The organism is Azoarcus sp. KH32C, assembly GCF_000349945.1.
GTDB lineage: Bacteria > Pseudomonadota > Gammaproteobacteria > Burkholderiales > Rhodocyclaceae > Aromatoleum.
In genome coordinates, this window is sequence record NC_020516.1 from 1,365,371 (window position 1) to 2,288,116 (window position 922,746).

The 922,746-nt window shown below is 64.0% G+C and carries 754 protein-coding genes, 10 tRNA genes, 6 rRNA genes, 6 pseudogenes, 2 riboswitches and 2 other annotated features (2 of these 780 only partly in view); of the genes and pseudogenes, 388 read left to right on the top strand and 388 right to left on the bottom strand.

Annotated features, from left to right (window positions below; translation table 11 throughout):
* On the bottom strand, positions 1 to 334 hold the start of the coding sequence (locus tag AZKH_RS06120; protein WP_015434878.1) for a sulfite exporter TauE/SafE family protein. The gene continues 443 nt to the left of window position 1, outside the view; the window shows 334 of its 777 coding nt (coding positions 1-334); the start codon lies at positions 332 to 334; the stop codon falls past the left edge of the window.
* A complete protein-coding gene (locus AZKH_RS06125) occupies positions 331 to 1,038 on the bottom strand; it encodes a haloacid dehalogenase type II (RefSeq protein ID WP_015434879.1) in 708 nt (235 codons plus the stop codon). Before AZKH_RS06125 ends, AZKH_RS06120 begins: the two co-directional genes overlap by 4 nt.
* A 184-nt stretch (positions 1,039 to 1,222) precedes the next feature.
* On the opposite strand from AZKH_RS06125, the gene AZKH_RS06130 reads away from it, so the two are divergent.
* Positions 1,223 to 2,128 carry a LysR family transcriptional regulator gene (locus AZKH_RS06130; protein ID WP_015434880.1) on the top strand — a complete coding sequence of 302 codons (906 nt, stop codon included), beginning with the start codon at positions 1,223 to 1,225 and terminating at the stop codon, positions 2,126 to 2,128.
* Positions 2,129 to 2,157: 29 nt separating this feature from the next.
* Here AZKH_RS06130 and AZKH_RS06135 read toward each other — a convergent pair whose 3' ends face one another.
* Positions 2,158 to 3,768 (bottom strand): bacteriohemerythrin, encoded by a 1,611-nt coding sequence (locus tag AZKH_RS06135; protein WP_015434881.1) that lies wholly within the window; start codon positions 3,766 to 3,768, stop codon positions 2,158 to 2,160.
* 192 nt (positions 3,769 to 3,960) lie between these two features.
* On the opposite strand from AZKH_RS06135, the gene AZKH_RS06140 reads away from it, so the two are divergent.
* The 7 genes from AZKH_RS06140 to AZKH_RS06170 all read left to right on the top strand — a co-directional run bounded on the left by AZKH_RS06140 (position 3,961) and on the right by AZKH_RS06170 (position 14,702).
* Positions 3,961 to 4,036: transfer RNA gene (locus tag AZKH_RS06140), tRNA-Thr, on the top strand.
* Positions 4,037 to 4,368: 332 nt separating this feature from the next.
* Positions 4,369 to 5,805 (top strand): circularly permuted type 2 ATP-grasp protein, encoded by a 1,437-nt coding sequence (locus tag AZKH_RS06145; protein ID WP_015434882.1) that lies wholly within the window; start codon positions 4,369 to 4,371, stop codon positions 5,803 to 5,805.
* 51 nt (positions 5,806 to 5,856) lie between these two features.
* Entirely contained in the window at positions 5,857 to 6,894 is a 1,038-nt protein-coding gene (locus AZKH_RS06150) for an alpha-E domain-containing protein (RefSeq protein WP_015434883.1), read from the top strand.
* 14 nt (positions 6,895 to 6,908) lie between these two features.
* A complete protein-coding gene (locus AZKH_RS06155; RefSeq protein ID WP_015434884.1) occupies positions 6,909 to 7,637 on the top strand; it encodes a proteasome-type protease in 729 nt (242 codons plus the stop codon).
* Positions 7,638 to 7,767: 130 nt separating this feature from the next.
* The gene (locus AZKH_RS06160; RefSeq protein ID WP_015434885.1) at positions 7,768 to 11,133 is read left to right on the top strand and encodes a DUF2126 domain-containing protein; all 3,366 of its coding nucleotides are present in this window, start codon (positions 7,768 to 7,770) and stop codon (positions 11,131 to 11,133) included.
* An 18-nt stretch (positions 11,134 to 11,151) separates the two neighbouring features.
* Positions 11,152 to 13,767: a circularly permuted type 2 ATP-grasp protein gene (locus tag AZKH_RS06165; RefSeq protein ID WP_015434886.1), complete on the top strand. Its 2,616-nt coding sequence runs from the start codon at positions 11,152 to 11,154 to the stop codon at positions 13,765 to 13,767.
* A gap of 2 nt (positions 13,768 to 13,769) precedes the next feature.
* Entirely contained in the window at positions 13,770 to 14,702 is a 933-nt protein-coding gene (locus tag AZKH_RS06170) for a transglutaminase family protein (protein WP_015434887.1), read from the top strand.
* Positions 14,703 to 15,365: 663 nt separating this feature from the next.
* On the opposite strand, the gene AZKH_RS06175 is transcribed toward AZKH_RS06170, so the two are convergent.
* The 8 genes from AZKH_RS06175 to rpsU all read right to left on the bottom strand — a co-directional run bounded on the left by AZKH_RS06175 (position 15,366) and on the right by rpsU (position 25,328).
* Entirely contained in the window at positions 15,366 to 16,313 is a 948-nt protein-coding gene (locus AZKH_RS06175; RefSeq protein ID WP_156822046.1) for a hypothetical protein, read from the bottom strand.
* Between the two features lie 14 nt (positions 16,314 to 16,327).
* Positions 16,328 to 17,596, bottom strand: a complete 1,269-nt coding sequence (locus AZKH_RS06180) for a hypothetical protein (RefSeq protein ID WP_015434890.1) — start codon at positions 17,594 to 17,596, stop codon at positions 16,328 to 16,330.
* 2 nt (positions 17,597 to 17,598) lie between these two features.
* Positions 17,599 to 20,370 (bottom strand): type VI secretion system Vgr family protein, encoded by a 2,772-nt coding sequence (locus AZKH_RS06185; protein WP_015434891.1) that lies wholly within the window; start codon positions 20,368 to 20,370, stop codon positions 17,599 to 17,601.
* A gap of 178 nt (positions 20,371 to 20,548) precedes the next feature.
* A tRNA-Ile gene (locus tag AZKH_RS06190) sits at positions 20,549 to 20,625 on the bottom strand.
* Between the two features lie 41 nt (positions 20,626 to 20,666).
* Positions 20,667 to 22,658 (bottom strand): RNA polymerase sigma factor RpoD, encoded by a 1,992-nt coding sequence (gene rpoD, locus AZKH_RS06195; RefSeq protein ID WP_015434893.1) that lies wholly within the window; start codon positions 22,656 to 22,658, stop codon positions 20,667 to 20,669.
* Between the two features lie 50 nt (positions 22,659 to 22,708).
* Positions 22,709 to 24,544, bottom strand: a complete 1,836-nt coding sequence (gene dnaG, locus AZKH_RS06200) for a DNA primase (protein WP_015434894.1) — start codon at positions 24,542 to 24,544, stop codon at positions 22,709 to 22,711.
* Positions 24,545 to 24,578: 34 nt separating this feature from the next.
* Entirely contained in the window at positions 24,579 to 25,025 is a 447-nt protein-coding gene (locus AZKH_RS06205; protein ID WP_041656981.1) for a GatB/YqeY domain-containing protein, read from the bottom strand.
* Positions 25,026 to 25,115: 90 nt separating this feature from the next.
* Entirely contained in the window at positions 25,116 to 25,328 is a 213-nt protein-coding gene (gene rpsU, locus AZKH_RS06210; protein ID WP_015434896.1) for a 30S ribosomal protein S21, read from the bottom strand.
* Positions 25,329 to 25,473: 145 nt separating this feature from the next.
* On the opposite strand from rpsU, the gene tsaD reads away from it, so the two are divergent.
* Positions 25,474 to 26,514 (top strand): tRNA (adenosine(37)-N6)-threonylcarbamoyltransferase complex transferase subunit TsaD, encoded by a 1,041-nt coding sequence (gene tsaD / locus AZKH_RS06215; protein WP_015434897.1) that lies wholly within the window; start codon positions 25,474 to 25,476, stop codon positions 26,512 to 26,514.
* Positions 26,515 to 26,518: 4 nt separating this feature from the next.
* Here tsaD and plsY read toward each other — a convergent pair whose 3' ends face one another.
* Positions 26,519 to 27,115: a glycerol-3-phosphate 1-O-acyltransferase PlsY gene (plsY, locus tag AZKH_RS06220; protein WP_015434898.1), complete on the bottom strand. Its 597-nt coding sequence runs from the start codon at positions 27,113 to 27,115 to the stop codon at positions 26,519 to 26,521.
* Positions 27,116 to 27,156: 41 nt separating this feature from the next.
* On the opposite strand from plsY, the gene AZKH_RS06225 reads away from it, so the two are divergent.
* Positions 27,157 to 27,534, top strand: coding sequence for a dihydroneopterin aldolase (locus AZKH_RS06225; protein ID WP_015434899.1), 378 nt, complete (start codon positions 27,157 to 27,159; stop codon positions 27,532 to 27,534).
* 32 nt (positions 27,535 to 27,566) lie between these two features.
* Here AZKH_RS06225 and AZKH_RS06230 read toward each other — a convergent pair whose 3' ends face one another.
* The 10 genes from AZKH_RS06230 to AZKH_RS06275 form a co-directional block, all read right to left on the bottom strand.
* Positions 27,567 to 27,938, bottom strand: a complete 372-nt coding sequence (locus AZKH_RS06230; RefSeq protein ID WP_015434900.1) for an H-NS family nucleoid-associated regulatory protein — start codon at positions 27,936 to 27,938, stop codon at positions 27,567 to 27,569.
* A gap of 172 nt (positions 27,939 to 28,110) precedes the next feature.
* Complete coding sequence (gene ybaK / locus AZKH_RS06235; protein WP_015434901.1) at positions 28,111 to 28,599, bottom strand: Cys-tRNA(Pro) deacylase; 489 nt, start codon at positions 28,597 to 28,599, stop codon at positions 28,111 to 28,113.
* 52 nt (positions 28,600 to 28,651) lie between these two features.
* On the bottom strand, positions 28,652 to 29,569 hold the full coding sequence (gene xerD / locus AZKH_RS06240; protein WP_015434902.1) for a site-specific tyrosine recombinase XerD: 918 nt from the start codon (positions 29,567 to 29,569) through the stop codon (positions 28,652 to 28,654).
* Positions 29,566 to 30,033 (bottom strand): methylated-DNA--[protein]-cysteine S-methyltransferase, encoded by a 468-nt coding sequence (locus tag AZKH_RS27610; protein WP_015434903.1) that lies wholly within the window; start codon positions 30,031 to 30,033, stop codon positions 29,566 to 29,568. Before AZKH_RS27610 ends, xerD begins: the two co-directional genes overlap by 4 nt.
* Before the next feature lie 34 nt (positions 30,034 to 30,067).
* Entirely contained in the window at positions 30,068 to 30,661 is a 594-nt protein-coding gene (locus tag AZKH_RS06250; protein WP_015434904.1) for a chalcone isomerase family protein, read from the bottom strand.
* A gap of 24 nt (positions 30,662 to 30,685) precedes the next feature.
* Positions 30,686 to 31,963 (bottom strand): glutamate-5-semialdehyde dehydrogenase, encoded by a 1,278-nt coding sequence (locus tag AZKH_RS06255; RefSeq protein WP_015434905.1) that lies wholly within the window; start codon positions 31,961 to 31,963, stop codon positions 30,686 to 30,688.
* Between the two features lie 113 nt (positions 31,964 to 32,076).
* Complete coding sequence (gene holA / locus AZKH_RS06260) at positions 32,077 to 33,084, bottom strand: DNA polymerase III subunit delta (protein ID WP_015434906.1); 1,008 nt, start codon at positions 33,082 to 33,084, stop codon at positions 32,077 to 32,079.
* The gene (lptE, locus tag AZKH_RS06265) at positions 33,081 to 33,590 is read right to left on the bottom strand and encodes an LPS assembly lipoprotein LptE (protein ID WP_015434907.1); all 510 of its coding nucleotides are present in this window, start codon (positions 33,588 to 33,590) and stop codon (positions 33,081 to 33,083) included. Before lptE ends, holA begins: the two co-directional genes overlap by 4 nt.
* 11 nt (positions 33,591 to 33,601) lie before the next feature.
* Positions 33,602 to 36,223 carry a leucine--tRNA ligase gene (gene leuS / locus AZKH_RS06270; protein ID WP_015434908.1) on the bottom strand — a complete coding sequence of 874 codons (2,622 nt, stop codon included), beginning with the start codon at positions 36,221 to 36,223 and terminating at the stop codon, positions 33,602 to 33,604.
* Positions 36,224 to 36,414: 191 nt separating this feature from the next.
* Positions 36,415 to 36,744, bottom strand: a complete 330-nt coding sequence (locus tag AZKH_RS06275; RefSeq protein WP_231874472.1) for a hypothetical protein — start codon at positions 36,742 to 36,744, stop codon at positions 36,415 to 36,417.
* 291 nt (positions 36,745 to 37,035) lie between these two features.
* On the opposite strand from AZKH_RS06275, the gene AZKH_RS06280 reads away from it, so the two are divergent.
* Positions 37,036 to 39,243 (top strand): UvrD-helicase domain-containing protein, encoded by a 2,208-nt coding sequence (locus tag AZKH_RS06280; protein WP_015434910.1) that lies wholly within the window; start codon positions 37,036 to 37,038, stop codon positions 39,241 to 39,243.
* Positions 39,244 to 39,286: 43 nt separating this feature from the next.
* Here AZKH_RS06280 and AZKH_RS06285 read toward each other — a convergent pair whose 3' ends face one another.
* Positions 39,287 to 40,066, bottom strand: a complete 780-nt coding sequence (locus AZKH_RS06285) for a ParA family protein (protein ID WP_041656988.1) — start codon at positions 40,064 to 40,066, stop codon at positions 39,287 to 39,289.
* Between the two features lie 369 nt (positions 40,067 to 40,435).
* On the opposite strand from AZKH_RS06285, the gene AZKH_RS06290 reads away from it, so the two are divergent.
* The 5 genes from AZKH_RS06290 to dnaE all read left to right on the top strand — a co-directional run bounded on the left by AZKH_RS06290 (position 40,436) and on the right by dnaE (position 47,995).
* Positions 40,436 to 42,739: an NADP-dependent malic enzyme gene (locus AZKH_RS06290; RefSeq protein ID WP_015434912.1), complete on the top strand. Its 2,304-nt coding sequence runs from the start codon at positions 40,436 to 40,438 to the stop codon at positions 42,737 to 42,739.
* Positions 42,740 to 42,814: 75 nt separating this feature from the next.
* Positions 42,815 to 43,015 carry a DUF2905 domain-containing protein gene (locus AZKH_RS06295; RefSeq protein ID WP_015434913.1) on the top strand — a complete coding sequence of 67 codons (201 nt, stop codon included), beginning with the start codon at positions 42,815 to 42,817 and terminating at the stop codon, positions 43,013 to 43,015.
* A 48-nt stretch (positions 43,016 to 43,063) separates the two neighbouring features.
* Positions 43,064 to 44,038: a quinone oxidoreductase gene (locus tag AZKH_RS06300; RefSeq protein ID WP_015434914.1), complete on the top strand. Its 975-nt coding sequence runs from the start codon at positions 43,064 to 43,066 to the stop codon at positions 44,036 to 44,038.
* A 22-nt stretch (positions 44,039 to 44,060) separates the two neighbouring features.
* Entirely contained in the window at positions 44,061 to 44,447 is a 387-nt protein-coding gene (locus tag AZKH_RS06305; RefSeq protein ID WP_197538753.1) for a hypothetical protein, read from the top strand.
* Positions 44,448 to 44,500: 53 nt separating this feature from the next.
* Entirely contained in the window at positions 44,501 to 47,995 is a 3,495-nt protein-coding gene (dnaE, locus tag AZKH_RS06310; protein WP_015434916.1) for a DNA polymerase III subunit alpha, read from the top strand.
* Positions 47,996 to 48,060: 65 nt separating this feature from the next.
* On the opposite strand, the gene AZKH_RS06315 is transcribed toward dnaE, so the two are convergent.
* Positions 48,061 to 48,660, bottom strand: a complete 600-nt coding sequence (locus tag AZKH_RS06315; RefSeq protein WP_015434917.1) for a peroxiredoxin — start codon at positions 48,658 to 48,660, stop codon at positions 48,061 to 48,063.
* Positions 48,661 to 48,913: 253 nt separating this feature from the next.
* Between AZKH_RS06315 and AZKH_RS06320 the strand changes: the two genes are divergently transcribed.
* The 4 genes from AZKH_RS06320 (at position 48,914) to AZKH_RS06335 (ending at position 54,276) form a co-directional block, all read left to right on the top strand.
* Positions 48,914 to 50,542, top strand: a complete 1,629-nt coding sequence (locus tag AZKH_RS06320; RefSeq protein ID WP_015434918.1) for a methyl-accepting chemotaxis protein — start codon at positions 48,914 to 48,916, stop codon at positions 50,540 to 50,542.
* Positions 50,543 to 50,649: 107 nt separating this feature from the next.
* On the top strand, positions 50,650 to 50,979 hold the full coding sequence (locus tag AZKH_RS06325; protein ID WP_015434919.1) for a c-type cytochrome: 330 nt from the start codon (positions 50,650 to 50,652) through the stop codon (positions 50,977 to 50,979).
* 155 nt (positions 50,980 to 51,134) lie between these two features.
* The gene (locus AZKH_RS06330) at positions 51,135 to 52,088 is read left to right on the top strand and encodes a DmsE family decaheme c-type cytochrome (protein WP_015434920.1); all 954 of its coding nucleotides are present in this window, start codon (positions 51,135 to 51,137) and stop codon (positions 52,086 to 52,088) included.
* 19 nt (positions 52,089 to 52,107) lie between these two features.
* Positions 52,108 to 54,276, top strand: coding sequence for an MtrB/PioB family decaheme-associated outer membrane protein (locus AZKH_RS06335; RefSeq protein ID WP_015434921.1), 2,169 nt, complete (start codon positions 52,108 to 52,110; stop codon positions 54,274 to 54,276).
* Positions 54,277 to 54,395: 119 nt separating this feature from the next.
* Here the strand turns inward: AZKH_RS06335 and AZKH_RS06340 are convergent, their stop codons facing one another.
* The 4 genes from AZKH_RS06340 to AZKH_RS06355 all read right to left on the bottom strand — a co-directional run bounded on the left by AZKH_RS06340 (position 54,396) and on the right by AZKH_RS06355 (position 59,363).
* Positions 54,396 to 54,686, bottom strand: a complete 291-nt coding sequence (locus AZKH_RS06340) for an acylphosphatase (RefSeq protein ID WP_015434922.1) — start codon at positions 54,684 to 54,686, stop codon at positions 54,396 to 54,398.
* Positions 54,679 to 56,367, bottom strand: coding sequence for a SulP family inorganic anion transporter (locus tag AZKH_RS06345; RefSeq protein ID WP_015434923.1), 1,689 nt, complete (start codon positions 56,365 to 56,367; stop codon positions 54,679 to 54,681). The genes AZKH_RS06340 and AZKH_RS06345 overlap by 8 nt, the downstream gene beginning before the upstream one ends.
* 126 nt (positions 56,368 to 56,493) lie before the next feature.
* Positions 56,494 to 58,635: a methionine--tRNA ligase gene (gene metG / locus AZKH_RS06350; RefSeq protein WP_015434924.1), complete on the bottom strand. Its 2,142-nt coding sequence runs from the start codon at positions 58,633 to 58,635 to the stop codon at positions 56,494 to 56,496.
* 77 nt (positions 58,636 to 58,712) lie between these two features.
* Positions 58,713 to 59,363 carry an OmpA family protein gene (locus tag AZKH_RS06355; protein WP_231874473.1) on the bottom strand — a complete coding sequence of 217 codons (651 nt, stop codon included), beginning with the start codon at positions 59,361 to 59,363 and terminating at the stop codon, positions 58,713 to 58,715.
* A gap of 87 nt (positions 59,364 to 59,450) precedes the next feature.
* Between AZKH_RS06355 and apbC the strand changes: the two genes are divergently transcribed.
* The 4 genes from apbC to AZKH_RS06375 all read left to right on the top strand — a co-directional run bounded on the left by apbC (position 59,451) and on the right by AZKH_RS06375 (position 64,122).
* Complete coding sequence (apbC, locus tag AZKH_RS06360; RefSeq protein WP_015434926.1) at positions 59,451 to 60,542, top strand: iron-sulfur cluster carrier protein ApbC; 1,092 nt, start codon at positions 59,451 to 59,453, stop codon at positions 60,540 to 60,542.
* 110 nt (positions 60,543 to 60,652) lie between these two features.
* Entirely contained in the window at positions 60,653 to 61,219 is a 567-nt protein-coding gene (dcd, locus tag AZKH_RS06365) for a dCTP deaminase (RefSeq protein WP_015434927.1), read from the top strand.
* Between the two features lie 141 nt (positions 61,220 to 61,360).
* Entirely contained in the window at positions 61,361 to 63,613 is a 2,253-nt protein-coding gene (locus tag AZKH_RS06370; protein ID WP_015434928.1) for an arginine/lysine/ornithine decarboxylase, read from the top strand.
* Complete coding sequence (locus tag AZKH_RS06375; protein ID WP_015434929.1) at positions 63,613 to 64,122, top strand: dihydrofolate reductase; 510 nt, start codon at positions 63,613 to 63,615, stop codon at positions 64,120 to 64,122. The genes AZKH_RS06370 and AZKH_RS06375 overlap by 1 nt, the downstream gene beginning before the upstream one ends.
* Before the next feature lie 17 nt (positions 64,123 to 64,139).
* On the opposite strand, the gene AZKH_RS06380 is transcribed toward AZKH_RS06375, so the two are convergent.
* On the bottom strand, positions 64,140 to 64,934 hold the full coding sequence (locus tag AZKH_RS06380; RefSeq protein ID WP_015434930.1) for a thymidylate synthase: 795 nt from the start codon (positions 64,932 to 64,934) through the stop codon (positions 64,140 to 64,142).
* Between the two features lie 183 nt (positions 64,935 to 65,117).
* Between AZKH_RS06380 and AZKH_RS06385 the strand changes: the two genes are divergently transcribed.
* The 6 genes from AZKH_RS06385 (at position 65,118) to rrf (AZKH_RS06410) (ending at position 72,150) form a co-directional block, all read left to right on the top strand.
* The gene (locus tag AZKH_RS06385; RefSeq protein ID WP_156822047.1) at positions 65,118 to 66,581 is read left to right on the top strand and encodes a hypothetical protein; all 1,464 of its coding nucleotides are present in this window, start codon (positions 65,118 to 65,120) and stop codon (positions 66,579 to 66,581) included.
* A gap of 438 nt (positions 66,582 to 67,019) precedes the next feature.
* Positions 67,020 to 68,555, top strand: a 16S ribosomal RNA gene (locus AZKH_RS06390).
* Positions 68,556 to 68,632: 77 nt separating this feature from the next.
* Positions 68,633 to 68,709, top strand: a tRNA-Ile gene (locus AZKH_RS06395).
* Between the two features lie 11 nt (positions 68,710 to 68,720).
* A tRNA-Ala gene (locus AZKH_RS06400) sits at positions 68,721 to 68,796 on the top strand.
* 258 nt (positions 68,797 to 69,054) lie between these two features.
* Positions 69,055 to 71,938, top strand: a 23S ribosomal RNA gene (locus AZKH_RS06405).
* Between the two features lie 98 nt (positions 71,939 to 72,036).
* Positions 72,037 to 72,150 (top strand): 5S ribosomal RNA (rrf, locus tag AZKH_RS06410).
* Together the 16S, 23S and 5S rRNA genes with 2 tRNA genes alongside form the textbook arrangement of a ribosomal RNA operon.
* 442 nt (positions 72,151 to 72,592) lie before the next feature.
* Here rrf (AZKH_RS06410) and AZKH_RS06415 read toward each other — a convergent pair.
* The 3 genes from AZKH_RS06415 to flgA form a co-directional block, all read right to left on the bottom strand.
* Positions 72,593 to 73,066: a flagella synthesis protein FlgN gene (locus AZKH_RS06415; RefSeq protein WP_015434932.1), complete on the bottom strand. Its 474-nt coding sequence runs from the start codon at positions 73,064 to 73,066 to the stop codon at positions 72,593 to 72,595.
* Between the two features lie 10 nt (positions 73,067 to 73,076).
* On the bottom strand, positions 73,077 to 73,373 hold the full coding sequence (gene flgM, locus AZKH_RS06420; protein WP_015434933.1) for a flagellar biosynthesis anti-sigma factor FlgM: 297 nt from the start codon (positions 73,371 to 73,373) through the stop codon (positions 73,077 to 73,079).
* 87 nt (positions 73,374 to 73,460) lie between these two features.
* Complete coding sequence (gene flgA, locus AZKH_RS06425) at positions 73,461 to 74,228, bottom strand: flagellar basal body P-ring formation chaperone FlgA (protein ID WP_231874474.1); 768 nt, start codon at positions 74,226 to 74,228, stop codon at positions 73,461 to 73,463.
* Positions 74,229 to 74,423: 195 nt separating this feature from the next.
* On the opposite strand from flgA, the gene flgB reads away from it, so the two are divergent.
* The 12 genes from flgB to AZKH_RS06485 all read left to right on the top strand — a co-directional run bounded on the left by flgB (position 74,424) and on the right by AZKH_RS06485 (position 84,742).
* Positions 74,424 to 74,828 carry a flagellar basal body rod protein FlgB gene (gene flgB, locus AZKH_RS06430; RefSeq protein WP_041656993.1) on the top strand — a complete coding sequence of 135 codons (405 nt, stop codon included), beginning with the start codon at positions 74,424 to 74,426 and terminating at the stop codon, positions 74,826 to 74,828.
* A gap of 17 nt (positions 74,829 to 74,845) precedes the next feature.
* Entirely contained in the window at positions 74,846 to 75,253 is a 408-nt protein-coding gene (gene flgC / locus AZKH_RS06435; RefSeq protein ID WP_015434936.1) for a flagellar basal body rod protein FlgC, read from the top strand.
* A gap of 16 nt (positions 75,254 to 75,269) precedes the next feature.
* The gene (locus AZKH_RS06440; RefSeq protein ID WP_015434937.1) at positions 75,270 to 75,947 is read left to right on the top strand and encodes a flagellar hook assembly protein FlgD; all 678 of its coding nucleotides are present in this window, start codon (positions 75,270 to 75,272) and stop codon (positions 75,945 to 75,947) included.
* A gap of 28 nt (positions 75,948 to 75,975) precedes the next feature.
* A complete protein-coding gene (flgE, locus tag AZKH_RS06445) occupies positions 75,976 to 77,235 on the top strand; it encodes a flagellar hook protein FlgE (protein ID WP_015434938.1) in 1,260 nt (419 codons plus the stop codon).
* 36 nt (positions 77,236 to 77,271) lie between these two features.
* Positions 77,272 to 78,015: a flagellar basal-body rod protein FlgF gene (flgF, locus tag AZKH_RS06450; protein ID WP_015434939.1), complete on the top strand. Its 744-nt coding sequence runs from the start codon at positions 77,272 to 77,274 to the stop codon at positions 78,013 to 78,015.
* A gap of 137 nt (positions 78,016 to 78,152) precedes the next feature.
* Positions 78,153 to 78,935 (top strand): flagellar basal-body rod protein FlgG, encoded by a 783-nt coding sequence (flgG, locus tag AZKH_RS06455; protein ID WP_015434940.1) that lies wholly within the window; start codon positions 78,153 to 78,155, stop codon positions 78,933 to 78,935.
* Between the two features lie 10 nt (positions 78,936 to 78,945).
* Positions 78,946 to 79,620: a flagellar basal body L-ring protein FlgH gene (locus AZKH_RS06460; RefSeq protein WP_015434941.1), complete on the top strand. Its 675-nt coding sequence runs from the start codon at positions 78,946 to 78,948 to the stop codon at positions 79,618 to 79,620.
* A gap of 22 nt (positions 79,621 to 79,642) precedes the next feature.
* Complete coding sequence (locus AZKH_RS06465) at positions 79,643 to 80,758, top strand: flagellar basal body P-ring protein FlgI (RefSeq protein ID WP_015434942.1); 1,116 nt, start codon at positions 79,643 to 79,645, stop codon at positions 80,756 to 80,758.
* A 1-nt stretch (position 80,759) separates the two neighbouring features.
* On the top strand, positions 80,760 to 81,800 hold the full coding sequence (gene flgJ / locus AZKH_RS06470) for a flagellar assembly peptidoglycan hydrolase FlgJ (protein WP_015434943.1): 1,041 nt from the start codon (positions 80,760 to 80,762) through the stop codon (positions 81,798 to 81,800).
* A gap of 66 nt (positions 81,801 to 81,866) precedes the next feature.
* A complete protein-coding gene (gene flgK / locus AZKH_RS06475; RefSeq protein ID WP_015434944.1) occupies positions 81,867 to 83,315 on the top strand; it encodes a flagellar hook-associated protein FlgK in 1,449 nt (482 codons plus the stop codon).
* 15 nt (positions 83,316 to 83,330) lie between these two features.
* Entirely contained in the window at positions 83,331 to 84,275 is a 945-nt protein-coding gene (flgL, locus tag AZKH_RS06480) for a flagellar hook-associated protein FlgL (RefSeq protein ID WP_015434945.1), read from the top strand.
* Positions 84,272 to 84,742 (top strand): hypothetical protein, encoded by a 471-nt coding sequence (locus tag AZKH_RS06485; protein ID WP_015434946.1) that lies wholly within the window; start codon positions 84,272 to 84,274, stop codon positions 84,740 to 84,742. The genes flgL and AZKH_RS06485 overlap by 4 nt, the downstream gene beginning before the upstream one ends.
* Here the strand turns inward: AZKH_RS06485 and fliR are convergent.
* The 13 genes from fliR to fliF form a co-directional block, all read right to left on the bottom strand.
* A complete protein-coding gene (fliR, locus tag AZKH_RS06490; RefSeq protein ID WP_015434947.1) occupies positions 84,739 to 85,539 on the bottom strand; it encodes a flagellar biosynthetic protein FliR in 801 nt (266 codons plus the stop codon). The two genes, AZKH_RS06485 and fliR, sit on opposite strands and share 4 nt — an antisense overlap.
* 11 nt (positions 85,540 to 85,550) lie before the next feature.
* Positions 85,551 to 85,820 (bottom strand): flagellar biosynthesis protein FliQ, encoded by a 270-nt coding sequence (gene fliQ / locus AZKH_RS06495; RefSeq protein ID WP_015434948.1) that lies wholly within the window; start codon positions 85,818 to 85,820, stop codon positions 85,551 to 85,553.
* Between the two features lie 16 nt (positions 85,821 to 85,836).
* The gene (gene fliP / locus AZKH_RS06500; protein ID WP_041656997.1) at positions 85,837 to 86,595 is read right to left on the bottom strand and encodes a flagellar type III secretion system pore protein FliP; all 759 of its coding nucleotides are present in this window, start codon (positions 86,593 to 86,595) and stop codon (positions 85,837 to 85,839) included.
* The gene (gene fliO, locus AZKH_RS06505) at positions 86,585 to 87,007 is read right to left on the bottom strand and encodes a flagellar biosynthetic protein FliO (protein ID WP_015434950.1); all 423 of its coding nucleotides are present in this window, start codon (positions 87,005 to 87,007) and stop codon (positions 86,585 to 86,587) included. Before fliO ends, fliP begins: the two co-directional genes overlap by 11 nt.
* Positions 87,008 to 87,152: 145 nt before the next feature.
* Positions 87,153 to 87,629, bottom strand: coding sequence for a flagellar motor switch protein FliN (gene fliN, locus AZKH_RS06510; RefSeq protein ID WP_015434951.1), 477 nt, complete (start codon positions 87,627 to 87,629; stop codon positions 87,153 to 87,155).
* Positions 87,622 to 88,629 carry a flagellar motor switch protein FliM gene (gene fliM / locus AZKH_RS06515; RefSeq protein WP_015434952.1) on the bottom strand — a complete coding sequence of 336 codons (1,008 nt, stop codon included), beginning with the start codon at positions 88,627 to 88,629 and terminating at the stop codon, positions 87,622 to 87,624. Before fliM ends, fliN begins: the two co-directional genes overlap by 8 nt.
* A gap of 14 nt (positions 88,630 to 88,643) precedes the next feature.
* Positions 88,644 to 89,210, bottom strand: coding sequence for a flagellar basal body-associated protein FliL (gene fliL, locus AZKH_RS06520; protein WP_015434953.1), 567 nt, complete (start codon positions 89,208 to 89,210; stop codon positions 88,644 to 88,646).
* A 94-nt stretch (positions 89,211 to 89,304) separates the two neighbouring features.
* Positions 89,305 to 90,837 carry a flagellar hook-length control protein FliK gene (locus AZKH_RS26705; RefSeq protein WP_015434954.1) on the bottom strand — a complete coding sequence of 511 codons (1,533 nt, stop codon included), beginning with the start codon at positions 90,835 to 90,837 and terminating at the stop codon, positions 89,305 to 89,307.
* A gap of 71 nt (positions 90,838 to 90,908) precedes the next feature.
* Positions 90,909 to 91,364 (bottom strand): flagellar export protein FliJ, encoded by a 456-nt coding sequence (gene fliJ / locus AZKH_RS06530; protein ID WP_015434955.1) that lies wholly within the window; start codon positions 91,362 to 91,364, stop codon positions 90,909 to 90,911.
* A gap of 80 nt (positions 91,365 to 91,444) precedes the next feature.
* Positions 91,445 to 92,848: a flagellar protein export ATPase FliI gene (gene fliI, locus AZKH_RS06535; protein WP_015434956.1), complete on the bottom strand. Its 1,404-nt coding sequence runs from the start codon at positions 92,846 to 92,848 to the stop codon at positions 91,445 to 91,447.
* Positions 92,845 to 93,537 carry a flagellar assembly protein FliH gene (locus AZKH_RS06540; protein ID WP_015434957.1) on the bottom strand — a complete coding sequence of 231 codons (693 nt, stop codon included), beginning with the start codon at positions 93,535 to 93,537 and terminating at the stop codon, positions 92,845 to 92,847. Before AZKH_RS06540 ends, fliI begins: the two co-directional genes overlap by 4 nt.
* Before the next feature lie 36 nt (positions 93,538 to 93,573).
* Positions 93,574 to 94,575: a flagellar motor switch protein FliG gene (gene fliG, locus AZKH_RS06545; RefSeq protein WP_015434958.1), complete on the bottom strand. Its 1,002-nt coding sequence runs from the start codon at positions 94,573 to 94,575 to the stop codon at positions 93,574 to 93,576.
* Positions 94,572 to 96,233, bottom strand: coding sequence for a flagellar basal-body MS-ring/collar protein FliF (gene fliF, locus AZKH_RS06550; RefSeq protein WP_015434959.1), 1,662 nt, complete (start codon positions 96,231 to 96,233; stop codon positions 94,572 to 94,574). Before fliF ends, fliG begins: the two co-directional genes overlap by 4 nt.
* A gap of 168 nt (positions 96,234 to 96,401) precedes the next feature.
* Here fliF and AZKH_RS06555 point away from each other — a divergent pair, with 168 nt between their 5' ends.
* From AZKH_RS06555 to AZKH_RS06580, 6 genes and pseudogenes are all read left to right on the top strand, one after another.
* Positions 96,402 to 97,568 carry a PAS domain-containing sensor histidine kinase gene (locus AZKH_RS06555; RefSeq protein WP_015434960.1) on the top strand — a complete coding sequence of 389 codons (1,167 nt, stop codon included), beginning with the start codon at positions 96,402 to 96,404 and terminating at the stop codon, positions 97,566 to 97,568.
* A 2-nt stretch (positions 97,569 to 97,570) separates the two neighbouring features.
* Positions 97,571 to 98,992, top strand: a complete 1,422-nt coding sequence (locus AZKH_RS06560; protein WP_015434961.1) for a sigma-54 dependent transcriptional regulator — start codon at positions 97,571 to 97,573, stop codon at positions 98,990 to 98,992.
* Positions 98,993 to 99,101: 109 nt separating this feature from the next.
* A complete protein-coding gene (gene fliE, locus AZKH_RS06565; RefSeq protein ID WP_015434962.1) occupies positions 99,102 to 99,425 on the top strand; it encodes a flagellar hook-basal body complex protein FliE in 324 nt (107 codons plus the stop codon).
* Positions 99,426 to 99,585: 160 nt separating this feature from the next.
* A complete protein-coding gene (locus AZKH_RS06570) occupies positions 99,586 to 100,905 on the top strand; it encodes a site-specific integrase (protein WP_015434963.1) in 1,320 nt (439 codons plus the stop codon).
* A gap of 142 nt (positions 100,906 to 101,047) precedes the next feature.
* Positions 101,048 to 101,908, top strand: a complete 861-nt coding sequence (locus AZKH_RS06575; protein ID WP_015434964.1) for a DUF4344 domain-containing metallopeptidase — start codon at positions 101,048 to 101,050, stop codon at positions 101,906 to 101,908.
* Between the two features lie 387 nt (positions 101,909 to 102,295).
* Positions 102,296 to 102,889 (top strand): annotated as a pseudogene (locus tag AZKH_RS06580) (tyrosine-type recombinase/integrase); the annotation flags it as partial.
* Positions 102,890 to 103,411: 522 nt separating this feature from the next.
* Here the strand turns inward: AZKH_RS06580 and AZKH_RS27180 are convergent.
* Positions 103,412 to 105,412, bottom strand: coding sequence for a tyrosine-type recombinase/integrase (locus tag AZKH_RS27180; RefSeq protein ID WP_015434966.1), 2,001 nt, complete (start codon positions 105,410 to 105,412; stop codon positions 103,412 to 103,414).
* 100 nt (positions 105,413 to 105,512) lie between these two features.
* Here AZKH_RS27180 and AZKH_RS27185 point away from each other — a divergent pair, with 100 nt between their 5' ends.
* From AZKH_RS27185 to AZKH_RS27190, 4 genes are all read left to right on the top strand, one after another.
* Positions 105,513 to 105,950, top strand: a complete 438-nt coding sequence (locus AZKH_RS27185; protein ID WP_156822049.1) for a hypothetical protein — start codon at positions 105,513 to 105,515, stop codon at positions 105,948 to 105,950.
* A gap of 426 nt (positions 105,951 to 106,376) precedes the next feature.
* Positions 106,377 to 107,684 (top strand): DUF2130 domain-containing protein, encoded by a 1,308-nt coding sequence (locus AZKH_RS06595; protein WP_015434969.1) that lies wholly within the window; start codon positions 106,377 to 106,379, stop codon positions 107,682 to 107,684.
* Between the two features lie 13 nt (positions 107,685 to 107,697).
* Positions 107,698 to 108,627, top strand: a complete 930-nt coding sequence (locus AZKH_RS06600; protein ID WP_015434970.1) for a 5'-nucleotidase — start codon at positions 107,698 to 107,700, stop codon at positions 108,625 to 108,627.
* Between the two features lies 1 nt (position 108,628).
* Complete coding sequence (locus tag AZKH_RS27190) at positions 108,629 to 109,435, top strand: NUDIX domain-containing protein (protein WP_015434971.1); 807 nt, start codon at positions 108,629 to 108,631, stop codon at positions 109,433 to 109,435.
* Positions 109,436 to 109,584: 149 nt separating this feature from the next.
* On the opposite strand, the gene AZKH_RS06610 is transcribed toward AZKH_RS27190, so the two are convergent.
* The 7 genes from AZKH_RS06610 to AZKH_RS06640 form a co-directional block, all read right to left on the bottom strand.
* A complete protein-coding gene (locus AZKH_RS06610; protein WP_156822050.1) occupies positions 109,585 to 110,028 on the bottom strand; it encodes a hypothetical protein in 444 nt (147 codons plus the stop codon).
* Positions 110,029 to 110,100: 72 nt separating this feature from the next.
* Positions 110,101 to 110,589 (bottom strand): hypothetical protein, encoded by a 489-nt coding sequence (locus tag AZKH_RS27195; RefSeq protein ID WP_015434973.1) that lies wholly within the window; start codon positions 110,587 to 110,589, stop codon positions 110,101 to 110,103.
* A 158-nt stretch (positions 110,590 to 110,747) separates the two neighbouring features.
* Positions 110,748 to 113,924: an exodeoxyribonuclease V subunit beta gene (locus AZKH_RS06615; RefSeq protein WP_015434974.1), complete on the bottom strand. Its 3,177-nt coding sequence runs from the start codon at positions 113,922 to 113,924 to the stop codon at positions 110,748 to 110,750.
* The gene (locus AZKH_RS06620) at positions 113,921 to 116,386 is read right to left on the bottom strand and encodes a PD-(D/E)XK nuclease family protein (protein WP_197538754.1); all 2,466 of its coding nucleotides are present in this window, start codon (positions 116,384 to 116,386) and stop codon (positions 113,921 to 113,923) included. Before AZKH_RS06620 ends, AZKH_RS06615 begins: the two co-directional genes overlap by 4 nt.
* Before the next feature lie 562 nt (positions 116,387 to 116,948).
* Complete coding sequence (locus AZKH_RS06625; RefSeq protein WP_015434976.1) at positions 116,949 to 117,914, bottom strand: YafY family protein; 966 nt, start codon at positions 117,912 to 117,914, stop codon at positions 116,949 to 116,951.
* Positions 117,915 to 119,341: 1,427 nt separating this feature from the next.
* Positions 119,342 to 120,121, bottom strand: coding sequence for an ADP-ribosylglycohydrolase family protein (locus tag AZKH_RS06635; RefSeq protein WP_015434978.1), 780 nt, complete (start codon positions 120,119 to 120,121; stop codon positions 119,342 to 119,344).
* A 12-nt stretch (positions 120,122 to 120,133) separates the two neighbouring features.
* Positions 120,134 to 120,418 carry a hypothetical protein gene (locus AZKH_RS06640; protein ID WP_015434979.1) on the bottom strand — a complete coding sequence of 95 codons (285 nt, stop codon included), beginning with the start codon at positions 120,416 to 120,418 and terminating at the stop codon, positions 120,134 to 120,136.
* 147 nt (positions 120,419 to 120,565) lie between these two features.
* Between AZKH_RS06640 and AZKH_RS06645 the strand changes: the two genes are divergently transcribed.
* Positions 120,566 to 121,489 carry a 3'-5' exonuclease gene (locus AZKH_RS06645; protein WP_015434980.1) on the top strand — a complete coding sequence of 308 codons (924 nt, stop codon included), beginning with the start codon at positions 120,566 to 120,568 and terminating at the stop codon, positions 121,487 to 121,489.
* 462 nt (positions 121,490 to 121,951) lie between these two features.
* Here AZKH_RS06645 and trfA read toward each other — a convergent pair whose 3' ends face one another.
* Both trfA and AZKH_RS06655 read right to left on the bottom strand, forming a co-directional pair.
* Positions 121,952 to 122,959, bottom strand: coding sequence for a plasmid replication initiator TrfA (gene trfA / locus AZKH_RS26210; protein ID WP_015434981.1), 1,008 nt, complete (start codon positions 122,957 to 122,959; stop codon positions 121,952 to 121,954).
* Between the two features lie 128 nt (positions 122,960 to 123,087).
* The gene (locus AZKH_RS06655; protein ID WP_015434982.1) at positions 123,088 to 124,140 is read right to left on the bottom strand and encodes a hypothetical protein; all 1,053 of its coding nucleotides are present in this window, start codon (positions 124,138 to 124,140) and stop codon (positions 123,088 to 123,090) included.
* Positions 124,141 to 124,472: 332 nt separating this feature from the next.
* Here AZKH_RS06655 and AZKH_RS06660 point away from each other — a divergent pair, with 332 nt between their 5' ends.
* Positions 124,473 to 125,333: a hypothetical protein gene (locus AZKH_RS06660; protein ID WP_015434983.1), complete on the top strand. Its 861-nt coding sequence runs from the start codon at positions 124,473 to 124,475 to the stop codon at positions 125,331 to 125,333.
* 188 nt (positions 125,334 to 125,521) lie between these two features.
* Here the strand turns inward: AZKH_RS06660 and AZKH_RS06665 are convergent, their stop codons facing one another.
* Positions 125,522 to 126,556 (bottom strand): competence protein CoiA family protein, encoded by a 1,035-nt coding sequence (locus AZKH_RS06665; protein ID WP_041655982.1) that lies wholly within the window; start codon positions 126,554 to 126,556, stop codon positions 125,522 to 125,524.
* Between the two features lie 505 nt (positions 126,557 to 127,061).
* On the opposite strand from AZKH_RS06665, the gene AZKH_RS06670 reads away from it, so the two are divergent.
* The 5 genes from AZKH_RS06670 (at position 127,062) to AZKH_RS26220 (ending at position 134,428) form a co-directional block, all read left to right on the top strand.
* On the top strand, positions 127,062 to 127,250 hold the full coding sequence (locus AZKH_RS06670) for a hypothetical protein (protein ID WP_015434985.1): 189 nt from the start codon (positions 127,062 to 127,064) through the stop codon (positions 127,248 to 127,250).
* Complete coding sequence (locus AZKH_RS06675) at positions 127,247 to 132,757, top strand: DUF4011 domain-containing protein (protein ID WP_015434986.1); 5,511 nt, start codon at positions 127,247 to 127,249, stop codon at positions 132,755 to 132,757. The genes AZKH_RS06670 and AZKH_RS06675 overlap by 4 nt, the downstream gene beginning before the upstream one ends.
* Positions 132,758 to 132,771: 14 nt before the next feature.
* Positions 132,772 to 133,386 (top strand): DnaJ family molecular chaperone, encoded by a 615-nt coding sequence (locus tag AZKH_RS26215; protein WP_015434987.1) that lies wholly within the window; start codon positions 132,772 to 132,774, stop codon positions 133,384 to 133,386.
* A gap of 320 nt (positions 133,387 to 133,706) precedes the next feature.
* Positions 133,707 to 133,979: a hypothetical protein gene (locus AZKH_RS06685; RefSeq protein WP_231874475.1), complete on the top strand. Its 273-nt coding sequence runs from the start codon at positions 133,707 to 133,709 to the stop codon at positions 133,977 to 133,979.
* Positions 133,980 to 134,095: 116 nt separating this feature from the next.
* Entirely contained in the window at positions 134,096 to 134,428 is a 333-nt protein-coding gene (locus AZKH_RS26220) for a hypothetical protein (protein ID WP_051071647.1), read from the top strand.
* A 341-nt stretch (positions 134,429 to 134,769) separates the two neighbouring features.
* On the opposite strand, the gene AZKH_RS06695 is transcribed toward AZKH_RS26220, so the two are convergent.
* The 7 genes from AZKH_RS06695 to AZKH_RS06725 form a co-directional block, all read right to left on the bottom strand.
* Complete coding sequence (locus AZKH_RS06695; protein ID WP_015434990.1) at positions 134,770 to 135,384, bottom strand: hypothetical protein; 615 nt, start codon at positions 135,382 to 135,384, stop codon at positions 134,770 to 134,772.
* A 30-nt stretch (positions 135,385 to 135,414) separates the two neighbouring features.
* Positions 135,415 to 136,767 carry a phospholipase D-like domain-containing protein gene (locus AZKH_RS06700; protein WP_015434991.1) on the bottom strand — a complete coding sequence of 451 codons (1,353 nt, stop codon included), beginning with the start codon at positions 136,765 to 136,767 and terminating at the stop codon, positions 135,415 to 135,417.
* An 893-nt stretch (positions 136,768 to 137,660) separates the two neighbouring features.
* Positions 137,661 to 138,032: an integration host factor subunit alpha gene (locus AZKH_RS06705; RefSeq protein ID WP_015434992.1), complete on the bottom strand. Its 372-nt coding sequence runs from the start codon at positions 138,030 to 138,032 to the stop codon at positions 137,661 to 137,663.
* A 52-nt stretch (positions 138,033 to 138,084) separates the two neighbouring features.
* Positions 138,085 to 138,603, bottom strand: a complete 519-nt coding sequence (locus tag AZKH_RS06710) for a GNAT family N-acetyltransferase (protein WP_015434993.1) — start codon at positions 138,601 to 138,603, stop codon at positions 138,085 to 138,087.
* A gap of 7 nt (positions 138,604 to 138,610) precedes the next feature.
* Entirely contained in the window at positions 138,611 to 139,468 is an 858-nt protein-coding gene (locus AZKH_RS06715; protein ID WP_015434994.1) for a UPF0149 family protein, read from the bottom strand.
* Complete coding sequence (locus AZKH_RS06720) at positions 139,465 to 140,427, bottom strand: endonuclease/exonuclease/phosphatase family protein (RefSeq protein ID WP_015434995.1); 963 nt, start codon at positions 140,425 to 140,427, stop codon at positions 139,465 to 139,467. The genes AZKH_RS06715 and AZKH_RS06720 overlap by 4 nt, the downstream gene beginning before the upstream one ends.
* Positions 140,428 to 140,711: 284 nt before the next feature.
* Complete coding sequence (locus tag AZKH_RS06725) at positions 140,712 to 141,242, bottom strand: hypothetical protein (RefSeq protein WP_156822053.1); 531 nt, start codon at positions 141,240 to 141,242, stop codon at positions 140,712 to 140,714.
* Positions 141,243 to 141,309: 67 nt separating this feature from the next.
* A riboswitch (cyclic di-GMP riboswitch) is annotated at positions 141,310 to 141,394 on the bottom strand.
* Positions 141,395 to 141,655: 261 nt separating this feature from the next.
* Between AZKH_RS06725 and AZKH_RS06730 the strand changes: the two genes are divergently transcribed.
* Entirely contained in the window at positions 141,656 to 143,401 is a 1,746-nt protein-coding gene (locus AZKH_RS06730; protein WP_051071649.1) for an SWIM zinc finger domain-containing protein, read from the top strand.
* A gap of 126 nt (positions 143,402 to 143,527) precedes the next feature.
* Here the strand turns inward: AZKH_RS06730 and AZKH_RS06735 are convergent, their stop codons facing one another.
* The 6 genes from AZKH_RS06735 to AZKH_RS26715 form a co-directional block, all read right to left on the bottom strand.
* Positions 143,528 to 144,028 carry a hypothetical protein gene (locus AZKH_RS06735; protein ID WP_015434998.1) on the bottom strand — a complete coding sequence of 167 codons (501 nt, stop codon included), beginning with the start codon at positions 144,026 to 144,028 and terminating at the stop codon, positions 143,528 to 143,530.
* A 733-nt stretch (positions 144,029 to 144,761) separates the two neighbouring features.
* Positions 144,762 to 145,109 (bottom strand): hypothetical protein, encoded by a 348-nt coding sequence (locus AZKH_RS27200; RefSeq protein ID WP_015435000.1) that lies wholly within the window; start codon positions 145,107 to 145,109, stop codon positions 144,762 to 144,764.
* Between the two features lie 44 nt (positions 145,110 to 145,153).
* Positions 145,154 to 145,741, bottom strand: coding sequence for a hypothetical protein (locus AZKH_RS06745; protein ID WP_015435001.1), 588 nt, complete (start codon positions 145,739 to 145,741; stop codon positions 145,154 to 145,156).
* A 419-nt stretch (positions 145,742 to 146,160) separates the two neighbouring features.
* Positions 146,161 to 147,159: a hypothetical protein gene (locus tag AZKH_RS27205; protein WP_156822054.1), complete on the bottom strand. Its 999-nt coding sequence runs from the start codon at positions 147,157 to 147,159 to the stop codon at positions 146,161 to 146,163.
* 635 nt (positions 147,160 to 147,794) lie between these two features.
* Positions 147,795 to 149,081 (bottom strand): phage/plasmid primase, P4 family, encoded by a 1,287-nt coding sequence (locus tag AZKH_RS06750; RefSeq protein ID WP_015435003.1) that lies wholly within the window; start codon positions 149,079 to 149,081, stop codon positions 147,795 to 147,797.
* Complete coding sequence (locus tag AZKH_RS26715; protein WP_083903018.1) at positions 149,078 to 149,272, bottom strand: AlpA family transcriptional regulator; 195 nt, start codon at positions 149,270 to 149,272, stop codon at positions 149,078 to 149,080. The genes AZKH_RS06750 and AZKH_RS26715 overlap by 4 nt, the downstream gene beginning before the upstream one ends.
* A gap of 462 nt (positions 149,273 to 149,734) precedes the next feature.
* Here AZKH_RS26715 and AZKH_RS26225 point away from each other — a divergent pair, with 462 nt between their 5' ends.
* From AZKH_RS26225 to AZKH_RS06795, 9 genes and pseudogenes are all read left to right on the top strand, one after another.
* The gene (locus tag AZKH_RS26225) at positions 149,735 to 150,262 is read left to right on the top strand and encodes a hypothetical protein (RefSeq protein WP_015435004.1); all 528 of its coding nucleotides are present in this window, start codon (positions 149,735 to 149,737) and stop codon (positions 150,260 to 150,262) included.
* A 162-nt stretch (positions 150,263 to 150,424) separates the two neighbouring features.
* A complete protein-coding gene (locus tag AZKH_RS06760) occupies positions 150,425 to 151,096 on the top strand; it encodes an SOS response-associated peptidase (protein WP_015435005.1) in 672 nt (223 codons plus the stop codon).
* A 1,696-nt stretch (positions 151,097 to 152,792) separates the two neighbouring features.
* Complete coding sequence (locus tag AZKH_RS06770) at positions 152,793 to 153,614, top strand: NYN domain-containing protein (RefSeq protein ID WP_015435007.1); 822 nt, start codon at positions 152,793 to 152,795, stop codon at positions 153,612 to 153,614.
* Positions 153,615 to 153,696: 82 nt separating this feature from the next.
* A pseudogene (locus AZKH_RS27960) lies at positions 153,697 to 153,843 on the top strand (DUF4236 domain-containing protein); the annotation flags it as partial.
* Positions 153,844 to 153,951: 108 nt separating this feature from the next.
* Positions 153,952 to 154,782: a hypothetical protein gene (locus tag AZKH_RS06775; protein WP_231874477.1), complete on the top strand. Its 831-nt coding sequence runs from the start codon at positions 153,952 to 153,954 to the stop codon at positions 154,780 to 154,782.
* Positions 154,783 to 154,824: 42 nt separating this feature from the next.
* Positions 154,825 to 156,657, top strand: a complete 1,833-nt coding sequence (locus tag AZKH_RS06780; RefSeq protein WP_015435009.1) for an AAA family ATPase — start codon at positions 154,825 to 154,827, stop codon at positions 156,655 to 156,657.
* Positions 156,654 to 157,289, top strand: coding sequence for a 4Fe-4S cluster-binding domain-containing protein (locus tag AZKH_RS06785; protein WP_041655987.1), 636 nt, complete (start codon positions 156,654 to 156,656; stop codon positions 157,287 to 157,289). The genes AZKH_RS06780 and AZKH_RS06785 overlap by 4 nt, the downstream gene beginning before the upstream one ends.
* Before the next feature lie 413 nt (positions 157,290 to 157,702).
* Positions 157,703 to 163,561: an AAA domain-containing protein gene (locus AZKH_RS06790; protein WP_015435011.1), complete on the top strand. Its 5,859-nt coding sequence runs from the start codon at positions 157,703 to 157,705 to the stop codon at positions 163,559 to 163,561.
* Positions 163,562 to 163,725: 164 nt separating this feature from the next.
* Positions 163,726 to 164,886 carry a hypothetical protein gene (locus AZKH_RS06795; protein WP_156822055.1) on the top strand — a complete coding sequence of 387 codons (1,161 nt, stop codon included), beginning with the start codon at positions 163,726 to 163,728 and terminating at the stop codon, positions 164,884 to 164,886.
* A gap of 136 nt (positions 164,887 to 165,022) precedes the next feature.
* Here AZKH_RS06795 and AZKH_RS06800 read toward each other — a convergent pair whose 3' ends face one another.
* The 14 genes from AZKH_RS06800 to AZKH_RS06870 all read right to left on the bottom strand — a co-directional run bounded on the left by AZKH_RS06800 (position 165,023) and on the right by AZKH_RS06870 (position 183,775).
* Entirely contained in the window at positions 165,023 to 165,706 is a 684-nt protein-coding gene (locus AZKH_RS06800) for a hypothetical protein (RefSeq protein WP_041655989.1), read from the bottom strand.
* 19 nt (positions 165,707 to 165,725) lie between these two features.
* Positions 165,726 to 166,955 carry a DarT ssDNA thymidine ADP-ribosyltransferase family protein gene (locus AZKH_RS06805; RefSeq protein WP_015435013.1) on the bottom strand — a complete coding sequence of 410 codons (1,230 nt, stop codon included), beginning with the start codon at positions 166,953 to 166,955 and terminating at the stop codon, positions 165,726 to 165,728.
* 186 nt (positions 166,956 to 167,141) lie between these two features.
* Positions 167,142 to 168,302, bottom strand: a complete 1,161-nt coding sequence (locus tag AZKH_RS06810; protein ID WP_015435014.1) for a hypothetical protein — start codon at positions 168,300 to 168,302, stop codon at positions 167,142 to 167,144.
* A gap of 14 nt (positions 168,303 to 168,316) precedes the next feature.
* Positions 168,317 to 169,864 carry a methyl-accepting chemotaxis protein gene (locus tag AZKH_RS06815; protein ID WP_015435015.1) on the bottom strand — a complete coding sequence of 516 codons (1,548 nt, stop codon included), beginning with the start codon at positions 169,862 to 169,864 and terminating at the stop codon, positions 168,317 to 168,319.
* 5 nt (positions 169,865 to 169,869) lie between these two features.
* Positions 169,870 to 170,673, bottom strand: coding sequence for a hypothetical protein (locus AZKH_RS06820; RefSeq protein ID WP_015435016.1), 804 nt, complete (start codon positions 170,671 to 170,673; stop codon positions 169,870 to 169,872).
* Complete coding sequence (locus AZKH_RS06825) at positions 170,670 to 172,142, bottom strand: hypothetical protein (protein ID WP_070099050.1); 1,473 nt, start codon at positions 172,140 to 172,142, stop codon at positions 170,670 to 170,672. Before AZKH_RS06825 ends, AZKH_RS06820 begins: the two co-directional genes overlap by 4 nt.
* A 97-nt stretch (positions 172,143 to 172,239) precedes the next feature.
* Positions 172,240 to 172,737 carry a thermonuclease family protein gene (locus AZKH_RS26725; RefSeq protein ID WP_369795094.1) on the bottom strand — a complete coding sequence of 166 codons (498 nt, stop codon included), beginning with the start codon at positions 172,735 to 172,737 and terminating at the stop codon, positions 172,240 to 172,242.
* Positions 172,738 to 172,932: 195 nt separating this feature from the next.
* Positions 172,933 to 176,808 (bottom strand): hypothetical protein, encoded by a 3,876-nt coding sequence (locus AZKH_RS06835; protein ID WP_015435019.1) that lies wholly within the window; start codon positions 176,806 to 176,808, stop codon positions 172,933 to 172,935.
* A complete protein-coding gene (locus AZKH_RS06840) occupies positions 176,805 to 179,900 on the bottom strand; it encodes a hypothetical protein (protein ID WP_015435020.1) in 3,096 nt (1,031 codons plus the stop codon). Before AZKH_RS06840 ends, AZKH_RS06835 begins: the two co-directional genes overlap by 4 nt.
* A gap of 583 nt (positions 179,901 to 180,483) precedes the next feature.
* On the bottom strand, positions 180,484 to 180,951 hold the full coding sequence (locus AZKH_RS06850; protein WP_156822056.1) for a hypothetical protein: 468 nt from the start codon (positions 180,949 to 180,951) through the stop codon (positions 180,484 to 180,486).
* 228 nt (positions 180,952 to 181,179) lie between these two features.
* Positions 181,180 to 181,965 (bottom strand): hypothetical protein, encoded by a 786-nt coding sequence (locus tag AZKH_RS06855; protein WP_083903022.1) that lies wholly within the window; start codon positions 181,963 to 181,965, stop codon positions 181,180 to 181,182.
* 100 nt (positions 181,966 to 182,065) lie between these two features.
* Positions 182,066 to 182,701 carry a YecR family lipoprotein gene (gene yecR / locus AZKH_RS27965; protein ID WP_083903024.1) on the bottom strand — a complete coding sequence of 212 codons (636 nt, stop codon included), beginning with the start codon at positions 182,699 to 182,701 and terminating at the stop codon, positions 182,066 to 182,068.
* Between the two features lie 302 nt (positions 182,702 to 183,003).
* Positions 183,004 to 183,252 carry a DNA-binding transcriptional regulator gene (locus AZKH_RS06865; protein WP_231874536.1) on the bottom strand — a complete coding sequence of 83 codons (249 nt, stop codon included), beginning with the start codon at positions 183,250 to 183,252 and terminating at the stop codon, positions 183,004 to 183,006.
* A 52-nt stretch (positions 183,253 to 183,304) separates the two neighbouring features.
* Positions 183,305 to 183,775 carry an H-NS family nucleoid-associated regulatory protein gene (locus tag AZKH_RS06870; protein ID WP_015435025.1) on the bottom strand — a complete coding sequence of 157 codons (471 nt, stop codon included), beginning with the start codon at positions 183,773 to 183,775 and terminating at the stop codon, positions 183,305 to 183,307.
* A gap of 1,049 nt (positions 183,776 to 184,824) precedes the next feature.
* Here AZKH_RS06870 and AZKH_RS26735 point away from each other — a divergent pair.
* The gene (locus tag AZKH_RS26735) at positions 184,825 to 185,553 is read left to right on the top strand and encodes a reverse transcriptase family protein (protein ID WP_083903026.1); all 729 of its coding nucleotides are present in this window, start codon (positions 184,825 to 184,827) and stop codon (positions 185,551 to 185,553) included.
* 35 nt (positions 185,554 to 185,588) lie between these two features.
* Here AZKH_RS26735 and AZKH_RS27210 read toward each other — a convergent pair whose 3' ends face one another.
* The 4 genes from AZKH_RS27210 to ssb all read right to left on the bottom strand — a co-directional run bounded on the left by AZKH_RS27210 (position 185,589) and on the right by ssb (position 189,463).
* Positions 185,589 to 186,065 carry a hypothetical protein gene (locus tag AZKH_RS27210; protein ID WP_015435026.1) on the bottom strand — a complete coding sequence of 159 codons (477 nt, stop codon included), beginning with the start codon at positions 186,063 to 186,065 and terminating at the stop codon, positions 185,589 to 185,591.
* A gap of 170 nt (positions 186,066 to 186,235) precedes the next feature.
* On the bottom strand, positions 186,236 to 187,186 hold the full coding sequence (locus AZKH_RS06875; protein WP_051071746.1) for a DNA-processing protein DprA: 951 nt from the start codon (positions 187,184 to 187,186) through the stop codon (positions 186,236 to 186,238).
* A gap of 5 nt (positions 187,187 to 187,191) precedes the next feature.
* The gene (locus AZKH_RS26740) at positions 187,192 to 188,883 is read right to left on the bottom strand and encodes an HAD family hydrolase (RefSeq protein WP_015435028.1); all 1,692 of its coding nucleotides are present in this window, start codon (positions 188,881 to 188,883) and stop codon (positions 187,192 to 187,194) included.
* A gap of 124 nt (positions 188,884 to 189,007) precedes the next feature.
* Entirely contained in the window at positions 189,008 to 189,463 is a 456-nt protein-coding gene (gene ssb, locus AZKH_RS06885) for a single-stranded DNA-binding protein (protein WP_015435029.1), read from the bottom strand.
* A 93-nt stretch (positions 189,464 to 189,556) separates the two neighbouring features.
* Here ssb and AZKH_RS06890 point away from each other — a divergent pair, with 93 nt between their 5' ends.
* Positions 189,557 to 190,093, top strand: coding sequence for a hypothetical protein (locus AZKH_RS06890; protein WP_041655993.1), 537 nt, complete (start codon positions 189,557 to 189,559; stop codon positions 190,091 to 190,093).
* A gap of 125 nt (positions 190,094 to 190,218) precedes the next feature.
* On the opposite strand, the gene AZKH_RS06895 is transcribed toward AZKH_RS06890, so the two are convergent.
* The 4 genes from AZKH_RS06895 to AZKH_RS06910 form a co-directional block, all read right to left on the bottom strand.
* The gene (locus AZKH_RS06895; RefSeq protein WP_041655995.1) at positions 190,219 to 190,473 is read right to left on the bottom strand and encodes a hypothetical protein; all 255 of its coding nucleotides are present in this window, start codon (positions 190,471 to 190,473) and stop codon (positions 190,219 to 190,221) included.
* 116 nt (positions 190,474 to 190,589) lie between these two features.
* On the bottom strand, positions 190,590 to 190,865 hold the full coding sequence (locus AZKH_RS06900; protein ID WP_015435032.1) for a hypothetical protein: 276 nt from the start codon (positions 190,863 to 190,865) through the stop codon (positions 190,590 to 190,592).
* Between the two features lie 753 nt (positions 190,866 to 191,618).
* Positions 191,619 to 191,942: a hypothetical protein gene (locus AZKH_RS06905; RefSeq protein ID WP_015435033.1), complete on the bottom strand. Its 324-nt coding sequence runs from the start codon at positions 191,940 to 191,942 to the stop codon at positions 191,619 to 191,621.
* A gap of 18 nt (positions 191,943 to 191,960) precedes the next feature.
* Complete coding sequence (locus AZKH_RS06910) at positions 191,961 to 192,611, bottom strand: SOS response-associated peptidase (RefSeq protein WP_015435034.1); 651 nt, start codon at positions 192,609 to 192,611, stop codon at positions 191,961 to 191,963.
* A gap of 1,083 nt (positions 192,612 to 193,694) precedes the next feature.
* Here AZKH_RS06910 and AZKH_RS06920 point away from each other — a divergent pair.
* Positions 193,695 to 194,174: a LexA family transcriptional regulator gene (locus AZKH_RS06920; protein WP_051071653.1), complete on the top strand. Its 480-nt coding sequence runs from the start codon at positions 193,695 to 193,697 to the stop codon at positions 194,172 to 194,174.
* Positions 194,175 to 194,209: 35 nt separating this feature from the next.
* Positions 194,210 to 195,502 carry a Y-family DNA polymerase gene (locus tag AZKH_RS06925; protein ID WP_041655996.1) on the top strand — a complete coding sequence of 431 codons (1,293 nt, stop codon included), beginning with the start codon at positions 194,210 to 194,212 and terminating at the stop codon, positions 195,500 to 195,502.
* Between the two features lie 40 nt (positions 195,503 to 195,542).
* On the opposite strand, the gene AZKH_RS26235 is transcribed toward AZKH_RS06925, so the two are convergent.
* A complete protein-coding gene (locus AZKH_RS26235) occupies positions 195,543 to 196,343 on the bottom strand; it encodes an HNH endonuclease signature motif containing protein (RefSeq protein WP_172642456.1) in 801 nt (266 codons plus the stop codon).
* A gap of 91 nt (positions 196,344 to 196,434) precedes the next feature.
* The gene (locus AZKH_RS06935) at positions 196,435 to 197,067 is read right to left on the bottom strand and encodes an HNH endonuclease (protein ID WP_015435039.1); all 633 of its coding nucleotides are present in this window, start codon (positions 197,065 to 197,067) and stop codon (positions 196,435 to 196,437) included.
* Positions 197,068 to 197,549: 482 nt separating this feature from the next.
* Here AZKH_RS06935 and AZKH_RS06940 point away from each other — a divergent pair, with 482 nt between their 5' ends.
* The 4 genes from AZKH_RS06940 (at position 197,550) to AZKH_RS27215 (ending at position 201,785) form a co-directional block, all read left to right on the top strand.
* Positions 197,550 to 198,050, top strand: a complete 501-nt coding sequence (locus tag AZKH_RS06940; protein WP_015435040.1) for an HAD domain-containing protein — start codon at positions 197,550 to 197,552, stop codon at positions 198,048 to 198,050.
* A complete protein-coding gene (locus AZKH_RS06945; RefSeq protein ID WP_015435041.1) occupies positions 198,047 to 199,681 on the top strand; it encodes a metallophosphoesterase in 1,635 nt (544 codons plus the stop codon). Before AZKH_RS06940 ends, AZKH_RS06945 begins: the two co-directional genes overlap by 4 nt.
* A 383-nt stretch (positions 199,682 to 200,064) precedes the next feature.
* Complete coding sequence (locus AZKH_RS06950; protein ID WP_015435042.1) at positions 200,065 to 201,444, top strand: Fic family protein; 1,380 nt, start codon at positions 200,065 to 200,067, stop codon at positions 201,442 to 201,444.
* A 206-nt stretch (positions 201,445 to 201,650) separates the two neighbouring features.
* Positions 201,651 to 201,785, top strand: a complete 135-nt coding sequence (locus AZKH_RS27215) for an AlpA family transcriptional regulator (protein WP_156822057.1) — start codon at positions 201,651 to 201,653, stop codon at positions 201,783 to 201,785.
* Between the two features lie 469 nt (positions 201,786 to 202,254).
* Here AZKH_RS27215 and AZKH_RS06960 read toward each other — a convergent pair whose 3' ends face one another.
* The 7 genes from AZKH_RS06960 to AZKH_RS27970 all read right to left on the bottom strand — a co-directional run bounded on the left by AZKH_RS06960 (position 202,255) and on the right by AZKH_RS27970 (position 209,202).
* Complete coding sequence (locus AZKH_RS06960) at positions 202,255 to 202,677, bottom strand: hypothetical protein (protein ID WP_041655997.1); 423 nt, start codon at positions 202,675 to 202,677, stop codon at positions 202,255 to 202,257.
* A 483-nt stretch (positions 202,678 to 203,160) separates the two neighbouring features.
* Complete coding sequence (locus AZKH_RS06965; protein WP_015435045.1) at positions 203,161 to 203,943, bottom strand: tyrosine-type recombinase/integrase; 783 nt, start codon at positions 203,941 to 203,943, stop codon at positions 203,161 to 203,163.
* Positions 203,944 to 204,438: 495 nt separating this feature from the next.
* A complete protein-coding gene (locus AZKH_RS06970) occupies positions 204,439 to 205,164 on the bottom strand; it encodes an OST-HTH/LOTUS domain-containing protein (protein WP_231874481.1) in 726 nt (241 codons plus the stop codon).
* A gap of 363 nt (positions 205,165 to 205,527) precedes the next feature.
* On the bottom strand, positions 205,528 to 207,768 hold the full coding sequence (locus tag AZKH_RS06975; RefSeq protein WP_015435047.1) for a VIT domain-containing protein: 2,241 nt from the start codon (positions 207,766 to 207,768) through the stop codon (positions 205,528 to 205,530).
* Positions 207,761 to 208,204 (bottom strand): MerR family transcriptional regulator, encoded by a 444-nt coding sequence (locus AZKH_RS06980; protein ID WP_015435048.1) that lies wholly within the window; start codon positions 208,202 to 208,204, stop codon positions 207,761 to 207,763. The genes AZKH_RS06975 and AZKH_RS06980 overlap by 8 nt, the downstream gene beginning before the upstream one ends.
* 420 nt (positions 208,205 to 208,624) lie before the next feature.
* Positions 208,625 to 208,894 (bottom strand): AlpA family transcriptional regulator, encoded by a 270-nt coding sequence (locus tag AZKH_RS06985; RefSeq protein WP_015435049.1) that lies wholly within the window; start codon positions 208,892 to 208,894, stop codon positions 208,625 to 208,627.
* 56 nt (positions 208,895 to 208,950) lie between these two features.
* A complete protein-coding gene (locus tag AZKH_RS27970) occupies positions 208,951 to 209,202 on the bottom strand; it encodes a helix-turn-helix transcriptional regulator (RefSeq protein ID WP_369795095.1) in 252 nt (83 codons plus the stop codon).
* A gap of 334 nt (positions 209,203 to 209,536) precedes the next feature.
* A riboswitch (cyclic di-GMP riboswitch) is annotated at positions 209,537 to 209,627 on the top strand.
* 72 nt (positions 209,628 to 209,699) lie between these two features.
* Here AZKH_RS27970 and AZKH_RS06990 point away from each other — a divergent pair.
* Entirely contained in the window at positions 209,700 to 212,690 is a 2,991-nt protein-coding gene (locus tag AZKH_RS06990; RefSeq protein ID WP_015435050.1) for a M10 family metallopeptidase C-terminal domain-containing protein, read from the top strand.
* Positions 212,691 to 212,705: 15 nt separating this feature from the next.
* Here AZKH_RS06990 and AZKH_RS06995 read toward each other — a convergent pair whose 3' ends face one another.
* The 28 genes from AZKH_RS06995 to AZKH_RS07125 form a co-directional block, all read right to left on the bottom strand.
* Positions 212,706 to 213,467, bottom strand: coding sequence for a flagellar brake protein (locus tag AZKH_RS06995; RefSeq protein WP_015435051.1), 762 nt, complete (start codon positions 213,465 to 213,467; stop codon positions 212,706 to 212,708).
* Positions 213,468 to 213,496: 29 nt separating this feature from the next.
* Positions 213,497 to 213,820: an EscU/YscU/HrcU family type III secretion system export apparatus switch protein gene (locus AZKH_RS07000; protein ID WP_015435052.1), complete on the bottom strand. Its 324-nt coding sequence runs from the start codon at positions 213,818 to 213,820 to the stop codon at positions 213,497 to 213,499.
* Positions 213,807 to 215,120 carry a flagellar hook-length control protein FliK gene (locus AZKH_RS07005; protein WP_015435053.1) on the bottom strand — a complete coding sequence of 438 codons (1,314 nt, stop codon included), beginning with the start codon at positions 215,118 to 215,120 and terminating at the stop codon, positions 213,807 to 213,809. The genes AZKH_RS07000 and AZKH_RS07005 overlap by 14 nt, the downstream gene beginning before the upstream one ends.
* A gap of 54 nt (positions 215,121 to 215,174) precedes the next feature.
* The gene (locus tag AZKH_RS07010; protein ID WP_041655998.1) at positions 215,175 to 215,513 is read right to left on the bottom strand and encodes a flagellar protein FliT; all 339 of its coding nucleotides are present in this window, start codon (positions 215,511 to 215,513) and stop codon (positions 215,175 to 215,177) included.
* Positions 215,514 to 215,521: 8 nt separating this feature from the next.
* Entirely contained in the window at positions 215,522 to 215,935 is a 414-nt protein-coding gene (gene fliS / locus AZKH_RS07015) for a flagellar export chaperone FliS (RefSeq protein WP_015435055.1), read from the bottom strand.
* A gap of 21 nt (positions 215,936 to 215,956) precedes the next feature.
* Complete coding sequence (gene fliD, locus AZKH_RS07020) at positions 215,957 to 217,354, bottom strand: flagellar filament capping protein FliD (protein ID WP_015435056.1); 1,398 nt, start codon at positions 217,352 to 217,354, stop codon at positions 215,957 to 215,959.
* 18 nt (positions 217,355 to 217,372) lie between these two features.
* The gene (locus AZKH_RS07025) at positions 217,373 to 217,780 is read right to left on the bottom strand and encodes a flagellar protein FlaG (RefSeq protein ID WP_015435057.1); all 408 of its coding nucleotides are present in this window, start codon (positions 217,778 to 217,780) and stop codon (positions 217,373 to 217,375) included.
* A 91-nt stretch (positions 217,781 to 217,871) separates the two neighbouring features.
* Positions 217,872 to 218,711: a flagellin gene (locus AZKH_RS07030; protein WP_015435058.1), complete on the bottom strand. Its 840-nt coding sequence runs from the start codon at positions 218,709 to 218,711 to the stop codon at positions 217,872 to 217,874.
* 284 nt (positions 218,712 to 218,995) lie between these two features.
* The gene (locus AZKH_RS07035; RefSeq protein WP_015435059.1) at positions 218,996 to 219,838 is read right to left on the bottom strand and encodes a flagellin; all 843 of its coding nucleotides are present in this window, start codon (positions 219,836 to 219,838) and stop codon (positions 218,996 to 218,998) included.
* A 357-nt stretch (positions 219,839 to 220,195) separates the two neighbouring features.
* Complete coding sequence (locus tag AZKH_RS07040) at positions 220,196 to 224,782, bottom strand: glycosyltransferase (RefSeq protein WP_172642457.1); 4,587 nt, start codon at positions 224,780 to 224,782, stop codon at positions 220,196 to 220,198.
* Between the two features lie 94 nt (positions 224,783 to 224,876).
* Positions 224,877 to 225,665, bottom strand: a complete 789-nt coding sequence (locus tag AZKH_RS07045; protein WP_015435061.1) for a hypothetical protein — start codon at positions 225,663 to 225,665, stop codon at positions 224,877 to 224,879.
* Between the two features lie 55 nt (positions 225,666 to 225,720).
* Positions 225,721 to 226,830 (bottom strand): radical SAM/SPASM domain-containing protein, encoded by a 1,110-nt coding sequence (locus AZKH_RS07050; protein ID WP_015435062.1) that lies wholly within the window; start codon positions 226,828 to 226,830, stop codon positions 225,721 to 225,723.
* Between the two features lie 166 nt (positions 226,831 to 226,996).
* The gene (locus AZKH_RS07055; protein ID WP_015435063.1) at positions 226,997 to 228,067 is read right to left on the bottom strand and encodes an NAD(P)-dependent oxidoreductase; all 1,071 of its coding nucleotides are present in this window, start codon (positions 228,065 to 228,067) and stop codon (positions 226,997 to 226,999) included.
* Positions 228,064 to 228,609: an NUDIX domain-containing protein gene (locus AZKH_RS07060; RefSeq protein WP_015435064.1), complete on the bottom strand. Its 546-nt coding sequence runs from the start codon at positions 228,607 to 228,609 to the stop codon at positions 228,064 to 228,066. The genes AZKH_RS07055 and AZKH_RS07060 overlap by 4 nt, the downstream gene beginning before the upstream one ends.
* Complete coding sequence (locus AZKH_RS07065) at positions 228,606 to 229,766, bottom strand: class I SAM-dependent methyltransferase (protein WP_015435065.1); 1,161 nt, start codon at positions 229,764 to 229,766, stop codon at positions 228,606 to 228,608. The genes AZKH_RS07060 and AZKH_RS07065 overlap by 4 nt, the downstream gene beginning before the upstream one ends.
* 9 nt (positions 229,767 to 229,775) lie before the next feature.
* Positions 229,776 to 231,446, bottom strand: coding sequence for a radical SAM protein (locus AZKH_RS07070; protein ID WP_015435066.1), 1,671 nt, complete (start codon positions 231,444 to 231,446; stop codon positions 229,776 to 229,778).
* Positions 231,447 to 231,497: 51 nt separating this feature from the next.
* Positions 231,498 to 233,348, bottom strand: a complete 1,851-nt coding sequence (locus AZKH_RS07075) for a thiamine pyrophosphate-binding protein (protein ID WP_015435067.1) — start codon at positions 233,346 to 233,348, stop codon at positions 231,498 to 231,500.
* 3 nt (positions 233,349 to 233,351) lie between these two features.
* A complete protein-coding gene (locus AZKH_RS07080) occupies positions 233,352 to 234,842 on the bottom strand; it encodes an N-acetylneuraminate synthase family protein (protein ID WP_015435068.1) in 1,491 nt (496 codons plus the stop codon).
* 9 nt (positions 234,843 to 234,851) lie between these two features.
* Positions 234,852 to 236,261, bottom strand: a complete 1,410-nt coding sequence (gene rfbH, locus AZKH_RS07085; protein WP_041655999.1) for a lipopolysaccharide biosynthesis protein RfbH — start codon at positions 236,259 to 236,261, stop codon at positions 234,852 to 234,854.
* Positions 236,258 to 237,322 carry a CDP-glucose 4,6-dehydratase gene (rfbG, locus tag AZKH_RS07090; RefSeq protein WP_015435070.1) on the bottom strand — a complete coding sequence of 355 codons (1,065 nt, stop codon included), beginning with the start codon at positions 237,320 to 237,322 and terminating at the stop codon, positions 236,258 to 236,260. The genes rfbH and rfbG overlap by 4 nt, the downstream gene beginning before the upstream one ends.
* On the bottom strand, positions 237,319 to 238,092 hold the full coding sequence (gene rfbF / locus AZKH_RS07095; protein WP_015435071.1) for a glucose-1-phosphate cytidylyltransferase: 774 nt from the start codon (positions 238,090 to 238,092) through the stop codon (positions 237,319 to 237,321). Before rfbF ends, rfbG begins: the two co-directional genes overlap by 4 nt.
* Before the next feature lie 128 nt (positions 238,093 to 238,220).
* Positions 238,221 to 240,065 (bottom strand): diguanylate cyclase, encoded by a 1,845-nt coding sequence (locus AZKH_RS07100; protein WP_015435072.1) that lies wholly within the window; start codon positions 240,063 to 240,065, stop codon positions 238,221 to 238,223.
* Between the two features lie 109 nt (positions 240,066 to 240,174).
* The gene (locus tag AZKH_RS27220) at positions 240,175 to 240,330 is read right to left on the bottom strand and encodes a hypothetical protein (RefSeq protein ID WP_156822059.1); all 156 of its coding nucleotides are present in this window, start codon (positions 240,328 to 240,330) and stop codon (positions 240,175 to 240,177) included.
* A 111-nt stretch (positions 240,331 to 240,441) separates the two neighbouring features.
* Positions 240,442 to 241,965 carry a flagellin gene (locus AZKH_RS07105; protein WP_172642458.1) on the bottom strand — a complete coding sequence of 508 codons (1,524 nt, stop codon included), beginning with the start codon at positions 241,963 to 241,965 and terminating at the stop codon, positions 240,442 to 240,444.
* Positions 241,966 to 242,160: 195 nt separating this feature from the next.
* Positions 242,161 to 243,948: a dihydrolipoyl dehydrogenase gene (gene lpdA, locus AZKH_RS07110; RefSeq protein WP_015435074.1), complete on the bottom strand. Its 1,788-nt coding sequence runs from the start codon at positions 243,946 to 243,948 to the stop codon at positions 242,161 to 242,163.
* Positions 243,949 to 243,960: 12 nt separating this feature from the next.
* Complete coding sequence (gene aceF / locus AZKH_RS07115; protein WP_015435075.1) at positions 243,961 to 245,652, bottom strand: dihydrolipoyllysine-residue acetyltransferase; 1,692 nt, start codon at positions 245,650 to 245,652, stop codon at positions 243,961 to 243,963.
* A gap of 21 nt (positions 245,653 to 245,673) precedes the next feature.
* On the bottom strand, positions 245,674 to 248,343 hold the full coding sequence (gene aceE, locus AZKH_RS07120; protein ID WP_015435076.1) for a pyruvate dehydrogenase (acetyl-transferring), homodimeric type: 2,670 nt from the start codon (positions 248,341 to 248,343) through the stop codon (positions 245,674 to 245,676).
* 380 nt (positions 248,344 to 248,723) lie between these two features.
* Positions 248,724 to 249,926, bottom strand: coding sequence for an ABC transporter substrate-binding protein (locus AZKH_RS07125; RefSeq protein ID WP_041656000.1), 1,203 nt, complete (start codon positions 249,924 to 249,926; stop codon positions 248,724 to 248,726).
* Between the two features lie 232 nt (positions 249,927 to 250,158).
* Here AZKH_RS07125 and AZKH_RS07130 point away from each other — a divergent pair, with 232 nt between their 5' ends.
* From AZKH_RS07130 to AZKH_RS07190, 13 genes are all read left to right on the top strand, one after another.
* Entirely contained in the window at positions 250,159 to 252,873 is a 2,715-nt protein-coding gene (locus tag AZKH_RS07130) for a PAS domain S-box protein (protein WP_015435078.1), read from the top strand.
* Entirely contained in the window at positions 252,845 to 253,483 is a 639-nt protein-coding gene (locus AZKH_RS07135; protein WP_015435079.1) for a response regulator transcription factor, read from the top strand. The genes AZKH_RS07130 and AZKH_RS07135 overlap by 29 nt, the downstream gene beginning before the upstream one ends.
* A gap of 89 nt (positions 253,484 to 253,572) precedes the next feature.
* Positions 253,573 to 254,172 (top strand): c-type cytochrome, encoded by a 600-nt coding sequence (locus AZKH_RS07140; protein WP_015435080.1) that lies wholly within the window; start codon positions 253,573 to 253,575, stop codon positions 254,170 to 254,172.
* A 106-nt stretch (positions 254,173 to 254,278) separates the two neighbouring features.
* Positions 254,279 to 255,919 (top strand): methyl-accepting chemotaxis protein, encoded by a 1,641-nt coding sequence (locus AZKH_RS07145; protein WP_015435081.1) that lies wholly within the window; start codon positions 254,279 to 254,281, stop codon positions 255,917 to 255,919.
* Between the two features lie 111 nt (positions 255,920 to 256,030).
* Positions 256,031 to 257,893: a thiamine pyrophosphate-dependent enzyme gene (locus tag AZKH_RS07150; protein ID WP_015435082.1), complete on the top strand. Its 1,863-nt coding sequence runs from the start codon at positions 256,031 to 256,033 to the stop codon at positions 257,891 to 257,893.
* 5 nt (positions 257,894 to 257,898) lie between these two features.
* Entirely contained in the window at positions 257,899 to 258,507 is a 609-nt protein-coding gene (locus tag AZKH_RS07155) for an indolepyruvate oxidoreductase subunit beta (protein WP_015435083.1), read from the top strand.
* A gap of 268 nt (positions 258,508 to 258,775) precedes the next feature.
* The gene (gene folD, locus AZKH_RS07160) at positions 258,776 to 259,648 is read left to right on the top strand and encodes a bifunctional methylenetetrahydrofolate dehydrogenase/methenyltetrahydrofolate cyclohydrolase FolD (protein ID WP_015435084.1); all 873 of its coding nucleotides are present in this window, start codon (positions 258,776 to 258,778) and stop codon (positions 259,646 to 259,648) included.
* Positions 259,649 to 259,652: 4 nt separating this feature from the next.
* Entirely contained in the window at positions 259,653 to 260,156 is a 504-nt protein-coding gene (purE, locus tag AZKH_RS07165; RefSeq protein WP_015435085.1) for a 5-(carboxyamino)imidazole ribonucleotide mutase, read from the top strand.
* Between the two features lie 2 nt (positions 260,157 to 260,158).
* Positions 260,159 to 261,310, top strand: coding sequence for a 5-(carboxyamino)imidazole ribonucleotide synthase (locus AZKH_RS07170; protein WP_041657047.1), 1,152 nt, complete (start codon positions 260,159 to 260,161; stop codon positions 261,308 to 261,310).
* Positions 261,297 to 262,370 carry an L-threonylcarbamoyladenylate synthase gene (locus AZKH_RS07175; protein ID WP_015435087.1) on the top strand — a complete coding sequence of 358 codons (1,074 nt, stop codon included), beginning with the start codon at positions 261,297 to 261,299 and terminating at the stop codon, positions 262,368 to 262,370. Before AZKH_RS07170 ends, AZKH_RS07175 begins: the two co-directional genes overlap by 14 nt.
* 55 nt (positions 262,371 to 262,425) lie before the next feature.
* A tRNA-Ala gene (locus AZKH_RS07180) sits at positions 262,426 to 262,501 on the top strand.
* A 188-nt stretch (positions 262,502 to 262,689) separates the two neighbouring features.
* Positions 262,690 to 262,902, top strand: coding sequence for a hypothetical protein (locus tag AZKH_RS07185; RefSeq protein WP_015435088.1), 213 nt, complete (start codon positions 262,690 to 262,692; stop codon positions 262,900 to 262,902).
* Complete coding sequence (locus AZKH_RS07190; RefSeq protein ID WP_015435089.1) at positions 262,902 to 263,330, top strand: type II toxin-antitoxin system VapC family toxin; 429 nt, start codon at positions 262,902 to 262,904, stop codon at positions 263,328 to 263,330. Before AZKH_RS07185 ends, AZKH_RS07190 begins: the two co-directional genes overlap by 1 nt.
* Before the next feature lie 517 nt (positions 263,331 to 263,847).
* On the opposite strand, the gene AZKH_RS07200 is transcribed toward AZKH_RS07190, so the two are convergent.
* A protein-coding gene (locus AZKH_RS07200; RefSeq protein ID WP_156822060.1) for an IS3 family transposase occupies positions 263,848 to 265,070 on the bottom strand; the annotation gives its coding sequence in 2 pieces (ribosomal slippage) (positions 263,848 to 264,788 and positions 264,788 to 265,070; 1,224 coding nt in all).
* Positions 264,676 to 264,792, bottom strand: a sequence feature (AL1L pseudoknot). (Overlaps the previous gene by 117 nt.)
* Between AZKH_RS07200 and AZKH_RS27975 the strand changes: the two genes are divergently transcribed.
* Complete coding sequence (locus AZKH_RS27975; protein ID WP_083903157.1) at positions 264,993 to 265,331, top strand: thermonuclease family protein; 339 nt, start codon at positions 264,993 to 264,995, stop codon at positions 265,329 to 265,331. The two genes, AZKH_RS07200 and AZKH_RS27975, sit on opposite strands and share 78 nt — an antisense overlap.
* Before the next feature lie 165 nt (positions 265,332 to 265,496).
* Here AZKH_RS27975 and AZKH_RS07215 read toward each other — a convergent pair whose 3' ends face one another.
* The 4 genes from AZKH_RS07215 to hsdR form a co-directional block, all read right to left on the bottom strand.
* Positions 265,497 to 266,888, bottom strand: coding sequence for a restriction endonuclease subunit S (locus tag AZKH_RS07215; RefSeq protein ID WP_015435093.1), 1,392 nt, complete (start codon positions 266,886 to 266,888; stop codon positions 265,497 to 265,499).
* Entirely contained in the window at positions 266,885 to 268,327 is a 1,443-nt protein-coding gene (locus tag AZKH_RS07220; RefSeq protein ID WP_015435094.1) for a class I SAM-dependent DNA methyltransferase, read from the bottom strand. The genes AZKH_RS07215 and AZKH_RS07220 overlap by 4 nt, the downstream gene beginning before the upstream one ends.
* Positions 268,328 to 268,380: 53 nt before the next feature.
* Positions 268,381 to 269,574 (bottom strand): Fic family protein, encoded by a 1,194-nt coding sequence (locus AZKH_RS07225; protein WP_041656002.1) that lies wholly within the window; start codon positions 269,572 to 269,574, stop codon positions 268,381 to 268,383.
* A 76-nt stretch (positions 269,575 to 269,650) separates the two neighbouring features.
* Complete coding sequence (hsdR, locus tag AZKH_RS07230) at positions 269,651 to 273,124, bottom strand: type I restriction-modification system endonuclease (protein WP_015435096.1); 3,474 nt, start codon at positions 273,122 to 273,124, stop codon at positions 269,651 to 269,653.
* A gap of 542 nt (positions 273,125 to 273,666) precedes the next feature.
* Here hsdR and AZKH_RS27620 point away from each other — a divergent pair.
* The 3 genes from AZKH_RS27620 to AZKH_RS07245 all read left to right on the top strand — a co-directional run bounded on the left by AZKH_RS27620 (position 273,667) and on the right by AZKH_RS07245 (position 274,708).
* Positions 273,667 to 273,819 (top strand): hypothetical protein, encoded by a 153-nt coding sequence (locus AZKH_RS27620; RefSeq protein WP_231874485.1) that lies wholly within the window; start codon positions 273,667 to 273,669, stop codon positions 273,817 to 273,819.
* Between the two features lie 104 nt (positions 273,820 to 273,923).
* On the top strand, positions 273,924 to 274,214 hold the full coding sequence (locus AZKH_RS07240; RefSeq protein ID WP_015435098.1) for a DUF1778 domain-containing protein: 291 nt from the start codon (positions 273,924 to 273,926) through the stop codon (positions 274,212 to 274,214).
* On the top strand, positions 274,211 to 274,708 hold the full coding sequence (locus AZKH_RS07245) for a GNAT family N-acetyltransferase (protein WP_015435099.1): 498 nt from the start codon (positions 274,211 to 274,213) through the stop codon (positions 274,706 to 274,708). Before AZKH_RS07240 ends, AZKH_RS07245 begins: the two co-directional genes overlap by 4 nt.
* Positions 274,709 to 274,747: 39 nt before the next feature.
* Here AZKH_RS07245 and AZKH_RS26765 read toward each other — a convergent pair.
* The 4 genes and pseudogenes from AZKH_RS26765 to AZKH_RS07265 all read right to left on the bottom strand — a co-directional run.
* Positions 274,748 to 275,257: pseudogene (locus tag AZKH_RS26765) on the bottom strand (M48 family metallopeptidase); the annotation flags it as partial.
* A 297-nt stretch (positions 275,258 to 275,554) separates the two neighbouring features.
* On the bottom strand, positions 275,555 to 276,016 hold the full coding sequence (locus AZKH_RS07255; protein WP_015435101.1) for a (2Fe-2S)-binding protein: 462 nt from the start codon (positions 276,014 to 276,016) through the stop codon (positions 275,555 to 275,557).
* A complete protein-coding gene (locus AZKH_RS07260) occupies positions 275,991 to 278,306 on the bottom strand; it encodes a xanthine dehydrogenase family protein molybdopterin-binding subunit (RefSeq protein WP_015435102.1) in 2,316 nt (771 codons plus the stop codon). Before AZKH_RS07260 ends, AZKH_RS07255 begins: the two co-directional genes overlap by 26 nt.
* 187 nt (positions 278,307 to 278,493) lie before the next feature.
* The gene (locus tag AZKH_RS07265) at positions 278,494 to 279,168 is read right to left on the bottom strand and encodes a carbonic anhydrase family protein (protein WP_015435103.1); all 675 of its coding nucleotides are present in this window, start codon (positions 279,166 to 279,168) and stop codon (positions 278,494 to 278,496) included.
* 106 nt (positions 279,169 to 279,274) lie between these two features.
* On the opposite strand from AZKH_RS07265, the gene AZKH_RS07270 reads away from it, so the two are divergent.
* Entirely contained in the window at positions 279,275 to 280,186 is a 912-nt protein-coding gene (locus tag AZKH_RS07270; RefSeq protein ID WP_015435104.1) for a LysR family transcriptional regulator, read from the top strand.
* 36 nt (positions 280,187 to 280,222) lie between these two features.
* Here AZKH_RS07270 and acnA read toward each other — a convergent pair whose 3' ends face one another.
* Positions 280,223 to 282,880 (bottom strand): aconitate hydratase AcnA, encoded by a 2,658-nt coding sequence (acnA, locus tag AZKH_RS07275; protein ID WP_015435105.1) that lies wholly within the window; start codon positions 282,878 to 282,880, stop codon positions 280,223 to 280,225.
* A 195-nt stretch (positions 282,881 to 283,075) separates the two neighbouring features.
* Between acnA and AZKH_RS07280 the strand changes: the two genes are divergently transcribed.
* Positions 283,076 to 284,047 carry a TerC family protein gene (locus AZKH_RS07280; RefSeq protein WP_015435106.1) on the top strand — a complete coding sequence of 324 codons (972 nt, stop codon included), beginning with the start codon at positions 283,076 to 283,078 and terminating at the stop codon, positions 284,045 to 284,047.
* Between the two features lie 33 nt (positions 284,048 to 284,080).
* On the opposite strand, the gene AZKH_RS07285 is transcribed toward AZKH_RS07280, so the two are convergent.
* The 8 genes from AZKH_RS07285 to AZKH_RS07320 all read right to left on the bottom strand — a co-directional run bounded on the left by AZKH_RS07285 (position 284,081) and on the right by AZKH_RS07320 (position 293,348).
* Positions 284,081 to 285,145, bottom strand: coding sequence for an AI-2E family transporter (locus AZKH_RS07285; protein WP_015435107.1), 1,065 nt, complete (start codon positions 285,143 to 285,145; stop codon positions 284,081 to 284,083).
* 190 nt (positions 285,146 to 285,335) lie between these two features.
* Entirely contained in the window at positions 285,336 to 285,899 is a 564-nt protein-coding gene (locus AZKH_RS07290) for an NADH-quinone oxidoreductase subunit B family protein (protein ID WP_015435108.1), read from the bottom strand.
* Entirely contained in the window at positions 285,899 to 287,443 is a 1,545-nt protein-coding gene (locus AZKH_RS07295) for a Ni,Fe-hydrogenase III large subunit (protein WP_015435109.1), read from the bottom strand. The genes AZKH_RS07290 and AZKH_RS07295 overlap by 1 nt, the downstream gene beginning before the upstream one ends.
* Before the next feature lie 2 nt (positions 287,444 to 287,445).
* The gene (locus tag AZKH_RS07300; RefSeq protein ID WP_015435110.1) at positions 287,446 to 288,900 is read right to left on the bottom strand and encodes a hydrogenase 4 subunit F; all 1,455 of its coding nucleotides are present in this window, start codon (positions 288,898 to 288,900) and stop codon (positions 287,446 to 287,448) included.
* A complete protein-coding gene (locus AZKH_RS07305) occupies positions 288,900 to 289,559 on the bottom strand; it encodes a hydrogenase 4 membrane component (RefSeq protein ID WP_015435111.1) in 660 nt (219 codons plus the stop codon). The genes AZKH_RS07300 and AZKH_RS07305 overlap by 1 nt, the downstream gene beginning before the upstream one ends.
* 6 nt (positions 289,560 to 289,565) lie before the next feature.
* Positions 289,566 to 290,513: a respiratory chain complex I subunit 1 family protein gene (locus AZKH_RS07310; protein WP_015435112.1), complete on the bottom strand. Its 948-nt coding sequence runs from the start codon at positions 290,511 to 290,513 to the stop codon at positions 289,566 to 289,568.
* Positions 290,510 to 292,510 carry a hydrogenase 4 subunit B gene (gene hyfB, locus AZKH_RS07315; protein WP_015435113.1) on the bottom strand — a complete coding sequence of 667 codons (2,001 nt, stop codon included), beginning with the start codon at positions 292,508 to 292,510 and terminating at the stop codon, positions 290,510 to 290,512. The genes AZKH_RS07310 and hyfB overlap by 4 nt, the downstream gene beginning before the upstream one ends.
* Positions 292,511 to 292,526: 16 nt before the next feature.
* A complete protein-coding gene (locus AZKH_RS07320; protein WP_015435114.1) occupies positions 292,527 to 293,348 on the bottom strand; it encodes a spermidine synthase in 822 nt (273 codons plus the stop codon).
* 111 nt (positions 293,349 to 293,459) lie between these two features.
* Between AZKH_RS07320 and AZKH_RS07325 the strand changes: the two genes are divergently transcribed.
* The 4 genes from AZKH_RS07325 (at position 293,460) to AZKH_RS07340 (ending at position 298,201) form a co-directional block, all read left to right on the top strand.
* Positions 293,460 to 293,645 (top strand): CopG family transcriptional regulator, encoded by a 186-nt coding sequence (locus tag AZKH_RS07325; protein ID WP_015435115.1) that lies wholly within the window; start codon positions 293,460 to 293,462, stop codon positions 293,643 to 293,645.
* A 148-nt stretch (positions 293,646 to 293,793) separates the two neighbouring features.
* A complete protein-coding gene (locus tag AZKH_RS07330; RefSeq protein ID WP_015435116.1) occupies positions 293,794 to 294,639 on the top strand; it encodes a polysaccharide deacetylase family protein in 846 nt (281 codons plus the stop codon).
* Entirely contained in the window at positions 294,636 to 295,895 is a 1,260-nt protein-coding gene (locus AZKH_RS07335) for a putative glycoside hydrolase (RefSeq protein WP_231874486.1), read from the top strand. Before AZKH_RS07330 ends, AZKH_RS07335 begins: the two co-directional genes overlap by 4 nt.
* A complete protein-coding gene (locus AZKH_RS07340; protein ID WP_015435118.1) occupies positions 295,892 to 298,201 on the top strand; it encodes an exo-beta-N-acetylmuramidase NamZ domain-containing protein in 2,310 nt (769 codons plus the stop codon). Before AZKH_RS07335 ends, AZKH_RS07340 begins: the two co-directional genes overlap by 4 nt.
* Positions 298,202 to 298,385: 184 nt before the next feature.
* Here the strand turns inward: AZKH_RS07340 and AZKH_RS07345 are convergent, their stop codons facing one another.
* Positions 298,386 to 298,826, bottom strand: a complete 441-nt coding sequence (locus tag AZKH_RS07345; RefSeq protein WP_015435119.1) for an Hsp20/alpha crystallin family protein — start codon at positions 298,824 to 298,826, stop codon at positions 298,386 to 298,388.
* Between the two features lie 249 nt (positions 298,827 to 299,075).
* Between AZKH_RS07345 and polX the strand changes: the two genes are divergently transcribed.
* Together polX and groL are read left to right on the top strand one after the other, a co-directional pair.
* Entirely contained in the window at positions 299,076 to 300,794 is a 1,719-nt protein-coding gene (polX, locus tag AZKH_RS07350) for a DNA polymerase/3'-5' exonuclease PolX (protein ID WP_015435120.1), read from the top strand.
* Positions 300,795 to 300,819: 25 nt separating this feature from the next.
* On the top strand, positions 300,820 to 302,430 hold the full coding sequence (gene groL, locus AZKH_RS07355) for a chaperonin GroEL (RefSeq protein ID WP_015435121.1): 1,611 nt from the start codon (positions 300,820 to 300,822) through the stop codon (positions 302,428 to 302,430).
* Positions 302,431 to 302,475: 45 nt separating this feature from the next.
* Here the strand turns inward: groL and AZKH_RS07360 are convergent, their stop codons facing one another.
* Positions 302,476 to 302,976 (bottom strand): BCAM0308 family protein, encoded by a 501-nt coding sequence (locus AZKH_RS07360; RefSeq protein WP_015435122.1) that lies wholly within the window; start codon positions 302,974 to 302,976, stop codon positions 302,476 to 302,478.
* 151 nt (positions 302,977 to 303,127) lie between these two features.
* Between AZKH_RS07360 and AZKH_RS07365 the strand changes: the two genes are divergently transcribed.
* The gene (locus AZKH_RS07365) at positions 303,128 to 304,159 is read left to right on the top strand and encodes a hypothetical protein (RefSeq protein ID WP_156822062.1); all 1,032 of its coding nucleotides are present in this window, start codon (positions 303,128 to 303,130) and stop codon (positions 304,157 to 304,159) included.
* 12 nt (positions 304,160 to 304,171) lie between these two features.
* Here AZKH_RS07365 and AZKH_RS07370 read toward each other — a convergent pair whose 3' ends face one another.
* The 4 genes from AZKH_RS07370 to AZKH_RS07385 all read right to left on the bottom strand — a co-directional run bounded on the left by AZKH_RS07370 (position 304,172) and on the right by AZKH_RS07385 (position 309,152).
* The gene (locus AZKH_RS07370) at positions 304,172 to 305,158 is read right to left on the bottom strand and encodes a ribose-phosphate pyrophosphokinase (protein WP_015435124.1); all 987 of its coding nucleotides are present in this window, start codon (positions 305,156 to 305,158) and stop codon (positions 304,172 to 304,174) included.
* Positions 305,159 to 305,197: 39 nt separating this feature from the next.
* On the bottom strand, positions 305,198 to 305,482 hold the full coding sequence (locus AZKH_RS07375; RefSeq protein WP_015435125.1) for a hypothetical protein: 285 nt from the start codon (positions 305,480 to 305,482) through the stop codon (positions 305,198 to 305,200).
* The gene (locus AZKH_RS07380) at positions 305,479 to 306,156 is read right to left on the bottom strand and encodes a phosphoribosyltransferase (protein WP_015435126.1); all 678 of its coding nucleotides are present in this window, start codon (positions 306,154 to 306,156) and stop codon (positions 305,479 to 305,481) included. The genes AZKH_RS07375 and AZKH_RS07380 overlap by 4 nt, the downstream gene beginning before the upstream one ends.
* 200 nt (positions 306,157 to 306,356) lie before the next feature.
* Positions 306,357 to 309,152 (bottom strand): AMP-binding protein, encoded by a 2,796-nt coding sequence (locus AZKH_RS07385; protein ID WP_041656004.1) that lies wholly within the window; start codon positions 309,150 to 309,152, stop codon positions 306,357 to 306,359.
* Positions 309,153 to 309,259: 107 nt separating this feature from the next.
* Here AZKH_RS07385 and AZKH_RS07390 point away from each other — a divergent pair, with 107 nt between their 5' ends.
* The 9 genes from AZKH_RS07390 (at position 309,260) to AZKH_RS07430 (ending at position 319,461) form a co-directional block, all read left to right on the top strand.
* Positions 309,260 to 309,706 carry an archease gene (locus AZKH_RS07390; protein WP_015435128.1) on the top strand — a complete coding sequence of 149 codons (447 nt, stop codon included), beginning with the start codon at positions 309,260 to 309,262 and terminating at the stop codon, positions 309,704 to 309,706.
* A gap of 111 nt (positions 309,707 to 309,817) precedes the next feature.
* Positions 309,818 to 311,692: a molecular chaperone DnaK gene (gene dnaK, locus AZKH_RS07395; protein ID WP_015435129.1), complete on the top strand. Its 1,875-nt coding sequence runs from the start codon at positions 309,818 to 309,820 to the stop codon at positions 311,690 to 311,692.
* 37 nt (positions 311,693 to 311,729) lie between these two features.
* Positions 311,730 to 312,851 carry a DnaJ C-terminal domain-containing protein gene (locus AZKH_RS07400; RefSeq protein ID WP_015435130.1) on the top strand — a complete coding sequence of 374 codons (1,122 nt, stop codon included), beginning with the start codon at positions 311,730 to 311,732 and terminating at the stop codon, positions 312,849 to 312,851.
* A complete protein-coding gene (locus AZKH_RS07405; protein WP_015435131.1) occupies positions 312,848 to 314,278 on the top strand; it encodes an RtcB family protein in 1,431 nt (476 codons plus the stop codon). Before AZKH_RS07400 ends, AZKH_RS07405 begins: the two co-directional genes overlap by 4 nt.
* Positions 314,279 to 314,308: 30 nt before the next feature.
* Positions 314,309 to 316,072 (top strand): acetate--CoA ligase, encoded by a 1,764-nt coding sequence (gene acsA, locus AZKH_RS07410; RefSeq protein ID WP_015435132.1) that lies wholly within the window; start codon positions 314,309 to 314,311, stop codon positions 316,070 to 316,072.
* Entirely contained in the window at positions 316,069 to 317,079 is a 1,011-nt protein-coding gene (gene pdhA / locus AZKH_RS07415; RefSeq protein ID WP_015435133.1) for a pyruvate dehydrogenase (acetyl-transferring) E1 component subunit alpha, read from the top strand. Before acsA ends, pdhA begins: the two co-directional genes overlap by 4 nt.
* Positions 317,076 to 318,059, top strand: coding sequence for an alpha-ketoacid dehydrogenase subunit beta (locus AZKH_RS07420; RefSeq protein ID WP_015435134.1), 984 nt, complete (start codon positions 317,076 to 317,078; stop codon positions 318,057 to 318,059). The genes pdhA and AZKH_RS07420 overlap by 4 nt, the downstream gene beginning before the upstream one ends.
* The gene (locus AZKH_RS07425; RefSeq protein ID WP_015435135.1) at positions 318,052 to 319,176 is read left to right on the top strand and encodes a dihydrolipoamide acetyltransferase family protein; all 1,125 of its coding nucleotides are present in this window, start codon (positions 318,052 to 318,054) and stop codon (positions 319,174 to 319,176) included. Before AZKH_RS07420 ends, AZKH_RS07425 begins: the two co-directional genes overlap by 8 nt.
* A gap of 33 nt (positions 319,177 to 319,209) precedes the next feature.
* Positions 319,210 to 319,461 (top strand): acyl carrier protein, encoded by a 252-nt coding sequence (locus AZKH_RS07430; protein ID WP_041657063.1) that lies wholly within the window; start codon positions 319,210 to 319,212, stop codon positions 319,459 to 319,461.
* Here the strand turns inward: AZKH_RS07430 and AZKH_RS07435 are convergent.
* Together AZKH_RS07435 and AZKH_RS07440 are read right to left on the bottom strand one after the other, a co-directional pair.
* Positions 319,458 to 320,117: a hypothetical protein gene (locus tag AZKH_RS07435; protein WP_015435137.1), complete on the bottom strand. Its 660-nt coding sequence runs from the start codon at positions 320,115 to 320,117 to the stop codon at positions 319,458 to 319,460. The two genes, AZKH_RS07430 and AZKH_RS07435, sit on opposite strands and share 4 nt — an antisense overlap.
* A 146-nt stretch (positions 320,118 to 320,263) precedes the next feature.
* Positions 320,264 to 321,190 (bottom strand): LysR family transcriptional regulator, encoded by a 927-nt coding sequence (locus AZKH_RS07440; RefSeq protein WP_015435138.1) that lies wholly within the window; start codon positions 321,188 to 321,190, stop codon positions 320,264 to 320,266.
* A 103-nt stretch (positions 321,191 to 321,293) separates the two neighbouring features.
* Here AZKH_RS07440 and AZKH_RS07445 point away from each other — a divergent pair, with 103 nt between their 5' ends.
* From AZKH_RS07445 to AZKH_RS07465, 6 genes are all read left to right on the top strand, one after another.
* Complete coding sequence (locus tag AZKH_RS07445; protein ID WP_015435139.1) at positions 321,294 to 321,794, top strand: MaoC family dehydratase; 501 nt, start codon at positions 321,294 to 321,296, stop codon at positions 321,792 to 321,794.
* Between the two features lie 22 nt (positions 321,795 to 321,816).
* Positions 321,817 to 323,034: an MFS transporter gene (locus AZKH_RS07450; RefSeq protein ID WP_015435140.1), complete on the top strand. Its 1,218-nt coding sequence runs from the start codon at positions 321,817 to 321,819 to the stop codon at positions 323,032 to 323,034.
* A 112-nt stretch (positions 323,035 to 323,146) separates the two neighbouring features.
* Positions 323,147 to 323,314, top strand: coding sequence for a hypothetical protein (locus tag AZKH_RS27225; protein ID WP_156822063.1), 168 nt, complete (start codon positions 323,147 to 323,149; stop codon positions 323,312 to 323,314).
* Positions 323,315 to 323,590: 276 nt separating this feature from the next.
* Complete coding sequence (locus AZKH_RS07455; protein WP_015435141.1) at positions 323,591 to 323,896, top strand: hypothetical protein; 306 nt, start codon at positions 323,591 to 323,593, stop codon at positions 323,894 to 323,896.
* Between the two features lie 172 nt (positions 323,897 to 324,068).
* A complete protein-coding gene (locus AZKH_RS07460; RefSeq protein ID WP_041656006.1) occupies positions 324,069 to 324,938 on the top strand; it encodes an HDOD domain-containing protein in 870 nt (289 codons plus the stop codon).
* A gap of 17 nt (positions 324,939 to 324,955) precedes the next feature.
* Positions 324,956 to 326,107 (top strand): S1C family serine protease, encoded by a 1,152-nt coding sequence (locus AZKH_RS07465; protein WP_015435143.1) that lies wholly within the window; start codon positions 324,956 to 324,958, stop codon positions 326,105 to 326,107.
* 17 nt (positions 326,108 to 326,124) lie between these two features.
* On the opposite strand, the gene AZKH_RS07470 is transcribed toward AZKH_RS07465, so the two are convergent.
* The 9 genes from AZKH_RS07470 to AZKH_RS07510 all read right to left on the bottom strand — a co-directional run bounded on the left by AZKH_RS07470 (position 326,125) and on the right by AZKH_RS07510 (position 345,501).
* On the bottom strand, positions 326,125 to 331,884 hold the full coding sequence (locus AZKH_RS07470; RefSeq protein ID WP_015435144.1) for a CHAT domain-containing protein: 5,760 nt from the start codon (positions 331,882 to 331,884) through the stop codon (positions 326,125 to 326,127).
* Between the two features lie 142 nt (positions 331,885 to 332,026).
* On the bottom strand, positions 332,027 to 336,079 hold the full coding sequence (locus AZKH_RS07475; RefSeq protein ID WP_015435145.1) for an EAL domain-containing protein: 4,053 nt from the start codon (positions 336,077 to 336,079) through the stop codon (positions 332,027 to 332,029).
* A gap of 132 nt (positions 336,080 to 336,211) precedes the next feature.
* On the bottom strand, positions 336,212 to 336,667 hold the full coding sequence (locus AZKH_RS07480; RefSeq protein WP_015435146.1) for a DUF302 domain-containing protein: 456 nt from the start codon (positions 336,665 to 336,667) through the stop codon (positions 336,212 to 336,214).
* 70 nt (positions 336,668 to 336,737) lie between these two features.
* A complete protein-coding gene (locus AZKH_RS07485; protein WP_015435147.1) occupies positions 336,738 to 338,900 on the bottom strand; it encodes a TonB-dependent receptor in 2,163 nt (720 codons plus the stop codon).
* Between the two features lie 131 nt (positions 338,901 to 339,031).
* Positions 339,032 to 340,585: a DHA2 family efflux MFS transporter permease subunit gene (locus AZKH_RS07490; RefSeq protein WP_015435148.1), complete on the bottom strand. Its 1,554-nt coding sequence runs from the start codon at positions 340,583 to 340,585 to the stop codon at positions 339,032 to 339,034.
* A 41-nt stretch (positions 340,586 to 340,626) separates the two neighbouring features.
* Positions 340,627 to 341,925: an efflux RND transporter periplasmic adaptor subunit gene (locus AZKH_RS07495; protein WP_015435149.1), complete on the bottom strand. Its 1,299-nt coding sequence runs from the start codon at positions 341,923 to 341,925 to the stop codon at positions 340,627 to 340,629.
* 43 nt (positions 341,926 to 341,968) lie between these two features.
* Positions 341,969 to 343,435: an efflux transporter outer membrane subunit gene (locus tag AZKH_RS07500; RefSeq protein ID WP_015435150.1), complete on the bottom strand. Its 1,467-nt coding sequence runs from the start codon at positions 343,433 to 343,435 to the stop codon at positions 341,969 to 341,971.
* 86 nt (positions 343,436 to 343,521) lie between these two features.
* A complete protein-coding gene (locus AZKH_RS07505) occupies positions 343,522 to 344,004 on the bottom strand; it encodes a MarR family winged helix-turn-helix transcriptional regulator (RefSeq protein WP_015435151.1) in 483 nt (160 codons plus the stop codon).
* Positions 344,005 to 344,067: 63 nt separating this feature from the next.
* Positions 344,068 to 345,501, bottom strand: a complete 1,434-nt coding sequence (locus AZKH_RS07510) for a PLP-dependent aminotransferase family protein (protein WP_015435152.1) — start codon at positions 345,499 to 345,501, stop codon at positions 344,068 to 344,070.
* Positions 345,502 to 345,624: 123 nt separating this feature from the next.
* On the opposite strand from AZKH_RS07510, the gene AZKH_RS07515 reads away from it, so the two are divergent.
* Positions 345,625 to 346,062, top strand: a complete 438-nt coding sequence (locus AZKH_RS07515; RefSeq protein ID WP_015435153.1) for a carboxymuconolactone decarboxylase family protein — start codon at positions 345,625 to 345,627, stop codon at positions 346,060 to 346,062.
* Positions 346,063 to 346,142: 80 nt separating this feature from the next.
* Here the strand turns inward: AZKH_RS07515 and pip are convergent, their stop codons facing one another.
* The 3 genes from pip to AZKH_RS07530 all read right to left on the bottom strand — a co-directional run bounded on the left by pip (position 346,143) and on the right by AZKH_RS07530 (position 348,425).
* Complete coding sequence (pip, locus tag AZKH_RS07520; RefSeq protein WP_051071749.1) at positions 346,143 to 347,135, bottom strand: prolyl aminopeptidase; 993 nt, start codon at positions 347,133 to 347,135, stop codon at positions 346,143 to 346,145.
* 57 nt (positions 347,136 to 347,192) lie between these two features.
* On the bottom strand, positions 347,193 to 347,699 hold the full coding sequence (pal, locus tag AZKH_RS07525) for a peptidoglycan-associated lipoprotein Pal (protein ID WP_015435155.1): 507 nt from the start codon (positions 347,697 to 347,699) through the stop codon (positions 347,193 to 347,195).
* Positions 347,700 to 347,804: 105 nt separating this feature from the next.
* Complete coding sequence (locus AZKH_RS07530; protein WP_015435156.1) at positions 347,805 to 348,425, bottom strand: OmpA family protein; 621 nt, start codon at positions 348,423 to 348,425, stop codon at positions 347,805 to 347,807.
* Positions 348,426 to 348,708: 283 nt separating this feature from the next.
* Between AZKH_RS07530 and AZKH_RS07535 the strand changes: the two genes are divergently transcribed.
* Both AZKH_RS07535 and AZKH_RS07540 read left to right on the top strand, forming a co-directional pair.
* Entirely contained in the window at positions 348,709 to 349,401 is a 693-nt protein-coding gene (locus tag AZKH_RS07535; protein ID WP_015435157.1) for a response regulator transcription factor, read from the top strand.
* Positions 349,382 to 350,674: a HAMP domain-containing sensor histidine kinase gene (locus AZKH_RS07540; protein ID WP_015435158.1), complete on the top strand. Its 1,293-nt coding sequence runs from the start codon at positions 349,382 to 349,384 to the stop codon at positions 350,672 to 350,674. Before AZKH_RS07535 ends, AZKH_RS07540 begins: the two co-directional genes overlap by 20 nt.
* A 22-nt stretch (positions 350,675 to 350,696) precedes the next feature.
* Here AZKH_RS07540 and AZKH_RS07545 read toward each other — a convergent pair whose 3' ends face one another.
* Together AZKH_RS07545 and AZKH_RS07550 are read right to left on the bottom strand one after the other, a co-directional pair.
* Positions 350,697 to 351,176 (bottom strand): VOC family protein, encoded by a 480-nt coding sequence (locus AZKH_RS07545; protein WP_015435159.1) that lies wholly within the window; start codon positions 351,174 to 351,176, stop codon positions 350,697 to 350,699.
* 190 nt (positions 351,177 to 351,366) lie between these two features.
* Complete coding sequence (locus tag AZKH_RS07550; RefSeq protein ID WP_015435160.1) at positions 351,367 to 352,149, bottom strand: helix-turn-helix domain-containing protein; 783 nt, start codon at positions 352,147 to 352,149, stop codon at positions 351,367 to 351,369.
* Between the two features lie 91 nt (positions 352,150 to 352,240).
* Here AZKH_RS07550 and AZKH_RS07555 point away from each other — a divergent pair, with 91 nt between their 5' ends.
* Positions 352,241 to 353,182 carry a DMT family transporter gene (locus AZKH_RS07555; RefSeq protein ID WP_015435161.1) on the top strand — a complete coding sequence of 314 codons (942 nt, stop codon included), beginning with the start codon at positions 352,241 to 352,243 and terminating at the stop codon, positions 353,180 to 353,182.
* 30 nt (positions 353,183 to 353,212) lie between these two features.
* Here AZKH_RS07555 and AZKH_RS07560 read toward each other — a convergent pair whose 3' ends face one another.
* Entirely contained in the window at positions 353,213 to 355,363 is a 2,151-nt protein-coding gene (locus AZKH_RS07560; RefSeq protein WP_015435162.1) for a glycosyltransferase family 41 protein, read from the bottom strand.
* A 373-nt stretch (positions 355,364 to 355,736) separates the two neighbouring features.
* Here AZKH_RS07560 and pqqA point away from each other — a divergent pair, with 373 nt between their 5' ends.
* The 9 genes from pqqA to AZKH_RS07600 all read left to right on the top strand — a co-directional run bounded on the left by pqqA (position 355,737) and on the right by AZKH_RS07600 (position 363,408).
* A complete protein-coding gene (gene pqqA, locus AZKH_RS27450; protein WP_076601006.1) occupies positions 355,737 to 355,811 on the top strand; it encodes a pyrroloquinoline quinone precursor peptide PqqA in 75 nt (24 codons plus the stop codon).
* A 56-nt stretch (positions 355,812 to 355,867) separates the two neighbouring features.
* On the top strand, positions 355,868 to 356,782 hold the full coding sequence (gene pqqB / locus AZKH_RS07565; RefSeq protein ID WP_015435163.1) for a pyrroloquinoline quinone biosynthesis protein PqqB: 915 nt from the start codon (positions 355,868 to 355,870) through the stop codon (positions 356,780 to 356,782).
* Positions 356,783 to 356,792: 10 nt separating this feature from the next.
* The gene (gene pqqC, locus AZKH_RS07570) at positions 356,793 to 357,572 is read left to right on the top strand and encodes a pyrroloquinoline-quinone synthase PqqC (RefSeq protein ID WP_015435164.1); all 780 of its coding nucleotides are present in this window, start codon (positions 356,793 to 356,795) and stop codon (positions 357,570 to 357,572) included.
* Positions 357,569 to 357,844: a pyrroloquinoline quinone biosynthesis peptide chaperone PqqD gene (gene pqqD / locus AZKH_RS07575; RefSeq protein ID WP_015435165.1), complete on the top strand. Its 276-nt coding sequence runs from the start codon at positions 357,569 to 357,571 to the stop codon at positions 357,842 to 357,844. Before pqqC ends, pqqD begins: the two co-directional genes overlap by 4 nt.
* Positions 357,845 to 357,857: 13 nt before the next feature.
* Positions 357,858 to 359,003: a pyrroloquinoline quinone biosynthesis protein PqqE gene (pqqE, locus tag AZKH_RS07580; RefSeq protein ID WP_015435166.1), complete on the top strand. Its 1,146-nt coding sequence runs from the start codon at positions 357,858 to 357,860 to the stop codon at positions 359,001 to 359,003.
* A 238-nt stretch (positions 359,004 to 359,241) separates the two neighbouring features.
* On the top strand, positions 359,242 to 359,970 hold the full coding sequence (locus tag AZKH_RS07585; RefSeq protein ID WP_041656009.1) for a hypothetical protein: 729 nt from the start codon (positions 359,242 to 359,244) through the stop codon (positions 359,968 to 359,970).
* Positions 359,967 to 361,442 (top strand): RimK family protein, encoded by a 1,476-nt coding sequence (locus AZKH_RS07590; RefSeq protein WP_015435168.1) that lies wholly within the window; start codon positions 359,967 to 359,969, stop codon positions 361,440 to 361,442. Before AZKH_RS07585 ends, AZKH_RS07590 begins: the two co-directional genes overlap by 4 nt.
* A complete protein-coding gene (locus tag AZKH_RS07595) occupies positions 361,439 to 362,680 on the top strand; it encodes a glutamate-cysteine ligase family protein (RefSeq protein ID WP_015435169.1) in 1,242 nt (413 codons plus the stop codon). The genes AZKH_RS07590 and AZKH_RS07595 overlap by 4 nt, the downstream gene beginning before the upstream one ends.
* Positions 362,677 to 363,408, top strand: coding sequence for an N-formylglutamate amidohydrolase (locus AZKH_RS07600; RefSeq protein WP_015435170.1), 732 nt, complete (start codon positions 362,677 to 362,679; stop codon positions 363,406 to 363,408). Before AZKH_RS07595 ends, AZKH_RS07600 begins: the two co-directional genes overlap by 4 nt.
* A 29-nt stretch (positions 363,409 to 363,437) precedes the next feature.
* On the opposite strand, the gene AZKH_RS07605 is transcribed toward AZKH_RS07600, so the two are convergent.
* Entirely contained in the window at positions 363,438 to 364,586 is a 1,149-nt protein-coding gene (locus AZKH_RS07605) for a PLP-dependent aminotransferase family protein (RefSeq protein ID WP_015435171.1), read from the bottom strand.
* Positions 364,587 to 364,657: 71 nt separating this feature from the next.
* Here AZKH_RS07605 and AZKH_RS07610 point away from each other — a divergent pair, with 71 nt between their 5' ends.
* The 5 genes from AZKH_RS07610 to AZKH_RS07630 all read left to right on the top strand — a co-directional run bounded on the left by AZKH_RS07610 (position 364,658) and on the right by AZKH_RS07630 (position 374,993).
* Positions 364,658 to 365,113: a MarR family winged helix-turn-helix transcriptional regulator gene (locus AZKH_RS07610; protein ID WP_015435172.1), complete on the top strand. Its 456-nt coding sequence runs from the start codon at positions 364,658 to 364,660 to the stop codon at positions 365,111 to 365,113.
* Between the two features lie 509 nt (positions 365,114 to 365,622).
* Entirely contained in the window at positions 365,623 to 370,431 is a 4,809-nt protein-coding gene (locus AZKH_RS26245; RefSeq protein WP_015435173.1) for a hypothetical protein, read from the top strand.
* An 87-nt stretch (positions 370,432 to 370,518) separates the two neighbouring features.
* Positions 370,519 to 372,267 carry a type I secretion system permease/ATPase gene (locus AZKH_RS07620; RefSeq protein ID WP_041656010.1) on the top strand — a complete coding sequence of 583 codons (1,749 nt, stop codon included), beginning with the start codon at positions 370,519 to 370,521 and terminating at the stop codon, positions 372,265 to 372,267.
* A 21-nt stretch (positions 372,268 to 372,288) separates the two neighbouring features.
* Positions 372,289 to 373,659 (top strand): HlyD family type I secretion periplasmic adaptor subunit, encoded by a 1,371-nt coding sequence (locus AZKH_RS07625; protein ID WP_015435175.1) that lies wholly within the window; start codon positions 372,289 to 372,291, stop codon positions 373,657 to 373,659.
* Between the two features lie 2 nt (positions 373,660 to 373,661).
* Complete coding sequence (locus AZKH_RS07630) at positions 373,662 to 374,993, top strand: TolC family outer membrane protein (protein ID WP_015435176.1); 1,332 nt, start codon at positions 373,662 to 373,664, stop codon at positions 374,991 to 374,993.
* 13 nt (positions 374,994 to 375,006) lie between these two features.
* On the opposite strand, the gene AZKH_RS07635 is transcribed toward AZKH_RS07630, so the two are convergent.
* From AZKH_RS07635 to AZKH_RS07670, 8 genes are all read right to left on the bottom strand, one after another.
* Positions 375,007 to 375,642 (bottom strand): response regulator transcription factor, encoded by a 636-nt coding sequence (locus tag AZKH_RS07635; RefSeq protein ID WP_015435177.1) that lies wholly within the window; start codon positions 375,640 to 375,642, stop codon positions 375,007 to 375,009.
* 328 nt (positions 375,643 to 375,970) lie between these two features.
* On the bottom strand, positions 375,971 to 376,453 hold the full coding sequence (locus AZKH_RS07640) for a glutathione peroxidase (protein ID WP_015435178.1): 483 nt from the start codon (positions 376,451 to 376,453) through the stop codon (positions 375,971 to 375,973).
* A 25-nt stretch (positions 376,454 to 376,478) separates the two neighbouring features.
* Entirely contained in the window at positions 376,479 to 376,850 is a 372-nt protein-coding gene (locus AZKH_RS07645; RefSeq protein ID WP_015435179.1) for a YajD family HNH nuclease, read from the bottom strand.
* Between the two features lie 41 nt (positions 376,851 to 376,891).
* Positions 376,892 to 377,494, bottom strand: a complete 603-nt coding sequence (wrbA, locus tag AZKH_RS07650; protein ID WP_015435180.1) for an NAD(P)H:quinone oxidoreductase — start codon at positions 377,492 to 377,494, stop codon at positions 376,892 to 376,894.
* Between the two features lie 249 nt (positions 377,495 to 377,743).
* Complete coding sequence (locus AZKH_RS07655; RefSeq protein WP_015435181.1) at positions 377,744 to 378,391, bottom strand: response regulator transcription factor; 648 nt, start codon at positions 378,389 to 378,391, stop codon at positions 377,744 to 377,746.
* Complete coding sequence (locus AZKH_RS07660; RefSeq protein WP_015435182.1) at positions 378,375 to 379,760, bottom strand: sensor histidine kinase; 1,386 nt, start codon at positions 379,758 to 379,760, stop codon at positions 378,375 to 378,377. The genes AZKH_RS07655 and AZKH_RS07660 overlap by 17 nt, the downstream gene beginning before the upstream one ends.
* 22 nt (positions 379,761 to 379,782) lie before the next feature.
* On the bottom strand, positions 379,783 to 380,781 hold the full coding sequence (locus tag AZKH_RS07665) for a quinoprotein relay system zinc metallohydrolase 1 (protein WP_041657086.1): 999 nt from the start codon (positions 380,779 to 380,781) through the stop codon (positions 379,783 to 379,785).
* Complete coding sequence (locus AZKH_RS07670; protein ID WP_015435184.1) at positions 380,781 to 381,584, bottom strand: quinoprotein dehydrogenase-associated SoxYZ-like carrier; 804 nt, start codon at positions 381,582 to 381,584, stop codon at positions 380,781 to 380,783. The genes AZKH_RS07665 and AZKH_RS07670 overlap by 1 nt, the downstream gene beginning before the upstream one ends.
* Before the next feature lie 328 nt (positions 381,585 to 381,912).
* On the opposite strand from AZKH_RS07670, the gene AZKH_RS07675 reads away from it, so the two are divergent.
* From AZKH_RS07675 to AZKH_RS07685, 3 genes are all read left to right on the top strand, one after another.
* On the top strand, positions 381,913 to 383,706 hold the full coding sequence (locus AZKH_RS07675) for a methanol/ethanol family PQQ-dependent dehydrogenase (protein WP_015435185.1): 1,794 nt from the start codon (positions 381,913 to 381,915) through the stop codon (positions 383,704 to 383,706).
* Positions 383,707 to 383,839: 133 nt separating this feature from the next.
* Positions 383,840 to 384,694: a cache domain-containing protein gene (locus AZKH_RS07680; RefSeq protein ID WP_015435186.1), complete on the top strand. Its 855-nt coding sequence runs from the start codon at positions 383,840 to 383,842 to the stop codon at positions 384,692 to 384,694.
* 173 nt (positions 384,695 to 384,867) lie between these two features.
* Positions 384,868 to 385,797 (top strand): hypothetical protein, encoded by a 930-nt coding sequence (locus tag AZKH_RS07685; protein WP_156822064.1) that lies wholly within the window; start codon positions 384,868 to 384,870, stop codon positions 385,795 to 385,797.
* Positions 385,798 to 385,821: 24 nt separating this feature from the next.
* Here the strand turns inward: AZKH_RS07685 and AZKH_RS07690 are convergent, their stop codons facing one another.
* The 3 genes from AZKH_RS07690 to AZKH_RS07700 form a co-directional block, all read right to left on the bottom strand.
* Positions 385,822 to 386,082: a hypothetical protein gene (locus AZKH_RS07690; RefSeq protein WP_231874487.1), complete on the bottom strand. Its 261-nt coding sequence runs from the start codon at positions 386,080 to 386,082 to the stop codon at positions 385,822 to 385,824.
* A gap of 198 nt (positions 386,083 to 386,280) precedes the next feature.
* Positions 386,281 to 388,815, bottom strand: a complete 2,535-nt coding sequence (locus AZKH_RS27900; protein WP_015435189.1) for an EAL domain-containing protein — start codon at positions 388,813 to 388,815, stop codon at positions 386,281 to 386,283.
* Positions 388,816 to 388,951: 136 nt separating this feature from the next.
* On the bottom strand, positions 388,952 to 390,286 hold the full coding sequence (locus AZKH_RS07700; RefSeq protein ID WP_015435190.1) for a DcaP family trimeric outer membrane transporter: 1,335 nt from the start codon (positions 390,284 to 390,286) through the stop codon (positions 388,952 to 388,954).
* 465 nt (positions 390,287 to 390,751) lie between these two features.
* Here AZKH_RS07700 and AZKH_RS07705 point away from each other — a divergent pair, with 465 nt between their 5' ends.
* From AZKH_RS07705 to AZKH_RS07740, 8 genes are all read left to right on the top strand, one after another.
* Entirely contained in the window at positions 390,752 to 391,543 is a 792-nt protein-coding gene (locus AZKH_RS07705; protein WP_015435191.1) for an ABC transporter substrate-binding protein, read from the top strand.
* Between the two features lie 106 nt (positions 391,544 to 391,649).
* Positions 391,650 to 392,342 (top strand): ABC transporter permease, encoded by a 693-nt coding sequence (locus tag AZKH_RS07710; RefSeq protein ID WP_015435192.1) that lies wholly within the window; start codon positions 391,650 to 391,652, stop codon positions 392,340 to 392,342.
* A gap of 17 nt (positions 392,343 to 392,359) precedes the next feature.
* Entirely contained in the window at positions 392,360 to 393,094 is a 735-nt protein-coding gene (locus AZKH_RS07715; protein WP_015435193.1) for an ABC transporter permease, read from the top strand.
* A gap of 77 nt (positions 393,095 to 393,171) precedes the next feature.
* A complete protein-coding gene (locus tag AZKH_RS07720; protein WP_051071751.1) occupies positions 393,172 to 393,978 on the top strand; it encodes an ATP-binding cassette domain-containing protein in 807 nt (268 codons plus the stop codon).
* Between the two features lie 45 nt (positions 393,979 to 394,023).
* Positions 394,024 to 395,115 carry a GlxA family transcriptional regulator gene (locus AZKH_RS07725; RefSeq protein ID WP_015435195.1) on the top strand — a complete coding sequence of 364 codons (1,092 nt, stop codon included), beginning with the start codon at positions 394,024 to 394,026 and terminating at the stop codon, positions 395,113 to 395,115.
* Positions 395,109 to 396,125 (top strand): arginine N-succinyltransferase, encoded by a 1,017-nt coding sequence (locus AZKH_RS07730; protein ID WP_015435196.1) that lies wholly within the window; start codon positions 395,109 to 395,111, stop codon positions 396,123 to 396,125. Before AZKH_RS07725 ends, AZKH_RS07730 begins: the two co-directional genes overlap by 7 nt.
* On the top strand, positions 396,112 to 397,179 hold the full coding sequence (locus AZKH_RS07735) for an arginine N-succinyltransferase (RefSeq protein WP_231874488.1): 1,068 nt from the start codon (positions 396,112 to 396,114) through the stop codon (positions 397,177 to 397,179). Before AZKH_RS07730 ends, AZKH_RS07735 begins: the two co-directional genes overlap by 14 nt.
* 1 nt (position 397,180) lies before the next feature.
* Complete coding sequence (locus tag AZKH_RS07740) at positions 397,181 to 397,801, top strand: MarC family protein (protein WP_015435198.1); 621 nt, start codon at positions 397,181 to 397,183, stop codon at positions 397,799 to 397,801.
* Positions 397,802 to 397,819: 18 nt separating this feature from the next.
* Here the strand turns inward: AZKH_RS07740 and AZKH_RS07745 are convergent, their stop codons facing one another.
* Together AZKH_RS07745 and AZKH_RS07750 are read right to left on the bottom strand one after the other, a co-directional pair.
* Complete coding sequence (locus tag AZKH_RS07745) at positions 397,820 to 401,104, bottom strand: DEAD/DEAH box helicase (protein WP_015435199.1); 3,285 nt, start codon at positions 401,102 to 401,104, stop codon at positions 397,820 to 397,822.
* A 141-nt stretch (positions 401,105 to 401,245) separates the two neighbouring features.
* Positions 401,246 to 401,677 (bottom strand): Lrp/AsnC family transcriptional regulator, encoded by a 432-nt coding sequence (locus AZKH_RS07750; RefSeq protein ID WP_015435200.1) that lies wholly within the window; start codon positions 401,675 to 401,677, stop codon positions 401,246 to 401,248.
* Between the two features lie 168 nt (positions 401,678 to 401,845).
* Here AZKH_RS07750 and AZKH_RS07755 point away from each other — a divergent pair, with 168 nt between their 5' ends.
* Genes AZKH_RS07755 through AZKH_RS07785 form a run of 7 tightly spaced genes read left to right on the top strand, consistent with a single transcriptional unit; the run spans position 401,846 to position 408,668 of the window.
* Positions 401,846 to 403,027 (top strand): KamA family radical SAM protein, encoded by a 1,182-nt coding sequence (locus AZKH_RS07755; RefSeq protein ID WP_015435201.1) that lies wholly within the window; start codon positions 401,846 to 401,848, stop codon positions 403,025 to 403,027.
* A 9-nt stretch (positions 403,028 to 403,036) separates the two neighbouring features.
* On the top strand, positions 403,037 to 404,074 hold the full coding sequence (locus tag AZKH_RS07760) for a zinc-binding dehydrogenase (protein ID WP_015435202.1): 1,038 nt from the start codon (positions 403,037 to 403,039) through the stop codon (positions 404,072 to 404,074).
* Complete coding sequence (locus tag AZKH_RS07765; protein WP_015435203.1) at positions 404,067 to 405,140, top strand: hypothetical protein; 1,074 nt, start codon at positions 404,067 to 404,069, stop codon at positions 405,138 to 405,140. The genes AZKH_RS07760 and AZKH_RS07765 overlap by 8 nt, the downstream gene beginning before the upstream one ends.
* Complete coding sequence (locus tag AZKH_RS07770; protein ID WP_015435204.1) at positions 405,137 to 406,684, top strand: lysine 5,6-aminomutase subunit alpha; 1,548 nt, start codon at positions 405,137 to 405,139, stop codon at positions 406,682 to 406,684. The genes AZKH_RS07765 and AZKH_RS07770 overlap by 4 nt, the downstream gene beginning before the upstream one ends.
* Before the next feature lies 1 nt (position 406,685).
* Positions 406,686 to 407,438: an OAM dimerization domain-containing protein gene (locus AZKH_RS07775; protein WP_015435205.1), complete on the top strand. Its 753-nt coding sequence runs from the start codon at positions 406,686 to 406,688 to the stop codon at positions 407,436 to 407,438.
* 10 nt (positions 407,439 to 407,448) lie between these two features.
* A complete protein-coding gene (locus AZKH_RS07780) occupies positions 407,449 to 407,847 on the top strand; it encodes a hotdog domain-containing protein (RefSeq protein ID WP_015435206.1) in 399 nt (132 codons plus the stop codon).
* A gap of 5 nt (positions 407,848 to 407,852) precedes the next feature.
* Positions 407,853 to 408,668 carry a 3-keto-5-aminohexanoate cleavage protein gene (locus tag AZKH_RS07785; protein ID WP_015435207.1) on the top strand — a complete coding sequence of 272 codons (816 nt, stop codon included), beginning with the start codon at positions 407,853 to 407,855 and terminating at the stop codon, positions 408,666 to 408,668.
* Positions 408,669 to 408,741: 73 nt separating this feature from the next.
* Here AZKH_RS07785 and AZKH_RS07790 read toward each other — a convergent pair whose 3' ends face one another.
* Positions 408,742 to 409,167, bottom strand: coding sequence for a PAS domain S-box protein (locus tag AZKH_RS07790; protein WP_015435208.1), 426 nt, complete (start codon positions 409,165 to 409,167; stop codon positions 408,742 to 408,744).
* Between the two features lie 124 nt (positions 409,168 to 409,291).
* On the opposite strand from AZKH_RS07790, the gene hmpA reads away from it, so the two are divergent.
* Together hmpA and AZKH_RS07800 are read left to right on the top strand one after the other, a co-directional pair.
* The gene (hmpA, locus tag AZKH_RS07795) at positions 409,292 to 410,497 is read left to right on the top strand and encodes an NO-inducible flavohemoprotein (protein WP_015435209.1); all 1,206 of its coding nucleotides are present in this window, start codon (positions 409,292 to 409,294) and stop codon (positions 410,495 to 410,497) included.
* A gap of 54 nt (positions 410,498 to 410,551) precedes the next feature.
* The gene (locus AZKH_RS07800) at positions 410,552 to 411,145 is read left to right on the top strand and encodes an HD family hydrolase (RefSeq protein WP_015435210.1); all 594 of its coding nucleotides are present in this window, start codon (positions 410,552 to 410,554) and stop codon (positions 411,143 to 411,145) included.
* 20 nt (positions 411,146 to 411,165) lie between these two features.
* Here AZKH_RS07800 and AZKH_RS07805 read toward each other — a convergent pair whose 3' ends face one another.
* The 11 genes from AZKH_RS07805 to dctP (AZKH_RS07855) form a co-directional block, all read right to left on the bottom strand.
* Positions 411,166 to 412,155, bottom strand: a complete 990-nt coding sequence (locus AZKH_RS07805) for a bile acid:sodium symporter family protein (RefSeq protein WP_015435211.1) — start codon at positions 412,153 to 412,155, stop codon at positions 411,166 to 411,168.
* Positions 412,152 to 413,099, bottom strand: a complete 948-nt coding sequence (locus AZKH_RS26250) for an ACP S-malonyltransferase (RefSeq protein ID WP_015435212.1) — start codon at positions 413,097 to 413,099, stop codon at positions 412,152 to 412,154. Before AZKH_RS26250 ends, AZKH_RS07805 begins: the two co-directional genes overlap by 4 nt.
* Positions 413,096 to 413,971, bottom strand: a complete 876-nt coding sequence (gene mdcB, locus AZKH_RS07815) for a triphosphoribosyl-dephospho-CoA synthase MdcB (RefSeq protein WP_015435213.1) — start codon at positions 413,969 to 413,971, stop codon at positions 413,096 to 413,098. The genes AZKH_RS26250 and mdcB overlap by 4 nt, the downstream gene beginning before the upstream one ends.
* The gene (mdcG, locus tag AZKH_RS07820) at positions 413,925 to 414,632 is read right to left on the bottom strand and encodes a malonate decarboxylase holo-[acyl-carrier-protein] synthase (protein ID WP_083903034.1); all 708 of its coding nucleotides are present in this window, start codon (positions 414,630 to 414,632) and stop codon (positions 413,925 to 413,927) included. The genes mdcB and mdcG overlap by 47 nt, the downstream gene beginning before the upstream one ends.
* A 10-nt stretch (positions 414,633 to 414,642) precedes the next feature.
* Positions 414,643 to 415,374 (bottom strand): biotin-independent malonate decarboxylase subunit gamma, encoded by a 732-nt coding sequence (mdcE, locus tag AZKH_RS07825; protein ID WP_015435215.1) that lies wholly within the window; start codon positions 415,372 to 415,374, stop codon positions 414,643 to 414,645.
* A complete protein-coding gene (locus tag AZKH_RS07830; protein WP_015435216.1) occupies positions 415,371 to 416,285 on the bottom strand; it encodes a biotin-independent malonate decarboxylase subunit beta in 915 nt (304 codons plus the stop codon). Before AZKH_RS07830 ends, mdcE begins: the two co-directional genes overlap by 4 nt.
* Positions 416,282 to 416,593: a malonate decarboxylase acyl carrier protein gene (mdcC, locus tag AZKH_RS07835; RefSeq protein WP_015435217.1), complete on the bottom strand. Its 312-nt coding sequence runs from the start codon at positions 416,591 to 416,593 to the stop codon at positions 416,282 to 416,284. The genes AZKH_RS07830 and mdcC overlap by 4 nt, the downstream gene beginning before the upstream one ends.
* Before the next feature lie 9 nt (positions 416,594 to 416,602).
* Complete coding sequence (gene mdcA, locus AZKH_RS07840) at positions 416,603 to 418,264, bottom strand: malonate decarboxylase subunit alpha (RefSeq protein WP_015435218.1); 1,662 nt, start codon at positions 418,262 to 418,264, stop codon at positions 416,603 to 416,605.
* A 72-nt stretch (positions 418,265 to 418,336) separates the two neighbouring features.
* On the bottom strand, positions 418,337 to 419,686 hold the full coding sequence (locus AZKH_RS07845) for a TRAP transporter large permease (RefSeq protein ID WP_015435219.1): 1,350 nt from the start codon (positions 419,684 to 419,686) through the stop codon (positions 418,337 to 418,339).
* Positions 419,683 to 420,240: a TRAP transporter small permease gene (locus tag AZKH_RS07850; RefSeq protein WP_015435220.1), complete on the bottom strand. Its 558-nt coding sequence runs from the start codon at positions 420,238 to 420,240 to the stop codon at positions 419,683 to 419,685. The genes AZKH_RS07845 and AZKH_RS07850 overlap by 4 nt, the downstream gene beginning before the upstream one ends.
* A gap of 79 nt (positions 420,241 to 420,319) precedes the next feature.
* Entirely contained in the window at positions 420,320 to 421,345 is a 1,026-nt protein-coding gene (gene dctP, locus AZKH_RS07855; RefSeq protein ID WP_015435221.1) for a TRAP transporter substrate-binding protein DctP, read from the bottom strand.
* 233 nt (positions 421,346 to 421,578) lie between these two features.
* Between dctP (AZKH_RS07855) and AZKH_RS07860 the strand changes: the two genes are divergently transcribed.
* The 3 genes from AZKH_RS07860 to AZKH_RS07870 all read left to right on the top strand — a co-directional run bounded on the left by AZKH_RS07860 (position 421,579) and on the right by AZKH_RS07870 (position 423,781).
* Positions 421,579 to 422,049, top strand: a complete 471-nt coding sequence (locus AZKH_RS07860) for a universal stress protein (RefSeq protein ID WP_015435222.1) — start codon at positions 421,579 to 421,581, stop codon at positions 422,047 to 422,049.
* A 156-nt stretch (positions 422,050 to 422,205) separates the two neighbouring features.
* Positions 422,206 to 422,898: a GntR family transcriptional regulator gene (locus AZKH_RS07865; RefSeq protein ID WP_041656011.1), complete on the top strand. Its 693-nt coding sequence runs from the start codon at positions 422,206 to 422,208 to the stop codon at positions 422,896 to 422,898.
* A 166-nt stretch (positions 422,899 to 423,064) separates the two neighbouring features.
* On the top strand, positions 423,065 to 423,781 hold the full coding sequence (locus AZKH_RS07870; protein ID WP_015435224.1) for a hypothetical protein: 717 nt from the start codon (positions 423,065 to 423,067) through the stop codon (positions 423,779 to 423,781).
* Positions 423,782 to 423,808: 27 nt separating this feature from the next.
* On the opposite strand, the gene AZKH_RS07875 is transcribed toward AZKH_RS07870, so the two are convergent.
* Both AZKH_RS07875 and rocF read right to left on the bottom strand, forming a co-directional pair.
* Complete coding sequence (locus AZKH_RS07875; RefSeq protein ID WP_015435225.1) at positions 423,809 to 424,033, bottom strand: DUF3079 domain-containing protein; 225 nt, start codon at positions 424,031 to 424,033, stop codon at positions 423,809 to 423,811.
* A gap of 135 nt (positions 424,034 to 424,168) precedes the next feature.
* Positions 424,169 to 425,101 (bottom strand): arginase, encoded by a 933-nt coding sequence (rocF, locus tag AZKH_RS07880; protein ID WP_015435226.1) that lies wholly within the window; start codon positions 425,099 to 425,101, stop codon positions 424,169 to 424,171.
* Between the two features lie 374 nt (positions 425,102 to 425,475).
* Between rocF and AZKH_RS07885 the strand changes: the two genes are divergently transcribed.
* Positions 425,476 to 426,378, top strand: a complete 903-nt coding sequence (locus tag AZKH_RS07885; protein ID WP_015435228.1) for a DMT family transporter — start codon at positions 425,476 to 425,478, stop codon at positions 426,376 to 426,378.
* Between the two features lie 176 nt (positions 426,379 to 426,554).
* Positions 426,555 to 428,420, top strand: coding sequence for a HAMP domain-containing sensor histidine kinase (locus AZKH_RS26255; protein WP_015435229.1), 1,866 nt, complete (start codon positions 426,555 to 426,557; stop codon positions 428,418 to 428,420).
* A gap of 25 nt (positions 428,421 to 428,445) precedes the next feature.
* On the opposite strand, the gene AZKH_RS07895 is transcribed toward AZKH_RS26255, so the two are convergent.
* A complete protein-coding gene (locus AZKH_RS07895) occupies positions 428,446 to 430,113 on the bottom strand; it encodes a sigma-54-dependent Fis family transcriptional regulator (protein WP_015435230.1) in 1,668 nt (555 codons plus the stop codon).
* Between the two features lie 287 nt (positions 430,114 to 430,400).
* Between AZKH_RS07895 and adh the strand changes: the two genes are divergently transcribed.
* The 9 genes from adh to AZKH_RS07940 all read left to right on the top strand — a co-directional run bounded on the left by adh (position 430,401) and on the right by AZKH_RS07940 (position 439,117).
* Positions 430,401 to 431,921, top strand: coding sequence for an aldehyde dehydrogenase (gene adh, locus AZKH_RS07900; RefSeq protein ID WP_015435231.1), 1,521 nt, complete (start codon positions 430,401 to 430,403; stop codon positions 431,919 to 431,921).
* Positions 431,922 to 432,079: 158 nt separating this feature from the next.
* The gene (locus AZKH_RS07905) at positions 432,080 to 432,436 is read left to right on the top strand and encodes a DUF779 domain-containing protein (protein WP_015435232.1); all 357 of its coding nucleotides are present in this window, start codon (positions 432,080 to 432,082) and stop codon (positions 432,434 to 432,436) included.
* A gap of 202 nt (positions 432,437 to 432,638) precedes the next feature.
* Complete coding sequence (locus tag AZKH_RS07910; RefSeq protein ID WP_015435233.1) at positions 432,639 to 433,628, top strand: ABC transporter substrate-binding protein; 990 nt, start codon at positions 432,639 to 432,641, stop codon at positions 433,626 to 433,628.
* Complete coding sequence (locus AZKH_RS07915) at positions 433,628 to 434,449, top strand: ABC transporter permease (RefSeq protein WP_015435234.1); 822 nt, start codon at positions 433,628 to 433,630, stop codon at positions 434,447 to 434,449. Before AZKH_RS07910 ends, AZKH_RS07915 begins: the two co-directional genes overlap by 1 nt.
* A gap of 3 nt (positions 434,450 to 434,452) precedes the next feature.
* On the top strand, positions 434,453 to 435,226 hold the full coding sequence (locus tag AZKH_RS07920) for an ABC transporter ATP-binding protein (RefSeq protein WP_015435235.1): 774 nt from the start codon (positions 434,453 to 434,455) through the stop codon (positions 435,224 to 435,226).
* The gene (locus AZKH_RS07925; RefSeq protein WP_015435236.1) at positions 435,219 to 436,028 is read left to right on the top strand and encodes an ABC transporter ATP-binding protein; all 810 of its coding nucleotides are present in this window, start codon (positions 435,219 to 435,221) and stop codon (positions 436,026 to 436,028) included. The genes AZKH_RS07920 and AZKH_RS07925 overlap by 8 nt, the downstream gene beginning before the upstream one ends.
* A gap of 52 nt (positions 436,029 to 436,080) precedes the next feature.
* Entirely contained in the window at positions 436,081 to 437,058 is a 978-nt protein-coding gene (locus tag AZKH_RS07930; protein ID WP_015435237.1) for a PQQ-dependent catabolism-associated beta-propeller protein, read from the top strand.
* 9 nt (positions 437,059 to 437,067) lie between these two features.
* Positions 437,068 to 438,282 carry an ABC transporter substrate-binding protein gene (locus AZKH_RS07935; protein ID WP_015435238.1) on the top strand — a complete coding sequence of 405 codons (1,215 nt, stop codon included), beginning with the start codon at positions 437,068 to 437,070 and terminating at the stop codon, positions 438,280 to 438,282.
* Positions 438,283 to 438,304: 22 nt separating this feature from the next.
* A complete protein-coding gene (locus tag AZKH_RS07940; RefSeq protein ID WP_015435239.1) occupies positions 438,305 to 439,117 on the top strand; it encodes an ABC transporter permease in 813 nt (270 codons plus the stop codon).
* Between the two features lie 128 nt (positions 439,118 to 439,245).
* Here AZKH_RS07940 and AZKH_RS07945 read toward each other — a convergent pair whose 3' ends face one another.
* Positions 439,246 to 440,091 (bottom strand): ABC transporter substrate-binding protein, encoded by an 846-nt coding sequence (locus AZKH_RS07945; protein ID WP_015435240.1) that lies wholly within the window; start codon positions 440,089 to 440,091, stop codon positions 439,246 to 439,248.
* The gene (pedF, locus tag AZKH_RS07950; RefSeq protein WP_041656013.1) at positions 440,081 to 440,530 is read right to left on the bottom strand and encodes a cytochrome c-550 PedF; all 450 of its coding nucleotides are present in this window, start codon (positions 440,528 to 440,530) and stop codon (positions 440,081 to 440,083) included. The genes AZKH_RS07945 and pedF overlap by 11 nt, the downstream gene beginning before the upstream one ends.
* Positions 440,531 to 440,815: 285 nt before the next feature.
* On the opposite strand from pedF, the gene AZKH_RS07955 reads away from it, so the two are divergent.
* The 9 genes from AZKH_RS07955 to AZKH_RS07995 all read left to right on the top strand — a co-directional run bounded on the left by AZKH_RS07955 (position 440,816) and on the right by AZKH_RS07995 (position 450,499).
* The gene (locus AZKH_RS07955) at positions 440,816 to 442,852 is read left to right on the top strand and encodes a sigma-54-dependent Fis family transcriptional regulator (protein WP_015435242.1); all 2,037 of its coding nucleotides are present in this window, start codon (positions 440,816 to 440,818) and stop codon (positions 442,850 to 442,852) included.
* 98 nt (positions 442,853 to 442,950) lie between these two features.
* Positions 442,951 to 443,427, top strand: a complete 477-nt coding sequence (locus AZKH_RS07960; RefSeq protein WP_015435243.1) for a 4Fe-4S dicluster domain-containing protein — start codon at positions 442,951 to 442,953, stop codon at positions 443,425 to 443,427.
* A gap of 15 nt (positions 443,428 to 443,442) precedes the next feature.
* Positions 443,443 to 445,290 (top strand): aldehyde ferredoxin oxidoreductase family protein, encoded by a 1,848-nt coding sequence (locus tag AZKH_RS07965; RefSeq protein WP_015435244.1) that lies wholly within the window; start codon positions 443,443 to 443,445, stop codon positions 445,288 to 445,290.
* Between the two features lie 88 nt (positions 445,291 to 445,378).
* Positions 445,379 to 446,650 carry an NAD(P)/FAD-dependent oxidoreductase gene (locus AZKH_RS07970; RefSeq protein ID WP_015435245.1) on the top strand — a complete coding sequence of 424 codons (1,272 nt, stop codon included), beginning with the start codon at positions 445,379 to 445,381 and terminating at the stop codon, positions 446,648 to 446,650.
* Positions 446,651 to 446,669: 19 nt separating this feature from the next.
* A complete protein-coding gene (locus AZKH_RS07975) occupies positions 446,670 to 446,921 on the top strand; it encodes a MoaD/ThiS family protein (protein ID WP_015435246.1) in 252 nt (83 codons plus the stop codon).
* Position 446,922: 1 nt separating this feature from the next.
* Positions 446,923 to 447,231, top strand: a complete 309-nt coding sequence (locus tag AZKH_RS07980) for a hypothetical protein (RefSeq protein ID WP_015435247.1) — start codon at positions 446,923 to 446,925, stop codon at positions 447,229 to 447,231.
* A gap of 149 nt (positions 447,232 to 447,380) precedes the next feature.
* Complete coding sequence (locus AZKH_RS07985; protein WP_051071655.1) at positions 447,381 to 449,006, top strand: methyl-accepting chemotaxis protein; 1,626 nt, start codon at positions 447,381 to 447,383, stop codon at positions 449,004 to 449,006.
* 63 nt (positions 449,007 to 449,069) lie between these two features.
* Positions 449,070 to 449,774 carry an ABC transporter permease gene (locus tag AZKH_RS07990; protein ID WP_015435250.1) on the top strand — a complete coding sequence of 235 codons (705 nt, stop codon included), beginning with the start codon at positions 449,070 to 449,072 and terminating at the stop codon, positions 449,772 to 449,774.
* 5 nt (positions 449,775 to 449,779) lie between these two features.
* The gene (locus AZKH_RS07995; protein ID WP_156822067.1) at positions 449,780 to 450,499 is read left to right on the top strand and encodes a phosphate ABC transporter ATP-binding protein; all 720 of its coding nucleotides are present in this window, start codon (positions 449,780 to 449,782) and stop codon (positions 450,497 to 450,499) included.
* 23 nt (positions 450,500 to 450,522) lie between these two features.
* On the opposite strand, the gene AZKH_RS08000 is transcribed toward AZKH_RS07995, so the two are convergent.
* On the bottom strand, positions 450,523 to 451,554 hold the full coding sequence (locus AZKH_RS08000) for a LysR family transcriptional regulator (protein WP_231874489.1): 1,032 nt from the start codon (positions 451,552 to 451,554) through the stop codon (positions 450,523 to 450,525).
* Between AZKH_RS08000 and AZKH_RS08005 the strand changes: the two genes are divergently transcribed.
* The 10 genes from AZKH_RS08005 (at position 451,553) to rrf (AZKH_RS08050) (ending at position 460,609) form a co-directional block, all read left to right on the top strand.
* A complete protein-coding gene (locus AZKH_RS08005; RefSeq protein WP_015435253.1) occupies positions 451,553 to 452,425 on the top strand; it encodes an SDR family oxidoreductase in 873 nt (290 codons plus the stop codon). The genes AZKH_RS08000 and AZKH_RS08005 overlap by 2 nt on opposite strands.
* Before the next feature lie 28 nt (positions 452,426 to 452,453).
* On the top strand, positions 452,454 to 452,999 hold the full coding sequence (locus tag AZKH_RS08010) for a cytochrome b (RefSeq protein WP_015435254.1): 546 nt from the start codon (positions 452,454 to 452,456) through the stop codon (positions 452,997 to 452,999).
* Positions 453,000 to 453,016: 17 nt separating this feature from the next.
* Positions 453,017 to 453,613 carry a YceI family protein gene (locus tag AZKH_RS08015; protein ID WP_015435255.1) on the top strand — a complete coding sequence of 199 codons (597 nt, stop codon included), beginning with the start codon at positions 453,017 to 453,019 and terminating at the stop codon, positions 453,611 to 453,613.
* Between the two features lie 71 nt (positions 453,614 to 453,684).
* Entirely contained in the window at positions 453,685 to 454,260 is a 576-nt protein-coding gene (locus AZKH_RS08020; protein WP_015435256.1) for a YceI family protein, read from the top strand.
* 219 nt (positions 454,261 to 454,479) lie between these two features.
* Entirely contained in the window at positions 454,480 to 455,004 is a 525-nt protein-coding gene (locus AZKH_RS08025) for a hypothetical protein (RefSeq protein WP_041656014.1), read from the top strand.
* Positions 455,005 to 455,477: 473 nt separating this feature from the next.
* A 16S ribosomal RNA gene (locus AZKH_RS08030) occupies positions 455,478 to 457,013 on the top strand.
* Between the two features lie 77 nt (positions 457,014 to 457,090).
* Positions 457,091 to 457,167, top strand: a tRNA-Ile gene (locus AZKH_RS08035).
* Positions 457,168 to 457,180: 13 nt separating this feature from the next.
* Positions 457,181 to 457,256: transfer RNA gene (locus tag AZKH_RS08040), tRNA-Ala, on the top strand.
* Between the two features lie 257 nt (positions 457,257 to 457,513).
* Positions 457,514 to 460,397: ribosomal RNA gene (locus tag AZKH_RS08045) — 23S ribosomal RNA — on the top strand.
* A gap of 98 nt (positions 460,398 to 460,495) precedes the next feature.
* Positions 460,496 to 460,609: ribosomal RNA gene (rrf, locus tag AZKH_RS08050) — 5S ribosomal RNA — on the top strand.
* A gap of 131 nt (positions 460,610 to 460,740) precedes the next feature.
* Here rrf (AZKH_RS08050) and AZKH_RS26770 read toward each other — a convergent pair.
* Both AZKH_RS26770 and AZKH_RS27230 read right to left on the bottom strand, forming a co-directional pair.
* Positions 460,741 to 460,890 (bottom strand): annotated as a pseudogene (locus AZKH_RS26770) (cyclic pyranopterin monophosphate synthase MoaC); the annotation flags it as partial.
* Between the two features lie 186 nt (positions 460,891 to 461,076).
* Positions 461,077 to 461,352: a hypothetical protein gene (locus tag AZKH_RS27230; protein ID WP_156822068.1), complete on the bottom strand. Its 276-nt coding sequence runs from the start codon at positions 461,350 to 461,352 to the stop codon at positions 461,077 to 461,079.
* Between the two features lie 72 nt (positions 461,353 to 461,424).
* On the opposite strand from AZKH_RS27230, the gene AZKH_RS08065 reads away from it, so the two are divergent.
* Positions 461,425 to 462,647, top strand: a protein-coding gene (locus AZKH_RS08065; protein WP_156822060.1) for an IS3 family transposase whose coding sequence is annotated in 2 segments (ribosomal slippage) — positions 461,425 to 461,707 and positions 461,707 to 462,647 — 1,224 coding nt in all. Because the reading frame shifts where the segments join, the coding sequence is not laid out codon by codon here.
* Positions 461,703 to 461,819: a sequence feature (AL1L pseudoknot), on the top strand. (Overlaps the previous gene by 117 nt.)
* Before the next feature lie 48 nt (positions 462,648 to 462,695).
* Positions 462,696 to 463,208 carry a helix-turn-helix domain-containing protein gene (locus tag AZKH_RS27980; RefSeq protein WP_015435258.1) on the top strand — a complete coding sequence of 171 codons (513 nt, stop codon included), beginning with the start codon at positions 462,696 to 462,698 and terminating at the stop codon, positions 463,206 to 463,208.
* On the opposite strand, the gene AZKH_RS08075 is transcribed toward AZKH_RS27980, so the two are convergent.
* A complete protein-coding gene (locus AZKH_RS08075; protein WP_015435259.1) occupies positions 463,156 to 464,139 on the bottom strand; it encodes a site-specific integrase in 984 nt (327 codons plus the stop codon). The genes AZKH_RS27980 and AZKH_RS08075 overlap by 53 nt on opposite strands.
* A 139-nt stretch (positions 464,140 to 464,278) precedes the next feature.
* On the bottom strand, positions 464,279 to 464,779 hold the full coding sequence (gene moaC, locus AZKH_RS08080; protein WP_015435260.1) for a cyclic pyranopterin monophosphate synthase MoaC: 501 nt from the start codon (positions 464,777 to 464,779) through the stop codon (positions 464,279 to 464,281).
* 81 nt (positions 464,780 to 464,860) lie between these two features.
* Between moaC and AZKH_RS08085 the strand changes: the two genes are divergently transcribed.
* A complete protein-coding gene (locus AZKH_RS08085; protein WP_015435261.1) occupies positions 464,861 to 466,303 on the top strand; it encodes a M48 family metalloprotease in 1,443 nt (480 codons plus the stop codon).
* 54 nt (positions 466,304 to 466,357) lie between these two features.
* A complete protein-coding gene (locus tag AZKH_RS08090; protein WP_015435262.1) occupies positions 466,358 to 466,588 on the top strand; it encodes a sulfurtransferase TusA family protein in 231 nt (76 codons plus the stop codon).
* 75 nt (positions 466,589 to 466,663) lie between these two features.
* Here the strand turns inward: AZKH_RS08090 and AZKH_RS08095 are convergent, their stop codons facing one another.
* The 4 genes from AZKH_RS08095 to AZKH_RS08110 all read right to left on the bottom strand — a co-directional run bounded on the left by AZKH_RS08095 (position 466,664) and on the right by AZKH_RS08110 (position 472,123).
* Entirely contained in the window at positions 466,664 to 469,510 is a 2,847-nt protein-coding gene (locus AZKH_RS08095; RefSeq protein ID WP_015435263.1) for a valine--tRNA ligase, read from the bottom strand.
* Positions 469,511 to 469,608: 98 nt separating this feature from the next.
* Entirely contained in the window at positions 469,609 to 470,172 is a 564-nt protein-coding gene (locus AZKH_RS08100) for a hypothetical protein (protein WP_015435264.1), read from the bottom strand.
* Positions 470,169 to 470,606, bottom strand: a complete 438-nt coding sequence (locus AZKH_RS08105) for a DNA polymerase III subunit chi (RefSeq protein WP_015435265.1) — start codon at positions 470,604 to 470,606, stop codon at positions 470,169 to 470,171. Before AZKH_RS08105 ends, AZKH_RS08100 begins: the two co-directional genes overlap by 4 nt.
* A gap of 17 nt (positions 470,607 to 470,623) precedes the next feature.
* Positions 470,624 to 472,123: a leucyl aminopeptidase gene (locus AZKH_RS08110; protein WP_015435266.1), complete on the bottom strand. Its 1,500-nt coding sequence runs from the start codon at positions 472,121 to 472,123 to the stop codon at positions 470,624 to 470,626.
* Positions 472,124 to 472,234: 111 nt separating this feature from the next.
* Between AZKH_RS08110 and lptF the strand changes: the two genes are divergently transcribed.
* Both lptF and lptG read left to right on the top strand, forming a co-directional pair.
* Entirely contained in the window at positions 472,235 to 473,314 is a 1,080-nt protein-coding gene (gene lptF, locus AZKH_RS08115; protein ID WP_015435267.1) for an LPS export ABC transporter permease LptF, read from the top strand.
* The gene (gene lptG / locus AZKH_RS08120; RefSeq protein ID WP_015435268.1) at positions 473,311 to 474,390 is read left to right on the top strand and encodes an LPS export ABC transporter permease LptG; all 1,080 of its coding nucleotides are present in this window, start codon (positions 473,311 to 473,313) and stop codon (positions 474,388 to 474,390) included. The genes lptF and lptG overlap by 4 nt, the downstream gene beginning before the upstream one ends.
* Before the next feature lie 34 nt (positions 474,391 to 474,424).
* On the opposite strand, the gene AZKH_RS08125 is transcribed toward lptG, so the two are convergent.
* Positions 474,425 to 475,624 (bottom strand): NnrS family protein, encoded by a 1,200-nt coding sequence (locus AZKH_RS08125; protein ID WP_015435269.1) that lies wholly within the window; start codon positions 475,622 to 475,624, stop codon positions 474,425 to 474,427.
* 6 nt (positions 475,625 to 475,630) lie between these two features.
* Positions 475,631 to 475,870 carry a hypothetical protein gene (locus AZKH_RS08130; RefSeq protein WP_015435270.1) on the bottom strand — a complete coding sequence of 80 codons (240 nt, stop codon included), beginning with the start codon at positions 475,868 to 475,870 and terminating at the stop codon, positions 475,631 to 475,633.
* A gap of 137 nt (positions 475,871 to 476,007) precedes the next feature.
* Here AZKH_RS08130 and AZKH_RS08135 point away from each other — a divergent pair, with 137 nt between their 5' ends.
* From AZKH_RS08135 to AZKH_RS08145, 3 genes are all read left to right on the top strand, one after another.
* Entirely contained in the window at positions 476,008 to 476,457 is a 450-nt protein-coding gene (locus AZKH_RS08135; protein ID WP_015435271.1) for an Rrf2 family transcriptional regulator, read from the top strand.
* Between the two features lie 185 nt (positions 476,458 to 476,642).
* On the top strand, positions 476,643 to 477,671 hold the full coding sequence (locus AZKH_RS27905; protein ID WP_304412656.1) for a methyl-accepting chemotaxis protein: 1,029 nt from the start codon (positions 476,643 to 476,645) through the stop codon (positions 477,669 to 477,671).
* Positions 477,671 to 478,558, top strand: coding sequence for an HPP family protein (locus AZKH_RS08145; protein ID WP_015435273.1), 888 nt, complete (start codon positions 477,671 to 477,673; stop codon positions 478,556 to 478,558). The genes AZKH_RS27905 and AZKH_RS08145 overlap by 1 nt, the downstream gene beginning before the upstream one ends.
* Here the strand turns inward: AZKH_RS08145 and AZKH_RS08150 are convergent.
* On the bottom strand, positions 478,487 to 479,734 hold the full coding sequence (locus AZKH_RS08150; RefSeq protein WP_015435274.1) for an MFS transporter: 1,248 nt from the start codon (positions 479,732 to 479,734) through the stop codon (positions 478,487 to 478,489). The genes AZKH_RS08145 and AZKH_RS08150 overlap by 72 nt on opposite strands.
* Before the next feature lie 125 nt (positions 479,735 to 479,859).
* Here AZKH_RS08150 and AZKH_RS08155 point away from each other — a divergent pair, with 125 nt between their 5' ends.
* Positions 479,860 to 480,777, top strand: coding sequence for a LysR substrate-binding domain-containing protein (locus AZKH_RS08155; RefSeq protein ID WP_015435275.1), 918 nt, complete (start codon positions 479,860 to 479,862; stop codon positions 480,775 to 480,777).
* A gap of 77 nt (positions 480,778 to 480,854) precedes the next feature.
* A tRNA-Met gene (locus tag AZKH_RS08160) sits at positions 480,855 to 480,931 on the top strand.
* A gap of 170 nt (positions 480,932 to 481,101) precedes the next feature.
* Here the strand turns inward: AZKH_RS08160 and AZKH_RS08165 are convergent.
* From AZKH_RS08165 to AZKH_RS08200, 8 genes are all read right to left on the bottom strand, one after another.
* The gene (locus tag AZKH_RS08165; protein WP_015435276.1) at positions 481,102 to 481,473 is read right to left on the bottom strand and encodes a hypothetical protein; all 372 of its coding nucleotides are present in this window, start codon (positions 481,471 to 481,473) and stop codon (positions 481,102 to 481,104) included.
* Between the two features lie 69 nt (positions 481,474 to 481,542).
* Positions 481,543 to 482,550 carry a chemotaxis protein CheB gene (locus AZKH_RS08170; RefSeq protein WP_015435277.1) on the bottom strand — a complete coding sequence of 336 codons (1,008 nt, stop codon included), beginning with the start codon at positions 482,548 to 482,550 and terminating at the stop codon, positions 481,543 to 481,545.
* 102 nt (positions 482,551 to 482,652) lie between these two features.
* A complete protein-coding gene (locus tag AZKH_RS08175; RefSeq protein ID WP_015435278.1) occupies positions 482,653 to 485,562 on the bottom strand; it encodes a chemotaxis protein CheB in 2,910 nt (969 codons plus the stop codon).
* A gap of 130 nt (positions 485,563 to 485,692) precedes the next feature.
* Positions 485,693 to 487,702, bottom strand: coding sequence for a CheR family methyltransferase (locus AZKH_RS08180; RefSeq protein ID WP_015435279.1), 2,010 nt, complete (start codon positions 487,700 to 487,702; stop codon positions 485,693 to 485,695).
* A gap of 310 nt (positions 487,703 to 488,012) precedes the next feature.
* A complete protein-coding gene (locus AZKH_RS08185; RefSeq protein WP_015435280.1) occupies positions 488,013 to 489,890 on the bottom strand; it encodes a potassium transporter Kup in 1,878 nt (625 codons plus the stop codon).
* Positions 489,891 to 489,909: 19 nt separating this feature from the next.
* Positions 489,910 to 490,617 carry a response regulator gene (locus AZKH_RS08190; protein ID WP_015435281.1) on the bottom strand — a complete coding sequence of 236 codons (708 nt, stop codon included), beginning with the start codon at positions 490,615 to 490,617 and terminating at the stop codon, positions 489,910 to 489,912.
* Positions 490,614 to 492,155 (bottom strand): DUF4118 domain-containing protein, encoded by a 1,542-nt coding sequence (locus AZKH_RS08195; RefSeq protein ID WP_015435282.1) that lies wholly within the window; start codon positions 492,153 to 492,155, stop codon positions 490,614 to 490,616. The genes AZKH_RS08190 and AZKH_RS08195 overlap by 4 nt, the downstream gene beginning before the upstream one ends.
* 134 nt (positions 492,156 to 492,289) lie before the next feature.
* The gene (locus AZKH_RS08200; RefSeq protein WP_041656017.1) at positions 492,290 to 493,549 is read right to left on the bottom strand and encodes an Hsp70 family protein; all 1,260 of its coding nucleotides are present in this window, start codon (positions 493,547 to 493,549) and stop codon (positions 492,290 to 492,292) included.
* A gap of 204 nt (positions 493,550 to 493,753) precedes the next feature.
* Here AZKH_RS08200 and AZKH_RS08205 point away from each other — a divergent pair, with 204 nt between their 5' ends.
* Both AZKH_RS08205 and AZKH_RS08210 read left to right on the top strand, forming a co-directional pair.
* Positions 493,754 to 494,956: an efflux RND transporter periplasmic adaptor subunit gene (locus AZKH_RS08205; RefSeq protein ID WP_041656018.1), complete on the top strand. Its 1,203-nt coding sequence runs from the start codon at positions 493,754 to 493,756 to the stop codon at positions 494,954 to 494,956.
* A gap of 9 nt (positions 494,957 to 494,965) precedes the next feature.
* The gene (locus AZKH_RS08210; RefSeq protein ID WP_015435285.1) at positions 494,966 to 498,070 is read left to right on the top strand and encodes an efflux RND transporter permease subunit; all 3,105 of its coding nucleotides are present in this window, start codon (positions 494,966 to 494,968) and stop codon (positions 498,068 to 498,070) included.
* On the opposite strand, the gene AZKH_RS08215 is transcribed toward AZKH_RS08210, so the two are convergent.
* From AZKH_RS08215 to AZKH_RS08225, 3 genes are read right to left on the bottom strand one after another with little or no spacing between them, the layout of a single operon-like run.
* The gene (locus AZKH_RS08215; RefSeq protein ID WP_015435286.1) at positions 498,067 to 498,456 is read right to left on the bottom strand and encodes a cytochrome c family protein; all 390 of its coding nucleotides are present in this window, start codon (positions 498,454 to 498,456) and stop codon (positions 498,067 to 498,069) included. The genes AZKH_RS08210 and AZKH_RS08215 overlap by 4 nt on opposite strands.
* Positions 498,453 to 499,040, bottom strand: coding sequence for a ferritin-like domain-containing protein (locus tag AZKH_RS08220; RefSeq protein ID WP_041656019.1), 588 nt, complete (start codon positions 499,038 to 499,040; stop codon positions 498,453 to 498,455). The genes AZKH_RS08215 and AZKH_RS08220 overlap by 4 nt, the downstream gene beginning before the upstream one ends.
* A 14-nt stretch (positions 499,041 to 499,054) precedes the next feature.
* Positions 499,055 to 499,783 carry an RNA polymerase sigma factor gene (locus AZKH_RS08225; RefSeq protein ID WP_015435288.1) on the bottom strand — a complete coding sequence of 243 codons (729 nt, stop codon included), beginning with the start codon at positions 499,781 to 499,783 and terminating at the stop codon, positions 499,055 to 499,057.
* Between the two features lie 159 nt (positions 499,784 to 499,942).
* Between AZKH_RS08225 and AZKH_RS08230 the strand changes: the two genes are divergently transcribed.
* Genes AZKH_RS08230 through AZKH_RS08240 form a run of 3 tightly spaced genes read left to right on the top strand, consistent with a single transcriptional unit; the run spans position 499,943 to position 504,244 of the window.
* Positions 499,943 to 500,677 carry an ABC transporter ATP-binding protein gene (locus AZKH_RS08230; protein WP_015435289.1) on the top strand — a complete coding sequence of 245 codons (735 nt, stop codon included), beginning with the start codon at positions 499,943 to 499,945 and terminating at the stop codon, positions 500,675 to 500,677.
* Positions 500,671 to 503,043, top strand: coding sequence for an ABC transporter permease (locus AZKH_RS08235; RefSeq protein ID WP_015435290.1), 2,373 nt, complete (start codon positions 500,671 to 500,673; stop codon positions 503,041 to 503,043). Before AZKH_RS08230 ends, AZKH_RS08235 begins: the two co-directional genes overlap by 7 nt.
* A 4-nt stretch (positions 503,044 to 503,047) precedes the next feature.
* Complete coding sequence (locus tag AZKH_RS08240) at positions 503,048 to 504,244, top strand: efflux RND transporter periplasmic adaptor subunit (RefSeq protein ID WP_015435291.1); 1,197 nt, start codon at positions 503,048 to 503,050, stop codon at positions 504,242 to 504,244.
* Positions 504,245 to 504,272: 28 nt separating this feature from the next.
* Here AZKH_RS08240 and AZKH_RS08245 read toward each other — a convergent pair whose 3' ends face one another.
* Positions 504,273 to 504,545 carry a PepSY domain-containing protein gene (locus AZKH_RS08245; protein WP_015435292.1) on the bottom strand — a complete coding sequence of 91 codons (273 nt, stop codon included), beginning with the start codon at positions 504,543 to 504,545 and terminating at the stop codon, positions 504,273 to 504,275.
* Between the two features lie 197 nt (positions 504,546 to 504,742).
* Between AZKH_RS08245 and AZKH_RS08250 the strand changes: the two genes are divergently transcribed.
* The 3 genes from AZKH_RS08250 to AZKH_RS08260 are packed head-to-tail and all read left to right on the top strand — an operon-like array spanning position 504,743 to position 509,431.
* The gene (locus AZKH_RS08250) at positions 504,743 to 506,521 is read left to right on the top strand and encodes an FAD-dependent oxidoreductase (RefSeq protein ID WP_015435293.1); all 1,779 of its coding nucleotides are present in this window, start codon (positions 504,743 to 504,745) and stop codon (positions 506,519 to 506,521) included.
* Position 506,522: 1 nt separating this feature from the next.
* Positions 506,523 to 508,379: a 2-oxoacid:acceptor oxidoreductase subunit alpha gene (locus tag AZKH_RS08255; RefSeq protein WP_015435294.1), complete on the top strand. Its 1,857-nt coding sequence runs from the start codon at positions 506,523 to 506,525 to the stop codon at positions 508,377 to 508,379.
* Positions 508,376 to 509,431 (top strand): 2-oxoacid:ferredoxin oxidoreductase subunit beta, encoded by a 1,056-nt coding sequence (locus AZKH_RS08260; protein ID WP_015435295.1) that lies wholly within the window; start codon positions 508,376 to 508,378, stop codon positions 509,429 to 509,431. Before AZKH_RS08255 ends, AZKH_RS08260 begins: the two co-directional genes overlap by 4 nt.
* Positions 509,432 to 509,476: 45 nt before the next feature.
* Here the strand turns inward: AZKH_RS08260 and AZKH_RS08265 are convergent, their stop codons facing one another.
* The 4 genes from AZKH_RS08265 to AZKH_RS08280 form a co-directional block, all read right to left on the bottom strand.
* Positions 509,477 to 510,745 carry a hypothetical protein gene (locus AZKH_RS08265; protein WP_083903159.1) on the bottom strand — a complete coding sequence of 423 codons (1,269 nt, stop codon included), beginning with the start codon at positions 510,743 to 510,745 and terminating at the stop codon, positions 509,477 to 509,479.
* Between the two features lie 154 nt (positions 510,746 to 510,899).
* Positions 510,900 to 511,292 carry a cytochrome c family protein gene (locus tag AZKH_RS08270; RefSeq protein ID WP_015435297.1) on the bottom strand — a complete coding sequence of 131 codons (393 nt, stop codon included), beginning with the start codon at positions 511,290 to 511,292 and terminating at the stop codon, positions 510,900 to 510,902.
* Entirely contained in the window at positions 511,289 to 512,881 is a 1,593-nt protein-coding gene (locus tag AZKH_RS26260) for a diguanylate cyclase (RefSeq protein ID WP_172642459.1), read from the bottom strand. The genes AZKH_RS08270 and AZKH_RS26260 overlap by 4 nt, the downstream gene beginning before the upstream one ends.
* A gap of 289 nt (positions 512,882 to 513,170) precedes the next feature.
* Positions 513,171 to 515,723: a response regulator gene (locus tag AZKH_RS08280; protein ID WP_015435299.1), complete on the bottom strand. Its 2,553-nt coding sequence runs from the start codon at positions 515,721 to 515,723 to the stop codon at positions 513,171 to 513,173.
* 121 nt (positions 515,724 to 515,844) lie between these two features.
* On the opposite strand from AZKH_RS08280, the gene AZKH_RS08285 reads away from it, so the two are divergent.
* Positions 515,845 to 517,116, top strand: coding sequence for an ABC transporter substrate-binding protein (locus tag AZKH_RS08285; RefSeq protein ID WP_015435300.1), 1,272 nt, complete (start codon positions 515,845 to 515,847; stop codon positions 517,114 to 517,116).
* Positions 517,117 to 517,172: 56 nt separating this feature from the next.
* Here the strand turns inward: AZKH_RS08285 and AZKH_RS08290 are convergent, their stop codons facing one another.
* The 4 genes from AZKH_RS08290 to AZKH_RS08305 form a co-directional block, all read right to left on the bottom strand.
* Positions 517,173 to 517,625, bottom strand: a complete 453-nt coding sequence (locus AZKH_RS08290) for a low affinity iron permease family protein (RefSeq protein WP_369795098.1) — start codon at positions 517,623 to 517,625, stop codon at positions 517,173 to 517,175.
* 69 nt (positions 517,626 to 517,694) lie between these two features.
* Entirely contained in the window at positions 517,695 to 519,110 is a 1,416-nt protein-coding gene (gene adeC, locus AZKH_RS08295) for an AdeC/AdeK/OprM family multidrug efflux complex outer membrane factor (RefSeq protein WP_015435302.1), read from the bottom strand.
* A complete protein-coding gene (locus AZKH_RS08300; protein WP_015435303.1) occupies positions 519,107 to 522,274 on the bottom strand; it encodes an efflux RND transporter permease subunit in 3,168 nt (1,055 codons plus the stop codon). The genes adeC and AZKH_RS08300 overlap by 4 nt, the downstream gene beginning before the upstream one ends.
* A gap of 10 nt (positions 522,275 to 522,284) precedes the next feature.
* The gene (locus AZKH_RS08305; RefSeq protein WP_015435304.1) at positions 522,285 to 523,490 is read right to left on the bottom strand and encodes an efflux RND transporter periplasmic adaptor subunit; all 1,206 of its coding nucleotides are present in this window, start codon (positions 523,488 to 523,490) and stop codon (positions 522,285 to 522,287) included.
* A gap of 164 nt (positions 523,491 to 523,654) precedes the next feature.
* Here AZKH_RS08305 and AZKH_RS08310 point away from each other — a divergent pair, with 164 nt between their 5' ends.
* Together AZKH_RS08310 and AZKH_RS08315 are read left to right on the top strand one after the other, a co-directional pair.
* Positions 523,655 to 524,263 carry a TetR/AcrR family transcriptional regulator gene (locus tag AZKH_RS08310; protein ID WP_041656021.1) on the top strand — a complete coding sequence of 203 codons (609 nt, stop codon included), beginning with the start codon at positions 523,655 to 523,657 and terminating at the stop codon, positions 524,261 to 524,263.
* A 136-nt stretch (positions 524,264 to 524,399) separates the two neighbouring features.
* Complete coding sequence (locus tag AZKH_RS08315; protein ID WP_015435306.1) at positions 524,400 to 525,824, top strand: hypothetical protein; 1,425 nt, start codon at positions 524,400 to 524,402, stop codon at positions 525,822 to 525,824.
* A gap of 49 nt (positions 525,825 to 525,873) precedes the next feature.
* On the opposite strand, the gene AZKH_RS08320 is transcribed toward AZKH_RS08315, so the two are convergent.
* From AZKH_RS08320 to AZKH_RS08330, 3 genes are all read right to left on the bottom strand, one after another.
* The gene (locus AZKH_RS08320) at positions 525,874 to 526,896 is read right to left on the bottom strand and encodes an AI-2E family transporter (RefSeq protein WP_015435307.1); all 1,023 of its coding nucleotides are present in this window, start codon (positions 526,894 to 526,896) and stop codon (positions 525,874 to 525,876) included.
* A 34-nt stretch (positions 526,897 to 526,930) separates the two neighbouring features.
* Positions 526,931 to 527,791 (bottom strand): Dyp-type peroxidase, encoded by an 861-nt coding sequence (locus AZKH_RS08325; protein WP_015435308.1) that lies wholly within the window; start codon positions 527,789 to 527,791, stop codon positions 526,931 to 526,933.
* 85 nt (positions 527,792 to 527,876) lie between these two features.
* Positions 527,877 to 529,877, bottom strand: a complete 2,001-nt coding sequence (locus AZKH_RS08330; protein WP_015435309.1) for a methyl-accepting chemotaxis protein — start codon at positions 529,875 to 529,877, stop codon at positions 527,877 to 527,879.
* 92 nt (positions 529,878 to 529,969) lie between these two features.
* Here AZKH_RS08330 and AZKH_RS08335 point away from each other — a divergent pair, with 92 nt between their 5' ends.
* The gene (locus tag AZKH_RS08335) at positions 529,970 to 530,890 is read left to right on the top strand and encodes a YihY/virulence factor BrkB family protein (protein WP_015435310.1); all 921 of its coding nucleotides are present in this window, start codon (positions 529,970 to 529,972) and stop codon (positions 530,888 to 530,890) included.
* Here AZKH_RS08335 and AZKH_RS08340 read toward each other — a convergent pair whose 3' ends face one another.
* Complete coding sequence (locus AZKH_RS08340) at positions 530,891 to 531,313, bottom strand: cyclic nucleotide-binding/CBS domain-containing protein (protein ID WP_015435311.1); 423 nt, start codon at positions 531,311 to 531,313, stop codon at positions 530,891 to 530,893.
* Between the two features lie 206 nt (positions 531,314 to 531,519).
* On the opposite strand from AZKH_RS08340, the gene AZKH_RS08345 reads away from it, so the two are divergent.
* Together AZKH_RS08345 and AZKH_RS08350 are read left to right on the top strand one after the other, a co-directional pair.
* Positions 531,520 to 532,707 carry an alpha-hydroxy acid oxidase gene (locus AZKH_RS08345; protein ID WP_015435312.1) on the top strand — a complete coding sequence of 396 codons (1,188 nt, stop codon included), beginning with the start codon at positions 531,520 to 531,522 and terminating at the stop codon, positions 532,705 to 532,707.
* A gap of 41 nt (positions 532,708 to 532,748) precedes the next feature.
* Positions 532,749 to 533,588, top strand: coding sequence for a Sir2 family NAD-dependent protein deacetylase (locus tag AZKH_RS08350; RefSeq protein WP_015435313.1), 840 nt, complete (start codon positions 532,749 to 532,751; stop codon positions 533,586 to 533,588).
* Between the two features lie 11 nt (positions 533,589 to 533,599).
* On the opposite strand, the gene AZKH_RS08355 is transcribed toward AZKH_RS08350, so the two are convergent.
* Entirely contained in the window at positions 533,600 to 533,902 is a 303-nt protein-coding gene (locus tag AZKH_RS08355) for a hypothetical protein (protein WP_015435314.1), read from the bottom strand.
* A gap of 417 nt (positions 533,903 to 534,319) precedes the next feature.
* On the opposite strand from AZKH_RS08355, the gene AZKH_RS08360 reads away from it, so the two are divergent.
* The 3 genes from AZKH_RS08360 (at position 534,320) to AZKH_RS08370 (ending at position 537,017) form a co-directional block, all read left to right on the top strand.
* Entirely contained in the window at positions 534,320 to 535,735 is a 1,416-nt protein-coding gene (locus AZKH_RS08360; RefSeq protein ID WP_015435315.1) for an integrase family protein, read from the top strand.
* Between the two features lie 180 nt (positions 535,736 to 535,915).
* A complete protein-coding gene (locus tag AZKH_RS27235) occupies positions 535,916 to 536,686 on the top strand; it encodes a hypothetical protein (RefSeq protein WP_015435316.1) in 771 nt (256 codons plus the stop codon).
* Between the two features lie 148 nt (positions 536,687 to 536,834).
* Positions 536,835 to 537,017, top strand: a complete 183-nt coding sequence (locus AZKH_RS08370) for a hypothetical protein (protein ID WP_015435317.1) — start codon at positions 536,835 to 536,837, stop codon at positions 537,015 to 537,017.
* A 38-nt stretch (positions 537,018 to 537,055) separates the two neighbouring features.
* Here the strand turns inward: AZKH_RS08370 and AZKH_RS27240 are convergent, their stop codons facing one another.
* Positions 537,056 to 537,295 carry a hypothetical protein gene (locus AZKH_RS27240; RefSeq protein ID WP_156822070.1) on the bottom strand — a complete coding sequence of 80 codons (240 nt, stop codon included), beginning with the start codon at positions 537,293 to 537,295 and terminating at the stop codon, positions 537,056 to 537,058.
* A 172-nt stretch (positions 537,296 to 537,467) separates the two neighbouring features.
* Between AZKH_RS27240 and AZKH_RS08380 the strand changes: the two genes are divergently transcribed.
* Entirely contained in the window at positions 537,468 to 539,453 is a 1,986-nt protein-coding gene (locus AZKH_RS08380) for an AAA family ATPase (protein WP_015435319.1), read from the top strand.
* A 236-nt stretch (positions 539,454 to 539,689) separates the two neighbouring features.
* Positions 539,690 to 539,887: an antitoxin MazE-like protein gene (locus tag AZKH_RS08385; RefSeq protein ID WP_015435320.1), complete on the top strand. Its 198-nt coding sequence runs from the start codon at positions 539,690 to 539,692 to the stop codon at positions 539,885 to 539,887.
* Positions 539,888 to 540,083: 196 nt separating this feature from the next.
* Here AZKH_RS08385 and AZKH_RS26780 read toward each other — a convergent pair whose 3' ends face one another.
* The 17 genes from AZKH_RS26780 to AZKH_RS08465 all read right to left on the bottom strand — a co-directional run bounded on the left by AZKH_RS26780 (position 540,084) and on the right by AZKH_RS08465 (position 556,005).
* Entirely contained in the window at positions 540,084 to 540,437 is a 354-nt protein-coding gene (locus AZKH_RS26780; protein WP_015435321.1) for a hypothetical protein, read from the bottom strand.
* A 469-nt stretch (positions 540,438 to 540,906) separates the two neighbouring features.
* Positions 540,907 to 541,386 (bottom strand): hypothetical protein, encoded by a 480-nt coding sequence (locus tag AZKH_RS27245; protein WP_015435323.1) that lies wholly within the window; start codon positions 541,384 to 541,386, stop codon positions 540,907 to 540,909.
* A gap of 362 nt (positions 541,387 to 541,748) precedes the next feature.
* A tRNA-Thr gene (locus AZKH_RS08395) sits at positions 541,749 to 541,824 on the bottom strand.
* Positions 541,825 to 541,834: 10 nt separating this feature from the next.
* Positions 541,835 to 542,992, bottom strand: a complete 1,158-nt coding sequence (locus AZKH_RS08400) for an HD domain-containing phosphohydrolase (protein ID WP_015435324.1) — start codon at positions 542,990 to 542,992, stop codon at positions 541,835 to 541,837.
* Positions 542,993 to 543,072: 80 nt separating this feature from the next.
* Positions 543,073 to 543,846: a Crp/Fnr family transcriptional regulator gene (locus AZKH_RS08405; protein WP_015435325.1), complete on the bottom strand. Its 774-nt coding sequence runs from the start codon at positions 543,844 to 543,846 to the stop codon at positions 543,073 to 543,075.
* A gap of 4 nt (positions 543,847 to 543,850) precedes the next feature.
* On the bottom strand, positions 543,851 to 545,716 hold the full coding sequence (locus AZKH_RS08410; protein WP_015435326.1) for a nitric oxide reductase activation protein NorD: 1,866 nt from the start codon (positions 545,714 to 545,716) through the stop codon (positions 543,851 to 543,853).
* A gap of 1 nt (position 545,717) precedes the next feature.
* The gene (locus tag AZKH_RS08415; RefSeq protein WP_015435327.1) at positions 545,718 to 546,728 is read right to left on the bottom strand and encodes a 4Fe-4S binding protein; all 1,011 of its coding nucleotides are present in this window, start codon (positions 546,726 to 546,728) and stop codon (positions 545,718 to 545,720) included.
* 4 nt (positions 546,729 to 546,732) lie between these two features.
* On the bottom strand, positions 546,733 to 547,140 hold the full coding sequence (locus AZKH_RS08420) for a hypothetical protein (RefSeq protein WP_015435328.1): 408 nt from the start codon (positions 547,138 to 547,140) through the stop codon (positions 546,733 to 546,735).
* Positions 547,141 to 547,171: 31 nt separating this feature from the next.
* On the bottom strand, positions 547,172 to 547,972 hold the full coding sequence (locus AZKH_RS08425; protein ID WP_015435329.1) for a CbbQ/NirQ/NorQ/GpvN family protein: 801 nt from the start codon (positions 547,970 to 547,972) through the stop codon (positions 547,172 to 547,174).
* Positions 547,969 to 548,286, bottom strand: coding sequence for a cytochrome C oxidase subunit IV family protein (locus AZKH_RS08430; protein WP_015435330.1), 318 nt, complete (start codon positions 548,284 to 548,286; stop codon positions 547,969 to 547,971). The genes AZKH_RS08425 and AZKH_RS08430 overlap by 4 nt, the downstream gene beginning before the upstream one ends.
* 13 nt (positions 548,287 to 548,299) lie before the next feature.
* Positions 548,300 to 548,920 carry a cytochrome c oxidase subunit 3 family protein gene (locus tag AZKH_RS08435; protein ID WP_015435331.1) on the bottom strand — a complete coding sequence of 207 codons (621 nt, stop codon included), beginning with the start codon at positions 548,918 to 548,920 and terminating at the stop codon, positions 548,300 to 548,302.
* Positions 548,921 to 549,083: 163 nt separating this feature from the next.
* The gene (locus tag AZKH_RS08440) at positions 549,084 to 550,466 is read right to left on the bottom strand and encodes a cbb3-type cytochrome c oxidase subunit I (RefSeq protein WP_015435332.1); all 1,383 of its coding nucleotides are present in this window, start codon (positions 550,464 to 550,466) and stop codon (positions 549,084 to 549,086) included.
* Between the two features lie 33 nt (positions 550,467 to 550,499).
* Entirely contained in the window at positions 550,500 to 550,925 is a 426-nt protein-coding gene (locus AZKH_RS08445; RefSeq protein WP_015435333.1) for a cytochrome c, read from the bottom strand.
* 207 nt (positions 550,926 to 551,132) lie between these two features.
* Positions 551,133 to 551,873 (bottom strand): hypothetical protein, encoded by a 741-nt coding sequence (locus AZKH_RS08450; RefSeq protein ID WP_015435334.1) that lies wholly within the window; start codon positions 551,871 to 551,873, stop codon positions 551,133 to 551,135.
* Positions 551,874 to 551,929: 56 nt separating this feature from the next.
* Positions 551,930 to 553,483, bottom strand: coding sequence for a DUF5666 domain-containing protein (locus AZKH_RS08455; protein ID WP_015435335.1), 1,554 nt, complete (start codon positions 553,481 to 553,483; stop codon positions 551,930 to 551,932).
* Positions 553,480 to 554,340 carry a DUF6502 family protein gene (locus AZKH_RS08460; protein ID WP_041656024.1) on the bottom strand — a complete coding sequence of 287 codons (861 nt, stop codon included), beginning with the start codon at positions 554,338 to 554,340 and terminating at the stop codon, positions 553,480 to 553,482. The genes AZKH_RS08455 and AZKH_RS08460 overlap by 4 nt, the downstream gene beginning before the upstream one ends.
* Before the next feature lie 132 nt (positions 554,341 to 554,472).
* Positions 554,473 to 556,005, bottom strand: coding sequence for a fumarate hydratase (locus AZKH_RS08465; protein WP_015435337.1), 1,533 nt, complete (start codon positions 556,003 to 556,005; stop codon positions 554,473 to 554,475).
* Positions 556,006 to 556,258: 253 nt separating this feature from the next.
* On the opposite strand from AZKH_RS08465, the gene acs reads away from it, so the two are divergent.
* From acs to AZKH_RS08500, 7 genes are all read left to right on the top strand, one after another.
* A complete protein-coding gene (acs, locus tag AZKH_RS08470; protein WP_015435338.1) occupies positions 556,259 to 558,232 on the top strand; it encodes an acetate--CoA ligase in 1,974 nt (657 codons plus the stop codon).
* Between the two features lie 204 nt (positions 558,233 to 558,436).
* Positions 558,437 to 558,634 (top strand): hypothetical protein, encoded by a 198-nt coding sequence (locus tag AZKH_RS08475; RefSeq protein WP_172642486.1) that lies wholly within the window; start codon positions 558,437 to 558,439, stop codon positions 558,632 to 558,634.
* 9 nt (positions 558,635 to 558,643) lie between these two features.
* Positions 558,644 to 561,406 (top strand): sensor histidine kinase, encoded by a 2,763-nt coding sequence (locus AZKH_RS08480; RefSeq protein ID WP_015435340.1) that lies wholly within the window; start codon positions 558,644 to 558,646, stop codon positions 561,404 to 561,406.
* Positions 561,407 to 561,432: 26 nt separating this feature from the next.
* Entirely contained in the window at positions 561,433 to 561,804 is a 372-nt protein-coding gene (locus tag AZKH_RS08485; RefSeq protein WP_015435341.1) for a response regulator transcription factor, read from the top strand.
* Between the two features lie 3 nt (positions 561,805 to 561,807).
* Positions 561,808 to 563,988: an exonuclease domain-containing protein gene (locus AZKH_RS08490; RefSeq protein ID WP_015435342.1), complete on the top strand. Its 2,181-nt coding sequence runs from the start codon at positions 561,808 to 561,810 to the stop codon at positions 563,986 to 563,988.
* Between the two features lie 19 nt (positions 563,989 to 564,007).
* A complete protein-coding gene (locus AZKH_RS08495) occupies positions 564,008 to 566,077 on the top strand; it encodes a sodium:solute symporter family protein (RefSeq protein WP_041656025.1) in 2,070 nt (689 codons plus the stop codon).
* A gap of 69 nt (positions 566,078 to 566,146) precedes the next feature.
* A tRNA-Ser gene (locus tag AZKH_RS08500) sits at positions 566,147 to 566,237 on the top strand.
* Positions 566,238 to 566,407: 170 nt separating this feature from the next.
* Here the strand turns inward: AZKH_RS08500 and AZKH_RS08505 are convergent.
* The 3 genes from AZKH_RS08505 to AZKH_RS08515 form a co-directional block, all read right to left on the bottom strand.
* On the bottom strand, positions 566,408 to 567,820 hold the full coding sequence (locus tag AZKH_RS08505; RefSeq protein ID WP_015435344.1) for a 3'-5' exonuclease family protein: 1,413 nt from the start codon (positions 567,818 to 567,820) through the stop codon (positions 566,408 to 566,410).
* 148 nt (positions 567,821 to 567,968) lie between these two features.
* Entirely contained in the window at positions 567,969 to 569,321 is a 1,353-nt protein-coding gene (locus AZKH_RS08510) for a GntP family permease (protein ID WP_015435345.1), read from the bottom strand.
* Between the two features lie 100 nt (positions 569,322 to 569,421).
* Complete coding sequence (locus AZKH_RS08515; protein WP_015435346.1) at positions 569,422 to 569,952, bottom strand: gluconokinase; 531 nt, start codon at positions 569,950 to 569,952, stop codon at positions 569,422 to 569,424.
* A gap of 192 nt (positions 569,953 to 570,144) precedes the next feature.
* Here AZKH_RS08515 and AZKH_RS08520 point away from each other — a divergent pair, with 192 nt between their 5' ends.
* Positions 570,145 to 571,170: a LacI family DNA-binding transcriptional regulator gene (locus tag AZKH_RS08520; RefSeq protein WP_041656026.1), complete on the top strand. Its 1,026-nt coding sequence runs from the start codon at positions 570,145 to 570,147 to the stop codon at positions 571,168 to 571,170.
* A gap of 21 nt (positions 571,171 to 571,191) precedes the next feature.
* On the opposite strand, the gene AZKH_RS08525 is transcribed toward AZKH_RS08520, so the two are convergent.
* Complete coding sequence (locus AZKH_RS08525) at positions 571,192 to 571,764, bottom strand: TetR/AcrR family transcriptional regulator (protein ID WP_015435348.1); 573 nt, start codon at positions 571,762 to 571,764, stop codon at positions 571,192 to 571,194.
* A 139-nt stretch (positions 571,765 to 571,903) separates the two neighbouring features.
* On the opposite strand from AZKH_RS08525, the gene AZKH_RS08530 reads away from it, so the two are divergent.
* The 3 genes from AZKH_RS08530 (at position 571,904) to AZKH_RS08540 (ending at position 574,337) form a co-directional block, all read left to right on the top strand.
* Entirely contained in the window at positions 571,904 to 572,731 is an 828-nt protein-coding gene (locus tag AZKH_RS08530; RefSeq protein WP_015435349.1) for an SDR family oxidoreductase, read from the top strand.
* 16 nt (positions 572,732 to 572,747) lie between these two features.
* The gene (locus AZKH_RS08535; RefSeq protein WP_015435350.1) at positions 572,748 to 573,929 is read left to right on the top strand and encodes a thiolase family protein; all 1,182 of its coding nucleotides are present in this window, start codon (positions 572,748 to 572,750) and stop codon (positions 573,927 to 573,929) included.
* 216 nt (positions 573,930 to 574,145) lie between these two features.
* Positions 574,146 to 574,337 carry a hypothetical protein gene (locus AZKH_RS08540; protein WP_015435351.1) on the top strand — a complete coding sequence of 64 codons (192 nt, stop codon included), beginning with the start codon at positions 574,146 to 574,148 and terminating at the stop codon, positions 574,335 to 574,337.
* Positions 574,338 to 574,378: 41 nt separating this feature from the next.
* On the opposite strand, the gene AZKH_RS08545 is transcribed toward AZKH_RS08540, so the two are convergent.
* On the bottom strand, positions 574,379 to 575,866 hold the full coding sequence (locus AZKH_RS08545; RefSeq protein WP_015435352.1) for a sensor domain-containing diguanylate cyclase: 1,488 nt from the start codon (positions 575,864 to 575,866) through the stop codon (positions 574,379 to 574,381).
* 219 nt (positions 575,867 to 576,085) lie between these two features.
* Between AZKH_RS08545 and AZKH_RS08550 the strand changes: the two genes are divergently transcribed.
* A complete protein-coding gene (locus AZKH_RS08550) occupies positions 576,086 to 577,249 on the top strand; it encodes a GNAT family N-acetyltransferase (protein ID WP_015435353.1) in 1,164 nt (387 codons plus the stop codon).
* Here AZKH_RS08550 and AZKH_RS08555 read toward each other — a convergent pair.
* The 6 genes from AZKH_RS08555 to AZKH_RS08580 all read right to left on the bottom strand — a co-directional run bounded on the left by AZKH_RS08555 (position 577,238) and on the right by AZKH_RS08580 (position 583,451).
* Complete coding sequence (locus tag AZKH_RS08555) at positions 577,238 to 578,866, bottom strand: isovaleryl-CoA dehydrogenase (RefSeq protein WP_015435354.1); 1,629 nt, start codon at positions 578,864 to 578,866, stop codon at positions 577,238 to 577,240. The two genes, AZKH_RS08550 and AZKH_RS08555, sit on opposite strands and share 12 nt — an antisense overlap.
* A 93-nt stretch (positions 578,867 to 578,959) precedes the next feature.
* Positions 578,960 to 579,616, bottom strand: a complete 657-nt coding sequence (locus AZKH_RS08560) for an HAD family hydrolase (protein WP_015435355.1) — start codon at positions 579,614 to 579,616, stop codon at positions 578,960 to 578,962.
* A 95-nt stretch (positions 579,617 to 579,711) separates the two neighbouring features.
* Entirely contained in the window at positions 579,712 to 580,554 is an 843-nt protein-coding gene (locus AZKH_RS08565) for a fumarylacetoacetate hydrolase family protein (protein WP_015435356.1), read from the bottom strand.
* A 24-nt stretch (positions 580,555 to 580,578) separates the two neighbouring features.
* On the bottom strand, positions 580,579 to 581,322 hold the full coding sequence (locus tag AZKH_RS08570; RefSeq protein ID WP_041657115.1) for an aspartate/glutamate racemase family protein: 744 nt from the start codon (positions 581,320 to 581,322) through the stop codon (positions 580,579 to 580,581).
* 21 nt (positions 581,323 to 581,343) lie between these two features.
* On the bottom strand, positions 581,344 to 582,072 hold the full coding sequence (locus tag AZKH_RS08575; RefSeq protein WP_015435358.1) for an aspartate/glutamate racemase family protein: 729 nt from the start codon (positions 582,070 to 582,072) through the stop codon (positions 581,344 to 581,346).
* Between the two features lie 68 nt (positions 582,073 to 582,140).
* Entirely contained in the window at positions 582,141 to 583,451 is a 1,311-nt protein-coding gene (locus AZKH_RS08580) for an MFS transporter (protein WP_172642460.1), read from the bottom strand.
* Between the two features lie 315 nt (positions 583,452 to 583,766).
* On the opposite strand from AZKH_RS08580, the gene AZKH_RS08585 reads away from it, so the two are divergent.
* Positions 583,767 to 584,537: a GntR family transcriptional regulator gene (locus tag AZKH_RS08585; RefSeq protein WP_197538758.1), complete on the top strand. Its 771-nt coding sequence runs from the start codon at positions 583,767 to 583,769 to the stop codon at positions 584,535 to 584,537.
* Positions 584,538 to 584,544: 7 nt separating this feature from the next.
* Here the strand turns inward: AZKH_RS08585 and AZKH_RS08590 are convergent, their stop codons facing one another.
* Positions 584,545 to 585,285, bottom strand: a complete 741-nt coding sequence (locus AZKH_RS08590; RefSeq protein WP_015435361.1) for a GntR family transcriptional regulator — start codon at positions 585,283 to 585,285, stop codon at positions 584,545 to 584,547.
* Positions 585,286 to 585,560: 275 nt separating this feature from the next.
* Here AZKH_RS08590 and hydA point away from each other — a divergent pair, with 275 nt between their 5' ends.
* Positions 585,561 to 587,012, top strand: a complete 1,452-nt coding sequence (hydA, locus tag AZKH_RS08595; protein WP_015435362.1) for a dihydropyrimidinase — start codon at positions 585,561 to 585,563, stop codon at positions 587,010 to 587,012.
* 87 nt (positions 587,013 to 587,099) lie between these two features.
* Positions 587,100 to 588,179, top strand: coding sequence for a type VI secretion system protein TssA (tssA, locus tag AZKH_RS08600; RefSeq protein ID WP_015435363.1), 1,080 nt, complete (start codon positions 587,100 to 587,102; stop codon positions 588,177 to 588,179).
* Positions 588,180 to 588,242: 63 nt separating this feature from the next.
* On the opposite strand, the gene AZKH_RS08605 is transcribed toward tssA, so the two are convergent.
* The 6 genes from AZKH_RS08605 to AZKH_RS08630 are packed head-to-tail and all read right to left on the bottom strand — an operon-like array spanning position 588,243 to position 596,380.
* Entirely contained in the window at positions 588,243 to 589,019 is a 777-nt protein-coding gene (locus AZKH_RS08605; RefSeq protein ID WP_231874492.1) for an OmpA family protein, read from the bottom strand.
* A 2-nt stretch (positions 589,020 to 589,021) separates the two neighbouring features.
* A complete protein-coding gene (gene tagF, locus AZKH_RS08610; RefSeq protein WP_015435365.1) occupies positions 589,022 to 589,990 on the bottom strand; it encodes a type VI secretion system-associated protein TagF in 969 nt (322 codons plus the stop codon).
* Positions 589,991 to 590,004: 14 nt separating this feature from the next.
* Complete coding sequence (gene tssM, locus AZKH_RS08615; RefSeq protein ID WP_015435366.1) at positions 590,005 to 593,766, bottom strand: type VI secretion system membrane subunit TssM; 3,762 nt, start codon at positions 593,764 to 593,766, stop codon at positions 590,005 to 590,007.
* A 25-nt stretch (positions 593,767 to 593,791) separates the two neighbouring features.
* Positions 593,792 to 595,207: a hypothetical protein gene (locus tag AZKH_RS08620; protein WP_015435367.1), complete on the bottom strand. Its 1,416-nt coding sequence runs from the start codon at positions 595,205 to 595,207 to the stop codon at positions 593,792 to 593,794.
* Positions 595,208 to 595,229: 22 nt separating this feature from the next.
* Entirely contained in the window at positions 595,230 to 595,496 is a 267-nt protein-coding gene (locus tag AZKH_RS08625) for a PAAR domain-containing protein (RefSeq protein WP_015435368.1), read from the bottom strand.
* 50 nt (positions 595,497 to 595,546) lie between these two features.
* Positions 595,547 to 596,380, bottom strand: a complete 834-nt coding sequence (locus tag AZKH_RS08630; protein WP_041657119.1) for a M15 family metallopeptidase — start codon at positions 596,378 to 596,380, stop codon at positions 595,547 to 595,549.
* A gap of 128 nt (positions 596,381 to 596,508) precedes the next feature.
* Here AZKH_RS08630 and AZKH_RS08635 point away from each other — a divergent pair, with 128 nt between their 5' ends.
* Positions 596,509 to 597,237 (top strand): hypothetical protein, encoded by a 729-nt coding sequence (locus AZKH_RS08635; RefSeq protein ID WP_156822072.1) that lies wholly within the window; start codon positions 596,509 to 596,511, stop codon positions 597,235 to 597,237.
* A gap of 30 nt (positions 597,238 to 597,267) precedes the next feature.
* Here the strand turns inward: AZKH_RS08635 and icmH are convergent, their stop codons facing one another.
* The 3 genes from icmH to tssJ are packed head-to-tail and all read right to left on the bottom strand — an operon-like array spanning position 597,268 to position 600,063.
* Positions 597,268 to 598,038, bottom strand: coding sequence for a type IVB secretion system protein IcmH/DotU (icmH, locus tag AZKH_RS08640; RefSeq protein WP_015435371.1), 771 nt, complete (start codon positions 598,036 to 598,038; stop codon positions 597,268 to 597,270).
* Entirely contained in the window at positions 598,035 to 599,381 is a 1,347-nt protein-coding gene (gene tssK, locus AZKH_RS08645; protein WP_041656028.1) for a type VI secretion system baseplate subunit TssK, read from the bottom strand. The genes icmH and tssK overlap by 4 nt, the downstream gene beginning before the upstream one ends.
* A 10-nt stretch (positions 599,382 to 599,391) precedes the next feature.
* Complete coding sequence (tssJ, locus tag AZKH_RS08650; RefSeq protein WP_083903036.1) at positions 599,392 to 600,063, bottom strand: type VI secretion system lipoprotein TssJ; 672 nt, start codon at positions 600,061 to 600,063, stop codon at positions 599,392 to 599,394.
* Positions 600,064 to 600,236: 173 nt separating this feature from the next.
* On the opposite strand from tssJ, the gene AZKH_RS08655 reads away from it, so the two are divergent.
* The 11 genes from AZKH_RS08655 to AZKH_RS26265 all read left to right on the top strand — a co-directional run bounded on the left by AZKH_RS08655 (position 600,237) and on the right by AZKH_RS26265 (position 616,063).
* Positions 600,237 to 600,821: a tetratricopeptide repeat protein gene (locus AZKH_RS08655; RefSeq protein ID WP_156822073.1), complete on the top strand. Its 585-nt coding sequence runs from the start codon at positions 600,237 to 600,239 to the stop codon at positions 600,819 to 600,821.
* 96 nt (positions 600,822 to 600,917) lie between these two features.
* On the top strand, positions 600,918 to 601,430 hold the full coding sequence (tssB, locus tag AZKH_RS08660; RefSeq protein ID WP_041656029.1) for a type VI secretion system contractile sheath small subunit: 513 nt from the start codon (positions 600,918 to 600,920) through the stop codon (positions 601,428 to 601,430).
* Entirely contained in the window at positions 601,427 to 602,905 is a 1,479-nt protein-coding gene (tssC, locus tag AZKH_RS08665; protein WP_015435377.1) for a type VI secretion system contractile sheath large subunit, read from the top strand. Before tssB ends, tssC begins: the two co-directional genes overlap by 4 nt.
* Before the next feature lie 39 nt (positions 602,906 to 602,944).
* Positions 602,945 to 603,481 carry a type VI secretion system tube protein Hcp gene (locus AZKH_RS08670; protein ID WP_015435378.1) on the top strand — a complete coding sequence of 179 codons (537 nt, stop codon included), beginning with the start codon at positions 602,945 to 602,947 and terminating at the stop codon, positions 603,479 to 603,481.
* A 64-nt stretch (positions 603,482 to 603,545) separates the two neighbouring features.
* Complete coding sequence (tssE, locus tag AZKH_RS08675) at positions 603,546 to 604,025, top strand: type VI secretion system baseplate subunit TssE (RefSeq protein ID WP_015435379.1); 480 nt, start codon at positions 603,546 to 603,548, stop codon at positions 604,023 to 604,025.
* Positions 604,026 to 605,864, top strand: a complete 1,839-nt coding sequence (gene tssF, locus AZKH_RS08680; RefSeq protein WP_015435380.1) for a type VI secretion system baseplate subunit TssF — start codon at positions 604,026 to 604,028, stop codon at positions 605,862 to 605,864.
* Entirely contained in the window at positions 605,828 to 606,886 is a 1,059-nt protein-coding gene (gene tssG / locus AZKH_RS08685; RefSeq protein ID WP_015435381.1) for a type VI secretion system baseplate subunit TssG, read from the top strand. Before tssF ends, tssG begins: the two co-directional genes overlap by 37 nt.
* A gap of 20 nt (positions 606,887 to 606,906) precedes the next feature.
* Positions 606,907 to 609,609: a type VI secretion system ATPase TssH gene (tssH, locus tag AZKH_RS08690; protein WP_015435382.1), complete on the top strand. Its 2,703-nt coding sequence runs from the start codon at positions 606,907 to 606,909 to the stop codon at positions 609,607 to 609,609.
* Between the two features lie 78 nt (positions 609,610 to 609,687).
* Positions 609,688 to 611,427: a type I secretion system permease/ATPase gene (locus AZKH_RS08695; RefSeq protein ID WP_015435383.1), complete on the top strand. Its 1,740-nt coding sequence runs from the start codon at positions 609,688 to 609,690 to the stop codon at positions 611,425 to 611,427.
* Positions 611,424 to 612,755 carry an HlyD family type I secretion periplasmic adaptor subunit gene (locus AZKH_RS08700; RefSeq protein WP_041656030.1) on the top strand — a complete coding sequence of 444 codons (1,332 nt, stop codon included), beginning with the start codon at positions 611,424 to 611,426 and terminating at the stop codon, positions 612,753 to 612,755. Before AZKH_RS08695 ends, AZKH_RS08700 begins: the two co-directional genes overlap by 4 nt.
* Positions 612,756 to 613,063: 308 nt before the next feature.
* Positions 613,064 to 616,063 (top strand): EAL domain-containing protein, encoded by a 3,000-nt coding sequence (locus tag AZKH_RS26265; protein WP_015435385.1) that lies wholly within the window; start codon positions 613,064 to 613,066, stop codon positions 616,061 to 616,063.
* On the opposite strand, the gene AZKH_RS08710 is transcribed toward AZKH_RS26265, so the two are convergent.
* Together AZKH_RS08710 and ovoA are read right to left on the bottom strand one after the other, a co-directional pair.
* Positions 616,050 to 618,758, bottom strand: coding sequence for a bifunctional acetate--CoA ligase family protein/GNAT family N-acetyltransferase (locus AZKH_RS08710; protein WP_015435386.1), 2,709 nt, complete (start codon positions 618,756 to 618,758; stop codon positions 616,050 to 616,052). The genes AZKH_RS26265 and AZKH_RS08710 overlap by 14 nt on opposite strands.
* 25 nt (positions 618,759 to 618,783) lie before the next feature.
* Complete coding sequence (ovoA, locus tag AZKH_RS08715; RefSeq protein ID WP_015435387.1) at positions 618,784 to 621,171, bottom strand: 5-histidylcysteine sulfoxide synthase; 2,388 nt, start codon at positions 621,169 to 621,171, stop codon at positions 618,784 to 618,786.
* A 299-nt stretch (positions 621,172 to 621,470) separates the two neighbouring features.
* Between ovoA and AZKH_RS08720 the strand changes: the two genes are divergently transcribed.
* The 3 genes from AZKH_RS08720 to AZKH_RS08730 are packed head-to-tail and all read left to right on the top strand — an operon-like array spanning position 621,471 to position 624,172.
* Entirely contained in the window at positions 621,471 to 622,508 is a 1,038-nt protein-coding gene (locus tag AZKH_RS08720; protein ID WP_231874496.1) for a hypothetical protein, read from the top strand.
* Between the two features lie 12 nt (positions 622,509 to 622,520).
* Positions 622,521 to 623,336 carry a 1-acyl-sn-glycerol-3-phosphate acyltransferase gene (locus AZKH_RS08725; protein ID WP_015435389.1) on the top strand — a complete coding sequence of 272 codons (816 nt, stop codon included), beginning with the start codon at positions 622,521 to 622,523 and terminating at the stop codon, positions 623,334 to 623,336.
* Positions 623,337 to 623,353: 17 nt separating this feature from the next.
* Positions 623,354 to 624,172 carry a glycosyltransferase family 2 protein gene (locus AZKH_RS08730; RefSeq protein WP_015435390.1) on the top strand — a complete coding sequence of 273 codons (819 nt, stop codon included), beginning with the start codon at positions 623,354 to 623,356 and terminating at the stop codon, positions 624,170 to 624,172.
* Here the strand turns inward: AZKH_RS08730 and fabG are convergent.
* The 12 genes from fabG to AZKH_RS08790 form a co-directional block, all read right to left on the bottom strand.
* Positions 624,153 to 624,872: a 3-oxoacyl-ACP reductase FabG gene (gene fabG, locus AZKH_RS08735; RefSeq protein ID WP_015435391.1), complete on the bottom strand. Its 720-nt coding sequence runs from the start codon at positions 624,870 to 624,872 to the stop codon at positions 624,153 to 624,155. The two genes, AZKH_RS08730 and fabG, sit on opposite strands and share 20 nt — an antisense overlap.
* Complete coding sequence (locus tag AZKH_RS08740) at positions 624,869 to 625,360, bottom strand: hotdog family protein (protein ID WP_015435392.1); 492 nt, start codon at positions 625,358 to 625,360, stop codon at positions 624,869 to 624,871. The genes fabG and AZKH_RS08740 overlap by 4 nt, the downstream gene beginning before the upstream one ends.
* On the bottom strand, positions 625,357 to 626,154 hold the full coding sequence (locus AZKH_RS08745; RefSeq protein WP_015435393.1) for a beta-ketoacyl synthase chain length factor: 798 nt from the start codon (positions 626,152 to 626,154) through the stop codon (positions 625,357 to 625,359). Before AZKH_RS08745 ends, AZKH_RS08740 begins: the two co-directional genes overlap by 4 nt.
* Before the next feature lie 6 nt (positions 626,155 to 626,160).
* On the bottom strand, positions 626,161 to 627,348 hold the full coding sequence (locus AZKH_RS08750) for a beta-ketoacyl-[acyl-carrier-protein] synthase family protein (protein WP_041656032.1): 1,188 nt from the start codon (positions 627,346 to 627,348) through the stop codon (positions 626,161 to 626,163).
* Between the two features lie 131 nt (positions 627,349 to 627,479).
* Entirely contained in the window at positions 627,480 to 628,280 is an 801-nt protein-coding gene (locus AZKH_RS27500; RefSeq protein WP_015435395.1) for a polysaccharide deacetylase family protein, read from the bottom strand.
* Positions 628,250 to 630,637 carry an MMPL family transporter gene (locus tag AZKH_RS27505; RefSeq protein ID WP_015435396.1) on the bottom strand — a complete coding sequence of 796 codons (2,388 nt, stop codon included), beginning with the start codon at positions 630,635 to 630,637 and terminating at the stop codon, positions 628,250 to 628,252. Before AZKH_RS27505 ends, AZKH_RS27500 begins: the two co-directional genes overlap by 31 nt.
* Positions 630,634 to 631,239: a LolA-related protein gene (locus tag AZKH_RS08765; protein WP_041656033.1), complete on the bottom strand. Its 606-nt coding sequence runs from the start codon at positions 631,237 to 631,239 to the stop codon at positions 630,634 to 630,636. The genes AZKH_RS27505 and AZKH_RS08765 overlap by 4 nt, the downstream gene beginning before the upstream one ends.
* Positions 631,240 to 631,255: 16 nt before the next feature.
* Positions 631,256 to 632,203, bottom strand: a complete 948-nt coding sequence (locus tag AZKH_RS08770) for a lauroyl/myristoyl acyltransferase (RefSeq protein ID WP_015435398.1) — start codon at positions 632,201 to 632,203, stop codon at positions 631,256 to 631,258.
* Positions 632,200 to 632,502, bottom strand: a complete 303-nt coding sequence (locus tag AZKH_RS08775; protein WP_015435399.1) for a 3-hydroxyacyl-ACP dehydratase FabZ family protein — start codon at positions 632,500 to 632,502, stop codon at positions 632,200 to 632,202. Before AZKH_RS08775 ends, AZKH_RS08770 begins: the two co-directional genes overlap by 4 nt.
* Complete coding sequence (locus tag AZKH_RS08780; protein ID WP_015435400.1) at positions 632,499 to 633,860, bottom strand: AMP-binding protein; 1,362 nt, start codon at positions 633,858 to 633,860, stop codon at positions 632,499 to 632,501. Before AZKH_RS08780 ends, AZKH_RS08775 begins: the two co-directional genes overlap by 4 nt.
* A complete protein-coding gene (locus tag AZKH_RS08785; protein ID WP_015435401.1) occupies positions 633,860 to 634,531 on the bottom strand; it encodes a hypothetical protein in 672 nt (223 codons plus the stop codon). Before AZKH_RS08785 ends, AZKH_RS08780 begins: the two co-directional genes overlap by 1 nt.
* Entirely contained in the window at positions 634,528 to 634,818 is a 291-nt protein-coding gene (locus tag AZKH_RS08790; protein WP_015435402.1) for a phosphopantetheine-binding protein, read from the bottom strand. The genes AZKH_RS08785 and AZKH_RS08790 overlap by 4 nt, the downstream gene beginning before the upstream one ends.
* 188 nt (positions 634,819 to 635,006) lie before the next feature.
* Between AZKH_RS08790 and greB the strand changes: the two genes are divergently transcribed.
* Together greB and htpG are read left to right on the top strand one after the other, a co-directional pair.
* Complete coding sequence (greB, locus tag AZKH_RS08795; protein WP_015435403.1) at positions 635,007 to 635,570, top strand: transcription elongation factor GreB; 564 nt, start codon at positions 635,007 to 635,009, stop codon at positions 635,568 to 635,570.
* 76 nt (positions 635,571 to 635,646) lie between these two features.
* Positions 635,647 to 637,581 (top strand): molecular chaperone HtpG, encoded by a 1,935-nt coding sequence (gene htpG / locus AZKH_RS08800; RefSeq protein ID WP_015435404.1) that lies wholly within the window; start codon positions 635,647 to 635,649, stop codon positions 637,579 to 637,581.
* Positions 637,582 to 637,634: 53 nt separating this feature from the next.
* On the opposite strand, the gene AZKH_RS08805 is transcribed toward htpG, so the two are convergent.
* Complete coding sequence (locus AZKH_RS08805) at positions 637,635 to 638,984, bottom strand: chloride channel protein (RefSeq protein WP_015435405.1); 1,350 nt, start codon at positions 638,982 to 638,984, stop codon at positions 637,635 to 637,637.
* 190 nt (positions 638,985 to 639,174) lie between these two features.
* On the opposite strand from AZKH_RS08805, the gene AZKH_RS08810 reads away from it, so the two are divergent.
* Complete coding sequence (locus AZKH_RS08810) at positions 639,175 to 639,690, top strand: MarR family winged helix-turn-helix transcriptional regulator (RefSeq protein WP_015435406.1); 516 nt, start codon at positions 639,175 to 639,177, stop codon at positions 639,688 to 639,690.
* 1 nt (position 639,691) lies between these two features.
* Here the strand turns inward: AZKH_RS08810 and AZKH_RS08815 are convergent, their stop codons facing one another.
* The 19 genes from AZKH_RS08815 to AZKH_RS08905 form a co-directional block, all read right to left on the bottom strand.
* Positions 639,692 to 640,870, bottom strand: a complete 1,179-nt coding sequence (locus tag AZKH_RS08815; protein WP_015435407.1) for a VWA domain-containing protein — start codon at positions 640,868 to 640,870, stop codon at positions 639,692 to 639,694.
* Between the two features lie 26 nt (positions 640,871 to 640,896).
* Positions 640,897 to 642,312 (bottom strand): EAL and HDOD domain-containing protein, encoded by a 1,416-nt coding sequence (locus AZKH_RS08820; protein ID WP_015435408.1) that lies wholly within the window; start codon positions 642,310 to 642,312, stop codon positions 640,897 to 640,899.
* 17 nt (positions 642,313 to 642,329) lie between these two features.
* On the bottom strand, positions 642,330 to 643,172 hold the full coding sequence (locus AZKH_RS08825; RefSeq protein WP_015435409.1) for a MoxR family ATPase: 843 nt from the start codon (positions 643,170 to 643,172) through the stop codon (positions 642,330 to 642,332).
* 52 nt (positions 643,173 to 643,224) lie between these two features.
* Positions 643,225 to 644,388 carry an ATP-binding protein gene (locus AZKH_RS08830; RefSeq protein ID WP_015435410.1) on the bottom strand — a complete coding sequence of 388 codons (1,164 nt, stop codon included), beginning with the start codon at positions 644,386 to 644,388 and terminating at the stop codon, positions 643,225 to 643,227.
* Complete coding sequence (locus AZKH_RS08835; protein WP_015435411.1) at positions 644,385 to 644,738, bottom strand: Hpt domain-containing protein; 354 nt, start codon at positions 644,736 to 644,738, stop codon at positions 644,385 to 644,387. The genes AZKH_RS08830 and AZKH_RS08835 overlap by 4 nt, the downstream gene beginning before the upstream one ends.
* Positions 644,739 to 644,741: 3 nt before the next feature.
* A complete protein-coding gene (locus AZKH_RS08840) occupies positions 644,742 to 645,137 on the bottom strand; it encodes a response regulator (RefSeq protein WP_015435412.1) in 396 nt (131 codons plus the stop codon).
* A complete protein-coding gene (locus tag AZKH_RS08845) occupies positions 645,100 to 647,508 on the bottom strand; it encodes a PAS domain S-box protein (RefSeq protein WP_015435413.1) in 2,409 nt (802 codons plus the stop codon). The genes AZKH_RS08840 and AZKH_RS08845 overlap by 38 nt, the downstream gene beginning before the upstream one ends.
* Positions 647,509 to 647,608: 100 nt before the next feature.
* The gene (locus AZKH_RS08850; RefSeq protein ID WP_015435414.1) at positions 647,609 to 648,034 is read right to left on the bottom strand and encodes a DUF1841 family protein; all 426 of its coding nucleotides are present in this window, start codon (positions 648,032 to 648,034) and stop codon (positions 647,609 to 647,611) included.
* A gap of 22 nt (positions 648,035 to 648,056) precedes the next feature.
* Positions 648,057 to 648,689, bottom strand: coding sequence for an endonuclease III (nth, locus tag AZKH_RS08855; RefSeq protein ID WP_041657128.1), 633 nt, complete (start codon positions 648,687 to 648,689; stop codon positions 648,057 to 648,059).
* A gap of 13 nt (positions 648,690 to 648,702) precedes the next feature.
* Entirely contained in the window at positions 648,703 to 649,401 is a 699-nt protein-coding gene (locus AZKH_RS08860; RefSeq protein ID WP_015435416.1) for an electron transport complex subunit E, read from the bottom strand.
* Between the two features lie 15 nt (positions 649,402 to 649,416).
* Entirely contained in the window at positions 649,417 to 650,079 is a 663-nt protein-coding gene (locus tag AZKH_RS08865) for an RnfABCDGE type electron transport complex subunit G (RefSeq protein ID WP_015435417.1), read from the bottom strand.
* Positions 650,076 to 651,083, bottom strand: a complete 1,008-nt coding sequence (locus AZKH_RS08870) for an RnfABCDGE type electron transport complex subunit D (RefSeq protein WP_015435418.1) — start codon at positions 651,081 to 651,083, stop codon at positions 650,076 to 650,078. Before AZKH_RS08870 ends, AZKH_RS08865 begins: the two co-directional genes overlap by 4 nt.
* A 1-nt stretch (position 651,084) precedes the next feature.
* Positions 651,085 to 652,734 (bottom strand): electron transport complex subunit RsxC, encoded by a 1,650-nt coding sequence (gene rsxC, locus AZKH_RS08875; RefSeq protein ID WP_015435419.1) that lies wholly within the window; start codon positions 652,732 to 652,734, stop codon positions 651,085 to 651,087.
* Positions 652,731 to 653,282, bottom strand: a complete 552-nt coding sequence (gene rsxB, locus AZKH_RS08880; RefSeq protein ID WP_015435420.1) for an electron transport complex subunit RsxB — start codon at positions 653,280 to 653,282, stop codon at positions 652,731 to 652,733. Before rsxB ends, rsxC begins: the two co-directional genes overlap by 4 nt.
* Before the next feature lie 69 nt (positions 653,283 to 653,351).
* Positions 653,352 to 653,936: an electron transport complex subunit RsxA gene (rsxA, locus tag AZKH_RS08885; RefSeq protein ID WP_015435421.1), complete on the bottom strand. Its 585-nt coding sequence runs from the start codon at positions 653,934 to 653,936 to the stop codon at positions 653,352 to 653,354.
* A 102-nt stretch (positions 653,937 to 654,038) separates the two neighbouring features.
* Positions 654,039 to 655,067, bottom strand: a complete 1,029-nt coding sequence (locus tag AZKH_RS08890; RefSeq protein WP_015435422.1) for a quinone-dependent dihydroorotate dehydrogenase — start codon at positions 655,065 to 655,067, stop codon at positions 654,039 to 654,041.
* 77 nt (positions 655,068 to 655,144) lie between these two features.
* Positions 655,145 to 655,888 carry an arginyltransferase gene (locus AZKH_RS08895; RefSeq protein ID WP_015435423.1) on the bottom strand — a complete coding sequence of 248 codons (744 nt, stop codon included), beginning with the start codon at positions 655,886 to 655,888 and terminating at the stop codon, positions 655,145 to 655,147.
* 10 nt (positions 655,889 to 655,898) lie between these two features.
* On the bottom strand, positions 655,899 to 656,600 hold the full coding sequence (gene aat / locus AZKH_RS08900; protein WP_015435424.1) for a leucyl/phenylalanyl-tRNA--protein transferase: 702 nt from the start codon (positions 656,598 to 656,600) through the stop codon (positions 655,899 to 655,901).
* Positions 656,597 to 657,718: an ABC transporter ATP-binding protein gene (locus AZKH_RS08905; RefSeq protein WP_015435425.1), complete on the bottom strand. Its 1,122-nt coding sequence runs from the start codon at positions 657,716 to 657,718 to the stop codon at positions 656,597 to 656,599. Before AZKH_RS08905 ends, aat begins: the two co-directional genes overlap by 4 nt.
* Positions 657,719 to 657,847: 129 nt before the next feature.
* Here AZKH_RS08905 and AZKH_RS08910 point away from each other — a divergent pair, with 129 nt between their 5' ends.
* From AZKH_RS08910 to AZKH_RS27510, 3 genes are all read left to right on the top strand, one after another.
* Entirely contained in the window at positions 657,848 to 659,530 is a 1,683-nt protein-coding gene (locus AZKH_RS08910) for an iron ABC transporter permease (RefSeq protein WP_015435426.1), read from the top strand.
* A gap of 51 nt (positions 659,531 to 659,581) precedes the next feature.
* On the top strand, positions 659,582 to 659,893 hold the full coding sequence (locus tag AZKH_RS08915) for a hypothetical protein (protein WP_015435427.1): 312 nt from the start codon (positions 659,582 to 659,584) through the stop codon (positions 659,891 to 659,893).
* Between the two features lie 105 nt (positions 659,894 to 659,998).
* On the top strand, positions 659,999 to 660,415 hold the full coding sequence (locus AZKH_RS27510) for a hypothetical protein (protein WP_015435428.1): 417 nt from the start codon (positions 659,999 to 660,001) through the stop codon (positions 660,413 to 660,415).
* Between the two features lie 101 nt (positions 660,416 to 660,516).
* Here the strand turns inward: AZKH_RS27510 and AZKH_RS08925 are convergent, their stop codons facing one another.
* Entirely contained in the window at positions 660,517 to 661,539 is a 1,023-nt protein-coding gene (locus AZKH_RS08925) for a Fe(3+) ABC transporter substrate-binding protein (RefSeq protein ID WP_015435429.1), read from the bottom strand.
* Between the two features lie 124 nt (positions 661,540 to 661,663).
* Between AZKH_RS08925 and AZKH_RS08930 the strand changes: the two genes are divergently transcribed.
* Positions 661,664 to 661,993: a DUF2325 domain-containing protein gene (locus AZKH_RS08930; RefSeq protein WP_015435430.1), complete on the top strand. Its 330-nt coding sequence runs from the start codon at positions 661,664 to 661,666 to the stop codon at positions 661,991 to 661,993.
* Positions 661,994 to 662,016: 23 nt separating this feature from the next.
* Here the strand turns inward: AZKH_RS08930 and AZKH_RS08935 are convergent, their stop codons facing one another.
* Complete coding sequence (locus AZKH_RS08935) at positions 662,017 to 662,910, bottom strand: adenylate/guanylate cyclase domain-containing protein (RefSeq protein WP_015435431.1); 894 nt, start codon at positions 662,908 to 662,910, stop codon at positions 662,017 to 662,019.
* 368 nt (positions 662,911 to 663,278) lie between these two features.
* Between AZKH_RS08935 and infA the strand changes: the two genes are divergently transcribed.
* Positions 663,279 to 663,548 carry a translation initiation factor IF-1 gene (gene infA / locus AZKH_RS08940; RefSeq protein ID WP_015435432.1) on the top strand — a complete coding sequence of 90 codons (270 nt, stop codon included), beginning with the start codon at positions 663,279 to 663,281 and terminating at the stop codon, positions 663,546 to 663,548.
* 87 nt (positions 663,549 to 663,635) lie between these two features.
* Positions 663,636 to 664,256 carry a hypothetical protein gene (locus AZKH_RS08945; protein WP_015435433.1) on the top strand — a complete coding sequence of 207 codons (621 nt, stop codon included), beginning with the start codon at positions 663,636 to 663,638 and terminating at the stop codon, positions 664,254 to 664,256.
* A 162-nt stretch (positions 664,257 to 664,418) separates the two neighbouring features.
* Here AZKH_RS08945 and AZKH_RS08950 read toward each other — a convergent pair whose 3' ends face one another.
* On the bottom strand, positions 664,419 to 665,408 hold the full coding sequence (locus tag AZKH_RS08950; RefSeq protein WP_015435434.1) for a malate dehydrogenase: 990 nt from the start codon (positions 665,406 to 665,408) through the stop codon (positions 664,419 to 664,421).
* Positions 665,409 to 665,629: 221 nt separating this feature from the next.
* On the opposite strand from AZKH_RS08950, the gene AZKH_RS08955 reads away from it, so the two are divergent.
* From AZKH_RS08955 to moaE, 17 genes are all read left to right on the top strand, one after another.
* Positions 665,630 to 666,358 (top strand): GntR family transcriptional regulator, encoded by a 729-nt coding sequence (locus AZKH_RS08955; protein ID WP_015435435.1) that lies wholly within the window; start codon positions 665,630 to 665,632, stop codon positions 666,356 to 666,358.
* 105 nt (positions 666,359 to 666,463) lie between these two features.
* On the top strand, positions 666,464 to 666,853 hold the full coding sequence (gene sdhC / locus AZKH_RS08960) for a succinate dehydrogenase, cytochrome b556 subunit (RefSeq protein ID WP_015435436.1): 390 nt from the start codon (positions 666,464 to 666,466) through the stop codon (positions 666,851 to 666,853).
* Complete coding sequence (gene sdhD, locus AZKH_RS08965; protein ID WP_015435437.1) at positions 666,847 to 667,194, top strand: succinate dehydrogenase, hydrophobic membrane anchor protein; 348 nt, start codon at positions 666,847 to 666,849, stop codon at positions 667,192 to 667,194. The genes sdhC and sdhD overlap by 7 nt, the downstream gene beginning before the upstream one ends.
* Positions 667,195 to 667,196: 2 nt before the next feature.
* A complete protein-coding gene (sdhA, locus tag AZKH_RS08970; RefSeq protein ID WP_015435438.1) occupies positions 667,197 to 668,990 on the top strand; it encodes a succinate dehydrogenase flavoprotein subunit in 1,794 nt (597 codons plus the stop codon).
* A gap of 19 nt (positions 668,991 to 669,009) precedes the next feature.
* Positions 669,010 to 669,720 (top strand): succinate dehydrogenase iron-sulfur subunit, encoded by a 711-nt coding sequence (locus AZKH_RS08975; protein ID WP_015435439.1) that lies wholly within the window; start codon positions 669,010 to 669,012, stop codon positions 669,718 to 669,720.
* Positions 669,717 to 669,953 (top strand): succinate dehydrogenase assembly factor 2, encoded by a 237-nt coding sequence (locus tag AZKH_RS08980; RefSeq protein WP_015435440.1) that lies wholly within the window; start codon positions 669,717 to 669,719, stop codon positions 669,951 to 669,953. Before AZKH_RS08975 ends, AZKH_RS08980 begins: the two co-directional genes overlap by 4 nt.
* Positions 669,954 to 670,017: 64 nt before the next feature.
* Complete coding sequence (gene gltA, locus AZKH_RS08985) at positions 670,018 to 671,310, top strand: citrate synthase (protein WP_015435441.1); 1,293 nt, start codon at positions 670,018 to 670,020, stop codon at positions 671,308 to 671,310.
* Positions 671,311 to 671,471: 161 nt separating this feature from the next.
* A complete protein-coding gene (locus AZKH_RS08990) occupies positions 671,472 to 674,321 on the top strand; it encodes a 2-oxoglutarate dehydrogenase E1 component (protein ID WP_015435442.1) in 2,850 nt (949 codons plus the stop codon).
* A 40-nt stretch (positions 674,322 to 674,361) separates the two neighbouring features.
* Entirely contained in the window at positions 674,362 to 675,555 is a 1,194-nt protein-coding gene (gene odhB, locus AZKH_RS08995) for a 2-oxoglutarate dehydrogenase complex dihydrolipoyllysine-residue succinyltransferase (protein ID WP_015435443.1), read from the top strand.
* 76 nt (positions 675,556 to 675,631) lie between these two features.
* Positions 675,632 to 677,062, top strand: coding sequence for a dihydrolipoyl dehydrogenase (lpdA, locus tag AZKH_RS09000; RefSeq protein ID WP_015435444.1), 1,431 nt, complete (start codon positions 675,632 to 675,634; stop codon positions 677,060 to 677,062).
* A gap of 86 nt (positions 677,063 to 677,148) precedes the next feature.
* Positions 677,149 to 678,261, top strand: coding sequence for a cell division protein ZapE (gene zapE / locus AZKH_RS09005; RefSeq protein WP_015435445.1), 1,113 nt, complete (start codon positions 677,149 to 677,151; stop codon positions 678,259 to 678,261).
* Between the two features lie 60 nt (positions 678,262 to 678,321).
* Positions 678,322 to 680,277 carry an ATP-dependent DNA helicase gene (locus tag AZKH_RS09010; protein WP_015435446.1) on the top strand — a complete coding sequence of 652 codons (1,956 nt, stop codon included), beginning with the start codon at positions 678,322 to 678,324 and terminating at the stop codon, positions 680,275 to 680,277.
* Positions 680,278 to 680,306: 29 nt separating this feature from the next.
* Positions 680,307 to 681,647: a hypothetical protein gene (locus AZKH_RS09015; RefSeq protein WP_015435448.1), complete on the top strand. Its 1,341-nt coding sequence runs from the start codon at positions 680,307 to 680,309 to the stop codon at positions 681,645 to 681,647.
* Between the two features lie 46 nt (positions 681,648 to 681,693).
* Positions 681,694 to 682,209, top strand: a complete 516-nt coding sequence (mobB, locus tag AZKH_RS09020; protein ID WP_041656037.1) for a molybdopterin-guanine dinucleotide biosynthesis protein B — start codon at positions 681,694 to 681,696, stop codon at positions 682,207 to 682,209.
* Positions 682,184 to 683,389 carry a gephyrin-like molybdotransferase Glp gene (gene glp, locus AZKH_RS09025; RefSeq protein WP_015435450.1) on the top strand — a complete coding sequence of 402 codons (1,206 nt, stop codon included), beginning with the start codon at positions 682,184 to 682,186 and terminating at the stop codon, positions 683,387 to 683,389. The genes mobB and glp overlap by 26 nt, the downstream gene beginning before the upstream one ends.
* Before the next feature lie 3 nt (positions 683,390 to 683,392).
* Positions 683,393 to 683,647, top strand: coding sequence for a molybdopterin converting factor subunit 1 (gene moaD / locus AZKH_RS09030; RefSeq protein ID WP_015435451.1), 255 nt, complete (start codon positions 683,393 to 683,395; stop codon positions 683,645 to 683,647).
* Positions 683,648 to 683,649: 2 nt separating this feature from the next.
* Positions 683,650 to 684,105 (top strand): molybdopterin synthase catalytic subunit MoaE, encoded by a 456-nt coding sequence (moaE, locus tag AZKH_RS09035; protein ID WP_015435452.1) that lies wholly within the window; start codon positions 683,650 to 683,652, stop codon positions 684,103 to 684,105.
* A 79-nt stretch (positions 684,106 to 684,184) separates the two neighbouring features.
* Here the strand turns inward: moaE and AZKH_RS09040 are convergent, their stop codons facing one another.
* Complete coding sequence (locus tag AZKH_RS09040; protein WP_015435453.1) at positions 684,185 to 684,691, bottom strand: phasin family protein; 507 nt, start codon at positions 684,689 to 684,691, stop codon at positions 684,185 to 684,187.
* A gap of 289 nt (positions 684,692 to 684,980) precedes the next feature.
* Here AZKH_RS09040 and clpB point away from each other — a divergent pair, with 289 nt between their 5' ends.
* Positions 684,981 to 687,560 (top strand): ATP-dependent chaperone ClpB, encoded by a 2,580-nt coding sequence (clpB, locus tag AZKH_RS09045; protein ID WP_015435454.1) that lies wholly within the window; start codon positions 684,981 to 684,983, stop codon positions 687,558 to 687,560.
* 200 nt (positions 687,561 to 687,760) lie between these two features.
* The gene (locus AZKH_RS09050; protein ID WP_015435455.1) at positions 687,761 to 689,659 is read left to right on the top strand and encodes a SurA N-terminal domain-containing protein; all 1,899 of its coding nucleotides are present in this window, start codon (positions 687,761 to 687,763) and stop codon (positions 689,657 to 689,659) included.
* 98 nt (positions 689,660 to 689,757) lie between these two features.
* On the opposite strand, the gene AZKH_RS09055 is transcribed toward AZKH_RS09050, so the two are convergent.
* Positions 689,758 to 690,552 (bottom strand): enoyl-ACP reductase, encoded by a 795-nt coding sequence (locus AZKH_RS09055; RefSeq protein WP_015435456.1) that lies wholly within the window; start codon positions 690,550 to 690,552, stop codon positions 689,758 to 689,760.
* A 165-nt stretch (positions 690,553 to 690,717) separates the two neighbouring features.
* Here AZKH_RS09055 and AZKH_RS09060 point away from each other — a divergent pair, with 165 nt between their 5' ends.
* The 4 genes from AZKH_RS09060 (at position 690,718) to AZKH_RS09075 (ending at position 696,941) form a co-directional block, all read left to right on the top strand.
* The gene (locus AZKH_RS09060) at positions 690,718 to 692,889 is read left to right on the top strand and encodes an ABC transporter substrate-binding protein (protein WP_015435457.1); all 2,172 of its coding nucleotides are present in this window, start codon (positions 690,718 to 690,720) and stop codon (positions 692,887 to 692,889) included.
* Positions 692,889 to 693,866: an ABC transporter permease gene (locus tag AZKH_RS09065; protein WP_015435458.1), complete on the top strand. Its 978-nt coding sequence runs from the start codon at positions 692,889 to 692,891 to the stop codon at positions 693,864 to 693,866. The genes AZKH_RS09060 and AZKH_RS09065 overlap by 1 nt, the downstream gene beginning before the upstream one ends.
* Before the next feature lie 2 nt (positions 693,867 to 693,868).
* Positions 693,869 to 695,275 (top strand): ABC transporter permease, encoded by a 1,407-nt coding sequence (locus tag AZKH_RS09070; protein WP_015435459.1) that lies wholly within the window; start codon positions 693,869 to 693,871, stop codon positions 695,273 to 695,275.
* 106 nt (positions 695,276 to 695,381) lie between these two features.
* Positions 695,382 to 696,941 (top strand): YdiU family protein, encoded by a 1,560-nt coding sequence (locus tag AZKH_RS09075; protein ID WP_041656038.1) that lies wholly within the window; start codon positions 695,382 to 695,384, stop codon positions 696,939 to 696,941.
* 16 nt (positions 696,942 to 696,957) lie between these two features.
* Here AZKH_RS09075 and smpB read toward each other — a convergent pair whose 3' ends face one another.
* Entirely contained in the window at positions 696,958 to 697,404 is a 447-nt protein-coding gene (gene smpB / locus AZKH_RS09080; RefSeq protein ID WP_015435461.1) for an SsrA-binding protein SmpB, read from the bottom strand.
* 120 nt (positions 697,405 to 697,524) lie between these two features.
* Here smpB and AZKH_RS09085 point away from each other — a divergent pair, with 120 nt between their 5' ends.
* Positions 697,525 to 697,962: a type II toxin-antitoxin system RatA family toxin gene (locus AZKH_RS09085; protein ID WP_015435462.1), complete on the top strand. Its 438-nt coding sequence runs from the start codon at positions 697,525 to 697,527 to the stop codon at positions 697,960 to 697,962.
* Entirely contained in the window at positions 697,959 to 698,282 is a 324-nt protein-coding gene (locus AZKH_RS09090) for an RnfH family protein (RefSeq protein WP_015435463.1), read from the top strand. Before AZKH_RS09085 ends, AZKH_RS09090 begins: the two co-directional genes overlap by 4 nt.
* A 24-nt stretch (positions 698,283 to 698,306) precedes the next feature.
* Here the strand turns inward: AZKH_RS09090 and AZKH_RS09095 are convergent, their stop codons facing one another.
* Positions 698,307 to 698,852, bottom strand: a complete 546-nt coding sequence (locus AZKH_RS09095; protein WP_015435464.1) for a DUF4124 domain-containing protein — start codon at positions 698,850 to 698,852, stop codon at positions 698,307 to 698,309.
* Between the two features lie 86 nt (positions 698,853 to 698,938).
* On the opposite strand from AZKH_RS09095, the gene guaB reads away from it, so the two are divergent.
* The 3 genes from guaB (at position 698,939) to AZKH_RS26270 (ending at position 705,090) form a co-directional block, all read left to right on the top strand.
* Positions 698,939 to 700,399: an IMP dehydrogenase gene (gene guaB, locus AZKH_RS09100; protein ID WP_015435465.1), complete on the top strand. Its 1,461-nt coding sequence runs from the start codon at positions 698,939 to 698,941 to the stop codon at positions 700,397 to 700,399.
* A 70-nt stretch (positions 700,400 to 700,469) separates the two neighbouring features.
* Positions 700,470 to 702,035, top strand: coding sequence for a glutamine-hydrolyzing GMP synthase (gene guaA, locus AZKH_RS09105; protein WP_015435466.1), 1,566 nt, complete (start codon positions 700,470 to 700,472; stop codon positions 702,033 to 702,035).
* Positions 702,036 to 702,837: 802 nt separating this feature from the next.
* Positions 702,838 to 705,090, top strand: coding sequence for an EAL domain-containing protein (locus AZKH_RS26270; RefSeq protein ID WP_015435467.1), 2,253 nt, complete (start codon positions 702,838 to 702,840; stop codon positions 705,088 to 705,090).
* A gap of 4 nt (positions 705,091 to 705,094) precedes the next feature.
* On the opposite strand, the gene AZKH_RS09115 is transcribed toward AZKH_RS26270, so the two are convergent.
* On the bottom strand, positions 705,095 to 706,702 hold the full coding sequence (locus tag AZKH_RS09115; RefSeq protein WP_015435468.1) for an AMP-binding protein: 1,608 nt from the start codon (positions 706,700 to 706,702) through the stop codon (positions 705,095 to 705,097).
* A 254-nt stretch (positions 706,703 to 706,956) separates the two neighbouring features.
* Between AZKH_RS09115 and AZKH_RS09120 the strand changes: the two genes are divergently transcribed.
* Together AZKH_RS09120 and AZKH_RS27985 are read left to right on the top strand one after the other, a co-directional pair.
* Positions 706,957 to 708,243 (top strand): aromatic acid/H+ symport family MFS transporter, encoded by a 1,287-nt coding sequence (locus tag AZKH_RS09120; RefSeq protein WP_015435469.1) that lies wholly within the window; start codon positions 706,957 to 706,959, stop codon positions 708,241 to 708,243.
* A gap of 4 nt (positions 708,244 to 708,247) precedes the next feature.
* Positions 708,248 to 708,787 (top strand): MFS transporter, encoded by a 540-nt coding sequence (locus tag AZKH_RS27985; protein WP_015435470.1) that lies wholly within the window; start codon positions 708,248 to 708,250, stop codon positions 708,785 to 708,787.
* 101 nt (positions 708,788 to 708,888) lie between these two features.
* Here AZKH_RS27985 and AZKH_RS09130 read toward each other — a convergent pair whose 3' ends face one another.
* The 12 genes from AZKH_RS09130 to AZKH_RS09185 form a co-directional block, all read right to left on the bottom strand.
* Positions 708,889 to 709,845, bottom strand: coding sequence for an electron transfer flavoprotein subunit alpha/FixB family protein (locus tag AZKH_RS09130; protein ID WP_015435471.1), 957 nt, complete (start codon positions 709,843 to 709,845; stop codon positions 708,889 to 708,891).
* Positions 709,846 to 709,857: 12 nt separating this feature from the next.
* Positions 709,858 to 710,619 (bottom strand): electron transfer flavoprotein subunit beta/FixA family protein, encoded by a 762-nt coding sequence (locus tag AZKH_RS09135; protein ID WP_015435472.1) that lies wholly within the window; start codon positions 710,617 to 710,619, stop codon positions 709,858 to 709,860.
* A gap of 15 nt (positions 710,620 to 710,634) precedes the next feature.
* Positions 710,635 to 711,840 (bottom strand): 3-oxoadipyl-CoA thiolase, encoded by a 1,206-nt coding sequence (gene pcaF, locus AZKH_RS09140; RefSeq protein ID WP_015435473.1) that lies wholly within the window; start codon positions 711,838 to 711,840, stop codon positions 710,635 to 710,637.
* Positions 711,837 to 713,366, bottom strand: a complete 1,530-nt coding sequence (locus AZKH_RS09145) for a 3-hydroxyacyl-CoA dehydrogenase (RefSeq protein WP_015435474.1) — start codon at positions 713,364 to 713,366, stop codon at positions 711,837 to 711,839. The genes pcaF and AZKH_RS09145 overlap by 4 nt, the downstream gene beginning before the upstream one ends.
* Positions 713,367 to 713,429: 63 nt before the next feature.
* A complete protein-coding gene (locus AZKH_RS09150; RefSeq protein ID WP_015435475.1) occupies positions 713,430 to 714,230 on the bottom strand; it encodes an enoyl-CoA hydratase-related protein in 801 nt (266 codons plus the stop codon).
* Positions 714,231 to 714,238: 8 nt separating this feature from the next.
* On the bottom strand, positions 714,239 to 714,637 hold the full coding sequence (locus tag AZKH_RS09155; protein ID WP_015435476.1) for a RidA family protein: 399 nt from the start codon (positions 714,635 to 714,637) through the stop codon (positions 714,239 to 714,241).
* On the bottom strand, positions 714,634 to 715,089 hold the full coding sequence (locus AZKH_RS09160) for a thioesterase family protein (protein ID WP_015435477.1): 456 nt from the start codon (positions 715,087 to 715,089) through the stop codon (positions 714,634 to 714,636). Before AZKH_RS09160 ends, AZKH_RS09155 begins: the two co-directional genes overlap by 4 nt.
* Entirely contained in the window at positions 715,086 to 716,267 is a 1,182-nt protein-coding gene (locus tag AZKH_RS09165; protein WP_015435478.1) for an acyl-CoA dehydrogenase family protein, read from the bottom strand. The genes AZKH_RS09160 and AZKH_RS09165 overlap by 4 nt, the downstream gene beginning before the upstream one ends.
* Before the next feature lie 10 nt (positions 716,268 to 716,277).
* On the bottom strand, positions 716,278 to 717,123 hold the full coding sequence (locus tag AZKH_RS09170) for an enoyl-CoA hydratase family protein (protein ID WP_015435479.1): 846 nt from the start codon (positions 717,121 to 717,123) through the stop codon (positions 716,278 to 716,280).
* A gap of 33 nt (positions 717,124 to 717,156) precedes the next feature.
* Positions 717,157 to 717,957, bottom strand: coding sequence for an SDR family NAD(P)-dependent oxidoreductase (locus AZKH_RS09175; protein WP_015435480.1), 801 nt, complete (start codon positions 717,955 to 717,957; stop codon positions 717,157 to 717,159).
* 40 nt (positions 717,958 to 717,997) lie between these two features.
* Positions 717,998 to 720,301 carry a bifunctional salicylyl-CoA 5-hydroxylase/oxidoreductase gene (locus AZKH_RS09180; protein ID WP_015435481.1) on the bottom strand — a complete coding sequence of 768 codons (2,304 nt, stop codon included), beginning with the start codon at positions 720,299 to 720,301 and terminating at the stop codon, positions 717,998 to 718,000.
* Between the two features lie 198 nt (positions 720,302 to 720,499).
* Positions 720,500 to 721,012: a MarR family winged helix-turn-helix transcriptional regulator gene (locus AZKH_RS09185; protein WP_015435482.1), complete on the bottom strand. Its 513-nt coding sequence runs from the start codon at positions 721,010 to 721,012 to the stop codon at positions 720,500 to 720,502.
* Between the two features lie 336 nt (positions 721,013 to 721,348).
* Here AZKH_RS09185 and AZKH_RS09190 point away from each other — a divergent pair, with 336 nt between their 5' ends.
* The 11 genes from AZKH_RS09190 to AZKH_RS09240 all read left to right on the top strand — a co-directional run bounded on the left by AZKH_RS09190 (position 721,349) and on the right by AZKH_RS09240 (position 733,773).
* Entirely contained in the window at positions 721,349 to 722,377 is a 1,029-nt protein-coding gene (locus AZKH_RS09190; protein ID WP_015435483.1) for an AraC family transcriptional regulator, read from the top strand.
* Between the two features lie 199 nt (positions 722,378 to 722,576).
* Entirely contained in the window at positions 722,577 to 723,365 is a 789-nt protein-coding gene (locus AZKH_RS09195; RefSeq protein WP_015435484.1) for an SDR family oxidoreductase, read from the top strand.
* A gap of 55 nt (positions 723,366 to 723,420) precedes the next feature.
* Positions 723,421 to 724,695 (top strand): styrene monooxygenase/indole monooxygenase family protein, encoded by a 1,275-nt coding sequence (locus AZKH_RS09200; protein ID WP_015435485.1) that lies wholly within the window; start codon positions 723,421 to 723,423, stop codon positions 724,693 to 724,695.
* Between the two features lie 28 nt (positions 724,696 to 724,723).
* The gene (locus AZKH_RS09205) at positions 724,724 to 725,905 is read left to right on the top strand and encodes an OmpP1/FadL family transporter (protein WP_015435486.1); all 1,182 of its coding nucleotides are present in this window, start codon (positions 724,724 to 724,726) and stop codon (positions 725,903 to 725,905) included.
* Between the two features lie 32 nt (positions 725,906 to 725,937).
* Positions 725,938 to 726,465 (top strand): flavin reductase family protein, encoded by a 528-nt coding sequence (locus AZKH_RS09210; protein ID WP_015435487.1) that lies wholly within the window; start codon positions 725,938 to 725,940, stop codon positions 726,463 to 726,465.
* 10 nt (positions 726,466 to 726,475) lie between these two features.
* A complete protein-coding gene (locus tag AZKH_RS09215; protein ID WP_041656040.1) occupies positions 726,476 to 728,056 on the top strand; it encodes an NAD(P)/FAD-dependent oxidoreductase in 1,581 nt (526 codons plus the stop codon).
* Positions 728,057 to 728,082: 26 nt separating this feature from the next.
* Entirely contained in the window at positions 728,083 to 728,868 is a 786-nt protein-coding gene (locus tag AZKH_RS09220; protein ID WP_015435489.1) for a cyclase family protein, read from the top strand.
* 9 nt (positions 728,869 to 728,877) lie between these two features.
* Positions 728,878 to 731,097, top strand: coding sequence for an indolepyruvate ferredoxin oxidoreductase subunit alpha (locus tag AZKH_RS09225; protein ID WP_015435490.1), 2,220 nt, complete (start codon positions 728,878 to 728,880; stop codon positions 731,095 to 731,097).
* Positions 731,098 to 731,111: 14 nt separating this feature from the next.
* Positions 731,112 to 732,863 (top strand): indolepyruvate oxidoreductase subunit beta family protein, encoded by a 1,752-nt coding sequence (locus AZKH_RS09230; protein ID WP_015435491.1) that lies wholly within the window; start codon positions 731,112 to 731,114, stop codon positions 732,861 to 732,863.
* A gap of 365 nt (positions 732,864 to 733,228) precedes the next feature.
* Positions 733,229 to 733,498 (top strand): CopG family ribbon-helix-helix protein, encoded by a 270-nt coding sequence (locus AZKH_RS09235; RefSeq protein WP_015435492.1) that lies wholly within the window; start codon positions 733,229 to 733,231, stop codon positions 733,496 to 733,498.
* Positions 733,498 to 733,773 (top strand): type II toxin-antitoxin system RelE/ParE family toxin, encoded by a 276-nt coding sequence (locus tag AZKH_RS09240; RefSeq protein ID WP_041656042.1) that lies wholly within the window; start codon positions 733,498 to 733,500, stop codon positions 733,771 to 733,773. Before AZKH_RS09235 ends, AZKH_RS09240 begins: the two co-directional genes overlap by 1 nt.
* 1,192 nt (positions 733,774 to 734,965) lie before the next feature.
* Here the strand turns inward: AZKH_RS09240 and AZKH_RS09245 are convergent.
* From AZKH_RS09245 to AZKH_RS09300, 13 genes are all read right to left on the bottom strand, one after another.
* Entirely contained in the window at positions 734,966 to 736,390 is a 1,425-nt protein-coding gene (locus AZKH_RS09245; RefSeq protein WP_015435493.1) for an aldehyde dehydrogenase family protein, read from the bottom strand.
* A 146-nt stretch (positions 736,391 to 736,536) separates the two neighbouring features.
* Positions 736,537 to 737,517, bottom strand: coding sequence for a YCF48-related protein (locus AZKH_RS09250; protein WP_051071660.1), 981 nt, complete (start codon positions 737,515 to 737,517; stop codon positions 736,537 to 736,539).
* A gap of 10 nt (positions 737,518 to 737,527) precedes the next feature.
* Positions 737,528 to 739,924, bottom strand: coding sequence for an RND family transporter (locus AZKH_RS09255; RefSeq protein ID WP_041656043.1), 2,397 nt, complete (start codon positions 739,922 to 739,924; stop codon positions 737,528 to 737,530).
* Between the two features lie 42 nt (positions 739,925 to 739,966).
* Complete coding sequence (locus AZKH_RS09260; RefSeq protein WP_015435496.1) at positions 739,967 to 741,718, bottom strand: DUF1302 domain-containing protein; 1,752 nt, start codon at positions 741,716 to 741,718, stop codon at positions 739,967 to 739,969.
* Positions 741,719 to 741,805: 87 nt separating this feature from the next.
* Entirely contained in the window at positions 741,806 to 743,182 is a 1,377-nt protein-coding gene (locus tag AZKH_RS09265) for a DUF1329 domain-containing protein (RefSeq protein ID WP_015435497.1), read from the bottom strand.
* 71 nt (positions 743,183 to 743,253) lie between these two features.
* Positions 743,254 to 743,703 carry a nuclear transport factor 2 family protein gene (locus AZKH_RS09270; protein ID WP_015435498.1) on the bottom strand — a complete coding sequence of 150 codons (450 nt, stop codon included), beginning with the start codon at positions 743,701 to 743,703 and terminating at the stop codon, positions 743,254 to 743,256.
* Positions 743,704 to 743,767: 64 nt separating this feature from the next.
* The gene (locus AZKH_RS26795; protein WP_015435499.1) at positions 743,768 to 744,136 is read right to left on the bottom strand and encodes a cytochrome c family protein; all 369 of its coding nucleotides are present in this window, start codon (positions 744,134 to 744,136) and stop codon (positions 743,768 to 743,770) included.
* Positions 744,137 to 744,146: 10 nt separating this feature from the next.
* On the bottom strand, positions 744,147 to 745,616 hold the full coding sequence (locus tag AZKH_RS09275) for an NAD(P)/FAD-dependent oxidoreductase (RefSeq protein WP_015435500.1): 1,470 nt from the start codon (positions 745,614 to 745,616) through the stop codon (positions 744,147 to 744,149).
* A gap of 181 nt (positions 745,617 to 745,797) precedes the next feature.
* Positions 745,798 to 746,793 carry a helix-turn-helix domain-containing protein gene (locus AZKH_RS09280; protein WP_156822075.1) on the bottom strand — a complete coding sequence of 332 codons (996 nt, stop codon included), beginning with the start codon at positions 746,791 to 746,793 and terminating at the stop codon, positions 745,798 to 745,800.
* Positions 746,794 to 747,096: 303 nt separating this feature from the next.
* A complete protein-coding gene (locus AZKH_RS09285) occupies positions 747,097 to 748,200 on the bottom strand; it encodes an enolase C-terminal domain-like protein (protein WP_015435502.1) in 1,104 nt (367 codons plus the stop codon).
* On the bottom strand, positions 748,197 to 749,381 hold the full coding sequence (locus AZKH_RS09290) for an alpha-hydroxy acid oxidase (RefSeq protein ID WP_015435503.1): 1,185 nt from the start codon (positions 749,379 to 749,381) through the stop codon (positions 748,197 to 748,199). The genes AZKH_RS09285 and AZKH_RS09290 overlap by 4 nt, the downstream gene beginning before the upstream one ends.
* Before the next feature lie 261 nt (positions 749,382 to 749,642).
* A complete protein-coding gene (locus tag AZKH_RS09295; RefSeq protein WP_015435504.1) occupies positions 749,643 to 751,154 on the bottom strand; it encodes an indolepyruvate oxidoreductase subunit beta family protein in 1,512 nt (503 codons plus the stop codon).
* Positions 751,151 to 753,295, bottom strand: coding sequence for an indolepyruvate ferredoxin oxidoreductase subunit alpha (locus tag AZKH_RS09300; RefSeq protein ID WP_015435505.1), 2,145 nt, complete (start codon positions 753,293 to 753,295; stop codon positions 751,151 to 751,153). The genes AZKH_RS09295 and AZKH_RS09300 overlap by 4 nt, the downstream gene beginning before the upstream one ends.
* Positions 753,296 to 753,429: 134 nt before the next feature.
* Here AZKH_RS09300 and AZKH_RS09305 point away from each other — a divergent pair, with 134 nt between their 5' ends.
* A complete protein-coding gene (locus AZKH_RS09305) occupies positions 753,430 to 754,329 on the top strand; it encodes a LysR family transcriptional regulator (RefSeq protein WP_015435506.1) in 900 nt (299 codons plus the stop codon).
* Between the two features lie 705 nt (positions 754,330 to 755,034).
* Here AZKH_RS09305 and AZKH_RS09315 read toward each other — a convergent pair.
* The 3 genes from AZKH_RS09315 to AZKH_RS09325 all read right to left on the bottom strand — a co-directional run bounded on the left by AZKH_RS09315 (position 755,035) and on the right by AZKH_RS09325 (position 759,407).
* A complete protein-coding gene (locus AZKH_RS09315) occupies positions 755,035 to 756,225 on the bottom strand; it encodes a Fic family protein (RefSeq protein WP_015435508.1) in 1,191 nt (396 codons plus the stop codon).
* A 253-nt stretch (positions 756,226 to 756,478) separates the two neighbouring features.
* Entirely contained in the window at positions 756,479 to 756,718 is a 240-nt protein-coding gene (locus tag AZKH_RS09320) for a hypothetical protein (RefSeq protein ID WP_197538759.1), read from the bottom strand.
* Positions 756,719 to 756,788: 70 nt separating this feature from the next.
* Positions 756,789 to 759,407, bottom strand: coding sequence for a LuxR C-terminal-related transcriptional regulator (locus tag AZKH_RS09325; RefSeq protein ID WP_172642461.1), 2,619 nt, complete (start codon positions 759,405 to 759,407; stop codon positions 756,789 to 756,791).
* 329 nt (positions 759,408 to 759,736) lie between these two features.
* On the opposite strand from AZKH_RS09325, the gene AZKH_RS09330 reads away from it, so the two are divergent.
* The 10 genes from AZKH_RS09330 to AZKH_RS26275 all read left to right on the top strand — a co-directional run bounded on the left by AZKH_RS09330 (position 759,737) and on the right by AZKH_RS26275 (position 773,258).
* Complete coding sequence (locus AZKH_RS09330) at positions 759,737 to 760,993, top strand: acyl-CoA dehydrogenase family protein (RefSeq protein ID WP_015435511.1); 1,257 nt, start codon at positions 759,737 to 759,739, stop codon at positions 760,991 to 760,993.
* 10 nt (positions 760,994 to 761,003) lie between these two features.
* Entirely contained in the window at positions 761,004 to 762,623 is a 1,620-nt protein-coding gene (locus AZKH_RS09335) for an AMP-binding protein (RefSeq protein WP_015435512.1), read from the top strand.
* A 32-nt stretch (positions 762,624 to 762,655) separates the two neighbouring features.
* Positions 762,656 to 763,771, top strand: a complete 1,116-nt coding sequence (locus AZKH_RS09340; protein WP_015435513.1) for a trans-acting enoyl reductase family protein — start codon at positions 762,656 to 762,658, stop codon at positions 763,769 to 763,771.
* Positions 763,772 to 763,805: 34 nt separating this feature from the next.
* Complete coding sequence (locus tag AZKH_RS09345) at positions 763,806 to 765,047, top strand: thiolase family protein (protein WP_015435514.1); 1,242 nt, start codon at positions 763,806 to 763,808, stop codon at positions 765,045 to 765,047.
* 75 nt (positions 765,048 to 765,122) lie between these two features.
* On the top strand, positions 765,123 to 767,552 hold the full coding sequence (locus AZKH_RS09350) for an RND family transporter (RefSeq protein ID WP_015435515.1): 2,430 nt from the start codon (positions 765,123 to 765,125) through the stop codon (positions 767,550 to 767,552).
* A 40-nt stretch (positions 767,553 to 767,592) separates the two neighbouring features.
* Positions 767,593 to 768,966, top strand: a complete 1,374-nt coding sequence (locus AZKH_RS09355) for a DUF1329 domain-containing protein (protein ID WP_015435516.1) — start codon at positions 767,593 to 767,595, stop codon at positions 768,964 to 768,966.
* Positions 768,967 to 768,968: 2 nt separating this feature from the next.
* Entirely contained in the window at positions 768,969 to 769,979 is a 1,011-nt protein-coding gene (locus AZKH_RS09360; RefSeq protein WP_015435517.1) for a YCF48-related protein, read from the top strand.
* 36 nt (positions 769,980 to 770,015) lie between these two features.
* Positions 770,016 to 771,827 carry a DUF1302 family protein gene (locus AZKH_RS09365; protein WP_015435518.1) on the top strand — a complete coding sequence of 604 codons (1,812 nt, stop codon included), beginning with the start codon at positions 770,016 to 770,018 and terminating at the stop codon, positions 771,825 to 771,827.
* 30 nt (positions 771,828 to 771,857) lie between these two features.
* Entirely contained in the window at positions 771,858 to 772,811 is a 954-nt protein-coding gene (locus tag AZKH_RS09370) for an NmrA family NAD(P)-binding protein (protein WP_156822076.1), read from the top strand.
* Positions 772,812 to 772,835: 24 nt separating this feature from the next.
* Positions 772,836 to 773,258, top strand: a complete 423-nt coding sequence (locus tag AZKH_RS26275) for a hypothetical protein (protein ID WP_015435520.1) — start codon at positions 772,836 to 772,838, stop codon at positions 773,256 to 773,258.
* A gap of 509 nt (positions 773,259 to 773,767) precedes the next feature.
* Here the strand turns inward: AZKH_RS26275 and AZKH_RS26800 are convergent.
* Positions 773,768 to 774,178 carry a LysR family substrate-binding domain-containing protein gene (locus tag AZKH_RS26800; protein ID WP_197538774.1) on the bottom strand — a complete coding sequence of 137 codons (411 nt, stop codon included), beginning with the start codon at positions 774,176 to 774,178 and terminating at the stop codon, positions 773,768 to 773,770.
* 92 nt (positions 774,179 to 774,270) lie between these two features.
* Between AZKH_RS26800 and AZKH_RS09385 the strand changes: the two genes are divergently transcribed.
* A complete protein-coding gene (locus tag AZKH_RS09385; RefSeq protein ID WP_197538795.1) occupies positions 774,271 to 774,417 on the top strand; it encodes a hypothetical protein in 147 nt (48 codons plus the stop codon).
* Positions 774,418 to 774,471: 54 nt separating this feature from the next.
* Here AZKH_RS09385 and AZKH_RS09390 read toward each other — a convergent pair whose 3' ends face one another.
* Both AZKH_RS09390 and AZKH_RS09395 read right to left on the bottom strand, forming a co-directional pair.
* Entirely contained in the window at positions 774,472 to 775,713 is a 1,242-nt protein-coding gene (locus tag AZKH_RS09390) for an MFS transporter (RefSeq protein ID WP_015435523.1), read from the bottom strand.
* Between the two features lie 75 nt (positions 775,714 to 775,788).
* Complete coding sequence (locus AZKH_RS09395; RefSeq protein ID WP_015435524.1) at positions 775,789 to 776,703, bottom strand: LysR family transcriptional regulator; 915 nt, start codon at positions 776,701 to 776,703, stop codon at positions 775,789 to 775,791.
* Between the two features lie 134 nt (positions 776,704 to 776,837).
* On the opposite strand from AZKH_RS09395, the gene AZKH_RS09400 reads away from it, so the two are divergent.
* The 7 genes and pseudogenes from AZKH_RS09400 (at position 776,838) to dctP (AZKH_RS26805) (ending at position 782,324) form a co-directional block, all read left to right on the top strand.
* On the top strand, positions 776,838 to 777,656 hold the full coding sequence (locus AZKH_RS09400; protein ID WP_015435525.1) for an ABC transporter substrate-binding protein: 819 nt from the start codon (positions 776,838 to 776,840) through the stop codon (positions 777,654 to 777,656).
* Between the two features lie 39 nt (positions 777,657 to 777,695).
* Entirely contained in the window at positions 777,696 to 778,394 is a 699-nt protein-coding gene (locus AZKH_RS09405) for an amino acid ABC transporter permease (RefSeq protein WP_015435526.1), read from the top strand.
* A gap of 3 nt (positions 778,395 to 778,397) precedes the next feature.
* Complete coding sequence (locus tag AZKH_RS09410; RefSeq protein WP_015435527.1) at positions 778,398 to 779,150, top strand: amino acid ABC transporter permease; 753 nt, start codon at positions 778,398 to 778,400, stop codon at positions 779,148 to 779,150.
* 50 nt (positions 779,151 to 779,200) lie between these two features.
* Entirely contained in the window at positions 779,201 to 779,929 is a 729-nt protein-coding gene (locus AZKH_RS09415; RefSeq protein WP_015435528.1) for an amino acid ABC transporter ATP-binding protein, read from the top strand.
* 25 nt (positions 779,930 to 779,954) lie between these two features.
* Entirely contained in the window at positions 779,955 to 781,250 is a 1,296-nt protein-coding gene (locus tag AZKH_RS09420) for an aminotransferase class V-fold PLP-dependent enzyme (RefSeq protein WP_015435529.1), read from the top strand.
* Positions 781,251 to 781,583: 333 nt separating this feature from the next.
* Positions 781,584 to 781,823 (top strand): hypothetical protein, encoded by a 240-nt coding sequence (locus tag AZKH_RS26565; RefSeq protein ID WP_083903040.1) that lies wholly within the window; start codon positions 781,584 to 781,586, stop codon positions 781,821 to 781,823.
* Positions 781,824 to 781,907: 84 nt separating this feature from the next.
* A pseudogene (gene dctP, locus AZKH_RS26805) lies at positions 781,908 to 782,324 on the top strand (TRAP transporter substrate-binding protein DctP).
* Positions 782,325 to 782,448: 124 nt separating this feature from the next.
* On the opposite strand, the gene AZKH_RS09435 reads toward dctP (AZKH_RS26805), so the two are convergent.
* Positions 782,449 to 783,819 (bottom strand): OprD family outer membrane porin, encoded by a 1,371-nt coding sequence (locus AZKH_RS09435; RefSeq protein WP_015435533.1) that lies wholly within the window; start codon positions 783,817 to 783,819, stop codon positions 782,449 to 782,451.
* 204 nt (positions 783,820 to 784,023) lie between these two features.
* A complete protein-coding gene (locus AZKH_RS09440) occupies positions 784,024 to 784,929 on the bottom strand; it encodes a LysR family transcriptional regulator (protein ID WP_015435534.1) in 906 nt (301 codons plus the stop codon).
* Between the two features lie 149 nt (positions 784,930 to 785,078).
* Between AZKH_RS09440 and AZKH_RS09445 the strand changes: the two genes are divergently transcribed.
* The 13 genes from AZKH_RS09445 (at position 785,079) to AZKH_RS09505 (ending at position 799,816) form a co-directional block, all read left to right on the top strand.
* Positions 785,079 to 786,158: a 4-oxalomesaconate tautomerase gene (locus tag AZKH_RS09445; protein WP_015435535.1), complete on the top strand. Its 1,080-nt coding sequence runs from the start codon at positions 785,079 to 785,081 to the stop codon at positions 786,156 to 786,158.
* A gap of 91 nt (positions 786,159 to 786,249) precedes the next feature.
* Positions 786,250 to 787,251 carry a DctP family TRAP transporter solute-binding subunit gene (locus tag AZKH_RS09450; protein WP_015435536.1) on the top strand — a complete coding sequence of 334 codons (1,002 nt, stop codon included), beginning with the start codon at positions 786,250 to 786,252 and terminating at the stop codon, positions 787,249 to 787,251.
* An 85-nt stretch (positions 787,252 to 787,336) separates the two neighbouring features.
* Entirely contained in the window at positions 787,337 to 788,044 is a 708-nt protein-coding gene (locus tag AZKH_RS09455) for a TRAP transporter small permease (RefSeq protein WP_015435537.1), read from the top strand.
* Positions 788,041 to 789,324, top strand: coding sequence for a TRAP transporter large permease (locus AZKH_RS09460; protein ID WP_041656046.1), 1,284 nt, complete (start codon positions 788,041 to 788,043; stop codon positions 789,322 to 789,324). The genes AZKH_RS09455 and AZKH_RS09460 overlap by 4 nt, the downstream gene beginning before the upstream one ends.
* 73 nt (positions 789,325 to 789,397) lie before the next feature.
* Positions 789,398 to 790,243, top strand: coding sequence for a MaoC family dehydratase N-terminal domain-containing protein (locus AZKH_RS09465; protein WP_015435539.1), 846 nt, complete (start codon positions 789,398 to 789,400; stop codon positions 790,241 to 790,243).
* A gap of 10 nt (positions 790,244 to 790,253) precedes the next feature.
* On the top strand, positions 790,254 to 791,435 hold the full coding sequence (locus AZKH_RS09470) for a CaiB/BaiF CoA-transferase family protein (RefSeq protein ID WP_015435540.1): 1,182 nt from the start codon (positions 790,254 to 790,256) through the stop codon (positions 791,433 to 791,435).
* An 18-nt stretch (positions 791,436 to 791,453) separates the two neighbouring features.
* Complete coding sequence (locus AZKH_RS09475; RefSeq protein WP_015435541.1) at positions 791,454 to 792,275, top strand: CoA ester lyase; 822 nt, start codon at positions 791,454 to 791,456, stop codon at positions 792,273 to 792,275.
* 55 nt (positions 792,276 to 792,330) lie between these two features.
* Positions 792,331 to 793,689: an adenylosuccinate lyase family protein gene (locus AZKH_RS09480; RefSeq protein WP_015435542.1), complete on the top strand. Its 1,359-nt coding sequence runs from the start codon at positions 792,331 to 792,333 to the stop codon at positions 793,687 to 793,689.
* A 212-nt stretch (positions 793,690 to 793,901) separates the two neighbouring features.
* On the top strand, positions 793,902 to 794,858 hold the full coding sequence (locus tag AZKH_RS09485) for a LysR substrate-binding domain-containing protein (protein WP_015435543.1): 957 nt from the start codon (positions 793,902 to 793,904) through the stop codon (positions 794,856 to 794,858).
* A 108-nt stretch (positions 794,859 to 794,966) separates the two neighbouring features.
* The gene (tcuA, locus tag AZKH_RS09490; RefSeq protein ID WP_015435544.1) at positions 794,967 to 796,394 is read left to right on the top strand and encodes an FAD-dependent tricarballylate dehydrogenase TcuA; all 1,428 of its coding nucleotides are present in this window, start codon (positions 794,967 to 794,969) and stop codon (positions 796,392 to 796,394) included.
* The gene (tcuB, locus tag AZKH_RS09495) at positions 796,381 to 797,541 is read left to right on the top strand and encodes a tricarballylate utilization 4Fe-4S protein TcuB (RefSeq protein WP_015435545.1); all 1,161 of its coding nucleotides are present in this window, start codon (positions 796,381 to 796,383) and stop codon (positions 797,539 to 797,541) included. Before tcuA ends, tcuB begins: the two co-directional genes overlap by 14 nt.
* A gap of 88 nt (positions 797,542 to 797,629) precedes the next feature.
* Entirely contained in the window at positions 797,630 to 798,610 is a 981-nt protein-coding gene (locus AZKH_RS09500; protein WP_015435546.1) for a D-2-hydroxyacid dehydrogenase family protein, read from the top strand.
* Between the two features lie 111 nt (positions 798,611 to 798,721).
* Entirely contained in the window at positions 798,722 to 799,816 is a 1,095-nt protein-coding gene (locus AZKH_RS09505) for a 4-oxalomesaconate tautomerase (RefSeq protein ID WP_172642487.1), read from the top strand.
* 82 nt (positions 799,817 to 799,898) lie between these two features.
* On the opposite strand, the gene AZKH_RS09510 is transcribed toward AZKH_RS09505, so the two are convergent.
* The 4 genes from AZKH_RS09510 to AZKH_RS09525 form a co-directional block, all read right to left on the bottom strand.
* Complete coding sequence (locus AZKH_RS09510; protein WP_015435548.1) at positions 799,899 to 801,137, bottom strand: thiolase family protein; 1,239 nt, start codon at positions 801,135 to 801,137, stop codon at positions 799,899 to 799,901.
* Positions 801,138 to 801,206: 69 nt separating this feature from the next.
* A complete protein-coding gene (locus AZKH_RS09515; RefSeq protein WP_015435549.1) occupies positions 801,207 to 802,763 on the bottom strand; it encodes a long-chain fatty acid--CoA ligase in 1,557 nt (518 codons plus the stop codon).
* A gap of 27 nt (positions 802,764 to 802,790) precedes the next feature.
* Positions 802,791 to 803,924 carry a trans-acting enoyl reductase family protein gene (locus AZKH_RS09520; RefSeq protein ID WP_015435550.1) on the bottom strand — a complete coding sequence of 378 codons (1,134 nt, stop codon included), beginning with the start codon at positions 803,922 to 803,924 and terminating at the stop codon, positions 802,791 to 802,793.
* Between the two features lie 45 nt (positions 803,925 to 803,969).
* Entirely contained in the window at positions 803,970 to 805,253 is a 1,284-nt protein-coding gene (locus AZKH_RS09525; RefSeq protein ID WP_015435551.1) for an acyl-CoA dehydrogenase family protein, read from the bottom strand.
* A gap of 279 nt (positions 805,254 to 805,532) precedes the next feature.
* On the opposite strand from AZKH_RS09525, the gene AZKH_RS09530 reads away from it, so the two are divergent.
* From AZKH_RS09530 to AZKH_RS09540, 3 genes are all read left to right on the top strand, one after another.
* Positions 805,533 to 807,179, top strand: a complete 1,647-nt coding sequence (locus AZKH_RS09530) for a fatty acid--CoA ligase (RefSeq protein WP_015435552.1) — start codon at positions 805,533 to 805,535, stop codon at positions 807,177 to 807,179.
* A gap of 110 nt (positions 807,180 to 807,289) precedes the next feature.
* The gene (locus AZKH_RS09535; RefSeq protein WP_015435553.1) at positions 807,290 to 808,345 is read left to right on the top strand and encodes a 3-keto-5-aminohexanoate cleavage protein; all 1,056 of its coding nucleotides are present in this window, start codon (positions 807,290 to 807,292) and stop codon (positions 808,343 to 808,345) included.
* Positions 808,342 to 809,226, top strand: a complete 885-nt coding sequence (locus tag AZKH_RS09540; protein ID WP_015435554.1) for an SDR family NAD(P)-dependent oxidoreductase — start codon at positions 808,342 to 808,344, stop codon at positions 809,224 to 809,226. Before AZKH_RS09535 ends, AZKH_RS09540 begins: the two co-directional genes overlap by 4 nt.
* A 56-nt stretch (positions 809,227 to 809,282) precedes the next feature.
* Here the strand turns inward: AZKH_RS09540 and AZKH_RS09545 are convergent, their stop codons facing one another.
* Complete coding sequence (locus AZKH_RS09545; RefSeq protein WP_015435555.1) at positions 809,283 to 810,317, bottom strand: universal stress protein; 1,035 nt, start codon at positions 810,315 to 810,317, stop codon at positions 809,283 to 809,285.
* Between the two features lie 31 nt (positions 810,318 to 810,348).
* Positions 810,349 to 810,663, bottom strand: coding sequence for a Rieske 2Fe-2S domain-containing protein (locus AZKH_RS09550; RefSeq protein WP_015435556.1), 315 nt, complete (start codon positions 810,661 to 810,663; stop codon positions 810,349 to 810,351).
* Positions 810,664 to 810,852: 189 nt separating this feature from the next.
* Between AZKH_RS09550 and AZKH_RS09555 the strand changes: the two genes are divergently transcribed.
* Positions 810,853 to 813,552 (top strand): LuxR C-terminal-related transcriptional regulator, encoded by a 2,700-nt coding sequence (locus AZKH_RS09555; protein ID WP_015435557.1) that lies wholly within the window; start codon positions 810,853 to 810,855, stop codon positions 813,550 to 813,552.
* On the opposite strand, the gene AZKH_RS27990 is transcribed toward AZKH_RS09555, so the two are convergent.
* Positions 813,549 to 813,788 carry a helix-turn-helix domain-containing protein gene (locus AZKH_RS27990; protein WP_015435558.1) on the bottom strand — a complete coding sequence of 80 codons (240 nt, stop codon included), beginning with the start codon at positions 813,786 to 813,788 and terminating at the stop codon, positions 813,549 to 813,551. The genes AZKH_RS09555 and AZKH_RS27990 overlap by 4 nt on opposite strands.
* A 99-nt stretch (positions 813,789 to 813,887) precedes the next feature.
* Between AZKH_RS27990 and AZKH_RS09560 the strand changes: the two genes are divergently transcribed.
* The 5 genes from AZKH_RS09560 to AZKH_RS09580 all read left to right on the top strand — a co-directional run bounded on the left by AZKH_RS09560 (position 813,888) and on the right by AZKH_RS09580 (position 822,698).
* Complete coding sequence (locus AZKH_RS09560) at positions 813,888 to 815,690, top strand: DUF1302 domain-containing protein (protein WP_015435559.1); 1,803 nt, start codon at positions 813,888 to 813,890, stop codon at positions 815,688 to 815,690.
* A gap of 19 nt (positions 815,691 to 815,709) precedes the next feature.
* The gene (locus AZKH_RS09565) at positions 815,710 to 817,074 is read left to right on the top strand and encodes a DUF1329 domain-containing protein (RefSeq protein WP_015435560.1); all 1,365 of its coding nucleotides are present in this window, start codon (positions 815,710 to 815,712) and stop codon (positions 817,072 to 817,074) included.
* A gap of 23 nt (positions 817,075 to 817,097) precedes the next feature.
* Positions 817,098 to 818,273 carry a YCF48-related protein gene (locus AZKH_RS09570; RefSeq protein WP_015435561.1) on the top strand — a complete coding sequence of 392 codons (1,176 nt, stop codon included), beginning with the start codon at positions 817,098 to 817,100 and terminating at the stop codon, positions 818,271 to 818,273.
* 22 nt (positions 818,274 to 818,295) lie between these two features.
* Entirely contained in the window at positions 818,296 to 820,731 is a 2,436-nt protein-coding gene (locus AZKH_RS09575) for an RND family transporter (RefSeq protein ID WP_015435562.1), read from the top strand.
* 326 nt (positions 820,732 to 821,057) lie between these two features.
* Positions 821,058 to 822,698, top strand: a complete 1,641-nt coding sequence (locus AZKH_RS09580) for a 3-(methylthio)propionyl-CoA ligase (protein ID WP_015435563.1) — start codon at positions 821,058 to 821,060, stop codon at positions 822,696 to 822,698.
* 119 nt (positions 822,699 to 822,817) lie between these two features.
* On the opposite strand, the gene AZKH_RS09585 is transcribed toward AZKH_RS09580, so the two are convergent.
* The 4 genes from AZKH_RS09585 to AZKH_RS09600 all read right to left on the bottom strand — a co-directional run bounded on the left by AZKH_RS09585 (position 822,818) and on the right by AZKH_RS09600 (position 830,692).
* Complete coding sequence (locus tag AZKH_RS09585; RefSeq protein ID WP_015435564.1) at positions 822,818 to 823,069, bottom strand: hypothetical protein; 252 nt, start codon at positions 823,067 to 823,069, stop codon at positions 822,818 to 822,820.
* Positions 823,070 to 823,215: 146 nt separating this feature from the next.
* Positions 823,216 to 825,876 (bottom strand): LuxR C-terminal-related transcriptional regulator, encoded by a 2,661-nt coding sequence (locus AZKH_RS09590; protein ID WP_041656048.1) that lies wholly within the window; start codon positions 825,874 to 825,876, stop codon positions 823,216 to 823,218.
* A gap of 166 nt (positions 825,877 to 826,042) precedes the next feature.
* On the bottom strand, positions 826,043 to 828,397 hold the full coding sequence (locus tag AZKH_RS09595) for an arylsulfatase (RefSeq protein ID WP_015435566.1): 2,355 nt from the start codon (positions 828,395 to 828,397) through the stop codon (positions 826,043 to 826,045).
* Positions 828,398 to 828,877: 480 nt separating this feature from the next.
* Positions 828,878 to 830,692: a carboxypeptidase regulatory-like domain-containing protein gene (locus tag AZKH_RS09600; RefSeq protein ID WP_015435567.1), complete on the bottom strand. Its 1,815-nt coding sequence runs from the start codon at positions 830,690 to 830,692 to the stop codon at positions 828,878 to 828,880.
* 197 nt (positions 830,693 to 830,889) lie between these two features.
* On the opposite strand from AZKH_RS09600, the gene AZKH_RS09605 reads away from it, so the two are divergent.
* From AZKH_RS09605 to AZKH_RS09630, 6 genes and pseudogenes are all read left to right on the top strand, one after another.
* Complete coding sequence (locus AZKH_RS09605) at positions 830,890 to 832,173, top strand: anaerobic sulfatase maturase (protein ID WP_015435568.1); 1,284 nt, start codon at positions 830,890 to 830,892, stop codon at positions 832,171 to 832,173.
* Between the two features lie 89 nt (positions 832,174 to 832,262).
* Positions 832,263 to 833,099 (top strand): SDR family NAD(P)-dependent oxidoreductase, encoded by an 837-nt coding sequence (locus tag AZKH_RS09610; RefSeq protein ID WP_015435569.1) that lies wholly within the window; start codon positions 832,263 to 832,265, stop codon positions 833,097 to 833,099.
* A 53-nt stretch (positions 833,100 to 833,152) separates the two neighbouring features.
* The gene (locus AZKH_RS09615) at positions 833,153 to 833,971 is read left to right on the top strand and encodes an alpha/beta fold hydrolase (protein WP_015435570.1); all 819 of its coding nucleotides are present in this window, start codon (positions 833,153 to 833,155) and stop codon (positions 833,969 to 833,971) included.
* A gap of 27 nt (positions 833,972 to 833,998) precedes the next feature.
* On the top strand, positions 833,999 to 834,673 hold the full coding sequence (locus tag AZKH_RS09620; RefSeq protein ID WP_015435571.1) for a hypothetical protein: 675 nt from the start codon (positions 833,999 to 834,001) through the stop codon (positions 834,671 to 834,673).
* A 63-nt stretch (positions 834,674 to 834,736) separates the two neighbouring features.
* Positions 834,737 to 836,431 (top strand): thiamine pyrophosphate-binding protein, encoded by a 1,695-nt coding sequence (locus AZKH_RS09625; RefSeq protein ID WP_015435572.1) that lies wholly within the window; start codon positions 834,737 to 834,739, stop codon positions 836,429 to 836,431.
* 143 nt (positions 836,432 to 836,574) lie between these two features.
* Positions 836,575 to 837,048: pseudogene (locus AZKH_RS09630) on the top strand (penicillin-binding transpeptidase domain-containing protein); the annotation flags it as partial.
* Between the two features lie 140 nt (positions 837,049 to 837,188).
* Here AZKH_RS09630 and AZKH_RS09635 read toward each other — a convergent pair.
* From AZKH_RS09635 to AZKH_RS27255, 4 genes are all read right to left on the bottom strand, one after another.
* Positions 837,189 to 838,703, bottom strand: a complete 1,515-nt coding sequence (locus tag AZKH_RS09635; RefSeq protein ID WP_156822077.1) for a DUF1254 domain-containing protein — start codon at positions 838,701 to 838,703, stop codon at positions 837,189 to 837,191.
* A gap of 103 nt (positions 838,704 to 838,806) precedes the next feature.
* Positions 838,807 to 838,983, bottom strand: coding sequence for a hypothetical protein (locus AZKH_RS27250; RefSeq protein ID WP_015435575.1), 177 nt, complete (start codon positions 838,981 to 838,983; stop codon positions 838,807 to 838,809).
* An 81-nt stretch (positions 838,984 to 839,064) separates the two neighbouring features.
* Complete coding sequence (locus tag AZKH_RS09640) at positions 839,065 to 840,084, bottom strand: alcohol dehydrogenase catalytic domain-containing protein (RefSeq protein WP_015435576.1); 1,020 nt, start codon at positions 840,082 to 840,084, stop codon at positions 839,065 to 839,067.
* Positions 840,085 to 840,242: 158 nt separating this feature from the next.
* Positions 840,243 to 840,419 (bottom strand): hypothetical protein, encoded by a 177-nt coding sequence (locus AZKH_RS27255; RefSeq protein ID WP_156822078.1) that lies wholly within the window; start codon positions 840,417 to 840,419, stop codon positions 840,243 to 840,245.
* A gap of 180 nt (positions 840,420 to 840,599) precedes the next feature.
* Here AZKH_RS27255 and AZKH_RS09645 point away from each other — a divergent pair, with 180 nt between their 5' ends.
* Positions 840,600 to 842,120: an aldehyde dehydrogenase family protein gene (locus AZKH_RS09645; RefSeq protein WP_041657149.1), complete on the top strand. Its 1,521-nt coding sequence runs from the start codon at positions 840,600 to 840,602 to the stop codon at positions 842,118 to 842,120.
* 164 nt (positions 842,121 to 842,284) lie between these two features.
* Here AZKH_RS09645 and AZKH_RS09650 read toward each other — a convergent pair whose 3' ends face one another.
* Positions 842,285 to 843,319, bottom strand: coding sequence for an AraC family transcriptional regulator (locus AZKH_RS09650; RefSeq protein ID WP_015435579.1), 1,035 nt, complete (start codon positions 843,317 to 843,319; stop codon positions 842,285 to 842,287).
* Between the two features lie 369 nt (positions 843,320 to 843,688).
* Between AZKH_RS09650 and AZKH_RS09655 the strand changes: the two genes are divergently transcribed.
* On the top strand, positions 843,689 to 843,832 hold the full coding sequence (locus AZKH_RS09655; protein ID WP_156822079.1) for a hypothetical protein: 144 nt from the start codon (positions 843,689 to 843,691) through the stop codon (positions 843,830 to 843,832).
* A gap of 25 nt (positions 843,833 to 843,857) precedes the next feature.
* On the opposite strand, the gene AZKH_RS09660 is transcribed toward AZKH_RS09655, so the two are convergent.
* Positions 843,858 to 844,388: a VOC family protein gene (locus tag AZKH_RS09660; RefSeq protein ID WP_015435581.1), complete on the bottom strand. Its 531-nt coding sequence runs from the start codon at positions 844,386 to 844,388 to the stop codon at positions 843,858 to 843,860.
* A gap of 176 nt (positions 844,389 to 844,564) precedes the next feature.
* Here AZKH_RS09660 and AZKH_RS09665 point away from each other — a divergent pair, with 176 nt between their 5' ends.
* The 11 genes from AZKH_RS09665 (at position 844,565) to AZKH_RS09715 (ending at position 861,963) form a co-directional block, all read left to right on the top strand.
* Entirely contained in the window at positions 844,565 to 847,246 is a 2,682-nt protein-coding gene (locus tag AZKH_RS09665) for a LuxR C-terminal-related transcriptional regulator (RefSeq protein WP_015435582.1), read from the top strand.
* Between the two features lie 249 nt (positions 847,247 to 847,495).
* Complete coding sequence (locus AZKH_RS09670) at positions 847,496 to 849,307, top strand: DUF1302 domain-containing protein (RefSeq protein WP_015435583.1); 1,812 nt, start codon at positions 847,496 to 847,498, stop codon at positions 849,305 to 849,307.
* Between the two features lie 20 nt (positions 849,308 to 849,327).
* On the top strand, positions 849,328 to 850,689 hold the full coding sequence (locus AZKH_RS09675) for a DUF1329 domain-containing protein (RefSeq protein ID WP_015435584.1): 1,362 nt from the start codon (positions 849,328 to 849,330) through the stop codon (positions 850,687 to 850,689).
* A 14-nt stretch (positions 850,690 to 850,703) separates the two neighbouring features.
* Positions 850,704 to 851,762 carry a YCF48-related protein gene (locus AZKH_RS09680; RefSeq protein WP_231874501.1) on the top strand — a complete coding sequence of 353 codons (1,059 nt, stop codon included), beginning with the start codon at positions 850,704 to 850,706 and terminating at the stop codon, positions 851,760 to 851,762.
* Positions 851,763 to 851,773: 11 nt separating this feature from the next.
* Positions 851,774 to 854,320, top strand: a complete 2,547-nt coding sequence (locus AZKH_RS09685; protein WP_015435586.1) for an RND family transporter — start codon at positions 851,774 to 851,776, stop codon at positions 854,318 to 854,320.
* A gap of 137 nt (positions 854,321 to 854,457) precedes the next feature.
* On the top strand, positions 854,458 to 855,759 hold the full coding sequence (locus AZKH_RS09690) for an MFS transporter (RefSeq protein WP_015435587.1): 1,302 nt from the start codon (positions 854,458 to 854,460) through the stop codon (positions 855,757 to 855,759).
* Between the two features lie 301 nt (positions 855,760 to 856,060).
* On the top strand, positions 856,061 to 856,882 hold the full coding sequence (locus AZKH_RS09695) for an SDR family NAD(P)-dependent oxidoreductase (RefSeq protein WP_197538761.1): 822 nt from the start codon (positions 856,061 to 856,063) through the stop codon (positions 856,880 to 856,882).
* Between the two features lie 53 nt (positions 856,883 to 856,935).
* Positions 856,936 to 859,449 carry a pyruvate formate lyase family protein gene (locus AZKH_RS09700; protein WP_015435589.1) on the top strand — a complete coding sequence of 838 codons (2,514 nt, stop codon included), beginning with the start codon at positions 856,936 to 856,938 and terminating at the stop codon, positions 859,447 to 859,449.
* Between the two features lie 53 nt (positions 859,450 to 859,502).
* Positions 859,503 to 860,492: a YeiH family protein gene (locus AZKH_RS09705; RefSeq protein WP_041657152.1), complete on the top strand. Its 990-nt coding sequence runs from the start codon at positions 859,503 to 859,505 to the stop codon at positions 860,490 to 860,492.
* Positions 860,493 to 860,570: 78 nt separating this feature from the next.
* Complete coding sequence (locus AZKH_RS09710) at positions 860,571 to 861,530, top strand: glycyl-radical enzyme activating protein (RefSeq protein WP_041656049.1); 960 nt, start codon at positions 860,571 to 860,573, stop codon at positions 861,528 to 861,530.
* Positions 861,531 to 861,570: 40 nt separating this feature from the next.
* On the top strand, positions 861,571 to 861,963 hold the full coding sequence (locus tag AZKH_RS09715; RefSeq protein ID WP_015435592.1) for a carboxymuconolactone decarboxylase family protein: 393 nt from the start codon (positions 861,571 to 861,573) through the stop codon (positions 861,961 to 861,963).
* A 40-nt stretch (positions 861,964 to 862,003) separates the two neighbouring features.
* On the opposite strand, the gene AZKH_RS09720 is transcribed toward AZKH_RS09715, so the two are convergent.
* Entirely contained in the window at positions 862,004 to 862,990 is a 987-nt protein-coding gene (locus AZKH_RS09720; protein ID WP_015435593.1) for an AraC family transcriptional regulator, read from the bottom strand.
* A 133-nt stretch (positions 862,991 to 863,123) separates the two neighbouring features.
* Between AZKH_RS09720 and AZKH_RS09725 the strand changes: the two genes are divergently transcribed.
* Together AZKH_RS09725 and AZKH_RS27520 are read left to right on the top strand one after the other, a co-directional pair.
* On the top strand, positions 863,124 to 863,972 hold the full coding sequence (locus AZKH_RS09725) for a TauD/TfdA family dioxygenase (RefSeq protein ID WP_015435594.1): 849 nt from the start codon (positions 863,124 to 863,126) through the stop codon (positions 863,970 to 863,972).
* 8 nt (positions 863,973 to 863,980) lie between these two features.
* On the top strand, positions 863,981 to 865,384 hold the full coding sequence (locus tag AZKH_RS27520; RefSeq protein ID WP_015435595.1) for an alpha/beta fold hydrolase: 1,404 nt from the start codon (positions 863,981 to 863,983) through the stop codon (positions 865,382 to 865,384).
* An 80-nt stretch (positions 865,385 to 865,464) separates the two neighbouring features.
* Here AZKH_RS27520 and AZKH_RS09735 read toward each other — a convergent pair whose 3' ends face one another.
* Together AZKH_RS09735 and AZKH_RS09740 are read right to left on the bottom strand one after the other, a co-directional pair.
* Positions 865,465 to 866,520: an AraC family transcriptional regulator gene (locus tag AZKH_RS09735; protein WP_015435596.1), complete on the bottom strand. Its 1,056-nt coding sequence runs from the start codon at positions 866,518 to 866,520 to the stop codon at positions 865,465 to 865,467.
* Positions 866,517 to 867,509: an AraC family transcriptional regulator gene (locus AZKH_RS09740; protein WP_172642462.1), complete on the bottom strand. Its 993-nt coding sequence runs from the start codon at positions 867,507 to 867,509 to the stop codon at positions 866,517 to 866,519. Before AZKH_RS09740 ends, AZKH_RS09735 begins: the two co-directional genes overlap by 4 nt.
* A gap of 166 nt (positions 867,510 to 867,675) precedes the next feature.
* Here AZKH_RS09740 and AZKH_RS09745 point away from each other — a divergent pair, with 166 nt between their 5' ends.
* The 3 genes from AZKH_RS09745 to AZKH_RS09755 all read left to right on the top strand — a co-directional run bounded on the left by AZKH_RS09745 (position 867,676) and on the right by AZKH_RS09755 (position 871,180).
* Positions 867,676 to 868,116 carry an aconitase X swivel domain-containing protein gene (locus tag AZKH_RS09745; protein ID WP_015435598.1) on the top strand — a complete coding sequence of 147 codons (441 nt, stop codon included), beginning with the start codon at positions 867,676 to 867,678 and terminating at the stop codon, positions 868,114 to 868,116.
* Between the two features lie 26 nt (positions 868,117 to 868,142).
* Positions 868,143 to 869,483 carry an aconitase X catalytic domain-containing protein gene (locus AZKH_RS09750; RefSeq protein WP_015435599.1) on the top strand — a complete coding sequence of 447 codons (1,341 nt, stop codon included), beginning with the start codon at positions 868,143 to 868,145 and terminating at the stop codon, positions 869,481 to 869,483.
* A gap of 407 nt (positions 869,484 to 869,890) precedes the next feature.
* Positions 869,891 to 871,180, top strand: a complete 1,290-nt coding sequence (locus AZKH_RS09755; RefSeq protein ID WP_015435600.1) for an MFS transporter — start codon at positions 869,891 to 869,893, stop codon at positions 871,178 to 871,180.
* Positions 871,181 to 871,219: 39 nt separating this feature from the next.
* Here the strand turns inward: AZKH_RS09755 and AZKH_RS09760 are convergent, their stop codons facing one another.
* Positions 871,220 to 871,777, bottom strand: a complete 558-nt coding sequence (locus tag AZKH_RS09760; protein ID WP_015435601.1) for a DUF2889 domain-containing protein — start codon at positions 871,775 to 871,777, stop codon at positions 871,220 to 871,222.
* Positions 871,778 to 872,083: 306 nt separating this feature from the next.
* Between AZKH_RS09760 and AZKH_RS09765 the strand changes: the two genes are divergently transcribed.
* Genes AZKH_RS09765 through AZKH_RS09775 form a run of 3 tightly spaced genes read left to right on the top strand, consistent with a single transcriptional unit; the run spans position 872,084 to position 874,674 of the window.
* The gene (locus AZKH_RS09765; protein ID WP_041656051.1) at positions 872,084 to 872,842 is read left to right on the top strand and encodes an SDR family oxidoreductase; all 759 of its coding nucleotides are present in this window, start codon (positions 872,084 to 872,086) and stop codon (positions 872,840 to 872,842) included.
* A gap of 41 nt (positions 872,843 to 872,883) precedes the next feature.
* Positions 872,884 to 873,861 carry a nitronate monooxygenase family protein gene (locus AZKH_RS09770; protein ID WP_015435603.1) on the top strand — a complete coding sequence of 326 codons (978 nt, stop codon included), beginning with the start codon at positions 872,884 to 872,886 and terminating at the stop codon, positions 873,859 to 873,861.
* Positions 873,862 to 873,897: 36 nt separating this feature from the next.
* Positions 873,898 to 874,674, top strand: a complete 777-nt coding sequence (locus AZKH_RS09775; RefSeq protein ID WP_015435604.1) for an enoyl-CoA hydratase — start codon at positions 873,898 to 873,900, stop codon at positions 874,672 to 874,674.
* A gap of 33 nt (positions 874,675 to 874,707) precedes the next feature.
* On the opposite strand, the gene AZKH_RS09780 is transcribed toward AZKH_RS09775, so the two are convergent.
* Both AZKH_RS09780 and AZKH_RS09785 read right to left on the bottom strand, forming a co-directional pair.
* Positions 874,708 to 875,358 (bottom strand): MFS transporter, encoded by a 651-nt coding sequence (locus tag AZKH_RS09780; RefSeq protein ID WP_083903044.1) that lies wholly within the window; start codon positions 875,356 to 875,358, stop codon positions 874,708 to 874,710.
* A 141-nt stretch (positions 875,359 to 875,499) separates the two neighbouring features.
* A complete protein-coding gene (locus tag AZKH_RS09785) occupies positions 875,500 to 876,492 on the bottom strand; it encodes a GlxA family transcriptional regulator (RefSeq protein WP_015435606.1) in 993 nt (330 codons plus the stop codon).
* 111 nt (positions 876,493 to 876,603) lie between these two features.
* On the opposite strand from AZKH_RS09785, the gene AZKH_RS09790 reads away from it, so the two are divergent.
* Positions 876,604 to 877,347 carry an NAD(P)H-dependent oxidoreductase gene (locus AZKH_RS09790; RefSeq protein WP_015435607.1) on the top strand — a complete coding sequence of 248 codons (744 nt, stop codon included), beginning with the start codon at positions 876,604 to 876,606 and terminating at the stop codon, positions 877,345 to 877,347.
* Positions 877,348 to 877,428: 81 nt separating this feature from the next.
* Here AZKH_RS09790 and AZKH_RS09795 read toward each other — a convergent pair whose 3' ends face one another.
* Entirely contained in the window at positions 877,429 to 879,360 is a 1,932-nt protein-coding gene (locus tag AZKH_RS09795) for a bifunctional diguanylate cyclase/phosphodiesterase (protein ID WP_231874502.1), read from the bottom strand.
* Positions 879,361 to 880,216: 856 nt separating this feature from the next.
* Positions 880,217 to 881,092, bottom strand: a complete 876-nt coding sequence (locus AZKH_RS09800; RefSeq protein ID WP_015435610.1) for a DMT family transporter — start codon at positions 881,090 to 881,092, stop codon at positions 880,217 to 880,219.
* Between the two features lie 103 nt (positions 881,093 to 881,195).
* Between AZKH_RS09800 and AZKH_RS09805 the strand changes: the two genes are divergently transcribed.
* Positions 881,196 to 882,098, top strand: coding sequence for a LysR substrate-binding domain-containing protein (locus AZKH_RS09805; protein WP_015435611.1), 903 nt, complete (start codon positions 881,196 to 881,198; stop codon positions 882,096 to 882,098).
* Between the two features lie 232 nt (positions 882,099 to 882,330).
* On the opposite strand, the gene AZKH_RS09810 is transcribed toward AZKH_RS09805, so the two are convergent.
* On the bottom strand, positions 882,331 to 882,657 hold the full coding sequence (locus AZKH_RS09810) for a hypothetical protein (RefSeq protein WP_015435612.1): 327 nt from the start codon (positions 882,655 to 882,657) through the stop codon (positions 882,331 to 882,333).
* 721 nt (positions 882,658 to 883,378) lie between these two features.
* Here AZKH_RS09810 and AZKH_RS09815 point away from each other — a divergent pair.
* The 7 genes from AZKH_RS09815 (at position 883,379) to AZKH_RS09840 (ending at position 892,110) form a co-directional block, all read left to right on the top strand.
* Complete coding sequence (locus tag AZKH_RS09815; protein ID WP_197538762.1) at positions 883,379 to 884,563, top strand: AI-2E family transporter; 1,185 nt, start codon at positions 883,379 to 883,381, stop codon at positions 884,561 to 884,563.
* Between the two features lie 204 nt (positions 884,564 to 884,767).
* Positions 884,768 to 885,331, top strand: a complete 564-nt coding sequence (locus AZKH_RS09820; protein WP_015435614.1) for a YSC84-related protein — start codon at positions 884,768 to 884,770, stop codon at positions 885,329 to 885,331.
* Between the two features lie 102 nt (positions 885,332 to 885,433).
* Positions 885,434 to 885,730 (top strand): hypothetical protein, encoded by a 297-nt coding sequence (locus AZKH_RS09825; protein WP_015435615.1) that lies wholly within the window; start codon positions 885,434 to 885,436, stop codon positions 885,728 to 885,730.
* 226 nt (positions 885,731 to 885,956) lie between these two features.
* A complete protein-coding gene (locus tag AZKH_RS27260) occupies positions 885,957 to 886,106 on the top strand; it encodes a lmo0937 family membrane protein (protein ID WP_156822081.1) in 150 nt (49 codons plus the stop codon).
* Positions 886,107 to 886,227: 121 nt separating this feature from the next.
* Positions 886,228 to 887,502 (top strand): helix-turn-helix domain-containing protein, encoded by a 1,275-nt coding sequence (locus AZKH_RS26570; RefSeq protein WP_015435616.1) that lies wholly within the window; start codon positions 886,228 to 886,230, stop codon positions 887,500 to 887,502.
* Between the two features lie 128 nt (positions 887,503 to 887,630).
* The gene (locus AZKH_RS09835) at positions 887,631 to 890,261 is read left to right on the top strand and encodes a chemotaxis protein CheB (RefSeq protein ID WP_015435617.1); all 2,631 of its coding nucleotides are present in this window, start codon (positions 887,631 to 887,633) and stop codon (positions 890,259 to 890,261) included.
* A complete protein-coding gene (locus tag AZKH_RS09840; RefSeq protein WP_172642464.1) occupies positions 890,248 to 892,110 on the top strand; it encodes a bifunctional diguanylate cyclase/phosphodiesterase in 1,863 nt (620 codons plus the stop codon). The genes AZKH_RS09835 and AZKH_RS09840 overlap by 14 nt, the downstream gene beginning before the upstream one ends.
* Positions 892,111 to 892,150: 40 nt before the next feature.
* On the opposite strand, the gene AZKH_RS26575 is transcribed toward AZKH_RS09840, so the two are convergent.
* Positions 892,151 to 892,309 carry a DUF3309 family protein gene (locus AZKH_RS26575; protein WP_015435619.1) on the bottom strand — a complete coding sequence of 53 codons (159 nt, stop codon included), beginning with the start codon at positions 892,307 to 892,309 and terminating at the stop codon, positions 892,151 to 892,153.
* 390 nt (positions 892,310 to 892,699) lie between these two features.
* On the opposite strand from AZKH_RS26575, the gene AZKH_RS09850 reads away from it, so the two are divergent.
* Complete coding sequence (locus tag AZKH_RS09850) at positions 892,700 to 893,032, top strand: YqjD family protein (protein WP_015435620.1); 333 nt, start codon at positions 892,700 to 892,702, stop codon at positions 893,030 to 893,032.
* Between the two features lie 121 nt (positions 893,033 to 893,153).
* Complete coding sequence (locus AZKH_RS09855) at positions 893,154 to 901,901, top strand: GH36-type glycosyl hydrolase domain-containing protein (protein WP_015435621.1); 8,748 nt, start codon at positions 893,154 to 893,156, stop codon at positions 901,899 to 901,901.
* 33 nt (positions 901,902 to 901,934) lie between these two features.
* Here AZKH_RS09855 and AZKH_RS09860 read toward each other — a convergent pair whose 3' ends face one another.
* Entirely contained in the window at positions 901,935 to 902,237 is a 303-nt protein-coding gene (locus AZKH_RS09860) for a cytochrome c (protein ID WP_015435622.1), read from the bottom strand.
* Between the two features lie 223 nt (positions 902,238 to 902,460).
* On the opposite strand from AZKH_RS09860, the gene AZKH_RS09865 reads away from it, so the two are divergent.
* Positions 902,461 to 902,943 (top strand): phasin family protein, encoded by a 483-nt coding sequence (locus AZKH_RS09865; protein ID WP_015435623.1) that lies wholly within the window; start codon positions 902,461 to 902,463, stop codon positions 902,941 to 902,943.
* Between the two features lie 69 nt (positions 902,944 to 903,012).
* On the opposite strand, the gene AZKH_RS09870 is transcribed toward AZKH_RS09865, so the two are convergent.
* Together AZKH_RS09870 and AZKH_RS09875 are read right to left on the bottom strand one after the other, a co-directional pair.
* Positions 903,013 to 904,065, bottom strand: coding sequence for an AI-2E family transporter (locus AZKH_RS09870; protein ID WP_015435624.1), 1,053 nt, complete (start codon positions 904,063 to 904,065; stop codon positions 903,013 to 903,015).
* Between the two features lie 88 nt (positions 904,066 to 904,153).
* Complete coding sequence (locus AZKH_RS09875; RefSeq protein ID WP_156822082.1) at positions 904,154 to 904,345, bottom strand: hypothetical protein; 192 nt, start codon at positions 904,343 to 904,345, stop codon at positions 904,154 to 904,156.
* Between the two features lie 201 nt (positions 904,346 to 904,546).
* Between AZKH_RS09875 and AZKH_RS09880 the strand changes: the two genes are divergently transcribed.
* Positions 904,547 to 905,746: a fatty acid desaturase gene (locus tag AZKH_RS09880; protein ID WP_015435625.1), complete on the top strand. Its 1,200-nt coding sequence runs from the start codon at positions 904,547 to 904,549 to the stop codon at positions 905,744 to 905,746.
* 36 nt (positions 905,747 to 905,782) lie between these two features.
* Here AZKH_RS09880 and AZKH_RS09885 read toward each other — a convergent pair whose 3' ends face one another.
* The 5 genes from AZKH_RS09885 to AZKH_RS09905 form a co-directional block, all read right to left on the bottom strand.
* Positions 905,783 to 906,595 carry a transglutaminase family protein gene (locus AZKH_RS09885; protein WP_015435626.1) on the bottom strand — a complete coding sequence of 271 codons (813 nt, stop codon included), beginning with the start codon at positions 906,593 to 906,595 and terminating at the stop codon, positions 905,783 to 905,785.
* A gap of 27 nt (positions 906,596 to 906,622) precedes the next feature.
* Positions 906,623 to 906,967, bottom strand: coding sequence for a hypothetical protein (locus AZKH_RS09890; RefSeq protein WP_015435627.1), 345 nt, complete (start codon positions 906,965 to 906,967; stop codon positions 906,623 to 906,625).
* Between the two features lie 30 nt (positions 906,968 to 906,997).
* The gene (locus tag AZKH_RS09895) at positions 906,998 to 907,192 is read right to left on the bottom strand and encodes a hypothetical protein (RefSeq protein WP_041656053.1); all 195 of its coding nucleotides are present in this window, start codon (positions 907,190 to 907,192) and stop codon (positions 906,998 to 907,000) included.
* Between the two features lie 79 nt (positions 907,193 to 907,271).
* On the bottom strand, positions 907,272 to 907,478 hold the full coding sequence (locus tag AZKH_RS09900) for a glycine zipper 2TM domain-containing protein (RefSeq protein ID WP_369795107.1): 207 nt from the start codon (positions 907,476 to 907,478) through the stop codon (positions 907,272 to 907,274).
* A 33-nt stretch (positions 907,479 to 907,511) separates the two neighbouring features.
* Positions 907,512 to 907,973 (bottom strand): hypothetical protein, encoded by a 462-nt coding sequence (locus AZKH_RS09905; protein ID WP_231874503.1) that lies wholly within the window; start codon positions 907,971 to 907,973, stop codon positions 907,512 to 907,514.
* 404 nt (positions 907,974 to 908,377) lie between these two features.
* On the opposite strand from AZKH_RS09905, the gene AZKH_RS09910 reads away from it, so the two are divergent.
* Both AZKH_RS09910 and AZKH_RS09915 read left to right on the top strand, forming a co-directional pair.
* A complete protein-coding gene (locus AZKH_RS09910) occupies positions 908,378 to 910,741 on the top strand; it encodes a DUF6600 domain-containing protein (RefSeq protein ID WP_015435630.1) in 2,364 nt (787 codons plus the stop codon).
* 240 nt (positions 910,742 to 910,981) lie between these two features.
* A complete protein-coding gene (locus tag AZKH_RS09915) occupies positions 910,982 to 912,310 on the top strand; it encodes a sodium:proton antiporter (protein WP_015435632.1) in 1,329 nt (442 codons plus the stop codon).
* Between the two features lie 41 nt (positions 912,311 to 912,351).
* Here the strand turns inward: AZKH_RS09915 and AZKH_RS09920 are convergent, their stop codons facing one another.
* Entirely contained in the window at positions 912,352 to 913,689 is a 1,338-nt protein-coding gene (locus AZKH_RS09920) for a hypothetical protein (protein WP_156822083.1), read from the bottom strand.
* 132 nt (positions 913,690 to 913,821) lie between these two features.
* On the opposite strand from AZKH_RS09920, the gene AZKH_RS09925 reads away from it, so the two are divergent.
* The 5 genes from AZKH_RS09925 to AZKH_RS09945 all read left to right on the top strand — a co-directional run bounded on the left by AZKH_RS09925 (position 913,822) and on the right by AZKH_RS09945 (position 920,927).
* Positions 913,822 to 914,709 (top strand): Crp/Fnr family transcriptional regulator, encoded by an 888-nt coding sequence (locus AZKH_RS09925; RefSeq protein ID WP_231874504.1) that lies wholly within the window; start codon positions 913,822 to 913,824, stop codon positions 914,707 to 914,709.
* 288 nt (positions 914,710 to 914,997) lie between these two features.
* Entirely contained in the window at positions 914,998 to 916,098 is a 1,101-nt protein-coding gene (locus AZKH_RS09930) for an acyltransferase (RefSeq protein ID WP_156822084.1), read from the top strand.
* An 87-nt stretch (positions 916,099 to 916,185) separates the two neighbouring features.
* Complete coding sequence (locus tag AZKH_RS09935; RefSeq protein ID WP_041656055.1) at positions 916,186 to 917,646, top strand: sigma-54-dependent Fis family transcriptional regulator; 1,461 nt, start codon at positions 916,186 to 916,188, stop codon at positions 917,644 to 917,646.
* A gap of 216 nt (positions 917,647 to 917,862) precedes the next feature.
* The gene (locus AZKH_RS09940) at positions 917,863 to 919,260 is read left to right on the top strand and encodes a GntP family permease (RefSeq protein ID WP_015435637.1); all 1,398 of its coding nucleotides are present in this window, start codon (positions 917,863 to 917,865) and stop codon (positions 919,258 to 919,260) included.
* 11 nt (positions 919,261 to 919,271) lie between these two features.
* Complete coding sequence (locus AZKH_RS09945; RefSeq protein WP_015435638.1) at positions 919,272 to 920,927, top strand: acyl CoA:acetate/3-ketoacid CoA transferase; 1,656 nt, start codon at positions 919,272 to 919,274, stop codon at positions 920,925 to 920,927.
* A gap of 18 nt (positions 920,928 to 920,945) precedes the next feature.
* Here the strand turns inward: AZKH_RS09945 and AZKH_RS09950 are convergent, their stop codons facing one another.
* Positions 920,946 to 922,746, bottom strand: partial view of an AAA family ATPase gene (locus AZKH_RS09950; RefSeq protein WP_015435639.1) — the 3' portion only. The gene runs 989 nt beyond the window's last position; only the last 1,801 of its 2,790 coding nucleotides appear in the window; its start codon lies beyond the right edge, outside the window; its stop codon occupies positions 920,946 to 920,948.

Consider the following 922,746-nt stretch of genomic DNA (forward strand, 5'->3'; position numbering starts at 1 on the left):
TCGCGATCAGCAGCAGCCAAGGGATCAGCTTCGAGAAGGTGTCGTCTTGCGTCGCGAGGAGCAGCAGTCCGCCGGCGACGCCGCCGACCAGCGCCACCGCCGACAGTGCCGGAAGGCCCTTGCTGAAGCGGCTCAATTCGCGCCGATACGCCCAGGCGCTCGACAGGCTCGCCGGCCACAGCGCGACCGCATTGCTCGCGTTCGCGACCACCGGCGGCACGCCGATCGCGAGCAGCGCGGGAAACGAGAAGAAGGTGCCGCCCCCGGCAACGGAGTTCATCGCGCCGGCCATCGCGGCGGCGATTCCGATGACGAGGATGTCGGTGGGGTTCATCGACGGCCGTCCTGGCGGAAGCGGGCCTGCACGAAGTCGACGACGTCCGTCAGGCGTTGTCCGGTTGCCGTCGGTGTCACGCCGAGCTCTTCGATCGGCTGCTGGGTGCGGTTGATCCAGAAGGTGGTGTAGCCGAACCAGGTCGCGCCGGCGGCATCCCAACCGTTCGAGGAGACGAATAGGATCTCGCGCGCCGGGCAGCCGAAAGCGTCGGGGCCGAGCTGGTAGGCGGCGTCGGCGGTCTTGTACTGGCGCACGGCGTCCACCGACAGCACGTGGGCGAAGAGCCCGCTCATGCCGGCGCTGCGGATCGCGACACCGAGCATTTCCGGCGTACCGTTCGACAGGATCGCCATCGGCACCCCGAGCTCGCGCAGTGCCTTCAGTGCGCCGAGGTTTTCCGGGAAGGGCGACAGGCACGCATACTGGTTCATCAGTTGCCGGCGCTGGGAGTCGGTCATCGCAAGACCGAGCTTCTTCGCCGAGTACACGAGTCCGTCCTCGGTCACTTCGAGGAAGGGCTTGTAGCGCCCCGAGAGGGTGCGCAGGAAACTGTATTCGATCTGCTTGAGCCGCCACAGCGCCGTGAGCGCCTCGCCCTTGCCCGGGAAGAGCTGTTCGGCCAGCGCGCCGACGGAATACACGTCGAACAGCGTGCCGTAGGCGTCGAAGGCGATGGCGCGGATGCGCTCGGGCGATTTCATGGGGCTCCGGGTCCGTGAGGTCGGTCAGTTATTGCCGCCAGCGTGCGCGGATTTCTCGCGGCCCGCTGGCGTCTTTCGTATCGGGTAGCGTCTCCTCCACCCTGAATTTAGAGCGAGTGTATTGATATCTTGTATAAGACTGAATACCTTATTCGGTCAATTGATCTTGTACTAATAGTAAAAAATGGATGCCTTTAAGCAGGTCGAAAGCTTCGTTAGCGTCGCGACCCGAGGTAGTTTGTCGGCGGCGGCGCGGGCGGAAGGGGTCACGCCGGCGGTGATCGGACGTCGTCTGGATGCGCTGGAACATCGGTTGGGGGTCAAGCTGCTGACGCGCACGACACGCAGCATCGCGCTCACCTTCGAGGGCACGGCCTTCCTCGAAGACTGCCAGCGCATCCTCAACGACCTCGCCAACGCCGAGGCCTCGGTGAGTCTCGGTGGCGTCAAGGCGAGCGGTCATGTGCGGGTGTCGGCCCCCGCCGGCTTCGGGCGGCTGCATGTTGCGCCGCTGCTGCGGGACTTCCTGGAAGTGAATCCGGACGTCACCTGTACGCTGGACCTCGCCGACCGTCTCGTCGATCTCGTCAATGAGAACATCGACTGCGCAATCCGCATCGGTGAGTTGGCCGATTCGAGCCTGGTGTCGATCCGGCTCGCGGACAACCGGCGCGTCGTCGTCGCGAGCCCGTCGTATCTGGCGCGCCACGGCTCCCCGCAGACGCCGCAGGATCTCGCCGGCCACAACTGCCTGTCGCTCGGCCAGCAGCGCGGCTGGCTCTTTTGCGACGAGAAGGGGGAGACGATCTCGGTGAAGGTCGGAGGCCGCCTCGAATGCAACGACGGTGCGGTGCTGCACGAATGGGCGCTCGCCGGCGACGGCCTCGCGTGGCGCTCGCTATGGGAGGTCAATGCCGACCTTCGGGCAGGTCGGCTGGTATCGGTGCTCGATGAGTTCGCCGGGCCGACGATGGGGATCTACGCGGTATTCCCCCAGCGCAAGCGCCTCGCGCTGCGCGTGCGTCTGCTGATCGACCATCTCAAGAATCACTACGGGCGGCCCGACTACTGGGCCTCGCCGCCGGGCTGAGTTCTATCCGACGGGGAAGGCATACGCGTTCAGGCGGCCTTGCGCAGGTGGCGCGCGAGCGCCTTGTCCGTCTTCATGATGTGATTGACGAGCCAGTCGCGCAGAAAGCTCAGCAGTTCGGACGAAAGCGCTTCCCCCCTGTCGAACTGGGTCTTGCGGGCCACGACGTCGGCGACGAGTTGCTTGTGTTCCTGCTGGTGACGGAAGAGGTCCGGGTAATTGGCCTGCTTCATCATTGTTTCTTCGAACTCGAAGTGGAACGCCGTGTAGCGGATCAGCTCGTCGAGAACGGCTCCGACGCCGCCACGATCTTCTCCGCGCTGCATCATCTCGTTGAGCCGATTGGCCAGTTCGATGAGTTTGCGATGTTGTGCGTCGATGTCGTTGTGACCGGTCGCCAGCGCGCCGTTCCAGCTCATTACCGGCGCGACGGCGATCCGCGCTCGTCCGCTCGACACCTTGCTGTCGCCCAGATCGGCGAAGAAGTCCAGCCGCTTCAACAGGTTCGTCGAGAACTGTTCAAGGCTGGCCGAAGTCGTCGAGGCCTCGGCGATGATCGCCTCGGCCTTTTCCGCCGCAGCCACCATGTTCGCGACGCCGACCACGATCTCCCGCGCTTGCGTGCTTTCGCTAGCTGTTGCCGCAGCGAGCTGCGTGATCTTTGCGAGCGTCTCCTCCGCGCGTTCCTTGATCCGGCCCAGCATCTCGGCGGCATCCTGCGCTTCGCGTACGCCGCCCTCGAGTTCCGGCGACACCGACTCGAGCTGCTGCACGGCATTGTGCGTGTCGCCCTGGATCGTCGCAATCATGCGGGAAATTTCGGCCGTCGCGCCGGCCGTCCGTTCCGCCAGTTTGCGGACCTCATCGGCAACGACCGCGAAGCCGCGGCCCTGTTCGCCGGCACGAGCGGCTTCGATTGCGGCGTTGAGCGCAAGCAGGTTGGTCTGGTCGGCGATCTCGCGAATGATGTTGGCGATGCTGCCAATCTCGCGGGTGCCGTCGAGCAGCGAGTTCATTTGCGAGGAGGTCACGGTGACAGAGTCGACGATCCGTCGCATCTTGTCGGCCGCCCCGACGACGAGTTGCTGCCCGCTGCGGGACAGTTCCGCGACTTCGCGGGAGTCGGACTCGGTTTCGGAGGCGAGCGCCGAGACCACGCCGATGTTGCGATCGATCTGGTCGATGGCGCTCTCGACCTCCCGGTTCGTGCTCGCCTGCATTTGCAGGGTCAGCGCCATCTCGGTGGTCTGCGCGGAAATCCGGCTGACTTCGCCGGATACGGCCCGGGCGTCTCCGCTGATCCCCGCGACGACGCCGCGCTGCGATTGCATGGCCTCGCGCAGTGAGGCGGAGAGGCTGCCATCGTTTCCGCCGAGCCCGGTGTCGGCGAAACGGCCGTTGCGCATCTGTTGCAGCAAGTGGTTCATCTCGGGCAGATCGTCGCCGATCTGACGCAAGATCATCGAGCGTGCGACGGCCTGAGCTGCTGTGACCACAATGCCCCCGCCCAGCAGCACCATCCACGCCCTTTGAGCGAGTTCCGCGGACCATGCCAGCAACAGCGCCGTCCCAGTGCAGACGACGAGTGTCACCCCGAGGGGGTACAGAAGGGTGAGACTCACGCGCGGATGACGAGTCATGGTGTTCCCTGTTCGGTTGTGCCGGCGATGGATTCAACCACGGTTGTATCGTGGTTTTGCGAGTATATCTTTCGTTATAGAGATGAAGGCGGCTTTCGGTCGGCTTCGACTCGATCGTGTGGAAAAAGTCCGCCGTCTTGGGACGAGGGGCTTGTACAGCCTGGAAAAATTACGCTATAGTTTCGCTTCTTTGCTGGTGTAGCTCAGTCGGTAGAGCAACTGATTCGTAATCAGTAGGTCGGGGGTTCGATTCCTCTCACCAGCACCAGGTTCACGCAAAAGGCCACCTCCGGGTGGCCTTTTGCATTTCTGCTTTTACCGGCGCTCCGCTACCATGCTTCTGATAGATGGTACTGGTCCGCGGTCGGGCTGGATGTCTCGCGCGTCCGGCGGGTGTATCCGGCTTCGTGGGCCATGGCGGTGCGTTACGTTTCCAGAATTCGGAAAGGCGCACTTCATCGGTGCCTCATAAGCACCTTTCGAGTGCGCTGTCATGTCCGGGTGTGGCCGGTTTCCTACAAAATGTCTGTTTTTGAACAGTAATTTTGCATGGCACGGTCTTCGCTGATGTCCGATCAATTGTCTTGGGATCGATCTATCATGGCGCCGGTTTTCTACGATGAAATGCACAGCGGACCCGCCGAAACGCGCCCGCACTACGTACCGTTCGAAACCTGGGCAAAGGCGCTGCCGCCGGAAGTGATGGCGCGCAAGCGTGCGGAAGCCGATCTCGCCTTCCGTCGTCTCGGCATCACTTTCGCCGTCTATGGCGAGGAGGCGGGGACGGAGCGGCTCATTCCCTTCGACACCATCCCGCGGATCATCCCCAACGCGGAGTGGAAGACGCTGCGGGCCGGCCTGAAGCAGCGGGTGCGTGCGCTCAACATGTTCCTGGACGACATCTACAACGACCAGAACATCCTTCGCGCAGGGCGTATTCCCGCCGACGAAGTGCTCCGCAACGCGCAGTTCCGTCCGGAGATGAAGGGCTTCAAGGTCCCGAACGGCATCTACGCGCACATCGCGGGTGTCGACGTCGTGCGCGCCGGGGCAGGGGAGTTCTACGTCCTGGAGGACAACCTGCGCGTGCCGTCGGGCGTGTCCTACATGCTTGAAGACCGCAAGATGATGATGCGGCTCTTCCCCGAGCTCTTCGCGCAGCAGAAGATCGCGCCGGTCGAGCACTATCCCGACCTGCTGCTCGAGACCTTGCGCGCCGTGGCGCCGACGGGCGTCGATGACCCGACCGTGGTCGTGATGACGCCGGGGGCCTTCAATTCGGCGTATTTCGAGCACTCCTTCCTCGCCCAGCAGATGGGCGTGGAGCTCGTCGAAGGGCGCGACCTCTTCATCGAGAACGAATCGGTCTATATGCGCACGACGCGGGGTCCGAAGCGCGTCGACGTGATCTACCGGCGCATCGATGACGACTTCCTCGATCCGCTCGCCTTCCGCGCAGACTCGATGCTCGGTGTGCCGGGGCTGCTGAAGGCCTACCACTCGGGCCGGGTGACGCTGTGCAACGCGATCGGCACCGGCGTCGCGGATGACAAGTCGATCTACCCCTACGTCGGCGAGATGGTGCGCTTTTATCTTGGCGAGGAGCCGATCCTCAACAACGTGCCGACCTATCGCTGCCGCGAAAAGGACGATCTGCGCTACGTGCTGGATCACCTTCCCGACCTGGTGGTGAAGGAGGTGCACGGCGCCGGCGGCTACGGGATGCTGGTCGGGCCGGCGGCGACGAAGGCGGAGATCGAGCAGTTCCGTAAGGTGCTGGTCGCGCATCCGGAGAAATACATCGCCCAGCCGACGCTCGCGCTGTCGACTTGTCCGACTTACGTCGAGAGCGGCATCGCGCCGCGGCACATCGACCTGCGGCCCTTCGTGCTGTCCGGCAAAGAGATTTCGCTCGTGCCGGGTGGATTGACGCGGGTCGCGCTGCGCGAGGGCTCACTGGTGGTCAATTCCTCACAGGGGGGAGGGACGAAGGACACGTGGGTGCTGGAGAACGGCCATGCCGAACCGCAGCGCTGACATGTCGCCGCTTTCCGCCATCCCGACGACCGCCGCCCTGGAGCCCGCAAAATGCTGAGCCGTACCGCCGATCACCTCTTCTGGATGGCCCGTTATTCCGAGCGCGCAGAGAACCTCGCGCGGCTGCTGGACGTCACCTATCAGATGTCGCTCGTGCCGCACGACGAGGAGAGCGAGCGCAGCAGCTGGAACGCGATCATCGTGCTGAACAGCCTGGAAGATGCCTACGCCAAGCGGCACCAGGAGATCACGGCCGCGAAGGTGCTGCATTTCATGGTGCGCGATGAAACGCATTCTTCGTCGATCTACAGCTGCCTGCGCGCCGCGCGCGAGAATGCGCACGCCGTACGTGGCACTCTGACTGCGGAGATGTGGGAGACGATCAACGAGACCTGGCTGCACCTTCGGACGCTGAGTTTCGAATCGATCTACGAGGCGGGCGTGGCCGCTTTCTTCGACTGGGTCAAGCAGCGGGCGTCGCTGCTGCGCGGGGCGATGTTCGGCACGATGCTGCGCGATGAGGCCTTCCATTTCATCCGGCTCGGTGCCTTGCTCGAGCGCGCCGATAATACGGCGCGGATCCTCGACGTGAAGTACCACATCCTGTCGGCGCCCGTGCAAAGGCAGCCCCAGGTCCAGGTCCAGACGCAAAGCCAAAGCCAAGGCAAGACCCAAAGCCAAAGTCAAAGTCAAAGTCAAAGTCAAAGTCAAAGCGACGACCTGGTGGCCGCGAGCGACTACTACCACTGGGGCGCGCTGCTGCGTTCGGTATCGGCCTTCGAGGTATACCGCAAGGTCTATCGCGACGTGATCACCCCCGAACGTGTCGCGGAACTGCTGATCCTGCGTGAGGACCTGCCGCGTTCGCTGCACTCATGTGTGGAGGGCGTGGTGTCGGTGCTGGACCATGTGCGCAACAGCCGTTCGGACGAAACGGTCCGCCGTGCCGGGCAGCTGTATGCGTCGCTGCGCTATGGCCGCATGGAGGACATCTACGCGAAGGGTCTGCACGCTTGGCTCGATGACTTCATCGGGTGCATCGGCGACCTCGGCGGCCGCATCAGCGAGGACTTTCTCGTCGGCGCCTGACAGGAGCGTTCATCATGACTTACTGTGTTGGGATGTGTCTGCAGGCGGGACTCGTGTTTCTGTCCGATTCGCGCACGAATGCCGGGGTCGATCACATCAACACCTTCCGCAAGATGCGCACCTGGCAGCGGCCGGGCGAGCGCGTGATCGTGATGCTCACGTCCGGCAACCTGTCGATCAGCCAATCGGTGGGCAACATCCTCACCGAGCGGTTGGCGCTGGCCGATTCGACCAATCTCTTCAAGGCGCCGAACATGTTCGAGGTGGCGCGCCATGTGGGAGAGGTGGTGCGCGAGGTGCATCGGCGCGACGCCGAGGCCTTGAGCGAGTTCGGCGTCGAGTTCAACGCGTCGATGGTCGTGGGCGGACAAATCCTCGGCGAGCCGCCGCGCCTGTTCAACGTCTATGCGGCAGGCAATTTCATCGAGTCCACCGAGGACACGCCCTACATCCAGATCGGCGAGTCCAAGTACGGCAAGCCCATCATCGATCGCGTCGTCAAGTACGGGACGTCGCTGTCCGACGCGGCCAAGTGCGCGCTGGTGTCGATGGACTCGACGATCCGGTCGAACCTGTCGGTGGGGCTGCCGCTGGACCTGTGCGTCGTCGAGCGCGATGCGCTGGCGATCAAGTCGCATGTCTCGATCACCTTCGAGAACGCCTATTACCAGCAGATTCGCAGCCAGTGGGGCGAGCGATTGCGCGAGGCGTTTGCCGAATTGCCGAATCCGGACTGGTTGTAACCGACATGCAGGCGGGCATCGCCGGTAGCGGTGCCCGTCGGACGACGAGTCGTACGAGCGCGCGGCAGCGCGCGCTGCGGCCGTTTGCGACCGCCGATCCCCAACAAATGCGAATAACGGAGAAACAGTCGTGTCGATCCACGTTGCCCTGAACCACGTCACCCATTACCGCTACGACCGTCCGATCAACGTCGGGCCGCAGGTCGTGCGTCTGCGCCCGTGCCCGCACAGCCGCACGCGCATCCTGTCCTACTCGTTGAAAGTGTTGCCGGAGAAGCATTTCATCAACTGGCAACAGGATCCCCAGGGCAACTATCTCGCGCGCCTGGTGTTTCCAGACAAGACGCGCGAGTTCCGCGTCGAGGTCGATCTCGTCGCCGAAATGGCGGTGCACAACCCCTTCGATTTCTTTCTGGAGCCCGAGGCCGAGCACTATCCGTTTTCATACAGCGACGAACTGCGCGTCGAACTCGCGCCCTACCTGCATAAGCAGCCGGTCGGCGAGGCGCTCGGCGAGCGCTTCGCGGCCTATCTCGGCACGATTTCGCGCGAGAAGCAGCGCATCGTGCCTTTCCTCGTCGCACTCAACGCGCAGCTGCAAAAGGACATCGACTACCTGATCCGCCTCGAACCCGGCGTGCAGACCCCGGAGGAGACGCTTGCCAATGGCAGCGGCTCGTGCCGCGACTCGGCCTGGCTGCTGGTGCAACTGCTGCGCTACCTCGGGCTCGCGGCGCGTTTCGTGTCCGGCTACCTGATCCAGCTCACGGCCGACGTCAAATCGCTCGACGGGCCCTCGGGGCCGGAAGCCGACTTCACCGATCTGCACGCGTGGTGCGAGGTCTATCTGCCCGGTGCCGGCTGGGTGGGCCTGGATCCGACTTCGGGCCTCTTTGCCGGCGAGGGCCATATTCCGCTCGCCTGCAGTCCTGAACCGTCGTCCGCGGCACCGATCAGCGGAATGATCGACGACTGCGAATGTGAATTCGCCCACACGATGAAGGTCGAGCGCATCTGGGAAGCGCCGCGCGTCACCAAGCCCTATGGCGAGGAAGTCTGGGCGCGCATCGAGGCCCTTGGCCACGCGATCGACCGTCAACTCGAAGCCGCCGACGTGCGCCTGACGATGGGGGGCGAGCCGACTTTCGTGTCCGTCGACGACCCGGACGGCGAGGAGTGGAACACGGCCGCGCTCGGGCCGACCAAGCGCTTGCTCGCAGCCGATCTCTACCATCGCCTGCGCGAAAAATACGGCGCGCAGGGACTGATGCACTTCGGCCAGGGCAAGTGGTATCCCGGCGAGCAGTTGCCGCGCTGGTCGCTCAACGCCTACTGGCGGCGCGACGGCGAGCCGATCTGGAGCAATCCCGAACTCTATGCGGACGAGGGCAAATCGTCAGGCGCGGACGCCGCCATCGCGAACCGCTTCCTGCGCGGCGTCGCCGAACGGCTCGCCGTCGACCCGAAATACATCTTCGACGCCTTCGAGGACACCTTCTACTACCTGTGGCGCGAGCGTCGCCTGCCGGTCAATGTCGATCCCTTCGATTCGCGTCTCGACGACCCGCTCGAACGCGAACGCCTGCGCCGCGTCTTCGAGCATGGTCTGCCGAACGCCGTCGGATCGGTGCTGCCGATCGGACGCAGTCCCTGGGGCGCATGGACGACGGGGCCGTGGTTCCTGCGCGATGACCGCTGCTACCTGATCCCGGGCGATTCGCCGATCGGCTATCGCCTGCCGCTCGACGCCCAGCCGTGGGCCAGCAAGGCGGACTATCCGTACATTCATACGCCCGACCCCACGCAGCCGGTGGCTCCGCTCGCAAGCTACGCCGCGCTGCGCCAGCAGAGCCGGTCCGCGCGGCCGCCCCAGGCGACGCAGGGCCCATTGCGGAGCGGGGCAGGGCGAGCGGGCCCCGATGGCGCAGCAGCGGATCGCATCCCCGGCGCAAAGGAGTCGGCCGCCTGGATCACGCGCACGGCGATGTGCGCGCAGCCGCGCGACGGCAACCTCTATGTCTTCATGCCGCCGACCGAGTCGCTCGACGACTACCTCGCGATCGTCGCGGCCGTCGAAGCCACCGCCGAGGCGCTCGGCCAGCCCATCATCATGGAAGGCTACGAGCCGCCGTCCGATCCGCGTCTCGCCCATTTCCGCATCACTCCGGATCCGGGCGTGATCGAGGTGAATATCCACCCCGCGAACAACTGGGACGAACTCGTCGACCGCACCACGCACCTCTACGAAGCGGCTCGGCAATCGCGTCTATCGACCGAGAAATTCATGCTCGACGGTCGCCACACCGGCACCGGCGGCGGAAACCACTTCGTCCTCGGCGGCGCGACCACGAACGACTCGCCCTTCTTGCGCCGTCCCGATTTGCTGCGCAGCCTCGTCAGCTACTGGCACAACCATCCTTCGCTGTCCTACCTTTTTTCCGGGCTCTTCATCGGTCCGACCTCGCAGGCGCCGCGCATCGACGAGGCGCGCAACGATTCGATCTACGAGATCGAGATCGCCTTCCGCGAGATGGAGCGTCGGATCGGCAGCGACGGTAATTGCCCGCCCTGGCTCGTCGATCGGCTGATGCGTAACCTGCTGATCGACGTCACCGGCAACACCCATCGCGCCGAATTCTGCATCGACAAGCTCTATTCGCCCGACGGTCCGACCGGCCGCCATGGGCTGCTCGAGCTGCGCGCCTTCGAGATGCCGCCGCACGCCCGGATGTCGCTCACGCAGCAGTTGCTGCTACGTGGCCTCGTCGCGCGCTTCTGGCAACAGCCCTACCAGCCCGAACGCCTCGTACGCTGGGGCACCGAACTGCACGACCGCTTCATGCTGCCGCACTTCGTCCGGCAGGACTTCGAGGACGTGATCGCTGAGATGAACGATTTCGGCCTGCCGGTCCAGGCCGATTGGTTCGCCCCGCATTTCGAATTCCGCTTCCCGAAGATCGGCGACTTCGCCGTGCGCGGCATCGACGTCGAACTGCGCCACGCGCTCGAACCCTGGCACGTGATGGGCGAGGAGGGCGCGCCGGGCGGAACGGTGCGCTTCGTCGATTCGTCGGTGGAGCGCCTGCAGGTCAAGGTGAACGGCATGCCGCCAGACCGCTATGTGCTCGCCGTGAATGGCCAGGCGCTGCCGCTGCAGCGCACCGGTACGGTCGGCGAAGCCGTGGCCGGCGTCCGCTACCGCGCCTGGCAGCCCGCCTCCTGCCTGCATCCGACAATCGGCGTCGATGCGCCGCTCACCTTCGACCTCGTCGACACCTGGATGAAGCGCTCGATGGGCGGTGCGCAATACCACGTCGCCCACCCTGGCGGGCGCAACTACGACACCTTCCCGGTCAATGCCTTCGAGGCCGAGTCGCGTCGTCTCGCACGCTTCTTCCGCTTCGGTCACACGCCCGGCGGAGGTCTGTCACGGATCGAAGCGGCGGAGCGCAACGCGACCTTCCCATTCACGCTAGACTTGCGAGCATCACGATAGGTTGGCGCACGAGACCTGATGCCGCAATCCTTGCTCTCGCTCTATGCCCGTCCGACGGTCCGGTACGACGAACTCCTGTCGGCGGGCGACAAGCTGCGGCCACACTGGCAGCCGCTGCTCGATGCCCTCGGTGCGTCGACCCCGGAGCAGATGCGTGCGCGCCAGCAATTCATCGCCGAGCGCATCCGCGAGAACGGTACGACCTACAACGTCTACGCCGATCCGCAAGGGACCGACCGGCCGTGGACGGTGGACCCGCTGCCGTTCATCCTGCCGATCGAGGAATGGGCGCAAGTCGAGGCGGCCGTCGCGCAACGTGCACACCTCCTCGACCGCGTGCTGGCGGATCTCTATGGTCCGCAGAACCTCATCCGCACCGGGGCGCTTCCTGCAGCGCTGGTGTATGGTCACAACGGCTTCCTGTGGCCCTGCCTGGGAACGTTCCCGCCGTCCGGCCATTTCCTGCACGTCTACGCCGCCGATCTCGCCCGCTCGCCGGACGGCCGCTGGTGGGTGATCGCCGACCGCACGCAGGGACCGTCGGGCGCGGGCTACGCGCTGGAAAACCGCCTGATCGTGTCGCGCCTTTTTCCGGACCAGTTTCGCGACCAGCGTGTCCTCCACCTCGCGGATTTCTTCCGCCACATGCAGGACAGCCTTGCCCGCTGGGCGCCGGTCGATGCCGGCGAAACCCCGTTTATCGTCCTTCTCAGCCCGGGCCCCTACAACGAGACCTACTTCGAGCAATCCTACCTCGCGCGCTATCTCGGCTTCCCGCTCGTCGAGGGGCAGGATCTCACCGTGCGGGGCAACACCGTCTACGTGAAGACGCTCGCGGGTTTGCGCCGCGTGCACGTCATCCTCCGGCGCCTCGACGACGATTACGCCGATCCGCTCGAATTGCGCGGCGAATCCTCGCTCGGCGTTCCCGGCCTGGTCCAGGCTGCTCGTAGCGGGCGCGTGTTGCTCGCGAACGCGCTGGGCAGCGGCGTGCTCGAATCCGCGGGCCTGCTCGCTTTTCTGCCGAAGCTCGCCGAGCACCTGCTGGGCGAACCGCTTGCGATGCCGGCCGTCGCGACCTGGTGGTGCGGCGAATCACCGGCCCTCGATTACGTCATCGAACACCTCGAATCCCTTGTCATCAAGCCGGCCTATCCTTCGCAACGCATGGAGCCGGTGTTCGGCCGCGACCTCTCGGCAGCCGAACGCGATCACTGGGCCGAACGCCTGCGGCAGCGGCCGCATGCCTACGTCGGCCAGGAGATCGTCCAACTGTCGCAGGCGCCCGTACTGTCCGGGGCCTCCCCGTCGCTGGATCGCCGCCTGCTGGCGCGTGCGATCGGCGTGCGCGTTTATGCCGTCGCGACGCCCGAAGGCTGGCGCGTGATGCCTGGCGGCCTGACCCGGGTCGCCGGCAGCGGCAAGGTCGATATCCTGTCGATGCAGCGCGGCGGCTCGTCCAAGGATACCTGGGTACTTTCCGACAAACCCGTCAGCCAGTTCTCGCTCCTCAAGGGAGTGCTCGGCGCGCGCGACATCGTGCGCGCCGGTCCGCAGATCGCCAGCCGCGCCGTCGAGAATCTCTTCTGGCTCGGCCGCTACGCCGAGCGCGTCGAAAACAGCGCCCGGCTGCTGCGCTTCGCCTGCGAACGGCTCAATCTGGAGGGCGAATCGTCCTTGAAGCAAAAGGGCCTGGCTGCGGAACCGTCGCTTCTCGGCACCGACGAGCCGGGTCAACTCGCTGCCGCGATCCGCTATTGCGAACTCTTCTGGCTGCTGCCCCCGGCGAAAGGACGCTCGGTCCTGCGCCGACTCATCGAGGGCGTGCACGACGAGCGCAATCCGGGCAGCCTCGCGAGCACCTTGCGTCGCACGCTATGGGCCGCGACGCAGGTTCGCGACCGCCTGTCGCTCGACCACTGGCACTCGCTGAACCGCATGCACGACATCCTGCGACGCCGCCAGGCCGACGCCAACGGCACCGATCCGCTCGCCGACGTGTCGATGGCGAGCCTGCCTTCGACGCTCGACCGCCTGCTGCTCGCCTGCGTGTCGCTGTCCGGCTTCGCGATGGACGACATGATGCGCGATGCGGGCTGGCGCTTCCTCGTACTCGGGCGCCGCATCGAGCGCCTGCAAAGCCGCTGCCAGACCGTTGCACATTTCCTCGACGGCTGCAGCGGCCAACCCTCGGGCATCGAGGCCCTGTTGCAGCTTGCTGACTGCGCCGAGACCTACCGCCAGCGCTACCTCCGCACGCCCGACATCCTCCCCACGCTCGACCTCGTCGTCTTCGACGCCGACAATCCGCATTCGGTGATCTTCCAGGTCGACATGCTCCTGCGCTACCTCGAGTCCCTGTTGGGGGAGTTCCTGCGCGTCTCGGACGCCGATTACGGCCTGTCCGATTTCCGGGACATCTCCAACACACTGCGAGCCTTTCCGCTGGAGGACCTCGAACTGGGCCGCAAGGACTGTCATCCAAGCGAGCAGGCCTGCGCCAATTGCGGCGGCTGCACCGAGCTCGCGGCGCAACTGCGACTGCTGTATGCCGCGGCCGGCGCATTGTCGAACCGCATCGCCGAACGCTTCTTCGCCCACGTCGCGCCCACGTCGCGCGTGCTGTCGACCTGACCATGCGGTATCACGTCCTCCACGCCACCACCTACGATTACACAATGCCGGTCCAGCTGGCCCGGCATCTGCTGCACCTGACGCCGCGAGAGTGCTCGTGGCAGCGGCTGGAATCGCACTCGTTGCAGATCGACCCTCGGCCGACGTCGCGCCTCGAGCTGAGTGACGCCTTCGGCAATCCCGTCACCTGCATCGAACTAGCAGTGCCCCATGATCATCTGCACGTCGAAAGCGAAATGTCGCTCGACGTCGCACCCCGGCCCTGGCATGGAAAGCTCGACGACACCGACAGCTGGGAAGCCGTCCGCGAGCGCCTCTGTTATCACGCGCGTTCCCTTTCGGACGACCTCATCGAAGCCGAGCGGATGCGCTTCGAATCGCCCGGCGTTCGCGTCAAGCGAGAACTGGAGGAATATGCCGCTCCCTCCTTCACAGCGGAACGGCCCCTGGTCGACGCGGTGCTGGACCTGATGACCCGGATCCACACCGAATTCCACTACGACCCCGAGGCCACCGATGTCGACACGAGCGTGCTCGAGGTCCTCGAACGCAAACGCGGCGTCTGCCAGGACTTCGCTCACCTGATGGTCGGCTGTCTGCGTTCGCTGGGGCTCGCCGCGCGTTACGTGTCCGGCTACCTGCGGACCGATCCGCCGCCCGGCGAACCCCGCATGGTCGGCGCCGACGCCTCCCACGCCTGGGCCGCGGTCTTCGTCCCGAACCACGGCTGGGTCGAATTCGACCCCACCAACAACTGCCTCGCCGACGAACGCCACCTCGTCATCGGCTGGGGACGGGACTTCGTCGACGTCTCGCCGATTCGGGGTGTGATTCAGGGCGGGGGGGAGCACACGCTGGAGGTGGGGGTTACCGTGACACCTGTCGATAAGGAGGAGGGTGGCGCGGTAGTTCGACCGCCGGCGGCAGTTAGCTAAACGCTGAATGCGTTCTCGTTCTGAGCAGGATCGATGGGAAATCGCCCTCAGTCGGTGTAGCTTCCACGAAAGGGGGAGAGCCCGCCTGTCACCGGCTCACAGGTCTTTTTTATTCTCGCACGTGTTCATGTCGTCCTCGTCGCACGGCACGGCACCGTTTATTCGGTACCAGTGTTGGAGGGCTTCACTTGCGCACGCGAAGTCTGCCGACGTGCTCCTTCCTCCGCCAGAAACGCGGATCCCAACGGAGTCCGTCGGTGTCTCCGTTTCTTCATAAGATGAGTAGACGGAATACTGGTAGCGGCCGTTGGAGAAAGACAGCGCAAACCGGTCTGTACCCGGTCTGAAATAGTGGTAGTAGGAAAATTTCTGCGGCGATTTTTTTCGGGTTAACGGGTATTCGAACTCAATCCGTCCTGGTGCACCGAAGCGGTATACGAGGTAGCCATTCTTTCGGTCCCTCTGCAGGTCTCTTGACGCGCAAATCGAGGCCACTTTCGACGACTTCGCAATTCGGCAAGAGAAAACCACGTCTTCGTCGCCTGCGCAGTGGCTTGTGCCTGCGTCTGCGGGATTTGTGGCGGAAAATGCAAGAGCTACGAGGGCAAGTTTGTGTCGCATGGGCGGGTCAATCCGATTGACGAGGGCGCGAGTTGAGGAGCCTTATTTCGGTCTTGGTGTCGGAGCTGACACCTGCGTTACATAGCGTCCCTGTTTACCAGGCGCATCAGGGAACGTAGGCGCCCTTGTCGGCGGCATCGGGACGGGCCAGCCTGAGCGCTTGACCCAATCTGCGATATTCGGAATCGCCCCCGGCAGGTCCCCGGCTGGGCAGTCGTACAGGCAATACCAGGTATCGGCGTCCTTGCCGATGACCGGCTTGTGGTCGCCGAAGCGCGCCCAGCCGATGAAGGGCCTGATGTAGGTGCCGTGTGGGTGGCTCTTGGTCTTCGGCGCGTAGCTCGTGACATCGATATAGGGGCGAGCGTCGTCGTATAACTGATAGCCCCATTCGCGGCACCCGAAAATCGGCTTGACTGGGTCTGTCGGCTTGAACTTCGGTCCGTACTTGTAGAATTCATCGGTTGATGACCACGGTGAGGGCATTTCGTTTGCACTGCAGAATGTCGGCGCCCAATCGACGCTGGAATCGCCGAAACCGTGGAACCAGTCGGCGATGTCATATTGCCTGTCTTCTTTCGAGTCACCCTCAGAGAGAACAAGCAAGGTCAATCGTCCGATGGCCGCCAGTTGTCCTTTGAGCGGGCGGCGACTAGTGGTGGACGAAATCACGACTCCTCCGTCATTGAATTCCAAAGGAATCAGGCTGTGGCTCTCCCTTTCACCGAAGGGGTGAAAGATGTACGTTGGATCAAATATCTCCAAGTAGTCCGATGATGGAAGTCGGTCACCGGCTTTTTCTGAGTTACGTCTGATGGCGCCTTGTTTGATGTCAGACCACTCGCCCGCAACGAACTCAACCCAGTAACGTACCTCCCAAGGCCGCTTTATCCAGTGCGCAGCCCACGGATTTGCCTCTAAGGCTTTCGGCGCGAGCGCAGGCACTTGTGCGGAGGTGCTTGCGCACAGGCCAAGGCAGACGATGATCATGCAGTATCGCGAATTCATAGTATTTTCGGTTCGTGCACAGTAATGTGCAGATGATTGGCGTGCAGTTGTTCGTTGGACTTCCCTTGCCCTTTCGCGGCCGGTCGCTGCACGTTTGGCTCCGCCGGTCGATTATCATGAGTATTTAGATCCATGTACCAGGGGTCGAAGAGCTGTCCGACATACTGATCTTTCAGGAGAGAGTCCCGAAAAGCTTTCACGGATCCTGGTTCGTTGCGCTCACGTTCGTCGCTCCACGCCCTTCTGGCCGTCGAGCTTCTACGAGCAGCATCTCGGATTTCAGCATCCGACGCTCCCTCGTGCGGCAGTGCCGTTGTTTTCTTTTCTAAGGCTTCAAACTGATCGAATAGCCTCTTTTCCTCGTTGCTGACATTCGCCGTGTGTATAGCGTTAGGATTGCGTAGTTCCTCGCGATTCAGTCGGATGTTGTCCACGTAATTGACATCCAGTCCCAGCCCCGCCCTGTGAGCAATGCTACCGAGCAGGGGGCGCCAGCACGAAGTGACATTGAGGGAGCCAATGCGATTTTCCACTGCCGCCTGCAAGAGCGCCGCGTAGCCTGCAGGGTGTACGCGCGTCAGCCCGTCGCGCAAGAGCTCGTAATCGGTGATGTTGTCGCGTGGGTTCTCCGAGTCGGAGAAAGTGATTTTGATGTGGGCGGCGCTCTTTCCCGGTGTGGCGGGAAGATCGAGGATCAATGATGGATGCGCTAGCGGACAATAGATGCTTACGACCGCCTTACGGATCTCCGGTGGCGTCGTATCTGGTAATAGGCTTGGCACCTCCGCCGCCGTATAGCGGTGTGAGACCTTCATCCAGATGTCGCCTGTCAGAGGCGCCGCATATTCTTCGGTTCCTGCTTGTTGTGCGGATGGGGTGGCCGGGATAGGCCGATCGCTATCGTGGTGCCTTCCTTTCTTTTCCTTGATCTTAACGACAATATCTCGCTGGGTCGGTGTGACTGCGTAGACGGGCCTGGTGCGATAGGAGGGGTGCGCGTCGCTATTGAGAAATAGCGAGACAGTCGAACCAGCATCGACAACGACTTCGATCTTCCCGTTTGCGCCGGATACCTTCGCCGGTTTGTTGCGGTATACCGCCAGAACTTTCCCGTCCACCGCCAGGGCATATGGGATCTTCAGCTGCCTGGACGAAGCGCTCGTGTCGAATACATAGGTCACCTTGCGCTTCGGCGTTACCTGTAGCACGTTAATGGGCGGATTGATCTGCGTTTGACCGTTTGCGAAGCTGTTTGTCGATGTCATTTTTAGCAGCACTCGATTTCGGAATCGCCGGAAGCGTCAAACGGTTCGCTTGTTACGCTTTCCCAGTAAAGGCGAAGATTTTGGGGATCAGCGGTGGCAACTCGTTGCGTCAGTCCCATCTTGTCCGTCATTCCTCGGGCGACGGTGCCGTCGGAGAATTCGATGCGGTAAGGCAGCTCTGGTATCGGGTGCCCGGTTACGCTGTCGACGGCCTTGAATTGCTCCGTGTAGATCTTTGTTCGCGTGTCTGGCAGTGGTCTCAGCTTCAATTGGCTTGCCGCCGGCCCGACAAACGCATTTCCCGCCCCCTTCACTGAAAACGTCCCCGGGCACGCGAAGGTGATATCGGAGCCTTCGAGCATCACGCTGGACTGGCCGGCGGCGAGCACGATGCGGTCTTTGGCGGAAATGCGTATTTCGTCGTTCGAACTGGTGACCGTCACCGACTGGTCGGCGAGGATTTCCATTGCGTCGGTGTGGGCCTGGATCGAGTGCGAACCGGCGGCTGCGATGGTCTTGATGCCGCCTGAATGACTGAACCAGCTTGCGTCTTCGCCGATCGTGGCGGCGAAGGTGTGGGCGGCTGCGATGTGCAGGTCGCGCGCGGTGGTGGCGTGGAGATGCTCGCCCGCAAAGGCGAGGGTGGTCGCGGGTGTGTTCAGACCGATGTCCGTCGGAGATTCGGCGAGGATGATGGGTTCGGAGAAGCGTTCGACCGGATTGCTGCTGTCGCGACCGTCCGGGCGCGGTTTGAAGGTTGATTGACCGGCGGCAGTGTTCTGGTATCGCCCCGCGTCGGCGGGGTCGATCGAGTCAGCGAATTCCGTGAGCTGCGCGGTGGCCGCCAGCGCTGCCGCAGTATGTTGGCTTGCCGCGTCGGACAGGGATTGCGCAGTGCGGGACGCGGCGCGCAAGTTTGTCAGTGCCTCGTTGGCATCCGTCTGTGTGCTGTCCGTTTTCGGACGCGCGGTCGTGGATATGAGGAGTCCCTCGCCGGCTCGTAGTGCGAGCCACCCATCGGTGCGGAGCTCGAATCCACTGCCGCGGGCGGCGCCACGTGTCGCCGTGAACGGGGTCTGGTGGATGAGGTGACCGAGGTTCAGCTGGCTTGTCGAATGACTCGTGGCGAGACGCATGCGAAGTTGTTCGGGTGTGTCGTCGATGACCCACTGGTTGTAGCCGGATACATGGTTGTGGCTCATGCACCCCGAAAGCATGCCTGCGTGGTTGACGTTGCCATCGACCCCGGCGCTGAAGGGGGGGAGTTGTTCGCCGTTGTATAACTGGCCGACGACGATGGGGCGGTCGATGTCACCGTCGACGAACTCGACGAGGACCTCGGTCCCGATGCGCGGCAGGAAGTGCGAGCCCCAATTCGGGCCGGCCAGCCATTCGGCGACGCGCACCCAGGTTCCTGACGTGGCGTCTCCGGGGGCGTTGCCGTCGCTCGCTATTCCATCGGGGGTTGAGGGGGCGGCGAGTCCGCCCGGGTTGGGAGCGGCGCCGCGCTGCCACGCAAACTGGATCTTGACGCGGTGGTCGCGATCGGTGCTGAGAGGAGCGTCCGGGAGGCCGACGACGAGTGCGGTTTGAGGCGCAACGGACGATTTGCGGTTCGGAAGCGGGATTACCGGGACGTCCGCGGGCTGTGCGACGAAGCCGTTTGCGTAGCTGCCCGCTTCAATGTCTGGTGTTTCCAGCAATGCCGCCGCCTGCGCGCCGAGGTTGTTAGCTCCGCGATGGATGATCTCGAGCACCGTGAAGCGCCCGGGAGAGATCAAATACAGGTCGTGCTGGACGAGCTCGAAAGTGTGTGCTGGAGCGAGGACGCGCACGCGGCTTGTTCCTTCGAATTGCCGGTAGCGGGACTCATGGGCGGAGAGGGCGAGATCGGTCCGCGTGATGGCGGCGGCGGTATCTTCGAAGCGATAGGGGGCCGAGCCGTCGTAGATTTCGAGTGGTGGCAGCTCTCCGTTGTCCTGTTGGCTGGCAGCCTTCGCGCCCGTGGCAGTCAGTCGCTTGTAATCCCAACCACTGAAGCCTGCGGTATTGGGAGCGGCGCGGCGGATTTCGTTCAGCGTCTGGATCGTATCAGTGGCTTCGGTGGCGTCGTTGCGATGAAAGCGGATGAGAGCTTGCGGGCAGGTCGGCAGCGATGCATCCCGGTCGACCAGCACGAGCCGATGGCGGGCTCGGCCCGAACCGTCGCCGGCCACCGCCGCCTGATCGTGTTCGAAATAGAAGGGCAGTCCCTCGTTGGCCAACACGCGCACGAGGAACTCGAAGTCGGTCTCGCGGTACTGCGTGAGCCGGCTGTGGCGGCGCAGGGGCTGGGTGACTTCGCTGCGCCAGTCAGCGCTCGGATGCTGTGCAATGAGCGCGTCGACGAGCGCGACCGCATCGATGTCCTGGAACAGGCGACAGTCACGCCTCAGCTTGAGAAAGGCGAGCCATGGCTCGACGGTCAGGCGGTATCGCGCGAGGCCCCCGTCGGCGCCCAGTTGCGTGGCTTGGGTTACGTAGCCATGCCAGGTCCGCTTCGTCCCTTCTGCAAGCAGGATCCGCAACGACACTTCTTCGCCGATGACCTTGTCGAGCGCAATGTGCGCGTTGGTCGAAACGCAGTCGATGTCGAAACGGAACGGTTGGGAGATTGCCTCATGTCCCGTGAAGCGCTCGACAAGGAGGGCGGCTTCCGGGAGCGGGGTGCTCAGCTCCAGCAAGCGGGCGTGCTGGGAGAACAGCGTATCGAACAGTTGACGCAGGTCGATCATCGGTCAGTGGTGGCCGGGAAATGTCAAATAATGCGAATTGCATCACACGCCGACCTTGATCGCAAGGCGAATGGAATATTTATTGTGGGTGTTTTGGCGATCCGTGAGGGCGCGCACGGGAAGGCGAGGGCCGAAAAGCAGAACGCCAACCCGGGTGGGGTTGGCGTTCGGGAACAACTGGTGGGCCCAGCAGGACTTGAACCCGCGACCAAGCGATTATGAGTCGCCTGCTCTAACCGACTGAGCTATGGGCCCGTAAAGCGGTTGCCCGTCCGAGAGGACGGGCCTGGAGCGGGTCAAGCGTCGCTGTCGAGGAAGCTGCGCAGACGTTCCGAGCGGCTCGGGTGACGCAGCTTGCGCAGGGCCTTGGCTTCGATCTGGCGGATGCGTTCGCGGGTGACGTCGAACTGCTTGCCGACTTCCTCGAGAGTGTGGTCGGTATTCATTTCGATGCCGAAACGCATGCGCAGGACTTTCGCCTCACGGGCCGTGAGGGAGTCGAGCACTTCGCCGGTCGCTTCGCGCAGGCTGGAATACATCGCGGCGTCGGCCGGTGCAAGCGTGGCCTGGTCCTCGATGAAGTCGCCCAGATGCGAATCGTCGTCGTCACCGATCGGCGTTTCCATCGAGATGGGCTCCTTGGAGATCTTCATGATCTTGCGGATCTTCTCCTCGGGCATGTCCATCTTTTCGGCGAGCGTCGCGGGATCCGGCTCCTGGCCGGTTTCCTGCAGGATCTGCCGGCTGATGCGGTTCATCTTGTTGATCGTCTCGATCATGTGCACCGGGATACGGATGGTGCGCGCCTGGTCGGCGATCGAGCGGGTGATCGCCTGGCGGATCCACCACGTCGCGTAGGTCGAGAACTTGTAGCCGCGACGGTATTCGAACTTGTCCACCGCCTTCATCAGGCCGATGTTGCCTTCCTGAATCAGGTCGAGGAACTGCAGGCCGCGGTTGGTGTACTTCTTGGCAATCGAGATCACCAGACGCAGGTTGGCCTCGGTCATCTCGCGCTTCGCGCGGCGCATCTTCGCCTCGCCCGTCGACATCTGGCGATTGACGTCCTTCAGCTCCTTGAGCGAGATGCCGATGCGCGACTGCAGGTCGATCAGCTTCTGCTGCTCTTCGAGCACTGCCGGGTGCACGCGCATCAGGCCTTCGGCGTAACTCTTGCCGACGCCGATCTCGTCCTTGAGCCAGTTGAGGTCGACTTCGCGCCCCGGGAAGACCTTGATGAAGTGCTGGCGCGGCATGCCGGCGCGGTCGACACACAGTTGCAGGATCTGACGCTCGTGACTGCGCACCTGCTCGACCATGTGACGCACGGTGTCGCACAGGCGTTCGATCGCCTTCGCGGTGAAGCGAATATTGAGCAGTTCGTCCGAGATCTGCTGCTGCAACGCGAGGTAGCTCAGGTCTTGCGAGCCGTTCTTGGCGAGGGCTTCGAGCTTGCTCTCGTTGAACTTGCGGATGACCGCGAAGCGCGCCAGCGCGTCGGCCTTCAGCTGCGCGAGCGAGGCGGCGTTGGCGGCCGCTTCCTTTTCTTCGTCGCTGCTTTCGTCGTCGTCGTCGCCGGCGTCATCACCGCCTTCTTCGTCTTCGGCACCTTCGTCATCGACCTCCGCGAGCGCCGCGGCTTCTTCCTCGGCGGCGGCATTGGGGTCGATCAGGCCGTCGACGAGTTCGTCGACGCGCATTTCGTCGCCGGCGACCTTGTCCACGATCTCGAGCATTTCGGTGATCGTGGTCGGGCAGGCGGAGATTGCCTGGACCATGTGACGCAGGCCGTCTTCGATGCGCTTGGCGATTTCGATTTCGCCTTCGCGCGTGAGCAGCTCGACGGTGCCCATTTCGCGCATGTACATGCGGACGGGGTCGGTGGTACGCCCGAATTCGGAATCGACCGACGACAGCGCCTGCTCGGCTTCTTCTTCCGCGACATCCTCATCGACCGTGCTCGGGACGGCGTCCGACATGAGCAGGTCTTCGGCAGCTGGAGCTTCGTCGAAGACCCGGATGCCCATGTTGTTGAAGGTCGCGATGATACCTTCGATCTGCTCGGCGTCGGCAACGTCGTCGGGCAGGTGATCGCTGATTTCGGCGTAGGTGAGGTAGCCGCGTTCCTTGCCGAGGGAAATCAGGGTTTTCAGACGGGTCTTACGAACTTCCGCGTCGAGCGCCCCCACGGGCGCCCCTTCCTCGATCAGTACGGCTTTGTCTTTGGCTTTGGAGGCCCGTCCTTTCGGGATATCCTTCCGCGAATCCTTGACTTTTTCGCGAGCCATGGCACTCCTTGAATCGGGCGAACGATAAATTGGGGTAATCTGCAATTATACTAAACGTCGTCGACTTTGCGGAAGTTGACGGGCTGTCTTTTTTCTAATATTAGCTCGGCAAGTCGAGTGCGCTCGATCGGCGACAGGCCACCTTCGCGCTCGCGGTTCGTTAGTTCGCCAATCTCGCGTTCAATGGTGTCTGCGTGTAGCTTCCGTAATGTATCTTCGAAAAGCGTCTCGATAACGGCTTCGTCAAATTTGGCATCGACCAGTTCCCCAGCGACCCGCGCGATCGTTTCGTTGTGAGGCGTTTCGCGGAACTGCTCGACTAGCGCGCCGAGCCCTCCGTTCGTCACGAGATCGCCGGTGCTCATCATGTCGATGATCGCGACGAGGGCTCGTGCGTCGGCGGTGTCGTCCGGGACGAGGTCGACAGGCACGCGCGCCGCCCAGATCGGGTGGTGTAGCACGAGGCGCAGCAGGGTGTTGATGGCGGATGGCGGTCGCTGACGGCCCCGTGGCCTCGGACGGTCGCGGGGTGGGTAGGGTGTGCGTCGCGGTTCGCCGAGCTCCATGTCCTGACGGAAGTCCGTGGGTGCGCGTCTCGGCGTTTCGGATTTGAGTCCGAAGGCCGTTTCGACCTCGGCTTGACTGAATTCACTGGCTTCCGCGATGGCCTTGATCAGTTGCAGTCGCAGCATCGGTGCCGCGACCCGCGTCACGAGCGGCTTCGCTTCGTGCACGAGTCGCGCGCGGCCTTCGGCGGTATCGAGCGGGCAATCGGTGCGCAGTTCGTTGAGCAGGAAGGTGGTCAGTGGCGTTGCCGATGCAGCGGCCTGGCTGAATGCCGCTGCGCCGAACGCGCGCACGAAGGAATCCGGATCGTGCTCTTCCGGCAGGAACAGGAAGGCAAGCGTGACGTCGTCGCGTAGAGCCTCGAGCGACGATTCGAGCGCGCGCCGGGCCGCCTTGCGCCCTGCGGCGTCGCCGTCGAAACAGAACACGACGCGTTGTGCGTGACGCAGCAGAGTGTTGATGTGGTGCGGTGTCGTTGCAGTGCCGAGTGTCGCGACGGCGTTGCCAACGCCGAATTGCGCCAGGGCAACGACGTCCATGTAGCCTTCGACGACAACGGTGTGGCCGGCCTCGCGGATCGCCTTTTGAGCCTGCGGCAGGCCGTAGAGTTCGCGTCCCTTCTCGAACAGCGGGGTCTCGGGCGAGTTCAGATACTTGGGTTCGCCGCCGTCGAGCACTCGTCCGCCGAATGCGATGATGCGCCCGCGACGGTCCTGGATGGGGAACATGATGCGGTTGCGGAAGCGGTCGTAGCGCCGTCCGGCATCGTTCTCGATGACGAGGCCGGCGTCGAGCAGCGCCTTGCGCTCGTACTCGGGAAAGATCCGACGCAATCCATGCCAGTCGTCGGGGGCGAATCCGATGCCGAATCGGACGCAGATTTCGCCCGTCAGGCCGCGACGCTTCAGGTAGTCGATGGCGACCGGGGCGTGCTTCAGTTGGTCGCGGTAGAAGCGCGCCGCGGCAGTCATCGCAGCGAGGAGGTCGTCATGTTCGGGTGTAGCAGGCTGGCGATCGTGCCCGCCTTGGGATTGCGGAACCTGCAGCCCCGCGTAGCTCGCGAGTTCCTTGACGGCGTCGACGAAGGGCAGGCCGCTGTATTCCATCAGGAAGCTGATCGCGGTGCCATGGGCACCGCATCCGAAGCAGTGGTAGAACTGCTTGCTCGGGCTGACAGAAAAGGAGGCCGATTTTTCGCCGTGGAAGGGGCAGCAGGCAAAATAGTTGGCGCCGCTCTTCTTCAGGGTGAGGTGGCGCTCGACCACGTCGACGATGTCGACGCGAGCGAGGAGGTCCTGAATGAACGACTGCGGGATCATGGCCGGCCTGCCGCCGTGCTTCGGCGGCGAGCGGTCAGGAAGCCAGGCGGGCGCGAACGCGCCGCGACACTTCCGACATGTCGGCGCGACCCGCAAGGCGCGCCTTCAGCGGTGCCATGACGCGACCCATGTCGGCCGGGCCGGCTGCGCCGCTCTCGGCAATGGCTGCATCGATCGCGGCATCGAGCTCGGCGTCGGATAGGGCTGCGGGCAGGTAGGCCGACAGCACTTCGATTTCGAAACGCTCGGCGGCGGCGAGTTCGGGGCGGTTGCCGGCGTCGTATTGCGTGGCGGCGTCGCGGCGTTGTTTGACGAGCTTTTCGACCGTCGCCATGACGCCGGCTTCGTCGAGCTCGACGCGCTCGTCGATTTCGCGTTGCTTGATGGCGGCGATCAGCATGCGGATGGCTGACAGCCGTGCGCTATCCTTCGCGCGCAGGGCGGCCTTCATGTCGTCCTGGATGCGTAGTTTGAGAGACATGGCGACTCCGATGTCGAAAAGCAAAACCACACCGGGTGCGAATCTTCAGATCCGCACCCGGTGTGGGTCGTCAGACGTGGCTGAAGCTTCTTAGTAGAGCTTCGGCGGCAGCATCTGGGAGCGCAGGCGCTTCTGGGTGCGCTTGACGGCGGCGGCCGACTTGCGCTTGCGTTCCGCGGTAGGCTTCTCGTAGAACTCGCGGGCGCGCAGCTCGGTCAGCAACCCGGTTTTTTCGATGGTGCGCTTGAAGCGGCGGAGGGCAACCTCAAACGGTTCGTTTTCCTTGACGCGGATACCCGGCATTGCGAACTTCCTTGTGGATTCTGTAGGCGGAAAAGAGAGCAATTATATCGGCTGACTCCGGATAAGCCAAGCAGAAACTTAGCTTCGGCTTGTCAAGGTCGTTAGAATGCGGGTTTCTTACGCGGAAAGAGCGACTGGGGCAAGGATGAGAGTGCTGGGAATCGAGACTTCGTGCGACGAGACCGGGGTGGCGGTATTCGATACCGATGCCGGATTGCTCGGGCATCGGGTGCACTCGCAGATCGACCTGCACGCGGCCTATGGCGGCGTCGTGCCCGAGCTTGCATCGCGTGACCATATACGGCTCTTGCCGGTTCTCGTACGGCAGACGCTTGAGGCGGCGGACTGCGGGCTGCCGCAGATCGACGCCATTGCCTACACCGCGGGTCCAGGGCTCGCCGGAGCGTTGCTGGTGGGCGCGAGCTATGCGGAGTCGCTGGGCCTCGCATTGGATGTGCCGGTCCTGCCGGTTCATCATCTCGAGGGGCACTTGCTTTCACCTCTGCTGGCGCAGGATCCGCCGCAGTTTCCGTTTGTGGCCCTGCTGGTCTCCGGGGGGCATACTCAATTGATGGAAGTGACCGGCGTCGGCGAATACGCGCTGCTGGGCGAGTCGCTCGACGATGCCGCCGGCGAGGCTTTCGACAAGACGGCGAAACTGATCGGACTGGGCTACCCCGGCGGTCCGCAACTGGCACGCTTGGCGGAGTCCGGAAAGCCCGGATGCTTTGCGTTGCCGCGGCCGATGTTGCGCTCGGGCGATCTGGACTTCAGCTTCAGCGGCCTGAAAACGGCGGTATTGAATGTTGTCTCCGGCGATGCGTGGAATCCGGCGCACGTCGCGGATCTGGCGGCGGATTTCCAGGAGGCGGTCGTCGAGGTGTTGTGCGCGAAGGCGCTGAAGGCCCTGGAGCAGACCGGGCATTCGCGGCTCGTCGTCGCCGGCGGCGTAGGGGCCAATCGTCGCTTGCGGGAAAGGCTGGATAGTGCGGCGCGTCGGCGGAAGTGGCGTGTCTACTATCCCGAACCCGAGCTTTGCACGGATAACGGCGCCATGATTGCTTTTGCAGGCGCGCTGAGGTTGAAGGCGGGTCAGGTCGTCAATCCGGACTTCGCCGTGCGAGTGTATCCGCGCTGGCCGCTTGCAGCATTACGGTCGCCGAATGCGCTTGCGGCCGGAGCATAAGGCGTCAGGCCTTCTTGCGCGAACCGATCTTGCTTTCAGTGCCGTTGAGCAGCTTGCGGATATTGGGGGCGTGACGCCAGATCAGGATGGCTGCGATCAGCAGGAGTACCGTGATCGTCGGAGTAGAGCCAAGGATCAGATAGCCGGCAATAGGCGTTGCGACGGCAGCGGCAAGGGCTGCCGCGGACGAGTAGCGAGTGGTGAAGGCGACGGCGAGCCAGACGAGCAGCGCGGTCAATGCGATCCATCCGCTGATGCCGGCGAGAACACCAAGCGCGGTGGCAACGCCCTTTCCGCCATTGAAGCGCAGGAAGACGCTGAAGACGTGGCCGAGGAAGGCCGCGAGGCCGGCGAGTGCGGCGATCGTGGGTTCGAAGCCCAGACGTTGCGCGGCCCACACCGCGAGCCAGCCTTTTGCGCAGTCTCCGACCAGGGTCATCAGTGCCGCGCCTTTGTTGCCACTGCGCAGTACATTGGTGGCGCCCGGATTGCCGGATCCGTACTTGCGCGGGTCTGCCAAGCCGAACAAACGGCTTGAGACAATCGCAAACGGGATCGAGCCGAGAAGGTAGCCGGCGAGTAAGAGAGGCAGCAGGGTCATGTTTTCACCTAGAATTGCCGCGATTCTAATCAGGAACCGCCATGGACTTTATTTTCATTGAGGAGCTGCGAGTGCAGGCGTGGATAGGAATCTATCCGCGCGAGAAGGCTGCGCCGCAGACGGTCGAGCTGAACCTGACCTTCGGTGTTCCCGATTCCGCCGCCGAGCACGACGATATTGCCGATACCATCAACTATGCGGAAGTGATCGAGCGGATACGCAAGGAGCTGGCCGAGCAGCATTTCAATCTTATCGAAACGCTCGGGGAATTCGTCGTCAAGCTGCTGCTCGACGATTTCGGCGCGCCGTGGGTGAAGATCCGGATTGCCAAGATCGGCGTGATGAAAGGAGTGCGCCGCGTGGGCGTATTCATTCAGCGCGGGAAGGAGGGGGTTTCTCCTCCCGCGACGGCGAGCTGAAAGCTCGGGATGTCGGGCGCATGGCGCCCGGATCAAGCTTCCGCTTTCGCTTCGAGATCGGCCAAGGGCTTGTTTTGCCCCAGCCAGTCGATTACCCACTGGGGCTTGCGGCCACGGCCGCTCCAGCCGATCGACGGGTTGGCCGGATTGCGGTACTTGACCGGAACCGTGCCGGTCTTCTTGCTGGCGGCTTTGCCCTTGGCTTTGGCCTTGGCCGGAGCTGCCTTTTCTTCGGTTGCGGCATTAGGCAGCAGGTCGCTCAGGGATAGACCTTCATCGGCCGCCATCTTCTGCATCTTCTTGAGCAGGTCGCGACGCGTAGCGTCGCTGCGGCGCCGAATTTCGGTCTCGATCTTCGATTGAAGACGACGCAATTCGGTCAGCGACAGTTTGGCGATTTCCATTTTTATCCCCGTTTGTACATGTGGTTATTGCGAGATCGGTGTCAATTCGGATCGGTCCCGGTGTCGGGATGCGCTCTGATCCATGATTGGCTTCGGATATTCTGCCAGCAAAATTCGGCGGTTAAAATCTTTTTCGCAATTCCGGGGATTAATCAGGGCATAAAGTCACGAATCAAATCGCGACCTCCACGAGTTGCGGCTGGAGAATTCGGATCACATCATGCGGGTGAATGCCGATGAGGAAGCCGCGCCTGCCGCCGTTGATGTAGATGAGCGGCAGGTCGAGAATGGTTTTTTCCATGAGAATCGGCATGCGCTTGCGCAGTCCGAAAGGAGAGGTGCCTCCGACGAGATAGCCGGAATGACGATTGGCCACCTCGGGGGCGCAAGGCTCGATGCGTTTGCGTCCGGTCTGGCGCGCAAGTTCCTTCGTCGACACCTTGTGGTCGCCATGCATCAGCACAACAAGCGGTTCGCCGTTTTCATCTTCCATTATCAGCGTCTTGATAACGGAGTGTTCCGAAACATTTAGTTCGCGCGACGAAACGCTCGTTCCCCCGTGAGGCTCGTATTCGTAAAGATGGGTAGAAAAAGCGATGTGATGTTGCTTGAGAAATCGCGTCGCCGGAGTTTCGGGCGCATGTTGTTGCATTTTGCTCATGGGAGTAATCCGCGGTCGATCCTGCGGATTATGCGACGGCAATGCGGCGGCCTCAAGCGCGGGGATGATGAATTTCGTGCAGGGACTTGAGTCGTTCGCGCGCGATGTGCGTATAGACCTGGGTCGTGGAAATGTCCGCGTGTCCGAGGAGCATCTGCACGACTCGCAGGTCGGCGCCATGATTCAGCAGATGGGTTGCGAAGGCATGGCGCAAGGTATGGGGCGAAATGCGGTCCGTGGGAATCCCGGCGACGAGCGCGTATTGTTTGATGATGCGCCAGAACATCTGGCGGCTCATGCCGGAGCCTCGCCGCGTGACGAAGACTTCGTCGCAACTGCGGCGAGCAAGCAATATCGGACGCGCTTCCTGAATATAGCGTCGAAGCCAGTCGACCGCCTCTTCTCCGAGCGGGACGAGCCGCTCCTTGTTTCCTTTTCCCATTATCCTGACCAGTCCGTCGTTGATGCTGACCGAAAAGATCTTGAGTTCGACGAGTTCCGATACGCGCAATCCGCTGGCGTACATGACCTCGATCATGCTGCGGTCGCGCAGGCCGGTCGGGGTGTCGAGGTCGGGAGCCGCGAGGAGGCTTTCAACTTGTCTTTCGGTCAGGGTTTTCGGGAAACGCTCGGTGCGCATCGGTGGATCCAGCAGAGCGGTGGGATCGGTGTCGATGCGCCCTTGAGCGAGGAGATAATGAAAATAACGGCGCCATGACGATAGGAGTCGTCGCTGGCTGGTGGGACGGGCGGCAAGACTGAATTCGGCCAGATAGGCCATCAGGTCGGCGGCGTCGGCTTGGCTAAGGGTGCCGCCGCGGCGCTGCAGCCAATGCGCAAATAGCGCGAGATCGCTGCGGTAGCTCGCGAGTGTGTTCTTCGACAGGCCGTGCTCGAGCCACATTGCGTCGTTGAAGGCATCGAGCTCGGCAAGGGTCTCGGCCGGAAGTCGGCTTTCCGTGCTGCTCACGACCGTGCTTCGAATTCGAGCAGCCAGCGTTTCGCGCTGATGAGGTAGCCGTCCGTGGCGTTCGCGAAGCCGCCGAGGCTTCCTGCGGCGACGACACGGTGGCAGGGAACCACCAGCGGAAAGGGATTGGCGCCGCAGGCCTGCCCGACGGCGCGTGCGGCGCTGCCGAGTTCCGCGGCGATGCTGCCGTAACGGCGCTGTCGGCCTCGCGGGATTGCTGTGATGGCCGCCCATACGCGGCGCTGGAAAGCCGTGCCGCGTTCGACGAGCGGCAGGTCGAAGGGGCGGTCCGGATCTTCGATCCAGAGCGCGATTTGATGCGCGGCGCGCTCGGCCAGAAGATTGTCGGGAGACTTGGGGGTCGCGTCGGGCGGAAGAAAGACGAGTTCCTGCACGCGGTCCTCGGCGGTGCGAATGCCGAAATGTCCGAAGGGCAATTCGATGACTGCGGCGAATTCGGTCATCGAAGGTGGACGGCGGGTGGCGATCAAGCGAGCCTCAGCTGCCCTTGCCCAATAGGGCTTGCTTGAGTTCGTCGTCGGCGGGGTGTTCGCCGAGCCAGATGCGGAGCAGGGCCGGATAGAAGCCTTCGTTGGGGATGTCGTCGCCGCGACGCGTGCCGCCGACAGTCAGCCGCGTGCCGCTGCCGGGAATCGAGTCGAGCAGGACCTGGGTGCCTTTTGGGGTCTCCTTCAGCGACAGCATGATATTGCGGAATGCGTCGATCGAGGGCTGGAGCGAAGCCAATTCTTGCGGCGTATGGTTCTTCTTCAGGCCTTCCAGCAAGCCCCCGACGAACTGCTCGGCATCCAGATCGCGCAGCGTCACGAGGCGGATTCGTTTCGCTCCAGGCGCAGAGAGGATTGCGGCAAGGTTGCCGGCGCGTTGCGGCAGATAAAGGCCGATCGCATAGACCTTGAAGACCATTCGGGTCCGAAGTCCTGCGCCGTTCAGGGCGAGCGATTGGCCTGCGACGGTTGTCGCGTCGTCGAAACCGATGCCCGCCACGTCGGTGGTCGCTTGCGCGCCGCAGGCCCAGAAAACCAGGAAAAGGAGTGCGACCGATCGCCGCAGGCCGTTCAGGATCCCCATCTTGTCCCCCGGTTGGTCGTGCGTTCAGCGCCGCACTTCGCCATTGCCGAACACGATCCACTTCTGGCTCGTCAGCCCTTCTAGGCCGACCGGGCCGCGCGCATGGATCTTGTCGGTCGAGATGCCGATTTCGGCTCCGAGACCGTATTCGAAGCCGTCGGCGAAGCGGGTCGAGGCGTTGACCATGACCGAGGCCGAATCGACTTCGCGCAGGAAGCGCATCGCGCGGGAGTGATTCTCGGTGATGATGGCTTCCGTGTGACCCGAACTGTAGGCATTGATGTGCGAAATCGCCTCGTCGATGCCGGCGACGACTTTGACGGCGATGATCGGGGCGAGGTATTCCTCATGCCAGTCCTGCTCCGTGGCGGCGACGAGGCGATCGGCATCGACTCCCGCTTCGCGCAGAATCGCGAGCGATTCCGGGCAGCAGCGCATTTCGACGTGCTTGGCCGCCAGCATGCGTCCGATCTCGGGCAGGAAGCGTTTGGCGACGGCACGGTCGATCAAGAGCGACTCGGCGGTATTGCAGGTGCCGTAGCGTTGTGTCTTGGCGTTTTCGACGATCGGAGTGATCTTGTCCGGATCGGCCTGGGTTTCGACGTAGACGTGGCAGTTGCCGTCCAGGTGCTTGATGACCGGCACGCGCGCTTCGCGCGAGATGCGTTCGATCAGGCCCTTGCCGCCACGCGGGACGATCACGTCAACGTACTCGGGCATCGTGATCAGATGGCCGACGGCGGCGCGGTCGGTGGTGTCCACGACCTGCACGGCGGCTTCGGGCAGGCCCGCGGCTGCGAGGCCGCTCCGGACGCAGGCCGCGATCGCCTGGTTGCAGTGCAGGGCTTCCTTGCCTCCGCGCAGGATCGCGGCGTTGCCGGACTTGAGGCAGAGCGCTGCCGCATCGGCCGTCACGTTCGGGCGGGCCTCGTAGATGATGCCGATGACGCCGAGCGGTACGCGCATCTTGCCGACTTCGATGCCGGATGGACGGCGCTTGACGTCCGTGATTTCGCCGACCGGATCGGGCAGGGCGGCGATCTGTTCGAGGCCGGCGGCCATCGCTTCGATGCCCGTCGCGCTGAGGGTCAGGCGGTCGATCATCGCCGGTTCGAGTCCGGCAGCACGGGCTTCTTCGAGGTCGCGGGCGTTGGCGGCCAGAAGTTCGGCGCTGCGCTCGCGGATCGCAGCAGCCATCGCGAGCAACGCGCGGTTCTTGTCGGCGGTCGATGCCGCCGCCAGTTGGCGCGACGCGGCGCGGGCCTGGCGGCCCAAGGTCTGCATGTATTCCTGGATATCCATGAGCGTTCGGTGTTGCGAATCAAAAGACGATTAAAACATCGAACGTGCCTTCGCGGCCAGTGGGCAGTGCGGAAGGGATGGCGCGAAGCTGTGACGCGTCGCTACGGCAGCGGTCAGCGTCGCGAGAGGCGCAAGGCGAGTTGCTGGAACTCGTCCCAGACGTCGCCGGCGGTAAGTCCTTTGATGATGCGATCGATCTTTGCCGCGTGCAGCAGGGCCGCGCGCAGGGCCGCAGGCTGAAGTCGCGGCAGCGCGCGCTGGATGGCCTGGCGGCGCCGTTCGTCGAAGATCCGCTCCGCCTTCATCAGCGCTGTCAGTTGTTGGCCGGCCGCGACACCTGTGCTGAGTGAGGCGAGGGTGCGGATTTCGTTGGCGAGCGCCCACAGCACCAGTGGCGGCGCGGCGCCTTCGCCTTGTAGGCCTTCGAGCAGTCGAACGCAGCGCGACGGGTCCCCCTCGAGGACGGCGTGACGGAGTTTGTCGATGTCGTAGCGCGCGACGTTCAGCACCGCGTCCTGCACGTCCTCAAGGCTCAGCCTGCCTTCCTCGTGCAACAGTCCGAGTTTGAGAATTTCCTGGTGTGCGGCGAGCAGGTTGCCTTCGACGTGATCGGCGATGAAGGCGAGCGCTTCGGGCGCCGCGCTCTGCTTCTGACGCGCGAGTCGTGCGCCGATCCATTCCGGCAAGCGTTCGCGTTCAGGGGCATTGAGTTCGACTGCAATCCCGGCTTCGGATAGCGCCGTGAACCAAGCCGCCTTGCGGGCCGCCCAGTCGAGTTCCGGTAGTGTGATCAGTGTGACGACGCCGTCGGTCGCGTTGCGTGCGTGGCGTTGCAGCGCGTCGCCGCCGTCCCGTCCGGGTTTTCCGTTGGGGATGCGGAGGTCGATTAGCTTCGAACCGCCGAACAGCGAAAAATTGCCGGCGGCGGCATTCAGTGCATCCCACTTGAAGCCTTGTCCGACAACCAGCGTTTCCCGCTCCGTGTAACCCTGGCGACGAGCCGCGGCACGTATGAGGTCCGCGGCTTCGAGCACCAGGAGCGGCTCGTTGCCATGCAGCAGGTAGAGCGGGGCGAGCGGTTTCTCGAGGATTCCTGGCAGCTGGTCCGGGCGCAGGATCACGACTTGACGGCGGCCAGGCGCCGCACCAACTGCTCGACCAGGTCGCCCTGCATGTCGTTGTATAGCAGCGCCTCTTCCTGTTCCTTCGCCAGCACCTGCGAGTCGTCGAAATTGTATTCGCGTTTCGCGGTGATGACCGTTGGGGCAATTCGCTCCGCGCCGGAGCGGTCGACGAGCCGGAAGGCGATCGAGTAGGTCAGTTCATACTCGCGGACCTTGCCGGCGCCGGTCAGCGTCAGGATGTCGCGGTGGCGTTCGTTGCGCAGGATTTCGAGACGCACGTCGGCTCTTGCCGGATCGTCTTCGACGCTGGTGCTGCCGCTGGCGCGAATCCGGCGCCGCAACGCCGCACCCAGGTCACTCTGGGTGCTTACACCTAAGTAGATGCTCGAAAACGCCAGCGGCCGTGGGCCGCGCAGCTGGAAGCCGCAGCCGGAGAGCGCTCCGGCTGTCGCGAGGGCGGCGAGTGCAGCGAGCGTGCGGCGACGCGAACGGCTGTGGGACATCCGGAGCTTCCTCAGACGACGATATTGACGAGCCGGCCCGGCACGACCACGACCTTGCGCGGCGGCTTGCCTTCCATGAATTTCACGGCGGCTTCCGAGGCCAGCGCGAGGGCTTCGATCTGCGAGGTCGGCGCGTCGGCGGCGACCTTCACGCTGCCGCGGAGCTTGCCGTTCACCTGCACGACGAGTTCGATCTCGTCCTGCTTGAGCGCGCTCTCCGACGGCTCCGGCCAGGCGGCCTGCAGCAGGTCGCCGGCGAAACCACACTCGCTCCATAGCGCATGCGCGACGTGTGGCGTGATCGGTGCGAGCAGGCGCAGCAGGATCGACAGACCCTCTTCGACAACTTCCGCGTGGGCCGCGGCATCGTCGCGCGCGGCCTTTTCGAGGGCGTTGAGGATCTTCATCGCCGCCGAAACGACGGTGTTGAACTGATGCTTGCCGAAGTCGTAGTTGGCCTGCTTGAGACAGGTGTGGATTTCGCGACGCACGGCGGCCAGGCTTTCCGGCAGCTTGGCGGAAGCCAGGCTGCGGCTGGCGGGCAGAGCCGCCTTGTATTCGGTTGCGAAAGCGTGGCCGAAGGACCACACGCGGCGCAGGAAGCGGTACGCGCCTTCGACGCCGGAATCCGACCATTCGAGCTGTTGATCGGGCGGTGCGGCGAAGATGATGAAGAGGCGGGCCGTGTCGGCGCCGTAACGCTCGACGAGCGCCTGTGGGTCGACGCCGTTGTTCTTCGACTTCGACATCTTTTCGGTGCCGCCGATGACGACGGGCTGGCCGTCGGCAGTGAGCTTCGCGCCGACGGGACGGCCCTTGTCATCACGCTCGACCTGGACGTCGGCCGGGTTGATCCAATCCTTCTTGCCGTTGTCGGCTTCGCGGTAGTAGGTGTCGGCGACCACCATGCCCTGCGTCAGCAGGTTGGTGAAGGGCTCGGAGACGTTGACCATGCCTTCGTCGCGCATCGCACGGGTGAAAAAGCGCGAGTAGAGGAGGTGCAGGATCGCATGTTCGATGCCGCCGATGTACTGGTCGACCGGCGCCCAGTAATTGACGCGCGAATCGACCATCGCAGTGGCATTGTCGGTGCAGGCGTAGCGCAGGAAGTACCAGGACGACTCGACGAAGGTGTCCATCGTGTCGGTTTCGCGCCGTGCCGGCTTGCCACAGCTCGGGCAGGAGCACTGGTAGAACTCGGGCATCTTGGCCAGCGGCGAACCGCGGCCGGTGACTTCGACGTTCTCGGGCAGCACGACCGGCAGTTGCTCGTCCGGCACGGGGACGTCGCCGCAGTCGTCGCAGTGGATCATCGGGATCGGGCAACCCCAGTAGCGCTGGCGCGAGATGCCCCAATCGCGCAGGCGGTACTGGGTGCGCTTCATGCCGAGGCCGGTGGCCTGCAGGTCGGCCGAGATCGCATCGACGGCGTCCTGAAAGTGCAGGCCGTCGTACTTGCGCGAATTCACGAGGCGACCGGGTTCAGCGTAGGCGTCCTGCCACGGGGCGGCGGTTTCCGAATAAGCGTCGCGGGTCGAGCGCACGACCATCTGGATCGGCAGTTGGTACTTGGTTGCGAAGGCGAAGTCGCGTTCGTCGTGGGCGGGGACGGCCATCACCGCACCTTCGCCGTAGCCCATCAGCACGTAGTTGGCGACCCACACCGGGAGATATTCGCCGGTGATCGGATGCACGACGCGCAGGCCGGTCGGCATGCCCTTCTTCTCGATCGTCGCAAGATCGGCTTCGGCGATACCGCCGTGGCGGCATTCGTCGACGAAGGCGGCGAGTTCCGGATTGTTCTTCGCGGCTTGCAGCGCAAGCGGATGCTCGGCCGCGACGGCGACGTAGGTCGCGCCCAGCAGGGTGTCGGCGCGGGTCGTGAAGACCTTCAGCACGCCTGAGCTGCCGACCGTCGACAGGTCGTAGGGGAAATGGATTTCGACGCCTTCGGAGCGGCCGATCCAGTTCTTCTGCATCAGCTTGACCTGCTCAGGCCAGCCCGGCAGGCCGTCAAGCGCGTCGAGAAGCTCATCCGCGTAGGCGGTGATCTTCATGTAGTACATCGGTATTTCGCGTTTTTCGACCACAGCGCCGCTGCGCCAGCCGCGGCCATCGATGACCTGCTCGTTGGCAAGCACGGTCTCGTCGACCGGGTCCCAGTTGACGGTGCCGAGGCGCTTGTAGACCAGGCCTTTCTTGTACAGGCGCGTAAAGAGCCACTGTTCCCAGCGGTAGTAGTCGGGCTTGCAGGTCGCGAGCTCGCGCGACCAGTCGATCGCGAAGCCCAGGCGCTTCAGCTGGCCCTTCATGTAGTCGATGTTGGCGTAGGTCCACTTCGCCGGCGGCACGTTGTTCTGGATCGCGGCGTTTTCCGCCGGCATGCCGAACGCGTCCCAGCCCATGGGTTGCAGGACGTTGTAGCCGCGCATGCGGTGATAGCGGGCGAGCACGTCACCGATGGTGTAGTTGCGCACGTGGCCCATGTGCAGCTTGCCCGAGGGGTAGGGGAACATGCTCAGGCAGTAGTACTTGGGCTTGTTCGCGTCCTCGGTGACACGGAACGCCTGGGTGCTTTCCCAGTGCTGTTGGGCAGCGGCTTCTACCGTCGCGGGGGTGTATTTGTCCTGCATGGGAGGGGCTAAAGGCGTGGAAAACGCGCAAGTATAGCGCGAAGCCCTGCCGGCTCGTGCGCGACGCGCTACGGGTCGACGGGGAATGCGGGCAAAAAAAAGCACCCGGACTTGCGCCGGATGCTTGAATCTCCACTGAGGGAGAGGGAGGAAGATGGGTGCGCCGGAGGGCGCGAATTCGGGATGACGGCTCAGGCCGCTTTGCGCGACGTGCCGTCGTGGCGCTGCCAGTTCGCCGAAAAGGCGGCGAACATGTCTTCCATCGCGGTCAGCGGCAGGCGCCAGATACGGTTTTGGGTGCGCACGAAGGGTGTCACGTGCGGAGCGCAGAAGCTGTCGCGCTCTTCTTCGAGGAGGCGGAGGAAGGAGTTCATCGCTTCGCCCCAGTATTCGGAGGTGCCAACCCAGCCGGTTTCAGCCGTTGCCTCACGTACGGCCTTGTGCCACAGGACCGTGGCACGTTCGATCGATACGCCTGCCTTGCGGGCATACCAGGGCAGCAGCTTTGGGGTCTTCATCATTTGCTTCTCCAATCGACCATTTTCGGCCGTATCTTGCGCCGCACGGATCCGCTTTTTGGGCCGGTGGTGCGCGCGGTTATTGCAGTGCGTCATGTCGAGCGGAGCGGATTTTGAAGCCTCAAACCGTGGCCTGCCTTGATCCCGCTCAAACCTGTGTTGCTTTGCACAATTGGAAATTAGTCCAATGGTCAGACAACTTCAAGGGTCGTGTTGCAGCGCCGCAACAGTGGTGGAGATGCCAGTCTTGATGCCCGTGCCGGTTAGAATCTCGGCCTCTAGAGGAAAAAACGCATGTCCGATCTGCTTGCCAATCTGAACGCCGAACAACTCCAGGCCGTCACTCTCCCCCCGCGTCATGCACTGATTCTTGCGGGCGCCGGTTCGGGGAAGACCCGCGTGCTGACGACGCGGATCGCTTGGCTGGTCCAGACGGGGCAGGTCGATCCACAGGGGGTGTTGGCGGTCACCTTCACGAACAAGGCCGCCAAGGAGTTGCTGGCGCGCCTGTCGGCGATGCTGCCGCTGAACTTCGGTCATACCGCGCGCGGAATGTGGATCGGTACCTTTCATGGCCTGTGCAACCGGTTGTTGCGGACACATCACCGCGACGCCGGATTGCCTCAACTGTTCCAGATCTTGGATTCCGGCGATCAGCTGGCCGCGATCAAGCGTCTGCTGAAGACTCTCAACGTCGACGACGAGAAATTTCCGCCGCGTGAGCTGCAGCACTTCATCAACGCCCAGAAGGAAGCCGGTTTGCGTCCGCATGCCGTTCAGGCCTGGGACGATTACACGCGCCGCCGCGTGGAGCTTTACATCGAGTATGAGGCGCAGTGCCAGCGCGAGTCTGTTGTGGATTTTGCGGAGTTGTTGCTGCGCAGCTATGAGCTGCTCGAACGCAACGAGCCCATCCGTCGTCACTACCAGCGCCGATTCCGGCACATCCTCGTCGATGAGTTCCAGGACACGAACCGGCTGCAATACCGCTGGCTGAAGCTGCTCGCTGACGAGGGGCGGGAAGGTGGGGCCTGCCTATTCTGCGTGGGCGATGACGACCAGTCGATCTACCGCTTCCGCGGTGCCGAAGTCGGCAATATGCGCGACTTCGAGCGTGAGTTCCGCGTCGACAGCGTGATTCGCCTGGAGCAGAACTATCGCTCGCACGGCAATATTCTCGATGCGGCGAACGCGATCATCCGGCACAACACCGGCCGCCTGGGCAAGAACTTGTGGACGGAGCGCGGCGCCGGCGAGCCGATCCGCGTGTTCGAAGCCTACGCGGACAGCGACGAGGCGCGCTGGATCGTCGAAGAAATCCAGTCGCTGGTGCGGGATGGCGCGAGCCGGTCGGACATCGCCTTGCTGTATCGCTCCAATGCTCAATCCCGGGTGCTGGAGCATCAGCTTTTTTCGTCGGGTATCGCTTATCGCGTGTACGGCGGATTGCGCTTCTTCGAGCGCCAGGAGATCAAGCACGCGCTCGCTTATCTGCGCCTGATTGCGAATCCCGACGACGACACGGCGTTTAGCCGCGTGGTGAATTTCCCGACGCGCGGCATCGGTGCCCGTTCGCTCGAGACGCTGCAGGACGCGGCGCGGACCTGGAATACGAGCCTGTATGCGACGGTGCCGCATCTGACCGGCAAGCCGGGCACGGTGCTCGCGCAGTTCGTCCGTCTGGTCGAGGATATGCGCCGGGATACGGCGAATCTCCCGCTGCCCGAACTGGTCGATCACGCGCTCGATGCGAGCGGGCTGCGCAACTTCTACCGCAGCGAAAAGGAGGGGCAGGAGCGGCTCGAGAACCTCGACGAACTGATCAATGCGGCGGCGAATTTCCTCGCGGATGCGAGTCCCGATGCGGAAGCGATGGCCCAGTCGCACGCCTTGCTGGCGGATTTTCTCGCGCACGCGTCGCTCGAGGCGGGCGACCATCAGGCCGATCCGGGCAGTGAAGCGGTGCAGTTGATGACCGTGCATGCGTCGAAGGGTCTGGAATTCGACGTCGTCTTCCTTTCCGGGCTGGAGGAAGGCTTGTTTCCGCACGAAAACAGCGCGATGGAAACGGAGGGGCTGGAGGAGGAGCGGCGCCTGATGTACGTCGCGGTGACGCGCGCGCGGCAGCGGCTGTATCTGTCATTCGCGCAGAGCCGGATGTTGCACGGCCAGACGCGTTACAACATGCGTTCGCGTTTTCTCGAGGAGATTCCGCAGGCGCTTACGAAGTGGCTGTCGCCCCCGAGTCCGCGCGGCATGGGGATGCGGGGGGGCGGGGAGCCGGCGCGCGGTGGCTATTCGCCGCGACCGGCGCCGGCGCCCGCGCGGAATCAGGACCTGGGCGGACTGCGCATCGGCCAGTTGGTCACCCACGCGAAGTTCGGCCAAGGGGTGATCGTCGCCGCCGAAGGCAGCGGCTCCGATGCGCGCGTTCAGATCAACTTCGGCTCGGCCGGCATGAAGTGGTTGATGCTGGCAGTGGCCCGGCTTACGCCGGCGTAAGCCGGGCTCTACGCGGCGGCCGCAGCGACTGGCCGCCGACATTTCAGGCGCCGTACTTGCGGGCGAGGGCGTCGTGCAATGCGACGAACTCCTGCGTCAGCTTGTGCTTGGGGTCGAGATGGATGATCGGTCGTGACTGCTCGTGCGATTCCTTGATCTTGACCGAAGCCGACAGGTAGGGCGTCAGTACCGGCAGGCCCTCGTCGACGAGTTCCTGCACGACCTTCTGCGGGAGTGCCGCCCGGGCCTGGTACTGGTTGACGACGATGCCTTCGACCGCGAGCGCGCGGTTGTGGTCGGACTTGATCTCCTCGACGTTTTCCAGCAGCGAATACAGCGCACGACGCGAGAATTCATCGCAATCGAAGGGGATCAGGCAGCTATTCGCGGCGATCAGCGCGGAGCGGGTGTAGAAGTTCAGTGCCGGCGGGGTGTCGATGTAAACGAGGTCGTAGTCCTCGGCCAGTTCATCGAGCGCATCGCGCAGCTTGTAGATCTTGTAGCGCGATTCGAGCTTGCTCTGGAGATCTTCAAGCGCGGGGTGCGAGGGCATCACGTCGAGCCCTTCGAACGGGCTCGCGACGACGAAGTCGCCGGTCTTCTTCGGATTGAGCTTGAAGTTGAGCGTCTGATCGAAGAAATCGGCCAGCGTTGCATCGAAGGCGTTGCCCGACTCGCCGAGCAGGTACTGCGTCGAATTGCCCTGCGGATCGAGATCCACCACCAGCGTCCGCATGCCCTGGTGGGCACTGATCGCCGCCAGGTTGCAGGTGATGGTCGATTTTCCGACCCCGCCCTTCTGATTGAACACCACACGTCGCATCATTGCTTTCCTCAAGAGAGTGCCGCGAGATTGTGCCAAAAAATTTCGCTAGACATGCGTCATTGCAACAGCAGATCGCAATTTGTAACCGTGGGAAAGTTTCGGGTTTACCCTGATGCGATGCTTCCTGAGCTAAACTTGCGCTTCGTCAAAGGCGGCCGGATCGGCCTTGGTTACAGGTAAACGCCAGCCGGGCAATAGCCCTCTTTATGCTGTATGCCGATCCTTGCAGCGTGTCTGCAGCGATACCCCTAAAAGCTGTGGATGGTCGCAATTGGCGAGTTGCGGACGGGGGCCTACAGTCCTGCGGTTCGTGACAACGCCTGCAGAACCTTACACACAACAATTCGCCCATTCGAGAGGGAGAACATGGATCAGGATTTCATCACCGCGGCGCTTGAGTACCACCGCTCGCCGACGCGCGGCAAGATTTCGGTCGTTCCGACCAAGAGCCTCACCAACCAGCGCGACCTCGCGCTCGCCTATTCGCCGGGTGTCGCCGCCGCCTGCGACGCGATCGTCGAGGATCCGGGCAATGCGCGTGAATACACTTCGCGCGGCAACCTCGTCGCCGTCGTGACCAACGGCACCGCCGTGCTGGGTCTCGGCAACATCGGCCCGCTCGCGTCCAAGCCGGTCATGGAAGGCAAGGGCTGCCTGTTCAAGAAGTTCGCCGGTATCGACGTGTTCGACATCGAGCTCGCCGAAAACGACCCCGACAAGCTGATCGACATCATCGCCTCGCTCGAGCCCACGCTCGGCGGCGTGAATCTGGAGGACATCAAGGCGCCCGAGTGCTTCTACATCGAGAAGAAGCTGCGCGAGCGCATGACGATTCCCGTCTTCCACGACGACCAGCACGGCACGGCGATCATCTCGTCGGCCGGTCTGATCAACGGCCTGAAGGTCATCGGCAAGGACATCGCGAAGGTCAAGCTCGTATGCTCGGGCGCCGGCGCGGCGGCCATCGCCTGCCTGGACCTGATGGTTGGCCTGGGCCTCAAGCGTGAAAACGTCTACGTCTGCGATTCGAAGGGCGTGATCTACGTCGGCCGCGAAGAGAATATGGAGGCCAACAAGGCCCGTTATGCGCAGAAGACCGAAGGCCGCTCGCTGGCGGACGTGATGGTCGGTGCGGACGTGTTCCTCGGCCTGTCGACGGCCGGCGTGCTGAAGCCCGAGATGGTCGCGACGATGGCCGACAATCCGCTGATCTTCGCGCTGGCGAACCCGAATCCGGAAATCCTGCCGGAAGACGCGAAGAAGGCTCGCCCGGATGTCATCATCGCGACTGGCCGTTCGGATTACCCGAACCAGGTCAACAACGTGCTCTGCTTCCCGTTCATCTTCCGCGGCGCGCTTGACGTCGGCGCGACGACGATCAATGAGGAGATGAAGCTTGCGTGCGTGAAGGCGATCGCGGAACTGGCGCAGGCCGAGCAAAGCGACATCGTCGCGTCGGCCTACGGTGGTGCAGAGCTGCGCTTCGGCCCCGATTACATCATCCCGAAGCCCTTCGATCCGCGTCTGATTGTGAAGATCGCGCCGGCCGTGGCCCAGGCGGCGATGGATTCGGGTGTTGCGACCCAGCCGATCGAAGATATGGCGGCCTATGTCGCGAGCCTGTCAGACTTCGTCTACCAGTCCGGCATCGTCATGAAGCCGGTGTTTGCGGCGGCCAAGCGCATCCCCGCTGAAACCAAGCGGGTGCTGTACGCCGAAGGCGAAGATGAGCGCGTGCTGCACGCGGCCCGTGTTGTCATCGAGGAAGGCCTCGCACGTCCGATCCTGATCGGCCGTCCGAGCGTCATCGAGATGCGCATCCAGAAGATCGGCCTGAACCTCGTGCCCGGTCGTGATTTCGACATCATCAACCCTGAGTCGGATCCGCGCTACAAGGAACTGTGGCAGGAATACCATCGCATGCTGTGCCGTGATGGCGTCACGCCGGAACTGGCGAAGGCCAAGATGCGTCGCGACACGACCCTGATCGGCTGCATGGTGCTGCGTCGTGGCGATGCCGATGCGCTGGTCTGCGGCACCTTCGGCACCTACGACTACCACTTCAAGCAGGTCGAGGACGTCATCGGGCTGAAGCCGGGCGCCAAGCTCTTCGCATCGATGAGCCTGCTGCTGCTGCCGAAGCGCACGATCGCGATCACCGATCCGTACCTGAACGAGAACCCGAACGCCGAGGAAGTTGCCGAGATCGCCCGCATGGCGGCCGAGGAACTGCGCCGCTTCGGCATCGAGCCGCGCGTCGCGCTGGTGTCGCATTCCAACTTCGGCAGCTCGCGTTCGGCTTCGGCTCGCAAGATGCGCGAAGCAGCCGAGATCCTGCGCGAGATTGCGCCGGGCCTCGAATGCGACGGCGAAATGCACGGTGACTCGGCGCTGTCGCCCGAGATCCGCGCCAAGGCGAATCCGGACTCGACGCTGATTGGCGAAGCGAACCTCGTCGTGATGCCGAACCTCGACGCGGCCAACATCTCCTTCAACATGATGAAGATGGCCAACAGCGACGGCGTGTCGATCGGCCCGATGCTGCTGGGCGCGCGCCTGCCGGTGCACATCCTGACCCCGTCGGCGACCGTGCGCCGCCTGGTCAATATCACCGCCGTGGCGGTGGTCGATGCCTACGAGCAACGCCTCGCAGCGGGTTCCGCCGCCTGAGTGCGACGCTGAGTGCCGCCGGGCCCTCGGGTCCGGCGGTTGTCGTGCGGAACCTGCGCACGTGAAGATCCGATCATGCAGCATCTGCTGATCATTTTCGGCATCGTATCGATCGCGCTGGGGCTCGCGTGGCCCTGGCTGTCCCGGCTGCCGCTCGGGCATTTGCCGGGCGATATCCACATCGAGCGCGACGGCTTCGAGTTTCATTTTCCGCTCACCAGCTGCCTGCTGGTGTCGGCCGTCGTCAGTCTTCTCATCTGGTTGTTCCGGCGCTGAACCGGCGCATTACAATGACGGTCTCACATCCATCTTGAGGAGACCGGCATGCCGCATGCAATTCGCTTCCACCAGGTTGGCGGCCCAGAAGTCCTGCAATGGGAGTCGGTCGACGTCGGGATGCCTGCGGCGGGTGAGGTGCAGGTCGAGCATCATGCGATCGGGCTGAACTTCATCGATACCTATCACCGCACGGGTTTGTATCCGGTTCCCTTGCCTTCGGGCATCGGCCTCGAAGGCGCCGGGGTCGTCAGCGCGGTGGGGGAGGGTGTGACGGACCTCGTCCCGGGTGACAGGGTCGCCTATGCGGGCGGGCCGATCGGCGCTTACGCCGAGGTGCGCAACATGCCCGCAGATCGGCTAGTGAAGCTGCCGCACGGGATTTCCTTCGATCAGGGCGCGGCGATGATGCTGCAGGGGCTGACGGCGCAGTACCTGCTGCGTCGAACCTATCGCGTACAGCCGGGCGACACCATCCTGATCCACGCCGCGGCAGGTGGAGTCGGTCTGATCGTCTGCCAGTGGGCCAAAGCCCTGGGGGCAACGGTGATCGGCACGGTCGGTTCGGACGAAAAGGCGGCGCTCGCTCAGGCGCATGGTTGCGATCATCCGATTGTCTATACCCGCGAGAAGTTTGCCGAGCGCGTGAAGGAAATCACCGGCGGCGAAGGGGTTGCCGTCGTGTACGACTCCATCGGCAAGGACACCTTCATGGATTCGCTCGCGTGCCTGCGGCCGATGGGCATGATGGTATTGTTCGGTGCGGCGTCGGGGCCGGTGCCGCCGGTCGATCTGGGCATTCTCGCAAAGATGGGGTCACTCTTCTTGACGCGTCCGACGTTATTCACCTATTCGGCAAAGCGTGCCGATCTCGTCGCCATGGCGGACGAACTCTTCGATGTGGTGGGGACGGATCGCGTGAAGATCGAGGTCAACCAGCGCTACGCGCTGCGCGATGCGGCGCAGGCGCACGTCGATCTGGAGGCGCGCCGCACCACCGGTTCGACGATCCTGGTGCCCTGAGCGCAGCTGGAGTGAGGAAAGGATGAAGTCGACGATGTTGCGATCCACGGTGCTATGGCTGATCTTGGCCTTGGCGGGGCTTTCGGCGTTTCCCGCGGCTGCGCAGCCTGCGAGCCGCGTGGCCATGGACCCCGCTCGAACGGCCTCGCTGACGGCGGCCAGTCGGCGTATCGAGGACCGTTTCGTCGCCGATGTCGCCCGTATCGTCGGCACCACGTCCGAACGCGTGCGGCGCGCCATGCCGGACGAACGCCGCATCACGTCGGCCGCGTCCCGCCTGATCTCGGCACTCGAAGTCGATCTCGGCACTACGCTCACGCCGGAGCAGCAGGCAGAAATTCTCGAGGCGGATCAAGCCCGTAAGCTCTCGCTGGCCAAGGCGCGCGAGGCCGCCATCGGAACCCAGTAAAGGGCTGCCGAAATCCGGTTGGGTCCGACGGGGCATCGGGTAAAATTCTGCCCATGAACGCCCCACACCAGCCTCGCTTCGTCCACCTCCGTCTCCACTCCGAATACTCGATCTCCGACGGCATCGTCCAGGTCGATCAGGCCATCGCCAAGGCCGCGGCCGACGGGATGCCGGCACTCGGTATTTCCGATCTGGCCAACCTTTTCGGGATGGTCAAGCTTTACAAGGGTGCGCGGGGCAAGGGCATCAAGCCGGTGATCGGTGTCGATGCCTGGATCACGAACGAGGTCGAGCGCGACAAGCCTTTCCGGGTCCTGCTGATCTGCCGCAACCGCAAGGGCTACGGGCAGATGTGCGAGCTGCTGACCCGCGCCTACCTCGACAACAAGTACCGTAGTCGCGCCGAAATGCGCCGCGAGTGGTTTGCCGACGGCGGCGCGTCGGACCTGCTTTGTCTGTCGGGCGCGATGCGCGGCGAGATCGGGCAGGCGCTGATGAATGGCAACACGGAACTCGCCGACCGCCTGGCCTCCGAATGGGCGGCGTTGTTCCCGGGGGGGTTCTATATCGAGCTGCAGCGGGCCGGCCATCCCGGCACGGAAGCCTATGTGCGACAGGCGGTGCTGCTCGCCGCTCGGCTCGGTCTGCCGGTCGTCGCCACGCACCCGGTCCAGTTCTTGAAGCCCGAAGACTTCAAGGCCCACGAGGCCCGCGTGTGCATCGCGCAGGGTTACGTGCTGGCCGACAAGCGCCGCCCGCAGGATTTCACGCCCGAGCAGTACTTCAAGAGCCAGGACGAGATGTGCGAGCTCTTCGCCGACATCCCCGAGGCGCTCGAGAACTCGGTCGAGATCGCCCGTCGCTGCTCGTTGACCGTGCAACTCGGCAAGAACTTCCTGCCGCAGTTCCCGACGCCCGAAGGCATGACGCTCGATGATTTCCTCGTCGCGGAGGCGAAGGCCGGGCTGGAGGTCCGCCTGCAGGAACTCTACCCGGACGAAGCCGAGCGCGAGCGGCAACGCCCGACCTACGAGGCGCGGCTCAAGTTCGAGACCGACACCATCATCCAGATGGGCTTTCCGGGCTACTTTCTGATCGTTGCGGACTTCATCAACTGGGGCAAGCAGAACGGCGTCCCGGTCGGTCCGGGCCGGGGTTCAGGGGCGGGCTCGCTCGTCGCGTATTCGCTGCGTATTACCGACCTCGATCCGCTCGCGTACGCGCTGCTGTTCGAACGCTTCCTGAACCCGGAGCGGGTGTCGATGCCCGACTTCGACATCGACTTCTGCCAGGACAACCGCTACCGCGTCATCGAGTACGTGCGCGAGCGCTACGGCAAGGACGCCGTCTCGCAGATCGCGACCTTCGGTACGATGGCTTCGAAGGCCGTCGTGCGCGACGTCGGCCGCGTGCTCGATCTGCCTTACGGCTTGTGCGACCGCCTCTCCAAGCTGATTCCGATTGAAGGCGCGAAGCCCGTCTCGCTCGCCAAGGCCTACGAGATGGAGTCGCAGATCGGCGAGATGATGCACGATGGCAACGACGGTGAATCGGTGCAGGAGCTGTGGAAGCTCGCCGAGCCGCTCGAAGGTCTGTCGCGCAACGTCGGCATGCACGCCGGCGGCGTGCTGATCGCGCCGGGCAAGCTGACCGACTTCTGCCCGCTCTACATCGCCGACGGCGAAGACGCGACTCCGGTGTCGCAGTTCGACAAGGACGACGTCGAAGCGGTCGGCCTCGTGAAGTTCGACTTCCTCGGCCTGCGAAACCTCACCATCATCGAGCTCGCCATCGAGTACGTCGAGCGCCTCACGGGCGAGAAACCCAACCTCGCCGCGCTGCCCTTCACCGATCCGGCCGCCTACCAGATCCTGAAGGAAGCGAACACCACCGCGATCTTCCAGGTGGAATCGGACGGGATGAAGAAGCTGCTGAAGAAGCTCGCTCCCGACCGCTTCGAGGACATCATCGCGGTGCTTGCGCTCTACCGCCCGGGCCCGCTCGGCTCCGGCATGGTCGACGACTTCATCCTGCGGAAGAAGGGCCAGCAGGAGATCGACTACTTCCACCCTGACCTGAAAGCCTGTCTCGAGCCGACCTACGGCGTGATCGTGTATCAGGAACAGGTGATGCAGATCTCGCAGATCATCGGCGGCTACACCCTCGGCGGCGCCGACATGCTGCGCCGCGCGATGGGCAAGAAGAAGCCCGAGGAGATGGCCAAGCACCGCGAGACCATCGCCGACGGTGCCAAGCAGAAGGGCTACGACCCGGCGCTCGCCGAACAGCTCTTCGACCTGATGACGAAGTTCGCGGAATACGGCTTCAACAAGTCGCACACCGCCGCCTACGCCGTCGTCACCTACCACACTGCCTGGCTCAAGGCCCACCACTGCGCGGCCTTCATGGCCGCAACCATGTCGGCGGACTTGGACAACACCGACACGATCAAGATCTTCTTCGAAGACTCGATCGCCAATGGTCTGACGATCCTGCCGCCCGACGTGAACGCTTCCGACTTCCGCTTCGTGCCGACCGACCGCAAGACGATCCGCTACGGCCTTGGTGCGGTAAAAGGCGTCGGCGAGCCCGCGGTGCGCTCGATCCTTGCTGCGCGTGCGGAAGCGGGTCCGTTCAAGGATCTCTTCGATTTCTGCGCGCGCGTCGATCGCCGCGCCGTCAACCGCCGCGTCATCGAGGCACTGATCCGTGCCGGCGCGTTCGATCTGATCGAGCCCAGCGGCAACAGGGATCGCGCGCGTCTGATCGCGACCGTCAGCCTCGCGATGGAAGCGGCCGAGCAGGCAGCAGCGAACGCGATGCAAGGCGGCCTGTTCGACATGGTCCCGGAAGCCGCCGGGGCCGCGCCCCAATATGTCGCCGCCCGCCCGTGGACGGAACGCGAGCGCCTGAAGGAAGAGAAGACCGCCATCGGCTTCTTCCTGTCCGGCCATCCGTTCAACTCATTCAAGAAAGAAGTGCGTCGTTTCATCCGCCGTTCGCTGGCGGAGATCGAGCCGTCCCGCGATCTGGTGATGATGGCGGGCGTCGTGACGGATGTGCGCATCAAGATGACGGCGCGCGGAAAGATGGCTTTCGTCATCCTCGACGACGGCAGTCAGGTGCGCGAAGTCTCGGTATTCTCCGAGAACTACGACAACCAGCGCGGGAAGATCGTCACCGACGAAGTGTTGGTCGTCGAAGGCAAGGTCAGCAACGACGATTTCACCGGCGGCTATCGGATCATCGCCGACAAGCTGCTGACGCTGGGCGAAGCTCGGTCGCGCTTTGCCAAGGCGCTGCAGATCAGCGTCAATGGCGAGGTCCGCGCGGCCGGCGGCCCGCTCGCCGCGGCCGATCGACTGCAGGCGCTGCTCGCCCCGTACCGCGATGGCGGATGCCCGATTCGCGTGCGCTACCGCAACGAGGAGGCCGAAGCCGAGTTGCCCCTGGGCGACGGCTGGAAGGTCAGGCTGGAGGATGCGCTGCTCGACAGCCTGCGCGAGTGGTTGCAGCCCGAGTCGGTCGACATCCTCTATCCGAACTGAGGCCGCAAAAGGAAAGGGCCGCCACCCTTGCGGGCGCGGCCCTTGTTCGGCGTATCGACTGCCGATTACAACGCTTCGGCGTGCTGCGCCAGGTATTCGGCGACGCCGCTGGTGCTTGCCTTCATGCCGGCCTTGCCCTTGTTCCAGCCGGCCGGGCAGACTTCGCCGTGCTCTTCGGTGAATTGCAGGGCGTCGACCATGCGGATCATTTCGTCGATGTTGCGGCCGAGCGGCAGGTCGTTGACGACCTGGTGGCGCACGACGCCGTTCTTGTCGATCAGGAACGAACCGCGGAAGGCGACGCCGCCTTCGGCTTCGACGTCATAGGCACGGCAGATTTCGTGCTTGATGTCGGCGACCAGCGCGTATTGAACCTGGCCGATCCCGCCGTTGTTGACCGGCGTGTTCTTCCAAGCGAGGTGGGTGAATTGGCTGTCGATCGACACGCCCAGCACTTCCACGCCGCGCTTCTTGAATTCCTCGAGACGGTGATCGAAGGCGATCAGCTCGGACGGGCATACGAAAGTGAAGTCGAGCGGATAGAAGAAGACCACCGCATATTTGCCCTTCGTGTACTCCGAGAAAGTGATGTCCTTGATTTCATTGTTGCCGAGCACTGCGGTCGCGGTGAAATCGGGGGCTTTCTTGCCAACGAGAACGGCCATTTTCAGAGTCTCCTGGGTGGTTTGAATGACACGATGATTATGTTGCCGACAATGTCTCCCCGTAAATTGGCTTTTCACCATCGGGTCAATAGGAATTTGCTATTGCTCTCTTGCGAGGAATTGACACCCTTTTTTCCTTGATTTCCGCCCTTGCTAAACTTTCCGAGTCCGTTACCGTAGTAACCGGGTAAGAATGCCCTGCGGCCGTCATCCTGACAGACGGCTGCAGCGGACAGAACAGGACTTGGCTGCGATGATGCAACGACTAAAGAATTCGCCGATCTGGGTGCGCCTGATTTTGGCCATCGGGAGCCTTCTGATTGCCGTCGGTACCACCCTGGTGGTTTGGGTCTCGGCGGAGCAGGAGCGAATGGCAATCAGCCAGTCCCATGATTTCGCCGAAACCATCAACCAGATGACGATGGCCACGCTGGTGTTCATGAAGAGCACCAAGACGATGAAGAAGCGGGCGATCTACCTGGACCAGGTGAAGAAGTCCTCCGGCCTCACCGACATGCGCGTCGTTCGGGCAGAACCAGTCATCAACCAGTTTGGCGATGGGGACGAGGACGAGATGAACGTCGGTCCCGACGAGAAAGCGGCTATCGAGAGCGGTCAGCCTTTCTTCGAAGTGCGGGAGGATCCCGCGAAAGGCAAGATCCTCAAGGCCGTCTTCCCGCATACCAACCGCAAGAGCTACCTCGGCAAGGACTGTACCGAGTGCCATGACGAGCCGCCCGAGGGCGTCGTGCTCGGCGCCGTGACGATGGAAGTGTCGCTCAACAGCATGACGGCGGCGGTGTCGGCTGCGCGCACGAAACTCATAGGCGGCACGATCGCGGCGCTCGGGTTGATGATCGTGCTGATCTTCCTGTTCCTACAGGCCGTCGTGGCCCGTCCCTTGGCCGTGCTTTCGAGCCGGCTGCGGGACATCGCCGACGGCGAGGGCGATCTGACGCAGCGATTGCCGGTTGCCGCACTGGACGAAGTGGGCCAGGCAGCGACCTACTTCAACCGCATGATGGAAAAGCTGCAGGGCGTGATCCGGAAGATTGCCGCCTCTGCCGACCAGGTATCCGGTGCGGCGAGCGACCTGCAGCGCGGCACGATGGAAATTCGCGCCGGCGCAGGCGAGCAGTCCGAGAAATCGGCATCGGCGGCGTCGGCGGTCGAGGAAATGGCGGCGAGCATCATGTCGGTCGCCCAAGCCAGCGGCGAAGTCGCCGAGCTCGCTCGCAACAGTCTGTCGCGAGCCGAGAGTGGCAATTCGGACGTTGTCGAGCTGACCGGCAGGTTGTCCGAGGTGGATGCTGCCGTCGGAAAGATGACGCACACGGCAGGCGATTTCATCGAGAAGACGGGCGCCATCACGAGCCTTACGGCACGGGTCAAGGAAATTGCCGATCAGACCAATCTGCTCGCCCTGAACGCCGCGATCGAGGCGGCGCGCGCGGGCGAGCACGGGCGGGGCTTCGCGGTGGTCGCCGACGAAGTGCGGAAGCTTGCCGAGAAGTCGACACGCTCGGCGAGCGACATCGACGATGTCACGAACAGTCTCAATGCCGGGTCGGAAGAGGTGCGAGCGGCAATCACGCAAGGGGCGGATGCCCTGGTGCAGATCCGCGAGTCGATGCGACGTGTTTCCGATGCCCTGCAAAGCAATATGGATTCGGCGAGCCGCGTTGCAGACGGCATGACAAGCATCGCCACCGCCACTGAAGAGCAGATGCAAGCGAGCGGCCTCGCGGCAAGCAGCGTCGAGATGATCGCCGGCCTTGCTCAGAAGGCTAGCAACTCGATCGACGGCGTCGCCAGCGCGACTGAGAGCCTGGAGCTTCTGGCGGCGGATCTCCGCGACGAAATCCGCCGCTTCCGCGTTTAACAAAGCGTTGCACGGATGCAACGACTGGCCCTTGCTACTGAGGGCGGTATAAGAAACAATTCGATACATAGGGGTATTCGTGGATCGAACCCCAACGAGGAGTTGAAATGAAAAGGTTTGGTGTCATTGCCCTGGCAATGGCGGCGGCAATCCACAGCCTGCCTGCCCTCGCGATGGACGCGGATGCTGCAGACAAGCTGGTGCGCAAGAGCAAGTGTCTTACCTGTCACGCGGTCGATAAGAAGAAGGATGGTCCGTCGTTCAAGGAATCGGCGGACAAGTACCGAGGTAAGCCCGAGGCAATGGACAAGCTCACCAAGCACGTGACGGTGCCCAGCAAGGTCAAGGTTGACGGCAAGGAAGAGGATCACGAGACCCTCAAGACCGACGATCCGGCGGCGGTCAAAAATGTCGTGGAGTGGATTTTGTCTCGCTGAGATCCGCAGGAGTTCACTGCGAACTCCGACCAGGGAGGTGCGATAGACGAAGGTCCGATTGTCCCGGGTGAGTCCCACGGGGGCGGAATCGGGGCTGACGTGGCGAGGGATGCGCGACGTCAGCCCTTTTATTGCAGTAGAAAGGGGAGAAGCACATGAAGTTGAAACTGAACAGCGTTCGTGACTGGATGCTGAAATTGCTTGCGGGGGCAATGGTGCTCGCCTGCGTGAGCGTCGGAGCCGTCGAGGCCCGCGAAGTGAAGGATAGCGTCCAGGTCGGCGATGCCGTCTGTACGCGCTGTCACGACGAAGGGGAAGCCAAGCCCATCCTGTCGATCGGCAAGACCCGCCATGGCACCATGGCCGACTCGAAAGCCGGCACCTGTACCAGCTGTCACGGCGATAGCCCGACCCACATCAACAAGCCGTCGGACGTGACCGAGCGTCCGAAGCCCACCGTCAACTTCGGCAAGAAGTCCACGACCCCGATTGCCGATCGCAACAAGGCCTGTTTGAGCTGCCACCAGGGTGGTGTGAACATGCATTGGCAGTCGGGGCCCCACGCGGCCGCCGACCTCGAATGCGCGTCCTGTCACCGTATCCACGGGGCACAGGATCCCGTGCGCGAGCGTGCGACGCAGCCCGAAGTCTGCTTCAGCTGTCATAAGGAGCAGCGCGTTCTCGTGAACCGCCAGTCCCACCATCCGATCAAGGAAGGGACGGTCGTATGTTCCGACTGCCATAACGTCCACGGTTCCGCCGGTCCGAAGATGATGAACCGCGATAGCGTGGTGCAGACCTGCTACACCTGCCACATGGAGAAGCGTGGTCCCTTCATCCGTACTCACCAACCGGTGACCGAGGATTGCACGATCTGCCATAACCCGCATGGTTCGAACGTCGCCAACCTGCTCAAATCCCGTCCGCCCTTCCTCTGCCAGCAGTGTCATGAACCGGGGACCCACCAGGGCGGCGTTGCCAACCTGAACCCGCTGAATACTGCGACCGGTAACAACACGCTCGCGCGTGGTTGTACGAACTGCCACACGCAGATTCACGGGACGAACAATCCGGTCAATGCCGGCAACGAGCGGACCTTCCGCCGTTGATCAGGGAGGGATGAGAAAAATGAAAAACCGTGCATTCGACACGACTCTTCGCCTGTCGGCGCTTGCCGCCGCCGTTGCGGCCCTTTTCCCGCTGCAGGCCATGGCAGACGAGCCTGATGACATGACCATGCTGACCAAGCCGGAAAGCTCGGTGCGCTTCGGTCTGGGTTATGTTGGCGAGGACAACCACAACTACGGCATGTACCGCGCCCAGCAGGACAGTGGGCTGTATGGGCTGGTCGACATGGACATCGTGCGCCGCGACGATGAAACCGGCACCTGGTACAAGCTGCGCGGCCGCAATCTGGGGTTCGATTCGCGCGAACTGGGGCTTGTTTATGGTCCGCAGGGGAACTGGAAGTTCTCCCTCGACTACCGCGGTCTGCCGCGCTACAGCCAATACTCGGTGAACACCGGGTTGCGCGGCATGGGTTCCGAGAACCTCACCGTCTCGCCGGCGAACAAGCGCGATGTGATTCTCCACACCCAGCGCGAGCGGATTTCCCTTGGCTTCGAAAAGTCGCTCGGCGAGAACCTGAGTGCCGAGTTCCGCTTCACCAACGAAGACAAGGACGGGTCCCGTCTGTGGGGGCGCGGCACGAGCGCCAATCCGGCGCCCAACCGTTGGTTCAATTTCATCACCGAGCCGATCGACAATCGCATCACGCAATGGGAAGCCAAGCTCGCCTATAGCGATGCGCGCTTCCAACTCCGCGGGGGGTACTACGGTTCGCAATTCACGAACCATAATGCCCAACTGAATATTTCGGGAGGCGGCGCGGGTCTGAATGCGGCCGGTATTGGCACGCTTTCGCCGCTGGGGCTGCCGCCAAGCAATGAGGCGCATCAGTTTTATGTCGATGGTGGGTATAGCTTCACCGACACCACGCGTGCCTCGTTCAAGGTCGCTTTCACCCGCGCGACGCAAAGCGAAGATTTCATCGATCTGCCCGCCGGACAAACGATTCGGAGCTCCGTTGGGCGCAGCGACTTGGGTGGTCACGTCGATACGTCCATGGCGTTTATCGGCCTGAGTTCGCGGCCCTTGCCGAAGCTTTCGCTGATCGCGAACCTGCGCTACGAGGATCGTGACGACAAGACGCCGATTCGGCAGTACATCGACACGACGCCGACGGGCAACCACGACGGCACCAACGAGACCCGCTCCTTCCGTGCCCAGCAGGGCAAGGTGGAAGCCAATTACCAGTTGGGCCGCGGCTATAGCGTCGTGGCCGGCTTCGAGAACGAGGAAAAGCAGCGTAACGCATCGGCCGTGCGTGTCGTGAGCCACCGCGATGCGACCGACGAAGCCTCGTGGAAGCTCGAACTGCGGCGCACCTTGTCGGAGACCTTGAATGGTTCGGTCGCCTACATCCGCAGCGATCGAAACGGCTCGGATTTCCTTGTGAATCGCGCGCTCAATGGCACGATTTCGCGTAATTTTGTCGCGCCGATTCACATGGCCGACCGAGACCGCGAGAAGGTGCGGTTGAGCACGGACTGGACCCCGATCGAATCACTCAACTTCCAGCTCATCGCGGAAGATGCACGAGACGACTACGGGACCCGCGCCGACCTCGGCATTGGGGCACGCAAGGGCAGCGCGACGATGTACTCGCTCGACGCGGCCTTCACGCCCGACGATGCGACCAAGTTCAACGCCTGGGCAACGCACGCCGATACGCGTTCGAAGCAGGGCGCTGTGTCAGGTTCGACGGCCGCATCGTTCCCGATCCCGCTGGCAGGGCAGACGGAACTTACGCCCGCCCAGGCGGCGACGCTGAAGATCTGGGGCGCCGCATTGCGCAACACCAGCGATGCGTTCGGTCTTGGTGGCGAGTTGAAGGTTTCCGCCAAGCTGCAGGTCGGTGCGAGCGTCGAGTTCTCGTACGACAAGGCGCAGTACCTGCTGCATGACGAGCAGAACGTATCCGGCTCGCAGAATTTGCCGGATATCAAGTACCGCACCACGACGCTGCGCCTCTTCAGCCAGTACGCGATGCGCAAGAACGCCGGGATGCGCTTCGAGTACATCCACGACCGTCGCCTCGCCGACGACTGGACCTGGAAAACGTGGCAGTATCTGGCGAACGCGCCGACCACCATTGCCGACGGCACGACGATCCGCCAGGATCCGTCGCAGACGGTCAATTTCATCGGAGTCTCCGCCTACTACAAGTGGTGGTAATACCGAGCGCGGCTTGATCGGTCGCATCAAGAAGAACGCCGTTCGGTTCGCACCGAACGGCGTTCTTACTTCCGTTCCGATTGGCCGCGCGGATCGCCCGTCCTATGGCCGAAAGGCAGTCAGAGCGTGGGGAAGACGTCGAAGTCGTTGTTCTCCGGTATTTCACCCGCGAGCACTTCGACCCGCTCGACGCGAGCCATCAAGGGGCCGCGGTGTGCCCACGCGATGAAAGCCTCAACATTCGGCCGCGGGCCCGCAATGAGTGCCTCCACAGCGCCGCTGCGCCGATTCCGCACCCAGCCGGAGAGTCCGAGCCGAACACCTTCGGCCTGTGCGCTGGCTCTGTAGCCGACGCCTTGGACCAGACCGTGAATCGTCAGGAGTCGTACGACGATCGCGGCTTCAGGCATATGAGACCTCCGGGACCAGGCCGCCTGTACGTTGGGCGCGGAACAGGGCATCCGTGATATTGCCGGCGAGGTGGTCGCGGCCGAGGGTTTCCGCGAACCCGGATCGTTCGAGGATCGATGCCGGCTGCGAATTCAGGTCGCACAGGATCAGTTCGGCGCCCCGTTTCTGCAGGTTGCGGTGCAGCGTCTGCAGGATGTCGAGGCCGGTCGTGTCGATGTTGATGACCTTTTCCATGTCGAGAATGAGCGCGTCGGGGTGCCCGTCCTGCATCAGCAGGAGGTTCTCCAGCTTGTTCGCCGCACCGAAAAAGAGGCTGCCGAAGACGCGGTAGGCGATGATTCGGGGCGTTCCGTCGTCCCGCGCCAAGGCATCAACTCCATAATAGTCTTCAAGCGGAATCCTTTCGATGCGGGTCAGGTCCGACATGCGATAGATGAAGAACAGGCTTGCGAGCACCATCCCGAGTTCGACGGCGAGGGTGAGGTCGAAGACCACCGTGACGATGAAGGTCCCGAGGAGGATTGCACGGTATTGCACGGAGTAGCGCGTCAGCTCGCGCCAGCCGAAGGCATGCCATTCGCCCATGTTGACCGATACCACCACCACGATGGCCGACAGCGTTGCCAGCGGGATGTGGCTCGCGAGGGGCGCCAGCGCGAGCACCACGGCAAGCAACACGAGACCGTGGAGCATGCCGGCGACGGGCGTTCTACCGCCGGAGCGGATATTGGTCGCAGTGCGCGCAATCGCACCGGTCGCGGCGAAGCCGCCGAAGAGCGGCGCCACGACGTTCGCGATGCCCTGCGCCATCAACTCCTGGTTCGGGTCGTGGCGGTCGTCGATCTGGCTGTCGGCCACGCGTGCAGACAGCAGGGATTCGATGGCCCCCAGCAGCGCGATCGTCAGCGCCGGAGCGATCAACTTTCCGAGCGTGCTCAGCGACAAGGCGGGAAAGCCGAAGCCCGGCAGATCCTGGGGGATGCCGCCGAAGCGGCTGCCGATCGTGTCGATCGGCAGGTGAAGGAGCGCATTCACCGCCGTGGCGATCAGCAGCACAGCGAGGGGGCCTGGCAGCCGGCGCATCCAAGCTGCGCGCGCGGCGAGCCGATTCCAGCTCAGCAGGATCGCCAGCGATGCGACCGACGCGGCAAGCGTCGGCAGGTGGAGCGTGTTCGCGGCGTCAAACAGCGCTTCCATCTTGCCGAAGAACTCTCCGGGCATCTTCGCGATGTTGAGCCCGAGGAAATCCTTGATCTGTGAAATGAAGATGACGACTGCGATCCCGTTCGTGAAGCCGATCACCACCGAGACGGGGATGAAGCGGATCATGTTGCCGAGCCGGAAGGCCCCCATCGCCAGCAGCATGACCCCCGACATCATCGTCGCGATCAGCAGGTTGGGAACCCCGTAGTCGACGACGATGCCGTAGATGATCGGAATGAAGGCGCCGGTCGGCCCGCCGATCTGTACGCGTGAACCGCCCAGCGCCGAGATCAGGAAGCCGGCGACAATGGCCGTCCAGATGCCCGCCGTGGGTGTCATGCCCGAGGCGATGGCAAACGCCATCGCGAGCGGCAGGGCGAGCACGCCGACGGTGATGCCGGCGGAAAGGTCGTGCGTGAAGCTTGTCCGGTGGTAGCCGGACAGCGTGTCAAACAGCTTGGGGCGAAACGTGATCATGAGGCCTCCTCAATCCCTCGGTATGCGGCAACGATTGCTGGCGGGTGCAGCACAGTCGACCGGGTGCCGTGCGCTGCTGCACGAGCCAGCGCTTGGAGGGAGTGAGGGGCATCTACGCTGCGTTTCCTACTTGACGCGCATTCCGGCAGCAGCCCCGTTGTCCGGCGAGAGAATGTAGAGTCCGCCGGTCTTGCCATCCGGGTCGGAGGCAGCCAGCACCATCCCTTCGCTCATGCCGAACTTCATCTTGCGCGGCGCGAGATTGGCGACCATCACGGTCAGGCGGCCGACCAGCGTCGCCGGATCGTAGGCCGACTTGATGCCGGCAAAGACCTGGCGCGGCTTTTCTTCGCCGATGTCCAGTTGCAGCCGGATGAGCTTGTCGGCGCCCTCCACGTGCTCGGCGCTGACGATCCGCGCGATGCGCAGATCGACCTTCGTGAAGTCGTCGATCGAGATGTGCGCCATCGCAGTCTCTGCCGACTGCGCCTCGTGCTGCTGCTTTTCGGCATGGCGCTGCTGTGAGCTCGCCGCCTTGGTTTCGGCTGCGGCAGGCGCGAGCGACTCGCGATTGGCTTCGAGCAGGGCGTCGACCTGCTTGCGCTCGACGCGGGTCATCAGGTGGGCGTACGCGTTGATCGAATGTCCTGCGGGCAGCGCAGCCCAGGTTTCCTGCCACGACAGCGGCTCGATCGCCAGGAACGCTTCGACCTTCGCGGCGAGCGCGGGCAATACCGGCTTGAGGTAACGCGTCAGGTCGCGGAAGAGCGTCAGTGCGGTGCTGCAAACGCCATGCAGTTGTGCTTCCCGGCCTTCCTGCTTGGCGAGCTCCCAGGGCTTGTTGTCGTTCACATACTGGTTTGCGAGGTCTGCGAGATGCATGATCTCGCGCATCGCACGGCCGTAGTCTCGCTCCTCGTAGGCTTGCGAAATTGCGCCGGACTCGAAGGCGGCCTTGAACGCGTCGGTCGCCGCGGCGTCCGTCGCACCCAGCTTGCCCTCGAAGCGCTTGCTGATGAAGCCTGCGCAGCGGCTGGCAATGTTGACGTACTTGCCGACCAGGTCCGAATTGACCTTGGCAATCATGTCGTCCAGGTTGAGGTCGACGTCCTCCATCGTGCCGTTCGACTTAGTCGCAAAGTAGTAACGCAGCCATTCGGCGTTCAGCCCTTGATCGACGTAGGAGCGTGCGGTGATGAAGGTGCCGCGGCTCTTGCTCATCTTCGCCCCGTCGACGGTCAGGAAACCGTTTACGCACAATTGCGTCGGCGTCCGGTAGCCGGCGAATTCCAGCATTGCGGGCCAGAAGAGCGCGTGGAAATACAGGATGTCCTTGCCGATGAAGTGCACCATCTCTGTGCCGGCCGCGGCCGCGCGGGTCGGATCGACGAAATCCTCGACGACGATGTCACCGCGCTTGTCCGCCAGGTTGCGGAAGCTCGCAAGGTAGCCGATCGGCGCGTCTAGCCAGACGTAGAAGTACTTGCCGGGTGCTCCCGGAATCTCGAAGCCGAAGTAGGGCGCGTCGCGCGAAATGTCCCAGTCGGACAGCGTGTTCTCGCCGTCGCCGGTCGTTCCGTCGCCCAGCCACTCCTTCATCTTGTTGGCCGCTTCGGCCTGCAGGCGCCGGGTACCGTCGGCGCTGGTGCCGCGCGTCCATTCGCGCAGGAAGGCCACCGCACGCGGGTCGGACAGACGGAAGAAGTAATGCTCCGACGTCTTCAGCACCGGCTTCGCGCCGGATACCGCGGAGTACGGGTTCTTCAGTTCCGTCGGTGCGTAGGCGGCGCCGCAGACCTCGCAATTGTCGCCGTACTGGTCCGCCGCACCGCACTTGGGGCACTCGCCCTTGATGAAACGGTCCGGCAGGAACATCTCCTTGACCGGGTCGTAGAACTGTTCGATGGCGCGGGTGTCGATAAAGCCCGCATTCTTCAGGCGCGCGTAGACGTCCTCCGCATAGGCGCGATTTTCCGGGCTGTGCGTGCTGTGGTAGTTGTCGAAGGCGACGCCGAAATCGGTGAAGTCGCGCAGATGCTGACCGTGGACCCGCCCGATCAGCGCCTCAGGCGTGATGCCTTCCTTTTCGGCGCGCAGCATGATCGGCGTGCCGTGCGTGTCGTCCGCGCAGACGTAATGGACCGTGTTGCCGCGCATGCGCTGATAGCGCACCCAGACGTCGCCCTGGATGTAGCCGACCAGGTGGCCGAGGTGGATGTCGCCGTTGGCGTAGGGGAGGGCGTTCGTAACGAGGATATTCCGGGGCATGGCAAGTCTGCGAAAGCGAAAACGGGATTTTAGCAAAGCCCCGGCGCGACTTCGTGGCGCGAGGCATTTCAAGGCGGTTATTTGAACGGACGCACGACAATTTCGATACGCCGATTCCTGGCGCGACCGGTTTCGGTTCCGTTGTCTGCGATCGGTTCCGCTTCGCCGCGGCCGTCGGCGACGAGGCGGGACAGGGCAATTCCGCGCGTCCTGAGGTACTCGACCACCGCCTCGGCCCGCCGGATCGACAGTTGCAGGTTGTAGGTCTCGCTCCCGACGCTATCGGTGTGTCCGATCACGAGGATCTCGGTCTCGGGTGTCACAGCCAGCACGGAAGCGATCTTGTCGAGCGTCGTCCTCAGACCGGCCTTCGGCGCGGCATCGTCACGCGCAAAGGCATCCGCCCCGGGCACCAGGATTCGCAGTTGTTCGTCGGAGGCTGTCGGGAGTGATAGGTCCGGACGGCCTCCAAGGGCGCCTTTGATCCGGTCTCGTTCGGCCGGCCAATCGACCTTCGGTGTCGGGAGGGTGACGTGCCGGCCATTTTCGGCCGCTGCCGCGGCGCGCGGTGCGGCGGGGGGCGTGGCGCAGGCGGAAAGCGTCGCAATCAGCGCGCAGGCTGCCAAGGCCGCAAATCGGGGCATGCTCGTGTACTTCCTGGAAGGAGCGTGAATTTTCGGGACCGCGATTTTACCGTTTCGACGCATTCCCGATGCCCCTTTTTCCATAGAGGATGAGCGCCGGAGCGGGCTTAGGTATGATGCCTGTACTTGTTGCCCCTGGAGTGGGCCCTCGACCGTCAAGGATTGTTCGCCATGAGTCTGACCCCCGAGTCAATCAACGAGGCTCTCAAAGCCGTCATCGACCCGAATACCGGCAAGGATCTCGTTTCGACACGCTGTATCCGCAATATCTCCATCGCTGGCGGCAAAGTCAGTTTCGAAGTCGAACTGGGTTATCCGGCACAGACGCAGCATGCGGTGATCCGTGACATGGTTTGTGCCGCCGTCGCCGCGCTGCCGGGAGTCGCGCGTGTCGATGCGCACGTCACCAGCAAGATCGTCGCCCACGCTGTGCAGCAGGGCGTGAAGTTGCTGCCTGGCGTCAAGAACATCATTGCTGTCGCATCCGGAAAGGGCGGCGTGGGCAAGAGCACGACCGCTGCAAACCTGGCCTTGGCACTTGCCGCGGAGGGTGCGCGCGTCGGCATCCTGGATGCCGACATCTATGGCCCCTCGCAGCCGCAGATGCTGGGTATCGGCGACCAGCGCCCGCAATCGCTCGACGGGAAGAGCATGGAACCGCTCGAGGCCCACGGCCTGCAGACGATGTCCATCGGTTTCCTGGTCGACGTCGAGACCCCGATGGTTTGGCGCGGCCCGATGGCGACGCAGGCGCTGACCCAGTTGTTGCGCGAAACCAACTGGAAGGACTTGGACTACCTCATCGTCGACATGCCCCCGGGCACCGGCGACATCCAGCTCACGCTATCGCAGAACGTGCCGTTGACCGGTGCGGTGATCGTGACGACGCCCCAAGACATCGCCCTGCTCGATGCGCGCAAGGGCATCAAGATGTTCGAAAAAGTCGGTGTGCCGATCGTCGGTGTGATCGAGAACATGAGCATCCACATCTGCTCGAACTGCGGTCACGAGGAGCCGATCTTCGGTACGGGCGGTGGCGCAAGGCTTTGTTCCGACTACAATATTCCCTTCCTGGGAGCGCTTCCGCTGGATCTGAAGATCCGTCAGGAAACCGATGCCGGTGCCCCGACGGTCGTGTCCGATCCCGACAGCCGCATCGCGGGCGTCTACCGCGAAATCGCCCGCAAGGTCGCCGTCCGCGTCGCCGAAAAGGCCAAGGACATGACCCACAAGTTCCCCAACATCGTCATCAAGAACACCTGATCGACAGGCGCCGCTCGATTTGTGCTTTTGATCCGGCGGCGCATGCCCTAAACTACGCGGATTTTTCGCGTCCGGTCGCCCCGGGCAGGTTCACGAGGAATCCGCACTCCATGTCTATCAAGTCCGACAAGTGGATCCGCCGCATGGCGGAGCAGCACGGGATGATCGAGCCTTTCGCCCCGGAGCTGGTGCGCCAGAACGACGGTGGCAAGATCGTCTCCTACGGTACGTCCAGCTACGGCTACGATGTCCGTTGCGCCAACGAATTCAAGATCTTCACGAACATCAACTCGACGATCGTCGACCCGAAGGATTTCGACGCACGCAACTTCGTCGATTTCGTCGGCGACGTCTGCATCATCCCGCCGAACTCCTTTGCGCTTGCGCGGACCGTCGAATATTTCCGCATTCCGCGCAGCGTGCTGACCGTGTGCCTCGGCAAGTCCACGTACGCGCGCTGCGGCATCATCGTCAACGTCACCCCGCTCGAACCCGAGTGGGAAGGCCATGTGACGCTGGAATTCTCGAATACCACCCCCTTGCCCGCGAAAATCTACGCGAATGAAGGGATTGCGCAGATGCTCTTTTTCGAGTCCGATGAGGAGTGCGCCACCTCCTATCGCGACCGGGGCGGCAAGTATCTCGGCCAGACCGGCGTAACGCTGCCGAAGATCTGATTGACCTGTCGAACCGCCGGCGTGCGGAAGCGATGATCAACGGGGCCGTCTGACGGCCCTTTGTGCTTTCCGGTGAGCCGGGAGCAAACATGACGCGGGCGAAGCCCGCTGCCGCAAGGCGAGCAGTTGGAGAACATTGGGATGCGCTTTCACTTTCCGATCATCATCATCGACGAGGACTTCCGCTCGGAAAACACCAGCGGCCTCGGTATCCGCGCACTGGCCCAGGCCATTGAAGACGAAGCGATGGAGGTGCTCGGGGTCACGAGCTACGGCGACCTAAGGTCCTTCGCCCAGCAGCAGAGCCGAGCCTCCGCCTTCATCCTGTCGATCGACGACGAAGAGTTCTCTTCGCCGGAAGCCGCCGACAAGGCGATTGCCGACCTGCGCGCCTTCGTCGAAGAGATCCGCTTCCGCAACGCCGACATCCCGATCTTCCTGCACGGCGAAACGCGCACCAGCCGCCACATCCCGAACGATGTGCTGCGCGAGATGCACGGCTTCATCCACATGTTCGAGGACACGCCCGAGTTCATCGCCCGCTACGTCGTGCGCGAAGCGAAGAACTACCTCGAAAGCCTCCCGCCGCCGTTCTTCCGCGCCCTGACGCATTACGCCGCGGACGGCTCGTATTCGTGGCACTGCCCCGGCCATTCGGGCGGCGTCGCGTTCCTGAAGAGCCCCGTCGGCCAGATGTTCCACCAGTTCTTCGGCGAGAACATGCTGCGCGCGGACGTCTGCAACGCCGTCGAAGAACTCGGCCAACTGCTCGATCACACCGGCCCCGTCGCCGCATCCGAGCGCAACGCGGCCCGCATTTTCAACTGCGATCACCTGTATTTCGTCACCAACGGCACCTCGACCTCGAACAAGATGGTGTGGCACACCACGGTTGCGCCCGGCGACATCGTCGTCGTGGACCGCAACTGCCACAAATCGATTCTCCATTCGATCATCATGACGGGCGCGATCCCGGTGTTCTTGACACCGACCCGCAACCACTACGGCATCATCGGTCCGATTCCGCTCGCCGAATTCAGCACCGAGGCAATCGAGAAGAAGATTGCGGCCAATCCGTTCGCGCGCGACGCGGTGAACAAGAAGCCGCGCATTCTGACGATCACGCAGTCGACCTACGACGGCGTCGTCTACAACGTCGAGACCATCAAGGAGATGCTCGACGGCGAGATCGATACGCTGCACTTCGACGAAGCCTGGCTGCCTCACGCGGCCTTCCACGACTTCTACGGCGATTACCACGCCATCGGCGCCGACCGCCCGCGCTGCGAAAAGTCGATGATCTTCTCGACGCAGTCCACCCACAAACTGCTTGCCGGCCTGTCGCAGGCGTCGCAGATCCTCGTGCAGGATTCCCAGACCCGCAAACTGGACCGGGATATCTTCAACGAGGCGTACCTGATGCACACCTCCACGTCGCCGCAGTACGCGATCATCGCGTCGTGCGACGTCGCCGCTGCGATGATGGAGCCTCCCGCGGGCACTGCACTGGTCGAAGAATCGCTATCCGAAGCCGTCGAATTCCGTCGCGCAATGCGCAAAGTCGATGCCGAGTTCGGCGACGAGGACTGGTGGTTCCAGGTCTGGGGGCCCGATTATTTGCCCGAAGAGGGCATCGGCGATCGCGAAGACTGGATGCTGCAAGCAGGCGACCGTTGGCACGGGTTCGGCAATCTCGCACCCGGCTTCAACATGCTCGACCCGATCAAGGCGACGATCATCACCCCGGGCCTCGACGTGGACGGCGATTTCGCCGACACGGGTATCCCGGCCGGCATCCTGACCCGCTACCTGGCCGAACACGGGATCATCGTCGAGAAGACCGGACTCTACTCGTTCTTCATCATGTTCACGATCGGCATCACCAAGGGGCGCTGGAACACCCTCGTGACCGAACTGCAGCAATTCAAGGACGACTACGACCGCAATCAACCGCTATGGCGCGTGATGCCGGAGTTCATCGCCAAGCACCCCCGCTACGAAAAGGTCGGCTTGAAGGACCTTTGCGGTCAGATCCACAGTTTCTACAAGGCCAACGACGTCGCGCGCCTGACGACTGAGATGTACCTCTCGGACATGGTTCCCGCGATGAAGCCCGCCGAAGCATTCGCGAAGATGGCGCATCGCGAGATCGAGCGGGTCGCAATCGATGAACTTGAAGGGCGCGTCACTGCCATGCTCGTTACTCCCTATCCGCCGGGCATTCCGCTGCTGATTCCGGGCGAGCGCTTCAATTCAACGATCGTTCGTTATCTCAAGTTCGCCCGCGATTTCAATGCCGCTTTCCCCGGCTTCGAGACTGACATCCATGGTTTCGTCCGAGAGCAATCGAACGGCCGCGTCGACTACTTCGTCGATTGCGTGAAGCAAGGCTGATGGATACGCCGAAAATCGTCTTTGTCGTTGCCGTCGCGCGCAATGGCGTCATCGGTCGCGACAACCAGCTTCCATGGAGACTGAAAGCCGACCTCGCGCACTTCAAGGCTACGACGATTGGGCATCCGATCCTGATGGGCCGGAAGACCTGGGAGTCGCTGGGCCGCCCGCTGCCTGGCAGGCGCAACCTCGTCTTGTCCCGGAAGGAGGGCTACGCGCTTCAGGGGGCGGAAGTCTTCCCCAGCATCGATGAGGTGCTGCGGGCGGTGGGAGATGATCAGCTCTTTGTCATCGGTGGCGCCGACCTCTATCGTCAGCTCATCGACCGCGTGGATGCGATGATCGTCACCGAAGTTGGGGCAGAAGTTGCAGGCGACGCATACTTCCCAAAGTTCAAGGCGGCCCACTTCAGCGAAGTTCGTCGCGAACACCACGAGGCCGACGAGCACAACGAATACCCGTTCGACTTCGTCGAGTACCGTCGGCTTGCAATCGAACCCCGTCGCTAGGCGACGGGGATGTCCCGCTACACCGCCACTTCGGCCTTGATGTGCGGATGGGGATCGTAGCCTTCCAGCGTGAAGTCCTCGAAGCGGAATGCCATGATGTCCTTCACTTCCGGGTTCAGCTTCATGGTCGGCAAGGCACGCGGTTCTCGGGAAAGTTGAAGGCGCGCCTGCTCCAGATGGTTCAGGTAAAGATGGCAATCGCCCCCGGTCCACACGAAATCGCCCGGTCGCAGGCCGCACACCTGCGCGACCATCATCGTCAATAGCGCGTACGAAGCAATGTTGAACGGCACGCCAAGGAAGATATCGGCGCTGCGCTGATAAAGCTGGCAAGACAGCCGGTCGCCGGCGACGTAGAACTGGAACAACGCATGGCACGGCGGAAGGGCCATGCCATCGACTTCTCCCGGGTTCCACGCTGAAACGATGTGCCGACGGGAGTCCGGGTTGCGTTTCAGTCCGTCGATCAACTTCGCGATCTGATCCACGGTGCGGCCATCGGCAGTCTCCCACCGACGCCATTGCTTGCCGTATACCGGCCCCAGGTCGCCGTCGGCGTCTGCCCACTCATCCCAGATCGATACGCCGTTTTCCTTCAGATAGCGGATGTTCGTTTCGCCGCGCAGGAACCAGAGCAGTTCATGGATGATCGATCGCGTGTGCAGCTTCTTCGTGGTGAGCAGGGGGAATCCCTCTTCCAGATTGCAACGCAACTGCCAGCCGAATACCGACAAGGTGCCCGTGCCGGTGCGATCGGATTTTCGATCGCCGTGTTCCAGCACGTGGCGCATCAGTTCTTGATACTGTCTCATGAAAAAATCTCGTGTGCGCGAACTGCAATTCTAACGCGTCGCGTGCTCGCAGCGCCGTCCGACTGTCCTGCCTGGGCCCCGATCAATATGGCCCGCGTGTGCTATCTTCCCGCGCGGAGGAGGGGGCGACCGCCTAAATTGCCGTAAGGTGCGCAGCGTTCGCGCCGTCCACAGGGAGAAGACGTGTCGATGCAAAGCGGGACAGGTTCCGGCGCCGGAATGGCTCCGGCGCCGAATTCAGCCATCGGTGAAGCGGTGGTCGACGAGGCTGTCCACGGTTTGGGCAGAATCGGCGCGCGTCTCGTCGACGTGTCGGGCTCGTCCGGGGGCACCATCGATGCGCGCTTCGAAACCGTCTCCGCGCTGGACAATCAGGCGCGTACCCTCTTGAACCGTGTCCTGAAATCACCGGTCGCCGCCTCTGCATCATCGGAGACTCTCGCAGCGCAGTTGATTGCCGCCACGCGCGACTTCTTCGGCATTCTTCTGAACGCCTACGAACGTTCGGTCAATTCGCTCACATCCGACCCTTCCATCATCGGCCGCCTGGCACGTATCCAGGACTGCCGATTGCGACTCATGCGTGCCGGCGCAGACCGCGTTATCTGGGAGCTTTGCAGCGGCGGGCCGGCGCATCCTCATGTCTGGAGTTGGCTCGGCACCTCTTTCGTTGCGTCTGAATCTGGGCACGGGACGGGCCGCGTCAGAGCGCAGATGCACTGGGGAGGGCCGGGAGCCTCGCTCGAAAACGAATACCTGCGCGCAGTAGCTGCTTACTCCGCGTCCCTTGGTCTCCTGCCTCCGCGCGCTTCGCTTGTCGTTGGTCGGGTCATGGCCTTCGCGCTTCCGATGCTTAACTTCCGGTCGCGGCCGTTTGCGGGGGCAACATATTACGTGTGTCCGCGAGAAGGTGCCGCACCGCGGCGATTGGTTCGCCCGCCCAATGAACTCGACGGAGGATGGTTCTATTCGGCCGGTGTCGCCGTAGGTGCGCTAAAGGAATTGCTCGAGAATCTAATAGTGGGCAAGGCGCCGCTGGCGCTTGCTGCAGGCGAGGACGGCGAAAAGGTCCTGCGCACAGTGCTCGAACATTTGATTCTTCATTGGTCTGAAACGCCTCCGGTTCGACGGTTTCGGCGCCACATGCTCGATGGAACACTGTCCGCCGTGTGCGGAATCGACCAATTGCGGGAGCTGTTTTCGGGGCGGTCGTCGGTTGCCGAGGTCGAGTGGTCTCTCAAGGATGTGAGTCGCGGCGGTTTGGGCGCATACATATGCGGCGAGTCCGAGCCGAGTGTTCGGGTTGGGCAACTCGTTGGCGTGCGAGCGAATGACTGCGCGGCCTGGCATCTCGCGATCGTCCGTCGCACCTGGACCGGGGCAGGGGAATACCCGTTCGTTGGCCTCGAGACCCTGTCTCAGCGGCCGGTCCCTGCCCGTGTCGACGACGGTCGCGCCTCAGCCGACGTGTTTCTCTGCGATCCGATCCTGAAAGGCGAAGCGCTTAGGATTGCAGCAGGGAGCAACCAGCTCAGCTCCGATCTGCCGCTGTTTATAACGGACGGCGGGCGGCTGCAAAAGCTCAAACCGCTGCGAGGATTGGTCGAGGGGGAGGGATTTGATTTGCGGGTATATCAGGTTCTTTGACGCCGCAATTGTCGCCCCTATTAGGATGTGCGGATGTAAGCCTGAAAATGCGATTTTGCCGAATGGGCACGGAGTGATTTCTTGCTGCCCTCGTTCAAGTATTTCAGGAAAGGTAGTTGACGGCCGCGCTGCGGTCTATATAATCCGCCCCTCTTCGCGACGCAGCGGTGAAACGCAGCGGCGGCGGAGAGGGAAAGAGCGTTGAACGCAGCCGATGTTGAAGAAATAAAATATCGGCGGTGCTTGACGGCGACAGTGAAGTTTGTCAGAATTTCTTTCTCGCTGCTTCGGCGGCGGTTCTTTAAAAAATTGGACAACCGATAAGTGTGAGTGCTCGGTGACGGCAGGCGCAAGTGGGTTCTTAGGAGCCCGCGCTTTGCAAGCATTGAGTGCTCAGATGTAAGTCAGTAATGATTTCTTTGAGTGCATTGTTGGATTGAACTTAAGAGTTTGATCCTGGCTCAGATTGAACGCTGGCGGCATGCTTTACACATGCAAGTCGAACGGCAGCGGGGGCTTCGGCCCGCCGGCGAGTGGCGAACGGGTGAGTAATGCATCGGAACGTACCCAGTCATGGGGGATAACTACGCGAAAGCGTAGCTAATACCGCATACGCCCTGAGGGGGAAAGCGGGGGATCGCAAGACCTCGCGTGATTGGAGCGGCCGATGTCGGATTAGCTAGTTGGTGGGGTAAAGGCCTACCAAGGCGACGATCCGTAGCGGGTCTGAGAGGATGATCCGCCACACTGGGACTGAGACACGGCCCAGACTCCTACGGGAGGCAGCAGTGGGGAATTTTGGACAATGGGCGCAAGCCTGATCCAGCCATGCCGCGTGAGTGAAGAAGGCCTTCGGGTTGTAAAGCTCTTTCAGACGGAAAGAAAACGCCCCTGTTAATACCGGGGGCGGATGACGGTACTGTCAGAAGAAGCACCGGCTAACTACGTGCCAGCAGCCGCGGTAATACGTAGGGTGCGAGCGTTAATCGGAATTACTGGGCGTAAAGCGTGCGCAGGCGGTTGTGTAAGACAGGTGTGAAATCCCCGGGCTTAACCTGGGAACTGCGCTTGTGACTGCACGGCTAGAGTACGGCAGAGGGGGGTGGAATTCCACGTGTAGCAGTGAAATGCGTAGATATGTGGAGGAACACCGATGGCGAAGGCAGCCCCCTGGGCCGATACTGACGCTCATGCACGAAAGCGTGGGGAGCAAACAGGATTAGATACCCTGGTAGTCCACGCCCTAAACGATGTCGACTAGTTGTTCGGAAGGGTAACTTTCTGAGTAACGCAGCTAACGCGTGAAGTCGACCGCCTGGGGAGTACGGCCGCAAGGTTAAAACTCAAAGGAATTGACGGGGACCCGCACAAGCGGTGGATGATGTGGATTAATTCGATGCAACGCGAAAAACCTTACCTACCCTTGACATGCCTGGAATCCTTGAGAGATCAGGGAGTGCCTTCGGGAGCCAGGACACAGGTGCTGCATGGCTGTCGTCAGCTCGTGTCGTGAGATGTTGGGTTAAGTCCCGCAACGAGCGCAACCCTTGTCGCTAATTGCCAGCATTGAGTTGGGCACTTTAGCGAGACTGCCGGTGACAAACCGGAGGAAGGTGGGGATGACGTCAAGTCCTCATGGCCCTTATGGGTAGGGCTTCACACGTCATACAATGGTCGGTACAGAGGGTTGCCAAACCGCGAGGTGGAGCTAATCCCTTAAAGCCGATCGTAGTCCGGATCGCAGTCTGCAACTCGACTGCGTGAAGTCGGAATCGCTAGTAATCGCAGATCAGCATGCTGCGGTGAATACGTTCCCGGGTCTTGTACACACCGCCCGTCACACCATGGGAGTGGGTTTCACCAGAAGTAGGTAGCTTAACCTTCGGGGGGGCGCTTACCACGGTGAGATTCATGACTGGGGTGAAGTCGTAACAAGGTAGCCGTATCGGAAGGTGCGGCTGGATCACCTCCTTTCAAGAGAAGGCGCCGCTCGGCGCCGAGTACTCACAACTTATCGGTTGTTCAGGCAACGAGAGCCTCGCGGTATCGGAGGGTCTGTAGCTCAGCTGGTTAGAGCACCGTCTTGATAAGGCGGGGGTCGTTGGTTCGAACCCAACCAGACCCACCACGCAGTATCGGGGGGGATTAGCTCAGCTGGGAGAGCACCTGCTTTGCAAGCAGGGGGTCGTCGGTTCGATCCCGTCATCCTCCACCAACGATAGGTGGGGCTCGCGTCAGGGTTAAGCGGTGGGTAGCCGGTGGGCTGCGTAGCGCTTAGGCCTGAGTGCCAATGTTCTTTAACAAAGTGGAAGAAGTAAAGTGTGCGACAGTCGGTCGGAAGATCGATTGTGGCATGGGTTGGTGTGATTGCATTTTTGCATTCATTGGTGCTTTGAACCGGCGGCCGATGGATGCGCACAAGCGCGAGTTGCCTGTAGCGGTGGGGCCCTGTAAGAGGGGTCCAGAGTTATAGGATCAAGCGACTAAGTGCATGTGGTGGATGCCTTGGCGATCACAGGCGATGAAGGACGTGCAAGCCTGCGAAAAGCGGGGGGGAGCTGGCAATGGAGCATTGATCCCCCGATGTCCGAATGGGGAAACCCACTCCTTCGGGAGTATCCCAGACTGAATCCATAGGTCTGAGGAGGCGAACGCGGTGAACTGAAACATCTAAGTAGCCGCAGGAACAGAAATCAACCGAGATTCCCCAAGTAGTGGCGAGCGAACGGGGAAGAGCCTGCACGACTAAACCATCGATTTAGCAGAACGGTCTGGAAAGTCCGGCGATACAGGGTGATAGCCCCGTATGCGAAAAATGGGTGGCGGGTCTGAGCGTGCGACAAGTAGGGCGGGACACGTGAAATCCTGTCTGAAGATGGGGGGACCATCCTCCAAGGCTAAATACTCGTGATCGACCGATAGTGAACCAGTACCGTGAGGGAAAGGCGAAAAGAACCCCGGGAGGGGAGTGAAATAGATCCTGAAACCGCATGCATACAAACAGTGGGAGCCTCCTTGTGGGGTGACTGCGTACCTTTTGTATAATGGGTCAGCGACTTACGTTCAGTAGCGAGCTTAACCGAATAGGGGAGGCGTAGGGAAACCGAGTCTGATAAGGGCGACTGAGTTGCTGGGCGTAGACCCGAAACCGGATGATCTATCCATGGCCAGGATGAAGGTGCCGTAACAGGTACTGGAGGTCCGAACCCACTAATGTTGAAAAATTAGGGGATGAGCTGTGGATAGGGGTGAAAGGCTAAACAAATCCGGAAATAGCTGGTTCTCCCCGAAAACTATTTAGGTAGTGCGTCGTACGGACACTTGCGGGGGTAGAGCACTGTAATCGTTGGGGGGGTCACTGCGATCTACCCCGCGATAGCAAACTCCGAATACCGCAAAGTGATATACGGCAGACAGTCCTGGGGTGCTAACGTCCTGGGACGAGAGGGAAACAACCCAGACCGCCAGCTAAGGTCCCAAATACATGGCTAAGTGGGAAACGAAGTGGGAAGGCATAGACAGCTAGGAGGTTGGCTTAGAAGCAGCCACCCTTTAAAGAAAGCGTAATAGCTCACTAGTCGAGTCGTCCTGCGCGGAAGATGTAACGGGGCTCAAGCCATGAACCGAAGCTGCGGATCTCGTAAGAGATGGTAGGGGAGCGTTCCGTAAGCCTGCGAAGGTGTCTCGAGAGGGATGCTGGAGGTATCGGAAGTGCGAATGCTGACATGAGTAGCGATAAAGGGTGTGAAAAGCACCCTCGCCGAAAGCCCAAGGTTTCCTGCGCAACGTTCATCGACGCAGGGTGAGTCGGCCCCTAAGGCGAGGCAGAAATGCGTAGTCGATGGGAAACGGGTCAATATTCCCGTACCGATTTTAGATGCGATGGGGGGACGGAGAAGGTTAGGCCGGCCGGGTGTTGGACGTCCCGGTTTAAGCGTGTAGGCGTGCCCGATAGGCAAATCCGTCGGGCTGAGCTGAGGCGTGATGACGAGGTCTCTTTGAGACCGAAGTGGTTGATACCCTGCTTCCAGGAAAAGCCTCTAAGCTTCAGTCTAGAATCGACCGTACCGCAAACCGACACAGGTGGGCAGGAAGAAAATTCTAAGGCGCTTGAGAGAACTCAGGAGAAGGAACTCGGCAAATTGATACCGTAACTTCGGGAGAAGGTATGCCCCGGTAGCTTGTAGGAGTACATCCGAAGGGCGACGGGGCCGCAGAGAATCGGTGGCTGCGACTGTTTATTAAAAACACAGCACTCTGCAAACACGAAAGTGGACGTATAGGGTGTGACGCCTGCCCGGTGCCGGAAGGTTAAGTGATGGGGTGCAAGCTCTTGATCGAAGCCCCGGTAAACGGCGGCCGTAACTATAACGGTCCTAAGGTAGCGAAATTCCTTGTCGGGTAAGTTCCGACCTGCACGAATGGCGTAACGATGGCCACACTGTCTCCTCCTGAGACTCAGCGAAGTTGAAGTGTTTGTGAAGATGCAATCTACCCGCGGCTAGACGGAAAGACCCCATGAACCTTTACTGTAGCTTTGCATTGGACTTTGACGGGACTTGTGTAGGATAGGTGGGAGGCTTTGAAGCGGCAACGCCAGTTGTCGTGGAGCCGTCCTTGAAATACCACCCTGGTGTCGTTGAGGTTCTAACCTGGGCCCGTGAATCCGGGTCGGGGACCGTGCATGGCAGGCAGTTTGACTGGGGCGGTCTCCTCCTAAAAGGTAACGGAGGAGTACGAAGGTCGCCTAGGTACGGTCGGACATCGTACTGATAGTGCAATGGCAAAAGGCGGCTTGACTGCGAGACCGACAAGTCGAGCAGGTGCGAAAGCAGGTCATAGTGATCCGGTGGTTCTGTATGGAAGGGCCATCGCTCAACGGATAAAAGGTACTCTGGGGATAACAGGCTGATTCCGCCCAAGAGTTCACATCGACGGCGGAGTTTGGCACCTCGATGTCGGCTCATCACATCCTGGGGCTGTAGCCGGTCCCAAGGGTATGGCTGTTCGCCATTTAAAGTGGTACGTGAGCTGGGTTTAAAACGTCGTGAGACAGTTTGGTCCCTATCTGCCGTGGGCGCTGGAAGTTTGAGAGGACCTGCTCCTAGTACGAGAGGACCGGAGTGGACGTACCTCTGGTGTACCGGTTGTGACGCCAGTCGCATCGCCGGGTAGCTAAGTACGGAAGAGATAACCGCTGAAAGCATCTAAGCGGGAAACTCGCCTCAAGATGAGACTTCCCCGGGGCCTCGAGCCCCCTGAAGGGTCGTTGAAGACCACAACGTTGATAGGTCGGGTGTGGAAGCGCAGTAATGCGTTAAGCTAACCGATACTAATTGCCCGTGCGGCTTGATCCTATAACCCTGGATCCACGCCTCACCCGCACGCAACACCGCGCAAGCAATCACAACCCCCCATACCGCACACACTTCTCCCCCTTTGTTCCCCTTTACAGTCTGACGACCAGAGCGTCCCGGAACCACCCCTTCCCATCCCGAACAGGACCGTGAAACAGGACCGCGCCGATGATAGTGCCTCTCGTGGGTGCGAAAGTAGGTCATCGTCAGACTACCTCTCCCAAAAAAGCCGCCGATCTCAAGCAGATCCGCGGCTTTTTTACGTCTACGGCGATTGTCGGGTAAGTCTTGATCTGCGCATGGCGGACGTCGGTAAGCTGCTGTCCAACGCATGGTCCGTTTGAATGGAACGGACGCGCGGTGGATCCCGCGATTAGCCGGCCGTTGTCGGCGGGCGATGCGTGTGCCGCCTGGTTACCTACGTGCTGCGTTGATGCGACTCGACGCGGTGTGGCCGGCAGTCGAGCCGATCGACATGCGGGCCGGCGTGGAGGGTCTAGTCACATGGATCGTGGCGGTGTTTCGGGGCAGCGTTGCCGCGTCAAGGGAGAGGCAGCCGGCTGATGGTGCTGGTGGATGATGGGAGCGGCAGCTGGCTCGCCCGGGTGCGTGCAACGCTCGCGCGCGAGCATTCGAATGGTCGGGGGGTGACGCTTATGCGCTGCCGAGATGGCGTCCGATGCCAGTGGCGCGAGTCATGCCGGCAGCGTCGTATAGCTGCGGCCGCTGGGTGGCGTTCAGCAGAACCGCGAGCGCGGCCTGGTTGTGTTGCAGGCGCTCGGTAATCAAGTTGCCATTGAGCGCGTTGCGTCGCTGCGCGTCGCGGGCGAGTTCGAGCACCTGGTCCCACCGGCTGCAGGTCGTCGGCAGCGGGGCGCATACTTCGCGAATGGCCGCGTCGGTGTGAGGCTTGCGCAGTCGGGCGAGCAACAGGGCGCGATCGCCGTGGATGCGCTGGAGCTGGTGATAGCGCTCCGTCTTCTCCTGGCTCAGCACGAGCAGCGCGTCAGCGTCGCCTGCGATGAGCAGGCTTTCCTCACGTTCGAGCAGTGCCACGAAGCCCTGCAATAGCGTGGCCTCGGTGTCGATCAGTTGCGCGATGCGCTGAACTTCCGGCTGGATTGTCACGTTTCGTTTGTCAGGAACGGGCGTCGAGCATCTGGCGAACGCTTTCGATCAGTCCGTCCGCAATCCGGTTGGCGTCAATCTTGAACCGGCCTTCCGAAATCGCCTGGCGGATTTCATCGACTCGGCTTTGATCGACCGCGGGCGTCGCCGACAGGGCTGCTTCTGCCTTGCTGAGGCTTGTCGACAGCGAGGAAAGTTCGACTTTGTCGTCGCTCGGCGCGGTGCTCGATGCGTCGGATCGTGGGCGCACCCGACTTTCACCGGGCGTCGTCGTGCCGACCGGTTTCAGGGTTCCTTCGATTTTCACGGCGCAACTCCCATTAAATGATCTCTGACCGATTTAACGGCTTGTCGTAGGGAAACTTTAGCTCTTTTTTGTCGGCGTGGGCAGCCTTCAGAATCGGATTTCAATGGCCCCGTCCGCTCTGGCCGTGCCGGTCACCACTTGTCCATTGGCGAGGCGCACTCGCACCGCCTCGCCTGCGGCGGCGGCGTTCATCGCGCGGCCTTCGTTCGCCACGGTGAAGCCGTCGCCGACGCCGAGGATCTTCACCGTTTGGCCTTGACGGACGATCTGCGGAAGGATCAGAGCATCGGTGGTGATCGCGCTGCCCGCTGCGATGCTATAGCGGGCGCGTTGGCCTACGGCTTGGGTCGTATCCGTGAGCGGTGCGGAAGATTCGGCCGCGATGTCGCCGGTTCGGCGTTCAAGGTCGGACGGGGAGAGTATCTGCCCGCCGCGTATGGCGCGGCTTGCGACGAGATAGTCGGCGACGACCGCGACTTGGACAGGGAGATAAGCGGTCCAGGTGACGGGCGACTCGCAGCGGATGCCGAGGTTGAGGCGCCCCCAGGCGCGGGTGCCCGGAGGGAGGAAGGCCGTGATCGCTGCGCATGTCGGCAGTTGATTTCGTGGATCGAAGGGGCTGATCTGGATGCTGACCTTTCCGGGAAGTGCGGTGGTCTGTTGCTGCAGAAAGGTCCGCGCGGCGCGTTCGACGGGTTCGGGATTTTGCTGCGCTTGGGCAGGGGCGGCGAGCGCGCTTGTGACGATCGCAAGCAGGCCTGTCAGCGACCGGATGTGTCTTGGGATTAGGTTGGGCATGACGGGGATTGCATCACGCGCGAGACGCAGAGGCAACCCGGCTGTCGCGGGCGGCAAGGATTGCCGTTCAGGGCCGGATGCGGTGGGGTGGGCGGCAGTTCAAGCGGCGAAATTAGCCGGTATTTGCCGGTCTTATCGCCGCAAGGAGGGTGTGCAGCGGGGACTAAGATCGCTGGCATGGAAGGTGCAATGAGGCAAGTGCCCGACGGTAAGTCTTATCGGCAGATGGCTCGCAAACTTGAGGTGATGCAAATGAAAACCCAACTGGACAATGCGCTGCAGTTCCATCAGACGGCTCTGAATCTGCAGGCCCAGCGTCAGCAGATGTTGGCTTCGAACATCGCCAATGCCGATACGCCGAATTACAAGGCGCGCGACATCGATTTCCGTTCGGCGCTGAAGGGCGCGCTCGGTGAGCGTAGCGCACCGTTGGCGCTGACAGGAACGTCCGAGAAGCATCTTTCCGCCGCGGACAGTATGCCATTCGGCGCTTATGTGGGGTATCGGCGGGATTTCCAGTCGAACGTCGACGGAAACACGGTGAACATGGACGTGGAACGCGCCGCCTTTGCCGAGAATTCGGTGCATTACGAGGCGAGCGTCACGTTCATCAACAGTCTGCTGCGGGGCATGCAGACGGCGATCAGCGGGCAGTGATCCGGGGGTAGGCGGTCATGAGCAGCATGTTCAACGTTTTCGGTATTGCGGGGTCGGCGCTGCATGCGCAGTCAGCGCGTCTGAACGCGACTGCATCGAACCTGGCAAACGCGGACAGCGTCGCAGGGCCGGATGGGCAACCGTACCGGGCCAAGCAAGTGGTTTTTACGGCGACGCCGGTGGCGGGCCCGGGCAGTCTCGGCGTGCAGGTCAGCGGTGTCGTCGAAAGCGCGGAGCCGGGGCGGATGGTGTACGAACCGAGCAGCCCGGCGGCGAACGGGGATGGCTATGTGCAGATGTCGAACGTGAATGTGGTCGAGGAGATGACCAACATGATTTCGGCATCGCGGGCGTATCAGACGAACGCCGAGGTGATGAACACGGCGAAGTCGCTGATCCAGAGAACGCTGCAGATCGGGCAGTAAGAGGGCGGAGTGAATCATGGCAACGGTCAATAACACGGTTTCGTCGGCGGCGGATGCCGCAATGGCAACGTTGAGCCGCAAGGCGACGGACACGAAGAAGGCCGACGCGGATACCCAGGGACGCTTCCTGACGCTGCTTACGGCGCAATTGAAGAACCAGGATCCGATGAATCCGATGGACAACGCGCAGGTGACTTCGCAGCTCGCGCAGATCAGCACGGTCGACGGGATTGAGCGGCTCAATACGATGCTGGGGCAGCTGATGGATGGGCAGCAGTCGTCCGAGGCGATGCAGGCGGCGTCCTTGGTGGGCCGCGGCGTGCTGATCCCCGGGAAGGGGCTGACGCTCGGGGACTCCGGCGCGCTGGGGGGCTTTTCGCTGGACGTGCCGGCAGACAAGGTCACGCTGCATATCAAGGATTCGAGCGGCTTGGAGGTCTCGAAGGTCGATCTCGGCTCCTTCGACGCCGGAACGCACGACTTCCAGTGGGACGGCACGACGCTCGACGGCAGTCGAGCGGCGAACGGGAAATATACGGTAAGCATCGAGGCATCGACCGCCGACCAGGCGGTGACGGCGGAGGCGCTGCAGTTCGGTGCGGTGACGAGCATCTTGCGCGGCGCGAAGAGCACGGACTTGCAAGTGGGCGATCTGGGCATCTTCAAGATGTCGGACGTCAAGCAGATTGTTTGATTGATACGGGATTCGCAGGGAGACGGTCATGGCATTCCAGCAAGGGTTGAGCGGGCTGAATACGGCCTCCAAGGCGCTCGATGTGATCAGCAATAACGTGGCGAACTCGAATACCATCGGCTTCAAGGCCGGGCGTGCGGAGTTTCAGGATGTCTTTGCCGCGGCACTCAACGGTGCGGCGTCGGGGGTGCAGGTTGGCATCGGGTCGGCGATCGGCGCGGTGACCCAATCCTTCTCCCAGGGAAACATCACCACGACGAACAACCCGCTCGATGTAGCGATCAATGGCAACGGCTTCTTCCGCATGGCTGCGCCGGATGGAACCGTCGCCTATACGCGGAACGGCCAGTTCGACGTGAACAAGGACGGGTTCATCGTCAATTCACAGGGCTTCGAGTTGACGGGGTTTTCGGCCGTAAACGGAGTGATCCTCGCCGGAGCGACGCCTAAGGCCATCCAGCTTGATTTCTCGGACGTGCAGCCGAGCCCGTCGGCGACGATGACACTTGCGATGAATCTCGATTCGCGCGACCCGGTCTCGCCGTCTTTCGATCCGACGAACCCGACGCCGCTTGATCGGACCAACGTGACGGCGGGCGGCTACAACTTTTCGACATCGGCCACCGCCTACGACACCCTCGGCAATGCGCATACGCTGAGCTTCTTCTTCCAGAAGACGGGGGCGGGGACGTGGAACGGGTATTACCAGGTGGATGGCACCGGAAACGCGACGGCGATCCCATCGCCGGGCTCGCCTCTCGTGTTCGATAACGCGGGCGCGATTACGTCGGGCGGGCAGTTCAATATCACTTTCCCGGAATTTGCGGGCACTGGGGCTTCGGCGACGCAGAGCATCGCCTTCGATCTCGCGGATTCGACGCAGTTCGGTAGCCAGTTCGGGGTGAATACCTTGCGTCAGGACGGCTTCGCCTCGGGGCGCCTGACCGGGATCACGATCGGCAACGACGGCGTGATCCTGGGCCGCTACAGCAACGGCCAGAGTCGCGATCTGGGGCAGGTCACGCTGGCGAACTTCCAGAGCCCGAACGGATTGCTTTCGCTAGGCGGCAACCTCTGGGCGGAGTCGCCGGATTCGGGACAACCGATCATCGGTGCGCCAGGCAGCGCAAACCTGGGGCTGCTGAATGCCGGCTCGCTCGAGGAGGCGAACGTCGATCTGACGGCGCAACTGGTGCAGCTGATTGTGCAGCAGCGCGCCTATCAGGCGAACGCGCAGTCGGTGCGTGCGCAGGACCAGATCCTGCAGACGATCGTGAATCTCGGCTAAGGGCGCTGACCTTAGCCGGTAACGGAGGGAGCCATCATGGATCGCCTGATCTACACCGCGATGACCGGTGCGAAGAGCACGCTGGGGCAGCAGGCCGCGGTGGCTCACAACCTGGCGAATGCGTCGTCCACCGGTTTCCGGGCCGAACTTCATCGCTTGCGTTCGGTGCCGGTGCAGGGCGAAGGCTTGCCGACGCGCGCTTTTGTCGTCGATGCCAGCGTGGCGTCGAATTTCGAGACGGGGGCGCTGCAGCAGACCGGACGCACGCTCGATGTGGCCGTGCAGGGCAAGGGCTGGCTCGCGGTGCAGATGCCGGATGGCTCGGAGGCCTACACCCGCAACGGCAGTTTCGAACTCAGCGCGAACGGCGTGCTGCAGACGCGCCATGGCCAACCCGTGATCGGCGACGGCGGACCGGTTTCGGTTCCGCCGGACAGCGAAATCACGATCGGGAACGATGGTTCGATTTCGGCACTGACCGGTGGTGGCGCCGAGAACGTCATCAATGTAGTCGGCCAGCTCAAGCTCGTGAATCCGCCCGAAGAGTCGCTGGTGCGCGGGGATGATGGGCTTTTCCGCTTGCGTGCCGGCGGGGCTGCGCCGCGTGACGAGAATGTGCGCGTCGCGGGTGGATTTCTCGAGGGCAGCAACGTCAGTGTCGTCGACCAGATGGTGACGATGATCTCGCTCGCCCGTCAGTTCGAGATGCAGACCAAGATGCTGCAGACCGCGCAGGAGAATGACCGCGCGGCGACGCAGGTGCTCGCTGTCGGCAGCTGATCGACGCGCAGCGACGAGGGGAATTAGCGGGTCTTTTCGGCGGGTGTTCCGGCGATTGAATCGACCTGGCGCGCCGTAAACTGGCCCTAATACTTGCAGGCAGAGTGTCTGCCGGCTCAGAAAAGGGAGTCAGGATCATGATCCGCTCGTTGTGGATTGCCCGTACGGGTCTGGATGCCCAGCAAACCCAGCTGGATGTCATCTCGAACAACCTCGCCAACGTTTCGACCAATGGTTTCAAGCGCGGCCGGGCGGTGTTCGAGGATCTGATGTACCAGACGATCCGTCAGCCCGGGGCGCAGAACACCCAGCAGAACCAGATTGGCAGCGGCCTGCAGCTCGGCACCGGCGTGCGCACCGTCGCGACCGAACGGATTCATTCGCAGGGTGCCCTGCAGCAGACGGGCAATCCGCTCGACATGGCGATCCAGGGCAACGGCTTCTTCCAGGTGACGCTGCCGGACGGCACGACGGGTTACACCCGTGACGGCGCTTTCCAGCTCGATTCGCAGGGCCAACTCGTGACTTCGAGCGGCTATCCGGTCGAGCCGGCGATTACGGTTCCGGCGGACGCGCAGACGATCACGATCGGCAAGGACGGTACCGTGAGCGTGCTGCAGGCCGGGCAGACCGCGCCGACGGTGGTCGGCTCGATCCAGGTGGCGACTTTCGTCAATCCGGGTGGCTTGTCCAGCGCGGGTGAGAACCTGTTCCGCGAGACGGCCTCGAGCGGGGTCGCGACGCCCAATACGCCGGGAACCAACGGCGCCGGCGTGATCAACCAGCAGTATGTCGAGACCTCGAACGTGAATGTCGCCGAAGAACTGGTGAACATGATCTCGACCCAGCGCGCCTATGAGCTCAATTCGCGGGCGATCCAGACCTCGGATCAGATGCTGGGCCGGCTGACGCAGCTGTAAGGAGCGCATCATGAATTCGGCCAGGAGGATCGTCGGCGTAGCGGCCTTGCTGCTGTCGGGCTGTGCGTCGATCTATTCGACGCCGCCGACAGTCGTGCATCAGCCGATGAGCGTGCGGCCCGAAGCGGCGCCACAGATGCCGCCGGCGAACGGGGCGATCTATCAGGCGTCGATGGTGCGTCCCTTGTTCGAGGATCGGCGCGCGCGGCATGTCGGCGACACGCTGACGATCAATCTGGTCGAGCGCAACACGGCCCAGAAGGCGGCCAACAGCAGCGCCACGCGCGGCTCCGACGTCTCGGGCGGCATCACGGCCGCGTCGAAGGTGCCGCTCGCAGGTCTCGCGGGCATGAACCTGCAAGCGAAAGTCGATTCCGATTTCGCCGGCAAGGGCGCGTCGGCCGCCAACAACCTGTTCAACGGCACGATCACGGTGACCGTGATCGAAGTGTACTCGAACGGCAATCTGCTCGTTTCGGGCGAGAAGCAGATGGCGCTCAACCAGGGCAGCGAGTTCATCCGCTTCTCCGGTGTCGTCAATCCGAACACGGTGACGACGGCCAACAGCGTGCAGTCGATCCAGGTCGCCGATGCGCGAATCGAGTACAAGGGCAGCGGCTACATCGATGAGACGAACACGATGGGATGGCTGCAGCGCTTCTTCATGAACGTGTTGCCGTTCTGAGTTGGGGTCCGGGGAGCTGGTGATGTTTGGCATTGGCAGAATGCTGCGGGTGGCGGTGGGCGTGCTTGGCATGCTCTGCGTGTGCGCTGCGGGCGCCGGCGAGCGCCTGAAGGATCTTGCGTCGATTGCCGGGGTCCGCGAGAACCAGCTCGTCGGCTACGGTCTCGTGATCGGGCTGGACGGCAGCGGCGACCAGACGACGCAGACGCCCTTTACCGTGCAGAGCATCATCAACATGCTCGGCAACATGGGCGTGACGCTGCCTCCAGGGACTAATCTCCAATTGAAGAACGTTGCCGCGGTGATGGTGACGTCCAGTCTGCCGCCCTTCGCGCGGCCGGGCCAGCAGCTCGACGTGACGGTGTCGTCGATGGGTAACGCGAAGAGCCTGCGTGGCGGCACGCTCGTGATGACGCCCTTGAAGGGTGTCGACGGCCAGGTGTACGCGGTGGCGCAGGGCAATCTGCTGGTCGGCGGGGCGGGCGCGGCCGCCGGCGGGGCATCGCAGACGATCAACCACTTGTCCGCGGGGCGGATTCCGGGTGGGGCGACCGTCGAGCGATCGGTGCCGAATGCGCTGGGGCAGGGGGAGTTTGTCGTCTTCGAGTTGAACGACACGGACTTCGGCACGACTCGCCGCGTCGTCGATGCGATCAATCTTGCGACGGCGCCCGGCACGGCCCAGGCGCTGGACGGACGGACGATCCAGGTGCGCGCGCCGCTGGATGTCTCGGATCGCGTGGGCTTCCTCGGCAAGCTCGAGAATCTGGAGGTGACGCCCTACCAGCAGGCGGCGAAGGTGATCGTCAATTCGCGCACCGGCTCGGTGGTGATGAACCAGAGCGTGACGCTGCAGAACGTCGCGGTGGCGCACGGTAATCTGACGGTGTCGGTCGGAACCGGCGCCAACGTGAGCCAGCCGGCGCCCTTGTCGGGCGGCCAGACGGTCGTCGTGCCGAAGGGCCAGGTCGATATCCAGCAGGGGGCGGGCAGCCTGATGAATGTGCGGGCCGGTGCGAACCTCGCCGAGGTCGTGAAGGCGCTCAACGCGCTCGGCGCAACGCCGATGGATCTCGTGAGCATCCTGCAGGCGATGAAGGCCGCCGGTTCGCTCCGCGCCGATCTCGAGGTGATCTGACATGGTGGCCGTGCCGCAGATCAATGCGATGGATCCGAACGCGATGGCCGATCTGAAGCGGCTGTCGCGGGACAATTCGCCTGAGGCGCTGCGCGCGGCGGCCAAGCAGTTCGAAGCGCTCTTCCTGCAGACGGTGCTGAAGTCGATGCGGGAAGCGGTGCCGTCGGACGGGATGCTCGATAGCGACCAGACGCGCATGTTCCAGCAACTGCAGGATCAGCAGATGGCGATGAACATGGCGCAGGGCAAGGGAATCGGGCTGGCCGATGCGATCTTCCGCCAGATGGGCGGAGAGGCGGCGCTGAAGGCGCAGGGCGGGGCGGCGCCGGAGGGCAGTCTCGACATCTCCCATGTCGTGAGGCGACCGGCAAATCCTGCCCTCGTGGGCGCTGGGGCGGCAAACGCTGCCGGCGACGACGTGGATTTGCCGGGGATCGGCGACGGGATGGACGCGGCGCTGCGGCTCATGCGCAGCCGATCGGGTGATGCGAGCCAGCGTGCGCGCACTGAGGCGTCGAGCGCGGCTGCCGGGGCGAATGGTGCCGGTGGCGCGGGCGGGCGCAGCGTCGGCGATGGCGCGCGCGAGTTCGTGAACCGCGTGTGGAACCAAGCCGCCGACGCGAGTCGCAGCACGGGGATTCCGGCGCATTTCATGGTCGCGCAGGCGGCGCTCGAGAGCGGCTGGGGCCGCGGCGAACTGCGCCGCGCGGACGGTTCGCCGACGCACAATCTCTTCAATATCAAGGCCGGCAGCAACTGGAAGGGCGACGTCGTGGAGCTCCCGGTCACCGAGTACGTGAACGGTCGTCCGCAGACCGAAACCGCGCGTTTCCGGGCCTACGGATCTTACGGCGAGGCTTTCCGCGACTACGCGAACCTGCTTCGCAGCAGTCCGCGCTATGCGGACGTGCTGGGGCAGACGGATGCTGCGGGATTCGCCCGCAGCCTGCAGCAGTCGGGCTACGCGACCGATCCGATGTATGCCGACAAGCTGACCCGCATCATCGGCGGGGCGACGCTGCGGACGGCGCTGGAAGGGTGAGGGGCAAAAATTGGCAGAAGTTTTGCTAGTTAGTGCCGTAAGAGCAGTAGTAACGAGGTAAGCATCATGGCTGGACTTCTTAGCATCGGTCTGTCGGGCATCAACAGTTCGCAAGCGAACCTGTTGACGACCAGCCATAACATTTCCAATGCGGACACGCCGGGATTCAGCCGTCAGCAGGCGATCCAGACGACCATTGATCCGATCTTCTCCGGCTCGGGCTTTTTCGGCCAGGGTTCGAAGATCGACTCGGTGCGCCGCCAGTACGACGGATTCCTGACCCAGCAGGTGCTCACGGCCTCGACGCGCAAGGAGGAGTTTTCCGCCTACAGCGCGCAGATCTCGCAGATCGACAACCTGCTTGCCGATACTAGTGCGGGCCTTTCGCCTGCGCTCCAGGACTTCTTCAAGGGCGTGCAGGACGTCGCGACCAACCCGTCCAGCATTCCGGCCCGCCAGGCGCTGATTTCGACGGGACAGACGCTTGCGGCGCGCTTTAATGCGCTGGATGCGCGGCTCGGCGAGATCCGGGACACCAACGAAGGGCAGATTTCCAGCACCGTCGATTCGATCAATGCGTTCGCGCGGCAGATTGCCGACATGAACGAGCGGATCGCCGCCGTGCAGGTCGGCGGACCGTCGATTCCGGCGAACGATCTCCTCGACCAGCGCGACAGCCTCATCGGCGAGCTGAACAAGCTCGTCAAGGTGAATACCTTCACCGAGTCCGATGGTTCGATCAGTGTCTCGATCGGTAGCGGGCAGTCGCTGGTGGTCGGGAACACGGCGTCGCAACTTGTCGTCGCCAGCGACTCTTCGGTTCCGTCCGATCCCTTCCGCGGCGAGATCCGGCTCGCGACGCCGGGCGGTTCGGTCCTGCTGCCGGATTCGATCCTGTCGGGCGGACAGCTCGGCGGTCTGCTGAAATTCCGTAACGAGACGCTGGATCCGGCACGGGAGCAACTTGGTGACCTCGCCATCGCCGTGTCGAACCAGTTCAACACAATCCACGAAGCGGGCTATGCGCTGAACGGGACGACGACCGGCACGGCCTTCTTCGCCGATATCAGCGGCATGGCAGTCAACAACGTGAGCCGCCGGTCGGCGGCAGGCGCCTTCGCCGTGTCGATCACCGATCCCGCATTGATCGCGGCTTCCGGCGCGGCCGACGCGACGCGCGGCGTGACCGCGGGGGGCAGCAACAACGAGAACGCGCTGCTGCTGGCGGGGTTGCAGACCGCCAAGGTGATGAACGGCGGCACGGCGACCTTCCAGTCGAACTATTCGCAACTCGTCAGCTCTGTCGGTAATAAGGCCCGCGAGGTGCAGATTGGCGAGAAGAGCCAGGAGTCGCAGCTCGAGCAGGCAACGAATGCGCAGCAGGCCCTGTCTGGCGTGAATCTGGACGAAGAGGCGGCGAATCTGATCCGCTTCCAGCAGTCGTACCAAGCGGCAGCACGGGTGATGTCCGTGGCTGGTACGCTGTTCGACGAGATCCTGTCGGTCAGCCGCTGAGCGTGAGGTGACATCATGAGAATCTCGACCAGCATGATCTTTGACGCCGGCCGCAACACGCTGATGCGGCAGAGCGCGGACATGGCGCACACCCAGCAGCAGCTCGCGACGGGGCGGCGGATCCTGACGCCGTCGGATGATCCGATCGGTTCGGCCCGTGCGCTCGAAGTGAGCCAGAGCAAGAGCGTCAACGAGCAGTTCCAGACGAACCAGGGCTATGCCAAGGACTCGTTGTCCGTCCTCGAAAGCAGCCTTGGCAGTATCGGTGACACGCTCCAGTACATCCGTACGCGTGCCGTGGAGGCCGGTAACGGCACATTTTCGGATGCCGAATTGCAGTCGCTCGCATCGGACGTCGAAGCTCAGTTCAACGCCTTGTATGGCGTGGCGAATAGCAAGGATGCCACGGGCGAATATCTGTTTGCCGGGTTCCAGTCCAGTCAGGCAGCGTTTTCGGGCGGTGCCGCGACGGCGGGGGCCGGGCCGGCTGCTGTCGTGTACAACGGCGACGAAGGTGCTCGCAGCATGCAGGTTGGGCCGTCACGTGTCATGCCGGTCGCCGAACCGGGCAGCAAGGTGTTCATGGCCGATCCGACGACCGGGCAGTCGCAGATGTTCGCCACGATCTCGAACTTCATCACCGAGCTGCGCAAGCCCCCGACCGACCCGACGCGCAACGTTTCCGCGGCCGTGCAGACGGCCATCGGCGGCATGGATGCGGCGATCGACAATGTCAGCACGATTCGGGCGTCGGTCGGTTCGCGCATGGTCGAACTCGATGCGCAGGTCGATCTCTCAGCCGAGCACGATCTCGAATATTCCGACACGCTGTCGCGCCTGCAGGACCTCGACTACAACGAGGCGATCTCGCGCTTCTCGCAACAACAAACCGTATTGCAGGCCGCGCAGCAATCCTATGTGCGCGTAACCGGCCTGTCCCTTTTCGACTTGCTCAGATGAGTCCATCCGCCCGAACGACGACGCGGCGCCTTGCCTTGTTCCTGCTTCTGCCGACCCTCGCGGGGTGTTCGTCGCTCAAGGAAAGCGGCGCCGGGATTGCGGGCGGAGTGGGTGGTGCGCTCGTCGCCCAGAAGGCGGAGCTGCTCAAGCCGGAGTTTCTCGGCGGCGCACTCATTGCCTACGCGATCTACGATCCGCTGGCTCCCACATGGGAAATCAACGCGACCAAGCTCGACGAAGACCGCGTGCGCTTCGACCTGCGCATGAAAGCGCTGATCACGGGCGGTGACGGCGAGGCGCGCCAGATCTTCCTGCGCAATGCGCGGCAACTCGCCGAGGGACAGGGCGCCGCGGGCTTTGACATCGTGCGTTTCGAGGAAGGCATCGACTCGACGCGCCCGTTCGCACATCGCTTTGCGAGCGGGGAAATCCGTCTGGTGCGTTCGCGCATCTGGCCGACGCTCTAGGGCTGAAGGCTAGCCTGTCCAACGAAGGTACGCAGCATCTGGTCGATGGCGTCGAAGCCGTGTTCGAAGAGCGACTGCAGGACGGGCGCGAAGCTGTTGAGGCTGACCAGCAGCACCAGGAAGCCGACTGAGAGCGTCACCGGGAAGCCGATCGCAAACAGGTTGAGCTGAGGCGCTGCGCGGGTCAGCACGCCGAGCGCGATGTTCGTGATGAGCAGCGCCGCGATCATCGGAAGCGCCATCAGCAGTGCGGAGGCGAACATCGTCGCCGCGTGCGCGACGATCTGCATCCAGCCGTCGGCTTTCGGCAGCGTTCCGACCGGCAGCCATTCAAAGCTCACGACCACGACATTCACCAGCATCAGGTGGCCATTCAGCGCCACGAAGATGAGCAGCGTGAGCAGGCCGATGAACTCGGTCACGACCGCAGTCTGGCCGCCGGTCTGCGGGCTGAAGAAGACGGCGAACGAAAGCCCCATCTGCAGGCCGATGAGTTCGCCGGCGACGTCGACCGCCGCGAACAGCACCCGCATCATGAAGCCGATCGCGATGCCGATCACGGTCTGCTGGGCGAGGATCATCAAGGCCATCATCGAGCTTGCCGGCACCGGGGGCATGGGCGGCAAGGCCGGGAGGACGGCGAGCGCCGCCGCCAGTCCGACGGCGAGGCGCACGCGCACCGGGATCATGCGGTTGCTGAAGAAGGGCGCTGCAGAGATCAGGCCGAGGATGCGGGCCAGCGGAAAGATCAGTGCGGCCAGCCAGGTATCGAGCTGGGCGGAGGTGACGCTGAGCATCGGGCGTGGCGTCAGCCGATCATCGTCGGGATCGACTCGAGCAGCCTGCGCGTGAAGTCGATGATCAGCGTCATCATCCAGTGGCCGGCGATCACGAGCGACGCGAAGACGGCGACGAGTTTCGGCACGAAGCTCAGGGTCATTTCGTTGATCTGCGTGGCGGCCTGGAACACGCTGACGATGAGGCCGGTGACGAGGGCCGCGAGGAACATCGGCGCGGCCATCAGCAGCGTGATTTCGAGGGCTTCGCGGCCGATGTCGACGATGGTACCGGGATTCATGACGGAGTCTCCTCGATTAGCTCGCAAAGCTCTCGACCAGCGACCCGACGAGCAGGGTCCAGCCGTCGACGAGCACGAACAGCATGATCTTGAATGGCAGGGCAACGATCACCGGTGACATCATCATCATCCCCATCGACATCAGCACGGAGGCGACCACCATGTCGATGATCAGGAAAGGGATGAAGATCAGGAAGCCGATCTGGAAGGCAGTTTTGAGTTCTGAAGTAACGAAGGCGGGTATGACGACGCGCATCGGCAGGTCCTCGGCCTTTTCGACCGGCGGCGTCTTCGACAGCTTGGCGAAGAGCGCGATGTCGGGTTCGCGGACCTGCTTGAGCATGAAGGCCTTGACCGGCACCGAGGCACGCTCGACGGCGACGTCGAAGCCGATTTCGCTGCGCGACAAGGGCAGGTAGGCGTCCGTGTACACCTTTTCGGCGACGGGCGACATGATGAAGAACGTCAGGAAGAGCGCGAGGCCGAGCAGCACCTGGTTTGGCGGCGAGGTCTGGGTGCCCATCGCGGTGCGCAACATGCCGAAGACGATGATGATGCGCGTGAAGCTGGTCGTCATCAGCACGATCGCCGGCAGGAAGCTCAGCGAGGTGAGCAGCAGCAGCGTCTGGACGCTCAGGCTGTAGGTCGTGCCGCCGCCTGGGCCCGGCGTGCCGGTGATCGCGGGCAGGCCTTGCGCCCGGGCGATCACGGGCAACAGGACGAGCGACAGTGCGGCGGCGATGCGCATGGCCGTGCGGCTTGCGTCAGTTCGCATCATTGCGGCGCTCCATCGAACGTTTTAGCCAAGCCTGGAAGTCACCCAAGGGATGCGCGCCTCCAGGGCCGCTGTTGGTCTGGATCGCATCGGCCGGCAGCGTGTGGAGCGTGCGGACGCTCGCCGGCGTGACACCCAGCACCAACACCTGGCCTGCGATTTCGACCAGCACCACGCGTTCGCGCGGGCCCACGGGGACGGCCCCCAGTACCTTGAGGCCGGCAGCGGCACCGCGCGGCGTCGAAAGACGCTTGATTAGCCATAGGCTGCCGAGCAGCAGGGCGAGCACGATGCCGAGGCCGAAGAGCATCTGGCCGATGCCTTCGGTCATGGCCGGCGACGCTTCGGCGGCACGGGCGGGCGCCGCAGCGAGCGCCAGCAGGGGGATGAAGCGATGGTGGATAGTGTTCACAGCAGGGGCGACGGTTCTTCCGATGGGAGAAGAATACGCGCGACAGGACCTTGCCAAGGGGGCAATAAGACGGAAAAAAGGGGGATTATTCGGCGCTTTGCCGGCCGGGCGGACGAGGGCGCCGCGGCCGGAGTTGCGGCTGCGCTTAGCCGCGGATCTTCCGCATCCGTTCGGCCGGCGTGATGATGTCGGTGAGGCGAATGCCGAACTTGTCGTTCACGACGACGACTTCGCCCTGCGCGATCAGCGTGCCATTGACCAGTACGTCCATCGGTTCGCCCGCGAGACCGTCGAGCTCGACCACCGAGCCGTGCGCCAGCTGCAGCAGGTTGCGGATCGAAATCTTGGTGCGTCCGAGTTCGACCGTGAGCTGGACGGGGATGTCCAGGATCATGTCGAAGTCGTTCAGGCTCCCCGCACGCGGAGCGCTGGCCCCGAAATCGGGGAAGAGATGGCTCGCAGGCTTGGCCTGGTAGGGCGAGGCCGCAGCGGCGGCAAGATCGGCGGCAACCTGGCGCGCTTCGGCGTCGGCGTTGCCCTCCGCCGTCGCCTGTTCCATCATCGCCGCAGCCCAATCGTCCTCGCTGACCTGCGAGTCGATGTCGTTGTCGTTGTCAGCCATGTTGGCCTCCGAATAATGGCGAACTGCCGTCCTCGTTGGCGAGGAAGCGTTCGACTTTGACTGCGTAGTTAGGACCCTGCCGTCCGTAGCTCAGTTCAAGCACGGGCACCCCGTCGACCTCGCCCTGAAGCATTTCGGAGACGTTGATCGGGATCACGTCGCCGACGCGCATGTTGACGATGTCACGCAGCGTGACCGTGGCGCTGCCGAGATTGCACACGAGTTCGACCTCGGCCGTCTGCAGCTGGCGGGTGAGCAGGCTGATCCAGCGGTTGTCCTGGCTCAGGTGGTCGCTCTGCATCGTCGAATACAGCACGTCGCGGATCGGCTCGACCATCGAGTAGGGGAAGCAGATGTGCATGTCCGCTTGCGATCCGCCGAACTCGAGCGAGAAGCTCGCCGAGATCACGATCTCGGACGGCGTCGCGATGTTCGCGAACTGCGAGTTCATCTCGGAGCGCACGTATTCCATCTCGAGCTTGAAGACCGGGGCCCAGGCGCGCGTGTATTCGGCGAACACGACGTTGAGCATGCCCTGGATGATGCGCTGCTCGGTCGGCGTGAAGTCGCGGCCTTCGACGCGGGAGTGGAAGCGGCCGTCGCCGCCGAACATGTTGTCGACGACGAGGAACACCAGGTTCGGGTCGAAGACCACCAAGCCCGTGCCGCGCAGCGGCTTGGCAAGTACGAGGTTTAGGTTCGTCGGCACCACCAGGTTGCGCACGAACTCGCCGTACTTCTGCACCTTCACCGGGCCGATCGAGACCTCGGCGTTGCGGTGCATGTAGTTGAACAGGCCGATGCGCAGGTAGCGTGCGAAGCGTTCGTGGATCAGTTCGAGCGTGGGCATCCGCCCGCGCACGATGCGTTCCTGTGTTGCAAGGTTGTACGGCCGTACGCCGGACTGGTCGCCCTGTTCCTCCTCCTGATCCTCAGGCTCGCCCGCGACGCCCTTCAACAGGGCATCGACCTCGTCCTGGGAGAGAAAGTCGGAAGACATGGTCGATCACCTCCTCACTGGATAATGAAGGAGTTGAAGCGAACGGCCTCGATCGGACCCGCCACGGCCTGCTTGGCGTTCTCGCCCTTGGGGGGTGGGGTGCCGGTCAGGACCTGATTGGTTCGACTCACGATCTGGGCCGCAAGATCCTCGCGTCCTTCGGGAGTAGACAGTTCCGAAGGGAGTTTGCTCGACAACAGCAGGTTGATCTCGTGGCGGATATCCGGCATGAAGCCTTTCAAGTTTTCAGCAATCTTGTGGTCGCTGACGCGCAGCGCCATGACGACCTGAAGGTAACGGTCGCCTTCCGCCGGCGCCAGGTTCACGACAAACGGATCGAGCGCGACGAAGGTCGGCGGGTGGCTGAGATCGACGGTCGCGACCGCGGCCGGCTTCTCGGCATGCTCCTCTTCCGTCGCATGCCCCTTCCTGAGCAGCATCACGGCGACGACGGCGGCGATCAGCACGACCACGACCGCAACGGCCAGGATGATGATGATCAACAGCTTCTTGCCACGCTTCGGTGCGGGAGCCGCAGCCGGCGCTTCGGCGGCCGGTTGCGGAGCGGGGGCTTTTGCCATGAATTTCTCCTATTTCCACAATTCAATTATGCGCGATCCGTCCCTGCGTCGAATTGCGGAAAAGTGGGCAAGTGCGGCCCCAATTCACTCGCTATCAGGCAAAGGTGTCGACCATTCCCAAGGCCGCACGTGACCAGTGTGAAGACGTCGCCGGCCGGATCTCGTCCAGCGCCTGCACGTCATTGCTACCGTTGCCGCCCGAATTGCCGGCAGTCGCTGCACGCTCGTCGCGAGCGCGCTGGTCGCTGGAAGTGCTGACGTTGGTCTGACCGAGATTGATGCCCGCCTGCTGCATCACTTCGCGAAGACGGGGCAGGGCCTGTTCGAGTGCATCGCGCGCTGCCGCGGTGGCTGCAACGAAGTGTGCGGTCGTCTGGTCGCCACTGACCTGGATCGAAATTTCAAGTTTACCGAGATGTGCGGGCGTAAGCACGAGTTCGGCCTTCGACTCGTTGCGGCCGACCATCCAAACGACGCGATTCCCCACGTCGTCGGCCCACGCCGCCTGACCGGCCTGCGTATGGACGGGTAGCTGCGGCACATGGGTCGCCTCGCTGCGGGCGGCCGGGGCAAGATTGGCGAGCTGCAGACCAAGCGTCTGGCTGTCGGTGGAAGCGAGTTGCGACTGGGGCGCGGGCGTCGCGGCAGCGTTCGCGGCCGAATCTTCAGCCGGTGCGCTTCGCAGAAGCTCGATGTTTTGTGCGCTTCGACTCACGATTGCCGGTTCGGCAAGTTCTTTGATCGGTACGCCAAAGCCGGCACTGGCGTTTCCGGCCGGGGACGTTCCGGTTGCGACCGCCGCGTCGTCCTTCCCGCCGGTCGCTAGCGGCATATGGCCGAGGCCGTCGCGTTGCAGGGTCGCCAACACTGTCGACAGGACGTGAGAGGAGGAGCCTTGGCCGGCGGGGAGCGTTCCGGTCTGGCCGTCAGTTGTGCCTGAGCCCGGTTGAGGAGGCTGCGCCGCGGGAAGTTGGGCGGCGAGCCCCTGTAGCAGGGCGGCAAGGTTTGCCGCTGCGGTCGTATCTGCCGGCAATTGTGTCGTCGGCGGCGCTTCTGCCGATGCCGCATCGTCGGTTGCAACAACGGCGGCGTTGGTGTTCGCGGCTTGGATTGCGACGTCGGCGGGCGACTCGTCCTTCGCGGTATCTGCAGTGGAATTCGTGTCGTCTACGGGAGCAGTGGAATTCGTGTCGTCTGCGGGATTTTGCTGCGCTGAGCTCGGGCGCGCCGCGTCGGATCTCCGCTCTCCTTCAGATGTCGACGGGGCCTGGGCCCGCGACCGGCCTTGGGGTGCGTCGGCTGCCTGTGAGGACTTGTCCGATTGGACTTCGCGAGTGGGGCGGCGGGCGACACGAGGGCCATCGTCGTGCGAGTCCGCAGATTTCTGTGGCTGCACGTCGTCATTGCGGTCGGTCCGCGTCGATCGGTTGGCCTGCTCCGATGCATTGCGCTCTGGTGTCGTGCCAGTGCGGCCGGATTCGCTGCCGATGCGGCGTCCCAGCGCACTCGCGAAATCCTGACCGGTATCCGAACCGTCGCGAGCGACAGTCCGCTCGGCGCCAGCGCTGCGGTTGGCGGCCGATGTGATGTTGGTTTGCAGGAGATTGCTGACTAGCGGATTTGACATCGCCAATTCCCAAAAGATGGCCGGTTCAGGGCGATATGTGCAAGCCGCATGCCAGCGCCGGCTTGCCGGACTCAGCTTTCGCCGGAATCCTCGCGGTCGCGGAAGCGCTTCGCGGAATGTTCGTCGGACTGGCGCTGTTCGATGCGCGCGGCCTTCTTCGATTCGCCCTGGTCGTGGCGTTTCTGGAGCGTGTCGAAGGCCTTGACCTTGTTGCGCTGCGTCATCCAGTTCTGCTGCCCGGCGGCGGTCATCTGCTTGGAACGGTCGACCTGGGCTTTCTGGATCGCGATCGCTTCGTCGATCCGCCCGATGAAGGCGCTGTAGTTGCGCCAGGCTTCTGGCGAAAGGCCATTTCGCGCAGCCTCCTGGAAGCGCTCGGAATACTCGTCACGATAGTTCTGGAGCAGTTCGAGTTTGCGCTGGCCTTCCTGTTCGCTGGCGATCAGTTCGCCCAGGCGCCGAGCCGCTTCGTCCATGCGGTTCTGCGTCAGGTCGAGGAGGGGTTTGAGCGGAAACGGGGTAGTCATGTGGAACGGTGCATCGTGTTGTCGCCGGTCTCCGGGAGCTGAATTCTACGTCGCCTTTTTTCTTTCTGCCGTGATCTGGCTCATCCCGCGAGGAACAGACTGCCGAGATGGTTCGTCGCGCGGGCATAGGTTTCCTGCTCGTCGATGCGTTGCTGCAGGAAGGCTTCGAGCTTCGGATACATCGCCACGGCCTTGTCGAGCATCGGGTCTGAGCCCGCCTGGTAGGCGCCGACGGCGATCAGGTCGCGGGAACGCTGGTAGCGCGAGAACATCTGCTTGAAGCGTCGGACCAGATCGAAATGCTCGGGCGAGACGAGGCCATGCATCGCGCGTGAGATCGATTGCTCGATGTCGATCGCGGGGTAGTGCCCCTGGTCGGCCAGCGAACGCGACAGGACGAAGTGGCCGTCGAGAATCGCGCGCGCCGAGTCGGCGATCGGGTCCTGCTGGTCGTCGCCTTCGGCGAGCACGGTGTAGAAGGCGGTGATGGAGCCGCCGCCTTCGAGGCCGTTGCCGGCGCGTTCGACCAAGGCCGGCAGGCGTGCGAAGACGCTCGGCGGATAGCCGCGGGTGACCGGCGGCTCGCCGATTGCGAGCGCGATTTCGCGCTGCGCCATCGCATAACGGGTCAGCGAATCCATGATCAGCAGCACTTGCTTGCCCTGGTCGCGGAAATATTCGGCGATGGTCGTCGCATAGGCCGCGCCCTGCAGGCGCATCAGCGGGCTGGTGTCGGCCGGGGCGGCGACGACGACCGAACGCTGACGGCCTTCAGCGCCGAGGTTCTGCTCGATGAACTCCTTCACTTCGCGGCCCCGTTCGCCGATCAGTCCGACGACGATGACGTCGGCCGCCGTATAGCGTGCCATCATCCCGATCAGCACCGATTTGCCGACGCCCGAGCCGGCGAAGAGGCCCAGGCGTTGGCCGCGACCGACGGTGAGGAGGGCGTTGATCGCCCGGATCCCGACGTCGAGCGGCGTGTCGATCGGGGCGCGGCTGAGCGGATTGAAAGGTCGGCTCTGGAGGGAACGTCCTTCCGTGCCGTCGAGCGGGCCGAGGCCATCTAGCGGCCGGCCGGCGCCGTCGACGACGCGGCCCAGCAGCTTGTCGCCGACCGGGAGGTGTTTGGCGCGATCGGATGTACGTCGGCGAGGGGGCGCCGACTTGCCGACCACAATCCGGGCGGGATGGGGTTCGACGGGCAGGACCTGAGCACCGGGCGCGAGTCCGAACACGTCGTCGGTGGGCATCAGGTAAAGCCGTTCGCCGTTGAAGCCGACGACTTCCGCTTCGACGACGGCGCCGCCGGCCGCCATGATCCGGCAGTCGGCGCCGAGCGGCAGCTTAAGGCCGGCGGCTTCCATGACAAGACCGTTGATCCGCGTGAGGCGTCCCGATATCTCGAAAGGAGTGATCGAGCTCACCAGCCGGCGATGCTCGGCCAGGTGCTTCGTCCAGGCGTCCGCGTGAGCGGTGCTCATTTGGATGGTGCCCAAGCCGTTTCACTGTGGCTCAAGCCTTCCAGAATGCGGCGCCACCGGGTTTCTATCGTCGCGTCGATTTCGCTCGCCGGCGCGGAAATCCTGCAGCCGCCGCGGGTGACGGTGTCGTCCTCGATCAACAGGTGGTGTGGATGGCCGGGCTGATCCGTGAGGTACTCCCTCACCAATGCGAGATCCTCAGGATTCAGGTGGATGCGGACCTGAGTTTGCGGCAGTTGATGCAGTGCGTTGCGTACGACATCAGTGACCGCTTCGGGGCGTTCCGCAAGCGTCTGCCGCACCATCTGCCGCGCCACTTCGATTGCGAGCGCGATCACTTCGTCGGCCACATCCTGGTCGAGCCGCTTGAAGGACGCAGCGAGCGTGTCGACGAGCGCCGCGATCCGGTCGGCTTGCTGTCTCGCCTGCGCCGCACCCTCCTCGAAACCCGCGGAAAAGCCGTCGCGGCGGGCATCCTCGAACATGGCCTCGATGTCCGCTGCGGTCGGCAGCTGGATGGCGGGTTCGAGCGGTACGTCCGGCTCGGGTTCGGGAGTCGCTCTCACGACAGGCTCGGGAGGCGGCGCTTCCGTTTCTTCGGCGACGGCCGGCGCTGTCGAGCCGTCATCGTCGAATGCAGGAGGCTCCCAGCGGCGGTAAGCGCCGACGGCCTGGTGGCGCATGGTCATCGCGGGCTCCGGCTAAGGGTGAGGAATGGGCGGAGATCAGACGAAGGCATCGTCGCTTCCCTTGCCGCCCAGCATGATCTGGCCTTCCTCCGCGAGACGGCGGACGACCTTGAGGATTTCCTTCTGCTCGGCTTCGACTTCGGACAGGCGCACCGGGCCCTTCGATTCGAGGTCTTCGCGCAGCATTTCGGCGGCGCGCTGCGACATGTTCTTGAAGATCTTCTCGCGCAGATCCGGTGCCGCGCCCTTGAGCGCGATGACCAGCGAGTCGGACTGCACTTCGCGCAGCAGCGTCTGCACGCCGCGGTCGTCGATGTCCATGATGTTTTCGAACACGAACATCTCGTCGAGGATCTTCTGCGCGAGATCCGGATCGTACTCGCGGACGTTGTCGAGCACCGCGGTCTCCGCTGCAGCGCCGACGAAGTTGAGGATTTCGGCCGCATGACGCACGCCGCCCATCGATGCCTTCTTGACGGCAGACGCGCCGGACAACATCCGGCCCAAGGCTTCGTTGAGCTCCTTCAGCGCCGCCGGCTGCACGCCGTCGAGCGTCGCGATGCGCAGGAGCACGTCATTGCGCAAACGGTCGGTGAACTGCTTCAGGATCTCGCCCGCCTGGTCGTACTCGAGGTGCACGAGAATGGTCGCGATGATCTGCGGGTGCTCGTTCTTGATCAGGTCCGCGGCCGTGATCGCGTCCATCCACTTCAGGCTTTCGATGCCCGCCGTATCCGAGCCCTGCAGCACACGCGCGATGATGTGACCGGCACGCTCGTCGCCGAGCGCCTTGGTGAGCATCGCACGGATCTGCTCTTCGTCGGCCTCGACCGGCGCGCCCTTTTCGCGATGCGCATCCAACTCGTCCAGCACCGCTTCGACGCGCGAGCGCTGCTGCGCCGGCAGGTTCGCCATGGCCATGCCGAGCTTCTGTACCTCCTTCGGCCCCAGCAGCTTGAGCACTTCGGCCGCCTCGTCCGAGCCTAGCGCGAGGAGCAGCAGGGCGCTCTTTTCGAGTCCGTCCTCAGGCGTCGTCATTTCTTCCCTTCCTCATTGGTCCCCATCCATTCCTTGATCAGGTTGGCGATGACCTTCGGATCCGTTTTCGCGAGTTCCTTCGCCTCCGCGAGCTTGTGATCGAACGTGCGCTCGGCCGCGCCGTGAGACAGGCTGACGAGGACTTCCTCCTCGCCTTCTGCGCCGGGTTCGCGGCCGGCTTCCGGTCCTTCGGCCTTCTCCGGCGCAACGCTGCGGATCAGCGGGCGGATCACGCCGAAGTACACGAAGGCGAGCGCCACCAGAATCACGACGTACTTAAGCACTTCCTTGCCGATCTCCTGAATTTCCGGATCCTTCCAGATCGGCACGGCGGCCGGGCCTTCTTCCTTCGCAGCGGCGAACTGCGCACTGGACACATTGAGCGTATCGCCGCGCTTCTGGCTGAAGCCCATCGCTTCACGCACGAGACTGGTGATGCGGTTGACCTCGTCGTCGCTCAGCGCCACCTGACGCGTCTGACCATTTGGCAGCGTTTCGGTGCGCTGGTTCACGACGATCGCCACGGACAAGCGCTTGACCTGGCCCACCGACTGCTTGGTGTGCTGAACCGTGCGATCGAGTTCATAGTTGATCGTGGCTGCCCGGTTGCCATTAGCCGTGCCCCCGGCTCCCGTGCCGCCACCGGGGACATTGGGTGACGTGATCGGGGCAGTCGCCGGCACCGGCGGCTGGTTGGTCAGTGCTCCGGGAACCCCCTGCGCCGCCGGCTCCCGGACCGACTGCTCGGATGTCTGCTGGCTGCGGATCGCCTGATCGGGCGACGGGTTCGGCTTGAAGGTCTCGGCCGTCTCCTCGACCTGGTTGAAGTCGACATCCGCCGTGACCTGGGCCTTGAAGTTGTCGCCGCCGACGAGCGGGGTCAGGATCGTCTCGATGCGGCGGATGTAGCTGTTCTCGACCTCGCGCACATAATTGAGCTGCGTCGCGTCGAGACCGGCGTTGCGCAAGGGGTCGGACCGGCTGGTGAGCAGATTGCCGTTCTGGTCGATGACGCTCACGCGGTCGTTCGCGAGCTGCGGCACGCTCGATGCCACGAGGTGGACGATGCCGGCCACCTGCGCTGCGTCCATCGTCCGGCCCGGATGGAGATTCACCATCACCGACGCCGTCGGCTTCTGCTCGTCGCGCAGAAAACCCGACTGCTTCGGGATCGCCAGATGTACGCGCGCGGACGCCACCGACGAGATCGATTGGATCGTGCGCGCGAGTTCGCCTTCGAGCGCGCGCTGGAAATTGACTTGCTCATGGAACTGCGAAACGCCGAGCTTCTGGTTCTCCATCAGCTCGAAGCCGACCAGGCCGCCCTTCGGCAGCCCTTGTGCGGCCAGACGCAGGCGCACGTCGTGGACCTGGTTCGCGGGGACGAGGATGGCGTTGCCGCCGGGCGAGAAGCGGTAGGGGACGTTCTGCTGCTGCAGCGCGGTCACGATGTTGCCGCCGTCGCGCTCTTCGAGGTTCGAGAACAGCACTGCGTATTCCGGCTGGCGCGTCCACAGCCAGACACCGACGAGCATCGCGATGGCAATCGCAATGGCTGCGGCGGCCGCGATCTTCTGTCGCTGCGTCAGCTCGTTGATACGCTGCAACAGCAGCTGGACCGGTGTCGGTGCCGGGGCTGCGGTGTCGGCGGTAGCCATGGTCGAATCCTTGAATCAGGTCACACTTTTCCGGATGGCGGCATTGTCCTCCTGCCGCGTCAATTTGCTAGAAGGGAAAAGCGGCATTTTTTGCCGCCTATTTGCCGGTTACCATAGACGCGAATCGCCGTAATCTGCCAGCCGTCAAAACAGGTTTCCATCGGCTCAATGCCCACGCCCTCAGAACAGCCCCCGGTCGAGCAGGCCCCCGGCGCAGCGCAGCGGCTCGATGCCGCGCAGCTCGCGGAGGCATTTGCGATGTTCTCGCGCGCCTCCGAAGAGCTGTCGAGCGCCTACAACGCGCTGCAGGGCCAGGTCGCGCAGCTCACCGAGCGGCTCACCGTGCTGCTCGGCGCGCTGCCGGCCGGCGTCGCGATGCTCGACCGCAACGGACGCATCGTACAGTGCAATCGCGCCGCCGAAACCCTGCTCGGCGAGGGGCTCGCGGGTCAGGATTGGAATGCCTGCGCCGCCGGCCTCGTCGAGACCGAAACGCCGGGCGAACTCACTGTCGGCAGCGAAGCGGGTGCGCGCCGCGTGTCCCTGTCGGAGGCGGCGCTCGAATCGGGGGAAGGGCGCATCATCCTGCTGCACGACGTTACCGACACCCACCGCATGCGCGTGCAGGCCGAACGCAACGAACGGCTCGCGGCGATGGGCGAGATGGTCGCGGGCCTCGCGCACCAGCTGCGCACGCCGCTCGCGGCGGCCCTCTTGTACACCGGCAACCTGCGCCAGCCCGAACTCGCCCCGGCCGACCGCACGCGCGTCGCCGACCGCGCAATCGAGCGCCTGCGCTATCTCGAACGCCTGATCCGCGACATGCTGCTCTTTGCGCGCGGCGACAGCCTGGGGCGCCAACGCTTCGGCATCTGCGACCTCGTCGGCGAACTCGTCCATACGCTCGAGCCTTTGGCCCGCGCGCGCCAGATCGTCTTCTCTTCGACCTGCGAATGCGGTGACACCGCGCTGTTGGGCGACCGCAAGGCGCTCGGCGGCGCGCTCACCAACTTGCTCGAAAATGCGATCCAGGCGACGGAGGCGGGCGGAGCGGTGTCGCTGACGGCGGCCGTCGAAGGCGAAACCGCGCACTTTCGTATCCGCGACAACGGGCGCGGCATCGAGTCGGCGCATCAGGCTCGCCTCTTCGACCCGTTCTTCACGACCCGCGCGGAAGGCACCGGCCTCGGCCTCGCGATCGCGCGTGGCGTCGCCCGCGGACATGGGGGGGACATCGCGGTCGAATCGAGCCCGGGCAACGGGTCGCTCTTCACGCTGAGCCTGCCGCTGCCCGAAGCCGACGAAGACGTAACCGGAAAGGATTCCAGAGCATAAGCATGATCGAACAGATCAATATTCTCGTCGTCGAGGACGACGCGGCATTGCGCGACGCCGTTTGCCTCACGCTGGAGATGGGCGGGCATCGCGTCACCGGCGTCGACGGCGGTCTCGCTGCGCTCGCCGAGATCGAGCTGCAGGCATTCAATCTCGTCGTCTCCGATCTGCGAATGCAGCCGATGGACGGCCTGCAACTGCTCGGCGAATTGCGCGCACGGCTGCCGCAATTGCCGGTACTGCTGATGACGGCGTACGGCGACGTCGACAAGGCGGTCGCCGCGATGCGTGGCGGCGCCTGCGACTTCCTCATGAAACCCTTCGAGCCGGAAGTCCTGCTCGAACATGTGCGCCGCTATGCGTCGCAGCCTCCCGGCGAGGACGATACGATCGCGGACGATCCGCACACGCGAAATCTCCTCGGGCTCGCCGCGCGGGTCGCCGGCACTGATGCGACCGTATTGCTGACCGGCGAATCCGGCACCGGCAAGGAAGTCTTCGCGCGCTACATTCATGCGCATTCGCCGCGCAGCGGCGGCTCCTTCATCGCCATCAATTGCGCCGCGATCCCGGAGAACCTCCTCGAGGCGACGCTCTTCGGTTACGAGAAGGGCGCCTTCACCGGCGCCCAGACCGCCCAGGCCGGAAAGTTCGAACAGGCCCAGGGTGGCACGATCCTGCTCGACGAAATCTCCGAAATGCCGCTCGGCCTGCAAGCCAAGCTGCTGCGCGTGTTGCAGGAGCGCGAAGTCGAACGCGTCGGGGGGAAGAAGCCTGTTGCGCTCGACATCCGCGTGCTGGCCACGAGCAACCGCGACATGTCCGGAGAGGTCGCAGCCGGCCGTTTCCGCGAAGACCTCTACTACCGCCTCAACGTCTTCCCGCTCGCCATCCCGAGCCTGCGCCAGCGTCCCGGCGATATCCTCGCGCTGGCACGGCATTTCCTTGCGCGGCATGGCGAGCGCCTGCGCCGTACGGCCCGTCTCGGTGCCGACGCGGAACAGATCCTCGTCCGCCACTCCTGGCCGGGGAACGTGCGTGAACTCGAGAATACGGTGCAGCGCGCGCTGATCCTGGCGGCGACTGACACGATCATGGCCGAGACCGTACGTCTGTGCCTGCCGAACTGGGTCGAATCGGCCGCAGTGCCTGCGGCAACGGCTTCTGCAAGCTCTGCCGCCTTGCCGCCCGGGCCGGCAAGCATTGCCGTCGAACCGGCAGGAATTGCCGCTCCCGTGGCGCCGGCCGCGGTATCTGAAGCGGCTCGGCCCGCAAATATGAAGGATCTCGAGCGCGAGCACATCCTCTCCACGCTGCGCAGTGTCGGCGGTTCGCGCAAGCGCGCGGTCGAGCAGCTCGGCATCTCGGAACGAACCTTGCGTTATAAGCTGCAACAGTACCGGGACGAAGGCTACGACGTGTGATGCCGCACTGCCGTGCGACAGTTGCGCGGACGTCGGATTTTCTCTCATGGCATGACGATTGCTCTGCTAGACTGAGAGCTACGGTCACTCGGTCGTAGAGGTCGAGATTATGGATACGCGAGGAATCAACCAGATGATCGGCGAGCTGCGCTCCACAGCGCAGGCCGCCGCGAGCAAGCCGGCTGCGCAGGGCACGCAGGCGGCGGGTGGCGTCGATTTCGCGGAAGTGCTGCAGGGCGCGTTGAAGGACGTCAGCGCTGCGCAGCAGGAAGCGCGTGGGATGGCGCAGGATTTCTCCGCCGGCGATCCTAACGTGAACCTGCAGGACGTGATGGTCAATCTGCAGAAGGCGAACCTGTCATTCCAGCAGATGGTCCAGGTCCGGAATCGCCTGGTATCGGCCTACCAGGACATCATGAACATGCCGGTTTAACGGCGTCCAAGGTTGTCCGATAGCGAGGCTAAGAGCCTTGTAAATCAAGGAAGTACGCAAAACCGTCGCCCGAGGTTGTCCAGCAAAATCCGTTGCGAGCCAGGGCAAGTGTGGGCAGAATGGTGGGCAGAGTAACTTTTCTGCCCACAGGCGGCTCACGATGGATACCACACCGGTCGCTCTACTCTCTGCGCTCGCTGACCAGCACAAGCTTGCCGAGGCCGACCGGTGCCGTCGCGCGCTCACAGACCGACAGGTCAAATCTGAAAAGCCCGGTGCGAAAGAGCGCAAGGTCGCTGACGGTGGGGGGCTGACTCTATGTATACAGCCGACGGGGCACCGAGTCTGGCGCCACCGTTTTAATCTCGGGGGCAAGCCACAGACGTACACAATCGGGCCGTATCCCGAGGTGAGCCTAGCCCTGGCGCGCACAATGAGCCGCGCCGCGGCGTGGATTGTCGAGCGCGGGGAGCACCCGAAGGCCTACCTCGAGCGCCAGCGCGAGGAAGCCGAGGCGGCGGCTGCAAAAGCGATGACGGTCCGGCAGTGCTGCGAGAAGTGGCGCGCAGAGACAGACGGGAATATCGCAGCCACGTCAGCAGAGAATCGGCGCTCCATGCTCGAGAAGTACGTCCTCGCGACCCTTGGCGAGCGGCCGATTGCGAGCGTGCGGCGCAAAGAGCTTGTCGAGCTGCTCGCCGGCGTGGACGCGAAGGTCCCAGTCACAGCGCAACACTGCCAGCGCCACCTAAAAATGCTGTTTGAGTGGGCGGTCAACCGGGAGTACGCGCCCGGCAATCCCACGCCCGGCGCGGGGAGAGACGTGCTACCGCGGAGGCGCGGGCGCAAAGTCGTACCGCGGAAGGCGATGGCGCGGGCGGACGTACCTGGAATGCTGGCGGAGCTGGACGCAGCTGCGGAGACTCACGCGCTCACAAAAATCGCGATGAAGCTGCTGATTTTGACGTGGTGCCGCACTGCGGAGATTGTAGGAGCGCGCTGGGACGAGGTGAACTTCGACACCGGCGACTGGACGATACCAGCGTGGCGCATGAAAAATCGTATCAAGCACACGGTCGGGCTGTCGCGGCAGGCCGTGGCGCTGCTGCGCGAGGCTGAAAAGCACCGGGTCGAGCATAACGCGGAGTATGTCTTTCCCGGCCGCCGAGGGCGGGGGCACATGAGCCGCACGACGCTGCATCAGTGGCTCGTGCGGTACGGCTACTCAGACGACGCGGATGTGCATGGATTCCGCGCGACAGCGCGCACGTGGTGCAGCGCGGGGCGCGTCGCAGACGAGGTAGTCGCTGAGTATGCGCTTGCGCATCAGCCGAAGGACCCGACCAAGGCAGCGTATGACCGCGAAAAATACGTCGACGACATTCGGGCGCTGCTGCAAAAGTGGGCAGATGAGGTGGACCGGCTAGTCGCCGCGCACCGGGCTGCTGCTACGCAGCTGCCGGCCGACCCCGCGGCATAGGCCAGGGGGCGGGTCGAGGAACTGCATGCGGGGGCGGCTGAGCGAGTAGCCCTACTCGCTGGCAAAAGGCGACCTATGGGCCGCCGCTGGCACGCGGGCTGCGCTAAGATGTGCAGACCCACATTAGGTAGCCAAGGTGAGTATGCGAACGGCGGTCATGTTCTTTTGCGCTGGGCTTGCGACAACGGCCAGTGCTCAAATCACGCTCAACGCGGCGGGACCGTCGCCGCTGGCGCAGTTCATCGAGCCTCTAAACAGAACCATCGACACGAACGGCCCCATCTTGCTGACGGTAAAACCGTGCGGCGGAATAGAAAATGCATGGTGGGACAACGCATCAAGCATCACCTACTGCCAGGAAATTATCCAGAATATCGCCCGGAAGCGGCAGGCAGCGCTCACTGCAGGCCGCATCAGCCAGGACGCTATCGACCGCACGTCAAATGGGGAAGTGCTCTTCGTCGCGCTGCACGAGCTAGGGCACGCGGTCATCGACAGGCACAAAATACCTTTCTCGGGGCGAGAAGAAGACACCGCTGACCAGTTTGCCGCGTGGCTCATCATGCGGCTCAACAACCCGCAGATGTATCTCGGCGCGACCAACTTTTTCGCAGAGCCGTCGCGGATGTTGCGCGTTTTCGGTAAGGAGCGGCTCACCGAAGAGCACAGCCTGAACATACAGCGGAGAGCGCAGCTAGTCTGCTGGGGGTACGGTCGCGACCCGGCGGGTATGCGAGTATTTGCCGACGACATCGGGCTGAGCGAGGACCGGCGGCAGCGGTGCGCTGAAGAGTATCGCCAGCTGATGCAGAACACCCCGCGGCTTTTCGCGGCTGCGCTCAAGAGCCACAGTAGTGGCGGTGTCAGTGCTGACACCGGGTACGCGCCGCCCGCGCCTCGGCCCGGTGCCAGCTACTCCGGAGGCCCAGCGCTTCCGGAACTTCCGCCGATTCCCGAGCTGCCCGCGCTACCTCAGCCGCCGGGATACCGCTCTTCATTTTAACCATGTGAGCGGGGTCTGGTCTATTTTGTCTGTGCGAGCCAAAGTCTCCCAGCAGTCGCTGTACGAAGTAAGCAGCCCACACACACGCTGCGCACTTCAGGAGCGACACAATGAACACCCCCGCACCCACCCCCACCACCATCCTCAGCTTCTGCGCCGAGCTGCGCGGCTCGAACAAACATTACGCCCGCGGCTTCAGCGGCAAGTGGTGCCATCCCGCCCGCGTCTGAGTCCGTAGCTACGACGAAACCGGGGAAAAGTGCTTCGAAGAGGATTTTGGCTTCTGCGACAAGCGCTGCATCGGCCCTCGGTCGCACGCCGGTCAGTTGCTGGCAAGAGCTCAAGCACGGGCAGTCGAGCTGAACGCCGTTTGCGTTCCTCCCCGACACGAAGAACGGCCGTGCGCGCAAGGTGCCGCTCACCCAGCGCGCGATGCGGGTGTTGCGCACCTTGCCCGCGACCAGGGACGGCCGTGTCCTCGGCATTTCCGCAAACGCGCTGAAGAAAGCGTTCTTCAAGTCGGTTCTCGTCGTGAGCGGCGTCAAGGACCTCACGTTCCACGACCTGCGCCACGAGGCCATCAGCCGCCTCGCGGAGTCGGGTCGCTTTGACCTCCCCGAACTGCAGGCGGTCTCCGGCTACCGGGACACTCGCATGTTGTTGCGTTACGTGCACCTGCTGCCGGAACGGACCGCCGAGAAGATGGACCTGTGCGCGAAGCTCGACAGCGGCAGCCACGAGTGGGACCGGGAAAAACGCCGGTTGCGCAGGGTGTACCAAAGTAACCTGGCGGAGTTGGGGGCGTCGGGGGAGGTGAGCGCGGCGGTGAGCCCCGCCACAACCGAAGGCAAGCAGGACGTGGAAACGGTTGCTGCGCGTGAGAGCGACGTATCCGCGCGGGAAGGCGACAGCGAAACGGCGCCCGTGCTACCGGAGAACGTCATCAGCTTTGAAAGCATGCGTCGCCAGCGCACAGCATGACAATGAGCGGCGGGCGGGTTTGCAGTTAAAGGCAGAATTCGCTATAACGGATGCGCCGGAATGGCTGGAACCCAGCCCGGCACTCGGGTTGCTTAGACCCAAAGCATCAACACGGCGAGAACCGGCGCCAATGCAACGTGAAGCTCGAGCTTAAGCATGTTTGAATGCAAGTTCGAGTTTCACTTGCACCACCTCCGTTAGGGCGGTCCGGATTGACTGATGCGGCGTCCGCAGTTTCCTAGGCTCACGGGCGCTGTCTCGGTCGGCCGGCGTTTCGAACTCCGCAGTGCTTTGGGCCGGGGGTGGTGGCCACGGCTCTTTGGGTCGGTGACTGGCGACGGCGGCAGAGGCCCCAACATGCGGCGACGGACGTGGGGCCCGCGGGGACTGTGGCGGTCGTTCTCGTGCATACCGGACGCCGGTGACGGCTACCTTATTTTATTTTGCCCCTGAAGGAATCTTTTCCTAAGAAGGGGCAAACTCTGGCACCGAGGCGGACGAAGTCGACCGCCCCGTCCGCTATCACGCGCGTTGCCCCAGTTTTTGTAAGAGACGGTTGATGTGGGCTTCGTGTTGGGCGAACGAATCCTCACGGTCCACGTGCGTGTATACCCGCTGCACCGTTTCTGGCTTGTCGTTCAAGAGGTGCCCAGCTGCCTTGAACGCGCCCGGTTTTTCCCGGAGAAGAGTTGTCGCGACGAGGTGGCGGAAAGCGTGAGGGCCAATCCCCGGCGACCCGGCAAGAAAGCGGGCGGTCAGCTTTGCAACCCGTCGGTCAATCCCGTTCCAAGCGCCTTGCGAACGAGAGCTTACGAACAGAAATTTACTCGAACGCCCTCGCAGTAACGTTGCTCTGTACTCTTCGAGATAGGCGGCGAGCTTCGGGACCACCCAGGCAGGAACGGTTACATCGTAGGAGCCGGTGTCATTCCCTTTGCCATTCTTGAATTCGTCCCCCGCAAATCGAATATGCCACCCGTCGCCAGCTTGATACAAATTTCCGGTATTGTCGGGTCGCCATGTCATTGCTCGCCAGTTCCGAATGCGCAACGGATTCGACACGAGAAGGGCGAGTAGGCACGCGTCACGCATCAGGAGGGCTTCCCCTACGCTACCGGTCGGATATTTGGTCGCGGCGCGCTCGATAGCCGCAATTGCCTCAAGCACGGGCGTGAGGGGGTCTTCCAGGTCGAGTAGATGCGCGATGGGTTCTCGCGGGCGCCTGCTCATATCTCGCGACTCGCCTTTCCATACCGTGACCACCTCGAACGTAAGTTCGCACTGCTGCTGCCACGCGACTGCATCCTCAGGTCGGTTGGCAGGGGGGAGCGACTTGGCGAGCTCGGGGCGTTGCCGCAGGTAACCCGTTTTTTCACGTACGAGGGCCGCGACAAGAGCACAGAACGAGGCCTGCCCACCATGCTTGAGGCCGCCGCTCCGGTCGGTCATGAACTGAAGAAATGCATTGACGGCTTCGGGATTTGCTAACCACGCCATTGTTTGTGCTTCTTCAGCAGCAAGACCCCAGCCACCGGAGTCGATTGGAAGGGACATGAAGCCGATAAATTGACGCAACTTCTGCAGCACGATGTCGGCCGTCGGATAACCCGACGAGCCCCGCTGCGCAAGCTTCGAAATCGCGCCGAGCGTATCGAGTGGAACGCCTCGCCATTTCGCGTCCTTCGCACGCTTTAAGCTGGTGATGACCGTCGTCTTATAGTCGAAGAAGGCCCGCCATTGCTGTAGGAGTCCAGGGAGCATAGACGCTTCGGGCAGCACATACGTGCTTAAGACGCGCTCGCGCTGTAACTGTCGGAACGCAATCTGATGAGGTGGCTGTTGTGCGGGGCCTTGTTCTTCCTTGACGAGTGCCACTAGTTGGTCTCGGGGTAGGTCGAGTGCCTTTTCAAGACGACGGAGTGTTGGGAAACCTCGCCGGTTGGGTTGCGAACCGTTAAGCCAGCGCCGGAGGGCACAAATGTTGACTCCGATTTCTCGCGCAAGGGTTTTTGGGGCTAGTCCAGTTCGGGCTACGGCAGCCCGAAGGGCAGTGCTGAGCAATGTTGGGGTTGGTTCGCCACCAGTTGCGGTCTTCCTCGCAGCGTCACAGACCCGCCGAATGAGTTTCACATGATGAATGCGGTCGCGCCTCGTTCGGGGGGCTACGTCGATGACATCGATGTATTGCCGCAGTTTTTCGTCGAAGGCGGAGCCTAATTCCACTCCGACACGGGATTGCAGTGTCTTCCCGAGCGATGCGAGGAACGAATTCAGCGTCGATACGACATTCCGGTACTGCTGAATGCTCGATTTGCTCGCTGGGTCAGACTGTTTGTCGTTGCTGATGCCGAAGTGCGCCTGCAAGTGTGCGCACAACTCTTCGTAGGTGATGTTCACGGTGAGCTCCAGGTTTGAGCTCGTGTAGCCGGTCCGAAATGGGGTGGCCTGGCTGCCGTTATCAGTCACCGTTAGAGCATAACGGCGCGTCGGTAAGGCGTTGAAAATACGTGCTTGTTGTTCCATTTTGAGACCTCCTTCTTATCAAGCAGGAGGTCTCGATGACGTTAAGGACGACTACTTCGAGCGGTTGATATAGCTCGTATAGCGACGTCGTGTGGTTTGTTTGCTTGCTCTGGTGAGAACTGGTGGTCACGAAGGGGGAGTTGTTCAGGGGCAGCGGACGGCGGCCTCCGGCGATATCTTCGTCATCGGTCCCAACAGCGAGTTTCTCGGGGGCATTCGCTATACCTCAAGCCAATTGGCATTTTTGAGGGCAATAGCGATGCACACATACGAATGCGACGTGGGCGGTAAGCACTTCATTCTTCGGTACGAGCACGAAGGTCCGGCGCAGTTGCAGGTGGGGCGGCGGACGACGTTGATTCCGCGCGAGATGGCCTACGCGCTGGAGCAGCTTTCGCCGGCCGCGCTTGAGGACCTGTTCACAACCGTCTCGCAAGCGCGGCGGGAGCTGACATTGCTGACAAATCGACTGATTGCCGACGGACTCTCGCTGACCGTCGCGAATCGGCTGGCGGGAGATGTGCTGCGGCTGAACTGACGGGGCGCGGTGGACGTTGAGGCAATCATTCTGAACTACTTCATGTCGCCCCGAATAGGGGCGACAGTTCTTGCGGGGATAAGGCATCCGCGTTTCGCGGCGCCCCTCGCAGGCATCATCGATGCGGCATCTTTCGCGCTAGGCATCGAGTGGCACAGAAATCGCGCCGCTGCGCTGGGCGTTGCCTAGTAACTGCCGCGAGGTGAAGGTCGCCCGGGGGCGCGAACTGCACGACGACGATGTCGGCTCCGGTCGCCTTAATCCATTGTTGCAAGGCCCAGGCGGGCCACCGTGCACGCTGAGTTGGCCGTCACCACGGGCGGGGTACGTACTGGAAACTGTACCTCTTAAGTATGGAGGCTCACGTGGTGAGCTAGTGCGGGGGATATTCTTGACGCATCGTCCATCGTTGGAGGTCACGCCGATATGGTCCATAAAATCATCCTCGCTGCTGACGAGCCGGTCTGCTGTCCGCATTGCGCGCAGAGTTTTCCGCTGTCTCAGGGCATCACTCGCCAAACTATCGAGCACTATGAGCAGGAACTCGAGGCGGTTCTCAAGGTTCGCGAAAGTGAGCTGCGCGATGAACTCGCGCAGGACGCAGAGCGCCGACTTTCGCGCAAATTCAATACGCAGCTCGAATCGCTGAAGGATGAACTGACCGAGCGAGACCGGAAGCTTGCTGAAAGCAAGTCGCGCCTTGATGTACTTATTCAAGAGGCGCGCACCAAGGCGATTGAGGAGGTTGCTGAGCATCAGAAGACTCTGCTGGCAGACCTTGAACAGAAGGAAGCAAAGCTCAGGGAATTCCGTGCGCAGGAGCTGCAGCTGAGGAAGGAAAAGAAGGCGCTCGAGGATGCCCGGCAGGAGATGGAGCTTCAATTGCAGCGCAGGCTAGATGAGGCCCGGGGCGAACTTGAGCACGCCATTCGTGGCGCCGAGGCGGAACGCTTTCGGTTGGTAGAAGCCGAGTACAAAAAGAAAATCGAGGATGCTCAGAAGGCAAACGAGGACCTGCATCGCAAGCTACAGCAAGGTTCAGCGCAGTTGCAAGGCGAGGTGCTGGAACTTGAACTTGAGGAAGTGCTTCGGGCAGCGTTTCCGCTTGACGATATCCAACCGGTAGCGAAGGGCAAGCGTGGGGCGGATGTTGTGCAGCAGGTGCGCACTCCGATGGGACAAGTCTGCGGCACGGTTATTTGGGAATCCAAGCGGGCCGCCAACTGGTCTGAAGCTTGGGTGGCCAAGTTGAAGGACGACCAGCAAGAGGCCCGTGCCGATGTCGCAGTGCTCGTGGCCACGACCATGCCAAAGGATATCCACGAGCCATTTGCGATGCACAATGGTATCTGGGTAGTGCGGCCTGATGCTATGCGTCCACTAGGCGAAACTCTTCGCGTTCTTCTCGTGGAGCTGCAGAAGGCACGCGCATCGAACGAGGGACGCCAGGAAAAGATGGCGTTGCTCTACGATTACCTTTCCTCGCCGCAGTTCGTGCAAAAAGTCCGCACCGTGGTCGAAGCATTTGTTGCCATGAAGAAGGACCTCGACGCGGAGAAATCCGCGATGCAGCGTATTTGGAAGAAGCGTGAAACCCAGATTGAACGGGTTTCGGTGAGCATGATGGGTATGTGCGGCGAGCTGCAGGCCATCGCCCAAAATGCGTTGCCACAATTGGATGACATTGCGCGGCTACCCGAAGGGGCCACGGATGTAGAACTGGCTGAGCTGTAACAGGAGAATCTCAATGGCAGCATCACTTGACGGCAAACTGGTTGTGGCCATCTCATCGCGTGCTCTGTTCAACTTCGAGGAGGAGAACGAGGTGTTCGATGCGGCCAACGATAGCCGCTACATGCAGTTGCAGCTCGAGCGCCTCGACCAACCGGCGGAGCCGGGTGTCGCTTTCGCCCTCATCAAGAAGCTGCTTGCGTTCAATACGCCCGACCAGCAGCGCGTAGAGGTGGCTATCCTCTCGCGCAATGACCCCGCAAGTGGTTTGCGCGTCTTCGCCTCGGCCACACACCACGGGCTAACACTCGAGCGAGGTATCTTTACGCGGGGCGCGCCGCCGCATCGCTACCTCAAGCCGCTCAACGCAAACCTCTTCCTCTCCGCAAACGGGGAGGATGTCCGCGAAGCGCTCAATCACCATTTCCCCGCCGCCCAGGTGTATCCCCAATCGGTCGCTGACGCGCAACGGAATCCAGGGGAAATTCGGATTGCTTTCGATGGCGACTCGGTGCTGTTTAGCGACGAGGCCGAGCGCATCTTCCATCTCGGGGACTTGAGTCAGTTTCAGGCGCACGAGGTCGCGAAGGCCAAGATTCCGCTCCCGTCGGGCCCCTTCAAGCCATTTCTCGCGGCCTTGCACCAGTTGCAGACCGTGGGGTCGGGTGTGCCGATGCGCATCCGTACCGCATTGGTGACCGCGCGAAGCGCCCCTGCACACGAGCGTGCCATCCGGACGCTGATGGACTGGAACATTGGGGTGGACGAGGCGATGTTCCTTGGGGGGCTCCCCAAAGGTCCCTTCCTCAACGAATTCGAGCCCGATTTCTTCTTTGACGACCAAGCCGCTCATTGTGAGTCCGCGGCACTGGTGGCACCAGCCGGGCAGGTCCTCTACGGCGTAAAGAACGATGTGGTGGTCGTCGACGAGGTGGAGGCGTCTTGAAATGAGTGCTTTCAGTTCGCCTATTCCACACGCAAAATCCTATGGCGGCATTCTGCTCACGAGGACCGGCAAGGTCCTGCTACGCGAACCCGCCAATCACTGGGACGGCTACGTATGGACGTTTGCGAAGGGAACCTCGGACCCAGGCGAGAGCCCGGTCGAGACGGCTCTTCGTGAGGTTCGCGAAGAGACAGGTTATCCCGTCGAAATCGTTGGTATCCTTCCCGGTGTGTTCCATAGCGGATGGGGCAGCAGCGTCTATTTCGTGATGCGCCACTCCGGAGAGCAGGGCCGCACGCATTGGGAAACGCGTAGCACGCGCTGGGCAGACTTCGATACTGCTGCATCCTTGATTTCGAAGAGCACCAATGTGAAGGGCCGGGCGCGAGACCTTGCCGTGTTGGATGCGGCCAAGGCCTGGTTCGACGCCAATGACACTGGGCTGCTGCCATCCTCGGAGGGCGCCAAGAAGTTGGACTGGAAGACGGTCGACATGCCCGCTCAGCACGTGACTTTGCAGCTCGACTTTACACTCACGGCTGACGAGGCAGCACAAGTGCGCCTGGGATATATCCCGGCCGAGATGGAGGAGAAATGGTTCGCGTACTTCGATGACAATACCTTGTATCAGCATCGTAGCTGGACTGGCTTCTGCATTGACCAGGTTCATTTCGTGCCGGACGGGGCCGGGCTTCGCGCGACCCATGCGAAAGTGAATCGTGACCGAGAGCAATACGGGAACACCAATGACGCCGAGGATGTGGCGCGCATCGAGAGTTTGGTGCGGCGGCTTGCTAGGGGGCAGTAAACGCAGGGTCCCAACTACGACGGGTGGCGCAGCGCGCTCACAAAGTGCGCTGCGGCCGTATTCAGTTGGGCGGATACGGGGTGTCGCGCGCTCGTAGATAGCATTGTGGGCTGCGCACAAAATTTACCCTGTAGTCAGTGCCGCGGCTTTTACACCCGTCCGAAAAAGAAGAGCCAGTCGTCAATGTCGAGCTCGTGGCGCTCCTCCGGGGCCGCGCTGAGTGCCTGCAGCCATCCGTCGTAGTCCTTCCGTTTGTCGGTGTGCCAGGCCAGTTTCTTGACGCACTCGTCGAGGTCAGTGCTGAGGTCGTTGCGGACCATTACCTGAGCGCCGCGCTCCCAGTCACGAGCTTTCGGGCTGGAGTACTGGAGTACGATTTTCTCGTCGATTTCGAGCCCTTCGGAGCGGATGAGGGCCATGACTTCGTCTTTCTTTGCCTTCCAAAAGGCAATCCGCTGGTCGTGATGGTCCAGCTTGGTGTGCGCCGCCTCAGCCAACTTCGCCGCGGTGTAGGCAAATTTCCATTCGTTCCTAAGCATCACATTCTCCGCGTTGTGGTTGATGGAACCCATCGTAACGTCGGAGTGGCTCATGGCATGAGCCATTAGCCTCAAAGTCAGCCCTACATCGTGGGACGACCGATGGCGGGCCCTTGCACTAGCGAGTTAGCATTGCGTGCCCTTAAAGGGCAAAGCATCTGAATAAGCGACTTTCATCGCCAGCGCGTGGAGTGCTTGAAGTGGGACAACTTTCGTGCCTTTCCATTCTGCTGGAAGAAGTGCGCGAATGGGCGCTTCGGGCCCATTGTAGAGAACCTTTGCTCTGCCGACTCTAAAGTCAATCTGGAAGAAAAGAAGGTACTCAGAAAAACCTTTTCCTGGTGTGAAGGCAGGACCAGAGTTACACAGGCCAGAGGCTTTAACCTGCACGGTTTTGCCCGATTTCGTTAGTGCATCTACCCCTCCTGTACGCTTCCGCGGAGGGACCAGGTCGAAGTACTCAAATGCGAGCGCTTCAGCGATGTCACCGACCAACCGACCGTCCAGTGTGAACTTTAGCTGAGTCTGGGCGTAGTGCTTTGCGAGTGCCTGTTGCGCTGTCCAAAGTTGATTAACTACTTCAGGCAGTTGCAGCACGACTTGTTCTTTTTGCATATCTCACTACTTAGATTGGCCTGAATTCCTGCCGCCGGACTAAACAGAAATGGCCGGAGGTAGATTGGAGCTGCTGCATGACGAAGCACCTTCCGTAGAGGGGGCGTAGCGAAGTTGTACCCAAGGGTCAATCAGACAGACTTAATTTAGGATGGGGGCTACGTGGTCTTCTCAATTCGTATGGCTCGCGCAGCTACCGGCAGATACAGCCATTGCTCCTTGACGGGCTTGCCCGTACTCGCCTCGATGGCTTCGGCATAGGACGAGAGCTGCGGGCCGTGCTCTTGTGTCAGTCCTTCGTCACGTGATGCACCGCCTGGATTGGCTTTGTGGTCAATCAGAATCCACCCATCTGGAGAATTGACCAAGAGGTCTATACGGCCTCGAAGCCTTGTGCCATCGGGGCGGTTCGCCTCGATGGGTATTTCTGAATAGACAACGGAACCGGGCCAGCGCAGCTGGAGCCATTCTTGGAAAGCCTCAATCTGCGCCTGGACCGCTTTCTTGTCGACGCCATGCGCTACGCCCCAGTTGGTGAGGATGCGCTCTATATCGGCTGCGGTGACCTTGCCCGAAATGCACGCGCGTGCGATGCACAGGTGCAAGGCAGTCCCCAGAGCAGTCATGTCAACGCTGGCTTGCAGAGAAACCCGAACGCCTACCGATTGGGATTGGGCGACCGAATAGGTGCCACCATCCGCATTGCTTGGGCGATACCAGAGAGGCTTGGTTTCCAGAGGGGCATTGTGAACAAACCAGCTGCAAGTTGAGGCCGATTTCTCCGGAGGCTGGAGAGCACATTCGGCGGCCGTCCAGGTTCGCGACTCTCGTAGGACTTGACTGCCGTCTGACAGGTCAAGGAGGCCGCTGTCTCCAAAGAGCAGCTGGCTGGCACCAAGCTCATCGACCCAGCCCCGGTTTGGTTGCCGACGGATGCAAGACACCAACACGTTCACGTCGCGAGCACGGGTCATGCTGACGTAGAAGAGTCGCTTGTTCTCCGCCCGGGCGTCCGCTGCCATGGCTTGACCAATAGCAGAGGCCTCTGCATTCACGGCTGCCTGGGGCTGAGCACGTTTGCCCCATGTCTTAAGCCAGAAGTGCACAAAGCGGTTCTCCAGAGGGCGTTGTGGGTCGAAGTCGCCGTCGGTGCGCGCGCGTACCTCCCACAGGGCACTTCTCGCTTCGCTCCCCAAAGAGGTGAGGATGACAATGGGCCACTCCAGGCCCTTGGCGCCGTGATGAGTCAGCACGGCGACGGCGTCGTCTGAGGTCGCTGCACGGTCGTCATCGCCCGAGATTGCCAGCGCTTCGAACCAGCGCAGTAGGCCACTGACGGTGGCCGGGCGCTTGGCCGCGATGCATTCGTCCTCGAAGGCGTTGGCGAGGTCGAGTAGAGCGTCGACGTTAGCAATGCGTGTTCTGGCTTCGTGGGGCGAGCGCGACCATTGGGTTGCCACGTGTGCAACGTGAGACTCAGCACTTGCTAGGCGTAGCGCCTCTGCCGGGGTGAGGGCGCCCATGTTTGGCCTCAGCGCCTCAAGGCGCGAGAGCAGCGGGTGTGCTGAGTTACCAACGGCCTTCCAAAGGTGAGGGTCGGCCCCCTCGGTCTCGATATACCTGAGGCGGTCAACCAACCACTCCTCCACTTTAGCGCCGTCAGCGAGCGTCAGCACCAAGGCTGAGGCCAAGGTGTCCCCAGCGTCGAGCAAGCGCCGCAAGCACGCCAGAACGAAGATGACTTCTGGCGTTCCCAGCAGACCCGCACGCGGACTCGCTGAAGGGACGTCCCAGTGGCTCAGAGCCGTCACAGCCAGTTCGACCTGCGCATTAATGCGGCACAGGACAGCGATATCGCCTGGGCGAACAGGCCGCAGCTGCTTGCTCACCTTGTCTTCGACCTTCAGGCCAGAATCGATGAGTGTTCGGACCGCCTGGCCGAGTCCAAGGTAGTCTGTCTCGTTCTTGGTGCTCTCAAAATTCCAGTTGAAGAGTGCAGGTTGGTCCGGGATGTCGGAGCGCGAAGGCTGCAATCGGACGTCCTCGGAGTTGAGGTCCGGTAAAAAGGAGCTCTCGAAGACTGCGTTCGTTAGAGACACTAATGCAGGAGTGGAGCGCCGCGAAGTGGTCAATGGCTCTCCAAGTGTGCCTCCCCAGCCCTTGATGGCGCCAAGAACTCCCGCGATGAGCCGGGCATCGGTACCACGAAAGGCATAGATGGCTTGCTTCGGGTCCCCAACCCAGACCGAGCGACGTGCCAGCTTGGCAAACTCGACAAAGAGCGCGAGTTGAAGCGGGCTCGTATCCTGGAATTCATCGACCATGACGAGGTCGAGTTCGGTGGACAACGCGTTTCGGACATCAGGGTTTTCGCGGATGGCTCGCAGCAACAACACTTCTTGGTCACTGAAGTCGACGGCCCCCAGCATTCGTTTGGCCTCAGCATACGTGTCGAGAGCATCAGCTGCCAGACTGAAGACCAACTCCAGGTAGCGGCGTACCTCGGCATGGAAGGCAGGGTGTGACTCGTGAGCCTGGGCAGCTTCGGCGACAGGTTTGACCATGTCGCGAACCTTGGCGCCAGCGTCGATTCCACATGCCGCAATCCAGTCCGGCCAGGTCCAACGACTTTCATGGAAGGCTCTATCGAGGCGCTGGAGTTCGTGCTGACCCTTCTGAAGGTTTTGGGCGACCTTGCCGCCGGCCGCCTCGGTCTCCTGGACGTACTTGGTGACTGCGGCCAGTGCCTCCGAGAGTGCTGCCGCCAAGGTGCCGGTTGGGTCTTGACCCGTAGATGGTGCCGGCCAGTTTGCCAGCATCGAGTTGGCATTTCGCGTGCCCATCACGCGTAGCTGAGCGGGAGAGATATCGTTATCTCGAGCGGCCTTAACGACGCCCTCAATTGATTTGGACCAGTCCGCTTGTTCGATACCAAAGCGAGCAGTCAGCTTAACTAGCTCAAACTGACCTGCACCATCGAGGGTTTCGGACAGCGACGTTGCTAGCAAGCGCCTCGTCTGGCCCTCGCTGAGCACGGTCTGGTCGGGAGAGAGGCCCAACTCAAAGCAAAAGCGCTTGAGCATTTGGCCGCAGACGCTGTTGACGGTACCAAGCCGAGCTTGGCCAACTGCAGTGGCTAGGTCAATGCGACCCTTTTCGAGGAGCCACGAGCGCGCACGCTCTCGAAGCTCCGTTGCGGCCTTTACCGTGAAGGTCGTGGCCAGGATTGCGTGCGGACGGGCAGCCCCCGACTCCAGCGCGTCTGCGAGCGTGACCGTCAGCTTGTAGGTCTTTCCACTGCCGGCGCCCGCGCTGATGAACTCAACGTTGTTCATTGCCCCCACCCTCCTAACAGCACCAAGTGGTCCTTGTCCCACGTCCTTGGCCCTTCAACGTGCAACGTTCCTAGCGGTCCCTGGTAATCGTCACCGGCACCAATGGGTACGACCTCGATTTGCCCTGTAGCCCACTGCTGGGCTCGCCACCTCCAAGTTTCCTTGGCCTGCTGCAGCAGAGAAGCTGTCGCGCCCGCGGGAGGCGTGCGCACTTGCGCCTTCGGCATGGCCCCGGAAGCCGTGACGTACATGCTTCCGGACTCGACCATGAAGTAGCCGAGCGCAACAGGGGCGGCGCCGGTTTTCTGCTCAATGAGCAAGGAATAGAGAGCCAACTGAAGATGATTGCCTTGTCGCAAAATCTCTTGGTAATGCTTGTCGCCTCTCCATTTCATATCTAGCGCGACTGTTAGGCTTCCGGGAAACTCCACAATCAGGTCAACCTGGCCGTTGAGTGGCACATTGCCCAGCTCACCATCAACGCAAACCTCCGTTCGAACACGCAGGGCACCAGCTGCCCGCAGATGGTCGAGCATGGAGCAGATAGCCCGCTCACAAACAGCCTTGAAGCGTTGCTGGCTCACACCTGCGCCGCGCATCAAGAGTAAGGCACCTTCGGTCTGCAGGAGCTCATCGACACTACCCCGAAACCACTCCAGTGCTTGGCCGTTGGTCCATGCCAAGGCATCGCTGTGTCCGAAAAATTTCTCGAAGACGCGGTGGGCAAGCGTTCCCAGAAGGCGGTTGTCTTCTTCAGCAGCGAGTACCGTGGCGGGGCGCAATAGAGCAACCCGCTTAAGGGCATAGAGGGCTGGGTCATTGAATAGCTCGGACAGCGATGAGTATGACTGGCTCCAGCTGGGCAGCTCCAACGGTGCGTTCAACTCGATGAATCTGGGGGTTTGGGGCAGTTCCATGCGGGCCAGATTAGTGGATAACGTGCCGACAAACGCACCTTCCAGTTCGGCATCAATGTCGATACACGAGTTCGTGAGTGCCGGTGCCAGCTTGCAGAGTAGCTGCCGAAACGGGTGTTCTTCTGCTCCGGCGGGCGGAAGGACCAACACGAAGCGCTGCTTGGCTACCAAGAGTGGATGGAGCCACTGGTTGGACAGGGCTTCGAGCTCCTGTTGAGGGTCGCGCAAGTGAACTCCCAGCTCTCCCAGCGCAGTCACTTCGGCTTGCGACCACGGCAAAGACGTTGGAAGAAGTGGAGTGGATGGCATCCACCAAATAACCTCGTCTGCCGGTTCTATGCAGGCTGCTGCGGAGGATTCAGCACGAATGCAGCCGACTTGCGCTGGTGAGCCAGGGTTGGTAGTTCCTCCAGGTGTCGCGTGCACGATGAGCTGCTCAACATGGCGCGGAGTCAGGCTGGCGATGCCCTGGCGCTTGAACTCTGTGAGGCCCTCCAGAACCGCCAAACACTGCTCTACAGCTGGCACCAGAGACGCTCTCGCAGATTCATCGCCTGTAAGGCGTTTCCTCAGTGCTGTAGCCAACTTGTCGACTCGAACGAGCAGGGCATCAACTGGTGCCCCTTCGTCACGGCTCCAACGGTCACCCTCGAGCCAGAATGCAATGCTTTCCAAGACGCCCTTGCCATCTTCCGTGGCTCCGATTTTTTCTTTTACAGCGTTCCAGCTCGCGCCTCCAATGCCCGGCTGTTCGGCAACGGCGCGAGCGAGGTTGAAACGTGCCTTACGGCTGAAGGGGCCAATGGGATGAGCAAGGAACTCGACTAGGCGGCCGACGTCGATTGGAGACCAGCACATCTCCAGTGCAAGTCCCACGGCTTGTAGCGACGGGCGCAGCTCGCTCGGGTTCTGGAATCCGCTCCCTGAGCCGCCTGTGGCCGTCATCGTGGTATCGACAGCGTCACCTCCCGCCTCGCAAACCAGAAGCCGGTCAGCAGGCGTCTTTTGACACATAGCGCTTAACCAATGTTTTGCCACCTCGCGGGTAGAGGCTTGCAGGATGACGACGCTACCATCCGAAATGGGGGCGCCAATTGGCTGTAGCCGGCCGTTGCGTAGAGCCACTTGGGCGCACTCTTGGAGTTGGCGCAATTGGCCCTGGCCTTGCGGTTCGGGCATCCACTGGCTCACGTTAGGTAACAGCGCCAGAGTCTTGCGCCAAACCCACGGAAAACTCGCAATCGGGTCTACCAACAACACCGATTTAATCGGTATAGGCTCGGTGGAAAGGGCCGCAATGACAGCGACAAGTCGTTCAGCCTCACCGACAGAGAAATTGCTGGCAGCTGATTGCTCAACCAGAGCCAATTCACGTAGGCGCTGCGGTGCATCATCCGGCGCTGAGCCGTCCCAGCCAGCTAGGCGCCACTCGTCACGCCAGGATAAGAGCTCGGCAGCGGTGCCGACGCTATCAGCCTCTAGCGAGCGGCTGTAGAAGCGCTCATGGTTATCGCATAGCCGCAAATGTCCGAGGTAGCTGGTCACGCGTCGAGCAAGTGATACCTCAGGACGCAGCAGTCCGAGGTAAGTTTCAAGGAGTCCTAATAGGCCCATACGACCTAGCACGGGGTCACCGAGTGAGCTCTCGCGCGAGGGCCCTAGTCGAGAGTCAAGACTCAAGCCAAATGTTATGTTCATCTGTCGGTAACCGTAATAAGCAGTGCCGCGGCCGCCCATGGTAGGGGCAGAACGTGGCTGTCAGTGACGGCAAATTGCCACATCCCGTCGACTCCGTGCGAACTGTGCAGATTTAAATTCCATTGGGTAAGCAAAACATTAAACGCGAATGACAAATGCACTAAGTAGGTCGCCTGCAGAATTCTTAAGGCGGGCAACGCAACAGCTTTGCGTCGGCGCTGTCCTCGGTCTTCGGGGGCGGGGTATCTAGGTGGATGCCGTCGAGGGTGGTGAGATGCTCACACTCGAGAAAATTCACGAGGTCGGATGCTGAGTACAGGACACTTCCACTGACTATCTGCACGGCGACCCCCTCTTATGTGAATTGCGTGCAGATTGTACCGAGTCCATAGCTCACCAGATGAGCGACCTAGATGCTTTTCATGCCTTCCGCGAGTTGGTGCCGAACGCGTTCTCGTAACGACGCAGGCTCAATGACCTTCACCGCTGGCACATGGCGCAGGATATCCATCGTGAGTTCGGTGGGGTTGCTGAACGGCACGCGCAAGCGGTAAGTGCCGTCGTCCTGAAAGCGCCCCTGCTGGTCTTGGTGCCACACCTCGCGGCTGACCCATCGCGCTTGTTCCGCCGTGAATTCCAGCTCCGCCCACTCCACATCCTTACCCGAAAAGATGCCGTAGCCGCCGTCGAGAACCTTGCGCATCTCCCGGTCGCTGACTTCCTTCGCCTTCTCCGTCGTGAGCGTTACCGCGCGAATCGCATCGAGGGCAAAGCTGCGAAGTTCCTCGCGCAGGTGGCACCACGCATCCAGATACCAGGCCTCCCGGTAGAAGGTCAGGCGCTGTGGGGAGACCTCGCGACGAACGGTCTCGTCCCGCGTGCGCACGTAATGGTCGATAGTGATACGACGACGTTGCAGGACCGCTGTGGCAATCGGGGTGAAGTGCTTGGCATCGTGTGCCCGAGCCGCTTGCCGGTGAAAGCGAATGCGCTTGTCGATGTCTGCGACGGAAATTTCCCCTTCACCCATGATTGCGCGCAGACGTGTCAAGAGAGGTTCGACGTGGTGCGAAAGCAATCCCGGTTCGAGGTTTTTCAGGAGCTGCTGCATTGTGAGCAGCGCGAAAACTTCAGACGCGTTGAACCAGAGCCCTGGCAGTTCGTACCGTGGGCCGGAGGAGGGCGCGTCGAAACGATATCCGCCGGCGTCGCGGTCCCAGACGATGGGGGCGTTGAAGCGTTCTCTGAGGTATTCCAGGTCCCGCTTGAAGGTTGCGAGCGATACCTCAAGTTCGTCGAGGAAGGTCTGGACAGGCACCACGCGACGTTCGTTGAGCAGTCGGTCGATATGATAGAAGCGTTCGGTTCGGTCCATTCCGCTCTTTCTTCAATCTGAAATGGCAGTAGGATACCCGTTTGCAGTACCCAAGCTCTTCGCTCACGCTTCATGTTCCGCGATAATGTGGAAGGCGCTCTGCTCTCTCCCCGAAGTCGCGCCGCGTCTACCTCTCGAGCGCCCCGCTTGAAGACCCTTAGTCAAGGCTGTTTCTTTGTGCCTATTCGTCGTAGTCGTCGTGTGACGGGTGGGACCCGAACTGGCCATGGTCTCGGATGCGCCAATAGTCCCGAGAGGCATCCAAACTGCGTTCGACCACATGGACTTCGCGAGGGGCAGTTCGCCCTTCCGCCTCGACCTGCGCTTGCACCGACCGTCCAATCTCACGCTTCACGAAGGTGCCGAAGCGGTCCTCCCTCACGGTGACCTTCTGGCCCGAAAATAGGTCCTTCAGGACCGCTACAGCCACTCCGTTCCCCCTGAGATGCACTGCGCGCACTTCGTACTGTGCTCGGAAATCACGCTTCTTCCGGGTTGGAATGTGGCGGCGAACGCGCCCGAGCATCCGGGAAACAGCAATTCGCACCGAGCGCTCGCGCATGTGCTCAGGATACGTGCACGGGAACGTGTCTCCGCCGGACTCCATGTAGAGGCTACTCTCTCCCGGTTTGACGGTGATGGCACGGCCTCGCTCTGCCCCCCGTTTGGACGAAGACGGGTTGTTTCGCGCCTTCGAGTGCAGTTTGGGCTGCCCCCGCACGCTCGCCTCGACTGCTGCATACGCCATGAGCCTACGTCGGCTATTTAGCGGGGGAAACGGAGGAAGAGACGGCCCAGCGTTGTAACTCGGGACGCCGCTCCTGACCTCCTTCAGCAGGTCTCGGTCGTCGTCCTCGTTATACCACCCGCGGCCGTCACACTTGTAGCACCGCTCGTTTTCGCCCCCGCACGAACACTGGATTCTCGCCATGTCCGCCCCTAAACGCCTATATGGTGTTTGGATGCAGGTTAGCAGAGTTAACCGTGTGACAGGCGCCGACCGGTTCGCGGTCGGCGACTTTCATCACGACCCATGAGGCGTATGCGGTACGCCACGCCCTGAGCGCCGAGTCACGCCACTCTCAAGGTCGCCGCTAGCGACACATGCTTAATCCGGCATGGAAAGTCAAAGGCGACATCAGTTGCCCACGTTTTGTGCGGCGGTCACGCGCGTGATGGACCAGGACTCGTTCGCGGGGCCTCACTGAGTTCCTGAGCGGTGCATCGCTCTGCAGCAGCCAGGGCAGTTCGACGGGGGACGGACCATCCCCGTCAATAGTTGTCACGCGCATTACCTCTTGTGCGGGCGGGCCATGTCGTCTCCAAATCTCACCCTAGTCCAGCAATCGAGGGGGCTCTGAACCGGCTCTAGTGTTCGCGTCAGATGTTGTCGCGTCCCCAGGTCATGCTATGTCCCGGTGCTTTCCTCAGACCAGCTGACCCACTTCCTGATAAAGGTGACTCAGGACCTCCCGCATGTCGTGAGGCAGATAGCTCCATGCCTGGTCGGCGATGTCGTCGGGGATGCCGAACAGCGCTTCGGCAACACCCCCGGCAATGGCTCCGACCGTGTCGCTGTCCCCGCCGATAGATATCGCATTTCGGATGGCATCCTCAAAGTCGGTAGCGTCCAGCGCACAGATGAGGGCCTCCGGCACCGTGTACATGCAAGTCTCGTTGAACAGGTAATGCGGTCGGATGGCGTCGACCGAGCGATTGAGGTCGTACCCGAAGCGCTCAGTCACGGCGACCTTGATGTTCTTTGGGGTAACGCGATTTCTGGCCAGGAAGATTGCCAACGCCGTCGCCTCCGCACCTTTGAGGCCCTCAGGATGGTTGTGCGTTACCGACGTTACCCGCCTTGACAGTGTCGTCACCTCCTCTACCGACTTGGCAAGCAGGCCGGCCGGCGCGACCCGCATCGCAGCGCCATTGCCGAAGCTGCCGTATGGCTCCATGCTGTCAGACAGCAGCCACTCGCCAAATCGGCTGCCCCAGCCGCCGTTGTCCCAGTAGCGGCGGCCCCAATCCTTCAACGCTTCAGCAGCGTCCCGGCCGTTGACGAGTGCGTCGGCCACCGCAATCGTGCAGACCGTGTCGTCCGTGTAGAAAGCCTTCTGGTGGAAGAACGGGTTGAAACTCTTCGAGCGGAAGTTGCTGAACTCGTAGACCGACCCAACGATGTCACCGATGACTGCGCCCAACATTTGCGTAGCTCCTCAATTGCGGTTGATGCGATGGGTACGATGCCCGACGGTGATGACGGTGCCGCGTTCGTCGACCACCGCGTAGACGCCCAAGGCCGGTTCGATGCGCCGGAAGGCGTCACTGCCGACGCTGCGGCGGATGCGTTCCTTGCTCTTGTGTGTGAGATACATGAGCTTCGCACCTCGCTTGTCGTATTCGTGCACGCCGAATTGCATCAGGAGGGGCAGCACCTCCGCCTGAATCCCGCGTTGCTGTGCGCGGCGAGCGGCGTGATGGGTCATAGCGGCTTGCGGCATGGCATATCTCCCCTTCGTTGTGATGGGGTCCATTATCTGGGCTCGCTGGCTCACTGGATGAGCCGGTCGGAGCGCACAGTTTGCTTCAGAGGCCAATGGCAGTCTGAGTTCCTATACCTAGGACCTAGGCCAACTGGAGAAACGAGGATGATTGACGACAAGGAAGCTGTGCGTGTGGCGGCAATGGTGAAGGCTCTCGAGCGACACCCGGATTACCGCGTCCTGCGGCGACTTCAACCGCGTGCGAAATACGGCGTTCCTGACGAGTTTTCGTACGTCGCGAACGGCGTTCTGGTCGATACCGAGACGACGGGCCTGAACCCGGAGAAGGATGAGGTAATCGAGCTCGGGATGCTGCGGTTTTCTTATGACGCGGAGACCGGGCAGGTATTTGAGGTGCAGGACAGTTATGGTGCGCTGGAGCAGCCGTCACGCTCCATACCACCTGAGACGACACGGATTCACGGCATCACCGACGCGTTGGTCGCCGGGCAGCGAATCGACGATGCCCACGTCGCCGTACTGTTGTCGGACGTCTCAGTTGTCATCGCGCACAACGCGGCGTTCGACCGGCGGATGCTGGAAAGGCGCTTGCCTGTCTTCGAGCGCTACCGTTGGGCATGCTCGGTGAAAGAGGTGCCGTGGGCTGCCGAGGGGTTCGGGTCTCAGAAACTGGAGTATCTCCTTGGGCAGTTCGGTTTTTTTCATACCGCACACCGGGCCCTGGATGATTGCCAAGCTCTGCTGGAAGTCCTGCAGCATACGTTGCCGCGGTCGGGGCGACCGGGTTTGTATCACCTGCTCCGGTCCGCGGTAGGGGAAAGCTGCCGCATCTGGGCCGTCGACGCTCCGTACGAGCGAAAGGACCGGCTGAAGGCGCTAGGTTACCGCTGGGATGCAGACGCATACTGCTGGACCCTGATGACGACTCGGGACGCTCTTTGCGAGGACCTGCAGACGTTGAAGGAGGCCGGATACGGTGGCAACTCGGTTCCGGTGAAGGTCGAGGTCCTCGATGCAACGGTGCGCTACTCAGACCGAGCAGGACGACTCGAGAATCGATATCTGTGATGCTTTTGGGGCAGCTTTTCAGGCTGTCCCATTCTTGTGGTCGGCATGTCATTCAGGTACATCGGGCACATCTTGTTCAATAGGAAGATGGTTCCGAGCAGGCAGGGCGCTTCGGGTACTTCCACGCCGACGTGAGCGGGAATCCCGACCATCACCATGGCAAGAAAAGCCGTTCGCCGCGAGTACCAATGGTCCTCATGCAAAGTGTGGCGGAAACTAGGGTAGGGAGGGGGGACCCCGCGAAGCGGGGGGAACCGCCAGGTTCCGTTGAAATCTCGGCGCAAAATATATCCGAGAATTATTCGCCCAAGTTTAAGATTAAAACGATTACGATTGGCCAGATTCCGTACAGGACGAGGCTTTCAGCGACGTACGCATACTTGCTGCGCACGTACTTCCTACCTGCTGCGCATGTCGAATCTACCTGCTACGCACGTCCCAATTTGTCGGTCCGCCGCTCATTCATGCGGTATCGTTGCCCCGAGGCGAGCGAGCCGGAAGGCGAGCACGCACCACACGCAGACAATCGTTTTCGTCGATTCTCCATGACACGAGGAAGCCGCTTGCCACGACCGCCGCGAGTGCGATTGAGAGTGTCTGCCGAAACTTTGATAGCTCACTGTCGGTGCAGGACCCGGACCGCAGACGCAACGTCTTTATCGGGACCGGAATAGGGTTCGCGTGCGTACTATAGAAGCCCGCGAGCCACTGAGCGAGCGGCTTTCCCCTGAGCTTCTCCCGTACCTCCAGCAGTAGCGCGGTCCACCTACCCGTGCCAAACAGGTTTCCCATCGCTGGAGGTACTGCGAATCGCAATGCTGTCCCATCTCCCTGGCCGAACGAATCGAACGTGACCATACGGTCGCGCATCATGAACTCACCGTTCTCTGTGCGAACTGAAAGCGTTGCCGCTCCGAGTCTTGCCAGAGCATCCTTCAGCCACTCTGTCGTGCGCGAGCCCCAGCCACGACCAATGGCGGCGCAGAATTCAAATGGGGTGACGGTAATCTCCTGGCCAAGGGCATTGGCAGACAGGCGTAGGCAATGAAGCCACACGTCGAGGTCCGCCTGGTCAAGCTGTGTGCCGGTGAATAGCACTTCAAAGCCCGGTTCCGAGGCGATAACCTCGCGCGTCAGTCCCCGCCGGGTTCCCTTCCTAACTACGGCGAACAGTGGGGAGCGCAGCACAAGGTTGGGACAGACGGTCTTCCCGGAACTCATCGTGGGAAGTCGTACGACGGGACCAATTTTCACCGCCGAGCGCTTCTGGCGCTCACGGACATCGAGGGGGCTTGCATGAGGCTCGAATTCGCCAATAGTCCCGTATTCAGCCATCGCGGCTTCCGCGATGCGCACGCTGGCCAACATCCGCTGACCGGCCTCGCACACATCCGGCAGGTTCATTGATTCGCCGTCACGAATCATTTCGTCGGCAATGTGACGCCGTTCCCGCAAAGATAATCGCGGCATTTTCAGTTTTCCTCACTGGCACGAGTGTCGGGATGCAGCGAGGACGCCGATTGAGCATGTGCGCGAGCGACGTCCCGTCTGGAAACCTTGGGAACAACAAGAATGGGGGAGGCGCTCCCCCATGGTTTTCAGGCGGCCACGGCCAGCTTCTTGCGATGACGCCGCAGCACGTACAGCATCGCGGCACGCGCCTCAACGGCCGGCACCTCGAGGTACTTCTCGAAGACCTGGGCGAACGGGGCCCTGCCGGCCGCGTAATCCAAACCGACCCGGTGACACCAAGAAGTGATGCCGAACTCGCAGGCGCCGACCGCGCGTGCGTCCTTGACATCAACAAACAGCTTTTCCGTCGCGGACCCGAGCCGCCGCACCAGTTGCTCGAACGGCAGTTGGAGCGCCGTCTCGGCCAGCGCGACAGCCTCCGCCGCCGCCTGCTTGCGCTTCAGCCCCTGCAGCGCGCTACGCGGTGTCGAGCCGTGGTGGGCGACCTCGCCCTGGCGTGCGACAAAACCTTCCTCGCAACGAACCTCGTAGCCACGCCCCTGGACCACCCAGCGCGCGGCGAACAGTTCGACGCCCTGAGGCGCGCCGTCGAGCTGGCTGGCATCAAGGCACATCATTCCGTCAACAGCATGCAGTCCGCGGTCAAACACCCGATTTCGCCAAAGGCGCGGCAAGGTGATGGTGGTTGTGGTGATGTCGTATGCCCAGCCCTTGAACTTGCCGCGATATACCTCCCAATCGGCCTTGCGCTCACTTGAAACGCCTACTTTGGCCGGGTCGTCGGTGAATGCCACCTGAAGCGCCGTATGCCCGCCATCGTTGTGGCGGTAAAGATTGAGGTATGTAGTGCGGGGCTTGATGCACTTGTGCTCAAGAAGTCGCCCGGGCAGCTCATTGCTTAGGGGTTTCGTCCTGCGCAGCCCTCTCATCTCATGGTCAGTAACGGCTCGGCCCAGACGCGCTTCGGCGCGAAAGGGGACGGCTCCGAACTCAGCAAGTGCGGTTAGTCGCCGGTAGATTTCGTCGGTTGCAGTGTCCAGCGTGTAGCTACGCTCGGTACGGGGCGTAGCTGAAAGCGCCGCTCGCACCTCCTTCTTCGTCGGAGCGGTATCTCCGTACTTCTCACGCAGTTTGATTGCAATTTCGCGGACTTGCGGGTTCTTGATGGTATGCAACATTCGCTATCTCCTGAGGTCGTCCTCCGGGCGAGGACCGGATGTGTAGCGAATGCGGCGAAAGTTTTCGGGGGAGCCGAGAAATATTTATGGAGAGCTTCGCGCGAGTCCGCGGGAGATGCGTGTGCTATGCCGCCGAGCGGGCCTGCTGTTTTGGACTGCGCGTACGTCACTCCGTAGCAGACACCCAGGCTAATTCCGTCTGGAGCGAACTTTCCGCCAAATTTGGAGCGTCTCGGCAGGCCGCCGCATAGTTAAAGGGTAGCCCAAGCACCGTAAGCAGTTGCGACCTCAGCAACCCGGATGCCGGCACACCCATTAACAGGAGATACACCATGAATACGAGAGATTTGCACGGTCAAGGCTACTACGCTGGAGGAGTGACCGCGGCGGACGAGAAGGCGAAGCAAGCGGACTTGGACATCACGGAGCTACTCGCTTCCGCCAGCCCACTGGCAATAAAAGGTTTGTGTTTCTCGCCAGTGCAGCACGGAGTTCGAGTGAGCGGCGACGGGTGCTACCTTGCCGCGCTCGCCAATATCCTGGATAGAGCAATGCTCGGAACGTTTCGGCAGACTTTCGAACGGAACACAAGAAAAACGGTGCATCTGGAAATCCCGCACCCCACGATGCGCCTGGCCAAAGCACTGCTCATGCGTACCACGACCGACGACCTTGATGCAGCGGCGGCAGAGGTGGTGCTAAGGGAGCGCAAAGCTCGAGAAGAGGAAACAGCTCGAGCCCGATATGAAGGGGAAATTCAGTTGCTGACACCGCGGGGAATGGCCGAAAGGCTTGTGGCAGCGTCGATGGGAAGACTGCTTATTTCCTCGGTCATCGGCGGCCTCACACTTAAGGTTTCGGAATTGCTGCCAGTCACTCATTTCAAGGCGCTCGCCCGTCTCACGCGATATGAGGCCAAGACCCGCCTTTTCAGGGCATCCTGCAACGACCTGAACGACCTCGGTTGGCGCCTGAAACTACTCGCTCTTGCCGAGCGAATCGGGAAGTCGACCAAGAAAGTGACGGTCGCGGACATTGCGGCACGGCGCGAGCGCGTGCGGGCGAAGGTTCGACCGCTGGATATGGACTTCTCTGAAGCATGCGAGGATTTCGGCGAAGAGCGGGCGCGAAAGTGGTTGCAGGAAGGTCGACTTACCGAGACGTTGGCCCAAGTTCGCGCTTACGAGGAATAGGACTCTCTCGCCACCGCATCCTCCGTGGTTCGGGTACTCACCGTACAAAACGTCGGTGCGGCCCGCGTTTGCCACGCGTTCTCCTCGCGTATGCGATTACGCGCGGTGTAGACCTTGTGCATCGTTCGCTATGGCTCGCTCCGTGTCGGTTGTGCCGCGCAACGGCTTTTCGATGTCACCCGCACTCATCAAATGACGTAGAACGCATCCTCGAAAAAACGCATCACGTCTTTTGCATCAATGTGGAGTTGGTCAGCCCATTTTTCTGCGAGTGATGCGGGAGTTACGGCTTGGAGGTGCTCGCGCTTGGTCGCCTGTTCCGTCACTCGTTTGACATCCATCAGTGACTTGCCGGCGCGTTTTGCGAGCGCGACCTGTGCGCGACGATTGTCTCCATCATCAGGGAACGCCGCTCGCCACGTTGTTTCGCTTTGCGACGGTCTTGCCTCGTAGTTCGGGCCGCCGTAGAGGGCCCCAACTCGGCGGACAGGCGAGTCACCAAAGCCGGAACGATGCGTGGGACGGTCTGCGCGTAGTTTTGCATCGCGCTCCCGGACGGCAATCTCATACTGCTCACGAATCTCAGCAAGCCGTCGTTGGAGTCGCCCCATGGCGGTCGATTCCGCCATCACGAGATGCGGGTGCAGGAGCCAGCGGCGATTTGTGCGATTGTCGAACAGCGCTTCCTCAACACGCTCGCGTGTTGCCTGGACCGTCTTGAAGATGCTGAGGTCGACTTCGAGTGCAGCGATGCCTGTTGCCTTTAGTCGCGCCTCCTTATCGGGCATGAGTCGATGGAATACCGTCACTTCGACGAGCACCTCGCGGTCCTGAGCACGGCCGACCACGTCTGCTGTCACATCGTTCAACTTTACGGATAACCGACAGTCGTCCAAATGCACTCGCTTGGCTTCAAAGACGAGCTCTCGGTCTTCAAGGCGTCGTCCGTAAGCATCGGTCGCGCTAACAACAGCTTCCAGTGTGGGAACGAGAAGCTCTCTTCTGTCGCGGATGAGCTGCTTCGCGAGTTCATGCACCGACTTCTCATACCCTTCTGAGCAGGGTGGTGCTCGGTGGTGGGCGAAGTGCCACACCTTCTCGGTACCGTGGCGGGCGATGACGGCATGTCCGCAGCCAGGGCAGAGGCAGTTGCAGGCAAGACCGCGGCCGACCTCCTCGGGACTCACGAGGAGGCCGTCGGTGCGGAGGAGGAGAGCGGTCATGTGTGGTCGTGGTGCCTTCGAGTCCTTGGTGAGGTCTCCGCTAGGTCAGTGCCGAGTTCCTGGTTGTTAGCGAACCTCGCGCGGACACGCTAAGCCCGTGCCGCTTCCTACACCCCGGCCTAGGGCGGCTACGGCAGCAATGCGGGGTTCTGCGCCTACCAACGTTTTCAAACGGTCCAGTGGCACCTCATTTGCCTGCTGCCGTTCTTCTTCGTGCTCGGCCAGTTCATCCACTTCCCGTCTATGTCGGACAGGTATCCGCCTTTAGGGAGGGCTTGGTCAGACGAGACTCGAAGTAGTCGGCCACCAATGCGCCATCATTCATGGCTTCCAGCATTGTGACCTCGTTACCAATCTTGGGACAGGATGTTAAGGAGCATGACCGCCTCCTGGGCTGCAAACAACCGACTATTGCAGGCCGACAAGGGTGCGCGTCGTGATGACTGAAGTTGGTTGCTTGAGTCTGAATGCCTATGCATTTACTATACATTCCGGAGGAATTGGCATGGAAAGAGAACTCAAGTCCGTCTCGGTCAGTTTCCGAGTTTCACCGCGATTCAAAGAGTTACTCGCTTGTGCTGCAGCGGTTGAGCGGCGCAGCCAGACGAACTTGCTTGAGATGCTCCTGTTTGCCTACTGCGAGCGCAATGGGCTTGCCGGGGCTGACGCAATCGAACGGAAAAAGAGCCAGTGAACGCACCGATGTCGCCTGAACACCAGGAAGAGCAGCAAACAACAACTGTCGATGACCTTATCTTTAGTGGCGATTTGACGCTTGAGGAAGCGCTTCAGCGGCTACGCCTGCGACTCCTCGACCTCTCCGGACGTAACCGCCTCCTGAACTTCAAGCACTCAGTCGGCAAATCACTGCAGTTCGCCCATTCCAATCCGGAAGCTGTCTTCGCTAGGCTATTTGCCACCAGTAGTGGTGCTGGCAGTCAAATAAGCCCTGTGCCGGAACCTCCGAGTTCGGCCTGGACGACCGTCAATGGCAGGCTGACCAAGCCGGACCCCAAGCAGTTCGCGGCCTCGCTGGCGCTCGACACAGCGTACGAGCTCCCGATTACGAACCGGAACGTTCCTGTTGCCACGAACGCCGGCAATCGAATTCAGACTCTCTATTACGCGGAAGACCTTGGCCGTCACTGCCGCAAGATTGACCGCGAAGCTAAGCTTGCAATCGAAGAGACAGGCGCCAATATGCTTTACTTGGTGTTCGGTTTCTTGGAGTATCCCGAGAGCCCGACGAGCGACAAGCTATACCGTGCTCCCTTGGTTTGCCTTCCGGTCAGAATCGAGAAAGTCGAAAACGGGCCCTATGCCACTTTTCACATTGCTTACACCGGCGAAGAGTTGGCTGAGAATCTTTCACTACGAGAAAAGGTACTTCGTGACTTTGGTCTGAGGCTTCCGGAATTTGACGAAGACGGCACCTTGGCGAGCTATTTCTCGGCGGTCGAGGAGGTCATCGAGGACCAACCGCAATGGCGCCTGCGCCGCATGATGTCGCTTACACTTTTGTCGTTTGCGAACATGCTTCTCGTTCGGGACTTGGACCCTGAGAACTGGGGCTCAGCGGACGGCCGCCACAATCGACTGCTCCATCACCCTATCGTCCGACAGGTGTTCGAAGGAGTCGCGTCCGTTGATGGCGCTAAGTACGGAGAGGAGTATGCGATTGACGACCACAAGCACGCGCTTCTTCCATTGATTTATGACGCGGATAGTTCTCAGCATAGCGCACTGATTGACGTCATCGAAGGAAGGAACCTTGTCATCGAAGGGCCTCCGGGCACGGGCAAATCGCAAACTATTACTAACCTGATTGCTGCCGCTTTGCACATGGGCAAGAAGGTGCTTTTCGTATCGGAAAAGCTTGCCGCGCTTGAGGTAGTTAAAGCCCGGCTGTCGCACGCGGGGCTGGAAAATTTTATTCTCGAACTGCACAGCAATAAGACCAGCAAGAAGAGGGTCATTGAGGACTTGGAGAAGCGTAAGCGCTTTTGCCCACGTGAACCTGATGGGCTGGATGCCATGCTCAAGTCCCTTGGCAGAAAGCGAAATGAACTCAAGACCTATGCGGAGCTGCTAAATGGTATTCACGGCAATAGCCAGAACCTGACGGTTCACAAGGTCCTCTGGAAAGCCGAGAAATTCAGAAAACGTATCGGCAATACTGCCGAGTTGGTGCAGCCGCTCGCGGTAAGCCCGGCTCCGTCGACGGCGACCGAAGAATTTAGGGCTCAATACGATACGCTTCGTTATGTAGCCAAGAATTTCGACGAAATCGGCTCGTACGATAGCAAGCATCCGTTCTGGGGCTTCTTTCCTGAGGAGATTCGACCGGGCCAGGACTTGTGCATCCACTCGGTACTGCAAGACTTCTCGGCCAAATTCGAGAGTTTTGCAGATTCGATGGCGAACGCCGCTGAACTCCTTGGTGGCCATAACCTCAATATGTCGGCCGAGAGCGCAAACAGCCTTATTAATGTGCTGGCGACGCTTGCACCGGCAGACCCCGCGGATGTCGCTTTTCAACTGCTGCCTAAGCTCTTCACGCAGGACGACCCAGGGGCGCATCGTTCAGGCCAGGTTATCGAGGATTTGCGTACTCGCCTCTTAGAGCTTGAGAGGCTTGAGAAGACAATCGACCAGCGCTGGCTTGCCGCCAACGATGCCTCGTCTGAGCAGGTCGCGGAGGCGCAACGGTTCGACGCCTTTGTGAAGGACTTGAACGCAGGTAGTACTCCACTCCGTAAACTGCCTCAGAAACTGGAAACGTTAAGCAGGGTTACGGATAAGGCGTCAGCGGCCTTGGAAGAGCTCGAGTCGGCCGCCCGAACCGCGGGCGTTGATTTCGATGGCACCCCTGCGGCCATTGCTAAACTGCAACTGGTTCTGTCGCTCGCCGTGGCTGCGCCGGATGATGTCTTGTATCTACGGCACGAGGGGCTTCGCCATCCGCACGCTCATGCTGGACTGAAGTCTGCAGCCGGTGTGTTGGCGGAGATACAAGCTAGACGAGCGGCACTCAACACAACCTTGTATCTCGACATGACGCCGGCGGAGGCCGAGCTGAGAGCAGCCATTGTTGTCCTTCGGGAGGGCGACAAGTGGTTCCGCGTTTTCCAGGGAAAGTGGCGTCGCGCAGTTGGTCTTCATAAACAACTGCAGCGAAACAAGGAGAAGAAGGTGGCCTCGGCTCGCTTGGCTCAGCTCGAAGAGGTTCTCGCCACTTTGCAGCGCAAACATGCGTGGTGCAACAACGCCGAACTTCGCTCTTTCGCAGGTCCGTCGTTCAGAGACGACGAGACGCCCCTTGGCCCACTCACTACGCTGTCGGGTTGGATTGATGACGCCGTAAAGCGTCTGCAGGGGGCGCAGTTAAGCATCACAACCTTTGACCCAGTTTCGGTCGACGCTGTGAGAATCGCGCAGTTGCGGAACCTCAAAGCCAGCGTGGAACGCGCAGTATCGGAACTTGAGTACTTCTCTCTTGTACGTGCTCAGGAGTTTTCCTGCGCCGCAGTGTTCGAAAAGTTGCGGCCGAGCGAAAGTTGGAATCGTCATTTAGCTGCAGCGCAACAGGTAATTGCGCAGGGTACGCAATACTACTCAGCCTTCGTAGAATCCCTTAATGTCGCGGCAATTCTCTGTGCGGACGCTCTGCCAATCGTCAAAGCAAGCCACCGGGTGCCTAGCGCTATCCGGGAACTGGACGGGCATGAGGCAGGCGCTGTGCTTCTTGGAGAGTACTTCTCCGGCACCACGACTAATCTAGAGACCGTCGAGGGCGCCTTGCTGTATGGACGCCAAATCAAGAACGCAAAACTACCGCTGGCAGTGGAGTCGGTATTGGTCTCAGAATCAAGTCCACAGAACTATGCTTACCTTTCCGGGTTGGTTAAGTCCATACAAGGTGGATGGGACGCAGCGTCTGAATTCACTAGGAAGATGCAGGCGTACGGCGAATTCCGCTTGGACGATTGGGTCGGTGAGTCGTCAACTTCGCATTCCCAATATGTTCTGAATCTCTTCGAGAAGACACACACCGCCGCATCGAATCTCGACCTCGTGCAGGATTGGAGCCAATACATCACCCAGCGCAAGGAAGCTTTGGGGCACGGCCTGCAGCCTTTTGTTGGGTTGCTCGAGTCCGGCGAACTGCCGTCGTCGCGATTGCCCGATGCCTTCGCGTACCGATTCTACGCATCGATTGCCGAATCCCTGTTCAGAACCTTCCCGGAGCTGAGTCGATTCAATGGCGTTCGGCACTCCACGGTACGCGTTGAGTTCGCGGAACTCGACAAGCAAATCATCAAGCTTCGGGGCCAACAGGTCTCGCTGAAGTGTGTAGGCCTAGCTTGTCCGCCCGCCGGCCACAGCGGCGCCCGGGTGGCCGATAAGACGGAGATGGCGCTTCTGGAGCATCTCATGTCCCTCACCCTCCCGAGAACGCCGGTTCGTCAGATTCTCAGAAGAGCAGGCAAATCCGTTCAGGAGCTCAAGCCCTGCTTCATGATGGGCCCACAGGCGGTGGCACAGTTTCTAGAGCCTGGTCATTTGGAGTTCGACATCGTCGTGATGGACGAGGCATCGCAGCTAAAGCCCGAGGAAGCGATTGGGGCAATTGCGCGGGGCAAGCAACTGGTGGTGGTCGGCGACCCGAAACAGCTACCGCCGACAGCTTTCTTCTCGCGACAGAATCCAGCGGGGGATGGCGACGACGGTGGACAGCAAACCGCCGCCGAGGACGCTGAGAGCATTCTCGACGTCTGCATGGGCCACTTTCATCCCGTCAGAACGCTTCGCTGGCACTACCGTTCTCGCCACGAGTCATTGATTGCGTTTTCCAACCACTATTTCTACAACGGCAAACTTTTCGTATTTCCGTCGCCATATCCTAAGAGCAAGGCGTTGGGGCTGCACTACATACCGGTACCGAACGGCATCTACGAAAACCAAATGAACAAGGTCGAGGCCCTTCGCGTTGTCGACGCTATTGTCGAACATATTTCCTCACGTTCCGAAGATTCTCTAGGCGTGGTGACCCTCAACATCAAGCAACGTGACCTCATTGCGGAACTCTGGGAAGAGCGACGCAAGTCCATCCCGCAAGCAGAAGAGTTTGAACGGCGCTGGGATGGCGAGGGCATGGGATTGTTCTTCAAGAACCTTGAAAACGTTCAAGGTGATGAACGGGATTGCATCCTGATTTCGACCACCTTCGGTAAGCCAGCGGGGGCCAGTGTCGTTCGTCAGAACTTCGGTCCAATTAGCCGACAGGGCGGGTGGCGCCGGCTCAACGTACTCTTCACGCGGGCCCGCAAGTCCATTGGCATGATTACCTCGATGCAGCCTGAGGACATCATCGCGGATGGCAGCACCCCCGAGGGAACCAAAGCCCTCCGCAACTACCTCGAGTACGCACGCAGTGGCATTCTTCCGCAGGAAATCGAAACTGGCCTCGAGCCCGACAGCGACTTTGAAGTCTCTGTAATCGACTTGCTTGAGTCGTGGGGATACTCGGTTACACCGCAGCTCGGTGTGGCCGGCTTCCGCATTGATATTGCCGTGAGACACCCGCGGTACCCATCAGCGTACTTAGCGGCAGTGGAATGCGACGGCGCGACATATCACTCCGGTGTTTCGGTAAGGGACCGAGACCGGATTCGCCAAGAGATTCTCGAAAGCCTTGGCTGGAAGGGGAAGATTTGGCGAATCTGGTCGACAGACTGGTTCCGGAATCCGCTCTCCGAGGCCAAAAATCTCTATGCGTTCCTTGAGTCGCTGAAGGATTCGTCTGTTCCCGCCGAGTTCGTCGTCGAGGAACGCCGCGAATTGGCCGAGCCCCCTCAGGATGAAGAGCCCACCCGCGCAGCGACCACTGTGGCGACCCTCGACAAGGAGGAAGCCGCAATCAACATTCTTGATGAGGACGAGGAAAACCTGGAAGTTGAGGTCGGCGACCTCGTGACATATTGCGGCGCTGGCGACACAGAAAATGAGCCTATCACTGTGCGCATCACCAGTAGCCAGAGTAATTTCGAGCAGGGGCTGCTCGCATCGCACACGCCGTTGGCGCAGGTCTTGATGGGTGGAATGGTTGGAGACACGGTCGTGCTTCGGGTGCCAGGGAAGTCGCCGCAGCAGTTCATTATCAAAACAATTAAGCGCCCTCAGGCTGAGATGTCCAACTAACCGATAGCTTTCTGATGTCACGGACCCGACCCTACATTCAAGAATCGGCGAAAGAGCTGGAGACACTTTTTGAGAGCGTCAAAGACGACCTCCCGAAGGTGAAGCGCATCCTCGCGGAGCTAAAGCACCGTTCAACGCCGTCCGCCGTTACTCTCCGGGAAAAGGTCGAACGGCATCTAAAGGGGGAAGCGAAGACGAGTAAGTCGCATGGCCCCGGACGAGCCGATGAACCTCCCCTTCCGGAGCAGCCGTCCCACCATATCGTCGACTGCAAGGGCTGCAACACCAGGATTCGGATACCGGTTAAGGAGGTGTGTGTCGTCTATCGCTGCCCGAATTGCCACCTATCATTTGAAGCGGAGTACCGAGGCGGCGTGATGGAGATTGTGTTCTTGCCTGCGCAACAGGAGGAGCACATCACTGAGGACTCAGCGCGTTCAATTCTCGGTGTAGCTGCGGGTGCCCCGTTCGCTGAGATAAAGACTGCCTGGCGGCGGCTCAGCCAACAATATCATCCGGACAAGCACCAAGGTTTGCCAGAACGACTGAGAAGGGCTGCAGAAATTGAAATGGCGCGTATCAATCGAGCATATCAGGTACTTGCGCGTGCGTCCGCCGAAGAGTTTTGATAGGCGAAGAGCCGTCTCCTAAGTCATGCGCTCGGCGACGTTGGGGGCGGGGTCATCGGAAGACGCGAAGGGTCTGGAAGGCTCGCGAAATGAATCCCAAAGACCTGGAACGTCTCGTGACGCGCCAGATGCCGTGCGGCAAATACATGGGGCTAGGAGTGGTCCAGCATGAGGCTATCACCGATGGCTACGTAGAACTCTTCAGTGAGGAAGCGTAGCCTGTGTAGCCATCGAGTGTTATTCGGTGTGACGAAACGGTGAAAGTTTCTCGAGCCAGCCAAGAGCCGATGAGTATAAGAGACCGTGTGCTATCACGAGTGATGGTATTGCCTATCATCGTCCTCGGTGGTTGCGTATTCCTGCCGGTGACGACGACCGAGTATGACGCTGAGTGCGATATCACCAAGCGGCACATGGTGCTCAAGCCCCACCAGGTTGAAGCGTTTGTCGGGTGCCAAGACGAAGGTTGCGCCGCCTTGCTGGTTCTCGCTGGCGCTGTTACGGCAACGTCGGTCGTGATATCGGGCAGCGTCGCGGTTATCGGGGAGGCCGTTTACTGGCTGGAAGCCAAGAGGCAGTGCCGCATTAGGTGACAGTCGCTGTAGGTGAGGACTTCGAACCTGAAAATTTTGACCGCGTCCAAGAACGAAAGACTGTGCCGATGACGGCGGCTCTTGCACGCGGAAAGGCTGACGGAAGGAGGCGGAGAATGGGCAGCTCGAAGTTGGCATCAGCTTTACACCTGCTGAGTACCGGCGTGCCGCACGAGGATGTCGCGAAGAGGATGGGGGGCTCACCTGAGGCGTTGTATCGCATGCTCACGACCGAAATTCCGTCGGACAGCGACCAGGTGGTGGAGGGCATGATTGACCAGATATCTCAATCCACCCGTTGGGCTGACGCTGCGATTGATGATGCGCTTGCGGCTGTCGAGTCTTCAAATCAGCGCATCGCCGATATGGAATCAAGAAGGAGGGGAAAAGCGGCGCCGGACCTGGAGGCCGGCGGGGCTGAGCCGGCGAACCGTTTCGTGGCAACTTGACGAAGCTTGGGATTTCGCGTTGCTCGACCTTGGCTGCGATGCCTTGCCGCCTCAGCATCGAAGCCAAGCGCCTCGACGGTCGGGTGGGAGTCGGCAGGCAGTTCTTCATTCCAGCCAACAACAACGTACTCGCGCGTTCGCCGTCAATCGTGGGTGCCGGCTCCATGTCCGAGGGAGTGCGTGTGCAACACCTACGCTTTGACAGCAGTCTTCGTGCAGCTCCACAAACAGCCAGCAGTTGCCCGAACAGGGCCTCTGGCAGCTGGGGCTTGGTTCAACCTATTGAGCCAAATTGGCGCTATTGGCGCAATTGATTGAACCGCTGCGGCGCGGCATGAGCGCTAGGCGAACGCGGCTTCAATGACCTGATGATGATTAGCGAACAGATGGGGAGAGACGTCTGGGTGCTCCGCCAAGGCATGGCCGCGCGTCAGAAAGATTGCTTTTTCGTCATTGAACCCGAAGCCGAAATGGGTTTCCTTGCCGCCATTTCGTGAAACGAGGCCGCCCATCAGCGACTGCATCTCAGGATTCGTGAACAGCAGCATGACGGTTCGCCATGTCGAGGCTTTGGCTTTCGAGCTCAGGGGGTTGGGTGCATACAGGCCATGCACCAGGAAGAAGTCGGCCTCTTTGGGAACTGCGAAGGTGTTGAGCCACAAGTAGTGCGCAAACTTCTCCAAATTGGTCAGCTTGGCCTTGCCTGGCGTGCCCGGATAGGCGCGGGAACTCTTGACCTGGAACGTCGCAACCTTGCTGCCAAGGGGACTCAGGCCCTGGTCCGCCTGCTCCTCGCCCTTACCGTCGGTGTTGCCTTTCAGCAAGGCGAGGTCATAGCCTTTCTGCTGCCCGGACAGCGGGATGAGCACGCTGTAACCGTCCTTCTTCGGGAAGTGCTTTTGCAGGCATTCTGCGGCGGCCAACTCCGGGTAGTTGAGTGTGAATATCGGGTTCATAGCGGAGTGTTTTACCGGAAAGGGCGCGGGTTACCGCCAGTAGGCGTAATTAAACAGGGCGTCCAATTCCGAGAGGCTGTCGAGGCCCAAGGCTATGCGTGTTTTTTCGGCATCCTTGCAGAACTTGGCGTAGAGGGCATCATCCACCTTTTTCAGGTCAGGCTTTTCGGGATATTGCGTGAAGCCGGCCATACGCATACCCCGGACTGAATTCTTGTTCATCACAGCGAACCGAGTTGGCGCGCTGGAGTGCAGGATTTCGGAAGCAACATTCATTGCGGCTCCCTTAACTTTTAAAAGCGCCGTCTTCACCAGGTCGTATGCCGGGCCTGCCGGGAGTTTGGGATTTGCCCGCAAAGCATTGTGGAGCGTGACGAGGCCAGCCTTAAACTCGGCCGCATCATCCGCCATGAAGGACTTGCCCCGATGCAGGCCGCCAGAGTGCCAACCGCCTGCCAGTAGCTTTTCGTACCGCATGAGGAAGGATGCAGGACTGGCATGCTTCATTGTGCGCAGCGCAGTGAGGCAGGTCTTGGAATGGGTCAGGCTGTCTTTGCGCACAACCTGTTGAGCGTCAAATCCCTCCTGGCTCTTGTCGGCCCTCATCCGAATGAGCCAAGCTTGAAGGGTTGGCAAATAAGGCCCGCCCCGTGAGCCAGAGACCGGGGCCTGTGCGCCAAGGTGTTGCTGCCAGTCCTGTTCCGCGTATTCTTCTGCCGCCTGGTGGTGCAGCTTGCGTATCTGGTGCTGAATTCGATACTCGTTGAGCCTCTGCTGCGTGGCGGGTTCGAATTCGCCGGATGCCACCTGCGCCTCTATTTCAGCCGAGATAGCATTGGCCAAGGTATCGCAGGCTGTCTCGGCCATCAGCGACAGCTCGTGGTTTGAGCACAGGCCACCTGCTGTTAGGTTTGCCGAACCGATAATCAGCGTTGAACTCCGGTCCTCGTAGTGGAAGACATAGGCTTTCGGATGCATGGTCCGTTTACGGGACTTCCCGCTTACAAAGAAATGTAGGTGCTTGGGATACCTCTTCGATAACGCGTGCAGCGAAAAAAGGACTGGCGGTTCAGTCTGGAAGAAATCAAGGCCGACAACGACTTGGGCCCGCACGCCCTGCTTAAGCGCATCTTCTAAGGCATCCTTGACTTCAGTCCACCCGCTTTCGCGAGCGAAAGCCACGACGCACACAAAGCGGACTGCTTTTTCAAACAGAGGCAGCACGCTTTGTGCGTGGTCTGGGTCCCGAGTTCCGTTGAGGATTAATTCGATATTCGCTTGCAGCGGACCCGAAGCGGCAGTAGCACCCTTCGGCTTGGGGGCGACTTCTTTTGGCTTGATAGTCCGAATGGCCGGGGCATTTGCAGAAGTTAGTAGAGGCATTTCGGCATCGTGTCATATTGATTCCGGGTGCCATCATTCTACTCCCGCCGCGGGAAAACTTCCCCGCCCGGTTACCGATGCAGGCAGGCCAGCCGCTCGAGTTCAATCGCCTCATGGAGGGGCCTCATATTCGAAAGGGCGCTGCCCGCAGTGCCGTCCTGCTCCGCCGCTCCTGCTCGGTCGCCCATGCCTCTGGGACCAAGGTATCGGCATTGACGGCGAGGGAAGGGGGGCTGCCAGTATGTCCCGCAGCGTGCGCTGCGCCAGGAACATGTCGTCCGCAATTCGGGTGGCCACAGTTGGGGAGAGGATGAGCCGGATGGCCCGCCGGGCGCACTTGAAGACAGCACGCTTATAGGTCCCGAAGACGCACGTTCGAGCTGGTCCGAGGCCACATCCCTGTCGATGGTTGCAACCATCCGCTGCACTTGGTCGAGGTCACCGGCAGCCTTGGCTGCGGTGCGTAGGCGATGCATCTAAGGCTATCGGTAGCGTCTTTGAGATTCGCCTTTGACGGTCCGCTGAATGGTGCACTGCGGTCATGCGATTTTCGTGACGGCTAATGACCGGAGTGGGTCGGTTGCAGGCATCGGTTCGCTTCTGCAGTGGTTACCCGGTCCGAGCTGTAACCGGATAGTCCGGAACTCCGGGAGGCAGCTGTCGGGCCTCGCGGTCGTGTGACTGCTGACGTGATGAATGGTGGTGTAAAGCTCGGATGAGCGGCATATGCAGTTACGAATTGTCCCACCACTTGAAGACGCGGCGGCTGGCAGCGACTCTGCGTCCAGGCGCTCCAGCTGGAGTAACGAGGTAACCGTCGATGGTGTGGGCGCTCGGAACAGTGCTGAGTTGTCGCATCCGTGCGCCGTATGTGCGAGGTGTCATCCGGGGGCTTAAACACCCTCCGCGACGACCCGACGCCCAATCCTCGACGTCCCGGTCACTCCACTGACAAGCCCTCGCGTCTCCAACTTCTTGCTCGCAAGCTCACCCACAGCAATCTTCAGCTTCTGACTTGGATGGAAGGTAACGACGCGCCGAGCGGCAATCACCGCCCCTTCGCCGGTCTTCGGGTTGCGCCCGGGACGCTCAGGCTTCACGCGCAACTGAAATCCTCCGAATCCCGACAGCTTGACGTCATCACCGGCCTCGAGTGCGGAACTGATTTCCTCGAAGAAGGCCTCGACCATTTCGGCTGCTTCGCGCTTGTTGAGGCCGACATTGTCGACCACGAGTTGAATGAGGTCTGCTTTCGTGAGTGTCATTTTCTTGCGTTCAAAATCCTGTCCAAGACCATCTCGACGGTGCGTGTCCGGCCTAAGGTGACACCGTCTCGAACTCAGGCTGGTAGCGCACGTTGCCCGGCGCAAGCGGAGCCTCTGAAAGCTGGGCGACCAGCAAATATTCCGCCGGCACATCGAACTGCGTCGTGATGCCGAACTTCGCTGCTGGGCGGTAGCCGAACCGCGGATAGTAGTCTTTGTGCCCGAGGACCACGACGCCGGCGAAACTCTGTTCGCGCAGATATTCCATTCCCGCTCGGACTAGCGCACTCCCAATCCCGGCATTTTGGAATTCTGGGAGCACAGCCATTGGGGCAAGCCCAGCCAGTCGCTGCGCGGAGGCGAGCATATCGGTGAAGAGAATGTGACCGACGACCCGGTCGCCTAGGACAGCCACGAGGGAGAGCACGAATTTTGCGTTCTCTCGCAGGGTGTCGACGAGGTCGGCTTCCGTAGTTCGCCCGAACGCCGCGAGGTTCACCTCGCGGACCGCGGGGATGTCCCGGGGAAGTTCAATGCGGATGGTAAGGTCGGCGAGCAGAGTGTCAGTCATGTTGGTATCAGTGAAGGACTCGGGAGCCGCCGCAGCACGCGTTGAACGCAGCGCCACTGCCGCAGGGGCAGAGCTGTCCCGTCTGGGGGGACCCCGAGGGCATGGCAGCCAGTTGACGTTCAGCTTGTTCGGGCAGGGCGGCGCGAATTCGTTCCTCGAGAAGTTTGTCGGCAATCTTGTCGACGGCGTCAGATATCTGGCCAGTGAGCTTTTCACGTTGCTCGGCTGTCATGGTCAGCGCTTCCTCGGCGGGGCTGACGTCATCCGCTCCGAGCAGGTATATCGGACGAAGCAACTTATGACCCTCGCTCGACGCAACAAAGGACGCCCAGTCGTGCGCGAAGCGTTGAACAGCCTGCATGAAGCCGTAACACCACATTTCGCCATCGAAAAAAGGGCGTCCAGCGATTGTTTCATGCGCGACCAGAGGCGAAAAAGCGTAGTCCGGGTCGTCGAGGTCGTTCCGAATGTCCTCGAGAAGGCCTTCAATGAGCGACACGATGCGGCTCTCGTGCTCGGAGTCCTTGAAGGCGGGCGCGCCAGTCCCGTCCTCGGACCAGACGCGGGGCAGCCATTCCTCGAGTGCCGGCTCTCTGGGGCCAATCGCGATGGCGCTGAGGTAGCCGTGAAGCGTATCCAAGGCCATCGTAGCGCCGGTCTGCGATACGGACTCGAGGAAATCCGAGAGCTCGTTCAGCTCGGCGGTGACTAGAGGCTGGATGGGCATGAGTGTCGCGAGGAAGGGTTTCTTACGTTGGGCATCGGGAATTTGCGCACGATGCGGGATGGAAGTGTACCCCACGGGTGCGAAGGCACGTGCAAAGCGTGCCCCGGCCGCAGACGAAAAATGCCTTTCAAAAATCACCGAGACTGCTTTGAGATTCGTGCGTAGACGGGCCGATGGTCGGACCCGATGCTTGGGCCGACGCCGCTCTCACTGACATACCAATCCGCTGTCACGAGCACTTGGTCGATGGGAATCAGCGGCAAAGCGGCGGGCCACGTGGGCGCGAGCCCCGTTGCGCGCCGCAGTCCCGTCGCATTGAGGCTTGCCATTACCGACGACCACGGGGTCGCGTTGAAGTCGCCGACAACCATGGACGGGAGTTCGGTCTCTGCGGCCCATTCAGCTTCGGCCTCGAGCAGCTGGGCGCGACGGAAATGGTGCTCGGGGCTGATTGGGGGCATGGGGTGAATCCCGGCAAGCGCGATGGTCTGTCCCTGCCACGAAATGTGGGTCCGAATGTGGAGCGGCTGCACTTCTGTTTCGCGTGAGTCGGTGTTGAGCAGCGGGTATCGCGACAGGATGGCCAGACCGAATGGACTCTCATCCGGCGTGATGATGCGGAAGGGGAAGTCGTCCCAGCGTTGGAGTTGTGGTGCTACGGTCGGCGAGACTTCCTGGATGACGACGACGTCGGCGTGGATGCTCTCGACCCAATTTAGGAGTGGCGTCGTGTCTGAGCTTCCGACATGGATGTTTGCGCTGACCACCGTGAGTGTCTGCGTCCCGCTGGGTGAGAGGGTGTCTGCGCGCGGGCCGGGCCACGCGCCACTCACGAAGAGGGCCGCGAGAGCGGGGATTGCCCAACCATGCTTCCTGCGCCAGAGCAGTACGGCTCCGCACAAGACTCCGACGGCGAGGTACAACCACTGCCAGTGAGCGGCGAGGTCAACGAGCCAGGCAACGCGGGTAGTACTGTCAGACAGGACGGCTGTAAGAGGTGCGGTGAGCGAGCCGGCAACACTGGCAAGGAGGCCGACCATGGCGCCATCGGCGCGATAGCGGGTCAAGAAGTTGAGGTCGAGCCGTTTGACATTCATCGTGCTGCGCGGAAAGGCGCGGGTTTGTGGAGGGAGACAGCGCCGGTTCCGCTCTTGTCCTTCATTTCCATCGGTTCGCCGGAATGCTCAGCGGCGCCGAGGTGTCGTGCGCACGTTGAGCGCAGTGGAGATGGACGACACGGTGCCACCTCGGCCCTAAACCTCCTCGGCGATAGCTATATCCTGCTGTGCCGCCTATCGGCACGTAACGGCACGCCGCGGCATCAGCAGGCCCCTGCGTGCCCCACGAGGAGGATTGCATGCAGAGTCTGCTGGATATGCTATCAGGACTCTTTTTGCTTCATTCTAAAATCTGCGACAGCCTTCTTATTTGCGGCAAGAATGTCCTTTACAGCCTGAGCCTGATGCGACGAATCGAGGCCCTTGCATGCGCAATATGAAGCCACAATTGTCTTAGCTCCCTTTGCAGTTAAAAGCCACTGGATATCCCCGAGGCCCCATGTGTGATGGTCGTTTTCTTTAAGCTCCCGTTTGCCGCGCGCATCTAGTCTGATGTAGCCGTTTTCCTTTAAAGAATACAGACCCTCCTCAGCGACGATGAGAGCCTCCCGTCGAGAAAAATATCGGTAACCGAAGAGCGAAAGTTTTTGGGCGATACCGTCGCCCGAGGTAACAGTTTCGGTGGTCATAATCAGCAAGCAAATTGCTGCGTGCGGTTGCAGGTCAAATCGCCGCATGCAGTCTGCTCGACCATCGATGTTTGCGGCGAACCAGATACCCACGAGAACGCCGGCAGCGAGACCGGGCGGTATGGCCTCAGTGGGGTCGTAAGTATTTTCCTTTTCGGTGCTCACTGACATTCTCCTCGTATGCTACAAATGAAGTGAAGGATGAATGCAGGGTATGCCCGCCATAATTGGCGGCGGCAGCCCTGCGAACATAGCTTCACGCGTTAGTCCAGTAGCTTTGCGTCCCGCCGTTTCCGCGCGGTTTGCCCTTTTACAGTGGGCATGCTATCCGGAACGGGTACTGTTGCCAATAACTTTTGCATGCAGATTTCAATGGAAGAGGTTGCGCTAAACAGCCGCCTATGGCGGCATTGATTTGCGTCAATATTCCTGCTGTCGAGTCGCATTATTCGCCGATGCGGAAGGGTGTAAGTCGTGGGTAACGATTCGAAGTCGCCTGAATGTGCCTCGACGGTGGGGCTCGTCGGCACGCAGCATCGCAGTAATAATGAATGCCTCGCCCCACGCACATTCCGGACATGGCCCTGCAAGACATCCTGACTCTTGAGCTCCTCGATGAGTGCGCAGATGCGCGTACCTTCAGCCGTGGCGAAACTTACTTTCGTGACGGGAGGGTGACGACGCTTGAGGAACGCGACGACGTCCTTCAGGCTGATGTCGAGGGCACGCACCGCTACCACGTCGAACTGTACGCAACGGACAGCGGGGAACTGGAGTTCGCATGCGACTGCCCTGTCGGGCAGGATGGCGGTTTCTGCAAACATGTCGTGGCGGTCGCCATGGCGTGGCTCGCGAGCAGCGGGGAGGGGGCGTCCGACCACTCGAGGACCACGCCGGCCGAGCGGGCGCAGACTGAGGACGAGCAGATTGCGGCTTACCTCGCCACGCTCGACGAGGTTGCTCTGCGCGCGCTCTTGCTGGAAGCGGTCGGCCGGGACGAACTGCTTCGCGACAAGCTTGTGATGGCGGCAAGGGCGAACTCCAGTTCGGACCTCAACGGCCTGCGGGCAGTCGTGAAACAGGCCACTGACACCCACGGTTTCCTCGACTGGCGCGAGGCCGCAAGCTACGCGTATCGGCTCGACGACCTCGCTGAGCTGCTGGAGCGGCGCATCGAGTTCGGGAGCGTTGGGCTCGTCGAACTTATCGAGGAAGCCATTGCCGATGCCGAAGAGGCTTTGCAGCAGATTGACGACTCCAACGGCGAAGTCATTCCTGCCATCAAACGTTTGCAGCGGGTCCATCTCTCTGCGTGTAGCGTTCTGAGGCCAGAACCAGTCGCACTGGCCCGCAGACTGTTCGAATTCCAGATGAACGGGGAGTGGGACACGTTCTCCGAGATTCTGCCGGACTACGTGGAGGCTCTCGGAAAGGAGGGATTGGCCGCCTACCGGGAAAGAGTAGAGAAGGCGTGGACTGAGCTGCCTGCATTGACCCCAGCAGACTACCGCGGTGTTTGGGAATCGCGTCGTCACCGCGTCGAGGACGCAATGGAAAGCTTGGTGGCGCTTTCCGGTGATATCGATGCGATGGTCCGAGTGAAGGCAAAGAATCGCTCGCACCCCGGGAGATACCTTTCACTTGCCAAGCTGTGCCGGGATAACGGTCGCGACGAGGAGGCGTTGAAATGGGCGGAGGAGGGGCTGGCGGCCTTTCCCAATGAGCGCATCGACGACCTGGTTGCGTTCTGCATCGAAGCATACCTGCTGCGAGGGGATGCAGACCGCGTGGAAATCTTGGCTTGGGGGCGCTTCGAGAAGCAGGCGGGGTGCGAGCCGTTCTTCCATTTGCTCGATGTGGCCGACAAGATTTCGCGACGGGATGGGTTACGCGAGCGGGCCATGGCGCATTTGTGGGCGGCGGTCGCGGCGGAGGAGAGCGCCTGCGGGAAAAGACGTGCGCGATGGGAGCGCCCCAAGCGAAGTGACCTCGTCTCTATCTACCTTCGCGAAGCGGACGCAGAGAAGATGTGGGAAGCATTCTGCGGCGGCGAGACCGATATCCGGTTGTGGGGCAAGGTCGCCGCGGCGCGGGGCCGAACGCACCATGAAGATGCGATTGCATTGTACAAGCGGCTGTTGCCGCACGTCGTGGAGCAAGGGAGTCATGGCTCCCGATACGATGCTGCGTTCGACGTCGTGAAGGCGATTCGGATGCTTAGACTTGAGAACAAACAGCGGGTCATCTTCGGGGATGAGTTGGCCGAGATTCGGTTGCAGTGGAAGAAGAAGCGGAATTTTCAGAAGCTGTTGGATACGCTTTGAGGATGAGCTCCCCCTAAGTATGCGGCGAAGTCGCCTCGGGGGCTGTTGGCCCTCTGAATGACCTGTGGGTGCAGCCAAGTACCAAGACATTCAGCGAGCCAGGGTGGCGGTCTAGAGTGTTAATTTTTAGTCACGCCATTGGCAGATTTTTATCTCGTCCATAAATTGCTCTATAGTAAGCTGGCAGAGGTCCTCATCTATAGCCTTGGGGTCTGGATTCACAATTCCCACGGAAATAGCTTCCGCAAGAGCTGCGGCGATTAGCTCCGCGTCGGGCAAATGAGCCTGTTCGCGGGAAGTCAGCCTACAGGCGTACTCATTGTCTTCAAATCCAACCGCAGCGCGATAAGTAGGAAATCTCTCTTGGTGTTCACGATACAGCGCTGCTAGAACCGAATTGCTAGCCACTTCCATCGATAGCGTTGCTCGGGTTGTTTCCTCAGTGACACTTGCAATTTTGTCTGCAAGTAGAGTCTCAAATCCTCTCGGACAAATTGTTATTGACTCTTTTAAGTTCCAATTGTCATACAAAAGCGGATTGGCTTCGTCGTTGTCATTGAATATAAGATTAAAAATGTGCGTGGACTGGTAGTCTTGCGTCTCGCTCGAGTTGGCTTGCATGGGCATGAAGGGCTCCAAGAAAGTAGTTTTAGGATGAAGCTCGAAGGTTGTACTTGTGCGATGAATATTCGCGCACGAAACTTTGACGCCTTCCTATCGTCCCTCGCGGTATGACCCGTACCATTCGAGATGGACGGCATGAATGGCTTCAATTAGGTCTTCGTTGTCTGCTTGCTTGCGAAGTAGCGACAAATGCTTCCGGTCCAATATGTCGTAGGTGTCATCATTGTCCAAGTAGGCGTGGATGGTCGATTGGACGTCATCAGGGTTAAGCGGTTCTCCGTCCAGGTATTGAAACCCTCCTGCATCTCCTGAAATGATTGCGATTCCATCCCGTCCGTTTCCCCCGAGCGCGTAGCTCCAAAGGGCCATTCCGCTGAAATTCTTGGTGTCGCTACGGGGGGACGTTTTGAGATTCATAGAAAACTCAATCAGTTGTTGAGGTGGCAGTTGCATAGCCTGTTGTGATGCGGGCTAATTGTCGGGCTCACATGACGACGCGAGGAACCGGCTTGAGATAAGTGTAGCGAACCGGCCGCGAATCAAGAAAATTGGCGGTTGCTATTCTTAGTGCAATGATTGATTAAGGTGAAATCCGTGCGTCCGTGCAAGAGGATGTGTGTCAGGAAGCGCAATGGCTATCCGTCCGGCTTCACTCAGCCACGAAACTGCAGGAAATCCGATTGGTGGTAAACATGACACTGTCCGCCCCGTGGGGCGGGCAGTGCAGTCGCCAAGCTTATGCTGCGTACTCGGCGAAGGTTGACGCATTTACCTTAGTCAGTATTGCGTTCAGGCCGTCATGCTTACCTTGCGTAAATGCAATAAATGATTCCAGAAACTCGCCTGCAAGCACCGGTTCCTGTTTTTCGAGCAGTCGGTAGACTTCATCGGGCGGAAACGAAAATCCACGTTCGGTGAGGATGCATTTGTTGATAAGACATTCGGCGTAACGGTGACCATCTGCGTATAGGGTCGCGGTCGTTTCATAACTAAAACGGCCCATATCGGGAATATCAATTTCACCGCGCGCCATCCCGGACCATTGATTGCCCGTATGCGTATAGATGCCAGTTATGATAGACATAGGTAATTCTCCGAGGCGTGAATGGTTGAAAGATATCTGAAGTGTTAGTCCGCGCTTCCAAGTGGGAGACCAATGCGCTGGGCAGTTGTTGCGACCGAGGACGGCGAACTGTTCCGCCAAATTTGCTCGAGTGCATCCACGAGAGCAAACCGCTGGAGCAGCGTCAGTGAACGCAGCTTCAGAATGAGGATGGCGACAGGGCTCCCAGTCTCGCGCTGAATCGCGTCAAAGTGGTCAGCAAAATCGGAATCGACAAACTGGATGTCAATGCTGGCGACGCGAGCATTGCAATACGCGTCAAGGAGCATGCTAATCTCAGCCTCTGTGAAAAGGCCACTCATGCACGATTGCGCGGCCTGTAGGAGCAGGAAATATCGCTCCAACGCGGTATCGTGAACTTCAGCAGCAGAGATGCCTCCAGAAGCGCGCCGCTGCATATTGTCGCGAATATAGAGACGGCGGTCAGCTGCGGCGAAAATATCGTATCCTGTCTGCCCGTACTCGGACTTAATAGCGGTGTAGAGGTCGCGCGTATAGAGTTCATCCTCATAGCCGTACATTCCTATTGCCCCGACCTCGCTGAGTGCATGAAAGCCGGTCTGCTCGAGTTGCGAATTGGTCTGAACGTTCATGTCTATCTCCAGATTAAGGTGAAATTGAAACGTGGACTGCTTTGATTCGTCGTTATGAACAGTTTACGGGTGGTTGGATGAGCCGCGAAATTTGGCGGAAATGCATTGCAAGTCATGGAAATATAAAGGAAATATCCGCCAAAGCTGTTTTTCGGTAAGCGCGGCGGTGCCTTAAGGAGGCGCGCAGCGCGTAGTCAAGGTTGGATTCGCTCCTCTTGAGGGCCGATAGCGCTCGGCGGGGGAGCGTCCTCATCACGTGAGACAACCCATGGCGCACGAAACCTGAACAGGTGTGTCATCGCTAGTCTGGACGCCCAAGGTAGTGAGTTCGAGCGCGTCTGGTCCGGTTTTGGATATCTATGCATTTCTTGATTTTGCAAATAAAACTATAGCCGGCTAGAGTATGTGCTGCAAAAAAACTAATGGTTTAGCGCTCTCATCAGGAGCGATGTAGTCATGGCGTTTATGTCGGTCCCGAGCGCTGAGTCTGACGTGGCAGGACGTATCACCGACAACTCCTCCCGCTCGAGCGTCAAGATTCCGACATAATCGGGTAAATATTGATGGTCGTTTTCGTCTAATGGAAAAGTCGTTCCGTACCACAGGTGTGTGCAATATTGCGCACGACGTTGTAGCAACGATTGGGTGTTCGGCGGTCTCACAGCCTGGCGCTGGATTGAAGAAGGTGGCGAGCTTCTTACCTCAAATCCGTGTATCTCCAACGTTTGATAACCGACCTTCCGCGTTAGGGCTACGAGGTCGAATTCGATAGGGACTTCCACTCCCATGACGTCGAGCGGGCGAACCAAGGTGAATATGTGCACGAAATCCAACGAATGGTCTCCGGAAATTTTCCGAAAATCCGTCGTGAGTGCTGCAAGGAGGCTCCGCTCCCCAAGAGTGGAATACTGTGCGTGGTCATCAAGATTAACTGATGGCGGTGTAACACCAAGGCCGCGCGCTGTCCGTCCTTGCAGCACGGGACGATAAAGTTCCCAGAGTTGTCGTAGCTCCTTGCGAGTAATCGACTGATTGATGACGCGTTCGGCGAGCTGAACAAACTTCTCTCCGGGCATAACCCGGGACAGCTTGGCTAGTAGCTCAAGATTTTCGGGACTAACTTTGACGGACAGCGTGTCGAGTGATTCCGTTGAGACGCTTGCTCGCTCGAGTTCTTGCTGCAGTGTGATGTAGTAGCGTCCGGCGCTGAGGTAGCGCCATAAGGTTGCTTCCTTCACCTGGATGGCTGTTGAAAAAGTTCTTATCCACTGTGTGAATGAGTCTGCAGATGCGGCCCAGTAATTTGTCTCGTCAACCCGGGCGAGAAGTCTACTTATCTGACCCCACGTGCGTGGCTCGCCATGGACGATTTCGGCAAGGTCATGATGAATCGCGCTGGTTGTGTCGGATGGGCTCATGGTTTGTTATCTGCCTAATGTAATGACAGTCTAGCGGGCTAGAGTAGTTGGGTCAAGCGCCGTTTTGCTGACGACTTGTTGCTTTCGAAGAGAGCGCGATGCACATACTGAACCACACCTCCGTCTAGTATCTTAGCGCGGGCTCGCTTCATGCGAGACACGTACGCGTTTGCCTGTTAGAACATTTGGGTAGCCGAGAGACAAAGGGTCGCTGCGACCTCCGGAACGGTGGGCGACATTTCCCACATGGTTGGATGGACCGCGTGGCCTGCGAGGACAGTGCAGAACACCCGCTACACTTGCATGGATACCCCTGAAGGTGCGGTATCGGGCGTGCGCGACTGGCCAGGTTGCATGCCCGAAGTGAGCAGGGTCACAGGGCATCTGCGTTTCTTGCCAGGTATGACATCCGACGTTCTGGACTGAATGTCGCCGTGAGTCAGGTGTGCCGGGTAGAAAGGAGAAAAGTATTCCAACTTCTTCCCATATCCCCTGAGTAGAAGCAGGATATGAGAAGAAGTTTAGCGTGGGGACTCAGCACACCTGGCACAGTGAGCGGCGCCTGCAATGGCAGATAACCTGCGAGGTAGCCGGTCGGACCAAGGGCGGCTACCTCGGCTGGTCCAGCTGCACCTCTACGCGGCACGGATGGATTGGGTAAGTACTGTAACGAGACTCGGGACGACTACGTTGCAGGTTCTAACCTGGCCCAGCGCCACGCGCTTTCGGGTTTCAAGAAAAGGTCCAATATCTCGCACCCGTGTCCAGAAGGCAGGGGATGCCATGTGCGACACTCCGTTACGGTCGCACCAGTGGCGGTAATGGCGGTACACGTCGTCCTTCTCCGTGTGCGGTGAGGCCGTGAAGGTAATCGCGCACTCGTCCGCCCATGCCTGTACGGAGTTCGTTGCGGCTTTTGCTTCGTGGAGAACCGCGCGCATCGCGCTCGGCAGTTGAGATTCAAATGCGCCACGCTGCTCTAGTCGCACCAACCCCTCCAACGCCCAGTGCAGCACGCCTGACATCTCTCTCTCGCAAATTTTTCGAACGAGCAGGGGGTCGCGTTCGTGCTCTGGAATTGTTACAGAGAAGGGGACAATATCCCATCGGCGCCAGAATCCGGTCGAGTGGTCGACAACCGTGGGGAGATGGTTGCCAAGCACCAGCCATTTGCCGCGGAGATGGATGCTTATCGGGTCGCGATACTTCCTGTCGACCTGAACACGCTCGCCCGCAATCATGGATTTAAGCAGTTGTTCATTGATGCGTCCTCGTGGGGCCTCGTCACAGTAAATTAGGCTCGCGCCGATGAGTACTGAGAGGCGGAACCCATCGAGGGCGTCGAGCTGGACAGTTTCCGGTTTTCCATGCAGCGCCTGCACTATATTGGCGAGCACCCCCTTGCCGTTTGCCCCGCCCCCTATCCAGAACTGAGCACGCTGATGCCGTGCATCGGAGGTCAAGGTATAACCGATGTACTCTTGAACACGGGCCTGAACTTCGGGGTCGGGCAGTACTCTGTCGAGAAAACGTCGAAAATTTGGGGCGTCGGCTACGCCGGGGTGATAGTCGCAGCTAATGACGTGGCGTAACCCCATACTCGAGGTGGGGGGGATTGTGTAGACCCTGCCTCCGCGGGCGATTACATATCCGTTCCGGCATGGAATAACAGTTTCAGTCGGTGATTCAGGCAGCGCTCCCATCCACAGGATTGCCGCCTTGTGCGCCTTTTTCGCGTTTTCCGGCGACGCGTTTCCACGGTCGTGTTCAACTATCCAGCGGTACGCGTACCGCTCGCCATCCTCGTCCGGTACGCAGGCCCAGTGAGTACCGGTCCAACGATACAAGAGTTGTTTATCACTCGCGTGCATGCCGTCATCGAGTTGAAGCGCATATCGGTGCGGGTCAAAACGCGTGCTCATTGATGACCTCCCAGGACGACGTGGGAAGCTAACCACGCTTCGACATCAACACTGCGCCAACGCAGCAGGCGTGTACCAGGGATATGCAGGCGTGGAGGGACCGCCAGCGGGTTTCGCTTTAGGTCTTTCTTGATAGTTTCAGGGCTTCGCCCAAGGAGTGTTGCTAGTTCGTCGAGGTCAAGCAGTTTCATGTCGTGTGCTCCAGAGGTTAGGGAGCACGTGCGGCAGGTCGGGCCGGCACGTGCCTTCACGTGCCACGGAGTGGCTTGATGTATAGCCTCTGCGCGAAATGAAACGCCCTACGGCACAAAATAAAATTTCGATGTGCCGTTTCGCCTCGTCCTTGCTGGGGAGGGCGATTGAGGAGATGGAAGGAGCGCAAAATTTGAGTGTGGAACCGCTGACATTGGACGTTACGAACTGCGCGTTCTCACCTCGCCGAACAATGTTGAGCTATTGGGGCGCTGCACGTGCGGGAAGTCGGACGGCGTAGGTATCTTCGAGAACCTTCGTGACCCTGCCCAGAGTTCGGTAAATAGCGGGCCCTCTACTCGGCGGAAGAAGTCGACATGTCGCTTGCGAGGTGGGGGGCTAAGTCTAGTAGAGATGCCTATACGTCCTGAGCGACTTTGCTCATGCCTCGAGGACAGCAGATGAAAGACCTGATTTCAGTTTCGCCGGCCGCACTTGGCACCGCCGTTGAACCCTCAATGCAAGGTGAACCCCGGCTAATGGCACTGCTTCGCGCAGAGGCCATGCGCCGCGGCGATTCCATCAGTTACATGGCCAAAGTTCTAGGCGTCACTCATGGTTATATCTCGCTGCTGAGTTCCGGGCGAAGGCAGGTTGAGAATGTGAGTCCGGCCTTCATCGCGAATTGCGCGGCGTACCTTGCGGTTGCACCCATTGTCGTCAAGCTGGCTGCAGGTATCGTGGAACTCGGTGACTTCGTCGACCATACGGCACGTGAAGATGTTTTGCTTCAGCGACTCTTCAGCGATGTGAGGCGCGACCCCGAATTCGGCGCGGTCTGGCCAGGGGGCGAGGAGGAGCTGAGCCGCGAGCAGCGGCGGTTTGTCGCGTATTGCTACCTGCAGGCGATGATGAACTGCGTTGTAATGCCGCGCGACGACGCGAATCTCTTCCGAATCGTTGGTGAATGTCTGGGAGGTAGGAAATAGCTGTAACGCAGTCCCTTTTTCAATCCCGCCGCGAGGCGGGATTCTTCTGTGCGTGGATAACAAGGCTGTACGCGAAGCTGGCGCTCGTCCCATGTTTCTGGCTGCAAAGCGGGCATGCCCTGAGAAGGTATTGATGAGGAGGTCTCTTGCCATCAGGCGCGCATGCGCTATCGTGGCTTCATGTGCAATCGATACGTCTCTGCCGATGAAGCCGCCATTGAGAGGTTCTGGCACATCGGGCGTCACAACCAACCGCGCTGGGCGGCGGATATCTTCCCACGCGTCCCTGGACCATTCATTCGTTCGGTGCGGGGTACAAGTGAACTGGAGCTTGTTGTCGGCCAGTGGGGCCTGATTCCGTTCTTTGCGAGGACTCCAGTGCTCAAGTACTCGACCAACAACGCTCGGTTCGAGGAAATCAGCGAAAAGGCGTCATACAAGCAATCTTGGGCGCGTGGGCGGCGTTGCATCATCCCGGCTTGGTCCTTCGATGAGCCCTGCTGGGAAACGGGGCGCAACGTCTGGTGGCGTTTTCAGCGTGCAGACGATGCACCTTGGGGGTTGGCGGGGCTCTGGAACGCGTGGACCGACCCCGAGACCGGCGAAATCATCGAGAGCTACACCATGCTGACCGTCAATGCGGATGCACACCCGCTGATGTCTCGCATGCACAAGCCTGACCCCAAACTACCTGCGGACCAGCAGGACAAGCGCAGCGTCGTTGCTATTGAGTTTGCGGACCTGTCCAAGTGGCTGACGGGGACGCAGGCGGAGGCTGCAACCCTGGTGCGGCCGCCAAGCATGGAATGCACTGCCGCGACGCCGATGAGCTGAGTACGTAAGGTAGTGCGCGGTGCCCAGGCACAGGACACAACCCTGAGACTTGGGCCCAGAGGTGGCCACGCAAGGCTAAGGCCGCCAGGTTGCCACTCGCGTGAAATCCCTCAGTTCGACATGGCTGACGAGAGGGTGACGAGAAGATGCAGGTTTTCTTCTCACTCTCCGCTCGATTTGATAAGAATACGCCTTTCCTATCATGCAACTGATAAGTTAATGATAAGTTACTGGGCTTCCCTGCGACTCGCTTCCAACTCATCTACGCTCCATTGCTGGCAACACGTTCGCCGCCAGCCACGCCCCCACGTCGGTCTCTCGCCACTGCAGCATACGCGTACCGGGAATGTACAGCCGGGGTGGGACCGCAAGCGGGTTCCGCCGTAAGTGCTTCCTAATGGTCTCGGGACTGCGCCCGAGCACGGGCCGCGAGTTCGTTTATATCCAACAGGTTCTGCATGCAAAGCTCCTCTAGGGGGGCACGCAAGGGGCTGCTGATACCGCGGCGTGCCGGTAAGTGCCGAAAGGCGGCACCACGGCATATAGCTATCGCCGCAGAGGTTCAGGAGGGCTGAGGTAAGCGGAAGGTGGGTGAGGTGATTTGAGTTGGAAGCGTGCTCGGTGGGTTGATGCCCAATCGGTTGACCGGTAGCAGTCGAGCGGGCACGGAGTCAGCTACGGGCCAACGATTCCACGCCACCTCAAGACCCTGCCTGGAAGACTGCTGTTCCGGTCGGAGCCCGTCGTCCATCTCGGCAAGGCCACTCCACGGCTTCGGTGCATCCTCCAGCGGCCCCGCGCCGAGTGAGAAATATTCAACACGCAAGAGCAGGAATCACGACGCTCGACGTTTGTCCGCCCGCTGGCATGGATATCATTTAACGCAAGCGATGTGACGCTCGACGCCTCACCGGAGTGGAGACCATGACACTGCGAAATCGTGTTAACCCAGAAGGCGTCATCGTGGCGCATCCCTCCCGGGGAACCCTTATGGGAACCGAGGATGCCTGCACGACGGGGAAGCGAACATCGTTAGGACGTCTGCGCGTGACGCATGGGTCACATGTTTGCTGGCGTTCAAGGGCCGCCAGAGGCAACTGATGCAGCCAGGTCATTACACGGAACTCTTCTTCCTGGATGAACCAACATCGCTGGCTGCAGGTCACCGCCCATGTGCCGAATGCAGGCGTGACCGCTACAAAGCATTCGGCGCCGCCTGGGCGCGGGCGCACAGCTACGAAAAGCCTCCATCAGTCCGCGACATCGACGCTCAGCTGAAACGTGAGCGTACAACCCGAGTCGGCCGAGATACCGCAATGCTCACGACCATGCCAGATGGGGTTGTCGTGAAGCAACTCTCTTCGAACAACGACTACCTCATCCACGCCGGGAGAGCTCTTCTCTGGGGGTTCGAAGGCTATACGAAAGCAGTCGAACTCAACGACCTCAAAGGGCCCTTCCGCATCCTTACCCCTGCCAGTACCGTCCGCGTTCTATCACATGGATATAAACCGGAACTGCACGCGTCCTGCAAGAGCCTATTGTGTTAACTGCCATCAAGAAGCCACTGCTCATCACAGGTTGAAAAGACGCGATGACCAATCGAACCGGTATCTGAAGCTCTGCCCTCGGGGCGCTCACTGCACTGAGTTTGCCATTATCATTTCTATCTTCCCTGACTTGATGCTGCAGATAGATGAGCGGACCAATCCTTCCTATTGAGCCTCGCGTTGCTGTCCTCGTCGACTGCGACAACACAACCCCCGAAATCCTGGAATACGCACTCAGAGTCGTCGCCCAGTTCGGCCGCGTTGTCCTCCGTCGCGGCTACGGCAACCACAGCACTCTCGCCAAGACGTGGCAGGAGGCGTTGGTTCGTCAGGCTTTCACACCATGTCTTCAGTATCAATACGCCGCCGGTAAGAACACCGCTGACATCGCCCTTGCACTGGATGCCCTTGAAGCGATGTTTGACCAGCGTGCCGACAAGTTTTGCATCGTCACAAGCGATTCCGATTTTGCATATTTGTGTCGAAAGCTCCGCGAGCGAGGCGCGACGGTATGTATCGTCGGTGAGTCCAAGACGCCCGAAGCGTTGCGTAACGCGAGCGACCAGTTTTTCGAGTGGGTCGCACCCGTGTCCGCGGATTCCGAGCAATCAGGTACCAAGGCCATTCACGAAAAAACCGAGCAACCAAAGCCGGCGACAATCAAGCGCAGGCCTCGATTCGTCGTGGAGGCGGTCGCACTACTCGCAGGCAATACGTCCGAAGGGCAGGTGCATCTGAGCTCGTTGGGGCAATACCTCAAGCGTACTGACCCTGGTTTCTCTCCTGCAAATTACGGGCATTCTGGCTTACTTGATATGCTGAAGACTTACGACCTGCTTGCTCTCAAGAAGGGAGACGGTGGTCACTACACAGTCGGTCTACGTTCTCTGGCGGCGAATGTAACTAATGGTGCATCTGCAAATTCGCCCACTCACGTCAGCGCACTGATTGCCGAAGTTGAGGAGTGATTTCGCGGGCACGGTGGTTGGCGCCTAGTCTGCCGCTCAGAGGGCGGCCACGTCGTATTCTTCGACAATTGGGGGTGAGAACTTGGGCCTGACGTTTTCAAAGAGCGTCCGCTTTGGCGCTGTGCGTTTCAACTTCTCTGGTTCCGGCATCGGGATGTCGGTAGGCATTCCGGGGCTTCGCATCGGGACCGGGCCCCGCGGCGCGTACATCAGCGGCGGCGTCGGCGGATTCCGCTACCGGCGCAGTCTAAGCGCGGCTCCGAGCAGAACCCCTGCGCGATTACCGGACGGCCAAGGCGTCCCAGCCCTAGCTGAGGGAGATGTCGCGCCCACCATCGTGAGCACTCAGGAACACGACACGCTCAGTGTCCTGGAACTGACCGATTCGGACAGCGACGGCCTGCTGCAGTCCATGAACGAACAGCGGGGAAAGACGTCCCTCTGGCCTTTTGTCGCAGGAGCCCTTTTCCTTTTGTATTTCCCCCTGACAAGCGCGATGGATACTTGGCCGGGCGCGGTCCATTTCGCACTGGCTGCAGTCATGACGGCCGTCGTCGGGTGGGTGTACTGGCAAGACAAGATGCGGAAGGTGACGGTGCTCTTCTTTGAGCCGGATGCCACCGCCGCCGACCACTTCGATGCACTCAGTAGCGCGCTTTCCAGCGCTGCGTCCATGCGCAAACTAAGAGCCGTGGTGAGCACCTCGCGCTACGCTGACCGCAAATACTCAGCAGGTGCCAGCGAAGGTCTGAAGTTCTCGCAGGCATCTCTGAGCTTGGGACAGGGGCCGGGTGTGGTGGCGAACGTCGATGTGCCAGTGGTGAAGACAGGGCGTACGACACTCGCCTTCTACCCAGACCGAATACTGGCCTTCCAGGGCAAGTCTGTCGGCGCGGTTGCTTACGACAGCCTCTCAGCTGCCGAAGAGCGCACACGCTTCATCGAGCACGAGTCAGTCCCAGGCGATGCCCAAGTCATCGACCGTACGTGGCAGTACGTAAATCGCAACGGTGGCCCCGACCGTCGCTTCAAGAACAATCGCCAGCTGCCAATCTGCGCCTACACCCAGTTGAATCTGTCAACACAAAGCGGACTAGACATTCGGCTACTAGGCTCTCGAGAGCGTGGATTTGAGCCTTTCGCAACCGCACTGTCCCGGATGGCATGACAGGTGTTCTAGTTAGTCGTCTGGCTTGTACAAGGAGTAAGCGTGGAGCCTAAGAACCAGGTCACCCGGTGGCAGCGTGATTTCGAGCGGTTCCTGCCGCTCAAGAGCCAGTTCGTTCTGTCGGGCAATGTGCGGGACCTTCAGGTTGTTGAAGTGCAGCCAGGGGTAGTTACCGCTCAGCCTTTGAATCAGTGTGTCGCCGCGGCACTCAAGCGTGCTGGCTACGCCAACACCATCCTGTTCCAACCACTCGCCGGCTTCAGTGTAGTGTCTGCCACTGGTGAAGCAGCGAGCGCAGCTGCTGGCTTGTTGCAGGAGCTTGGCGTGACTGCTGAAGGTGGCCAAGGCAGGGCGGGGGCCGAATTGCTTGCAAGCGCGCTGGACAGAATCGTCAAGCGGCAAGGAGAGCCGGTCGCACTCATCGTCGATTTTGCTGCACGCCTGCTTACCCGGCCCACGGACCCGACGGCGGCAGAGCACCACCTGTTCACGCAGGCTCTGGTGCTTTCCCAGCAGGCGGCTCCTCGGCCGGCGGGCATCGACCGGCGGCCGTTCTTCAACACGGTCATCTGGATTGTGGAGAAGGAGGGTGACCTTCCGGACTGGTTCATCGTGGGAAACCCGCGCCTTCGCCACATCCCAGTGCCCCGACCAGATAACCGAGCGCGGCGCGCACTCGCGCCGGCGCTTCTCAAGCCGCTCGGGGGGGCCGCACAGGCCGCGCCGGAAAGCCTGAAGAAGGCTCAAGACGAGTTTGTCGATGGCACTGAGGGAATGCTTCTGGTCGACGTGAACGCGATTTCAGTCCTGGCGCGCGTTGAAGGCGTCCCTTTCGACAAAATTGCCGACGCAGTTCGCCGCTACAAGGTCGGAGTCACCGAAGACCCGTGGCTGCAAATCGGTCGGGAGAAGATTAAGAACGCCGAAGCCTTCATCCGGCAGCGAGTCAAAGGGCAGCCCGATGCGGTCGTGCACATGCTCGACATCGTCAAGAGAGCTGTGATGGGCGTTGGCGGTGGCAGACGCGGCGGACGGCCACGCGGGGTCGCATTCCTTGCCGGGCCGACCGGTGTCGGCAAGACTGAGCTCGCGAAGACCATTACCAGCCTTCTGTTTGGGGATGAGAGCGCCTACATCCGCTTTGACATGTCCGAGTTCAGCGCTGAGCATGCGGACCAGCGGCTGTTGGGCGCGCCTCCTGGGTACATAGGCTACGACGCTGGAGGAGAGCTCACGAATGCGATTCGCGAGAAGCCGTTCAGCGTGGTTCTCTTCGATGAAATCGAGAAGGCGCATCCACGAGTCCTAGACAAGTTCCTCCAAATCCTGGATGACGGCGTGCTCACTTCGGGACGTGGCGACCGGGTGTACTTCTCGGAGGCACTCATCGTGTTTACGTCGAACCTGGGCATCTACAAGATGACTGATTCGGGTGAGCGCGAACTCAATGTCTCTCCGCAAGAGCCCTACGAAGCAGTCAGGCAGAAGGTCGAATCCGAAATCGAGCGGCATTTCAAATTCGTGCTGAATCGCCCGGAGATTCTCAACCGCATAGGCGAGAACATCATCGTCTTCGACTTCATCCGGGAGGACATCGCTGGCGAGATTTTCCAGCAGATGGTGGCCAACACCCTCGCAGACTTGAAGTCGCAAGAGCTCGAAGTGTCCCTTGCACCTGAGGCGATGACCAGCCTTCGGGCGCTGTGCCTGGCAGACCTATCCAACGGCGGCCGTGGCATCAGGAACCAAGTGGAGGCTCACCTTCTGAACCCTTTGGCCCGCGCGCTTTTCGACGCCGATGCTGCTCCGGGCAGCTCGTATTTGGTCAGCGGTCTGCAGGCTGGCCAGCTTTCACTGGAAAGTGCTGCTCGATGAAACTCGCTCTTTCGCGCCTGCACTTTCCGGTAACCACGCTGGGTCCTGGGCGGAGGCTCGGGATATGGGTACAGGGATGTTCCATCCGCTGCCCAGGATGCATCTCTTCAGACACTTGGGCGAAAAGGGCTCCAGATGTAGAAGTCGCCGAGTTGCTCGAAGCCATCCGGCCGTGGCTCCACGAGTGTGATGGCATCACGATTTCTGGTGGCGAGCCATTCGAGCAGCTGGAGGCGCTCGAGCAGCTTCTCCATGCGATTCGCCAGTTGTCGGGGGTGAGCGTCCTAATTTACAGCGGGCTGCCGCTCGAAGAGCTTGCGAGCTGTAATGTCGTGAAGCAAGGACTAGTCGACTGCCTCATCTCCGACCCGTTCGACGTGAGCATGGGACAGACGAAGTACCTCCGAGGCAGTGACAACCAGCGTATGACGTGCCTGACAGCGCTTGGGCATGAAGTGTTCGGCTCTTTGGACCGACACGCTACAGACGCTGACCGCCGGCTCGACGTCATGTTCGGCGGGGATGGCGAGGTGTGGCTCGCAGGGATTCCGAGTAGAGGAGATATGGCTCGCTTGCAGTTGATTCTTGAAAACCGAGGAACGTACCTGAGGACGACGGAGGCGCGTTCATGACTGACCTTGTTCGCTACTGCCCGAGTTGCTACACGGAACGTGCCGTCCATGAAGTCTCGTGTGAAGGTGTCGTCGACGGTCATCAATGCAATTGGCCATTGCTGGAAGTTCAAATCACCCCCGCAGGGTGGCGCCCGACGGAGGTCATTCCCGCGGAGTCGACGCCGGCCGGAATTTCGCCGGTCGGGCTCGTTTGCACGAACGGCCACGCGTTGGAGGTAGGCGACTTCCTCTGCTCAGTCTGTGGGGCTGAAGCAGCCGCCGGAAGTGAAGCGACGGAAGGAGAGGAGTCAGTTACTCCTGCTACTTCAGAGACCGTTATCGCCGGGTGGCGGGTGCTTCGGCAAGTCAGTTCCAGTGCGGGGCGGCGTGACAGGTATCTGGTCGAAGAGGATGCAGGAGAGCGAAGGGGCATGCTCACCCTGTATCACCATGGCTGGGAGCCGGATACGACTGTCTACGATGCTCTTCGCCGCGTATCCCTGGAGCATGTGCCGCAGATTCTGGCAACGGGTCGCTGGGAAGACCGCGCATATGAAGTCGCGGAGGAGCTGACGGGTGGAACTTTGGCCGACTTGGGCGTCGTGGCCACCGACTCTGCGAGCGTGCGACGTATCGCCTATGAGCTTGGCAAGGCCCTCGATGCGCTTGCCGAGGTCGGACTACGGCACCGTGACATCAGGCCAGGAACACTCTTGGTGCGCAACCGCGACCCACTGGATTTGGTCATCGGTGGCTTCGGCTCTGCACGCTTGTCCGAGTACGACCTAGACATTGTCTCGCCCCTTGAGGTCACCAGATACACAGCTCCTGAAGCCGTTGCCGGTGGAGTAGCTGCGGCATCCGACTGGTGGAGTCTCGGCATCGTCTTGCTGGAACAGGTCACCGACGGCCGTTGCTTCGAAGGCATCGAGCAGCAGGCGTTCTTGATTCACGTGCTTGCCAACGGCGTACCGATTCCGCCGGATGTGCCGCAGGAGGTGGCGCTGCTCCTTCGCGGATTGCTCGCTCGGGACCGCCACAAGCGCTGGAGGTGGAATGAGGTTCAGGCTTGGCTGGATGGCCAGTCACCCGAGGCACCTGAGGCCAGCGTTGAGAACGCCGGTGGGGCAGAGGGGCCGGCGCTGACCCTGGGCGGAAAGCACTTTCGAACGTTGTCTTCCTACGCCTTGGCGGCAGCGGGCGCCGATGCCTGGGAAGAAGCTCGAGACCAGCTTGTGCGAGGCGTTATCACTGATTGGGTGCAGTCCAAGGGCGCGCTGGCCCAGCAGGTTGCTGGACTTAGGCGAATCGTGAGGGACACGTCCGTCACGGACGACTGGCGACTGCTCGTCGCTCTCAAGGTGCTGAACCCGGACATGCCGCCCGTGATGAAGGGCGCCATCGTCAGCCCGAAGTGGCTTCTGGAGAGCCCGCTTGAAGGCTACGACCTCATTTGTGGACCTGTGCCGGACTTGCTCCACGAGCTGGACCAGGACAACTGGCTGCTGCGCCTTAGGGTGAGGGCTGCAGCCGTACGCGAGCGCGCAGACCAACTCGGCATCGACCTAGAGGAAGACACGCTACGCGTCTATCTCCTGAGTACATCGAGGGCTCGACTCAGCGCCGAGTGGGACAGCCGCCGTCGCGTGTTCCCGGATTCCGAGCATCTGGGGCTACTGAACCTACTTGAGCGTCGCAGCCTGAGCGAAGAGGACCTCATCGTGGTGCTCAGCGCAGCACCCAGTCAGTTCCGCTCCTGCGACGCTATCGTTGAAGAAGCGCGGCAGCTTGCTGTCGCCGGCGGAGTGGCCACATTCGACGTCAGCGCCGCAGCCGAGGTGGTTACCTGGCCTCGAGGAGAGATTCTCGGAGCGACCGCGGAGCGTGTCGAAGGCTTCGCTCGATGCGGCTATTCGACGTTGAATGACTGGGCAGACCGATTCCGGCTCGAGCGGCGGATGCCCTTGGCGCAGGCTCTGGTACTTCTCTCAGTGCCGCAGGAACAATGGCAGGAGCCGCACCGGCAGCAGTACGTATCTCACTTGCTGTCGTTCTTCGAGAAGAAGGTGGTGACTACGGTCATGCGTGGGCCGCTGGTTCGAATGACCATCGGCAAGAGCACCCCGCGGGTGGACCTGAAGGAGCTCCACACTAGACGAATCGATGCAAGCGGCCTTCTGGAGCACCTGCTCACGCGCACCGCAGATGCCCTGGCGCTGGACCCGGCCGCGCTCGACCCGCTCGGCACCACTGGACACAGGCTGCAGGCACTGGACCGTCAAAGCCAACTGTACAAAAGAGATACGGGTATCGACGGCCTGTATCTCGGGTTTCCATTCCTGCTGACCAAGGAAGCTAAATCTGGCGCGAAGCCGCGGATTGCCCCTGTGCTCCTGTGGCCAATTCGCGTGCACCATGAGGTCGGCGCACGTAGCAACGTCCAAATCTCGTTCGACAGCAACCGAGAGGAGGTGCGCCTCAACCCGGCGCTAGAGACCCTGGTTGGGCAGGAGACGGTCAAGAAGTGGGCAAAGGCGGCCGAGGAGGTCCTAGGGCGTGCCGCGCTTCGTGCCGCCGACGTCATCGACGCATTCGGAACGCTCGCCACCCCGCGCTCACGCGAATTGACCGCATTGCCGGGGCCTAAGTTGGAAGTGCCTGCGCGGAGCATGGAACTCGAGTGCGCAGGCGTGTTGTTCCACATGACCTTCATGGGCCAGGCTATCGGCGAGGAAATCCGCAACTTGCGGTCGCTACCGCCGGCGGGAACGGGCTTGGAAAGCGCCCTGCGCCTTAAGACTGATGAAGCGTCAGCTACTCCGACACCGGCGAGGCCCAAGGAAGTTGACCGCTATTTCACGGTGTTCTCTGACCCGTCTCAAGAGGCCGCAGTCCTTCAGGCCAGGGCTGCGCCTGGGTTGGTGGTTGAAGGGCCTCCCGGCACCGGCAAAAGTCAGACCATCGTCAACATGGTCGGCGACGCCATCGGCCAGGGCAGAAGTGTCCTCATCGTATGCCAGAAGCACGCTGCGCTTGAGGTCGTGCACAAGCGCCTGGTTGCGGAGGACCTTGGCGACCGCATCGTAATGGTCAATGACGTAAACAAGGACAGACAGCCCGTCATTCGAGCCGTCCGCGAGCAGTTGGAGGAGTTGGTGCGGCGCCCTACCGATAACGCGGCGCAAATCAGACGGAAACGGGAGGCAGTTGCGGCGCGTATCGAATCGAACGAAGCCGCGCTCGACAAACACCATGCCGCGCTGCATCAGGTGGATGAATCAGTAGGCCTAAGCTATCGGGTGCTCCTTGGCGAACTCATCGAGTTGGAGCAGGCGGGTGCGGCGCTGGATGTACCTGCATTGCGAACCATGCTTCAGCGCCTGAACATCGGTCAGGTCGCGACGTTGGAGGAGGAAGTCGCGCCCGCGGTACGGCACTGGTTGCCCGCGAAATACGAGGGCAGTTCTCTAGCTCATCTGCAGCCCTTCGCCGCCGACTTGGCGACGCTGAATGATTTTCGCGAAGCGTTCGACAAGTTCGCGCGGGCGGAGGATGCGCGCCATCAAGTTCTGACTACGCGGCTAACAAGCTTTGAGGTGGAGGACCCTAGGCCTCATCAGACCTGGCTCACGTCGTATGGCAGCGAGTTTCTCCAGATGCCGGACGAGCAGGCCGCCTTTCTGGCGAAGTGGCTATTGCTGTTCCGAGGTGCTACTGGTGGCGAGCCAGCGGGTTTGAAGCATATCGAAGACCTTCGCAAATTGCGTGAGGGACTGTCGGCGTGCAGGAGCCAGGACTACGACAAGAAGCTGTCGCCGGCGCTGTGTCGTGTGCCTGCGGACAAGCTCGAGCAACTGCGGGCCTTGGCGGCAGAAGCCATCGAGCCGCTTGGATTCTTTGCGCGACTGAATGTGTTTCGGATGATGCGCAAAGGCAGGGTGGCGAAGTTCCTGCAGTCAGTCGGGGACATCGCCAGTGCAGACCGCATGGTGACGCTGCTTGCTGCCGTGCAGCTGGAGCAGAGTTGGCGTCCGTTACATAAGACCTTGGGAGCAATTCACAATCGCTTGTCGCTCCCCGGCGTGGACGCCGATGCGGGCCCGACCTTGCTGCCGACAGTGTCTAAGACCCTCTCAGCGCTAAAGACTGTCGCTGTGCAAGCCGCCCATCTCCAAGCCGCACCCTGGCCAGACCGCATGGACAAGGCAGCACTGACAGGAACCCGCGAGGCGTTCCTGAAACTCTATGCTGAGTTCGACTCAGCATTCGCTCGTCACCAGGTGCGTACAGACAGTCTCGTTGCGCTTGCAGCGCTGCAGCCTTGGATGCAGCTCACCTGGGCGCAGGATTGCCAGCAGGCTGTCATCAAGAACGATGGCAATGGTCAGCGTATTCAGCCCATTGTGTCGGCGATGCCTTCCTTGGCGGCCTACCAGCTGTTCCGCGGACGCGCTGCCCAGATGTCGCTGCAGGCCATGCAAGTGTTAGCCGTGCTGAGAGGCAAAGAGAGTCAGCTGCTCGCTATCCCGACGGGGGACCTCGATGATGTTGCCAGGCGTATTCTCGCCCGCGAAGCCCGGCTTGCCTGGAAGCAGTTGATGGAACAGAGCGCACCGGAACTCTCGATGGAGCGGCAAGAACTCGCCAACAAGGTCGCCGTTCTCGAGGACCTTGATAAGGAGATGCGGCTTCTCAACCGGCAACTGCTTCAGGTGAACTTCGACATGGCGGCAGTCCGACCCCTGCGCGAGTGGGAAGACATCACCCGGCTGACGGGGCAGCGTGCTCGACGCCTGCGGGAGTTCATCGAGCTCGGAGCCGGTCTGGGCCTCATGAAGTTACGTCCGGTGTGGATGATGAACCCGGATGTTGCAAGCCGTATTCTGCCTCTGAAGCCTGGGCTGTTCGACACTGTTATCTACGACGAAGCGTCGCAGATGCCAGTTGAGTTTGCGCTACCAACGTTGTTTCGCGGCAAGGTCTCGGTGGTCAGCGGCGATGAAAAGCAGATGCCGCCCACGGCCTTCTTTGCCAGCAAAGTGGAAAGCGACGAAGGGCACGTCTTTGACGGGGAGCTTCCAGACGAGGACGCGACACCTGCTGAGATAGATGCTTTCGAAGAGACATGGAATCGGCGGGAAATCAAGGACTGCCCGGACCTGCTGCAGCTCGCCCGAGCCAACCTGCCGAATTCGCGGTTGCAAATCCATTATCGCTCGTCATACCGCGAGCTCATTGGGTACTCGAACGCTGCTTTCTACGCCAACGACTTGAGCGTCCCTGTTCGGCACCCGGAAGACGTTGTCCGCGCCGCCAGACCAATTGAAATGGTGCGCGTCGACGGCGTCTACAGAGAGCAGACGAATCCAGAAGAGGCGCAGCGAGTAGTCGATATCCTCGCGCAGCTCTGGACCGCGCCGGCGGCGCAGCGGCCCTCAGTCGGCATCGTGACGTTCAATCGTAAGCAAGCCGACCTCATCGAAGATTTGTTGGAGGAGCGTGCCGAATCGGACGCCGCCTTCAGGGCTGCCTTTAGCCAAGAGTCTGAACGCTACGAAGACGGCGAAGACATGAGCGTCTTCGTCAAGAACGTCGAGAACGTGCAGGGTGATGAGCGGGACATCATCGTGTTCTCTACCACGTTTGGCCGCAATGCTCAGGGCTCCTTCCTCCGATTCTTCGGCGTTCTGGGGCAGAAGGGTGGTGAGCGTCGCTTGAACGTTGCAGTAACTCGTTCACGGAAGAAGGTTTACATGGTGACTTCGATGCCGATTCCAGAAATCAGCGACCTTCTGAGCACAAGAAGGGCACCCGCTACGCCTCGAGATTTCCTGCAGGGCTACATGGAGTACGCCCGCTTGGTTTCGTCGGGTGAGTTCATTGCGGCCAAATCGCTCTTGTCGCGTATTACGCCCCGGCGGGAGGCCACAAGGGCATCGTCACATGGCGGCGGTGGCGAGGATGCGTTCTACCGAGCCGTGGGCGACTTCCTCCGCTCGCTTGGGCACCAAGTCAAGGCAGCGGAGGACGCGGACGCGTTCGGACTCGACTACGCCATCGAGCATCCACAGACAGGTTTGTTTGCGATTGGAATCGAGTGCGATGCACCTCGCCATCCATTGCTTCAGCACGCGCGGGCACGAGAGGTCTGGCGCCCGCAGGTGCTGGAGCGCTCGCTGCCAGTCCTTCATCGGGTGTCCTGCCACGGTTGGTACCACGACGGTGAGCAAGAGCGTAATCGACTCCTCAATGCCATCAAGATGGCCCTCGACGTCGGTGAAGCGCCATGAGCGGGCCCAAGGTTGTGAGAGTCGTCACTCGCGAGGAATTGGTCGCAGGTGGCGAGTCCCTCTTGCGGAGGCTGGATGCGGCACTGACGGAGTGGGAGCGGGCGTGTTCCAGCGTAGGTGTGAGTCCTGCGGACCAGAAAGCATCGAAAGACAGGCGAAATGCCTTGGACCAGATGTTACGAGCGGACCGGTTCGCGGAGTTCGGGAAGGCCGCCCTGGCGGAGATTGACTTCTTAGACGCTGATGCAGGTCACCGCCGAGAGAGGGCCGCTCAAGCTCGGGCACAGGAACGTGCTCGCCTGCACACCGGCAAGGAGCTAGCAAGGGTGTTGCTGCGGCAGATTGCACCAGATGCACCGGAGAGGGGCGAATTGCAGCGGGCAGCCGCAGGAGAGCTTGGCCTGAAGGACCTGGACGCGGTGCTCGCGCGGGCGCGGCAGACCTTGTTTCAGCCTGCCACACCTCAACTTAGCGCCGACCAACAAGCCCTTGCTGCTCGCCTGGCAGGTGGGGAGAAGACTGAAGACTTTGAGGTTTGGCGCGGGAAGCAGGCAGTCTCGTCACGGGGGCTGGAAGCACTCATGGGGCACATCTCGGAGTTGGAGCTGCTCGGCCAAGCAGGGCGTGCTTCTGAGTTACAGCAGGAGGTATTAGCGGCGGCTGCCATTCCTGAAGACGCTGTTCGCGAGATGCGATTTGATTCGCTTGTCAATTCGCTCAAGAGGGCTAAGGAGGACGCTGTTGCGCTCGAAAAGCTGCGGCGAAGAGCAGCCTTTCTCGGAACCGAACTTGCTCGCCACCGAGAGGGCACGGAGGTGCAACAGACGCTCCAAGCAGCTGCACGTGGTGGTATATCCGAACTCCAGGCAGCAGTCACCGCGGGCGAGCAGAGATTGGCTGAGTTGAAGGCAACGCAAGTTGCTGATGCTCGCCGTAGAGCAGTGCTCGATGGTCTTCAGCAGCTGGGCTATCAGGTGCATGAGGAGCTGTCGACGGCGACCAGCGCGGGAGGCCAACTGGTCGTACGCAATCCCGCCAGTACTGGCTACGGAGTCGCGATTACTGCCGGCGCTGGGATGGAACGATTGCAGATGAGGACGGTGGCCTTCGATGCCAACCGAGATTCATCGGGCGACATCCCCGCCGAGCAACGATGGTGCGACGACTTCGGAGCACTTAAGGGGGCGCTCAAGGCGCAAGGCTCTGAAGTCATAGTGGAGAGGGCCGAGGGAGTAGGGGCATTCCCGCTAAAGCTTCTTTCGACCTCGACAGAGATTGAATCGCCCCGCGGGACAATCGCTCCCCGTCAAGCGCTCAAGAAATAACGACCAGTTTTTCGAGTGGGTCGCGCCCTGCGAACTGCGCCCGCACGAGTGCGAAGTACATCGGTTGAATAAGACTGTAGCCGCTTATTGCCCAAACACGAAAGGGAAACCAGACGTGAATCAGGACGCGCCAGTTTCAGAAAAGGCTGGACTGCACCGCGCTCGCCCGGGTGTTGGGGACACCCAATCTAACGAGAAAAGAATCCCGGCTGGCAAGCGTAGCGTCCAACTCCCCTTTTCGTGCAAGCGCCACAAACAGGGCGGCCGAAGCCGCTTGACAGTTCAAAGAGCGCTCCGGATTGAATTCAATATCCGTGAAACCATCAAACGCCAGGAGTTCTTCAGCGAGCGTCGGCGACTGCTTCAGAGCAGACAGGTACACCCAGTCGTAGAAGGCCGTGACCGGTAACAACGGCCATTTCTCGCCATTCAAGTCAAACGCCAGCAGGTTTCCGCTACTGCCGAGTCGGGGGTCTTGCTTGGCCTCTCTTGCAGTTTTGCCGAGGAGGTCGCGAAAGGGGCCTCCGCGCTCAAAGCATTTTCCCGCCTGAAAAACATTCTCTACGGAAACTTGCTTTCCATCAGGCAGCCGATAGCGGAGGTTGAACGCACTGAGCCGAACACCGAGTGGGTTCTCGGATTTTGAGGAAATCTCAAGAACCTGCTTGAATCCTTTTTGGGAGGCGGATTCGTGCAGGCACCGAATCGATTTTTGCTTCTGCGTTACCGCCAAGCCCGCGTGCCACTGGAACTCGAGGTCGAGCCGCTCAACCAGGCCAGAGCCTTTGGATGAAGGGACGAATAAAGGCCTAACAGCCATCTGTGAAATCCTTCGAGGACTATTCAGTCCGGATTAGCTGAATTTGTGCGCCGTTAAGCGCGTTGAAAATACCAGTACAGAAATCCAGGGAGAGAAAGTGCTTGACCAATACTTCCGAGTTTATCGTCTTCTTCTCTTGTCGCACGCGCTCTTGGTCGTCCCATTCCGAGGCATATCGCTTAGGGTACGACATCGGTGGCCCATCCGGGGAGCGACATCCACTGAAGGATTTCAACAGGTCCCAATCCAAGCCGAGGGCGTCAGGACGGCTGGCCACATACGAGTAATCCGACGCAGCATTCCCGTGGCAGTAGGACACGTCGCCCAGTGACAGTACGGCAGTAGAAAACCGAAGCCAAACCAGGCGAGCATGGCGATGGACTCTTTGAAAGAAGAACGAATTGGGGACAAAACTGAGCCTGACCGAATCTTGACGGCCGAGACTCTTATCTCGTCGCTGGGATTCGTCATCTGATTGCAGCCACACCGTGCGACCCTCCAAGGCTTCCAGCGCCAGGTAGCTCAAGAGACCGCCCGCCTCGCAAATAGGCTGCAGATTTCGGAAATCGGTAAAGTGCCACAGATGCGTAATTCCCCTCTCCTGAAGATAGGCAGCAGCTGCTTGCCCTTGCGACCACGCCGGCTCAACGCCCGTCTCTCCTTTTGCAATTCGCTGTGCCCACTCTTTCAGCCACTCAATCCGAGGGGGTAGTGCTCGCCGGTAATGCTCCAACTGCGCAGTTTCAAGCTTTTCCATGTACTCCAGTGCTGATGCATGGGGTGATACGCTGACTGCTTGACTCACGAGAGACCCGACACGGGTTTCCAAGTCTCGACGACGCTCGAAGGCCAACCTCTCTTCGGCTTCTGCCGCAATGCGAGCTGCTTCGCGCTGACGCGCTCGCTCGGCCTGTATCGCCTCTTCCTCCGCTGCCCGCTCCGCCTTGAGTCGTTCGGCTTCCCGTTGCCAGGTTACGAACTCTCCCGCCAGACGCACAGGCAGTCCGACCACCGAAATCATCCCACTCTTGAAGGCACCGAGGTTGAATTTGCTCGTCTTCTTAGAGCGAGAGAAATGGATGCTGAGAAGAGGCGGCAGGCCTCGGCGCGGCGCAATCTCTTCGACAACTCCCAGGCCAAACGTCTGATGCTCCACGGCCATGGACTGACAAAGAGGTATTAGGTCACCCTTCTCCTCTGAAAACAGCGCGAATTCGGGCCCAGCTATCGCAAGCGGTTCGGTTTTCATTTTTGTTCTTCCGACTATTCGGATGGAAACGGGGGCCAGTACCGCACTTGTAAGCAAGCGACATCATTGTCATGCACCGGTCAAGACGTTTTCCACATGTCCGGTCGGCAATGTGGCCGAACTACAAGTCAAGTTACGTGGTACATCACCGTGAGTCTTTCGCCGCCGAAGTCCCCTTCTTCGGATTTACCGCGGAAGTTCAATCTTATAGAAGTATGTCTCGACCATCAGACGGGCGCGGTCAGACTGAACGGCGTCGGGAACGACGCTTCTCAACTGCACATAGTGCCGGCACTGCAGCACATCGCTTTTTTGAAAGATACCCCGAACGCGTTCTCGGAATGCCGAGTATGAGTGTGGGCTTTTAGCAATGACTTCCTCGATGCCTGGCAATGCCCGGGCATCAGCGTCTCGGGCCGGGGGCCACGCGGGGGTGACGGCCACCGCATCTGGCCTGACCTCAACGGTGAAGAGGAACTGGACCTTGCCGGTAGTTTCGTCAGCCCAACATGGAGGGTAGTCACGGCCGCCACGAGCTTCCAATTTTGCTTTCAGAAAGGCCACCTGGCCGCGCAGGTCGGCGTTTTCTTTCGAACGATTAGCCTTCAGCCCCTCAACCAGCGTCTTCGCTAACATGGCTTCCTGTCCCCTCTCGAGCGGCTTGGCGAGCTGCGCCATGAGTTCCTGCTCAAGTCGTTGCTGCAATTCAAGGGCAGCTATCGCTTTGGTGGCAAGTTCCTCGTCAGCAAGCCTCTGAGGTGTTGCAGCAGCCTTATCAGCCCTATCAGCGGTCACGGACTTCTCGGCTTTCGAAGATTTCTGGGACTTCACCGGATTCTCGGATTTTTCGGTTTTTTTGGATTTCACTGGCTCGGAGGAAGCCATATCCGGCGTCATGCCGGAAATCTTCTCTTCAAGGCGCGCCCGAAGCTCCAATGCGGAAATCAGCGCTTCCTCCGTTGCACTGCCGGGAATGGCTTCGCCTGCTTGGCTGAGAATCTTCTTGATTTCGGCCAACGCAGTCAGTTGCGCGTTTAGGTCCTGGATTTGTACTTCAAGGGCGGAGGCCTTGGCAGCTGCCTTCGAGTCGTCGAGCAGTCGCTGGATGACCTCGTTCGCATCCACCCCCGCGTCCGAAAGCTGCTTACGCAGCGCGCTGCTGACAGACTCGAAGGCCTCCTGAGCATGAGGGAGGGTTTCCACCTGTTCCAGTCGCGCCAGGGCCTCCTGGCGTTTGGTGTCCGCATCGAAGTACATCCATCCAAGCAGAATCAGCAGGATAAACACTAGCGTGAACGCTATTTCGGTAAGAGAAAGCTGAAAGACAGAGTCATTGCGCTGGTGCATGGGCACGGTCTGCTTCAGGCGGGAAGACGTTCCGCGGTGGACTTGAAGTCGGGCACCTCGGGTGTGACGTACGACCCGAAGTCATCGACGACACCAAGCTTGGCCGCGTTGCCGATATGCACCTTCACCTCAACGTGGCTCAACCGCTGAGTGAGTTCCCCAGTCGCCCGCTCGAATGCGGCGATGTTCTTACCCACCGATACCCATTCGGCTTGGGCCGCCGTCAAGGCGTGGCGGACCTGCGGAAATTCCGTGGCGACGGCTGCCAGGCGCTCAAGCATTCCCTGGATTGCTGCGTTAATCGATTCAGCGCTCGTCGTTTGTACACTCAGTCCTGCGAGGACCTGTTGGATGCCCGCTTGCTGCTCGCTGACACCTCTGTTGGTTTGCGCTATCGCTTGGCCGATGGTCGCGAGCTCCTTGGCAGAGGCGGACAAGCCTACCGTCTGACTCCGGCTTTCGTCCACGTGTCGCTCCAACACCTGCGTTTGCGTAACCACTGCTTCTGACACCCTGCCGATATCCCGTTGTGCGGCCCTCAGGGTGTCCGAGACGATGCCTAGGGTATCAACCTGCGTCTGTGCGCCGGTGACGATGCGTTCCTGCGTATTGCAGAGTTCGGTGACGCGCGACAAGGCGTCGTCAATTTCGCCGGCGCGTGACCGCAACTCCGCGAGGGCTGTGCGGATGCCGGTCACCGACGAGGCGACGTCACTCGAAACCCCCGTGATGTGACGCGCCATCTCTTCAGTGCTTCCGCCCAGTTTGGCCAAGGGACCTTCCAACCGCTTCGCGAAATAGTCGTCGGGGAAGGTGGTTTCCTGCAGGCGCTTCGTGACTGCGGCCGCGAAGTCGGTGACCTTGGCCTCGATGCTCTGGAGGTTGGTACGCATTGCGGCCGAATATCCGTCCACCGAATCTGAGAGCCGGTTGCTGGCAGTCTTCACCTCATTCAGCGCGCTAGCGAACGCCTCCTTGTTCTCCTGAGCCAGGTCCTCGAAGAAATCGGTAAGTTTCTCCCCGTAGGATTCCGTCAGCTTCTCAACCCCCACCGAGACATTCGCAATCGTCGTCTTGGTAGCCTCGTCTACGCGCGAGTCGAACTCGCGCATCTTCTCCAAGGCGATGGTTAATTGCTCACGGAGCCTATTCGTAGCGTCGATAACCCCTTCCTCGGCGGCGGCCACGGCGTCGTTCAAGTCCTGCTTGAAGCTGACGAGATACACCCGGACAGCAAGGCCAACGACGGTACTTACCATCGCGACACCGAACCGTACGGCAATCTCTGACATCTTCGCGCCAATCTGTGGGAGGTCAAAGAGGCTGAAGATGATGGACGTGATGGTGAAGATGAAACCGATGTAGTAGCAAGAATCAGCAAATTTTTCGTCCGAGACGTCCTTATCGCTCCTTCTTGCTCCCAAGCCAATATACAGCGCCATGACTGTGAGGGGCAGTGCAAGACCCAAAACCCATGGGTCCGAGAGGTACCATCCAAGGCCGGAAAAGCCAACCTTTAGAATTACAGCGAAAACAAAGAGTTTTTGGACCTTAATCGGCATGAAATTCAGCCCTCAAGTGGGCGAACGGAGACAATTCGCGCGCCTGCATTTGAAAAATACTCCTCCCAGAATTTCAAGTGCCGTCTGGTCTGCAGGTTTGGTGTGTTCAGTAGATAGTGGAGTTCAACCTCGACTCCGGCTAGGTCAGTGTTCATCTTTCGACCGTACGGAGATTCCAAGAAGTGCTTGTAATCGTAATCGCCCTTGTACATCGAGAAGCTCGCCGTGTTGTGCAGCATGTCAGAAACCAGGACAAGGGTATGCGGCCCCCCTGCGGAACGGGCGCGGAAGCCGTTAATGGACGCTAGCTGAATCATCTCGAGCACCGGCGAGAATTTCGCCGGCTGTTGGCTCTGCAACTCGTTGGCGAGTGCGAGCATGGGGCCGCGGAACTGCTGTTCGAACTGCCGCTTGAGTCGATTGACGTTTGCGGTGAGTTCACTCTTGCCGCGTCCGTCGCCTGGGTTACAGAGTTCAATGAGCGGTATTGCACTTGCAGTGTAATCCTCGCCCAACACGAATACGGAAAGGAGTTCGCCCGGTGCGACCTTCTGGGTAATGATTTCTTCCAGTAGGGCTTGGAATGCCTGCTTCTGAGTGAAGTTCAGGGGGTCTGTCTTGTCGACAAGAAGGACAACGTGACCAATAGGGCCGGATTTCGGGCAGAGAGTCGTCTTATCGACCTCCGAGGAGCGCGTGAATTGGAGATAGATGGCCGCGGCGGCTATCAGGGCGACCACCAGGAGCAGAACGGTGCCCCAGACGAAGTACATCCGCTCCCGTCGCGCCTGAATTCGACTCTTCCTCATGCGGCAGCCTCGGCCACGTGCTGTAGGGAGCCATCGTGGAGGTGCGTTCCGAGCGGTCTGAGCTTGTCAAACTCACGGTTGAAGGCGGCTTGAATCGACGCCCGAATGCTCTCGAGCCTCGAAGCGAGTTCATCGGCGGCATGTTGCTGAGTCTCTAGCGCACGCCTGTTTGCGGCAACGTCGAAATCCGGGATGGGTAGCCGTTTCAAATCGGGAAGCGAAGCGAATGTCCTCGGCGGAGGAAGTCCATTCCGGTGAATCTGGTTCTCTTGACGGAAAAGCGCCAATAACGAGCGCATGCAGTGTTCTGCGTCATGTAAGGCGGTCATGAGCCGCGCCTTGGAGCCATCCTTCGTTTGAATGAGGCTCTCCTGCTGGCTCAATAGGCGTTGTACCTGAGAGGTATCGTCGTTGAGTTGGTTGAGCGAGGACTTCTTGAGCTCATTCAGTTCGTCGCGCAATTCGTCCAACTCGTCGTCAAGCTCAAGTTTTGCTTCGAGGTAGTGTTTGGTCTTCGAGGCGTAAAACGGGTACGTGTCACTTAGAAAGAGGCCGTCAAAGAGGGCAATAACCGCGAAGAGGACGCTCACTCCGAGGAGAATGAAGGACATGAAATCACGCAATCCGAATGGTGAGGATTTTAGGGTGGTGATTGCGAGCTGGGCTGAGCTCTCCGCGTCGACACTGAGAGCTTCGCGATAATGCGAGATTCCGAGCCCGATTGTTAGCATCAATGCAATCGCCGTGACACATGCAACTACCCCTAACAGCTTGAGTGCTGGGTGAGTGTGAGTCACAAAGGGGATGGTGTAACGCCCCTGTAATGCGGCGGCAATCACGTTTAGAGATGCTAGCGTTGTCGCAGTGAGAAAGCCGCCGATAAGGCCGGTGGAAACACCTTGTGCAAAGAAGAACGCGTTTGCAAATCCTTCGAGAATAATCAGGGCAGCAAACACGGCGAAACGCCAAAATCGTCCTCCCCCCGTCGGATAACGAGCGCCCCGAGTCAGCTGATTCCTCTCCTTGAATTCGCCAAGCTCTCTGTCGCGCTGCTCGGAGGCCCGTGCGAGCGTGCGAATGTGTGGTTCGCGTTCATCCAGTAACGCACTGGCCTTGCGCGAGAATTCTTGGTCGGCCTGGAGCGCTCGATTAACAACAGGTAGGGCGTCGAGACGAGAGAGGTCCTCATTGAGAACCTGGATTCGCGTATTGGCCCAGTCGATATAGTCGAGGCGGGCCCGCTCGATTCGATGGATGACTTGTGCTTCGGGGGCCGACAGCTGGGTATCGCCTGGAGCAGGCAAGCCGGCTGTGCCGAGACGCGCGGCCTCCTGCCGGATGTCCAGTTCTTCCGCGATGGCAAGGTCGCTCAAAGAATACAGGTCCGGGTGTTTACTCTTTGGCCGTCGTTCAGTTGATGAAGTCAGCCAGTTCCAAATTCGAGACAGGACGTTTGGCTGCTTTTTCATGTTTCTAAGGTAATTTGAGCGCAAAGGTAAACGTCTAAGCCTTCGCGGAAAACTACATCCGCGATATTGAGATGTTGTTCGATAAGGCTGCCCACTATCAATGCCTCCTGAAGTCCCATGGGGCCACTGGGGTAGAGTCGTGCCATAAACCGCGCCTTGCCACACGCGCTTCAGTTTCAGCGTCAGAGTATTCGGCGCGGTCTCTAGAAGGTTGCTCGCCTTCGTAGCGCTTGTAGTGCCATGCGAGTCCAGCTCGGATTTGAGCAAGGTTAGCGTCCCGGTCGGCCACCAGCACCTTCCCAAGTTCCCGACCGTAACGGTCGACTTTGTGATACTCGATGGCAACGTACCGGCCGAAGACGAGTTCAGCAAGGTGCTGACGGGAGACATTCCCGAATGGCTGTCGTTTCTCTGGTGCGTCGATTCCCGAGAGGCGAACCTTATGCTGAACGTTCGCGGTATCGCGTACCGTCAGTGTGTCGCCGTCGGCGATAGCTACAACTCGGCCAGAGTAGATGCCGGCCGGCGCCAAGTCTGTCAGGCACATTAGCGTAGCTGTAAGTAAGGCACGATACACGCGCATCGAGGTCTGCATATTGATACGGCAAGTAATGTGATGCGGGGTTGTTATTCTAGTGGAGAACTGTGTATGCACATGTGGCAAACGACCTAGATTGGCGAAGTGCGCTATACAACCGGAGCGCCACAGGCAAGGCGCGCGGAGCTCATTGGTTACCGTGGGGCCACGAGGGACTCGTATCGCAAGGACTCTGCGAGTCGTCAAACGAGCTCACGTGTCGTCGTCTCCGCCGTCGGCCCGAGCCAGGAGAAGCGTGTTCAGCAGGTTCAGCTCACTGGAAGCCATGAAATATCGGTCATCAAAGACCTGGTCCAGCTTGATGGGATTGGCGTGCCCGACTGACGCGGCCCACGGGAATGACTGGTAGCGTGCAATGGGGGGTATGGCCGCCATGGTCGAGGATAGTGAGCGGTGCAGTCCGCCCAGCCAAACCTCCGGGTCCTCGACAAAGAACGGCTGGCCATCGCTCGTATCTTCGTTGTGTATGAACTGGGCGTAGCCGACAGGTAGCGCGACCCACGTATTCGGCGAGCGTAGGTCCTTAAGCGTGTTGAACTCCTTGGCAGCACTTTGGCTGTCTCGGATGAGCAGTTTTCGGAGATTCATTGCTGGATTGCGCAGTGCCGAGGGAAAATCCCGCTCTTCGTCGATGGCTCTGAGCTGACCGAGCAGTTGGGCTGAGAGGCGTTGCTCCTGGGTCTGATGGCCCTCGAACACGAAGACCTCCTGCTTCGCGAAAGCGCCCCAGTTTTCAAGTATCACGGGCCCCGTAAAATACACATGGTCCGGAATGCAAGGCCCTTCTGAATCGATGAGGAGGGGGCTGACTGGCGTCGTCGCCCTGGTCCTGATGTTCTCCATATCAGCGGCCTTGACACACGTCCGACCGTCCTTGTCCTTTTCGGCGCGAGCCTGAAGGCGTGCCCGGGAAAAGAGTTCGATGACATTTTGGGCTGCCGCCTTGACCAAGGCAATCTGTTCGCTGTTGCGGCATCGGCGGTGAAATACCTCGGCCTCGCTCACAAATTTTGTGACGTTCTGGGACATTACGCTGACCAACTCCTCGACGCCGACAGCACCGACTGGGACCAGCGCGAGGGGATGAGGGAGTCCGGCGTCGCCCGTGATACGTGTCCAAATGGTTGAACGCAGCATGACCAACAGGGTCATCAGGTCCGTCGATTGGCGAAGCCACTGGCGCTCGTCCAGTGCGCCTTCCTGGACCACGAAATCTTCCACCAGCATCACCAGATGGCGCGGCACGGTGTCGCCTGAGACTTTGTTTCCGTGTTCGTCCTGGTACCCGCCGCGCCCACGGTAGACGAGCTGGGCGATTTCCATCAGTGCGGCCTCGATGTTGAATCGAGGCACGGCCGCGATAATCCAGTCCGTACGCGGGAACGACACGCCCCGAGCGCCTGAAGAGGTCATGAGGAAGACCCGAATGCTATCGCGTCGCTCAGGCTCAATGAGCTTCTTGCGCTTCCAGCCCGGCACGGATGAGTCCAGTACGGCCACCTTGTCGGCATTGAGCCCCAAGTCCTTCTGGACGGACAGTTCTTTTTCAAGGTCGCTCAGGAAGAGCTTATCCTGCGCAAAGTAGATGACCTGCGCCGCTCCAGCCTGCAGCGCTCCGCGAATTTCGGCGACCGCCGTTTGCTGAGCGAGTCCTTCCGCCTCACGGAGAATGGCTTCACGCGGCGACTCCATCTGGCCAGGCCGCTTCTTGCTCTCCTCGAGACGGACGTTGGTGAGCTTGATGCGGTATCGGATATGGAGCTCGCGGGCAGGGAAGCTGTTGGTCATGACGTGGAACGTCCGTCGCTTGCCGCGCCCGATTTTCAAGTCGCCGACGGCCAGCCGGAAGGGACGATTGCCCTCGGCACGAGAAACGAGCACCTTGTCCGGCGTCCGGTGGCCAGCATCAAGGTAGCGAGCGAAGACGACCTCGTTGCAGAGTGACGCATCCGACACGATTAGCGTGACGGTGAAAGGGTTTGACTCATCCTCAAAGGGCTCGATGAACTCCTTGGTTAGCCACTGAGCAACAGCATCGACAAACGGTGCGCCTGCGCCATCCCCCGTGAGTTCGTCCACCATGACAACGATGTTTGGCATCTGTCGGGCGAAGGTTCGCCGCTCGGCGCGGCCCGCATCGAAGTCAGCCTTGTTTTCGAAGAGTTTGGACAGTGCGTCTATCGTCGTCTTGCCGCCCTCGCGTTCCCTGAAACCTTGTAGTGCCGCGGTCAGGACGACGCGGTTCACCTCTGGGTTGAGATGAAGCAGCTCCCGCGTCATATGCGCCAGTCCGGCCAGCACACCCGTCCGGCGGGTATCGACGACCTGGTCCTCGAACTCGGAGAGCATTGCCTTTGAAATTGTGGAGCCGGCAAGTGAGCTGTCAATCTGTGTCTCGTCGTCGGGAGTCAGTACGAGGATGCTGCCGGACTCCGGTTTCCTCAAGTTCGCTACGCCGTCGGCGACAACCGCGCCATCAATTGTGCGCGGCTTCGCGAGGCCTTCCTCAACGCGCTTCTCATGGAAGCGTCGGGCCGATGCATTGAGCTGTGCGTTTGATGTAAGGGTCAGGATGCCGCTCTGCCTGCCTTCCTCGTCGCGGGCGAGTCCCTCGGAAACGTCACGGTTGATGATGACGCGGGGACTCACATAGAGAAACAGGTAGCCGTCCGACTTCTCCGCTAGGTGGGTTCGCACCGCGGTCGTCTTGCCGATGCCAGGATTGCCTTCAAGGGCCAGCACGTTAACTTGCCCTGCGACAGAGCGTCGCATGCCGGCCACAATCGCCGCCGCGTGCAGGTCCCGAAGCGAGATGCCGTCCTCGTTGGCACGGGAAGTGATGTCCGGGCGCAATGCCTCATGCGGGTTCCCACCGAAGAACTCGGTGAGCGCCTCATTCTCGTCGACCATGGCCAAGGCCCCGTCGATTGAGAACCGGTCCGTCGGGTTGGCGAACGCGGGGAGGGTTTCGTCGAACTCGAAGGTGTAGTCGCTGCCAGGTTCCGGCTGTCGGGTGAGTTCTTTTGCGCGGCGCTGCAGCTCCAGCGGGAGCTTTCGTCTCATGCTGTTGAAGACGGCTTTGACTTTGCGCGTGAGCTCCGCTTCGTCGCCGTCTGCGAGCTTCTTGGATGCGCGGTAGGCATTGCCCAATTGCACCATCAGGTCAGCTCGTGGCTCGGTGGCCGACTCGGTCGTGAAATGAGCGGCCAGGCTCTCTAAGCCATTGGGCGTGAGGGCGAGCGCGCGGGCGATGACAGCTTTATCCTGCAGCCCGCATCCTCGCATCAGTCTGACGAAGGATTCCGCGTATGCGCTCGCTTGGCAGATTTTGTAGAAGGGCTTGTTGTCGCTCGTGAAGGCCTGCAGATGGTTCTGGATGTCGTCCGACAGTTCGAAGGACTCTCCATCGACCTCGGCCGCCACGCGTGCGAAGACGCCGCGGGAGTCGACAAGACGGCGGTGGCGGACCATTTCTTCCAGGTGGGCCTGCTGGTCGCGGAAATCCAATAGCTCCGGCGGCATGTCCCACGAGTATTCCTGGACGAGCACGTGGTCCACCTTCGCGCTGCCCGAAAGCCACAGGAGGAAATCTGCGTTGGCCGGCAAGCCCTTGCCCGAGAAGCTACTTGCCGCCGAGGTGCTGATGTGGAACACCGACTGAAAGTCGGCCAGCGTCGCCTCCTGCGCTTCCGGGGACCCCGTATCCTCGCCTGGCAAGGTCATAGGGCACCACAGGCCCGCCACTTTCAGCTTTCCGCGCGCGAGGTCCCGTTCATGCCGCCGCAGGTATTCGCGGATGGCCGTGTAGCCCAGCCCAAACGCGGTGAGCGCCATGTGGTCAAATGCCGCCTTTACGATGGAGCGCTCGCGTTCGTCGATAATGTCCAGCGCGCGCACAAGGTTGCCCGACACCTTCATGAGTTGGGTTTGCGTCCAGCGCTTCAGGTGGGGGTCATCAAGGGAGATGAGTCGCTGTTCCGCGAGGTGGGTGAGGACACCGCGCTTGACCAGAATCTCATAGGTCTTCCCCCACAGCTCAGCCTGCTTCTGGAAACTCAACTCGCTCATGCGGTCTCCTTATGGAGAACCTTGGTGATGTGAGCGAGGAGCGCTGGGAGCGACAGCAGGACGTTCCCTGCTCTCCGACTGCGCATGATGTCGACTTCGCCGGCTCCGGCAGAGGTATTAGGAGCGACCCAGGCGAACGGGTCGAGAACGGGGAGCAGCTTTGCTTTGTCGGACGGTTTCTCGCTTTCCATGAAGTGGAGGGCGCGCAGAACTGAGATTAGGGACTGCCGAATGCCTTGGTCGCCGCCGACGCCGAGAATGTTCTGCCGAACTTGCTCGCGCCGCTCGATGTCGCTGAGCCGCTGCTCGACGTCGAAGAAGTAGGTGCAGAAGCCAGATTGGGGGTGCTGCTCCTCGCCAACTACCGATAGCGTCGCGAAGGTGTAGACGGGCATCAGGCTACGGAGGACATCGTTGGCCATCTCGTCGTACATGGCTTGGTGGTCAGCGAAGTTGACCACTTCGAATCCGCTTTCTGACCCTTGGCGCGTGCGCAGGCGCGTCGCCGGAAAAACATCCCGCCGCAGGGGATACAGCTGGACATCCGGAAAGCGCCGCGCTGCCTCGTCGAGGAACTCCAAGGTGCCATGGGGGGAATGGCGCTCAGCCGCTCTACCGATATGCCGGTTCCCGAAGTGGTGCGAAAGGAGCATCACATGGCGGTATCCGGCGGCGCGCAGCCGTGAAATTTCCTCGAGGATGACCGCCGGGCTCCGAAAGTCCTTCCGGCTTTCGACGAGGCGGGACGTCATGTTGTCGAGTTTAAGCGTGCCGGCCCGATTGTCGGAACGAGCCGTGTAGGTGCGGCTCACGTAAAGATAGCCATCTGCGTCCGGGTGTTCGGGATGCAGGTCGCACGGGCGTGTGACGTAGGTGACGAGCGCCACCCGCTCGAGCGAGCCGGCCATGGGAAACGTAAGGGGCTGACCGCCGAGGAGAGCGGCGAGCGTTCCGCGTAGCTTCCATTGGTTCCGACCGCCGGTGCTGGTCATGCCTTGAAGCTTCACCGGAAGCTCTCGCGATAGCGCTCGTTCCAGTGCTTGGCTTGCTGCATAGACAGCTGTATTTCCATCCCCCGCATCCGTCTCCTGGTCGGTTTGCCGTCCGCCGTTTTGCAGCCGGACCATCGTCATGGTCAGCGGTGTTTCGACGGTCGCTCGCACGCGTCGCGCGACTTCCCATAGCAGGACATAGGTCAGGACCGTGAAGGCCGCCACTATCGCCGAACGCTTCTGTTCCTCGCTCTCCTTCTGCTTGTTTCTGTTGAGCGACAAGGCGTCCAAGCTGTAATGGATTTCAACTCCACACTCCGTAGAGAACAGGCCAGTGTCCGGAATCGCACTAACTACGCCGCCTTCCTTGTTTCGCACGAAAGGCATGAAGCGCACTGGCAGCACTGCTTCCTTTGTATCCCGTGCCATTGGCAGGACACGGCCGTTTCCGGTCGCGGCCAGGGCTCGTTCTCGCAGCTCCACTGCGACCTCGTAGGAAGCCAGGCTGCTTGGTACGGTAGTGGCGGTGCTGACGACGAGTTGGCTGAACCATGCAATCGAGTCTTCGCCGCGCTCGGACTTGACCAAGATATCCGTGGTAGGTGACGACAAGGATTCGACTACTTCCCAGTTCACTACGCCCTTGAGCAATGAGATAGTGAAACGGTCTGCCTGCCGTGAGGCCGCCTGAAGTACGTTCCTAGAGTGGCTCTTCAGGACGCGAATTAACTCGCCAGCGAGGTCATCCATAACGTCCGCCCGTGCTTCCAACTCGTAATGCATGCGCCGTAGGGTGCCAACCGGGTCCGCCTTCAGTCGCTGTGCCAGTTCGGTCGCCTCAGTTTCCAGGTCGCCCTTAGCTCCTTGTTCGAGGGACATCGGCACGACGAGCCATAGGAAGACGAGTTCGGCGGCGGAGCGCTTTACGAACATCGTATCGCTGGGTGCGACGAGCATCCTGTCCCAAAAACGCTGGAGTCGGGCGCGGAACGCTGAGGTCCCCTCCCGTGGATTAACGCCGTTTACGCGGAACCGATACGAGACCTCCCGTACTGTCTTGAAGCCGCGTACGGGCTCTGTCCGGTTCTCAAAAAGCTGCGAAGACCATTCCGGCCATACTGGAAGCGTCGCATAGAAGCCGACCTTTTCCACATGTTCGCCGAACTGGCTGTTGTTCTGCTGGCCAAATACAGCACTGACGTCCAGCGGAAGGGCCGTGCCGACCCCACTGGCGAAGGTTTCATAACAGCCGACAGCCCTTGCAACGTATTCCCGAAAACCTGCCTTATCACTCTGGCTTGCTATAGCCTCCATCAGGCGCATCGTCACTTGCAGACGGACCCTCGACAGGGCCTCGTCGTCGAGGAAATCGAGAAGGCGTCTGATTTGGCTGCCCGGCCGGTCCTTTTGCGTCCGGATGGTCTCGACAATGTCCTCAGTTTCGTCCGGGTCAATCCCGTCCTTGCGCAGGCGCGTGCCGATGCCTTTCAGCAAAGTGTCCAGCCAGTCGCTGCCGTCAACGGTTTCGATGGCAGTGAATACCCGCGCCAAATCCTTAAGGCGCTCATTACTGCGACGGTCCGGAGGCACAAAGGAGACCGGTACCATGGTCGCTGTGTCCGGGAGCTCAGGGGCAGAAAGCGAAAGCGTTTCCGCCATTGCCGAGAGTGCGGCCTCGAGCGAGGGAACCGTCAATCCGGGATAAAGGGTTTCACGGGCTCCGTTATCGAGCGCTGACCGAATCTCATCGTGCAGCTTCTCGATGGCCTTCGTCAGCGTGGGTTCAGAGCCGGGAAACACCCGGCCACCTACGCGCGCGGTCGTGTTGCGAGGCGGAAGCGCCAGGTCCCTTACGAATCCCTTGTCCTCCCCGTACGCGAATGCGCTGATGAAGTCGGGTTGGCGATGTAGCTCGGCCAGGGCGCTTCGGGTATCCACTACCAACCGATTGCCGTCCGTCTTGATGAATGGCCGCGTGGCATTACTCTGCGCAGCGGGTACAGCGTCGGCGAGTAGCTTGATTAGCGTGGCGAGATTGATGGATGGGGTGCGGTCGCGCGCAGTCACGCTCGAACCGCCCCGAAGAGAGGTGTTCGTCATTTGGTCGGCTCCTTTATTGGCGGATTTGCCACTTCGCCCCATCGGACGACCTATCCGGGAGGCGGCTTATTCAATTGGGTGTGGATAGTCTAACGATGGCACCTATTCAGATGTCAACGAGATATAGTTATCCACAAGAGATAGTGCCAAAAATGGCCTTTTTGGAGCCGGTATGGATGCCGATAGGGAACTTGCTCTTCTCAAAACGTGGTCGGATGTCCAAGTCTGTGAGTATCTGGCGGCAAAGATACGACGGGTAAGGCGCTCCAGAAAGGAGTCGCAGGAGGTCTTCGCGGAACGTATTGGAGTACCGCTGCGGACATACAAGCGCTTCGAGGCGCACGGGAAGGGGACCCTGGAGACCTTCGTGCGCGCGTTGAAGGGCATAGAGCGGACGCACTACATGTTCATGCTCTTCCCGCCGACGGCCGCCCAGGGTTTATCGGGACAAGCTGTCACTGGAAGTGGCGGCCGACGGCGCGGCCGCTAGGGGGGCATCTCGCGGCCGTTCGCTCACTCGATGTCAATTGGGACGTCGATGAGGTCTTGGGCAACGCAAATGCCGTCCTTGACGGTATAAAGCCTATTGTTCGACAGCCAGTCGAATCTTGGTGGCTTCTGCTAGATACACCTGTTCCGCCTCGCGAAGCTTCTCCTGCTCATTGCGGGTAGCCATTGCGATTTGAAACGACGTCATTGAGCCCGACATCGTGGTACGAAGGTTATCCAAGTCGTCTTTAAGGGAGAAGTAATGCTGTAGGGCGGTGAACGCCCGGGCTCCGCAGGACGACATCCTTCCTTCAGGAAGTGTTGTAACGACCAAGTCCGGTACCCTCGGATGGCGGTCTGGGCTCCAACCCTCAAAGGACCGCAGGGTTCGCATGTCCTTCCGGCAGTCGCCTTTCGTGACCGTGACCCCGTCCACGGTCACGCGGCGCCAATCCCATTCAGCGCGGAAAACCCACGAAATGCCCATGTACAGCGTGATGGCCGCCGCGATGTAAAACACCGATTTAAATAGAAACGCATAGCCCTCAAGGGTTAATTTCATGGCCTCCGCCTCCGATATGACTTTGGCGCCACATCTCGGGCAGCGTTCGGCCTGTGTGCTGACGTCAGCTTGACACTCGACACAACGGATAAGCGCCATGCTCATATCCCCTTGCGGTATGCAACGCCGCTAACGTACGGCAATAGCTCGACGCCCGCCGTGACACGACGCACAGCGTCAGCGCATAACCATTGGCTCGCTGCACATGCCTCGTAGCAACTCGGCCGGCTATTTGCCGTCTGCAGTTCCAAGTGAAGTGCTCTCCCAAAAGAACCTCCTTGAGGGCGGGGCGATTAGTGCAGGTGGCGCAGTAAGCGCAGACCGCGTCCGGTCAGACTTCTCGACCTGTTCGAAGAATGCCTTGGACTCTTGAAGCTCCCGAGTCAGATGCCGCTCGTTGATGTCGTCGGCGACCTCATTGAAGTTTCGACGCCAAAGAGCGACCGCATCCTTCAGCTCCGGCCGTTGGGCATTGAGGTGTCGAACCACGTCGGGTTCGGTCAGAAGTTCGGCCAGTTGTCCGGGCTTGAGGTTTGACTGGACTTCCTTGAATTCGCGGGTGAGCCAGCCTCTGGCTGTGAGCTGCGCCTTGCATGCGCCCCGCGCACTACTCGCCCACTGCAAGACTGGCCGCAGTGCCTGGTTGAAGTTCCGCAGCAGCTCGGCGACCCGGGCTTTTCGGACAGCTTGGGCAACTACTGTCGCCATCTCCTTGGCATCGGCATTCGGAATGCCGTCCAATGAAATAGGGCCCCGTCCCGGCAGAGAAAGGGCCAGCGTGGCCCAGAACATGCCTGAGGACACGCGCAATCGCTCGAGTTCAGCGACATTGCCTTGCAGAGCCGTGCTGCCTACGCGAAGGTGATAGCTATCCGTGGATAGCCTGAGCGACCAGTCGACTGTGCGAGTAAAGAGCTTTCCCGGGGCGGAGGGCCCCCATTGCCTGGGCTGCGTGGTCATCCTTTTGTTGTTGCCAGAATTCGAGTCCGTCTTCGACCGCGCTGGCGTGGGCATGCGCCGCAGCCGCGAATCGGTCCAACGCTTGATTCGGACGTCCCCGTTTAGCGGCGCTGGCTAACCTACCTGCAAGTGCTGCTCGGAACGTCGCCGATGTTCAGTCGTCGCGAGTTCTCAGCCGGCAATCACCAAATGTACAAAGGGCATGGACGAGACGCCCGTCCGTGCAGCGAGCCTCGTAGAAGTTCGTGTCGTTCTGTTGCTTGAACCGGACGGGTAGTTTCGTCGGTTGGCAGCCGCTGCTCGCGAGAGCGCCCCGCGCGCGTTCTGCTTCCTGCTGCTCCGGTCCCGCTGAGCTAGTGCCTGTGCTCACAGGTATGGTCCGAGCATCCTGACTTTGGCGCGATGGTGCAAGGTCTGCGTTCTGGGCAGCAGTTGGGGAGGACACTGCAGGTCGTCCAGTCGCGATAGTTTCAACGCCCGTCCCGGTTCCCGTGCATTGATACTCCTTTGTTACCGTCCATTGAGCACATCCGCTGAATCCGCCGAACTGAGTGCACTGCCGTGTGGCGCGGCCGAATGCTTCCGCTCCGGTGTAGCCCCAGGACTTGCAGCGTTGAGTGGCGAGCCTCACCGCCTGAGCTTCATCGACTCGGACGGTCTCCAACTCACGCGCATCGTACGCCAGCCGTACTACTCCGTCCGAACGGCTGCCCCCGCTCGCGCTCCAGTCCCTCGTAACGGCGCAACCGGAAAGAAGCGCTCCTAGAGCAAGGGCAAGCAGCATTCTCATTACACATCCTTATCGACGACAGTAAAGATGCGTAGATTGTAGGTCTATGAGAATGATAGGTCGATAACTTCAGAGCATGATGGGAGCGCTTTGAGCCTGTTAAGCGGAGGCCGCCTCCACGCTCACGATGAGTTGGCAACCGTTGGCAATGAGACGAGCAATTGCACGAGATATCTGGCAGGGCTTCCGGAGCGCGCAAGATGTCGACGCACGTAGACCTCATATTTGCTCGCCGATAGTGACCGCCGAATCTGCTGCTCGACGGTCATCCCTTAACTCGCACGCCACCCTTCCTCGCCGAGCTACTCCTTCTGGCGCAGCCAATCCAGCAAATCGCCGGCTTGCTTCTCGGTGCCGTACGTCAGGTGCAGCAACAGCCGAACGGGGCCAGGAATGCTGCGTCCGGATTCGTACCGCGAGCCTCCTGACTGCGTCACGGATAACTTATTCCAAAATTCCGTTTGATTCAGTCCGAGCTTCTTGCGCAACTCGCTGACATCATCACCGCTTTTGAAGCGCAGTGCTGGCTGCTTACGCGGCTTTGCCGTCATGGGATTTGAGGTCATAGGGTGTTTTCTGGGGTGCTAGCGCGGCGTCGATGCATTACTCGGTCGTGGCGGCGGCCTCAGTCTCACCTGCGTCCTGAGATACAGCTGCTACGACTTTCGGAGCGGACTTGGAGGCATCCGCCTTGCGCTGGAGCTTCTTCTCAAATTTCTGCGCAGAAATCATAAGTGCATCTAGGGCGCCGCCATTGGACAGCCATGTTTCAACCCATTGCGGTCTGCGGCCACGCCCGGACCATGCTAGGTCCTGTTTCGAGGGATGCCGGTACTTCACCGGTACTGGAGCCTTCGGGACGGCGGGTGCTTTCGACACCGCTTTAACAGGTTTCACCTGGGCGGTGGCACCGAGCACTTCATCAAGAGTCATGCCGTGCGCTCTCGCCAACTTCTGCAGCTTCTTTAGAACGGATGCCTTGCCCGCTAACTCCTGTTTCGCGATTTCCTTTTCGATGCGGACGCGAAGTTGCTTCAATTGAGGAAGGCTGTAGCCGCTGAGATTTTCGGTCATGTCTGATTTGGAGGAGTTGGGTAGGAAAGTTTGGTAACAACGACATACGATGATGCCATGCATCGCGCTCAGCAGTCTGGTAGTTTTTGTTGCAACAAATCGGTCGTTGCGGCGGATTTGGGGGCAGCTGCGATTGTAAGGCGCCGAAGTGGAGGCGAATAGCCCTAGATGCGTGCGAGACGCTGGAAATATGTCGTGCAGGACCAAGAGGTGGGGATGCGCCCCGTGAGTTGGTGATAGTCTCCCCGGCTTTCCAGAGCAACATTCGCGAGGGACTGAAGAACTCTGCGAGTTCGGGCGATGCTCAATGAACACTCCGCTTCGCCCAACCGTGCAGAATTGAAGCTTCTGACGGAGGCCCGGCGAGTAGTCTGTGTGCTCGGCACTCGTCCGGATGTGTGCGGCATCAAATCAATGAGGATGCAGGAACGTCACCTGAAGGTAGGCCGGCGGAGGGTGTCACCGGCAAAAGCCGGCCACTAGCGGGTGCTGGGCCGTTCCGAAACTGGAGAAAGTCTAGGTCAGGTTATCCGTTAACAGAAGACCTTGGAACATGGCACTCCATAGCCAGGCGGCGGGAGGGCTATATTGGAAGACAAAATTTCGGGGGAAACCCAGTATGGCCGCGGCCCGCTAGTTGGCACACGACAATTATGCAGAATAATCTCAGACAAAGATATTCACGCAAATGACAATCATATAATCAGCGCAGACTTGTTGCCACCGGCTCGACCATGCAGCATATGGCTGAATTAACCAAAGACCAAATATTACTTGTTTTGGTACAACTTAAGTCTCGTCTCTTGCTATGCAATACACATTCCTGTAAAATTATTGCGCAGACTGCGTAATCTTTTAGCTACAGTAAGTCACTGTGGTGTTGATGTTTCGTCCACTTCTCGATATGTGACTTACACCCTCTGAGACACCTTGCTTCCAGCAAGGTGTTTGGTCGCTACGCGACAGCGGCTTCGCCGATGTAGGGGAAGAGATGCCAAAGCACGTAAAGGATTATTGCAGCCTGCACTTTCCTCTCACATAGGCACGCTATGCTTTACACCGTTTCGCGTATCCCGAAAGGGCGTGGGAAATTTAGAGAAATCTACATTCCTTCCTCGGAATATAGACTCGAGTTACGCAGCATGCTTCCTGTACTCGACGAGATATTGTCGCGATTAGATATTTACAAATTCAATTACGCCTTTCAGAAGAATAGGAACTGTGCACTCAATGCATTGCAGCACATCGGGTATAAATGCACTCTATCGATGGATTTAGAGGGTTTTTTTGATAGCATTACCCCGGCTCACCTCTCCGGCCTAGTTCCGGATAACATAATTGAGCGCTGCTTCATAAATGGCCACCCAAGGCAAGGGCTTCCAACCAGTCCGGCAATTTCTAACATAGCGTTTCTTGAGTGCGACAAGCAGATAATCTTGGCGCTGCAAAAACTTAGCATAAAGATTGCCTACACGAGATACGCCGACGACCTGACGGTAAGCTTTGACGACAAGAAAGACAGCGGGAAAATAAAATGTATTCTACAGCAGGCAGCAGAGCGATGCGGTTTCAAGATAAACCACCAGAAAACAAAACTTCAAGAAAGCACGAATGGGCGGGTAGTTATTACAGGAATTGCGGTCGATAGAAATGGCCTGCACGCAACAAGACGCACAAAAAAGAATTTGCGCGCAGCTATTCACCAACAAAACAAAGCTTCAGTAAATGGTCTAACCGAGTGGTCAAGATGCAAGCTGCCTAATGATTATTTTGTGTAGATTCATTTTATACTTCGATAGCCATGTCGTCGTCTCTAATCTTCCGCGTCGAACTCAATCGCGTCGGCGTAATCTCTGCTCTCATCTAATTCAGATTTTCGAGTCAGGCTGTCTATATCCAAAAGCCGGTTGATTTTGTCGATATTTGCAATTGCCGCGGAGCTTTTGCCATCCTCCATCCTGATTGCGTCATGCATCTTTCCTTTTGAAAAGCCTTTTGCGATAACGTAAATTTTTTGCGTTATCAGGTTTGTTGATTCATTGAAATTATTTCTGTATATACTCCCTCCTTGCATGGAAATGTACTGACCGTCCGTTATTGATATGCCGCTTTTGTAATTATCATAACACCTCAGGTCTATGCCGTTTTTTCTTGTTAAAATGCACAATACCGTATTGTCCACCCTAAGGACAAACGCTGATGTCCAAGTATTGCTTTTTGGCTTGAGCCGACGAAATCCACAATCGAGCAGGTGAGCCATTAGGTCATTTAATTTTAGCGCCTTTTTCATTTTTCACCATGCTGCTCGTATCCCAATAACGAGACGTTGAATTATTATCCTCACCAGTCCGTGGAAGCCAGACTGCAAGATAGCCAGAACCAGCACCCTCCGGGCGATTGAATGATTATTAGCAGGTTCACCCCTCGTTGACCGGGGATGCTCCTGATGCAAGCAGTATATTAGGCCGCCTCAAGCGAAGATACCAATTTATCATAATCATCTTTGCCGTGAAGAATAAACAGGCCTTCAAGGTTGTCGCGAGGGGAACGCTTGAGGAGTTCCAACTTCTCGCTATCTGACCCGAAAGCCATGACTCGATTTGCTTCTGCTTTCTGCTCTTGTTTTGCAAGGTCTCGCTCTGTTGGCTCCGGGACCGCGAGTATCCGGCCATAGTCCAGGGCGGCACGAGAAGCATGGAGACTTCCGCCCTTTAGGTCAGACTGAACCATAACCACGCCTCTCGCGAGGCCAGCCTGGATGCGGTCGCGCTTAACGAAATTTGGGGGAATCGGGTCAACCCCAAAGGCGTACTCGGTAACAAGGGCGCCGCCCCTATCCAGTATCTCGGCCGCCAGCCTCTCATGCTGCTTCGGTGTGACCGTATGGAGCCCGTGAGCCAGCACAGCAACCGTATGGCCAAAACGGTCCAGTGAAGCTCGATGAGCAATGGCATCGCAGCCAGTAGCTAGGCCACTAACAATGCTCCATCCGTTTTCAGATAAGTAGGTCGTGATTCGCTTGGCAATAATCCCGCCATGCTCAGTTGGTTGCCGGGTACCTATTACCGCAACTGATTTCAGCGGATTCGGTGGCCATTGACCCTTGATGTACAAAAAGAATGGACTGTCTGCCGTGTCCTTGAGTAGCTTAGGAAAGTCGTCATCTAGCACACTCACAATTCGCGCGCCAGCACGTTCGCACGCTAAGATATCCTTCTCGGCGGCCATCGCTGCGGCCTCTAAAGCACCTGTTGGAAGAAGCGCTTTGGCGAGCTTTGAATTTCGAATTGCGAGGTCAAATATAGAAGCCGTCAGAAAATCGCGCTCGGCAGCCAAACTCCGTAGGGTTGCGGGACCGACCCCCTTTAGATTTACGAGTGTAAGGAGTTTGTTGTTAAGTTCCGTGAGCATGATAGTTAAGAAATCGTATGTGCCAGCGCTAAGCAATGGACATCGTCGGCGCCTGCCTTTCGCAGGTACCGACTAGCGTAATAGAAGGAAGCGCCTGACGTAACTACATCATCCAGGACAAGCACCGTCCGGCCTTTCACCGCAGCCTTGTTCGCAACGAATAGGTGGTCCCGCACATTCAGAAAGCGCCGCTCTCGGTCCAAAGACTTGTTTTTGACTGCTCCTTGGCGGTATTCCAAGACTCCGTTATAGATACTGATGTTTAGCTCTCGGCGCGTATGCAAGCGGTCCCGTATTCGACCAAGTAGTTCTATCAGACGGCCAGAACCGGCGTTATTCTCCGGGTCTGGACGGGAAGGAATTGGGCAAACTACAAGTTGACCATCCCATGGAAGTAATTTTTCTGAGTAATTCCATACATACTCAGCGCAACAGTCAGCCCATGTGTCCGGATAGGGCATTCCATCCTTTGCGTTTAGAATGGCAGTGGTGAGCGTGTCGCGCCGTTCGAAATAAGGAAAGTTTGCAGTGGCTGTTGTTGGAAAGTAGCGGCCCAAGGCATGAACTTCAACCCAGTTTAGTGCGATGTCTTTATCAAGGTCGTTGAAATGATTGCGGACATCAACCCGCATCGGAAGCTCTTGGCCAATGCCATTTACACCTGCAATCCACGCCTCGAGGGCGGGCAAGAAACGGCTAGGCTCAAGAATTAGACTCATCAGGTCCATAGCGTCATCTAGCTTTGCATCCGGCATCTGCGCCAATGCCCGATAATGTTCATTCCTTTTGACATTGTCTCGTTTGAGAGCCAAAGGTCCCCATCCCCGATTGAACAAAACGGCATGAGCTCCGGCATGGTAGGCGGCGAGCAAGTCTCGCCAGTCGTCGCCAATAAATGCGACTCGCGCCATATCTTCCACGCCAGTGGCCAATGCTGCCTTGAAAATACCGTCCGGTTTAGGCTTCGTGCGCCCAAGGACATCCTCAAACGTGATAATGCAGTCCCAGTGAATATTTGGAAAGCAGCATTGCAGAAGTGATACTGCATACGATTTGGGCGCCCTTGTGAATACCCCCAAGCGCAACCCGGGGAAATTGCTTCGTAGATTGAGTAAAAGTTCTTCAGGAATTAGGTGGACCAGTGTTCGCGCCTCGCTCAGCAATCGCTCGTAGTATCCTGCGGCTTGTTCCCCGAGATTTTCTCGGTTTCGGAAGGATTCAAGGTGTCCGCTTTCAAGCAGGGTGTTGTCGAGGTCAAACAGCAGCAGGTCAAACTGTCTCAGATGGTTAAGCCCGCCGTTTCCGATGTCTGGATGTGACGTGACTACATCTTGCCCATCCAGCCGTCCCTGCCTCTGGTCCCATATATCCTCTTCGTCCGCCTCTCCAGAGGTTCTCAGAGTCTCCTCTTCCCCATACACAGTCTTTAATGCTTGGATGTGCTCCGGCGCTAGATGGAGGGCCTCAAAGAAGCCCGAGGTGAACTCGTCAATTGTGTACGGAGCCTGACCACGACCGGCGCCTGTAGCCGCACTCACCCAAAAGATGGGGCCGCCTGGCCAAGGGCATTCATCGACGTGGTTGACTCGAAGCTCCTGGCCATTCTTCGTAGAAATTCGTGCCCCTATAAGAACCGACCATGGTAGGGTCGTCTTGTTTCTTATCACCCATTCAGCGCCGAGACTGTCCGCCATCATTTTCTTGCCCCCGACGTCGCGTCGTTACATCGAGATATAGTTGTTCAGAATTGACCTTGCCGCACCAGTATCGCTCCTGCCTAACGCATATGGAATCCACAATAAGTCATAGCGCGCTGCGGACTCAGAACGGCGGGTCATCTTCGTCGAATGCAGGTGGTAGATAGGAGTCAGATTTGATTGGTTGTCTTGGTGTCGCCGTGGGTGACGCGCTGTGCCCCTTGAAGGAGGTGCCGGCTGTGGTGTCTCGCTTACCAAGCATTTGCATCTCATCCGCCACTATCTCGGTGGTGTAACGGTCCCCGCCGTTCTGACCCTGCCATTTTCGCGTACGCAGGCGGCCTTCGACGTACACGGAGGCCCCTGCCGTTAGGTACTGACCGGCAATCTCCGCCAGTTTGCCGAAGAACACTACTCGATGCCACTCGGTTTGCTCCTTCTTCTCTCCGGTGCTCTTGTCCTTCCAGCTGTCACTGGTGGCCAGCCGTATTGTGGTGATTTGCCCGCCACTTCCAGTTGCTTGAACCTCTGGCGCCGCACCTAGGTTGCCGACCAAGATGACCTTGTTGATGGATGCCATGCGACCTCCCTATTGAAAGTCGCTAACATAGGGCCGGCATAAATACTGGTCCAGAAAAACCGTAGGGGAAAAATGAGAATAGCGCGAGACGTTTTGGCCGACTGGGTGCCCAGTGCTGACGACAGCCCACTTTCCGCTGACCTCATTCCTTCTAGGGATTACCGCGGCCTGAACATGCAGGACACCCAGCTGCGTGTCTGGCTGCCCGACGGCGCAAAGCAAGCGCTGACTGAGATTGGAGACCGCGTTGGGGCGTCCTACACCGTGTATCTATCGGAATTCTTTGCCACGTATCTCTACGGGTACCACGAGCTGTTGAAGATGCGCGACACCCGAACGGGGCTATACGAACCCGTTTCAGCGGAAGTCGAAGAATCCGAGGAAGAGGAAGCGCCACCGCCAGAGGATGAGCTCGGTCCGGAATACGACGACCCAGAGCCTGAGATGGGGAAGAACATCTTCGCGCTGAAGATATTCATGTCAAATAAAATGAAGGACGGCCTGCAACAGAGGGCCAACCGGGCGCAGGTGCCACTTGGGCGCTTCGCGCGAGCGCTGATATGCGCCCATCTATTTGGACGAGATGTCGGGCCGAGGCGCTTGCTGGGCTGGTCGCGTTCCAATGAGTGATGGCGCGCTATCGGCGACTACCGCTTTGCGGCTCGCCACCGACAGACCGCTGAGCATTGAACTGCGGACTGTCGGCATTCGTCACGGCCAGTGACCGCAAAGGGTTTATCCGGCAGTGCGGTCTGTCACCCCCACCACCCCAAGATTAGACAGGCGAGCTGCGGAGCGTCACGTCGATGAGCAGCCGGTGCAAACGCAAGCGCCACCACCGACGGCATTTTCTGCTCACCCTCCAGGACCTGGTCGCTGTCCGACAGAATTGCGGCCACGAGCATGCGATACATCGCCTCAGCGGAGAGTTCCATCCGCCTTGTGACCTCTTTGGCCGGCATCCCGGCCTCCAGCAACCGATGAGCTGATACCAACTTCGAGTTGCCCATTAACCGCCTCCTTCCGTCAGCCTTTCCGCGTGCAGGAGCCGCCGTCATCGGCGCAGTCTTTCGTTCTTGGGCGCGGTCAAATTGTTCAGATTCGAAGTCCTCGCCTACAGCGACGTTCACCTATTGCGGCACTGCCTCTTGGCTTCCAGCCAGTAGACGGCCTCCCCGATAACCGCGACGCTGCCCGATATCACGACCGACGTTGCCGTAACGGCGCCAGCGAGAACCAGCAAGGCGGCGCAACCTTCGTCTTGGCAACCGACAAACGCTTCGACCTGGTGGGGCTTGAGCACCATGTGCCGCTTGGTGATATCACACTCGGCGTCATACTCGGTCGTGGTCACCGGCAGGAACACGCAACCACCGAGGACGATGATAGGCAGTACCATCATTCTCGATAGCACTCGGTCTCTTGTATTCATCTGCTCTTGGCTGGCTCGAGAAACTTCCACCGTTTCGTCACACCGAACAACACTCGATGGCTACACAGGCTACGCTTCCTCACTTAAGAGTTCTAGGTAGCCATCGGTGCCGGACATCCCTCGCGCTCCACTTCTCGGAGAACTCGTTCGCAAGGAGATTGCCATCGCCCGCAGTACCCGCGAGAAGGAGGCGCCCGACAGCGTATTCCTGGTTGAGCACGACAGCTACATCGAGGCGGTGATACCCCTCTAGCGCAGGCGACAGGGTCTGACTAGGGCAGGACTATCACGGAGGACGACAGGCTTCCCCCGCTAGGCTTTCTCGTGGCCGTTCCACAGATTCGGGACTATGTTGAAATTGCTCCCACGCAATGGCGAGTCCGCATGTGTCCGATGGCAGAAGTTGGAGCGATAGGGCATTTGAGGATTGTTGCGGTCCATTCGGAGCCGGTCTTGCGTGCTGGCAGGAGGGCGAGAAACCCCGTCTTGCTAGAAACAGGAGGACAACAGGCGACGAGGGTAAACCAGTTGGCTTGTAGCCTTCGGTGCAGGCATTCCGGTGAATCCGGATTCTTTCAGCGCAATCGCAAATACATGCGAGCGTGCGTCAAGGCGTGGGGCAATGAGTACAGTATCCAGGCATTGCTTGGACATTTTTTTTGTATCACGCGGAAGCTTTACTCGGCACTCTCAAACTTCACGTCGAGCGCCACGTCCGGATGGTCACCGCCAATCGATGTCGGCCAACGCGATATCGGAGTATGGGTCGCCCACAAGCATAAGGTTCACTTGCGTCGGCTTCGGCCAACCGGCGCAGCAGGCCCGGTCTGCCTCGTACCCTGCCACTCGCCACAAATCGGCCAGGCGCCCCTCATCTTCTGTGATGGATTCCCAGTCGCCTTCTTGTTTGAACTCCGCGTGTGCGGCCGCCCAAGGGTTTACACGTGCATTCTCGAATACAGCCCATGCAGCCGCCTCGCCGCGAGCAATTTCTTCATCGGTCGCGCCTTCGGCGAAAACTTTGAGCTCCATGCCAAATTCTTGCATTGTGAAATTCCTCCATCATCACATCGGAGCAGCATCGATGAGTTCCACCGACGGTGGATGCATTAATCGGGCGGCGTCGGTAGGCGAGCCGGAGAGCCACGTCTGAACGTCGGCGAGCTCGATGCCCACGACGCTGCGCTTGTCCTGTTGGTCGGAAGGTAAGCGCGGGTCGGGGCGGTGCATGCGTGACATCACGGGATGCGCGTCCGCATTGATAGTGAGCATCGTGTAACTCTCGATGACCTCGCCGGTGCTCTCGTCCAGCCACGCATTCCAGAGGCCAGCCAATCCCCAGGGTGCTCCGTCAGCACGGCGGAATCTCCACCAGACGTTATGCCCGCTCTCCCAGCAGGGCTCGCCGAACGAGAAGGCCGGAATGATGCAACATCTTCCCTGCGCCCACGACTGCTTGTACGAGGCCTTGCTGGATATCTCCTCGAAACTGGCGTTGTTGGTCGAGTACGATAACTTCGAGGTCTTAGCGAACCACGGGATTAGTCCCCACTGCCCGACGACCAGCTCGTATTCGGCTGCGGCTGTCCGTGGGCGGATGAATGGGCCGAGCGCACGCGGGAAGATTTCGAGCTGAATCGGCCATTGATTGCGTCGGCCGATGTGCCAGAAACGCTCCATCTCCGCTTCCTCGGGAGACACGTATCTATTGCACATACCACGTACCTCAGGGCTGAGCTAAGGAATTGCCAAGTTGTCGTCGCGCGCAGTGCCCACGGCAGGCGCACAGATTTCATTCGTCCTTTGAATCCACCTGCGCCCGTATCTGGTTCGCCTCCGAAACTCGTTCAAAGCCATTGTGACTGGTCCAGCGGGGCGGAATTCCACACTTCGGCGCGTACATCTCCGCACCTCGAGCTTCCTGGCCGCGCAAACGTCTCAAGTTGCGCTCAATTGCGAACCCGCACCAGCCACTCCTGCACGACTCCCTTTTCTCCGACGCGCTCATATCCACGCCAGCGTAGAGTCCCACCTTGAGCGCCAACAAGCACTGGCTCATACAGCTCGATGGGAGCAAACCCGCTTGACCATGGATTCCTCACGCGCAGACGCTTTGGCCCATGTGCGACGTCGAGAACAAAGTCTCCGGTGTGCGTCGGCTGCCGATTCGCTTCTTCCGGTGACAATCTGACGTCGTCTTACCTTGCCAATAGAGCGCCGGGAACGGGATGGTGTGCAAGAGTCTGCACCACCCCTGAATCCTCGTGACGGGAGGGACGCCATGTGCATCGGCGCGGCCGTGCCGTATGGCACCGACCGTGCACGCCCCCGTTCGTCTGAACACCGTCGACCACCCGCGACCACCCGCGACCACCCGCGACCACCCGCGACCACCCGCGACCACCCGCGACCACCCGCGACCACCCGCGACCACCCGCGACCACCCGCGACCACCCGCGACCCGCGTCCTGAGTAGCCGATGGCCTGACCAAAGGCTATTATGTATATAAATTTACAGTAGTTGGCGTTCCCTAGAACCTTCCGGATGCCGCATATCACTACACAGCGTTACCGGAGTTGAACCATGACTGTCGTGCACCATATTTGTCCACAATGCCATAGCCCTGTGCCTGTCGCTGGCTTCGAACCGACGATGGTTTCAACCACCGAGTGTTTGGTCTGTCCGCGTTGCGATGGGCTCATCCCGTTGAGGTCATTGCTCGCCGGACAACCCGACTCGGCCGCCACCAAAGCACGAAACCGGTCGTCCGTGAAGAACCCCGAGCTTGCTGTCGAACAATGAGTGGAGCGCAAGTTACGCCGGCTGTGGTGCCCATACCTAGTGGCGGCGGGCTGTCTGCCCTCTGGGCAACCAAACTGCCATTCGTCCCGTGCCTCATTCCCCTGGGTTTGTCGCCGGTTGCTGCGGGCTTTCCGTCGCCGGCAGCCGACTACGAGGACCGGCGCCTCGATGTCTCCGAATACCTCATCCGCAATCCGGTCTCGACCTTCTTCTTTCGCGTGTCCGGCGATTCCATGGTCGATGCTGAAATCTTCGACGGTGACATGCTCGTTGTGGACCGCAGTGTGACGCCGCAGCACGGGCACATCGTCGTTGCCTTCCTGCGTGGGGAGCGCCTAGTCAAGCGACTGGAGAAGCGGGGAGAACGCGTGGTTCTGTGTTCCGCAAACCAGGCCTACCCTGATTTCGAAGTCCGAAGCGGGGATGAGCTTGCCGTCTGGGGTGTCGTAGTCGGCAAGTTCAAGCGCTTTCTGTAGTCATCCTGACGATTCCCCGTATCCGTTCCGTGAAGATGACGGTATTCGCGCTCGTTGATGCGAACAACTTTTACGCGAGTTGCGAAAAGCTGTTCGACCCGCGCCTCGCGGGCAAGCCGGTCGTGGTTCTGTCGAATAACGACGGCTGCGTGGTCGCGCGCTCGGCCGAAGCCAAGGCCTTGGGCGTGCCCATGGGGGCCCCGTGGCACCAACTGCGCGAGCTGGCTCGCCGCGAGGGTATCGTCGCCTGCTCGTCCAACTACGCGCTGTACGCGGACATGAGCAATCGCGTCGTCGAGGTGCTCGGGCAGTTCTGCCCGGCACTGGAGGTGTACTCCATCGACGAATCCTTCCTCGACCTGAAGGGGTTTGCGGTGCAGGACCCGGAACGGCTGGCAGGGTACGGTCGGCAGATACGACGAAGGATTCGGGACTGGTTGGGTTTGCACGTCTGTGTCGGCATCGCACCCACCAAGACGCTTGCCAAACTGGCCAACCACTGCGCGAAGAAGGGCGTCGCGGGAGCCGACGGCGTGTGTGATTTCGGAACTATGACTGACGGGGAGCTAACGTCCCTGTTCCAACGGATTCCGGTCGACGAGGTATGGGGTGTGGGGCGCAAGATTGCCCTTCGGCTGGAAGACATGGGTATCAAGACCGTCCGCGAGCTACGCGACGCTGACCCCAGCACCATTCGGGGCCGGATTTCCGTCGTGCTTGAGAGAACGGTGCGGGAGCTGCGCGGAGTCTCTTGTCTTCCTCTGGATGAGTTGGCCCCGGCCAAGCAGCAAATCATGAGTAGTCGCTCCTTTGGCCAGTATGTGTATGAGCTATCCGAACTCAGCGAGGCGGTAGCAAGCTACATGGGCAAGGCGGCCGAGAAACTACGCGCGCAGAACTCGGTTGCTGGGGCGGTACAGGTCCATATTCGGACGAACCCGTTCAAGCCCAACGAGCCGCAGTACCAGCGAACGGTGACCGTTCCGTTGCCGAGCCCGACGTCCGACACGCGCGAATTGACCGGGCGCGCGCTTCGCCTGCTCGACGACATGTACAAGCCAGGCTTCGCCTATCAGAAGGCTGGGGTGATGCTCTGCGAGCTCCAATCCAAGAGCGTTGTGCAGGGACGCCTGTTCTCAAACCCCGCGGCGGCCGAACAGTCAGAGGCAGTGATGCGTGCGATGGACTCCATCAACGCGAAGTGGGGAAGGGGAACACTCCGTTCGTCTGCTGAGGGTATGGTCAAGGGCTGGCAGATGCGTCGGGGCAACCTGTCGCCGGCGTACACGACCTCCTGGGAGGACGTGCCGTGCGTGCGGGCCATTTAGGTGCGACGACGATTGCGTTCAATGCGACGGCACGGGGTGTCTAGGCTACTCCGCGTTTCCCTCGCCCCGATTCGCGCTGGGCAACCTTTTCAAGGAAATGCCGCTCCAACTCGTCCGCGTTGTCACCGTAATGGGCTTCACGGTGGTGATTGGCGCAGAGTGCAATGACGTTGTGGGGCATATCAGGGCCGGTTTGGGCCAAGCCGATGATGTGATGAGCCTCGAGATACGGCTCCCCGGATGCCTTCCTGAATGCCGTAACCCCACAGTACTCGCATTTCCCCTGGGCGCGCCGAATCACATAGTCCCTGACAGTGCCATCTCTCCTGAAGCCGTTTGTTCGACCAATAACCCGGTCAGGTGCAGGATTCCCCCCAGGAGCGCCAACGTCGTCCACCGCGTAGGGGACAGGTTGAATGTCTTGGGCTACCGGTCCAAGCCTAGCGGCGGCTGTCGCCGCCTCGCCACGGACGTATGCGACAAGTCCGTCTGGTTCATCGACAAACTCTAGAACCAGTACAACCTCTCTCTCAAAGCGACTGCGCGCACGATTGTCGACCCCGGATTTCTTCGGATAGCAGAGAACGCCAAGGGCTTCCATGTTTTCTTTTCGAGCCGTCGTGATGTTCCGCCATAGTTCCCGTCCACCGTTCTTTTTCATCCACGGCCTCTCGGTGCCGTTGGGCCAGAACATGTAGCGCCCATCGACGAGTAGGTCCGCCCAGACGGTAAACACTGCTCTCGTCCGCCGTGGTGAGATGGCGGACCAAGACCATCGTAGATTGGTCAGCGGGCAATCCAGCTGCTCGCAGAATTTTCCGAATGTTTCCTTCTTGCTCACGATAATGTCCTCGAACATCGGTGGCAGAGCGAATCCTCAGTGCGGGTGGTGACTGCCTGGGCAAAGTGGTATCGGCTTGCGGTCGGGGCTGCTAGAGGTTGTACGTGACGTTTCCGTCCAGGATGGTGAGCAGCCCGCGGCGCCGCATCTCCTGAAGGAGCTTCTTGAGATTCGCATCCGAGATGGGCTGGTTCGTGCGTTGTTTGATGAGTGCCTGAATGGTGCTGGTCAAGGTCGCTTCCTTGCGGGGCCGCGAGTTTCCGCGTTTGCGCAGGTCTGCGAGCACAAGTGCTATCCGGTCCTGCTGCGTCTTGCTGACCGTAGGGGACGCGGTCGGCACGGAACGGGCGCCCTCCACTGGCAAGGGGGGAGCAGGCGCTTTGAGCAGACTGCCGCTATCGCCGTCCGGAGCCTCGGGCGTTTCCTCGGCCGATGGTGCGAGCGGGGAGAGGGCGGGAGCGGGGACCTGCTCGCGATTCTTCGGGCATCGAAAATCGCCGTGTTGGTTCAATACAATCTGGATTTTCTCTTTTATCGATTTCGAGCCAAGAAGGCTGTTCAGCGTGCGGCAGCACGCTACGCAGTTGTCCTCGCCATTCGTCCCGCCATTCGCGCTGGCGACGAGATGCTCGATAGAGGCCTCTGCACGAGGTAGAGGCTGTTTGCAGAAGAAGCAAAGGCCCCCTTGGACGAACAGAAGGCGGTCGAGATGTGGGGTGCTCATGCCGTGATTCTATGAGCACTCCTGCATGTCATCAATCGCAGCCAAGCGTGGAGGGCCTCTACGGGACGCGGGAAGGTCACGAAGTGGCGCCGGTCGCTACCCTTATCTCTACCGCGGACTGGGAACTCAATGCAGTGGTCCTTTCGGATTCGTCCCCACTGGCGGACGGCGTGGCCGACAGGCAGGAGTGGCTCGTCTGTCGCGCCGCTTACTATAAATTTCTGGCAGGAACTACGCCGACTTGCCAAGAATAATCTAAGTTAAAACAGTGCTTTACACTAATTGTTGTGCTTCCGTTGCAGCTTCGCCAAGAGCATACTGTGCTCAGCGATGGGGGAGGGGAGGCGATGCTGCAAACAGATGTGGATGTGACGGGGGTAGGGGCAGAGCGGTGGCAGCGGCGGATTGAAATCGCGAACGCCCGACGTGCCGGATTGGCCTGGGTGACCCGTCGTCTTGCGCGGTGAACTCGGGAGGTCGTGATGATTCGTCAACGGGAGCCGGAGGTTCCGGCGCTCTTCCTCGACTTCGACGGGGTACTGCACCCGGATGAGGTGTATCGCGTCGGCGGCAAGATTGTCTTGCGGCAGGATGGGGTGAGTCTGTTCGAGTGGGCTCCGGTGCTCGAAGACCTGCTGGCTCCTTACCCCGCGCTTCAAATCGTGCTGTCCACGAGTTGGGTGCGCGTGCTCGGCTTTGATGTTGCTTGCAGCTGGCTGAATGAGGGGCTGCGTAGCCGCGTTGTCGGCGCGACATGGCATCGTCACGGACCCCGCGGGTGGGAATACCTGAGTCGCTTCGAGCAAATCCATCGTAATGTCGAGAGGCACCATCACGCGCGGTGGCTCGCGATTGACGACAGCGGCGACAGCTGGGCCGATGAGCACCGCGAGCGGCTGGTACTGACCGATTCGATGCTTGGCCTCGGGTCTGTTACGGCACAAGACGAACTGCGTGAAAAGCTTGAGTGGCTGCACACATGACGACAAAAGCGGATTTGTCGGCAACAAGGGGCGCCTGGGACGTGCGTCTGCACATCCTTTCGGACCTACACCTCGAGACCGGGTCAAGGCAGCTCGACGGATATGCGCTGCCCGATTGCGATGTGGTCATCGCGGCGGGGGACATACACGCCGACGTGAATCAGGCCGTGGCATGGCTGGCCGCGCTTGGTAAGCCTGTCGTGTATGTCCTCGGCAACCATGAGCTATGGGGCAGCGCTGACCCGAGCAGTGTGCCCCCGCTCCCGGATTTTGCTGACACGATTGCGCGCGCGAGAGCGATTGCTCGCGGGACGGACGTCCATGTCCTGGAAAACGACGCCGTCGTGATTGACGGTATCCGCTTTCTTGGGACGACGTTGTGGGCCGATTTCGGTGGCGGGCGACTCTATGCCGCAGCCCGTTCGATGCGCGGCGGCTGGCGCCTGCGCAACTACGCCTGCATCGGCGCAGAACAGTTCTACCGCGACCCGGCCAATGCGAAAACCGTCGCGGCAATACGTGCCGAGGACCCGGAGTCGGTCGAGCGCGAGGCGTTGCACCCCCGCATCGCTCATCTGCTGCACCAGCAGGCCCTCGATTTTCTGTCCGAGTCCCTGCATGAGCCATTCGACGGACCGACTGTCGTCGTTAGCCACATGGCCCCGCACTACGACAGCCTGACACGTTCGGGGCTCGATTCGCGGTTCCTGACGCTTGCGGCATGGGTCGAGCCCGAACGAGAGGCGCCGTTGCACCGCGTGGCGGAGTACGCATCCGACTTGTCCCGGACGCTGCGGTGGAGCGCCTCGCGCATTGACCTTTGGGTGCATGGCCACGTCCATGCGGCGCTCGACTACGCAGTCGAAGGCGTGCGTGTAGTGTGCAATCCTGCCGGGTACCATCACGCGCCGGTCGTCGGGTTTACGCCGAGCAAGGTTGTAGCGCTCAAGGAGGGCCTCGCGGCGTGTTTACGTCGCGACGTGGAGCCGGTCATCGAGGACCTGAGGGAAATCCAGGACGAGGCGCGCGAGGTGGCGCGGGCGCTCTCCGAGGCTTCGTCGGTCACCCAACGTTGCGTGCAAAGGGTCTTTCATGAGCGATGTGAGCGCTTCACCAACTTGGCGTCAGGTACCTTTGCACGGATGTCGCGCCAAATGGGCGATTCGTGGTCAGGGGGCGGCTGGAATTTTCCTCAGCTTCTGACCGGAGAAACTGTTCCGCTGCCGTTTCCGCGCCTACCGCTGGTGGGGCCAGGTTCATTCGACACCGCTGCTCGACCTTCGGTGAAGGGCGAAGGGGGAGAAGTGTTGGCGCAGATGGCCCGCGCTATCGAAGTACTGTCCGAATACCCGGAGGCTGTCGGCCGACTGCAGCTCAAGGTCCAGGTGCGGGTCGCAGCTATCGTGGAGGCCCTTGAGGAGGCTGGTGGCCGCGTCACAATTACGGGGCCCGTGGCTCGACCACGGTGGCGCTGCGCGCCGCACGGGAGCCACGCGATAATATTCGTACAAGGTATATCCACAACCCAGAGGGATGAGTGGGTGCAGCGCGCGGACAGGATTGCGAACCCGGAAGGCGTGCCCCGCCAGGTTCTTGTTGAGATGTATTTCAGGGCGCCACCGGAGCTTTAATGGCGACGAGGGGTGTTACTACGCAGATGACCCATTTGCTTTCTTTTTAGTTGGTTATATTGCGGCCGTAGGAGGTGTTCGCCGACTGGGAAGCTGCCTTCACTGCGTTCGTCGCTTCACACACACGAACCGCAGGAGTGGAACTACCAAGATATTTAACTGGTTTTTTGGTGGCCTTCTTACCAGACGCTTAGAGAAATACAGCAGATGTGGCTTTAGACGGTTGGGGGATGCAACGCGTCCCCCGGTCTATCTTCTAAGAGCTTGGAAGGCTCTTAGAAGATGGGAGATAATTTGGAAGGTATACCCAAACTTCTTACTTTTGCTTCGATGAAGACTGTAAGATAGCCCATCTTTCAAGTTTCTTAGAAGATAGTTAGAAGATGGCCTCCTCCCGCCGCAACCTCCCCTCCGAAATTCTCGAGTACCTGGGCCAACAGCTGGCCGCCGGCCAGGCAGAGAGCTCCCCAGAAGCCATTACAACGGCGCTCGACGCCCCGCGCTCGACGGTCAATTATCATCTGGCCCGGATGATTGCAGAGGGTAGCATCCAGAAACGATATGGCGGTCCAGCAACTCGGTATGCGCTCCCTGGGCAGGCAGCCGCAGCCATACCGCCCCCCCCAACCGGTCAGCCGGTCCTGCCGGCCGGCAAGGCATTCCAGTTCTCGGCCGGGCAGCAGCCACTCATTGAGAAGCTCACCGCTCCCATCGGCACTCGAAAGCCGGTGGCCTATCAGCGCTCGTTTGTGGAGGACTACGTCCCCAATCAATCGGCGCTCATCCCGCCGGCGAAGGCACTGGAGCTTTTCGAGAAGGGACGCACGCCAGGACAGCAGCCCGCAGGCACCTATGCCCGAAAGGTACTCGAGCAGCTCCTGATTGACTTAGCTTGGCACTCCTCCCGTTTGGAAGGGAACCGGAAAAGCATGCTCGATACGAAGGCGCTGTTCGAGCGGGGACGGTCTCCCGGAGATGACGAAGAGGCGCTGATGCTCCTGAATCACAAAGATGCCATCGAGTTCGTGGTCGATGAGGTACCCCATTACGGCATCCGGGACGTCGTTGTGCGAAACATCCAGAGCTTGTTGATGAACGGGCTCCTGCACAATCCGGATGCCCTGGGCAAAGCACGGAACACCGTGGTCACCATTACGGACTCCGTCTATGTGCCCTTGCAGGTGCCGCAACTCCTGGACGAGATTCTGGCCAACATCGTCGATAAGGTCTGCCATATCAAAAACCCTATCGAAGCGGCATTCTTTCTCTGGGTGAATATTGCCTACTTGCAGCCCTTTGAAGACGGTAACAAGCGCACCAGTCGCCTGTGCGCGAACCTGCCTTTGTTGCTACAGAACTGTGCCCCGCTCTCCTTCATGGCCGTCGAGCCGGCCGACTACGCGCTTGCGGTGCTGGCCATATATGAGCAGCAGGATGTCTCTCTTGCGGTCGAACTCTTCGAATGGACCTATAGTCGGTCCATCGACAAGTACGCGGCCATCCTCGAAGCGATGGGCGGCCCCGACCCCTTCCGTGTCAAATACAGGGAGTTGCTGGGGGACGCTGTGCAGCAGGTCGTGGCCAGCGCTGCGGCGGTCGCCAACCTTGTGCCCACCTTGGGCATCGACCCCGCGGACCTAGACAAGTTTGCCCAACTGCTGCGCGAAGAGCTCCAGCACCTGGAGACCTACAACTGCGCACGGTATCGGCTGGGTCTCGCGCTCACAGACAAGTGGATTGCCGCTGGCCGACCTGGGCTGTGATGTTGTATCCCCTATAAGGCGACTGTTTCAAATGCACAAAGGTAGTTCGCCCAAGCTGAACCCATGTTTGGGTCAGTTGCGTAGTAATACCCGCGACGAGCGTCAGGGAACTGCGCTAAGCGTTGCTGCACCCGGTTCCGGGACCTGGCAACGCCGCGGGTGCAACGGAGGATACCCGGCCCGAAGAACTCGATGTGGGTCACATCATGAAGACAATTACGAAGCAGGACGTGGTGACTGAACTCGGGATTTCCGACCGCACGCTGGAGAACTGGATGCGACAGAAGAAATTTCCCACGCCGGTGAAATTCGGGAAGTGCGGACTGCGAACCGCCGAGTAGCACAGAGTCGGGCGTTCGAGACGCAACTCAGTTTTCAGAGGGTTTAGCCGGCGATATGCCCTGCGGCTGTGCTTGGGTTGAGGCATTGAGCCAACGCGCGGGGAGCTCGCGGTTCGCCCCAGCGGTTGAGCCCGCAGCTGGCCGCGCGCCTGTCCTTGGGTGTGGTATCACGAAGTATCAGCGGGTTTGATACCTTGAGGCGGGACTGTGAGGGCGCCTCAAGGCTCTGACATTGAAGAGGATTTCAGCCCTAAGTGTGCAGTCGTGTGAGCGAGCCTGCAGACGGCACAAAGCCGCCATGAGGCGGCCTAGAGTTAGCCTGGAATTTGGCTCAACGCGTGCGGCTTGTACGCTTGCCTTCGAGCCTCTCGTAGCGTTGCTCGTCGGTCTCTTGCTCCTTGACGAAGGCGAGCGCGTCGGTTGCAGTGTCGAATGCGCGGAACATCTCGGCGGCCTCGTCGTACAGGCGTTACATCCCGTTCGTGCTGGCACGGATGCCGATGCTACGCAGGTCGTCGGCGGCTTCATGCTCGGCGGTCTCTTCCGCGTCTTCCTCTTCCTTGATGCTTAGGCGCACCATCGTCACCATATCGTCCCATGCCATGCCCATGCCCACCACGGCCCAGCCGTACCCCGGGTATCTCTGGTAGCGGACCACGAAGGGGCCGCCAAAGCTATCGGGGTCGTGCGTGTACTCGTCGTCAAGCTCGGCCATAAAGCCCCAAGGGCGGGCCCATTCGTTGAACTCCGAGAGGTGTTCGGCATCCGTCGGTATCAATGGGGTGGCCGCTTGCTCGGCCTCGAGCTTGCCGTACGGCGCGAGCAACATCTCTAGCTTATGGGCCTTGGGCTCAGCGTCGTTAATAGCGGCTGCGGTATTGACGGGGTTCATTGTGGTACCTCCCTGTTTGAGCCCATCGGGCCCGTTGGTCAGCGTAGGACGCTCCTTGGCGTGCCCACGATGTATAGCTAGCTCCATTTGCCGGTTACCTCGGAAGACCGCCTGGGGAGCGGGACCATCCAGACTGGGCTTGAGTGCTGCGTTACCCGACAGGAATTAAGGTACGGGCGCGACCGCGAGTGCACCAACTTTGGCGGTTTTGGCGGCTTGCTCCATTTAAGCTATTTGTTTTCGGGAGATGCGGGGGCACGTATATGCGTAGCATTGGCGAGTTAGCACATAAGCAATAACGCCCGCGGGGCGTTGGAAGCCACATAATGGGGCCGACTTTAGGGAAGATTTTCCGGACGGAAAATATTGCTGGCAGGATTCCACGGGGTACAGCAGCCGTCTTGTTGGCAGAAATCTCGCCTGCGTGGTGGCCCCGCTCGCAACGCCCGGTGCGGCTGGGCGCTGCGAGTATCGATGGGAGGACTATGAGCGAGCCAAATCCTCGACAGACAATCTTCGAAGGTCATTGAGAGTGAGGGCTTCCACGCCAGCGGCCTCGCAGGCATTCCGGAACGCCACGTACAAAGCGGTCGTCGTCGCAAACGGGGCGAAGACGCGCACGCTGTCCTGCTGTGGAAGAGCTGCGAGTGCGCGTACCGTTCGCTCGGACAACGGCAACCTCCACATTGAGCCGTGGTAGTAGCCGACAATATCAGCATGTCTAGCCTCGAGGTCTAGTTGATGCCACTCAAGCATCTGGACCTCACGGACGCGCATTCCCACGTCACGCACAAGTAGAAGCACGGCGCGGAGCCACGGTGCGCGTGTTGAGCGCTCGGCGGCGTCGAGTAGTTTGTCGAATGTGCGCTCATCCAGGATGCCATGGGGGCGCTCAGTAGTCCGCGTCGGGAGGGGAGAGCCTGTCGCACGGCGCGTGGCGATACCGCGCCGGGAAGCAGAGAGGCCGAGGGTGTGGAGGAGCAGTGAATACTCGAGTCCGGCCACCGCGGGTCGAACGTGGCCGAAGCGTTGTTGGAGCCAGGTTGCGAGTTCGGCAACGGTGAGAGCCGCAAGCGGAATCGATGCAAGTGAAGTGCGCCGAAGGGATGCCAGGTGTTCTTGCGTGACTCGAGCAGCTTGCACGGTAAGGTTCGGAGGCAACTTGTTGGCGAGTTGTGCAAGGGCGTCGCCGACGGTGACCATGCCGGCTGCGGTGGCCATGGAAAACGGGTGAGGCTGAGAGTCGGGGTGTCGGGCAGTGCTCATGTTTGCATCTCCATGCAGGTGGATAGGCACCTGTATAGGGAATGCGAGCGAAACAACTGACTTGGCGGTTTATCGTGTCGCCGTTTCCATTTGGAAATCATTGCTGTCAAGTAGTGGCAAGTATCGCGGGTTGGACTATTGTCCGCGTCCAATGGAAAGCGTTCGCTCCGGGGCGAAAATCACTTGCCAAGGTTGCTTCCGGTCGAAGACATCATCGTCGGGCTGGCTCTCGATTCGGGAGCTTTGACATAAGGGACGGTGGGGAATGGCGGGGCCAAGTCATACCGTTTCCAGTTGGAAATAATTCTTGGCAGGTGCTGTGTTGCACGCGGGGCAGGGGCGGAGCCGTATCTCGGACGAGCTGCAGAGCTCGGCGACGAACACCTCTCAGGGGTGCGTGACTATTCGGGACTCCGGCCGCGTGCCGAGGAATCCCGGGAATTGACGCTATTAGTAAGTCTCCGCGTCACCACGGAACTTCGCGGGCTTCTGCGGCTACGCCTTCGTCCGATACCACACCAGGGTCGGCATACCGTTACCGAATCGCTCTTTGCGCAGCAGAAATTGCCGTGACTCGTGCAGTAGGTGCCGCCAACCGTTGCACCCGTATCGTCGTGGTCCATGGTCAGGGTGCTCCCGGCCGATGAGCGCCACGGCGTCCTTGAGGAGCGTCCAGCCGTCATTCGCGAGTTTGGTCTCAGCCTCACGCAGCAACCGCACAATAGTACTCGCCTCCCAATGCACACCACCGCCGGGAAGAATGCCGTGGAGCAGCATGTCGATGAACTCGGGCGTCTGCATGAAGGCCGCCGCGCGCTGCTTCGCTTCCATCCCGGTCGTAGCCCAGCCGTGCATCTCGCGGTAGCTCCGGTCGATGCGCTCGTAGCAGTCGTCGAGGTGCCGGTCCGCTTTGACGCAGCCCTCGATGCTCAAAATGTCCTGCACTTCAAGGAAGTGATGCACCAGTTCATTGCGGAGAGCAACCAGGGCCTTGATGTCGGCGACCACTTCAGCATGCTTTTCGGGTGAAAGCTCAATGCAGTGCGTGTGGCGCAGCCAAATCTCATTGGATGTGCCCTGTGGCTCGTCGTCGCTGACACGGTCGGGTTGGCCAAGGGTGGGAGATAGGTAGCCCTGCTCCAGAGCGCCTGCAAGCTGTCCTAAGGTCTTCGTTGATACCTCCGCAATCCGGCGTTCACGAATCGCTTGCAGCTTGCTCAACGGCCCCGCAATCTCCTGCTCTGCCAAGATAGCTTTCGCTAACCGCTCGTACTGCTGAAGCCGAATCAAACATCGACCGAGCTTTCGCTGCACCTCGCGCTGCAAGGCGACCAAGGGTTCAAATACGGATTCAGATAGGTTCACAGTCGCACTTGGGGCTAAGAGACCTGCATATCTTATCGCCTCATGGGCCGCGCACAACGAGCCCCCCATCTGCTAGCTCGTCAGCAGCACGTTAAGTTACTGGCTAGTCCCAGCGAGGGCATTGGGGAAACGGCTCGGTGCGTTGCGCCGGAAATGCGGATTCGGCGTTCGATAGCGTGGGCTGCGCGCCGGCGGTGCTGTGCCGGCGCGGGGGCTCATCTAGTCCGCCTGCCTGCGCAGGAAGGCCGGGATGTCATAGGCGGATTCGCATGGCACGTTCGCCCTTGCCATGTCCCACAGGACATCGAGTACCGACCGGAAGCGCTCTTGCAGGTCGCCGTCGGGTCGCTCGGTCATAAGCAGTTTGTCCACGGTCAGTTCGAAACGCGCACCGAGGGCTCGCGCGCAAGCGTGCAGCAAGAGGGCTGCATGGAGGGCGCAAGCGACTTGAAGCTCAGAGAAACCCTGGGCCAGTGCCTCGTCGAAGACGGACAGCAGCTCCGGGGGAACATGGGTTTTCATCAGGTCGCCACGGCTGAGTGGCAGACCGCCCAGGAATCGCCGATGTGCACGTCGCGCCAGGCGAGTCAGGAATTCGTCGAAGAGCGTGTCCTGTCGCGGCTCGGTAAAGCTATCGAGGCTGCGCTTAGGTGAAGCCCTGCGGATGACGGCGGGGATATCGAAATTGAAGGGCACACTGGAACTCATGGCGTAGGGTGCCGCGCTCTCCGCAATGACCGGTCCCTGGCGAGAAAACCGTACGGTCCCCGTGCCGCCCCAACCCGCGGCAAGCTGGTGGGGCACGATGTGCATTGCAGGGAGTTCGGCGGCGCGTTCTTCGGCGGAACGGGCGAGAGTGACGATGTAGTCGGTATCGTCGGTTATCAGTTGGTAACGCACAGCCCAGTCCTGACGGGATGTCTCAGCGAGAACGGGCAGGTGTGAAGCGGCGGCGACGCGCACGATGGAGGTGTCGAGTGCCTTCGCGGAATTGAGGCGAACGGGAATTTCGCGATTCATCCCGGCTTCCGAGTACTTCACTGTTGCGGTGAAATCGCCTGCAACACGGCTAGGGAAGCCCGCGAACACCGAGTAACTGTCACCCGCGAAGATTGCGCGCGCCGGACGAGTGACCCATTGCGGTTTGACTGGCCATGTGATTTCAACATCCTCGATGCGCGGCTGACGCATGCGCATGAAGTGTCGCTCGATGCGCGCGCTCATATCTTCATTGGGGGAGACGAGTTCGCATGCGCCGCCTGTCGCGTCCGCGAGCGTGCGTACGGTGTCCTCGGCGACGGCCGCACCGATGCCGACGGTGAAAATCCGCGCGCCGAGGCGCTGCGCCGTGGCGATTGCGCCGGTAACATTCCAAGCTTCGCCGTCGGTGAGGAGCAGTATGTCGAGCGGCCGCCCGGCGGCGTAGGTGAGGGCGATTTCAAGCGCACGAGTGAGTTCAGTGCCGCCCAGGTCCCCCAGCTCGGCCACGAAGCGGCGTGCTTGGTCTAACGCGTGGTCGCTGGCTGCCTGTAGCTTAGGGGCGAGCGCAATGACATTCGAGCCGAAGCCGATGATTCCGAAACGGTCGGCCGAGGTGAGATGCCCGAGGGCGAGCTGCACCCCCTCTTTGGCGTGACGAATGCTGTCTCCGGCCATGGACCCCGAGCAGTCGAGAAGAAGCACCGTGTCGCGGGGGGCGTCAGACGGGACGGCGGGGGGTAAGAGCGTCAGCATCGCGACATGGGTGTCGAGGGCCGAGGCGGTGACAGCGATAGACGTCAGGTTCGAAGCCAGCATCTCCAGGACGAAGTCCCGGTCCATCGAGGCGCCTGTGCCCGCCAGGACGACCTTAAGGACGCCGGGTTCGGCACTGACGCGAATCGCATGACTCGGTGAGGCGACGGAGGCAGTAGCGAGCTCGCCGAAGAGCTCGACCTGCACCGCGAGCCCATATTCGGCAGTGACACTGACGTCCGGACGCTGCCACGGCTCGAGGTGTCCGGGCTCGCCGTAGCGCGGGGCGAGTGTGGTCGGCATCCGATAGCGGAGATTTTGGCCGTTCCAGGCGAGAGGCTCGGAATACTTGAGCTCAATGCGCACCGCTTCACCCGCGAGCACATTGCCAAGGGTGGCCGTATAGAGTCCTTTGCCGGCGGACTGCAGGCGGAATGCAGCGTTACCGGACTCGACGGCTTCCTCATACTGCGCTTCGGCCTTGCTTCGTGGCACGACCTCCCCGCAGTAGCGGCGGTCACCGATGCTCACCGCGAAGCTCAAAAGCACCGCATCGACCGGCAGGGGAAAGGTATAGGCAATCTCGAGGTTACGGTTCGTCGTGTTCTCGTACTGTTGCACGACGGTCGTGGTGGCGAGGAGTCCGGCAAGGCGTGCCGTTGCCTCGACGCCCTTGAGCGCGAGGTTTTCGCCGGATTTTGTACGGATGCCGATTTGCTCAGTCATTGCTGTTCCCCTCTATACCGTCCTGATTTTTGCGACCGCGGATAAGCTCGTACTGCGCCGTCACGCCGCGAAAGAATTCCCGGAGTTCCTCGGGCGACAGCCCTGACATCCCCGACTCGACGTGTAGTTCGACTCCCTCCGCAACGACGAGATGGCTCCACACCTCGACCGTCCCCGGACCTCGTCTGCGCGTAGGGGGGGCATTCGCTTGGGGCTCCTGCAAAAGTTCACGTATGCGCTCGAGTGAGAGCCCCGCGCTCTGCCACTTCCGAATGGTGAGGAGTTGCTCGAGATGACGCGTCGCGTACCGGGCGCCGCGGTTGGCGCCATCAGGCCGGTCAACGAGGCCGAGCTGGATGTAGTAGCGCACAGTCCGTGAGGGCAACTCGACGAGGGTGCAGAGCTCGTCGAAGGTGTACGTCTTTGCGGGTTCCATGGCCTCTCCATTCCGTTGGAGTTAATATAACACTCATAGTGTCAAATACAAGTGTTATATACGACCGACTGGAGAGCGGTCTGGTGGGGGTGGGGGGGGGGCGGCTCAGCGATTGCGGCCTGACTTGTGGTCAGCGGAGAGGCGTCGGACGTACGGTTCCATCCTGCGGCTTGGTGTCTAGACCAGGTGTTTTGCGGCGGGCTCGGGGAGAAGCAGGTGCCGCAGCGTGGGACAGCGCGTCCCACATCCACTGACCGGCGACTGCACTAACCGCCCGCCAGACGAAGCAGTGAAGGCAAGGGTTTGCGCGGACGGCCGGGCTTGCGTCCCGCCGTCGTCACCGTGTTCTCGCTCTGGCGTTCGGTTGGATACGGTGCTGTCGCTCCGCGAACGCCGTTTTCCATGTCGGGATTGAGGCGCTCATCCAGCCATCGATAGAGGACGGCGCGGACGGCCGGGCTTGCGTCCCGCCGTCGTCACCGTGTTCTCGCTCTGGCGTTCGGTTGGATACGGTGCTGTCGCTCCGCGAACGCCGTTTTCCATGTCGGGATTGAGGCGCTCATCCAGCCATCGATAGAGGACGTCGGGCCGCCAATACACGCGGCGCCCGCCGGTCGCGTGAGGGCGGGGCATCTGCCCGTTGGCGACCCAATTTTCGATGGTGCGCTTCCGCAGGGTGGGCAGCTGCATGCGGCTTCTCCGGAGACAGGCCCGACGGGCCGGGCCTATTACATATAGCGAGCGGCTCAGGCAGCCGCACTCAGTCGCGCAATGTCGCTGGCCCGCCAGCAGGTGATTCGGGTGCCGAGCTTCACGGGTGCCGGGAAGCGGCCGGACTTTACGCCCGCCCACCACGTCGACTTGGATACGGGGACCACGCGTAGAACGTCGGGGAGCCGAAGCAGCGGTTCGGGATGTTGCGGTAGAATCATGTCAGTAGTCTCGAAAGCGCCCTCGGCGGCTTGTCCTGCGCATCTCAATAGCGGTTGTCCTGTCATCGGCTGCGTTGCAGTGTGGGCTTGCTGCGTGCAGTAGCGTCCGACAGGAATCAAGATACCGAGGGTCGCGGCGCGGCCCCAAATTTGGCGGTTTTGGCGGCGGGTTGGCGTCAGGGTCGCAGCGTGAGACTTTTGTGGCGTTGGGCAGAATCGCGGGCAGAACGCGCAGTCGGCCTTAAAAGTTATCAGAAAATTCAAATAGTTATTGGCTTGTTGTTCATATCAGGACATCATGAACATGCCGGTCTAAAGCCGGCAGCCCAGGACGCTGCAAGTCCGTTAATTCCCCCGGTGGGGGCTGAGTAAATTCGCCAACGGCATGTTATAGTCGGCGGAATTTTTATGGCAAACGGGTGGGAAACCCCCGGACGCAAAGCCGCGGACCCTTCCCCTGATCGCTCAGGGCGGGTGGCCGGGTTGCCTGCCCCTTCGTTTCACACATCGGCAATCCTTCCCATCTTCCGTCGTGCTATGCGCACATTTGGACAGGACAGGGAATGGCACTTCCATCGTGGACGAACCAGCAAGTCATCGACCAACTCGTATCCGGCCAGAGCTGGTCCGGCACCACGATCACCTACGCGTTTCCGACAACGTCCAGCGGAATCTACGGCTCCTCCGAGGCGACGGGCTTCCAGGACCTCAATGCGACCGAGCAGGCTTATGCCGAACTGGCCCTGACCGCTTGGAATGACCTGATCGCCGTGAATTTCGCCCGTACGACGAGTTCGGCGTCGAACATCGAGTTCGGGATGAGCAGCACCGGCGTGGATTACGCCCACACCTATTTCCCGACCACCGGCAGCGTCTGGTTCAACGTCACCGAGAGCACTCTGACCTCGCCCGAAATCGGCAAGTACGGCTTCGAAACCTATGTGCACGAGATCGGCCATTCTCTGGGCCTGGATCACATGGGTGACTACAACGGCGCCGGAACCTGGACGCCGTCGAGCTACCAGGACAGCACCGTCTACTCCGTGATGTCGTATTTCGGGCCCTCGATGGGAACCGGGTCCGATGGCGGCGAAGGGCTGGTGGCGTGGGCGGACTGGGTCGGCGCCGATGGCAGGACCTATTCGCCGCAGACTCCCATGCTCAATGACGTCATGGCGATCCAGACGATCTACGGCGCGGATACGACGACCCGCACCGGCGACACGACATATGGCTTCGGCTCCAACGTCGTCGGGCCGATGGCATCAATATTCGATTTCTCGATCAACCATAACCCGATCCTTACGATCTACGATGCCGGCGGCAACGACACGCTCGATCTGACCGGCTGGACGACCGACAGCGTCGTCAATCTGGCGCCGGGATCGTATTCGTCGTGCAACGACATGACGTACAACATCGCCATCGCGTACTCGACCAATATTGAGAACACAGTGTGTGGCGCCGGCGCGGATACCGTCACGGGCAACAGCCTCGCCAACGGCTTGGACGGCGGTGCGGGCAACGACAGCCTGTACGGCCTCGACGGCAACGACGACCTGACCGGCGGGGCCGGCAACGACTATATCGACGGGGGCGCGGGAACCGACTGGGCCTTCTTCTCGGGCTCCATCGCGAGCTACACCGTCACCTACAATTCGGGTAGCCACAGTTTCACCTTCTCGAGCGATGTCACGGGCGTCGACACCATCGTGGGGATTGAATATTTCGCCTTCGCGGGGGACGTGACCCGGTCAGCGAGCGACTATACGGGACAGGCTGCCGCCGAAATTCCCGTCGTCTCGCTGGCGAGCGATGCCGTTTCGCAGTTCGAAGGCGATGGGGGAACGGTGCTCTATACCTTCACAGCGAGCCTCAGCGTCGCTGCCGAGACGACACAAACGGTGGGCTGGAGCGTGGCCGGGTACGGCGCGGACTCGGCCGACGGCGGTGATTTCAGCGGCGCGACGAGCGGAACGCTGACCTTTGCGCCGGGAGAGACGCAGCACACCTTCACGGTTTCGGTCCTGGGCGATCTCACGGTCGAGAGCGACGAGTCCTTTGCCGTCACCCTTTCGGCGCCCTCATCGGGACTGCAACTGGGCGACGCAACGATCAGCGCAATCGTCCTCAACGACGATGTCGCGATCCAGTCCGACGATTATCCGCTGGACATCAGCACGACGGGTAATGTGGACGTGAATGGCGCGGCCCAGGCCGGCGTGATCGAAACCGCCAACGACGGCGACCTCTTCGGCCTCAACGTCGTCGCGGGTACCACCTACGTCTTTTCGCTCGAGCGGACGAGCGGCAATCTCGACCCGTTTCTGGAGTTGCGCGGGTCGAACGGAGTGCTGCTTGCCTATAACGACGATGCACACGGGACGCTCAATTCGGAGATCCGCTACACGGCGGTCCAAAGTGGCACCTTGTACCTCGCCGCCTTCGATGCGTTCGACGGCACCGGCAGCTACGCGCTCGAGGCGACGACCTTGCCGGGCGTGACGGTGAATGGCGACGATGCGGTCAACAAGCTGGTCGGAACCACAGGCGACGACCTGATTTACGGTTTTGGTGGTGCGGACACGCTCACGGGCGGCAACGGCAACGACTGGCTGGATGGCGGGAGCGGGGCCGACAAGCTCTACGGCGGGGCCGGGGACGACTCCTACGTCGTCGACGACGCGGGGGATAAGGTGACCGAGTTGCTCGGCGCCGGTGTGGACCAGGTGGTGTCGTCGGTTTCCTACACGCTCAAGAACAACATCGAGGACCTGACCCTCGTCGGCACTGCGAACACGAATGGCACTGGCAACGCGCTCGCAAACGTTCTCACCGGCAACGACGGAGACAATCTGCTGACAGGCGGGCGGGGGGTGGATACCTTCCGCGGTGGCCTGGGTAACGACACCTTCGTGCTCGATCAGGCCGGCGAGCTTGAAAACGTCTGGGAGGTGGTCGGGGGCGGCACGGACACCGTGCAGATCGCGTATTCCAACACGTCGAAGCTGTCGGCGATGTCGGTCGATCTGGCGGGCGGATCGCTCTGGGCGATCGAGAACGTGACGGTCACCGGAAAGGGTCTGTTCGACGTGTACGGCAACGAACTCGACAATGTGCTGATCGGCAACGCCTCCTCAAACCGCGTGGAAGGTGGAGATGGAAGCGACCACCTGGACGGAAAGGCGGGTAACGACGTCCTCGTGGGTGGCGGCGGCCTGGACATTCTGACCGGCGGCGCCGGCAAGGATACCTTCGATTTCAACAACCTTTCGGAGATGGGCGTCACGAGTTCGACTTGGGACGTGATCACCGACTTCAAGACGAGATCCGACCGGATTGATCTTTCCGCCCTCGATGCGAATTCGGTGACGGCCGGAGATGATGCGTTCAGCGCCGTCATACTTGGCGCCGATGCTGCGTTCACGAGCGCCGGCCAGCTGAAATTCGCGGGAGGCGTGCTTTACGGCAACACCGATGCGGATTCGGACGCGGAGTTCGCGATCCAGCTGACGAACCTTGCGTCCTTGTCGGCGTCGGATCTCATTCTCTGATCGCGACGCCTGTCCTCATGCCCGGAGCGAGCGCTCCAGTCTGAACATGTAGCGCTGGATCCGGGCCATCATCTGCCGAGAAAGCCCGAAGAATTCGCAGCCGGCACGGGTGGCAATGCCGCTGCCGGGCTTTTCCACGGTGTAGAGGTTGCGCACTTTCAGCCCGACTTCCAGCGACTCGTTGTCCGGAAGCTCGAGGTGGCAGCGGTTGAATTCCATGCCCGGCAGGAAGGGTAGTTCGTCGGGTGGGACGACGATCGCAAGTCCACCTCCGCTGATGTCGAGGATGCGAAGCTTGACCGTCTTCTTCCGCCCGTCCGGGAGCGAATGCGTAATCGAACACGTCACGGGTTCCGACTGCGGCGTCGGGAGTCGGAAGAATTCCCGACGCTGGAGCCGCAGGATGCTTTCCGGCAGTGCCGCGCGCAGAGCCGGGCGGTGGTCGAAAGTGTCCAGCGCGGCAGCCTCGACCGTGAACTGGATGTTTACCTTCTCGAGCCGCGTCGTGCAGACCAGCTGAGCAGCATTCCCGGCCAGCGCGCTCACCGCCTCGTCAGCGGGCGCATCGAGGACCAGCGCGCTGCCGTCGGAAGAAATCGCCAGAACCTTGGTAACGAACCAGGGGCCTGTGTCGATGTAGGTCGTGACCGGTTCGCGCCGGGCAACCAGTGCGTTCAGGAGCTGCAAGATCTCCCGCCGGTCGTGAATTGAATAACGGGCAAAGGCACCGGGGTCCAGGGGCGGCTGCGGAGTGCTGCGGTCGGAGGGCGCGGTCATGCGAAAGGTCGCGAATCAAAAAGCAATCTTTATAGCACGGATGGCGGGGGCGGCGGCCCTGCGAGCTTGGCCGCCTGACCGCCTTGTTCCACCCTGTAGATCCATGCCAGCAGCTCTGCGACAGCGACGTAAAGCTGCGGCGGAATGCGCGCGTCGAGATCGACCTGCATGAGCAGTCCGACGAGCTCAGGCGATTCATGGACGAAAACGCCGGCCTCGCGTGCGCGTTCGATGATTTCGCGCGCGATCAGTCCGCGCCCCTTGGCGACGACGCGCGGCGCGGCGTCGCCCTTGCTGTAGGTGAGTGCGACGGCTTCGCCGCGCTTTTCGGCGGCCGATTCATTCCCGTTCATGACGGCGCTCCGCGACAAAGCCGGTCAAGGGAACGTTGGCCGCGGCGAGTGCGGCATCGAGCTGGGCGCGTGCACTGTCGAGGGCGGAAACGGTTTCCGTGTCGTCTGCGAGCAGGCGCATCGCGACACCGGCCGGTGTCAGGACGAGCCGGGCTTCGAGTCCGCCGAGGCGGGGAAGCGTCAGCCGCAGCGTGGTCTTCCACTCCTTGGGCAAGTCTTCCCCGGTCGCCCCTTCGCGTTCTCGCTGCGGATCCTCGATTTCCCATTCCATGGGCTGGCCGGGCCAGACCTGACCGTGCCACACGTAGGTTTGCGTCGCCATGCCATCGAGCTGCTGGTGAATCACCGGCATCAGCCGCTCGGGCACCGCTGCCGCACGGGCTGCCGTGCTGCCGCCGCTTGCTGCGTTCGCACGGAGTGCCGAATCATTGCCGTCGAATGAATCCGACGATGCGGGGGAGAGCCGGTCGGCCCCTCTGGCAAGCTGATCGGGCGTCGCTCGCAGTGGGGGCGCTTCGCTGCGGGCGTGAGGTTCCTCCGCGTGCCCCAGGGCAGCCATCGCCGGTTCGTGGCTTTCCGAGGCCTCGCCCGCCGCCGGGGGCAGCGGCACGTTGAGGGCGCCAGCCGGGCGGGGCGTCGCGAACTCGTCCGCGGCGCTCGGGGCATCTGTTTGACCGGGGGCCACCGTCTGCGCGGGCACGGGCTCCTGGCCCTGGGGTTCCTGGAGCAGGGCGGTGGTCGGGAGTTTTCCCGAAATCCACTGCAGCTGGTGCGACTCGTAGAAAAGCCCGCTTTCCGCAACGGCCTGCTTGAGAATGGGCGCGAGTGTTTCCCCACCCTGGAGGGGGGGCGCCTCGAGCAAGGGTTGGCCGCCGGCGAGTTCGGTCGGCTTCGCGGCAGGTTGGCCGGTCAGCAGGAAGCCGATCAGCCGGCCGACGGCGCTCAATGTCGGGCGGGCTTCGGCCGCGCCCTCGTTCACGGCAGGGCCGGGCGGTGTGACGAGCTGGGCGAACACGGTGTTCGGCGTGTTCTTGGTGACGACGAGTTCGACCGTGTCGCCCGCCGTCGCAGCGCTGTTGAGCGCGAGCGTATAGGTCTTTCCCGCAATGATCGCTTGGAAGGTGCCGTCCGGCAGGCTGCGTTGCAGGGCGGCTGTGTAGCGCTCGCCTGCTTCCAGGGCCGGAAGCCGGGACTGGATGTCGCGGACACGCGCCGACCCCTGCAGCGGCGTCGGTTCGCTGCCGAAGAAGCTCGCTTCGGCGAGCATGCGGAGGCGGGCGGCGAGATCGGAGGGGATCATGTCTGCATAGCCTCAGCCGACGTTACACAGGCGCGCCTTGGGCGCGCATCGGCATCAGGGTTCGAAGGCGCCGTAGGCGGCGCGCACCGCGCGGTCCCGGACGCCGGCGGAGAGCAGTTTGCGGGTGCTCTCAAGCCACGGTTGGACGTGGGTCCGGATTTCGCGGTCGTTATCGAGCATCTGGCTGAGAAGCTCGGCCTTGTGGCGGGTGTCTTCGGGGCTGAGTGGCGCGGCTGCCGGGTCTTGCTGCGCGTCGAGCCGCATCGCCTCGCGTCGCAGGCGGGCCATCTCCTCTTCGAGCGCGGCGAGTTGCTCCCAGGCGTTGGCGCGAGCCGCTTCGACCATGCCGACCGAGAGCGCGTGCATCGATTCAAGCAAAGGGAGCGTGCTCATGGTCTGCCTCAGGCGGCTTCGGTTGCCACCGCGTTGGGGGCGATGCCTGCCCACGCCTCACGGAGCGTGTGCAGAAGATTACTGACTTCGTCGAGTGCGGGACGGCTGTTGTACAGGTTGGCGTAGAGCAGGCGCTCGCCCATGTATTCATACAGCGCCGCTAGGCGGGCGGCCAATTCCCCCCCCGCTTCCTGGTCGAGGCTTGCGCGCAGCCCGTTCAAGATGATTTCGATGGCCTTGGAAATCGCCTCCCCTTTGGCCGGGATATCCTTCAGTTCCATGGATGCGCCGGCCGTGGCAATCGACATCAAGGCGCCATCGAAGAGCATCAGGATCAGCTGGTGCGGGTCGGCGGTCATCACCGATGTTTCGATCCCCACCTTTGCATACGCATCGGCACGACTTTGGAATTTTCCGAACATTCGAATGTTCCTCGATGTTTCTTAACGGTTTGCGGATAGTGCCGCGAGTTGCTGCGTAAGGTACTGGCTGGTGGCATTCATGCTCGACATTGTCGTATCCAGTGCCGTGAATTGCGCCTGAAGCCGGGATTCGATCCGCGTCATGCGCGATTCGAGAGCGTCCTTGCGATCGTTCAGCCTGCGGATCGTGGAGTTGATCCCGTCCGTGCGGTTGCTCAACAGCCCGCCCGTTCCGAGCATGGACTTGGCCATCGTCACGATGTCCGCCGCAACGCCTGCCGTGCCTGCGGCATTGCCGAAGATGGTGCTGACGTCCTTGGTGGGGTCGGACAGCGCAGTGTCGAGTTTCGTGGAGTCCAGCTTCAGCGAGCCGTCGGCCTGGAAACTGATGCCGATGTCCGCGAGGCGTGAAGATCCGCTCGCGAGGCCAGAAACGCTTTCGTTGATGACCGAGCGCATTCGCGATGCGACCGTACGCACCGTCGAATCCCCGTTCAGCGCGCCAGCCGTCTTGGTGTTCGCATCGTAAGCGGTCTGCGTCTTGATCATCGAATTTAGATCGTTGTACGCCTTGACGAACGCTTCGATATTCTTCTTGACGGTGTCCGTGTCCGAGGCGACCGTCAGTGTCGTCGGGCTGCCGAGATTCGCTTTGGTCAGGTTCAAAGTAACGCCGGGAATCACACCGGAAACGGCGTTTGTGGAACGAGTGATCGCGATGCCATCGACCTCCAACTGGGCGTCCTGCGATGCGATCTTCTGAGTCATGGAGCCGGTGTTTGAGGCAGGATCGTAATCGAGTCCGGCGACGCCGGACATGCGGATCGTGTTTGCCGTCCCCGTGTCGTTCGACGTGATGACCAGCCGCGACGGTGAGGCGGAGCCGTCATTGACGATCGTCGCCGTGACGCCCTTCTTGGCGGTATTGATCGCGTTGCGCACCCCCTCGAGGGTGTTGTTGGTGCTGTCGATCGTGATCGAGAACGTCTTGCTCGCGTCGGCCGTATAGGTCCCGCCGGTCAGCTGGCCAAGATCGATGGTCAGGGTGCCGGTATTGACGGTCGTGGTGTTGCTTGCAAAGCCGGCAGACGCGATCTTGTGGGCCTGAGCGAGGTACTTGACCTCCACGGCGTAGCTTCCGGCGGTGGCGCCGGTGCCCGCGGCAGCGCTGAACAGCGTCGCGTCGGCGACGGTGGCCTTGAATGCGGAAAACTTTTCGGTCTTGCTGAGTGCTTCGGCGGCGGTCTGCAGCGCCGACAAGCCGCCTTTCAACTGGCCAAATGCCGACAATCGGGACTGGAATGAGGTGACCTGCTTCGTGAGCGCCTGGATCGGTTGGCGCTCGATCGACATGAGCTGGGAAATGATCGAGGCGGTGTCGAGTCCCGAGCCAATTCCGCCTGCGGAGATCGTAGCCATGTCTTTGCTCCAGAATGATCAGGCCGTCTGCCGGAGCAGCAAGCCCTGCAACTTGTCGAGTGCCTTGGCGATGGAAAGCACTTCCTCGCTCGGAATTTGCCGGATGGTCTCGTTGGTGCTTGAGTCGACGACCTTGACCACCGTTCTTCCCGAGTCTTCGTCTATCGAGAAAAGCAAATTGCTTGCCTGCGCTTCGACGACTTTCTGAACCTTCTTTACGGCGTCTTCGACATCGGTCTTGGTTGGGGATGCTGCAGCCTGGCTTGGCGCAGTGTTTGCCGAAGCAGCCTGCGCTGCCAGGGTGGTTGTCGATTCCGGGCGGGGGCCGGACGCGGCCGCAGCTTGAGCGAGCGGGCGCGACTGGAATTGGGCAGCCGGGAGCATTGAACCGGGGGGGCCGGCGCTTGCAAGGGATTCAATTGCCATAATGGAACCTCCAGCTTCATTCTAGCGCAAAAGGCTGGAGTGCCCTGTGGACACTCCAGCCCCTCGTCGATGCGGTGTTGAAGTATCCGCGTTATCCGCGCAGCAGCGTCAGCACGTTGTTCGGCATCGAGTTCGCCTGGGCGAGCATCGCGGTACCGGCCTGCTGCAGAATCTGACCGCGGGTCATGTTCGCGGTTTCCTGGGCGAAGTCGGCATCGACGATCCGTCCGCGGGCGGCGGCAATATTTTCCGACGAGACCTGCAGGTTCTGCACGACGGACTGGAAGCGGTTCTGCACGGCACCCCAGTTGGCGCGCGCGTTATTGACCTTGTCGAGCGCGCTGTCGATCGCGACCAGTTCCGCACTGGCTCCGGCCAGACCACCCGAGATGCTGCCGCTGACGCCGGTGAGCGCGCCGGACACGCTGACCTGGCTGGCCGAAACCGTGATCGAGTCGTTGGTGGCGGTGCCCGCACCGACCTGGAACTTCGTGTCGGCGGTAATGTTCAGCGCGTTGATGCCGTTGAATGTGGTGCCGCTCAGCACGCGGTTGATTTCGGACTTCAGCTGTTGATATTCGGTGTCGAGGTTTGCCGCGTCGCTGCCGGTACCGGTGGTGATCGTACCGTTCATCGCCTGCACCGCCAGTTCGCGCATGCGCTGGAGGTTGTCGGTGACCGATTGCATCGCGCCTTCAGCAGTCTGCGCCATCGAGATACCGTCGTTCGCGTTGCGGATGGCGACGTTGAAACCACGCACTTGGGCGTTCATGCGTTCGGAGATCGCCAGACCAGCGGCGTCGTCCTTCGCGCTGTTGATTCGCAGGCCGGAAGACAGGCGTTGCACCGACGTGGCCAGCATGCTTTGCGAGGTGGACAAGTTCCTCTGAGCATTCATCGACATCGCATTGGTGTTGATTGTTGCAGCCATGATGGTCTCCGTCTTTCAAAGGTTTAGGATGTTCGGGGCAGGGGCTTTGCGGTTACCTAGTGGTGCCTTGTAGCTCTGCTCAAGTGTGATAACGGGCCATCCAACGAAAACTTTAGATAAATTTTCACCGAAACCGGGTCTTGCGATCGGAGCCTTTCACGACGTCGCCCGCATGATGCGATTTGTGTGCGGCACGCGCGCCTGGATAAAGAAAAACGGGGCGGGCGGTACGGCCTTGAAGGCCGTGCCGCCCACCCCGTGGTGGGATGTGGGTTGATCCGGGATCAGCCGCCGCGCAGGAGCGTCAGCACGTTGTTCGGGATCGAGTTCGCCTGGGCGAGCATCGCGGTGCCGGCCTGCTGCAGGATCTGGCCTCGGGTCATGTTGGCGGTTTCCTGGGCGAAGTCGGCGTCGATGATCCGGCCACGCGCGGCACCGATGTTTTCCGACGAGACCTGGAGGTTCTGGATCACCGACTGGAATCGGTTCTGAACGGCACCCCAGTTCGCTCGGGCGGTATTGACCTTGTCGAGCGCAGCGTCGATTGCGACGACTTGGGCACTCGCCCCGGCGAAGCCGGCGGAGACGCTGCCCGTGACGCCAGTGAGTGCGCCGGACAGGCTCACCTGGCTGGCAGACACGGTAATGCTGTCGTTGGCACCCGTGCCGGCTCCGACCTGGAACTTCGTGTCGGCCGTGATATTCAGTGCGGCCTGGCCATTGAACGTCGTTCCGCTCATGACCCGACCGATTTCGGATTGCAGCTGCTGGAATTCGGTGTCGAGATTCGCCGCATCGCTGCCGGCGCCCGTCGTGACGGTGCCGTTCATTGCCTGGATTGCCAATTCGCGCATGCGTTGCAGGTTGTCGGTAATTGCCTGCATTGCACCTTCTGCGGTTTGAGCCATTGAAATACCGTCATTGGCATTTCGAATCGCCACATTGAAACCGCGCACCTGCGCATTCATCCGTTCCGAAATTGCGAGGCCGGCGGCGTCATCCTTGGCGCTATTGACGCGAAGACCCGAAGACAGTCTTTGGATGGCGGTCGCGAGGCCGGCTTGTGACGAGCTCAAATTCCGCTGCGCATTGAGCGATATCTGATTGGTATTAATCGTGGCAGCCATGATGTCCTCCTTGACTTGGCTTCAAGTGATTGTGTTCTGCAATACTCCACAGCAAAGAGAATGCCAGCGTTTGAAAAGGCTTGATCTGCAGAAATGAAGACCAAAACCGGGTCAATTCGTTCGGTTCTCGAATTTGCCGCGGCAAGGTTTGCAGGCAGGAGGATGTTTTTGCCGGTGATCGGCAAATATGGTTCTACCGTTGATTGGAGCGCCGAATCTGCGGGGAGACAAAATGAAAAGACGATGCCGGCTGCGGAGGCCGGCATCGTCTTTCGGGGCAGTTCTGCGCTCGCTGTGCTTCGCGGCGCGGTGGTCAGAGCGGAAGTGCCGAGTCTGGATGGGGCGGCGATGCGTCGGTCACTTTTGCCTCGCGAAGGCATCGAGCCATTCAGGGAGCCGCTTCTCAAGGATGAAGTCGTTCTCCACCCACTGCCTCAGTTGCTGCCCTTGTTCGCGGGCCGCGTCTCGGTCGGACAGGATCTCGCGGATGGCGTCGATCCACGCTTTCGGGCGGTTCGCAACGCGTGCGACGGGCGCGTCCTGATAGGGATAGATATCGGTGCAGACGACCGGCCAGCCCATCGCACCATACTCGAGCAGTCTGAGGTTGCTCTTCGCTTCGTTGAAGGGGTTCTGGTCGAGGGGCGCGATGGCGAGCTCCAGATTGAGCGTCGACATCTTGTACGCGTACGCCGAGAGACCGTGGGTCCAGCCGTGAGCCTCCTTGACGAAGGGGCGAATTTCAGGGGGACACATGCCCATGAAGATCCAGTCCACTTCGTCGGCGAGTTCTTCGACGACGGCAAAGACGTGCTCGAGGTCGCCGTAATGCTGTTGGGCGCCGATCCAGCCGACGCGCGGCTTTTCACCGGGAGCGCGAATCGGCTCGAGCTTGCCCCAGATGTCCCATTCGAGGCAGTTCGGCATCACCACAACGTCGTCGATGAGGGGGCGGCACAGTTCCGCAAGCGGCTCGGTGCTGACGATGGCGCGGTCGCATAGGTCCAGACATGCCCGGAGGCGCGGGCGCACGTCGATCGAACGTTGGCGATATCGCGGATGTTTGGCCGGCAAGAGGGAGATCAGGTCGTCCAGGCCCGTGATCCGCAGGATGTCAGGACGGTATTTCCGGTAGCGCTCCAGTGCTTCGAGATGCATCGGCGTAATCGCCTGATGCATGACGACGACATCGGGCTCGGCGCGGACGAGTTCTGTCAGCGACGGGATGCGCAGCTGGTTGGCGGCCGGTTCGATCACGCATGTTTGGGCGAGCCCGGCTTGCGAAATGGCGCGGAACGGGGCGATGACGCGGTATTCGCCCGATCCGCCGGTGATGGGAAAGCCCAGAAGCCGGCGCCGCTCGTGGAAATTGGTGTCCCACGGCACGGTGAATTGGGCGTCCGGCTGGTAGGGCGTGCTCAGGCTCAGGTTGCGGTTGTAGAACGGGTCGTTCGCGAGGGTCGGAAGCCACTTGCGCAGCAGGGTTTCGTTTTCCTGTTCGCGTGCCGCGAGTTGCGTGAAGCGGGCATTGCCGCTCAGTGCGGCGTTGCGCGACCCGGAGTTGTAGTGGGCGACGGTCGCGTAGGGGGTCCATACGATCCAGCGTTTGGTATTGCGCAGCCGCAGGCAGAAATCGAGGATCGGGTAGTCCTGCGGATAGTCCTTCTCGTCGAACCCCCCCAGGTCGTGAAAGAGGCTCGAGCGGACCATGAAACAGGCGGGCGATACCGCGGAAACGTTCCGGTCGACCGTTGCAAGGCCCTGATAGCCCGGTTCGTCGGGTTCGAGCAGGTTGTCCCAGGCCGGCGCCGAGGCGCCCCCGAGTCCGAGGATCTGGCCCGTGTCCCTGATCCTTCCGCTGCCCGGATAGCCGAGTCGCGGCGTCACCATCCCCACTTCAGGGCGGATCGCGATATTCAGCAGGCGTTCGAGCCAGTCGTCCTGCAGGATGACGGTGTCGTCGTCCAGGAAGACGAGATAGTCGCCTTGCGCCGCCTTGGCCGCGGCATTGTATCGGGCCGCCAGATTCGGCAGCTGTGAGGAATCGAGAATCGTGATCGGAAACTTCGTCGGCCCGGCGGCGATGTTTGCCAGAAGCGCGGCGGAATCGGGGTCCGTGTTGCCGCCGTCGATCAACAGAATTTCGACGTTCGAATAGGTACTGAGGGTCTGGATGCTGTCGAGGCAAGGGGCCAGGAATTCGGCCTTGTTGGCGCTGAATATGGCGATGGAGACTTTCGGCGTGTCGTTCTGCGTGTAAATGACACGACGCGTCGCGAAGCCGTGTCCGTCCACGATTTTCGCGGTAATGCCGCAGCGCGTGAGGTGGTTTTCCAGTGCCGCACGCTCGGAGTCGACCGCAATTTCCCGTACCGAGAGGGCGGGGGAGTGGTATAGAACTTCCGCGATGTGGCCGATCGTCGAGACGCCGAAATTGTCCAGCACGCGCAGGGCGATATCGTAGCCTTCCGCCCCTTTGCAGTCGCCGAGCTGCCCGGCTTGCATGAAGGCTTGTCGCCGTACGATGCACAGGCTGCCGAGATAATGCATCGACCGCAACAAGTCGAGATTCAGGTCGGGCTTGAAGCGGGGAGTGCCCAGTTCTCCGTTCGGACTGACGACGTCGTCGTCCGAATAGACGAAGAGCCAGGAAGGCCGTGTGGCAATGTAATCGCCATAGACGAGGAGCGCGTGCGGTTCGAGGCGGACCCCGGGCTCCAGCAATCCGATCCAGTCCGACTCTGTCTGTTCGAAGGCGCGTTCGAGTGCCGCCATCGCCTGGTCCGCACTATCGACGGTCACCCAATGGATGTGCGGCAGGTTCAGGAATCCCGGGTCCGGCGCGGGGAAGGGGGCGACGATCGTGAATTGCCAATCCTGGTAAAGCTGCGCGTCGAGCGCATCGAGCGTATCGGCGAGGAGCGATTCTTCTCCCGCCCGCAATTCCAGGCCGAAATGAAACCTGGGGCGCGAAGTCCACTTGCGGATCATCCGTTCGGCGAAAAGCTCGGCGTCGATTTCACGCACGATCTTGTTCGAACGCCATCTCTCGTAATTGGATCCCTCGATGTTGGGCGCGGCAAAGCGCCACCGCCGCCAATACGAGAAGACCGATTCCGGTTCGGCGATATGTACGTCTTCCGAACGTGGGCGAATCGAAAGTTGCTGCGTTTGCCGGATGAAATTGGAGAGCTGCTGCGGAAACCGGTTCGCCAGATCGACGTAGTGGGTCCGGATCTGGCCAACGGTTTCGCGAGCTTGATGGAGTGCCTCGTCGGTGTCGTCGAATGCCAGTCCCTCATTGCCGTACGCAAAGAATCCACCGGGGTGGGCGCGCTGGCCGGGCGCCTGCACGTAGACGACCGGACATCCGCAGAGGGCCGCTTCGAGAGCGAGATTCGATTCGCCGAAACAATAGAGGCGATCGGCCTGCCGCAGTACCTTGATCAACTCGTCCTGGGTTGCAGGATGACTGCGCGTGATCTCTTCACATTGCGAAAGCAGGCCGGCGTAAAGCTTGTGGGCGTCGGGGAAGTTCGCGGTGTAGGCAAGTACGCGCGGACGTTCTCCAGTCGCGCCGTCGGACGAAAAGCGATAGCGGTCGACGATGGGAACGAAGAGCAACTGATCTTCACCGGCTTCGGGCGGAAGCAGATCGGGCGAGGTGGCGAATACCAGTTCGCCAGGCACGGGCTCGATGGCAGTTCGCACCGCATATCGCACGACGCTTTCGCCCCGCAAGGGGTTGCCGACCACGTCTTCGGGATAGATGAAGATCGGCGTGACGCCTGCCGTGCGATGCTGCTCCTCGATGGCCAGCGTGAGCGGCGGGGTGCGCAACTCGGGCGCGGTCCGGCCGCAAATCATGTATGCCTCTGCTCCGGCCAGATTGAGCGTATGGCAAAGCTGGTGCATCGCACGCACCCGGCTGTCGACCCGGGTGTAGTCGTCGGCGACGACGTAGTAGGGGCGACGCCGATCGAAAACAGGCAGGTCCTCCGTCCGCGCCTTGATGCTTGGCGATGCCGCGGGCAGGCCTGCGCCAGTGAAGGAGCTGGCGCCGGTCGTCGCGCGCGCGCGCTCCTGCGTAAGGTCGACGAACGATTCCAGCTGCGTCCAGAACTTGCCTTCGAGCGCCTCGTAGATCTTGGGAACTTCGGCCACGCCGCGGCGCGCCTCTTCGAGCGATTGCTCGTCATTCGAAAAAGCAAGGCCGACATTGAAGCCGAGTTGCGCGCCGAATGGTTTGTCGAGATCGATCAGCGGGCTCGGGAGCAGCACGACCGGGCAGCCGCAAAGTCGTGCTTCGAGGTGCAGCGTCGTGTTCTCGAAGCAATAGAGCCGCTCGCTGCGGCGAAAGAGATCCGCGAGCTCCGGATGAGTCGCCGGGAATTCCTTCGTGATGACGGTGCAACGATCGGCAAGATCCTTCCAGACATTCTTGCCTTCCTCGTAGCGGCCGAAATAAATGCATGCGCCGCGCCGGTCCTTGTCGAACGGATTATTGAAGTTGTTGAAGATCGACGCGTCGGTGGTCGGCAGGAACAGCAGCCCTTCGCAGTGGTCCAGATGCTGGGCGAGTTCGTCGGTATGGACGTAATAGAGGTCCGAATCGCGATAAGCCGGGCGTTGCCCGAGCAATCCCGGAACGTTGAGAATATATCGGACGACGACGGGGCAATCGAGCGGATTCGCGGCGATCACTTCCGGGTAAACCGCGATCGGCCTGAGTCCCGCAGCTTCGTGCTCCCGGCGGATGTTCGTCGTCAATAGCGGCGTATTGAGTGACGGGTCGGTTTCGGGACACGTGATCCAGGCTTCCTCACCCGCGAGATTCAATGCGTGGCATAGCCGGTGCATGACGCGGATGCCGGCCGAGGCCCGCAAATAATTCGGGGCCGCGATGTAATAGGGATGGCGGCGCTCGCGGTACAGTCTTTTCAATGAGTTCGGCATCTGCGGTCAGGGCGGACGGGAGTTCAGGTCGGGCCACGCACACGAAGGATCGGTGCGCCGGGCGTGCGGTTCAATTCGTGGTCTATTCCAGCACGGAGAGGCCGCACCACCAATATTCCGCGACCTTGTCCTGATGTACCCGGTGATTGAACGTGAGGTTCAGACCGTAGGGTTCGAAATGGTAGCCGGACGTCTTGTCTTGCGTTTCGAGGGCGCCGAGCCACAACAGCGGCGGATAACCGTCGGTGCGGATCAGGAGGTCCGGCGTTCCGACGAGCGCGGCGCAGGTGTCATAGCCGCCGGCCAGCATGAATTGTGCGGGCAGAAGCTTGGTTTGCGACAGGGCTCCGGAAATCGAATATTCGGAGAGGCAAGGAAAATAGATTCCCACGACGGCAGAGCGGCCCGCTGCTTCGACCAGGGACTCGTGCCGCGATCCGGACGCTATTCCGATTTTGCCGTCCAGGGGGTGGAGTCTATGGTTCTTGAAGGATGCGTTCGGGAGTTTTTCCTGAAACGCAGCCGCGACGGCCGGCAAGTAGATTTTTTCGAGCGCGGCGCCGATATCGGTTTCGATCGTTTTCGGGACGATGAAGGGGATGCCGACTCCGCGCGTGATGTTCTTCGTCGCCGGATCGTTCGCCAGCCTGTCGAAAATCGATTCGGCGCGCGCCTGGAATTGGGCTGCGTCGAGTTCGTCGGCGATGAAATCCCCGAAATGACGCAAGCTGCGGTCCAGGATTGCCGCGTAATCGATTTCAGGCTGCACGATCTGGAAATAGCGCCGCGATTTCCGGTGGGCGCCGACGGATTCGGCCGGAATGCAGCGGCCGAATTCGTCGAAAAGATCGGCGGGAGTATTTTCGGACATGATTTTTTTAATGAGATATCGGGAATGATCGGAACGGCTTCGGTCGCCGCGGGAATCAATCGATCAGGGAGTCGGAATCCGAAAAGCCTTGGCCCCAGGGCACCGGAAGAAGAACGGCATTCTTGGTCTTTTCGGTATGGAGCTTGATGAATTGCGGATCTTCGCCAATCAGGCAATCCGGGCGATGCGGTCCGAGCCACGGGTTGCGCATGCCGCGCGCGAGGATTTCGGAAAGGGGCGTGTCGCGCAGGTTGCCGAGGGAGAGATCGATATAAGGGCAGGGCGTGACTTCCGCGGTCGAGGTGACCGTGATCAGGCCTTTGACCGTGATGCAGCCCTTGAACGATCCGTACGACGGAGTCATGTGCGTGAAGACGTTGTACTTCTTTTCGAACTCGCGCACGATGTCCGCGTCTTCCTTCGTGATGACGAATTCGGGGTGCTCGGTGCAGGAGCCGGTCGGTTTTGCATACGACACGTAAAGCCCGATGCCCTTTTCGGTGCAGAACTCGCACATTTCGCGGAATTCGTCGGTTTTCGCGCGGCCATTGACCAGCACGGTCGACAGGATGAGATTCAAGCCGGCATCGAGGGACGCTTCGATGGCGCGCATCACGCGCTTGTACGAGCCGGGCTTGTTGCGGAAGGCGTCGTGTTGTTCGGCGATGAAGCTGTCGAGCGAAAGCTGGACTTTTTCGACGCCGATCGCCTTCAGATGCTTTGCCCGCTCGTAGTCGAGGAACCAGCCGTTCGTGTCGGTGATCACGTAGTGCTTTTCCGGATCAATGGCCTCGACGACGGCATCGAAATCCTTCATGACGAGCGGCTCGCCGCCGGTGATCACGAAGCGCGCGATGCCGAGCTCGTCGGCTTGGCGGGACAGTTCGCGGATGTCGTCGAGGTCGATCTTCCGGCGCTCGTCCTCGATCTTGAAGACCTTGTGCAGGTGCCGATCCATGTAGTACTCGGCCGAGCAGTGCGTGCACTGGAAGTTGCAGAGATAGCTTTTTTCGAGCCGGATGATGGGACTGATTTCGCCGCGCGCCTCCATTTCGCTGATGCGGGCGAGCTTGGCCGCGACATAAGGCTTGCGCGAGGCGAGGTCGTTTCGCTTCGCGGCTTCGGCGGCGGTCAGGCCGGAATCGGCAATGTGGATGGCGGTCATGGTCGTGTTCTCCGTGATGATCTGACGCGGGGCGGCCAGCTTCGGATGCCCGGCGTTTGTCAGGGTGCTGCTTATCGGCCGTTCTGTGCGGCTGTATCTGTTGTGACGATCGATTGTGCTTTCAGTTGCACTTTCTCCAACCCTGGAATACGGGCGGCAGTGCGGCCTAATTCGGCGTTTTGGCCGCCGTTTCGGCCGCGATCTCGGCGGTGCGCAGGATCGATTCGTCGAGCGATGTCCATAGATCGAGGCTCAGTTCGGTGCGTGCGCGTCGCACTTCCGGCAAATACACATTCCGCGTCACCGGGCCTTCGACCTGCCGCAAGATGCGTACTGGTTTGTGCGGGGCGATCAGATGGCCGATGCGGCGGGCAAGCTCGCCGACCGTGATCGCCTCGTCCGAGCCCACGTTGTAGGCCCGGCCGTTCTGGCCGCGCGTGAGCAGCGTGAGGAGCCACACCATCAGGTCGCCGGTGTACATGTACGAGCGGATCGGCGTACCGTCGCCCGCCACGGTGATCGCGTTGCCGTGGAGCGCATCGCGGATGAAATTGCCGGCCGCATAGTGCAGGTCGAGCGGCAGGTGGGGGCCCAGGAAGGTGAAGCAGCGCGCCGTGGAGAACGACAGGCCGTGCCGATCGGCGAAGGCCGAGCACAGAAATTCCGCGGCCCGTTTCGCATGCCCGACGCTGGCCTCTAGGTTGGTCGGGGCGGGCCCGACGGGATAGTCTTCCGGATAGGCGTCGTATTCGGGCTGCAGCGGTCCGTAGAAGGAGCCGGAACTGAGCATCAACATGCGGCCGACGCGGCGTTCGGCGGCGAATTCGAGGGCGCGCCGGGTGCCGTAGTAGGACGTGTCGAACTTCGTCAGCGGATCTTCGCGCCGATGAAAGGTCGCCGCCGCGGCCGTGGTCGCAGCATGGATCAGATGTGTGAAGTCGCCTGCCGGAAATTCGAAGTCCCGCACGTCGCCGCGGTGAAACGCGATCGCGGGGTGTCGCTCGAGGCCCGGTACTTCGGCGAGAAAGCGTTCCGGTGCGCGGCTGAGCGCGGTGACCCGGAGGTCGAGGCCGAGGCTTTCGTCCGCGCGGGCCAGCATGGGGAGCAGCCATCGGCCGAAGTAGCCGGTTCCTCCGGTGATGAACAGGCGCGCGCCGCGCAGTGCGTCCCAACCGGCGTCGAAGCGGCGCACGACGGCGTCGATTTCCTGATCGAATAGTTGGTGGGTGGTGGTCATGCGTTGCCGGACCCGGCGGCATCCAGCCAAGGCCTGTAGATTTCGTGAACCCGGATCAGGTTGTCCGGGCTGCCCGCGTGCCAAGCCCAGTCGCCATTGCGCGGCGCCTGGGGATCGAAGCGGCGGTGCTCGTCGAGCGGCGACTCGAGACGGCAGGCGTAGAGCAGCGAGATGAAGTGGCCGCGGATGTCGCGATTCTGATTGGTGATTTCATGCAGGCATAGCGGCTTCGGCTCGGCGCTGACGCGTGCGCCGAGCTCGCGGTCGGCAACGGCGGCGATACGGTCGCTGCAAGCTTCCTTGAAGCGGATGATCCCGCCCGGGATGTGCCACCCGGGGCCGTAGAACTGATCGTGGCGCCAGGTGAGCAGCGTGCGACCGGCCTCGTCCCGGATCAGCAGATCGACATTGATCATCGGCGTCAGGCTGCTGACGAACAGGAAGACCTCTTCGGGCAGGCCGCTGCGCGCCGAGCCCGTTGCCGCCTGCAAGGTTGCGATCGCGGCCCGGATGTCGTCGGGCGACACGCGTTCGCGATTCATCGGGCGTCTCCGTCGATCACGATTTCGAGGCGATTGTCGCGCAGCGTGGCGACGCAGAAGCGGCTGCCGTGACGCTCCCGGAGGATGCGCACGACCTCGTCGGAATAGCTTGCCGCCAGCACGATGATGGCGTCGACGCTGTCGGGCCCGTCGTCGGCAAGGCGCTCCGGAGCGACGATGGGCAGGTGGGTGGCCGGCGTAAAGCGGCCCTGCTTGAACGGGGCGGAGTCGAATACGCAGCGGATCCGCGGCGCGATGCCCATCAGGCTGATCAGCGCCAGGGCCTGGTGGCCGGCGCCCCAGATTGCGACCCGGCCCGGGCCGAAACGGTCGAGAAAGGCGTCGAACGACGCCTTCAGCGCTGTCTGGCTCGAAGCGAGCGGCGCGAGGTCGAGCGGGCGGCGTTTCCGCACCGTTGCCGACAAGACGTAGTCGTGCCATTCGGGACGGCAGTCGAGCACCTCGAATCCGTTGTTTTCGAGCAGGCCGGTGAGCGTTTCGCGCGTGAAGTAGTAGAGGTGGTCCGGGATGAACTCGGCGAACAGCCTCTGTTGCACGATCATGTCGAAGTTCGGCACTTCGACGAGGCCGGTCGCGCCATCCGAGAGGTTCGCGGCGATGCCCTGCAGCGTGCGGGGTGCGTCCGGGATGTGCTCGAGGAAGTTCAGGATTGCGAAGCCGTCGAACGGGCCGTCCGCGAGCCGGGTCTCGGGGCCTTCGAGGAAGCCTTCGGCGACGCGCAGGCCGGCTGCGCGGCAGGCGGCGACGGAGTCGCTCTTGTTTTCGATGCCGAAGGCGTCTGCGCCGGCCTCGGCAAGGAGCGCGAGGTATTCACCGCGGCCGCAGCCGACTTCGAGGACTTTCCTGCCGGCGAGCCGATACGTGTCGAGCCAGGTGCCGAACTGGGCGAGCCGGAAGCTGCGCATCTCGGGCGAGATGCCGGCCGCGCGAATCACGTCGCGCCAGTAGGGTACCGGCGCGTTCGTCAGCTGCACCAGCCCGCAGCCTGCGCACTGGCGCAGCACGAGGCTGACGCCGCGGTCTGCGGCCAGGCCGTCCGCGCCCGGCAGGCCCTGGGCCGCGGCCGGCATGTCGTCCTGGACCAGGAGCGGGTTCGGGAACAGCGCGTGGGCGCAGATCCGGCAGGAATCGCTCATCGGTCTCGCTCAGGCGGCTTCGGGAACGCGGGCCGGTCCGGGCGTGAGGCCGAAATGCGCGAAGTAGTGCTGCCAGAAGGGGCTCGTCTCGACGATGCTGCGCGCGGCCTCGCGGCACTCGGCGGCCTTCTCGTGACGTCCGAGGCGCTCGTGACACTCGGCGGCGAAGTGGAACGCGAATGCGTGATCGTTCTTCGCGCGCAGGGCGTTCTGGAAACCCTTCAACGCGCTCTCGTACTCGCCCAGGCGCATGTCGGGGTTATGGATGAAGTTCAGTTCGAGGTTGATCAGGTACATCTGGTCCTGGATGAAGTCGGCGCTGAAGTGCTCGGTCTCGACGACCGCGTTCTTGTAGTCCTTGCCGATGTAGCCGTCCTTCAGGTAGCCCTTGGACTCGCAGATCTCGTGCATCTCGCTGCCGACGAGCGGCGACGCGGCAAGCACGATGAACCAGTTTGCGTTGACCGTCTTGAGGAAGGCACGCGTGTCCTCGATGTCCTGCTTCGTCTCGCCGGGCAGACCGATGAGGATGTTCGCGTTGGTGTAGATCCCCAGTTCGCGGCAGTCGTCGGCGACGCGCTTCGCGATGTGGAGCTTCAGGGGCTTCTTCATGATGTCCTTGAGCACCCGGTCGCTGCCCGACTCGATCGCCAGCACGAGATGGTTGACGCCGGCTCCGCGCAGCGCCTCGAGCATCGGACGCTCGAGCGCATAGAGTGCGAGACCGTTCTGGAAGACCGCGGTCATCTTCATCTCGCCGATCATGTCGACGATCGCGCGCGCGCGTTCCTTGTCGCCCATGAAGTGGTCGTCCTGCACGACGAGCGTGCGGGCGCCGTAGCGGTCGCGCAGCTGCTCGAAGTCGGCCCGCACGCGTTCGAGGCTGTAGTAGCGCATCCTGCGGCCATGGACCTTGTGGGACGCGCAGAAGGTGCACTTGAACGGACAGCCGCGCGAGGTCATCACGTGAAAGTTGTTCGACTTGTCCTCGATCGCGGCATAGGCGGTCATTGCCGGGTTGATGCCGTAGCGCTCAACCTCGCACAGTTCGTAGTCGTAGAACGGCAAGTCGTCGAGGTCGTCGACGAAGTCGTGGGCGAACATCTCGCCGCGCGCAATCTTGGCGTCGGTGACCCAGGACGGGCTGCTCTCGATGTAAGCACGGCGGTCGGCGGCCTGGACGAGGTTCAGCAGCGGTTTTTCCCCCTCGCCGTAACAGAGCGCATCGAAGTCGGGGCAGTTCTTGAGCACGTGCTTGTACATGCTCGACGGCACGCTGCCGCCGGCGATCACGAGTGCGCGCGGGAACAGCGCACGCGCGCAGCGGCCGAGGTCGAGCAGGTTGAAGTACGACGGGCTGAACAGCGACGAGACCCCGACGATGTCGGGATCGAAATCTGCGTGGTGCTCCGCGAGGAATGCGGAGAAGTACTCGGCGAAGGAGGCCGCATCGAAGCGGTCCAACGCGTTGAGCTCGATGTTGAAGTCGATCAGACGGATGTCGACATCGGTCGCCGCCTTGAGATACGCGCTCATCGACAGGATGCCGATCGGCATGTCGGTGGCGAGGTTGCCGTAGAGGCGACCATCGGCCTTGCGGACCTGACGGGTGTTCTCCGCCGGCTGGACATACTTCTCGTACGAGAGATTCGGCGGAACGATGAACAGGATCTTGGTCATGGCTACCTCTGGGGAATTCACTCTGGCGGGTTCACCTGAAACGGAACTTTGTCAGGCTCGTTGCCCGGTTGCACCGGGTCTGACCGCTTCGAGCGATGTTGATAATAACGGCACGATCATCTCGGTCTTGAGGATATCGAGTGGTAACAGCGGGCTCATGTCTTCGAGCGGCATCGACACGATCGAGCCGTCGGCGCGCGGAATCGCGGCGCACTTCGGCGCGAGCGTCTCGTCCGGTATCAGCCGCACGTCGATCAGGCAGGGGCGCGGGAGTTCGAGCGCACGGGCGAGCCCTTCGGCGAGGCCGGCGGCATCGTCGATCAGGAGGTAGGGCAGGCCGTACACCTCGGCGACTTTCGCGAGATCGGGCATCGTCAGCCCGGCTTCCGGGCCGGTGCCGAGGTAGCGCCCCTCGAAGTAGTTGCGCTGCGTGTTGCGGATCGAGCAGTAGCCCGCGTTGTTCATCACCATCAGACAGATCGGCAGGCGCTGGCCGGTGAGCGTCGCGAGTTCCTGCAGGTTGAGCTGCAGGCTGCCGTCGGATTCGACTGCGACCATCGGTTGCGAGTCGTCGCCGAGGCAGGCGCCGATTGCGGCTGGCAGACCGTAGCCCATGGCCCCCAGGCCCGAGGTCAGGAACACGCGTTGGCCTTCGCGGTTGCGGAAGGCCGTGTAGAAGGCTTCGACCGCGAGTCCCGAGCTGCCGGTTCCGACGAGGGTGTTTTCCGGAACGACGTCGGAGAGTGCGTCGGCGAACTGGAAATGGCCGATCGGGCCGCTCGCCGGGAAGGGACGGCCGTCGGACACCGGATAGCGCCGCTTCCAGTCCGCGATGTGCTCGTGCCATTGTGTGCGGTCGGGTGCAGCCGCTTCGTCGGTTGCGGCAGCCAGCGCGTCGATGAAGTCGCCGGCGTCCATCGCGAAGGCCTGCGAGATGTCCATGTCGAGCTTCGCCAGTTCCGCGGCGTCGACGTCCACCACGACCTTGGTCGCTGCCCGAGCGAATCCGCGCGGGTTGTAGGCGGTGATGATGTTGTCGAGGCGGCAGCCGACGGCGATGAGCAGGTCGCAGTTCTGGACGGCGAAATTGGCGCCGCGCAAGGCGACGACGCCGGGCCGGCCCGCATTCAGCGGGTGTGTCCAGGGCAGGATGTCGAGCGCGTTCCACGTCGTGGCCACCGGTACGCCGAGCGATTCGGCGAGGCGGCGCAGGCTCGCTGCCGCGCCCGACAGGCGCACGCCGTGACCGGCGAGGAAGAGGGGGCGCTTCGCGTCGCGCAGCAAGGCGGCGACCGGCTCCAGGTTCGGTGTGGGCGCGGCGGCCGCGGCGGATTCGGCGTGCGGCGGCAGCGTTGCGGGGTCGATCGGTGCGGCTTGGACGTCGAGCGGCACGTCGATCCAGACCGGGCCGGGGCGGCCAGACTTCATCGCGCTCAATGCGGCATCGAGATGTGTACCGATGTCGAGCGGGTCGGTGACGGTGACTGCGTATTTGGTGATCGACTTGACCATCGGGACGATGTCGACTTCCTGCACGCCGCCCTGGCGCAGCGGGCGGCCGTTGAGCCGGTCGGCGCGTTTGACCTGGCCGGAAATCACCAGCATCGGGACGGAGTCGATCCACGCGCCGGCGACCGGCGTGATCACGTTGGTCGCGCCGGGGCCAGTCGTGACGAGTGCCACGCCGAAGCCCGGGTTGTCGGGGTGGCCCGTGCGTCCGTAGGCCTCCGCAGCGATGCCGCAGGCCTGTTCGTGGTGGCACGGTACGGGGGTCAGGCGGTGTTCGCAGGCCAGCGCATCGTTGAGGTGCATGGCGCCGCCGCCGGGCAGGACGAAGACGTGGCGCAGGCCTTCGTCGGCCAGCCGTTGCATGATGAAGTCTGCGACGCGCATCGAGGTCATTGCTTACATCCAGTAGGTGAGCCAGGTCTTGCGTCGCGGGTTCTGCGCGATCGCCGGATCGGTGTAGAAGGAGTCGTCCTTGTAGTGGGTCGACGAGATTTCTTCGAAGACCGCGCCGCCTTCGGTGTGGAACTTGTGGCGTACGCCGCGATTCACGGTGATCACGTCGCCCGCTTTCGCGCGCTGCTGCTCGTTGTCCAGCCAGAGGGTGAGGTCGCCGTGCAGCACGACGAAGGTCTCTTCCTTCTGCTCGTGATACTGCTCGGGATGGGTCTGGCCGGGCAGCATGACGAGCAGCTTCTTGCAGTACTCGCGGTTGACGACGGTGACCATCGTCAGTCCGAACTCGCTGAAGCGCTCCATCCCGTAGTGATGCGAGATCTCGAGGTCGGACTTGCCCGGCACGACGATGTTGCCGGCTTTCAGCAGCGCCTTCACCGCGGTCACCGCCTGCAGCACCTTGCCGCGCAGGTGCTGTTCCTCGACCGCGGCGTGCATCACGGGCCCGCCGGCGGGGATCGCTTCGCGGGCGACGAAGCGTGAATACTTCGACCAGTCGTTGGCCGTCAATTGGCCTTCGCTCGGGGGGAAGGCAATCTCGATCATGCTGTCGTCGATCTCGGCCCCCGCCGGGATAGCGCGCAGCGCGAACACCCCGCGACGCAGGCTGGTCAGGCTCGCGCGTTCGGCGGCCGATGGCACGTAGCGCTCGCTGCTGCCGCAGATCTGCAATGCCCGTCGTGCGGCGGCCAGCCAATCGCGGATCTGGCGCGGGTCTGCGGAATAGGCGTTGGCCGGGTAGCGCTCCGTCGGCAACACGACGTGTTTTTCGAAGACGGTCGCGCCCTTGGCCATCGCGAGCATGACGGCGACCGTGTTGTCGGGCGACTCGTGAGTGGAGTAGCCGATGCGGCAGTCCGGGTAGCGCTCGCGCAGCAGGCCGATCTGGTTCACCTGCAGGGCTTCGTCGGGCGTCGGATATTCCGCGACGCAGTGCATCAGCGTCAGATCCTTGCCCCGGTGCAGGAAGAAGCTCACGACGTTGTCGATTTCCTCGAGCGTGGAGCCGGCCGTCGAGGCGATCACCGGCTTGTCGGCGCGGGCAATACGCTCGAGCAGGGGCCAGTCCGTGAAGGAGCAGCTGGCGATCTTGATCGTGTCGATGCCGTGCGCGTCGATGCGATCGACGGAGCGCTCGTCGAAGGGCGTGCACACCGTCCTGAACCCTTGCGTCTCCATCTCGGCGACGAGCGTGCGGAAGGCTTCGTCCGAGAGGCGCGTCTCTTCGAATCGCTTGATGTACTTGACGTCGTCGCGGCCGCGCATCGAGGCGTGGATGAAGGTGTCGAGATCGCGGTACTGCAGCTTGAAGGCGAAGTCGAAGCAGTCGTCGAAGCCTTCGCAGGCTTCGCGGATCGCGCGGATCGTGCGGACCCCGTGATCGACGTCGCCCATGTGGTTGTTGGCCATCTCGAAGACGAAAAGCGGTTTCATGGCATGTTCTCAGTCAAAGTGAAGGCCGAAGAAGGTTTCGATCTGCGTCGCGGCATAGTCGAGCATTTCCGCCGTCAGGCCGGGCCATACGCCGATCCAGAAGGTGTCGGACATGACGCGGTCGGTGACCGGAAGCTCGCTTGCGACGCGGTAGTTGCGACCGGCGAAATAGGGCTGGCGGGTGAGATTGCCGGCGAACAGCAGGCGCGTGCCGATGCGGTGCTGGTCGAGCCATCCGAGGAGGTCCACCCGGCTCGTGGCCGCTTGCGGCTTGAGCGTGACGGGGAATCCGAACCACGACGGATCGCTCGAGGGGGTGGCTTGGGGAAGGTCCAGGAAATCGGCGCAGCTTTGCAGGCGATCCGTGAGATGGGCGAAATTGCGACGCCGGGCTGCGACGAAGTCGGACAGGCGATCGAGCTGCGCAAGGGCGCAGGCTGCCTGCATGTCCGTGATCTTGAGGTTGTAGCCGAGATTCGAGTACGTGTACTTGTGGTCGTAGCCCGCCGGCAGGCTGCCGAACTGCCAGTCGAAACGCTTGCCGCAGGTGTTGTCGCAACCCGGGGCGCACCAGCAGTCGCGGCCCCAGTCGCGCACGGATTCGGCCACGCGCCGGAGCAGGGCGTCGCTCGTCAGGACGGCGCCGCCTTCGCCCATCGTGATGTGGTGGGCAGGGTAGAACGAGAGCGTGGCGAGGTGTCCGAAGTTGCCGACGTGGCGGCTGCGGTCGTTGTCGGTTCCGCGCCGCCAGAGCGCCGGATCGTCGGGCGTCGGCGTTCGCGGTAACCATACTTCGGCGTTCGCAGGGAGGGTGTAGCCGGCACCGAGCGCGTCGCAGCAATCTTCGATCAGCCACAGGTTGTGGCGCGCGCAAAACGCGGTGACCGCGGCGAGGTCGTAGGGGTTGCCGAGCGTGTGCGCGAGCACGACGGCGCGGGTTCGATTCGAGACCGCGTTTTCGAGAAGGCTCGGATCGACGTTGTAGGTTCGCGGCAGGACGTCGATGAAGACGGGCACTGCGCCGTTCTGCAGGATCGGGTTCACGGTTGTCGGGAAGCCCGCTGCGACCGTGACGATTTCGTCGCCCGCGCGGATCGCGCCATTGCCGAGCATGGGCGAGAACAGCGTCGAAACGGCAACGAGGTTGGCGGAAGAGCCTGAATTGACCGTCAATGCTTGGCAGGCCGTGCCGACGAACGCTGCGAGGCGCTGTTCGAAGCTCGCGTTGAAGCGGCCCGTCGTCAGCCATCCGTCCAGTGCGGCCTCGACCATGGCTTGGGTTTCCGCCTCGCCGATCACCTTGCCCGAGGGCGGAACAGGGGTTTCACCGGGAATGAACGCGCGCGGAGGCGCATTGTGTTCGCAGTAACGGTGGACTGCATCACGAACCGCGTCGCGAGGATCCCTGGTTGAACTCATCGTTGGACTCCGCAAGTGGTCTCGTAGGCGCTTATTTGTTCGAGGGTCAGGGCGCGCGCGTCTTCCCCACCGTTCACGCGCGCGTACCAGTCCGCCGTCAGGTCCAGCGTTTGCGCGAGCGTCCAGCGGGGCGCCCAGCCCAGCTTGAGCATCGCGTGACTGCTGTCCAGCCGCAGGACGGCTGCTTCGTGGGGGTGCTCGCCTTCGTCGCAGCGCCATTGGCCGCCGAGCCGCGTGCAGAGCGCATCGCACAGCGTCGAGACGGGCTGCATGTCGCCGAGGGCCGGCCCGAAATTCCATGCGCCGGCAACGAACCGTTCTCCTGCGAGCAGGCGGGCGCCGAGCATGAGGTAGCCGGCAAGCGGCTCGAGTACGTGCTGCCAGGGGCGGATTGCGTCGGGATTGCGGACGCGGACGGTCTGCCCTGCGCCGATTGCGCGGATGATATCCGGCACGAGCCTGTCCTGCGCCCAGTCTCCGCCGCCGATCACATTGCCCGCACGTGCGGTCGCGAGCAGTGGCGCGTCACCGGACTGGCAATAGCTCGAACGCCAAGCCGCGGCGACGAGTTCGGCGCAGGCTTTGCTGGCGCTGTAGGGGTCATGGCCCCCGAGGCGGTCGCTCTCGCGATAGCCGGAGTCCCATCCCCGGTTTTCATAGCATTTGTCCGTGGTCACCACGACGACCGCGCGCACGGAGGGGCAGTTGCGCGCCGCTTCGAGCACGTGGGCGGTGCCCATCACGTTGGTGGCCAAGGTTTCGACAGGTGCAATGTAGCCACGCCGCACCAGAGGCTGCGCGGCGAGGTGAAATACGATCTCGGGGGCGCTCTCGGTCACCACGCGCCTGACGGCTTCGACGTCGCGAATGTCCGCGAAGTTCGATTCGATCGTTTCGTCGAGCCGCAGCGCGTGGAAAAGGGACGGGGTGGTGTCCGGCGGAAGAGCGAGTCCGGATACCGTCGCCCCCAGTCGTTCGAGCCACAGGGCCAGCCAGGCCCCCTTGAAGCCCGTGTGCCCGGTCAGCAGTACGCGGCGTCCCCCATAGGCGGCATGGGTCATTGCCAGACCTTCCACGGGGCCGTCCCTTCGCTCCACAGCGATTCGAGGTAATTCTTCTCGCGCAGCGTGTCCATCGGTTGCCAGAATCCCGTATGGCGGTAGGCAGCAAGTTCGCCGTCCCGGACCAGCGATTCCATCGGCGCCGACTCCCAGGGCATGTCGTCGTCGGAAATCCGTTCGATCACCTTGGGGGAAAGCACGAAGAAGCCGCCGTTGATCACCGTTCCATCCGTTGCCGGTTTTTCCTTGAATCGCGCGACCTTGTTGTTGCGCAGTTCGAGCGTGCCGAAGCGGCCGGGCGGCGAGACGGCCGTGACTGTCGCGAGGCGCCCTTGCTTGCGATGAAAGGCCTGCAGCGCCGTCAGGTCGACGTCGCCCAGACCGTCGCCGTATGTGAAGAAAAAGGCTTCCTCGCTGTCCAGATACTTGTGCACCCGCGCGAGCCGGCCGCCGGTCTGGGTATTTTCGCCGGTATCGACGAGCGTCACGGACCAGGGCTCGGCATGCTGCTCGTGAACGGCCATCGAGTTCGTCCGCATGTCGAAGGTGACGTCCGAGGTATGGAGGAAGTAGTTCGCGAAGAACTCCTTGACGACGTAGCCGCGATAGCCAAGGCAGATGATGAACTCGGTCACTCCATGGGCGGTGAACATCTTCATGATGTGCCACAGGATCGGGCGCCCGCCGATTTCGACCATCGGCTTGGGCTTGAGGTTTGTTTCCTCCGAGAGGCGGCTGCCCAATCCGCCCGCAAGAATCACCGCCTTCATTCGCTGCCCTCCATTATTGCGGTCGAGCGTATTCTATTCGCAGCGCGCGGGCATTGCGGCCGGGATAAGCGCGGCTTTTTGGAGCCTATTTCGCGTTGTTGCGCATCGGGCCCGCCCCGAGTGCGCGATTAAGCGGGGGAAGGGGTTACCGCGACGACCTTGTTCTTCCCGGTCTGCTTGGCTTGGTACATCGCGTTGTCGGCGCGGCTGATCACGTCATTGAACTGTTCCGCGGGATCCCATTGCGTGACGCCGGCGCTGAAAGTGATGAGGATCTTCTTGTCCTCGGCGAGGAAGAAGTTCCGGGTGAGCTCGCGTTGCAGGCGTACGAGTGCGGCGTGGGCCTGGTCGAGCGAGGTGTCGGGGTAGAGCAGGATGAATTCCTCGCCGCCATGCCGCGCGACGACGTCCTGGGGGCGCAGGTTTTGCCTTACGATCGTCGAGAGGTGGACGAGCGCGTCGTCACCGGTCTGGTGACCAAAGCTGTCGTTGAGGCGCTTGAAGTTGTCCAGATCGAGGAGCGCGATGCTGAGCGGCCGTTCGTAGCGCCGGGCACGCGCCGCTTCTTTCTCGAAGGTCTCCTCGAGCCCGCGGCGATTGAGCACGCCGGTGAGCTGGTCGTGGCGCATCAGGCGCGAGGTCTCGTCGAGCTGGTGCTGCAGTTCGGTGATGCGCGTTTCGGCCTCGCTCGCGCGTTGGCGCGCGGTCTGGAGTTCGTCGCGCGAACGGCGGGCTTCGTCGCGCATCGCGAGCGTCTCGCACATGACTTCACCGAGGATTCCGCTGATTTCGGTGATGTCGTGGGCAGCGGCGATCTGGTCGGCACAGCGCCCCATGCGGTCGTGGTAGCTGCCGGTTGCCTCGGTAAAGCTCGCCAGGTGATCGACGAATCCAGCGAGCATCTCCTTGAGCGAGCGCTGGGCTTCGGACAGGTTGTGCTTGAGCTGGCTCTGCTTGTAGATGACTTCCTTGAGACGCCGTTCGGCGTCGTCGATGAGGCGGACGTTCGTCGGCTTGCCGACCACGTCGCGCAAGACCTCGACCTGGCCGCGAAGCCAGCGGTCGTCGACGACGATCTGGTCAATGTTTTCGAGCAGCAGACGCAGAAGATTGGTCAGCCCCGCATTGACCTCGGCGTTGTCGCCGGCGGCCATTTCCAGACGGTAGGCGAACTTGCGCAATTGGGTGGCGATGGGGCGCAGGTCCTCCGCGCGTTCAGCCGACTTCACCAAATGCACGAACTTGGTGACTTCGCGCGTGAGATCCGGCTGCTCCGCCAGGAACGGCGGCAGCACGGATTCGAGAGTGAGCAGCAGCAGCTCGCGCAGGTTCGACAGTAATTCTCCCGCGTCGCCGGCCGCGATATGCAGGATCTCCGGCGCGACCGGGGACGGCGATCCGTTGCTCACAGGAACGGGGCCGGTGGCCGCCTCCGTGGCTGCAGCCGTTGCCGGCGCCACGTCGACCAGTTCACGCGCGGCGGGCGATTCGGGGTTGGAGGGCGCCTGCATCCATGACCGTACAAGTCCGTACAGCCGCCCATAGAGTGTCGCGGGGTCGTTGGCCGCCAGCACGCGTTCGAGCGATTCCCGCTTGCGCGCCGTGGTCCAGCCGATCTGGCGCAGCTCCCACTGCTTGAGGAGATTGCCGATCAGTTCGTTCCACGCCTGCGGCTGCTCGGTCTTGAGGCTGGCGAGGTATTGCCCCAAGGCTCTTTGCCCGCTTGCGGGGTCGCCCGCGGTCAGCGCCTGATCGAGCTGCCGCGCGAGCCGGGTACGCTCGGCCGTGTCGCGCGGGAGTTGAAGAGCGAGCGAACGAACGAATTTTTCAGGGAACGCCCCTTCGTCCGCTGCGATGCCGGCGACCTCGTTATACAGCCTGCGGAAATTGTCCGGCGTCGGCGGAACGCGCCGCGTGGCGATCAGGCGCAGGACTTCGCGAGCGATCTCCGATGGCTGGGTGGGTGCGGGCATGTATGGCGGAGGTTATAGGTGTCGTTCGCGCGATTATACGGTGCCGCGCGTCGCCATCCCCCTGCCGAATCTGCAATCCTGCCCGGCGTCGTTGCCGGGGACGAGCAGCTTATCGGCTGCTCGGATCGGCGTGCGTTCTCAGGAGCCAGACCGTGAAGATCGTAGCGCAGGCAAGCGTTGTCGCCTCGACGGCTTGCCCCGTTCCGAGCATCAGTCCGGCCATGCCGCCACAACCGAGAAGCAGGCGCGTAATCCATCGTTCCATGTTGGTCTCCGTCAGGTAAGGGCCGGTTGAAAGCCTTGTTGATGATGACTGTAAGTATATACAGTAGTCGGATAAAAGTGCAATGCACGGCGAGGGCCGGTCGGATGTCGATCAGGCGCCGCCGACGCTCTTGCGCAACAGATTGAGGGCGACTTCGGGGAAGGTGTTGGCCTGGGCCAGCATGGCGAGGGATGCGTCCGCGAGGATGCCCGAGCGGAGCTTGTCCGCCGTCTCCTGCGCGTAATCGGCGTCGACGATGCGCCCGCGCGATGCGGACATGTTCTCTCCGTAGACGGTCAGGTTTCCGATCGCGGATTCGAAGCGAGACAGGTGGGCGCCGTATTGCGCGCGGTAATTGCCGACTTTGTCGAGCGCTCCATCGAGTGCGCCGATGGCGGCGACGCTGCTGCCCTGGGTGCCGACGTTCGTTCCCGACAAGCCCAGCGATTGGGTGTCGGCGGGCGTGCGGTCGATGTCGATGAAGCGGGGGACGCCGCCGGGCGATACGTCGGACAGAATGGAGAGCGTCGATCCGGCGCTTCCTGGTGTGCCGACAGGCGACGAGCCGCCGCTCGTGGCGGGCATCTGGTCCCAGCTCGCGGTGGCGGTGAAATTACCGCTGCCGACGACGATCACGACCAAGTCTTCCGTGGCGACGTCGATGCTCAGGCTCTCTCTGAACTTGCTCGGGTCCTCGTTCCGGCCGTTATTGAGGAAGGTGGAAGGCTCGGTTCGGTCGCCGTCGCCTGTATAGCTGATCGTCGTCCCGTTGTAGCCCCTCGACGCGGTGTCGGGGAAGGCGTAGGTGGCCGGCCCCTCCAGTAGGGTGCTGCCGTCGTAGACGGCCGTGGGGAGAAAGCCGTTGGTCGTCGTCAGCACGCCGGACTTTGCCGTCGCAGCGTCGGTGACGCTGATGTTCTGGCTGTTGTGGGTCCAGACATAGTCGGGGAGGGCGCCCGTGATCGGCGTGCCGGCGAGGTGCTTGCCGTTGCGGGTGAACAGTTGGATGTCGTCGTCGAGACCCAGCGAGTTGATTTCGATCGTCACGTTGCTTGCACCGCCGGGAATGTAGCCGAGCGCAGTGACGCCGGAAACGAATGTCGCCGTTGTTCCGCTGCCCCCGAAGACCTGGCCCAGCGTCGGAACGCTGGCGGCGATGGCTGCCGGGACGGTGACGTTCGAGCTTCCCTGCAAGGGCTGATTGCCGAAAATCTGCGTCCCCCCCGCGATGCGATCGATTTCGGCCGCAATCTGCTGGAATTCGGTATCGAGTGCGCCGTGTTCGCCCGACCCGTTGGTGCCGTTGGCCGACTGCACCGCCAGTTCGCGGGCGCGTTGGAGCAGGTCTTGAACGGTGGCGAGTGCGCCGTCGGCAACCTGGGCGAGGCTGATGCCATCGCTGATGCCCTGCCGCAGGCGGGTGCTGCTGCGGATCGCCGTGTTCATCCGTTCGGAGATCGCCAGTCCGGCTGCGTCGTCGCGGGCGCTGTTGATGCGTCGGGCGCTTGAAAGCCGCTCGACCGCCGTCGCAAGGCTGCGGCTGTGCTCGCCGTAGAGACGGCTTGCACGCGTGGCATCGAGGTTGGACTGGATCGAGAGCATCGGATGATTGGCATTACTGACAATTTCATCCATAGCAACTCGGGTGCCATACGGAATAAATGCCGCAGGCATCACCTCGCGCTGCGAAATGACGGCAAATTCCATCTTTTGGACGTGGTTTTTGCAGGCAGCGGCAATTCCTGCCGCATGCCGACGTCAAGAATTGCCGGCAACAGGGCAAAAAAAACGGCGACCCGAAGGTCGCCGTCGTCACGCTTGAGAGGCGTCTTACTTCTTCTTGCGCACCGGCGGAATGTCGGTGCAACTGCCATGCGCGACTTCCGCCGCCATGCCGACGGTCTCGCCGAGAGTCGGGTGCGGGTGGATGGTCTTGCCGATATCCACCGCGTCCGCGCCCATCTCGATCGCGAGGCAGACTTCGCCGATCATGTCGCCGGCCGAGGGGCCGACGATCGCGCCGCCGATCACGCGGTGCGTTTCGGCGTCGAAGATCAGCTTGGTGAAGCCGTAGTCGGCGCCGTTGGCGATCGCGCGGCCGCTGGCGGCCCACGGGAACTTGGCGGTCTCGATCTTGCGGCCTTCCTTCTTCGCATCTTCCTCGGTATAGCCGACCCAGGCCACTTCCGGATGGGTGTAAGCCACGCCCGGGATCACGGTGGCGTCGAAGGCCGACTTCTCGCCGGCGGCGACTTCGGCCGCGACGTGTGCTTCATGCACCGCCTTGTGCGCGAGCATCGGGTTGCCGACGATGTCGCCGATCGCGAAGATGTGCGGCACGTTGGTGCGCATCTGCGCATCGACCGGGATGAAGCCGCGGTCGGTGACGAGGACGCCCGCCTTGTCCGCGGCGATCTTCTTGCCGTTCGGGCTGCGGCCAGCGGCCTGCAGGATCATGTCGTAGCGCTGCGGACCCTGCGGCGCCTTTTCACCTTCGAACGTGACCCACAGGCCGTCGTCCTTCGCCTCGACGGCGACGGTCTTGGTCTTGAGCATCACGTTGTCGAAGCGATGCAGGTTCTGCTTCTCCCATACCTTCACGGCGTCGGCGTCCGGACCCTGCATCAGGCGGTCGAGCATCTCGACGACATCGACCTTGGTGCCGAGCGTCGAATACACGGTCGCCATTTCGAGACCGATGATGCCGCCGCCGATGACGAGCATCTTCTCGGGCACGAAGCGCAGTTCGAGCGCACCGGTCGAGTCGACGATGCGCGGGTCGCGCGGGATGAAGGGCAGGTGCACTGCGGCCGAACCGGCGGCGATGATGCACTGCTTGAACTTGATGACCTTCTTCTCGCCGGTCTTGTCCTGCGCGTCGCCGGAGGTGACTTCGACCTCGACGTGGTTCGGGTCGAGGAAGCTGCCGTAGCCGCGTACGACATCGACCTTGCGGCCCTTGGCCATGCCGGCGAGGCCACCGGTCAGCTTGCCGACGACCTTGTTCTTGTGGGCGCGCAACGCGTCGATATCGACGGTCGGCTTCGCGAAGCTGATGCCGGCGGCCGACATATGCTCGGCCTCGTCCATCACCGCGGCGACGTGCAGCAGCGCCTTCGACGGGATGCAGCCGACGTTCAGGCACACGCCGCCGAGGGTCGCATAGCGCTCGACGATCACGGTCTTGAGACCGAGGTCGGCGGAGCGGAACGCGGCCGAATAGCCGCCGGGGCCGGCGCCGAGCACGAGCATGTCGCACTCGATGTCGGCACCGCCGGCATGGCTGGCAGCGGTCGGAGCTGCAGCCGGAGCAGCGGCCGGTGCCGCCGGGGCGGCAGCCGGAGCCGGAGCAGCCGCCGGTGCCTCAGCCGCCGCGGCGCCTGCAGCCTCGACCTTCAGCAGCACGGTGCCTTCGGCAACCTTGTCGCCGACCTTCACCAGCACTTCGGTGATGACGCCGGCCGCCGACGACGGAACGTCCATCGTCGCCTTGTCGGACTCGAGCGTGCAGATCGCGTCGTCGACCTTGATGGTGTCGCCGGCCTTCACGAACAGCTCGATCACCGGGACGGAATCGAAATCGCCGATGTCCGGAACCTTGACTTCAACTTGGCTCATGGCGCGGCCTCCTTACAGCATGACCCGACGGAAGTCGGCCAGCAGTTGAGCGAGATAGACGTTGAAGCGGGTCGCGAGCGCGCCGTCGATGACGCGGTGGTCGGCCGTCAGCGACATCGGCAGGGTCAGGCGCGGCACGAACTGCTTGCCGTCCCACACCGGCTTCATCACCGACTTGTTGACGCCGAGGATCGCGACTTCCGGCGCATTGACGATCGGCGCGAAGTAGGTGCCGCCGATGCCGCCCAAGCTGGAGATCGTGAAGCACGCACCGGACATGTCGGCCGGGCCGAGCTTGCCGTCGCGCGCCTTCTTCGCGAGCTCGCCGGATTCGGCGGCGATCTCGAACACGCTCTTCTTGTCGGCGTTCTTGATCACCGGCACGACGAGCCCGTTCGGCGTGTCGGCGGCGAACGCGATGTTGAAGTACTTCTTGTAGATCAGGTTGTCGCCGTCGAGCGAAGTGTTGAACTCGGGGAATTGCTGCAGCGCGCGCACCGACGCCTTGATGATGAAGGCCAGCATCGTGAGCTTCTTGCCGGACTTCTCATACTCCTTGTTCATCTGGACGCGGAAGGCTTCGAGGTCGGTGATGTCGGCGTCTTCGTGATAGGTCACGGCCGGGATCATCACCCAGTTGCGGGCGAGGTTCTGGCCGGAGATCTTCTTGATGCGCGACAGCGGCTTGGATTCGATCTCACCGAACTTCGAGAAATCGACCTTCGGCCAAGGCAGCAGGTCCAGCCCGCCGCCCAGGCTCGCGCCCGCGGCAGCCGGGGCGGCCTTGCCCGGAACGACGCCGGTCTGCATCGCGCCCTTCACGAAGGCGGTGACGTCTTCCTTCAGGATGCGGGCCTTCGGACCGGTCGCCTTGACCTGGGCGAGATCGACGCCCAGTTCGCGCGAGTAGGCGCGCACCGACGGGCTCGCGTGGACCTTGCCGCCGAGCGTGACGGCCGACGGGGCCGCGGGGGCGGCGCCCTGCGGCGGCGCGGACAGTGCCGACTGGCTGAACGCCGCGGTCGATGCAGCCGGGACCGCGCCCGACGGGGTCGAGGCCGGAGCCGGAGCGGCAGCCGGTGCCGGAGCAGCGGCCGCGGCCGGCGCGGCGCCAGCGCCTTCGACGACGATCAACACCGTGCCCATCGACACCTTGTCGCCGACCTTGACCTTCACTTCCTTGACGACGCCGGCGGCGGACGACGGCACATCCATCGTCGCCTTGTCGGATTCGAGCGTCGCGATCGCATCATCGACCTTGATCGTGTCGCCGACCTTCACGAAGAGCTCGATCACCGGCACTTCCGAGAAGTCGCCGATGTCCGGCACCGCGACTTCGACCGGGCCTGCGGCGGCGGCAGGTGCTGCAGCCGGAGCAGAGGCTGGTGCCGGAGCGGCAGCAGCCGGGGCAGGGGCGGCAGCGGGCGCCGGCGCAGCGGCAGGCGCTTCGGCCTTCGCGCCGTTGGCCGTCTCGACCTTGATCAGCGCGACGCCTTCCGAGACCTTGTCGCCGACGCCGACCAGCACTTCCTTGACCACGCCCGCGGCGGACGACGGCACGTCCATCGTCGCCTTGTCCGATTCGAGCGTCGCAATCGCGTCGTCGACCTTGATGGTGTCGCCCACCTTCACGAACAGTTCGATGACCGGCACCGCGTCGAAATCGCCGATGTCCGGGACTTTCACTTCAATGATTTGGCTCATGTTCTAGTCTCCCTCGCTCTCTCAGACGCTCATCGGGTTCGGCTTGTTGGGATCGAGGTTGTACTTCAGCAGCGCGGCGGCCACTTTTTCGCGCTCGATCAGGCCGTCGTCGGCGAGCGCCTTCAGCGCGGCAACCGTGACCCAGTGGCGATCCACTTCGAAGAAGTGGCGCAGCTTCTCGCGGGTGTCGGAGCGGCCGAAGCCGTCGGTGCCCAGCGTCACGTAGGTGCCCTTGACGAAGGGACGGATCTGCTCGGCGAACATCTTGATGTAATCGGTCGAGGCGATCACCGGGCCGGTCGCGTCCTTCAGGCATTTCGCGACATGCGACAGGCGCGGCGCTTCCATCGGGTGCAGCATGTTCCAGCGCTCGGCATCCTGGCCGTCACGGGCGAGTTCGTTGAAGCTCGGGCAGCCCCAGATGTCGGACTCGACACCCCAGTCGTTCTTCAGCAGGTCGGCCGCGGCGATGACTTCGCGGAAGATCGTGCCGGAACCGAGCAGTTGCACGCGCAGCTTGCCTTCACCGCCCTTACGGAACGCGTACATGCCCTTGACGATGTCGGCTTCGGCGCCGGCAGGCATCTCGGGATGCTCGTAGTTCTCGTTCATCACCGTGATGTAGTAGTACACGTCCTGCTGCTCGGCGAACATCCGGCGCATGCCGTCCTGCACGATCACCGCGACTTCGTATTGGAAGGTCGGGTCGTAGCTGACGCAGTTCGGGATCATGTTGGCCATCACGAGACTGTGGCCGTCTTCGTGCTGCAGGCCTTCGCCGTTCAGCGTGGTGCGGCCGGCGGTGCCGCCGATCAGGAAGCCGCGGGTACGCTGGTCCGCAGCCGCCCAGCACAGGTCCATCGTGCGCTGCAGGCCGAACATCGAATAGAAGATGTAGAAGGGCACCATCTGCACGCCATGCACCGAGTACGCGGTGCCGGCGGCGATCCAGTCGGCCATCGCGCCGGCTTCGTTGATGCCTTCCTGCAGCACCTGGCCGGTCTTCGATTCCTTGTAGAACATCAGCTGGTCATGGTCTTCCGGCACGTAGTTCTGGCCTTCCTGGTTCCAGATGCCGTACTGGCGGAACATGCCTTCCATGCCGAAGGTGCGCGACTCGTCCGGGACGATCGGCACGACGTGGCGGCCGATCTGCTTGTCCTTGAGCAGGGTGTTCATGATGCGCACGATCGCCATCGTCGTCGACAGCTCGCGGCCTTCGCCCGAGGCCTTCAGCAGCGCGGCGAAGTTGTCGAGCGCGGGCACCGGCAGCGGATCGGCCTTGCGGCGGCGCTGCGGCAGGAAGCCGCCGAGTTGCACGCGGCGCTCCATCATGTATTTGTATTCGGGCGAGTCCTCGGCGAACTTCAGGTAGGGCAGTTCGGCGATCTTGTCGTCCGGCACCGGGATGTCGAAGCGGTCGCGGAAGCGGCGGATGGCCTCTTCGTCGAGCTTCTTCTGCTGGTGCGAGATGTTCATCGCCTCGCCGGCCTGGCCCATGCCGAAGCCCTTGACGGTCTTGGCGAGGATCAGCGTCGGCTGGCCCTTGTGCTCGACCGCTGCCTTGTAGGCGGAGAAGATCTTGAACAGGTCATGGCCGCCACGGTTCAGGCGCCAGATTTCCTCGTCGGTCCAGTCGGCGACCATCGCCTTCAGTTCCGGCGTGTTGAAGAAGTGCTCGCGCACGTAGGCGCCGTCCTTGGCCTTGAAAGTCTGGTACTCGCCGTCGACGCATTCCATCATGCGCTTCTTCAGCAGGCCCTTGGTGTCGCGGGCGAGCAGCGAATCCCAGTGCGTGCCCCACACGAGCTTGATGACGTTCCAGCCGGCGCCGCGGAATTCCGCTTCCAGCTCCTGGATGATCTTGCCGTTGCCGCGCACCGGGCCGTCCAGACGCTGCAGGTTGCAGTTGATCACGAAGACCAGGTTGTCGAGCTTTTCACGCGCGGCCATGCCGATCGCGCCCAGCGATTCGACTTCGTCGGTCTCGCCGTCGCCGAGGAAGGCCCAGACCTTGCGGTCCTGCGCCTTGGCCATGTCGCGCGAATCCATGTACTTCATGAAGCGCGCGGCGTAGATCGCGCACAGGGGGCCGAGGCCCATCGACACGGTCGGGAACTGCCAGAAGTCCGGCATCAGCCAGGGGTGCGGGTAGGACGAGATGCCCTTGCCGTCGACTTCCTGGCGGAAGCTGTCCATCTGGTCTTCGGTCAGGCGACCGAGCATGAAGGCGCGTGCATAGACGCCGGGGACCGAGTGGCCCTGGAAGAAGATCAGGTCGCCGCCGTGCTCGGCGGTCGGGGCGCGCCAGAAGTGCGAGAAGCCCACGTCGTAGAGCGCAGCCGCGGACGCGAACGATGCGATATGGCCGCCGACGTTGGTGTGCTTGTTGGCGCGAACGACCATCGCCATCGCGTTCCAGCGGATGTACGAATGGAGCTTGATCTCCATGTCCGGGTTGCCCGGGTACTTCGGCTGCTGTGCGGCGGGGATGGTGTTGATGTACTGGGTCGTTGCCGAGTAGGGGATGTCGATGCCTTCCTCGCGGCCGGCCTCGATCAGCTTCTCGATCAGGAAATGCGCGCGGTCCTGGCCTTCATTGGCGACGACGGCCTGGAGGGCGTCCAGCCATTCCTGGGTTTCCAGGGTGTCGGGGTCCGATTGCAGCGTTACGTTGGGTGTCGCGGCCATGCTCTGTCTCCTCAAACGTTGAGCCCAGCTGTTAGCGAATCCCGCTTTCGTGAAGCGGGCGAAGTTAAAACCGTGAGTTGCCGATTCCGATGATCAGCGACGGTTTTCACACTATAAAATCACTTTTCAGGATGCGCAATAACTTTTTTCCCCGAACGCTGCGCAGACGATGACGCGGCCGTTCGGTGGTTGGCGGAAAAACGTCCAAAGCGGGCGGCCGCAAAGGAGGCGAGCGAACGCCAACGGGCGCCTGCGAAGGCGCCCAAAACGGGGAAAATCAAGAAAGCGCGGAAAAGCGGAAAAAAATCGGCCGGGAGATGGAGAGGGAGGGAGAGGATTTTCTCCCGGCCGATCAGGAAAAGCGGCGGATGCCGCGCGCATCATTGGCGCGATGCCCGGCGGCGGTCCTCGTCGTAGGCGAACACGACTCGCCCATTCTGCACTTCGCCCATGAATATGTCATGGACGCTGTTGATGGTCTCGTGGCGTTCCTTCGAAAACGGGCGGTTGTAAGTCATGATGACCCCCTCGACCCTTTCTTGCAGGTTTTCGAGCGCCTCGCGGATTCGATCGCCGTCGGTGCTGCCGGCCTGACGGATCGCGGCCGCGAGCAGAAGCATGGAATCATACCCTTGCGCAGCGGCCGGTGGGACCGGAATGCGCGCGCTTCCGGTGGCGTTTTTCCATGCGTCGAGGAAGGCCTTGCGGCGAGGCGTCGTCGGCTCGGGGATGAAGGTCTGCGGCATGCGGGCGCCTTCCCCGTTGGGGCCGGCATTGTCGATGAAGTTCGACATCGCGAGCGTCCAGCTGCCGATCAGCGGCACATGCCAGTTGAGGCGGGCCATGCCGTTGACGATCTGCGCGAGCTCGGGGCCGATGCCGTAGGTGAGGATCGCCTCGGCGCCCGCCTGGCGCGCCCGGCGCAGCTGCGAACTCATGTCGGGCTGCGGGATCTGGAAGCGCTCGACGGCGACCGGCACGATGTTGCGCTCGCTGAGCGTCCTTTCGAGGTCCTCGCGGCCGAGTTGGCCGTAGTTGGTCGCGTCGTGGAAGATCGCGACGCGCCTGATGCCGCGGCGGTCGACGGCCTCGGCGACGATCATCGCCGCCTGCAGCGTGTCGCTCGCCGAGACGCGGAAGACGAAGTTGTCCGGGTGCTGCGGCGGCAGGAACTGTTTGGTGATCAGCGATCCGGTCGCCACCGAAGTAACGATCGGAATGCGCGCCTGCTGGTAGAAGCGCTGGCTCGCGAGCGCGACGCCAGTGTTGGCGATGCCGAGCCCTGCGACGACGTGTTCGCGGTCGATGAGTTCCTGCACGACCTGGGCGCCGCGCTCGTTGCGTGCTTCGTCGTCGCGTTCGACGAGTTCGACCGGGCGTCCGAGCACGCCGCCGCCGGCGTTGATTTCGGCCGCAGCGATGCGGATGCCCTCGCGCATCGAAATGCCCATCGGGCTCGACCCGCCCGTGAAGGGGCCGGACACGCCGATCCTGAGCGGGCCGGCAGGGCTCGCCGGGGCGGCCGCGACGGAGGGTTCCGCGAGGGATACGAGGCACAGAAGCGCAACCAGGAGGCGCAGCACGCTGGAATCACTCGGGTTGAAGAAGGATGGCCGCACAATGTACGGCCGATGGCAGCAGCGTAGAATTGGCGAAAACCCCAAGCCGTTCATGGACGATGTTTCCTGGTTGCCGGCCGCGAGGCGCTACGGAAAAACCCCGATTGCCGCTCGGCGCGATGCCATCGACAATCCCTCAAGGCATCTGCGGCGCTCTTACGCGCCTGTCCCGTTTCTCCCGATAGTCCCGATTTCGATGCCCCATTTTTCCGACTCAGGCCGCCTCGGCCAGGCCCGCTGGTACTGGACCGCCCCTTACGTCGCAGTCGGCATCTTCGCGCTGACGATGCTCGCGCTCGTCTGGCTGCTGCAGGCGCGCGACGTCGAGAGCCAGCGCAACGCCGTCGCCCGCGACGTGCAGTGGGCCGAGCAGACGATGCGTCTGCACATGCAGGCGACCGAGGAATTCCTCGGCCAGGCGGCCCGTGATCTTGCCGCCGATGCGTTGAATCTCGACGGCTTTCAGGTCCGCGCCAACCAGTACATCGCCAACAACGGCGAACTCGTGAACATCGTCTGGGTGGGGCCCGAGGAAGTCGTGCGCTGGTCCGCGCCGTTCGACACCACCGACTGGCTCACCGGCGACGCCTTGTCCGCGAATCAGACCGACGCCTTCTACCGCGCCCGCGACCTGGGGCGCGCCGCCTACGGCGAGGCTTACGTCAATCCGCGTAACCGCATGGTGCTGGAGGTCTACGTGCCGGTGCGTCATGGCCGCGAATTCCTCGGCGCGATCGTCGGCGTCTATTCGATCGACCGCATGGTGCGCCACCTCGTGCCGAGTTGGTTCGACGAGAAGTACCGCCTCACGCTGCTCGGTGCCAAGGGCGACACGCTGGCCGCGAACTCGGGGGTTCGGGCGATCGACGAGAGCATCTCGTATTCGATTGCGCTCGATCCGCCGGGCAACGGCCTGAGCCTGCGCGCGACCGCCTTCCGCACCAGCAGCCAGCTGCCGCAGATGCTGCCGACCGCGATGATCATCGGGCTGTCGGTGATCGTGCTGTGGACCCTGTGGCTGCTGCGCACCCACGTGCAGCGCCGCGTCCAGGTCGAGAAGGAGCGCGACCGGCTGTTCAACCTGTCGCTCGACCTGCTGTGCATTGTCGGCCTCGACGGCGTTTTCCGGCGCGCGAACCCCGCCTTCGAACGCATCCTCGGCTGTTCCCCGGACGACCTGCCGGGCAGGCCGCTGCTCGACATCGTGCACGTCGACGACGTGCCCTTCGCCGTCGATCAGTTGCGTCGCCTCGCCGACGGCCAGCCGGTGAGTTTCGAGATCCGCTGCCGTTGCGTCGATGGCAGCTTCAAGTGGCTCGATTGGAGCATCAACCCGGTGCGCGAGGAGAAGCTCGTCTATGCCGTCGCGCACGACATCACGGGCCGCAAGGCGGCCGAAGAGGCGCTGCGCGCCGAGACCACCTTCCGCAAGGCGATGGAAGAGTCGGTGATCACCGGCATGCGGGCGATCGACCTCACCGGGCGCATCATCTACGTCAATTCGGCCTTCTGCCGCATGGTGGGCTTCGAGCAGGAAGAGCTCCTCGGCTCGAAGCCGCCCTTCCCGTACTGGCCGCCCGAGGATCTCGAGCAGTGCTGGCACAACCTCGACCTCACGCTGCAGGGCAGGGCGCCGGTGAGCGGGTTCGAGATGCGCGTGCGGCGCAAGAACGGCGAGCGCCTCGACGCGCGCTTCTACCTGTCGCCGCTGATCGACAGCACCGGGACCCAGGTCGGCTGGATGGCCTCCGCGACCGACATCACTGAACCGAAGCGCATCCGCGCCGCGCTCGAATCCGCGCACGAGCGCTTCGAGGCCGTGATCGACGGGCTCGACGCTGCGGTCTTCGTCGCCGACGCGCGCACCGACGAGATCCTGTTCGCGAACCGCGCGTTCAAGAGCATCCACGGCTTCGACGCCGTCGGCCGCACCGTGCGCGGCGTCGCCGTGCCGCAGCCCGAGCGCGGCGATTACCCGGTCGACCCGCGCGGCCTCACGCCCGCCGACCTGCCGCGCGAACTCTTCGATGGCGAACTGCAGAACCCGCTCTCCGGGCGCTGGTACCACGTGCGCGAGCACGCCACGCGCTGGGTGGACGGGCGCGTCGTGCGCATGGGCATCGCGACCGACATCACCGAGCGCAAGCAGACCGCCGAGGTGTCGCGCCAGCAGGCCGAGCGCCTGCAGCGCACCTCGCGCCTCATCACGATGGGCGAAATGGCCTCGACGCTCGCGCACGAGCTGAACCAGCCGCTGTCCGCGATCGCCAACTACTGCATGGGTTGCGTCACCCGTATCCAGGGCGGCAACGCGCGCGACGAAGACCTGCTCTCCGCGATGCAGAAGGCGAGCTTCCAGGCCGAGCGCGCGGGCAAGATCATCCGGCGCATCCGCGAGTTCGTGAAGAAGAGCGAGCCGCGGCGCGGCGCGGTGCAGATCTCCGAGGTGCTCGACGATGCGATCGGCTTTGCCGAGATCGACGCGCGGCGCATGAGCTCGCGCATCGTGTCCGAGGTCGCGCCCGACCTGCCGCCGGTGTTCGCCGACCGCATCATGATCGAGCAGGTCGTGCTGAACCTCGTCAAGAACGGCATCGACGCGATGGCCGACATGGCCGTCGAGCATCGCGTGCTGGTCGTGCGCGCCCGGGCCTTGGGTCCGCGCGCCGTCGAGGTGGCGGTCATCGACCGCGGTCACGGCATCGGCGAGGAGGAGCGCTCGCGCCTCTTCACTCCCTTCTATACGACCAAGACCGAGGGGATGGGCATGGGCCTCAACATCTGCCGCTCGATCATCGAATTCCACGACGGGCGATTGATTGTCGACGACAACCCGGAAGGAGGTACCATCTTCTCGTTTACGCTGCCTACGGAGATTGCGAGTGAGCGAGCAGCAGTCCGCCGCGCCTGACCAGTACATCCATATCGTCGACGATGACGAAGCCCTGCGCGATTCCCTCGTGTGGCTGCTCGAGTCGAGCGGCCACCGGGTGCGCGCCTACGAATCGGCCGAAGCCTTCCTTGCCGATTTCAATCTCGCGATGACCGGCTGCCTCGTGCTCGACGTCCGGATGCCGGGGATGAGCGGGCTCGAACTCTTCGAGGAATTGCGGCGGCGCCACTGTTCGCTGCCGGTGATCTTCATCACGGGCCACGGCGACGTGCCGATGGCGGTGTCGGCGGTCAAGAAGGGCGCCGTCGACTTCATCGAGAAACCGTTCAGCGAGCGCGACATGCTCGACCTGATCGCCGAGTGTCTGGCCGCCGAGCAGGCCTCGCGCGGGCGGCGCCAGCTCGAGGCGGAGACCGTGCGCCGCCTCACCCAGCTCACGCAGCGCGAGCGCGAGGTGCTCGACCTCATCATCGCCGGCAAGCTCAACAAGCAGATCGCCGACGTGCTCGGGATCAGCATCAAGACGGTCGAAGTGCACCGCGCGCGGGTGATGGAAAAGATGGAGGCGAATTCGCTCGCCGAACTGGTGCAGAACGTCCTCGCGGCCGACGCCGGTCACGGACGTTGAGCGCCTTGTGACAAAGTTCATGCAAGGTGAATGATCGCCGTGGTGTAGTCCGTGGCAAGCGGCATACGGTTGACACGGGAGATCGAACTATGAAAATCGGGTATGCAGCCCTGTTGATGTTGGCACTCGCCGCGACCGCGTCCGCGCAGGCGGGTGAAGACCGTCCGGCCGAGAAACTCGTGCGCGAGCGCTGCCACAAATGCCACGGGCTCAACGGCGAAAGCAGCGAGCCCGAATTTCCGAAACTCGCCGGGCAGAACGTCGATTACATGACGCGCCAGATGGCGAACTTCAAGACCGGCGTGCGCAAGAGCACGCGGATGAAGGAAAAGGTCGAGGACCTCAGCGGCGGCGAGATGCGCGCGCTCGCCGAGTATTTCAGCGCCAAGACGCTGGTGCCCGAACGCAGCGGGCGAACCGAGCTGATCGAGACCGGACGCCGCCTCTATTTCAGTGGGCACTTCGAGCACGGGGTGACGGCCTGTACGACCTGCCACGGACCGCTCGGCCGTGGCGCGCTCTACCTCCCGCGGCTGGCGGGCCAGAACGTGCAGTACCTGGTCGCCCAGTTGCGCGCCTTCCGCGACTTTTCACGGACGTCGCCCAACATGGTCATGCACACCGTCGTCGAGAATATTTCCGACGCGGAGATCGATGCCGTGGCCGAGTTTCTTAGCACAATGGAATAAATCTCGGGGCTGGCGGCCTGCCCGCTCAAGATTTCCGCACAGAGTCCGATATACGGATATGGCCCGCAGAGGCCGGTTATTGATTTCCTTTCGAGGGGGAAGGATCGTGGTCAATCTATATCAAGTGAGCGTAGGCACGCGCCTGCGTCTTATCGTCATCATCGCCTTCGCATTGTTCGCGGCAGTCATGCTCGAAGCCGTCACCTCGCTTCGGGAGGTGATGCTCGAAGAGCGTCAGGCGAGCGTCCGGCATGCGGTGGAATCCGCGATCGGGGTCGTGGAGCACTTCCAGAAACTGGAGGCGGCCGGTGAATTGTCCAAGGACGATGCCCAGAAGGCGGCCAAGGCTGCGGTCAAGGGGCTCCGTTACGGCGACGGCGAATACTTCTTCATCACGGACATGGTGCCTCATACCCTGATGCACCCGATCAAGCCGGAGCTCGACGGCAAGGACATGCGGGATACGGCCGATCCGAAGGGCAAGCACCTGTTTGTCGAGTTCGTCGACGTCGTGCGCAAATCCGGTTCGGGCTACGTCGACTACCTGTGGCCGAAGCCCGGTTCGAATGAGCCGCAACCCAAGCTGTCCTACGTCAAGGGGTTTGCGCCCTGGGGCTGGATCGTCGGTTCGGGCGTCTATGTGAACGACGTCGAGGAAGTCTTCCGGCACCACGCGCTCGATTCGATCCTCCTCGGCCTCCTTGCGGCTTTGATGATTTTGGGAGTGTCCTGGTACATCGGCCGCGGGATCCTGCGCCAGTTGGGCGGCGAGCCTGCGGATCTGCAGCGGATTGCCGCCAGCATCGCCGACCGTGACCTGACCTCCCGCATGACGGTCAAGGCGGGCGACAGCCGCAGCATCACCTACGCGATGGACCAGATGCAGTCGCGTCTGTCCGAAGTGATCCGCCGCGTACGCGACAACGCCCACGATGTCAGCGAGGCGGTGCGTCAGGCCGCCGGCGCGGGGCGCGCGATCCACGACGCCTCGATGCGCCAGACCGAAGTCGCCGGTAGCACCGCGGCGGCGATCGAACAGATGGCGGTGAGCGTCGCGCACGTCTCGGAAAACACCGAGGAGGCGCGCGGCAATTCGCGTCGCACGGCTGACATCGCGCAGCGCGGCGAGGAGCTCGCCCGCGACGCATCCGACGGCATCGCGCAGATCTCCGAGACCGTCACGAGCGCCGCCAAGCAGATCCAGATTCTGCGCGACCGCTCCGGCGAAATCGGCGAGATCGCGAACGTGATCCGCGAGATCTCCGATCAGACCAACCTGCTGGCGCTCAATGCCGCGATCGAGGCGGCACGCGCCGGCGAGCAGGGCCGCGGCTTCGCGGTCGTCGCGGACGAGGTGCGCAAGCTTGCCGAGCGCAGCGGCGCGGCCACCGCACAGATCTCGCAGGTGATCGTCTCGGTCAAGGCCGAGACTGAAAGCGCCGTCGCGAGCATCGAGGAGATCGTACCCAAGGTCGATTCGGGGGCGAAACTTTCAAGGCTGGCGGCCGAAGCCCTGCGCGAGATCCGCGAAGGTGCGCACGACACGCTCAGCCGTCTCGAAGAGGTCGTGCTGTCGATGAAGGAGCTGACCTCGGCGAGCAACAGCGTCGCGACCAACATGCAGGAAGTCGCGGAGATGGCCGAACGCAGCAGCGACGAGATCCGCAGCAGCACCGAGTCGACCGAAAGGCTTACCCAGAGCGCCGATGCGCTGGACCAGCTGACCGCCGGTTTCCGCGTCGGCTGAGTGTGACGCGTTCGCGGCCGTGCCGCGAACGTGGGCAGGATTGATCTGGGTCAACGGAGCAAAGCTGACCGATCGGTAAGATTTGCTCTCCTCAACTCGGAGAGCCGAGTCATGCCCGTATCCCAGACGCTCCCGGCGCCCGCGCGCCTGTTCCTGTCCGGCAACGACGCCGTTGCCCGCGCCGTCTGGGAGGCCGGCACTCGGGTCGCCGCCGCCTACCCGGGCACGCCCTCGACGGAAATCGTCGAGGTGCTGTCCCGCTATCTCGATCTCTACACCGAGTGGTCGATCAACGAGAAGGTCGCCCTCGAAGTCGCGCTCGGCGCCTCGATGGTCGGCGCGCGCGCCTTCTGCGCGATGAAGCACGTCGGGCTGAACGTTGCCTCCGACGCGTTGATGACGATGACCGTCACCGGCACCGAGGGCGGCCTCGTGATTGCGGTCGCCGACGACGTCGGGATGTCCTCGTCGCAGAACGAACAGGATTCGCGCTACTGGGGCCGCTTCGCGCACGTGCCGGTGCTGGAGCCGTCCGACTCGCAGGAAGCGTATTCGATGACCCTCGCGGCCTTCGAGCTCTCCGAGCGCTTCCGCGTGCCGGTGATCCTGCGCCTGACGACGCGCATCTGCCACGTGAAGGGCCTGGTACAGACCGGCTCCCGGATCGAGGTCGAGCCCGCCGGCTTCGTCAAGGATCCGCGCCACTGGGTCATGGTGCCCGGTAACGCCAAGCCGCGTCTGCCGAAGATGCTCGAGCGGGACGCCGCCTTGCGCGCGGAAACCGAGGTCTCGCCGCTCAATGAGGTGATCGAAGGCAGCGATCGCCGCATCGGCTTCGTCACCTCCGGTGCCGCCTTCATGCATGTGCGCGACGCCTTCCCCGATGCGCCGGTGTTCAAGCTCGGACTCTCCTGTCCGGCGCCGATCGAGCGCCTGCGCGCCTTTGCGGCAAGCGTCGATGCGCTGCTCGTCGTCGAGGAGACCGAGCCGCTCATCGAAACCGAACTGAAGGCCGCCGGCATCGCCTGTCACGGCAAGGATGTGCTGCCCCGCCTGCACGAACTGGTGCCCGACGTCTTGAAGCCGGCCGTCGCGCGACTGCAGGGCGAAGTCGTCGAGCCCCCCGAGCACGTCGCCGCCCAACAGGTCTTCCCGCGCCCGCCGACGATGTGCGTCGCCTGTCCGCATCTGGGCGTCTATTACACGCTCTCGCAGATGCGCAACATCATCATCTCGGGCGACATCGGCTGCTACACGCTCGGCGCCGGCCACCCCTGGAACGCGCTCGACACCTGCATCTCGATGGGCGCGTCGATGGGCACCGCGCTCGGCATGGACAAGGGCAGGGGAGCGGCCGACGCCAACAAGAAGATCGTCGCGGTGATCGGCGACTCGACCTTCATGCACATGGGCATGCAGGGCCTGCTCGACATCACCTGGAATCGCGGCAACGTCACCGTGCTGCTCCTCGACAACCGCGCCGTCGGCATGACGGGCGGCCAGGACAATCCCGGCACCGGGCGCGACATCCACGGCGAGGAACGCTCGCGCGTCGACTTCGCGCAACTGTGCGAAGCCCTCGGCGTGCGCCGCGAACGCATCCACGTCGTCGATCCCTACCAGTTGCCGGTGCTTTTCAAGACGATCCGCGAGGAAACCAAGATCGAGGAGCCTTCGGTCATCATCACCAACCGCCCTTGCGTGCTGATCGACGACTACAAGCCGACCCAGCCCTACATGGTCCAGGAAGACCGCTGCACCGGCTGCGGCAACTGCGTCGAGGTCGGCTGTCCGGCGATCCACGTCACGCGCCGCGACAAGGTCGTGAAAGCCTCCGGCAAGGAAGTCGACCTCTCCTTCGTGCGCATCGAAACCTCCGCCTGTACCGGCTGCGGCCTGTGCGTCCAGCCCTGCGCACCGGAAGCCATCCAGCACGCCGCGCCCGTCCAGACCCTCCAGTTCATCAGGAAGTGAACGCCATGTCCCAGATCACCAACATCCTCGTCTGCGGCGTCGGCGGGCAGGGCGTCATGACCGCTACCGAAATCCTCGCCGAAGCCGCGATCTCGCTTGGCTTCGACGTCAAGAAGACCGAAGTCGCCGGCATGAGCCAGCGCGGCGGCGTCGTCACCTCGCAACTGCGTTTCGGCAAGGAAATCCGCTCGCCGCAGATCGGCCCGGGCGAAGCCGACCTGCTCGTCGCCTTCGAGTCGGCCGAGGCGTTGCGATGGAGTCACATGCTGAAGCCCGGCGGTGTGGCGCTGGTCAATACCGGCTGCATCGTCCCGCCGGTCGTGAACCTCGGCCTCTTTCCGTACCCCGAGGACCCGGTCGACAAGATGCGTGCGCTCGGCCTCACGGTCCATGCCTTCGACGCAACGTCCATCGCGCTGGGTCTCGGCAACATCCGCCTCGGCAACACCGTCATGCTCGGCGCGAGCTCCGACCTGCTGCCCTTCCCGGCAGGCGTCCTGCGCGACGCCGTCCTAGCCCGTTTCGGCGCCCGCAAACCCCAACTCGTCGAAGCCAACCGCGAAGCCTTCGAGGCTGGCCGCAAAGCAGTAGCCGGCGAAGCGGTCGCCGCCTAAGCCACCACGTCAGCGACAATCCCGAAGCCCCAATCCAATCACTTCAGCACGGCGCAGCCCCCGATGGCGGCTGTTCCGTGCTGAGGCGTCCGCTTGCGCCAACGAAGCGCGGAACAGCCGCCGGCGGGGGCGGATCGAAGCCATCCCTCCATCATCAAAGTTAACCCCACGCGACGCTCAGAAATCCCCCTGCGACACCACAGAATAGAATCGCACAAGCCCCTGATCCTGCGATAAAATGCGCGGTTTTTCATTCAGGGCTTCGACCATGACGGCTCGCATCATCGATGGCAACGCGCTTTCCGCGCGCGTGCGCGGCGAACTCGCCGAACGTGCGGCGCAACTCACCGCGCAGGGCGTGCAACCCTGCCTCGCGGTGATCCTGGTGGGCGACAATCCCGCCTCCGCCGTGTATGTCCGCAACAAGGTCTCCGGCTGCGAAAAGGCCGGCATCCGCTCGCTGCGCTTCGACTTCGCCAGTGATGTCGCCGCCGACGTCGTCATGACCAAGATCGCCGAACTCAACGCCGATCCCGCCGTGCACGGCATCCTCGTGCAACTGCCGCTGCCCAAGCAGTTCAACGAAGCCGAAGTCCTCGAAGCGATCTCGGTCGAAAAGGACGTCGACGGCTTCCACGCCGAGAACGTCGGCCGTCTGTCACAAGGCCAGGAAGCCTTCCTGCCCTGCACCCCGCACGGCGTCATGAAAATGCTCGAAGCCGAGAACATTCCGGTGCAAGGCGCCGAAGCCGTCGTGATCGGCCGCTCGAACATCGTCGGCAAACCGATGGCGATGCTGCTCACCAACGCCGGCGCCACCGTCACCGTCACGCACTCCAAGACGCGCGATCTCGCCTTCCACACCCGTCGCGCCGACATCCTCGTCGCCGCGATCGGCAAGCCGCGCTTCGTCAAGGGCGACATGGTCAAGCCCGGTGCGGTCGTCATCGATGTCGGCATCAACCGCCTCACTGAAGGCCCGGACGCCGGCAAGCTCTGCGGCGACGTCGATTTCGAATCGGCGAAGGAAGTCGCCTCCGCGATCACTCCGGTGCCCGGCGGCGTCGGCCCGATGACCATCACGATGCTGCTCGCGAACACCGTCGAGTCGGCCGAACGCGCGCTGCGCAAGAAGGGTTGATGCGATGAACGCAGCAAGCGACAAGCCCGTCGTCGGCATCATCATGGGATCGAACTCCGACTGGCCGACGATGCAGGCCGCGGCCAAGGTCCTGAAGGAATTCGGCGTGCCCTTCGAGGCCAAGGTCGTCTCGGCGCACCGCACGCCCGACCTGATGTTCGCCTACGCGGACACCGCGCGCAGCCGCGGCCTCAAGGCGATCATCGCCGGCGCCGGCGGCGCGGCCCACCTGCCGGGCATGGTCGCCGCCAAGACCACCTTGCCCGTGCTCGGCGTGCCGGTGCAGTCGAAGGCGCTGTCCGGCCAGGACTCGCTGCTCTCCATCGTCCAAATGCCGAAGGGCATTCCCGTCGCGACCTTCGCGATCGGCGAGGCCGGCGCCGCGAATGCCGGACTCTTCGCGGTCGCGCTGCTCGCGAACGAAGATGCTGCGCTCGCCGCGAAGCTCGAAGAGTTCCGTACGCGCCAGACCCAGGCCGTGCTTGAGATGACGCTCGACGAGGTCTGATGATGATCCTGCCGCCCGCAACGCTGGGAATGCTCGGTGGCGGCCAGCTCGGCCGCTTCTTCGTTTCTGCCGCCCATGAAATGGGCTACAAGGTGTGGGTCCTCGACCCGGATCCCAACAGTCCCGCCGGCCTGATCGCCGACCGCCACCTCGTCGCCGCCTACGAAGACTTCGCCGCGCTCGACGAGCTGTCCGCCAACTGCGCGGCGGTCACGACCGAGTTCGAGAACGTCCCCGCGACCACGCTCGACTACCTCGCGAAGTTCATTCCCGTGCACCCGTCGGCGAGCGCCGTCGCGGTGTGCCAGAACCGCATCGCCGAGAAGACCTTCCTCGCCGACAACGGCTTGCCGCATGGCCCCTTCGCCGCGATCCGCAGCGAAGACGACCTGCGCAACGCCGACCCGGCGCTGTTCCCGGCCGTACTCAAGGTTGCCCGCTTCGGCTACGACGGCAAGGGCCAGGCGCGCGTCGCGAGCCTGGAGGGCGCGATCCACGCCTTCCACCAGTTCGGCGGCGAAGCCTGCGTGCTCGAAAAGATGCTGCACCTCGACGCCGAAGTCTCAGTCGTGCTCGCGCGCGACGAGGCCGGCAACGTGCGCAACTTCGCGCCCGGTGAGAACAGCCATCGACATGGCATTCTCGACGTCACGATCGTGCCCGCGCGCCTTTCGCCGGCATTGACCGAGCAGGCCTGCGACGTTGCCCGCCGCATCGCCGAGAAGCTCGGCTATATCGGCACGCTCGGCGTCGAGTTCTTTGTCTGCGACGGCCAACTCGTCGTCAACGAGATGGCGCCACGCCCGCACAACAGCGGCCACCACACCATCGACGCCAACGTCACCAGCCAATATGAGCAGCAGGTGAGGGCGCTCTGCGGCCTGCCGCTCGGCGAGCCGTGCGAACACAGCGCCGCCGTGATGGTGAACCTGCTTGGCGAGCTGTGGTACGAGGCCGACGGCCACTATCGCGAGCCGGATTGGTCCGTGCTGCACGCGGTACCCGGTCTGCGCCTGCATCTCTACGGTAAGCACCACGCCCGCCCCGGCCGCAAGATGGGCCACTTCACCGTGATCGGCGCCGATCCGGCGAAGGTGCTGGCGGCGGCGCTGGCGGCGCGTGAGGCAATCGGCATCCAAGATGGCGAGCACTGAGCCGCGACCGGCTTCGGCCACCGCGTCCATTGAGGACATCCAGCGCGCGGCCGACCAGCTGCGCGCGGGCGAACTCGTCGGCATGCCCACCGAGACCGTCTACGGCCTCGCCGCCGATGCGCTCAACGTCGAAGCCGTCGGCAAGATCTTCAGCGCGAAGGGCCGCCCCGCGGACCATCCGCTGATCGTGCATCTACCCGACGCCTCGCATCTGACGCGCTGGGCCCGCGCCATCCCGAAGGAAGCCCTCGCGCTCGCGAAGGCCTTCTGGCCCGGCCCCTTCACGATGATTCTGAAGCGCGAGGACGACGTCCCCGACGCTGTCACCGGCGGCCAGGACACGGTCGGCCTGCGTGTGCCCGATCATCCGGTGGCGCTCGCGCTGCTGCGCGCCTTCGACTCCGGCATCGCCGCACCGTCGGCCAACCGCTTCGGCCGCATCAGCCCGACGACGGCCGCCCACGTGCGCGAGGAGCTCGGCGACAAAGTCGCGCTCGTGCTCGAAGGCGGCGCCTGCCAAGTCGGCATCGAATCGACCATCCTCGACCTGTCGCGCGACACGCCGGTGATCCTGCGCCCCGGCGCGATCTCCGCCGACGACATCGCCCGCGTGATCGGCCGTCGCCCGCAACTGCGCGTGCCGCATGCGGAGGAGGGCGCCGCCGACGAGGCGGCCGACGCCGACACGCCGCGCGTCTCGGGCTCGCTCGCCGCGCACTACGCGCCGCGCACGCCGCTGCGGATGATTCCCGCCGCGCACCTCGCCGAGGAAGCCGGCATCCTCGCCGGCGAAGGCAGCCGTGTCGCGGTGCTCGCTCATACCTGCGCCGACCCCCGCGACGCCCGCCTCACCTGGCGCCAGACCCCGTCCGACCCCGCCGGCTACGCCCACGACCTCTACGCCAATCTACGCGACCTCGACGCCTGCGGCGCCGACTTCATCCTCGTCGAAGCGCTCCCTGACGCTCCCGATTGGCAAGCCATCGGCGACCGCCTCGGGCGTGCCGCGGTCGGCTCCGGCGAAGGAGAAGCAGGCATCGACGAGTACGACGAAACCTGATCGCAACGCTGGCTTCCATAACCGAAAAAGGCCGGCTATAATGCGCAGCTCTTAAGGGCCGATAGCTCAGCTGGGAGAGCGCTGCGTTCGCAATGCAGAGGTCGAGGGTTCGATCCCCTTTCGGTCCACCATCGAATTCAAGCAAATTAAAGGGTTGGCGAAAGCCAGCCCTTTTTTTGCGTCCACGTTCCTGTGTTCTCTGTGTAAGTTCCGTAACTCCTCGCCCCAAGTCCCTCGACACAGACTTGTGCGGCGGCGATGATTGCAATGATTGCGGCGGAGGCTACAATGCAAGCATTGCAATCGTCAGGAGGGCGCCATGGCGACCAATCTTATTGTCCGCAACGTCGAACCGTCGGTAACACAGGCCTTGAAGGAGGCCGCGGCACGGCACGGGCGTAGCGCTGAAGCAGAGCACCGCGAAATCTTGCGCGCAGCCCTCGCGCGACCGGCGCGGCGAACCTTCAAGGACGTGCTGGCCGGCATGCCGGATGTCGGTACCGATGAAGACTTCAACTTCAGGCAGGGCTGATGTACCTGCTCGACACCAATATCATCAGCGAGCTGCGCAAAGGCGGGCGCGCCAATCCAGGCGTTACGGCGTTCTTCGCGACATTGGCTGCCGAGGACATTTATTTGTCGGTGCAGACCATCGGCGAGATTCGTCGAGGACTCGATAACATTCGCGGCCGCGGGGACCGGCAGCAGGCCGAGCGGCTCGAGGCCTGGCTTGATAATGTGGTCGCCGACTATTCGGACCGGATTCTTGGCTTCGACCTCGACTGCGCTCAGGTTTGGGGAAAGCTCATGTCACCGAGTGCCCAGCATCCCATCGACAAGCAGATTGCGGCCATCGCTCTGATCTACGACCTGACGGTCGTCACGCGTAACACGGAAGATTTCAAGACGACGGGAGTGCGCAGCATCAATCCCTTCAACTCGCCCTTATCGACGGCCTGAAGGTAGCCACGCACGCTCATCAGTACCCCAGGCGTTTCGGTTCCAGCGCGTCCAGTCAATCAGCCTTCGCGCGCCCAGTGAAGCCAGTCGCCCAACTCCGCGGTGAGGCCGCCTTGGTCAGGGCGTGTTCACGGTCTTTTCCCCGGCTGCCCACATGAAGATTGGCATTGGGCGTTCTACTTCCCAACCTGTCCTTATCCAAACTCGGGATGCTGCTACTTCAATCGACGGATGCTCCCAGCAGGGCGAAGTGTCGCTGCCTTGCCCTGTCCATCCTTCTCCTGGCCTCTTCGAGCGTCCGGGCTGACTCTTTCAAGGGCGTGGTTGTCGGAGTTGCCGACGGTGACACGGTCACGGTCCTCGATAGCACGAAGACGCAGCACAAGGTCAGGCTGTCGGGCATCGATGCGCCGGAGAAGTCGCAGCCGTTTGGAATGCGCTCGAAGCTTTCCCTCAGTGCTTTGGCATACGGGCGGACTGAATCGCCCCGGGTTTCGCGGAGGCCGTTTTGTTTGAGTCAGGCGGCGACCGCCTGCTCGCTGAGGTTGCGGTAGTAGTTTGCCTCGGCTTCGGCGGGAGGAATGTACCCGATCGGCTCAAGCAAGCGGTGATGGTTGAACCATGAGACCCATTCGAGGGTGGCCAACTCGACCGCTTCAACGCTCTTCCAAGGCCCTCGCCGGTGGATGACTTCGGCCTTGTACAGGCCGTTGATGGTTTCGGCCAGGGCATTGTCGTAGCTATCACCACGGCTGCCGACCGACGGCTCGATGCCCGCTTCTGCCAAACGTTCGCTGTATCGGATCGAGACGTACTGGGAACCGCGATCGCTGTGATGGACCAAGGCATTACGTTCAGGCTGACGAGCCCACAGGGCCTGCTCCAGGGCGTCGAGGACGAACTCGGTCTGCATGGATCGACTGACGCGCCAACCCACGATGTAGCGGGCGAAGACGTCGACCACAAAGGCGACGTACACGAACCCCTGCCAGGTCGAGACATACGTAAAGTCGGACACCCACAATTGGTTTGGGCGCTGGGCGACGAACTGGCGATTGACGCGATCGAGCGGACACGGCGCAATCGAATCCGGGCGGGTGGTCCGCAGCGCCTTTCCGCGCATTGCACCGCGCAAACCCTGGGCACGCATCAGCCGTTCAACCGTGCAGCGGGCGACCTCGACGCCTTCCCGCTGCAACTGCCGCCATACCTTGCGCGCTCCATACACCTGCAGATTTGCCTCCCAGATCCGCTCGATGTGCCCCTCCAGCACCTCGTCGCGACGGGCTCGCAGACAGCGCAAGGCGGGATCACGCCGACGGGCTACCGCGCGACGATAGGCCGACGGGGCAACCTGCAGCACCCTGCAGATCGGCTCGACCCCGAAGCGCTCGCGGTGCGTGTCGATGAAACTGTTCATCACTTGTTGCGGCGGTCGAGCTCCGCCTGCGCGAAATACGCGCTGGCAAGGCGCAGAATCTCGTTGGCCTTCTTCAGCTCGCGGACCTCGCGCTCGAGCTCCTTGATGCGGGCCGCCTCTGCAGTGCTGACCCCATCACGCTGCCCGGTGTCCCGCTCGTACCGGCGCACCCAGTTCGACAGCGTCTGCGCGCTGCAACCGATCTTGGCCGCGATCGATTCGATCGCCGCCCACTGTGATCCATGCTGGTCGCGCTGCTCGAACACCATGCGCACGGCCCGCTCGCGCACTTCGGGGGAGAACTTCGTCGTCTTCTTCATGGCTCCATCTTCTCAAGAGTTGGAGCCTCCGCGAAACCCGGGGCGATTCAGACAGTCACGGTCGAGTGGAGCAAGCGCGACCGCTACGGAAGGCTCGTTGGCAAGCTTCGCAGCACGGACGGCAGTGACCTGAATCTCGCGCAGCTCACGCAGGGGATGGCGTGGTGGTATCGGGACTACCGGAAGGAGCAGCCTCGCGAAGATCAGGTCGTTTATGAGAGCGCTGAAGCCGTCGCCAGGGCAAATCAGGTGGGACCATAAGGCGATGCCGCCCTGGGAGTACAGGAAGGCCAGAAAGCGCCGCCGCTCGCCGGAATCGCTCTGGGAGCGCATTTTTTCCGGGTAAAGCGGGCCGAGTATCGCCTCAACCGGTTTGACCTGCCGCTGCCGGTCATTCCCCGGTCAGCGGCAGCCCTGATCGTTTCATCAGGCCGACTTCCTGCCGCGTCTGGCCTTCGGAGCTTCGGCACGGCTCGCGGCGACGCGTTTGAGGAGTTCGGCGGCGGGCTCGTCGTTCGGGTCTTGCGGCACGAGTTCGCCCCGGAAGGCTTTGGCGAGCAGGGCCGGGGTCAGTTGCCCGGCCTGCTTGCGGGCGGCGGCGTAGCGGGCTTCGAGGCGGTCGGCGAAGGCGAACAGGGTTTCGACGCGGCGGACGATTTCCATCATTTCCGTTCCGGGGGGGCATGCAATCGGCAGCGTATTAAGTGCCTGTTGCGTGAGCTTTGCTCGGCCGGTGGTGCCGCTCAACCAAGGGATTACCTTGTAGTACATAAGGGCAAAGCAGAGGTAGTCGTTTGCTGTCTTGGTCGGTGCCCGCAAGACGTGTGCATGGTTGTTGACCCAGCACTTTCCGCTTGACCGATAGGCTATTGGCTTTTCACGGCCATAGAACGTTTCATCTTCTGTGACGAGGACCAATTCGTCGTCGAATATGTACTCATCAATCTTGCCGACCTCTCCATTTGCTCCGTAGTACGGATAAAGACCAGAGCTGTTCTTCCTCAATTCGCGTTTAATGGGAACGCGTAGTCTGTCCAAGCACTCGGCGAATTGACTGACACTACAAATAATCCAGCCAAGAGGAGCTTCCAGATCCCAATGAGTCAGGTCCGGATCTGCTGGCGGTTTCTTATCAGTATTTGAACGTTCCTTTAGCCATTGGGCAATTTGAGCACCGGCGTCGCCGATAGCGCCGCTTTGCCGAAGATCCTCCGTGAGCCGACCGGAGGTGGCGGCGGCGAGGATGGATTGGCGGAAGCGTTTGAGCAGGGCCGGGATGCGGTCGAGGCGGTCGCGGCAGGCATCCACCCGCGCCAGCACGCTGTCGAGCTTGTCGGCGATGCGTTTTTGTTCGGGGAGCGGGGCGACTTGGATACGAGTTGCCCGAATTTGCTTGAGTACGAGACGTTTGATCGCTGTGCCGGTCATTTCGCCGGTCATCGAGCGGTAGGCGCCGGGGCTATTCAACCAGTGCTTGAGATAGCTTGAGTCGAGAACCATTCGGTCCGGTTTGAGCAGCGCGACGCTAGAGAGCATCGAAAACGGCTCCTTCAGCGTATTCAATGCTGCAATGCCGGTGGTGACACCGTCCTTGATATACAGCACATCACCATATTCGACGGGGCATCGAGCGTAAATGCCGCGATGGGTTTCGGCGTCGACATAGGTAATGTCGTTAATGTCTAATCCCCAAGGCCGAATATTCTTGGCGGTGACGTATTTGAAGTCGCCACACGCGGAGTTGGGCGGTGAATGATGGGTGCCGTCAGTTATCAGAGTGCAGACTTCGGCCAGGTCAGCTTCTACCCACGAGGTCATTCCGCTGCCTCTTCACCTAGCTCCTTGAGGATCGCCTGCAATTCCGCCAGCGCGCCTTCCAACTCGCCCATCGCTTCCCGCGCAAGTTCGGCGGGCTCCGGCAGATCGGCAGCATCCTCAGCGTTCTCATCCTTGAGCCACGCAATGTCCAGGCTGTCGCCACGCTCGCGGATCCACTCCCGGGTGAAGCGACGGAAGCGCCCCTGTTCGCCTCCATCGATCCGCGGGCTTGCCGCGTAGGCGCCTTCGAAGCCCTCGAAATGCCCGCGCGTCAGCGGCGTGCGCTTGCCGAAGCGCGGCATGTTGGCGCGCAGGTCGTACACCCACGCTTCCTTGGTGCTGCCTTCGGCGTTCTGGCTCACCTTGTCGAAGAACAGCACGTTGGTCTTCACCCCCTGCGCGTAGAAGATGCCGGTGGGCAGGCGCAGGATGGTGTGGAGATTGCACTTGTCCATCAGGTCGCGGCGGATTTCTGCGCCGACGCCGGATTCGAAGAGCACGTTGTCCGGTAGCACGACGGCGGCGCGGCCGCCGTCCTTCAGGTGCCGGTAGATGTGCTGCAGGAAGGCGAGTTGCTTGTTGCTGGTGCCGAAGGTGAAGTCGTCCCGCGTCGGACCGCCGCCGCCCTTGGCGGTGCCGAAAGGCGGGTTGCTGAGGATGATGTCGCTCTTGGGTAAATCGGCGCCGCCGCTGCCGAGGGTATTGCCCAGATGCACGACGCCGGCTTCATCGCCTTCCATGCCGTGCAGCAGGCAGTTCATCAGCGCGAGGCGGCGCGTGCCGGGCACTAGCTCCATGCCGATGAAGGCCCGGTTGCGCTGGAAGCTGCGCTGCTTGTCGTTGAGGTCGTAGAGGTTGTCGGTGCGGGTCTTGATGTAGGCGTCCGCAGCGATCAGGAAGCCGGCGGTGCCGGCGGCCGGGTCCTGCACGGTTTCGCCCGGCTGCGGGTCGATCAGCGCGACGATGCAGTCGATCAGCGGGCGCGGGGTGAAGTACTGCCCGGCGCCCGACTTGGTTTCGGTGGCGTTCTTCTCCAGCAGGCCTTCATAGAGGTCGCCGAGGCCGTCGCGCTGGGCGGAGAACCAGTCGATAGCATCGATGCTCTTGATGAGCTGCTCCAGATGGCGCGGCTCTTTCAGACGCGTCTGGGCGTCGGCATAGATCGCGGCGAGCAGCGGGTCGGTGCTTTTCGACAGGTCGAGCAGCGTTGCGCGGTAGTGGTTGAGGAGGTTGAGCCCGGAGAGCTTGGCGATGTCCGGCCAGCGCGCGCCTTCCGGCAGCTTGTGGCCCGAGAGTACGCCGCTCTGGGCGTTTTCGTGCTCCATCTTGATGAAAAGGAGGAGCACGAGTTCGGTGACGTAGTCGGAGTAGTTGATGCCGTCATCCCGCAGGACGTCGCACAGGTTCCAGAGCTTCTGGACGATTTCGTTGTTGCTCATGTCTTAAGTCTTTTGAGGGGGATGCGGTGAGCCGAATGGAATGGCTATTCGGCTCACTTGTTGAGTTGATTTGCCGGGGCGCCTGTGCCCGGCCAATGAACCTGGTAACGGGTGGAACGCCCGCCGCCTGGGAGCCTTTCCAGGCAGCCCTTGGCCACCAGGTCGGCCAGATGGCGTGTGGCCGTAGCCTTGGACACCTTGGCGACGGTCTGGTACTGAGCGGCGCTGATGCCGTGCTCGAATCCTGCCCGGCCGGGCTGATCGCCATCCAGCAAGCGGTTGAGTACCTTGACTTGCTCCGGGCCGAGCGCGTCGGCGCGGTGCTGCAGCCAGAAGCGGCTCTTGCCGAGGACCCGGTCGATCTGCGCCGACGCCGTTTCGATCGCGCGCAGCAGGGTGAGCAGGAACCAGTGCAGCCAGGGGGTCAGGTCGAGCGGCGTGGCTGAGGTTTCCGCTGAGGCGGCTAACTTCTGCGCGGCTTCGAGTTGGGCGTAGTAAGTCTTGCGGTCGGCGAGGATGGCGACCGACATGGCGTAGAAACGGATGCTGTTCCGTTCGCCCTGGGCCAACGCAAGATCGGTGAGCGCACGGGTGATGCGGCCGTTGCCGTCGTCGAAGGGGTGCAGGGTGACGAACCAGAAGTGGGCGAGGGCCGCCCGCAGCAGCGGGTCGAGCGTCGCATCGCGACGGCTCGCGTCGAACCACGCGACGAACTCGGCGATGCGGGTCTCCAGCCCTTCGCGCGGCGGCGCTTCGAAATGCACGGTGGGCCGGTCGATGCGGCCCGAAACAACCTGCATGGGATCCGGCCCGCGCCAATCGCCGATTCGGATCCGTCGGCCCAGGAAGCCGTCATCTCCGGCGAACAGCCAGGTGTGCCACTGCAGCAGACGGGCTTCGGTGAGCGGTTCATCGAGGTTCGCGGTGGCGTCGCACATGATCTGGGCGAGCCCTTCGCTGCGCGCTTCCGTGGGGGCTTCTTCTCCTTCGGCCAGCCCAAGGCGACGGGCAATGCTGGAGCGTACCGAGCCCACATTCAGCGTTTCGCCCTCGATGGCGCTGGAATTGACGATGTTCTGGAGGAGGGCGTCCAGCGTGAATTCAGCGCGCAACTCGGGCTCCGAACCTTGTGTGCGGCCCAGCAGCGCCCCTTGGGCGAGCGTCACCTGCCGCAGCAAGGGCGCCAGCATGTCAGCTTGCCAGGTGAAACCCGGCCAGTCAGGGTGTTGCCAGATCCAGCGGAGCATTCGGGGGGGAGGATTCTGAGGAAGCGTGAGCCGAATCCTAACATTATTCGGCTCACACCGTGAGCCTATTGCGCCGTCAGGCCGCCGAGGGCCACAGCGCTTCGGCGAGGGTGTCGAGCACCGCGTCCAGCTTGCCGCCGAGGCGCACATCGAGTTGCTTCGTGCCGCCATCGGTCGCGAAGGCGCGATTGACGAAATCGGCGTCGATCACGACTTCGTGGCCGAGCTGCCTGGCGAGCCGATCCAGCCATTTGCGCTGCATCGGCGTCCAGCCGGTCAGCGCGAAGATGCGCTCCATCGCCCGGGCGACGCGCTGCTCGAAGGGAATCAGCGCTTCGCCGAGCGCGGCCTGACGGATGTAGCCGACGATGCTGGCGGCGATCTCGTGGTTGGTCTTGTTGCGCCAGGCCGTTTGCAGGCGGGCCTCGGCGTAGCCGTGCTGGTCGAGCAGCAGGCGGACTTCCTTGAGCTGTTCGCGGGTGAGATCGCGTGGGCGATTGACCACCACGCCCAGGGCCACGGACTGGTTGAGCTGCTCGCGGATGAAGCGACCGAAGCTGTCGAGGTAGTCCTCGGGCTTGTTGTAGTTGCCGTAGCTTTGCTCGCGCAGGACGAATTCGTCCTTGTGGCCTGACAGCACCGGCATGTAGGCGCTGCCGACGAGGGCCCTGACTTCATCGATCTGCCGGAGCAGGCCGGCCTGCTGGCGGATGAAGTCGGCGGCGCCCTGAGGGCCGAGTGCCTTCAGGTGCTTGTGCAGCTCGGCCGGCGGGACGCTCCAGTGCTGTTCGAGCTCGGCAAGGCGGGTCTTGAGGGCGGGCTTCTTTTCGGCCTTGTGGGTGGCGTCGCGCAGCACGCGCATGAGCTTCTGGCTGATCGCGTCGAGGACGTCGTGCGCATGCGTCGTTTCCCCGCGGCTGCCCTTGGTTTCGAAGCTCGCCGGATCGAAAAGCTCCCCGACGAGTTGCTCCAGCGTGACCTTGGGATCCTTGATCAGCGGCTTCATGCTGCTGACGTCCTGAAGATCCTTGTAGAGGTCGACCGGGTCGTAGATCTTGAACACGGTCTTGCCGATCTCGTCGCAGCGGCGCGTGGCGCGGCCGATCATCTGCTCGTAGAGGATGCGCGACCGGACCTTGCGCAGGAAGACGAGGTGGCAGATTTTCGGCACGTCGATGCCGGTAGTGAGGAGGTCGACGGTGATGGCGATGTTCGGATAGCGCTCGTTCTTGTAGCGCTTGATGAGCTCGCCGACCTTGTCGGACTTGCCGGTGATTTTGCGCACGGCCGCTTCGGCGTAGGAGTCGCCGTGCAGGGCCTTGAAGGCGTCGTCGAGCAGACGCTTGACCATGTCGGCATGCAGGTCGGAGGCGCAGAAGATCATCGTCTTCTCTTCGCCGAAGGGGTCGAGCTCCTGCGCCAGCTGCTCGCAGATGACGCGGTTGAAGTCTTCGTTGATGACCCGGCGGTTGAAGGCATCCACCTCGAAGTTGAGCTCGTCTTCGAGTTCGGATTGCTCGATCTCGCCGGTGCCGAGGTTGATGGTGCTGACCGTCTCGCCTTTCTCGAACTTGATGCCCTTCTGCGAAAGCAGGGTCGCGTAGCGGATGGGCGGCTCGTGGTCGATCAGCCAGTCGTCGGCGACGGCCTCGCGGTAGGAGTACGTGTAGACCGGTTTGCCGAAGATATCGGTGGTGTGCTTGGCCGGGGTGGCGGTGAGGCCGACCTTCACTGCATCGAAGTAGTCCAGCACGCGGCGGTAAGTCGACAGGTACTGCGCCTGATCGCGCACCGCCATTTCGCCCTCGGTCATCTCCTGATCGAGGGTGTAGCCCCGGTGGGCTTCGTCGACGATGATGCAATCGAAATCGTCGATGCCGGGCGGCTGGTCGGACTGGAAGATGCGCTTGACCATGGCCTGCACGGTCGCCACCTGTATGCGCGTCTCGGCCTCGACGGCCATGTCGCCGAGCGTCGCGACGTTGTAGATCTTCGAGAGCGGCTGGTTCTGTTCCAGCAGGGCTTCGTCGAAGTTCTCCAGCGCCTGATCGCCCAGCGCGGTGCGGTCGACGAGAAAGAGGATGCGCCGAAAACGCTCGGCCTTCAGCAGGCGGTACATGAGGCCGATGATGGTACGCGTCTTGCCGGTGCCGGTGGCCATCGCTATGAGGCAGCGAGGTTGCCCGGTGGCTAGCGCGCCTTCGACGGCCTGGATGGCGAGTTCCTGATACTTGCGCAGCTGCAGGTAGGCGAAGCCTTCTTCCGCGAGCCTGGCTTCGGCCGCGACTTTGCAGCGCGTCAGCTGGTCGAGCAGGCCGGTCGGCGTGTGGAAGTCCATCAGCGGGCGGGCCAGATTGGCGGGATTGCGTACGTCGCGGAACCAGGTGCCGCTCTGTTCGGCGAGCTGGGGCAGATATGGGCGGCTGTTGCTGGAATAGACGAAGGGCACCTCAAAGGTCTGCCCCTGTGCGTCGGGCCAGCCGGCGCCGCGGCCCTCCAGCTTCCAGGCGGGTTCGAAGCCTTCGAGCTGCTTGAAGCCGGCGGCATAGCGCTCGGCCTGCGGGATTTTGCCGGCGACGTTCTCGTTTTCGCGCTTGGCTTCGACGACGGCGATGGGCGTGAGGCCGGCAAAGAGCACGTAGTCCGCCGCTTGCTTGCCGACAGTGGGCCATTCGGCAATCGCGCGATTCCTGCCCTTGGCGGGGCGCGCGCCCTTGGCGTAATCCAGCCGCTGCGTGTCGGCCTCCCAGCCGGCATCGGCGAGTTGCTGGTCGATCAGGATGCGGGTGAGTTCCTCGGAGAGGATGAGGTTCTTGGCCGCGCTCTGGGTACTCTTGGTGACTTGTTGGGCAGCCTTCCGGCTGTCTTCGAGCTGCGCTTGCAGCGCCTTGATGCGGGCTTCGAATTCCGCCTTGAGCTTGTCGACCAGCGCGCTTTGCTCTTCGGCCAGCGCGAGCGAAGCGGCGGCGTCGCCTTCCATCTGTTTCGCCAGCGCAGCGAACTGGGCTTTCTCCTGCTGCATCAGCTCGGCAAGTTGCTGGTTGCTGTCGAGTGCCTGGTTCTTGCTCGCGAGATCGGCACGCAGGAGGTCGATCTCGGATTGCAGGTCGCGTAGTTGGGCGCTCGGATCCGCAGGAGGCACGAAGGGGCCGGGCTTGAAGCTGTTGCCGGCCTTGCCGAAGCTTTGGTGAAACCAGATGGCCAGCGCACGGGCCACCCGCAGACCGTCCATGGCTTCTTTGTGCAACGTGCGGAACTGGTGTGTGGCCTTATTACCCTCGATGCGCAGGGTATGGAAAAGTCCCCTGATCGTCGGATCGAGGTTGATCTCGCGACCGAGCCTGAAGAGCAGGTCGGCCTGCTTGGTCTCGGCCCCGAATTCGATGCCGACGCGGGCTGCTATGTCTTGGGCAATGGCCTCGCCCAACTGGCGAAGCTTGATCAGGGTGGTATTCGGGTCGGCAGCAAAGACCTGCTCGGCCGTGGTGGCCAGTTTCAGGAAGACTGGATCATGCTCGACGAGAAAGGAAAAGTTGCTCGAAGATGCCATGCCTTGAGGGTATTGTTGTTGTGTCGTTTGCTTACGGCATTTGCGGACTGTAACGCAAAATTCACTTGTGATCGACGCTACACGGCAATCCTTCTGGGAAACCGCAGTACGCGTCTCTGCTACCGAAACCATGTGCGGGCTATGCGATCGCGCGCAGAGAGGTAATGCTGCGAACCTCCGAAGGTCAGCAGCGCAGGGACCAGTACCGCGCGAGGCGAAGCCGAGCTGAGTTGCCAGGCCTTCCGCACGACTTCCCAAGCGGTTTTCGACCCTGAAAAGAAAAAGCCCGAGCAGAGCTCGGGCTTAAATCCACACCAAGGAGGAGGGTGGAGGAGACGGGTGAACAATACGCCTAAGTATTGATGCGATGCAACAAAAAAATCTTATCGTCCCATTATGAGAACTTGCGGCCGGATTTCCGTAGCTGAGGCGAGCGCGACCAGGCCGCCCGACTCGAGGCGTGGCTGGATATGGTGGTTGGCGACTGCTCGGACCGGATTCTGGGCTTTGACCTGGACTGCGCTCAGGTTTGGGGAAAGCTCATGTCATCGAGTCCTCAGCATCCCATCGACAAGCAGATTGCGGCCATCGCCCTCATCTACGACCTGACCGTCGTCACGCGTAACACGGAAGATTTCAAGTCCACTGGAGTGCGCAGCATCAATCCGTTCAGCTCGCACTTGTCGACGACCTGAGAGGCAGCACGGCAATTACGGCGTGCGGTTGTCCTCGATTTCTGGCTTGTGTGTGTCAGTTGTACTAACATTGTGTCAATTGGACTAACAACCGGAGGCCGATCATGGCTGCTGCCACGTCATCAGCTCCCCGCTCCGCCCGACTGGGACTGCGCGCCACGCCCGAGCAAGAAGCCGTGTTGCGGCGTGCCGCCGAGGTGGCGCACAAATCCTTGACCGATTTCATTCTCGACAGCGCATGCCAGGCTGCCGAGCAGACCCTGCTCGATCAGCGCCTGTTCATGGTCACGGGTAGCCAATATCAAGCCTTGATGGATCTGCTGGAGCGGCCTGAGCAGCCCAACGAGGGCTTGCGCGATCTGTTCTCGCGCAAGGCTCCGTGGGATGTGAGATGAGCTTGCGCGGTCCGGAGCCGCTGGGGACGCAGCATCGCCGCGATGGATTCGATTGCGGAATACCGGCGCTGAACGACTGGCTGGTTCGCCACGCCCGCCAGGCGCAAGGCAGCGGCTCCGCCAAGACCTTCGTCGTTGCCGACGATGAGCGAGTCGCAGGCTATTTCAGCCTGACCGTTGGCCAGGTTGACACGCTCGAAGCGCCCGACCGCATCCGCAAGGGGATGGGACAGTACCCGGTGCCGGTGGTGATCCTCGCCCGGCTGGCGGTGTCGCGACAGGATCAGGGGCGTGGTATCGGCTTTGGCATGTTGCAGGACGCGATCCGGCGCACGTTGCTGATTGCCGAGCAGGCTGGCATCCGTGCGATGCTGACCCATCCGATCGACGAAAATGCGGCGAAGTTCTACACCCGCTTCGGGTTCATTGCTTCGCCCTTGCGAGAGCAGCAATTGCTGCTGCTCCTCAAGGATGCTCGACGCTGGGTGAAGTGAGCCGCGAAGCTTCCATCGAGACGTCTCCGCACATCCGGCTTAGTAATCCCACTCCTCGTGCCGCACCGGCAATTCGTTCAACAGCTTTCGCAGGTGCTGCCATTGCGGCAGGAATAGATCCATCAAGGCCGTGAAGCGCGCATTGTGGGTGGGCTCCAGGAGATGGGTCATCTCGTGGACCACGATATATTCGAGGCACTCCGCGGGCTTCTTAGCGAGGTCCGTATTGAGCCGGATTGCCCGGGATGCGGGGTTGCACCCGCCCCACTTGGTCTTCATGCGCTGCACGAACACGCGTGCGGCCTTTACTCCCACCACCGGCTCCCATTTGGCCATCAGGGCGGGTAAGGCTTCCCGTATCTGATCCCGGTACCACGCATCAAGGATTTCCCGGCAGCGGGCTTCGTCCGTGCTTGGCCGCACCTGCATCACGAGCTTGTTGTGCTTGAGTTCGATAGCGGGCGGCCCGTCTTTCTCAAAGCGCTTGAGGAGGTAGCGTCGCCCCCAAACGTAATGGCTTTCGCGGTCGAGGTTATTCGCGCGGAGCTTCGCGCACCTGAGCCTGTATCTTGCCTTGCTGCGCCCTGATCCAGGTGAGCTTCTAGATTGCGAAGACGCGGATCGTGTCGAGGTTCATGTGCCGGGGGGCAGCAATGCGGACCTTGCCCAGAGGCGGCAGTACGCTCAATGTGCAGCGAAGAATCTTTTGGACTTCGTGGTCCGTGAAGCAGGACATGGCAGGCACATGAAACGAATGGTGAAACGAATGCTACGACTGAAAGCACTGAAAAACAACAAGTTGAAATTATGGTGGTCAATAGGAATGAAACGAATTCCGGGCCTGTGTTAGCGCATATCCGTCGCCGCCTGATGGATCGCCGCCCGGATCCGCGGATAGGTGCCGCAGCGGCACAGGTTGCATTGCATCGCCGCATTGATCTCCGCGTCGGTCGGCCGTGGGGATCGCTTCAGCAGCGCGGCCGCGCCCATCAGCTGGCCGCTTTGGCAGTAGCCGCACTGCACGACGTCGATGGTGACGAAGGCCTTGCGCAGGGCATCGGCTTCGCGCCCCGACAGGCCTTCGATGGTCGTGACGGCCTGCCGCGCGGTGAGGACTTCTTCGACGGTCGTGGTGCAGGCGCGGGCGGCGACGCCGTCGAGGTGGACCGTGCACGCGCCGCATACGCCGACGCCGCAGCCGTACTTGGTGCCGGTGAGTTTCAGTTCGGCGCGGAGCACCCATAGCAAGGGGGTGTCCGGCTCGGCCGTGATCTCGTAGGGCTTACCGTTGACCAGGAGTCTTGGCATGGCAACTCCACAGAGGGGCGGGCTTGAAGCCGAGCGGCAGGGAGCGCAGCCGTCGGCCGGTCAGCGCGAACAGGGCGTTGGCGAGGGCGGGGGCGACGGGCGGGGCGCCGGCCTCGCCGACACCGGCGGGGGGCTCGCTGCTGGGGATGATGTCGGTTTCGATCCGCGGGCAGGTGTCCATGCGGACGACGTTCTGATCGTCGAAGGTGCGCTGCTTGACCCTGCCGTTTTCGATGACGATTTCGCCATGCAGGGCGGCGCTGAGGCCGAAAACGATGCCGCCCTCCATCTGTTGCCGGATCAGGCCGGGATTGACGGCGAAGCCGCAGTCGATGACGCAGACGACGCGGTGCACGCGGATCTGCTCGTCCGCATCCAGTGATGCTTCGACCACCTGGGCGACGATGCTGCCGAAGCTCTCGTGCAGGGCGACACCGCGGGCCTTGCGCTGTCCGTCGGGGGCCGGGGCGGGCGGAGTTCGCCAGTCGGCGAGTGCCGCCGCGCGTTCGAGCACGGCGCGATGGCGGGGATGGTTTTGCAGCAGCGACAGGCGGAAGTCCACCGGGTCCCGCCCGATCGCAGCGGCGGCTTCGTCGATGAAGGATTCGGTGAAGAAGGCGTTGTGCGAGTGCCCGACGGAGCGCCAGAAGCCGACCGGCACGGGAAGCTCGACGCGCTGGTGCGCGACGCGGGCGTTGGGCCATTCATAAGGCTGGTCGAAAGCGCCTTCGGAGGTCGTCTTGTCCCGAAAGGGCCAGGGCAGGCCGATCGTGCGCTTGACGACTTGGTCGATGATGGATTGGCTGGCGGACGCGTTCCACCAGGCGACGAGCCGGTTGTCGGCATCGAAGCCGGCGCGGAGGCGCGATACGCAGGCCGGGCGGTAGAAGTCGTGGGTCGTGTCTTCGCCGCGCGACCACATCGTCTGCACCGGCAGCCCGCCCGCGGCGTGGGCAATCGCGGCCGCCTGCACGATGTAATCGACTTCGAGCCGGCGTCCGAGGCCGCAGCCGATCAGCAGCACCCTGACGTCGACCTGCGCGGGTGCTATGCCGAGGACCTTGGCGACCGCATGCCGGGCGGTCGTCGGGACCTGTGTCGAGGTCCACACGGTGGCTTTGCCGTCCTGGACCTGGACCGTGCAGTTCATCGGCTCCATGGTCATGTGGGCGAGATAGGGGACGCGGTACTCGACCTCGATGCGCTTGGCGGCGCCGGCGAGGGCACCGTCGACGTCGCCGGTCCGGTAGTAGCTACGGCCGTCCTGGCTGTCGAGGGTCTTCGACAACTGATCGAGCACCTGGGCGCTGCCGATGCTCGCCATGGCGCCTTCGTCCCAGGTAATCCGGACGGCCTCCAGCGCCTTTTCCGCATGCCAGGGCGTGTCCGCGATCACGGCGACGCCGGCGGTACCGCCGTGGAAGGCGTCGACGGCGAGCACCTTGCGCACGCCGGCTAGTCGCATCGCGCCGGCCGCATCGAAGTTCGCGACGGTGCCGCCGAGCACCGGACACATGCGCACACTCGCATACAGCAGTCCGTCAGGCAGCGCGTCGATGCCGAAGGTGGCGCTTCCGTCGAGCTTGCCGGGGGCTTCGATCCGCGGCAGCGGCTTGCCGATCAGCGTGAAGTCGTTGATGTCCTTGAGCGGCGGGTCGTCGGGGAGCGGCTGGCGCGCGGCCGCCGCGGCCAGTTCGCCGAAGGCGGCGGATTGACCGGAAGGATGCACGACACGGCCGGAGGCGGTGCCGCATTCGCCTGCCGGCACCTGCCATTGCTCCGCCGCTGCCGCGATCAGCATGTGGCGGGCGGCGGCCCCGGCCTTGCGCATCGGCAGCCAGAGGTCCCGGATGCTCGAAGAGCCGCCGGTGGCCATGACGCCGAACTCGCGCGCGAGCTTCGCGGCCATCCATTCGCCGACTTGCTTGACCGGGCCGTGATCGTCCGGGCGAAACGGGAGGCTTTGGACGGCGACCGTGAGGTTGTTGTAGATCGCGTCGATCGGCGCCATCTCGGTGCGCACGCTCGACCAGTCGGCGTCCATCTCGTCGGCGAGGAGCATCGCAAGCGAGGTCATGATGCCCTGGCCCATTTCGCTCTTGGACAGCATCACGATCACCGCGCCGTCGGGCGCGAGCTTGACCCAGCCGTTCATGGCCGTCTCGTTGGCGCCCGCCGGTAGAGGCTTCGAGGGCGTCATCCGCTGCCTGGGCGGCAGCACGGACCAGCCGACGACCAGGGAGCCCAGCACTCCGGCTGTTCCGAGAATGAACCGGCGTCTGCTTACCATGCGGCCATCTCCGTCTCGAATGCGGGACGAACTGCACTTCTGCATAGATGGCCGGCGTTGGCCGGTCAAGCCTGGTTACGTGGTGGAGAAGCCTCAGGCAACGGATCTATGAAATCGATTTGCATAACGATTGAGGGATTCTCAATCTTGGCGACCCCGCCAGGCCTCGAGACCGCCGAGAGCTTAACTAGCCGGCGATGCTCTGCACCGACGCCTCGCCGTACAACCAGGTGTCGTCGAAGAACGTCACCTCGCCGCTGGCCAGGTCATGTTTGCCGCCGATGATGCCCACCTTGCCGGCGGCGATCATGTGCTCGAGGATGGTGCTGCGGTTGACGACCGACCGCACCGAGCGGCGTACGTTCAGGTCGGCCACGTTCTCGACGAACGCGGCGTTCTTCGAGTTGCGAGCCGTTGGATCCGGTGTCTGGTTCTCTTCATACGCGGCCGGCTGGATCTTCGACAGCAGCTCGGTCAGGTTGCCAAGCTCCACGTGGTCGCACGCGCCCTTGATCGCGCCGCATGAGGTGTGCCCGAGTACCACGATGAGCTTCGACCCGGCCACGTGGCAGGCGAATTCGAGGCTGCCGATGATGTCGGTGTTGATCACGTTGCCGGCGATGCGCACGGAAAAGATATCGCCCAGACCCTGGTCGAAGATGAGCTCCGCCGAGGTGCGGCTGTCGATGCAGCTGACGATGGTGGCGAACGGCCACTGGCCGTCGTGTGTCTCGTTGGCTTGCTGCAACAGGTCGCGGCTCACGCGCAGGTTGTTCACGAAGCGCGCGTTACCCTCCTTGAGGAACTGCAGGGCAAGTGCCGGGGTGACGGAGGCCTGGGTTTCGGATGTATGGGTTTTCACGGAGGGTCGTCCTTCCTTTCGGACAATTGACGTTGGCCCCGATGTTACCGATGGGTGAAAATAATAAATAATCGATATTTATGATGATATGGATCGATAAATATCTATGAATGCCACCTTTCGCCAGTTGCGTCTCTTTCTGGCGCTCGCCGACCACGGCAGCGTTACCGCCGCCGCCAAGGCCTGCCACGTCACGCAGCCGACGGTGTCGATGCAACTGCGCGAACTGGCGGACGCCGTTGGTCTGCCCCTCTATGAGCAGATCGGCAAACGCCTGCACCTGACCGCGGCGGGCGAGGCGCTCGCGGAGACGGCGCGGGCGATGCTCGACGAGTGGCTCGCGTTCGAGCAGGCCATTGATGCGATGAAAGGGCTGGAGCGAGGGCGGCTGCGCGTGGCCCTGGTGAGCACCGCGAAGTACTTCGTGCCGCGCCTGCTGGGCAGCTTTTGCGCGGAGCACCCGAACATCGAGATCGCACTCGAAGTCCTGAATCGCGACGGCGTCGTCGCGCGCCTGCGCGAAAACCGAGATGACCTCTACATCATGTCGATGCCGCCGGAGAACCTCGACCTCGAGCGCCATGCGTTCCTGCCCAATCCCCTGGTCCTGATTGCGCCCGCAGGGCACCGGCTGGCGGGGCAGCAACTCGAACTCGCCGACCTCTCGGCCGAGCGCTTCATCCTGCGCGAACGTGGTTCGGGGACACGCCTCGCGTGCGACGCACACTTTGCACGCCATGCCTTCGTACCTGCAGTGAGGCTGGAACTGGGCAGCAATGAGGCGATCAAGCAGGCCGTTGCAGGTGGCCTCGGTCTTGCGGTGATCTCGCGCCACGCCCTGCCCACCACACCCGCGAGCGATCAACTCACCATTCTCGACGTGAAAGGCTTCCCGCTCCAGTCCCGCTGGTTCACGCTCTATCAGCGCGGGAAACGGCTTTCTCCGGTTGCGGCCGTCTTTCTCGATCATCTCGAACGGACGGCGCGCGAATGGAGTGAGCGGCGCGACTGTTGCTAGCAAGGTGGCCGAAATGCTGCAGGTCGCCTCCGCCCCTTACCCCGCCATCTGCCTCAACATGTACTGCAACACGCCCCCGTGCTCGAAGTAGTCCCACTCCTTGGCGGTATTGATCCTGACCTTGGCCCGGAAAGTGGTGCCCGTTCCATCCAGCTTGCGTGCGGTGACGGTGACTTCCGACACGTGAGGCTGCAGCCCGTCGATATCGAAGACTTCGGTCCCGTCCAGCCCAAGCATCGCGGCGTTCTGGCCGTCGACGAAGTTGAGCGGCAGCACCCCCATCCCGACCAGATTCGCGCGGTGGATGCGTTCGAAGGATTCGGAGATCACGGCCTTGACGCCGAGCAGCAGGGTGCCTTTCGCCGCCCAGTCGCGGGACGAGCCGGTGCCGTATTCCTTCCCGGCGAGGACGACCAGCGGCGTCCCCTTGGCCGCGTAGCGTTTGGCGACGTCGTAGATGGGTTCGGCCGGATGGATGTCCCCATTGACGTAGGCTGAGACGCCGCCTTCGATGCCCGGCGTCATCGCGTTCTTGATGCGGGTGTTGGCGAAGGTGCCGCGCATCATGACTTCGTGGTTGCCGCGGCGGGAGCCGAAGCTGTTGAAGTCGGTGGGCTGCACGCCTTGGTCGACGAGGTATTTGCCGGCCGGTCCGTCGCGCTTGATGCTGCCGGCGGGGCTGATGTGGTCGGTGGTGATGGAGTCGCCGAAGACGGCGAGGCAGCGGGCGCCCTGGATCGGCTGGATGCCGGGCGGCGTCTTGGTGATGCCTTCGAAGTAGGGCGGGTTGCGGATGTAGGTGCTGGTGGCGTCCCAGTCGTAGGTCTCGGACGGGGTGACGCGGATCGAGCGCCAGCGCTCGTCGCCGGTGAGGACGTCGGCGTAGCTCATCCTGAAGAGTTCGGCGGTGACCGACCGTGCGACTTCGGCCTGGATTTCCTGATTGGAGGGCCAGATGTCTGCGAGGAAGACCGGCTTGCCGTCCTTGCCCGTGCCGATCGGCTCGGTCGTGAGGTCGACGTCGGTCGTGCCGGCGATCGCGAAGGCGACGACGAGCGGCGGCGAGGCGAGGTAGTTCATCCGCACGTCCTGGTGGATGCGACCTTCGAAGTTGCGGTTGCCGGAGAGCACGGCGCTGACGCTCAGGGCGTTGTGCTGGATCGCCTTGCCGATCGGTTCGTTGAGCGGGCCGGAATTGCCGATGCAGGTCGTGCAGCCGTAGGCGGCGAGGTGGAAGCCGAAGTGCTCGAGGTCGCGCAACAGGCCGGACCGTTCGAGGTATTCGGTCACGGCGCGCGAGCCGGGGGCGAGCGAGGTCTTGACCCAGGGTTGGCTCGCGAGGCCCAGCGCCCGCGCCTTGCGGGCCAAGAGGCCGGCGCCGATCAGCACGTTGGGGTTCGAGGTGTTGGTGCAGGAGGTGATCGCTGCGATCACGACCGCGCCGTCCTTGAGCGTGAAGCCGCGGCCGCCGTCGGTGACGGTGGCCGGCCCTTGGGACGGGCGCAGGGCCTGCTCGGCTTCCAGCGCCTGGCGGAAATTGACTTTGACGGCGGAGAGCGGCACGCGGTCCTGCGGGCGCTTCGGTCCGGCGAGGCTGGGGACGATGGCGCCGAGGTCGAGTTCGACGACGTCGGTGTATTCGGCCTCGGGGGCGTCGGGGCTCCACCACATGCCTTGCGCCTTGGCGTAGGCCTCGACGACGGCGATCTGATGCTCGCTGCGGCCGGTGAGACGCAGGTAGTTCAGGGTTTCCGCATCGATCGGGAAGATGCCGCAGGTCGCGCCGTATTCGGGGGCCATGTTGCCGATGGTGTTGCGGTCGGCGGCGGAGAGGTTGGCGAGGCCGGGTCCGAAGAATTCGACGAATTTTTCGACGACGCCGCGTTTGCGCAGTGTCTCGGTGACCGTGAGCACGAGGTCGGTGGCGGTCGCGCCTTCGGCGAGCTTGCCGCTGACGCGGACGCCGATCACTTCCGGAATCAGCATCGACGAGGGCTGGCCGAGCATCGCGGCCTCGGCCTCGATGCCGCCGACGCCCCAGCCGAGCACGCCGATGCCATTGACCATCGTCGTGTGGCTGTCGGTGCCGAAGCAGGTGTCCGGGTAGAGCAGGCCGTCCTTGTCGAAGACGACGCGCGCGAGGTATTCGAGATTCACCTGGTGCACGATGCCGGTGTCGGGCGGCACGACCTTGAAGTTGCGCAGCGCTTCCTGGCCCCAGCGCAGGAAGGTGTAGCGCTCCTGGTTGCGCTCGAATTCGATCTTCGCGTTGATGTCGAAGGAATCCTTGCTGCCGTAGCTGTCGACCATCACCGAGTGGTCGATGACGAGTTCGACCGGACACAGCGGGTTCACGGCGGCGGCATCGCCGCCGAGCTTCCGGATCGCGTCACGCATCGCGGCGAGATCCACGACGCAGGGCACGCCGGTGAAGTCCTGCAGGATCACGCGGGCGGGCGTGAAGTTGATGTCGTGGGCGGGGAGTTTCTTGAAGTCGGCGCCGGCCAGCGCTTCGATGTCGGCCCGGGTGGTGCTGACGCCGTCCTCGTGGCGCAGCAGGTTCTCCAGCAGGACTTTGATCGAATAGGGCAGGCGGGCGATCGGGTAGACGGGTTCGAGGGCTTTCAGGCTGTAGTAGGCGTAGGTCCGGTCATCGACTGCCAGCGTCGCCCTGGAATTGAAGCTGTCTTGCATCACGGCATCTCTCCTGACTGATGAAGCGTCCTGGGGCCTTCGGTGCCCGCCTTAGGGGATCAGTCCAGTATAGGAGGCCGGGGAGGATATGCCGGTTCAGGGTTCGGAAAAACGGAAGCATCGTCTCCGGATATTGCTGTTTATCTGGAGCGAGATCGCTCCTAGATTGGCCAGCAGCCATGATCGGGAGAGAACATGGAAACCATCGGCAACTCCTCGCTTTGGGCTGGTTTCGCGGGCATTGTGAGCGTGATGCTCGCGATCGACCTGTTCGTGGTCGGCGGCGGGCGGCAGCATCGCGTGAGCTTCCGCGAAGCGGCGGCCTGGTCGGGCGTCTGGGTCTTGGTGGCCCTCCTCTTCGCAGCCGGACTTTGGTGGCATCTGGACGCCAGCCATGGGCGCGAACTCGCGAACGAGAAGTCCCTCGAATTCATAACCGGATACCTGATCGAGAAGTCGCTGGCGGTGGACAATGTCTTCGTCTGGTTGATGCTTTTTGCGTATTTCGGTATCCCCGCGGAGCTGCAGAGGCGCGTGCTGCTTCTCGGCGTGGTTGGCGCCATCGTGCTGCGGACGGCAATGATCTTCGCCGGCGCCTGGCTGATCGCACAGTTTCACTGGATTCTCTATCTGTTCGGCGCCTTCCTGCTGATGACGGGGATCAGGATGTGGCGTCATGCGGACGGAACGCAGGATCTTGCGAACAACCGCTTGCTGAACGCGCTGCGCAGCCGCCTTAGAATTGTCGACCGACTTCACGGCGAGCGCTTCTTCGTTGAACAGAATGGCGTGCGTTACATGACGCCGCTGTTCATGGCGCTCGTTCTGGTCGAAGCGTCGGACGTGATTTTCGCGGTCGATTCGATTCCGGCGATATTCGCGGTCACGACCGACCCCTTCATCGTCCTGACCTCGAACGTCTTCGCCATTCTCGGGCTGCGGGCGATGTACTTTCTGCTGGCAGACATGGCGGACCGTTTCGCGCTGCTCAAGTACGGCCTCGCTGCAGTGCTGGTCTTCATCGGTGGAAAGATGCTGCTTGTCGATGTGTACAAGATCCCGATCGGCTGGTCGCTTGCGGTGGTCGCGATCCTTATCGGCACATCGATCTGGTTCTCGCTGCGTTGGCGGCGGCGCGAGCGGATCATCGATGCGGTCGAGCGGTGAGGACGTCTGACCGCCGTGTCTCGGGCATGAACTCTAGGCCCGATCCAGGCGCGACTCCGCGATCCATTCCCGCCATACCGCCATGAGCACCGCTAGAACGACGGGGCCGATGAAGAGGCCGATCAGTCCGAACGCAGCCAGTCCTCCCAGCACGCCGAACATGACCAACAGGAAGGGAATACGGGTGGCATTGCTGATGACGAGGGGACGGACGAGATTGTCCACCGAACTCACGACCAGTGCGCCCCACAGGAGCAGGCCGATGCCTTTGGCCGTCGCCCCGCTGGCGAGCAGCCAGATGCCGATCGTTCCCCATGCAAACGGCGTTCCGAACGGAATCATGGCGATGAGCGCCGTTATCGCCCCCAGGAGCACGGGCGCGGAGACGCCGGCCCACCAGTAGCCGATCCCGGCGAAGACGCCCTGCACAAGCGCGGTCGCCACCAGCCCCCAGACGACCGCCTTGGTCATGTCCTCGACGGCGCGGAGGTAAGCATCGACCCGCGACCCGAGAAATCGGCGGAGCAGAAGCTGAACCTGCTCAAGCACCCGGTCCCCGTCGCGGTAAAGGAAGAAGACCGTGATCATCGCGAAGCCGAGCTTCACCGTGTTGCGCCCGACGTTTCCAACGACGTCGATCAAATGGTCGGCGCCCTGGCTGAACCATTCGGTCATCTGGGCGCGGAAGGCTTCCGGGTCGCCGGCCAGTCCATCGAGCATGCCTTGCAGGAAGCTGCCCAGCCAGGGCACGTTCCGGACGACGTCAGGTAAGGCAAAGCTGCCCTGCTTGATCTGGCCCATGATCGCCGCGACCGCCTGGCCGAGTTCGCTGCGCAGCAGGATCGCGACCCATAGCGCGGGCAGCACGAGGGCTGCGGCGAGCAGCAGGGTCATCGTGAGCGCGCCGAGTGTCGGGTGCCGAGGCAGGCGGCGGCGTAGCGGCTGGTACAGGGGCCAGGTGGCGAACGCAATGATGATCGCCCACGCCACCGGTACGATGAAGAGATGCAGGACCGTGTAGCCGAGTACCAGCAGCCCCCCCAGCAGGAATCCGACGATGACGCGGCGGGTGATTCTTTCGGCGGACGGGTCGATCACGACGCAACTCTCGTCGGCGCGAAAGATACCGGGAATTCGCGGCTAGCGTGGCCAGCGTCAGACAGGAGAACAAGTCGGCTCGGAGGCATTTTGGGATGCGTGGACCATGAGACGCCTTGAAAACCGGCATCGGGCAACCGGTTCGATGGTTTCAGTCCGGTCGAGTTCAAGCAAAGAGGGGCTCGGGGGACTAGTTGGCCTCGGGGGTGGGGTCGGCGGCCGGGGGGCTGGATGTCGAGTCGGCGGGGTGGCCGCGGAGTGCCGCGAGAATGCCTGCAAGGATATCGGTGGGCGCCGGCGGGCACCCGGGGACGGTGACGTCGACCGGGATGACGTTCGAGACGCGGCCGCAGCTCGCGTAGCTCTCGCCGAAGATGCCACCGGTGCAGGCGCATTCGCCGACGGCGACGACGAGCTTCGGGGCGGGCGTTGCGTCGTAGGTGCGTCGCAGCGCCACTTCCATGTTGCGCGTGACGGGGCCGGTCACGAGCAGCATGTCGGCGTGGCGGGGGCTCGCGACGAAGCGGATGCCGAGGCCTTCGATGTTGTAGTAGGGGTTGTTCAGCGCGTTGATCTCGAGCTCGCAGCCGTTGCACGAGCCGGCATCGACTTCGCGGATCGCGAGCGCGCGGCCGAGGATCGCGAGGATCTCGTCGTGGATTTCATGCGCCGGCTGGCCCGCTCCTGCGGCTGGTTCGGGGGGCGGCTCGGAGACGCGGCCGCGGCGGGCGACGTATTTGAGGATGTGCCACATCACAGATCCTGCCCTGAATAGCTGAGGTTGAAGGATTTGTTGATCAGCGGGAAGTCCGGGACGATGTTGCCGATGATGGCGTGTTCGAGGACGGGCCAGTTCTGCCACGACGGATCGTGACAGTGGCAGCGTGCGATGCGCCCCTGTGGGCTGGTTTCGAGCGCGACGAAGACCTCGCCGCGCCAGCCTTCGACCCAGCCGGCGCCGATGCCTTCGGGCCTTGCGGCAACCGGCTCGTGGATCGGCCCGGAGGGCAGATCGGCGACCAGTGCATCGATGAGCCGCAGCGAGGCGAAACATTCGTCGAAGCGGATGGCGACGCGGGCCGCGACGTCGCCGTTGCGCTGGGTGCTGGCGGTGACGGCCAGTCGGTCGTACGGAGGCCAGGGGAAGTCGGCGCGCAGGTCCGAGGGAAGCCCGCTCGCGCGGCCGGCAAGCCCGGTGAGGCCGAGTCTTGTCGCGAGCTCCGCCGTGACGCGGCCGGTGGTGACGAAACGGTCCTGCAGGCCGGCGTGCTCGTCGAAGATGTCCTTCAGTTCGGCGACTTCGCGGCCGATGTCGATGACCTGCTTGCGCAGCCGTGCGCTGGCGGCGGCATCGAGATCGCGTGCGACGCCGCCGGGGCGGATGCAGTCCATCAGCAGGCGGTGGCCGAAGCAATCGCGGTTCGCGCGCAGCCAGTCTTCGCGCAGTCGCGAGAATTGGGTGAGCGCGAAGCCGAACGCGGCGTCGTTGCCGAGCGCGCCAAGGTCGCCGAGATGGTTTGCGACGCGTTCGCGTTCGAGCAGCAGCGCGCGCAACCAGGCCGCGCGATCGGGCACTGTCGCACCGGCGAGCGATTCGGCGGCCATCGCGTACGCCCACGCGTAGGCAACTGTGCTGTCGCCCGACACGCGGCCGGCGAGGCGGGCGCCCTCGTCGAGGTCCATGCCCATGAAGCGCCGCTCGATGCCCTTGTGCTTGTAGCCGAGGCGTTGTTCGAGGCGTAGCACCTTCTCGCCGACGACCGAAAAACGGAAGTGGCCGGGCTCGATGATGCCGGCGTGCACCGGGCCGACCGGAATCTCATGCACTCCGTCGCCTTCGACGGGGACGAACGCGTAGGCGTCGGCCTGTGGCTCGAAGCGTTCCTCGCCCGTGCTCTCGAAGCGCAGTGGAAAGTAGTCCGCCGGCCACGCGCCGTGACGCAGCCAGGGGCGCATGTCGTCGGCGTCTTCGGGCTCGATGCCGACGAGGTCGCGCGCGGCGCGCTGCATGCGGATCGCGGGCGCGAAGAGGCGGGCGATGTCGGGGTAGGTCGGGCGTGCGGGATCGAGGCCGAGCTTCGCCCACAGCAGGCCGTCCGCGGTCGCATACGCCGCGGACACCGTGAAGCCGTCGCCCGTGGCGCGCTCGTCGCTGCCCCACAGGCTCACGAGCCGGCCCTTTTCCTCGGCAACGGCCAGTGCGAGCGCGCTCCACTGCGCCGCGTCGACGTCGGCGCAATACATAGGCAGCGGTGCGGCGATGCGTTCGAAGCGGCAATCGAGTTCGAAGAAGTTCATCGTTAGCCTCCGATCATCCGGGCCGCCTGCCGATACCAGCCATCGAGATACGGCGGAATGTAGAGGCCGAGCATCAGCGCGAGTCCCAGGTGGATGAACACCGGCAGCAGCGCGGGCGGGTGGGCGAGTGGACGCAGCGCGGTTTCGCCGAAGACCATCGGCTGCACGCGGCTGAAGATTGCGGCGAAGGCGACGCCGAGCGCGATCAGGAGGAGCGGCGTCGCCCACGGGAGCTCGCGCATCGCGGTCGTCAGGATCAGGAACTCGCTTGCGAAGACGCCGAAGGGCGGCATGCCGAGGATCGCGAGCGATCCGAGCATCAGGCCCCAGCCCACGGTGGGGCTCACCTTGAGCAGGCCGCGGATGTCCTCCATCGCCTGCGATCCGGCCTTTTGCGCGGCGTGGCCGACGGCGAAGAAGATCGCGGACTTGACGAGCGCATGCACGGTCATGTGCAGCAGCCCGGCGAAGTTCGCGATCGGGCCGCCGAGGCCGAAGGCGAAGGTCATCAGGCCCATGTGCTCGATCGACGAGTACGCGAACATGCGCTTGACATCGCGCTGGCGCGACAGGAAGAAGGCCGCGACGACGACGGTAAGCAGGCCGAAGCCGATCATCATGCGCCCCGGCAGTCCGCTTTCGAGCGCGCCGTCGGCGAGTACCTTGACGCGCAGCACGGCGTACAGCGCGACGTTGAGCAGCAGGCCCGACAGCACCGCCGAGATCGGCGTCGGGCCTTCGGCGTGCGCATCCGGCAGCCAGTTGTGCACCGGGACGAGGCCGACCTTGGTGCCGTAGCCGAGCAACAGGAAGACGAAGGCGAGCGACAGGATGCCGGGGTCGAGCGACTGGCTCGCTGCGGCGAGATGGGTCCACAGCAGCGCGCTCTCGCCGCCGCCGATCGCGCGTTCGGCCGCGAGATAGACGAGGATGGTGCCGAAAAGCGCCTGCGCGATACCAACGCCGCACAGGATGAAGTACTTCCACGCGGCTTCCAGGCTCGCGGCGGTGCGATAGACCGACACCAACAGCACCGTGGTCAGCGTCGCCGCCTCCATTGCGACCCACAGGATGCCGAGGTTGTTCGTCGTCAGCGCGAACAGCATCATGCCGTTGAAGAACTGGTACATGCTGTGGAAGAGCCGCATGCGCCCCGGCGTCATCTTGCCGTGGTCGCGTTCGACGCGCATGTAGGGGCGCGAGAAGAGCGAGGTCGTGAAGCCGACGAAGGCCGTGAGCGTGACGAGGAAGACGTTCAGCGGATCGACGAAGAACTGCTCGCCCCACATCATTTGCGGCCCGTGGCGGATGACGACCGTCGTCAGCCAGACGCTCGCGGCGAGGGTCAGCAGGCTCACCCCGGCGTTCAGTTCGCTGGCCCGGTCCCGGTCGCCCCAGATCGCGAGCAACGCGCCGCCGGCGAGCGGAATCGAGAGGACGAGGAGGAGCGGGTCCATCAGTCTTCCTTCAGCTTTTCGAGATGGCGGATGTCGAGGCTGTCGAACTGCTCGCGGATCTGGAACATGAACACGCCGAGGATCAGGATGCCGACCAGCACGTCGAAGGCGATGCCGAGCTCGACGATCATCGGCATGCCGCTCGTCGCTGCGGTCGCCGCGAAGAAGAGGCCGTTTTCCATCGACAGGAAGCCGATCACCTGCGGCACGGCCTTCGCGCGCACGATCATCATCAGGAAGGACAGCAGCACGCACGCGAGCGCGATGCCGAGGGTGCCGCGGGCGATGGACGTCGACAGCCCGGAGATCGGGCGTGCGAGATTGAAGGCGACGATCACGAGCACGATGCCGATCAGCATCGTCGTCGGGATGTTGAAGAGCGTCTCGACGTCCCAGCGCACGTTCAGGCGCTCGATGACCCGGTGCAGCAGGATCGGGATCAGGATCACCTTCAGCACGAAGGTCATCCCCGCCGAGAAGTACAGATGGTGCTGCCCCGTCAGATAGGCGACGATCAGCGTCGCGCAGACGAGCGACGCACCCTGCAGCGTGAAGAGATGGATCAACGTCAGGATCCGCCGCTGCGCGATCATCGCGAACGCGAGCACGAGCAGCACCACGGCGAAGAGGTTGATCGACTGGGCGAGGAGCAGGTTCATGAGGGCTTATGCTCCGAGCAGTACGTGCACCAGCAGCGCGATGACCGCGAGCAGGAAGGCCGTCGCGAGGAACTCCGGCACGCGGAAGAGGCGCATCTTCGCGTTGATCGTCTCGATCAGCGCGAGCAGCACGCCGCCGACCGCGAGTTTCGCGACGAGCGCGGGGATCGCGAACACGATCGCGACCGGCGTGTCGGCTTCGGCGACGCCCCAGGGCACGAAGAGCGCGAGGCCGATGCAGGAGTAGGCGAAGAGCTTCAGCGACGCGGCCCATTCGACGAGCGCGAGGTGGCGGCCCGAGTATTCGAGGATCAGCGCCTCGTGGATCATCGTCAGTTCAAGGTGGGTGGCGGGGTTGTCGACCGGCACGCGGGCGTTCTCGGCGAGCGACACCATCGTGAAGGCGACGCCGGCGACCGCGAGGCTGGGGTAGATCGCGAAGGGCCGGTGCGCGAGCGTCTCGACGATCTGCGCGAGCGAGGTCGATTGCGAGATCAGCGACGCGGCGAAGAGCACCATCAACAGCGCCGGCTCGGCGAGGAAGCCGACCAGCATCTCGCGGCGCGCGCCCAAGGTGCCGAATGAGGTGCCGATGTCCATCGCAGCGAGCGAGATGAAGACGCGGGCGAGCGCGAACAGGCCGACCAGTGCGATCGCGTCCGCGGCCGGGGCGAGCGGCAGGTCGGTCGACAGCGTCGGCGCGATCCCGCACGCGAGCGCCGTGCAGCCGAACATGATGTAGGGCGCGACACGGAAGATCGGCGAGGCGTTCTCGGCGACGACCGATTCCTTGTTGAAGAGCTTGTGCAGCGTGCGGTAGGGCTGGAGCAGGCCGGCCGCGCGGCGGCCCTGCAGCCATGCGCGCCACTGATTGACCCAGCCCGTGAGCAGCGGGGCGAGTCCGAGCGCGAGGACGACGGCGAGCAGCTGCGCGAAGAGGCCGCTGGCGCTCATGATTTCACCACCATCAACAGCACGATCAGCGTCACGAAGCTGTAAAGCAGGTAGATCGCGATCCGCCCCTGCTGCAGGTGGCCGACGCCGCGTGCGATGCGCGACGTGAGCCGCGCGATCGGCAGGTAGAGCCAGTGCCAGAAATGGTCCTCGATCGTCACGCGGTAGACGGGCTTCGCGTCGAAGGGCGAAGGCAGCTGGCGGTGCATGCGGAAAAAGGGCTCGAAGATCTGGCGGATCGGCTGGCCGAAACCCTCGGCCGAATCCTGCATGCGCGCGGTCTGCGCCGGGAAGCCGCAATCCCATGCGGGGGCCCGCCGGAGACGGCCGTGATAGAACCTGCGCACCCCGACGATCGTGAGCAGTACCGCGACGGTGACGACGACGAGGAACACGAGCGGACTGTAGCTCGCGCGATCGAGCGAACTCGGCGACAGCATCAGCCAGCCGTTCGCGCGCACCGCGTCGGCGATGCCGCCGCCGACGAGAAGCCGCGTCACCGGGTCGATGAAGCCGATTACCGTCACGGGAATCAGGCCGAGCAAAACGGAGCCCGCGGCGAGCCACGCAAGTCCGGCCCGTTCCAGTCGCGAGGACGGATGCGCATTGACGAGCTTCGGCTCGCGCGGCTGGCCGAGGAAGATCACGCCGAAGAACTTCACCATCGTGTAGCCGGCGAGCGCCGAGACCAGCGCGATGCCGGCCGCGAGCACCGGCACCATCATGTTCAGGAAGGAGTCCGGCAGTCCGGTCGTGAACAGGAAGCTCTGCAGCAGCAGCCATTCTGAGACGAAGCCGGACAGCGGCGGCAGGCCCGAGCTTGCGAGCACGCCGACGAGCGACAGCCACGCCACCCAGGGCATGCGCCGCATCAGCCCGCCGAGCTTGCCGAGGCTGCGTTCGCCGGTCGAATGCAGCACCGAGCCGGTCGCGAGGAAGAGCAGGCTCTTGAAGAAGGCGTGACCGACGACGTGGTAGAGCGCGGCGGTGAGCGCCAGTGCGGACAGAGCCGTCATGCCGTAGGCGTTGAAGAGCACGCCGAGCCCGATGCCGACGAAGAGCAGGCCGATGTTCTCGATCGACGAGTACGCGAGCAGGCGCTTCATGTCGGTCTGCACGGCGCTGAAGACGACGCCGTACAGTGCCGTCGCGAGGCCGACCGCGAGCAGCAGCGCGCCCCACCACCAGAGTTGCGCGCCGAGGAGATCGAAGCTCACGCGCAGCAGGCCGTAGATCGCGGTCTTCAGCATCACGCCGCTCATCAGCGCGGAAACCGGCGACGGCGCCGCCGGATGCGCCTCCGGCAGCCAGACGTGGAGCGGCAGCACGCCGGCTTTCGCGCCGAAGCCGAAGGTCGCGAGGAGGAAGGCGACCGAGGCCCACAGCGGCGACAGCGTCTGCGCGCGCATGTTGGCGAAGGTGTAATCGCCGGTGTTCGCCTGCAGCACGCCGAAGCACAGCAGGATCGCGATCGCGCCGATGTGCGCGACGAGCAGATACAGGAAGCCGGCCTCGCGGATCGCCGGCACGCGGTGGTTCGCCGTGACGAGGAAGAAGGACGACAGCGCCATCGTCTCCCACATCACCATGAAGGCGTAGGCGTCGTCAGCCAGCACGACGAGCGCCATGCTCGCGAGGAAGACGTGGTATTCGAGGCACATCAGCCCCGGCGGCGTGCCTTCGCCGAGCCGGAAGTAGCCCGCGGCGAAGACCGAGATGCCGACAGCGGCCGCGCCGATCACGAACAGGAAGAAGGCCGACAGGCCGTCGAGCCGCAAGTGGAAGGGGAGGTCGGGGAGCCCGATCGCGAGCACGGCCGTTTCCGGCGGCGCGAACAGCGCTCCGAGGGCGAGCCCGGCCAGCACAAGGGCGAGCGCAGCGCCGGCGGGGAAGAGCGTGCGGGCGACGAAGGCGGTGTTGCGCAGTGCTGCGATGCCGACGAGACCGAGTGCGAGCCAGCCGGCGATTACGATCAGGATCCAGTCCAGGATCAGCACGCGGGGTCCCTGACTCTCAGCGCCCGCGGTTGGCCGCGGGCCAGTTGTCGCCACCGAATGCGCGGCGGCGATCGAGGCGGTGCTGGATGCGTTGCGCGAGCGAAGGCAGTCCGATCGGGTGGCCGTCGTCGAGCGCGCGGGCGCGCTCCAGCAGCTGTGTGCGGCGCGGGGGGAAGTGCCGATCCTTGCTCGCGAACAGGATGCGGTTCGTGTCTTCCTCGGAGCGGACGGAGACGAAACGGTCGCGGAAACTGTCGCGGATACGCGACGCATAGACGCCGTAGCGTGAATCGCCGGACCATAGATTGACGACCATCATCCCGCCATCGGCGAGCATCTCGTAGCAGTAGTCGTAGAACTCGGCCGAACACAGTTGCGGCGGCATGCCGACGAGATCGAAGCCGTCGACCAGCAGGATGTCGGGCGCCTCGTCCGTGTCGCGGACGTAATCCGCGCCGTCGCCGCACAGGATGCGCAAACGCGGGCCATCCGGCGGAATTCCGAACTCGTCGCGCAGCGCGATGACTTCGGGGCTGATCTCGACCGCCGTGACCGAGGCATCGGGGATGGCGTGGAGGCAATACTTGACGAGCGAACCGCCGCCCAGCCCGATCATCGCGATATGCCGCGGCGCCGGATGGAACAGCAGGAAGCCCATCATCGTGCGGGTGTAGTCGAGCGCCAGCGCGTTCGGATCGTCCAGCGCCATCTGGCTCTGGATCGTGAGCGCGTCGAACTGCAGCGCGCGCTGGCCGTTGGCGTCGACCACGTAGGGCTGACCGTCGCTTCCTTGGGCCAAGAGGCCGCACCAACTGACAAGGTCCTTCATGTCGCTCACGTCCGAGGCTCCTACACGCGACATTGCGTTCGCACCGAGTACACACTACATTGCCAGTGACGCTGCTTTCAATGTTAATTTGATGTTAATGGCCGCGATGGCCTCCGCGCGATGAAAGAGAATCGAACCGCCCGCCTGACGCTGTTGATCGACCCCGAGAAGAAGAAGATCTTCGAGGAGATCTGCGCGAGCAAGGACCTCACGGCATCGCAGGTCGTGCGCCGGATGATCCGGAAATACATTCAGGAAAATGCCGGCAGCCGGAAGCTGCCGGCCTGGCTCGAAGACAACGATTGAACGAGCCCCGCCTGTAATCACGAAGGCTTGCGACGGGAATGCTGGGGTGTGCGTTATTGCCCCATGCGCTGCGATGCATCGTTTTCCTTGGCGGCAAATCGGTTCATCATGACTGCGTGCGGGATGCGGGGGCGGAAGGGAGAGCCGGATGAACCGCCGGAGCCAATTGCTTCGCGTGGAACGACTGAGGGAGGGTTGGCGCCGGACTCTCTATGCGGCGCTTCTGCTCTCGCTGCTCATCGGCTGGCATGCAGTGATGGCCGCGGTAGTGCCCGTCCTCGTCTATCACCGCTTTGGCGCGGTCGCGGCCGACAGCATGACGGTGCGCACCGAGGTTTTCGAGGCGCAATTGCAGCAGCTTCATGCGAGCGGGGTCAGCGTCGTCCCCCTGCGCCAGCTCGTCGACACGCTGCGGAGTACCGGGCCTCTGCCGTCCCGCGCCGTCGCGCTGACGATCGACGACGGCCACCGGTCCGTCTATACGGATGTTTTGCCGCTGATCCGGCGCTACCAACTGCCGGTGACGCTGTTCATTTACCCTTCGGCGATCTCGAATGCATCCTACGCAATGACGTGGGAGCAGTTGGCGGAGCTGAAGGCGTCGGGGCTGGTCGACATCCAGTCACACACCTACTGGCATCCGAATTTCACGCATGAGAAGCGCAAGCTCGATCCGGCCGCCTACGCGACCTTTGTCGATTGGCAGCTTGTCCGTTCGAAGACGGTGCTCGAGTCACGTTTCGGCCGGAAAGTCGACATGCTTGCCTGGCCATTCGGCCTGCAGGATGCGGACTTGCGCGAGCGTGCGGCGCGGGCCGGCTATGTCGCGGCGTTCACGCTCGAGCGCCGACCAGTGCGTGAGGGCGATGATCCGCTTGCGCTGCCGCGCTTCCTGATCACGTCGGCGGTCAGCCCGAACGCCTTTGCGGCGATCGTGGCACGCGCGCGAGATGAGGCCGAATCCGGGAAGAGCACGAGGGAGGCGGCGCGGTGAAGAGGGGGTCTCGGCTGCTTGGCATATTCATTTTGCTGGCCGTGCTGATGCAGGACATCGCCGGGGCGGCGAGCGTGCGCGTGGTCGATGCGTCGTCGCGACGTCCGATCGAGGGCGCTCGCGTCACGATCGCGGGCCGAGTCGAAGTGACGGACGCTAACGGGATGGCGAACCTGCAGGGCACGGGCGGGCCCATCGCCGTGCGAGCTCCGGGCTACCGGCGGCTGCAGCAAGCCGTGATCGACGCGTCTGCCGGCACGGTCGAAGTCGCGTTGGCGCCGTTCCATGCCAGGGCGCTCTATCTGTCGTTCTACGGTATCGGCGATGCGCGGCTGCGGGGTGCAGCGCTGTCCCTTTTGGCCGAGACCGACCTCAATGCGCTGGTGATCGACGTGAAGGGCGATCGGGGCGGCATTCCGTATCGCAGCGGCATTGCGCTCGCCGCCGAGACGGGGGCTCAGCAGGTGATCACGGTCAGGGATCTGCCCGCGCTCGTTGCTTTGCTGCGTGCACAGGGCATCTACCTCGTCGCGCGCGTGGTGAGCTTCAAGGACGACCTTCTCGCGCGGAGGCGGCCCGAGCTCGCAGTGCATACGCACTCGGGCGGGCTGTTCATCGATCGCGAGGGACTTGCCTGGACCGATCCGTTCCGCCCGGAGGTGCGCGCCTACGTGCTCGAGGTGGCGGAGGAGGTCGCGCGGATGGGTTTCGACGAGATCCAGTTCGATTACGTGCGTTTTCCGGACCAGGCCGGACTGGTGTTTGCCGAGCCGAACACGGAGGCGAACCGGGTGTCGGCGATCACCGGTTTCCTGGCCGAGGCGGGGCGACGGCTCGCGCCCTACAATGTATTCATCGCCGCGGACGTGTTCGGATACGTGCTGTGGAATCGTGACGATACGGACATCGGGCAGCGGCTCGAAGACCTCGTGCAGCACGTCGATTACCTGTCGCCGATGCTGTATCCGTCGTCCTTCCAGTTCGGCATCCCGCGCTACACCGATCCGGTCGCGCATCCTTACGAGATCGTGCGCTTGTCATTGGACAACGCGCTTCGGCGTACCGGACTGTCGCCACTGCGCTTCCGGCCCTGGTTGCAGGCCTTTCGGGATTACGCATTCGATCGGCGCGATTTCGAAGCGGGCGAGATCGCCGCGCAGATTCGGGCGGCGGAAGCTTTCGGCACGGCGGGGTGGATGCTTTGGAACCCGCGCAACGCTTATAGCGAGGCAGGACTGAGGAGAGGGGGCAATTGAGGCGCTTGCGGGGGGTGGGCTGGCTTGGGCTGATGTGTTGGTTGCTCGCGGTGCCGACGGCGTGGGCGGCTCGCGCGCTCGACCCGGCGGCGCTCTTTGCCATCGAATCGGTCGTCGGTCAGGAGATGGGATTCGGGCGAGTGCCGGGGGCCGTCGTGCTGATCGGCGGGGAGGCGGGGGTGATCTATCGCCGCGCGTTCGGCGACCGGCAGCGGGAGCCGCAACGCGTGCCGATGACGGAGGACACGATCTTCGACCTGGCGTCGCTGACGAAGCCGATCGCGACGGCCACCGCCGTGATGCAGCTCGTGGAGCAGGGGCGGCTCGAGCTCGACGCGCCGGCCGCGCGCTACTGGCCCGCGTTCGGCGCGGCCGGCAAGGAGGCGATCACGCTGCGCCAGTTGCTGATGCATCGCTCGGGACTGCGCGCGGATCTCGACCTGCGACCGGCGTGGAACGGGCGCGACGCGGCGCGGCGGCTGATGCTTGCCGAAAGGCCGGCGGCGGCGCCGGGGTCGCGATATCTGTACAGCGACATCAACTTCGAGGTGCTCGGCGAGATCGTCGAACGGGTGGCGCAGATGCCGCTCGACGAGTATTGCCGCCAGTTCATCTTTTCGCCGCTCGGGATGCGCGACACCGCGTTCCGGCCCGTCGATCGGTCGCGCATCGCGCCGACAGCAGGCCACGACGCGGGCTTCGTACATGATCCGACCGCCGCCCGCATGGGCGGGATTGCCGGGCACGCGGGCGTGTTCTCGACGGCCGACGACCTGGCGCGCTTCGCACGGATGATGCTCGCGGGCGGCCAACTCGACGGGGTGCGAGTGCTGCGTCCCGAGACGGTCGAGGAGATGACGCGCCTGCAGGCGCAGGATTTCGAACATCCGCGCGGATTAGGTTGGCGGCTGGTCGCGCCGTTCGCCGCCAACCGCTTGGCATTGCCGCCCGTTGGCGCCTATGCACATACGGGCTTCACCGGCACCGCGATGTGGATCGACCCGGTGTCCGGAATCTACGTGATCGTGTTGAGCAGCCGGCTGCATCCGGACGGGCGGGGCAATGCCGAACCGCTGCGCGAGCGCGTCGCGACCGTCGTCGGCGATGCGCTGGGCACGCTCGGGGAGCAGGCGATCGTCGCCGCGCGGCCCGCGACGGCGGCCTACGCGGGCCCGGCGGAGCGGCTCGAGACGGGGCTCGACGTCATGGCGGCGCGCGGCTTTGCGCCGCTGCGCAATATGCGGGTCGGCCTGATCACCAATCACACCGGACGCGACGCGTACGGGCGGAGCAACGTCAATCTGCTGCGCGCGGCGCCCGGGGTGCGGCTCGCGGCGCTGTTCAGCCCCGAGCACGGTTTCGGCGGCGAACGCGACGAGGAGGTCGAATCGGCGGTCGATCCGGCGACCGGCCTGCCGATTCACAGCCTCTACGGCGAGACGCGGCGCCCGACGCCGGAGATGCTGGCGGGGCTCGATGCCCTGGTGTTCGACATCCAGGACGCGGGGACCCGTTTCTACACCTACATCACGACCCTCGGGTACGCGATGGAGGCGGCGGCCGAGCAGGGCGTGGCCATCTATGTGCTGGACCGGCCCAATCCGATCACGGCCGCCGCCGTGCAGGGGCCCATGCTGGACGCGGACCGCACGTCCTTCACCGGCTACCACCCCTTGCCGGTGCGTCACGGCATGACGGTCGCCGAGCTTGCGCGTCTCTTCAATCGCGAGGCCGGCATCGGTGCCGACCTGCGGGTGGTGCCGATGCGCGGCTACGACCGGCGGGCGTGGTACGACCAGACCGGCCTGCCGTGGATCCCGCCGTCGCCCAACCTGCGTACCCTCGTCGAAGCGCTGCTCTATCCCGGCGTGGGCCTCGTCGAGGGGGCGAACGTCAGCGTCGGACGGGGGACCGAGATGCCGTTCGAACTCGTCGGGGCGCCGTGGATCGACGGGGCCGACCTCGCGCGCTATCTCGAGGCGCGGGCAGTGCCGGGCGTCGCCTTCAGCGCCGCGGCGTTCACCCCCGCGAGCTCGACATGGAAAAACCAGGCGTGCCAGGGGGTGCGCCTCACCGTCACCGATCGCGATGTGCTGGATGCTCCCGCGCTGGGCATCGAGATTGCCGCCGCGCTGCAGCGCTTGTATCCCGCGGTCTTCAAGCTTGACGCGACACTGGGGTCCATCGGGTCGGAAAAGGTCGTGGCGGCGATCCGGGCGGGTGAAGATCCGCGCACGATCGCCGGTGCATGGCAGTCCGGGCTGGACGCCTTCCACGCGCGGCGCAGCGCCTACCTCTTGTACTGATCGGCGTTTGGCAGGCGGCGCGACATCAGGTCGTCTTGCAGGCGGCACGCCGGCCATCACGGAGGAACGTCGGCGCCTGCCTGTGAAAGCCGGTCCGCCGGGGCCGGTCGATGACGCGTTCGCACTGCGATGCGGCCTTTTTGCCGCGCGCGTGCAGCGCTCGCCCGGCCCCGCGCGCCCTCCCTTACTCGACCTTGACCTCGAGCATCTTGGGCTTGCTTTCGGCGCTCTTGGGCAGCTGGATCGTCAGCATCCCGTCCTTGAATGTCGCTTTCACCTTGCTCTCGTCCACATTGTCGGGCAGCGAGAAGACGCGGCTGAAGCTGCCGTACGAGCGTTCCACTCGGTGGAATTTCTTGCCCGACTCTTCCTTTTCCTGCTTGCGCTCGCCGCGCAGCGTGAGCGCGCCATTGTCGACCGTGACGTGGACGTCCTCTTTCTTGACCTCCGGAAGTTCTGCCTTGACGATGAACTCGCCTTCAGTCTCGGCGATGTCGACGCGCGGCATCCATTCACCGGCGGCGATCGTCTCGTGTGCGCTCGGGCGCAAGCTGCCGAACGACTTCATGTAGCGGTCGAACAGGTCTTCCATGTCGCGCCATGCATCCCATTTCATCAGTGCCATGATCTTTCTCCTCGCATCGGGGCATAATCGACACCACCGACTTCTCGGCCGACGACCGGATGGCCGCCGGGCAACGCGAAGCTTCTCCATCAACGTCAACATAGTCGACCGCCCGAAATCCGCACGCCGATCATGCAGGTTGGTTGATCATCGTCAATCGTCGCTTGCAAATCGTGAATATGCTGACTGGATCAATGGCCCGCGTCGGCGCTGCCGGCGTCGGCTGCACGCCGCGCGCAGGAGGACTTCATGCCACTGCACAATGCCGACATCGCTGCGATCTTCGAAGAGATCGCCGATCTGCTGGAAATCGAGGCTGCCAATCCGTTCCGTATCCGGGCTTACCGGCGCGCGGCGCGCGTCGTGGGGGAACTCGGGCGCGACCTGCGGCAGATGCTGGCCGATGGCGAGGATCCGGACTCGTTGCCGGGTATCGGCGCCGATCTGGCAGCCAAGATCCGCGAGATCATCGACACCGGCCACTGTGCGCAGCTCGACCGCCTGCACCGCGAGCTGCCGCCCGCGATCGCCGAACTGCTGCACATCCAGGGGCTGGGCCCGAAGCGGGTGCGTGCCCTGTGGCACGACCTGGGCGTCCAGACCGTCGAGCAGCTGTGCCGCGCGGCGCGGGATGGACGCGTCCGCTCGCTTCCCGGATTCGGGGAGAAGACCGAGCACCGCATTCTGGAGGCAACCAAGGCGCACCTGAGCCGCGACCCGCGCTTCAAGCTTGCAAGCGCCGGGCAGTATGCGGACGGGATCGTCGCGTACTTGCGCGGCGTCGACGGCGTCGAGCAGGTGGATGTGGCGGGGAGCTTTCGCCGGATGCGCGAGACGGTGGGCGACCTCGACGTGCTCGCGATCGCCGCGAACGGCAGCGCCGTGACGGACGCCTTCGTCACCTATGACGAGGTGGAGCAGGTGCTCGCCCGCGGGCCGACGCGCGCGAGCGTGGTGCTGCGCTGCGGGCTGCAGGTCGACCTGCGCGTCGTCGCGGCGGAGAGCTACGGTGCGGCGCTGTGCTACTTCACCGGATCCAAGGCGCACAACATCGCGCTGCGCCGCGGCGCGCTCGAACGCGGCCTGAAGGTCAACGAATACGGCGTGTTCCGCGGGAACGACCGTATCGCCGGCGACACCGAGGAGTCGGTCTACCGTTCACTGGGTCTCGCCTGGATCCCGCCCGAGTTGCGCGAGGACCGGGGCGAGATCGAGGCCGCGCGCAAGGGCCGTCTGCCCCGGCTGGTCGAGCGCGAGGACTTGCGCGGCGACCTGCATGCGCACACACGCGCGACCGACGGGCACGACAGCCTGCGTGCCATGGCCAAGGCCGCACGCGAGGCGGGACTCGAATATCTCGCGATCACCGAACATTCCCGCCGCCTCGCGATGGCGCACGGGCTCGATGCCGAGGGGCTGGCGCGTCAGATCGACGAGATCGAGCGACTGAACGGCGAACTCGACGGCATCCGCGTGCTGAAGGGCATCGAGGTCGACATCCTCGAAGACGGCAGCCTCGACCTGCCGGATTCGATCCTCAGCCGGCTCGACGTGGTGGTCGGGGCGGTGCACTCGCGCTTCGAGCTGTCGCGCGCAAGGCAGACCGAGCGGATTCTGCGGGCGATGGACAGCCGCCACTTCTCGCTGCTGGCACATCCGACCGGGCGGGTGCTGGAGACTCGGGAACCCTACGACGTGGACATGCTGCGCGTGATCCGGCATGCCCGCGAGCGCGGCTGCGCGCTCGAACTCAACGCGCATCCAGCCCGGCTGGACCTGCTGGACACGTGGTGCATGGCGGCCCGCGACGAGGGGGTTCCGGTGGCGATCAATTCGGATGCGCACAGCGTGCGCGATTTCGCGAATCTGCGCTTCGGTGTCGGTCAGGCGCGGCGCGGCTGGCTCGAGGCGAAGGACGTGCTGAACACGCGCCCATTGGCGGCGCTGTTGATGTGGCTGGGGCGCTGAGCGCCAATCTTTGGGGGAATGTCTCATGGCGGCGAAGCAGTTGCTGTTTCACCAGGCGGCGCGGGAGGGCATCGTCCGCGGCATGTCGGTGCTGGTCGATGCGGTGAAGAAAACGCTCGGCCCGCGGGCGCGGACCGTTCTGCTGGAGCGGCCGTTCGGGCCGCCAATCGTGATCAACTCCGGCGTGGTGGTCGCCCGGGCGATCGAATTGCCCGACCCCTTTGAGAACATGGGGGTGCAGATGGTCCGTCAGGTCGCGGCGAGGACCTCGGAAGTGGCCGGCGACGGCACGACCACGGCGACGCTGCTCGCAGCGGCGATCGTGCGCGAGGGCATGAAATACGTCGCTGCCGGCATGAATCCGATGGATCTCAAGCGGGGCATCGAGAAGGCCGCCGGGCGCGTCGTCGCCGTGCTCCGGGAGATGGCTCGGCCCTGTGAGACGCGGCACGAAATGGCGCAGGTCGCGGCGATCTCGGCGAACAACGACGAGGCGGTCGGCGCGCTGATCGCCGAGGCGATGGACAAGGTCGGGCGCGAAGGCGTCGTGACGGTGGAGGACGGTTCGGGACTCGCCAGCGAACTCCAGGTCGTCGAGGGGATACGCTTCGACCGGGGCTATCTGTCCGCGTACTTCATCAACACCGCCGAGGGCCAGCGCGTCGTGCTCGAGGACGCTTGGGTGCTGGTCTGTGACCACAGGCTGTCGTCGATCGTCGAGCTCGTTCCGATCCTGGAGAAGGTCGCCGAAACCGGCCGGTCGCTGCTCGTGATCGCCGAGGAGGTCGAAGGCGAGGCCTTGGCCATGCTCGTCGTGAACAGCTTGCGGGGCGTGCTGAAGCTGTGCGCGGTGAAGGCGCCGGAGTTCGGCGAGCGGCGCGCGGCGATGCTCGAAGACATTGCGACGCTGACCGGGGCGACGGTGATCGCCGAGGCGCAAGGATTGACGCTGGAGCAGGCCGGGCTCGATCTGCTGGGCAGCGCGAGGCGCGTCGAAGTCGACAAGGACAGCTGTACGCTGGTCGGCGGCGGCGGGGACAGGGCGCGCATCGAGGCGCGCCTAGCGCTGATCCGCGGCGAACTGGCCCAGGCGGCGAGCGAAGCCGAACGCGAGCCGTTGCGGGTGCGGGCCGCGAAGCTTGCGGGCGGGGTCGCCGTGGTGAAGGTCGGCGGTGCGACCGAAACCGAGATGAAGGAGCGCCGTGCACGGGTCGAGGACGCATTGCACGCGACGCGGGCGGCGGTCGCCGAAGGGGTGTTGCCCGGCGGCGGCGTGGCCTTGTTGCGCGCGCGCGCGGCGCTGGAGGATGTCCACGGCGACAACCACGATCAGGAGTGCGGCATCGGCATCCTGCGGCGGGCGCTCGAAGAGCCGCTGCGCCAGTTGGCCGAGAATGCCGGCGTTGAGCCATCGGTGGTGCTAGACCGCGTGCGGGCGGGCGAAGGCGCGTTCGGTTTCAATGCCGCCTCGGGTGAGTATGGCGACATGATATCGATGGGCGTCCTTGATCCGTGCAAGGTCACGCGCACCGCATTGCAGAACGCGGTGTCGGTCGCCGACCTGATCCTGACGACCGACTGCATGGTCGCGACCCGGCCCGAAAGCGATGTGCCGCCGCCGGCGGAGGCGTTTTGAACGAAGACCGCCCCTGCGCACGACCCGCGGGGCGGCAGCGCGGGCTCAGTGCCAGAAGTAGACCCGCACGAAACATTCGGAGTCGCTGTACTTGAACTCGAGCAGGCCGCGGTGGGCATGCTGCAGCGCTTCGCCGATGCGACGGGCGAGGTGGACGCCGGTCGTCGTGACGACCAGCGTGCCGTCCTCCTCGTCGATGTCCATGATGCGTTCGATGGCGTGTTCGCCCCCTTCGGCGTTGGCCTCATGCTCGATCAGGCGCAAGTACTCGTCCTTTTCGGCGGCGCCGAATTCGCCGCCGATCATGACCACGCCGGCGGGGAACTTGTCGCGTACGCGTTTGCAGGCCGGACACACGCGGGCGTGCGCGTCGGCCGCCGCCGTGCCCTGGCGCCAGCGTCCGCCGTGGAAGACAGCGCCGCAATCGGGGCAGGCCGCCGGTTCGGCCGGCTTGGCGCGCTCGGCGTAGGGATCGTGGCGGTGTTCCTGGATCAGCCGGTCGTGCCGTACCGGGTGGGATGAAGTTGCCTTTGAGTGACGGGACATGATGACCTCCCCGATCGGTGGCTCCGAATGAGGTACGGAAATCCCTTTTGTTTATTTATAGCAAATTCGCGGGGAACAGTCGTTGTCGGGGGCAATCCGCTCGCTCGTTGCTCGCCTATGATGAAACTGGGGACCGGACGATGAAATGCGGATGACGATGCAGGGACAAACCGACGAGGACATCGGGATCGCGCTCAAGGTCGCCTTTCTCGGACGTCCGGCTGCCTATCCGGATGGCGTAGGCGAGGTGCGGGCGGTCGAGACGCACATGTCGTGGGTATTCCTCGCCGACGGCTTCGCCTACAAGCTGAAGAAGCCGGTGTGCTTGCCGTATCGCGATTTCAGTTCGCTCGAAGCGCGCCGTATCAACAGCGAGGACGAGCTGCGACTCAACCGGCGGCTGTCGCCCGCGGTCTATCTGGGCGTCGTGCCGCTGACGCGCGAGGCGGGGGGCGGGTTGGCGCTCGGCGGTACCGGGCCGGTAGTCGACTGGCTCGTGAAGATGCGTCGCCTGCCCGAGGCGGCGATGCTGGACCGGCTGATCGGCGAGCATGCGGTGCCGCGCCCGGCGATCGACGCGCTGGTCGCGAACCTTGCCAGCTTCTACCGCGAGGCGCCGGTCGTCGACTGGGCGCCCGGCGAGTATGTGCGGCGCCTCGGTGAGCAGGTGCAGGCCAATGCGGACGAGCTGATGGACCCGCGCTACGGGCTGGCGGCGGGACGCGTGCGTGGGGTGCTCGCCGCGCAGCAGGCCTTCCTGCATCGGGCGGCCGACCGTTTCGAGCAGCGCGTGCGCGAGCGGAGGGTCGTCGAGGGGCATGGCGACCTGCGGCCGGAGCACGTGTGCCTGACCCCCGAGCCGGCGGTGATCGATTGTCTGGAGTTCAACCGCGAGTTGCGCTTGCTCGATGCCGCGGAAGATTTCTGCTTTCTCGTCCTCGAATGCGAACGCCTTGGGGACGCGGCCCTGGGAGCCTATCTGCTCGCGGCGTACGCGCGCGCGAGCGGCGATGCACCGGATGCCGGGCTGCTGAGTTTCTACAAGTGCCGGCGGGCCACGCTCCGCGCCAAGACCGCCGCATGGCATCTGCACGACGAGGCGCTGGCCGACCCGGGCAAGTGGCTGTCGCGGGCATGCGTCTATCTGGACATCGCGACCCGGCACGCGGCCGCGCTGGGCTGAGCTCAGGCGCGTTCAGGGTTCGAGCAGCGCCGTGATCGAGCCGTTGCCGTTGATCGCCGCGATCGCCGACGCCACCAGCGGGGCGATGTCGAGCACGACCAGCTTCGACTGCACCAGCGCGGGGCTGAGCCGGAAGGGCGGGATGCTGTTGGTGACCACGACCTGCGCGAGCGCCGGGTCGGCGAGCACGGTCTCGGCCTTCGCCGAGAACACGCCGTGGGTCGCCGCGGCGTGGACGGCGAGGGCGCCGCGTTCGCGGCACACCTGCGCGGCGTGCAGCATCGTGGAGCCGGTGCTGATGAGATCGTCGATGATGACGGCGCTGCGGCCTTCGACGTCGCCGACGATCGCACCGCCGCGCATGACTCCGCCGGCGCGGTGCTTTTCCATGAAGGCGAGGGTGGCCTCCCGCCCCAGCGCTGCCGACAGTCCCTGGCGAAAGCGTTCCGCGCGCTTCACGCCTCCCGCGTCGGGGGACACGACCACGACCTCGCTTGCGCCGAGTTGCGGGGCGAAGTGGCGGACGAAGAGGGGATTGGCTTCGAGGTGCTCCGTCTGGCAGCGGAAGGCGTTCTGGAAGGCGGCGAGATTGTGCACGTCGAGCGCCACCACCCGGTCGCAGCCGACGGCCTCGAACATGGCCGCGATGTAGCGGGTGCTGACCGGGTCGCGCGGCTGTGTCTTTTGTTCCTTGCGTGCATAGCAGAGGTAGGGCAGCACGGCGGTGACGCGCGCGGCCGAGGCGTCGGCGAGCGTGCCGAGGAAGAGCAGCAGGCGCACGAGCTTGTCGTTGACGCTGCATTGCCGGTCGCCGTGAAGTGGCTGGATCACGAACACGTCCTTGCCGCGCACGCTGCACAGGGGGCGGGCCTTGTGTTCGCCATCCTCGAAGCCCCGTTCCTCGTGCGGACTCAGGGCGACGCCGAGGGATTGCGCCACGCGCTGACCGAAGTCCTGCGCATTGTCGAGCGCGAACAGGCAGATGTCGCTTGCGGGCATGGGGTCCTCCGTGGGTTGGCCTCGGCTGGGTTCCCGTCTTCAGTTGTCCTCGGTGCGGGGGACGGACTCTTCGGCCGGCAGACCGGTTTCCGGGTCGATCCAGTCCGCGATGCCCACCTCTTCCCCCGCTTGCCCGGGGGTTTCGCCGACTTCGATGTCGGTGTCCGCCCCGCTGAATTCCATGTCCTCGACCGCCTTCATCAGCGTCGCGAAGGGGCCGAATTCCTTGCCGGTTTCCTTGTCCTGCCAGTAGAAGCCGTCGGGCCGTTCGATGATGCGCGTGCTGTCGTAGTTGGCCGGCGTCTGCGGGATCGGGGACGTCATGGCTCTCTCCTCTCGGCCTTGGATTCTGTCGCGGCGCCCGGCGGACGCTGCAGTTCGCTCAGCAGGCGTAGCGCTTCGGCGTCCTCGACTTGCGTGAAGTCGCCATAGAAGGCGCTGATGCCGCCGAGGAAGGCCGGTTCGAGCAGGCATTCGACCTCGTCGCAGTACCGTGCCAGCAAGTCGACCGTCTCCGGTGGTGCGACCGGCACCGCGACAATGAGTTCGTACGGATGGCGTGCCTTGAGTACGTGCAACGCGGCGAGCATCGTCGAGCCGGTGGCGACGCCGTCGTCGACGACGATCACCGAGCGGCCGGCCACCTCCGCCGCCGGCCGCACCGCGCGAAAGCGCTCGCGCCGCTTCGCGATCTCCTCCGTCTGATGGGCGCGCTCCCGTGCGAGATATGCGTCGTCGACGCCCATCACGCCGCGGGCGAAATCGGAGAGGTACACTTCGCCGTCCTCGCCGAGCGCGCCGACGGCCAGTTCGTGCTGGTACGGCGCGCGTAGCTTGCGCGCGAGCACGATATCCAACTCGGCGCCCAGTGCGCGCGCAAGCACGGCGCCCGTCACGACCCCGCCGCGGGGGATGGCGAGCACGAGCGGGTCCTTGAGGGCGCGCCCCTTGAACCGTTCGGCCAGTTGCAGGCCTGCGTCTTCACGATCTCTGAACATGGTGGTCTGCCTCGTGTATCCGAAGTCCGGCGCAGGAACCCGGCGCCGGCTCCGGCGTCGTCCGCGGGCACGGTGGCCGGCCTGAGGAAGCGTCGCTTCATCGGTTCGCGCACGTCGTGCATGCGGCGACCATGACATCGTCCGATTTCAAGATAGACAGGAATGCGGGTTCTTGCCGTGTCTCTTTCCGGCCGAATCTGCTAGAGGGTCGTTGCGTCCGGTTCTCCGCAGTGCGCCAGGATCTCCTTCCTCACCGTGTCGCGCAGCGCGACGGCCGCGCTCCAGTCCGAACCCGGCGGCAGGACGGGGCGGCCGATGGTGACGGTGATCGGGCCGCGGCGCGGAAACCAGGTCTCGTCGGGGAGGACCGCGCGGGTGCCGCTGATCGTCAGCGGCAGCACGGGAAGGTCGGACTCGCAGGCGGCGAGGAAGGCCCCGAGGCGGAATTCCTGCAGGCCGGCACGCCGGATGAAAGTGCCTTCCGGGAAGTAGAACAGCGACGCGCCGGCACGCGCGCATTGGGCGAGGCGGCGGGCGGCGTCGACGCTGTCCTGCAGCGCGAAGCGTTCGATGAACTCGGCGCCGAGTCCTCGCAGGAAACGTCCTGCGACCGGGTTGTCGAGCAGTTCGCGTTTCGCGACGAAGCTGAAGGGGCGCGGCAGCGCGGCGGCGGCGACGAGTCCGTCGAGGTAGCTCGAGTGGTTCGCGACGGCGATGCAGGGGGCGGTCGAGGGGAGATTTTCGAGGCCCCGGACGGTGATGCGGATGCCGGTGATGGCTGCGAGCAGGCGTGTGCCGTGGCGGGCGATGCGCCACGCGAGCGCAGGCCGGTGCAGCGCGGTCACCGCGAGCCATACCGGGATCGCGAGCAGCACCAGCGCCGTCCACGACCATGCGGCCCACAAGGCCGCGACGCCGCGCCGGAGGAAACGCGCCGCGCGGCCACCGGCTGCCATGGCGGCAAGGCGCAGCAGTTGCATGCGCACGCTGCGCGGGCGACCCAGCGCGCCGCTCCGGTACAGGTCGCGCGTCGCGGCGCGGCGGATCTTGCCGCTGGAGGTCTTGAGCACGCTGTGCGGCGGGGCGAGCACGACTTCGTCGAGCGGCACGCCGAGCAGGTCGACGGCGAGGCGGTCGATCGCGTGGCGCAGCCGGCGCCGTTCGTCGTCGTCCTGCGTGCGGGTCTCGACGACCGCGACGAGGCGTTCGCCGGCGGTGGCCGGGTCGGGGCTGCCGAAGATGGCGACGCAGCCCTTGCGCACGTGCGGCTGCGCGCCGATCGCCTCTTCGAGTTCGTACGGGTAGAGGTTGCGCCCGCCGCGGATGATCATGTCCTTGACGCGCCCGGTGACGAAGAGCTCGCCGCCCGCGAGGTAGCCGAGGTCGCCGGTGTCGAGCCAGCCCTCGTGCCACAGCTTGCGGGTTTCGTCCGGATTGCGCAGGTAGCCCGCGGTGGCGGACGGGCCGCGGAATTCGATGCGGCCGACGCGGCGTTCGGGCAGTTCCGTGCCGGCCCCATCGACGATGCGCAACTCGTGCCCGGGCAGGGGCTGGCCGCAGCCGACGAAGCGGATCGCGCTGGCGTCGTTGTCGGCGGCAGCGGTCGCGCCGGTGCCGCGGAAGAAGGTTTCGCGATCGACGCGGTCGATGCGGGGGCCGCGTCCGGGGCGGGGGACGGCGAGGCCGACGGTGTTCTCGGCGAGCCCGTACGAGGGGGTCATGGCGTCGCGCCGCAGGCCGTAGGGCGCGAGCCGTTCGGCAAAGCGCTCGACGGTGTCGGGACTCACGGGCTCGGCACCGTTCGCGGCGATGCGCCAGCACGACAGGTCGAGTCCGGCAAGCTCCCGGTCCTCGACGTGCTTGAGCACGAGTTCGTAGGCGAAGTTCGGGCCGGCCGAGAGGCTGCCGCGGTAGCGGTGGATGGTCCATAGCCATCGCGCGGGACGCGACAGGAAGTCGAGCGGCGACATTAGCACGAGCGCGGAGCCGTTGTAGAGGCTGCCGAGCCACGCCGCGATCAACCCCATGTCGTGGTACAGCGGCAGCCAGCTCACGGTGACGTCGGCGGCGTTCATGCCGATCCGGCGGCTCCAGGCGCGGATGTTCGCGAGCAGGTTGGCGTGCGTGAGCATCACGCCTTTGGGGTTGCCGGTGCTGCCCGAGGTGTATTGCAGCAGGGCGAGGTCTTCGGGGCGTGGCGTGGCGGTCGCGGACGGGGCGTCGGCGCGGGCCAGCTCCTCGGCGGTGGCGACGCGCTTCAGGCTCGCGCTCTGCGTCGCGAGCAGGCGCCCGACGGTGCGCACATCGGCGTCGGTGATCAGCACCGGAGCGCGGCAACTGTCGAGGATGCCGGCCTGACGGCGCAGATGGTCCTCGAGCTGGGAGGGGCGGGTCGGCGGATACATCGGCACCGGCACGCCGCCGGCGAGCAGGGCTCCGAAGAAGCTCGTGAAGAAGTCGAGCGTCGTCGGCAGCATGATCGCGACCGCGTCGCCCGGCGCGAGCCCGGCCTGGCGGAGACCGCCGGCGATGCGCCGCGCGCCGTCGAGCAGATCGCGGTGGGTCAGCGTGGCGGCCTCGGCGTCGCCCCGCAGCAGGCGGATGTGGACGTGTCCGGGCGAGCGCGCGGCGTGCCAGTCCAGGACGTCGATGAGCGTGCCGGCCGCGGCCGGGGCTTCGATCGTCGTCTGCCCTGTTGCGGGCAACACGATGTCCGCCGCCCGTGCGGCCAGCTCCGGCCGCGCGGCGTGCAGCGCGACGAGCAGGTCGCGCGGGGTTTCGGCGGTGCCGAGGGTGTCGGCGGGCAATTGCGCCTGCGCCGCGCGTTCGAGCCGCGCCAGCAGTTCGACGCGCGCGAGACTATCGAGGCCGAGGTCGCGTTCGAGGTGACTGTCGAGGCCGGGCACGTCGTCACGGTCGGGGTGCAACTCGGTCACGAGCTCGCGCACGATGCGCAGCAAGTCCTCAGCGTCGAGCTTACGTACGGGTCGATTCATGCCAGGGCCCAGGTGTCGAGTCGCCCCGCCGGCGAGCAGACCTTCGGCGGTGGGCGCTTCGCAGTCGATTACCCTATCATAGAATGTGGGCGAGTCATGAGCTTGGCATGAATCGGACGGAGGCGCGGATGGCGTGGGAGACATTTCCCCATGAGGCCGACATCGGGCTGCGCGGGACCGGTGCGACCCTTGCCGAGGCCTTCGTCGGTGCGGCGACCGCGCTGACCGCGGCGATCTGCGATCCCGCGACGGTGGCCGCGCATCGGCGGGTGCGGATCGGCTGCGCGGCGCCCGATGTCGAGTTGCTGCTCGTCGATTGGCTCAATGCGCTGGTGTTCGAGATGGCGACGCGGCACATGCTGTTCTCGCGTTTCGACGTCCGCATCGACCCGGCTCCCGGCGGGTTTCGCCTGCAGGCGACGGCGTGGGGCGAGGCGACCGATGTCGTCCGCCATCAGCCGGCCGCGGAGGTCAAGGGCGCGTCGTTCTGCGAGCTGAAGGTCGGACAGCGCCCGGATGGCATGTGGTTGGCTCAATGCGTGGTAGATGTCTGACGCACCTTGCCGGGTATTGGCTATGCTGAAAGCAGCGGGCGTGCGCGGCATGGCGTCGCGGCGGCCGGGCTTGCGCCATCCTGGGGCGTGGACATTCGGGGAGGTAGCGCGATGGCAATCATCGGCATTGATTTGGGTACGTCCAACTCGGCCGCGGCGGTCTTGCGTGGCGGGCGGCCGGTGCTCATTCCCAGCGCCGAGGGCGTGAGCCTCGGCGGCAAGGCCTTCCCGAGCTACGTCGCGCTGACGGCCGACGGCCAGATGCTGATCGGCGAGCCCGCGCGGCGGCAGGCGGCCGCGAATCCCGAAGGCACGACGACGGCGTTCAAGCGCCGCATGGGCATGCGCGACCGCGTCCGTCTGCGCGACCGCGAGTTCTCGCCCGAGCAGCTCTCGGCCTTTCTGCTGCAGAAGATCAAGCGCGACGCGGAAGCCTTCCTCGGCGAGCCGGTCGCGAAGGCGGTCGTGACGGTGCCGGCCTATTTCGACGACAACCAGCGCAGCGCGACGAAGGACGCGGCGGGCATCGCGGGGCTGGAGGTCGTGCGCCTCGTGAACGAGCCGACCGCGGCCTCGCTCGCGTATGGGCTCGACCGCGTCGGGCAGGAGCTGCGCATCGCGGTGATCGACCTGGGCGGCGGCACGCTCGATGTGACGATCATGGAGTTCGGCAAGGGCGTGTTCGAGGTGCGCTCGACCAGCGGCGACACGCGCCTCGGCGGCACCGACATGAACCAGGCGATCTTCGACGCGCTCGCGCAGCGTTTCTTGGAGCAGAGCGGCATCGATTGCCGGCGCGACCCGAAGGCTGCGGCGCGGCTCCTCGAAGCGGCCGAGATCGCGAAGATCGAGCTGTCGAACAGCATCACGGCGCACCTGTCGCTGCCCTACATCGGCGTTTCCGGCAGCGAGCCGAAGCACCTCGAGATGGACCTCGGGCGCGCGGACCTCGAACGCCTCGTGCGGCCGACGATCGAGCGCTGCCGGGGGCCGGTCGAGCAGGCGTTGCGCGACGCCGGGATCTCGGCGCAGCAGGTCGATCGCATCGTCTTCGTCGGCGGGCCGACGCGCATGCCGGCGGTGCGCGCGTTCTTCGAGGAGATGTTCGGACGCAAGGCCGAGATGGGCGTCGATCCGATGGAATGCGTCGCGAGCGGCGCGGCGATCCAGGCAGGCGTGCTGACCGGCGAAGTGCAGGACATCGTGCTCGTCGACGTGACGCCGCTGACGCTGGGTGTGGAGACGCTCGGCGGAGTCGCGACGGCGCTGATCAGCCGCAACACGCCGGTGCCGGTGAAGAAGACCGAAACCTTCACGACCGCTGCCGACTTGCAGACCTCGGTGACCGTGCATGTGTTCCAGGGCGAGCGCGCGATGGCGGCCGACAACGTGAGCCTCGGTGAATTCAACCTCGACGGCATTCCGCCGGCGCCGCGCGGCGTGCCGAAGATCGAGGTCACCTTCGACATCGACGCGAGCGGCATCCTCAATGTGTCCGCTAAGGATCTGGCGACCGGGCGGAGCCAGTCGGTGCGCATTAGCGGCTCGACGCGGCTCGCGGGCGACGTCAAGGAGAGGATGGTGCACGAGGCCGAGCAGTATGCCGACGCCGACAAGAAGCGTCGCGAGGAAGCGGAGGCGCTCAACGAGGCCGACGGCCTGTGCTACCAGACCGAGAAGATGATGGCCGATTTTCCCGACAAGTTGACGCAGGAGGTCAAGGAGCGTCTCGAGAAGGCGCGGCGCGAGACCAAGGACGCGCTCGCGAAGCGCGACGTGACGCTGGTGAAGGAGAAGGCCGAGGCCTTGCGCAAGGCGCTGAAGGAGGCGGGCACGATGCTCTACGTGCAGACGCAGCCGCCGGGCAGTGGTCCGTACCAGGAGACGCGCTACCCGCCGGGCGGCGTGACCGGTCCGTCGGCGGGAGAGCCGGGCCCGGGGACGGCCGGCCCGGGCGGACGGGTCGTCGATGCGGACTACCGCTAGCGCAGCGCGGTGATCAGGACAGGCGGCGGAGCCGATCATGGCCGACGCGAAACGCGACTACTATGAAGTGCTCGGCGTGCCGCGCGAGGCAGATGCGAAGGCGATCAAGGACGCGTTCCGCCAGCTAGCGCTGAAGTTCCACCCGGACCGCAACAAGGAGCCGGGGGCCGAGGAGCGCTTCAAGGAGATCGCCGAGGCCTACGCGGTGCTCTCCGACCCGAAGAAGCGCGCCGACTACGATGCGGGCGGCTTCGAGGGGCTGAAGGGCATGCGGCCGGAGGACCTGTTCGGCGGGATCGACTTCGAGAACCTGTTCGGCGGCCTCGGCTTCGATTTCGGCGGGAGCATCTTCGACCGCTTCTTCGGCGGTCGCGGCCCGGGCCGGCGCGGACCGCGCGGGGTCGTGCGGGGCGACAACATGGAGCTGCTGTTGCGCGTGCCGCTCGAACGGGTGCTCTCCGGCGGCGAGGAGGTCGTCAGCGTCGATCATCCGGTGCAGTGCCCCGTCTGCAAGGGCGCGCGCACGAAGCCGGGTACGTCGCCGCGCGTGTGCGCGAGCTGTCACGGCAGCGGCCGGCAGATTAGGAAGAGTCACGAGGGCGGCGTGATGCTCGAGCAGATCACCCTCTGCCCGGACTGCGGCGGGGCCGGTTCCTTCATCGACCAGCCCTGCGAGGAATGCCACGGGCGCGGGCTGGTGGCGCATTCCGAATCGCTGACGGTCAAGGTTCCGGTCGGCGTCGAGGAGGGCATGGCGCTGCGCATTCCCGGTCACGGCTATCCGTCGCCCGAGGCCGGGGGGGCGCCGGGCGACCTCTTCGTGATCGTCCGTACGCTCCCCGACGCCCGTTTCGAACGCGATGGCGCGGACCTGTGGCGCGTGCAGGATCTTGCCGTCGCCGACGCGGCGCTCGGCACCGAACTGGAGGTGCCGACGCTCGACGGCATGGCGAACGTGACGGTGCCGCCGGGGACCCAGCCCGACATGGTGCTGCGCCTGCGCCACAAGGGCCTGCCGAATTTCGGCAACCGCGGGCGCGGCGATTTGATGCTGCGGATGCGTGTGCTCGTGCCCGAGCGCTTGTCGGCGGCCGAGCGCAAGCTCTACGAGCAGCTGCGCGAACTCGGGCGCGGGCGCAATGCGGGAGGTGGGCGATGAATCTGGCGAAATTCCGGCAGCGCGGCACTTTCGAATGGGTGATGGCCCCGAGCGGGCGCATGCGCGTGCCCGGCGTGATCTTCGCGTCGCGCGAACTCATCGAGGCGATGGATGAAAAGGTCGCGGAACAGGTCGCGAACGTCGCGAGCCTGCCCGGCATCGTGACCGCATCGTATGCGATGCCCGACGCACACTGGGGCTACGGTTTCCCGATCGGCGGGGTTGCGGCCTTCGACGCCGACGAGGGCGGCGTGGTGTCGGCCGGCGGCGTCGGCTTCGACATCTCCTGCGGCGTGCGGACGCTGCGCACCGGGCTCAAGCTCGCCGATGTCGAGGCGCACAAGAAGCGGCTCGCCGACCTGCTGTACGCGCGCATTCCGGCCGGCGTCGGTAGCACCGGTGTCGTGCATCTGTCGGGCGCGGGGATGGACGCGATGCTGAAGGGCGGCGCGCGCTGGGCGGTGAAGGAAGGCTGGGGCAGCGAGGCGGATCTCGCGCACATCGAGGAGTCGGGCTGCGCCGCGGGGGCCGATCCGGCGGCGGTGTCCGACATGGCGAAGAAGCGCCAGCGCGACGAGATGGGCACGCTCGGTTCGGGCAACCATTACCTCGAGGTGCAGGTCGTCGATGCGGTGTTCGACGGGGAGGCCGCGCAGGCCTACGGGCTCGAAGTCGGCGACGTGGTCGTGACCATCCACTGCGGCTCGCGCGGGCTCGGCCATCAGATCGGCACCGACTACCTGCGCGAGATGGCGATCGCGGCGCCGGCGGCGGGCATCGCGCTGCCCGACCGCGAACTGGCGTGCGCACCGCTGAAGTCGGACCTCGGTCAGCGCTACCTGGGGGCCATGCGCGCGGGGATCAATTGCGCGCTCGCGAACCGGCAGATCCTCACGCATCTCGCGCGCGGGGCCTTCGCCGAGGTGTTTCCGGGCGTGCATCTGCCGGTGCTCTACGACGTGTCGCACAACACCTGCAAGGAGGAGTCCCACCGCGTGGGGGACACCCGGCGGCGCCTCTTCGTGCATCGCAAGGGCGCAACGCGCGCCTTCGGACCCGGGCACGTTGAGCTGCCGCGCGAATACCGCGAGGTCGGCCAGCCGGTGCTGATCGGCGGCAGCATGGGCACGGCGTCATGGATCCTGGCCGGTGCGGCCGGCACCGAGGAACGGGCCTTCGGGTCGGCTTGCCATGGAGCGGGGCGTGCGATGAGCCGCCACGAGGCGCTGCGACGCTGGCAGGGGCGCAACATCGTCGACGAGCTTGCGGCGCGCGGCATCCTGATCCGCAGCCCGAGCTTGCGCGGGGTCGCCGAGGAGGCGCCGCTCGCCTACAAGGACGTCGGCGCGGTGGTCGATGCGGCCGATCGCGCGGGGCTCGCGCTGAAGGTCGCGCGGCTCGTGCCGCTGGTGTGCGTGAAGGGCTAGCGCGAAGCCGCAGCGATTCGAGGAGGAGACATGGATCGTCCTTCGATCATCCGCAAGGCTGCAACGGACCTGCGCGTCGCACCGAATCTCGCCGACTACGCGGCGACTTGCCGCGACTTCACGTGGGACGCGGCGCGGGCTGCGCTCGCAGGCTTGCCGGGCGGTGCGCTCAACATCGCCTACGAGGCGGTCGTGCGCCAGGCCGGCGGGCCGCTGTGTGATCACCTCGCGTTCCGCTTCCTCGGCCACGATCGCGTGCGCGACGTGAGCTACGGCGAGCTCGCGGCGCTCACCGCGCGCTTCGCGAACGGGCTGCGTACGCTCGGCGTCGCGCGCGGCGAGCGGGTCTTCGTGCTGACCGGGCGCATCCCGGAACTCTACGCCGCGGTGCTCGGCAGCCTGCGCGCCGGCTGCGCGGTGTCGCCGCTGTTTTCGGCTTTCGGTCCGGAACCGATCGCGACGCGGCTCAAGCTCGGCCAGGGGGCGGTGCTGGTGACGACCGAGTCGCTGTACGAGCGCAAGATCGCGAAGATCCGCGGCGAGCTGACGACGCTGCGCCACGTGCTGCTGGTCGGCGAGGGCGGTGAGACGACGGACATCCCCGGCACGACTGACCTCGGCCGGCTGATGGCGTCCGCCGACGAGGACTTCGGCACTGTCCCGACGCGGCCCGACGAGCTCGCGCTGCTGCATTTCACGAGCGGTACGACCGGCTCGCCTAAGGGCGCGATGCACGTGCATGGCGCGGTCGTGACGCACTGGGCGACGGGACGCTACGCCCTTGATCTCCATCCGAACGACGTCTTCTGGTGCACTGCCGACCCGGGCTGGGTCACGGGCACCTCCTACGGCATCATCGCGCCGCTGCTGCACGGCGTGAGCTCGATCGTCGACGAGGCGGACTTCGATGCCGAGCGCTGGTACCGCATCCTCGAGGAGCAGAAGGTCACCGTGTGGTACACCGCGCCGACCGCGATCCGCATGCTGATGAAGGCGGGACCGGAGTTGGCGCGCCGCTTCAGCTTCCCGCAGCTGCGCTTCGTCGCGAGCGTCGGCGAGCCGCTGAACCCCGAGGCGGTGTGGTGGGGCAAGGAGGTGCTGGGCCTGCCGATCCACGACAACTGGTGGCAGACCGAGACCGGCGGCATCATGATCGCGAACGTGCCGGCGCTCGACATCAAGCCGGGCTCGATGGGCAAGCCGCTGCCCGGCGTCGAGGCGGCGATCGTGCGCCAGCGGCCGGACGGCACGGTCGAGGTGGTCGACAAGCCCGACGTCGAGGGCGAGCTCGCGCTGATGCGCGGCTGGCCGTCGATGCTGCGCGGCTACCTCAACAACGAGGAGCGCTACCGCAAGTGCTTCGCCGGCGTGTGGTACCTGACGGGCGACCTCGCGCGGCGCGACGCTGACGGCTACTACTGGTTCGTCGGCCGCAGCGACGACGTGATCAAGTCGGCCGGCCACCTGATCGGGCCGTTCGAGGTCGAGAGCGCGCTGATGGAGCACCCGGCGGTCGCCGAGGCCGGCGTCATCGGCAAGCCGGACGAGATCGTCGGCGAGGTCGTGAAGGCCTTCGTGTCGCTGAAGAAGGGCTTCGAGCCGAGCGAGGCGCTGCGCATGGAGCTGCTCGGCCATGCGCGCAAGAAACTCGGCGCGGCGGTCGCGCCGAAGGAGATCGATTTCGTCACGACGCTGCCCCGCACGCGCAGCGGCAAGATCATGCGGCGGCTCCTGAAGGCGCGCGAGCTGGGACTGCCCGAAGGCGACACCTCGACGCTGGAGGCCGGGGGATGAACGCGACGAAACGCAAGGCCAGGGCGGCCGCGCCGGAGCTGCAGCCACCCTTCGCGTTGCGGCTGCTTGCCGACATGCTGCGCATCCGCCGCATGGAGGAGAAGTGCGCCGAGCTCTATGGCGCGGGCAAGATCCGCGGCTTCCTGCACCTCTACATCGGCGAGGAGGCCTGCGCGACCGGCGCGATGCACGCGCTGGAGGCGGACGACAACGTCGTCGCGACCTACCGCGAGCACGGCCACGCGCTGCTGCGCGGCGTGCCGATGGACGCGATCATGGCCGAGATGTTCGGCAAGGCCGCGGGCTGCTCGCATGGGCGCGGCGGCTCGATGCATCTGTTCGACGCGGCGCGGCGATTCTACGGCGGCAATGCCATCGTCGGCGGCGGGCTGCCGCTCGCGGTCGGACTCGCGCTCGCGGACAAGATGCAGGGGGTGCGCCGCGTGTCGGCGTGCGTTTTCGGCGAGGGGGCGATGGCGGAGGGCGTCTTCCATGAAGGCATGAACCTCGCCGCGCTGTGGCAGTTGCCGGTGCTCTTCCTGTGCGAGAACAACCTCTACGCGATGGGCACCGCGCTCGCGCGCTCGGAGTCGCAGACCGACCTGTGCGTGAAGGCCGCAAGCTACAAGGTGCCGACGCTGAAGGTCGACGGCATGGACGTGCTCGCGGTGTTCGAGGCGACGCGCCGCGCGGCGGCGCAGGTGCGCGAAGGCGGCGGCCCCTGCTTCGTAGAGTTCCAGACCTACCGCTTCCGCGCCCACTCGATGTTCGACCCCGAACTGTATCGCGACAAGGCCGAGGTCGAGGAATGGAAGAAGCGCGGGCCGATCCACAATTTTTCGGCGCAGCTCAAGGCCGCCGGGGAGCTCACCGAGGAGGGCTTTCTCGCGCTCGACGCTGCGGCCGGGAAGGAGGTCGCCGCCGCCGTCGCGTATGCCGAGGCCGCGCCGTGGGAGCCCGCCGAGGATCTGCTCAAGGACGTGACGACGCCGGGAGGCGCAGCATGAAGATGAGCTATCGCGAGGCGATGCGGGAGGCGCTGCGCGAGGCGCTAAGGTCCGACCCGCGCGTGTTCCTGATGGGCGAGGATGTCGGCCGCTATGGCGGCACCTACGCGGTGTCCAAGGGCTTCTACGACGAGTTCGGGCCCGAGCGCATCCGCGATACGCCGCTCTCCGAGCTGTGCTTCGTCGGCGCGGGGATAGGCGCCGCACTCGGCGGCCTGCGGCCGATCGTCGAGATCATGACGGTGAACTTCAGCCTGCTCGCGCTCGACCAGATCGTGAACAGCGCCGCACTGCTGCGCCATATGTCCGGCGGGCAGTTCTCGGTGCCGCTGGTGATCCGCATGGCGACCGGCGCGGGACGCCAGCTCGGGGCGCAGCATTCGCACAGCCTGGAGAACTGGTTCGCGCACATCCCCGGCATCCGCGTGCTCGCGCCCGCGACCATCGCCGACGCGCGCGGCATGCTCGCCCCGGCGCTCGCGGACCCCGACCCGGTCGTGATCTTCGAGCATGCGCAGCTCTACAACTTCGAGGACGAACTGCGAGATGAGCCCAATGAGGACTGGCACTGCGACATCGAGCACGCCGCGGTTCGCCGCCCGGGCAGCCAGCTGAGCCTCTTTGCCTACGGCGGCAGCCTGCCGAAGGCGCTGGAGGCCGCCGAGTCGCTCGCGCGCGAGGAGATCGACGTGGAGGTCGTCGACCTGCGCGTGCTGCGTCCGCTCGATACCGAGGCGATCGCCGAGTCCGTGCGCCGCACGCACCGCGCGGTGATCGTCGACGAGGGCTGGCGCAGCGGCAGCCTCGCGGCGGAAGTGATGGCGCGCATCGTCGAGCAGTGCTTCTACGACCTCGACGCGCCCCCGGTCCGGGTGTGCAGCGAGGAGGTCCCCATCCCCTACGCGAAGCACATGGAAGACGCCGCGCTGCCGCAGCCGGCGAAGATCGTCGCGGCGGTCAGGGAGCTGCTGAATGTTTGACTTCACGCTGCCTTCGCTCGGCGCCGACATGGACGAGGGCACGCTCCTCGAGTGGAAGGTCAAGCCCGGCGACGTGGTGCACAAGGGGCAGGTCGTCGCGATCGTCGATACCTCGAAGGCCGCCGTCGACGTCGAAATCTGGCAGGACGGCACGGTGTTCGAACTGCTGATCGCACCGGGCGAGAAGATCCCGGTCGGCACCGTGCTCGCGACGCTGCTCGAGCCCGGCGAGAAAGCGGAGGCGGCGCGGGCACGCAAGGCGCGCGCCGCGCCCGCGCCCAAGGCGTCCGAGGCGGGGCGGCTGCGCATCTCGCCGGCCGCGCGCAAGCGTGCCGAGGCGCTCGGTGTCGATGTCGCGCGCCTCGCGGGCAGCGGCCCGGGCGGGGCGGTGACGCTCGCCGACGTGGAGGCCGCGGCGGCCGCCACGCCAGCGACTACGGCGCCGGCCGACCGGAACGTGGAGATGCGCCGCGCGATCGCCGCGGCGATGAGCCGCTCGAAACGCGAGATCCCGCACTACTACCTGCTCGAGACGATCCCGATGGCGCGTGCACAGCAGTGGCTCGCGCAGGCCAACGAGGGGCGGCCGATCACCGGGCGGCTGCTGATGGCGGTGCTGCAGCTGAAGGCGGTCGCGGCTGCGCTGACGAACTACCCCGAGATGAACGGCTTCTTCCGCGACGGTCGCTTCGAGCCGGTCGCCGCCGCGCACATCGGCATCGCGATCTCGCTGCGCCAGGGCGGGCTGATCGCGCCGGCACTGCACGACGTGGGCAAGAAGCCGCTCGACCAGCTGATGCGGGAGCTCACGGATCTCGTGAAGCGCACGCGCGCCGGGTCGCTGCGCAGCTCGGAGATGGCGGACCCGACGATCACCGTGACGAATCTGGGCGACCAGGGCGTCGAATCGGTAATGGGGGTGATCTACCCGCCGCAGGTCGCGCTCGTCGGCTTCGGCCGCATCGTGCCGCGGCCCTGGGTCGAGAACGATGGGATCGCGGTGATGCCGACCGTCGTCGCGAGCCTCGCGGCGGACCACCGCGTCTCCGACGGGCATCGGGGCGGCTTGTTCCTCGCCGAGCTGCGCGAACGGCTGCAGCGGCCGCAGGAACTTTGAGTGAAGGCGGAATAGGACGGGAGGGGGATGACGATGGCGGACAAGCACCCCGAGCTGCGCGCGAACGTGATCGCGATCTTGCGGACGATCGCGCCCGAGGTCGAGGCGGACGAACTGCGCGACGACCGGCCATTGCGCCAGCAGGTCGACCTCGACTCGATGGACTGGCTCAACTTCCTGATCGGTATCAGCGAGCGCCTCGGGGTGAGCATCCCCGAGGCGGACTACGGCCGTCTCGCGACGCTGGCCGACCTGCTCGCCTACCTGCGCGCGAAGCTCGGTTAGTTTCGCGTCACCAGTCCGGCCGCCATCGCGTCGGTCGTCGGCAGCGGGCGCACGCCGCGGCAGTCGGTCGCGCGCAGCTCGCGCATCACCAGGTCCCCGGCCGAATCCGGCAGCATCGCGCGGAGATAGCGCGACAGGCTGATCAGTTGGCGGTTGTCGAGCGCGGTTTCGCAGCGGCCGCGGGCGTAGTCCTCGTCCGGCGGGAGCTGCGAGAAGCCAACGCGCGCCGCGTTGGGGCCGGGCGGAATGTGCCGTTCGGTGCCGGCGGCGAAGGCGATCAGGCAGGGCGTGAGGCAGGTGCTGCCGGGCGCGACGCGCGTGTTGAAGCCGCGGTTCCTGAGCATCGAGCCGATCGTGATCGCGGGGCCGACCTGGCCATCGACGTTGTCGAGCACGAGCCACTTGGCCCCGCAGTTGCGCTTGGCCATGTCGGCCGTGACGAGCGACAGCGCGGAGACCGCCGCCGGGGTGATCTCGCCCGACAGCGTGACCTCGCATTCGGCGCCGCGCTGGCGCAGCGACATCGTGCCGTCCCTGTAGGGGAAGCTCTCCGAGTCGCGGGGCGCGGCGTGCTGGGAGGAGGGCGTCGCGCAGGCGGCAACGAGCAGGCAGCTGCCTGCGAAGGCGAGAAGGCGGCGGGGAAGGCCTGGAAGCATTCGGGAAATCCTCGGTCGTCAGGGATGCCGTCCGCAGCGCACAGGGCGCCCGACGCAAAGCGGCGCCCACCATAGCACGGCTTCTCCCGCGCGCGCCGCGCGGGCCGGCGCCCTGTGTGACGCTTTGAACGATTACCGTCCGGAGTTCAGCCGGACGCGCTGCGTTCCCACGGCGGCACAGGGCTGAAGTGGTCCTCCAGCATCTGCAGGAAGACGCGCACCTTCGGCAGGCGCACCCGGCTGGCCGGATAGCAGGCGTAGAGATGCTGGCCGTAAGTCGTGATCGGCAGGTATTCCTTGAGCACCTCGACGAGCGTGCCGCGGGCGACGTCGGGGCCGCACAGGTAGGTGGGCAGGATCGCGAGACCGTGGCCTTGCAGCACGGCCGCGTTGATGCTGTCGAGGTTGTTGACCTGGAACTTGGCGCGGATAGGGACGGTGACGAGGGAGCCGCCGGGTGTCGCGAGCGTCCAGTCGGAGGGGCCGCGCATGCGCGTGAAGGCGAAGCACTCGTGGTGGGCGAGATCCTGCGGGACCTGCGGCACGCCGTGGCGGGCGAGGTAGTCCGGGCTGGCGCAGATCACGCGGCGGACCAGCGTGAGCTTGCGCGCGACGACATTCTCGGGCGGCGCGTCGGTGAGGCGCAGCGCGATATCGACGTTCTCTTCGATGAGATCGACGCGCCGGTCTTCGAGGTCGAGCTCGCACTGCACCAGCGGATGCTCGGCGGCGAACTGCGGCAGCAGCGGGGCGATCTGTAGGCGGCCGAAGGACACGGGGGCGGCGATGCGCAGGATGCCGCGCGGGATCTCGACGAGGTTCTGCACCGCGAGCTCGGCGTCGCGCAGTTCTTCGAGCACCCGCAGCGCGTGCTCGTAGAAGACTTCGCCGGCGGGGGTGAGGTTCTGGCGGCGCGTCGTGCGTTCGATCAGGCGTGCGCCGAAGCTCTGTTCGAGTTCGGCGAGCTGCTTGCTGACCTGTGCGCGCGAGCAGTCGAGCCGTCGCGCCGCGGCGGCCATGCTGCCGAGGTCGACGGTCTTCACGAAGGCTTCCCAAGCGCCCAGCCAGCTCATTTGTCAATGATTCGTTGACGGTATCGCGACAGGATACTGCTATTTTGTTTCCCGTCGGGAAACTAAAGTAGCACTCGGTACGACCCCGATATTGGAGCCCATGATGGAAGCCTCGATCCAGCGTAAACATTTCCTCGACGATCTGCAGGTCGGCCAGCGTTTCACGAGCGGCACGCACCGCATGGACGAGGCGCAGATCCTGGCTTTCGCCGGTGAATTCGATCCGCAGGGCTTTCACTTGGACCACGAGGCCGCGGCGGCGAGCCTCTTCGGCGGGCTGGCGGCAAGCGGTTGGCATACGGCGGCGATTACGATGAAATTGCTGGTCGGCGGCGGGCTGCCGCTTGCCGGCGGGATCATCGGCGCGGGGGGCGAAATCAGCTGGCCGGGTCCGACGCGGCCGGACGACGTGCTGCGGGTCGTCGGCGAAGTCGTCGAGATCGCGCCGTCGCGTTCGAAACCGGACCGCGGCATCGTCACGATGCGCTGCGAGACGCGCAACCAGCACGACGAAGTCCGGCAGGTGCTCGTCGCCAAGCTCGTCGTACCGCGCCGGCCCGCGCAGCAAGAGGCGGCCGCTTCCGACGTCCTCGAATCCGTCTGAACCCAATATAACGAGAACAATAATGCTACGTTCCCTCAACTCTCCCGGCGCGCTGATCACGACGCTCGCGGCCGCCGGCATCCTGATGGTGACGATGGGCGCCCGGCAGTCGATCGGGCTTTTCGTGTCGCCGCTCAACACCTCGACCGGGCTCGGCATCGCGAGCATCAGCTTCGCGCTGGCGGTGGGGCAGTTCATGTGGGGTGCGATCCAGCCGGTCGCCGGTGCGGTGGCGGACAAATACGGTCCGGGCAAGGTGCTGGTCGCGGGTCTCTTGGTGCTCGCATTCGGCAGTGCGCTGACGCCGTGGATGGACTCCAGTTTCGGTCTCGTGCTGACGCTCGGCCTGCTGTCGGCGGCCGGTTCCGGAGCAGGCAGTTTCTCGGTGCTGATCGGCGCCGCGGCGCAGCGCCTGCCGCTTGCCGCGCGCGGCACGGCATCGGGCGTGATCAACGCGGGTGGTTCCTTCGGGCAATTCGTCTTCGCGCCGGTGCTGCAGAAGCTGATCCAGGCGCTGGGCTGGATGGGCGCGATGTGGTCGATGGCGGTGATGGTGCTTGCGGCGCTGCCGCTGATCCGCGTGCTGGTCAAGCCGGGCGCCGAAGCGCCCAGGCACGCCGCCGCAGACGGCAAGGGGCTCGGCCATGCGGTGCGCGAGGCGCTCGGCGACCGCAGCTACCTGCTGCTGCATGCGGGCTTCTTCACTTGCGGCTTCCATATCGCCTTCCTCGTGACGCACCTGCCGGGCGAAGTCGCGCTGTGCGGCTTGCCGCCGGGCGTCGCGAGCTGGTCGCTGGCGATCATCGGTCTGGCGAACATTGCAGGCAGCCTCTACGCGGGGTCCTGCATCGCGCGCTACCAGAGCAAGTACGTGTTGGCGGTGATGTATGCGTCGCGCGCGCTCTTGGTCGCCGTGTATCTGATGGCGCCGAAGACCGCGATGACCTTTTACGTCTTCGCGGCAGGCCTGGGCTTCACGTGGCTCGCGACGGTGCCGCCGACCGCGGCGATCGTCGGCAAGCTCTTCGGCGTGCGCTACCTCGGCACGCTGTTCGGGCTGACGCTGCTGTCGCATCAGATCGGCGGCTTCCTCGGCGCCTATCTCGGCGGGCTGGCGATCGTGCGCTTCGGCGATTTCAGCTGGATGTGGTACGCGGACATGGCGCTGGCGGTGATGGCGGCGCTGGTGAATCTGCCGATCCGCGAGGCGTCGCCGCGCCAGGCGCTGGCGCCGGCCTGAATCCGGAATTGGAGGATGTTTTCCCGCCTGTTCGGCAAAGTGAGCGGGCGGGGCCGGGCGTAATCTGGCGTCGTGGGGCAGGAAGATGCCCCGGTCGCCGGAGGGCACGAAAATGGACATCCAATATCTGGAATGCGACTTCGAGGTCATCGACCTCGACGAGCAATCGGAACCCGATTGCGACGCGGCCGACGAAGCCGCCGCACGGGCGGAGGCCACGTTCATGGCCTGGTTCACGGACTTGAACGGGTGCTGCCGCGTGTCGGCTTCGACGAACTGAGCGTCGGCTACGGCGCCGTCCCCCATCGGCTGGGGCTTATGCCCAAGTGGGTGGGCGAGATGGCGCATCGCGCGCCTCGCCGCCGTCGGCCACCCGCGCGGCAACTTCTTCTAAATTCATCTTTCTCGAATAAATACAACCGCTTGTCGAAGCGATCCGGATTCCGTGTGCACGTGGTACGGCGGATGCATAGTGAAGGACAGGGCATGCAAGATGCCTTGAGCGGCGAGCGTGACACCGCGCTCGCAGTTGATCCGACACCCGCAGGAGAGAGAGATGAACACCACAGCGCAAAACCTGGCCGTACTGGCCGCCATGCTCGGACTGTGCGTTTCGAGCGCCTATGCTGCAAGCGCTCCCGATCAGGGAGGCAGCGCCCGGATTTCCGGCGTCACCGTGGAAAGCCCGCTGGCCCGCAAAGGGGCCGACGATCCGCCTCCCGCGCCGGGATGCGACGATCACGGCACCGACCTGTGCCAGAGCGAGCTCGCGAAGAACGGCGCGGACGATCCGATGCCGCAGCCCGGCTGCGACGATCATGGCACGGACCTCTGCCTGACGCCGACTGCGATCGAAACCTGAGACAAGCCCTTCCGGCCGGCCTCGCAGCTGCGAAAGGCCGGCTTTCTTCCTCCATTCCGCCTCCTCCTGCGGCCGATCCGCGGGGGAGGCTACGTTTGCTTGCCAGCGGCATTTGACCGACGGCGTGCTGCTCGGCGACACTCCTCGGCAGTCGTTCCCGAGGGGTGCGGAGATGAGTGACGGCGATGGTGTGAAGCTTCCCGGCGTCGATGCGGCGCTCGCGGAATCGCTGGCGAAGATCGAGATCCCGCCGCGTCCGGCGATCCTGGACCACGTGATGGCGGAGATGCAGGCCGACGAGCCGGACTACCGCCGCCTGTCGAGCCTGATCACGTCCGACGTCGGCCTCGCGGCGTGGCTCGTGAAGACCGCGAACGCGCCGATCTTCGGCTTCCGCGTGAAGGCGCAGACGGTGCGCGATGCGCTGATGCGGCTCGGCCTGCTGATGGTGCTGCGCACGGTTGCCGCCTATGGCGTGCGTCAGGCCTTGCCCGAGAACCCGGCGCTGGCGGGATTCTGGGACACCTCGGCGCGCGTCGCGCACCTGTGCGCATGGCTTGCCCGGGAGCTCGGGGTCAAGGAGGGCGTGCGCGCCGAGGACGCCTACACCTACGGGTTGTTCCGCGACTGCGGAATCGCCGTGCTGATGCGCGTGAATCCGAACTATGCCGCGACGCTCGCTGCGGCGACGGCCGAGCCGGTCAAGGCCTTTACCGAAGTCGAGTCGGAGCGCCTGGGCCTCAATCATGCGATGGTGGGCAGCATCATGGCGCGCAGCTGGTATCTGCCCGAGCCGATGTGCGAGGCGATCCTGTTCCACCACGAGATCGCCGCATCGACGCTCGTCGGTCTGTCGCGCGCAGGCTACCGGCTTGCGGCGCTGGCGCAGTTGGCGGAGTGGCTGCAAGGCAGACACTCGCTTGCGGTCGACCGCGAGTGGAAGAAGCAGGGCGGCGCGGTGCTCAGCCGGCTGGAACTGACGCCGCAGCGCGTCGAGGAGCTGCAGTCGGGCGCGGCGGACGTGCTCGCGCAGGTGGAGTGAATTGAAAGAGGCAAGACATGAATCATGAGCCCCGCCGGCGCGGGCGGACCGGGGGCGCCGCGTCGACGCGCTTCCTGTGGATCGCACTGGCGATCGCCCTGCTGGTGATCTTCTGGCAGGAGCTGCCCTTTGTCGGCAGCCTATTTTCATCGACGAAGAGCGAACCGCGACTCGTGACCGCGCGCGGCGATCTCGCGGCAGACGAACGCAGCACGATCGAGCTGTTCGAGAATTCGCGCGGCTCAGTCGTGTACATCACGACCTCCTCCCAGGTGCGCGACTTCTGGACACGCAACGTCTTCACCGTGCCGCGCGGCACCGGCTCGGGCTTCATCTGGGACGAGGCCGGCCACGTCGTGACCAACTTCCATGTGATCCGGGAGGCGAACGAGGCGACGGTGAAGCTCGCCGACGGTCGCGAGTTCCGCGCCGCACTGGTCGGCGTATCGCCCGCGCACGACATCGCGGTGCTGCGTATCGGCGTCGGCTTCAAGGGGCCGCTGCCGGTGCCGATCGGCAGCAGCCACGACCTGAAGGTGGGGCAGAAGGTGTTCGCGATCGGCAACCCCTTCGGCCTGGACTGGACGCTGACGACCGGCATCATCTCGGCGCTCGACCGTTCGCTGCCGGCGGAAGACGGTCCGTCGATCGAACACCTGATCCAGACCGACGCGGCGATCAACCCGGGCAACTCGGGCGGGCCGCTGCTCGATTCGGCCGGACGCCTGATCGGGATCAACACGGCGATCTACAGCCCGAGCGGGGCGAGCGTCGGGATCGGTTTCGCGGTGCCGGTCGATACCGTGAATCGCGTCGTGCCCGAGCTGATCAGCAAGGGCAAGTACATCCGTCCGGTGCTCGGCGTCGCGATCGACGAGGGGATCAACGAGCAGCTGACCAAGGCGCTGGGCGTCAAGGGCGTCGTGCTGCTGCGGGTCGGGCCGGGCACGGCTGCCGCTGAGGCGGGGCTGCGCGGGGCGACGGTGACGCGCGACGGCGGGGTGATTCCCGGCGATATCATCGTCGAGCTCGAGGGCAAGCCGGTCGAGTCGGTCGGCAAGCTGCTCGCGCTGATCGACGACTACAAGATCGGCGACACGGTCAAGCTCACGGTGCTGCGCGACCAGGCGCGGCGCGAGGTGAACGTGACGCTGCAGCCGGGCACCTGATCCGGGGGCAATTCCAATCACGCGTCCGCGAGCGCGCCGGCCAGGTCGTCGAGGATCTCCGCACGGTGCGCATCGCCCGCTTGCGCGCGCAGCCGCGTGAAGCGTGCGAGCAGCACGATCTGGCGGACCACGGAATCGAACTTCCGCCGGCTGCGCGGGATCTGCGCGATCGCGTCGTCGTACAGGCTGGCGAGGTGCTGGCCGTCTTCGCTGTCCAGACCGTCGAAGAGGCGGGCGGTGAGTTCGGCGTCGGCCGGCTTCACGGCGTTGAAGAAATCCCCGCTTTGCGCGAAGAGCCGGCGCGCGACCTGGGCACAGGCGGCCGCCTGGCGCGCGACCTGGTCGTGGCGGGCGGGGTCGTCGGCTTCGAGCAGCAGCCAGTCGAGCTGCAGGCGGTTGATCGTCGGGTAGGGATCGAAACCCGGCTGGTCCGGCGGGCATTCGGCGCTGGCGTAGGCGTTGCGGGCTTCTTCGAGGATGGGGTGGACCTCCGCCCAGCTGCCCGTGAGGGCGACGACGGCGGCCTTGCGCTTGAGTGCGCTGCCGAGTACGGCGTAGCGATCCATGTTGCGGACCGGGGCGGTTTCTTCCGCGCCGGCGTGCGTCGCAGCCAAGGCGATGAGGCCGCGCAGGCGGCGGATTGCGGCCTCGATGAGCTTGATGTCGCCGATCGCTTCGCCGCGGCGCGCTTCGAGGTTGGCGAGCTGTTCGACGATGCGCACCGGAACCCGGCCGGAGAGGTCCTGCGCTGCGAGCGCGTGAGCGTAGGCCGTGCAGGCGTGTTCGAAGCCTTCGCTGCCGAGTTCCGCATAGATCGCGCCGACTGCGGCCTGGACTTCCGGCAGATCCCTCCATGCCGGCGGGACGTGGCCGAAGATGGCGGCGAGCTGGAGATCGACGGTCGCGACGCTGCGGCGGTCGTAGCCGAGGTCGGTACGCATGCCGTTGAGGAAATCGACGAGCTCGATTGGCGAGACGAGTCCGGTCGGCGCCTCGCTGGGCTTGGCGTCGGTGGGCGGATCGAGCATGTATTGCGGGTCGCCGTAGGCCTGGTAGGCACCCCAGGTGTTGTTCTGCGAATACTGTTCCCAGGTCGCGAGGCGAGCGGTGAAGACAGCCTTGCCGAAGGGCTGGCTCTGGCGCACGAAGGCTTCGAAGAAGCGGGTCGCAAAGAGCGTCGCGGCGGCGTCGTTGACCTGCCAGCCGGCCGCGACGACGCAGCGCACGCCGATCTCGATGAGCTCGCGCGCGAGGCTGTAGGCAAGGCGGTTCGCCGTTTCGGGGGAAACGCTCATCGCGCCGAGGTGACAGCAGTTGAGGAACACGAGTTCGGGCACGATTTCCATCTGGCTCACTTCGGCGGCGGTGAGCAGCATGCCGCCGGAGAGCACGACCCCAGTGCGGGCCTTGCCGTCGCGGGCCTCGGCCTGAAAGACGCCGTGCGCGGCGATCACGAGGACCTTGCAGGGCTGGCGGAAGAGCCGCGCGAAGATGTCGAGCGCTTCGAGCCCTTCGCCGTAATTGACGTCGTAGCCGCATTCGCCGAGGAGGTCGCGTACCGCGGCCCCTTCGGCCGCAGCGCCGGGGAGGTCGGGCAGGCGGTTGTCCGCCTCGGGCGGGATGGGCTGGGACGCCTTGCCGAACTTCGTGAAGTAGCCCCGGGTCGAGGGGTTGGCGATCACGCACGCGACCTTGCGCGTGACGCTCAGCGGATTGCGGCGATAGCGTGTGGTGGCGAACTGGCGGACCATCGCGGTGCGCACCGCCATCGGCAGATCGTCGGCCTGCAGCATTTCCCACGGCAGGTTCGCCGTATAGCCGTCGACGACGAGCACGAGCTGGTCCGCTTCGCGCGCGCTCGCCTTGAAGTCGAGCGGCACCATCAGCTGGAACAGCGTGCGTGAGAGATCCGCGTCGTACTGGTCGTGCGTGATCGCGTTGCCGACCAGCGCCTCGATGAGACCGGGCTGGCGTTGCTGGACGACGCTCTCGGCGCGGGCGCGTTCCGACAGGAAGACGTACTTCAGGAACTCGGCGACGGGCTCGCCCTTCGTGGTTTCCTTCAGCGGCGCCGGCGGGAGCGTGGCTTCCCCGGAGGGAAGACTCTCGGGCTGATCGGCGGCGGTCACCAGCAGGCGTGGCCAATAGTCGGAGCGCGCCGACGCTGCCAGGCGCGGCCGCGCGCCTTCGCCTTCGTACAGCACGTCGGCTGCCTGGATGCGCGCTTCGAGGCGGCGCAGCTCGCTCGCCATGCGCTGCGGCAGCGCAGTGACCGCGCGGGCCGCAGTGAGCGCGGTGTCGAGGTAGAGTTCGATGAATTCGAGGCGCGCGACGCGCAGGTGCGTGAGCGGCATCGCTTCGGCGAACTGGCGGTTCGCCGCGAGCACGCCGCGCACGATCATCTCGATCGAGTCGTCGACGCTGATGTGGGTCGTCGAGTTGAAGCCGATCAGCAGGCTTGCGAGCGTCAGTTCGCTGTCGGCGGGGGCGACGTCGGTCGGTTCGTCGCGTCTTGCGCCCTGGCGGTCGTGCGCCAGCAGCAGGAAGCGCAGAACGCCGGCGCGCACGGTTTCGGCAATGTCCGCCGCGGAGAGCGCGCCGAAGCGTCCGAGCCCGACGATCACGGCGCCCCGGCCGGTGCCGCGCAGGCGGTCTTCGTTGCCGCGCGCCTGCAGCACGAAGGCGCTGGAGCCGATCTCGCCGGCGTACACGCCGAGCCGTTCGCGCTGGCGCAGCGCGCCGCCGACGAGGTAGCGGTCGATCGTGCCCTCGGCGCCGGAGATCGCATCGCCGAGGTAGTGGCCGCAGAGCAGGGGTTGGCGGGCGAAGCGCAGGTCCATCGCGGTGACGCAGACCTGCAGCGGGCGGACCGCGGTGACGGGCTTGCGCCGCCGCGGGCGCGATCCGACGACGCTGCGCGCGAGCTCCTCCTCGGTCGGCAGCACCGGCGGTGGGGCGTCGTAGGGGAGCGGGGCGGCCGCGGCGCCGCGGCTCGCCGGCAGGCGGCCGAGGCGCGTGGTGGTGCCGGTCTGCAGCAGGTCGAGGATCGCCGGGAAGTAGTCGTCGGTGTCGGCGAGGGCGCCGTGGTCGACGGGCATGTACCAGCTCTGCTCGGGCGGCAGGTTCGCGAGGCGGCCCGAGGCCCAGCTCACCGAGCCGTCGCCTTCAGGCGTGCCGAGCATCTTCAGTTGGCCGCCTTCCTCGACGAGACCGCAGGGTGTCTTCTCGGCCTGGCCGAAGACGTAATGCACGCGTTCGACCGGATTCGGCGCGTCGTTCGAGGACAGCGCTCCGTCCCACAGTTCGCGGGCGAGCGCGAGGCCGTCGGCCGACGCCTGTCCGGCGATGCCGTCGCCGAACCAGCGGTCGCGGTTCTGCGCGGCGAGCTGGGGCCACAGGTCGGCGACGAGGTAGTCGTCGTGCAGGCTTGGGGTGCCGTCGACGAATTTCGGTCGCGGCAGGAGCTGCAGCGCGCCGGGGAAGCCGGCGACGACGTCGAGCACGGCCTGCATCCCGTGCGCGAGATCGAGGCGGGCAAGCTGGCGCATGGTGTCCGACTTGCCGAGCAGCGCTTCGACCATCAGGTAGGAGCCGTTGTTGGGGGTGCCGAGCATGACGAAGCGGCCGCCCGCGCGCTTGACGAGGGCCTCCCACAAATCCGGGCGGCGCGCGATCATCGTGCGGCAGACGAGCCCGCCCATGCTGTGGGCGAGCAAGCGCACCGGCTGGTTGGGGTTGTCGGCGAGCGCCTTTTCCAGCATCGCGGCGAGGCGATCGGCCGTGCCGCCCTTGGTGTGCACGGGCAGGCGCCAGTCGTAGGGGAAGCGGATCACGCGGTGCGTCGCTTCGAGGAAGACTGTGAGGTCGCCGTAGAACATGTCGAACAGCGACTCCTCGTGCACGTCGGGCTTGTCGATACGGATCTCCGGCAGTCCGCCGCTCGCGAGATCGAGGAAGTCGAACCACACGCGGTCGCCGTCGCCGGGCTTGTCGGAGTTCTTTCTCAGTTCGAGGTGCGACCCCATGATGCCGGGCAGGAAGATCACCACCGGGCGCGTATCCGGCGCCGGCACGCCACGGCTCGCGGCCTCGCGGCGCGCGGCCGCGGCGGCCGGTTCGTGGAGCCGGATGATCGGCGCAAACGTTGGCACCGTCGCGGGATCGTCGACGGTGAGCCAGTCGCGCAGCGCAGCGCGCGTGTGGCGGTTGGTGAAGTAGCTGAAGTGGTTGACCGAGGCGTCCTGGTCGAACACGTAGCGCGTGTCGTTGCGGGTGGCGAGGCCGGCGTACATCGAATCGGTATCGACGACGAGGTCGTTGTCGAAATGGTCGAACAGCATCCAGTCGGTGAACATCACGCCGAGACGCTTGAGGACGTTGCCGCCCTCGATGTCGCCGCTGATCACGCCCATCGCGATGCCTTGCTTGCGCTGGGCACCCGCGAGCAGGGTGCTCATCGGCCCGTCGGTGAGCATCGCCTCGATGCCGGGGACGATGCGGGCGTCGATGCGCTTGTCGGCGATCTCCAACACGATGCGCTTGAAGGCCGACAGCACGGCGCCGCCCGCGGGGCCGGTGACGGCGCCGACGAGCTTGCCCATCAGGCTCAGCAGGCCGGACAGGAACACATCGAGGTTGTCCGAGAGCAGCCGCGTGCCGCGCGCGGGGCATGCGACGCGGACGTAGCGCTCGATCTGGAAATTCTTGGTGGCGAGTTCGTCGCGCAGCGCCTTGAGCGACTCCTGGTCGTGCGCGCTGACGAGATCGCGCAGGCGTTTCTCGCGCGCGCTTTCCTTCTCGTTGGGCGGCGCCTGGTGGCGGTAGGCGGCGATCGCGTCGTCGGCGAGGCCGGCGAGGCAGAGCAGGTCGCCGACGAGCCCGCCGCGCGAGTGCGTGACGACCGACAGCCGCGCGCCGGCCGGCAGCGTGCGGGCGAGCTGGAGCGCGTTCTCGATCGGGCTCTCCGAGAAGGTGCGGTGCTCGAAGCCGAACACCCGGTCGCCGAAGCGGCGCGCGAGCGGCTCCCAGTCGCTGCTCGCGCTGGGGGCGCGCAGCTCCTTGAAGCTGCCGAGGGTGTGCGAGCCGGTGCCGTGGATGAAGAGCAGCATCGGGCCGTCGGCTGCCGTCGCGAGGCGAGCATCGTCCGCGGCGCAGCGGTCGCCGGCGGTGAGGGCGCCGCCGTCGCGCCAGTGGTAGACGCCCGGTTCGCCCGCAAGCTGGTTCTCGATCGCCCACATCAGCGCCTTCGCGCCGAGCCAGGACGCGCCCGCGTCGGCGAGCTCGTCGGCCGGTTCGCCGAGCCATTCCTGCAGCCATTCGAGCGCCTTCTCGCGCGCGGCCTCGGTGATCGCGTCCGGGGTGAGCGAGAGCACCGACAGCCCGGACCACAGCCAGTCGCTGACGCCGCGCGCCGCCGCGCCGGGGTCGCGCAGCGCGGCGAGGTCGATCGAGCCGTCGTCGCGGATGGCCTCCGGGCGAACGCGGGCGAGGTCCTCGCGCAGCTTGTCGGCGCGCATGAAGACGGTGCTGCCGTCGGCGGTTTCGAGCGCGACGAGATTGCCGCGCGCGACGCGGGGCGAGGCGGTCGGGCCGGCATCGCGGCCGGGGGCCGACAGCGTGTAGGCGGCCTCGACGCGGACGACGCCATCGAGGAAGGGATCGGCGAGGGGCGCGGCGCCGCGGCTGCCGGCTTTCAGCGCCGGGGGCAGCGCGGGCGCTTCGCGCGCGGCGCCCGGCAGGTGGAACTGGATGTTGTTCGACTTCCGGCTGGCGGGCATCGGCGCCTCCTGCTTGGGGTCGGGGGCGTGTTGCAGTGTGGGCCCTGCGGCCCGATGCGCATTTGCGCGATATCTCTTTTGATTACCTCTGTTTAGAAGGCGCTTGGGGCTTTGTCAAACGGCGGGCTACGCGGGAGAAGGCTCAGTCGGTGCCGTTCTGGTCGTTTGTCGGGTCGTCGAAGCAGTCGATCAGCGCGACGACAACATTGCGCGAAGCGGTGCGGAACTTCAGGCCGGTGAGCGTCCGGCGGGCCGAGGAGTGGTAGCCCAGGTCGAAGTCGGCGACGATCTGTCCCGCGAGCTTGTGGAATTCGCGGTGCATGAGGTCGAGATGCTCCAGGCGGTCGTCGGGGATGCCGGCATTGCCTTCGATCCAGCCGCCGAGCGCACAGCGGGTGACCGATCTCGCATCGTCGAAGTCGATGGGGGAGGCGGAAGGACGGCCCGCGACGTAGTCGTTGAGACGCTTGCGCCAATCCAGGTGCGACTGGATGGCCCTCTTCAGGTCCAGCCCGTTGCGCGTCCAGTGCCCGCGCCTCAGGAAGGCCGCGAGTTGCGGCGAGCGCTCGCCGAGCAGGCGCCGCAACCAGTCTTCGATGTCGAGGTCGTCGTGGCGCAGCGCAGTAAGCAGGCGCGTTTCCTCGAGGCTCGACCCGTCGTCGGGCGGCAGCAGGAAGTGGCGGGCGAGCAGCGTTTCGAATTCGGTCGCGTCGGCCGGCTTGCTGATGAAATAGCCCTGCAGGTAATCGCAGCCCAGGTCGCGCAGGAAGCTCACCTGCTGCTCGGTCTCGACCCCTTCGGCGGTGACGCGCAGGTCGAGGCTGTGCGCCATGTTGATGATGGCTTCGACGAGGTGGGCGTCGTTGCGGTCGTCGGGGCAATCGTGGATGAAGCTGCGGTCGATCTTGACGATGTCGACCGGGAAGCGCTTGAGGTAGGACAGCGACGAAAACCCGGTGCCGAAGTCGTCGAGCGCGTAGCCGATGCCCAGCGCCTTGATCGCGCGCATGCGCGTCTCGATCGTCTCGCTGCCGCCCATCAGCACGGATTCGGTGATCTCGACGAGCAGGCTGTCCCGGTCGAGGCCATACTCGTTCAAGACGGCACTCACGAGGCCGGGCAGGGTCGCCTCGCGGAACTGCACGCCGGACATGTTCACCGCCATCCGCAGCGACGGGTAGCCGAGGTCGCGCCAGCGCCGCGACTGCCGGGCGGCCTCGCGCAGCGCCCATTCGCCGATCGCGACGATCAGGCCGCTGTCCTCGGCGACGGGAACGAATTCCAGCGGCGACACCGCGCCGCGTGTCGGATGATCCCAGCGGATCAGTGCCTCGGCGCCGATCAGTTCGCCGCTGTCGGCGTCGACGATCGGCTGATAGTGCAGGGTGAAGGCGTGCTGATCGAGCGCGATACGCAGGTCCGCCTCGAGCTGCATGCGCGCGAGCGCATCGGTCTGCATGTCGCGCGAGTAGAACTGCAGCCGGTTCTTGCCCGCCTGCTTGGATTTGTACATCGCGATGTCGGCGTTGCGGAACAGCGTCTGCACGTTGTCGCCGTCGTCCGGATAGACCGTGATCCCGACGCTGCCCGAGATGCGGTGCTGGATCTGGCCCAGCGCGAAGGGCTCGCGCAGGATGCTGACCACCTTCTCTCCGATCGCATGCAGGTCGTCGGCGTGGGTGAGATCCTGCACGACGATCGTGAATTCGTCGCCGCCGAGGCGGGCGACCGTGTCCTGGTCGCGCACGCAGGACGTCAGGCGATGCGCGACCTCGATCAGCAGTTCGTCGCCGATGTCGTGGCCGAGCGTGTCGTTGATCCACTTGAAGCCGTCGAGATCGAGGAACAGTACGCCAACCTGCGTGTGCGTGCGGCGCGCGTGGGCGAGGGCGTGGTCGAGCCGGTCGGAGAGCAGGCTGCGGTTGGCGAGGCCGGTCAGCGCGTCGAAGTTCGCCTGGCGCCAGATCGCCTCGTCCTGCTGCTTGCGCAGCGTGATGTCGTTGAAGAGCGAAATGTAGGCGACGATCTGCCCGCGCTCGTCGCGCACGGTCGAGATCGATTGCCACTGCGGGTAGATTTCGCCGTTCTTGCGCCGGTTCCAGATTTCGGACTCCCAGCGCCCGGTCGCGGCGAGCGCCTGCCACATCTGCGCGTAGAACGCCGGCTCATGCTTGCCGGAGCGCAGGATGGCCGGCGTCTTGCCGATCGCTTCCTCGGCCGAGTAACCGGTGATTTCGGTGAAGGCGGGGTTCACCGACGTGATCACGCCCGCCGCGTCCGTCGTCATGATGCCCTGCGTCGAGGCGTTGAACACGACCATCGCCTTGCTCATCTGCGTGAGCAGACGCTTGCGCTCGGTGACGTCCTGCAGGCTCAGCTGGATCAGCGTGCGGTCGTGGTGGCGGAAGCTCGTGCAGCGCACTTCGGCTTCCCAGATTTCGCCGTCGGGGCGCTGGTTGCGCAACTCCATCAACAGTGTGCCGGTGCGCAGGCACTCGGCGAGGTGACGCTGCGAGAGCTCGTCCGACGGTGTGCCATCGGCTTGTACGGTCACGGCGAAATCCATCGGCGAGCGGCCGATCAGCTCGCTGCGGTCCTTGCAGCCGTAGATCGCGACCGCCGCATCGTTGCAATCGACGAAGCGGCGCGTCTCGGGATCGACGATCGCCTGCGGGATGTAGGAGCGCTCGAACAGCGTCTTGTTATAGGTCTCGCTGTCGAGCAACGCCTGTTCGGCCTGCTTGCGCTCGGAGATGTCGTTCATCAGTCCGACGAGATAAGGCGGCTCGCCGCGTTGCGCCTTGACGCGCGACAGCCGCAGATCGCTCCAGTACAGCTCGCCGTTCTTGCGCCGGTTGAGCAGCTCACCCTGCCAGCTCTTGCCGGTCGCGACCGCTTCCCACAGGCTCGCGTACACGCTCTCGGGCGTGAGGCCGGACTTGAGTATCGCCGGGGTCTTTCCGCGCGCCTCCTGGCGAGAGTAGCCGGTGATCGCCTCGAAGCCCGGATTGGTGTAGCGGATCGAGGCGTCCATGTCGGTGATCAGGACGCCCGAGGTGCTCGCGTTCAGCGCCGCGCGGAAGATGCGCAAGCGCTGGGCGGCGCGGCGCCGCTGCTCGAGCAGGATTACGATGAGGAGCACGAGCAGCAGCGTCGCGAGTTCGATATACATGCCGGACAGCACGCGCCAGCGCAGCTCGGCCACCTTGATCAGGTGGAAGACCGTCCACGGGGCGTACTGCAGGTCGACGGTATGCAGCAGCCAGTCGCCGGTCCGGGTGTAAGTTGCCTTGGTGGCGGGCATCAGGCCGGCGATGTCCTGCGCGATCGCCGCCGGCATCGCGGCATCGATCTGGCGGAGCGTGTCGTTGCCGGGCCGGATCAGGTCGGGGTGGGCGACGAGTTGTCCGTACTGATTGGCGACGAAGGGCTTGCCGATATCGAGCCCGGAACCGGAAAGGTGGTCGTTGAGCGTGGTCAGCGTGATGTCCAGCGCCACCATGCCGCGGAAGCGCCCGTTCGCGTCCGACACCGGCGCCGTCACGGAGGCCATCAGGCCCTTGCCGGCCTCGTCCACATAGGCCTTGCTCCAGCGCACCAGCCGCTGCGGATTGTTCGTCGGCGCGGTGTCGACGAAGACAGGGTGCGCCAGCATGTCGTCGTTCCAGTGGAGGAAATCCCACTGCGTCTCGATCGGATAGATCGAGACGAAGCGGTTCGCCGACGTGTAGTAAACCCATGAGGCCTGCGGAACGTTTTGCATCACGCGACGGAACAGCGGGGTCAGATGCAGCGCCGCCTCGATTTCCTGCGTCGTCTCGACGGGCAGCGTGCGCAGGTCGCCGCCCCCGATGAGGTAGGCCGCGAGTTCCCTCGGCACGCCGGGAGGCTCGCCCTGCAGGCCGTAGCTGGCGCCATCAGGGTTGCGCACCAGGGCGGCCCGCACCGGATGCGGAGGGCCGTGGAAGTCGCTTTGCAGCGCACGCTCCGCTTCGACGCGGAGCAGCGCGACGTGGTCGTTCGCGGATTTGGCCGTCGTGTCGATTGACTTGGCTGTCGCCTGCAGGCTTTCGTCGGCGAGCCGCAAGATGCTCGCCATGCGATACGACCATTGCTCGTACACGCCGAACGCCGCCAGGCCGAGGACCAGGACGTAGGAAAGCAGGACAACGCGGTTCGGCTGTGCAAGTTTCACTCACCACCTGTCTGGCCCGATCGATGGGCTGCGTCGATCAATCTAGCCGAATAATACGAAAGATGTAATTACCCCTCCCCGGTACATGGGAAATCCGACACGGCGAGTCCCATTTGTTTCCCCGAATTCGGGTCAGCGGGACAGCCCCGCGTTCTCTCGAGTGCGATTGACGAGGCGGTGCAGCAGTTCGCGGGCCATGCGCCCGCCGGGGGAGGCGATCGCCGGCTTGCGATAGCTGAGGAACACCGTTTCCGGCTTGCCCGGCAGGGTGTAGAGCGCGATCGTCAGCGGGCATAGCGCGATGTTGTGGCGATCCTCGGTCACGAGGCGGGCCGAGATGCGGGCGCTGCAGAAGGAAAAGATCTCGGCGCGCTCGAAGAAGTCGGCGCGGTGGCCGAGATCGGGCGCGGTGCGGGCGAGCATCTCGCCGAATGGGTTGATCCCTGGCGGGGCGAGGCCTTCATCGACCATCGCGTCGAGCAGCGCCGCGCGGGCGTCCTCGTAGGCGAGCGGCTGCAGGGTCTGGACGACGACGCCCGGGGCGGCGGCCTGCGCGGTGGCGCCGAGCAGGAGCAGGCCGGCGAGCAATAAAAAACACCCTGCCCGAAGCCATCGGGCAGGGTGCAAGCGGTCACCGTGGAGGATGGGCACGGATACGTCAGAAGCGGTAGGTGGCCCTCGCGCCGGCGTACCAGCTGCGGCCCGGGCCGGGTTCGTAGAAGCGGCCGTTGCCGTCGCCGACGATCACGGACGCGACGTGCTGGCGGTCGAAGAGGTTATCCACGCGCAGCAGTTCGCCGAAGGTCCAGGCGCCGCTGCGCTGCTCGGTGGTGAGGCGCAGGTTCACGAGCGTGTAGCCGGGTGCGGCGTGCTGGGTGTTGGTGTCCTCGACGTAGACCTTGCCGCGGTACTGCGTTTCGACGGCTGCGGCGAGGCCCTGCACCGGCTTCCATTCGACTTCGGCATACGCCGACAGCGCCGGAACGCCGGGCAGGCGCTTGCCGTCGCTGACGGTGACGGCGCTCGCGCCGCTGCCGCTCACGAAGGGCTCGTCGTAGATCGCGCGCAGCCGCGTGATCGAGCCGCGGGCGCGCCAGTAGGGCGAGAATTCGGTGTCGGCCGCGAGCTCGAAGCCCTGGCGCAGCGTGCTCGCCGCATTCTTGAAGACCGTGCGGCCGCCGAGGCTGCTATCGACGACGAGTTCGTCCTCGGTGCGGATCTGGAACACGGCGGCATTGACGCGCGTGTTGTCGCCGACGAAGGCCTTGGCGCCGAGCTCGTACTGCTTGCTGGTCGAAGGCTTGAGGCCGAAGTTGAAGCCGTCCGAGGCGCCGGTGCCGGAGTACGACAGTTCCGCGAGCGTCGGCGTCTCGAAGCCGCGCGCGGCGCTGGCGTAGAGATTCACGGCCGGCGTGAGCTTGTACAGGATGCCGACCGCCGGCGTCGTGCGCTTGTAGCTGACGTCGCCGCTGTCGTCCGGGTTGCCCGGCTTGATGTACTGGTCGTCGACCTCGAACTTCACGTCGCTGTGGCGCACGCCGGCCTGCAAGGTCCATTTCTCGATCTCCCAGCTCGCCTGCAGGTAGGGATCGAGGCTCGTGACGGTGTCGGTCTCATGGCGGCGTTCGCGGCCCTTCACGCCGAGCGCGGTCGGCGCCGCGGCCGTGCCGAGGAAGTTCTCGAAGCCGCGGCGGGCGTCTTCGGAGCGGTCGTAGTCGACGCCGCCGGTGAGCGTGAGTGCGCCGGGGCCGGCTTGCAGAGTCTGGATCCAGCGCGCCCCCAGGCCCTCGAACTCGCGGTCGAACTCGACGACGCCGCCGGAGTGGCGGGGGCGTGTCGCGATGTTCTGGAAGGTGGGCGCAATCGCCTGGAACTGCGTCACGCTGCGTTCGCCGGCGTATGCCGTCAGCTGCAGGCGGCCGGAGCCGAAGCGGCGCTCGTAGGTCGCGCCGGCCTGCTGGTGGTCGATGGATTTGCGGGTATCGAAGGTCTCGGCGACGGTTTCGACCGAGCGCGGATCGTTGCGGTAATGGGTCCAGGTCAGACCCAGCGGGTCCTGCGTGTCGTCCTGCTTCAGCGCGCTGGCGACGAGTTCGAGCTTGCTGTCCTCGTCCGGGCGCACGCGGACCTTGGCGAAGGCCTGGTCGCGCGTCGCGGCGCTGTGATCGCGATAGCCGTTGGTGTCGAAGCGCGAGACATCGACCAGGTAGCCGACGCCGTTCTTCTCGCCTTCGGCGCCGAGGTTGATCTTGGTGGTGTCCCACGAGCCGGCGATCACGCCGCCGTACACCGAGGGGGGGCCCTTCGGATCGCGGGAGAAGAGCTGGATCACGCCGCCTGAGGCGTTGCCGTAGATCGACGAGAACGGACCTCGCATCACTTCGAGTCGTTCGGCGGTGTCGAGGTTGAAGGTCGCGGCCTGACCCTGGCCGTCCGGCGTGCTCGCCGGGATACCGTCGGTGATCAGCTTGATGCCGCGCACGCCGAAAGCCGCGCGCGAGCCGAAGCCGCGCACCGAGATCTGCAGGTCCTGCGCGTAGTTCTGGCGGTTCTGCACGACCAGCCCGGGGACGCCGTTCAGGGTTTCCGATGCATTGACGCCGAGGTTGCCGGCGCGCACCGCCTGGGCGTCGATCGAGTCGATCGAGAAGGGCAGGTCGAAGCTCTCGGTTTCGACGCGGCTGCCGGTTACGACGATCGGGTTCAGCGTCGGCACCGTCTCCGCCGCCATGGTTGCCATTGCCGGCACGGCGCCCAGACCCGCAAGGAGTGCGAGGTGCAGGGGTCGGAGGCGGGTCGGCGGCGTGGCGTGGCGGCGCATGGCGGTGTCCTGTAAGGATTTGTGAGCTTGTCCGAAGAATGGCTTGAACTATAGCCATAAGCCCTTATGCAGACTTCGCTACGCGCGCTGAATACGCCTCCAGAAAATCATGAGATTCGCCGCGCGGGCAGTCAGTGTGCACCGCCCGCGCTGCTCGCGTCCGTCTTGCCCGTCACGGGACGGCTCAACCAGATCACCGCGGTCAAAGCGAGGAACAGGATGCCGGCGCCCCAGAAGAGGTCCGTAGCCGACAGCATGTAGGCCTGCCGTGTGACCTGGCGTTCGATCATGCCCATCGCCTGTGCCGGGTCCAGGCCGAGCGCGGACATGCCTTGCAGCGTCTGCGTCGTGCCAGCGTCGAAGACCGAGATGTGTTCGACGAGGTGCGCGTGGTGCATCGCGGCGCGGTCGTCCCACATCGTCGTCGAGATCGATGCGCCCATGCCGCCCGCGGTGATCCGGAAGAAGTTCGACAGGCCGGCGGCGGCCGGGATGCGCTCGGGCGGCAGGCCGGACAGCGTCAGCGCGGTCAGCGGGATGAAGAAGGTCGCCATCGCCGCGCCCTGCACGAGCTGCGGGATCACGATCGCCATCATGTCGGCGTCGGTATTGAAGCCCGAGCGCATGAAGGCGGTGGTCGCGAAGACGATGAAGGCAAAGCTCGCGATCAGGCGCGGATCGGTGCGCGGCAGGATGCGGCCGACGAACGGCGACAGCAGCAGCGCGAAGACGCCGATCGGCGCGGTGACGAGGCCCGCCCAGGTCGCCGTGTAACCCATGAACTGCTGCAGCCACAAGGGCATCAGCACGACCATGCCGAAGAATAGGCCGTAGGCGAGCGACACCGAGACCACGCCGGTGGCGAAATTGCGCCGCTTGAAGAGCGTGAGATCGACGACCGGGTGGCGGTCGGTCAGCTCCCAGACGACAAGGAAGCTCAGCGCGACGACCGCGACGACAGCGAGCGTGACAACTTCGCCGGACGCGAACCAGTCGAGCTCCTTGCCCTTGTCGAGCATGATCTGCAGCGCGCCGACCCCGACCACGAGCAGCGCTAGCCCGATGCCGTCGATCGGGAGCTTCCGCGTCGCGGACTCGCGCGTGCGCATCAGCCGCCAGGTGAGCCACGCGGCGATAAGGCCGAAGGGCACGTTGATGTAGAAGATCCACGGCCACGTGTAGTTGTCCGAGATCCAGCCGCCAAGGATGGGGCCGAGCACCGGCGCGACCAGCGTCGTCATCGACCACATCGCGAGCGCCATGGCGGACTTTGCCTTCGGATAGCTTTGCAGCAGCAGCGCCTGCGACAGCGGGATCATCGGTCCGGCGACGGCGCCCTGCAGCACGCGCGCCGCGATCAGCATCTCGAGGCTCGTCGACATGCCGCACAGCAGCGACGCGATGACGAACAGCACGATCGACGACACGAAGAGCTTTACCTGGCCGATGCGCTGCGTGAGCCAGCCGGTGAGCGGCACGCTGATCGCGTTGGCGACGGCGAAGGACGTGATCACCCAGGTGCCCTGGCTCGCGCTGACGCCGACGTCGCCGGCGATGGTCGGGATCGACACGTTGGCGATCGTCGTGTCGAGCACGTTCATGAAGGTGGCGAGCGACAGCGCCACCGTCGCGAGGACCAGGGCCCCGCCCGAGAGCGGGGGTAGCGGTTGCGGGGCTTGGCTCATGGCGGAGGCTCCGGTTGCGGCGGTTGTCAGGGGACGGAGGCTTAGTGCGCGAGCTGCAGCTTCGTGCGGATCAGCGGCGGGTTCTTGCGCACGTCGCCGGCCACTCGCGCGCTGGCGTCGGCGCTGTCACCGCGGCGGGCGAGCGGCGGGATGTCCTGCGCCGGTGCACCATGCAGATTGGTGGCGATGATCTGCTTGACCAGTGCGTCCGCACCCTCGCTCTCGCCCGAGAACACTTCGGTGCGCGCGATCGGCTCCTGCCGCGCGCCGCCTTCTGCGAGCTGCTTGCCGCTCTGGTCATGCACGTCGACATCGACCTGCATCGACAGGCCGACCCGCAGCGGATGCTCGCCGAGTTCGGCCGGATCGAGCGCGATCCGCACCGGCACACGCTGCACGACCTTGATCCAGTTTCCGGTCGCGTTTTGCGCCGGCAGCAGCGCGAAGGCCGAGCCGGTGCCGGCCGCGAGGCCCGCGACCTTGCCGTGGTATTCGATATGGCTGCCGTAGACGTCGGACGTCAGCGTCACCGGCTGGCCGATGCGCATGCGCTGCAGCTGACCTTCCTTGAAGTTGGCGTCGACCCAGACCTGGTCGAGCGGGATCACGGCCATCAGCGGCGCTCCCGGGGCGATGCGCTGGCCGACCTGCACCGCGCGCTTCGCGACGTAACCCGAGACCGGCGCCGGGATCTCGGTGCGTTCGTAGGCGAGCCAGGCTTCGCGGACCTGGGCGGCGGCGGCGAGCACACGTGGGTGCTGTTCGACGGTCGCGTTGTCGATCAGCGCGTGGTTCGACGCATACTGTTCCTGCGAGGCGGCGAGGGCCGCGGTCGCGGCGGCGAGTGCCGTGCGGGCGTGCTCGATTTCCTCGCCCGAGACCGCGCCGCTGCCGGCCAGCGCCTGGCGGCGGGCGAGGTCGTCGCGGGCCTTGGCGACGTCGGCTTCGCGCAGCCGGGTCGTTGCCGACAGCGCGTTGCTCGTCGCGAAGAGCGTGCGCACTTCGCGGACGGTCTGCGCGAGCTGGGCCTGGGCGTGGTCCAGCGCGAGCTTCGCGTCGGCCTGGTCGAGCTCGACCAGCGATTCGCCGCTGCGGACGAAATCCGTGTCGTCCGCGTGGATCGCGAGCACCGTGCCGGCCGTGCGCGGGGTGATCTGCACGACGTTGCCGGCGACGTAGGCGTCGTCGGTCTTCTCGACGTGGCGGGCGAAGAGGGCCCAATAGGTGCCGTAGGCGATGCCGGTGGCGGCGAAGAGGCCGGAAAGGGCGAGCAGCAGGCGCTTGCGGCGGGGATTGGCGGCGTCGGCAGGGGCGGCGGCGTTGGCGTTGTCGGGGTTCATCGTTGTTCTCCTTCGGGGCCGGGGGCGGGGCCGGGGTAGCGCTTCAGGCTGCTGCAGGGGTTCGGGTGATCTGGACGGTGGCAGGTGAGGTGCCAGGCTCGAAACCGCCGCCCAGCGCGCGGGCGAGGCCCACTGCGGTGTCGCGCCGGCGGGCTTCGAGGTCGGCGACCTGCCGGCGCTGGCCGAGCACCTGGGCCTCGACGCTGAGCACGGTCAGGTAGGTCGAGAGGCCTTCGCGGTAGCGCAGCAGCGCGAGACGGTAGGCCTCGTCGAGGCGGCCGAGCGCAGCGCGGCTTTGTTCGAGCTGGGTGTCGATCGCGCGCCAGGACGCCACCTGGTCGGCGACATCGTGCAGCGCATCGACGAGCGTCGCGTTGTACTGCTCGGCTGCGGCGTCATAGTCCGCGTCGCGTGCGGCGAGTTGGCTGCGCAGCCGGCCGCCGTCGAAGATCGGCAGGCTGATCGCGGGACCGGCTCCGGCGATGCGGCTGCCGGCGTCGAGGAAATGGCCGAGGCCGATCGACTGGAAGCCGACGAAGGCGACGAGGTTCACGTTCGGATAGAACTGCGCTTTCACGACGTCGATGTCCTTCGCCGCAGCCTCGACGCGCCAGCGTTGCGCGACGACGTCAGGGCGGCGGCCGATCAGCTCCGCGGGCAGCACGGACGGCAGCGCCAGCGTGTGCGCGATATCGACCGTGGGCCGCTCGATCGCGAGGCCCCGATCCGGACCGGAACCGAGCAGCGCGGCGATCTGGTTGCGCAGCAGCGCCATGCGTTCGTGGATCGCCGCGAGCTCCGCCTCGGTCGCGGGGATCGCGGCAGAGGCCTGTTGGAATTCGACGGCGGTGTCGAGGCCCGCGCGCACACGGCGGTCGGTCAGGTCCTGCAGCTGGCGGCGTTGCTGCAGCAGCGCTTCGGCGATGTCCTGTTGCTCGAACTCACGCTGCAGCTGGATGTAGCTGCGGGCGAGGGCTGAGGACAGGAGCAGACGCGCCTGCTGCGTCTCGGCTTCGGCCGCGCGGACGTTGCCGACAGCCGACTCGAAGGCGGCGGCATTCTTGCCCCAGAAGTCCAGCTCGTAACTGAAATCGAGCGCGGCGCGGTTGGAGGTCTTGGTCGAGCCGGCAAGCGGGGGCGGGACCTGGCCGTTCTCGCTGAAGCGCTGGTTCGTGCTTGTCGCGTTCGCGGTGATCTGCGGCACTCGGGCCGCGTCGGCGAGGCCGGCCACGGCGTTGGCGCGATCCAGGCGGGCGCGGGCGATGCGCAGGCTGGGGCTTGTCGCGAGCGCTTCGTCCATCAGGCGATCGAGTTGCGCGTCGCCGAAGGCCGACCACCAGTTGTTGGACGGCCACGCGGCCGTCTTGTCCGCGTCACCTGCGAGACTCGTGCTGGCGGCCAAGTGGTTGGCATCGCTGACGGCGGCGCGCGGCGCGAGGCCCTCGAAGCTGGCGCAGGCTGTCAGGACGGCGGCGCTGAGGGTGGCGAGCAGGAGAGGGCGGACGCTCATGATGGACTCCAGGAAATCTGCCAGGGATGTTACGGGTTAGGCTGTGGCTGCTTAGGCAGCTATCAGGTCAAAAAAATTTCGATTGGTCAGGCCGAATCGGCGTTCGCGATCATGCGGCGCAGAAAGCCCTTGAACAGCTCGAGTTCGCTGCGGGTGAAGCCGCGCAGGTGGCGATTCAGGACCTTCAACGCGATCTCAGGCAGCTGCGGGTAGAGTTCCTTGCCCGCTTCGGTCATGCGCAGATGAACGACGCGGCGGTCCTCGGCGCTGCGCTCGCGGCGCATCAGGCCCTTCTGCTCCAGCCGGTCGAGCATCCGGGTCATCGAGCCGGTGTCGCAGCCGCTGTTGCGGCAAAGTTCGGCCGCCGTCTCAGCCTTGCCGTTGGCAAGCTGCAGCAGGATGCCCCACTGCGCCCACGTGATGTCGAGCGGCGCGAGTTCGGCGTCGATCGCCGCGACCATGCGGCCGCGCACCTGGGTGAGCAGGTAGCCGACACTTTCGTCCATCGTCCAGTTCTCAGGCGTGTAGAGCGGGGTGTCGTCGGTGTTCGGGGTGTCTTGCGTGGTCATGGTGGGTGTGCGATCCAAACAGTTACTGCCTGAGCAGTAATATCGCTGCTTAGGCAGTAACTGTCAACCGGAAATTTTCGGCAGCAGTCCGGCGAGGATGTTCAGCGCCTTGTCGATCTCGTCCGCGTCGATCCCTCCGTAGCCAAACAGCATCCCTTGCCGCCTGGGCTCTTGCGCGTGGAAACCGGAGATGCCGTAGAGCCCTATCGCGGCTTCCCGTGCTGCGGCGATGAGCTGCGCCTCGGACAGCGGCTGCCGGAATCGGGCGACGAGGTGGATGCCGGCCGCGGGGACGATCGGTTCGAACCAGGGCGCGAGCGCGCCGGTGAGGTGGCCGAGCAGCGTCTGCCGCCGTGCGGCGTAGTGCTTGTGCATGCGCCGCAGGTGCTTCGCGAAGTCGCCGTCGAGCATGAATTTCGCGAGCGCGTTCTGCGTCAGCGCGCAACTGTGCCAGTCGCCGATCTGCCGTACTTTGCGCAGTGCGTCGATCAGCGAGGCGGGCGACACGAGGTAGCCGATGCGCAGCTCGGGGAAGATCGTCTTGGAGAAGGTCCCGACGTAGGCGACGAGGCCGCTGCGGTCGAGCGTCTTAAGTGGCTCCATCGGACGGCCTTCGAAGCGAAACTCGCCGTCGTAGTCGTCCTCGATGATCACCGCGCCGTGCTCGTGCGCCCATTCCAGGAGTTGGATGCGGCGTTCGAGGCTCATCGGCATGCCCAGCGGAAACTGGTGGGATGGCGTCACGTACACGAGGCGCGCGTCCGGCGGCAAGGCTTCGACGACGAGCCCCTCGGCATCGACCGGCACGCCGACGACCCGCGCGCCCTGCGCCAGGAAGGAGGCACGCGCCGGCGGATAGCCCGGCTCCTCGACCGCGACGACATCGCCGGGCCCGACGATGGTGCGCGCCATCAGGTCCAGCGCCTGCTGCGCGCCCTGCGTGATGAGCACGTCCTGCCAGTTGGTCGCGAGCGCCCGGTTGAAGCCCAGGTAGCGCGCCACCGCGAGCCGCAGCTCCTGTTCGCCGGCCGTATCGCGATAGGTGCCGCGGCCGCGCGCCTGGATGCGGAGGGCGTGATGGATGCAGCTGCGCCAGGTGTCGAAGGGGAAAAGCCGCTTGTCGGTCACGCCCCCCATGAAGTCGTAGGGGAGGGGCGTGACTTGGCCCGGCATCGCCAGTGCCGGCGGCAGGCTGTCCCACAGCGCGCGAGGCGCTGCACGCGGTGCCGGCGGCGTCGGTGTCTCACGCAGGCGCGCAAGGCCTTCGGCGACGAAAGTCCCGTCGCCCGGGCGCGAGCACAGGAAGCCTTCCGCGGTCAGGCGCTCGTAGGCGTCGAGCGTGGTCTTGCGGGAGACGCCGAGCTGGGCCGCGAGCTCGCGCGTGGACGGCAGGCGTTCGCCCTCGGGCAGGCGCTGGTCGAGGATCGCGGTGCGCAGTTGGCGGTAGATCTGGCCGGCGAGATCCTGCCGCCCGTGAACGGTCAGGTGCATTTCCATGGTTACTGGTTACCTGGATTTTTCCGGAATTGGTCATTGGACGGAGCCACTACCGCGCCTATCTTACGGTCACGCGCCGCACTTGCGGCAGCCAACCCCGAATGAACCCGTACAGGAAATCGCATGGAACCCCGTCTCGACTTCTACAAAGCCAGCCCGAACGCCATCAAGGGAATGCTCACACTGGAGGAAACGGTCAAACGCAGCGGACTCGAGCACTCGCTCGTCGAACTGGTCAAGCTGCGCGCCTCTCAGATCAACGGCTGCGCCTTCTGCGTCGACATGCATACGACCGACGCACGCAAGGGCGGGGAAGGCGAGCGGCGCCTTGCGACCGTGTCGGTGTGGCGCGAGACGCCGTTCTTCACCGACCGCGAACGTGCCGCGCTGGAGTGGACCGAGTCGCTGACGCTCATCTCCGAAAACCACGTGCCGGACGAGACCTGGGCGCGCGTGCGGCCGCATTTCAGCGATGCGGAGCTCGCCGACCTGACGCTGCTGATCGTCGCGATCAACGGCTGGAACCGCTTCGCGGTCGCCTTCCGCAAGATGCCTGCGTAAGCGCGACTTCACGCCGACCAGTCCCGCTACGGCAAGCCGGGACTGGATGCGCGGACGCTGGAAGCGACCGAACGGGAAATTCAGGCCGGATCGCCGTCCGCCCAGCCGGAAAAATCACCCTGCGCGGCGAAGTGCGCCAAGGCTCCGGCAAATGCGGCGAGCATCGGTGCGTCGAAGGGATTGTGACCGGCGCCCGCGACGAGCTTGAGCCGGCTGCCGCCGATCGCCTCATGCAGTCGCAATGCATTGGACGGGCGGCACACCCGGTCTTGCCGTCCATGGACGATCGCGACCGGCAGGTCGAAAAGGCCGACGGCCCTGCGCAGCAGCTCGTCTTCCCCTAGAAAGCATTCGCGGCGCAGGTAATGCGCCTGCACGCGGTATTTGTCGAGCGCCGCCTGCGTCGCCGCGTCGTCGAGTTGCGGCAAAGCCTGCGGCTGGCCCGAATCGAGTGCCTGCTCCCACGCGATCCAGTGGCGTACGGCTTCGACGGCGAGGGCTTCGTCGGGGCCGCTCGCGGCGTCGAACAGCCATTCGCCGACCCGGCCGTGCGCCGCCTCAGGCACGAAGGACGTCAGTCGTGACCAGGCCTCGGGCGCCAGCGGGGCCGCGTGGAAAAACCAGTCCAGATCGTCGCGGCCGGTCAGGAAGATCCCGCGCAGCACGGCGCCGAGACAGGCCTCGCGGTGAGCGGCGCAATACGCGACGCCGAGCGCCGCGCCCCACGAGCCGCCCGCCACCAGCCAGCGCCCGATGCCCAGGTGCGCCCGCAGCCGTTCGATGTCGGCGACGAGCTCGAGCGTCGTGTTGTGCGCGCACTCCCCCCGCGGCGTGCTGCGTCCGCAACCGCGCTGGTCGAACAGCACCACGCGGAACAGCGTCGGATCGAACAACTGGCGCATGCGCGGCGAACATCCGCTCGCCGGTCCGCCATGCAGGACCACGACCGGCAGCCCAGCCGGGTTGCCGCACTGCTCGTATTGGATCGTGTGGCCGTCGCCGACGTCGAGTGCGCCTGATTGCAGAGAATCGACGGCTGGAAAGATCAGGTTCGGACTCCCGGGGGATGACATGACGACAAGCGTCTCCGGGAGCATGTTAATGGGCCCCGGGACGCCAGTCGACCGTCGTTACTTGAAGCTGAAATCCGCCCTGCGATTCTCGGTCCAGCACTTTTCTTCGTGGCACGCCGCGCGCGGCTTTTCCTCGCCGTAGCTGACGGCTTCCAGCTGCGCGTCGGGCACGCCCAGCGTCCTGAGCGCCCGTGCCACCGCCTCAGCGCGCTTCTGGCCGAGCGCGAGGTTGTATTCGGTGCTGCCGCGCTCGTCGGCGTTACCCGTCACGGTGACCCTGACCTGCGGCGACGATTTCAGGAAATCGTAGTCCTGCTTCAGGATGTCGTGGTATTGGGCTTTGACGCTGTAGTCGTCATAGTCGAAATAAACGCTATTGGCGGCCAAAGTCTTGATGATGCGTGCCATCCGCTGCGCGTCGGTTTCAGTGTTCGCGGTCGGCTGGGCTGCGGCCGGCATGGACTTGGCCGTCGATGCCGGGGCCTCCGCCTCGGTTTTTACGGGATTTGAAGAACAGGCGGCAAGCAGAGCACTTACGGCAACGACAGCAACGATACGGCGCATTCAAAATCTCCCTGAAATATTTCCATTAAATGAACAACAAGTCCTGCCATTCCTGCAACGAAGAGCGAACTTGATCTGTAATTCGCCGACAGGCGGCCGGATGCTTCATTTCTCCGCCCCGACGAACTGAAGTTCAACCCGGCTTTCCGCCGAGCGACATTCATCCGAATCGCAGTCGCCGCGTGAAGGCGGCTCGCAGCCCAGCGAACGCCGGCGAATCTGACGGGCAGGTACGCCCAGTTCCAACAAGGCCGCCGTGACCGCGCTCGTGCGCTTGGCTGCGACGGCGACGCAGTATTCCTTGCTTCCCGTTCTGCTCGCGTGCCCGACCAGCAGCACCGTGAGTCGCCGGTCGGCCTGCAACTCTTGCGCTATATCGGCGAGCGTGTCACTGCCGACAGAAGGGATCGTTGTCTCTCCGGCGGGGAAGAAGATGTTCCTCGACGGATCCGGCTTCTCGACGGCGATAGCCAAGGTGGGCGCCACGTTCGCCACAGGAGTGCCCGGCGCGCTGCGTTCTTCGATGCTGCCTTGCGTCGCAGTCGCTATGGCAGGAGCCATTGGAGGCTCGAGCGAGGACGCTGCCTGCACTTCGAGTGCTTGGTTCGCGCTGGCGGCGAGCAACGCGCCCCAAACAAAGCACCGAATGCGCGCTACGCGCCGCTGCCGGATTGCAGAACGAAGTGCCTTGCGGCTCACGAATTCACCAAAAAAACGCCGGCGCATCGACGCAGCGCCAAAATCCCGTGCCCCGCCTGCCCATGCGGGCACCAGTAGCGGCCAATCAATCAGACACTAAGCCCGAGCGATGCCGTTGAAGATGCCGGGCCTGACAATCGGGCGTCAATTTATCAGGACGAAGATCAAGATTAGATCAACACGAAATCAACGTTTTATCAATGAGGGCGGAGCGGCGTCGGAAGGGCCAATGGATTCAGGTTTTGCGTCGGTGTCTGCGCCGCTCGCGTTAAGATAAAACCTCGAAGCACATGACGAATCACATGACGTAATGGCCAGTTCCGTACTCATTGTCGAAGATGATCAGGATCTCGCGCGAAATCTCGCCGATTTTCTCGAACTCAAGGGTTACATCACAGACCATGCGGCTGACGGCTTGACTGCGATGCACCTGCTCGCGGCAAACACCTACGATCTTGTGGTCATCGATTTGATGCTGCCGGGCTTGGACGGTCTGACCCTCTGTCGCCGCATTCGCGAGAAGCTTCGCAGCCGCCTGCCGGTCGTCGTGCTGACGGCCAAGGACGAATTGGACACGAAGGTCTCGGCCTTCGATATCGGCGCGGACGACTATGTCGTCAAGCCGGCGGCGCTGCGCGAAATCGAGGCGCGGATCCGCGCCCTGATCCGCCGCGCCGGGCGCGAGGTCGACAACGAAGTGCTTGAGGTCGGCGATCTGCGCCTGCATACCGGAACGATGAAGGTCGAACGTGCCGGGCGAGCCATTACGCTGCCTCCGGTTCCGCTCAAGATCCTTGCGCTGCTGATGCGCCGTTCGCCGAACGTGGTGCATCGGTCGGTGATTCAGCGCGAGATATGGGGCGACCAACCGGCCGATAACCACGCACTGATCGTGCACATGCACACCTTGCGCAGCACCGTCGACAAACCGTTCGATCGACAGCTGGTGCACACCGTTCGCGGGTTCGGCTATCGGATTGCGCATGAACAACCGCCGCTATGACAGTCTGCGCAACAAGCTGGTACTTCCCTTCGCGCTGCTCGGGTTCATCGTCAGCGCGCTGCTCAGCGGGATTACCTACGAACTCGTCGCCGATCTCGAAGGTCGCGCGATCGAGCGCATGCTGCGCTTCGAGATGGAAGGCTTCCGTTACCGAAAAGCGCGCAATCCGCTTGCGCTGCAGCCCGCCACGACGCTGATCTACGGCGCCTTTCTGCCGGATCCCGATTTGCCGTCGATCGTTCCGCCGGCCGCCGGCGTAGAACGTATCGAGGCACACCGCATCAAGGAGCGCGACTACACGGTGCTGGTCGGGGACATCGCCGGTGCCCCTTACGTCCTGTTGTACGACCGGACGTTCGTCGACAGCAGCCTCGTCCAGCTTGCCTGGCTTCTCGTCGGCGGCACGCTGTTGATGACGATACTGGCAACGCTCGTCGGCTACCGTTTGGCACGCCAGGTCGTGCGGCCGATAGGGCGCCTCCTCGACGAAATTTCGGCGAAGTCTGCGGCGATCGATCCGCATGCGCCGCTCAGTTTCTCGGCGGCCGACTATCCAGGCAACGAAATCGGCCGCCTGGTGCAGGCCTTGGACCAGTTCGCGATGCGTCTTTACGGCTTTGTCCAGCGCGAGAGCTATTTTGCTTCCGACGTCAGTCATGAATTGCGCACGCCTGTCGCGGTGATTCGCGGCGCGGCCGAAGTGCTCATCGAGAGCCCCGAAGTCTCTGACACCGTTCGCCAGCGGCTGCGGAGCATCCATCGCCAAGCCGTCCGCATGGGCGATGTGCTCGAGGCGATGCTGCTGTTGGCCCGCGAAGAGGGAGCATCCGGCGATCCGGCGTGTGCGATGGCCGAGGTCGTCGACGACGCGATTGCCGATTGCGCGCCGTCGCTGTCGGGGCGCCGCGTGAGCATCGTCCGCGAGTTCGAGGGACGACCGATCGTTTCCGTCGAACGTTCGCTGGCCTACGTCGTCATCAGCAACCTGTTGCGCAACGCCTGTGCGCATACGCGCGAGGGCAGCATTACCGTTCGGCTGCTTGATGATCGTGTCGAGATCATCGATACCGGTATCGGTATCGCGGAAGATCGGTTTCCCGACGTCTTCAGGCGGTACGTCAAGGGGGACGAGAGTCCGGGCAGCGGGCTCGGGCTATCGATCGTCGCCCGAGTCACCGAACTCATTCGCTGGAAGACGACGATCGACAGCCGCGCCGGCGTCGGCACGCGCGTCGTCGTCAGCTTTGCCGCGTCTGTTCCCGGTCCGGTTTGACCAACTGCCGTAGCGCGATGCGTCAGCCGCGCCGCGCCGCTTCGATCGCAGCAATGTCGATCTTGCCCATCCCCATCATCGCTTCGAACGGGCGCTTGGCCGCCGCCCGATCAGGATCGGTGACCGCGGCCATCAGGGCGCGGGGGGTGATCTGCCACGACAGTCCCCACTTGTCCTTGCACCAGCCGCACTCGCTTTCCTGACCGCCGTTTCCGACGATTGCGTTCCACAAGCGGTCCGTTTCGGCCTGATCGTCGGTCGCCACCTGGAACGAGAACGCCTCGCTGTGTTTGAACTCCGGGCCCCCGTTGAGGCCGACACAAGGGATGCCCATCACCGTGAACTCGACCATCAGGACATCGCCCTGCTTGCCCGAGGGATAGTCGCCGGGCGCGCGATGGACGGCGCCCACCGCGCTGTCCGGGAAGGTCTCGGCGTAGAACGTCGCAGCGTCCAACGCGGTGCCGTCATACCAGAGACAAATCGTGTTCTTGCTGACCATTTTGTTTCTCCTATCTGCTCCATCGGTATCCACCTGAAGAATGAACACCGGGCGAGGGACTTGGTTCCGTTCAAAGCAAGGTCGAAGCCCGAGGATTTTTCCCTGAGCCGAACGCGATCCCAAGCGGAGATTGACCTCCAGTCCGGAACTCTTCCGACGCAATGTCCGGCGACAGGTCCACAAAGACCCGTCACTTCTTCGACTTCGCGAACTCCGCGGGCGTCACGTGCATCAGCTTGCGGAACATCGCGATGAACGCCGACGAGCTCGAATAGCCGAGCTCGAGCGCGACCGATTCCACGCTGCGGCCGGATTCGAGCAGCGGCATGGCACGCAGGATGCGCAGCCGCTGGCGCCACTCCGACAGCGACATGCCGAGATCGCGCTGGCAGCGCCGGATCAGCGTGCGTTCGGTCGTGTTCGCGAGCCGGGCGAGTTCGGCGAGCGGGCGGTTGTCCTCCGGATGCGCTTCCAGCGCCTGGAGGACGGGCGCCAGCGCCAGATCGGCCGATGAGGGGAGGTAACTGCCGGCGCAGGACGCCGTGGCCAACTGGTCGACGAGGACTTGCAGGAAGCGCTCGTCCTCGGGCGTCGCCGGCGATTGCGGCGGCCGTGCGCGGAGCCGGTCGAGCATCGCGACGATCAGCGGATCGACGAGGAGCGCACAGGGCACCCGCGGCAGGCTTCCGCAAAGCGCCTTTGCGACATACACGGAACAGTGGCCGACCTCCTTGCGGTTCAGGCCGATGTGCTCGATCTCGGGCGGCAGCCAGATCCCGTATTGGGGCGGCGCCAGCAGGTGTTGCCCGAGCACCTTCACTTCCATCACGCCGCGGAAGGCGTACACGAACTCCCCGCCGGCATGTTTGTGCGTCGGATAGATCGCATTGGCCGGGGATTCGGCGACGCGGAAATGGATGGGCGAGGGCAGTTGCTCGCCCTGCGGCGCGAGTCGCGTCAGCGCTGTTTTCATGGCCGTCCGGCTCTAGGTTTTGGCGGTTTTTCACTATATCAATAAAGATCGCCAGCGCCACAATCCTGTTTACGGATCGGACGGGAAAACCATGGACAACCGCAAATCGCTGGACGGCCAGGCCACCAGCCTGATGGTCGTGCTCTGCCTGATCTGGGGTATGCAGCAGGTCGCGCTCAAGGCGGTCGCCGGCGACATCGCGCCGATGCTGCAGATCTCGCTGCGCTCCGGCATCGCCGCACTGCTGGTCGGCGCGCTGATGCTCTGGCGCGGGGAGGGGATGTCGCTGAAGGCGTGGCGGCCGGGTGTCGTCGTCGGCCTGCTCTTCGCCGCCGAGTACCTGATGGTCGGCGAGGCGCTCAGGCATACGAGCGCATCGCGCACCGTCGTCTTTCTCTACACGGCGCCGATCTTCGCCGCCCTCGGCCTGCACTGGAAACTGCCCGCCGAACGCCTGGGATGGATCCAGTGGGCGGGCATCGCGTTGGCCTTCGCCGGGGTCGCGACAGCCTTCCTCGGACGCGACGCGCAAGTGCCGTCCGCATCGGCTGCGAACATGCTGTGGGGCGACTTCCTCGCCTTGCTCGGCGGCGTCTCGTGGGGCGCGACCACCGTCGTGATCCGGACCTCGAGCCTCTCGCAGACGCCCCCGGCCCAGACGCTGCTGTACCAGCTCGTCGGCGCCTTCGTCCTGCTGCTCGCGGCGGCCATCGCCCTCGGCCAGAGCGGCTTCAATCCCACGCCGAGGGCCTGGACAGGGCTGCTGTTCCAGACGCTGATCGTCTCGTTCGCGAGCTTTCTCGCGTGGTTCTGGCTGCTGCGGAACTACCTCGCGTCCCGCCTCGGCGTCTTCTCCTTCCTAACGCCGGTCTTCGGGATCGTCCTCGGCGCCCTGGTGCTCGACGAGCCGCTGGAAGCGCGCTTCGTGGCGGGGTCGCTGCTGGTGTTGGGCGGCATCCTGGTCGTCAGCGGACATGGGTGGCTGAGGACGACGGCCGCGGGAATACTGGGCGCCCGTTCGGCCAGGCAGTGAAACCTGCGCGAACGGTGCTGCTGGTGGCGCTTAGACCGAGAGCAGCGCCTCGCTCAGCCGCGCAGCAAACCCGCGCTGGTCGGCGAGCGGCGATGCGCTGATGCGTTTGCGCAGTGTCGCGCGTAGCGTTTCCAGCTCGTCGAGATTGCCGGCCATTGCCGCCGCCGCGGCGGCGAGGGTGCCTACGTTCGGATAGCTCCACGGGCCGACGCCGGCCGCGTCGCAGATGCTCACGGCCATGCGGCTCTGGTGTCCCGTGCCGGACAGGCCGAGCGTCGGCACGCCCATCCACAGCGCGTCGCAAAGATTCGTCGCCTGATGGAAGGGGAAGGTGTTGAGGCCGATGTCGATCTGCTGGTAGTTCCGCAGGAAGTCGTCACGGCTGCCCCAGGGCAGGAGGTCGAAGCGCACGGCGTCGCCGCCGAGTGCGGCAATCTGCTCCGCCATTCGGCTACGGGCGGCGGTGTCGGTGAAGGAGCGGCAGCGGACCTGCATGCGGGCGTTGGGGACGGCGTCGAGGACGGCGATCCAGGACCGCAGCGTCTCGACCGAAATCTTCGGCCGCTGAACGAAACAGCCGAAGGTCACGAAGCCGTTGCGGCGAGCGGGGAGCGGGCCTTCCGGCGGGAGCTCGCATGCGGGATCAAAGCAGAAATAGCTGCCGGGCAGTCGGACGATGCGTTCGCTGCTCGTCGCCTCGGCGCCTTGCGGTTCGGTGATGCCATCGGCGATGCGGAAATCGACGCCGGGCGCGCCGGTCGTGCCGGCGTAGCCGAGGAAGGTGCCTTGTTTCGGCGCGAGGTGCCAGGACAGCATGGGCAGGCGGTTTGGGCCGGCGTGGCCGGTGAGGTCGAGCAGCACGTCGAGGCGTGCATCGAGAATCGACCGCGCGAGTTGTTCGTCCGGCCAGCCCGAACATTCGACCCAGCGATGCACGCGCTTGCGGAATTCGCTTTCGAGCGCGTCCGGCGTGTCGTGCCGGTCGGAGAAGACCCACAGCTCGATGCGGTCGCGCGGAAAGTGGCGCAGGAAACCGGCGAGGAAACGGCCGATCGGCGTCCAGGCGAGCTCGGCGCTGAGGAGGCCGATGCGGACGCGGCGACCGGTACGGGGTGTCGGCGCGGCGAGCGGCGGAAGGCCGTCCGGGCGGGGTGCGTGGTGGCTCACGGCGGCCGCGTATTCCTGCGCCAGCGCCAACGCGTCGGCGGGCTGCCAGCCGGGCTGGCACAGGCGCAATTGCTGCAGGTTGCTGTGATAGTCGAGCCGCTGCGGTTGTAGGCGGATCGCCGTTTCGAGGGCCGCGATCGCGCCGTCGAGATCGCCCAGCTCCTTCAGTGCGTCGCCGTGCGCGACATGCAGGCGGTAATCGTCCGGCGCGTGCGCGAGTCCTTGCGCGAGCACCTCCGCCGCCGCGCCGAACTCGGCGAGATCGTTGAGCACGGTGCCGAGCGCGGCGACCGCACGGATGTTCTCCGGTTGGTGGCGGATGGCTTCGCCCAGCGCGATGCGGGCGAGCTGCAATTGCCCGCTGCGCGCGAGGGTTGCGCCCGCTTCGACGAGTTCATCGGCGGCGCCGAGCGCGGCCAGGCGTGCGATCGCCGATTGGGCTCGCTCCGCCAGATTCGCATACGCCAGCAGCGGTACCGCCTCGCGAAGGAGTTCGCGTTCGACCAGCGCCGTCTGGTCCGGCGGCGTGGAAAGCAGCGCAAGCGCCTCTTCGGGCGCCTCGTCGATGCGCAGCACGGCCAGGCGCCGGAGCACTTCGGGCAGCGCGCCGGCCGTCCGGTAGGCCTCGACGGCGCCGGCAAGATCGCCCTGGCGCTCGCGCATCTGCCCGAGATTGAATCCGATCAGCGGCAGGTCCGGATTCAGCGCACGGGCGGCAAGGTAGTGTTTTTCGGCGTCGCGGAAGCGGCCGAGGTCCTTGTACAGGTTGGCGAGGTTCAGCCGGCAGCCGGCGGTGTCGGCGAGTTTCGCCGTGCTGCTCTCGAGCAGCGGCAGCGCCTCGGCGAGCTGCCCGCTCTGGTGATAGGCCACGCCGAGGTAGTGCCGTGCAAACTGGTGTTTCGCATCCTTGGCGAGCACCGCCCGATAGGCCATGATCGCTTCGCCAAGGCGTCCGTCCCGATGCAGGGCCACCGCCTGGTCGAATTTCTGGTCGACGTTCCGCTTGATGGCCACGGCGTCAGTCCCCGCTGGCCGGCTGGCCGGTGAGGGCGACTTGCGGGCCCGTGCTCGGGCAGGGCAGGGATAGAGCGGGCGGGAAATGCATGAAGCATGGGCCGGACGGTTGGAGTCGCGCGAGTATCTCCGAGGCGCGGCGGGGCCGTCAAACCAGCGAGGGGTGCTGCGGCCCGATACCGGATTTTGGGTTGGGGGATATTCCCCGCGCGCGGCCGGAGAACAGCCACGGATGCGCGTCTCATGAAAATCATGAGGCCCCATTCCCGGCTTTCGCGATGCGCGCTCGGGGTGCTCGGAGGCATCCTGTTTTCCAGCCCGGCAATTGGCTGCTGCGGCTTCAACGAACCTCGACAGATACAGGAGACACACCATGAAATGGGAAACCCCGTCGGCTTGCGACTTCCGCTTCGGCTTCGAAATCACGATGTACATCGCGACGCGCTGAGCGTCCAGGCACGGCCTGCTGCGGCAGGCCGTGCTGTCGAATGAAGAGGTGAGTGCGTGAAGATCAGGGTGCTCGGATCCGGGGCTGGCGGCGGATTTCCGCAGTGGAACTGCAACTGCCCGAATTGCGATGGCCTGCGGCGCGGCACGATCCGCGCGACGGCGCGGACGCAGTCGTCGATCGCGGCGAGCGGCGGCGACGAGAACTGGGTGCTCTTCAACGCCTCGCCCGACGTGCTGCAGCAGATCCGGGCGTTTCCCGCGCTGCAGCCGGCGCGCGCGCTGCGCGACACTGCAATCCGCGCGATCGTGCTGATCGACGCGCAGATCGACCACACGACCGGGCTGCTGATGCTGCGCGAGCATCGTTCGCCGCACCAGTTGTGGTGTACCGCCCCGGTCCGCGAAGACCTGTCGGCCGGCAATCCGCTCTTCAACGTACTGTCGCATTACTGCGGCCTCGACTGGCAGGAGGTGCCGCTTGCCGGCGCCTTCGCGATGCCCGGCGTGCCCGGCATCGGCTTCGAGGCGCTGCCGCTCACGAGCAATGCGCCCCCGTATTCGCCGCACCGCGACCGCCCGCGGCCGGGTGACAACATTGGCGTGACGCTGGTCGACGCGAAAAGCGGCCGGCGCCTTTTCTACGCGCCGGGCCTCGGCGAGATGGAACCGCACGTGTGGGCGGCGATGCAGGCGGCGGACTGCGTGCTCGTCGATGGCACGCTGTGGACCGACGACGAGATGATCCGCCTCGGTGCGTCGCAGAAGACGTCCCGCTCGATGGGTCACCTGCCGCAATCCGGCCCCGGCGGCATGATCGAGTGGCTGGACCGGCTGCCGGCAAGCACGCGCAAGGTCCTGATCCACATCAACAACACCAATCCGATCCTCGACGAAGACAGCCCCCAGCGCGCGGAACTCGCGGCGCACGGCATCGAGGTCGCCTACGACGGCATGGAGCTGTCGCTCTAGGAGCATGAGCATGCATATCGACGTTGCCATCGCCGACGCCGCCGAGAAGGCGGTGGGTGCCGATACCACGCCCTGGAGCCGCGAGGAGTTCGAGGCGCGGCTGCGCGGCAAGAGCACGAGCTACCACATCCACCACCCCTTCCACGTGATGATGGCCGAAGGGAAGCTGACGCGTGCGCAGCTGCAGGGCTGGGTCGCGAACCGTTTCTACTACCAGATCGCGATCCCGGTGAAGGACGCGGCGATCATGTCGAACTGTCCGGACCGCGAGATCCGCCGCGAGTGGATCCAGCGCATCCTGGACCACGACGGCTACGAGATCGGCGGCGTGAAGGACCCGGGCGGCATCGAGGCCTGGATCCGGCTCGGCGAAGCGGTCGGGCTCACGCGCGACGACGTCACGTCCTTGCGCTACGTCGTGCCCGCGGCGCGTTTCGCGGTCGACGCCTACATCAATTTCGCGCGGCAGCGCCCGTGGCAGGAGGCGATCGCGTCGAGCCTGACCGAGCTCTTCGCACCGCACATCCACCAACAGCGCATCGACACCTGGCCCGACCAGTATCCGTGGGTCGATCCTGCAGGGCTGCAATACTTCCGCAACCGCCTGACGCAGGCGCGCCGCGACGTCGCCCACGGCCTGCGCTTCACGCTCGAATACTTCAGCCGCACACGTGCATTGCAGGAGCGGGCGCTGGAGATCCTGCAGTTCAAGCTCGACCTGTTGTGGGCGCTGGCCGACGCGATCATGCTCAGCCAGTGCGAGATCGAGATCAAGGGACCGAAGGCATGACCACTCCGGTCGCCGCCGACGCCTGCCCGCGCGTGTCGCGCCGCTTCCGCCTGCAGTGGGAAGACGCGCAGAATGCCTGGGTGCTGCTGTACCCCGAGGGGATGGTGAAGCTCAACCAGAGCGCGGGCGAGATCCTGCGGCGCTGCGACGGCAGCCGGACGGTGTCGGCGATCGTCGCGGACCTGGAGCAGGCGTTCGGGGCGAGCGGACTCGCGGACGACGTCGCGAAGTTCCTCGAACTCGCGCGCGCCCAGCAGTGGGTCGAGCTGTAACGGAGGACGAAGGATGTCGGGATCGCACGCCACGCCGCAGCCCGGGCCGCCCCTGTGGCTGCTCGCGGAACTGACTTACCGTTGCCCGCTGCACTGCGCGTTCTGCTACAACCCGGTCGATTTCGCGTCGAGCGGGCCCGAGCTGTCCACCGACGACTGGCTGCGCGTGCTGCGTGAGGCGCGCGCCGCGGGCAGCGTGCAATGCGGCTTCTCGGGCGGCGAGCCGATGATGCGCGACGACCTCGAAGTGCTCGTTGCCGAGGCCCATCGGCTGGGCTTCTACACGAACCTGCTGACCTCCGGCGTCGGCCTCACGCCCCAGCGCGCCGAGGCGCTGAAGGCCGCGGGCCTCGATCACATCCAGCTCTCCTTCCAGGATTCGACGCGCGAGCTCAACGATTTTCTGTCGCACACGCGGACTTTCGATCTGAAGCAGCGCGTCGCGGCGATGATCAAGGAGAACGGCTGGCCGATGGTCATGAACTGCGTGATCCATCGCCTCAACATCGACTACATCGACCGCATCATCGAGATGGCGGTCGAGCTTGGCGCCGAATACCTCGAGCTCGCGAACAGCCAGTACTACTCGTGGGCGCTGCTCAACCGCGACCAGCTGCTGCCGACACGCGCGCAGCTCGAACGCGCCGAGCGCATCACGAACGAATACCGCGAGAAATACGGCGACCGCATCCGCATCTTCTTCGTCGTGCCCGACTACCACGAGACCCGGCCGAAGAAGTGCATGAACGGCTGGGGCAACGTCTTCCTGACGGTCACCCCCGACGGCACGGCGCTGCCCTGCCACACGGCGAAGATGCTGCCCGGCCTCGCGTTCCCGAACGTGCGCGAGACGGGCGTGCGCGAGATCTGGTACGAGTCCGAAGGCTTCAACCGCTATCGCGGCGACGGCTGGATGAAGGAGCCGTGCCGGACCTGCCCGGAAAAGGAAAAGGACCTCGGCGGCTGCCGCTGCCAGGCCTACATGCTGGCGGGCGACCCGGCGGCGGCCGATCCGGTGTGCGACAAATCGCCGCAGCACGGCGTGGTGCTGGAGCCGCTGGCGCGGGCCGAGGCGGGCGAGGGCAAAGCGGTGCCGCTGGTATTCCGCGATGCCGCGGAGTCTCGACGATTGACGGAGTCGCGCGGCCCCGGCCTGTGATCCGGTTTGCGGACTTCCCGTCATCGAGCCCGGATGTCGCGCAGCCGCAGCTCCCTGCATGCATGCCGCGCGCGTCTTCCTTCACGGATCTTCACACTCACGGCCGCCGATTCCGGTATTGAGGCCTATCATTTATCAACCCGTCCGGTAATTGCCTGACGTCAGCTTGAGTGCCGCACGGTCGCGTCCGGGGGCCGTCGGACCGGAGATTTGCCCGTCTTTCTTGCAGGATGAGTTCATGTTGCGACCGCGACTTCATCTGCACGTACCCATGCTGCCGCAACCCGACGAGACGACTTGCGGTCCCACCTGTCTTCACGCGATCTACCGTTATTGGGGCCGGGAGGAACGGCTCGAGGACGTGATCGAGCGCACCGGCAAGCTGCAACGAGGCGGGACGGTCGCCGTGTTCCTCGCCTGCGACGCATTGCGGCAAGGCTTCGAGGCCACGATCTACACCTACAACCTGACGGTCTTCGACCCCGTCTGGTTTGCGCGCAATGCCGACATCCGCGATCGCCTGCAGCGCCAGCGGATCGAAAAGGCGGACAACGGGCGGGTGCAGGAGGTCACCGACGGTTACCTCGAATTCCTGCGGCTCGGCGGGCGGCTGCGCCTGAAGGATCTGTCGCGCTATCTGTTGCGCGGGCTGCTGCGGCGCGGCCTGCCGGTGATCACGGGCTTGAGCTCGACCTATCTCTATCGAACGATGCGCGAGTACGGTCCGCAGGACCTGCCCGACGACATCCGCGGCACGCCGGGCGGTCATTTCGTGGTGCTGGCGGGCTACGATCGGCCGGCGCGCACGGTCCTCGTCTATGACCCCTTCGGGCCCCATCCCTACGGGTTGTCGCGCGAGTACTGGCTCGGCATCGACCGTGCGGTCGGCGCCATCCTGCTCGGCATCGTCACCCACGACGCCAACCTGCTGGTGATTCATCCGCCACGAGGCAGGAGTCGGTCATGAGCGTACTGGTCGTCGTCAGCAATCCGAAGGATTGGCCGCTGGCGATGCCCGACGTCACCGTGGTGTCCGGCCGCGACTACCTGACCCAGCCCGCCTGGGCGGGGGCGGGCGTCATGCAGGTGTTCAACCTGTGCCGCTCTTATCGCTACCAGAGCCTCGGCTACTACGTTTCGCTGCTCGCGGAGGCGCGCAGCCACAAGCCTTTGCCCGGGGTCAGCACGATCGAGGATCTGCAATCGCAGAATCTGGTGCGGCTGCTGACCTCGGACCTCGACGCGCTGATCCAGAAGTCGCTCGCGCCGATCAAGTCGGAGGCCTTCACGCTCAGCATCTACTTCGGGCGCAACGTCGCTGCGCGTTACGACCTGCTGTGCCGTCACATCTTCGAGCTGTTACAGGCGCCGCTGCTGCAGGCCAACTTCACGCGCAAGAACGGTGACGGCGCCTGGCATGTGAAGCGCGTCACGCCGATCGCGGTGGGCGAGATCCCGCCGCAGCACCGGGACTTCGTCATCGATGCGGCCCGCGCCTATTTCTCCGGCCGCTGGCCGCGCCTGCGGCGGCGCCAGGCGCCGCGCTTCACGCTGGCGATCCTGCGCGACCCCGACAACCCCCAGCCCGCCTCCAATGCCGCGGCCATCCGTAAGTTCGAGAAGGCGGCGCGGGAGCTGGGCCTGGCGACCGAGCTCATCGGCCATCAGGATCTCGCGCGGCTCGCCCAGTTCGACGCGCTCTTCATCCGCGACAACACCTTCATCAATCACTACACCTACCGGTTCTCGCGCCGTGCAGCCGCCGAAGGAATGGTCGTGATCGACGACCCGCTGTCGATCCTGCGCTGCAACAACAAGGTGTATCTCGCGGAATTGATGCAGCAGCACGGCATCGCGACGCCGAAGACGCTGCTCGTGCACCGCGGCAACGTGCAGGACATCATCCCCGCGGTCGGGCTGCCTTGCGTGCTCAAGCAGCCCGACAGCTGCCTCTCGCTCGGTGTCGTCAAGGTCGAGTCTGCCGAAGAGCTGGCCGCGCAGGTCGCGCGGCTGCTCGAGAAGTCGGACCTGATCGTGGCCCAGGAGTATCTGCCGACGGCCTTCGACTGGCGCGTCGGCGTCCTCGACCGCCGGGCGCTGTTCGTGTGCAAGTACTACATGGCGCCCGGGCACTGGCAGATCATCCACCATGACGATGCGCATCACCTCTGCGAGGAGGGCGCCACTGTCGCGCTGGCGCTGGAGGAGGCGCCGCCGGAAGTTCTCAGGACCGCGCTCAAGGCCGCGAACCTCTTCGGCGATGGCTTCTACGGCGTGGACCTCAAGGAGGTCGGGGGCCGCAGCTACGTGATCGAGGTCAACGACAATCCCAACGTCGATGCCGGCAACGAGGACGGCGTGCTGAAGGATGCGCTCTACCGCCACGTCATGGACGTCTTCGCCACGCGGCTGGAGCGGCTCAAGGGGAAACTCGCATGAAGCCCCTGCACGTTTTCGCGGGCTGGGGCATCGAGCTCGAATACATGATCGTGGACCGCGCGACGCTGGCGGTGCTGCCGATCGCGGACGAGCTGCTGCGGCGCGCGGCCGGTGCGCAGGTTGCCGACCTGGAACGCGGCCCCTACGGCTGGTCGAATGAGTTGGTGCTGCATCTGATCGAGCTCAAGAACCTGCGGCCGACCGGCGACCTGGCGGCGCTGGCGGCCGGATTTCAGTCCGAGATCGGCGCGATGGACACGCTGCTGGCCGACCTGGGCGCGCGCCTGATGCCGACCGCGGCACATCCGTGGATGGACCCGGGGCGCGAGACCCGGCTCTGGCCGCACCAGAACGCGGCGATCTATTGCAGCTACGATCGCATCTTCGACTGTCGCCATCACGGCTGGGCGAACCTGCAGAGCATGCACGTGAACCTGCCCTTCGCCGACGACCGCGAGTTCGCGCGCCTGCACGCCGCGGTGCGGGTGCTGCTGCCGCTGCTGCCGGCGCTGGCGGCGAGTTCGCCGCTGGCGGAGGGGAGGCGCACGGCATGGCTGGACTTCCGCATGGAGTCCTACCGGCATCATCCGATGCGCGTGCCGTCGCTGATCGGCCGCCTCATTCCGGACACGGCCGCGAGCCGGGCCGAATATGAAGCCACCGTGCTCGCGCCGATGTACCGCGACATCGCCCCCCTCGACACTGAAGGCGTGCTTCAGCACGAATGGCTCAACACGCGCGGCGTGATGCCGCGCTTCGACCGCAACGCGCTGGAGATCCGCGTCATCGACGTGCAGGAGTGCCCGCAGGCCGACCTCGCCATCGCGGCGGCGGCGACGGCCGTCGTTCGCGCGCTCTTCGACGAGCGCTGGTCCACGCTCGCGGCGCAGCAGGCGATCGCGACGGACAAGCTCCTGGACCTTCTGCTGCGCACGATTTGCGATGCCGACCGTGCCGTGATCGACGACTCCGCCTACCTGGCGCTGCTGGGCTATCCGCGCTCGCAGTGCCGGGCGGACGAGCTTTGGCACCACCTGCTCGGGGCCTGTGCCGGCGATCCGCTGCTGTCGGCCGCGCACCGGGACATTCTCGACCGCATCCTTGCAGAGGGGCCGCTCGCGCGCCGGATCCTGCGCGCACTCGGCGCGAACTTCGATCGGGCCGACCTGCAGGCCGTGTATCGGCAACTGTGCGATTGCCTTGCCGAAGGGCGGCTGTTCGCGGGAGCCGGATCATGAGCACGGCGCCGGGCGATGCCTGCGCATTGCTGATCACCTGCGAACATGGCGGCAACCGCATCCCGCCGCGCTATCGCGACTGTTTTGCCGGCCACGAGGCGCTGCTCGCGAGCCATCGCGGCTATGACCCCGGCGCGCTGGCAATGGCGCGCGAACTCTCGCACGCGCTGGCGGCGCCGCTGATCTACGCGACGACGAGCCGCCTGCTGGTCGACCTCAACCGCTCGCCGGGCCACCCGCGGCTCTACTCCGAAATGATCCGCCGGCAGCCGGAGGCGTTGCGTCGCGAGATCTTTGAAAGCCATTACCTGCCATTCCGCACGCGCGCGGAGGGGATCATCGCGCGGGCCGTCGAGGAGGGCCGGCGCGTCGTGCATGTGTCGAGCCACAGCTTCACGCCGGTGCTCGATGGCGTGGTGCGGCGGGCCGACGTCGGTCTGCTGTACGATCCGGCGCGCCCAGGGGAGGCGGCTCTGTGCCGGGCCTGGCTCGCAAGCCTGCGGCGCCACGCCCCCGAGCTGCGGTTGCGGCGCAACTATCCGTATACGGGCAAGTCCGACGGCTTCACGGCGTATCTGCGCCGGCGCTTCGACGCGGATCGCTATATCGGCGTCGAGCTCGAGATCAACCAGGGCCTCGTGGGCGCGCCGCGGGACGCCTGGCGACGGCTCAGAACCGAACTGGTCGCATCGCTGCTGCAGGCGCTCGATCGGCCGCGTGCGGCGTGATCGCCGCCCGCGTCGGCGGGCCGGCCGGTTCAGCGCGCGCCGCGTACCAGCGCCGCCAACCTTGCCAATCCTTCCTCGGCCTGTGCCTCACTCGCGTGACTGAAATTGAGCCGCAGCTGCCCGGCCGCCCCCGCGTCGACCGGGAAGAAGGGTTCGCCCGGCATGAAGGCGACGTTGGCTTCGATCGCTTTCGGCAGCAGCGCTCGCGTGTCGATGCGGCGGGTCAATGTCAGCCAGAAGAAGAGTCCGCCCGGTGGCGTCTCCCACGTTGCGATGTCGCCGAAGTGGCGGCGCAGGGCGGCGTCGAACGCATCGCGGCGCGCGCGGTAGCCGGCGGCCAGCGCTCGCGTCTTCTCGAGTCGTGCGGGATCGTTCAGGTGCTGCAGCACGAGCCATTGGCTCACGCGGTTGCTGTGCAGGTCGGCGGCCTGCTTGAGGCGGATGAGGAAGGGCAACAGGTCGGGCGACGCGACGAGATAACCGAGGCGCAGCCCGGGCGCGAGGCTCTTCGAGAACGAGCCCTGGTAGATCCACGGCGCCTGTTTGAGGTGCGCGCACACGGGCGTGCGTTCACAGTCGTCGTACACGAGGTCGCGATAGGGATCGTCCTCGAAGAGCGGCACGGCGGCGGCGTCGCAGGCTTCCGCCAGTGCCGCGCGCTGGCTTGCGTCGAGGCAACGCCCGCTCGGGTTCTGGAAGGTCGGGATCGCGTAGGCGAATGCAGGTTTCCCTTCGCGGAAGATTTGAGTGTCCGCTTTGCAGGCGTCGTAAGGAAGGAAGTTTGCCCCGAAGAAGCGGAACACCTGCAGCGCCGCGAGATAGGTCGGCGACTCGACCGCGACGGTGGTGCCCGGGTCGATGAAGAGCTTCGCAACGAGATCGATGCCCTGCTGTGAGCCGGAAAGGATCAGGACTTGTTCGGGCCTGCATTGCAGGCCAATCGTCCGCAGTTCCTCGGCGATCTGCCGGCGCAATTCCCCTTCGCCTTCGCTGGCTCCGTACTGCAGTACGTCCTGCGGCATCTCCGCGAGGCTGAAGCGCGGAAAGCGGTCGGGCGAGGGCAGGCCTCCGGCGAAGGAGATCATGCCGGGCCGATCGATCACGGACAGGATGTCGCGGATTGGCGAGGCATGCAGGTCGCGGGTGCGTGAGGAAAAGTGGGGGGCGGGGGAGTCCATCGGCGAATCACATATACGTCAAGAATATTGACCTATAGACAAGATAACGGCCGGGCTCCTAGTATGTCAATATGGTTGACCAAAAACATCCCGAGCCGTCGGCGCAGCGCGAGGCCGCCCTGCGCGAGGCCATCGAGCAGCTCTACTTCGGCTACCGCGCCTTCACCACGCCGCCGGATCGCATCCTCGAGCAGCGTGGCCTCGGGCGCGTGCACCACCGCATCCTCTACTTTGTCGGCCGCAACCCGCAGATCTCGGTCAACGCCTTGCTCGCCGTGCTGGACGTCACCAAGCAGGCACTCAACGCACCGCTGCGCCAGCTCGTCGACATGCAGCTCGTCGCGATGGATGCGGCCGAGCACGACCGTCGCGTGCGGCAACTGACCCTGACGCCCGAAGGCCGCAAGCTGGAGGCGCAGCTGACCGGCACCCAAATGAAGCAACTGCAGGCCGTGTTCGAGCATGCCGGCGCCGACGCCGAGGCGGGCTGGCATCAGGTGATGGCCGATCTGGCGGGGCAGCGCTGATTCTGTCTTCGTGCGATTTGCGGTAGGGAGCGGTCCCGTTCTCGGCGGAAAATATCCAGTACCCATGAATTCAAAAGTAATAATATAAATTGGGTATCCCGCTTTTTACATGTAATCGAATGCACGTATCAAAACTGAAAAATCGCTTTTAAAAGCAAATTGTTACTACTGTCTACCCAATGAATATATCGACCGCTATATAAAAACAGATCGGCCGATTGATTGGCCATCGGCGTCGCGATGTCGATACTTCATTGCACATGGGGCAAATGACCTATGGGTTTCAAATAATGACAAGTGAAAGGGGATGAATCACGCTTTGGTCAGGGAGTCATTAGAAAGTGCCAATCGGGTTTCGAAAAGCTCCGTCTCGTCTTCCAGAATCGCCGGAATCAGCATTTAAGGTCGAGTCGGTGTAGTCACGGGCCGAGGGGCTCTGAAACTCTGGACGCTTCAGCTGCGCATGTAGCGCAGGAGCGGAATCGCGAGTTCCGCCAGAGGAGATTACTATGCCCAAGATCGCAGTTTCGCTGAGCCAATGGGCCGACGGCCCGTCGCCCGACCTGCCCGTAGCGACCGGCTCCCAGGCCGATAAATGGCAGAACGGCAACCTCGGCTCCCAGCAGGCGCACTATGCCGAGGACGAATCCGTTCCGTATCGCGCCGTCATCACCGACGCCAAGGAAGGCACACTCTACGCATTGACGATAGAGTGGGACACGACTCAGCAAGGCAAACACGCGCTCGACTACCTGACCACCTGGGATGCGAGCTTTCCGACTTCGCGGAACGAAACTTTTCCTTCGCCGACGCTGGGTGTAAGCGGGCTATTGACCGGCAGCAGCGCATTCACCCAGGCCGGCATTGTCGCCGACCCGCGGGTGACAGCGGGGCCCGACGGCACCCCCGGCACGGCCGACGATATCGTCCAGCAGCCCGGGGCCTTTACGTTCTTCGGCGGCGTCTCGAACGTCCAGTATGTGCAGAGCCTGGGGGCTGATGGCAAGCCCGGCGGGACTGGCGCGAATGCGGACACCTATTACACCGGCAGCGGCTTCGATCCCTACAAACTGAGCGGGCAATACAGCGGCAACAGCAGCACGTCGGTGACGCTGGTATTCACCTACACGGGTGACGGGGACGCCAACTTGGGCGAAACGGGCTCCATCGTCCTTGCCTGGGGCGGGCACATCGCCGCGCGTGACGATTGGGGCAGCGGACTGTCCGCGGCCGCGATCAGCGGTTCGCCCTATCACATGCGCCTCACCAACTTCGCCGACAACGATCCGACGACGAGCGAGAGCGTCGGCAACCAGGATCGCTCCCTGTCGAGCGCAGCCGTGGTGTTCCCGGGCGAAATCGTGGTGAGCAAGGAAACCACGCCCGACGGCAGCACGCAGAGCTTCAACTTCGAGCTCACACGCCCGAGCAATACCGTGGATGTCGTTAGTGGTCAGGTGGACGTCACCGGTGACGGCGTCATCGACGCCAAGGACGACGGTCGATTCACCGACAGCGGCGGCGAAATATTTACCGTCAGCGACGGCAACGTGACTGATTTGGCGGGCGGTGACGGCAAGCTCGACGGATTTTCCATCGTCGGCGGAAAGCTCGACATTACCGGCAACGGTACGGTCGACAGCAGTGACAAGTTCACCAACCTCGCCGGTGTCGGGGTGGCGACCTTCACGCTGCAGGACGGCCAGTCGCAGACCTTCGACAAGCTCACCGACTTCGGCAGCTACACGGTGAAGGAAGTCACGATCCCGACCGATTGGGACCTGACCAGCATCACGGGTTCGCGCACCGACATCAACAACAACACCACTCCGATCAACATCACCAATCCGACGAATGACCAGACCACGATCACGCTTGCGGAGGCGGACGTATTCAATCTGACGTTCAACGACGCGTTCGTTGCGAGGCCGAGTCTGACGATCGACAAGAGCGTCGCGAGCATCACCGATGCAGGCGGCGGGAATGGCGGGACGACGGCCGACGAAGCCGGGGATGTCATCAATTACTCGATCGTCGTCGCCAACACCGGAAACGTGCCGCTGACCGGAGTCAGCGTGACCGATTCGGTGGAGGGCGCGGCGGGCACAGCGGCCTCCTTCGTGAGCGGCGATATCGACAACGACGGCCAACTCGACACGACCGAAACATGGACCTACAGCGCCACCTACACGGTGCAACAGTCGGATCTGGACAACAACGGCGGCGGTGACGGCGACATCGACAATACGGCAACCGTGACGAGCGATCAGACGGCTCCGCAGTCGGACTCGGCCTCTGTTCCGCTGTCGCTCATCCGTGGGTTGGCGATCGACAAACAGTTCGTCAATGTCACCGGCGGCAACGGCAACACGGTGTCCGATGCGGTGGGCGACGTGATCCACTACCAGATGCTGGTGACCAACACCGGCAACACGGCGCTCGACAATGTGCAGGTCAGCGATCCGCTCCTCGGTGGTACGCTGAGCGGCCCGGCGAGCGGCGACACCGATAGCGACGGCCGGCTCGATGTGACCGAGACCTGGGTCTACAACGGCAGCTACACCGTCACCCAGGCCGACCTCGACGGCGGCGGCAACGCCGGTTCGGACTACGACATCGACAACACCGCCACGGCGAGCGCGGACAACACGCCGCCCGCGAGCGACAGCGAAGAGGTGCCGCTCGCCATCACGCGTGCGCTGGCGATCGACAAACAGTTCGTCAATGTCACCGGCGGCAACGGCAACACCGTGGCCGATGCGGTGGGCGACGTGATCCACTACCAGATGCTGGTGACCAACACCGGCAACACCGCACTCGACAACGTGCAGGTCAGCGATCCGCTCCTGGGCGGTACGCTGAGCGGCCCGGCGAGCGGCGACACCGATAGCGACGGCCGGCTCGATGTGACCGAGACCTGGGTCTACAACGGCAGCTACACCGTCACCCAGGCCGACCTCGACGGCGGCGGCAACGCCGGTTCGGACTACGACATCGACAACACCGCCACGGCGAGCGCGGACAACACGCCGCCCGCGAGCGACAGCGAAGAGGTGCCGCTCGCCATCACGCGTGCGCTGGCGATCGACAAACAGTTCGTCAATGTCACCGGCGGCAACGGCAACACCGTGGCCGATGCGGTGGGCGACGTGATCCACTACCAGATGCTGGTGACCAACACCGGCAACACGGCGCTCGACAATGTGCAGGTCAGCGATCCGCTCCTCGGTGGTACGCTGAGCGGCCCGGCGAGCGGCGACACCGATAGCGACGGCCGGCTCGATGTGACCGAGACCTGGGTCTACAACGGCAGCTACACCGTCACCCAGGCCGACCTCGACGGCGGCGGCAACGCCGGTTCGGACTACGACATCGACAACACCGCCACGGCGAGCGCGGACAACACGCTGCCCGCGAGCGACAGCGAAGAGGTGCCGCTGACCATCACGCGTGCGCTGGCGATCGACAAACAGTTCGTCAATGTCACCGGCGGCAACGGCAACACGGTGTCCGATGCGGTGGGCGACGTGATCCACTACCAGATGCTGGTGACCAACACCGGCAACACGGCGCTCGACAATGTGCAGGTCAGCGATCCGCTCCTCGGTGGTACGCTGAGCGGCCCGGCGAGCGGCGACACCGATAGCGACGGCCGGCTCGATGTGACCGAGACCTGGGTCTACAACGGCAGCTACACCGTCACCCAGGCCGACCTCGACGGTGCGGGGAACGCTGGTTCCGATCTCGACATCGACAACACCGCGACGGCGACCGCGAACGACACCCCGCCCGCGAGCGATAGCGTGAGCGTGCCTGTCGTCCAGGTTCGGTCGCTCGATCTCACCAAGTACGTGTCTGTCGACGGTGGCACGACCTGGTTCGATGCCAACTCGCCCACCGGCCCGGTCCTGCTCAACGGATCGAACCCGATGTTCAAGTACGAAGTCGCGAACACCGGCAACGTCACCCTCACCAGTCTGACGGTGGTGGATGACAACGGCACGCCGGCCAATTCGGCCGACGACTTCAGCGTCACGCTGAGCTCGGGGCTGACGGACGCCGACGGCGACGGGCACGTCGACGATCTGGCAGTCGGTGCGACCGCATCGGGGACAGTAACCGGGACCTTCCATGACGGACAGAACACGAACATCGCAGCCGCCAACGGTACCAGCCTGACCGGGGGAGCCGCCCCCCAGGACACCGACCCGGCCAACTACTACGGTTTCACCCCGATCAGCTTCCAGGGCAACCCGCAGTTCAACTTCCCGAACGACCTCGAGAAGATCCAGCCCAAGCTGCAGGGTGGTGATGCCTTCATCATCAACCCGCTCGGCTACATCTCGTGGGACCTGTTCACGTCGGACGCGAGCCTTGCGCGTATCGATACCACCGCGAGCTTCCTGTCCGGGTATGCCGGGCTCAAGGTGTCGATCGTCGAGATCTGGAACAGCGCCGGCATCGGCAGTACCGCCGCCGGAGCCGACGCGATCTATCGGGTTTACGTCGCCAATGAGGGAACGCTCGACGCCAACAACGACGGTAAGCCCGATTCGGTCTCGCTGGTCAATAACACCAACGTCGTCGAGTACGACATCCTCGGCTTGAGCACCAACAAGGGGTTGATCGACCTCATCAACGCCGACCCGCTGATCGGCAACTTCAACAGCTTCAGCAACATCGAGAACGCGCTGACAGCCAATCACACCGGCGGCAGCGCTCCGTCGAACGGCTTCCTCGTCGGCAACAACCCGGCGCTGACCGCCGGAGCGGACCTCGTGTGGAGCAGCCCCGACGTCACTGGCACCGCTACGAATGAAGCCTTGAACCCCGACAACCCGCTCGACGGCCTGGGCGGCAACGATGCCATCTACGGTCGCAACAACGCGACCGCGACCAACGAGCAGATCAACGGCGACGCGGGCAACGACATGATCGAGGCCCGCAACGGTGTCGACACCATCCATGGCAACGATGGGAACGACTGGCTGTTCGGATCGCTGGGAAGCGACACGCTGTTTGGCGACGCGGGGAACGACGTCCTGTTCGGCAGCTACGGCACGGATGTGCTGAACGGTGGTGGCGGCAACGATACCTTCATCCTGCGCAAGGGTGACTTCGACACGATCGCCGATTTCGCCGTGGGCGACACGATCAAGGTATGGGTCGAATCGCTGGACAACAATGCGCCGACGGGGAGCCACTCGTTCAATTTCGATGAAACGAGCGACGTGCTGTTCGTCGATGGCCTGCCGGTCGCGCATCTGCTGGGCAATCCGACTGAAGCGAACGTCGAGGCCGCTGTTGCGCTGACTTGAAGCCGGGGTTTGCAGGACCGGGGCGGCGAGGCGCGGGAATGCCTTGACCGCCCCCGGGATGGAAATGCCAACAGGGGGGAAAGGGGTATGAAAAACCTCGCACCTGCAAGCCTCGCGCACGGGAAATCCGAACTGGCGAGCCTTCTCGGGCGCTGCCGTTCTTCATTTGTGATCGCCGGCCTTTTCAGCTTCTTCGTCAACGTGCTAATGCTGACGCCGGCGATCTACATGCTCGAGATCTACGACCGCGTGCTGCCGACCAGCAGCCAGCCGACGCTGGCGATGCTGACCCTGATCGTCATATTCCTGTTTGCCGTCCTGGGCGTGCTCGAATGGGTGCGCTCGCAGATCCTGATCGCGGCGAGTGCGCGCATCGACGGCACGCTCGGCGGGCGCGTGTTCGACGCCGTGTTCGTGCGTTCGCTCGCGAGCAGCGGCCGGGTTTCCAGTGCGCAACCGCTCGGCGATCTGATGCAATTGCGTCAGTTCCTCACCGGTCCGTCGCTTTTCGCGTTCTTCGACGCGCCGTGGATCCCGATTTACGTCGCCATGATGTTTCTCTTCCATCCGCTGTACGGCGTGGTGGGGATCGCGTCGGCGCTCGTCCTGGTCTGTCTCACGGCCTGGGGTGAGGGCGTGACGCGCGGCGATCTCGAACGCTCGACCCTGCTCTCGCACGAGGCGACTCAGCTCACCCAGCAGCAGTTGCGCAACACCGAGATCATCGAGGCGCTCGGCATGCGCGAACGGATGCGCGAGCGCTGGCTGCAACGGCAATCGCGGGCATTGGCGCTGCAGGTGCGCGCCAGCCGGCGCGGGGGCGCGGTCTCGACGCTGTCCAAGGTGTTCCGCCTGACGATCCAGTCGGTGATCCTCGGCGTCGGGGCCTGGCTGGCAATTCACAAGGAAGTCACGCCCGGCCTGCTGATCGCCGGATCGATCCTGCTGGGGCGCGCGCTTGCACCACTGGATCTGATGATCGGGGGCTGGCGCGGCTTTCAGGGCGCGCGCGGCGCGTACCGGCGCCTCGCGGCCCTGCTCGCAGCCGCGCCCGCAGGCGAGGAGGGCATGGCCCTGCCGGCGCCTCGGGGCGAACTGTCGCTCGAGCATGTCACAGTGCAGCCCTCGGGTGTCGCGGCGCCGGTGCTGCGCGACGTGAGCCTCAAGCTGCCAGTCGGGGCGACGCTGGGCGTGATCGGCCCCAGCGGTTCCGGCAAGTCGACGTTGCTGCGTACGATGCTCGGCCTGTATCCGCTGCGCGGGGGAAGCGTGCGGCTGGACGGCGCCGAACTCTCGCAATGGACGCGTGAGCGCCTCGGTCCCTACTTCGGTTATCTGCCGCAGGACGTCGAGCTGCTCGAAGGCACGGTCGCGGAGAACATCGCGCGCTTCGGCGACATCGATGCCGAGCGTGTCGTGGCTGCGGCGCGCGCCGCCGGGGTGCACGAGTTGATCCTACATTTGCCCCAGGGCTACGAGACGGTGCTCGCGGGCAATGTCCTGGCGCTCTCGGCGGGGCAGCGTCAGCGAATCGGCCTGGCCCGCGCCCTCTACGGCGATCCCTGCCTGATCGTGCTCGACGAACCCAATTCGAATCTGGATCAGGAAGGCGAGGCGGCCCTGGCGCAGAGTTTGCAGGAGTTGAAGGCGCAAGGGCGCACGATCGTCGTGGTCAGCCATCGCGCGCCGCTGTTGGAGCAGCTCGATCTGCTCGCCGTGATGCTGGACGGGCAGCTGAACCGCTTCGGACCGCGTGAGAAAGTGCTGGCTTCGCTGCATGGGGTGATCGCGAAAGTGCCGCCGGCACCGGTGCGCGCCGCGTCCGCTGTCAGCTGACAATAAACCAGGGAGGCCGAAATGAATCACGACAATACATTCGGCGAAATATTCAGCGACACGGGGATCCGCGACCCCGAGGCCTTCGCCGCCCCGGTCGTGCTGGGAAACGATCGCGACTTCCGCCGCCTCGGGCTTCTCATCGTGGCCGTCGTGTTCGGCGTGTTCGGATTGTGGGCCGGGCTCGCGCCGCTCGACAGCGCCGCGGTCGGGCGTGGCGTGATCACCGTGGAGAACTACCGCAAGACGGTGCAGCACCTCGAAGGCGGCATCGTACGGGCGATCCAGGTGCACGATGGCGACAAGGTCAGGCGCGACCAGGTGCTCGCGACGCTTGACGACACGGAGGCAAAGGCACAGCTGGAGCTGCAGCGCGGGCACTGGCTCGTCGCGCTGGCGCGCGAGGCGCGTCTTTCGGCGCAGCGCGACAGCCTCGAGCGCGTTGTCTATCCGCAGGCCCTGCTCGACGCGACCGACGATCCTCGCGTCCAGGAGGCGATGCAGGTCCAGAATCAGACCTTCCGCGTGCGCCGTATGGCCCACGAAGGCGAGATCGCCATCTACCAGCAGCAGATCGACCAGTTCGGCGCCCGCGGGCGCGGGCTGCGCGCCCAGCAGCAAAGCCAGCAACAGCTCGCAAGCTCGTACAAGGGGGAACTGGTGGATTTCGAGGCGCTGCTGAACGAAGGTTTCACCGAACGTCAGAAAGTTCGCGAGCTGGAGCGCAATCTCGCTACGAGCGAGGGTCGCATCGGCGAACTGGCGGCCCAGATCGCCGAGACGGAAACGCAGATCGGGGAGACGCGGCTGAAGATCGTGCAACTGCGCAAGGACCTGCAGCGCGAAGTGGCGCAGGAGCTCGCCGAGGTGCAGGCCGACATCTTTGCCTTGCAGGAGAAAATGCGCGCGCTGCAGGCGACGATGGCGCGCACGGTCGTGCGCGCGCCCGAGCCGGGCACGGTGCTCGGGCTGTCGGTGCACACGATTGGCGCGGTGATCCAGCCCGGTGGCCGCATGATGGACATCGTGCCCGAGGGTGAGCGGCTGATCGTCGATGCGCAGATGTCGCCGCTGGACATCGACCGCCTGCGGGTGGGGCAGATCGCGGACCTGCGCTTCACCTCGTTCAAGACGCGCGAAACGCCGAAGATCGAAGGCCGGGTCGTAAACGTGTCCGCGGACAGCCTCAGCGACCCGGAGAAGAAGGAATCCTACTATCTGGTGCGCGTCGAGGTTTCGCCGCGCGGGCTCGAGGATCTCGCGCACTACCAGCTCGAACTCGTGCCGGGGATGCCCTGCGAAGTCCTCGTCAACACCGGCAGCCGCACCTTCCTGCAATATCTTGGGGACCCTCTGTTCAACGCGGTCGCGCGCTCGTTCAGGGAGGATTGAGCATGTCCTCCCTCGTCGCCCCGGTGCTCGCGCTCGCATTGATCCTCGCACCGGCCGAAGGCAGCGCGCAGGCCGAGGGGGCGAGCCTGCTGGACCTGTATCACCAGGCGATCGCCACCCACCCGTCACTGATCGCGCAACAGGGCGCGCTCGACCGTGCGAACGCAAGACACGACTTTGCGCGGAGCCGCCTGTTGCCGCAGGCAGCGGCTACGCTGAGCTACGCGCGCAACGACTTTCACGGCAAGGTCGAACAGCCAGACACCTATAACACGCATCGGCATTCGCTGAACCTGCGGCAGGCACTGTTCGACGTGCCATCCGCGCGCCAGATCGATGCCGAGGCGCGGCGGGTGGGGCAGAGCGAGCAGGAGTTCGACGCGATGCGTACCGACGTCGCTTCTGAGCTGCTCGACCGAGTGCTGGCCGTGCTCGATGCCAGCGAAGAACTCGTCGTGGTCCAGTCCGAGAAGGAGGCGGTCGGGGGGCAGCGTGCGCAGTTGCATCGCATGGCCGAGCGGCAGATGGCAAAGGTCACCGACAGGCTCGAGGCCGATGCCCGCTATGCGGTGCTGGAGGCGAAAGAGATCGAGGCGCGCAACGCGGTCCTTACGGCGCTGGAAGATTTGCGTGAGAGTACCGGCCTCGAAGTCGACGTACTGAACCCGCTTTCCGCGACCAACCTGCCTCCGCTCACGGACGATCTCGACGCCTGGGTGGCTCGCGGTATGGAGCGGAGCCCGAAACTCGCGGCGGCACGCGAGGCGATCGAGGCAGAGACGCGGGGTGTGGAAAGCGCACGGGCCGAGCATCTTCCCAAGATCGCACTCACGGCGGGCAAGACATGGGCCGACAGCGATTCCGACAGCCGACGCAATGAGGCCTTCAACGTCCTGTCGGTGGGCGTGCAGCTCAACATCCCGATCTACGAAGGCGGGCGGACCCAAGCGGGCGTGCGTGAGGCGCTGGCGCGCCAACTGGTCGCCCAGGCGCAATTCGAGCAGACGCGGCGCGAAATCGAGCGCGAGGTGCGAAGCGCCTGGCTCAAGGCGGAGGGCGGACGACAGCGCATCGACGCCAGCCGGCAGTCCGTGGAAGCCCAGGAGCTCGCGCGGCAGGCCCAGCAGCGGGGTTTCGAGCTCGGGGTCGTCACCGTCGTCGATCTCCTCGATGCGCAACACCGCCTGTATCGTGCCCGCGGCGACCATGCCCGCGCACGGCACGATTACCTGCGCGAGCTGGCGACGCTGCATCGCTACGCCGGCGCGCTGAACGAGGATGACATGGCGGCGTTCAGCGCATATTTCTCCGCTGAGCCGCGTCGGCTGCGCTGAATGCGAACGGACCCTAGAGTCCCGCCTTCTGCATGTATCGCACGAGGGCGATGCGCCCGTTCAGCTGGAGCTTGCGATAGATGTGGTGGAGATGCAGCTTTGCCGTGCCCTCGGAGATGTCCAGCCGGCCCGCGACGGTCTTGTTGGGGAGCCCCTGACTCACCATCCGTGCCACCTGGATCTCGCGTGGAGTGAGCACCGAGGCGATCTCGCGGTTCGCTTCCTCCGTCTCGAGCAGATTCCCGATCGCATGGACGGCGATCTCCTTCTCCAGCCACTGGCGGCCGGCATGGACTTCGCGAATGCAACGGACCAGCCAATGCAAGGCCATGTCCTTGGTCACCACGCCCCTGACGCCGAGCCGAACAACCTCCAGGGCATCCTTCGCGCTCGGCCGCATCGCAAAGACGACCGGGCGGCTCGGCGATCGTTCGCGCTTCAGCGCCCGGATCAGCTCGATGCCGTTCTTCTCCGGAAGCATCAGATCGAGCACCACGATATCCGGCGCGAATTGCCGCACGGCCTGGAGCGCATTGTCGCAGTCCTGGACGCAGGCCTGGATCGTGAAATCCGCTTCGGCGCCGAAGGCGTGCACCAGGCCGAGGAGAACGACGGGGCTCGGGTCGACCAGGACCAGATTGATCCCCATGGCTTCACCCTAGCCGACGGGCGTCATCGGCGAGTGCGAACGGGCCACCGTGGTAACACGTACGGTATCAGGCATGGCTTCTCCGCCCTTCTTGTTGGGGACCGGGGCGCGACTGGATTTGCTCTTGGTTTGAGAGTCGGGTCGGTCTTGATATTCAATCTGGATCGTATCGGGCCGTTTTGTCAAATGCAAAAGCGTAAGTGGGTTGCTGTAAGAATTCTTGTCATTTCAGAATGCTAACTATTTGATCTGCCGGGACTTAAAAGCGCGCTCCGCGCCGCAGAATCTGCAGCGCGCGGAAAACCTCTTCGACGCCGAACGGGCGCTCTTACAGCAGCGCTTCGATCTCGCTGGTGATCGATTCGGGTGTCGTACGCGGGGCGAAGCGTTCGACGCGGGTACCGTTGCGATCCACGAGGAATTTCGTGAAATTCCACTTGATCGCTTCGGTGCCCAGCACGCCTCGCGCCTCCTTTTTCAGCCAAGCATAGAGCGGGTGGGTCTTTTCGCCGTTCACGTCGATCTTCGCGAACATCGGGAAGCTGACGCCGTAGTTCTTCGAGCAGAAGCCCGCGATCTCCTCCGAGTTGCCCGGTTCTTGCGCGCCGAACTGGTTGCACGGAAAGCCCAGGACCACGAGGCCGCGGTCGCGGTAGGTTTCATAGAGCTTTTCGAGGGAGGCGTACTGTGGCGTAAAGCCGCATTCGCTCGCGGTATTGACGATGAGCAGCACCTTTCCGGCGTATTCGCGCAGCTTGAAGGCACCGCCTGTGAGGCGTTCGACCTCGATGTCGTAGAGCGGGGTGTCCATGGTCTTTTCTCTGATGGGGGATGGGCTAGTTCTTCTTCTTGGACAGCAGCAGCGACTTCAGGTTGGCGAAAGGCGTGTGCGTCGCCGCCGGCGGGCCGGCATTCGCGACACTTCCTCCCGCCTGCGCCTCGAGTTCGCGCTGGTGCTCATTATCGTGGCAATAGATGCACAACAGTTCCCAGTTGCTGCCGTCGGGTGGATTGTTGTCGTGATTGTGGTCACGATGATGGACGGTCAGCTCGCGCAGATTCGCACGCGTGAATTCGCGTCCGCAGCGGGTGCAGATCCACGGATAGATCTTCAGCGCCCGCTCGCGGTAGCCTTGGTCGCGCTCGTCGGCGGCGCGCCTGGCTTCGGCGACGATCCGGTCGAGCTTGGCGTGGTCTACCGTCTTCATGGCTTGCTCCCGCCGCGGCGACGATGACGTGGGGACCTGACCTAGCCCGGGAACAGCTTTCCGGTGATCGCGGCGACGTGCCGCCCCTGGAAGCGCGCCATCGTGAGCTCCTTCTCGGAAGGCTTCCGCGAGCCGTCGGCTCCGGCGATCGTCGCGGCGCCGAGGGGCGATCCGCCCTTCAGTTCCGAGATGTCGGAGAGTTCCGGGCAGGTGTAGGGCAGCCCGACGATGATCAGGCCCTGGTGCAGCAGCGTGGTATGGAAGGACTGCACGGTCGTTTCGTTGCCGCCGCCGGTGCCGGTGCTCGTGAACACGCTGCCGACCTTGCCGACGAGCGCGCCTTTCGTCCACAGGCTTCCCGTCTGGTCGAGAAAGTTGCGCATCTGGCTCGCCATGTTGCCGAAGCGGGTGGGCGTGCCGAAGATGATCGCGTCGTAGTCGGCGAGTTCGCCCGGCGTCGCGATCGGCGCCTTCTGGTCGAGCTTGACGCCGGCTTTCTTCGCGACGTCCTCGGGCATCAGCTCGGGCACGCGCTTGATGACGACCTCGGTGTCATCGACCGAGCGTGCGCCTTCGGCGATTGCACCGGCCATCGTTTCGATATGGCCGTAGGACGAGTAGTACAGCACAAGGATCTTGCTCACGGGGATCTCCAGGCCTGGTCGGGGGCGGCGAACGATCGCGGCATCTGCCGCAATGCCGTTGCGCTCGTCCTGCCTTGATATCGTCCTAGACCACCCCTGCCGCTTGATCAATGCCTCCCTCGGCCGCGGGCCCGGCGCAATCGTTTCAATCAGTTGCCGCAAGCGTAGGCGTTGCGTCCCGCATGCCTTGTTCGCGACGGACGCGCCGCAGCCGGTGCCGCAGAAGCGGCAGAGGGCCTTCGACTTCGATCAGGCTTCGATGAGTCCCGATCGAACGGCGATCAGCGCCAGTTCTGCGGCGTTCGTCGCGTTGAGCTTCTGCTTGATGTGGTAGAGGTGAGTCCCGACCGTGCTCGGGCTGAGTTTCTGCGTGGTGGCGACCTCGTTCACCGAGCGGCCCTTGGCGAGCTGCAGGAAGACGGCGAATTCCTTGTCGGTCAGCGCATCGACCGGATCGTTGCTCCCGCCGAACTGCGCGAGCGCGAGCTGGGGCGCGAGCTCCGGGTCGACATAGCGTTGGCCGCGCGCCACCTGTGAAACCGCTCGCACGAGTTCGGTCGGCTGGGCGCGCTTGGAGAGATAGCCGGTGGCGCCGGCTTTCAGCGCGCGCATCGGGATCTGCGCGTCGTCGTGGGCCGACAGCATCAGCACGCGGGCGCCCGGATGGTGGGCGAGGAGCCGTTCGAGCGCGCCAAGACCGCCGACGCCGGGCATCGTCACGTCCATCACGAGCGCGTCGGGGCGGTGCTCGGCGAATGCGGTGAGGGCCGCCTCGCCGCAGTCGGCCTCGGCCACGACGGTTGCGCCGGCGCCTTCGAGCAACATGCGGAAGCCCATGCGGACGACCGCATGATCGTCGGCGAGGACAAGACGGATGTTTTCAAGCGTGGAGGCCATGGTTGCTTTCCTCGTGTGACGGGGGGATGGGCAGGCGGGCGCTGACGCGCAAGCCGCCGCCGGCGGGGGTGTCGAGATGTAGCTCGCCGTGCAGTTCGGCGACGCGCTCGCGCATGCCGATCAGTCCGTAGCGGGCGGGGCGGGTGTCGGCGCCGAGGCCGCAGCCGTTGTCGCAGACTTCGAGCGCGATCGCGTCGCCGACGACGACCAAGCGGACGTCGACGTGCGAGGCGCCGGAATGACGGGCGACGTTCGTGAGGCTTTCCTGCAGCAGGCGCAGTACCGTGATGCCCAGGCCTTCGCCGGTCGCGGTGGCGGTCGGCGTCGTGTGGCAGTCGAGGGCGATCTGCGGGTGATGGCCGGACCACAGGCGGCAATATTCGGCCACTGCCTGGTCGAGCTGCGCGCTGATGCCGGCGGGCGGGCGCAGCCGCTGCAGGATCGTACGGACGCCGTCCTGCATCTGGCCGGTCATCGCGAGGATGGCCTGCGCGCTGCCGTGGATCTGCGGCTGGTTGTCGCTGCGTTGCAGGATCGCACCGGAGATCGCGCGGACCGCGGTGATCGCCTGCCCGAGTTCGTCATGCAGCTCGCGGGCGATCACGCGGCGTTCCTCTTCGAGCCGGGCCTGCACCGCCCGCCCGAAGGCCTGGTCCTCTTCGAGGCGCAGGTTGTGCGCGCGCGTGTCGTCCAGCGTGTCGGCAAGCCGGTTGTAGGTGGTCGCGAGGCGATCGAGTTCGGCGACGCGGTAGCTGGGCAGGCGGGTGTCGAAGCGGCCGTCGGCGCCGCGCGCGAGGGCCGCGTCGATCTGTGCGAGCGGTGAGAGCGCACGCTGCAGCGCGTGGCGGACGGCGATCCCCACAATCAGGATCAAGGCAAGTGCCGAGCCGAGACCGGCGGCGAGATCGTCCCAGGCGTCGAGCACGGCGCGCGAGGCGTCCGGGCGCAGCACGATCTGACGGTCGCCGGCGTCGAAGCGGGCCGCCGGCAGCGGCGGCGTCAGCCAGGCGGCGAACCAGCCGGGCGCGAAGCGGCCGGCCTTGTAGGTCGATTCGGGTGAGACATACAGCGACTTGCCGTCGGCGGCGATGACTTCGAGCTGGTTGGCGCGGAGCCGTCCCACGGCGCGCAGGTTGGTCATCAGGCGTGCCGGGCCCTCGGCCGGGTCGCGCAGCGTTTCCGATACCATCACCGAGATCCACTGTTGCGCCACGTGGCTCGCGGCCTGCACCTCCTCGTGGATGGACTGCCGCGTTTCGTGCATCCACCAAGACCCGCCGGCGATCAGCACGATGGCGAGGAGGCCCGTGAGCACGAGGCTGATGCGGGCCTGCAGGCTGAGCGAGACATTGCGAAGCATGTTCATCATGATCAGGCTCCTCGTAGGTGATTCATCGTAGTCCAGCCCTGGACAAGGCGGCCTGCTCGGCGTGCGGAAACAGATGGATCACGCTGCGGCGGTATTCGGTCTCCACCAACGCGAGCTTGCGGAATTCGGGTGCGATCGGCTGCGCGAGCATCTCGGTCATGTCCAGCCCCGCCTCGGCGCCGTCGCGCATCGTCCGGGCCAGCCACTGAAGCCAGGCGCGGGTCTGGCGGATCGCGGTCGCGTCGCCGGCGACCGCGCCGTGGCCGGGCACCCAGCGGCGCGCGGACAGGGTTTCCAGGCGGTCGAGCGCTGCGAGCCACCCCGGGATGTCGGCGTGCGGCGTGGTCGGCGTGCGGCCGTTGAAGAGCAAGTCGCCCGCAAAGATCGTGCCGCTCGCATGGTCGATCACGACCAGGTCGGCGGCGGTGTGCCCGGCGAGTGCGAGGAATTCAAGGTCGCGCCCGGCGACGACGCGGCGGCCCGGTTCGAGGCGCTGCGTCGGAACGACCCGTTCGGTGCCCTGCATCCAGTCGCCCGCCATCCGGTACAGGTTCTCGTTGAAGGCTTCGCCGTCGGTTTCGATGCCCTTGCGCGTCTGCGGCAGCGCGGCGAGGGTTTCGGCGGGGAAGGCCTGGTTGCCGAGGAAATGGTCGGGGTGGTGGTGGGTGTTGACGGCGAGGACCACGGGCTTCGTCGTGATACGACGGATCGCGGCGAGCATCTGTTCGCCGTAGCGCCGCGAGCTGCCGGTGTCGATCACGACGACGCCTTCCGGGCCGACGATGAAGCCGGTGTTGAGGATGTTGCCGCCGTTCTCGACGGTGAAATCCTCATTGCGGCCGATGAAGACGAATACGCCGGGGGCGATCTCGCGCGGCGAGAGGTGGTAGTCGAATGTCGCCTGGCTGCGGCTTGGCTGGGTCGGCACTGCCCGGTCGGCCGCGCCGATCGGCGTCGGCGCGCTCAGGGACAGCGCGAACGCGAGGAGTGCGGGAAACGCGGTGCTGGCGGCGCGGCGCATCACGGCGTCACCCACGCATCGATCAGGTTGCCGTTATTGTCACGGCCGGACGTATGGATGCGTCCGTTGCCGCTGGCGCGGGCGGGCAGGTCGACCGTGAATAGCGGGTTCTCCGCGACCGGCTCGTAAGGCTGGATGCGCATCAGCTCGGCGCCGCCTTCGTCGGCGAGGCGCAGTTCCTCGATATGGAAGACCGGCACACCTGGGGCAAGGCCAGTGTCCATCGGGTGGATGATCCGCAGGCGCAGGCGTGAGCCGCCGTCGATGCGCGGGAAGACGCGGGCGCTGACTTCGTTGAGGCGCTCCTGCCATTCGTGCGAGCCCGAGCCGGTCGAAGGGGCGGTGCAGCCGCCGCCGGTGGCCGTGACCCACAGCCCGCCGACATGCCACACGCCGTCCGCCGTGCGTGCCGCGGCGCGCACCGGCGACGATTGCTGCAGCTTGAGCCGCAGTCCGAGCGCGGGCTTCGCTGCGGTCGGGAAAAAGCGCAGTACGCCGAGGATGGGGTTGAAGTCGGCGAAGACGAGCACTTCCTGCACGTCGGGCAGGGCGCTTGCGTCGACGCTGATCGGTACGTTCAGGGAGTCTTCGGCGATGTCGGGGCCGCTCACGCGCACGCGGGCGTCGAACACGACACGCTGGCCGGCGAAGAACAGCTTCCGCATGTCGCCCCAGCGCGGCGATTGCAGCGGATCCGTGGCCGCGTCGGGAGAAATTGCGGGCGAAGTCGCGTGCGCCGTGCGCGTCGGCGTCAGCAGGCCAAGGCACAGCAAGGCCAATGTCATCACAATTGCACTGCGCATCTCATCTCCTCCGCAAGGATGGTCATTGCCTTCCTCGTCGTTTGTTACTACATACAGCAAAGGGTGTGCCATTCAGTAGCACGCGGCCTGCGCAGGGGATGTGCTCTACAGTTGCTCAAAAACGGAACAACTGCTGTCAATCAGAGCAGTGACACATTGCGCATGACGCTTGTCGGGACACCTGAGTTCCGTGTTACAGCCTGAATCAATGGTGGTTCAGGCTCCACGAGGAGGTGGCACGGGCTTTGCGAACGGGTCGTCCGAAGCCCGTCGCCGATTGGGGCGGCGGATTCGGAAGAAACGTGACGAGACAATAAGGAGGATGTAAATGGAGAAGACCCGCAAGAGCGGCCGCCTGCCGGGCGCTTTGAGCGTACTGGCCCTGGCGCTCGCGACCGTTGGTACGGTGCAGGCTCGGGAAGTGACCGACAATGACATTCTGAAGGACGGCACGGGCATCACGAGCCAGGTGGTGACCTACGGTCTCGGCACCAAGGGGCAGCGCTTCAGCCCGTTGGCCAAAGTCAATACCTCCACCGTCAAGAATCTGGTTCCCGTGTGGTCGTTCTCGTTTGGTGGCGAGAAGCAGCGCGGCCAGCAGTCGCAGCCGATCGTGTTCGACGGCAAGATGTACGTCACCGCGTCGTATAGCCGCATCTTCGCGCTCGACATGAAGACCGGCGAGAAGCTGTGGAAGTACGAGCACCGCCTGCCCGAAGGCATCATGCCTTGCTGCGACGTGATCAACCGCGGTGCCGCGATCTACGGCAACCTGGTGATCTTCGGTACGCTGGATGCTCAGCTCGTCGCGCTCGACAAGGACACCGGCAAGGTCGTCTGGAAGGAGAAGATCGAAGACTACAAGGGCGGTTACTCCTTCACCGCTGCGCCGCAGATCGTCAAGGGGATGGTGATCACCGGCGTGTCGGGCGGCGAATTCGGTATCGTCGGCAAGGTCGAAGCGCGCGATGCGAAGACCGGCAAGCTCGTGTGGAGCCGTCCGACGGTCGAAGGCAACATGGGCTACAAGTACGACAAGGACGGCAAAGAGATCGAGAACGGCGTCTCTGGCACGACCAACGCCACCTGGCCGGGGGACCTGTGGAAGTCGGGCGGTGCAGCACCCTGGCTGTCGGCCTACTACGATCCCGAAGTCAACCTGATCTTCATCGGTACCGGCAACCCGGCCCCGTGGAACAGCTGGCTGCGCCCGGGTGACAACCTGTACTCGTCCTCGACCGTCGCGATCGACCCGGACACCGGCAAGATCGTGTGGCACTACCAGACCACGCCGCATGACGGCTGGGACTTCGACGGCGTGAACGAGTTCGTGTCCTTCGATTACAAGGATCCGAAGACCGGCAAGATGGTCAAGGCCGGCGGCAAGGCCGACCGGAACGGCTTCTTCTTCGTGAACGACCGGACCAACGGCAAGTTGCTCAACGCCTTCCCGTTCGTCAATCGCCATGACTGGGCCGACCGCATCGACCTCGCGACGGGCCGTCCGGTCTACAACGATAGCAAGCGTCCGCCCAACCCCTTCGTCGAAGGCGGCGAAGGCAAGAAGGGCGAATCGATCTTCGCCGCGCCTTCCTTCCTCGGCGGCAAGAACCAGATGCCGATGGCCTACAGCCCGAAGACCGGCTACTTCTATGTGCCGTCCAACGAATGGGGCATGGACATCTGGAACGAGCCGGTGTCGTACAAGCGCGGCGCGGCCTACCTCGGCGCGGGCTTCACGATCAAGCCTCTGAACGACGACTACATCGGCGCGTTGCGCGCGGTCGATCCGGTCAGCGGCAAGATCATGTGGGAAGTGAAGAACAACGCTCCGTTGTGGGGTGGCGTGCTGGCGACCGGTGGCGACCTGGTGTTCTACGGTACGCCCGAAGGCTACCTGAAGGCGATCAACGCCAAGACGGGCGCCGAGCTGTGGAAGTTCCAGACCGGTTCCGGCATCATTGCGCCCCCGATCACCTGGGAGGACAACGGCGAGCAGTATGTCGCCGTCGTGTCCGGCTGGGGCGGTGCGGTTCCGCTGTGGGGCGGCGACGTCGCCAAGCGCGTGAACATGCTCGAGCAGGGCGGTTCCGTGTGGGTGTTCAAGCTGCACAAGTCCTGATGGCGTCGGGGGCGGTGAAGTGCCGCCCCGTTTCAAGCCACCCCGGTTCGCCGGGGTGGTCGTCTGAGCCCGTGATCGCCTGATGCGCGGTTTCAGCCGACCATCCCGAATCCTTTTTATGAGGATCAGCTAAGTGAAAAAGAACCTCATCAAGCCGATCGTTGCGGCCGCGCTGTTCGGTATTGCGACGCAGTCGGCGCTCGCCGCCGATCGCGGCACGCCGCGCGAGGCGCGCGAGCTGTTCGACCAAGCGGTCAAGTTCATGGAAGCGAACACGCCCGAGAAGGCCTTCGCCGCCTTCAACGACCGCAAGGGCCGTTTCGTGCGCAAGGACATGTACGTGTTCGTGATCGACGACAAGGGCGTCTATCACGCGAGTGGCGCCGCGCCCGAGGCGCTGGTCGGCCTTACGGTGCTCAACACGACCGACGCGGCCGGCAATCCGCTCTTCCGCCAGATGATCGACAGCACGCGCAGCGCGCCGGAAGCGACCGTACGCTACATGTGGCTGAACCGCGTCACCAACAAGGTCGAACCGAAGGTCACCTACGTCCATAAGGTCGGTGACTATGTGCTCGGCGTCGGCTACTCCGCGCCGCGCGCGAGCGCCGACGACGCCCGCGGCATGCTGACGCGCGCTGTCGACCTGGTGAAGAAGGACGGCGCGGCCAAGGCCGCCGCGAGCTTCAACGACCGGCAGGGCGCGTTCGTGAAGGACGATCTCTACGTGTTCATGGTGAACATGGACAGCGGCAAGTTCGAGGCGATGGGCATGAACCCGGCGCTGTCGGACACCGATGCCCGCGGCCTGCACGATGCCGAGGGGCACGCGCTGGTGGCCGAGATGATCGACAAGCTGAAGTCCGCCGAAGATGCGACCGTCGAGTACGTGTGGCGCAACCCGGTGACGAACCGCGTCGAGAAGAAGCGCTCGTACGTGCATCGCGTCGGCAATTCGCTGGTCGGCGTGGGGCACTACATCGAGTAAGCGGGGCCGGCGTGCGGTGAGGCATGCCAGTCATTGCCTTGAGGTTCGCAGGGGCGTCGGCGCTACAAGGGCGCCGGCGCCCCTGTGCTTTCTGCCCCGCCGGAAACCGATGTCAAAAGTCGTAAAATCGGCTTGCGCTTCCGGCGTCTATTACTAGACTCCGAAAAGTGTGCGTGACGCGGGAGGCCGGTGAGGTGTTCAGTCTGTATCGATCGATGCGCCGGGGTTTCCACATCGCGCTGCTCCTTGCAGCGGGTCTCCAGACTGCACTTTCGCCCGCCACTGCGGCCGCCGAAGTGCCCGCCGTCAATATCCGTGTCGAAGGCGAGGGCTGGGGGACGGCGACTCACGAGGAGATCGAGGGCCTGCTGTACTCGGTGGCGGAGCAGCTGCTCAGTTCTTCCGCGGCAAGCCTGAACCGTCCGATCGTCGTCACGCACGAGTCGGGCAGCCCGGTGACCTTGTTCAAGAAGGGCGGCAGCGGCGAATACCGCGTGCAGCTCTCGGCCACCAACCGGGGTTGGGCGCAATACGCCTATCAGTTCGGCCACGAGTTCTGCCACATCATGTCGAACTACGACGTGCGCGGCGACGATCCGGCGCGGCGCGAGAACCAGTGGTTCGAAGAGGCGCTGTGCGAGGCGGCGGGCGTGCATGCGCTGCGCAGCATGGCCGAGCGCTGGGAGACCGAGGCGCCGTTCCCGTCCTGGGAGAGTTACGCGCCGCGGCTGCGCAGCTACGCCGACCGCCTGCTGTCCGAGCCGCATCGCCAGCTTCCGCCGGGCGTGTCGCCGCAGGGCTGGCTGCAGACGCAGCTGCCGACGATGTCGCACAATCCCTATCTGCGCGATGACAATGAGGTGGTCGCGAACCTGCTGCTGCCGCTGTTCGAGCAGTCGCGCGAAAACTGGAGCGCGCTACGCTACCTGAACCTGGCGCCGGCCGGCGCCGGCACGGACCTGGCGGAATACGTCCGGCAGTGGCGCCGGAGCGCTCCCACCGAGCACCGCGCCTTCATCGACAGCGTCGCGCAGATGCTCGGCGTGCCGGCCGAGACAGGCGTTGGCGTTGCGGGCGGCGTGGCTTCCACTGCCGCTTACTGATTTCGCCTGTTGCGAGTCCGGGTTTCAGCGGAATCCGGCCGAATCGCGATCCTGCATGGCGTTGCGAAGCCGGATTTCATAGCCCAGGCGCTGCACATAGCGGTCCATGTCGCGATCGCCGACTGAGGAACTGGCGCGCGGGCCTTCGTCGCCGGTAAAGCCGGGACGGCCGAATACGCCCGAGTCTTCCTTCGCCTTCATGCCCTCGTCGATGGCCTGGGTCTGCTGGTCGAAGGATCCGCCGCTGACCGTGGGCGCAGCCGAAAGGGTCGAAGGTAGGGTCATCACGAGCGCCGCGAGAACGCTCAAGGAAACGAGTCTGCAATCCATCATGCCTCCCACTTTCCGTACGATGCTCCCTGAAAAAACTTGTCCCCCCAAGGTTCTATGCCGCGGGTGTGTAATTCGACTATAGGTGATGATTGGGGAATTTTCCGCAATCTCAGCCCGGCACGGGGTAGATTCCGTGCTTTGCGGTGGGCGCTAAAGCACGCGCAGCAGCCCGGAACATTGCTCGCTTCCAGCAGCGCGTCGGCTCTCGGCTGCGGCAGTTCGGCCCGACGCGGGCACGGCGAGCCGCTCGGCCGGCACGGGACGACCGAAGAAATAACCCTGTCCCTCGTGGCAGCCGTGCTGCTTGAGCAGCGACATCTGTTCGGCCGTCTCAACACCCTCGGCGATGACCCGCAGGTTCAGCGCGTGGCCGATCTGGATCACGGCCCGCGCGATCGCCTGGTCTTCGGGGTTGGTGCATAGATCCGTGACGAAGGAGCGATCGATCTTCAGGCGGTGGATCGGGAATTTCTTCAGGTAGGCGAGACTCGAGTAGCCGGTGCCGAAGTCGTCGATGGAGAGCGAATACCCGGCGCGCTTCAATGCATCGAGGACCTCGCGCACGGTTTGAACGTCTTCCATCAGTGTCGATTCGGTGAGCTCGATCTCGATCATCTGCGGCGGCACGCCCGTATCGCGCTGGACCGCTGTCAGCGTCGCGAGCAGGTCGCTGCGATAGATCTGCAGGCCCGACACGTTGATGCTGAGCTGCATCGGCGTGCCGGCGTCGAGCCAACGGCGGGCTTGATGGAAGGCCTGCCGGATCACCCATTCGCCGATCGGCAGGATCAGGCCGCTTTCCTCGGCGACCGGGATGAAACGGTCCGGCCCGACGGCGCCGCCCTCGCGCGGGTTCCAGCGCAGCAGCGCCTCGGCGCCGAACACGCGTCCGTCGCGGAGGTTGACCTGGGGCTGGAAGACCAGCGCGAATTCGTCGCCGTCGATCGCCTGGCGCAGACGCGCATGCAGCGAGAGTCGTTCCGACGCCTGCACGTTCATCTGCTCGTCGAAGTGGCTGAAGGTGCCGCGCCCGGATTCCTTGACGTGGTACATCGCCGTGTCGGCGCGTTGCAGCAGGGTGTCGAAATCCTGCCCGTCGCTCGGGAACACGGCCACGCCGATCGAGAACGAGGTGCTGAGAAGCTGCCCGCCGACGCTGATCGGCGCCTGCATGCAGCGGTCGATCTTCGCCGCGACTTTGGCGATGTCCTCCGCGTGTTCGACGTTTTCGAGCAGGATCACGAATTCGTCGCCGCCGAGCCGCGCGATCATGTCGGTGCCGTACACGGCGACGCGGAGCCGTTCGGCGACCGCGATCAGCATCGCGTCCCCGACGGGATGGCCGAGGGAATCGTTGACGCGTTTGAAGTGGTCGAGGTCGAGGAAGAGCAGGGCGAGCTTGCGATGCGTCCGGCGCGCATGCTCGGCGGATTGCTCGAAGCGCTCGCGCAGCAGCATGCGGTTCGGCAGGCCGGTGAGCACGTCGTGGCGGGCGAGGAACTGCGCGCGCTCTTCGGCATGCTTGCGTAGCGTCACGTCCGAGAAGGCGGCGACGTAGTGTGTCACCTGGCCGGGCTCGTCACGCACGACCGAGATCGACAGCCACTTCGGGTAGATCTCGCCGTTGCGGCGCCGGTCCCAGATCTCGCCTTCCCAATGGTCGCTCGACAGCAGCGTGTCCCACATTTCGCGGTAGAAGGCGTCGTCGTGCCGACCCGAGCGCAGGATCGACGGCGTCTGGCCGATCGCCTCGGCCGCACTGAAGCCGGTGATGCGCGTGAAGGCGCGGTTGACGCTGACGATGCGGTTGTCCCGGTCGCAGATCAGCAGCGCTTCCGAGCTGTTGTCGAAAACCGTGCTCGCAAGTTCGAGCTGGTGTTGCTGCCGCTTTTGTGCGGAGATGTCCGAATAGGCCCAGATCGATCCCCCGTGCGGTTCGGTCGGGTCGATCGGGCGGCCGACGCGGTAGCACCAGACCGGCTGTCCGTCGCGGCGCCGCAGTTCGACCTCTTCCTCGCTGAAACCGCGTGCTTCGAGCTGGTGGTAGAGGCGGATGCCCTGTTCCCGCCAGGTGTCGGCGGACGGATAGAGCATCAGCGTGCGCTGGCCGGAAAGCTCTTCCGGGCCGTCGTAGCCGAAGATCTCGGCCATGCGCTGGTTGCACTTGAGGATCTGCCGACCGCGGATGTAGGCGATGCCGACGTGCGCGTTGTCGAAGATCACGCGGTGCTCGTCGAGCACTTCCTTGAGCTGGCGTTCGGCTTCCTTGCGCTCGGTGATGTCCTGCAGGGTTTCGATCGCGCCGATGATTTCGCCGCGGTCGTTGCGGATGGGGGCGGCGGTGAAGTACAACCAGGCGCCGCCGTCGCCGAGGTGGGGGAAGAAGTCTTCCGCCTCGTAGCTGCCGGGGATGATCTTCGACGGGCGGAACTTCGCCGGGTAGTAGGTCGAGATCAGCTTGTCGATCGAACCGCTGGCGACCAGATCCGCCATCACGGGGCGGCGCTCGGGGTAGAAGGGCCGCCATTGATCGTCCGTTCCCACCATCCGCGCTGCCGAAAAGCCGAGCATGACCTCGCATGCGCGGTTCCAGTATCGGACGTGATGCCGGCTGTCGATGACGAAGGTCGGGACGGGGGAGCCGTCGACCAGTTCACCCACGCTTGCTTCGAGGAATGTGGCCATGTATTGCGCGCAGGGGAGGCTGGTTGAAAGGCCGTGGGAAGGCAAGATTACATTTGTAACCCTCTTAGTTTAAGCGGAACTTACAACGGCCGGGATGGGGCAAGTTCCCCATCCCGGTCTCTTTGCACGGAGAAGGTCAGAAAGAGTAGTGCATCGAGGTCTGCAGGCGGCGGAAGGTGCCGGTTTCTCCGGTGTTCAGCTCACGTTCGCCCCAAGCGTACTCGAGGCCCAGCTCGGCGTTCTGGGTGAAGGCCCAGAACACGTTGGCGAAGGCATGGGTGAGCGTCTCGTTCGCCGACGGGCCGTAGGCGGCGAGATATTTCGAATCGACGTCCAGACGCGTGCGGCCCCACGACAGGTTGGTGCGCACCTTCTCCGTCCAGGCGCGGGCCCAGCCGACGGTGACGGCGCGCGCCATGCTCAGGCGGATCTTGTCGCCGTCGAAGACTTCCCAGTTGTAGTTCGCCGACGGCAGGTAACGGGCGATGCCGTTGCCGGCGGTATAGAGGCCGAGCAGCGAGTCCTTGTCGGTGATCTTGAACGCGCCGCCGACGCTGACGCCGTAGGCGTTGCGACCGTCGGTCGTGCCGACGTTGTCGTCGTACGAGTAGCGGGTCAGCAGCGCGTTGGCGCCGACGCTGCCGAAGTCGCCGGTCTTGTTCCAGCCCACTGTCAGGTCCGGACGCTTGTCGAGGTTCGGCGTATTGAGCGGCTTCTGGCCGTTGATCATCGTCGCGGCGTTTTCGACGGCGACCGACACGGTGCCGAGCGAGTCGAAGCTCTCCGACAGGCGCACCATCGGCTGGCGCGCGAGCTGGGCGCTGCCATGGCCGTTGAAGTCGGCGGTCTCGGGCGTCGCGTCGAGGTTCATGAAGGTCGACCAGGTCTGGCCGACGAGCAGCGTGCCCCAGTCGGCTTCCAGTTCGCCGTAGGCATGGCGCAGGCGCGGGTTGTAGCCGTTGGTGTAGCCGCTCTTGTAGGTGGTGTCGCCGTATTCGTAGAAGTCGAATTCGAGCTTGGTGCGCAGCGCGCCCATGTCGGTCGGCGTCGAGGTCTTCGCGCCGAAGCGGGTGACGCGGGCGCTGAGGTTGAACTTGCCCTTGCGGGTGTCGGAGTTGAGACCCGAGGGGTCGTCCTTGATCGCGATGGTGCCGGGTTCGAAGGCCCAGTCGCCGGTGCGGGCGCCGAAATCCTTGTACCCGTCGACGTGGATGAAGCCGTACAGGCCGACGGAGGTCTCCGAGCCCGGCAGCTTGAAGGTGCCTTCTTCGTCACCCTTCGTGACGAGGTTGAAGGTCTTGGGCACCGCGCCGACGTTGGCGTCGATGGTCTTGATCTGGGCCTCGAGGGCTTCGAGGTGTGCCCTCAGTTCGGCGATCTGCGCGCGCAGAGCGGCTTCGTCCGCGTGCGCGGCGTTCGACATCAATCCGGCGGCCATCAGCGCGGCGCACAGGGTTCCCACTTTTCGCATTGATCTTCTCCTCGCGTAAGTCTTGTTTTGCATTTGCGACTTCCCCGGTGGGGTAGCGGGGGCGGATGCTAAGCGCTTTGGCGCGAGGAATTGGCGCCCGGCAGGCGAAGTGCCGCTTTTCTGAAAGGGGATGCCTCTTTTGTGATAGTTGCGGTGCAGCAGAGCCGGATTTCTTGCAGCTTTGCGACATTTGCTATCAGGTTTCGGCCGTCTCGATGTCGAAGGCGTGCGGGAGAACGCTCCCGGGACTAGGATTCGACCCGCGCGGGCAAAGGGTCTTGGCGGATTCCCGTCATTTTGTTGCTGCCGCGGTGCGTTGCAGCAATCCGGCCCCGGCCCGTTGAGCAGCGTTGCCTTTTTTGCCACCATTCGCTCCGCTTCCCGCTGCCCTGTATCCAGCGCAGCCCGTCAAACCACCGGCCGAGCCGTCGCGAAGAAGCCGCGAAACAAAGTGAGGAGTACTGGATGAAGAAATATGCACTGCTGTGCGCCGTCGTCGCCATGACCGCGGGCAGCGCCGTCGCCAAGGATTGGGACGAAATCCGCATGGCTTCCGAAGGGGCCTACCCCCCGTTCAACGTCACCGCGGCAGACGGTTCGATGCGCGGTTTCGACATCGATATCGGCAATGCGCTGTGCGAGGAAATGAAGGCCAAGTGCAGCTGGGTCAAGCAGGACTGGGACGGCATGATCCCGGCGCTGGTCTCGCGCAAGTTCGACGCGATCATCGCGTCGATGTCGATCACCGACGAACGCAAGGCGAAGGTCGACTTCACCAACAAGTACTACGCTTCGCCGCTCGCGCTGATCGCGAAGAAGGGCTCGCCGCTGCGTCCCGACCTCGCCTCGTTGAAGGGCAAGAAGATCGGCGTGCAGCGCGGCACCGTCGCCGACAACTTCGCGACGAAGTTCTGGGAAGGCAAGGGCCCCGAGATCATCCGCTATGCGAAGCAGGACGAGGCCTACCTCGACCTGAACTCCGGGCGCATGGATGCGGCCTTCGCGGACTTCCTCGAGGCCTATGGCGGCTTCCTGACCAAGCCGGAAGGTGCGGGCTACGACGTCGCGGGCGAGCGTGTCTTCGGCAACACGGCCGAAGAGAAGGGCGTGGTCGGCGAGGGCATTGGCATCGCCGTGCGCAAGAAGGACAAGGATCTGACCGAGAAGCTCAACAAGGCGCTCGTCGCGATCCGCGCCAGCGGCAAGTACGAAGAGATCCGCAAGAAGTACTTCCCGATGGACATCTACGGGAATTGATCCCCGCCTAGCTACGCGCCGGATAGCGAAAGCATCCGGCGCTTCCTTTTCTGCGTGAGCGGATCCGGCTCTTTCCTGCGTATCCGCGTCCCGGAGTCAATGCGCAATGAATGCCTTGATCGAATATTCTCCCAGCCTGTTCGCCGGTGCCTGGGTCACGCTGCAGGTCGCCCTGCTGTCGTTGGCGCTGGCAGTGGCGACCGGGCTGCTCGGCGCGGCCTGCAAGCTGTCGCCCTATCTCCCGCTGCGACTATGGACGATGCTCTACACGACCGTCGTGCGCGGCGTTCCCGACCTCGTGATGATGCTGCTGGTGTTCTACGGCGGCCAACTCGTGCTCAATGAAGTGCTCGACTATTTCGAGTGGGACTTCATCGAGATCGACCCCTTCGTCGCCGGTGTGATGACCATCGGCTTCGTGTTCGGCGCCTACTTCACCGAGACCTTCCGCGGCGCCTTCCTGTCGGTAGCGGCGGGCCAGCTCGAAGCGGGGCGGGCCTACGGCATGACGGGCTGGCAGGTCTTCCGCCGCGTTCTCTTCCCGCAGATGCTGCGCTTCGCGCTGCCGGGCATCGGCAACAACTGGCTGGTGCTGCTGAAGAGCACGGCGATCGTGTCGATGATCGGGCTTTCGGACATGACGCGCGTCGCCGATCAGGCCGGGCGCTCGACGCACCAGCCTTTCACCTTCTACCTCGCGGTGTGCGTGCTGTACCTGGCGATGACCGCGATCTCGGGTTACTTCCTCGGCCGCCTGACGACGCGTTACAACGTCGGCGTGCGCGAAGCCCACGTCTGACCGACCGGAGCCTGAACATGGATCTTTTCGATACTTCGGTCATCACCGGCAACCTGCCGGAGTTCTGGCGCGGATTGTGGATGACGCTGCAGCTCACCGCGATCGCGCTGCTGGTCGGCTTCGCCGGTGCGATTCCGCTGGCGGTCGCGCGGATCTCGAAGAACCCGGCCGTCCGCATGCCGGTCGCCGCTTACACCTACTTCTTCCGCGGCACGCCGATGCTCGTGCAACTGCTGCTGATCTACTACGGCGCGGCGCAGTGGGAGTGGATGCGCGCGGCGTGGGAGGAAGGCAATGCATTCTGGAGCCTCTTCCGCGAGCCTTACTTCTGTGCGCTGTTGGCATTCGGGCTCAACACCTGCGCCTACACGGTCGAGATCGTTGCCGGCAGCATGCGCAACACGCCGCACGGCGAGATCGAGGCGGCCAAGGCGATGGGGATGAGCCGCTTCAAGGCGCTGCAGCGCATCGTGCTGCCGTCGGCGCTGCGGCGGATGATCCCGTCCTACAGCAACGAGGTGATCCTGATGCTGCAGGGCTCGGCGATCGCGAGCGCGGTGACCCTCGTCGACCTCACCGGCGCGGCGCGGAATGTCTATTCGCGGCACTTCGCGCCTTTCGAATCCTTCATCTTCGTCGGTCTGATCTACCTCGTGCTGACCTTCATGCTGGTCGGACTGTTCAAGTTCGCCGAGCGGCGGTGGCTCGCCCACCTCGCCCCGCGCAAGGCTCTCAAGACCAAGGAGGCATAATGAACCAGAACGCCATCACGCAACGGGTCGGTCTCGGCGACCTGCAAGCATCGCGCAGCGAACAGCAAGGACTTACCATGAACCACAATGCGATCGTCGGACAAGTCCGCGAACAGGTCCGAGAGCAGGTCCGAGTGGAGGACCTGCACAAATCCTACGGCGATCACGAGGTCCTGAAGGGCGTGTCGCTCGCGGCGAATTCGGGCGATGTGATCAGCATCATTGGCTCCTCGGGCTCGGGCAAGAGCACCTGGCTGCGCTGCATCAACTTCCTCGAGAACCCGACCTCGGGCCGCATCACGGTCGGCGGCAAAGAGATCGAGCTCGTCCGCAACCGCAAGGGCGATCTCGTCGTCGCGGACCCGAAGCAGCTGCAGCAGATCCGCACGCGGCTGTCGATGGTGTTTCAGCACTTCAACCTGTGGAGCCACATGACGGTGCTGGAGAACGTCATCGAGGCGCCGGTCCACGTGCTGGGCATCCCGAAGGCCGAGGCGATGGAGCGCGCCGAGCGCTACCTGGAGCGCGTGGGCGTGTGGAAATTCCGCGACAGCTATCCGGCCCACATGTCCGGCGGCCAGCAGCAGCGCGTCGCGATCGCGCGGGCGCTGGCGATGGAGCCCTCGGTGCTGCTCTTCGACGAGCCGACCTCGGCGCTCGACCCGGAGCTCGTCGGCGAAGTGCTGAAGGTGATGCGCTCGCTGGCGGAAGAGGGCCGCACGATGCTGGTCGTGACGCACGAGATGGGTTTTGCGCGCGAAGTGTCGAATCACGTGATCTTCGTGCACCAGGGCCGCGTGGAGGAGCAGGGCAACCCGCGCGAAGTGCTCGTGCGTCCGCAGAGCGAACGCCTGCAGCAGTTCCTGTCCGGCAGTCTGAAGTAAGGACTATCGCAGCGGCGCGTGACGGAATAGGATCGGCGGCGGACCATGCGCTGGGAGAAACCTGTGGAGCACGACTGGCGGGCGCCATCGGCGCGCGGTCTGGTCTCGCCGGATGACGGCGGGCGGCCGATCGTCGTTGTCGTGCTGCTCGTCCCGCCGGTCTCCCTCAGCACGCTCGGCACCATCGTCGATCCGTTCGCCGAGGCCAATCGCCTGGGCGGGCGGCGCTTCTACGACCTGCGCCTGGTGTCGGTCGACGGCGCGCCGGTGTCGCTGTCCGGCGGCGGTCGCATCGCCGTCGAGGGCGCCTTGCCGCTGGTCCTGCACTGCCATGCGCTCTTCGTCGCGTCCGATTTTCACGTGCCGGGCGCCGACGAGGAGACCATCCTCGCGCAGCTTGCGCGCATCGCGCGCTGCGGCACAGCTTTCTGCGGCAACCGTGGCGGCACCGGCTGGCTCGCGCATGCGGGCCTGCTGGAGGACCGGCGCGTGGCGGTGCACTGGGAGGAGATGGCCTTCTACCGCGAACGCCACCCGGCGCTCGTGCATTGCGCGAGTCTGTACGAGATCGACGGCGAGCGCCTGACCGCATCGAGCAACCAGGCGATGATGGACATGATCCTGTACCTCGTCGCGCAGCAGATCGCGCCGAGCCTCGCCGATGACATCGCGCGCCAGTTCGGCCTCGATCGTATCCGGCCCGGCCACGAGAAGCAGGCCGTGCCGGCGACGAGCCGCATTTCGCAGCATCCGCCGAAACTCAACGAGGCGCTGCTCGTGATGGAGGCGAACCTCGAAGAGCCGCTGACTTCGGACGAGATTGCCGATTGCGTCGGCATTTCGCGGCGCCAGCTCGAACGGCTCTTCAAGCAGAATCTCGACATCCTGCCGTCGAAGTACTATCAGGTGCTGCGCCTCGAACGGGCACGGCAGTTGATCGTTCGCACGCAGCAGTCGATCGTGCAGATCGGCCTGTCCTGCGGTTTTTCGTCCGGCTCGCACTTTGCGACCGCCTACCGCGCGCATTTCGGTGTCACGCCGCGCGAAGACCGCGCGCGGGCGACGCTGACCAACAATCTTTCCGGACACGGCGCTTCAGCCGTGCCGCCCGTCCCCCCAACGGAGCCCACATGCTGACGATTCGCCCCGCTCAGTATTCGGACCTCGAAGCCCTCGCCGGCATCGCCGCGCGCGTGCGGGCGCTCGACGTTGCGCTGCCGAACGACAATCGCGAGCTCGAAAGGCTTGTCGAGCGCAGCGAGGACGCGTTCGCCGCCGAGATCGAATTCCCCGGCGAGGAGCAGTACCTGCTGGTCGCCAGCGATGTCGCCGGCGCCCCCGTCGGCGCGTTGAGGATTGTCGCCGCAGCAGGCCATCCGGGCGCCGACTACTCCTTCCGCAACGAGACGATCATCCACGCCTCGCCCGAACTGGGCGTGAATCACCGGATCTATGCGCTGACGCTGAGCCACGACCTCTCCGGCTTCACGCTGCTGCGCCCGCCGCTGGTGCTGCCGGGCGCCCATCGCAGCCTCGTCGAGCGCACGCTGCTGCAGGCCGCCTTGTGCTTCATCGCCGAGAACCCGGCGCGCTTCGCCGAGGACGTGATCGCGCCGCTGCCGGGCATCGTGGATGAGCAGGGGGAGTCGCCGTTCTGGACGGCGGTCGGCAGCAAGTTTTTCGGGGTGTCCTACCGCGAGGCCGAACGCTACGCGCTTGGCAAGGACCGCAGCTTCATGGCCGAGCTGATGCCGCATCACCCGATCTACGTGCCCTTGCTGCCGGAAGCGGCGCAGAACGCGCTCGGCCAGACGCGCAGCGAGTTCATGTCGACGTATGGGCTGCTGGTCGACGAGGGCTTCGAGGCCGAGCGCTATGTCGACGTCTTCGATGGCGGTCCGACTTTCTACGTGAAACGCGACCTCGCACGCTCGGTGCACGACAGCCAGGTCCTGCGACTCGCGACCGACGCGGCAATCGGCCGCAGCGAGCTCTCCGGCCTGCTCGCGAACCGCGAGACGAGCCGCTTCCGCGCGGTGCTGGCGTCCTCGGTCAGGCGCGCCGACGGCACCGTGGCGACGACCGCCGAGGTCGCGGGCCGGCTCGAATTGAACGACGATGACGAGGTGCGCTGTGTCTTTGCCTGATTTGCCACCACTCTCCCCGCCGTCGCCGGTGTGCGACAAAGAGTTCGTTGTGCGCGTCGCGACGATGGACGACGCCGAGGCCTTCACCGCGCTGGTGCTCGACGCCGACGGCACGCTCGAACGCCACGCCGAATCGGTCGAGGCGAGCCGGACGACGATCGCGGTCACGCGGCGCAGCCTCGCCGGCGAAGCGAGCGATGCCGAGCGCGGCTACCTGCTGCTCCTCGAGGATGTCGCCAGCGGCGAAGTGGCCGGTTGCATCGCACTCGCCTGCAACATCGGTCTCGACCAGCCTTTCTACGACTACCGCCTGGGCAAGATCGTCCATTCGAGCCGCCGGCTGAAGTCCTACCGCTGCCTCGACGTGCTCTACCTGTGCAACGACCTCACGGGCTGCAGCGAGGTGCACAGCTTGTACGTTCGCAGTGACGCGCGGCGCATGGGCGCGGCGGCACAACTCGTGCGCGCAGCCCAGCTCTTCATCGCGTCGCGCCCGGCGGAGTTCGCCCCGCGCATCATCGGCGAGCTGCGTGGCGTGCAGGACGGGCAGGGCACTTCACCGTTCTGGGAGGCGGTCGGCCGTCACTTCTTCAAGGTCGACCAACGCGGTGCCGAACGCCTCGTCGCGAAGGGCCACAAGGCCTTCATCGCGGAGCTGATGCCGAAATATCCGGTGTACCTGAGCCTGCTGCCCGAAGCGGCGCAGTGCGTCGTCGGCGGTGTGCACGAGAGTGCGGCCGCACTGGCCGCGCTGCTGGAGGACGATGGCTTCCACTTCGAGAACCACGTCGACATCTTCGACGCGGGCCGCGTGATGGAGGCACATACCGCAAGGCTCAAGGGCGTTGCCGACAGCGTGCTGCTCACCGCGGCCGACGCGCCGCCCGGGTGTGACGCGACGCGGTGGTGGATCGCCTCCGGCGATGGTGCCGATTTTCGCGCGACGATCGCGGCCGGGACGCAGCAAGGTGATCGCCTGCTCGTTGCCGGGGACACTCTCCGGCGCATCGGCCTCACGGCGGGCACGGCTGTGCGCGCCCTGCGCAGCGACTGACATGATCTCGGCCTTCCTGCTGTCCTTCGCGGCGATCTTCTTCATCGTCGACCCGATCGGCGTGGTGCCGCTCTTCGTGTCGATGACGGCCCGCGACGACCTCGCCAAGGCGCGCGACATGGCCCGGCGGGCCTGCGTCGTCGCGACCTGCGTGATGGTCTTCTTTGCGGTCTTCGGTTCGGTCGTGCTCCAGACCTTCAACATCACGCTCGGCGCCTTCCGCGTCGCCGGCGGCATCCTGCTGATGATCACCGCGTTCGACATGCTGCGCGCCCATCAGGCTTCGACGCGGACTTCGCCCGAGGAGGAGCAGGAAGGCGAGGCGCGCGAGGATATCGCGATCGTCCCGCTGGCGATGCCGCTGCTCGCAGGTCCCGGCGCGATCGCGACCGCGATGGTGCTGGTTGCGCAGCACGGCAGCACGGTCGCCGGCACCGTCGCCGTGGTCGCGGCCATCGTCCTGACGATGACCCTCGCCTACGTGCTGCTCCACGGCGCGCATACCGTCAAGCGCCTGCTCGGGCGTACCGGCGTCGCCGTGCTTGAACGTGTGTTCGGCCTGATCCTTGCGGCGATCGCGGTGCAGTTCGTGTTCGACGGCGCGAAGGAGTTGTGGCGTTGATGCCGGCGGCCCGGTGACTCAGGTGGCGGCGGGAAGCGGCGCCAGCAGCGTCGCGATGTCGTCCGCGCCGAACTTCGCCAGCACGTCGGCGTCTTCCGACAGCACGCCGGCGGCGAGCGTGGCCTTGCGTTCCTGCAGCGCGAGGATGCGTTCCTCGATGCTGCCGGCGCAGATCAGCTTGAACACGAACACCGGCTTGTCCTGGCCGATGCGGTGGGCGCGGTCGGTGGCCTGGTTCTCGGCCGCGGGGTTCCACCACGGGTCGTAGTGGATCACGGTGTCGGCCGCCGTCAGGTTCAGGCCGACGCCGCCCGCCTTGAGGCTGATCAGGAACACCGGCGCGCGCCCGTGCTGGAAATCCTCGACCGGTGTGCGGCGGTCGCGCGTGTCGCCGGTCAGCGCGACCCAACTGATCCGGGCGCGATCGAGTTCCGCCGCGATCAGTGCGAGCATCTGCGTGAACTGCGAGAACAGCAGGATGCGCCGGCCTTCGGCGATCAGTTTCGGCAGCATCTCCATCAGATGGTCGAGCTTCGCGTGTTCCCTGACCTTTGCCGCCGCCGGGGTCTTCAGCAGCCGCGGGTCGCAGCACACCTGGCGCAACTTCAGCAGCGCGTCGAGGATCAGGATGTGGCTGCGCCCGAAGCCCTTCGCGGCGATTTCGCTGCGGATCCTGTCGTCCATTGAGGCACGCAACGCCTCGTACAGGTCGCGCTGCCCGCCTTGCAGGCCGATGCGGCGCACGATCAGCGTTTTCGGCGGCAGTTCCTTCGCGACGTCCTCCTTGCGCCGGCGCAGCACGAAGGGGCGGATGCGGGCGGCGAGCAGGTCGCGCCGGTGGGCGTCGCCGCGCTTTTCGATCGGGTTGCGCCAGATCCGCGTGAAGTCCTTGCTCGTGCCGAGAAAGCCCGGCAAGAGGAAGTCGAACTGCGCCCACAGCTCGCCGAGATGGTTCTCCAGCGGCGTGCCGGTGAGCCCGAGGCGGTGGCGCGCGCGCAGCTCGCGGATCACATGGGCGCCCTTGCTCGCGGCGTTTTTCACCGTCTGCGCCTCGTCGAGGATCAGCAGGCTCCACTCGCGCGCCCGCAAGGCTTCGGCGTCGCGCCACAGCAGCGGGTAGGTGCTCAGCGCGACGTCGATGTCGTCGAGTCGTTCGAAACGGTGATGGCGCTCGGGGCCGTGCAGGCTCAGCACGCGCAGTTCGGGGGTGAAGCGGGCCGCTTCGGCCTCCCAGTTGAACACCAGCGAGGTCGGCAGGATGACCAGCGCGGGGCGGTCGAGCCGCCCCGCATGCTTCTCGGCGAGCAGGTGGGCAAGGGTCTGTGCGGTCTTGCCGAGGCCCATGTCGTCGGCGAGGATGCCCGCGAGGTCATGGCGGACGAGATGCTGCAGCCATGCGAGCCCTTCGAGCTGATACGGGCGCAGCGTGCCGCGGAAGCCCGCCGGCGCCGCGACGGCCTCGATCCCTCGGGCGTCGCGCAGCAGGTGCGCGAGTTCGCCCAGCATGTCGCGTCCGCGCCCCGGCAGATCGAGATCGGCGAGGCGCGCAGCGTCGAAGCGGGACACGCGCAGCGCTTCTTTCGGCCGCTCGAAGAGATCGACCAGGGCGCCGACGAGCGGCTTGAGGCGTCCCGCGGCAATGCGCAGGCGACCGAGATCCGCGTCGTGGAGGATGATCGTCTCGGCGTCGTCGATGCGGGCGAGTGCGCCGCCGAGCCAGCGCCAGTCGCGCGCGAAGAGCTCGGCCAGCAGCGGCGCCAGCGCCAGCGCACGGCCTTCGACTTCGACGCCCGGCGAGATGCCGAGCCAGCCATCGCCGTCCTCATCCACGTCGAGCGTCACCGCGGTGATGTCGGTCGCGTGATGGCGGAAGTCGGGCCGGACGTCGACCTCCCAGCCTTCGGCGCGCAATGCCGGAATTACGTTGGCCGTGAACGGCCCCCAGGCGGCTTCGTTGGCGAGCCCGTAGGCGTGCTCGGGAAGTGCCCCGTGGGTGCTCGACACGCTGCGTGGCCCGATCCGGCCGAGCCCGGCCCGGCCGAGACGCCGGATGGCGGCTGCTTCGTTCTCGGAGTCGCGCTGCAGCCGGGCGCTGCGGCCGTCCGGCAGCGTGTGGTAGGCCGCGCCCTGTCCGGGTGCGAGGGTCAGCGGGCCGTATCGGAACGCGAGCGTCGCGTAGTCGAAGAGTTCGGCGCCGAAGCGGGGGTAGTCGCGGAACTTGATGTCGTAGGCGGAAAGGGTTGCGACGTGCAGCACTGGAACAGGCGGGCCGGACAGGGTCAGCGGCGGTTCGCCGATCCGCATCGGCAGGGGCAGGGCCGGTGCGAGTTCGGCCAGGGCGGCGCTGACGAGGTCTGCTTCGACCGGCGTCAGGGGCGGCAGGCTCAGCATCCGAACGATCTGTTCGCGGGGCTCGCCGAGCGTCACCGGGCCGATCCGGTTCGTCTCGCGGTCGATGTACCACGGGGGCAGCAAGGGCAGGACGACCGCCGCGGGAGGGATCAGGCGTAGCGTCGGTGCCCGTCGCCCGTCCTCGGTGCTGATCCATTCCGGCGTGCCCAGCCGTGCCTCGCCCAGGCTCAGCGGCGTGCTGCCCAGGTCGTCGAAATAGAGCCGGCCGCTGCGCGCGAGATGCGTCATGACCCGTTCGGCGCTGCGCCCGTCGAGGGGGAGCGCGTCGTGGTAGATGCGATCGCGCGGGCGTTGCGACCACAGCAGGCCCAGGATCTCGCAGTCGAGCTCATCGACGAAGGACGGCGGGATGTCGAGTGCGCGCGCGAAGTTGTGCCAGCTCTCGGCCTGCCGCACCGACCCATCGCGTCCGAGCCTCGCCTTGAAGCAGGACACGGTGTAGGCCTGGAAGCCGCTGTGAAAGCGGATCAGGTAGAGCAGGACGTGCGGGGCCACGGTCGCCGGCGCTCGCCGCGCCGGGGCGGGTGCCGCCGGCTTCGGGCTCGCCAGGCCGCGAAACGCATTGAGCCACGCAAGGACCTGTTCGCGGGGCCGCGAGGCATCGTCGGTGCGCTCGTCCAGCCAACGCAGCAGCGTTGCGGCGACGTGCTTGCAGTCGCCGCCGACGGGGCAGGAGCAATAGGAAACCAGCCGGGCGGAATGCGGGCCGGCCATGAACTGCACGACCACCTGGTACGGCCGGGGCCGCGTTCCCTGGACGCGTGCGCGCAGGGTCTCGCCTTCGCGCCCGAGTTCGGACACCGCCGCAAGATAGGCGCGCCCCTTCTTGACTTCGTGGGGGCCGAGCCAGTTGATGACGTCCGTTTCGGTGAAGGTGTCGAGCGTGTTCATCGGGTCCGGGGCGAGGCGTTCAGGGGAATTCCCGCTTTTCAGGCCCCGGGCTGCCGGAGGGAGGATTCTCGCACAGCCGGCGCACGCAACCGCATCCAGGTATGCGGATCAGTTGAAAAGGGCGCCCCTCTCGGTGCCCGCTCAACCGGGCCGGTCCAGCTTCGTCGACAGCAGGATCGTCGAAAACGTATCGACCACGCCCTTGATCGCGCGGATGCGGTCGATCACGGCGTCGAGCTCGTGCGTGGTCTCGGTCTCGAGCATGCCGCACAGGTCGTAGCGGCCGCTGATCGAGTAGAGCTTCTGGACTTCGTGGCGTTTCTTCAGCGCGCGCAGCACGTCCGGCTCGTTCTTCGATTCGATCGAGATCAGCACCATCGCGAAGATCGAACGCGAGGACTGTGGCTTCGACACGCTCACCGTGTAGCCGCTGATCGTGCCGCTGTCTTCCAGCGCCTTCAGCCGCAGCTGCACCGTGCTACGTGCGCAGCCGAGCGCCTGCGCGAGCTTCACGACGGGCAGGCGGGCATTCACCTTGAGTAGTTCGATGAGCTGTTTATCGAGCTCGTCCATCGCTTTTTCGCCTGATCAGTCAAATTGTCTTAATGTCGGTCATTTTGACTGATTTGGCCGCATATTCAAAGTCACTTTGCTCGTTCAGACCGGCGCCGCGCCTCCCTAGAATTTTCCTCATAAGGCCCGGCCGGCCACTTATCCAGACGAACAAAGAGGGACAAGAAAATGCTCAAGAAAGTCGTGATCTCCCCGCGCCAATTGCTGACCCGCGCCGAACTCGAAGCCTACGATCCGAGTTCCGAACCCTGGCAGAAGCAGTTCGCCCGCCGCTACTCCCACCACTCCCAGCTGAAGGACATCCTCGACAACATGGAGGATGTGAACGAGACCGTGTACGAGAAATTCGCCGTCTCGGTCACGCCCTACATGGCGCAGCTGATGGATCCGCACGATCCGAACTGTCCGATCCGCCTGCAGTACCTGCCCTCGCGCCACGAGGAGCAGAAGGCCGGCTTCGACACGATGCTCGACGAACTGGGCGAGGAGGGCGACACCGTCCCCGGCACCAGCGTCGTCCATCGCTATCCGCGCCGCGTGCTCTTCCTCGTGTCGAACACCTGCTCGACGCTGTGCCGCTTCTGCACCCGCAAACGCATGGTGTCGCAGCCGACCGGATCGGTGCACAAGGACGAGATCGAGCGCTCGATCGACTACATCGCGAGCAACAAGGACATCGACGACGTGCTGCTGTCCGGCGGCGATCCGCTGACCTTCGACGACGAGCGCCTCGACTACATCCTCGGTGCGATCCGCGAACGCGCCCCGCACGTGCGCTTCCTGCGCATCGGCTCGCGCATGGTCGTGCAGCTGCCGACCCGCGTGACGCCCGAGCTCTGCGCGATCCTCGAAAAGCATCGCGTGCAGATGGTGAACATCCACATCAACCATCCGAAGGAAATCACGCCGCTCTTGCGTGAGCGCGTGAAGCTGATCCAGAAGGCCGGCATCATGATGGGGCTGCAGACGGTCTGCCTGAAAGGCGTCAACGACGACGTCGACGTGCTGCGCGAGCTCTTCATGCAGGCGATCGAGATGGGCGTGCGGCCTTATTACGTCTACTCGACCGACATGGTCGAGGGCGCGCATCACTTCATCGTTCCCTACCATCGCATGCTCGAACTGTACGAGGGCATCCGGGGCTGGATCAGCGGCCCGGCCGTGCCGACCTTCGTCGTCGATGGCCTGGGCGGGCTGGGCAAGCTGCCGATCATTCCGACCTACGTGACCGAGGAAATCCGGCGCGACGGCCAAGGCACGACGATCAAGTGCCGCAACTACAAGGGCGATACCGTCGAGATGCCGGGCCTCGGCCTCGACTTCCGCGTCCCGTCGCAAAGCCGCGCATAAGGGGGCCGCATGAAGCACGGTTCCCCCTATGGCACGCATCGCGTCGTCGAGCCGCAAGGTGTGCTGCCGCAAGGCGCGTGGAAGATCGACAACGCGATGGCGCTTCGCGACAACGAGATCCTGATCGACGTCGCAGCGCTCAACATCGACGCCGCGAGCTTCACGCAGATCAAGACAGAGGCCGAAGGCGACCTCGGCCGCATCGCAGCGATCGTGCGCGACATCGTCGGGCAGCGCGGCAAGATGCACAACCCGGTGACGGGCTCGGGCGGCATGCTGATCGGGCGCATCAAAGAGATCGGGCCGAAGCTCGCGGGCAAGATCGACCTGAAGGTTGGCGACCGCATCGCGACGCTCGTGTCGCTGTCGCTCACGCCGCTCCGAATCGACACGATCCGCCAGATCCACGTCGACAAGGACCAGATCGAAATCGACGGTCAGGCGATCCTGTTCGAGACGGGCCTCTACGCGAAGCTGCCCGACGACATCCCGGAGAAGGTCGCGCTCGCGATCCTCGACGTGGCCGGTGCGCCTGCACAGACCGCGCGCCTCGTGCGTCCGGGCGACACGGTCGTGGTCGTCGGCGGGGCCGGCAAGTCCGGCACCTTGTGCGTCTATGAAGCGAAGAAGCGTGCGGGTCCGACCGGCTGCGTGATCGGCGTGTCGCCCTTCGAGAAGGATTGCCGCCGCATGAGCGAGCTCGGCTGGGTCGATCATGCGCTGCGGGCGGATGCGACCGATGCGGTGGCGATGATGGAGGCCGTGTCCGAACTCACCGGCGGGCGCATGGCCGACGTCGTGATCAACTGCGTGAACATCCCGAACACCGAGATGGGCAGCATCCTCGCGGCGCGCGACGGCGGGAAGATCTACTTCTTTTCGATGGCGACGAGCTTCACCGCCGCCGCGCTGGGCGCCGAAGGCGTCGGCAAGGATGTCGAGATGATCGTCGGCAACGGCTACGCGAAGGGCCATGCGGTGCTCGCGCTCGAGTTGCTGCGCGAATCGTCCACGCTGCGGCGGCTTTTCGAGACGCTCTATGTCTGAGCCGGCTGCCATGACCGGGAGCGCGCTGTGGCGCGAGATCCGCGCCGCCGGCATGACGACGCTGGCGGTGATGGGGATGACGAAGAACACCGGCAAAACGGTGTGCCTGAACCATCTCCTCGCGCAGGCGCACGCCCACGGAACTAGCGTCGGCATCACGTCGATCGGCCGCGACGGCGAGGATCGCGATCAGGTATTTATGATCCCGAAGCCGCCGGTCCTCGTCTGGCCCGGCAGCCTCGTCGCGACTGCGCGCGACACGCTGCTGCGCGCGAAAGTGCGCTGGAAGCAGATCGGCGCGACCGGCATCGAGAGCCCGATGGGCGAGATCCTGATCGTGCGCGCGCTCGACCACGGCGAGATGGAGATCGCCGGCGCGTCGCGCAGCTCCGACCAGCAGAAGGTCATCGCGATCCTGAAGGGCTGCGGCTGCGCGCTGGTGTTGCTCGACGGCGCGCTCGGACGCAGCCATCACGCCTCGCCCGCGATCGCCGATGGCGTCGTGCTCGCGACCGGTGCGGCCATTGGCGGCGGCATCCCGGACGTGATCCGCAAGACGCGCGACCGGCTCGCGATCCTCGGCATTGCTGCGGCCGACGAGGCGCTCGCCGAACGCTGCGGCCACGTCTTCGCGCACGGCGGCATCGGCGTGTGGAACCGCGCGGGAGAGACCGTGTTCGACGCGCGCATTCCGACGTTGAACGCTGCGCCGACGCTGCTTGGCCTGCGCGAGCCCGCGACCATCGCCGTCAGCGGCGCCGTTGGCCGCGCGCTGTGGCACGCGATGAAGACGCTCGCCGCTCGCCATCCGGGCCTCACGGTCGTCGTCGCTGATGGCACCAAGCTTTTCATCGATGCCAACGACGTTGCGGGCTTCACCGCGATGGGCGCGCGCCTCGCCGCCTTCCGCGGCATCCGCATCGCCGGCATCACCCTCAATCCGTTTTCGCCGCTCGGCGGCAGCTTCGACGCCGGGGACTTCCTCGACGCGGCGCGCCGGGCCTTCCCCGATCACGTCGTGGCCGACGTGATGCGCGAGGAACACACCGAAGGAGTTCTTGAATGACCCGACTCAATCTCGACCAGGGCCAGATCGACCGCGCGCGCGAGTCGGCGCGCCGCATCGCGCACCGCGTGTTCGACGACATGAGCCAATTCACGACGACCACCGTCGAGCGCGCGACGCTGCGCCTGATGGGCGTCGACGGCGTGGACGACAATCAGATCCCGCTGCCGAACCGCCTCGTCAGCCATCTGCAGGAGCTGGGGCTGCTGCAACACGGCGCCGCGAGTGTCGTGGCAGGCGCGATGGCCGAGCACGGCCTCACCGCGCAGCAGATCGCCGAAGCCGTCGTCGCCGGCCAACTCGTGCTCGGCCGTCCGAAGAGCGACAAGGCCGCGCGCCAGTCCGCCGAAGCGATCGCCGCGAAGATGTGCGATCACATCGCCTCCCAGCGTACGGTCCGCGCGCAGCAGATCGACAAGGTCGGCGAAGCGCGCACCCCATGGCTCTACCTGATCGTCGCGACCGGCAACATCTATGAAGACATCGTCCAGGCGCGCGCCGCCGCGGAGCAGGGCGCCGACATCGTCGCGGTGATCCGCTCGACCGGCCAGAGCCTGCTCGACTACGTGCCCTACGGCGCGACGACCGAAGGTTTCGGCGGCACGTACGCGACGCAGGAGAATTTCCGCCTGATGCGCGCCGCGCTCGACGAGGTCGGCACGAAGATCGGTCGCTACATCCGCCTGACGAACTACTGCTCGGGCTTGTGCATGCCCGAGATCGCGGCGATGGGGGCGATGGAGCGTCTCGACATGATGCTCAACGACTCGATGTACGGAATCATCTTCCGCGACATCAACATGAAGCGCACCTTCATCGACCAGTTCTTCTCGCGCATGGTCAACGCCTACGCCGGCATCATCATCAACACCGGCGAGGACAACTACCTGACGACCGCCGACGCGTTCGACGCCGCGCACACGGTGCTCGCGTCGCAGCTCATCAACGAGCAGTTCGCCTACATCTCGGGTTTGAAGCCCGACCAGATGGGCCTCGGCCACGCCTTCGAGATCAACCCGGATCTCGAAAACGGCTTCCTGTGGGAAGTCGCCCACGCCCAACTCGTGCGCCAGGTCTTCCCGGAAGCCTGCCTGAAGTACATGCCGCCGACGAAGCACATGACCGGCAACATCTTCCGCGGCCACATCCAGGACGCGCTGTTCAACGTCGTCAGCACCCTCACGGGGCAGAACATCCACCTGCTCGGGATGATGACCGAGGCGATCCATACGCCCTTCATCCAGGACCGCTTTCTCGCGATCCAGAACGCGAAATACGTCTTCGGCACGATGCGCGACCTGCACGACGAGGTCGAATTCAGGGCCGGCGGCCGGATCGAATCGCGCGCGCAGCAGGTGCTCGCCGAGACCGTCGGGATCCTCGCCGAGATCGAGAAGATCGGCCTGCCCGCGGCGATCGGCCGCGGCACCTTCGCCGATATCTCGCGCACGATGGACGGCGGCAAGGGCCTCGACGGCGTGATCGCGAAGTCCGCCGACTACTACAACCCTTTCCCGGATCTGATGCTGGCGGGAGTGAACTGAGATGACACAGCAGATCACCGAAAACTGGGTGAAGCCCTACGGCGACACGATGAACGACGGCCGCGTACAGCTCTCCTTCACGTTGCCGGTCGCGCTCGACGAGAACGCGAAGGAAGCCGCGCGCCAGCTTGCGCTGGAGATGGGCTTCGACGAGCCGGCCGTCGTGCACGCCGAAGACATGGGGCAGGGCTTCTCGTTCTACGTGCTATACGGCCAGTGCAAACACCGGGTCGACCTCTCACGCATCAAGGTCGCGAAGCCCGAGTTCGAGACCCTCGACAAGGACGCGATCAACGCGCTGATCGCCGAGAAGATGGGCCGCAAGATGGTCTTCCTCGGCGCCTGCATCGAGACCGACGCCCACACCGTCGGCATCGACGCGATCATGAACATGAAGGGCTACAACGGCCACAAGGGGCTGGAGAGCTACCACGAGGTGCGCGCGATCAACATGGGCGCGCAAGTCGATTCCGAGGAACTCGTCGCGCGCGCGATCGAGGAGCAGGCCGACGTGATCCTCGTTTCGCAGGTCGTCACGCAGAAGAACATCCACCTCGACAACCTCACGCGCCTCTCCGACTTGCTTGAAGCCGAGGGCATCCGCGACCGCGTGATCCTCGTCGTCGGCGGCCCGCGCATCTCGCATGAACTCGCCAAGGAACTCGGCTACGACGCCGGTTTCGGCACCAAGTCCTACGCCGAGGACGTCGCGTCCTTCGCGATCCACGAATGGATCAAGCGCCACGCTGCCTAAGGAGAAGAATATGAACGAAATCACCAGCATGATCCGTCTGCGCATCAGCGCTCACGACGCTCACTACGCCGGCAACCTCGTCGACGGTGCCAAGATGCTGCAACTCTTCGGCGATGTTGCCACCGAACTGCTGATCCGCAGCGACGGCGACGAGGGCCTCTTCGTCGCCTACGACAGCGTCGAGTTCCTTGCGCCGGTGCGTGCGGGCGACTTCATCGAAGCCACCGGGCGCATCGTCTCCATGGGAAAGACCTCACGTAAGATGACGTTCGAAGCGCGCAAGGTCATCGTCCCGGCCGGGATCAAAGGCCAGCCTTCGGCCTGTGACGTGCTGCCCGAACCCGTCGTCGTCTGTCGCGCGTCCGGCACCTGCGTGGTGCCGGCAGAGTGCCAGCGCAACATCCGCTGAAAACCATGGAAGAACTGATCATCACCGCGGCGCTGACCGGCGCCGAAGTCACCCGAGCGCAGCAGCCCGCGCTGCCCGTGACGCCCGACGAGATTGCGCGCGCGGCCGAGGAGTGCGCGGCGGCGGGTGCATCGATCGTCCACGTCCATGCGCGCTTGCCCGACGGCACGCCGACGCAGGACAAGGCGATCTACGCCGAGATCATCGACAAGATCCGCTCGCGCTGCGACCTCATCGTGCAGGTGTCGACCGGCGGCGCGGTCGGCATGACGGCCGCCGAGCGCCTCGCGCCGGTCGAGCTGCGCCCCGAAATGGCGACGCTGTCGATGGGGTCGGTGAATTTCGGCGACGACGTGTTCCTCAACCCTCCGGCCGAGATGGAGCACTTCCTCCATACGATGAAGGAACTGCGTGTAAAGCCGGAGTTCGAGATCTTCGACGCCGGCATGCTGCACTCCTTGCAGCGCTGGCTGAAGAAGGGCGTGGTCGAGGGCCCGGTGCATGTCGACTTCGTGCTCGGCGTGCCGGGCGCGATGGCCGGCACGCCCGAGTCGCTGATGTTCCTGCGCTCGCAGCTGCCGCCCGGCGCGACCTGGACTGTCGCTGGCATCGGCGCTGCACAACTGCCGCTCGGCGCGATGGCGATTGCGCTCGGCGGGCATGTGCGCGTCGGTTTCGAGGACAACGTCTGGTATCGCAAGGGCGAACTCGCCACCAGCAACGCCCAGCTCGTCGCGCGCATCGCGCGGATTGCCCGCGAGATGGAGCGGCCGGTCGCGACGCCGGACGAGGCTAGGGAGATCCTCGGCATCTCTCGCTGAAAAAGGGCGAGCTGGCCGCGCCTGCGTCGCTCTTCCGTGCTCCTCTCGCCACCTCGTTATCGGCGGGGTGTGCTCACGGATTCATCGCCCCGCGCGCGGCCTTCTCGCGCTCCACCCGATCGGTGACGTCCCGCGCGACGGCGACCGAGCCGATGGCCTTGCCGGTCTCGTCGGTCACCAGTGCGAAGCTCATTTCGACGTAGAGACGGCTTCCCGAGCGGTGCAGTGCGCGGGTCAATGTCGGCCGGCCGTGCAGGCGGGTCGCGCCGCTCTTCATGGCGGCGTCGAAGCCGCGCCAATGCGCCGCCCGCAGGTTCTCGGGGATGATCAGGTCCAGCGACTGACCGAGCGCGTCAGACGCGGGGTGACCGAACATCGTCTCAGCCGCCCGGTTCCATCGCCGGATGATGCCGTCGCGGTCGGAATAGATCAGCGCCTCAGCCATCTGTTCGAGGATGCGGCCCTCCAGCGCGAGGGTGTCCTGTGCCTTGTCTTCCATACGAGCTCTCCTGGCTTCGCGCGCGTCCTTCGATCGTCCCCCGACTTGCTGCCGCAAGAACTAGCGTGTACGCTCGCGCTCACAAAGATGTATAAAAAATGAATCTTATAGGAAATCACCCCCAATGGCTTCAAAACGCACGATCGAACTCGTCCAGGCAACCGTCCCCGCACTGCAGGCTCACGGCCTGGCGCTGACGACGCATTTCTATACCCGGATGTTCACCCACGAGCCCGAGCTGAAGAACATCTTCAACCTGGGCAACCAGGCTGGTGGCCAGCAGCAACAGGCGCTCGCGCAGGCCGTGCTCGCGTACGCGCAGAACATCGAGAACCCCGCCGCGCTCGCGCCGGTCGCATCGCGCATCGCGCATAAGCACGCGAGCATTGGGATCCGCGCCGAGCACTACCCGATCGTCGGCCGCCACCTGCTCGCGTCGATCCGCGAAGTCCTCGGCGCCGCGGCGACCGACGAGATCGTCGACGCGTGGGCAGAGGCGTACGGCGACCTCGCCGACGTGCTGATCGCGGCCGAGGCGGAACTCTACCGCGCGTCGGCGGCGGCCCCGGGCGGCTGGAACGGCTGGCGCGAGTTCGTCGTCGAGCGCAAGGAGCGCGAGAGCCAGCTCATTACGTCCTTCTACCTGCGCCCGGCCGACGGCGGTCCCTTGCCGCCTTTCGTCCCGGGCCAGTTCGTGAGCCTCGTGCTCCCCATCCCCGAACTCGGCCATGAGCAGATCCGCCAGTACAGCCTGTCGGAAGCGCCCAACACGGCTTACTTCCGCATCTCGGTCAAGCGCGAGGGGCAGGATCCGCAGGGCGCGGTGTCGAACCGCCTGCACGATGCCGTGAATGTCGGTGATCGCATCCGCCTGTCGCCGCCTTACGGCGACTTCTACCTCGACGAGACGCGCGACTCGCCGGTCGTGCTGGTGAGCGGCGGCGTTGGCCTGACGCCGATGATCAGCATGCTGAACGCCCTTGCGCAGACCGGGCGGCGCGCGATCTTCGTGCATGGCGCGCGCAACGGCCGCGTCCACGCGCTCAAAGGCCACGTCGAGCAGCTCGCGGCCGAACATGCGCACGTCGAGCACGTCGTCTTCTACGATGCGCCGGAGGTGGAGGACGTCGCCGGGCGTGACTACCACTTCGAAGGCGTCGTCGATCTCGAACGCGTGCGCGACCGCGTCGAACTGGCCGATGCCGACTACTACCTGTGCGGCCCGCTGCCCTTCATGCTGAAGCAGCGCGACACGCTACTCTCGTGGGGTGTTCCGACGGGGCGGATTCACTACGAAGTGTTCGGGCCGGACCAGATCGTCAGCGCCTGAGGGCCGCTGCTGGTAGACTCGGCCGCGCCCTAGCATCATGGAGACCGCAGCATCGTGAATCTGCCCGACCTGGAACGGCAACTGGCGTTCCTGAAGGAAATCGATCGACTCAAGAGCATCGTCCGCCTGACGCCGCTGATCGACCGTTCGCGCCGCGAGAACAGCGCCGAGCATTCCTGGCACCTCGCGATGTATGCGCTGGTGCTCGCCGAGCACGCGGCTGGGACCGTCGACGTGCTGCGCGTCGTCAAGATGCTGCTGATCCACGACATTGTCGAGATCGACGCCGGCGACGTGCCCTTCCACGTGCCGGCGACGCATGCGGGCCAGGCCGAGCGCGAACGGCTCGCCGCCGAACGCCTCTTCGGACTGCTTCCCGGCGCGCAGGCGGCCGAGTTCCGCGAGCTGTGGTTCGAGTTCGAGGCCGCCGAATCCGATGACGCGAAGTTCGCCAAGGCGCTCGACCGCTTCCAGCCGATGCTGCACAACGCCGCCACCGAGGGCGGCACCTGGGTCGAATGCGAGGTGACGCTCGATCAGGTCAAGTCGCGCTGCCGACCGCCGATCGAGCGCGGTTCGCCGGCCCTGTGGGCCGTCGCCGAGCAGCTTGCCGCAGATCACTTCCGCGAGGATTCGCGGGAAGGTTGAGCTTCGGGCGTGTCAGTGTGTCAGTGCGAAGCACCCGCCTGTGTGGCGCGGGCATAACGGCGCGCCAGATTCGCGCACACGAGAAGCTGCACCTGGTGGTACAGCATCGCCGGCAGCACGATCAGGCCGAGCTCGGGCCGCGATCCGAACAGCAGCCGCGCCATCGGGATGCCGCTCGCGACGCTCTTCTTCGAGCCGCAGAACACCGCGACCACTTCGTCGTCGAGCGTGAAGCCGAAGCGGCGGGCGGCGACGCGGGTCAGCGACAGCACGCCCGCGAGGATCGCGATACATAAGCCCAAAGCCTGCAGCACCGTTATCCAGCCTTGACCCGACCATAGTCCTGCGGCCGCCGAGTCGCAGAACGAGCTGTAGACGATCAATACAATCACGCCGCGATCGACGCGATTGACCGCCGACTTGTGATGCACGAGCCAGGCATGCAGGTGGGGGCGCAGGAACTGGCCGGCGATGAAGGGCAGCAGCAGTTGCACCGCAACGCCGAGGATCGCCTGTCCGATCGGCATCGAGGCGCCCGTCGCATGCATCCACTGGCTCACCAGCAGCGGCGTCACGATGATGCCGATGAAATTCGAGAGCGTCGCGTTGAACACCGCCGCGCCGACGTTGCCGCCCGCCATCGCCGTGAAGGCGACCGAGGACGAGATCGTCGAGGGCAGCACGCACAGGAAATACACGCCGGTGAGCAGCGCGGGTGCGACATGGCCGTCCAGCACGAAGGCGAGGACGGTGCCGATCACCGGGAAGAGTACGAAGGTGCAGGTCTGCACGAAGAGGTGCAGGCGCCAGTTGCGCATGCCGGCGACGAGGCGCTCGGGCGCGAGGTTGGCGCCGTGGAGCAGGAAGACCAGCGCGATGCCGAGGCCCGTGACGGTCCCGAGATGCAGCGGACCTTCGGAGCGCCCGATGCCCGGGGCGAGCAGCGCGAGCGCGACGGCGCTCAGCATTGCCGCAAGGAAACCGTCGATCTGCACGGGGCCGAGCTTCATTGGTGTACCTCCAGCCATTCGCGAAGCCCGGCGACCGAGCCGAATTCCTCGACTCCCCGTGCCGCGCCCCCGGCTTCGCCCATTTCCAGCAACTTCGCAAGATCGTTGCCGGGACCCAGTTCCAAAGCCACGTCCACGCCCAGCGAGGCGAGCGTTTCCTGGCACCAGTCCCAGTGTAGCGGCCGCGCCAGTTGGGCAGGAAGGTTTGCCAGCGCGTCGCTGCGTCGACGCAACACGTTGCCGTCGATGCCGGCGAGCACGGGGACGACGGGATCCGCGAGCGGTGAGGCGGCGAGCGCGTCGCGGAAGGGCTCGACCGCATCCGCGAGCCAGCGCGTGTGGGACGGCACCGAGACCTGCAGGCGCTTGAGGTCGGCGTGCTGCACGGCCGGGTCGGCGACGAAGGCGTCGATGGCCGATTCCGGGCCGCCGAGCACGAGGTCGCCGCCGGGGCGGTGGATCGCGATCTCCAGTCCGTGCGTAGTCATCGCGCGCTCCCGGGCAGCGCGCATCGCGGGGGTGCTGCGACCGCGCCACAGGACCATGCACCCTTCCCCGGAGCCGGGGGGCAGTGTTGCCGCGACCCTGTCCATCAGCTCGGCGCGAAGACGCACGAGACGCAGCGTCTGCGCGACGTCGAGCGCGCCTGCGACGTGCCACGCCAGCACTTCGCCGAGCGAATAGCCGGCAACGACCGCGGGTTGGGGCACGACGGACGCGATCCGTGCCCAGGTCGCGATCTGGTACAGCGCAATCGCGAACTGCGCATTCGCGTTGGCGAATATCTGCTTCGCGTCGAGCCCGCGCCACCACGTCGCGATGTCCTGGCCGAGCACCTCGCTCGCAAGCGCCCGCAGCTCTGCGCAATCCGGCGCATCGAGGATGTCGTCGAGCATCCGGCTGTGCTGGCCGGCTTGTCCCGAACAGAGGATCGCGAGTTTCATCCGGCGCTCGTATCGAGGTGATGGGCGAGCCAGGTCGCGGCGACGAGGTCGGCGCTGCCGCCCGGGCTGAGATTGCGCGCGACCATCCAGCGGTGGATGTCGAGCAGCCGTTCGCGCCAGTCGTGCTGCAGGACGCCGCCGGCGTGGTTGAAGGCCGCGGCGGCCTGCTGCACGTCGCGCAGGCCTGCGTCGCCCCCGCGCCACAGCAGGTTCGTGTCCGGCAGTTCCGCCATCAGCGCCATCAGCGTGCCGACGAGCGCCTGATCCTCGTCGACGCCAAGGGCGAGGAGGCGTTGCAGGGCAGGGAGGCCGATCCCGTAAACGCTCGGAAAACCCTCCGCCGCCTCTTCGCGCGCGCCGCCGACACGATAGCGCTGCCATACCGCTTTGCCGTGCGACGCGGGGGCGGTGCCGCGCGAGCCGAGGATTGCCGCACCCCAGCGCACCGAGACGATTTCGCCGCAGCTCCGGCCTTCGAACCTGTCGGTTACGCTCCGTAGTCCGTCCGCGGCGGCGAGCAGACCCAGGTTGAAGATCGCACCCCGATGCGTGTTCGCGCCGCGCGTCGCAGCAAGCATGAGCGCCTCGGCCGCGATCGCGACGACCTGCAGCTCGCCGTAGTCGGCGTCACGCGCCCCGGCTTCCGCGATCTGCGCGAAATAGCCCTCGAGTGCGGCGATGCTGTCGACGAAAGTCGCGTAGTTCATGTCGCGATGACTGCCCGAATCGACCGGCGTCACGAGGCCGGGCTTGGGCCACGCGTCGATTTCGTGCTTCAGCGCGGCACGGCAACGCGCGTCGAGCGCATCCCATCGCGGAGAGATTTCACGCCGGGAGGACGGCTGCAGCAGCGTGGTGACCAGGGTTTCCATGGACGGCTCCAGGGGGAGAAGGCACGCCGAAGAAGTCTTCGGCGCTGATGAGTCGCACGTCGTCGTCGGACTTGGCGAGCAATTGTCCGCCGCACGCGAGGGCGTTCGCGAGCTCGCGCCATGCGACCGCCCAGCCGTTGGACATGCGCAGCTCGCCGTCCAGCCGGGGCGCTCCGTCGCCGTGTGCTTGCAGGATGGCGAGCGCCGCCAAGACTTCGTCGTGATTGCCGCAGTCGATCAGCAGATCGATGTCGCTGTCCTTGCGAAGGCAGGGCTCGCCCGTGAAGGCCTGAGTGACCAGCGAGCCATAGGCGCGAGATGGCATCCCGGCCTGCCGCAGGGCGAGGGCGAGGGCGTTCAGAGACGTCTGCCAGCCTTCGGGCGCATGATCGACCAAAGCCTCCAGCAGGAAGGGCGCGCAATGCGCGACGATGGCCTCACGCGGCGCACGTACCTCGACCCGCCGGCGCGCGCCGGTGCCCGACAGCGTGAAGCCGAGGCGCACGCCGCCGGGCTGCCCGAGCTGGCGCCCGACGACGAGCGGCAGGCCGCGCGCGATCCAGTCGCCGAGTTCCGCGCGGTGGTCCTCGGTGACGCCGAAGTCCGCGAGCGGAAAGGCCGGATCGAGCCAGACGAGGTCGTGGCGTCGCATGGTCCTCATTGGCGTCAACTCAGGCCTCGAGCACCGTCGCAGCGACCTTGGCCGCGAGTGTCCGACCGCCACGTTCGGCGCCAATGACGGCACGACGGTCCGCACGCGGGCCCGAGAGCGCCGCGTCGAGGGCGCCTGCGAGGCGCTTGTCCCAGTCGTCGCTGCCTTCCGGCCACAGCTCGTCGACGGCCCCCATGCGCCAGTAGTTGTCCGCCCCCGGCGCGAAGACCGGCGACTCCTTCGCGAGCCCTTCGAGGCGGTCGAGGGCGATCTTCGTGACGCGGGACATCGCGCGCAGGTCCATCACCCGCACTTGCGCCCCCGGCAGCGCGCACACGCGCTCGGCGAGCATGCCGAAGGCGAGGAAGCCGCCCGACACCGCTCGCCCGTGGATCAGCGTCAGGATCGGATGGCCCCGTCGGCGCGCGAGATCGACGCAGCGCGCGACGTGTGCGAAGCAGCCATTGAGACCAAGCAGCTCCTCGCGGCGCGACAGCTCCTGGCCCTCGGTGTCGGCGATGAAGACGATGGGGCGGGGCTCCGCAGCGGACTTCGCATCCTCCGCGACGACATCGAGAATCGCGCCGGACACGGCAAGCGCGAGATCGCCATCGACGGCGGCCGAATTCCACGTACCGATCACCGCGACCGGGCGGCCGGCGACCTCCGCGTTGCCGCGGACGAAATGGCCGCGGACCTCGACGCCGTGGCCCGCGCCGAAGAGACGTTCGAAAACAGTGACATCACTCATGACTGGACCTCCGCATGCAGGGCGGCAAGCTGGGCATTGAAGGCGTCGGCGGTGAGCATCGGCACCGCCTGCGGATCGGGGAAGCCAGTGCTGCGCCAGACTTCGAGCCCGTCGCGCGTGTCGGCGAAACGTTCGCGGCGCTGCTGCAGCCGCTGCTGCGCCGCCTGCAGCAGCTCCAGCTCGTCGAGCGCATCGCGTCCGGCCGAGCTGCGGTCGAGGCAGCCGACGACCGCCTCACGGAAGCTCGACGCATCGTCATCGACCAGCGCCGTCGCCTCGCCGAGCGCGCGCCTAAGCTTGCCGCCGGTCACGCGCCACACCAGCGAGCGGTCGCGCGAATCGAACTCGCCGACGCCCTTCACCGTCTCGATCACCTCCGGACCGGACAGTCCCAGCCGGCCTTCCTCGGACATGATCACCTCGTCGCACAGCCGCGTGACGATGCCCATCCCGCCGAAGGCGCCGCAGGAGCCGCCCACCAGCGCGATCACCGGAATGCCGGCCGCCTGCACGGCGAGCACCGCCCGCATGATCTCGGAGATCGCGATCAGGCCCGCGTTGGCCTCGTGCAGACGGACGCCGCCCGAATCGACGAGGAGCAGCACCGCTGCCGGCCTGTCGCGCAGCGCGCGTTCCAGCAGCCCGCGGATCTTCGCCCCATGCACCTCGCCGACCGCGCCGCCGTTGAACTTGCCTTCCTGGGCCGCGAGCAGCACCGGACGGCCGCCGACGCTCGCCCGACCGACGACGACGCCGTCGTCGAATCCGACTGGGGCATCGAGCCGTGCGAGGTGTGGGCTCGTCATACGCAGCTCGGGCGGACAGAACTCGGTGAAGCTGCCTTCATCGACCAGCGCCGCCACGCGGGTGCGGGCGCTCGCCTCGAAATAGCTGACGCGCTTGGTCTTCATTGCTTATCGCTCCGCGAGGTTTGGAAGGCCTGGTCGAGACGCAGGCTCACGACGGCGGGCGTTGCACCGGCATCATTGATCGCGATGCGCAGCCCCCCCGCGGGGTGGCGCTTCGCGAAGTCGGCGAGCACCGCTTCCCAGATCTCGCGGAAGCCGTGCGCCGAGGTATTCACCTCGATCGTGCAGGTCGCGGGATCGTCTCCGCGCTCGACCAGCACCTCCAGGTTCCCCGACGACACGACCCCGCACAGGGCCGTCCCACGGGCGCCCGCCGCGCTGGCGGGCAACTTGATCTCGAATCGTTCCACGTCGGGCTCCTACCAGTTGCGGAATTTCTTGGGCGGGTCGTAGAGCCCGCCCGAGGCATGGACCAGGTCCTTGATGTTGCGCGCCGCGAGCAGGTCGCGCGTCGCAAGCCGCGCGTCGATCCCGAGGTCCTCGGGGCGGCGGATGATCCCGCGGTCGCGCAGGTTCTCGACCGCTCGCCGGTCGCGCGCCATGCCGACCGGCGTGTAGCCCGCGACGCCGCGGATCGCCTGTTCGCGCTCTTCGCGGGTGCGGCACAGCAAGAGGTTGGCGATGCCTTCCTCGGTGATGACGTGCGTCAGGTCCTCGCCGTAGATCATCACCGGCGGCAGGTCCATGCCGGCCGATTCGGCGAGATCCCAGGCGTCCAGACGTTCGACGAAGGCTGGCTCCATGTGTTCGCGGAAGGTCTCGACGATCTGCGCGACGAGCTTCTGGCCGCGCGGCATCGGGTTGTCTCCGCGACCTTCGCGCCCGGCGCGCAGCCAGGCCTGCGACGCATGCCGCCGTCCGCGCGCATCGGCGCCCATGTTCGGCGCGCCGCCGAAGCCTGCGATGCGGCCCTTGGTCGCCGTCGAGCTGTTGCCGTTGAGATCCAACTGCAGCGTCGAACCGATGAAGAGATCGCAGGCGTAGTGGCCGGCCGCCTGGCAGAACGCGCGGTTCGAGCGCATCGACCCGTCCGGGCCGATGAAGAACACGTCCGGCCGCGCCGCGACGTAGCGCTCCATGCCCACCTCGGAGCCGAAGGAATGCACGGACTGCACGAAGCCCGCCTCGATCGCCGGGATCAGCGTCGGATGCGGGTTCAGCGCCCAATGCGTGCAGATCTTGCCCTTCAGGCCGAGGTCGGCGGCGTAGGTCGGCAGCAGCAGCTCGATTGCGGCTGTGTCGAAGCCGATGCCGTGGTTGAGCCGCGTGATGCCGTATTCGGCATAGAGCCCCTTGATCGCGATCATCGCCGTGAGCACCTGGGTCTCGGTGATCAGCGCCGGATCGCGTGTGAAGAGCGGCTCGACGTAATGCGGTGTCGGCGCCGCGACGGTGAAATCGACCCAGTCCGCGGGGATGTCGACGCGCGGCAGGTTGTCGACGATCTCATTGACCTGTGCGATCACGATGCCGCCCTTGAAGGCCGTCGCCTCGACGATCGCCGGCGTGTCCTCGGTGTTCGGGCCGGTGTAGAGATTGCCCTCGCGGTCTGCCGCCTGAGCCGCGACCAGCGCGACCTGCGGCGTCAGATCCACGAAATAGCGCGCGAAAAGCTCCAGATAGGTGTGGATCGCGCCGATCGTGATGCGGCCGCTTTCGACGAGTCGCGCGAGACGCCCGGCCTGCGGCCCCGAGAATGAGAAGTCGATCCGGCTCACCTGGCCGCTCTCGATGATGTCGACGTGCTCGGGCAGCGCCAGCACCGACTGCACGAGGTGCAGGTCGCGCACCCGCGACGGGTCGGTCTTCGTCAGCGCGCGCGACAGGAAGTCGGCCTGCTTCTGGTTGTTGCCCTCGACGCACAGGCGATCGCCCGGTTCGATGACGGCTTCGAGCAGTGCGACGATGTTCTCGGGCGCGACGTTGCGCCCGTTCGCGAGACTCGCCGCCCGCTCCAGGCGGCGGGCACGGTTACGCGCCCGCGTGTCCCAGGCACGGCCCGGGGATTCGGGTGAATTCATTCGATGGACTCCAGGATGATCGGTCTGGGGCCGCGAGGGGCGGCGGGCTCTCGGCACGCCGCCCGGTTCGCGTTACTTCGCCCCGAGGAAGTAGTCGGGCAGGGCGGTCGAGATGCCGGGGAAGATGCACATCAGCACCACCGAGGCGATCATCAGGCCGACGAAGGGCATCACGCCCCAGATCACGTCCTTCAGCGGGATGTCCGGCGCCACGTTCTTGATGACGAAGATGTTGAGGCCCACCGGCGGGTGGATCAGGCCCAGCTCCATCACGACCGTCATCACGACGCCGAACCAGATCAGGTCGAAGCCGGCTTCGCGGATCGGCGGCAGCAGGATCGGCGCGGTCATCAGGATGATCGACACCGGCGGCAGGAAGAAGCCCAGCACCACCACCAGCACCAGGATCACGGCCAGCAGCACCCACTTCGACAGATGCAGCGCGACGATCCACTCGGCGGCGCTCTGCGAGATGTGCAGGTAGCTCATCACGTAGGAGTAGAGCAGCGACATCCCGATGATGAACATCAGCATCGTCGATTCCTTCAGCGTGCTGGACAGGATCGGCTTCAGCTGGGCCGGCTTCCACACCTTGTAGATGCCGCCGATCAGCACCAGCGCGAGCAGGCCGCCGAGGCCGGCCGTCTCCGACGGCGTCGCATAGCCGCCGTAGAGCGCCACCATCACGCCGATCAGCAGGATCACGAAGGGCAGCACGCGCGGCAGCATCGCCGTCTTCTCGGCGAGCGTGAAATGCTCCTCCTTGAGCAGTGCGGACTGCTTGCCCCCCGACTGCGCGAGCGTCAGCGCCGCGTCGTACTCGCGCTTGTACTTCCACGCGGCGTAGCCTGCGAACACCACGACGAGCAGGACGCCCGGACCGATGCCCGCCAGGAAGAGCCGCCCGAGGGACTGTTCCGAGGCCACCGCGAACAGGATCATCGTGATCGACGGCGGCAGCAGGATGCCCAGCGTCCCGCCCGCGGCGATGATGCCCGCGGCGAAGCCCGGCGAGTAGCCGCGCGCCCGCATCTCGGGGATGCCGGCACTGCCGATCGCCGAGCAGGTCGCGGGGCTCGAACCCGCCATCGCCGCAAACAGCGCGCAGGCGAAGACGTTGGCAATGCCCAGGCCGCCCGGGATCTTGTACATCCACGCATGGATCGCCGAATACAGATCCGCGCCCGCGCGGCTCTTTCCGATCGCCGCGCCCTTCAGGATGAAGAGCGGGATCGACAGCAGCGTGATGCTCGCCATCTCCTCGTACACGTTCTGCGTCACGGTATCCAGCGCCGAGCCGGGCATGAAGAAGAACATGAAGATCACCGCGATCAGGCCCAGCGCGAACGCGATCGGCATGCCGGAGAACATCAGCAGCATCGTTCCGATGCCATACATGATTCCAACCAGGGTGGTGCTCATTGCTTGCCCTCCTTGGTGGGCTGGCCGCTCACGACCTGCAGGAAGATCTGCAGCGCGAGCAGCGTCATGCCGACCGCCATGAAGCTATAGGGAATCCACAGCGGGGGCGCCCAGGACGACGAGGTCGTCATGCCGTCGACCCAGGCCTCGTGGAACAGCGTCCACGACTTCCAGGCGAAGAAGCTGCAGTACAGGCAGGACGCCACGTCGCACATCAGCTTGCGGAAGCGGTTCACCGCCGCCGGCAGGATGCCGTCGAGCGCCTCGATGCCGATGTGGCCGCGCTGCGACTGCACCCACGCGCCGCACGAGAAGGTCGCGCCCACCAGCAGGAACACCGCCGCCTCGTCCTGCCAGTCGGTGGCGATGTGCAGGAAGTAGCGCAGCACCACGCTGCTGGTGAGGATGCCGCAGGCGACGAGGATCGCGATCATCGACAGGCCGAGCGCCGCCTTGTTGAGGACCTCCACCGCCTTCGCCAGCGGGCGGAGTACGCCCGTGACTTGCGGCGTGGCCAGGGGCGCATGCCCCGGCAGCTCGAAACCGTGACTCATTGGACTACCCTCCGGTCGCCGACGCGACCACCTCCCCGAGGGAGGAGAGCGCCCCCTTCGGGCGGCCGTGCGGGCGCGCTCATAGCGACTTCTCCACCAGGCCGAGGATGCGGGCGCAATTCGCGTTCTTGCCGGCGTAATCCTTCCACGCCGTTTCACGCGCGATCGCCTGCCACTTCTTGACCGTTGCGTCGCTCAGGTCGTAGGCCTTGCCGCCGGCCTTGGTATAGACGTCGACCACGGTCTGGTCGTCGCCCTTCGCCTGCTCCAGCGCAAACTTCTCCATCTCGGCGCCGATCGTCATGATCAGTTGCTGCTGGTCCTTGGGCAGGCCTTCGAAGATGCTGCGCGAGATCATCAGCGGCTCGAACATGAACCAGTAGGTCTTGCCGCGACCGGTGGTCAGGTGCTTGGCCACTTCCTCGAGGCGGAAGGAGACCAGGCTGGTGGAGGAGGTCATCGCCGCATCCAGCGCGCCGGTCTGCATCGCCGCGTAGATCTCGTTCGACGGCAGCGACAGCACGGCCGCCCCGGCTTCCTTGAGCACCATGTCCATTTCGCGCGACCCGCCGCGCACCTTCATGCCCTTGGCATCTTCTGGCTCGACCAGCCCCTTCGTGCGCGAGGCGACGCCGCCCGCCTGCCACACCCAGCTCACGATCACGACGCCCTTGTCGGCGAGGACGTCGGTGAGCGCCTTGCCGATCTCGCCGGTCTTCCATGCGAGGCCCTTCTCATAGGACGTGACCACGCCCGGCATCAGGCCGATATTGGTCTCCGGCACTTCGCCTCCGGCGTAGGAGAGCGGCACCAGCGACATGTCCAGCGCGCCCTTGCGCATCGCGCTGAACTGCGCGTTCACCTTCATCAGCGAGGAGCCCGGATAGACCGTGCCCTTCATCGCGCCGTTGCTGCGCTTTTCGAGCTCGGCCGCGAAGCGTCGGCACAGCCGATCGCGGAAATCGCCTTCGGTGAGCGTGCCGCCGGGGAACTGGTGCGAGATCTTCAGCTCGGTCGCGGCGTTGGCGAAGCGCGGATTGCCCAGCAACGCCAGCGAGGGGGCGGCGATCATGCCGCGCAAGAGGTTACGACGGGTGATGTTCATGGATATGTCTCCTCCACTTTGGGAAAGGTTGGTTGCCGGACCCAGGCTGCGGTCCGAGTGCATCGTCACACTGTTGCCGTGGATTCGTATGCTACTGGTCAATTCGTGTATACAAGACTACACTTGAAGAACACAAAGTCAACAATTTCTGTATTTCTGATCTGGAGGAGGGGTTTCTCGCGATCGGAGGCAGAAAGGTCTTATCCACTGGTTCGAAATAGGAGGAGCTTCAAATGGCTTATGGCATCCAAAACATCCTGATCGCGACGGATCTGGGACCGCACAGCGCGGACGTGCTGAAACACGCGGCGGGAATGGCTCAACGCCTCGGCGCGCAATTGCATCTCGTCACAGTGATGTATAGCAGCGCCCAAAACTCGATGGTGGCGCTCGACAGCTACCTGCCCGAGGAGGCAATCCCCCGACTGCGTGAAGACGCGGTCCGGCGCATCCGCGAGCGGATCGACGAGGAGATTGCCGATCTGGGCAAGGATGCTTCACTGGCGGGCGTGACCTCGGTCGGAATCCTGGAGGGCGCGCCCGCCGACATCGTGCTGGCCGAGGCGCAGCGCCTGGAGGCCGACCTGATCGTGCTCGGCTCGGCCGGGCATACTGCCCTGGGCGAAATCCTGATCGGTTCGGTCGCCCACCGCGTCACCGTCAAGTCGACGGTGCCGGTGCTGCTCGTACCGATCAATCATTGAACTGCAGGCTTGCAGCGGCGGGGGAACCCGGGTTCCCCCCGCTCTTGACATTATGTATACAAAAAAGGCGCGTCAAAATACATGATGGAAGATTTCTGTATTAGAATGCGTACGTGATATGAAGTCCGGGCGCGGATGCGCCCCCAGAGGCTGACCATGGACCATGAACAACCCTCCCTCCGGCGCTCGGAGGAACTCAGCGAAATGATCGAGGAGCAGATCGCGACCGGCATCCGGCAGCCGGGGTCGCGCCTCGATGAACAGGAACTCGCCGCGGAATTCGGGGTGTCCCGCACCCCGGTGCGTGAAGCGCTGATCCAGCTGGCCGCGGCCGGGCTCATCGAAATGCGTCCCCGGCGCGGAGCGACCGTTGCCGAGGTCGGCCCGGCGCGACTGTGCGAGATGTTCGAAGTGATGGCGGAACTCGAAGCGATGTGCGGCCGCCTGGCGGCTCGGCGAATCAGCGAGACCGAACAAAAGGCGCTGCAGGAGGCACATCGCGCCTGCGAATCCGCCCGCGATGCGCAGAACCCGGACGAATACTATCGGCTCAACGAAGTCTTCCATCGCGCGCTCTACGCCGCGAGCCACAACGAGTTCCTGGCAGAGCAGGCGATCGCGCTGCACCGCCGGCTGCGCCCCTATCGCCGGCTGCAGCTGCGCGTACGCAACCGCATGCAGACTTCCTACTCCGAGCATCAGGCCATCGTCGACGCCATCCTCGCCGGCGATGGTGAACTCGCCGCCGAGCGTCTGCGTGGCCACGTCGCCGTGCAAGGCGAGCGCTTCGTTGACCTGGTCTCTTCCCTTGCCGTCCTGAAAACGGCCGCGCCGCAGGAGGCCGGATAGGGCCGTTGTACGCCCGCCGCGAGGACCCTGCCTGCTTCCGTGCCCGCGCCTGCGCCGCTACAATGCGGCCTCCCCGCGGCACGAGAATTTCCGCACCGGAGACGATGTAGCCTACGGCCATGGCTTGTCGTCCTCGCGGTGCGGATGGTCCGATCTGGAGTTTGAAATGCAAGGCAAGCCACACCGTTTTCCCCCCGTCGCATCCTTCGTCACCCTGTCGGCGGGCCTGCTGATGGCATCGCTCGCCCACGCCGAGGCGCCGATGAACGTCGATGATGCCGGCACCCTCGACAAGGGCGGCATGAAGGTCGAAGGCATCTGGAGCAAGGACGACCGCGCCCGCGGCGGCGAACTCGTTTTTGGCTTCAGCCCGATCGACGACGTCGAGCTCGAAGTCGGCGCCGGCCGCGTCCACGACGGTAGCGCCCGGCCCTCCACCCGCTTCGAAGGCTTCGGCTTCGGCGCGAAGTGGGTGCCCTACCAGAACGAAAAGGGCTGGTCGCTCGGCGCGCGCGTCGACTTTGGCGTGACGCGCATCAAGGACCGCGAGACGCCCGACCGCTTCAGCGAACGCAGCTACGCGCTGACCGGACTCGCGTCCTACCGCTTCGAGAACGAGCAGGTGCTGCACCTCAATCTCGGCACCGAGCGCATCCGCGCCAAGGGCGAGAGCGACACCTCCGGCACTTGGGGCATCGGCTACGAATTCCCGCTGATGGAAGACTTGCAGCTGACGGTGGAAACCTTCGGCGCCGAAGACTCGCGTCCGGATCGCGCGCTGGGCCTGCGCTACGAAATCCTGCCCGGACTCAAGATATCCGGCGCCCTCGGTCGCGGCAACGACCGCAATTTCGCCCAGGCCGGAATCGCCTGGGAGTTCTGACTCCGCTGACTGCGCCGGCGCGACCGCTTAGCGTGGCGCCGCCGCCCCGTCATCGGCCGGCTTTTCTCCTTCCTCGCCCGTCTCGATCCCCCAGTCGCCATACGTGTACCAGTCCTCACCCAGCATTTCCGCCGGGTGCAAGGTACGACCGGATCCGTTGCCGCAGGCGAGCGAGGTCGCCGGGCAATACTTGTCGCAGCCCCAGCAGATTCGCTCGGGATGCTTGGGGTGCAGGGGAAATTTCTTGGCCATGGTCGGGGAGCTACACGTCGGTTGGGGTGCGCTGATCGGCGGCTTCACTCACATAGTTGAGCGTTCCGCTCGGGTTTATGGAATGCAGCTTACCCCGCTGTGTGCACATTGATTTGATCCAGGGCAAGAAATCGCTCAGGTAGTGTGCCGATGCATCCGCATCAGCGTGCTCTTGCCGAACAGACTTTCGACGAGATCCACCGCAAGTTCCGCGGTCATGTTGCGATGATCGAGCGCCGGATTGAGCTCGACGATATCAAGCGACGCCAGTTGCTCGGTGTCGGCGATCATTTCCATGCACAGTTCGGCTTCGCGGTAGGTCGGTCCGCCGCGCACCGTGGTGCCGACGCCGGGCGCGATGGTCGGGTCGAGGAAGTCGACGTCCAGGCTGACGTGCAGGTGCGTGTTCTCATCGACGCCCGCGAGGGCCTGTTCCATCACCGCCCGCATGCCGACTTCGTCGATGTAGCGCATGTCGAAGACTTCCACGCCCAGTTCGCGCAGGAAGGTCTTTTCCCCTTCGTCGACGCTGCGGATCCCGACCTGCCGGATGTCGCAGGGAAGCATCGCGGGGACATGGCCGCCGATCCGCGTGAGCGTCTCCGGGCCGTGGCCGCACAGGCACGCGACCGGCATGCCGTGGATGTTGCCGGACGGAGTCATCGTCGCGGTGTTCAGGTCGGCGTGGGCATCGAACCACAGTATGCGCAGCTTCTTGCCGGTTTCCCGGCAATACCGAGCGACCGCGCTGATCGAGCCGATGGCGAGGCAGTGGTCCCCCCCCATCATGATGGGCAGGCGCCCGCCGTGGAGTTCTGCGTACACGGCCTCGTGCAAGATCGTGTTCCATGCCGCCACTTCCGCGAGATGACGGAAGCCGTTCACCGCCGGCAACTCGGGGTTGTTCGGGCCGCTCAGGTTGCCGCAATCGAGGACATCGACGCCGAAGGCGGCAATCGCCCGCCCGAGTCCGGCCACGCGCAGCGCCTCCGGCCCCATGCTCGCGCCGCGCACGCCCGCGCCGACGTCGGTCGGAACTCCGATCAGACTGACATTCCGGTTGGTCATGTCCTCAGACTCCCACTGGATTCGGTTCGGGGACTGCCGCCCACGCACGTGTCCGGTTGATGTAATCAAGTTTACTTCTGGCGATCTCGTTGTGGCGCATGGGCTTGTCCTTTGTTACAGCGATGTGGGGGCGAATCTTGAACGACAGCAGTGTCAAGCAGAATAGCCAAACATGCAGCGATAGAGTCAGATAAATATCAAAACGGCAGAGTTGGCTGCCATTGTGTTCAAGGCGCACTCTTCCCCGCGACGGATTCCATTAAGATCGCCGCATCTGCCGGCCGGAATCTTCCGGAATCCGGCGAATTTCACTGAAGGAATCCAATGACCGGTTCGATCTGCGGGCGTCCGTGCCCGTTCCGCGGCGGTGTCCGATGAGGCGTGCGCAGGCCAACGCGCTGCTGCTCGTAGCGGCATTGATCTGGGGGACTGCATTCGTCGCCCAACAGGCGGGAATGCGCGACGTCGGTCCGTTTACGTTTACAGGCGTTCGCTTCCTTTTCGGCGTTGTGATCGTGGCGCCGCTCGCCTGGTGGGAGCTTCGGCGACTCGCGCGCAGTGGTGTGCGCCTCGATGCGCGCGACTTGATCGGCGGTTGCCTGCTGGGCGCGGTCTTGTTCCTGGGCGCGGCCTTCCAGCAGATCGGCGTGGGCGGAACCACCGTCAGCAATGCCGGCTTCCTGACCGTGCTCTACGTGCCGATCGTGCCGGTCGCGAGTGCGCTGCTGCTGCGCGAACGGCTGCACTGGTCGGTCTGGCCGGCAAGCTTCGGCTGTCTGGCGGGCACGTGGATGCTCGGTGGTGGAGCACTGTCTGCATTGTCGGTCGGCGACCTGTGGGTGATCGCGAGCGCGGTGTTCTGGGCGGCGCATGTGCTGCTGGTTGGTCGTTTGGCAACTCGCAAGGGCGCGCCGATCGCGGTCGCGATGCTGCAGTTTCTCGTGTGCGGTCTTCTGGGACTTGCCGTCGGCGCTGCCGGCGAGGTGGTGAGCACCGACGCCCTTGTGCGCGCGCTGCCGTCGATCACCTACGCCGGCGTGCTGTCGGTGGGGCTCGGCTTCACACTGCAGGTCGTCGCACAGCGTCACACGCAGGCCGCCGACGCTGCGATCCTGCTCAGTTGCGAAACGCTCTTCGCGGCGCTGGCCGGCCGAGTCGTCCTCGGCGAATCGATGTCGGTGGAGCAGATGGCAGGCGGCGCGCTGATCTTCGCGTGCGTGATGGCGGTGCAACTGCTCCCGCTGCTGCGGGTCCGGGTCGAGGTGCCGGCCTGCTGACTTCGCCCGGTTGCGCCGGATTTCCATTTGTCATCGATCGGATTCATGCCATTTACGGATCCTCGCGCATCTCGCAAATTGACAATATGGAGGTCGGCAGTAATCTAGTGACACTTTGCACAAGCGCTGCGCCTGCCTTTGGCTCAAACAGGGCTTGATATTGTCATGAGATTACAATGTCTCCTCCCGGCGTATCGGTTTCAGATATCGAAGTGGAAGCTCAGCGGCAAAAAACGGCGCTGTTGTTTCGCAATGCGGGCATCGCTCAAGCCGTCAACGTCGTCAACGGATCCTTGCTGGCGTTTGTAAATACGACGCTTCATACCGATCCCTGGCTGGCCTTTTCATGGTGGGCGCTTATGGTCGCTGTCGCCGCGTGGCGTTATGGGATCGCGCGACGGTTTGCGACCGCGGTCCCGAATGCGGTCGACGCGGTCGCGTGGCGCCATCGTTACATTGCTGCCACCGCGATGACGGCCGCCCTTTGGGGCGCAGGCGCCGTGCTCTTCAGTTGGCATGCCCCAGATGGCGTGCGCCTGTTCACGGGCCTGGTATTGGCCGGAATGGTGGCCGGTGCCGTGCCCGTCCTGGCGCCGGTCCCCGCCGCCTTCCGGATCTTCGCCTTGCTGGTCGTCCTGCCGCTGGCTGCCGTCCTGTCGTTGCAGGCCGACTCGGTGCTGCACTGGGCGTTCGCGGCCATGGTCGTCATCTTTCTGGCTGCCGTGTTGGCGAGTGCCACCTACTTGCACGAGTCGCTCGATTCCGCGATACGTCTGGGACTAGAAAGAGGTCGCATGGTCGACACGCTCGAGCATGCACGTGCCGTCGCCGAAGCGGCCCTTGCCGAACAGAAGGGAGCGGAAAGGGCGCTGCTGGCCAATGAAGAGCGGTCGCGGCAGCAACTGGAAAAACTGGTGATGCAACGGACGGCCGAACTTGCGACCGCAAAGGTCGAAGCCGAGCGTGCCAACAACGCCAAGACGCGATTTTTGGCGGCCGTCAGCCACGACCTTCGACAGCCGCTCTCTGCGCTCTCGCTATACGTGGGGGCACTCGGAAGCAAGCCCTCGGCGGTTGATGGCCTAGTGGTGGCGAACATGCAGAACTGTGTTACCAGCCTGAGTGGAATGTTGAGCAACCTGCTGGACCTGTCCAAGCTGGAGGCGGGTATCGTCACGGCCGACCCCGGCGATTTCATGCTCGATGCACTCATCGCGAACGTCGTGTCGTCGCAGGAGCCGGAGGCGAATGCAAGAGGATTGCAGCTGCGCTGTACCGTGTCTCACCTGATCGCCCGCACCGATGCAATCCTCTTCCGGCGCATCATCGAAAACTTCGTGTCCAACTCGATCCGCTACACCGAGAAAGGCGGGGTCCTGATCGGCTGTCGGCGACGCGAAGGAAAGATGTGGGTGGAGGTCTGGGATACCGGCCTCGGCATTCCAGAGGACAAGACGTCCGAGATTTTTGAGGAATTCCGGCAACTCGGCAATTACGAGAGAAATCGGGCGAAGGGGTCCGGGCTCGGGCTCGCCATCGTCGCCAAGACTGCCGAATTGTTGGGTTTACAGATCCGGGTTCGCTCCAGACCGGGCAAAGGGTCGATGTTTGCCGTGGAAGTTCCGCTCGGTGAAGCGGTCAAACCCGCATTTCGCCACGCATATTCGCATCGGCCGCTAAGAATCGCAGTGGTGGAAGACAACGCCGAGGTCGCCTTGGCGCTCACCCACGCGCTGACCAGTGCCGGTCATGAGGTGATCGCCGCCGCTTCGCGGAAGGAACTCTGGCCGCGCCTCGACGGCAGGGCGCCCGACGTCGTGATCTCCGACTACCGGCTTGCCGGAAGCGAAACGGGTTTCGATGTCATTACCTCGCTCCGGACGGCCTTCGGCAACGATCTGCCTGCGCTGCTCATCACTGGCGATACCGATCCGTCCGTGATCGGTCGGATGGCTGCCGAGCGGATTCGCGTGCAGCACAAGCCGCTGGATTTCGAGGCGCTGCTGTCGCGGATCGCGGACCTCGTCGACAAGAATCGCTGACGGGCTTTTCCGGCGGCTCGGTGCCTTACGCACCGATGAGGTGGTCTTCTTCGAAAAGCTCCGGCGGAATGTCTTCCGGACACAGTTGTTCGGCTTCGTCGCCCATCAGCGCGAGGATCAGGGCGATCTGGTTGCGCAACTCGCGCAGGTTGCCCGGCCAGGCGTGGCGATGGAGCAGGGCGAGCGCCTCGGGGCGGATGTAGATCTGCCGGCCCGGTGCGGCCTGGCTGACGAAGCGCCGCACGAGCGTTTCGAAATCGCTGCGTTCGCGCAGTGGCGGCATCGACAGGATGTGCCCGCCGTTGGCGTGGAAGTTCCGTAGGTCCAGGTGACCAGCCCCTTCGAGCTCGGCTATCGGGCGCCGCGTCGCGCCGACGATACGTGCGCGCGATCCGTCGTTGGCGTCGAAGAGCCGCGCCTGCAGCGGCACCGGCAGGAGGTCGAATTCGTCGAGGAACAGGATGCCGTTCGCGGCCTGCGTCCAGGCGATGTCCACTTGTTCCTCCCCTTTGGCGCCCGGCGCGAGCCCCCGGCAATCGATCCCGACGATCGGAGCATCGGGCGAGGCGCAGTGATCCGCGTGGAAGGCGCGGATCACGTAAGCCTTGCCGGTTCCCATCTCGCCTTCGACGAGGAGCGGTGTCGGTGCGATGGCGCATTCGTGGAGGACGTCGATGATCTCCGCGATACGCGCGTCCCCGAGTGCCATTTCGCCCAACCGTGAATTGCCGGCAGCAGGCGAGGAGCGTGCGGATGAGGTCGGCGGCGGCGACGGACGGGCCGGGCTTTCGGCTTGCGATGCATGCGGCGGTGCGGTGTTGCGCGGTCTTCGTCGCCGCAGACTGGCGCGCGCGACGAAGGTCCGGCCGTCGAATGCGCGCAGCGGGAACAGGGCTTCGTCGGCGCGCGCGGCGTGCGTCACGATGTCGCCCCAGCGCGTCAGGAAGCAGCTGTCGAAGGTCCCCGCTACCCCGCCTTCGGGCAGATTGAGCAGCGCACGCGCGAGTCGGCTCGTCGCGAGCATGGCGCCGGTCTCGTCGAACACCGCCAGCGCATGCAGCGGCGTCGAAAGACTGTTGACGCCGGCTTGGAAGCGCAGCGTCAGGAAGCCGTCGTCAGCCGTTTCGATCAGGCGTTGCTCGATGAGCTCTGCCGTCGTGCGCAGCAGCGCACGCGCGTGCGTCACGTTAGCGCGCGCGTCGGATGAGATATCCAGGATGCCGAGCATGCCGCCCGTCGGCGCGAGGATCGGCGTTGCGACGCAGGCGAGGATGCGATTGCGTTCGAGATAGTGTTCGCTGCCGAGCACCGACACGGTGTCTGCCGTCTGCAGCGCAGTGCCGATCGCGTTCGTGCCCATGCTGCCTTCGCTCCAGTCGACGCCGGGGCGAAGTGCCACGAGGCTCGCGCGGTCGAGGAAGTCGGTATGCCCGACTGCGCTGAGAATCATGCCGCCGCGGTCCGCGAGCAGCACGGTCGAATGGGGGCTCGCGATCTGCGAATACAGGCCCTCGATCATCGGCCGTGAAAAGGTCAGCAGTCGGTTGTTCGCCTCCAGCCGCTCCGTCAGTTCCGCATGCGCGACCGCCGTCCCGTCGACCGGTTCGTCGGGACGCAAGCCGTGATCCTGGCTGCGCGCCCATGACGCGACCAGGGTTTCCGGAAGAAGAGGAGCCTTTGGAACAGGGGTCATGCGGACATGCAAAGCACAAATCATTCCGTGCGCTGGGCAGGTCCTTTCAAATGTTCTAGCCATGCAGCGATGTTGCGAATTGGAGCAACTGTGCCCTTGTTGAGCAGCGCAACATGCAAGCCGATTGACATCTTGAATTAATGCATATGGCCTGATTAATGATTCATATGACTGTATTTAAATGAAAAATTGAATGGCGTTGAGGTTGGCAAACCAAGCTGGCACGCCCCCTGCGAAAAGGTCCTGCGACGCAACAGCGTTTCAATCAACTACTGGAGACACCGTTCATGATCTACTCGCTGCCCGGCACGCCCGACGCCAAGGTCCAATTCAAGACCCGCTACGACAATTTCATCGGCGGCAAGTTTGTCCCGCCGGTCCGCGGCCAGTACTTCGAGAACCTGACCCCGATCACCGGAAGGCCCTTCTGCCAGGTGGCCCGTTCGACCGAGGAAGACGTCAACCTCGCCCTCGACGCCGCTCACGCTGCTGCCGACAAGTGGGGCCGCACCTCGGCTGCCGATCGCGCCAACATCCTGCTCAAGATCGCCGACCGCCTCGAAGCCAACCTTGAAATGCTCGCGTATGCCGAGACCGTCGACAACGGCAAGGCGATCCGCGAAACGCTGAACGCCGACATCCCGCTGGCGGTCGACCACTTCCGCTACTTCGCCGGCTGCCTGCGTTCGCAGGAAGGCGGCATCAGCGAGATCGACGAGCACACCGTCGCCTACCACTTCCACGAGCCGCTCGGCGTCGTCGGCCAGATCATTCCCTGGAACTTTCCGATCCTGATGGCCGCATGGAAGCTCGCTCCCGCGATCGGTGCCGGCAACTGCGTGGTGCTGAAGCCCGCCGAATCGACCCCGGTCTCCATCATGGTGCTGGTCGAACTGATCGCCGACCTGCTGCCCCCGGGCGTGCTGAACATCGTCAATGGCTTCGGCCGTGAAGCCGGCATGCCGCTCGCGACCAGCAAGCGCATCGCGAAGATCGCCTTCACCGGCTCGACCGCAACGGGCCGTGTCATCGCCCAGGCCGCTGCGCAGAACCTGATCCCCGCCACGCTCGAACTCGGCGGCAAGTCGCCCAACATCTTCTTCGAAGACATCGCCAACGCCGACGACGAGCTGTTCGACAAGGCGATCGAAGGCATGGTGCTGTTCGCGTTCAACCAGGGCGAAGTGTGCACCTGCCCGTCGCGCGCGCTGATCCAGGAATCGATCTACGACCGCTTCATGGAGCGCGTGCTCCCCCGCGTCGCGGCGATCAAGCGGGGCAGCCCGCTCGACACCGAGTCGATGATGGGGGCGCAAGCCTCGACCGACCAGATGAACAAGATCATGTCCTACCTGGACCTGGGCAAGCAGGAAGGCGCCCAGTGCCTGATCGGCGGCAATCGTGCCCACTTGGGCGGCGAGCTGGCCGAGGGTTACTACATTGAGCCGACCCTGTTCAAGGGTCACAACAAGATGCGCATCTTCCAGGAAGAGATCTTCGGGCCGGTGCTCGGCGTGACGACCTTCAAGGACGAAGCCGAAGCCCTCGAGATCGCCAACGACACCCCGTACGGCCTCGGTGCCGGCGTGTGGTCGCGTGACGGCAGCCGTGCCTACCGCATGGGCCGCGGCATCAAGGCCGGCCGCGTGTGGACCAACTGCTACCACGCCTACCCGGCGCACGCCACCTTCGGCGGCTACAAGGAGTCGGGTATCGGTCGCGAAACCCACAAGATGATGCTGGACCACTACCAGCAGACCAAGAACCTCCTGGTCAGCTACAGCCCGAACGCGCTGGGCTTCTTCTGAGCTTCGGTCGCCGCTGTGGCACGGACGCCTGACCGTGCCGCAGTGGTGGCGTTCTCCTCTCCCTCTCCTCCCTCCCAGAGTGGAAGAGTTATCGGGCGGCCTCGGCCGCCCGTTTTTTTTGCCGTGGACCTGGGGCACGGCGAGACAAGGAGATTCGAATGGTCGACACGGTCATCGCAACGCCCGAGGCCGAGGCCTTGATCCAACGCCTGATCGCGCAGCACGGTCCGGTAATGTTCTTCCTCTCCGGCGGTTGCTGCGAAGGCAGTGCGCCGAACTGTTACCCGCGCGGCGAATTCGTCGTCGGGCCGGCAGACATCCTGCTCGGGCAGATCGCGGCCAGCCCCTTCTATATCAGCCGCTCGCAGTATGAGTTCTCGAAGCACACTCAGCTGATCATCGACGTCGTGCCCGGGCGGGGCGGGATGTTCTCGCTCGAAGGGCCGGAAGGCTACAGCTTCCATCTGCGCTCCCGTCTATTCACCGATGAGGAAATCGCGGAGCTCTTTCCCTGAAGCATCCGTTGCGCGGAAGGCGCAAAGCGTCAACATGCTGCTGCTCCGTTTTGGGACAGGATGTTCCACCGCGCAACGATTTCTTTTGAAAGGCTTGTCGGAACGCCTCTTCGTCAATGTGGATCGAATCCTGCATGTTGCGGGTACTGCGGCTACGATGAACGCTATGTGGCCGACAAAAACATAACGAGGAGACAATCTGATGTTCCGCAATCTGCTGCGAGCGGCGTTCGCCGCGCTGGCGTCGTTCGCCTGTCTCGTCGGCGCCGCAAAGGCTGCCGACCTGCCGACGATCCGCATCGGCGTCTTGCAGTACGGTACCGTCAGCTGGGAACTCGAAGTCATGAAGCGGCTCGGCCTTGCCGAGCGCGAAGGAGTGCGCTTCGAGGTCGTGCCGCTGGCGCTGAAGGACGCCGCGAACGTCGCGCTGCAGGGCGGGGCGGTGGACGTGATCGTCAACGATTGGATCTGGGTTGCGCGCCAGCGCGCCGAGGGGCGCGACTTCGCCTTTGCGCCGTATTCGCGTGCGATCGGATCGGTGATGGTGCGGCCGGATTCGAACATCCGCACGCTGGCGGACCTGCGTGGCCAGCGCATGGGGGTTGCCGGCGGCGCGCTCGACAAGAGCTGGCTGCTGCTCCGAGCATACTCCCGCAAGACCATCGGCGAAGACGCCGCAAAGCTCGTGAAGCCCGACTTCGGCGCACCGCCGCTCCTGAACGCACTGATGTTGAAGGGCGAACTGCCCGCGGTGCTCAACTTCTGGCATTTCTCGGCGCGCCTGCGTGCGGCGGGGATGCGCGAGTTGCTGAGCCTCGACCAGATCCTGCAGGGGCTCGGCGTCGAAGGCGAACTGCCGATGGTCGGCTGGGTCTTCCGCGAGGATTGGGCGACCAAGAACCGTCCCGCGCTCGAAGCCTTCCTGCGCGCATCGGCCAAGGCCAAGCAGGCGATGCAGGAGTCCGACACGGTGTGGGCCGACATCCGCAGCCTGACGCAGGCCGAGGACGATGCGACCTTCACCGCCCTGAAGCAAGGCTTTCGCGCCGGCATCCCGACGGCCGACGTCGCACGCGCCGAACGCACGGCCCGCAGCGTGTTCCGCATCCTGGCCGACGAAGGCGGCACCGATCTCGTCGGCTCGGCGACTGCCTTGCCGGCCGGCACCTTCTGGCGCGCGGGCGGCCGGTGATGAAGGGCGCGGTCGATGAGGCCGGCGTGATGCTCCTGGGCGAGCGCCGCAAGGCACCTCGGCTCGGCGTGCCGCGCGTCGGCGCGGAAGCTTGGCTGCGCCTCGCATCGCTCGCAGGATTCCTCGTCGTGTGGCAGGTCGCGGCGATGCTGTTCAATAGCTCGACGCTGCCGGCCCCTGCGGTCGTGTTCCGGCGCGTGTTCGACGAAATATTGTCGGGCGTGCTGCCGCTTCATCTCGGCATCACGCTCGCGCGCGTCGCGGTGAGCTTCCTGCTCGCGATGGCGATCGGCACCGCCATCGGCATCGCGATGGGGCGCTGGCGCCAGCTCGACCTGCTGCTCGACGGCTGGCTCGTGCTCGGCCTCAACATCCCGGCGCTGGTCACGATCATCCTGTGCTACGTCTGGTTCGGCCTTAATGACGCCGCGGCGATCGTTGCCGTCGCGCTCAACAAGATCCCGACGGTGGTCGTCACCGTGCGCGAAGGCGCGCGCGCGATCGACCGCGGCCTGATGCAGGTCGCTCAGGCCTATCGGCTACCGCGGCGCCTCACCTTCATGCGCGTGTATCTGCCGCAGCTCTACCCCTGGCTGATCGCCTCCGCGCGCTCGGGGCTGTCGCTGATCTGGAAGATCGTGCTCGTCGTCGAACTGCTCGGCCGCAGCAATGGCATCGGCTTCCAGCTCAACATGTTCTTCCAGCTCTTCGATATCGCAGGCATCCTGGCCTATACGCTGACCTTTGCCGCGGTGGTGCTTGTCGTCGAAGCGGCCGGCCTGCGCCCGCTCGAACGGCGGCTCACCCGCTGGCGGAGTTGATCCATGCTTGAAATCACGATCGACCGCAAATCCTACGCCGACCGCGGCGGGCGTCCGCATCTCGCGCTCGCGGGGCTCGAACTGCGTGCCGCGCCGGGCGAATTCGTCTGCGTCGTGGGCCCGTCCGGTTGCGGCAAGAGCACGCTGCTCAACGTCATCGGCGGGCTCGATCACGACGTCGATGGCCGCATCCGCATCGGCGAACCCGGCGCACGGCACGACACCGGCTACATGTTCCAGGAGCCGCGGCTGATGCCCTGGCTCACCGTGCTCGACAACGTGCTGCTCGTCGCCGGGCCGTCTCCGGAAGCGCGCGAACGGGCGCTCGGCCTGCTGCGCGCGATGGAACTCGGCGACGTGATGCACGCCTATCCGGGGCGGCTGTCCGGCGGGATGCAGCGTCGTGTCGCCCTCGCGCGTGCCTTCGTGATCGAACCGGCGGTGCTGCTGATGGACGAGCCCTTCGTGTCGCTAGACGTGCCTACCGCCAACCGCCTGCGTGCGATGCTCGTCGAACTGTGGCAACGTTGCCGCAGTACCGTGCTCTTCGTCACGCACGACCTGCGCGAGGCGCTCTCGCTCGCCGACCGCGTGTGTTTCCTGTCCCCCGCGCCGGGTCGCGTCGTGCTGGAATTGCAGGTGAATCTTCCGCGTCCGCGCTTGCCCGACGACGCGGCCGTCGCACAATTGCATGCCCGTCTGCTGGCGGAGCACCCCGAGATCCTTGCCGGGCTGGCGACCTGCGGATCGGGGAAGGAGGAAAGACCGGATGTCTGAAACGATCGAAGCCGCGCCCGTCATCCAAGGCCGCACCCAGGACCGCAACAGCATGCCCGACCCGACGCCCGACACGGCACTCCTGCACCTCGAGGATGTGCGCAAGTCCTACGGACCGCGCGAGGCGCTGCGCGGCGTGAGCCTCGCGGTCCAGCCCGGCGAATTCGTCGCACTGCTGGGCCCGAACGGCGCCGGCAAGAGCACGCTGTTCCAATTGCTGACGGGGCTTTTCAACGCCGACACCGGCCGCATCAGCGTCTGCGGCCACGACATCCGGCGCGACCCGGTGCGGGCGCTCGCCGACATCGGCGTCGTCTTCCAGCAGATGACGCTCGACCTCGATCTGAGCGTGGTCGCCAACCTGAACTTCCATGCGAAGTTGCACGGGCTCGGTGGCAAGCGCGCCCGCGAGCGCATCGACGACAGCCTGCGCCGCGTCGGCCTCGTCGATCGGGCAGAAGACCCGGTCCGTGCCTTGAGCGGCGGCAACCGGCGCAAGGTCGAACTCGCCCGCGCACTCGTGCATGAGCCGGCCGTGCTGCTGATGGATGAGGCCACCGTCGGACTCGATCCCGCCTCGCGCCGCCAGCTGCTCGACGAGGTCCTCGCGCTGCGCGACCGCGGCGTCGCGGTACTGTGGGCGACCCACCTCGTCGACGAAGCGGAGGCCGCCAACCGCGTGATCGTGCTTCACCAGGGACGTATCCTCGCCGAAGGACGTCCCGAAGCCCTCGCGCAATCCGCCGGGACGCCGACGCTCGCCGAGGCTTTCCTGAAGCTCACCGGCGGCAACCAGGACTGAACCGACGCCCCCAAGACGACGCATCCAACAACAACGACAGGAGACTCCCCCAGTGATTCGCATCAGGACGACGATGGCCGCGCTCGCGCTGGCCTTTGCCGCAGGGACGGCCGGCGCGAAGGATACCGGCTACGTGTTCGTCAGCAGCGAGAACGACAACGCCGTGACCGTGCTCGACGGCAAGACCTGGAAGGTCGTGAAGACGATCGCCACCGGCAAGCGCCCGCGCGATATGCACCTGAGCCCGGACCGCCAGTCGCTCTATGTCATCTCGAGCAAGAACAACCGCGTGGACGTCATCGACATCGCGCAGCTCAAGGTCGTGCGCAGCATTCCGGTCGCCGAGGATCCCGAGATGTTCGACCTGTCGGCCGACGGCAAGCGCCTCTACGTTTCGCACGAGGAGGGCGCCCAACTCGCCGTGATCGACATCGCATCGCGCAAGCCTGTGGCCCATGTCGAAGTCGGCGAGGAGCCCGAAGGTGTACGCGTCAGCCCCGACGGCAAGCGCGTCTATGTCACCTCCGAAGTCGCGAACATGGTCCACGTCGTCGATACCGCGACCAACAAGATCGTCGCCAACGTGATGGTCGGCAACCGCCCGCGCCGCTTCGCGATGACGCCGGACGGAGCCGAGGTGTGGGTCACCAACGAGATGGGCGCGCGCGTCTCGATCATCGACGCGACGCGCGACGCCGTGAAGGGCAACGTCGACTTCAAGCCGAAGGGCTTCCGCCCCGACGACGTGACGCCGGTCGGCATCACGATGACCCGCGACGGCAAGACTGCCTACGTCACGCTCGGACGCGCGAATCACGTCGCCGTCGTCGACGTCGCGACTCGCGCCGTGCAGGACTACATCCTTGTCGGCAAACGCGCCTGGGGTACTGCACTCAATCGTGACGAGAGCCAGCTCTACGTCGTCAACGGCCTCTCGGACGACCTCTCGGTGATCGACACCGCCAGCCGCAAAGTGCTGCGCTCGGTGCCCGTCGGCCGCGTGCCGCATTCGGTCGTGATCGACGACTAAGGGGGCATCGTGCAGATCACGCATCGACTTTGCGCGGGACGTTTCCCGCGGCCCTTCGGCTTGCTCGCCTTGTTCGCAACGCTGGCTGCGCTGCTGTTCGCGCCGGCCGCGTGGGCCGCGACGGTCCGCATCGCCCATCTCGAAATCGAAGGCGACGCGCGCTACGACGATACCCACCTCGCGCAGCACGGCCTCGCCCAGCCGCTCGGCCGTCCCTACGCCGGCGCGGAAATTGCGATCCGCGAGGGGAAATTCGCCGGCAAGGCGGTGGGCGTCGACTTCGCGCTGGAGCGCGTCACCGGCGCCGATGCGAAGGCGCTGATCGCCGCGGTCGAGAAGCTCAACGGGCAGGGCGTGCGCTACTTCCTCATCGACGCGCCGGCCGCCGTGGTCGCGGAAGTCGCCAAGGCCGTGCGCGGTCGCGAACTCCTGCTCTTCAACGTATCGGCCGCGGACGACGCGCTGCGCCAGGCGCAGTGCCAGCCCAACCTGCTGCACACGCTGCCCAACCATGCGATGACCGCCGACGCGCTCGTGCAGTACCTCGTGTCGCGCAAATGGCGCTCCGTGCTGATGCTCGAAGGCCCGCTGCCCGACGATCACCTGATCGCCGAAGCCTTCGAACGCTCGGCCAAGCGCTTCGGCGTCAAGGTCGTCGACAAGAAGCCTTTCGTGCTGAGCAACGATCCGCGCCAGCGCGACCAGGGCAACGTCGCGCTGCTCACCGCCGGAGCCGACTACGACGTCGTCTTCGTCGCCGACAGCGACGGAGAATTCGCACGCAGCGTCCCCTACCGCACGGTGCGCCCGCGTCCCGTCGTCGGCGCGGACGGCCTCGCCGCCGCCGCATGGAGCTGGGCCTGGGAGCGCAACGGCGCGCCGCAACTCAACACCCGCATGGAAAAGCAGGCCGGCCGCCGCATGGCCGACATCGACTGGGCCGCGTGGATGGCCGTCAAGGCCGTCGTCGAGGCGGTCGCCCGCACGAACAACGCCGCCTTCCCGGTCGTCGTCAAATACCTCAAGGGCGACGAGATCGCGATCGACGGCTTCAAGGGCAACCGCCTCGGCTTCCGCCCCTGGGACAACCAGCTGCGCCAGCCGATCCTGCTCGCGACCCACAACGCCGTGATCGAGCGCGCGCCGATCGACGGCTTCCTGCATCCGACGAACAACATGGATACGCTCGGCTTCGATCAGCGCGACAGCCGCTGCGCCTTCTGATGGCCGGCCACCGGGAGCACCAATGAGACTTCACCACGCCTGGCTTGCGCTGCAGGCCATCACCGGCCGCGAAGTGGCCAAGTTTGTCCGCCAGGGCGGGCGCTTCGCCTCCGCGCTCGTCCGCCCGCTGCTGTGGTTGGTCGTGTTCGCCGCGGGCTTCCAGAATGTCTTCGGCGTGTCGATCATCCCGCCCTACGAGACCTACATTCCGTACCAGGAATACATCGTTCCGGGCCTCCTCGGGATGGTGCTGCTCTTCAACGGCATGCAGTCCTCGCTCGCGATGGTCTACGACCGCGAGATGGGCGTGATGCGCCTGCTGCTCACCGCCCCCTTGCCGCGCGCCTATCTGCTCTTCGCGAAGCTCCTCGCCGGCACCTTGCTCTCGGTACTGCAGGCCTACGTCTTCCTCGTCATCGCGGCGCTCTTCGGCGTGCAGGTGCCGTGGATGGGCTGGCTCTACGCGCTGCCGGTGATCGTGCTCGGGGGAATGATGCTGGGGGCGCTGGGTTTGCTGCTGTCGGTACAGGTGCGTCAGCTCGAGAACTTTGCGGGCACGATGAATTTCGTGATCTTCCCGATGTTCTTCATCTCGCCGGCGCTCTATCCGCTATGGAAGCTCGAGGAATCCGGCGCGGCCGTCGTCTACGCGGTCGCCCGCTGGAACCCCTTCACGCACGCGGTCGAGGCGATCCGCTTCGCGCTGTACGGACAATTCGCCGCGACCTCGATGGCGATCGTCGTCGCGGCGTTGATCGTCTTCTTCGCTCTCGCCGTTCAGGGATACGACCCGCAGCGCGGCATGCTGAAACGCGCCGGGGCGAAGGCGGCGTGAAGCCTACCACCGCCATGGAGCAGGCTGTGTAAGCAACTGCTCCATGGCGGAGCAGTTGTACCGTTTTGGAGCAATTCGAGAAGAATGAAGCGATCTGCGGTGACCCGGAGGTCATCGCAGAATTGCCGTCACGGCATGTGGTGACTGACGCCGTAAGTCGTGAAGATGCGGTCGAGCTCGCCCGAACGCTGAATTTCGGCGAGACCTTCGGATAGCGCAGCCTTAAGTTCCTTGCTGCCCGACTTCACCGCCAGGCCCAGCGTCCAGCTATTGACGCGCATGCCGGTGATCTTCACCGTATCGAGACGGAACTGCTTGTCGTCCTTCATGGCCGCCTCGAGTTCACTGCGCGGACCCATCACGGCGCTGACCTCGCCGCGCGTCATCGCCTTCACGGCCTCGGCGATGCTGTGGAAGTGCACGACGTTTTCACGCAGGCGGCCGTTCAGCGCGTGCATCAGGTAGTCGTCGGAATGCGTGTCGAGCTCCACGCCGATCTTCTCGCGCGTAAAGACTTCCAGCGCCTCCGACGGCATGCCCGATACCTGCTGCACACGCTCGGGGTTGCGTGCGATGGCCATCGTTTCGAGCTGGTAGGGGCCGAAGATGGCGACCTTGTCGTTCTGCTGCGCGAAGTACGCGTCGACCGGAACGTGCAGCATCACATCCCCGGGGCGTGTCCCCAGGTAGTGGCCTTTCCAGACCATGTTGCGCAAATCGTCGCTCATGTTCTCCCCGGCGGGGAATTCGACGATCTCCGCACGCAAGCCCAGTTTCTCGGCCAACGCTTGGCCGAGCGCAATATCGACGCCCTTGCCGCGCGCCGAGTACGGCGCGAAATCGGCATAGACCGCGATGCGCAAGGTGCCCTGCTGCTGCAACTCCAGGTCGGCCGCCTTCGCGTAGGCGGGCAGCAGGGGGCTTGCGCACAGCGCCCCCGCTGCGATCAGAAAGGAACGACGGTCATTTTTCACGTACGGTCTCCAACCAGGCCTTGATGGCCCACATTGCCTCCTGCGGCAGAATGCCTTCGAACGGGGGCATATATACCGCGCCATTGCGCGTCACGCCGTGACGGATGCGCCCGAGGAAGTATTCGTCGGTTTCCGGTTCGATGTCCAGCTTGCGCAGGTCCGGCGCGATACCGCCCGACACGGCGCCCAGGCCGTGGCAGCGCGCGCAGTTCTGGTTGAAGGCGGAGCTGCCGATGCGGATCGCCTCCGCGTCGCCGCGGTAAGGGTTGGGGGACGTGACCCATTCCTTGCCTAGAGGCTTCAGCGTCGACACGTCAACTGCCTGGGGAGTTACGTCGCCGTGTGCATGTGCCAGGCCCGCCACGAGCGCCAGACCGATCGCCATTGCTCCAACTCGCAGTTTGCGCGCCGGGGTCTCCTTGTAGTTCTGCGTATCCACCTTGTCGTTCCTCACACTTGTTTAGATTTCACGTGCACCTGGGACGGTGCCCTTGGCGTAACCTGTACTGCAAACGCTGTGCCACTGTTTCCGCAAGGGCTTCGACTTGGCGCGAACCCATAAGATCCGCGGGATTCCGCTTATCTTCTGCTGGCAAAGAAATTGCTCCATTCGAGCTACGCCAGCCAGAGGGTGGATTGCTTCAACATGGGGCAGGTGCTACTTTCTGGAACAAGGGACAAGCCGACAATAAGTCCTGTACAAGGCGCATCACAGGAGGAGATGATGGTTGTGATACCGCAGTTGCGGGAGCGCCGCGACGATGCTGTTCTTGACGCAAGACGCAGCTTCTTCGAACAAGGAGAGACGCCGGAATCGGGCGTTGCACCGCTGGTGTTGCGCTCCTGGGAGCGTAGCCGCTCGGCCGGACTCGATGTTCAGGACGGGCGGCTGATCGACCCGGTCGGCCGGGCCCGGCTGTCCGAAGCACGCGAGCGCAGTGCGCGGCTGCTCGACCAGGCCGGCGGGATCATGGAGCACGTCTTCGAGCAGATCCGTTCGACCGGCAGCATGGTCATCCTCGCCGACATTCAGGGGATGATCCTGCACTGCCTCGGCGATCCCGACTTCGTCGGCCGCGCGCACCAGGTCGCGCTGCAACCGGGAGCGAGCTGGGAAGAGTCGGTTCGCGGCACGAACGCGATCGGCACTGCCATCGTCGAGCGCGGGGCCGTCGAAGTGCTCGGCGCCGAGCACTACCTCGAGCGAAACGGATTCCTCACCTGTTGTGCCGTGCCGGTGTTCAGCGCCAGCGGACAGCTCGCCGGCGTCTTCGATATCTCAGGCGACTCCCGCAGTCATCAGCGCCACACGCTGGGCCTCGCGCGCCTGTCGGTGCAGTTGCTCGAAAAGCGCCTCTTCGAGGCCGAATTTGCACGCGATATTCGCATTGCCTTCCATCCCCGCCCCGAATACGTGGGCAGCCTCCAGGAGGGCATGATCGCGATTAGCCCCGAGGGTGCCATCATCGGCGCCAATCCTTTTGCGCGCGAATATCTTGGCTTGACGCCGGGGCTGCTCGAAACGCCGGCGCTGTCGACGTTCCTCCGAATCGGCTTTGGCCAACTGATGGATCGTGCCGCTTCGGCGGCCGGAGACTTGCTGATGATCGAAACCCGCCGGGCCGAACCGGTTTACGTCCAGGTACGTGGCCAGCGCCCCGTCCGTGTCGAAGTTTCCCCGACGAAAACGCTCGAGCGCGCACCCGAGCGGGCAGCGGCCAAGGCGAACGAGCGGGGCCGCAACCGCATCCAGCTCGACGACCTCGCAACCGGCGACGTCCGGCTTCAGCTCGCTCTCGACCGCGCCCGCCGTGTTCTCGGCAAGGACATCCCGCTATTGATCCAGGGCGAGTCCGGCGTCGGCAAGGAACTCTTCGCGAGCGCCTTCCACCACAGCGGACCCCGCTGCGACGGCCCCTTCGTTGCGCTCAACTGCGCTGCGATCCCCGAAAACCTGATCGAGTCCGAACTCTTCGGATACGTCGGCGGCGCCTTCACCGGCGCGCGTCGTGAAGGCGCGATCGGCAAGCTCCAGCAGGCCCACGGCGGCACGCTCTTCCTCGACGAGATCGGCGACATGCCGATGGGCATGCAGGCACGTCTGCTGCGTGTGTTGCAGGAACGCAGCGTCACGCCGATCGGGTCCATGAAGTCGATCCCCGTCGACATTTCGCTCGTCTGCGCGACTCACCGCGTGTTGCGCGATGCCGTGAAGCAAGGCACGTTCCGCGAGGATCTTTATTACCGCGTGAACAGTCTAACCGTCACTTTGCCGCCGCTGCGGGAGCGTACGGACATCCGCCACATCGTCACGCGTCTCCTGGACGCCGAAATCGGTGACATGCGCCGGGGCACGGTGGGGATTGGCGAGGAGGTCATGTCCTTCTTCGAACGCTACAACTGGCCGGGCAACGTGCGCCAGCTCCAGAACGTGATTCGCGTCGCGGTGGCCTTGCTCGACGACCACGAGGAGGAAATTCTGCCGGTGCACCTGCCGGAAGAACTGTTCGGAACCGATCCTTGCGACGATGGCGAACTTCGGCGCGCAGACTTCGTTCCGGCACCGGTCACTGCAGCGCCTGCTGCTCCGGTGGCAGTTCAGGCCGTCGCCGAGACTGCAGCTCCGCGGAGCCTGGATGAAATCGAACTCGCGGCGATCACCACCGTGATGCGCGAAGTCGGCGGCAATATCTCCGCTGCCGCCCGCCGCCTCGGGGTCAGTCGGAATACCTTGTATAGAAAGCTGGGCCGGATGAATTGACCCGATAAAAACCATGTCAGAATAGTGGTCTTGGCATGATGTTTGCTGTTGCAAAGAGTTGTTCCCGAGGTTAATCCACAAGACGGAGGAGAGATTCGATGTGGAAATCACTTCACATTGACCCCGCGAAGTGTACCGGCTGCCTGCAATGCGAGATGGCTTGCTCGTACGAACATACCGGCGTCATAAATCCCAGCAAGTCGCGCATCAAGGTCTTCAATTTCGAACACGAAGGGCGCAAAGTCCCTTACACCTGTACGCAGTGCACCGAGGCTTGGTGCATGCACTCCTGTCCGGTCGATGCGATCCGCCTCGACCTGACGACCGGCGCGAAGATGGTGTTCGAGGACACCTGTGTCGGCTGCAAGGTTTGTACGATCTCCTGTCCCTTCGGCACGATCAATTACAACCAGAGCACCGGCAAGGTCCAGAAGTGCGACCTGTGCGAGGGCGATCCCGCCTGTGCGAAGGCCTGCCCGACCGGCGCGATCACCTACATCGATGCCGACTGGACCGGACTTGCGCGCATGCAGGCCTGGGCCGCAAAGGCCAACACCCCGGCACCCGCAGCCTGAGAGGAGAGGAACGTCATGGGATGGAATCGCAAGATCCTGCGGGTGAACCTGACTCAGGGCACGTGCAAGGAAGAGCCGCTCAACATGGAATGGGCGAACGACTACCTCGGCTCGCGCGGGTTGTCGTCGAAGTATCTGGTGTCGGAGATCGACCCGAAGGTCGACCCTCTGTCGCCCGACAACAAAATGATCATGGGAACCGGTCCTCTGACCGGCACGATGGCGTCGACCGGTGGCCGTTACACCGTCACGACGAAAGGACCGCTGACCGGCGCGATCGCCTGTTCGAACTCGGGCGGCTTCTTCGGTGCCGAAATGAAGTTCGCCGGCTGGGATATGATCATCTTCGAGGGACGTTCCCCGAAGCCGGTCTATCTGTTCCTTGAGAACGACAAGGCTGAGCTGCGCGACGCCACGCACCTGTGGGGCAAGAGCTGCTGGGAAACCGAGGAAACGATCAAGACCCAGCACCAGGATCCGCTGATCCGCGTGTCCTCGATCGGGCTCGCGGGCGAGAACCAGGTCATGTTCGCCTGTATCGTCAATGACCTGCATCGCGCCGCCGGGCGCTCCGGCGTCGGCGCCGTCATGGGTTCGAAGAACCTCAAGGCGGTCGCGATCCGCGGGACCAAGGGCGTCTCCGGCATCAAGGACTTCGGCGCCTTCCTGAAGGCGACGCAGGACGCGAAGAAGGTCCTCGCCGACAACGCCGTCACCGGCCAGGGCCTGCCGAAGTACGGCACCCAGGTCCTGATGAACGTCATCAACGAAGTCGGCGCGCTGCCCACCCGCAACCACCGGGACGTGCAGTTCGAGGAGGCCTCCAAGATTTCCGCCGAGGCCATGCACGAGAAGCGCGAGACCGACGGCAAGACCCACCTCATCACGAACGCCGCCTGCTTCGGGTGCACGATCGCCTGCGGACGCATCTCGCAGCTCGACCAGAATCACTTCACCGTCAAGAACAGCCCGAAGTATTGGGGCGCCTCCGGCGGCTTGGAATATGAAGCGGCGTGGGCGCTCGGTGCGAACAACGGCGTTGGCGACCTCGAAGCGCTGCAGTACGCGAACATGCTGTGCAACGAGCAGGGCATGGACCCGATCTCCTTCGGCGCGACCGTCAGTGCCGCAATGGAACTGTACGAGATGGGCGTGCTGACCAAGGAGCAGATCGGCATGGAAGCGCCCTTCGGCTCGGCCGCGGCGCTCGCCCGCTTCGCCGAGATGACGGCGACCGGCGAAGGCTTCGGCAAGGAAATCGGCCTCGGGTCGGCGCGTCTGTGCGCGAAGTACGGCCACCCGGAACTGTCGATGAGCGTCAAGAAGCAGGAGTTCCCGGCCTACGATTCGCGCGGCATCCAGGGTATCGGTCTCGCGTACGCGACCTCCAATCGCGGAGCCTGCCACCTCCGTGCCTACACGGTCGCATCCGAAGTGCTGGGCATTCCCGTCAAGACCGACCCGCTGGCCACCGAGGGCAAGCCCGAACTCGTCAAGGCCTTCCAGGACGCGACCGCGGTGTTTGATGCCGCAGGGGTGTGCGTATTCACGTCGTTCGCGTGGACCTTGGCCGATGTGCAGCCCCAGGTCGCCGCGGCGTGCGATGGCGACTGGTCGATGGAGAAACTCAATCAGGTGGGCGAGCGGATCTGGAACATGGAGCGACAGTTCAACCTCGCCGCCGGTCTCTCCGGCAAGGACGACAACCTGCCGACGCGACTGACGACGGAACCCGCGAAGACCGGCCCGGCGAAGGGCATGGTGAACCGTCTCGGCGAGATGCTGCCCGAGTACTACAAGGTGCGCGGCTGGACGCCCGACGGCGTGCCTACGCCGGAAACCCTGTCGCGGCTCGGCCTCTGATCGTCGTCCGATACGCAAAGCGTAGTCCCCTTCCTGGCGGCATCGCCCCCGGGAAGGGGAATTCATCGCCCAATCGAGGACAGCTCCCATGAAACACGTGATACTCGGCAACGGTCCCACGGGCGTCGTCGCAGCGGAGACGCTCCGCCGCGCAGCCCCTGCCGACGAGATCCTGATGGTCGGCTCCGAAGGGGAGCCCCCATACTCGCGCATGGCCATTCCCTACCTGCTCGAGGAAAACATCGACGAATCGGGCACCTATCTACGCAAGACGCCCGACCACTTCAAGAAGCTGCGCGTCCGCGAGCTGAATGCCCGTGCGGTATCGCTCGACACCGACCAGCGCCGTATCCTCTTCCAGGACGGCCACTTTGAGGATTATGACCGTCTGCTGATCGCAACCGGCTCGCACCCCGTGCGTCCGCCCATTCCCGGCGTCGACCTGCCCGAGGTGCAGACCTGCTGGACGCTCGAGGACGCTCGCGCCATCGCCCGTCTCGCCAAACCCGGCTCGCGTGTGCTGCAGCTCGGCGCCGGCTTCATCGGCTGTATCATCATGGAAGCCCTCGCGGCGCGAGGCGTCCAACTCACGGTCGTCGAAATGGGCGACCGCATGGTGCCGCGGATGATGACACCCAAGGCCGGCGGCATGATCAAGAGCTGGGTCGAGACCAAGGGCATCCGCGTCGTCACCAATGCCGGCGTGAAGCGGATCGACCGCAGCGCACAGCCTTCGGTGGTGAACGTCACGCTGTCGACCGGCGATGTGCTGCCGTGCGATCTCGTGATCGTCGCCGCCGGCGTCGCGCCGAACGTCGCCTTCCTCGAATCCACGCCGGTGCACGTCGCCAAAGGCGTCCTCGTCAATGAACAGCTCGAAACGAGCGTGCCGGGCATCTACGCCGCAGGCGACGTCGCCGAAGCGCCCGATCTGTTTACGGGCGAACACCTCGTCGCCGCGATCCAGCCCAACGCCGCAGACCAAGCCCGCGTCGCCGCGCTCAACATGGCCGGTCGCCCGACAAAGCTCAACGGCGTCCTCGCGATCAACGTACTCGCCACGCTCGGCCTGATCTCGTCGTCCTTCGGGCAATGGTGGGGCGAGAAGAGCGATCAGGGCGGGGTCGGCGTCGAACACATCGACGAAGCCCGCTATCGCTACCTGAGCCTGCAATTCAAGGACGACGTGATGATCGGCGCGACCTCGATCGGCCTCACCGAACACGTCGGGGCCCTGCGCGGACTGATCCACGGGCAGGTCAAGCTCGGCGCCTGGAAGGAGCGCCTGCTCGCCAACCCGCTGCAGTTCGTCGAAGCCTACGTCGCCCGTTCGCAGCAGCCGATGGCTCTCGCGCGCTGAGACATTCCCTGGCACTGCAATGAAGATCGGTTTGAAACTGTTCGCGTCGCTCACCGACCACCTCCCGTCCGACCGCAAGGGTAACCGGGTCGAGCTGGAGGTGGAGGAGGGCACCACCATCGCAAACCTGATCACCCGCTTCCAGGTGCCGGAACGCAGCGCACATCTGGTGCTCGTCAATGGCCACTTCATTCCCCCTGGCCAGCGCGCCACGCACCGGCTGGTCGGTGGCGACGAAGTAGCGATCTGGCCACCCATCGCCGGCGGCTAGCGTGGGCTTCATCTCCGGACCGGTCCCGGAACGGTTCGAGCGCGAAGTCACGGCCACACCGGCCGAGTTCGAGCGTGATCTGCGCAAGGCTTGGCCGGCCGGGGTCGAGTGCCTCGCCCCGGGATACTTTCGCCTCCACTTCGACGCGGCGCGGCTCGATATCCATGTCGAGCCGAGCGGCGTGCGGCGCCTTGGCCTGTTCAAACTCCCGCTTCTCGTTGTCCGATACGAATTTTCGGGCGGCGATGAGACCCTCCGTCGCCGATTCCTTGCTCCGCTCGACCGCGCGATGCAGCGCGGAGGAGGGTGAGCATGCCTCGTGCTTCCGGAGGGGGTATGTAATTAAAGTTTTCCGACGAATCGCCGTTACGACCAACGTCATAGTGCACAATGCACATTGGCTGATAGTGTCGAATAACGGGGCGGCCTCGCCCCCGAGTCGGAAACAGGAGCATCTGAATGTTGAACCGCTTTTCACTGACAAGACTTCTCGTCGTGGCCTGTGTGGCGATCATCTGCGCCATGGCGGTGCTTTCCTTGCTGTCGAACCGTTTATTGAGCGGCATTCATACTCAATCGGCAGAGGGACAGTCGCTGCAGGCTGCGATGCTGCTCGCCAAGGAGGCGCGGTTCCAGACGATCCAGGTCCAGCAGTTTCTGACTGACGCTGCTGCAACGGCGGAGGAAGCCTCGTTCGCCGAAGCCCGCGAATCTCTGGAAGCCGCTCTGCAAGCGCTTCAGCGCCTGGGTGACAAGCAACCCGATCTGACGACCCGTGCCCGCGAGATCGGTGCAGGCGTGACGAAGCTGCACGAGATGGGCGTCGCCATGGCCCACGTCTATATCGACTCGGGGCGCGACGCGGGCAATGCCATCATGAAGCGGCCGGACGATGGTTTCGATGTCGTCGCCGATCAACTCGCGGGCCGCATCGACGCACTGGTCGAAGAGCTCACCAGCAAGTCGTCGAAGGCGCTCGAAGGCACCACAGGCGCGATCGAGGTGATCCAGTACATGATGAACATCTCCAGCCTCGCGATGCTGGTCGGCGTCATTGTTGCGGCCTACATCGTTCGGCGTAGCGTCATCGATCCGATCCTGCGGCTGCGCGATTCGATGAACGACATCGCCCAAGGTGAAGGCGACTTGACGAAGCAGCTCGAAGCAGTTGGATCCAACGAAATCTCGCAGGTGAGCCGAAGTTTCAACGACTTCGTCGCCCGCATCCGCGACATGGTGAAGCTGGTGGCGGACGACAGCACCAGGCTCGCCGCCACCAGCGACATCCTGTCCCGCTCGGCCGACGAGACCCGCCGTGGCATGCGCCGACTGCATGAACAAACCGAAGCGGCCGCTGCTGCGGTCATCGAGATGGGGGCGAACGTCCAGGAGGTCTCCTCCAGCGCCGATTTTGCCGCCGAGTCGGCACGGCAATCGAATGCGGCAGCCCAGCAGGGAAAGACTGTCATCGAGGCGACCATCGGCGCGATCCGCCAACTCGCGATCGACGTCAGGGATGCGGGTGATGCGATCAGGAATCTCGACGGCGAGGTCCGCGAGGTCGGAGAGACGCTCGCGGTCATTCGCGAAATCGCCGCGCAGACGAACCTGCTCGCGCTCAACGCGGCCATCGAAGCGGCTCGCGCCGGTGAGCAGGGCAGGGGATTTGCCGTCGTCGCCGACGAAGTCCGCAAACTCGCTCAACGGACGCACGAATCGACCGAGCGTATCGAACAGGTGATTTCGCGCCTGCAGGCCCAGTCCCAACATTCCGTGTCGGTCATGGAATCCGGCGGCAAGAAGGCCGCGGCCACCGTCGAGCACGCCAGCGCCGCCGAGAACGCTCTGAACGACATCGTCGATGCGATGGGCCGGATTCGCGAGACCGTCCAGCAAATCGCCGATGCCGTCGTCACGCAGCGCGAGGCGGCCGACAACATCAGCAGCAGCATCACCGAGATCACCGCCGTGGCCGACCGGACGGCCGCCGAGGCCGACGGCACTTCCAGCGAAACCGCGAACATGGCAACGATGACCGGCCAATTGACCGGCCTGGTCGGTCAGTTCAAGGTAGGGAATCGTTGATCGGGCCGGCTTCCCAACACGCCCCTGTCGCTGCGGCGTGATTTGATCCGTTATCCTTGGTGAATGGCGGCCTTTTCCTCCACCTTTTACGATGCCTTCCTGCTGATTGCGTCGCTCGACCACCGGGCGGTCGAAATCGTGTCCCTGTCCGTCCGCGTGAGCGGCGCGGCTGTACTGCTCGGAACCCTGATCGGGTTGCCCTTGGGCGCGTTTCTCGCGGTAGGCCGCTTTGCAGGCAGGAATGCCGCGTTGGTCACCATCAACGCCTTGATGGGGCTGCCCTCGGTCGTCGTCGGCGTCATCGTCTACCTCTTCCTGTCCCGCTCGGGGCCATTCGGCGAGTTCGGCCTCCTGTACACGCCGTCGGCGATGATCGTCGCGCAAACCGTGCTGGTCGTCCCGTTGATGGCCGCGATCGCCCGACAAGTCATCGATGACGCCTGGCAGCGCTACGCGGAAGAACTGCAAGCGATGCATTTCACCTGGTGGCAGAGCGTGACCACGCTTCTCTACGACTGCCGGCACTCGCTGCTCGTCGCCGTACTCGCCGGCCTCGGTCGCGCCATGAGCGAAGTGGGCGCCGTCATGATCGTCGGCGGCAACATCGACCACGCCACCCGCGTCATGACGACCAGCATCGCCCTGGAGACCAGCAAGGGCGATCTCCCGCTCGCGATAGCGCTCGGCCTCGTCCTCATTTCCGTCATCCTCGTCCTCAATGCGCTCGCGTTCGCGGTTCGAGGCTGGGCGATGCGTCGTTACGGATGAAACCGATGTTCCCGCTGCGACTGCGCGACCTGAAATTCCAGCCCAACGGCCGCGCCGTCCTCGACGGCGTCGATCTCGAACTGGGCGGAGAGGGGATTACGCTGATCCTCGGGCCGAACGGCGCTGGCAAGAGCGTGCTCCTGCGTACGCTCTGCGGGCTCGTCGAGCCGACAGCCGGCACGATCGAATGGGGAGATGGAGATGGGCGGCGGCCGGCGCTCGCGGTCGCGATGGTCTTCCAGCGGCCGATGATGCTGCGCGCCTCGGTGCGCGAAAATGTCGCCGTCGCGCTCAAGCCCTTCGGTGTTCCGCGGACCGAGCGTCACGAGCGCGCCGCCAAAGTATTGGAACGCGTCGGCTTGGCCGCCCGGGCGGCGGATAGCGCGCGACAACTCTCGGGCGGCGAACAGCAGCGTCTGGCTTTGGCTCGCGCCTGGGTCACGGCGCCCCGTCTCCTGCTGCTCGACGAGCCCACCGCGAGCCTCGACCCCTCGGCTACGACCGAAGTCGAACGCATCGTGCGCGAAATCCGCACGGACGGCACCCGCATCCTGATGACCACCCACAACCTCGGCCAAGCCACCCGCCTCGGGGACGACGTCGTCTTCATGAGTGCCGGCAAGGTGCGCGAGCACGCCTCGGTCCAACGCTTCTTCGCCCGCCCCTCATCGGACGAGGCACGTCTCTTCATCCAGGGCGAACTTCCGTGGCGGATGAACTTCTGACCCCACGGGGAGACGCTGAGGGTTTACTCTCGCCGATTTCCTGAAAACCCCTGATCCCAGTAGGGCACCGGCCCGATCCGCTCCGCGAGGTAATCGACGAGCGTCCTGACCCGGTGGGGCACATAGCGCGTTCCCGGAAACACCGCATAAATCTGCAACTGCGTCGTCGTGTATTCGGCGAGCACCTGCTCCAACAGGCCAACCTGTACCGCCTGCGACATGAGGAAGGTCGGTTCGCACACGATCCCGAGCCCGCGGATTGCCCCGTCCACCAACGCGTCGCCGTTGTTCATTCGCAGACGCCCCTTTACTGGCACCGAATAGGGCTCGCCATTGATATGGAAAGTCCATCCGGGAACGGGTGCCAGCGTATAGGTCAGGCAATGATGGGACAACAAGTCGTCCGGATGTTGCGGTCGTCCGTGGCGGTCCAGGTAGGCGGGCGACGCCACCGCCGCCAGTCCGCTCACGCCGAGCCGTCGGATCACCAGACTCGGATCGATCCGCTGCGAAATCCGCACCGCGAAGTCCATCCCTTCCTCGATCAGATTCACCCGCCGGTCGCTGAACTCGAGATCGACCGTCACTTCCGGATAAGTCGTGATGAAATCCGAGACCAATGGCATCAGGTGGCGAATGCCGAAACTCATCGGTACGCTCGCCCGGATCGGCCCCCGAGGCGCGCGTTTCTCCCCGGCGAGATCGCCCTCGGCCGCCTCGACCATGGACAGGATTTCCCGACACTTCTCCAGATAAGCCGATCCGGATGCCGTCAAGCTCAGTCGCCGCGTGCTGCGCGCGAGCAGCTTCGTCCCGAGGTGCGCCTCCAATCCCGCGATCTGGCGTGTGATCGCCGACCGGGCAACGTTGAGCCGATCCGCGACGGCTGTGAAGCTGCCAGCTTCCGCAACGCGGACAAACACATCCATGGCCTGAAGACGATCCATTGTTTTCTTCCGTGCAACAAAGAGTTCGAAGACAAGGCCTATTTTAGGAGCAATCGTTCGCCTAAAGTTGCATTCACGCAATGACGCAAGAACGGAGAGCAATGACATGATTCTGGTGACCGGAGCCACCGGGCAGTTGGGGCAGCGCATCGTGCAGCGCCTCGCGGCCCGTCTGCCGCATGCGGGCGCCGGTCAGATCGCCGTCAGCGTCCGCGATCCGGCTCGCGCGGCTCAACTCGCCGCGCGCGGAATCGACGTGCGTCAGGGCAACTTCGACGATATCGACACGCTTGCCACTGCTTTCTCGGGCATCGATCGCCTCGTCCTGATTTCGACCGACGGCCCCAAAAATGTCCGCATCGCCCAACACCGCAATGCGATCGAGGGCGCGCGCGAGGCGGGGGTCAAGCACATCTTCTACACCAGTTTTCAGGACGCGGCCGAGAATTCTCCATCCGAATTCGCCCAGGTCCATGCCGCCACCGAGTCGGTCCTCGCGACGTGCGGTATTGCGCACACGATTCTCCGCAATGGCCTCTACGCCGATTTCCTGCCGATGACGCTGGCGGCCGCACTGCAAACCGGCGTCCTGCGCCTGCCCGCCGGCACCGGCAAAGTCAGCTTCATTTCGCGCAACGAGCTCGCCGAAGCCATCGCGGCCGCCGCCCTCGCGCCGCGACTCGAGAAGCGACTCTACGAACTCACCGGCCAGACCTCCCACGATTTCGCGGAAATCGTGGCCAAGCTCGGCGCCGCCACCGGGAAGAGCCTGCGCTACGAGGCGATCGGCGAAGACGAATATGCGCAGCTGCTGGAGCAGGCTCAATGGCCCGCCTGGCTCGCTCGCGCGATGGCGACAATGTATACCGCAGCGTCGGAAAACCGGTTCGCGCGATGCAGCAACGATTTCGCGGCCCTGATCGGCCACCCTCCGAAATCGATCGATTGCCTCCTCGCCGAGTTTTTCCGTGCCCCCTGACGTGCCGAATCCCTGAGAGGAATAAAGAATGAAGGTCCCGAAACACTATCCGACACCGTCGGTACTCCTGCATTGGCTCACTGCCCTGCTGATTCTGGCAGCACTTCCGCTCGGCCTCTACCTGAGTGACCTGCCGCTGTCGCCCAACAAGCTCAAACTCATCTCGTATCACAAATGGATCGGCATCACCGTGCTGTTCCTGTTCCTCCCGCGCCTGGTGCTGCGCCTGACGCGCCCCGTCCCTCCACCTCTCGACGTACCGGCCTGGCAACGCTTCGCCGCCGCGGCAACCCACGGCCTGCTCTACGTCCTCATCATCGCGGTGCCGCTTACCGGCTGGCTCATGAGCTCCGCCAAGGGATTCCCGGTCGTCTATCTCGGCATCCTGCCCTTGCCGGACCTGCTCGCGAAGGATCCGGCGCTCGGCGACCTGTTCAAGACCATCCACGAAATGCTGAATAACGGCCTTCTCGTCCTGATCGGCCTGCACGTCGCAGCCGCGCTCAAGCACCAGTTCATCGACCGCGACGACACCTTGGTGCGGATGATGCCGATTCTCAAACGTTCAACCTGAATGAAGGAAACTCAACGATGACCCTGCGCACAGTGCTCGCTGTCGCCCTGTTTGCGGCAACCCTGCCGATGGCCTCTCTGTCCGCCGTCGCGGCCGACGCGCCCGCCGTCTTTGACCAGGTGCAACCGGCCAAGAGCAAGATCGCCTTCGTCTTCACGCAGATGGGCGTGCCGGTCGAAGGCCAGTTCCGCAAGTCCAAGATCGACCTGGCCTTCGACGCCGCCGCTCCGGCCAAATCGACGGTCCGCCTCGATCTCGACCTCTCCGGGATCGACGCCGGTTCGTCCGATGCTAACCAGGAAGTCGGCGGCAAGGCATGGTTCGATCTCAAGAGCTTCCCGACGGCCACTTTCGTGTCCTCGTCGGTCAAGCCGATCAGCGGCAACCGCTACGAAATGACCGGCAAGCTCAGCATCAAGGGCCGCACTCGCGACGTCACGACCCCGATCATCGTGACCCAGGCCGGCAATACGGCCAAGTTCGACGGCAATTTCACGCTCAAGCGGCTCGAATTCGGAATCGGCGACGGCAGCTGGTCGGATACCTCCATCGTCGCCGACGAGGTCAAGGTCAGCTTCCACGTCGAAGCCGATCGCCGCGCCGCCGTCAAGTAACAAGCACCACCCAACCCCGACAACCGCAGCACCCTAATCGAACCTGTTTGCTCCAAGGAGATCCTGAACAAATGCAACTCAAGCGCCTCGCCCTCATTTCGACCCTGGCCGCCACCTTTGCTGCTCCGGCACTGGCCGCCCCTGAAACCTTCGTCATCGATGGCAACCACACCTTCCCGCGCTTCGAATACAGCCACTTCGGCTATTCGACCCAGCAGAGCCGTTTCAACAAGACGACCGGGACGATCGTCATCGACCGCGCAGGGAAGAGCGGCTCCGTCGACGTCACGATCGACACCAAGTCCGTCGACACCGGCTCGGACCTCTTCAACGAGCATATCCAGGGCGAGGACTTCTTCGACACCGCCAAGCATCCCAACATCACCTTCAAGTCGACTGGCGTCTCCTTCGACGGCGACAAGCTCGCGTCTGTCGATGGGAACCTGACCATCAAGGGCATCACCAAGCCCGTCAAGCTCGAAGTGACCTCGTTCAAGTGCATGGACCATCCGCTTGCGAAAAAGGAAGCCTGCGGCGCCAACGCAGTCACCACCATCAAGCGCTCAGAGTTCGGCGCCGGCAAGTTCGCCCCCTACGTCGGCGACGACGTGAAGCTCGTGATTGCAGTCGAAGCGATCAAGCAGTAAGTCTTGCCAGACGATGCCCCGGTCCTCCGGGGCTTTTTTTTCCTGTCGGCTACGGGGCCTGATGTGTTCTTCAAGTGCCGTCATTTCTGCCAAAGATGTGTGAATATGTAAAACAAATAGATGGCGCCGGTGTCGCGGCGATAATTGCTTCTCATAAGACCGCCGATGTACCCGAGCTCCATTTGCTTCCGAGCCGTTACGTTCCGCGAGGATCGTCCGATGAGAAAATCTGCCATTGCTGCCGCATTCGTACTTGTGCCGCTGATACCGATTGCAGCCAGCGGGCATCTGAATCCCTTCCTGACAGAAGCTCGGTCCGCAGTTCACCCGCCGGGACATTTCGGCGCCCAGTTGGTCCTGACTCCCAATGAGCAACGTTTCGCCGAAGCCTTGATCTCCGAGCCTCGCCTGCCCGAGGCCCTGGCTGTCGATAGCGTGAGGCGGGGATCGTCTGTCGCCGCGGTGCTGATCTTCCAGGGGTGTGCGACAGATCGCAGCGGCAAATGTGATGTCGTCGCAGACTTTTCCGTAATTTCCCCGTCCGGCAGAGAGATGTCTGGTGGGAGCGGAGCCCTTTGGTCCGACGCCCCAGTTCCAGGCGGCCTTCATCTAGGCAATGCGAGCATCGGATTGAGCTTCGGCGACGATGATCCTGTCGGTCGCTATCACGTTATCGCCACAGTCACGGACAAAGTGTCCGGCCGGCAATTGATGTTCGACACCCCGCTCACACTGAGCGAGTGAATGGCCGTTATTGAATAACCCGCGTCTGCGCTATGCGGGACCGCGCTTTGGTGGGCCAACATCGGAAACTCGACAACCCTGCGCTCGTGCACGTCGGCCGGATGCCCCTGACGATTCGTTTGTGATCGAGAAAAAATCTTCATCTCGCAGTTGACGGCCGCGCTGCGGTCTATATAATCCGCCCCTCTTCGCGACGCAGCGGTGAAACGCAGTGGCGGCGGAGAGGGGAAAGAGCGTTGGATGCAGTCGATGTTAAAGAAATAAAATATCGGCAGTGCTTGACGGCGACAGTGAAGTTTGTCAGAATCTCTTTCTCGCTGCTTCGGCGGCGGTTCTTTAAAAAATTGGACAACCGATAAGTGTGAGTGCTCGGTGACGGCAGGCGCAAGTGGGTTCTTCGGAATCTGCGCTTTGCAAGCATTGAGTGCTCAGATGTAAGTCAGTAATGATTTCTTTGAGTGCATTGTTGGATTGAACTTAAGAGTTTGATCCTGGCTCAGATTGAACGCTGGCGGCATGCTTTACACATGCAAGTCGAACGGCAGCGGGGGCTTCGGCCTGCCGGCGAGTGGCGAACGGGTGAGTAATGCATCGGAACGTACCCAGTCATGGGGGATAACTACGCGAAAGCGTAGCTAATACCGCATACGCCCTGAGGGGGAAAGCGGGGGATCGCAAGACCTCGCGTGATTGGAGCGGCCGATGTCGGATTAGCTAGTTGGTGGGGTAAAGGCCTACCAAGGCGACGATCCGTAGCGGGTCTGAGAGGATGATCCGCCACACTGGGACTGAGACACGGCCCAGACTCCTACGGGAGGCAGCAGTGGGGAATTTTGGACAATGGGGGCAACCCTGATCCAGCCATGCCGCGTGAGTGAAGAAGGCCTTCGGGTTGTAAAGCTCTTTCAGACGGAAAGAAAACGCTTCTCCTAATACGGGAGGCGGATGACGGTACTGTCAGAAGAAGCACCGGCTAACTACGTGCCAGCAGCCGCGGTAATACGTAGGGTGCGAGCGTTAATCGGAATTACTGGGCGTAAAGCGTGCGCAGGCGGTTGTGTAAGACAGGTGTGAAATCCCCGGGCTTAACCTGGGAACTGCGCTTGTGACTGCACGGCTAGAGTACGGCAGAGGGGGGTGGAATTCCACGTGTAGCAGTGAAATGCGTAGATATGTGGAGGAACACCGATGGCGAAGGCAGCCCCCTGGGCCGATACTGACGCTCATGCACGAAAGCGTGGGGAGCAAACAGGATTAGATACCCTGGTAGTCCACGCCCTAAACGATGTCGACTAGTTGTTCGGAAGGGTAACTTTCTGAGTAACGCAGCTAACGCGTGAAGTCGACCGCCTGGGGAGTACGGCCGCAAGGTTAAAACTCAAAGGAATTGACGGGGACCCGCACAAGCGGTGGATGATGTGGATTAATTCGATGCAACGCGAAAAACCTTACCTACCCTTGACATGCCTGGAATCCTTGAGAGATCAGGGAGTGCCTTCGGGAGCCAGGACACAGGTGCTGCATGGCTGTCGTCAGCTCGTGTCGTGAGATGTTGGGTTAAGTCCCGCAACGAGCGCAACCCTTGTCGCTAATTGCCAGCATTGAGTTGGGCACTTTAGCGAGACTGCCGGTGACAAACCGGAGGAAGGTGGGGATGACGTCAAGTCCTCATGGCCCTTATGGGTAGGGCTTCACACGTCATACAATGGTCGGTACAGAGGGTTGCCAAACCGCGAGGTGGAGCTAATCCCTTAAAGCCGATCGTAGTCCGGATCGCAGTCTGCAACTCGACTGCGTGAAGTCGGAATCGCTAGTAATCGCAGATCAGCATGCTGCGGTGAATACGTTCCCGGGTCTTGTACACACCGCCCGTCACACCATGGGAGTGGGTTTCACCAGAAGTAGGTAGCTTAACCTTCGGGGGGGCGCTTACCACGGTGAGATTCATGACTGGGGTGAAGTCGTAACAAGGTAGCCGTATCGGAAGGTGCGGCTGGATCACCTCCTTTCAAGAGAAGGCGCCGCTCGGCGCCGAGTGCTCACAACTTATCGGTTGTTCAGGCAACGAGAGCCTCGCGGTATCGGAGGGTCTGTAGCTCAGCTGGTTAGAGCACCGTCTTGATAAGGCGGGGGTCGTTGGTTCGAACCCAACCAGACCCACCACACGCAGTATCGGGGGGGATTAGCTCAGCTGGGAGAGCACCTGCTTTGCAAGCAGGGGGTCGTCGGTTCGATCCCGTCATCCTCCACCATGATAGGTGGGGCTCGAGTCAGGGTTAAGCGGTGGGTAGCCGGTGGGCTGCGTAGCGCTTAGGCCTGAGTGCCAATGTTCTTTAACAAAGTGGAAGAAGTAAAGTGTGCGACAGTCGGTCGGAAGATCGATTGTGGCATGGGTTGGTGTGATTGCATTTTTGCATCTATCTGCGCTTTGAACCGGCGGCAGATGGGTGCGCACAAGCGCGAGTTGCCTGTAGCGGTGGGATCCTGTAAGAGGGGTCCAGAGTTATAGGATCAAGCGACTAAGTGCATGTGGTGGATGCCTTGGCGATCACAGGCGATGAAGGACGTGCAAGCCTGCGAAAAGCGGGGGGGAGCTGGCAATGGAGCATTGATCCCCCGATGTCCGAATGGGGAAACCCACTCCTTCGGGAGTATCCCAGACTGAATCCATAGGTCTGAGGAGGCGAACGCGGTGAACTGAAACATCTAAGTAGCCGCAGGAACAGAAATCAACCGAGATTCCCCAAGTAGTGGCGAGCGAACGGGGAAGAGCCTGCACGACTAAACCATCGATTTAGCAGAACGGTCTGGAAAGTCCGGCGATACAGGGTGATAGCCCCGTATGCGAAAAATCGGTGGCGGGTCTGAGCGTGCGACAAGTAGGGCGGGACACGTGAAATCCTGTCTGAAGATGGGGGGACCATCCTCCAAGGCTAAATACTCGTGATCGACCGATAGTGAACCAGTACCGTGAGGGAAAGGCGAAAAGAACCCCGGGAGGGGAGTGAAATAGATCCTGAAACCGCATGCATACAAACAGTGGGAGCCTCCTTGTGGGGTGACTGCGTACCTTTTGTATAATGGGTCAGCGACTTACGTTCAGTAGCGAGCTTAACCGAATAGGGGAGGCGTAGGGAAACCGAGTCTGATAAGGGCGACTGAGTTGCTGGGCGTAGACCCGAAACCGGATGATCTATCCATGGCCAGGATGAAGGTGCCGTAACAGGTACTGGAGGTCCGAACCCACTAATGTTGAAAAATTAGGGGATGAGCTGTGGATAGGGGTGAAAGGCTAAACAAATCCGGAAATAGCTGGTTCTCCCCGAAAACTATTTAGGTAGTGCGTCGTACGGACACTTGCGGGGGTAGAGCACTGTAATCGTTGGGGGGGTCACTGCGATCTACCCCGCGATAGCAAACTCCGAATACCGCAAAGTGATATACGGCAGACAGTCCTGGGGTGCTAACGTCCTGGGACGAGAGGGAAACAACCCAGACCGCCAGCTAAGGTCCCAAATACATGGCTAAGTGGGAAACGAAGTGGGAAGGCATAGACAGCTAGGAGGTTGGCTTAGAAGCAGCCACCCTTTAAAGAAAGCGTAATAGCTCACTAGTCGAGTCGTCCTGCGCGGAAGATGTAACGGGGCTCAAGCCATGAACCGAAGCTGCGGATCTCGTAAGAGATGGTAGGGGAGCGTTCCGTAAGCCTGCGAAGGTGTCTCGAGAGGGATGCTGGAGGTATCGGAAGTGCGAATGCTGACATGAGTAGCGATAAAGGGTGTGAAAAGCACCCTCGCCGAAAGCCCAAGGTTTCCTGCGCAACGTTCATCGACGCAGGGTGAGTCGGCCCCTAAGGCGAGGCAGAAATGCGTAGTCGATGGGAAACGGGTCAATATTCCCGTACCGATTTTAGATGCGATGGGGGGACGGAGAAGGTTAGGCCGGCCGGGTGTTGGACGTCCCGGTTTAAGCGTGTAGGCGTGCCCGATAGGCAAATCCGTCGGGCTGAGCTGAGGCGTGATGACGAGGTCTCTTTGAGACCGAAGTGGTTGATACCCTGCTTCCAGGAAAAGCCTCTAAGCTTCAGTCTAGAATCGACCGTACCGCAAACCGACACAGGTGGGCAGGAAGAAAATTCTAAGGCGCTTGAGAGAACTCAGGAGAAGGAACTCGGCAAATTGATACCGTAACTTCGGGAGAAGGTATGCCCCGGTAGCTTGTAGGAGTACATCCGAAGGGCGACGGGGCCGCAGAGAATCGGTGGCTGCGACTGTTTATTAAAAACACAGCACTCTGCAAACACGAAAGTGGACGTATAGGGTGTGACGCCTGCCCGGTGCCGGAAGGTTAAGTGATGGGGTGCAAGCTCTTGATCGAAGCCCCGGTAAACGGCGGCCGTAACTATAACGGTCCTAAGGTAGCGAAATTCCTTGTCGGGTAAGTTCCGACCTGCACGAATGGCGTAACGATGGCCACACTGTCTCCTCCTGAGACTCAGCGAAGTTGAAGTGTTTGTGAAGATGCAATCTACCCGCGGCTAGACGGAAAGACCCCATGAACCTTTACTGTAGCTTTGCATTGGACTTTGACGGGACTTGTGTAGGATAGGTGGGAGGCTTTGAAGCGGCAACGCCAGTTGTCGTGGAGCCGTCCTTGAAATACCACCCTGGTGTCGTTGAGGTTCTAACCTGGGCCCGTGAATCCGGGTCGGGGACCGTGCATGGCAGGCAGTTTGACTGGGGCGGTCTCCTCCTAAAAGGTAACGGAGGAGTACGAAGGTCGCCTAGGTACGGTCGGACATCGTACTGATAGTGCAATGGCAAAAGGCGGCTTGACTGCGAGACCGACAAGTCGAGCAGGTGCGAAAGCAGGTCATAGTGATCCGGTGGTTCTGTATGGAAGGGCCATCGCTCAACGGATAAAAGGTACTCTGGGGATAACAGGCTGATTCCGCCCAAGAGTTCACATCGACGGCGGAGTTTGGCACCTCGATGTCGGCTCATCACATCCTGGGGCTGTAGCCGGTCCCAAGGGTATGGCTGTTCGCCATTTAAAGTGGTACGTGAGCTGGGTTTAAAACGTCGTGAGACAGTTTGGTCCCTATCTGCCGTGGGCGCTGGAAGTTTGAGAGGACCTGCTCCTAGTACGAGAGGACCGGAGTGGACGTACCTCTGGTGTACCGGTTGTGACGCCAGTCGCATCGCCGGGTAGCTAAGTACGGAAGAGATAACCGCTGAAAGCATCTAAGCGGGAAACTCGCCTCAAGATGAGACTTCCCCGGGGCCTCGAGCCCCCTGAAGGGTCGTTGAAGACCACAACGTTGATAGGTCGGGTGTGGAAGCGCAGTAATGCGTTAAGCTAACCGATACTAATTGCCCGTGCGGCTTGATCCTATAACCCTGGATCCACGCCTCACCCGCACGCAACACCGCGCAAGCAATCACAACCCCCCATACCGCACACACTTCTCCCCCTTTGTTCCCCTTTACAGTCTGACGACCAGAGCGTCCCGGAACCACCCCTTCCCATCCCGAACAGGACCGTGAAACAGGACCGCGCCGATGATAGTGCCTCTCGTGGGTGCGAAAGTAGGTCATCGTCAGACTACCTCTCCCAAAAAAGCCGCCGATCTCATACAGATCCGCGGCTTTTTTACGTCGATCGCGCCAATGGAACGCTCGGGAAAGCGCCCTGGGATCATGGGCACGCTGCTGGGCGTGCCGCAATTTCCAATCGTCAGGGATTGGCCATCCAGTGGCCGGACTTTCCGCCCAGCTTTTCCATGAGGTGTATTCCGTCGATACGCATGCCGCGGTCGACAGCTTTGCACATGTCATAGATCGTCAGCAGGCCGACGTTTAGTGCGGTGAGCGCCTCCGTAGTAACTTGATTCTAAAGGCGCTTTGGAATCCGATCTTCTCGGTAGTTTCGCGTTCCGGCCCCCTAAATGGGTCAAAAATGGGACAGGAATCGGTCATCCCGATTCGGAAACTATTTTACGTATTCCGCTCTTTGGCGTACATCAGCTCTCTCCAGCGCGCGGCGCTTCTCTATCTGGGTACGCGCGCGATGTCAGCCGCTGTACTTCTTCGACAGATACCGGGCCACCGCGGCCGCTACCTGGACGGCGACCTCAGCTTCCTCGTAGCCGGGCACTCGGCCTTCGCGTAGGTGTCGCCCCTGTTCGGAGGCAAATCCCCAGAGTTTCTCCAAAGCATGGTCGAGCGGTGGCGGGACAATAGCTGAATTTCGCTGCAGGATTGTCCCGAGCGTTGAGCGCTGATCGCCGGTCACGTCGCGAGCAACGCATTCCAGTGCGGCAAGCGAGTGCTGGATTGCGCCCGTCACATCGGGTTGCGGGCGGCGAGACTGAATCGCCCCGGGTTTCGCGGAGGCTCCAACTCTTGAGAAGATGGAGCCATGAAGAAGACGACGAAGTTCTCCCCCGAAGTGCGCGAGCGGGCCGTGCGCATGGTGTTCGAGCAGCGCGACCAGCATGGATCACAGTGGGCGGCGATCGAATCGATCGCGGCCAAGATCGGTTGCAGCGCGCAGACGCTGTCGAACTGGGTGCGCCGGTACGAGCGGGACACCGGGCAGCGTGATGGGGTCAGCACTGCAGAGGCGGCCCGCATCAAGGAGCTCGAGCGCGAGGTCCGCGAGCTGAAGAAGGCCAACGAGATTCTGCGCCTTGCCAGCGCGTATTTCGCGCAGGCGGAGCTCGACCGCCGCAACAAGTGATGAACAGTTTCATCGACACGCACCGCGAGCGCTTCGGGGTCGAGCCGATCTGCAGGGTGCTGCAGGTTGCCCCGTCGGCCTATCGTCGCGCGGTAGCCCGTCGGCGTGATCCCGCCTTGCGCTGTCTGCGAGCCCGTCGCGACGAGGTGCTGGAGGGGCACATCGAGCGGATCTGGGAGGCGAATCTGCAGGTGTATGGAGCGCGCAAGGTATGGCGGCAGTTGCAGCGGGAAGGCGTCGAGGTCGCCCGCTGCACGGTTGAACGGCTGATGCGTGCCCAGGGTTTGCGCGGTGCAATGCGCGGAAAGGCGCTGCGGACCACCCGCCCGGATTCGATTGCGCCGTGTCCGCTCGATCGCGTCAATCGCCAGTTCGTCGCCCAGCGCCCAAACCAATTGTGGGTGTCCGACTTTACGTATGTCTCGACCTGGCAGGGGTTCGTGTACGTCGCCTTTGTGGTCGACGTCTTCGCCCGCTACATCGTGGGTTGGCGCGTCAGTCGATCCATGCAGACCGAGTTCGTCCTCGACGCCCTGGAGCAGGCCCTGTGGGCTCGTCAGCCTGAACGTAATGCCTTGGTCCATCACAGCGATCGCGGTTCCCAGTACGTCTCGATCCGATACAGCGAACGTTTGGCAGAAGCGGGCATCGAGCCGTCGGTCGGCAGCCGTGGTGATAGCTACGACAATGCCCTGGCCGAAACCATCAACGGCCTGTACAAGGCCGAAGTCATCCACCGGCGAGGGCCTTGGAAGAGCGTTGAAGCGGTCGAGTTGGCCACCCTCGAATGGGTCTCATGGTTCAACCATCACCGCTTGCTTGAGCCGATCGGGTACATTCCTCCCGCCGAAGCCGAGGCAAACTACTACCGCAACCTCAGCGAGCAGGCGGTCGCCGCCTGACTCAAACAAAACGGCCTCCGCGAAACCCGGGGCGATTCATTCGCCGGGGTGAAGCTACCCCTGCGAAAACGATTCGGACTACGTGTAAAGGAGCTGCGACAAGCTACCGGGTTGTCGCAGGAGGCGTTCGCCGACCGTTGCGGGTTCGCTCGCAGCTACATGAGCCGTATCGAGCGCGGTGGGGCAAACCCTTCACTGGATGCGGTGGAGACGCTCGCAGACGCGCTTTGTGTCGAAGTCCGGTCACTGTTCGAGACCGACACTGCTGCGGCCGATTCGACCGGGAGCGTCGAGGTTCCGTATGCTGCCGACGGAACCTGCTTCAATCCGTCGCTGCTCCGTCTTCGGACGAAGGCGTACGCTGTCGGCGAGAAGAGCCACGTCGTGCGCTTCAACACCTTCGAGGCCGCGCTGGAGTACTTGAAGACAATGAAGCCGGCAAAGTGGTGGCGCCCCAATCAGAAGGGTGACTGGGGCTTGGTCACCGCTGTGCGCTGGGCGCCGCTTCCTACTCCAGCTTCAATGCCAACTCCTCGGCCTTCGGATGATAGTAGCGCTTGAGCATCTGGATCGACGTGTGGCCGGTCACTGAGGCGAGTTCGATTACGTTCGGAAGCTTGGTGGCCATGCGACTCGCTGCCGTGTGTCGAAGGTCATGAAAGTGCATGTCCAGCAGTCCGGCCCTTCTGACTGCCTTCATGAAGTTCGCTTCCATCGCCGCCACGTTGATCGAGAACACTCGACCATCGGGTGACCGTGGCAGGTTTGTCAGCGCCTCGACCGCACGGGTGGAAAGTGGCACATAGCGGGCCTGCCCGTTCTTTGTAAGGGGAAGGAAGACCACACGGCGATCGAGATCGACATTCTCCCAACGCATAGCGAGGATTTCACCCCGGCGCATGGCCGTTTCAATCGCGACGATCACAAGCGACGGCATGAGCGGGTTTCTTCGCCCCGTGGGCGTCAGCTCAGCGAGCAGGCGGGTTTCTTCGGACTGAGCGAGAACGCGGTCACGACCTGGCGGCATCGTCGGCTTTCGAATCATCTCAACCGGGTTCTGGATGGCGATGCCCCATTCACGTCGGGCGTGATTGATGATCGAAGACAGGACGGCCAAGTCGCGAATGACGGTGTTGGCCTTACAGCTCCGTAGCCGGTCGTCTCGGTATTCGGCCATCGCCTGCGGGGTCAGGTTCGCCATCGACAGCTTTGTCATGCGATGACGCAACGTCGCGGTCAGGCGGATCGTCTCTTCGGTGCAGCCACGCTTCTTGGGCGTGATCGTTTTCATGTATCGCTGGATGACCTCGCCGAAGGTCGTTTTCTCAGCCTCGACGCGACTGACGAACTCGCCTCGATCCATTTCGCCTTCGATGGCTCGCGCCCATCGTTCGGCTTCTGCTTTGCTGGGGAAGGTCTTTACTTCGTCTGGGTAGCCACGGCGCCGGACACGCGCTTGCCAGCCGCGTCCATGCTTGCGAAGTGTTGCCATCGTTCCTCCTGGATGGGACAAACGAGGGCCAAAAAGCGCTTTTCGAGTGAGATGTCGTCGCCGACAGTGTGAGCCTCGCAAGAGGCTCAACGCGCCGGCGACGCCGAAGATTCCGTCAAAACCCTATTCGATCAAGCCGTTACGTGTTCGCCGTCCAGTGGCCGGACTTTCCACCCAGTTTTTCCATGAGGTGTATCCCGTCCATACGCATGCCGCGGTCGACAGCTTTGCACATGTCGTAGATCGTCAGCAGGCCGACGTTTAGTGCGGTGAGCGCCTCCATTTCTACGCCGGTTCGGCCGACGGTTTCGGCCGTGACCGTACAGGTGATGCTGTGGGACGCCTCGTCGGGAACGAAATCGACCGTGACGCGGGTCAGGGGGATCGGGTGGCAGAGCGGGATCAGTTCGCTCGTGCGTTTCGATGCCTGGATCGCCGCGATGCGGGCGATGCCGAGGACATCCCCCTTCTTGGCGGTGCCTGATTGCACCATCCCGAAGGTTTCTGGTTTCATGCTGATGCGGCCGGTCGCAACCGCCACACGGCGCGTTTCAGGTTTGCCGCCGACGTCCACCATGTGCGCCTGGCCTTGCGAATCAAAGTGGGTGAGGGTCGTGGAGGAGTCGGTTCGGGTGGTCATCGGACAGGTTTCTCGACAAGAACTACAGGCGGATACATTCCACGCTGAATGGTTGGCTGGTCGTGGGTATCATAGCATCCGATGCTTAGACGACTCTTTACCCTTCTTTTGGTGTTTGCGCTGATTCCGCGCCTGAATGCGGCGGATCTGCCGGACTTGGGCGACGTATCCGCTTCCGAGCTTTCTCCGCTTGCAGAGCGCAAGCTTGGGGAATCGATCGTGCGGGATTTGCGGTGGCGAGATCCCTCCTACCTGGATGACCCTGAAGTCGAGGATTACGTTGCGACCATGGGGCGACGGCTCGTTGCACACAGTCCGGCGTCGCAGCAGGATTTTGACTTCTTCGTCATTCGTGATACGACGCTCAACGCGTTTGCGCTACCGGGCGGTTTCATCGGGGTTCATACCGGCCTGCTGCTGGCCGCCGAGTCCGAGTCGGAGTTGGCGTCGGTGCTGGGACATGAAATTTCTCACGTGGCTCAACGCCACATCGCGCAGATGTTCGGCAAGCAGGGACAGACGAGCATGATGATGCTCGCTTCGCTGCTGGTGGCAGTTCTGGCCGCACGGAGCAATTCGCAGGTCAGCGAAGCTGCGATCGTTGCAGGGCAGGCGGGTGCGATACAGGCGCAGCTTGCCTATACGCGCGATTTCGAGCGGGAGGCGGACCGGATCGGTCTGCAGATCGTCGAGGGCGCCGGCTATGATGTGCGCGGGATGCCGGCGTTCTTCGAACGCTTGCAGCGCGCGAGCCGACTTTACGAGAACAATGCGCCCAGTTACCTGCGTACGCACCCGCTGACCGGGGAACGCATCGCGGACATGGAGAATCGTGTCGCACAGATGCATTATCGGCAGGTGGTCGATTCGCAGGATTTCGCATTCATGAAGGCGAAGCTGCGGGTCGCGGGCGAGCCGGCGGCCGATGCTGTTCGCGAGTTCGAGGGGGTGTTGGCAAAGCAGCCGAACGACGCGGCGGCGCGTTACGGACTCGCCAGGGCGTTGCTGTCGGCCGGGCGGGCCGAGGATGCGGGGCGGACGCTCGAGCCGCTCAGGGTGTCGGTAAAACCGTCGATGTTCGTTGACTCCCTGGCCGCGGAACAGCGTGCCGCAGCGGGTGATCGCGAGGGGGCGGTGAAAATCCTGCAGGCGGCTCAGAACAGATTCCCGGATAGTCGATCAGTACGCTATTCGCTGATCGAGACCTTGCTGCAGGCCGGAAGAGGGGCCGAGGCAGGGATGATTGCTCGTGCCGGTGTGCAGAGCAAGGCGGACGATGCACGCATGTGGGCCTTTGTTGCGCGGGCGGAGGCGGCCCAGGGGCGTCGTGCAGGGCAGCACCGGGCCCAGGCGGAAGTGTATGTCCTGCGTGGAAGTCTACCTGCTGCGATCGAGCAGTTGGATCTGGCCCGGCGTGCGGGTGATGCGGATTTCTACGAGTCTTCAGCCATCGACGCGCGGATGCGCGAGTTAAAGGAAAGAGCCAAGGATGAAAAGCTGGAGCGGCAGCGAAGCGGTCGCTGACGACTGACTGCGCTGGGGTAGAATCGATTCGTTTGTAATTACGGATGCGTGGCAATGGAATTTGACAAGGAAGTCGATGCGCGCGGATTGAACTGTCCGCTTCCGATCCTGCGTGCCAAGAAGATGCTTGCGGAGATGGCAACCGGGCAGGTGGTGCGGGTGCTGGCGACGGATCCGGGCTCGGTCAAGGATTTTCAGGCGTTCGCCCGCCAGACCGGGAACGAACTGCTTCGTCAGGGCGAGACCGTGGATAACGCGTTCGAGTTCTATCTGAAGCGCAAGTAATCGGACGTGCTGCAATGAAAAAGGGGCGCTCGCCGTATGGCGGGCGCCCCTTTCTAGTTGAGGGCTGCGAAGCGGTCAGCGATTCGCCAGCTTTTCCAGTTGAGGGCGCAGCTTGTCGAGCGAGGCGCTGAAGGCTGCCAGACGTTCGCGCATCTGCTGTACGACGGCGGCGGGGGCGCGTTGGACGAAACTGGCGTTACCGAGCTGGTTTTGGGCCTTGCCGATCTCGCCTTCGAGGCGCGTGATTTCCTTCGAGATGCGCTCGCGTTCGGCGGCGACGTCGATTTCGACACGCAGCATCAGCTTGAACTCGCCGGCGATCGAAACCGGCGCCAGCTCGTCATTGCCGATGTCGGCCACGACTTCGACCTCGGACAGGCGGGCAAGGCCGGCGATATAGGGGGCGTAGGCGGACAGCGTGTCGGCCTTGCCCGCGGCGACGAGCGGCATGCGCTGGGCCGGGGAAATGCCCATTTCGCTGCGCAGGTTGCGGCAGGTGCCGATGATGGTCTTGAGTTCGGCGATCTTCGCTTCGCTCGCTTCGTCGAGACGGCCAAGGTCCGCTTGCGGATAGGCTGCCTGCATGATGCTTTCCGCGTCCTTGCGGCCGGCGAGCGGGGCCACGGTCTGCCATAGCTCTTCGGTGATGAAGGGGATCAGCGGGTGGGCAAGGCGCAGCACGGTCTCGAGCACGCGCAACAGGGTGCGGCGGGTTGCGCGCTGTTGGGCCGGGGTGCCGTTCTGAATCTGGACCTTCGCGAGTTCGAGATACCAGTCGCAGTATTCGTCCCAGACGAATTCGTAGAGCGCCTTGGCGACGAGGTCGAAGCGGTAGTCCTTGAAGTGCTCGGCGATGTCGGCTTCGGCGCGCTGCAGGCGCGAGACGATCCAGCGGTCGACGAAGGAGAAGTCGAGCGTTTCGGCGTTGCAGGCCGCGGTGCCGACAGAGGCCTCGATGCCGCAGTCGTGACCTTCGCAGTTCATCAGCACGAAGCGCGTGGCGTTCCACAGCTTGTTGCAGAAGTTGCGGTAGCCTTCGCAGCGCGAGAGGTCGAACTTGATGTCGCGACCGGGGGTCGCGAGCGACGCGAAGGTGAAGCGCAGCGCGTCGGTGCCGAAGGCGGGGATGCCTTCCGGGAATTCCTTGCGCGTCTTCTTCTCGATGCTCTGCGCCTGCTTCGGGTTCATCAGGCCGAAGGTGCGCTTCTTGACGAGCTCATCCACGGCGATGCCGTCGATCAGGTCGATCGGGTCGAGGACGTTACCCTTCGACTTCGACATCTTCTGGCCTTCGGCGTCGCGGATGAGGCCGTGGACGTAGACGTCGCGGAAGGGGATCTTGCCCGTGATGTGCTTGGTCATCATGACCATGCGGGCGACCCAGAAGAAGATGATGTCGAAGCCGGTGACGAGGACCGATGACGGCAGGTAGAGGTCCAGCGCGTCGTTCGATTTGGCGGGCCACTCGGGCGTCCAGTCGAGGGTCGAGAAGGGCCAGAGCGCCGACGAGTACCAGGTGTCGAGCACGTCCTCATCACGGCGCAGCTTGCCGGTGTAGCCGTCCTTCGCGGCGAGCGCCTTGGCTTCGTCTTCGCTTTGCGCGACCCATACGCGGGCGTCGCCTTCGACATCGGCGTACCAGGCCGGGATCTGGTGGCCCCACCACAGCTGGCGCGAGATGCACCAGTCCTGGATGTTGTTGAGCCACTGGTTGTAGGTGTTGACCCAGTTTTCCGGATAGAAGCGGATCTCGCCCGAGGCGACGCATTCGAGCGCCTTCTCGGTGATGCTCTTGCCGTCGGCGCCGGGCTTGCTCATCGCGACGAACCACTGGTCGGTAAGCATGGGCTCGATGACGGCGCTGGTGCGGTCGCCGCGCGGAACCATCAGCTTGTGCGGCTTGATCTCGGCGAGCAGGCCCAGGGCTTCGAGGTCCTGGACGATGACTTCGCGCGCAACGAAGCGGTCGAGGCCGCGATACTTCTCGGGCGCGTCGTCGCTAACGTGGGCGTCGAGGCGCAGGATGCTGATCATCGGCAGCTTGTGGCGCAGACCGACGGCGTAGTCGTTGAAGTCGTGGGCCGGGGTGACCTTGACGCAGCCGGTGCCGAATTCGCGGTCGACGTACTCGTCGGCGATGATCGGGATGTCGCGGTCGCACAGCGGCAGGCGCACGGTCTTGCCGATCACGTGGGCGTAGCGCTCGTCTTCCGGATGGACCATCACGGCGACGTCGCCGAGCATGGTTTCGGGGCGGGTCGTCGCGACGGTGAGGCCTTTCAGGTCACCAATCGGGCCTTCGCTGAAGGGATAGGTGATGTGCCACAGGAAGCCGTCTTCTTCCTCGGAGACGACTTCGAGGTCGGAGACCGCGGTGCCGAGCTTCGGATCCCAGTTGACGAGACGCTTGCCGCGGTAGATCAGGCCTTCGTTGTAGAGGCGGACGAAGGTTTCGGTGACGATCTTGGACAGGCCGGCGTCCATCGTGAAGCGTTCGCGCTTCCAGTCGGGCGAGGTGCCCATGCGACGCATCTGGCGCGTGATCGTGCCGCCGGAGTATTCCTTCCATTCCCAGACCTTCTCGAGGAACTTCTCGCGGCCGAGGTCGTGGCGGGAGATGCCCTTGGCGTCGAGCTGGCGTTCGACGACGATCTGCGTGGCGATGCCGGCGTGGTCCGTGCCCGGTTGCCACAGGGTGTTGACGCCCAACATGCGGTGGTAGCGCGTGAGCGCGTCCATGATGGTCTGGTTGAAGCCGTGGCCCATGTGCAACGTGCCGGTGACGTTCGGCGGCGGCAGCAGGATGCAGAAGGCGTCGGGGTTCGACTTGTCGAGGCCGGCGTCGAAGTAACCGCGCGATTCCCATTCCGGATACCAGCGGGCTTCGATGTCCGCCGGCTCAAAACTCTTGGCCAGTTCCATGGTGTGCTCAGGGGCTTGAGGGCAAAGGGCGGATTATAACGGATGCGCACGCTCATCCCTTGGCCGGGATGGCGTGTCCGTCGCCGAGCAGGGAAGGCTCAGTCGGTGATGTCGGTGTTTTTCTCGAGGCTGCGCGAGATGTGCTCGGACAGCGTCGGAAGAAGGGTTGCGCGCAGGTGACGGAGGGCTTCCTCCTGCAGACGGGCGGAAAGCTTGTCGAGTTCGCGCGACAGCAACTGGGGCAGCTCGGCCGCGAACCAGGATTCGACGGCACGGGCGATTTCGGTGTCCAGGCTGATCAGCTGCTCGGCAAGCTGGGAAACGGGCTGGACGTGGGGCGTCGCCGGGCGCGGCTCTGGCGCCGGAGCGGGGGCTGACGTCGGAGTTGGGGTAGGAGTGGGAACTGGAGCCGAAGCGGAAGCTTGAATGGACGTCTGAGCCGAGGCGGGAGCCGGCAGTTCGGACGGATCGACGACTTCGGTGAGCAGCGGGAGGTCATCCTCTTCGAGCGAGATGAAGACGTCTGCTTCGGGTTGCGACGTGTGTTGCGGTTCCATACCCCGATGCCGCCGCAGGAGGGCATCGGCCTTGTCGAGAAGCATGTCTGCGGCCTTCAGTTCTTCGTCGGTTTCGTTGCCGCGGGGGCGCGACCAGTTGCTCATAGTGCCTCCCGGCGCACGGCGTCGAATGCTTGGAGGGGCAGATCGAGGTTCTTGTAATGCTTCCAACGGGTTCTGGCCGGTCCTTTCTGCGCTTCGTCCTGGCCGATGATTTCGATCAGCATGCGGAACTGCTCAATGCCCGGCGGAACATCATCTGCCAGATTGAACAGGATCTCGTGGTGCGGCCATTCCGCCGGTGCATCCGCGCGACCGATGATGACGGGAGTCTCGGGCGCGAGGGGCGTGCCGGCCATCACATGCGGGACGAACGCGAGCTGGTGGAAGCTCCACAGGAGTTGGTCGAGCTGCCGCGCCGCCGTGCCGTCGGGGACGCGCAGCGCTACCTTGCGCCCGCCCGCGAAGGCCCGTTCGGCCAGTTCGCACGCCAGTGCGAGCGGGTTTTCGGCGTTGTGGTAGAACTGCACGCGCGGCATGGAATGGTCCGTTCGGACTACGCTTGAGGGCCCTTGCTACGGGCAATGAGGAATTCCGTAAGCAGGGGTACGGGCCGGCCCGTCGCACCCTTCGCGTCGCCCGACACCCAGGCGGTACCGGCGATATCCAGGTGGGCCCACTTGTAGGCCTTGGTGAAGCGGGCGAGGAAGCAGGCCGCCGTGATCGTGCCGGCATAGCGGCCGCCGATGTTGGCCATGTCCGCGAAGTTGCTCTTGAGGAGTTCCTGGTATTCATCCCACAGCGGCATTTGCCAGGCACGGTCGCCCGACACGGTACCGCAGTCGACGAGTTCGCGCGCCAGGTTGTCGTCGTTGGCGAGAAGGCCGCTCGGAATCTTGCCCAGGGCAACGACGCAGGCGCCCGTGAGGGTCGCGATGTCGATGACGCAGTCGGGCTTGAAGCGTTCGGCGTAGGTGAGCGCGTCGCAGAGGATCAGGCGCCCTTCGGCGTCGGTGTTCAGGATCTCGATCGTCTGCCCGCTCATCGAGGTGACCACGTCGCCCGGTTTGGTCGCTGCGCCGCCGGGCATGTTCTCGGTGGTCGGAACGATGCCGACGACGTTGATCGGCAGCGCGATGCGCGCGATGGCCTTGAAGGTGCCGAGCACGCTCGCGGCGCCGCACATGTCGAACTTCATCTCGTCCATTTCGGCGCCGGGCTTCAGCGAGATGCCGCCGGTGTCGAAGGTGATGCCCTTGCCAACCAGGACGACCGGCTTGTCCTTGGACTTTCCGCCCTTGTAGTGCAGGACGACGAACTTGGGCGGTTCGTGGCTGCCGCGCGCTACGGACAGCAGCGAGCCCATGCCAAGCTTCTCCATGTCCTCGCGTTCTAGCACTTCGACCTTCAGCTTGTATTGCTTGCCGAGCTCCAGCGCCGTTTCGGCGAGATGCGTGGGCGTGCAAATGTTGCCCGGCAGGTTGCCGAGGTCCTTGGCGAGCGCCATGCCTTCAGCGATGGCCTGTCCGCGCTTGACGGCCTCTTCCATTCCGGCGGAGATCTTGTTGCCTGTGAGGAGAACGATCTTGCGCGCGCCGCGGCGTTTGGTGTCCTTGCTCTTTCCCTTCGTCGCGTCGAAGCGGTAGGCGCCATCGGCGATCGCGCGGGAGAGTTGTTGCAGGGCCCATTCGTTGTCGCGGCCCGGGACGGCGACGTCGCCGAGGCATACCCCTGCGTCGTGCGACGGGGATGCGGCGAGGACCTTGGCGGTGGTGTTGGTCGCGTCGCGCCAGGCGCGGTCGCCGAACTCATCCTGCTTGCCCAGGCTGACGATGACGATACGCTCGGCGTTGCTGCCGGGGAGCTCGTGGAGGGTGAGTTGCGAGCCCGCCTTGTCGTCGAGATCGCCGCGCGCGAGGATCGCCGCGAGCTTGCCCTTGGAGGCCTTGTCGAGGGCGGTGGCGGCTTCGGTGAGCATTCCGCCTGCGAAGGCGCCGACGACCAGGCTGCCCGTCTTGAGTTTTTCCGGGGCACCGGTCTTTATGGTAAATTCCACGTCCAGCTCCTTATCAAGACTCGTCGTTCCGATTGCCGCCGATTATGGCTCTTCAGCGGCTGGCGCGTCAAAAAGGCCTTCCCCCAACGCATATCGAATCCATCTAGCGCGATGATTTTCAGCCGCGCCCTCCAGCGTGAATTTGCCCAGTCGGCGGCCGGCGTATTCGTTGCGCTGTTCGCCGTTCTGATTACGACCGTCCTGATCCGGCTGCTGGGGCAGGCCGCGGGCGGACGGGTGCCCTCGGATGCCGTGCTCGCGCTGATCGGATTCGGCGCGTTGACCCAGTTGCCGATCGTGCTGTCGCTAACCTTGTTCATCGCGGTGCTGATGCCCTTGTCGCGCTCGTACCGCGATTCGGAGATGGTAGTGTGGTTTGCGTCCGGCTTGCCGCTCACCGCCTTCATTCGTCCCGTGTTGCGCTTCGCGCTGCCGCTCGTGCTGGGGATCGGCGCGGTCACGCTGTTCCTTGCGCCCTGGGCGCAGATGAAGAGCGCCGAGTTCCAGGCGAAGCTCGATTCGCGGGACGACGCTGCGCGCGTGGCGCCGGGCGTCTTCCGGGAGTCGGCTGGCTCGCAGCGGGTCTTTTTCGTCGAAATGGGATCTGCCGAAGGCGGCAAGGTGCGCAACGTCTTCGTCAGCTCCGAGGAGGAGGGCCGCATTGGCGTGATCGTCTCGGCGGAAGGCTCCTTGTATACCGATCCGAACGGCGACCGTTATGTCGTGCTCGAGCATGGGCGCCGCTATGACGGCGAGCCGGGGTCGCCGGAATACCGCGTGATGGAGTTCGACCGGTATTCGGTGCTGATCGAGGAACACAAGGTGGCCGGTCAGGCGGGGAAGGCGCGGGGGATGACTACGCTGGAGTTGCTGCAGTCGCCCAACACGCGCAACCTGGGTGAGTTCCTCGGACGGATCGGCGTGCCCGTGGCGGCCCTGCTGCTGGCGCTGATGGCCATCCCCCTGTCCTTCGTCAATCCGAGGGCAGGGCGGACAAACAACGTGATCATCGCATTGCTGACCTATCTGGTTTACAGCAATGCAATCGGTCTGTTCCAGGCGTGGGTGTCGCAGGGGCGCGTGCGCTTCGAGCTCGCCGTGTGGCTGCCCCACGTCGTGGTGCTGGGGGTTCTCGCGCTGATGTTCTACCGTAGGCTGGCGATCTTCCCGTTTTGGAGGACCCGCCCATGAGATTGGTACTGACCCGCTACCTGATGCGGGAAATCCTCAGTGCGTCGGGAACGGTTCTGCTGGCCTTCCTGGGGCTGTTTGCGTTCTTCGATTTCCTCAACGAACTCGACTCGATCGGCAAGGATGGCTACGAGCTTTACCAGGCGCTCATCTATGTCGTGATGATCATTCCTGGCCGGGTGTATGAACTGCTGCCGGTTGCAGTGCTGATCGGCACGCTGTACGCGCTGACGAGTCTTGCTCGGCATTCCGAGATTACGGTCATGCGAGTCTCGGGGATGTCGACGTTCAGGATGCTGCGCGTGCTGATGGGCATCGGCGCGATCTTCGTCGTCGCGATCTTCGTGTTCGGGGAGTACATCGCTCCTCCGGCCGAGCGTGCGGCGCAGCAGTGGAGGCTGGTCGCGACCAACTCGACGGTGTCGAGCCATTTGCGCTCGGGGTTGTGGGTCAAGGATGGCCCGCGTTTCATCAATGTGCAGACCTTGCTGCCTGATCGCAGCATGCAGGACGTACGCATCTACGAATTCGATGAACAGCACGGCCTGCGCTCGATCAGCGACGCGCAGACCGGGCGTTACAAGAGCCACCAGCAGGCATGGGTGCTGGGAGGCGTTCGGCAGACCCGTTTCCTCGGCGACCACACCGAGGTCGTGGATCTGCCGGAACTGCAATGGGCGTCCGAGCTGACGCCTGAGGTATTGAGCGTGCTGATGGTGATGCCAGAGCGGATGTCGGTGACGACGCTTTTCGCGTACATCAATCACTTACGGGAGAATAAACAGAACGCCGAGCGCTACGAGATCGCGCTGTGGAAGAAGCTGGTCTACCCCTTTGCCGCGCTGGTCATGATGGCGCTCGCGTTGCCGTTCGCGCTTACGCACGACCGCATGGGAGGCGTCAGCGTGAAGGTGTTCTTCGGCGTGATGCTGGGGATCGGCTTCCACCTGCTCAACGGCCTGTTCTCGAACCTCGGCGTCATCAATGGCTGGTCGCCGCCGCTGGCCGCGCTGACTCCCAGCGCGATCTTCCTGTTTGCGGCGGCGGGGATGCTCTTCTGGGTCGAGCGCCGCTGAGCGGGTAGGGCGTTCTTGCGCCCGATTCCTGCTGTCAGGGGCGGCCATCCGCGCGTGGGCGGATCAGCCAGGGGCCGAAGCGATAGGCGAAGAGGCCGAAGCCGGCGGCAAAGCACAGCGCGCTGGCAATCAATACGGCGTGCGCGAAGGGGACGGCGAGGGCCGCTGCCAGGCGCAATGCCGTTGCGGCGAGCACGCAGCCGAACGCGGCCGGCATCGGCTGCGGCAATTCCAGCGGGCGCCCCGTGTGTCCCAGCGCGGTGCGGCTCATCATTCCCAGTGTCAGCAGACCGATTCCGCCAACGGCAACGCTGTGCAGCGCGGCGCTCGTCAGCGTCGGAGCGGCAAACGCGGCAAGACCGTAGAGGCCGACGCCGAGCGCGGTGCACAGGTAGCCGGCGAACAGTACCCATAGCAGAGGTTGGCCGAGGACCCGCGGGTGCCACCAGCGCGCGAGCTGGCGCAGGTTGATCGCCGCGCCAACGACGCCGGCGATGCACGTCAGCCAAGTGGGGCCCTTGACGGCGACCAGCAACGCCATCGCAAGCGGGGCCCCGATCGCAACGAAGGCGACCCACGGGGCGTGGGTGACTTGTGGCGTATTCAGCGCGCGGCTGGTGAAGAAGCCGATTACGCGCAGGCCCATGAAGAAGATCACCGTCGCAACGATCAGCAGGCCGACGTGCAGCATGTGCCGCGGATCGACGTTGATGAGTCCAGCGGCGGCCAAGTGAAAGGCGAGGTTTCCGGCAGCGAATGCGAGCAGGAGCGGAGGCACGCCGTAATTGCGCCGATTGCGGCTGCGCATGATCGGTACGGCAAGAGTCAGCGCTGCCGCGACGAAGAACAGGACCGACAGCGCGCCGCCCCAGAGATTCGAAGTCGGTACCGCGAGCAGCACCATGCGCGCCGCGAGCCATAGGACAACGAGCGCGGCCAGCGTGCGTCCCCGTATCGGTGGCAGGCCTGTCCAGGTTGCTGCGGCGGTGAGGAGGAAACCGACGATGACCGCCCCCGCGTAGCCCCAGATCATTTCGTGGCCGTGCCACAGGTAGCCGGGGAGGGCTGCAGTGCCGCCGAAGCCGAAGGCCCAGAAGAGGACGGCGATGGCGCCTTGGAGCGCGGCGAGCAGATAGAAGGGCCGGAAGGCCATCGACAGGAAGGCTTTCCATGTCGGCGGCTGCGGACCGCGCGGGCGCTTGAAGGGTTCTTCGATGCGGATGATTGCGACCATTGTGCGTTAGCCTGCGCTGAGATTGCCGAGGGCGTGGTGCGCGGCGAGCCGCGCGACGTAGCCCAGTTTGAAGAACGCCGCTGCAACGGGCAAGGCGATGTGCCCGATGATTTGCATGACCAGGCTGAAATGCGCGGAGAAGGGGTAGGTCACGAGGATCGCGCCGATCATGACGAGGAGCGATGCGAGCATCGTCGTTCGTCCCAGCGTGAGGGTTTGTCTTGCGGTAAGCGATAGGGCGGGCATCGCGACTCGTGCTCGGAATTTTATATTAAGATGAATGTAAAATGACTCTTTAAAAGAGTCAACAGAAATGAATCTTTAAGCCGGATTCCCTATAATCCAGTCATCGGCGCCATCTCTCGTGCGCGTTAGGAGTTCTCATGCATCTCACCCAGCACACCGATTACGCCTTGCGAATGCTGATCTACCTCGGGGCGAACGCCGATCGACTGGTGACGATCGCGGAAGTGTCGGAGCGCTTCGACGTCTCTCGCAGCCATCTGATGAAGGTGGCCAACCAACTGGTGCGCGACGGGTTCGTCGAGGGACTGCGGGGCAAGGGAGGCGGACTGCGTCTCGCGCGGGCACCGGCCCAGATCAACATTGGCAAGGTGGTGCGCTGCATGGAGCGCGGCATGGAGCTGGTCGAATGCTTCGGAGGCGAGAGCCACTGCCTGCTGACTCCGAATTGCAAGTTGAAGGGCGTGCTCGGCAAGGCATTGGAGGCGTTTTTGACGACGCTCGATGGATACTCGCTTGCCGATCTGCTTGATGCGCCGCAGCGCAACCTGCTGCAATTTGCGTCGCGTGAGGCGCCGATTCCGATCTGACGATAGTCGTTCGGCAATTCTTGAAATTGAGTGCAGTCAAGTGTCGGCATTCAAGTAGTCGAGTAAAATAGTTGGTTAATAACCCCGCTGGAAGCAGGAGAATTGGGATGTTTTTAGGCGGTCGGAAACGGGCTTTGCAGCAGGCCGAGGCACAACAGGTGGTGCTCAGGTCGGAGAATGCGGAAATGCGCGAGCGGCTTGCTGGGCTGGTGGCCGAACGTGACGAGTTGGCGGCCGAAGTCGATCGGATGCGGGGCGAGCGGGAGACGCTCGAGGGCGTGTTTCGCAACCTGGGAACCTTCGGTGAATCGCTCGATGGCGTGAGCCGGTCCTTTCTCGGCTTGGCGACGACGCTCAACAGCGAGCGGGTGTCGGCTGCCGAGGCTGCAAGTCGTTCGGACAGCAGCCGTGTGGCGTTCGAGGGCATCGCGGACAACCTGAAGCGGATGTACGGCACGATCGGCAACGCGTCGCAGAACATCGAGGGGCTGTACCAGCGGGCCGGTGAGATCGGCGGCATCGTACAGCTGATCCGCGAGGTGGCCGACCAGACGAACCTGCTCGCGCTGAACGCCGCCATCGAGGCGGCGCGGGCGGGCCAAGCGGGACGGGGCTTTGCGGTCGTGGCCGACGAGGTGCGGAAGCTCGCCGAAAGGACGGGACAGGCCACCGCCGACATCACCCAGCTCGTGGCGACGATACGTGCCGAGACCGAGGCGGCGCGGTCGATCATGCAGGTGGGCGCGGATGACGCCGCGCGCTACTCGCGGGAGAGCGAGAACGCCGTCGAGAGCATGCGCCACCTGATCGGGCTGTCGCAGCAGATGGAGACTGCAGTCACGTCTTCGGCGCTGTTGGCGAACGTCGAACTCGCGAATATCGAGGAGCTGACGCTGAAGCTTGAGGTATACAAGGTCTTCCTCGGGCTTTCGCAACTGCGCCCCGAGCAACTCCCGGACGAGACGCAGTGCCGCCTCGGTAAGTGGTACTACGACGGCGACGGCAAGGCGGTGTATGGGCGTCTGCCGGGCTATGCTGCGCTGGAGAAGCCGCACCGTGCGGTGCACGAGCACGCACGGCGGGCCGTGGCGCTGTATTACGCCAGGCAGTTCGGTCCGGCTCTGGTGGCGCTCGCAGCGATGGAAGAGGCCAACCTCAGCGTGATGGCCGGCATGGCGCGCATGCTGGAGCAGACGTCGGCGGGGAGGCGTTGATGCAGGCGATGGGCGATCTGCTTTCGTGGTTGCGTTCGTTCGCGCCGGTGCCGCAGACGGTCAGTCGGCGCGAGCGCTTTTTCAGCTGCGCCGGCGCGATCGTCGGCTTGTTTCTGGCGGAGTGGATTTGCCGTCAGGCGCTCGGGGAGGCGACGCCCTGGTTCATTGCGCCGATGGGCGCGTCCGCAGTGTTGCTGTTTGCGGTGCCGTCGAGCCCGCTGGCGCAACCCTGGTCCATCGTCGGCGGGAATGTCATGGCTGCGCTGGTCGGCGTGACTTGCGCAAAGGTCTTCGCCCATCCCGGGCTGGCGGCGGCTTTGGCCGTCGGGATCGCCATCGGCGTGATGTTCCAGTTCAAGTGCCTGCATCCGCCGGGTGGAGCGGTCGCCCTGACCAGCGTGCTGGGCGGCCCGGCGGTGGCGGAGCTGGGCTATCGTTTCGTGCTGTGGCCGGTCGCGGTCGATTCGCTGGTGCTCGTCACGGCGGCAATCCTGTTCAACGTCGCGATGGGACGCCGTTATCCGCACCGCGCGCATCTCCACGTGCATGCGAACGATCCGAAGCACGTCGTTCAACCGGCCGAGCCGATCCCGAGTCCGCAACTGGGCGTGACGCTCGACGACCTCAACGAAGTGCTGAGAGCTCGGGGCGAACTGATCGACGTCAGCAATGACGACCTGGAGGAGATCTTCATGGCGGCCGAGCTGCGCGCGTATCGGCGTTGGCTGGGCGAGATCGGCTGCAGCGATCTCATGCCGGGCGACGGCGTGTCGGAATCCTCGCCGGCAGCTGCGGCGGGAATCCCGGACGCGGGTTCAGGCGGCAGAAGTCACGGTCACGGCGCTTCCGACCGGAAGCAGATGGCGGAGGTGCCAGGCCGCGACTAGGGCCAGCGCTACGCACACGGCGATCGCGGTCGCGACACCCGGCCAGGCGTCGTGCTGCCAGGCGAATCCGGACAGTGTGCCGATCACGCTGCCGCCGAGGTAGTAGCTGCTGAGATACACGGCGGCCGCGAGGGCGCGACGCTCTGCGGCGCGGCGGCTGACCCAGCCGCTGGCCGTGGTATGGGCGCCGAAATAACCGAAGGTGAAGATCGCGACGCCGGCAAGCACCGCGGCGAGATTGTCTGCGAGGGTGACGACGAGTCCGATGCCGCAGCCGAGAATCATGACCCACAGGACCTGCCGCCGCCCGAGGCGGTCGACGAGCTGACCTGTCCAGGCCGACGAGAAGCTGCCGACCATATAGAGCAGGAAGACGCCGCCGATCGCGGTCTGCCCGAGCGAGAACGGCGGCAGGTGCAGGCGGAATCCGAGGTAGTTGTAGAGGCTCGTGAAGGTGCCCATCAGCAGGAAACCGATGACGAACAGGCTGCGCAGCCCGGTATCCGCAAAGAGTTGGCCGATGTTGCGCAGGAGCTGGAGCGGGCCGCTGCGACTGGCGCGGAAATGGCGCGATTCGGGCAGGCAGAGCCAGAACACGATGGTTGCGATGAGTCCCAGCACGCCCGTTGCAGCGAAGGCGATGCGCCACGAGCTGAGGTCGGTCAGCCAGCCGACGAGGAAGCGCCCGGTCATGCCGCCGAGGGCATTGCCGCCGATATAGAGTCCGACCGAGCGCCCCAGCGTGCCGGGGGCGACTTCTTCGCCAAGATAGGCGAGGGCGGACGCGGGCAGGCCGGCGAGCACGGCGCCGAGAAGCATCCGCAGCACGAGCATTTGCGTGAAGTCGGTGACGATCGCCGATGCGGCGGCGGCGAGCGTGGCGAGCGCCAGCGACAGGCGCATGACCCAGCGGCGGCCGATGCGGTCCGACAGGACACTGGCCGGGATCAGCATCGCGGCCAGGGCGGCGGTGCCGATCGAGACGGAGAGGCTGGCCTGGGCCGGGGCGATGGCGAATTCGGCAGCGAGTTTCGGCAGCACGGGCTGCGTCGCGTACAGCATCGCGAAGGTGGCGAATCCGCCGGCGAACATCGCCAGGCTGGTGCGGACGAAGGCGGGCGTGCCGGCTTCGATCAATTGCGGACGACGGTCCGGGGCGGGACAGGCGGCTTGCATCGCAGAACTCTCTCTCGTTGGGGCCGACTCGGTCAGTCGGTCTTTTGTGTCCTGAAATGCTAGGTTGCGGCGGATGAATATGTCCAATATATTTAACTGAGTGATTCGATCTATGAAAGGTATCGATGGAGCTCAGACATTTGCGCTACTTCGTCGCGGTTGCCGAAGAGCTTAACTTCACCCGGGCGGCCGAGCGTCTGCATATCGGCCAGCCGCCGCTGTCGATGCAGATCCGCGATCTCGAAGAAGAGCTCGGGACCTCCTTGTTCGATCGTTCGCGGCGGCGCGTCGCGCTGAGCGAGGCCGGCAGGCGCTTTCTCGAGCACGCGCGCGACATCCTGGCCCGTTCGAACGAAGCGGCGGAGGAGGCGAGGCGCGCTGGACGCGGCGAGCTGGGCTTGTTGCGGATCGGATTCACGGCGTCACTGCCTTACACGTCGATCCTGACTGACGTGCTTTACGCCTATCGTCGGCGCTTCCCCCAGGTGGATCTCCAGTTGCGGGAGATGTTCTCGTCGGACCAATTTCCGGCGATGCTGAGGCGGGAGATCGACGTCGGCTTCGTACGTCATCGGTCGATGGAAGTGCCGCCCGGCATCGTGACGCGCGAGATCGGGCGCCATCCCTTGAGGCTCGTGGTCAATTCGGCGCATCCGCTCGCGGAACGATCCGAGGTCGCCCTCGTCGAATTTGCAAACGACGGCTTCATCGCGTATCCGCCGGAGATCAACATCGGCCTGCCGGCGATCTTTCGCAGCCTGTGCCACGCGGCGGGCTTCGAGCCGCGAATCGTGCAGCACGCGCGCGAAGCGACGACGCAGATTGCGCTGGTCGCGGCCGGGCTGGGTGTGGCCTTGCTTCCTGCACCGCTCGAATGCGTGCAATTGCCGCGGGTTCGTTATTTGCCGGTCAGCGACGAAGGCGCGGTCCTCGCGCTTGCGGTGGCGCATCCGGCCGAAAGCGGCAGCGTGCTGTTGAGGGCGTTTCTGGATCTCGTGGGGCGGGTGGTGGCTGGCGATGGCATCGACGGTGACAAGGCCTGAAGCGGCAGGAGTGTGTGAGGAGTTTTGTGGTTTTGTTGACTCTCATGCCTGAATCGTCTAAAGTGTTGTTTCTCCGACGCGGGGTGGAGCAGTCTGGCAGCTCGTCGGGCTCATAACCCGAAGGTCGCAGGTTCAAATCCTGCCCCCGCAACCAATATCGCAAGAAAGCCAATCACGTTTTCGTGGTTGGCTTTCTTGTTTTTGGGCCGGTCCGTTTCAAAAGCCGGCGCGACGAGCGGACGAACACGAGTGCCGGCGGCTTCCGGTCGGCCGCGATGACGACGCGGACCGGTCCTGCATGGGGTGGGGCAGAAAGCGGGGGCTTCAGTCCGCCGGCGTCTCGTCCAGCAGCCGCTCGCACTCGGTCATCATCGATTGCGCGACTTCCGAGACGTAGTTCGGGTCGAGCGCTTCCATCATTTCGTGGGCGATATAGAGGCCCGCTTCGCGCGACACTGACGACTGGATCTGCCGCGCGAGGGTGTCGCTGAGCGCGGAAAGCCGGCGCCGTTCGGCGAGCTCGAGGTTGCGCTTCGAACGCCGCAGCCAGTCGGCCGCGAGCGTGGCGCCCTGGGCCTCGGTGAGCCAGCCGCCGTGCTCGTAAAAACCCGACAGGCGTTCGGCGGCGAGCGCGAAGATCAGCGCCACGCGGATGCCGCGTTCGGTGGTCGTCGGGAAAATGGACGGTTGCGGCATCGGGATGGGCAGCGGAGCGGCGATGGTTCGCGAACATGCGGATCTGTCCATTGTAATCGGCTGATGCCGCTACTCCTGCGAATCCTTTTCGACCCCGCGCAGGAGCAGCTTGCGCAATAGTCCGGCGTGGTGCTCGGACTCCTCCTGCCGGGTGCGAAAGCGCTGCCGGACGTCGCCGAGGTTCAAGACATAGGTTCGGTCCACCATGCGCTTCGCGAGGGCCGCTCGCTCTTCCAGCGCACGCACCGCGCTCCACAAGGCGTTTTCGATGTCCTGGTCCTGCAGGTCCAGCAACGAGTCGGCCGTGTAGGCGTGGCCGACGCGGCAGCGGAATCGCAACATCCGCTCATCGGTGATGGTCCACAGCGCACCGTGGCATTCGGGGCAGGTGTAGGGGGAAGGCTGGGCGACTTCCTTCAGCAGTTCCAGGCTGTCCGGAACGCCTTCGGCGATCGTCACTTCGACGACGTCAGGATCGCGAGCGGTGATCTTGGGATTCGTCGCGACTTCCCTTCCCGCGATGGAGACCAGGCGCGCCGGGATCTCCGCCAGCGGCAGGCAGTGATCGACCTCGACTGCCCGAATTGCGCTTTCCGGCATCGATCGGAAAGCCGCGTCTTCCGGGTCCTGCACGATGGCGATGCCCCCATGCGCCTTGATCGACAAGAGGCCGGCCGTGCCGTCGTAGAGGTTGCCCGTGAGGATGACGCCCACGGCCGCCGGCCCGTAGGCGATCGCTGCGCTGCGGAAGAGGGGATCGATCGCCGGCCGTGAGTTGTTCTCGCGCGGGCCGCGCCGCAAGTACACCTGGCCTTGCCGCACGACCATGTGTAGATCCGGCGGCGCCACGTAGATCCTACCGGCCCGGATGCTCTCGCCGTCGATCGGATGTGCGGCCGGCAGCGGTCCGGCGCGGCTGAGCAGATGCGGCAGCATCGACGGGCTGTCGCGCAACAGATGAAGGACGACCAGGATCGCCGCGGGGAAGTCGGCCGGCAAGGCTCCGGCCAGTTCCTTCAGCGCTTCGACGCCACCGGCCGACGTTCCGATGACGATGATTCTGTGGCTTGCGTGCATCGTGGACCTGCCCTTGCGCCGTTATCGGGCGCCGCCGATCTCCCTGTCGTTTCACCAAGCAATCCGGGCGCCCGCTCCGTCTCAGGAGCTGACGGGACAGGCCTATTCCCCGACGTCCGCCGGCTCGATGTGCATCAGGACGAGTGGGGAATTGCCCTTGCCGGAATTGATCGGTCGGCCGCTGACATGGACGCGCTTGACGCCGACCCCCGGCATCGACAATTCGACCGCGAACTCGTCGAAGCCCTTGCCCTTGGCGCACACGTCTTCGAGCAGGTTACGCAGCCGGGGAATGCCCCACTGCCCGTCGCCGAGGTGGTAGAGCAGGTTGCCCTCGGTGTCCTTCATGCTGACGTTGAAGCACTCGAGATAGGACGGGTTGGCCGAGAGCACCTTGAGATTGCCGTCGAGCACGAGCATCGGGTGGCGGAAGGCGTTGACGATGCCCTGCGCGTAGTCGCGCGCTTCCTGCGCGAGCTTCAGGCCGCGCTTCAACTCGTCGATGTCGATGAAGGCGATGACGGCTCCCTCGATCTTGTTGTCGACGGTCTTGTATGGGCGAATCCGGATCGAATACCAGCGGCCGTCATGGGCCTGGCCTTCGATTTCGCGGATGTTCACGGTCTCGATGACGTTTTCGAGCACCTTGCGCAGATTGGGAATCTGGATGTTCAGATTGATGTCGCTGATCGGGCGCCCGACGTCCGTGCTGATCAGATTCAGATGCTTTTCGGCCAGTGGCGTGAAGCGCCGGATGCTCAGGTCGCTATCGAGGATCACGATCGGGATGTTGACGCTCGACAGCAGGTTCGACAGGTCGTTGTTGAGCTGCAACTGCTCGCGGTTGCGCGTTTCGAGCTCGTCGTTGACCGTCGAGAGCTCCTCGTTCACCGACTGGAGTTCTTCCTTCGCGGTCTCGAGTTCCTCGTTGGTGCTCTGCAACTCCTCATTGGAAGACAGGATTTCCTCGTTCGCCGAGCGCAGTTCCTCGTTGATCGTCTCGTCCTGCTCGATCACCGACTGCAGGTATTCCTTCGTCGACTGCAGTTCCTGCTCCAGCCCCCGCAGGCGTTCGGCCTGCTCGTTGTCATTCGTCCCGTCGCCGGGCTCCGGCCTGCGCTCCTTGAAGCACTGGAACACGACGAGAAAGAAGCCTGGACCGGCATATTCGGCGAGCGGGGCGACTTCGATCGTCACCCGCATCAACTCTTCTCCGCGCCTGAAGCGGATGCCTTCCTTGCGTGCGGTGGCGCGGGTCCTTGTTGCCTGGGCGACCGTGTCGCGCAGCTCCATCGCGAGCCCTTCGCGTGCCATGCGGAGCAGGTTGAAACTCGCCTCGCCGGGCGCCGGTTCGAGGAAGTCGCCGGTCTGGCCGCGAAACTGCACGATATCCATCTGCTCGTTGATGACGACGCTGGCCGGGCAGTACTTCTTCATCAGCACGCGGTCGACCGCGCGCTGCAGGTCCTGGCCGGCGAGGACGGCCGCCTGCCGTTCCTTCTCCCCTGGCGTGGCTTCGGGCAAGTTGAACTGCGGCGCGGAGAAATCGAAGTGCATCGGCGTCGTGATCGCCTTCTTGACGTAGATCTTGTGCTTGGCGTCGATCGTCTTGTACATGTCGGCGTACTTGCCGATGGTCTCCGCCACGCCCAGGAACAGGAAGCCGGTCGGCTTCAACGCGTAGTGGAAGAGCGACAGCGCCTTCTTCTGCAGCACCGGGCCGAGATAGATCAGCAGATTGCGGCAGCTCACGAGGTCGAGGCGCGAGAAGGGCGGATCCTTGACCACGTTCTGCTTCGCGAACAGGCACATGTCGCGGATGTGCTTGGCGATCTGGTAGCCCTGGTCGACCTTCGTGAAATAGCGGTTCAGTCGGCGCTGGGGCACGTCCTGCGCGATGCTTTCCGGGAAGATCCCGGCCCGCGCCTTCTCGATCGCCTGCGAATCGATGTCGGTCGCGAAGATCTGGATCGGGATGTTGACGCCCTGTTCGTCCATGTATTCGATCAGCGCGATCGCGAGCGAGTACGCCTCCTCGCCGGTCGAACAGCCGGCGACCCACACGCGGATCGGGTCGGCCGGGCTGCGGTCGCGGACGATCTTCGGGAAGACTTCCTGCACCAGCGCGTCGAAGGATTCCGGGTCGCGGAAGAAGGCGGTGACGTTGATCAGCAGCTCGTAGTAGAGTACGTCGACCTCGGCGGGCCGATCATGCAGCAGGCGCACGTAGTCGCTCATCCGGTCGATCTTGTGCAGCAGCATGCGTCGGCGGATGCGGCGCTGGATCGTCGTCAGCTTGTAGTAGCTGAAGTCCACTCCGGTGCGGCGGCGCAGCAGGATGAACATCTTGTTGAGGTGGTCCTCTTCATCCTTGTCCCTCTCGGACGGGCGTCGTTCAGAGTCCGTCCCGCGGCCGACGATGCGCGCCAGCTCCGCGGCGATTTCCTTGGGCGGCAGCACGAAATCGACGGAACCTGCTGCGATCGACGCATGCGGCATGCTGAAATACTTGGCGGAATCTTCGTCCTGCGCGAAGGTCACCCCGCCCTCGGCCTTGATCATCTTCATGCCGAGCATGCCGTCGGATGCGGTGCCCGACAGGATGATGCCTACGGCCTGTTCCCCCGCATCCTGGGCGAGCGAGCGCAGGAAATAGTCGACCGTCACCTGTGGCGTGCGCGGCGACGACGATGGCATCAGGTGCAGGGCGCCGTGGTGGATCGCGAGATTCTTGTTCGGGGGGATGACGTAGACGTGATTCGGCTCGACCCGCATGCCGTCGGCAGCCTCCGATACCGGCATACTCGTCTTCTCGGCGAGCAGATCGGCCAGCATGCTCTTGTGCGTCGGGTCCAGGTGTTGCACGAGCACATAGGCCATGTGCAGATCGGGCGCAAGATGTTCGAAAAACTCGCTGAACGCCTCGAGGCCGCCCGCCGAAGCGCCGATACCGACAATGGGAAAGACGTGGTTATGGGCGGTCTGTTTCGGAGAGGGCTCTTTCTTGGTCATCAGTCGATTCGATTGTCGTTGTCGGCGGCCTGGTGCCCTTGCGGGCGCGGTGGCGCGCTGCGAGAAGAGCGAATCATACGATGATCACCTCTCGGACGAGGGTCTTCATCGAGCATACGGCGTTCGCCTGTCAGGCGAAGTCGCAGGCGATTTCCACCGCGATACGCGTGCCTTCGCCGGGCTGCGAATCGACACTGAAGCTGCCGCCGGCAAATTCGGCGCGTTCCCGCATCGTCAACAGGCCGAGGCCTCGCCTCTGTCCCGGGCCGACAAGGTTGTCCGGTGCAAAGCCGATGCCGTTGTCGGCAATACGCAGCACCACATTTTCATAGCGCGTGGCGAGTTCGACTGCAACGCGGCTCGCCTCCGCATGCTTCGCGCAATTGGTGAGCGCTTCCTGAGCGATGCGGAACAGCAGCGATTGGTGCTCGGCGTTCAGGCGAATCGGGGAATTGTCGGAGGTGACGGAAACCTCGACGCCCGTGCGTTCGGTGAACTGCTGTGCGTAGCTTTCGAGGGCCGGCAACAGCCCGGCGTGGTCGAGAACCGGCGGCCGCAGGTCGGCGCAGATCTCGCGGATGCTCGCCGTGGTGTCCTGCAGCAGTGCCGTCAGATCGTCGAAGAGATGGGCGACGCTCCCATCGAGCCCCGGGGGCATCGCCGGCGCCAGCGACTTCAGTATGATCTCCATCGCGGCGAGGTTGGGGCTGGTCCTGTCATGCAACTCGGTGGACAGCCGCCGCCGTTCCATCTCCTGGACGGCGATCAGTCGACGTGACAAGGTTTCAATCCGCCGGCGCGCCTCTTCGCCATTCGTAAGCGCCTGCAGCAGCGCCTCGTTGATCGTCTGCACCTGGTCGTTCGAGCTTCGCAGGTCTTCGTTGGTGACAAAGAGCTCTTCGTTGAACGATTGCAGTTCTTCGTTCGCGAGCGTGAGCTGTTCCCGCAGATCGTGCATCTGCTGACTGAGGCGAAGGTTTTCCTGGTTGAATTCGTAAAGCTCGTGCCGCATCGACGTCTTGACGGCGTCATCCTGCCCGTCCGTGTCATCGAGCTTGCTGTCGCTGCGTAGTTCGCGAAATACGATCAGCGCGGCGGGCGGCTCCTCGCTTTGAAGGGGTTGTATCGTCACCTGGACTCGCCGCTGTTGCCCGGAGGCCAGGATCTCCTGGCCGGGCAATACGATCCTAGTCCGCTGCTGGATCGACTGGGCCAATCCGTTGAGCAACGCATGGTGCAGGCCGACCGGCGCCACGGCGTGTATATTCCAGCCCGCCTGACCGGTCGGAAGCTCGAGGTAGTTGCCGGTCCGCCCGTTGAAGTAGAGGATGTCTCCGGCCTCGTTGGCGACCACCGCTGGGAGTGAAAACTGTTGCAGCAAGACGGCGTCGGCCGCGGTTTTCAGCGTCGCTCCTGGGTGGCCCGGCCTCGGCAGGCGCCAGTTGCGCATCACGAAATCCAGAGTGCCGGCCTGAGGCGTGCCCGGCAGCCGTCGGTAGATGCGGCTCGGTCCGTCGACGAGCGCGAACAGCTGCGGCGCGTCCGCGATTCCGGCATCTCCGCGAACGGCCAGCAGGCCGTCGCGAAGGAGGCTGTAGTGGAGCAAGGGCAGCGGAATGTCGTGCGAGTCCGAGCCGGCAGTGCAATACACGAGCAGGTCGAGATTGGAAAACGGCGCGTCGGCCGTCGCGTCGTGCGCGGCGAAGATGATCATGTCGCGCAGCTCGCGTCGGATGCGGAATCCGCCATCTTCACGGCGGAAGAAGCGGGCAAGCCGCTCGGGCGACAGCTCGTCCGCGATCCGCTCCGGAAACCAGCTACGACGCGCCAGCGCAATCACTTTGAGATCCGGGTCGGAGGCCAGAATTCTCACCGTGGGGCGGTCGCATGCCTCGACCTCGTCGAGCAGTTCGCAAAGCAGTATCGCGACCGCATAGGCTTCTTCGCCGCGGCCGCAATTGGCGATCCAGGTGCGCAATGGTCGGTCGGCAGCATAAGCCGCCTTCACGCGCGGCAGGAGCGCCGACCTGAGCGCGGCCCAGAACTCGGGATCACGGAAAAAGAGGTGAACGGGCGGCGAACCGACACTGGTGCCGGTTGAGGCGAGGGGCCTCCCGTCCTCGTAGGGTGTCTCTCGCATGTTCAGTTTCGTTACCTCGGATCGATGATTCGCGGCCTGCGCCTGGACGCAGAACGGCGGACGCCGTCGCCATAACGTGGTTAGGGTACATGTTTGCCGAGATCCGGGCGTGCAGATTGCACACGCCTATAAGACTTTCTACATAATCCCTACCCCTTCCAGGGTATTCCCGCGGGGCTGCCCGTTCCTGTGTTGCGGCCGTCTACAATGCGTGGAGAGACGCGGCAGGAAAGCGGAAGCTTCCGCTGTCGGCGGAACCCAGTCTAATCAAGCAATTTCTGTTCCGAGTGTCGCGGGACAGTTATGCAGATCAGAGCATGACCTGGGTGCCGAGCTCGACCACCTGGTTGGCGGGGAGGCGGAAGTAGGTGGCGGCGCCTTCGGCCTGGCGGGTCATCCAGGAATACAGCGCGCAGCGCCAGCCGCTGAGCGCACCGGGGCCGTCGACGATCACGGAGCGGGCGACGAAGTAGGTCGTGAGCATCGGGTCGAGGTGCAGCCCGACGCCGTCGGCCCCTTCCAGCGCCTTCGGCAGGTCGGGTTCCTCGCGGAAGCCGAAATGGACGTCGAGTTGCCAGGTGTCCGGCGTGAGTTTCGTCAGGTGCAGGCGATCCTGCTCGGCGATGTAGGGGATTTCCTCATTGATCACGTGCAGGAACACCGTCTGTTCGTGCATTACCTTGTAGTGCTTGAGGTTATGGAACAACGCGCTGGGGACGACGCTGGTGTCCGAGGTGAGGTACACGGCGGTGCCGGGGACTTTCGGCACGTCGTTGTGCGGGGCGCGGATGAAGCCGTCCATCGGTACGTCGATCTTGCGCCGCTGGGCCGCGACGTGGCCCGAGCCTTCCTTCCAGGTCGTCAGCGCGATGAAGATGAAGGCGCCGAGCAGCATCGGGAACCAGCCGCCGGCAGCGATCTTGGTCAGGTTGGACGCGAAGAAGGCGCACTCGAGCAGTGCGAAGAGCGCGAGCCCGGCGAGTACCGGCAGGCGGAAGCGGCTCGGCGCGGCGAGCGTGATGAACACCGTGAGCACGGTCGTGATGATCATCGTGCCCGATACCGCGATGCCGTACGCGGCGGCCAGTGCGTTCGAGGAGCGGAATTCCAGCACCAGCAGCACGACCGCGATCAGCATCAGCCAATTGACGCTGGGAATGTAAATTTGACCACGCTCGCTGTCCGAGGTGTGGAGTACGCGCACGCGCGGTAGGTAGCCGAGCAGCGAGGCCTGCAGCGTCATCGAGAAGGCTCCGGTGATCGTGGCCTGCGATGCGATCACGGTCGCGGCGGTGGCGAGCCCGACGAGCGGCAGCACGGCCCAGTCCGGCGCGAGGAGGTAGAAGGGGTTCTCGACCGCGGTTGGGTCGCGCAGCACGAGCGCGCCCTGGCCGAAGTAGTTGATCAGCAGCGCTGGGCACACCAGGCCGTACCACGCGATGCGGACGGCCTTTGCGCCGAAGTGGCCCATGTCTGCATACAGCGCCTCGCCGCCGGTGAGCGCCAGGAAAACGGCGGACAGCAGCAGGAAGGCGGCGTGCGAGTGGTTGATCGCGAAGTCGATGGCGTACTTCGGGTTGATCGCCTGGAGCACTTGCGGGGTCTGGGCAATCGACTGCGCGCCGAGCACGGCGAGCGTCGCGAACCAGATCAGCGTGACCGGCCCGAAGAGCCGCCCGACGCGGGTCGTGCCGTGCTTCTGGATCAGGAACAGGCTGACCAGCACGCCGATCGTGATCGGCACGATCAGCGCGTGGAACTCGGGTTCGGCGACCGAGATGCCTTCCATCGCCGACAACACCGAGATCGCAGGCGTGATGATGGCGTCGCCATAGAAGAGCGCGGCGGCGAAGATGCCGGAGGCGATCACGAGCGCCGCGAGGTTCGCTTTACGTGAGGCGGTGCGATGGGCGAGGGCGGTCAGCGCAAGTACGCCGCCTTCGCCATCGTTGTCGTACTTGAGCACGATCCATACATATTTCAGCGACACGATCAGCATCAGCGCCCAGAAGAACGCGGACAGCGCGGCGAGCACGTTCGTTTCGCTCACGGCGAGCGCGTGCGGGCCGGTGAAGGCTTCCTTGAACGCATACAACGGGCTGGTGCCGATGTCCCCGTAGACCACGCCGAGTGCGGCCAGGGCGAGTCCCGCCAGATTGCTTCGCGAACCGTGTTCGTGTGCGGACATGTGGGTTCCTTGCGAGACGCTATACGGTTGGTGTCTGAGTGTCGAAACGGTAGCCGACGCCGATTTCAGTACGTAGATGTGCGGGCTGGGTCGGGTCCGTCTCGAGCTTCTGTCGCAGATGGCCGATGTAGATGCGCAGGTAGTGCGTGCTTTCCGCGTAGCCGGGGCCCCACACCTCGCGCAGCAGGTGGCGGTGTGTCAGCACCTTGCCGGCGTTGGCGATCAGCACCACGAGCAGGCGGTATTCTATCGCCGTGAGGTGCACCGGTTCGCCGGCACGCTGCACGGTGCGCCGCACGAGATCGACCTCGACGTCGCCGAAGCGTACCAGCGGTGTGCCTGGACTGGAATCCGGGTCGGCCCGGCGCAGCAGCGCGCGCACGCGGGCGAGCAGCTCGCCGACCGAGAACGGCTTGGTCAGGTAGTCGTCGGCGCCGGCATCGAGCGCATCGATCTTGTCGGCCTCGGCCGAGCGCGCCGACAGGATCAATATAGGCATGCGCGACCAATCGCGCACAAGCCGGACGAAGTCGACGCCGTTGCCGTCGGGCAGGCCGAGGTCCAGCACGACGAGGTCGGGCGGGCGGGCCGCGGCTTCTTCCTGCGCGTCGTGCATCGTGCAGGCTTCGGTCACGCGGTACTCGGCGCGTTCCAGTGTCTGGCGCACGAAGCGGCGGATCTGCAGGTCGTCCTCGACGACGAGGATCGCGGGTTTGGCGTCGTTCATGGCCGCGCCCCGGCGGGATCGACGGGTTCCGGTTCGAGCTGCGGCGCCTGTCCGCAGGGCAGCGAGAAGCGGACGCAGGCGCCGCCTTCGGGCGCATTCGAGGCGTCGATCTGCCCGCCATGCGCTTCGACGATTGCGCGGCAGATCGCGAGGCCGAGGCCGACGCCGGGTGCGGTCGATTCGGTCGTGCCGCGTTCGAAGAGGTTGAAGATGCGCTTCAGGCTCGCCGGGGGGAAGCCGGGGCCGCGGTCGCGCACCTCGACGAGCAGGGAGCCCGCGACGTCGGTGACGGTGACCGCGATCGGTGCGCCCGGCGGCGAGTATTTCGCGGCGTTTTCGAGCAGGTTGCAGCACACGCGTTCCATCAGCACCGCGTCGATCGCGACCAGCGGCAGCTCGGGCGCGAGCGTGACCGTGACCGGGTGGTCGCGCAGCGCGTCGCCCAGGAGCTGGATGCTCGCGCCGATCACTTCGTCGATCGGCTGCCATTCCTTGCTCAGATGCACCTTGCCGGCCTGTAGGCGGGCCATGTCGAGGAGTTTGTCGACCATCTCGTGCAGGCGCCCGGCCTGGTCGCGGATCGCTTGTGCGGCTTCGCGCTCCTGGTCGTCGAGGTGGCTGCTGGCCAGCGCGAGCGCGTCGGCCTGGCCGAAGAGCACGGTGAGCGGCGTGCGGATGTCGTGCGAGATCGACGACAGGATGGAGCTGCGTAGCCGCTCGGCTTCGGTTTCGAGCTGGCTCGCCTGGGCGATCTCGACGAAATGCAGGCGCTCCAGCGCGATCGCGGTGAGCGAGGCGACAGCTTCGAGCATCGAGCGCAGTTCGTAGATGTGGTCGTCATCGACGTGGGCTGCGACGAACAACACGCCGCGGCGGCGGGTCGATCCGATCAATGGCAGGATGAGGCAGGCGCCGTCGAGATTGACGGTGGCGCTGGCGCCGACAGTGTCTCCCCCGAGATAGACCGCTTCGATGGTCAGGAACTTGTCCATCGACAGCGGACCCGTGCTGTGCGGGAATTCGTGGATCTTGTCGTCGGCATCCGGCACGAAGAGGCGTGCCTCGCCGCCGGCCTGTTCGCGCACGAAGCGCACGACCTGGGTGACCGCTTCGTCGGCGCTCACGGCGCCTGCGAGCGTGCGGGCGAGGGTGTAGAGGGCCTGCGAGCGTTGCTCGCGCTGCTGTGCGTCGCGGGCGCTCGCCTTGAGGCTGGCGGTGAGGTGGCTGATGAAGAGCGACACCGCGAGCATCACGGCGAAGATCACGAGGTACTGCACGTCGCTGACGGCGAAGGAGAGCTGAGGCGGGACGAAGAAGAAATCGAAGAGCGCGACGGTGACGAAACTCGCGAGGATCGCCGGGCCGCGTCCGAGGCGTGCCGCGACGAACACGACCGGGAGCAGCATCAGCATCGCGATGTTCGTGATGTCGAACACGCCGCGCAGCAGCAGGCAGATTGCCGTCATGAGCGCGCACGCGAACACGGCGAACAGGTGCCGCGTGACCGGTGAATGGCGTTCCAGACTGTCGTTTTCCATGATCCGCGCCGCTTTCCCGCCACGGTGGCTTCGATGGATGCCGTCCGTGGCTCTTGGTGACGGGGCTATTCTGGAATGTGCCGGATAAAAATGGTGTAAATGCTGTAACGCAACATAAGGCCGGGCGGTGCCGATCAACCGTAGCGGCGGGCCGCTTCCACGGCGAGGCCCGCGCCGATGCTGCCATACAGGTCGCCCTCGACAGCGCGGGCGGCCGGCAGTTCGGCGGCAATGCGGGCGCGCAGTTGCGGCACGCCGCTCGCGCCGCCGGTGAAGTAGATGCTGTCGATCTGGTTGCGGCGCAGCCCGGCGTCGTCGAGCAAGGTGCCGACGCAGGCGCCGACGCGGTCGACGAGGCTGCGCGTCGCGCGGGTGAAATCTTCGCGGCTGATGGTGTGCGTGAGGCCGGGGGCGAGGCGGTCGAGCTGAAGTGTCGCGAGTTCCGCCGTCGATAAGTCGATCTTGGCCTGTTCGACCTGCAGCGCGAGCCAGTGTCCTTCGCGTCGGCTCACGAGCCGCGACAGGCGGTCGAGTTCCTCGCGGGCGGTCGCGTCGCGGTAGATGTGCTGCAGGTCCGCCCAGACCTGGCGGGTGTAGGCGAAGTTGATCGTGTGCCAGGTCGCGAGCTGGAAGAAGATGCTCGACGGGATCTCGGCGCCGCTCTTCATCCGGCCGCGATAGCCGAGTAGCGGCATCACGCACTCCAGGCTCAGTGCGCGGTCGAAGTCGGTGCCGCCGATATGGATGCCGGCGTTGCCGAGGAGGTCTTCCCGGCGGTCGTCGCTGCCGGCGCGATCGGGCGACAGGCGCACGAGCGAAAAGTCCGCCGTGCCGCCGCCAATGTCGGCGATCAGCACGAGTTCCTCGCGCGTCAGCGAACGCTCGTAATGCAGCGCCGCGCCGATCGGTTCGAACTGGAAGCTCACGTCGCGGAAGCCGACCTGGTGCGCGATCTCTTCCAGGGTGTCCTGTGCCTTGCGGTCGGCCGCGGCGTCGTCGTCGACGAAATGCACCGGCCGGCCGAAGACGGCCTGATCGAAGCTGCGGCCGGCCTGGGCTTCGGCGCGCTGCTTGATCTCGCCGATGAAGCTCGCGAGCAGGTCGCGAAAACGCAGCGCGCGGCCATGCACTTCGGTCTGGCCATCGATCAGGCTGCTGCCCAGCAGGCTTTTCAGCGCGCGCATCAGGCGGCCTTCGTAGCCGTCGAGGTATTCGGCGAGCGCGGCGCGGCCGAAGGCGGTGGTTTCCTCGTCGGCGTTGAAGAACACCGCGGACGGCAGCGTCGGTTTGCCGTCTTCGAGCGCGAGTAGCGTCGGTGCGTCGGGGCGGAGCCAGCCGGCGGTGGAATTGGAGGTGCCGAAGTCGATGCCGCAGGCGCGGGCGGGCTGGTGCATGGGCGAAGTGGGTAGGGTGAGGCCGGGCAGGGATGCTACCCGACCGCGCGCCGGCGGACCAGCACGCAAACAGCGTCGCCTGCGTCGGTCGGGCGATGCCGCGCTACAAGGCGAAATGTTTCGAATTGCCGCTTACGTTACCATCGCGATCGGATGCCTGCGGAATCCGGTCTATTTCTTTTTCGAACGTTGCGGTCAGGGCACATGACAAGAAGCAGGGTATTGGTGGCGGCGGCCATCGTGGCCATCGCCGTCGTTGGCGGATACTGGTATTACTCGTCGCGCGCGGGCAGCGTGCCGGCCGTCGTGAAGGCGCCGCCGCCGCCAGTGCCGGTGACGGCAGCGACCGCGGCGGTGAGCGACGTGCCGGTGCTGCTGGAAGTGATCGGCCGTGCCGAGGCGTATGAGAGCGTGACCGTGAAGTCGCGCCTGGACGGTCAGGTGGCGTCGGTCGTCTATATGGAAGGCCAGCATGTGCGCCAGGGCGACGTGCTGCTGCGGCTCGATCCGGCCGACTACGAGGCGCGCCTGCGCCAGGCCGAAGCGAACGTCGCGCGTGATGAGGCGCAGGTCGCGAAGGCGCGAGCGGACGTCGAACGCTACGTTGCGCTGAAGGGCCGCGGCTTCGTGTCGGACGAGAAGGTGAACGAGGTGCACACCGACGAAGCCGCGGCGCTGGCGACGGTCAAGGCAGACAAGGCGGCCGTCGATTTCGCGCGACTGCAACTGTCCTACACGACCGTGCGCGCGCCCTTCGACGGCGTCGTCGGCGCGCGGCTCGTGTTCCCGGGGTCGGCGGTGAAGGTGAACGACACGGCGCTGGCGGTGGTGAACCGCGTGCGGCCGCTGTATGTGAGTTTCGACGTGTCCGAGAAGCATCTGCCGCGGCTGCGCGAGGCGATGGCGGCGGGGAGCATGAAGGCGTCCATCAAGGTGCCCGGCGGCGGGGACAAGCCCGTCGAAGGCACGGTGCGCTTCCTCGACAACGCGGTGGATGTCACGACGGGCACGATCCAGATGAAGGCCCTGCTCGAAAACCAGGACGAAAAGCTGCTGCCCGGGCAGTTCGTCAACGTGAGCGTCCGCCTGGCGACGCTTTCCGGAGCGGTCGTGGTGCCGAGCGAAGCGGTGCAGCAGGGGCCGGAGGGCAACTTCCTGTTCGTGATCGGTGAAGAGAACAAGGTCAGTCCGCGCAAGATCGAGGTCGAGGCGATGTTCGATGGCCGGGCGGCGATCGCGAAGGGGCTCGCGGCCGGCGAGAAGGTCGTCACCGACGGGCAATTGCGGCTGACGCCGGGTTCGCGCGTGAAGGTGAAGGGGGAGGGGGCCGAGGAGGCGGAAGCTTCCGGCAAGGCGTCCGCCCAGCCCGCGGCCACTGCTGGGGAATCGACCCCGTCGCGCAACTGAGACCGCCGCATGAATTTGCCCGAATCGTGTATCCGCCGGCCGGTGATGACGACGCTGCTGATGGCGGCGTTCCTGATCTTCGGCGTGATCGGCTACCGCGCGCTGCCGGTGGCCGAACTGCCGTCGGTGGACTTCCCGACGATCTCGGTCACGGCGCAGCTGCCCGGGGCCTCGCCGGAGACGATGGCCGCATCGGTCGCCACGCCGCTGGAAGGCCAGTTCTCGACGATTTCCGGCCTCGACTCGATGACCTCGACGAGCGCCCAGGGGACGACCTCGATCACGCTGCAATTCTCGCTCGACCGCAACATCGACGCGGCGGCGCTCGACGTGCAGTCGGCGATCTCGACCGCGCTGCGCAAGCTGCCGCCGAACATGCCGACGCCGCCGTCCTTCCGCAAGGTCAATCCGGCCGACGCGGCAATTTTCTACATCGCGATGTCGTCGCCGACGATGCCGCTGCCGGTGGTCGACGAATATGCCGAGACCCAGCTCGCGCAGCGTCTATCGACGATCCCGGGCGTCGCCCAGGTGCAGGTATTCGGTTCGCAGAAGTTCGCCGTGCGCGTGCAGGCCAATCCCGACCAGCTCGCGAGCCGCGGCATCGGCATCGACGAACTGCGCCAGGCGCTCGTGCAGAACAACGTCAATCAGCCTGTCGGCCAGCTCGACGGCAGCCGCCAGTCGCTCGCGATCAAGGACGCCGGCCAATTGACGACGGCCGCCTCCTATCGGCCGTTGATCGTCGCGTGGAAGAACGGCGCGCCGGTGCGGCTGGAGGAAGTGGCGACGCCGATCGACGGCGTCGAGAACAACCGCATCGCGAGCTGGAACGTCGACAAGCGCGCAATCGTGCTCGCGATCCAGCGCCAGCCGGGCGCGAACACGGTCGAGACGGTCGATGCGATCAAGCGGGTGCTGCCGTCCTTCCAGTCCAAGCTCCCGGCCGCGATCGAGATGAAGGTGCTGTTCGACCGCAGCATCACGATCCGCAACGCGATCGACGACGTGCAGTTCACGCTGATCCTCGCGGGTTTCCTGGTCATCCTCGTGATCCTGCTCTTCCTGCGCAACCTGTCGGCGACGCTGATCCCGGCGCTCGCGCTGCCGATCTCGGTCGTCGGCACTTTCGCCGCGATGTCGGTGATGGGCTATAGCCTCGACAACCTGTCGCTGCTGGCGCTGACGCTGTCGGTCGGCTTCGTCGTCGACGACGCGATCGTGATGCTGGAGAACATCGTCCGCCACGTCGAGGCAGGCGAACGGCCCTTCGAGGCCGCGATCAAGGGTGCGCGCGAAATCGGCTTCACGATCATCTCGATGACGATCTCGCTGATCGCCGTCTTCATCCCGGTGATGTTCATGCGCGGGATCGTCGGGCGCCTGCTGCACGAATTTGCGGTGACGATCTGCGCGGCGATCCTCGTGTCCGGCGTCGTGTCGCTGACGCTGACGCCGATGCTCTGCAGCCGCTACATCAAGCACGCGGAATCGGAATCGCATGGCCGCGTCTTCCTGCTCTTCGAGCGCTTCTTCGCCGCGCTGCTGGCGGGCTATGAGCGTACGCTGCGCATGGCGATGGCGCACCCGCGGGCGGTGCTCGCGAGCTTCTTTGCGACCTTGCTCGCGACGGGCCTGATCTTTGCCAAGGTGCCGAAGGATTTCCTGCCGAGCGGCGATTCCGGCCAGATCATCGCCTTCACCGAAGCCGCGCAGGACGCCTCCTTCGCCGCGATGGTCGAACATCAGCGCGCAGTCGCCGAGATCGTCGCCAAAGATCCCGACGTCGCGACCTTCATGTCCTCGGTGGGCGCAGGCGGCGCGCGGCCGACCGCGAACACCGGCACGCTCTTCATCACGCTGAAGCCGCACGACGAGCGCAAATCGACGCCGGACGAGATCATCCAGCGCCTGCGGCCGCAGGTCGCGGCGGTGCCCGGCATCAAGGTGTCGATGCAGAACCCGCCCGCGATCCGGATCGGCGGTCAGGTCACGTCGGCGCAATACCAATACACGCTGCAGGACATCGACCTCGACGAGCTGTACCAATGGACCGGCACGCTGACCGAGAAGATCCGCCAGTTGCCGGGCTTCGTCGACGTCAACAACAACCTCAACAACCTGAGCCCGGTCGTCGCGCTCGACATTGATCGGGACAAGCTCGCGACGCTCGGCCTCACCTACGGCCAGGTCGAGGATGCGCTGCAAAGCGCGTTTTCGGCGCGGCAGGTGTCGACGATCTACGGTTCGACCAACCAGTACCAGGTCATCCTCGAACTCGCGCCGCGATTCCAGGCGGGGCCGGAGGCGCTGCCGCGTCTGCATGTGCGCACCAGCGCCGGTACGCTCGTGCCGCTGGACGCCGTCGCGCACTTCAGCCGCAAGAACCAGGCGCTGACGGTGAACCACCTCGGCCAGCTGCCGTCGGTGACGATCTCCTTCAACCTGCTGCCCGGCACCTCGCTCGGCGACGCGGTGGCGAGGATCAAGGCGCTGGAGCAGGAGGCCGGGATTCCGGTCTCGCTCAACACCAGCCTGCAGGGCACGGCGCAGGCCTTCCAGTCTTCGCTCGAAGGGCTCGGGATGCTGCTGCTCGTCGCGGTGCTCGTCGTGTATCTCGTTCTCGGCGTGCTCTACGAGAGCTTCATCCATCCGCTGACGATCCTGTCCGGCCTGCCGTCGGCGGGCCTCGGGGCGCTGCTGACGCTGCTGCTCTTCGGCGTCGACCTCAGCCTCTATGCCTTCGTCGGCGTGATCATGCTGATCGGCATCGTGAAGAAGAACGCGATCATGATGATCGACTTCGCGCTAGAGCGGCGCAGGCACGAGGGCATGGCCGCGTTCGACGCGATCTTCCAGGCCTGTCTCGTGCGTTTCCGCCCGATCATGATGACGACGATGGCCGCGCTCGTCGGCACGCTGCCGATCGCGCTGGGGATCGGAGCGGGGGCGGAGGTGCGGCGGCCGCTGGGCCTCGCCGTGGTCGGCGGGCTCGTCGTGTCGCAGTTCCTGACGCTGTACCTGACGCCGGTCGTCTATCTCTACCTCGACCGCTTCTCGAAGAGCGGAGACAGCCGCGCTACCGAGCCGGCAACGGAAGCGGCGGCGAGCTAGCGCGGACACTCCTCGGGGGACGCGCTCGCCTGTCGCAGCCACGCGATCAGGTCGGCACGCTCCTGCGGATCGGAGATGCCGGCGTAGCCCATCGCGGTGCCGGGCACGAAGCGCGTGGGGGCGGCGAGAAAGCGGTCGAGCGTCTTCTCGTTCCAGACGATCTTTGAGCGCGCCATCGCCGGCGAATACTCGAAGCCGGGGACGCTGCCTGCCCGGCGCCCGAAGAGGCCGCAATGCATCGGGCCGGTGCGATTGTAGGCGAGGGCGTGGCAGGCGAGGCAGCGGTCGTAGATCCCCTTGCCGCGCGCCGGGTCGCCCGCCATCGCCGCCTGCGCAGCGGGGGCGGCGAGGAGCGCCACGAGCACCGCCGTGGCGGTCCGCTTCATGACACGAAGGCCGTCGGCACCGGATTGTCGCCGAGCGCTTGACGCAGGATAGCCCAGTGCATCGCTTCGTCGCCGAGGATGCTCGCCGCGGCTTTCGCCAGATCGCGATCCTGGAACAGCGGCACCGCGCCGAGGTAGGCGCTGACGGCCCCCTTCTCGAGTCCCGCCGCGAAGCCGAGCACGTCGTTCTGCGTCTTCAGCTTGTCGGTCGGAAAGTCATAGTGGCTCTTCGCTTCGACCGGCTTGCCGCCGAGCTTGCGCACGGTCGCGGCGAGCACGTCGGCATGCTCCTTGTGCTGACCCTGGAACTGGACGGCGAGGTCGAGCATGGGCTTCTGCAGCAGGCCGCTGGCGGCCCCCACGCCATACGCGGCGATGGCTTCGAGTTCGGCGCCCAGCGCGGTGTTGAGGATGCGGACGTCGGCCGATATATCGGTTTGCTTCTTGCCGTAGTTGGCGGCGAGTGCAGGGCGTCCGGCGAGCAGCGCGACGGTGCCGGCCGACAGCATGGCCCCCGATCCCGTCAGGAAGCGGCGGCGGTTGAGGGTTCGCAGGGCGGAGAAGGGATCGACGCGGATGATCATGATGGGCTCCTTGGTCACGCGGGGTTGGACTCCCCGGAGGCGGGGAGCGAGGGGGCAGTTAGTGAAGGGGCGGGAAGGCCCAGCCGCGCGCAGACCTGCGTGACGATGCGGTCGCAGCGTGCACCATCGAAGGCGAAGACGTCTTCGAGCAGCGATCCGAGATGGGCACCGAGGGCGTTGCGCAGCTGGCCGCGGGCGCGCAGGAAACGCACCTTCGTATTGCCGGACGAGATGCCGAGCGTCGCGGCGGTTTCCTCGACGCTCAGGCCCTCGACGGCGCGTAGCATGAAGACCGTGCGATAGGCGTCCGGCAGCCCGTCGATCGAGGCCTCGATGAGGCGTCGCAATTCGCTGCGCATCGCGAGCGTTTCCGGCGTTTCGGGAGGGGCGTCGCCGTCGCCTCCGGCCAGCGTGTCGAGTTCTTCTTCTGTGGCGACCGGCATGTTCCGGCGGCGGCGACGTGCCAAGGCCTGGTTGACGATGATCCGAGTGAGCCAGGTGGAGAGCTTCGCGTCGCCGCGGAAGCCGGCGAGCGCGCGATGTGCTTCGATGTAGCCGTCCTGCACCGCGTCCTCGGCGTCCGCGTCGTCGCGCAGGATGCTGCGGGCGACCCGGAACAGGCGACGGTTGTGCTGGCGCATCATGCGCTCGAAGGCGAGGGTGTCGCCGGCGAGGATGCGAGTCACGAGCGCGGTTTCCGTGGCGGGCTCGGCGTGGGCGACCGGAGGGTCTGAAGGCGACATGGCAATCTCCTGTAGTTGCCGATTAGATGAAAGTCCGCGGAGAAAGGTTACAGCTATGCCGAAAAGATATAATTGCAATTGGGATGCCGCACGGCATGCGACATCGCTCCGAAGCTGCCCGTGAGGGAGGCTGTGAGGGAGAGACCGGACGGATCGCCTATGACGGATCGGGAACAGCAGGACGCGCCGCCGCGGCCCATCTTCGAGGCGCGCGGGCTCACGAAGGTCTACGAGATGGGCGAGGTGCGGGTCGAGGCGCTGCGCGGCGTCGATCTCGATCTCTATCCGGGCGAGTTCGTCGTGCTGCTCGGCCCCTCGGGCAGCGGCAAATCGACGCTGCTCAACATCCTCGGCGGGCTCGACACGCCGACGAGCGGCAGCGTGCGCTACGGCGACCACGACCTGACCGTCGACGACGATGCGGCGATGACGCACTACCGCCGCGAGCACGTCGGCTTCGTCTTCCAGTTCTACAACCTGATCCCCAGCCTCACGGCGCGCGAGAATGTCGCACTCGTGACCGAGATCTCCGACGACCCGATGGCGCCCGAGGGGGCGCTCGCGCTGGTCGGGCTCGCGCAGCGGATGGATCACTTCCCGAGCCAGATGTCGGGCGGCGAGCAGCAGCGGGTGGCGATCGCGCGGGCCGTCGCGAAGCGGCCGCAGGTGCTGCTGTGCGACGAGCCGACCGGAGCGCTGGACGCGCAGACCGGCGTGATGGTGTTGGACGTCATCGCGCGCGTGAACCGCGATCTGGGCACCACGACCGTCGTCATCACCCACAACGCGGTCATCGCCGCGATGGCCGATCGCGTCGTGTATTTCGGCGACGGGCGCGTCGTGCGCATCGAGCGCAACGATCACCGCGCGGCGGCCAGCGAACTGCAATGGTGAGCCTGCGCGCCCTCGACCGCAAACTGTGGCGCGACCTGTGGCACATGCGCGGCCAGGCGTTCGCGATCGCGCTGGTCGTGATGTGCGGCGTCGGCACCTACGTGATGTTCATCTCGACGCTCGCCTCATTGCGCACGACGCAGGACAGCTATTACCGCGAATACCGCTTCGCCCAGGTGTTCGCGTCGCTCAAGCGCGCACCCGAGTCGCTGCGGCAGCGGATCGCGGCGATCCCGGGAGTCGATGCCGTCGACACGCGCGTCGTCGCGCAGGTGCGGCTTGAAATGCCGGACTTCGACGAGCCGGTCACGGCGCTGATGGTGTCGCTGCCCGATGCCGGGCCGCACGGGCTCAATGCCTTGCACCTGCGCGAAGGCCGGCTGCCGCTGCCCGCGCGCGCCGACGAGGTGGTCGTCAGCACGCCGTTCGCGAAGGCGCATGGGCTGCATCCGGGTGGCCGCTTCGACGCGATCCTGAAGGGGCGGCGGCAGACGCTGCGGGTTGTCGGAACCGCCTTGTCGCCGGAGTTCATCCAGCAGCTGCGGCCGGGCTCCGCCTTTCCCGACCCGAAGCGTTACGGCGTGATGTGGATGGAGCGCCGCGCGTTGGGGCAGGCTTACGAGCTGGACGGCGCGTTCAACGACCTCGCGCTGAGTCTGCGCCCCGGTGCCGACGAGCAGGACGTGATCGAGCGCGTCGACGAGCTCATCGACCCGTTCGGCGGCTTGGGCGCCTACGGGCGCGTGGACCAGCGCTCGCATCGTTTCCTGGGCCAGGAACTGCAGCAGCTCGGCACGCTGGCGAGTCTTTTCCCGACGATGTTCATGGGCGTCGCGGCCTTCCTGCTCAACGTCGTGATCGGGCGGCTGGTCGCGATGCAACGCGAGCAGATCGCGACGCTGAAGGCCTTCGGCTACGGCAATCTGGCGGTGCTCTGGCATTACCTGAAGCTCGTCGCGGCAATCGCGGGTGCCGGAGTGATCGGCGGAACGGGCCTGGGCATCTGGCTCGGGAAGCTGCTGTCGGCGATCTACATGGAGTTCTACTACTTCCCCTTCCTGAAATTCATCCTGCAGCCCCTGACGGTCGTCGAAGCCGCGATGGCGAGCCTGCTGGCGGCTGGCGCCGGCACGGTGATGGCGGTGTGGCGCGCGGCGCGGCTTTCCCCGGCGCAGGCGATGCGCCCCGAGCCGCCCGCGCACTACCACGAGACCGGGGTCGAGAAGCTCGGCCTGAAGCGTTGGCTGTCGCAGCCGACGCGCATGATCGTCCGCCACATCCGCCGCCGCGCGCTGCAGTCGGCGGTGACCGTGCTGGGCATCGCGCTCGCCTGCGGCATCATCATGACCGGGCTCTTCCAGCGCGATACCGTCGGCTACATGCTGAACGTGCAATACGACATGTCGCAGCGCGAGGATCTGTCGGTGAGCTTTACGGACCCGACGGCCTATCGCGCGCGCTTTGACCTGCTCGGCCTGCCGGGCATCGAGCACGTCGAGGTGTTCCGGGCCGTGCCGGTGCGGCTGCGGCACGGACATCTCGAATACCGGACCGGTATCCGCGGCGTCGAGCCCGGCGGCGACATCCAGCGCCTGCTCGACGCCGAGCTGCGCCCGGTGCCGCTGCCGCCCGACGGCATCCTGCTGACCGACTATCTCGGCAAGATCCTCGACGTCGGGGTCGGCGAGCGCATCGTCGTCGAGGTGCTCGAAGGCGACCGGCCGCGACGCGAGGCGACGGTGGTCGGGCTCGTGAAGGAGTACCTCGGCGTGTCGGGCTACATGGACCTCGCCGCGCTGAACCGCTTCATGCACGAGGGCCCGACGATCTCGGGCGCGTATCTGTCGGTCGACCGCGCACAGCTCGGCCGGCTGTACGAGCGGCTGCGGGAAACACCGCGCGTCGCAGCCGTCGCCGAGCGCGTCCAGGAGATCCGCAACTTCAACCGCATGATGGACGAGACGATGCTGTTCTTCACCTACGTCGCCACGGCCTTTGCCGTGATCATCGCGTTCGGCGTGATCTACAACAGCGCCCGCATCGCGCTGACCGAGCGCGGCCGCGAGCTCGCGAGCCTGCGCGTGCTGGGCTTCACGCGCGCCGAGATCGCCTACATCCTGCTCGGCGAGCTGGGCATCTTGACGCTCGTCGCGATTCCGCTCGGCCTGTGGCTGGGCGAGGGCATGTGCTATTACATCGCTCGCACGCTGCAGAGCGATCTGTTCCGCGTCCCGGTCGTGCTCGAACCGCGGACCTATGCGTTCGCCGTCACCGTCGTGCTGGTGTCGTCCATGCTCTCGGGCCTTGCGGTCCGGAGGCGGCTCGACCGGCTGGACCTGATCGGCGTGCTGAAGACTCCGGAGTGAGGCAATGAAGAACACAGTGCAATGGCGCAGGCGCATCGTGCTGGCGGCGATCGCCGTCGCGATCGGCTGGGGGCTCTACCACGGATTCCGGCCGCAGCCGCTCGTCGTCGATGCGCGCGCGGTCGAGCGCGGGCCGATGCGGGTCGCGATCGAACAGGAGGGGCGGACGCGCGTCGTCGACCGCTATGTTGTCGCGGCCCCCGTCGCGGCCTACGCGCGGCGCATCGCGCTCGATGTCGGAGATGCCGTGCAGGCCGGCCAGTCGCTCGTCGAGCTCGAACCGCAGCGCTCCGAGGTGCTCGATGCGCGCCGCCGGGCCGAGGCCGAGGCGCGCGTCGCGGCGGCATTCGCGAACGCAAGTGCCGTCGAGCAGCGCATGCGCGCAGCCCAGGCGGGCGCGGATCTCGCTGACAAGGATCTGCGCCGTGCGCGATCCCTGCGGGCGGCGGGCCACGTGAGCGCCGAGGCCGAAGACCGCGCGGTCGCCGAAACCGACCGTGCCGGCTCGGAGCTGCGTTCGGCGCAGTTCGCGGTATCGACGGCCCGCCACGAGCTCGAAGCCGCGCGCACCGCGCTCGGCTACGCCGCGGCGGGCGGGAAGGGCGCGCCGATCGTCGTGCGCTCGCCCGTCGCCGGCCAGGTGCTGAGGATTCCACGCAAGAGCGAAGGGGCGATCGCCGTCGGTCAGCCGCTGCTGGACATCGGCGATCCGCGCAGCCTCGAAGTCGAGGTCGACGTTCTGTCCGCCGACGCCGTGCGCATCGCGCCCGGCACGCGCGTACTGTTCGAACGCTGGGGCGGGGAGGGCGCGTTGGAAGGCGTCGTCCGGGTCGTCGAGCCTGCCGGCTTCACGAAGGTCTCCGCGCTCGGGGTCGAGGAGCAGCGCGTCTGGGTGATCGCCAACTTCACGTCGCCGCCCGCACAATGGCAGCGCCTCGGCGACGGCTATCGCGTCGAGGCGAGCTTCATTGTCTGGGAGGACAAGGACGTGTTGCAGATCCCGGCGAGCGCCCTGTTCCGCGACGGCGACGGCTGGGCGGCCTTCGTCATCGAGGGGGGTAGGGCGGTCAAGCGGCGCGTCGAGCCGGGCCAGCGCAATGGTCTGAGCGCGCAGGTGCTTTCGGGTGTGAAGGAAGGCGAGCAGGTCGTCGTGCATCCGGACGACCGGCTCCGCGACGGGGCGCGCGTGACGACCGGGTAGGCGATCGCGCGCGCCCTTCGTGGCCGCATCACGTCCGCTTGGAGTCGGATTTCGTCGCGCTGCCGTCGGCCGGGTTGATGTAGATCTTTAAGCTGCGGCCGTCCTTGTCGGTGGCATGCAGCTCATAACACTTGCCCTTGGTGAGCTCCAGGCGCGAGAAACGATGGCCCGTGTCGACGAGCGAGCGCATCGTCTGGGCAACGGCCTCGGTGTTCTGCGGCATCGTGCATTGCGGTTCGGCGAAGGCGCTCGTTCCGATGAGCAGGGCGGTCGCGGCGACAATCAGGTGGCGGGTTTCCATGGTGGTTCTCCTCTCTCTCGCGTCATGCCGAAGTGGCATGGGACACATTCTGCGTGTCCGTACATGAACGGATGCTGAATGGGTCGCGCGGCAGGCGACGCAATTTGTTGCGCCGCCGCGTGCTTTTCGGTGCAGATCGTGCACATTGTCGAGTCGGGTATTCAGACGCATGTTTATTCCCAAGAGGAAGGACGCACTTGAAGCCGACAGACATCAACGCCCCCGATTACCTGCACAAGGTCGTCGATTGCCAATGGGCGTGCCCGGCCCACACGGCCGTTCCCGAGTACATCCGCCAGATTGCCGCGGGCGATTTTTCTGCGGCCTACATGACCAACTGGAAGTCGAACGTCTTCCCCGGCATCCTCGGACGCGTGTGCGACCGCCCCTGCGAGCCGGCCTGCCGGCGCGGGCGCGTCGACACCGAGCCCGTCGCGATCTGCCGGTTGAAGCGCGTCGCCGCCGATTTCAAGGACGACATCCACGCCCGCCTGCCGCAACCGCCCAAGCAGAAGAACGGCAAGCGCGTCGCCTGCATCGGCGCGGGGCCCGCGTCGCTCACGGTCGCGCGTGATCTCGCGGTGATCGGCTACGAGGTCACGGTGTTCGATGGCGGTTCTTCGGCTGGCGGGATGATGCGTAGCCAGATCCCGAAGTTCCGCCTGCCCGATCGCGTCATCGACGAGGAGTGCGGCTACATCGCCGGGCTCGACGTCGAGCTGCGCCAGGACCATTGGGTGACGAGCCTCTCGGCGTTGCTCACCGGTGAGTGGGATGCCGTCTTCGTCGGCACGGGCGCGCCACGGGGCCGCGACGTCGATCTACCCGGGCGCAAGGAGGCCGCCGCGCACATCCACGTCGGCATCGACTGGCTGTCGAGCGTCGCCTTCGGCCACATCGACAAGATCGCGAAGCGCGTGATCGTGCTCGGCGGCGGCAACACCGCGATGGACTGCTGCCGTTCGGCGCGGCGCCTCGGTGGCGAGGACGTGCGCGTCGTCGTCCGCAGCGGCTTCGACGAGATGAAGGCCTCGCCGTGGGAGAAGGAGGATGCGATGCACGAAGGCATCCCGATCCACAACTACCTCGTGCAGAAGGCCTTCACGCACGACAACGGGAAACTCACCGGCGTGCTCTTCGAGAAGGTTCGCGCCGAATACGACGACGCAGGCCATCGTGCGCTCGTGCCAACCGGCGAGCCCGACGTGCTCATGGAATGCGACGAGGTGCTGCTCGCGATCGGCCAGGAGAACGCCTTCCCGTGGATCGAGCGCGACATCGGCATCGAGTTCGACCGCCACGGCATGCCGGTGCTCGACGCGCAGACGCTGCAGTCGACGCTGCCTCGCGTGTTCTTCGGCGGCGATGCGGCGCTGGGGCCGAAGAACATCATCACGGCGGTCGCGCAGGGCCACGAGGCCGCGATCTCGATCGACCTCTTGTGCCGCGGCGAGCCGCTGACGAAGCGGCCCGCGCCGACGATGAACCTCGTCAGCCAGAAGATGGGCATCCATGAGTGGAGCTACGACAACAAGGTGTCGGAAGACCTCCGCTACAAGGTGCCGGTCAAATCGCTCGAAGAGACGCTGAAGAACATCAAGACCGAGTTCGAGCTCGGCTACGACGTCGCGCTCGCGTGCGGCGAGACGCAACGCTGCCTCAACTGCGACATCGCGACCGTCTTCACGCCCAAGCTTTGCATCGAGTGCGACGCCTGCGTCGACATCTGCCCCACCGAATGCATCACCTTCACCCGCAACGGCGAGGAGGATGAACTGCGCGGGCGGCTCAAGGCACCGGCGCATGACCGGGAGCAGGCGCTGTACATTGCCGAAGGGCTCAAGACCGGCCGCGCGATGGTCAAGGACGAGAACGTCTGCCTGCACTGCGGCATGTGCGCCGAGCGTTGTCCGACGGGGGCGTGGGACATGCAGAAATTCGTGTTGAACTTGCCGCAGGCAGGTGTGGAGGCCTGAAATGACCCTATCGAGCATCCAACGCTGCAACGACTTCGTCATCAAGTTCGCGAACGTCAACGGGTCGGGCTCCTCGTCCGCGAACGAACTCTTCGCGCGCTCGATCATCCGCATGGGCGTGCCGGTCGCGCCGCGCAACATCTTCCCGTCCAACATCCAGGGGCTGCCGACCTGGTACGAGGTGCGTGTGTCCGAAGCGGGCTGGCTCGGCGCGAGCGCGGGCTGCGACTTGATGGTCGCGATGAACCCCCAGACTTGGGACCGCGACGTTGCCGCGATCGATTCCGGTGGCTATCTGTTCTACGACTCGACGAAGCCGATGCCCGCGTCGAAATTCCGTGAGGACATCACGGTGCTCGGCGTGCCGCTCACGGCCTTGTGCAACCGCGAATACACCGACGCGCGCCAGCGTCAGCTCTTCAAGAACGTGATGTACGTCGGCGCGCTGATCGCGCTGCTCGACATGGAGTTCGCCGCCGCCGAGAAGTTGATCGTCGATCGCTACCGCGGCAAGGATCAGCTCATCCAGGCCAACGTCAATGCGCTGCGGATCGGCTACGACTACGCGAAGGCGAACCTGCCGTGCCCGATCGGTCTCACGGTGCGGCGCGCGGACGCGGTCGGCGACCGCATCTTCATCGACGGCAACAGCGCCTGCGGGCTGGGCGCCGTGTATGGCGGCGCCACGGTCGCAGGCTGGTATCCGATCACGCCGTCGACCTCCGTCATCGAAGCCTTCTCGAGCTACTGCCGCAAGTACCGCACCGACCCCGACAACGGCCGCGCCCGCTATGCGATTGTGCAGGCCGAGGACGAACTGGCGTCGATCGGCATGGTGATCGGTGCCGGCTGGAACGGCGCGCGCGCCTTCACGGCGACCTCGGGGCCCGGCATCTCGCTGATGCAGGAGTTCTTCGGCCTCGCATTCTTCGCCGAGATCCCCGCGGTGATCATCGACGTGCAGCGCGGCAGTCCCTCGACCGGCATGCCCACGCGCACGCAGCAGTCCGACCTGATCTCCTGCGCCTACGCGTCGCACGGCGACACGCGCCACGTGCTGCTCTTCCCGGAAGACCCCTACGAATGCTTCACGCTCACGGCGCAGGCTTTCGATCTCGCCGAACGGCTGCAGACGCCGGTCTTCGTGATGTCCGACCTCGATATCGGCATGAACGAGCGCCTGTGCGCGCCCTTCGACTGGGACGACAACCGGCGCTACGACCGCGGCAAGCTGATGAGCTTTGAAGACCTCGAAGCCGGGAAGACCTTCGGCCGCTACCTCGACGTCGATGGCGACGGCATTCCCTATCGCACGATCCCCGGCACGCATCCGAACAAGGGCGCGTACTTCACGCGCGGCACGACCCGCAACCCGTACGCCAAATACAGCGAGACCGGCACCGACTACATCTACAATATGGAGCGGCTGCGCCGGAAGTTCGACACTGCGAAGGAACTCGCACCGGCCCCGATCCTCAAGAAGGCCGCGCAGGCGACTCACATCGGCGCGATCTACTTCGGCTCGACGAGTCCGGCGATGGCCGAGGCCAGCGCGCTGCTCGAAGCCGACGGTGTCCACGTCGATACCTTGCGCGTACGCGCCTTCCCGTTCAGCAGCGCGGTGATGCGCTTCATCGCGGAGCATGACTGGGTGTTCGTCGTCGAACAGAACGAGAGCGCGCAGCTGCGTTCGCTCCTCATCAACGAGGGCGAGATCGATCCCAAGAAGCTCGTGCGCGTGCTGCATTACGACGGCTCGCCGATCACGGCGCGCTTCATCGCCCGCCGCATCGCCGACGCGCTCGCCGAGCGCAAGATCAGCCCCATCGGAACTCCGCTGCGCAAGGTGGCCCCATGACCTATCTGCCGAAACCGAAACTCCACGCCGCCGACGCCCCGCGTAACGCACTGGGCTACACCCGTCGCGACTACGAGGGCGCGATCTCGACGCTGTGCGCGGGCTGCGGCCACGATTCGATCAGCGCCGCGGTCGTGCAGGCCTGCTTCGACCTCGACATCGAGCCGCACCGCGTCGCCAAGATGTCGGGCATCGGCTGCTCGTCGAAGACGCCGGATTACTTCCTCGGCAACTCCCACGGCTTCAACAGCGTCCACGGGCGCATGCCCTCGGTGCTGACCGGGGCGTCGCTCGCCAACCGCAGCCTGCTCTACCTCGGCGTGTCGGGCGACGGCGATTCGGCCTCGATCGGCCTCGGCCAGTTCGCCCACTTGATGCGACGCGGCGTCAACATGACCTACATCGTCGAGAACAACGGCGTGTACGGACTGACGAAAGGGCAATTTTCGGCGACGGCCGACAAGGGCTCGAAGAGCAAGAAGGGCGTCATCAACAGCGACAGCCCGATCGACCTCGCCGCGCTCGCGCTGCAACTCGGCGCGACCTTTGTCGCCCGGAGCTTCTCGGGGGACAAGGAGCAGCTCGTGCCGTTGATCAAGGGGGCGCTCTGCCACGGCGGCCCGGCCTTCATCGACGTCATCAGCCCCTGCGTGACCTTCAACAACCACGCGGGCTCGACGAAGAGTTACGACTACGTGCGCGAGCACAACGCTTCGGTCAATAGCGTCGACGTGATCCTGCCGCGCGCGCCGATCGAGGCGTCGTATCCGCCGGGCACGCTGCGCCGGATCGTGCAGCACGACGGGTCGATCCTGCACCTGAGGAAGCTCGGGGACGACTACGACCCTTCGGACCGCATCGGCGCCATCCATTACCTGCAGGGACGCCAGGCCCTCGGCGAGATCGTCACCGGCCTGCTGTATATCGACAGCAGCGGCCAGGACATGCACGCGCACCTGAACACGGTCGAGAAGCCGCTGAACCAGTTGGGCGATGCCTACCTGTGTCCCGGCAGCAAGGCGTTGGACGCGTTGAACGCCCTATTGCGGTGACATGAAGACGGGAGCGCGAGTGCGCTCCCGTTGACGCCCCGGACGTCAGAATGCAGTCCAGGCGAAGAGATAGGTGCTGTTATTGCCGGAGGCGCCCGACGAGGTGCCGTCGAACTTGTCGTAATGGGTGTACTGGATGCCCACGCGCAGGTTAACCCACGGCTCCAGCCATGAATCAGCCTTGCCGAAGGGCGTCCAGTCGAATTGCAGGATCCAGCCATTCGAGTCCGGTTTGCCGTTCGCGTAGCGGATGTCGTCGGACGAACCTTTGGTGTCGAAACGGCTGAGGGTCGCGCCGTAGGTCTTGTCGTAATGGTAGGAGGTCGTCAGCTTGAGCTGGTCTAGCCGGAGGTGCCGATGTTCGGCCGGCGTATCGAGGAGGGTCTGCCGCTCGGCAATGTAGCTGCCGCTTGCCGTGAAGACGTGGGTGCGATTGCCGATGTACTGGTAATTGGCATCCACTCCCACATCCTCAAAGCGGTCGCTGGGCCCGGCCGAATTGAAATCGCGCAGCCGCGAGTTCATGCCGAAGATTCCGACCGAGTACATGTCGCGGCTCTTCTCCCGTGTGCGGTCCTTGATGTAGGCCAGGCGCCAGTAAGGCGCGGTCCCCTGGAGTTTTTCGCCGGCGTCTGTCTTGTCGGTGATTGCGTTGGTGTCCAGCAGATAGCGCTGAGTCGCTGCGCGATAGCCGCCCGCCTCGGCGTAGAAGCCATTCGTAGTGAAGACATAGCCCGTCAGGCCGAAGACGCGACCGTCGAGCGCGCCGGCGATGACCGGGCTCGCTTCCGGGACGGGCGCAAAATCCTCGGGCGCGCCCGTGAACGGGAAACTCCACACCGGCGTCGTATTCAACGGGTCCTGCACCGTTGGGCGGTTGTTGAACGAGGCACCAAGCAGCATGTCTTCTCCACCGATGCTTGTCTTGCGGGCATAGCGCAGATCCATGCTGTCCATCGCCCAGCGCCGCGAAACGCCTTCCCACGTGGCCTGCACAAAGGCACCGAGGTTGTCCAGAAGCTTGCCCGCCAGAAAAATCGAGGCCTCGCCGATGGCGCTGTTGTCATTGGTCCGGTAGTGCCTTGGGGCCTCCGGAAGATCATCCTTGGTGCTGGTGAAGCCTGCGACGAGCATTGCCGAAAGGGGTACCGGGCTGATCTCGCCCGTCGCTTCGGTATAGCCGCCGAGTTTGAACTGCATCCCGTAGGGCGTGAGCTGCGGGCCGAACGAGCCGACATGGCATGTGGCGCATTCCTGCTTGGTCTGGCGGGCGAAGTTGGGTACCGCCAAGGCCGAGAACGAGGCGGCGAGCAAGGCGCCCGCGAGGCCGAGTCTGACGAGATGGCGCGCGACCGCGCGCGAAAGTGGACTGCTTCCTGACACTCTGGTATTCCCCTTGTCACGATGGACGACACTTCGGTCGATGAGGTCGGCCGTTTTCCTGATGCCGCAGGTTCCTATCGCTGCGTCATTTCTTTGTTTTCAGGAATTCGATCAGGTCGGCACGGTCCTTCGGACTCGGCAGACCTTCGTATTTCATCTTGATGCTGGGGGAAAACTTCGCCGGCTTGGTGAGATACCGGTCTATTGCCTCGGGGGTCCATACGAGGTCGCTTTTTTTGACAGCGTCAGAATAATCGTCGTACCCGGCGGCGCTGCCCGCCTTGCGGCCAATGACGCCTCGCAGGGTCGGGCCTTTCTTGTTCTTGCCGGTGTAGGTGTGGCACTCGCTGCATTCTTCCTCGAAGATCAGGGCCCCGGCCCCAGGGTCGCCAGCGGCACGGGCGAGGCTGCCAGCCAGGCTCAGCGAGACGGCCAATGAAACAAGCACGGCGTGTGTAATCATCGGGTTATTCTTCACGCGCCGACTTCCGATTTGTCCAGGATTGCTGCCGCTGCGACCGCGCAGCGATTTCGGCCCCGTTCCTTCGCCGTGTAGAGCGCACCGTCGGCGCACTCGATCAGGTTATCGGCCGAATCGGCCATGATGTCCGGGAACGATGCGCAACCGATCGAGGTAGTGACCGACAGGCCCTCGACGTTCAGCGCGGCGATGGCCTGCCGCAATCGCTCCGCCGCATTGAATGCGCCCGGGCCGGAGGTTTCCGGGAGAATCGCCAGGAACTCCTCGCCGCCATAGCGGCAGGGGAAGTCCTGCTGGCGCAGGGTCTCGCGCATCGCGCCGGCGACGGCCTTCAGCACGCGGTCACCCATTTCGTGACCGTGCCGATCGTTGAATTTCTTGAAGTGATCGACGTCGAGCATGAGGATGGACAACGGGTGCCCGTAACGCTGTGCCCGGGCGAGCTCCTTGGTAAGCGTGTCGTCGAGGAAGCGCCGGTTGAACAAGCTGGTCAGGGCGTCGGTGGTGGAGAGCTTGCGCAACTCCTCTTCGAGATTCTTCTCGATCGTGATGTCGCGGATCAGGGCGGCGCTTCCGGCGAGATGGCCATCATCGGCATTGATGCGCGACGCCTGCGCGGACAGGATCAGCTCGCCGCGACGGATGATTTCCGGGGAACCGTCCGGGTCGTCGAGCAGACGCGTCATCAGGTCGGTGTCGTCGAGGATGTCGATAAAGCTGCCGTGCTTAATCTGCTGGATGCTTTTCCCAAGCAGCGTCTCCGCCGACGGGTTTACCAGCGTCACGCGATCGGTCGCGTCGGCGACGATGATCGCTTCCTTTGCGGAGCGGATGATGGTGGTCAGTTTGTCCTGCTCGCGCTGCATGCCGTCGTATGCGTGCTTGAGCGATGCAGTCATCGTGTTGAAGCTGCTTGCCATCTGGGCGACTTCATCGCTGCCGCCGGCCACCGCGCGGCTATTGAGGTCTCCGCCGGCGGCCCTGCGCATCGCCTCGGTGACACGCGCGATGGGTTGCGAAACCGAACGGCGCAGGATGGCGGCGGTGAAGATCAGCGTCAGCAGCAGGCTCGCGACGATGAGGGCGACTGCGCGTTGATTCGCCTCGGCGATGTCGTGTTCGAGTGCGGCGAGCGTCACCGAGAACTTGATGAAGCCGAGCAGCCGCGTCTCGTCGCCGTGGCACTTCTTGCAGCCCCGCGTCGTCATGATCGGCGCGAGCATGGTCATCGACGGCTTGCCGTCGGGGCCGGCGGCGGTATAGAGCGGTACGGGTTTCTCGCTGGTGCCGGCGCGCAGCAGATCCGGAGAATCCTTTGGCAGGACGGGCACGATCTGTTCCTCGTCCCGTTCCGGAAAGGCCTCCTCGCCCTTGTACTGATTGACGGCCCGAATGGTCTGGTTGTCGCGGAATGCTTCAGTGCCGTCGACGCGCAGGATGCGGAAATCTTGTGCACCTTCGACCGTCTTCAGCCGGTCCGAAAACGCCTGCGCGATGTCCGCATCCCCAGCCAGCATGACACTTTGCAGGCCCTTGATGACGGATTCGACGGTCTGCGTCATCGAACGCTCGTTTTGCTCCCGCATGCCCTTTTCCTGCGCGAGCGAGTAAGCCCAAAGGCTTACGGTCATCCCAACGCTGGCAGCGAGTCCGACGACAAGGAGAATTTTTTGTCCGATGCTGCGCAGTGCCATGAAAATCGGGAATTCAAGATGCATTCCCTGCAGTATCACAGCCCTATCGGCTTCGAGTCAATCGGGGTATCTCAGACCGCGATCCAATTCCCGGAGCATCGGCCGGACATGCCTACGCGCCGGCCGTTCAGAGTATGACGTTCGAAGTATAGGCAACGGAGCCGACGAGACCAGGCGGTCCTCATGCCCCAATGAGCCAGCGCGACAGCAACTCTTTCAGTTGAGCGGGCGAGAAGGGTTTGCCGAGGAAGTCGTCCATGCCCGCAGCCTGGCACACGTCCACGCTCTCGTCGCGTTCGCCTGCGGTGAGGGCGATGATGGCGGTGGGCGGCAGCCCGAGTGTGCGCTCGCGTTCGCGCCACGCCCGGCTCGTCGTCCAACCGTCCATTCCCGGCATCCGGCAATCCATCAGCACGAGGTCGAGATCGGTGTCGGTCTCGCCGACCGCGAGGGCTTCCGCGCCGGAGGCCGCGAGCCGGACTTCGCATCCCAGCGATTCGAGGAGTCCACGGCTCGCCTCGCGGATGCTGGGATCGTCGTCGACCAGCAGGATGCGGCCGACGAAGCCGCCCGGCGCGTCGGTCTTGGGCTTGTCCTTGCCGCCGGGCAGCCATTCGACCAGCTTGTCGAGCAGGGTGTTGCGGTCGACGGGTTTCGACAGGTAGTCGTCCATCCCGGCCGCGAGACATTTGTCGCGGTCGCCGCTCATCGCGAACGCGGTCAGGGCAATGACGGGCGTATGCTTCGTCGTTCCCTCGAGCAGGCGGATCCGCCGCGTCGCCTCGTAGCCGTCGGTGCCGGGCATCTGGCAGTCCATCAGCACGAGATCGGGCGACCATTCCTGCACGAGCGTGATCGCCTCTTCGCCGTTGCAGGCCGAACGGACCTCGCAGCCTGCGGCGCGCAGGTGCTCGCCGAGCACGATCTGACTGATATCGACGTCGTCGGCGAGCAGGACGCGCACGCCCGCGAGCCGTACCCTTGCGATCGGGACCAGCGGAAGCTGGTCGCCTGAGGGGGCGGCGGTAGCGATATCCAGCGGCAGCTCGAACCAGAAGAGGCTGCCTTTGCCCGGAGCACTTTCCAGTCCGAGTTCGCCGCCCATCATGCCCACCAGCTGCCGGCAGATCGTCAGGCCGAGGCCGCTGCCGCCGAAGAGGCGCGTTGTCGACGAGTCAGCCTGGGTGAACTTCTCGAAGATGCAGTGCTGGAACTCGGGCGGAATCCCGATCCCGCTGTCGCGCACTTCTACCCGCAAACGGCCGCGGTCCTCGTCCTGGTGCTGCCAGTGGATGTTGAGCTGAACGCCGCCGCTGGTCGTGAACTTCACCGCGTTGCTCAGCAGGTTGTCCACGACCTGGCGCAGCCGCACCGGGTCGCCGTGGACCACTAGCGGAATCTCGCCCTCGCACGAAGGCTCGAAGGAAAGATTCTTGCGCGCGGCGGCCGTGGCGTGGACCTGCGCGATGTCGTCGAACAGCGTGCGCGGGGCAAAGCCTTCGGGCCGGATCACGAGCTTGCCGGCCTCGATGCGCGAAATATCGAGGATGTCGTTGACGATGCCGAGCAACTGGCTGGCGCTGTCGTGGGCGAGGCGGACGTAGTCGTTCTGCTTGTCGGTCAGGGCGGTGTGGCGCAGCAGGTCCAGCACGCCGAGGATGCCGGTGAAGGGCGTCCGGATCTCGTGGCTCATGTTGGCGAGGAATTCGCTCTTCGCCCGGCTTGCCGCTTCCGCGCGTTCGCGCGCGACGCGCAATTCCGCTTCGGCCGCCTTGCGCTCGCCGATGTCCTCGAAGGTCCATACCACACCGCGACCGAGATCGTCGGGGTCGATGGCCTTGCCGGACAAGGCGCACCAGAACACTTCGCCGTCGCGGCGCCGCATCTGCGTCTCGGCGCGCAAGACCTTGCCGGCGGCGAGGCGCGGCAGCACGTGGCGGTGGAGATGGTGCTGGCTGTCGGAGTTCGGGAACAGCGCGGACGTTCTGAGGCCGATGAGCTCGGCCGCCGGGTAGCCGAAGATCGCCGCCATCTGCTCGTTCGCCCGGACGATGCGACGATTGGCGGGGTTGCTCGAACTCACGTAGGCGATGCCGATGGCTGCGGCGTCCAGCGTCGTCTGCTGGACCGCCTCCAGCTCGTCCTTGGCCCGCCGCAGATCGGCCTCGGCGCGACGCGCATGCAGCAGGGCCCAGCCCAGCATCGCCATGAGGAGAACGAACCCGCCGACAATGGCGAAGAGGAACTGGCGCATGCGGTTCATGCGCAGCGCGAGTTCGGCGTTGAGCGAAGACAGCATGCCCCAGCGGTCGAGCTCGGCCGCCTCGAAGTCCGACGCAAGGACGCGCACCGAGGCGTTGAGCTTGGCCAGTTGGGAAGGAGGCGAGGCGTCGTCGATGTTGGTGAGGGCGCTGCGGATCGAGGCGATGCGGGTGACGAGGGCGCGACGCATGGCCGGATCGTCGTCCTGGCCTTCCGCGCCGTAGTTTTCCGCGAGCGCCAGGGCTTCGTCCGCATGCTCGAGGAGCTGGCGGCGCTTCGCGCCGTCCTGCGCGTGCTCGATACGTTCCTGGGCCTGGCCGAGAAAGTAGCGGGCCTTCAGCAAGGTGCGGGCGCCATGTACTGCGTCGAAGTTGGCAGCGAGGAATTCTTCGTGCAGCGTGTTGAAACGGGCAAACCCGATCGTCAGCGCCAGGCCCGCCAGCACCGCGATCGCATATATGATGAAGGGCAAGCGCTGAGCCACCCTCGATTGGACCGTCACCAAAACTTCCCCTCTCGGCCGTGCAGGCTTTGCTTGTGGCCCGACTTCGGCACTCTTATGATCCTTGGCATTTTCCACTCAACACGCATCGATGGACAATAGCGGCCACCGTCAATTTTCCGGGCACTGTGCACAGCCGGGCAGCAAGTGGCGTCGGCGCCTCACCGCGCTAGCGTTCGGGCTCACCGGTTTTCTGGCTGCGGGCGCCGCGCCAGCCGCAATTTCCGACGGCGAAATCCGCGTCGGCCTGCTGCTCGACATGACATCGATCTACGCGCACCTGGGCGGCAGCGGATCGGAAGCGGCCGCGCAAATGGCGATCGAAGATGTCGGGGGCAAGGTCGCCGGCAAGCCGATCCGGCTGCTTGTCGCGGACCACGGCAACGACGTCGACCGGGCGGTGAACATCGCGCGCCGCTGGCTGGACGAGGAGGGCGTGGACGTCATCGCGGATGTCGTCGGCTCGCCCACGGCTTTGGCGGTGCAGGAGCTGAACCGTACGCGGGGGGCCGTGGTCTTCTACAACGGCGTGATGACTTCGGCGATCACAGGGGCACGCTGCGCCCCTACGGGCATCCACTGGATGTACGACGGCTACGCCTTCACGACGGCGATCGGCCGCGAACTGACCCGGGCAGGCGCACATTCGTGGTATTTCGTCAGTGTCGACAATGCCTTCGGGGCCAATGTCGAAGGCGACCTGGCGAAGGTGATTCGCTCGTCCGGCGGCGAAGTTGTCGGCACGGTGCATCACCGTCTGGGCGAAGAACAGCTCTTCGGGCGCCTGCGCCAAGCCGCCGAGTCGGGTGCGGACGGCATCGCGCTGATCAACGCGGGCGAAGACCTGATCCGCGCCGTACGCCAGAGCTACGACCTGCAGCGCGTGAGCAAGGGCCGAACGGTGCTCGCGGCGGTCGCCACGACGCTCAACGACGTGCACATGATAAAGCCGCAGCTCGCCCAAGGGCTCAAGCTCGCCCATTCGTTCTACTGGAACCGGGACCCCGAGACGCGCGCATGGTCGGAGCGCTTCTACGCCCGGACGGGGGCGATGCCCAACGACCTACAGGCCGGCGTCTACTCGGCGCTCACCCATTACTTCAAAGCCGTGGACGCGAGCGGCAGCGACAAGGGGGCGACCGTCGTCGCGAAGATGCGCGAACTACCAATCCACGACCCAATCGTGCGCAACGCCCGCCTGCGCGAGGACGGCCGCATGGTCCATGACACCTATCTGCTGGAGGTGAAGAAGCCCAGCGAGGTCAAGGAGCCCTGGGACTACCTGCGCATCCTGCGGACCATTCCGGCCGAGCAGGCTTTCAAGCCGCTGGCGGAGAGCGACTGCCCGCTGATCAAGCACTGAGACGCGCGTAGAGGCACGCTCTCAGCCATAAAAGGGCGGCAGCAGGCCTTCCATGATCAGGGCTCCGGTGTACCCGTGTCCTCTGTTCCACGGCGGAGTTCGGCGCGTGCGTCGCCGGCCAGCGTCTCATATCGCTTCCGGAATGCGTCGAGATCCTCTTCCTCCAGTTCTTCCAGGTCGAGGAGCGCGTTATGGGCGCCTTTTGTCGCCCGTATCAGCTCATCCAGCTTGACCTGGATCGCCTCAGTGTCGCGGTTCTGGGTGTTCTGAATCAGGAAAACCATCAGGAACGTGACGATCGTCGTTCCGGTGTTGATGACCAGCTGCCACGTGTCGCTGAAGCCGAAGAGCGGGCCGGTGACCACCCAGACCACGATGATGAGGACGGCGATAGCGAACACGGGCGGTCGCCCGCAAAAATGTGCGGCGGATTTTGCGAATTGGGAATACCAGTTGGTGGGCCGCATGCCGGATGTCTTCCCATGTTTGCGAGCCTTTCCGACCCGCATCGATCCGACAATGGGCTTGCCGAGGCGTTCCTCGTCTTGACATCCGGCGCGGGGTTCTCGCGCTGAACCTTACTGCCAGCCGCCGCCGAGCGCCCGGTAGAGGGTCACCCGGTTGGCAGCGTCGGACTGGCGGACGCTGATCAGGTCGAGCTGGGCGCTGTAGAGGTTGCGCTGCGCATCGAGCAGTCCGAGGTAGCTGTCGATGCCGGCCTTGTAGCGCGCCTCGGAGAGCTTGAAGCTCGCTTCGGTTGCATCGACGAGCTTGCGCCGCGCATCGAGTTGCTCGGTCAACGTCGCGCGGTCCGCCAGCGCGTCGGAGACGTCGCGGAAAGCCGATTGGATGGCCTTTTCGTACTGGGCGACGCTGATCTCGCGCTGCACCTTCGCCGATTCGAGGCTGGCGTTGAGGCGGCCGGCTTCGAAGATCGGGAGCGTGATCTGCGGGATGAAGCTCCAGGTGCCCGAGCCCGACTGGAAGAGACCGTCGAGCGTGCTGCTCGCGGTGCCGGCGCTCGCGGTCAGCGTGATTCGCGGGAAGAAGGCCGCGCGGGCGGCGCCGATGTTGGCGTTCGCGGCGCGTAGCTGACGTTCGGCCTGTAGCACGTCGGGACGGCGCGTCAGCACGTCCGAGGGGACGCCGGCAGGCAGTTCCGCGACGGCCGCGACCGTATCTGCCAGTGCGTCAGGCATCAGATGCGGCGGCACCGGAGCCCCGATCACGAGCGCCAGCGCGTTCTGGTCCTGGGCGACGACGGCGGTGTAGCGGGCGACGTCCGCACGCGCGCTTTCGAACAAGGTCTGCGCCTGGCGCAGGTCGAGCGCCGACGTCGCACCGACGTCGAAGCTGCGCTGCGTCAGGTCGAGGGATTTCTGGCGCGTGCCCAGGGTGCTCCGGGCCAGCGCGAGCCGGTCGCGGTCGGCTGCGAGCCGCAGCCAGTCGTTGGCGACTTCGGCAATGAGGCTGATCTGGGCGCTGCGCCGCGCCTCTTCGGTGCCGAGATACTGCTCCAGCGCCTGCTCGTTGAGGCTGCGGATGCGGCCGAAGAAATCGAGTTCGTAGGCGGAGAAGCCGACCGTCGCGCTGAACTGGCGCGTCGTCGCAGCCTCGCCGCTGCGGCTCAGGTCGCCCGGCATGCGTTGCGCCGTCTCGCCGGCGGTGGCGCCGATCGACGGGAAGAGGTCGGCACGCTGGATGCCGTATTGCGCGCGCGCCTTTTCGATGTTGAGCGCGGCAACGCGCAGATCGCGGTTGTTCTGCAGTGCGAGGTCGATCAGCTCGCGCAGTCGCGAGTCGGCGAAGTAATCGCGCCATGCGATCGCGTCTGCCGGCGTGGCCGCCGGTGCCGTGGCGCCCGCGTCGGGGAAGGCGGCCGGGAAGGTGGCTGGAACAGGCGCAGCCGGACGCAGGTAGTCCGGGATCAGCGTCGTGCAGGCGCCGGCCAGCGTCGCGGCGAGCGCGACGGTGAGGGTGCGGAGCGAAGTCATCGGCTGGCCTCCTGGGCAGCGGGCGCAGAGACGTTTGCCTCGTCCTGCGCGGGTTTGTCCTTGAAGATGCGCTTGATTACGACGTAGAAGAGCGGCACGAAGAAGATACCCAGCGCCGTCGCGGCGATGGTGCCGCCGAGCACGCCGGTGCCGATGGCGTTCTGGCTGCCCGAGCCGGCGCCGGTCGAGATCGCCAGCGGCAGCACGCCGAGGCCGAACGCGAGCGAGGTCATCAGGATCGGGCGCAAGCGCATGCGCACCGCTTCGAGCGTCGCATCGATCAGGTCCTTGCCTTCCTCCATCTGGGCCTTCGCGAATTCGACGATCAGGATCGCGTTCTTCGACGACAGGCCGATCGTCGCGAGCAGACCGACCTGGAAATACACGTCGTTCGACAGCCCGCGGCCGGTCGCGGCCAGCAACGCGCCGAGCACGCCCAGCGGCACGACCATCATCACGGCGAAGGGCACCGACCAGCTCTCATACAGCGCGGCGAGGCACAGGAACACGACCAGCAGCGACAACGCGTACAGCGCAGGCGCCTGCGCACCCGAGCGGCGCTCCTCGTAGGAGGTGCCGGACCACTCGTAGCCAATGCCCGGCGGCAGCTTGGCGATAATCTCCTCGACCGCCGCCATCGCGTCGCCGGAAGACAGGCCCGGCGCGGCCTGGCCGAGCACCTCGATCGAGGGCTGGCCGTTGTAGCGCTCCAGTCGCGGCGAACCGTAAGTCCATTTCGCGTGCGTGAAGGCCGAGAACGGCACCATCTGGCCCTGGCTGTTGCGGACGTACCATTTCTCGAGGTCTTCCGGCTTCATGCGGGCGTTCGCGTCGGCCTGCAGATAGACCTTCTTGATGCGGCCGCGGTCCAGGAAATCGTTGATATAAGCGCCGCCCCAGGCCGTCGACAGCGTGTCGTTGATGTCGCTCACCGAAACGCCCAGCGCCGTCGCCTTGGCGTGGTCGATGTCGAGCTGGTACTCGGGCATATCTTCCTGGCCGTTCGGACGCACGCCGACGAGACGCTTGTCCTGCGCCGCCATGCCGAGGAACTGGTTGCGCGCGGCGACCAGCGCGTCGTGGCCGAGACCGGAGCGGTCCTGCAACTGGACGTCGAAGCCGTTCGAGGTGCCGAGTTCGACCACGGCGGGCGGCACGAAGGCGAACACCATTGCCTCGCGGATCTGCGAGAACGCGGCCATCGCGCGGCCGGCGACGGCCTTGACGCTCATGCCCGGTCCCTTGCGTTCATCCCACGGCTTCAGATTCACGAAACCGATCCCCATGTTCTGGCCGCTGCCGCCGAAGCTGAAGCCGGCGACCGTGAAGAGGGACCTGACCGTGTCCTTCTCGGTCTCGAGGAAGTGGTGCTCGACTTTCTTCAGCACTTCGAGCGTGCGTTCCTGCGTGGCACCGGCGGGCAGCATGACCTGGTTGAACATGAAGCCCTGGTCTTCTTCCGGCAGGAAGGAGGTCGGCAGGCGCAGGAAGAGCAGGCCCAGCACCGCGATGATCGCGACGTAGATCGCAAGGAAGCGCACACTGCGATGGACGATGCGGCCGACGGCCGATTCGTAGCGCTGAGTGTTGCGCGCGAACATCCCGTTGAACCAGTGGAAGAAGCCGCCGAACAAGCCGCCTTCGCCGTGCTCGTGGCCCTTTTCTACGGGCTTCAGCATGGTTGCGCACAGCGCCGGCGTAAAGACGATCGCGACCAGCACCGACAGCGCCATCGCCGAGACGATGGTGATCGAGAACTGGCGATAGATCACGCCCGTGGAACCGCCGAAGAAGGCCATCGGCACGAACACCGCCGCGAGCACGAGGCCGATGCCGACCAGCGCACCGGTGATCTGGCCCATCGATTTCTTGGTCGCTTCCTTCGGCGACAGGCCTTCTTCGGTCATCACGCGCTCGACGTTCTCGACGACCACGATTGCGTCGTCGACGAGCAGGCCGATCGCGAGCACCACGCCGAACATCGTCAGCGTGTTGATCGAGAAGCCGGCCGCCGCCATCACGCCGAAGGTGCCGAGCAGCACGACCGGCACGGCGATCGTCGGGATCAGGGTTGCGCGGATGTTCTGCAGGAACAGGAACATCACGAGGAAGACCAGCGCGATCGCCTCGATCAGCGTCTTGACCACTTCCTCGATCGAGATCTTCACGAAGGGGGTCGTGTCGTAGGGGACGACGACCTTCACGCCCGCCGGGAAGAAGCGCTGCATTTCGTCGAGCTTCGCCCGCACCGCGGTCGCCGTCGCGATGGCGTTGGAGCCCGCGGCGAGCTTGACCGCGATACCCGCGGCCGGTTGGCCGTTGTAGCGCGCGAGGGTGCCGTAGTTCTCGGCGCCGATCTCGATGCGCGCGACGTCACCGAGGCGCACTTCGCTCCCTTGGGCCGAGGTGCGCAGCAGGATCGCCTGGAACTCATCGACGCTCTTCAGCCGGCTTTGCGCCGTGATGTTGGCGGTGAAGCCCTGACCCGGCAGCGAGGGCGTGCCGCCGAGCTGGCCGGCGGACACCTGGGTGTTCTGAGCGAGGATCGCCGTGCGCACGTCCGAGGGCGTGAGCCGGAAGTTGTTGAGCTTTGCCGGATCGAGCCAGATCCGCATCGCGTATTGCGCGCCGAATACCGTCACCTCGCCGACGCCGGGCACGCGCGACAGCGGGTCCTGGACGCTGGAGACGAGGAAGTCCGACAGGTCGACCGCGCTCTGCTGGCCACCGTCGTTGACGAAGCCGATCACCATCAGGAAGTTGCGCGCGGACTTCGCGACCTGCACGCCTTGCTGCTGCACGGCCTGCGGCAGCAGCGGCAGCGCCAGTTGCAGCTTGTTCTGGACCTGGACCTGGGCAATGTCGGGGTTTGTGCCGGCATTGAAGGTCAGCGTGACCGTCGCGTTGCCGAAGGAGTCGCTCGACGAACCCATGTAGAGCAGTCCGTCGAGGCCGGTCATCTTCTGTTCGATGATCTGGGTGACGGAGTCTTCGACCGCCTTCGCGGATGCGCCGGGATAACGGGCGTTGATCGCGACCGCCGGAGGGGCGATCGACGGGTACTGGGACACCGGCAGCTTGAGGATGGACAGCGCGCCGGCGAGCATGATGACGATCGCGATGACCCACGCAAAGATGGGCCTATCGATGAAGAAACGGGCCATGGTCGCCTCCTCAGTTCTTTGCCTGGGCAGGCTGGGTGCTGTTGTTGGCGTTGCTCGTCGGTGCTCCGGCTTCCTGCGCCTGGACTGCGGCGCCCGGGCGCACGCGCTGCAGGCCTTCGACGATCACGCGATCGCCCGCCGCGAGGCCGGCGGTGACCACCCATTTGTCGCCTTGCGACTGGTCTGCGGTGACGGTGCGCGCTTCGACCTTCGCTTCGCCATTGACGACCATCACCTGCGCATTGCCGCGCGGATCCCGGCTCACGGCACCGTGCGGTACGAGCACCGCATCGGCCTTGACCCCCTGCGAGAGGCGCGCCCGGACGTACATGCCGGGCAGGAGTTCGCCCTTGGGATTCGGGAAGACGGCGCGCAGCATGACGCTGCCGGTGCCCTGGTCGACCGTCACGTCGGAGAACGCGAGCTTGCCTTCGGCGCCGTATTGCGAACCGTCTTCGAGCACAAGCTGCACGGGCACAGTGTCACTACCGGTGCGCTTGAGCTTGCCGGCGGCGAGGTCGGCGCGCATGCGCAGCAGATCGGCGCTCGATTGCGTGACGTCGACGTAGATCGGATCGAGCTTCTGCACCGTGACGAGGGCCGCGGCCTGATTCGCCGTGACCAGCGCGCCCGGCGTGACCGTCGAACGGCCGATGCGGCCTGCGATGGGCGCGGTGACGCGCGTGAAGTCGAGATCGACGCGGGCCTTGTCCACAGCCGCCTTGGCGCCGGCGACGTCCGCCTGGACCTGCTTCAGCGCGGCGGCCGCTTCGTCGTTGGCCTGCTTGCTGACCGCTTCGATCTGGACCAGCTCGGCATAGCGCTCGGCCTTGATCCGGGCGGCGTAGAGATTGGCTTCGGCGCGTGCGAGCGTCGCCTTCGCGCTGTCGTAGGCGGCCTGGTAGGTCGCCGGGTCGATCTGGTACAGGACCTGGCCTGCCTTCACCTCGCTGCCCTCGACGAAATTGCGCTGCTTGACGATGCCCGTCACTTGCGGACGCACTTCGGCGATCAGCCAGGGTGAGGTGCGGCCGGGCAACTCGGCCATCATCGGGACGGCTTCGGTTTGCACGGTAACGACCGTGACGGCCGGTGCGGTGGGGGCAGGGGCGCCCTGCGCGTTGCTCGGCGGCTTGTCGCCACTGCATGCGGCAAGGAGCAGGGCGCTTGTGATCGAGAGGGTCAGCGTTCTGGAGGGCAGGGTGGGGATCTGCATAAATCGCCTCGAGTTGGGGTCGCACGGGCGCCGCGCCTCGTGGGGGGCGGCCCTATGTCGAAGGTAGAATTGTCGTTCTAGATTGAACGTTCATTCTATGTTAGGCTGCCACTGCAGTGCAACAGAAAGTGAGGACGCACCGCGTTCCTTCGGAGATAGCTTCAATGTCTGCAGAACATGTCGATCAGCCTCGTGCGGAAGCGCGCCGCGCACAGATTCTATGTGCCGCGGCAGACTGCTTCCGGTCTCATGGCTTTCACGGCGCAAGCATCTCGCAGATATCGAAGGCTGCGGGGATGAGTGCCGGTCACATCTACCACTACTTCGAGAACAAGGAAGCGATCATCGCTGCGATCGTTGCGCGCGACCTTGAACACTTATTGACACTCACCGCGGAAATGAGATCCGCCTGCAACGTGAAGGAGGCGATGCTGGAGTGCGTGACGACGGGTGTGGAGGACAACCTCGAGCCGCATCATGCGGGACTGAACCTCGAAATCGTCGCCGAAGCTTCGCGTAATCCGCGGGTGGCGAAGATCGTGCACGATGCGGACATCGCGTGCCGCGAGAGCCTGCGCCTGACCGTGCGCCACATGCGGCGCGCGTCCGGGCACGAGGACGACGACGCCACCATCGCCGGGATGGTCGAAGTGCTTGCGGCCATGTTCGAGGGCTTGATGTGCCGCACGATCCGCAATCCGGAAATCGACAAGGCGACGGTGATGCGCCTGTTCCAGCGCGCGGTTCGCGATCTCCTCGAACAGCCGTCCTGACGATCTGCCGGGCGGTAAAGTGGCCGCAATATCGCGCCGCTAATCTGTGTCCGTTCCGGGTGGGAGGATGTCCTGCCTGGGCCGCGTTCCCACAGACCCGGCGCCGCCTCCGCGGCGCTCTCCCCGAGGATCAAGCATGCAACGCAAACTGATGGTGTTGTTCGTCGCTGCCGCGATCGCCGGCATGTCCGCAGCCGGTCATGCCGCCCAAGGCCCCAGCAGCAGCCAGAGCCCCTACCTGACGCCGGTGGCCAGCGGCGTGGAGTTCACGTCGATCCTGACCGTCGGCGACATGGTCAGGAAGAAGCACAAGGGCAACGAAAGCTACCGCATGGTCGGCATTCCCGACGGCCTCGGCGCCTACGACAACGGCGACGGCACGATCACCGTGCTGATGAACCACGAGCTGCGCAACACGGCGGGCGTGCCGCGCGCCCATGGCGCGAAGGGCGCTTTCGTGTCCAAGTGGCAGATCCGCAAGAGCGACCTCGCGGTGCTCAACGGGGAGGACCTGATCCAGCGCCAAGTGCTGACGACCTCGACCGATCCGGCGATCAACCGCCTCTGTTCGGCCGACTTGCCGGCCCGCAGCGCCTTCTTCAACAGCCACAGCGGCAAGGGCTTCAGCGAAGGCCGCATCTTCATGAGCGGCGAAGAGGTCGATGGTGCGGGGCGGGCCTTTGCGCACCTCGCCGCAGGGCGTGACCACGGCACGTCCTACGAGCTGCCGGCGCTGGGGAAAGCCGCGTGGGAGAATCTGATCGCGAGCCCGTTCGAACAGGACAAGACGATCGTCGCCGGGATGGATGACGGGGCACGCCTGGGCAGCAAGGTCTATTTCTACGTCGGCGAAAAGAAGGACAGCGGATCTCCGGTGGCGATGGCCGGCCTGACAGGCGGCATGACCTACCAGGTGCTGGCGGGGGCGGCCGCGACCGAGGCGACGATCGCGAATGATTTCGTCGCGCGCTTCAGCCTCGTGAAGACCGGCGGCACGGGCCTGAACCGGGTCGAGGACGGCGGCTGGGATACGCAGAACCCGAACCGCTTCTACTTCGTGACGACGGATCAGTTCAAGGGCAACAGCCGGCTGTGGAGCCTGACCTTCGACGACATCACAACGCCCGAGCGCGGCGGCGAGATCCGCGTGCTGATCAACGGCGCGGTGACCGGCCAGCAGATGATGGACAACATGACGGTCGACGGCGCGGGTAACGTCTGGTTGCAGGAGGATGTCGGCAACAATCCGCATCTAGGCAAGATCTGGAAGTACGAACCCGCGAGCGGCGCGCTGACGCTCGTTGCCGAGCACGACGCTGCTCGCTTCATCGCCGGCGCGCCCGCTGATATCGACGGGACCGATTCGAAGCAGTCGGATGAGGAGTCGTCGGGAGTCATCGAGGTCAGCGATTTGTTCGCGGGCGTTCCGGGCTACGACACGGATCTCTTCCGCTACTTCCTGCTCGACGTCCAGGCGCACTACAACAGCGTGAATGGCGCGCCGCTCGATGCCGAGCTGGTCGAGGGCGGCCAGCTCCTGATGATGCGGGCGCCCCGCTGATCCTCCGGTCCGCGGCGGAAGGCCGGTTACGGCCGGCCGCTGCGGCTGCTCAGACGAGCCCGCGCGAGCGCAGCTCGTCCTTGAGATAGGCGTAGAAGATCGGCGCTGCGATGACGCCGGGCAGGCCGAAGGCAGACTCCATCACCAGCATCGCCAGCAACAGCTCCCACGCGCGCGCGCGGATCTCGGTGCCCACGATGCGGGCGTTGAGGAAGTATTCGAGCTTGTGGACGCTGATCAGGAAAGCCAGCGACGCGAGCGCGATCTGCGGCGAGTGGGCGAGGCTGACGACGACGATCACGGTGTTCGAGATCAGGTTGCCGATGATCGGCAGCAGGCCGACGACGAAAGTCACCGCGATCATGGTCTTGACGAGGGGCAGGTGCGCGCCGAAGAGCGGCAGCGCGACCGCCAGATAGAGCGCGGTGAAGAATGCATTGAGCGCCGAAATCTTCACCTGTGCGAAGACAACGCGCCGGAAGGAACTCGCGAGCCGTTGTGTGCGCTCGGCCAAGGCCCTGGCTAGCGGCGCGAACTCGCGGCCGGCCTGCAACTCGTGCAGCGAAACGATCGCGCCGATGATCAGGCCGATCAGCACATGGGCGATGACGCGCCCGGCTTCCTTGCCGAGATTGCCTACTTCGGAGGCGTGTTCGCGCAACCAGCCCGTGATCATTTCCCTGATTGCGATGACGCCGTTGGGGATGTGGTCGACGACCCAGGGCGGCACCGATTCGCGTACCCCTTCGATGATGACCGCCATGCGGTTGAGGAGGCCGGCAAGGCTGCCGGTGTCGCCGCGGAAGAAGGCGACCGTTCCGATGCCAATGGCCGCGACGATGATCACCGCAAGCCCCACGACCAGCACGAGGGCCGCCGTCTTGCCGCGTCGGTTGGAGAACGATTTCTGCAGGCTGGGGGCGAGCAGATGGACCAGCTCATGGACCAGCAAGCCGGTGAGCAGGGCAGGCAGGAGATGAAGCTCCAGCACCAGCACGAGAGAGAGACCGGCCAGGATCCAGGCGGCAAGGAGGCAATGGCGTTCGGTCAAGGTCGGAATGGGGGCGTTCATGGGGTAAACGATAGCAGCTACGCCTGATGCGGGGTTAGAGCGCCAGACGGCCGTCGCGCGACGGGGGGCACCAGTAGTATCCGCCCGTCGTCGGTCGCGTGAAGCGGAACAGCCCGTCCACGATGCCGTCCTCGAGCCCGACCATGCGCCGCAACTGGGCTTCGAAGGCGTCGACGCTGTGGCCGAAGGCGACGAAGAGGAGTCCCGCCTGTGTGCCATCAGACCAAGGCATCGAACGGCGCAGCACGAAGGCCTCGGGCGTGAAGCTCTCCTGTGCGGTGCGTTTGACGTGCGCGGATTGGGGCGCATCGTCCAGCTCTTCGTTGTCGCTGCGGCGGCGGCCCATGATGTTGTCGCGCTCTTCGGGCTGCAGCGCGTCGAAGCCGTCGAGGTCGTGCACCCAATGCTGGATGGCGACGAAGCTGCTGCCGGCATCCGCACCTTCGGCGACGATCGCCGCGGCGACCGCGTCTTCGCCGTCGGGATTCTCGGTGCCGTCCTCGTAGCCGGTCAGGTCGCGGCCGCCGTCGTAGCGGAAGGCGTCGGTCTTCTGCACGAGGCGCAGCGCCGGGGCCAGGGCGGCTTCGATGCGGCGGCTGCGATGCAGCAGTTCGCCGCGGTCGCCACCGCGCAGCCAGCACCACAGTGCGTGCTGGGAGGAGGGGATGTCCACACCGTTTCCGCTCAGCGCGGGGAAGACCCGCAGGCCGGCGACCTCTAGCCCGAGGGCTTGAACGAGCGATTCGCCGAGCCCGACGACGGTGCTCGTGCCGTCGACGATGTTCGTCAGCCGGTCGAGCGCGGCCGGCAGGTCGGCGGCTGATTCCAGTGCGAAGAACAGGTGCTGTGCCTGGGGCGGCACCGCGTCGAGGATGCCCGCTTGGTACTGACTCATGTCTGCTCCTTCGAATGGATTGCGCACTTGCCGGATTCTATTCGAAGGGGCACGCGGATTGCTCGCGTCATGTTGCGAGACGCGCTCAGACGTTCAGTCCGGAGACGGCGCCGCGCAGCTTGCCGGCGAGCTCGCGCAGGTCCTCGATCGCGGTCGAGGTCTTCTGCGCCGTGCCGTGGTTTTCGTCGGCCATCGCGGACATGTTTTCGATGCTGCGGGCGATGTCATTGCCGGCTTCGGTCTGGGCCTGGGTGGCGACGACGATCTCGCCGACGAGCGTGGCGGAGCGGGTGACTTCGTCGTGGATGGACGCGAGTGCGCCAGTGATGCGCCCGATGATCTCGGAACTGGTATTGACGCGGTCGCTGCCCTGGCGGATGCCGAGCGCGACGGCATGGATCTGTTCGCGCATCTCGCGGATCGTGCCGGCGATCTCGCGCGTCGAGTTGCCGGTGCGGTCGGCGAGCTTGCGCACTTCGTCGGCGACGACGGCGAATCCGCGTCCGACTTCTCCGGCGCGGGCGGCTTCGATGGCGGCATTGAGGGCGAGGAGGTTGGTTTGTTCGGCGATCTCGGCAATTACACGCACGACCTGATCGACGTTGCGCGAACGCTCTTCGAGCGAGAGCACGGCCTGCACGGTGGTGGCGATGTCGGCGACGATCTGCTGCATGTCTGTTGCCGCCCGGTCGGCGATGCCGCGGCCTTCGGACGACAGCTCGGCAGCGCGGCTGGCGATGCGGTTCGTGTCCTGCGCATGTGCGGCGACCTGCTGGAAGCTTACCGCGAGCTCCTGCACGGCGCTCGAAGACTGGGCCGCGGCATCGCTCTGCCGTGCCGACGCGGTGGTGACCTGCGCGACCTGGCGCGTGAGTTCGTTCGCTGCGCCTTGGGTTTCGCCGGCGGCGTCGATGACCTGGCCGATCAGGCGCGAGAAGCTCTCGGCCATGGTGTTGAAGGCACGGCCGACGTGGCCGATCTCGTCGCGCGTGCGGACGGCGACGCGGGTGCGCAGGTCGCCGTCGGCCATCGCGTGGGCGGCCTGCTCGAGCTCGCGCACGGACCGCAGGATCGACGAGTAGGCGCCGGCAAAGAGGTAGCCGACCAGCGCCGTGCCGAGCGCAAATCCGATCAAGGTCCACAGGAAGGTCGCGCGGGTGCGCTCTTCGCGTTCGAGCATCCTCCGGTCGAGGGCGGGCAGCAGTTTGCCGGCGAACTCGATGCCGGCGTCGAGCGCGAGCGTGCCTTTCGCGTGGAAGTCGGCCGGAGCGATGTCGAAGTCGGTGGTGTTGATGAGCTTGGTCGTGAGGTATTCCTGAATGCCGAGGGTCGCGAGGTTGAGTGCCTGGAGCGGTTCGACGAGTGCCGGCTGGAGGGCCGGGTCGAGCCGGGTCGCCTTGGTGGTGCTGCCGTCCATCCACGTCAACAGCGAATCGAAGCTGCCGCGCACGAGGCCCATCGCTTCGCGCTGCGACATGCTGATCTTCTTGCGCGCGACGATGCCCACACCGACGTTGCGCGCCTGGCCGAGGTTGCGCACGAGCGGTACGAGCTGGCCGTTGAAGAGGTCGGCGAGCCCCTGCGTGAGCACTTCGTCATTGAGACTCAGCTCGCCGTGGTCGACAATGTCTTCGCGCAGCGCGAAAAGTTGGGCAAGGAGTTCCTCGTGGGCGTCGCGCACGGCGTCCGCGTCGTCGGCCGGCAGTGCGCCAAGTGCGCGCCATTTCTGCATGATGGCGGAGCCAGCGTCCGCGGCTGCGGGATCGGCGAAGACGCCGGGCGCGATGCGTTCGAAGTCCTTCGTCGCGCGCGAGGCCAGCGTCTGCAGCGAGCTGTCGCCATGGGCAGCCGCGAGCACCGCCGCGTAGCGGTCCTGCACGCTGCGGACGAGCTGCAGCGTCGGCATCTGCAGCGCGAGTGCGGCGCGTTGCCGCTCGATGTGCGCGATCGACTGAAGGGCGTCGCGGACGAACAGTGCGGTCACGGCTGCCAGCGGCAGCGCGAAGAGCAGGAAGGTAGCGAGCAGCTTCCAGCGAAAGCTCAAACGCGCGGAGAGCCAGGTCGCGGGGCGCAGAAGGGTGTTCATGTCGTGAAGTCTCTGCTTGTGGTGCGTGGGGACGGGCAGGCTACTGCGCCGATGTGTCCCGCTTATTACAGGCAGCAAGGAAACCAAACAGGATGCCGATGGCGGCGATGCGGAACTCGTTGAAATTTTGGCTCGACGTGGTCAAGGCGACCGTCCGCCTGTGGCTGGACGCGCAGGTGTTCGTGCATGCCGCGGCGCTGGCGTTCTTCACCGTGTTTTCGGTGGCGCCGGTGGTGATCGTCGCGGTGACGATCGTCGGCCTGGTGCTGGGGGAATCGGCCGCGCAGGGCCAGATCGCGGAGCAGCTGAAGGCGGTGATCGGGCCCGAGGCCGCGGCGGCCGTGCAGACGGCGGTCGAGGGCAGCCGCATCCAGCGCAGCGGCATCCTGCCGTCGCTGGCGGGTTTGGGCGCGCTGTTGTTCGGCGCGACGACGGTGTTTGCGCAGATGCAGAACGCGCTGAACTCGATCTGGGGCGTGGCGCCGCGGCCGACGCGCAACAGCGTGTTCCTCTATGTGAAGGGGCGCATGCTGTCGCTGGCGGTGGTACTGGCGATCGGTTTCGTGCTGTTGGTGTCGCTCTTGCTGAGCGTGGCGGTGCAGGCGCTGGTGGTGTTCGCGCGGGACTGGATACCCGTTCCGCCGTTCTTGCTGGTGGGCCTCGACTGGGCGGTGTCCCTGTTCGTCGTGACGCTGCTGTTCGGGACCATCTTCCGCGTGCTGCCGGACGTGCTGCTCGGCTGGCGCGACGTGCGGGTAGGCGCGTTCGTGACCGCGCTGCTCTTTGCGTTCGGCAGATTGCTGATTGCGCGCTATCTGTCGACGACCGCGACCGCGTCAGCGTATGGCGCGGCCGGTTCGCTCGTGTTGCTGCTGATGTGGGTCAACTACTCGTCGCTGATCCTGCTCCTCGGTGCCGCCTTCACGCGTGCGCATCTGGAAGCGCGGGGGCGCCCGGTGCGCCCGCGCATCACGGCCGTGCGCGTGCATCGTGAGCTGATGCAGGATTCCTGATCAGGCGATGTGCTCCCATAGCGTGGTCTCTTCCTCGAAGCGGTCCAGCTCCAGCCCCTCGAAATCCGCCCGTGCGACGATCGCGACCACCTTGCCGTTCCTGACGACGGGCAGGTGGCGGAAACCGCCGTCGTTCATCAGGCGCAGGGCGTCGATCGCGTGCGCATCGGGTGGAATCGTCACCGGCTTGTGAGTCATCACATCGTCGAGCTTGGTGTGGGCGGCGTCGGCCTCGTTGCCCAGCATCCGGACCGCGTCGCGTCCGGTGAAGATGCCGAGCAGATGGTGGGCACGATCGGCGACCAGCACCGCTCCGACGTGGCGGTCGCACATCCGTTCGCAAGCAAGCTTCACGCTCGCATCCGGCGGCAACATCAGCGGGTCCTGGTCCTGGACGATGTCGGAAATGAAGCGATTGGTCATGGTGGTCCTCTCTTGCCGTGGCTCCCCCAAGCCCTCCCTGTGAAGCTTTCAATGTAGCAGCTGATTGCGACTAATTCTTCCCGCTTGTCGAGGAGTGGAAGCCCATAACGACGCCGGGCCCGGACTGCGCGGGACTTCCGGCACGTGCTGGGCAAGCGTCAAATGCCATGTCATGATCAGCGCCCGTTGCGAGCCGATCCGACTGCATGATGACGAAGCGCAAACTCTACCGTGGCAGCGACACGCGCCGCGCCCAGAACATTGCCGAACTGCGGGCGATGGCGGCGGCGCGCGTGCCGAACTTCTGCTTCGAATACCTCGAAGGTGGGGCGGACGACGAGCTGACGCTGCGGCGCAATCGCAGCAGCTACGACGCGATCACGCTGCTGCCGCACACGCTGGTGGATGTGTCGGAGCGCGACCTGGGCTGCGAGCTCTTCGGTTCGCGCATCGCGATGCCGATGGTGATCGCGCCGACCGGCTTCAACGGGCTGCTGTCGCACGAAGGCGACCTGATGCTCGCCGAGGCGGCGCGCGAGGCCGGCATCCCGATGTGCCAGAGCATGGTGTCGACGGTCGAACTCGAACGCCTCGCGGCAACGGGCGTGCGCCACTGGATGCAGATCTATCCCTTCAAGGATCGCGACAACATCGCGAAGATCGTGAAGCGTGCCGAGCGCGCGGGCTCGGAGGCGATCGTGCTGACCACCGACGTTGCGCTCTTCGGCAACCGCGAATGGGACCGCCGCAATTACCGTGCGCCGATGAAGCTTGACGCCGCGAACCTGCTGCACGTCGCGATGTCCCCGCGCTGGGTGTGGGACGTGCTCGTGCCGCACGGCATGCCGCGCTTCAAGAATCTCGGCGACTTCCTGCCTCCGGGCCAGGACAGCGCGCGCAATGCCGCGACTTTCCTGTCCAAGCAGATGGATCCGTCGCTCAACTGGCGGGACGTGCAATGGCTGCGCGACCTGTGGCCGCGCAAGCTGATCGTCAAGGGCATCCTGTTGCCGTCCGACGCCTTGCGTGCCCGCGAGATGGGCGTCGACGGCATCGTCGTCACGAACCACGGCGGCCGTCAGCTCGACGGCTGCCCCGCGCCGATCGAGGTGTTGCCGCAGATCCGTGAGGCGGTAGGGCCAGGGATGACGGTCATCATCGATAGTGGTTTGCGCCGCGGCAGCGATTTCGTCAAGGCGCGGGCGCTGGGCGCGGATGCGGCGATGACGGGACGGGCGACGCTCTATGGTCTCGCGGCCGGCGGAAAACCGGGCGTACTGCGGGCGCTGGAGATCCTGCGCACTGAAATCGACCGCACGCTGGGCCTGCTCGGCTGCCCCGTGCTCGGCGAGGTCGGCGCGGACTTCGTGCGCGCGCCGGCCTGCCGGCTTTGAGGCTATGGTGTGCCTTCAGGAATTAATTATCGGGAGCCGGAATGCCATCGGACGAACGTTTCATCCGTGCGGCTTCTTTGATCGAACAGGCGGACGGGCTGCTGATCACCGCCGGCGCCGGTTTGGGCGTGGATTCCGGCCTGCCGGATTTTCGCGGAAGTCAGGGGCTATGGCAGGCCTACCCGGCACTCGGGCGGGCGCGGATGCATTTTCAGGAAATCGCCTGCCCGGATGCGTTCCGGGAACACCCCGAGCTGGCGTGGGGCTTCTATGGCCATCGGCTGAAACTGTATCGGGAGACGCAACCGGGGCCGGCTTTCGGCATCCTGCAGGCGATCGCGAGCCGCCTGCCCGCAGGGGCATTCGTTTTCACAAGCAACGTCGATGGCCAGTTTCAGAAGGCCGGATTCGATCCGCTGCGCATCCTGGAATGCCACGGTTCCATCCACCACCTGCAATGCATGAATGGCTGCACGAACGCGATCTGGCCGGCGGACGGCTTCACGCCCGAGGTCGATGACGACGCCTGCCGGCTGACGAACGCAATGCCCCGGTGCCCGCGCTGTCATGGGCTCGCGCGCCCGAACATCCTGATGTTCGGCGATTGGGAATGGATCGAGGATCGGACGCACGAGCAGGAGGTCCGGCTCGGCACTTGGCGCCGCAGGCTCGATCGCCTCGTCGTGATCGAAATCGGCGCGGGGACGGCGATCCCGTCCGTGCGCCTCTTCGGCGAGCGGCAGGACGCGCCGCTGATCCGGATCAATCCGACGGAAGCGAAAACGTCGAGCGAGCGCGGCGTGTCGCTGCCGATGACGGGCGCGGAGGCGATGCGCGGCATCGCCTCGGAGCTGGCCGGAACCGGTTTCCTGGAAGCCTGAATGCTGCGGCGTCAGCGCGCGATCGACACGACCTGCCCGGTACGTGAGTCGACGATCGCGCTCGGGCCGGCCGGCGCATAGTACCGGCCATCCTGCCCAACGTAGCCCGGTCCGACCGGCGTATACACCTGGCCGCTCTGCACATCCACGGCGAGCCCTGAATTCGATGCCGGTTCACATCCGTACACGACGGCCCGGTCGTTGATCCAGCAGGACCTTCCATCCCGTGTCTGCACTCGCGAATCCGCCAGTGCCGACAACGAAAAGGCCGCGGCGACGGCGGCAAGGAGCAGGAGTCGGAGTCGGAGTCGCATGATTCACCTCCCTTGCGGCTTGTTGATCCCTATACCCGAAACATAGGGGGCGAGCGCGGCGGAGGAAACGGAAAAAAGGCCCTGTCCCAACAGGATATTTGTCATGCCCGGGGGCAGGAATGCGCGGCCCGCGGCTACACCGTGGCTACTCGATATGCATAAAGCAAAAAGCCCGACGGGGTGTCGGGCTATTCACTAGTGATCGCGCTGGTGCCGGCAACAGGAATCGAACCCGTGACCTACCGCTTACAAGTCTGCAATAAGCCACGTTTGTCGGGGATAGACGAGCGGCGACAAACTGGCTGAAAGCAGCGCCAACAAAGGGAAATTACCGAATGGTGTAGCAGTTGTGGAATAGACCGGAATAGACGAAAATCACATTCATTCGTTCCCCAGTCGTTCCCCGAGGAGCACGCCATGCCCCGCCAGCGCCTGACCCTTCCCCGCATCGCCGCCTTCAATCCGAAGACCGAGGGATTCCTTTGGGATGAGGACATGCCGCGTCTTGCAGTGCGAGTCCGGCCCTCTGGTGCGAAGTCGTTTATCTTCAAAGGAACGCTGAATTACCGGGATATCCGCATCACTCTCGGCAGCACCGAGGCATGGACGATTGAAGCTGCACGCGAGGAGGCTCGGCGGTTCCAGCGGATGATTGATAAGGGGATAGACCCCCGAGAAGCGCTGAAGGAAGAGGAAGCGAACCGGGTAGCTGAAGTCGCCGCCCGCACTGCGGCCGTCGAAGCCGCCGAACGTGAAGCCGAGCGCTCTAAGACGCCTGCTATTGAAGCGTGGAATGTGTATGTCGAAGCGCGTCGGCCCGATTGGGGTGAGCGGCACCTGAAAAACCATCAGTTGTTCGCGACTGCTGGCGGCAAACCGAAGGGAAGAGGCCGGCGGCCGGGGGAGGGCGACGCAACGCAGGCAGGCCCGCTGCACGACCTGCTTTCCCGCCCACTTGGAGAGCTTGACGCCCTTGCGGTGAAGGCGTGGCTGGAGGCGAATAAGGGGAGGCGTCCGACATGGACTGCGCAAGCCTACCGGGCCCTGCGCACCTTTATCGGCTGGTGTGGCGAGCATCCCGAATACCGGCATTACATCCATGCCGACGCCTGCACTCAGAAAGTAGTGCGAAATAGCGTTTCTGCCTCAAAGCCAAAGGATGATTGCCTCCAGCGCGAACAGTTGCCGCTGTGGTTCCAGTATGTCCGCAAGCTGCCGAATCCGGTCCATGCTGGCTATCTGCAGGCCCTGTTGCTGACTGGCGCACGCCGTGAAGAGCTGGCCGGCTTGCAGTGGGAGGACGTGGATTTCCAGTGGAAGAGCATCACCATTCGCGACAAGGTGGAAGGCACTCGCACGATTCCGCTGACGCCGTATGTCGCTTCTCTGCTTCGCGACCTTAAGGCGCGGAACGATACCCCGCCGCGCGAATACCGCATCCTGCATGGCAAGCGAATCAAGAACGACCTGGAGAACTGGAAGGCCTCGCCGTGGGTATTCAGTAGCCCCAAGGCTGCATCGGGTCGGATTCAAGAGCCGCGCATCGGGCATAACAAGGCTCTAACTGCCGCTGGTCTGCCGGCGTTGTCGCTTCACGGTCTGCGCCGTTCATTCGGCACGCTCTGCGAATGGGTGGAATGTCCGGCTGGCATCAGTGCGCAAATCATGGGGCACAAGCCTAGCGCACTTGCTGAGAAACATTACCGCCGTCGCCCTCTCGACCTTCTGCGTATGTGGCACACCAAGATTGAGGGCTGGATTCTGGAACAGGCCGGCATTGAGCAGCCGCGCCAGGAAGAGGTCGTGCCCGCGCTGCGGGTGGTGGCGAACTGAGCATCACCGCGTCGGGACAGAGGCAAGATGGAAGACCGACCAAGTGCGCGGGGGAATTGCTTCCTCTCTACCTGAGAAAATCTGAGTTTTGCCGCGCCTAGGACGGCCATCCGAAAACGGGGAAACCTTCGCCCCGCTGGCGCGGCACCCAACGAAGGAGCGCAAGAAGGAGCGCATCGTATGAGCAAAGTAACCAAGGCCCCGCCGCCCATCTCGCCGGTTTCCGGCCGTGGTGGTGCATTCGTCAGGCGAAGGCCGGCGGCAACGCCCCCGAAATGGGAGTGGTGGGCACGGCTGGGAAATGTTCTTCCGTGGGAGGCCGCCGCCCTGTTTGTCGGCATTGAGCCGGGAAGTGTGAATCAATGGCAACGCGAGACATTCCCCGACGACGACACCTTTGAGCGTTTCGAGTGGTACTGCCGCATCATCAAATCGAAAACCCCGGCGACTGGGCATTCCAGCCCGTGCGCGAACCTGTCCGCCCTCGCATCGTGGGCGCTGTCCGAAGGGCTGGGCATCCCCGACGAGCTGCGCCGCATGGCGGTTGCCGCCCCCTGCGTAGCAGAGGCCGCGCCGCCGACTGGGACGCCCTCGCCCGATGCGACTGCACGCCCCGAGGAGGTGCCCGCCGCGCCGCCGGCATCGAGCGCCAGAGCGGCGACCGAGTACGCAACGACTGCACGCATTTGCGAGGCTTTCCCACACCCCAAAACCGTGAAGCCGCAGAACTGGGAAACAGGCCGATTTTTGAGCGATTGCCCGGCGTGGCTGAAGTCCGCCAGGGTATCAGCAGGAAAGCGCGGAGTATCCGCCATGTGGAGCCCCGCGCAGTTTGCGCTTTGCATGGTATCGGAAAGGCATATCAGGAAAGGGCAGGCCGCCACAATAGTTAGCAGGGAGTTCCCCGCGTGGCTTGACGAGTGGGAGCGCATCACCGAATTTCTCGAATGACTTACCGGCATGCTGCGCCGGTAATCTTGCCGGCACGAAAGCCTAGAAGCCGCGCCAGCACTGGGAGTTGCTGCCGGCGGTAAGCAGGCCGCGCATTGCCGGTAATCAGGCTGTGTCTCGTCACATAGAGAGACGAGGGCACACAGCCATGCACCAGACGATTCAAACCGCTACGCTCGCCAAGGCGACTGACCGCAAGCCCGCTAGCATCCGCACTGCCGTATGGCGTAACGGCCATTTCTGCGGCATCAAGCCTATCAAGCTGCCGAACGGCCGCCTTCTGTGGCCTGCCGATGCGGTGGAACGCTTGACTGCCGGCGAGGTGGCGTAATGCAAAACGCCCGCCCCCAAACTTCGGAAGCGAGCGCCCTAGACAGCGCCAATTCTAACGCGGAACGGTTCCAAGGGACCGATAACCTCCGCCACCTTCGCGCGCTCGCGCTGCTGCTCCAACGCCCCGCCAAGCGCGAAGAACTCGACCGCGCTGCCGGTTGTAGCAACGGCCCCGAGCTGGTGGCAGAGCTTCGCCGCCGTGGGCTGGCCGTTCCATGTGAGCGAGTGGAAGCCCTCGACCGTGACGGCCGCCTCTGCCGCCCTGGCGTGTACCACCTGACCATCCGCGACCGGCGGAAGATATCCCGCTGGGTTTCCGAGCGTGGCACCCGGCATAGCGGGTTCATTGCGCCCGAGCTTTCCGCGTGGCTGGCGCTACTGGCTGGCCCCGCTGCGGTTGTCTCTACTGCTCTGCTGCGCTCAGTCGGGTGGCTGTGAGGTGGGCGCTATGCACAACGGACACGAAACCGAACGCGCCCGCCACGCACTTTGGAGCCTCGACGCCGGAATCGAGCGCGCCGAATGGGTGCGCACTGGTATGGCCGCGAAGGCTGCCGGACTCCAATTTGAGGACTTCGACGAATGGAGTAGCGGAGCAGGCAACTACGCCGGCAAGGCCGATTGCGCTGCAGTGTGGCGAAGCATCAAGGAGGACGGCGGCATCAAGGCCGGTACCCTGTATGCGATGGCTAAGGCTGCTGGTTGGAGAGATGAGCATGTCACGCAGCAGCAGAGGCCGCACCAGAGGCGCCAGAGCCCCGCGGAAGCCTCGCAGCAGCCCGAGAAAGGCAAGCGGCTGCCCTTCGACGTACAGGTCGCATGGAAAACCGCAGAAGCTGCCAGCGAAGCGCACCCGTACATCGAGAGGAAAAAGGGTAGCGTGACCGGCCTGCGCGTCTATCGCGGCCCGCTGTGCATCGCGGGTCAGCTTGTAGACGGTGCGTTGATGGTGCCCGCCTACGACATGGCTGGCACGCTGCAAACCGTGCAGTTCATCCCCCCTCAAGGAAAGAAACTGAATGCGCCCAGCCTGCCGATGACTGGCGCTTTTGTGGTGGGACGCATCACCTCACCGGGAACCGGGCAAAGGGTCGCAATCGTCGAAGGCATCGGGCAGGCGTGGAGCTGCAACCAAGCCGCCAGCATGCCCGCCGTGGTGGCCTTCGGAGCCAGCCGCATGGAGCAGGTGGCGCGAGCTTTCCGCGAACGCTATCCGGCTGCGCGTCTGGTGCTGGTAGCCGACGCTGGCAAGGAACAACACTGCGCGAACGTGGCAAAGGCGATTGGCGGGGCCGTGGGATGGGTGGAGATGCCCGCCGATTCGCCGCAGAACTTCGACTGCAACGACCTGCACCAGAGGGACGGACTCGACGCGCTCGCCGGCCTGCTGCGCAATCCGAAGATGCATCCGGCACGCTTCGAGCTGCTGACGCCGGCCGATTTGGCGAGCCTGCCGCCTGTGCGCTGGCGCGTGCGCGGTGTCCTACCCGCCGAAGGCATCGCGGCCCTGTACGGCCCGAGCGGAAGCGGGAAATCGTTTCTAACGCTCGACCTGCTGGCGGCCGTGGCCTCCGGCCGGCCGTGGTTTGGCTGTCGGGTGAAGCCTGCCCCGGTGTTGTACGCGGCCCTTGAGGGCGAAGCAGGCATCGCGCAGCGCATTCAGGCGCACCAGACGAAGTATGGCCCGCTACCGGCTGGATTCCGCTTCCTGCTGCAGCCGCTCGACATTCGAAAAGAGGGCGACCGCGCCGACCTTGCAACAGCCGCCCACGCTGCCGGCTGTGTCGGGGGGGTGCTGGTTATCGACACGCTGAACCGCGCCGCGCCGGGAGCCGACGAGAACGACAGCGCCAGCATGGGCGAAATCATCGGCGGGGCGAAGGCGCTACAGGCAGAGCTTGGCGGGCTGGTGCTGCTCGTGCATCACACCGGCAAGGATGCAGCGCGAGGCCTGCGGGGCCATTCGAGCTTGCATGCCGCCCTTGATGCCGCCATCGAGGTAAGCCGCAACGACGACCGGCGGGAGTGGCGCACCAGCAAGAGCAAGGACGGCAACGACGACCAGGGAAACCCGTTCCGGCTTGAAGTGGTGGAGCTTGGCGAGGATGACGACGGAGAGCCGGTTTCGTCGTGTGTCGTGATGCCCGAGGAACCGGCCGGGGATGCTGTGCGCCGGGTGAATCTGCCCTCTGGCGGGAATCAGCGAATCATCCTCGACGGCCTGCGCGAACTGCTGCGGGATTCCAAACGCTTCGGCATGGCGGGCGCGCCGCCTACCCGCCCCTGTCTGGAACTGGAAGAGGCGATAGCAAAGACCCGCGACCGGCTGGCGGTCGAGCCCGACCGAAAGACCGAGCGCACCAGGGCGGCGATTGTCGGGCTGGTAAATCGCCGGGCAGTCGAACTGCGGGAGGGCTGGCTATGGCTTCCGTAACCATCCCCGCCCGGTTTCCCCGTTTTCCCCCGCCCCTTATAGGGGCGGCGGGGAATTTCGGGCCTACAAATCCCCGTTTCGGGCCGTTTCGGGGAATTTCGGGGAGGGGTGTGGATGGCGGGTAATGGTGAAGGAGCGGCCCGATAAAGAAACACGAGAAAACGGAAACACGGAGCGAGCCATTTAAAAAGGCGAAAGAAGGCGGCGCGCCGTCGCCAACGCTAGGAGCAGAGAATATGACGACGAACGCTGAACGGGTGAAGCGCCACAAGGGACGGATGAAGGAGGCCGGATTCCGTCGCCTGGACGTTTGGGTGTCGCCTGAACTCTTCACGCTCATCCAGCAGGAGTGCAAGCCGTGGGAGTGCTACGCCAGGACAGTGGAACGCCTCCTCATGGGCAGGAGGCCGAGCAGGCGCGTTACCGGGAAATAAGCCACACCATAAAAAGAGGCGCGCTTCACTAAACTAGTGCGAAATAGAGGCACAGGCCGCTGCTAGCAGCGAGGACAAACGCTCGCGCGCACACGCGCGTACTGGTCGCGAAATCCGTAGGTCAGAGAACAGGTGGAGAACAGACAGAGCCGGGTAGTTAGCCCGGCTTTTTGTTGCCGCCTCAACTGGTTGTCACTCAGTTGCAATACCCGTTAACGCAGGTTGAGGAGTATGGATTGCCTCGGGAATCCATTCCGCTGTTGATCGTCGTGTTACCAATATGCGTTGACGTGCCGCTCCATGAGTTGCCGTTTGCCGCAGTACCGGTATGCAACGTGGTGTTGCCGACCGTCGTGCTGTTCTGACTCCAGGTCGAGCCATTGGGGTTGCTGCCCTGCATATACGTGGTATTTCCATAGCGTTGCACCGAGTAGCTGTTGCCCGTGTTGGCGTCATAGCAAGAACTATAATTGCCGGTACCCACACAGGCAGCGGAGGCGGAACCCGACAAGGCAAGAGATGCGGCAACGAGGATGAGGGCTTTACGCATGGCTTTCTCCTTTGTCATTTTATGATGACTACGTTAGTACAGTATGACGCATTCTTGACCGCCACCACTGATCGAATTTACACGTTGGCAAAGATGTCCCGGAGCGAAGAGGAGCCGGGGGCGCCATCGCCAAGAAACGACTTGGCGCACGCCGCTGCTAACAGCCAGGAAGCAGTTAGGACGATGGGTCGCGCGCGCGTACTGCTCCGAGAACGCCTACTCAGAGAACAGAGGCAGAACAGACAGAGTTGGAGAGTCAGTCCGGGCTTTTTGTTGGCTGTTCAGTGTGTTGCAGCTAGGCGCTAGTTCAAAGCTCGCGCAAGCGCTTAACGCTTCGAACTCATTGTCAGGTCTGCTTGGCCTTCGGCCCATTCACCTAAGCAGGCGGCGACCTGGTCGCGTTCAGCGGCGCTCATCTTAACGACCCCGAACAGAACGTTCGTGTAGTTGCTGCCCTTGAGCCGGATTCCTACCTGAATCGGCTGTTGAGCGAGCACTGCCTCCATGAGCCCAGAGAGAGAGGCTCAAACTCCGTCACGTACACTTTGTAGGCCGGGTCGTCTGATGGCTGCATGCCCTGCCCTGGCGCGGGTGATGTGGCGGGCTTCCCTTGCGCCTTTAACCAATACGCAGCGGCTTCGCGGGGATGCAAATTGGGCTTGCCGGCGAGAAAATCTGCCCCCTGCACTTCACTTGCTCGCCCCTTCACAAGCCCGCCGCTCAGACTGTAAAGCATGAACGAACCGTTGAACACCAAGAGCTTGTCGCCTGGTGCCGGACGGGTTTTCACAAGTTCGATAGCACTAATGGTTACTCCGCACGCACTGACCTTCCCGTCGGTCGTGAATTGCTGAAGTTCGCCCGCCAGAGCGGCCTCACGCACCGTGTCCGCACTAACAGGAGCAGAGACGAGAAGGGCAGCGGACATTGCAAGGGTGGCGAGCTTCATGGCGCGAGAGCGAGTTACTGGATTTGACAGTATGCCGGGTTGAGGGGGGTATGACAAAAGCACGCCTGTCCATCGCCCTTACGACGGCAGCGGATACGCCGGGGCTTAGCCAATGCAGGACAATACGGCACAGTGCCGGAAAGTGCCGTGTCCGCATCGAGCAGTGGCCGCCGCCTGCAGTAGCGCCGCGACGTTCTTCCAAGAGGGAGGCGACCCGCCCGCGTGGCAGATTTGCCGTTTTCTGACCCTGCCGTTTGTGGCAGTGGCGAGGGCAGATTTTTTCCAATCGTTCCCCAGTCGTTCCCATAGACCCAGAAAGCAAAAAGGCCAGTCGCGATGACTGGCCTAAGTGCTTGATTCTATGGTGCCGGCAACAGGAATCGAACCCGTGACCTACCGCTTACAAGGCGGTTGCTCTACCAGCTGAGCTATGCCGGCGCGGGCCGGATTATAGCTTAAGCGGCGTTTCCTGAAAGCGCTTGTAGATCTCTTCCACCTCGGCGCGACAGTCCAGCAGGGCCTGGACCGTCGGCGCGTAGAGCTCGCCGCCAGACATCCGCTGGATTTCGGCGAAGGAGTCGTCGAGCGTCCACGCGGGTTTGTAGGTACGTTTGCAGGCCAGTGCGTCGAACACGTCGGCCGTCGCGACGATCCTCGCTTCGAGGGGAATGGCATCGCCCAGGATCCCATTCGGGTAGCCGCTGCCGTTCATGCGTTCGTGGTGGGCGAGGATGATGTTGCGCAACATGTCGATGTTCGGGAGCGAGTCGAGGCCGAAGTCGGTGATCAGGCGTTCGGCCATACGCGACCCGACGGCAACGTGCTGGCGCATTTCCTCACGTTCGGCGTCGTCGAGCTTGCCCGGCTTCAGCAGCACTCGGTCGGGCACGCCGACCTTGCCGATGTCGTGCAGGGCGGAAAACAGGAAGACCATTTCGCAATAGTCTTCGCTCTTGCCATGGGACGGGCCGATCTCCCGCGCGATGATGCGTGCGTAGCGCGCCATGCGGTCGAGATGGGCGCCGGTTTCGAGGTCGCGGATGTGCGCGAACTGGCTGGCGAGCCGGAGTCCGCCGACGAGCATCTGTACCGCCGCGAGTTCCTGCGTGGCGATCAGGCCGATCAGGTGGCTCGTCGGGATCAGGTCCGCGACTACCGTCCCGGTGAAGACGTCGCGTTCCCGCGAGTCGAAGAACAGGAAGCCGATGAACTGCTCGTTGCGCCGGATCGGTACCGTCAGACTGGAAAGGAAGCCTTCATCGTGCACCCAGTGCGAATGGACAGAATCGCCGAGGGGGACCCGGGAGATGTCGTTCAGGATGCGCGGCTGTCCGGTTTCCGCGAGCTTGAGTAGCGAGGGGACGGTGTCGATCTGGCACTCATAGCCGGTGAGCGAGGTCTTGAAATCTCCGCTGGCGACGAAGGTCTTGAGCCGCCGCAGCTCCGGATCGTAGAGTGCGACGGCAATGCGGGCGATGCCGGGGTGACGTTCGTGAATGTTCTGATGAATGACGCGAACCCGCTCGTGAACCGATGCAATGTGCAGACTGCCCGCCTGCTTCGCGGCCGATGCTGCGAATTCCTGCCAGTTATCGGTGTGGCTCACGGCGACATCCTCTCCGGACGGATGGGCCGATTATCTGTCAATCGTCAAGGCCTTGCCAGACGCCACTTCGACACCGAGCGTCAATGTTCCACGGTAGCCGCTTTATAGTGTGTGTGCGTTACGCGCAGCTTCTCGATATTGGGTATGTGGATGGTGCGCCCCTCGACGACGATCAGTCCCGATTCGGCGAGTTCGTGAAGGATCCGGGAGAAGTGTTCCTGCGTGAGATTGAGGCGCGATGCGATCGTGCCTTTGCTGGTAGGGAGCCGCAGCGACACTCTGCCCGAGGCAGTCGGGGCACCGTCGAGTTCTTCCTCGCGCAGCAGGTAGCCGATGATGCGTTCGCGCGCCGTGTGCAGCGAATAGGTCTCCACGTCGGCGATGAGGTGGTGCAGACGCTGCGACAGGCTCGCGATGATGCGTCGGCAGAAGGAGGGATCGCGGTCCATCTCCTCGAAGACGACCTTCTTCGCGACATGCAGCAGCCGACAGTCCATGAGGGCCTGCGCCATCACGATGTAGGGCTTGTCCATGAACATCACCGCCTCGCCGAAGCTCTGGCCGGGGCGGATGATCTCGATCACCTTCTCGTGTCCCTCGGAGGAGGTGAAGGCGAGCTTCACCTGGCCTTCGAGCAGCAGATAGAAGCCGTGGCAGGCGTCGCCGCGGTGGAACAGAACCGTGCCGCGGCTGACCGTCTGCATGCGGACGCCGCGGGCAAAACATCCGAGCTCGTCGTTCGTCAGGCCGCTCAACAGGGGGATGCAGCCGAGGAGGCGGACGATGCGGTCGGTTTCGGAACCGTCGCCGTACGCGGCTGGCGGGCGGGCAGGTTTGAGGTCGTTGGCGGTCATGGCATCACCGCGTCAGTTGCGCGTAGAACATCGGCAACCGTGCCGGAAGCTCCTCGGGCTTGCGGATCACGGCGTAGCCGGCTGGGCCGAACAGGTGGGGCAGATAGTTTTCCGCTTCGCGGTCGATCGTGACGCAGAACGGGACGAGGCCTTGCTTGCGCGCTTCGCTGATTGCCACACGGCTGTCCTCGATGCCATAGCGGCCTTCGTAGAGGTCGAGGTCGTTGGGTTTGCCGTCCGAGAGGATCAGCAGGATGCGCCGGGCCGCCGGCTCCTTCGCAAGGAGTTGGCTCGCGCGGCGGATCGCGGCGCCGAGGCGCGTGTAGTAGCCCGGCTTGATCGCTGCGATGCGTCCGCGGATGGTGTTGTCGAAGCGATCGCCGAAATCCTTCAGGCGATGGAAGCGGACCTGGCTGCGCTTGACCGACGAGAAGCCGGCGATGGCGAAGCGATCGCCGGTCGCACCGAGGGCTTCGCCGAACAGCAGCAGCGCGTCGCGGATCACGTCGATGACGCGGGCGTCGCTCGACACCCAACTGTCCGTCGACAGCGACAGGTCGGCGAGCACCATGCAGGCGAGGTCGCGCTCGCGCTTTTCGAGCGACAGCCACAGCTGGTCGGACGGATTGCGACCGATGGCGCGGTCCGTCTGCGCGCGGACGACCGCATCGAGGTCGAGCTCGGTGCCGTCGACCTGCGCCTTGATCCAGCGCCGGCCCGGCTGCAGTGCAGCGAACTGCTGGTGCAGGCGCTTCGCCGTGCGGCGCAGGTGTTCGGGAAGCGGGCAGGGTTGCGCGTCGCGGGCCGCAAGCTCGGCGAGCCGCACATGGTCCTCGAGCAGCACGCCCTTGCGGTAGTCCCATTCGGGCAAGGGGATGCCGGGGCCGAGCACGATGTCGTCTTCGGCCGCGGAGGGCAGGTCGAGGTCGAAGCGCACCTTCGAGGCGACCCGTTCCTTGTCCTGGGCAAGCGCGAGCTGGTCGAGGTCGCGTGCGGCGTCGGCGGCATTCGGGTCCGGGTCGTCGTCGGGCGGACGGTTGATGCGCAGGAATTCGGCCACCGCGAGCAGGCTTTCGGCGCGGAAGAACAGCACCATGCCGTTCTTCTCCTTCGGCATGTCGACGCGCTCGACATGGTGCGCGCGGCGCTCGCTCTCTTCGAAGGTGGGCGTGCCGCCGTCGGCCGGCTGTTCGGGTTCGGTGTCGTCGCCGCGGTCGAACCCGGTCTTGCCCGACAAGGAACCCGTCAGCCACAGCAGGACGGGGCGAGCCGGCGGCGCCTTCGCCGGCACCGAAGGCAGGGCAGCAACGGTGCCGGGAGATAGAAGCGCCTGGCGGATCGCGCGCTCGCGTTCGGCCTCCGCCTTCGGCAAGGCTTCCGGCCGCGGACGATTGGGCAGGTAAGCATCGACGAGGCGCCGATAGCGTGCTGCCAGACCGGGCCAGGCTTGCAAGGCGACGCAAGTCGCGAACTGGTTGCGGCGGAAATCGTCGGGGGCCTCGTCGCAACCAACCGAATCGATTCCGTCATGGGCGGCGGCGAGGGCGATCAGCCAGAGGTACAAGTCGCGGTTCAGCGCGCGTTCCGGAAAAGCGTCGATTTCGGGCGGCAGGCGTAGCGTTGACGGGTCCATGCGCGCCTGCGCCATGCGGTCGCCCGAGCCGGCGATCCGTTGCAGGAGACCGCGGCGGGCGCCGTGCTTGTCGGTGGTTGCGGCGGCTACGCGCAGGCCGGGATCGCCGCCGAGCGCGCGGAAAAACACGCCGGCCGTGCGCTCGATTTCCTTCAGCTTGACCGCGGCCTCGGGGTGATTGCCTTCGGCCGTCCCGGTCACCCAACGGTGCCAGATCTTTCCGACGAATTCTTCCATGTCAGCGTTCCTTTCCCGAGCGGAATCCCGCTTCGTTCTGCCGCGCGGCCTCGTCGCTCACCCACTGCAGCAGCGGGCCGTCGGGGTTGTCGCGCTGGCTCTGTTCGCAGGCTTCGACGCATTGCGCGCATTGGGTGCAGGTGAACATCAGCCGCTTGATGTTGCGCGGCGTGAGCCGCATCGGGCATACGGCGTCGCAGGCCGATTGCTTTTCCGGCAGGCAGCTCGCGCAATCGACGGCGCGCTTCCTCTGGAACCCGACGACCATCGCGTTGCGGTTGCTCATCCACGCGAGGCTCTGGAAGAGGCCCACGGCGCATGCGTAGCGGCAGAAGAGATGGCGCGCGAAGAGAAACTCCATCGACAGCACGCCGGTCGCGGCGGTGAGGAAGATCGTCTGGTTGCGCGTCAGCGCGCCGTGGAACAGGTTGCCGTAGATCTCCGCGGGCGGCAGCAGATAGGTCAGGAACACCATCGCCCACAGGAAGGCGAAGAACACCGCTGCCGGCACGACGACCAGCCACCAGCGCGCGTCCGCCCGCCACGGCGTTCCATCGGCCTTCCACGGTGGCAGCGGTTCCTTGACCCACACGCTGGGCTTGCCGGAAGCCTTCTGCATTAGCTTGTTGATCGTCTCGACGACCGAAAAATGCGGGCACAGCCAGCCGCAGTAGAGGCGTCCCCATTTCCATGCGACCCATAGGAAGGCACCTGCGCCGACCAGGATCGGCACGAAGAGGCGCAGCATCACGTTCGAGCCGGCCTCGAGCGCCCCGATACGCCCCGCGACGAAGTCGTCGAGACCCAAGCGCCATTCCATCCCCAGCAGCCACGCATGTCCGGCAGCGAGGTCGTAGCGGAAGAGGTCGAGCACCGGGGCGAGGATGAACAGCGTGAAGAACGCCGCCTGGAAGGCGATGCGCTTCTTCTGTGTGCGGTTGTGTCCCATCGGTTTCGCCGTCGCGATCGGGATCACGCGGCGAGGCGACGGGGAGGCTTGGGCGCTGCTCATGGACTTACTCAAACAGGTCCGGTCCGATCACCGGGTACTGCCAGCTGCGACCGAGAATCGCGTTGTTCAGCCCGATGACGCCGAAGATGACCAGCGTTGCGTGGAAGGAAACGAAATAGAGGATGCCGACGACCCACGACCAGGGATTGTCGAAGCCGCCGAGCAGGAGGATCGCGCCGCTGACCCCCACCAGGATCGCGCCGCCATAGATGCTGGCGACGATGGTCTGTTGCAGGTGGTTGCGCTCGACGAGCGACGCCGTGTGGCGGTGGCGCAGCCACAGGACGAACAGCACGACCAGCGGAATCGCCGGCAGGAGCAGCAGATTCGTGAGGAACAGCGCTTCGGCCAGCACCGCGAGGCGGGGGCCGGGCATCGCTTCAGTGAGGAGATCGTGTTCCTGTTCGGACATGGCGGCGGGTCGGTGGCGAATGCGCGATCGGTCAGCGGCCGAAGGTCGCCGACACCACTTCCATCAGCGCTTCCGCCACTTCCGCGTCGTCCGTGAGGCTCTCGACGATCGCCGCGCGGCAGGCGACGACCGGGTCCATGCCATCGCGAACGAGCAGCGCCGCATAGACCAGCAGCCGCGTGCTGGCGGCCTCTTCGAGATCCTGGTCCTTCAGCGTGCGCAGCGCATGCGCGATCGACACCAGCCGCTTGGCGAGATCCGGCGCACAGCCCGATTCGCCGATCAGGATCGCCTCCTCCCGCGCTGCGGCCGGGAAGTCGAAGCGCAGGCTCACGAAGCGTTGCCGCGTCGAAGGCTTCATCCCCTTCAGCAGGTTCTGGTAGCCGGGGTTGTACGAGACGACCAGCATGAAGGACGGCGGCGCCTCGAGGAGCTCGCCGGTGCGGTCGATCGGGAGTATCCGGCGGTCGTCGGCCAGCGGGTGCAGCACGACGGTCGTGTCCTTGCGCGCCTCGACGACCTCGTCCAGATAGCAGATGCCGCCCTCGCGCACTGCGCGCGTGAGCGGGCCGTCGCACCAGACGGTCTGGCCGTCGCCGATCAGATGGCGGCCGACGAGGTCCGCCGCGGTCAGGTCGTCGTGGCAGGCGACGGTGTAGAGCGGCAGCCGCAGGCGCGCGGCCATGTGCGCGACGAAGCGCGTCTTGCCGCAGCCCGTGGGGCCTTTGATCAGCAGCGGCAGGCGGTTCTTCCAGGCGTGTTCGAAGACGCCGATCTCTTCGCCGGCGGCCTCGTAGAAGGGGAGTTCGATTTGGGGCATTTCGAGCTTCATGTCGTGAGTCCTTTCCAGTATGCGATGCCGATCAGGGCGCAGACCAGGCCCATCCAGCCGAGCACCAGCCCCGCCCACAGGCGCGGGGCGCGGCGCAGCGCCATGTAGTCGAGAATGATCAGGGAGCCTTTTGCGAAGGCGATGGCGAAGAGCAGGGCGGCGACCGCTGGCCCGGCCTCGCCGCGTTCGCCGATCGTCCAGGTGATCATCGTCGCCGCGATCAGGATCGCCCAGATCGTTGCGGCGCGTTCAGGATTGCCGTGCGCGGACGGATGGGCGACGGCGGTTCGAGCGGAGGATTGCGTGGGTTGCATCGTCTTTGACCTCTCAGCGCATCACATAAATCAGCGGGAACAGGATCAGCCAGACCAGATCGACCATGTGCCAGTAGGCGGCGCCGGTCTCGATGCCGTTCATGTTGTCGGGCCCGTAACGGCCTTGGCGTGCACCGTTCCACAGCGCGGTGAGGATCACCAGGCCGAGGATCACGTGCATGAAATGGAAGAAGGTCAGCACCAGGTAGAACATGTCGAAGGTGCTCGACGACAGGCTCACGCCGGCCGCGAATTTCGCGGCGTATTCGAAGGACTTCACGACCACGAAGCCCATGCCGCACGCGAACGCGCCGGCGACCCAGCGCGCCGCCAGTCGGCTTTGACCGGCTTCTGCGAGTTGCACCGCGCGTACGACAAGGAAGCTCGAGGTCAGCAGCAACACCGTGTTGACGGCGCCCGAGGTGCGATCGAGGCCGAGTTGCTGGGCATTGAACAATTCGACGTTGTGCGCGCGGGTGAAGGCGTAGGCGATGAAGAAGGCGCCGAACGCCAGCAGTTCCGCGAGGATGAAGAACCAGATCGCGAGGTCGCCCGGCAGGCGACGTCCTGCATCGGCCGGCGTTTTGGCCTGGACGGAGAGGGGGGGCATCAGGGCTTCGGTATAGGTATCCATGTGGGCCAGTCTACGAAGCCCGCCCTGCCCGAACCTTGATTCTGGTTAATTCGCACCAGATAGGTGCGGCGGAAATGGGGAATTTCACCCAGCCAATAAAAAGGGGCGGCAACTGCCGCCCCGAAGGATGTCCCGCTCAGACCGAGCGGGGCATGGAGACCGATCAGGCCGTGATCATCGGCTTGCTCTCACCCTTGATGAAGAAGCTCGCCAGGTAGGTCACCAGACCGGCTGCGAAGACCAGGCCGGCCCACAGACGCATCCAGTAGAACAGCGACACCTGGTCCTGCACCTGCATGAAGGGCAGCGGGGTGGCGGACACGCGCTGCAGCCACACTTGCAGGATGCCGGCGGCGGTGAGGAACAGCGTGATGAAGACCATCGAGATCGTCATCAGCCAGAAGCCCCACATCTCGCAGACCTGAGCACGCTGGTCGTTCGCGGCACGGCCACGGAGCAGCGGCATGGTGTAGCTGATCATCGTCAGCACGACCAGCACGTAGGCGCCGTAGAAGGCCATGTGACCGTGAGCGGCGGTGATCTGCGAACCGTGCGTGTAGTAGTTCACCGGAGCCAGGGTATGCAGGAAGCCCCACACGCCTGCGCCGAGGAAGGCCATCACGCCGGTACCCAGGGCCCACAGCACGGCAGCCTTGTTCGGATGCTCGCGGCGGCGGCGGTTCACCATGTTGAACGCGAAGACGGTCATCGCGAAGAACGGGATCGGTTCGAGTGCCGAGAAGATCGAACCCAGCCACTGCCAGTACGACGGCGTGCCGATCCAGAAGTAGTGGTGGCCGGTGCCGATCAGGCCGGTGACGAGCGCCAGCGTGATGATCACGTACAACCACTTCTCGATGACTTCACGGTCGACCCCGGTCACCTTGATCAGCACGAAGGCCAGCATTGCAGCCATGATCAGTTCCCAGACGCCTTCCACCCAGAGGTGCACCACCCACCACCAGTAGAACTTGTCCTTCACCAGGTTGGCCGGGTTGTAGAACGAGAACAGGAAGAAGACGGCCAGACCCCACAGGCCGAGCAGCATGACAATGCTGATCACGGTCTTGCGGCCCTTCAGCATCGTCATGCTGATGTTGAAGAGGAAGGCCAGCGCGACGATCACGATGCCGATCTTCGTTATCAGCGGCTGCTCGAGGAACTCCCGGCCCATGGTGGCGAGTATGTTGTTCCCGGTCATCTCGGCGAGCGTCGCGTACGGCACGAAGAGGTAGCCGAGGATCGTCGCCGCGCCTGCCACGAGGAAGATCCAGAACATCAGCATCGCCAGCTTCGGGCTGTAGAGCTCCGTTTCCGTTTCTTCGGGAATCAGATAGTAGGCCGAGCCCATGAAGCCGAACAGCAGCCACACGATCAGCAGGTTGGTGTGCACCATCCGTGCAACGTTGAACGGAATGGCCGGGAACAGGAAGTCGCCGACCACGTACTGCAGGCCCATCACCAGGCCGAACACGATCTGCCCGACGAAGAGTCCGATCGCCGCTATGAAGTACGGCAGCGCGACCGATTGCGAAGAATATTTCATAGTTTTATATCCCCTTGATGTTGTCGATTGCGCTCAACCCTCGATGTTGGGAGGCCATTTCTGGGTATTGATCTCGGAGGTGTACTTCAGGAACGCCACCAGATCGTCGAGTTGCTGTTCGGTCAGATTGAATTGCGGCATCTGTCGGCGTCCCGGTGCGCCCGTGGGCTGCGATTTGATCCAGGCCTTGATGAAGTCAGGCCCGCGGCGGGTGTAGACGTTGCCGAGCTCCGGTGCGAAGTAAGCCCCTTCGCCAAGAATCGTGTGGCAGCCGATACAGTCGTTCGTCTCCCATACATGCTTGCCGCGTGCGACCGCCTCGGTCAGGTTGGCGCGGTTGTCGGATTTGGGCAGGCCGCTCATGGTGTCGAATGACAAGGCCACCAGGAGCAGGAAGAAGAATGTCGCCCCGCCATAAAATATGTTGCGAGCCATCGCCTTGGTAAAGGTACCGCTCATGTTTATCCCTCACTGTTTGGAGTGCAGCTACTTGATTGAAAGGAACCCGTTGTGCGACGCATTCTCAATTTGGGGAGCCCGCGCCACCATGATTTGAATCAATTTCGAAAATTTGATGTGCACAAGAGTGCAGGCAAGAAAAGCGACGGGGCCACCGGGAGATGATCTCTCGGTGGCCCCGTGGTGACTTCCTTGAGGGAAGAAGCGTCAGTACTTGCGGCTGACCATCACTCCGCCGCCCCACTCCGGACTGCTGTCGCTGAACCCCTTCACGGCGTAGATCTGAAGCTTCCATACGTCGGTCAGCTTGTGGCTCGAAAAGACCGTCATCTCGCTGATCGGGTCGCGATCGGACGACAAGCGGTCGCGCCAGTCGTAGGCGAGGCCGAGCGAGGTCGTCGGCGAGAGCTTGTAGGACACGCCGAGGGTTGCGTAGAAGGGATCGTCGAGGTTCGAGTTGCCCATGTTCTTCCAGCCCAGCGTCGCAAAGCCGGTGGTCGCGCCGAAGGCCTTTGCGACGTCGAACTGCACCGCGTAATCGGTCTTGTTGTTGCCGAGACAGCTGTTTTCGGCCGTCGGCATCTTGACCTTGCCGATGGCCTCGACGAGCAAGCCGTTCTGCGTGCCGTCGAGCAGCGTATAGCCCGCGCTCGCCGTGATATCGCCCATTCCGCTCTCGGTGCCACCGCAGCCGCTGCCCGCCACGGGCTCGCCATCCGGGCCGACCACGGCGTTCGTGATGTGCAGATAGGGCACCGTCATCTTCAGCGTCACCGGCCCCGTCTCGTACTTCGCGACGATCGGCACATACCAGGTCTCGCTGTTCTTGTTAGTGCCGTATTTGCCGTTCGAATAATCCAGTCCGGTCGTGAAAGTCAGATCGCCTGCCGCGGCGGGCAGGGTCAGCGTGGCCAGCAGGGCGGCCAGGACGGTGCGGGTACGTGTCATGCAAAGCTCCCTGTCTAAGTGGTTGTTGCCGGATTGCTGGTCCGGTCGCTACTTAGTTAGTCGCGGCCGGATTTGCCTGATCGCTCGGGACGTTCCACTTTGTCGGTGCGGTCGATGCGCTCCGGCCGCTCGCCGGTCGTCGGGCGTTCGATGCGCTGGATCGTCTCGATCCGCTCGACGCGCTTGCCGCCATCGAAGACTTCGATCCGCTCGCGAATTTCGGTGCGATCGCCGCTGTTCTTGATTTCGATGCGCTCGCGGCGTACCACTTCACCATCGGCGTTCTCGACCTGCCGCTCGACCTTTTCCCGTTCGATCTCCCCGGAGCCCGACATTGTCCGCTCGATTCGCTCGCGGCTGTCGCCGTCCTCTGTTTCAATGCGTAAGCGCCCGTCGTCGCTCTCGACGCGTGTCCTGCCGGAGCCGCCGTGACTTTCGTCCTCGGCGCGGTCGTCACTTTCGCCCTGCTTGCGGGACGCCCCCGGCTGTCCGCGGTGCCGCGATTCGCCATCCGAGCTGAAATCGCGGACGAATTCGACGCGGTTCGCGCGGATTTCGCGGCGATCGCTGAAGACGCCATGAACGCGGATGCGCCGGTCGGCCGTCAGGTCCGCTTCGCCTCCGCCTGCGAAGGTCGTCCGCGGATCGAGCGCGATGGTGAAACCGCCTGCGCGCACCCCCCGGTCGTCGCGCCGGGCCACCAGTCCCTCGACCACCGCCTCCCGCACGCGTCCGGCAAACGGGATCGCCGGATCCTCGACGACCCGCGCCACCTCCAGCCGCCCGGAGGCCCATTGGCCACGCACCAGGAACTCGGTACCGGCCGTCAAGGGCTTGCCTGCGAGCGGAAGACCTTGCAGCGAATCCGGCCGGTCCGCGAAGCCGACCGCACTGGCTTCCTGCGCGGCGGGTGCACGTTCGATGCGCGTGGCGACGACATCGCCGACCGCATTCCGCAGGCCGCTGACCCGCACCGGGTCCCCCGGCCGCAAACCGGCGTCGACATGTGCGCCCGGCGCTATGCGGACCGGACGCCCCATCACCCGAAGCGATGCCCCAGCCGTCCCGGTATCCGTCACCGGACCTTCGAAGGCATTCAGGATCGAGATGCTGCGGGCTTCGAGCCCGCGATCCGAGGTCGCGGTTTCGATCGAAACCACCTGGCCCACCGCCAGCCGGCTCGTCGCGGCCGCCATGCCGTTTTCGGTCAGAGGTACGGACTCGCCGTAGTGGACTTCGAGACCATTGACGCAGATCGATGCGAAGCCCGTTATCGTGCCGACAATGCCGGTTCCTCCGATGCCGTCAGTCGGAGATCCCGTCCCGCCCAGCCCTCCGGGTGCTCGCGCGACCGGTGCGCCCGTCCCGCCAATGCCCGACTCGGATGTCGTGATTTGCGCCTGCGCCGCGGGCGCGCCGGTTCCTCCCGCTCCACCCTCATGTGCCGGGCTGCCGGTACCACCGATGCCGCCTTCATGCTCAGGGGCGCCCGTGCCGCCGATGCCGCCTGGATCGATGCACACCGGTGCCGCGTACACCGCGGGGGCGACTGCCGACAGCAGGCCCGCGGCGAAGACGATCTGGCGGAGCAGGACGGAAGGCTTGGTCACGGTTTGGCGTCCCCGGGCGTGTCGGCGGGCTGCGCAGCAGCGCTGGGTTCAGTATAGAAGTAAAGCCCGATTGTCATACGTTGCCGTGGCTCTGCGCTCTCGGCATCGCGCGTCTCCAGGCTTGCCGCCAGGGCATTGAAAGCGACGAGCGCTTGCATGCCATCGGTTGAAACCGCACTGCGCAACTGCTGAATGCTTGCCGGAGAGAGCGCGTCGTAATGCACGCTGCGCTCGAAGAGGGGCGAACCCTCGGTCGTCAGGTTATGCACGGCGGCGCAGGCGTGGTCATGGACATTGTGCCCGAAGTAGGCCACCTTCTCGTCGAAGCCCTGCTGCGGGACGAAGGCATTCGTACTCAGATGCACGAGATCCGCCTCGTCGATCTCCACCACGCCGAGGCGCAGCCACTCGTCGAGCACCACGCGTGCCCGGATGTCGGTGCTCACGGACCGCACGAGCCCGTCGAAGGAACGATCGCCGCCGATGCTCGCCAGGCGCGGCAGCGGCAGCGCTTGCCCGGGGGCGGCGCAAAAGGGCGGGGTGTTCAACCAGGTGCTGACGAGGTGCGCACCCATCGAGATCGCCTCCGGCAGTTGCTCGGACTCCGTCTCCAACTGCCCCCGGAGGCGTTTCACGTCCTTGCGATGCACGCCGGTCAGCAGGCTGACGCGGCTGTCGCTGGGAGGGGCCTTGTCGAGGCGGAACTCGCCGTCCGCCACTTCGACGAAGATGGCCTTCAGCATGTCCGCGAAGTACGGGTAGGTCACGCCTTTCCTTAACATCAGCCGCACCAAGGGCCGCATTACGCGTCGCAGGGCGTGCAGTAGCGAAGCGGGCGAGGTGGTGGGGGAGGGCATGCGTAAGGCGAGCGAGCGAAGGAATGTCCCTTCATTCTAGGATTGCGTGGGAAAATTTACCATGCATGCCTTGGGGCGAAAAAAAGCCCGACCAGAAGGGCCGGGCTCTTTCGCTGCCTGTGTTGCCGCAGATCAGGCGGTCGCGAGCGGGATCTTGCCAATCTTGACCTGCCACTCCTTCGGGCCGGTGTTGTGCACGCTGGTGCCGTTCGAATCGACGGCGACGGTCACGGGCATGTCCTGCACGTCGAACTCGTAGATCGCTTCCATGCCGAGATCGGCAAAGCCGACGACCTTCGCGCTCTTGATCGCCTTCGCGACGAGGTAGGCCGCGCCGCCGACCGCCATCAGGTAGGCCGACTTGTTGTCGCGGATCGCGTCGATTGCCGTGGGGCCGCGCTCGGCCTTGCCGACCATCGAGATCAGGCCGGTCTGTTCGAGCATCATGCGCGTGAACTTGTCCATGCGCGTCGCGGTGGTCGGGCCGGCGGGGCCGACGATTTCATCGCGCACCGGATCGACCGGACCGACGTAGTAGATCACGCGGTTCGTGAAGTCGACCGGCAGCTTCTCGCCCTTCGCCAGCATGTCCTGGATGCGCTTGTGCGCGGCATCGCGGCCGGTCAGCATCTTGCCGTTCAGCAGCAGCACCTGGCCCGGCTTCCACGACGCCACTTCTTCCTTCGTCAGCGTGTCGAGGTTCACGCGCGTGGCGACCTTCGTATCGGCTTGCCAGGTCACGTCCGGCCAATCTTCCAGCTTCGGCGCTTCGAGCTTCGCCGGGCCCGAGCCGTCGAGTTCGAAGTGCACGTGACGGGTCGCCGCACAGTTCGGAATCATCGCAACCGGCAGGCTCGCGGCATGCGTCGGGTAGTCGAGAATCTTGACGTCGAGCACCGTCGTCAGGCCGCCGAGGCCTTGCGCGCCGATGCCCAGCGCATTGACCTTCTCAAAGAGTTCGAGGCGCAGCTCTTCGACGCGCGAAAGCGCGGCGCCCGAGGCGGCCTTTTCCTTCAGTTCGTGGATGTCCACGGGCGCCATCAGCGATTCCTTCGCCAGCAGCATCGCCTTCTCCGGCGTGCCGCCGATGCCGATGCCGAGGATGCCCGGCGGACACCAGCCCGCGCCCATCGTCGGCAGCGTCTTCAGCACCCAATCCACGATCGAGTCGGACGGGTTCAGCGCGTAGAACTTCGACTTGTTCTCCGAGCCGCCACCCTTTGCCGCACAGGTGATTTCCACGTGGTCGCCCGGAACGATCTCGTAATGCACCACCGCCGGAGTGTTGTCCTTGCTGTTCTGGCGCTTGCCGGCCGGGTCGAGCAGGACCGAGGCGCGCAGCTTGTTGTCGACGTTGTTGTACGCGCGGCGCACGCCTTCGTTGACCATCTCCTGGACACTCATCTTCGAGTCCCAGCGCACGTTCATGCCCACTTTGAGGAAGACGACTGCAATCCCGGTATCCTGGCAGATCGGACGATGGCCTTCGGCGCACATCCGGGAATTCGTCAGGATCTGCGCGATCGCGTCTTTCGCCGCCGGACTTTCTTCACGCTTCCAGGCTTCACCAAGGGCCTTGATGTAGTCCAGCGGGTGATAATAGCTGATGTACTGAAATGCATCCGCGATGGACTGAATGAGGTCTTCTTCGCGAATCACGGTCATGGTGCGTCTCCGAGAATGGCCTGGGGCCCGTGGTGGTGAGAAAATGGATTTTACCAGTCCTCGCGGCAGTGCAGCACCGAGTCGGGTAACGTGGTTCTACGGAGAGATGTAAGTCCTGTGTAAGATACCTGTTCTTAAATGCCGACCAACCCGCGACGATTGACAACGTCGTGAGAAGACGCAGGCCGGGACCCACCGGTCGCCCCGCACCGGGGCAGCTTCAACCAAATTGATCAGTTGAGGAGAGGAAAGCATGTCGAATGAGCAGCAGCCCCGCCTGTACTACCCGTCGGAAGAGATCGTCAAGAACGCAGCCGTGTCCGGCATGGACGCCTACCGCGCGCTGTGCAAGGAAGCTGAAGAGGACTACGAAGGCTACTGGGCGCGCCAGGCTCGCGAGCTGGTCGAGTGGAAGAAGCCCTTCACCCAGGTGCTCGACGAAAGCAACGCTCCGTTCTTCAAGTGGTTCGCCGACGGCCAGCTGAACGTCTCGTACAACTGCCTCGACCGCAACGTCAATAACGGCCTGGGCGACAAGGTCGCGATCATCTTCGAAGCCGACAACGGCGAAATCACCCGCGTCACCTACAAGGACCTGCTCTCACGCGTCTGCAAGTTCGCCAACGCGCTGCGTGACAAGGGCGTCAAGAAGGGCGACCGCGTCGTCATCTATCTGCCGATGTCGATCGAAGGCGTGGTCGCGATGCAGGCTTGTGCCCGTATCGGAGCGACCCACTCGATCGTGTTCGGCGGTTTCTCCGCTCAGGCCCTGCGTGACCGCATCAACGACGCCGGCGCCGTGGCCCTGATCACCTCCGACGGCCAGTTCCGTGGCGGCAAGGCGCTGCCGCTGAAGCCGATCGCCGATGAAGCCATCGCGATGGGCGGTTGCGAAAGCATCAAGAACGTCTTCGTCGTCCAGCGCACCGGCGGCGCCTGCTCGATGGTCGAAGGCCGCGACGTCTGGTTCCACGAAGTCTCCGCCAAGCAGGCCGACACCTGCGAACCGGAATGGGTCGATGCCGAGCATCCCCTGTTCCTGCTTTACACCTCGGGTTCCACCGGCAAGCCGAAGGGCGTCCAGCACTCGACGGGCGGCTACCTGCTGCACGCGATCCTGACCATGAAGTACACGTTCGACATCAAGCCGAATGACGTCTTCTGGTGCACGGCCGACATCGGCTGGGTCACGGGTCACACCTACATCACCTACGGCCCGCTCGCCTGCGGCACGACCGAGATCGTGTTCGAAGGTGTGCCGACCTACCCGGATGCCGGCCGTTTCTGGAAGATGATCCAGGACCACAAGGTCAGCGTCTTCTACACTGCGCCGACCGCGATCCGCTCGCTGATCAAGGCTGCGGACAACAACCCGACGGTGCATCCGACCAAGTACGACCTCTCCAGCCTGCGCATCCTCGGTTCGGTCGGCGAGCCGATCAACCCGGCCGCGTGGGAGTGGTACTACGAGAACGTCGGTGGCAGCCGTTGCCCGATCGTCGATACCTTCTGGCAGACCGAAACCGGCGGTCACATGATCACCCCGCTGCCGGGCGCGACGCCGCTGGTGCCGGGCTCCTGCACGCTGCCCTTCCCGGGCATCCAGTGCGCGGTCGTCGATGAGACCGGCACTGAAGTGCCGAACGGCCAGGGTGGCATCCTCGTCGTCAAGCGTCCGTGGCCGTCAATGATCCGTACGATCTGGGGTGACCCGGACCGCTTCAAGAAGTCGTACTATCCGGACGACTTCAAGGGTAAGCTGTATCTCGCCGGCGACGGCGCGATCCGCGACAAGGATACCGGCTACTTCACGATCACCGGCCGTATCGACGACGTGCTGAACGTCTCGGGCCACCGCATGGGCACGATGGAAATCGAGTCGGCGCTCGTGGCGCACGAGAAGGTTGCCGAGGCCGCAGTCGTGGGCCGTCCGGACGACCTGACCGGTGAAGCGATCGTTGCCTTCGTCGTGCTGAAGGGCAACCGCCCGACCGGCGAGGACGCCAAGGCGGTGATCAAGGAACTGCAGAACTGGGTCGGCCACGAAATCGGGCCGATCGCCAAGCCGAAGGACATCCGCTTCGGTGAAAACCTGCCCAAGACGCGTTCGGGCAAGATCATGCGCCGGCTGCTGCGTCAGCTGGCGAAGGGTGAGGAGATCACCCAGGATACGTCGACCCTCGAGAACCCGGCGATCCTGGAACAGCTCAAGCATTCCGCGAGCTGACCCTTTGATGACAGGTGACCGGTCCATAAGAGGCCGGCCCTGACAAAAATAATTGAGGCAAGCCGGCGAGAGCCGGCAGTGGGAGGAGGAGAAGGCGCGCGTAAGCGCGCCTTTTTTTTAGCGGGGTGCCGGCTGCCTGCACGGGTAGCCGGCATGCGCACATCGTTATAATCGGGTAGCCATCGTCATCATGAGGAGTCCATGATGCGCAGCGGTCTCGCCGGTCAGCGGCTTGCGGCAGCATTTGCGCTGGCAGCCATGCTATTCAACTATCCCGTCCTGTCGCTATTCGATCGTGCCGAACCTTTCTTCGGCATGCCGATGCTATGGGTATGCCTGTTCATCATCTGGGCGCTGACGATCGCCATCGTCGCCTGGATCGCGGAGCGCGGGTCGCGCTGAGGTAGGCGGATGCTCTCGGCCAGCGTCGTCGTCCCGGTCTCGTTCGCATATCTTCTGGCGCTCTTCGCCGTCGCCTATTTCGGCGATCGCCGCGCGGAAGAGGGACGCTCGATCATTGCCAATCCATGGACTTATTCGCTGTCCATGGCCGTCTATTGCACCGCGTGGACCTATTTCGGCAGCGTCGGCCGCGCGTCCTCGGGGGGCGTGTGGTTTCTGCCGATCTATCTCGGGCCGACGCTGGCGATGACGCTGTCGTGGTTCGTGCTGCTCAAGATGATCCGCATCGCGAAGAACTACCGCATTACGTCGATCGCGGACTTCATCTCCAGCCGCTACGGCAAGAGCCAACTGTTGGCCGGGTTCGTGACGATCATCGCGGTCGTCGGCATGGTGCCTTATATCGCACTGCAGCTGAAGGCGATATCGACCGGCTACGCGGTGCTCACCGGGCAGCACGATGCGGCCTATGTGCCCATCGTCGCCAAGAGCTGGCTGGAAGACAGCACCCTTTACATCGCGCTGATGCTGGCGTTGTTCACGGTGCTGTTCGGTGCGCGGCACCTGGATGCGGCAGAGCGCCACGAAGGCATGGTCGCCGCGATTGCCTTCGAGTCGGTCGTCAAGCTGGTCGCCTTCCTCGCCGTCGGGGGCTTCGTCACCTATGGCATCTACAACGGCTTCGGCGACATCTTCTCCCGCGCCTACGCGGATCCCGATCTCGCGCCGTTGTTGAGCCTCAAGTCGGCAAGCAGCGCGGGTTACGGCGGATGGTTCGCGCTGACGCTGCTAGCGATGCTGTCGGTGATCTTCCTGCCGCGCCAGTTCCAGGTCGCCGTCGTCGAGAACGTCAATGAACAGCACCTACGTCGCGCGACCTGGCTGTTTCCGGCCTACATGCTGCTGATCAACGTCTTCGTGTTGCCGATCGCCTTGGGCGGCTTACTGTATTTCGGCCGCGGGGCAGTGGACCCCGATACCTTCGTGCTGTCCTTGCCGCTCGCACACGGCAGTCCCACGCTTGCCTTGCTCGCCTTCGTCGGCGGGCTGTCCGCCGCGACCGGCATGGTCATCGTCGAGACCATCGCCGTTTCGACGATGGTATGCAACGACCTCGTGATGCCCTTGCTCTTGCGTCATCCGCATTTCAGTCGGAGCGAGCACCCGGACCTTACCGGGCTGTTGCTGGGCATCCGGCGCGGGGCGATCCTCGGTGTGCTGCTGCTCGGCTACCTGTATTTCCGTCTCGCGGGCGAAGCCTACGCGCTCGTCAGCATCGGGCTGATCAGCTTTGCGGCGGTCGCGCAGTTCGCGCCGGCCATGCTCGGCGGAATGTACTGGCGCGGCGGCACGCGCGAGGGTGCGCTTGCAGGGCTCGCGGCTGGGTTCGCCGTGTGGGCCTACACGCTGATGCTGCCGTCGGTCGCCAAGTCGGGCTGGCTGGACCGGCGGTTCCTCGACGAGGGCGCCTTCGGGCTGGCCTTCCTTCGCCCGGAACAACTGTTCGGCCTGTCCGGGCTCGACAGCATCAGCCACTCGCTGTTCTGGAGTCTCGGCGCGAATATCGCTTGCTACGTCCTCGTCTCGCTCATTCGCGTTCCGACCGGGCAGGAGGCGACGCAAGCGACCTTGTTCGTCGACGTGTTCCGGCGCGGCGAGCGCGGGTCGGCCGCATTTTGGCGCGGCAGTGCCCAGTTCCAGGATCTCTTTCCGCTCGTTGCACGATTTCTCGGCCCGGATCGTGCGAAGCGCCTGTTTCACGCCTATGCGCTCCAGCGTGGCGTGAGCGACATCCACCAGCTTCGCCCCGATGCCGCGCTCGTTCAATTTGCCGAGACCCAGCTGGCGGGCGCGATCGGCAGCGCATCGGCGCGCGTGATGGTGTCCTCCGTCGTGCAGGAAGAGCCGCTCGGGCTGGATGAGGTGATGAACATCCTCGACGAGGCTTCGCAAGTGCGCGCGTATTCGCACCAGCTCGAGGAGAAGTCGGTCGCGCTGGAAGCCGCGACGGACAAGCTGCGCGCGGCGAATGAGCGGCTGAAGGAACTCGATCGTCTGAAGGACGATTTCATGTCCTCGGTGACGCACGAGTTGCGCACGCCGCTCACCTCGATCCGTGCCTTCTCGGAGATGCTGCTCGACGATCCGCGGACCGCTCTCGCGGACCGCACGCGTTTCCTCGGCATCATCGTGTCCGAGACCGAGCGGCTGACGCGGTTGGTGAACCAGGTGCTCGACATGGCGAAGATCGAGTCGGGCCACGCGGAGTGGCACAACACCGACATCGACATGTGCGAACTGGTGACGCATGCCGTCGAGACGACGATGCAGTTGTTCCGTGATCGGCGTGCCGCGGTTGAAAGGAAGATCCCCGAGGCGCCGCTGCATATCCTGGGCGATCACGACCGGCTGCTGCAGGTCATGCTGAACTTGCTGTCGAACGCGGCGAAGTTCGTTCCTCCCGATACCGGACGAGTTCGCGTGACGATGACGCGCGAGGCGGATCAGGTTCGCGTCGACGTCGCAGACAACGGTCCCGGCATCGCGCCCGAACAGCTTGGGGTGATCTTCGAGAAATTCCGACAGGGCGGCGACGAGCGGTCGCGGCCGCAGGGCACGGGGCTCGGGCTGCCAATCAGCCGCCAGATCGTGGAGCATTTCGGCGGGCGGCTGTGGGTGGAGTCCGTCGTGGGGCAGGGGGCGACCTTCTCGTTCACCCTGCCGCTGGACGCAAGAGAAAGCCGCGAAGGCGCAAGCGGCTCAATGACATAGAATAGCGGGTGAGGGAGAGGGAGAGGATGGCCAAAAAAATACTGATCGCCGACGACGAGCAAAACATCGTCATTTCGCTCGAATTCCTGATGAAACGCGAAGGATACGAGGTGCTCATCGCGAACGACGGCGAGGAGGCCGTCCAGCGCATCCGGGCGGAGGTGCCCGATCTGGTGCTCCTGGACGTCATGATGCCGAAGAAGAGCGGCTTCGAGGTGTGCCAGGAGATCAAGTCGGATCCTGAGTTGCAGGGCGTCCGCATCCTGATGCTCACGGCAAAGGGGCGCGACACCGAGATGGCGAAGGGGCTTGCGCTGGGCGCCGATGCCTACATGACCAAACCGTTTTCGACCAAGGAGTTGGTGGAGCGCGTCCGCGGCTTGCTGGCGGAGCGCTGATTGATGACGGCGCGAACGCGGTTCGTTCTGGCGGTTTGCATCCTCGCGCTGCTGATGACAGGGCCTTTCGTGACAACGGCGGTCCTTGCCTGGCTGGGCACCAGCGACGAAGGGCGTGCGGTGCTGGTCGATGCCGTGCTCCCGCATCTGCCGCTCGGGGCGATGATGACGATCATCGGTTTCGCGATCGGCATTGCCGTGTTGCGGAACCTCTTCCGGCAATATGTCCAGGGGCTGCTGCGGATGTCCGAGCACCTCGGCCTGATGCTCGATGCGAACCGCGAATTCCGCGTCAAACCCGAGGGGCCGCCCGAAGTGCAGGCGCTGGCCCATGCGATGAATGCACTCGCCCAGCAGCGCGACGACCTGATGACGGACGTCGAGGCCCAGATCGCGCAGGCCAATCAGTCCCTCGAAGAGGAGAAGAATCGCCTCGCGACGCTGATGTCCGAACTGACGCAGAGCGTGGTGGTGTGCAATCTCGACGGCCGCATCCTGCTCTACAACAACCGTGCCCGTCTGCAGTTTCGCGCCTTGTCCGATGCCCAGGCCGTGGGCGGCGGCGGGGAGCTGATCGGGCTCGGCCGATCGATCTACGCGGTACTCGACCGCAACCTGATCACCCACGCGCTGGAAGGCATCCAGCATCGCCTGAAACGCAGCGCGGTACAGCCGGTCGCGAATTTCGTCACGACGACCCGTTCCGGCCAGCTGCTCCGCGTGCAGATGGCACCGGTGCTGTCGGCCGTGCAGGAGGTGGGGGGGGAGCGCGACGAAGAACGTGCGATCACCGGCTTCATCCTGATGCTCGACAACATCACGCGGAATTTCGAGAACGAATCGCGCCGCGACCAGATGTTGCACACGCTGACCGAAGGCAACCGCGCGGCGCTCGCCAACGTGCGCGCCGCGGCCGAAATGCTGGAGTATCCGGATCTGCAGGAGGAACTCCGCGAGCGCTTCCGGACGGTGATCCGCGACGAAGTGCGCGCGATGAGCACGCGGCTCGACGAGACGGCGAACGAATTCGCCGACTCGCTGAAGGCACGCTGGCCGCTGGAGGAGATGCTCGGCGCCGATCTGATCGCGGCCGCCCAGCGTCGAATCGAGCAGGTCGTCAAGCTGCCGACCAAGCTCGAGGAGGTCGATGAGTCGCTGTGGGTCAAGGTCGACAGCTTCTCGCTGATGCAGGCGCTGACCTATCTTGCGAGCCGGCTGTCGGACGAATTTGAAGTGCGTGAGGTGCGCTTTCGCCTGAGCGCAGCAGGGCGGCTCGTGCATCTCGACCTGATCTGGTCGGGCCAGGCGATGAGCACCGAGACGGTGATGTCGTGGGAGCTCGAGCCGATGCGCTTCGCGGACGAGAACAGTCCGCTGACCGTGCGCGACGTGATCGAGCGCCACGACGGCGAGATGTGGCTCGAGCGCGAGAAGGTCCGCCACCGCGCCTTCTTCCGCATCCTGTTGCCCGCCGCCGCGCCCCAGGAGCAGCTCGACCCGACAGCCTTCCTGAAGGTGGAAAGCCGGCCTGAGTACTACGATTTCGACCTCTTCAAATGGTCCGACAAGTCGCGCGCCCTGGAAGACCGGCGGTTGACCGAGCTGACCTACACCGTCTTCGATACCGAGACCACGGGGCTCAACCCGTCCCATGGCGATGAGATCATCCAGATCGGCGCGACGCGCATCGTCAACGGCAAACTCCTGCGCCAGGAGTCCTTTGAGCAGCTCGTCGACCCCTGTCGCTACATGGCGCCCGAGTCGGTGCAGATCCACGGCATCACGCATGCGATGCTCGCCGGCCAGCCGACTATCGAGAAGGTGCTTCCGAGCTTCCATGCCTTCGTCCAGGACACGGTACTGATCGCCCACAACGCGGCTTTCGACATGCGCTTTCTGCAGATCAAGGAGGCCGAAACCGGGATGCGCTTCGACCAGCCCGTGCTCGACACGCTGTTGCTGTCGGCGGTGATCCATCCGAACCAGGAATCCCACCGTCTCGAAGCGATCGCCGAGCGTCTGAACATCCCGATCGTCGGGCGCCACACGGCGCTCGGCGATGCGATCGTCACCGCCGAGGTGTTCCTGAAGATGATCCCGCTGCTCGCCGAGAAGGGCATTCGGACCTTGCGCGAGGCACGTGAGGCGGCCGAGAAGTCTTACTACGCGAGGGTCAAGTATTGAACCCCGCGACGTGTGGCACATGAGTTCCCAATCGAATTTCACTCGCCGGCTGCGCCGTTACTACAGCTGGTACACAGTCTGCTTCCTGGCCTTCGTCGGCTCGCTCGCCTTGAGTGAGCGCTTCGGACTCTCGCCCGGGGCAATCGGCCACATCTTCCTGTTTGCGACGATCGCCATCTACGCCGGCATCGGCGTCATGAGCCGCACCTCCGACGTCTCGGAATACTACGTCGCCGGCCGTCGCGTGCCTGCCTTCTTCAACGGCATGGCGACGGCGGCGGACTGGATGAGCGCCGCGTCCTACATCGGCCTCGCGGGCACGCTCTACTTTGCCGGTTTCGAAGGCCTCGCCTTCGTCACCGGCTGGACGGGGGGCTTCGTGCTTGTGGCCTTGCTGCTCGCGCCCTACCTGCGCAAGTTCGGCCAGTACACGATTCCCGATTTTCTCGGTACGCGCTACCAGGGCAACGCAGCACGCGTGGTCGGCCTGATGGCGACGGTGCTCGCGAGTTTCGTGTATCTCGTCGCACAGATCTACGGCGTCGGCCTGATCACCAGCCGCTTCGTCAGCGTGGAGTTCGAGATCGGCTTGTTCGTCGGGCTGGCGGGCATCCTCGTGTGCTCCTTCCTCGGTGGCATGCGTGCGGTGACCTGGACCCAGGTTGCCCAGTACGTGATCCTCGTGACGGCCTACCTCGTGCCGGTGACGATCATGTCCTACAAGATCACCGGCGTGCCGATTGCGCCGGTGATGTACGGGCAGGTGCTGGAGCGGCTGTCGGCGAAGGAGAACGAGCTGATTGCGGACCCGGAAGAAATCGAAGTGCGCCGCCAGTTCGGAAACCGCGCAAAGGATTACGCCGCGAAAGTCGCGAACCTGCCGCAGTCGCTTGAAGAGGAGCGGCGCTCGCTGATCGAACGGCTCAATCAGCTGCGGCTCGAAAACGCGCCGGCACGCGATATCGCACATACCGAAAGGGCGTTGCGCGACTTGCCCAAGACCGCTCCGCAGGCGAAGGTCGTCTGGGAGCGTGAGCGGGACGAAGCGCTCGAACGCGCCAAGCCCTTGCGGCGCCACGCCGAGGCCCATCCAGGCGATACGCCGCAGGAACGCGAGAATGCGCGCAACAACTTCCTCGCGCTGGTCTTCGTGATGATGGTCGGGACGGCCGCGCTGCCGCACATCCTCGTGCGCTACTACACCACGCCGGGGGTCGTGGAGGCGCGGAAGTCGGTGTTCTGGTCGCTGTTCTTCATCTTCTTCCTCTACGTCACCGCCCCGGCCTATGCCGTGTTCGCCAAGTGGGAGGTGTACAACAACCTCATCGGGTCGAGCATCGCGATGCTTCCGAACTGGGTGGTTTCGTGGGGCAAGGTCGGGATGGTGTCGATCGAGGACATCAATGGCGACGGCATCCTGCAGTTGGCCGAACTCAGCCTGAATACCGACGTGATCGTGCTTGTCACGCCCGAGATCGCCGGACTGCCGTACGTCATCTCCGGCCTTGTCGCGGCGGGTGGGCTCGCTGCGGCGCTATCGACGGCCGATGGCCTGTTGCTGACCATCTCAAATGCGCTGTCACACGATTTCTATTTCAAGGTCGTCAATCCGGGCGCGAGCACCCATCGCCGCCTCGTGATCTCGAAGTCGCAGCTGCTGGTCGTCGCGGTTGTCGCCGCCTGGGTCGCCTCCATGCACCCGGACAACATCCTGCTGATGGTCGGCCTCGCGTTCTCGATCGCGGCCGCGGCGTTCTTCCCTGCGCTGGTGTTGGGCATCTTCTGGAAGCGCGCGAATCGCCCGGGCGCCGTGACCGGGATGATCGCCGGCCTCGCCGTGACCTTGGTCTACATGGTCCGCACGCACAGCTTCTTCGGCGGTTCGATGGAGCAGGCCTGGTACGGCATCAGCCCGATTTCGGGCGGCCTGTTCGGTGTGCCGGTGGGCTTCCTGACGATCATCGTGGTCAGCTTGCTGACTCCGCCGCCTCCGCCCGAAATACAGAACCTCGTCGACTACGTCCGCTACCCGCGCCTGCCCGCAGACGACCCGAACCTGCTGCCGGAGGTGCGTTCCCCGCACAATTGAGGCTGCCTACAATTCTGCGTCGCCGGGGCTTCCGATTCTTGCGCGTTCTGCTACAATGCGCGGCTTCCCGGAGAGATGGATGAGTGGTTTAAGTCGCACGCCTGGAAAGCGTGTTCAGGGTAATACCCTGACGCGGGTTCGAATCCCGCTCTCTCCGCCAGATATCCTGTAGAAACGCGCCTTTAGGCGCGTTTTTCGTGTCTACTCCACATCCATCCCGTATCCGGAATATGTCTTGCCCGTAGTACTGGCATGACCAGGGGTGACTCTTACAAGGCTCTTGTACATTCGGATGGCCGGAAATGCGCAGTGGAGCAATCCGGCCGTACCTCAGCCCCTCGAGCGGCATGTTGCAGTGATGCCGGACAGGTCCACGATACGTGCGCGTCGCATCGCCTTCGTCAGGATGCGATACACGTCGAGCTCGAAACTCGGTTGCCCGCCGTCGAGGATGCCGTACAGATCTTCGTCGGATCTTGCGGTGCCGAGGTAACACCAGGCGTCGATGACGTGGATCGCGTCGCCTTCGCGGATGCCGACAGGGCCGGGGTGGGGCCAGCGTTCGACGTGCAGTTCGCGCAAGGCGAGCATGAGCCGGGCGCCGTGCATTGCGGGGGACTCGCCGCCGTTGCAGGCGCCGCGGCAGCGGCGCAGCTGATGCGTGAAGCATCGTCCAGGCGAAGACTTTTCGAGGCCAAGCAGGGGCGGGCAAAGCTGCTCGGCCGTTGCGATCTTCGTGAGGCTCGTCAGGGCCGCGCGTCGCGTGCGGAATAGGCCGAAGAGGTTTTCCTGGCGCCCCAGGTCGAGGTCACGGGCGTACACAAGCTGCGGCCGCCAGCCGCCGTCCGCTTGCGGCTGCAACTGCCAGCTGCAGAGTTCGCGGTTGCGGCGCAGCTTGCGGTTCATCGTGGGCAGCAGCGTCTTGATGAGCTCCGCTTCCTTCAGCAACGCGCCGATTTCGCCCGCGGTAACGATCCAGTCGATGCGCCGTACCTGCTGGGACAATGTCATCTGTCGGCTGTCGCGATGGTCGGCGCTGAAGTGCGACAGCACGCGCGCGCGCAGATGCTTGCTCTTGCCGATGTAGAGCGGCAAGTCGTTGTCGCCGTAGAAGAGATAAACGCCCGGATCGTCCGGGATGTCCTCGATGAATGCCGGGTCCAGGTGAGGAGGCAGCGCCGGACGCCCGAGGAGCTCGCGCAGCACCGGATCGATCGCGTCCGCCCCGAACTGGCGCTGCATGCGCTGCCAGAACTGCCATATGGCCTGTGCGTCGGCCAGTGCGCGATGCCGCGCATCGATCTGCAGGCCGTGGCGGGCGATCAGGACGTCGAGGTTGTGGTGACGCTCTTCGGGGTACATCCGGCGCGACAGCCGCACGGTGCAGAGGACCTTGGGCCGGAAGTCGATGCCGATGCGCCGAAAGGCCGCGCGGATGAAGCCGTGGTCGAAGCGCGCGTTATGGGCGACGAAGACGCGGTCCTGCAGCCGGTCGAGCAGCGTGTCGGCCAGCTCCGCAAAGGTCGGCGCGTCGGCCACCATCTCGTTCGAGATGCCGGTCAGCTGCTCGATGGATGGGGGAATGCGGTTGTCGGGCCGGACCAGACTCGACCATTCGCGTACGCCGCCTTGATCGACTTCGACAATGCCGATCTCGGTGATCGAATCGCGTGACGAGGTTGCGCCCGTCGTCTCGATGTCGACGAAGGCGAGCCCGCCCGGTTGGAGGAAGTCGGGGATCATGCGGCAGCGCAGATCGGAAGCAGTGGCTGTATATATTAACAGCTAACCCGCCCGGAGGGATGGGGCCGGGAATCCGCCTTGCACGGCCTGTGTCCGCTGGATGCGGGAGCTTCGACGAAGCCCCCGTATCCGTGCTTCTTCCTGCTGATCAGACGAAGGCGGCGAGCGTCATGATCAGGACGATGCCGACGACGGAGATGATGGTCTCCATTGCGGTCCACGTCTTGAAGGTCTCGGTGACCGTCATGTTGAAGTACTGCTTCACCAGCCAGAATCCTGCGTCATTCACATGAGAGAGGATCAGCGAGCCGGCGCCGGTGGCGAGCACCAGCAGTTCGCGATTGACGCCCGGGATGAGGGTCGCGACCGGGGCGACGATGCCTGCGCCGGTGATCGTCGCGACCGTGGCCGAGCCGGTGGCAATGCGGATCACGGCCGCCACGAGCCATGCGAGCAGGATGGGCGAGAGCTGGGCCTGGACGGCCATCTGGCCGATCGCGTTGCCGACGCCCGAGGCGACGAGCATCTGCTTGAAGCCGCCGCCGGCGCCGATGATCAGCACGATGGCCGCGGTCGGTGCGAGGCTTTCGTCGAGGAACTTCATGATCTGCTTGCCGCCGAAGCCGCGCGCTGTGCCGAAGGTGTAGAGCGATAGCAGCAAGGCGGCGAGGAGCGCCGTGATCGGGTTGCCGAGGAAGTCCATCCAGATCCGGACAACGCTCTTTTCGTCGAAGACGACGTCGGCGTACGACTTGAGCAGCATCAGCGCGACCGGCAGCAGGATCGTGACGAGCGTGACACCGAAGCTCGGCAGGTTCTTCGCTTCAGGCTCGTGGGCGAGTTGTGCCATGAGCTGCTCGGAGGGCGTGCCGGGAACGTACTTCGAGATCAGCGAGCCGAAGATCGGGCCGGCGATCATCGCCGTCGGCAAGCCGACAAGCAGGCCGTAGAAGATGGTCTTCCCGATGTCGGCGCCGAAGACGCCGATCGCGAGCAGCGGGCCCGGATGCGGCGGCACGAGCCCGTGCACGACCGACAGGCCGGCGAGGAGCGGGATGCCGATCTTCACCAGCGAGATGCCGGTGGCGCGCGCGATGATGAAGACGAGCGGGATCAGCAGTACAAAGCCGATCTCGAAGAAGAGCGGGATGCCGACGAGGAAGGCGCCGAGCATCATCGCCCAGTGCACACGCTCGCGGCCGAAGCGGTCGACGAGCGTGCGCGCAATCTGCGCCGCGCCGCCCGACTCGGCCATCATCTTGCCGAGCATCGTGCCCAGGCCGAGCACGATGCCGACGAAGCCGAGCACGCCGCCGAAGCCGTCCTGGTAGGACTTGACGACCTTTTCTACCGGCATGCCGGACGTGAGGCCGAGGAAGCCCGCTGCGAGCGTGAGGGCGACGAAGGGGTGGAGCTTGAAGCGGGTGATCAGGACGATCAGGCCGAGGATCGCGACGAGCGCGTCCAGCAGCAGAAAGACTTCGTTCGATAGACCCAACATGACGAAATTCTCCTCCAGATTTGTAGTGTGTCGTGTGGCTTGAACTGCGGCCATCTTGAGATAGTGAATGAGATAGCGCTATCTCAGGGCGGCGAAAAAATCAGCGGCTCGGGGCTGCGGACGGATCGGACCAGTTGCGGAGGGCGGCGGTAGCGATGTCGGCCACCGACAATGTGGCATCGATGGTCACGACGCCCTCTTCGCCGCTCGGGGACTCAAGGTCGGCGAATTGGCTGTCGACGAGGCTGGCCGGCATGAAGTGGTCCGTGCGCTGGGCGACGCGATCGGCAGCGGCGGCGCGGGACAGCTCGAGGAAGATGAAGCCGAGCCCGGGCACGGCGCGGCGAAGCTGGTCGCGGTAGCGGCGCTTCAAGGCCGAGCAGGCGAGTACCGGGCGTTCGCCGGCGGCGACACAGGCGGCCAGTTCGGTGCCGAGTTGCTCCAGCCATCCATGGCGATCGGAGTCGTCGAGGGGGGTGCCGGCACGCATCTTCGCGATGTTGGCTGCGGGGTGGAAGGCGTCGCCTTCGATCAGGCGGCCGCCGATGCGCGCGACCACGGCTTCTGCGACGCTGGTCTTGCCGCAGCCGGCGACGCCCATCACGACCAGGGCGTGGGGGAGGGATTGCATCCTGTGTCTCCTCTCGTTCTAAGGTAGCGCTATCTTTGGACGGTGAAAAAATAAGCGCATCGCGCTTCGTCCGGTTTTTTGCGCCTCGTGCCTTGTTCCCGGTTTCTCCAGGATATGTACCGGCCGTATTGCTTGAGCCGGTATCAAGGTAGCGCTATCCTAATGACTCGGCGAGCCCATTGCAACTCCCTCATGAAAACGACAGAAAGAAAAACGCGCGCCACCGGGCGGGCCACCCTTAGCGATGTGGCCAGGGAGGCGCAGGTGAGTCCGATCACGGCTTCCCGCGCGCTGCGTGGCGTGGATACGGTCGATCCGGAACTCGCGGAACGCGTGCGTTCGGCTGCGGCGGCGCTCGGCTACGTCCCCAATCCGGCAGCCCGTGCCCTGGCTTCGGCGCGCAGCGATACGGTGGTCGTGCTCGTGCCCTCGCTGACGAACGCGGTCTTCGTCGACGTCCTCGAGGCGATCTACCGCATCCTCCAGCCCGCCGGCTACGAGGTGCTGATCGGAAACTCGCACTATGACCGGGAAGAAGAGGAGCGGCTGATCCGCAACTACCTCGCGCACCGTCCCAGCGGCCTGATCGTCACGGGCTTCGATCGCACGGAGGCGGCGCGGCGCTTGATCGAGGCGAGCAAGATTCCGAGTGTGCACCTGATGGAGCTGGCGCAGGCGCCGGGCGTGTATTGCGTCGGCTTGAGCCAGTCGGAGGCGGGGGCGACGGTCGCGCGCCATCTGCTCCAGCGCGGGCGCCGTCGCCTCGCCTTCGTCGCCGCCCAGCTCGATCCGCGTACGCTCCAGCGCGGCGAGGGCTTCCGCCGCGCCCTGATCGAGGCGGGGTGCTACGATCCCGCCCTGGAACTCCTGACCCCGGCGCCGTCGTCGATGGCGCTGGGCGGCGAACTGCTCGTGAGTCTGCTCGAGCGCCATCCGGACGTGGATGGCATCTTCTTCAACAACGACGACCTGGCGCAGGGCGCGTTGCTGGAGGCCTTGCGGCGCGGCATCCCGGTGCCGCAGCGAGTCGCCGTCGTCGGCTTCAACGATCTGGAAGGCGCCGCCCACATGGTGCCGCGCCTGACGACGATCCGCACCCCGCGCGAAGAGATGGGGCGACGTGCCGCGGAGTTACTGCTGGCGGTGATGCGCGGCGAGACGGTGAAGGTGCCCGCCGTCGACGTGGGCTTCGAGTTGGTGACGCGCGAAAGCAGCTGATCTTCGGCATGGCCGGTGGCGTCAGTGCGATCCGAGGATCGACGCCGACACCGAACGCAGGATTTCTTCGCCGAGAGCCGGATCGTCCGCGCTTCGCGCGAGCACGATCGCGCCGACCATGCTCGCGAAGGTCGCCAGGGCTCGCTCGCGTCGGGCGGCCTTCGATCGCCCGGGCACGATGGTTGTGAGCAACTCGATGAGTTCGCGCAGTCCTTCGGTCAGCGCGTGACGCACCGGCGGCGCATGGCGGGAGGCTTCCGAGCCCAGCGCCGCCAGGGCGCATCCATCTCCCGCTTGTTGGCAGTGGGCGGTCGATAGGTAGAGTTCCGCGACCGCCGCGAGCGGCTTCTCCGGCGCGGCGTCGATTCGCTCGCGCCAGGTCGACAGCGATCCTTCCATGGCACGCGTGCAAGCTTCGGCCATCAGGTCTTCCTTCGAGCCGAAGTGGCCGTAGAAGCCCCCGTGCGTAAGTCCCGCGCTTTTCATCAGGTCGGCGACGCCGATCCCGTCCAGCCCGCGTTCACGAAACAGCTTCGCTGCGATCTCGACCACGCGTTGCCGGTTTTCCGCGGCCTGTTCTCGGCTGACTTTCACTTGTCCGGATTCCTGATCGAGTTTGAACGGTTGACATTATAGATGATGAGCGTAATCTAAAACTCAATGATGACGACCATCATTTAAAAGTCGTGGCGACCCAGCCGCGCGAGCTGAATCCTCAACCCGGAGTCTGAACATGAATGAGCACAACGGAAGCGGCATTGCACTGGTTACGGGGGCATCGTCGGGCATCGGGGCGACCTACGCCGACCGCCTGGCACGGCGCGGGTTCGACCTGTTGCTGGTGGCGCGTGACGAGGCGCGCCTCGACGCGGTGGCGACACGGCTGAGGCGCGAGACGGGCGTCCACGTCGAGGTCCTCGGGGCGGACCTTACCGTCGCATCGGATCTCGAGCGCGTTGCCCATCGGCTACGCAGCGACGAGGCAATCTCGATGCTGGTGAACAACGCGGGCATGTCGGCCAAGGGGCCGCTGGCGGGAGCCGACCACCGTGCGCTCGAAGCAATGATCGGTCTGAACGTGCTGGCGGTGACGCATCTCGCCGGCGCCGCCGCCACGGCTTTCGCGTCGCGCGGGACCGGGACGATCGTCAACATCGCATCCGTGCTCGCGCTGGCGCCGGAACTTTTCAATGGCGTCTATAGCGCGACGAAGGCATATGTCCTCAATCTGACGCTCGCGATGCAGCAGGAGTTGGGCAGGCAGGGCGTCAGGGTTCAGGCGGTCTTGCCGGGGGCGACGCGTACCGAGATCTGGGAGCGTTCGGGCACCGACATTGCGAGCCTACCGCAGGACATGCTGATGGACGTTGACGAGATGGTCGATGCGGCGCTGGCAGGCCTGGATCTCGGCGAGGCGGTGACGATTCCGTCCCTGCCGGACGTCGGGGAGTGGAATGCCTACAGCGCGATGCGGCTGAACCTCGCCCCCCGCTTGTCGCTGCGACATGCAGCGGCCCGGTACGCAACAGGCGCTGCCGCTCTTCATGCAGATGCGGCCTAAGGACAGGAGTGGGACGATGGACAGGGAAATCGTGATCTCGGCCCCGGTGCGAAGCGCGATCGGGCGTTTCGGCGGGAGTCTCAAGGATGTGCCGGCGAGCGCGCTCGGCGCTCACGTGGTCGGCGCGACGTTGCGGCGCTCCGGCGTCGATCCGGCGCTTGTCGATTCGGTCGTGCTGGGCAACGTCATCCAGGCCGGCAACGGCATGAACGTCGCGCGCCAGGCTGCGGTCGGGGGCGGAGTGCCGGTTGCGACTCCGGCGATGACGGTCAATCGCGTGTGCGGCTCCGGTGCGCAAGCGGTCGTGACGGCCTTCGCGGAGATTCGCGCAGGCATGTCGCGCTGCGTGATTGCCGGTGGTGTGGAAAACATGGACCGCGCGCCCTACCTGCTCCCGGCGATGCGCTTCGGCGGGCGGATGGGTGATGCCCAGGTCGTCGACTCGATACTGCTCGATGGCCTGCACGACGCGTTCTCGGGGCAGCATTCCGGCTGGCACACGGAAGACCTCGTGCGGAAATTCGGTCTGACGCGCGAGGCCCAGGACGCCTACGCGGCACGCAGCCAGCGGCGCTTTGCTGCGGCGCAGTCCGCCGGCTACTTCGCGGCGGAGATCGAGCCGCTCGTGCTGCCCTCGAAGAAGGGATCCATCGAGTTCGCGGTGGACGAGGGCAATCGGCCGGACACGACGATCGAATCGCTCACGCGTCTGCAGCCGGCCTTCCGTGCGGACGGGACGATCACCGCCGGCAACGCGCCGGGCGTGAACGCGGGCGCGGCGGCGATGATCGTCAGCGAGCGCTCGGCGGCGCACGACTTCGGCCTGCAGCCGATGCTTGCGATCCGCGGTGTCGGGCTCGCCGGCGTGGAGCCGGGGATGTTCGGCCTTGGCCCGGTTCCGTCGATCCGCAAGGCACTCGATGCGGCCGGCTGGCGGATCGACGAGGTCGACCGCTTCGAGGTCAACGAGGCTTTCGCGGCCGTCGCACTCGTCGTGCAGTCCGAGCTGGACATTGATCCGGCGCGCTTCAACGTGGACGGGGGCGCGATCGCGCATGGCCATCCGATCGGCGCGAGCGGTGCGATCCTGATCACGAAGGTCGCCCATGCGCTGCATCGCACGGGGCAGTCGAAGGCCGTGGTCTCCTTGTGCATCGGGGGCGGGCAGGGGATCGCGATCTGCTTGGAGCGGATTTGACGGCCACTGGGCGACGAGATTGTCTCCTGCGCCCCAACGCCATCCGGCCGCCTGTTGGGCCGCCTCCACCACCGGCCGATTCCGCCCCCCAGCTGGCTTCAGTATCCATGCGGGTTTTCGGGTAAACGGAAGGTTGGCACGCCGTTTGCGCTTATCTCCTCCGAGTGCTGTAGATGCTCGATCCGAATCATCCAAATGAAAGCAAGGAGAACTGCAATGGCAACGCTGATCATCGAAGACTTGTCCGTGACCGAGGAACTGGACCGCGAGGAGATGGCCGAAGTGCGCGGCGGCTCGATCTATGTCGATGGCCAATACTGGGGCGAGGGTAGCCTCAATCTGCGTCCCTGGCCGGGTGGAGTGGCCACCTGGAACGTCTGGCCGGACGGGTCGCGGACGCCGTATTGAATGCCACGCCGCGCGCCGAAGCCGCCGTCTTCGCCGGGGAGTCATGGAGGCGAAGGCGGCGGTATCTGCACGGCATCATCGGCGGCATCGACTTCGGGTTGGGGTTCGCAAGAACCGATCACGACCCTGTTCCGTCCGGATGATTTGGCCTGATACAGGAGCCGGTCGGCCATCTCGACCAGCAGCACGCCTCCGGCGGGGACGGTGTGGACGTGATTGCGTTCGGTCTCGATCCAGGCGGACCGGACACACGCGACCCCGACGCTCACGGTGACGTGCCCGGTGTCCGAGCGCCGGTTCGGAATCGCGAGGGTGGCGATCGCGTCGCGTATCCTTTCGGCAATCCCGCCCGCCGCCTCGACGCTCGTCTGGGGGAGGAGGATCACGAACTCCTCGCCGCCGTAGCGTGCGACCAGGTCGGGTGCGCGGGTGATCGAGGCTTGCAGCGTGTTCGCGACCGTCTTCAGGCATTTGTCGCCTTCGACGTGACCGTAGGTGTCGTTGAAGGCCTTGAAGTGATCGACGTCGAGCATCAGCAGGGAAAGCGGCAGGCCGCTTCGCATCGCAAGGTGCCATTCCAGATCGAGTGCACGGTCGAAGGCGCGACGGTTGGCGATGCCCGTCAGCGCGTCCTGGGTCGTCAGCCGCTGAAGCATCAGCGTGAGCCGCACCAGCCTCTTGTAAAGCATGCCGCTTTCGGCCAGCAGGACCAATAATACGAAGCTCGCAGCGAACAGCCCGTAGATGCGGCCGGCGTAAAAGCCGAGGTCGAAGCGTCCGTGGTTGAGGAGCGCCGATAGCGCGACGTCGATCAGCCAGGCGCACATCGTGACCATCAACCACAGATCGAGTACTGCGTGTGGTTTGTGGAGCCAGAGTGTCAGCAGCGCAACTGCGCTGAGCAGCCACACCGTGGAGACCACCGTGGTCATCGCGGGTGTGTATTGCGAGCCCGCCATGATCGGGGGCAAGAGGGACCCGCCGCGGATCGCGAGCACGCTGATGCCCGTGACGACCGTCAGCACGATCGCAAAGGCTGTCGATACGAAGACCGGCAAGCGCGTCGTCGGATGGGGCGGATGGGTCTCCCGACGTTTCATCAATGCATATGTCGTCACGCACAGCGGAAAACCGCCGTGCCAGAACATGTAGAGCCAGGCTGTGGTTTGCGGGCCGGAGCCGAGCAGGCCGGTGGGCGAAAACAGGCCCGGAAAGGTGAGCATGTGGACGACGGTCGTGATTGCAGTGAACAGATATCCGCTTGCGAGCACCAACAACGACGGGGCGCTAAAGGACGAATACTGGTTGAGCAGCAAGGCCACCGTGATCAGATCGAGGACCACCAGCGACGATTGATAGGCCGGGATGAAGGCTTCGCCTGCGCCCAGCGGAGTTCCGGCAAATGGCGCAATCACGACGAAGCCGACCAGTGACAGCGCCACGATCACGCTGGCCAACCTGCGTTGTCCCTTCGTCGCTGTCAGGGTGGATAGAAAATAGGAGGGCTCGCTCGCCTGGTCCCGGGACATTTTTGGGCCTCCCCTGCCGGAGCCGGAAGGCAAAAGCGCGTCCGTGCGGCATTATTGCTTTAGTAATAGGATAGGCCGGCCAATGAGGCCACTGCGTGAGGTATGTCCGATAGTGGAAGAGACTTTTTATTTCTGCAACTCGGGGCGTTTGGGCTGTCAGCGCCGGAACGTTTGACGATGCCGCTGTCGAACCGGCGATCCTTTGTAATCCATATTCCCATGAGCGAGTTGAAGATCCGTATCGCCAGCGGCGCCGCCGAGCTTTCGCGGGACACCTGGAGCGACATCGGCGAGCCCGGCCATCCTTTCCTCAACGCGGATTTCCTCCGTATCGTCGAGGAGCGCGGAGTTGCCGCGCCCGAGTCGGGCTGGCAGCCCTTGCATCTGGTGGCGACGCAGGACGGCGCCGATGTCGGCCTGCTGCCGCTCTATCTAAAGACGCATTCGCATGGCGACTTCATCTACGACTGGAGTTGGAGCTCCGTGTGGGAGCGCTTCGGGCGTCGCTACTATCCGCGGCTGCTGTCCGGGCTCCCCTATACGCCGGTCGCGGGACCGCGGCTCCTGGTTTCGAAGCGCTGCGCGAACGGCGACGAGGTCCGCAAGGCGCTCGTCCATGCAGCGCGCGAAATCGTTGCCGAAAACGGGTTTTCGACCTGGCATGCGGCGCTCGCGTCGCCTGCGGACATCGCAACGTTCGAAGAAGGCGGGCTGCTCGTCAGCCACGACGTGCAGTTCCAGTGGACCGACGCGGGCTTCGGCGATTTCGACGGTTTCCTGCAATCCTTCTCCGCCGAAAAGCGTCGGAAGGTGCGCGCCGAGCGTCGGCGGGCAGGGCAGTCCGGCCTGCGCATCGACGTCCGGCACGGGCACGAAATCCGTGCAAAGGAGTGGCCGGCACTGCATGCGCTGTACAAGTCGACCTTCGACCGCTTCGGCAATTTCGCCGCCTTCAGCGCGGAATGCTTCACCGAGCTCGCGAAGACGCTGGGCGACCGCATGGTGGTCTTCACGGCAAGCGATGGTGAGTTGCCCATCGCGGTCTCGCTATGCTTTCGCAGCGACGACACCTTGTTCGGACGCTACTGGGGCGCGCGGCGGCAGGTGGACAGCCTGCATTTCGAGCTCTGCTTCTACCAGGGCATCGACTACTGCCTGCGCAACGGCCTCACGCGCTTCGAGCCGGGTGCAGGGGGAGAGCACAAGATCGCGCGCGGCTTCACGCCACAGATCGTGCGCTCCGCACACTGGATTCCGGACATGGAGATGCGGCGGCTGATCGCGCCGCACCTGGAGCGGCAAAAGGGCGGCATCGCCGCGTATCGTGACGAGGCGAACACCCACCTGCCGTTCCGCGAGGTCGAGGACCGCTTAACTCGGTAGCGCCCGCTGGAGCATCATCGTCGCCACCTGGGGGCGGGCCAGCAGGCCGGAGACTTGTCCGCGACGCGCCGCGAGGCGGCTCACGATGAACTCCTCCGCCACCCACGCCGGTGCATGGCGCCGCAGCAGGACGGCCTGCACGAGCAGTACAAGCTGCGTCGCAAGATGCCGCGCGTGCCATTCGGCCTCGGCCGGTGCACTAGTCAGACGCGTCAGTTCCGCGAGCGCGTCCTTGAGCGCCGGTTCGTCGCCTGCTGCCTGGCCGAGATCCTGAAGCAGCGCCTGTAGCGCGTCCGGCTCCCGGGCGGCGGCGCGTAGCACATCCAGGCACATCACGTTGCCCGAGCCTTCCCAGATCGAATTGACCGGCGCTTCGCGATAAAGCCGGGCCATCGGCGCATCCTCGACATAGCCGTTTCCGCCCCAGGCTTCCATGCACTCGGCCGTCAGCTGGATCGCCCGCTTGCACACCCAGAACTTTGCAGCCGGCGTGACGATACGCTTGTAGGCGCGTTGGAGAGGGTCGGCGTCCGATTCGACCGCCTTCGCCAGACGCATTCCCAGCGCCGTCGCCGCCTCGCTTTCGAGCGCCAGATCCGCGAGGACATTGCCCATCAGCGCCTGATCGGCAAGCAGGCGTCCGAAGGCCGTGCGATGCCGGCAGTGATGGATCGCCTCGACAAGCGCGCGCCGCATCAGCGCCGCACTGCCCAGCACGCAGTCGAGCCGCGTCTGGGCGGCCATCTCCATGATCGTCGGAATCCCCCGCCCCTCATCACCGACGAGGAAACCGATCGCGTCCTGGAACTCGACCTCCGCCGAGGCGTTCGAGCGGTTGCCGAGCTTGTCCTTCAGGCGCTGGATGCGGATCGCGTTGCGCCTGCCGTCCGGCAGCCAACGCGGCATGAAGAAGCAGGAGAGGATGTCGCCGCCGTGTGCGAGGACGAGGTGCGCGTCGCAGGTCGGCACCGAAAAGAACCACTTGTGACCGACGATCGCGAACTCGCGGCTTCCCGCTCCGGTCGGCCGAGCCTGCGTCGTGATGCCGCGCAGGTCGGATCCGCCCTGTTTCTCCGTCATGCCCATGCCGATCATGACCGAACGTTTGCCGGCGATCGGTTGATCGGCCGGGTCGTAGTCGCGCGAGCCGAACTTGTCGCGCAGCATCCCGAACAGCGCCGGATCCCGGCGCAGCACGGGGATCGACGCGAAGGTCATCGTCACGGGGCACAGCGTGCCGGCTTCGGCCTGCCCGTGCAGGTAGAAGGAGGCCGCGCGGGCCACATGGGCGCCGGCGCGCGGCTCGAACCACGCCGAACTGTGCACGCCATCGGCGTACAGCATCGCCAGCAACTGCGTCCATGCCGGATGGAACTCGACGCTGTCGATGCGCAGCCCGTTGCGATCGAAGGGTACGAGTGCCGGGACGTGGCGATTCGCGAGTTCGGCAAGCCGCTCGGTCTCCGCGCTTCCCAGCGTCTCGCCCTGCGCGCTCAGCGCCTCGGCATGCCAATCGGCGCCTTCGCGCACGACTGCTTCCTGCAAGGCCGCGTCGCTCGCAAAAAAATTGCCTGTGCGGGGCGGGACCTGGTTGAAGACTTCATGCGTTTGCCACATTGCTGCGTCCGCCTGACTCCGTCTGCGATCCTTCAACGTAGTCCACGGCCGGGGAGGAGGGCAACTCGCTTGCTCCCGGACCGTCTTTGCCCTTCAGTCGGCGACGAGCGAATCCGCCAGTTCGGTCGGGCTCGCGAAGGCGCGCCAGTGCGAGGCCATTTCCGACGGCTCGAGGCTGCCGTATCCCCAGGTCGCAGCCAGGAAGGGCAAGTCGTTGGCGTCGGCCGACTCCCCGTCCTCGCTGCGGTCGCCGATGTAGACGGCATTGTCGCGCTCGATGCAATGGTCGGCGAGCAGGCGGGCGATCATCGCCGCCTTGTCGGGTAGTCGCGGCTCGAACATGTCGAGCGCGTAGACGGCGCCGAAATAGCCGCTCCAGCCGAGATGCTCGAGAATCAGGCGCGTAGGATGCAGGCGCTTGTTCGTCGCGATTGCGAGCCGACATCCGCTCGCCGTCAGTCGCGCCAGCATTTCGCCGACGCCGGCGTAGGCGGACGTCGCCCGATAGCCGGAGGTGTCGTAGCTCGCCTTGAAGTGCGAGGCGAGTTCCGCGATCAATGCGGCGTCGGTGCTGCCGGTGAGCAACTGCAGCGTTTCGAGCAGCGGCGGGCCGACGATCGATTCGTCGATGGCGATCGCAGGCGTGCGTCCGGCGCTGGCGAAGGCGTCGCGGTAGCTCGCGAGAATCGCGGGGGCCGAGTCGATCAGCGTACCGTCCAGGTCGAACAGGACGTGTTTGAAGCGCGGCATGGCGGGGGCGTCCGTTTTTGAGTGGGCGCTATTGTATGTCGCCACCGCGGCAGTGAGAGCCCGGCGACCGCGTGGGCCGCCGGGAGTAGGGCGGATTACCCGGCCTTGACGACATGTTCCTGCCGACCCAATCCGGCAATCGAGGCGGACACGCGATCTGCCGCGCGCAGGTAGCGCGGCGGCTGCATCCCCATGCCGACGCCGGCCGGCGTGCCGGTCATGATCACGTCGCCAGGCAGCAGCGTCATCAGGCCGCTCAGGTAGCTGAGGATCTGCGCGACGCTGAAGATCATGTTCCCGGTATTGCTGTCCTGGCAGGTCTGCTCATTCACGGCGAGCTGCATCGCGAGCTCGCGCGGCGCCTCGACCTCGTCCGGCGTCGCAAGCCAGGGCCCGAGCGGCGCGAAAGTGTCGAAGCACTTGCCCTTGCTCCACTGGCCGCCGCGCTCGATCTGCCAGTAGCGTTCGGACATGTCGAGCCCCATCGTGTAGCCGGCGACGTAATCGAGAGCCCTGTCCTCCGATACATTGCGCGCCGTCGCACCGATCACGACCACCAGTTCCAGCTCCCAGTCCGTTTTCTCCGATCCCGGGGGCATGATGATCGGATCCTTCGGGCCGCACACCGCAGTGGGGGACTTGAAGAAGATGATCGGTTCCTGCGGAAGCGGCAGGTTCGCCTCGCGCGCATGGTCCGCGTAGTTGAGACCGATGCACACGACCTTGCCGATGCCGGCAAGCGGCGCACCAAGGCGCACGCCGTCGGCCACGAGCGGCAGCGTGCGCTGATCCAGCCCGCGCAGTTGCGCGAGGGCCGCCGACCCGAGTGTGGCTCCGTCGATATCCCCGACATGAGCGGACAGGTCGCGAATCTTCCCGTCGGCGTCGATCAGGCCTGGGCGTTCCTGTCCCGGTTCGCCAAAGCGGACGAGTTTCACTGAGCTTCTCCTCGATGACGTGAGTTATTCGTGATTGATCCAGCGGGCCAGCGGCTCGGCGATGCCGATGCAGGGTTTGGCGCCCGGGCGTGCGAAGCTGCCTTTCTCGGCCTTCCTGGGGTTCAGCGCAGCCAGCGTCTCAGCCTGCTTGACCGCCGCTTCGACGCAGTCTATCACCGGCACCGGGATGCGATCCCGCACCCGCCGCGCGAGCCCTGCCAGCGGCGCGCCCGCGAGGACCACCACGTCGGCGCCGTCCTGATCGATCGCCTGTTTGGCGAGTTCGACCAGCAGCGCTTCCTTCTCGTCCTGCACGTCCGAGATCGAACGGAAGCTCCCGCCGAGCGCACGTACCCCGGCGCAACGTTCGCGCAGCCCGTGCCACGCGATGCACTCGTGGTACCAGGCTTCGAGCGAGTGCGAGAAGGTTACGATCGCAAAACGCTTGCCCAGCATGCACGCTGTCAGCATTCCGGCCTCGGCCAGACCGATCACGGGAATCGGAAACAGCTCGCGCGCGCCCCCGAGCCCCGGATCGCCGAAGGCCGCGATGATCGCCGCATCGACGCCGGCGTGCATCTCGGCGAGCATTTCGAGCGCCACGGCACCGCCGATCACCGCCTCGGCGCGGGTTGCGATGTAGGGCACGCCGCGCGGCGCGGTCGCCGTCACCAGCTCGGTTTCAGGACTTGCGATGCCCATCGCCGCGTTCGCGATGCGGTCGGTCACGCTCTGGGAAGTGTTGGGGTTCAGCAGCAGGAGTTTCATGTCCATCCTTCCTTGGTCAGATCAGGCCACTTCCTGGAACAGGCGGCCCCAGCCCTTGATTGCGCGGGTGTCGACGCCGGCCATCCGCAGCTGCTTCCAGACGACGGTCGACACGGTGTCGTAGAGCGGAATGCCGGTTTCGCGTTCGAGCTCCTCGGCGAGTTGGGCAGCGCGAAGGTTCGTGCAGAAGGTCGTGATCGCCTCCGGCCGCGATTTCGCAACTTCGCGGACCATGGCGCGCAGCGTGTCTTCGGCGACTTCGGCGAAGTCGAAATTCACCGAAATGCCGAGATGCTGTTCGGCAGGCACCTCGACGCCGAGTGCCGCGTAATTCTTGACGATACGCGCCTGCACGTCCGGTACATAGGGCGTGGCGAGACCGAGTTTGCGCGTGCCGGTCTTTTCGAGGATTTCGTTCAGCGCGAGCACCGACGTCGTCGCCGGGATGCCGGTCGCCTCGGTGATACGGCGGCACAACTGCACGTCGCGCTCGAAGCCGAGCCAGCCTGAGGAGGTGCCGCTCCAGCCGATCGAATCGACGTGGGCATCGGCGAGGAGCTTGGCCGCTTCGAGGATCTTGCTGTCGTCGAACTGGCCGAGCGCCTGGTTCTTCAGCGAAATCTCGGTCACGGTGAAGCGGGAAAAGTGGGCCGACACGCCGGGCACTTCGGCGACGATCGCGCTCGTCAGCGGTTCGAGCGAGGTATTGGAGGAGGGCGTCAGCACGCCCAGGCGGATGCGTTTGGTCATGGCAGTTCGGTATGTGCTGTTGGAGGTGGGGCTCCGGGCAGGCAACACCGCGGAGCCCCGAGGGGAGATCAGACCGGAATCTTCTTGTCGTAGTTGATCAACATCGTCGAGCAGATGAAGAGCCCCGCGCCGGCGGCAGCGAACAGCATCAACGCCTGGTAGTAGGAACCGGTTGCCTGCACGATCACACCGACCAGGATCGGCACGCCGATGCCTGCGCAGTTACCGCCGAGGTTCATCACGCCGCCGAGGAAGCCCACTCGCGCGCGGGTGCCGAGGATCGACGGGATGCACCAGAACAGACCGCACCAGCGCAGGAAGAACAGCGTCACCGACAACATCACCACGACCGTGACCGGATCGGTGATCTGCGCCACGCTGTAGATCGATGCGGTGGCGACGATCGACGCGATGCCGAACAGCGTCCGCAGCACCTTGCCCTGCGATGCGCCCGCGGCCTTCCACTTGTCCGCGAGCCAGCCGCCGAACAGTTCGCCGACGAAGCCCGAGAAGAACATGATGAACACGGCGCCGCCCATCTGTTTGATGTCAAAACCATGCTGCTTCGACAGATAGGTCGGCATCCAGGTCAGCAGACCGTAGAACAGCGCGTTGAAGCACATCCAGCCGAAGAACATGCCCCAAGTCGAGCGGTAGCGGAAGAAGTCCATCACCTTGCCGCTCGTCACGGTGGGGGCGGCGGCCAATTCCGCTGCATGCGCCGCGTCGATGTAGTCCGCCTCGGCGTCGTTCACCGCCGGATGCTCGCGCGGATGGTTGCGGATGTACGACCACGCCCACAGCCCGGCGAGCACGGTGCCGACGCCGGCGATCACGAAGGACGCTCGCCACGAGCCGACCATCGCGATCAGGCCCGAGATCAGGATTGCGCCCAGCGCCGCCCCCAGCGGAGCGCCGCCGTCGAGCAGGGTCGCACCGCGACCGCGCTCGTTCTGCGTCATCCAGATCGCATTGAGCTTGCCGCCCGCCGGGTAAATTGGCGCTTCGGCCGCTCCCAGGCCCAGACGGGTGATCAGCAGAGCGACCCAACCGGTGCACACCCCCGCAATCGCCTGAAAGAAGCCCCAGCCGAGTGTCGCGCCGGCGATCACGTGGCGAGGGCCGAACTTGTCGGCGAGCATGCCGCCGGGAATCTGCATGAAGGCGTAGGTCCAGAAGAAGGAACTCAGCAGCAGCCCCTGCGCCGCCGGTCCGATATCGAATTCCTTCGAAATCAGCGGCATCGCCACCGACAGCGACGCGCGGTCAATGTAGTTGATCGAGATGAGGAACAACATCATCAGGAAGATCCGCCAGCGGACCTTCGTTTGGACTTCCGGGACCGCTGCTGCCCGGTCCAGTGCGATTTCAGCTCTCACGTGGTGTCTCCTTTCCACAGCTTGAATTTTTCGTAGCGATTCCGACCCGGCTATGCCGCCGGACCGGCGCTTCCAAGTACGCATGTTGCTGACTTTCGTCGCAGCGGTCCCTGACTGCGGCCGCATGCCTTTTTTGCTTTTTTCGTTGTCGATCATTTCTTGGTTTGTCGACCGGGTAGGTCGTCATCCGGAAAAGCGTCGGCACCGTTGTGTGACTTAATATAGGATCATCGCCGACATGAAGTCAACAAATTGTCGACAAAAAAGTTTATAGTTAGCCAACAAATAACATCGCCGATGGATGGCAGAGGCAACATGAAAACCAGACACTCACTTCAGGATAGTTCGTCGCTGCGTGCCAACTCGCCGCGGGACGGAAAGGTCGTCCGCCTTGCCACCGAACGACGGACGCGTGCGGCGGCCGGTGCCGACGTGGAGGCGATCTACCGGCGCATCCTTGCGGCGATCATCGAGCACCGCCTCGCGCCTGGGCGCAAATTGGTTGAGGAACGGCTGGCAGCGGTCTTCGGTGCGAGCCGGGCGATGATCCGCCAGGTGCTGACGCGGCTGTCGCACGAAATGGTGGTGACGCTGATTCCCAACCGCGGCGCGTTCGTTGCCGAACCGACGGTGGGGGAGGCACGTGAAGTCTTCGAAGCGCGGCGGCTGATCGAGCCCGCACTGGCCCGTAAGCTCGCAGCCGGGGCGACGTCGGCACAGCTCGCGCGGCTGCGTCAGCTGGTCGTTGCTGAAGAGAAGGCGCGCGCCATACGCGACCGGCAGCAGGTCATCAAGCTATCCGGCGAATTCCACCTGGAGATCGCCGAGATGGCCGGCAATACGATCCTCGCGCGGCAGATGCGTGAGCTCACCTTGCTTACCTGCCTGATCATCACGCTTTACGATTCGCCCGTCGGCCACGCCTGTCCGGAGGACGAGCATCGCCAACTGCTGGAGGCCTTCACGCAGCGCGACGGGGAGCGCGCAGCGGCCCTGATGCTGCACCATCTGGATCACGTCGAACAGTCGCTCGACATCGGCCTCGCGGCGCAGGACGACGACGATCTGGAGCGGATCTTTTCCTGACCGGGGGTCAGCCGGCCAGCGCCGCTTCCAGGTCTAGCTCTTCCGGTCGGGCACGCTTGAGATCGAGACAGGCTTCGACGTGTTCGAGGTGCTCGGCCATCAGTCGGATCGCCTCGGCTTCGTTGCCATCAGCCAGTGCCTGCGTGATCTCGGCATGCTCCTGGTCCCGACATGCCGGCACCGATGGCGCGTCATAGAGGAAGATGATCAGACAGGTCAGGGAAGCCAGTTCGTGCATCAACCGCGCCGCCAACGTACTGCCCGACAGTTCGGCAAGCAGCACGTGGTATTCCCCCGATAGCCGGATGATCGCCCGCCGGTCCCGCGCCGCCCGTGCGTCCTCCTCTGCCTGCACATGCTCGCGCAGGCGCGCAATGATCCGAGGGTCGGCCTTGTCGATGACACGCCGCACGACCAGCGCCTCCAGTGGCTGGCGGACCTCGAAAACCTCTCGCGCTTCTTCCACCGTTGGCTCGGCGATGAACGCCCCGCGATTGGGGTGCAGGACAACGATACGCTCAAGGGCAAGCCGTGCCAGCACCTGGCGTACGCGCGCGCGGCTTGCGCCGAAAATCTTGGCGAGTTTGTCCTCCCCAAGCTTGGTGCCCGGCGGCAGACGATGCTCCATGATCGCGGTCACGATGCGCTCATAGATTTCCTGGTCGCTGCTTGTCGCATCAGCAGGCTGCGTCGGATCGTCGCCAGCCTGAGCGACGGGTTCGTCCTGTTTGCCCGCCTTCTTTCGCATCTGTCCTGTCCCTTCAGTGTGTTTCGGCCCGTGAGGACCGAGTTCTGGGATTCTAAATTTCCGCGATCTGCTTGCGCAAGGAACCATCCACTTGTGTCGCCAGTGGCTGCGCCGGATTGTTGGCGATCGCAGGGGGCGCTGTGCTTGGCGGTACGCACGTACTGCGTCGGCTATTTACACATTCATGGGTTGAAATGTCGAAATTACTTGATTATATTGTCGACAATAATAGCGACTGCAACGCACAAAGACACCGACAGACACCGGAGAAGACAATGGAAGAACTTGACCTGGTCGTGCGCAACGCGCACGTCGTCACCGCCGCCGACGAGTTCGACTGCGACATCGGTATCCGCGACGGCGTCATCGTCTCGCTCGCCCGGGGCCTGCCCGCCGGTCGCAAGGAGATCGACGCCGCCGGCCGCTACGTCATGCCCGGCGGCATCGACGGCCACTGCCACCTCGACCAGCCGATGACCGACGGCACCAAGATGGCCGACGACTTCCACTCGGGGACGGTATCGGCGGCGTGCGGGGGCACGACCACCGTGGTCCCCTTTGCATGCCAGCTCAAGGGCCAGTCGCTACGCGCCGCCGTCGAGGACTACCATCGCCGCGCCGAAGGCAAGGCGGTCATCGACTACGCCTTCCACCTGATCGTCAGCGACCCCACACCGGACGTGCTGCAGCGCGAACTCCCCGAACTGATCGCCGAAGGCTACACCTCCTTCAAGATCTACATGACCTACGACGATCTCAAGCTCAACGACCGCCAGATTCTCGAAACGCTCGCCGTAGCCCGGCGCGAGGGCGCGCTGGTGATGATCCACGCCGAGAACACCGACTGCATCGCCTGGCTCACCGAACAACTCCTCGCCGCCGGGCACACCGCGCCGCGCTTCCACGCCGCGTCGCGGCCCATGCTCGTCGAGCGCGAAGCCACCCACCGTGCGATCTCGCTCTCCGAGCTCGTCGATGTGCCGATCCTCATCGTCCACGTCTCCGGCAAGGAGGCCGTCGAACAGATCCGCTGGGCACAGGGCAGGGGACTTCAGGTGTACGGCGAGACCTGCCCGCAATACCTCTTCCTCACGAGCGAGCATCTCGACGGCGACGACTTCCACGGCGCCAAATGCGTTTGCAGCCCGCCGCCGCGCGACAAGGCCAACCAGCAGGTGATCTGGGACGGCTTGGAAAACGGCGTGTTCCAGGTCTTCTCGTCCGACCACGCGCCCTTCCGTTTCGACGACCCGCAAGGCAAGAAGGCCGCCGGCGAAAACGCCTCCTTCGACCAGATCCCGAACGGCATCCCAGGCCTCGAAACCCGCCTCGCGCTGCTCTTCTCCGAAGGTGTCCTCACCGGCCGCATCGAGCCGCAAAGCTTCGTCGCGCTCACCTCCACCAACGTCGCCAAGCTCTACGGCCTCTATCCGCGTAAGGGCAGCATCGCCGTCGGCGCCGACGCCGATCTCGTAATCTGGGACACTGACGTCAACCTGACGATTCGGAACGAGCAACTCCATCACAACGTCGACTACACGCCGTACGAAGGCATGAAACTGCGCGCCTGGCCGGGCATGACGATTTCTCGCGGCGAAGTCGTATGGTCGGCGCCGCATGCGCAAGTCCAGCCCGGCCGCGGGAAGTTCCTCCCCTGCGCAAAGCCGACACCGGCACGCCCGCGCAGCGAACGCAGGCTTTCCATCGGCGGGGCGACGCAGGGCTGACCCCTTAGGCGCGTCCCCGACCGTAAACCTGCGCGACCGGTACTCTCGAATTGTTTAGAATATGTATTTTGCGTATTCGAGAGTGCTATGAATCTGGATGAGCTGCTTCGCCCGCTGGACGGCGAAGCCCCGTGCGGCAGCGACATGATGTTCTCCGTCGAATTCGACCAGATCAACGAGGCGCGCCGGTTCGACGATCCCTCGCTCGCCCAGGGCGAGTGGATCGCCGAGCACAAGGAAGCGGACTGGGCGCGCGTGGTCCGGCTTTGCGAAGACCTGCTCTACGGCCGGACGAAGGATGTGCGGGTCGCCGTTTGGATGGTCGAGGCGCTTGCCAAGACGCGGGGCCTTGCCGGAATGGCGGAGGGTTTCCGCGTGCTCGCGGGCCTGTGCGAAGCCTACTGGCAGCACCTGCATCCGCAGGCGGAAGGCGACGACATGGAGCCGCGCATCGGTAACCTCGAGTGGCTCGCCAACCGGGCCACCCGCCTCGTGCGCGGGTTCCTGCTGACTTGCTCGCCGAAAGGAAATTATTCGACCATCGATTTCGAATCGGCACGTGCCCTGGCCCAGAGCGTCGAGCGCAATCCCGGGCAATCCGACGAACTTGTCCTGGGAGCGAGGGTAACGCTTGTTCAGTTCGAGGCGGCACGCCGCGAAACGGCGTCGCAGCATTTTGTCGACGGCGTGCGCGATGCCGAACTCGCGAGCGCACAGGTGCGCCTATTGCAGATGGTGCTCGATCGTTTCCTCGGCCGCGAATCGCCTTCCTTCGCTGCCGTGCTTGATGTGCTGGACGACTTCCGCCTGCGCATGAAGCGATACGCAGGGGAGGCCGGTGCGACCGATGCGCCTGCCGAAGTTGCGCCCGCCCCGGTTGCCGGGCGCGCGAGCGCCCCGACGTCCGCCGTCAGCGGTGTCGCGACGCCTGCTGTCGCAGGAATCTGGTCGCGAGCGCAGGCCATTCGGCAACTGCAGGAGATCGCAGCGTTCTTCCGGCAGACCGAGCCGCATAGCCCGGTCGCCTACCTCGCAGACAAGGCCGCACGATGGGGCAGCATGTCGCTGCACGAATGGCTGCGTGCGGTGGTCAAGGACGACGGCGCATTGCTCCGCGTCGAGGAACTGCTCGGCGTGGACCCCGGCGTGGGCGAATCGGGTCACTGACCGAAGGCCGCGCCGATCTTGCGATGCCCCCGACGGGAGTCGGGCACATCGCGGCGGCGCCCGTCAATTCATCAAACTGAACTCGATCCGGCGATTCTTCGCCCGCCCTTCGACGGTGTCGTTGGAGTTCGCCGGCCGATCCGGGCCGGCGCCGACCGCCGTCAAGCTCGCCGCCGAAACCCCCTTGGCGATGAGGTAGTTTCGGACTGTCGTGGCCCTGGCGAGGCTCAGTGCAACATTGGCCCCCCGATCCCCCGTGCTGTCGGTATGTCCGATGACTTGCAGCTTCGGATTGTTGAGTTGCCGGATCGCCTCCAGCATCTCGTCGAGGATCGCCGTCCCCACCGGAGTCAGCGTTGCCGCGCCGAGCTCGAATTCCACCACGCGGTTCGACAACGTCTTGTCCAGGAGCGATTGCCCTCCGTTGCCGACGACCAGTGCATTGGTCACGGTGTAAGTCGGATTGAGGGCGTTGGCGGCATTGGCCGCGACCTGCTGGCGCAGTCCGTCGTTGGCGACACGCCCCTTCAGCGTCACCTGCGTTCCCGTGACCTGCAATTCTCCCTGATGCACCTGCTTCAGGTCCGACTGAAGCAGTTTTCCCATGTAGCTGCCCCAGTTCGGAGGCGCGACGACGTTGGTCACTTCCATGCGATCCACCACCGCGGAAGCGCCATAGAGTTCGCGCATTCGAGCGAGTATTGCTGCGCGCGAAGCCTCATCCGGAACGGCCCCGGAAACGACGACCTGTCCGCCGGGGACAGGCTCGGCAAGGGCGTGGGCGGAAAAAACGTTCAAGGCGACGGCGGCGGCGACGAGGCAGCGCATCGAAATTGGCATGGTCATTCCCCGAGGAAAACTTCCCTGAACGTATTCAGCGCGGCTTCCAACGTCAGCGATGGTTGAGCAAGGTAGGAGGCGAGTTTGGCGACGCCGTAGTCGTGAGTCAGGTCCGGGTGCTCGTCGATCCACTCGGGGTCGTCGAGTGCCACGGTCGTTTCTGGGGCAAGGGCAGGGGACAGCGCAGCCAGCAGGGTGTGTGCCGATGCGCCATTGAAGCCGATGGTGAGGCGCGGTGAGCGCGCATCGCGGGAGATCAGCACCTGAATCTCGATGGCCGTCTTGCGCAGCAACGCTGTTACGAGATACAGCCACAGTCCGGCAGCCAGGTAGCGCTGCTTCGGGGCATGGGGCAGCGGCATGCTCAGCCCTTTCTCGATCGCCAGCGCTGGATTGCCGAGTACCGGCCGGAGCAGGATGCCGACGGCGAGGATGGTGCGGCGCACCGCCTCCGGCGATTGTGCCGGCGAAAGGGACGATGTGAAGTCGGCCAGGGTCGTGCGGCGCACATAGTGCCCCAGCGGGTCCTCGCGCAGTGCCTTGTCGACAGCTGCAGCACAATCGAGTGCGTCGAGCGATTGCATGACCGCGCCAATGTCGGCGCCGTCGGTCGCCCTTTCCGCCGCCATGCCGAGCTCGCCGAAGGAGTGCAGGAGCCCGGCCGGGCCGCAGCGAAACATCAAGCTGTCGTCCCGCTCGATCGCCGCCGAAGCGATGAACGGAAAGCGTCTCCCGGAGGCGTCCCAGCTCGGCCGCAAATGGCCGATCACCGAGACCCGGTTGCGGGCCCCGACGAATGCGAAGTCAAAGGCGGGCGCCCGATCGTACGCGATCTTCCAGGCGGGATCCGTCGATAGTAGTTCCATCCCGGCGGACATCCAGCGATCGAGCACTTCGATTAACTGGTGTTGGCCGGTTCCCTTCACGAAATCGCCACGCGAAGGGATCTTGCCGAAGCAGGTAGCGGACATTGACGTTCTGACCTTTAACGCGTAGCCGGGCCGTTGCCGGCAACGGCGACTGCGGCGGGCGCGGCACTGCCGGCGGGATCGCCGACCACCTCCTCCGGCAGGCGCAGCCCCGCGAAACCCCGTTCGTTGGCGGCGTTGCCGTCGCCGGCCCGTGCCTGCGGATTGCTCACGACGCGAAGATCCACGCTGATCGTCGTATTGTCGTTCGACCACGTGAGCTGGAAGCTGCCATCGGGCTTGCGGGTACGTTGTGCCGAGTTGATCAGCTTCTCGAGACCGAAGCGTCCCGCAATGTTCACGATCTCGACCACGCGTCCGTCGAAAGTCGTTGCAGTGATGCGCGCTCCGGGAACCCCTGCAGGATTGGGCCAGACGAAATTCGACCACTGCGCGACACCGTTGCGATAGAGCAGCTTTTGCCCGTCGATTTCGACGCTGTACTCGGTGGTGCCGGGCGAGGGGTGCGGCAGCAGCATGAACACCGTTTGCGGCTGAGTGCCGCCGCCATCGTTCGACGCCGCGCCTTCCAGCGGGCCGACCCATCGCGCGAATCCCGCGACGAATTCGGGACGCAGCGTCAGTCCGATATCGCCCCAAGTACGCGGCGCCACCGTGTTGCCGCGGCGGACGACGAGCGTTCCGAGCGATGCATCGACGAACTTCGCGATCGCGCCTTCAGGACCGAAGATCTGTCCGATTTCCGTTGGTGTCGCTTCGATGCCGGCCGATGACGCGAAGGGGTACTTGATGGCGAGTTTCTGGTTGAACGGTTCGACAACCTGCGCCTGCCAGGTCTTGTTCACCTCCTGTTCGGCCGGCTTTACGAGTGCATGGAAGGTCTGCACAATCGGACGGACCAGTAGCGGTCGTAAGACGGTGCGCTGATCGTCTGGCAGACCGGTCAGCATCTGCTCGTCGACGAGCCGAAGGGTATCCGCGAACTCGGATTCGCCACCGTCGAGCGTCGCCCGCATGAGCTTGGTCGCGCCGGGGCCCGGATCGCCCTGGTTCTTCAATTGATTGAGCCGAGTGCGGACTTGGCCCAGCTGTTTCAGGTAGATGTTGATCAGTGGATCGCTGCCGTCGCGCGGCATCATTAAGCGGCCCAGGCCGGCAAACTCCCGGCCGATCGGACCCATCGGGACTTCGAGTTTGGCGGCACTCACGTTGACGTCGAGTTGCACCGGGCTGGGCGCCATGCGCAGGATCGAACGCTTGAACCATTCGATGAAGCCGGTCTGGGCGCGTTCGATGCCCACGTTCGCAATGGATGGGTTATCCCATGAAGTCTGACCGAAGATGAGCTTCAGCAGCGTTCCGATCGGCGAATGCTGCGGGTCGCCGAGGCGGTTCATCGCCGCCGTCGCGTCCGGCAAGGTTTCGAACTCGGCAATCGTCACGCCCTGCACGAATCGCTTCCACTCTTCGGCGTAATCGGCCTTGTACATCGCCACGAGGGATTTCTGGATCTGCTCGGGGCTGCCTTCGAGCGTCAAATCGTCGCGGGCGGCAGTCCTCAGAACCCAGTCGGTGCTGTTCTGCTCGCCCGTCGCAGCATCCTTGATCGCGCCTTCCACATATTCGCGCCACGCCTCCAGGGTAAATGCTCCCGATACCACATGGCTGCCGGCCACCAGATTTGCATTGTCCGGTCCGACGGTGTTTGCGACCGAAATCGGCGGGAAGCGGGTCGAGGCGCGGGCCTTGATGTCGGCATAGACGCGTTCCGCAGCGGGCATTCCGCGCACTACGTTGCGAAGGTTATCGCGGGCCTGGTCCACGATCGCGAGGTTGTTCGTGATCGTCGGCCAGTCGGCGGCGTTGACGTGTGCCAGATAGGCGGACAGGATGCGCTCGCCGCTGCGGATCATCTGTTCCCGGCTCATCGCACCGCGGTTTGCTTCGAGCCAACTCCGCCAGAAGCGCGTCACCTGATCAGAGAGATGGCCGACCTCGACGTGCTCGCGGTTCGCGAGCATCAGGTAGGTCTTCAATGCGTTATACGCATCTTCGACGTTGGTCGGAACCGCTTCGGTGTACGGACGGTTCGCTGCTTCGATGGATGGGGCGCTGTTGAGCTCGTGCGCCTTCAGTTCCTCCGCATGTTGGTTCACATCCGCGAGGAAGCGTTCGAGGTTTTCCTTTACGGGTTTCAACATGACGCCCTCGACGCCGGCAAAGAGCTCATGCCTGAGCTTGTCAGCGACAAGCTCTCCCTGATAAAGGCCGAGGCCGAGCGAAATCGGGTGGCTATCGTTGAAACGTTCGAGTTGTTCGAGGCGGTCCTGAAGGATCTCCAAGGCCTCCATGCGTGATTGCAGGTCCTGGCGCCCTTCCTGGACATGGACGATCTTGATCAGGTCTTGCTCCACGTTGGCAACCAGTTCGCGGTTGTTCATGTAGGACCAGCCCCACGCCCCGAGCGCGAGCCCCAGCATTGCCAGGCTGGTGGCGATGAAGGCCAGGCGCAGCCGGACGCTTTCCCGGCTGGCGTATTGGCGCACGAGGTTGCGGTCCGCGAAGATCACCCGGGCAAAGAGATCCTTGAGAAAGAAGCCGTGGTTGGACGCCGTGCGCACGGGCATCGGCCCGTCGCCTTCGAGGCCGAACCGCCGGACGACACGCGTGTCCGACAGCGGCCGCGTTTCGCCACTCTGCAGCGCGGAGGTGATGTAGAAACCGCGAAAGACAGGTTGGAACTGGAACGGGTTTTCCTCGAACAGGGTGGCAACAAAGGCGCGCAACGCCGGTTTGACCGACGCGAATTCGGACGGGAAGGTCAACAGTCCAGGAGCGCAGCGTTCTCCGCTCGTCTGCGACAGCAGCGCCACACTGAGCGCCCGCAGTCCTTCGTACAGCTCGTCGAAGCGCGCATCGAATTGCGCGACGAGATCATTTCGCGGCTGTGCTTCGTAGGGGAAAGTCGCTCCCCACACGCGGTCGCGTTCGTTCCAGTCCACATCCTGGAAGAATTCATGGAATCCCGGGATCAGGTCCGCCTTGGAAAACATCACGTAGACCGGGGCAAAGACACGGAGTCTTTCGGTCAGCTCCTGAATCCGCTGCCGCAGATTTTTCGCCAGTCCGATTGCGAACGCGGGGGGATTGCCGATCAGCTCTCCGATGCTGACGGTCACGATGATGCCGTTGATGGGCGCGCGCGGCCGGTGCTTGCGCAGCAGATCCAGGAATCCCAGCCACTCGTCGCGGTCGTCTTCATACACGGAGTAGCGGCCGGCGGTATCGAGGAGGATGCCGCCCGTCGTGAAGAACCAGTCGCAGTTGCGGGTGCCGCCGATTCCCCGGACGTTAGGCGCGCCGCCATCGTCGAACGGAAACTTGAGCCCCGAGTTGATGATCGCGCTGCTCTTCCCTGCGGCCGGGTTTCCGATCGTGATGTACCACGGGAGCTCGTACAGCGCTGCGGAGCCGGCCGTCTGGCCGAGCTTCGACGTACGGATTGTTCGGATCGCCTCTTGCAGTCGCGCGCGCAACGTCGCGATATCCGCTTCGGTCGCGGCGTGCTTGGCCGAAGCCGCGGCCACGCCCTGTTCGTCCAGCATCCTGCCGATCGCATCGGAAGCCTTCGAGGCTCGCCACCGCTGGAATGCCCAGACCGCAAGCCACGCGAGCACGACCAGGCCGCTTGCCAGTGCCGCCCAGAAGAGCGCGACCTTCAGCGTCTTGGCGCCCAGGAAGAAGAACGCTACGGCCGCGCCAATGCCGACGAACGAAAGGAAGCGGGAGTCAGTCAGGAAGGAGCGAATGGAAAACATGGGATCGATTCAGTGTTTCGCGGAGTCAGGATGGAGCGCTTTCGGAAGCGGGCGGGGGGAAGAACGGGGTGATGAGCATGGCGGCACGTGCGATCGGGTCCTGGTTGCTGACGTACACCACGGGACCGTCGGCGGATTGGGCCTTGGAGTGAGCGCAGGCCAGGACGATCAACGACGCGATCGGCGAAACCGTTCCACAGACCGTGCCGACCGGATGACAGTCCTCGATCGGGTCGATCGCTTCGAAACGATCGTCCAGCGCTGCATGCAATTCGCCGATTCGCGTATCGCGGTGATCGCTGTCGGCGAGCAGCGAGCGGACGTCGGACGCGACGAGCTTGCGATGCGCGAGGAGGTCGTCGATCAGGGTCGCAAGGGGATGTCCGCTGACCCGACCGCGCGCATCGGCCGGCTTGTCGCGTCGAGCCGCGTTCACTCGACTCAGCGTCGTTGCGACCTCGCAGTTTGCGGCGACGGGTGTTCGGGGAGAAGCCAGCAGTAGGCAGGCCGCAGCTTCACCCGGGATTTGGCCGGGCTGGTTGTTTGCAGAGAAGAGGCGCTTCTCGGCGTTCCAGCTTTCGGTGGTGGCCTCGCCGATATGCGAGGTTGCACCGAGCACGAGATGAAGCGTGGGCGGTGTGTCGTCACGTCCTACGCGCAGGATCAGCTCGTCCAGCGCTCGTAGCGTCTCGGACTCGTCCGCGACGGGCTTGAGGTGCAATTCATGTTCATGGGGAAATGCACGCAAATGCCGTTTGTTCAGCCACGCTGCGAGGCGTTCCGGACCCGCGGCGGCCACGGATTCCGGAATCAGCCACAAGAGCTCAAGCGTGGCTGGCATGGTCCATTGCTGGAGAAATTCGCTTGCTTGCGCCAGTGCCGACGGGAGTACCTTGTCTACGAGCGCGAGTGCGCGGAGTTGCTCCGGACTCGCACTGTGGATCCCTCCGGCCGTCCCGGACTCCGCCTCGATATCGGCGAGCACCTCAGGAGTCAGATCGCTCACCCGTGCAGTGAAGATCGGGAAGCCTTCATCACTGCGCAGCGTCGGGTCGAGCTTCGGCCGGTCACCGGCGACGACCGCAGCCAGCAACTCCTCGGCAGAGTTTCCCGCCGACGCGACGACCGAAACGCCGAGAAGCCGCAATTCCGCGAGGCGATCGACGGCATCGCTGCGGCATGTGGCCGACGACTCGGCGCCGGCATCGGGATTTCCAGGGGGCGCTGCAGCGGGAGAGGCGGGATTCTTGAGATGCTCGATGAAGCCACGGAGAAGCCAGAAACTTGCTACCAGCAGCAGGGGCAGTGCGCCCAGACAGAGGAGAAGGTCGCTCGTCGTCGGAGCGAACTCGTTCGCCTGCCACCAGCCGAGCACCAACGCCCAGACCAGTACAAATGTCAGCAGGGCAGTGAGCAGGACTCTTGAAGCAACAGCCAGCATTGTTCTTGATTGAGGGCGAGAGTTAGTCGGTGGTCAGCGATTGGCTGGCGATCAGCGTTGCGCCGCACGCGGTCTTGTCGCCATGACGTGCGGCCGGACGTCCGTCGATCAGCGCCGTCAGATCGCCCGTCACGATCGTCGTGACTCGTCCATGTCCTTTCTTCGGGCAGGTCACCCGGTCACCGAGCCGGGCGATTCCCTTGCCATCGCAATCGCTGCTTTCCGATGCGCTGATCACGACGCCGCCATGGCTGGTCTTGTCACCGAGAAGAATGAAGGGGCGCGACATCGATACTCCGTTCTGGGGAAGAGGTTGCAGCTTGGGGTGGGGGAGGCTTTTCAGGTCCTCGGACTTCCGAGCACGCCGCTGCGCGGCAGCTCGACGTGTCCCAGGTCGCGGAATGACCAGCGCCCTCCCCAGGTCAGCCCGTAGGTTTCGGCGAGCGCTCCATAGAGCTCATAGCCGTGCATGACCCACGGGTCGCGTTCGGAAATGACCACCCGGCCGTCGCGGACGAATGCGCTATCGGCAGCAAGACCGTACTGGTGATAGCTCATGTTGGCGCCGGCACGGGTCACCTGACTGCCCTGCAGCGCAAGAACCGCCTGTCGTTCGGGCGAGCGGTAGCCTTCGATCAGCGTCATTTCGTAGCCGTACTGTTCCCGCATCACCTTGAAGACCGTCAGCAGGCGCCAAGTGAATTCGGGCGACAGCTGTTCCCAACTGCGGTTCGCTCCGGTGATGTCGGGCCGTATCACTTCAACTTCGCGCGTTGTAAAGGCCTCCGGCGGCAAGGCAGGAGGAGGGACCAGGTGCTCGCCGCGCAGGAGTGCGTCGATGTGACGGTCCTGGGATTGTGCGGCGTCATCGAAGGTGAAAATTGTGGGTCCTCGGGCGAAGCTCACGACTGCGGCGGGGGCTGCGACCAGGGCCAATGCAGCGGCCAGCAGCAGCGGATTCTTCTGAAGAAATGCGACGTTCCCGGCAAACGACGGCCGCGTGGACTGGACCTCTCTCCCGTATTCCGGCCTGGCCGGACTCGCTGCTGCCGAGAGCCGTGTCGCCAGCGAGCGCGCCCAGCCGACGATGCGCGTCCTGTGCGCCGGAAGGGATATCAGTGCAACCGCAGCGGAAATCGCGAGGAAATAGATCGAAAGCCAGATGAAAACCAATTCGCATTCCCCGTGGTACATCCCCTGCGCGCAGTAAGCACTTGAAATCGGGGATTGCCCTCGCCGGCAAAAAGACGCTATCTTAGGATGATTGCAAATTAAATGTCTATGTAATAGTACAAATAAATATGAAAATCGAGAGTTTGGAAGCCAGAAAGATAGGCCCGGATTTGTTTTCGGCTGGTGCTGCTCGGCGTGACGTCAAGATACTGAGCGATCTCGATTCAGCGGGCGCCCACGTAGATCCCGGTTCTGATGTTGTCGGATCTCGTGCGGCGATGCTTCTATTCTTCGCGGTGGTGATACCCGCGGTCTTCATGCTAGCGCTCTGGCATCGAGAGCAGACGGAGGCGCTCGAAGTCCGCATGTCTCCAGCGAATGCGGAGCTTCAGTCGGTCGTTGGCCGTGAAGCCAAGATCGCGCAACAGGACACCCTGGCGGGCAGTTCCGTCGGGGATGGTGGAGCCGCTGATGGCGCGGCGCGTATCGTGTCGTCTTCCGTGCCGCAGCCTGCCGAAAGGGCGATGCCGCCAAAGCAGACAGCGACGTCGGTTCCGATTCGGGCGCCGTCGGACGCAAGTACGGCCAGCCGCGACGCGGGCGGGGTAAGGCATGCCGCTGACCAGCCGCCACGCGCCGCTGCGAAGTCGGCCGGTGCCGCGCGTGCTGAGCAGAGCCAGCGTCGTCCCCTGACCCGCGCCCAAGCCGCGGCCACTCAAGGCTCAAGCGCCGGGATCGCTTCGCGCTCGTCTGAGCAGGCAGGTCCCACCGGGCCTGTCACCGTGGCGGCAGAGTCCGACGGCATCCAGCGGGACCTCGAGATCATTACGGCGATCGTTCGGGCCTCGTCGAGGTGAGCGGGGGCGGCACCGGAAGAGGCCCGCTCGTTAGGGAAGCGTGATGTTCAGTGTCGGCGGGCGCGGCGTGAGCTGAACCAGGCCGTCATAGCCGGCGAGCGACGCATGTGTATTGCTTTCCGCCTGCATCGCGAGGCCGACGTATGCGAGCAGGCCGAGCAAGGCAATCAGCGATCCGATTCCCCAGATCGGCATTTCCCACTTCAGCAGATGAGCAATCTGGTCCGGCGCCGCCCAACGCGGCGCAAACTGGGCGCGTTTTCCCTTGAGGTGGAGGAGTTGCTCGCCGAGTTGAGCGATCAGATACTTCAGCTTTTCCGGACCTTCCAGCAGGTACTTGCCCTTGAAGCCCAAGAGTAGGCACAGGTGGAACACTTCAAGAGCCGCAATCCTCGCGGCACCCTCGTTCCGGGCGCGTTCGAGCTTGTCGAAGAAGTGTTCGCCGGCGAGCTGATCGCCGAAGAGCGCCAGCTGTAGCGGACGACGCTCCCAATCGTCACGGATGTTTATTCGGGACGCCAGGATCGACTCGTCCACTGCAGCGCAAAATGCATATTTCGCATCGAAGATGTCGTTCGCGTCAAAATCGTGCTTCTTTGCAAGGCGTTCGAAATCGTCCAGGAATTTCTGGATGCTCTCGCTGAACCGCGCGGCATCCTTGGGCGTCTTCTGGTGATGCAGGAGCATCAGCATGTGAAATCCGTCGTACAGGAGATCGACCAGGCTATGCGGCTTCGTACCGGTCCCGTCGTTGAGTGAGGCGCTTGGGGCGTCGGCGAACAGGGAAGGGGGACTTGTCATGACGTGACGGCAATGAGTTCGAGTTTCAGGTCCTGGTAGCTCTCCGGAGCGTAGATGGCGATGGATTGCGTCTTCAGCATCCGCTCATAGAGCGCTCCGTGCGAGTCAAGGGCGAAGTAGCACGCGCCGGGGCGCACTGGAATGGCGGCGGGTACGTGTTGGGCGTGTGTCAGGCGGACGCCGGACATCGCCGAAAGGACGAGCTTGTCCACATCATCGGGCGCGCCCACTTTCAGCCGGAACGGAATCGTCTCGATGATTTCCGACAAGGGATGGTTGGCCGAGACTGCAAGATAGAACGCTGTGTCCGGTGTGATCTTGTCCGAATCGAGGTGGCCGGCGTGGTACGCCGGTCTGGGATTGGTGAGTGCTATCGAGAAATAGCGCGTCGAGATGACGGTATCGAGCAGATCGCGCAGGATCGCATCGAGCTTCAGAAAGGCCGGGCCGGGTTGCGCGTGTTGATACGCGGGCAGATCCGTCAGGCCGTAGCTGCGCGAAAAGGTCATGAGTCCCCCCGCGAGTCGCAGCAACTCCTGGTACATGCGTTCCGGGTGAACCTCCGGATTCCTGAACAGGTGCATCAGGGCCGCGCACGCACTGCTGACGGTGTGCAGGAGCCAGAAGGACGCGATATCGCCCGAGCGGAACTCGATGATGTGTTTCGACGGTTCCCGGTGGAAGCCATAGAGCGCGTTGGCCTTGGCTTGCAGGGCTTCCAACTGGCGCCGCAGCATGAGTGTCAGAAGCGGCGAGCTTCCGAGCGAGATCGACGGGGGCACAAATGACAGATCGTGCTCGAATCCTCTGCTCGATGTGCGACGCACCCGGATGAGGGGCAAGGTCAGGAACTGATCGCGTGGTTCCTGCTCGGCCTTGAGGAGGGATATCTTGCGAAGCACGGTGATTTCGGCGTCGGCCGCGTCCGTATATAGATCCGGCCTTTCCGTGCCGCAGATCAGGTAGCGGGCGTGACCCGGCTGGGTTTCATCACTCGCGCAATTGCCCCCGTGATTCCGAAGCTGGTGGAGCGCAAGGTAAAACTCCGTCCCGCTCTCTTCATGGACGAGCGGATCGAGCGTCAGGGGGGGCGGAAGCTGATCGACCGCAGGTGCGCAAAACGACTCGCCGTTGGGGAGAATGACGTCGATGCGATTGAAACGAAGCGTACCGCTTTGCAGCGCCTCGCTGTCCACTTCCAATGCCCGAACGCCCCAACCGAAGGGCTGGGCTGTCAGGAGCGCCGTATGGCATAGCGACTCCGTGTACGCATCCTGATGCTGAAAATGCTGGGGGCGGAGGAATAGCCCTTCGCCCCAGAGAATCCTTGGGGAACTTGGCAATGCAGTTTTCCTATGCGTTGCAGCGGGTGCCGGCTGGTGATCTTGCCGATTCCGCCGGGGCTTGATTGATCACGATGCCCGCGCCGGTTGCGAGGGCGCATGCAAGGGCGCCGACCGCGATGCCTTTGTCCTTGGAGGCTCGTGCGTCGAAGGCCAGTTTCCATCGCCCGGTTGAAGGCGCCCGGAACTGACCGACGATGCCAATCGCAGTTGCCCGGGGTGACAGCGTCTGGGGCAATTCATAGGTTCGCCCCGGGATCAGTACAACTTCGCGTGACGACACCAGCTCTTCGGCCAGCGCTGCTCTTTCTTCGTCCGCTGCATTCGCTTGTGCATACGTCATGCGGTTGAACGCCTCTGTCGCACTCAGTTGGTAGATCTTGACGACCAATGAAAGGGGCTTCCCGTCGGCCGACAGGTTCAGCTGTTCTCCGGCCTGGATGCGCAGGGGAACCTGATAGCTTGCTTCCTCTTTGTGTTCGTCCTTCTTTTCGCCGAGTCCCGCCGATTCGAGCGCAAAGGACACAGCAGTTCCCGCAATCTTCACCGCGGTCGTTCCCGCGCATCCCGAGAGCAGCTGGACAGCAAGGACGGCCGCGAACGGAGCAAGGGAACGCGATCGGCCTGAACGGCACCGTCGGCTTCTTTCGGAAATTTTTTTGGCACTTTCTGAAAAGACCATTCGAATATGCAAAAGGCTTGTTAAGCGATGGTCTGGACTGTACTATGCCGAGCTTCTCAGTGCAATTAATAGTAACAATGCATATGCTATATACGTATTTTGGTCGCAGTTTCGAGTCCCGCTGGCTTCGTGGGCGTGGGCGTGTGGGAACAGCAGCCGCCGGGTGCGTCGGATTGGCACTCCTGCTCGGCGGGTGCGCGACAACGAAGCAGCCGCTGAGTCAAAGCGAATTCGTAGCGGCCATGGAGAGTTCGTCGATCAAGATCGACGCCTTGATGGCTGAGAACAAGCAGGAGGAGGCGGTGGGCCTGCTCTCGCGCATGGCAAGTGAGAATCCGGCGCGGAAGGAGCCCTGGGTTCGTCTGGCAAAGCTCCATTTCGATGCGGCAGCCTACGGACGGGCAATCGTGGCTGCAGATGAAGTGCTGCAGCGTGATCCGGCAGATCGGACGGCCAAGAGCGTGCGGGCGGTGAGCGGTTTGCGGGTCGCGACGGAGTCTCTGGCCGAATTGCGGAAGGACGCCGATCTCAGGGGATCCGCTCAAGCGGATGCCCAAAGCCTCGCCCGGAACCTGCGCGAAACGCTGGGAGAGGATGTGCTGGTTCCGGTTGCGGCGATTCAGACCGGTGCTTCGGCGCAGCCAGCGCCCGAGTCCGCTCCGGTGAAGGAGCGGACTCGGAAGAAAGTGGTTCGACCGGCACGGAGTGACGCCGGAGGCCAGGCAACGGGTGCAAACCCTTTCAGTTCGCTCAGATAAGCCCGGCAGGAGCAGTCCGCCGACAGATTGCGCAGGCTGCAATTGTCCCGGGACGCGGGTTGCGATCGATTCGAATACGGTTGTTTGGAGAGACTTGTGGCAAAGAAAGAGAGCGTACAAAAGCGGTTGCAGAAGGTGAGGCCGCCTCGCGTTCAGCTGACTTACGACGTCGAGAGGGGTGATGCGCTCGAGCAGAAGGAACTGCCCTTCGTCGTCGGCGTGCTGGGGGACTTCGCTGTACAAAGCGGCCAGGCACTCGGAAAGTTGCGAGATCGCAAGTTCGTCAATGTCGACCTCGACAACCTCGACGACGTCATGGCCGGGCTCGCGCCTCGCGTCGCATTTCGTGCTCCGAACATGCTGTCGCCCCAAGGCGGAGAACTGGGGCTCGATCTGACTTTCCGGAGTTTCGAGGATTTTCGCCCCGAATCCGTCGCCCAGCAGGTCGAGCCACTGCGGAAGCTGCTCGAGGCGCGGTCGAAGCTCGCCGACCTGCGCAACAAACTCGCAGGCAACGAGAAGCTCGAAGACTGCCTGAACGAGGTTCTCAGGAACAGCGAGCAGCTCGAAAGCCTCGGCGCGAAATCCGGTGAGGAGACCGAGCAATGACGATGCACGCGGGTGTTCAATCGGCAGTCGCTGCGCCGGCAGCCACTGTGCTGCTTGACAGGATCATCGAGGAAAGCCGCGTCGCGCGTTCCGATCAGGAGCGCGAACGGGCTCGGGACATCATCAGCGAACTCGCCAGCCAGGTCCTGGAGGGCGAGGTCCTGATCTCCGAAAACCTTGCCGCGTCGCTCGACGCGCGGGTCGCGGAGTTGGATCGGCTGATCTCCGAGCAACTGAGCGCAATCATGCACGCTCCCGCATTTCAGCAGCTGGAAAGCGCCTGGACCGGCTTGCACTACCTGTGCAAGCAGACGTCGACCCAGGTCCGGATAAAGCTGATGAATGCGTCGAAGAACGAGTTGATCAAGGATTTCAAGACGGCGATCGATTTCGACCAGAGCGCGCTCTTCAAGAAGGTCTACGAGGAGGAGTTCGGAACCTTCGGCGGCGCCCCCTTCGGTACCTTGATCGGTCAGTTCGAACTGACGCGGCAGCCGGAGGACATGTATTTTGTCGAACAGATGTCCCATGTCGCCGCTGCGGCTCATGCGCCCTTCATCGCTGCCGCATCGCCCGAACTGTTCGGCCTCGATTCCTATACCGAACTGGGTAAGCCCCGTGATCTCGCGAAGGTGTTCGATACCGTCGAGTACGCGAAGTGGAAATCGTTCCGGGACTCCGAGGACGCACGCTACGTGGGCCTGGCGCTGCCGCGCTTTCTCGGGCGGCTGCCCTACAACCCGATCGATGGCGTCACCACCGAAGGGTTCAACTTCGTCGAGGACGTCGATGGTTCGGATCACGACAAATACCTGTGGTGCAGCGCGGCGTTCGCCTTCGGGGCGCGCCTGACCAGCGCATTCGAGAATTTCGGCTGGTGCGCCGCGATCCGTGGCGTCGAAGGGGGCGGCTTGGTCGAGGACTTGCCGACTCACACCTTCCGCACTGACGACGGAGAAGTGGCCTTGAAGTGCCCCACCGAGGTCGCGGTGACGGATCGACGCGAGAAGGAACTGAGCGACCTTGGTTTCATTCCGTTGGTCCATTGCAAGAACACCGATTACGCCGCGTTCTTTGGTGCCCAATCCGCGCAGAAGCCCAAGAAATATGACAGCGACGCGGCGAACGCAAACGCGTCGCTTTCGGCGCAACTGCAATACATCTTCGCCGTGTCGCGAATCGCCCATTACATGAAAGCGATGATGCGCGACAAGATCGGCAGCTTTGCGTCGCCCGCAAATGTCCAGGGCTATCTGCAGCGCTGGATCGACCAATACGTCACCGCCGACGACTCGGCGTCGCAGGAAACCAAGGCGCAGTTCCCATTGCGGGAAGCTTCGGTCGAAGTGAGCGAGGTGCCGGGGCGAGCGGGCGTATACCGCGCCGTTGCGTTCATCCGTCCGCATTTCCAGCTCGACGAGCTTTCGGTGTCCTTGCGTCTCGTCGCCGAGTTGCCCGGTGCCGGTCAGGGTTGATCCTGAATACCAGTTCTCAAACAGAGGAGCAGCGTCGTAATGAAGGACATTTACATCGAATTCAAGGGAAGCGACATCAAGGGCGATTCCCGCGATACGCGCCACAAGGATACCGTCGAGGTCTATAGCTGGACGCACCAGATGCGCCAACCGAAGTCGGCCACCGCGTCGGCTGCGGGCGGGCACACCGCGGAACGTGTCGAACATGGGGAAATGATCTTCACGAAGGATATCGACGGCGCGAGCCCCAAGCTGTACCAGGCGTGTTCGTCGGGCCTCGTCGTCAATGATGTGATCATCTACTTCTACCGTGCCTTCGGCGGCAAGAACACCACCGGCAATCCGTCTTCGACGCAGAGCCGGCATCAGTTCATGAAGATCGAGCTCAAGAACGTCATCATTGGTTCCATTTCACCGAGCGTGAGTGGAGAAGGGATCCCGCAGGAAAGCTTCTCGCTGAAGTACTCCGCGGTGAAGTGGACCTACGACGAACTCAATATCGACGGAACCAAGTCGGGCAAGGTCAATATCCAGGGCGCTTGGAACCTGGCGAAGAACACGCCGAACCTGACTTGATGGTTCGTGTCACGCACGATTGCGGCGGAAGCACGTTTCCGCCGTTTTTCTTCCGGCCATCGCGATGAAGGGATTCGAACCGTCGCTATTCGACAAGCTCTTCGACGATGTGCCGATGCTCGCTACGCGTCGTCGTCTTTCCCTCGAGGAATTGAAGGACTCCGTCGCACGAGATCTTGAAGCGCTGTTGAATGCGCGCACGATACTTGACGACGAGGCGATGGGGGACTTTCCTCAAGTTTCCGACTCGGTCGCAACCTTCGGGCTGAGCGACTTCGCTGGACTGAGCCTGGCCAGCGTGCATGATCGTTTCCGGATCTGCGGCTCGATCGAAAGGACCATTGCGCGTCACGAACCGCGCCTCAGGGCCGTTCAGGTGACTCTGGAACTCAATCGTCAATCGACCAATGCACTCTATTTTTCGATTCGGGCCGTGCTGGTCGTGAGACCGGCGCAAGAACCGGTGAGCTTCGACGCCTTGTTGCAACCCACGACATTGCAGTATTCCGTGAACAAACAGCGACTGCGTGGAGTGGCATCCTGAATGGAGGAACTGCTTCCATATTACGAGCGGGAACTGGGATTTCTGCGTCGGCATGCGCGGGAGTTTGCTGAGCGATATCCGAAGATCGCGGCGCAGTTGCTGATCTCCGGCGAAGGCTGCGACGATCCGCATGTTGAGCGGATGATCGAATCCTTGGCGCTGTTGAATGCGCGAGTCACCAAGAGACTCGAGGACAGCTATCCTCAGTTCACTGAGGCGCTCCTCAACGTTCTGTATCCGCATTATCTGCGACCGTTTCCGTCCTGTTCGATCGCGTATTTCGATACCGAGGGCAACGCTCAGGCTCTGTCGGCCCCTGTGAGCATCCCTCGGGGGACGGAACTGCATTCGCGCCCGGTAAAGGGCGCGGTCTGCCGGTTCCGTACCGCCTGGTCAGTGGATCTCGTACCCGTGCAGGTGGCCGATGCGACCTTTGAGCCCGTCATACGCGCGCCCGCAGACCTTGCATTGCCCCTCGGCAGTTGCGCGCTGCTGTCGCTGACTCTTGAAATGCCGAGGGGTGAGGGCACCCAGGCGAACATCGGCCAGTTTCCGTTGCGGTTCTACATCGACGCCGAACCGTCCGTGGCGGCCGCGGTACGGGATGCCTTGTTCCTCAAGCTCGCTAAGCCATTCGTCATGGGAGAGGACGGAAGATGGGTGGCGTGCCCGGAAGATTTGATCGGTGAGGTCGGATTCGCCGATGATGAGGCGCTGATCGACATGCCGGCCAGTTCTCATCGGGCCTATCGGCACTTGACTGAATATTTCGCCTTCCCGGAGAAGTACAACTTCTTCGACGTCGCCCTGCCGCGACTGTGCCCATCCGTACGCGCGGCGACCCGGATTACGCTGCTGCTGGTGATGAAGGAACTGCGCGCGGACAGCGATGCCTCGCGCCTGCTGCAAACACTCACGGCGAAGAATTTCAGGTTGGGGTGCGTGCCGGTCGTGAATCTTTTTCCGCAACGGGGCGATCCGATCCGCGTTACTGAAAGAGTGTCAAGCTACCCGGTCGTGGCGGATGGTCGCCGTGCATTCGCCTACGAGGTCTACTCGATCGACGCCGTGCGACGCGTACGCCAGTCCTCCGCCGGGGAAACGGTCGTCGAGTTTCGGCCCTTGTTCTCGCTGCAGCATGGCGAGGATGTGGGTCGTCATGGCAACTACTGGTATGCGCAGCGCAATGGGTTGGTGGCTGGAAGAAGCCCGGGGTACGAGACGGAAATTTCGCTAGTCGATTCCGATGTTGATCCCATTCAGCAGAAGGCCGACGTCCTGAGCATCCAGCTCACGTGTACTAACCGGGAGTTGCCGACGTTCATGTCGGTGGGCTTGCCGTCGGGGGATCTGTTTGTCGAAGGCGGATCCGTCGCGAAGTCGATTCGGCTGTTGCGCAAACCGAGCCAACCGTATCGCTTCGACCTCCATGGCGATGGCCAGTGGCGCCTGATTTCCCATCTCTCGCTGAATCATTTGTCTCTGAGCGGAAGCGGTGTTGCTGCATTTCGCGAGATGCTGGCGCTCTATGATTTGCCGCGCTCCGCTTCGTCGCGGCGACGCATCGAGGGCATCCTCGCGATCGAGCAGGCGGAAAAGACGGTTTGGATGGCGGGCCGGCCGTTCGCGACGTTTGTGCGCGGATTGGAGGTCAGGATCACCGTGGACGAGGCCAATTTCGTGGGCAGCGGTCTGGATCTCTTTGCCCAATGCATAGACCGCTTCCTAGGCTTGTACGCCCATTTGAACAGTTTCGTGCAACTGGTGCTGCTATCCGGCAGGACCGGTGAGGAGTTGATCCGATGCGTCCCACGTACCGGCGAATCGATCCTGGGCTGATCGAGCAACTCGCGTCGGCACCGCAGCGATTCGAGTTCTTCCAGGCGGTCCGGCTACTAGAGCGGGTATTTGCAGCCCGGGAGGGGCGTCTTCCCCGTGAACGGCCCTTGGAGTCGATCCGCTTCCGCAATTCAACAGCGCTTGCGTTCGCCCCAAGCCAGATCGAAGCGGTCGAGTGCCACCGTCGCGTCGATGCCGAAGGGCAGGAGAGCGGCGAGCTGGAGCGGATCGAGATTACGCCCAGTTTCATCGGCATGTTGGGCATTCACGGTACGCTGCCGTCCCATTACACGGAGCGCGTTGCCGACCGCGAGCGCTTTCACAAGGACCGTGCTGCCCGCGCCTTTTTTGATCTCTTCTCCAATCGGGCGGTTGGTAATTTCTATCGTGCTTGGAAGAAATACCGCCTGCCGGTCGCCTATGAGCAAGACCGGCGCCAGTCCTTCCTGCCTATGGTCCTTGCGCTCGCCGGTCTGGGCTTCGATGCACTGCGGGATCGATTTCAAAGCGACTCGGGCGGCGTCGATGATGAAGTCATCGCGCATTTCGCCGGCGTGCTGCGGCAGCGTCCGCTGTCGGCCGCAGTGCTGCAGGACGTGCTCGCAGGCTATTTTCGTGTGCCGCTGCGGGTCGAGCAATTCGTCGGGAAGTGGTATGCGCTGCCGCTGGACCAGCGTTCGACGCTCGGCGGAACGAACGCCGCTTTAGGGGCCTCGATGCTGCTGGGCGAACGCGTGTGGCAGCGAAGCCTGCGCATTCGAATCTGGATCGGGCCACTTGCCGACGACATGCACGCCCAATTCCTTCCGCGGGGCGAGCGGGCGGCTGCGTTGGAGAAGCTGTTGTCGCTTTCGACCGGACATCACTTCGAATACGAGATCCGACCTATCCTGCATGCAGATCATGTCCGCCCTGCGCGGCTCGGCGGCGGAATGCGGCTCGGTTTCGACAGTTTCATCCTCACACGTCCCGCGGATACGGATCGTGACGATCCGATGTTCGAATCGCACCCTGTCCATTGACTCGGAACAAGCCAGGAATAATGAGTACTTCCCTTAAGACACTGATCAGCAAACTCAACAACACCAGTCGCAAGGCTGCGGAACGTGCCGCGGGCCTTTGCATGGGACGTGGCAACTACGAGGTGGACTTGGAACACTTGTTCCTGGCACTGCTTGAGCAGCGTGACAGCGATGTGTATGTAATCGCCAGGCGCTGCGGAATTAGTCCGTCCGCTCTGGAACGGGACTTGATGCGGGAGATCGAGGGATTCAAGAGTGGAAATTCGCGTACGCCCGTCTTCTCCCCGCATCTGCCCCGTCTGTTCGAGCAGGCGTGGTTGCTTGCCTCACTGGATGAACGGTTGCCTCGTATCCGCTCTGGCCATTTGCTGCTCGCGCTGCTGACGGAACCCGAACTGTCGCAACTGGCCTTGCGCGGGTCGCCCCTGTTCGCACAGGTCAAATTGGCCGAGCTGAAGCACAACTTTTCGGCACTAACGGATGGTTCTGCCGAGGCAACTGAAGCAATTGGCTTGTTGGCGGACTCAGCTACGGTCGCCTCCGCCCAAAATGTCGACGGTCGGACGACAGGCAGAGATGGCGCAGCGACTCCGGCTCTGGATCAATTCACGACCAATTTGACGCAACGTGCCCGGGACGGCAAGGTCGATCCGGTGATCGGTCGCGATAGTGAGATTCGGCTCGTGATCGACATCCTGATGCGCCGGCGGCAGAACAATCCGATCCTGACCGGCGAGGCCGGAGTGGGCAAGACCGCCGTCGTAGAGGGGCTCGCACTGAGAGTGGCATCCGGCGACGTGCCGCCGCCCTTGCAGGAGGTCGAGCTTCATGTGCTCGACATGGGCTTGCTGCAGGCGGGGGCAAGCGTGAAGGGTGAGTTCGAAAATCGTCTCAAGAACGTCATCGACGAGGTGAAAGGGAGTCTCAGGCCCATCGTGCTCTTCATCGACGAAGCCCATACGATGATCGGTGCGGGAGGGCAGTCGGGCCAGAACGACGCGGCCAATTTGCTCAAGCCGGCGCTGGCCCGCGGGGAGTTGCGCACCATCGCTGCCACCACGTGGGCGGAGTACAAGAAATACTTCGAGAAGGATGCTGCGCTGGCTCGTCGCTTCCAGGTGGTCAGGGTCGAGGAGCCCACGGAACCGATGGCGGCGGCGATGCTGCGCGGGATGGTGCCGTTGATGGAAAGCCATTTCGGGATCCGCGTGTTGGACGAGGCGGTGACCGAGGCGGTCCGGCTGTCCCACCGCTACATCAGCGGCCGTCAGCTGCCGGACAAGGCGATCAGCCTGCTGGATACCGCGTGCGCGAAGGTCGCGCTGGGACAGAGTTCGATTCCCGCGCTCATCGACGACGACGAAAAGCGATTGCTACGCAACCGGACGGAATTGGCCGTGCTGGAACGCGAAGCGACGACCGGAGCCGGTCATGATGCCCGCTTGGGCGAATTGCGGGAGCAGATTGCAGCCATCGAGTGCGATCTCGCGATCCGGAAGGCCCGTTTTGACGAAGAGCGGACGCTGGTGGAGGAGATCCTGGGCTTGCGGCGCGGTATGGAAGACCCGATGGAGCAGGTCGGGGCGGATGTTGCCCATGCCGAGGACCCCAGGCGTGCCATCGGCCGGCGCTCGGCGAAGGACGAGTTGGACGCACTGATGTCGCGATTGCGGGACATGCAGGGCGAGACGCCGATGGTCCCCCTTCACGTGGACGGTCATGTAGTCGCGGAAATCGTGGCGGCATGGACGGGGATTCCCCTGGGCAAGATGGTGAAGGACGAAATTCGCACGGTGCTGAAGCTGAAACCGCTACTGCAGGAGCGGGTGATCGGACAGGACCATGCGTTGGAGGCGGTTGCTCAGCGCGTGCGGACAGCGCGCGCGAACCTCGAGGATCCGAACAAGCCCAAAGGAGTCTTCATGTTCGTCGGGCCCTCGGGCGTCGGGAAGACCGAAACCGCGCTTGCCCTGGCCGATATTCTCTACGGGGGGGAGCGCAAGCTCGTGACCATCAACATGAGCGAATACCAGGAGGCGCACAGCGTATCGGGGCTCAAGGGTTCGCCCCCCGGGTATGTCGGATACGGGGAAGGAGGCGTGCTGACGGAGGCCGTGCGGCGCAATCCTTATAGCGTCGTACTGCTCGACGAGGTCGAAAAGGCGCATCCCGATGTATTGGAACTGTTCTTCCAGGTTTTCGACAAGGGCGTGCTTGACGATGCCGAGGGCCGGGAGATCGATTTCCGCAACACCCTGATCATCCTGACGAGCAACGTTGGCTCAAGCCAGATCATGCAGGCGTGCCTGAACCGGTCTGGCGAGGAGATGCCCTCGGCGGAAGACTTGGGAGCGTCGCTGCGGCCGGTGCTGTGCAAGGCGTTCAAGCCAGCCTTTCTCGGGCGCATGCAGGTTGTGGCGTATTACCCGATTTCGGATGAGGTGCTGGCGCAAATTATCGTGCTCAAGCTCGGCCGCATCCGCGACCGCATCGCGACGAATCACAAGGCGGCTTTCGTGTGGGACGAAAAGCTGGTGGGTGCCGTTCTCGCGCGCTGCACTGAAGTCGACTCGGGGGCCCGCAATGTCGATCACATCCTAAATGGCACCCTCTTGCCGGAGATTGCCGAAGCCGTTTTGGCACGCATGGCGGACGGTGCGCAGATCCAGAGGATCCGGGTGACGGCCTTGAAGAGCGGCGAATTCCGTTATTCGATCAAATGAACCGATTCGCATGAGTCGCGACGGCTGCGGCGAGGGCCGGTGTTATACTCCAATTGATTGATCTCTCGACGGAAAAGCATGGATTCGCTGTACAACCTTCTCAAGCGTCCGCTGCTCCACGTGGCGGGCTTCTCGTTCGTAGTGAATCTGCTGCTGCTTGTGCCGTCGTTGTTCATGCTGCAGGTGTTCGACCGCGTCTTTTCGAGCCAGAGTGGAGATACCTTGCTGGTGCTGACGCTCGGCGTCGGCATCGCACTCGCGATGATGCTTGCGCTCGACTACCTGCGCAGCCGGTTGCAGGGCGTGATCGGCAATCTGGTGTCGGATTCCCTGTCTCCGATGGTCGCCCGGATCATGCTGGCGATGGGGGCCCAGCGCGCTGGGCGCGCGCCGTCGGAAGGCTTGCGTGACGTAGCGTCGCTTCGGACCTTGTTCTCGTCGCAGGGCGTCGTTGCGCTGTTCGACGCGCCCTGGGTGGTTGTCTATGTCGCGGTGATCTTTCTTGCGCATCCCGCGCTGGGCATCGCCGCCGCCCTGTCGGCATTGCTGATGCTTGCGTTGGCTTACCTGAACGATCGACTGACGCGGCGCGATATTGAAGGAGTGGTGAAGGCGTCGAGCGAAGCCACGCGCTACCTCGAGGCTTCGCTGCAGAACGCGGAGGTCGCGCAGGTTCTGGGGATGAGCGACGCGCTGATTGCCCGCTGGCGTGCCCGCAATGCCGATGTATTGGCGTTGCAGTCGCCGACGGCGCGCAAGTCGGTCGCGATGACGGCATTTACCCGCGTCGTGCGCCAGAGCGTGCAGGTGCTGATGATGGCGTTGGGCGCCTGGCTGGTGATCAACGGGGAGGCGACGGCCGGTGTGATGATCGCGACGACGACACTCCTCGGTCGTGCGCTCGCGCCGGTCGAGCAGGTGGTGGGAAGCTGGCGCGTGCTGGCGGAAGGACGGGCGGCGTGGCGTCGGCTTCAGGAGTTGCTGGGTACGGTTGCGGCCGAGCCGGAGCGGATGAACCTGCCGCCGCCGACGGGGCAACTGGTCGCGCAACAACTGGTCTATCGGCCGCCACGTGGGGAGCGCACGATTCTGGCGGGCGTGTCGATGCAGTTGGAGCCGGGCGAATCGGTAGCGGTGATCGGCCCTAGCGGTGCAGGCAAGTCGACGCTGGTGCGCCTGCTTACCGGTGTGTGGAAGCCGACGGCGGGTACGGTGCGCCTCGACGGCGCCGATCTTGCGGCATGGCCGCGTGATCAGATCGGGCCGTGTATTGGATACGTGCCCCAGGACGTCGAACTGTTTGGCGGGACCGTGGCGGAGAATATCGCGCGGCTCGGTGAGGTCGATGGCGAGAAGGTCGTGCGTGCGGCGAAGCTCGCCAATTGCCACGAGATGATCCTCGGGTTGCCCGATGGATACGATACCCTGGTCGATCCGCAGAGCGCGCTGCTGTCTCCGGGACAGCGACAGCGCATTGCGCTGGCGCGTGCGTTGTACGGGGATCCGCGCTTGGTGATCCTCGATGAGCCGAATTCGAACCTCGACGGAGCCGGTGAACAAGCGCTGGGCGAGACGCTCAAGGCGCTGCGTGGCAATACGACGGTCGTGATCGTGACGCACCGGACGACACTGGTTCAGCACATCGACAAGATCCTGCTGATCGAAGGTGGTCGGGCGCAGAAATTCGGGCCTGTTGCCGAGGTGATGGGCGCCGTGCAGGGGGGACGAGTGGCCGTCGGTGGCGGCGGACAGGTGGTGCCTCTGCCCGGTGCGGCAGTGGCCCGGCCCGGGGCGGAAGCAGGTGAGGCAGCACGATGAGCGGCGCAATGACTGTGGTGAGTGATTCGGTGGTCGTGCATCAGACCGAGGCGCGTCGGCTCGCCCGAAGCGGGAAGTATGTCCTGCTCGGCGGTCTGCTTCCGGTGGTGCTGTGGCTTGCCCTGGCGCCCTTGAGCTCGGCGGTCGTCGCTCCGGGGGTCGTTAAGGTCGATCTCAACCGGCGGACCGTGCAGCATGCCGAAGGCGGCATCGTGAGTGAGGTGAAGGTCCGCGACGGGCAGCATGTGAAGCAGGGTGATACGCTGATCGTGTTGGGCGACGTGGGCGTTGCCGCCGACGAGAATCGCTGGACCTATCGCGTCAAGGCCGAGCGCCTCAGCATGGTGCGGCTGGAGGCCGAGCAGGCGTTTGCCGGCACGCTGGTGTTTCCGGCCGAGTTGGTCAAGGCGGCGGCTGAGGATGCTCGCCTGGCAGAGCTGCTGGGCAAGGAGCGCGCCTTGTTCTTGGCCCATCGCAGTGCGATCGTCGGCCAGTTGTCCTTGTTGGGCAGCCAGCGGGCCATGGTGTTCTCGGAAATTTCCGCACTCAAGGGGCAGATTGCGCAAGCCGAACTCGCGCTCAGGCACCAGCAGGAAGACCTCGACCGGAATCGCAGCCTGCAGAAGGATGGTTTCATTTCGACGTCCCGCATCACGCAGTTGGAGGCGAGTGTCGCGGACTATGGCGTCAAGCTTGAGGAAAAGCGCACCGATCTGGCACGGGCCGAGCAGCGGGTCGTCGAGATCGACCTGAAGGTCCGGTCGCTGGAGAGCGATTTCCGCCAGCAGGCGAGCGATCAGTTGAAAGTAACGGCTGCACGGCTGACCGAAATCGAGCAGGAGCAACGCAAGTCTGTGGATGCGGCTGCCCGCCAGGTGATCGTTTCGCCGGCGGACGGTGAGGTGATCGGCTTGAAATTCACGACGCCGGGTGCGGTGATCGCCCCGCGTGAACCGATTGCCGATATCGTTCCGAAGGACCCGCGGTTGGTTGTCGAGGCGCGGCTGCGCACCGAGGATTCGAGTCGCGTCACGAAGGATCAGCTTGCGGAGCTGCGCTTTACGGCGTTCAAGTACCGGACGACGAAGATGGTGCAGGGGCGTGTGACCTACGTGTCCGCCGACCGGCTCGTCGATCAGAATGCCAATGTCGCGTACTTCAGCGCGCTGATCGAGGTGGATCCCGCTTCACTGGCCGACGCCGGGAATATTCAGCTGCTGGCTGGGATGCCTGCCGAAGTCTATATCAAGGGTGAAGAACGTACGCCCCTGCAATATCTGGTCGAGCCGATCACCCAGGTTTTGCGACGTGCCGGGCGGGAGCGTTGAACTGCCCCTATCCTCGGGCGGGCGGCACGGCGACGACGGATAGATCCGTTTAATCGACCCTGACGTGTCGATAGCTGCCCAAAAATGATGCAGGATTCCGAAACGTCTTTGGCAGAAGCACTTGCGGGCTCCATCCATCGGGAGCTCACAGGTTTATCCACAGCCGATGGGGACAAAGCGGCGCACTACTGAGCAGGGAGCGCGCGGGGGCCGCTAGTCCTGACGGCTCGATCGATAACAAACATCGCCACTTCTGGATTGCCTTGTCGAACAGGCTGCTTTCTCCCTCCGTGAAGATGTTGTTGCGCATGCTGCCCTGGCTGGTCGGCATGGCGGTGCTGATTGCCGGGTTGTCGGTAGGGATTGCACTCGGGCGTCTGGATGCGGCACGCAAGCTCAGCGATGCGCGTAGCAGGACAATCGCCGAGCTGGCCGTCGTTCAGGCGGAACTCGACGGGGTGATGAAGGAAGCGCTCAGCGGCGCCGAGGGGATCGTCCACCTCGTGCAGCATCAGGGCGACATACCGCAGGAACTCTTCGATGCGATGGCGGAACAGATCATCCGCAATCACCCGCAGATCAGGAACATCGCCTACGCACCGGGCAACGTAATCACGCGCCTCTATCCGTTAGCGGGGAATGAAAAGGCGCTTGGGCTCGACTACCGCACGATTCCCGAGCAGTGGCGAACCGTTGAGCGGGCGATGACGTCGGGCACCCCCGTGCTGTCAGGACCTGTCCCGCTCGTCCAGGGCGGCTCGGCGGTGATCGTCCGCGCCCCTGTGGTGCTGAGCTCGACCGGCACCTCGGGCCGTCGCGGATATTGGGGTGTGATCTCGATCGTCGGGGACATCGATCGGATCCTGAGCGATGGCGGAGTCACTTCCTCGGCAGCCTTGCATATCGGCGTCCGGGGCAAGGATGGCGAGGGCGCTGCGGGCGGGCTTGTTGGTGGCGACGCCGCAGTATTTGCCGACGACCCGGTCGTCACGAAGCTCGGCGTGCCCGGGGGCGAATGGACGCTCGCGGCAACCCCGATAGGCGGGTGGCCGCGGCTGGCGATCATCGAATCGCAATATTTTCTCGCCGCGCTGGCAAATTCGTTGCTGCTTGGCTTGCTGGCCGCGATGCTTGTCGCACGTCACCGTGAGTTGCATGAACGGCACGGGCTGCTGGAGACGGAGAGTCAGGAGCGTCAGCGCGCCGAGCGGGCCTTGCGGGACAGCAAGAATACGCTACAGGCGATCGTCGATAACGCGCCGGCGCTGATGTATATGTTCGATCTCGAAGGGCGGCTGCTGTTGTGCAATCGTCCGTTCGAGTCGATGGTTGGGCGTTCGAGCGACGAACTGCTCGGACGGACGCGCGAGGAGTTCCTGCCGCGCCATATCGCTTGGCAGCATCGGGCCAACGACCGCGAGGTGCTCGAGCTGGGGCGGATGTGTGAGTTCGAGGAGAGGGGGCTCGACGCAGACGGCGTGCATACCTACCTGACGACGAAGTGTCCGCTGCGCGATGAAAGTGGACAGGCGATCGCAGTCATCGGGATGTCGACGGACATCACGCAGCGCAAGGCGTCCGAGGAGGCGTTACGTCTCGCCTCGACGGTGGTGGAGTGCACGGCGGATGGCGTCGTCGTCACCGATCCGGCCGGACTGATCATCGCGACCAATCCGGCCTTCACGGAGATTACCGGCTACACCGCCGAAGAAGTCAGGGGCAAGCGCCCGAACATCTTGAAGTCCGATCGCCATGAGGCGGACTTCTACCAAACGCTCTGGAGTTCGATCACGACCGCGGGCGATTGGCAGGGGGAGATCTGGAATCGTCGCAAGAGCGGTGAGATTTTCCCCGAGTGGTTGACGATCAGCGCGGTCCGGAACGCCGACGGCAGCATCTGCAATTACGTGGGCGTGTTTTCGGACATCTCGGCAATCAAGCGGAGCCAGGAAGACCTGGAACGGCTCGCGCATTTCGATCCGCTCACCGGCCTGCCGAACCGGGTGTTGTTCCAGGACCGGATGCAGCATGCGATCGATCGCGGCGATCGCTATCGGCACAAGATCGGCGTGTTGCTGCTCGACCTGGATGGTTTCAAGACGATCAACGACAGCCTCGGCCATCCTGTCGGAGACCAGTTGCTGCAGTTGGTCGCGGCGCGGCTCAATACCTGCGTTCGAGTTGAAGATACGGTCGCTCGCCTGGGCGGGGACGAATTCGCGGTCATTCTTTCGGAGCTGAGTGAAGGCACCGACGCCGTGGAGGTGATCCGGCGCATTCTTTCCGTGATTCAGGTGCCGTTCGAAATGACGGGCGGCAACGGCATGGTGACGACCAGCATCGGCGTCGCGGTCTACCCGGACGACGGCCATTCCGTGACCGAGCTGATCCGTAATGCCGATGCCGCGATGTACGAGGCAAAGGGTGCCGGCAGGAATACCTATCGCTTCTATCAGCGGAACATGACTCAGGAGGCCCAGTCGCGGCTGCATCTCGAGAACGCACTGCGCCGGGCGATCGAAAAGCGCGAATTCGAGGTGTGGTTCCAGCCGCAGTTCAGCCTCGCGGACGGCGCCTATCTCGGAGCGGAGGCTCTGATCCGCTGGCGGGATCCGGAGCGTGGGCTGATTCCGCCGATCGAGTTCATTCCGCTGGCCGAGCGCAGCGGCCTGATCATTCCGATCGGCGAGCAGGTGCTCGAAATGGTGGGGGAGGCGGCGCGGCGCTGGCTGGATGCCGGATTGAGCGTTGGACGGCTTGGCGTCAACGTGGCCGGACCTCAGATCGAACGCAGCGACTTCGTCGCGGTCTTGCGCCGCGTGACCTCGCAGTGGAATCTGCCCCCGACGGTGCTCGAGATCGAGATCACCGAAACGGTCATCATGGAGAACCCCGACCATGGCCGCCGCGTGTTGCACGAGATTCAGGCGCTCGGGATTACGACCGCGATCGACGACTTCGGTACGGGTTATTCGTCGCTCGCCTACCTGAAGAAGTTGCCGATCGACACGATCAAGCTCGATCGCGCTTTCGTGAAGGACGTGCCGGATCATCCGTGGGACGTGGCGATCAGTCGGGCGGCGATTGCGCTGAGTCACAACCTCGGTTTCAAGGTCATCGCCGAGGGGATCGAGACCGAGGCGCAGCGGCGCTTCCTCCACGAGGAAGGGTGTGACGAGGGGCAGGGCTATCTCTTCGCGCGCCCGATGCCGGTCCAGGACTTCGAGGCGTGGTTGCGGGCGAGGGCGACGCCGACGGGGACCGTCCGGTCGCAGCTTGCCGTCAGTGACGGCGCTAGCGCGCCCTAGCTTCTTCCTGCAGCGGGAGGCGTACGTGGACGATGCCGGGCTCGTCGGACGCGCCCGCGCTGAAGCCGAAGACCTTCAAGAGCTTGAGCATCGGTTCGTTCTCGGCCATGACGTCGCCCGTCATTTCCTGGATGCCGCGCTGGCGTGCGTAGTCGATCATCTTGATCATGAGTCTTGACCCCAGGCCCAGACCTTTCATGTCAGACCGGATGATGATCGAGAATTCGGCGCTGTGGTTGTCCGGGTCGGCGATCGCGCGGATCACGCCGAGGGTTTCCGGCTGGCCGCTGTCGTCCTGGGCGCTGGCGATGAAAGCCATCTCGCGGTCGTAGTCGATCTGCGTCAGGCGAGCCATTTCACTGTGCGGGAGCGTCCCGATGTAGTGGAAGAAGCGGAACAGGATGTCTTCGGGCGTGAGGCGCGACATGAAGACGTAGTGCGTGGGTTCGTCTTCGGGGCGGATCGGGCGCAGGACGACGGATCGGCCGTTGCGCAGCGTGGCTGTTTCTTCGAGCCCTTGCGGGTAGGGGCGGATCGAGAGGCGCTGCGGCTTGGGTGGTTCAGGGGAGATCTGGATGTGCGCGTCGACGGCGACGACGCCCCGGTCGTCGGCGAAGAGCGGGTTGATGTCGAGTTCACGGATCTCGGGCAGGTCGACGACGAGCTGCGACACCTTCGTCAGCGTCAGTGCGATGGCGTCGCGGTCGGCTGCAGGGTGCGTGTGGTAGGCGGCGAGCATGGGCGCGGCGCGGCTGCGGTCGATCAGGTCCTGGGCGAGCGGCAGGTTGAGCGGCGGCAGGCCGACGGCCAGGTGGCGGTAGACCTCCAGCGCGCGGCCGCCTTCGCCGAACACGATGATCGGGCCGAACAGCGGGTCGGTGGCGACGCCGATGATGAGTTGGCGGGCGTGGGCGCGGGCTTCCATCCTTTGCACGGCGAAACCGCTGACGGCGGTGTCCGGGCGTAGCGCTTTGATTCGGGTAAGCATGCCTTGCGCAGCTGCCGCCGCCGCCGCGGGGGTCTCGACGTTCAGTGCGACGCCGCCGACTTCCCATTTTCGACGGATGTCGCGCGACATTACGCTGACCGATACGGGTGGGCCGATCCGATCCGCGACGCGGGCCACTTCTTGCGGATCGGCGGCCAGGACGCTTTGCACGATCGGGATGCCATAGGCGTCGAGGATCGCCTTCGCTTCGGGTTCGGTGAGGCGGGTGCGGCCTTCGGTGAGGGCGCTGCGGACGATCGCGCGGGCGCGATCGACGTCCGGGAGAAAGTCGTGCGACATCGAGGGCGGCACCTGCATCAGGACTTCGCGCGCGAGGCGGTGATTGACCATGTGCAGGAAGGCGCGTGTCGCGTGCTCCGGCGTGTCGAAGGTGGCGATGCCGGAATCGACGAAGAGTTTGCGCTCCGCTGCGACGCTTTCGTCGCCGACCCAGCAGGTGAGGAGGTTGCCGCCTGAATTGCGGATGGTCTTGATGACCGTCTGCGCAATGTCGATGCTGCTCGTCAGGGCGTTGGGCGTGTGGACGAGCAGGACTGCATCGCCGTCGCGCTCTTCGGCAAGAATCTTGAGGACGTCTTCGTAGCGCTTGGACGGTGCATCGACGCGGATGTCGATCGGATTGCGACCGTCCCAGCCGCTTGGGAGGAGGCGGCGCAGCCGAGTGACGGTGTTCTGCTGCAGTTCGGGCATCGCATAGCCGCCGAGGTGCAGACTGTCTTCGGCCATGATGCCGGCGCCGCCGCCGTTGCTGACGACGACCAGACGGTTGCCGACCATCGGCCGGGAGCGCACGACGGTCTCGACGGCGCCGAAGAGTTCGTCGAGGTGGTCGACGCGCAGGATGCCCGCGCGGCGCAGGACGGCGTCGAACACGTCGTCCTCGTCGATGAGGCCGGGGGTGTCGAGGAAGAGCGGATCGGCGAGGGCGCCCGAAGTGGCGCGCGGGGCGCGTCCCGCCTTGATTGCGACGACCGGCTTGTTGCGGGCGGCCGAGCGCGCCGCGGCCATGAAGCTGCGGCGGTCGCGGATTGATTCGATGTAGAGCAGGATCGCGCGTGTGCCGGGGTCGCTGCCCAGAAAGTCCAGGGCTTCGCCGAAGCCGATGTCGAGCGCGCTGCCGAGTGAGACGAAGTGCGAGAAGCCGACCTTCTTCGGCAGGGCCCAGTCGAGCACCATCGTGCCTACCGCGTCCGACTGGGACACGAAGCCGACGTTGCCGAGCTGAATGCTGACCTGGGAGAAGGTCGCATTGAGGCCGAACTGCGGCACCATCACGCCCAGCGTGCCGCCGCCAAGCAGGCGCAGGCCGTGGCGACGGGCGGTTTCGAGGATCGTCTGGTCGAGCGGACGGCCGTCCGGGCCGATCGTGGTGGCGAGATGGCCGGCCATCACGATCGCCGCGCGCGTGCCGCGTCGCCCGAGCTGTTCGAGAATCCCGGGGATGGTCGCAGCCGGGGTGCAGATGATTGCGAGGTCGGGCGTGCGCGGCAGGGCGTCGACGTCGGGGTAGGCGAGCACGCCGCCCACTGCGTCGCGCTTCGGATTGACCGGCATGATCACGCCGCCGAAGCCCCCCGCGAGCAGATTGCGCATCAGCACGCTGCCGATGCGGTGGGGCCGCGAGCTTGCGCCGATGACCGCAATCGATTGCGGGTTGAACAGACTCTGCAGGTAGCGGAAGCTCATGATTCGGGGCGGTGTCGTGAGAGAGTCATCGTACGCGCCGGCACAGCAGCGCGTGGGTGACGATGTACTGATACTTGCGTGCGTGTTCGCGGATCAGCAGCGGAAACTCGGCTTCCTTGACGAGCTCGAAGCCGTCGCCGGCCAGCATCGCGCGTAGCGTGTCCGCACTGTGGACCGGCCCCTTGGCGTCCGAATAGCCTCCTAGCCAGGCACCGCGCGGCGTGAACTGTTCGAGCCAGGTGTAGGGCGAGAAGATCGCCAGCATCCCGCCGACGCGAACGAGCCCGCGCGGGCCGCCGAGGCGTCCGAGCAGAGAACGCGGACTCGGCAGGCGGCACAGCAGGTTGGAGATCAGCACGGCGTCGTAGTCGGCGAGTTCGGTCGGCAGCGAACAGGCGTCCGCCTGACGGAAGCTCACACGCTCGCGGGCGATCGCCGGGTCGATCCGGGTGGTGACGCGGTGGCCGAGTTCGCCCTCGTCGCGGCAGAAGTGTTCCAGCGTGCCGTTGCGCTTCAAGGTTTCGGCAGTGTCGATGAAGGCGCGACTGAGATCGACGCCGAGGACTTCGCGATAGGCTCGTGCCAGTTCGAAGCTCGCGCCGCCGACTGCGCAGCCGATGTCGAGGGCGCGCTCCATCGGTGCTCCGGCGGCACGCGCGCCTTCGGTCAGCCAGCGTGCGCAGCGCTGAGGGAATTGACAGGCGTCGCGCGGCCCGGATTCGAACGGCATCTGTTCGGCGGCGCTGCCGAAATGCAGCAGTAGGTAGTCGTCGACCATCTGCGCGCTTTCATAGACTTGGCTCGCAGCGTCCTCGGTGTCGAGGCGCACTGCGCCGCCGTCATGATCGGCCTGCACGACGCGGAAGCCCGCATGCTGGAAGAAGTGCGGGCGGAAGTGAAAGCGCGACCAGACGCTCGCCTCGTCGCCCGTCGAGATCCACGAGCCACCGAGGATCATCTGGTGCTGGCCATCGTAGCAGGGGCTGCTGAAGTCGTCGTAGTAGGGGTGGACCTGGGCGCCGGGCAGCGGGTTGAAGTGGTCGCCGAGCCATTGCCAGACGTTGCCGAAGACGTCATGGAAACCCTTCGCCGTGGGGCGGCCGGCGTCGACCGGGGACGAGGAGCCGCAGCCGAGATTGAGGTTGAGCTGGTGTTCATGCAACAGCCTGCTGCCGTCGGCCGTCATCACGGCGTCGTCGGACACGCCGGAGACTACATCGCGCAGGGCGTTGTGTTCGGCCTCGCTCGGCAGCCGGTAGGGCTTGCCGTCGCGCTCGGTGAGCCAGGCGCAGTAGGCGCTCGCCTCGTGCCAGTTGACCTCCGCAGGCCAGTCCCACTGCATGTCGATGACTTCGAAGAGCGTACGCAGCCGGTATTGGTGGTAGCCGGCGGGGCCTTCGGGTACCCAGAAGGCCGGCCACTTGATGTTGCGGTACTTGCGCCATTCCCAGCCGGTCGCGGACCACCAGCGCGCTTCGCGATAACCGCCTGCGACGACGAAGCGGTGGAACTCGCCGTTGGTGACGAGTCGCTTGCCGGCGCGGAAGGGCTGGACCTCGGCGGTCCGGCTGCCGTACTCGTTGTCCCAGCCGTAGGAGGGCCAGTCGGCCGGCTTGCCGAGATGAACGGTCGTCGCCGGCACGGACAGGAGCTCGAGCTCCGGATAGTGCCGGCCGGGTTGCGGCTCCGTATTGGCCTGTCCCCGTCGTCGGGCGGACGGATGCAGGGCAGGCCACGCATCCGGGCGGTGCAGCAGGTTCAGCGGCAGCTCGTGCATCAGCACCGACGAGGTTTCAAGATGGATGCGCTCGTGCTCGAAGCCCATGAAGAGCGCCCACAGCGGATGCGCTTGGGTGATCGGCGCATGGCCGTCGGCAAGGTCGGGGTGGTGCGCGATGACCTCGCTGACGCGCCGATACACCGTCTTCCGGTAGGCGTGCGCTTCGTCGAAGGACGGCCACAGCATCGTGTTTTTCGACATGTCGTCCCAGCGCATCTCGTCGACGCCGGTTTCGAAGATGCGCTCGAAGTAGGGATTGATGGGCGCGTCGATCAGCCCGGCCACCCGCAGCTTGTTGATATAGAGTGCCGGCGGATGGCAGTAGTAGAACAGCATCGGGTGCCGCAGATGGTGGTAGGGTGGCCGATAGAAGGCTTCCTCGCCGATCAGGCCCGAGAATAGGAGTTCGGTAAGCGTCCAGCCGTTGTCGAAGTAGGCCTGGACTTCGCTGCGCGTGCAGCGGGCAAGGTCGGGGAGCGGCAGCGAGGTCAGCGTGCCGTCGGGTTGCAGGCCGGGGCTGCGCGACGGGAGGAGTCCGGTCCACCAGTCGGTCGGGCGCGGAAGCGCGAGCTGCGACTCGAACCTTCCGCTCAGGTTTTGCCGCCACGCTTCTTCGGTCGTTTCGATCGTCATCGCGGGATCTCCTGTCCGGGAGAATTTGAAGGCCTGGAAGGACTTCAGCGGCAAAGGATACCCCCGCCTTGCGCGCTATGCCATGGTAAAGCCGGCCGGTGTGCAGCGTGCTTGTCTTGCATCTCTTCTACCGGTATGTGAAGATGCGGCCTCCGGATATTGCAGTGTATCTGTAACTTTCTGTTTTAAATAACAAATTTACGTCTTGTAGAAGGCCTTTTCGCAGACGGCGCGGCGTGTCGTCAAGGATCGGCGGACTTTCGCTTGGGGCGGAAAGGCGTGGTGCGCGGATGGCTTTCTTGGGTGGTCTGTCTCTGAATTTCCTGCCGGTCGAAGTGCCGGGACAAATGCCCGCGCAGTGGTGGGATGAGGTATTGGGTGTTGCAGTCTATGGCGGGGCTTCCCCGACCGGGTGGCCGCAGTACGTTCCCTCGGTCCAACTCGCGATGCCGCCGCTTGCCGGGGCCAGTGTGGCATGTGAAGTGTGGCGTGCCCACGGACCGCTGATCGACGGGACCCTCGGAGGGATCCGCTATCGTCGCAACGAGTCGGTGATCTTCGGATGCATCGAACTGTCGGAAGGCGAATTCGCCGGTCAGGACGCGGCGGAGTCGCCGTCGGGGTTGCACCGGGCGACACGTTCCATCTACGAACGGCTGTTCATGCTGCTCGACGAGATGCGCTATCCCGGTCTGCTGCGGGTATGGAACTACCTGCCGGATATCAATCTGGAGGCGGACGGGAGCGAGCGCTACTGGCAGTTCAATGCCGGCCGGCAGGATGCCTTCATCCAATGCGGGCGGACCACGGGCGGTAACGTGCCGGCCGCTTGTGCGCTGGGTTCCGCAACCGGCCCGGTCGCCCTGTACTTCATCGCAGCGCGCGAAGCGCCGCTTGCGATCGAGAACCCGCGCCAGATCAGTGCCTATCATTACCCGGAGCGCTACGGTCCGCGTAGTCCGACGTTCGCGCGTGCGGGTCTGTCGCGTCCGCACGGATCGCCGCTGCTGTTCGTGTCCGGCACGGCGAGCATCGTTGGCCATGAGACGCGCCACCACGGCGACGCGATCGCTCAGACCGTCGAATCGCTGCGCAATATCGAAGCGGTCCTGGCGGAGGCGCGGCGACATTCGGTCGATGCGCGATTCGGTCTGCAGGATCTGGCGTACAAGGTCTATGTGCGTAATCCGGACGAATTCGAGGTCGTGCAGTCTGCGTTCGAGGCGCATCTCGCATGCGATGCGCCCGTCCTCTATCTGCAGGCGGACGTCTGCCGCAGCGACTTGCTGGTGGAAGTCGAAGCGTCGGCCGGGCATGAGGTGGAGTACGCACTGTGACCGGAGTGCGGCGTGAGTGAGTCGTCGCGGAAGGTGCAGGCGGGCTTCTTCCGGAAACTGCGCGAGTACGCGATGCTCTATCTGGGGCTCGGCTACCTGGGGGCGATCTGCCTCGCGTGGACGCCGCTCGCAGTGGCGCTGTATCCGCTACTGCCGTCCGGGCACGGAAAGCGGCTCGGGCGTTTCGTCATCAATCGCGGCTTTCGCGGCTATCTGCGTTTCCTGACCGGGATCGGCGCCTGCCGCTTCGATCTTTCGGCGCTGGACGCGCTGCGCGGGCAGGGACCGCTGATCCTTGCACCGAACCATCCCTGCCTGCTCGACGCGGTGATGGTGATTTCGCGTCTGCCGGATGTGGCCTGCATCATGAAGGCGGGGCTGATGGACAACGTGTTCCTCGGCGCCGGGGCGCGGATGGCGCGATACATCCGTAACGATTCGCCCCTGCGCATGCTTGGAAGTGCAACGGAAGATCTCGCAGCCGGCAGCTTTCTGCTGGTGTTCCCCGAAGGCACGCGGACGACGCGCCGCCCCGTGAATCCGCTGATGGCTAGCGTCGGCCTGATCTCGAGGCGGAGCAAGGTGCCGGTGCAGACGATTTTCATCGAGACCGAATCGTCCTATCTTTGTAAGGGATGGCCGCTGTTCCGCAAGCCCGAAATGCCTGTAACCTACCGGGTGAGGCTGGGGCGCCGTTTCGACCCCCCGGCGAAGGTCCAGCCCTTCATGGCTGAACTCGAAGCGTATTTTGCTGCCGAACTCGCACACGCGGTCCTGCCGGAATTGCCGGTGCAGCCGGGTGTCTCCGCGTCGCCTGTTGACGCCTGAAACTGCTACAGAATGTCATGACTCGAGAATCGGCTACCCTACCGAACTTCACTCCGGCCCCAGTGCCCGCGGAGACGTCCGCCGCGACGCATTTGTTGCTGATTCCGAGCTACAACCCCGGCCCGAAGGTCTATGACACCGTTCGTGCCGCACGCCAGCAGTGGATGCCGGTATGGGTCGTCGTCGATGGCAGTACCGACGGTACGACCGAAGGGCTGCGACGGATGGCATCGGGCGATCCCGGCTTGCGCGTCATCGTGCTGCCGGAAAACGGCGGCAAGGGCGCGGCGGTGCTGCACGGCATCGAGCAGGCGGCGGCGCTGGGCTTTACCCACGTATTGACGATGGACTCGGACGGACAGCATCCGTCGGCGCTGATTCCGGAGTTCATGGCGGTGTCGGCGGCGCGGCCGGAAGCGATGATCCTCGGCATGCCGGTCTTCGACGCTAGCGCGCCGTCGGTGCGCGTGCGTGGCCGCAAGGTGTCGAACTGGTGGGCGAACCTGGAGACGCTGTGGACCGGTATCGGTGACTCGCTGTTCGGGTTCCGTGTTTACCCGATCGCGCCCCTGATCCGCGTGATGAAAGGCCACCGCTGGATGCGGCGTTTCGATTTCGATCCCGAAGCGGTCGTGCGCATGGCCTGGGCGGGCGTGCCGCCCGTCAACGTGCCGGCACCCGTGAAGTACTTCCGTCCGGAAGAGGGCGGCGTGTCGCACTTCAACTATCTGCGCGACAACGTACTCCTCACCTGGATGCACACGCGGCTGTTCTGCGGCTTCCTGATCCGGCTGCCTGCGCTGGTGACGCGCCGCCTCAAATCATCCCGCCGTTGATGGAAATCACCTGGCCGGTGATGTAGGCGGCCTGGGGAGAGGCGAGGAATCCTACGAGGTCGGCGACTTCCTCGGGCTGGCCTGCGCGCTTCATCGGAACCATCCGCGAGATTGCGTCGGCGTCGAAGGCGTGTTCGCTCATCGCGGTGTCGATGATTCCCGGCGCAACGACGTTCACCGTGACTCCCCGGCTTGCGACTTCGAGCGACAGCGACTTGCTCGCCGCGTGCAAGGCGCCTTTCGCCGCCGAATAGTTGACCTGGCCGCGGTTGCCGGTGATGGCAGCGATCGAGGAGACGGTGATGATGCGGCCCCAGCGCGTGCGGATCATCGGCAAGGTCAGGGGCTGGGTGACGTTGAAGAATCCGTTCAGCGACACGTCGATCACGCGCTGCCACTGGTCGGGGCGCATGCCGGGAAAAACGGCGTCGTCGTGGATGCCCGCGTTGTTGACGAGGATCTGGATCGGCGCTTCGGCCGTGATCGCGTCCAGCGCGGCAGCGGTCGCGGTGGCATCGGTGACATCGAAGGCGATCGCGGCGGCGCTGCCGCCGGCTTCCCGGATCTCGCTTGCCAGCGCTTCGGCCTTGTCGATGCGGCTGTTGGCGTGGATGAAGACGTGATGACCGTCGTGGGCGAGACGACGGCAGATGGCAGCCCCGATGCCGCCGCTGCCGCCGGTGACGAGGGCGTTTTTCAAGCGGAACTCCCGGTGGCCCGGCTCGCGTCGCCGGTTGCGAGGGCGTCGGCGTCGAGAATGACCGCGGCACGCCCGCTGACGAGTGTGACGCCGGCAGCCGCCACGGTGAAGGTGTAGAGGATCTGGTTGTCGTTGCCGGTCAGGCGTTCGGCGCGGATGTCGAGTGGGGTGGTGACGGTATCGAGGCGATCCACGACGAGCTCGACGCTGCGGACGCTCGCGAGATAGCCGGAGCGCGGCGCGTCGCCCGGCGGCGCGATCAGGGCGCCATGCACGGCCATGGCCTGGGCGGCGTATTCGATCGCGCTCGTTGCCGGCAAACCCCAGTCTTCGCGCAGCGGATTCGCTTCGTCACGGTGGCTCGTGGCGTGGCAGCGAATCGAATCCGGGTTCCATTCGTCGACGCCCGCGAGCAGGCACATGCTGCCTTGGTGAGGAATACGTGCGGCGATCGCTTCGCGGTCCAGCGTTTGAGGGCCGGCGCTCACGTCGAGAACTCCACGGCCATTTGCGCGTGGTCGAGGTAGTCCAGGACGATGCGTCCGGGCGTGTCGTTCGCGATGGCGGCGAGGAGCGGCACGCTGCGGGCGGCGGGGATGGCTCTTCTCAGGCTTTCCAGTTCTGAGTCCGGCAGTGTGGCTGCAGCGTCGGTGGTCAGGGCCGCGGAGAGGCGGCCGATGGGGTGTTCGCCTGGAGTGGGCGCGAGCAGCATCGCGACGCCGAAGGCATCCGGAATCGGGCGCGTAGCGCGCAGGGGATCCGGGTAATCGGCGTCGTAGGCGATCAGCAGGCAAGGCACCTTGTCCACCGCGACCTGCGCGAGCGCTTCCAGCAGGCCGGCCCCGAAACTGCCGTCGTAGGCACAGAGGACGGCGGACGGGGCCGTGGCGCCGGTCGCGATGCTCCAGTAGCCGGCGGCGGCGTTGTGGACGGAATTGTGAAAGCGCGTCGGGGAGATCTGGCGGTCGTCGGAGGCGAGGGTTTCGCAGATCTGGTGGCAGTTGAGTCCGTCGCCGCCCGAGGACGTGAAGACCGTGGCGAGTGCCGAAGCGTCGGTCCCGGCAGCGGTGGTTGCCTGCAGGCCGACCGACAGCGCCAACTTGACGACCTTGACCGCACGGCGGCGTTCGGCCGGCGGCAGTAGATCGGGAGCGGTCAGCACCGTCGGGGCGAAAGTCCAGGATTGCGTTCCACGCAAGACGGCGGCTGTGGTCGGCCAGTCGGGAAGTCCCGGCCCGAGGACGGCAATGCTGTGGATCCAGGCGGAGAGCGGTGCGGTCATGAGTTCTTATCCTGCTCGGCCGAGAATCAGGCTGCAGTTGGTGCCGCCGAATCCGAAGGAGTTGCTTAGGGCTCGGCGCACGGGCTGTTGCCGGGTCGCGAGCAGGTAGTCGAGGCCCGGTTCGGGATCGCGCGTGCCGGCACTGGCGGGCAGGAAGCCGTCGCGCAGGGCGAGGGCCGAGATGACGGCCTCGACCCCACCGGCGGCGCCCAGCGTGTGGCCGGTCGCGCCCTTGGTGGAGCTGCAGGGCGTCCCGGCGCCGAATATCGCCGCGACGGCCTTGCCTTCGGCCGCGTCGTTGCTGGGCGTGGAAGTGCCGTGCAGGTTGATGTAATCGATGTCCGCAGCGGTGAGTCCGGCGGAGGCGAGCGCGGCTTCCATCGCCTGCCGGGCGCCGCGGCCTTCCGGGTGCGGCGAGGACATGTGGTAGGCGTCGCTCGACTCGCCGACCCCCAGCAGCAGGATCGCGTCGTCGGCAAGCGTGGCGGCAGGCCGTTCGAGCAGCGCGAAGGCGGCGGCTTCGCCGATCGAGATGCCGTCGCGATTGCGGTCGAAGGGGCGGCAGGCGTCGGGCGAGGTGAGTTCGAGCGAGTTGAAGCCGTACAGCGTGGTCAGGCACAGCGAATCGACGCCGCCCACGACCGCCGCGTCGATCAGCCCGGCGGCCATCATGCGCGCCGCGGATGCGAACACCTTGGCGCTCGACGAACAGGCCGACGACACCACCACCGCCGGACCGGTCAGGCCGAGCCAGGCCTGTACGAACGCTCCGACCGAGTAAGTGTTGTGCGAGCCGGCGTAGTGGAAGTCCGCGGGCAGAGCGCCCGTGACGGGGTCGCGGCGCCGGTAGGCGAGTTCGGTTTCGAGGATGCCCGCCGTGCTCGTCCCGAGGAAGACGCCGATCCGGTCCTTGCCGTAGCGCTGTGCAGCGTCTTGCACGGCTTGGGCGAAGCCGTCCTGCATGAGGCCGATCTGGGCGAGGCGGTTGTTGCGGCAGTCGAAGGCGGAGAGCCGAGCCGGCAGGACTTCGTCGTCGACGCCCTCGACTTCGCCGATCCAGGTTTGCAGCGCGACCGTTTCGAAGTGGCAGGGCTTCAGCCCCGAGCGACCGGCGAGCAGCGCATCGCGCAATGGCTCGATCCCCCGGCCGAGGCAGGTGGTGGCGGTGTAGCGGGAGATCTGGAAGGGGGTCACGACAAATCGGGAAAGCGAGAAGGGGATGTATTTTAGCAAAATGCGCCGCTCGTCCGATGATGCAGGAACCGGCGTGGTAATCGATTGCCGTCGGCTCACCGGCAATCGCTGGGAATCACCCAGGGCGGCGGTCAGACGCGGGCGGCGCTCAGCGTGACCGGCTTCAGGTCGGCGTCCATACAGGCGGCCAGTAGCCGGGGCAGGACCTGCAGGATCACGGGGGTGCCGTGATCGTCGCGTGCCGCGTTGGCGTCATGGAGCAGCAGGATGTCGCCGGGGCGCAAGCCGTCGAGCAGGCGGGCGGCCACGGACTGGGGATTGCCGTTGCGCGTGTCGTAGGCGCGGCGCGTCCAGGCGGCGAGTTGCAAGTCCAGTCGCGCGAGTGCCGGTTCGAGGAAGGGATTGCGCAGGCCGGCCGGGGCGCGGAAGAAGCGCGGGGTAACCCCGCAGGCGTCTTCGATCGTGCGTTGAGCGGCGGCGATTTCGTTGTGCAGCCAACGGGTGCCGCGCAGCGAGAAGGTTTTCAGGTGGCGCTGGCTGTGGTTTTCGACGGCGTGGCCGCGGGCGATGATCTCGCGGGCGATCGCGGGATGGCGACGGACTGCGTCGCCGATCACGAAGAAAGTCGCCTGGGCGCCGTGGCGATCCAGCAGGTCGAGTACCCGCGGAGTGACCTCCGGATCGGGCCCGTCGTCGATCGTGATGGCGATTTCGCGGCGTGCGGCGGAAGAGTCCGGCAAGCGCGTCCAGTTCGGCCCGAGCAGGCGGCAACGCGGGAGGAGGCCGGCCGCGGTGATGATGCCGTGATTGGCCGCGATCGCCCCGAGCGCCCAGGGCCAGGCCTCGGGGCGGAGCAGGACACCCGCCGCCGCGGCCGCGTGCAGGGCGGCCGAGGCGTGGATCAGCGGCCCGGGTTTCCAGGGGCGGGGCACGAGGGTCTCACGAGGACGGCGGAAAAGATCAGGGCCAGGATGGCGCCCGGGCCGACGGTGCAGCCGAAGGCTTGCAGCACGGGCACCGACGAGAAGGCCAGCACGCCAAACCCGGTGACGGTGGTCAGGTTGGCGAAGAGCAGCGATGCGAGCGTGCGCGGTGCGGGTGTCGAGGCGACGGTGTCGTTGTCGAAGAAGAGTGCGTAGTTGGAGCCGACTGCGACGATCAGCAGCAGTCCGACGAGGTGCAGGATCGTCAGCGATACGCCCGCCGTGACGAGTCCCGCGATGACGACCAGCACGGCGGCCGCGAGCGGCGTCATGACCTGCAGGACGCGCATCGGATGCCGCAAGGCGAATCCCAGCAGCACGATGATCGCGACGAGACCGGCGCACGACAGTATGGCCGCCTCGCGCAGGTAGCCGGAGTAGAGGCGCTCGGATTCGCCCTTCATGTCGATGAATAGCGCATCCGGCGCGGTCCGGGCGAGTGCCGTGCGCACGCGCTCGGCATCGACCGACTGTGCGTGCGGGCCGCTCGTCGGGGCGCGCAGGGGGATCAGCGCGCTCCATCCGCCGTTTTGCGCGATCAGCATGGAGTCGACGGCGAGAGCGAAGCTGGTGCCGGCAAGGGCTTCCTGCGTCAGCAGGGGGCGCGAGCGGGCAGCCTCGACATCGGCGATGAAGGGGGCGAGGCGAGCGGCCGGGAGTGGCAATCCGGCCGTGGCGGGAGCGAGGCGGCGCTCGAGTGTTCCGGCGTCCGGCAGGCTCGCACGGCGCGCAGTTTGGAGGGCCTGGGAAGGCAGGTAGCGGGCGGGGCTCTCGTAGCTGCCGATCGCACCGTCATCGATCAGGCCATCGAGCTGCGCGCCGACCGCTTCCGCGGCCCCGAGCGTGGCGTCCGGGGTCTCCCCCCTGACCACGATCATGTAGCGCACGTCCGGCGCCCCCAGGTCGCTGCGCAATTGCATGTCCAGGGCCTGATCGGCATCCGGAACCGGGCTGAGCGCCGACAACTCGCGGTTCCACACCGTGTCGCGCTGGACCCAGACGATGCCGGCCGCGACCAGCGCGACGACGATCAGCGCGCCGCGCAGGGGATGCGCCGCCTTGACGAGCGCGGCCAGACGTTCGCCGAAGGGCGTGACGTCGCGGATCGCGAAGTCCGACGGGAGCAAGTGCGGCAGGACGAAGCGCGTGCTGAGCGCAGCGGCAATCAGCCCGGCGATCGTGTATAGCCCGAGTTGAGAAAGGCCCGGAAAGCCGGAAAACATCAGCGCCGCGAAGCCGCAGATAGAGGTCATCACGCCGAGGCGGATAGTCGGCCAGAATGCCGGGCGCGCGATCGAGCCGTCTGCTTGGGGCGACGTCTTGTTGTCGGACTGGACGAACAGGTAGATCGCGTAGTCCACGGCTTCGCCGATCAGCGTGGTGCCGAAACCGAGCGTGATGCCGTGCACCGTACCGAATCCCAGGCTGACTGCGACGATGCCCGCCAGTGCTCCCGAAACGACGGGCAGCAGGCCCAACACCAGCGCGGTCGGCGACCGGTAGATGAAGAGCAGCAGGGCGACGATCAGCGAGGTCGAGATGATTGCGAGGCGGCTGACTTCGTCCTGGATGCCTGACCGCGATGCGACCGCGAATACCCCCGGGCCGGTCAGCAGCAACCTGATTTCGGCAGGGCTCTTGCCGGCGTCGGCGACGGCTCGAATGAAAGCCGCGCGCAAGGTCTCGATCGCGGCCTGCTGCCCGTCGAGGTCGGAACCGGAAGCCCGCGTCTGCGCGAGAAGCAGCGCTCGCGAACCATCGCGCGACGCCCAGATGCCGTCGGACGTGGCGGGCCGGCTGCCGCCGTCGAGGCGCTCAAGGAGCTGCATCAGCTCGCCGGTTGGGTCGCGCGGCAGAAGCGACTTGGTCAGCATGCCCACGGGGGAGGCGAGCAGGTCGACCGATTCGGCGATCGCCTCATGCAGCCCGTTTTCGGTGAAACGCTCCGGCGTGACGGCGGGGCTCAGCAGGTAGCGGTTGTCGAACAGCAGCTTCTGGTCGCGTTCCCGATGGACGGCTTCGCCGTTGGAGACGCTTACGAACGCGGGGTCGTTGCGCAAGGCCGTGCCGAGCGCGCGAGACACTGTTGCACGCGTCTCACTGTCGCCCCCTTCGATGCCGACCAGCAGGAGCCGGGACACCATGCCGTCGCGCAGCTGGTCGATCAGCAGGCGCTGTTCGGCGGTCGGTGCGTCCGGCAGGAAGGCCGACAGGTCGGTCGTGAAGCGCGTCTGGACGATGACGGCAATGCTGGCGACGACGAGGCTCAGCCACAGCAGCAGTGCGGCGAGCGGGCGACGCTTCACTGCGTGCCCCCGGCGGCGGCGATCTCCATCACCGACCGGTCGCCATCTGCCTGGCGGATCTCGATCTCGCGCAACAGGCCGCGACTACCCTTGATGTCGATGCGCAGCACGAGCTCGGCCATCCGCGGGTCCCGCGGCAGCAGCGTCAGCGTCCAGTTGTCGGGACTTCCCGCCAGATGGAGCGCGTAAGTGCGCTCGAGCGTTGCGCGGTCGCCCGCCAGCGTCGCGCGGATGCTGTCGACGAAGGCCGCGACTTCACGGTAGTCGGAAAGCTGCACGACATACTGCTTCTTGCCGCGATTGACGGTGACGGTATTGCCTTCGAGCACCAGCGATTCGGGCTTGGGCTTCAGTGTGATCTTCTCGAGGCGGTCCGGTGCGCGAAAGCGCAACTCGCCAGACGATTCCACCGGCTGATCGAGGACCGCGAGGTACTTGCGCTCGACGAAGGTCGCCTGGCCACTGGTCTGGCGACTCAGGGATTGCATCAGGCGATCGACGGTCCAGTCCGGCGAGGCAGCAAAGCCGGCGGCGCAGCCCAGCAGCGACCACGCGGCGAGCAGGCCGAACCACAGCCGACGGGAAAACCGGACGACACTCACATTGCACTCCAAGGGGTCAGCGCGCTTCGCGTGAGCGCGCACTCTGCCAGAAATCGAAGAAATTGAACCAGTTGTACGGGGCACTGCGTGCGTAGTGCTCCAGGCGCCCGACGTAATGCAGCAGCGCGACCCGCTGCATCTCGGAGCGGTTGTCGCGCGTCGCCGTCGAAAAATCCGCGATTTGCTCGAAATGCAGGTCGTAGCGATTGCCGCCGCGGTAGAGTCCGACCATCAGGAACACGGGGCGTTTCATCATCGCCGCCATGCGCCACGGTCCGAGTGGGAAATCGGCTGCCGAGCCGAAGAAGTCGACGGCCGCGGTGCCGTCCTGGTCGAGGCTGCGGTCGGCCAGGATGCCGACCAGCGAACCGTCGTCGAGCCGCTCCTTGACCTGCAGCATCGACTCCAGGCGGCCGAGCGGAATGATGTCCTGATGCGCGGCGGGGTTGATCGCCGCCAACGTCTCATTGACCTTGCGGGCGTTTTCCTCGTACATCACCATCGCGACCCGCGCCCCGAGGCCGTGCCGCCCCAACGTGCGCAGCACCTCGAAGCTGCCCAGGTGAGCACCCATCAGCAGCACGCCTTCGCCGCGTGCAACGCAGGCCCGGATCTCCTCGCCGCCGTGGATGTGGATGTCGAACAGATCGTCCCGGTCGTTCACGAGATAGACCCGATCGTGGATCGTCGAGGCGAAGGTGAAGAAGTGCCGCAGCAGATCGCGAATCGACGGACGGCGGCCGAGTACGCGCTGAAGCCAGTTGCGCGACTCCCGCCGGGCAGTCGGCGAGAAGGCCAGGAAATAGGTCGCGATCAGCCACAGCACGACGCGGGCGGTGCGCCGTCCCAGCCGCAGCGAGATACAGGTCATCAGGCGCAGCGTGGCCTGATTGCTGCGCTCGGGCTTTTGGGCCCATTCGGCCTGCACGCGGCGGGTGGATACGTCGACCGAGGGGCGGCTCATGCTGCCGGAACCTTGAGCGAGCCCGTCGCGACCGCATCCGAGCCGTCGACGATGTCGAAGCGCCACGCGCCCGAGGGCTGCTGCGTGAGCCGGATCACGAGCCGCGTGCCGGGGGCGACGGGGCGGAGGAACTTGGCCGAGGCGATGTCGCAGGGCGGGACCGTTCGTCCGAGGACATCGCCCAGTGCCTTGGCCGCCCAACCGAGAAGCACCACGCCCGGCAGGATGGGGCGCCCGGGGAAGTGGCCGGCGAAGGCGGGATGGTCGGCAGCGACCGTGACCGAGGTCTCGTGGATCATGACCGGTCCGTTCCCCGGCGGCTCTGCGCGATCAGGGTTTCGAGCGCGGCGCGGGGCAGCTTGCCGGTCGCGTTGCGCGGCAGCGCGTCTGCGAAGAGCAGCGGACGCGGCAGGAACAGCGGATCGATCCGCTCGCGCAAGGCATGGAGCAGGCTGGCATGATCGAGCGTCGGCGCGACGACCACCGCCATCAGGCGCGTGACGCCGTCGACTTGTTCATCGTCCGGCATCAGGAAGCACCCGTCGACGACGCCAGGAATCGCGTTGAGCTGGTGGTTGAGGTAGGAGAGCGAACTACGCTTGCCCGCGATATTCACGAGGTCGGCGGAACGGCCATGCAGCAGGAAGCGATCGGCCGACACCGGCTCGATGATGTCGTTGAGGACCGTCGGCGTGTCGATGTGGCCGCCCTGGGCTCGCACCTGGTCGCCCTCTTCGACCAGCGTGACGCCGCGGAAGAGCTGCCATTCGCTCGTCTGCGCCGTACTGCGAGTCGCGAGCTGGCCGGTTTCGGTGCAGCCGTAGATTTCGAGCAGCGGGCATTGCAGTGCTGTCTCGATCTCGGCGGCGAGATTGCCGGACAAGGGGGCGGTCGCCGAAAGGACGAGATCGGCCTTCGGCAATGCGATTCCCGCGCCGAGCAGGGTGCGTAGGTGGAATGGCGTCGATACCAGCGCGCGCGGATGCGGGGACGCCTCCAGCGCGGAGACGATGTCCGCCGGGTAGAAGGGGCGCCCGGCCCACATCGCGCCGCCCCCGAGCATCGCCAGCAACACGGTTGATTCGAAGCCGTACATGTGTTGAGGGGGAACCGTGCCGATCAAGGTGAATCGGTCTTCCGCCCGCAGTGCCAGACGGTCTGCTTCGGCGGCGATGTTGCGAACCAGCGAGCCCCAGGTCTTGCGATGCGGCAGCGGTGTGCCCGTCGAGCCGGAAGTGAAGACGTAGGCGACGCACTGTGCCGGATCGACCAATGGAATCGCGCCGTCGAATTCCGCGGGCGGCAGCTGGGGGTAATGGCACTGCGGCAGCTCGATGTCGCACGGCAGGGTGTCGGTGAGGCAGAACACATCGGGCGCGAAGGCGAGGAGCTGACGGACCGTCTCCGGCGTGTGGGTCGATGGCAGCAGGCTGATCTTGCCGGTCATCACCGAGGCGGCGAGCCCCACGGCGAAGCGGTAGCGGTCGGCGCAGACGTTCAGTACGTGCTTGCCGGCCGGCAGTGCCCGGGCGAGTTGCTCGACGTCGGACAGGAAGCGTGCGACGGAGATACGCTCGTCGCCGCGCCAGGCGAGCGGGGCATTGAGACTGGCGTGGCGCAGCAGCGGCAGGCCTGACGCAACAGACACGGAGTTCATCATTCGAAGGGGGAGGGAATTCGGGACGCTGCAGAGGCCGCCGTGCTGCGCCGATAAGCGCGGATCGCGTCGATGATGTTGCTGCGGTCTTCGGGCAGCAGGCGCTGGCGGACGAGGTATTCCGCAACGAACATGACTCCGACGAGCGGCCAGTTGAGCAGGTTCGCAAACGTCGACCAGACCGTGGCGGGCGCACAGACGAAGAGGATTGCCGAGGTGCCCGTCATCATGCCGAAGAACACCGTCCAGGCGAGCGTTACCTGCCGCGTGTAGCGGGTCGAGGCGGGACTGATTTCTCCGTGGATCATTTCGGCGATGCCGGTGCACAGCGGTTTGCGTCCCGCCGCGAGAGTGCGGCCGAAGCCGATGGCGAGCAGGAGGTTCAGACCGAAGTGCTGCACGAAGAACAGCCAGTCGACGTTGTGCGCGAGCGTCGGCCACAGGGCGGCGAGTGCGGCCGTGGCGGCGGCGAGCAGGGCCAGCAGCACAGGGCGCTGAGGCGAATGCCAGGCGAAGGCCGCGGCGCCCGCGGCGAACGGGCCGATTGCGAGCATCGCCCCCCAGTCCGACGATTCCACCAGCGCGCTGGCGTAATGGGCGGCCACCGCCGACGCGGCGACGATCAGGCCGATGGCGAGCACGCGAGCCGCACGTGCAATGCCGGGGTTCATTTTGTGCGGTGGGCCGCGATGTACTCGGTGAGGCTCCGCAGCGAGCGGAAGATGTTGACGTTGTCCTCGTTGTCGGCGCGCAGCTGGAAGCCGAAGCGCTTGGATACCACCAGCGCCACTTCCAGGATGTCGATCGAATCCAGGCCGAGGCCTTCGCCGAACAGTGGATCGTCGGCGGGAATCGCGGCCGGGGTCAGATCGAGGTTCAGGGCTTCAACGACGAGGCCGGCGACTTCCAGACGCAGGGCATCGAGGTCGGCAGCGGAGAGGTTTGCAGGAACGTTCATGGATCTAGTTTTACGGGCAAACCGGTGAAAACCTTGAATTTTACCCAAATCGACGCTCCCCTGCACACAGAGGTTACATTGACAATGCATCTTCCGGGGAAGGGGTCGATTATCATGCATCAAGACCCGTGAGTTGGAGAGCGTCCCTCACAGCTCGAAACACAAACCTCGGTCAATGGACGGAAGCTGTGAACAAGGCATTTGTTAAGGAAAACGACGGTTCCGACGACGATGACGACATCCCCGTCGCGTCGCGCCTCCCCCCCGGTAGCAAGAACTACATGACGCGTCGTGGCTATGACGCACTGCGCGTCGAGCTCGACCAGCTCGTGCGCATCGAGCGGCCCAAGCTCGTCGAAACCGTCGCTTGGGCGGCGTCGAACGGCGATCGCTCGGAGAATGGTGATTACATCTATGGCAAGAAGCGCCTACGCGAGATCGATCGGCGCATCCGCTTCCTGATCAAGCGCATCGAGAGTGCCGAGGTCGTCGACCCCGAGCGCCAGCAGGGCATGGACCAGGTGTTCTTCGGCGCGACGGTGACGATCCTCGATGTCGAGGACGAGTCGGGTGAAGGCGAGCAGACCTGGCAGATCGTCGGCGTCGACGAGGCCGATGCGACTTCCGGCCGCATCAGCTGGATTTCGCCTCTGGCGCGCGCGCTCCTCAAGGCACGGGAAGGCGACGTCGTGCGCTTCATGAGTCCGGCCGGGCAGCGCGAAATCGAAGTCGTCGAGGTCCGCTACGTCTGAATCGTTCTGCGGGGGTTGAAATTCCGCGGGCCCGCTCCCATTTGAGGGCGGTCTAACCGCACACGGAGTTCAACCCATGACCATCGAGCACGCCGCCGGCGCTCAGACCCTGAATTTCCAGGCCGAGGTGAAGCAGCTGCTTCACCTGATGATCCACTCGCTGTATTCCAACCGCGAGATATTCCTGCGCGAGCTGATTTCGAACGCGTCGGACGCCTGCGACAAACTGCGCTTCGAGGCCCTCGACAAGCCGGAACTCTTCGAAGGTGAGGGTGACCTGGCGATCCGCGTGAGCTTCGACGCCGCGGCAAAGACCGTCACGGTTGCCGACAACGGTATCGGCATGAGCCGCGACGAAGCGATCGCGCACCTCGGCACCATTGCCAAGTCCGGCACCAAGGAGTTCTTCTCGCAGCTCACCGGCGACCAGAAGAAGGACGCGCACCTGATCGGCCAGTTCGGCGTCGGCTTCTACTCGGCCTTCATCGTTGCCGACAAGGTCACCGTCGTGACGCGGCGCGCCGGCCTTTCCGCCGCCGAAGGTGTGAAGTGGGAATGCTCGATGGTCGGCGAGGGCGCCGGCGAATACACCGTCGAAGCGGTCGACAAGGTCGGCCGCGGCACCGAGATCACGCTGCACCTGCGCGAAGGCCAGGAGGATCTCCTCTCCGGCTGGAAGCTGCGCAGCCTGATCCGCAAGTACTCGGACCATATCGTCCAGCCCATCCTGATGAAGAAGGAAGAGTGGGACAAGGACAAGAACGAGCAGGTCACGACCGACGAGGACGAGACCGTCAACCAGGCCAATGCGCTGTGGACGCGCTCGAAGAGCGACATCACCGAAGACGAGTACAAGGCCTTCTACAAGCACGTCGGCCACGATTTTGACGAGCCGCTCGCGTGGAGCCACGCCCGCGTCGAAGGCCGCCACGAGTACACGCAGCTGCTGTACGTCCCGTCGCACGCCCCGTTCGACATGTGGGACCGCAACGCCCGCCACGGCATCAAGCTGTACGTGAAGCGCGTCTTCATCATGGATGACGCCGAGAAGCTGATGCCGATGTATCTGCGCTTCGTGCGCGGCGTCGTCGATTCGAGCGATCTGCCGCTCAACGTTTCGCGCGAAATCCTGCAGGAAAGCAAGGACATCGACACCATCCGAGCCGGCTGCACGAAGAAGGTGCTGGGCATGCTCGAAGATCTCGCGACGAGCGAAGACGCCGCCGAGAAGGAGAAGTACGCGACCTTCTGGAAGGAATTCGGCAAGGTGCTGAAGGAAGGCGTCGGCGAGGACCACGCCAACAAGGAAAAGATCGCGGGCCTGCTGCGCTTCGCCTCGACGCACGCCGACACGCCGGACGAGACCGTGTCGCTCGCCGACTACATCGGCCGCATGAAGGAAGGTCAGGACAAGATCTACTACGTCACCGCCGAAACCTTCAACGCCGCGAAGAACAGCCCGCACCTCGAAATCTTCCGCAAGAAGGGCATCGAAGTGCTGCTGCTCTCCGACCGTGTCGACGAGTGGGTCATCGGCAACCTGACCGAATTCGCCGACAAGCAGCTCGTCTCCGTCGCGAAGGGCGGCCTCGATCTGGGCAGCCTCGAGGATGAAGCAGAGAAGAAGGAAGCCGAGAAGGCCGCCGACGAGTACAAGGAGCTGCTCGAGAAGATGAAAGCGAGCCTCGGCGAGCGCGTCAAGGACGTGCGCGTCACGCACCGCCTGACCGATTCGCCGGCCTGCCTAGTCGCCGACGAGCACGACATGGGGATGAACCTCTCCCGCATCCTGAAGGCCGCCGGCCAGCAGGCACCGGTGTCGAAGCCGATCCTCGAGATCAACCCGAACCACCCGGCCGTGATGCGCCTCAAGTACGAGGAAAAGCAATTCGATGACTGGGCGGCGGTGCTCTTCGACCAGGCGCTGCTCGCCGAAGGCGGCACGCTCGACGACCCGGCGACTTTCGTCAAGCGCATCAACCAGCTGATGATGGCGATGAGCGGCAACTGACCTTCTTCCTCCATCGAACGCAAAACCGCCCGCTCTTGCGGGCGGTTTTGCGTTTACGGGGCTGGCTGCTGCTGGACTCGCGGCGTAGCCGCGGAAAGGACTTCGACCGTTGTGCGTCGAAGTGTCGCGGTGGCCAATGCGTCATATAGCGCAAGCGGCGAGATCGATCGGGATACTCCGTGCGCGATCAGCGACGTCGCCATCAGCGGCAACAGCATCTCGTGGTTTGCCGTCATCTCCATCACGATGACGAAGGACGTGATCGGCGCGCGCGTCATCGCGGACAGGAAGGCGACCATCCCCAGTACGAGGATCGGGGCTTCCGGCGCGGGCTCCAACAGGTGGGCGACAAGGGTGCCGACCCCGGCGCCGGCGGCGAGCGCCGGGGCGAAAACACCGCCCGGAATTCCGCTGAGGAAGGCCATCCAGATCGCGAGCATCTTCGCCGCAAAGAAATAAAGAGGAAGTCCGGCCGTTCCTTCGAGTGCCGCTTTCGATTCCGCATAGCCGGTGCCATCGGTCAGACCGCCGGTGGCGAGGCCGAGGAGCGCAGTTCCCAGTCCGCACAGCGCCGCAAATGCGACCGGCCGCGCCCGCGCGAACTCCCCGATGCGCCCGGGAAGTCCTCGCGACGAGGCGATCAGCAGGCGGCTGAACGCGCCGCCCAATGCGCCGCCGAGGGCGCCGCATGCCGCGACTGCCCAGATGACGGTCGGCCACGCCAGTGTGGCGGGCGTGCGGCCGAAATAGGTGTAGTTGCCGAGCAGCGCGAGCGACATCAAGCCTGAGAAGATGACCGCCGTCAGCGTCGTGCTGTTCGCGCGAAAAGCGTGGTGGCGGCACATTTCCTCGATCGCGAACATGATGCCGCCGAGCGGCGTATTGAAGGCTGCCGCGACGCCCGCCGCTCCGCCCGCGACGATCAGGTTACGGCTCGACGCGATGCGGCCGAAACGGCGCCCCGCCAGACTGTGCAGCACCGCTGCGCCGACCTGCACTGACGGCCCTTCGCGACCGATCGAAGCACCTGCGAGCAAGCCCCCTAGCGTCAGGGCGACCTTCGCGAATGCGAGCCGCAAGGAAAGGAGCTGCCCGCGGACAGCCGGGTCATTGCTGTCGGCTGCTGCGATCGCCTGCGGAATGCCGCTGCCCTGGGTGCCGCGAAAATGATTCCGCGAAAGCCAAGCCATCGCGGCGAAACCCGCCGGAGCGAGCAGGAGCGACAGCGAGGGCGATACCCGCAGGATGTCGGTGTGGGTAGCGATCGCTAATTCGGCGCCGAGGGCGAACAGGATCGCGACCAGTCCCGCCAGCAGCGCCGCTCCGACCAGCAGCAAGCGTCGGCGCCAGCGTTTCACCGACAGCCAGGGAATCGCGTGACGGCGCCCGCTGCGGGCAAGCAATCGAAATGGCGTGCGGGGACGTGGCGGCGGTTCGGCGGGCGGAGCAGGTTGCACAGGTCATTCCTGGATCGACTGCGCTGTGACGCGCCGGGTGTTGGGACATGCAACTTTCCGTTACGATACGCGACACCGAGAGCAATAAACAATTGTCGAAAAGTATTTTTTAAGAACATATCGGGAGCCGCCATTCATGCCTCAGCCTCACGTCTCTGACCCGGACACGCCTGCGGTGCCGATCACGCCGGTCACTCCGCTATCCGTGCTGCAGCGTTTCCGCGTACTGATCCGCACCGCGCAACGGCATTCGCAGTGGATCGAGCGCCAGAGCGGCGTCACCGGCGCGCAGCTATGGGCTTTGCAGGAACTTTCCGAGGCGCCGGGCTTACGTGTCGGGGAACTGGCGACCCGGATGGCACTGCATCAGTCGACAGCGTCGAACATGATCGACAAGCTCGAATCGAGCGGCCTTGTCGTGAAGGAGCGCACGAGCGCCGACCAGCGCGTCGTCCGCTTGTCGCTGACCGAGGCGGGGCGGGATCTGCTTGCACGAGCGCCGTCGCCCGCGCGGGGCGTTCTGCCGGAAGCGCTGCGCCTGCTCGATGGCGAGTCGCTCGGGCGCCTGCAGGACGAACTCGACGGGCTGCTGCAGCAGATCAAGGGGCTGGACGAGGGCTTCGGCATGCAGCCCTTGCCGTTTGCGGAGTAGCTCAGACCTTTTTCGATAATTGCCGCATGGCCCGTTCCAGGCCGTCGAGCGTCATCGGATACATTCGTTCGCCCATGATCCGGTTGATGATCTCGATCGACTGGCGATAGGCCCACAGCCGTTCCGGTTCCGGATTCAGCCACGCCGCCGCCGGCCACGCGTCGAGCAGGCGCCGCAGCCAGGCCGCGCCCGGTTCCTTATTCATGTGTTCGATCGAGCCGTGCTGGTGCAGGATCTCGTAGGGGCTCATCGTCGCGTCGCCGACGAAGATCAGCTTGTAGTCCGGTCCGTATTTGTGGATCAGATCGAGCACCGGCACCGTTTCGCTGAAGCGGCGGCGGTTGTCGCGCCACACGCCCTCGTACACGCAGTTGTGGAAGTAGAAGTGCTCGAGATGCTTGAACTCGCTGCGGCAAGCCGAGAACAGCTCTTCGCACGCCTTCACGTGGTCGTCCATCGAACCGCCGATGTCCAGGAACAGCAGCACCTTGACTGCGTTGTGGCGCTCCGGGCGCATCAGCAGGTCTAGCCAGCCCGCGTTGCGCGCAGTGGCGGCGATGGTGCCGTCCAGATCGAGTTCCTCGGCCGCGCCTTCGCGCGCGAATCGGCGCAGGCGCCGCAAGGCGACCTTGATGTTGCGCGTTCCGAGTTCCACCGCATCGTCGAGATTGCGGAATTCGCGCTTCTCCCAGACCTTGATCGCGGTCCGGTTGCCGGCCGACTCGCCGCCGATCCGGATGCCCTCGGGGTGATAACCGCCGTTGCCGAACGGCGAACTGCCGCCGGTGCCAATCCACTTGGAACCGCCCTGGTGGCGCCCTTTCTGCTCCTCCAGGCGCTTGCGCAACTCGTCCATCAGCTTGTCCCAGCCGAGCTTTTCGAGCTGGGCCTTCTGTTCCGGCGTCAGATGGCGCTTCATCATCGCGCGCAGCCATTCTTCCGGCAGTTCGGTCTCCAGCCCGGGAATTTCGCTGACGCCCTTGAAGTAGGCCGCGAAGGCCTGATCGAATCGGTCGTAGCGCGATTCGTCCTTCACAAGGCAGGTGCGTGCGAAGTAATAGAACGCATCGATGTCCGGCCCGCACACACCGTCGCGCAGCCCTTCGAGCAAGGTCAGGAACTCGCGTGTCGACACCGGCAGTTTGGAAGCCTTGAGATGCAGGAAGAAGTCGATCAGCATGGGTATCGCTCCCGGTTTCGGGCTGGCTAGGCGTTGACTTCGAGCGCCCAGGAGAATGCGTCCAGATGGCGGCGCGTGGCAGTGTCCGGTCCGATGCCGCAGCGTTCGGCGGCGCTCCTGAGCGTCTCCGGATCGCCGTTCTCGCAGGCAATCGCAAGTTGCAGGAGGTCCGCCATCGGACCTTCGTCCCGCAGCACCGCGGCCTCGATTTCGGGGGCGGGCGACAGCGAGGCGATCGCCTCGGCCATCGGGACTTCCAGGATGACGTCGACAAGCGACAGCAGGCCGACGAGGTAGAGCGCGTCGCGTTGTGCCGGTGGGCGGCCCTCGCCCAGCAGTTCCATCAGGCGCGCCCGCACGAGGGCGTTTTCGAGCGCTGCAGCGGCGCGGGGCGAGCCGCCCTTGTCGGCGCCATAGAGCAGCAGCATCAGCCAGCGATAGAGCTTTTCCCGCCCGAGTTGCAGGATCGCGCCTTCGATCGACGTGATCTCCTTCGCCAATCCCACGGCCGCGGAATTGATGTAGCGCATCAGGCGCAGCGACAGTGCCGCATCCTGTTTCAGCAGGTTCACCAGTTCCCGCGTATCTGCATTGCCGCGAAGGCCGGAGATGAGTTGCGCCAGCCGCGCCGTATTCGGCCCGAGGCGGTTGCCGTGCCAGTCCTGTCGGCTGGTGACGAACGGCCCCTGGAAGAGGGCCGCCCCCAGCGTGTGGCACAGCTGGAAGTCGTCCTGGCTGGGAAGATTGCGTGCGACAAGTTCGGCCTTCGAAGCGGCCTTCCTCAAGCGGTGCACCGATTGTTTGAGTTGTTCGGGTTCGGATGCCGCGGCCTGCACGACAATGTAATCGCATTCGGCCAGCAGGGCCGCCCGATCATCGTCGAGTTGTTCCGCCCGCAGGCCGATGCGGTAACCCGCCTTGCGCAAGGAGCGCGTGGAGGCGAGCAGATCGACGAGTGCCGGCGCGCCGTCTTCTTCGGGAATGGCGGTTACGACCAGTGCCGTGTTGCGGGGTGGAAGGTCGAGGATGGACGCGTGATCGAGAAAGGAATCGGGTACGTCGAGGAATGCCGTACGGTGCCCGAGCAGGCGGCCGATGTCGGCGTTGGCGAGGTTTCGCGCGAGGACCTCGGCGTAGACGTGCTGGATGCGGCGGCCACGTGCGCGGATGCGGTTCCGCGTGCCTTCGTGCAGCATGAACTGGTAGCCCGCGACGCGCTGGTCTCGGCCGAGAACCGACTCCCGGCAGAGGAATCCGTCAATTTCGGGGGCTGGGGCGGTCGCGGGACGTGTTTGAACCGGGGCCGGAGCGGCCGGAGTGCCCGGATTGCGAATGGGCGCCTGACGATTCAGCTCGTCGAAGTGCTTGCGGTCGGCGGCCTCCCTGCCTTCGTCGCGACCGGAAAATGCACCTTTCAGCGCGGACAGGATGCGGGACAACATCGTCTGAAAACCAATCGTCAGCGATTCTGGCGGGCCATGTAGACGAGCCGCTCGAAGAGGTGGAGGTCTTGCTCGTTCTTCAGCAGGGCTCCCGCGAGCGGCGGCACGCCAGCCTGCTTGCCTTCGGTGCCCAGTGTGGCGGGCGGAATCTCTTCGGCGATCAGCAGCTTCAGCCAGTCGATCAGTTCCGAGGTCGACGGTTTCTTCTTCAGGCCCGGCACGTCCCGCAGGCCGAAGAAGACTTCCAGCGCTTCGCGCAGCAGCTCTTGGCCGAGGTCGGGGAAATGCACGTCCACGATGCGCTGCATCGTCTCACGGTCGGGGAAGCGGATGTAGTGGAAGAAGCAGCGCCGCAGGAAGGCGTCCGGCAATTCCTTTTCGTTGTTCGACGTGATGAAGACGATCGGACGATGGCGTGCCTGTACGGTCTGCCGCGTCTCGTAGACGTGGAACTCCATGCGGTCGAGTTCGCGCAGCAGGTCGTTCGGAAATTCGATGTCCGCCTTGTCGACCTCGTCGATCAGCACCACGCACGGCGTCTCCGATTCGAAGGCCTGCCAGAGCACGCCCTTGACGATGTAATTGGCGATGTCCTTGACGCGATCGTCGCCGAGTTGGGAGTCGCGCAGCCGCGACACGGCGTCGTATTCATACAAGCCCTGCTGGGCCTTGGTCGTCGACTTGATGTGCCACTGGAGCAGCGGAAGGCCGAGTGCGCTCGCGACTTCCTCTGCAAGCATCGTCTTGCCGGTGCCGGGTTCGCCCTTGATCAGAAGCGGCCGTTGCAGCTTGATCGCCGCATTGACGGCAAGCATCAGGTCAGGGGTGGCGACATAGTCCCGGGAGCCTTCGAAGCGCATCGCGGAATTCCTCCAGTTGGCGAATTCCGATTATAGGGCCTATGGGCTGTTCTCATTCGCGACGCGGGTGCGTTGCAGCTGGGCCTTGCGATTCCGGCCACTGGAGATGGAAGGTGGCGCCCTGGCCGGGACTGCTCGAGCCCCAACTGCGCCCGCCCATGCGCTGCATCGCTTTGCGCACGATGGCGAGGCCGACCCCGGTGCCCGGGTAATCCTCGCTGCGATGCAGGCGTTCGAAAATATCGAAGATGCGGTCATGGTGCCGCATGTCGAAGCCGATACCGTTGTCGCGGACCCATAGATGGTGGCAGGCGTCTTCCGTCCGCGCCCCGATTTCGATTTCGAGCGGCCTTCCGGCGGCGGCAAACTTCAGCGCGTTGGACAGGAGATTGCGCAGCGCCTGGGTCAGCGCGTTGCGGTCGGCGGTGACCTCGCGTGAAGCGATATTGGTTCTGATGCGCGCATCGCGCTGGTCCAGTTCGGCGCGGAATTCCGCGTGAAGGGCTTCGGCGAGGCGCGCCACGTCGAGTCGCTCGAAATTCATCGAGCCCCGTTCGAGTCTTGAGTACTCGAGCAGGTCGTCGATCAGGCGCCCCATGTATTCGGTGCCCTCGACGATCTTGCGCAGGTATTCGCGCCCCTCGGCGGAGAGCGTCGAGGTCTCCGTCGACGCGAGCAGCGTGCTGTAGCCATTGATCGCCCGCAGCGGCGACTTCAGGTCATGGGCGACGGCGTAGGTGAAGGTTTCGAGCTCGCGATTCGCATGCTGGAGGGCCGCGTTCGCGCTTTCCAGATTGTCGCGTGACTCCTCGAGGGCGCGATACAGCTTCAGCGTGCGAAACACTGAGCGGAGCTTGGCTTCGAGGATCTCCAGGCCGACCGGCTTGATCAGGTAATCGTCGCCGCCCGCGAGCAATCCTTCGACGAGGTTGCCGTGGCTACCGAGTACGGTCAGGTAGATCACGGGAACCCAGTGTGCGCCGGCAATCTCCTTGATGCGGCGCGTCGTCTCGAAGCCGTTCGGGCCGGGTAGCAGGACATCCATCAGGATGAGGTCCGGACTCTCGCTGCGGAAGCGATCGATGGCCCGGGCGCCGTCGCATGCGAGCAGGACCTGCTGGCCGAGGTGCTCGAGGAGGGCGACCGTCCTCGCGCTTTGAAGCGGGTCGTCTTCGACGAGCAGCACCTTCAATACGGGCAGTCCTTCGACGGTCATGGCTGCCCCGATTGCGGGTCTTCTGCAACGGCCCGCTCCGCAGCGGCTTTGAGCGCTGCCACGAGGGCGGGGAGACGGGCATGCACGGCGAGGTCGAACTTCGAATGGCCGATGCCGCTCGGAAACATTGCTTGCTCCATCTCGCGTGCCGCGGTGCTGACCTCGGGGCAGCCGAAGGTGGCCCCGGCGCCGGCGAGGCTATGCACGATCACATGGACGGCCTTCACGCTTTCCTCGTCCTGTCCCAGCTTGGCCAGCGCGTCGTCGAGCGCCCGAATGCGCTCGGGAAGCTGCACGACGAAAGCCCGCTGGAGGACGGCGATCTTCGCGGCGAGGAGATCGTCTGCCATGGTTCATTGCTCCTGGGCGCGCCGCCAGATGTCTTCTATCCGGGCGGCAAGAGTCATCGGATCGAAGGGCTTGGCAATGACGTCGACGGCACCCAGCTCGAGATATTCGTCGATTTCCTGAGACTGGACCTTTGCGGTCATGAACACCGCGGGCGTGTCGGCGAGACCGGGCAGGTCGCGCAGCGCGAGCAATGTCGTCGGCCCGTCCATGCCCGGCATCATGACGTCGAGCAGCAACAGATCCGGCGAAAACTCCGGCGCCTTCGCGACCGCTTCGCGACCGGATTCGCACGACTCCAACGTGAAGCCACCCAGCGATTCGAGTGCCATCACGGCGATCAGCCGGATGTCCGGCTCGTCTTCAACGTAGAGAATCTTCTTGAGGTTCTTCATGCTCATTTCGCGTCACCGAAGGAAGACTCTGGAGGATCTGCGCCTGCAAGGTTCCGAGCAGGCGTGCATTGTCCGTATTCGACTTGACCAGACAGGCCGCAAAATGTTGCGCGTCGTATTGCGAAACGTCGCTTGCCGAAAAGACGACAATGCGCGGCGGTGGGGTCTGTGCGGAGATCAGCGGCAGGAGCTCCCACCCCGAGCCGTCCGGTAGGGCGAAGTCGAGGATGACCAGATCGTAGACGTGTTCGGCCAGCTTGCGGTGGGCGGTATCGAGGTCGGGAGCGTGGTCGAAGTCCGCCAGGTCCTTGGCCAGCTCGGAGATGAAGCTAAAGACGTCCGCATCGTCCTCGATGTGCAGGATTCTTTGCCGCGCCGGCGGGCTGTCCGCCTGCCTTTCGCGGATCGCGTCCGTGCTCACGCTGCTGCGCAGGACTCGTAGCAGCCGTTGTTGGTCGATCGGCTTCTGCAGCCAGTCCGCAACGGCCATTCCGCCTCCCAGGCGGGCCTTGCCCTCGTCCGCGCGTGCGGAAACGACAACGATGGGCAAGTGGTGAAGCGCTTCGATGTCGCGCAACTCCCGGATCAGGGCGATGCCGTCCTGGTCGGGAAGGGCGATGTCGAGGGTCATCGCGTCGTAGTGGTTGCCGGCCAGCATCCGCCTGGCGTGCTCGGCGTCGACCGCAATGTCGGCGCGATACCCGGCTTCCTCGAGCATGTAACGGATCAGCGCTGCGGCGTCCGGATCGTCTTCGCAGATGAGGATGCGCGAGGCGTCCTCGCCGCCTTTGTCGCCGAAGGGCTCGTTGTGGGGCAGGGCGGCCAGTTCAAACCAGAAGCACGCTCCGCTGCTGGAGCTGTCGTAGCCGATGCGTCCGCCCATCCCTTCGATGAGCGAGCGCGTGATGGCCAATCCCAGCCCGCTGCCACCCTTCTGGCGCGTGTTCGAGGCATCCGCCTGGGAGAATTTCTCGAAGATGCGCTCGCGGAAGGTGTCGGGGACACCCGGGCCCCGGTCGCGGACGCTCACCCGGGCCGAGCCCTTACATCGCTCCAACGAAACTTCCACCGTGCTGCCCGGAGGCGAGAACTTGGCGGCGTTTGATAACAGGTTGGCAAGGACTTGTGCCAGACGGTCGGGGTCTGCGTAAACGCTGGCTTCGGTCGGGTCGCCGGTCAGTTCGATTTTCACGCCGAGCTCTTCCGCATAGGCCCGATTGGCCTCGATCGCCTGCCGGATCAGCGGAAGCAGCGGCTGCGCACCGAAGGCGAAATTCATCTTTCCGGACTCGACCTTGTCGATGTCGAGGATGTCGTTGATCAGCCGCACGAGCCGTTCGCTGTTCCGGTGAGCGACGTCGATGAGCCTGGCGGCCTGCGGCGGCAGCGCCCCGGCCAGCCCGCCGGCGATCAAACCGAGCGAGCCGCGGATCGACGTCAGCGGCGTGCGCAGTTCGTGGCTGATCGTCGAGATGAATTCCTTCTTGATGCGCTCGGCCTCCTTGCGCGCGCTGATGTCGCGCACGATGCCCGTGAAGAATCGATGCTCCCCGAGCACGGACTCGCTGACCGAGAGATCCATCGGAAATTCCGTGCCATCCTTGCGCCGGCCGACCACTTCGCGCCCGGTTCCGATCACGTGCGGCACGCGGGTCCTGATCAGTCGGCGGATATAGCCGTCGTGTTCGCTGCGAAACGGTTCCGGCATCAGCATGTTGACGTTGCGGCCGATGACCTCGGCGGGCTCGTAGCCGAAGATGGTCGCGCCGGCCGGATTGAAGGATTCGACGATGCCGCCTTCGCCGATCGTGATGATTCCGTCGTTGGCGGTATTCACGATCGCCCGCAGCCGCTCTTCGTGGCCACGCAGCGCGCCGATCGCTTCTTCGAGGCGGGTGCGGCCGAATTCGCCCTGTACGAGATTGCCCAGGTCGCGCAACAGCGCGCGTTCTTCGGCGTCGAGGCGACGCGGCGCGCAGCCGATCAGGCAGAGTGTTCCGACGCGGTAACCGTCCTGGGTGGAAAGCGGCGCCGCGGCGTAGAAACGGATGTTCGGAGGCCCTGCGACCAGCGGGTTGTCCGCGAAGCGAGGGTCGTCAAAGGCGTCCGGAACCTCGAAGATGTCCGGTGCCAGGATCGTGTGGCCGCAAAACGAGATGTCGCGCGGCGTTTCGGTCGCGTCCAGTCCCTGGCGGGACTTGAACCACTGGCGGTCGTGGTCGATGAGACTGACCAGCGCGATGGGCACGTCGAAAAGTCGCCGCGCGATCCGCGTGATCCGGTCGAAGCGCTCCTCGGGCGGTGTGTCGAGCAAGTCCAGCGTGCGCAGGGCCTCCTGGCGCTGCGCTTCGTCGGGCGGCATGGGCGGGACTTGCATCTGGGCTCCCGGTCAGGTCAAGGCGGGGCTGGCGCTCCGACTATGCTGTCATTGTAGTGCGGGTCCAATGCGAAGTGGTTCGCCTTGCTCACCTTGGGTATCAGCGGGCGCGACGCAGTACGCAGCTTACATAGGCCTGGCCGTCCGGCTGGGCGTTGTTGCGCTGTGCGTTGAACATGGTTTCGCCGAGACACTCAAGCACGTCGTGCAGCGCCTGGTGCTGGTCGTCCCGCTGCCGCAGGCAGGCTTCAAACGCGGCGCGCAGCCCAGGCGGCTGGTCGATCGACAACTGCTCGGCGATTGCCAGATGCAGTGACAGGTGGAGGAAGGGGTTGATCTGGCCGTCGTCAGGCGAAAACTCCCTTGCGACCGAATCGGGGTCATCGAGCAGCGCGTGGTATTCGGGATGCAGCTGGATCAGGTCGGTCGCCATGTGCTCGAGCGGCGTCTGCACTTCCTGGGCGCGATACTTGCGCCAGCTTTCGATGAAGAATTTCCGGACTTCATCGCGGGTTGGATTGAACATTGTTCCCTCGGTTGATGATGGGTCAGGCGGTCTTGTCCCGGAATTCGCACAGGTCGCGTACAACACATTCCGGGCAGCGCGGCTTGCGGGCTGTGCACACGTAACGGCCGTGTAGGATCAGCCAGTGGTGGGCGTCGAGCAGGTACTCCTTCGGCACCCGTTTCATCAGCGCCTCCTCGACGGCCAGTACGTCCTTGCCCGGCGCCAGCCCCGTGCGGTTGGCGACTCGGAAGATATGGGTGTCGACGGCCATCACCGGCTGACGGAACACCGTGTTGAGCACGACGTTCGCGGTCTTGCGCCCGACTCCCGGCAGGGCTTCGAGTGCTTCGCGGTTGGCGGGGACTTCGCCGGCGTGGCGTTCCAGCAGCAGGCGCGACAGCGCGACGACGTTCTTCGCCTTGTTGCGGTACAGGCCGATCGTCTTGATATGGCTCGCGACGCCTTCCTCGCCCAGCGTGATCATCTCTTCCGGCGTCGGCGCGGCGGCGAACAGGCCGCGCGTAGCCAGATTGACGCTCTTGTCCGTCGCCTGCGCCGACAGCACGACAGCCACCAGCAACTGGAAGGGCGTGCCGAATTCCAGTTCCGTGGTCGGCGTCGGATTCGCCTCGGCAAGCCGGCGGAAGAATTCGCGAATGGCGTCGCGCTTCATCGTCATCGGCGGCTCACGAAGCAGCCTTGGCGGTCGCGAGGCTGCGATCGTCGGTTCCCGGGCCGGCCGCTTTGCGCTGTGCCGCGCGGCTGCGGATCCAGTTGGAGAGGGCGATCAGGCATCCGAGCGTGAAGAACGCACCGGGCGGCAGGATCGCGATCAGGAAGCCCGGATAGTCCTTGCCCAATACGGCAATCGCCGAGGCCCCGGGGACGATCATCTCGATGCCGGCGAACAGTGTTCCGTTGCCCGCGAGCTCGCGCAGCCCGCCGAGCACGGCCAGCAGGCAGACGAGGCCCAGTCCCATCATGACGCCGTCGACGGTCGAGGAGAGCGGATCGTTCTTGGCCGCGAAGGCTTCCACGCGCGCGAGCACGATGCAGTTCGTGACGATCAGCGGGATGAAGATGCCGAGCACGAGATACAGGTCATGGAAGTAGGCGTTGAAGGCCAGGTCGACCATCGTCGTGAGGGACGCGATGATCAGGATGAATACCGGAATGCGGATCTCGTAGGGGATGAGATTGCGCAGCGAGGCCACGGCGAGGTTGGACATTGCCATCACCAGCACCGTCGCGAGGCCAAGGCTCGTCGCATTGACCACGCTGGTGCTGATCGCAAGGATCGGACACAGGCCCAACAACTGCACCAGGCCCGTGTTCTGCCGCCACAGGCCGTTCCAGGCACTTTCACGAAAGCGTTCGAGATTCATCGCGAAGATCCTTCGTCAGAGTGTCGCGCCCGGTTGAGCGGCGAACAGTGCATCCCGATGCGTGCGGGCGAACTCCAGCGCCCGCCGCGTGGCGTTCGTCACCGCGCGCGCGCTGATGGTCGCTCCGACCCGATAGGCGAAAGCGCCCCCATCCTTGCCAAGCGACCATTTCTCCGGGCCCACTCCATCCAGCGAGAGGCCCGCGAACTGCCCGATCCAGGGCTTGTCCTTGCTCCGGTCCTTGCGTGGATCGATGTAGTCGCCAAGGCCCGGCGTTTCCTTGTGCGTGACGACCCGAACGCCGCTCAGCGTCCCTTCGGCTGCCACGGCGACGACGAGCTGGATGCGTCCCGCGTAGCCGTCGGTCGCGATCGTTTCGAGGACCAGAGCGGCAGGAGCGCCGCCACGTCGCGCGCGATACACCCGTCCGCCCTGATCGAGGCCGAGCTGCGGCGTCGGTCCGAGCGTGACGTAGTCGTCGAGCAGCGCGTTATCGTAGGTGGATGGCGGCAGCACCTCGTTGATCAGCCGCATCTTGCCTTCCTGCGCGGACGCTTCGATTGCCGGCCGCGTGGCGTTGTAGGTCGCGGCCATCGGTGCGGTGAAGGCGATCGTGAATAGCACCAGGATGCTTGCGGTCCGTGCCGAGGTCCGGCCGGCGGTGTAGCGTTCGCTCATCGCGCCTTGTCCTCGCGGTGGCCGAATACCGGCGGTTGCGTCTTCATGTCGATCAGTGGAACGCAGATGTTCATCAGCAGGACGGCGAAGGCAATCCCGTCCGGGAAGGCACCGAACGCGCGGATCAAATAGGTCAGGATCGCGATGCCGGCCGCGAAGATCAGTTTGCCGCGCGGCGTCGTCGCGCCGGAGACCGGGTCCGTCACGATGAAGAAGGCCGCCAGCATCGTGCCCCCGCTCGCCAGATGGAAGAGTGGTGACGGGAACTGCCCCGGATTGGCCAGCCAGAACGCGCCCGCGATGAGCGCAAGCGTCGCGAGGAAGGCGACCGGCATGTGCCAGGTGATGATCCGTCGGGCCAGGAGAAAGAGTCCGCCGACAAGATACCCGAGCGAGAGCCATTCCCATCCACGGCTTCCGAACTGGCCGAAGGCCTTTTCGGAAAGAATGGTGGCAACGGTGCCGCCGCCCGAGCGCAGGCCGGTCCGCATCGCATCCAGCGCCGTCGCGCCGGTGATCGCGTCGAGCTGACGCTCGCCTCCCAGCACGAGATGGAGCTGAGTGGCGAAATCGAGTTGTCCGACGCCGGGCCATTGAGACATCAGCGACGGAAACGCCACGATCATCGCGCAAAAGGCCACCATCGCCGGATTGAACGGGTTCTGCCCCAGTCCGCCGTAAAGCTGCTTGACCGCCACGATGGCGATCAGCACCCCGAGAACGGTCCCCCACCAAGGCAGGATCGGCGGAAAACTCAGCACGACCAGCCAGGCCGTGACGACCGCCGACAGATCGGACAAGGCGGGTGCGAGCGGCCGTCCGCGAAGCTTGAGCACCAAGGCTTCGCCGACGAGCGCGGCAATCGTCGCAAGCAGCAGATTCACCAGCACGATGGCGCCGAGCTGCCAGACATAGAGGGCGATGGCGGGGAGCAGGGCAAGCAGCACGGCGAGCATGACGCTCGTGACGCTTGCCGGTTTGCGGACGTAAGGCGATTGCATCATGTCAGGAGGCAGGACTCGTGTCCTGCGGATTCGGTTTTTCCCGTCGAGCATCGATCTCAGCGATCTTGGCCTGGGTCTCGGCGCTCAGATCGGCAGTGTTGCGCGGTGCAATTGCCGCCTTTTGTTGCTTGGCGCGCGCCAACGCAGCTGCAATCAGCGCCTTCTTCGGATCCTCGGCTGCCGAAGCTGGCGTTTCTGCCAGCTGCGCTGTCTCCGCCGGTTTCGCCCGGGTCTCTGCCGCCTTGGCTGCGAGTTTCGCCGCCTTTTCCTCCTTCTCGCGCTGCTGGCGGAAGTTGCGGAATTCGAAACGGTCTCGGGCCTGGTCGGCGGCGGTCGTGCTTCGTTCGCGCGACCAGATCTCGCCCTTGGCAAAGCGGAAATAGTCGACGAGCGGAATGTGCGAGGGGCAGACGTAGGCGCAGCAGCCGCATTCGATGCAGTCGAACAGATGGTATTCCTGCGCCTTGCCGAAATTCTTCGACCGCGAGAACCAGTACAGCTCGAAAGGCTGGAGGTCCGCCGGGCAGGCGCGCGCGCACTCCCCGCATCGGATGCAGGGCTGTTCCGGCGGCGGGGGCGGGAACAGCGCAGGCGACGCGGCGATGATGCAGTTGGCGCCCTTGGTGACCGGTACGGCCGTGCTCGCCAGCGTGAAGCCCATCATCGGCCCGCCCATGATGTAGCGGTCGGTGTCGTCCTTGGGGTCCGCCAGTGCGAGCAGTTCGTCGACCGGTGTCCCGAGCAGGACTTCGCGGTTGCCTGGTCGAACGACGTTGCCGGTCAGGGTCACGATGCGCGAAAGGAGGGGTTCGCCGTGGCGGATGGCGCGATGAACGGCGTACGCGGTCCCGACGTTGAAGCATTGCACGCCGAACTCCGGTCCCAACTTGCCGTGGGGGATCGCGATCCCGGTCAGCACGCGAATGAGCTGCTTTTCCCCGCCCGCAGGGTAGAGCGTCGGCACCGGAACGATTGCGATGCCTTCGCCGCTGCCTGCCGCCTCGCGCATCGCCGCGATCGCATCCGGCTTGTTGTCCTCGATGCCGATCAGGATCCGGCGCGCGCCGATAAGATCCCGCAGGAGCATCGCGCCGGACAGCACCTGGGCCGCGCGCTCGCGCATCAAGCGGTCGTCGCAGGTGATCCACGGCTCGCACTCCGCGCCGTTGATCACGAGCGTATCGATACCCGTTCCCGTGCCCAGTTTGACGTGCGTCGGGAAGGTGGCTCCGCCGAGCCCCGCGATGCCGCAGCCGCGAAGGAAGGCGAGGGCGGCCTCGCGCGAGTTGGCGCGATAGTCGAAGGGCGCATGGTCGATCCAGCGATCCTCGCCGTCCGGCTCGATCACGACCGACAAGGTCGTCAGGCCCGACGCATGGGCCATCGGGTATTCGGCGATTTCAAGGACCGTTCCCGATGTGGAGGCATGCACGCCCGTGCCGAGCAGGCCTTCGCCCTCGCCGACGCGTTCGCCCTTCAGCACCTTCTGGCCCGGTTCGACCAGACATCGCGCCGCCGAACGCGGACTTTGGCGCAAGGGAATCACCAGGCGCCGCGGCATCGACGCCACAGCGATCGGCGTATCCGAAGACTCCGTCTTGTGGGATTCGGGCTTGATGCCGCCCCTGAAACCGAAGAGACGGCCGATCATGCGGCGGGCCTCAATTCGATTACCGGATACTTCCATTTCCATGTCTCGACCGTCTCGCGCACCGGCTCCATCGAGATGCAATCGACCGGGCAGGGCGCTACGCACAGTTCGCAACCGGTGCACAGCGGTTCGACGACGGTATGCATCTGCTTCGCTGCGCCGACGATCGCATCCACCGGGCAGGCCTGCATGCACAATGTGCAGCCGATACAGAGATCTTCGTCGATCAGCGCGACCGCCTTGGGTTTCTCGACGCCATGTTCCGCCGACAGCGGCTTGAATTCCCGCCCGAGCAGGTCGGCGAGCTTGCGGATTCCTTCTTCGCCCCCCGGCGGGCACTGGTTGATATCCGCCTCGCCGTTCGAAATCGCCTGTGCGTAGGGCTTGCAGCCCGGGTAGCCGCATTGGCCGCATTGCGTCTGCGGGAGGATCGCGTCGATCTTTTCGACGAGCGGGTCCCCCTCGACCTTGAAACGGATCGAGGCGTAGCCAAGTGCCGCGCCCAGCACGATGGCGATCCCGGTCATCACGAGAATGGAGGTCAGCATGGCGTCAGCGATAAGGACGAGGGTACCGACGGGAAGCCCGCATCGGCAGGTCTTCGCCGCAGTCCCGCATCACTGGAAACGATCCATGCCGGCGAAACCCATGAATGCAAGACTCATGAAGCCGGCAGTGATCATGGCGATCGCAGTGCCGCGGAACGGTCCCGGCACGTCGGCGCCGTCGAGCCGTTCGCGGATACCCGCGAAGAGCACCAATGCCATTGTAAATCCGACTGATGATCCGAAGCCGAACAGAAGAGACTGCAGCAGATTGTGCTTCAACCCCACGTTGAGCAGCGGGATTCCCAGCACCGCGCAGTTCGTCGTGATCAGCGGCAGGTAGATGCCCAGCACCTGATGCAGCACCGGGCTGGTCTTCTGGATCACCAGTTCCGTGAGCTGGACGATCGCGGCGATCACCACGATGAAGGCCAGCGTGCGCAGATAGGCGAGGTCGAATGCCTGCAGCAGATAGGTGTCGATCAGGTAGCTGGTGCCGCAGGCCAGCGTCAGTACGAAAGTCGTCGCGGCTCCCATCCCGATCGCGGTATCCAGCTTCTTGGACACGCCCATGAAGGGGCACAGCCCGAGGATGCGGACCAGGACGACGTTATTGACGAGTACCGCGCCGACGACGAGAAGAAGATAGCTGCTCATGATCCGGTGCCGGAGGAATCCGGCGATTATCGCCCGCGCGCCGCCGTGAGCTCAAGCCTCGGTCATGCGCGCGGGTCCGCTGCGGGTGGCCCGCGGCGGTATTTAGGCGGGTTTCGCTGCCGGCAGATCAGCGGTCGCGCGTACGCATTCGGCAACCAGCGCCGCACCCCGGTAGATCAATCCGCTATAGACCTGCACGAGTGCCGCGCCCGCATCGATCTTGGCCTGCGCCGCACGCCCGTCAAGCACGCCGCCCGCAGCGATGATCGGCAATTCGCCTGCCAGCGCCTGGGCGAGCTTGACGACGACGGCTGTCGACGCTTCGAACACCGGCGCGCCGGAAAGGCCGCCCTGCTGTTCCGCGTAGCGTACGCCTTGCACCTTATCGCGCGAGATCGTCGTGTTGGTCGCGATCACGCCATCGATGCGGTGCCGCCGCAAGGCATCGGCGATGTTGGTGATCTGCGCCGGTTCGAGATCCGGCGCGATCTTGAGCGTCAGCGGCACGTAGCGTCCGTGACGATCCGCGAGCACCTGCTGGCGAGCCTTCAACTGACCGAGCAGGTCGTCGAGCTCGGATTCGCCCTGCAGTTGGCGCAGATTCTTCGTGTTGGGCGACGAGATATTGACCGTGACGTAGCTTGCCAGCGGATAAACCTTGTCGAGGCAGGCGAGGTAGTCGTCGGCCGCACGTTCGATCGGCGTGTCGAAATTCTTGCCGATGTTGATGCCCAGGATGCCGCGGAACTTTGCTTGCCGGACATTCGCGACCAGTGCGTCGACGCCGTGGTTGTTGAAGCCCATCCGGTTGATGATGCCGCGGACTTCGGGCAGCCGGAAAAGGCGCGGCCGCGGATTTCCGGGCTGCGGGCGCGGCGTGACCGTGCCGATCTCGAGGAAGCCAAACCCGAAGCGAGCCAGGCCGTCGATGGCCTCGCCGTTCTTGTCCAGTCCGGCCGCGAGGCCGATGCGGTTGGGGAAGGTCAGTCCCATCGCCTGAACCGGCTCGGCGGCGAGCGGCGTTGCCGCAGGCAACAAGCGGCCGGCGAGGTTCAGGGCGGCGAGGGAGAATTCGTGTGCGGTTTCCGCATCGAGCGAAAACAGGATGGGGCGGGCGATGTCGTAGAGCATCGCGCGATTTTACCGATTTGGGCCCGCGTTTGCCCTGCGGATTTCACGATAGGGGGCCTTGTGCCACCCGCTGGAGATCAGCCCGCCGTCGAATCGCGCTCGGGATCGAGCCGGATCCATTCTCCCCGGATGCGTCCTTCCAGCGGACGGAAGCGGATCTTGTAGGCCATCTTGCGGCTCTCCTTGATCCAGTATCCGAGGTACAGATAGGGGAGCCCCAGCCGGCGGCACACCTCGATCTGCCAGAGGACGCCGTAAGTCCCGTAACCGGCGAGGCTATCGTCTGGATCGTAGAAGGTATAGACGCTCGACAGCCCGTCGGTCAGTCGATCGATCACGCTCACCATCCGCAACACGCCGTTGCTGTCGCGGAATTCGACGAGGCGCGTGTCTACCTGGCTCTGCAGCAGGAAATGCGTGTATTGCTCGCGGTTGTCCTGGTCCATGCCGCCGCCCGCGTGGCGGGTGCCCTGGTAACGCTGGTAGAGGGCGTAATGCTCCTCCGAGAACTGTAGCTCGCGTTCCGCAGCCTGCAGTTCCGCCAGACGCTTCCAAGTGCGGCGCTGGCTGCGGTCCGGCGTGAATTCGTCGACCGGTACGCGCACCGGCACGCAGGCCCGGCATTCGTCGCAGTACGGGCGGTAGGTGAACATGCCGCTGCGGCGGAAGCCGTTCCGGACCAGTTCGCTATAGACGTGGGAGTCGATCAGATGCCCAGGTGTTGCAACCTGGGACCGGGCGAACCGCTCGGGCAGATACGAACACGCGTACGGTGCCGTCGCGTAGAACTGGATGAGAGCGTAGGGGTAGTCCTTCTGCATCGAAGTCGGTTCAGAAGACGATCCGCCCGTCGCTTGCGGGCCAGCGACTCGGTGCCATGCCCTTGCGCGCCCAGACGGCGAGTCCGGACACGAATTCGCTGCGCGCGATTTCCCGCGCGCCGAGCGAGAGCAGGTGCGAAGTCGTCATCTGGCAGTCGATCACGGCAAACCCCAGCAGATCCAGGTATCGGGCAAGGTGCGCCAGCGCGACTTTCGAGGCGTCGCTTCGCCGGCTGAACATGGATTCGCCGTAGAAGACTCCCCCCAGGGCGACTCCGTACAAGCCGCCGACCAGCTGGTCACCGTCCCACGATTCGACACTGTGAGCGTAACCGAGTTCGTGCATCGTCACATAGGCCCGTTGCATCTCCGACGTGATCCAGGTCCCGCCCCCGGGCTCCCGCGGTTCGGCGCAGGCCCCGATGACCTGGGCGAAAGCCGTGTCGAAGCGGACCTCGAAGCGTCCCTGGCGAAGCGTGCGGCGCAAGCTGCGCGAGATGTGCATTTGGGACGGAAGCAGCACGAGGCGGGGATCCGGACTCCACCACAGGATCGGCTCCCCGGGGCAGAACCAGGGAAAGATTCCTCTGCGGTAGGCCGCGAGCAACCAGTCCGGCGTCAAGGCACCGCCTGCCGCAAGCAGGCCGTTCGGCTCGGCAAGGGCTTGCGAGACCGCCGGGAACTCGGGCGTTTCGGACAGCCAGGGGATCATTGCGTAATGGACGCCTCTCGGCGTTGGGGTTGCATGCGCGCGGCAGGCGGATGTTCGCCAGGAAACGTCACCACATGATCGACAGCCAGGCGAATCCCGATGCGCTCGCCGATCGCGTGATTGTGGTGGCTCGGCACGAGCGACAGCGCGCGGGCCCCGCTTTCGAGACGCAGCGTGTACAGGATCTCTGCGCCGCGGAAGGCCTTGTGGACGACTTCGGCCTTCATCTCGCTGGAATCGTCATGCACGACGTCGTCCGGACGCAGCAGCACGTCTACCAGGCATTCTTCGCCGGGGCATCGATCGTCCCCGGGGCAGCACTCCACTGGAATCGTGCTGTTCAGCGTGCCGAGTTCGACACGGACCTGATGATGACTGATCACCCGGCCGGGCAGGAAGACGCCCTGTCCGATGAAATCCGCCACGAAGCGGTTGACCGGTCGATGGTACAGGTTGTAGGGCGTGTCCCACTGCTGGATGCGTCCCTCGTGCATGATCCCGATCTCGTCGGCGACGGCGAAGGCTTCATTCTGATCGTGGGTGACGAGGATCGCGGTCGTCTGCGTCGCCTTGATGATGTCGCGGACCTCGTACGACAAGCGTTCGCGCAATTCCACGTCGAGGTTCGAGAATGGTTCGTCGAGCAGCAGCAGGCTGGGGCGGGGCGCCAGCGCGCGGGCGAGCGCAACGCGCTGCTGTTGGCCACCCGATAGTTCATGCGGATACTTGTTGCCTTGGTCGTGCAGCCCCACCACGCGCAGCAACTCGGCCACCCGTCCGTTGCGCTGCTCGCGCTCCATTGCACGCAATCCAAAGCCCACGTTCCGGGCGACGGTCAGATGCGGGAAAAGCGCGTAGTCCTGGAACACCATGCCGATCCGACGCCTTTCAGGTGGAACGTGCTGCCCCTGCCGGCTCACCACGGCGCCGTCGAGGCGGATCTCGCCGCCGCTTACCTGCTCGAATCCTGCGATGCTGCGCAACACGGTCGTCTTGCCGCATCCGGACGGGCCGAGCAGGCAGCCGATACTCCCCTTCTCCAGCCGCATCGACAGGTTGCGGACAACGCGTTGAGTGCCGTAGGCGAGGTCGATTCCTGCAAGCTCTAGATGCGACATGACGGGACACGTATCAGGATGTCGGGATGCTGGTCATTATTGCATCGCGGTAATCGAAATGCGATCCATTATAATTTTCCGCTGGTTTGCGGCGGGATGACTCGCGCGACGTCATGGATCGGGAGTGATATGCATTTCGGAGAAGGGCTGAACACGCTGCTGAAGGACAGGTCCACGCTGACCGGCTGTGCTCTGCTGATTGCCCTTCTGATCGCGATGCCTGTGCTGTCGGTGTTCTCGAACGTATTTGTCGGCGGCACGGGCGGCACCTGGGCACACCTCGCAAGCACGGTCCTGCCCGAGTTCGTGCGCAATTCGCTGATCCTGTGCGTCGGCGTGGGCCTCGGGGTTTCAAGCATCGGCATTACGACGGCCTGGCTGACGACGATGCTCGAATTTCCGGGGCGGCGCTTCTTCGAGTGGGCGCTCGTGCTCCCGCTGGCGGTGCCGGCCTACGTGATGGCCTACGTCTATACCGACTTCCTGCAATTCGTCGGGCCACTGCAGAGCTGGTTACGGGCAAGCTTCGGATGGAAGGCGGGTCAGTACTGGTTTCCTGACGTCCGCACGACCGGCGGTGCCGTCGCGATGTTCATGTTCGTGCTTTACCCCTACGTCTATCTCCTTGCGCGCACGGCCTTCCTCGAGCGGGCCGCGGGAATGCTGGAAGCCGGCCGTTCGCTCGGCCTCGGCGCCTGGGGATGTTTCTTTCGCGTCTCCTTGCCCCTGGCCCGTCCCGCAGTCGTCGCCGGGTCTGCGCTGGCGCTGATGGAGACGCTGGCCGATTTCGGCACGGTGTCGTACTTCGGAGTCCAGACTTTCACGACCGGCATCTACCGCGCGTGGTTCTCCCTCGGGGACCGCGTTGCGGCGGCGCAGCTCTCGGCGATGCTGCTCGCCATCGTCGTTCTCGTCCTCGTCGTCGAACATGCCACCCGCGGTCGCGCCCGTTACGGCAACACGTCGCGCCAGCAGGCGCTGCCGACGCCTGTGCGGCTGGCCTTCCTGCCGGGTCTGCTCGCGGCCGGTGCCTGCGCGATGCCCTTGCTACTCGGATTCTTGCTGCCCGCCGGACTGCTGCTCAAGATGGCCCTGGTCGAGGGCGATGCCCAGTTCGGAGCGCGTTTCGTCGGACTCGCGCGCAACAGTTTCTTCCTCGCTTCCCTTACCGCGCTGGCGGCCGTCGCGTTTGCGGTGGTGCTCGGCTACGCCGCGCGGCTCGCCCGCTCGCGCTTTCCCCGTCTTCTGAATCGCGTCGTAGGGCTCGGATACGCCGTCCCCGGCTCCGTCATCGCCGTCGGCGTACTGATTCCCGTCACGCGGCTGGACAACGTGCTGGCGGCCTGGTGGGAGGCGAGCTTCGGCGTGAATCCGGGCTTGATCCTGACCGGTGGAGTCGCGGCACTCGTCTACGCCTACCTGGCGCGTTTCCTTTCGGTTGCGCTCCACACCGTGGAGTCCAGCCTCGGGAAGATCACCGTTTCGATGGATGACGCCGCGCGCTGCCTCGGCTACGGAAAATGGAGTACGCTGCGCCATGTGCACGTCCCGATCCTGCGTGGTAGCCTGCTGACCGCCGGATTGCTCGTGTTCGTCGACGTAATGAAGGAGCTGCCCGCGACACTCGTGATGCGTCCCTTCAACCTCGACACGCTGGCTACGCAGGCGCACACGCTGGCGGCGGATGAGCGTTTGGCGGAGGCTTCCACCGCGGCTTTGACTATCGTCGTGGTAGGGCTGTTGCCGATGTTCATCATTTCGCGCCAGATTGCACGTGGCAGGCGACGGACGTATGAAGAAACCGAAATCTGAGCCGCGCCATTCGTGCCCACCCGCTCAACCGATCGCAAAGTTTGGAGTACGATGAAAATCCTGCTGTGGTGTGACGATCTCATCAATCGCGTCAGGCTTGAATCAGCCTGGAAGACCGCGGGCGCAACCGTCCTGAAGAAGAATTCGACCGAGGTGCCGGATCTGGTCGTTGTCGACCTGCAGGCACGGAACGCCTGCGAGCATATTGCGCAATTGAGGCAGAAGCACGCTCAGGCCGGCATCATCGCCTTCGGGCCGCATTTCGATGCCGAAGCCTTCGAGGCGGCAAAGGCGGCCGGCGCGACAGAGATCGCGGCCCAGGGCTCGATCGTCGAACGCGTGATGCGACGCCTGCGCGAATGATCAAGACCTGCGAATGGCCGCGAAAGGCGCGCATCGCAGAGAAAAATTGCCGAAAATTGCCTTAGATAGGGGACCGCCACGGTCCAATGATGGGATAATCCCCCCATGAACGCACCGCAACCGACCTCTCCCCGTCGTCGCCTGCAGGAACTGCTCGCCATTCCGGATGGCCAGCGTACCGACGAAGAGTGGGACGAACTGAACGAACTCGAAATCAGCCTCGCTCCCGGCAACCGCGAAGGGGCGCCGGACCCTAATTTGCGGCGTCCGACGCCGTCGACGGGCCTGGGACAGCAAAACCGAAGCCGCAATCAGCAGCGCGGCGGGCAGCCGCAACAGAAGGCTGGCGGGCAAAAGCAGCCCAAGCCGCAGCAGCAGCCGAAACCGCCTGCGCCGATCGTTGCCGCCAAGCCTGCGGAAGAGGGGCAGGCCAAGAAGCCCGCCCGCAAGTTCCGCAAGCGTTCTTCCAAGCCGAAGACCGAGGCCGGACCGAGCTCGGCTCCCGCCGCGGAAGGTCAGTAAGCCGTTTCTCGGGCGCGCCTCGTTCGCGCCGCAGCGAAGTGAAAAGCCCCTCCGGCGTTCCGCGCTGGAGGGGCTTTCGATTGGATGACGCCGAAAATTGCTTACCGGAATCCCGCGCGATCGTAGATGCGTTGCGCTTCGGCTGCCGTCTTCGCCAGTTCGCCGACCGGCAGGGCATCCGCCTTGAAGGCCCCCAGCTTATCGAGAGCCGGATTGTTCACCTTCACGCTCGCCACGACCGGCCACTCGTTGTTGCCGTTTGCAAAGTAAGCCTGAGCCTCGTCCGACGCTAGGTACTCGAGGAATTTGACGGCGGCGCCCTTGTTCGGAGCGGTCTTCAGCATTCCAGCGCCCGATACGTTGATGTGCGTGCCCCAGGTCTTCTGATTGGGCCAGACGGTACCGATCCTTTCGACGATTTCCTTGTCCTCAGGCTTGCTCGAATTCATGATCCGGGCCAAGTAGTAGGTGTTCGCGATCGCAACGCCGCATTCGCCCGCCGCCACGGCCTTGATCTGGTCCGTGTCGCCGCCCTTCGGCGCGCGGGCAAAGTTCGCCACGACGTTACGCGCCCAGTTTTCCGTCGCTTCGACGCCGTCGTGACGGACCAGCGCCGCGCCCAGCGAAAGATTGTAGGGATGGCTGCCCGACCGCGTGCACACCTTGCCCTTCAGCGCGGGATCCGCAAGGCTTTCGTAGGTCTGGACCTGTTCCGGCTTGACCATGTCCTTGTTGTATACGATTACGCGCGCCCGCGTCGAGTACGAGAACCAGCGCTCGGTGCGCAGGTGCGCCGGGATTCGGTCTTCCAGGATCTTCGACTTGACCGGAGCGAAGATTCCGAGCTCGTCGGCTTTCGCAAGCCGCGCGGCATCCACCGTGATGAAGACGTCTGCCGGACTATTTGCACCTTCATTCCGCACGCGTTCCAGAAGCTCGTCCTCTTTCGCTTCGATACGGTTGATCTTGATCCCCGTCTGTTTCGTGAAATTCGAATACAGGGCTTCGTCGGTCTGGTAATGGCGGGCGGAGTAGAGGTTGAGCTCGGCGTCGGCTGCGCTGGCCTGCACGGCCCACACACCCAGTCCGGTTGCAATGGAGGTTGCGAGGATGGTCTTCATCATGTTCGTTCCTGATGCGGGGTGGTTGATGGCGGAATACTAACGAGAATAATTCCTAGTTGCAAACAGTTCTTATTGTTGGCAAGATGTGTGAGAATGATTCGCAATAACTACGGAAGGGACTCACATGAACGCATTACTCGTCGGTGCCGACCGGCTGGGCAACATCCCGGACGTTCTTTCTGAATTTGGAATCAGTATTGCCGCCCATGTCAGCGGGCGCGAGACTGCGCATCAGCGACGCAGCGCGCCTCTTCCAATGGGTATCGAAATGGTGATCCTGTTCACCGATTTCATCGGCCATAATGTCATGCAGCGCTTTCGCGACGCTGCGAGCCGTGAGGGGATCGCCTTCGTGTGCTGCCGTCGTTCCGTCTGCGCGCTACAGCAGGCGCTCGGCAAACGGATCGATCGGCGGGATTGCGCCGGATGCGCGGTCCGCTGCCGCGGCAACTGAACGCCGCCCGGAACCGTTGCCGCTTACAGGCAGACGTAGTGGACGAGCTGCGTCGTCTCGCCGCACGACCTTCCGAGCGCCAGGGAGCCTCGTTTGCGCAACACGATTTCTTCGTGCGAAAGCACGAACTCCTTTTCGCCTTCGATGGCAACAAAGGTCCCGTTGCTGCTGCGATCGACCAGGACAAACTTGTCGCCGCGCAACTCGATGGATGCGTGATTGCGTGATGCTCGTGTGTCGGTGATTCGCAGGTCCGCGAGGGGGTCACGACCGAGTCGGACGCTGGGCTTCTGTGCGTTGAGGATGATCGATCGTTCGCCGAGGTCGAGTCGGAGTTCCACCGCGTCGACGGCATCCAGATTGATCGACTGGACGACCGTCAGGTCTCCGGTCGATTCGCACTGCAGTTCGAACAACTCCGTGAGGCGTGAAACGCCTCTGAGCGTCCGGCTCTGCATCGGGTGGGCGAGGGCGCGCCATTCTGGACGCAACTGACGGATGGCTTCGGCGGAGGTGATCGCCCGTCCCGGCGATGCCAGTTCGAGCAGGCGTGCTGCGACATTCACCGTTTCGCCGAACACGTCGTCGGCGTTTTGAATCACCGGTCCTGAGTGGAATGCGAGTCTGACCGCAAGCTTGTGACTCGCTGCATCCGGCAACTCGGTAACGGCGTTGTGAATGCGAATGACCGCCTCGGACGCGACATTCGGGTCGGCAAAAACGGCCAGCATGCCGTCGCCGGTGTTCTTGATGACACGGCCTCCCTGACCCTCGATTTCCCGCCTCACTGTCTTGAGGCAGCTTTCGATAAGCAGGAATGCCGCGGCGTCGCCAATCCGGGCGTATAGCGGGGTGCTGCCCGCGATATCCGCGAAGAGCACCGTGCAGTCATGCGGTTCCGAATGTGCAGCGATCATGTACCGCATTATATGAAATTAGCGGCGGCATGGCCGACCAGGATGCTGATTTGGATTCAGTCGGAGGCTCCGCTAGATTGGGGCTGCCGCGGGAATCCTGTATAGTGATAATGAGTCTCGTGCCGACGCGATCCGCGGCGTCGTTATCTGTCCGGAATGCTCTCCCGATTCTGTCACGCCGCAGTGCTTTGCGGTCGTTCCCGCTCAGGGGAACGCTGCCGCCCTGCTTGCCGAGCCGGAAGCCTGCAATGCCGGCTAACACTTCGTTTACCCGAGCCGGCGCGTCAAGTGAAGGTGCGTCCATTGACTGCGCGGGACGGGGTCGCAGCGAAGATCGGGAGCGTCGGCATTGCTATAGAGGAGGCCACATGGCCAAGGAAGAGTTGCTTGAAATGGAAGGTGTCGTGAACGAGGTCCTGCCGGATACCCGGTTTCGCGTCACGCTGGAAAACGGTGTCGAAGTCCAGGCCTATGCGTCGGGAAAGATGCGCAAGCATCGGATCCGGATTCTGGCCGGGGACAAGGTGAGTGTCGAACTGTCGCCGTATGACCTCACGAAGGCTCGTATCAGCTTCCGTCACAAGGATGAGCGCCCGGCGGGGGATGTGGCGCCCCGCACACAGTTCCGCAAGCGCTGAGTGCGCGGAGCAGACTCGTATTCCGGCTTTTTTCGGAGTTGGGTTAGACTTCTGTCATTAGTGTCTCTGCGTGCGCAGGAGAGAAGAATGGATGCCAAACCGTCGGTTCAGTCGGCAAATCTGATTGCCGAAGCATCGCAAGAGTGGCTGAACGCCTGCATGCGGCCATGGTCGATCCTGAACACCCTCAATGCATTCTGGAGCGATCAGTGGAAGCTTTGGCTGTCGGCGGTGGCATCAACGCCGGCCCCCTGGCTTCCGGCATTGGCGGAGGAGCGTGAAGGGCAGCCTGCGGTAATCGACTTCTTCTTGCCGTGGCTGCCTCGGCTGGATATGTCAGGGACCCCGCGTGGTGCTGTGGATGAGAAGGATTTCGTCCGCGCTATGTTGCGTGCTGCTGCACCGCACATCGGGGCGGCGACTATCGATGCGCCATCCGGCAAGACGAACGCTGTGAGCCGCGCGAGCGGTGTTCCCGAAGACGAGTCGGCAGCCCGAACAAAGCCGACTGTTCGCAAGATCCCGGCACAGTCTGCCAGTGCACAGCCTCCGGCAGGTGATGTCGCCGAAGCGGCGCCCCAGGCGAAGGTTGCGGCAGCAGCGAAGGCGAAGACAGTGAAATCGGGCAAGGCGCCTGCGCGTAAGACGCCGTCGGCCGCCAAGAAGGCGTCTGCTCCCGCCGCAGCAAAGGACAAGGCCGCCGAGTAAGCACGGCGCGTTGCAGCAATTCCCAGTAATAGCGGTACGACGCACGGCCGTGCGCTTTCCTGCATGCTGGATCGGCCTCCAGCCTCCAGCCGCATCCTGAGCCGGGCGTAAAAAAACCGCGGCAAATTGCCGCGGCTCGTGTTGCTCCAGCTTTCGGAGCGATTACTTCAGCATGTCCGCAACCGCGGCACGCTCGTCTTCGAGTTCGGCCAGCGTCTTGTTGATCTTCTCTTGCGAGTAGGCGTCGACTTCGAGGCCCTGGATGATCTTGAAGTTGCCGTTCTTGCACTCGCACGGGAAGCCGAAGACGACGCCCGCGGGGATGCCGTAGGAGCCATCGGACGGAACACCCATGGTGACCCAGTCGTCCGAGCCAAGGGCCCAGTCGCGCATGTGGTCGATGGCGGCATTGGCCGCGGAAGCGGCAGACGACAGGCCGCGAGCGTCGATGATGGCGGCACCGCGCTTGCCGACGGTCGGCAGGAACACGTCGTTGTTCCAGGCGTGGTCATTGACGAGCGCCTTGACCGAGTCGCCGTTCGACGTGCAGAAGCGGTAGTCGGCGTACATCGACGGCGAGTGGTTGCCCCAGACGACCATCTTCTTCAGGCTCGAAACCGCGCGGCCGGTCTTCGCAGCTAGTTGCGACAGCGCGCGGTTGTGGTCCAGGCGCAGCATGCCGTGATAGTTGTTCGGGTTCGTGCGGCCGACCTTCTTCGCAGCGGCGCCGGCGATGTAGGCGTTCGTGTTGCAGGGGTTGCCGACAACCAGTACCTTGACGTTCTCGTTCGCGTTTTCAGCGATCGCCTTTCCTTGAACCGTGAAGATCGCGCCGTTGGCGAGCAGCAGATCGGCACGTTCCATGCCGGGGCCGCGGGGACGCGCGCCCACGAGCAGGCAGTAGTCGGCGTCCTTGAAGGCGACGTTCGGGTCGTCGGTGGCGACCATGCCGGCGAGCAGCGGGAACGCGCAGTCTTCGAGCTCCATCATCACGCCCTTGACCGCCTTCTGGGCCTGGGGAAGATCGAGCAATTGCAGGATCACGGGCTGGTCTTTGCCCAGCATTTCGCCGCTGGCAATGCGGAACAGCAGGCTGTAGCCGATCTGGCCGGCGGCGCCGGTAACGGCGACGCGCACGGGGGCTTTGCTCATGTGAGTACTCCCTCTCTAAAGCGAATTGAAGACGGTAGGAAATTCATTTTGTGCCCGCGATAACCCGCATGGCGACCGACTCGGGGCCCCGCTAAACAGGCGCCGCCGGGACTGAAGGATGGTAGAAGTAAGTACCTTCGATGTCAATTAATGTCCGGTGTCTTATATAAGACATGAGACAGGTAATGGACGCTCGCGAAATTTTGTGTTGAAATGCGTCCATGGCACAGGAATCTCCAACTTTCAGTCCGCTCTACCGGCAAATCAAGAGCCTGATTCTTCAGGCACTTGAGTCGGGGGAATGGCGTCCCGGGCAGGTGATTCCGAGCGAGCAAGAGCTCGCCGCGCGGTTCAGCGTTTCGCAGGGAACCGTGCGCAAGGCCATCGACGAAATGGCCGCTGAAAATCTCCTTGTTCGCAAGCAGGGGAAGGGCACGTTCGTTGCGTCGCATAACGACCCCCGTGCTCTCTTCCGTTTTTTGCGTCTCGTTCCGATGGATGGCGATCTTGCCCATCCGCAGAGCGTACCGATGGATTGCTGGCGCGCCAAGGCCGGCCAGGAAGCCTCCCGGATGCTCGGAATTGCGCTCGGCGATCCGATCATCATCGTTCGGCGGGTGTTGCGTTTTGCGCAGAAGCCCGTCGTCGTCGACGAGATCTATCTGCCGGGCGAGATATTCCAGGGTCTGACTCTCGAAGTTCTTCAGAGCTGGAACGGTTCGCTATACAGCCTGTTCGAAACCCGTTTCGGTTTGAGGATGATTCGTGCGCAGGAGCGCATCCGCGCGGTCGGCGCCGATCGTTCCACCAGCGATACCCTCCGCGTTCCCGAAGGTACGCCGCTGCTTTCGGTTGAGCGCGTGACATATACCTATGGCGACAGACCGGTTGAATGGCGTCGTGGTTTGTATTCCACGGCCGAGCACTTTTATTTGAATGAATTGAACTAGCCCTTCAGCGGAAGGCATAGGGACATTCAGCGTATATAATTCTGGCTCTTTGCAGTTTGGGAGAACCGCGTCGGGAAACCGTCGCTCATCGAGGGGAAAAACAATATGTCAGAAGCTGTAGTACGCAAGCAGAGGCCAAAATTCCTGGCCCTGAACGAGATCCGGTTGCCGTTGCCGGGCATCGTCTCAATTCTTCACCGGGTAAGCGGTGCAGGCCTGTTCCTGATGCTGCCCTTCCTGCTGTTCCTGTTCGATCGCAGTCTCGGCTCGCCTGAGTCCTTTGCAACATACAAGAGCATTGTCGGTAATCCGCTCGTCAAGCTGCTGCTGTTGGGCCTGTTGTGGGCCTACCTGCATCACTTCTGTGCCGGCATCCGCTTCCTGCTGCTGGATCTCCATAAGGGTCTGGATCTTCAATCCGCCCGCAACAGCGCGCGTATCGTCCTCTTCGTGAGCCTTACGCTGACCGTGATTGTGGGGGTGAAGCTGTGGTAAAGCGTATCGTCGTCGGTGCTCATTACGGTCTGCGCGACTGGATTGCCCAGCGCATCACGGCCGTCTTCATGGTGATCTTCACCGTCCTGTTCGCGGCCGCCACGCTCGGCTTGCCCGAAATGAACTACCAGGCATGGTCGGGCCTGTTCCGCAACGGAATCGTCCGCTTCTTCGCCTTCCTGTTCTTTCTGTCGCTGTTCTATCACGCCTGGATCGGTGTGCGTGACATCTGGATGGACTACATCAAGCCGGTCGGTGTTCGTCTGACCCTGCATGTCGTAACGATCTTCGTGCTCGTCGGCTACGCCGGCTGGGCTGCCCAGATTCTGTGGAGGCTGTGAGCGTGACTGTCGCTAAGCGTACTTTTGATGCCGTTATCGTTGGTGCCGGTGGTGCCGGTCTGCGTGCGGCGCTGCAACTGTCAGAAGCCGGCCTCAAGACCGCCGTGCTGACCAAGGTTTTCCCGACCCGCTCGCACACCGTTGCGGCGCAGGGCGGCGTGGCTGCTTCGTTGGGTAATTCGACCGAAGACAACTGGCACTGGCATATGTACGACACCGTCAAGGGGTCGGACTGGCTGGGTGACCAGGATGCGATCGAATTCATGTGTCGCAAGGCCAATGAAGTGGTCGTCGAGCTCGAACACTACGGCATGCCGTTCGACCGCACGGACAACGGCAAGATCTACCAGCGTCCGTTCGGCGGTCACTCGCAGAATTACGGCCAATCCCCGGTTTCGCGCTCCTGTGCGGCCGCGGACCGTACCGGTCATGCGATGCTGCACGCGCTGTATCAGCGCAACGTCCGCGCGAACACCCAGTTCTTCGTCGAATGGATGGCCCTCGACCTGATCCGCGATCAGGACGGCAACGTCCTCGGCGTTACCGCGCTCGAAATGGAAACCGGTGAAGTCAGCATCTTCCACTCTAAGGCAACGATTTTCGCTACTGGCGGTGCTGGCCGTATCTTCTACAGCTCGACCAACGCGTTCATCAACACCGGTGACGGCGTCGGTATGGCGGCTCGCGCCGGCATCCCGCTGGAAGATATGGAATTCTGGCAGTTCCACCCGACCGGCGTGGCCGGCGCAGGTGTGCTGATCACCGAAGGTGTGCGCGGCGAAGGCGGTATCCTGCGGAACGCCGCGGGCGAGCGCTTCATGGAACGTTATGCACCGAACCTGAAGGATCTGGCCTCGCGCGATGTCGTCTCGCGTTCGATGGTGACCGAGATTAACGAAGGTCGCGGCTGCGGTCCTGAAAAGGACCACGTGCTGCTCGACATCACGCATCTGTCGCCCGAGACCATCATGAAGCGCCTGCCCGGCATTCGTGAAATCTCGATCCAGTTCGCCGGCGTGGATCCGATCAAGGCGCCGATCCCGGTCGTACCGACCTGCCACTATCAGATGGGCGGCATTCCGACCAACTACAAGGGTCAGGTCGTGGTGCCGAAGGACGGCAACGCGAATGCGCCGGTGCAGGGGTTCTACGCCGCGGGCGAATGCGCATGTGCCTCGGTGCATGGCGCCAACCGTCTCGGCACGAACTCGCTGCTCGACCTGCTGGTGTTCGGCAAGTCGGCCGGCGAAACGGTGGTCGAAGACTTCAAGAGCGGCAATCTGGTGCTGCGTCCGCTGCCCGAAGGTGCTGCCGACGCGTCGCTCGCCCGGATGGCCCGTCTGGAAAACCAGACCGGCGGCGAAAGTGTTGCCGAGGTTGGCAACGCAATGCGCCGCACGATGCAGAAGCACGCCGGCGTGTTCCGCTTCGACAACCTGCTCAAGGAAGGCGTCACCGCGATCAAGGAAGTTGCCGAGCGCGCCAAGCGCACCGAGATCAAGGACAAGTCGAAGGTATGGAACACCGCGCGTATGGAAGCGCTGGAACTCGACAACCTGATCGAAGTTGCAAAGGCAACGATGATCTCGGCCGAGGCCCGCAAGGAATCGCGCGGCGCCCACGTCCGCGACGACGCTCCGGATTCGCCGGAATTCCCCAATGGTCGTAACGACAAAGTTTGGCTCAAGCACACGCTGTGGTACAGCGAAGGCAACCGTCTTGAATACAAGCCGGTGAACATGAAGCCCCTGTCGGACGATGTCGAGCCCATCGCGCTCGCCAAGCGCACTTACTGAGCGCCGGAGAAATATCGAAATGAGCAAGCGTACCGTTCAATTCAAGATCTACCGTTACGATCCCGATCGTGACGACAAGCCCTACATGCAGGACATCTCGATCGAACTCGAGGAGTCCGACAAGAAGCTTCTCGACGCGCTCGTGCGTCTGAAGACCAAGGACGACTCGCTGTCCTTCCGTCGCTCCTGCCGTGAAGGCGTGTGCGGCTCCGACGCGATGAACATCAACGGCAAGAACGGCCTGGCGTGCCTGACCGACATCGACAAGCTGGCGCAGCCGATCCTGCTGCGTCCGCTGCCGGGCCTGCCGGTCATTCGCGACCTGATTGTCGATATGACGCAGTTCTTCAAGCAGTATCACTCGATCAAGCCGTACCTGATCAACGAAACGCCGGCGCCGGAGCGCGAACGTCTGCAGTCGCCGGAGGAGCGCGAGGAGCTCAACGGCCTGTACGAGTGCATTCTTTGCGCGTGCTGCTCGACCTCGTGCCCGTCGTTCTGGTGGAACCCGGACAAGTTCGTCGGCCCGGCCGGTCTGCTGGCCGCGTACCGCTTCATCGCCGATACGCGGGATCAGGCGACCACGGAGCGCCTCGACAACCTCGAGGACCCGTACCGTCTGTTCCGCTGCCACAGCATCATGAACTGCGTTGATGTGTGTCCGAAGAGTCTGAACCCGACGCGTGCGATCGGGAAGATCAAGGACATGATGGTCAGCCGCGCGGTATGAGCATCAACCGGGGACGCGTGCGCTGGCAATGCCGTCGGGCTCTTCTGGAGCTCGACCTTGTCTTCACACGCTTTCTGGAAAGGGACTTCGATCGTCTGACGGACGATCAAGTCGCTGATCTCGATGACTTGCTGCTGGTCGAGGATCATGAGCTGTGGGCCATGGTCAACGGCAGCAAGCCGTGCGAGGTCGAGCGCTGGAAGGAGATGATCGGCCTGCTCAGTCAGCGTTGACTGGGGCAGGGCGGTCATTACAGGGAGCTAGTAGTTAATACGGGCAAGCAGAAAGGGATGACCTATGAGCACTGAACGCACCGCAACGCTAACCGTCGATGGAAAGACTGTCGACTTCCCGGTGATGACCGGTACCCATGGCAATGATGTCATCGACATCCGTACGCTGGGTGCCAAGACCGGTCTCTTCACTTACGATTCCGGTTTCCTGTCGACTGCCAGCTGCAAGTCCCGCATCACCTACATTGATGGTGACAAGGGCGAACTGCTGTATCGCGGTTATCCCATCGAGCAACTGGCCGAGAAGTGCAACTTCCTGGAAGTTGCATACCTGCTGAAGAATGGCGAGCTGCCGAACGGGAAGCAGAAGGGTGAGTTCGAGACGACCATCAAGAACCACACGATGCTGCACGATCAGATGACGAAGTTCTACTCGGGCTTCCGTCGCGATGCGCATCCGATGGCCGTCATGGTCGGTGTGGTTGGCGCCCTGTCCGCGTTCTACCACGAAGCGATGGACTTCTCGGATGCCGCACACCGCAACATCTCGATCAACCGTCTGATCGCCAAGCTCCCCACGATCGTTGCGATGGCCTACAAGTACAACATGGGCCAGCCATTCATGTACCCGCGCAATGACCTGGACTACACGGCGAACTTCATGCACATGATGTTCGGTACGCCGTGCGAGAAGTACGAGCCGAACCCCGTTCTGGTCCGTGCGCTCGACGTCATCTTCACGCTGCACGCCGACCACGAGCAGAACGCCTCGACCTCGACCGTCCGTCTGGCCGGTTCGTCGGGCGCCAACCCGTTCGCCTGCATCTCGGCTGGCATCGCCTGCTTGTGGGGCCCGGCGCACGGTGGCGCGAACGAAGCCTGCCTGAACATGCTGGAAGAAATCGGCGACGTGTCGCGCGTCGGCGAATACATCAAGCGTGCCAAGGACAAGAACGACAGCTTCAAGCTGATGGGCTTCGGTCACCGCGTGTACAAGAACTTCGACCCGCGCGCCAAGCTGATGGGCAAGGTCTGCTCGGATGTGCTGGGCGAACTCGGTCTCGAAAACGATCGCCTGTTCAAGCTGGCGAAGGAACTCGAGCGGATCGCGCTGGAAGACGAATACTTCGTCGAGAAGAAGCTGTATCCGAATGTCGACTTCTACTCGGGCATTGTCCAGAAGGCTCTGGGCATCCCGACGTCGATGTTCACCTGCATCTTCGCGCTCGCCCGTACCGTGGGTTGGATCACTCAGTGGGAAGAGATGATCACCGATCCGGAGTACAAGATCGGCCGTCCGCGTCAGCTGTACATCGGCACCGCGCGTCGCGACGTGCCTGAGCTGGCGCAGCGTTAAGAGAAGATGGAGAGGGGCGGGAGGGAGTCCCGATAGCAATCTCAGCGGGATGGTCGCTTGCTGCGGCCATCCCGTTTTTGCATCGGGGTGCCGGCTTAGCGTTATCGATAAGCCCCAGACTAAAAAAGCTAAGAAACAAGCTATCAGGTGGCCTTTACAACATGACGACCCAGAAAAAAGCGACGTCTCATCTGTTCGGCAGCAATGCGCCGTTCATCGAAGAGCAATACGAGAATTACCTTGCGGACCCGTCGTCGGTGTCCGAATCCTGGCGCGCCTACTTCGACGCCCTGCAGGCGCAAGCCGGTGCCGCGGTGCGCGACGTCGCGCACGGCCCGGTGATCGCGGCCTTCGCCGAGATGGCCAAGCGCGGCCCGGTGCGCACGGTCGCGGCGGGCGAGGGCGACGACAAGCGCCAGGTCAGCACGCTGCAACTGATCAACGCCTACCGCTTCCTCGGCAACCGCTGGGCGAACCTCGACCCGCTGCGCCGCACCGAGCGGCCGCACATCGCCGAGTTGGAGCCCTCGTACTACGGCTTCACCGAAGCGGACCTGTCGCGCAGTTTCAACACCGGTTCCTTCCACGGCTTCTCGACCGATCACGCCACCCTGCGCGAGATCCTCGAAGCCGTGCGCCAGACCTACTGCGGCTCGGTCGGCTCCGAATACATGTACATGGCCGACATCGCGCAAAAGCGCTGGATCCAGGCCCGCCTCGAAGCCGCGCGCGCGAATCCGAAGTACGACGCCACGAAGAAGAAGCGCATCCTCGAGCGCGTGACCGCGGCCGAGACGCTCGAACGCTATCTCCACACCCGCTACGTCGGCCAGAAGCGCTTCTCGCTCGAAGGCGGCGAATCGGCGATCGTCGCGATGGACGAAGTCATCGCGACCGCGGGCCGCCTGGGCGGCCAGGAAATCGTCATCGGCATGGCCCACCGGGGCCGCTTGAACGTCCTCGTGAACACCCTGGGCAAGTCGCCCAAGATGCTGTTCTCGGAGTTCGAAGGCAAGGCCGCGGCCGACCTCACCGCAGGCGACGTCAAGTACCACATGGGCTTCTCGAGCGACGTGATGACCGCGGGCGGCCCGATGCACCTCACGCTCGCCTTCAACCCCTCGCACCTCGAGATCATCAACCCGGTGGTCGAAGGCTCGGTCTATGCGCGCCAGGTGCGCCGCAAGGACGACGCCAAGGAGCAGGTGATCCCGGTGCTGATCCACGGCGACGCGGCCGTGGCCGGCCAGGGCGTGAACCAGGAGATGCTCAACTTCTCCCAGACCCGCGGCTACGGCACGGGCGGCACGATCCACATCGTCATCAACAACCAGATCGGCTTCACCACCTCCGACCCGCGCGACTACCGCAGCTCGCTCTACTGCACCGACATCTTCAAGATGGTCGAAGCGCCGATCTTCCACGTCAATGGCGATGACCCCGAAGCGGTCGCCTTCGTGACCCAACTCGCCGTCGAATTCCGCCAGGAATTCAAGAAGGACGTCGTCGTCGACATCATCTGCTTCCGCAAGCTCGGCCACAACGAGCAGGACGAGCCGATGGTCACCCAGCCGTTGATGTACCGCACCATCCAGAAGCACCCGGGCACGCGCAAGCTCTACGCCGACCGGCTGGTCACCGAAGGCACCTGCGCCAGTGATGAGCCGGACCGCATCATCGCCGAGTACCGCGAACACCTCGACCGCGGCGAGCTGCTGTCGAACCCGGTGCTCTCCGGCCACAACCGCCAGTTCGCCGTCGACTGGACCCCGTTCCTCAAGCAACCCTACACCGACGCCGCCGACACCGCGATCCCGGTGCAGGAGATCCAGCGCCTGGGCGAGCGCCTGTCGACGATCCCCGCGACCTTCGCGCTGCACTCGCGCGTCAAGAAGATCATCGACGACCGCGCGGCGATGGCCCGTGGCGAAGCGCCGCTCGACTGGGGCATGGGCGAGAACCTCGCCTACGCGAGCCTCTTGGCGCAAGGCTACCAGGTGCGCCTGTCGGGTGAAGACGTCGGCCGCGGCACCTTCTTCCACCGCCACGCGGTGCTGCACGACCAGAAGCGCGAGCGCTGGGACGAAGGCATCTACAAGCCGCTCGACCACATCCAGGACGGCCAGGCCGGCTTCCAGTGCTTCGACTCGGTGCTCTCCGAAGAAGCCGTGCTCGGCTTCGAATACGGCTACTCGACGACCGAACCCAATAGCCTCGTCGTGTGGGAGGCGCAGTTCGGCGACTTCGTCAATGGCGCCCAGGTCGTCATCGACCAGTTCATCAGCTCGGGCGAAGCGAAGTGGGGCCGTCTCAGTGGTCTCGTGATGATGCTGCCGCACGGCTACGAAGGTCAGGGTCCCGAGCACTCCTCGTGCCGCCCCGAACGCTTCATCAGCCTCGCCGCCGAGAACAACTGGCAGGTGTGCGTGCCGACGACCCCGGCGCAGGTCTTCCACCTCTTGCGCCGCCAGATCGTGCGCAAGATCAGGAAGCCGCTCATCATCGTCACCCCGAAGTCGCTCTTGCGTCACAAGGAAGCGATCTCGTCGATGGAAGAGCTCTCCAAGGGCACCTTCCAGACCGTGATCCCCGAAGTCGAGGCGCTCGATGCGAAGAAGGTCAAGCGCGTCGTGCTGTGCCAAGGGAAGATCTACTACGAACTCCTCGCGCACCGTCGCGAGCAGGGCATCAAGGATACGGCGCTGGTCCGGATCGAGCAGATCTACCCCTTCCCGTCGGACGCCTTCGCCGCGGCGATCAACCAGTTCCCGAACGCCAAGGAAGTGGTGTGGTGCCAGGAAGAGCCGCGCAACCAGGGCGCTTGGTACTGGCTCGCCTCGCGCCAGCACCTCGTCAATGTGCTCGGCAAGCGCCGCCTGCTGCTGGTCGCGCGTCCCGCCTCCGCCTCGCCCGCGGTCGGCTACTACGCCAAGCACAACGCGCAGCAGAAGGCGGTGATCGAGAACGCCTTCGGGCCGATCCAGGATACGACGCCTCAGTCCCCCAACTGAACGCCGAACCAAAAACTCAAGAACACTGGGAGAAAGTTACATGCTGATCGAAGTCAAAGTGCCGCAACTGTCCGAATCCGTGTCGGAGGCGACGCTCGTATCGTGGCACAAGCAGGAAGGCGAGATGGTCGCCCGCGACGAGAACCTGATCGACATCGAGACCGACAAGGTCGTGCTCGAAACCCCGGCCCCGGCCGCGGGCGTGCTGGTGAAGATCATCAAGACCAACGGCGACACGGTCACCTCGGGCGAGCTGATCGCGCAGATCGACACCGAAGCGCAGGCTGCTGCCGGTGCTCCGGCTGCCGCTGCGGCGCCTGCTGCCGCTCCGGCTGCTGCCGCCTCGGCGCCTGCCGCGGCCGCCGGCACCGCGAGCCCCGCGGCGCGCAAGATCCTCGAAGAGAAGGGTGTCGCTGCGGCGGACGTTGCGGGCTCCGGCCGCGGCGGTCGTGTCACGAAGGAAGACGCCGTCGCGGCCCAAGCCCGCCCGGCAACGCCCGCGCCGGCACCGGCCGCGCTCGCGCTGACCGGTGAGCGCCCGGAAGAGCGCGTGCCGATGACGCGCCTGCGTCAGCGCATCGCCGAGCGCCTGATCCAGTCGAAGAACGAAAACGCGATCCTGACCACCTTCAACGAAGTGAACATGGCCCCGGTCATGGCGCTTCGCAAGCAATACGGCGACAAGTTCGAGAAGGCCCACGGCGTGCGCCTGGGCTTCATGGGCTTCTTCGTCAAGGCGGCGGTCGCGGCGCTGAAGAAGTTCCCGATCCTCAACGCCTCGGTCGACGGCACCGACATCATCTACCACGGCTACATCGACATCGGCATCGCCGTGGGCAGCCCCCGCGGCCTCGTCGTGCCGATCCTGCGCGACGCCGACCAGATGTCGATCGCCGACATCGAGAAGAAGATCGCCGAGTTCGGCCAGAAGGCCAAGGACGGCAAGCTCTCGCTCGAAGAGCTCTCCGGCGGCACCTTCTCGATCTCCAACGGCGGCGTGTTCGGCTCGATGCTGTCGACCCCGATCATCAACCCGCCGCAGTCGGCGATCCTCGGCATCCACGCCACCAAGGACCGCCCGGTGGTCGAGAACGGCCAGATCGTGATCCGTCCGATCAACTACCTCGCGATGAGCTACGACCACCGCATCATCGACGGCCGCGAAGCGGTGCTCGGCCTCGTCACGATGAAGGAAGCGCTGGAAGATCCGGCTCGCCTGATCCTCGACGTGTAATTCACGCTCTGCGTGGCGGCTTCGCCGGACCTCGTGTCCGGGGGGCCGCCGCGTGTCCTTTTTTCCGGAGTGAACAATGGCTGACAAGCAATTCGACGTACTCGTCATCGGCGGTGGCCCGGGCGGATACGTCGCGGCGATTCGCGCTGCACAACTCGGCTTTAAGACCGCATGCGCCGAATCCAATCCGTACGCGGACCCGAAGGGCGAGCCGCGTCTGGGCGGTACCTGCCTGAACGTGGGCTGCATCCCCTCGAAGGCGCTGCTCCATACCTCGCACCTTTTCGAAGAGGCTGAACACTCGTTCGAAGGTCAGGGCATCAAGGTCAGCGGCAAGGTGAGCATCGACGTCCCGACGATGATCGGTCGCAAGGACAAGGTCGTCGATCAGCTGACCCAAGGCATCAAGGGCCTGTTCAAGAAGAACAAGGTGACCTTCCTGGCCGGTCACGGTTCGTTCGAAAGCGCGGGCCCCGGCGGCTATGTCGTGAAGGTCGGCAACGAATCCGTCGAAGCCAAGCATGTGATCATCGCTACCGGTTCGAAGCCCCGTCATCTGCCGGGCATCCCGGTCGACAACAAGATCGTCTGCGACAACGTGGGCGCGCTGGATTTCGATTCCGTGCCGAAGAAGCTGGGCGTGATCGGCGCTGGCGTGATCGGTCTGGAAATGGGCTCGGTGTGGCGTCGCCTCGGTTCCGAAGTGACCGTGCTCGAAGCGCTGCCCGACTTCATGCCCTTTGCGGATACGGACGTCGCGAAGGAAGCGCTGAAGGTCTTCGGCAAGCAAGGGCTGGACATCAAGACCGGCGTGAAGATCGGCGAAACTAAGGTCGGCAAGAAGGGCGTATCGCTCGCTTACACCGACAAGGACGGCAAGGAAGCGACGCTCGAGTGCGATCGCCTGGTCGTCTCCGTTGGCCGTGTGCCCAATACCGATGGCCTCAACGCCGGCGCAGTGGGCCTGAACGTCAATGAGCGCGGTCAGATCATCGTTGACGGCCATTGCGCGACCAACCTGCCCAACGTGTATGCAGTGGGCGACGTGGTCCGCGGCCCGATGCTTGCGCACAAGGCGATGGAAGAGGCCGTGATGGTTGCCGAAATCATCGCGGGGCAGGCGGGTCACTGCAACCTCGATCTCGTTCCGGGTGTGATCTACACCTCGCCCGAAATCGCGTGGGTTGGCAAGACCGAACAGCAGCTGAAGGCCGAAGGCGTTGCCTACCGTGCCGGCAAGATCCCGTTCATGGCCAACGGCCGTGCGCTGGGTTCGGGCGACCCGACTGGTTTCGTGAAGATGCTCGCCTGCGCACAGACTGACCGGATCCTCGGCGTGCACATCATCGGTGCAAACGCGTCGGAGCTGATTTCCGAAGCCGTGGTGGCGATGGAATTCGGCGCTGCGTCCGAAGACCTCGCGCGGATCTGCCACGCGCACCCGACGCTGTCGGAAGTCGTGCACGAGGCTGCGTTGGCGGTCGATAAGCGTCCGCTGCACTTCTGATAGAAGGCTGGTCTCGCGAGGGGCGGTGCGGGATAATCCCGGACCGCCCCTCATTTCATTTTGAATCTCGCATCAGGCTGTTTCGCATGCCCCATCGTGTCCTGAAAGTCCCGCAGCACGGGATGCTCGAAGCTTACGAGGCGCAACTCAAGGCCCGTGGTTACAAGTCCGATCCCGAGCAGCGTGCCGCCGCACAACGTCTGCAAGAGTTGTACACCGAACTGGTCGGTTTCAAGGCGGCCCGGCGCGGCACGCTGCGCAAAATGTTCACGCGGCCGCGGATGCCGCGTAGCGTGTATTTCTGGGGCGGGGTCGGGCGCGGCAAGAGCTTCCTGATGGACTGCTTTTTCGACGCGGTGCCTTATCAGCGCAAGCGCCGCGTGCATTTCCATGCCTTCATGCAGGAAGTGCAGAACGATCTGAAAAATTTCAACAACGAGCCCGATCCGCTGCAACGGGTCGCCGACCGCGTGGCCCGCGCGACACGTCTCCTGTGTTTCGACGAGTTCCATGTCTCGGATATCGCCGATGCGATGATCCTCGGGCGTCTGCTCGATGCGCTGTTCGCGCGCGGCGTGATCTTCGTGATGACTTCCAACTACCCGCCGGATGGGCTCTATCCGAATGGGCTGCAGCGCATCAACTTCGTGCCGACGATCGAAATGATCAAGCGGCGCTTCGACGTGTTCGAAGTCGACCACGGAACCGACTATCGGCTGCGTACGCTCGAAAAGATGGAGATCTATCTCGTTCCGGCAGAAGCGGAAGCCGAGCGCAAGATGCGCCAGGACTTCCGCCGTTTGTCCGGTGCGGACGCGCTGAAAGGCGATATCGAGCTTTTCGAACGCAAGCTGCCTGTTTTAGGACACGCGCCAAGCGTCATCTGGTTCGACTTTGCGACGCTGTGCGGCGGTCCGCGTTCCCAGAACGACTATCTTGAGATTGCGCGTGAGCACCACACGGTGCTGTTGTCCGCAATCCCGCGCATGAGTGCCGGCAATGCATCCGAAGCACGCCGCTTTACTTGGCTCGTCGACGTGCTCTACGACCATCGCGTCAAACTGATTGCGAGTGCCGAGGTCGAAGCTTCCGAGTTGTACACCGAAGGCCACAACGCGCACGAATTCGTCCGTACGGTCAGCCGCCTGATGGAAATGCGCAGTCGCGACTATCTTGCCGAAGCCCATCGTGTCGAATAGCCGGCGCGGAATGACGACTCTGCGCTGCGGTGAAAGGCACGTGGCGGAGTGCATCGCCCGATGATCGACCTGAAACAAGCGTTTTCGCCGGAGGGGCCGCTCGCGGCTACGGTGCCGTCGTTCCGTCCGCGCCCGCAACAGTTCGAAATGGCAGGGCTCATTGCCGAGGCGCTGAAGGAAAATCGCGTGCTGGTCGCAGAAGCGGGCACCGGTACCGGGAAGACCTTCGCCTATCTCGTTCCCGCCTTGCTGTCCGGAGGCAAGCTGATCCTGTCGACGGGTACGAAGACGCTGCAGGATCAGTTGTTCAATCGCGATCTCCCGACGGTGCGCAACGCGCTTCGGGTACCTGTATCCATCGCGCTGCTCAAGGGACGCGCGAACTACGTGTGCCCCTACCATCTGGAGCGCAATGCGCGTGACGGCCGATTCCTGACTGCGCAGGATGCATCCGATCTCAGGGCGATCGCACGCTTCGCGAAGACAACCCAGACGGGTGACAAGGCCGAATGTACCGAGGTGCGGGAGGATTCCCCGGCCTGGATTGCTGCGACATCCACGCGGGACAACTGCCTCGGGCAGGAATGCCCGAACGTGAAGGAGTGCTTCGTTCTGGCGGCGCGTCGTGCCGCGATGGATGCGGACGTCGTCGTCGTGAATCATCACCTCTTCTTTGCGGACGTGATGCTGCGCGACGAGGGCATGGGAGAATTGCTCCCGTCCTGCAATGCCGTAATTTTCGATGAAGCGCACCAGTTGCCGGAAACGGCGAGTCTTTTTTTCGGCGAAAACGTTTCGACGGCCCAGGTTCTGGAACTCGCACGCGATACGCGCTCCGAAACACTCGCTGCGGCGCGCGACTGTCGTGACCTGATCGATGCCTCGCGTGCGCTGGAAAAAGCGGCCCGCGATCTGAGACTCGCGTTCGGCGCCGAGCCGGCCCGTCTTTCGGCGCAACAGGCAGCGGCCCTGCCGGAATTCGACAAGGCGCTCGTTGCCCTGGGGGCCGAATTCGAACGGTTCGACAAGGTTCTCGACACGCAGGCCGAGCGCTCGGAGGGCTTGGCCAACTGCCTGCGACGCAGTACCGAAATGCAGGAGCGGCTGGCCAGATGGCAGTCGCCCGAATCCACCGACTATATCCGCTGGGTCGAGGTTTTTGCGCAATCGGCCGCACTGAACGCAACGCCGCTGCACGTTTCGGGCGTGTTCAAGCGTCAGCTCGAAAGTCATCCCAGAGCCTGGATCTTTACGTCGGCGACCCTGGCCGTGGGTCAGGACTTCACCCACTATTGCAACGAACTCGGCTTGTCGTGGCTCGATGTGCCGCCGATGACCGCGGTGTGGGGAAGTCCCTTCGATTATGGCGAGCAGGCATTGCTGTACGCGCCTGGGGGGATGCCCGATCCCAACCACCCTGACTACACCGATGCCGTTGCATGCAAGGCGCTGCCGCTGATCCGTGCCGCCCGGGGCAGGGCCTTCGTGCTGTGTACGTCCTTGCGGGCGATGAAGCGGATCCACGGTCTGATCGTCGATGGGCTTCAACGGGAAGGCGAAGAACTGCCCGTGCTCTTGCAGGGCGAAGGCTCGCGCACTGAATTGCTCGATCGTTTCCGCCGGCTCGGTAATGCCGTGCTGGTCGCCAGCCAGAGTTTCTGGGAGGGGGTCGATGTCCCTGGCGACGCGCTCTCGCTGGTCGTCATCGACAAGCTGCCGTTCGCTCCGCCCGATGACCCGGTGTTGGCCGCGCGCGTTGAACACCTGCAAAAGAGCGGGCGCAATCCCTTCATGCATTATCAGTTGCCGCGCACGGTGATCAACATGAAGCAGGGCGCAGGCCGCCTGATCCGCAGCGAGCGGGACCGCGGCGTCCTGTGCATTTGCGATCCGCGCATGATCGAAAAGCCTTACGGCAAAGTCGTGTGGCGTAGTCTGCCGGCGATGCGCAGAACCCGGGCAGAGGAGGATGCGGTCGCCTTCCTCGAAAAGTTGCCGCCGCCGGCAAGCGCGTGAATTCAGGTATCCCGATCCATGGTAACGCCATGACGGCAAGCACCCATCCCGAATGTGACCCGCTGTCGCGGGCAGTCGACGAAGGCGATTGCCATGAGATCGCCGAGCGGCTTAACCGTGGCTGCCAGTGCGTGTCGCTCGACCATGAGCGCCTGCGCGCCGAACTGGAACGAGATCCGCGCGACGGCGCACTCTTGGCGACGATCAACACGACACGTCCTCATCTCTTTGCCGATTCGGTCGTCTTTGTTGCGGCGCCACAGCTTGAGCGGATCGCGGAGATCGTCGATGCGGTGGAACGTGTTGCGGCCACTGCCGGCTGGCAGGCCGCGGTTCTCCAAGCCGCTCCTGCCAACGCCCGCATTCAGTCGGCGGCAGCGGGGGCCTTCCTCGGATACGACTTCCATCTTTCTCCGGAAGGGCCGCGACTGATCGAGATCAACACGAACGCGGGCGGTGGACTGCTCAACGTCGCGCTGGCCCGGGCTCAGCGCGCGTGCTGTGCAGAGGTCGAGCCACTACGCGCGATGGTATCAGAGGGCAGTCCTTCGGATCCCGAGCGCGCGTTTCTGGACATGTTCCGCGAAGAGTGGCGCGCGATGCGCGGAGATGCGCCCTTGCGGACGATTGCGATCGTCGATCAGGAACCACGATCGCAGTACCTGCTGCCCGAGTTCCTGTTGTTTCAACGGCTTTTCGAGCGCTGCGGCTACGCAGCCTATATTTGCGATCCGACTGCGCTGCACTTCGAGGCGGGGCGTCTCTGGCTGGACGGGCAGGAAATCGACCTCGTCTACAACCGGCTCACGGATTTCGACCTTGATGAGCCGCAAAGCGCAGCCCTCGCCGCAGCGTGGCGGGAACAGGCTGCCGTCATCACGCCTCACCCGCGAGCGCACGCACTATTTGCCGACAAGCGCAATCTCGTTCTTCTCGGCGACGAAGCCTTCCTGGAAAGGTGCGGAGTCGATCCGGAGACCCGGGCAATTCTGGCGCAAGGCGTTCCGCAGACACGCACGGTTCGTCCGGAAGATGCGGAAACCCTCTGGCGGGAGCGCCGGGACCTGTTCTTCAAGCCGGCAGCTGGCTTTGGCAGCCGTGCCGCTTATCGCGGCGACAAGCTCACGCGAAGCACGTTCGAGTCGATCCTGGTAGGCGACTACATTGCCCAGCGCCTCGTGCCGCCGAGCGCTCGGAGGCTGAGTGTTGGTGGAGAGCCGACGGACCTCAAGATGGATCTGCGTGCGTACGCCTATCGCGGGCGAGTCCAGTTTGCGGCAGCGCGTTTGTACCGTGGTCAGACGACGAATTTCCGTACGCCAGGCGGTGGTTTCGCTGCCGTGGTTGCACTCCCTTGCGCGCAGCCGTAAGCGCTGTTGTATCCTGTCCGACCTGTCCCCCAAGTTTCAGGCACAGATGATCGTATTTGGAATCGCCGGCTGGTCCGGTTCGGGAAAGACCACCCTCATCGAAAAGCTCATCCCGGAAATTTGCGGGCGTGGACTTTCGGTATCCGTGATCAAGCATGCGCATCACGGCTTCGATCTCGATCGGCCCGGCAAGGACTCGTACAGGCATCGCGAAGCCGGCGCGACGCAAGTGCTGATGCTGTCCGGCGAGCGTTGGGTCTTGATGCACGAGCTGCGCGGCGCCCCAGAGCCGACACTGGACGAGCAATTGCGTCTGCTGTCGCCCTGCGACGTCGTGCTGATCGAAGGCTTCAAGGCGGCGTCGGTTCCGAAGCTCGAGGTGCATCGTCCATCCAACGGCAAGACACCGCTCTGGCAGGAAAATCCGCACATCGTCGCGGTTGCGAGCGATGTCGATATCGAGTGTCCGCTCACTCGGTTCGCTCTCGACGACGTGGTCGCGATTGCCGATTACATCCTCAATTACTCCTCTCGCCATGAACAACGACATGCTTTCGTTTGACGACGCGTTGGCCAAGCTGCTGGCGCACGTACGTCCGGTGTCGGATGTCGAGATGGCCGATACGATCGTCACGCAGGGCAGGATTCTCGCGTCCGATCTGCGCTCGGCGATTTCGGTCCCGGCGCTCGACACGTCGATGATGGACGGCTACGCGGTGCGTGTCGCCGACGTGCCAGGTTCCGGAGCAACGCTTCCGGTGTCGCAACGCATCCCGGCGGGCAGCGTCGGTCATGCGCTGCAGCCCGGCACCGCCGCGCGCATCTTTACCGGGGCGCCCTTGCCTTCCGGCGCGGATGCCGTCGTGATGCAGGAACTTTGCGAACTTGCGGATGATCGCGTGACGATCAATCACGTTCCGCGAATCGGCGAAGCATTGCGACGCGCAGGCAGCGAAATCGCTGCCGGAGACGTGGTGCTCCCAGCCGGCACCCGCATCCGCGCGCAGGAAATCGGACTTGCCGCCTCGGTCGGGATCGCGCAAGTGCCCGTGTTCCGGCGCGTGCGTGTGGCGCTCTTTTCAACGGGCAGCGAACTCGTGATGCCGGGCGAACCCCTTCCGCCCGGCGGCGTCTATAACTCCAACCGGTTTCAATTGCGCGTGCTGCTCGAACAGCTCGGTTGCCTGGTGACCGATTTCGGTATCGTGCCGGACCGGCTTGATGCAACCCGTGCCGCATTGCGGGAAGCTTCCGACGGACATGATCTCATCGTGACCAGCGGCGGCGTTTCCGTAGGTGAGGAAGACCATGTCAAGCCGGCGGTGGAGGCAGAAGGTTCCCTCGACATGTGGAAGATTGCCATGAAGCCCGGCAAGCCGCTCGCATACGGCCGTGTCGGGGCCGCTTCGTTTATTGGCTTGCCGGGAAATCCCGTTTCCAGTTTCGTGACCTTCCTGCTGATGGTCAGGCCGTTCATCCTGGCGCTTCAAGGTGCCAAGGATTGCCGGCCCCGCGCGCTGACGCTGATTGCGGATTTCGACTGGAAGAAACCCGATCGACGGCGCGAATTCCTGCGGGCGCGGACGAACGAGAACGGGGGCGTGGAAATCTACGAAAACCAGGGGGCTGCTGCATTATCGTCGATCGTCTGGGCGAACGGTCTCGTCGACGTGCCGGCGGATACGCCAATCATGCGCGGCCAAGCCGTGCGTTTCCTGCCATATGGCGAGCTGCAGGACTGACAGATGACAGTACGGATTCTCTATTTTGCGGCGCTGCGCGATGCCGTCGGTTGTGCACAGGAAAGCTTCACTTTACCTTCCGGGGTTTCGACAGTGGGCGAACTGAGGACCTTTCTGGCCGATCGCGGCGAGGGCTGGGCCGCGCTCGAGGAAGGGCGCAACGTCAGAGCCGCGCGCAACCAGCGCATGGCTTCGCCGTCGGACCCCGTGATGCCGGGCGACGAGATCGCCTTCTTTCCGCCCGTGACCGGAGGTTGACGATGTCGGTGAGCGTTCAGGAGTCCGACTTCGATGTCGGGGCCGAGATTGCCGCCTTGTCCGAAGATCGGCGCGAGGTTGGAGCGGTCGCGAGCTTTGTGGGCTTGGTACGGGATATCAGCGAAGGTGCGACCGTCGCCGCGATGACTCTCGAACATTATCCCGGGATGACCGAACAGGCTCTTGAGGAGATTGTTGCCGAGGCGCGATCGCGCTGGTCATTGCACGCCGTGCGGGTGATTCACCGATACGGGCGTCTAGAGCCGGGAGACCGGATCGTCTTTGTCGGGGTTGCCGGCGCTCATCGCGGAGAGTCTTTCGCCGCCTGCGAATTCATCATGGACTATCTGAAGACCCGCGCACCATTCTGGAAGAAGGAAGAAACACCGGACGGCGCGCGCTGGGTGGATGCGCGCGACAGCGACGACAGCGCGGCGCGGCGCTGGGAGAGACGTTAGACGCGATATTGCGGCTTCGGTGGAGCAAAAAATTACGGCGCCCTCAGGCGCCGTAATTCATTGAGCGGTCCGCGAGGGCTTACTTCTTGCCCTTGCCCCCTTGCTGCGTAAACGTCTGGAACGCCTCGGCCGAAGCACGGGTCATCTGATCGAAGGCCGCTCGGGTCGTGTCCATGGCGGACTGGATGGCGGTCATAGCGTTCTGATCGCTGATCGGCATTCCCGAGAACATCTTCTGCATGGCTTCGAACACGTCCTTGCCGCCGCTCGAAAGCTGTTCGCCGACGAGTTTGCCGAGTTCGGTCTGGGCTCGCGTGGTCAGTTCGGCCAATTCACGGGCGCATCCCAGCATCTTTTCGGCGGTGCTCTGAGCGTACTGCGAACGGAGGTTAAGGAGTTCGTTGGGATCCTTGGCAGCCGATTGAGCCTTGGCGTTCTCGACGCCTTCTTCGAACAGGCTTTTCGCGGTTGCAACCTGCAGTTCCATGATGCGCTGAGAATTCTCGATCGACAGCTGCGCAAGACGCATGGCCGCTTCGAAATTCTTCTTCTGGAGTTCGTTGAACTGATCCTGTTTGCTTGCCATTTTCTTCCTCCGAGAGCTCTCGTTGATGCCGCTTGCAGACGGAGTCCCGTCGTGCAGCGTTTAATTTTGACAACATAGCACATTGGCGTTACTTCTGGTGCCACGCTAAGGTGCATCGATATATTTCAACATGAATGCTGCAGCGCAGCAATATCTCTACAAGCTTTGTTACGAGGGAAGCTGCCCTTCGTTACCCATAATGAGGATCGACCCGTTTCCGGGACCTCTGTTGAATTGTGTCGTGGCGCCCCCATCTTCGCGGTAGCCCTCCAATAGAAGGATCTCCCTCATGCGCTTCGACAAGCTCACCACAAAATTCCAGCAGGCCTTGTCCGATGCCCAAAGCATCGCCGTCGGCAACGATCAGCAATTCATCGAGCCTGCCCACCTGTTGCTCGCCATGCTCGCACAAGAGGATGGCGGCACGGTGTCGCTGCTGCAACGTGCCGGTGTTAACGTGCCGCCGTTGAAGGTGTCGCTTGACAAGCTGCTTGCGCGCCTGCCCAAGGTCGAAGGCCACGGCGGTGAGGTGCAGATCGGAAGGGACTTGTCGAATCTGCTGAACCTCGCCGATCGCGAAGCGCAGAAGCGCGGCGACCAGTTCATCGCGAGCGAAATGTTCCTGCTCGCCTTGGCCGACGACAAGGGAGACACGGGGCGGACGCTGAAGGAGCACGGTCTTTCACGGAAAGCGCTGGAAGCTGCCATCGAAGCGGTGAGGGGCGGAGCGGGCGTGGCAAGCCAGGATGCTGAAGGACAGCGCGAAGCTTTGACGAAGTACTGCATCGATCTGACGGAGCGCGCTCGCGCAGGAAAGCTCGATCCCGTGATCGGGAGAGACGATGAAATTCGGCGGGCGATCCAGATTCTGCAACGGCGTACGAAGAACAACCCGGTCCTGATCGGCGAGCCTGGCGTCGGCAAGACGGCGATCGTGGAGGGGTTGGCTCAGCGCATCGTCAATGCCGAGGTTCCGGAGACACTCAAGGGCAAGCGTGTGCTGTCGCTGGACATGGCGGCACTGCTCGCCGGCGCCAAGTACCGAGGCGAGTTCGAGGAGCGTCTGAAATCGGTGCTGAAGGAAATTGCCCAGGAGGAAGGGCAGATCATCGTCTTCATCGACGAGATCCATACGATGGTCGGAGCGGGCAAGGCCGAAGGGGCGATCGACGCCGGCAACATGCTCAAGCCCGCGCTCTCTCGCGGGGAACTGCACTGTATCGGTGCGACAACGCTCGACGAATATCGCAAGTACATCGAAAAGGACGCCGCGCTCGAACGGCGCTTCCAGAAAGTGCTGGTCGAAGAACCTTCGGTCGAATCCACCATCGCGATCCTGCGCGGCCTGCAGGAGAGATACGAGCTGCACCACGGCGTCGACATCACCGATCCGGCCATCGTCGCGGCGGCCGAATTGTCCCATCGCTACATCACCGATCGCTTCCTCCCCGACAAGGCCATCGACCTGATCGACGAGGCGGCGGCGCGCATCAAGATGGAGATCGACTCCAAGCCCGAAGTAATGGACAAGCTCGAACGGCGTCTCATCCAGCTCAAGATCGAGCAGGAAGCGGTCAAGCGGGAAACCGACGAGGCCTCGCAAAAGCGTCTGGTGCTGATCCGCGACGAAATCGAAAAACTCGAGCGCGAATACGCCAACCTCGATGAAATCTGGCGCTCGGAGAAGGCCAGCGTCCAGGGCAGCCAGCACATCAAGGAAGAAATCGACAAGCTGCGTGCGCAGATGGCGGAGATGCAGCGTAAGGGCCAGTACGACAAGCTCGCAGAGTTGCAGTATGGCAAGTTGCCGCAGCTTGAGGCGCAGCTCAAGGTGGCCGAAGAGGCGGGCAGCGGAGAGCGCAAGTTCAAGCTGTTGCGCACCCAGGTTGGCACCGAGGAAATTGCCGAAGTCGTGTCTCGTGCGACCGGTATTCCGGTCAGCAAGATGATGCAGGGCGAGCGCGAGAAGTTGTTGAGGATGGAAGAGCGCCTGCATTCGCGGGTCGTCGGCCAGGACGAAGCCGTGCGCCTCGTCTCGGATGCGATTCGCCGTTCCCGCGCGGGATTGTCCGACGAGAACCGGCCCTACGGCTCCTTCCTCTTCCTCGGCCCGACGGGCGTGGGCAAGACCGAACTGTGTAAGGCGCTCGCAGAGTTCCTGTTCGATTCCGAGGAGCATCTCATCCGCGTCGACATGAGCGAATTCATGGAAAAGCATTCGGTCGCCCGTCTGATCGGGGCGCCTCCGGGCTATGTCGGCTACGAAGAAGGCGGTTACCTGACCGAGCAGGTGCGCCGCAAGCCATATTCGGTGATCCTCTTCGACGAGGTCGAAAAGGCGCATCCCGACGTCTTCAACGTCCTGCTGCAGGTGTTGGACGACGGGCGCATGACGGACGGACAGGGGCGCACCGTTGACTTCAAGAACACGGTCATCGTGATGACGTCGAACCTCGGCAGCCAGATGATCCAGCAGATGTCCGGTGACGACTACCAAGTCATCAAACTGGCGGTGATGGCTGAGGTGAAGACCTTCTTCCGACCGGAATTCGTGAACCGGATCGACGAAGTGGTCGTGTTCCACGCACTCGATGAAAAGCATATCGCGAGCATCGCACGCATTCAACTGCAGTATCTGGAACGTCGTCTCGCACGCCTGGATATGACGCTCCAGGTCACCGACGCTGCCTTGGCCGAACTTGCTGCGGCTGGTTTCGACCCGATTTTCGGCGCGCGTCCCCTCAAGCGTGCAATCCAGGAGCACATCGAGAATCCGCTTGCACGGGCGATTCTCGAAGGGCAGTTCGGAGCAAAGGACAAGATCGTCGTCGACTCGTCAGGCGGACGGGTCGCATTTGCCAAAGGTTGATTCATACAAAGGCGAAGTGGCAGCCTGCAGGCTGCCACCTCGCCGGTCTCAAGATGTGCTTCAGCCTTCCTGTCGGCATGCCTCGCTTTTCTTTCGACGTCCCGAGTTTGGCCTTGACCGGCAGGCGGTGCGATAATCCGCCCCTTATGTCTGCGGTGCGGATCGCATGACGCTTTGACAGGGGTTTTCTGGATAACACGATGCTGGAATCAGTTCGCAATAACAAGCGCGTAGCGCAGATCATCCTCGCGGCGCTGGTCGTGCCGTTCGCGTTCTTCGGGTTGGATTCGTACTTCAAGGGCGGTCCCGGGGGTGTGGAGGTGGCGACGGTCGGGAAGTCGAAGATCTCCGTGGGAGAGTTCGAGCAGGCGTTGCGTGAGCAGCAGGATCGGCTGCGGCAGTCGATGGGTGGTGAGGTCGACCGGGCGATGCTCGAGTCGGAACCGATGCGGCGCGCGGTCGTTGAAAATCTCGTCAATCAGCGCTTGCTGCTGCTGTATACGGCCGACAAGCGGCTGGGTGTCTCGCCGCAGGCCCTGCAGCAGATGATTTCCGGCATTGAGGCCTTTCAGCAGGACGGGCACTTCTCGCTGGAGCGGTATGAGGCCGCGATTCGCGCGCAAGGAATGACGCCGCAGGTGTTCGAAGCTCGTCTGGCGCAGGATCTGCGCATCCAGCAGATGGCGCAGGCGGTCGGCGAATCGGCGTTTCCGTCGCTGGTTTCGGCGCAGCGTTTCCTGAAGTCGCAGCTCGAAGAGCGGATGGTGAGCGAGATGCGTTTCCCGGTGGGTCGCTTCGCGGACGAGGTGAAGTTGGCCGAAGGTGCGGCGAAGAAGTTCTACGACGAGAATCCGCAGCGTTTCGAGCGCGCCGCGCGCCTGCGTGCCGAGTACGTGGTGTTCAATCAGGAGGCACTGCTGGCGAAGACGACGGTTTCGGACGACGCGGCTCGGGCCTTCTATAAGGCGAATGCGGAGCGTTTCAGTCAGCCGGAAGAGCGCAATGCGCGGCACATCCTGATTACCGTAGCCGCGGATGCGGCGCCGGAAGCAGTGGAGAAGGCCAAGGCGAAGGCTGAAGGGATCCTTGCCCAAGTGCGCGAGAACCCGAAGCGTTTTGCCGAGCTGGCCAAGGCGGAGTCGCAAGACCCGGGCTCGGCGAGCCGCGGCGGCGATCTGGGCGCGTTCGGTCGCGGGACGATGGTGAAACCGTTCGAGGATGCAGCATTCAGCTTGGCAAAGGGGCAAATCAGCGATCTGGTGCGGTCCGATTTTGGTTTCCACATCATCGAAGTGACCGATATCAAGCCGTCGCACGCCCGTCCGTTCGAAGAAGTGAAGGCCGAGATCGTAGAGGAGCTCAAGCGGCAGGACGCAAACAAGCGCTTTGCCGAACAGGCCGAGGTGTTTGCGAACACGGTCTATGAGCAATCCGATAGCCTGAAGCCGGTGGCCGATGCGCTGAAGTTGGAGGTCCACAAGACGGACTGGATTACCCGTCAGGGCGGTGCGCTCGGCGAGTACAAGAACGATAAGCTGCTGAACGCCCTCTTCGGTGACGAGGCAGCCAAGCACGGACGCAACGTCGAAGCCGTCGAGGTGACGCGCGGTACGCTGGTTTCGGCGCGTGTCGCCGAATTCCAGGACGCTCAGCGTCTGCCGTTCGAAGAAGTGAAGGCATCGATCGAGAAGCAACTGCGGGCCGACGAAGCTGCACGGCTTGCCGGTGAGCGTGGCGAGGCCGCATTGGCTGCACTGCGCAAGGGCGAGGCAGTCAGCGGGGACTGGATCGCAGCCCAAACCGTGCAGCGGGGCAAGCCGACACTGCCGCCGACGGCGATGGGGGCGATTTTCGGTGCCGAGACGGCGAAGCTTCCCTCTTATGCGGGGGCTGCGTCGGCCGATGGCGGCTACGTGGTCTATCGCATCGAGAGCGTGAATCGTCCGGATGTGGCGAAGGACGACAAGCGTGTGAAGGCGCTGGCGGGCCAGTATCAGCGTCTGATCGCGGAGCGTGACTTCAGTGCCTTCCTAACGTCGCTGCGCGACCGTTACAAGGTCGAAATCAACTCGGCTGCGCTGCGTCCGCAGCAGCCGTAACCGCGGGAGCCATCGGCGCTTGAAGGGTCGGTGGCACCCAAAAAAACAAAGCCCGGCGATGCCGGGCTTTGTTTTTACTGCAGTGTGCCGCTTGAGTATTACTGCTGCGGCTCTGCGTTGCCGAGGGCAGTGGTGTTGAAGCCGCCATCGACATACATGATTTCGCCAGTCATGCCGCTGGCGAGGTCGGAGCACAGGAAGGCCGCGGCGTTGCCGACTTCGTCAATGGTGACATTGCGGCGCAGCGGGGCGTTGTGTTCGTTGAAGGAGAGCAGCTTGCTGAAGCTGCCGATACCGGAGGCGGCAAGGGTCTTGATCGGGCCGGCGGAGATGGCGTTGACACGGGTGCCTTCCGGGCCGAGGCAGACCGCCAGGTAGCGCACGGACGCTTCGAGACTCGCCTTGGCGAGGCCCATGATGTTGTAGTTGGGCATCGTGCGCACGGCGCCGAGGTAGGACAAGGTCAGCATCGCTCCGTTGCGGCCCTTCATCAGCGGGCGTGCGGCTTTGGCGAGCAGCGGGAAGCTGGCGGCGCTGATTTCCTGGGAGATGCGGAAGGCGTCGCGCGAGAAGCCATCGAGGAAGTCGCCTTCGAGCGCGTCGCTGGGGGCGAAGGCGATCGAGTGGACGAGGCCGTCGAGGCCGTCCCATTTCTGCGCCAGTTGTTCGAACAGGGCGGTGATTTCGTCGTCATTCTGCACGTCGCACGCGAAGATCAGTTCGGAGCCGAACTCGGCGGCCATCTTGGCGACGCGCTCCTGGAAGCGCTCGTTCTGGTAGGTGAAGGCGAGTTCGGCGCCTTCACGATGCATGGCCTTTGCAATGCCGTAGGAAATCGAGCGGTTGCTGAGCAAGCCCGTGATCAGAATGCGTTTCCCTGCGAGAAAGCCCATTTTGGGTGAAGCTCCGTCTTGAAGATCGGCGGATTATAGCCGATGGGGTCGGGGACGCGGTGCCTTGGTGTTCGCTGGGGATGTTTTGGGGCAGTCTCGTTGTGTCGGAAATGCTTCGCGCGGCGCACCGCATTGGACGGTCGGGGACAGGTAGAATCGCCAGTCATGTTCCGGCGCATGCTTTCCTTCCTCTTCGTCAGCGTTCTGCTATCGGCCTGTGGCCCGGTCTGGAACGATCCCTATCCGGCGGCCGAGCGTGGGCAGAACATCCTTTATTCGGCCTTTACGGACCGGCCGAAGCACCTCGATCCCGTGCAGTCCTACAGCGAAGACGAGGCGACGTTTCTCTATCAGATCTACGAGCCGCCGCTTCAGTACGACTACCTGAAGCGGCCCTATACGCTGATTCCGGGCAGTGCCGCCGAGATGCCGCAAGTGCGTCGCTACGACGCGTCCGGCGCGCTCTTGCCCGATGATGCTTCGGCAGATCGCGTTGCACGTACCGTGTACGAAGTGAAGATCCGGCCGGGAGTGATGTATCAACCGCATCCGGCCTTCGCCAAACGTCCGGACGGGAGCCCGCGCTATCTCGACCTCGGTGGCGACGATCTGCGAGGGGTGCGCGGGGTCTCCGATTTCCGCGAAACGGGGACGCGCGAACTCGAAGCGGGGGATTTCGTTTACCAGATGAAGCGGCTCGCGCATCCTCGCCTGCACTCACCGATCTTCGAACTGATCGCGGAGTACTTGCCGGGGCTGAAGACGCTGCAGCAACAACTGGCCGAGGAGGCGAAGCGCAACTTGGGATGGATCGATCTGAATCGCTTCGATCTGCCCGGGGTCGAAATCGCCGATCGCTACACGTATCGAATCACGCTTAAAGGGGCGTATCCGCAGTTCCTATACTGGCTGTCGATGCCGTTCTTCGCGCCGGTCCCACCGGAGGCCGACCGCTTCTTTGGTCAGCCGGGATTTGCCGAGCGGAATCTGACGCTCGATTGGTGGCCGATTGGAACCGGGCCGTACATGCTGGTCGAGAACAATCCCAACGCGCGCATGGTGCTCGCCCGCAACCCGAATTTCCGCGGAGAGCCGTACCCGTGCGAGGGGAGTCCGGCTGATCGCGAGGCGGGCTTGCTCGAAGATTGCGGCAAGCCGATGCCCTTCGTCGACAAGATCGTGTTTTCGCGCGAGCGCGAGGGGATTCCGTACTGGAACAAGTTCTTGCAGGGGTATTACGACGCGTCGGGGGTGTCGTCCGATAACTTCGACCAGGCGGTGACGATGACCAGTCAGGGCGAGGTGATGCTGTCCGACGACATGCGCGCCCAAGGGATTCAGCTGCTGACGTCGGTCTCGCCGTCGGTGTTCTACCTCGGCTTCAACATGCTCGACAGCGTCGTCGGGGGCGGGGACGGCGCCGAAGGAAAAGCGCGTGCGCGCAAGCTCAGGCAGGCGATTTCGGTGGCGCTCGACATCGACGAGTTCGTGTCGATCTTCATGAACGGTCGAGGGGTGACGGCGATGCATCCGATCCCGCCCGGGATCTTCGGTGCACGTGAGGGAGAGGCCGGTATCAACCCGGTGGTGTACGAGTGGCGTGACGGGCATCCGCTACGGCGCGGGATCGAGACCGCCAAGCGGCTGCTTGCCGAGGCGGGTTATCCGAACGGACGTGACGCAAAGACCGGCGAGCCACTGATCATCAATCTCGACACGACGCCGGGCGGCCTCGGCGACAAGGCACGCTCGGACTGGCTGGCCAAGCAATTCCGTGAGCTGGGCATCCAGTTCGTGGTTCGCGCGACCGACTACAACCGGTTCCAGGACAAGATCCGCAATGGCAGTGCCCAGCTCTTCTTTTTCGGGTGGAATGCCGACTATCCCGACCCGGAGAACATGCTGTTCCTGCTCCATGGCGCACAGGCGAAGGTGAAGGAGTCGGGGCAGAATGCGGCCAACTACATCAATCCGGAGTATGACCGCCTCTTCGAACAGATGAAGAGCATGCCGGACGGACCGGCGCGGCAGGAGGTGATCGACCGGATGGTGGCTATCCTGCAGCAGGATGCGCCGTGGGTGTTCGGCTTCCATCCGAAAGCCTATTCCTTGCAGCACGGTTGGGTCATGAACCGGAAGGCGGGTTCGATGGTGCGCAATACCTTGAAGTACCAGCGTATCGATCTGGCAAAACGCGAGGCGGCGCGCGCCGCCTGGAATCGCCCGGTGGTCTGGCCGATGGCGCTTGTCGCGCTGTTGCTTGCCGCGATCATTGCGCCGGCAGCGGTGCATTTCCGGCGCCGGGAACGCGCGACCGCGATCGGAGGAGGGCGCTGATGTTCGCGTATATTGTCCGGCGGCTGCTGCTGGCGGGGCCGATCCTGATCGGCGTGAACGTGCTGACCTTCGCGTTGTTCTTCGTCGTGAATTCGCCGGACGACATGGCGCGCATGCAGTTGGGTGTGAAGCGGGTGACGCCGGAGGCGATCGAGCGCTGGAAGGTCGAGCGCGGCTACGACCGACCCCTGTTCTTCAATGTGCAGGCGGCCGGGGCGGAGCGACTCACCGACACGATCTTCTTTCGTAAGTCGTTGCGCATGTTCGCGTTCGACTTCGGCCGGTCGGACGACGGGCGCAACATTGCGCAGGAGATCCGTGACCGCATGGGACCGTCGCTCGCTTTGGCATTGCCGACGTTCGTGTTGGGGCTCTTCGTCTCGGTGTCGTTCGCGCTGATGCTGGTGTTCTTCCGTGCGACCTACCTCGACTTCTGGGGCGTCGTGCAGTGTGTGGCGATGATGTCGATTTCGAGTCTGTTTTACATCATCGGGGGGCAGTGGCTGGTATCGAAGGTGTGGGCTCTCGTGCCGATTTCGGGCTACGCGCCCGGGTTCGATGCGATGCGCTTCCTGGCGTTGCCGGTCGCGATCAGCGTCATCGCCGGAGTCGGGTCGAACGCTCGCTGGTATCGGACGATCTTTCTCGAAGAGATCTCGAAGGACTACGTGCGTACGGCGCGGGCGAAGGGGTTGTCCGAGCGGGTGGTGCTGTTCCGGCACGTGCTGAAGAACGCGATGATTCCGATCCTGACCGGGGTGGTGGTCGTGATTCCGCTGCTCTTCATGGGGAGTCTCGTGGTGGAGTCCTTCTTCGGCATCCCCGGCTTGGGGAGTTATACGATCGATGCGATCAATGCTCAGGATTTCGCGGTGGTGCGCGCGATGGTGTTCATCGGCTCGGTGCTTTACATCGTCGGTCTGCTGCTGACCGACATCTCCTATACGCTGGTCGATCCGCGGGTCAGGCTGGAGTAGGCATGAATTTCCTGCCCGTGGTGCTGTGGACCGATGCGCTGTTCTTTCTGCTCGTAGTGGTGGCGGGCGGGATGATCTTCCACGTGCGGCGCAGCGAGCCGCTGCGCGAGGCTTGGAGCAAGGTGGGCAGGCGCGCGGCGGGCATGGCGTCGGCCACGATATTGCTCGTGTTCCTGACGCTCGGCGTGATCGACAGTCTTCATTATCGGGCGGCCTTGCCGGCTGCCGCCGGCGATGCCAAGGTCGCCTACTCGTCCGAGGTGTTGAGTGCGCTGGATGCGGTACTCGCATCGCTGCGCAAGCAGACCGAGAAGACGTATTCGGCGCCTTTCGCAACCGAACTTTATGCGCGAGAGACCGTGGAACTTCCCGGCGGTGGGCAGGCACGTGTCTACCCGCGGCTGGCCTACGGCGGGGCGCATCTCGCCGACCCGCAGGCCGATCGCGCAAGGGATATCGCGCGACGAGCGCTGGCAGGCGCTGGCGTCGGTTTGCTGGTGTGGGGCGTCATTGCCCTGGCGGTGACGGCCGCATTGGCGCGGCGTTCGGGGCGTAGCCTCGCGAACTCCGCTCATGCGCTCGTACGTGGACGCACGGTGCTCGCATGGCGGTCGGCGCTCGTCACGCTCGGGTTGTTGCTAGTTAGCGTCGGCGTCCTGGTGGCGCTGGCGCCCTATTACCACGTCTTCGGGACGGACAAGGTCGGGCAGGACGTGCTTTATCTGTCCTTGAAGAGCGTGCGGACGGCCCTGATCATCGGGACGCTGACGACGCTCGTGATGCTGCCGTTTGCCGTGGCCTTGGGGATTCTTGCGGGCTACCTGGGCGGCTGGGTCGATGACCTGATCCAGTACCTGTACACGGTGCTCAGCGCGATCCCCGGCGTGTTGTTGATCGCGGCGGCGGTGCTGATGATGCAGGTCGTCATCGACACCCATCTGCAATGGTTCTCGACTGCGGCCGAGCGGGCCGACGCACGGCTCATGGCCTTGTGCATGATTCTCGGGATCACCAGCTGGACGGGGTTGTGCCGTCTGCTGCGGGGCGAGACGCTGAAATTGCGCGAGCTGGAGTATGTGCAGGCCGCGCGGGCCTTCGGAGTGCGGACATCGGCGATCATGCGCCGCCATGTGCTGCCGAACGTGATGCACATCGTGCTGATCGCGCTGGTGATGGATTTCTCCGGCCTCGTCCTGGCGGAAGCGGTGTTGTCCTATGTCGGGATCGGCGTGGATCCCACGACGATCAGCTTCGGGACGATGATCAACATGGCGCGGGCGGAACTCGCTCGCGATCCGATGGTGTGGTGGTCGCTTCTTGCCGCATTCGTCTTCATGTTCGTGTTGGTGTTGTCCGCCAACCTGTTCGCGGACGTCGTGCGCGACGCCTTCGATCCACGCCGCAGCTGAATACCGCTTGATCCGTGATCCGACGCGGTGCGAACCAAGTGCCGCGCCATGCGTCTGACCGTCTGACCAACGCAGCCCCAACCCCAACAGTCGTTACTCCAAAATAATGAGATCCCTTCAATTCGATAACCGCTTCGTGCGGGAGCTTCCGGGCGATCCCGAGCCATCGCCTCACGTGCGTCAGGTGCATGGAGCGTGTTACTCCCGGGTCATGCCGACTCCCGTACGTGAGCCGCGGCTGATCGCATGGTCGCCCGAAATGGCGAGTGCGCTCGGGTTTGACGAAGCGGATGTCCGCTCGCCGGAATTTGCGCAGGTCTTTGGCGGCAATGCGCTGTTGCCGGGCATGGAGCCGTATGCGGCATGCTATGGCGGGCATCAGTTCGGCAATTGGGCCGGACAACTCGGCGACGGTCGCGCGATCACGCTGGGCGAGGCGGTCAATGCGAAGGGCGAGCGCTATGAGTTGCAGTTGAAGGGGGCGGGCAAGACGCCGTATTCGCGTACCGCCGACGGGCGCGCGGTATTGCGGTCGTCGATCCGCGAGTTCCTGTGCAGCGAGGCGATGCACCATCTGGGTATTCCGACGACGCGCGCGCTATGCATTGTCGGCACGGGGGAAGATGTCATCCGAGACATGTTCTACGACGGCCATCCGCGTGCGGAGCCGGGGGCCGTGGTGTGCCGCGTGGCGCCGTCTTTCATCCGCTTTGGCAATTTTGAAATCTTCTCTGCGCGCGGTGATGAGCAGTTGCTCGCGCAACTGGTCGATTTCACGATCGCACGGGATTTCCCTGAGCTTGGCGGGACGACCGAGACGCGCCGGACGGAGTGGTTCCACACGGTTTGCGAGCGTACCGCGCGTTTGATGGCCGAGTGGATGCGGGTCGGCTTCGTCCATGGCGTGATGAACACCGACAACATGTCGATTCTCGGCCTGACGATCGACTACGGCCCCTACGGATGGATCGACAACTTCGATCCGGATTGGACGCCGAATACCACGGACGCGTCGGGGCGACGCTACCGCTTCGGTAATCAGCCGGGCATCGGGCAGTGGAATCTGTGGCAGTTGGGAAATGCCTTGTACCCAGCTTTCGGCTCGGTCGAGCCGCTGCAGGAGGGGCTAGATCGCTATGCCGTCGTTTACGCCCGTGAACGGGAGCGCACGCTCGCCGGGAAGTTGGGACTGACGATGTTTCATGAGGGGGATAGCGAACTGGTCGATACGCTCCATACCTTGCTGGCGCGCGCCGAAGTCGACATGACGATCTTCTTCCGTGGCTTGGCCGATGTCGATCTGCAGCAACCGTCGATCGAACCTGTCAGGGAGGCGTTCTACAACGAGGCGCTGCTCGAGCGCGAAAGCGCTGCATTCGCTGACTGGCTTGCGCGCTATGCAGCACGGGCGCTTCAGGATGGCGTGCCGCCGGAGCTGCGGCGCGAGCGGATGAATGCGGCTAATCCGTGCTACGTGCTGCGCAATTACCTCGCGCAGGAGGCGATCGACGCGGCCGAGCAGGGGGACAATGCGTTGATCCTGGAACTGCTCGACGTGATGCGTCGTCCCTACGAGGATCAGCCGGGGCGCGAGCGTTTTGCCGCGAAACGGCCGGACTGGGCGCGCCAGCGGGCCGGGTGCTCGATGCTGTCGTGCAGTTCGTGACTTCGCCGGGACGGCGTCAGACCTTGGTCTTCATCAGCCGCGCCTTGTCGCGCTCCCAATCGCGCTGTTTGGAGTCTTCGCGCTTGTCGTATTGCTTCTTGCCTTTCGCGAGGCCGATGAGCGCTTTGACGCGGCCCTTGGCGTAGTGCAGATCGAGCGGCACGAGGGTGTAGCCCGCGCGCTCGACCTTGCCGATGAGCTTTGCGATTTCGCCTGCATGCAGCAGCAGTTTGCGCGTACGGACCGGGTCGGGGCTGACGTGGTTGGAAGCGCTGGCAAGAGCCGTGATGTGCATGCCGAGGATGAAGATTTCCTCGCCCCGGATGATGACGTAGGCTTCCTTGATATTGGCGCGGCCGGCGCGGATCGCCTTGACCTCCCAGCCTTCGAGGACGAGCCCGGCCTCGTACTTCTCTTCGATGAAGTAGTCGTGAAAGGCCTTGCGATTGTCGACGATGCTCATGAGTGACGGAAATCCTGTGGGTGCTGGGGCATCCGGTCGTCTGCGGGAGGCCGCAGCCGGGGCCTTGCGGTAGAATCGCGCATTTTAGCAGTTCGACGGAGCCCCCGTCCCCATCCCCTCATGGCTGACGTCAAGAAGCAGGTCCTGATCGAATTCACTCCGGCGCAAATGTTCGCGCTCGTCGACCGCTGCGAGGACTACCCCCAGTTCCTGCAGTGGTGTGGCGGCGCCGAAGTCACTGCCCGCACCGAAACCCTGACCGTGGCGACGCTTCATATCAGCTACCACGGCATCAAGGCGCATTTCACGACGGAGAACAGCAAACTTGCTCCCCTCGAGATGCACATTCGCCTGAAAGAAGGGCCATTCACTCATCTCGACGGCTCATGGCGCTTTACGGCGTTGGGCAGTGAAGCCTGCAAGATCGAGTTCAAGCTGCACTACGAGTTTTCCAGCAAATTGCTCGAAAAGGTGCTGGGGCCGGTCTTCAACCACATCGCGAACACCTTCGTCGAGTCCTTCATCAAGCGCGCGCAGCAGGTCTACCCGAAGCGATGAGCACGAGCGCGTTCATCAACGTCGAGGTCGTCTACGCGCTGCCGCAGCGGCATCAGCTGGTGCGTATCCAGGTCCCGGCGGGTTCGACGGTGCGGGAGGCGATCGACGCATCGGGGATCCTCGCGCGATTCCCCGAAATCGATCTCGACAAGGCGAACAAGGTGGGGGTGTTCGGCAAGCTCACCCGGCTCGATACGGTGCTGCGCGAGCGGGATCGCGTGGAGATCTATCGACCTTTGATCGCGGACCCGAAGGAGGTGCGCAAGAAGCGGGCGGAGGAAGGGAAGGCGCTCAAGAAAGGCGGCGGCGCGGCCGCCTGATGGCCGCGAGCGGGCCTCCGCCGCTTACTTGCAGTTCGCGCCGATGAATTTCTGGACGCGCTCGCCTTCGGTCTTGCGGCTTGCGTCGTCGATCAGTTCGCGTTCGCCGCTGCTGTTGTAGCGCGTGACGCGACGCGAATTCTCCAGTGCCGTCAATTGGCCACGCGCGCGTTCGCAGGCTTGTTTGCGTTCGTCTGCTTCCTGACGCTGCTTCTCGGCCTTGGCCTCGGCTTCGGCGGCGGCTGCGCGGCGCTGGCGGAATTCGAGTTCCTTTTCGGCCATGGTCTTGGGCTTGGTCGGGTCGGACTTGCTCTTGTCCTTATCGGACGGATCCTTCTTGCCGGCGTCGGCGCTTCCTTCCGCGGCAGTCTTGTCGCCATCGGCGGGTTTCGACTCCTCGGTCGTCGGCGCGCCCGGTCGCGGGCTCTTGCGTATCGTCTGCACGTTGCCTTGTGTCGGCGGGGTGTCCGAGTAGTTGATACGGCCCTGGGCGTCACGCCACTGGTAGACGTCGGCCGCGGCGGGTAGTGCGAAGAGCAGGCTCAGCAGAAGGAGGCTTGCGCGGGACATCGGTCCGGGTTCCTGAAGTGAAAGCCCCGCTTACCATGCGCGGGCGGCATCTGTATAATACGGATTTGGCCGAAAGGAAAAAAGCCATGCGAGTGATCCAGAAGGCGCTGACGTTTGATGACGTCCTTCTTGTTCCCGCCCATTCTACGGTTCTCCCCCGCGATGTCAGCCTGCGGGCACAGCTGACGCGCAACATCACCCTGAATATCCCCCTGGTCTCCGCCGCGATGGATACGGTGACCGAATCCCGCTTGGCGATCGCGCTGGCGCAGGAGGGCGGCATCGGCATTCTCCACAAGAATCTTCCGGTCAAGCAGCAGGCCGCGATGGTCGCGAAGGTGAAGCGCTTCGAGTCGGGTGTTCTGAAGGATCCGATCACGATTCCGCCGACGATGAGTGTCCGCGACGTCGTGTCGCTGACCCGTCAGCACAAATTCTCCGGTCTGCCGGTCGTCGAAGGTAAGCGCGTCGTCGGCATCATCACCAACCGCGACCTGCGTTTCGAGACCAATCTCGACCAGACCGTGGCGGCGATCATGACCCCTTATGACCGCCTCGTGACGGTCAAGGAAGGCGAAAGCCTCGAAGTCGCGCGTCGACTGATGCACAAGCATCGCCTGGAGCGCGTGCTGGTGCTGAATGATGCGGGCGAGCTGCGCGGCCTGATCACCGTGAAGGACATGATGAAGTCGACCGAGCATCCGCTCGCGGCCAAGGACGACCTCGGTCGCCTGCGCGTCGGTGCTGCGATCGGTGTCGGTGCGGGTACCGAAGAGCGTGCCGAGGCGCTGGTCGAGGCTGGTGTGGACGTCGTCGTGGTCGATACGGCGCATGGCCACTCGCAAGGTGTGCTCGATCGTGTTCAGTGGGTGAAGAAGAATTTCCCGCACGTCGAGGTCATCGGCGGCAACATCGCGACGGCGGCTGCGGCGAAGGCGTTGGTGGATGTCGGCGCGGATGCGGTCAAGGTCGGTATCGGCCCCGGTTCGATCTGCACGACGCGGATCGTCGCCGGCGTCGGCGTACCGCAGGTCACCGCAATCGATAACGTTTCGACGGCACTCGCGGGCTCTGGCGTGCCAATGATCGCCGACGGCGGCATCCGCTTCTCGGGTGACATCTCGAAGGCGATCGCGGCCGGTGCCAACGTCGTGATGCTGGGCGGCCTGTTCGCCGGTACCGAAGAGGCGCCGGGCGAGACGGTGCTGTTCCAGGGGCGCTCGTACAAATCGTATCGCGGCATGGGTTCGCTCGGCGCGATGCAGCAGGGCGCGGCCGACCGCTACTTCCAGGAATCCGACGGCAATGCCGACAAGCTCGTGCCGGAAGGCATCGAGGGGCGTGTTCCCTACAAGGGTGCGGTCTCGGCGGTGATCCACCAGCTGATCGGCGGCCTGCGCGCTTCGATGGGCTACCTCGGGTGCGCGACGATCGACGACATGCACCGCACGGCGCAGTTCGTCGAGATCACGTCCGCCGGTGTGCGCGAGTCGCATGTCCACGACGTTCAGATCACCAAGGAAGCGCCCAACTACCACGTGGATTGATTCCTCGCTGACCTAAAAGGCGGCCCCCGGTGGGCCGCCTTTCCTTTTTCCGTACCCCCGAGACCTCGCCATGGCTCACCAGAAAATTCTCATCCTCGATTTCGGTTCCCAAGTCACCCAGCTCATCGCGCGCCGCATCCGCGAACAGCAGGTGTATTGCGAGATCCACCCGTTCGACGTGACCGACGAGTTCGTGCGCGACTTCGCGCCGGCCGGTGTGATCCTGTCCGGCGGCCCGAACTCCGTCTATGAGGCGGTGGGCTGGCATGCGCCTCAGGCTGTCTTCGAACTGGGCGTGCCGGTGCTGGGCATCTGCTACGGCATGCAGACGATGGCGCAGCAACTGGGCGGCAAGGTGGAAAGCTCGGGCAAGCGCGAATTCGGCTACGCCGAGATCCGCGCTCGTGGCCATTCGGAGCTCTTCCGCGGCATCCAGGACCGGACGAATGACGAGGGTCATGGGCTGCTCGACGTCTGGATGAGCCACGGCGACAAGGTCACCGAGATGCCCCCGGGCTTCAAGGTGATTGCGAGCAACGAATCCTGCCCGATCGCGGCGATCGCCGACGAGGCGCGCAAGTTCTACGCCGTGCAGTTCCACCCGGAAGTCACGCACACGATCCAGGGCAGGGAGATGATCGCCCGTTTCGTGCACGAGATCTGCGGCTGCGGTCATGACTGGAATATGCCGGACTACGTCAGCGAGGCGATCGAGAAGGTGCGCGCGCAGGTCGGCAAGGAGGAGGTGATCCTCGGCCTGTCCGGCGGCGTCGATTCGTCGGTCGTCGCGGCGCTGCTGCACCGCGCGATCGGCGATCAGCTGACCTGCGTGTTCGTCGACAACGGCCTGCTGCGCCTGAACGAGGCGGAGCAGGTGATGCAGACCTTCGCGCGCAACCTGGGCGTGAAGGTGATTCATGTCGACGCGACCGAACAGTTCATGGGCCATCTGAAGGGCGTTTCGGACCCCGAGGCGAAGCGCAAGATCATCGGTCGCGAGTTCGTCGAGGTTTTCCAGGCGGAGGCGCAGAAGCTGCCGAACGCAAAGTGGTTGGCGCAGGGCACGATCTATCCGGACGTGATCGAGTCGGCCGGCTCCAAGACAGGCAAGGCGCACACGATCAAGAGTCACCACAACGTGGGTGGCTTGCCCGAGACGCTCAACCTGAAGCTGCTCGAGCCGCTGCGCGAGCTCTTCAAGGATGAAGTGCGCGAACTGGGCATCGCGCTTGGGCTGCCGCACGAAATGGTCTACCGCCATCCGTTCCCGGGTCCGGGTCTGGGTGTTCGTATCCTCGGTGAGGTGAAGAAGGAATTCGCCGATCTGCTGCGCCGCGCGGACGCGATCTTCATCGACGAATTGCGCGCTGCCGACTGGTATGACAAGACGAGCCAGGCGTTTGCGGTGTTCCTGCCGGTGAAGAGCGTCGGCGTGATGGGCGACGGGCGGACCTATGAATACGTGGTCGCGCTTCGTGCGGTTCAGACGCAGGATTTCATGACGGCGCACTGGGCGGAGCTGCCGCACAGCCTGCTGGGCAAGGTGTCGAACCGGATCATCAACGAAGTCCGCGGCATCAACCGGGTCGTGTACGACATCTCTGGAAAACCGCCCGCAACGATCGAGTGGGAGTGACGTGAACTGAAAGGTCTTATAAAAATCAATAAGATAAGTAATTGTCGTTGATGATGCGGAACGAATCATCAACGAGCAGAAGCCCCGGTAAACGCTGGGGTTTCTTGCTTTCTGGCCCCTGCCAATCGTCGAACCGAACCGGCTCGAACAGACGGTATTTTTGACGGTATACGCCGCGAGTTGTCAGGCGATTGCTCGTTTACCGTCAGAACCCGAACGACATATTTGACGGTAACAGAGGCGCAGTCCCTGGCCTGCCAAGGGTTTTCGGGAGATTGCCAGCAGAGGCGATCTGACGGTAAACCAGACCGGTGATACCCCGTCGCCTGCTCGCTTGAGGATCTGATGCGATGGGCCTGCTCCGCTGTCAAGCGATACAGAGATTTGCCCCCCTGACGACACTTGGAATTTTCCAGCTTCCGCGAATTCCCTGACGAGATAGGCTCCAGTTCAACTCAGAGCTGGCCCCAGCTGTATAGCACTAGCAATACGTCTTCCGTCTAGTCACGGTGGCGAAGATATTTGCAATCTTCGATCACGGGGACGGCGTCGGCTATCATGAATTACCTTGGGCCTTCGGGCCGCGCGTTAGCTTTTTGTCTAACGGCGTTGCTATGCCCGTTGACCGGATCATTCGGCCTGAGGTGCGCAAAGGATCAAATTGGACATTCAATACCGAACTTGTGGCCCTCATTGGAGCGGGCCGTCCGTTCGGCATTACGGTATCGTGCGACGGCGCCTTGCGGGGAGCGTTCGATCGGCGCCTTTCACCCGCCCGGAAGGACTCCCCGGGGAGTGGGTAATGAACTCCATCTACACGCCGCGGTTTGCCGAATCTGGAAGGCTCTGCGTGGGCGATGTCACGTTGCTGCCGGGTGACGAAGTACGGACCCTCCACGAGAAGCTCGCGCGCATCATCGTCGACGAGATGGTCCAGTTCGTCGGCCTGCTCGATCGGGAAGGCCGGACGATCGAGATCAACCGCGCGGCCCTCGAGGGGGCCGGCCTGCGGCTCGAAGATATCCAGGGAAAGCCGTTCTGGGATACGCGGTGGTGGGCGGTTTCGGACAGCGTCCGCGAAAGCGCGCGGGATGCGGTCAGACGCGCGGGCCTGGGCGAGATCGTGCGCGGCCAGGTAGAAAACTATGGCCGCGCGGGCGGAAAGGAGACGCTGACGCTCGATTTCTCCTTGACGCCGATCCGCGGAGCCGATGGCGAGGTCGCGTTCCTGCTCGCCGAGGGTCGGGACATCAGCGACATGAAGGCCGCCCGGGATGCGTTGCAGAAGGAGCTCGCGACGCAGGAGGAGGACCTGTCCGAACTCACGTCCCAGCTCATTGCCAATCGTCAGGCACTGCAGCGGGGCGCCGACGCGTTGCGGGAATCCGAGCAGCGCTGGCGCGCCGTCTACGAGAACCTCGCCGCGGGAGTCGCCCTGATCGAGCGGAACGGAAGGATTCTTGCGGCCAACCCGGCGCTGCAGGCGATCCTGGGGTATTCGGAGGAAGAACTGCGCGCCCTCGCGCCGATGGCCATCGTCGCCGAGGAGGAGCGCGACGAGGTGCGGCGGCAGATCGAGCAGCTGGTGAGCGGGGAGACGCCGTCCTATCGCGCCCAACGCCAATACTTCTGCAAGGACGGCCGTTCGATCTGGGCCAACGTCACGGTTTCCCCGCTGCCCGGCAGCGAGCCGTCCGCGCCGGCGCTCGTCGCGATCATCGAGGACATCACGGAGCGCAAGAGCGCCGAAGACAGGATCCGCCATCTCGCCTTCTTCGACGCACTGACCGATCTCCCCAACCGCGTGCAGCTGGAGGCGAACCTGGACGAGGCGATCGAGGCAGCATCGCCGCAAAATCGCGCTCTGGCGTTGCTGATGTTGGCGCTGGAGCGCTTCAAGGACATCAACTACACTCTCGGCAAATCGATCGGCGATCGTTTGCTGCAGGAGTTCGGCCCGCGATGCAGGCGTCTGCTCGGCGACGACGCCGTGCTGGCCCACTTCGGCGGACGACACTTCGGCGTCCTGGTTCCGGGCGCCGGCGTCGAGGAGGCCCGCGAGGTCGCGCTGCGTGTCCTCAAGGATCTTGAGCGGCCGTTCGAAATCAACGGCTTCACGCTGGAGATTGGTGCGCACATCGGCATCGCGGTATTTCCCGGTCACGGCACGGACGCCGCGACCCTCACGCGGCACACCGAAGTGGCGCTGCGCCATGCGCAGCGGTCGAGCCGGAGCCATGCGCTCTACACCCCCGGCGACGACTCCTATAATCCGCGGCGGCTGCAGCTGATGGGCGAACTGCGTTCGGCGATCGCCGACAACCAGCTGGCCCTGTACTGCCAGCCGAAATTGGAACTCGCCACCCGGCGGATCGTCGGGACCGAAATGCTGGTCCGCTGGCGGCATCCGTCGTACGGCCTGATCTCGCCGGACGAGTTCGTCCCGTTCGTCGAAAGCACCGGTCTCATCGCGCCCTTGTCGAAATGGGTGGTCGATGCGACTCTCGTGCAGTGCCTCGCCTGGGAAAGAGCTGGCGTTCGGCTGCACGCGTCGGTCAACCTTTCGACGCGCAACCTGGAAGATCCTCACATCGCGGAACAGATCGGCAATGCGCTGACCACCTGGGGTGCGGTCTCCGGCTGGATTGGCGTGGAGGTCACCGAGAGCGCCGTCATGGCCGAGCCGCAGGTCGCACTTTTGACTCTGCAGCGGCTCAAGGACATGGGCATCACCGTGTTCCTTGACGATTACGGCACCGGGTACTCCTCGCTTGCGTATCTACAGAAGCTTCCGGTGGACGCGATCAAGATCGACAAGTCCTTCGTCCAGCCGATGCTCGAAGATGCCGATGCCGCACTGATCGTGCAGTCGACCGTCGACCTGGGGCACAAACTCGGGCTGCGCGTGATCGCCGAGGGCGTCGAGAACGAGGCGATCTGCGAACGTCTGCAGGCGATCGGCTGCGACGAGGCGCAGGGCTATTTCGTCGCGGCGCCCATGCCGGCTGGGGAGTTGATGACCTGGGTGGAGGCGGGCGGGTGGCAGTTGGCCTGATAGTTCAGTTGATCTCCTTCAGCCTGAATCGCTGAAGTTTTCCGGTCTCGGTGCGGGGCAGCGTCTCCACATAGCGGATTGCGCGTGGGTACTTGTATGGCGCCACCGTCTGCTTGACGAAGTCCTGCAGCGTCTTCGTCATCGTATCGGTGCCGAAGTGGCCCGGCTTCAGCACGACGAAGGCCTTGATGATCTGGCCGCGGTCCGGGTCCGGCACGCCGATCACGCCACACTCGGCGACGGCCGGATGGGCGAGCAGGGCCCACTCGACCTCGGGGCTCGATACGTTATAGCCCGAGGTCACGATGATGTCGTCGATGCGCGCGTGGTAGTAGAAGTAGCCGTCCTCGTCCATGTGGAAGGCATCGCCCGGGAGGTTCCAGCCGTCGCGTACGTAGTTCTTCTGGCGCGAGTCGGCGAGGTAGCGGCAGCCCGTCGGGCCCTTGATCGCGAGCTTTCCGACGTCGCCCGGGGGCAGGGGATTCATGTCGTCGTCGACGATCATGCCGCGGTAACCGGGTAGCAGCTTGCCGACGGCGCCGGGGCGATAGTCCTCGGGCCCGGAGGCGATGTAGATGTGGATCATCTCCGTGCCGCCGATGCCGTCGTGGATCCGGATGCCGGTGACTTCACGCCAGCGCTCGCGCGTGTCGGTGGGCAGCGCTTCGCCCGCCGAGACGCATTTCTTCAGGCTCGGGACGCCGTGCTGTCCAACCAGCGACGCCATCTGGCGATAGCCGGTCGGCGAGGTCACGCAGATCGTGACGCCGTACTCCTTGATCGCGCCGAGCAGCGCTTCGGGGGCGAGCTTCTCAAGCAACACCGTGCTCGCCCGCGCCCACAGCGGGAAGCACAACAGGCAGCCAAGGCCGAAGGTGAAGGCGAGGGGAGGTGTGCCGACGAACACGTCGTCCTGCCCGGGCTGGAGGCAGTGGCGCGGGAAGACTTCGCACATCGCCATCACGTCGCGGTGAAAGTGGATCGTGCCCTTGGGAACGCCGGTAGTGCCGGACGTGAAGCCGATCAGCGCGGGGTCGGTCGCGGCGGTGGGGACGGTGTCGAAGTGCGCGGGCTTGCGGGCGAGGCGCGCCGGCAGATCCGTGCCTTCGCCGTAGTACAGCACTTCGCGCAGCATCGGGCAGTCCGCGCGGGCAATCTTGAGCTCCTCGGCGAGGTTCGCATCGCACAGCGCGTGACTCACGCGGCCGAGCGTGGCGATGTCCTTGAGCTCCTTCGCGCGCAGCAGGGGCATCGTGCCGACGGCGACGCCGCCCGCCTTCCACACGGCGAGCCACGCGGCGGCGAGCCAAGGCGTGTTCGCGCCGCGCAGCAGCACCCGGTTACCCGGCTCCAGCCGCATGTCCTCGACAAGCAGGTGGGCGAGGCGGCTCACCTGCTCCTGGAGCTCGCGGTAAGTCCATCGGATGCCCTTGCCCATCACGGCCGGGCGGTCGCCGTGGCCTTCGGCGACGGCGTGGTCGAGCAGTTCCGTCGTGGCGTTGAGCTGTTCGGGAAACTGTAGCTCCGGCCGTTCGAAGACGAGATCCGGCCACTGTTCCGGCGGCGGCAGGTTGTCGATGACGAAGCGGTCGGTGTGGGCACTGCGGTTCATGGTCTCTCCTCTGCTGGGATGCGTATTCGCTTGCTCGCGGCGGCCTTGGTTGGGCCGGTCGCCGCATCGCGTTGTTTTGGCGGCAGTGTTCGCCAGACCCAATATAAAGTCAATACATGAAAAATATAGATAACGAATGTTCACACATAAACTAAACGGTGCTAATTTGGATAGCAGAACCCGAGACGTCGAATCGGGCGACAACCTCGTGCGCTCGCTAGCCGCGCGCACGCCCCAAAGGAGAAGGTGCATCCATGACGAACTACCAACATCCTCCCCAGCAGCACATCCCCGGCCGCGTGACCGGGCTCGTCGTCCTGCTCTGCTGGCTGGCGATCTTTGCGGAAGGCTACGATCTGGGCGTGCTCGGCGCGGCGATGCCGGCGTTGCTCGAAGACCCGCAGTGGCAACTCACCCCGCTCAAGGCCGGTCTGCTCGGCAGCTACACCCTGCTGGGCATGCTGATCGGCGGGCTGACGATCAGCACACTCAGCGAGCTGCGGGGACGCAAGCCGATGTTCATCGTGTGCCTGTGCCTGTTCTCGCTGACCATGGGCGGCGCGGCGTGGGCGCCGACACCGGAGATCTTCGGGCTCTTCCGCTTCATCGGCGGCCTGGGGCTCGGCGGCATCATCCCCATTGCGGCGGCGCTGACGACCGAGTATTCCCCCGCCGGCCGCAAGAGCTTCAACTACGGCCTGATGTATTCAGGCTACTCGATCGGCATTCTCGGTGCGGCGCTGGTCGCGATGTGGCTGCTGCCGGTCGGGGGCTGGCGGCCGGTGATGGGCGTCGGCGTGATCCCGCTGCTGATCGTTCCGTTGATCGCCTGGCTGATGCCGGAATCGCTCGAGTTCCTGGTCGCGAAGGGTCGGCAGGCGGAAGCGCAGGCCTTGGCGAAGAAACTGGGGCTCGCGGTCCCGCGCAAGGTGGAGGCGACCGGAGCGCGGCCCGGCATCTGGAGCGTGCTGGCGGAAATCTTCTCACCCAGGAACGCCTTCGCGACCGCCTGCTTCTGGGTTGGCCTCTTCACGGGCCTGCTGATGGTGTACGGCCTCAACACCTGGCTGCCGCAGATCATGCGCAAGAGCGGTTACGACCTCGGCTCCAGCCTGGCCTTCCTCGCGGTCTTCAGCCTGACCTCGGCCGCGGGCGGAATCCTGATCGGCCGCGTCGCGGACCGGATCGGCGTCAAGGTCACGTTGGTTGCGTCCTACCTCATCGGGGCCGTCTGCATCGCCGCGCTGACGCTGAAAGGATCGCTGCTCACCAACTACGTCCTGGTCGCGCTCGCCGGGTTCGGCAGCATCTCCGCCTCGCTCATCCTGACGTCCTACCTGGCGAACTACCTCGCGGCCCCGGTCCGCAGCGCAGGCACCGGCTGGGCGTTAAGCTTCGCTCGCATCGGGGCGCTGAGCGGTCCGCTCCTCGGCGGCTACCTCGCGGACTTGCCGATGGGCGCGCAAAGCAACTTCTATGCATTTGGCGCTGCCGGCCTGCTCAGTGCGGTCGCGGTGTTCCTGATCCCCGCACGCAAGTGATGCGATGAGGCCCGATGCAGCGACGGCCAGCCGCTCGGCCATGTCTCCGGGGCTGGTGGTATTGGTGTTGTCGCTGCTCCTGGGCCTGCAGCCGGTCACGACGGATCTTTACCTGCCTGCGCTTCCCGCCATCGCCCGCGACTTCGGCGCAGCGCCGGCGCAGGCGCAACTGTCGCTGCTGGCCCTGTTGCTCGCCTTCGGGATCGCGCAGCTCGTCTGGGGCCCGCTGTCCGACCAGATCGGGCGGAGGAGGGTGCTGCTCCTCGGGCTCACCGGCTACACGGCCGCCGCGATCGGTAGCGCACTCTCGACCTCGATGGAAATCCTCGTCGGGTGGCGGATTCTCCAGGGCGCCTCCATGGGCGCCGCCACTGGGCGCAGATGGATGGGACCGCGGGGGCGATGGTGTGGGCGATCGGGGGATGGAGCTTGGCGACGGCGGGAATTGCGGCATTCCGTTCGCTGCGCGGACGGGAGCTGCTGGCTCTCCATTCCCTGTAATTCCGGATACGAGTTGCGGCATGACCTGCTGGGCGGGGCCTGAGCAGCCGGCCGGTCAGCTTCGAATAAAAAGGTCCGGCCATGCGGCCGGACCAAAAACCACCCTGGGTCGCGGGAGTGAGCGAGACAGGGTAGAGGAGGGAGTCAGCCGCAGGCGCTTGCGAGTTCCGGGACGAGTTCGAAGAGGTCTCCAACCAGGCCGTAGTCGGCGACCTGGAAGATGGGGGCTTCAGGATCCTTGTTGATGGCGACGATGACCTTGGAGTCCTTCATGCCGGCGAGATGCTGGATCGCGCCCGAGATGCCGACGGCGATATAGAGCTGCGGCGCGACGATCTTGCCGGTCTGGCCGACCTGGTAGTCGTTGGGGACGTAGCCCGCGTCGACCGCGGCGCGCGAGGCGCCGAGGGCGGCCTGGAGCTTGTCCGCAAGCGGTTCTAGCACGCAATGGTAGTTCTCGCCGCTGCCGAGGCCGCGTCCGCCGGAGACAATGATTTTGGCAGCGCCGAGTTCGGGGCGGGCGGACTGGGTCAGTTCGCGTGTGATGAGGGTGGCTTGGCGGGTGTCGGCTGCGGCGGCGATGGCTTCGATCGGTGCGTTGTTGCCGGCGGCGACGGCGTCGAAGGCAGTGCTGCGGACGGTGGCGACCTTCACCGTGTCGGCGCTCCGCACGGTGGCCAACGCGTTGCCGGCGTAGATCGGGCGAACGAAAGTGTCCGGGCCTTCGACGGCGACGATGTCGGAGATCTGGGCGACGTCGAGCAGGGCGGCGATGCGCGGTGCGAGGTTCTTGCCGAAGGCGGTCGCCGGCGCGAGGACGTGTGTGTAGCCGGCGGCGGGATCCTGCACTTGTGCGAGCACCAGGGCCGTCAGGTTCTCGGCGGTTTGGTCGCGGTAGTGGGCGGCGTCGGCCACTTTGACGCGGGCGACGCCCTGCAGATTGGCGGCCGCCTCGGCCGCGCCGGCGCAGTCGCTGCCGGCGACGAGGACGTGGACCTCAGTTGCCAAATGCGCGCCGATCCTGCAGCCGGCGGCAACGGTGTTGAGGGTGGCGGCCTTGAGGCCCCGGTGGTCGTGTTCGGCGATGACGAGAATGCTCATGATGGTGCGACCTCAGATGACTTTGGCTTCGGTACGGAGCTTTTGCAGGAGTTCGGCGACATTGCCGACCTTGATGCCGGGGCTGCGCCCGGGCGGCTCGGAGACTTTCAGCGTGGTCAGCCGCGGGGTGACATCGACGCCCAGGTCGGCCGCGCTCACGGTATCGAGCGGCTTCTTCTTGGCCTTCATGATGTTCGGGAGCGTCGCGTAGCGTGGCTCGTTGAGGCGAAGGTCGGTGGTCACGACGGCCGGCAGGGGGATGGCGAGGGTTTCGAGACCGCCGTCGATTTCGCGCGTGACGCTGGCCTGTCTGCCGTCGATCTCGATCGCCGAGGCGAAGGTCGCCTGCGGCCAGGCGGCCAGCGCGGCGAGCATCTGGCCGGTCTGGTTGGCGTCGTCGTCGATGGCCTGCTTGCCGCAGATGACGAGTTGCGGCTGTTCCCTGTCGCACAGGGCTTTCAGCAGCTTGGCGACGGCCAGGGGCTGGAGGTCGACGTCACTCGGTTCGTCACACTGGACAAGGATGCCGCGGTCCGCGCCCATGGCCATCGCGGTGCGCAGGGTTTCCTGGCAGGCGGCGACGCCGCAGCTGATGGCGACGACTTCGGTGGCGATGCCGGCTTCCTTCAGGCGCACCGCCTCTTCCACGGCGATTTCGTCGAAGGGGTTGATGCTCATCTTGACGTTGGCGAGGTCCACGCCGGAGCCATCCGCCTTGACGCGCACCTTGACGTTGTAATCGACGACCCGCTTCACGGGAACGAGAATTTTCATGACGGGAACCTCTTTTCAGACACGTTCGATGACCATGGCGATGCCCTGGCCGACGCCGATGCACATGGTGCATAGGGCGTAGCGTCCGCCGCGGCGGACGAGTTCATGGGTGGCGGTGGCGACGAGGCGCGCGCCGCTCATGCCGAGCGGGTGGCCCATGGCGATGGCTCCGCCGTTCGGATTGACGTGCGGCGCATCGTCCGGAATGCCGAGCTGGCGCAACACTGCCAAGCCTTGTGCGGCGAAGGCCTCGTTGAGTTCGATGACGTCCATCTGCGCCAGCGTGAGGCCGAGGCGGGCGAGGAGCTTCTTCGTGGCCGGCACAGGGCCGATCCCCATCACGCGCGGCTCGACGCCGGCCGTCGCCATCCCGAGGATGCGGGCGCGCGGCCGGAGTCCGTATCGATCGGCCGACGCGGCCGAGGCGATGAGCAGGGCGCAGGCGCCGTCGTTGACGCCGGACGCGTTGCCGGGGGTGACGGACAGCGCCGGGCCGTTGACGCCCTTGAGGCCGGCCAGCATTTCCAGCGTGGTGTCCGGCCGCGGGTGCTCGTCGGCGGTGACGACTTTGGAATCGCCTTTCTTCTGCGGGATACGGACCGGCACGATCTCCTCGGCAAAGCGGCCCGCCGCCTGGGCGGCGGCCCAGCGCTGCTGGCTGCGCCACGCGAAGAGATCCTGGTCGGCGCGGGAGATGCCGTAGTCGGCGGCGACGTTGTCGGCGGTCTCCGGCATCGAATGCGTGCCGAACTGCTGCTTCATCTGCGGATTGACGAAGCGCCAGCCGATCGTCGTGTCGTGGATGCTCATGCTGCGGCCGAAGGCGCTGTCGGACTTGGGCAGCACGAAGGGCGCGCGCGACATGCTCTCGACCCCGCCGGCGATCAGCAGCTCCGCTTCGCCGCCCTTGATCGCGCGCGCAGCGGCGCCGACGGCGTCCATGCCGGAGCCGCACAGGCGGTTGATCGTCGTGCCGGGGACGTCGATCGGAAGGCCGGCGAGCAGCGCGGCCATGCGCGCGACGTTGCGGTTGTCCTCGCCGGCCTGGTTGGCGCAGCCGAGGATGACGTCGTCGACCTGATTCCAGGCGACGCTCCGATTGCGTTCGAGCAGGGCGCGCAGCGGGATCGCGGCCAGGTCGTCGGTTCGTACCGACGACAGCGCGCCGCCGTAGCGGCCGATCGGCGTGCGCACGGCGTCGCAGATATAGGCTTCGTTCATGAATTTCTCGGGGTCATGGCAGCGAAATAGCGCTGTTCGATCAGCGGCGAAATGCGGTATCGATCCTCGCCGTAGGCGTCGGCGAGGTGGGCCAGCACCGTGCGGATCGCCGGCAGTCCGAGGCTTTCGGCCCACTCGAGCGGCCCCCGCGGGTAGCCCACGCCGAGGCGCATCGCGGTGTCGATTCCGCCGGGATCGGACACGCCCTGGTTGACGGCATCGCTGGCCTCGTTGGCAAGCATCGCCACGGTGCGCATAACGGGCAGGCCGGGGGTGTCGCGCAGATGCGAGACGGCAATCCCGGCGGCCTGCAGTAGTCCGATGGCGGCGTCGGCAGCTTCGTTGCTGCACGTTTCCGCGGCGGCGAGTGCGAGACGAGACGCAGTGGCGTAGTCCGCCGCGAGGTCCACGACGACGGTGTCGGCGAAGCCGTTATCGGCCGCCCGCCGGGTTGCCGAGCGCCCGTCGGTCACATAGAGGCGTGCCTTGCCTGCCGTTGCGATCAGTCCGTCGTGGGACTCGGGCTGGCGGGTGAGCCGGACGTCGCGGGCTGCGAGGCGCTGGGCCAGCGCCTCGGCGAGGAGCGAGGCACCGTGAAGGGCGATGGCTGGCGGTAGCGGCAGGGGAGCGACCGTATTGGGCTCCGGCTTCACCGCGTCGGCGCCGTAGTCGTAGAAACCCCGCCCGCTCTTGCGCCCGAACCAGCCGGCGGCGACATACTCCTGCTGGATCTGCGAGGGGGTGTAGCGCGCATCGTTGAAGAAGGCCTGCCAGACCGAGTTGGTCACGGCGAAATTGACGTCGAGACCGATGAGGTCCATCAGCTCAAAGGGGCCCATGCGGAAGCCGCCCGCCTCGCGCATCAGTGCGTCGAGGGTGGCGCAGTCGGCAACGCCTTCGTTCAGCAGGCGCAGGGCTTCCGAGTAATAGGGGCGGGCGACCCGATTGACGATGAAGCCCGGAGTCGATTTGGCGCGCACCGGGCGCTTCCCCCAGGCGGCGGCGGTGGCGAAGACGGTGTCTGCCGCTGTCCGGTCCGTCGCGAGGCCGGACACGATTTCGACCAGCGCCATCAGCGGCGCCGGGTTGAAGAAGTGCATGCCCACGACGCGGCCCGGATGGCGCAGGCCCGCCGCAATGGCAGTGACCGAGATCGACGAGGTGTTCGTCGCGAACAGGCAGTCCGCATCGACGACCTCTTCGAGATCGCGGAACAAGCTGCGCTTGGCGTCCAGGTTTTCGACGATGGCTTCGATGACGAGCCCGCAGCCGGCGAGGTCTGCGAGACTGGCGGCGGCGGACAGACGCGCACCGGCGGCGTCGGCCTCGGCGGGGGGGAGCCTGCCTTTATCGGCAAGCCTGAAGAACTGTTTGCGGATGGCATCGACGGCCGAGGCTGCGGCGTCGGGCCGTGCATCGAACAGTCGGACCGGATGGCCGGCCTGGGCTGCGACCTGGGCGATGCCGCTGCCCATCGCGCCACTGCCGATGACGGCAACCGGGCAGGAGTGGGGCAGGGGGCTCATCGTGCTGGACCCTCGTGGTATGTCATGGGATCTCCGTTGAAGTGTGCTGGCTTGTCAGGGGCTCTAGCGGCCTTGCCAGCTGGGAGTGCGCTTTTCCAGGAAGGCCGCGATGCCTTCGCGACGATCCTCGGTGCCGGCAAGGAGGACGAAATTGCGGCGCTCCATCGCGAGGCCGGTGGCGAGTGGGGTTTCGAAGGATTGCAGCACGGCATCCTTGGCGAGACGCACGGCAAGGGGCGCCTTGCTCGCGATCTTGAGTGCCAGTTCGCGTGCACGCGGCAGGCACTCGTCATCCGTTGTGACTTCGGCGACCAGCCCCGCGGACAGGGCCTCGCGGGCGCCCAGGAATTCACCTGCAAGCACGAGCTTCATCGCTACCCCCTTGCCGACCACGCGGGTGAGCCGCTGCGTGCCGCCGGCGCCCGGGATGATGCCGAGGTTGATCTCGGGCTGACCGAACTGGGCGGATTCGCCGGCGATGAGGATGTCGGCGTGCATGGCGAGCTCGCACCCGCCGCCCAGGGCATAACCGCAGACCGCGGCGACGATGGGCTTGGGGAATCGCGCGATCGCGGCGAACAGACGGGGCCGCTCTTCGAGCAGCACGGCCTGCATGTCCTTGGCCGCCATCTCCGCGAGGTCGGCGCCCGCCGCAAAGAGGCGCGGGCCGCCGGTGAGGACGACGCAGCGCACGTCGGCGTCGGCGTCGGCGGTCTCCAATAGGGCCACCAGCGCACGGAGCAGCGGCGTGGACAAGGCGTTGCGGGCTTGCGGGCGGTTGAGCGTGATCTCGAGCACGCCTTCTTCCGGCCCGCGGACCAGCAACAACGAGTCGTCGGCGAGGGGGGCGATAGAGTCGGCCATCGTGCCACTCAATCCGGAATGACGGCCGTCACCTCGATCTCGACCTTGGCTTCGTCCTCGACCAGGTCGGCGATCTGGATGGCGCTCATGGCCGGGTAGTTGCGGCCGATCACGTCGCGGTAGACGACGCCGACGTCCTTGAGGCGGGCGACGTATTCCTTCTTGTCCTTGAGATACCAGGTCATGCGGACGATGTGCTCGGGACCGCCGCCGGCCGTGCGCACGACGTCGACGCAGTTCTGCAGCGCCTGGCGGATCTGCTCGACGAGGTCGTCGGTCTCGAACTTGCACTCGGCGTTCCAGCCGATCTGTCCGCCGACGTAGATCTGGCGGCCGCGCGCCTCGATGCCGTTCGCGTAGCCCTTGGGGGCAATCCAGCCTTCGGGTTGAATGATTTTGTTGCTCATGATCTCTCCTTGAATCGGGTGATGGCTTGCCGGATATCCTCCGGCCAGGGGATGGAGCGATGCGTCTCCAGGGATGTGGCGACGAGGCATTGATCGAAGCGCACGCGTTCCTGTCCGTCGGCGCCGACGATCCGGTGCCTGAGGTCGAGCGAACTGCGCCCGATCCTCTCGACCGACAGGTGAAAACAGAGGGTGTCGCCGAGCCGGGACGGGGCGACGAAGGTGGTGTCGAGCTTTGCCGTCGGGGTCCCCAGCCGTCTCTGGCTGACCGTCTCGGTCCAGGGCTTGCCAAGGTGCGCCCACCAGTCCTCGACAACGCCGTTGAGCATCTCGAAATAGCGCGGGAAGAACACGATGCCGGCGGGGTCGCAATGGGCAAACCGGACCAGGCGTTCCGCCATGAATTCGCCGGGTAGGGCCTCGCGTGGAGGCAGGGTCAGCATGGTCGTCATACGGCGCTCCGGGCCTGGGCCTGCTCGTGTTCCTTGAGGAGCTCGCGCGCCACGATCAGCTTCTGGACTTCGGTCGCGCCCTCGTAGATGCGCAGCGCGCGGATCTCGCGGTAAAGCGACTCGACGACGACGCCCGTGCGCACGCCCTGGCCGCCATGCATCTGCACCGCGGCGTCGATGACGCGCTGGGCGTTCTCGGTGGCGGTCATCTTCGCCATCGCCGCTTCGCGGGTCGTCGGCAGCTTCTGCACGTCGCGGCGCCACGCGGCCCGCGCGGTGAGCAGCGCCGCGGACTCGATGTCCGTTGCCATCTCGCCTAGCTTGGCTTGCGTGATCTGGAAGTCGGCCAGGGTGTGACCGAACATCGGCCGGCTGCGGACATGAGCCAGCGCTTCGTCGAGCGCGCGGCGGGCAAAGCCCTGCGCGGCCGCGCCGACCGATGCGCGGAAGATGTCGAGCGTGCGCATCGCGACCTTGAAACCCTCCCCGGGCGCGCCCAGACGGTTGGCTGCCGGCACCCGCATATCGGTGAACCGCAGGCGGGCCAGCGGATGCGGCGCGATCACCTCGAGGCGCTCGGCGACTTCGAACCCGGGCATGTCGGGCGTGACGACGAAGGCCGAGATGCCGCGCGTTCCCGGCGCCTCGCCGGTGCGGGCGAAGAGGCAATAGACGTCGGCGATTCCGCCGTTGGAGATCCAGGTCTTCTCGCCGTTGATCACGTAGTCGTCACCGTCGCGACGCGCCTCGCAACTCATCGCGCCGACATCCGATCCGGCCAGCGGCTCGGTCAGAGCGAAGGCGGCGATCCATTCGCCGGCCGCCACCTTCGGCAGCACGCGGCGCTTCATCCCGGGGGAACCCGCGAGCGTGATCGCGCCGGTGCCCAGGCCCTGCATCGCAAACGCGAAGTCGGCCAGGCCGTCGTGGTAGGCGAGGGTCTCCCGGGCGATGCACAGCGAGCGCGAATCGAGTTCCGGCAGCGCGCCGCCGAATTCGGCCGGCACGCAATAGCGCAGGAAGCCAGCCCGGCCGAGGTCGCGCACGAGGCGACGGCAGGCGTTGTCGGTATCGTGGTGGTCGATCGCCGGCAGCGCCGACGCCCAGTCGAGGAGGGCATCGGAAAGCTGCCGGTGCTCCGGCCCGAAGAAGGGAAGGTCGAGGAGGGAGCGGTCCATGGCCCTGGCCTCAGTTCCCTTCGAACGCCGGCTTGCGCTTCGCCGCAAAGGCGTCGAAAGCGCGGCGGAAGTCGCCGGTCATCATGCAGATGGCCTGGGCCTGGGCTTCGGACTCGATCATCTCGTCGATGCCCATCGCCCATTCCTGGTTGACCATGGTCTTGGTCACGGTGTGGGCGAACCACGGCCCGTCGGCGAGGCTGTGAGCGAGTTCCTGCGCCTTGGCGAGCACCTCCTGCGCGGAATGCAGGCTGTTGAAGAAGCCCCAGGCGGCCCCTTCGTCGGCGGTCATCGTGCGTCCGGTCATCAGCAGCTCGTTGGCACGTCCGAGGCCGATCACGCGCGGCAGCAGGCCGCAGGCGCCCATGTCGGCACCGGCGAGGCCGACGCGCGTGAAGAGGAAGGCGGTCTTGGTGCCCGGCGTGCCGAGGCGGAAGTCGGACGCCAGGGCGACCATCGCACCGGCGCCGGCGCAGATGCCCTCGATCGCCGAGATCACGGGCTGGGGCGCGCGGCGGATCGCCTTCACGAGGTCGCCCGTCATGCGAGTGAATTCGAGGAGTTCCGGCATCGACATCCGCGTGAGCGGCTCGATGATCTCGAAGACGTCGCCGCCGGAGCAGAAATTGCCGCCCTCGCCGGTGACGACCACGCTGCGCACGTCGCTGGCGTAGGTCAGGTCGCGGAAGAGGTCGCGCAGTTCGGCGTAGGAATCGAAGGTTAGCGGATTCTTCTTGTCGGGTCGGTTCAGGGTGATGGTCCCGACCCGGCCGTCTTCGCTGCACGACCACTTGAAGTGGGTCGCCCGGTAGTCCTTGAAGGGGCGCTTGTGATCCCGCATCGAAAGTTCTGCCATGGTGGTTCTCCTTGTCCTGTTGAGGTGGGCCGCTTACATCACTTCGCCGCCGGCGACCGCGATGGACTGGCCATGGATCGCTTCGGCGCCGGGCAGGCACAGCCACGCGACGGCGTTGGCGACCTCGGCCGGCTTCACCAGGCGGCCCTGGGGATTGCCCGCGGCGAGTTCGGCTCGGGCTTCGTCAGCGCTGCGGCCGGTCTTGGAGACGATGTTGTCGACCGCACCGGCCAGGAGCGGCGTGTCGGTATAGCCGGGGCAGACAGCATTGACGGTGATGCCGCGCTTGGCGACTTCGAGCGCCAGCGCGCGTGTCAGGCCGACGACGCCGTGCTTGGCGGCGCAGTAGGGCACCACATAGGCGTAGCCGGCGAGGCCCGCGGTGCTGGCAATATTGACGATGCGCCCCCAGCCGGCTTCGATCATGCCGGGCAGCATGGCGTGGATGCAGTTGTAGGTGCCCGTCAGATTGACGTCGAGCATCAGCTTCCACTGTGCGGGATCGGTCTTGACGAGCGGCGCGCTTTTCGCGACACCGGCGTTGTTGACCAACAGCGTGACCGGACCGCGTGCTGCAGCGGCCTCGGCCATAGCCCCGGCGACCGCTGCATGGTCGGTGATGTCGGCGACGGCGATGCCGTGGTCGCGGCCGGGCAGGCGGTCGCGGGTCGCCTCGAGCCCGGCGCGGTCGAGACCCAGTAGGGTGACGATTGCGCCGTGGCGGGCGAGTTCGTGGCAGATTGCTTCGCCGATGCCGCCGTTGGCGCCGGTGACGACGGCGTGGCGGCCGGCGAGGGGAAGTTGCGTTTGGCTCTCGTTGGGGTGGGCGTTCATGGCGCTCGTCCTTGTCGTGGTTGCGTTTCGGTACGCCGGATCAGGCGTTCAGCGCGAGCTGGGCTGCGCGTTCGAGGTTGCGCTCCAGCTGCACCTTGCCGCCGACGTACTGCCTGGGCCAGGCGATGTCGAAGTAGCCTTGTTCGGCCGCGGCATGCAGCGTCCAGGCCGGATCGGCGAGGTGCGGACGGGCCAGCGCGCACAGGTCGGCGCGGCCGGCGGCGATGATGGTGTTCACGTGATCCGCCTCGAAGATGTTGCCCACCGCGATGGTCGGCACTTCGACCTCGTTGCGGATCTTGTCCGAGAAGGGCACTTGGAACATGCGGCCATACACCGGCTGCTCGTTCTTGCTCACCTGGCCGGACGAGACATGCACGATGTCGGCGCCAGCCGCCTTGAAGAGGCGGGCGATCTCGACCGCGTCCTCGGGCGTCGTGCCGCCGGGCACCCAGTCATGCGCCGAGATCCGCACCGACATCGGCTTGTCGGCGGGCCAGACGCCGCGCATCGCCTTGAACACTTCCAGCGGGTAGCGGCAGCGGTTCTCGACGCTGCCGCCGTACTCGTCGGTGCGCAGGTTGGTCAGCGGCGAGATGAAGGACGACATCAGGTAGCCGTGTGCAGCATGGAACTCGACGAGGTCGAAACCCGCCGTCTCGGCTCGCAGTGTCGCGGCCACAAAATCGGCCTTCACCCGGTCCATATCGACGCGGGTCATCGCGCGCGGCACCTGCGAGACGCCCGAGATCAGCGGCAGGGCGGAGGGCGCGATCAGCGGCCAGTTGCCGGATTCGAGCGGCTGGTCGATACCTTCCCAGGACAGCTTGGTCGAGCCCTTGCGGCCGGCGTGGCCGATCTGCAGGCCCATCTTCGCGCCGCGGTTCGCGCGGACGAAATCGACGATGCGCTTCCACGCAGCCACCTGTGCGTCGTTCCAGATGCCGGCGCACCCCGGGGTGATGCGGGCCTCCGGGGAGATGCAGGTCATTTCCGTCATCACCAGCGCTGCGCCGCCGAGACCCCGGGCCGTGTAATGCTGGAAGTGGAAGTCGCCGGGCATGCCGTCGGTTGCCGAGTAGGTGCACATGGGCGAGACGACGATGCGGTTCGGCAGCGTCAGGCCGCGCATCCGGAAGGGCGTGAACATCGGCGGCACGGGCCGCTTGTTCGGCGCGTCGGCAAGCCCGGTCCGTTGCTGGAACCAGCGGTCGAAATCCTCGACGTAGTTGGCATCGCGCAGCTTCTGGTTGGCGTGGCCGACGCGCTGGCTGCCGGTGAGGAGCGAGAACGCGAACTGCTCGGGCTCCATGTGCACGTAGTTTTCGACGTTCTCAAACCAGGTCATGCGGTTGCGCGCAGCGCTCTGCAATTTGAGCGCCTCGATCTCGCGCTCGGCCTGGTAGCGGGCGAGACGCTCCGGCACGGTGCCGTCGGTGCTGTTCAGGACCTTGGCCAGGGAGATCGCATCCTCCATCGCGAGCTTGGTGCCGGAGCCGATGCCAAAGTGGGCGGTGTGCGCGGCGTCCCCGAGCAGCACGATGTTGTCCTTGTACCAGCGCTCGCACAGCACGCGGTTGAACTTCTGCCACATGGCCGAGCCGCGCAGGTGGCGGGCGTTGGAGATCAGCTTGTGGCCGTCCAGCAGGTCGGCGAACAGGTCTTCGCAAAATGCGATGGACTCGTCCTGCTCGAACTTGTCGATACCGGCCTTGACCCAGGTTTCTTCCGGCGTCTCGACGATGAACGTGGACCACTCGGCATTGAACCGGTAGGCGTGCAGGTTGAACCAGCCCCATTCGGTCTCTTTGAACGCGAAGGTGAAGGCGTCCAGCTTCTTCTTCGTGCCGAGCCAGATGAAGCGGCACTTGCGCTGATCGATGCGCGGGTTGAAGTGCGCTTCGTGCTTGCGGCGGGTTGCCGAGAACACGCCGTCGGAACCGATCACGAGGTCATAGTCGCGGGCGTATTCGTCCGGATCCTGGATTTCGTGCTCCCAGAGCATCTTGACGCCGAGCTCCGCGGCGCGGCGCTGGAAGATCTCGAGGAGCTTCAGCCGCGCGATGCCGCAGAAGCCGTGGCCGCCGGAGGTGATCTTGCGGTCCTTGAAGAAGACGTCGATGTCGTCCCAGTGGTGGAAGCTGGCCTCGATCTCTTCGACGACCTTGGCGTCCGCCTCGCGGAAGCCGTCCATCGTCTTGTCCGAGAAGACCACGCCCCAGCCGAAGGTGTTGTCGGCGGCGTTGCGGTCGATGACGGTGATGTCGTGCTCGGGATTGGCCTTCTTCATCAGGATCGAGAAATACAGTCCGGCCGGGCCTCCGCCCAAACATACGATGCGCATGCTTATCTCCTGTCTTGTGTGGATGACGGAACCTCGAGCGCTCTCGGCTGAGGTCTGAGACGTCTGATCTTGCTCACAACGTTTAGTTGAGAATATTTCAGATCTAAACAATCAAGTCAACAAGAATTCGAAGGCGGGATCGGCGCGCGATTGCCTTGGGGGCTGTGAAGTCAGGGAGGGCGGTTTAGCCCGTGTAGATCAGCGCGCGTCGGCCAGCCGGCTCTTGAGCTTTCCGAGCAGGCCGGAAAGCTGCTGCTGCTCGCTTTCATCCAGGAAGGACAGGAGCGACATGACCCATTGCTCGTGTGCGACCGCCATCTTGGCGAACTGGGTCCTGCCTTCCGGCGTCAGCGCGATGAAGTAGGCGCGCCGGTCGGTCGGGTCTTCGCGGCGCTCGACCAGCCCTTCCTTGACCAGGTTGTCGGTCAGCCCCGTGACGTTGCCGCCCGTCACCATCAGAAGCTGCGACACGGCTCGCATCCTCAGGCCTTCGGGATATCGGTAGAGCTGCGACATCAGGTCGAAGCGGGGCAGCGTCGTGTCGAAATCTTCGCGCAGCTTGGTGCGCAGTTGCCCTTCCATGAGGTTGTGGCAGCCAAGCAGCCGCAGCCAGAGGCGCAATGCCAGGTGGTCGCCGGTGGGAAGGGCCTCGATGGACTCCACGGACTCGGTGTCGGAAACCTGTGCGGCTTGCAGGGCTTTCTTGGGCATGGGGCTCTATCGATGGTGTTGAAGAGACGCCGAAGGCCTCGTCATTCGAACCGGATTGTAGCGTCCGTGTGAATAATTGACATCTAATATTTCGCCACTCGAAGTTCCGGGTGGTTGCTGAAGGAAAAGTTTAGATATAAAGTAAAAGCCGGCTGTTTCACGAATCGGAATCATCACCGTGAATGGGTGTCCACTTTCGGTGGCCCGCGCAGCATGCTGGACCAAAGGACTCCGACAAGAGAGTCTGAAGCTCGCAAGTACTTGAGCAGGAAAGATAAGGTCGAAAATGTCCTGAGAAGACATTGGCCCAACCCCAATTTGAGACAGAGCATCGCCATGACGCCCGTGACCCCGTCGCTAGCCGACCCGCGCTCGTCGCGGGAGTTGCTGAGTGCATTCCCGCTATTCCGTTCGACGGATCCGGAGCAGGTGAGGACGGAAGTGTCGCGCGTGTTCTGTCCCCATCAGCTGGAGCCCGTGGATCCACGGCGTCCACTGTCGACCGTCCACAACCTCGTGAAGCTCGGCGAGACGGCGCTGAATTTTCTCACGTACGGCTCCGACGTGATGATCCTCCCCGGGAGCCTCGACCGTTTCTATCTGGTCCAGTTGCCGCTCACGGGCTCGGCGCAAGTGACTTCGGGGCAGGAATCCGTCGAGTCCGGTGCATGCTCGGCCGTCATCCTCAACCCCGACGAGCGGATCAGGATGCGCTGGAGCGGCGAGTCTGCGCAGTTGCTGTTGTGGATTCCGCGGCGCTCGATCGAGCGCCGGATGACGGAAGTGCTCGGCGAGGGCTTCAAGCAGCCGCTGCGCTTCAGCGTCGAGTTGCGGCAGACGTCCGGCATGACGAGCGCGTGGTGCACGATGCTCAAGGATCTCGCCCGCAACATCGACGAGAACGGCGTCGACTGGCTCCGCTTCCGTCCGGCGGTCAGTGCCCTGGAGGATTGCCTGATCCGCGGGCTCATCTACCAGCAGCCGCACAGCTATTCGGAAAGGCTCCTGAAGCCGGCGCTGCCGGCCCACTCGCGCCAGTTGCAGCGGGCGCTCGACTACATCGAGGGCGCCGCGCTTGAGAGCATCAGCGTCGCGGATATCGCGCAGTACGCCCACCTTAGCGTGCGAGCGCTCGAAGAAGGCTTCCGCAAGCATTACGGCACGACGCCGATGAACTATCTGCGCGGCAAGCGCCTCGACCAGGCGCGTTCGGCCATCGTCGCCAATGCTCTTGCAGGCTCGCCCGAGACCATCACGGAAATCGCTTTCCGCCACGGCTTCAACCATCTGGGGCGCTTTGCGGCGTACTACCGGGAACGCATCGGCGAATCGCCCTCGGACACGGCTCGGGCGGCGATCGGTTGAGCCGGGTAGGGGCTCGTCCCCTGCCCAACCTACCCGCGTGCGTTCCCTGAACCACCCGGAACGCCTCCGTTCGTCCTGAAATTTCGGCCGGATCGCACGAGCGCGTTTTCCGGATATCGGTGACGCGGATTCCGGATAGCGACGCCTTCGTCCCCTCGACAAACTGAGCCCCGTTGCTTCACAGACAACGGAGCGAGACATGAAGGGTATCGAAGGAAAGGTCGCGATCGTCACCGGCGGCGCGACGATGATCGGCGAGGCCGTGGCGGCCGATCTGGTCCGCCGGGGGGCGAGGGTGGTCATCGCCGACATCAATGCGGAAAACGGCCACAAGGTTGCGCAGGGCTTGGGGCCGTCGGCCCTTTTTCAGACGACCGACATCACCGACGACGCGCAGGTCGCGGGCTGTGTCGAAGCGGCGATCGGACGTTTCGGCGGCGTCGACTTCCTCGTCAATTGCGCCTGCAGCTATGTCGATAACGGCGCCGCCTCCACCCGCAACGAATGGCTGGCGTCGTTCGACGTGAATGTCGTCGGCGCGGCGATGATGATGCAGGCCTGCCGCCCCGAGATGGCCGGGCGCGGTGGCGGGGCGGTCGTGAATTTCTCGTCGATTTCGGCTGCGGCGGCGCAGACCGGTCGCTGGCTCTATCCCGTTGGCAAGGCCGCGATCGTCCAGCTGACCCGTAACGCCGCCCTCGATCTGGCGTCCGACCGCATCCGCGTCAATGCGGTCGCGCCGGGCTGGACCTGGTCCTCCGCGATTGCCGCGCTGTCCGACAACGACAAGGCGAAGGCCGACCGGGTCGCCGCCGACTACCACGTCCTCGGCCGGCTCGGCCTGCCCGAGGAGGTCGCCCAGGTCGTCAGCTTCCTGCTCTCCGACAACGCGAGCTTCGTCACCGGCGCCGAATACGCCTGCGACGGCGGCTACGGCGCGCTCGGGCCGGAGGCCGCACAGGCCGCCATTCCGCGGCTGGCCGGCTGAGCCGCGCGCCGCCTCGACAAGAACAAGCGACAAGACCACATCCAAGGAGACACCTATGACGACGAACAACAGCGCCCGCAGCATTGCCATCGTCGGCGCGGGCCAGGCCGGCCTGCTGCTGGGGACCGCGCTGCTCGACCAAGGCCATGAAGTGACCATCATCACCAACCGCACTGCCGAAGACGTCTGGAGTGGCAAGGTGATGTCTTCGCAGTTCATGTTCGATCCGGCGCTGCAGATCGAGCGGGACTGGAAGATGGACCTGTGGGAAGCAGACTGCCCGCAGGTATCCGGGGTCAATCTGTCGATTCCCGTCCCGCACGGCGCCGCGAAGCCTGCCGTCGACTGGAACGCAAGCCTCTACGCCTACGGGCAATCGGTGGATCAGCGCGTCAAGATGTCGGGCTGGATGAAGGAATTCGAGCGCCGCGGCGGCGAACTGCGCATCGAGAACGTCGGCATTCCCGAGCTGGAGGCACTGGCGCAGCGTCACGAGCTCGTCCTGCTCGCCGGCGGCAAGGGCGAGATCGTCAATCTCTTCGGCCGCAACGATGCGCGCTCGCCGGTACGCCAGCCGATGCGCCAGCTCGCCCTGAGCTACGTCACGGGCATGAAGCGTCACGATCGCCAGGAAAGCATCAACTTCAACCTGATCCCCGGCGTCGGCGAGTATTTCGTGTTCCCGGCGCTGACGACCAAGGGCGGTTCGGAGACCCAGGCCTGCGACATCATGGTCTTCGAAGGCGTGCCCGGCGGCCCGATGGATTGCTGGGGCGACGTGAAGAGCCCCGAGCAGCATCTGGAAAAGAGCCTCGAAATCCTCCGCACCTTCGTCCCGTGGGAATACGAGCGCAGCCGTGACTGCCAGCTCACCGACGCCAATGGCAACCTCTCCGGCCGCATCACGCCGACCGTGCGCAACGCGGTGCTCACGCTGCCGTCGGGCCGCAAGATCATGGGCCTGGGCGACGCGATCCTGGTGAACGACCCGATCACCGGCCAGGGCTCGAACAACGCGACCAAGAGCGCCAAGCACTACTTCGACGCGATCGTCGCCCGCGGCCACGCCGCCTTCGACGAGGCGTGGATGCACCTGACCTTCGACGCGCTGTACGAGGGCTATGCGGAAAAGGTGATCCGCTGGACCAACAGCCTGCTGTTCCCGCCGCCGGCCTACATCGTGAAGCTGCTGTCGGCCGCTCAGCAATCGCCCTCGCTGGCATCGCGTATCGCCAACGGCTTCAACGATCCGCGCGATTTCGCCGAGTACTGGTTCGACGAGGCGCGCGCCGAAGAGCTGATCGCGGCCGAGTCCTGCATGGCGGCGTAAGCGCCGATTCCCCCGGAGAGAGACCACAATGAAAATGACAAGACTCGCCGCCAAACGCGCCTTCGCCGCGCTCGGCACCATGTCGGTGGCGTTCCCCGTGCTCGCGACGCAGGGCACCTTTCCCCACGGCTACGGCGTCAAGGCCGAAGGCATGGCCGGCGTCTCGATCGCACTGCCGCAGGATGCGCTCGCCGGCGCCAATAACCCGGCCGGGATGGTCGCGGTCGGCACGCGGCTCGATCTCGGTGCCGCGCTGCTGAAGGTCGACAACGGTGCGCGCTTCGGCGGCGTCGACTACGACGGCTCCGCCGACCGTAGCCTCTACCTGATCCCGCAGATGGGCTACAACCACATGTTGCGTGACGACACTTCGCTGGGCGTGTCCGTCGTCGGCAACGGGGTCGGCACAGACTACGAGAACGACGCCAACATCGGCGGCCTCGTCGGACCGCGCTCCGAACTCAAGCAGATGGTCATCACGGCGAGCCTCGCGCACCGGCTCAACGAGATGCATTCGGTCGGCCTTGGGCTGATGCTCGCACGACAGAAACTGAGCATCGGCGGACCCGCCGGACTCGGGCTGCCGCAGGGCACCGACGAGTCGATGGGGGCGGGCGTGAAGCTCGGCTGGATCGGGCAACTGACCCCGGCGCTGAGCCTCGGCGCGAGTTATTCGAGCAAGATCGACATGGGGCGCATGAAGGAATTCGACGGCCTGTTGCCGGGCAAGGGCGACCTCGACATCCCCGAGCACTACGGCCTCGGCATCGCGTACCGCAGCGGACCGCTGACGCTCGGCGCCGACGTGCTGCGGATCAACTGGCGCGGCGTCGACGCGCTCGGCAACCCCGGCGTCACCCAGGCGCCGTCGGGCACGACGCCCGGCTTCGGCTGGAAGGACCAGACCGTCTGGCGCGTCGGCGCCGCCTACGCCGTCAGCGAGGCACTGACGCTCCGCGCGGGCTACAGCCACGGCACTCAGATCCTCGACCGGCGCGACACCTTCCTCGGCGTGCTCGCGCCGTCCGCGAACCGCCGCCATTACACGGTCGGGGCGAGCTGGGCGATGGCAAAGGACAAGGAGCTGTCGGTCGCCTATGCGAAGTCGCTGAAGGAGCGGGTGAACGGCAGCGGCCCCGCGCCGGACGGGATCACCGATCCCTACATGGGCCAGGACTGGCTGTCGGCGAGCCTGGGGATTCGCTTCTAAGCGAATGACATCTTTCAGAAGGAAACCTCAAAATGATCGATCCCCGCCAATTCCGCGACGCGCTGGGCCACTTCGCCACCGGCGTGACCGTCGTCACCACTATCGACGCGGAGGGCCAGCCGGTCGGCGTCACCGTCAATAGCTTCAGCTCGCTGTCCCTCGATCCCCCGTTGATTCTGTGGAGCCTCGCGAAGAAGTCATACAGTCTCGCGGCCTTCGAGGCGCATCCCGCCTTTGCCGTACATGTGCTGGCGAGCGACCAGCAGCATCTCTCAGATCGCTTCGCCCGCGCCGGCACCGACAAGTTCGCCGGGCTCACGCCGGGCGAGGGCTTCGCCGGCGTGCCGGTGCTCGACGGTTGCGCGGCTGCTTTCCAGTGCAGCACGGAATTCCGCTACGACGGCGGCGACCACCTGATCCTGGTCGGCCGCGTACAGCGTTTCACCACGCGCGAGCGCCCGCCGCTGCTCTTCTACCGCGGCCGCTACGCGACCCCGGAAACGGAGGCGGCACAGCCCTTCGCCGGCCTGCTGCGGGCGATGGCCCCCGCGGTTGCGTGAGTGCCAGGACATGAGCCAGTCCGACGTCATCATCATCGGTAGCGGTATCAACTCGCTAGTATGCGCCGGGGTGCTGGCGAAGCGCGGCAGGAAGGTCGTGGTGCTGGAGCGCGAGGCGGTCCTCGGCGGTTGCATCCGCAGCGAAGAACTGACCGTTCCGGGCTTCCTCCACGACACGATGTCCACGGCGCACCCGCTTTTCGTCACCTCGCCCGGCTATGCCGAACTCAAGGACGTACTGCACGGGCACGGACTGGCCTACGGCAACAACGCCACGCCCACCGGTGTGTTGTTGCCGGACGGCCGCTCGCTGGTGCTGCGCGCCTCGCGCGATGCCAACGTGCGGGCGATGAACGCGCTCGCCGCGGGGGACGGCGATGCCTACGCCGAGGCGATGGCCTTCGTCGAACAGAACGCCGGGCTCATCTTCCCGCTCCTCGGCAATGAGCTGTGGAGCGCGCCGGTCGGCAGGATGATGGCGGGCCGGGTGTGGAAGCAGGGCGCCCACGAGACACTCGCCTTCTTCGGTCCGGCGATGCAGAGTTGCCGCGCTTGGCTCGAAACACAATTTTGCTCACCTTTGACTAAGGCCCTGCTGGCCCCCTGGGTCCTCCACACCGGCCTGGGCCCCGAGAGCGCGATGTCAGCACTGATGGCGAAGGTCGTCGCGTTTACGCTGGAAGCGGTCGGCCTGCCGATTGTGCAGGGCGGCAATGCACGAACGGTCGACGCCTTCCGAGCGCACATCGAAGCCTGCGGCGGCCGCTTCCACACCGGCGCCGACGTTGAGGAAATCCTCGTCGAAGGCGGCAAGGCGCGCGGCGTGCGGCTCGCCGACGGAAGGGTGTTCGAAGCGAAGCAGGTCGTCGCCAATGTGACCCCGACCCAGCTCTACGGCCGCTTGCTGCGGAACGGCAGCGCGCCCGAGCCCCTGCGCCGCCAGGCCGCCGAATACCGCTACGGCAAGGGCAACATGCAGATCCATCTCGCGCTGTCGGCGCCGCCGCAATGGCCGGAAGCGCATTTGCGCGAGGTCATCTACCTGCATCTCACCGACGGCCTCGACGGCGTCTCGCGCGCCGTGAACGAGGCTGAGCGCGGGCTGCTGCCGGTTGAGGGCACGATCTGCGTCGCCCAGCCCTGTGCGGTCGATCCCTCCCGAGCGCCTGCCGGGCAATGGGTGTTGTGGGTGCAGTTGCCCGAGTGCCCGCGCCACGTCAAGGGCGACGCGGCGGGCGAAATCGCCGCGCCGGCCGACGGTCGCTGGAATGCGGACGTTGCCGAGCGCTACGCCGACCGCATCGTCGCAAGGATCGCCCGCCAGGCACCCGGCCTCGAAGCCAGCATCCTCGGCCGCAAGGTGATCTCGCCCGCGGATCTGGAGGCGATGAACATCAACCTCGTCGGCGGGGACCCCTATTCGGGCGAATGCAGCATCGACCAGTACATGTTCTGGCGCCCGCTGCGCGGCGTGAAGAACCACGCGACGCCGGTGAAGAACCTCTATCAGATCGGCGCCTCGACGCACCCCGGCCCCGGTCTGTCGGGCGCCTCGGGCTTCCACGTCGCGAACGTGCTCGCCCGACCCTGAAGAACCGGATACCCCAGGAGAGAGACATGACAACGAACAACCATCTTGCCCAGTTTGCGCACGGACTCGCCAGCGGCGCAATCCGCGTGATCGACCTGACCCAGACCCTGAGCCCCGAATTTCCGGCGCTGAAGCTCCCGCCGGATTTGGGCCAGCCCTGGCCCTTCCGGATGGAGGAGATCTCGCGCTACGACGAGCGCGGCCCGGCCTGGTACTGGAACAACCTCTCGATGTCGGAGCACACCGGCACCCATTTCGATGCGCCGGTGCACTGGATTTCCGGCAAGGACCATCCCGACAACACCGTGGATACCATCCCCGCGGACCGCTTCATTGCGCCCGCGTGCGTTGTCGATTGCAGCCGCGAGGCCGCCGAAAATCCCGATTTCCTGCTGACCATCGAATTTCTGGAAGCTTGGGAATCGAAGCACGGTCGTATCCCCGCCGGCGCCTGGGTCCTGCTGCGCACCGACTGGTCGAAGCGCGGCATGCCCGATGCCTACGTCAATGCGAAGGAAGACGGCCCGCACACGCCCGGACCGGCCGAAGGCACGGTGCGCTGGCTGATCGAGCAGCGCGACGTCATCGGCTTCGGCGTCGAATCCATCAACACCGACGCAGGACAGTCCTTCGCGTGGCCGACGCCGTATCCCTGCCACTACTTCATGCACGGCAATAACCGCTACGGCCTGCAATGCCTCACGAACCTCGACCGTCTGCCGCCGCAGGGCGCAGTGATCCTGGCCGCGCCGCTCAAGATCCGTGACGGCTCGGGCAGCCCCTTGCGGGTGCTGGCGCTGGTGCAGGGCTGAGGGGGCGAAATGGCTGAGCGTTCGTTCAAGAAGGAAGTCCAGCAGCTACGCATTCCCGGGGGCGAGGAATTCCGCGGCGAGGGCATCCTCGCAATCACCAAGGCGCTGCTGCAGTCAGGCGTCGGCTACGTCGGCGGCTATCAGGGCTCGCCGATCTCGCACCTGATGGACGTGCTCGCGGACGCGAAGGACATCCTCGAGGAGCTCGACGTCCATTTCGAAACCAGCGCTTCGGAGGCCACGGCCGCGGCGATGCTCGCCGCCTCGGTGATGTACCCGATCCGCGGTGCGGTCACGTGGAAGTCGACCGTCGGCACCAACGTCGCGTCCGACGCGCTCGCGAACCTCGCGTCGGGCGGCGTCACCGGCGGCGCGCTGGTCATCATCGGCGAGGACTACGGGGAAGGCTCCTCGATCATGCAGGAGCGCTCACACGCCTTCGCGATGAAGTCGCAGATGTGGCTGCTCGACCCGCGGCCCAATCTCGAATCCATCGTCAAGTCGGTCGAAGACGGCTTCGAGCTCTCCGAGGCGAGCAACACGCCGGTGATGCTGCAGGTTCGCATCCGCTCCTGCCACGTGCACGGCCGCTTCATCACCAAGGAAAACAAGCGCCCGCGCTACACGCTGAAAGAGGCGCTGGACAATCCGATCCGCGACACGACTCGCATCGTGCTGCCGCCCGCGTCCTTCCAGCACGAGCACGAGAAGATCGAACGGCGCTGGCCGGCCGCGGTCGAGTTCATCCGCGAGCGCAGGCTCAACGAGTTCTTCGACGGCGACGAGGATTACGCCGGCGAGGTCGGCCTCATCCTGCAGGGCGGCCTCTACAACGGCGTGATCCGCGCGCTGCAGCTCCTGGGCCTGGCCGACAGCTTCGGAAACAGCCGCATCTCGCTGTACGTGATGAACGTCACCTACCCGGTAATCGACGAGGAAGTGCTCGAGTTCTGCCAGGGCAAGCGCGCGGTGTTGATGCTGGAAGAAGGCCAGCCCGACTACATCGAGCAGAACCTGCACGCCATCCTGCGCAAGAACCGGGTCGACACCCATCTCGCCGGCAAGGACGTGCTGCCGATGGCGGGCGAATACACCACCGCGACGATGAAGAGCGGCATCGACGCCTTCCTGAGGGCCCACTTACCCACAGCGCTGGCCACCCACGAAGCTGTGGCGGCCGACGAGGTCGCCGACGCGCGGGTGGCGGCGGCCCCCGTTGCCAAGGCGAAGCCGGCCGCGGTGCCGATCACCTTCCATCCCAAGGTGAAGGCGCTGGCCGAGGTCGTGCCGCCGCGTCCCGCCGGCTTTTGCACCGGCTGCCCGGAACGCCCGATCTTTGCGGCGATGAAGCTGACGGAGCAGGATCTCGGCGAGCACCATGTGTCGTGCGACATCGGCTGCCACCTGTTCTCGATCCTGCCGCCCTTCAACCTCGGCGCGACCACGATGGGTTACGGTCTCGGCGCGGCGTCGAGCTCGGCCTTCAACGTCAAGACCGGCAAGCGTTCGATCTCGGTGATGGGCGATGGTGGCTTCTGGCACAACGGCCTCACCTCCGGTATCGCCAACGCCGTCTTCAACAAGAACGACGGTGTCATCGTTATCATCGACAACTATTACTCGTCGGCGACCGGTGGCCAGGACATTCTGTCGTCGCGCGCCGACAATCCCGATCGCGCTACCAAGAACCCGATCGAGAACGCGATCCGCGGCGCCGGCGTGAAGTGGGTGCGCACGATCGACCGCACCTACGACGTCGCCCGCATGCGCGACACGCTCGAAGAGGCGCTCACGACGACCACCGACGGCCCCAAGGTCATCATCGCCCAGTCCGAGTGCATGCTGAACCGCCAGCGCCGCGAAAAGCCGCTCTTCACCAAGAAGGTCAAGGCTGGCGAACGCGCGGTGAAGGAGCGCTTCGGCGTCGATCCGGACGTGTGCACGGGCGACCACGCCTGCATTCGGCTCTCCGGCTGCCCCTCGCTGTCGGTCAAGGACAGCGGCGACCCGCTCAAGGAAGACCCGGTCGCCCATGTCGACAACAGCTGCGTCGGCTGCGGCAACTGCGGCGAAGTGGCCGAGGCGGCTGTGCTCTGCCCGTCCTTCTACCGCGCTGACATCATCCACAACCCCACTGGCGGCGACCGCCTGCTCGCGAAGGTGCGGGGCGCGGTGATCGGCTGGCTGCAGCGCCGCCGTGCCGCGCGCCTCGCGCGCTATGCCCTGTGAGAGAGATACCAGACATGAACCAAACCGTTCTTCACGCGGGTACGCCGATCAAGATCGCCATCCTCGCCATGGGTGGCCAGGGCGGCGGGGTGCTGGCCGACTGGATTATAGAAATGGCGGAGCATGGCGGCTGGTGGGCGCAGACTACCTCGGTGCCGGGGGTGGCCCAGCGCACCGGGGCGACGATCTACTATCTGGAACTTTTGCCCGAGTCGGCCGCCGCGGCCGCCGGCAGGCCGCCCGTCCTGGCGATGATGCCGACGCCGGGCGACATCGACCTGGTAGTGGCCGCCGAACTGATGGAAGCCGGCCGCGCGATGCAGCGGGGGCTGGTGACGCCCGAGCGCAGTACGCTAATCACCTCGACCCATCGCAGCTACTCAGTCACCGAGAAGGCCGCGCTCGGCAATGGCATCGGCGACCCGAACAAGGTGCTCGATGCCGGCCGCGAGGCCGCCAGACGGATGATCGCCATCGACCTGCAGGCGCTCGCCGAGCAGGCAGGCAGCGTGATCTCGGCGAGTCTCTTCGGCGCGATCGCCGGTTCGGGCGCGCTGCCCTTCGGTCGCGAAGCCTTCGAGTCCACGATCCGCGCCAGCGGCAAGGGCGTCGAGCCCAGCTTGCGCGCTTTCGCCCTCGGCTTCGATGCCGCCGCCCAGGCGCCGGCCACGCCTGCGGCGATCGATACGCGTCACCCGGCTGTGACGGTGCCCGAGCGCGCCGAGCATCCCGACGTGCAGCGGCTGCTCAGGAAGATCAAGACGGAATTCCCGCCGGTGGCTCATGGCATGCTGGTCGCGGGCGTGCGGCGGCTGATCGACTACCAGGACGTCGCCTATGCAGGCGAGTACCTGCAGACATGCGCCGAGATTCGCGTCCTCGACGAACGCCATGGCGGCACGATGAAGGGCTGGGCGCTGACCCAAGCCGCGGCGCACCGCCTGGCGGTGGCGATGAGCTACGACGACGTGATTCGAGTCGCCGATCTCAAGACCCGCGGCAGTCGCTTCGAGCGGGTGCGGAACGAGGTCGGCGCCAAGGCGGACCAGCTCGTCTATACGACCGAGTTCATGCACCCGCGGCTGGAGGAGATCTGTGGCACGCTGCCGGCCGGCCTCGGCCGCTGGCTTGAGAATTCGAAGGGCATCGGCGCCTTCGTCAAGCGCAAGATGGAGCACGGGCGCCGGGTGCAGACCGGTACGCTGACGTGGTTCCTGGCGCTCCACCTTGTGGCAGGGATGCGTCGTTTCCGCCGCGGTCTGCTGCGTCACCGGATCGAGACCGCGCAGCAGCGCGAGTGGCTTAACCGGGTGGTGCGGCTTGTGGCTCATGGGGCAAATGAGGGCGATTACGAGCTCGCAGTCGAAGTGCTGCATTGCCGTCGCATCGTCAAGGGCTACAGCGGCACCCACGACCGCGGCGACAAGCGTTTTGCCGTGCTGATGAAGGCCGCTGACAAGCTCGCCGGCCGTCCGGGGGCCGCCATGACGCTGCACGGACTGCTCGAGGCCGCGATGGCCGATGAGGCCGGGAAACGCCTGGACGAGGAGCTTGCACGCTGCATCCAGGCGTCGCGTTCCGAAGGGGCGATTCCAGATCTTGCTCGGGCCGCGGATCGCTCCGCCTCGCCATCTGTTGGACCCGGGCCGTGGACGATCGGGAGGGTAGATCTCTCCGACCCATTGAGGCCCCCCGCGATCGTGGGTGAGAGAAGCCGGTCGCCGACTTCGGCCTTAATGCGAGAGCGAGGCGACCTTATCGGTTGACGCGAGAAGCTGTCTTCGAGCCTGGGAAGGATAATGACAGCAACGGGAAAAGTTGATACGGGAGGGATAATGTCGAATTCACACCAACCTGTCACTTGATTGATTCATTTTTAATCACTAAGATTAAAATCGAATCGCGACGAGAAGTGAGCCTTTGAAGAGCGGTCGCTACCGCCGACCCGCAAAAACATCGTCATGGGTGCGGTCGGTGTGGTGTTCTGGCGTATCGTGCGGCCGCAGCTCGTCGTGGCTGGGGACACAACCGACGCCGTGACGGCGGCGGGGCATCCTCCCCGAGCCGGATAACCAGGGTGCTGGCTCCGGCAAGTTCCGATCGTGTATTCCGCAGGCGCAGGAGAGTTCAAATGGCACAGACCGAAACCAAAGTGCTGACCGCACATGTCCCCCTTCCGTTGGCGGAAAAAGTCGATCAGATGGCTGCCCGACTTGAACGATCGCGGGGCTGGATCATGAAGCAGGCGCTGTCGGCCTGGATCGACCAGGAGGAAGAGCGCAGCCGCCTGACCCGCGAGGCGCTTGCCGACGTGGACGCCGGTCGGGTCATCGACCATCAGGCCGTGCAGGCCTGGGCCGACAGTCTCGGTACCGACACGCCATTGCCGGTGCCGCGCTGATGGAGCTGAAGTGGACCGGCAAGGCGCTCTCCGACTTGGCTCGTCTGTACGAATTTCTCGCCCCGGTGAATAAGCCTGCCGCTGCACGTACGATACAGGCGCTCACGGCTGCGCCGTCAAGTTTGCTGGTGAACCCGCGCATCGGCGAACGGCTCGATGAATTCGAGCCGCGCGAGGTGCGGCGGATTCTCGTGGGGCATTACGAGATGCGCTACGAGATTCAGGAATCGACGATCTACATGCTGAGGCTGTGGCACACCCGAGAGGATCGCTGACAAGGCCTTGGCGCCAACCTATTACGATTTTGTCCGCAAGATCCGCCCTTCGTGATCGAGCGGTAGGTTTTGGCAGCGCGTGTTAATAGAGTGGGAGTGACTGATACAGAAAAAGATTTTAAAAATCAATCATATAGGTGATTATCGTTGATGGTGCGGAACGGATTATCAACGAGCAGAAGCCCCGGTAAACGCTGGGGTTTTTTGCTTTTTGGGCCCTGGCAATCGTCGAGGCGAACCGACTCGATCTGACGGTATTTTTGACGGTATACGCCGCGAATTGTCTGGGGATTGTCGGTTTACCGTCAAAACATATTTGACATATTTGACGGTAAACTGCGGCGCAGTCCCAAGCCCTGCAAGGGTTTTCGGAAGATTGCCAGCAGAGGCGATCTGACGGTAAACCAGATCCCTGACCGGCGGCGATTCATGATGGCCGCCTACGGTGGTCGCCTCGAATTCTGCGCCCGCAGAGGAGGTTCTCGATCGGTCGTTTCTTGGCTGGGTGAGAACGTGTTGAAGGGTCCAAGGCCGACGTTGATTTGGACATCGTCCCCGTAAGCAGCTGTTCGCCCGTGAGCGCCCCGTCTTCGCGGACGAAGGGTGGCTTCGTGATGACTCCGGCCGTCGGACGCCGGCTTGGCAAGGTCAGGGCCCGGCCACAAGCGGAAATCCACCTCGGCCCGATTGCAGTCATTGAAAGGGCGGCTGCACTCCGAAAACTGCCGTAAGGGCAATTCACACAACTCGGCCATTTGCTGTCGTTCTGCAATTGGCCGAAATATGTCTGCTACCCGTTCCACTCCTGACATTGGTGGCCCTAGAAGCGATGAAACAAGCTTCCGCGGTGTCGCCCGTCCGCATAGGTGCGCTTACGTTCGACGCTTGCGTTGCCGGCGGCGGTGACGACTTCGCGGGCCGCCAGCTCGTCGCTGTGCTTATTGCGACGCCGTTGTCACGGTCAACCATATGAAGCGCCTCCGGGCGCGTCCTTTCCCGCCTCTAACCCTGCCGTCGCCGATCTCGTCTTGCGCGGCATACTGAAGCGCACCGGTGCGGCAGCGCAATCGTCCACAGATAGGCTGTAGTTAGCGGCATGCGTAAAGCGCTCCAAAAAAAAGGCCCCGAGGGGCCAAGGAGACACTTCAGGAGCAGGAGGAGAGGGAAGTGCCGCCGGTGAAGCCGCGCGCAATCACTGCTTCATGATCTTCAGTGTCTGGATCGACGTGTACTCCTCGAGCCCGTAGCGGCCGAACTCGACACCGAGCCCCGATTGTTTGACGCCTCCGAAAGGGGCGTCAGGCTGGATCGCGGCATGTTCATTCACCCACGCCGTGCCACATTCGAGTTGCAGCGCGAGTGCCGCGGCCTTCGCGCGGTCGTTCGACCAGATCGAACCGCCCAGCCCGTTCTCGTTGGCGTTCGCGCGCGCGATGACTTCGTCGATGTCGGAGTAACGAATCACCGGCAGCACCGGTCCGAACTGTTCCTCGTCGACGACGCGCATGCCGTCCTTCGCGTCCGCAATCACGGTAGGCTCGTAGAAGTAGCCGCTGCCCGCGCGAGCTTTGCCGCCCGAGAGGATGCGGGCACCGTTGGCGCGGGCGTCTTCGACCAGTTCGTGCACAAAATCGAGTTGGCCTTTGTTCTGCACCGGACCGAGCTCGGTGCCGTCGACGAGGCCGTCGCCGACGACCGTATCGCGCGCGATGCGGGCGAGTTCGTTAACGAGTTCCTCGTAAACAGCATCATGGACGTACAAACGCTTGAGGCAGGCGCAGGTCTGGCCGTTATTGTGGAAGCCGACGCTGAAGAGCTTGGACGCGACCGCCTTCGGGTCGACATCCGGAAGGACGATACCTGCGTCATTGCCGCCAAGCTCGAGCGTAAGCCGCTTCAGATTGCCAGCGGCGTTCTGCATGATGTTGCGGCCCGTCGGCGTCGAGCCGGTGAAGACGATCTTGTTGATGTCCGGGTGCTTCGCGATCGCAGAGCCGACGCCGCTCTCGCCGGTGACAATGTTCAGCACGCCGGGAGGCAGGATGCGGTTCGCGAGTTCGACAAAGCGGATCGTTGCCGTCGGCGTCAGCCCGGACGGTTTCATCACAACTGTATTGCCCGCACGCAGCGCCGGAATCACGTGCCAGATGGCGATCATCAGCGGCCAGTTCCACGGTGTGATCGACGCCACGACACCCAGAGGCTTGCGGTGCACTTCGACGCGCGCCTCATCATTGTCCTGGATCACCTCGATCGGCAGCTCGAGATCGGCCGTGACATGCGTCCAAGCCACTGACCCGCCCACTTCCATGCCCGAGCCGACACCGTTCAGCCCCCCCAACGGCTTGCCGCTTTCCTTGGTGACAAGTTCCATCAGGTTCGCCATGTCCTCCTCGATGGCGACGCCCAAGGCGTGCAGCAGATCCTTGCGCCGCGCATCCGGTGTGCGGCTCCAGTCATGAAAGGCCGCACGCGCCGCAGCAACGGCCTCGTCGACATGCGCGGCGGTTCCAGCTTGAACGCGCGCGAAGGCCTCGCCCGTTGCGGGATTAATGACTTCAAAGGTGCTACCGGCCTTTACTGGCCGACCGTTGATGATCATGTCGAAAACTTGCATGGGGTTTCCTCTTTTCGATTAGTTAACGTTAGTTTGCGTGCCTGGTAAGGCCTAACTCGTTGGACGAAGGAAAAACAAGGCTACGCGGGGCAGACTTCCCGCCCGTCAGCCGAAGACGGCAGCCCCTTGAACGGTTCTCTCACCCCTCATTCCGTTGGCACGACGCCGGCGCGCGAAAACAGCACTACCTGCGACGAACCTGCGCCGACAGCCGCCGTGAGCGACAAGCGGTCGGGACGCTGGTGCACCTCGAAACTGGAACCGGCATCCCGGCTTTCGAGCGTCAAGCCGTCGAGCCCGACTGCAAGCACCCGGTCCACGAGCGGGACGACTCCGGTGATCGAACTCTGCGTGCCGGTGACGACCTTGTGCCAGGTCTCTCCTCCATCGCTGCTGCGATACAGGCTGCCGCGCAGGCCCGCGACCAGCAGCGTGCCGTCAGCGAGTGCCGTACCGCTCCAGAAGGAGCCACGGTAACCGGTCGGCCGGTAGGCCCAAGTCTGGCCACGGTCTGCAGAGTGCAGTACCGTGCCGCGCTCGCCGACGACGAAGAGGTCGCCCCGTCGGTCCGCAAAGACGTGCATCAGGTTGCGATCGGCACGCGTGTCGTTGGGCGGGGCCGGCAGACTGACCTTGTCCCAGGTCTTGCCGCCATCAGTCGTCGTGAGCAGCAGCGACCAAAGTCCAACCGCCGTGCCATGCTGCGCGTCGGTGAAATGCACCGAGAAGAGCGGCCGGTCCTCGGAGGTTTCCATGCGTTGGCTCGTCCAGGTCTCGCCGCCGTCCTCGGTATGCAGGATGACGCCCCAGTGCCCGACTGCCCAGCCGTTGCGTTCGTCGGCGAACGACACGCCGGTCAGCGTCGCATTGACCGGTACTTTGGACGCCTGCCGCCAACTGCCACCCCGGTCATCCGACAGCAGCACGACACCCCTATCCCCCACTGCGACAAGCCGCTGCCCTGCCTGCGTTGCCGCGAGAATCATCGACCGGCTCGCCGACGCCGACCGTTCTGCAGCGCGCGGCACGACCCCGGCGCCTTCACCTGCAAGCGCGGGCGTCGCCGTCGACAGTGCCGCGATGATCGCTACCGACATGCCGAGCATCATTCGATATTTCTTCATCATGAATCTCCGCTCAGTGCGCCAGGATGCCGGGCGCACGCACGGCTCCGCGTCGGGGAAACAGTCGTTCCAGCCAGACGGCGAGCGCCGGCAGCGCAGTCATTGCCATCACCATGTTGACCATGAACATGAAGGCGAGCAGCTTGCCCATGTCGGCCTGGAACTTGAGTTCCGAGAACATCCACGTCGCGACACCGACCGCAAGCGTGATCGCGGTGAAGATCGTGGCGGTGCCCACTTCGAGGATCGCGTGCTCGAGCGCCTTCACGATGTTCTGCCCTTGGGCGAGATGAAGCTGCAGCCGGTTGTAGATGTAGAAGGCGTAATCGACGCCGATGCCAACCGCCAACACCATCACCGGCAACGTCGCGACCGTCAGTCCGATCTCCAGCTCCTTCATGAACCAGTAGCCGATGAAGGTGCCGACCGTCAGCGGCAGGCAGCACGCGATCACGGCACGGAAGTCGCGATACACCAGCGCCACGAGAATGACGATTGCCGCATACACGTAGAGCATCATCGGCAGCTCGGACTTGTGCACTTCCTCGTTCACTGCTGCCTGCACCCCGGCGTTGCCCGATGCGAGACGAATGCTGATGCCCTCCTCCCGGTCGCGCTCACGGAAGGTCTTGACCTCGTGGATCACACGCTCGATCGTGGTCGCCTTGTGGTCCGTCAGGAACAGATGCACCGCGGTCATGCTGCAGTCCTTGTTCATGAAGCCGCGCACCCGCCCGATCTCGGTCGCGAGGGACGCATAGTTGCCCGGATCGATCGGCACGACCGACATCTTCGGATTGCCTTCGTTGTAGCCCTCGTTGTAGGTGCGAAGCTGGCCGGAGAACGACAGCGCCGACAGCACACCCGGCACGTACTGCATCGCCGCGACGAAGCGGTCCTGGTAGAGGCCGACCGTGACGTTCTCGCAGGACTCGGGCGGCGCTTCGAAGATCACCGACAGCCAGTCGAGACCGGTGTCGTAGCTGCCCGAGATCGCCACCGCGTCGCGATTGAACCGTGCCTCGGGCCGCAGCTCCGGTGCGCCGGGCTGGACGGTGCCGACGACGCGGTCGCTGCTCTGCCATACGGCCAGGGCGAACACGGCGGCTGTGATGCCGATGACGACTGCCGCGTTACGCGGCTCGGCGACGCGCGCAAGCGCACGCAGCCACGTCGAGCGGCGCTCGCGCTTGAGCATCGCCCGGTCGGCATAGTCCTTCGTGAAGTGGCAGAGCGACGCGGCGAGCGGCAGCATCACCAGATTCGTGACGATCTTGTAGCCGACGCCGAGCGACGCGGTGATCGCGAGCTCCCGCACCATCGGGATCGGGATCAGCACGAGGGTGACAAAGGACACGAATGCGGTGACGAGCGCCAGCGTGCCGGGGATCAGCAGGCCGGTGAAGCTCGCACGAGCAGCTTCCTCGGTCGTCCTGCCGTGTGAGAGTTCGCGCACGATGAAGTTGATCTGCTGCACGCCATGCGAGACGCCGATCGCGAACACGAGGAAAGGCACCAGCACGGCCAGCGGATCCAGACCGTAGCCCAACAGCTTCAGCGTCCCGAACTGCCAGACCAGCGAAGTCAGCGAGCAGAGGATCGGCAGCAGGGTGAAACGCACAGACTGGCAGTACCAGTACACCGCGAGCGCGGTCAGGACGAGTGCGATCGCGCAGAACTCCAGCACGGCGGACGCACCGTCGGCGATGTCCCCGATCTGCTTCGCGAAGCCGATGATCTGGATCTCGAAGTCCGCGTCCTCGAACTTGCTGCGCAGCTGCTCTTCGAGAATGCGGTTGTACGCAACATAATCGATCCGATAGCCGTCGCGGTCGTGCTCGAGCAGTTCCGCGACGATCATCGCGCTCGTCTGATCGCGCGCAATGAGCGTACCGACAAAGCCGCCCTGGCTCGCCGCCCGCTGGATAGCCGCGATGACGTCGCCAGTCAGGTCCTTCGGCGTGATCGTTCCGGCAATCAGCGGATCGGCCCGAAAGCCCTCCTCGGTGATCTCATTCACGAAGGAGTTCGGCGTCCAAAGCGATTGCACGCCCAGCCGGTCGACGTTCGGCAGGAAGCTCACCGCCTGCGTCACCTCATATAGGCGGCCGAGCGCGGCCGGCGTCCAGATCGTGCCTTTGCGCGCCTTGACGACGATGTTCAGTCGGTTGGCGCCCAGCACGTCGTCGCGGTACTGGTTGAAAGTCTGGATGTACTCGTGCCCGACCGGCATCTGTTTTTCGAAGCCGGCGTCCATGCGCAACTGCAGCGCAAACCAGCCCATGAGGGCGGTGAACAGCCCGAGCACGAGGAGAATGCTGCGGCGACGCCGGAAGCAGACCGCCTCCAGCCGCCGCAAGCTGCGCGTGAGAAAGCCGTCGACCTCGTCGACGCTGAGTGGATTCAACATGATCTTGTAGTGCTTCTCTGTGGGGTTTTGGGGCGCCACGCGTCAGAAATTGCGCGAGATGAAGCCGCCGATGAAGTCGCGGTCGCGGAAGGGCGAGCTGACCGGCATGTCGCCGCCCCAGAACTTCGTGTAGTTGATGCCCGCCTGCCAGGTCGCCGGATTGCGGTTGAACAACACATAGAAGTTCGCCGACTTCGCGCCCTCCATCCAGTTCGCCATGAAGTTCGGCGTGTTGCCCTTTACCGCGTGCGAGAAGAAGACGCCCGGAATCACCTGCCAGCCTGGAATCAGCGTGCTGTCGTAGGTCAGGCTGAAATCGAACATGTAGCCCCAGGAGAGCTCGTCGCCAACACCCTTGAACGCGCCGTTCGAATCGAGATAGGTCCACGCGCCCGCCGCCGGCAACTGCTGATAGGTCACGCCGTTGCGTGTGCGGGTAAAGACCTTGTTCGAATTCACGCCGGGATAGGCGATCGCGACCGCCTCACCGAGGAAGGTACCGGTCTGCGCACCGACGAGGTCGAGGAACCAGCCATGGTCGCTCGGTGTGAGGCTGAGAATGCCGGTCAGGTGGAACTGGTAGCGTTCCTTGTCGATCGATCCGTTGCATTGATCGACGCCCGCCAGTCCACCGGTAGCGGGGTCGAGACAGACGCTCGTCGACACGGCGTCCTTCGGCCGGTACGACAGCTCCGCGCCGACAGCCCAATTTCCGATCGACGTGTTCGCGCTGACGCCATACAGCTCGCGATCCTCGAGGAAGTACACCTTCGTCGTGTTCTGGGCATTCCAGTACTGGAAGTTCGGCGTCTTGTCGTGGAAGCGTTGGTAGTACACGCCGAAATCGGTATCCCAGCCTTCCGGCCTGAATTTCAGGGATAGGCCGTACTGGCCGCCGTTTCGTGGATCGATGTCCTTCCCGACCCGGATGGCCTCGCCAGAAGCCAGCATCGATGCCCGTGCCGCCGGCAGGGACTGACCGAACAATGGATCGCCGGCGGTGCGGATGCGGCTCGCGGCGTCCGGCGTGAAATACAGCAGGTTGTCCCGTCCCTTGTCGAAGGTATCGCCCATCGAGAAGTAGGTGCCGGAAGGCGGGAACTCATACTGTTTCCACTGGAACTGGTAGTAAGCCTCGAGGTTGACTCCACGCCCGAGGCCCGCGGCAACGCTCACCATCGGCGACGGCAGGAAAGCTTCCTTCAACTGCACGCCGGGCGACGACAGCCGTTGCAAGTCCATCGCGACGTTGGAGTTGATGCCGCCGACCATGAACAGGCTCTCGCCCCAACTCACGACCTGATTCCCGAGCCGCACCCGACCCCGCTGGTCGCCGACGTTGAATTCCTTGCTGACCCACAGGTCGTAGAGGCGCGCGTAGCGACCGACCGCGCGTTTCGCCTCGCTGTCGAGCTCGGTGCGCGCGGTGTCGTCCGCAACGAAGTCGTAGAGCCAGCCGACGCGCCCCATGAACTTCCACTCGTCGGGGAAGCTCAGCAGCAGCTCGTGCGAGCCCTTCAGGTGCGTCGTGAAGAAATCGCCCTTGTTGTAATTGAGGTTGCCGTCATCGGCGTTGCCCCACTGCACGGTATTCGCCCGCGAGCCGCAGCCCGTCGACGGATCGCCGACATGGTCGCAACGCTGGCTTTCGACGCGCTGGCCGAAGCCGAGCGTCAAGGTCGAATCGAAAGATCCCTTGACCGAATCGGTCTCGAACTGGAACGCGTGCGCCGCCGGGGCGCAGAGGCCCGCCATGGCGAGACCCAGCACCGTCCGCTTCAGATGCATGCTCATCTTTTTTTCCTCGAAAGGATCCCCGGCGACCGGTGTTGGCCCGGTCGCGGCGGAGGATTGTCGGATTGCCCCGAGGGGGCGGAGGAATCAGCGGTCGCTGATCGCGCGGAGGTTGTCCGGCGTGTAGAAGTCGTCGCGGTACTTGGGATCGTTCGGCTCGGTCGCCCACATCATGTCCTGGCCGGCCCCGAGGGATGCCTGGTCATAGAGCACGCGCCCGGAGGCGAGGTCGTACTGGACGAAGGCGGGGTTGTCGCAGGCGCCGGTCTCGGCGACCGGAATCAGGAAGCTCTCGCGGACCTTCCAGAGCTTGCCTTGAGCGTCGTAGTCTTCCGCGGACATCAGCGCCCACGAGTCTTCATCGACGTAGAAGCGGCGCTTCGGCGCGACGTGACGCACGCCGTCCTTCACCGTGGCCTCGATGACCCAGACGCGGTGCAGCTCATAGCGCGTCGCCTTCGAATCGACGCCGTCCGGAGTGACGACCTTGCGACGGTCGGCCGCCGGGTCGTACATGCCGAAGGCGTTGTACGCGACATACATTTCCTTCTTGCCGACGAGTTTCCAGTCGAAGCGATCCGCAGTGCCGTTGAACACGCGCGGCTCGTCCATCGTGTACTGGTTTTCGAAGCCGATCTGCGGTGCGTCGTAAGCATAGCTGGGCATACGGCGGACGCGGCGCTGGCCCGGGAAGTAGTAGAAGGTGTCACTCGCCTTGCTCGTATAGGAAGTCACGAGCAGTGCCTGGCCGGCGAGCGCCGTCGGCGATGCGTAGGCGAAATAGGTGTTGTATTCGACCGGCGGCAGTTCGCTGAGCTTGTGCGAACCTTTGCGCCCCCACGGGTAGTAGTAGCTCTGTGTCGACTTGGCCTCGATCCAGTCGCCACCGCTCGCTCGCGGCGACAGCATCGTCCATTGCGAAGGCATCGTAATGCCGACGCCTGCATACTTCATCTTGGCGTTCCACAGCACCTCGATGCCGCTCTTCGGCACCGGGAAGGGAATGCCCGGGACCATCGCCTCGGCGAGGCTCCAGCCGTCGCCGCCGATCTTCGCCGTGGCGGTGTTCTTCTTCGTGTTCTCCTGGACGAAGTCCGGCGCAGAGCAGTAGCGGCGGGTCGGGTAGACGTCGAGCCGGTAGCTCTTCAGCGTCTTCAACAGGGCATGCTGTCCTTCGCTCAGCTTGTCCGCATACTTTTCGGCGTTCGACGCGTCGATCGTGAAGAGCGGCTTGTCGTCGCGATACTTGAAGAACTGAGCGCGCGGTTTGCCGTAGGTCCAGCCGGGGTTGAGGGCGCCGCCGTCCTGCCATGCCGGAATGGCGTTGTCCTTGCTGGCGGTCTTGTCGCCGCCGAGCGGGGTGAGGTCCTTGCCGAGGTGCTCGGCGTCCTGCGTTGCCGCCGCCAGCGCCACGCTGGCAAACAAGGCCAGCGATAAGGCGCTCAAACTGAATATCGGTTTCATCTTGTGTCTCCTCGCATCGGTGTGCGTCTTTTTCGTTTTGCATCGGAGTGGCACAGGGCCACTCCAATGTCTTACATGCTACCCATCGTGTAGCTCTCAGCAGCAACACGCCAACCAGCCCGAGTCTTTTTCCACACCAACAAGGCTCGCACCTGATAATCCGCCGCCGTCGTGTCGGCAGGATTGCAGTGGAAAGTCGCGAAGGAATAGCCAAGATTGGTAGATGCTTGGCGCGCCGCATCCGGCTCGATTGCGCAGCTACGAGTGTTCTTGAGGATGTCGTTCAATACGGGCATGAGTCCGTCGCGCCCCCGTAAAGCCTGTTTTGCACCTTCGCCAGTCACCACCGCATCGACGGCGTACTGCACCTCGAACCACCGGGCACTGTCACGCGCCTTGATCGCACTCTCGATAGCGCGGTAACGCTCATCCAGTGCCTTCGCGAAGTCGTCGCCCGATGCGTGAGCGGCGAGCGGCATGCCACACAAAGTAAGCGCCGCAAGTGCCAGTTGTCTCATCATGATTACGTTTTCCTCTATGCGATTAGACTTTTCTAAAAAATCCACGCGGGCACGCGCGTTGTCATCAATGCAAACTCTTTAAAACATCAATGACTTCCTGCCTGGCCGCAGGATCCTTGAGTCCAGCGAACGCCATCTTCGTACCTGGCGCGTAGCTCTGCGGCGACTCGAGCCACTGATGCAGAGATTCCTCAGTCCACGAACCACCACGAGCACGCAAGGATTTTGAGAAGACATAGCCGGACGCCCCCGCGATTGGCTTTCCGAATACGCCGTTAAGGTTCGGGCCGACGGCATGAGGAGCCCCCTTTTCAATCGAATGACAGGCGAGACACTGTGCAAAGTTGCCAGAGGCGGATTGAGCAAACGCCCCAGGGACCAAAGACGTAGCAAACAGGCCAAGGCTTACCCTAACGATGACATTGATACTCATGAGATAGTCCTTATGCTTTCTGGCGCATCGTGGATGACACAGCCTGTGCGACCTCTAGCCCTGTTTCGATCGCGCCATCGATAAACCCTCGCCACCCTGCAGCAATGTCGGAACCGGCAAAGAACACCCGTCCTTGATGCGCGCGTAAATCCTGCATATACCGACTGAATTGGTTCGGTTTATAAGTACACCAAGTGCCAAGCGAATACGGGTCGAGGTGCCAGTCGTAGGACAAGACATCGGTCACGGTGACTTGAGGCAAAAACTTACGAACCAGGGGTTCGACAGACTTCGGGTTGTGCACATCGAAGCTTTGCCCCCCAGGCCTACCGAACGCGATGAGCGTTCCGCCGTCCTTGCCATGGTTGTCACTGAAGAGCAGATTCAGTGGCTCCGACTCGGGCGCGTACATCATCACGGACCCGAGCTCGCCCTTGACCTTGATGTAGACCTTGTGGCCAGCGCCAGCATGACGCTCGCGCGCCATCGCCTGTTTGCCCGGCAAAAGGGCCGGTTTGAAGTCAATCGCGCCCAACGTATTGACGGGCAAGGCCATAATGGCGTACGACGCTTCGATGCGCTCACCTGATTCCGTGACGAGAACAACGCCGGAATCGGTCTGCTTGATCTCGGATACCACGGTAGACAAACGCACCTCAAAACCACCGTCAGCGACCATCCGATTGATCAGGCTAGCCGTCCCCTCTTTGAATTTGTAACGTACGCACGCGTCGAAGAGCCGCACAACATCCCTGTCCGCGAGCGCCCACCAGCGCAACATTTCCGTGAAGGCACCCTCTCCCGGACGATTGTTACAATTCGCCGCCATCAGCGCGGCAAGGAGATCGCGCTGAACTGGAGGAAGATTCAACTGTTGAATCCGATCAGCCATCGAAAGATGATCGAGCTTCGCACCTTCCTCTGACAGGAACGGTAGGTACGGACGCGGAAATGCCTTTTCGGATCCCTCGTGGAAACGATTGCTCGCTTCGATGAGCAGTCTTGTGCTTTCCTCGATTGGGATTTCCTGCACCTTCCCATCCGACAGCCACATGACTCGCTCCGGAGCGGCAGCTCCTGGCGTTTCTTCAAGCTCCATCCCATAGCGCATGATCTCCGACCACACATGGGGCTGAGACCAATGCACCCAGGTACCGCCCAATTCGACCTTCTTGTCGCCGAAACGCGAGTAGAACGTGCGACCGCCAAGCCGATTGCGGGCCTCGAGCAGCAGGACCTTCGCACCTTTATGGGCGAGTTCCCGGGCGGCAGTCACCCCTGCAAATCCGCCACCGACCACCACGACATCGGGCTTGCCCTTGCGTACCGTCTTGTTCGCGGCTCCCGCATCGACCGAAAGCAGGGAGCCTGCGGCCGTGGCACTAGCCAACCTAAGGAAATCGCGTCGCGAAGCGGCTGGGGAATTGGATGGCTCGGCTGAGAGGACAGCCGACGAACCATCGTGAGATGGCTTTTGCATAGTTTCTGGTCTCCTCCGAGGGCGCCGTCAGCCGGAATGGCGACGGACCCATCGTTTGTCTTGCTCGTACCGGTGGTTCGAGTCGTAGGGAAGAGACTAGCGAGTATGCGTGTGCAGCCGGTATCCGCAATCAGCACAAAATACGTGCTGCAGTGCGGCAATCCAGGTTTGAGAAATGGTCTTAGTGATCGAGTAGCCGCGCTACGGCCGAAGTACCTCCAACCGCTTTCCCACGTGTCTCGGAGGGCAACTCGCCGAACAGGCCGCGGTAGTACTCCGCGAATCGCGGCATATGCCAGAATCCCCACCTGGCCGCGATGCTCGCGATGGATTCGGCGGGTGCGAACGCAAGGCGACGGATTTCGCGCCGAACCGCGTTCAGGCGAACGTTCCGGAGGAAATGGACAGCGCCCATGCCAGTGAGATCTTCGAATGCATACTGCAGAGAGCGCCGCGAGATCCGAAATAGCCGACAGATGTCGGCAATATTCAGCGGATCGTCAGGGTGATTGAGCGCATGCTCGCGGACCGTGCGGACGATCCAGGCCTTGGCGCTCGGATGAAGGCTCCATGGGGATCGCTTCGCGTTCAGATCGAGAGCTTCGACAACCAGCGACAACACGCAATCACGCATCGCCCTCCGGCTAGCCTCGATCTGCAACAGTTTCGGATGCAGTTCCACGGCGCGGAAAATTTCTGCGAGGGCGCGGCGCAACTTTGCGGCATGTAGCGGTTGCTGCCGCACCCTAGGTTGTCCGGACATCCTTTCAGCGACCTGCGGTGCTTCCACCGCCGCGAATTCCATCAGCAGCGTCTCAGCGACCGTCGCCGAAACCATGTCCATTCTGCCCCGACAATAGATCTCGAACTCCTTCCCGCCCGGCAGGAAGGACATGGCGCCATCGTCGAGCGGAACGCCACAATAGATTCCTGCCCCTCCGGAAGCCACGGGAAGGCCGAGTGAAACCATGCCCTCAAGGTTACTACCCACGGTCCACACTGCCTGACTTCCCACTTCCCAAAGGATCTCCAGGCGCTCATCGATCCAGATCTCGCGAATCCCCCCCTCGAAGCAGCCAGGCGTGAGTTGTTCGTACACCGCATCCCACGCATCCAGCCCGCTGCCGAATTCGGAGAGGTCATCGACGCGAGCAACGCGTACAACCCCGTGACTCACGCGTTCATCGTTCAGGGCGCTTAAGGTAGATAAGGGATCTCGGACATCCACCGGGCGAGGCTCCAAGAGAAACTGCAGAAAGACAGAAAGAAAGTATTGAGGCCGGGCGGCTCCGCAATCCTTACGCAGTGCGAAGCGATCCGCCGGGTGGTCGATCGCTCCCGCTATACCTGCCCTCGCAATCGGCAAACAAAGTGCCGTCCCGACGCTACGTATTAGCCTTTCTTGATCATACGCGCTCTAAGGCACCGGGGCAGCCGTGCGCAACAGACTCTGGAACACGCCGCCGGAGGGCACACTTCCTCACGCGAGGTAACGTGCTACCTCCGACTCGTTCCACGATACGCCGGTACCAGGGGCGTCGGATACAATGGCCGAGCCATTCTCGAATCGCAAGGGTTCCCGCAGGATGCGGTCGGCAAGACCCATCCGCTCCAGCCAGTGCGCTGTTGGCGTCACCGCCAGCAGGTGCGCACTGATCTCCTGGAAGATGTGGCTCGACATGGGCAGGCCTCGCAGTTCTGCCAGCGCCGCCGCCTTCAGCCAACCAGTCACACCGCCGATCTTCATCACGTCCGGCATGACCAGGTCACACGCATTGGCGTCGAGTGCCCGCTGCATTTCTCCCACCCCGCACCAGTTCTCGCCCATTTGCACGGGCATGCCCGCTGCGGCGCGAATGCGCGCGTGGCCGGCGTAGTCCTCCTGTAGTGTCGGCTCTTCCACCCACGCGAGCCCGTAAGGCTGCAACGCACGGATGCGGTGCATCGCTTCGGGCACGGACAGAGACTGGTTGTAGTCCACCATCAACGCGACGTCGTCGCCGATCCGACGCCGGATCAGCTCCACGATGCGGCAATCCTCGGCAAGGTCGCGGTAGCCGATCTTGATTTTGATCGCCCGGAATCCCGCCTCCATCGCGCGACCGGCACGCAGAAGCCCGATCTCCTCTCCATCCATGCTATGGCTGTCGTAGGCGGGGACCGGCTTCACGCGCCCGCCGAGCAATGCGGCCAATGGGAGTTCATGCAACTTGGCGAGTGCGTCCCAGGCCGCCATGTCCAGACCGGCGCAGGCCATCGTGACGAGGCCGGTGCGACCGAGTAGCCGCAGGCGGCGCGCGAACAGGGTGTCGAACTCCACGGGCGCGAGTGGCTGACCGACGAGTTCGTCGCCGAGCGACTGCACCAGCCTCCGCGTGCTTTCAAGTGCGAGGGGGGTGTAGGTGAAGACATACGCATGTCCTGTGGTCCCGTTGTCGAGGTGCAGATCGATCAGCACCAGGGGGGAAGTGGCAACGACGCCGACGCTCGTGCGCACGGGGTATTCCAGGGGCACATTCACGCCGCGCGCGACCACGCGGTCCACCCTGGCTGCTACTTGAAGTGACGCAAGTTCCACCATCATGTCTCCTTTGCATTGTTCGGACGCGACAATCCCGCGTCACACCAATAGTCATCCGCCCGAACCAGGCAGCCCCGATCCAGCCCCTCAACCCGGCTCGCACCCGACAGGATCATCGCCCGCTCGAGTTCCGTACCGATCAGGTCCAGTACGGTGCTCGCGCCCGCTTCGCCGCCATTGGCCAATCCGTACAACAGGGGCCGTCCGAGAAAGACCGCGCGGGCCCCCATCGCCAGGGCTTTGGCGACGTCGAGACCGCTGCGAAAGCCACTGTCGACGAAAACCGGAATGCGCCCTTCGACCGCATCGAGCACCCGCGTCAGCGCCCCGATGGTCGATGCCGCGCCGTCGAGCTGTCGGCCACCGTGGTTGGAGACGATCAGCCCGTCAATCCCGCGTGCGACGGCTTCCCGTGCATCCTCCGGATGCAAGATGCCTTTCAACACCAACGGGCCGTCCCACAGCCGTCTTAGCCAGCCGAGGCTGTCCCATGAAAGACTGCGATCCATCTCGCGGCTCAGGAGCGCCGCTTGTAGGGCCAACGTATCTTCACCTTTGCGCTCCGCGAGATTGACGAATGCCGGCATACCGCTGCGCAGGAAGCGCCACAGCCAGCGCGGATGAACGGCCAGGTCTGCGAGCGTGGCCGGAGTGGGCCGGAAAGGCAGGCGGAAGCCATTGCGCACGTCGCGCTCGCGATAGCCGCTGACGGGCACATCGACTGTTAGCACCAGGGCGCCATAACCGGCCGCCTTGGCCCTGCGGACCATCTGCTCGGCGATGCTGCGCTCACGCATGACGTAGAGCTGCATCCAGTTCAAGGTGCGGTGCGGCTCGGCGACCTTCTCCAGTCGCTCATTCGATGCCGTCGAGAGCACGAAGGGGATGCCCGCTCGAGCCGCAGCGCGCGCGAGCATACAGTCGCCGCCCGGGCGGCTGAGTCCGTTGAAGCCCATCGGCGCGACGCCCAAAGGTCGGCGCCACGTTTCGCCGAAGACTTCGATGCTGGTGTCGAGTGTGGCTGTGTCGCGCAGAACGCGCGGCAGCAGCGCCAGGCGGGACAGGTCGTCGGCGTTGCGGCGAAGGCAGTCGTTACGTTCGGCCGCGCCGTCCACGTAATCGAAGACGAAACGGGGCAGCGCCCGGCGCGCGGCGCGTCGGTGATCGTCAACATTCAGCTTCATCTGGTTTTCCCGGGGCGATGGTTGATCCGCCGGACGAATCCGGCGGTGCGCTTCATGCGATCAATGAGGCAGTCACAGCGACAGCACCGGGAAGGCACACAGGATGATGATCTCGCCACATCGACTGCCACAAACGGCATTACATCGGAATGGACCTTGACCAGCGGAATGTCGCGTGCGATCCAGATTGAATGCTTATGCATTTGTGCTGCCCGTGCCGCTTCTGCTACTGAACCTGCATATATGACTTCAGATCTATCATCACGAAACCGGGGCCTCCGCATGGCGGCGGACGATGCGCACGGGCGTTGCCGCCGGTCGCGGCTCGGGTATGCCGAGCGCGCGAGCGAGCGCGCGGCCTTCGGGATCGGCCAGTGCTGCACCGCGAGCCTGTGCAACACGTCCGGCGAGTCGTTCCGGATCGCTCGAGTCGTGCTCCGCCTGTTCCAGGATCAACTGCATTGAGCGTTGCCCCCGCGTCGCGGTGTCGCCATAGCCCTTGATCAGGCGACCACAGCGCGCGAGTTCCAACGCCAGGGACGGGGTCTGCGGCAATGCCCGCTCTACCGCGCTCAACCAGCGTTCGATCAGCCGCTGCTCCTGGGCGAAGCGAAGGCTTCGGGGGCGCAGGGGTTTGAGGCAGCGCAGCAGCGCCAAAAGCGAGAAGCCGGACACGGTATCGGTGCGAAGGCGCAAGCGCAGCCCGGCGGCGAGGCGGGAATGCCCCAGGGTGCGCTCCAACGCGCGCGCCAGACGCGCGGGCAGCACCGCACAGATTTCCTCCAGCCGAGGTTTCAGGAATTCGGTGACACGCACAGGTTCTCCCGAGCGCGCGCCGACTTCGGTTCGGAATCGATTGATGCGGGAACGGCGTGTCTTGAGCTCCGCAACGCGCACGATATCCTCGTAGGTCATCCACGTGGCGAGGTGGCGGGCTGCTTCGGCGCCCACTTCGTCGGCATCCCCCCCCTTGCGGCAGAGGGCACGCAAGCGTCTCAGGTATAGGGCCGCGTAGTCCGCATCCTGGTAATCGAGCACCTGTGAATACCCTTCGGCAGCCACCCTGCGCACCGCGGGGGGCAGGTCGCTCACCGGGGCGAGGTCGGCCGCGGTACGCAGCGGCTCGTGGGCCGGTGCGGCCGCCGCCATGCGGGCGTGCGCGCGGCTGAATCCCGCCTCGAAGCCGCGCAAGCTGGCCTCGACCGCCTTGCCGGAGCGCCGGATGGCGGCCTCGCACGCGTCGCGTGGAAACGGCAGGCAGCCGGAGCCGACCATCGCACCGAATAACACGGTGTTGATGATGGTGCCCTGCTGCCAGGCGATTTCACGCATGTCGAAGGCGATCAGCTCGCGCGCCAGACGACGTGCGGCATCGAAGACGTGCGAGGGGTCGTAGCGCTCGTCGCCCATGCCGATCTTCTCCGACACCGCGAATTCGCGATGCGTGGAAAACACCAGCACCGTCCGGGCAGGGTCGGAATAGCCGCTCTGCATCACGCGTCCGGCCTCAATCAGCTCGGAGGCCGCGACGATGTCGACGTCGCCGGGTCCCGGCGTGAGCGACAGCACTGGAACCTGGCCGCCAAGCGCCTTGCGCGCCACCGGGAAGACCTCGAGGTAGTAGTTCGTGGCGCCGGTACGCTGGGCGACACCCGGCACGGAGGTGCTCTGCACCGGAAAGTCGAGTTCCGTGGCAACGTCGATGATCCAGTCGGCGAGCACGCCGCCGCCTTCGCCACCCAGGGCCGCGATGAGGATGGATACGGGTTTCATTGGAGGGCTCCGGTGGGCATCGGGTCACGGGCGGCGAGCATGCCGATCGCCGCTTGCCGGATGCGGTAAAGAAGACGGTCCCACCGGCTAGGGTTCTGCACGATATCGACCTTGTAGAAGGACGGACACAGTGTTCCGGCCTGCGCCGCCTCGCCGCACAGGCCGCAGCCCACGCAGCCCTGGTTCACCGTAGCGACCGGATCGCTGCGAAGCGGATTGGGGTTGGGCTTGATGGTCAGCGACGGGCATCCGGACAGGCGCACACAGGCGTGGTCACCGGTGCACACGCTGTCATCGACCGCAAAACGGGTGCGTAGTACCCGCTCGCCCGCTTGGAGCCGGCGTGCGGTGTCCGGCTTTACACGCCGCTGGCGTTCCAGCTGGCACTCGCCGTCTGCAATGATGACCTTGAGCCCCGGCTCGCCGGTCGTCATCGCCTCGCCGAGCGTGCGCACCATACTGGACACCTCGTAGCTCGGCACCTTGCGCACCCACTTGACGCCCACGCCTGCCAGCGCGCGTTCGATGTCCAGCTCCGGCCGCGTCCCCCCTTGCCTGGACGACGGAATGTTCTGCGTGCCGGTGGCCGACGTATAGCCGTTCTTGAGAATCACCAGCACCGAGTCGTGACCGTTATAGACCGCATTCACGACGCCGGAGGTGAAACCGTTGTGCCAGAAACCGCCGTCGCCCATGACGCTGACGACACGCTTGCCCATCATCGGCACGACCGCGGCGGAGCTCGCGAGGCCGAGCCCGTATCCGAGCACCGTGCTGCCCATATTGAACGGAGGCAGGGTGCCGAAGGTGTGGCAACCGATATCCGCGCTCACGTGGATAGGCCCGATCTCCTGCTGCAAGAGCTTCAGCGCGGAGAACACGGGCCGCTCAGGACAGCCGACGCAGAAGCCGGGGGGGCGCATTGGAACCGGTTCGCCCAGCTCGGTAGCGGCCAGTGCCTTGAGGCCCAGCATCCTGCCCACGTCGGCGTGCCCGGGCGTCGTTGCTGAGGGAACCAGTCCCATCGCCTGTGCGAAGGCGGCCACGCCCTTGAGCAGCACGTCGCCGCTGTACTCTCCGCCCAGCGCGAAAACGTTGCCGCCCTGAACCGTCGTGGCCGCGCCCGCGCGGCGCAGGAGGGCTTCCAGCGCGTCCTCGATGTATTTCGGCTGCCCTTCCTCGACCAGCAATACCGAGCGTTTGCCCGCGCAGAAGGCCAGGACCTCGTCGGGCACCAATGGATACACCACGTTGAGCACGTAGATGGGGACCGCGCTGCGACCGAAGGCGTCAGCCAGCCCGACGCGTTGCAGGGCTCGGACCAGCCCGTTGTAGAGTCCGCCCTGAACGATGATGCCGACGTCCCTGGTCTCGCCGTCGAAGATCTCGTTGAGCCCGGCGCTGCGGATGTAGTCCAGCGCCGCCGGCCAGCGTTCTTCCACTTTCTGGCGTTCGTGCTGATAGATGGACGGGGGCAGGCAGATGCGGCCGTAGTCGAACTCGGCGCGTTCCAGCGGGTTCGTGCGCGAATGCAGCGGTCGGCGGTTGTTGCGGCAAACGAAGCTGCCGTGTACGTGGCAGGCACGGATACGCAGCTGCAGCATGACAGGAGTATTGGACGCTTCCGAAAGCTCGAAACCCTTCTCGACCGCATCGACGATGGAACTCAGGTTGGGCCGGGGGTCTAGCAGCCACATTTGCGACTTCATCGCAAAAGCATGGGTCCGCTCCTGAATGATGCTCGAACCCTCGCCGTAATCCTCGCCGAGGATGACGAGTGCGCCACCCCGCACCCCAGCGGAGGCCAGATTGGAGAGCGCATCGGACGCTACGTTGGTGCCGACGGTGGATTTCCAGGTCACTGCGCCCCGTAGCGGGTAGTTGATCGAGGCGCCCAGCATCGCCGCCGCACCCGCCTCGGATGCGCTGTTCTCGAAATAGATGCCCAGTTCGTCGAGCACATCGCGCGCGTCGCCTAGCACGTCGAGTAGGTGTGACACCGGCGCGCCCTGGTAGCCACCGATGTAGCTCACGCCCGACTGAAGTAGAGCCTTGGTTACGGCCAGGATCCCTTCGCCGTGAAAGACCTCGCCATTGCCCAGGCTCAGCTTGCCGACTTCGGCAGCAAAAGTACGCTCCATCCTTCCGTGTCTCCTATTCGGGGTCCGCTTGGCGGTCGAAGCGCCGCCTCGCGTTTTTGTGGAGGGAAGCGTAACGGGGTGGATTTATCGATCCAACAGATCTAATGTATGTTACAAATTGATGGCGTCTATTTATGACTCACTTCGATCTGAACTTGGCGCGGGTCTTCGTCGCGATCTACGAAACCGGCAGCGCAACCGCCGCCGCGGAACGGCTGGACATCACGCAGCCCTCTGTGAGTTACAGTCTCGCTAAACTTCGCGAAGCGTTGGCAGACCCGCTTTTCGTGCGTTTCCAGCGCAGCCTGAAACCGACCCCACGGGCCGATACGCTCTACCCGAGATTCCGGGACGTACTGGCCTCCGTGGACGAGGCAATCGACGATACGCACCGCTTCGACCCCGCCTTGGCCAGCCGCATCTTCAACCTCGCGATGTCGGATATCGGCGGCATGTACTTCCTCCCGCGGCTTGAGCGGGAACTTTGCACCGAGGCTCCTCGCATCACCCTGGACGTTCGTCAGGTGCCCATTTCCGAACTGGCAGATCAGCTTGCATCGCTGAAGATCGACGTCGCGCTCGGCAATCTCGAGTCTCTTCGCAGGCAGACGCGAAGTCTCACCTTGTTTCGGGAGCACTACGTGTGCCTCTTGAGCAAGCAGCACGCCGAGCGGATCGGAATGATGACCCTGGATGCATTTCGCCGAAGCCGGCATGTGGCCGTCTCCTCGCCTTCCTCTGGTCATCGGCTGGCGGAGGACGCGCTGGCCGACATGGGCATCTCGCGCCAGATTGTCATTCGAACGCCATATTTCACGGCTTTGCCACAATTGATGGCGCAGAGCGACCTCATCGTGCTGCTGCCCTCCCGGGCAGCAAGAATTTTTGTAACCCAGGGCGATATGGTCGTACAACCCGCGCCGATGGAATTGCCCGAATTCGAGGTCAAGATGTACTGGCACCAGCGGCACGAAACCAATCCTTCCGTTGCCTGGCTGCTGGAACGGCTCGAAGTCTTACTCCGGGAACCCTAGGATTGGTGGGCAGATTTACCCCTGATGCAAGGCAGCACTCGCCGCATGAATGCTTGAGAAAGGAGTCCCGGCCGGAACGCGTGAAGGGGAAATCGAGCTGCGTCCCATCGTGCGAATCAAGACGGATCTGGCTGTCGGTGTCGGCACAGCCGTTGAATTGCTTGACCGATACACCGTTCCTGTCGAGTTTGCCGACGACCATGGAGGGACTGCCCAGCTAGTGCCTGCGCCCGTGATGCTTCTCGAAAATATGAGATTAGCGACTCCAATTCAGTGGAGGTAGAGCTACCATTTAACGCAGAACTTCTGCTGAATAGCAGGTAATCGCTGGATTGCCGTCCGACATGCACGATCGGGCCAACTGCGGGTCAGGTCGAGCAATTCGCATTAAGAACTTGCCCGAGCGACAGCGGCAATCTGAAACCTGCCATTGGACCCCCGAAGGGCCGAAGGTCGGGATTGGGTCGGGTGCGGACCTTCGCGGGATAATGTCAAGAGGGATCGAGTGCTCTCTGACACGGTAGCGATGGTCGGGGCGAGGGGCGACTTCGCGCGACCTGCGACCCCAACGGTCACGTTCCCGATGGCGGCGCGTCTCAGCAAGACAACTCCAACCCTTTCTGAGTGTTCTTGCGAGCGGAATTCAAGAGGGTGACATCTTGCGCCTTTTCAGCCTTTCGCCTGGTTCAGCGCAACTCGGTTTCCCTAGAAGCCCATGTCGCTTGTGGCCCTCGCGGGCTGGGTGGGCGCAGCGTTCAAAATGTTGATCGCGTCATTGGCCCGGAAGGTGCGGTTTCGCCGCCGTTCTGACCCCGTGAGGATGCCGCGATCAACGAGTTCCAGCACCGCGTTATTGGCGGCAGGGAACGAGACGTTGAGTGCATCCTTCACTTGGTTGACGGTCACGACGGGCGATGCGATCAGCAGATCGATCACGCGTAGCGCAGCCGCATCGGCGCGCAGATCTTGCAGCCGGACACACCAATCGTCGCGCAGGCCGATGAGACCGCGTGCGGTGCGCATTGATTCGTCGCAGGCGATCTCAACGGCCTCGTTGAAGAAGTCGATCCATCCTGCCCACTCTGAACGGAGCTGAGTGGCGAGCAGGGTGTCGAGGTAGCGCCCACGATTGCGGTGCAGCGGCCCGGACACGTAGAGCGGCAGATACCCGTCAGCGGCCAGGATGAGGGGAATCAGCAGTCGGCCGGTTCGCCCATTGCCGTCACGGAAGGGGTGGATGGCCTCGAACTGGGCATGTGCGACTGCCGCGCGCACGATGGCGTGGTAGTGGGCGTTGCTCCCGGGTTCATAGCGCAGCAGCGAATGCACAACGTTATCCATAGCCTCCGGCACCCGATCAGGGGGTGGCGGCACCAGTCGTGCATCATGGATGTTGAAGCCACCGATCCAGTTCTGGATGGTCCGATACCGTCCCGGTGTGTCACGGTAGGAGGGGTCACCTTCCATCAGGATGCAATGCAGCTTGCAGATGAACTCGGATGAGAAGGCATCGATGCCCCTGGTTCGGATCTCCTGCAAGCCATAGTCGAGCGCTTTGGCGTAGTCGAGTGTGGAGCGCGAATCTGCAGGCAGGTCCGTCGCATCATGCGTGGCTTCGTAGTCAAGCACGTCGCGAATCCCGGCGTGTGTGCCCTCGATCTGGCTGCTCAAGACTGCCTCGCGGCGGGCCAGCGTCCGCGTCACGAGATCCGGGTTGGGTAGGTGTTCGGTTTCCACCTGCAGGCGCACGAGAGCTTCCTGTGCGCGCACCAGGGAGGGTAGCGGCGGGACGAGCGACAGATCGACTGGAGGCGGGCAAAGCGCGAACGCCCCCGAGTGTTCCGGTACGGGGATCAGTCTTGCTCGGCGATCGGGGCTCAGGTCGGTGGCGCGCATGGAAGCTATCCTTTAACAAGCTAACTTTGATTAAAGCATGTTGCCGTAAACTTTAATATGATCTCGCTAGATAAAGGATTGGAGCCGACCGGTTCTTCGGAAATCAACGACCGTTTCGGTCAACAAGCTGTATGTGCCCGTGAAATCGAGTCCATTCTCCGTGTCAGGAAAGGCGCCCACGATATGACGGTAAACGTGACGGTAAACTTGATCGTGTGCAATTAAGCTCTAAGCTGCATGCGGGTTTCAGCCCCTAGGAAATAATAGAGTGGATGGCGTAGGCCATGATCTCCAAGGTTTGCTGCGCGTCGTGTCGGGCGTATGCGGCCCCTGCCATGCGGTAGCCACCTTCATTGACGATGACGCGGCACATGCCATGAAGGAGATCCAGCTCTTGCGTGGCGCGCAGCAAGGTGCGGTTCCCGGCGCTCAGGGTTCGGAGCGCCTGATTCACCCGCTCCAATTCGTTTTCGGTGCCGCCGCTCGGATCCATGTCCCCGCACTCGCAGCTCGCGGTCAACAACGCCGCCTGTCGAGCGACACAAGAACTCCCCCGTGTTTCCTCAGATTAGACCCAATTCCAAGGCCCTCGCCACGGCTTGAGTACGGCTGCGAATTCCGAGCTTTCCGTAGATTCGCCGCAAATGCGTTTCGACGGTGTTTTCGGTCACGAACAGCTTGCGCGCAAGTTCCTTGTTGGAATGCCCTTCGGCGAGGAGGCGAAGGATCTGGCCCTCCTTGGGGCTGAGGCGCATGGCCTCGTCCTGGAGGTGGCTTTTTGCAGCAACCGGCTCAGTCTTGGTTGCTGCAGCGAGCATGCTTTGAAGATAGGTTGGCGAGACTGTGCATTTCCTGTCGCTGAGCGCTCTCAGCAATTCGTTGAGGTGCCAGGGTTCGTCTGCGAAGACGCGCAGCATTCCGCCGGGCTCGGCCTGTGCAAGGGCCCGTTCCAGCGTTTCGAGAGCCTGGGGTCGGCGACGGGCGACTTCGAAAGCTTGGGCAAGCAGGCACTGCAGTCTTGCGACGCGTCGACGCCGGTTGTGACCGCTGGCTTCGCAGATCGCGTCCTGCAGCCGGGGAATGATCGCGCGCACCGACCCTTCGACCAGTGCCTGCCGGACGTCCGCTACCAGCGGGTCGTCGAGGTTCTCTGCATACGTCGAGAATCCCGTGAATGGCCGCCACACGGATTCGTCCGCAATCAGGGGCGTCAGACGCTGGGCGGCGGCGAGGTCGCCGGCGAGCAGTGCGAGCCGGTGCTTGTCGATGCGGGATGCTGCCGAGATGCGCGGAATCGATCGCACGTCCCCGAGGTCCTGCAGCGTGTCGAGGGTCACCAGGGCTTTCGCATACTGACCGCGTTGTGCCTGGATGCGGGCGAGCACCCGGTACGTGACGATGATGTGGTCGGGCAGGCAGCCGTCGTGGATGACCGGCAAATAGTCGATGAGCAGCGTTTCGGCGGCGTCGATCTCGTTGAGTTCGTAGAGTGCTTCGGCGAGGTGGGCGGCGACGATCGCTGTGGAGGTCGTGTAGCGATGGCCACCTGCGATGATCGCCTCGAGCGTGCCTTCGAAGCGCGCCCGTGCGGCTTTCGCCTCGCCCTGCAGCAGGGCAATGGCGCCTTCGAAGCTGACGCTGTAGTTGAGGGCATGGACGGCGCCGATGGGTTCCAGCAGATGCTTCGCGGCGGCGATCTCTTGCATCGCCGCGATGTCGCGGCCCTGGCCGATGGCTTCGTAGGCGAGGGCGTTGTGGATCAGCCCAGCGACGTAGGGGGGCATCACGGACAGGTTTGCGCGGGCGGATTCGCCGATCCGGAAGGCTTCCACGATCCGGTCGGACCATGCGCAAAGCATGATTCTGAGGGCAACCAGTTCGGCCGAGATCCTCTCATCGACCTGGGCCTCGGCCGGGAGCAGTTCGATGAGCCGGGAAGCTTCGCCGTAGCGATGCAGGAAGGTCGCTGCATAGGCGCCGGCGATCAGCAGATTTGGATGCGTCGCGAGAATCGCATCCGGGATCGCGGCCATCCATTTTGCAACCGTGTCGAACTGGCCGACCCGTACCAGGGCGGTGGCGCGCGTCGACATGATGTCGGCCGCAAGCGCCTGGTCACCAGCGGCCAAGGCATAGGGTACGGCCGGGAAGGGCTTGTCGTGGTCGGCGAGCCAGCGGGCGGCGTTCAGTTGCAGCGTGGCAATCCGCTCCGGCGTCGCGCCCGAGTGGCGCAGTTGCGTGCCCAGGAATTCCCGAAAGAGCGGGTGGTAGCGATACCAGGGGCCGTCGTTGTCGATGCGCTGGAGAAACAGGTTATCGCGCTCGGTCGCGGCGATGCATTCACGGCTGTCGGTGACGCCCAGTGCTGCGTCGCACATCGCGGGCGAAAAGGCGTCGAACAGGCTGGTCGCGAGCAGGAAATCGCACAGGCGCGGGGGAAGCCGGGCCAGGACGTCTTCCGCGAGGTAGTCCGAGATATTGCGTGACGATGCAACCAGCCCTTCGAGGAGGGCTGCGGTATCCGAGCGACCCGTGAGCGCTGCCGCCGCGAGCTGCAAGGCCGCGGGCCAGCCGTCGGTGCGATCTTGCAGCGTATCGAGCTCCGCTTCGTTGAGGGCACAGGGCAAGCGGCCGGCGATGTAGCGCCGGGATTCCTCGCGGTCGAACTTGAGGAGATCCGCGTCGATCTCCAGCAGGCGGCCACTGACACGCAGGCGCCCGAGCGGGAGGTCCGGTGTTTGCCGCGAGCCGAGGACGATCCGCTGGCCCGGCGACAGTCCGGCGACGATCTCGCCGAGGAGCTGGAGGACCTTGGTCGAAGCGATTTCCTCGAACTCGTCGATGAAGAGCACGAACGGAGCCTCGGTGAGATCGAGGGTTTCGAGGAGCTGCTGCACGCGGGCGCTCGAAGCCGTCGAGCCGTCGAGGTTCGCCGCGGTGATTTCGGGTTCATCGACCCCCTCGAGGACGCTGCCGAGCGCGGCTCGGAGATAGAAGGTGAATCGCCCTGGATCGTCGTCCGACGCGTCGACGGTCAGCCAGCATGTCGCGCGGCCCGCTGCCCTCATCTGGCAGTAGAGCTGGCTCAGCGTCGTCGTTTTGCCGTAGCCGGCCGGTGCGGTGACGAGCACCAGGTTCGCGCTCGACCGATCGACCAGCGTGAAGATTCGGCTCCGTTCCACCTTTCCCGCGGCGTCGTAGGACGGGCGCAGCTTCCGTGTGTTGACGCGGATGCCGGGATTCGAAGGGGGTGGCGGGTGCATGAATTCGACGATTGGGACGGTGCGAGGGGTGGCTGGGGCGCGTTCGACGCTTGCAGTATGAATCCGGAAAGCGGTGATGGAAACAGATGCACATCCTGCGCCGCAGCAGTTGTCACGGTTTTCCGGGACGACGTGTCCCGGGAAAAGTCATGGGTTTGCGCGATTGAGAGGATTGGGCCGCGAATCAAGAATCTGCTCCGTGCCGACAGCGTTTCGGCGTCCCGTTCCACCACGGAGGAGATTCGAAGATGAACGACCGGAACCCAAGTCCCGTCGCCGCAAAACTGGGCCCACTGGGTGCAGAGCCGCCGCTTTCCGAAACGGCGGCCATGATCCTGGAGAGTCTCCAGCGCTATGCAGTCGAGGTGATGCGTCCCATCGGCACCCGGTTGGACCGGATGACGCCGGAGGAAGTGGCGGCGGCCGATTCGCCGTACTGGGAGGCCCGTCGCAAGTTCGTCGAGCTGGGGTTCGGCGTCGAGGCGCTGCTCGGGTTCGAGCCGGAAGAACGCGGCAAGATGATGTGCCTGCTGTTCGAAACCCTGGGCTGGGGCGACTCGGGCCTTGCGATTTCCTTCGGCGCGGCGATGCTGCCGCAATACATGTGCGCGGTGCTCGGTCGCGACGACCTGCTGAAGCTTTACCCGGATGCTGTGCTCGGCTGCTGGGGGATCACCGAGCCGGATCACGGTTCCGATTCCCTCGATCCGAACCGGATGATCTTTCATCCGCAAGGGCAGTACGGCCGCCCGAACTGTTGGGCGCGGATCGACGGCGACGAGGTCGTCATCAACGGACAGAAGTCGGCCTGGGTCTCCAATGGCACGATCGCCGATGTCTGCGTGCTGTACTGCGCGACCGATACCGGGACGTCGCTTGATCCGCAGCGCGGTTGCGTCGTGATCGTGCCGATGGATGCGAAGGGCGTCTCGCGTGGCAAGCCGCTGGACAAGCTCGGCCAGCGTGCGCTCAACCAGGGCGAGGTCTACTTCGACAACGTTCGCGTGCCGCGCAATCACCTGCTGGCGGGGCCAGAAGAATTCCAGGCCGCGGTAAAGATCATCCACACCGCCGCCAACGGGCTGATGGGCGCGACCTTTACCGGCGTGGCGCGGGCAGCGTACGAACTCGCACTCGACTATGCCCATGAGCGCAAGCAGGGCGGGGTGCCGATCATCCGCCACCAGGCCGTGGCGCAGCGCCTGTTCCACATGTTCCGCAAGGTTGAGGCCTCGCGGGCGCTGACGAACCGCGTCGTCCATTACAACTTCATCTCGCCCGAACTCTCGCTGCATGCGGCGATGACGGCCAAGGTGACGGCCACGCAGACTTCGTTCGAGGTCGCCAGCGACGCCTTGCAGATCTTCGGCGGCAACGGACTGACGCGTGAGTACCCGGTGGAGAAGCTGCTGCGCGATGCCCGTGCCTCGCTGATCGAGGACGGCTGCAACGAAATCCTTTCCATCAAGGGCGGCTACTACCTCGCCGACCCGGATCGTCTGTGATGCGCCAGCCATGACCGCAAGAGACGAACAGATTCTCGCCAATCTCATCGCCAACCGGGCCGAAACCCACCCGGACCTGGACGTGGTGACCTTCGAGCATCCGGGCTGCCCGGACGAGGTGCGCACCTATCGCCAGCTTTGGGACAACGGCCGGTGTGTCGCGGCGGCGCTCAAGGCAGGGCGAGTCGCCAACGGTGGGCATTTTGCGCTGCTGATGCAGAACCACCCGGAGTTCCTCGACGCCATGGTCGGCGCGTCGATCAGCGGGGCCGTCTTCGTTCCCATCGACCCGCGTACCAAGGGCGACAAGCTGGTGTACATGCTGCGCCACTCCGGCTGCCGGGGCGTGATCTGTGCCGACTACGTGCTCGACAACCTCGAGGCGGTGCGCGGGCAGTTGCCGGAGCTGGAATGGATCTGGGTCATCGACAGCGGGGTGCGCACCGACAAGCCGCTCGCCGGGTATGCGGGCGTGCGGCGCCTGGCGGAGGTCCTCGACATTGCGGTGCCGGAGGTGGAGATCGTCTCGGACGATCCGTCGAAGCCGATGGAGATCATGTACACCTCGGGTACTACCGGCGACCCGAAGGGCGTCGTGATTCCGCACGCGCGCTTTGCCGCAGTCGGAAACTGGCATGGATTCCTCGGCTACCGCCCGGACGACCGGCCCTATACCGGTCTGTCGCTGACCCACGGCAACGCTCAATTGGTGACCCTGTCCTGCGTGCTCAAGCTGGGCATGCGGGCGGTGATCAGCCGGAAGTTCTCCAAGTCGCGCCTGTGGGACATCGCCCGCAAGTACGGCTGCACCACCTTCACGCTGCTGGGCGGCATGACCACCGCCATCTGCAGCGAGCCGCCCCGCGCCAATGACGCCGACAACCCGGTGCGCTTCGTGATCAGCGCGGGCATGCCGGCGGCGATCTGGCGCGACTTCGAGCGCCGTTTCGGCGTCGAGATCCTGGAGTTCTACGGCGCGGTGGAGGGGGGACTGAGCATCAAGCCGGTCGGCGAAGGACCGGTCGGAAGCGTCGGCAAGCCGCCTGCAACGCTTCGCATGCGGATCGTCGACGACTACGGGCAGGACGTTGCGCCGGGCGAGCGCGGTGAAATCATCTTCAAGCCCGCCGACGGATCCGCGCCGTCGGTCGCCTACCTCCACAACCCGGAAGCCTCGGCCGCAAAGACGCGCGGCGGCTGGCTGCGGATGGGCGACATCGGTCATGTCGATGCGGACGGCTGGCTGTTCTTCGATTTCCGCATGGGGGGCGCGATCCGCCACAACGGCGACTTCGTGAATCCCGCCGCGATCGAGAAAGTGCTCGCCGAGAGCCCGATGGTTTCCGACGTCTTTGTATATGGCATCGATGCGGCCTCCGGTGCCCCCGGCGAGAAGGACGTGGTGGCCGCGATCGTGCCCGAGGCCGGCGTGGAATTCGCGCCCGACGCGCTGTTCCGCCTATGCCGCGAAAAGCTCGATAGCTCGAGCGTCCCGAGCTACCTGCAGGTGGTGGCGGAAATCCCCAAGACCGCGTCGGAAAAGCCGCAGGAGCGCTTCCTGAAGGATGCCTTCAAGGCCGCCGGCGCCGAGATCCACGAAGAGCGCCGCACCGAATCGATGGTGCGCTAGACGCCGCCCCTCAAACATCAAAGGAGATTGCAATGGAGACCAATTACGAAGTCGTGGTGTACGGCGCCAGCGGTTACACCGGCAAGCTGATCGCGTGGAAGCTCGCCGAGCGCCGCATCCCCTTCATCGCCGCGGGCCGCAACCAGCAGCGGCTCGACGAGGAGATGGCACGAGTACCCGAGCTGGCGGGGCGCGACTATCGGTGTGTGGCGGTGAGCCACGATGTCGCTTCGCTGACTGAACTCTTCCGTGGCAGGAAGGTGGTCATCAACGTCACCGGCCCCTTCATGCAGATCGGCGAACCGGTGGTGCAGGCCTGCCTCGCCGCCGGGTGCCACTACTTCGACACCACGGGCGAAACGGACTGGATGTCGTTGCTCAAGGGCGAGTATGGCAAGCGCTTCGCGCAAGCAGGCCTGGCCCTGTGCCCGGCCAATTCCTACATGTGGGCGGAAGGGCTGCTGGCCGCGGAAATCGCGCTGGAAACACCGGGCATCGATTCGCTGGAGATCGCTTACCTGGCGGATTCGCAAACCAGCGTCGCATCGACGAAATCCTTCCTGCGGATGTGCACCAAGCCGCAGTACTACATCAAGGACAAGACGCCGACGATGTGGCCCTACGCCACCGGCTATACGGTCACGCTGCCGGGCGAGCACGAATTGTTCAACGCACTGCCCTGGAGCGGCGGCGGCGAACCGGTCTGGTATCAGGGCGACGAGCGCGTGCGCAATTGCCGGGTGCTGGTGTCCTTCCGCAACCAGGTGATGTTCAAGGCGGTGCTGGGCATTCTCGAACGCTTCGAGAAGGAGTGCCGGGATCTGGCGCCCGACGAGCAGGAGCGCGTGACGAACCAGTGGGGCGGGGAAGTCACGACGGTGGAGCCGCCGCGCGAGGATCCCGAGGTCAATCGCTGCGTGCTGTCGTGCCACGGCCGCGGCAATACCGCCTCGGTCAACGTCGTGTTGCGCGGCAATTCGCCCTACATCCAGACGGGGGTACTCGGCGCCGAGGCCGCCCGTCGCGTGCTGCGCGGCCAGCTTCAGGCGGTCGGCTTCGTGTCGCCGGCGCAAGCCTTCGGCGCCCGCAACCTGCTCGCGGCCCTGGCCGAGGAAGGCCACCTCGCGTGGCAGGTGTACAGCGCGTGAGCGCCCCGTCCGCGAACCATCCCGAGAGAGCGAAATGAATCAACGAGTGTACGTAGCGGGCGTCGGCATGACGCCCTTTGGCAAGCACCTGAGCACCAGCGTCAAGCAGCTCACGCGCGTTGCGGTCGAGCTGGCCTTGGCCGACGCGGGTTGTGAGGCTAAGGATGTCCAGATGGCCTTCTTCGCCAACGCGGCGCAGGGCCACATGGAAGGCCAGGACATGATCCGGGGCCAGATCGCGCTGCGCGCCATGGGCTTCGAGGGGCTGCCGGTGGTCAATGTCGAGAACGCCTGCGCCAGCGCGAGCACCGCCTTCCAGATGGCGGTCGCCCTGGTCAGCGGCGGTGCGGCGGACGTCGTGCTCGCCGTCGGCGCCGAAAAGATGTTCTCCGACGATAAGGCGCGCACCTTTGGTGTCTTCGACGGCGCCTGGGACGTGCATGACGTGGCCGCGGGGCGCGACCGGCTGTTGCGCATGGGGGCCGGTGTAGAACCGCCTCCGGGGAGCGTCTCCGCGAAGCCCTACAGCGTGTTCATGGACATCTACGCCGCCTTCGGCCGCATGCACATGCGCGAGTACGGCAGCCGGCAGCGCCAGTTCGCCGCCGTGTCGGCCAAGAACCACCACCACTCGGTGCATAACCCGCTGTCGCAATACCGGCAGGACTACAGCATCGACGAGATCCTCGCCGCGCCGCCGATCACCTATCCGCTGACGCTGCCGATGTGTTCGCCGGTGAGCGACGGTGCGGCCGCCGCGATCGTGTGCAGCGAGGCCGGGCTGGCGCGGCTGGCGGGCCGGACGTCCCGTGCGATCCGGGTGCTGGGTTGGGCGCTGCAGGGCGGATCCGGTCGCGCGGCCGAAGCGTTCGACCAGCACCTGGTGCGCACCGCCGCGCGGAAGGTCTATGAGCAAGCCGGCGTGGGACCGGAAGACATCTCTGTCGCGGAGGTCCATGACGCCACCGCGATCGGCGAAATCATCCAGTCGGAAGTGCTCGGCCTGTGTGCGCCCGGAACCGGCGGAATCTGCGCAGAACGCGGGGAGACCCGGATCGGCGGGCGCATCCCGATCAATCCGTCTGGTGGCCTCGAATCGAAGGGGCATCCGATCGGCGCGACGGGGTTGGGCCAGATCCACGAACTCGTGACCCAGCTGCGCGGCGAAGCCGGCGCGCGCCAGGTCGAGGGGGCGCGGCTCGCGCTCGCCGAGAACGGCGGCGGCCTGTACGGCATCGAGGAGGCGGTCGCGTGCGTGACGCTGCTGGGGCGATGAGCTGAGAAAACTGAAGTGCTCGGCCCTGTCGCAGAACGGGGCTTCGATAACAGAAGGTAGGTTGGAGACAAGAAGATGGAGGCAAAGGAATTGCGCCATCGGTTGGCCAGGTTCGCCCTCGGCCACCGGTTCCTGGTGCTGACAGTGATGGCATTGGCGACGGCGTTCTTTGCCGTCGGCCTGCAGCGCATCGAGGTGCGGACGATCTTTTCGGACCTGTTCCCGAAGAGTCATCCCTTCGTCCAGGCGTACAAGGATCATCCCAACTTCGGCAATCCGCTGACCATCACGGTGATGGTCAAGCGCAAGGACGGGAAGGACCTGTACCAGCCGGAGACGATGAAGAAGATCTGGGACATGTCGCGCGAGATCGACCTCGCGCCCGGCGTCGACCATGACCAGATCCTCTCCATCGCCACCGAGAAGGCCCGCTACACGGTCGTGACCTCCGACGGGATCTATTCGAATCCGATCATGGACGACCATCCGCCGACGACCGCCGAGGAGCTCGCGGAGGTGCGTCGGCGCGTGAATGAATCGGCTGGCGCACGTACCTTCCTCGTCTCGGAAGACGGCACCGCGGCCGTGATCAACGCGACCTTCATCGAGCGGCTGGTGGATTACGGCCAGTTGTTCGGCTTCGTGCAGGATCTCGTCGCCCGGGAGAGCGATTCCGCGCATGAAGTCTATATCGCGGGCTGGCCGATGCTGACCGGCTGGGTGTATTTCTTCGGCTCGGATACCGCGAAGATCTTCGGCGTCACGCTGGCGCTGATGTTCGGTCTGCTGGCACTGCATATGCGCAACGTCGCCGGCATCGTCACGCCGCTGATCGTGAGCACCGTGTCGGCGGTGTGGGGCTTCGGGCTCGTGGGCTGGATCGGGCATCCGGTGGAGCCACTGCTGATGGTGGTGCCGCTGCTGCTGATCGCGCGCTGCTTCAGTCATTGCGTGCAGGCCACGGAGCGTTACTACGAACTGCTGCAGCAGTTCGGCGACAAGCACAAGGCCGCCGAGACGTCGCTCGTCTCGCTGGTGTGGCCGGGCACGCTGGGCATCTTCACCGACGTCGTCGGCCTGCTGCTGGTGGCGATTGCGCCAATACCCGCGCTGGAACGCTTCGCGCTTTTCACCGGCCTGTGGGCGATCAACCTGATCCCCACCAGCGTGTTCCTGACGCCGGTGCTGCTGAGCCTGCTGCCGCGCCCGAAGAATCTCGACCACCTGCTGGCCGCCGCCGGTCAGGGCGGGGCGCTGCAGCGCGGGATGCAGAAGCTGCTGCTCGCCATCGGAAGTTTTGCGGTGGGTCGACGGGCGCGCTTCACCGCAGCCGTCTTCGTCGTGCTGAGCGTGCTCGCCGTCGTCGAGATGTTCCGCATCCAGGTCGGCAATCCAGTCGACGGCAGCAACCTGCTGCGCGACGACTCGCAGTTCAACGTCGCGGTGCGCGAGATCAACCGCAACTTCCCCGGCCTGATGACGCTGGAAGTGATCTTCGAAGGCAAATCCGGCCGCATCGTCCGCCAGGCCGACACGCTGGGCACGATGCAGTCGCTGCAACACTGCCTGGAGAGCGGCCCCAATCCGCCGACCGCGACGCTGTCCTTCGCCGACTACGCGCCGGAGGCGAACCGTGTGTTCAACGGCGGCAACCCGAAGTGGGCGCCGCTCGACCCCGATGACGCGTCGGCCGCGGCTGCTGCCGGCGCGCTGATGGTTGGGACGAACGCCAAGGCCTATCTGCACGTTACCGACTTCGAGCAGCAAAACGGCACGGTTTCGCTGTGGTACCCCAATAACAAGCAGGCGACCGTCGACGCGGCGCTGGTCGAGGCACGCAAGTGCATCGCCGGAGTCGGCGAGTCCCATCCCAACTTCCTGATCCGCCTCGGGGCCGGCTCCATCGCGCTGCAGCAGTCGATCAACGACACCGTGGATCTGTACCAGTGGTACATCCTCGGCGCGCTGAACCTGGTGATCCTGACCGGCTGCTCGCTTGCCTACCGCTCGATTGCCGCCGGGCTGGTGCTGCTGGTGCCGGTGAATCTCGCCAACGTCTTCCTCACCGCCGCGATGTCGCTGTTCGGGTTGGGGCTGGACGTGAATTCGCTGCCGATCCTCGCGATCGGGATCGGCGTCGGTATCGACTACGGCATCTACCTGCTGACCCGCATCTGCGAGGAATACCACCTCGCGCACAAGGATCTGCCGCGCGCGATCCGTGGTGCGCTGACCACCTGCGGCAAGGCGATCTTCTTCACCGCGAGCTTGATGACGCTGGGCATCGCGCCCTGGTACTTCCTGTCGGAGCTCAAGTTCCTCTCCGACATGGGCCTGATGCTGGTGGTGGTGATGCTGATCAACATGGTCCTGGCCCTGCTGCTGGTGCCGCTGCTGGTGTACCTGTTCCGCCCCCGTTTCCTCGAATCGGACATCTCGGTGCTTTCGGAATCGGTTGAAGCGCCCGATCCGGCGGGCCTGCGGGTCTCGGTGGCGACGTTGTAGAGAGAACGGGATCCATCCCGAATACAAGGAGGAGTGAGACATGCATATCCGCAAATTCGACTTCGATTACAGCCGGCGCAACTTCATGGAGAAGACCGCCAAGGGCATCCTCACCGCCGGCGTGCTGACCCCGCTGTGGCCGCTCATCGCGCAGGCGGCCGACATCACCAAGGCCTATCCCGACGAGCTGCTGTCGATCGAGGGCTACACCAAGGGCAAAATCAAGACCGGCGACGTGATCACCGCCGACAATGTCGAACTCGTCAAGAACCTGCTCGACCCGGTCGCGTACAAGCAGGTCAAGGAGATGGGGCGGCGCATCCGCATCGTTGCCTCGACGCGCGACGTCACGCGGATGTACCCGCACGAATACCTCGAGGCGACGCTGCGCAACAAGGGCAAGGCGAAGCTCGACCAGGACGGCAACGTCGTGACCACCGACGGCAAGCCGTGGATCGGCGGCAATCCCTTCCCCGAGGGCACGACGGCGACCGAAGCCTTCGCGAACCTGACGCTGTGCTGGGGCCGCCACGACAACTCCGTGTATGCCGTGCGCGACTGGGAGATCGGCCCCGACGGGGACGTCTCCTACCAGTACGACTTCGTGTGGGTGGAAGAGAACACCGTTGCGCGGGTCGGGGCCGGCGGCCCCTACCTGAAGGGGCTGGAGGACAAGCTGCGCTTCCAGTCGGTGTTCTTCACCTCGCCCGCGGACGTCAAGGGGACGTCCTACCTCAACACCTGGTACTACGACCAGCGCAAGTTCCCCGACCTCGTCGGCTACCTGCCGGCCTTCAAGCGCGTGCGCAAATTCCCGACCAACCAGCGTTTCGAGCCGCTGGTGGCGGGCATGGCGCTCTACCTGTCGGACGCCTGGGCGGCCGGCGACCCGATGCTGACCTGGGGCAACTACAAGATCGTCGGCCGCGGCCCCTTCCTCGGCGCGGTGTCGGAGAACTGGTACGGCGACCACGCGAACTGGGAGCGCCCGGTGCACGGCGGCCCGAAGGGCCAGACCTTCTTCGAGACGCAGATGGAGCTGTGCCCCGAGGTGATCGTCGTCGAGGCCGAACCGGTGGGCTACTCGCGCGCGCCGGTGTCGAAGAAGCGGGTGTGGATCGACGTGCGCAACATGATGTATGTCGCCTATGTCACCTACGACCGCCGCGGCGAGATCTGGAAGCAGTTCGAGCCCCATTACAGCCTTTACGAGAAGGGAGGGGCGCGCATCCTCGACGGCAAGAACACGGCGTGGTCGTGGGCGGGCGTGCATTGCCACGACATCCAGTCGAACCGGATGACGCGCTTCGTCCAGGCCAAGACTGTCGCGGGCGGTGTGTCGTCGGGCTACAACCAGGCCGGCCTGTACGAAAAGTACCTGACCGAACAGGCCATGCAGCGGCTGGGGACCTGATCGTGAAGGCCCTCAATCCCAGATCCACGTTGTGCGCCGCGGTTGCGGCTTCGCTGCTGGCGCTGGCCGGCGCCAGCGCTGCCACGTCGCAAGGCCCGGCGAGTCCCGCGCCCAAGGTCATCCGCAGCGGCGCCGCCCACGACGCCCTGTTCGATCTCGCGTTCGACGGACAGCAGGGCATCGCCGTCGGCGCCTTCGGCACCATCGTCGGCAGCGACGACGGTGGTGCAAGTTGGGCTCCGCTGGTGGTCCCGCCGAAGACGCCGGTGCTGCTCGGCGCGACGATTCGCGGCGGTCACTGCCTCGCGGTCGGTCAGCTCGGGACGATCCTCGCCGCCGACGACTGCCGTCAGTGGCGCCCCGTCGCCTCGGTCGGCAACGCGCGGCTGATGGCGGTGAGCCTGAACGGCCGCGGGCAGGCCTACGCCGTCGGTGCCTTCGGCACGGTGCTGCGCTCCACCGACGGCGGCCATGCGTGGCAGCCGGTCACGATCGACTGGACCGGAATCGGCGAGGGCGGCGCCGAACCGCATCTCTACGACGTCCACGTCGCCGACGACGGCGCGATCACGATCGTCGGCGAGTTCGGCGTGATCCTGCGCTCGACCGACGGCGTGCGCTGGCAGGTCGTGCACCGCGGCGAACAGTCGCTCTTTGGCCTCGCGCAGGCCGGCGACGGCAGCGCCTATGCCGTGGGCCAGGCCGGCACGGTGCTGGCCAGCTCCGACGGCGGTGTGAGCTGGAAAGCACTGCCGACCGGTTCAGCCGCGATCCTGACCGGCGTCTGGAGCGACGGCCGCGGGCGCATCGTCGCCTCCGGCATCAACACCATCCTGCGCAGCGAGGACGGTGGCGCGAGCTGGCGCCGCGTCGACTCCCGGCTCGTCACCCAGGCCTGGCATCAAGCCGTGGCCGCCGCCCGTCGGGGCGGCGAGGGAGGAGGGAAAGAGGAAGGCGCCTGGCGGGTGATGACCGCCGGCGCAGCCGGCACGCTGCTCGAACTCGCGCCGTAAGGCGACGCGACACAACAAGACAAGGTAGGAGACACGATGGACACCAAGGCATTCGGCTTCTCACGCAGCAGCCTGTGGATCGCTGCGCTTCTCGCCCCGGCGTCGGCCTTTGCGGCCGACTGGCAGTTCTCGGGCTTGGTCCGGGAGGAAATCGCAGTACGGGTGGGGGGCGAGGACAATCCGGCCAACCAGCAGGGCAACGTCTTCAACGGCAAATCCGTGCCGAACACCGGCCTCGGCCCCTTCTTGGCGCCGGGCGTCGCGCCCGCGACGCTGACCCGGCCGGGGTCGTTGAAGGATTCCAACACCTTCAACATGTTCGCGACCCGCGTCGAACTCGCGGCAGACGGCAAGCTGAGCGAGTCGCTGGCAGCCCACCTGAAATTGCGTGGCTTCTATGACGGCGTCGGCCAGGTCGACGGGGCCTTCAAGAACGAGAACCTGTTCGAGCAGGAATTCCGTGGCAGCCGCGGCGGCACCCCGTTCGAGGTCGCGCGCAAGGACTGGATGCTGGACATCCCGGCTGCCTATCTCGACTACAACGACGGTCCGCTGTGGCTGCGCTTCGGCAATCAGCAGATCGCCTGGGGCGAATCGATCTTCTTCCGCGTGCTCGACGTGCCCAACGGCATCGATCTCCGCCGCCATTCGGTGCTCGACGTGGCCGCCGAGGAGTACTCGGACAAGCGCGTGCCCTCGCTCGCGCTGCGTGGCAGCTTCCGCGTGAACAACGACTGGGAGGTCGAAGGCTTCACGCAGCGCTTCCAGCCCACGATCCTGCCCGGCGACAACTCGCCGTACAACACCATTCCGTCGCAATTCGTCGTGCAGGAGAAAGCGGGTTACGACGCGGTCAAGGACGACTGGACCTTCGGCGGGCGCGTGCGCGGCAAAGTGGGCGACTTCGGCATCCAGCTGATGGCGGTCAATCGCCGCAATCCGGATGGCGTCGTGAAGTGGACCGACTCCCGCAAGGGCATCCTCTCCGGCACGGCCTTCGAGGCGGGCACGGGGCAGGGCGTCTATAGCGCGGCGGAGTGGTTCCACTATGCCAGCCTCGTGGGCCTGGACGGGGTGGGCGGACTGGAAAGCGCGCTAAACGAATTCCCCGCGACGCTAGGCCTCGGTTCGGCCGCCGTGGCGGCGGGCTGCGGGGGCACCGTGAGCGGCGGGAAAATCTCGCTGCCCAACAAGGCCGCGGCGTCCTGCGTGCTCGATACCTTCTTCGATCCGGTCGTCGGGCTCGGCAACCTGAAGGGACACCTCGCGCGCGAATATCCGCGCGAGAACGTGTTCGGCTTCAGCGTGAACCACGTCTTCGAAGGCGAGCCCGATTCCTTCCTCGACCAATTGGTGGGCCGTTTTGAACTGTCCTGGACGCCGGACAAGAAGTTCACCAACCCGACGCTGTCGCGCCGGCTGATCGAGGAAAACGAGACCCAGTTCGCCTTCATCCTCGAGAAGTACCACAAGTTCAGTGCCGAAATCCCCGCCACCTACATCGTCGCGCAATGGCTGCACAAGACCGCGAGCGATCTCTTCGGGCGGCACCTCTCCGGCCTCGACAACAAGCCCGGCGAGCGGCCGAAGGGGCTCGACAGCTTCAACGCCGTCGCGCTGGCAATCCAGCAACCCTCGAAGACCCTCGAATGGCGCGGCGACCTTACCGTGCTGACCGACCTGCGCGGTGGCTGGCTGATCCAGCCCGGGGTCAAGTGGAAGCCGAACAAGTCCTTCCAGCTCGATCTCTACGGAAACATCATCCGCAGCGACGGCGGTCACGACGACTTCGGCGCGAACCTGGAGTCCGCCAACGAAGTATTCATGCGCGGCACCTTCTACTTCTGAGCAGCGCATTCATTGATTAGGAGTCCAATGATGAGCAGAAAGACCGTCACCGTCTTTGCGGCCACCGGTAGTGCCGGGTCGGCCTGTGTTGAGGAGTTGCTGCGCCAGGACGTATTCGACGTCCAGGTGCTTGCGAGGGCAGGGGGGCTGCAGGAAAAGTCCTCCTCCGGCCTCCTCAATTCCGTCGATACGAAGCAGCAGCGCTGGGACGACTGGCGCCGGCGCGGCGTGGTCGTCAAGCAGGCGGACGTCACCGATCACGCCTCGCTGATCCCCGCGCTCGATGGCACCGACTACCTGGTGTCCTGCGTTCCGCTGTTCGCGACCGAGTCGCAATACCCCTTGATCTGGGCCGCGAAGGAGGCCGGCGTGGAGCGCTTCGTGCCCTCCGAATTCGGCTTCATCTACGAGTGGGAACAGTTCTGGCCGACCGACAACGCGCACAAGACCGCCGCCCGCCAGAAGGCCTTTATCCGTCGCGTGATCGAGCTGGCCGGGCTGGATTTCACGATCATCCCGGCCGGGCTGTGGATCGAGTATTTCATGCCCGAACCGGTCGCGGTGATGGGCGACGGTAACACGAAGATTTCCTGGTCAACGGCGCGCGACGTGGGTCGCATCATCCCCCACGTGCTCGCCCACCCGGCCTCGCGCAACGCGGTCTGCCCGGTGGCCGCCACGGCCTACCTCACCTGGAACGAGCTGCTCGACGCGCGCGAGCGCATCCTCGGTCGCAAGGTCGAGCGCATGTACCTGGGTCACGAGGACTGGCGCAAGGCCTATGACGAAGCCCCCGATGGCCCGATGAAGGCCATCGTCGGCATCGGCGTGTCCGCCACCGAGTGTCCGGAAGGCATGCCCTTGTGGGCGCATTGGAACGCCATGCATCTGCCCGAGTTCAAGGGCACGCCGCTGGAGCAGCTCTTCCCGGAATACATCGAGCCCCGCGTCAGGGAACTGCAGGCCGCGCTCGGCGCCGCCTGATTCGGCAAAGGAGAGAAGTTGAACATGAGCACGATAACGAGCACGACCGTGCCGGCCGGCAGCGGCAGCTTTTCCGGCTGGCGGTTGATGTTCCGTCTGGCCGGCATCTTCAATATTGCGGTCGCGATCCCGCTGTGGATCGCCCCGGTGGCACTGTCGAAGCTGTTCGGCTTTGAGCCGGTACCCGTCGATATCCTCTACACCGATCTCTTCGCCGTACTGGTGATCGCCTTCGGCATCGGCTACTGGCGGATCGGTGCCGACCCGTTGCGCAACCGGCCGATCGTCGAGATGGGCATCCTCGGCAAACTGCTGGTGGTGCTCGTGGGCTATCAGCATTTTGTCGCCGGCACCACCAACCTGCCTTTCGCCGCGCTGGTGACGGGCGACCTCGTATGGGCCTGGTTCTTCTGGAGATACCTGCGTACCCATCCGGAAGGAGCTTGATCGTGTTCAAGGCAATCCTGGTCGACAAGGGCGAGAACGATCACGTGGCGACGCTCGCCAGGTGGATGACGATTGCTTGGCCGAAGGCGACGTGACCGTGTGAGTCGAATATTCGTCGCTCAACCACAAGGACGGTCTGCGGATCACGGGGCGGATTCCGCGCGGGACCTGGGTCCGGACAAGCTCGAATCGATGGTCCGTGACGTCGGGTTGAGCGACGTTGTCGGACTGGCCCCCGAGATACTCGGGGGAGGGTCAGTGGGCGAATTGTCGTGAACGTCAGGCGATAAAGCAGTTTCGACCAGCGGAGCCTTCTCTCTCCCGCCGTTGGTGATTTACCCATCCAGCATAGGTGCTGGATGGGTTCTTTTCCCGACATGATCGTGCATATGCTTGAGCAGGAGATCGCGCCCCACTATCTGGATCGAGAGGACGCCGGAACGGTGCTCCGCTCGGTCCGGTGCACGCTGGCGATCGGGACTCTACCTTGAGAGTCCGACCAGAGGCGGTCAGCTTTCCGATGCTTGGATCTTCCTCCTCCGCGTTCTCGACGGAGCAATGCTCGCCGAGATGGTGGCGATTACGGCGTGGAGAAGCGGATTCTCCCGCGCCGTACTCCATGCCACTGCAGTTGTTACCACGCTGACGTTTTCCTTCAGCGGACGGACGACCACGCTGTCCGGTGCGATGTTCCTGAGCGTCGAGGGCACCGGGGCGATGCCTTGGCCGCAGCCAACGAAGGCAATTTGGGAGGCGACGGAGCGGACTTCGTTGAGGATTCTCGGGGAAAAGCCGCTGGCTCGGCAGGCACTGATGAGGCTGTCGAAGTACTGCGGGCTGACGTGACGGGAGAACATGACGAAGCTCTCGTCGGCGAGCGATGCGAGGCGGATGCGGGCCGTCGCTGCGAGGGGGGGGATTTCGGCAGCGCGACGGCGAGGCGGCCTCGCGCAAGGGGAGGGAGGTGATGGTCGGGCCCATTTCGCCTTCGAGTCGGGCGAAGGCGAGGTACGTGTTCCGCTGGGCGGAGCCCCAGGCGCTTCCCGTTACGGTCGTCGCCGGCGCCGATCATTTCTTCTCGGGGCGGCTGTCGGTGCTCGCCAGGGCCGTCAGCGCAAACCTCAAGGACATTCCAGCCGACAGCGGCTTGCCGCGCTGAACACGCAGTACGCAAGGACTTTGTCCTGACGGCGTTTCGGCAAGCTGTTCGGTACTATTCCCGACCGGCCGCCGTCGCCCGGAACGCCCGCCACAGCGTCAGGTCGTATGCGATTTTCAGCGCGCCGCAGGCCACCAGCGGCGCTGCGAGCCACCCTGCGGCGAACATCGCCCCGCCGAGCGTCGGGCCGGCAGCGGAGGCGAGGCTGCGCGGCACCGCGGTGAAGCTGGCCGCAGCGGCGCGCTCGCCCGGTGTCACGACCGCCATCACGAAAGCGCCGCGCGCAGGCACGTCCATCTGCGACAGGAGCGAGCGCACGATCATCAGCCCCAGCGCAATCTCCAGCTTCGGCACGAAGGCCGCGGCGATCAGGCAGACACTTGCCGGGATGTGCGTGAACACCATCGTATTGAGCAGGCCGATCCGCTTGGCGAGCCGCGGCGCGGCCAATTGGGACGCCGCGGAGCATAGCCCCGACCAGAAGAAGAACGCGCCGGCTGCGGCCAGCGACAGATCGAAGCGCTGGAACAGCCAGAGCGCCAGCAGCGAATTCACCGCCAGTCCGCCGGCGAAGGAGTCGACCGAGAACAGCGCCGCGAGACGGACGACGATCCCGCGCGACGGCCCGAGCGGAACGGCGGCACGCGTTTCCTCGGGATGCGGTGCCGGCAGGCGGCGGTAGAGCAGCCAGACGGCACAGCCGACGGCGCCGTAGAGGACGAACATGGCGCGCAGCGCATCCACGCGCGATATTCCGGCCCCCGCCACGATCAGGTCCGGCAGCGCTGCGGCCAAGGCCCCCGCTGCAGCGAACAGGGAACCGAGCAGGCTGTAGCGGGCAAAGAGCGCAGTGCGGGCCTCGGGCTTGGCCGCTTCGGCGAGCCGGGCATGTTCCAGCGGCAGAAACACGCTGACGTCGCCGGAGCTCGGGTTCAGCGTGCCGACGAAAGCGATGACCAGCAACGGCCAGAAGCCGGACGCGGCGGCGAACAGGAATCCCGTGCACGTCATCAGCACCGCGGCACCGGATAGCAGCCGTCGGTGATGAAGACGATGCCCCCACGCGCCGACCGCGAGCGTCGCCGCCGCGGAACCGAAAAGCGTGGCCGACGCGATCAGCCCCACTGCCCAAGTACCCAGCCCCAGCGCGAGAAGATAGGCGGGGAGCAGCACCGCGATATAGCCGTCGGCGAAAGCCCGCATGGCGCGGCCGACGAGCAGCGGGAGGACGTCTTCGCGGACGCCGTCGGGAAGGACGACACGCCGGATCAGGCCGGGCTCAGGAAGTCGCGACACGTTCGCCTCTCGAAACGGGAATCGCCATTGTCGCTGCCGAATGCGCTTCGCGGGCGACTCATCGATGGGCGCCCGTCACCGGACGATCGGCCCCGTGTCGAACATTCTCGTGAAGTCGCAGCTCTCCTGCGCGAGCATCACGATGGAGGACACCACCGTGCTGCGCTGCTCTCCCTTGTACATCGCAAGGTACTCGGTCTTCGGCAGTGCCGGATTTACCTTCACGACCTCGAGTTTGCCGGCCTGGATCATCGGTTCCATGCACTTCAACGGCAGATAGCTGATCCCCAAGCCGGATAGGGTGAACCCGATCAACGCGATCAGGTTGTTGCTGGTCAATGTGTTGGACGGCTTCACCCCGAGTCCCTTGAACCACCGTTCGTAGAGCAGGCCCGTCCCGGACTTGTCACCCTGCGTCAGCAGTCGATGGGCCGCGAGTTCGTGCAGGCGCAAGGGTCGGCGCGATTCGATCATCCCCGGCTTGGCCATCCAGACGTTTTCCACCTTTCCCACCGGGACAGACGAGAAACGCGTGTCGTTGACGGCGCTGGGCGCGATCATCAGGTCGATCTCGTCGGCGAGGAGCTTGTCGCGCAGGCTCACACTCAAGTCCACGTCGGGCTCCACGGTCACCTTCGGATAGAAGGTATTGATGGCGTTTACAAGACGCGGCAGCCAGGTCAGCGCGGTCAGCTCGGTGACCCCGATGCGGATGCGCCGCTCGACGACCGCTCCGCGACTGAACTGATCGACCGCGGCATCACGCTGCTCGAGCAGTTTCTTCGCCAACAGGAACATTTCCTCTCCCTTCTCCGTGAGCCGAGCGGCACGCAGCGAGCGGTCGAAGAGCGGCGTTTCGAACAAGGACTCCAGTTCCTGCACTCGCTTGGAGACGGCCGATTGCGTCGTGTGCAGCTTCTGGGCCGCTTGCGAGAAGCCGCCGAGCTGCACGACCCAGTAGATCGCTTCGAGTTGCTTGAAGGTCAGCATCGGAAACAGCGCCTGACGGCTCTCCTACGGATCGAAAAAAGGAATTCGAATGGATTCTGAAATATCGCTTTTTTTAATTCAAGTCGCCGCCCAGAATTTGATCATCCAATAACGTAAATCACAGGAGACAATCCATGCGTAAAGCCCTCATCACGACCATCACGGCCGCCAGCCTTTCCTTCCTGTCGGCAACGGCCAGTGCCGATCAGCTGGCGGATATCAAGCAGAAAGGAACGCTGGTCTGCGGCACGCTGGGGACGGCCGAGCCCTTCAGCTTCCCCAATCCGCAGAGCCGCGAAATCCAGGGATACGACGTCGATTTCTGCAACGCCGTCGCCAAGAGCCTGGGCGTGAAGCTGGAGCTGAAGCTCATTGCCGTCGCCGCGCGCATTCCCGAATTGCAGCAGGGGCGCGTGGACGTCGTCGCCGCCAACCTCGGCTGGTCGCCCGAGCGGGCGGAGCAGATCGCCTACAGCGACGCCTACTACGTCAGCCTGCAGAAAGTGGCCACGAAGCGGGCCGACGCGATGAAGACGACGACCGATCTGGCCGGCAAGCGGGTCAGTGCAACCAAGGGTTCGTCGTCGGAGCAGGCCGTCCGTAAAGCCATCCCGACGGCCAGCACCGTGACCTACCAGGATCCGCCCGCCGCTTTCCTCGCCCTGCAACAGGGCAAGGTCGATGGCTTCGCGGTTTCCGAACTCATGCTGGTCAAGTTCAAGCAGCAAGTCGAAGCCACGACCCCGATCGACATCCTCGAACCCGCGTTGATGGTCGAACCCTGGGGCATCGGCCTGCGCAAGGGCGAAGAGAGCCTCCTCAAGCACGTCAATGGTGTCCTGGAATCGCTGGAGAAGTCCGGCGAGGCTTCCCGGATCTTTGACAAGTGGCTCGGTGCCAGTACTCCATACAACATGAAGCGCGGCTTCAAGATCGAAGCGATCAAGGGCTGACCGGGCGCGGACGGAGAGGTGGATTCCGGAGTCTCTGCCATGACCAACAAACTGGATTTCTCGATCCTGCTGAAGGACGAGTACCTGCAATTGATCGCCAACGGGCTCGTCACGATGTTCGAGCTGACGGCACTCGCCTGGGTGCTCGCGATGGCCGTCGGCATCGTGCTGGCACTGGTGCGGATGACGAATAGCCGGGCCGCCCAGGTCGCCGTCGCAGCGTATGTCGAGTACCACCAGAACGTGCCCATGCTCGTTCAGATCTTCCTGTGGTACTTCGGCATCGCGTCGATGCTTCCCGCCGAAACCCAGCAGTGGGTCAACCGGCACGGGAGCGAATTCCTGTTCGCCTTCATCGCCGTCGGGCTGTGCATGGCGGCGTACATGTCTGAAGCGCTTCGCGGCGGCATCCGCTCGATCCCGAAGGCGCAGCTGGAAGCGTCGCGGGCACTGGGACTGACGTATCTGCAGGCGTTCCGGCTCGTCATCCTGCCCCAGGCCCTGCGCGCGGCACTGCCGACGCTCGTCAGTTACACGGTGCTGCTGTTCAAGAACACCAGCCTTGCGATGGCGATCGGCGTGGCAGAGCTGACCTATGCGACGCGGGAGATCGAGAGCCAGTCCTTCCGGACCGTGGAGGTGTATTTCTTTGCGTCGCTCGTCTATCTGGCGGTCTCGCTGCTGATCATGTTCGCCGGCTCCGCCTTCGAAAACCGTTACCGGATGAAGACGAGGTAAGCCGTGGGCGACATTCTGATGATTCTGCGCGATTACGGCACGCTGCTCTTGATCGGGCAATACCCGAACGGCCCGCTCGGCGGCGTCGTGATCACTTTCCTCCTTGCCGTGCTGGGCATCGCGCTGGCCTTTCCCCTCGGCGTCGCGCTTGCGCTGGCCCGCACCGGGCAGATCGCGTGGCTGCGGCGCACCGCGGCGGCAGCGATCGCCGTGGTGCGCGGGGTGCCGCTGGTCATGTTCATCTTCTGGGTCTATTTCTTCTGGCCGCTGCTTATCGGCAGGACGGTGAGCGGATTCACGACGATGCTCGTTACGCTGGTGATCTACCAGGCTGCCTATCTGGCCGAAATCGTCCGCGCCGGCATCGAGGGACTCCCGAAGGGACAGATGGAGGCGGCACGCGCCGTGGGGCTGAGCCACCTGCAGGCGAGCTTCAAGGTGATCCTGCCGCAGGCGACCTACAACATGCTCCCGTCCTTGATCAGCCAGTTCGTATCCACCATCAAGGAAACCTCGCTGGGCTACGTGATCAGCGTCAATGAACTGACCTTTGCCGCGAACCAGATCAACAGCAGCCTGCTGACGATGCCCTTCCAGGTGTTCGCGATCCTTGCGGCGATCTACTTCGTCATGTGCTTCTCGCTGACGCAATTGGCACGTCACGTCGAACGCCGGATCGCCCGGAAGCGGGCGGGCGTAACCAAAGTGGCCGAGCGAGTGTCCGTCGTCCCCGCGACGCCGGTGACGGCCGACTGACCTTCAAATACGGATCGAATGTCATGACAACTTCTTCCGGGAACCAACCCATGATCGCCTTCGAGAACGTCAACAAGTGGTACGGCGACTATCACGCGCTCAACGACATCTCCGCCGAAATCGGCCGCGGTGAAGTGGTGGTTCTTTGCGGCCCTTCCGGCTCGGGCAAGTCGACCCTGATCCGCACCGTCAATCGCCTCGAGGAGATCCAGAACGGGCGAATCGAATTCGACGGCGAGGACATCCATTCGCGGCGACTGGATCTCAACAAGTTTCGCAGTCACGTCGGCTTCGTGTTCCAGAGCTTCAATCTGTTTCCGCACCTGTCGGTGGCGGAGAACATCATGCTGGCCCCCGTCACCGTGCTCAAGAAAAAGCGCAATGAAGCCCGCGAGCGGGCCCTGCAACTCCTCGCCAGAGTTGGCTTGGCGGCCAAGGCCGACGCTTATCCCGGACAACTGTCCGGCGGGCAGCAGCAACGCGTCGCGATTGCGCGGGCGCTGGCAATGGATCCGCCGGCGATGCTCTTCGACGAGCCGACGAGCGCACTCGACCCCGAAATGGTCGGTGAAGTCCTGCAGGTGATGAAGTCGCTCGCACGCGACGGCATGACGATGATGTGCGTGACCCACGAAATGAACTTCGCCCGCGAGGTCGCCGACCGGGTGTGGTTCCTCGATCAGGGCCGCATCGTCGAGTCCGGGAGCCCCGCCGAATTCTTCTCCAACCCCCAAAGCGATCGGGCGAAGAAGTTTCTCTCCGATCTGCGCTCCCACTGATCCACAGAACAAAGGAATCGACAGCATGGACAAGCCCAAGGGCGAATTCTTCCCCGACGCATTGCAGCGCGAAATCAAGGATCGCTTCCACTACGTCGACCACGATCCGAATGGCCGTGCGCGGCTTTTCTTCGAGAACGCGGGGGGCTCCCTGCGTCTGAAGGCCGCGGTAGAGGCGGTCGCGAGAATCGACGCGATCCCGGATTGCCCTGAACGGATCCACGAGATCGCGGTATATCTGCAGGACATCCAGGTCGCGGGCGCCGCCGATGTGCGCACGATGCTGAATGCGAAGGGCGGCACCGTCTATGCGTCGCTGACCGCCTCCGGCGCGATGTTCGACTTGGTGCGCGCCGTCGCGGAAAACGTGCCGGGCGACAACATGGTGACGACCGTGCTCGAACACCCCTCGTCGTTCGACGCGATGACCTTGTATGCGCAACGGACCGGCAAGGCGCTGCGCGTCGCGCGGAGCAACCCGACGACCGGCGGGATCGACGTGGAGGAGGTCGTCGGACTGATCGACCAGGGTACCTGTCTGTTGAGCGTGATGTACGCGTCCAACATTTCCGGTGCAAAGATCGACATCGAGGCCATCGTGCGGCGGGCGCGCGAAATCAATCCCGACCTCTACGTCATCGTCGATGCCGTTCAGCATGCCCCGCACGGCCTGATCGACCTGCAGCGCACGCCCGTCGACGCGATCAACATCGCGCCCTATAAATTCTTCGGCTGCCGCGGTTCGGGCCTTTCCTGGCTGTCGGATCGCGCCGCCGTGTTGCCGCACCACAAGCTTGCCGGCAAGAAGCCGGACTTCTGGGATCTGGGCAGCGCGGCGCCGTGGCAGTTCGCCGTGATCACCGAAATCACGAACTACGTCTGCTGGCTCGGCAGCCAATTCAGCGACAGCCAGGACCGGCGCACGCTGTACGCCTGCGGCATCGACCGGATTGCGTTGCACGAGCGCGCGCTGCTCGCACGCCTGCTCGACGGCACGGACGGCCGCGCCGGCCTGCGCGCGATTCCCGGCGTGAAGGTCTTCCTGGATTACGAGGATCTCAGCAAACGGGACTTGATCGTCGCGATCGCCCTCGACGGCCTGGAGCATACCCAGGCCGTGCGCGAATACGAGCGCCGTGGCGTGATCGTCTATGAGCGTGTCGCGTCGAGCATTTATTCGCGGCGAATGCTGGAGTCCTTCGGACTGGAAGGCGCGGTCCGCGTGTCGCCGATCCACTGCCATGTGCCAACGGACATCGATCGATTCCTCGAGATCACGCGGGAAATCAGCGAGGCCTTTACGGTAGCCGAGGCAGGGTAGTTTGGCGTCGTTGCGGGGCGCGGGCTCATGCAGAGACTCTGTCGTCGACCACTTCGCAAAACGCGAAGACGGGCTGCCGGCATAGCAATTCCGCCGGGTTTTCGCCCCCCTTATCGTGTCTCCGTAAGTTCAAGGAGACAGCCGAATGGAAGCGCTAAAGGTCCACCCGGGCCGGACTGATCAGCAGTTTCATTTGGTCATGATGGTTCAGGCTTGGCGTTTTGCGAAGGGTTGCTGCGATCACGGCAATTCTGCCGTTTCAAGTGGGTTGCTAGAGTGGGTTCATCCACTGCGGGGAACGCTCTGCAGCCGAAATGCGACAAGGAGAAGACAGTGATCGACCACCTGGATCATCTGGTCCTGACGACCGCCGATGAGCCGGTGCCGGGTTCGCTCGACCTGTGCTTCATCGCCGCAATTCCGCTGGAAGAGGTCATCGCACAGGTCCGCGAGAAGGGTGTGGCGATCGTCGAAGGGCCGGTCATGCGGACCGGCGCTACCTCCAGGATCCGGTCCATCTACGTGCGGGATCCGGATCTGAACCTGATCGAGATTTCTGAGCTGTCACGTTGATCCGATACCCCGAATACAAAGACGAGGAGACAAAACATGAAGTCGAAACTCATCTAATTGGCGCTGATGATGGCCGCGGCATGCATGCCCGTCGCAGCCCAGCAGCCGGAGACCTTCGTGATCAAGTTCAGCCATGTGGCGAGCGCCCAGGCGCCAAAGGGTCGGGCCGCCGAGTATTTCAAGAGACTCGCCGAGGAACGCACACACGGCCGGGTGAAAGTCGAAATCTATGCCAACAGCAACTAGTACAAGGGCAAGGAGAAGATCGAAGCGCTGCAGCTGAACCCGGTACAGATGCTCGCGCCGGCCCCTGGAAAGTTCGGTCCAATGGGCATCAAACAATTCGAGGTCATCGAGTTGTCCTACCTGTTCGAGAGCATGGAGTCGGCGCAGAAGGTCATGCAGGGCCCCATCGGAAAGCAACTCCTCAAATCGCTCGAACCCAAGGGGGTGGTCGGGCTCGCCGGGCGCGCCATCGTGTCCCGGCATTTGCGAAGCTGACGACTGGCTCTGATGCGCCAAAATGGAAGGCCCAGTATTCCTGGGCCTCGACTTGCTGAGGGACTGATCTGATTGTTCTACGTGAATGACCCTCGCGCGGCGATATAGATGTCCGCCGGTCCGTTCAGAACTTGTAGGTGTAATCGAGGTAGACGCGGTGTTGTTCCCAATCGGCGCGCGGCATTCCCTTGATCGTCGGGTGATTGGTGCCGTGCTCGATGTTCGAGTCGTAGTTCATGTACATGTAGCGGACGCTCAGATTCTTGACGAATGGCAGCGCGTACTGGACGTCGAATTCGCGGTAGTTCTCGCTGCCCCGGGCATCGCTGTCGATGTTGCTGCGCTTCGCGCCCGTCCCGCGAGAATACTTGAACGCGGTTTTCAGGCCAGGAACGTAATCTTTCCAGTCATACGCGATGCGCACCGAGCCGACGGTCTCGCCGTCGTTGGTGAGGTCGGGGCCGAGGCCCGCGGATGTAGGGAAGGGGTTGGTGCCATGGTCCTGCGTGAGTTTGCCGGTCCGCGACGCATCGACGGCGAAGTTGTCTTCGATCCAGAACCCGTCGAACTTGGCAACGGCCACACCAAGGGTGAAATTGCTGACCTTCCAGTCCGCGTCGAGATAGACGCCCATGCCGTCGTTGTCGATTCGGCCCGTCCCCTTGCAGTCCAGCTCCCGCTCGGCGCCGCAGACGAAGAGATGACCGGCGTCGCGCGAGGTGAATAGGCCGGCAGACAGCTTGAGCGAATTCTTGTCGAGCGGGATCTTGTAGGCGCCGACCAGACCGAACTTCGACAGGTAGCTCTTCGAATTCAGGTATTCGGCAGTCACTGACGCCGGTCCGGCCGAGTAGGAGGCCCCTAGGACGCCGACGTAATCGATGTCGTGGTCGACGCCGGCAGCGGTGGATTCGGTGCGGAACTTGACGAATTCGTCGGTGCTGCGGGCGCGCCATCGGTCGTAGACAGCGCCATAAACGTCCAGGCCGGACATGGGTTTGACGGATGCGCTGACGCCGGAATAGGTGTCGGGTACGGTTCGGGTCGAGGAGCTCTTCAGTAGCAGGCTCTCCTGCAACTGCCGCCCCACGCGGGCCTGGGCGAAATCGTCATACTTGAGCTTGACGTAGGCTTGGGCGAGCGTCGCATAGGAATCCCGGAGTTGGCCGTTATTGCCCACCTCGACGAGGTTGGTGGTGGGGACGCCGCTGCTACCGATACGGGTGACACCATACAACGAAGCGTCGGCGCCGATGACGTTGCCGAAATAGGGCGACCGGTAGTTGAGCTGCAGCCCCAGTGCGCTTTGCTCGAATTCGGTGGGTTTGGGATGCGGTGCCGATGCCGTCGGGACGGCGGTGCTCTCTTCCTTCCAATACACGCCCCGAGCCTTCAGATCGAATTCGTGCTCTCCCTCGGCTGCCTGAGCGCCGGTCGGTACGAAGTGGCCCACGGCCAGCGCTGAGAGAATTCCCATACCAATCTTGTTTTTCATTTCTGCTCCTCCTTTGAATGTCCGTCGCGCTCGGATCGGGCGCGTCCAAGTCGTCCATGTCAGTGGCCGAATGTGGGCGGATTCTAGGGAGGGGCGAAAATTGCGGGAAATGCAAAACAGACTGCGATTAATGCGTCAATGGCATTGATCGTGGCGAATGGGGGCCGCTGATGAAAATCTTCGAGTCACCGGTTCGCGGACGACTTATTCTCGTGCCGGTTTCGCCTGCGCGTGCTCCTTCAGCAGCTCGAAAAACGCATTGGCCGCGGGAGACAAGGTGTTGTTCTTGCGACGGAGGATCGTGATCTTTCGCTTCACGATGGGGCTGACCAGGGGAATGCGGCAGACGCCGGGACGCGCGCCTTCTTCGAGGGTCGAGGCGGGAAGTATCGCGGTGCCGACGCCTGCGGCGACGAGACTGATGGCGGTCGCGTGATGCTGGACTTCGTAGGCGCCGCTCAGGCTGATGCCGCGCTTGGCCAGTTGATAGTCCATGAACACGCGCGTCGCGGTCATGCTGCCGACCACCACCAGCTCCGTCTCACGCATGTCGGACCAGGTGACCGACTTGCGGTCGCTCAACGGATGTTCCTGGCGGCAGAAGAACATCAGCGGTTCTTCGAGTAGCGGTGTCTCCAGCAGCTCTGGATGGCGTTCGGTGGGAATGCCAATGCCGATCTCGGCTTGTCCGTGCAGAACGGCGTCGCGGACCTCGAACGCTGTCGTGTCGATCAGGCGGACGCGATTCCCTGGATGGGACTCCATGTAGCGGCGGATCACCGCCGGCAGCACATGCGAGGCCATGGTCGGCACGCAGGCGAGGGTGAAGCTGCCGCGGGCGTGCTTCGACATGTCCTTCAGCCTGCCCACCGCGAGCGTCATCTCCCCGACGATCGCCTTCGCCTGCGGCAGGAATTCCCGACCCACGGCGGTCAGTTCGACGTAGCGGGTCGTGCGGTCGAGGAGGCGCAGGCCGAGATAGGACTCCAGCTTTTGCACGCGGCGGGTCAACGCCGTCTGCGTGACGTGCAGGTGCTCGGCGGCCTTGCTGAAGCCGCCGAGTTCGGCGATCACGACGAAGGCCTGTATCCCGTCGAAGTCGATTTTCATATTGGGCTCCTTGATACAGTGCGACGGCGGGTTTCCGCATCTATGCTGAAAATGCAATAAAACCGACATTCATTGCATTTCAGTAATGATCGCCCCGTCACTACCATTGCCTCACAAAACAGCAGAACGTGCAACAAGGAGACCGGCAAGTGGATCACATACCCTGCGTGCTGATGCGTGGCGGATCGTCGAAGGGCTTGTTCTTCCTCGCGGAGAACCTGCCCGAGGATCCGGCGGCCCGCGATCGGCTGCTGCTCGCGGCAATGGGCTCGCCCGATCTGCGTCAGATCGACGGCATGGGCGGTGGCAACGACCTTAGCAGCAAGGTTGTGATCGTGGCCCCCTCGCGGCGCCCCGATGCCGATGTGGAATATCTCTTCGCACAGGTTTCGGTGGAGCGCGACCTGGTCGATGTGCTCCCCAACAGCGGCAACATGTTGGCGGCGGTGGGGCCTTTCGCGATTGAACGCGGGCTCGTCAGAGCGTCGAGCCCGGCCACCCGCGTCCGCATTCTGAATATCAACAGCGGCAAGCTGGTCGAAGCGGTCGTGCAGACACCCGGCGGCGAGGTGACGTACAGCGGCAGTTTTCATCTTGACGGTGTGCCGGGAACGAGCGCGCCGATCACGCTCAATTTCCTCGATCCGGCGGGCACCAAGACCGGCAAGCTGTTGCCGACCGGGAACGCCCAGGATGTTGTCGCGGGCCTGCCGGTGACCTGTATCGACTTCGCGATCCCGATTGTCTTCGTCAAGGCGGAATCCTTCGGAAAGAGCGGTCACGAAAGCAAGCAGGAACTGGACGGCGACTTGGTCTTTCTCGCACGGCTCGAGGAGATCCGCGTCGCGGCGGCCGAGCTGATGGGCCTTGCGGTATCGCCCGACCGGGGGGTGCCCAAGATTGCGATGATCGCCGCGCCGCGCAGCGGGGGCAGCATTGCGTCGCGCTATTTCGTGCCGTCGAGCTGCCATCCCGTCCATGCGGCAACCGGAGCGCTGGCCTTGGCCGCCGCTTGCCACACGCCCGATACCGTTGCCGAGGAACTTGCCGAGTTCGACGAAAACTCGCCACGCCGCATCGTCATCGAGCACCCGAGCGGACAGATGAGTTGCGAGCTTCACGTTGCCGCCAGTTCCAGCGGCGGCGTACCCGCCATTGACGCAGCGTCCCTCGTGACCTCGGCCCGACCGCTCCTGAGCGGCGAGGTGTTCGTGCGCCCGGTGGCGTAACGCCGCCTCCCTCCATTTTCCAAAAACTCTCAGGCCCTACCGACAGACGGGCTGCGACCAGAATGAGTTCAACACACCAAGGAGACTCGACATGAAGACCCTCTATGCACTGACTGCCGCCATCGGCATTGCGTTTTCCGGCCTTGCCGCCGCACAGGAACCCATCGTAATCAAATTCTCGCATGTCGCTGCGGCCGACACGCCGAAGGGGCAAGCTGCCGAGTACTTCAAGAAGCAGGCCGAGGCGCGCACAAAGGGCAGGGTGAAGGTCGAAATCTATGCCAACAGCACGCTCTACAAGGACAAGGAGGAGCTGGAGGCTTTGCAGATGGGGTCGGTCCAGATGCTTGCTCCGGTCGCGGGGAAGTTCGGTCCCGCCGGAGTCAAGGAGTTCGAAGTATTTGACCTGCCCTACATGTTCCCGAGCGAAGCTGCACTGCATCGCGTGACGCAAGGGCCGGTCGGCGCTTCGCTGCTCAAGAAGCTCGAAGGCCGCGGCATGGTCGGTCTGTCCTTCTGGGACGCGGGCTTCCGCGTGCTGAGCTCGAACAAGCCGATCCACACGCCGGACCAGGCAAAAGGGCAAAAGATTCGGATCAATTCGTCGAAGGTCAATCAGTCGATCATGAAATCGATCGGCGCAATTCCGCAGACGATGGCGTTCTCCGAGGTCTATCAGGCGCTTCAGACCGGTGTCGTCGATGGTGCTGACGGCAACCTTTCCAATCTGTACACGCAGAAGCAGCACGAAGTACAGAAGCATGTGACCCTGACTTACCACACCTATAGCGGCTACGTGGTGGTCACCAACAAGGCCTTCTGGGAAAAGCTTCCGCCCGACATCCGGACCGAGCTGGAAGCGGCCGTGAAGGACGCGACGGCCTACAACGCCAAGATTGCCTCCGAAGACGATGCTAAGGCGCTCGCTGCAATTCGTGCGACCGGCAAGACCGAAGTGTATACGCCGACGTCGGAGGAGCGGTCGGCGTGGATCAAGGCGATGTCTCCTGTTCAGGATGAGATGGCGAGCCGGATTGGCAAGGACGTCATCGAGGCGGTGCGCAAGGAAACCGCAAAGGTCGCGAGCAACTGATCACACGAGACGGAGGGGGCGGGCACGCGGGCATGCATTGCCCGCGGCCTGAACTCGCCCGTCCAAGACCTTTCGGGAGATTCCGATGAAATTCCTAGATCACATCGAGGAGTGGCTCATCACGTCACTGATCGGCACGGCCACCGTCGTGACCTTTGTGGCCGTGGTGCACCGCTACGCCTCGGGCCTTGCCATTCCCGGCCTGCAGGACTGGCTGCTGTCGATCAACCTGAGCTGGGCGCAGGAACTGACAATCATCCTCTTTGTGTGGATGGCGAAGTTCGGCGCGGCTTACGGTGTCCGAACCGGCATTCACGTCGGTGTCGACGTGCTGATCAACAAGCTTCCGCCGCAAGGGCGCGCGAAGCTGATCCTCTTCGGCTTGTTTGCCGGGGCGCTCTTTACCGGCATCGTCGCGACGCTGGGCGGCCGCTTCGTATGGGAGAACGGTGCCCACTATGCCTTCTTCAACCTGGCGGGACTTACGCTCGACGATGTCCTGGAAGGGCCGACCACGCCCGACCTCGAGTGGCCGACGTGGATGGTGTATAGCGCGATTCCGCTGGGTTCGAGCCTGATGTGCTTCCGCTTCCTGCAGGTCGCGGCGGGCTTCTGGCGCACCGGTGAGTTGCCGCATCACGACCACGGCCACGTCGATGGCCTCGAGGAAGCCGGGCCGGGAGCGCAATTCGACGGCTTCGCGCTCGAAGACAACCTTCATCCGCATGACCTGAAGCAGGACGCGGCCGCCATGGGCCGCACCGGCGGGAAGAACGCAGGAGAGACGAAATGACCGCCGCGGTAATTTTCGGGCTCTTGCTGGCCCTGATGCTCACCGGCATGCCGATTTCGATTTCGCTCGGCCTGACCGTCCTGACCTTTCTCTTCACGATGACCCAGGTGCCGCTGGAATCGGTGGCGCTCAAGCTCTTCACCGGCATCGAGAAGTTCGAGATCATGGCCATCCCGTTCTTCATCGTGGCCGGCAACTTCCTGACGCATGGGGGGGTGGCGCGGCGGATGATTCACTTTGCCTCGTCCATGGTCGGACATTGGTATGGCGGTCTCGGCCTGGCCGGCGTCATCGCCTGCGCGCTGTTCGCAGCGGTTTCGGGCTCTTCCCCCGCATGCGTGGTGGCGATCGGCTCGATCCTGCTGCCGGCGATGACGAAGGCGGGTTTCCCGAAGAAGTTCGGCGCCGGCGTCATCACCACCTCGGGCGCCCTCGGCATCCTTATTCCGCCGTCGATCTGCATGGTGATGTACTCGGTTGCGACCAATACTTCGGTCGGCGCGCTGTTCATGGCCGGCGTGATCCCCGGACTGGCGCTCGCGGGCGTGCTTGGCGGTGTGACGTGGTGGCGGGCAAAGAAGCACGATTACCCGCGTCAGCCCAAGGCGAGCTTCAGCGAACGCGTCAAGGCGTTCCGGGATTCGGCGTGGGGTCTGTTCCTGATCGTGCTGATCATGGGCGGCATCTACACCGGCATCTTCACGCCGACGGAGGCCGCAGCGATGAGCGCTGTCTATGCCTTCTTCGTCGCCGTGTTCGTCTATAGGGACATGTCGCTGAAGGACGTGCCGAAGGTGCTGCTCAATTCCGCGAACATGTCGGCGATGCTGTTGTACATCATCACGAACGCGGTGCTGTTCTCCTTCATCATGACGAGCGAGAACATTCCGCAGGCGTTGTCGGAATGGATGCTGGGGCACGGGCTGGGGATGGTGGCCTTCCTGCTCGCGGTGAACGTGATCCTGCTGCTTGCAGGCAACTTCATGGAACCGTCGTCGATCGTGCTGATCTTCGCGCCGATCCTGTTCCCGGTCGCAGTCAAACTCGGGATAGACCCGGTGCACTTCGGGATCATCATGGTGGTGAACATGGAGGTCGGCATGTGCCACCCGCCGGTGGGCCTGAATCTCTATGTCGCCTCCGGCATTACCAAGATGGGCATCACCGAACTGACCGTGGCCGTCTGGCCGTGGCTGCTGTCGATGCTCGGCTTCCTGATTGTCGTGACCTACTGGCCCGCCCTCACGATCTGGCTGCCGAAGACCCTCGGAATGATGTGACGCCGTGCCCGGCCCCCTGGGAAGGGCGGCCGGGTTGCGTCGCGGATTCCTCGTACCCCACGGAGAACCAAACATGAATCTCAAAGACTGGATCGGCCGCGCGGAGGAAGTCTCCGACATCGCGACGGCGACCCCTTATGCCGCGCTGTCGGCGACCTTCGACCGCGAAGCGGTTCGCCCCCCGGTGGGCACGCCGCTGCCCGCGCTGTGGCACTGGCTGTACTTCCTGCCGCTGCACAAGCAATCGGAAATCGGCCCCGACGGTCACGCCAAACGCGGCGCTTTCTTGCCGCCCGTGCCCCTGCCGCGTCGCATGTGGGCCGGCAGCCAGTTCGAATTCCACAAGCCGCTGCGCGTCGGCGACGCGATGACGCGGACCTCGACGATCCACGATGTCACCGAGAAGATCGGACGCACCGGCCCGCTGGTGTTCGTGAAGGTGCGCCACGAGATCCGCTGCGCAGGGGAGTCGGACGTCGCCTTGACCGAATTCCACGACATCGTCTATCGGGAAGCCCCGAAGCCTGACGATGTTGCGCCGCCGCCGAAGGCCGCCCCCGCGACCTCGACCTGGGAGAAGAAGTGGATCCCGGACGACGTGCTGCTGTTCCGCTACTCGGCGCTGACCTTCAACGGTCACCGCATCCACTACGACCGCAAGTACGTGACCGAGGTCGAGGGCTATCCGGGCCTGATCGTGCATGGCCCGATGATCGCGACGCTGCTGCTGGACCTGCTGCGCCACCAGATGCCCGATGCCGAGGTCGTGCGCTACGAGTTCCGCGCCGTGCGACCGGTGTTCGACATCAACCATTTCTTCGTCTGCGGTGAGCCGCAGGCGGACGGCAAGACGATTCGCCTGTGGGCGAAGGACCACGAGGGCTGGCTGACGATGGAAGCCACCGCGGTGATCAAGTGAGGAGCGAGCGATGAGACCCCTGGAAGGCATTACCGTCATCACCCTCGAACATGCGATCGCCGCGCCGTTCGCGACGCGTCAGCTCGCCGATCTCGGCGCCCGCGTGATCAAGGTGGAGCGCCCCGGTGTGGGCGACTTCGCCCGCGGCTACGACGAGCGCGTGCGCGGCCTTGCGTCGCATTTCGTGTGGACCAACCGTTCGAAGGAAAGCCTGACGCTCGACGTCAAGCATCCCGAGGCGCAGGCGATCCTCAAGCGCCTGATCGTCGAGGAGGCCGACATCGTCGTGCAGAACCTCGCGCCCGGTGCAGCGGCGCGCCTGGGCCTGTCATACCGCGAGCTCTCCGCGCTCAAGCCGGAGATCATCGTGTGCGACATCTCGGGTTACGGCAGCGACGGCCCGTATCGCGACAAGAAGGCCTACGACCTGCTGATCCAGAGCGAATCGGGCTTCCTCTCGGTGACCGGCACGGAGGCCGAGCCGTCGAAGGCGGGGCCGTCGATCGCCGACATTTCGGCCGGCATGTACGCCTACAGCAGCATCCTCGCGGCGCTGCTGCAGCGCCAGAAGACCGGCCACGGCCAGCACCTGGACATCTCGATGCTCGAGAGCCTCGTCGAGTGGATGAACTATCCGCTGTATTACGCGTTCGACGGCGCTGCGCCGCCGCGCCGCACCGGCGCCTCGCACGCAACGATCTATCCCTATGGTCCGTTCCCGGCAGGGGATGGCAAGGTCGTCATGCTCGGACTGCAGAACGAGCGCGAATGGGGCGCGTTCTGCGAGAAGGTGCTGCTGCAGCCGGGGCTCGCACGCGAGGAACGCTTTTCCTCCAACTCGCGGCGCAGCGCTGCGCGCGACGAGTTGCGCGCCATCATCCTCGACGCGTTCGCTGCGCTGACCGCCGAGCAGGTCATTGCCCGCCTGGAAGACGCCCAGATCGCCAATGCCCACGTGAATGACATGCACGCCGTGTGGGACCACCCACAGCTCAAGGCGCGAGGTCGCTGGCGCGAGGTTGGCACCGCCGCTGGTGTCGTCCCGGCATTGCTCCCCCCCGGGTCATGGGAAGAGGGCGAGCCGCGCATGGACCCCGTGCCCGCTCTCGGCGAGCACAGCGAGGCGATCCTCGCGGGCCTCGGGTACGACGCGGAGCGCATCGCGGCGCTGCGCCGTGATGGCGTGATTTGAGCGGCGGGAGTTCAGACCATGCAGATGCCGATCACCTATCTCTTCGTGCCGGGAAACCGGCCGGAGCGTTTCGACAAGGCGCTGGCTGCCGGAGCCGGAGCAATCGTCCTGGACCTGGAGGATGCCGTCGCCGCCGCGGAGAAATCCCTCGCACGGGATGCGATCGCGGACTGGTTCCCGGACCACGCGGGTGATGCCTCGCGCATCGTCGTGCGCATCAACGACGCGCAGTCGCCGTGCTTCGCGGACGACCTCGCGCTACTCAAAGCCGTTGGAGTCCGGCAGGTCATGCTGCCGAAGACCGAGTGGCGCGAGCAGGTCCGCCAGGTCATCGACGCCGTGTCGCCGACGGTGCAGGTTGTGCCGTTGATCGAGACCGCACGCGGCGTGCGCAACGTCGACGACATCGCCGCGACCGAAGGCGTTCTGCGGTTGGCGTTCGGCACGCTGGACTATGCGGTCGACCTCGACCTGTCGGGCGACGAGGCCGGCCTCGCGTACGCGTCGGCCCGCATCGCGATCGCTTCGCGATGTGCCGAACTCGCCTCGCCGGTCGCCGGCGTGACGCCTGCGATCGACGACGAGGCGCGCATCCGCGCGGACTTCGCCTCCGCTCGCGCCTTCGGTTTTGGAGCGAAGTTGTGCATTCACCCGAAGCAGGTCGCTGTCATCCACGAAGCGTGCCGCCCGTCCGCCGAGGAGTTGGCGTGGGCCGAGCGCGTGCTTGCGGCGGCTGAAACATCCGAGGGCGCGGTGCAGCTCGATGGCCGGATGATCGATCGTCCCGTGGTGCTCAAGGCCCAGGCGATCGTTGCTCGCAGTCGCTCCAGTCACGCCTAGACCGACCGTCCGGTCCCCGCATTTTCATCTTTCACGCATTTCAGGAGAACGTCCCATGGGCGCGACCATCATCGATTCAAGCATTTTCGGCAACATCTTCAGCACCGACGCGATGCGTCAGGTCTGGTCCGACCGCAACCGCACCGCCAAGTATCTGGAGATCGAGCGCGCGCTCGCCGTCGTGCAGGGGCGGCTCGGGATCATCCCGCAGGAAGCCGCCGACGAGATCGTCAAGAATTGCGATATCGACAAGATCGACATGGACAAGCTGCGTGCGCAGACCGAGCGCATCGGCTACCCGGTGCTCGGTGTCGTCTCGCAGCTCAACGCGCTGTGCCGCGACAAGCTCGGCGAGTACTGCCACTGGGGCGCGACGACGCAGGACATCACCGACACGGCGACCGTACTGCAGATGCGCGAAGGGCTGGAGATCATCGACAACGAACTGAAGGCGATCTCGGATGCGCTGGCCGAGCTGTCGCGCCGTTACCGGGACACGCCGGTGATCGGTCGCAGCAACCTGCAGCAGGCGATCCCCGTCACGTTCGGCTTCAAGACCGCTGCAATCCTCGCAGGCATCGAACGCCACCGCGAACGCCTCGTACAGCTCAAGCCCCGCGTGCTGATGGGTGAATTCGGCGGCGCCTGCGGCACGCTCGCGTCGATCGAGCGGGGCGCCATGGAGACGCAGGCCGGCCTGATGGCGGAGCTCGGGCTGGCGCAGCCCGACATCGCATGGCACACGGTGCGCGACACGATCGCCGAGGTCGGCGCTTTCCTCGGTCTCGTCGGCGGTTCGCTCGGCAAGATCGCGATGGACGTCAAGCTGATGATGCAGCACGAGGTCGCCGAGGTGTACGAACCCTTCCACCCCGGTCGCGGCTCCAGCAGCACGATGCCGCAGAAGCGCAACCCGATCTCGAGCTGCTACATCCACGCAGCGGTGTCTGTTGTGCGCCAGCATGCCGCGGCGCTGATGGATGCGATGATCGCCGACCACGAGCGCTCGACCGGGCCGTGGGAAATCGAGTGGATTGCGCTGCCGGAGGCCTTCTGCCTCCTTGCCGGTGCGCTCAAGCAGACGCGCTTCGTGCTGGAGGGGCTCGAGGTCGACGCGGCGAAGATGCGCGCGAACATCGACATCACGAACGGGCTCGTGATGTCCGAGGCGGTGATGATGGGCCTTGGCCCCTACATCGGTCGCGAGTATGCGCACGACCTGGTCTACGACCTGTGCCGCGAGGCAATCCGCACGAACCGGCCGCTCCTCGATATCCTCGCCGAGCATCCCGAGATCAACGTCCACCTCGACCGCGACGCGCTGGCGCGCATGTGCGACCCGGCGAACTACCTTGGGCAGGCCGGCGTGATGGTGGACAAGGTGCTGCAGCGTGCGGCGGGTGCGGTGCGATGAGCGACGCAGCGAGGACGACGCGGATACCGGAACAGAAAGCGGAGCCGTTCCGCGGGTGGGTGACCCCCGCCCGCGAGCCGACACCGCCAGGCAAACGGGCGCCGGACAGTTGTGAGGACTGCGATGAACTCGCGGCCGTGGCGGTGCTGAGTACCAACTAGCGCAGCGGTGGACCGCGTCGAGCAGAGCAGTCGCAAAAGGAGGGCTGGCAGGTGGAACTCAGACAACTGCGCTATCTGGTACGCACGATCGAGCTCGGCAGCATCAGCCAGGCCGCGCTCGACCTCGGGATCGCGCAGTCCGCGGTGAGCCTGCAGATCCAGCGCCTTGAAGGCGAACTCGCGACGCGCCTGTTGCAGCGTACGGCGACCGGGGTGGTGCCGACCGACGCCGGCATCGCCTTCCTCGCGCATGCGCAGCTTGCTTTGCGCCATGCCGAGGAGGCGGCGACGGCCGCGCAGCAGTCGCGCCTGTCGGGCATCGTCAGCGTCGGCCTCGCGCCATCGACGTCCGGCGTACTCGGCTTTCCTCTGATTGAGGCGATGCGTGAGCACTACCCGGACATCCGCATCCATCTCGTCGAGGGCATGTCCGGCCACCTCGGCCAGATGCTCAACGGCCGCGAGCTCGACCTCGCCGTCCTGTTCGACACCGCGCCTGCGCGCCGGTGCAGCGTGCAGCCCTTGCTGGAGGAGCGCCTCTTCTTCATCTGCGGCGCCGACGCACGCCCTGCAGTCTTGCCGACTCGCCTCGCGGAAGTCATCGACGTGCCGCTCGTACTGCCAACACCGCGTCACGGCCTGCGGCGAGTCATCGACGCCGCCTTTACATCGCTCGGCGTGCGTCCCGCTGTCATCGCCGAAGTGGATTCGCTCTACGTGTTGATGGACATGGTGGCGCGCGGCATGGCAGCAACGCTTCAGCCCTGGGCAGCGCTCGCGCGCCAGCCCGATGCGGCATCACGCCTGAGCTGGAGCGAGATCACGGACGAGGGGACTTCCCGCCGGAATCTCTTGTGCAGTCTTTCGGACGATGAACTGTCGCCCGCCGCGCTGGCAACGCGCGGAATGGTGACGCGCGTGGTGCGTCAGCTGATCGACGAGGGGCGCTGGCGCGGCGTTTCGGATAGTCATCTCGATTCGAGATGGGGCGATATCGGAGCGGCTTAGGGCAAGAGGCGCGCTGGACGCGATAGTGGAAGCGTCGACGTGCAGGGTGCAACCGCAAATTGCGGCAACCCGCGCGAAGAAGAACCAGCCCCGAATGGAGTCCAGGACATGAAGCAAGATACATCGAGCACGCCCGACGTGCTCGTCATCGGTGGCGGCAACGCGGCGCTGTGCGCGGCGCTGACCGCACGCGAGGCGGGCGCTTCCGTGCTGCTGCTGGAAGCCGCCCCGCGCGAATGGCGCGGCGGCAACTCGAGCCACACGCGCAACCTGCGTTGCATGCACGACGCACCGCAGGACGTCCTCACCGATGCCTACCCCGAGGAAGAATTCTGGCAGGACCTCAAGAAGGTCACCGGTGGCCGGACCAACGAGCAGCTCGCGCGTCTCGCGATCCGCGAATCCTCACGCTGCCGCGACTGGATGCGCAGACACGGCGTGCATTTCCAGCCCTCGCTGTCGGGCACGCTGCATCTGTCGCGCACCAACGCCTTCTTCATGGGGGGCGGCAAGGCGCTTGTTAACGCCTATTACCGCAGCGCCGAAGCGCTCGGCGTGCGCATCCGCTACGAGGCACCGGTGGATCGGCTGGAAGTGGTCGACGGCGAGTTCCGTGCCGCCTGGGTGGGGCAGGAGCGCATTGTGGCGCGTGCCTGCGTGCTTGCGGCCGGCGGCTTCGAGTCCAATCGCGAATGGCTGCGCGAAGCCTGGGGCCAGAACGCCGACGGCGAGTGGCCGGCGGACAATTTCGCGATTCGCGGCACGCGCTTCAATCGTGGAGTGCTGCTGAAGGCGATGATGGCGGCGGGCGCCGATACGATCGGCGATCCCTCGCAGTCGCACTGCGTCGCCGTCGATGCTCGTGCGCCGCTCTACGATGGCGGGATCTGCACGCGGATCGACTGCGTGTCCCTCGGCATCGTCGTGAACAAGCATGCGCAGCGCTTCTACGACGAGGGCGAGGATTTCTGGCCCAAGCGTTATGCGATCTGGGGCCGGCTCGTCGCCCAGCAGCCGGGACAGGTCGGTTTCTCGATCATCGATTCGAAGGCCGTCGGTCGCTTCATGCCCCCTGTGTTCCCCGGCGCGAAGGCTGACACGCTCGAAGGACTTGCGCGTCAACTCGGCCTCGACGAGCAGGCCTTCGTGCGCATGGTGCGCGACTACAACGCCGCATGTCGTGTCGGCACCTTCGACCACACGGTGCTCGACGACTGCCACACGGATGGGGTGAGTCCCGCGAAAACCCACTGGGCGCTGCCGCTCGATAAGCCGCCCTTTTATGGCTACGCGCTCAAGCCCGGCATCACCTTCACCTACCTCGGCCTCAAGGTCGATGAACGTGCTGCAGCGCACTTCGCCGGCGAGCCGAGCGGCAATCTCTTCGTCGGAGGCGAAATGATGGCCGGCAATGTACTCGGACAGGGCTACACCGCTGGCGTCGGCATGACGATCGGCACGGTATTCGGGCGAATCGCGGGCGCTTCGGCGGCCGCGGCGGCCAGGAATGAGGGAGTCGAACATGCAGCCGCTTGAAGCCCTGCTCCGCGAAGCGAGCGATCTCGCCGAGGGTGTCGTCGCGCCCAGCGCGGCCGAACTCGAGGTCGAACGTGCGATGAAGATCTGCAACGCCTGCCGCTACTGCGAAGGCTTCTGTGCGGTCTTCCCGGCGATGACGCGCCGGCTCGAATTCAGCCAGGCGGACATCCATTACCTCGCGAACCTCTGCCACAACTGCGGAGCTTGTCTACACGCGTGCCAGTACGCGCCGCCGCATGAGTTCGCGGTGAACATCCCGCAGGCGATGGCCAAGGTCCGCGGGCAGACCTACTCGGACTTCGCGTGGCCGAGCGCGCTCGGTACGCTGTACCGTAACAACGGCCTCACGGTCGCGCTCGCGCTTGCGGTCGGGCTCGCACTCTTTCTCGTAATGGCGCTGGCGAAGAACGGCACGCTGTTCCATGCGCCTCTTGCCGGCGATTTCTACGCGATCTTCCCGCACAACCTGCTGGTGTCGATGTTCGGACCGGTGTTCCTGTTCGTCGCGGTCGCGCTGGGTTTGGGCGTGGCGAAATTCTGGCGCGGGATTTCAGCGGGGGACCCCAGTGCCGTGGCGATCGCCGAGACGGCGCACGACGTGCTCAAGCTCAAGTACCTCGACGGGGGCCACGGCCAAGGCTGTCCGAACGAGGACGACACAAGCACCCTTGCGCGGCGACGCTTTCACCATCTGACCTTCTACGGTTTCATGCTGTGCTTCGCGGCGACGGGGGTGGCGACGATCTACCACTACGCATTCGGGTGGGAGGCGCCGTATGCGCTGACGAGCCTGCCCGTGGTGCTCGGTACGCTCGGCGGCATCGGGCTGATCGTCGGGCCGGCAGGGCTGCTGCGGCTCAACCTGCGGCGCCACCCGCAGCACGGGGACGCCGCGCAAAAGCCGATGGACCGCGGTTTCATCGCGCTGCTGCTGCTGACCAGTGCGACAGGCCTGGTGCTTCTTGCCGGGCGCGACACCTCGGCGATGGCGCTGCTGCTTGCCGCGCATCTTGGCGCAGTGATGGCGCTGTTCCTGACGATGCCCTACGGCAAGTTCGCGCACGGCATCTATCGCACTGCCGCCTTGCTGAAGTGGGCGATCGAGAAGCGCTTGCCGAATCCGGTGGGCGTCGGCAGCGAATGAGTCCGGCGCGTCGGGACCGGGATGTTGAAGACGTCGCGGCGGGCACGGGGGCAGGCGGAGGCACTGCAGCAATGACAGGAGAAGCACCATGAGGGTGACGGTACTCGACGATTACCAAGGCGTGGTCCCGCGCCTTATGGCGACGAAGACACTCGACGGCATTCCCGTGAGCCTGCAAACGTTGACGGAACGGATCGCCGACGAAGACGCACTGATCGAGGCTCTACGGGATACCGATTGCTTGGTCCTGATCCGCGAACGGACGCAGATCACGGCGCGCATCGTCGAGGCTCTGCCGCGGCTGAAGCTGATCGTCCAGACGGGGCGCCTTTCGGGATGCATCGATCTCGACGCATGCAGGAGGCGGGGCGTCGACGTGCGTGACGGGACAGGCAATCCGATCGCGCCGACCGAACTCACGTGGGCACTGATCCTTGGGGCCTCGCGCCGACTGCTGCCCTACGCCGAGCGCCTGTCGCAAGGAGTCTGGCAACGCAGCCGTGCGCGCATCGAGGACGAAGGACTCGGAAGGACCTTGCATGGCCGAACGCTGGGTGTCTGGTCCTTCGGCAAGATCGGCAGCCGCGTCGCCGCAATCGGGCGCGCTTTCGGGATGCGGGTGGTCGTGCACGGCCGCGATCAGTCGCGCGAGGCGGCGGTAAAAGCGGGCTACGAGTTCATCGCCGACCGCCGCCTATTCCTGGCCCAACTCGACGTGCTGACGCTGCACCTGAGGCTCGGCCCGGAAACGAGACACATGATCGGCATCGACGATCTGGCGACGATGCGACCGGACGCATTGCTCGTTAATACCAGCCGAGCCGAACTCCTGGCTCCGGGCGCGCTGCTCGACGCACTCGACCGGGGACGCCCAGGCACAGCGGCGCTCGACGTCTTCGAGGAGGAGCCGGACGGCGCCGCGCCCTACCTGAACCACCCGGCAATTCTGTGCACGCCGCATCTCGGCTTCGTCGAACAGGACACCTACGAGGCCTACTTCGATGAAGCGTTCGCGCATGTGAGGCGGTTTGTCGAAGGTTCCCGACCCGGATCCGGCACAGAGGTCTGACCTGATTGTGAAATGCCTGAGTTGCATGAATCGCAGCGATTATTGCATTTCACGACTCGCCGGCTCCGCCGCACAATGACTACATCACTGAGACGGAAGAACACTACCATGATGCTGAGCATTCCCTGCACGCTGATGCGCGGCGGCACGTCGAAGGGGCCGTATTTTCATGCCAAGGATCTCCCCTCCGATCCGGCCGCGCGTGATCGAGTACTACTCGCGGCGATGGGTTCGCCTCATGCGCGCCAGATCGACGGCATCGGCGGCGGCGACACGCTGACGAGCAAGGTCGTGATTGTCAGCAATTCGACGCGGTCCGACATCGACGTCGAATACCTCTTCGCGCAGGTATCGGTCGAAACCGCGACCGTCGACACGACGCCCAACTGCGGCAACATGCTCGCTGGCGTCGGACCGTTCGCGATCGAAAACGGATTAGTCGCCGCAACCGACCCCGTTACGACGCTGCGTATCCTCAACGTGAATACCGGCAAGGTTGTCGAAGCCGTGGTCCAGACGCCGGGTGGCAGGGTGACTTACGACGGCCTCGCGCGGGTCGACGGCGTGCCCGGTAGTGCGGCGCCAATACAACTGAATTTTCGCGACGCAGCTGGCGCCAAGACTGGCCGTCTCCTGCCGACCGGGAGGCTCGTGGATGTCGTCGACGGTGTCGAGGTGTCATGCATCGACTTCTCGACGCCGCTCGTCTTCGTGCCCGCGGAAGCGATGGGAAAGAGTGGCCACGAGACGAAACCCGAACTCGATGCCGACCGGAGACTCAAGGCTCGGCTCGAATCGATCCGCCTTCAGATCGCACTGCTGGCCGGGCTCGGTGACGTACGCGAGAAGGTCCTGCCAAAAATCGCGTTGGTCGCGTCGCCGCAGCGGGGGGGCGTGATCGCGTCGCGTTATTTCACCCCCTGGAACTGCCATTCGGCGTATGCCGTCACCGGCGCGTTATGCCTTGCCGCTGCGAGCATCATTCCCGGCACCGTGGTTCATAAGCTCGCCAGGCCCAAGGCAAATGACCTTCATCTGGTGAACATCGAGCAGCCCGCCGGGACCCTGGATATCCGCCTCGATGTTGGTGCGACGGGTCTGGATGGTATTCCGGAGATCCATTCGGCGGGCCTAATCCGGACCGCTCGCCCGTTGTTCCGGGGAACCGTTCATGTTCCCCTGAGCATATCGGACCAAGCCGCATAGCCGCACTTCTCCCAAATTAACCACCGGCTCGGTGCCGTGCGAGTTGTGCGCGTCATTTGACAGCGGACCGTGTGCGCGTTGATTACCGACTCAGAATGGTTACGGCCACCGCGGCTTCCTCGATCCCAAGCAGCCCTCCGCCGTTTTCCTGGATCGCGTGTCGCACGCCCGGGACCTGCCGTCCGCCCGCTTCGCCGCGCAATTGGGTCGTGAGTTCGAACAATTGACCGATGCCAGTGGCGCCGAGGGGATGCCCCTTGGACTCGAGTCCCCCTGACGGGTTGACCGGGAGCCGTCCGCCAAGGGTGAATTCGCCCCGCCCGGCGGCTGGCCCGCCCTCTCCGAAAGGAACGAAGCCGAGGTTTTCCACCTGGATGATCTCGCCCATTGCGGATGCGTCATGCACTTCGGCCACTCCGATGTCGTCCGGACCGATGCCGGCCTGTTCGTAAGCTTGTTGCGCGGCGAGGTGGGCGGCACCCTGTTGGGGCTGATCGATGCTGCGATGACTGAAACTGCGCATCACGCTGGCCGCGACGCGGACGCAGCGTGACCGGTCGGCCCCGATGCGGCGCAGGCCTTCTTCCGTGCACAGGATCGCCGCGGCCGCACCATCCGACAGTGGCGCACACATCGGCAGCGTCAGAGGGTAGGTGATCGGCGGCGCGGCCAGAACCTCGTCGACCGTAAACGGCTTCCGGAACTGCGAGAACGGATTGTGCACCGAGTGCTGGTGGTTCTTCGCCGAGACGGCCGCGATCTGCCGTTGCGTCGTGCCGTAGATCCGCATGTGGTGCCGGCATAGGGCGGCATAGATGGCCATGAACTTGCTGTAGGGCTTGTCGGATTCCGAACCCGCCGGAATGTCGACGCCTTCACCCAGTTTTTTCAGTATTTCATGGTTTGCCTCGGCCTGAGAGACGTCCCAACCGGCGTCGAACAGCGCGAAGGCCTTCTGCTTGTCGGGAATGTTCATCTTCTCGGCACCGATCGCCAAGGCGACGTCGGCTGAACCGGCACGCAGGGACTGAATCGCCAGGTGAAATGCCGAACTCCCCGAGGCGCAGGCGTTCTCGATGTTGAAGATCGGGATGGAGGCAATCCCGATCTTGCTCAACACGACCTGCCCGGGGATCGCAATCTGCCCCTGCAACGGCCCATTTGTCATGCCGGCATAGAACGCGATGCCCAGGTCGTCCGCTGCGCAGCCGGCATCCTTGAGCGCACCCTGAAGCGCCTCTCGTGCGAGGTCTTCCAGCGTTCGTTCCAGATGACGGCCGAAGACGGTCATGGCGATGCCGGCGATGTAGATGTTGCCCATGGCAGATTCCTTGATCGGTCGCGTCGGCGGATGTGCCCGGCGCGACCGGGGGTTCGGGGAAAAGGGGATTCAGATCTTGCGCTGGCTATCGCGCCAGTACTGCTCGCGCAGTTCCTTCTTCAGCACCTTGCCGACCGGACTGCGGGGCAGCGTGGCGGTGAAGTCGATCGACTTGGGGGCCTTCACCGATCCGAGTCGCTCCTTGCAAACCGCGATCAGTTCTTCGGCCGACACGGTTTGCCCGGGATTCAATTCCACTACCGCCTTGACCGCTTCACCCCATTTCTCGTCGGGAACACCGATTACCGCGCAGTCCTGCACCGCGGGATGGGCCCAGATGACTTGTTCGACCTCGTTCGGATAGACGTTGAACCCACCCGTGATGATCATGTCCTTCTTGCGGTCGGTGATATGCAGATAACCTTCCGCGTCCACGTAACCGATGTCGCCCGTATGCAGCCACCCGTCGATGATCGTCTCGGCGGTCTTGTCCGGCTGCTTGTAATAGCCCTTCATCACGAGGTCGCCGCGCACGCAGATTTCGCCGCTCTCGCCGCGCGGCAGGATGCGGTTTTCGGCATCCAGGATTTCGACGCTGATCAGGGGGCTCGGGCGGCCGACGGAGGCGAGCCGCTCATCCGGCGCGAGTGCGCCGTCGACGAAATGCTCGTCGGGGCGCATGAAGGAAATCGAGCCCGGGCATTCGGTCTGGCCGTAGCCTCCGGTCATGACCGGGCCGATGATCTCGATCGCTTTCTTCAACTTTTCGAGCGACATCGGCGCAGCGCCGTACATCAGGTACTTGAGCGAGGAGAAATCGATTGCTTCGATTCCGGGAATCTCGAGCAGCCGGTAGATTACCGTTGGCGGCAGGAAGAATTCGGTCACCCGGTGACGGGCAATGGCATCGAAAATCAGCGCCGGATCGGGCTTCTCGAGCACGACGATCGTGCCGCCGCGCGCGGTGCAGGGCAGACCCAGGATCCCGGCGGTGTGGGTCATCGGCGCTGCCGCGAGGTTTACGGGGCGCTCGTTGCCCGCGTATGTCACCGCGATCATGTAATTCGCGACAAAGGTCTGGATGCTGCGATGCGTGTTCATCACCCCTTTGGGCATGCCTGTCGTGCCGCCGGTCGGCATGATCGCCACCACATCGTCGAGCCGAAAGTCGATTGCAGGAGGCACCGGCGAGTGGGCGCGGCTCCACGTGTCGAGCGACGGGGCGTCGGGGAGGTCGTCGTCGATGCAGATCCACAGCCTGACCTTCGGCAGCTGCGGACGCAGACCGCTGATTACCGGCGCGAAATACTTCTGGAAGAAGACGACCTCGCAGTCGAAGGAATCGAGTACGAAGCGGTTGTCGTCTACCGAACTGCGCGGGTTGACCGGAATCCACGCCAGGCCTGCGCGCCACAGGCCCAGGGTGCAGGTCCAGGCGACCGGGTCGTTGAGCGCCCAGACTGCGCCCTTGCTTTCCTTCTGCAGACCCGCGGCGATGAGGCCATTGGCGATACGGCAGGAGAGGTCGCGCACTTCCGAAAACGAGTACGACCGCTCGCCCATGATGTAGGCGGCGCCGTTCGGGTTAACGCGCCAACCTCGGTCCAGAAAATCGATGATTGCCATCTTGGTGTCCTTTGGCGGCGGCCGAAATCAGAGTTGCGTCACGGTTGCACGTGCGAGACCGCGCTGTTCGAGGAAGCCGAGCAGGTAGCGGTGGCCGAAGGCCTTGCAGGCGGAGGTGAAGCCGACCTTCGCCGTCTCGCCGTCGAGTAGTTTCATGACGGCGGCGGTCTGCAGCGCGCCGGTCGAGATGTAGGGGGTGATGCCATGGACGGTGGCGCGCACCGCGGCGAGCTGGCCGCGGCCGATGGCGAAGTCCACCGTGCGCGTGGTGGTGGTGCGCTCGCGTGGCGGCATGCTCGGCGTCGTGGAGTCGACGACACCCTTGATGATGGCATCCTGCTGTTCGGTCGGCAGGTTCTTGAACTCGGCATCCCACTTCTGGAAGAAGCCGTGGGCCAGCTTCATCACATCGTTGTCGTAGAAGCCGACGCTGGAGATGCAGGAGCGGACGCGTGAGTCGTACTGGTAAAAGACCGGGATCGACGTGCCACTCCAGGGCAGCGAGAATACCGGCTGCATGAAGCTGGGATCGACGACATTGAAGCTGGCCGTCACCGGGTGCTCGACCAGCTTCTTCTCCCAAAGATAGAGCTGCTTCACACGGGCCATGCCGAAGATCGAAGCCGTGGAACCGACGGTCACGCCCGCGGCGGCGAAACGGGTGCCGCGGCAGAGGGTCGCCGTTTCGAGGACGTCGACGCCCGGGGTTTCCAGCGCCAGCTCCGCGGCGATTTCGGCGAAGGCGTACATATAGGAGGTTGCAGGCGCCAGCACCAGGCCAGCCTGGCGATACTGTTCGCCGAAGCGCTCGCGCATCTCCAGCACGTAGGCCTGCTCGCCTGAGGTGTCGAGGTGATGGCAGCCGGCTTTGAGCGCGGCTTCGACGCCGATGGCACCGTAGGTGATGAAGGGGCCCACCGTGTTGCAGACAACCTTGGCCCCTTTGAACGCGGCTGCGAGCGACTCGACAGAATGGTCGGCTTCGATGATCTCGTAGGTCGCCTGTTCCAGACGCACGACGCGCTGGGCCATCATTTCCTCGGTGCGCTTGGCATTGCGTGCCACGGCGGTGAAGGGAATGTTCTGGTCGATCAGCCAATCCATGATCAGCATGCCGGTATAACCACTGGCGCCATAAACGACGACGGGGTGTTTAGCCATTGCGGTCTCCTTGAAGGCGGTATGGGGATGTTGGGTCGGGAGGAATCAGTTCTGCGCCCAGCCGTCGGCGTAGAGTTGCTGCACCAGATAACCCAGGCGGGTGGTGAGCATCGTGTTCTCGCCATCCTCGATCAGGGCGGCGCGAACATCCCGCACCAGCTTTTCGATCGGATATTCGCGGGTCGTGCCATTGCCACCAAACAGGCGGAAGGCTTCGAGGACAACTCGTTCGGCTTCCTCGGTCACTGTGACCTTGGCCGAGGCCGTGGCCCAGGGATGGCCCTGCGGCGTCAGGCGGGCATAGGCGAGCGATCGGCGGGCGACGCCGCGGCACAACTCGACCCGGCGCATCATGTCGCCGAGGCGATATCGCGTCAGCTGGTGGTCGATGAGCAGTTGCCCACCCTGCTTGCGTTCGTGGCAGTACGCCAACGCCATCTCGAAGGCGCTGCGCGCGACGCCGGTGAACAGCTGCGACATGTGCGTTCCGGCGTACGACCAGGCCGAGGCGACGCTGCCGTAATACTCGTCCTTGAGCGAGATGGCGAAACGGCGGGGGATCCTGACGTTGTCGAAATAGATCTCGCCCTGCGGCAGCGAGCGCTGGCCGATCTTCTCGAGTGGTTTGCCGCGGGAGACGCCGGGCAGATCCAGCGGAATAATGGCGGCCACCCCGTTGGGTCGTCCGTCGGCGCCGAAGTACCCGTCGCCATAATCGGCGGTGAGGTAGCCCAGGGCCACCTGCGCGACGGCACCGTTCGACACCCAGGCGGAACATTGTCCGCTGATGACGATCTCGTCCGCCCCCACCTTGGCAAACATGTTGCCCTTGTTGCCGGGAGCCCCCGGCACCCATTCACGCTGGAGGTCGAAAGCGCCGACATCGGAACCTTTGTCCGGATGGGTGATCATCCAGCACCCGATGCGGCCCGTGCACAAATCGACCAATTCCTGATTGCCGGCGGCCCTGGCCATTTCGATCGGGAAACCGGCCACGGCGACTGAAACACCGAGGCCCGCGTCGCCCCAGCCCAGCTCCTCGCCGATGAGCGACTCCAGGCGAACCGCGACGTCCGCGTCAAGCTCGCCGAAGGCGCCGGTGTCCAGCCCCAGTTTCGCGACTTCGGCAAACACCGAGTAGTAAGGCGAGCCGGGCGCGATCACTTCCTCGGCCGTCATGCGATCGAGTTCCTGTCCGATCGGCCGCAGCACTTCGCGTGCGAAGCGGTGGACGCTGTCCTGGACGGCGACTTCGATTTCGGAAAGCGGCGTCTCGAAACCGGTCAGACCCACCGTGGGGAGCGTCAGTTTGTCCTTCAGTGTCAGCATCGTTCCGTCTCCTGGCTGTCTTGTGGGGAGCACGTTCGACCTCTGCAGGGCGAACGCGCCGTATGACCGCAAGACTAGTGAGCCGAGAGGGCAATGCCCCTCCCCAGAACGGGGGGGCGGAGGCAGTTGAGTCTGTGCGCGGTCCCAGCCGGATACCTGCTCCCCCCTCGTCACGAGGGGGCAGCGCCGGTTCGCCGAAAAATACTCTTGCGGCTATCCGGAGCTCACGCTGTCGTGAGCGAATCGGCTTCATCCATAACACCTTCAACGGAGACAACCATGGCGGATAACACGATTGTCGCGACGCCCTCGGCGTACCCCTACCCGCTGTTGATCAAGCAGTTGCTGCTCAATTCGGTGAGCATTCATGGGGATCAACAGATCACTTACCGGGGGGAATTGCGCTATAGCTTCAGGGACTTCCGCGAAAGGATCGGCAAGCTCGCCTCTGCGCTCAGTGCGCTGGGCGTACGTCATGGCACCACGGTGGCGGTCATGGACTGGGACAGTCATCGCTACCTGGAGAGCTATTTCGGCATTCCGATGATGGGCGCGACGCTGTTCACGGTGAACGTCCGGCTGTCGCCGCAGCAGATCGCCTACACCCTGAACGATGCGGAGGCCGAGGTCGTTCTGGTGCATGCCGACTTCGTTCCCCTGCTCGAGCAGCTGAGACCCGAACTGAAATCGGTGCGCCAAATCGTGGTGATGGCCGACGGCCAGCCCTTGCCGACGACGACGCTTAGGTTTGCGGGCGAGTATGAAGCGCTCGTGCGAGAGGGGTCGCCGGCGTTCGAGTTTGCCGATTTCGACGAGAACACCAAGGCCGCGACCTTCTACACGACCGGCACGACGGGCGATCCGAAAGGGGTCTATTACAGCCATCGCCAGATCGTGCTGCACGCGCTCACGACCGCATTGAGCGTGTGCGCCCAGCGGGATGGGCAGCGTCTGCACCGCGAAGACGTGTACATGCCGATCACCCCGATGTTCCATGTGCTTGCCTGGGGCTTCCCGTTCATTGCGATGTTGCTCGGTCTGAAGACCGTTCTGCCGGGGCGCTACGTGCCTGAGCTGCTGTTGAAGCTCAGGAACGAGGAGAAGGTGACGTTCTCGCATTGCGTCCCGACGATCCTGCAGATGCTGCTGCAGGCGTCGGCTGGCAGGAACGAGGATCTGACCGGTTGGCGGATCATCATCGGCGGCTCCGCGCTTTCGCCCGCATTGTGCAAGGCGGCGACCGAGCGCGGCATGGATGTCTTTGCCGGCTACGGCATGTCCGAGACCGGGCCGATCGTTGCGCTGGCCCAGATGACTTCCGCCGAAGCGGCGGCCGATGCCGACGAGGCGGTGCGTTTGCGATGCACCACCGGCCGGCCGGTGCCCCTGGTCGATTTTCGCGTGGTGGATGCCGAAATGCGCGACGTTCCGCGTGATGGCAGAAGCCAGGGCGAAATTGTGCTGCGCGCGCCCTACCTCACGCAGGGCTACTTCAAGAAGCCTGCTGCCTCCGAGGAGCTGTGGGCCGGCGGCTATCTGCATACGCAGGACGTCGCGGTGGTGCGCCCCGATGGTTTCGTCCAGATCGTGGACCGCATCAAGGACGTGATCAAGACCGGCGGCGAGTGGGTGTCCTCGATCGAGGTCGAAGGTCTGATCGCCGAGGTCCCGGGTGTCCAGGAGTCCGCCGTGGTCGGCGTTCACGACGAGAAATGGGGCGAGCGCCCGATGGCGTACGTCGTGGTGAAACCCGACATGACCGTCGAGGCGGACACGATTCGCAGCCATCTGCTGCGCTATGTCGAGTCGCGGCGCATCAGCAAATACGCCGTGCCCGACGCGGAGCGGATTGCCTTCGTGGCCGAGATCCCCAAGACCAGCGTCGGAAAGATCAACAAGAAGCTGTTGCGCGAACGCGTCGCCTGATCCGCGCGCGTCACCAGTAGTGCCCCATCAACATTGACCCATCAACACGCTGCACCAGAAGCCGGAGTCCGGCATTTGCCTGGGCTCCCCACTCACCAAAGGAGTTGACGATGCATTTCCTAGACGATTCGCTGCTGCCCGAGAATCAGCAACCGCTCATCATCCAGGTCGCCCCCTATGGGCCTGAGTTCCTGCCGAGCGACTCGGACGATATTCCGGTGTCGATGGATGCGCAGATCCAGAAGGCCGTGGATTGCTACAACGCCGGCGCCACCGTGCTGCACGTGCATGTGCGCGAGGAGGACGGCAAGGGGGCGAAGCGGCTGTCGAAGTTCAACGAGATGCTGGCGCGTCTGCGCGAAGCCGTGCCGGAAATGGTCCTGCAGGTCGGGGGCTCGATTTCGTTTGCGCCCGAAGGTGAGGGCGCCGCCGCGAAGTGGCTCAATGACGATACCCGTCACATGCTGGCCGAGTTGAATCCGCGCCCCGATCAGGTGACGCTCGCCATCAACACCAACCAGATGAACATCTGCGAGCTGTTGTCGGCGGATGACGTCGCAGGCACCTCGCTCGCGGAGCCGGCGTATCAGGCGGCGTACAGCGAAATGACAATCCCGTCGGGGCCCAGCTTCGTCGAGGAGCATCTGCGGCGCCTTCAGGCCAACGGCATCCAGCCGCATTTCATGCTGGGTGATGCCGGCCAGCTCGAAACGGTCGAACGCCTGATCCGACGCGGCGTCTATACCGGCCCGCTGGTGCTGAACTGGGTGGCGATCGGGGGCGGTGCGGACGGCCCGAATCCCTACACGATGCTCGAGTTTGCGCGTCGTGTTCCCGACGGCGCGGTGCTCACGATTGAAAGTCTGATGCGCCACGTTCTCCCGCTCAACACGATGGCGATCGCCATGGGGCTGCATGTGCGTGTCGGCATCGAGGACAATCTGTGGGGCCGTAAGGGTGAGCGCATCACGTCGGTGCAGCAGGTCGAGCAGATGGTGCGCATCGCCCGCGAACTTCACCGCGACGTGGCGACGGGCCGCGATGCCCGACGCATCTATGGCATCGGTACGCACTACGAGTCAGCCGATCAGACCCTTGCCAAGCTGGGTTACCCGCCGAACCGGAAAGCGGGGCAGCGCGGCGTTCCCGTGCGAGGTGCGGCGTGAGCCATTACGATGGAATCTCGCCGGCTCGGAGCGACGCCGGCAGTTCCGATCGCGGGAGAGGACCTCTGAGCGGGCGCGTCGCGCTGGTCACGGGCGCAGGCCCGGGCCTGGGGGGCGCGATTGCGCAGGCTTTGGCACAGGCCGGGGCAGACATCGCAATCTGCGACATCGACGAGGCCCGGATGGTGACGACCCGGTCGGCCGTCGAAGCGGCGGGGGCCCGTTGCTGGGCCACGCGGTGCGATGTCGCGGACAGTGCCGCGGTGAAGAGGATGTTCGACGAGGTGGCCGAGCGCTTCGGCAGCTTGCATATCCTGGTCAATAACGCCTCGCTGGTGCCGAGCCGGCCGCAGGATGCGGAGCGACGCAACCGCCACTACGCGTACGTGTCGACCCCCATGCCGCGCCAGTCGCTGGGCTTCACCAGCCAGATCAGCGACGAGGAGTGGCTCCGCTGGTGGGCGGTGAACGTGCACGGGGTGTTCTACTGCACCCGCGAGGCACTCAGACTGATGGAGCCGCAGCGCTACGGGCGGATCATCAACATCGCCTCCATCGCCGGCATCTCGGCATCGAGCGTGCACAGCCCGCACTACAGCGCAACCAAGGGGGCCGTCATCTCCTTCACGAAAGCGGTCGCTGCGGAAGTGGCGGGCGCAAACATCCTCGTGAATGCGCTCGCGCCCGGCGGCGTGCATACGCCCGAATTCGGAGCCTACCTCGAGCGGATCGGCGAAGAGGAGCGTAACCGCCTATGGCAGCTCGTCCCCATGGGGCGCCTGGGCACGATGGAGGAGTATGCCGCGACCGTCGTGCATCTGGCGGGCGAGCACTACATGGTCGGGCAGGTCATCTCCCCGAACGGGGGCATGGTCATCTGAAGGGGGCTGGCAGCAGTCCTGATCGGACTGCTGCCGGATTTTCCCTGCCAGCCGCCTTACTGTTCGAGTGACGGCGTCCCGGCAGGCACGAGATTCACGATCCGCGAGAACAACTTGCGGAATTCCGTGCCGCTGTCGGCCCCGAAGCGCGGATCACAGTTGCCGGCGAACGCTGCGTTGATTTCCGCCCAGTCCGCCGGGGTCAGATAGCGTTGCGCTGCCGGCAGGATGACGCCTTCCTCGCGGCCCATGTGTTCCCAGATCAGCAAGGCGTAGCGGCTTACGGCATCCTTTACGGTGGCGACGTCGACCGCGCCTGCGAGATGCTGTTCTACGGTTACCGCCAGTTCGTCCACCATCTGTCGGTCGCGCTCATGCTGGCGCTCCAGTTCATCCAACTCGGCATTGCAGCGGGAGGTGCGCTCGCGCAGTTTGCGGAACAGGTACTCCTCCTCCTTGGGGTGATGCTGCGCAACCGGAAACGTCTTCAGGTAATGGAGCATCCCACGCATCAGGCGGTCACGCGGCAGATCCAGCGACTCCTGGTCGGAACCCAGCAGATACAGCCACGCGTGCAGCACGGCCGCAAGCGATCGATGCTCGTCGCGGATGATGCCGATCGCCTGCGACGTGAGCGGAGGGTTCGACGTGGCCGCGACCAGGACCGGCATGCCCGCATTCACGAGCACCTTCAGCGTTTGCGACCCGAGCATCATGCCGATCGTGCTGCGTCGTCCGTGCGAGGCCATGTAGATCAGGTCGCAGCCGGCGTCACGAGCGGCGGAGATGATCGCCGCGTACGGTGTATCGCTGACCGCCATGACCGAATCGCAGGGCACTCCCAGCGCCCGCGCGGCGGACTCGGCCTTCGCCAGCAACTCGCGTGCACGGCCTTCGTATGCATAGACGAACTCGTCAGGCGAGGTCAGACGAATGATCTCGGAGTCACTGCTGAGTGCTGCCGTGTGATCCGGTTGGGCGTGAAAGAACGTGATCCTGGCGCCAAGGGTGCAGGCAAATTCGACGGCGTTGCTGACCGTCTCCGTCGAGAGGTCGGTTCCATCGATCGGTACGAGAATATGGCGGTACATGGCTACTCCTGGAAGCGAAGCGGATTGGAGTTCACACGGCGTCCCCGGTGGCGACAAGCACCCGGCCGTCGACGATTTCAACTGCAAACTTGCGGACAGCGATGCTGGGCGCGATGGCGAGTGCGCCGGTGGTGACGTCGAATTTCCATCCGTGCGCCGGGCAGGCGACAATCCGGCCGCACAGCTTGCCTCCCGCGAGGGCTGCCCCCGCGTGGATGCAGCTGTTTTCGATCGCATGCAGCGCGCCATCGACATTGAAAAGCGCAATGTCATGTCCGCCGGCGCGGACCGCGAGCGAGCCACCCGGCGCGATACTCTCGACTGCACAAACGTCGACCAACGGCATGCCTTCTTCCTCGCGTGGGGATGGATCAGGGGGATGTTAGTCAGGCGATGCGAAGCGGCCCCCCCTCACAGCAGGGGGGGCGTCGCTGTGAAAGGCCCTGCGCTTATAATCAAAAAAAATGTTGAGCGGACGGACGTTCCCGGCCACAGCCGGCCCGTCGCGCTGCAACGCAAACCTGTCGGAGCCTCAATGACCTCTGCGATCGGCGCAGATACCCTGCCGGAACTTGTACTGAAAACCACGCCGCCACGTTCGCCGCGGCACCTCCTGGTGCGCCGCCGGCTGAGCCTGGACGACGAGCGGTTTCGGGACCGGCAGGTGATCGTCGTCCAGGCGCCCCCGGGTTTCGGCAAGACATCATTGCTCGCGCAGTGGCGCCGGGAGATGCTCGCGCATGGCGCCGCCGTCGCTTGGATTTCGTCGGACGAGCACACTGATCCCTCGCGCTTCCTGCAGACGCTTGCGTACGCAGTGCGCGTCGGCTGCGGCAAACCAGCCTTCGGTCGCACCCTCTTTGAAGGCAGCGCACCCTCGGCGGGCGAATTCGAAGGGGCCACCGCGTGGCTCGCCGAAGTCGCACAGACATCGCTGAACCTGGTGCTGATGATCGACGAGGCGGAGCGTCTTCCGCCGGGTGCGTTCGCCATCTTGTCCTACCTGCTGCACAACGCACCGCCGAATCTCAGGCTCGTGGTCGCTGCGCGCAGCAGTGTGGACAGGGTGGTGACCGATCTGTGCACCTATGGACAATGCGTCGTCGTGGCGGCCGAACAACTGCGCTTCCGCCTTGACGAGACTCTGGACGTCGTGCGGAACCGGTACGGCACTCGGGTCGATACCGACTCGTGTGCGCGTATCCATGAGGTCGTTGAAGGATGGCCGCTCGGGCTGCAACTCGCGCTTGCCGCCTTGGACGCCGGGGAAGATCCGCGCACCCTTGTGGAAGCGATGTCCGCCCGCGTCGGCAGCTATCCGGAAAAACTCCTTGGTGCGTTCCTGCAGAAACTCGGGGCCGAGGACGCGGCCTTTCTTACGCGCATCTCCATTGCGGATTTGCTGCACCCCGACTTGTGCAGCGCGCTTACCGACCTTCCGGACTCGGGAGATCGTCTGGCGCGGCTGTCGCGGGATATTCCGATATTCGTCTCCGGCGACGACAGCGAGTGGAGTCGTCTGCATAACCTCGCGCGCGATGCGTTGCGCGCCCGCTTTGCCGAACTCCCTCCCCACGAACAGGCGGAACTTCATTCGCGCGCGATGCGTTGGCTGGAATCGCACGGCATGCTCCAGGAGGCGGCGCGGCACGCGCTGGCGGCCGGGAATGGCGACGTCGCGTATGGTCTGGCCGAGCAATGCCTCTACGATGCGGCCATGCAGGGGCACGTCGGCATGGTATTCGAGTGGGTCGAGTTCCTCTCCGACACCGAACTCGACCGACGGCCCAAGCTGCGTCTCGCGGTTGCCTGGGTGTTGTCGCTGAGCGAAAGGTACGTCGAGGCTGAGCGTCTGGTGGCGCGGATTCTGCAGGATCCGCGAGTCGACGTCGGGCTGCAATACGAGTGCGCCCTGATTCGCAGCGGCGCCGCCTTTTTTGCCGACGATCCGGACCGATTCATCGCCTTTTTCGAACCCTGGACTGAGATCTGGCCACAACACGAGCCACGGCTGCAGCAGCTGCATGCCAATCGCCGTGCTCTTATCGCCATCCTTCGGGGGGACCCCGCACTGGCGCGGCGCGAACTCCAGCAGGCACCTCGCCTCGGCGAGGCGTACGCCTACCCCGCGCTTTGGGCAGAGTTCACCGGCGGACTCAGCTATCTCTGGGAAGGAAAGATGCGGCTCGCCGAGGAGACTTTGCGGGGGGTGTCGACCAAGGCCGATGACTCTCTGGGACGGCGCCACCCGATGGCCTGCATGCTGGCTGCGCTGTTGGCCGTGGCTACTTACGAGGGTGGTCGTGTCGATGAGGCGGCCGGCCTGCTGGCCAACCGGCTCGATGTTCTCGAGCGCACCGGGACCCCGGAAACGGCGCTCCTCGCCTATCGGACCGCCGCCCGCGTGGCGGCGGCGCAAGGGGTCGAACACCGCGCGCTGGAACTGCTGGAATCGCTCTTTACGATCGGCGTGGTGCGCAACATGCCGCGCTTGTGCATCGTCAGCCTGGCCGAGCAGGTGCGCATGCATGCGGGACGTTTCCGCTCGGAAACCTGCCGCGCTCTGACGAAGCGGATTGACGAAATTGCCACCCGCGAGGAGGGCCAGCACGGGCCGGTGTGGTTGCGCATGGTGGAACTGCTTCGGGTGGTCGCCCACGCCAATGCCGCGATAGCGGCACAGGACTGGGGCACGGCGGCCGATGTGCTCACACGGGCCGTGCCCTTGGCCGACGGATTGAGGCTGGGCCGGTCATCCATCGAAATCATGGCGCTGCGCGCCTATGCGCTTGACCGCAACAGCGAACATGGCGGCGAACTGCTGCGTGAGGCACTGGATCTCGCCGATAGCTACGGTCTCGTCCGTGTTTTTGTCGACGCCCATCCTGCAATTGCGGCCTGGGCAAGCGAATTCTCTGCCGAAGGTGGCCCGCAGCAAAGGCTGCAGCGCAACGTCGTGGTTGCTCGTGCCGTGCGCCCCCGGCCGGTTGGCACCCATGCCGACGCGGGCGGTCCGCGGGTGATTCCCAGCATGGTCCTGACGCCCAAGGAACGGGAGGTGCTGGAACTCATCGCTCGCAATCTCTCGAACAAGGAGGTCGCTCAAGCGATGGCCGTGGGCGAGGAGACGGTCAAGTGGCACCTCAAGAACCTGTTCGGCAAACTTGATGCGTCGAACCGCAAGCATCTGGTGCGGCGCGCCCAAATCCTCGGATTGCTGGAAGACGGGGATTAGGGAGCGTACTGGTCGGAAGGCGAGGGCGGCGTTTTCGTTTGATTCAGGCGCCATTGTCGCGGGCTCATGCCGAATTCGCCGTGGAACCATCGCGAGAATCCGCTGAGGTGGGCGAAGCCCAGCATGTCGGCGATTTCTCCCAAGTTCAGTTTGCTAAGCGTTTCGGCCAAGAGTTGAGAGCATTGGCGGGCGAGTGGTGCCCCCTCTCCATTCACCCCCTCGCCTCCGGGGGGCATTTCGCGACCCGGATCTCCTACTCTTGAGTCGGTGGTAAGGCTTCTGCCGCAAGTCACGCGGTTGGTGGCGACAGCGACTCATAATAAGAGGGGGATTTCATGGAATGTGGAGACTACAAGCGGAATGCGCGGCACGGCATCCCGTTGCGCGCCATTTCGTGGGCGCTGGCAATTTGGTTCGGCGCGCCCGGTGCGGCGCAGGCGTTCGAGATCAATACCGGCAACGACGACCTGGTCGCCCGCTGGGACAACACCGTCAAGTACAACTACGCAAACCGGGTGGAGAAGCAGAATTCGCATTTGCTCGCCAGCCCGAACTTCAACGATGGCAACCGGAATTTCGACCGTGGCACCGTCGGGAACCGGCTGGACATCCTTAGCGAATTCGATCTCGTCTACCGCAATGCCACCGGCTTCCGGGTCAGCGCCGCGGGGTGGTACGACGAAGCCGCAGACCGGCTCGACAACGACAACGTTGCCGGTTCGAACCATCTCAAGAACGGCGCGCCCGCGCTCGGCTTGAGCAACGACACGAAACGCTTCCACCGGGGGCCGTCGGGCGAGATTCTCGACGCCTTCTTCTTCGCGGGGGGCGACATCGGCGGGTCGCCGATCAACTTCAAGGTCGGGCGCCATACCTTGTATTGGGGTGAGTCCCTGCTCTCCCCGATTCATGGCGTCAGCTACGGTCAGTCGCCGCTCGACTTGCGCAAGGCGCTCTCGGTGCCCGGCACGGAAGCGAAGGAATTGCTGCTGCCGCGCAATGCGATCTCCGCGCAGCTGCAGGCGACGCCCGAACTGTCGCTGGCGGCGCAATATTTCCTCGACTGGAAGCCGTTCCGCATCCCGGAGGCGGGCTCCTATCTCGGCGGCTTCGACATGCTGCTGGAAGGCGGTGAGTCGTTGTACGCGAGCTCGACCGCCCGGCTGCTGCGCGACGACGACGTGAAGCCGAAGAAGCGGGGCGACTGGGGGCTGGCGATGCGCTGGAGCCCGGCGGCGCTGGATGGCACGCTCGGTGCCTACTATCGCAAGACATCGGACATTCAGCCCCAGATCCATGTCACACCGGCAGTGGCGACATTGCCGGCGGCCGCCTGCGGTGCCCTCGGTTTCGCCCCGCTGGCGCCGACGACCTGCTACGTCAATCCGTCCGCAGCGAGCATTCCCCAGATCCTGGCCGGCAATATCGGCAAGTATCGCCTGGTCTATCCCGACGACATCGACATCATCGGCCTGAGCCTGTCGAAGAGCATTGCCGGCGTGAGCGTCGGCATGGACCTGAGCTATCGGCGGAACATGCCGCTCAATAGCGATCCGGTGAGCATTCTTCCGGCGGCCCTGGCGGCGCGGGTGCCGGGCGCGATCAGCGCGGTCCCGGCAGATGGCGAAACGGGCGGGGCGGTCGGCAACACCTGGCATGGTGTCGTCAATGCGTTGTGGACGCAGCCGTCCAACGCATTCTTTGACGCAGCGACGTGGCTGGCGGAACTGCAGTGGAACCGTTGGGACAAGGTGACGCAGGGCGAGGCCGTGTTCAAGGGTCGCGACAGCTATACCGGCATCGACAAGGTGACTAAGGATTTCTGGGGGCTGGGGATCAACTTCACGCCGACCTGGTTCCAGGTCCTCCCGGGGGTCGATCTGCAGATGCCGATTTCCTATTCGGTCGGCCTGTCCGGCAATTCGGCCGTTTCCTCCGGCGGCAACGAGCATGCCGGCAGCTTTTCGATCGGTCTCGGCGCTGACATCAATCAGAAGCACCGCGTGGACTTGAAGTATGTGGGTTTCTTCGGACGGTACGAGACCAACGGAGCGGGCGTCGTGACCTCGGCAAACGGTCTCAATTCATTGATCCGCGACCGCGACTTCGTTTCACTGACCTACAAAACGACATTCTGATATCGAGGAGGAGCAGAGCATGAAATTTCATAAATCGATGGTTCCCGTCGCACTCGCGCTGGCGATGTCCGGCCACGCTCTGGCGGCGGTCACCGCGCAGGAAGCGCAGCAACTGGGCACAACGCTGACGCCGACTGGCGCCGAAAAGGCCGGCAACAAGGAGGGGACGATTCCCGAGTGGAAGGGGGGGCTGACCGCCGCCAACGCCGGCGTCAAACCGGACGGCAACCGTCGTCCCGATCCCTTCGCCGACGAAAAGCCGCGCCTCTCGATCACCGGCAAGGACGTGGCCGCGCACGCGGACAAGCTGACCGAAGGTACCAAGGAGCTGCTGAAACGCTACCCGACGATGCGCGTCGATGTCTATCCGACGCATCGGACGGTCAATTTCCCGCAGCGGATCGTCGACAACACCCGCAAGAACGCGGTGGCGGCGAAGACGACCGACGGCGGCGTCGGCATCGAGAACGTGCTGCCCGGCTTTCCGTTCCCGATTCCGAAGACCGGTAACGAGGTGATGTGGAACCATCTGCTCACCTATCGCGGCCTCGGCTTCAACTTCAAGTACGACTCGTGGAACGTCGGCGCCAACGGTACGCCGGTGCTGGCGACGACCGGCAACGTGACCTACGCCTGGCCGGTGTTCGATCCGAAGAAGGCGGATTTCCTGAACGAGAAGGATCCGTTCTGGCTCGTCAAGCTGCAGTATCTGGCGCCGGCCCGCCGCAACGGAGAGGCGCTATTGGTCTGGGATTCGGTGAGCCCGCTGAAGCAGGCCCGCCGCGCCTGGCAATACCTGCCCGGTCAGCGCCGCGTCAAGCTGGCGCCGGAAGTCGCGTACGACACGCCGAACCCCGGTTCCGCCGGCGCTTCGACCTATGACGACGCGACGGTCTTCAACGGCGCGATGGATCGCTTCGACTTCAACCTGGTCGGCAAGAAGGAAATGTACGTCCCGTCGAGCAACTACAAGCTGACCTACTATTCCCAGCCGGGCGACATCACCAAGCCGGGCCACGTCAATCCCGACCTGGTGCGCTGGGAACTTCACCGTGTCTGGGTCGTCGAGGCCAAGCTGAAGGAGGACAAGCGCCACATCTACAGCAAGCGGGTGTTCTACATCGACGAGGACAGCTGGGCGGCGGTCGCCTCCGACCAGTACGATGCGCGCGGCCAGTTGTACCGCTCGTCGTATTCCTACCCGTCGTTCGCCTACGACGTCCAGGCGCAGTACATCGATAGCCAGGTGTTCTACGACTTCAACGTCGGCATGTACAACATCTCCGGTCTCGCCGGGGCCTACAACGGCATCAAGTACCTGACCGAACTTCCGGGCGAGAACTACTGGGCACCGGATGCGCTCGCCGGGGCCGGCGTACGCTGAAGAACCGAAGGCAGGAGAGGGCGATGCGGCAAATCTGGTCGATCGGTGGGCTCTTCCGGCTAAGGGCGGCGCATATGCGGCGCCGCCCGTTCCGGACGGATTCGAGTAGGCGGCGCCCCGCGCGCATCACGCACTTGGCGCTGCTGGCGGCGTGCGTCGTTGCCGGTGGGGGCGTCGCCGCGTCGGTGGCAACCGACGGTTTCAGCGACCCCCTGCAGGTGGCGGCGCGCATGTCCCCGCTCGCCAATAGCGGCCTGCTGCTTGCCGTCGCGCGCTCCGGCGAGCGGCTGGTCGCGGTCGGTCAGCGCGGCCATATCGTCGTTTCCGCTGACGGCGGTGCGTCGTGGCAGCAGTCGCGGGTGCCGGTCAGCTCAGACCTGACGGCGGTTTTCTTCGTCGATGCCGCCAAGGGATGGGCGGTCGGGCACGACGGGGTGATCCTGCACTCGAGCAACGGTGGCAAGTCGTGGGAGTTGCAGCTCGACGGGCTGCGCGCGAACGAGCTGCTCGTCGCTGCCATGGAGCGGAAGTACGGCGCTGCCGCGGCCTCAGAGGAAGGGCAGCGGCTCCTTGCCGAAGCCCGCCGATACAAGGAGCAGGGCGCGGACAAGCCGTTCCTCGACGTCTGGTTCGCGGACGGGAGCACGGGCTACGCGGTTGGCGCCTACAACCTGATCTTCCGCACCGACGATGGCGGCAAGACCTGGGAGCCGTGGTTCGACCGCACCGAGAATCCGAAACTGTTCAACCTGTATTCCGTCCGCCCGGGTCCGGGCGGGCTTTACGTCGCCGGCGAGGGCGGGCTGCTGATGCGCCTTGACGCCTCCGGCGAGAAGTTCCGGGCGTTGCAGACGCCCTACAACGGCAGCTTCTTCGGCATCGTCGGCACGGCGGATGCGGCGCTGCTGGCCTTTGGCTTGCGCGGCAACGTCTATCGCAGCGAGGACGAAGGCCGCAGCTGGACGAAGGTGGAAACGGGCTTGCCAGCGACGGTGGTCGCCGGCACGAGCGATGCCGCCGGCACGGTCTATCTCGCCGACCTTGGCGGCCGCGTCGTGGCGAGCGCTGACGGTGGCCGCAGCTTCGGCACGCTGCCGACGGAGAGGACGATGCCGCTGGCCGGCATCGCCGACGCCGGCAGCGGGCGGATCGCGCTGGTTGGTCCTCGCGGCGTTGCCGTCACCGCCGCCAAGCGTTAGATGCAACTGGGAAGGAAGTCTTATGAGCTTTGCCGCTGACGCACTTGAACACATGCCGGTGGTCCGAGACCTACGGTCCTTCGATCGTCGCTCCGGTAATCTGCTGGAACGGATGGTCTTCAACCACCGCTTGTTGATGGTCGCCGTATGTACGTTGGTCACGCTGTTCCTCGGCTACGTCGCGGCGACGAAGCTCACGCTGAACGCGAGCTTCGAGAAAATGATCCCGCAGGGGCAGCCTTACATCAAGAATTACCTCGACAACAAGGAGGAACTGCGCGGCTTGGGCAATTCGCTGCGTGTCGTCGTCGAGAGCGTCGATGGTGACATTTTCGCGCCCGAGTATCTCGAGGCGCTGCGCCGGATCAACGACGAGCTGATCCTGATGCCGGGCGTCGACCGCGCTTGGGCCAAGTCGTTGTGGACGCCTGCGGTGCGCTGGGCCGAGGTGACCGAGGAGGGCTTCATCGGCGGGCCGGTAATGCCGGATACGTACGACGGTTCGACCCAAAGCGTCGAACGCCTGAAGCACAACATCGCGCGCGCCGGCATCGTCGGCAGCCTGGTCGCCAACAACTTCAAATCGAGCATGATCTTCGTGCCGCTGCTCGACAAAGAGCCGGGAAGCGGCAAGCCGATCGACTACCACGCGCTGTCGCGAACGATCGAAGAGAAGGTCCGCGCGAAGTATGAGCAATCGGCCGCCACCGGCGCAAAGGATGGCGCAAAACAGGCGCCGGCAATCAAGGTGCGCGTGATTGGCTTCGCCAAGCTGGTCGGCGAGCTGATCGACGGCCTGCTGCGCGTGACGATGTTCTTCGCCATCTCGGCGTTGGTGGCGACGGCCATCATTTACGCCTACACCCGCTGCGTGCGCAGCACGGCGTTGGTTGTCGCCTGTTCGATCGTCGCGGTCTGCTGGCAGCTGGGGCTCGTCGCGCTGTTCGGTTACGAACTCGACCCGTTTTCGATTCTGGTGCCTTTCCTCGTCTTCGCCATCGGCGTCTCGCACGGCGCGCAGAAGATGAACGGGATCATGCAGGACATCGGCCGCGGCACGCACCGGCTGGTTGCCGCGCGCTACACCTTCCGCCGCCTCTTCCTCGCCGGTGTCACCGCGCTGCTGGCCGACGCCGTCGGCTTTGCGGTGCTGATGCTGATCGACATCCCGGTGATTCGCGACTTGGCGATGACGGCGAGCATCGGCGTCGCCGTGCTGATCTTCACCAACCTGCTGCTGCTGCCGGTGCTGCTTTCCTACAGCGGCGTCAGCGCGCATGCCGCTGAGCGGAGCCTGAGGGAAGAGCGGGACGAATCGCGCGGCCGCGGCCTGGGCCGGCTCTGGTCCCTTCTCGACCATTTCACCGAGCGGCGCTGGGCGTTGGCTGCCATCGTGGCTTCCGCCCTGCTTGGCGCTGCCGGCTTCGCCGCCAGCCTGCACCTGAAGATCGGCGACCTCGACGCCGGCGCCCCCGAGCTGCGCCGCGACTCCCGCTACAACGTCGACAACGCGTATGTCACCGCCAACTATGCGCTTTCCAGCGACCAGTTCGCGGTCATCGTGAAGACCGGCAAGGAAGGCTGCCTGGAGTACAAGACCCTGGTCGAGGCCGATCGCCTGGCGTGGGAACTGAAGCAGCTCCCCGGCGTGCAGACGACGGTGTCGCTGGTCGACGCGGTGCGGCAGATCACGGCCGGCACCTTCGAGGGCAGCCCGAAGTGGCTGACCATCAACCGCAACCAGGATGTCCTCAACTATGCGGCGCAGCAGGCATCGGTCAACAGCCCCGACCTGTTCAACACCGAATGCTCGGTGATGCCGGTTATCGCGTATCTGAGCGACCACAAAGCCGAAACGCTCGACCAGGTCGTGCAAACCGGCGCCAGATTCGCCGAGGAGCACAGCAACGGGGAGCGGCAGTTCCTGCTCGCCGCCGGCAGCGCCGGCATCGAGGCGGCGACCAACATCGTCGTGCGCAAGGCTTGGCTGCAGATGCTCGGGCTCGTCTACCTGGCCGTCGTCGTACTCAGCCTGATCACTTTTCGGAGTTGGCGCGCGGTCGTCGTTGCCGTCTTGCCGCTGATGCTGACTTCGGTGCTGTGCGAGGCGTTGATGGTGGCCCTCGGCATCGGCGTCAAGGTGGCGACGCTGCCGGTCATCGCCCTCGGCGTCGGCATTGGTATCGACTATGCGCTCTACCTGTTGTCGGTACAGCTGGCGCACCAGCGCGCCGGACAGACGCTGGCGGAAGCCTACAAGCAGGCCGTTCAATTTACCGGGAAAGTCGTTGCCCTGGTCGGCGTCACGCTGGCCGCCGGCGTCGTCACCTGGGCGTGGTCGCCGATCAAGTTCCAGGCCGACATGGGCATCCTGCTGACCTTCATGTTCGTCTGGAACATGGTCGGCGCGCTGCTGCTCATCCCTGCGCTGTCGCATTTCCTGCTGCGCAAGGCCTAGGGGGCGATGGGGCCGGAAGTGCCGGCTGCAGGCGCAGGAATGGCGGGCAGGAAGGCAGCGGAATCCACGATGCGGCGCGTCGTCGCGGAAGCGGTCAGGTATGGCCTTCTCCTCTCGGCGACCGCTGCGATGTGGACGGCTGCCTACGCGTGCGCATTCGGTGGGTCCATTCTAGTGGAATCGGCATATCCCCCCCGTCGCCAGTGGGGATTGCCGCGGCACCCTGGCCTACCATGGTTGAAAGCGTGATCTGCTGAGCGACCCGGATACGTGTTCGGGAAAATTTGGCTGGTCGCAATCTTTGACCTTCGAACAGGAGACCTCACGTGCTAAAAGGGCTAATGCAGGACCGTCCGTTGCTGATCTCGTCGCTAATCGAGCACGCCACGAAATTCCATCCGGCGGCCGGAATCGTTTCGCGGACTGCCGAGGGGCCGATCCACCGTTGCACTTACGCCGACATCGGCCGGCGCTCGAAGCAATTGGCCAACGCCCTGACCGCGCTCGGCGTGAAGATGGGCGACCGCATCGGCACGCTGGCGTGGAACGGCTACCGGCACATGGAGCTGTATTTCGGCGTGTCCGGGATGGGGGCCGTGCTGCACACGATCAATCCACGCCTCTTCCCGGAGCAGATCGAGTACATCGCCAACCACGCCGAGGACCAGTACCTGTTCTTCGACATCACCTTCGCGCCGCTGGTGGAAAGACTGGCGCCGCTGATGAAGACGGTTAAGGCCTTCGTCGCGATGACCGACCGCCAGAACATGCCGGTCAGCAACATCCCGAATCTGGTCTGCTACGAGGAACTGATCGCCGCGCAAAGCGACCGCTTCGACTGGCCGGTTTTCGACGAAACGTCGGCGTCCTCGCTCTGCTACACGTCGGGCACGACTGGCAACCCGAAGGGGGTGCTCTACTCGCATCGCTCGACGGTGCTGCATTCCTATGCGGTCTGCGCGGTCGACGGTCTCGGCATCTCGGCGCGGGAATCGGCATTGCTGGTCGTGCCGATGTTCCATGTCAATGCCTGGGGCATGCCCTACGCCGGCGCGATGTGCGGCGCCAAGCTGGTGATGCCGGGCCCGGCGCTCGATGGCAAGAGCGTCTACGAACTGATGCGCGACGAGGAGGTAACCGTCGCCCTCGGCGTGCCGACGGTCTGGCTGATGCTCTTCAACCATGTCAACACCGTCAACGCCGATCCGCGCAAGGAGCTGCGCCTCGAAAATGTCGTCATCGGCGGCGCGGCGGCGTCGCGTGCGATGATCGAGACCTTCGAGCAGAAGTTCGGCGCCGCCGTGAAGCATGCCTGGGGGATGACCGAGATGTCGCCGATCGGCACCGTCTGCAATTACCTGCCGAAGCACCGCGATTTCGGCGAAGACGAGCGCATCGCGCTGCAGACGAAGCAGGGGCGCGCCATTTTCGGCGTCGACATGCGCATCACCGACGACGACGGTAAAGTGCTGCCGAACGACGGTTGCGCCTCCGGACACCTGCAGGTGCGCGGCCCGTGGATCACCAGCGGCTACTTCAAGGGCGATGGCGGGGAAATTCTCGACGTCGACGGCTACTTCGACACGGGCGACGTGGCGACGATCGATGCCGACGGATATATGCAGATCACCGACCGTTCCAAGGACATCATCAAGTCCGGGGGGGAGTGGATTTCGTCGATCGAGCTGGAGAACGCAGCGATGGGGCATCCCGGCATCGCCGAGGCGGCGGTGATCGGTGTCTCGCATCCGAAATGGCAGGAGCGGCCGCTGCTGGTCGTCGTCAAGAAGGAAGGGGCGGAACTCACTCGCGACGATGTTCTTGCCTTCCTCTCGGACAAGGTGGCCAAGTGGTGGATTCCGGACGATGTCGCCTTCGTCGAGCAGTTGCCGCATACCGCGACCGGAAAGCTGCAGAAGATGACGCTGCGCGGGATGTTCAAGAACTACCGGCTGCCGATGGAGTGACGGTCGGCGCGGTGGCCAGGGGCGGCGTCGCGTTCGGGGACGGCATGTAGACGTCCTTCCGGGGCGAGTCGATGCTGGCCATTGTGCCCGCGGTTTCGGCGAGGCGATCGTGTTGGCGGTCAGACCGGCCGCCTGCGCAGCGGCCACCAGTGCAGGAAGCCGTAGAGCAAGGTGAGCAGCAGGCTGGCCGTCAGCGGCCCCGGGTAGCGCTTGACGAACCTGAACATCAGCGCGGCTTCGAGCACGTGCGCGGCCAGCAGCGTGGCGGCGACCGGTCCGAGCACCGACAGCGTTTCGGGCAGGAGGCCGGCGTAGGCGGCGATCCCCAGCGTGTAGAGAATGAGGCAGGAGGCTTTGAGAAGAGCGATCATGTCAACTTTCCTATCTAGATCAATGGGGGGAGGCGGAGCGGGCGCTCATATCCTGCGGCTCGTGCCCTGCCAGTACTCCTCGCGCACAAGCGCCGCCTGACCGACGCCGCTCTAAGCCATTGCGCGCTGGTGGATGAAGTGCGCTGTCAGGCCTCGCCGGCGAAGATGCCGAGCATGCGCGCGCGATCGACGGCGTGCTTGCGCGATCCTGCATTGAGCTTTGCGAACAGGTTCTTGATGTGCCACTTGACTGTCTCTTCGCTGGCCCCGAGGGCGGCGGCGATCTGCTTGTTGGAGAAGTTCTTCGCCAGCAACTGCAGGACTTCGTCTTCCTTGTTCGTCAATAGGCCGCAGGGGCGCGAGTGGGGGCGTTTCGGCGCGGTCACCTCCGCGTCCCGCCTGTTGGCGAGGGAAGCGATTTCCGTCTGGCGCACAGGCACCGCGTCGTCGAAGAGATTGGGATGCGTGTTGAGCAGTGTGGCGCGTAAACCATAAATTCCGGCGAGGCTGACGGCTTCACCGATCAGCGCGGCGGCGTCGTCGCCGAGATGGCGCAGGGCCAATGCGCGCAGCAGCTTGCTTTCGATCGCTTCGCGTCCGCGGCGCAGGCGCGTCGCGAGTTCCTGCGCGGGTTCGAGCAGGGCCAGCATGCCCCGCCAGTCCCGCCTCGCCATTGCGGCGAAAGCGCGGGCCAATGATGCGCGCAGCATCAGCAGGGGGTGCAGCAGGCCGCCCGGCGCATCACTCCATGGAGCGATCAGGGCCTCCAAACGGGCGGAGGCAGCGCGGCAGGTCTCGACGTGGCCGCGCAGCGCATGCATGCGGACCTGCTCGGACAGGCTGGTCACGCAGAAGCGGGGGAGCTTGCGTGCCGTGCCCATGACGAAGAGGTTGTCGAGCAGGTTGATCGCGCGGCGCTCGTTACCCCTTGCCGCCGCCGTGCGCGCGGCGATCAGGTAACCCATCGAAGCCGATTCCGGCGCGGAGATCTGCTCCAGGATGTCCAACCGGTCGGCCAGCAACTCTGCCGCCTCGTCGATTTCGCCACACTCCCACAGGGCCGTGGCGAGTGCCGCCGCGAACGTTGCGCTCAATGCGGAGCGGCGCCCGAGTGCCTCCTCGGTGCGGGACAACGAATCGCGCAGCGTTTCCGCCGCCAACTGGACCTGTCCTTCCCACACGTAACTGAAGCCGATGACCCATTCGCCCCAGGCGCGGATCGCGTCCACCGACGCCGGCCACCGGGCGTGGGCGATGCGGATCGTTTGCCGGGCCTGCTCGGGCTCCCCTTCGTAGAGCGCCATCGTGGCGAAGGCATTGGCCGCGATGCCGCGTAATTGCATCGAGTCGGGCGGCGGGGCGTCTTTCCACGGCCTGAAGATTTCTGCAGCGCGGTCGATGTTGTCGGCAAAGAATGCCGCGGCACCACTGATCAACGCCGCTTCGAAGCGGTCGTTGGCCGACGCCGATGGATCGGCGATGACCTTCTCGACCAGGGCTGCCGCTTCCGCGTGCCGGGAGCTTTCGGCCAACGCCCAGGCGGCGCCGAGCAGAAGCCTCGCGTGGCGCTCGAGCTCCCGCTGCGGCATGTGGTCGAGCCAGTAGAGGACGCGCAACTGGTTGCCGCCGGCCATGACGCCGTAAAGGCACTCGCCGATCAACTTGTAGGCGAGAGTTTCTTCGCCGGCGGCCAGCGCGTGGCTGGCCGCTTCCTCATGCATCTGGTTGTCGGTCAGCCAGCGCACGGCGCGCATGCGCAATTCCCGTACCTCAGCAGGCGGGCGCCGCTGCAGCTGCTCACGCAGGAACTCCAGCGCCATCGGATGGATGCGCATCCAGTTGCTATCGACGCCTTCGGTGAAGATCGGCAGGCTGTGGCGCAGCTTCTCCAGCAGGTTCTCCGCATCCGCGCGGCCGGTGACCGCGGCGCAGAGCTGTGGCCGCAGGGTGTCGAGGACCGAAATCTGCACGAGAAAGTCGGTGCTTTCGTCGTCCAACCCGGAAATCAGCGTGTCGCGGAAGTATTGCTTGAAGTCGCTGGTGACGGTGGCCATCGTCGCGATCGACGCGGCAGGGTTGGCGCAGCGTTCCAGCGACGCGACCGCCAGTTGCAGCCCGAGCGGCCAGCCGGCGATCTTTTCGTGCAGGCGCGCGCCGTCGTCCGCGCTGATCTTCGTGCCGAAGCGCTCTGCGAGAATCCGCAGCGTCTCCTGCTGCGTGAAGCGCAGACGGTCGGCGCCGATGTTGGCATAGAGGCCGCGCGCCATCATGTCCGAGAACGGCAGGTCCAGGCGCCGCCGCGAGGCCATCACGATGCGCAGGTTGGGCGGGGCGTTCAGCAACAGATAGTGAAGCGACAGCTCGATGGTGGCCGTCGGTGCCGCTTGCACCTCGTCGAGGATCAGCAGGGTTTCGGCGCCGAGGTTGGTGACCTCGGCGAGCCAGGCGGTGAGGCTGTCGATCTCGCTCGGCCTTTGCCGCGTCGCTTGGGACACCGCCTTGTCGAAGCCGGGACGGCCGCTCGCCAGGCGCATCGCATAGGCCAGGCCGCGGACGAAGCGCATGCCGTCGTCGCGTTCGTCGAGCGTCAACCAAGCCACCAGCTTGCCGCGGTTGAGGGATTCGCGCCGCCACTGGCCGAGCAGGGAAGTCTTGCCGAAACCCGCCGGCGCCTGGATTTCGATGATCGATTTGTCGCGGAACTCCGGGTTGTCGCTGGCCAGCCGGCCGCGTGACAGCAGGGCCTTGGGAATGCGCGGCGGCGTGGTCTTCAGGACGAGCTCGGGATCGGGTGCGTCGAAACTCATGATCGTTTTTCTGCTCGCGGACAAGAAACCTAGGATAGCGCAGGCCGTGGGTGATGGAATACCGCCGTTGATGCCACTGCCGGCGCGCGTAAGCAACGCATCGGTTGCGCCCGGACCACAGACGCAACCGCTGTTGCAGCAAGCGAAGGAGGGCGCCTGGTACCGCTCAGGGGCAGACGACGTGAACGTCGTTGACCCGGCCGTCGAACCTGAATGGTGCGCGGTCAAAGTAGTCAAGCGCGACCGGCGAGCCGAGATCGATGCCGACGTCGAAGGTTTCCGTGGCGCTGAAGGTGAGCGGCGGCGAGAAGGGCGTCGTCCCCTTCGCCACCTCGACGCCATCGACGCGCAAGACGAGCGCGAGCGGGCTGCCGGGTTTGGCTGCGGTGACCGTCGTTTCCACTTCGATGCGGTGGCGGCCGGCGGCGATCTTCTGCGGCGCCTTCAGCTTGATGCGGGCGACGGCGAGATCGTTGAACTCGTAGACCAGCTCGCCCTTGTCAGCATAGAGCGTGACGCCGCCGCCGATGCCGCCGAGGGCGTAGAGGACGCCGCTGGCGTTTTCCGGGAACTCGGCGTCTACCGTTGCCATGCTGTTCGCCGAGCGCAGGTTGGGCGCGGTGAATTCCGGCAGCCGGCTCGTTTCCGGCCCGAAGTGCCATTCGCGCAGGCCGGTCGAGATCTTCGCCGCCGGATCGAGGAAGGGCAGGAGGCCGGCGCCCAGCGGATAGACGTGGTTATCCTGCGCCGCGCGGTCGAAGGCCTTCTGCAGCTCGGCCAGCTTCGCCGGGTTCTCGGCCGCCAGGTCGCGCGCCTGCGAATAGTCGCCGTCGAGCCGGAACAGCGCCCACTGATCGTTCTCCGGCTTCCAGCCGATGAACTGCGAAAAGCTCGGATTCCACGGCCGGCGCGGACCGAATACCGAGGCCATCCAGCCGTCCTTGTAGATGCCGCGGCTGCCGAAAACCTCGAAGTACTGCTCGCGCTTGCGCGTCGCCGTCCTGGCGTCGGCGAAGGTGTAGGCCATGCTGACGCCGTCGAATGGCTGCTGCTTGACGCCATTGACCGCCTTCGGCGGCGTGATGCCGGTGGCCTCGTAAATCGTTGGCGCGATGTCAGTTACATGGTGGAACTGCGTGCGGATCGCGCTGTCGGCCTTGACCTTCTTCGGCCAGGACACCGCGAGTGGTGTGCGCGTGCCGCCGAAGTAGCCGGCGACCAGCTTGGTGCCGACGAACGGCGACTCGCCGGCCCAGGCCCAGGCGGCGTGGTAGTGCGCTTCGAGCTTAGGGCCGCCGAGGGCGTCGAGGCCGCCGTACATCTTCTCCACTACCTGCATCTGCTGCGCGACCGGTACCGGTATGCCGTTCAGCGCCAGCATCTGGTTGACCGAGCCGCGCACGCCCTCGGACGATGCACCATTGTCGCCTAGGACATAGAAGATCAGCGTGTTGTCGCGGACGCCCTGCCGCTCCAGCTCGTCGACGATGCGGCCGGCCTGGGCGTCGACGTGCTCCATGAATCCGGCATAGATCTCCATCAGCCGCGACTGGAATTTCTTCTCCTCAGCCGAGAGACTGTCCCAGGCCGGCAGGTCGACCGGCCGCGGCGTCAGTTCTGTGTCCTGCGGGATCCAGCCCATCGCCTTTTGCCGCTCGAAGGCGCGCTGGCGATAGACGTCCCAACCATCGTCGAACTTGCCCTTGTACTTGTCCGTCCATTCCTGAAAGACCTGCAGCGGCGCGTGCACCGCGCCGGGGGTCCAGTACATGAAGAACGGCTTGTCGGGTGTCAGCGTGCGGTGCTTGCGCAGCCAGCCGACGGCCTGGGTCGCCAGGTCCTCGCTCAGGTGGTATTTCCCGTCGTGCGGCGGCTCGATCGGCGTCGTTCCCTGGTACAGGCGCGGATGGTACTGATCGGTTTCGCCGCCCATGAAGCCATAGAAGTAATCGAAGCCGCGGCCGGTCGGCCACTGGTCGAACGGCCCCTGCGAGGTCGTTTCCAGTACGGGGGTGTTGTGCCATTTGCCGAAGGCCGCGGTGCTGTAGCCGTAGTGCTTGAGCACCTCGGCCACCGTCGCCGCGCTGTCCGGAATGCGGCCGGTGTAGCCGTCGAAGTCGGTGGCGATTTCCGAGACGACGCCGTTTCCGACGCGGTGGTGGTTGCGGCCGGTGAGCAGCGCGGCGCGGGTTGCCGAGCTGATCGCGGTGGTGTGGAAGGCGTTGTAGCGGATGCCGGTGTCCATGATCCGCTGCAGCGTCGGCGTGTGGATGGCGCCGCCGACCGCGTCGGACTGCGCGAAGCCGGCGTCGTCAAGCATGATGACGAGGATGTTCGGGGTGTCGGCCGCCCGGCGCTCGGCTGGCTTGCGCCACTGGTGCCGCGAGTCGGCGAGGGTCTTGCCGGCCTTGCTGGCGCTGGACGTCTCCGGGAACGGCAGGTTGGCGTCGGCCGCGTTCGCGAAACTTCCTGCGAGGACCAGGCTCAGCGGGAGGAGCCTGGATGGCACGGGGCGGGTCATGGGTTGTCTCCGTCTATATATTTCTTTTGTGTATAAGGCGTGCCTGAGTGGGCGCGGCTGCGGCCTTGTGCGTCAGCCGCGCAGGGCGTTGAAGAAGATGCGCAGGAAGCCGCAGCCGATCAGCGGCGAGCCGATGGCAGTACGCTTTTTTCGTGCGGCCGTCCGTGTCCACACTTCGGTCAGCTGCATCAGGGCTTCCTTGATTTCGCCAAGGATCCGGATGCGCTCAACGACCGGCGCGCCACCTAGCGGCTCCGCTGCTCGGCGAGGTCGCAGAGCATGCCGTCCAGTTCGGGATGGTTGCCGGGCTTGCTGTTCATGGCGCGCTTCATGATCGAGGCTTTTTTGCGATGTTGCGACGGACTGGTCAACCGAACAGATAACTGAGGAGATGCCCCAGCGCGATGATGCCGATCGATACCAGCAGGTTGAGCGTCAGCGAATGGAGGATGTGCTTGAGCATGGCGTTTCCCTCGGCGTTCAGCCGCGCGGCGCGCCCGCACCGTTCGGGTCGATGCAGATGAAGGCGTCGACACCGTCCTCGTGGGCGTAGGCGGGCAGGTTGGAGTTGCTGGTGCAGACCTTGCCGTCCCGGGTGAATTCCAGGTCGCGGAAGAAGGTCACGCGCGACGGCATCGGGTAGCTGATGAACTTGCCGGTGGCCGGGACGAAGCGCAGCACGCGGTCGGTGTTGTTGGCGGTGATCCAGACGTCGCCGGACTTGCGCTCGACGTTGAGCGCGTAGGGGACCTCGTATTCGTTCGGCGCCAGACGCGGCAGCGGGTAGGTTGAGAACTGCCGCGTGGCGGTGTCGAAGCTCATCAGGCCGCCGGAGTCGAAGGCCGGAATCCAGTACACGCCCTTGTCGTCGAAGCGCGGCCGGCGCGGCCCCTTCATCGGTGTGTCGTATTCGGTAACCTTCAGCGTCTTCGGGTCGATGCGGCCGATCTGGCTAGTCATCAGCTTGGCGTACCAGATGCTGCCATCCACCGGATTGACGTCGATGCCGTAGGGCATGGTCAGGACGTCCTTGCCCTGGTTGAGCCACTTGTGGTGCGACAGCGCGAGATGGAGGTTGGAGCGGTCGAAGAGGCCGGCGATCTTCAGCACGAGACCGAAGAAGGTGTCGGTCAGCCAGCGCACGACGCCGCGCGACGGCAGGTCGATCACCGTGAACTTTTCCGTCTTCGGGTCGAAGCGCATGACCTGGTTCGAGGCCACGACGGTGAACCAGACCATGTCGTCCTTGTCCACGCGCACCGTATGCGGATAGATGCCGCCGTGCCAGAGGAAACCGCGCGGCACCCGGTAACCCTTGAAAGACTTGGTTTCCGGGTCGAGCGAGAAGAGCATGCCGGACAGCGAGGCGGTGATCCACAGCCGGCCGTCAGATGTCTGTGCCATGCTGTGCGGGCCGTGCTGGCCGGTGAACACGCCGATCGGCATCTTCAGGCCATTGAAAATTCCACTGACCGGCAGGCCGACATCGGGCAGCGGCAGTTTTTCGATCTGGCCCGTCATGCGGTCCAGCACCCAGATGAGGTCGTGGCCTTCGTCCATGCCGTAGAGCTTCTCGTCGGCGCCGACGAAGGCGTCGTGGACGAAGGACTGGGCGTCACCGACATGCCATTCCTCGACCTTGGCGCGCGCCAGCTCGGGGCTGGCGTCGTAAGTCTGGATCGCCTTGACCGGCTTGCCGGTGTAGCCATTGGCCATCGTTTTGGCGATCGCATTCACCTCGCCGTAGGTGACCATCGCCATGTAGCCTTCCATGCGATTGATGGTGTCCTTCCACTTGCGCTCCGGTGCCGGCTGCCGGGTCAGCGAATTGCCCTGCTGGTGGCAGAAGTTGCACTGGCTGACGAAGGTCTCCTTGACCGCCTGGTTCGGGAAGTCGAGCATCGCGACGTGGGCCGAGGCTGGCAGCGATTCGGACAGCTCCTCCGGCGAGGCCAGCTTTTCCGCGGCGAAGTCGACGCTTGTCGTGTGATCGGCGGCGACCGCGACGGTGGCGGTGATGTCCTTGAAGTAGGGCGTGCGCACCCGCACCGGCAGTTTCCCGGCGTAGCTCAGCGGCAGCGAATAGTGGCCGCTCGCGTCGGAGTAGGCGGTCTCCTTGCGGTTCTTTTCCTCGTTGAAGGCGGTGACCATGGCGCCGAAGATCGGCTTGCCGTCGCTGGTGGCAATCCGCCCGGAAAGGACGGTAGCGGCATGCGCAGGCGCGGAGAATTCATGGACCGCCAGTGCCGCGAGCGCGAGCCAAGCAAGCGTCCGCAGCGAGCAGGGATGTTTCATTTCTGCAATTCTCCATCATCGACAGGGGGACGGCTGTGCAGCGTCCCGATTTCACGATCTGCATTGTTGGGCGGGCAGCGGTTGGCGTCACCCCCTCGGCAGGAGGGGGGGAAACGGAGATGTCGGCGGACCTATGATTCGGGCACAAGCAGGCGAGGCGTTTGCGCCTTCCCGAAATCCGTTGTGGAGACCGACACATGGCTGAGCCCGTGCCGCCCGCCCAGGGCATTCATCTGATGGCCAAGCCGGTCGGGCCGATCTGCAATCTCGACTGCAGCTACTGCTTCTACCTGGAGAAGGAGCGTCAGTTTCCGTCCCGGCAGAGTTGGCGCATGGACGACGACACGTTGCGCAGCTACGTGCAGCGCTACATCGCCGCGCAGACGACGCCGGTAATCGAGTTCACCTGGCAGGGCGGCGAACCGACCCTGCTCGGCCTCGACTTTTTCGCGCGCGCGGTTGCCCTGCAGCGCGAGTATGCGGGCGGGAAGATCGTCCGCAATACGCTGCAGACGAATGGCACACTGCTGGACGAGGCCTGGTGCGCGTTTCTGGCGCGCGAGCGGTTCACCGTTGGTCTCAGTCTGGACGGCCCGCGAGAAGTTCACGATCTGTACCGCCTCGACAAGCGGGGGCGGTCCACCTTCGACGCGGTGATGGCGGGGCTCAAGCGCCTGCAGGCGCATGGCGTCGATGTCAACGTGCTGGTCACCGTGGCGCGCGAGGTGGCGAAGCACCCGCTGGAGGTCTATGACTTTCTGACCGGCGAAGGGGTCGGCTTCATTCAATTCAATCCGGTCGTCGAGCGCCTGCCGCAGCCACGCGAAGCGGCCGTCGGCCAGTCGTTCGCGACGCCGCCGCCGCTGTCTCGTGCGCAAGGTCTGCAAGCCGGGGAAGCGTGCGCGGTGACCGGCGACACCGTTGACGCAGTCGCCTACGGCGACTTCCTGATCGCCGTCTTCGACCGCTGGGTGCGGCGCGACGTCGGCAAAGTGCACGTGATGAATTTCGAGTGGGCGCTGGCCGCCTGGTGCCAGCTGCCGGCGACTGTCTGCCTGTTCGCGCCGCGCTGCGGCAAGGCGGCGATCGTCGAGCACGACGGCGGCGTGTATAGCTGCGACCACTTCATGTACCCCGAGTACCGTCTCGGCAACATCCGCGACGACGACCCGGCGGCGCTGCTCGCCTCGCCGGCGCAGATCGCCTTCGGTGCCGCCAAGGAAGCCGCGCTGCCGGCCTACTGCCGCCGCTGCCCCCACCTCTTCGCGTGCCACGGCGAATGCCCGAAGAACCGCTTCGTCGCCTCCCCCGACGGCGAACCGGGGCTGAACTACCTCTGCGCCGGCTACCGGAAATACTTCGGCCACATCACGCCGTACCTGAACGCGATGGCCAAGCTGCTGGCCCACGGGCAGCCGGTGAGCCTGGTCATGCAGGCGATCGGGCGGCCACTGGCGATCGACCTGTCGCGGCGGCGCTGAGGGCGGACTCGCACCCCCCATTCGGGAGGGGGCGTAATCGTCCGGGTGGGGGCGCAAACTGGCGCCTGAACAACTCAGGGAGTCATGTCATGGCACTGCCGAATCTTGCTGGCAAGCGGGTTCTCGTTACCGGCGCGTCGTCGGGAATCGGTCTGGAAACGACGTTGGCCTTCGCGCGCCGCGGCGCCAGCCTGTTGCTCGTTGATGTCAATGCTGCCGGCCTCGATACGGCAGCGCAGGCGGTGCGCGCGCTCGGCGCCGAATGCCGGACCTGGGTCGTCGACGTCGCCGACGAGGCGGCGATGACGGCGCTGGCGGACGAGGTGCATGCGCTCGGCGGCCCGCTCGACGTGCTGGTGAACAACGCCGGCATCGGCTACATCGGACCCTTCGTCGCGACGCCGAGCGAAGCCTGGCATCGCGTCTTCGGCGTCAACGTGATGGGCGTCGTGCATGGCTGCGCCGCGTTCCTGCCCCGCATGCTGCAAGCCGGTGGCCCGCGCCACGTGGTGAACGTCGCCTCGGCGGCCGGCCTCGCGCCGGTCTGCAACATGAGCGTCTATGCGGCATCGAAGCACGCCGTCGTCGGGCTCAGCGACAGCCTGGCGATGGAACTGGCGACCTCGCAAGTGTCGGTCAGCGTGGTCTGTCCGGGCATCATCAATACGCCGATCACCCACGTTTCGGAGCGTTCGGTGTCGAAGGCGGTCTCGGCCGAACAGATCGCCCGTCTGCAGAAGTTCTACCGGGAAAAGGGGGCGCCACCGCGGCTCGTCGGCGAAGCCATCGTTGACGCCGTGCGCAGCGGGCGCGGCATCGTTCTCGTAGGTCCCATTGCGCGCCTGATCTACAACCTGCGCCGCCTCTCGCGGGGCCTACTGCTCAAGGTGCTGATCGCGGACTCGAAAAAGACGGGCTGGATATGAGCACGTCGGTCGCGGGCGTCGCCGCGCGCCCCCCCATGCGTGAAGGAACGAGGATGGAATTCCAAAGCAGACGCCTGCAGGTCAACGGCATTTCCATGAGCGTCGTGGTCGCCGGCAACGGCCCGGACGTCTTGTTGCTGCACGGCTTCCCGGACACGCACGCGGTCTGGCGGAAGCAGATTCCCGCGCTGGTCGAAGCCGGCTATCGCGTCATCGCGCCGGACCTGCGCGGCTGCGGCGAGACCGAGGCGCCGCGCGGCGTCGCCTCCTACCGCCTCGACCATCTGGTCGGCGACGTCGTCGCGCTGCTCGACGCGCTCGGCATCGACAAGGTGCGCCTCGTGGCGCACGACTGGGGGGCCGTCATCGGCTGGCAGGTCGTTCTCCTCCATCCGCGGCGCATCGACCGCTACGTCGCGCTTTCCGTCGGTCATCCGGCTGCCTATGCGAGCGGCGGGCTGATGCAGAAGATCCGCGGCTATTACGTGGTCTTCTTCCAGTTGCGCGGCCTCGCCGAGTTCATGCTCCGCCTCGGCGACTGGGCGCTGTTCCGCCTCGTCACCGGCTACCCCGCCGAGATGCCGCACTGGCGCATGGCGCTGCAGCGGCCGGGGCGGCTGACGGCAGGGATCAACTACTACCGCGCCAACCTGACGAAGCTGTTGCTGCCGAGGCGCTGGGGCGACGCGACGGTGCCGGTGGTCGGCATCTGGAGCAGCGGCGACCGTTTTCTGGTCGAGCAGCAGATGACCGCGGCAGCGCAGTACTGCAAGGCCGGCTGGCGCTATATACGCGTTGAACAGGCCAATCACTGGCTGCAGCTGGATGCGCCCGAAACCATCAATCCGCTGCTGCTCGACGCCTTGCGCTGAAGCCGGATCTCACAACCAGGGAAGAATATGAGCAAATCTCGTTTCCAGATCTATTTGGGGCTCGCCTTCGCGCTGATCTTCGCCGCCTTCTGGGCGTGGCAGTCGCCCGGCAGCGTGCGCGGCGCGCTGACGCCGGCGGAAGTCGACCGCTACCTGTCGGCCGTCGAAAAACTCGCCTTCCCGCCGGAGGAAAAGCCGGAGGTGATGAAGCGCCTGCGCGCCTGGGCGCTGGCCGACGACGGCAAGCCCTTCTACATGCTGAACCTGATGCGCTACCACGAGCAGGTGCGCCGCTTCGCAGGTGCGATCGACTTCGCCGGCACGCCGCAGGAAGCCAATCGGCGCTACGAGGAGGCGGCCATTCCGCTGCTCGCCGATTCGGGCAGCTACCCGGTATTCGCCAGCGAGACGCGCGAGAAGAACCTGTTCGAGCACCAGCCGGCGCTCGACGACTGGGAGCGCGTCCTCGTCATGCGCTACACCAGCCGCCGCGCGTTCCTCGACCTGCTGACGCATCCTGACTACGCCAAGGTGGTCGCGTACAAGTTCATGGCGCTGCAGGTCCTGCTGCTGCCGATGCCGGGCGACCTGGTCGTCCCCGACCTGCGCTGGCCGGTCGGCAGCGCCCTGCTGGCGATCTTCCTCTCCGTCGGCTGGTGGCGCGCAGCGCGCCGCAATCGACCTGCCGGAACGCCCGGATAACAGGAGTGGCACGCCGCCGCAGGCGGCGTGCGAAGTGACAGTCAACACAATCAAGGAGACATCATGAGTGAAATGAGCGGCGGCGAACTGATCGCCCGTTGTCTTGCCAACGAAGGCATCAAGTACCTGATCGGTCTGCCCTGTCCGGACGTTGATCCCCTGCTGGCGAAACTGGAAGAGTTCGGCATTCGCCTGATCCCCGTCCGCCACGAGGCGGCGGCCCTGCATATGGCCGAAGGCCTATACAAGACGACCGGCCAGGTGGCCGCGGTGTTCGGCAACCCCGGACCGGGCTCGGCCAACCTGCTCCCGGGCATCCTGACGGCGATGCACGAAGGCGTGCCGGTGCTGGTGATCACGGCCCAGCATCGTCCCGCGATCGTCAATCCATCGCTGCCGACCACCTTTCAGGGGCAGGACCAGCTCGACATCTTCCGACCGACGGTCAAGTGGGGCGGCTCGGTGTCGATCTGGGAGCGCGTTCCCGAGCTGTTCCGCGCCGCCTTCCGCGAAATGTGGAACGGCCGCCCTGGCCCGGTGCACCTCGATATTCACAACACCGTCGTCTATGGTAAGGGCGACCCCGCCAAGGCGCCGATCTTCCCGTCGGCGATGGCGCGCGCTGGCGCGCCACAGGCTTCGCAGCGCCAGATTGTGGAGGCGGTCGACCTGCTCGCCAGCGCCAAGCGGCCGCTGCTCATCGCTGGCGCTGGCGTCGACCGCGCCGGCGCCGCAGAACAGCTGCGGGAGATTTGCGAGGCGCTCAATTGCCCGGTGATCACGACGATGTCCGGCCGTTCGGCGTTTCCGATCAACCATCCGAACCACCTGCCGATGTACCTGTCGGATCCGGCCAAGGCCGAGGCGGACGTCGTCCTCGTCGCCGGCTCCCGCTTGGGTAACCTCGATCTGCCGTTCGACAAGTACTGGGGCGATCCGCTGGCGAAGAAGCTGATCCATATCGACGTCGACCCGCGCAACATCGCGGTGTCGCGGCCGGTCGCGCTCGGCATCGTCGCCGAAGTCGGCGACGCGCTGACTGGAATCGCCGCCGAGCTCAAGCGGCGCGAACCGAAGCGTGCCGACGGCAGCGACCTCGCGCGTTACCGCGCAGCCGTTGCCGGCGCGCAGCAGGCCTTTGGCAAATTGGTCACCGAATGGCCCGGCCCCGACATTCATCCGGCGCAGGCGATGCTCGCCATCGGCGAGATCTTCGGCGGCGACGCCTGCTACGCCGTCGACGGCGGGATGACCTCGCTCTGGGGCCATTCCTTCCTGCCCGCGACGAAGCCGCGTTCGTACATGACCATCCTCGAGTTCGGTATGCTCGGCGTCGGCATTCCCGCCGCCTTCGGCGCCAAGCTCGGCGACCCGTCGCGCGAGGTGGTCTGCGTCACCGGCGACGGCGCCGCCGGCTTCAACATCATGGAGATGGAGTCGGCCGTGCGCGAGGGGCTGAAGCTCACCACCATCGTCCTCGCCGAAGGCTCGTGGACGCTGGAGGAACCGAACCAGCTGGCGCTCTACGGCAAGACCTTCGGCTGCGACATGGGCACGGTGCGCTGGGACAAGGTTGCCGAAGGCCTCGGCTGCCACGGCGAATACGTCGAGCGCCTGGAGGATCTGCCGGCAGCGCTGGCTCGTGCCAAGGCGTCCCCGGCCCCGGCGCTGGTCTGCATCCGCACCAGCCGCGACGGCAATCGCAACATGCCGGCCGAACTGATGCAGAAGTTCACCGAGGTCTATTACGGCACCTGAGGCCGGGTCGGTCTCTGGCTGAACATCGCTCGCCATCCCTGAGCGCCGGAGGAGCGTTCTTTACCCGCTCCTCCTTCGGAACGGAGCCTGTGTTGCGACAGGCTCCGTTCTCGTTATTGGCTTCTCATCTCGCTCAACCCGCCATGCTCAGACTGTTTGTCATCGCCTGCGTTGGTTGCCGGTCGCTCTTCGTTCAAGCCGAAGATGCAGAGATTGCTGATCTGTTCAGCAAAGCGGGCGTCACCGGAACGCTGCTGATCGAATCGGCCAAGACGGGACAGCGTTTTGTGCACAACGATTCCCGTGCGCAGCAAGCATTTGTCGCTGCTTCTACCTTCAAGGTGTTCAACACCCTGATCGCCCTTGAAGAGGGCGTCATAGAGGGGGCCAACGTGCCAATCCAGTGGGATGGAACTCGTTACGACATGCCTGAATGGAACGACGACCAAACCCTCGGCAGCGCATTCAAGCTCAGTTGCGTGTGGTGCTATCAGGAGTTGGCTCGGCGGGTGGGGGCGGTGAAATACCCTGCCTATCTTCGTCAAGCGAAATATGGGAAGCTGCGCGAATCGTTTGAAGGCACGCAGTTTTGGCTGAACGGCCCGCTGTCGATCACGCGGTAGCGGATGCCCCGTTCGTCGTCGACGCCGGTGACTTGTTCGACGACCCGTCCTAAGCTTCCCCGCGCCGTTCCGGTTCAGCGGCGGCGCGTTCGCGCCGTCCGCTGGAACCGCTCGTTAGCTGGTCCTTCTCAAGCTCATTTCACCGGTTCGATCTCCCCCGGCCGCCACGTCTTGTCGAACCACGGCTGGAGTGGGCCGTAGAGGCGGAGTAAGGTGTTCCAGCCCTTGCCGGGAACAGTCTGAATCCAGTTGTTCTCCTTGCCGGCCGGGGCCTTGGGGCCGAAGTAGATGTCTACCGAACCGTCCGGGTTCACCTGAAAATTCGGGTTCTGGCTGGTAGCGGCCGGCCAGCGCTGGTCGGTCTGGAGCATCGAGCGGGTCTGGTTGTCGTAAAGGATGACCGACCAGAAATCTTTGACCGGGATGTTTGGCGGCAGGTGTAGCTTGTAGTTCTTGCTGCCATCGAGCGGTTGGCCTTTGGAATCGACGAAAGCCGCCATGTATTGTGAGCCCATGCCGATGACCTTGGAGTCCATGGCCGGGGTCACACCGGTAGCATAGAAGAAGAAGGCTGAGTAGGCGTCGAGCACGCGCGCGCCGTTCTCTTCGAACTTATAGCCGCCATGGAAGCCGGAGCGCCAAGCGCTATTCGGGTAGTAGTAGCTCTCCTTGATCCGGAGGCGGGAGTTGATGGCGCGGGCCGTCGCGTCGCCGACCAGTGCGGCCTCCGCGAGAACCTTCTTCATCCGCGCGTCGGGCGCAAACGGCTTGCCTTTCCGGATACCGACCGAGTGCCAGAAGCCGAGGGTGACCGGATCCACCGCGTCGGTCGGCTCCTCCTGCACCACTTGGTTGAGGTACTCCCAGAAGGTGTAATCAGCCGGCGCCAGCGTGCTGAAATCTTTCCCGGAAACGTGGACGAAGTTCATCTTCGGCGGATTGGCTGCGTCCTCGAGGGGATAGATGCGGGTGTGTTTCTCCACTGCATCGACGCCGGGTTTCGGGTCGCCGTTGACGAGGAACGAGCGCCAGGGCGCCCACACCGAGTAGGTGGTGCAGCGAACGACGTGATAGCCGGCCGGCACCTGGCCGTCGTAGCCGGGAGGAAGCAGGAGATACTTGCCGCCCTGGCCCTTGTCCGGTCCGGTGAATCCGACATCCGTGACGAAGTGAAACCACATGTCGTTGATCAGGCCAAGCACCTTGGGCGGCACTTCCATCACCAGTGGTCCTTTGCGGAGATCGAGCCAGAACCAAGTGTAGGGGGTGTTGTTGTTTGGGGTGAGGAACAACGACTTCGAGTCCATCCTGTCCTCGAAGATGGGGATCGTTTGGTTGATGGGCCCCAACTCGGCGATCCCCTTGCGGTTTGCCAACTGGCTGACCGGCGCCAAACCTAGCAAATACGCCTGAACCGCGCGCTGGAAATCAAGGTTATCGTAGAGCTTATCGACGGCGTCGTCGTCGGGGAAGCCGTCGAAGAAGCGGAGCGTGCCGAGGCGGGTGTTTACCTCATCAGGAATGGCGATGCCTGGCGGGATCTCCGTGGTCATCTTCATCTTGGGTGCGGTCTGCGCCTGTGCGGTAGAAGCAGCGACCGCGAAAACCAGCACGCTGGCAAGAAGGTGTTTCATGCTCTTTATTTTCATTGGTACCTCGATTTCGTTTCGAGTGCGTCGCTGTGCGACCTCCTCACAGGCGTTCTGAGCCGCAGCCGTCGGGGTTCGGGAAACCGTCGCGGCAGTGCTGGACCTAGTCGAAAGCGATCCTGCGGCGCATTGCGTTTTCCTCGGTCAGCACACCCCACGCGGGCTGCGGCGGTGCGGCGATACGGACCTTGCCGACAACCTGCCGGTCGTCGGCCGGCCGGCGCGGGTCGTTCGGCCGCAGCGCGAAGCCCCGTTCCCGGTCGGGCTTGCCCGGCCCCATTCACGGCAGTTCGATGGAAAAGCCGAGCGACGCGTCGCACGACTTCTGCGAGCACGTCGCCGCCCCCGAGCACGGCACGCCTCAAGGCGTGACTACGACCTTGCAGTGGTCGTTCGGTTTGCGCAGCACTTCGAATGTCGCCGGCAGTTCGTCGAGGCCGATCGTCGCGGTGACCATCGGCGCGTTCGTGATCCGGCCGTTGCCCAGCATCTGCAGCACAAAGCCGAAATCCGCCGGCTCGTAGCCGAGCGTGAAGGTCATGCGCAGGCGCTTCATCGCCGCCGACAACACGGTGAAGCTCTCGTTTTCCATGCCGGTGCCGACGAGCACGAGGTGCGTGCCGATCGGGGCCATCGCGATCAGACGGGCGATCATCGGTCGGCCGACGCATTCGAAGATGACGGAAGGCTTGCGCCCGGTCTGCCGCTCGTATTCCGCGACCGGGTCGGCGCAGGCGCCCGCGTCGATGACGACGTCGGCGCCAACCTGCCGCGCGCGTTCCATCCGCGCCGGCACCATTTCGCTGACGCCGACGCAACCGGCGCCGAAGAACTTCGCCCACTTGGCGATCGACAGGCCGATGATGCCGGCGCCGACGATCATGACGTCGGCGCCGTCCGGAACCTGCGCCGTCTTCCAGGCGCCGAGGCCGACAGCGAGCGGCTCGACGGTGGCGGCGTCGACGGAGCCGAGGCCGTCAGGAATCTTGAACGCCAGCGCCGCGAGGCAGCTCGCGTATTCGGCGTACGCCCCCGGCAGGCGCGGGTCGAATCCTTGCAGCATCGGATCGCTGCACTGCATGTACTGCGCGCTGCGGCACGCGGCGCAGGCGCCGCACGGCCGGACCGGGATGGCGATCATGCGGTCGCCGGGCAGCCAGCCCTCGACGCCGGGGCCGACCTCGGCGACAACGCCGGAGTATTCGTGGCCGAGGACATTGCCGACCTGCAGCATCCCGGGGACTTCGGCGGCATGGAGGTCGGAGGCGCAGACGCCGCACGCGGCGACCTTGAAGACCAGTTCGCCGGGGCCGGCGACCGGGCGCGGTGCATCGGCGAGCTTGAGGGGCGAGCCGACGTCGGTGAATTGCACGACCTTCATCTTTAGAGTCTCCTTGAAAAGATACATGCGATCTGCCGCCGGCCTGCGTTCTTGCGTGCGCGATAGGAGTCCGGCGATTGTGCATCCAAGCTTGGCAGTGACGGCCGGCGTTGTCCCCCCTCGCCGCTGGTGGGTCGGCCGGGCGGATTGTGGGGGCGTTATGGCAAACCCAGCGTCCACTGCGGCATGAACAGCGTGAATCGCGTGTCGCAGATCAGTGGGGCGCCGGCGCCGGTGGCGATGATGGCGGCAAGGGGCTGTCGAGGGCGGCGGGGTTTCATCGGGGCAGGCGTGCGGATGATTCTCGCCGGCTGCTCCTTCTCGGCCAGACCCATTCCGAACTCCGTCTGTCGCTCAAGATCGTCAGCAGCAATCGTCGGTACCCCCCTCATCGAGAGTGGGCGTTGTAGCAGCAAATGATGCGTACCATCGAATCCGCCAACGTTCAAGAATGGAGCCGTTCGACGCACAGGCGTGTCGCCATGGTCGTCGGCCATTTGCAGTCAGGAGAAAACATGCTTTATGCACCACCCGGCTCCGCCGGTGCCAAGACCGCCTACAAGGCCAGGTACGACAATTTCATCGGTGGCAGGTGGGTTGCGCCGGTGAGGGGCGAATACTTCAGTGTCATCACTCCGATTTCGGGCAAGCCGTACACGATGGCTGCCCGTTCGACTGCCGAGGACGTGGAGCTGGCGCTCGACGTCGCGCATGCCGCCGCCGACAAGTGGGGCCGCAGCTCGGCCGCCGAACGCGCCGGCATCCTGCTGAAGATCGCCGACCGCATCGAGCAGAACTTGGAAGTGCTGGCCTACGCCGAGACCGTCGACAACGGTAAGCCGATCCGCGAATCGCTCTTCGCCGACCTGCCGCTCGCCGTAGACCAGTTCCGCTATTTCGCGGGCTGCCTTCGCGCGCAGGAAGGCTCGGTGTCGGAGATCGACGAGACCACCGTCGCCTATCACTTCCATGAGCCGCTCGGCGTCGTCGGCCAGATCATCCCGTGGAACTTCCCGCTGCTGATGGCCGCCTGGAAGCTGGCCCCGGCGCTCGGCGCCGGCAACTGCGTCGTGCTCAAGCCGGCCGAGTCGACCCCGATCAGCATCCTGGTGCTGGTCGAGCTGATTGCCGACCTGCTGCCGCCGGGCGTGTTGAACGTGGTCAACGGCTTCGGCCGCGAGGCTGGCATGCCGCTGGCGACCTCCAAGCGCATCGCAAAGATCGCCTTCACCGGGTCGACCTCGACCGGCCGCGTGATAGCGCAGGCCGCCGCCAACAACCTGATCCCGACGACGCTGGAACTGGGCGGCAAGTCGCCGAACATCTTCTTCGAGGACGTGATGGCCGCGGACGATGGCTTCCTCGACAAGGCCGTCGAGGGCCTGGTGATGTTCGCGCTGAACCAGGGAGAGGTATGCTCCTGCCCGTCGCGCGCACTCATCCAGGAGTCGATCTACGATGCCTTCATCGAGCGCTGTCTCGACCGCGTCCGCGCGATCAAGCAGGGGAATCCGCTGGACATCACGACTATGGTCGGCGCCCAAGCTTCGCAAGAGCAGATGGCGAAGATCCTGGCCTACATCGACGTCGGTCGCCAGGAGGGGGCCGAAGTGCTGGTCGGTGGCGGCCCGGCGCGGGTCGAGGGCGAGTTTTCGGGCGGCTATTACGTGCAGCCGACCCTGTTCAAGGGGCACAACCGGATGCGGGTGTTCCAGGAGGAAATCTTCGGCCCGGTGCTGGCGGTGACGACCTTCAAGGACGAGGCAGACGCGTTGGCTATTGCCAATGACACGCCCTACGGGCTGGGCGCCGGCGTCTGGAGTCGCAATGGTAACGTCGCCTATCGCATGGGCCGCGCGATCAAGGCCGGTCGCGTGTGGACCAACTGTTACCACGCCTATCCGGCGCACGCCGCCTTCGGCGGTTACAAGGAGTCAGGCTTCGGGCGCGAGAACCATAGGATGATGCTTGATCATTATCAGCAGACGAAGAATTTGCTGGTCAGCTATAACGAGCAGAAGCTAGGGTTCTTCTGATTGCAGTACCGGCGACGGCTTCCCGCTCCGGGGGGCGTTGCCGTGCTCCTCACGCTTGCCGTAAGCACGTATGGGGCGGAAAGCTTGCTTTCGGCCCCATTTCTTCCCCTTCATCGGGTCTTTCCCGGACGGTCAAGTGGCACCTCAAGAAGCTGTTCGGAAGCTCAGGGGTGTGCTTTGTTCTGTTTCAGGCGCCATTGTCGCGGGCTCATGCCGAATTCGCCGTGGAACCATCGCGAGAACCCGCTGAGGTGGGCGAAGCCCAGCATGTCGGCGATTTCTCCCAGGTTCAGTTGCGCTTCTGTGACGCGATGCCGGGCGAGGTCGCGGCGCACGGCGTTCACGAGTTCCGAAAAGGTCTGTCCGGACTGCTGCAGTTTGCGGTGGACAGTGCGACGGTCGATGCCGTAGTAGCTCGCAAGCCGGTCGGCCGAGCAGCAACCGGATGACAGCAGGACCGGTATCAGGCGGCGGACATCGGCGGCGAACTCATGCTCCGATAGCGTATGGGCCGCGAGAGATTCCACCCAGTGTCGGACGTGGCGCTCGAATTCCGGGTTGGATGAGCCTATCGGCCTCTTGAGGTCCTCCTTGAGGCACAGGACCGCATTCGTGGGCTGGTTGAATTCGACGAGGGTGCGAAAGAAGCGGCGATGAGTGTCGCGCTTTTTCGGTGCGTCGTGTGCGAGGTGGATGCGCAGAGGGCTCCATTCGGCGCCGAGGAACGCTCGCAACACCCCAACCGTTGCCCCCATCATGAGTTCCGTTGCCTGGCGGCACGCGCGGGGCTCCCCGCTGGCGAGCGAGATCGTGAGGACGGCGAGAGCGCCGCTTTCGTCGAGCCGTATGTGAACTGCCCGGTTGTGAAGGTAGAAGAAGCTGATAAGCGTCTTAACCGCAGTGCCGACGTCGGGTTCCTCGCGTGCCAGGAGCCCGATCGGGCCGAGGTTGCCGATCCCGTGCATTTGCGCGAGGCGCAAACCAAAGTCTTCCGTGGATGTCTCGATGGCGGCGAGTTCCAGCACCCGGATCAGGTTTGCGCCGGCAATGAGCATGTCGGGTTCAATCAGCGCACGGACGTCGAGGCCAGCCTGGGTCAGCAGTGCGGCCGGGTCGCCGCCGAGTTTGCGTACCAGTTCGGCGAATCCGCCCAGTACGGCGGCGCGAATGGCGGTGCGAGGGGAGGGTTGGCTGGGCATGGCGGCTCAATCGCTCAATGGGCAGGACACCGGAGTAACCGGGGCGCACGACGGCCATCAGGCCTGACCGGCGGCTCCGGCGGCGCTGCGGCCGAAAGCCGGGCCGATCGCTGCACCCCCCGAGCCGAGGGGGGCAGGGAGGCAGTCCTCCCGGTAAGGTATCGCCAACCCGGAAATTCACCGTATGCAGCACGCAGGCTTTCTTGAAAGGGCGCCCGCAATGCGATTGGCAACTCCTCCTCTCCTGCGCCCTTACGCAGGGCGCCCTTTCCTTTTTCGGCTGGCTCGCCGGGGCGACTGGGATGTCCTTCGGACCCGCCGAGCGCAATGGTGCAACACGATTTCCGGTGCAAAAGGGGGGTGGAGAACATGGACAGCAGTGGCGACAAGAATACCCGCGGATGGGCGTGGTGGGTGTGGGAGATCATGCGCGGCGCCGTGCTTGCGCTCGCTTGCGCCGGGATGTTGACTCTCTCGTATCGGACGATATTCGGCGTCTTCAACGCCCTGTGACGGCGCAAAGTCACCTCTGTTCCGACTAGTCTTCGATACACCTGATCGGCCCGCTTCCGTCCCAGCGTTCTGCTTCGGCCTGGATCATCCGATACAGATCGGCGTTGCCTGCGTGGAGCGCGACCAGCTTGAGTCCGGTTCCAGCGTGTCCGTTCGAGCGAAAATAGACCGCCGCCCCCGCCTGATCAAACGTGACGATCGATTGCTCGACCTCCAGTCCGGCCTCTGTGGCGCGGTGCAAGGTATGCTCGAGGCGCCCGGTGAAGAAACCGATATGGTGCAGTCCTTCGTGACCGCTCATCAGAAACTTCCGATAGCTCGTCGGGGTGTCGTCATGTTGCTGCAGCAGTTCGATCTGCGTGTTTCCGGAATAGGCGATTGCGAGACTCATTTCCGGCGTCGCACGACTGTCGCCGTGACTGAAATCCATGTACGGCACGCGCGGTACGTAATAGAACGGACCGATGTGCATGTTCCCGGTCCAGTGCTTCATCGCCGCTTCGATGTCCCTTACGACATATCCGATCTGGCGGACCGGGCCAAACAATTGACTCATTGGGCGGCTCCCGTTCTATGGCGCACTCGGGAGTTTTCCGCGAGTTGCGTGAGTGCTCACATGATCCGCGGTATGGGTTTTCCATTGGCCCCCCCGCGTGTGGGGGGGTGGCCGGCAGCGCTGTCTGCGTGAATCATGTTCGCAACGATCGAAGGCGATGCAAGGAGGAGGACTCCATGAGTCCACAGGTCCAGGATCCGTTACTCACGCTGAAGGCGACGCCGCCGCGCTTGTCAAAGGGCTTGCTGGCGCGCGCCCGCCTGAGCATTGCAGGGCCCGAGTTTGCGGACAAATCGGTCATTCTCATCCAGGCCCCGTCCGGACTCGGCAAGACCTCATTGCTGGCGCAATGGCGTCGGGAAACGCTGGAAACCGGCGGCATTGCCGTATGGCTGACCCTCGACGAGCGCGACGATGGCATGCGCTTCGTCCAGGGCCTCGTGGTGGCGATGGGCGTCGCGTGCGGACGGGCAAATTTCCGTCAGAAGAATCTCTCGACGGCTCTGCCGGACGAAGGAGGGCTTGAAACGCTGACCTGCTGGCTCGCCGAAGTGGCCGGGCTGGGGGTTGAGGTCGTGCTGTTCCTCGATGACGTACACAACTTGCCGCAGGCGACGATCGACTCATCGCTGACGTACCTGTTGCACAACTCGCCGGCCAATCTCAAAGTCGTTCTGAGCTCACGAAAACCGCTCGCCCTGGCAGTAGGGAACATGCTGGCGCACGGCCGTTTTGTGATGCTCGGTCCCGAGGCGATGCGGTTCCGGCTCGAGGAAACCATTGCGGTCATGGGCGCGCGCTTCGGCGCTCGTGCCGAAGCGGACGCATGCGTGCGTTTGCACGAGCTGACCGAGGGTTGGCCACTCGGGCTGCAGCTTGCCCTGGCGACCATCGAGAAGAGCGTGAGCGTGCGCGACGCCATCACCGCATTCTCCGTTCGCACCGGCGACATTCAGCGCTATTTCGTGGAATGCCTGATCGAACGCCTGCCGGCCGAGCTGGCCGATTTTCTCACCCGAATTTCGATCATCGATTCGGTGCATCCCGACTTGTGCGATGCGATTACCGGACGTAATGACAGCAAACAGCTGCTGGAGCGCCTGCAGGATGCGACGCCGATCCTCCATGCCGGGGTCGACAGCGAATGGCTGCGCATCCACCCGCTCGCGCGAGACTTTCTGAAGGATCGCTTTGCTACGCTATCGGAGGAGGAGCGGGCGAGCGCTCACGAGCGCGCGGCGCGTTGGCTTGCCGAGCTTCAGATGTATGAGGCGGCGGCGCGGCAGGCTTTGCTGGCGGGCCGAGAGCAGCTGGCTTACGAATTCGCCGCCCGTTGTCTCTATGACGTGCTGCTGACAGGGGAGGTTGCTCGCGTTTCCGAATGGGTGGAGCGCCTGCCGCGAGCAGAGGTCGAAAAACGTCCCCGACTCAGGCTGGCTGTGGGATGGGTATTGGCAATGAGCGATCGCCACGCCGAGGCCGCCGAGCTGGTCGGTCCGATTCTGGACGATCCGTCGGCCGATCCCGGTGACCGCTGCGAGAGCGCCGAAATATGCGGCACGGCCACATTCTATGCTGATGATATGGAGTGCCTGGAGCGGCTGGTCGCGCCATGGAGCGCTTCTCTCCAGTCGAAACCTGCCGTACTGCGAACCGTCGGCGGCAACCAGCGTGCAATTCTTGCGCTGTATCGAGGCATGCCGGAGCAGGCACGCTATGGCATCCATCTGCTGCCGCAGGCGGATGCATTGGGTGCAGGCGGTTACGCGCGCGGTTGGTCGGAATGGGTGGTCGGCATGAGCTATCTCTGGCAGGGCCAGGTCGTGCTTGCCGAAGAGGCGCTGCGTGAAGCGCTCGCGCGTGCCGAGGAAACATGCGGACGCCGTGGTCCGATCGCTGTCATGCTGGCTTCAGCGCTCGCGGCCGTGCTCTGGGAGCGTGACCAGACCGAGGAGTTGGCGGCGCTGCTGGCGAATCGGCTTGATGTGCTCGAGAGGCGGGCGCCGCCCGACGCCATCATCGCGGGCTATGTCAGTGCTGCGCGCGCCGCGGCGATTGGCGGTATCGAGCGCCGGACCTTTGATCTGCTCGAGCATCTGCACGCATTGGGCGAGGTGCGCAATCTGCCGCGCCTGTGCATCGCGAGCCTGGCTGAACAGATCCGTCTGCACGCCCTGCGCTCGCACGAGGAGGCCTGTCTGGCGCTGGTGTCGCGCATGGAGCGGTATGCCGCGTCCGAGACCTTCGCAGGGGCAGGAATACTGCGGCCACTGATGGACATGCAGATCGGAATTGCCCGCGCCTACGCGGACGTCGTGCGCCGCGACTGGAAGAAGGTTCTGAACGAACTCAACGCCGTCAGTCCGCTTGCGGAAAAGTTGCGGCGGGACCGCGACTGCATTCAGGTTGCCGCGCTGCGGGCGCTGGCGATGAAGCGCTGCGGCGAGGAGGGTGGCCTGCTCCTGCGGGAGGCGTTGAGTCGGGCAGAAAGCTGTGGGCTCGAGCGTGTGCTGGTCGACACCCATCCTGATCTCGTCGATTGGGCTCGCAGGATGCGCCACGACGACGGCGCCGCACCCGAAGCGCGCTCTGCGGAGCCGGTGGCGGCACTTCCACGGTCCCGGCAGCTCGCGTCTGCACGCGTTTCGCCGACCGGACTGCTGACGCCGAAGGAAAGGGAAGTACTGCAACTGCTTGCGGGGAACCTTTCGAACAAGGAAATCGCGCTGGCGCTCGGGGTGGGCGACGAGACCGTCAAGTGGCACCTGAAGAACCTGTTCGGAAAACTCAACGCTGCCAACCGCAAGCATCTTCTCGGTCGGGCACGCATGCTCGGCATCCTGGATTCGGTGGCCTGAGGGCCGCCGCCGACGCCCACGGCGCGGCATTCCGCCTCGCTCCTTTCCGGTCGCACCCATTTCTTTCCGTTGTCGCATCCCCCCCGACATAGGGGGGTGAGGGGAGGCACCGCGCGCCTATTCTGACCTCAACAAGAACATCTCGTCGGGGCGCATCTGCCCGGCGGTGGGCGATAAGAGATTGAGTTGTCGGGCTCGTACCGCATCGACTCGGTTGGAGTCCCCAGTCCATAGATAAGGAGGAAGTACATGGTAAGGAAGAACATTCCTGCCGGTCTGGGGATGCGCGTTTGCGCAACCACCGCCGCCGTCCTGTCCGCGCTCGCGACGATGAGTGTCGCGCACGCGTTCGAGATCGATACGGGCAATCCGGATCTCGGCATCCGCTGGGACAACACGGTTCGCTACAACTATGCGCACCGTGTCGAAAGTCAGAACTCCACGATTCTGGCTTCGCCAAACGCTGACGATGGTGACCGCAACTTCGACAAGGGCACTGTCTCCAGTCGAGTCGATCTCCTGACGGAGTTCGATTTCGTGTATCGCAAGGCTGCCGGGTTCCGTGTCAGTGCGGCGGGGTGGTACGACGACGCATACGGCCAGCTCGACAACGACAATGTGGCCAGTTCGAACCATCTGTCGAATGGCTTGCCCGCCACAGGATTGAGCGACGTCACGAAGCGCTTTCACAAGGGCCCCTCGGGGGAAATCCTGGACGCGTTCGTGTTCGGCAGCGTGGATCTGGGCGACATGTCGCTGAGCGCGAAAGCCGGCAAGCACACGGTGTATTGGGGCGAAGCGCTGCTGTCGCCATTCCACGGTGTGAATTACGGTCAGGCGCCGCTCGACTTGCGCAAGTTGCTGTCGGTTCCCGGCACGGAAGCAAAGGAACTGCTCCTTCCGCGCAATGCCGTTTCGGCACAGCTCGTGGCAACCCCCGAATTGTCCCTCAACCTTCAGTACTTTCTCGACTGGAAACCTTTCCGGATCCCCGAGGCCGGATCGTTTCTCGGCGGCTTCGACATGCTCGTCGACGGGGGCGAGTCCATCATCGCCGCGCCTGGGCGACGCCTGGAGCGGGGAAGCAGCGTAGAGCCGAAGAAGCAGGGTGACTGGGGGGTGTCTTCGCGTTGGAGTCCGCAGTGGCTTGACGGTACCGTCGGTCTCTACTATCGCAGAACGGCCGATATTCAGCCCCAGATTCACATCCAGCCTGCCGTGGCGAGTTTGGGTGCGGCGACCTGTGGTGCATTGGGATTCACGCCGCTTGCCGCGACCACCTGCTACATCAACCCTTCGGCTGCGACGCCGGCGCAGCTGCGCAAGGGAATCATCGGCCAATATCGCCTCGTCTATCCGGGTGATGTCGACGTCTTCGGCGTGAGCCTGGCGAAGAACGTTGGCGGCGTCAGCGTCGGCGCGGAAATCAACTATCGCCAGAACATGCCGCTGGCGAGCGATGTGGTGACCGTCTTCGCGCCCGGGCGCGGATCAGCTGTGCTCGCCGCTGCAACGCCGGGCGCGATCGTTGGGCTTCCGGGCTCGGGGAATACCGGCGGTGCCGTGGGCGATACCTGGCACGGTGTGTTCAACCTGCTCGGGACAATGTCGCGCACGCCGCTGTTCGATTCCGCCAGCTGGGTCACCGAACTTCAGTGGAACCGGTGGGAGCGCGTCACGCAGGGTGAGGCTGTATTCAAGGGTCGATCGAGTTACACCGGCATCGACAAGGTCAGCAAGGACTTCTTTGGCCTGTCGGTCAACTTCACCCCGACGTGGTTTCAGGTCCTGCCCGGCGTGGACCTGTCTGCGCCCATCGCCTATTCGGTCGGTCTTTCCGGCAACTCCGCGGTCAGTTCGGGCGGGAATGAAGGCGCCGGCAGCTACTCGATTGGCTTGGCGGCGGACGTGTATCAAAAGTACCGGATCGACCTGAAGTACGTCGACTTCTTCGGTGACTACAAGAGCAATGCTGCCGGGGCAATTGCGTCGAACAGAGGGCTGAACGCGCTGCTCAGCGACCGCGGCTTCGTCTCCCTGACCTTCAAGACCACCTTCTGACCCCCACGGAGGAATTCAACATGAAACTCTCGAAATCCATCTTGTTCGGCCTTGCCGCTGCCGTTTCTGCCAATTCGGCGCTGGCCACGGTCAGCGCCGATGAAGCGCGACAATTGGGCTCATCGCTGACGCCGGTCGGCGCGGAAAAGGCGGCCAACGGCGCGGGCACGATCCCGGCATACAGTGGCACCGCGATTGCCGCGCCCGCGTCCTTCAAAAAGGATAGCGGCATTCGTCCCGATCCTTTTGGCGACGAAAAGCCGCGACTGGTGATCACGTCGAAGAACATGGCCGAGCATGCCGACAAACTGACCGAAGGCGCCAAGGAATTGCTGAAGCGCTACAATACGTTCCGCATGGATGTGTATCCGACCCATCGTACCGCCGTGTTGCCGAAGCAGTTGCAGGAAAACACGCTGAAGAACGCGGCGAACGCAAAGGCGGTCGAGGGTGGCCTTGCGGTCGAGAATGCGCTGCCGGGCGTCCCGTTCCCGATCCCGAAGACAGGCAACGAGGCGATGTGGAATCACCTGGTCCGCTATCAGGGGACCGGCATGTTCGCGAAGTACGATTCGTGGAACGTCGACTCGGCCGGCGTCGCGAGCCTCGCCACGTCGGGCGAAATCAATTATGAATGGCCGATCTATTCGCCCGCCAAGATCAATACCGTGATGAAGGGTGACGATCCGTACTGGCGCGTCAGGGCGGCCTACCAGGCCCCGGCTCGCCGGGCGGGCGAGTCTCTGATGGTCGTCGATTCGGTCAGCCCGCTGGAGCAGCCGCGCCGGGCCTGGCAATACCTCCCCGGGCAGCGGCGCGTCAAGCTCGCCCCGGACATCGCCTACGACACGCCGAATGCTGCGACTGCGGGCGGCTCGACCTATGACGACGTCAGTATCTTCAATGGGGCACTGGATCGCTTCGATTTCAAACTGCTCGGCAAACGCGAGATGTACGTGCCGTACAGCAGCTATCGCCTCACGTACGAGCCGGACATGGCAAAGATCACGACGCCGAAACACCTGAATCCGGATCTCGTGCGCTGGGAGCTTCATCGCGTGTGGGTCGTCGAGGCGACGCTCAAGCCCGGAAAGCGGCACATCTACGCGAAGCGCACTTTCTACATCGATGAGGACAGCTGGTTCGTGGTGGCTGCCGATCAGTTCGACGCCCGGGGAGAACTTTATCGCGCCTCCTTCGCGTATCTGGGTTTCGGTTACGACGCGAACATCATGAACGGCGACACCCAGGGTTTCTACGACTTCGTGGCCGGCTCATACGCCATCAACGGGTTGTTCGGAAAGGGTTTCCTCAAGTTCGTCGATCCTCTTCCCGCGAACCGTTGGGCGCCGGAGAGTCTGGCTGGCGCGGGCGTGCGTTGAGCCGAAGGGGCGCAATGATGATGAGTATCACTCGGACAGCATCCGTCCTCGCGTGCTGCGTGCTCGCGGGCGTGATGCAGCCGGCCGCGGCTGCCGACTTTGTCGATCCCCTCGATGCGCCGTCGGTTCCCAGCGCATTGGCTGCGGGGAGCCTGATCACCGGCTTGTCTCACGCCGGTGAGCGAGTCGTCGCTGTTGGCCAGCGCGGGCATGTGCTTGTCTCGGGTGACGGCGGCAAGACCTGGGCGCAGGCGCAAGTGCCGGTCAAGTCGGACCTGGTCGCCGTGAGTTTTCCGACCCCCTTGCGCGGATGGGCGGTCGGTCACGACGGGGTGGTGCTCGCGACCTCCGATGGCGGCGCAAACTGGGTTCGACAGTTTGACGGCCGCAGCGCAGCCCGCGCGATGGCCGATCATTACGCGAACGCGTCCGCCGAACTTGCACAGGAGGCCGAGCGATTCGTTGCGGACGGGCCGGACAAGCCCTTCCTCGACGTCTGGTTCGAGAACGAGACGACCGGGTACATCGTCGGTGCCTTCAACCTGATCTTTCGGACCGAGGACGGAGGCAAGACTTGGGTGCCCTGGTTCGACCGTACGGAGAACCCACGGCGGCTGCATCTGCACGCCGTGAGAGGTTTCGGCAAGGACGTGTTCATTGTCGGCGAGCAGGGTCTGGTGCTGAAGCTCGACCGGGACGCCGGCCGCTTCCGTGCGGTGCAGACGCCATACAACGGCAGCTACTTCGGCATCACCGGCAAGGACAAGAGCCTGATCGTGTTCGGCCTGCGGGGTAACACCTACCGCAGCGTCGACGGTGGCGTGCACTGGGCGAAGATCGAGACGAATACGGGCGGCGCAATTACCGCGGCGGATGTCGCGCCGAACGGCGACATCGTGCTCGCCGGTCAGGATGGCACGGTGTTCGTGAGCACTGACGACGGCGCAAGCTTCAGCGCTGTCGAGGTCAGCCCCCGCCTGCCGACGTCTGCCCTGCTCGTTCAGGGCAGGGATGATTTGATTCTGGCAGGTATCCGCGGGCTGCGGGTCGCGCCGGTGAAGACTGCTCGTTGAGGGAAATCGCGATGGCAATGGGAAGTGAGTGTGTAGGCGAGATGCCGGTGGTCAAACGCCTTGAGGACTTCGATCGCCGGTCGGGCAATCTGATCGAGCGTCTCGTCTTCAACAACCGCCTTGCTGTAGTCCTTGTATGCCTCGTCGTGACGGCGGTTCTGGCTTACCTGGGCGCGAGCCGGTTGGTGCTGAATGCCAGCTTCGAGAAGATGATCCCGCAGGCTCATCCGTACATTCAGAACTACCTCGAGAACCGCAAGGCGCTGCGGGGTCTCGGCAATGCGTTGCGCGTTGTCGTGGAGAACGAGAACGGCGATATCTTCGACCCGAAGTATCTGGAGGTGCTGAAGCAGGTCAATGACGAGCTCTTCGTCACGCCCGGCGTCGATCGGGCATGGCTCAAGTCGATCTGGACGCCTTCGGTGCGCTGGGCCGAGGTGACGGAGGAGGGATTCCAGGGCGGCCCCGTGATGCCCGACACCTACGACGGATCTCCTGCGGCCGTGGAACGGCTCAAGCAGAACATCGCACGCTCGGGGATCGTCGGAAGCGTCGTCGCGAACAACTTCAAGTCGAGCATGATCTTCGTCCCGCTGCTGGACAAGGACCCCGCGTCCGGCGAGCGGATCGACTATCAGGCGCTCTCGCGCCTGCTCGAAGCCAAGATCCGCGACAAATACGAACTGCCGGGCAGTACTGGGGGACATCCGCAGGCCACGGAAGGCGCGCGCGTCAAGATCCACATCATCGGGTTCGCCAAGCTCGTCGGCGAGTTGATCGAAGGCCTCGTGCAGGTCATGGTGTACTTTGGCATTGCGGCAGTCATCGCCACTGCCGTGATCTACTCGTACACACGCTGCGTCCGCAGCACCGTGTTGGTCATCGCCTGCTCGCTGATGGCTGTCGTCTGGCAACTGGGTCTCGTTGCGATTTTGGGATTCGAGCTCGATCCTTACTCCATCCTCGTGCCATTCCTCGTGTTCGCGATCGGCGTGTCGCACGGCGCGCAGAAGATGAACGGCATCATGCAGGACATCGGACGGGGCACGCATCGGCTCGTCGCGGCGCGCTACACGTTTCGCCGACTCTTTCTTGCCGGTCTGACCGCTCTGCTTGCCGATGCGGTGGGCTTTGCCGTGCTGATGGTGATCGACATCCCCGTCATCAAGGATCTCGCGCTCACTGCGAGCATGGGCGTCGCCGTACTGATCTTCACGAACCTGTTGCTGCTGCCGGTGTTCTTGTCGTACGTCGGCGTGAGTCCTGCCGCGGCAAGACGCTCGCTGGCGGAGGAGAACGAGGAGCGGGAAGGGAAGGGCCTGGGCGCGTTGTGGACGTCGCTCGACCGATTCACCGAGCGACGCTGGGCAATCGGGGCGATCGCAGTGTCGGCTATGCTGGCGATCGGCGGATTCGTGGTCAGTCTGCAACTGAAGGTGGGCGACCTCGATCCGGGCGCCCCCGAACTGCGACCCGAATCACGTTACAACCGCGACAACGCCTACATCACGGCCAACTATTCGCTCTCGAGCGATCAGTTTGCGGTGATGGTCAAGACGCCCAAGGAAGGCTGTCTCAAATACGAAACGCTGGTCGAGGCCGATCAGCTCGCCTGGAGCATGCGGCAGTTGCCCGGGGTGCAGACCACCGTCTCCCTGGTCGATGCGGTCCGCCAGATCACCGTCGGGTCATTCGAAGGCAATCCGAAATGGCTCACCATTTCGCGAAACCAGGACGTGCTGAACTACGGGGCACAACAGACTTCGGTGAATAACCCGGACCTCTTCAACACGGAATGTTCGTTGATGCCGGTGATCGCCTATCTGGCGGATCACAAGGCAGAAACCCTGGACCGACTGGTTGCCGTGACCGACGAGTTTGCGCGCAGCCACAGCACGCCGGAGCGACAGTTCTTGCTGGCCGCAGGAAGCGCGGGTATCGAGGCCGCTACCAATATCGTCGTGCGTGAGGCCAACCGCAGCATGCTGCTCTACGTCTATGCGGCGGTGATCGTGCTGTGCTTCGTGACCTTCCGCAGCTGGCGTGCCGTGGTGGTTGCCGTTGTACCGCTGGCGGTCACCTCCATCCTGTGCGAGGCGCTCATGGTGACTCTCGGGATGGGCGTGAAAGTCGCAACACTTCCCGTCATCGCACTGGGTGTCGGGATCGGCGTCGATTACGCGCTGTACCTGCTTTCCGTGCAGCTTGCGCAACAGCGCCAGGGGCTGTCGCTCGCCGAGGCGTACAAGCGATCGGTGCAATTTACCGGCAAGGTCGTCGCGCTGGTCGGCGTGACGCTCGCGGCCGGGGTGATCACCTGGGCCTGGTCTCCGATCAAGTTTCAGGCGGACATGGGGATTCTGCTGACCTTCATGTTTGTCTGGAACATGCTCGGTGCGCTGATTCTGATCCCGGCCCTGTCCCATTTCCTGCTGAATACGCGCGTGTCCGTCATGAAAGGGCAACGCACTCCCGAGTCGGTGCACCGGGATCAGGAGAAAGCCGCAGCACGCGAAGCATGCGGCTCGACGAAGGGTCTTGTGAAATCCCCGACCTGAGACTATGCCGGAATTGTAGAAACCGCGTGCCGGCCGAAGGATGGCCGAAGCACTCCCGCTCACAGACGAGCGGGCGCCGGTGGTCTTTCCACTGAAGGACCGCCGGCGAACAAGACGATGAGAGGAGACAACACAAAATGCATTTCACCGTCGGCAAGCCCGAACCGGGCACCCCTGACGATCGCACCAGACCTGGCCTCTATGCATGGATCGTATTTGCGCTGACCTGTGCATTGATGCTGTCGGACTACCTGTCACGGCAGATGGTCAATGCGATCTTCCCTTTCCTGAAGTCCGATTGGGCTTTGTCCGATACGGAACTTGCCTCGCTCGTGAGCGTCGTGTCCCTGTCAGTCGGCATCCTGACGCTGCCGCTATCCTTGCTGGTTGACCGTTGGGGCCGGGTGAAGAGTGCCACGGCCATGGCGATTGTGTGGGCGCTGGCGACCATCGCGTGTGGTCTGAGCGGAAACTATTCGCAACTCCTCGCGGCGCGCGCCGTGGTCGGTTTTGGCGAAGCCGCCTACGGGAGCGCCGGCGGGGCCATCCTGATGGCCGCCTTTCCGCCTCGCTTGCGCTCGACCGTCATGGGTGCATTCATTTCTGCCGGGGTGTTCGGCTCCGTCGCGGGCGTGGTGCTCGGCGGCGTGCTTGCGACCCATCTGGGCTGGCGCATGACCTTCCTCGTGATCGGTGCCGCAGGACTGATCCTCGCCGTAACCTACCCGCTCGTGGTTCGCGAATCGAAGATCTCGAAGACGAAGGCGAACAGGGTGAGATTACCGTTGCGGCAAGTCTTTCAGGGCGTCTTCGCTTCTTCATGCACACGCTTCACCTTGCTGGCCAGCGGGCTGCAGATGTTCACGCAGGGTGCCTTGATCGCCTGGCTCCCGAGTTTCCTCAATCGTCACAACGGCCTGGCTCCGAGTCAGGCGGCGATGCTTACAGGGATCATCATCCTTATCGGCGGGGCCGGGATGGTGATCTGCGGCAATGTCGTCGATCGCTGCAGTCTGTCGAACAAACGGAACAAGCTGCGCATCCCTGCGGCCTACGCGCTGGGCTCGTGCCTCCTGTTGATTCTCGGTTTCTCGCTTCCGCCGGGACCGCTCCAGCTGGCCGTGATCGCAGCGGGGGCGTTCTTCGCGGGGGGGCAAGCCGGTCCGAGTGTTGCGGTGATTACAGACCTGACGCCGCCTGCGATTCATGCCACGGCAATCGCCACATGCACCCTCGCGAACGCCCTGCTCGGCCTCGCGCCGGGCCCGTTCGTCACGGGGCTGCTTGCCGACGCCTTCGGGCTTCAATCCGCCCTGCAGTTGGCCCCTCTCGTCAGCGTGGCGGTGGCCGCGGCTTTCCTGGCCGCAGCCAGGCATTTCGACGCCGACTATCGGCGCGTCCACCCGGTATCGTCCGCCCCCGCTTGCGTCGGGGCGTGAGGTAAGCAGGCTCAGCTTCGGACGACGGAGGGAGCGGAGGGAGACCCTCCGTCGGATGGGGCGCCCGGATGAACCTCCAGTCAGCCTGGAAACGTCCTTCCCCGGATAGGGCCGGAACATCGCTCACGTCACAGCGTTGGTGCGGTGGCTATCGGGACGGGCGATTCGACGTGCCCCCGGGAAATGCGCGAGTCCCGGAAAGATAAGTTTGCTGCCCGAGATGATAAATGCCGGGCGCGCGCCGGCGGTAAGGTTTGTTCTAGATCGAACAGGTGGAAACGTCATGCGTTTTGAGGGCAGGGTGGTTCTGGTTACGGGTGGGTCGGAAGGCTTGGGCAAGGGAATTGCCGAAGCCTTCCTGCGCGAGGGCGCGCGGGTGGCCATCAATGGTCGCAACCGCGAGAAACTCGCGCATGCCGTCGAGGATCTTCGTGGCCGGACCGGCGTTGGCCGGGATGCCGTGCTCGCCGCGGCCGCTGACATCGGCGACAGCGCCAGTGTGACGGCGATGTTCGCGCAGATCGTCGAGCGCTTCGGCACCCTCGACGTGCTGATCAACAATGCCGCCCTGACCCCGGTGGACGCCGAAGGCGCCAAGGCCAGGACGGAGTTCATGCAGCTGACGACGACGCCGATCCCCAAGCGTTCGCTCCAAGTCACCAGCCAGATGTCGGACGAGCGCTGGCTGAAGATGATCGACACCAACCTCAACGGGCTCTTCTACTGCACGCGCGCGGCGCTGCAGATCATGGAACCCAGGGGCTACGGCAAGATCGTCAATGTCGGTTCGACGGCCGGCATCAGCGGCCTTTCGGCCCACAGCCCGCACTACGCGGCCTCGAAGGGCGGCATGGTCGCCTTCACCAAATCGGTCGCCGTCGAAGTGGCGGGCGCCGGCATCAACGTCAATTGCATCGCCGCCGGCGGCGTTGCCACCGAGGCGTGGGACGCCCTTTTCGCCAAGGGTGGTGACGCGCTGCGCGCCCAGGTCATGCAGATGATTCCTGCGGGACGCCTGGGCACGATTGACGAATACGCGTCGCTGGCACTCTACCTTGCCAGCGACGAGGCGGCCTACCTGATGGGGCAGATCATCAGCCCCAACGGCGGCCTAATCACCTGACTCTCACAGTCACCGACGTCCTCGTTACACCGAACCTCAGGAGACCCGACGAAATGAACGCCCCGGAAAAACTCAACGCCTTCTCCGCCCAGGAAGCCGCCCTCATCGAAGGCAAGCGCGCCGTGCATGACAACGTCTCTGAGCGCGCCTTGCGCCTGTTCGAGCGCGTGCGCAGCTCGGGCCAACATCCGCGCATCTCGCTCGAGCGCGCGGTGTACTTCACCGAGTCGTTCAAGGAAACCGAAGGCCAGCCCATCGTGCTGCGCTGGGCCAAGGCCTTGCTGCACACCACCCGGAATCTCCCCATCACCATCTTCGAGGACGAGCTGATCGTCGGCCGCCCGAACAACTTCTTCGGCAAGCACGGCATCATCTATCCCGAGCTCGACGGCAGCATCATGATCGACGCGGTCGCCGCCTTCCGGCAGGCCCACGCCGAGGGCAAGAAGGACGCCGTGATCATCACCGACGAAGACGAGCGCGTTATCCGCGACGTGCTCGCCCCCTACTGGACCGGCCGCGACTTCACGCCCAACTTCATCAAGGCGCTGCCCGAAGAGGCGCGAAACTTCACCTTCGGCCCCGACAAGACCAACATCTTCCGCCAGACCATGGTGATCATGTGCACCTCGAACATGCGCTCCTCGCAGAACTGGGTGATCGACCACGGCAAGCTGCTCGAGCGCGGCCTCAAGGGCATTCGTGAAGAAGCCCGCGCGCGCCTGGCGGAACTGACCAGCCCGTTCGACCTGACCCAGAAGGCGCCTTTCCTCGAAGCCGTGATCATTACCTGCGACGCGCTTTCCACCTGGGCCAAGCGCTACAGCGAAAAGGCCGCCGAAATGGCCGCCAGCGAGAAGGATCCGCAGCGCAAGGCCGAGCTGCTCGAGATCGCCGACGTCTGTGCCTGGGTGCCGGAAAACCCCTGCCGGACCTTCCGCGATGCGATCCAGGCCCAATGGTTCTCGCAGTGCTTCTCGCGCCTCGAGGAAATGATCGGCGGCGACATCAACCAGGGCCGCATGGACCAGTACCTGTGGCCATACTACCGAGCCGACCTCGAAGCCGGCCGCCTGACCGAAGGGCAGGCCACCGAGCTGTTCCACTGCCTGTGGATCAATATGATGCAGTACCTGCAGCTCAATCTTTCGCCGGCTGCGGCGGCCGGGCGCGAGGGCTTTTCGCACCACGAGACGGTGACCATCGGCGGCCAGACGCGTGACGGCGAGGATGCCACCAACGAGCTCTCGTACGTCCTGCTCGAGTCGACGCGCGGCCTGCGCACCAGCTACCCGGAACTGTCGGCGCGGATCCACTCGAACACGCCGGATCGCTTCCTGCATGCGGTCGTGGAGGCCAACAAGGACGGCAAGGGCAGCCCGAAGATCATCAACGACGAACACGTCGTGCCCTTCTACCTGGCGCACGGCATCGACATGGCCGATGCGCTCGATTACGCGGTGTCCGGCTGCATGGAATCGCGCCTGCCCAACATCGAAACCCACAAGACCGGCAATTCCGCGGTGAATTACGGCTCGATCATCGAGATGACCCTGCGCGACGGCCGCGTCAAGATATGGGGCGATCACCAGTTCGGCCTCAGGACCGGCGACCCGCGTACCTGGACGAGCTTCGAGCAGGTTTGGGATGCCTTCAAGGCGCAGACCGAGAACGTGGTCAAGAACATCATGATCCAGGGCGACACCGCCCGCAAACTCAAGCCGCGCTACTTTGCCGCACCCTATGCGTCGATGATGCACGACCTAGCGAGCAAGGCCTGTATGGACCTGCAACGCCACGACGAAGTGATTCCGGGCACGCTCGACCTGACCTGCATCGACGGCGTCGGCGGTTTTGCGACGGCAATCGATTCGCTGGTGGCGATCAAGACCCTGATCTTCGACGAGAAGAAGCTGACCTGGGACGAACTGCTCGACGCCCTGGAATGCAACTGGGACGGCAAGGAGGCGATTCGCCAGATGTGCCTGAACGCACCGAAGTTCGGCAATGGCGACGAGTGGATCGACAAGCTGGGCAAGGAGATGTACCGCATCTCGCTCGACTACGTGCACAAGAACCCGAAGACCAATGGCACGCCGACGATCGTGCGCATTATCCCGATCACCTTCCACGTGCCCTCGGGCCGCGTCACGATGGCGACGCCGACCGGCCGTCCCGCCGGCGAATATCTCTCCGAAGGCATCTCGCCGACGCACGGCATGGACGTCAAGGGGCCGACCGTGACGATGAACTCGATGGCCAAGGCCACTGCAATCCCCTACAAGGAAAAAGGGCCGAACCTCGTCAACATGAAGTTCGCGCCGGCCAACATCGCCGGCGAAGCCGGCACGCGCCGCCTGATGCAGATCATCCGTACCTGGTGCAATCTGAAGCTCTGGCATGTGCAGTTCAATGTCATCAACCGCGACACGCTGCTGGCCGCGCAGAAGGACCCGGAGAAGTACCGTGACCTGGTGGTACGCATCGCCGGCTATTGCGCCTATTTCGTCGAGCTGACGCCGATGCAGCAGGCCGAGATCCTGGCGCGTACGGAGGAAGCAGCGTGAAGACGGCGAGCATTGCGGGTGCGATGGAACGTGCCTCGCACTTGGCGCCGAGCATGGGCGCGATGGAACGTGTCCGGCACCTGGCGCCGGGCATGATCGTAAGTGTGGTCGTGGCCTCCGCGGCGAGCTTTCTGTCGGAGCACTACCACGCGCCCGTGATGCTCTTCGCGCTCCTGCTGGGCATGGCGGTGAATTTCCTGTCCGACGAGGGCAAGTGCAGGCCGGGCATCGAGTTCACCGCGCGCGAAGTATTGCGGGTGGGGGTCGCGCTGCTGGGTCTGCGCATCACGTTCGGACAGATCGCTGCGCTGGGCTGGGGGCCTGTCGTGCTTGTCGTCGGCAGCGTCGTCATCACGATTCTTGTATCGATGGTGGCGGCACGGGTGCTGGGCTTCCCGAGCATCTTCGGCATGCTGACCGGCGGGGCGACAGCCATCTGCGGGGCCTCGGCTGCGCTCGCGCTGTCGGCGGCGCTGCCCAATGGCCCGCGCAAGGAGCAGGCGACGCTGTTTACCGTGATCGGGGTTTCGGCGCTGTCCACGATCGCGATGATCGTCTATCCCATGATCGTATCCGCGGCGCAGCTCGATCCGGTCCGGGCGGGCATGTTTCTCGGCGGAACGATTCACGATGTCGCGCAGGTCGTCGGCGCGGCGTACGGAATCTCGCCCCAGACGGGTGACATCGCCACGGTAGTCAAGCTGATGCGTGTCGCCATGCTGCTGCCGGTGATTCTGTGCGCCGCGCTGATCACGCGCTCGCGCGGCGCGGCCGACGGCGGTCAGCGACCACCGCTGCTGCCGTGGTTCGGGGTCGGGTTCATCATCCTTGCGGGCGTGGCCAGCACCGGCTGGATTCCGGAGGGAGGGCTCGCGTTCGGCAATGAAGCGTCGCGCTGGTGCCTCGTGATCGCGATCAGTGCCCTCGGCATGAAGACTCAGTTGAAGGCGGTCTTTGCCGTTGGTCTTCGGCCGGTTTTGCTGATGCTCGGCGAAACGGTCTTCCTTGCGGCGCTGATCTTGGTGGCCTTGCGTTATGTATAGGTGCCACGAGCCGGGACGACAAAGCCGGCCCGGTTCCTCTCTGCGCGTATGTGGACGTGATTGATTGCGGTAATCGAAATGAGCCGACCAAGCCTTCATGCCGATGACGAGCCCCGTGCGGTGGTCGTCAACATTCAGCATTTTTCGACCCATGACGGTCCGGGCATCCGCACGACGGTCTTCCTGAAGGGCTGTTCGCTACGCTGCAGCTGGTGCTGCAACCCGGAGTCGATCAAGCCGGCGCCCGAACTGGCGTTCAACCGGGGGCAGTGCATCGGGGCGGCGGCTTGTGGCCGTTGCCTGCCGGTTTGTCCTGCGCAGGCGCTCCATGTGGACAGTTCGGACGATCGAATCCGGGTGAACTGGGAACTCTGCAACGATTGCGGGGAGTGCGTGAAGGCCTGTCCGTCCAGGGCGCTCTACCGCTTCGGCAAGCTGATGAGCGTTGCGGAAGTCCTGGCGGAGGTCGAACGCGACGGCGCCTTCTACGGCGAGTCCGGCGGGGGCCTTACCCTTTCCGGCGGAGAATGCCTGCTGCAGCCCGATTTCAGTGCCGCCTTGCTCGAGTCGGCGCGCCGGCGGGGGCTCGACACGGCAATCGAGACTGCCGGCAACGTGCCATGGGCCTTCATGAAACAGGTGCTGCCCCACGTCGACACCATGCTGCACGACTACAAGCTGACCGACCGGGGTGAGCATCGCCGCTGGACCGGTGTCGACAACGCACGGATCCTCGAGAACTACCAGCGCGCATACCGGGAGTTTCCGGAGGTCCGCTTCATCGCGCGGATTCCGCTCATTCCGAATGTGAATGATGACGAAGCGCACATCGACGCCGTGCTCGACGCGATCGAAGGGCACCCCAACGTGGTCGAGCTGGAGCTGCTGCCGTACCACGGCTTCGGCGAGAGCAAATACCGATTCCTGGGGCTGGACGGCGGCGCCCAGGAATTCTCGCCGCCCACGCCTGAAAGGCTGGCTGCCCTTCGCCAGCGCATTGAGAAACGCATGAACCGAGAAAAGGGCGCGCGACATTGAAGTTCCGGCGCCTCACAAATCAATCCCCGAGGAGATCGGCATGAATCAAAGCTCTGAAACCCCCGTCATCGACCAACTCCGTGCGCGCGGCAATTGGAATCCCGCCTGGGATGTCCTCGCCGAGCTGGACGCTGAATATGTCGAAAAATTCATGGGGGTGGCAGGCCATTGTTTCCAGAAAAGCGGACTGGATCCGCTCACGATCGAATTCATTGCCATTGCCGTCGATGCGTCGTGCACCCACATGTACGCGCCCGGCGTGCGTAGGCACATCCGCAAGGCGCTGGAGCTCGGCGCCACCAAGGATCAAGTGATGGCCGTGCTGGAAATGGTGTCCGTACTGGGGATCCATTCCGTCGCCCTGGGTGCGCCGATTCTCGTCGAGGAAGCCGACAAGCTCGCCAAGGACGGTCCCACCCGCGGAACCTTTTGAAGCGGTTTGTGCTGGCGCCCACCGGGTGATCGTATGGGCATCAGCGTCGCCGCGACGTCGCCGAAGCGCCGAACCGGTGGCGGTGCCAGCGCGAGAATGCGCTGAGTTCGGAGAACCCCAGCAACGAAGCCACCTCCGACAAGGAGCGTGCCCCTTCTTCCAGGTAGGTGGCCAACAGCTCCGTGCGCATGGCGTCGACCAGGGCTTTGAAGGTGGTCCCTTCGGCTGCCAAGTGATTGGCAATGGTGCGCCGGTCGATACCAAGGTGCTGTGCGACGACCTCGACGCGGCAATGTCCGCGGGGTAGCAACAGGACGACAAGCCGCCTTACCCGATCGGACATGCGGGAGTTCGTGCCGTGATCCATCTCCAGGAGGCGCTTCGAGTAGCGCGCCATGACGGGATCTGCGCCCGGATTCGGCGCATCCAGGTCGCTGGCGTTGCAGACGATGTCGTTGAACTCCTGGCCGAAAGCCACCGCGCTGCCGAATACGCGGCGGTGCCATGCGGTGCTCGGTGGTGGGGGATGACGGAAGGTGACCAGGCGCGGATGCCATTTTTCACCCAAGAAGATTCGGAGTAGGCGGAAGGTCGTTCCCATCGCCAGCTCGACCGCCTGGCGCACCTGCGACGCCCCTTCGACGACGGTCTCCTCGCGGATGCAGACGAATTCGCCCGATTGCACCAGCGACAGGCTGAATGCCTCGTTGTGCAAGTGGATATGCCTGACAAGCGCTTCGAGGGCGTGTCGCAGGGTTGGCTGATCGCGCAACAACAATCCCAGCGGGCCAAGGTTGGACAGGCGGCGTGCCGCGGCCATCCGCAATCCGAAGGCGGGTTCGTGGGCGCGTGCGGCTGCGAGTTCAAGCAATGCGCCGGCCGAGGCCGCGGCCAAGGGCAAGTCGGGGTCGGTGAGGCAGCGCATTGGAAGCCCCACCTCGGCCACGAGGCCATGTGCATCCAGACCGCATTCCGTTGCGACCTGCTCGAAATTGGTCAGTGTGGCTGCGCGAAGTACGGCGGTCATAAGGTCTCGGAAGCGTTTCTCCAAATGTCAAACTTATTTCCCGGAATGTCAAGTTTACGGGCAGTGCAAAGCGGAGAATTCAGTTGTGAAAGCGCTGCATAGGCGGTGCTCAATCCATAAGGAGGAGTCAGTAATGAAAGTGATGCCATTGACCTGTGCGCTGGGGGCCGAGATCCAGGGCGTGAGTATTGCGGAGGCGTCGCGTGACGCGGGTTTGGCGGCGGAGATCAAGGCGCTCCTGCTCCAGCACAAGGTGCTGTTCTTCCGCGACCAGGTCATCACCGACGCCGAGCACGCAGGTTTTGCGCGCCAGTTTGGCCCGCTCGAGGATCACCCGCTGACGACTAGCGTCGATGGTGAGCCCGGCATCATCCACATCTGCAAGACGCCGGACAGCCCGCCCGAACGTTACGAGAACGCCTGGCACAACGACGCCACATGGCGCGAGTGCCCGCCGATGGCCTCGGTACTGCGTTGCGTCGAATGTCCGCCGGTCGGTGGCGACACGATGTGGGCCAACATGGAGCTGGCCTATGAGCGGCTTCCTCAGCACGTCAAGGATGACATCGCCGGTCTGCGCGCGCGGCACAGCATGGAGGCGAGCTTCATGGCAGCCAAGCCGGAAGCGGAACGGCTGGCGATGAAGGAACGCTTTCCCGACCCGGAGCATCCGGTGGTGCGCACCCATCCTGAAACGGGCAAGAAGGCCTTGTTCGTCAATGCCTTTACGACTCATTTCACCAATCACCACACCGCGCGTCGCGTACGCGTGGGGCAGGACCAAATTCCGGGTTCGAACAATCTGATGAACTACCTCGTCAGCCAGGCATTCATTCCCGAATATCAGGTTCGCTGGCGCTGGCGCGCCAACGACGTGGCGATGTGGGACAACCGCTGCGCGCAGCACTATGCCGTGATGGACTACCCGCCGTGCCACCGGAAGATGCACCGCGCCACCATCGTGGGCGATCGCCCGTTCTGAGGCCGGACATGGATCGCGTCGTGAACCTCCAACTCACGCACGACTTCGCCGACCTCGGCGACGTGCGCCTCCACTACGTCAGTGGCGGCAGTGGCCCGGCCATGGTGTTTCTGCATGGCTGGCCGCAGACCTGGTACATGTGGCGTGACGTGCTGCCGGGCATGATGCAGCGTTACCGTGTCGTGGCGGTGGACCTGCGTGGCCTGGGCGAGTCGTCGCGCCCTAGCGGCGGCTACGATACGAAGACGGTTGCGCAGGACGTCTGGCGCCTGATGCACGACATCCTCGGCGAAGACTCCTTCCATGTTGTCGGGCACGACTGGGGCGGGCCGGTCGCCTTCGCACTGGCGGCGCAACACCGGGACGCGGTGCGCGCGATGGCAATCTTCGATGCGCCGGTGCCCGGCGACGGTTCGCCGCTGACCGGCATTGCACGCTGGCATTTCGGCTTTCACGGCGAACCCGACCTGCCCGAGGCGATGGTGGCGGGGCGTGAAGACGTCTATCTGCGTCACATGTACCGCAAGGGGGGCGCACGCCCCGATGCGATCGCGGAAGAGGCGCAGCGCGAATACCTGCGAACCTACACGCAGCCCGGCGCCATGCGCGCCGGCTTCAACTACTACCGCGCAATGGCGCAGGACGCCAGGGACAACCGCGCGTTCCTGCAGCAAGGCAAGCTTCCGATGCCAATCCTCGTGTATGGCGGCGGGGCACCCAATGTCGGCCGCGGATACTTCGTGATGGATTCGTGGCAGCGCGTCGCGAGCGACGTTCGGGGTGGCGTGGCCGAGGGGTGTGGCCACTGGATCCCCGAGGAGCGGCCTGCGTGGGTCGTCGAGCGCCTGCTGGAATTCTTCGACGAAATCGACCAGTCGTCCGCGCTGCCTGCGAACGAAACCAAATCCACCTGTTTGACTACTGCCCCCCGAGGAGCCTCCATGTACTTCGAATCCGTCAATACCGCCCTGGTCGATGTCGAATCGCTACCCTGGGTGCCCTTTACCCCATATAGCGACAAGTATCACCTGAAGCTCATCAAGGTGGATCCTGTGCGCGGGGAATGGATCGCCCTCCTGAAGCTGCCGCCCCAATCCGAATTGCCCCTGCACCATCACTCGGGCACGGTCATGGTGTGGACCCTCGCCGGCCAGTGGAAGTACCTGGAGCATGACTGGGTGGCCGGACCGGGCAGCTTCGTGTTCGAGACCGCGGGCTCGCAGCATACGCCGGTCAGCGTGGGAGACGAAGAGGTGGTCGTCCTCAACATCATCCAGGGGGACTGGAATCTGATGTCGCCCGACGGCGCCGTGTTGGCGATCGAGAACTGGCGCAGCATGATGGATCGCTATCTCAACTACTGCCGCGCGAACGATATCGTGCCTGTCGACGTGTCGAGCTTCAGCGGGTGAGAAACCCGCCTGGCTAGGGGAGATGGCGGGGCGAACCCGAACGGCGCCGTGAGGCCGAATGTCCCGCCATCACCAGCCCGCTAGCAGCCGTCACGCTGGGCGCGCAAGGCGTCCGGCAAGGTCGGGCCAGGCGCACCGTGCGCGTTCGCCTTCGCCTGCCACTCGCTGGGCGGCATGCCGAAGCGGCCGGCGAACCAGCGCGTGAAGGCGCTCTGGTGGCGGTAGCCGAGCAGGGCTGCGGTCTGTCCGATCTCGAAGCGCGGGTTGCCCAGGTAAAGCTGCGCCCGCTCGCGGCGGGCCTCGTCCAGAAGTTGCGCGAATGAGGTACCGATCCGTCCGAGATCGAGCTGCAGCTTGCGCACGCTGCAGCCGCGCGACTCGGCGACCTGCTTGACGGTCGCCTGACCCAGCGGGAGCAACAGATAGATCGAGCGTCGGACTTCAGCGGCCAGCGGCTCGGTGGCCGCGCCGGCGACCGATTCGATGAAGTCGAACGCGTAGCGCGCCATCTGCGGATCGGCCGACGGGTTGGGGATGTCTAGATCCTTCCGCGGAAAACTCAACGCATTGAAGTCGGCGCGGAATTCGCAGGGGCAGCGGAAGACGCGGTGGTGCGCTTCGAGCGATTTCGGCGGTTCGTGGCGAAAATAGACCCGGCGGGGGTGCCAGTCCTTGCCCAGGATGGCGTGGAACAGCCTCAAGCTGGTGGCCATCGCCAGTTCGGTTGTCTGGCGCGAGGGCAGGGGGACTTCGGTCAGAACCTCCTCGCTCAGGATCGCCATGTCGCCCAGCTCTTCGAGGCGGAGTGCGATCGCGGCATTCATCAACGGCCGGTATTTGCGCGCCATCTGCAGGGCGTCGCGGAGGGTTGGCTGCTGGTTGAGCAGCAGGCCGACCACGCCGAACTGCGACAGACCGCGCGGCTCCGACATTCGCAAGCCCACGACTTCGCAGCCGCTTTGCTCGGCGGCGCTCTCCAGCAGGCGCACCACGGCGTCGCTCGGTATCAGGCGATCCGGCGTCGAGAGCATCTGCGGACTCAGGCCGACCGTGCGCAGGAGCTTCTCAGGGGAGAGCCCCAGTTGCCTGACCACGTCGACGTAGTTGGTCAGGACGGTCGCCCGCATCGTACTCATGAACACCTCTGGCTGGGTTGGGGCGACGGAAGCGGATGTCGCCGCAGCCAGTGCGACAGGCCGCTCGCCGAGTTCAGGCCAACCAGTTCGGCGATCTCGTGGTACTTGCGCTCCCCCCCCAGATACGCGGCGATCAGGGTCGCGCGCTTGTCCTCGACCAGTTGGCGGAAGCGACACTCTTCTTCCGCCAGCCGGCGGTGCAGGGTGCGCCGGGTGATGCCCAGATGGGCCGCGACGGTATCGGCGCGGCAATGCCCGGTGGGCAGCAGCGCGCTGATGACCTCGCCGACCTCGTCGCGCATCGAGCGGGCGCGGCCGCTGAGCAGCTGGTCGATGTGGGCCTGCAGGTAGCTCAGCAGCACCGGGTCGTGGGCGTCGAAGCTGACGTCCAGATCGCTGCGTGCGAGCACGAGGCCGTCGAAATCGGCGCCGAATTCGGGGACCCGGCGAAAGAGTTCGCGATGGATGGTGGGCCCGCTTGGCGGGAGGTGGCGGAACATCACGGCGCGCGGCCGCCAGCCCGTTTCCATGACCGCCTGGATGTAGCGGCACAGGCCGCCGAAAACGAGTTCGGTGACCTGCCGAGAGACGGCGCGGCCCGACAGGTCGAGCTCACCGCGCAGGATTGCGACCTCGCCGGCTTCCTCGACGACGAGGGACAAGGGGCCGATGTTCAGCGACTGGTAGCGGCAGATGACGGCGAGCATCTTGCGCAGCGTGGGCTGCATGCTGGCGAGCAGAGCGATCGGACCCATGTTGGACATCCGCCGCTTGTCGGCAAGGCGCAAGCCGAAATCCTCGGCGCCCGTTCGCTCCGCTGCCAGGTCGAGCAGCGTCGCGATGCTGCTGGCGGCGACCAGCAGATCGGGCTCCGACAGAGCCTGCTCCGGCAGTCTCGCTTCGCGGGCCAGCGCGAGCGGATCCAGCGCGTAGGCGCTCACCAGAGCGGTGAAGCCGGAAAGTCCGGCGCTTCGGGTCAACTGCGTCATCGCGACCGCTGTCTCCATATATCAATCGTCTGTCTCAATATTACATCTTAAGATCTCCGTTTACCGCTTAAATCAATCCTGTGGCGGACCTGGCGCTTCGACCTGCCGCCCCGATCGGGTGATGGAGAGCCCGTCGATTGAACACACACCAAAAGGAGATCTGGTGATGGATCAGCAACAGCACGTATTCAAGGGAATTGCACGTTCCAAAGGGCGGGCCGCGGGCGAAGCCCTGGTCTGCGACATCAACCTGAGCTGGGCACCGTGTTCGGTTCTCAACGATGGGACGATCCGCGCGTTCGGCAACAAGCTCAACGGTCAGAGCGTCAAGGACAAGATCATCGTCTACCCGACCGTGACCGGCTCGACGTCCGGATCCTTCGGTCTGTTGTTCAAGGTCAAGGAAGCCCACACCGGGCCGCAGGCGCTGATCTGCCGGGAGGTGCATTTCATCGACATCGCCGGCGCCATCGCGAGCGACATTCCCGCGATCGACAGCCTCGACGCGGACCCCCTCCAGGTCATTCAAAGCGGCGACTGGGTCGAGATCGTCGCCGACGAAGTCGGTAAGGAAGCCACCGTCACCGTCACGCGCAAGGCCGCCTGACCCGCCCACCAGTTGAGGAGACCATCATGAAATTGACTACGTATGAACAGGAAATGCTCGACGGCAAGCACGGCGAGGGCAAGAAATTTGCCATGGAGAAGCTGGTGGATTTTGGCCGTGCCGTCGGGGCCGAAGAAATGGTGCCGCTGACCTTCGTGCATTACATCGGCTGCGTCAAGGACTTGCCGCGCGACACCCCGGAATACCAGCAGTTCGAATGGGGCCAGGGCCTCCAACTCGAGCCCTTGTTCAAGATGGGCGCAAAGGTGACGGAAGACCCGCATGTCACCTGCTCGACCGACCCCTTCCTGCACCAGCTCGATGCCTACGAGAAGACCGGCACCCCCTGGAACAACAAGTTCTACAAGCTGCCCAAGATCGTGCACGAAGCATCGGTGCGCGGCTACGAGGCCATGAAGGAAGCGGGCTGGGTGCCGACGCATTCCTGTACGCCGCAATTCAACACGGTGATGCCGAAGAACGGCGAATATGCCGCCTCGTGCGAATCGAGCTGCGCCACCTATCTCAACACCATCATGGGTGTGAAGACCAATCGCGAAAACGCGGTCACTGGCATGTACGCGGCCTATACCGGCTGTCTGCCCAAGTACGGCATGCTGATCGAGGAGAATCGCCGTCCGAAGATCATTTTCGACCTGGATGACGAGATCAAGGAAAACATCGTCGATGATTCCGCCGACTGGGCGGCCCTGGGCGGTGCCATCGCGATGAAAGTCAATTTCCGCGGCATCCCCGCCGTGACCAACATGCCCGAACGGCTCACCACGTCGGCGGCCAAGGCGCTGACGGCCTGCGCCTCGCCGGGCATGAACGACCCGATGCTGCACCTGATCGGCATCACGCCGGGATCCTCGACGCTGGAAGAGGCCTTCGGTGGCGCGGTGCCGGCCGATGTCGAACGCATCCGCCTCACCCTGGACGACGTTCGCCAGTGTTACGAGCACTTGCGCACCGCGAAGACCGACAAGGTCGACATCGTGCACATGGGCTGCCCGCACCTGACCTACGAGGAAATCCGCCAGATCGCTCGCGCCATCAAGGGCAAGAAGGTGCATCCGGAAGTCATGATGTGGGTGCAGACCGACACGCCGTCGTACAACATGGCCCGGCATTACGGCGAGGCGGCCATCATCGAGGAGGCGGGCGGCAAGATCTATCACCAGACCTGCGCCGGCATGAACATGCTGAGCGTCGATTGGGGCAGCGGCTTCAACGTCGCCACCAACAGCTTCAAGCAGGTCAAGATCTTCGGCGGCCTCGGCCACAGCATGATCTTCGCCAGCCTGCCGGAACTGATCAACGCCGCGATCACCGGACGCTACCAATCGATGCGCTGGGCGCAATAAATCCGGGTCGGGCGCGACAAGGCGGGCCCCGCACGTTCGCGTGCGGCCCGCCGGATCCGCCTTTCGCTGGGCACGCTGCCGAAGCGGTCGTACTACCAGCGGGAGAATGAACTCTGGTGGCGGTAGCCGAGAAGGGCGGCAACCTGATGTCTGACCAGGGCAGCGCCTGCGTCACTTCGGTAACCGGCGCCGGGGCCTTTCCTCGCGCCGGGTCGTGACCTCGCAGCCACTCTGCCCCCCCGTACCGGGTGGGGGGAGGGGACTCGCTCCTCCTGATAATGCGTTTAGCGATGTCGGCGCCGGCCAGTCCGCCCGAGCGCTACGAGAACAGTCGGAAATAACGACGCCACCAGGTTCAAGGGAACCTGCTGGACATCGCGGCGCGACGACCGCTGGAGGAGAATTCGATGCGCAACTGGAAGCAATACCCATCCCTGGTGTTGGCGGGCCTGCTGGTCCTCCATGTGCTAGCCCATATCGATCGCAACATGCTGCTCGGGTTCTCGCCCCAGATCATCGGGGACCTCAGTCTGTCGAATACGCAATATGGATTCCTCACCGGGGCGGTGTGGGTGCTGAGCTTCGGCTTCATGGCAATCTTTCTCGGCGCATTGGCCGACCGCTTCAGCCGCACCCGGGTGATCGCTTTCGGCGTGCTGGTCTGGAGCATTTGCACTGCCGCCTCCGGCTTTGCCCGTTCGTTCGAGCACATGGCGCTGGCTCGTTTCTTCGTCGCCACCGGCGAGGCGGCCCTGGTGCCGGCGGCCGTTTCATTGCTTGCCGACGTGTTTCCGCCGGCCCGGCGCGGCGCTGCGACCGGCATCTTCTTCATCGGCATCCCAGTGGGGATGGGCCTGAGCTTCGTCATTGCGGGCTGGCTGGCCGGCAGCCAAGGCTGGCGGGGCACCTTCGAGCTGCTGGGCGTCATCGGCGCGACGCTGACTGTCCCGCTGCTGTTGCTGCCCGATCGCAGCGGCGGAGCCGCCCACTCGGGCGACGATGGACGGCGCGGCGCGCCCTTCGTCCAGCAGTTGCGCGACCTTTGGGCGGTGTTACGCGCCACCCCGGTATTGCGGCAAACCATCGTCGGCTTCATCCTCGTGCACTTCGTGTTCGCGGGGCTCTCCTTCCTGCAACTGTGGCTGGTTCAGGAACGCGGCTTCGCCGCTGCCGAAATCGCGCGCAAGATTGGGCTGCTGCAGATCCTGTTCGGTACGCTGGGTGCCGTGGTGGGCGGAGTGGCGGGCGACCGGCTGGCCAAGCGCTTCGCCGGTGGCCACGCGACCGTGCTGACGCTCCTGGTGCTTGTCTGCGTGCCGCTGATGCTCGCCGCCCTGTTCGTTCAGGCCGGTTCGCCGGTGTTTTTCATCGGCCTCTGCGCCGGCTTCTTCCTGCCGCTGGCGTGCTACGGTCCCGCGTTGGCGCTGATCCAGGCCTTCTCGCCCAGTCATATGCGGGCCACCGCCGCCGGGCTCACGATGCTGAGTATCAACATCTTTGCCATTGCCATCGGCAATCTGGGGGCGGGGGCGGTGAGCGACCATCTGCGCGCCAGCGGTGCTGGCGCGCCGCTGACCACGGTGCTGCTTGCCCTGAATATCCTGATCGGCGCGTCGCTGTGGTTCTTCTGGCAGGTGTCGCGCTGCGGAGATGCGCGCCTGCGAGCCGAGCGCGACAATTTGGTGGTCGCGCACTGAGGGCATGCTGGCCAAGGCACCCGGCGGCGGCAGCCGGGGTCAGGCCGATGGGTCGTCCTCCGCCAGATCGGCGTAGTGCGCCTGGACGGTCGGGCCTTCGCCGCGCCAGACGTGACAGGAATCGACCAGCGAGCGGGCGAAGCGCCGCATCTCCGGGCGCTGCCAGTCCTGTGTGGAGCGCCCTTCCAGCAGGTGGCCGGTGATGGTCTGGTAGGCCGTGGTGGCGAGCGGGCCGATCAACTCGGTGAGGTGGGTGCAGCCGGCCGGTCCCGAGAACAGTTCGCGGACCCGCGCGCCGAAGCCACGGCCGATGCGCAGCCCGACGAGGCGCTGGTAAACGGGCGCAATTTCGGAGCAGGGCGTCACCGGTGCATGGATGGTTGTGGCGGCCGCCGCGCGGATCACGAAGTTCCGGTCCACCCGCAGCGTCAGCATCATTTCGTGCCAGGGTTCGCCGGCCGGCAGCCGGCGGCCGTCGATCATCGTCGCGTCGGCCGTCTTGCGGTCGATGAGCCGCGCTTCAATCTCGTACTCGCCGTCTTCGCATAGGTAGCCGCGGCACTCGACGCTGCGCGCATGGAGAAGCTGGCGGCTCATCGGCGAAGTTCCGGTCGCTTGTGATCAATCATCGAAATGGCCACCCGATATCAGTGGCTCCAATTCTAGGAAGGGAAAGGCCGCGCTCCGCCCCCCATGGCTGGGGGGGGAGGAAGTTCTGAATCACCCTATGCTTCAACCGTCCGGTCCCGGTGATGAACAGGTATAGGAGTCCCGAAGTGCACGATCTTCTGAAGGCGGGGTGTCTCGCCAACTGCCGCTTGGTTGCAGTAACCGGGTTCATAGGCCTGTCGCCGGGCAGCACTGCGGCATGCCAGTACCCGGCGGGCGCGAGGGTTTCCTGACATGGAAGGCGCACTCCGGTCGAGGGTGGTCATTACCGGCGCTTCAAGCGGTATCGGTCGTGCCTTGGCGCTCGAAATGGCTCGCCGCGGCCATGCACTGGGCCTGACCGCCCGTCGTTTGCCACTGCTCGAAGCGCTGCGCGCCGAGATCCGCGAAACGTGCGGCGAGGCCGTGCGGGTCGAACTGGCCCCCCTGGATGTCTGCGAGTGCGCCGGTGTCCGGTCGAGCTTGCACGAGTTGTTCGCCCGCTTGGGCGGAGTCGATACGGTGGTCGTGAACGCCGGCATCAACGACTTCACCCACGTCGGTGGTGCCGACTTGGAAAAGGAACTCAGGCTGATCCAGACCAACGTCGCGGGCGCCATCGCCACCATCGCCGCCGCCGCCGAACATTTCCTGGTACGCGGTCGCGGTCACATCGTCGGCATCTCCTCGCTGGCCTCCCTGCAGCCGGTCGCGACGCAGGCGGCCTATTGCGCCAGCAAGGCCGCGCTGTCGATGTACCTGAAATCGGCCCGCCTGGAGCTTCGGCCCAAGGGCATTGCGGTTACGGACATCCTGCCCGGATACATCGCGACCGACATCATCGAAGGGGTGGATATCGGCCAGATGCCGTTCGCGATTTCCGCCGAGCAGGCGGCACGCAAAATGGCCGTCATCATCGAACGACGCCAGAAGTCCGGTGTGGTGCCGGCATTCCCATGGAAGCTCATGCTGCCGCTCATGGGACATCTCCCCGAGCGCTTCACGCGGCCCTGAGACCAGCAACACCTGACAATCGTACTGACGAGGCAAGACCCATGAGAACGCGTATCACGGAACTGTTTGGAATCCAGCACCCGATCATCCAGGGAGGCATGCATTACGTCGGTCTTGCCGAACTGGCCGCCGCCGTGTCCAACGCGGGGGGCCTTGGGATCATCACCGGCCTGACCCAGCGCACCCCGGAATTGCTGGCCAAGGAGATCCGCCGCTGCCGGGAGATGACCGACAAACCCTTCGGCGTGAACCTCACCTTTTTGCCGACCGTTACCTCGCCGGACTATCCCGGCTACATTCGGGCCATCATCGAGGGCGGCGTCAAGGTGGTCGAAACGGCGGGCAACAACCCGCAGAAATGGCTGCCGGAGCTGCACGACGCCGGGATCAAGGTAATTCACAAGTGCACGTCCGTGCGACACGCGCTCAAGGCGCAGGCGATCGGCTGCGACGCGGTCAGCGTGGACGGCTTCGAGTGCGGCGGTCATCCGGGCGAAGACGACGTACCGAATTTCATTCTGCTCCCGCGAGCCGCTGACGAACTGGAGATTCCCATTGCCGCATCGGGAGGCATGGCCGACGGCCGATCGCTGGTCGCTGCGCTGGCGCTGGGAGCGGATGGCATGAACATGGGCACGCGATTCATCGCGACGCGTGAGGCCCCCGTCCATGAGAACGTCAAGCAGGCGATCGTCGCGGCCAGCGAGCTCGACACGCGCCTGGTCATGCGGCCGCTGCGAAACACGGAGCGCGTTCTCACCAATCCGGCGGTTGAGCGCCTGCTCGATAAGGAGCGCAGGATCGGCCAGGCGATCAAGTTCGAAGACATCGCCGAAGAAGTGGTCGGCGTCTACCCGCGCGTCATGCAGGACGGGGAAATGAACGCCGGCGCCTGGTCATGCGGGATGGTGGCCGGCCTGATCAAGGACATACCCACGGTCAGGGAGCTGATCGATCGCATCATGGCCGAGGCGGAACGCATCATCGGCAAGCGGCTGGCAGGGTTTGCAAGGTTGTGAAGCATTTGATTCGGTTTCTGTGATGAGGTCCATACTTTGAATTCATTTATCCGTACCGCATGTGCCGGGGGCGTATTCCAGATCGAGATCGATCGCCCGGACAAGAAGAATGCGCTCACCTCCGACATGTACGCGACGATGGCGGACGCGCTGGCGAGAGCCGATGCCGATCCGGCGGCGCGGGTCGTCCTGATCTCCGGGGCCGGCGGCAACTTCACCGCCGGCAACGATCTGAACGATTTCCTGGCTGAGCCGCCCAGTAGCGAAGATGCGCCGGTGTTCCGCTTTCTCGACGCGCTGGCGAATCTGCAGAAGCCTTTCGTGGCCGCCGTCGAGGGAGTCGCGGTCGGGGTCGGCACGACCCTGCTGCTCCACTGCGATCTCGTCTATGCCGGCGCCTCCGCGCGCTTCGTCTTGCCCTTCGCCAAGCTCGGCTTGACGCCCGAGGCCGCCTCGAGCCTGCTGCTGCCGCTGCGCGCCGGTCACGCGCGGGCGGCCGAGTTGCTGATGTTCGGCGAGCCCTTTTCGGCGCAGCTCGCGCTCGAACTCGGCATCGTCAATGCCGTCCTATCCGACGGACAGGTCATCGAGCACGCGCTCGAACGTTGCCGCAAGCTGACCGAACAGCCGGCCGCATCGCTGCGCCTGACCAAGCAGTTGCTGAAGCGGGCTCGGCAGACCCTGGTGCGCGAAACGATGAGCCACGAGTCCGAGACGTTCAGGCAGCGCCTACAGTCGCCCGAGGCAAAGGAGGCTTTCGCCGCCTTCCTCGAAAAGCGGAAGCCCGATTTTTCGCGCTTTGACGGCCTCTAGGACCTGCTCCATCCGCCGTGCCGGGCTGGCGCCTCAGCCCGGCACGGCGACCATCCTGCGTGCCACGCGTCCCTGCCAGAGCAGCAACACGAATCCCACCGATACCATACCGGCGTGCGCGACCGCGAGGCCCAGGAGCGAATGCAGGGACTCGGGCAGCGCGCGGGCAAAGGCCAGCAGCATGAGCGCCGCCAGGGCGCCGGTGCACACAAACACCGTGCGCCAGCCATACCATGCCGCCACCCAGGCCCCCAGCAAGGGCGTCAGCATCGGGAACAGGGACTGGATGAGGGAGACGTGCCCGATCATTTTTTGGGCCTGCAGGCCGGAAACCAGGTCACGGATGATGGTCCGGCTCAGGATCATGCCGACGCACGCAGCGGCACCTTGGATGGCGCGCAGGACCCAGAGCTGCTCGATGCGCTCGCTCAGTACGCAGCCTGCGGAGGTCAGCACCAGCAGCAGCGAACCGAGCAGGAGCGGGCGCCGACCATAGGCGTCGGCGAGGGCTCCGACGCATAAGGACATGCCTGCAGTCGCCAGGAAAAACAAGGAAACGAGTTGCTGGACATCGTGCTCGCTCGCCCCCTGTTCGGGCCGACGATCTATACGGTGAGGTAGTCGGATTCGTCCGAGGCGAGATGGACGGCGAGGGCAGTGGCGTCGCCCTGACAGGATAGGCAAACCGCCAAGATGCCGCTTATCATTTGGTTACGCGCCAATAATCATTTGGTTACTCGTTCGCGTTTTCTGCCAGTCATGAACGGCGTCATGCACGCGCTGCAACGAGCGCTTGGCGGGGCGACGCCGGAAACTGAGCTGCCGCTACTCCAACTCAACCAGTTGAAAACGTTCCCGGTAGGCGCGGGGTGTGCAACCCACGCGTTCGCGAAACAGACGAATAAACGAACTGATGTCGCCGTAGCCGACATAAGCCGCAATCTGCTCGATGCTCAAGTCCCCGGCTTCGAGCAGTGCCCGCGCCGTGTCGAGGCGAAGATGCTGAAGGTAGGTCAGCGGCGATTGACCGAGCGCCGCGTTAAAGCGCCGAATCAGCGTGCGTTCGCTGACCGCAAGTTCCCCCGCCAAACTCGCGATGCGTACCGGTTCCGCCATCTTCTCCTGGAGCCATTGCTGCGCCCGGTGAACAAGCGGATCGTTGTGATCCCTTTCGGTCATCAGCGGCAGGAGCAGGGTGCGGGTGGTCTGCGTCATGTCGATCAGCATGCTGCGGGCGCATTGCATCGCGACGGACTTGCCGACAAAGCGACTGATCACGCGAACCGACTGCAATGCGAAGGTGGCGTGTGCGCCGCCGCAGATCATCCGGTCGGCTTCGGTCACGACGGATCTCATCTCCAGATTGACATCGGGAAAGCGCGAGCGAAAGTGCGATTCCAGCCACCAGGTGGTCGTCGCGGTCCGGTCGTGGAGCAGCCCGGTGTCGGCCAGGATGAAGGTGCCCGTGCAATTCGCCACGAGCCAGGCCCCGCGCTCCCATTGCTTGATCAGCCATGCGTGCACAGCGGTCTGGCGGTCGAGAAATGCCTGGAAGTGCTCCCAGCCGCGGTAATGCAGGCTGGGAATGAAGACGATGTCGTAGGCGACATTCGGCGGAAGCGGCTGCGTTGCCAGGTCCAGCCCGTTGCTCGCACGGACCGCCCCGCCGCCGTCCGAAACGAAATCCCAGGTGAATTGGTTCGCCTTACCCCAGTCCTGCCGTCGGAGGTGCGCATTGGCGACCTGCAACATGTCGGCAAAGCCCCCGAGCACCGAGGAGTACGAATCGTCGAACCCGAGAATTGCGGCCTTCGGCATGAACGCACGTCGGTTGGCGGAATTCGCATATTACGCGTCATTTCCGCCTCTTACGCAAGTGCGCGCGAATGCCTAGAGTTGGATGACCCAACCCTGACGGAGAACCGCCTGATGAACGTACTGATCGTGCATGCCCATAATGAGCCGGAATCGTTCAATGCCGCCCTCAAGGACACCGCCGTCGCCGAATTCGAGCGCGGAGGTCACGACGTGATGGTCTCGGACCTGTATGCGATGGACTGGAACCCGGTTGCGAGCGCAGCCGACTTTGGCAGCCGCGCAAACCCGGACTATCTCGTGTACGCGCTCGAACAGCGGCACAACCATGAGGCGGGGACGCTGGCGCCCGACATTGCGCGCGAGATCGAGAAGGTTCAATGGTGCGATCTCTTGATCCTGAACTTCCCGATCTACTGGTTCTCCGCCCCGGCGATCCTCAAGGGCTGGATCGACCGGGTCATGATCTCCGGCGTCTTCTATGGCGGGAAGCGCATCTACGATCGCGGCGGCATGCGCGGCAAGCGCGCGATGGTCACTTGTACGCTCGGCGGGCGTGAGCATATGTTCGGTCCCGAGGCGATCCATGGCGAGATCGAGACGATGCTGCGCCCGCTGCTGCGCGGTTCGCTCGCTTACTGCGGCTTCGGTGTGTTGCCGCCCTTCATCGGCTACCACGTCCCGTATGTCGACCAGCAAGCGAGGGAGCAGATCCTTGTCGACTACCGCGAACGGCTGAACCTCATCGATCGCCTTCCGCTGCTCGATTTTCCGAGTCTCGACAACTTCGACGACACCTTGCGGCCCAAACGGACTGGAGAGAGCATTTCGAGCGACACCCTGAGTCACGCGTCCTGAACATCTCTCGCGTGTGCCCTCCGCCCATAAGAGGCGCTCGCGAGCGCATGGCCTGACACAGCGGGCGAGGGCGGTCCTAGGTCAGCAGCGGGCATGCCAGCGCGACTGCGCCTCCCATCCCGGGAACTGTGCGGCCGGAATCGGCCTGCTGATGAAGTAGCCCTGGGCGGTGTCGCAGCCCAGGCTTGCGAGGCGTTGCCAGACGGCTTCGTCCTCCACGCCTTCAGCGACGATCTCAAGGCCGAGGTTGTGGCCGAGGTCGATCGTCGAATGCACGATGATCGCCGAGTCGTCGCTCTTCAGCATATTGGCCACGAAGGACTGGTCGATCTTCAGCGAATCCACGGGCAGGCGCTGCAGATAACTGAGGCTCGAATAACCGGTGCCGTAGTCGTCGACGAAAAGTGTGACGCCGAGCGCCTTGAGCCGGCAGAGTATTTCGAGCGCGCTGGCGGGCTCTTCCATCAGCACGCTCTCCGTAAGTTCGAACTGGATCAGTTCGGGTGGTGTGCCCCAAGTCGAGAAGAGACCCTTGATGCGGTCGACGAGTTGCGGGTCGCGCAGGTCGTGTGCGGAGAGATTGACCGACATGGGCTGGTTGACGCCGGCCTCAGCCCACGCGTACGCCTGTCGGAAGGCCTCTTCCAGCACCCATTGCGTCAGCGGCGTGATGAGGCCGGCGTGTTCGGCGAGTTGGATGAACTCGCCGGTCGCGAGCATGCCGAGCTTCGGGTGCTGCCAGCGTACCAGCGCTTCCGCTCCGCAGGTGTGTCCCGATCCGAAATGGACCTTGGGCTGACAGTAGAGACGCAGTTCGTCGTTCGCGATCGCACGGCGCAGTTCCCCCATCAGCGCGAGGCGATGGCCAAGCTCGCGGTCAGGGTGGCCGGTGTAGATCGCGTGGCCGACGGCGACATGTCTTGCCTGGCCGGCCGCGACGTTCGCCCGCCGCAACAGTGCGACTGCGTCCGTGCCGTGGCCGGGGAAGAGCGCGATCCCGACGCTCGGGCGCGCGTCGACGGCGAAGTTGCTCAATTCCACCGGTTCGCGCAGCACCTTGAGCATCTGTTGAGCGACCTCGCAGGCCTTGTCGGAGCCGGCGCCTGGGAGCAAGGCGGCAAACTCGTCCTCGCCAACTCGCGCGACAAGTCGGACGTCGTCGCCGAAGGGGGCAAGGCGCAACGCGACGGCGCGCAGGAAGCTGTCGCCCTCGGCGTAGCCGAGGGTCTCGTTGACTTCCTGGAACTGTCCCATCTTGATGACGAGCAGGGCGAGAGGGCGGAAGTCGTGGCGGGCATTTGCGATCGTGTCGTTCAGGCGCTCGCGCAGCGACACGCGATTGGGCAGTCCGGTCAGTGTGTCGTAGAAGGCCATGCGCTCGATGGTCTTCTCGGCCTCGCGATGCTTGACTCGGGTGCGCAGGTTGGCGATCCCGTAGCCGAGATCGTCGGCCAGTTCTCCGAGGAGTTTCATTTCGGCATCGTCGAAAGCCTCGGGGTCCGCAGCGAGAATGCTGAGTGCGCCGATGATTTCGCCGTCGACACGTAGCGGCAAGGCCGTGGCGGCGGCGTAGCCGGCTTTTTCCGCGGAATCGCGGATCGAGGCGTAGGCGGGCTCGGTGAGAAGGTGGCGCCCGACCGAGGGTTCGCCGGTGCGGATCGCGGTCGCCACGGCCCACTGGCCAATGCCCGATTCGGCCCAGGTGAGGGGCAGGGCCTGCAACACCGCTGGGTCGATGCCGACGCAGGCCTTCAGGCTGATCGTCTTGCGTTCGTCGCGCTCGGCGTAGCCGACGGTCGCGACGCGATAGCCGCCTTCCTCGACGATGACCCTGCACATTTCGTACAACAAGCCGGATTCGTCGTTTGCGCGCAGCAAGGTGCGGTTACCTGCGCTCAGCGTGCGCAGCGCCCGCATCGTGCGCTTCAACTCCGCGGAGATCGGCACATCGCAATCGCTCGCATCGGCACCGCTCGCCGAAGACTCGCGTCTCGATCCTTGCTGGCGTTTCACATTGTGCCCTCGTCGGCCGCGTACGCGCTAATTCTACCCCCCCTCTCATTCCGACGCAGAACGGTGGGGGCAGACAATTCCGCCATCCAGGATGTAGACGCCGGGTCAGGCAGATCGATCCAGTCAAAGACCAACGAGAAGCAGGAGATGACGAAGTCCAGCAGACAAGGTTCGGCTATTGCCGCATCGCGACGATCTCCAGCGAGGATGCGAGCGTCGTGCGATCGATGGCCGGCGGCGAAGTCGGATCCTTAGTCGGCAAGATCGGTACGGATTCGGCGCGTGGCCGGATCAACGTTGCATGCGATTCCAGAACATATCCGGGCTTCCTTGCGGAACAGGGAATGATACGGGCTGGTGATACGCAATAGTAATCCTGGCTCCATCGGGTGCAGTGTCGCCTGTCGGGGCCCGTGCGCTGCTCGCGACCGACGCTCCATCAGGAGAAACCGAGTCTGACAAGACACCGCATGCCAGCAGGAAAGCGGTGGCGATAGAGGTCCAGATAAGGCTTTTCAGCATGTCGTACTGTTGCAACATGGCGATCTCCCGACGGCGTGATCCCGGGTCAGACGGAAGAAGGCATGGTCGTCGTACGATCCCTACGGGCGTGGAAGCCGCTGTCCGCCTGATGCTAGCGCCTCATTCAGCTCGAGTACGCTGATGGGTACTATGGGCGCGTGAATTGGGAATTTCCCCCCTCAAGTGGAGGGGGGCTCTCGTAAATTCTTAACCGGCTCACGCTCGGCGCAGCCGAACGGCAGGTCTTTGCCCATGCTGGGCACATCGGACCAAGCCGCATAGTCGCACTTCTCGGTAGCTGTGCCTTCGCGGGGGGCTGGGGAGGCGCAGGCCCTTACGCGATCCCCTGGGTTGCGCGGCGTCCGCTCGCGGTAGCGATGAGCGTGGCGGCGAGGAGGATGACCAGTCCGCCGAATAGTTGTTGTGCCTGCCAGCGTTCCCCGAGGAAGACCGCGCCGAGCGTGACGGTGACGAGCGGTTCGACCGTGGACAGAACCGACGCCCGGGTTGGCCCGATCTGGCGCAATCCGGCGAGGAAGGCGCCGATGGCGAACGCCGAACCAAAGATTCCGATGCCGATTGCCGCGAGCCAGCCGCGGGCGGTATCCGGCCAGTCGAAACCCGTGACGGCGGCGATACTGCCGTGCACCAGTGCGCCGGAGGCGAGCACCACAAACGCACCGGCGAGCGGCGAGGTCTGCGCCGGCAGGCGACTGCCGGTGACGATATACAGTGCATAGACGACACCCCCCAACAGGCCAAGGGCGATCCCGATCGGTTGGCCGCTGTGGTCGCCGGCCAGGGTAAGGGTGAGTCCGACGGCGGCCAGGAGCAGGGCGCCGATCTCGATACGGCCGAGGCGATCGAAGCCGGCGATGGCCGAGATGACTGCGACGCAAATCGGGTTGGTATACAGCAGCAGGGACACCAGACCGCTGCTCGCGTGTTGAAGTGCCGCGAAATAGGCAGCAGCCGCCGCCGCGTACAGGCCCCCCCCGATCAGGCTGTAACCGGCAAGGGCGCGGCCTCGCGGAAGCGGAATGCGGTTAATGAAGATCCACGCCCCCAGCATTGCGGCACCCAGGGCGAAGCGCAGGAAAATCAGCGTGGTGGTGCTGACACCGTCGGCGTGGGCGAGATGGGCAAACAGTGCAATGCTGCCGAAGCCGGCGGCAGAGCTGATGACCAGAAAAAAACCGGAGAGCGGCATGATCGAATCCTGACGTGATTACGTTGCACAGCCTATGCGAGTTGTCTTTCCTGCCGCAAACCGATAGTTTTGCGCTTGAGGCGCAAAATTATTGAGGCTCAGGATGAAACTCCCTCCGCTCGCCTGTCTGCGCGCGTTCGAGGCTGCGGTACGCACCGGCGGTTTCGCCCGCGCCGCCGACGAACTTGCGCTGACTCCCAACGCAGTGGCCCATCAAGTTAAGCAGCTCGAAGAATGGCTGGACATGCGGCTTTTCGAACGTCACGCCCGCGGAGTCGTGCCCACGCCGGCAGGCTCCGCCTATGCGGCGGCGGTGGCAGACACGTTCGAGCAACTATCCGCTGCGACCCGGCAATTGCTGGTCCGCCGCGATGACCGGGTGGTGACCGTGACGGCCATGCCCTCGCTGGTGACTCGTTGGCTCATGCCGCGCCTGCCACGGCTGGCGGTCCGCCATCCGGATATAGAGGTGCGTGTGCTGGCCTCCGTGAAACACGTCGATCTGTTTCACGGCGAGGCGGATGTGGCGATTCGCCTGGGACGGGGGCCGTATCCCGGACTGGCATCCGAAGAGCTGCTGATCGAGAATTTCGTCGCCGTCGCCAGCCCCCGCTTCCTTGAGGCTCACCCGAATCTCGCCACGCCGGCCGACCTCTTCCGCCTACCCCTGCTTCATGACGAGATGATCGACGCGCTCCCCGACGAGGTGGACTGGCCCAGGTGGTTCGAGGCGGTGGGCGTCAAGCCGCCGCGCCGCCTCGCGGGGCACCTCTTCTCGCATACCTATCTCACCCTGGAAGCGGCAATCGCCGGGCAGGGTGTGGCGCTGGCGGGCGAACACATATTGGGCGACGCGATCACGGGCGGACGCCTGCGGGTGTTGTTTAACGGCCTGTCGGTGAAGGGGCCTTACCAGTATCACTTGCTGCGCCTACCTGGCGCCGAAGTGCGGCCGGCGGTGGCGGCAGTGTGCGACTGGGTGCGGGAAGAGGCGCGGGCCGGGTAAGAGACCTGCCAAGCACCGAGGTCAGGAGCAGCGGTCGTGATGTGACGGTAAACGTGGCAGTAGACTTGATGACGGGAGTGAAGAAACCGTGGTCTTACGCGGATTACAGGCCGCAGGAAATAATAGAGTGGGAGTGAAACGAGCGGCTCCGGGAGGAATGAGAGCGCCCGGCGGGGGCGGCCCGTTATTGACGACCCGCCACTGTTCGGCCCAAGATCCCGCCCTCCGCAGTTCATCGCAGCGGAATTGCTGCGGCTGGGCCTGGGGTCCCTTCGATCAGTTCACGGCCTCTGAGGAAGCCCATGTCTTCGGCAATGGCTTGCGTCGAATAGAAGAGTCCCGGGTCTGACCTGGCGCTGGCGTCAGGCTCAGCCATCGGTCCGGCGTCCTTGCCGGTGATGTTGACCGTGAAGGCCCATTGCTGCCCATGGCCGGAAAGCGCCTGGTTTTCAACGGAACACGGTTCCGCCCAGACATGCATCTGGTGGCCATGGTATTCCTCGGTCTTCCATGCGGGCTGATTGCTGACGGAAGTTTGCTGCGTGCTTTGGATGTTCATCAAAGTCTCCTGGTGGGGTGGCGGGGAATGCTTTGACCGTGCCTAGTAGCGGGTAGGGTCATCCGGACGTCGGTCCTGGCGATTTGGAACGCCATCGTGATCCCGGTCCCGATTCCGGTACCGATCATGATCAGACCTGCCGTAGCGATCTTGGTCGCCATAGCGGTGACCACCATCCCGATAGGGATCATCGTAGAGAAGGCAACCGGACAAACCGGACAACATGCCGACGACCGCGACCATTAGCAAAATGTGCTTTTTCATATCACCTCCTGGTGAGCAGGGCTCCCTGCCGGAGGCAAGGAGCAGGTATTGAGCCGACTGCAATCTCTGTCGATCTAACGAAGCCCAAAGAATGACAGGACGAAGACGACGACGACGATCAGTCCGACGATGTAGATGATGCTGTTCATGTGATTTCCTTTCGTGTGGCTTGAAGGCCGAATCGCGTGTTTGAGACGATTCACAGCCGTCGATTTCCACCCTACTCGCTTCGCAACCAACCCTCGGTATGTTGGCGCACACACGGACCCGAAGCGCGGAACCTCCCGCGGATGTGCGACACCGTACAGACCGCCCTTGCCTGGGTGTCTATATTATTTTTTAGGGTTCGAAACAGTGCGCGGCCATGGGTCGTTAGGCTCTTCCACGTACCGAAATGTCCGGGCCCCGGCAACAGGACCGGGTGGCAAAAATGCCGCCATTTGGAATCGAGAAATGCGTGACGTCGAACCCGGAAAGCGATTCCGAACAGCGTGATGCCGCACCCGGGATCCCCGACAGTGCGGCGTCGGATGCTGCGCCACCCACGGTCAGCGTGGCCGTGGACCTGCGGAGTCTCGCTCTGGTCATCATCGCTACCGTCGCCGTGGTCTTTGCCTTGGACTGGGCGCAGAGCTTCGTCATTTCGCTGCTGCTCGGGATCCTCTTCGCCTACACCCTGAACCCCCTCGTTGTGTGGCTTGAACGAATCAAGATCCCGCGCGGGGTGGGTACCACCCTGGTGATGCTGGGCACGGTGTGCGCGCTGGGGCTGGGCGCCTATTCCCTGCGCGACCAGATGCAAACCATCCTCGATCAGGTGCCCGAGGCGGTGAGCAAGCTGTCGACCGCTTTCGCCAGTTTGCGCAAGGGCCAGGCCAGCACCATGAAGAAGATGGAGAACGCGGCGAGCGAGATCGAGAAGGCAACGAACCAGGCGGCAGGGACCGATTCCCCCAAGCCCCCGGCGACGCGGGTCGTCATCGACCCGCCCGCCTTCAAACTTGGCAATTTGCTGTGGGCCAGTTCCATGGGTGCGGCCGGGCTGATCAGCCAGGCCGCCATGGTGCTGCTCCTGACCTACTTCCTGCTGCTGTCGGGGGACACCTATAAGCGAAAACTGGTGCGCCTCACGGGGCCCGTGTTGTCGAACCGGAAAATCACCGTGCACCTTCTCGACGACATCAACGCATCCATCCAGCGCTACATGTTGATGCTGCTGGTGACCAACGTGCTGGTGGGGCTGCTCACCTGGGCCGCGCTGCGTGGGGTTGGCCTGGACAACGCCGGCGGCTGGGCCGTGGCCGCGGGCCTGCTCCACGTCATCCCCTATTTCGGGCCGGCGGTCACCGCCGCCGGCATCGGCATGGCGGCCTTCATGCAGTTCAATACCCTGGGGACCGCTCTGCTGGTCGCAGGGGCTTCGCTCGCAATCACCACCCTCATCGGAACCTTTGTCACCACGTGGATGACGGGCCGGATCGCCAAGATGAACACCGCCGCGGTGTTCATCTCGCTGCTTTTCTGGGCCTGGCTGTGGGGCGTCTGGGGCATGCTCCTGAGTATTCCCATCACGGTCATCCTGAAGGTCATCGCTCAGCATGTGGAGCAGTTTGAAAGCGTGGCGGAGCTGCTTGGAGAGTAGTGCCAGCGAAATCGAACCGATACCCGAAGCCGTTGATGGTGGCGCGGGGGGCGCCGAGTGTTCGATAGCGCACAGAAGGTCCCACTCGATTGGCACATCATTTATTTACCGGGGCTCATGATGGAATTAGTTGGGGTCTTGCGCTCCGATCGCTCGTTTGAAATCTCGAATGATTTCAGAACCATCTAAGCAAAGGACAAGAAAATGACCAATACGCGACGCACTTTCCACAAGCTGGTTCTCGTCACCGCCGCCACCTTCGCCTTGGGTGCAGTCAGCAGCCCGGCGAGTTCCGCAACGGCAGAAGATCTGAACAAGGACGCCGCCCAGGCACTGCAGACCTTGTACAAGACCAATCCTGTAGCCGAAAACATTTCCAAGAAGGCCAAGGCGATTTTGGTTTTTCCGAAAATCATCAAGGCCGGGCTGGTATTCGGCGGCGCATACGGCGAAGGGGTACTGATGAAGGGTTCGCAATACGTCGATTACTACAATTCGGTAACCGGTTCCTGGGGCTTTCAGGCCGGCGCCGAGTCATACAGTTACGTCGTATTTCTCGTCAGCGACAAAGCCGTTCAATATCTGGAGAAGTCGAAGGGATGGGAATTCGGTGTAGGACCGACCGTGGTCGCTGTGAATGAAGGCATGGCCAAGAATCTGTCCACGACGACGTTGAAGAACGATGCCTACGCCTTCATTTTCGACCAGCAGGGGCTGATGGCCAGTCTCAGCATCGAGGGTACGAAGATCTCCCGCATCAAGCGCTGATCTGGAGTAGCGCTTTGCGGGGTGGGACGGATTGACGCCGGTGTGGCGATCAATCCGTTGCCGTGCGACGTTTGCGTCTGACGTAATACCGACGCGAGGGACATGATCATGGGAAAACGAGAAGAGTATCTGGCGTTGATGGAAAGGCAATTGAACGAGTGGAAGGCGAAGACCGAGCCATTCAGAGCCGGGGCGGAGCAGTGGGAAGCTCAGGTGAAGGCTCAGTACCAGAAGAATCTCGAGGTGCTTCACGCCAAGCGAGACGAAGCGTGGGAGAACTTCGCCAAGCTGAAAAATGCGAGTGACGATGCCTGGGAAGAGTTCAAGACCAACATGGATAAAGCCTGGGAAGATCTCAAGAGCGCCACTGAACGACTGACGACGCGGTCAAAAAAATAGGCCAGCATTGGACTGCGAGGGGCGCCGTCTAAATCTCGGCAAGCCTCTGCTCTGTGCGCTGACAGACAGACGCCCGCGCTCGGATCGAATGATGATATACGCACTCAGGAAGCGCATCCGGCAGGCTCCCGGATCGCGAAGACCTGGCGCGTTGCAGCTTACTCAACCGATCCCCGCTCATCACTGTTGATCAGCCGGCGTTTCGGGCAGAAACGGAGAATTCGTCATGCTCTATACCATTGCAGTCGTACTGCTGGTCCTGTGGCTACTCGGCTTGGTTACGTCGACCACCATAGGTGGCTTCATCCACGTCTTGCTGGTAATCGCGATCGTGCTTGTGCTTCTCAGAGTCATCAGTGGGCGCAACGTGTTGTAGCGGGGTTTCCGCCCACGATCCTTCTCTCGCGCAAACATTGCCACCGCGTGTTGGTGCGCGCGTGGCGCGTTGATGCGCGACGCGCATTGCATTCTTTTACCGATGACATGGGGAAAGCGCAATGCCGCACACGCTGATCCACAATCCGAGGCAGAACCGAGTTCTGGCCGCACTTCCCGTGACGGAGTATGCGCGGGTGGTGGATGACTTGGAATTCGTCACCTTTCCGCCGGGTGAAGTTCTCCGTGACTCCGGTGAAAGCCCGGACTTCGTCTATTTCCCGACCACGTGTATCGTCTCGCTGATTTTTTTCGGGGAGAACGGCTCGTCGACCGAACTGGCGATGACCGGCAACGATGGCCTGGTGGGTATCCCCTTGGTGCTGGGTGGTGAAAGCACGACCTACACGGCGGCGGTTCAGTGCGGGGGCGGAGCGTATCGCCTCCGGGCGGAGGTGATGCGCTGGGAACTCGATCAGGGGGGAAGCCTGGCGCGGCTGTCGCTGGCTTACGCCCAGGCCCTGATGACGCAGATGGCGCAGAGTGTCGTCTGCAATCGACACCACACGGTGGACCAGCAATTGTGTCGGTGGCTTCTCCTCAGCCTTGACCTGCTGCCGGGGAATCAGCTTGATGTGACCCAGGAACTGATTGCCCGCATGCTGGGAGTCCGTCGCGAAGCCGTGACCGAGGCCGCCGGAAAACTGCAGGCGGCCGGACTGATTCGATACCACCGCGGGCATATCGCCGTGATCGATCGCCCCGGCCTGGAAGGGCGGGTGTGTGAATGCTACCGGGTGGTCAAGTCGGAATATGATCGTCTGTTTTGCTTGGCGCCGGCTAGTCCGGCCAAGCATCGCGTGCGGCCGAATCCGGCGACGCTGCGTAAGCGCGCGGAGGCCCGATTGAAGCAGGCGCAATCAGTCATGCCGGTCGCGCCCTGGGATAGCGAGCGCCTGGTGCACGAACTGCGGGTGCACCAGATCGAACTGGAACTGCATAACGAGGAGCTTCGCGAGGCGTATGACGAAGCCGATTCGTTGCGCAAGCGGTACGCCGATATCTATGACTTTGCGCCGGTCGGCTACTTTACGTTGGATGCGCTCGGGGTCATTGTCGACGTGAATCTCGCCGGTGCCATCCTGCTCGGCATCAAGCGTTCACAACATGGACGTCATCGTTTCGCCGCGTTCGTCGCGCCGGAATCCCTGCCGACGTTCAATCGCTTCCACGAAGAGGTGCTTGACGCGAAATGCAAGAAGAAATGCGAGGTCGTCCTCATAGCCGACACCCACCGCCCCCAAACGACGATCCGGATCGAGGCGGTCGCGGATGAGTCCGGTCGCGAATGCCGCATGGTGGTGAGCGATATCACCGCCGAACGGCGGGCTGAATAGGCCGGCCAATAGGCCCGCGCAAGTCGCGCGTCGCGCAGCGGAGGCCTGCTCCCGCAGGCTGTTAAAGTGTGTCCTCACACTTCATATTACGTTCGGGTGTTCCGGCCTTGAACTGAAAGGAACTGGCTATGGCCGTGCAGGAACCCGATTTCCACGCTTCCGCCGGGTCGCCCAAATCACCCAAGGCGGCCGGGGGAGAAGCGTTTCCGATCGTCGGTATTGGCGCTTCGGCCGGGGGGCTCGAGGCGCTCGAGCAGTTCCTGGCCAATGTGCCGGCAGGCAGCGGCATGGGCTACGTGATCGTCCAGCACCTCGACCCGACCCACAAGGGCATGATGCCCGAGTTGTTGCAACGCGCGACGACGATGCCGGTGGTGCAGGCGAAGAATCGCCTCAAGGTCAGACCGGACCATGTCTATGTGATTCCGCCGAATCGGGATATGTCGATGCTGCGGGGTGTGCTGTACCTGTTCGAGCCTGCCGCGCCGCGCGGCTTGCGGCTACCGATCGACCTCTTCCTGCAATCGCTGGCGGAGGACCGGCACCAGTTGGCGGTCGGCGTGATTCTCTCCGGCATGGGGTCGGACGGCAGTGTCGGGATGCGAGCCATCAAGCAAAATGCCGGTCTCGCCCTCGCGCAGGACCCGGCGTCGGCCGCCTTCTCCGCGATGCCGCGCAGCGCAATCGATGCCGGCGCGGTCGACATCGTCGCGCCCGCCGCCGAATTGCCCGGACGCATCGTCGCGAGCCTGAGGTACGGCGCCCACGCTGCCACTGCCGATCTCGTGATCGACAGTCAGCTGCAGAGCGGGCTCGAGAAGGTACTGATCCTCCTGCGTGCGCATAACGGCCAGGACTTTTCGCTCTACAAGAAGACCACGCTTTACCGCCGCATCGAGCGGCGCATGGGTATTCACCAGATCGACCGCATCGCGACCTACGTGCGCTTCCTGCAGGAAAATCCGCAGGAGCTCGAGCTGCTGTTCAAGGAGTTCCTGATTGGCGTGACCAACTTCTTCCGTGACCCGATCGCCTGGGACCGCCTTCGCGACGCGGCCTTGCCCGCGCTGTTCGCATCGAATCCCGCAGGGCGCGTGCTGCGCGCATGGGTGCCCGGCTGCTCGACCGGCGAAGAGGCCTACTCGCTGGCCATCGTTTTCAAGGAGGCGATGGAAAGACACAAGCCCGCGGGCCGGTTTTCGCTGCAGATCTTCGCCACCGACCTCGACGGCGATGCGATCGGCCGGGCGCGCCAGGGCCACTATCCGGCCAGTATCGCCGCCGACGTTTCGCCCGAGCGGCTGGCGCGCTTCTTCGCCGCCACCGACAACGGCTACCAGGTCTGCAAGGAAATCCGCGAGATGGTCGTGTTCGCGCCGCAGAATCTGATCCAGGATCCGCCCTTCACCAAGCTCGATCTGCTGATCTGCCGCAATTTGCTGATCTACTTCAGCCCCGAGCTGCAAAAGAAGCTGCTGCCGTTGTTCCATTACAGTCTTACCCCCGGCGGTGTGCTGTTCCTGGGCAACTCCGAGGCGCTTGGCAGCGCGACCGATCTGTTTGCGCCGCTGGACGCCAAGGCGCGCATATTCAGTCGGATCAACATGCCGGCGCAGACCGTCGATATCGACTTTCCCGCACACTTCCACCGTCCTCCCGCGGGAGAGGATGAAGCCAAGGCCGCGCTGCCGCCCGCCAACCTGCAAAGCCTTGCCGACCAGGTACTGCTGCGCCAGTTCGCGCCGGCGGCGGTGCTGGTCAATGATCGTGGCGACATCGTCTATATCAACGGTCGCACCGGGCGCTACCTGGAGCCTGCCGCGGGCAAGGCCAACTGGAACATTCATGTGATGGCGCGAGAGGGGCTGCGTGCGGAAATCGGCAGTGCGTTGCACCACGTCGCTCGCAATCGCGGTCGCATCGAGCACCCCGACATCCGCGTGACCGACGACGGGGTGACGCGCAGGGTCAGCCTCGTGGTGCAGATGATCGAAGAGCCCGCGTCCTTGCGCGGCATGATCATGATCGTGTTTGCCGAGCTGCCGCCCTTGCCGGAAGCCCGACAGGACGGTGGCCGACGACCGCGCAGCGCGCGGGTGGCCGAACTGGAGCGCGAGCTGCAGCGGGCGCGGGACGAAATCCGGAGCATGCGCGACGAGATGCAGACCTCGCAGGAAGAACTCAAGTCGACCAACGAGGAATTGCAATCGACCAACGAGGAACTACAGTCCACCAACGAGGAGTTGACGACTTCGAAGGAAGAGATGCAGTCGTTGAACGAGGAGTTGCAGACGGTGAACGTGGAACTGCAATCCAAGGTCGATGACCTCTCGTGTGCCAACAACGACATGCAGAACCTGCTCAACAGCACGGAAATCGCCACCGTCTTCCTCGATAGTCGGCTCAATGTCCGGCGTTTCACGCCGCTGGCGACCCGGGTCATCAAGCTGCTTGCCACCGACGCCGGGCGGCCGCTATCCGACCTCGTGACCGATTTGGACTACCCCGCACTGGAGGACGACGCCCGCGAGGTGTTGCGCACCTTGATGTTCTCGGAGAAGCAGATCGCCACGCGCGACGGCCGCTGGTTTTCGGTGCGCATCATGCCGTATCGCACCGTCGATAACGTGATCGAGGGCGTCGTCATCACCTTCATCGACATCAGCGTGGCCAAGCGACTGGAGGCGGATCTGCGGGCGGCGGCGGCCGCCGATGGGAGACGTGTCGCCGAACGGGGAGACGCCCGTGAACGAACCTGACAGGCCCGACGAAGCGGCCGAGCTGCGCGGCCGGGCGGAATCATTGCTGCGCGAGCAGCAGCGGGATGCGCCGGTCAACTGCGACGCTGCCGGCATGAACCGGCTGGTGCACGAACTGCAGGTGCACCAGATCGAACTGGAGCTGCAGAACGCGGAGCTCACGCACGCTCGTGACGAAATCGAAGACGGATTGCGCCGCTACACGGAGCTCTACGATTTCGCCCCGGTCGCCTACCTCACCCTCGATTATGACTTTGTGATCCGCCAGATCAATCTCACCGGAGCCACCCTGCTCGGCATCGAGCGTTCGCTCCTGATCGGCCGGCCCTTCAAACAGTTTGTCGCACCCGACGGCCGTTCCGACTTCGCCGATTTCGTCGTCAGGATTCTGGGCAGCCAGGGCCGCGAGACATGCGAGATCCCGCTGTTGCGGCCTGGCGGCGCAGAGACGCGACCTTACGTCCACATTGAAGCCGTTGCCATCGAGCCGGAGGGTAGCCTTCGGGTCATGGTGTTCGATATCACGGAGCAGAAGCGGCTAAAGGAGATGATCTGGCGGCAGGCGAACTACGATCCGCTCACGCAGCTGCCCAACCGCCGGCTGTTCATCGATCGCCTGCGTCACGACCTCGAGACGACGCACCGCGCGGGACAAATGCTCGCGCTGCTGTTCATCGATCTCGATCGTTTCAAGGAGGTCAACGACACATACGGCCATGACGCGGGCGACAAGTTGCTGATCGAGGCGGCAAGGCGCATGAGCGAGTGCGTGCGGGCCACCGACACCGTGGCCCGGTTCAGCGGCGACGAATTTACCATCGCGCTGTCGGCCTTGACGGAAATGGATCGTATCGGCTCGGTGGCGGGCGATATCGTCGAAGCGCTGGCGCAACCCTTTGTGATCGGTGACGCGGTGCTTCACGTGTCGGCCAGTATCGGCATCACGATGTATCCGCTCGATGCGAATGACATGACCGGGTTGATCAGGAATGCCGACCAGGCGATGTATGTGGCCAAGGCGGCGGGGCGCAACCGCTTCAGCTATTTCACGCCGAGCCTGCAGCGTGCCGCGCAGGAGCGGCTGGATCTGATCCGGGATTTGCGCGTTGCGCTCCCGGGGGGGCAATTCGAGGTACATTTCCAGCCGATCGTCGACCTCGCGACGGGCAGAGTCGTCAAGGCGGAGGCGCTGCTGCGCTGGCATCACCCGCAACGCGGCATGGTCTGCCCAGGCGCGTTCATCGGCGTGACCGAGGATGTCGGACTGAGCGGCATCCTCGGCGACTGGGTGTTCGCCGAGGCGGCACATTGGGCGCGCCGCTGGCGGGACGAACCGGGGCACGCCATACAGGTGAGCGTCAATGTATCTCCGATGCAGTTCGCGATTGCGGGTAGCGCCGAACGGTGGGGCCGGATGCTGGCCGACCTGGCGTTGGCCGGCAGTCAGATCGGCATCGACGTCACCGAAGGTCTGTTGCTCAACGACTCGCCGGTTGCTGCGGACGAACTGCGTCGCGTGCGCGAGGCGGGGATCACCGTGGCCGTCGACGGCTTCGGCACCGGCCAGTCCGCGCTCGCCTGTCTGACGAAGTCCGAAATCGATGTCATCAAGATAGACCGCAGCCTGGTTCGCGACCTGGGCACGGACGCGAACGACCGCGCGCTGATCGATGGCATCATCGCGATGGCCCACAAGCTCGGCATCCAGGTGGTTGCAGAGGGGGTCGAGACCCCGGAGCAGCGCGACATGCTGCGCGCCGCCGGCTGTGACTTCGGCCAGGGCTTTCTGTTTGCACCACCGCTCCCGCCCGAGTCGGTCTGGGCCCGGTGGGCCACCCTTCCGATGTGAGGCGCCTTGAAGCGGTCACAGCTCGGTCGAGCGCGGCGCGCTAGATCTTGCCCAACAGCAGCAGGATGAGAAGGATCACCACCAGCAGCCCGAGACCGCCGCTGGGGCCATATCCCCAGCCCCGACTGTGGGGCCACGTCGGGATTGCGCCGATCAGTAGCAGTACCAGAACGATCAGCAGGATTGTTCCGAGTGACATTTGATTTCTCCCGACAGTGAGTCGTAGCGCCAGCACCATCCTTGCAACCGCGCTACCGGTGTCGTCTTGCAGGTGGTGGTCCTTGCCAGAGTCACGCGGCGGCGACCGGAGACCCGGTCGATATCGCTACGTCCCCGATTGCAATCCTACTCGTGGGACGCTGACGGTCTGTACGCCAGCGCACAGACGCGATGGCCGGCGAGGAAGAGTATTGCTCGCAAAGGAAGGTCCGGGCCGGATTTGCGGCCGTCCATCATGCACGGCGTGCGTGTCGCTGTGGATAGTGGGCGCGACAAGGCCATTCCTCGCAAGTCGGCGGCGATGCAACCGGAAGTCCGCGCGCGTTGTCGACCGGTCATTCACGACGCACGAGACGCAGCAGGAGGCACGATGATTACCAACCTTAACGAAAGCCAGGGCACTGTCAAAGAGATGACGGACAAGCTCGTGTCGGATGTCAAGAGCGTAGGGGCAGATGCCGAGGGTGTGGTCAGGGGAATGGCCAGTTCGAGCGCCGGGCAACTCGCCGCCGTGCGCACGAAGCTCGAAGAAAGATTTGGCGAGGCGAAATCGAAATTCGACGGCGTGCGCGCGTCGGTCACGGAAAAGGCCAGAGGTACTGCCGACGCCGGCCAGAAATATGTGCTGGAGAACCCATGGAAAGCGATCGGGATTGCCGCAGCAGCGGGAATCCTCTTCGGCATTCTGGTTCGCCGCCGGTGATTCATGCGTATGGGGGCCTGATGTGTGAAGCCGGAACTGCACGAGGGTGCGGCAAGCGGCTTCGTTGCGTCGATTACCGTCCTGACGGCAGCCGACCGTCTTCCGGCAAAGGGCCCCTGAATTGAACGCTGGCACGAAGCTCTCCGCATACATACAGCAGTTCAAGCCGCGGGTCAGCGGACGCGCGTGGCCACGGATCTCGCCCGACGAGGAGCCGCCGCTACGCTCGGAGTTGTTCAGCGCCGACCAGATGGAGCTGCATGGCAAGGCGCTCGCCGCGTCGCACCGGCTGGCGCCGGGACGCGCGCCGGACCAGCTCCTCGGGCGGCTGGCAGCGAACGAGACCGCCCTGGTGGAGGTATGCAAACTCCTGACCGCGGCGGTGACGGAGAACCGCCGGATTACGCCGGCCGGGGATTGGCTGCTCGACAATTTCTATCTCATCGAAGAGCAGATCAGCACGGCAAAGAGGCACCTCCCCAAAGGCTACAGCCGGGAGCTGCCGCGCCTGCGCCTGAATGACGGCGCATCGGGGGCGTCAGCCGGACGTCCGCGTGTCTATGACATTGCGCTGGAGGCGGTGGCGCATGGCGATGGTCGCGTGGACACCGAAAGTCTCAGCCGCTTCGTCGCGGCCTACCAGAGTGTTACTGTCCTCAAGCTAGGCGAATTGTGGGCTGTGCCGATCATGTTGCGGCTGGCATTGATCGAGAATCTGCGTCGGGTCGGCGTGCGCATCGCGGCCGGGTGGGCGGAGCGAAACCTGGCCGATTCGTGGGCGGACCAGATGACGGAGGCCGCCGAGAATGATCCGAAGAGTCTGATTCTGGTGATCGCGGACATGGCGCGCTCCGATCCGCCGATGGTCAGCGCGTTCGTCGCCGAACTCGCGCGCCGCTTGCAGGGACGGGGGCCCGCGCTGGCCCTGCCGCTGACTTGGATCGAGCAGCGACTCTCCGAATCCGGCCTGACGATCGAACAGATGGTGCAGTCGGAGAACCAGCAACAGGCGGCCGATCAGGTTTCCATCAGCAACAGCATCGGCAGTCTCCGCGTTTTGGGCGCGATGGACTGGCGCGAGTTTGTCGAGCGCATGAGCGTCGTCGAGCGGACCCTGCAGCAGGACCCGGCCGGGGTCTATGACAGGATGGACTTTGCGACCCGCGACCGCTACCGTCATGCAACGGAAGCGATCGCGCGGAAGGGTCGCCTGACGGAGGGCGAGGTGGCCCGCAAGGCGGTCGAATTGGCTCAGGCCGGCGTCGACCGGGCCGCGCACGTCGGCTACTACCTTATCGACCGCGGCCTGCCTGCGCTCGAGCTGGCGGCGGAAGTCCGCCATTCCACCCCCGAGTTCTTGTGCCGCACGGCAGGCCGCGTTCCGCTGTTCACGTATCTGGGCGCGATCGTGCTGATCACCTTGATCCTCACCGGGTGCCTGCTGACGAAGGCGCTTGATGCCGGAACATCCGCCCGGGCGCTGCTGCCGATTGCCTTCGTGGCATTGCTGGCGGTGAGCCAGTTGGCCGTGGCGCTGGTGAACTGGCTGGCAACGCTGCTGGTGGCGCCGCATCCGCTGCCCAAAATGGACTTCTCCGAGGGGATCCCGTCGCAAGCACGCACGCTGGTGGTGGTTCCGACCATGCTTACCAGTGCGCAAAACGTCGAGGATCTGGTCGAGGCGCTGGAAGTCAGGTTTCTCGCCAATCGCGATGCAAGCCTGCACTTCGGTCTGTTGACCGATTTCCTGGACGCGCAGCAGGAATCGCTTCCCGAGGACGGGCCATTGACGGAGTTGGCCCGGACGCGGATTGAAGAGCTGAACGAGAAGTACGGCAGGGGCGAGGGCTGGATCCGGGGTGACATTTTCTTCCTCTTCCACCGGCCGCGGCGATGGAATCCGCAGGAACGGGTCTGGATGGGGCATGAGCGCAAGCGCGGCAAGCTCGCCGACCTGAACGCGCTGCTGCGGGGAAGTGGGCGCGATGACGCCGGGGGCCGTTTTTCCCTCATCGTCGGGGATGCCGCGATCCTGTCCGGCGTGAAGTACGTCATCACGCTGGATACGGATACGCAGTTGCCGCGCGATACGGCGCGACAGCTGGTCGGCGCGTTGGCTCATCCGCTGAATCGTGCGCGCTATGACCGGGACAAGGGCCGCGTGTGCGAAGGCTACGGCATTCTCCAGCCACGCGTGTCGGTGAGCCTGCCGGGGACGAACCGCTCGCGCTATGCGCGACTGTACGGTGGGGAGCCGGGCATCGACCCGTACACGCGTGCGGTGTCGGATGTCTATCAGGACCTGTTCGGCGAAGGGTCGTTCATCGGCAAGGGGATCTACGACGTCGACGCGTTCGAACAGGCTCTCGATGGGTGCTTTCCGGAAAATCGCATCCTCAGCCACGATCTTCTCGAAGGCTGCTATGCACGCGCCGGCCTGTTGAGCGATGTGCAGGTGTACGAGGACTATCCCGCCCGCTATAGCGCCGATGTGAGTCGGCGCCATCGCTGGATCCGGGGCGACTGGCAGCTGGCGGGATGGTTGCTGCGGCGCGTTCCGGGGGAGGGGGCCTGCCGGCAGGCGAACCCCCTGTCGATGTTGTCGCAGTGGAAACTGATCGACAACCTGCGCCGAAGTCTCGTCCCGACAGCGCTGACGCTGCTGTTGCTGTGCGGATGGACACTCATGTCGCCGGCGTGGTGGTGGACTCTGGCGGTGATCGGCATCCTGCTGATTCCTTCCTTGTGCGCAGCCACTGTTGAGCTGTTGCGCAAGCCCGATGAGGTGCTGTTGCGCCAGCACCTCGCAGCGGTCGCGAACTCGGCCGCACGGCGCTTGATGCAGGTGGGGTTCGAGCTGGCCTGCCTGCCGTACGAGGCGTTCTTCAGCCTTGATGCGATCGTGCGCACGGCCTGGCGGGTGCTCGTCGGTCACAGACGGCTGCTCGAATGGAGGCCGTCGAGCGAAGTCGATCGCGAGTTGGCCGGACGTGCCCGCAGTGAGGCTGCGGCGTCTTGGCGGTCGATGTGGGTGGGTCCCGTCATTGCCGCGGTGACGGGGGTCTATCTGGCAGTTGTAGAGCCGATGGTGCTGGTGGTCGCGGGGCCGATTCTGCTCTTGTGGTTCGCGTCGCCCGGTATCGCGTGGTGGATCAGTCGCCCGCTGGCGCGTCGCAGGGCGGCGCTGACGGCTGACCAGACCCTGTTCCTGCGCACCGTGGCGCGCCGCACCTGGGCCTTCTTCGACACCTTCGTCGGTGCGGACGATCACTGGCTGCCCCCCGACAACTATCAGGAGTATCGCGTTGCCGCGGTCGCGCATCGCACCTCGCCGACGAATATCGGGATGGCCTTGCTGGCGAATCTGACCGCGTACGACTTCGGCTACATCCCGGCCGGACAACTGATCGAGCGTACGATGAATACGCTGCGCACGATGGAGGCGCTGGAGCGGCACCGGGGGCATTTCTACAACTGGTACGACACGCAGACGCTCCACCCATTGCCGCCGCTGTATGTGTCGACAGTGGATAGCGGCAACCTCGCGGGTCACCTTCTGACCTTGCGCGCGGGGCTGCTCGGGTTGGCCGACGAGCCGGTATTGCCGGGGCAATTGTTCGATGGTCTGAGCGATACGCTCAGGGTTTTCGCGGATGTCGCTGACAAGACAGACAAGGTGGCTGCGGGCCCGTTGGCGGAGTTCAGAAGCGCATTGGAATCCCTCTCCACCGCCCCCCCGGATACGCTGGCAGCAGCGCAATCCAGCCTGATGCGGCTGGCGACCGGTGCTACCGAACTTGCCGCGCGGATTGTCGTCAGCTTCGATGTCGGGGATGGCCCGACGCCCGAGCGCGGCGCGAAGGGCGCGGAGGCGCAAGGGTGGGCGCAGGCACTTGCCCGACAATGCCATGACGCCTTGGACGAGCTGGGCTTTCTCGCCCCATGGTTGAGGCTGCCGGCGGCTCCGGATGGGTTGGAGGAGCATGTCGCCGAACCGGTCGGTCTTATGGGAATCCCCACCCTGCGCGCACTGGCGACGGCAGGGAGCACCCGTGCCCAGGACAGGATCGCCGCCATCGAGCGCCTGGCGCTGCAGTGCGGCGAATTGGCGCAGATGGACTATGAGTTCCTGTTCGACAAGACGCGGCACCTGCTGACCATCGGATACAACGTCCAGGAGCGCCGACTGGATTCGAGTTACTACGACCTGCTGGCCTCCGAAGCGCGCCTGTGCAGCTTCGTGGCCATTGCCCAGGGGCAGGTGGCGCAGGAAAGCTGGTTCGCGCTCGGACGCCTGCTCGCCGCCGCCGGTGGCGAGCCGGTGCTGCTGTCGTGGAGCGGTTCGATGTTCGAATACCTGATGCCGCTGCTCGTGATGCCGAGCTACGACAACACGCTGCTCGACCAGACCTGCAAGGCGGCGGTGGCGCGACAGATCGAGTACGGAGTCCAGCGCGGCGTTCCCTGGGGCATTTCGGAATCCGGCTACAACACCGTCGACATGCATCTCAATTACCAGTACCGGGCCTTCGGCGTGCCGGGGCTGGGACTCAAACGCGGGCTGGCCGATGATCTGGTGATCGCGCCCTATGCCTCGGTGCTCGCGCTGATGGTGGCGCCCGAGGAGGCATGCCTGAATCTGCAACGGCTCGCGGGCGAGGGCTTCCTCGGCAAGTTCGGCTTCTTCGAAGCGATCGACTACACGCCTTCGCGGCAGCGTCGCGGGCAATCGCACGTGGTGGTGCGCTCCTTCATGGCCCACCACCAGGGCATGAGCCTGCTGGCGCTGGCCTATCTTCTGCTCGACCGCCCGATGCAGCGTCGCTTCGAGTCGGATCGGTTGTTCCAGGCAATCATGCTGCTGCTGCAGGAGCGCATCCCGAAGGCCACGGCCTTGTTCGCGCATACGGCGCAACTCTCGGACGTGCGCGCGACGTCGGGTGCTGCGGAAACGCAGATTCGGGTGTTCAACACCCCCCATACGCCGATACCCGAGGTGCAGCTGCTGTCGAACGGCCGTTACCACGTGATGGTCACGAACGCGGGGGGCGGCTACAGCCGCTGGAAGGATCTCGCCGTTACGCGCTGGCGTGAAGACGGCACCTGCGACAACCGCGGAACGTTCTGCTATGTCCGCGAAGTGACCGGCGGGGCCGGCGGTGAGTTCTGGTCGGCCGCCTATCAGCCGACGCTCAAGCGTCCGGCAACGTACGAAGCGATCTTTTCCGAAGGGCGCGCCGAATTCCGCCGCCGCGACGCGGTAGAGGGCGGCGATGGCGATTTCGAGACCTACACCGAGATCGTCGTCTCGCCCGAGGACGATATCGAGCTGCGCCGGGTCCGCATCACCAATCGATCGGGACTGCGCCGGGAGATCGAGGTCACGAGCTACGCCGAGGTCGTGATTGCGCCGCCGGCCGCCGAGGCGCTGCATCCGGCCTTCAGCAATCTTTTCGTGCAGACCGAGATCCTGCGCGAGCGGGGCGCGATCCTGTGCACGCGCCGGCCCCGCTCGGCCGGCGAGCAGGTGCCGTGGATGTTGCACCTGATGGCGGTGCATGGTGTGCACGTTGGCGAAGCCTCCTACGAGACCGATCGCCTGCGCTTCATCGGCCGTACGAGAAGCACCGCCGATCCGCTTGCGATGGGCGAGCCGGGCCCGCTCTCGGGCACCGACGGTTCGGTGCTGGATCCGATCGTCGCCATCCGTCATCGCATCGCGCTCGATCCGGAACAGTCGGTCACGATCGACATCGTGTCGGGCATCAGTGACACCCGCGACTCGGCCGTGAGCCTGCTCGGGAAATACCAGGACCGCCATCTTGCGGACCGTGTCTTCGACCTGACGTGGACCCACAGCCAGGTGGTGCTGCGGCAGCTCAATGCGAGCGAGGCCGACTCGCAGCTGCACGCACGTCTGGCGAGCTCCGTCATCCATGCCAATGCCTCCCTGCGCGCCGACCCGGCGGTGCTGATCAAGAATCGCCGCGGGCAGTCGGGGCTATGGGGTTATGCCATTTCCGGCGACTTGCCGATCGTGCTGCTGCAGATCGGGGATTCGGCCAATATCGATCTAGTACGCCAACTCGTTCAGGCCCATGCGTATTGGCGGCTCAAGGGACTCGCGGTCGACCTGGTGATCTGGAACGAGGAACACTCCGGCTACCGGCAACGACTCCAGGACCAGATCATGGGGCTGATCGCCTCGGGCATCGAGGCGAGCGTGATCGACCGGCCGGGGGGCATCTTCGTACGGCCGGCAGAGCAGATGTCGGGCGAGGACCGCATCCTGCTGCAGTCGGTTGCGCGCGCCATCATCAGCGACGGCCGCGGAACGCTGGTGGAACAGCTCGACCGTCTCCCCCTCAAAGAACCCCGGCCGCCGCGCCTGGTGCCGAGTCGCGCGCAGCGCACCGAAGACTCGTCCGCCGCCGCGCCGCCGCGCCGCGATCTGATCCTGTTCAACGGGCTCGGCGGATTCACTCCTGACGGGCGTGAGTACGTCATCACGCTCGCGCCCGGCGAGGTGACGCCGGCACCGTGGGTGAACGTCCTCGCAAATCCCCACTTCGGGACGATCGTTTCGGAGAGCGGCGCCGCTTACACCTGGAGCGAGAACGCGCACGAATTCCGCGTCACCCCTTGGCACAACGACCCGGTGAGCGACTTGGGCGGTGAAGCGCTATACCTCCGCGACGAAGAGACCGGCCAGTTCTGGTCGCCGACGCCGCTGCCTGCCGGTGCGGAGTCGTCGTATGTGGTGCGCCACGGATTCGGCTACAGCGTCTTCGAAACCCGATCTGCAGGCATCTGGTCGGAACTGCGGGTGTTCGTGGCGCTGGATGCTTCGGTCAAGTTCTCGGTGCTGAAAGTCCGGAACGAATCGGGGCGGCTGCGCCGACTCTCGGTGACCGGCTACGTCGAGTGGGTGCTGGGAGACCTCGGCGCGAAGTCGGCCATGCATGTCAGCACCGAGATCGACCCCCGCAGTGGTGCGCTGTATGCGCGCAACCCATACAGCATGGAGTTTGCCGACCGGGTGGCCTTCTTCGACGTCGATGACCCGACGCGCAACCTGAGCGGCGACCGCACGGAATTCCTCGGGCGCAACGGCACCCTGCGAAATCCGGCGGCGATGAGCCGTTCGCGCCTGTCCGGCAAGGTGGGTGCCGCCCTGGACCCCTGCGGTGCGATCCAGGTGAGTTTCGAACTGACCGACGGGCAGGAGCGCGATATCGTCTTCCGGCTGGGCGCAGGGCGCAACGTCGAAGACGCCGGCAAACTCGTGCAGCGCTTCCGTGGCAGCCTGGCCGCGCGCGGTGCGCTGGAAGCCGTGCAGCGGCACTGGAAGCACACGCTCGGCGCGGTGCAGGTGGAAACGCCCGATCCGTCCGTGAATGTGCTGACCAACGGCTGGCTGGTGTACCAGACGCTGGCCTGTCGCGTCTGGGCGCGCAGCGGTTACTACCAGTCGGGTGGCGCCTTCGGTTTCCGCGACCAGTTGCAGGATGTGATGGCGCTGATCCACGCCGAACCCGCGCTGGTGCGCGCGCACCTGCTGCTCTGCGCAAGCCGTCAGTTCCAGGAGGGCGACGTGCAGCACTGGTGGCATCCGCCGGCAGGCCGGGGGGTGCGCACGCGTTGTTCGGACGACTACCTGTGGCTGCCGCTGGCGGTGTGCCGCTATGTAACGGGCACCGGCGACGTCGCCGTGCTGGATGAGGTCGTGCACTTCCTCGAAGGCCGCCCGGTCAATCCGGAAGACGACTCCTACTACGACCTGCCCGGACGCTCGGTCGACGTCGACAGCCTGTATCAGCACTGCGTGCGAGCGATCCGCCACGGCCTGCGTTTCGGCGAGCACGGGCTGCCGCTGATCGGCGCCGGCGACTGGAACGACGGCATGAATCTGGTCGGGATCAAGGGCAAGGGCGAGAGCGTCTGGCTGGGTTTCTTCCTGTGCGAAGTGCTCAGGCAGTTCGTCGGGGTGGCGAGGGCATACGGTGATGCATCCTTTGCCGATCTGTGTGTGGAGGAGGGCGCACAGCTGCGCCGAAACATCGAGCAGCACGCCTGGGACGGCCAATGGTACCGCCGCGCCTGGTTCGACGACGGCACGCCACTCGGCTCCGCCGGCAACGTCGAATGCCGCATCGATTCGATCTCGCAGAGCTGGTCGGTGCTATCCGGGGCCGATGCCGAGGCGCGCTCGCGCATGGCCATGAAGGCGGTCGACGACCACCTCGTGCGCCGCGATTACGCGCTCGTACAGCTTCTCGATCCGCCCTTCGACAAGTCGAACCTGGACCCGGGCTACATCCGCGGCTACGTGCCGGGCGTGCGCGAGAATGGCGGGCAGTACACCCATGGGGCGATCTGGGCGGCGATGGCGTTTGCCGCGCTGGGTGACGGCGCGCATGCCTGGGAGCTGCTAACAATGATCAACCCGGTCAATCACGCGCTATCGCCGGAGGACGTCGCCACCTACAAGACCGAACCCTACGTGGTCTCGGCCGACGTCTACGCGCTCGCGCCGCACATCGGCCGCGGCGGCTGGAGTTGGTATACGGGCTCCGCGGGGTGGATGTACCGGCTGATCGTTGAATCGCTGCTGGGCCTGAGGCTGGCCGCCGGCGACACGTTGCATCTCGCCCCCTGCCTGCCCGCGGACTGGCATGCCTACAAGATCCACTACCGGTACCGGGATACCGTCTATCACATCACTGTGTCGCAAACGCGCGTCGGGGAGGCCGGCGAAAGCGGTGTGATACGCATTACGGTGGACGGCGTCGAGCGAGCCGAGAAGGCGATTCCCCTGGTCGATGACCAGCGGGAACACCTGGTCGAGGTGAGCGTGCAGGCAACATGAGCGGGGTTGGATGGGCGCGAGCCTGCATCCCCCTCAGTCCGGTGCAGGATAATGGTAGTGCAGCACATTGAGGTAGCGCGCAACGGCTGCAATGTCTTCGCTGCTCCAGGCTGCTCCCGCGGCGCCCTGCCAGCGGCGCACTTCCGACTCGAGGCTCGTCCAGCCGGTGACGACGCTCTTGTCCCGCCAATGAATCTCAATGTTGTGGCAACTCTCACAATGCGTTGCATACAACAGCGCTCCGCGCGTCGGCTGGTCGCCCGTGGTTTGTTCTGCGGCATCGGCGAGCGTCCCGTAAAGGATGAACGGCACAATGAGGATCGATTTCGCGAGCATATTCACTCCCTCCCACGCGCTGCGCTTTGGTTCACTATAGGACGACGATTGCGAAGGACGTCGCCGGGGAAAATATAAGTGTTGACTCTCAGCGCAATGGGGCCACACTGTCTGTGCGTGCTGCGTCGCAACATAAAAACTGGTGCACGGAGACAGCCGGCATTAAATGCGCTGATTCCATTCCAGACCGATTTACGCAGCCATTCCCACGAGGAAAGACCAGATGCAAACCATTACCCCCGAACAAACCCGCGCCGCCAAGACCTACACCAACGCTTTGATGGCTCTGTCGCAAGTCGCTTTTTCCGGCGTCGAACGACTGGCTGCACTGAACCTTGAATTGGCCCGCACTGCGCTTGAGGACGGCCTCGCCGCCTCGAACAGTCTGATGCACATCAAGGACGTCAGCGAACTCGAGAACCTGCAAAGTTCCATCAGCAGGCCTGCAACGGAGCAGTGCGCGGCCTACTTTCGCAGCGTGCAGGAGATCGCTGCCGATTCGCAGCAACAAATCTCCAAGCTCCTGACTTCGTACTTCCAGACAGTCGGTTTTGACGCGACTGCCAGAGCAGGCTCGAACGCCGGGTTCGACATGTTTTCCAAGTTCGTCGAGCAGACAAACAGCATGTTCGAAGCCAACGCCAAGGCGGTCGGCGACGCAACCAAGATGATGGCCCCGGCGTCGCACCCGAAGAAAGCTGCGTAAGCCCTCAGGCAAATCGTAAGTAACGAGAAGCCCCGCGAGTCGGGGCTTTTTCTTTTCCGCGCCGGTCGGTCACTGTTGGCCCGACAAGGTATCGGCAAGGAAACGGAGCAGGGTGACAAGGACGGTGAGCAGCACCGGCCCGATAATGAGTCCGATGGCGCCGAAGGCCGATATCCCGCCGATGACGCCGATGAAGACTGCAAGCATCGACACCGGCGCCTGGGTCGAAATCAACAATGGCCGCAGGACGTTGTCCGAGACCGACACGCCCACGCCCCAGATCAACATGAAGACCGCCCAGCCCCATTCCGAATTGATGGCCAGGGTGAGGACCCCAGGCACCCAGACGAGCGCGGCGCCGCCTATTGGCAGCAATGCCAGCACCGCAGCCAGCACGCCGAATACGACAGCCGACGGCAGGCCGGCGATCGCAAAGCCGATACCCACCAGCGCACCTTGGGCAAGGGCGGTCAGCCCCGTGCCGTAGACGACCGCGCGTGTCGTGTCGCCGATCAAACGGAGCAAGAGTTTCCGCCGCTGCACTTCCATGGGGACCAGGCGCACGACGCGGTCAAGTAGCTTGGGGCCGTCGCGCAGCAGGAAGAAGAGCAAGAACAACATGATGAAAAAGTGGACGACCGTACCCAGGGCGCTAAGGACAATATTGCCGCCCGTGGCCGCCAGCGACTCCACCAGCATCTTCGTCCCGCTGGTCAACCATCGTTGAAGCTGCTCCGTGGTGGCGGTGAGGTTCTGACGCAGCCATTCGACAATACTCCCGATGTAAGGGTACTGCTCCAATTGGCCGAGCAAGCGGGCATCGAAGCGCAGTTCCTCTTGTTGAAAACGGTTGATCAGATCCGTGACCTGATTCGCGAATGCCACGCCAAGGCTCACCAGTGGGCCGGCGAGAATGACGGGAACGAATAGGGTGATGATTCCCGCCGACAGCCCAGGGCGTCCTTTCAACTTGCGCGTCAGCCGGCGATGCACCGGCGCCAGCAGGAAGGCCAGGCAGATCCCCCACGCCAGGGCGCTCCAGAACGGCGCCAGCATCCAGTAGAGGGCGAGGGCGAACAGGGCGGCCACGACGATGACGAAGGCCTTGCGATAGTCGTCCACGCCTGCTCCTTGCGAAAGTCCGCGCTGTTCGACGGTTGCAGCTAATTCTGCCTCGCATCGGCGCGCTTGAGTACTAGCGGCGCAGGCGTCATGGCAATCGCGTAGGGCTATCGGGTGCCGCCACACTGCCCCCTTCGTCCTCCCAACCGGCCAGGGCCGCCTTCTCCCGGCTTTGACGCGTGTGGCGAAGGCGGCTGGCCATGAATGTCGCGAACACGGAAGCAACCGCAGTGGTCCTGACCAGCGCGGCTGGCGGAACGATGTATTTGTAGTTGGTCATGGCGCGTGTCCTTTCAGTGAAGCGCCTGCCGACAACCGGCATACGCAAGAGCAAGGCTAGGCGCATTGATTGCATCAGGTCGGTACGCTGGCACACCGACGCTGATGTCCCATAACCTGCCCTCAATGTGTGTTGGCGTACAGACGGCAGCGGTCCCGCAGGTAAACTCATCGCCGGATAGTCCCGCTAAAGGAATACGTAATGCAACTTGGTCTCCTCGATCTGCCATGGTGGGCTTATGTCCTGGTCACGCTGGGCCTGACCCATGTCACCATCGCTTCGGTAACGATCTTTCTCCACCGGCACCAGGCGCACCGCGCGCTGGCCTTGCATCCTGCCGTCGCCCACTTTTTCCGCTTCTGGCTGTGGCTAACCACCGGGATGGTGACCAGCGAGTGGGTAGCCATTCACCGCAAGCACCACGCTGCCACCGAGACCGCGGAAGATCCGCACAGTCCGCAGGTTCATGGCATCCGGAAAGTCCTGCTTGAGGGCGCCGAGCTGTATCGGCTGGAAAGCCGGAACGCCGCGACTCTCGCGCGATACGGCCACGGCACTCCAGACGATTGGATCGAGCGCAAACTGTATGCACGGCATAGTGCGCTTGGCATTGGCATCATGCTGGTCATCGATCTCGTTCTGTTCGGTCCGATCGGCCTCACGATGTGGGCGGTGCAAATGCTGTGGATCCCGATCTTCGCCGCGGGTGTGATCAACGGTGCCGGCCACTTCTGGGGCTACCGCAATTACGCGCCTCGTGACGCCTCCCGCAATATCATTCCATGGGGCTTGCTGATCGGGGGTGAGGAACTGCATAACAACCACCATGCTTACTCCAATTCCGCCAGGTTTTCGAGCCGCTGGTGGGAGTTCGACATTGGCTGGATGTACATCCGCACGCTCGAGGCGCTCCGTCTGGCGAAGGTGAGCAAGGTGGCACCCAGGATCCGCTACAGCAGATCGAAGACGATCTGCGACGCGGGCACCCTGCAGGCTGTCATCACTCACCGCTACGACGTGCTGGCGAAGTTTGCCAGAACGCTGCGGCGAACCGCGGTGGAGGAAATCCGCAGCCTGCGGGCGAAAGCGATTCCGGGCTGGCAGGACGCCATCGCGTTGGATGCGGTCAAGCACTGGCTGCAACGGGATGCACAGGCCTTGCCGGAAAAGGAACGCGTAGTCCTCGAACAGGCTCTGCAATCGAGCACACTGTTGAGCACCATCGATTCGATGCGGCACGACCTCGTAGACGTATGGAGCCGGTCGGCCGCGTCGAAGGACCAGTTGGTCAGACAGTTGGAAGACTGGTGCCGACGCGCCGAGCAAAGCGGCATTGACGCGCTGCGAGAGTTTTCGCGGACGCTGCGCCGCTACGACTCCCCGTCACGAGGCATCCAGTGACATCCGAAGGATTCGGCGGAACGCGTTGCAGCGCAATCACCCCTCGCTCACCTCGTCGGTCCGAACCTTGAAACTCTTCAGCGTATTCGGGCCGAAGGTGTGGGTGATGGCGACGTCGGCGGCGTCGCGACCGCGGGCGATCAGCACTCGCCCGATGCGCGGAATATTGTTGCGCGCATCGAAGGTGTACCAGTGGCCGTCGAGATAGGCCTCGAACCAGCCGGCGAAATCCATGGGGCCATAGGGCGGTGGTATGCCGATGTCGCCGAGGTAGCCGGTGCAGTAACGCGCCGGGATGTTCATGCAGCGGCAGAAGGTGATGGCCAGGTGCGCGAAGTCGCGGCATACACCGGTTCGCTCCTGATACACGTCCCACGCCGTCTTCGTGCATCGGGCGTGCTCATAGCCGAATGTCACATGCCGATGGACGTAATCGCAGATCGCCTGGACGCGCCCCCATCCGGTCGGTCCCGTGTGGAATAGCTGCCAGGCGATATCGGACAGCCGATCGGTCTCGCAATACCGGCTCCCGAGCAGGAACAACAGGGTCTCGTCGGGCAGTTCTTCCACCGGCGTCTGCCGCGCCTGCGGCACGACTGCATCCGGCTGCCCGGTATCCCTGACGAGCGCGTCGGTGGACAGCCGGAGCAGGCCCTTGGGCGCGACGATACGCGAGCACCAGTTGCCGAAGCTGTCGCGATAGGCGGTGAGCGGCACGGGCGGATCGGCGATCAGGTAGTCGGGGATGATGATGTCCGACATGCGCGAGTAATGCACGCTCAGGGTCAGGATCATCGGAGTGGGCTGCGGGCAGTCGTAAATCAGTTCGTAGCCTATGCGGATCTTCATCACGGGGCTCCTGCTACATGACGGCGGCTATTGGCTTTCGTCCCAGTGGAACTTGTGCAACAGGCGGTGCAGTATGGGTACGAACAAGAGGCCGGTGGCGACGATGAAGACCAGGCCCGCGTATAAGGCATACAACCCGGCAAAGATCTTCCCGCCGTCCGTTTTCGGCGCATCCACCGGCCCCATGCCGCCGAGCAGCATGGCGCTGTTCAGGAACGCATCGCGCCACGCCAAGCCTTCGAAATAGCCGTATCCGACCATGCCGATCACAATGGAACCGAGCACCAGTCCCATCGAGGCTGCGGCATGGAGCGCGAGGCGCCGGAGAAAATGAATCCGGGGCAGCGGGGGGTGTTTGCGCGATTCGTACATGGGACGTGCCGAGACAACACCCTGTAGCGGCTACTTCTTGTCCCCTTTTGCCGCGTCCTGGATGCTTTCGCCGGCTTTCTCGACCTTCTCCCCGACTTTCTCCGACGCCTTGTCGACTTCCTTGCCGGCTTTTTCCATCGGGCCTTCCTGCTTCTGACAGCCTGCTAACGCTGCAAGCAGCGCACTCACGATCAAGGCTGCGCTGACGGGTTTTGCGAGTTTCATGAGTTGTTCCTCCTCGGCTTGACGTAAAAGCAATCGCAGTGCCCGGCCCAGGTTGGGCCGACGCACCGCGCGTTGATCATCACCTCTTGATTTCGTGGCCGATGACGCCACCGACAGCTGCACCGCCGACCGTTCCGACCGCGCTGCCGCCCGTCAGAACCGAACCACCGATGGCGCCGACGCCGGCGCCGATCGCGGTGTTCTTGTCCTGCGCCGACATGCCGGCACACCCGCCCAAGGCCAGCAGCATTGTTACGGTAACTGCGCCGAGAGTGAATCTCTGCATTGTTTTCATGGGATTACCTCTTTTCAAATCCTGTTACTTGCCATACTGCGTCTTCGCTTTCGCCAGACACTCATCCTTGGCTCCGCCCGCGAACGCATCGCACTTTTCCTTCGCCACCTTGTATTCGGCGTCACGCTTGTCAGCGGTGGCGTCCTTCCGCGCATCGGCAGCGATCACGCTCGCCTTGCTGCGCGCCTCGGTGGATTTCTCATCGGCCGTGGCGTTTGCTTCCGACGTCGTCTTGGCGGCCGCGGCGTTCGCATCCGAGGTCTTCATCTGTGCCTTGGCGTCGGCTTTGGCGGTGGTCTCAGCGGCCTTCGCCTCTTTCACGCAGATATCCTTCTTGTTGCCGGATAGCGATTTGCAGCCAGTCTTGTCGGACTTGTATTCGGCCGCGATCTTGTCCTTGCCGGCCTGGTAGTCGGCCTTTGAAATCCCTTCGGCCATAGAACCGGCGCTGAAGGCCAGGCCGAGGGCAAGCGCGATCGCGTTCATGCTGAGTTTGTTCATTTTCGTTCCTTGATGTGGTGACCTCTTGAGCGATGCATTGGCGTATGAGGCCTTGCACACACTTCTCATTGCCAGGATCGCGCTGCTAATAGCCATTGCGCATTGCCGCGGTGCAGACATTGCATGCTGCTGGCTCCGATGACCCCAGGTTATGCAGACGACGCGTCCCGGTCTGTCTGCTGTCGCACATAGCTAGCAATCGAGTGCAGCGTCGGTGCTGATGCCGTGGTGCGGACGAATTCCTGGGAGTCTTGGCACACTGGGTGCGCTACCGAACAGACGACCGGGGCGGGACTTTGTATGTTTCGACATCGCCCCGACAGATCATCAGCGATGACGTCGAGCGGTCCTGTCAGCCCGGACAGCGCACCTACGCGTAAGGAGTCGTCATGAAAACGCAATCTCTCCGTCTCCGGATCTTCGCGTTCCTGGTCGGGATCGCGATTCTCGCCTTCAGCGGCTGGGCGGGCGCAGACCCGCCGTCGCGCGTCGCGCGGCTCGGCTACATCAGCGGTGCGGTGAGCTTCTCGCCCGCCGGTGATGGCGACTGGGTGCAGGCCGCACTGAACCGGCCGCTGACCACCGGCGACCGGCTCTGGGTGGATGATGGCGCGCGCGCCGAACTCCAGACCGGCGGAGCCATGGTTCGCATGAGCGCCGGTACCAGCGTATCGGTTCTGAATCTCGACGACCGCATCGCCCAGTTGCAACTGACGCAGGGCACCTTGAACGTGCGCGTGCGTCGACTCGCGTCGGACCAGGTGTTCGAGGTCGACACGCCGAACCTCGCCTTCACGCTGCGGCAACCCGGCGCATACCGAATCGAAGTGGATCCCGACGGGAACGCGACGACGATCATCGTGCGCCAGGGGCAGGGCGAGGTGTACGGCGAAGACGCGGCGTATGTCATCGATTCGCGGCAGGCATATCGCTTCATGGGAACCGGCTTGCGCGAGTATGAGTATGTCGACACGCCGCGCCCTGATGATTTCGATCGCTGGTCGAGCCGTCGCGACCGCAGCTATGACGAGTCCCGCTCCGCCCGCTATGTCTCGGAAGACGTGGTCGGATATCAGGATCTTGACGAGCATGGCAGCTGGCGCGTCGACGCGACCTACGGCAACGTCTGGTACCCCAGCAGCGTAGCCGCCGGCTGGGCGCCATATCGCGACGGACATTGGGCATGGATCGACCCGTGGGGATGGACGTGGGTGGATGACGCGCCCTGGGGTTTTGCGGTGTCCCATTACGGCCGCTGGGCGAACTTCGGTGGAACGTGGGGGTGGGTGCCCGGACCCGTGCGCACCCGCGCCTACTACGCGCCGGCGCTGGTGGTGTTCGTGGGCGGCGCCAACTTTCAGCTCGCGATCTCGAGCGGCAATGTCGGCGCGGTCGCGTGGTTCCCGCTGGCGCCGCGCGAGGTCTATCGACCGGCGTATCAGGTCAGCCGCGGTTATTTCGAGAACATCAACCGCAGCAACACCGTCGTTAACACCACGGTCATCAACAACTACTACAACAATACGAACGTGACCAACGTCGTGTATGCCAACCGCCAGGTCCAAGGAGCCGTCGTCGCGGTGCCGACGAGCGCGTTCGTGCAGTCGCAGCCGGTGTCCAAGGAGGCGCTGCGGGTTTCGCGGGAATCGATCGTCAGCGCGCCGGTAGCCCCGGTGGCGTCCGTGGCTCCGACGGAGAAGAGCGTGCGTGGCGCCGCTGCCCAGGGTGGCAAGCCGCCGCAGCGTGTACTCGAGCGGCCCGTCGTGGCTCGCAGCGCACCTCCCCCAGCACACGCCGGCTTCGCGGCGCAACAGCAGCAACTGGCCGCGACACCGGGAAAACCGCTCGAAGAGGCCGCGCGCAAGGAACTGAAACCCGCCGCCTCCGTGCCGGCGCCCGCCGTCAAGGTGGTCGCGCAGAAGCAGGAAGCGCCACCGACCGTGCCTCCGCCGCCGGCCGCATTCGGCGCCAAGGCGGGCGATGCACGCGGAAAGTCCGAACAGCAGCCCGGGCGGGGAGAGCAGCGCGGGCAGCCTGCAACGCCGCAGCCTCAGGCCGCGCCGTCCCCGGCGATCCCGGCAGTCCCCGCCGAGCCAGCGCCGGAGCGCCGCGGCAGATCGGAGCAGCGTGGCAGCGATGAACAGCGCGGACAAATCGCGGCGCCGCCGCCCCCATCACGGCAACGCCCCACCGAGCGCGAACCTGTCGCGCCGCGAGCGATCCCTGCGGTTCCGGCGACACCCGCGACACCCGCGACACCCGCGACACCCGCGACACCCGCGACACCGGCAGCACAACCATCCGAACCGCGCGGAAAGTCCGAACAGCGTGATGAGCGAGAGCAGCGTCGAGAGAGGCAACAGCGCGAACAACCGTTGACGCCGCTCCCGGCGCCCGCGCGAGGCATGCCCCCGCCCGAGGCAGCCCCGCCGGAAGCAATGCCAGAGGCACCTGCAGTCCAGCCTCGTGAGCCGCGCGACAGGTCTGAGCCGCGCGGAAACGCGGGGCAGCGCGAGCGCGAAAGAGCCGTCGCACCGCCGCCCACACGGCAACCGGCGCCGCAGGCGAAACCCGACTCCACCCCCGCCGCGAGGGAAGGCGAGCCACGTCCGGCTACCGGCCCAAGACGCGCGCCGCCGCCCCCGCCGGCCGCCGAGCCGCGTGATCAGGAGCCGACACCGGGCCCGGGCAAACCCCGGAACAAGAACAAGGGCAGTGAAGAGCAGAAACAGGACGAAGAAAGACGCAACTGATTCACCGTCCGGCCGTGGCAGGCGAGCATGTCACCTCGCTTGCCGGGCCTCGCCCTGTCGCGTGGCCGGTCCTCATCCCGATACTCCTTCGCCGGGATTTCTTTTGTACGGCGGCGCTCATACACCGAACGGGGCGTCGATTGGCATTGCGGCCACGACGATACTTTTCCATTGCCGAACGACGTGCGTTACGCGAGCCGGCGTACGCGGTCGTCCGGCAAATTTGCGTGTCTCTCTTCCATGTCCTTTGCAATCTGGGCGCTCATCATCGGCGTGCTGCTGATTACGATGGCCCTGTCGGGCACGTCGCTGCAGCGGCTCCCTCTGAGCACCGCCATGCTTTATCTGCTCGCCGGTTTCGGGCTCGGCCCCGCCGGTTGGGCCCTCTTGTCGCCCGATCCGCTGATCTACTCGATGGTCCTGGAAAGGGCGACGGAACTGGCGGTGCTCATCTCGCTGTTCGCCGTCGGTCTGAAGCTCGGTCTCCCCTTGTCGGACAAGGGCTGGCGTGTGACGGCGCGTCTCGCGACCGTGTCGATGACGATCACGGTGGCGTTGATCGCCGCGATCGGGGTGCTGGGTCTCGGCCTTTCGCCGGGCGCCGCAGTCCTGCTCGGAGCGATCCTTGCGCCCACTGACCCGGTTCTGGCGTCCGATGTCCAGGTGGTCGAGGCAGGCGACCGCGACCGCTTGCGCTTCAGCCTTTCGGGGGAGGGGGGCTTGAATGACGGCGCCGCCTTTCCGTTCGTGATGCTGGGGCTGGGCCTGCTTGGTCTTTACGACCTGGGCACCGCCGGCTGGCGCTGGCTTGCGATCGACGTGCTGTGGGCAATAGCCGGGGGGCTGCTGATCGGTAGCGCCTCGGGCGCCCTGATCGGGCGATTGGTGGTCTATCTGCGCAGTCACCACAAGGAGTCGGTCGGATTCGACGAATTCCTCACGCTGGGACTCATCTCACTGGCCTACGGCCTTGCCGTGCTCAGCTACGCGTCCGGCTTCCTGGCCGTTTTTGCCGCGGGCCTCGCTCTGCAGCGAGTGAATAAACGGCCAGAACGAATCGCGGACGCAGCCCCGCTGGAGACGGGTCTTCAGCGCAAACAGACAGAGGAGGCGCTCGCGACCCATACGGATTATGCCGGTGCCTACATGACGCAGGCGATGCAGGGCTTCAACGAACAGCTGGAGCGGATTGCGGAGGTGGCGGTCGTTCTGGTGGTCGGCGCGATGCTTTCGTACACCTACCTCCCCGCCAGCGCCGGCTGGTTTGTCCCGCTCGTATTCCTGGTCGTGCGCCCCGTGTCCGTATGGCTTGGATTGCTCGGCGCGCCGGTGTCGCGCGATCAGCACATCCTGATTTCCTGGTTCGGCATTCGCGGTGTCGGCTCGATCTACTACCTGATGTATGCGATCAACCATGGCTTGCCGCGCCCCGCGGCGGAGGAAATCATCGCCCTCACGCTCACCGTGGTGGCCGTCTCCATCGTGCTCCACGGGATATCCGTGACCCCGTTGATGAGTCACTATGCGCGGCGGACCGCAAGGCGCCAGCGAAGCCGAAAAGACGATTAGCAGTTCCTGGCCCTTGCGTCGGTCATTCGTCGCCGCAAAGATTAAATCGACTTCAAGTACTCCACCAAGTCGCTCTTCTCCTGTCCGGACAGCCCCAACCCGAACTGCACGTCATAATGGTTCACGACGTCGTTCAGTGTCGCGAAGCGCCCGTCGTGATAGAAACCGCCCTTGGTGTGCGTCCACAGTCCCTTCAGCGGCGAGGTGCGGTAGCGGCGGTCCGGCGCCCGGTTCGCCTGGAAATCGTCAACGCCGATTTCCTCGGCGGTGTGCATGTTCCAGCCCGGCTCGGTAAACGTCGGCGGAACATGGCAGGTCGCACAACCTGCTTTTGTCCCGAAGACTTGTTTGCCGCGCGCCGCAGCTGCGGCATCGAAGCTGCCTGCCAGTGCGGTCGGCGCGGGGAGGGCCAGCTGATAGAAGTGCAGCGCCGGCAGTTTGGCGCTGATCAGGTCGGGGGTGCTGCGCACGTTGCCGAAGCCGGCGCGGGCGGCAACGGGAAACTGCACCGGGTCGTTCAAGCGCGGATCGAAAAACGTTCCCTTGCCGTGCATCTCGAGATTGGCGACAAAGGCATTCCAATGTGTCACCGAGCCCCAGCCGGTCCAGGTATGGAGATTGACGCCAGCCAGCCCGAACGCGGGCGGAATCAGGGTCGCGGCCGTCTTGCCGTCGGGGCGGAAGGCCTTGCCGTCGAGGAACAGCTCGGCGTCGAACTTTCCTGGCCCCCAAGAAGTGACGACCTGGCGCACGGTTGCCTCGTCGACCTCGAGCAGTGCGGCCACGGCACTCAGGTCCGGCGCCAGATTGACGATCGCGCCGACATTGAGGTCGCGGTTCGCCCAGCCGTCGAGCCGACGGCCGATCCCCGGAGCGAGCGAGTTATCCACCGCCGTATGACACAGCGCGCATTGAATGCCAATGGACTTGAGGTTGCGCCCTGCGTCGAAGAACCCCGTCACGCCGATGACCGCATTCAGGCGCAGCAACTCGACGGTGACCGCCGGGTCATCCAGATTGACCAGCCCGTGCTTCAAGTCGGATACGAGTGGGGCCGGCAGAGCGTCCACATCGACCTTCAGCCCCACGGCGAGGGCAGTCTTCGGACTCACCCCGGGGCCGACGCCACCGAGCGAAGCGCCCTTGATCGCATCATGCAGCTTCAGCGTATCGCCCCAGAAGGCCTCATCGCCGAAAGTATCGAAACGGAAGGTCGCCCGTCCTTCCGCCAAGGTTTCCTGGACTTGTCGGTCGATCTGTTGGTCGAGTTTCTTGCCGGACGGCAGCGCGTCGTCGGAGATTGCGAGCTTGTGTCCTGCCAGTACCATGGCGGCAAAGAGGGGGACTGCCAGAATGTATTTCCGGTGCTTTTTCATCATGCCCTCCATTCAATGATCTCAAGTTATTGCGCCGACAAACTGCGGTGTGACTCATCTTTCGCCGCCTTGGCAGTGACGCGACGCGCGATCCCGGTTCGTCGCGCCCGTGGCCACTGGGGGCGATGCCGTTCCATGACCCCGATGGGGTTTCATGCCGGTGCTCTCCACCTGTCGTTGGCCGACAGAATCTGCGCCGGAAGCCTTTGCCGCGTCTGTGCGCTGTCCCACGTATTGCGAACGGAAGACCTATACTTTGAATGGTCAATCGATTATGCGAGGTCGCTTGTGACTGCCTTTCATGACCCGCGCCAGAACCACCTTCTCGCAGTCCTGCCGGCGGACGAATTCCAGCGTCTGCTTCCGCTCCTGGAACTGGTCGATCTGCCGCTCGGACATGTGATTCACGAGTCGGGGATCCGGATGCGTCACGTCTATTTCCCGATCGACGTGATCGTGTCCCTGCTGTATGTGATGGAGGACGGCGCGTCCGCCGAGATCGCCGTGGTCGGAAACGAGGGCATCGTTGGTGTCTCGCTATTCATGGGCGGCGAAACGACACCCAGCCGGGCCATCGTGCGAAGCGCGGGCCATGCCTACCGGCTGAAGGCGCAAGTGCTGAAGGCAGAATTCGATCGTGTCGGGGGGCGCCGTTCCGGAGCATTGCATCATCTGTTGCTGCGCTACACCCAGGCACTGCTGACCCAGATGGCGCAGACCGCAGCGTGCAACCGCCATCACTCACTGGAGCAGCAGCTCTGCCGCTGGTTGCTGCTGAGCCTCGATCGCGTGCCGGCGAACGAATTGATCCTGACTCAGGAACTGATTGCCAACATGCTCGGGGTGCGCCGCGAAGGGGTCACGGAGGCTGCCGGAAAGCTGCAGAAGGCGGGCTTGATCGAGTACAGGCGTGGCCACATTACCGTGCTCGATCGAGGGAGGTTGGAAGCTCAATCCTGTGAATGCTATGCGGTGGTCAAGAAGGAGTTCGAACGTCTGCTTCCCGAAGCAATCGCGCGGTAATCCGGCGCCGGCCCGTGAAGAATTGACCTTTCTTTCGTTTGCGGACCTGTCGCAATTCCTTTCCGACAGAAAGAAATATTTGCGGGGCGCCGCGAAGTCCGATGCTGCGCCGTCCCGCGATCCCGCATGGCTGCAGGTTCTTCTCCCTTGGCCGCGGCTGCCGCGGTCGATAAACCTTGAAACGGCCGGTGGGGCGAGGTGACTGCTCTCTTCTGCTAAGGTTCTAGGCCTGTCAGGGCGTGCCGCAAGGCCTGGAGGTCAGCAGCGCCCGTGCAACCGGACGCGCCCATGAAGAGACTCGAACTGCTTGATTACGCACGTTTCGGTGCAGGACTGGCCGTCGTCGCCTACCACTATTTCTTCAACGGAATCAGCAACGGCAAGGTCACATCGATCAGCCATGTTCCGGAACTCGTCGCCTTCGCCAAATATGGCTTTCTGGGTGTCGAGTTCTTCTTCATGATCAGCGGCTTTGTCATCTTCTATTCCGCAAGGGACAAGACGGCCGGCGAGTTCCTGACTTCACGAGCAGTGCGCTTGTTTCCCGCCTTCTGGGTCGCGGTGCCTTTCACGGTCTTTTTCGCGTTGTTCTGGGGCGGCGACAAGATGTCGGTCACGCTCCCTGAGGTGCTGGTCAATCTGACGATGGTGCCGAAGCCCCTCGGCCAGCCCTTCGTCGATGGCGTCTACTGGACACTGCAGTACGAATGGAGCTTCTATTTCGCCGTCTTCCTCGTGCTTGCGGCCGGCTTGCAGTCGAAGCTGAACCGCTTGTTGCTCCTGTGGCCGTTCTACATCCTCGTGATGCGGCTCATCGGCATCGACAAGCTCCCCTATGCGTCGGCGTACTACTGCTATTTCGCGGCGGGCGCGCTATTCGCGTTGCGGATGGAAGAGAAGAGCAGGGCGTCGCTTGCCGCGCTGATCGTCAGCCTGGCGCTGTGCGTCTCCTTTTCGGCCGGCAAGGCGGCGGGCCTGACGATCAACAAGGGCGTGGAATTCTCGGCGATCGTGATCGGCGCAATCGTCGTCTGCCAGTTCCTGTTCTTTGTTTTCCTGAGCTCCGGAGCCGGGCTGAAACTCAAACTGCCCGGCTCGAAGCTCGCAGGTGGGCTGACCTATCCGATCTACCTCATCCACGCGCACTTCGGCTACATGCTCTTGTCCCGGTTCGCCAATGATGACAATCGCGCGATGGTCTATTCGCTGATCCTCGCGGCGGTGTTCGTGGTCGCCTATGCGATCCACGTGCTGGTCGAGCGCAGGCTCGCGGGATTCTGGACTGCGCTCTTCGCCCGCAGTTTCGGAGCACTCGGCGACACCTTCCAGAATCGGGCCAGCGGATTGGTGAAGTTTGCGGTCGGCACGGCGATGGGCCGCGCGCGTTAGTTGGCATGGAGGCAGAGAGATCCTGCACTCAAGGCCGTCCGTGAGGAGCTAAGATAAAAAAATAATCAGAATCGGGTGGGGACACGGATGGTCCAGCGGATCGAGAGCCGGCGCCGGGATGGCGACGATGTGCCGGCAGACAGCGTGCAGCTGCGCGAACTGGCGACACGCTCATTGCTCGCGCACTTCGCCGATTTGTGCGAGGGGGTCGTCGTTGTCGATGCGCAGGCGCGCGTCGTGTGGATGAACGACCGCTATCCGGCCCACCTCGGGATCGACGATCCGGCCGGCGTGATCGGGCGGCCGGTCGAGGAGGTGATCCCCAATAGCCAGATGCGGCAGGTCGTGGAAACCGGGCGGCCGATCATGCTGGACATCATGGATTTCGGCAAAGAGGCCTTCGTGGTCACACGCCTGCCGCTGCGCGACGACCGGGGCAAGGTGATCGGGGCGGTCGGCTTCATCCTCTACGACGACCCGCGCCATCTGGCGCCGGTCGTGTCGCGCTACCAGCGGCTGCGGGAGGATCTGGCCCAGGCCCAGCGCAGGCTGGCGGAAGCGCGGAGGACGAAGTACACGTTCTCGAGTTTCGTCGGAATCGGCGAGCGGTGCCAGGCCGTGAAGCAGGCGGCACGGCGTGCTTCTCGCGCGCTGGCGCCGGTGCTGATCCTGGGAGAGACCGGAACCGGCAAGGAGTTGCTCGCTCACGCGATCCATTCCGCCAGTCCGCGCGCCCACGGTCCCTTCATTGCCGTGAATATCGCTGCCGTACCGGAGACCTTGCTGGAGGCGGAGTTCTTCGGCGTCGCGCCCGGGGCGTACACCGGCGCAGATCGCCGAGGGCGCGACGGCAAGTTCAAACTGGCCGATGGGGGAACGCTCTTCCTCGACGAGGTCGGCGACATGTCGCTCGCGCTTCAGGCGAAGCTGCTGCGGATCTTGCAGGAGCACGAGGTGGAGCCGGTGGGCTCGAACCAGCTCATCCAGGTGGATGTGCGGGTCATTGCCGCGACCAGTCGCGACCTGGAGCGCATGGTGGCGGAGGGCGCCTTTCGCGCCGACCTGTACTATCGGCTCAATGTCATCACGCTGGTGCCGCCGCCGTTGCGGGAGCGCCTGGAGGATCTGCGGATCCTGGCCGAGCATCTGCTGGATGCAACCTGCCGGCACCAGGGGCTTCCGGTGGTCGGCATCACGCCGGCCGCGATCGAGCGTCTGGAACGGCACGACTGGCCCGGCAATGTGCGGGAACTCGCGAACGTGCTGGAGCGGGCGGTGCTCATGACCGACAGCGAAGTTCTGGACGTAGCGGATCTGGAAAGGGTGATGCCCGCCCCGCGCAAGGCCGCCCATCCGGCGAGCGGCCCCGGGCCGGCCACCGTCAGCCTCTCCGAAGCGGTCGCCGAGGCCGAGCGGCACGCCATCCACACGGCCTTGCGCAGTCACGGCGGGAACAAGGCTCAGGCTGCGAAGACGCTCGGCATCTCGCGCGCGGCGCTCTACGAGAAGATCGCGGCGCTCGGCCTCGATACGCAGCCGATCGGCTGAACTCGCCAGCTCGATCCCTTTTTGCGCGCCCGGGGTGTCTGCCAGGGCAGACGCCCTGTCTGCCCTGGCGGACACCCTGTCTGCCCTGGCGGACACCCAATCGGCGATGACAATGAGTCATAAGGCGGTTTTTTCCTATTATTCAGTGATTTGATATCACTGGCACGCTCCCTGCGATGTGTCTCCCGCTGCACCACCCATAAAGGAGACAAATTCATGGACTTCCTCATCGTCCTGGGAGCTCTGTGCTTCCTGATGTTCGTCGCGTACCGCGGCTATAGCGTCATCCTCTTCGCACCGGTAGCCGCCCTCGGCGCCGTGCTGCTCACCGATCCCGCACTGGTTCCGCCGATGTTCACGGGCCTCTTCATGGACAAGATGGTGGGCTTCGTGAAGCTCTACTTTCCGGTCTTCCTGCTCGGGGCGGTATTCGGCAAGGTGATCGAGCTGTCCGGCTTCTCGAAAGCCATCGTCAGCTCGGTGATCCGGATGGTCGGTGCGGAGCGGGCGATGCTGTCCATCGTGCTGGTCTGCGCGATCCTGACCTACGGCGGCGTGTCGCTGTTCGTTGTCGTGTTCGCCGTCTATCCCTTCGCCGCCGAGATGTTCCGTCAGAGCGGGATCCCGAAGCGCCTGATTCCGGGCACGATTGCCTTGGGCGCATTCACCTTCACGATGGATTCCTTGCCCGGCACGCCGCAGATCCAGAACATCATTCCGACCACCTTCTTCAAGACCGACACCTGGGCCGCGCCCTGGCTGGGGGTGACCGGTGCGGTGTTCATCTTGGCGACCGGCCTCGCCTACCTGGAATGGCAGCGTCGCAAGGCGCTGGCCAGTAACGAGGGGTATGGCACCAACCTCGTGAATGAGCCGGAGCCCTTCGATCACGAGAAGCTGGCGCACCCGGCGATCGCGATCCTGCCGCTGGTGATGGTGGGCGTCATGAACAAGCTCTTCACCCTCGCGATTCCCGAGTTTTACGGCAGCTCGCATTCCTTCGTGCCGGCCGTGATCGGCAAGGCAGCGCCCGTGGTGCAGGAGGTGTCCAAGGTTGCTGCAATTTGGGCGGTGGAGGGGGCGCTGCTGGTGGGCATCCTCACGGTCATGGCCTTCGCCTGGAAGACCGTCGTGCCGCGATTTGCGGACGGATCGAAGTCGGCCATCGCAGGCTCGCTGCTGGCGGCGATGAACACGGCTTCCGAGTATGGCTTCGGCGCGATCATCGCGGCACTCACCGGTTTCCTGGTCGTCGCCAGGGCGCTCGGCTCCGTTCCCAATCCGCTCGTCAATGAAGCGATCACGGTAACATCGCTGGCCGGCATCACGGGTTCGGCTTCCGGCGGCATGAGCATCGCGCTGGCGGCCATGGCGGAGACCTTCATCAGCAACGCTCACGCCGCCGGGATTCCGCTCGAAGTGCTGCATCGCGTGGCCGCGATGGCGAGTGGCGGCATGGACACGCTGCCGCACAACGGCGCGGTCATCACGCTGCTGGCGGTGACCGGCCTCACGCACAAGGTGGCTTACAAGGACATCTTCGCCATCACGGTGATCAAGACCCTGGCGGTGTTCGTCGTCATCACGACCTTCTATCTGACGGGCATCGTCTGAGGAGACTGAACATGGCTGACAGCGGCAAGGTGATGTCCGCACGGGATGCGGTGGGTCTGATTCGCGACGGCGACACGGTCGCGACCGGCGGCTTCGTCGGTATCGGATTTCCCGAAAATATCGCGGTCGCGTTGGAAGAACGCTTCCGCCAACGCGAAGAGGTAGGGCAAGGAGGGCGCAGCGGACCGCGAAACCTGACGCTCGTCTATGCCGCCGGCCAGGGGGACGGCAAGGAGCGCGGGCTCAATCACCTGGGGCATGAAGGATTGGTGCGGCGGGTGATCGGCGGGCACTGGGGCCTGGTGCCCAAGCTGCAGCAGCTCGCGGTGGCCAACCGCATCGAGGCCTGGAATCTGCCGCAGGGGGTGATCAGCCACCTGTTCCGCGACATCGCTGCCGGCAAGCCGGGCACGCTGACGCACGTCGGTTTGGGCACCTTCGTCGATCCGCGCTTCGGCGGCGGAAAGCTCAACGCGCGCACGACCGACGATCTGGTCCGGCTGATGGAAATCGACGGCGAGGAATACCTGTTCTACAAGGCCTTCCCGATCGACGTCGGCATCATTCGCGGCACAACCGCCGACCCGGACGGCAACATCACGATGGAGAAGGAGGCGCTTACGCTGGAGGCGCGCGCGATTGCGATGGCGGCGAGGAACTCCGGGGGAATCGTCATCGCGCAGGTGGAACGACTCGCCGAGCGCGGCTCGCTGAATGCGCGTCAGGTGCAGATCCCCGGATTGCTCGTCGATTGCGTGGTCGTCTCGGAGAAGCCGGAGTACCACATGCAGACCTTCATCGAGCCCTACAATCCGGCCTATTCGGGCGAGGTCCGTGTGCCGATGTCCGTCGTCGCGCCGATGCCGATGAGCGAACGCAAGGTCATCGCGCGCCGCGCTGCCATGGAACTGAGGGCCGACGCCGTGGTGAACCTGGGGATCGGCATGCCGGAAGGCATCGCCAGCGTGGCGGCCGAGGAGCGCGTCATCGATCTCGTGACCCTCACCGCGGAACCGGGAGTGATCGGAGGCATTCCCGCGGGCGGCCTGAACTTCGGAGCGGCCATCAATACCCAGGCCGTCATCGACCAACCCAGCCAGTTCGATTTCTACGACGGCGGAGGGCTGGATATCGCCTTCCTGGGGCTCGCACAGGCCGATCGGCAGGGCAATCTCAACGTCTCCAAGTTCGGTCCGCGTCTCGCCGGTGCCGGCGGGTTCATCAACATCTCGCAGAATGCGAAGAAGGTGGTCTTCGTCGGCACTTTCACGGCCGGTGAGCTGGAGGTGGTCGTCGGCGAAGGCCAGCTGCAGATCCTCAGGGACGGCCAGGCGCGCAAGTTCGTGACGGAGGTGGAGCACCGCACCTTCAGCGGCCGACAGGCCCTCAAGCGTGGGAAGACGGTGCTTTATATCACCGAGCGCTGCGTCTTCCGGCTCGGCGAGGATGGCCTTGAGCTCACCGAGATCGCCCCCGGTGTCGACCTCGAGCGGGACATCCTCGACAAGATGGATTTTCGGCCCATCGTGCGCGGAAAGCCGCGGCTCATGGACGCCCGCCTGTTCCAGGGCGAGCCGATGGCGCTGCGTGGCGAGATGTTGGAACTGCCATCGGCCCGGCGTCTCGAACGGACGCCGCGAGCGGCAGCGTCCGTTCGAATGGCGTGAGGGTAGCTGGCGCGATGGTCAGATCGCGCGCGCCAGCACGCCGATCGTCGGAGCCCAGTCGTCGCCCGGCTTCTTCTTGCGCGTCACGAGCGTGAGCTGGGCCGGCGCGAAGACGTTGGCGTTGTGGGTGACCGGCGTCGTGATCAGGTACTGGGCGCGGGTCGCACGCAGGAAGGTGCCGACGCGGTCGATGTTGGCGACGTCGAGGTGCGCGAAGGGTTCGTCGATGAAGACGAAGCCGCCGGGGCGGGCGTCGTCCATCAGTAGCGCGATCAGCAGGATCAGCGATTTCATCACCTGCTGGCCGCCCGAGGCTTCGCCGTCGTTGAGGCCCACCGCGCCCTTGCGGTCGAAGTCGAAGCGCACTTCGAGGCCGGCGTGGCCGAGCGAGAGGTCGTCCTCGCCGAGCGTCGGCGTCGGGCAATCGACGCTGACGTTGGCGAGGTCGGCCAGCGCCTTGAGGTTCTTCGCATACTGGCGCACGGTGGCGCGCAGCTTCGCGGCGTAGGCGGCGCGGGCCTCCTCGGTCAGGCGGCGGGCGGTGGCGCAGTAGCCCTGGCGGCCTTCGTAGTCCCGTTCGCGCTGCGTGACGTCGGCCTTGAGGCGTTCGGACAGCGTGAGCGCCGCGGGGTCGGTGACCCAGTCGCCTTCGTTGAGGCGGGCGCGCAGGCGATCGCGCTCGCGGCGCGCGGCGGCGGCGTTCTCGTAGCGTTCGGCGAGCAGCGCGATGTCCGTGGGGTTGCGCCAGTGGGCGGGCATGCCGCGTCGAAGCCGGCGCAGGCGCTGGATGCGTTCGGCCTGGGTGCGGCGGCGCGGCGCGGTGTCGCGTTCGAGTTCGCCGAGGCGGGTTTCGAGGGCGCGCAGCTCGCGATTGCGGCGGTCGACCTCGATGTCGATGCCGGAAAGCTTGCCATTGAGCTGGTCGAGTGCGGATTTGGCTTCGACGCGTTCGGCGATTGCGGCGGTCAGCGCCGCGCGGGCTGCGGGCAGAGCTTCTTCGGCTTCAGCATAGGCCTGGGCCTTCGCGGCCAGCAGCTGGGCGGACTGAAGGCCGAGCAGACGTTGGCGCAGGCCGGTCAGGCGCTCCGCGGCATCGGCAGCCTTTGGACGCAGGGCGTGGAGCTGCTTGTCGAGCGCGAGGATGTCGGCTTCGAGCTGCTCGATCCGGGCCTGCCGGGCGAGCTCGCCGAAATGGAATTCGGTCGGGCGGCCGAGGTGGCGCGCGCCGCGCCGCTCGCGGTGGTAACCGTCGCGCGTGATCCATTCCTGTTCGCGGGGCAGGTCGCGGGCGGATTCGACGCTGTCTACGCGGCGGATGCGGTTGAGCAGGTCAGAAAGCCAGCGCGGAACGGGCGCCGAGAATCGGACGACCTCGGCGAGGCTGCGCAGCGTCGCGGGTGGCGCTTCCTCGCGCTCGGGGACGACGAAGTGGCGGAAGCGCTCGCGTTCGCCGAGCGCCCAGGCGGCGTGGCGGTCGGATTCGCGTTCGAGCAGGATCACGTTGCGGTACGGGCGTAGCACGGCTTCGAGCGCGGCCTGCCAGGTCGTGTCGGTGACCTCGACGATCTCGGCGAGCCCGCGGTGTGCGATGCCTTGATCGTCGAGCAGGGAGCGGAAGCGGGCGACTTCGGGATCGCTCGGCGGGCCGCTGCGCGAGCGGGCGTTGCGCAGCGTTTGGGACTTCTCCTCGAACTGGGCAACGAGTTCGCGCTCGCGCTTGCGCAGTTCGAGCAGCTTGGATTCGGCCGCTTCGTGTTCGCGTTCGAGTTCCACCGCGTCCGCGCCGTGCTCCGCAGCGAGTTGCGCGCGCAGCGCGTCG

Bases quoted from the DNA above. Each gene is read 5' to 3' on its own strand.
- AZKH_RS06125 (WP_015434879.1), bottom strand. From the start codon at position 1,038: ATGAAATCGCCCGAGCGCATCCGCGCCATCGCCTTCGACGCCTACGGC.
- AZKH_RS06130 (WP_015434880.1), top strand. From the start codon at position 1,223: ATGGATGCCTTTAAGCAGGTCGAAAGCTTCGTTAGCGTCGCGACCCGA.
- AZKH_RS06135 (WP_015434881.1), bottom strand. From the start codon at position 3,768: ATGACTCGTCATCCGCGCGTGAGTCTCACCCTTCTGTACCCCCTCGGG.
- AZKH_RS06145 (WP_015434882.1), top strand. From the start codon at position 4,369: ATGGCGCCGGTTTTCTACGATGAAATGCACAGCGGACCCGCCGAAACG.
- AZKH_RS06150 (WP_015434883.1), top strand. From the start codon at position 5,857: ATGCTGAGCCGTACCGCCGATCACCTCTTCTGGATGGCCCGTTATTCC.
- AZKH_RS06155 (WP_015434884.1), top strand. From the start codon at position 6,909: ATGACTTACTGTGTTGGGATGTGTCTGCAGGCGGGACTCGTGTTTCTG.
- AZKH_RS06165 (WP_015434886.1), top strand. From the start codon at position 11,152: ATGCCGCAATCCTTGCTCTCGCTCTATGCCCGTCCGACGGTCCGGTAC.
- AZKH_RS06170 (WP_015434887.1), top strand. From the start codon at position 13,770: ATGCGGTATCACGTCCTCCACGCCACCACCTACGATTACACAATGCCG.
- AZKH_RS06175 (WP_156822046.1), bottom strand. From the start codon at position 16,313: ATGATCATCGTCTGCCTTGGCCTGTGCGCAAGCACCTCCGCACAAGTG.
- AZKH_RS06180 (WP_015434890.1), bottom strand. From the start codon at position 17,596: ATGACATCGACAAACAGCTTCGCAAACGGTCAAACGCAGATCAATCCG.
- AZKH_RS06185 (WP_015434891.1), bottom strand. From the start codon at position 20,370: ATGATCGACCTGCGTCAACTGTTCGATACGCTGTTCTCCCAGCACGCC.
- rpoD (WP_015434893.1), bottom strand. From the start codon at position 22,658: ATGGCTCGCGAAAAAGTCAAGGATTCGCGGAAGGATATCCCGAAAGGA.
- dnaG (WP_015434894.1), bottom strand. From the start codon at position 24,544: ATGATCCCGCAGTCGTTCATTCAGGACCTCCTCGCTCGCGTCGACATC.
- AZKH_RS06205 (WP_041656981.1), bottom strand. From the start codon at position 25,025: ATGTCTCTCAAACTACGCATCCAGGACGACATGAAGGCCGCCCTGCGC.
- rpsU (WP_015434896.1), bottom strand. From the start codon at position 25,328: ATGCCGGGTATCCGCGTCAAGGAAAACGAACCGTTTGAGGTTGCCCTC.
- tsaD (WP_015434897.1), top strand. From the start codon at position 25,474: ATGAGAGTGCTGGGAATCGAGACTTCGTGCGACGAGACCGGGGTGGCG.
- plsY (WP_015434898.1), bottom strand. From the start codon at position 27,115: ATGACCCTGCTGCCTCTCTTACTCGCCGGCTACCTTCTCGGCTCGATC.
- AZKH_RS06225 (WP_015434899.1), top strand. From the start codon at position 27,157: ATGGACTTTATTTTCATTGAGGAGCTGCGAGTGCAGGCGTGGATAGGA.
- AZKH_RS06230 (WP_015434900.1), bottom strand. From the start codon at position 27,938: ATGGAAATCGCCAAACTGTCGCTGACCGAATTGCGTCGTCTTCAATCG.
- ybaK (WP_015434901.1), bottom strand. From the start codon at position 28,599: ATGAGCAAAATGCAACAACATGCGCCCGAAACTCCGGCGACGCGATTT.
- AZKH_RS27610 (WP_015434903.1), bottom strand. From the start codon at position 30,033: ATGACCGAATTCGCCGCAGTCATCGAATTGCCCTTCGGACATTTCGGC.
- AZKH_RS06250 (WP_015434904.1), bottom strand. From the start codon at position 30,661: ATGGGGATCCTGAACGGCCTGCGGCGATCGGTCGCACTCCTTTTCCTG.
- AZKH_RS06255 (WP_015434905.1), bottom strand. From the start codon at position 31,963: ATGGATATCCAGGAATACATGCAGACCTTGGGCCGCCAGGCCCGCGCC.
- lptE (WP_015434907.1), bottom strand. From the start codon at position 33,590: ATGTCCCACAGCCGTTCGCGTCGCCGCACGCTCGCTGCACTCGCCGCC.
- leuS (WP_015434908.1), bottom strand. From the start codon at position 36,223: ATGCAGGACAAATACACCCCCGCGACGGTAGAAGCCGCTGCCCAACAG.
- AZKH_RS06275 (WP_231874472.1), bottom strand. From the start codon at position 36,744: ATGATGAAGACCCCAAAGCTGCTGCCCTGGTATGCCCGCAAGGCAGGC.
- AZKH_RS06280 (WP_015434910.1), top strand. From the start codon at position 37,036: ATGTCCGATCTGCTTGCCAATCTGAACGCCGAACAACTCCAGGCCGTC.
- AZKH_RS06285 (WP_041656988.1), bottom strand. From the start codon at position 40,066: ATGCGACGTGTGGTGTTCAATCAGAAGGGCGGGGTCGGAAAATCGACC.
- AZKH_RS06290 (WP_015434912.1), top strand. From the start codon at position 40,436: ATGGATCAGGATTTCATCACCGCGGCGCTTGAGTACCACCGCTCGCCG.
- AZKH_RS06295 (WP_015434913.1), top strand. From the start codon at position 42,815: ATGCAGCATCTGCTGATCATTTTCGGCATCGTATCGATCGCGCTGGGG.
- AZKH_RS06300 (WP_015434914.1), top strand. From the start codon at position 43,064: ATGCCGCATGCAATTCGCTTCCACCAGGTTGGCGGCCCAGAAGTCCTG.
- AZKH_RS06305 (WP_197538753.1), top strand. From the start codon at position 44,061: ATGAAGTCGACGATGTTGCGATCCACGGTGCTATGGCTGATCTTGGCC.
- dnaE (WP_015434916.1), top strand. From the start codon at position 44,501: ATGAACGCCCCACACCAGCCTCGCTTCGTCCACCTCCGTCTCCACTCC.
- AZKH_RS06315 (WP_015434917.1), bottom strand. From the start codon at position 48,660: ATGGCCGTTCTCGTTGGCAAGAAAGCCCCCGATTTCACCGCGACCGCA.
- AZKH_RS06320 (WP_015434918.1), top strand. From the start codon at position 48,914: ATGATGCAACGACTAAAGAATTCGCCGATCTGGGTGCGCCTGATTTTG.
- AZKH_RS06325 (WP_015434919.1), top strand. From the start codon at position 50,650: ATGAAAAGGTTTGGTGTCATTGCCCTGGCAATGGCGGCGGCAATCCAC.
- AZKH_RS06330 (WP_015434920.1), top strand. From the start codon at position 51,135: ATGAAGTTGAAACTGAACAGCGTTCGTGACTGGATGCTGAAATTGCTT.
- AZKH_RS06335 (WP_015434921.1), top strand. From the start codon at position 52,108: ATGAAAAACCGTGCATTCGACACGACTCTTCGCCTGTCGGCGCTTGCC.
- AZKH_RS06340 (WP_015434922.1), bottom strand. From the start codon at position 54,686: ATGCCTGAAGCCGCGATCGTCGTACGACTCCTGACGATTCACGGTCTG.
- AZKH_RS06345 (WP_015434923.1), bottom strand. From the start codon at position 56,367: ATGATCACGTTTCGCCCCAAGCTGTTTGACACGCTGTCCGGCTACCAC.
- metG (WP_015434924.1), bottom strand. From the start codon at position 58,635: ATGCCCCGGAATATCCTCGTTACGAACGCCCTCCCCTACGCCAACGGC.
- AZKH_RS06355 (WP_231874473.1), bottom strand. From the start codon at position 59,363: ATGGAAAAAGGGGCATCGGGAATGCGTCGAAACGGTAAAATCGCGGTC.
- apbC (WP_015434926.1), top strand. From the start codon at position 59,451: ATGAGTCTGACCCCCGAGTCAATCAACGAGGCTCTCAAAGCCGTCATC.
- dcd (WP_015434927.1), top strand. From the start codon at position 60,653: ATGTCTATCAAGTCCGACAAGTGGATCCGCCGCATGGCGGAGCAGCAC.
- AZKH_RS06370 (WP_015434928.1), top strand. From the start codon at position 61,361: ATGCGCTTTCACTTTCCGATCATCATCATCGACGAGGACTTCCGCTCG.
- AZKH_RS06375 (WP_015434929.1), top strand. From the start codon at position 63,613: ATGGATACGCCGAAAATCGTCTTTGTCGTTGCCGTCGCGCGCAATGGC.
- AZKH_RS06380 (WP_015434930.1), bottom strand. From the start codon at position 64,934: ATGAGACAGTATCAAGAACTGATGCGCCACGTGCTGGAACACGGCGAT.
- flgB (WP_041656993.1), top strand. From the start codon at position 74,424: ATGAAAACCCAACTGGACAATGCGCTGCAGTTCCATCAGACGGCTCTG.
- flgC (WP_015434936.1), top strand. From the start codon at position 74,846: ATGAGCAGCATGTTCAACGTTTTCGGTATTGCGGGGTCGGCGCTGCAT.
- AZKH_RS06440 (WP_015434937.1), top strand. From the start codon at position 75,270: ATGGCAACGGTCAATAACACGGTTTCGTCGGCGGCGGATGCCGCAATG.
- flgE (WP_015434938.1), top strand. From the start codon at position 75,976: ATGGCATTCCAGCAAGGGTTGAGCGGGCTGAATACGGCCTCCAAGGCG.
- flgF (WP_015434939.1), top strand. From the start codon at position 77,272: ATGGATCGCCTGATCTACACCGCGATGACCGGTGCGAAGAGCACGCTG.
- flgG (WP_015434940.1), top strand. From the start codon at position 78,153: ATGATCCGCTCGTTGTGGATTGCCCGTACGGGTCTGGATGCCCAGCAA.
- AZKH_RS06460 (WP_015434941.1), top strand. From the start codon at position 78,946: ATGAATTCGGCCAGGAGGATCGTCGGCGTAGCGGCCTTGCTGCTGTCG.
- AZKH_RS06465 (WP_015434942.1), top strand. From the start codon at position 79,643: ATGTTTGGCATTGGCAGAATGCTGCGGGTGGCGGTGGGCGTGCTTGGC.
- flgJ (WP_015434943.1), top strand. From the start codon at position 80,760: ATGGTGGCCGTGCCGCAGATCAATGCGATGGATCCGAACGCGATGGCC.
- flgK (WP_015434944.1), top strand. From the start codon at position 81,867: ATGGCTGGACTTCTTAGCATCGGTCTGTCGGGCATCAACAGTTCGCAA.
- flgL (WP_015434945.1), top strand. From the start codon at position 83,331: ATGAGAATCTCGACCAGCATGATCTTTGACGCCGGCCGCAACACGCTG.
- AZKH_RS06485 (WP_015434946.1), top strand. From the start codon at position 84,272: ATGAGTCCATCCGCCCGAACGACGACGCGGCGCCTTGCCTTGTTCCTG.
- fliR (WP_015434947.1), bottom strand. From the start codon at position 85,539: ATGCTCAGCGTCACCTCCGCCCAGCTCGATACCTGGCTGGCCGCACTG.
- fliQ (WP_015434948.1), bottom strand. From the start codon at position 85,820: ATGAATCCCGGTACCATCGTCGACATCGGCCGCGAAGCCCTCGAAATC.
- fliP (WP_041656997.1), bottom strand. From the start codon at position 86,595: ATGCGAACTGACGCAAGCCGCACGGCCATGCGCATCGCCGCCGCACTG.
- fliN (WP_015434951.1), bottom strand. From the start codon at position 87,629: ATGGCTGACAACGACAACGACATCGACTCGCAGGTCAGCGAGGACGAT.
- fliM (WP_015434952.1), bottom strand. From the start codon at position 88,629: ATGTCTTCCGACTTTCTCTCCCAGGACGAGGTCGATGCCCTGTTGAAG.
- fliL (WP_015434953.1), bottom strand. From the start codon at position 89,210: ATGGCAAAAGCCCCCGCTCCGCAACCGGCCGCCGAAGCGCCGGCTGCG.
- AZKH_RS26705 (WP_015434954.1), bottom strand. From the start codon at position 90,837: ATGTCAAATCCGCTAGTCAGCAATCTCCTGCAAACCAACATCACATCG.
- fliJ (WP_015434955.1), bottom strand. From the start codon at position 91,364: ATGACTACCCCGTTTCCGCTCAAACCCCTCCTCGACCTGACGCAGAAC.
- fliI (WP_015434956.1), bottom strand. From the start codon at position 92,848: ATGAGCACCGCTCACGCGGACGCCTGGACGAAGCACCTGGCCGAGCAT.
- AZKH_RS06540 (WP_015434957.1), bottom strand. From the start codon at position 93,537: ATGACCATGCGCCACCAGGCCGTCGGCGCTTACCGCCGCTGGGAGCCT.
- fliG (WP_015434958.1), bottom strand. From the start codon at position 94,575: ATGACGACGCCTGAGGACGGACTCGAAAAGAGCGCCCTGCTGCTCCTC.
- fliF (WP_015434959.1), bottom strand. From the start codon at position 96,233: ATGGCTACCGCCGACACCGCAGCCCCGGCACCGACACCGGTCCAGCTG.
- AZKH_RS06555 (WP_015434960.1), top strand. From the start codon at position 96,402: ATGCCCACGCCCTCAGAACAGCCCCCGGTCGAGCAGGCCCCCGGCGCA.
- AZKH_RS06560 (WP_015434961.1), top strand. From the start codon at position 97,571: ATGATCGAACAGATCAATATTCTCGTCGTCGAGGACGACGCGGCATTG.
- fliE (WP_015434962.1), top strand. From the start codon at position 99,102: ATGGATACGCGAGGAATCAACCAGATGATCGGCGAGCTGCGCTCCACA.
- AZKH_RS06570 (WP_015434963.1), top strand. From the start codon at position 99,586: ATGGATACCACACCGGTCGCTCTACTCTCTGCGCTCGCTGACCAGCAC.
- AZKH_RS06575 (WP_015434964.1), top strand. From the start codon at position 101,048: ATGCGAACGGCGGTCATGTTCTTTTGCGCTGGGCTTGCGACAACGGCC.
- AZKH_RS27180 (WP_015434966.1), bottom strand. From the start codon at position 105,412: ATGGAACAACAAGCACGTATTTTCAACGCCTTACCGACGCGCCGTTAT.
- AZKH_RS06595 (WP_015434969.1), top strand. From the start codon at position 106,377: ATGGTCCATAAAATCATCCTCGCTGCTGACGAGCCGGTCTGCTGTCCG.
- AZKH_RS06600 (WP_015434970.1), top strand. From the start codon at position 107,698: ATGGCAGCATCACTTGACGGCAAACTGGTTGTGGCCATCTCATCGCGT.
- AZKH_RS27190 (WP_015434971.1), top strand. From the start codon at position 108,629: ATGAGTGCTTTCAGTTCGCCTATTCCACACGCAAAATCCTATGGCGGC.
- AZKH_RS06610 (WP_156822050.1), bottom strand. From the start codon at position 110,028: ATGAGCCACTCCGACGTTACGATGGGTTCCATCAACCACAACGCGGAG.
- AZKH_RS27195 (WP_015434973.1), bottom strand. From the start codon at position 110,589: ATGCAAAAAGAACAAGTCGTGCTGCAACTGCCTGAAGTAGTTAATCAA.
- AZKH_RS06615 (WP_015434974.1), bottom strand. From the start codon at position 113,924: ATGAACAACGTTGAGTTCATCAGCGCGGGCGCCGGCAGTGGAAAGACC.
- AZKH_RS06625 (WP_015434976.1), bottom strand. From the start codon at position 117,914: ATGGACCGAACCGAACGCTTCTATCATATCGACCGACTGCTCAACGAA.
- AZKH_RS06635 (WP_015434978.1), bottom strand. From the start codon at position 120,121: ATGTTGGGCGCAGTCATCGGTGACATCGTTGGGTCGGTCTACGAGTTC.
- AZKH_RS06640 (WP_015434979.1), bottom strand. From the start codon at position 120,418: ATGCCGCAAGCCGCTATGACCCATCACGCCGCTCGCCGCGCACAGCAA.
- AZKH_RS06645 (WP_015434980.1), top strand. From the start codon at position 120,566: ATGATTGACGACAAGGAAGCTGTGCGTGTGGCGGCAATGGTGAAGGCT.
- trfA (WP_015434981.1), bottom strand. From the start codon at position 122,959: ATGCCGCGATTATCTTTGCGGGAACGGCGTCACATTGCCGACGAAATG.
- AZKH_RS06655 (WP_015434982.1), bottom strand. From the start codon at position 124,140: ATGTTGCATACCATCAAGAACCCGCAAGTCCGCGAAATTGCAATCAAA.
- AZKH_RS06660 (WP_015434983.1), top strand. From the start codon at position 124,473: ATGAATACGAGAGATTTGCACGGTCAAGGCTACTACGCTGGAGGAGTG.
- AZKH_RS06665 (WP_041655982.1), bottom strand. From the start codon at position 126,556: ATGACCGCTCTCCTCCTCCGCACCGACGGCCTCCTCGTGAGTCCCGAG.
- AZKH_RS06670 (WP_015434985.1), top strand. From the start codon at position 127,062: ATGGAAAGAGAACTCAAGTCCGTCTCGGTCAGTTTCCGAGTTTCACCG.
- AZKH_RS26215 (WP_015434987.1), top strand. From the start codon at position 132,772: ATGTCACGGACCCGACCCTACATTCAAGAATCGGCGAAAGAGCTGGAG.
- AZKH_RS06685 (WP_231874475.1), top strand. From the start codon at position 133,707: ATGGTATTGCCTATCATCGTCCTCGGTGGTTGCGTATTCCTGCCGGTG.
- AZKH_RS26220 (WP_051071647.1), top strand. From the start codon at position 134,096: ATGGGCAGCTCGAAGTTGGCATCAGCTTTACACCTGCTGAGTACCGGC.
- AZKH_RS06695 (WP_015434990.1), bottom strand. From the start codon at position 135,384: ATGAACCCGATATTCACACTCAACTACCCGGAGTTGGCCGCCGCAGAA.
- AZKH_RS06700 (WP_015434991.1), bottom strand. From the start codon at position 136,767: ATGCCTCTACTAACTTCTGCAAATGCCCCGGCCATTCGGACTATCAAG.
- AZKH_RS06705 (WP_015434992.1), bottom strand. From the start codon at position 138,032: ATGACACTCACGAAAGCAGACCTCATTCAACTCGTGGTCGACAATGTC.
- AZKH_RS06710 (WP_015434993.1), bottom strand. From the start codon at position 138,603: ATGACTGACACTCTGCTCGCCGACCTTACCATCCGCATTGAACTTCCC.
- AZKH_RS06720 (WP_015434995.1), bottom strand. From the start codon at position 140,427: ATGAATGTCAAACGGCTCGACCTCAACTTCTTGACCCGCTATCGCGCC.
- AZKH_RS06730 (WP_051071649.1), top strand. From the start codon at position 141,656: ATGGCCCTGCAAGACATCCTGACTCTTGAGCTCCTCGATGAGTGCGCA.
- AZKH_RS06735 (WP_015434998.1), bottom strand. From the start codon at position 144,028: ATGCCCATGCAAGCCAACTCGAGCGAGACGCAAGACTACCAGTCCACG.
- AZKH_RS27200 (WP_015435000.1), bottom strand. From the start codon at position 145,109: ATGTCTATCATAACTGGCATCTATACGCATACGGGCAATCAATGGTCC.
- AZKH_RS06745 (WP_015435001.1), bottom strand. From the start codon at position 145,741: ATGAACGTTCAGACCAATTCGCAACTCGAGCAGACCGGCTTTCATGCA.
- AZKH_RS27205 (WP_156822054.1), bottom strand. From the start codon at position 147,159: ATGAGCCCATCCGACACAACCAGCGCGATTCATCATGACCTTGCCGAA.
- AZKH_RS06750 (WP_015435003.1), bottom strand. From the start codon at position 149,081: ATGAGCACGCGTTTTGACCCGCACCGATATGCGCTTCAACTCGATGAC.
- AZKH_RS26715 (WP_083903018.1), bottom strand. From the start codon at position 149,272: ATGAAACTGCTTGACCTCGACGAACTAGCAACACTCCTTGGGCGAAGC.
- AZKH_RS26225 (WP_015435004.1), top strand. From the start codon at position 149,735: ATGAAAGACCTGATTTCAGTTTCGCCGGCCGCACTTGGCACCGCCGTT.
- AZKH_RS06760 (WP_015435005.1), top strand. From the start codon at position 150,425: ATGCGCTATCGTGGCTTCATGTGCAATCGATACGTCTCTGCCGATGAA.
- AZKH_RS06770 (WP_015435007.1), top strand. From the start codon at position 152,793: ATGAGCGGACCAATCCTTCCTATTGAGCCTCGCGTTGCTGTCCTCGTC.
- AZKH_RS06785 (WP_041655987.1), top strand. From the start codon at position 156,654: ATGAAACTCGCTCTTTCGCGCCTGCACTTTCCGGTAACCACGCTGGGT.
- AZKH_RS06790 (WP_015435011.1), top strand. From the start codon at position 157,703: ATGCTCACCCTGTATCACCATGGCTGGGAGCCGGATACGACTGTCTAC.
- AZKH_RS06800 (WP_041655989.1), bottom strand. From the start codon at position 165,706: ATGGCTGTTAGGCCTTTATTCGTCCCTTCATCCAAAGGCTCTGGCCTG.
- AZKH_RS06805 (WP_015435013.1), bottom strand. From the start codon at position 166,955: ATGAAAACCGAACCGCTTGCGATAGCTGGGCCCGAATTCGCGCTGTTT.
- AZKH_RS06810 (WP_015435014.1), bottom strand. From the start codon at position 168,302: ATGCACCAGCGCAATGACTCTGTCTTTCAGCTTTCTCTTACCGAAATA.
- AZKH_RS06815 (WP_015435015.1), bottom strand. From the start codon at position 169,864: ATGCCGATTAAGGTCCAAAAACTCTTTGTTTTCGCTGTAATTCTAAAG.
- AZKH_RS06820 (WP_015435016.1), bottom strand. From the start codon at position 170,673: ATGAGGAAGAGTCGAATTCAGGCGCGACGGGAGCGGATGTACTTCGTC.
- AZKH_RS06825 (WP_070099050.1), bottom strand. From the start codon at position 172,142: ATGAAAAAGCAGCCAAACGTCCTGTCTCGAATTTGGAACTGGCTGACT.
- AZKH_RS26725 (WP_369795094.1), bottom strand. From the start codon at position 172,737: ATGCAGACCTCGATGCGCGTGTATCGTGCCTTACTTACAGCTACGCTA.
- AZKH_RS06835 (WP_015435019.1), bottom strand. From the start codon at position 176,808: ATGAGCGAGTTGAGTTTCCAGAAGCAGGCTGAGCTGTGGGGGAAGACC.
- AZKH_RS06840 (WP_015435020.1), bottom strand. From the start codon at position 179,900: ATGACGAACACCTCTCTTCGGGGCGGTTCGAGCGTGACTGCGCGCGAC.
- AZKH_RS06850 (WP_156822056.1), bottom strand. From the start codon at position 180,951: ATGAAATTAACCCTTGAGGGCTATGCGTTTCTATTTAAATCGGTGTTT.
- AZKH_RS06855 (WP_083903022.1), bottom strand. From the start codon at position 181,965: ATGCCCACGCCAGCGCGGTCGAAGACGGACTCGAATTCTGGCAACAAC.
- yecR (WP_083903024.1), bottom strand. From the start codon at position 182,701: ATGAGAATGCTGCTTGCCCTTGCTCTAGGAGCGCTTCTTTCCGGTTGC.
- AZKH_RS06865 (WP_231874536.1), bottom strand. From the start codon at position 183,252: ATGACGGCAAAGCCGCGTAAGCAGCCAGCACTGCGCTTCAAAAGCGGT.
- AZKH_RS06870 (WP_015435025.1), bottom strand. From the start codon at position 183,775: ATGACCGAAAATCTCAGCGGCTACAGCCTTCCTCAATTGAAGCAACTT.
- AZKH_RS26735 (WP_083903026.1), top strand. From the start codon at position 184,825: ATGCTTTACACCGTTTCGCGTATCCCGAAAGGGCGTGGGAAATTTAGA.
- AZKH_RS27210 (WP_015435026.1), bottom strand. From the start codon at position 186,065: ATGAAAAAGGCGCTAAAATTAAATGACCTAATGGCTCACCTGCTCGAT.
- AZKH_RS06875 (WP_051071746.1), bottom strand. From the start codon at position 187,186: ATGCTCACGGAACTTAACAACAAACTCCTTACACTCGTAAATCTAAAG.
- AZKH_RS26740 (WP_015435028.1), bottom strand. From the start codon at position 188,883: ATGATGGCGGACAGTCTCGGCGCTGAATGGGTGATAAGAAACAAGACG.
- ssb (WP_015435029.1), bottom strand. From the start codon at position 189,463: ATGGCATCCATCAACAAGGTCATCTTGGTCGGCAACCTAGGTGCGGCG.
- AZKH_RS06895 (WP_041655995.1), bottom strand. From the start codon at position 190,473: ATGGGCAACTCGAAGTTGGTATCAGCTCATCGGTTGCTGGAGGCCGGG.
- AZKH_RS06900 (WP_015435032.1), bottom strand. From the start codon at position 190,865: ATGATGGTACTGCCTATCATCGTCCTCGGTGGTTGCGTGTTCCTGCCG.
- AZKH_RS06905 (WP_015435033.1), bottom strand. From the start codon at position 191,942: ATGCAAGAATTTGGCATGGAGCTCAAAGTTTTCGCCGAAGGCGCGACC.
- AZKH_RS06910 (WP_015435034.1), bottom strand. From the start codon at position 192,611: ATGTGCAATAGATACGTGTCTCCCGAGGAAGCGGAGATGGAGCGTTTC.
- AZKH_RS06920 (WP_051071653.1), top strand. From the start codon at position 193,695: ATGAGTGGAGCGCAAGTTACGCCGGCTGTGGTGCCCATACCTAGTGGC.
- AZKH_RS06925 (WP_041655996.1), top strand. From the start codon at position 194,210: ATGACGGTATTCGCGCTCGTTGATGCGAACAACTTTTACGCGAGTTGC.
- AZKH_RS06935 (WP_015435039.1), bottom strand. From the start codon at position 197,067: ATGAGCACCCCACATCTCGACCGCCTTCTGTTCGTCCAAGGGGGCCTT.
- AZKH_RS06940 (WP_015435040.1), top strand. From the start codon at position 197,550: ATGATTCGTCAACGGGAGCCGGAGGTTCCGGCGCTCTTCCTCGACTTC.
- AZKH_RS06945 (WP_015435041.1), top strand. From the start codon at position 198,047: ATGACGACAAAAGCGGATTTGTCGGCAACAAGGGGCGCCTGGGACGTG.
- AZKH_RS06950 (WP_015435042.1), top strand. From the start codon at position 200,065: ATGGCCTCCTCCCGCCGCAACCTCCCCTCCGAAATTCTCGAGTACCTG.
- AZKH_RS27215 (WP_156822057.1), top strand. From the start codon at position 201,651: ATGAAGACAATTACGAAGCAGGACGTGGTGACTGAACTCGGGATTTCC.
- AZKH_RS06960 (WP_041655997.1), bottom strand. From the start codon at position 202,677: ATGAACCCCGTCAATACCGCAGCCGCTATTAACGACGCTGAGCCCAAG.
- AZKH_RS06965 (WP_015435045.1), bottom strand. From the start codon at position 203,943: ATGAGCACTGCCCGACACCCCGACTCTCAGCCTCACCCGTTTTCCATG.
- AZKH_RS06975 (WP_015435047.1), bottom strand. From the start codon at position 207,768: ATGACTGAGCAAATCGGCATCCGTACAAAATCCGGCGAAAACCTCGCG.
- AZKH_RS06980 (WP_015435048.1), bottom strand. From the start codon at position 208,204: ATGGAACCCGCAAAGACGTACACCTTCGACGAGCTCTGCACCCTCGTC.
- AZKH_RS06985 (WP_015435049.1), bottom strand. From the start codon at position 208,894: ATGCAGCTGCCCACCCTGCGGAAGCGCACCATCGAAAATTGGGTCGCC.
- AZKH_RS27970 (WP_369795095.1), bottom strand. From the start codon at position 209,202: ATGACAGGACAACCGCTATTGAGATGCGCAGGACAAGCCGCCGAGGGC.
- AZKH_RS06990 (WP_015435050.1), top strand. From the start codon at position 209,700: ATGGCACTTCCATCGTGGACGAACCAGCAAGTCATCGACCAACTCGTA.
- AZKH_RS06995 (WP_015435051.1), bottom strand. From the start codon at position 213,467: ATGACCGCGCCCTCCGACCGCAGCACTCCGCAGCCGCCCCTGGACCCC.
- AZKH_RS07000 (WP_015435052.1), bottom strand. From the start codon at position 213,820: ATGAACGGGAATGAATCGGCCGCCGAAAAGCGCGGCGAAGCCGTCGCA.
- AZKH_RS07005 (WP_015435053.1), bottom strand. From the start codon at position 215,120: ATGATCCCCTCCGATCTCGCCGCCCGCCTCCGCATGCTCGCCGAAGCG.
- AZKH_RS07010 (WP_041655998.1), bottom strand. From the start codon at position 215,513: ATGAGCACGCTCCCTTTGCTTGAATCGATGCACGCGCTCTCGGTCGGC.
- fliS (WP_015435055.1), bottom strand. From the start codon at position 215,935: ATGTTCGGAAAATTCCAAAGTCGTGCCGATGCGTATGCAAAGGTGGGG.
- fliD (WP_015435056.1), bottom strand. From the start codon at position 217,354: ATGGCTACGATCTCCGCAGGCGGAATTGGCTCGGGACTCGACACCGCC.
- AZKH_RS07025 (WP_015435057.1), bottom strand. From the start codon at position 217,780: ATGGCAATTGAATCCCTTGCAAGCGCCGGCCCCCCCGGTTCAATGCTC.
- AZKH_RS07030 (WP_015435058.1), bottom strand. From the start codon at position 218,711: ATGGCTGCAACAATCAACACCAATGCGATGTCGATGAATGCTCAGAGG.
- AZKH_RS07035 (WP_015435059.1), bottom strand. From the start codon at position 219,838: ATGGCTGCCACGATTAATACCAATCAGATATCGCTCAATGCGCAGCGG.
- AZKH_RS07045 (WP_015435061.1), bottom strand. From the start codon at position 225,665: ATGTCCGAAAATACTCCCGCCGATCTTTTCGACGAATTCGGCCGCTGC.
- AZKH_RS07050 (WP_015435062.1), bottom strand. From the start codon at position 226,830: ATGACCGCCATCCACATTGCCGATTCCGGCCTGACCGCCGCCGAAGCC.
- AZKH_RS07055 (WP_015435063.1), bottom strand. From the start codon at position 228,067: ATGACCACCACCCACCAACTATTCGATCAGGAAATCGACGCCGTCGTG.
- AZKH_RS07060 (WP_015435064.1), bottom strand. From the start codon at position 228,609: ATGAATCGCGAACGCGTGTCGCCCGACGACATCCGGGCCGCGATCGCA.
- AZKH_RS07065 (WP_015435065.1), bottom strand. From the start codon at position 229,766: ATGAGCGATTCCTGCCGGATCTGCGCCCACGCGCTGTTCCCGAACCCG.
- AZKH_RS07070 (WP_015435066.1), bottom strand. From the start codon at position 231,446: ATGACCAAGATCCTGTTCATCGTTCCGCCGAATCTCTCGTACGAGAAG.
- AZKH_RS07075 (WP_015435067.1), bottom strand. From the start codon at position 233,348: ATGACCTCGATGCGCGTCGCAGACTTCATCATGCAACGGCTGGCCGAC.
- AZKH_RS07080 (WP_015435068.1), bottom strand. From the start codon at position 234,842: ATGAAACCGCTTTTCGTCTTCGAGATGGCCAACAACCACATGGGCGAC.
- rfbH (WP_041655999.1), bottom strand. From the start codon at position 236,261: ATGAGTTCAACCAGGGATCCTCGCGACGCGGTTCGTGATGCAGTCCAC.
- rfbG (WP_015435070.1), bottom strand. From the start codon at position 237,322: ATGACCCATGCCGCCTATGGGGGACGCCGCGTACTGCTGACCGGGCAC.
- rfbF (WP_015435071.1), bottom strand. From the start codon at position 238,092: ATGAAGGCGGTGATTCTTGCGGGCGGATTGGGCAGCCGCCTCTCGGAG.
- AZKH_RS07100 (WP_015435072.1), bottom strand. From the start codon at position 240,065: ATGCCCGCACCCACCCAGCCATCGGAGATCGCTCGCGAAGTCCTGCGC.
- AZKH_RS27220 (WP_156822059.1), bottom strand. From the start codon at position 240,330: ATGGAACGATGGATTACGCGCCTGCTTCTCGGTTGTGGCGGCATGGCC.
- AZKH_RS07105 (WP_172642458.1), bottom strand. From the start codon at position 241,965: ATGGATGAAATTGTCAGTAATGCCAATCATCCGATGCTCTCGATCCAG.
- lpdA (WP_015435074.1), bottom strand. From the start codon at position 243,948: ATGAGCCAAGTTGAAGTCAAGGTTCCGGACATCGGCGATTTCGATTCC.
- aceF (WP_015435075.1), bottom strand. From the start codon at position 245,652: ATGAGCCAAATCATTGAAGTGAAAGTCCCGGACATCGGCGATTTCGAC.
- aceE (WP_015435076.1), bottom strand. From the start codon at position 248,343: ATGGCCGCGACACCCAACGTAACGCTGCAATCGGACCCCGACACCCTG.
- AZKH_RS07130 (WP_015435078.1), top strand. From the start codon at position 250,159: ATGCCCCATTTTTCCGACTCAGGCCGCCTCGGCCAGGCCCGCTGGTAC.
- AZKH_RS07140 (WP_015435080.1), top strand. From the start codon at position 253,573: ATGAAAATCGGGTATGCAGCCCTGTTGATGTTGGCACTCGCCGCGACC.
- AZKH_RS07150 (WP_015435082.1), top strand. From the start codon at position 256,031: ATGCCCGTATCCCAGACGCTCCCGGCGCCCGCGCGCCTGTTCCTGTCC.
- AZKH_RS07155 (WP_015435083.1), top strand. From the start codon at position 257,899: ATGTCCCAGATCACCAACATCCTCGTCTGCGGCGTCGGCGGGCAGGGC.
- folD (WP_015435084.1), top strand. From the start codon at position 258,776: ATGACGGCTCGCATCATCGATGGCAACGCGCTTTCCGCGCGCGTGCGC.
- purE (WP_015435085.1), top strand. From the start codon at position 259,653: ATGAACGCAGCAAGCGACAAGCCCGTCGTCGGCATCATCATGGGATCG.
- AZKH_RS07170 (WP_041657047.1), top strand. From the start codon at position 260,159: ATGATCCTGCCGCCCGCAACGCTGGGAATGCTCGGTGGCGGCCAGCTC.
- AZKH_RS07175 (WP_015435087.1), top strand. From the start codon at position 261,297: ATGGCGAGCACTGAGCCGCGACCGGCTTCGGCCACCGCGTCCATTGAG.
- AZKH_RS07185 (WP_015435088.1), top strand. From the start codon at position 262,690: ATGGCGACCAATCTTATTGTCCGCAACGTCGAACCGTCGGTAACACAG.
- AZKH_RS07190 (WP_015435089.1), top strand. From the start codon at position 262,902: ATGTACCTGCTCGACACCAATATCATCAGCGAGCTGCGCAAAGGCGGG.
- AZKH_RS27975 (WP_083903157.1), top strand. From the start codon at position 264,993: ATGCTGGTCGCGCTGCTCGAACACCATGCGCACGGCCCGCTCGCGCAC.
- AZKH_RS07215 (WP_015435093.1), bottom strand. From the start codon at position 266,888: ATGACCTCGTGGGTAGAAGCTGACCTGGCCGAAGTCTGCACTCTGATA.
- AZKH_RS07220 (WP_015435094.1), bottom strand. From the start codon at position 268,327: ATGAGCAACAACGAAATCGTCCAGAAGCTCTGGAACCTGTGCGACGTC.
- AZKH_RS07225 (WP_041656002.1), bottom strand. From the start codon at position 269,574: ATGCTCCGCTGGATCTGGCAACACCCTGACTGGCCGGGTTTCACCTGG.
- hsdR (WP_015435096.1), bottom strand. From the start codon at position 273,124: ATGGCATCTTCGAGCAACTTTTCCTTTCTCGTCGAGCATGATCCAGTC.
- AZKH_RS27620 (WP_231874485.1), top strand. From the start codon at position 273,667: ATGTCATCGAGTCCTCAGCATCCCATCGACAAGCAGATTGCGGCCATC.
- AZKH_RS07240 (WP_015435098.1), top strand. From the start codon at position 273,924: ATGGCTGCTGCCACGTCATCAGCTCCCCGCTCCGCCCGACTGGGACTG.
- AZKH_RS07245 (WP_015435099.1), top strand. From the start codon at position 274,211: ATGAGCTTGCGCGGTCCGGAGCCGCTGGGGACGCAGCATCGCCGCGAT.
- AZKH_RS07255 (WP_015435101.1), bottom strand. From the start codon at position 276,016: ATGCCAAGACTCCTGGTCAACGGTAAGCCCTACGAGATCACGGCCGAG.
- AZKH_RS07260 (WP_015435102.1), bottom strand. From the start codon at position 278,306: ATGGTAAGCAGACGCCGGTTCATTCTCGGAACAGCCGGAGTGCTGGGC.
- AZKH_RS07270 (WP_015435104.1), top strand. From the start codon at position 279,275: ATGAATGCCACCTTTCGCCAGTTGCGTCTCTTTCTGGCGCTCGCCGAC.
- acnA (WP_015435105.1), bottom strand. From the start codon at position 282,880: ATGCAAGACAGCTTCAATTCCAGGGCGACGCTGGCAGTCGATGACCGG.
- AZKH_RS07280 (WP_015435106.1), top strand. From the start codon at position 283,076: ATGGAAACCATCGGCAACTCCTCGCTTTGGGCTGGTTTCGCGGGCATT.
- AZKH_RS07290 (WP_015435108.1), bottom strand. From the start codon at position 285,899: ATGTGGCACATCCTCAAATACGTCGCCCGCCGCGGCCGCGTCTCCGAG.
- AZKH_RS07295 (WP_015435109.1), bottom strand. From the start codon at position 287,443: ATGAACTTCTTCGAACTCGATTGCCGCTTCGAACGCATCGCCGCACCG.
- AZKH_RS07300 (WP_015435110.1), bottom strand. From the start codon at position 288,900: ATGGACCCGCTCCTCCTCGTCCTCTCGATTCCGCTCGCCGGCGGCGCG.
- AZKH_RS07305 (WP_015435111.1), bottom strand. From the start codon at position 289,559: ATGAACCTGCTCCTCGCCCAGTCGATCAACCTCTTCGCCGTGGTGCTG.
- AZKH_RS07310 (WP_015435112.1), bottom strand. From the start codon at position 290,513: ATGAGCGCCAGCGGCCTCTTCGCGCAGCTGCTCGCCGTCGTCCTCGCG.
- AZKH_RS07325 (WP_015435115.1), top strand. From the start codon at position 293,460: ATGAAAGAGAATCGAACCGCCCGCCTGACGCTGTTGATCGACCCCGAG.
- AZKH_RS07330 (WP_015435116.1), top strand. From the start codon at position 293,794: ATGAACCGCCGGAGCCAATTGCTTCGCGTGGAACGACTGAGGGAGGGT.
- AZKH_RS07345 (WP_015435119.1), bottom strand. From the start codon at position 298,826: ATGGCACTGATGAAATGGGATGCATGGCGCGACATGGAAGACCTGTTC.
- polX (WP_015435120.1), top strand. From the start codon at position 299,076: ATGCCACTGCACAATGCCGACATCGCTGCGATCTTCGAAGAGATCGCC.
- groL (WP_015435121.1), top strand. From the start codon at position 300,820: ATGGCGGCGAAGCAGTTGCTGTTTCACCAGGCGGCGCGGGAGGGCATC.
- AZKH_RS07360 (WP_015435122.1), bottom strand. From the start codon at position 302,976: ATGTCCCGTCACTCAAAGGCAACTTCATCCCACCCGGTACGGCACGAC.
- AZKH_RS07365 (WP_156822062.1), top strand. From the start codon at position 303,128: ATGACGATGCAGGGACAAACCGACGAGGACATCGGGATCGCGCTCAAG.
- AZKH_RS07370 (WP_015435124.1), bottom strand. From the start codon at position 305,158: ATGCCCGCAAGCGACATCTGCCTGTTCGCGCTCGACAATGCGCAGGAC.
- AZKH_RS07375 (WP_015435125.1), bottom strand. From the start codon at position 305,482: ATGACGTCCCCGATCCCGCAGACGCCGGCCAACTACGACAGCACGCGC.
- AZKH_RS07380 (WP_015435126.1), bottom strand. From the start codon at position 306,156: ATGTTCAGAGATCGTGAAGACGCAGGCCTGCAACTGGCCGAACGGTTC.
- AZKH_RS07385 (WP_041656004.1), bottom strand. From the start codon at position 309,152: ATGAATCGACCCGTACGTAAGCTCGACGCTGAGGACTTGCTGCGCATC.
- AZKH_RS07390 (WP_015435128.1), top strand. From the start codon at position 309,260: ATGAATCGGACGGAGGCGCGGATGGCGTGGGAGACATTTCCCCATGAG.
- dnaK (WP_015435129.1), top strand. From the start codon at position 309,818: ATGGCAATCATCGGCATTGATTTGGGTACGTCCAACTCGGCCGCGGCG.
- AZKH_RS07400 (WP_015435130.1), top strand. From the start codon at position 311,730: ATGGCCGACGCGAAACGCGACTACTATGAAGTGCTCGGCGTGCCGCGC.
- AZKH_RS07405 (WP_015435131.1), top strand. From the start codon at position 312,848: ATGAATCTGGCGAAATTCCGGCAGCGCGGCACTTTCGAATGGGTGATG.
- acsA (WP_015435132.1), top strand. From the start codon at position 314,309: ATGGATCGTCCTTCGATCATCCGCAAGGCTGCAACGGACCTGCGCGTC.
- pdhA (WP_015435133.1), top strand. From the start codon at position 316,069: ATGAACGCGACGAAACGCAAGGCCAGGGCGGCCGCGCCGGAGCTGCAG.
- AZKH_RS07420 (WP_015435134.1), top strand. From the start codon at position 317,076: ATGAAGATGAGCTATCGCGAGGCGATGCGGGAGGCGCTGCGCGAGGCG.
- AZKH_RS07425 (WP_015435135.1), top strand. From the start codon at position 318,052: ATGTTTGACTTCACGCTGCCTTCGCTCGGCGCCGACATGGACGAGGGC.
- AZKH_RS07430 (WP_041657063.1), top strand. From the start codon at position 319,210: ATGGCGGACAAGCACCCCGAGCTGCGCGCGAACGTGATCGCGATCTTG.
- AZKH_RS07435 (WP_015435137.1), bottom strand. From the start codon at position 320,117: ATGCTTCCAGGCCTTCCCCGCCGCCTTCTCGCCTTCGCAGGCAGCTGC.
- AZKH_RS07440 (WP_015435138.1), bottom strand. From the start codon at position 321,190: ATGAGCTGGCTGGGCGCTTGGGAAGCCTTCGTGAAGACCGTCGACCTC.
- AZKH_RS07445 (WP_015435139.1), top strand. From the start codon at position 321,294: ATGGAAGCCTCGATCCAGCGTAAACATTTCCTCGACGATCTGCAGGTC.
- AZKH_RS07450 (WP_015435140.1), top strand. From the start codon at position 321,817: ATGCTACGTTCCCTCAACTCTCCCGGCGCGCTGATCACGACGCTCGCG.
- AZKH_RS27225 (WP_156822063.1), top strand. From the start codon at position 323,147: ATGGACATCCAATATCTGGAATGCGACTTCGAGGTCATCGACCTCGAC.
- AZKH_RS07455 (WP_015435141.1), top strand. From the start codon at position 323,591: ATGAACACCACAGCGCAAAACCTGGCCGTACTGGCCGCCATGCTCGGA.
- AZKH_RS07460 (WP_041656006.1), top strand. From the start codon at position 324,069: ATGAGTGACGGCGATGGTGTGAAGCTTCCCGGCGTCGATGCGGCGCTC.
- AZKH_RS07465 (WP_015435143.1), top strand. From the start codon at position 324,956: ATGAATCATGAGCCCCGCCGGCGCGGGCGGACCGGGGGCGCCGCGTCG.
- AZKH_RS07470 (WP_015435144.1), bottom strand. From the start codon at position 331,884: ATGCCCGCCAGCCGGAAGTCGAACAACATCCAGTTCCACCTGCCGGGC.
- AZKH_RS07485 (WP_015435147.1), bottom strand. From the start codon at position 338,900: ATGCGCCGCCACGCCACGCCGCCGACCCGCCTCCGACCCCTGCACCTC.
- AZKH_RS07490 (WP_015435148.1), bottom strand. From the start codon at position 340,585: ATGAGCCAAGCCCCGCAACCGCTACCCCCGCTCTCGGGCGGGGCCCTG.
- AZKH_RS07495 (WP_015435149.1), bottom strand. From the start codon at position 341,925: ATGAACCCCGACAACGCCAACGCCGCCGCCCCTGCCGACGCCGCCAAT.
- AZKH_RS07500 (WP_015435150.1), bottom strand. From the start codon at position 343,435: ATGAGCGTCCGCCCTCTCCTGCTCGCCACCCTCAGCGCCGCCGTCCTG.
- AZKH_RS07505 (WP_015435151.1), bottom strand. From the start codon at position 344,004: ATGACCACGCAAGACACCCCGAACACCGACGACACCCCGCTCTACACG.
- AZKH_RS07510 (WP_015435152.1), bottom strand. From the start codon at position 345,501: ATGGAAATGCACCTGACCGTTCACGGGCGGCAGGATCTCGCCGGCCAG.
- AZKH_RS07515 (WP_015435153.1), top strand. From the start codon at position 345,625: ATGGAACCCCGTCTCGACTTCTACAAAGCCAGCCCGAACGCCATCAAG.
- pip (WP_051071749.1), bottom strand. From the start codon at position 347,135: ATGTCATCCCCCGGGAGTCCGAACCTGATCTTTCCAGCCGTCGATTCT.
- pal (WP_015435155.1), bottom strand. From the start codon at position 347,699: ATGCGCCGTATCGTTGCTGTCGTTGCCGTAAGTGCTCTGCTTGCCGCC.
- AZKH_RS07530 (WP_015435156.1), bottom strand. From the start codon at position 348,425: ATGCGCCGGCGTTTTTTTGGTGAATTCGTGAGCCGCAAGGCACTTCGT.
- AZKH_RS07535 (WP_015435157.1), top strand. From the start codon at position 348,709: ATGGCCAGTTCCGTACTCATTGTCGAAGATGATCAGGATCTCGCGCGA.
- AZKH_RS07540 (WP_015435158.1), top strand. From the start codon at position 349,382: ATGAACAACCGCCGCTATGACAGTCTGCGCAACAAGCTGGTACTTCCC.
- AZKH_RS07545 (WP_015435159.1), bottom strand. From the start codon at position 351,176: ATGGTCAGCAAGAACACGATTTGTCTCTGGTATGACGGCACCGCGTTG.
- AZKH_RS07550 (WP_015435160.1), bottom strand. From the start codon at position 352,149: ATGAAAACAGCGCTGACGCGACTCGCGCCGCAGGGCGAGCAACTGCCC.
- AZKH_RS07555 (WP_015435161.1), top strand. From the start codon at position 352,241: ATGGACAACCGCAAATCGCTGGACGGCCAGGCCACCAGCCTGATGGTC.
- pqqC (WP_015435164.1), top strand. From the start codon at position 356,793: ATGCATATCGACGTTGCCATCGCCGACGCCGCCGAGAAGGCGGTGGGT.
- pqqD (WP_015435165.1), top strand. From the start codon at position 357,569: ATGACCACTCCGGTCGCCGCCGACGCCTGCCCGCGCGTGTCGCGCCGC.
- pqqE (WP_015435166.1), top strand. From the start codon at position 357,858: ATGTCGGGATCGCACGCCACGCCGCAGCCCGGGCCGCCCCTGTGGCTG.
- AZKH_RS07585 (WP_041656009.1), top strand. From the start codon at position 359,242: ATGTTGCGACCGCGACTTCATCTGCACGTACCCATGCTGCCGCAACCC.
- AZKH_RS07590 (WP_015435168.1), top strand. From the start codon at position 359,967: ATGAGCGTACTGGTCGTCGTCAGCAATCCGAAGGATTGGCCGCTGGCG.
- AZKH_RS07595 (WP_015435169.1), top strand. From the start codon at position 361,439: ATGAAGCCCCTGCACGTTTTCGCGGGCTGGGGCATCGAGCTCGAATAC.
- AZKH_RS07600 (WP_015435170.1), top strand. From the start codon at position 362,677: ATGAGCACGGCGCCGGGCGATGCCTGCGCATTGCTGATCACCTGCGAA.
- AZKH_RS07605 (WP_015435171.1), bottom strand. From the start codon at position 364,586: ATGGACTCCCCCGCCCCCCACTTTTCCTCACGCACCCGCGACCTGCAT.
- AZKH_RS07610 (WP_015435172.1), top strand. From the start codon at position 364,658: ATGGTTGACCAAAAACATCCCGAGCCGTCGGCGCAGCGCGAGGCCGCC.
- AZKH_RS26245 (WP_015435173.1), top strand. From the start codon at position 365,623: ATGCCCAAGATCGCAGTTTCGCTGAGCCAATGGGCCGACGGCCCGTCG.
- AZKH_RS07620 (WP_041656010.1), top strand. From the start codon at position 370,519: ATGAAAAACCTCGCACCTGCAAGCCTCGCGCACGGGAAATCCGAACTG.
- AZKH_RS07625 (WP_015435175.1), top strand. From the start codon at position 372,289: ATGAATCACGACAATACATTCGGCGAAATATTCAGCGACACGGGGATC.
- AZKH_RS07630 (WP_015435176.1), top strand. From the start codon at position 373,662: ATGTCCTCCCTCGTCGCCCCGGTGCTCGCGCTCGCATTGATCCTCGCA.
- AZKH_RS07635 (WP_015435177.1), bottom strand. From the start codon at position 375,642: ATGGGGATCAATCTGGTCCTGGTCGACCCGAGCCCCGTCGTTCTCCTC.
- AZKH_RS07640 (WP_015435178.1), bottom strand. From the start codon at position 376,453: ATGGACACCCCGCTCTACGACATCGAGGTCGAACGCCTCACAGGCGGT.
- AZKH_RS07645 (WP_015435179.1), bottom strand. From the start codon at position 376,850: ATGAAGACGGTAGACCACGCCAAGCTCGACCGGATCGTCGCCGAAGCC.
- AZKH_RS07655 (WP_015435181.1), bottom strand. From the start codon at position 378,391: ATGGCCTCCACGCTTGAAAACATCCGTCTTGTCCTCGCCGACGATCAT.
- AZKH_RS07660 (WP_015435182.1), bottom strand. From the start codon at position 379,760: ATGATGAACATGCTTCGCAATGTCTCGCTCAGCCTGCAGGCCCGCATC.
- AZKH_RS07665 (WP_041657086.1), bottom strand. From the start codon at position 380,781: ATGCGCCGCGCCGCCAGCACCGCGTTTCCCGCACTCCTCGCGTTCGCG.
- AZKH_RS07670 (WP_015435184.1), bottom strand. From the start codon at position 381,584: ATGCGCAGTGCAATTGTGATGACATTGGCCTTGCTGTGCCTTGGCCTG.
- AZKH_RS07675 (WP_015435185.1), top strand. From the start codon at position 381,913: ATGGAGAAGACCCGCAAGAGCGGCCGCCTGCCGGGCGCTTTGAGCGTA.
- AZKH_RS07690 (WP_231874487.1), bottom strand. From the start codon at position 386,082: ATGACCCTACCTTCGACCCTTTCGGCTGCGCCCACGGTCAGCGGCGGA.
- AZKH_RS27900 (WP_015435189.1), bottom strand. From the start codon at position 388,815: ATGGCCACATTCCTCGAAGCAAGCGTGGGTGAACTGGTCGACGGCTCC.
- AZKH_RS07700 (WP_015435190.1), bottom strand. From the start codon at position 390,286: ATGCGAAAAGTGGGAACCCTGTGCGCCGCGCTGATGGCCGCCGGATTG.
- AZKH_RS07705 (WP_015435191.1), top strand. From the start codon at position 390,752: ATGAAGAAATATGCACTGCTGTGCGCCGTCGTCGCCATGACCGCGGGC.
- AZKH_RS07710 (WP_015435192.1), top strand. From the start codon at position 391,650: ATGAATGCCTTGATCGAATATTCTCCCAGCCTGTTCGCCGGTGCCTGG.
- AZKH_RS07715 (WP_015435193.1), top strand. From the start codon at position 392,360: ATGGATCTTTTCGATACTTCGGTCATCACCGGCAACCTGCCGGAGTTC.
- AZKH_RS07720 (WP_051071751.1), top strand. From the start codon at position 393,172: ATGAACCACAATGCGATCGTCGGACAAGTCCGCGAACAGGTCCGAGAG.
- AZKH_RS07725 (WP_015435195.1), top strand. From the start codon at position 394,024: ATGCGCTGGGAGAAACCTGTGGAGCACGACTGGCGGGCGCCATCGGCG.
- AZKH_RS07730 (WP_015435196.1), top strand. From the start codon at position 395,109: ATGCTGACGATTCGCCCCGCTCAGTATTCGGACCTCGAAGCCCTCGCC.
- AZKH_RS07740 (WP_015435198.1), top strand. From the start codon at position 397,181: ATGATCTCGGCCTTCCTGCTGTCCTTCGCGGCGATCTTCTTCATCGTC.
- AZKH_RS07745 (WP_015435199.1), bottom strand. From the start codon at position 401,104: ATGAACACGCTCGACACCTTCACCGAAACGGACGTCATCAACTGGCTC.
- AZKH_RS07750 (WP_015435200.1), bottom strand. From the start codon at position 401,677: ATGGACGAGCTCGATAAACAGCTCATCGAACTACTCAAGGTGAATGCC.
- AZKH_RS07755 (WP_015435201.1), top strand. From the start codon at position 401,846: ATGCTCAAGAAAGTCGTGATCTCCCCGCGCCAATTGCTGACCCGCGCC.
- AZKH_RS07760 (WP_015435202.1), top strand. From the start codon at position 403,037: ATGAAGCACGGTTCCCCCTATGGCACGCATCGCGTCGTCGAGCCGCAA.
- AZKH_RS07765 (WP_015435203.1), top strand. From the start codon at position 404,067: ATGTCTGAGCCGGCTGCCATGACCGGGAGCGCGCTGTGGCGCGAGATC.
- AZKH_RS07770 (WP_015435204.1), top strand. From the start codon at position 405,137: ATGACCCGACTCAATCTCGACCAGGGCCAGATCGACCGCGCGCGCGAG.
- AZKH_RS07775 (WP_015435205.1), top strand. From the start codon at position 406,686: ATGACACAGCAGATCACCGAAAACTGGGTGAAGCCCTACGGCGACACG.
- AZKH_RS07780 (WP_015435206.1), top strand. From the start codon at position 407,449: ATGAACGAAATCACCAGCATGATCCGTCTGCGCATCAGCGCTCACGAC.
- AZKH_RS07785 (WP_015435207.1), top strand. From the start codon at position 407,853: ATGGAAGAACTGATCATCACCGCGGCGCTGACCGGCGCCGAAGTCACC.
- AZKH_RS07790 (WP_015435208.1), bottom strand. From the start codon at position 409,167: ATGGAAGACAAGGCACAGGACACCCTCGCGCTGGAGGGCCGCATCCTC.
- hmpA (WP_015435209.1), top strand. From the start codon at position 409,292: ATGGCTTCAAAACGCACGATCGAACTCGTCCAGGCAACCGTCCCCGCA.
- AZKH_RS07805 (WP_015435211.1), bottom strand. From the start codon at position 412,155: ATGAAGCTCGGCCCCGTGCAGATCGACGGTTTCCTTGCGGCAATGCTG.
- AZKH_RS26250 (WP_015435212.1), bottom strand. From the start codon at position 413,099: ATGAAACTCGCGATCCTCTGTTCGGGACAAGCCGGCCAGCACAGCCGG.
- mdcB (WP_015435213.1), bottom strand. From the start codon at position 413,971: ATGGAAACCCTGGTCACCACGCTGCTGCAGCCGTCCTCCCGGCGTGAA.
- mdcG (WP_083903034.1), bottom strand. From the start codon at position 414,632: ATGAGGACCATGCGACGCCACGACCTCGTCTGGCTCGATCCGGCCTTT.
- mdcE (WP_015435215.1), bottom strand. From the start codon at position 415,374: ATGAGTGATGTCACTGTTTTCGAACGTCTCTTCGGCGCGGGCCACGGC.
- AZKH_RS07830 (WP_015435216.1), bottom strand. From the start codon at position 416,285: ATGAAGACCAAGCGCGTCAGCTATTTCGAGGCGAGCGCCCGCACCCGC.
- mdcA (WP_015435218.1), bottom strand. From the start codon at position 418,264: ATGAATTCACCCGAATCCCCGGGCCGTGCCTGGGACACGCGGGCGCGT.
- AZKH_RS07845 (WP_015435219.1), bottom strand. From the start codon at position 419,686: ATGAGCACCACCCTGGTTGGAATCATGTATGGCATCGGAACGATGCTG.
- AZKH_RS07850 (WP_015435220.1), bottom strand. From the start codon at position 420,240: ATGAGTCACGGTTTCGAGCTGCCGGGGCATGCGCCCCTGGCCACGCCG.
- dctP (WP_015435221.1), bottom strand. From the start codon at position 421,345: ATGAACATCACCCGTCGTAACCTCTTGCGCGGCATGATCGCCGCCCCC.
- AZKH_RS07860 (WP_015435222.1), top strand. From the start codon at position 421,579: ATGGCTTATGGCATCCAAAACATCCTGATCGCGACGGATCTGGGACCG.
- AZKH_RS07865 (WP_041656011.1), top strand. From the start codon at position 422,206: ATGGACCATGAACAACCCTCCCTCCGGCGCTCGGAGGAACTCAGCGAA.
- AZKH_RS07870 (WP_015435224.1), top strand. From the start codon at position 423,065: ATGCAAGGCAAGCCACACCGTTTTCCCCCCGTCGCATCCTTCGTCACC.
- AZKH_RS07875 (WP_015435225.1), bottom strand. From the start codon at position 424,033: ATGGCCAAGAAATTTCCCCTGCACCCCAAGCATCCCGAGCGAATCTGC.
- rocF (WP_015435226.1), bottom strand. From the start codon at position 425,101: ATGACCAACCGGAATGTCAGTCTGATCGGAGTTCCGACCGACGTCGGC.
- AZKH_RS07885 (WP_015435228.1), top strand. From the start codon at position 425,476: ATGAGGCGTGCGCAGGCCAACGCGCTGCTGCTCGTAGCGGCATTGATC.
- AZKH_RS26255 (WP_015435229.1), top strand. From the start codon at position 426,555: ATGTCTCCTCCCGGCGTATCGGTTTCAGATATCGAAGTGGAAGCTCAG.
- AZKH_RS07895 (WP_015435230.1), bottom strand. From the start codon at position 430,113: ATGACCCCTGTTCCAAAGGCTCCTCTTCTTCCGGAAACCCTGGTCGCG.
- adh (WP_015435231.1), top strand. From the start codon at position 430,401: ATGATCTACTCGCTGCCCGGCACGCCCGACGCCAAGGTCCAATTCAAG.
- AZKH_RS07905 (WP_015435232.1), top strand. From the start codon at position 432,080: ATGGTCGACACGGTCATCGCAACGCCCGAGGCCGAGGCCTTGATCCAA.
- AZKH_RS07910 (WP_015435233.1), top strand. From the start codon at position 432,639: ATGTTCCGCAATCTGCTGCGAGCGGCGTTCGCCGCGCTGGCGTCGTTC.
- AZKH_RS07915 (WP_015435234.1), top strand. From the start codon at position 433,628: ATGAAGGGCGCGGTCGATGAGGCCGGCGTGATGCTCCTGGGCGAGCGC.
- AZKH_RS07920 (WP_015435235.1), top strand. From the start codon at position 434,453: ATGCTTGAAATCACGATCGACCGCAAATCCTACGCCGACCGCGGCGGG.
- AZKH_RS07925 (WP_015435236.1), top strand. From the start codon at position 435,219: ATGTCTGAAACGATCGAAGCCGCGCCCGTCATCCAAGGCCGCACCCAG.
- AZKH_RS07940 (WP_015435239.1), top strand. From the start codon at position 438,305: ATGAGACTTCACCACGCCTGGCTTGCGCTGCAGGCCATCACCGGCCGC.
- AZKH_RS07955 (WP_015435242.1), top strand. From the start codon at position 440,816: ATGGTTGTGATACCGCAGTTGCGGGAGCGCCGCGACGATGCTGTTCTT.
- AZKH_RS07960 (WP_015435243.1), top strand. From the start codon at position 442,951: ATGTGGAAATCACTTCACATTGACCCCGCGAAGTGTACCGGCTGCCTG.
- AZKH_RS07965 (WP_015435244.1), top strand. From the start codon at position 443,443: ATGGGATGGAATCGCAAGATCCTGCGGGTGAACCTGACTCAGGGCACG.
- AZKH_RS07970 (WP_015435245.1), top strand. From the start codon at position 445,379: ATGAAACACGTGATACTCGGCAACGGTCCCACGGGCGTCGTCGCAGCG.
- AZKH_RS07975 (WP_015435246.1), top strand. From the start codon at position 446,670: ATGAAGATCGGTTTGAAACTGTTCGCGTCGCTCACCGACCACCTCCCG.
- AZKH_RS07985 (WP_051071655.1), top strand. From the start codon at position 447,381: ATGTTGAACCGCTTTTCACTGACAAGACTTCTCGTCGTGGCCTGTGTG.
- AZKH_RS07990 (WP_015435250.1), top strand. From the start codon at position 449,070: ATGGCGGCCTTTTCCTCCACCTTTTACGATGCCTTCCTGCTGATTGCG.
- AZKH_RS07995 (WP_156822067.1), top strand. From the start codon at position 449,780: ATGTTCCCGCTGCGACTGCGCGACCTGAAATTCCAGCCCAACGGCCGC.
- AZKH_RS08005 (WP_015435253.1), top strand. From the start codon at position 451,553: ATGATTCTGGTGACCGGAGCCACCGGGCAGTTGGGGCAGCGCATCGTG.
- AZKH_RS08000 (WP_231874489.1), bottom strand. From the start codon at position 451,554: ATGTCATTGCTCTCCGTTCTTGCGTCATTGCGTGAATGCAACTTTAGG.
- AZKH_RS08010 (WP_015435254.1), top strand. From the start codon at position 452,454: ATGAAGGTCCCGAAACACTATCCGACACCGTCGGTACTCCTGCATTGG.
- AZKH_RS08015 (WP_015435255.1), top strand. From the start codon at position 453,017: ATGACCCTGCGCACAGTGCTCGCTGTCGCCCTGTTTGCGGCAACCCTG.
- AZKH_RS08020 (WP_015435256.1), top strand. From the start codon at position 453,685: ATGCAACTCAAGCGCCTCGCCCTCATTTCGACCCTGGCCGCCACCTTT.
- AZKH_RS08025 (WP_041656014.1), top strand. From the start codon at position 454,480: ATGAGAAAATCTGCCATTGCTGCCGCATTCGTACTTGTGCCGCTGATA.
- AZKH_RS08075 (WP_015435259.1), bottom strand. From the start codon at position 464,139: ATGGCAACACTTCGCAAGCATGGACGCGGCTGGCAAGCGCGTGTCCGG.
- moaC (WP_015435260.1), bottom strand. From the start codon at position 464,779: ATGACCACCCGAACCGACTCCTCCACGACCCTCACCCACTTTGATTCG.
- AZKH_RS08085 (WP_015435261.1), top strand. From the start codon at position 464,861: ATGCTTAGACGACTCTTTACCCTTCTTTTGGTGTTTGCGCTGATTCCG.
- AZKH_RS08090 (WP_015435262.1), top strand. From the start codon at position 466,358: ATGGAATTTGACAAGGAAGTCGATGCGCGCGGATTGAACTGTCCGCTT.
- AZKH_RS08095 (WP_015435263.1), bottom strand. From the start codon at position 469,510: ATGGAACTGGCCAAGAGTTTTGAGCCGGCGGACATCGAAGCCCGCTGG.
- AZKH_RS08100 (WP_015435264.1), bottom strand. From the start codon at position 470,172: ATGAGCAACTGGTCGCGCCCCCGCGGCAACGAAACCGACGAAGAACTG.
- AZKH_RS08105 (WP_015435265.1), bottom strand. From the start codon at position 470,606: ATGCCGCGCGTGCAGTTCTACCACAACGCCGAAAACCCGCTCGCACTG.
- lptF (WP_015435267.1), top strand. From the start codon at position 472,235: ATGATTTTCAGCCGCGCCCTCCAGCGTGAATTTGCCCAGTCGGCGGCC.
- lptG (WP_015435268.1), top strand. From the start codon at position 473,311: ATGAGATTGGTACTGACCCGCTACCTGATGCGGGAAATCCTCAGTGCG.
- AZKH_RS08125 (WP_015435269.1), bottom strand. From the start codon at position 475,624: ATGGTCGCAATCATCCGCATCGAAGAACCCTTCAAGCGCCCGCGCGGT.
- AZKH_RS08130 (WP_015435270.1), bottom strand. From the start codon at position 475,870: ATGCCCGCCCTATCGCTTACCGCAAGACAAACCCTCACGCTGGGACGA.
- AZKH_RS08135 (WP_015435271.1), top strand. From the start codon at position 476,008: ATGCATCTCACCCAGCACACCGATTACGCCTTGCGAATGCTGATCTAC.
- AZKH_RS27905 (WP_304412656.1), top strand. From the start codon at position 476,643: ATGCGCGAGCGGCTTGCTGGGCTGGTGGCCGAACGTGACGAGTTGGCG.
- AZKH_RS08145 (WP_015435273.1), top strand. From the start codon at position 477,671: ATGCAGGCGATGGGCGATCTGCTTTCGTGGTTGCGTTCGTTCGCGCCG.
- AZKH_RS08150 (WP_015435274.1), bottom strand. From the start codon at position 479,734: ATGCAAGCCGCCTGTCCCGCCCCGGACCGTCGTCCGCAATTGATCGAA.
- AZKH_RS08155 (WP_015435275.1), top strand. From the start codon at position 479,860: ATGGAGCTCAGACATTTGCGCTACTTCGTCGCGGTTGCCGAAGAGCTT.
- AZKH_RS08165 (WP_015435276.1), bottom strand. From the start codon at position 481,473: ATGCCGCAACCGTCCATTTTCCCGACGACCACCGAACGCGGCATCCGC.
- AZKH_RS08170 (WP_015435277.1), bottom strand. From the start codon at position 482,550: ATGCACGCAAGCCACAGAATCATCGTCATCGGAACGTCGGCCGGTGGC.
- AZKH_RS08175 (WP_015435278.1), bottom strand. From the start codon at position 485,562: ATGACCAAGAAAGAGCCCTCTCCGAAACAGACCGCCCATAACCACGTC.
- AZKH_RS08180 (WP_015435279.1), bottom strand. From the start codon at position 487,702: ATGCGAGAGACACCCTACGAGGACGGGAGGCCCCTCGCCTCAACCGGC.
- AZKH_RS08185 (WP_015435280.1), bottom strand. From the start codon at position 489,890: ATGTCCGCACACGAACACGGTTCGCGAAGCAATCTGGCGGGACTCGCC.
- AZKH_RS08190 (WP_015435281.1), bottom strand. From the start codon at position 490,617: ATGAACGACGCCAAACCCGCGATCCTCGTCGTCGAGGACGACCTGCAG.
- AZKH_RS08195 (WP_015435282.1), bottom strand. From the start codon at position 492,155: ATGGAAAACGACAGTCTGGAACGCCATTCACCGGTCACGCGGCACCTG.
- AZKH_RS08200 (WP_041656017.1), bottom strand. From the start codon at position 493,549: ATGCACCAGCCCGCCCGCGCCTGCGGCATCGACTTCGGCACCTCCAAT.
- AZKH_RS08205 (WP_041656018.1), top strand. From the start codon at position 493,754: ATGACAAGAAGCAGGGTATTGGTGGCGGCGGCCATCGTGGCCATCGCC.
- AZKH_RS08210 (WP_015435285.1), top strand. From the start codon at position 494,966: ATGAATTTGCCCGAATCGTGTATCCGCCGGCCGGTGATGACGACGCTG.
- AZKH_RS08215 (WP_015435286.1), bottom strand. From the start codon at position 498,456: ATGAAGCGGACCGCCACGGCGGTGCTCGTGGCGCTCCTCGCCGCCCCC.
- AZKH_RS08220 (WP_041656019.1), bottom strand. From the start codon at position 499,040: ATGATCATCCGCGTCGATCCCTTCTCCGCCCTGCGAACCCTCAACCGC.
- AZKH_RS08225 (WP_015435288.1), bottom strand. From the start codon at position 499,783: ATGTCGCCTTCAGACCCTCCGGTCGCCCACGCCGAGCCCGCCACGGAA.
- AZKH_RS08230 (WP_015435289.1), top strand. From the start codon at position 499,943: ATGACGGATCGGGAACAGCAGGACGCGCCGCCGCGGCCCATCTTCGAG.
- AZKH_RS08235 (WP_015435290.1), top strand. From the start codon at position 500,671: ATGGTGAGCCTGCGCGCCCTCGACCGCAAACTGTGGCGCGACCTGTGG.
- AZKH_RS08240 (WP_015435291.1), top strand. From the start codon at position 503,048: ATGAAGAACACAGTGCAATGGCGCAGGCGCATCGTGCTGGCGGCGATC.
- AZKH_RS08245 (WP_015435292.1), bottom strand. From the start codon at position 504,545: ATGGAAACCCGCCACCTGATTGTCGCCGCGACCGCCCTGCTCATCGGA.
- AZKH_RS08255 (WP_015435294.1), top strand. From the start codon at position 506,523: ATGACCCTATCGAGCATCCAACGCTGCAACGACTTCGTCATCAAGTTC.
- AZKH_RS08260 (WP_015435295.1), top strand. From the start codon at position 508,376: ATGACCTATCTGCCGAAACCGAAACTCCACGCCGCCGACGCCCCGCGT.
- AZKH_RS26260 (WP_172642459.1), bottom strand. From the start codon at position 512,881: ATGCGGGAGCAAAACGAGCGTTCGATGACGCAGACCGTCGAATCCGTC.
- AZKH_RS08285 (WP_015435300.1), top strand. From the start codon at position 515,845: ATGGACAATAGCGGCCACCGTCAATTTTCCGGGCACTGTGCACAGCCG.
- AZKH_RS08290 (WP_369795098.1), bottom strand. From the start codon at position 517,625: ATGCGGGTCGGAAAGGCTCGCAAACATGGGAAGACATCCGGCATGCGG.
- adeC (WP_015435302.1), bottom strand. From the start codon at position 519,110: ATGACTTCGCTCCGCACCCTCACCGTCGCGCTCGCCGCGACGCTGGCC.
- AZKH_RS08300 (WP_015435303.1), bottom strand. From the start codon at position 522,274: ATGGCCCGTTTCTTCATCGATAGGCCCATCTTTGCGTGGGTCATCGCG.
- AZKH_RS08305 (WP_015435304.1), bottom strand. From the start codon at position 523,490: ATGCAGATCCCCACCCTGCCCTCCAGAACGCTGACCCTCTCGATCACA.
- AZKH_RS08310 (WP_041656021.1), top strand. From the start codon at position 523,655: ATGTCTGCAGAACATGTCGATCAGCCTCGTGCGGAAGCGCGCCGCGCA.
- AZKH_RS08315 (WP_015435306.1), top strand. From the start codon at position 524,400: ATGCAACGCAAACTGATGGTGTTGTTCGTCGCTGCCGCGATCGCCGGC.
- AZKH_RS08320 (WP_015435307.1), bottom strand. From the start codon at position 526,896: ATGAACGCCCCCATTCCGACCTTGACCGAACGCCATTGCCTCCTTGCC.
- AZKH_RS08325 (WP_015435308.1), bottom strand. From the start codon at position 527,791: ATGAGTCAGTACCAAGCGGGCATCCTCGACGCGGTGCCGCCCCAGGCA.
- AZKH_RS08330 (WP_015435309.1), bottom strand. From the start codon at position 529,877: ATGAACACCCTTCTGCGCCCCGCGACCTGGCTCTCCGCGCGTTTGAGC.
- AZKH_RS08335 (WP_015435310.1), top strand. From the start codon at position 529,970: ATGCCGATGGCGGCGATGCGGAACTCGTTGAAATTTTGGCTCGACGTG.
- AZKH_RS08340 (WP_015435311.1), bottom strand. From the start codon at position 531,313: ATGACCAATCGCTTCATTTCCGACATCGTCCAGGACCAGGACCCGCTG.
- AZKH_RS08345 (WP_015435312.1), top strand. From the start codon at position 531,520: ATGATGACGAAGCGCAAACTCTACCGTGGCAGCGACACGCGCCGCGCC.
- AZKH_RS08350 (WP_015435313.1), top strand. From the start codon at position 532,749: ATGCCATCGGACGAACGTTTCATCCGTGCGGCTTCTTTGATCGAACAG.
- AZKH_RS08355 (WP_015435314.1), bottom strand. From the start codon at position 533,902: ATGCGACTCCGACTCCGACTCCTGCTCCTTGCCGCCGTCGCCGCGGCC.
- AZKH_RS08360 (WP_015435315.1), top strand. From the start codon at position 534,320: ATGCCCCGCCAGCGCCTGACCCTTCCCCGCATCGCCGCCTTCAATCCG.
- AZKH_RS27235 (WP_015435316.1), top strand. From the start codon at position 535,916: ATGAGCAAAGTAACCAAGGCCCCGCCGCCCATCTCGCCGGTTTCCGGC.
- AZKH_RS08370 (WP_015435317.1), top strand. From the start codon at position 536,835: ATGCACCAGACGATTCAAACCGCTACGCTCGCCAAGGCGACTGACCGC.
- AZKH_RS08380 (WP_015435319.1), top strand. From the start codon at position 537,468: ATGCACAACGGACACGAAACCGAACGCGCCCGCCACGCACTTTGGAGC.
- AZKH_RS08385 (WP_015435320.1), top strand. From the start codon at position 539,690: ATGACGACGAACGCTGAACGGGTGAAGCGCCACAAGGGACGGATGAAG.
- AZKH_RS26780 (WP_015435321.1), bottom strand. From the start codon at position 540,437: ATGCGTAAAGCCCTCATCCTCGTTGCCGCATCTCTTGCCTTGTCGGGT.
- AZKH_RS27245 (WP_015435323.1), bottom strand. From the start codon at position 541,386: ATGAAGCTCGCCACCCTTGCAATGTCCGCTGCCCTTCTCGTCTCTGCT.
- AZKH_RS08405 (WP_015435325.1), bottom strand. From the start codon at position 543,846: ATGACCGCCAACGACCTCAAACCTGCCCGCCCGCCAGCCGCGTACGGC.
- AZKH_RS08410 (WP_015435326.1), bottom strand. From the start codon at position 545,716: ATGGAAGAATTCGTCGGAAAGATCTGGCACCGTTGGGTGACCGGGACG.
- AZKH_RS08415 (WP_015435327.1), bottom strand. From the start codon at position 546,728: ATGAGCAGCGCCCAAGCCTCCCCGTCGCCTCGCCGCGTGATCCCGATC.
- AZKH_RS08420 (WP_015435328.1), bottom strand. From the start codon at position 547,140: ATGTCCGAACAGGAACACGATCTCCTCACTGAAGCGATGCCCGGCCCC.
- AZKH_RS08425 (WP_015435329.1), bottom strand. From the start codon at position 547,972: ATGAAGCTCGAAATGCCCCAAATCGAACTCCCCTTCTACGAGGCCGCC.
- AZKH_RS08430 (WP_015435330.1), bottom strand. From the start codon at position 548,286: ATGCAACCCACGCAATCCTCCGCTCGAACCGCCGTCGCCCATCCGTCC.
- AZKH_RS08435 (WP_015435331.1), bottom strand. From the start codon at position 548,920: ATGGATACCTATACCGAAGCCCTGATGCCCCCCCTCTCCGTCCAGGCC.
- AZKH_RS08440 (WP_015435332.1), bottom strand. From the start codon at position 550,466: ATGAAATATTCTTCGCAATCGGTCGCGCTGCCGTACTTCATAGCGGCG.
- AZKH_RS08445 (WP_015435333.1), bottom strand. From the start codon at position 550,925: ATGAGCGGTACCTTTACCAAGGCGATGGCTCGCAACATATTTTATGGC.
- AZKH_RS08450 (WP_015435334.1), bottom strand. From the start codon at position 551,873: ATGACACGTACCCGCACCGTCCTGGCCGCCCTGCTGGCCACGCTGACC.
- AZKH_RS08460 (WP_041656024.1), bottom strand. From the start codon at position 554,340: ATGCCCTCCCCCACCACCTCGCCCGCTTCGCTACTGCACGCCCTGCGA.
- AZKH_RS08465 (WP_015435337.1), bottom strand. From the start codon at position 556,005: ATGACCGTGATTCGCGAAGAAGACCTCATTCAGTCCATCGCGGATGCA.
- acs (WP_015435338.1), top strand. From the start codon at position 556,259: ATGTCGAATGAGCAGCAGCCCCGCCTGTACTACCCGTCGGAAGAGATC.
- AZKH_RS08475 (WP_172642486.1), top strand. From the start codon at position 558,437: ATGCGCAGCGGTCTCGCCGGTCAGCGGCTTGCGGCAGCATTTGCGCTG.
- AZKH_RS08480 (WP_015435340.1), top strand. From the start codon at position 558,644: ATGCTCTCGGCCAGCGTCGTCGTCCCGGTCTCGTTCGCATATCTTCTG.
- AZKH_RS08485 (WP_015435341.1), top strand. From the start codon at position 561,433: ATGGCCAAAAAAATACTGATCGCCGACGACGAGCAAAACATCGTCATT.
- AZKH_RS08490 (WP_015435342.1), top strand. From the start codon at position 561,808: ATGACGGCGCGAACGCGGTTCGTTCTGGCGGTTTGCATCCTCGCGCTG.
- AZKH_RS08495 (WP_041656025.1), top strand. From the start codon at position 564,008: ATGAGTTCCCAATCGAATTTCACTCGCCGGCTGCGCCGTTACTACAGC.
- AZKH_RS08505 (WP_015435344.1), bottom strand. From the start codon at position 567,820: ATGATCCCCGACTTCCTCCAACCGGGCGGGCTCGCCTTCGTCGACATC.
- AZKH_RS08510 (WP_015435345.1), bottom strand. From the start codon at position 569,321: ATGTTGGGTCTATCGAACGAAGTCTTTCTGCTGCTGGACGCGCTCGTC.
- AZKH_RS08515 (WP_015435346.1), bottom strand. From the start codon at position 569,952: ATGCAATCCCTCCCCCACGCCCTGGTCGTGATGGGCGTCGCCGGCTGC.
- AZKH_RS08520 (WP_041656026.1), top strand. From the start codon at position 570,145: ATGAAAACGACAGAAAGAAAAACGCGCGCCACCGGGCGGGCCACCCTT.
- AZKH_RS08530 (WP_015435349.1), top strand. From the start codon at position 571,904: ATGAATGAGCACAACGGAAGCGGCATTGCACTGGTTACGGGGGCATCG.
- AZKH_RS08535 (WP_015435350.1), top strand. From the start codon at position 572,748: ATGGACAGGGAAATCGTGATCTCGGCCCCGGTGCGAAGCGCGATCGGG.
- AZKH_RS08540 (WP_015435351.1), top strand. From the start codon at position 574,146: ATGGCAACGCTGATCATCGAAGACTTGTCCGTGACCGAGGAACTGGAC.
- AZKH_RS08545 (WP_015435352.1), bottom strand. From the start codon at position 575,866: ATGTCCCGGGACCAGGCGAGCGAGCCCTCCTATTTTCTATCCACCCTG.
- AZKH_RS08550 (WP_015435353.1), top strand. From the start codon at position 576,086: ATGAGCGAGTTGAAGATCCGTATCGCCAGCGGCGCCGCCGAGCTTTCG.
- AZKH_RS08555 (WP_015435354.1), bottom strand. From the start codon at position 578,866: ATGTGGCAAACGCATGAAGTCTTCAACCAGGTCCCGCCCCGCACAGGC.
- AZKH_RS08560 (WP_015435355.1), bottom strand. From the start codon at position 579,616: ATGCCGCGCTTCAAACACGTCCTGTTCGACCTGGACGGTACGCTGATC.
- AZKH_RS08570 (WP_041657115.1), bottom strand. From the start codon at position 581,322: ATGAAACTCCTGCTGCTGAACCCCAACACTTCCCAGAGCGTGACCGAC.
- AZKH_RS08575 (WP_015435358.1), bottom strand. From the start codon at position 582,072: ATGACCAAACGCATCCGCCTGGGCGTGCTGACGCCCTCCTCCAATACC.
- AZKH_RS08585 (WP_197538758.1), top strand. From the start codon at position 583,767: ATGAAAACCAGACACTCACTTCAGGATAGTTCGTCGCTGCGTGCCAAC.
- AZKH_RS08590 (WP_015435361.1), bottom strand. From the start codon at position 585,285: ATGCGAAAGAAGGCGGGCAAACAGGACGAACCCGTCGCTCAGGCTGGC.
- hydA (WP_015435362.1), top strand. From the start codon at position 585,561: ATGGAAGAACTTGACCTGGTCGTGCGCAACGCGCACGTCGTCACCGCC.
- tssA (WP_015435363.1), top strand. From the start codon at position 587,100: ATGAATCTGGATGAGCTGCTTCGCCCGCTGGACGGCGAAGCCCCGTGC.
- AZKH_RS08605 (WP_231874492.1), bottom strand. From the start codon at position 589,019: ATGCCAATTTCGATGCGCTGCCTCGTCGCCGCCGCCGTCGCCTTGAAC.
- tagF (WP_015435365.1), bottom strand. From the start codon at position 589,990: ATGTCCGCTACCTGCTTCGGCAAGATCCCTTCGCGTGGCGATTTCGTG.
- tssM (WP_015435366.1), bottom strand. From the start codon at position 593,766: ATGTTTTCCATTCGCTCCTTCCTGACTGACTCCCGCTTCCTTTCGTTC.
- AZKH_RS08620 (WP_015435367.1), bottom strand. From the start codon at position 595,207: ATGCTGGCTGTTGCTTCAAGAGTCCTGCTCACTGCCCTGCTGACATTT.
- AZKH_RS08625 (WP_015435368.1), bottom strand. From the start codon at position 595,496: ATGTCGCGCCCCTTCATTCTTCTCGGTGACAAGACCAGCCATGGCGGC.
- AZKH_RS08635 (WP_156822072.1), top strand. From the start codon at position 596,509: ATGAAAATCGAGAGTTTGGAAGCCAGAAAGATAGGCCCGGATTTGTTT.
- icmH (WP_015435371.1), bottom strand. From the start codon at position 598,038: ATGACAAGTCCCCCTTCCCTGTTCGCCGACGCCCCAAGCGCCTCACTC.
- tssJ (WP_083903036.1), bottom strand. From the start codon at position 600,063: ATGGTCTTTTCAGAAAGTGCCAAAAAAATTTCCGAAAGAAGCCGACGG.
- tssC (WP_015435377.1), top strand. From the start codon at position 601,427: ATGACGATGCACGCGGGTGTTCAATCGGCAGTCGCTGCGCCGGCAGCC.
- AZKH_RS08670 (WP_015435378.1), top strand. From the start codon at position 602,945: ATGAAGGACATTTACATCGAATTCAAGGGAAGCGACATCAAGGGCGAT.
- tssE (WP_015435379.1), top strand. From the start codon at position 603,546: ATGAAGGGATTCGAACCGTCGCTATTCGACAAGCTCTTCGACGATGTG.
- tssF (WP_015435380.1), top strand. From the start codon at position 604,026: ATGGAGGAACTGCTTCCATATTACGAGCGGGAACTGGGATTTCTGCGT.
- tssG (WP_015435381.1), top strand. From the start codon at position 605,828: ATGCGTCCCACGTACCGGCGAATCGATCCTGGGCTGATCGAGCAACTC.
- tssH (WP_015435382.1), top strand. From the start codon at position 606,907: ATGAGTACTTCCCTTAAGACACTGATCAGCAAACTCAACAACACCAGT.
- AZKH_RS08695 (WP_015435383.1), top strand. From the start codon at position 609,688: ATGGATTCGCTGTACAACCTTCTCAAGCGTCCGCTGCTCCACGTGGCG.
- AZKH_RS08700 (WP_041656030.1), top strand. From the start codon at position 611,424: ATGAGCGGCGCAATGACTGTGGTGAGTGATTCGGTGGTCGTGCATCAG.
- AZKH_RS26265 (WP_015435385.1), top strand. From the start codon at position 613,064: ATGCTGCCCTGGCTGGTCGGCATGGCGGTGCTGATTGCCGGGTTGTCG.
- AZKH_RS08710 (WP_015435386.1), bottom strand. From the start codon at position 618,758: ATGAGCTTCCGCTACCTGCAGAGTCTGTTCAACCCGCAATCGATTGCG.
- ovoA (WP_015435387.1), bottom strand. From the start codon at position 621,171: ATGACGATCGAAACGACCGAAGAAGCGTGGCGGCAAAACCTGAGCGGA.
- AZKH_RS08730 (WP_015435390.1), top strand. From the start codon at position 623,354: ATGACTCGAGAATCGGCTACCCTACCGAACTTCACTCCGGCCCCAGTG.
- AZKH_RS08745 (WP_015435393.1), bottom strand. From the start codon at position 626,154: ATGACCGCACCGCTCTCCGCCTGGATCCACAGCATTGCCGTCCTCGGG.
- AZKH_RS08770 (WP_015435398.1), bottom strand. From the start codon at position 632,203: ATGAGCCGCCCCTCGGTCGACGTATCCACCCGCCGCGTGCAGGCCGAA.
- AZKH_RS08775 (WP_015435399.1), bottom strand. From the start codon at position 632,502: ATGATCCACGAGACCTCGGTCACGGTCGCTGCCGACCATCCCGCCTTC.
- AZKH_RS08780 (WP_015435400.1), bottom strand. From the start codon at position 633,860: ATGAACTCCGTGTCTGTTGCGTCAGGCCTGCCGCTGCTGCGCCACGCC.
- AZKH_RS08785 (WP_015435401.1), bottom strand. From the start codon at position 634,531: ATGAACCCCGGCATTGCACGTGCGGCTCGCGTGCTCGCCATCGGCCTG.
- AZKH_RS08790 (WP_015435402.1), bottom strand. From the start codon at position 634,818: ATGAACGTTCCTGCAAACCTCTCCGCTGCCGACCTCGATGCCCTGCGT.
- htpG (WP_015435404.1), top strand. From the start codon at position 635,647: ATGACCATCGAGCACGCCGCCGGCGCTCAGACCCTGAATTTCCAGGCC.
- AZKH_RS08810 (WP_015435406.1), top strand. From the start codon at position 639,175: ATGCCTCAGCCTCACGTCTCTGACCCGGACACGCCTGCGGTGCCGATC.
- AZKH_RS08815 (WP_015435407.1), bottom strand. From the start codon at position 640,870: ATGCTGATCGACTTCTTCCTGCATCTCAAGGCTTCCAAACTGCCGGTG.
- AZKH_RS08820 (WP_015435408.1), bottom strand. From the start codon at position 642,312: ATGTTGTCCCGCATCCTGTCCGCGCTGAAAGGTGCATTTTCCGGTCGC.
- AZKH_RS08825 (WP_015435409.1), bottom strand. From the start codon at position 643,172: ATGCGCTTCGAAGGCTCCCGGGACTATGTCGCCACCCCTGACCTGATG.
- AZKH_RS08830 (WP_015435410.1), bottom strand. From the start codon at position 644,388: ATGACCGTCGAAGGACTGCCCGTATTGAAGGTGCTGCTCGTCGAAGAC.
- AZKH_RS08835 (WP_015435411.1), bottom strand. From the start codon at position 644,738: ATGGCAGACGATCTCCTCGCCGCGAAGATCGCCGTCCTCCAGCGGGCT.
- AZKH_RS08840 (WP_015435412.1), bottom strand. From the start codon at position 645,137: ATGAGCATGAAGAACCTCAAGAAGATTCTCTACGTTGAAGACGAGCCG.
- AZKH_RS08845 (WP_015435413.1), bottom strand. From the start codon at position 647,508: ATGCAAGTCCCGCCCATGCCGCCCGACGAAGCGCAGCGCCAGGAGGCC.
- AZKH_RS08850 (WP_015435414.1), bottom strand. From the start codon at position 648,034: ATGTTCAATCCAACCCGCGATGAAGTCCGGAAATTCTTCATCGAAAGC.
- nth (WP_041657128.1), bottom strand. From the start codon at position 648,689: ATGAAGCGCGACGCCATTCGCGAATTCTTCCGCCGGCTTGCCGAGGCG.
- AZKH_RS08860 (WP_015435416.1), bottom strand. From the start codon at position 649,401: ATGAATCTCGAACGCTTTCGTGAAAGTGCCTGGAACGGCCTGTGGCGG.
- AZKH_RS08865 (WP_015435417.1), bottom strand. From the start codon at position 650,079: ATGAGCGAACGCTACACCGCCGGCCGGACCTCGGCACGGACCGCAAGC.
- AZKH_RS08870 (WP_015435418.1), bottom strand. From the start codon at position 651,083: ATGATGCAATCGCCTTACGTCCGCAAACCGGCAAGCGTCACGAGCGTC.
- rsxC (WP_015435419.1), bottom strand. From the start codon at position 652,734: ATGATCGGCCGTCTCTTCGGTTTCAGGGGCGGCATCAAGCCCGAATCC.
- rsxB (WP_015435420.1), bottom strand. From the start codon at position 653,282: ATGCTGACCTCCATTCTCGTGATGACCGGGATCGCCATCGTGCTGGGC.
- rsxA (WP_015435421.1), bottom strand. From the start codon at position 653,936: ATGAGCAGCTATCTTCTTCTCGTCGTCGGCGCGGTACTCGTCAATAAC.
- AZKH_RS08890 (WP_015435422.1), bottom strand. From the start codon at position 655,067: ATGCTCTACGACATCGCCCGCCCCATCCTGTTTTCGCTCGATGCGGAA.
- AZKH_RS08895 (WP_015435423.1), bottom strand. From the start codon at position 655,888: ATGCAGAAGGACTACCCCTACGCTCTCATCCAGTTCTACGCGACGGCA.
- aat (WP_015435424.1), bottom strand. From the start codon at position 656,600: ATGATCCCCTGGCTGTCCGAAACGCCCGAGTTCCCGGCGGTCTCGCAA.
- AZKH_RS08905 (WP_015435425.1), bottom strand. From the start codon at position 657,718: ATGTCGCATCTAGAGCTTGCAGGAATCGACCTCGCCTACGGCACTCAA.
- AZKH_RS08910 (WP_015435426.1), top strand. From the start codon at position 657,848: ATGCATTTCGGAGAAGGGCTGAACACGCTGCTGAAGGACAGGTCCACG.
- AZKH_RS08915 (WP_015435427.1), top strand. From the start codon at position 659,582: ATGAAAATCCTGCTGTGGTGTGACGATCTCATCAATCGCGTCAGGCTT.
- AZKH_RS27510 (WP_015435428.1), top strand. From the start codon at position 659,999: ATGAACGCACCGCAACCGACCTCTCCCCGTCGTCGCCTGCAGGAACTG.
- AZKH_RS08925 (WP_015435429.1), bottom strand. From the start codon at position 661,539: ATGATGAAGACCATCCTCGCAACCTCCATTGCAACCGGACTGGGTGTG.
- AZKH_RS08930 (WP_015435430.1), top strand. From the start codon at position 661,664: ATGAACGCATTACTCGTCGGTGCCGACCGGCTGGGCAACATCCCGGAC.
- AZKH_RS08935 (WP_015435431.1), bottom strand. From the start codon at position 662,910: ATGATCGCTGCACATTCGGAACCGCATGACTGCACGGTGCTCTTCGCG.
- infA (WP_015435432.1), top strand. From the start codon at position 663,279: ATGGCCAAGGAAGAGTTGCTTGAAATGGAAGGTGTCGTGAACGAGGTC.
- AZKH_RS08945 (WP_015435433.1), top strand. From the start codon at position 663,636: ATGGATGCCAAACCGTCGGTTCAGTCGGCAAATCTGATTGCCGAAGCA.
- AZKH_RS08950 (WP_015435434.1), bottom strand. From the start codon at position 665,408: ATGAGCAAAGCCCCCGTGCGCGTCGCCGTTACCGGCGCCGCCGGCCAG.
- AZKH_RS08955 (WP_015435435.1), top strand. From the start codon at position 665,630: ATGGCACAGGAATCTCCAACTTTCAGTCCGCTCTACCGGCAAATCAAG.
- sdhC (WP_015435436.1), top strand. From the start codon at position 666,464: ATGTCAGAAGCTGTAGTACGCAAGCAGAGGCCAAAATTCCTGGCCCTG.
- AZKH_RS08975 (WP_015435439.1), top strand. From the start codon at position 669,010: ATGAGCAAGCGTACCGTTCAATTCAAGATCTACCGTTACGATCCCGAT.
- AZKH_RS08980 (WP_015435440.1), top strand. From the start codon at position 669,717: ATGAGCATCAACCGGGGACGCGTGCGCTGGCAATGCCGTCGGGCTCTT.
- gltA (WP_015435441.1), top strand. From the start codon at position 670,018: ATGAGCACTGAACGCACCGCAACGCTAACCGTCGATGGAAAGACTGTC.
- AZKH_RS08990 (WP_015435442.1), top strand. From the start codon at position 671,472: ATGACGACCCAGAAAAAAGCGACGTCTCATCTGTTCGGCAGCAATGCG.
- odhB (WP_015435443.1), top strand. From the start codon at position 674,362: ATGCTGATCGAAGTCAAAGTGCCGCAACTGTCCGAATCCGTGTCGGAG.
- lpdA (WP_015435444.1), top strand. From the start codon at position 675,632: ATGGCTGACAAGCAATTCGACGTACTCGTCATCGGCGGTGGCCCGGGC.
- zapE (WP_015435445.1), top strand. From the start codon at position 677,149: ATGCCCCATCGTGTCCTGAAAGTCCCGCAGCACGGGATGCTCGAAGCT.
- AZKH_RS09010 (WP_015435446.1), top strand. From the start codon at position 678,322: ATGATCGACCTGAAACAAGCGTTTTCGCCGGAGGGGCCGCTCGCGGCT.
- AZKH_RS09015 (WP_015435448.1), top strand. From the start codon at position 680,307: ATGACGGCAAGCACCCATCCCGAATGTGACCCGCTGTCGCGGGCAGTC.
- mobB (WP_041656037.1), top strand. From the start codon at position 681,694: ATGATCGTATTTGGAATCGCCGGCTGGTCCGGTTCGGGAAAGACCACC.
- glp (WP_015435450.1), top strand. From the start codon at position 682,184: ATGAACAACGACATGCTTTCGTTTGACGACGCGTTGGCCAAGCTGCTG.
- moaD (WP_015435451.1), top strand. From the start codon at position 683,393: ATGACAGTACGGATTCTCTATTTTGCGGCGCTGCGCGATGCCGTCGGT.
- moaE (WP_015435452.1), top strand. From the start codon at position 683,650: ATGTCGGTGAGCGTTCAGGAGTCCGACTTCGATGTCGGGGCCGAGATT.
- AZKH_RS09040 (WP_015435453.1), bottom strand. From the start codon at position 684,691: ATGGCAAGCAAACAGGATCAGTTCAACGAACTCCAGAAGAAGAATTTC.
- clpB (WP_015435454.1), top strand. From the start codon at position 684,981: ATGCGCTTCGACAAGCTCACCACAAAATTCCAGCAGGCCTTGTCCGAT.
- AZKH_RS09050 (WP_015435455.1), top strand. From the start codon at position 687,761: ATGCTGGAATCAGTTCGCAATAACAAGCGCGTAGCGCAGATCATCCTC.
- AZKH_RS09055 (WP_015435456.1), bottom strand. From the start codon at position 690,552: ATGGGCTTTCTCGCAGGGAAACGCATTCTGATCACGGGCTTGCTCAGC.
- AZKH_RS09060 (WP_015435457.1), top strand. From the start codon at position 690,718: ATGTTCCGGCGCATGCTTTCCTTCCTCTTCGTCAGCGTTCTGCTATCG.
- AZKH_RS09065 (WP_015435458.1), top strand. From the start codon at position 692,889: ATGTTCGCGTATATTGTCCGGCGGCTGCTGCTGGCGGGGCCGATCCTG.
- AZKH_RS09070 (WP_015435459.1), top strand. From the start codon at position 693,869: ATGAATTTCCTGCCCGTGGTGCTGTGGACCGATGCGCTGTTCTTTCTG.
- AZKH_RS09075 (WP_041656038.1), top strand. From the start codon at position 695,382: ATGAGATCCCTTCAATTCGATAACCGCTTCGTGCGGGAGCTTCCGGGC.
- smpB (WP_015435461.1), bottom strand. From the start codon at position 697,404: ATGAGCATCGTCGACAATCGCAAGGCCTTTCACGACTACTTCATCGAA.
- AZKH_RS09085 (WP_015435462.1), top strand. From the start codon at position 697,525: ATGGCTGACGTCAAGAAGCAGGTCCTGATCGAATTCACTCCGGCGCAA.
- AZKH_RS09090 (WP_015435463.1), top strand. From the start codon at position 697,959: ATGAGCACGAGCGCGTTCATCAACGTCGAGGTCGTCTACGCGCTGCCG.
- AZKH_RS09095 (WP_015435464.1), bottom strand. From the start codon at position 698,852: ATGTCCCGCGCAAGCCTCCTTCTGCTGAGCCTGCTCTTCGCACTACCC.
- guaB (WP_015435465.1), top strand. From the start codon at position 698,939: ATGCGAGTGATCCAGAAGGCGCTGACGTTTGATGACGTCCTTCTTGTT.
- guaA (WP_015435466.1), top strand. From the start codon at position 700,470: ATGGCTCACCAGAAAATTCTCATCCTCGATTTCGGTTCCCAAGTCACC.
- AZKH_RS26270 (WP_015435467.1), top strand. From the start codon at position 702,838: ATGAACTCCATCTACACGCCGCGGTTTGCCGAATCTGGAAGGCTCTGC.
- AZKH_RS09115 (WP_015435468.1), bottom strand. From the start codon at position 706,702: ATGAACCGCAGTGCCCACACCGACCGCTTCGTCATCGACAACCTGCCG.
- AZKH_RS09120 (WP_015435469.1), top strand. From the start codon at position 706,957: ATGACGAACTACCAACATCCTCCCCAGCAGCACATCCCCGGCCGCGTG.
- AZKH_RS27985 (WP_015435470.1), top strand. From the start codon at position 708,248: ATGAGGCCCGATGCAGCGACGGCCAGCCGCTCGGCCATGTCTCCGGGG.
- AZKH_RS09130 (WP_015435471.1), bottom strand. From the start codon at position 709,845: ATGAGCATTCTCGTCATCGCCGAACACGACCACCGGGGCCTCAAGGCC.
- AZKH_RS09135 (WP_015435472.1), bottom strand. From the start codon at position 710,619: ATGAAAATTCTCGTTCCCGTGAAGCGGGTCGTCGATTACAACGTCAAG.
- pcaF (WP_015435473.1), bottom strand. From the start codon at position 711,840: ATGAACGAAGCCTATATCTGCGACGCCGTGCGCACGCCGATCGGCCGC.
- AZKH_RS09145 (WP_015435474.1), bottom strand. From the start codon at position 713,366: ATGAGCCCCCTGCCCCACTCCTGCCCGGTTGCCGTCATCGGCAGTGGC.
- AZKH_RS09150 (WP_015435475.1), bottom strand. From the start codon at position 714,230: ATGGCCGACTCTATCGCCCCCCTCGCCGACGACTCGTTGTTGCTGGTC.
- AZKH_RS09155 (WP_015435476.1), bottom strand. From the start codon at position 714,637: ATGAGCAACAAAATCATTCAACCCGAAGGCTGGATTGCCCCCAAGGGC.
- AZKH_RS09160 (WP_015435477.1), bottom strand. From the start codon at position 715,089: ATGACGACCATGCTGACCCTGCCTCCACGCGAGGCCCTACCCGGCGAA.
- AZKH_RS09165 (WP_015435478.1), bottom strand. From the start codon at position 716,267: ATGGACCGCTCCCTCCTCGACCTTCCCTTCTTCGGGCCGGAGCACCGG.
- AZKH_RS09170 (WP_015435479.1), bottom strand. From the start codon at position 717,123: ATGGCAGAACTTTCGATGCGGGATCACAAGCGCCCCTTCAAGGACTAC.
- AZKH_RS09175 (WP_015435480.1), bottom strand. From the start codon at position 717,957: ATGAACGCCCACCCCAACGAGAGCCAAACGCAACTTCCCCTCGCCGGC.
- AZKH_RS09180 (WP_015435481.1), bottom strand. From the start codon at position 720,301: ATGCGCATCGTATGTTTGGGCGGAGGCCCGGCCGGACTGTATTTCTCG.
- AZKH_RS09185 (WP_015435482.1), bottom strand. From the start codon at position 721,012: ATGCCCAAGAAAGCCCTGCAAGCCGCACAGGTTTCCGACACCGAGTCC.
- AZKH_RS09190 (WP_015435483.1), top strand. From the start codon at position 721,349: ATGACGCCCGTGACCCCGTCGCTAGCCGACCCGCGCTCGTCGCGGGAG.
- AZKH_RS09195 (WP_015435484.1), top strand. From the start codon at position 722,577: ATGAAGGGTATCGAAGGAAAGGTCGCGATCGTCACCGGCGGCGCGACG.
- AZKH_RS09200 (WP_015435485.1), top strand. From the start codon at position 723,421: ATGACGACGAACAACAGCGCCCGCAGCATTGCCATCGTCGGCGCGGGC.
- AZKH_RS09205 (WP_015435486.1), top strand. From the start codon at position 724,724: ATGAAAATGACAAGACTCGCCGCCAAACGCGCCTTCGCCGCGCTCGGC.
- AZKH_RS09210 (WP_015435487.1), top strand. From the start codon at position 725,938: ATGATCGATCCCCGCCAATTCCGCGACGCGCTGGGCCACTTCGCCACC.
- AZKH_RS09215 (WP_041656040.1), top strand. From the start codon at position 726,476: ATGAGCCAGTCCGACGTCATCATCATCGGTAGCGGTATCAACTCGCTA.
- AZKH_RS09220 (WP_015435489.1), top strand. From the start codon at position 728,083: ATGACAACGAACAACCATCTTGCCCAGTTTGCGCACGGACTCGCCAGC.
- AZKH_RS09225 (WP_015435490.1), top strand. From the start codon at position 728,878: ATGGCTGAGCGTTCGTTCAAGAAGGAAGTCCAGCAGCTACGCATTCCC.
- AZKH_RS09230 (WP_015435491.1), top strand. From the start codon at position 731,112: ATGAACCAAACCGTTCTTCACGCGGGTACGCCGATCAAGATCGCCATC.
- AZKH_RS09235 (WP_015435492.1), top strand. From the start codon at position 733,229: ATGGCACAGACCGAAACCAAAGTGCTGACCGCACATGTCCCCCTTCCG.
- AZKH_RS09240 (WP_041656042.1), top strand. From the start codon at position 733,498: ATGGAGCTGAAGTGGACCGGCAAGGCGCTCTCCGACTTGGCTCGTCTG.
- AZKH_RS09245 (WP_015435493.1), bottom strand. From the start codon at position 736,390: ATGCAAGTTTTCGACATGATCATCAACGGTCGGCCAGTAAAGGCCGGT.
- AZKH_RS09250 (WP_051071660.1), bottom strand. From the start codon at position 737,517: ATGATGAAGAAATATCGAATGATGCTCGGCATGTCGGTAGCGATCATC.
- AZKH_RS09255 (WP_041656043.1), bottom strand. From the start codon at position 739,924: ATGTTGAATCCACTCAGCGTCGACGAGGTCGACGGCTTTCTCACGCGC.
- AZKH_RS09260 (WP_015435496.1), bottom strand. From the start codon at position 741,718: ATGAGCATGCATCTGAAGCGGACGGTGCTGGGTCTCGCCATGGCGGGC.
- AZKH_RS09265 (WP_015435497.1), bottom strand. From the start codon at position 743,182: ATGAAACCGATATTCAGTTTGAGCGCCTTATCGCTGGCCTTGTTTGCC.
- AZKH_RS09270 (WP_015435498.1), bottom strand. From the start codon at position 743,703: ATGATGAGACAACTGGCACTTGCGGCGCTTACTTTGTGTGGCATGCCG.
- AZKH_RS26795 (WP_015435499.1), bottom strand. From the start codon at position 744,136: ATGAGTATCAATGTCATCGTTAGGGTAAGCCTTGGCCTGTTTGCTACG.
- AZKH_RS09275 (WP_015435500.1), bottom strand. From the start codon at position 745,616: ATGCAAAAGCCATCTCACGATGGTTCGTCGGCTGTCCTCTCAGCCGAG.
- AZKH_RS09285 (WP_015435502.1), bottom strand. From the start codon at position 748,200: ATGATGGTGGAACTTGCGTCACTTCAAGTAGCAGCCAGGGTGGACCGC.
- AZKH_RS09290 (WP_015435503.1), bottom strand. From the start codon at position 749,381: ATGAAGCTGAATGTTGACGATCACCGACGCGCCGCGCGCCGGGCGCTG.
- AZKH_RS09295 (WP_015435504.1), bottom strand. From the start codon at position 751,154: ATGAAACCCGTATCCATCCTCATCGCGGCCCTGGGTGGCGAAGGCGGC.
- AZKH_RS09300 (WP_015435505.1), bottom strand. From the start codon at position 753,295: ATGGAGCGTACTTTTGCTGCCGAAGTCGGCAAGCTGAGCCTGGGCAAT.
- AZKH_RS09305 (WP_015435506.1), top strand. From the start codon at position 753,430: ATGACTCACTTCGATCTGAACTTGGCGCGGGTCTTCGTCGCGATCTAC.
- AZKH_RS09315 (WP_015435508.1), bottom strand. From the start codon at position 756,225: ATGCGCGCCACCGACCTGAGCCCCGATCGCCGAGCAAGACTGATCCCC.
- AZKH_RS09320 (WP_197538759.1), bottom strand. From the start codon at position 756,718: ATGGATCCGAGCGGCGGCACCGAAAACGAATTGGAGCGGGTGAATCAG.
- AZKH_RS09330 (WP_015435511.1), top strand. From the start codon at position 759,737: ATGAACGACCGGAACCCAAGTCCCGTCGCCGCAAAACTGGGCCCACTG.
- AZKH_RS09335 (WP_015435512.1), top strand. From the start codon at position 761,004: ATGACCGCAAGAGACGAACAGATTCTCGCCAATCTCATCGCCAACCGG.
- AZKH_RS09340 (WP_015435513.1), top strand. From the start codon at position 762,656: ATGGAGACCAATTACGAAGTCGTGGTGTACGGCGCCAGCGGTTACACC.
- AZKH_RS09345 (WP_015435514.1), top strand. From the start codon at position 763,806: ATGAATCAACGAGTGTACGTAGCGGGCGTCGGCATGACGCCCTTTGGC.
- AZKH_RS09350 (WP_015435515.1), top strand. From the start codon at position 765,123: ATGGAGGCAAAGGAATTGCGCCATCGGTTGGCCAGGTTCGCCCTCGGC.
- AZKH_RS09355 (WP_015435516.1), top strand. From the start codon at position 767,593: ATGCATATCCGCAAATTCGACTTCGATTACAGCCGGCGCAACTTCATG.
- AZKH_RS09365 (WP_015435518.1), top strand. From the start codon at position 770,016: ATGGACACCAAGGCATTCGGCTTCTCACGCAGCAGCCTGTGGATCGCT.
- AZKH_RS09370 (WP_156822076.1), top strand. From the start codon at position 771,858: ATGAGCAGAAAGACCGTCACCGTCTTTGCGGCCACCGGTAGTGCCGGG.
- AZKH_RS26275 (WP_015435520.1), top strand. From the start codon at position 772,836: ATGAGCACGATAACGAGCACGACCGTGCCGGCCGGCAGCGGCAGCTTT.
- AZKH_RS09395 (WP_015435524.1), bottom strand. From the start codon at position 776,703: ATGCTGACCTTCAAGCAACTCGAAGCGATCTACTGGGTCGTGCAGCTC.
- AZKH_RS09400 (WP_015435525.1), top strand. From the start codon at position 776,838: ATGCGTAAAGCCCTCATCACGACCATCACGGCCGCCAGCCTTTCCTTC.
- AZKH_RS09405 (WP_015435526.1), top strand. From the start codon at position 777,696: ATGACCAACAAACTGGATTTCTCGATCCTGCTGAAGGACGAGTACCTG.
- AZKH_RS09415 (WP_015435528.1), top strand. From the start codon at position 779,201: ATGATCGCCTTCGAGAACGTCAACAAGTGGTACGGCGACTATCACGCG.
- AZKH_RS09420 (WP_015435529.1), top strand. From the start codon at position 779,955: ATGGACAAGCCCAAGGGCGAATTCTTCCCCGACGCATTGCAGCGCGAA.
- AZKH_RS09435 (WP_015435533.1), bottom strand. From the start codon at position 783,819: ATGAAAAACAAGATTGGTATGGGAATTCTCTCAGCGCTGGCCGTGGGC.
- AZKH_RS09440 (WP_015435534.1), bottom strand. From the start codon at position 784,929: ATGAAAATCGACTTCGACGGGATACAGGCCTTCGTCGTGATCGCCGAA.
- AZKH_RS09450 (WP_015435536.1), top strand. From the start codon at position 786,250: ATGAAGACCCTCTATGCACTGACTGCCGCCATCGGCATTGCGTTTTCC.
- AZKH_RS09455 (WP_015435537.1), top strand. From the start codon at position 787,337: ATGAAATTCCTAGATCACATCGAGGAGTGGCTCATCACGTCACTGATC.
- AZKH_RS09460 (WP_041656046.1), top strand. From the start codon at position 788,041: ATGACCGCCGCGGTAATTTTCGGGCTCTTGCTGGCCCTGATGCTCACC.
- AZKH_RS09465 (WP_015435539.1), top strand. From the start codon at position 789,398: ATGAATCTCAAAGACTGGATCGGCCGCGCGGAGGAAGTCTCCGACATC.
- AZKH_RS09470 (WP_015435540.1), top strand. From the start codon at position 790,254: ATGAGACCCCTGGAAGGCATTACCGTCATCACCCTCGAACATGCGATC.
- AZKH_RS09475 (WP_015435541.1), top strand. From the start codon at position 791,454: ATGCAGATGCCGATCACCTATCTCTTCGTGCCGGGAAACCGGCCGGAG.
- AZKH_RS09480 (WP_015435542.1), top strand. From the start codon at position 792,331: ATGGGCGCGACCATCATCGATTCAAGCATTTTCGGCAACATCTTCAGC.
- tcuA (WP_015435544.1), top strand. From the start codon at position 794,967: ATGAAGCAAGATACATCGAGCACGCCCGACGTGCTCGTCATCGGTGGC.
- tcuB (WP_015435545.1), top strand. From the start codon at position 796,381: ATGCAGCCGCTTGAAGCCCTGCTCCGCGAAGCGAGCGATCTCGCCGAG.
- AZKH_RS09500 (WP_015435546.1), top strand. From the start codon at position 797,630: ATGAGGGTGACGGTACTCGACGATTACCAAGGCGTGGTCCCGCGCCTT.
- AZKH_RS09505 (WP_172642487.1), top strand. From the start codon at position 798,722: ATGCTGAGCATTCCCTGCACGCTGATGCGCGGCGGCACGTCGAAGGGG.
- AZKH_RS09510 (WP_015435548.1), bottom strand. From the start codon at position 801,137: ATGGGCAACATCTACATCGCCGGCATCGCCATGACCGTCTTCGGCCGT.
- AZKH_RS09515 (WP_015435549.1), bottom strand. From the start codon at position 802,763: ATGGCAATCATCGATTTTCTGGACCGAGGTTGGCGCGTTAACCCGAAC.
- AZKH_RS09520 (WP_015435550.1), bottom strand. From the start codon at position 803,924: ATGGCTAAACACCCCGTCGTCGTTTATGGCGCCAGTGGTTATACCGGC.
- AZKH_RS09525 (WP_015435551.1), bottom strand. From the start codon at position 805,253: ATGCTGACACTGAAGGACAAACTGACGCTCCCCACGGTGGGTCTGACC.
- AZKH_RS09530 (WP_015435552.1), top strand. From the start codon at position 805,533: ATGGCGGATAACACGATTGTCGCGACGCCCTCGGCGTACCCCTACCCG.
- AZKH_RS09535 (WP_015435553.1), top strand. From the start codon at position 807,290: ATGCATTTCCTAGACGATTCGCTGCTGCCCGAGAATCAGCAACCGCTC.
- AZKH_RS09545 (WP_015435555.1), bottom strand. From the start codon at position 810,317: ATGTACCGCCATATTCTCGTACCGATCGATGGAACCGACCTCTCGACG.
- AZKH_RS09550 (WP_015435556.1), bottom strand. From the start codon at position 810,663: ATGCCGTTGGTCGACGTTTGTGCAGTCGAGAGTATCGCGCCGGGTGGC.
- AZKH_RS09555 (WP_015435557.1), top strand. From the start codon at position 810,853: ATGACCTCTGCGATCGGCGCAGATACCCTGCCGGAACTTGTACTGAAA.
- AZKH_RS27990 (WP_015435558.1), bottom strand. From the start codon at position 813,788: ATGCCCCCCGGAGGCGAGGGGGTGAATGGAGAGGGGGCACCACTCGCC.
- AZKH_RS09560 (WP_015435559.1), top strand. From the start codon at position 813,888: ATGGAATGTGGAGACTACAAGCGGAATGCGCGGCACGGCATCCCGTTG.
- AZKH_RS09565 (WP_015435560.1), top strand. From the start codon at position 815,710: ATGAAATTTCATAAATCGATGGTTCCCGTCGCACTCGCGCTGGCGATG.
- AZKH_RS09570 (WP_015435561.1), top strand. From the start codon at position 817,098: ATGCGGCAAATCTGGTCGATCGGTGGGCTCTTCCGGCTAAGGGCGGCG.
- AZKH_RS09575 (WP_015435562.1), top strand. From the start codon at position 818,296: ATGAGCTTTGCCGCTGACGCACTTGAACACATGCCGGTGGTCCGAGAC.
- AZKH_RS09585 (WP_015435564.1), bottom strand. From the start codon at position 823,069: ATGATCGCTCTTCTCAAAGCCTCCTGCCTCATTCTCTACACGCTGGGG.
- AZKH_RS09590 (WP_041656048.1), bottom strand. From the start codon at position 825,876: ATGAGTTTCGACGCACCCGATCCCGAGCTCGTCCTGAAGACCACGCCG.
- AZKH_RS09595 (WP_015435566.1), bottom strand. From the start codon at position 828,397: ATGACCCGCCCCGTGCCATCCAGGCTCCTCCCGCTGAGCCTGGTCCTC.
- AZKH_RS09600 (WP_015435567.1), bottom strand. From the start codon at position 830,692: ATGAAACATCCCTGCTCGCTGCGGACGCTTGCTTGGCTCGCGCTCGCG.
- AZKH_RS09605 (WP_015435568.1), top strand. From the start codon at position 830,890: ATGGCTGAGCCCGTGCCGCCCGCCCAGGGCATTCATCTGATGGCCAAG.
- AZKH_RS09610 (WP_015435569.1), top strand. From the start codon at position 832,263: ATGGCACTGCCGAATCTTGCTGGCAAGCGGGTTCTCGTTACCGGCGCG.
- AZKH_RS09615 (WP_015435570.1), top strand. From the start codon at position 833,153: ATGGAATTCCAAAGCAGACGCCTGCAGGTCAACGGCATTTCCATGAGC.
- AZKH_RS09620 (WP_015435571.1), top strand. From the start codon at position 833,999: ATGAGCAAATCTCGTTTCCAGATCTATTTGGGGCTCGCCTTCGCGCTG.
- AZKH_RS09625 (WP_015435572.1), top strand. From the start codon at position 834,737: ATGAGTGAAATGAGCGGCGGCGAACTGATCGCCCGTTGTCTTGCCAAC.
- AZKH_RS09635 (WP_156822077.1), bottom strand. From the start codon at position 838,703: ATGAAAATAAAGAGCATGAAACACCTTCTTGCCAGCGTGCTGGTTTTC.
- AZKH_RS27250 (WP_015435575.1), bottom strand. From the start codon at position 838,983: ATGGGGCCGGGCAAGCCCGACCGGGAACGGGGCTTCGCGCTGCGGCCG.
- AZKH_RS09640 (WP_015435576.1), bottom strand. From the start codon at position 840,084: ATGAAGGTCGTGCAATTCACCGACGTCGGCTCGCCCCTCAAGCTCGCC.
- AZKH_RS27255 (WP_156822078.1), bottom strand. From the start codon at position 840,419: ATGGGTCTGGCCGAGAAGGAGCAGCCGGCGAGAATCATCCGCACGCCT.
- AZKH_RS09645 (WP_041657149.1), top strand. From the start codon at position 840,600: ATGCTTTATGCACCACCCGGCTCCGCCGGTGCCAAGACCGCCTACAAG.
- AZKH_RS09650 (WP_015435579.1), bottom strand. From the start codon at position 843,319: ATGCCCAGCCAACCCTCCCCTCGCACCGCCATTCGCGCCGCCGTACTG.
- AZKH_RS09655 (WP_156822079.1), top strand. From the start codon at position 843,689: ATGGACAGCAGTGGCGACAAGAATACCCGCGGATGGGCGTGGTGGGTG.
- AZKH_RS09660 (WP_015435581.1), bottom strand. From the start codon at position 844,388: ATGAGTCAATTGTTTGGCCCGGTCCGCCAGATCGGATATGTCGTAAGG.
- AZKH_RS09665 (WP_015435582.1), top strand. From the start codon at position 844,565: ATGAGTCCACAGGTCCAGGATCCGTTACTCACGCTGAAGGCGACGCCG.
- AZKH_RS09670 (WP_015435583.1), top strand. From the start codon at position 847,496: ATGGTAAGGAAGAACATTCCTGCCGGTCTGGGGATGCGCGTTTGCGCA.
- AZKH_RS09675 (WP_015435584.1), top strand. From the start codon at position 849,328: ATGAAACTCTCGAAATCCATCTTGTTCGGCCTTGCCGCTGCCGTTTCT.
- AZKH_RS09680 (WP_231874501.1), top strand. From the start codon at position 850,704: ATGATGATGAGTATCACTCGGACAGCATCCGTCCTCGCGTGCTGCGTG.
- AZKH_RS09685 (WP_015435586.1), top strand. From the start codon at position 851,774: ATGGCAATGGGAAGTGAGTGTGTAGGCGAGATGCCGGTGGTCAAACGC.
- AZKH_RS09690 (WP_015435587.1), top strand. From the start codon at position 854,458: ATGCATTTCACCGTCGGCAAGCCCGAACCGGGCACCCCTGACGATCGC.
- AZKH_RS09700 (WP_015435589.1), top strand. From the start codon at position 856,936: ATGAACGCCCCGGAAAAACTCAACGCCTTCTCCGCCCAGGAAGCCGCC.
- AZKH_RS09705 (WP_041657152.1), top strand. From the start codon at position 859,503: ATGGGCGCGATGGAACGTGTCCGGCACCTGGCGCCGGGCATGATCGTA.
- AZKH_RS09710 (WP_041656049.1), top strand. From the start codon at position 860,571: ATGAGCCGACCAAGCCTTCATGCCGATGACGAGCCCCGTGCGGTGGTC.
- AZKH_RS09715 (WP_015435592.1), top strand. From the start codon at position 861,571: ATGAATCAAAGCTCTGAAACCCCCGTCATCGACCAACTCCGTGCGCGC.
- AZKH_RS09720 (WP_015435593.1), bottom strand. From the start codon at position 862,990: ATGACCGCCGTACTTCGCGCAGCCACACTGACCAATTTCGAGCAGGTC.
- AZKH_RS09725 (WP_015435594.1), top strand. From the start codon at position 863,124: ATGAAAGTGATGCCATTGACCTGTGCGCTGGGGGCCGAGATCCAGGGC.
- AZKH_RS27520 (WP_015435595.1), top strand. From the start codon at position 863,981: ATGGATCGCGTCGTGAACCTCCAACTCACGCACGACTTCGCCGACCTC.
- AZKH_RS09735 (WP_015435596.1), bottom strand. From the start codon at position 866,520: ATGAGTACGATGCGGGCGACCGTCCTGACCAACTACGTCGACGTGGTC.
- AZKH_RS09740 (WP_172642462.1), bottom strand. From the start codon at position 867,509: ATGACGCAGTTGACCCGAAGCGCCGGACTTTCCGGCTTCACCGCTCTG.
- AZKH_RS09745 (WP_015435598.1), top strand. From the start codon at position 867,676: ATGGATCAGCAACAGCACGTATTCAAGGGAATTGCACGTTCCAAAGGG.
- AZKH_RS09750 (WP_015435599.1), top strand. From the start codon at position 868,143: ATGAAATTGACTACGTATGAACAGGAAATGCTCGACGGCAAGCACGGC.
- AZKH_RS09755 (WP_015435600.1), top strand. From the start codon at position 869,891: ATGCGCAACTGGAAGCAATACCCATCCCTGGTGTTGGCGGGCCTGCTG.
- AZKH_RS09760 (WP_015435601.1), bottom strand. From the start codon at position 871,777: ATGAGCCGCCAGCTTCTCCATGCGCGCAGCGTCGAGTGCCGCGGCTAC.
- AZKH_RS09765 (WP_041656051.1), top strand. From the start codon at position 872,084: ATGGAAGGCGCACTCCGGTCGAGGGTGGTCATTACCGGCGCTTCAAGC.
- AZKH_RS09770 (WP_015435603.1), top strand. From the start codon at position 872,884: ATGAGAACGCGTATCACGGAACTGTTTGGAATCCAGCACCCGATCATC.
- AZKH_RS09785 (WP_015435606.1), bottom strand. From the start codon at position 876,492: ATGCCGAAGGCCGCAATTCTCGGGTTCGACGATTCGTACTCCTCGGTG.
- AZKH_RS09790 (WP_015435607.1), top strand. From the start codon at position 876,604: ATGAACGTACTGATCGTGCATGCCCATAATGAGCCGGAATCGTTCAAT.
- AZKH_RS09800 (WP_015435610.1), bottom strand. From the start codon at position 881,092: ATGCCGCTCTCCGGTTTTTTTCTGGTCATCAGCTCTGCCGCCGGCTTC.
- AZKH_RS09805 (WP_015435611.1), top strand. From the start codon at position 881,196: ATGAAACTCCCTCCGCTCGCCTGTCTGCGCGCGTTCGAGGCTGCGGTA.
- AZKH_RS09810 (WP_015435612.1), bottom strand. From the start codon at position 882,657: ATGAACATCCAAAGCACGCAGCAAACTTCCGTCAGCAATCAGCCCGCA.
- AZKH_RS09820 (WP_015435614.1), top strand. From the start codon at position 884,768: ATGACCAATACGCGACGCACTTTCCACAAGCTGGTTCTCGTCACCGCC.
- AZKH_RS09825 (WP_015435615.1), top strand. From the start codon at position 885,434: ATGATCATGGGAAAACGAGAAGAGTATCTGGCGTTGATGGAAAGGCAA.
- AZKH_RS27260 (WP_156822081.1), top strand. From the start codon at position 885,957: ATGCTCTATACCATTGCAGTCGTACTGCTGGTCCTGTGGCTACTCGGC.
- AZKH_RS26570 (WP_015435616.1), top strand. From the start codon at position 886,228: ATGCCGCACACGCTGATCCACAATCCGAGGCAGAACCGAGTTCTGGCC.
- AZKH_RS09835 (WP_015435617.1), top strand. From the start codon at position 887,631: ATGGCCGTGCAGGAACCCGATTTCCACGCTTCCGCCGGGTCGCCCAAA.
- AZKH_RS26575 (WP_015435619.1), bottom strand. From the start codon at position 892,309: ATGTCACTCGGAACAATCCTGCTGATCGTTCTGGTACTGCTACTGATC.
- AZKH_RS09850 (WP_015435620.1), top strand. From the start codon at position 892,700: ATGATTACCAACCTTAACGAAAGCCAGGGCACTGTCAAAGAGATGACG.
- AZKH_RS09860 (WP_015435622.1), bottom strand. From the start codon at position 902,237: ATGCTCGCGAAATCGATCCTCATTGTGCCGTTCATCCTTTACGGGACG.
- AZKH_RS09865 (WP_015435623.1), top strand. From the start codon at position 902,461: ATGCAAACCATTACCCCCGAACAAACCCGCGCCGCCAAGACCTACACC.
- AZKH_RS09875 (WP_156822082.1), bottom strand. From the start codon at position 904,345: ATGACCAACTACAAATACATCGTTCCGCCAGCCGCGCTGGTCAGGACC.
- AZKH_RS09880 (WP_015435625.1), top strand. From the start codon at position 904,547: ATGCAACTTGGTCTCCTCGATCTGCCATGGTGGGCTTATGTCCTGGTC.
- AZKH_RS09885 (WP_015435626.1), bottom strand. From the start codon at position 906,595: ATGAAGATCCGCATAGGCTACGAACTGATTTACGACTGCCCGCAGCCC.
- AZKH_RS09890 (WP_015435627.1), bottom strand. From the start codon at position 906,967: ATGTACGAATCGCGCAAACACCCCCCGCTGCCCCGGATTCATTTTCTC.
- AZKH_RS09895 (WP_041656053.1), bottom strand. From the start codon at position 907,192: ATGAAACTCGCAAAACCCGTCAGCGCAGCCTTGATCGTGAGTGCGCTG.
- AZKH_RS09900 (WP_369795107.1), bottom strand. From the start codon at position 907,478: ATGCAGAGATTCACTCTCGGCGCAGTTACCGTAACAATGCTGCTGGCC.
- AZKH_RS09905 (WP_231874503.1), bottom strand. From the start codon at position 907,973: ATGAACGCGATCGCGCTTGCCCTCGGCCTGGCCTTCAGCGCCGGTTCT.
- AZKH_RS09910 (WP_015435630.1), top strand. From the start codon at position 908,378: ATGAAAACGCAATCTCTCCGTCTCCGGATCTTCGCGTTCCTGGTCGGG.
- AZKH_RS09915 (WP_015435632.1), top strand. From the start codon at position 910,982: ATGTCCTTTGCAATCTGGGCGCTCATCATCGGCGTGCTGCTGATTACG.
- AZKH_RS09920 (WP_156822083.1), bottom strand. From the start codon at position 913,689: ATGATGAAAAAGCACCGGAAATACATTCTGGCAGTCCCCCTCTTTGCC.
- AZKH_RS09925 (WP_231874504.1), top strand. From the start codon at position 913,822: ATGACCCCGATGGGGTTTCATGCCGGTGCTCTCCACCTGTCGTTGGCC.
- AZKH_RS09930 (WP_156822084.1), top strand. From the start codon at position 914,998: ATGAAGAGACTCGAACTGCTTGATTACGCACGTTTCGGTGCAGGACTG.
- AZKH_RS09935 (WP_041656055.1), top strand. From the start codon at position 916,186: ATGGTCCAGCGGATCGAGAGCCGGCGCCGGGATGGCGACGATGTGCCG.
- AZKH_RS09940 (WP_015435637.1), top strand. From the start codon at position 917,863: ATGGACTTCCTCATCGTCCTGGGAGCTCTGTGCTTCCTGATGTTCGTC.
- AZKH_RS09945 (WP_015435638.1), top strand. From the start codon at position 919,272: ATGGCTGACAGCGGCAAGGTGATGTCCGCACGGGATGCGGTGGGTCTG.